This window comes from Actinocatenispora thailandica (assembly GCF_016865425.1).
In the GTDB taxonomy this organism is placed as follows: Bacteria; Actinomycetota; Actinomycetes; order Mycobacteriales; family Micromonosporaceae; genus Actinocatenispora; species Actinocatenispora thailandica.
In genome coordinates this window covers 171,459-1,094,204 of sequence record NZ_AP023355.1, presented here as the reverse complement: position 1 = coordinate 1,094,204, position 922,746 = coordinate 171,459, and the positions used below count along the sequence as shown (strand labels likewise).

General features: G+C 73.3%; 771 protein-coding genes, 6 tRNA genes, 3 rRNA genes, 1 other RNA gene, 32 pseudogenes and 2 riboswitches (1 of these 815 cut by a window edge). Of the genes and pseudogenes, 354 read left to right on the top strand and 459 right to left on the bottom strand.

All coding sequences use genetic code 11. From position 1 onward, the window contains the following. Positions 1 to 261: 261 nt before the first annotated feature. From Athai_RS04850 to Athai_RS04840, 3 genes are read right to left on the bottom strand one after another with little or no spacing between them, the layout of a single operon-like run. A complete protein-coding gene (locus Athai_RS04850; protein ID WP_203960354.1) occupies positions 262 to 453 on the bottom strand; it encodes a hypothetical protein in 192 nt (63 codons plus the stop codon). Then, on the bottom strand, positions 450 to 635 hold the full coding sequence (locus Athai_RS04845; protein WP_203960353.1) for a hypothetical protein: 186 nt from the start codon (positions 633 to 635) through the stop codon (positions 450 to 452). The genes Athai_RS04850 and Athai_RS04845 overlap by 4 nt, the downstream gene beginning before the upstream one ends. Beyond that, the gene (locus Athai_RS04840) at positions 626 to 838 is read right to left on the bottom strand and encodes a hypothetical protein (RefSeq protein WP_203960352.1); all 213 of its coding nucleotides are present in this window, start codon (positions 836 to 838) and stop codon (positions 626 to 628) included. The genes Athai_RS04845 and Athai_RS04840 overlap by 10 nt, the downstream gene beginning before the upstream one ends. A gap of 388 nt (positions 839 to 1,226) precedes the next feature. Here Athai_RS04840 and Athai_RS04835 point away from each other — a divergent pair, with 388 nt between their 5' ends. Then, positions 1,227 to 2,081: a helix-turn-helix domain-containing protein gene (locus Athai_RS04835; protein WP_203960351.1), complete on the top strand. Its 855-nt coding sequence runs from the start codon at positions 1,227 to 1,229 to the stop codon at positions 2,079 to 2,081. 12 nt (positions 2,082 to 2,093) lie between these two features. Then, positions 2,094 to 2,288 (top strand): DUF397 domain-containing protein, encoded by a 195-nt coding sequence (locus Athai_RS04830; protein ID WP_203960350.1) that lies wholly within the window; start codon positions 2,094 to 2,096, stop codon positions 2,286 to 2,288. 51 nt (positions 2,289 to 2,339) lie between these two features. On the opposite strand, the gene Athai_RS04825 is transcribed toward Athai_RS04830, so the two are convergent. Beyond that, entirely contained in the window at positions 2,340 to 4,895 is a 2,556-nt protein-coding gene (locus Athai_RS04825; protein ID WP_239156727.1) for a polysaccharide lyase family 8 super-sandwich domain-containing protein, read from the bottom strand. Positions 4,896 to 5,139: 244 nt separating this feature from the next. After that, positions 5,140 to 5,871: an SDR family oxidoreductase gene (locus Athai_RS04820; RefSeq protein WP_203960349.1), complete on the bottom strand. Its 732-nt coding sequence runs from the start codon at positions 5,869 to 5,871 to the stop codon at positions 5,140 to 5,142. Positions 5,872 to 6,061: 190 nt separating this feature from the next. Between Athai_RS04820 and Athai_RS04815 the strand changes: the two genes are divergently transcribed. Then, entirely contained in the window at positions 6,062 to 6,652 is a 591-nt protein-coding gene (locus Athai_RS04815) for a TetR/AcrR family transcriptional regulator (protein ID WP_203960348.1), read from the top strand. 31 nt (positions 6,653 to 6,683) lie between these two features. Here Athai_RS04815 and Athai_RS04810 read toward each other — a convergent pair whose 3' ends face one another. Beyond that, positions 6,684 to 8,114, bottom strand: a complete 1,431-nt coding sequence (locus tag Athai_RS04810; protein ID WP_203960347.1) for an MFS transporter — start codon at positions 8,112 to 8,114, stop codon at positions 6,684 to 6,686. A gap of 191 nt (positions 8,115 to 8,305) precedes the next feature. On the opposite strand from Athai_RS04810, the gene Athai_RS04805 reads away from it, so the two are divergent. After that, positions 8,306 to 11,086, top strand: a complete 2,781-nt coding sequence (locus tag Athai_RS04805; RefSeq protein ID WP_203960346.1) for a helix-turn-helix transcriptional regulator — start codon at positions 8,306 to 8,308, stop codon at positions 11,084 to 11,086. Positions 11,087 to 11,225: 139 nt separating this feature from the next. Here Athai_RS04805 and Athai_RS04800 read toward each other — a convergent pair whose 3' ends face one another. Continuing rightward, complete coding sequence (locus Athai_RS04800) at positions 11,226 to 12,254, bottom strand: NAD(P)/FAD-dependent oxidoreductase (protein ID WP_420829764.1); 1,029 nt, start codon at positions 12,252 to 12,254, stop codon at positions 11,226 to 11,228. On the opposite strand from Athai_RS04800, the gene Athai_RS04795 reads away from it, so the two are divergent. After that, a complete protein-coding gene (locus Athai_RS04795) occupies positions 12,253 to 12,921 on the top strand; it encodes a helix-turn-helix domain-containing protein (RefSeq protein ID WP_203960345.1) in 669 nt (222 codons plus the stop codon). The two genes, Athai_RS04800 and Athai_RS04795, sit on opposite strands and share 2 nt — an antisense overlap. A gap of 25 nt (positions 12,922 to 12,946) precedes the next feature. On the opposite strand, the gene Athai_RS04790 is transcribed toward Athai_RS04795, so the two are convergent. Continuing rightward, positions 12,947 to 13,414: a response regulator transcription factor gene (locus Athai_RS04790; RefSeq protein ID WP_239156726.1), complete on the bottom strand. Its 468-nt coding sequence runs from the start codon at positions 13,412 to 13,414 to the stop codon at positions 12,947 to 12,949. 337 nt (positions 13,415 to 13,751) lie between these two features. Here Athai_RS04790 and Athai_RS04785 point away from each other — a divergent pair, with 337 nt between their 5' ends. From Athai_RS04785 to Athai_RS04770, 4 genes are all read left to right on the top strand, one after another. Further along, positions 13,752 to 13,940: a hypothetical protein gene (locus tag Athai_RS04785; RefSeq protein WP_203960343.1), complete on the top strand. Its 189-nt coding sequence runs from the start codon at positions 13,752 to 13,754 to the stop codon at positions 13,938 to 13,940. Between the two features lie 140 nt (positions 13,941 to 14,080). Next, entirely contained in the window at positions 14,081 to 14,638 is a 558-nt protein-coding gene (locus Athai_RS04780; RefSeq protein WP_203960342.1) for a MauE/DoxX family redox-associated membrane protein, read from the top strand. Next, positions 14,638 to 15,177, top strand: a complete 540-nt coding sequence (locus Athai_RS04775) for a TlpA disulfide reductase family protein (protein WP_203960341.1) — start codon at positions 14,638 to 14,640, stop codon at positions 15,175 to 15,177. The genes Athai_RS04780 and Athai_RS04775 overlap by 1 nt, the downstream gene beginning before the upstream one ends. Continuing rightward, on the top strand, positions 15,177 to 17,054 hold the full coding sequence (locus Athai_RS04770) for an ABC transporter ATP-binding protein (RefSeq protein ID WP_239156725.1): 1,878 nt from the start codon (positions 15,177 to 15,179) through the stop codon (positions 17,052 to 17,054). The genes Athai_RS04775 and Athai_RS04770 overlap by 1 nt, the downstream gene beginning before the upstream one ends. Positions 17,055 to 17,185: 131 nt before the next feature. Here Athai_RS04770 and Athai_RS04765 read toward each other — a convergent pair whose 3' ends face one another. From Athai_RS04765 to Athai_RS04755, 3 genes are all read right to left on the bottom strand, one after another. Then, the gene (locus Athai_RS04765) at positions 17,186 to 17,668 is read right to left on the bottom strand and encodes a S26 family signal peptidase (protein WP_239156724.1); all 483 of its coding nucleotides are present in this window, start codon (positions 17,666 to 17,668) and stop codon (positions 17,186 to 17,188) included. 78 nt (positions 17,669 to 17,746) lie between these two features. Beyond that, a complete protein-coding gene (locus tag Athai_RS04760; protein ID WP_203960340.1) occupies positions 17,747 to 18,232 on the bottom strand; it encodes a hypothetical protein in 486 nt (161 codons plus the stop codon). After that, positions 18,229 to 18,855, bottom strand: a complete 627-nt coding sequence (locus Athai_RS04755; protein WP_203960339.1) for an RNA polymerase sigma factor — start codon at positions 18,853 to 18,855, stop codon at positions 18,229 to 18,231. Before Athai_RS04755 ends, Athai_RS04760 begins: the two co-directional genes overlap by 4 nt. Before the next feature lie 329 nt (positions 18,856 to 19,184). On the opposite strand from Athai_RS04755, the gene Athai_RS04750 reads away from it, so the two are divergent. Beyond that, complete coding sequence (locus tag Athai_RS04750; RefSeq protein ID WP_203960338.1) at positions 19,185 to 19,763, top strand: DUF3995 domain-containing protein; 579 nt, start codon at positions 19,185 to 19,187, stop codon at positions 19,761 to 19,763. Here Athai_RS04750 and Athai_RS04745 read toward each other — a convergent pair. Further along, positions 19,699 to 21,663, bottom strand: coding sequence for an AfsR/SARP family transcriptional regulator (locus tag Athai_RS04745; RefSeq protein ID WP_203960337.1), 1,965 nt, complete (start codon positions 21,661 to 21,663; stop codon positions 19,699 to 19,701). The two genes, Athai_RS04750 and Athai_RS04745, sit on opposite strands and share 65 nt — an antisense overlap. A gap of 154 nt (positions 21,664 to 21,817) precedes the next feature. Between Athai_RS04745 and Athai_RS04740 the strand changes: the two genes are divergently transcribed. Further along, complete coding sequence (locus Athai_RS04740) at positions 21,818 to 22,696, top strand: alpha/beta fold hydrolase (protein ID WP_203960336.1); 879 nt, start codon at positions 21,818 to 21,820, stop codon at positions 22,694 to 22,696. Between the two features lie 182 nt (positions 22,697 to 22,878). Here Athai_RS04740 and Athai_RS04735 read toward each other — a convergent pair whose 3' ends face one another. Further along, entirely contained in the window at positions 22,879 to 23,553 is a 675-nt protein-coding gene (locus tag Athai_RS04735) for a response regulator transcription factor (protein WP_203960335.1), read from the bottom strand. Beyond that, positions 23,531 to 24,778: a sensor histidine kinase gene (locus Athai_RS04730; RefSeq protein ID WP_203960334.1), complete on the bottom strand. Its 1,248-nt coding sequence runs from the start codon at positions 24,776 to 24,778 to the stop codon at positions 23,531 to 23,533. The genes Athai_RS04735 and Athai_RS04730 overlap by 23 nt, the downstream gene beginning before the upstream one ends. 218 nt (positions 24,779 to 24,996) lie before the next feature. Here Athai_RS04730 and Athai_RS04725 point away from each other — a divergent pair, with 218 nt between their 5' ends. From Athai_RS04725 to Athai_RS04710, 4 genes are all read left to right on the top strand, one after another. Further along, positions 24,997 to 26,016 (top strand): hypothetical protein, encoded by a 1,020-nt coding sequence (locus Athai_RS04725; RefSeq protein WP_203960333.1) that lies wholly within the window; start codon positions 24,997 to 24,999, stop codon positions 26,014 to 26,016. Between the two features lie 187 nt (positions 26,017 to 26,203). Then, positions 26,204 to 26,773, top strand: coding sequence for a TIGR03086 family metal-binding protein (locus tag Athai_RS04720; protein WP_203960332.1), 570 nt, complete (start codon positions 26,204 to 26,206; stop codon positions 26,771 to 26,773). Between the two features lie 74 nt (positions 26,774 to 26,847). Further along, the gene (locus Athai_RS04715) at positions 26,848 to 27,594 is read left to right on the top strand and encodes a YqjF family protein (protein ID WP_203960331.1); all 747 of its coding nucleotides are present in this window, start codon (positions 26,848 to 26,850) and stop codon (positions 27,592 to 27,594) included. A 58-nt stretch (positions 27,595 to 27,652) separates the two neighbouring features. Further along, positions 27,653 to 28,093, top strand: a complete 441-nt coding sequence (locus Athai_RS04710; protein ID WP_203960330.1) for a DNA-binding protein — start codon at positions 27,653 to 27,655, stop codon at positions 28,091 to 28,093. A 76-nt stretch (positions 28,094 to 28,169) separates the two neighbouring features. Here Athai_RS04710 and Athai_RS04705 read toward each other — a convergent pair whose 3' ends face one another. Beyond that, positions 28,170 to 28,625 carry a MarR family winged helix-turn-helix transcriptional regulator gene (locus Athai_RS04705; protein WP_203960329.1) on the bottom strand — a complete coding sequence of 152 codons (456 nt, stop codon included), beginning with the start codon at positions 28,623 to 28,625 and terminating at the stop codon, positions 28,170 to 28,172. 129 nt (positions 28,626 to 28,754) lie between these two features. Here Athai_RS04705 and Athai_RS04700 point away from each other — a divergent pair, with 129 nt between their 5' ends. After that, positions 28,755 to 29,348 (top strand): cysteine hydrolase family protein, encoded by a 594-nt coding sequence (locus Athai_RS04700; protein ID WP_203960328.1) that lies wholly within the window; start codon positions 28,755 to 28,757, stop codon positions 29,346 to 29,348. Between the two features lie 16 nt (positions 29,349 to 29,364). On the opposite strand, the gene Athai_RS04695 is transcribed toward Athai_RS04700, so the two are convergent. The 6 genes from Athai_RS04695 to Athai_RS04670 form a co-directional block, all read right to left on the bottom strand. Continuing rightward, positions 29,365 to 30,408 carry a suppressor of fused domain protein gene (locus Athai_RS04695; RefSeq protein ID WP_203960327.1) on the bottom strand — a complete coding sequence of 348 codons (1,044 nt, stop codon included), beginning with the start codon at positions 30,406 to 30,408 and terminating at the stop codon, positions 29,365 to 29,367. A 468-nt stretch (positions 30,409 to 30,876) separates the two neighbouring features. Beyond that, complete coding sequence (locus Athai_RS34695; protein WP_203960326.1) at positions 30,877 to 32,949, bottom strand: AfsR/SARP family transcriptional regulator; 2,073 nt, start codon at positions 32,947 to 32,949, stop codon at positions 30,877 to 30,879. Then, positions 32,946 to 34,202 carry an MFS transporter gene (locus Athai_RS04685; RefSeq protein ID WP_203960325.1) on the bottom strand — a complete coding sequence of 419 codons (1,257 nt, stop codon included), beginning with the start codon at positions 34,200 to 34,202 and terminating at the stop codon, positions 32,946 to 32,948. Before Athai_RS04685 ends, Athai_RS34695 begins: the two co-directional genes overlap by 4 nt. A 162-nt stretch (positions 34,203 to 34,364) precedes the next feature. Beyond that, positions 34,365 to 37,175: an AfsR/SARP family transcriptional regulator gene (locus Athai_RS04680; RefSeq protein ID WP_203960324.1), complete on the bottom strand. Its 2,811-nt coding sequence runs from the start codon at positions 37,173 to 37,175 to the stop codon at positions 34,365 to 34,367. 129 nt (positions 37,176 to 37,304) lie between these two features. After that, positions 37,305 to 38,663 (bottom strand): MFS transporter, encoded by a 1,359-nt coding sequence (locus Athai_RS04675; RefSeq protein WP_203960323.1) that lies wholly within the window; start codon positions 38,661 to 38,663, stop codon positions 37,305 to 37,307. 43 nt (positions 38,664 to 38,706) lie between these two features. After that, positions 38,707 to 39,462, bottom strand: coding sequence for a 3-hydroxybutyrate dehydrogenase (locus Athai_RS04670; protein ID WP_203960322.1), 756 nt, complete (start codon positions 39,460 to 39,462; stop codon positions 38,707 to 38,709). Between the two features lie 109 nt (positions 39,463 to 39,571). Between Athai_RS04670 and Athai_RS04665 the strand changes: the two genes are divergently transcribed. Next, complete coding sequence (locus tag Athai_RS04665; protein WP_239156723.1) at positions 39,572 to 41,446, top strand: helix-turn-helix domain-containing protein; 1,875 nt, start codon at positions 39,572 to 39,574, stop codon at positions 41,444 to 41,446. Between the two features lie 33 nt (positions 41,447 to 41,479). On the opposite strand, the gene Athai_RS04660 is transcribed toward Athai_RS04665, so the two are convergent. Continuing rightward, positions 41,480 to 42,436, bottom strand: a complete 957-nt coding sequence (locus tag Athai_RS04660) for a GlxA family transcriptional regulator (RefSeq protein WP_203960320.1) — start codon at positions 42,434 to 42,436, stop codon at positions 41,480 to 41,482. 88 nt (positions 42,437 to 42,524) lie between these two features. Here Athai_RS04660 and Athai_RS04655 point away from each other — a divergent pair, with 88 nt between their 5' ends. The 3 genes from Athai_RS04655 to Athai_RS04645 all read left to right on the top strand — a co-directional run bounded on the left by Athai_RS04655 (position 42,525) and on the right by Athai_RS04645 (position 45,996). Further along, positions 42,525 to 43,355 carry a dienelactone hydrolase family protein gene (locus Athai_RS04655; protein ID WP_203960319.1) on the top strand — a complete coding sequence of 277 codons (831 nt, stop codon included), beginning with the start codon at positions 42,525 to 42,527 and terminating at the stop codon, positions 43,353 to 43,355. A gap of 115 nt (positions 43,356 to 43,470) precedes the next feature. Next, entirely contained in the window at positions 43,471 to 44,013 is a 543-nt protein-coding gene (locus Athai_RS04650; RefSeq protein WP_203960318.1) for a hypothetical protein, read from the top strand. Positions 44,014 to 44,478: 465 nt separating this feature from the next. Then, on the top strand, positions 44,479 to 45,996 hold the full coding sequence (locus Athai_RS04645; protein ID WP_239156722.1) for a sugar transferase: 1,518 nt from the start codon (positions 44,479 to 44,481) through the stop codon (positions 45,994 to 45,996). Between the two features lie 23 nt (positions 45,997 to 46,019). Here the strand turns inward: Athai_RS04645 and Athai_RS33885 are convergent, their stop codons facing one another. Beyond that, complete coding sequence (locus tag Athai_RS33885) at positions 46,020 to 46,631, bottom strand: WecB/TagA/CpsF family glycosyltransferase (RefSeq protein ID WP_275422636.1); 612 nt, start codon at positions 46,629 to 46,631, stop codon at positions 46,020 to 46,022. A gap of 475 nt (positions 46,632 to 47,106) precedes the next feature. On the opposite strand from Athai_RS33885, the gene Athai_RS04635 reads away from it, so the two are divergent. Next, positions 47,107 to 48,342 (top strand): hypothetical protein, encoded by a 1,236-nt coding sequence (locus Athai_RS04635; RefSeq protein ID WP_203960317.1) that lies wholly within the window; start codon positions 47,107 to 47,109, stop codon positions 48,340 to 48,342. Between the two features lie 143 nt (positions 48,343 to 48,485). Here the strand turns inward: Athai_RS04635 and Athai_RS04630 are convergent, their stop codons facing one another. The 10 genes and pseudogenes from Athai_RS04630 to Athai_RS04585 all read right to left on the bottom strand — a co-directional run bounded on the left by Athai_RS04630 (position 48,486) and on the right by Athai_RS04585 (position 60,579). Beyond that, positions 48,486 to 49,370: a sulfotransferase domain-containing protein gene (locus Athai_RS04630; RefSeq protein WP_420829818.1), complete on the bottom strand. Its 885-nt coding sequence runs from the start codon at positions 49,368 to 49,370 to the stop codon at positions 48,486 to 48,488. A 13-nt stretch (positions 49,371 to 49,383) separates the two neighbouring features. Beyond that, positions 49,384 to 50,955 carry a lipopolysaccharide biosynthesis protein gene (locus tag Athai_RS04625; protein ID WP_203965334.1) on the bottom strand — a complete coding sequence of 524 codons (1,572 nt, stop codon included), beginning with the start codon at positions 50,953 to 50,955 and terminating at the stop codon, positions 49,384 to 49,386. A gap of 32 nt (positions 50,956 to 50,987) precedes the next feature. Continuing rightward, the gene (locus Athai_RS04620) at positions 50,988 to 52,319 is read right to left on the bottom strand and encodes an O-antigen ligase family protein (protein ID WP_203960315.1); all 1,332 of its coding nucleotides are present in this window, start codon (positions 52,317 to 52,319) and stop codon (positions 50,988 to 50,990) included. Continuing rightward, the gene (locus Athai_RS04615) at positions 52,312 to 53,226 is read right to left on the bottom strand and encodes a glycosyltransferase family 2 protein (protein ID WP_203960314.1); all 915 of its coding nucleotides are present in this window, start codon (positions 53,224 to 53,226) and stop codon (positions 52,312 to 52,314) included. The genes Athai_RS04620 and Athai_RS04615 overlap by 8 nt, the downstream gene beginning before the upstream one ends. Further along, complete coding sequence (locus Athai_RS04610) at positions 53,223 to 54,842, bottom strand: Wzz/FepE/Etk N-terminal domain-containing protein (RefSeq protein ID WP_203960313.1); 1,620 nt, start codon at positions 54,840 to 54,842, stop codon at positions 53,223 to 53,225. The genes Athai_RS04615 and Athai_RS04610 overlap by 4 nt, the downstream gene beginning before the upstream one ends. Positions 54,843 to 54,899: 57 nt before the next feature. Next, entirely contained in the window at positions 54,900 to 55,496 is a 597-nt protein-coding gene (locus Athai_RS04605; RefSeq protein ID WP_420829763.1) for an acyltransferase, read from the bottom strand. Next, positions 55,493 to 57,450 (bottom strand): annotated as a pseudogene (locus tag Athai_RS35200) (WD40 repeat domain-containing protein). Before Athai_RS35200 ends, Athai_RS04605 begins: the two are co-directional and overlap by 4 nt. Positions 57,451 to 57,667: 217 nt before the next feature. After that, positions 57,668 to 58,723, bottom strand: coding sequence for a glycoside hydrolase family 26 protein (locus Athai_RS04595; protein WP_203960312.1), 1,056 nt, complete (start codon positions 58,721 to 58,723; stop codon positions 57,668 to 57,670). A 170-nt stretch (positions 58,724 to 58,893) separates the two neighbouring features. Continuing rightward, on the bottom strand, positions 58,894 to 59,829 hold the full coding sequence (locus Athai_RS04590; RefSeq protein WP_203960311.1) for a GT-D fold domain-containing glycosyltransferase: 936 nt from the start codon (positions 59,827 to 59,829) through the stop codon (positions 58,894 to 58,896). 207 nt (positions 59,830 to 60,036) lie between these two features. Next, entirely contained in the window at positions 60,037 to 60,579 is a 543-nt protein-coding gene (locus tag Athai_RS04585) for an Lrp/AsnC family transcriptional regulator (RefSeq protein ID WP_239156720.1), read from the bottom strand. Between the two features lie 104 nt (positions 60,580 to 60,683). Here Athai_RS04585 and Athai_RS04580 point away from each other — a divergent pair, with 104 nt between their 5' ends. Continuing rightward, complete coding sequence (locus tag Athai_RS04580) at positions 60,684 to 61,163, top strand: DUF2000 domain-containing protein (protein WP_239156719.1); 480 nt, start codon at positions 60,684 to 60,686, stop codon at positions 61,161 to 61,163. Positions 61,164 to 61,181: 18 nt separating this feature from the next. Here the strand turns inward: Athai_RS04580 and Athai_RS04575 are convergent, their stop codons facing one another. Then, positions 61,182 to 61,760, bottom strand: a complete 579-nt coding sequence (locus tag Athai_RS04575) for a TetR/AcrR family transcriptional regulator (protein WP_203960310.1) — start codon at positions 61,758 to 61,760, stop codon at positions 61,182 to 61,184. Positions 61,761 to 61,845: 85 nt separating this feature from the next. Here Athai_RS04575 and Athai_RS04570 point away from each other — a divergent pair, with 85 nt between their 5' ends. Then, a complete protein-coding gene (locus Athai_RS04570; RefSeq protein WP_203960309.1) occupies positions 61,846 to 62,850 on the top strand; it encodes an aldo/keto reductase in 1,005 nt (334 codons plus the stop codon). A gap of 38 nt (positions 62,851 to 62,888) precedes the next feature. On the opposite strand, the gene Athai_RS04565 is transcribed toward Athai_RS04570, so the two are convergent. The 4 genes from Athai_RS04565 to Athai_RS04550 all read right to left on the bottom strand — a co-directional run bounded on the left by Athai_RS04565 (position 62,889) and on the right by Athai_RS04550 (position 66,979). After that, positions 62,889 to 63,698: a ferritin family protein gene (locus tag Athai_RS04565; protein ID WP_203960308.1), complete on the bottom strand. Its 810-nt coding sequence runs from the start codon at positions 63,696 to 63,698 to the stop codon at positions 62,889 to 62,891. Between the two features lies 1 nt (position 63,699). Continuing rightward, positions 63,700 to 64,728, bottom strand: a complete 1,029-nt coding sequence (locus Athai_RS04560) for a hypothetical protein (protein WP_203960307.1) — start codon at positions 64,726 to 64,728, stop codon at positions 63,700 to 63,702. Positions 64,729 to 65,088: 360 nt separating this feature from the next. Beyond that, positions 65,089 to 65,994: an alpha/beta hydrolase family protein gene (locus Athai_RS04555; protein WP_203960306.1), complete on the bottom strand. Its 906-nt coding sequence runs from the start codon at positions 65,992 to 65,994 to the stop codon at positions 65,089 to 65,091. A gap of 103 nt (positions 65,995 to 66,097) precedes the next feature. Next, positions 66,098 to 66,979, bottom strand: coding sequence for an SDR family oxidoreductase (locus Athai_RS04550; RefSeq protein ID WP_203960305.1), 882 nt, complete (start codon positions 66,977 to 66,979; stop codon positions 66,098 to 66,100). An 83-nt stretch (positions 66,980 to 67,062) separates the two neighbouring features. Here Athai_RS04550 and Athai_RS04545 point away from each other — a divergent pair, with 83 nt between their 5' ends. Then, positions 67,063 to 67,641 (top strand): TetR/AcrR family transcriptional regulator, encoded by a 579-nt coding sequence (locus Athai_RS04545; RefSeq protein WP_203960304.1) that lies wholly within the window; start codon positions 67,063 to 67,065, stop codon positions 67,639 to 67,641. An 18-nt stretch (positions 67,642 to 67,659) separates the two neighbouring features. Here Athai_RS04545 and Athai_RS04540 read toward each other — a convergent pair whose 3' ends face one another. From Athai_RS04540 to Athai_RS04510, 8 genes and pseudogenes are all read right to left on the bottom strand, one after another. Further along, complete coding sequence (locus tag Athai_RS04540) at positions 67,660 to 68,409, bottom strand: class I fructose-bisphosphate aldolase (RefSeq protein WP_203960303.1); 750 nt, start codon at positions 68,407 to 68,409, stop codon at positions 67,660 to 67,662. A 132-nt stretch (positions 68,410 to 68,541) separates the two neighbouring features. Further along, the gene (locus tag Athai_RS04535) at positions 68,542 to 68,784 is read right to left on the bottom strand and encodes an acyl carrier protein (protein WP_239156718.1); all 243 of its coding nucleotides are present in this window, start codon (positions 68,782 to 68,784) and stop codon (positions 68,542 to 68,544) included. Then, on the bottom strand, positions 68,781 to 70,229 hold the full coding sequence (locus Athai_RS04530) for a dihydrolipoamide acetyltransferase family protein (protein WP_203960302.1): 1,449 nt from the start codon (positions 70,227 to 70,229) through the stop codon (positions 68,781 to 68,783). Before Athai_RS04530 ends, Athai_RS04535 begins: the two co-directional genes overlap by 4 nt. Positions 70,230 to 70,232: 3 nt before the next feature. Continuing rightward, complete coding sequence (locus Athai_RS04525) at positions 70,233 to 71,228, bottom strand: alpha-ketoacid dehydrogenase subunit beta (protein ID WP_203960301.1); 996 nt, start codon at positions 71,226 to 71,228, stop codon at positions 70,233 to 70,235. Further along, positions 71,225 to 72,193, bottom strand: coding sequence for a pyruvate dehydrogenase (acetyl-transferring) E1 component subunit alpha (pdhA, locus tag Athai_RS04520; protein WP_203960300.1), 969 nt, complete (start codon positions 72,191 to 72,193; stop codon positions 71,225 to 71,227). The genes Athai_RS04525 and pdhA overlap by 4 nt, the downstream gene beginning before the upstream one ends. Continuing rightward, positions 72,190 to 72,483, bottom strand: coding sequence for an AMP-binding enzyme (locus Athai_RS33875; RefSeq protein ID WP_239157352.1), 294 nt, complete (start codon positions 72,481 to 72,483; stop codon positions 72,190 to 72,192). Before Athai_RS33875 ends, pdhA begins: the two co-directional genes overlap by 4 nt. Positions 72,484 to 72,711: 228 nt before the next feature. Beyond that, positions 72,712 to 73,943: pseudogene (locus Athai_RS04515) on the bottom strand (AMP-binding protein); the annotation flags it as partial. 28 nt (positions 73,944 to 73,971) lie between these two features. Beyond that, the gene (locus Athai_RS04510; protein WP_203960299.1) at positions 73,972 to 74,820 is read right to left on the bottom strand and encodes a universal stress protein; all 849 of its coding nucleotides are present in this window, start codon (positions 74,818 to 74,820) and stop codon (positions 73,972 to 73,974) included. Positions 74,821 to 75,451: 631 nt separating this feature from the next. Between Athai_RS04510 and Athai_RS04505 the strand changes: the two genes are divergently transcribed. Continuing rightward, positions 75,452 to 76,099, top strand: a complete 648-nt coding sequence (locus Athai_RS04505) for an Rv1733c family protein (RefSeq protein WP_203960298.1) — start codon at positions 75,452 to 75,454, stop codon at positions 76,097 to 76,099. Positions 76,100 to 76,130: 31 nt separating this feature from the next. On the opposite strand, the gene Athai_RS04500 is transcribed toward Athai_RS04505, so the two are convergent. Continuing rightward, positions 76,131 to 76,832 (bottom strand): CBS domain-containing protein, encoded by a 702-nt coding sequence (locus tag Athai_RS04500; RefSeq protein WP_203960297.1) that lies wholly within the window; start codon positions 76,830 to 76,832, stop codon positions 76,131 to 76,133. 303 nt (positions 76,833 to 77,135) lie between these two features. Here Athai_RS04500 and Athai_RS04495 point away from each other — a divergent pair, with 303 nt between their 5' ends. The 12 genes and pseudogenes from Athai_RS04495 to Athai_RS04445 all read left to right on the top strand — a co-directional run bounded on the left by Athai_RS04495 (position 77,136) and on the right by Athai_RS04445 (position 85,248). After that, positions 77,136 to 77,576, top strand: coding sequence for a hypothetical protein (locus Athai_RS04495; protein WP_203960296.1), 441 nt, complete (start codon positions 77,136 to 77,138; stop codon positions 77,574 to 77,576). Continuing rightward, a complete protein-coding gene (locus Athai_RS04490; protein WP_203960295.1) occupies positions 77,573 to 78,478 on the top strand; it encodes a hypothetical protein in 906 nt (301 codons plus the stop codon). The genes Athai_RS04495 and Athai_RS04490 overlap by 4 nt, the downstream gene beginning before the upstream one ends. Beyond that, complete coding sequence (locus tag Athai_RS04485; protein ID WP_203960294.1) at positions 78,465 to 79,745, top strand: V-type ATPase 116kDa subunit family protein; 1,281 nt, start codon at positions 78,465 to 78,467, stop codon at positions 79,743 to 79,745. Before Athai_RS04490 ends, Athai_RS04485 begins: the two co-directional genes overlap by 14 nt. After that, positions 79,742 to 80,161 (top strand): ATP synthase subunit C, encoded by a 420-nt coding sequence (locus Athai_RS04480; protein ID WP_203960293.1) that lies wholly within the window; start codon positions 79,742 to 79,744, stop codon positions 80,159 to 80,161. The genes Athai_RS04485 and Athai_RS04480 overlap by 4 nt, the downstream gene beginning before the upstream one ends. Next, positions 80,158 to 80,403, top strand: a complete 246-nt coding sequence (locus tag Athai_RS04475) for a hypothetical protein (RefSeq protein WP_203960292.1) — start codon at positions 80,158 to 80,160, stop codon at positions 80,401 to 80,403. Before Athai_RS04480 ends, Athai_RS04475 begins: the two co-directional genes overlap by 4 nt. Continuing rightward, positions 80,400 to 80,891, top strand: a complete 492-nt coding sequence (locus tag Athai_RS04470) for a hypothetical protein (protein ID WP_203960291.1) — start codon at positions 80,400 to 80,402, stop codon at positions 80,889 to 80,891. Before Athai_RS04475 ends, Athai_RS04470 begins: the two co-directional genes overlap by 4 nt. Then, positions 80,879 to 82,231: pseudogene (locus tag Athai_RS35195) on the top strand (V-type ATP synthase subunit A); the annotation flags it as partial. The gene Athai_RS04470 and the pseudogene Athai_RS35195, both read left to right, overlap by 13 nt. A 188-nt stretch (positions 82,232 to 82,419) precedes the next feature. Beyond that, complete coding sequence (locus Athai_RS04460) at positions 82,420 to 82,584, top strand: hypothetical protein (protein ID WP_203960290.1); 165 nt, start codon at positions 82,420 to 82,422, stop codon at positions 82,582 to 82,584. Beyond that, positions 82,581 to 83,557: pseudogene (locus Athai_RS33870) on the top strand (V-type ATP synthase subunit B); the annotation flags it as partial. The gene Athai_RS04460 and the pseudogene Athai_RS33870, both read left to right, overlap by 4 nt. A gap of 66 nt (positions 83,558 to 83,623) precedes the next feature. Beyond that, entirely contained in the window at positions 83,624 to 83,941 is a 318-nt protein-coding gene (locus Athai_RS35190) for an ATP synthase beta subunit C-terminal domain-containing protein (RefSeq protein WP_420829817.1), read from the top strand. A gap of 12 nt (positions 83,942 to 83,953) precedes the next feature. Next, complete coding sequence (locus Athai_RS04450; protein ID WP_203960289.1) at positions 83,954 to 84,601, top strand: V-type ATP synthase subunit D; 648 nt, start codon at positions 83,954 to 83,956, stop codon at positions 84,599 to 84,601. Positions 84,602 to 84,726: 125 nt separating this feature from the next. Beyond that, entirely contained in the window at positions 84,727 to 85,248 is a 522-nt protein-coding gene (locus tag Athai_RS04445) for a flavodoxin family protein (protein WP_203960288.1), read from the top strand. A gap of 249 nt (positions 85,249 to 85,497) precedes the next feature. On the opposite strand, the gene Athai_RS04440 is transcribed toward Athai_RS04445, so the two are convergent. Then, positions 85,498 to 85,731, bottom strand: a complete 234-nt coding sequence (locus Athai_RS04440) for a hypothetical protein (protein WP_203960287.1) — start codon at positions 85,729 to 85,731, stop codon at positions 85,498 to 85,500. Between the two features lie 17 nt (positions 85,732 to 85,748). Here Athai_RS04440 and Athai_RS04435 point away from each other — a divergent pair, with 17 nt between their 5' ends. From Athai_RS04435 to Athai_RS04395, 9 genes are read left to right on the top strand one after another with little or no spacing between them, the layout of a single operon-like run. Further along, positions 85,749 to 86,576 (top strand): 4Fe-4S dicluster domain-containing protein, encoded by an 828-nt coding sequence (locus tag Athai_RS04435; protein ID WP_203960286.1) that lies wholly within the window; start codon positions 85,749 to 85,751, stop codon positions 86,574 to 86,576. Beyond that, on the top strand, positions 86,573 to 87,046 hold the full coding sequence (locus Athai_RS04430; protein WP_203960285.1) for a Crp/Fnr family transcriptional regulator: 474 nt from the start codon (positions 86,573 to 86,575) through the stop codon (positions 87,044 to 87,046). The genes Athai_RS04435 and Athai_RS04430 overlap by 4 nt, the downstream gene beginning before the upstream one ends. Further along, entirely contained in the window at positions 87,034 to 87,846 is an 813-nt protein-coding gene (locus tag Athai_RS04425; protein ID WP_239156717.1) for an FAD/NAD(P)-binding protein, read from the top strand. Before Athai_RS04430 ends, Athai_RS04425 begins: the two co-directional genes overlap by 13 nt. Next, positions 87,843 to 88,613, top strand: coding sequence for an NADH-quinone oxidoreductase subunit B family protein (locus tag Athai_RS04420; RefSeq protein ID WP_239156716.1), 771 nt, complete (start codon positions 87,843 to 87,845; stop codon positions 88,611 to 88,613). Before Athai_RS04425 ends, Athai_RS04420 begins: the two co-directional genes overlap by 4 nt. Then, on the top strand, positions 88,610 to 89,905 hold the full coding sequence (locus Athai_RS04415; protein ID WP_203960284.1) for a Ni/Fe hydrogenase subunit alpha: 1,296 nt from the start codon (positions 88,610 to 88,612) through the stop codon (positions 89,903 to 89,905). Before Athai_RS04420 ends, Athai_RS04415 begins: the two co-directional genes overlap by 4 nt. After that, a complete protein-coding gene (locus Athai_RS04410) occupies positions 89,902 to 90,354 on the top strand; it encodes a hydrogenase maturation protease (RefSeq protein WP_203960283.1) in 453 nt (150 codons plus the stop codon). The genes Athai_RS04415 and Athai_RS04410 overlap by 4 nt, the downstream gene beginning before the upstream one ends. Further along, positions 90,354 to 90,578, top strand: coding sequence for a HypC/HybG/HupF family hydrogenase formation chaperone (locus tag Athai_RS04405; protein ID WP_203960282.1), 225 nt, complete (start codon positions 90,354 to 90,356; stop codon positions 90,576 to 90,578). The genes Athai_RS04410 and Athai_RS04405 overlap by 1 nt, the downstream gene beginning before the upstream one ends. After that, positions 90,575 to 91,486, top strand: coding sequence for a DMT family transporter (locus tag Athai_RS04400; RefSeq protein ID WP_203960281.1), 912 nt, complete (start codon positions 90,575 to 90,577; stop codon positions 91,484 to 91,486). The genes Athai_RS04405 and Athai_RS04400 overlap by 4 nt, the downstream gene beginning before the upstream one ends. Further along, positions 91,483 to 92,223 (top strand): DUF6390 family protein, encoded by a 741-nt coding sequence (locus Athai_RS04395; protein WP_203960280.1) that lies wholly within the window; start codon positions 91,483 to 91,485, stop codon positions 92,221 to 92,223. Before Athai_RS04400 ends, Athai_RS04395 begins: the two co-directional genes overlap by 4 nt. A gap of 49 nt (positions 92,224 to 92,272) precedes the next feature. Here the strand turns inward: Athai_RS04395 and Athai_RS04390 are convergent, their stop codons facing one another. Beyond that, complete coding sequence (locus Athai_RS04390; protein WP_239156715.1) at positions 92,273 to 92,716, bottom strand: MarR family transcriptional regulator; 444 nt, start codon at positions 92,714 to 92,716, stop codon at positions 92,273 to 92,275. A gap of 216 nt (positions 92,717 to 92,932) precedes the next feature. On the opposite strand from Athai_RS04390, the gene Athai_RS04385 reads away from it, so the two are divergent. From Athai_RS04385 to Athai_RS04375, 3 genes are all read left to right on the top strand, one after another. Beyond that, positions 92,933 to 93,655: an SDR family oxidoreductase gene (locus Athai_RS04385; protein ID WP_203960278.1), complete on the top strand. Its 723-nt coding sequence runs from the start codon at positions 92,933 to 92,935 to the stop codon at positions 93,653 to 93,655. A 144-nt stretch (positions 93,656 to 93,799) separates the two neighbouring features. Beyond that, positions 93,800 to 94,171 carry a DoxX family protein gene (locus Athai_RS04380; protein WP_203960277.1) on the top strand — a complete coding sequence of 124 codons (372 nt, stop codon included), beginning with the start codon at positions 93,800 to 93,802 and terminating at the stop codon, positions 94,169 to 94,171. A 106-nt stretch (positions 94,172 to 94,277) separates the two neighbouring features. Then, positions 94,278 to 95,132 (top strand): NAD(P)H-binding protein, encoded by an 855-nt coding sequence (locus Athai_RS04375; RefSeq protein WP_203960276.1) that lies wholly within the window; start codon positions 94,278 to 94,280, stop codon positions 95,130 to 95,132. A 148-nt stretch (positions 95,133 to 95,280) separates the two neighbouring features. Here Athai_RS04375 and Athai_RS04370 read toward each other — a convergent pair whose 3' ends face one another. Together Athai_RS04370 and Athai_RS04365 are read right to left on the bottom strand one after the other, a co-directional pair. Beyond that, the gene (locus tag Athai_RS04370) at positions 95,281 to 95,616 is read right to left on the bottom strand and encodes a hypothetical protein (protein WP_203960275.1); all 336 of its coding nucleotides are present in this window, start codon (positions 95,614 to 95,616) and stop codon (positions 95,281 to 95,283) included. Positions 95,617 to 95,824: 208 nt separating this feature from the next. Beyond that, a complete protein-coding gene (locus Athai_RS04365; protein WP_203960274.1) occupies positions 95,825 to 96,715 on the bottom strand; it encodes a LysR family transcriptional regulator in 891 nt (296 codons plus the stop codon). 123 nt (positions 96,716 to 96,838) lie between these two features. On the opposite strand from Athai_RS04365, the gene Athai_RS04360 reads away from it, so the two are divergent. Genes Athai_RS04360 through Athai_RS04350 form a run of 3 tightly spaced genes read left to right on the top strand, consistent with a single transcriptional unit; the run spans position 96,839 to position 100,136 of the window. After that, entirely contained in the window at positions 96,839 to 97,348 is a 510-nt protein-coding gene (locus tag Athai_RS04360; RefSeq protein WP_203960273.1) for a nuclear transport factor 2 family protein, read from the top strand. A 26-nt stretch (positions 97,349 to 97,374) separates the two neighbouring features. Then, positions 97,375 to 98,835, top strand: coding sequence for an MFS transporter (locus Athai_RS04355; protein WP_203960272.1), 1,461 nt, complete (start codon positions 97,375 to 97,377; stop codon positions 98,833 to 98,835). Continuing rightward, positions 98,832 to 100,136, top strand: coding sequence for an FAD-binding oxidoreductase (locus Athai_RS04350; RefSeq protein ID WP_203960271.1), 1,305 nt, complete (start codon positions 98,832 to 98,834; stop codon positions 100,134 to 100,136). The genes Athai_RS04355 and Athai_RS04350 overlap by 4 nt, the downstream gene beginning before the upstream one ends. 240 nt (positions 100,137 to 100,376) lie before the next feature. Here Athai_RS04350 and Athai_RS04345 read toward each other — a convergent pair. After that, positions 100,377 to 100,449 (bottom strand) — tRNA-Ala (locus Athai_RS04345). 77 nt (positions 100,450 to 100,526) lie between these two features. Further along, on the bottom strand, positions 100,527 to 101,090 hold the full coding sequence (locus Athai_RS04340; protein WP_203960270.1) for a YqgE/AlgH family protein: 564 nt from the start codon (positions 101,088 to 101,090) through the stop codon (positions 100,527 to 100,529). A gap of 424 nt (positions 101,091 to 101,514) precedes the next feature. Here Athai_RS04340 and Athai_RS04335 point away from each other — a divergent pair, with 424 nt between their 5' ends. Beyond that, positions 101,515 to 102,291 carry an S-methyl-5'-thioadenosine phosphorylase gene (locus Athai_RS04335; protein ID WP_203965327.1) on the top strand — a complete coding sequence of 259 codons (777 nt, stop codon included), beginning with the start codon at positions 101,515 to 101,517 and terminating at the stop codon, positions 102,289 to 102,291. Beyond that, on the top strand, positions 102,288 to 103,436 hold the full coding sequence (locus tag Athai_RS04330; protein ID WP_239156714.1) for an NAD-dependent epimerase/dehydratase family protein: 1,149 nt from the start codon (positions 102,288 to 102,290) through the stop codon (positions 103,434 to 103,436). Before Athai_RS04335 ends, Athai_RS04330 begins: the two co-directional genes overlap by 4 nt. A gap of 177 nt (positions 103,437 to 103,613) precedes the next feature. On the opposite strand, the pseudogene Athai_RS04325 reads toward Athai_RS04330, so the two are convergent. The 3 genes and pseudogenes from Athai_RS04325 to Athai_RS04315 form a co-directional block, all read right to left on the bottom strand. Beyond that, positions 103,614 to 104,623 (bottom strand): annotated as a pseudogene (locus Athai_RS04325) (sensor histidine kinase). Further along, positions 104,620 to 105,339 carry a response regulator gene (locus tag Athai_RS04320; protein WP_239157349.1) on the bottom strand — a complete coding sequence of 240 codons (720 nt, stop codon included), beginning with the start codon at positions 105,337 to 105,339 and terminating at the stop codon, positions 104,620 to 104,622. Before Athai_RS04320 ends, Athai_RS04325 begins: the two are co-directional and overlap by 4 nt. Then, complete coding sequence (locus Athai_RS04315) at positions 105,336 to 106,895, bottom strand: hypothetical protein (RefSeq protein ID WP_203960269.1); 1,560 nt, start codon at positions 106,893 to 106,895, stop codon at positions 105,336 to 105,338. The genes Athai_RS04320 and Athai_RS04315 overlap by 4 nt, the downstream gene beginning before the upstream one ends. Before the next feature lie 143 nt (positions 106,896 to 107,038). On the opposite strand from Athai_RS04315, the gene Athai_RS04310 reads away from it, so the two are divergent. The 7 genes from Athai_RS04310 (at position 107,039) to Athai_RS04280 (ending at position 113,229) form a co-directional block, all read left to right on the top strand. Continuing rightward, positions 107,039 to 107,713, top strand: a complete 675-nt coding sequence (locus tag Athai_RS04310; RefSeq protein ID WP_203960268.1) for a glycosyltransferase family 2 protein — start codon at positions 107,039 to 107,041, stop codon at positions 107,711 to 107,713. After that, positions 107,710 to 108,438, top strand: coding sequence for a TIGR04282 family arsenosugar biosynthesis glycosyltransferase (locus tag Athai_RS04305; protein ID WP_203960267.1), 729 nt, complete (start codon positions 107,710 to 107,712; stop codon positions 108,436 to 108,438). The genes Athai_RS04310 and Athai_RS04305 overlap by 4 nt, the downstream gene beginning before the upstream one ends. Further along, positions 108,435 to 109,142 carry a class I SAM-dependent methyltransferase gene (locus tag Athai_RS04300; RefSeq protein WP_239156713.1) on the top strand — a complete coding sequence of 236 codons (708 nt, stop codon included), beginning with the start codon at positions 108,435 to 108,437 and terminating at the stop codon, positions 109,140 to 109,142. The genes Athai_RS04305 and Athai_RS04300 overlap by 4 nt, the downstream gene beginning before the upstream one ends. After that, on the top strand, positions 109,118 to 110,512 hold the full coding sequence (locus Athai_RS33860) for a molybdopterin-dependent oxidoreductase (RefSeq protein ID WP_239156712.1): 1,395 nt from the start codon (positions 109,118 to 109,120) through the stop codon (positions 110,510 to 110,512). Before Athai_RS04300 ends, Athai_RS33860 begins: the two co-directional genes overlap by 25 nt. Next, positions 110,509 to 111,033 (top strand): hypothetical protein, encoded by a 525-nt coding sequence (locus Athai_RS04290; protein WP_203960266.1) that lies wholly within the window; start codon positions 110,509 to 110,511, stop codon positions 111,031 to 111,033. The genes Athai_RS33860 and Athai_RS04290 overlap by 4 nt, the downstream gene beginning before the upstream one ends. A 108-nt stretch (positions 111,034 to 111,141) precedes the next feature. Further along, positions 111,142 to 111,804 carry a DedA family protein gene (locus Athai_RS04285; RefSeq protein WP_203960265.1) on the top strand — a complete coding sequence of 221 codons (663 nt, stop codon included), beginning with the start codon at positions 111,142 to 111,144 and terminating at the stop codon, positions 111,802 to 111,804. A 177-nt stretch (positions 111,805 to 111,981) separates the two neighbouring features. Next, positions 111,982 to 113,229: a C39 family peptidase gene (locus Athai_RS04280; protein WP_203960264.1), complete on the top strand. Its 1,248-nt coding sequence runs from the start codon at positions 111,982 to 111,984 to the stop codon at positions 113,227 to 113,229. A gap of 243 nt (positions 113,230 to 113,472) precedes the next feature. Here Athai_RS04280 and ssrA read toward each other — a convergent pair. The 9 genes from ssrA to Athai_RS04235 form a co-directional block, all read right to left on the bottom strand. After that, positions 113,473 to 113,845: a transfer-messenger RNA gene (ssrA, locus tag Athai_RS04275) on the bottom strand. A gap of 295 nt (positions 113,846 to 114,140) precedes the next feature. Continuing rightward, the gene (smpB, locus tag Athai_RS04270) at positions 114,141 to 114,620 is read right to left on the bottom strand and encodes an SsrA-binding protein SmpB (protein ID WP_203960263.1); all 480 of its coding nucleotides are present in this window, start codon (positions 114,618 to 114,620) and stop codon (positions 114,141 to 114,143) included. 173 nt (positions 114,621 to 114,793) lie between these two features. Continuing rightward, on the bottom strand, positions 114,794 to 115,675 hold the full coding sequence (gene ftsX / locus Athai_RS04265; protein ID WP_203960262.1) for a permease-like cell division protein FtsX: 882 nt from the start codon (positions 115,673 to 115,675) through the stop codon (positions 114,794 to 114,796). Between the two features lie 58 nt (positions 115,676 to 115,733). Continuing rightward, positions 115,734 to 116,414, bottom strand: coding sequence for a cell division ATP-binding protein FtsE (gene ftsE, locus Athai_RS04260; RefSeq protein ID WP_030449370.1), 681 nt, complete (start codon positions 116,412 to 116,414; stop codon positions 115,734 to 115,736). Positions 116,415 to 116,803: 389 nt separating this feature from the next. Continuing rightward, positions 116,804 to 117,916, bottom strand: coding sequence for a peptide chain release factor 2 (gene prfB / locus Athai_RS04255; protein WP_203960261.1), 1,113 nt, complete (start codon positions 117,914 to 117,916; stop codon positions 116,804 to 116,806). Positions 117,917 to 118,027: 111 nt separating this feature from the next. After that, entirely contained in the window at positions 118,028 to 118,543 is a 516-nt protein-coding gene (locus Athai_RS04250; protein ID WP_203960260.1) for a PadR family transcriptional regulator, read from the bottom strand. A gap of 239 nt (positions 118,544 to 118,782) precedes the next feature. Further along, the gene (locus Athai_RS04245) at positions 118,783 to 120,219 is read right to left on the bottom strand and encodes a serine/threonine-protein kinase (RefSeq protein ID WP_203960259.1); all 1,437 of its coding nucleotides are present in this window, start codon (positions 120,217 to 120,219) and stop codon (positions 118,783 to 118,785) included. Between the two features lie 151 nt (positions 120,220 to 120,370). Continuing rightward, the gene (locus Athai_RS04240; RefSeq protein WP_203960258.1) at positions 120,371 to 121,165 is read right to left on the bottom strand and encodes a tryptophan 2,3-dioxygenase; all 795 of its coding nucleotides are present in this window, start codon (positions 121,163 to 121,165) and stop codon (positions 120,371 to 120,373) included. A gap of 104 nt (positions 121,166 to 121,269) precedes the next feature. Further along, entirely contained in the window at positions 121,270 to 121,803 is a 534-nt protein-coding gene (locus Athai_RS04235; RefSeq protein WP_203960257.1) for an SRPBCC family protein, read from the bottom strand. 56 nt (positions 121,804 to 121,859) lie between these two features. Here Athai_RS04235 and Athai_RS04230 point away from each other — a divergent pair, with 56 nt between their 5' ends. Continuing rightward, positions 121,860 to 122,423, top strand: a complete 564-nt coding sequence (locus tag Athai_RS04230) for a TetR/AcrR family transcriptional regulator (protein ID WP_203960256.1) — start codon at positions 121,860 to 121,862, stop codon at positions 122,421 to 122,423. 67 nt (positions 122,424 to 122,490) lie between these two features. Here the strand turns inward: Athai_RS04230 and pruA are convergent, their stop codons facing one another. Continuing rightward, positions 122,491 to 124,122, bottom strand: a complete 1,632-nt coding sequence (pruA, locus tag Athai_RS04225) for an L-glutamate gamma-semialdehyde dehydrogenase (protein WP_203960255.1) — start codon at positions 124,120 to 124,122, stop codon at positions 122,491 to 122,493. 348 nt (positions 124,123 to 124,470) lie between these two features. On the opposite strand from pruA, the gene Athai_RS04220 reads away from it, so the two are divergent. Then, positions 124,471 to 126,021, top strand: coding sequence for a collagen-like domain-containing protein (locus tag Athai_RS04220; protein WP_203960254.1), 1,551 nt, complete (start codon positions 124,471 to 124,473; stop codon positions 126,019 to 126,021). A 32-nt stretch (positions 126,022 to 126,053) separates the two neighbouring features. Here the strand turns inward: Athai_RS04220 and Athai_RS04215 are convergent, their stop codons facing one another. Continuing rightward, positions 126,054 to 126,560, bottom strand: coding sequence for a DUF6912 family protein (locus Athai_RS04215; protein WP_203960253.1), 507 nt, complete (start codon positions 126,558 to 126,560; stop codon positions 126,054 to 126,056). A 176-nt stretch (positions 126,561 to 126,736) separates the two neighbouring features. Here Athai_RS04215 and Athai_RS04210 point away from each other — a divergent pair, with 176 nt between their 5' ends. Then, positions 126,737 to 126,967: a helix-turn-helix domain-containing protein gene (locus Athai_RS04210; protein ID WP_203960252.1), complete on the top strand. Its 231-nt coding sequence runs from the start codon at positions 126,737 to 126,739 to the stop codon at positions 126,965 to 126,967. Between the two features lie 184 nt (positions 126,968 to 127,151). Next, on the top strand, positions 127,152 to 127,700 hold the full coding sequence (locus tag Athai_RS04205) for an Rv3235 family protein (RefSeq protein ID WP_203960251.1): 549 nt from the start codon (positions 127,152 to 127,154) through the stop codon (positions 127,698 to 127,700). 193 nt (positions 127,701 to 127,893) lie between these two features. Here the strand turns inward: Athai_RS04205 and Athai_RS04200 are convergent, their stop codons facing one another. The 4 genes from Athai_RS04200 to Athai_RS04185 all read right to left on the bottom strand — a co-directional run bounded on the left by Athai_RS04200 (position 127,894) and on the right by Athai_RS04185 (position 132,299). After that, positions 127,894 to 128,925, bottom strand: a complete 1,032-nt coding sequence (locus Athai_RS04200; RefSeq protein ID WP_203960250.1) for an ABC transporter permease — start codon at positions 128,923 to 128,925, stop codon at positions 127,894 to 127,896. Between the two features lie 1,167 nt (positions 128,926 to 130,092). Further along, entirely contained in the window at positions 130,093 to 131,064 is a 972-nt protein-coding gene (locus Athai_RS04195) for an ABC transporter ATP-binding protein (RefSeq protein ID WP_203960249.1), read from the bottom strand. 208 nt (positions 131,065 to 131,272) lie between these two features. Beyond that, on the bottom strand, positions 131,273 to 131,566 hold the full coding sequence (locus tag Athai_RS04190) for a hypothetical protein (RefSeq protein WP_203960248.1): 294 nt from the start codon (positions 131,564 to 131,566) through the stop codon (positions 131,273 to 131,275). A 382-nt stretch (positions 131,567 to 131,948) separates the two neighbouring features. Further along, positions 131,949 to 132,299, bottom strand: a complete 351-nt coding sequence (locus Athai_RS04185) for a cell division protein SepF (RefSeq protein ID WP_203960247.1) — start codon at positions 132,297 to 132,299, stop codon at positions 131,949 to 131,951. Between the two features lie 315 nt (positions 132,300 to 132,614). On the opposite strand from Athai_RS04185, the gene Athai_RS04180 reads away from it, so the two are divergent. Continuing rightward, positions 132,615 to 133,037, top strand: a complete 423-nt coding sequence (locus Athai_RS04180) for a VOC family protein (RefSeq protein ID WP_239156711.1) — start codon at positions 132,615 to 132,617, stop codon at positions 133,035 to 133,037. Between the two features lie 458 nt (positions 133,038 to 133,495). Here the strand turns inward: Athai_RS04180 and Athai_RS35455 are convergent. Next, positions 133,496 to 133,743: pseudogene (locus tag Athai_RS35455) on the bottom strand (site-specific integrase); the annotation flags it as partial. A 32-nt stretch (positions 133,744 to 133,775) separates the two neighbouring features. On the opposite strand from Athai_RS35455, the gene cutA reads away from it, so the two are divergent. Continuing rightward, positions 133,776 to 134,042: a divalent-cation tolerance protein CutA gene (cutA, locus tag Athai_RS04175; RefSeq protein WP_203965321.1), complete on the top strand. Its 267-nt coding sequence runs from the start codon at positions 133,776 to 133,778 to the stop codon at positions 134,040 to 134,042. Between the two features lie 4 nt (positions 134,043 to 134,046). On the opposite strand, the gene Athai_RS04170 is transcribed toward cutA, so the two are convergent. The 5 genes and pseudogenes from Athai_RS04170 to Athai_RS04155 all read right to left on the bottom strand — a co-directional run bounded on the left by Athai_RS04170 (position 134,047) and on the right by Athai_RS04155 (position 139,078). Next, positions 134,047 to 134,346: a type II toxin-antitoxin system PemK/MazF family toxin gene (locus Athai_RS04170; RefSeq protein ID WP_203960246.1), complete on the bottom strand. Its 300-nt coding sequence runs from the start codon at positions 134,344 to 134,346 to the stop codon at positions 134,047 to 134,049. Then, entirely contained in the window at positions 134,343 to 134,537 is a 195-nt protein-coding gene (locus Athai_RS04165; RefSeq protein ID WP_203960245.1) for a hypothetical protein, read from the bottom strand. The genes Athai_RS04170 and Athai_RS04165 overlap by 4 nt, the downstream gene beginning before the upstream one ends. Positions 134,538 to 135,491: 954 nt before the next feature. Then, entirely contained in the window at positions 135,492 to 135,695 is a 204-nt protein-coding gene (locus Athai_RS35450; RefSeq protein WP_476692255.1) for an SEC-C metal-binding domain-containing protein, read from the bottom strand. Positions 135,696 to 135,703: 8 nt separating this feature from the next. After that, positions 135,704 to 138,455, bottom strand: a pseudogene (gene secA / locus Athai_RS04160) (preprotein translocase subunit SecA); the annotation flags it as partial. Positions 138,456 to 138,733: 278 nt separating this feature from the next. Further along, positions 138,734 to 139,078 carry a hypothetical protein gene (locus Athai_RS04155; RefSeq protein WP_203960243.1) on the bottom strand — a complete coding sequence of 115 codons (345 nt, stop codon included), beginning with the start codon at positions 139,076 to 139,078 and terminating at the stop codon, positions 138,734 to 138,736. Positions 139,079 to 139,350: 272 nt separating this feature from the next. On the opposite strand from Athai_RS04155, the gene Athai_RS04150 reads away from it, so the two are divergent. Continuing rightward, on the top strand, positions 139,351 to 140,469 hold the full coding sequence (locus tag Athai_RS04150) for a GNAT family N-acetyltransferase (protein ID WP_203960242.1): 1,119 nt from the start codon (positions 139,351 to 139,353) through the stop codon (positions 140,467 to 140,469). A 265-nt stretch (positions 140,470 to 140,734) separates the two neighbouring features. Here Athai_RS04150 and Athai_RS04145 read toward each other — a convergent pair whose 3' ends face one another. Next, positions 140,735 to 141,790 carry a glutathione S-transferase family protein gene (locus Athai_RS04145; protein ID WP_203960241.1) on the bottom strand — a complete coding sequence of 352 codons (1,056 nt, stop codon included), beginning with the start codon at positions 141,788 to 141,790 and terminating at the stop codon, positions 140,735 to 140,737. Positions 141,791 to 142,069: 279 nt separating this feature from the next. Between Athai_RS04145 and Athai_RS04140 the strand changes: the two genes are divergently transcribed. Next, entirely contained in the window at positions 142,070 to 143,224 is a 1,155-nt protein-coding gene (locus Athai_RS04140) for a GNAT family N-acetyltransferase (RefSeq protein ID WP_203960240.1), read from the top strand. A 63-nt stretch (positions 143,225 to 143,287) separates the two neighbouring features. On the opposite strand, the gene hpf is transcribed toward Athai_RS04140, so the two are convergent. The 6 genes from hpf to Athai_RS04110 all read right to left on the bottom strand — a co-directional run bounded on the left by hpf (position 143,288) and on the right by Athai_RS04110 (position 151,038). Continuing rightward, positions 143,288 to 143,902, bottom strand: a complete 615-nt coding sequence (hpf, locus tag Athai_RS04135; RefSeq protein ID WP_203960239.1) for a ribosome hibernation-promoting factor, HPF/YfiA family — start codon at positions 143,900 to 143,902, stop codon at positions 143,288 to 143,290. A 366-nt stretch (positions 143,903 to 144,268) separates the two neighbouring features. After that, the gene (locus tag Athai_RS04130) at positions 144,269 to 144,997 is read right to left on the bottom strand and encodes a ComF family protein (RefSeq protein WP_203960238.1); all 729 of its coding nucleotides are present in this window, start codon (positions 144,995 to 144,997) and stop codon (positions 144,269 to 144,271) included. A gap of 113 nt (positions 144,998 to 145,110) precedes the next feature. After that, positions 145,111 to 147,012 carry an LpqB family beta-propeller domain-containing protein gene (locus Athai_RS04125; protein ID WP_203960237.1) on the bottom strand — a complete coding sequence of 634 codons (1,902 nt, stop codon included), beginning with the start codon at positions 147,010 to 147,012 and terminating at the stop codon, positions 145,111 to 145,113. Beyond that, on the bottom strand, positions 147,005 to 148,732 hold the full coding sequence (mtrB, locus tag Athai_RS04120) for an MtrAB system histidine kinase MtrB (RefSeq protein ID WP_203960236.1): 1,728 nt from the start codon (positions 148,730 to 148,732) through the stop codon (positions 147,005 to 147,007). Before mtrB ends, Athai_RS04125 begins: the two co-directional genes overlap by 8 nt. 181 nt (positions 148,733 to 148,913) lie before the next feature. Beyond that, the gene (mtrA, locus tag Athai_RS04115; protein WP_203960235.1) at positions 148,914 to 149,603 is read right to left on the bottom strand and encodes an MtrAB system response regulator MtrA; all 690 of its coding nucleotides are present in this window, start codon (positions 149,601 to 149,603) and stop codon (positions 148,914 to 148,916) included. A 175-nt stretch (positions 149,604 to 149,778) separates the two neighbouring features. Next, the gene (locus tag Athai_RS04110; protein ID WP_203960234.1) at positions 149,779 to 151,038 is read right to left on the bottom strand and encodes a CynX/NimT family MFS transporter; all 1,260 of its coding nucleotides are present in this window, start codon (positions 151,036 to 151,038) and stop codon (positions 149,779 to 149,781) included. Between the two features lie 83 nt (positions 151,039 to 151,121). On the opposite strand from Athai_RS04110, the gene Athai_RS04105 reads away from it, so the two are divergent. From Athai_RS04105 to Athai_RS04085, 6 genes are all read left to right on the top strand, one after another. After that, positions 151,122 to 151,790: a FadR/GntR family transcriptional regulator gene (locus Athai_RS04105; protein WP_203960233.1), complete on the top strand. Its 669-nt coding sequence runs from the start codon at positions 151,122 to 151,124 to the stop codon at positions 151,788 to 151,790. A gap of 160 nt (positions 151,791 to 151,950) precedes the next feature. Continuing rightward, a complete protein-coding gene (locus Athai_RS33855) occupies positions 151,951 to 152,742 on the top strand; it encodes a hypothetical protein (protein WP_239156710.1) in 792 nt (263 codons plus the stop codon). Positions 152,743 to 152,857: 115 nt separating this feature from the next. Continuing rightward, positions 152,858 to 153,403, top strand: coding sequence for a DUF4129 domain-containing protein (locus Athai_RS04100; RefSeq protein ID WP_239156709.1), 546 nt, complete (start codon positions 152,858 to 152,860; stop codon positions 153,401 to 153,403). Next, positions 153,400 to 154,707 (top strand): DUF4350 domain-containing protein, encoded by a 1,308-nt coding sequence (locus Athai_RS04095; protein WP_203960231.1) that lies wholly within the window; start codon positions 153,400 to 153,402, stop codon positions 154,705 to 154,707. Before Athai_RS04100 ends, Athai_RS04095 begins: the two co-directional genes overlap by 4 nt. Before the next feature lie 85 nt (positions 154,708 to 154,792). Further along, positions 154,793 to 155,722 (top strand): AAA family ATPase, encoded by a 930-nt coding sequence (locus Athai_RS04090; protein ID WP_239157348.1) that lies wholly within the window; start codon positions 154,793 to 154,795, stop codon positions 155,720 to 155,722. A gap of 148 nt (positions 155,723 to 155,870) precedes the next feature. Next, the gene (locus Athai_RS04085) at positions 155,871 to 157,181 is read left to right on the top strand and encodes a DUF58 domain-containing protein (RefSeq protein WP_203960230.1); all 1,311 of its coding nucleotides are present in this window, start codon (positions 155,871 to 155,873) and stop codon (positions 157,179 to 157,181) included. Positions 157,182 to 157,270: 89 nt separating this feature from the next. Here Athai_RS04085 and Athai_RS04080 read toward each other — a convergent pair whose 3' ends face one another. Continuing rightward, positions 157,271 to 157,564: a helix-turn-helix domain-containing protein gene (locus Athai_RS04080; protein WP_203960229.1), complete on the bottom strand. Its 294-nt coding sequence runs from the start codon at positions 157,562 to 157,564 to the stop codon at positions 157,271 to 157,273. Between the two features lie 63 nt (positions 157,565 to 157,627). Here Athai_RS04080 and map point away from each other — a divergent pair, with 63 nt between their 5' ends. Continuing rightward, positions 157,628 to 158,404, top strand: a complete 777-nt coding sequence (gene map / locus Athai_RS04075) for a type I methionyl aminopeptidase (protein ID WP_203960228.1) — start codon at positions 157,628 to 157,630, stop codon at positions 158,402 to 158,404. 291 nt (positions 158,405 to 158,695) lie between these two features. Further along, positions 158,696 to 160,546 (top strand): CASTOR/POLLUX-related putative ion channel, encoded by a 1,851-nt coding sequence (locus Athai_RS04070; protein ID WP_203960227.1) that lies wholly within the window; start codon positions 158,696 to 158,698, stop codon positions 160,544 to 160,546. 27 nt (positions 160,547 to 160,573) lie between these two features. Here the strand turns inward: Athai_RS04070 and Athai_RS04065 are convergent, their stop codons facing one another. Continuing rightward, on the bottom strand, positions 160,574 to 161,149 hold the full coding sequence (locus Athai_RS04065; protein ID WP_203960226.1) for a TetR/AcrR family transcriptional regulator: 576 nt from the start codon (positions 161,147 to 161,149) through the stop codon (positions 160,574 to 160,576). A gap of 113 nt (positions 161,150 to 161,262) precedes the next feature. Here Athai_RS04065 and Athai_RS04060 point away from each other — a divergent pair, with 113 nt between their 5' ends. Continuing rightward, the gene (locus Athai_RS04060) at positions 161,263 to 161,634 is read left to right on the top strand and encodes a DUF4267 domain-containing protein (protein ID WP_203960225.1); all 372 of its coding nucleotides are present in this window, start codon (positions 161,263 to 161,265) and stop codon (positions 161,632 to 161,634) included. Positions 161,635 to 161,670: 36 nt separating this feature from the next. On the opposite strand, the gene Athai_RS04055 is transcribed toward Athai_RS04060, so the two are convergent. After that, a complete protein-coding gene (locus Athai_RS04055; RefSeq protein ID WP_203960224.1) occupies positions 161,671 to 162,234 on the bottom strand; it encodes a dihydrofolate reductase family protein in 564 nt (187 codons plus the stop codon). A 173-nt stretch (positions 162,235 to 162,407) separates the two neighbouring features. Here Athai_RS04055 and Athai_RS04050 point away from each other — a divergent pair, with 173 nt between their 5' ends. Beyond that, positions 162,408 to 163,421 carry a sigma-70 family RNA polymerase sigma factor gene (locus Athai_RS04050; protein ID WP_203960223.1) on the top strand — a complete coding sequence of 338 codons (1,014 nt, stop codon included), beginning with the start codon at positions 162,408 to 162,410 and terminating at the stop codon, positions 163,419 to 163,421. Positions 163,422 to 163,442: 21 nt separating this feature from the next. Here the strand turns inward: Athai_RS04050 and Athai_RS04045 are convergent, their stop codons facing one another. Next, positions 163,443 to 163,904, bottom strand: a complete 462-nt coding sequence (locus tag Athai_RS04045; RefSeq protein WP_203960222.1) for a MarR family winged helix-turn-helix transcriptional regulator — start codon at positions 163,902 to 163,904, stop codon at positions 163,443 to 163,445. A gap of 87 nt (positions 163,905 to 163,991) precedes the next feature. On the opposite strand from Athai_RS04045, the gene Athai_RS04040 reads away from it, so the two are divergent. Beyond that, positions 163,992 to 164,669, top strand: coding sequence for a hypothetical protein (locus Athai_RS04040; protein ID WP_203960221.1), 678 nt, complete (start codon positions 163,992 to 163,994; stop codon positions 164,667 to 164,669). A 48-nt stretch (positions 164,670 to 164,717) separates the two neighbouring features. On the opposite strand, the gene Athai_RS04035 is transcribed toward Athai_RS04040, so the two are convergent. Both Athai_RS04035 and Athai_RS04030 read right to left on the bottom strand, forming a co-directional pair. Further along, the gene (locus Athai_RS04035) at positions 164,718 to 165,158 is read right to left on the bottom strand and encodes a PPOX class F420-dependent oxidoreductase (protein ID WP_239156708.1); all 441 of its coding nucleotides are present in this window, start codon (positions 165,156 to 165,158) and stop codon (positions 164,718 to 164,720) included. 39 nt (positions 165,159 to 165,197) lie between these two features. After that, on the bottom strand, positions 165,198 to 166,328 hold the full coding sequence (locus tag Athai_RS04030) for an aminopeptidase P family protein (protein WP_203960220.1): 1,131 nt from the start codon (positions 166,326 to 166,328) through the stop codon (positions 165,198 to 165,200). Between the two features lie 93 nt (positions 166,329 to 166,421). On the opposite strand from Athai_RS04030, the gene Athai_RS04025 reads away from it, so the two are divergent. Further along, positions 166,422 to 166,820 (top strand): RidA family protein, encoded by a 399-nt coding sequence (locus Athai_RS04025; RefSeq protein WP_203960219.1) that lies wholly within the window; start codon positions 166,422 to 166,424, stop codon positions 166,818 to 166,820. Then, positions 166,817 to 167,428 carry a nucleoside/nucleotide kinase family protein gene (locus Athai_RS04020; RefSeq protein WP_203960218.1) on the top strand — a complete coding sequence of 204 codons (612 nt, stop codon included), beginning with the start codon at positions 166,817 to 166,819 and terminating at the stop codon, positions 167,426 to 167,428. The genes Athai_RS04025 and Athai_RS04020 overlap by 4 nt, the downstream gene beginning before the upstream one ends. A gap of 482 nt (positions 167,429 to 167,910) precedes the next feature. Here Athai_RS04020 and hpnH read toward each other — a convergent pair whose 3' ends face one another. Further along, a complete protein-coding gene (hpnH, locus tag Athai_RS04015) occupies positions 167,911 to 168,909 on the bottom strand; it encodes an adenosyl-hopene transferase HpnH (RefSeq protein WP_203960217.1) in 999 nt (332 codons plus the stop codon). Between the two features lie 379 nt (positions 168,910 to 169,288). Here hpnH and Athai_RS04010 point away from each other — a divergent pair, with 379 nt between their 5' ends. The 4 genes and pseudogenes from Athai_RS04010 to Athai_RS04000 all read left to right on the top strand — a co-directional run bounded on the left by Athai_RS04010 (position 169,289) and on the right by Athai_RS04000 (position 172,609). Beyond that, on the top strand, positions 169,289 to 170,524 hold the full coding sequence (locus Athai_RS04010) for a L,D-transpeptidase (protein WP_239156707.1): 1,236 nt from the start codon (positions 169,289 to 169,291) through the stop codon (positions 170,522 to 170,524). A 60-nt stretch (positions 170,525 to 170,584) separates the two neighbouring features. Beyond that, positions 170,585 to 171,487 (top strand): NADP-dependent oxidoreductase, encoded by a 903-nt coding sequence (locus Athai_RS04005; protein WP_203960215.1) that lies wholly within the window; start codon positions 170,585 to 170,587, stop codon positions 171,485 to 171,487. Positions 171,488 to 171,608: 121 nt separating this feature from the next. Further along, positions 171,609 to 171,803, top strand: a pseudogene (locus tag Athai_RS35185) (helix-turn-helix domain-containing protein); the annotation flags it as partial. A 47-nt stretch (positions 171,804 to 171,850) separates the two neighbouring features. Next, positions 171,851 to 172,609: an AfsR/SARP family transcriptional regulator gene (locus Athai_RS04000; RefSeq protein ID WP_203960214.1), complete on the top strand. Its 759-nt coding sequence runs from the start codon at positions 171,851 to 171,853 to the stop codon at positions 172,607 to 172,609. Between the two features lie 93 nt (positions 172,610 to 172,702). Here the strand turns inward: Athai_RS04000 and Athai_RS03995 are convergent, their stop codons facing one another. The 25 genes and pseudogenes from Athai_RS03995 to Athai_RS03870 all read right to left on the bottom strand — a co-directional run bounded on the left by Athai_RS03995 (position 172,703) and on the right by Athai_RS03870 (position 239,446). After that, complete coding sequence (locus Athai_RS03995) at positions 172,703 to 173,275, bottom strand: TetR/AcrR family transcriptional regulator (RefSeq protein WP_203960213.1); 573 nt, start codon at positions 173,273 to 173,275, stop codon at positions 172,703 to 172,705. Positions 173,276 to 173,302: 27 nt separating this feature from the next. After that, positions 173,303 to 174,016: an ABC transporter ATP-binding protein gene (locus Athai_RS03990; protein WP_203960212.1), complete on the bottom strand. Its 714-nt coding sequence runs from the start codon at positions 174,014 to 174,016 to the stop codon at positions 173,303 to 173,305. Next, positions 174,013 to 175,131: an ABC transporter permease gene (locus Athai_RS03985; protein WP_203960211.1), complete on the bottom strand. Its 1,119-nt coding sequence runs from the start codon at positions 175,129 to 175,131 to the stop codon at positions 174,013 to 174,015. The genes Athai_RS03990 and Athai_RS03985 overlap by 4 nt, the downstream gene beginning before the upstream one ends. Before the next feature lie 19 nt (positions 175,132 to 175,150). Beyond that, a pseudogene (locus Athai_RS33850) lies at positions 175,151 to 175,434 on the bottom strand (antibiotic biosynthesis monooxygenase family protein). A gap of 213 nt (positions 175,435 to 175,647) precedes the next feature. Then, positions 175,648 to 177,768: pseudogene (locus tag Athai_RS03970) on the bottom strand (type 2 lanthipeptide synthetase LanM family protein); the annotation flags it as partial. Positions 177,769 to 177,854: 86 nt separating this feature from the next. Then, positions 177,855 to 178,481, bottom strand: a pseudogene (locus Athai_RS35180) (DUF4135 domain-containing protein); the annotation flags it as partial. A gap of 701 nt (positions 178,482 to 179,182) precedes the next feature. Beyond that, the gene (locus Athai_RS03960; RefSeq protein WP_203960207.1) at positions 179,183 to 179,362 is read right to left on the bottom strand and encodes a mersacidin/lichenicidin family type 2 lantibiotic; all 180 of its coding nucleotides are present in this window, start codon (positions 179,360 to 179,362) and stop codon (positions 179,183 to 179,185) included. 189 nt (positions 179,363 to 179,551) lie between these two features. Further along, complete coding sequence (locus Athai_RS03955; protein WP_239156706.1) at positions 179,552 to 180,505, bottom strand: formylglycine-generating enzyme family protein; 954 nt, start codon at positions 180,503 to 180,505, stop codon at positions 179,552 to 179,554. 283 nt (positions 180,506 to 180,788) lie between these two features. Beyond that, positions 180,789 to 181,973: a metallophosphoesterase gene (locus Athai_RS03950; protein ID WP_239156705.1), complete on the bottom strand. Its 1,185-nt coding sequence runs from the start codon at positions 181,971 to 181,973 to the stop codon at positions 180,789 to 180,791. A gap of 141 nt (positions 181,974 to 182,114) precedes the next feature. After that, positions 182,115 to 182,672, bottom strand: a complete 558-nt coding sequence (locus tag Athai_RS03945) for a hypothetical protein (RefSeq protein WP_203960206.1) — start codon at positions 182,670 to 182,672, stop codon at positions 182,115 to 182,117. Further along, positions 182,669 to 183,295, bottom strand: a complete 627-nt coding sequence (locus Athai_RS03940) for a hypothetical protein (protein WP_203960205.1) — start codon at positions 183,293 to 183,295, stop codon at positions 182,669 to 182,671. Before Athai_RS03940 ends, Athai_RS03945 begins: the two co-directional genes overlap by 4 nt. 34 nt (positions 183,296 to 183,329) lie before the next feature. Next, the gene (locus tag Athai_RS03935) at positions 183,330 to 184,529 is read right to left on the bottom strand and encodes an SseB family protein (RefSeq protein ID WP_203960204.1); all 1,200 of its coding nucleotides are present in this window, start codon (positions 184,527 to 184,529) and stop codon (positions 183,330 to 183,332) included. A gap of 2 nt (positions 184,530 to 184,531) precedes the next feature. Beyond that, entirely contained in the window at positions 184,532 to 185,098 is a 567-nt protein-coding gene (locus Athai_RS03930) for a hypothetical protein (RefSeq protein ID WP_203960203.1), read from the bottom strand. After that, positions 185,098 to 185,646, bottom strand: a complete 549-nt coding sequence (locus Athai_RS03925) for a hypothetical protein (RefSeq protein WP_203960202.1) — start codon at positions 185,644 to 185,646, stop codon at positions 185,098 to 185,100. Before Athai_RS03925 ends, Athai_RS03930 begins: the two co-directional genes overlap by 1 nt. Before the next feature lie 61 nt (positions 185,647 to 185,707). Further along, positions 185,708 to 186,250, bottom strand: a complete 543-nt coding sequence (locus tag Athai_RS03920) for a hypothetical protein (RefSeq protein WP_203960201.1) — start codon at positions 186,248 to 186,250, stop codon at positions 185,708 to 185,710. Further along, positions 186,247 to 190,038 (bottom strand): ADP-ribosyltransferase, encoded by a 3,792-nt coding sequence (locus tag Athai_RS03915; protein ID WP_203960200.1) that lies wholly within the window; start codon positions 190,036 to 190,038, stop codon positions 186,247 to 186,249. Before Athai_RS03915 ends, Athai_RS03920 begins: the two co-directional genes overlap by 4 nt. After that, on the bottom strand, positions 189,987 to 202,769 hold the full coding sequence (locus Athai_RS03910) for an NUDIX hydrolase (protein ID WP_203960199.1): 12,783 nt from the start codon (positions 202,767 to 202,769) through the stop codon (positions 189,987 to 189,989). The genes Athai_RS03915 and Athai_RS03910 overlap by 52 nt, the downstream gene beginning before the upstream one ends. A 14-nt stretch (positions 202,770 to 202,783) precedes the next feature. Next, complete coding sequence (locus tag Athai_RS34685; RefSeq protein WP_203960198.1) at positions 202,784 to 206,509, bottom strand: ribonuclease D; 3,726 nt, start codon at positions 206,507 to 206,509, stop codon at positions 202,784 to 202,786. Then, a complete protein-coding gene (locus Athai_RS03900) occupies positions 206,506 to 222,585 on the bottom strand; it encodes a hypothetical protein (RefSeq protein WP_203960197.1) in 16,080 nt (5,359 codons plus the stop codon). The genes Athai_RS34685 and Athai_RS03900 overlap by 4 nt, the downstream gene beginning before the upstream one ends. Continuing rightward, positions 222,573 to 226,070, bottom strand: coding sequence for a protein phosphatase 2C domain-containing protein (locus Athai_RS03895; protein ID WP_203960196.1), 3,498 nt, complete (start codon positions 226,068 to 226,070; stop codon positions 222,573 to 222,575). The genes Athai_RS03900 and Athai_RS03895 overlap by 13 nt, the downstream gene beginning before the upstream one ends. Continuing rightward, positions 225,959 to 235,753, bottom strand: a complete 9,795-nt coding sequence (locus Athai_RS03890; protein WP_203960195.1) for a hypothetical protein — start codon at positions 235,751 to 235,753, stop codon at positions 225,959 to 225,961. Before Athai_RS03890 ends, Athai_RS03895 begins: the two co-directional genes overlap by 112 nt. Positions 235,754 to 235,840: 87 nt before the next feature. Next, positions 235,841 to 236,995: a hypothetical protein gene (locus Athai_RS03885; RefSeq protein ID WP_203960194.1), complete on the bottom strand. Its 1,155-nt coding sequence runs from the start codon at positions 236,993 to 236,995 to the stop codon at positions 235,841 to 235,843. Continuing rightward, a complete protein-coding gene (locus Athai_RS03880; protein WP_203960193.1) occupies positions 236,995 to 237,432 on the bottom strand; it encodes a YbaB/EbfC family nucleoid-associated protein in 438 nt (145 codons plus the stop codon). Before Athai_RS03880 ends, Athai_RS03885 begins: the two co-directional genes overlap by 1 nt. Before the next feature lie 107 nt (positions 237,433 to 237,539). Further along, positions 237,540 to 237,911, bottom strand: a complete 372-nt coding sequence (locus Athai_RS03875; protein ID WP_239156704.1) for a hypothetical protein — start codon at positions 237,909 to 237,911, stop codon at positions 237,540 to 237,542. Continuing rightward, positions 237,908 to 239,446, bottom strand: a complete 1,539-nt coding sequence (locus Athai_RS03870; RefSeq protein ID WP_203960192.1) for an SseB family protein — start codon at positions 239,444 to 239,446, stop codon at positions 237,908 to 237,910. Before Athai_RS03870 ends, Athai_RS03875 begins: the two co-directional genes overlap by 4 nt. Positions 239,447 to 239,577: 131 nt before the next feature. On the opposite strand from Athai_RS03870, the gene Athai_RS03865 reads away from it, so the two are divergent. Further along, on the top strand, positions 239,578 to 241,260 hold the full coding sequence (locus Athai_RS03865; RefSeq protein ID WP_203960191.1) for a right-handed parallel beta-helix repeat-containing protein: 1,683 nt from the start codon (positions 239,578 to 239,580) through the stop codon (positions 241,258 to 241,260). A gap of 62 nt (positions 241,261 to 241,322) precedes the next feature. Beyond that, the gene (locus Athai_RS03860) at positions 241,323 to 241,895 is read left to right on the top strand and encodes a hypothetical protein (RefSeq protein ID WP_203960190.1); all 573 of its coding nucleotides are present in this window, start codon (positions 241,323 to 241,325) and stop codon (positions 241,893 to 241,895) included. Here Athai_RS03860 and Athai_RS03855 read toward each other — a convergent pair. Continuing rightward, entirely contained in the window at positions 241,880 to 242,389 is a 510-nt protein-coding gene (locus Athai_RS03855) for an SUKH-3 domain-containing protein (RefSeq protein ID WP_203960189.1), read from the bottom strand. The two genes, Athai_RS03860 and Athai_RS03855, sit on opposite strands and share 16 nt — an antisense overlap. Further along, positions 242,386 to 243,102 (bottom strand): YwqJ-related putative deaminase, encoded by a 717-nt coding sequence (locus tag Athai_RS03850; protein WP_203960188.1) that lies wholly within the window; start codon positions 243,100 to 243,102, stop codon positions 242,386 to 242,388. Before Athai_RS03850 ends, Athai_RS03855 begins: the two co-directional genes overlap by 4 nt. 411 nt (positions 243,103 to 243,513) lie before the next feature. Here Athai_RS03850 and Athai_RS03845 point away from each other — a divergent pair, with 411 nt between their 5' ends. Further along, the gene (locus Athai_RS03845; protein ID WP_203960187.1) at positions 243,514 to 244,407 is read left to right on the top strand and encodes an SUKH-3 domain-containing protein; all 894 of its coding nucleotides are present in this window, start codon (positions 243,514 to 243,516) and stop codon (positions 244,405 to 244,407) included. Beyond that, entirely contained in the window at positions 244,400 to 245,413 is a 1,014-nt protein-coding gene (locus tag Athai_RS03840) for an SMI1/KNR4 family protein (protein WP_203960186.1), read from the top strand. Before Athai_RS03845 ends, Athai_RS03840 begins: the two co-directional genes overlap by 8 nt. A 202-nt stretch (positions 245,414 to 245,615) precedes the next feature. On the opposite strand, the gene Athai_RS03835 is transcribed toward Athai_RS03840, so the two are convergent. The 5 genes and pseudogenes from Athai_RS03835 to eccCa form a co-directional block, all read right to left on the bottom strand. After that, complete coding sequence (locus tag Athai_RS03835; RefSeq protein WP_203960185.1) at positions 245,616 to 247,991, bottom strand: hypothetical protein; 2,376 nt, start codon at positions 247,989 to 247,991, stop codon at positions 245,616 to 245,618. After that, on the bottom strand, positions 247,891 to 248,850 hold the full coding sequence (locus Athai_RS03830) for a hypothetical protein (RefSeq protein ID WP_203960184.1): 960 nt from the start codon (positions 248,848 to 248,850) through the stop codon (positions 247,891 to 247,893). Before Athai_RS03830 ends, Athai_RS03835 begins: the two co-directional genes overlap by 101 nt. Positions 248,851 to 248,980: 130 nt before the next feature. Beyond that, on the bottom strand, positions 248,981 to 251,161 hold the full coding sequence (locus Athai_RS03825) for a hypothetical protein (protein WP_203960183.1): 2,181 nt from the start codon (positions 251,159 to 251,161) through the stop codon (positions 248,981 to 248,983). A 44-nt stretch (positions 251,162 to 251,205) separates the two neighbouring features. Next, entirely contained in the window at positions 251,206 to 252,165 is a 960-nt protein-coding gene (locus Athai_RS03820; RefSeq protein ID WP_203960182.1) for a hypothetical protein, read from the bottom strand. Positions 252,166 to 252,334: 169 nt separating this feature from the next. Then, positions 252,335 to 256,296: pseudogene (gene eccCa, locus Athai_RS03815) on the bottom strand (type VII secretion protein EccCa). A 246-nt stretch (positions 256,297 to 256,542) separates the two neighbouring features. Here eccCa and eccD point away from each other — a divergent pair. The 4 genes from eccD to Athai_RS03795 all read left to right on the top strand — a co-directional run bounded on the left by eccD (position 256,543) and on the right by Athai_RS03795 (position 260,222). Next, complete coding sequence (gene eccD, locus Athai_RS03810; RefSeq protein ID WP_203960181.1) at positions 256,543 to 257,955, top strand: type VII secretion integral membrane protein EccD; 1,413 nt, start codon at positions 256,543 to 256,545, stop codon at positions 257,953 to 257,955. Between the two features lie 26 nt (positions 257,956 to 257,981). Next, entirely contained in the window at positions 257,982 to 259,391 is a 1,410-nt protein-coding gene (gene eccB, locus Athai_RS03805; RefSeq protein ID WP_203960180.1) for a type VII secretion protein EccB, read from the top strand. A gap of 155 nt (positions 259,392 to 259,546) precedes the next feature. Next, the gene (locus Athai_RS03800) at positions 259,547 to 259,888 is read left to right on the top strand and encodes a WXG100 family type VII secretion target (protein WP_203960179.1); all 342 of its coding nucleotides are present in this window, start codon (positions 259,547 to 259,549) and stop codon (positions 259,886 to 259,888) included. Positions 259,889 to 259,913: 25 nt separating this feature from the next. Then, the gene (locus tag Athai_RS03795; RefSeq protein WP_203960178.1) at positions 259,914 to 260,222 is read left to right on the top strand and encodes a WXG100 family type VII secretion target; all 309 of its coding nucleotides are present in this window, start codon (positions 259,914 to 259,916) and stop codon (positions 260,220 to 260,222) included. A 137-nt stretch (positions 260,223 to 260,359) separates the two neighbouring features. Here the strand turns inward: Athai_RS03795 and mycP are convergent, their stop codons facing one another. From mycP to Athai_RS03770, 5 genes are all read right to left on the bottom strand, one after another. Beyond that, entirely contained in the window at positions 260,360 to 261,655 is a 1,296-nt protein-coding gene (gene mycP, locus Athai_RS03790) for a type VII secretion-associated serine protease mycosin (protein WP_203960177.1), read from the bottom strand. Between the two features lie 53 nt (positions 261,656 to 261,708). Beyond that, positions 261,709 to 262,854, bottom strand: coding sequence for a hypothetical protein (locus tag Athai_RS03785; RefSeq protein WP_203960176.1), 1,146 nt, complete (start codon positions 262,852 to 262,854; stop codon positions 261,709 to 261,711). 31 nt (positions 262,855 to 262,885) lie between these two features. After that, positions 262,886 to 264,121: a type VII secretion protein EccE gene (locus Athai_RS03780; protein WP_203960175.1), complete on the bottom strand. Its 1,236-nt coding sequence runs from the start codon at positions 264,119 to 264,121 to the stop codon at positions 262,886 to 262,888. Positions 264,122 to 264,437: 316 nt separating this feature from the next. After that, positions 264,438 to 266,210: a SulP family inorganic anion transporter gene (locus Athai_RS03775; protein WP_239156703.1), complete on the bottom strand. Its 1,773-nt coding sequence runs from the start codon at positions 266,208 to 266,210 to the stop codon at positions 264,438 to 264,440. A gap of 284 nt (positions 266,211 to 266,494) precedes the next feature. Beyond that, positions 266,495 to 266,914, bottom strand: coding sequence for a MerR family transcriptional regulator (locus tag Athai_RS03770; protein WP_203960174.1), 420 nt, complete (start codon positions 266,912 to 266,914; stop codon positions 266,495 to 266,497). A 94-nt stretch (positions 266,915 to 267,008) separates the two neighbouring features. On the opposite strand from Athai_RS03770, the gene Athai_RS03765 reads away from it, so the two are divergent. From Athai_RS03765 to Athai_RS03735, 7 genes are all read left to right on the top strand, one after another. Next, complete coding sequence (locus Athai_RS03765) at positions 267,009 to 267,974, top strand: MBL fold metallo-hydrolase (RefSeq protein ID WP_203960173.1); 966 nt, start codon at positions 267,009 to 267,011, stop codon at positions 267,972 to 267,974. A 107-nt stretch (positions 267,975 to 268,081) separates the two neighbouring features. Continuing rightward, on the top strand, positions 268,082 to 268,258 hold the full coding sequence (locus Athai_RS03760) for a hypothetical protein (RefSeq protein WP_203960172.1): 177 nt from the start codon (positions 268,082 to 268,084) through the stop codon (positions 268,256 to 268,258). A 90-nt stretch (positions 268,259 to 268,348) separates the two neighbouring features. Beyond that, positions 268,349 to 268,618 carry a metal-sensitive transcriptional regulator gene (locus Athai_RS03755; protein WP_203965314.1) on the top strand — a complete coding sequence of 90 codons (270 nt, stop codon included), beginning with the start codon at positions 268,349 to 268,351 and terminating at the stop codon, positions 268,616 to 268,618. Positions 268,619 to 268,760: 142 nt separating this feature from the next. Then, a complete protein-coding gene (locus Athai_RS03750; protein WP_203960171.1) occupies positions 268,761 to 270,182 on the top strand; it encodes an MBL fold metallo-hydrolase in 1,422 nt (473 codons plus the stop codon). A 59-nt stretch (positions 270,183 to 270,241) separates the two neighbouring features. Continuing rightward, positions 270,242 to 271,018: a sulfite exporter TauE/SafE family protein gene (locus tag Athai_RS03745; protein ID WP_203960170.1), complete on the top strand. Its 777-nt coding sequence runs from the start codon at positions 270,242 to 270,244 to the stop codon at positions 271,016 to 271,018. Between the two features lie 43 nt (positions 271,019 to 271,061). Then, positions 271,062 to 271,466, top strand: a complete 405-nt coding sequence (locus Athai_RS03740; RefSeq protein ID WP_203960169.1) for a DUF2809 domain-containing protein — start codon at positions 271,062 to 271,064, stop codon at positions 271,464 to 271,466. A gap of 560 nt (positions 271,467 to 272,026) precedes the next feature. Continuing rightward, the gene (locus Athai_RS03735) at positions 272,027 to 272,314 is read left to right on the top strand and encodes an integrase (protein ID WP_239156702.1); all 288 of its coding nucleotides are present in this window, start codon (positions 272,027 to 272,029) and stop codon (positions 272,312 to 272,314) included. A 768-nt stretch (positions 272,315 to 273,082) separates the two neighbouring features. Here the strand turns inward: Athai_RS03735 and Athai_RS03730 are convergent. Continuing rightward, a tRNA-Arg gene (locus tag Athai_RS03730) sits at positions 273,083 to 273,154 on the bottom strand. 350 nt (positions 273,155 to 273,504) lie between these two features. Between Athai_RS03730 and Athai_RS03725 the strand changes: the two genes are divergently transcribed. The 3 genes from Athai_RS03725 (at position 273,505) to Athai_RS03715 (ending at position 276,192) form a co-directional block, all read left to right on the top strand. Then, positions 273,505 to 274,662, top strand: coding sequence for a sensor histidine kinase (locus Athai_RS03725; protein WP_239156701.1), 1,158 nt, complete (start codon positions 273,505 to 273,507; stop codon positions 274,660 to 274,662). Then, positions 274,659 to 275,324: a response regulator gene (locus Athai_RS03720; protein ID WP_203960167.1), complete on the top strand. Its 666-nt coding sequence runs from the start codon at positions 274,659 to 274,661 to the stop codon at positions 275,322 to 275,324. The genes Athai_RS03725 and Athai_RS03720 overlap by 4 nt, the downstream gene beginning before the upstream one ends. Positions 275,325 to 275,586: 262 nt before the next feature. Next, positions 275,587 to 276,192, top strand: coding sequence for a GNAT family N-acetyltransferase (locus tag Athai_RS03715; protein WP_203960166.1), 606 nt, complete (start codon positions 275,587 to 275,589; stop codon positions 276,190 to 276,192). A gap of 8 nt (positions 276,193 to 276,200) precedes the next feature. Here Athai_RS03715 and Athai_RS03710 read toward each other — a convergent pair whose 3' ends face one another. Then, positions 276,201 to 276,629: an ATP-binding protein gene (locus tag Athai_RS03710; protein ID WP_203960165.1), complete on the bottom strand. Its 429-nt coding sequence runs from the start codon at positions 276,627 to 276,629 to the stop codon at positions 276,201 to 276,203. Positions 276,630 to 276,808: 179 nt separating this feature from the next. On the opposite strand from Athai_RS03710, the gene Athai_RS03705 reads away from it, so the two are divergent. The 8 genes from Athai_RS03705 to Athai_RS03670 all read left to right on the top strand — a co-directional run bounded on the left by Athai_RS03705 (position 276,809) and on the right by Athai_RS03670 (position 285,652). After that, complete coding sequence (locus Athai_RS03705; protein ID WP_203960164.1) at positions 276,809 to 277,675, top strand: MurR/RpiR family transcriptional regulator; 867 nt, start codon at positions 276,809 to 276,811, stop codon at positions 277,673 to 277,675. A 172-nt stretch (positions 277,676 to 277,847) separates the two neighbouring features. Further along, positions 277,848 to 279,515, top strand: coding sequence for a urocanate hydratase (gene hutU / locus Athai_RS03700; RefSeq protein WP_239156700.1), 1,668 nt, complete (start codon positions 277,848 to 277,850; stop codon positions 279,513 to 279,515). Then, positions 279,512 to 280,783, top strand: a complete 1,272-nt coding sequence (locus tag Athai_RS03695) for an allantoate amidohydrolase (RefSeq protein WP_203960162.1) — start codon at positions 279,512 to 279,514, stop codon at positions 280,781 to 280,783. Before hutU ends, Athai_RS03695 begins: the two co-directional genes overlap by 4 nt. Further along, the gene (locus Athai_RS03690; protein WP_203960161.1) at positions 280,780 to 282,120 is read left to right on the top strand and encodes a formimidoylglutamate deiminase; all 1,341 of its coding nucleotides are present in this window, start codon (positions 280,780 to 280,782) and stop codon (positions 282,118 to 282,120) included. The genes Athai_RS03695 and Athai_RS03690 overlap by 4 nt, the downstream gene beginning before the upstream one ends. After that, positions 282,117 to 282,284: a hypothetical protein gene (locus Athai_RS03685; RefSeq protein ID WP_203960160.1), complete on the top strand. Its 168-nt coding sequence runs from the start codon at positions 282,117 to 282,119 to the stop codon at positions 282,282 to 282,284. Before Athai_RS03690 ends, Athai_RS03685 begins: the two co-directional genes overlap by 4 nt. Then, positions 282,281 to 283,465: an imidazolonepropionase gene (gene hutI, locus Athai_RS03680; RefSeq protein WP_203960159.1), complete on the top strand. Its 1,185-nt coding sequence runs from the start codon at positions 282,281 to 282,283 to the stop codon at positions 283,463 to 283,465. Before Athai_RS03685 ends, hutI begins: the two co-directional genes overlap by 4 nt. Further along, entirely contained in the window at positions 283,462 to 285,000 is a 1,539-nt protein-coding gene (gene hutH / locus Athai_RS03675; RefSeq protein ID WP_203960158.1) for a histidine ammonia-lyase, read from the top strand. The genes hutI and hutH overlap by 4 nt, the downstream gene beginning before the upstream one ends. A 145-nt stretch (positions 285,001 to 285,145) precedes the next feature. Further along, a complete protein-coding gene (locus Athai_RS03670; RefSeq protein WP_239156699.1) occupies positions 285,146 to 285,652 on the top strand; it encodes a DinB family protein in 507 nt (168 codons plus the stop codon). Between the two features lie 28 nt (positions 285,653 to 285,680). On the opposite strand, the gene Athai_RS03665 is transcribed toward Athai_RS03670, so the two are convergent. From Athai_RS03665 to Athai_RS03630, 8 genes are all read right to left on the bottom strand, one after another. Beyond that, positions 285,681 to 286,304 (bottom strand): response regulator, encoded by a 624-nt coding sequence (locus Athai_RS03665; protein ID WP_203960157.1) that lies wholly within the window; start codon positions 286,302 to 286,304, stop codon positions 285,681 to 285,683. Next, positions 286,301 to 287,929 (bottom strand): sensor histidine kinase, encoded by a 1,629-nt coding sequence (locus Athai_RS33840; RefSeq protein ID WP_239156698.1) that lies wholly within the window; start codon positions 287,927 to 287,929, stop codon positions 286,301 to 286,303. Before Athai_RS33840 ends, Athai_RS03665 begins: the two co-directional genes overlap by 4 nt. Continuing rightward, positions 287,917 to 288,660, bottom strand: coding sequence for an ABC transporter permease (locus Athai_RS03655; protein ID WP_203960156.1), 744 nt, complete (start codon positions 288,658 to 288,660; stop codon positions 287,917 to 287,919). Before Athai_RS03655 ends, Athai_RS33840 begins: the two co-directional genes overlap by 13 nt. Continuing rightward, positions 288,660 to 289,571 (bottom strand): ABC transporter ATP-binding protein, encoded by a 912-nt coding sequence (locus Athai_RS03650; protein WP_203960155.1) that lies wholly within the window; start codon positions 289,569 to 289,571, stop codon positions 288,660 to 288,662. Before Athai_RS03650 ends, Athai_RS03655 begins: the two co-directional genes overlap by 1 nt. A gap of 163 nt (positions 289,572 to 289,734) precedes the next feature. After that, the gene (locus Athai_RS03645) at positions 289,735 to 290,328 is read right to left on the bottom strand and encodes a DivIVA domain-containing protein (protein WP_203960154.1); all 594 of its coding nucleotides are present in this window, start codon (positions 290,326 to 290,328) and stop codon (positions 289,735 to 289,737) included. Further along, positions 290,325 to 291,515 carry a globin domain-containing protein gene (locus Athai_RS03640; RefSeq protein ID WP_203960153.1) on the bottom strand — a complete coding sequence of 397 codons (1,191 nt, stop codon included), beginning with the start codon at positions 291,513 to 291,515 and terminating at the stop codon, positions 290,325 to 290,327. The genes Athai_RS03645 and Athai_RS03640 overlap by 4 nt, the downstream gene beginning before the upstream one ends. Before the next feature lie 5 nt (positions 291,516 to 291,520). Then, complete coding sequence (locus tag Athai_RS03635; protein ID WP_203960152.1) at positions 291,521 to 291,907, bottom strand: group I truncated hemoglobin; 387 nt, start codon at positions 291,905 to 291,907, stop codon at positions 291,521 to 291,523. Between the two features lie 152 nt (positions 291,908 to 292,059). Continuing rightward, entirely contained in the window at positions 292,060 to 292,761 is a 702-nt protein-coding gene (locus Athai_RS03630) for a Crp/Fnr family transcriptional regulator (RefSeq protein WP_239156697.1), read from the bottom strand. Positions 292,762 to 293,086: 325 nt separating this feature from the next. On the opposite strand from Athai_RS03630, the gene Athai_RS03625 reads away from it, so the two are divergent. Continuing rightward, the gene (locus Athai_RS03625; RefSeq protein ID WP_203960151.1) at positions 293,087 to 293,380 is read left to right on the top strand and encodes a DUF4235 domain-containing protein; all 294 of its coding nucleotides are present in this window, start codon (positions 293,087 to 293,089) and stop codon (positions 293,378 to 293,380) included. Positions 293,381 to 293,596: 216 nt separating this feature from the next. Beyond that, positions 293,597 to 294,871, top strand: coding sequence for a serine hydroxymethyltransferase (gene glyA, locus Athai_RS03620; protein WP_203960150.1), 1,275 nt, complete (start codon positions 293,597 to 293,599; stop codon positions 294,869 to 294,871). A gap of 40 nt (positions 294,872 to 294,911) precedes the next feature. Here the strand turns inward: glyA and Athai_RS03615 are convergent, their stop codons facing one another. After that, positions 294,912 to 296,162 carry an MFS transporter gene (locus tag Athai_RS03615; RefSeq protein ID WP_203960149.1) on the bottom strand — a complete coding sequence of 417 codons (1,251 nt, stop codon included), beginning with the start codon at positions 296,160 to 296,162 and terminating at the stop codon, positions 294,912 to 294,914. A 95-nt stretch (positions 296,163 to 296,257) separates the two neighbouring features. On the opposite strand from Athai_RS03615, the gene Athai_RS03610 reads away from it, so the two are divergent. Further along, complete coding sequence (locus Athai_RS03610; RefSeq protein ID WP_203960148.1) at positions 296,258 to 296,758, top strand: Lrp/AsnC family transcriptional regulator; 501 nt, start codon at positions 296,258 to 296,260, stop codon at positions 296,756 to 296,758. Positions 296,759 to 296,800: 42 nt separating this feature from the next. Here Athai_RS03610 and Athai_RS03605 read toward each other — a convergent pair whose 3' ends face one another. The 12 genes from Athai_RS03605 to Athai_RS33830 all read right to left on the bottom strand — a co-directional run bounded on the left by Athai_RS03605 (position 296,801) and on the right by Athai_RS33830 (position 314,836). Then, positions 296,801 to 297,523, bottom strand: coding sequence for an MgtC/SapB family protein (locus tag Athai_RS03605; protein WP_203960147.1), 723 nt, complete (start codon positions 297,521 to 297,523; stop codon positions 296,801 to 296,803). Between the two features lie 109 nt (positions 297,524 to 297,632). Then, entirely contained in the window at positions 297,633 to 299,300 is a 1,668-nt protein-coding gene (locus Athai_RS03600) for a bifunctional 3'-5' exonuclease/DNA polymerase (protein WP_239156696.1), read from the bottom strand. Positions 299,301 to 299,397: 97 nt separating this feature from the next. After that, positions 299,398 to 300,174 (bottom strand): S1C family serine protease, encoded by a 777-nt coding sequence (locus Athai_RS03595; protein WP_275422635.1) that lies wholly within the window; start codon positions 300,172 to 300,174, stop codon positions 299,398 to 299,400. Continuing rightward, positions 300,114 to 300,668, bottom strand: coding sequence for a S1C family serine protease (locus tag Athai_RS34680; protein ID WP_203960145.1), 555 nt, complete (start codon positions 300,666 to 300,668; stop codon positions 300,114 to 300,116). Before Athai_RS34680 ends, Athai_RS03595 begins: the two co-directional genes overlap by 61 nt. Before the next feature lie 963 nt (positions 300,669 to 301,631). Beyond that, positions 301,632 to 302,957, bottom strand: a complete 1,326-nt coding sequence (locus Athai_RS03585) for a M60 family metallopeptidase (protein ID WP_203960144.1) — start codon at positions 302,955 to 302,957, stop codon at positions 301,632 to 301,634. 122 nt (positions 302,958 to 303,079) lie between these two features. Continuing rightward, positions 303,080 to 305,485: a polysaccharide lyase 8 family protein gene (locus Athai_RS03580; RefSeq protein ID WP_203960143.1), complete on the bottom strand. Its 2,406-nt coding sequence runs from the start codon at positions 305,483 to 305,485 to the stop codon at positions 303,080 to 303,082. 10 nt (positions 305,486 to 305,495) lie between these two features. Next, positions 305,496 to 306,275, bottom strand: a complete 780-nt coding sequence (locus Athai_RS03575; protein ID WP_203960142.1) for a DUF3472 domain-containing protein — start codon at positions 306,273 to 306,275, stop codon at positions 305,496 to 305,498. A gap of 61 nt (positions 306,276 to 306,336) precedes the next feature. Continuing rightward, positions 306,337 to 308,214: a right-handed parallel beta-helix repeat-containing protein gene (locus tag Athai_RS03570; protein ID WP_203960141.1), complete on the bottom strand. Its 1,878-nt coding sequence runs from the start codon at positions 308,212 to 308,214 to the stop codon at positions 306,337 to 306,339. A gap of 276 nt (positions 308,215 to 308,490) precedes the next feature. Then, positions 308,491 to 309,672 (bottom strand): Gfo/Idh/MocA family protein, encoded by a 1,182-nt coding sequence (locus Athai_RS03565; RefSeq protein ID WP_203960140.1) that lies wholly within the window; start codon positions 309,670 to 309,672, stop codon positions 308,491 to 308,493. 101 nt (positions 309,673 to 309,773) lie between these two features. Then, positions 309,774 to 311,054 carry an alpha-L-fucosidase gene (locus tag Athai_RS03560; protein ID WP_203960139.1) on the bottom strand — a complete coding sequence of 427 codons (1,281 nt, stop codon included), beginning with the start codon at positions 311,052 to 311,054 and terminating at the stop codon, positions 309,774 to 309,776. A 174-nt stretch (positions 311,055 to 311,228) separates the two neighbouring features. After that, the gene (locus Athai_RS03555) at positions 311,229 to 312,899 is read right to left on the bottom strand and encodes an extracellular solute-binding protein (RefSeq protein WP_203960138.1); all 1,671 of its coding nucleotides are present in this window, start codon (positions 312,897 to 312,899) and stop codon (positions 311,229 to 311,231) included. Positions 312,900 to 312,928: 29 nt separating this feature from the next. Then, entirely contained in the window at positions 312,929 to 314,836 is a 1,908-nt protein-coding gene (locus Athai_RS33830) for an ABC transporter permease subunit (protein ID WP_239156694.1), read from the bottom strand. 408 nt (positions 314,837 to 315,244) lie between these two features. Between Athai_RS33830 and Athai_RS03535 the strand changes: the two genes are divergently transcribed. From Athai_RS03535 to Athai_RS03525, 3 genes are all read left to right on the top strand, one after another. Further along, on the top strand, positions 315,245 to 316,267 hold the full coding sequence (locus Athai_RS03535; protein WP_239156693.1) for a hydroxyacid dehydrogenase: 1,023 nt from the start codon (positions 315,245 to 315,247) through the stop codon (positions 316,265 to 316,267). A gap of 76 nt (positions 316,268 to 316,343) precedes the next feature. Further along, complete coding sequence (locus Athai_RS03530; protein WP_203960136.1) at positions 316,344 to 317,465, top strand: LacI family DNA-binding transcriptional regulator; 1,122 nt, start codon at positions 316,344 to 316,346, stop codon at positions 317,463 to 317,465. Between the two features lie 45 nt (positions 317,466 to 317,510). Continuing rightward, on the top strand, positions 317,511 to 319,463 hold the full coding sequence (locus Athai_RS03525; RefSeq protein ID WP_203960135.1) for a DUF2264 domain-containing protein: 1,953 nt from the start codon (positions 317,511 to 317,513) through the stop codon (positions 319,461 to 319,463). Positions 319,464 to 320,172: 709 nt separating this feature from the next. Here the strand turns inward: Athai_RS03525 and Athai_RS03520 are convergent. Both Athai_RS03520 and Athai_RS03515 read right to left on the bottom strand, forming a co-directional pair. Continuing rightward, positions 320,173 to 321,810, bottom strand: a pseudogene (locus tag Athai_RS03520) (sensor histidine kinase); the annotation flags it as partial. Between the two features lie 85 nt (positions 321,811 to 321,895). Then, positions 321,896 to 322,660 carry a response regulator transcription factor gene (locus Athai_RS03515; RefSeq protein ID WP_203960134.1) on the bottom strand — a complete coding sequence of 255 codons (765 nt, stop codon included), beginning with the start codon at positions 322,658 to 322,660 and terminating at the stop codon, positions 321,896 to 321,898. Positions 322,661 to 322,860: 200 nt separating this feature from the next. On the opposite strand from Athai_RS03515, the gene Athai_RS03510 reads away from it, so the two are divergent. The 14 genes from Athai_RS03510 to Athai_RS03445 all read left to right on the top strand — a co-directional run bounded on the left by Athai_RS03510 (position 322,861) and on the right by Athai_RS03445 (position 341,603). Further along, complete coding sequence (locus tag Athai_RS03510; protein ID WP_239156692.1) at positions 322,861 to 323,574, top strand: hypothetical protein; 714 nt, start codon at positions 322,861 to 322,863, stop codon at positions 323,572 to 323,574. Between the two features lie 114 nt (positions 323,575 to 323,688). Next, positions 323,689 to 324,978 (top strand): outer membrane protein assembly factor BamB family protein, encoded by a 1,290-nt coding sequence (locus tag Athai_RS03505; RefSeq protein WP_203960133.1) that lies wholly within the window; start codon positions 323,689 to 323,691, stop codon positions 324,976 to 324,978. 170 nt (positions 324,979 to 325,148) lie between these two features. Further along, complete coding sequence (locus Athai_RS03500; protein WP_203960132.1) at positions 325,149 to 325,667, top strand: SigE family RNA polymerase sigma factor; 519 nt, start codon at positions 325,149 to 325,151, stop codon at positions 325,665 to 325,667. A gap of 3 nt (positions 325,668 to 325,670) precedes the next feature. Then, positions 325,671 to 326,684 (top strand): CU044_5270 family protein, encoded by a 1,014-nt coding sequence (locus Athai_RS03495; protein WP_203960131.1) that lies wholly within the window; start codon positions 325,671 to 325,673, stop codon positions 326,682 to 326,684. A gap of 188 nt (positions 326,685 to 326,872) precedes the next feature. Next, positions 326,873 to 328,102: a tetratricopeptide repeat protein gene (locus Athai_RS03490; protein WP_203960130.1), complete on the top strand. Its 1,230-nt coding sequence runs from the start codon at positions 326,873 to 326,875 to the stop codon at positions 328,100 to 328,102. Between the two features lie 138 nt (positions 328,103 to 328,240). After that, positions 328,241 to 329,785: a phytoene desaturase family protein gene (locus Athai_RS03485; protein ID WP_203960129.1), complete on the top strand. Its 1,545-nt coding sequence runs from the start codon at positions 328,241 to 328,243 to the stop codon at positions 329,783 to 329,785. 325 nt (positions 329,786 to 330,110) lie between these two features. Further along, positions 330,111 to 330,902 (top strand): rRNA adenine N-6-methyltransferase family protein, encoded by a 792-nt coding sequence (locus Athai_RS03480; protein ID WP_203960128.1) that lies wholly within the window; start codon positions 330,111 to 330,113, stop codon positions 330,900 to 330,902. A 59-nt stretch (positions 330,903 to 330,961) separates the two neighbouring features. Continuing rightward, a complete protein-coding gene (locus Athai_RS03475; RefSeq protein WP_203960127.1) occupies positions 330,962 to 333,331 on the top strand; it encodes a phosphoketolase family protein in 2,370 nt (789 codons plus the stop codon). Position 333,332: 1 nt separating this feature from the next. Beyond that, on the top strand, positions 333,333 to 334,451 hold the full coding sequence (locus tag Athai_RS03470) for an acetate/propionate family kinase (RefSeq protein ID WP_203960126.1): 1,119 nt from the start codon (positions 333,333 to 333,335) through the stop codon (positions 334,449 to 334,451). A 162-nt stretch (positions 334,452 to 334,613) separates the two neighbouring features. After that, on the top strand, positions 334,614 to 335,522 hold the full coding sequence (locus tag Athai_RS03465) for an ABC transporter ATP-binding protein (protein ID WP_203960125.1): 909 nt from the start codon (positions 334,614 to 334,616) through the stop codon (positions 335,520 to 335,522). After that, positions 335,519 to 336,331, top strand: coding sequence for an ABC transporter permease (locus Athai_RS03460; RefSeq protein WP_203960124.1), 813 nt, complete (start codon positions 335,519 to 335,521; stop codon positions 336,329 to 336,331). Before Athai_RS03465 ends, Athai_RS03460 begins: the two co-directional genes overlap by 4 nt. Positions 336,332 to 336,756: 425 nt before the next feature. Beyond that, positions 336,757 to 340,434, top strand: coding sequence for a multifunctional oxoglutarate decarboxylase/oxoglutarate dehydrogenase thiamine pyrophosphate-binding subunit/dihydrolipoyllysine-residue succinyltransferase subunit (locus Athai_RS03455; protein ID WP_420829814.1), 3,678 nt, complete (start codon positions 336,757 to 336,759; stop codon positions 340,432 to 340,434). Between the two features lie 68 nt (positions 340,435 to 340,502). Beyond that, positions 340,503 to 340,682 carry a DUF6104 family protein gene (locus Athai_RS03450; protein ID WP_203960122.1) on the top strand — a complete coding sequence of 60 codons (180 nt, stop codon included), beginning with the start codon at positions 340,503 to 340,505 and terminating at the stop codon, positions 340,680 to 340,682. Between the two features lie 264 nt (positions 340,683 to 340,946). After that, positions 340,947 to 341,603, top strand: a complete 657-nt coding sequence (locus Athai_RS03445; protein ID WP_203960121.1) for an N-acetyltransferase — start codon at positions 340,947 to 340,949, stop codon at positions 341,601 to 341,603. 54 nt (positions 341,604 to 341,657) lie between these two features. Here the strand turns inward: Athai_RS03445 and Athai_RS03440 are convergent, their stop codons facing one another. Both Athai_RS03440 and Athai_RS03435 read right to left on the bottom strand, forming a co-directional pair. Further along, entirely contained in the window at positions 341,658 to 342,113 is a 456-nt protein-coding gene (locus Athai_RS03440; protein WP_203960120.1) for a hypothetical protein, read from the bottom strand. Positions 342,114 to 342,226: 113 nt separating this feature from the next. Then, a complete protein-coding gene (locus tag Athai_RS03435) occupies positions 342,227 to 345,358 on the bottom strand; it encodes an FG-GAP-like repeat-containing protein (RefSeq protein WP_203960119.1) in 3,132 nt (1,043 codons plus the stop codon). Between the two features lie 226 nt (positions 345,359 to 345,584). On the opposite strand from Athai_RS03435, the gene Athai_RS03430 reads away from it, so the two are divergent. Then, complete coding sequence (locus tag Athai_RS03430) at positions 345,585 to 348,143, top strand: DEAD/DEAH box helicase (RefSeq protein ID WP_203960118.1); 2,559 nt, start codon at positions 345,585 to 345,587, stop codon at positions 348,141 to 348,143. 135 nt (positions 348,144 to 348,278) lie between these two features. Here the strand turns inward: Athai_RS03430 and Athai_RS03425 are convergent, their stop codons facing one another. Both Athai_RS03425 and Athai_RS03420 read right to left on the bottom strand, forming a co-directional pair. Next, complete coding sequence (locus Athai_RS03425) at positions 348,279 to 349,211, bottom strand: zinc-binding dehydrogenase (RefSeq protein WP_203960117.1); 933 nt, start codon at positions 349,209 to 349,211, stop codon at positions 348,279 to 348,281. Between the two features lie 74 nt (positions 349,212 to 349,285). Beyond that, entirely contained in the window at positions 349,286 to 350,248 is a 963-nt protein-coding gene (locus Athai_RS03420) for a zinc-binding dehydrogenase (RefSeq protein ID WP_203960116.1), read from the bottom strand. 271 nt (positions 350,249 to 350,519) lie between these two features. On the opposite strand from Athai_RS03420, the gene Athai_RS03415 reads away from it, so the two are divergent. After that, positions 350,520 to 351,638, top strand: coding sequence for a serine hydrolase domain-containing protein (locus Athai_RS03415; protein ID WP_203960115.1), 1,119 nt, complete (start codon positions 350,520 to 350,522; stop codon positions 351,636 to 351,638). Between the two features lie 143 nt (positions 351,639 to 351,781). Next, the gene (locus Athai_RS03410; RefSeq protein WP_203960114.1) at positions 351,782 to 352,567 is read left to right on the top strand and encodes a MerR family transcriptional regulator; all 786 of its coding nucleotides are present in this window, start codon (positions 351,782 to 351,784) and stop codon (positions 352,565 to 352,567) included. Between the two features lie 81 nt (positions 352,568 to 352,648). Here Athai_RS03410 and Athai_RS03405 read toward each other — a convergent pair whose 3' ends face one another. After that, positions 352,649 to 354,283, bottom strand: coding sequence for an ABC-F family ATP-binding cassette domain-containing protein (locus Athai_RS03405; protein ID WP_203960113.1), 1,635 nt, complete (start codon positions 354,281 to 354,283; stop codon positions 352,649 to 352,651). A gap of 143 nt (positions 354,284 to 354,426) precedes the next feature. Here Athai_RS03405 and Athai_RS03400 point away from each other — a divergent pair, with 143 nt between their 5' ends. Together Athai_RS03400 and Athai_RS03395 are read left to right on the top strand one after the other, a co-directional pair. Then, the gene (locus Athai_RS03400) at positions 354,427 to 355,305 is read left to right on the top strand and encodes a GNAT family N-acetyltransferase (RefSeq protein WP_203960112.1); all 879 of its coding nucleotides are present in this window, start codon (positions 354,427 to 354,429) and stop codon (positions 355,303 to 355,305) included. 88 nt (positions 355,306 to 355,393) lie between these two features. Then, entirely contained in the window at positions 355,394 to 356,698 is a 1,305-nt protein-coding gene (locus tag Athai_RS03395) for an MFS transporter (protein WP_203960111.1), read from the top strand. A gap of 60 nt (positions 356,699 to 356,758) precedes the next feature. Here Athai_RS03395 and Athai_RS03390 read toward each other — a convergent pair whose 3' ends face one another. Further along, positions 356,759 to 357,724, bottom strand: coding sequence for a zinc-binding dehydrogenase (locus Athai_RS03390; protein ID WP_203960110.1), 966 nt, complete (start codon positions 357,722 to 357,724; stop codon positions 356,759 to 356,761). Between the two features lie 99 nt (positions 357,725 to 357,823). On the opposite strand from Athai_RS03390, the gene Athai_RS03385 reads away from it, so the two are divergent. Then, on the top strand, positions 357,824 to 358,339 hold the full coding sequence (locus Athai_RS03385; RefSeq protein ID WP_239156691.1) for a flavin reductase family protein: 516 nt from the start codon (positions 357,824 to 357,826) through the stop codon (positions 358,337 to 358,339). Here Athai_RS03385 and Athai_RS03380 read toward each other — a convergent pair. Then, positions 358,321 to 358,914: a CGNR zinc finger domain-containing protein gene (locus tag Athai_RS03380; RefSeq protein WP_203960108.1), complete on the bottom strand. Its 594-nt coding sequence runs from the start codon at positions 358,912 to 358,914 to the stop codon at positions 358,321 to 358,323. The two genes, Athai_RS03385 and Athai_RS03380, sit on opposite strands and share 19 nt — an antisense overlap. Positions 358,915 to 358,940: 26 nt before the next feature. Here Athai_RS03380 and Athai_RS03375 point away from each other — a divergent pair, with 26 nt between their 5' ends. After that, positions 358,941 to 360,212, top strand: a complete 1,272-nt coding sequence (locus Athai_RS03375) for an MFS transporter (RefSeq protein WP_203960107.1) — start codon at positions 358,941 to 358,943, stop codon at positions 360,210 to 360,212. Here Athai_RS03375 and Athai_RS03370 read toward each other — a convergent pair. Beyond that, positions 360,187 to 361,080, bottom strand: a complete 894-nt coding sequence (locus Athai_RS03370) for a LysR family transcriptional regulator ArgP (RefSeq protein ID WP_203960106.1) — start codon at positions 361,078 to 361,080, stop codon at positions 360,187 to 360,189. The genes Athai_RS03375 and Athai_RS03370 overlap by 26 nt on opposite strands. 70 nt (positions 361,081 to 361,150) lie before the next feature. On the opposite strand from Athai_RS03370, the gene Athai_RS03365 reads away from it, so the two are divergent. From Athai_RS03365 to Athai_RS03350, 4 genes are all read left to right on the top strand, one after another. Next, positions 361,151 to 361,759, top strand: a complete 609-nt coding sequence (locus Athai_RS03365; protein ID WP_203960105.1) for a LysE/ArgO family amino acid transporter — start codon at positions 361,151 to 361,153, stop codon at positions 361,757 to 361,759. 213 nt (positions 361,760 to 361,972) lie between these two features. Next, on the top strand, positions 361,973 to 362,380 hold the full coding sequence (locus Athai_RS03360) for a GntR family transcriptional regulator (RefSeq protein WP_203960104.1): 408 nt from the start codon (positions 361,973 to 361,975) through the stop codon (positions 362,378 to 362,380). Next, positions 362,377 to 363,294 (top strand): ABC transporter ATP-binding protein, encoded by a 918-nt coding sequence (locus Athai_RS03355; RefSeq protein WP_203960103.1) that lies wholly within the window; start codon positions 362,377 to 362,379, stop codon positions 363,292 to 363,294. Before Athai_RS03360 ends, Athai_RS03355 begins: the two co-directional genes overlap by 4 nt. Next, the gene (locus Athai_RS03350) at positions 363,291 to 364,283 is read left to right on the top strand and encodes an ABC transporter permease (RefSeq protein ID WP_203960102.1); all 993 of its coding nucleotides are present in this window, start codon (positions 363,291 to 363,293) and stop codon (positions 364,281 to 364,283) included. The genes Athai_RS03355 and Athai_RS03350 overlap by 4 nt, the downstream gene beginning before the upstream one ends. A 71-nt stretch (positions 364,284 to 364,354) precedes the next feature. On the opposite strand, the gene Athai_RS03345 is transcribed toward Athai_RS03350, so the two are convergent. The 4 genes from Athai_RS03345 to Athai_RS03330 all read right to left on the bottom strand — a co-directional run bounded on the left by Athai_RS03345 (position 364,355) and on the right by Athai_RS03330 (position 367,723). Beyond that, positions 364,355 to 364,966 (bottom strand): tyrosine-protein phosphatase, encoded by a 612-nt coding sequence (locus tag Athai_RS03345; protein WP_203960101.1) that lies wholly within the window; start codon positions 364,964 to 364,966, stop codon positions 364,355 to 364,357. Then, the gene (locus Athai_RS03340; RefSeq protein ID WP_203965305.1) at positions 364,963 to 365,484 is read right to left on the bottom strand and encodes an HAD domain-containing protein; all 522 of its coding nucleotides are present in this window, start codon (positions 365,482 to 365,484) and stop codon (positions 364,963 to 364,965) included. Before Athai_RS03340 ends, Athai_RS03345 begins: the two co-directional genes overlap by 4 nt. A gap of 415 nt (positions 365,485 to 365,899) precedes the next feature. After that, a complete protein-coding gene (locus tag Athai_RS03335) occupies positions 365,900 to 367,054 on the bottom strand; it encodes an NAD(P)-dependent malic enzyme (RefSeq protein ID WP_420829762.1) in 1,155 nt (384 codons plus the stop codon). A gap of 417 nt (positions 367,055 to 367,471) precedes the next feature. Then, entirely contained in the window at positions 367,472 to 367,723 is a 252-nt protein-coding gene (locus tag Athai_RS03330) for a S24 family peptidase (protein WP_203965303.1), read from the bottom strand. A 323-nt stretch (positions 367,724 to 368,046) separates the two neighbouring features. On the opposite strand from Athai_RS03330, the gene sodN reads away from it, so the two are divergent. The 4 genes from sodN (at position 368,047) to Athai_RS03310 (ending at position 370,456) form a co-directional block, all read left to right on the top strand. After that, the gene (gene sodN / locus Athai_RS03325; protein ID WP_203960100.1) at positions 368,047 to 368,451 is read left to right on the top strand and encodes a superoxide dismutase, Ni; all 405 of its coding nucleotides are present in this window, start codon (positions 368,047 to 368,049) and stop codon (positions 368,449 to 368,451) included. Positions 368,452 to 368,541: 90 nt separating this feature from the next. Next, positions 368,542 to 369,027, top strand: coding sequence for a GNAT family N-acetyltransferase (locus Athai_RS03320; RefSeq protein WP_203960099.1), 486 nt, complete (start codon positions 368,542 to 368,544; stop codon positions 369,025 to 369,027). A gap of 98 nt (positions 369,028 to 369,125) precedes the next feature. Then, positions 369,126 to 369,533 carry an ATP-binding protein gene (locus Athai_RS03315; RefSeq protein WP_203960098.1) on the top strand — a complete coding sequence of 136 codons (408 nt, stop codon included), beginning with the start codon at positions 369,126 to 369,128 and terminating at the stop codon, positions 369,531 to 369,533. Beyond that, positions 369,530 to 370,456: a SigB/SigF/SigG family RNA polymerase sigma factor gene (locus Athai_RS03310; RefSeq protein WP_203960097.1), complete on the top strand. Its 927-nt coding sequence runs from the start codon at positions 369,530 to 369,532 to the stop codon at positions 370,454 to 370,456. The genes Athai_RS03315 and Athai_RS03310 overlap by 4 nt, the downstream gene beginning before the upstream one ends. A 64-nt stretch (positions 370,457 to 370,520) precedes the next feature. Here Athai_RS03310 and Athai_RS03305 read toward each other — a convergent pair whose 3' ends face one another. From Athai_RS03305 to Athai_RS03295, 3 genes and pseudogenes are all read right to left on the bottom strand, one after another. Beyond that, positions 370,521 to 371,597 (bottom strand): carboxypeptidase regulatory-like domain-containing protein, encoded by a 1,077-nt coding sequence (locus Athai_RS03305; RefSeq protein WP_203960096.1) that lies wholly within the window; start codon positions 371,595 to 371,597, stop codon positions 370,521 to 370,523. A 49-nt stretch (positions 371,598 to 371,646) separates the two neighbouring features. After that, a pseudogene (locus Athai_RS03300) lies at positions 371,647 to 372,018 on the bottom strand (AAA family ATPase); the annotation flags it as partial. Positions 372,019 to 372,163: 145 nt separating this feature from the next. After that, positions 372,164 to 373,504: an acyltransferase family protein gene (locus Athai_RS03295; RefSeq protein ID WP_203960095.1), complete on the bottom strand. Its 1,341-nt coding sequence runs from the start codon at positions 373,502 to 373,504 to the stop codon at positions 372,164 to 372,166. 214 nt (positions 373,505 to 373,718) lie between these two features. Between Athai_RS03295 and Athai_RS03290 the strand changes: the two genes are divergently transcribed. The 3 genes from Athai_RS03290 to Athai_RS03280 are packed head-to-tail and all read left to right on the top strand — an operon-like array spanning position 373,719 to position 377,650. Beyond that, complete coding sequence (locus Athai_RS03290) at positions 373,719 to 375,485, top strand: acetyl/propionyl/methylcrotonyl-CoA carboxylase subunit alpha (RefSeq protein ID WP_203960094.1); 1,767 nt, start codon at positions 373,719 to 373,721, stop codon at positions 375,483 to 375,485. A 24-nt stretch (positions 375,486 to 375,509) separates the two neighbouring features. Then, positions 375,510 to 376,025, top strand: coding sequence for a 2'-5' RNA ligase family protein (locus tag Athai_RS03285; RefSeq protein WP_203960093.1), 516 nt, complete (start codon positions 375,510 to 375,512; stop codon positions 376,023 to 376,025). A gap of 38 nt (positions 376,026 to 376,063) precedes the next feature. Next, complete coding sequence (locus Athai_RS03280) at positions 376,064 to 377,650, top strand: hypothetical protein (protein WP_203960092.1); 1,587 nt, start codon at positions 376,064 to 376,066, stop codon at positions 377,648 to 377,650. Between the two features lie 66 nt (positions 377,651 to 377,716). On the opposite strand, the gene Athai_RS03275 is transcribed toward Athai_RS03280, so the two are convergent. Both Athai_RS03275 and Athai_RS03270 read right to left on the bottom strand, forming a co-directional pair. Further along, complete coding sequence (locus tag Athai_RS03275; RefSeq protein WP_203960091.1) at positions 377,717 to 378,058, bottom strand: hypothetical protein; 342 nt, start codon at positions 378,056 to 378,058, stop codon at positions 377,717 to 377,719. A gap of 203 nt (positions 378,059 to 378,261) precedes the next feature. Continuing rightward, complete coding sequence (locus Athai_RS03270; RefSeq protein ID WP_203960090.1) at positions 378,262 to 379,653, bottom strand: NAD(P)H-quinone dehydrogenase; 1,392 nt, start codon at positions 379,651 to 379,653, stop codon at positions 378,262 to 378,264. A gap of 176 nt (positions 379,654 to 379,829) precedes the next feature. Here Athai_RS03270 and Athai_RS03265 point away from each other — a divergent pair, with 176 nt between their 5' ends. Beyond that, positions 379,830 to 380,273: a gamma-glutamylcyclotransferase gene (locus tag Athai_RS03265; protein WP_203960089.1), complete on the top strand. Its 444-nt coding sequence runs from the start codon at positions 379,830 to 379,832 to the stop codon at positions 380,271 to 380,273. Positions 380,274 to 380,360: 87 nt separating this feature from the next. Here the strand turns inward: Athai_RS03265 and Athai_RS03260 are convergent, their stop codons facing one another. Both Athai_RS03260 and Athai_RS03255 read right to left on the bottom strand, forming a co-directional pair. Beyond that, the gene (locus Athai_RS03260; RefSeq protein ID WP_239156689.1) at positions 380,361 to 381,608 is read right to left on the bottom strand and encodes an amidohydrolase; all 1,248 of its coding nucleotides are present in this window, start codon (positions 381,606 to 381,608) and stop codon (positions 380,361 to 380,363) included. A gap of 532 nt (positions 381,609 to 382,140) precedes the next feature. Continuing rightward, the gene (locus Athai_RS03255; protein WP_203960087.1) at positions 382,141 to 383,724 is read right to left on the bottom strand and encodes an acyl-CoA mutase large subunit family protein; all 1,584 of its coding nucleotides are present in this window, start codon (positions 383,722 to 383,724) and stop codon (positions 382,141 to 382,143) included. Between the two features lie 498 nt (positions 383,725 to 384,222). Here Athai_RS03255 and Athai_RS03250 point away from each other — a divergent pair, with 498 nt between their 5' ends. Beyond that, complete coding sequence (locus Athai_RS03250) at positions 384,223 to 386,088, top strand: serine/threonine-protein kinase (RefSeq protein ID WP_239156688.1); 1,866 nt, start codon at positions 384,223 to 384,225, stop codon at positions 386,086 to 386,088. A 125-nt stretch (positions 386,089 to 386,213) separates the two neighbouring features. Then, positions 386,214 to 387,919: pseudogene (locus Athai_RS03245) on the top strand (phospho-sugar mutase). A gap of 134 nt (positions 387,920 to 388,053) precedes the next feature. Here the strand turns inward: Athai_RS03245 and upp are convergent. Further along, on the bottom strand, positions 388,054 to 388,692 hold the full coding sequence (upp, locus tag Athai_RS03240) for a uracil phosphoribosyltransferase (protein ID WP_203960085.1): 639 nt from the start codon (positions 388,690 to 388,692) through the stop codon (positions 388,054 to 388,056). Positions 388,693 to 389,204: 512 nt separating this feature from the next. On the opposite strand from upp, the gene Athai_RS03235 reads away from it, so the two are divergent. Together Athai_RS03235 and Athai_RS03230 are read left to right on the top strand one after the other, a co-directional pair. Continuing rightward, positions 389,205 to 389,666, top strand: coding sequence for an FAS1-like dehydratase domain-containing protein (locus Athai_RS03235; protein ID WP_203960084.1), 462 nt, complete (start codon positions 389,205 to 389,207; stop codon positions 389,664 to 389,666). Between the two features lie 684 nt (positions 389,667 to 390,350). Then, the gene (locus tag Athai_RS03230) at positions 390,351 to 393,182 is read left to right on the top strand and encodes a helix-turn-helix transcriptional regulator (protein ID WP_203960083.1); all 2,832 of its coding nucleotides are present in this window, start codon (positions 390,351 to 390,353) and stop codon (positions 393,180 to 393,182) included. Between the two features lie 85 nt (positions 393,183 to 393,267). On the opposite strand, the gene Athai_RS03225 is transcribed toward Athai_RS03230, so the two are convergent. The 16 genes from Athai_RS03225 to Athai_RS03150 form a co-directional block, all read right to left on the bottom strand. Continuing rightward, positions 393,268 to 394,188, bottom strand: a complete 921-nt coding sequence (locus Athai_RS03225; RefSeq protein ID WP_203966710.1) for an MMPL family transporter — start codon at positions 394,186 to 394,188, stop codon at positions 393,268 to 393,270. Then, a complete protein-coding gene (locus Athai_RS03220) occupies positions 394,179 to 395,513 on the bottom strand; it encodes an MMPL family transporter (protein WP_203960082.1) in 1,335 nt (444 codons plus the stop codon). Before Athai_RS03220 ends, Athai_RS03225 begins: the two co-directional genes overlap by 10 nt. Before the next feature lie 232 nt (positions 395,514 to 395,745). Continuing rightward, positions 395,746 to 396,450, bottom strand: coding sequence for a 3-oxoacyl-ACP reductase FabG (fabG, locus tag Athai_RS03215; RefSeq protein WP_203960081.1), 705 nt, complete (start codon positions 396,448 to 396,450; stop codon positions 395,746 to 395,748). Further along, a complete protein-coding gene (locus tag Athai_RS03210; RefSeq protein WP_203960080.1) occupies positions 396,447 to 397,391 on the bottom strand; it encodes an acyl-ACP desaturase in 945 nt (314 codons plus the stop codon). The genes fabG and Athai_RS03210 overlap by 4 nt, the downstream gene beginning before the upstream one ends. Beyond that, positions 397,388 to 398,203: a guanitoxin biosynthesis heme-dependent pre-guanitoxin N-hydroxylase GntA gene (gene gntA / locus Athai_RS03205; RefSeq protein ID WP_203960079.1), complete on the bottom strand. Its 816-nt coding sequence runs from the start codon at positions 398,201 to 398,203 to the stop codon at positions 397,388 to 397,390. The genes Athai_RS03210 and gntA overlap by 4 nt, the downstream gene beginning before the upstream one ends. Before the next feature lie 94 nt (positions 398,204 to 398,297). Then, positions 398,298 to 398,552: an acyl carrier protein gene (locus Athai_RS03200; RefSeq protein WP_203960078.1), complete on the bottom strand. Its 255-nt coding sequence runs from the start codon at positions 398,550 to 398,552 to the stop codon at positions 398,298 to 398,300. Between the two features lie 81 nt (positions 398,553 to 398,633). After that, positions 398,634 to 399,887, bottom strand: a complete 1,254-nt coding sequence (fabF, locus tag Athai_RS03195) for a beta-ketoacyl-ACP synthase II (protein WP_239156687.1) — start codon at positions 399,885 to 399,887, stop codon at positions 398,634 to 398,636. Positions 399,888 to 399,941: 54 nt separating this feature from the next. Further along, positions 399,942 to 401,651: a thiamine pyrophosphate-binding protein gene (locus tag Athai_RS03190; RefSeq protein WP_203960077.1), complete on the bottom strand. Its 1,710-nt coding sequence runs from the start codon at positions 401,649 to 401,651 to the stop codon at positions 399,942 to 399,944. Next, a complete protein-coding gene (locus Athai_RS03185; RefSeq protein WP_203960076.1) occupies positions 401,648 to 404,335 on the bottom strand; it encodes an aldehyde dehydrogenase family protein in 2,688 nt (895 codons plus the stop codon). The genes Athai_RS03190 and Athai_RS03185 overlap by 4 nt, the downstream gene beginning before the upstream one ends. Positions 404,336 to 404,428: 93 nt before the next feature. Next, a complete protein-coding gene (locus Athai_RS03180) occupies positions 404,429 to 409,120 on the bottom strand; it encodes a type I polyketide synthase (RefSeq protein WP_275422359.1) in 4,692 nt (1,563 codons plus the stop codon). Between the two features lie 379 nt (positions 409,121 to 409,499). Then, positions 409,500 to 409,733 (bottom strand): helix-turn-helix domain-containing protein, encoded by a 234-nt coding sequence (locus Athai_RS03175; RefSeq protein WP_203960074.1) that lies wholly within the window; start codon positions 409,731 to 409,733, stop codon positions 409,500 to 409,502. Beyond that, a complete protein-coding gene (locus tag Athai_RS03170) occupies positions 409,730 to 411,775 on the bottom strand; it encodes an ATP-binding protein (protein WP_275422358.1) in 2,046 nt (681 codons plus the stop codon). Before Athai_RS03170 ends, Athai_RS03175 begins: the two co-directional genes overlap by 4 nt. A gap of 301 nt (positions 411,776 to 412,076) precedes the next feature. Then, positions 412,077 to 413,132, bottom strand: a complete 1,056-nt coding sequence (locus Athai_RS03165) for a sulfotransferase family protein (protein ID WP_203960072.1) — start codon at positions 413,130 to 413,132, stop codon at positions 412,077 to 412,079. 34 nt (positions 413,133 to 413,166) lie between these two features. Then, positions 413,167 to 413,973: a hypothetical protein gene (locus Athai_RS03160; protein ID WP_203960071.1), complete on the bottom strand. Its 807-nt coding sequence runs from the start codon at positions 413,971 to 413,973 to the stop codon at positions 413,167 to 413,169. Further along, entirely contained in the window at positions 413,966 to 414,730 is a 765-nt protein-coding gene (gene fabI, locus Athai_RS03155; protein WP_203960070.1) for an enoyl-ACP reductase FabI, read from the bottom strand. The genes Athai_RS03160 and fabI overlap by 8 nt, the downstream gene beginning before the upstream one ends. Before the next feature lie 29 nt (positions 414,731 to 414,759). Beyond that, complete coding sequence (locus Athai_RS03150) at positions 414,760 to 416,571, bottom strand: NAD(P)/FAD-dependent oxidoreductase (RefSeq protein WP_203960069.1); 1,812 nt, start codon at positions 416,569 to 416,571, stop codon at positions 414,760 to 414,762. A gap of 408 nt (positions 416,572 to 416,979) precedes the next feature. On the opposite strand from Athai_RS03150, the gene Athai_RS03145 reads away from it, so the two are divergent. Next, positions 416,980 to 418,260, top strand: coding sequence for an MFS transporter (locus Athai_RS03145; protein WP_203960068.1), 1,281 nt, complete (start codon positions 416,980 to 416,982; stop codon positions 418,258 to 418,260). Here Athai_RS03145 and Athai_RS03140 read toward each other — a convergent pair. The 3 genes from Athai_RS03140 to Athai_RS03130 all read right to left on the bottom strand — a co-directional run bounded on the left by Athai_RS03140 (position 418,248) and on the right by Athai_RS03130 (position 421,002). Further along, positions 418,248 to 419,789, bottom strand: coding sequence for a multicopper oxidase family protein (locus tag Athai_RS03140; RefSeq protein ID WP_203960067.1), 1,542 nt, complete (start codon positions 419,787 to 419,789; stop codon positions 418,248 to 418,250). The two genes, Athai_RS03145 and Athai_RS03140, sit on opposite strands and share 13 nt — an antisense overlap. Next, complete coding sequence (locus tag Athai_RS03135) at positions 419,789 to 420,328, bottom strand: cupredoxin domain-containing protein (RefSeq protein ID WP_203960066.1); 540 nt, start codon at positions 420,326 to 420,328, stop codon at positions 419,789 to 419,791. Before Athai_RS03135 ends, Athai_RS03140 begins: the two co-directional genes overlap by 1 nt. Before the next feature lie 92 nt (positions 420,329 to 420,420). Further along, positions 420,421 to 421,002 carry a TetR/AcrR family transcriptional regulator gene (locus tag Athai_RS03130; protein WP_203960065.1) on the bottom strand — a complete coding sequence of 194 codons (582 nt, stop codon included), beginning with the start codon at positions 421,000 to 421,002 and terminating at the stop codon, positions 420,421 to 420,423. An 87-nt stretch (positions 421,003 to 421,089) separates the two neighbouring features. Here Athai_RS03130 and Athai_RS35175 point away from each other — a divergent pair. The 10 genes and pseudogenes from Athai_RS35175 to Athai_RS03080 all read left to right on the top strand — a co-directional run. Then, a pseudogene (locus Athai_RS35175) lies at positions 421,090 to 421,311 on the top strand (hypothetical protein); the annotation flags it as partial. A gap of 56 nt (positions 421,312 to 421,367) precedes the next feature. Beyond that, positions 421,368 to 421,607 carry a COG4315 family predicted lipoprotein gene (locus Athai_RS03120; RefSeq protein WP_203960064.1) on the top strand — a complete coding sequence of 80 codons (240 nt, stop codon included), beginning with the start codon at positions 421,368 to 421,370 and terminating at the stop codon, positions 421,605 to 421,607. Positions 421,608 to 421,888: 281 nt separating this feature from the next. Next, a complete protein-coding gene (deoC, locus tag Athai_RS03115) occupies positions 421,889 to 422,806 on the top strand; it encodes a deoxyribose-phosphate aldolase (protein ID WP_425544254.1) in 918 nt (305 codons plus the stop codon). Between the two features lie 5 nt (positions 422,807 to 422,811). Continuing rightward, positions 422,812 to 424,245, top strand: coding sequence for an aldehyde dehydrogenase family protein (locus Athai_RS03110; RefSeq protein ID WP_203960063.1), 1,434 nt, complete (start codon positions 422,812 to 422,814; stop codon positions 424,243 to 424,245). After that, entirely contained in the window at positions 424,235 to 425,122 is an 888-nt protein-coding gene (locus tag Athai_RS03105; protein WP_203960062.1) for an aldehyde dehydrogenase family protein, read from the top strand. The genes Athai_RS03110 and Athai_RS03105 overlap by 11 nt, the downstream gene beginning before the upstream one ends. Before the next feature lie 186 nt (positions 425,123 to 425,308). Next, positions 425,309 to 426,133, top strand: a complete 825-nt coding sequence (locus tag Athai_RS03100; protein WP_203960061.1) for a DUF4261 domain-containing protein — start codon at positions 425,309 to 425,311, stop codon at positions 426,131 to 426,133. Between the two features lie 45 nt (positions 426,134 to 426,178). Continuing rightward, on the top strand, positions 426,179 to 426,952 hold the full coding sequence (locus Athai_RS03095) for a GNAT family N-acetyltransferase (RefSeq protein ID WP_203960060.1): 774 nt from the start codon (positions 426,179 to 426,181) through the stop codon (positions 426,950 to 426,952). A gap of 78 nt (positions 426,953 to 427,030) precedes the next feature. Next, positions 427,031 to 428,170 (top strand): DNA primase, encoded by a 1,140-nt coding sequence (locus Athai_RS03090; RefSeq protein ID WP_203960059.1) that lies wholly within the window; start codon positions 427,031 to 427,033, stop codon positions 428,168 to 428,170. 90 nt (positions 428,171 to 428,260) lie between these two features. Beyond that, positions 428,261 to 430,123: an IS110 family transposase gene (locus Athai_RS03085; RefSeq protein ID WP_203960058.1), complete on the top strand. Its 1,863-nt coding sequence runs from the start codon at positions 428,261 to 428,263 to the stop codon at positions 430,121 to 430,123. Further along, on the top strand, positions 430,120 to 430,506 hold the full coding sequence (locus Athai_RS03080) for a roadblock/LC7 domain-containing protein (RefSeq protein ID WP_239156685.1): 387 nt from the start codon (positions 430,120 to 430,122) through the stop codon (positions 430,504 to 430,506). The genes Athai_RS03085 and Athai_RS03080 overlap by 4 nt, the downstream gene beginning before the upstream one ends. A 226-nt stretch (positions 430,507 to 430,732) precedes the next feature. Here the strand turns inward: Athai_RS03080 and Athai_RS03075 are convergent, their stop codons facing one another. From Athai_RS03075 to Athai_RS03060, 4 genes are all read right to left on the bottom strand, one after another. Continuing rightward, positions 430,733 to 432,481: an ABC transporter substrate-binding protein gene (locus Athai_RS03075; RefSeq protein ID WP_203960057.1), complete on the bottom strand. Its 1,749-nt coding sequence runs from the start codon at positions 432,479 to 432,481 to the stop codon at positions 430,733 to 430,735. A 329-nt stretch (positions 432,482 to 432,810) separates the two neighbouring features. Further along, positions 432,811 to 434,544: an ABC transporter substrate-binding protein gene (locus tag Athai_RS03070; protein WP_203960056.1), complete on the bottom strand. Its 1,734-nt coding sequence runs from the start codon at positions 434,542 to 434,544 to the stop codon at positions 432,811 to 432,813. 262 nt (positions 434,545 to 434,806) lie between these two features. After that, positions 434,807 to 435,796 (bottom strand): ABC transporter permease, encoded by a 990-nt coding sequence (locus Athai_RS03065; RefSeq protein ID WP_203960055.1) that lies wholly within the window; start codon positions 435,794 to 435,796, stop codon positions 434,807 to 434,809. Between the two features lie 91 nt (positions 435,797 to 435,887). After that, on the bottom strand, positions 435,888 to 436,934 hold the full coding sequence (locus tag Athai_RS03060) for an ABC transporter permease (protein WP_203960054.1): 1,047 nt from the start codon (positions 436,932 to 436,934) through the stop codon (positions 435,888 to 435,890). Positions 436,935 to 437,258: 324 nt separating this feature from the next. Here Athai_RS03060 and Athai_RS03055 point away from each other — a divergent pair, with 324 nt between their 5' ends. From Athai_RS03055 to Athai_RS03035, 5 genes and pseudogenes are all read left to right on the top strand, one after another. Further along, entirely contained in the window at positions 437,259 to 437,573 is a 315-nt protein-coding gene (locus tag Athai_RS03055; protein WP_239156684.1) for a 4a-hydroxytetrahydrobiopterin dehydratase, read from the top strand. Positions 437,574 to 437,864: 291 nt separating this feature from the next. Continuing rightward, positions 437,865 to 438,685, top strand: a pseudogene (locus Athai_RS03050) (hypothetical protein). A gap of 83 nt (positions 438,686 to 438,768) precedes the next feature. Then, entirely contained in the window at positions 438,769 to 440,811 is a 2,043-nt protein-coding gene (locus Athai_RS03045) for a fumarate reductase/succinate dehydrogenase flavoprotein subunit (protein WP_203960053.1), read from the top strand. Then, positions 440,811 to 441,569: pseudogene (locus Athai_RS03040) on the top strand (succinate dehydrogenase/fumarate reductase iron-sulfur subunit); the annotation flags it as partial. The gene Athai_RS03045 and the pseudogene Athai_RS03040, both read left to right, overlap by 1 nt. Positions 441,570 to 441,719: 150 nt before the next feature. Further along, the gene (locus Athai_RS03035) at positions 441,720 to 442,670 is read left to right on the top strand and encodes a cysteine peptidase family C39 domain-containing protein (RefSeq protein ID WP_203960051.1); all 951 of its coding nucleotides are present in this window, start codon (positions 441,720 to 441,722) and stop codon (positions 442,668 to 442,670) included. Positions 442,671 to 442,756: 86 nt separating this feature from the next. Here Athai_RS03035 and Athai_RS03030 read toward each other — a convergent pair whose 3' ends face one another. Both Athai_RS03030 and Athai_RS03025 read right to left on the bottom strand, forming a co-directional pair. Continuing rightward, entirely contained in the window at positions 442,757 to 443,275 is a 519-nt protein-coding gene (locus Athai_RS03030) for a DUF1990 family protein (RefSeq protein ID WP_203960050.1), read from the bottom strand. Further along, a complete protein-coding gene (locus Athai_RS03025) occupies positions 443,272 to 443,649 on the bottom strand; it encodes a (deoxy)nucleoside triphosphate pyrophosphohydrolase (protein ID WP_239157346.1) in 378 nt (125 codons plus the stop codon). Before Athai_RS03025 ends, Athai_RS03030 begins: the two co-directional genes overlap by 4 nt. Positions 443,650 to 443,890: 241 nt before the next feature. On the opposite strand from Athai_RS03025, the gene Athai_RS03020 reads away from it, so the two are divergent. Then, positions 443,891 to 444,283: a 4a-hydroxytetrahydrobiopterin dehydratase gene (locus Athai_RS03020; protein ID WP_203960048.1), complete on the top strand. Its 393-nt coding sequence runs from the start codon at positions 443,891 to 443,893 to the stop codon at positions 444,281 to 444,283. 38 nt (positions 444,284 to 444,321) lie between these two features. Here the strand turns inward: Athai_RS03020 and Athai_RS03015 are convergent, their stop codons facing one another. Continuing rightward, positions 444,322 to 444,804 (bottom strand): VOC family protein, encoded by a 483-nt coding sequence (locus Athai_RS03015; RefSeq protein WP_239156683.1) that lies wholly within the window; start codon positions 444,802 to 444,804, stop codon positions 444,322 to 444,324. Between the two features lie 174 nt (positions 444,805 to 444,978). Here Athai_RS03015 and Athai_RS03010 point away from each other — a divergent pair, with 174 nt between their 5' ends. The 6 genes from Athai_RS03010 to Athai_RS02985 all read left to right on the top strand — a co-directional run bounded on the left by Athai_RS03010 (position 444,979) and on the right by Athai_RS02985 (position 450,018). Next, complete coding sequence (locus tag Athai_RS03010) at positions 444,979 to 446,418, top strand: CoA transferase (protein ID WP_203960047.1); 1,440 nt, start codon at positions 444,979 to 444,981, stop codon at positions 446,416 to 446,418. Positions 446,419 to 446,463: 45 nt separating this feature from the next. Continuing rightward, entirely contained in the window at positions 446,464 to 447,099 is a 636-nt protein-coding gene (locus Athai_RS03005) for a maleylpyruvate isomerase N-terminal domain-containing protein (protein ID WP_203960046.1), read from the top strand. Between the two features lie 231 nt (positions 447,100 to 447,330). Then, the gene (locus Athai_RS03000; RefSeq protein WP_239156682.1) at positions 447,331 to 448,140 is read left to right on the top strand and encodes an ArsR/SmtB family transcription factor; all 810 of its coding nucleotides are present in this window, start codon (positions 447,331 to 447,333) and stop codon (positions 448,138 to 448,140) included. After that, on the top strand, positions 448,140 to 448,682 hold the full coding sequence (locus tag Athai_RS02995; protein WP_203960045.1) for a hypothetical protein: 543 nt from the start codon (positions 448,140 to 448,142) through the stop codon (positions 448,680 to 448,682). The genes Athai_RS03000 and Athai_RS02995 overlap by 1 nt, the downstream gene beginning before the upstream one ends. A gap of 40 nt (positions 448,683 to 448,722) precedes the next feature. After that, on the top strand, positions 448,723 to 449,232 hold the full coding sequence (locus Athai_RS02990) for a GNAT family N-acetyltransferase (RefSeq protein WP_203960044.1): 510 nt from the start codon (positions 448,723 to 448,725) through the stop codon (positions 449,230 to 449,232). A gap of 78 nt (positions 449,233 to 449,310) precedes the next feature. Beyond that, complete coding sequence (locus tag Athai_RS02985; protein WP_203960043.1) at positions 449,311 to 450,018, top strand: methyltransferase domain-containing protein; 708 nt, start codon at positions 449,311 to 449,313, stop codon at positions 450,016 to 450,018. Here the strand turns inward: Athai_RS02985 and Athai_RS02980 are convergent. From Athai_RS02980 to ychF, 6 genes are all read right to left on the bottom strand, one after another. Further along, a complete protein-coding gene (locus tag Athai_RS02980; protein ID WP_239156681.1) occupies positions 450,000 to 450,461 on the bottom strand; it encodes a DMT family transporter in 462 nt (153 codons plus the stop codon). The two genes, Athai_RS02985 and Athai_RS02980, sit on opposite strands and share 19 nt — an antisense overlap. Positions 450,462 to 450,501: 40 nt before the next feature. Beyond that, positions 450,502 to 450,822, bottom strand: coding sequence for a DMT family transporter (locus Athai_RS02975; RefSeq protein WP_203960042.1), 321 nt, complete (start codon positions 450,820 to 450,822; stop codon positions 450,502 to 450,504). Positions 450,823 to 450,954: 132 nt separating this feature from the next. Beyond that, on the bottom strand, positions 450,955 to 451,431 hold the full coding sequence (locus Athai_RS02970) for a MarR family winged helix-turn-helix transcriptional regulator (RefSeq protein WP_203960041.1): 477 nt from the start codon (positions 451,429 to 451,431) through the stop codon (positions 450,955 to 450,957). Between the two features lie 174 nt (positions 451,432 to 451,605). Further along, on the bottom strand, positions 451,606 to 452,007 hold the full coding sequence (locus tag Athai_RS02965) for a VOC family protein (RefSeq protein WP_203960040.1): 402 nt from the start codon (positions 452,005 to 452,007) through the stop codon (positions 451,606 to 451,608). 211 nt (positions 452,008 to 452,218) lie between these two features. Beyond that, positions 452,219 to 453,007 (bottom strand): GNAT family N-acetyltransferase, encoded by a 789-nt coding sequence (locus Athai_RS02960; RefSeq protein ID WP_239156680.1) that lies wholly within the window; start codon positions 453,005 to 453,007, stop codon positions 452,219 to 452,221. 57 nt (positions 453,008 to 453,064) lie between these two features. Continuing rightward, positions 453,065 to 454,138 (bottom strand): redox-regulated ATPase YchF, encoded by a 1,074-nt coding sequence (gene ychF / locus Athai_RS02955; RefSeq protein WP_203960038.1) that lies wholly within the window; start codon positions 454,136 to 454,138, stop codon positions 453,065 to 453,067. A gap of 130 nt (positions 454,139 to 454,268) precedes the next feature. On the opposite strand from ychF, the gene Athai_RS02950 reads away from it, so the two are divergent. From Athai_RS02950 to Athai_RS02930, 5 genes are all read left to right on the top strand, one after another. Then, a complete protein-coding gene (locus tag Athai_RS02950; RefSeq protein ID WP_203960037.1) occupies positions 454,269 to 455,504 on the top strand; it encodes a sensor histidine kinase in 1,236 nt (411 codons plus the stop codon). Between the two features lie 7 nt (positions 455,505 to 455,511). Further along, a complete protein-coding gene (locus Athai_RS02945; RefSeq protein ID WP_203965295.1) occupies positions 455,512 to 456,174 on the top strand; it encodes a response regulator transcription factor in 663 nt (220 codons plus the stop codon). A gap of 141 nt (positions 456,175 to 456,315) precedes the next feature. Continuing rightward, positions 456,316 to 458,571, top strand: coding sequence for an MMPL family transporter (locus Athai_RS02940; RefSeq protein WP_203960036.1), 2,256 nt, complete (start codon positions 456,316 to 456,318; stop codon positions 458,569 to 458,571). Between the two features lie 236 nt (positions 458,572 to 458,807). Further along, positions 458,808 to 460,418, top strand: coding sequence for an AlkA N-terminal domain-containing protein (locus Athai_RS02935; protein WP_203960035.1), 1,611 nt, complete (start codon positions 458,808 to 458,810; stop codon positions 460,416 to 460,418). A gap of 80 nt (positions 460,419 to 460,498) precedes the next feature. Next, positions 460,499 to 460,993, top strand: coding sequence for a methylated-DNA--[protein]-cysteine S-methyltransferase (locus tag Athai_RS02930; RefSeq protein ID WP_203960034.1), 495 nt, complete (start codon positions 460,499 to 460,501; stop codon positions 460,991 to 460,993). Here the strand turns inward: Athai_RS02930 and Athai_RS02925 are convergent. After that, positions 460,959 to 461,384 (bottom strand): hypothetical protein, encoded by a 426-nt coding sequence (locus Athai_RS02925; RefSeq protein WP_203960033.1) that lies wholly within the window; start codon positions 461,382 to 461,384, stop codon positions 460,959 to 460,961. The genes Athai_RS02930 and Athai_RS02925 overlap by 35 nt on opposite strands. Positions 461,385 to 461,627: 243 nt before the next feature. Between Athai_RS02925 and Athai_RS02920 the strand changes: the two genes are divergently transcribed. The 6 genes from Athai_RS02920 to Athai_RS02895 all read left to right on the top strand — a co-directional run bounded on the left by Athai_RS02920 (position 461,628) and on the right by Athai_RS02895 (position 471,914). After that, the gene (locus Athai_RS02920; protein ID WP_203960032.1) at positions 461,628 to 463,355 is read left to right on the top strand and encodes an ABC transporter ATP-binding protein; all 1,728 of its coding nucleotides are present in this window, start codon (positions 461,628 to 461,630) and stop codon (positions 463,353 to 463,355) included. Then, complete coding sequence (locus Athai_RS02915; protein ID WP_203960031.1) at positions 463,352 to 465,262, top strand: ABC transporter ATP-binding protein; 1,911 nt, start codon at positions 463,352 to 463,354, stop codon at positions 465,260 to 465,262. The genes Athai_RS02920 and Athai_RS02915 overlap by 4 nt, the downstream gene beginning before the upstream one ends. Positions 465,263 to 465,274: 12 nt before the next feature. Further along, complete coding sequence (locus Athai_RS02910) at positions 465,275 to 467,218, top strand: hypothetical protein (protein ID WP_203960030.1); 1,944 nt, start codon at positions 465,275 to 465,277, stop codon at positions 467,216 to 467,218. Between the two features lie 509 nt (positions 467,219 to 467,727). Further along, positions 467,728 to 468,189, top strand: coding sequence for a DUF6220 domain-containing protein (locus Athai_RS02905; protein WP_203960029.1), 462 nt, complete (start codon positions 467,728 to 467,730; stop codon positions 468,187 to 468,189). Positions 468,190 to 468,428: 239 nt separating this feature from the next. After that, positions 468,429 to 471,023 (top strand): valine--tRNA ligase, encoded by a 2,595-nt coding sequence (gene valS, locus Athai_RS02900; RefSeq protein WP_203960028.1) that lies wholly within the window; start codon positions 468,429 to 468,431, stop codon positions 471,021 to 471,023. Between the two features lie 258 nt (positions 471,024 to 471,281). Further along, entirely contained in the window at positions 471,282 to 471,914 is a 633-nt protein-coding gene (locus Athai_RS02895; RefSeq protein ID WP_203960027.1) for a DUF1707 SHOCT-like domain-containing protein, read from the top strand. Positions 471,915 to 472,013: 99 nt separating this feature from the next. On the opposite strand, the gene Athai_RS02890 is transcribed toward Athai_RS02895, so the two are convergent. Then, complete coding sequence (locus Athai_RS02890) at positions 472,014 to 472,775, bottom strand: hypothetical protein (RefSeq protein WP_203960026.1); 762 nt, start codon at positions 472,773 to 472,775, stop codon at positions 472,014 to 472,016. 116 nt (positions 472,776 to 472,891) lie between these two features. Here Athai_RS02890 and Athai_RS02885 point away from each other — a divergent pair, with 116 nt between their 5' ends. From Athai_RS02885 to Athai_RS02875, 3 genes are all read left to right on the top strand, one after another. Beyond that, on the top strand, positions 472,892 to 474,157 hold the full coding sequence (locus Athai_RS02885; RefSeq protein WP_203960025.1) for a DNA recombination protein RmuC: 1,266 nt from the start codon (positions 472,892 to 472,894) through the stop codon (positions 474,155 to 474,157). A gap of 128 nt (positions 474,158 to 474,285) precedes the next feature. After that, positions 474,286 to 475,740: a M6 family metallopeptidase gene (locus tag Athai_RS02880; RefSeq protein WP_203960024.1), complete on the top strand. Its 1,455-nt coding sequence runs from the start codon at positions 474,286 to 474,288 to the stop codon at positions 475,738 to 475,740. Positions 475,741 to 475,942: 202 nt separating this feature from the next. Beyond that, positions 475,943 to 476,461 carry a hypothetical protein gene (locus Athai_RS02875; RefSeq protein WP_203960023.1) on the top strand — a complete coding sequence of 173 codons (519 nt, stop codon included), beginning with the start codon at positions 475,943 to 475,945 and terminating at the stop codon, positions 476,459 to 476,461. A 52-nt stretch (positions 476,462 to 476,513) separates the two neighbouring features. Here Athai_RS02875 and Athai_RS02870 read toward each other — a convergent pair whose 3' ends face one another. Further along, the gene (locus tag Athai_RS02870) at positions 476,514 to 477,467 is read right to left on the bottom strand and encodes a 4-hydroxy-3-methylbut-2-enyl diphosphate reductase (RefSeq protein WP_420829760.1); all 954 of its coding nucleotides are present in this window, start codon (positions 477,465 to 477,467) and stop codon (positions 476,514 to 476,516) included. Between the two features lie 117 nt (positions 477,468 to 477,584). Between Athai_RS02870 and xseA the strand changes: the two genes are divergently transcribed. Then, the gene (gene xseA / locus Athai_RS02865; protein WP_203960021.1) at positions 477,585 to 478,835 is read left to right on the top strand and encodes an exodeoxyribonuclease VII large subunit; all 1,251 of its coding nucleotides are present in this window, start codon (positions 477,585 to 477,587) and stop codon (positions 478,833 to 478,835) included. A 55-nt stretch (positions 478,836 to 478,890) separates the two neighbouring features. After that, positions 478,891 to 479,106, top strand: a complete 216-nt coding sequence (locus Athai_RS02860; RefSeq protein WP_203960020.1) for an exodeoxyribonuclease VII small subunit — start codon at positions 478,891 to 478,893, stop codon at positions 479,104 to 479,106. Positions 479,107 to 479,326: 220 nt separating this feature from the next. On the opposite strand, the gene Athai_RS02855 is transcribed toward Athai_RS02860, so the two are convergent. After that, positions 479,327 to 479,929 (bottom strand): DUF4245 domain-containing protein, encoded by a 603-nt coding sequence (locus tag Athai_RS02855; RefSeq protein ID WP_203960019.1) that lies wholly within the window; start codon positions 479,927 to 479,929, stop codon positions 479,327 to 479,329. A 223-nt stretch (positions 479,930 to 480,152) separates the two neighbouring features. Here Athai_RS02855 and glpX point away from each other — a divergent pair, with 223 nt between their 5' ends. Then, positions 480,153 to 481,178: a class II fructose-bisphosphatase gene (gene glpX / locus Athai_RS02850; protein WP_203960018.1), complete on the top strand. Its 1,026-nt coding sequence runs from the start codon at positions 480,153 to 480,155 to the stop codon at positions 481,176 to 481,178. Positions 481,179 to 481,242: 64 nt separating this feature from the next. On the opposite strand, the gene Athai_RS02845 is transcribed toward glpX, so the two are convergent. The 3 genes from Athai_RS02845 to Athai_RS02835 form a co-directional block, all read right to left on the bottom strand. Further along, on the bottom strand, positions 481,243 to 482,013 hold the full coding sequence (locus Athai_RS02845; RefSeq protein ID WP_203960017.1) for a rhomboid family intramembrane serine protease: 771 nt from the start codon (positions 482,011 to 482,013) through the stop codon (positions 481,243 to 481,245). Positions 482,014 to 482,173: 160 nt separating this feature from the next. Then, positions 482,174 to 482,836 (bottom strand): aggregation-promoting factor C-terminal-like domain-containing protein, encoded by a 663-nt coding sequence (locus Athai_RS02840; protein ID WP_239156679.1) that lies wholly within the window; start codon positions 482,834 to 482,836, stop codon positions 482,174 to 482,176. A gap of 309 nt (positions 482,837 to 483,145) precedes the next feature. Continuing rightward, on the bottom strand, positions 483,146 to 484,471 hold the full coding sequence (locus Athai_RS02835; protein ID WP_239156678.1) for a PhoH family protein: 1,326 nt from the start codon (positions 484,469 to 484,471) through the stop codon (positions 483,146 to 483,148). Between the two features lie 602 nt (positions 484,472 to 485,073). On the opposite strand from Athai_RS02835, the gene Athai_RS02830 reads away from it, so the two are divergent. Then, positions 485,074 to 485,700 (top strand): LysE family transporter, encoded by a 627-nt coding sequence (locus tag Athai_RS02830; protein ID WP_203960014.1) that lies wholly within the window; start codon positions 485,074 to 485,076, stop codon positions 485,698 to 485,700. A 133-nt stretch (positions 485,701 to 485,833) separates the two neighbouring features. Here Athai_RS02830 and Athai_RS02825 read toward each other — a convergent pair whose 3' ends face one another. From Athai_RS02825 to Athai_RS02815, 3 genes are all read right to left on the bottom strand, one after another. Then, positions 485,834 to 486,604, bottom strand: coding sequence for an isoprenyl transferase (locus tag Athai_RS02825; protein WP_203960013.1), 771 nt, complete (start codon positions 486,602 to 486,604; stop codon positions 485,834 to 485,836). A gap of 368 nt (positions 486,605 to 486,972) precedes the next feature. Next, a complete protein-coding gene (locus tag Athai_RS02820) occupies positions 486,973 to 487,569 on the bottom strand; it encodes a hypothetical protein (protein ID WP_203960012.1) in 597 nt (198 codons plus the stop codon). A gap of 169 nt (positions 487,570 to 487,738) precedes the next feature. Continuing rightward, on the bottom strand, positions 487,739 to 489,991 hold the full coding sequence (locus Athai_RS02815) for a class II glutamine amidotransferase domain-containing protein (RefSeq protein ID WP_203960011.1): 2,253 nt from the start codon (positions 489,989 to 489,991) through the stop codon (positions 487,739 to 487,741). A gap of 279 nt (positions 489,992 to 490,270) precedes the next feature. Between Athai_RS02815 and Athai_RS02810 the strand changes: the two genes are divergently transcribed. Then, entirely contained in the window at positions 490,271 to 490,582 is a 312-nt protein-coding gene (locus tag Athai_RS02810) for a nuclear transport factor 2 family protein (RefSeq protein ID WP_203960010.1), read from the top strand. Positions 490,583 to 490,604: 22 nt separating this feature from the next. Here Athai_RS02810 and Athai_RS02805 read toward each other — a convergent pair whose 3' ends face one another. The 6 genes from Athai_RS02805 to mca all read right to left on the bottom strand — a co-directional run bounded on the left by Athai_RS02805 (position 490,605) and on the right by mca (position 497,177). Then, positions 490,605 to 492,563 carry a thioredoxin domain-containing protein gene (locus Athai_RS02805; RefSeq protein ID WP_203960009.1) on the bottom strand — a complete coding sequence of 653 codons (1,959 nt, stop codon included), beginning with the start codon at positions 492,561 to 492,563 and terminating at the stop codon, positions 490,605 to 490,607. A 10-nt stretch (positions 492,564 to 492,573) separates the two neighbouring features. Continuing rightward, a complete protein-coding gene (locus tag Athai_RS02800) occupies positions 492,574 to 493,005 on the bottom strand; it encodes a hypothetical protein (protein WP_203960008.1) in 432 nt (143 codons plus the stop codon). A 73-nt stretch (positions 493,006 to 493,078) separates the two neighbouring features. Continuing rightward, positions 493,079 to 495,103: a putative bifunctional diguanylate cyclase/phosphodiesterase gene (locus Athai_RS02795; RefSeq protein WP_203960007.1), complete on the bottom strand. Its 2,025-nt coding sequence runs from the start codon at positions 495,101 to 495,103 to the stop codon at positions 493,079 to 493,081. Beyond that, a complete protein-coding gene (locus Athai_RS02790) occupies positions 495,100 to 495,567 on the bottom strand; it encodes a hypothetical protein (RefSeq protein WP_203960006.1) in 468 nt (155 codons plus the stop codon). The genes Athai_RS02795 and Athai_RS02790 overlap by 4 nt, the downstream gene beginning before the upstream one ends. A gap of 288 nt (positions 495,568 to 495,855) precedes the next feature. Continuing rightward, the gene (locus Athai_RS02785) at positions 495,856 to 496,203 is read right to left on the bottom strand and encodes a hypothetical protein (RefSeq protein WP_203960005.1); all 348 of its coding nucleotides are present in this window, start codon (positions 496,201 to 496,203) and stop codon (positions 495,856 to 495,858) included. Between the two features lie 101 nt (positions 496,204 to 496,304). Then, positions 496,305 to 497,177, bottom strand: a complete 873-nt coding sequence (gene mca, locus Athai_RS02780; RefSeq protein WP_239156677.1) for a mycothiol conjugate amidase Mca — start codon at positions 497,175 to 497,177, stop codon at positions 496,305 to 496,307. A gap of 164 nt (positions 497,178 to 497,341) precedes the next feature. Between mca and Athai_RS02775 the strand changes: the two genes are divergently transcribed. The 3 genes from Athai_RS02775 (at position 497,342) to Athai_RS02765 (ending at position 498,843) form a co-directional block, all read left to right on the top strand. After that, complete coding sequence (locus tag Athai_RS02775; RefSeq protein WP_203960004.1) at positions 497,342 to 497,764, top strand: DUF4307 domain-containing protein; 423 nt, start codon at positions 497,342 to 497,344, stop codon at positions 497,762 to 497,764. 131 nt (positions 497,765 to 497,895) lie between these two features. Next, the gene (greA, locus tag Athai_RS02770) at positions 497,896 to 498,396 is read left to right on the top strand and encodes a transcription elongation factor GreA (protein ID WP_030444907.1); all 501 of its coding nucleotides are present in this window, start codon (positions 497,896 to 497,898) and stop codon (positions 498,394 to 498,396) included. A gap of 246 nt (positions 498,397 to 498,642) precedes the next feature. Beyond that, a complete protein-coding gene (locus Athai_RS02765) occupies positions 498,643 to 498,843 on the top strand; it encodes a PspC domain-containing protein (RefSeq protein ID WP_203960003.1) in 201 nt (66 codons plus the stop codon). A 60-nt stretch (positions 498,844 to 498,903) separates the two neighbouring features. Here the strand turns inward: Athai_RS02765 and Athai_RS02760 are convergent, their stop codons facing one another. Then, positions 498,904 to 499,983 carry a DUF2332 domain-containing protein gene (locus Athai_RS02760; protein ID WP_203960002.1) on the bottom strand — a complete coding sequence of 360 codons (1,080 nt, stop codon included), beginning with the start codon at positions 499,981 to 499,983 and terminating at the stop codon, positions 498,904 to 498,906. 66 nt (positions 499,984 to 500,049) lie between these two features. On the opposite strand from Athai_RS02760, the gene Athai_RS02755 reads away from it, so the two are divergent. The 3 genes from Athai_RS02755 to Athai_RS02745 all read left to right on the top strand — a co-directional run bounded on the left by Athai_RS02755 (position 500,050) and on the right by Athai_RS02745 (position 502,426). Next, on the top strand, positions 500,050 to 501,261 hold the full coding sequence (locus Athai_RS02755; protein WP_203960001.1) for a citrate synthase: 1,212 nt from the start codon (positions 500,050 to 500,052) through the stop codon (positions 501,259 to 501,261). Between the two features lie 110 nt (positions 501,262 to 501,371). Beyond that, positions 501,372 to 501,848 (top strand): NUDIX hydrolase, encoded by a 477-nt coding sequence (locus Athai_RS02750; RefSeq protein ID WP_203960000.1) that lies wholly within the window; start codon positions 501,372 to 501,374, stop codon positions 501,846 to 501,848. Positions 501,849 to 501,982: 134 nt separating this feature from the next. After that, positions 501,983 to 502,426: a DUF2269 family protein gene (locus tag Athai_RS02745; RefSeq protein WP_203959999.1), complete on the top strand. Its 444-nt coding sequence runs from the start codon at positions 501,983 to 501,985 to the stop codon at positions 502,424 to 502,426. 98 nt (positions 502,427 to 502,524) lie between these two features. Here the strand turns inward: Athai_RS02745 and Athai_RS02740 are convergent, their stop codons facing one another. From Athai_RS02740 to Athai_RS02730, 3 genes are all read right to left on the bottom strand, one after another. Continuing rightward, positions 502,525 to 503,895: an amidase gene (locus Athai_RS02740; RefSeq protein WP_203959998.1), complete on the bottom strand. Its 1,371-nt coding sequence runs from the start codon at positions 503,893 to 503,895 to the stop codon at positions 502,525 to 502,527. A 272-nt stretch (positions 503,896 to 504,167) separates the two neighbouring features. Then, positions 504,168 to 504,524 carry a nuclear transport factor 2 family protein gene (locus Athai_RS02735; RefSeq protein ID WP_203959997.1) on the bottom strand — a complete coding sequence of 119 codons (357 nt, stop codon included), beginning with the start codon at positions 504,522 to 504,524 and terminating at the stop codon, positions 504,168 to 504,170. 98 nt (positions 504,525 to 504,622) lie between these two features. Further along, positions 504,623 to 505,762 carry a cystathionine gamma-synthase gene (locus Athai_RS02730; RefSeq protein ID WP_203959996.1) on the bottom strand — a complete coding sequence of 380 codons (1,140 nt, stop codon included), beginning with the start codon at positions 505,760 to 505,762 and terminating at the stop codon, positions 504,623 to 504,625. 75 nt (positions 505,763 to 505,837) lie between these two features. Between Athai_RS02730 and Athai_RS02725 the strand changes: the two genes are divergently transcribed. The 4 genes from Athai_RS02725 (at position 505,838) to Athai_RS02710 (ending at position 508,425) form a co-directional block, all read left to right on the top strand. Continuing rightward, entirely contained in the window at positions 505,838 to 506,248 is a 411-nt protein-coding gene (locus Athai_RS02725) for an HIT family protein (RefSeq protein WP_239156676.1), read from the top strand. Between the two features lie 135 nt (positions 506,249 to 506,383). Next, the gene (msrA, locus tag Athai_RS02720) at positions 506,384 to 507,019 is read left to right on the top strand and encodes a peptide-methionine (S)-S-oxide reductase MsrA (protein WP_203965292.1); all 636 of its coding nucleotides are present in this window, start codon (positions 506,384 to 506,386) and stop codon (positions 507,017 to 507,019) included. Positions 507,020 to 507,259: 240 nt separating this feature from the next. Then, complete coding sequence (locus tag Athai_RS02715) at positions 507,260 to 507,616, top strand: hypothetical protein (protein WP_203959995.1); 357 nt, start codon at positions 507,260 to 507,262, stop codon at positions 507,614 to 507,616. A 266-nt stretch (positions 507,617 to 507,882) separates the two neighbouring features. Beyond that, positions 507,883 to 508,425, top strand: coding sequence for a GNAT family N-acetyltransferase (locus tag Athai_RS02710; RefSeq protein WP_203959994.1), 543 nt, complete (start codon positions 507,883 to 507,885; stop codon positions 508,423 to 508,425). Here the strand turns inward: Athai_RS02710 and Athai_RS02705 are convergent. Next, a complete protein-coding gene (locus tag Athai_RS02705; protein WP_203959993.1) occupies positions 508,361 to 509,314 on the bottom strand; it encodes a phosphotransferase in 954 nt (317 codons plus the stop codon). The genes Athai_RS02710 and Athai_RS02705 overlap by 65 nt on opposite strands. Then, entirely contained in the window at positions 509,314 to 510,687 is a 1,374-nt protein-coding gene (locus Athai_RS02700) for a cystathionine beta-synthase (RefSeq protein ID WP_203959992.1), read from the bottom strand. Before Athai_RS02700 ends, Athai_RS02705 begins: the two co-directional genes overlap by 1 nt. Before the next feature lie 134 nt (positions 510,688 to 510,821). Here Athai_RS02700 and qcrB point away from each other — a divergent pair, with 134 nt between their 5' ends. Then, positions 510,822 to 512,411: a cytochrome bc1 complex cytochrome b subunit gene (gene qcrB / locus Athai_RS02695; protein ID WP_203959991.1), complete on the top strand. Its 1,590-nt coding sequence runs from the start codon at positions 510,822 to 510,824 to the stop codon at positions 512,409 to 512,411. Here qcrB and Athai_RS35170 read toward each other — a convergent pair. Beyond that, positions 512,392 to 513,018 carry a YkvA family protein gene (locus tag Athai_RS35170; RefSeq protein ID WP_420829759.1) on the bottom strand — a complete coding sequence of 209 codons (627 nt, stop codon included), beginning with the start codon at positions 513,016 to 513,018 and terminating at the stop codon, positions 512,392 to 512,394. The two genes, qcrB and Athai_RS35170, sit on opposite strands and share 20 nt — an antisense overlap. A 115-nt stretch (positions 513,019 to 513,133) precedes the next feature. Here Athai_RS35170 and Athai_RS02685 point away from each other — a divergent pair, with 115 nt between their 5' ends. The 4 genes from Athai_RS02685 (at position 513,134) to Athai_RS02670 (ending at position 516,874) form a co-directional block, all read left to right on the top strand. Beyond that, the gene (locus Athai_RS02685) at positions 513,134 to 513,544 is read left to right on the top strand and encodes a PPOX class F420-dependent oxidoreductase (RefSeq protein ID WP_203959990.1); all 411 of its coding nucleotides are present in this window, start codon (positions 513,134 to 513,136) and stop codon (positions 513,542 to 513,544) included. Positions 513,545 to 513,677: 133 nt separating this feature from the next. Beyond that, positions 513,678 to 514,700 (top strand): SGNH/GDSL hydrolase family protein, encoded by a 1,023-nt coding sequence (locus Athai_RS02680; protein WP_203959989.1) that lies wholly within the window; start codon positions 513,678 to 513,680, stop codon positions 514,698 to 514,700. Positions 514,701 to 514,736: 36 nt separating this feature from the next. Next, positions 514,737 to 515,516 (top strand): SGNH/GDSL hydrolase family protein, encoded by a 780-nt coding sequence (locus tag Athai_RS02675; RefSeq protein ID WP_203959988.1) that lies wholly within the window; start codon positions 514,737 to 514,739, stop codon positions 515,514 to 515,516. A gap of 113 nt (positions 515,517 to 515,629) precedes the next feature. Then, complete coding sequence (locus tag Athai_RS02670; protein WP_203959987.1) at positions 515,630 to 516,874, top strand: acetyl-CoA C-acetyltransferase; 1,245 nt, start codon at positions 515,630 to 515,632, stop codon at positions 516,872 to 516,874. A 153-nt stretch (positions 516,875 to 517,027) separates the two neighbouring features. Here Athai_RS02670 and Athai_RS02665 read toward each other — a convergent pair. The 4 genes and pseudogenes from Athai_RS02665 to gad all read right to left on the bottom strand — a co-directional run. After that, positions 517,028 to 517,267 (bottom strand): annotated as a pseudogene (locus Athai_RS02665) (hypothetical protein); the annotation flags it as partial. A 151-nt stretch (positions 517,268 to 517,418) separates the two neighbouring features. Continuing rightward, positions 517,419 to 518,348, bottom strand: coding sequence for a Bax inhibitor-1/YccA family protein (locus Athai_RS02660; protein ID WP_203959985.1), 930 nt, complete (start codon positions 518,346 to 518,348; stop codon positions 517,419 to 517,421). Between the two features lie 135 nt (positions 518,349 to 518,483). After that, the gene (locus Athai_RS02655) at positions 518,484 to 519,380 is read right to left on the bottom strand and encodes a glycoside hydrolase family 16 protein (protein WP_239156674.1); all 897 of its coding nucleotides are present in this window, start codon (positions 519,378 to 519,380) and stop codon (positions 518,484 to 518,486) included. Between the two features lie 163 nt (positions 519,381 to 519,543). Then, complete coding sequence (gad, locus tag Athai_RS02650) at positions 519,544 to 521,019, bottom strand: glutamate decarboxylase (RefSeq protein ID WP_203959984.1); 1,476 nt, start codon at positions 521,017 to 521,019, stop codon at positions 519,544 to 519,546. 326 nt (positions 521,020 to 521,345) lie between these two features. Here gad and Athai_RS02645 point away from each other — a divergent pair, with 326 nt between their 5' ends. Beyond that, positions 521,346 to 522,203 (top strand): SGNH/GDSL hydrolase family protein, encoded by an 858-nt coding sequence (locus Athai_RS02645; RefSeq protein ID WP_203959983.1) that lies wholly within the window; start codon positions 521,346 to 521,348, stop codon positions 522,201 to 522,203. A gap of 230 nt (positions 522,204 to 522,433) precedes the next feature. On the opposite strand, the gene Athai_RS02640 is transcribed toward Athai_RS02645, so the two are convergent. Beyond that, on the bottom strand, positions 522,434 to 523,063 hold the full coding sequence (locus Athai_RS02640; protein ID WP_203959982.1) for a TetR/AcrR family transcriptional regulator: 630 nt from the start codon (positions 523,061 to 523,063) through the stop codon (positions 522,434 to 522,436). A 62-nt stretch (positions 523,064 to 523,125) separates the two neighbouring features. Here Athai_RS02640 and Athai_RS02635 point away from each other — a divergent pair, with 62 nt between their 5' ends. Next, positions 523,126 to 523,524 (top strand): hypothetical protein, encoded by a 399-nt coding sequence (locus tag Athai_RS02635; protein WP_203959981.1) that lies wholly within the window; start codon positions 523,126 to 523,128, stop codon positions 523,522 to 523,524. Continuing rightward, complete coding sequence (locus Athai_RS02630) at positions 523,521 to 523,826, top strand: hypothetical protein (RefSeq protein WP_203959980.1); 306 nt, start codon at positions 523,521 to 523,523, stop codon at positions 523,824 to 523,826. The genes Athai_RS02635 and Athai_RS02630 overlap by 4 nt, the downstream gene beginning before the upstream one ends. Before the next feature lie 55 nt (positions 523,827 to 523,881). On the opposite strand, the gene Athai_RS02625 is transcribed toward Athai_RS02630, so the two are convergent. From Athai_RS02625 to rnhA, 3 genes are all read right to left on the bottom strand, one after another. Continuing rightward, a complete protein-coding gene (locus tag Athai_RS02625; RefSeq protein WP_203959979.1) occupies positions 523,882 to 524,559 on the bottom strand; it encodes a hypothetical protein in 678 nt (225 codons plus the stop codon). A gap of 149 nt (positions 524,560 to 524,708) precedes the next feature. After that, positions 524,709 to 525,461 carry a MerR family transcriptional regulator gene (locus Athai_RS02620; protein WP_203959978.1) on the bottom strand — a complete coding sequence of 251 codons (753 nt, stop codon included), beginning with the start codon at positions 525,459 to 525,461 and terminating at the stop codon, positions 524,709 to 524,711. A 94-nt stretch (positions 525,462 to 525,555) separates the two neighbouring features. Beyond that, complete coding sequence (rnhA, locus tag Athai_RS02615; RefSeq protein WP_203959977.1) at positions 525,556 to 526,104, bottom strand: ribonuclease HI; 549 nt, start codon at positions 526,102 to 526,104, stop codon at positions 525,556 to 525,558. Between the two features lie 88 nt (positions 526,105 to 526,192). On the opposite strand from rnhA, the gene Athai_RS02610 reads away from it, so the two are divergent. After that, a complete protein-coding gene (locus tag Athai_RS02610; protein ID WP_239156672.1) occupies positions 526,193 to 526,816 on the top strand; it encodes a TOPRIM nucleotidyl transferase/hydrolase domain-containing protein in 624 nt (207 codons plus the stop codon). Positions 526,817 to 526,866: 50 nt separating this feature from the next. On the opposite strand, the gene Athai_RS02605 is transcribed toward Athai_RS02610, so the two are convergent. Together Athai_RS02605 and Athai_RS02600 are read right to left on the bottom strand one after the other, a co-directional pair. After that, positions 526,867 to 526,948 (bottom strand) — tRNA-Leu (locus Athai_RS02605). Positions 526,949 to 527,010: 62 nt separating this feature from the next. Beyond that, positions 527,011 to 528,387, bottom strand: a complete 1,377-nt coding sequence (locus Athai_RS02600) for a dihydrolipoyl dehydrogenase family protein (RefSeq protein ID WP_203959976.1) — start codon at positions 528,385 to 528,387, stop codon at positions 527,011 to 527,013. Positions 528,388 to 528,584: 197 nt separating this feature from the next. Here Athai_RS02600 and Athai_RS02595 point away from each other — a divergent pair, with 197 nt between their 5' ends. Beyond that, positions 528,585 to 530,609, top strand: coding sequence for an SGNH/GDSL hydrolase family protein (locus tag Athai_RS02595; protein ID WP_203959975.1), 2,025 nt, complete (start codon positions 528,585 to 528,587; stop codon positions 530,607 to 530,609). Between the two features lie 47 nt (positions 530,610 to 530,656). Here Athai_RS02595 and Athai_RS02590 read toward each other — a convergent pair whose 3' ends face one another. The 11 genes and pseudogenes from Athai_RS02590 to eno form a co-directional block, all read right to left on the bottom strand. Then, the gene (locus Athai_RS02590; RefSeq protein ID WP_239156671.1) at positions 530,657 to 531,994 is read right to left on the bottom strand and encodes an NAD(P)/FAD-dependent oxidoreductase; all 1,338 of its coding nucleotides are present in this window, start codon (positions 531,992 to 531,994) and stop codon (positions 530,657 to 530,659) included. A 242-nt stretch (positions 531,995 to 532,236) separates the two neighbouring features. Beyond that, complete coding sequence (locus Athai_RS02585) at positions 532,237 to 532,884, bottom strand: hypothetical protein (protein ID WP_203959974.1); 648 nt, start codon at positions 532,882 to 532,884, stop codon at positions 532,237 to 532,239. Then, positions 532,881 to 534,254, bottom strand: coding sequence for a DUF58 domain-containing protein (locus Athai_RS02580; RefSeq protein WP_420829758.1), 1,374 nt, complete (start codon positions 534,252 to 534,254; stop codon positions 532,881 to 532,883). The genes Athai_RS02585 and Athai_RS02580 overlap by 4 nt, the downstream gene beginning before the upstream one ends. Before the next feature lie 128 nt (positions 534,255 to 534,382). Then, positions 534,383 to 535,345 (bottom strand): annotated as a pseudogene (locus tag Athai_RS02575) (AAA family ATPase); the annotation flags it as partial. A 41-nt stretch (positions 535,346 to 535,386) separates the two neighbouring features. Beyond that, positions 535,387 to 535,986 (bottom strand): hypothetical protein, encoded by a 600-nt coding sequence (locus Athai_RS02570; protein WP_203959973.1) that lies wholly within the window; start codon positions 535,984 to 535,986, stop codon positions 535,387 to 535,389. 138 nt (positions 535,987 to 536,124) lie between these two features. Continuing rightward, complete coding sequence (locus tag Athai_RS02565) at positions 536,125 to 536,874, bottom strand: DUF4129 domain-containing protein (RefSeq protein ID WP_203959972.1); 750 nt, start codon at positions 536,872 to 536,874, stop codon at positions 536,125 to 536,127. A gap of 78 nt (positions 536,875 to 536,952) precedes the next feature. Further along, complete coding sequence (locus Athai_RS02560) at positions 536,953 to 537,765, bottom strand: uracil-DNA glycosylase (RefSeq protein WP_203959971.1); 813 nt, start codon at positions 537,763 to 537,765, stop codon at positions 536,953 to 536,955. A 42-nt stretch (positions 537,766 to 537,807) separates the two neighbouring features. Continuing rightward, a complete protein-coding gene (locus Athai_RS02555; RefSeq protein ID WP_203959970.1) occupies positions 537,808 to 538,722 on the bottom strand; it encodes a Ppx/GppA phosphatase family protein in 915 nt (304 codons plus the stop codon). A 309-nt stretch (positions 538,723 to 539,031) separates the two neighbouring features. Beyond that, a pseudogene (locus Athai_RS02550) lies at positions 539,032 to 539,481 on the bottom strand (DUF501 domain-containing protein); the annotation flags it as partial. 62 nt (positions 539,482 to 539,543) lie between these two features. Then, positions 539,544 to 540,071, bottom strand: coding sequence for a septum formation initiator family protein (locus Athai_RS02545; RefSeq protein ID WP_203959969.1), 528 nt, complete (start codon positions 540,069 to 540,071; stop codon positions 539,544 to 539,546). A gap of 58 nt (positions 540,072 to 540,129) precedes the next feature. Beyond that, a complete protein-coding gene (gene eno, locus Athai_RS02540) occupies positions 540,130 to 541,410 on the bottom strand; it encodes a phosphopyruvate hydratase (protein WP_203959968.1) in 1,281 nt (426 codons plus the stop codon). Between the two features lie 449 nt (positions 541,411 to 541,859). Here eno and Athai_RS02535 point away from each other — a divergent pair, with 449 nt between their 5' ends. From Athai_RS02535 to Athai_RS02520, 4 genes are all read left to right on the top strand, one after another. After that, positions 541,860 to 542,495 carry a hypothetical protein gene (locus Athai_RS02535; protein ID WP_203959967.1) on the top strand — a complete coding sequence of 212 codons (636 nt, stop codon included), beginning with the start codon at positions 541,860 to 541,862 and terminating at the stop codon, positions 542,493 to 542,495. Positions 542,496 to 543,026: 531 nt separating this feature from the next. Beyond that, on the top strand, positions 543,027 to 543,434 hold the full coding sequence (locus Athai_RS02530) for a DUF6232 family protein (protein ID WP_203959966.1): 408 nt from the start codon (positions 543,027 to 543,029) through the stop codon (positions 543,432 to 543,434). A gap of 135 nt (positions 543,435 to 543,569) precedes the next feature. Next, a complete protein-coding gene (locus Athai_RS02525; RefSeq protein WP_203959965.1) occupies positions 543,570 to 544,463 on the top strand; it encodes a helix-turn-helix domain-containing protein in 894 nt (297 codons plus the stop codon). A gap of 119 nt (positions 544,464 to 544,582) precedes the next feature. After that, positions 544,583 to 544,789, top strand: a complete 207-nt coding sequence (locus Athai_RS02520; protein ID WP_203959964.1) for a DUF397 domain-containing protein — start codon at positions 544,583 to 544,585, stop codon at positions 544,787 to 544,789. A 73-nt stretch (positions 544,790 to 544,862) separates the two neighbouring features. Here the strand turns inward: Athai_RS02520 and Athai_RS02515 are convergent, their stop codons facing one another. The 7 genes from Athai_RS02515 to Athai_RS02485 form a co-directional block, all read right to left on the bottom strand. After that, positions 544,863 to 546,485 carry a DUF885 domain-containing protein gene (locus tag Athai_RS02515; RefSeq protein WP_203959963.1) on the bottom strand — a complete coding sequence of 541 codons (1,623 nt, stop codon included), beginning with the start codon at positions 546,483 to 546,485 and terminating at the stop codon, positions 544,863 to 544,865. Positions 546,486 to 546,580: 95 nt separating this feature from the next. Next, positions 546,581 to 547,594 (bottom strand): YihY/virulence factor BrkB family protein, encoded by a 1,014-nt coding sequence (locus Athai_RS02510; RefSeq protein ID WP_203959962.1) that lies wholly within the window; start codon positions 547,592 to 547,594, stop codon positions 546,581 to 546,583. Beyond that, entirely contained in the window at positions 547,591 to 547,923 is a 333-nt protein-coding gene (locus tag Athai_RS02505) for a DUF3618 domain-containing protein (RefSeq protein ID WP_203959961.1), read from the bottom strand. Before Athai_RS02505 ends, Athai_RS02510 begins: the two co-directional genes overlap by 4 nt. After that, positions 547,920 to 548,348, bottom strand: coding sequence for a phage holin family protein (locus tag Athai_RS02500; RefSeq protein WP_203959960.1), 429 nt, complete (start codon positions 548,346 to 548,348; stop codon positions 547,920 to 547,922). Before Athai_RS02500 ends, Athai_RS02505 begins: the two co-directional genes overlap by 4 nt. Positions 548,349 to 548,376: 28 nt before the next feature. Then, positions 548,377 to 548,604, bottom strand: coding sequence for a hypothetical protein (locus Athai_RS02495; RefSeq protein ID WP_203959959.1), 228 nt, complete (start codon positions 548,602 to 548,604; stop codon positions 548,377 to 548,379). Further along, positions 548,597 to 549,961: a nucleoside triphosphate pyrophosphohydrolase gene (locus Athai_RS02490; protein ID WP_203959958.1), complete on the bottom strand. Its 1,365-nt coding sequence runs from the start codon at positions 549,959 to 549,961 to the stop codon at positions 548,597 to 548,599. Before Athai_RS02490 ends, Athai_RS02495 begins: the two co-directional genes overlap by 8 nt. Before the next feature lie 4 nt (positions 549,962 to 549,965). After that, entirely contained in the window at positions 549,966 to 550,790 is an 825-nt protein-coding gene (locus Athai_RS02485) for a hypothetical protein (RefSeq protein ID WP_203959957.1), read from the bottom strand. A 79-nt stretch (positions 550,791 to 550,869) separates the two neighbouring features. Here Athai_RS02485 and Athai_RS02480 point away from each other — a divergent pair, with 79 nt between their 5' ends. From Athai_RS02480 to Athai_RS02465, 4 genes are all read left to right on the top strand, one after another. Then, on the top strand, positions 550,870 to 551,658 hold the full coding sequence (locus Athai_RS02480) for a helix-turn-helix domain-containing protein (protein ID WP_203959956.1): 789 nt from the start codon (positions 550,870 to 550,872) through the stop codon (positions 551,656 to 551,658). A 324-nt stretch (positions 551,659 to 551,982) separates the two neighbouring features. Then, on the top strand, positions 551,983 to 554,304 hold the full coding sequence (locus tag Athai_RS02475; RefSeq protein ID WP_239156670.1) for an MMPL family transporter: 2,322 nt from the start codon (positions 551,983 to 551,985) through the stop codon (positions 554,302 to 554,304). Between the two features lie 140 nt (positions 554,305 to 554,444). After that, positions 554,445 to 555,017 carry an RNA polymerase sigma factor gene (locus Athai_RS02470; protein WP_203965285.1) on the top strand — a complete coding sequence of 191 codons (573 nt, stop codon included), beginning with the start codon at positions 554,445 to 554,447 and terminating at the stop codon, positions 555,015 to 555,017. Further along, on the top strand, positions 555,010 to 555,936 hold the full coding sequence (locus Athai_RS02465; protein ID WP_203959955.1) for a CU044_5270 family protein: 927 nt from the start codon (positions 555,010 to 555,012) through the stop codon (positions 555,934 to 555,936). The genes Athai_RS02470 and Athai_RS02465 overlap by 8 nt, the downstream gene beginning before the upstream one ends. Positions 555,937 to 555,954: 18 nt before the next feature. Here the strand turns inward: Athai_RS02465 and Athai_RS02460 are convergent, their stop codons facing one another. The 3 genes from Athai_RS02460 to Athai_RS02450 form a co-directional block, all read right to left on the bottom strand. Continuing rightward, positions 555,955 to 556,353, bottom strand: a complete 399-nt coding sequence (locus Athai_RS02460; protein WP_203959954.1) for a hypothetical protein — start codon at positions 556,351 to 556,353, stop codon at positions 555,955 to 555,957. A 226-nt stretch (positions 556,354 to 556,579) separates the two neighbouring features. Continuing rightward, a complete protein-coding gene (gene mfd / locus Athai_RS02455; RefSeq protein WP_203959953.1) occupies positions 556,580 to 560,230 on the bottom strand; it encodes a transcription-repair coupling factor in 3,651 nt (1,216 codons plus the stop codon). Positions 560,231 to 560,372: 142 nt separating this feature from the next. Beyond that, a complete protein-coding gene (locus tag Athai_RS02450) occupies positions 560,373 to 561,260 on the bottom strand; it encodes a TetR/AcrR family transcriptional regulator (RefSeq protein WP_203959952.1) in 888 nt (295 codons plus the stop codon). Positions 561,261 to 561,365: 105 nt separating this feature from the next. Between Athai_RS02450 and Athai_RS02445 the strand changes: the two genes are divergently transcribed. Beyond that, positions 561,366 to 562,898, top strand: a complete 1,533-nt coding sequence (locus Athai_RS02445; protein ID WP_203959951.1) for an AMP-binding protein — start codon at positions 561,366 to 561,368, stop codon at positions 562,896 to 562,898. Between the two features lie 173 nt (positions 562,899 to 563,071). On the opposite strand, the gene Athai_RS02440 is transcribed toward Athai_RS02445, so the two are convergent. After that, positions 563,072 to 563,212: a hypothetical protein gene (locus tag Athai_RS02440; protein WP_203959950.1), complete on the bottom strand. Its 141-nt coding sequence runs from the start codon at positions 563,210 to 563,212 to the stop codon at positions 563,072 to 563,074. A gap of 312 nt (positions 563,213 to 563,524) precedes the next feature. On the opposite strand from Athai_RS02440, the gene Athai_RS02435 reads away from it, so the two are divergent. Then, on the top strand, positions 563,525 to 563,719 hold the full coding sequence (locus Athai_RS02435) for a GntR family transcriptional regulator (RefSeq protein ID WP_239156669.1): 195 nt from the start codon (positions 563,525 to 563,527) through the stop codon (positions 563,717 to 563,719). A 103-nt stretch (positions 563,720 to 563,822) separates the two neighbouring features. Here the strand turns inward: Athai_RS02435 and Athai_RS02430 are convergent, their stop codons facing one another. The 4 genes and pseudogenes from Athai_RS02430 to Athai_RS02415 all read right to left on the bottom strand — a co-directional run. Then, positions 563,823 to 564,569, bottom strand: a complete 747-nt coding sequence (locus tag Athai_RS02430; RefSeq protein ID WP_203965283.1) for an ABC transporter permease — start codon at positions 564,567 to 564,569, stop codon at positions 563,823 to 563,825. Between the two features lie 8 nt (positions 564,570 to 564,577). Continuing rightward, positions 564,578 to 565,567: an ABC transporter ATP-binding protein gene (locus Athai_RS02425; RefSeq protein ID WP_203959949.1), complete on the bottom strand. Its 990-nt coding sequence runs from the start codon at positions 565,565 to 565,567 to the stop codon at positions 564,578 to 564,580. A 76-nt stretch (positions 565,568 to 565,643) separates the two neighbouring features. Beyond that, positions 565,644 to 566,507 (bottom strand): ABC transporter permease, encoded by an 864-nt coding sequence (locus tag Athai_RS02420; RefSeq protein WP_203959948.1) that lies wholly within the window; start codon positions 566,505 to 566,507, stop codon positions 565,644 to 565,646. A gap of 231 nt (positions 566,508 to 566,738) precedes the next feature. Next, positions 566,739 to 567,477 (bottom strand): annotated as a pseudogene (locus tag Athai_RS02415) (ABC transporter ATP-binding protein); the annotation flags it as partial. A 144-nt stretch (positions 567,478 to 567,621) separates the two neighbouring features. Between Athai_RS02415 and Athai_RS02410 the strand changes: the two are divergent. The 5 genes from Athai_RS02410 to Athai_RS02390 all read left to right on the top strand — a co-directional run bounded on the left by Athai_RS02410 (position 567,622) and on the right by Athai_RS02390 (position 578,022). Next, complete coding sequence (locus Athai_RS02410; protein ID WP_203959946.1) at positions 567,622 to 569,391, top strand: HSP90 family protein; 1,770 nt, start codon at positions 567,622 to 567,624, stop codon at positions 569,389 to 569,391. Next, positions 569,388 to 572,468: a tetratricopeptide repeat protein gene (locus Athai_RS02405; RefSeq protein WP_203959945.1), complete on the top strand. Its 3,081-nt coding sequence runs from the start codon at positions 569,388 to 569,390 to the stop codon at positions 572,466 to 572,468. Before Athai_RS02410 ends, Athai_RS02405 begins: the two co-directional genes overlap by 4 nt. 202 nt (positions 572,469 to 572,670) lie before the next feature. Next, positions 572,671 to 575,415 (top strand): phosphoenolpyruvate carboxylase, encoded by a 2,745-nt coding sequence (gene ppc, locus Athai_RS02400; RefSeq protein WP_203959944.1) that lies wholly within the window; start codon positions 572,671 to 572,673, stop codon positions 575,413 to 575,415. Between the two features lie 172 nt (positions 575,416 to 575,587). Next, positions 575,588 to 577,099 (top strand): adenylyl-sulfate kinase, encoded by a 1,512-nt coding sequence (cysC, locus tag Athai_RS02395; RefSeq protein WP_203959943.1) that lies wholly within the window; start codon positions 575,588 to 575,590, stop codon positions 577,097 to 577,099. Then, positions 577,096 to 578,022 (top strand): sulfite exporter TauE/SafE family protein, encoded by a 927-nt coding sequence (locus Athai_RS02390; RefSeq protein WP_239156668.1) that lies wholly within the window; start codon positions 577,096 to 577,098, stop codon positions 578,020 to 578,022. Before cysC ends, Athai_RS02390 begins: the two co-directional genes overlap by 4 nt. Before the next feature lie 36 nt (positions 578,023 to 578,058). Here Athai_RS02390 and Athai_RS02385 read toward each other — a convergent pair whose 3' ends face one another. Next, complete coding sequence (locus tag Athai_RS02385) at positions 578,059 to 579,465, bottom strand: glycoside hydrolase family 26 protein (RefSeq protein ID WP_203959942.1); 1,407 nt, start codon at positions 579,463 to 579,465, stop codon at positions 578,059 to 578,061. Between the two features lie 327 nt (positions 579,466 to 579,792). On the opposite strand from Athai_RS02385, the gene Athai_RS02380 reads away from it, so the two are divergent. The 7 genes from Athai_RS02380 (at position 579,793) to Athai_RS02350 (ending at position 588,507) form a co-directional block, all read left to right on the top strand. Then, a complete protein-coding gene (locus Athai_RS02380) occupies positions 579,793 to 581,544 on the top strand; it encodes a Wzz/FepE/Etk N-terminal domain-containing protein (RefSeq protein ID WP_203959941.1) in 1,752 nt (583 codons plus the stop codon). 5 nt (positions 581,545 to 581,549) lie between these two features. Then, positions 581,550 to 583,163: a hypothetical protein gene (locus tag Athai_RS02375; RefSeq protein WP_203959940.1), complete on the top strand. Its 1,614-nt coding sequence runs from the start codon at positions 581,550 to 581,552 to the stop codon at positions 583,161 to 583,163. Beyond that, entirely contained in the window at positions 583,160 to 584,416 is a 1,257-nt protein-coding gene (locus Athai_RS02370; RefSeq protein ID WP_203959939.1) for a phosphotransferase, read from the top strand. Before Athai_RS02375 ends, Athai_RS02370 begins: the two co-directional genes overlap by 4 nt. 1 nt (position 584,417) lies before the next feature. Further along, the gene (locus Athai_RS02365) at positions 584,418 to 585,290 is read left to right on the top strand and encodes a sulfotransferase domain-containing protein (protein ID WP_203959938.1); all 873 of its coding nucleotides are present in this window, start codon (positions 584,418 to 584,420) and stop codon (positions 585,288 to 585,290) included. Between the two features lies 1 nt (position 585,291). Then, positions 585,292 to 586,854, top strand: coding sequence for a lipopolysaccharide biosynthesis protein (locus tag Athai_RS02360; RefSeq protein WP_203959937.1), 1,563 nt, complete (start codon positions 585,292 to 585,294; stop codon positions 586,852 to 586,854). After that, entirely contained in the window at positions 586,844 to 587,578 is a 735-nt protein-coding gene (locus Athai_RS02355; RefSeq protein WP_203959936.1) for a class I SAM-dependent methyltransferase, read from the top strand. The genes Athai_RS02360 and Athai_RS02355 overlap by 11 nt, the downstream gene beginning before the upstream one ends. 134 nt (positions 587,579 to 587,712) lie before the next feature. Continuing rightward, complete coding sequence (locus tag Athai_RS02350) at positions 587,713 to 588,507, top strand: SGNH/GDSL hydrolase family protein (protein ID WP_203959935.1); 795 nt, start codon at positions 587,713 to 587,715, stop codon at positions 588,505 to 588,507. Positions 588,508 to 588,702: 195 nt separating this feature from the next. Here Athai_RS02350 and Athai_RS02345 read toward each other — a convergent pair whose 3' ends face one another. Continuing rightward, the gene (locus Athai_RS02345) at positions 588,703 to 589,272 is read right to left on the bottom strand and encodes a TetR/AcrR family transcriptional regulator (RefSeq protein WP_203959934.1); all 570 of its coding nucleotides are present in this window, start codon (positions 589,270 to 589,272) and stop codon (positions 588,703 to 588,705) included. 111 nt (positions 589,273 to 589,383) lie between these two features. Here Athai_RS02345 and Athai_RS02340 point away from each other — a divergent pair, with 111 nt between their 5' ends. Beyond that, a complete protein-coding gene (locus tag Athai_RS02340; protein ID WP_203959933.1) occupies positions 589,384 to 590,253 on the top strand; it encodes an SDR family NAD(P)-dependent oxidoreductase in 870 nt (289 codons plus the stop codon). 307 nt (positions 590,254 to 590,560) lie between these two features. Then, on the top strand, positions 590,561 to 591,967 hold the full coding sequence (locus Athai_RS02335) for a carbohydrate-binding protein (RefSeq protein WP_239156667.1): 1,407 nt from the start codon (positions 590,561 to 590,563) through the stop codon (positions 591,965 to 591,967). Here the strand turns inward: Athai_RS02335 and Athai_RS02330 are convergent. Further along, the gene (locus Athai_RS02330) at positions 591,951 to 592,775 is read right to left on the bottom strand and encodes a WecB/TagA/CpsF family glycosyltransferase (protein ID WP_203959932.1); all 825 of its coding nucleotides are present in this window, start codon (positions 592,773 to 592,775) and stop codon (positions 591,951 to 591,953) included. The genes Athai_RS02335 and Athai_RS02330 overlap by 17 nt on opposite strands. Before the next feature lie 158 nt (positions 592,776 to 592,933). Here Athai_RS02330 and Athai_RS02325 point away from each other — a divergent pair, with 158 nt between their 5' ends. After that, positions 592,934 to 593,896, top strand: coding sequence for a sulfotransferase (locus Athai_RS02325; RefSeq protein ID WP_203959931.1), 963 nt, complete (start codon positions 592,934 to 592,936; stop codon positions 593,894 to 593,896). Further along, positions 593,893 to 594,879 carry a glycosyltransferase family 2 protein gene (locus Athai_RS02320; protein WP_203959930.1) on the top strand — a complete coding sequence of 329 codons (987 nt, stop codon included), beginning with the start codon at positions 593,893 to 593,895 and terminating at the stop codon, positions 594,877 to 594,879. Before Athai_RS02325 ends, Athai_RS02320 begins: the two co-directional genes overlap by 4 nt. Positions 594,880 to 595,115: 236 nt before the next feature. Here the strand turns inward: Athai_RS02320 and Athai_RS02315 are convergent, their stop codons facing one another. From Athai_RS02315 to Athai_RS02265, 11 genes are all read right to left on the bottom strand, one after another. After that, a complete protein-coding gene (locus Athai_RS02315) occupies positions 595,116 to 596,435 on the bottom strand; it encodes a sulfate adenylyltransferase subunit 1 (RefSeq protein WP_203959929.1) in 1,320 nt (439 codons plus the stop codon). Beyond that, positions 596,436 to 597,344 carry a sulfate adenylyltransferase subunit CysD gene (cysD, locus tag Athai_RS02310; protein ID WP_203959928.1) on the bottom strand — a complete coding sequence of 303 codons (909 nt, stop codon included), beginning with the start codon at positions 597,342 to 597,344 and terminating at the stop codon, positions 596,436 to 596,438. It abuts the gene before it with no gap. Between the two features lie 173 nt (positions 597,345 to 597,517). Continuing rightward, positions 597,518 to 598,369 carry a 3'(2'),5'-bisphosphate nucleotidase CysQ gene (locus Athai_RS02305; RefSeq protein ID WP_203959927.1) on the bottom strand — a complete coding sequence of 284 codons (852 nt, stop codon included), beginning with the start codon at positions 598,367 to 598,369 and terminating at the stop codon, positions 597,518 to 597,520. A gap of 79 nt (positions 598,370 to 598,448) precedes the next feature. Next, entirely contained in the window at positions 598,449 to 599,288 is an 840-nt protein-coding gene (locus Athai_RS02300) for an exopolysaccharide biosynthesis polyprenyl glycosylphosphotransferase (RefSeq protein WP_239156666.1), read from the bottom strand. Beyond that, positions 599,228 to 599,944 carry a nucleoside-diphosphate sugar epimerase/dehydratase gene (locus Athai_RS02295; protein ID WP_203959926.1) on the bottom strand — a complete coding sequence of 239 codons (717 nt, stop codon included), beginning with the start codon at positions 599,942 to 599,944 and terminating at the stop codon, positions 599,228 to 599,230. Before Athai_RS02295 ends, Athai_RS02300 begins: the two co-directional genes overlap by 61 nt. Positions 599,945 to 600,036: 92 nt before the next feature. Then, the gene (gene pth, locus Athai_RS02290) at positions 600,037 to 600,621 is read right to left on the bottom strand and encodes an aminoacyl-tRNA hydrolase (protein ID WP_203959925.1); all 585 of its coding nucleotides are present in this window, start codon (positions 600,619 to 600,621) and stop codon (positions 600,037 to 600,039) included. 103 nt (positions 600,622 to 600,724) lie between these two features. Then, positions 600,725 to 601,363 carry a 50S ribosomal protein L25/general stress protein Ctc gene (locus Athai_RS02285; RefSeq protein WP_203959924.1) on the bottom strand — a complete coding sequence of 213 codons (639 nt, stop codon included), beginning with the start codon at positions 601,361 to 601,363 and terminating at the stop codon, positions 600,725 to 600,727. 419 nt (positions 601,364 to 601,782) lie between these two features. Then, complete coding sequence (locus tag Athai_RS02280; protein WP_203959923.1) at positions 601,783 to 602,766, bottom strand: ribose-phosphate diphosphokinase; 984 nt, start codon at positions 602,764 to 602,766, stop codon at positions 601,783 to 601,785. A 27-nt stretch (positions 602,767 to 602,793) separates the two neighbouring features. After that, the gene (glmU, locus tag Athai_RS02275) at positions 602,794 to 604,413 is read right to left on the bottom strand and encodes a bifunctional UDP-N-acetylglucosamine diphosphorylase/glucosamine-1-phosphate N-acetyltransferase GlmU (protein WP_338028121.1); all 1,620 of its coding nucleotides are present in this window, start codon (positions 604,411 to 604,413) and stop codon (positions 602,794 to 602,796) included. Positions 604,414 to 604,543: 130 nt separating this feature from the next. Then, positions 604,544 to 604,615: transfer RNA gene (locus tag Athai_RS02270), tRNA-Gln, on the bottom strand. 66 nt (positions 604,616 to 604,681) lie between these two features. Further along, positions 604,682 to 605,359 carry a resolvase gene (locus Athai_RS02265; protein ID WP_239156665.1) on the bottom strand — a complete coding sequence of 226 codons (678 nt, stop codon included), beginning with the start codon at positions 605,357 to 605,359 and terminating at the stop codon, positions 604,682 to 604,684. 321 nt (positions 605,360 to 605,680) lie between these two features. Between Athai_RS02265 and Athai_RS02260 the strand changes: the two genes are divergently transcribed. Continuing rightward, on the top strand, positions 605,681 to 606,331 hold the full coding sequence (locus Athai_RS02260; RefSeq protein WP_203959921.1) for a TetR/AcrR family transcriptional regulator: 651 nt from the start codon (positions 605,681 to 605,683) through the stop codon (positions 606,329 to 606,331). A gap of 30 nt (positions 606,332 to 606,361) precedes the next feature. On the opposite strand, the gene Athai_RS02255 is transcribed toward Athai_RS02260, so the two are convergent. Continuing rightward, entirely contained in the window at positions 606,362 to 606,814 is a 453-nt protein-coding gene (locus Athai_RS02255; RefSeq protein ID WP_203959920.1) for a DUF4383 domain-containing protein, read from the bottom strand. A 165-nt stretch (positions 606,815 to 606,979) separates the two neighbouring features. Between Athai_RS02255 and mgrA the strand changes: the two genes are divergently transcribed. Continuing rightward, positions 606,980 to 608,011: an L-glyceraldehyde 3-phosphate reductase gene (gene mgrA / locus Athai_RS02250; protein WP_203959919.1), complete on the top strand. Its 1,032-nt coding sequence runs from the start codon at positions 606,980 to 606,982 to the stop codon at positions 608,009 to 608,011. A gap of 40 nt (positions 608,012 to 608,051) precedes the next feature. Here the strand turns inward: mgrA and Athai_RS02245 are convergent, their stop codons facing one another. The 8 genes and pseudogenes from Athai_RS02245 to metG form a co-directional block, all read right to left on the bottom strand. Continuing rightward, positions 608,052 to 609,944 carry an ABC-F family ATP-binding cassette domain-containing protein gene (locus tag Athai_RS02245; RefSeq protein WP_203959918.1) on the bottom strand — a complete coding sequence of 631 codons (1,893 nt, stop codon included), beginning with the start codon at positions 609,942 to 609,944 and terminating at the stop codon, positions 608,052 to 608,054. An 82-nt stretch (positions 609,945 to 610,026) separates the two neighbouring features. Continuing rightward, positions 610,027 to 611,018 (bottom strand): annotated as a pseudogene (locus Athai_RS02240) (4-(cytidine 5'-diphospho)-2-C-methyl-D-erythritol kinase). Positions 611,019 to 611,352: 334 nt separating this feature from the next. Continuing rightward, complete coding sequence (rsmA, locus tag Athai_RS02235; protein ID WP_239157344.1) at positions 611,353 to 612,237, bottom strand: 16S rRNA (adenine(1518)-N(6)/adenine(1519)-N(6))-dimethyltransferase RsmA; 885 nt, start codon at positions 612,235 to 612,237, stop codon at positions 611,353 to 611,355. A 68-nt stretch (positions 612,238 to 612,305) separates the two neighbouring features. Beyond that, positions 612,306 to 613,415 (bottom strand): resuscitation-promoting factor, encoded by a 1,110-nt coding sequence (locus Athai_RS02230; RefSeq protein WP_203959916.1) that lies wholly within the window; start codon positions 613,413 to 613,415, stop codon positions 612,306 to 612,308. A 71-nt stretch (positions 613,416 to 613,486) separates the two neighbouring features. Then, positions 613,487 to 614,338: a TatD family hydrolase gene (locus tag Athai_RS02225; RefSeq protein ID WP_203959915.1), complete on the bottom strand. Its 852-nt coding sequence runs from the start codon at positions 614,336 to 614,338 to the stop codon at positions 613,487 to 613,489. Between the two features lie 12 nt (positions 614,339 to 614,350). Next, on the bottom strand, positions 614,351 to 615,382 hold the full coding sequence (locus Athai_RS02220) for a hemolysin family protein (RefSeq protein WP_239156664.1): 1,032 nt from the start codon (positions 615,380 to 615,382) through the stop codon (positions 614,351 to 614,353). Positions 615,383 to 615,659: 277 nt separating this feature from the next. Continuing rightward, a pseudogene (locus Athai_RS02215) lies at positions 615,660 to 616,988 on the bottom strand (hemolysin family protein); the annotation flags it as partial. Positions 616,989 to 617,238: 250 nt separating this feature from the next. Next, entirely contained in the window at positions 617,239 to 619,017 is a 1,779-nt protein-coding gene (gene metG, locus Athai_RS02210) for a methionine--tRNA ligase (protein ID WP_203959913.1), read from the bottom strand. Positions 619,018 to 619,791: 774 nt separating this feature from the next. Here metG and Athai_RS02205 point away from each other — a divergent pair. Beyond that, on the top strand, positions 619,792 to 620,517 hold the full coding sequence (locus Athai_RS02205; RefSeq protein WP_203959912.1) for a hypothetical protein: 726 nt from the start codon (positions 619,792 to 619,794) through the stop codon (positions 620,515 to 620,517). Positions 620,518 to 620,526: 9 nt separating this feature from the next. On the opposite strand, the gene Athai_RS02200 is transcribed toward Athai_RS02205, so the two are convergent. After that, entirely contained in the window at positions 620,527 to 621,393 is an 867-nt protein-coding gene (locus Athai_RS02200) for an aldo/keto reductase (RefSeq protein WP_203959911.1), read from the bottom strand. A gap of 152 nt (positions 621,394 to 621,545) precedes the next feature. On the opposite strand from Athai_RS02200, the gene Athai_RS02195 reads away from it, so the two are divergent. Continuing rightward, the gene (locus tag Athai_RS02195; protein WP_203959910.1) at positions 621,546 to 622,370 is read left to right on the top strand and encodes an NAD(P)-binding domain-containing protein; all 825 of its coding nucleotides are present in this window, start codon (positions 621,546 to 621,548) and stop codon (positions 622,368 to 622,370) included. 131 nt (positions 622,371 to 622,501) lie between these two features. Here Athai_RS02195 and rsmI read toward each other — a convergent pair whose 3' ends face one another. Continuing rightward, the gene (rsmI, locus tag Athai_RS02190) at positions 622,502 to 623,353 is read right to left on the bottom strand and encodes a 16S rRNA (cytidine(1402)-2'-O)-methyltransferase (RefSeq protein ID WP_239156663.1); all 852 of its coding nucleotides are present in this window, start codon (positions 623,351 to 623,353) and stop codon (positions 622,502 to 622,504) included. A 109-nt stretch (positions 623,354 to 623,462) separates the two neighbouring features. Between rsmI and Athai_RS02185 the strand changes: the two genes are divergently transcribed. From Athai_RS02185 to Athai_RS02175, 3 genes are all read left to right on the top strand, one after another. Then, positions 623,463 to 625,010: a dolichyl-phosphate-mannose--protein mannosyltransferase gene (locus Athai_RS02185; RefSeq protein WP_239156662.1), complete on the top strand. Its 1,548-nt coding sequence runs from the start codon at positions 623,463 to 623,465 to the stop codon at positions 625,008 to 625,010. 188 nt (positions 625,011 to 625,198) lie between these two features. Then, positions 625,199 to 625,813, top strand: a complete 615-nt coding sequence (grpE, locus tag Athai_RS02180; RefSeq protein WP_203959909.1) for a nucleotide exchange factor GrpE — start codon at positions 625,199 to 625,201, stop codon at positions 625,811 to 625,813. A 45-nt stretch (positions 625,814 to 625,858) separates the two neighbouring features. Further along, positions 625,859 to 627,457, top strand: a complete 1,599-nt coding sequence (locus Athai_RS02175) for an Hsp70 family protein (protein ID WP_203959908.1) — start codon at positions 625,859 to 625,861, stop codon at positions 627,455 to 627,457. Between the two features lie 75 nt (positions 627,458 to 627,532). On the opposite strand, the gene Athai_RS02170 is transcribed toward Athai_RS02175, so the two are convergent. The 11 genes from Athai_RS02170 to Athai_RS02120 all read right to left on the bottom strand — a co-directional run bounded on the left by Athai_RS02170 (position 627,533) and on the right by Athai_RS02120 (position 639,594). Continuing rightward, on the bottom strand, positions 627,533 to 628,120 hold the full coding sequence (locus Athai_RS02170) for a GTP-binding protein (RefSeq protein WP_420829757.1): 588 nt from the start codon (positions 628,118 to 628,120) through the stop codon (positions 627,533 to 627,535). 11 nt (positions 628,121 to 628,131) lie between these two features. Next, positions 628,132 to 628,494 (bottom strand): DUF742 domain-containing protein, encoded by a 363-nt coding sequence (locus Athai_RS02165; RefSeq protein WP_275422357.1) that lies wholly within the window; start codon positions 628,492 to 628,494, stop codon positions 628,132 to 628,134. Positions 628,495 to 628,506: 12 nt separating this feature from the next. Continuing rightward, complete coding sequence (locus Athai_RS02160) at positions 628,507 to 628,944, bottom strand: roadblock/LC7 domain-containing protein (RefSeq protein ID WP_203959907.1); 438 nt, start codon at positions 628,942 to 628,944, stop codon at positions 628,507 to 628,509. Then, complete coding sequence (locus tag Athai_RS02155; RefSeq protein WP_203959906.1) at positions 628,944 to 631,973, bottom strand: sensor histidine kinase; 3,030 nt, start codon at positions 631,971 to 631,973, stop codon at positions 628,944 to 628,946. The genes Athai_RS02160 and Athai_RS02155 overlap by 1 nt, the downstream gene beginning before the upstream one ends. A 363-nt stretch (positions 631,974 to 632,336) precedes the next feature. After that, positions 632,337 to 632,933, bottom strand: coding sequence for an rRNA adenine N-6-methyltransferase family protein (locus Athai_RS02150; RefSeq protein ID WP_203959905.1), 597 nt, complete (start codon positions 632,931 to 632,933; stop codon positions 632,337 to 632,339). Between the two features lie 233 nt (positions 632,934 to 633,166). Beyond that, positions 633,167 to 633,240, bottom strand: a tRNA-Ala gene (locus Athai_RS02145). 55 nt (positions 633,241 to 633,295) lie between these two features. Then, a complete protein-coding gene (locus tag Athai_RS02140) occupies positions 633,296 to 634,192 on the bottom strand; it encodes a hypothetical protein (protein WP_203959904.1) in 897 nt (298 codons plus the stop codon). A 161-nt stretch (positions 634,193 to 634,353) separates the two neighbouring features. Beyond that, positions 634,354 to 634,974: a GNAT family N-acetyltransferase gene (locus Athai_RS02135; RefSeq protein ID WP_203959903.1), complete on the bottom strand. Its 621-nt coding sequence runs from the start codon at positions 634,972 to 634,974 to the stop codon at positions 634,354 to 634,356. Next, on the bottom strand, positions 634,971 to 636,206 hold the full coding sequence (locus Athai_RS02130) for a molybdopterin molybdotransferase MoeA (protein ID WP_203959902.1): 1,236 nt from the start codon (positions 636,204 to 636,206) through the stop codon (positions 634,971 to 634,973). Before Athai_RS02130 ends, Athai_RS02135 begins: the two co-directional genes overlap by 4 nt. Before the next feature lie 10 nt (positions 636,207 to 636,216). After that, positions 636,217 to 637,197 carry a UTP--glucose-1-phosphate uridylyltransferase gene (locus Athai_RS02125; RefSeq protein ID WP_203959901.1) on the bottom strand — a complete coding sequence of 327 codons (981 nt, stop codon included), beginning with the start codon at positions 637,195 to 637,197 and terminating at the stop codon, positions 636,217 to 636,219. 9 nt (positions 637,198 to 637,206) lie between these two features. Continuing rightward, positions 637,207 to 639,594: a diguanylate cyclase gene (locus tag Athai_RS02120; protein ID WP_203959900.1), complete on the bottom strand. Its 2,388-nt coding sequence runs from the start codon at positions 639,592 to 639,594 to the stop codon at positions 637,207 to 637,209. Between the two features lie 237 nt (positions 639,595 to 639,831). On the opposite strand from Athai_RS02120, the gene Athai_RS02115 reads away from it, so the two are divergent. The 4 genes from Athai_RS02115 to mscL all read left to right on the top strand — a co-directional run bounded on the left by Athai_RS02115 (position 639,832) and on the right by mscL (position 642,344). After that, entirely contained in the window at positions 639,832 to 640,500 is a 669-nt protein-coding gene (locus tag Athai_RS02115; protein WP_203959899.1) for a 5-formyltetrahydrofolate cyclo-ligase, read from the top strand. A 39-nt stretch (positions 640,501 to 640,539) separates the two neighbouring features. Then, the gene (locus tag Athai_RS02110; protein ID WP_203959898.1) at positions 640,540 to 640,935 is read left to right on the top strand and encodes an FmdB family zinc ribbon protein; all 396 of its coding nucleotides are present in this window, start codon (positions 640,540 to 640,542) and stop codon (positions 640,933 to 640,935) included. Between the two features lie 496 nt (positions 640,936 to 641,431). Then, entirely contained in the window at positions 641,432 to 641,863 is a 432-nt protein-coding gene (locus Athai_RS02105; protein ID WP_203959897.1) for an RcpC/CpaB family pilus assembly protein, read from the top strand. Between the two features lie 37 nt (positions 641,864 to 641,900). Continuing rightward, entirely contained in the window at positions 641,901 to 642,344 is a 444-nt protein-coding gene (mscL, locus tag Athai_RS02100; protein WP_203959896.1) for a large conductance mechanosensitive channel protein MscL, read from the top strand. Positions 642,345 to 642,556: 212 nt separating this feature from the next. Here mscL and Athai_RS02095 read toward each other — a convergent pair whose 3' ends face one another. Beyond that, positions 642,557 to 642,712: a hypothetical protein gene (locus Athai_RS02095; RefSeq protein WP_203959895.1), complete on the bottom strand. Its 156-nt coding sequence runs from the start codon at positions 642,710 to 642,712 to the stop codon at positions 642,557 to 642,559. Positions 642,713 to 642,814: 102 nt separating this feature from the next. On the opposite strand from Athai_RS02095, the gene Athai_RS02090 reads away from it, so the two are divergent. Beyond that, entirely contained in the window at positions 642,815 to 643,858 is a 1,044-nt protein-coding gene (locus Athai_RS02090) for an MBL fold metallo-hydrolase (protein ID WP_239156660.1), read from the top strand. A 57-nt stretch (positions 643,859 to 643,915) separates the two neighbouring features. Here Athai_RS02090 and Athai_RS02085 read toward each other — a convergent pair whose 3' ends face one another. Next, entirely contained in the window at positions 643,916 to 644,380 is a 465-nt protein-coding gene (locus Athai_RS02085; RefSeq protein ID WP_203959894.1) for a universal stress protein, read from the bottom strand. 263 nt (positions 644,381 to 644,643) lie between these two features. Here Athai_RS02085 and Athai_RS02080 point away from each other — a divergent pair, with 263 nt between their 5' ends. Then, on the top strand, positions 644,644 to 645,351 hold the full coding sequence (locus tag Athai_RS02080; protein WP_203959893.1) for a DsbA family oxidoreductase: 708 nt from the start codon (positions 644,644 to 644,646) through the stop codon (positions 645,349 to 645,351). 64 nt (positions 645,352 to 645,415) lie between these two features. Here the strand turns inward: Athai_RS02080 and Athai_RS02075 are convergent, their stop codons facing one another. The 3 genes from Athai_RS02075 to Athai_RS02065 form a co-directional block, all read right to left on the bottom strand. Beyond that, entirely contained in the window at positions 645,416 to 647,209 is a 1,794-nt protein-coding gene (locus Athai_RS02075; RefSeq protein ID WP_203959892.1) for a DUF6297 family protein, read from the bottom strand. Further along, positions 647,196 to 647,885: an ABC transporter ATP-binding protein gene (locus tag Athai_RS02070; protein WP_203959891.1), complete on the bottom strand. Its 690-nt coding sequence runs from the start codon at positions 647,883 to 647,885 to the stop codon at positions 647,196 to 647,198. The genes Athai_RS02075 and Athai_RS02070 overlap by 14 nt, the downstream gene beginning before the upstream one ends. A gap of 252 nt (positions 647,886 to 648,137) precedes the next feature. Next, entirely contained in the window at positions 648,138 to 648,752 is a 615-nt protein-coding gene (locus tag Athai_RS02065) for a GNAT family N-acetyltransferase (RefSeq protein WP_203959890.1), read from the bottom strand. 107 nt (positions 648,753 to 648,859) lie between these two features. Between Athai_RS02065 and Athai_RS02060 the strand changes: the two genes are divergently transcribed. Together Athai_RS02060 and Athai_RS02055 are read left to right on the top strand one after the other, a co-directional pair. Further along, on the top strand, positions 648,860 to 649,399 hold the full coding sequence (locus Athai_RS02060; RefSeq protein ID WP_203959889.1) for a CGNR zinc finger domain-containing protein: 540 nt from the start codon (positions 648,860 to 648,862) through the stop codon (positions 649,397 to 649,399). A 252-nt stretch (positions 649,400 to 649,651) separates the two neighbouring features. Next, positions 649,652 to 650,671 (top strand): alkaline phosphatase family protein, encoded by a 1,020-nt coding sequence (locus tag Athai_RS02055; RefSeq protein ID WP_203959888.1) that lies wholly within the window; start codon positions 649,652 to 649,654, stop codon positions 650,669 to 650,671. Between the two features lie 151 nt (positions 650,672 to 650,822). On the opposite strand, the gene Athai_RS02050 is transcribed toward Athai_RS02055, so the two are convergent. Continuing rightward, the gene (locus Athai_RS02050) at positions 650,823 to 651,410 is read right to left on the bottom strand and encodes a GNAT family N-acetyltransferase (RefSeq protein ID WP_203959887.1); all 588 of its coding nucleotides are present in this window, start codon (positions 651,408 to 651,410) and stop codon (positions 650,823 to 650,825) included. Between the two features lie 85 nt (positions 651,411 to 651,495). On the opposite strand from Athai_RS02050, the gene Athai_RS02045 reads away from it, so the two are divergent. Continuing rightward, positions 651,496 to 652,845, top strand: coding sequence for a class I SAM-dependent methyltransferase (locus tag Athai_RS02045; RefSeq protein ID WP_203959886.1), 1,350 nt, complete (start codon positions 651,496 to 651,498; stop codon positions 652,843 to 652,845). On the opposite strand, the gene Athai_RS02040 is transcribed toward Athai_RS02045, so the two are convergent. The 3 genes from Athai_RS02040 to Athai_RS02030 are packed head-to-tail and all read right to left on the bottom strand — an operon-like array spanning position 652,802 to position 655,660. After that, positions 652,802 to 655,105, bottom strand: a complete 2,304-nt coding sequence (locus tag Athai_RS02040; protein WP_203959885.1) for a heavy metal translocating P-type ATPase — start codon at positions 655,103 to 655,105, stop codon at positions 652,802 to 652,804. The two genes, Athai_RS02045 and Athai_RS02040, sit on opposite strands and share 44 nt — an antisense overlap. Positions 655,106 to 655,141: 36 nt before the next feature. Continuing rightward, positions 655,142 to 655,345 (bottom strand): heavy-metal-associated domain-containing protein, encoded by a 204-nt coding sequence (locus Athai_RS02035; protein ID WP_203959884.1) that lies wholly within the window; start codon positions 655,343 to 655,345, stop codon positions 655,142 to 655,144. Between the two features lie 27 nt (positions 655,346 to 655,372). Then, positions 655,373 to 655,660: a metal-sensitive transcriptional regulator gene (locus tag Athai_RS02030; RefSeq protein ID WP_203959883.1), complete on the bottom strand. Its 288-nt coding sequence runs from the start codon at positions 655,658 to 655,660 to the stop codon at positions 655,373 to 655,375. 240 nt (positions 655,661 to 655,900) lie between these two features. After that, positions 655,901 to 656,030: riboswitch (cyclic di-AMP (ydaO/yuaA leader) on the top strand. 30 nt (positions 656,031 to 656,060) lie between these two features. On the opposite strand from Athai_RS02030, the gene Athai_RS02025 reads away from it, so the two are divergent. The 3 genes from Athai_RS02025 (at position 656,061) to Athai_RS02015 (ending at position 657,791) form a co-directional block, all read left to right on the top strand. Next, complete coding sequence (locus Athai_RS02025) at positions 656,061 to 657,029, top strand: C40 family peptidase (RefSeq protein WP_203959882.1); 969 nt, start codon at positions 656,061 to 656,063, stop codon at positions 657,027 to 657,029. Positions 657,030 to 657,270: 241 nt separating this feature from the next. Beyond that, a tRNA-Arg gene (locus Athai_RS02020) sits at positions 657,271 to 657,346 on the top strand. 136 nt (positions 657,347 to 657,482) lie between these two features. Beyond that, a complete protein-coding gene (locus Athai_RS02015) occupies positions 657,483 to 657,791 on the top strand; it encodes a hypothetical protein (RefSeq protein WP_203959881.1) in 309 nt (102 codons plus the stop codon). Here the strand turns inward: Athai_RS02015 and Athai_RS02010 are convergent. Continuing rightward, the gene (locus Athai_RS02010) at positions 657,781 to 658,650 is read right to left on the bottom strand and encodes an alpha/beta fold hydrolase (protein ID WP_203959880.1); all 870 of its coding nucleotides are present in this window, start codon (positions 658,648 to 658,650) and stop codon (positions 657,781 to 657,783) included. The genes Athai_RS02015 and Athai_RS02010 overlap by 11 nt on opposite strands. A 415-nt stretch (positions 658,651 to 659,065) precedes the next feature. On the opposite strand from Athai_RS02010, the gene Athai_RS02005 reads away from it, so the two are divergent. Further along, positions 659,066 to 659,524 (top strand): mycothiol transferase, encoded by a 459-nt coding sequence (locus Athai_RS02005; RefSeq protein ID WP_239156659.1) that lies wholly within the window; start codon positions 659,066 to 659,068, stop codon positions 659,522 to 659,524. Between the two features lies 1 nt (position 659,525). Here the strand turns inward: Athai_RS02005 and Athai_RS02000 are convergent, their stop codons facing one another. From Athai_RS02000 to Athai_RS35165, 4 genes and pseudogenes are all read right to left on the bottom strand, one after another. After that, positions 659,526 to 660,239, bottom strand: coding sequence for a Pr6Pr family membrane protein (locus Athai_RS02000; protein ID WP_203959878.1), 714 nt, complete (start codon positions 660,237 to 660,239; stop codon positions 659,526 to 659,528). Positions 660,240 to 660,291: 52 nt separating this feature from the next. Continuing rightward, on the bottom strand, positions 660,292 to 661,443 hold the full coding sequence (locus Athai_RS01995) for a lycopene cyclase family protein (protein ID WP_203959877.1): 1,152 nt from the start codon (positions 661,441 to 661,443) through the stop codon (positions 660,292 to 660,294). Further along, the gene (gene crtI / locus Athai_RS01990) at positions 661,440 to 662,927 is read right to left on the bottom strand and encodes a phytoene desaturase family protein (RefSeq protein WP_203959876.1); all 1,488 of its coding nucleotides are present in this window, start codon (positions 662,925 to 662,927) and stop codon (positions 661,440 to 661,442) included. Before crtI ends, Athai_RS01995 begins: the two co-directional genes overlap by 4 nt. Before the next feature lie 292 nt (positions 662,928 to 663,219). Next, positions 663,220 to 664,358 (bottom strand): annotated as a pseudogene (locus tag Athai_RS35165) (polyprenyl synthetase family protein). Positions 664,359 to 664,487: 129 nt separating this feature from the next. Between Athai_RS35165 and Athai_RS01975 the strand changes: the two are divergent. Both Athai_RS01975 and Athai_RS01970 read left to right on the top strand, forming a co-directional pair. Further along, the gene (locus tag Athai_RS01975; protein ID WP_203959873.1) at positions 664,488 to 665,234 is read left to right on the top strand and encodes a glycerophosphodiester phosphodiesterase; all 747 of its coding nucleotides are present in this window, start codon (positions 664,488 to 664,490) and stop codon (positions 665,232 to 665,234) included. A gap of 170 nt (positions 665,235 to 665,404) precedes the next feature. After that, entirely contained in the window at positions 665,405 to 666,226 is an 822-nt protein-coding gene (locus tag Athai_RS01970) for an inositol monophosphatase family protein (RefSeq protein ID WP_203959872.1), read from the top strand. A 152-nt stretch (positions 666,227 to 666,378) separates the two neighbouring features. Here Athai_RS01970 and Athai_RS01965 read toward each other — a convergent pair whose 3' ends face one another. The 5 genes from Athai_RS01965 to Athai_RS01945 all read right to left on the bottom strand — a co-directional run bounded on the left by Athai_RS01965 (position 666,379) and on the right by Athai_RS01945 (position 672,349). Beyond that, entirely contained in the window at positions 666,379 to 668,556 is a 2,178-nt protein-coding gene (locus tag Athai_RS01965) for an MMPL family transporter (protein WP_239157343.1), read from the bottom strand. Positions 668,557 to 668,688: 132 nt separating this feature from the next. Further along, positions 668,689 to 669,891 (bottom strand): acyltransferase family protein, encoded by a 1,203-nt coding sequence (locus Athai_RS01960; protein ID WP_203959870.1) that lies wholly within the window; start codon positions 669,889 to 669,891, stop codon positions 668,689 to 668,691. Next, positions 669,888 to 670,970, bottom strand: coding sequence for an alpha/beta hydrolase (locus Athai_RS01955; RefSeq protein ID WP_203959869.1), 1,083 nt, complete (start codon positions 670,968 to 670,970; stop codon positions 669,888 to 669,890). Before Athai_RS01955 ends, Athai_RS01960 begins: the two co-directional genes overlap by 4 nt. A 102-nt stretch (positions 670,971 to 671,072) precedes the next feature. Beyond that, on the bottom strand, positions 671,073 to 671,504 hold the full coding sequence (locus Athai_RS01950; RefSeq protein ID WP_203959868.1) for a sensor histidine kinase: 432 nt from the start codon (positions 671,502 to 671,504) through the stop codon (positions 671,073 to 671,075). Continuing rightward, on the bottom strand, positions 671,459 to 672,349 hold the full coding sequence (locus tag Athai_RS01945; protein WP_203959867.1) for a sensor histidine kinase: 891 nt from the start codon (positions 672,347 to 672,349) through the stop codon (positions 671,459 to 671,461). Before Athai_RS01945 ends, Athai_RS01950 begins: the two co-directional genes overlap by 46 nt. Positions 672,350 to 672,549: 200 nt before the next feature. Here Athai_RS01945 and Athai_RS01940 point away from each other — a divergent pair, with 200 nt between their 5' ends. The 6 genes from Athai_RS01940 (at position 672,550) to Athai_RS01915 (ending at position 677,980) form a co-directional block, all read left to right on the top strand. Continuing rightward, complete coding sequence (locus Athai_RS01940; protein WP_203959866.1) at positions 672,550 to 673,032, top strand: hypothetical protein; 483 nt, start codon at positions 672,550 to 672,552, stop codon at positions 673,030 to 673,032. After that, a complete protein-coding gene (locus Athai_RS01935) occupies positions 673,029 to 673,355 on the top strand; it encodes a transcriptional regulator (RefSeq protein ID WP_203959865.1) in 327 nt (108 codons plus the stop codon). Before Athai_RS01940 ends, Athai_RS01935 begins: the two co-directional genes overlap by 4 nt. A gap of 128 nt (positions 673,356 to 673,483) precedes the next feature. Next, positions 673,484 to 674,338, top strand: a complete 855-nt coding sequence (locus Athai_RS01930; RefSeq protein ID WP_203965272.1) for an ABC transporter ATP-binding protein — start codon at positions 673,484 to 673,486, stop codon at positions 674,336 to 674,338. After that, entirely contained in the window at positions 674,335 to 675,552 is a 1,218-nt protein-coding gene (locus Athai_RS01925; protein WP_203959864.1) for an ABC transporter permease, read from the top strand. The genes Athai_RS01930 and Athai_RS01925 overlap by 4 nt, the downstream gene beginning before the upstream one ends. Positions 675,553 to 675,625: 73 nt before the next feature. Next, complete coding sequence (locus Athai_RS01920) at positions 675,626 to 676,561, top strand: aldo/keto reductase (protein ID WP_203959863.1); 936 nt, start codon at positions 675,626 to 675,628, stop codon at positions 676,559 to 676,561. 297 nt (positions 676,562 to 676,858) lie between these two features. Further along, on the top strand, positions 676,859 to 677,980 hold the full coding sequence (locus tag Athai_RS01915) for an FHA domain-containing protein (protein ID WP_203959862.1): 1,122 nt from the start codon (positions 676,859 to 676,861) through the stop codon (positions 677,978 to 677,980). Between the two features lie 397 nt (positions 677,981 to 678,377). Here the strand turns inward: Athai_RS01915 and Athai_RS01910 are convergent, their stop codons facing one another. Both Athai_RS01910 and Athai_RS01905 read right to left on the bottom strand, forming a co-directional pair. Next, complete coding sequence (locus tag Athai_RS01910) at positions 678,378 to 678,653, bottom strand: hypothetical protein (RefSeq protein WP_203959861.1); 276 nt, start codon at positions 678,651 to 678,653, stop codon at positions 678,378 to 678,380. Between the two features lie 43 nt (positions 678,654 to 678,696). Then, positions 678,697 to 679,944: an MFS transporter gene (locus tag Athai_RS01905; RefSeq protein WP_203959860.1), complete on the bottom strand. Its 1,248-nt coding sequence runs from the start codon at positions 679,942 to 679,944 to the stop codon at positions 678,697 to 678,699. A gap of 72 nt (positions 679,945 to 680,016) precedes the next feature. On the opposite strand from Athai_RS01905, the gene Athai_RS01900 reads away from it, so the two are divergent. Continuing rightward, on the top strand, positions 680,017 to 680,934 hold the full coding sequence (locus Athai_RS01900) for a LysR family transcriptional regulator (protein WP_203959859.1): 918 nt from the start codon (positions 680,017 to 680,019) through the stop codon (positions 680,932 to 680,934). A 60-nt stretch (positions 680,935 to 680,994) separates the two neighbouring features. Here the strand turns inward: Athai_RS01900 and Athai_RS01895 are convergent, their stop codons facing one another. Next, the gene (locus tag Athai_RS01895; RefSeq protein ID WP_203959858.1) at positions 680,995 to 682,032 is read right to left on the bottom strand and encodes a S1 family peptidase; all 1,038 of its coding nucleotides are present in this window, start codon (positions 682,030 to 682,032) and stop codon (positions 680,995 to 680,997) included. 145 nt (positions 682,033 to 682,177) lie between these two features. Between Athai_RS01895 and Athai_RS01890 the strand changes: the two genes are divergently transcribed. The 6 genes from Athai_RS01890 (at position 682,178) to Athai_RS01865 (ending at position 689,930) form a co-directional block, all read left to right on the top strand. Further along, positions 682,178 to 682,660: a universal stress protein gene (locus tag Athai_RS01890; protein WP_203959857.1), complete on the top strand. Its 483-nt coding sequence runs from the start codon at positions 682,178 to 682,180 to the stop codon at positions 682,658 to 682,660. A gap of 181 nt (positions 682,661 to 682,841) precedes the next feature. Beyond that, positions 682,842 to 684,665 (top strand): penicillin-binding transpeptidase domain-containing protein, encoded by a 1,824-nt coding sequence (locus tag Athai_RS01885; protein WP_203959856.1) that lies wholly within the window; start codon positions 682,842 to 682,844, stop codon positions 684,663 to 684,665. 168 nt (positions 684,666 to 684,833) lie between these two features. After that, a complete protein-coding gene (locus Athai_RS01880; protein WP_203959855.1) occupies positions 684,834 to 686,033 on the top strand; it encodes an MFS transporter in 1,200 nt (399 codons plus the stop codon). A gap of 356 nt (positions 686,034 to 686,389) precedes the next feature. Next, on the top strand, positions 686,390 to 688,360 hold the full coding sequence (locus Athai_RS01875; RefSeq protein ID WP_203959854.1) for a S53 family peptidase: 1,971 nt from the start codon (positions 686,390 to 686,392) through the stop codon (positions 688,358 to 688,360). Between the two features lie 131 nt (positions 688,361 to 688,491). Further along, positions 688,492 to 689,043, top strand: a complete 552-nt coding sequence (def, locus tag Athai_RS01870) for a peptide deformylase (RefSeq protein WP_203959853.1) — start codon at positions 688,492 to 688,494, stop codon at positions 689,041 to 689,043. A 362-nt stretch (positions 689,044 to 689,405) separates the two neighbouring features. Next, positions 689,406 to 689,930, top strand: coding sequence for a chaplin family protein (locus Athai_RS01865; protein ID WP_203959852.1), 525 nt, complete (start codon positions 689,406 to 689,408; stop codon positions 689,928 to 689,930). Positions 689,931 to 690,662: 732 nt separating this feature from the next. Here the strand turns inward: Athai_RS01865 and rrf are convergent. The 6 genes from rrf to Athai_RS01835 form a co-directional block, all read right to left on the bottom strand. After that, positions 690,663 to 690,779: ribosomal RNA gene (gene rrf / locus Athai_RS01860) — 5S ribosomal RNA — on the bottom strand. 92 nt (positions 690,780 to 690,871) lie between these two features. Continuing rightward, a 23S ribosomal RNA gene (locus Athai_RS01855) occupies positions 690,872 to 693,993 on the bottom strand. Between the two features lie 373 nt (positions 693,994 to 694,366). After that, positions 694,367 to 695,888: ribosomal RNA gene (locus tag Athai_RS01850) — 16S ribosomal RNA — on the bottom strand. The 16S, 23S and 5S rRNA genes sit together here, the layout of an rRNA operon. Before the next feature lie 712 nt (positions 695,889 to 696,600). Then, a complete protein-coding gene (locus Athai_RS01845) occupies positions 696,601 to 697,020 on the bottom strand; it encodes a hypothetical protein (RefSeq protein WP_203959851.1) in 420 nt (139 codons plus the stop codon). Between the two features lie 90 nt (positions 697,021 to 697,110). After that, positions 697,111 to 697,791, bottom strand: coding sequence for a PAQR family membrane homeostasis protein TrhA (gene trhA / locus Athai_RS01840; RefSeq protein WP_239156657.1), 681 nt, complete (start codon positions 697,789 to 697,791; stop codon positions 697,111 to 697,113). Positions 697,792 to 697,894: 103 nt separating this feature from the next. Beyond that, positions 697,895 to 699,265, bottom strand: coding sequence for an L-serine ammonia-lyase (locus Athai_RS01835; RefSeq protein WP_203959850.1), 1,371 nt, complete (start codon positions 699,263 to 699,265; stop codon positions 697,895 to 697,897). A 211-nt stretch (positions 699,266 to 699,476) separates the two neighbouring features. Between Athai_RS01835 and Athai_RS01830 the strand changes: the two genes are divergently transcribed. From Athai_RS01830 to Athai_RS01820, 3 genes are read left to right on the top strand one after another with little or no spacing between them, the layout of a single operon-like run. After that, positions 699,477 to 700,889, top strand: a complete 1,413-nt coding sequence (locus Athai_RS01830; protein WP_203959849.1) for an MFS transporter — start codon at positions 699,477 to 699,479, stop codon at positions 700,887 to 700,889. 45 nt (positions 700,890 to 700,934) lie between these two features. After that, a complete protein-coding gene (locus tag Athai_RS01825; RefSeq protein WP_203959848.1) occupies positions 700,935 to 701,459 on the top strand; it encodes a MarR family winged helix-turn-helix transcriptional regulator in 525 nt (174 codons plus the stop codon). A gap of 10 nt (positions 701,460 to 701,469) precedes the next feature. Then, the gene (locus tag Athai_RS01820; protein WP_203959847.1) at positions 701,470 to 702,360 is read left to right on the top strand and encodes an alpha/beta fold hydrolase; all 891 of its coding nucleotides are present in this window, start codon (positions 701,470 to 701,472) and stop codon (positions 702,358 to 702,360) included. A 22-nt stretch (positions 702,361 to 702,382) separates the two neighbouring features. Here the strand turns inward: Athai_RS01820 and Athai_RS01815 are convergent, their stop codons facing one another. Then, the gene (locus Athai_RS01815; protein WP_030449988.1) at positions 702,383 to 702,673 is read right to left on the bottom strand and encodes a type II toxin-antitoxin system VapB family antitoxin; all 291 of its coding nucleotides are present in this window, start codon (positions 702,671 to 702,673) and stop codon (positions 702,383 to 702,385) included. A 221-nt stretch (positions 702,674 to 702,894) separates the two neighbouring features. Between Athai_RS01815 and Athai_RS01810 the strand changes: the two genes are divergently transcribed. After that, entirely contained in the window at positions 702,895 to 703,386 is a 492-nt protein-coding gene (locus tag Athai_RS01810) for a SigE family RNA polymerase sigma factor (protein ID WP_203959846.1), read from the top strand. Between the two features lie 34 nt (positions 703,387 to 703,420). Beyond that, entirely contained in the window at positions 703,421 to 704,281 is an 861-nt protein-coding gene (locus tag Athai_RS01805) for a hypothetical protein (protein WP_203959845.1), read from the top strand. Between the two features lie 58 nt (positions 704,282 to 704,339). On the opposite strand, the gene Athai_RS01800 is transcribed toward Athai_RS01805, so the two are convergent. Together Athai_RS01800 and Athai_RS01795 are read right to left on the bottom strand one after the other, a co-directional pair. Continuing rightward, entirely contained in the window at positions 704,340 to 705,251 is a 912-nt protein-coding gene (locus Athai_RS01800) for an aldose 1-epimerase family protein (RefSeq protein WP_203959844.1), read from the bottom strand. Positions 705,252 to 705,300: 49 nt separating this feature from the next. Continuing rightward, entirely contained in the window at positions 705,301 to 705,750 is a 450-nt protein-coding gene (locus Athai_RS01795; RefSeq protein WP_203959843.1) for a winged helix-turn-helix transcriptional regulator, read from the bottom strand. An 88-nt stretch (positions 705,751 to 705,838) separates the two neighbouring features. On the opposite strand from Athai_RS01795, the gene Athai_RS01790 reads away from it, so the two are divergent. Beyond that, positions 705,839 to 706,786 carry an NADP-dependent oxidoreductase gene (locus Athai_RS01790; RefSeq protein ID WP_338028120.1) on the top strand — a complete coding sequence of 316 codons (948 nt, stop codon included), beginning with the start codon at positions 705,839 to 705,841 and terminating at the stop codon, positions 706,784 to 706,786. A gap of 376 nt (positions 706,787 to 707,162) precedes the next feature. Here Athai_RS01790 and Athai_RS01785 read toward each other — a convergent pair whose 3' ends face one another. Further along, entirely contained in the window at positions 707,163 to 708,419 is a 1,257-nt protein-coding gene (locus Athai_RS01785) for an MFS transporter (protein WP_239157342.1), read from the bottom strand. A 47-nt stretch (positions 708,420 to 708,466) separates the two neighbouring features. After that, the gene (gene pdxH, locus Athai_RS01780) at positions 708,467 to 709,090 is read right to left on the bottom strand and encodes a pyridoxamine 5'-phosphate oxidase (protein ID WP_203965268.1); all 624 of its coding nucleotides are present in this window, start codon (positions 709,088 to 709,090) and stop codon (positions 708,467 to 708,469) included. Positions 709,091 to 709,274: 184 nt separating this feature from the next. Between pdxH and Athai_RS01775 the strand changes: the two genes are divergently transcribed. The 3 genes from Athai_RS01775 to sepH all read left to right on the top strand — a co-directional run bounded on the left by Athai_RS01775 (position 709,275) and on the right by sepH (position 712,962). After that, complete coding sequence (locus Athai_RS01775) at positions 709,275 to 710,378, top strand: citrate synthase 2 (protein WP_203959842.1); 1,104 nt, start codon at positions 709,275 to 709,277, stop codon at positions 710,376 to 710,378. A 77-nt stretch (positions 710,379 to 710,455) separates the two neighbouring features. Then, positions 710,456 to 711,571, top strand: coding sequence for a phosphoserine transaminase (gene serC / locus Athai_RS01770; RefSeq protein ID WP_239156656.1), 1,116 nt, complete (start codon positions 710,456 to 710,458; stop codon positions 711,569 to 711,571). A 161-nt stretch (positions 711,572 to 711,732) separates the two neighbouring features. Further along, positions 711,733 to 712,962, top strand: coding sequence for a septation protein SepH (sepH, locus tag Athai_RS01765; protein ID WP_203959840.1), 1,230 nt, complete (start codon positions 711,733 to 711,735; stop codon positions 712,960 to 712,962). Between the two features lie 72 nt (positions 712,963 to 713,034). Here the strand turns inward: sepH and Athai_RS01760 are convergent, their stop codons facing one another. The 9 genes from Athai_RS01760 to Athai_RS01720 all read right to left on the bottom strand — a co-directional run bounded on the left by Athai_RS01760 (position 713,035) and on the right by Athai_RS01720 (position 721,028). Beyond that, entirely contained in the window at positions 713,035 to 713,727 is a 693-nt protein-coding gene (locus Athai_RS01760; RefSeq protein WP_203959839.1) for an ABC-2 transporter permease, read from the bottom strand. Beyond that, positions 713,724 to 714,548: an ATP-binding cassette domain-containing protein gene (locus Athai_RS01755; protein ID WP_203959838.1), complete on the bottom strand. Its 825-nt coding sequence runs from the start codon at positions 714,546 to 714,548 to the stop codon at positions 713,724 to 713,726. The genes Athai_RS01760 and Athai_RS01755 overlap by 4 nt, the downstream gene beginning before the upstream one ends. A gap of 48 nt (positions 714,549 to 714,596) precedes the next feature. Further along, positions 714,597 to 714,935, bottom strand: coding sequence for a PadR family transcriptional regulator (locus tag Athai_RS01750; protein WP_203959837.1), 339 nt, complete (start codon positions 714,933 to 714,935; stop codon positions 714,597 to 714,599). Positions 714,936 to 715,177: 242 nt separating this feature from the next. Beyond that, positions 715,178 to 715,744 carry an RNA 2',3'-cyclic phosphodiesterase gene (gene thpR, locus Athai_RS01745; protein WP_203959836.1) on the bottom strand — a complete coding sequence of 189 codons (567 nt, stop codon included), beginning with the start codon at positions 715,742 to 715,744 and terminating at the stop codon, positions 715,178 to 715,180. Between the two features lie 74 nt (positions 715,745 to 715,818). Then, positions 715,819 to 716,607 carry a maleylpyruvate isomerase family mycothiol-dependent enzyme gene (locus Athai_RS01740; RefSeq protein WP_203959835.1) on the bottom strand — a complete coding sequence of 263 codons (789 nt, stop codon included), beginning with the start codon at positions 716,605 to 716,607 and terminating at the stop codon, positions 715,819 to 715,821. Positions 716,608 to 716,973: 366 nt separating this feature from the next. Continuing rightward, positions 716,974 to 718,353, bottom strand: a complete 1,380-nt coding sequence (locus Athai_RS01735; protein ID WP_203959834.1) for an MFS transporter — start codon at positions 718,351 to 718,353, stop codon at positions 716,974 to 716,976. Between the two features lie 84 nt (positions 718,354 to 718,437). Then, positions 718,438 to 718,893, bottom strand: a complete 456-nt coding sequence (locus tag Athai_RS01730; RefSeq protein ID WP_203959833.1) for a MarR family transcriptional regulator — start codon at positions 718,891 to 718,893, stop codon at positions 718,438 to 718,440. A gap of 164 nt (positions 718,894 to 719,057) precedes the next feature. Next, positions 719,058 to 719,513: a GNAT family N-acetyltransferase gene (locus tag Athai_RS01725; RefSeq protein WP_203959832.1), complete on the bottom strand. Its 456-nt coding sequence runs from the start codon at positions 719,511 to 719,513 to the stop codon at positions 719,058 to 719,060. A 63-nt stretch (positions 719,514 to 719,576) separates the two neighbouring features. Then, a complete protein-coding gene (locus Athai_RS01720) occupies positions 719,577 to 721,028 on the bottom strand; it encodes an NCS2 family permease (RefSeq protein ID WP_203959831.1) in 1,452 nt (483 codons plus the stop codon). Between the two features lie 158 nt (positions 721,029 to 721,186). Between Athai_RS01720 and Athai_RS34670 the strand changes: the two genes are divergently transcribed. Continuing rightward, the gene (locus tag Athai_RS34670) at positions 721,187 to 722,476 is read left to right on the top strand and encodes a sensor histidine kinase (RefSeq protein WP_203959830.1); all 1,290 of its coding nucleotides are present in this window, start codon (positions 721,187 to 721,189) and stop codon (positions 722,474 to 722,476) included. 149 nt (positions 722,477 to 722,625) lie between these two features. Here the strand turns inward: Athai_RS34670 and Athai_RS01710 are convergent, their stop codons facing one another. After that, positions 722,626 to 723,309, bottom strand: a complete 684-nt coding sequence (locus Athai_RS01710) for a response regulator transcription factor (RefSeq protein WP_203959829.1) — start codon at positions 723,307 to 723,309, stop codon at positions 722,626 to 722,628. Between the two features lie 34 nt (positions 723,310 to 723,343). On the opposite strand from Athai_RS01710, the gene Athai_RS01705 reads away from it, so the two are divergent. After that, positions 723,344 to 723,499: a hypothetical protein gene (locus Athai_RS01705; RefSeq protein ID WP_203959828.1), complete on the top strand. Its 156-nt coding sequence runs from the start codon at positions 723,344 to 723,346 to the stop codon at positions 723,497 to 723,499. 182 nt (positions 723,500 to 723,681) lie between these two features. After that, complete coding sequence (locus Athai_RS01700) at positions 723,682 to 723,948, top strand: DUF2530 domain-containing protein (protein ID WP_203959827.1); 267 nt, start codon at positions 723,682 to 723,684, stop codon at positions 723,946 to 723,948. 989 nt (positions 723,949 to 724,937) lie between these two features. Here the strand turns inward: Athai_RS01700 and Athai_RS01695 are convergent. Continuing rightward, complete coding sequence (locus Athai_RS01695) at positions 724,938 to 726,383, bottom strand: hypothetical protein (protein WP_203959826.1); 1,446 nt, start codon at positions 726,381 to 726,383, stop codon at positions 724,938 to 724,940. Positions 726,384 to 726,983: 600 nt separating this feature from the next. Then, positions 726,984 to 727,787, bottom strand: a complete 804-nt coding sequence (locus tag Athai_RS01690; protein WP_203965267.1) for a DUF3027 domain-containing protein — start codon at positions 727,785 to 727,787, stop codon at positions 726,984 to 726,986. Positions 727,788 to 727,968: 181 nt separating this feature from the next. On the opposite strand from Athai_RS01690, the gene Athai_RS01685 reads away from it, so the two are divergent. The 5 genes and pseudogenes from Athai_RS01685 (at position 727,969) to Athai_RS01665 (ending at position 733,330) form a co-directional block, all read left to right on the top strand. Further along, a complete protein-coding gene (locus Athai_RS01685; protein ID WP_203959825.1) occupies positions 727,969 to 728,916 on the top strand; it encodes an NAD-dependent epimerase/dehydratase family protein in 948 nt (315 codons plus the stop codon). A 7-nt stretch (positions 728,917 to 728,923) separates the two neighbouring features. After that, positions 728,924 to 729,781 carry an RNA polymerase sigma-70 factor gene (locus tag Athai_RS01680; protein ID WP_239156655.1) on the top strand — a complete coding sequence of 286 codons (858 nt, stop codon included), beginning with the start codon at positions 728,924 to 728,926 and terminating at the stop codon, positions 729,779 to 729,781. A gap of 102 nt (positions 729,782 to 729,883) precedes the next feature. Further along, positions 729,884 to 731,645, top strand: a pseudogene (locus Athai_RS01675) (MFS transporter). 198 nt (positions 731,646 to 731,843) lie between these two features. Next, positions 731,844 to 732,506 (top strand): futalosine hydrolase, encoded by a 663-nt coding sequence (locus tag Athai_RS01670; protein WP_203965266.1) that lies wholly within the window; start codon positions 731,844 to 731,846, stop codon positions 732,504 to 732,506. Continuing rightward, complete coding sequence (locus Athai_RS01665) at positions 732,503 to 733,330, top strand: 1,4-dihydroxy-6-naphtoate synthase (RefSeq protein ID WP_203959822.1); 828 nt, start codon at positions 732,503 to 732,505, stop codon at positions 733,328 to 733,330. The genes Athai_RS01670 and Athai_RS01665 overlap by 4 nt, the downstream gene beginning before the upstream one ends. A 24-nt stretch (positions 733,331 to 733,354) precedes the next feature. Here the strand turns inward: Athai_RS01665 and Athai_RS01660 are convergent, their stop codons facing one another. The 6 genes from Athai_RS01660 to Athai_RS01635 form a co-directional block, all read right to left on the bottom strand. Then, a complete protein-coding gene (locus Athai_RS01660; RefSeq protein WP_203959821.1) occupies positions 733,355 to 733,624 on the bottom strand; it encodes a hypothetical protein in 270 nt (89 codons plus the stop codon). 152 nt (positions 733,625 to 733,776) lie between these two features. Further along, the gene (locus tag Athai_RS01655; protein WP_239156653.1) at positions 733,777 to 734,427 is read right to left on the bottom strand and encodes a GNAT family N-acetyltransferase; all 651 of its coding nucleotides are present in this window, start codon (positions 734,425 to 734,427) and stop codon (positions 733,777 to 733,779) included. A 209-nt stretch (positions 734,428 to 734,636) separates the two neighbouring features. Continuing rightward, complete coding sequence (locus tag Athai_RS34665; protein WP_203959819.1) at positions 734,637 to 735,023, bottom strand: cold-shock protein; 387 nt, start codon at positions 735,021 to 735,023, stop codon at positions 734,637 to 734,639. A gap of 277 nt (positions 735,024 to 735,300) precedes the next feature. Continuing rightward, positions 735,301 to 736,746 carry an ATP-dependent sacrificial sulfur transferase LarE gene (larE, locus tag Athai_RS35015; RefSeq protein WP_203959818.1) on the bottom strand — a complete coding sequence of 482 codons (1,446 nt, stop codon included), beginning with the start codon at positions 736,744 to 736,746 and terminating at the stop codon, positions 735,301 to 735,303. Between the two features lie 96 nt (positions 736,747 to 736,842). Further along, complete coding sequence (locus tag Athai_RS01640) at positions 736,843 to 737,643, bottom strand: glycerophosphodiester phosphodiesterase (protein ID WP_203959817.1); 801 nt, start codon at positions 737,641 to 737,643, stop codon at positions 736,843 to 736,845. A 310-nt stretch (positions 737,644 to 737,953) separates the two neighbouring features. Further along, positions 737,954 to 738,133: a hypothetical protein gene (locus tag Athai_RS01635; RefSeq protein ID WP_203959816.1), complete on the bottom strand. Its 180-nt coding sequence runs from the start codon at positions 738,131 to 738,133 to the stop codon at positions 737,954 to 737,956. A 106-nt stretch (positions 738,134 to 738,239) separates the two neighbouring features. Here Athai_RS01635 and Athai_RS01630 point away from each other — a divergent pair, with 106 nt between their 5' ends. After that, a complete protein-coding gene (locus Athai_RS01630) occupies positions 738,240 to 740,558 on the top strand; it encodes a helicase-associated domain-containing protein (RefSeq protein WP_203959815.1) in 2,319 nt (772 codons plus the stop codon). 7 nt (positions 740,559 to 740,565) lie between these two features. Here the strand turns inward: Athai_RS01630 and Athai_RS01625 are convergent, their stop codons facing one another. Continuing rightward, the gene (locus Athai_RS01625; protein ID WP_203959814.1) at positions 740,566 to 740,919 is read right to left on the bottom strand and encodes a hypothetical protein; all 354 of its coding nucleotides are present in this window, start codon (positions 740,917 to 740,919) and stop codon (positions 740,566 to 740,568) included. Positions 740,920 to 740,999: 80 nt separating this feature from the next. Between Athai_RS01625 and Athai_RS01620 the strand changes: the two genes are divergently transcribed. The 3 genes from Athai_RS01620 to Athai_RS01610 all read left to right on the top strand — a co-directional run bounded on the left by Athai_RS01620 (position 741,000) and on the right by Athai_RS01610 (position 746,656). After that, the gene (locus Athai_RS01620; RefSeq protein ID WP_203959813.1) at positions 741,000 to 743,573 is read left to right on the top strand and encodes a M28 family peptidase; all 2,574 of its coding nucleotides are present in this window, start codon (positions 741,000 to 741,002) and stop codon (positions 743,571 to 743,573) included. Positions 743,574 to 744,068: 495 nt separating this feature from the next. After that, positions 744,069 to 745,718, top strand: coding sequence for a DNA repair helicase XPB (locus Athai_RS01615; protein WP_203959812.1), 1,650 nt, complete (start codon positions 744,069 to 744,071; stop codon positions 745,716 to 745,718). A 155-nt stretch (positions 745,719 to 745,873) separates the two neighbouring features. Further along, positions 745,874 to 746,656, top strand: coding sequence for an SH3 domain-containing protein (locus Athai_RS01610; protein ID WP_203959811.1), 783 nt, complete (start codon positions 745,874 to 745,876; stop codon positions 746,654 to 746,656). Between the two features lie 199 nt (positions 746,657 to 746,855). Here Athai_RS01610 and Athai_RS01605 read toward each other — a convergent pair whose 3' ends face one another. Together Athai_RS01605 and Athai_RS01600 are read right to left on the bottom strand one after the other, a co-directional pair. After that, positions 746,856 to 747,416, bottom strand: a complete 561-nt coding sequence (locus tag Athai_RS01605) for a hypothetical protein (protein ID WP_203959810.1) — start codon at positions 747,414 to 747,416, stop codon at positions 746,856 to 746,858. A gap of 42 nt (positions 747,417 to 747,458) precedes the next feature. Beyond that, a complete protein-coding gene (locus tag Athai_RS01600) occupies positions 747,459 to 747,809 on the bottom strand; it encodes a DUF4031 domain-containing protein (RefSeq protein ID WP_203959809.1) in 351 nt (116 codons plus the stop codon). A 176-nt stretch (positions 747,810 to 747,985) separates the two neighbouring features. Between Athai_RS01600 and Athai_RS01595 the strand changes: the two genes are divergently transcribed. Further along, positions 747,986 to 748,528: a GNAT family N-acetyltransferase gene (locus tag Athai_RS01595; RefSeq protein ID WP_203959808.1), complete on the top strand. Its 543-nt coding sequence runs from the start codon at positions 747,986 to 747,988 to the stop codon at positions 748,526 to 748,528. Here the strand turns inward: Athai_RS01595 and Athai_RS01590 are convergent, their stop codons facing one another. The 6 genes from Athai_RS01590 to Athai_RS01565 all read right to left on the bottom strand — a co-directional run bounded on the left by Athai_RS01590 (position 748,529) and on the right by Athai_RS01565 (position 755,204). Then, on the bottom strand, positions 748,529 to 749,122 hold the full coding sequence (locus tag Athai_RS01590; RefSeq protein ID WP_239156652.1) for a P-loop NTPase family protein: 594 nt from the start codon (positions 749,120 to 749,122) through the stop codon (positions 748,529 to 748,531). A 45-nt stretch (positions 749,123 to 749,167) separates the two neighbouring features. Beyond that, complete coding sequence (locus tag Athai_RS01585) at positions 749,168 to 750,004, bottom strand: hypothetical protein (RefSeq protein ID WP_203959807.1); 837 nt, start codon at positions 750,002 to 750,004, stop codon at positions 749,168 to 749,170. 341 nt (positions 750,005 to 750,345) lie between these two features. After that, complete coding sequence (locus Athai_RS01580; RefSeq protein WP_203965264.1) at positions 750,346 to 752,082, bottom strand: glycerol-3-phosphate dehydrogenase/oxidase; 1,737 nt, start codon at positions 752,080 to 752,082, stop codon at positions 750,346 to 750,348. Positions 752,083 to 752,411: 329 nt separating this feature from the next. Then, entirely contained in the window at positions 752,412 to 753,314 is a 903-nt protein-coding gene (gene sigJ, locus Athai_RS01575) for an RNA polymerase sigma factor SigJ (protein WP_203959806.1), read from the bottom strand. A gap of 133 nt (positions 753,315 to 753,447) precedes the next feature. After that, entirely contained in the window at positions 753,448 to 754,617 is a 1,170-nt protein-coding gene (locus Athai_RS01570; RefSeq protein ID WP_203959805.1) for an NAD(P)/FAD-dependent oxidoreductase, read from the bottom strand. A gap of 101 nt (positions 754,618 to 754,718) precedes the next feature. Beyond that, positions 754,719 to 755,204, bottom strand: coding sequence for an Lrp/AsnC family transcriptional regulator (locus tag Athai_RS01565; protein ID WP_203959804.1), 486 nt, complete (start codon positions 755,202 to 755,204; stop codon positions 754,719 to 754,721). A gap of 93 nt (positions 755,205 to 755,297) precedes the next feature. Here Athai_RS01565 and Athai_RS01560 point away from each other — a divergent pair, with 93 nt between their 5' ends. Continuing rightward, positions 755,298 to 755,717, top strand: a complete 420-nt coding sequence (locus Athai_RS01560) for a rhodanese-like domain-containing protein (RefSeq protein ID WP_239156651.1) — start codon at positions 755,298 to 755,300, stop codon at positions 755,715 to 755,717. Positions 755,718 to 755,814: 97 nt separating this feature from the next. Here the strand turns inward: Athai_RS01560 and Athai_RS01555 are convergent, their stop codons facing one another. The 4 genes from Athai_RS01555 to Athai_RS01540 all read right to left on the bottom strand — a co-directional run bounded on the left by Athai_RS01555 (position 755,815) and on the right by Athai_RS01540 (position 761,225). Continuing rightward, positions 755,815 to 756,972, bottom strand: a complete 1,158-nt coding sequence (locus Athai_RS01555) for a hypothetical protein (protein ID WP_203959802.1) — start codon at positions 756,970 to 756,972, stop codon at positions 755,815 to 755,817. A 174-nt stretch (positions 756,973 to 757,146) separates the two neighbouring features. Then, positions 757,147 to 758,274, bottom strand: coding sequence for a dipeptidase (locus tag Athai_RS01550; RefSeq protein ID WP_203959801.1), 1,128 nt, complete (start codon positions 758,272 to 758,274; stop codon positions 757,147 to 757,149). Between the two features lie 76 nt (positions 758,275 to 758,350). After that, positions 758,351 to 759,325: an N-acetylglucosamine kinase gene (locus Athai_RS01545; RefSeq protein WP_203959800.1), complete on the bottom strand. Its 975-nt coding sequence runs from the start codon at positions 759,323 to 759,325 to the stop codon at positions 758,351 to 758,353. 163 nt (positions 759,326 to 759,488) lie between these two features. Continuing rightward, a complete protein-coding gene (locus Athai_RS01540; protein ID WP_203959799.1) occupies positions 759,489 to 761,225 on the bottom strand; it encodes a serine/threonine-protein kinase in 1,737 nt (578 codons plus the stop codon). A 334-nt stretch (positions 761,226 to 761,559) separates the two neighbouring features. Between Athai_RS01540 and Athai_RS01535 the strand changes: the two genes are divergently transcribed. Beyond that, positions 761,560 to 762,453: a GNAT family N-acetyltransferase gene (locus Athai_RS01535; protein WP_239156650.1), complete on the top strand. Its 894-nt coding sequence runs from the start codon at positions 761,560 to 761,562 to the stop codon at positions 762,451 to 762,453. A 110-nt stretch (positions 762,454 to 762,563) separates the two neighbouring features. Here Athai_RS01535 and Athai_RS01530 read toward each other — a convergent pair whose 3' ends face one another. From Athai_RS01530 to Athai_RS01510, 5 genes are all read right to left on the bottom strand, one after another. Then, entirely contained in the window at positions 762,564 to 763,256 is a 693-nt protein-coding gene (locus tag Athai_RS01530; RefSeq protein ID WP_203959797.1) for a PIG-L deacetylase family protein, read from the bottom strand. 63 nt (positions 763,257 to 763,319) lie between these two features. Then, entirely contained in the window at positions 763,320 to 764,297 is a 978-nt protein-coding gene (locus Athai_RS01525; RefSeq protein WP_239156649.1) for a GNAT family N-acetyltransferase, read from the bottom strand. A gap of 115 nt (positions 764,298 to 764,412) precedes the next feature. Then, entirely contained in the window at positions 764,413 to 765,321 is a 909-nt protein-coding gene (locus Athai_RS01520; protein ID WP_239156648.1) for a MurR/RpiR family transcriptional regulator, read from the bottom strand. 88 nt (positions 765,322 to 765,409) lie between these two features. Beyond that, entirely contained in the window at positions 765,410 to 766,588 is a 1,179-nt protein-coding gene (locus Athai_RS01515; protein ID WP_203959795.1) for an exo-beta-N-acetylmuramidase NamZ family protein, read from the bottom strand. Between the two features lie 22 nt (positions 766,589 to 766,610). Then, a complete protein-coding gene (locus Athai_RS01510) occupies positions 766,611 to 768,218 on the bottom strand; it encodes a glycoside hydrolase family 3 protein (protein ID WP_203959794.1) in 1,608 nt (535 codons plus the stop codon). Positions 768,219 to 768,430: 212 nt separating this feature from the next. Between Athai_RS01510 and murQ the strand changes: the two genes are divergently transcribed. Both murQ and Athai_RS01500 read left to right on the top strand, forming a co-directional pair. Next, positions 768,431 to 769,363, top strand: a complete 933-nt coding sequence (gene murQ / locus Athai_RS01505) for an N-acetylmuramic acid 6-phosphate etherase (RefSeq protein ID WP_203959793.1) — start codon at positions 768,431 to 768,433, stop codon at positions 769,361 to 769,363. Positions 769,364 to 769,473: 110 nt separating this feature from the next. After that, positions 769,474 to 769,947 carry a YbaB/EbfC family nucleoid-associated protein gene (locus Athai_RS01500; RefSeq protein WP_203959792.1) on the top strand — a complete coding sequence of 158 codons (474 nt, stop codon included), beginning with the start codon at positions 769,474 to 769,476 and terminating at the stop codon, positions 769,945 to 769,947. A 45-nt stretch (positions 769,948 to 769,992) separates the two neighbouring features. Here the strand turns inward: Athai_RS01500 and Athai_RS01495 are convergent, their stop codons facing one another. From Athai_RS01495 to Athai_RS01470, 6 genes are all read right to left on the bottom strand, one after another. Continuing rightward, positions 769,993 to 770,790, bottom strand: coding sequence for a hypothetical protein (locus Athai_RS01495; RefSeq protein ID WP_203959791.1), 798 nt, complete (start codon positions 770,788 to 770,790; stop codon positions 769,993 to 769,995). Between the two features lie 13 nt (positions 770,791 to 770,803). Then, entirely contained in the window at positions 770,804 to 772,366 is a 1,563-nt protein-coding gene (locus tag Athai_RS01490) for a hypothetical protein (protein ID WP_203959790.1), read from the bottom strand. Positions 772,367 to 772,387: 21 nt separating this feature from the next. Beyond that, entirely contained in the window at positions 772,388 to 772,690 is a 303-nt protein-coding gene (locus Athai_RS01485; RefSeq protein ID WP_203959789.1) for a hypothetical protein, read from the bottom strand. Positions 772,691 to 772,874: 184 nt separating this feature from the next. After that, the gene (gene groL, locus Athai_RS01480; protein ID WP_203959788.1) at positions 772,875 to 774,494 is read right to left on the bottom strand and encodes a chaperonin GroEL; all 1,620 of its coding nucleotides are present in this window, start codon (positions 774,492 to 774,494) and stop codon (positions 772,875 to 772,877) included. 249 nt (positions 774,495 to 774,743) lie between these two features. Beyond that, entirely contained in the window at positions 774,744 to 775,649 is a 906-nt protein-coding gene (locus Athai_RS01475) for a hypothetical protein (protein WP_203959787.1), read from the bottom strand. A gap of 525 nt (positions 775,650 to 776,174) precedes the next feature. Further along, positions 776,175 to 777,074: a LysR family transcriptional regulator gene (locus tag Athai_RS01470; RefSeq protein WP_203959786.1), complete on the bottom strand. Its 900-nt coding sequence runs from the start codon at positions 777,072 to 777,074 to the stop codon at positions 776,175 to 776,177. A gap of 70 nt (positions 777,075 to 777,144) precedes the next feature. Here Athai_RS01470 and Athai_RS01465 point away from each other — a divergent pair, with 70 nt between their 5' ends. Further along, positions 777,145 to 778,278, top strand: coding sequence for a YeiH family protein (locus tag Athai_RS01465; protein WP_239156647.1), 1,134 nt, complete (start codon positions 777,145 to 777,147; stop codon positions 778,276 to 778,278). Between the two features lie 75 nt (positions 778,279 to 778,353). On the opposite strand, the gene Athai_RS01460 is transcribed toward Athai_RS01465, so the two are convergent. The 7 genes from Athai_RS01460 to Athai_RS01430 all read right to left on the bottom strand — a co-directional run bounded on the left by Athai_RS01460 (position 778,354) and on the right by Athai_RS01430 (position 788,402). Then, positions 778,354 to 778,560, bottom strand: a complete 207-nt coding sequence (locus Athai_RS01460; protein WP_030448857.1) for a cold-shock protein — start codon at positions 778,558 to 778,560, stop codon at positions 778,354 to 778,356. Positions 778,561 to 778,792: 232 nt separating this feature from the next. Continuing rightward, positions 778,793 to 780,475 carry a phenylacetic acid degradation protein PaaN gene (paaN, locus tag Athai_RS01455; protein WP_203959785.1) on the bottom strand — a complete coding sequence of 561 codons (1,683 nt, stop codon included), beginning with the start codon at positions 780,473 to 780,475 and terminating at the stop codon, positions 778,793 to 778,795. Positions 780,476 to 780,620: 145 nt separating this feature from the next. Beyond that, positions 780,621 to 781,631 carry a GNAT family N-acetyltransferase gene (locus tag Athai_RS01450; RefSeq protein WP_203959784.1) on the bottom strand — a complete coding sequence of 337 codons (1,011 nt, stop codon included), beginning with the start codon at positions 781,629 to 781,631 and terminating at the stop codon, positions 780,621 to 780,623. A gap of 135 nt (positions 781,632 to 781,766) precedes the next feature. Further along, positions 781,767 to 782,828, bottom strand: coding sequence for a S53 family peptidase (locus Athai_RS01445; RefSeq protein ID WP_203959783.1), 1,062 nt, complete (start codon positions 782,826 to 782,828; stop codon positions 781,767 to 781,769). A 153-nt stretch (positions 782,829 to 782,981) separates the two neighbouring features. Next, on the bottom strand, positions 782,982 to 785,159 hold the full coding sequence (locus Athai_RS01440) for a hypothetical protein (protein WP_203959782.1): 2,178 nt from the start codon (positions 785,157 to 785,159) through the stop codon (positions 782,982 to 782,984). Positions 785,160 to 785,705: 546 nt separating this feature from the next. Further along, a complete protein-coding gene (gene thrC / locus Athai_RS01435) occupies positions 785,706 to 786,977 on the bottom strand; it encodes a threonine synthase (protein ID WP_203959781.1) in 1,272 nt (423 codons plus the stop codon). Between the two features lie 11 nt (positions 786,978 to 786,988). After that, a riboswitch (SAM riboswitch) is annotated at positions 786,989 to 787,115 on the bottom strand. A 138-nt stretch (positions 787,116 to 787,253) separates the two neighbouring features. Continuing rightward, the gene (locus Athai_RS01430; RefSeq protein WP_203959780.1) at positions 787,254 to 788,402 is read right to left on the bottom strand and encodes a DMT family transporter; all 1,149 of its coding nucleotides are present in this window, start codon (positions 788,400 to 788,402) and stop codon (positions 787,254 to 787,256) included. Between the two features lie 96 nt (positions 788,403 to 788,498). Between Athai_RS01430 and Athai_RS01425 the strand changes: the two genes are divergently transcribed. Both Athai_RS01425 and Athai_RS01420 read left to right on the top strand, forming a co-directional pair. Then, positions 788,499 to 788,804, top strand: coding sequence for an ArsR/SmtB family transcription factor (locus Athai_RS01425; RefSeq protein ID WP_203959779.1), 306 nt, complete (start codon positions 788,499 to 788,501; stop codon positions 788,802 to 788,804). 58 nt (positions 788,805 to 788,862) lie between these two features. Then, on the top strand, positions 788,863 to 789,051 hold the full coding sequence (locus tag Athai_RS01420; RefSeq protein WP_239156646.1) for a zinc ribbon domain-containing protein: 189 nt from the start codon (positions 788,863 to 788,865) through the stop codon (positions 789,049 to 789,051). Positions 789,052 to 789,094: 43 nt separating this feature from the next. On the opposite strand, the gene Athai_RS01415 is transcribed toward Athai_RS01420, so the two are convergent. After that, positions 789,095 to 789,964 carry an ABC transporter permease gene (locus Athai_RS01415; protein WP_203959778.1) on the bottom strand — a complete coding sequence of 290 codons (870 nt, stop codon included), beginning with the start codon at positions 789,962 to 789,964 and terminating at the stop codon, positions 789,095 to 789,097. Between the two features lie 52 nt (positions 789,965 to 790,016). Beyond that, positions 790,017 to 792,713, bottom strand: a complete 2,697-nt coding sequence (locus Athai_RS01410) for an alpha/beta fold hydrolase (RefSeq protein WP_203959777.1) — start codon at positions 792,711 to 792,713, stop codon at positions 790,017 to 790,019. Positions 792,714 to 793,172: 459 nt separating this feature from the next. Between Athai_RS01410 and Athai_RS01405 the strand changes: the two genes are divergently transcribed. From Athai_RS01405 to Athai_RS01395, 3 genes are all read left to right on the top strand, one after another. Beyond that, positions 793,173 to 795,467: an AAA family ATPase gene (locus Athai_RS01405; protein ID WP_239156645.1), complete on the top strand. Its 2,295-nt coding sequence runs from the start codon at positions 793,173 to 793,175 to the stop codon at positions 795,465 to 795,467. Positions 795,468 to 795,539: 72 nt separating this feature from the next. Continuing rightward, positions 795,540 to 795,944: a macro domain-containing protein gene (locus Athai_RS01400; protein ID WP_203959776.1), complete on the top strand. Its 405-nt coding sequence runs from the start codon at positions 795,540 to 795,542 to the stop codon at positions 795,942 to 795,944. A gap of 71 nt (positions 795,945 to 796,015) precedes the next feature. Then, a complete protein-coding gene (locus Athai_RS01395; protein WP_203959775.1) occupies positions 796,016 to 797,104 on the top strand; it encodes a glycoside hydrolase family 3 N-terminal domain-containing protein in 1,089 nt (362 codons plus the stop codon). Positions 797,105 to 797,147: 43 nt separating this feature from the next. Here the strand turns inward: Athai_RS01395 and Athai_RS01390 are convergent, their stop codons facing one another. Next, a complete protein-coding gene (locus Athai_RS01390; RefSeq protein WP_239156644.1) occupies positions 797,148 to 797,552 on the bottom strand; it encodes a VOC family protein in 405 nt (134 codons plus the stop codon). 96 nt (positions 797,553 to 797,648) lie between these two features. Beyond that, positions 797,649 to 798,020 (bottom strand): hypothetical protein, encoded by a 372-nt coding sequence (locus Athai_RS01385; protein WP_203959774.1) that lies wholly within the window; start codon positions 798,018 to 798,020, stop codon positions 797,649 to 797,651. 119 nt (positions 798,021 to 798,139) lie between these two features. Between Athai_RS01385 and Athai_RS01380 the strand changes: the two genes are divergently transcribed. The 3 genes from Athai_RS01380 to Athai_RS01370 are packed head-to-tail and all read left to right on the top strand — an operon-like array spanning position 798,140 to position 799,761. Beyond that, positions 798,140 to 798,991, top strand: a complete 852-nt coding sequence (locus Athai_RS01380; RefSeq protein ID WP_203959773.1) for a helix-turn-helix domain-containing protein — start codon at positions 798,140 to 798,142, stop codon at positions 798,989 to 798,991. 15 nt (positions 798,992 to 799,006) lie between these two features. Further along, positions 799,007 to 799,273, top strand: coding sequence for a DUF397 domain-containing protein (locus tag Athai_RS01375; protein ID WP_203959772.1), 267 nt, complete (start codon positions 799,007 to 799,009; stop codon positions 799,271 to 799,273). A gap of 32 nt (positions 799,274 to 799,305) precedes the next feature. Further along, positions 799,306 to 799,761 (top strand): NUDIX domain-containing protein, encoded by a 456-nt coding sequence (locus Athai_RS01370; RefSeq protein ID WP_239156643.1) that lies wholly within the window; start codon positions 799,306 to 799,308, stop codon positions 799,759 to 799,761. Between the two features lie 167 nt (positions 799,762 to 799,928). Here the strand turns inward: Athai_RS01370 and Athai_RS01365 are convergent, their stop codons facing one another. Further along, positions 799,929 to 800,288 (bottom strand): MerR family transcriptional regulator, encoded by a 360-nt coding sequence (locus tag Athai_RS01365; RefSeq protein ID WP_203959771.1) that lies wholly within the window; start codon positions 800,286 to 800,288, stop codon positions 799,929 to 799,931. A 53-nt stretch (positions 800,289 to 800,341) separates the two neighbouring features. Between Athai_RS01365 and Athai_RS01360 the strand changes: the two genes are divergently transcribed. After that, entirely contained in the window at positions 800,342 to 801,232 is an 891-nt protein-coding gene (locus Athai_RS01360) for a polysaccharide deacetylase family protein (RefSeq protein WP_203959770.1), read from the top strand. 47 nt (positions 801,233 to 801,279) lie between these two features. On the opposite strand, the gene lepB is transcribed toward Athai_RS01360, so the two are convergent. The 9 genes and pseudogenes from lepB to Athai_RS01315 form a co-directional block, all read right to left on the bottom strand. Further along, the gene (gene lepB / locus Athai_RS01355; protein WP_420829756.1) at positions 801,280 to 801,957 is read right to left on the bottom strand and encodes a signal peptidase I; all 678 of its coding nucleotides are present in this window, start codon (positions 801,955 to 801,957) and stop codon (positions 801,280 to 801,282) included. A 177-nt stretch (positions 801,958 to 802,134) separates the two neighbouring features. Further along, positions 802,135 to 803,187 (bottom strand): ABC transporter ATP-binding protein, encoded by a 1,053-nt coding sequence (locus Athai_RS01350; protein ID WP_203959769.1) that lies wholly within the window; start codon positions 803,185 to 803,187, stop codon positions 802,135 to 802,137. Further along, a complete protein-coding gene (locus Athai_RS01345) occupies positions 803,187 to 804,248 on the bottom strand; it encodes an ABC transporter ATP-binding protein (RefSeq protein ID WP_203959768.1) in 1,062 nt (353 codons plus the stop codon). Before Athai_RS01345 ends, Athai_RS01350 begins: the two co-directional genes overlap by 1 nt. Then, positions 804,248 to 805,156 (bottom strand): ABC transporter permease, encoded by a 909-nt coding sequence (locus tag Athai_RS01340; protein WP_203959767.1) that lies wholly within the window; start codon positions 805,154 to 805,156, stop codon positions 804,248 to 804,250. The genes Athai_RS01345 and Athai_RS01340 overlap by 1 nt, the downstream gene beginning before the upstream one ends. Further along, complete coding sequence (locus tag Athai_RS01335; protein ID WP_239156642.1) at positions 805,153 to 806,154, bottom strand: ABC transporter permease; 1,002 nt, start codon at positions 806,152 to 806,154, stop codon at positions 805,153 to 805,155. The genes Athai_RS01340 and Athai_RS01335 overlap by 4 nt, the downstream gene beginning before the upstream one ends. A 7-nt stretch (positions 806,155 to 806,161) precedes the next feature. Continuing rightward, positions 806,162 to 807,979: an ABC transporter substrate-binding protein gene (locus tag Athai_RS01330; protein WP_203959766.1), complete on the bottom strand. Its 1,818-nt coding sequence runs from the start codon at positions 807,977 to 807,979 to the stop codon at positions 806,162 to 806,164. 52 nt (positions 807,980 to 808,031) lie between these two features. Continuing rightward, the gene (locus Athai_RS01325; protein WP_420829755.1) at positions 808,032 to 809,582 is read right to left on the bottom strand and encodes a glycoside hydrolase family 3 N-terminal domain-containing protein; all 1,551 of its coding nucleotides are present in this window, start codon (positions 809,580 to 809,582) and stop codon (positions 808,032 to 808,034) included. 179 nt (positions 809,583 to 809,761) lie between these two features. After that, positions 809,762 to 809,992: pseudogene (locus tag Athai_RS01320) on the bottom strand (DUF3263 domain-containing protein); the annotation flags it as partial. Positions 809,993 to 810,237: 245 nt separating this feature from the next. After that, positions 810,238 to 811,029: a DeoR/GlpR family DNA-binding transcription regulator gene (locus tag Athai_RS01315; protein WP_203959763.1), complete on the bottom strand. Its 792-nt coding sequence runs from the start codon at positions 811,027 to 811,029 to the stop codon at positions 810,238 to 810,240. Positions 811,030 to 811,173: 144 nt separating this feature from the next. Between Athai_RS01315 and Athai_RS01310 the strand changes: the two genes are divergently transcribed. The 5 genes and pseudogenes from Athai_RS01310 (at position 811,174) to Athai_RS01290 (ending at position 816,154) form a co-directional block, all read left to right on the top strand. Next, positions 811,174 to 812,076 (top strand): SIS domain-containing protein, encoded by a 903-nt coding sequence (locus Athai_RS01310; RefSeq protein WP_203959762.1) that lies wholly within the window; start codon positions 811,174 to 811,176, stop codon positions 812,074 to 812,076. Continuing rightward, positions 812,073 to 813,076: pseudogene (locus Athai_RS01305) on the top strand (ROK family protein). Before Athai_RS01310 ends, Athai_RS01305 begins: the two are co-directional and overlap by 4 nt. A gap of 118 nt (positions 813,077 to 813,194) precedes the next feature. Next, complete coding sequence (nagA, locus tag Athai_RS01300) at positions 813,195 to 814,313, top strand: N-acetylglucosamine-6-phosphate deacetylase (protein WP_203959761.1); 1,119 nt, start codon at positions 813,195 to 813,197, stop codon at positions 814,311 to 814,313. Then, on the top strand, positions 814,310 to 815,260 hold the full coding sequence (locus Athai_RS01295; RefSeq protein ID WP_203959760.1) for a 1-phosphofructokinase family hexose kinase: 951 nt from the start codon (positions 814,310 to 814,312) through the stop codon (positions 815,258 to 815,260). Before nagA ends, Athai_RS01295 begins: the two co-directional genes overlap by 4 nt. A gap of 54 nt (positions 815,261 to 815,314) precedes the next feature. Next, entirely contained in the window at positions 815,315 to 816,154 is an 840-nt protein-coding gene (locus Athai_RS01290; RefSeq protein ID WP_203959759.1) for a class II fructose-bisphosphate aldolase, read from the top strand. 72 nt (positions 816,155 to 816,226) lie between these two features. Here Athai_RS01290 and Athai_RS01285 read toward each other — a convergent pair whose 3' ends face one another. The 6 genes from Athai_RS01285 to Athai_RS01260 form a co-directional block, all read right to left on the bottom strand. Further along, positions 816,227 to 816,502: a hypothetical protein gene (locus Athai_RS01285; protein ID WP_203959758.1), complete on the bottom strand. Its 276-nt coding sequence runs from the start codon at positions 816,500 to 816,502 to the stop codon at positions 816,227 to 816,229. After that, positions 816,496 to 817,110 carry a hypothetical protein gene (locus Athai_RS01280; protein WP_203959757.1) on the bottom strand — a complete coding sequence of 205 codons (615 nt, stop codon included), beginning with the start codon at positions 817,108 to 817,110 and terminating at the stop codon, positions 816,496 to 816,498. Before Athai_RS01280 ends, Athai_RS01285 begins: the two co-directional genes overlap by 7 nt. Then, positions 817,107 to 817,619 (bottom strand): SigE family RNA polymerase sigma factor, encoded by a 513-nt coding sequence (locus Athai_RS01275; RefSeq protein WP_203959756.1) that lies wholly within the window; start codon positions 817,617 to 817,619, stop codon positions 817,107 to 817,109. The genes Athai_RS01280 and Athai_RS01275 overlap by 4 nt, the downstream gene beginning before the upstream one ends. 39 nt (positions 817,620 to 817,658) lie before the next feature. Further along, positions 817,659 to 818,408, bottom strand: coding sequence for a phosphatase PAP2 family protein (locus Athai_RS01270; RefSeq protein ID WP_239156641.1), 750 nt, complete (start codon positions 818,406 to 818,408; stop codon positions 817,659 to 817,661). Then, the gene (locus tag Athai_RS01265) at positions 818,357 to 819,037 is read right to left on the bottom strand and encodes a phosphatase PAP2 family protein (protein ID WP_239156640.1); all 681 of its coding nucleotides are present in this window, start codon (positions 819,035 to 819,037) and stop codon (positions 818,357 to 818,359) included. The genes Athai_RS01270 and Athai_RS01265 overlap by 52 nt, the downstream gene beginning before the upstream one ends. A 183-nt stretch (positions 819,038 to 819,220) precedes the next feature. After that, positions 819,221 to 820,615, bottom strand: coding sequence for a trypsin-like serine peptidase (locus tag Athai_RS01260; RefSeq protein WP_203959754.1), 1,395 nt, complete (start codon positions 820,613 to 820,615; stop codon positions 819,221 to 819,223). Between the two features lie 274 nt (positions 820,616 to 820,889). Here Athai_RS01260 and Athai_RS01255 point away from each other — a divergent pair, with 274 nt between their 5' ends. Together Athai_RS01255 and Athai_RS01250 are read left to right on the top strand one after the other, a co-directional pair. After that, positions 820,890 to 822,113, top strand: coding sequence for a DUF4032 domain-containing protein (locus Athai_RS01255; protein WP_203965254.1), 1,224 nt, complete (start codon positions 820,890 to 820,892; stop codon positions 822,111 to 822,113). 211 nt (positions 822,114 to 822,324) lie between these two features. Then, the gene (locus tag Athai_RS01250) at positions 822,325 to 823,386 is read left to right on the top strand and encodes a WD40/YVTN/BNR-like repeat-containing protein (protein ID WP_239156639.1); all 1,062 of its coding nucleotides are present in this window, start codon (positions 822,325 to 822,327) and stop codon (positions 823,384 to 823,386) included. Positions 823,387 to 823,465: 79 nt separating this feature from the next. On the opposite strand, the gene Athai_RS01245 is transcribed toward Athai_RS01250, so the two are convergent. Together Athai_RS01245 and Athai_RS01240 are read right to left on the bottom strand one after the other, a co-directional pair. Beyond that, positions 823,466 to 824,119: a nitroreductase family protein gene (locus tag Athai_RS01245; protein WP_203959753.1), complete on the bottom strand. Its 654-nt coding sequence runs from the start codon at positions 824,117 to 824,119 to the stop codon at positions 823,466 to 823,468. Positions 824,120 to 824,218: 99 nt separating this feature from the next. Beyond that, entirely contained in the window at positions 824,219 to 825,919 is a 1,701-nt protein-coding gene (locus tag Athai_RS01240) for an NAD-binding protein (protein WP_203959752.1), read from the bottom strand. 679 nt (positions 825,920 to 826,598) lie between these two features. Between Athai_RS01240 and Athai_RS01235 the strand changes: the two genes are divergently transcribed. Then, entirely contained in the window at positions 826,599 to 827,717 is a 1,119-nt protein-coding gene (locus Athai_RS01235; protein ID WP_203959751.1) for a hypothetical protein, read from the top strand. 238 nt (positions 827,718 to 827,955) lie between these two features. On the opposite strand, the gene Athai_RS01230 is transcribed toward Athai_RS01235, so the two are convergent. Together Athai_RS01230 and tmk are read right to left on the bottom strand one after the other, a co-directional pair. Further along, entirely contained in the window at positions 827,956 to 829,131 is a 1,176-nt protein-coding gene (locus Athai_RS01230; protein ID WP_203959750.1) for a DNA polymerase III subunit delta', read from the bottom strand. Positions 829,132 to 829,905: 774 nt separating this feature from the next. Beyond that, positions 829,906 to 831,870 (bottom strand): annotated as a pseudogene (tmk, locus tag Athai_RS01225) (dTMP kinase); the annotation flags it as partial. A gap of 340 nt (positions 831,871 to 832,210) precedes the next feature. Here tmk and Athai_RS01220 point away from each other — a divergent pair. Next, entirely contained in the window at positions 832,211 to 833,413 is a 1,203-nt protein-coding gene (locus Athai_RS01220; protein WP_203959749.1) for an amino acid deaminase/aldolase, read from the top strand. Between the two features lie 19 nt (positions 833,414 to 833,432). Here the strand turns inward: Athai_RS01220 and Athai_RS01215 are convergent, their stop codons facing one another. After that, entirely contained in the window at positions 833,433 to 833,975 is a 543-nt protein-coding gene (locus Athai_RS01215; RefSeq protein WP_203959748.1) for a Uma2 family endonuclease, read from the bottom strand. Between the two features lie 45 nt (positions 833,976 to 834,020). Further along, positions 834,021 to 834,572, bottom strand: a complete 552-nt coding sequence (locus tag Athai_RS01210) for a TetR/AcrR family transcriptional regulator (protein WP_203965251.1) — start codon at positions 834,570 to 834,572, stop codon at positions 834,021 to 834,023. A gap of 321 nt (positions 834,573 to 834,893) precedes the next feature. Here Athai_RS01210 and Athai_RS01205 point away from each other — a divergent pair, with 321 nt between their 5' ends. Together Athai_RS01205 and Athai_RS01200 are read left to right on the top strand one after the other, a co-directional pair. After that, entirely contained in the window at positions 834,894 to 836,756 is a 1,863-nt protein-coding gene (locus Athai_RS01205; protein WP_203959747.1) for an endonuclease/exonuclease/phosphatase family protein, read from the top strand. Beyond that, complete coding sequence (locus Athai_RS01200; RefSeq protein ID WP_203959746.1) at positions 836,756 to 838,057, top strand: D-arabinono-1,4-lactone oxidase; 1,302 nt, start codon at positions 836,756 to 836,758, stop codon at positions 838,055 to 838,057. The genes Athai_RS01205 and Athai_RS01200 overlap by 1 nt, the downstream gene beginning before the upstream one ends. Positions 838,058 to 838,211: 154 nt before the next feature. On the opposite strand, the gene Athai_RS01195 is transcribed toward Athai_RS01200, so the two are convergent. From Athai_RS01195 to Athai_RS01185, 3 genes are all read right to left on the bottom strand, one after another. Further along, on the bottom strand, positions 838,212 to 838,781 hold the full coding sequence (locus Athai_RS01195) for a TIGR03086 family metal-binding protein (protein WP_203959745.1): 570 nt from the start codon (positions 838,779 to 838,781) through the stop codon (positions 838,212 to 838,214). Between the two features lie 155 nt (positions 838,782 to 838,936). After that, complete coding sequence (locus tag Athai_RS01190) at positions 838,937 to 840,283, bottom strand: serine hydrolase (protein ID WP_203959744.1); 1,347 nt, start codon at positions 840,281 to 840,283, stop codon at positions 838,937 to 838,939. Positions 840,284 to 840,374: 91 nt separating this feature from the next. Beyond that, positions 840,375 to 841,076: a DUF3887 domain-containing protein gene (locus Athai_RS01185; protein ID WP_203959743.1), complete on the bottom strand. Its 702-nt coding sequence runs from the start codon at positions 841,074 to 841,076 to the stop codon at positions 840,375 to 840,377. Positions 841,077 to 841,321: 245 nt separating this feature from the next. On the opposite strand from Athai_RS01185, the gene Athai_RS01180 reads away from it, so the two are divergent. Continuing rightward, the gene (locus Athai_RS01180; protein ID WP_239156638.1) at positions 841,322 to 841,813 is read left to right on the top strand and encodes a GNAT family N-acetyltransferase; all 492 of its coding nucleotides are present in this window, start codon (positions 841,322 to 841,324) and stop codon (positions 841,811 to 841,813) included. Between the two features lie 57 nt (positions 841,814 to 841,870). Then, complete coding sequence (locus Athai_RS01175) at positions 841,871 to 842,635, top strand: SAM-dependent methyltransferase (RefSeq protein WP_203959742.1); 765 nt, start codon at positions 841,871 to 841,873, stop codon at positions 842,633 to 842,635. A gap of 89 nt (positions 842,636 to 842,724) precedes the next feature. On the opposite strand, the gene Athai_RS01170 is transcribed toward Athai_RS01175, so the two are convergent. From Athai_RS01170 to Athai_RS01155, 4 genes are all read right to left on the bottom strand, one after another. After that, the gene (locus tag Athai_RS01170; RefSeq protein WP_203959741.1) at positions 842,725 to 843,624 is read right to left on the bottom strand and encodes a GNAT family N-acetyltransferase; all 900 of its coding nucleotides are present in this window, start codon (positions 843,622 to 843,624) and stop codon (positions 842,725 to 842,727) included. A 70-nt stretch (positions 843,625 to 843,694) separates the two neighbouring features. Next, the gene (locus Athai_RS01165) at positions 843,695 to 845,050 is read right to left on the bottom strand and encodes a serine hydrolase domain-containing protein (protein WP_203959740.1); all 1,356 of its coding nucleotides are present in this window, start codon (positions 845,048 to 845,050) and stop codon (positions 843,695 to 843,697) included. Positions 845,051 to 845,422: 372 nt separating this feature from the next. Next, complete coding sequence (locus tag Athai_RS01160; protein ID WP_203959739.1) at positions 845,423 to 846,175, bottom strand: alpha/beta fold hydrolase; 753 nt, start codon at positions 846,173 to 846,175, stop codon at positions 845,423 to 845,425. Positions 846,176 to 846,372: 197 nt separating this feature from the next. Then, positions 846,373 to 846,933, bottom strand: a complete 561-nt coding sequence (locus tag Athai_RS01155; RefSeq protein WP_239156637.1) for a TetR/AcrR family transcriptional regulator — start codon at positions 846,931 to 846,933, stop codon at positions 846,373 to 846,375. 94 nt (positions 846,934 to 847,027) lie between these two features. Between Athai_RS01155 and Athai_RS01150 the strand changes: the two genes are divergently transcribed. Continuing rightward, positions 847,028 to 848,095 (top strand): zinc-dependent alcohol dehydrogenase family protein, encoded by a 1,068-nt coding sequence (locus tag Athai_RS01150; RefSeq protein ID WP_239156636.1) that lies wholly within the window; start codon positions 847,028 to 847,030, stop codon positions 848,093 to 848,095. A gap of 108 nt (positions 848,096 to 848,203) precedes the next feature. Here Athai_RS01150 and topA read toward each other — a convergent pair whose 3' ends face one another. The 8 genes from topA to Athai_RS01110 form a co-directional block, all read right to left on the bottom strand. Further along, a complete protein-coding gene (gene topA / locus Athai_RS01145; protein WP_203959737.1) occupies positions 848,204 to 851,050 on the bottom strand; it encodes a type I DNA topoisomerase in 2,847 nt (948 codons plus the stop codon). A 177-nt stretch (positions 851,051 to 851,227) separates the two neighbouring features. Next, a complete protein-coding gene (locus tag Athai_RS01140) occupies positions 851,228 to 853,540 on the bottom strand; it encodes a protein kinase family protein (protein WP_203959736.1) in 2,313 nt (770 codons plus the stop codon). Beyond that, positions 853,488 to 854,501, bottom strand: a complete 1,014-nt coding sequence (locus Athai_RS34660) for a patatin-like phospholipase family protein (RefSeq protein WP_203959735.1) — start codon at positions 854,499 to 854,501, stop codon at positions 853,488 to 853,490. The genes Athai_RS01140 and Athai_RS34660 overlap by 53 nt, the downstream gene beginning before the upstream one ends. Before the next feature lie 167 nt (positions 854,502 to 854,668). Then, positions 854,669 to 855,259: a hypothetical protein gene (locus Athai_RS01130; protein ID WP_239156635.1), complete on the bottom strand. Its 591-nt coding sequence runs from the start codon at positions 855,257 to 855,259 to the stop codon at positions 854,669 to 854,671. Positions 855,260 to 855,516: 257 nt separating this feature from the next. Continuing rightward, on the bottom strand, positions 855,517 to 856,047 hold the full coding sequence (locus Athai_RS01125; RefSeq protein WP_203959734.1) for a hypothetical protein: 531 nt from the start codon (positions 856,045 to 856,047) through the stop codon (positions 855,517 to 855,519). Positions 856,048 to 856,158: 111 nt separating this feature from the next. After that, on the bottom strand, positions 856,159 to 858,510 hold the full coding sequence (locus tag Athai_RS01120) for a sodium-translocating pyrophosphatase (RefSeq protein ID WP_203959733.1): 2,352 nt from the start codon (positions 858,508 to 858,510) through the stop codon (positions 856,159 to 856,161). Positions 858,511 to 859,125: 615 nt separating this feature from the next. After that, on the bottom strand, positions 859,126 to 859,569 hold the full coding sequence (locus Athai_RS01115; RefSeq protein ID WP_203959732.1) for an ATP-binding protein: 444 nt from the start codon (positions 859,567 to 859,569) through the stop codon (positions 859,126 to 859,128). Positions 859,570 to 859,581: 12 nt separating this feature from the next. Continuing rightward, a complete protein-coding gene (locus tag Athai_RS01110; RefSeq protein WP_203959731.1) occupies positions 859,582 to 859,986 on the bottom strand; it encodes an STAS domain-containing protein in 405 nt (134 codons plus the stop codon). 190 nt (positions 859,987 to 860,176) lie between these two features. Here Athai_RS01110 and Athai_RS01105 point away from each other — a divergent pair, with 190 nt between their 5' ends. Both Athai_RS01105 and Athai_RS01100 read left to right on the top strand, forming a co-directional pair. Beyond that, positions 860,177 to 862,684, top strand: coding sequence for a DEAD/DEAH box helicase (locus Athai_RS01105; RefSeq protein WP_203959730.1), 2,508 nt, complete (start codon positions 860,177 to 860,179; stop codon positions 862,682 to 862,684). Positions 862,685 to 862,770: 86 nt separating this feature from the next. Then, complete coding sequence (locus Athai_RS01100) at positions 862,771 to 863,772, top strand: hydroxyacid dehydrogenase (RefSeq protein WP_239156633.1); 1,002 nt, start codon at positions 862,771 to 862,773, stop codon at positions 863,770 to 863,772. Positions 863,773 to 863,910: 138 nt separating this feature from the next. On the opposite strand, the pseudogene Athai_RS35160 reads toward Athai_RS01100, so the two are convergent. The 8 genes and pseudogenes from Athai_RS35160 to Athai_RS01060 all read right to left on the bottom strand — a co-directional run. Beyond that, positions 863,911 to 864,273: pseudogene (locus Athai_RS35160) on the bottom strand (Rv3654c family TadE-like protein); the annotation flags it as partial. Then, positions 864,270 to 864,680 (bottom strand): TadE family type IV pilus minor pilin, encoded by a 411-nt coding sequence (locus tag Athai_RS01090; protein ID WP_203959729.1) that lies wholly within the window; start codon positions 864,678 to 864,680, stop codon positions 864,270 to 864,272. The gene Athai_RS01090 and the pseudogene Athai_RS35160, both read right to left, overlap by 4 nt. Positions 864,681 to 864,683: 3 nt before the next feature. Further along, complete coding sequence (locus Athai_RS01085; protein WP_203959728.1) at positions 864,684 to 864,857, bottom strand: DUF4244 domain-containing protein; 174 nt, start codon at positions 864,855 to 864,857, stop codon at positions 864,684 to 864,686. A gap of 58 nt (positions 864,858 to 864,915) precedes the next feature. Then, positions 864,916 to 865,665 (bottom strand): type II secretion system F family protein, encoded by a 750-nt coding sequence (locus tag Athai_RS01080; RefSeq protein ID WP_203959727.1) that lies wholly within the window; start codon positions 865,663 to 865,665, stop codon positions 864,916 to 864,918. After that, entirely contained in the window at positions 865,662 to 866,507 is an 846-nt protein-coding gene (locus Athai_RS01075; protein WP_203959726.1) for a type II secretion system F family protein, read from the bottom strand. The genes Athai_RS01080 and Athai_RS01075 overlap by 4 nt, the downstream gene beginning before the upstream one ends. Further along, positions 866,504 to 867,700, bottom strand: coding sequence for a TadA family conjugal transfer-associated ATPase (locus Athai_RS01070; protein WP_203959725.1), 1,197 nt, complete (start codon positions 867,698 to 867,700; stop codon positions 866,504 to 866,506). Before Athai_RS01070 ends, Athai_RS01075 begins: the two co-directional genes overlap by 4 nt. Then, positions 867,697 to 868,779 (bottom strand): septum site-determining protein Ssd, encoded by a 1,083-nt coding sequence (ssd, locus tag Athai_RS01065; RefSeq protein ID WP_203965247.1) that lies wholly within the window; start codon positions 868,777 to 868,779, stop codon positions 867,697 to 867,699. The genes Athai_RS01070 and ssd overlap by 4 nt, the downstream gene beginning before the upstream one ends. 363 nt (positions 868,780 to 869,142) lie before the next feature. After that, on the bottom strand, positions 869,143 to 869,517 hold the full coding sequence (locus Athai_RS01060; RefSeq protein ID WP_203959724.1) for a GrpB family protein: 375 nt from the start codon (positions 869,515 to 869,517) through the stop codon (positions 869,143 to 869,145). On the opposite strand from Athai_RS01060, the gene Athai_RS01055 reads away from it, so the two are divergent. The 5 genes and pseudogenes from Athai_RS01055 to Athai_RS01035 all read left to right on the top strand — a co-directional run. Continuing rightward, positions 869,506 to 870,621, top strand: a complete 1,116-nt coding sequence (locus Athai_RS01055) for a MerR family transcriptional regulator (protein WP_203959723.1) — start codon at positions 869,506 to 869,508, stop codon at positions 870,619 to 870,621. The genes Athai_RS01060 and Athai_RS01055 overlap by 12 nt on opposite strands. A 64-nt stretch (positions 870,622 to 870,685) precedes the next feature. Beyond that, positions 870,686 to 871,570 (top strand): oxidoreductase, encoded by an 885-nt coding sequence (locus Athai_RS01050; protein WP_203959722.1) that lies wholly within the window; start codon positions 870,686 to 870,688, stop codon positions 871,568 to 871,570. Between the two features lie 183 nt (positions 871,571 to 871,753). Next, on the top strand, positions 871,754 to 872,560 hold the full coding sequence (locus tag Athai_RS01045; protein ID WP_203959721.1) for an alpha/beta fold hydrolase: 807 nt from the start codon (positions 871,754 to 871,756) through the stop codon (positions 872,558 to 872,560). Between the two features lie 59 nt (positions 872,561 to 872,619). Further along, positions 872,620 to 872,775, top strand: coding sequence for a hypothetical protein (locus Athai_RS01040; RefSeq protein WP_203959720.1), 156 nt, complete (start codon positions 872,620 to 872,622; stop codon positions 872,773 to 872,775). Positions 872,776 to 873,195: 420 nt separating this feature from the next. Continuing rightward, positions 873,196 to 874,011 (top strand): annotated as a pseudogene (locus Athai_RS01035) (HAD family hydrolase); the annotation flags it as partial. A 128-nt stretch (positions 874,012 to 874,139) separates the two neighbouring features. Here Athai_RS01035 and Athai_RS01030 read toward each other — a convergent pair. The 5 genes from Athai_RS01030 to Athai_RS01010 are packed head-to-tail and all read right to left on the bottom strand — an operon-like array spanning position 874,140 to position 881,089. Further along, positions 874,140 to 875,888 carry an IucA/IucC family protein gene (locus Athai_RS01030; protein WP_203959718.1) on the bottom strand — a complete coding sequence of 583 codons (1,749 nt, stop codon included), beginning with the start codon at positions 875,886 to 875,888 and terminating at the stop codon, positions 874,140 to 874,142. Further along, on the bottom strand, positions 875,885 to 877,180 hold the full coding sequence (locus Athai_RS01025) for a lysine N(6)-hydroxylase/L-ornithine N(5)-oxygenase family protein (protein ID WP_203959717.1): 1,296 nt from the start codon (positions 877,178 to 877,180) through the stop codon (positions 875,885 to 875,887). Before Athai_RS01025 ends, Athai_RS01030 begins: the two co-directional genes overlap by 4 nt. After that, positions 877,177 to 877,827: a GNAT family N-acetyltransferase gene (locus tag Athai_RS01020; RefSeq protein WP_203959716.1), complete on the bottom strand. Its 651-nt coding sequence runs from the start codon at positions 877,825 to 877,827 to the stop codon at positions 877,177 to 877,179. The genes Athai_RS01025 and Athai_RS01020 overlap by 4 nt, the downstream gene beginning before the upstream one ends. Continuing rightward, entirely contained in the window at positions 877,824 to 879,590 is a 1,767-nt protein-coding gene (locus tag Athai_RS01015; RefSeq protein ID WP_203959715.1) for an IucA/IucC family protein, read from the bottom strand. The genes Athai_RS01020 and Athai_RS01015 overlap by 4 nt, the downstream gene beginning before the upstream one ends. Then, positions 879,587 to 881,089 (bottom strand): pyridoxal phosphate-dependent decarboxylase family protein, encoded by a 1,503-nt coding sequence (locus tag Athai_RS01010; RefSeq protein WP_203959714.1) that lies wholly within the window; start codon positions 881,087 to 881,089, stop codon positions 879,587 to 879,589. The genes Athai_RS01015 and Athai_RS01010 overlap by 4 nt, the downstream gene beginning before the upstream one ends. A 575-nt stretch (positions 881,090 to 881,664) precedes the next feature. On the opposite strand from Athai_RS01010, the gene Athai_RS01005 reads away from it, so the two are divergent. Together Athai_RS01005 and Athai_RS01000 are read left to right on the top strand one after the other, a co-directional pair. After that, entirely contained in the window at positions 881,665 to 882,603 is a 939-nt protein-coding gene (locus tag Athai_RS01005) for a hypothetical protein (protein ID WP_203959713.1), read from the top strand. A 199-nt stretch (positions 882,604 to 882,802) separates the two neighbouring features. After that, entirely contained in the window at positions 882,803 to 883,474 is a 672-nt protein-coding gene (locus tag Athai_RS01000; RefSeq protein WP_203959712.1) for a DUF308 domain-containing protein, read from the top strand. A 67-nt stretch (positions 883,475 to 883,541) separates the two neighbouring features. On the opposite strand, the gene Athai_RS00995 is transcribed toward Athai_RS01000, so the two are convergent. Beyond that, a complete protein-coding gene (locus Athai_RS00995; RefSeq protein ID WP_203959711.1) occupies positions 883,542 to 884,054 on the bottom strand; it encodes a PadR family transcriptional regulator in 513 nt (170 codons plus the stop codon). Positions 884,055 to 884,143: 89 nt separating this feature from the next. On the opposite strand from Athai_RS00995, the gene Athai_RS00990 reads away from it, so the two are divergent. Beyond that, complete coding sequence (locus Athai_RS00990; RefSeq protein WP_203959710.1) at positions 884,144 to 884,722, top strand: hypothetical protein; 579 nt, start codon at positions 884,144 to 884,146, stop codon at positions 884,720 to 884,722. A gap of 198 nt (positions 884,723 to 884,920) precedes the next feature. Beyond that, positions 884,921 to 886,018, top strand: a complete 1,098-nt coding sequence (locus Athai_RS00985) for a hypothetical protein (protein ID WP_203959709.1) — start codon at positions 884,921 to 884,923, stop codon at positions 886,016 to 886,018. A gap of 38 nt (positions 886,019 to 886,056) precedes the next feature. Here the strand turns inward: Athai_RS00985 and Athai_RS00980 are convergent, their stop codons facing one another. Continuing rightward, on the bottom strand, positions 886,057 to 886,791 hold the full coding sequence (locus Athai_RS00980) for a Fic family protein (protein ID WP_203959708.1): 735 nt from the start codon (positions 886,789 to 886,791) through the stop codon (positions 886,057 to 886,059). A 214-nt stretch (positions 886,792 to 887,005) separates the two neighbouring features. Here Athai_RS00980 and acs point away from each other — a divergent pair. From acs to Athai_RS00935, 9 genes and pseudogenes are all read left to right on the top strand, one after another. After that, positions 887,006 to 889,005 (top strand): annotated as a pseudogene (gene acs, locus Athai_RS00975) (acetate--CoA ligase). 124 nt (positions 889,006 to 889,129) lie between these two features. Next, the gene (locus tag Athai_RS00970) at positions 889,130 to 889,510 is read left to right on the top strand and encodes a hypothetical protein (protein WP_203959707.1); all 381 of its coding nucleotides are present in this window, start codon (positions 889,130 to 889,132) and stop codon (positions 889,508 to 889,510) included. Positions 889,511 to 889,594: 84 nt separating this feature from the next. Beyond that, positions 889,595 to 890,773: a hypothetical protein gene (locus Athai_RS00965; protein WP_203959706.1), complete on the top strand. Its 1,179-nt coding sequence runs from the start codon at positions 889,595 to 889,597 to the stop codon at positions 890,771 to 890,773. Positions 890,774 to 890,902: 129 nt separating this feature from the next. Further along, complete coding sequence (locus Athai_RS00960; RefSeq protein WP_203959705.1) at positions 890,903 to 891,712, top strand: neprosin family prolyl endopeptidase; 810 nt, start codon at positions 890,903 to 890,905, stop codon at positions 891,710 to 891,712. A gap of 130 nt (positions 891,713 to 891,842) precedes the next feature. Continuing rightward, entirely contained in the window at positions 891,843 to 892,418 is a 576-nt protein-coding gene (locus Athai_RS00955; protein WP_203959704.1) for an NADPH-dependent FMN reductase, read from the top strand. 3 nt (positions 892,419 to 892,421) lie between these two features. Next, entirely contained in the window at positions 892,422 to 892,754 is a 333-nt protein-coding gene (locus tag Athai_RS00950) for a winged helix-turn-helix transcriptional regulator (RefSeq protein ID WP_203959703.1), read from the top strand. 318 nt (positions 892,755 to 893,072) lie between these two features. Then, positions 893,073 to 894,014 (top strand): MBL fold metallo-hydrolase, encoded by a 942-nt coding sequence (locus tag Athai_RS00945; RefSeq protein WP_203959702.1) that lies wholly within the window; start codon positions 893,073 to 893,075, stop codon positions 894,012 to 894,014. A gap of 7 nt (positions 894,015 to 894,021) precedes the next feature. After that, entirely contained in the window at positions 894,022 to 894,537 is a 516-nt protein-coding gene (locus Athai_RS00940) for an NUDIX hydrolase (RefSeq protein WP_203959701.1), read from the top strand. Positions 894,538 to 894,984: 447 nt separating this feature from the next. Beyond that, positions 894,985 to 897,297 carry an immune inhibitor A domain-containing protein gene (locus Athai_RS00935; RefSeq protein WP_203959700.1) on the top strand — a complete coding sequence of 771 codons (2,313 nt, stop codon included), beginning with the start codon at positions 894,985 to 894,987 and terminating at the stop codon, positions 897,295 to 897,297. Between the two features lie 259 nt (positions 897,298 to 897,556). Here the strand turns inward: Athai_RS00935 and Athai_RS00930 are convergent, their stop codons facing one another. The 3 genes from Athai_RS00930 to Athai_RS00920 all read right to left on the bottom strand — a co-directional run bounded on the left by Athai_RS00930 (position 897,557) and on the right by Athai_RS00920 (position 900,315). After that, positions 897,557 to 898,198: an HAD family hydrolase gene (locus Athai_RS00930; protein ID WP_203959699.1), complete on the bottom strand. Its 642-nt coding sequence runs from the start codon at positions 898,196 to 898,198 to the stop codon at positions 897,557 to 897,559. A 161-nt stretch (positions 898,199 to 898,359) separates the two neighbouring features. Continuing rightward, complete coding sequence (locus Athai_RS00925) at positions 898,360 to 898,599, bottom strand: glutaredoxin family protein (protein WP_203959698.1); 240 nt, start codon at positions 898,597 to 898,599, stop codon at positions 898,360 to 898,362. A 165-nt stretch (positions 898,600 to 898,764) separates the two neighbouring features. Next, positions 898,765 to 900,315: an AMP-binding protein gene (locus Athai_RS00920; protein ID WP_239156632.1), complete on the bottom strand. Its 1,551-nt coding sequence runs from the start codon at positions 900,313 to 900,315 to the stop codon at positions 898,765 to 898,767. A 392-nt stretch (positions 900,316 to 900,707) separates the two neighbouring features. On the opposite strand from Athai_RS00920, the gene Athai_RS00915 reads away from it, so the two are divergent. From Athai_RS00915 to Athai_RS00905, 3 genes are all read left to right on the top strand, one after another. Then, a complete protein-coding gene (locus Athai_RS00915) occupies positions 900,708 to 901,553 on the top strand; it encodes an ECF subfamily RNA polymerase sigma factor, BldN family (protein WP_239156631.1) in 846 nt (281 codons plus the stop codon). Between the two features lie 258 nt (positions 901,554 to 901,811). After that, the gene (locus Athai_RS00910) at positions 901,812 to 902,990 is read left to right on the top strand and encodes a DUF5667 domain-containing protein (protein ID WP_203959696.1); all 1,179 of its coding nucleotides are present in this window, start codon (positions 901,812 to 901,814) and stop codon (positions 902,988 to 902,990) included. A 32-nt stretch (positions 902,991 to 903,022) separates the two neighbouring features. Continuing rightward, positions 903,023 to 903,937, top strand: a complete 915-nt coding sequence (locus Athai_RS00905; protein ID WP_203959695.1) for an HAD family hydrolase — start codon at positions 903,023 to 903,025, stop codon at positions 903,935 to 903,937. A gap of 33 nt (positions 903,938 to 903,970) precedes the next feature. Here the strand turns inward: Athai_RS00905 and Athai_RS00900 are convergent, their stop codons facing one another. Beyond that, the gene (locus Athai_RS00900; RefSeq protein WP_203959694.1) at positions 903,971 to 905,179 is read right to left on the bottom strand and encodes an FAD-dependent monooxygenase; all 1,209 of its coding nucleotides are present in this window, start codon (positions 905,177 to 905,179) and stop codon (positions 903,971 to 903,973) included. A 102-nt stretch (positions 905,180 to 905,281) separates the two neighbouring features. Between Athai_RS00900 and Athai_RS00895 the strand changes: the two genes are divergently transcribed. Beyond that, positions 905,282 to 905,851 carry a TetR/AcrR family transcriptional regulator gene (locus tag Athai_RS00895; RefSeq protein WP_203959693.1) on the top strand — a complete coding sequence of 190 codons (570 nt, stop codon included), beginning with the start codon at positions 905,282 to 905,284 and terminating at the stop codon, positions 905,849 to 905,851. Positions 905,852 to 906,070: 219 nt separating this feature from the next. Here the strand turns inward: Athai_RS00895 and Athai_RS00890 are convergent, their stop codons facing one another. The 6 genes from Athai_RS00890 to Athai_RS00865 form a co-directional block, all read right to left on the bottom strand. Next, a complete protein-coding gene (locus Athai_RS00890; RefSeq protein WP_338028174.1) occupies positions 906,071 to 906,901 on the bottom strand; it encodes a lysophospholipid acyltransferase family protein in 831 nt (276 codons plus the stop codon). 224 nt (positions 906,902 to 907,125) lie between these two features. Further along, positions 907,126 to 908,211 carry an NAD-dependent epimerase/dehydratase family protein gene (locus tag Athai_RS00885; protein WP_203959691.1) on the bottom strand — a complete coding sequence of 362 codons (1,086 nt, stop codon included), beginning with the start codon at positions 908,209 to 908,211 and terminating at the stop codon, positions 907,126 to 907,128. 143 nt (positions 908,212 to 908,354) lie between these two features. After that, on the bottom strand, positions 908,355 to 908,456 hold the full coding sequence (locus Athai_RS00880) for a 30S ribosomal protein bS22 (protein WP_084131757.1): 102 nt from the start codon (positions 908,454 to 908,456) through the stop codon (positions 908,355 to 908,357). A gap of 338 nt (positions 908,457 to 908,794) precedes the next feature. Beyond that, a complete protein-coding gene (locus tag Athai_RS00875; RefSeq protein ID WP_203959690.1) occupies positions 908,795 to 909,019 on the bottom strand; it encodes a DUF397 domain-containing protein in 225 nt (74 codons plus the stop codon). Further along, a complete protein-coding gene (locus Athai_RS00870) occupies positions 909,019 to 909,867 on the bottom strand; it encodes a helix-turn-helix domain-containing protein (RefSeq protein ID WP_203959689.1) in 849 nt (282 codons plus the stop codon). Before Athai_RS00870 ends, Athai_RS00875 begins: the two co-directional genes overlap by 1 nt. Before the next feature lie 373 nt (positions 909,868 to 910,240). Beyond that, positions 910,241 to 911,161: a proline dehydrogenase family protein gene (locus Athai_RS00865; RefSeq protein ID WP_203959688.1), complete on the bottom strand. Its 921-nt coding sequence runs from the start codon at positions 911,159 to 911,161 to the stop codon at positions 910,241 to 910,243. A gap of 263 nt (positions 911,162 to 911,424) precedes the next feature. On the opposite strand from Athai_RS00865, the gene Athai_RS00860 reads away from it, so the two are divergent. Further along, on the top strand, positions 911,425 to 912,591 hold the full coding sequence (locus Athai_RS00860; RefSeq protein WP_203959687.1) for an NADH-quinone oxidoreductase subunit D: 1,167 nt from the start codon (positions 911,425 to 911,427) through the stop codon (positions 912,589 to 912,591). 106 nt (positions 912,592 to 912,697) lie between these two features. On the opposite strand, the gene Athai_RS00855 is transcribed toward Athai_RS00860, so the two are convergent. The 4 genes from Athai_RS00855 to Athai_RS00840 all read right to left on the bottom strand — a co-directional run bounded on the left by Athai_RS00855 (position 912,698) and on the right by Athai_RS00840 (position 916,817). After that, positions 912,698 to 913,663 carry a hypothetical protein gene (locus Athai_RS00855; RefSeq protein WP_203959686.1) on the bottom strand — a complete coding sequence of 322 codons (966 nt, stop codon included), beginning with the start codon at positions 913,661 to 913,663 and terminating at the stop codon, positions 912,698 to 912,700. 217 nt (positions 913,664 to 913,880) lie between these two features. Beyond that, positions 913,881 to 914,933 carry a glycine betaine ABC transporter substrate-binding protein gene (locus tag Athai_RS00850; RefSeq protein ID WP_239156630.1) on the bottom strand — a complete coding sequence of 351 codons (1,053 nt, stop codon included), beginning with the start codon at positions 914,931 to 914,933 and terminating at the stop codon, positions 913,881 to 913,883. A gap of 300 nt (positions 914,934 to 915,233) precedes the next feature. Beyond that, positions 915,234 to 915,956 carry an ABC transporter permease gene (locus Athai_RS00845; RefSeq protein ID WP_203959685.1) on the bottom strand — a complete coding sequence of 241 codons (723 nt, stop codon included), beginning with the start codon at positions 915,954 to 915,956 and terminating at the stop codon, positions 915,234 to 915,236. A gap of 156 nt (positions 915,957 to 916,112) precedes the next feature. Beyond that, positions 916,113 to 916,817 (bottom strand): ABC transporter permease, encoded by a 705-nt coding sequence (locus Athai_RS00840; protein WP_239156629.1) that lies wholly within the window; start codon positions 916,815 to 916,817, stop codon positions 916,113 to 916,115. Positions 916,818 to 916,819: 2 nt separating this feature from the next. On the opposite strand from Athai_RS00840, the gene Athai_RS00835 reads away from it, so the two are divergent. After that, positions 916,820 to 917,881 carry an ABC transporter ATP-binding protein gene (locus tag Athai_RS00835; RefSeq protein WP_203959684.1) on the top strand — a complete coding sequence of 354 codons (1,062 nt, stop codon included), beginning with the start codon at positions 916,820 to 916,822 and terminating at the stop codon, positions 917,879 to 917,881. Positions 917,882 to 917,974: 93 nt separating this feature from the next. On the opposite strand, the gene Athai_RS00830 is transcribed toward Athai_RS00835, so the two are convergent. The 7 genes from Athai_RS00830 to Athai_RS00800 form a co-directional block, all read right to left on the bottom strand. Next, positions 917,975 to 918,277 carry a hypothetical protein gene (locus Athai_RS00830; protein WP_203959683.1) on the bottom strand — a complete coding sequence of 101 codons (303 nt, stop codon included), beginning with the start codon at positions 918,275 to 918,277 and terminating at the stop codon, positions 917,975 to 917,977. Next, positions 918,274 to 919,452 (bottom strand): ABC transporter permease, encoded by a 1,179-nt coding sequence (locus Athai_RS00825; protein WP_203959682.1) that lies wholly within the window; start codon positions 919,450 to 919,452, stop codon positions 918,274 to 918,276. The genes Athai_RS00830 and Athai_RS00825 overlap by 4 nt, the downstream gene beginning before the upstream one ends. A 115-nt stretch (positions 919,453 to 919,567) precedes the next feature. Continuing rightward, positions 919,568 to 920,056, bottom strand: coding sequence for a DUF3180 domain-containing protein (locus Athai_RS00820; protein WP_203959681.1), 489 nt, complete (start codon positions 920,054 to 920,056; stop codon positions 919,568 to 919,570). After that, positions 920,053 to 920,454: a dihydroneopterin aldolase gene (gene folB / locus Athai_RS00815; RefSeq protein ID WP_203959680.1), complete on the bottom strand. Its 402-nt coding sequence runs from the start codon at positions 920,452 to 920,454 to the stop codon at positions 920,053 to 920,055. The genes Athai_RS00820 and folB overlap by 4 nt, the downstream gene beginning before the upstream one ends. 53 nt (positions 920,455 to 920,507) lie before the next feature. After that, positions 920,508 to 921,311, bottom strand: coding sequence for a dihydropteroate synthase (gene folP, locus Athai_RS00810; protein ID WP_239157335.1), 804 nt, complete (start codon positions 921,309 to 921,311; stop codon positions 920,508 to 920,510). A gap of 378 nt (positions 921,312 to 921,689) precedes the next feature. Continuing rightward, positions 921,690 to 922,049 (bottom strand): ParB family protein, encoded by a 360-nt coding sequence (locus tag Athai_RS00805; protein ID WP_203959678.1) that lies wholly within the window; start codon positions 922,047 to 922,049, stop codon positions 921,690 to 921,692. 157 nt (positions 922,050 to 922,206) lie between these two features. Beyond that, positions 922,207 to 922,746 carry the 3' portion of a hypothetical protein gene (locus Athai_RS00800; RefSeq protein WP_203959677.1) on the bottom strand. It continues 150 nt past the right edge of the window, so only the last 540 of its 690 coding nucleotides appear in the window; the start codon falls outside the window, past its right edge; the stop codon is at positions 922,207 to 922,209.

The window sequence follows — 922,746 nt, the reverse complement described above, 5'->3', positions numbered from 1 at the left end:
GGCCGGATCGGGCGGGGTGGCGTTCAGGGCCGCGACGAGCCGGCCGGCGCTCGTGCCGTAGAACGGGCCACGGGCGTCCGCCGGCGTGGTCCGCCCCGTGCCGCGCAGGCTGGGGATCACGTCGCCCCGGCCGAGACGGCCACCAACAGCCTGGCACGCATGGGAACCTCCTCGTGACCGCGGCCCGGTACGACGCCGGCCCCGCTTCCCGTTCGACGCCCGCCGGCCGACCACGGTTCCGCGCCGCCACCTCCGGCCGGGTTACTCGCGAACGCAGCTCAGCGGCACCGTCAGGGTGCGGTCACCGGGACTCGGCTCGTCCAGGTACCAGCCGCGCAGCGTCACGGTGCCGGGCCGCTTCCCCGGTCGCACGATCACGGCGCGGAAGCGGCGCGGGCGGCCCGCCGTCAGTACCAGGACGACGACGGAACCGTCCGCGGGGAGCCCGGTCATCGCACCGGAGTCGGCGGCGCCGGGGAATCCGCCGGCAGCAGGCGGATCGCCGCGGCCGGCGCCCACCAGGTCAGGCCGTCCGCGGCCAGGATCTCCACCTGGCGGTCGCTGTGCCAGTACGCCTCGACGACCCGCACGGTGCGGCCACCGATCCGGGCCAGGTCGCCGGGAATCACCACCATGGCCGGCTCCGGTCCCGGGCCAGCGCGAGCGCCCGAGCGTACGGGTCGGCCGCCGGCACCGGCGCCCGGCCGAGCGCGCGGACCCGGCGGCGACGCCGCCGCGCGACGACCTTCTCCAGGATGACGAGCGCCGCCAGCGCGAGGCAGGGCATCGTGACGACGAACGCGGCGGCGGCGAGCACCGCGGTCGACAGCGGGGTCACCGCCACCACCCGGCCGGGTCGTAGTCGTTGCGCCGCAACCGTTCCAGCGCGTTCCGGTACCGCGCGCGCAGCCGGTGCACGGCCCGCGCGGTACGGTGGATGAGCTCCATCGGTTTTGCCTCCAGGCGTCGGTGGGGCCGGGGGCGCGGTGCGGTTTCCAGGCCTTTCACCGCGCCCCCGTCATTACTGCGCCCCGCTGGGTACGGCAGCCGGGCGCGCCGGCGCCACGCCCTTACTCGACGCATCGCTACGACGATCGAGCGTCACAACCGACACTCCGGACACTAGACCGAGAACGGCTTCTGTGCAAGTGCACAGAGCTATGGCTCAGAGCGAACTCTCAGTGCTCATGCTTGTACGAACGCGAGGTTCCGGGAAGACTGTGCCGATGGCTGAGGACGACGGACGCATGGTTCGACGGCGACGGGTCGGGATGCTGCTCCGGCAATACCGGAACGCGGCGGGGCTGACGGCACAACAGGTCGCCGACGAACTGGACTGCTCGGTGTCGAAGGTGACGCGGATCGAGCTGGCCCGGGTGCCAGCGCAACGCCGGGATGTCCGCGACATGCTCAACATGTTCGGCGTCACCGGCGAGGAGCGTCAGGAGATCGTCGATCTGCTGGGTGACTCCAAGAACCCCGATTGGTGGCACGCCTACCACGAATACCTGTCTCGCAAGTACCGGGACTTCATCGCGCTGGAAGCCGACGCCGCATGCCTGCGCACCTACGAGCCGCAGGTCGTACCGGGGCTCCTGCAGACAGCCGACTATGCACGAGCGGCGATCCACAAGACGCTGCCCGAGGCCACGCCGAAGGACATCGATGCTCGGGTCGAGGTACGACTTGCCCGCCAGGATCTGCTCACCCGGCCGGATCCGGTCCGACTGGTCGCCGTCCTCGACGAGGGCGCACTGCGACGCCAGGTCGGAAGCACGCACATCATGCAGCAGCAGTACAAGCGCCTGCTCGACGCGAGCGCGATGCCCAACGTGCGGTTACAGGTCCTCGACTTCAGTCGCCCCTCGGCCTGTACGACCGGTCCGTTCATTCTCATCGAGTTTCCACGGCGCTCCGACCCGTGGACCGTCTACCTGGAGAACGCCGCTGGCGACCAGACTCTCGAAAAGCCCGCACGGGTGGATCGCTATAAGCTCACCTTCGAGGAGCTTGCGGCCGATGCGCTGGGCCCAGCAGACAGCACGGCCTTCCTCGAAAGGCTGATCCGCGACCAGCGGTAGAGGAGCGCGACGATGTCGACTGATCTGTGCAGTGCGGTATGGCGCAAGAGCACACGAAGCTCGGGAAACGGCGCCTGCGTCGAGGTGGCGGGGAACCTGCCGGGGGTCGTCGCGGTGCGCGACAGCAAGGACCCGGACGGGCCCGCGCTCGTCGTGACGCCGGCGGCGTGGACCGCGTTCGCCGCGCACGTGACGACGTACCGCTGAGCACGGCGCGACGCCCCCGACACCGGTGTCGGGGGCGTCGCGCTGTGCCGGTCAGGACAGGGTGGCGGTGCGGGTCCTGCCGTAGGTGTGGCGGGTGGTGGCGACGATCCGGGTACCGCCGGGAACGCGGTGCGCGGTGACGCCCTCGTCGGCGTCGGTGAGGTGCAGCGGGCGACCGCGGACGATCACCGACACCGTGTCGCGTTCGGTGGTGGGGTCGCTGATCGCGAGCTGCAGCGCGCCGTGCCGCCCGGACCGGGCGAGCAGGCACGCCGGGCCGTCCAGCACGAACCGTTCGACGTGGTGCGAGCCGGCGGTGAAGGTGTTGGCGCAGACCAGATCCAGCCCGCCGTGCCGGATCGCCTGCAGCTTGGTGGAGTTCGCCAGGACCGCCAGCGGCCCGCGCCGGTAGCCGGCGAGCTGGCGCTCGGTGGCGTTCGGCACGATCGCGTACGCCATCCGGGCCGCCCGGGCGCCGGCCGGCTGCTCCACCGACAGGCCGAACACCTGCTTGGTCGCGGTGCTGTCCGGGTTGGATTCGCGGACCGACCGGCGCGAGCGCGACACCGTCGACAGCGACACGGTCGGCCGCTGCCGGTACAGGAAGGCGTAGCCGACCGCGGTGTCGTTGCTGGCGTTGGCGTAGCGCAGCCAGGACAGGTCGGCGGTACCGGTGCCGGTGAAGTCCTGTCCGTCGCGGGTGCGTCCGGTCAGGCTGACCGTGTCGGACGGGTCGGCGATGCGGGTGTCCACGGTGGTCGACACGGCCCGGCCGGCCGGGTCGCCGACGCCCGCGGCGAGCACCACGATCTCGTCGTCCAGCAGGAACCAGGACTTGACCGCGCGGGCGTTGCGGTAGGCGACGAAGTCACCGGGCAGTTTGCCGGCCTGCTTCGCCGCGTACGCGGCGTCGTCGGACAGCACCAGCGCGGCCGAACCGTACGTGTCGAGGGTGGCGCCGCCGGAGTGCGGGTCGGTGCCGAGCGGGAAGTAGACGTAGGTGTTCTGCGACTCCGACGACGAGGTGAACCCGGCGTCCGGGTTGTCGTACCAGTCGGTGCCGTACAGCTGCGGGATCGTCTTGCGCTCCTCGACCGGCGCGGTGACCCCGGCCAGCCGGTACGGCGACACGGTGGTCAGGTAGTCGACGCCGAACGCCGTCGACTGGTCCTGCCCCGCCAGGTAGAGGTAGTGCGCGCCGTCACCCTCGAACCACGGCGTCAGGTTCTCGCCGCTCATGTACTCGTACTTGCTGATCCGGTTCGAGCTGCGCGCCAGGGTGAACGCGAAACCGGGGCGGCGGTGCACGGTGCGGTCCATCGCGTTGAAGCCGACGCTGACCGCCGCCGGGTTCAGGTCGGCCGGCTCGATCGAGTCGTCGGACAGGATGTCGGCGTAGCTCGCGACGGTCACCGGGGACACGAACTTCGCCGGGTTCACCGTCGCCTTCGACGCCTCGTGCAGGTACTTCGCGTACCCGGCGAGCGCGGTGTGGTCCGCGCCGGTGGAGTTCGTCGCCAGGTTGACCACGCCCTCGATCACCGCGGCGGCGTCGGTGTAGCCGGTGGTCGTGCGGGAGATCGCCCGGCCCTTGACCGCCTCCATCATCCAGCCCTCGAAGATCACCGGCGCGAACCCGTGCTGCACCCAGCCGCGCACCACCCCGGTCAGGTCGTCGCCGCCGAGGTAGCCGGTGCCGGCGAGGATCGTGATGGTCTGCAGCGCCGCGGTGAGCAGCACCTTGCCGTACGACCCGTTGTACGCCACCGACGCGTGCTGGATGAACGACCCGTCGGCGTAGTACCCGTCGGTCACGTTGTGCTGCAGCTGGTAGGGGTCGACCGTGGCGTACACGGTGAGCTGGTCGGCGACCGCCTTGCTGATCCGGGCGTCGTCGCCGAGCACCGCGCCCTGCACGATCCGGTTGGTGGTGATGTTGGCGAGGTTCGCGCCGGTGTGGAACCGCGAGTCGAGGTCGACGTCGCCGTCCTTGCCGTTGCGCAGGTAGCCGTCCATCGCCGCGACGAAGGTCGCCGGCAGGTCGGGCCGGTAGTCGGCGATCGTGTCGGCCAGCAGCGCGAGCGTGTTGCTCACCTGGGTGGAGATGCCGATCTCCCAGTTCCACCAGTTGCCGTAGTAGCCCTTCGACTGGTCGCCGTAGTAGTTGTCGTACAGCCAGCCCATCTTGTCGATCACGGTGTGCTGCACGTCGAGGTCGTCGTGCAGGTCCGAGGTACTGCCCGGCACCCGGGTCGCCAGCGCGATCTGGTTGAGGTACTGGAACGACTTGGTCAGGTTGCTGTCGTTGGTGCCGAGCGGCACCCCGTGGAACAGCTCGCCGGAACCGGCCGAGTCGAGCGCGGCGAGCCGGCTGCGCGCGGTCGAGTCGATCGCGGCGAGCTTGGCGGCGACCTCGTCACGCGCGTTCGAGGCGGTCGTACCGGCGAACAGCGCCACGGTGTTCGCCAGCACCGTGGCCTGGTCACCGGCCGCGGCGGCGGAGCTGCCCGCCGGTGCGGCGGCGGCCCGGTCCCGGAGCGGACCGGCCACCGCGACCAGGCTCGCGGCGGGGATGATCGACAACACGGCTCGGCGGGTGACAGCCACGCTCGCTCCCGACACTCGATGTATCCGACACTCTGCACGTCATCCACGTCCGGAGAATTCCTGCTTCCGGCGACGCGATGAGGAAAACGCTTACCGGATTCAACCAGCCCTTCCGGTGCGCGGCAATACCGAACGACCACGCGCCTGAACTCCGGATTCGGAGGTCAGCGGCAAATGCCGCGTTCCCTCCGGCCGACCTGACACCGCGCAACGACGCGAGCGCTCCGGGGTCCACACAGCGAGCTCACAGTCCTCCTCCGACGGCGATGTGCTGGCCGGTGACGTACCCGGCACCGGCCGAGCAGAGGAAGCCGACCACCTCGGCAACCTCGCGGGCGGTGCCGAAACGGCCGAACGGGATCTGCGCCGCCATGGCGTCGGTCACCCGAGCGACCTCCCCGGCCGGCAGCCCGATCTTGGACCAGATCGGCGTGTCGATCGCCCCCGGACTGACCGCGTTGACCCGGATGCGGCGGGGAGCCAGTTCGATGGCCAGGCTGGGCACCATCGCCAGCAGCGCGCCGCGACTCCCCGCCGCGACGCTGCCGCCCGCGATGCCACGGGTCACCCCGGTACCGACCGTGAAGACCACCGACGCACCGTCGGCGAGCAGCGGGGAAAGCCGTTGCAGGGTGAAGAACTGGCCCTTCGTGTTGACGTCGAACACCTCGTCGAAGGTGGCCTCCTCGACCGCGTCGATCGGGGCGCTGCGGGAGATGCCGGCGTTGAGGAACAGTGCCGACAGCGCGCCGAACCGGGTCTCTACCTCCTCGACGAGCCGGTCGGTGTCGGCCAGCGAGCGCGAGTCGGCGCGGAGCGTCACGATCTCGTCGGGCAGTTCGCGGCGCGCGGTGGCGACCGACTCCGGCGAGCGACCGGTGACGATCACCCGGTGGCCGCGCTCGTGCAGCAGTTCGGCGGTGGCTCGGCCGATCCCGCTGGTACCGCCGGTGATCAGGGCTGTTGGTGCGGGCATCGCGACCTCCTGCGTCCGGGCGGGACAGCAGGACCCCGCCGGCGAATTCAATCGGAGGACCCTCCGATTGAATTCACGATAGCAGCCGGAGCGCCCGCCGACGACCGGCCCGGTACCGCTTCGACGGCGGCCGCGCCCGCTGCACCGGGGCGAGCCCGCCCCGGCCCGCCCCGCTCTAGACTCGGCGTCGATGTCCACCGCCGAGCCCGGCCGGCCCCGCGCCCGCATCGCCGAGGCGCGGCGCAACCGGCAGAAGCTGATCGAGGTCGCGACACAGGCGTTCGCCACCGAGACGAAGCCGGTCGCGCTGGAGACGATCGCCCGGCGCGCCGGCGTCGGGATCGGCACGCTGTACCGCCACTTCCCGAACCGGGAGGCGCTGGTCGAGGCGATCTACGCCGACCAGATCGGGCAGCTGTCGGCCAGCGCCGAGCGACTGCTCGCGAGCCATCCACCGGCGGCGGCGCTGCGCCGGTGGACCGGCACGTTCCTCGAATGGTCGGCCGCCAAGCACGGCATGGCCGAGGCGCTGAGCCGGGTCGTCGCCAGCGGGCGGATCACCCCGAGCGAGATGCGCGGCGAGCTGGTCGCGGCGCTCGCGCTGTTCCTCGACGCCGGCGCTGCCGCCGGCGACCTGCGTGCCGACGCCCGGGCGGCCGACGTGGCGGCGCTGTTCGCCGGCGTCCTGGTCGTCGCCGGCGCTCCGGACCAGCGCGACCAGGCACAGCGGATGCTGTACCTGATCGTCGACGGCCTTCGTCCGGCGGTGCCGGGCAGCTGACCGACAGCGCCGGAGCTGCTCGACGATCCGGTCAGCTGCGGCGGGGCAGCAGGAGGGTGCCGAGGGCGACCACCACGTCCACCACGGCCAGCAGGGTCAGGGCGATCGCGAACGCCGGCGGGAAACTGTCCGCGGTCGGCTGCGCGCCGAGAATCCGGTAGAACACCACCCCGACCAGCGCCACCCCGACCGCGCCGCCGGCCTGCTGCGCCGCGGTCAGCACGCCGGAGCCGGCCGCCACGTCCGCCCGCGCCACCGTCGACAGCGCGATCGCCGGCAGCGGCGGGATCGCGAACCCCATCCCGGCCCCGGCCACCACCAACGCCGGGACCAGCGCCGCGACACCCGCGTGCGACCAGCCGGTCGCCGTCTCGGCGAGCATCCCGTACCCGACCGCGACCACCGACGCACCCAACGTGATCGTGTACCGGCCGAGCCGGGCGGCGACGCGACCGGACAGCATCGTCGCGACGAAGTACCCCAAGCCCAGCGGGACGAAGATCAAGCCGGCGCCGAGCGCGCCCAACCCGCGTCCCTCCTGCAGGTACAGCGCCAGTACCAGGAAGAACGACGCCATCGTCAGCTGGAACACGAACGCCAGCGCCACCCCGACCGAGTAGCTGCGGGCGGCGAACAGCGACGGAGTGACCAGCGGCGCCCGACCGCCCGCAGCGCGCCGCCGCTGGTGGCCGACGAAACCGACCAGCAGCGGGACCGCGGCGGCCAGGCAGCCGAACAGCCAGCTCGGCCAACCCAGGCTCCGCCCCTCCACCAGCGGCAACACCACCGCGACCAGACCGACGGTGACCAGCGCGGTACCGACCAGGTCGGGCCGGGCCGCCACCGGCGAGCGCGACTCGCGCAGCAGCCGGGGCGCCAGCAGCACCGCGGCCAACCCGACCGGCACGTTGATCAGGAAGATCGACCGCCAGCCGGCGCCGGCCAGGTCCAGGTGGATCAGCACCCCGCCGATGAGCTGGCCGAACACCGCGCCGAGACCGATCGCGAGGCCGTAGGCACCGAACGCCCGGGACCGCCGGACACCGGTGAACTCGGCGTTCAGGATCGCCAGTACCTGCGGCATCAGCAGCGCCGCGGCGACACCCTGCGCCACCCGGGCGGCGATCAGCACGCCGACCGACGGCGCCAGGCCGCACACCAGCGACGCGGCGGTGAACGCGGCCAGGCCCACCATCAGCAGACGGCGCCGCCCGTACAGGTCGCCGAGCCGGCCGCCGGTGATCAGCCCGGCGGCGAGCGCCAGCCCGTACCCGGCGACGGTGAACTGGATCGCGGTCGGCCCCGCCGCCAGGTCCTCCGACAGCGACGGGATCGCCACGTTGACGATGAAGAAGTCGAGCGTGGTGACGAACGTCCCGGCCAGCAGGACCAGCAGGCTGACCCAGCCGAGCCCGGCCGCCGGCCGGGTCGGTGCGCTCGTCGGTACCGCGGTGGTGGCCATCGTGGGTGCCCTTCGATCTCGGCGTACCGCCCCGACCGGGCGGCAGGACCGACGCTACGAATCCCGGTGCCGCGGCGAATCGGTCACGCTTAGGTACTTCGACCGGCCCTCCGGGCGTCGCGCCCGACCCTGCCGGCGGAGCTGCGGAAACGCGCTCGGGGCAGGTCGGGGGTGGCGGGTACGGTGCCGGCATGTTGTACGGACGGCAGGACGAACTCGCCACGCTCGACGACCTGGTCGCGGCGGTGCGCGCCGGCGCGGGTGCCGGCCTGGTGATCCGCGGCGAGGCCGGCATCGGCAAGACCGCCCTGCTCGACTCGCTGGCCGGCACCGACGGCGTCCGGGTGCTGCGCGCCGCCGGCGTCGAGGCCGAGGCCGAGCTGCCGTTCGCCGGGCTGCACCTGCTGCTGCGCCCGGTGCTCGACCGGCTCACCGCGCTGCCCGACGTGCAGGCCGCCGCGCTGCGCGGCGCGCTCGGCCTCGCCGCCGGCACCGACTCCGACGGGTTCCTGGTCGGCCTCGCCGCGCTGTCCCTGCTGGCCGAGCTGGCCGCGGACCGGCCACTGCTGGTGCTGGTCGACGACGCGCAGTGGCTGGACCGCTCGTCCGCCGAGGCGCTGCTGTTCGCCGCCCGCCGCCTGGACGCCGACTCGGTCGGCATCGTGTTCGCCGCCCGCGAGGTGCCCGACTTCGCGGCACCCGGCCTGCCCGAGCTGCGCCTGGCCGGGCTGACCGACGCGGCCGCCGCCGAACTGCTCGCCGCCACCACCGACCTCGACCCGGGCCAGCGCGACCGGGTGCTCGGCACCGCCGCCGGCAATCCGCTCGCGCTCCGGGAACTGCCCGACGTGCTCGGCGACGCGTCCCACACCGGGGCGCTGCCGCTCACCGAGCGGCTGCGCACCGCCTTCCGGGCCCGGCTGCGCGGGCTGACCGACGGGGTGCGCGACCTGCTGCTGGTGGTCGCGCTGGACGGTACCGGCGAGCTGGCGGTGCTGCTGCGCGCCGCGGCGCGGTTCGGCGCCGGCTCCGACGAGCTGGACGCGGCGGTGCGGGCCGGGCTGCTCACCGTGGCCGAGGCGGACGGCCGGATCGGGTTCCGGCACCCGCTGGTGCGGGCGACCGTGGCGCACGACGCCCCACCGGGCCGGCGGATCGCCGTGCACACCGCGCTCGCCGACGCCCTGGACACCCCGGCGGGCGTGGACCGGCGGGCCTGGCATCTCGCCGCCGCCGCAACCGCGCCGGACGAGGCGATCGCGGTGGCGCTGACCGACGCCGCCGCCCGGGCCACCGACCGGCACGGGCACGCCGCCTCGGCCGCCGCGTACGCCCGGGCCGCCGAGCTGAGCGAGGCGACCGACGCGCGGCTGCGCCGGCTCACCCTCGCCGCCGAGGCAGCCGCGGAGGCCGGCGAGCTGGACCGGTCCATCCGGCTGGCCGACGACGCCACCGCGGCGCTCGCCGCCGGCCCCGGCGGGCGGCCCGCCGACGCCGCGCCGGGGCCCGCCGTCGGCGCCGATCCGCGGCTCGCCGCACGCCTGCTGTCGGTACGGGCGGCGGCGTCGTTCTGGCGGGGCCACCTCGGCGCCGCGCACCGGGCCTACCTGCACGCCGCCGACCTGCTCGCCCCGCTCGACGCCGGCGCCGCGACCGCGCTGCTGGTGGAGGCGGTGCACGTCGGCTGGTACTCCGGGGAACGCGAGCTGACCGAGGCGTACGACCGGCTCGCGGCGGCGCTGGCGGCCGACCACCGGGCCACCCCGAACGCCGGTGACTGCGAGGCCACCTCGATGGGCCGGCTCACCCTGCTCGGGACCGGACCGGTCATCGGGCGCGCGACCCCCACCGAGCCGGCCCCGGACGAGGCGATGGCCACGGTGCGCCGGATGGTCCGCCGGCCCGGCTGGCGGATCATGACCGCCGCGCTCGGCATCGTGCTCGGCCAGGACGGGGGCACCATCGACGTGGGCGCCGAGGAGGTCGCGCTGGCGCACCGGCAGGGCCGGATCGGCCGGTTGCCGCAGGCGCTGTTCTACCTGGCCTCGACCCGGGCGTTCGCCGGCTGGCACGACGCCGCCGCCCGGGACGCCGGCACCGCCGCCGAACTGGCCCGCGCCACCGACCAGCGGCAGTGGGCCGGCCGGCTGCGCGAACCGCTGGCGTACCTGGCCGCGGTGGCCGGCGACGAGGCGCGGGTGCGGCAGCTCGCCGACGAGGCACGCGCCGACGCGGCAGCGTCCGATCCGGACTGGGACGTGCCCTGGGTGCACTGGTCGCTGGGCCTGCTGGAGCTGGGGCTCGGCCGGGCCGAGCCGGCGCTCGCCGAGCTGTCCACCCTCGCCGAGCAGCGGGCGCTGTTCCACATTCCGGCGATCCGCAGCGTGCCCGACCTGGTCGAGGCCGCGGTCCGGGCCGGCCGGCCGGACGCGGCCACCGAAGCGCTCGGCCACTACCGGCGCTGGGCGGCACACACCGGGCAGGGCTGGATCGCCGCGCTCGTGCTGCGCTGCGAGGCGCTGCTCGGCGACGACGCCACCGCCGAACCGAAGTACCAGGCGGCGCTCGCCGGCTCGCAGCGGGCGAACCGGCCGTTCGAGGTCGCCCGGACCGCCCTGCTGTACGGCGAGTGGCTGCGCCGGCTGCGGCGCCGCACCGAGGCGCGGCCACAGCTGCAGGCGGCGGTCCGCGGCTTCGACCGGTTGTCGGCCGCCCCGTGGGCGCAGCGGGCCCGCGCCGAGCTGGCCGCGGCCGGCGACGCGGGCGAGCAGGCGCCGACCGACACGCTCGCCGTGCTCACCCCGCAGGAGCGGCAGATCGTGCTGCTCGCCGCGCGCGGGCTGTCCAACAAGGACATCGCCGGCCGGCTGTTCCTGAGCCCGCGCACCGTCGGCTACCACCTCTACAAGGCGTACCCGAAGCTCGGCGTGCTCTCCCGCGGCGAGCTGCCCGCCGTAGTCGGGCCGCACTGACCCGGCCGCGCCAGCGGCCCCCACGCAGCGAGCCGCGCACGTTCCTCGGCACCGGGGCGCGGCGGCGTCGCTGGACTCGCGCCACGCCCCCACCCGCGCCGCCCCCACCCGCGCCGCCACCGACCGCCCGGGCCGCCGATCAGTGCACGAGGCCGTGCCGGCGGTCGCCCAGCACCCGTTCGCTGACCGCCGCCTCGGTGGCCGCGGAGAACCCGGACCGGTGCGCCGCGACGGCCTCCCGGAGCCGCTCGTCGACCAGGTCCGCGTTGATCTGCGCACCGGCCAGCGCGCCCGCCGCCGCGGCGGCGCCCACCTGGGCGGACAGGTCCGTGACGTTGCCCGCGGCCCACACGCCGGGCACCTCGGTACGACCGGTGGCGTCGACCGGCAGGTGTTCACCGAACCCGGACGGGTGCGGAACCGGCCGCAGCCCGAGCGCGCCCAGGAACCCGGCGCGCGCCACCATCCGGGTGGCCAGCACGATCGCGTCCCGGCGTACCAGGGTGCCGTCGGCGAGGCGCAGCCCGACCAGCCGGTCGTCGACCACCTCCGCCGCCGTGACGGCACCGGCCAGCACCGGGACACCCAGCGCGGCGAGCCGCTCGGCCGCCTCGCCGGCCGGCGCCGGCGCATCCTGCGCGAAGTACACGACGTCGCTGCTGAGCTGGGCGAACAGTGCCGCCTGATGGACCGACATGGGGCCGGTGCCGAGCACCCCGATCGCCTGGTCACGCACCTCGTACCCGTGGCAGTACGGGCAGTGCACCACCTCGCGGCCCCACCGCTCGCGCAACCCCGGGATGTCGGGCAACTCGTCGACCAGGCCGGTGGTGACGAGCAGCCGCCGGGCCCGGACCGTACCGCCGCCGGCCAGGCGCACCGCGAACCCGGCGCCGTCCCGGGTCGCCGACTCGACCGTGCCGGACACGACCTCCCCGCCGTACCCGCGGACCTCGTCCCGGCCGCGGGCGAGCAGCTCGCCCGGCGGCATCCCCTCCCGGCCGAGCAGCCCGTGCACGCCGTCCGCCGGGGCGTTGCGGGGTTGCCCCGCGTCGATCACCAGCACCGACCGCCGGGACCGGACGAGCATCAGGGCCCCGCTCAGCCCGGCGGCACCGCCACCGATCACCACCACGTCGTAGCCGTCGTTCCGCGTCTCGGTCACCATGACCACCTCCGTGGACCACTCTCCGAAGAGCAGCGACGTCCGGCAAGCTTCCTTGCCACTATGGCAAAATGACGGCGTGGCCCACGACGACGATCTGGACCGCGCACTCGACGCGGTCGGCGCCCGGCTGCGGGCCCTTCGCCGCCAGCGCAACGTGACGCTCGCCGACCTGTCCGGCGTCACCGGCATCTCGGTGAGCACGCTGTCCCGGCTGGAGTCCGGCGACCGGCGGCCCACCCTGGAGCTGCTGCTGCCGCTCGCCAAGGCGCACGGAGTCACGCTCGACGAGCTGGTCGACGCGCCGACCACCGGCGACCCGCGGATCCACCTGCGCCCGGTCACCCGGCACGGCATGACGATGCTGCCGCTGACCCGGCACGCCGGCGGCATCCAGGCGTACAAGCTGGTCATCCCGGGCAGCAGCGGGCCCACGGAACCGCAGTTGCAGACCCACGAGGGCTACGACTGGCTCTACGTGCTCAACGGCCGGCTGCGGCTGGTGCTCGGCGAGCACGACCTGGTGTTGGCGCCCGGCGAGGCCGCCGAGTTCGACACCCGCACCGGGCACTGGTTCGCCGCGGCGGGCCCCGAACCGGTCGAACTGCTCAGCCTGCTCGGCCCGCAGGGGGAGCGCGCCCACCTGCGCGCCCGCCCCAAGCAACGCTGACCCGGCCGCCAGAGGCGGGGGGGCGTCAGGCCGGCGGGAGCGGCAACCGCACCGACCCGGCCCCGATGTGGTGCGCGTAGGCGGCGATACCGGCCTGCAGCCGCGACTCCAGTCCGAGCTTGGCGAGTACCCGACCCACGTACGACTTCACGGTGCGTTCGGTGATGGACAGCGCGCGGGCGATCGCGGCGTTGGACAGTCCGCGGCCGAGCAGCCGGAACACGTCGCGTTCCCGCGGGGTGAGCTGGTCGAGTCGCGCGTCGTCCGGCCGCACCTGCGGGGCGTCGTCCGGCGCCGCCCCCGCGGACAGCCCCTCGGCAACCAACGCGTACTCGATGACGACGGCCTCCGGAACCGAACCGCCGCACTCCGCCACGGCCTCCGGCAGGCTGCTCGCCTCGGCGACGACCTCCAGCTCGGCACGCCGCCCGGCCAGCCCGAACCGCAGCCCGTCCCGGGTCAGCTTGTACTTGCCCACCAACAGGATCCGCATCGCCACCCCGTTACCTCCTGCCCGGCCGCGAAGGCCACCCGTCCGCCGACGCCGGCACCGCCGCACCGCGCGGCCGGGCATCGATGGTCTCTGGTCTTTAGGACGCCAACAGCCTGTCCTTTGGTTGAGCGAAACCTGTGCAGCGAATATCACATTGTGCGGCGTACCGGATCGCTTGCCGTCTTTCGGGCGACTCCTTTCGTTCGCCCCGCTGCGCACGAAAGACCAGTGGTCGCCCGCACTGTCCGGATGGTTGATTGGACGAGCCAACCGGGCCGGGCCGTCGGAGCGCTCGATCCGACTCCCTGCCCACCCATCCCGAAAGGGCGTGACCCACATGCGTTCTCTGACCCGCAAGCTCGGCGACCGGCTGCTGGCCGCGGTGGTGCCGCAGGCGACCGCGTCGGCGTGCATCCCCACCGAGTACTGGACCGAGCACAAGAGCCCGGCCGTCTGCCGGCACTGCCACAACGACTGCACCGGCAAGTCGTACTGCGACGCCTGGGCCTGCTACATCGACTGCTGATCGGCGGGGGCCGTCTCGTCCGGAACCGTGAGACAGCCCCGGATTCGGGCGCGAGGCCCAGGCGGGCCCCGCATGCCCCCGGGCGGCCGACCTTCTGGGGTGTTGGGTCGGCCGCCCGACCGGCTCGAAAGGACATGTCGATGGCCTACCTGTCGTTCGCGGCCCGCTGCCTGATCCTGGCGATCTTCGCGGCGTCCGCCGCCAGCAAGCTGCGCGGCCCCGCCGCGTTCGCCGAGTTCCGGCGCTCGGCCGCGGCGCTGGGCGGGCCGGTTCCGTTGCCCACCGCCGCGCTCGCGCCGATCGTGGTCACCGCGGAGGTCGCCGTCGTGCTGCTGCTGGCCGTACCCGCGACCGTCGGATTCGGGTTCGCTCTGGCGATCGCGCTGCTCGCCGCGTTCTCGATCGCGATCGTCGCGGCGGTCCGCGCCGGCACCCGCGCGCCCTGCCGGTGCTTCGGCGCCTCGACCACGCCGCTCGGCGCCCCGCACGTCGTACGCAACGCGGCACTGCTCACCGCGGCGGCGCTGGGCCTGGTCGCGACGATCCGACCGCATGCCGGGCTGCATCCCGCCGGGGCGGCGCTGAGCCTGGTGGCCGCCGCGGCGGTCGCGGTGCCGGCGATCCGCTTCGACGACTTCGCCGCCCTGTTCACGGGGACCACGCCGCGGTCTCCCAGCCAGTACCGGAAGGGGACCTGATGGCCTACCTCGTCGCGGCAGTCGTCGTGTTCGGCGCACTGTGCCTGCTGAACCTGGTGCTCACCACCGCGATCGTGCGCCGACTGCGCACCCTCACCGAGACGATCGGCAACACCGCCGCACCGGACGGCGGGGTGCTGCCCGCCGGTACCGGCATCGAGCCGTTCGCGGCCACCGGCATCGACGGCGCCGAGATCACCGACGTCGCGCTCCGCGGCGCCCCCGGCCTCGTCGGGTTCTTCTCCGTGGGGTGCAGCCCGTGCCGCGCCCAGCTGCCGCTGTTCGCCGAGCACGCCCGGCGCTTCCCCGGCGGCGCGGCACGGGTGCTCGCGATCGTCAACGGCGACCCGGCGGAGAACGCCGCACTGGTGGACGGGCTGCGCGGGGTGGCGTCGATCGTCGTCGAGGACGGCAACGTCGGGCTGTCCCGGCACTTCCGGGTCGCCGCGTTCCCGGTGATGTACGCGCTGGATCCCGAGCTGACGGTCACCGCCGGCGGGCACGCCGTCGACGACCTGCCCGCCGTCGCGACGGTGTGATGCGCACCCGACTGCGCGCCGCCCGGTCCGCGCTCGCCGCCGCGGCGGCCTCGGTACGGCTGCTCGGCACGGCCTCCGGCACCGCGGTGCGGATGGCCTGGCGAGCCAGCCCGGCACTGGTGCTCGCATCGATGACGCTCGCGGTGCTGTCCGGCGCGACGCCGGGCGCCGCCGCCTGGCTGACCAAGACCGTGCTGGACCGGTTGGCCGGGCACGCGTCGTGGGCGCAGCTCACCGTACCGGCGGTCGGGTTGGCGCTCGCCGGCCTGGTCGCGGCGGTCGCCCCGCAACTGTCCGGGTACGCCGAGAACGAGCTGCGCCGCTCCGTCAACCTGCTCATGCAGGCGGAGATGTTCGCGGCCATCAACGGGTTCGCCGGGATGCGCCGGTTCGAGGACCCGCGCTTCCACGACCGGCTCCGGCTCGCCCAGCAGGCCGGCCAGTCGGCACCGCAGAAGCTCGTCGCCGCCGCACTGATCGTCGCCCAGTCGCTCGTCACGCTCGCCGGGCTGCTCGGCGCGCTGTTCGTGCTCAGTCCGCTGATGGCGGTCGTGGTGCTCGTCTCGACGCTCCCCGCGGTACTCGCGCAGCTGGCGTTGAGCCGGCAGCGGGCCCGGTTCATGTGGCGGTCCAGCCCGACCGCACGCCGGCAGCTGTTCTACGCCGCGCTGCAGACCGACCCGGTCGCGGCGAAGGAGGTCCGGCTGTTCGGCCTCGGCGACTGGCTGCGTGGCCGGATGCTGACCGACCTGCGTACCGTGAACACTGGGGAACGCGCGCTGGATCGCGGCGTGGTGCGCACCCAGGCGGCGCTGGCGCTGCTCGGCGCGCTGGTGGCGGCCGGCGGCCTGGTGTACGCGATCGCCGCAGCGGCCCGCGGATCGCTGACCCTCGGCGACGTCACCGTGTTCGTGGCGGCCATCGCCGGCGCCCAGTCGGCGCTGTCCAACCTGGTCTCCCGGATCGCCGACTCGCACCAGTCCGCCACCATGTTCGAGCACTACCTCGACGTGGTACGCAGCCCGAGCGACCTGCCGGTGCCCGCCACACCGGCCGCGCTGCCGGCGCTGCGGCGCGGGATCGAGCTGCGCGACGTGTGGTTCCGCTACGACGAGTCCGGGCCGTGGGTGCTGCGCGGCGTCGACCTGTTCCTGCCGTACGGGCAGGCGGCGGCGCTGGTCGGGCTCAACGGGGCCGGGAAGAGCACGCTGGTCAAGCTCGTCTGCCGGTTCTACGACCCGACCCGCGGCAGCATCCGGTGGGACGGCGTCGACATCCGGGACGTACCGGTGGCGCAGCTGCGCGACCGCATCGGCGCGGTGTTCCAGGACCACATGAACTACGACCTGTCCGCCGCGGAGAACGTCGGGCTCGGCGACCTGTCCGTGCTCGACGACCGGGGCCGGATCCGCGCCGCCGCCGACGCCGCCGACATCGACGAGACCCTGGCCGGCCTGCCCCGCGGCTACGACACGATGCTGAGCCGGCTGTTCTACGCCGGTGAGGACGACGAGGACCCCGAGGTGGGTGTGTCCCTGTCCGGCGGCCAGTGGCAGCGCGTCGCGCTCGCCCGCGCGCTGCTGCGGCAGGGCCGCGACCTGCTGATCCTGGACGAACCGAGTTCCGGGCTGGACGCCGAGGCCGAGCACGCCATCCACGAGCGGCTGCGCGCGCACCGGGCCGGCCGCACCAGCCTGCTCATCTCGCACCGGCTCGGCGCGGTCCGGCAGGCCGACCTGATCGTGGTGTTGGCCGGCGGTCGCATCGTGGAGCGGGGCGACCACGCGACGCTGCTCGCCGCCGAGGGCGAGTACGCCCGGCTGTTCGCCCTGCAGGCGGCCGGCTACCAGGCGGAGAACGCCGGTTCGGCGGCCTGACCACGGTCGCGGCCCGTCAGCCCGGGCCGACCGATCGCGCCGTGACGGCCGCGCCGTGACGGCCGCGCCGCGACGGCCGCGCTGTGACGGCCGGGCCCGAGCGGTCGGGCTGCGGCGGTCGCGGCGGTGGGTCAGCGGGCGCGGCCGAGTTCCCGGACGACGGTGCCGAGCAGGCGTTCGGCCGGGAAGTAGCCGAGCGACCGGGAGTCGACGCTCCGGTCGTTGTCCCCCAACAGCACCAGGCACCCCGGTGGTACCGGCGCGGCCGGCTCGGCGACCGCCGCCCGCACCGTCGCCGGCACCGGGTCCCCGGGCAGCGCCGCGACCCGCTTGATGAACCAGTGCCGGCCGTCGAGGCGGCCGTCGAACGCCGGCAACCCCGACCAGTCCGGCACGTCCGGGTTCGGCGGCCCCTCGACGACCACGATCTGGCCGACCCGCACGGCCTCCGGGCGGCGCCGGCGCACCAGCACCCGATCACCGGGATCCAGCGCCGGCGCCATGCTCGATCCGCTGACCGCCACCGCGACCAGCTGCCGGCGCGCGGCGACCAGCGCGGCGGCGACCGCGCCGACCGCGACGACTCCCCCGACCAGCACCGCCACCGAACGCACCGCCACCACCCCCGTCCAGGTCCGGCGCGCCGCCGGTACCGCTGCCGTGCCCGGCGCCGGATCGCCGTGGCGGCAAGCCTATCCGGCCCGTCCGGGGAAGCGGCGGTGCAGGTTGCCGACGACCCGACGACCGATGCGGCGCCGAGCCGGCACGAGCAGCGGCGCGAGCACCCGAGCGCCCGGCAGCACGTTGCCGGCCAGGTAGCCGACCCGGGTGTGCTCGCCGGCCGGCACGGCGGCCATCCCGAACACCAGGAACCGGTTGCGCAGCAGACACCAGCCGTCCCGCAGCACGCCGTCGAATCGGCCCCGCAGCCCGCTGCGGCCCAGGACGTGCACCTGCAGGCGTTCGCCGTCGGCGGCCAGCACCCGCAGCCGCCGGATGTCCGGCACCAGCGCCGGGAACTCGCGTTCCAGGTCCCGCAACACCGGCCAGGACGCGGCGAACGGCACCGGCAGCGTCGTCTCGGTCAACCACGCACCGGGGTACGCGGCGTGGACGGCGCGGAGCCGCCGCAGGTCGTCGAGTTCGGCGACGGGCCAGCGGGAATGTGGCCGGTTCACCGCGGTCTCCTCTCGGTCGAGCGAACCTCGTCCCGGTCCGCCGGCTCGCCGGCCAGCCAGGCCCGCCGGAACATCCGGCGGGCGCGGAACAGCCGGGACCGGACCGTGCCGGCCGGTACGCCGAGCAGCCGCGCGGCGTGCGCCTCGTCGAGGCCCTCCAGGTCGCGCAGTGTCAGCACCGCGCGGTGTTCCGGCGCGAGGCGGCGCAGCACGTCGGCGACGTCGACGGCGAGTACCGGGTCGCCCGGCGCCGGGATCTCGGCCAGCTCGGCCGGTACCGTCCGGGCCGAGCGGCGGGCCACCCGGACCGCCTCCCGGACGGTGATCACCCGTACCCAGCCGAACAGCGCTTCCGGGCTGCGCAGGGACCGCAGGTTGCGCAGGATCACGATCAGCGCCTCCTGCGCGGCGTCCGGCCCGTCCGCGAGGGCGATCGGTCCGCACAGTCGCCGCACGTACGGGGTGATCAGGTCCAGCAGTTCGTGCAGCGCGAGCAGGTCACCGCGCTGCGCGTCGCGCACCACCAGCGCGACCCGCTCCTCCCGTCCGGGCGCAGCGGCGTCGAGTGGTGCCAGCTGCGCCCGGTCGCCCGAGGCGTCGCCGCGGCGATCGGGCGCGGTCATCGGCACGGCCGCCGGTCCTGCGGTCGGCCGTACCCGGCGCGACGGTCCCTCGGCTACCTCCGTCTCGTCGGTGTACCGGGAAGGAGCCTGCCGGGCGGCCGAACGTTCCCGACTGTGAGGTGGTTCACCGAACGGAGCGACCCGACCGTGACGCGGCTCTGTCCGTACGAGATCGGGCCGGTCGACCCGCGACCGGCCGGCTCCAACCGGGCCCGGCAGCACCGCGTCGGGTGGCCGGGAAGGCGCAGGCGGGCCCGCCCAACGGCGACGCCCCAGGCGGCCTCCCCGGCCGCGACGCCGCTCGCGGCCCGGACCACAGGGAGGTAACGGTGAGGCTCCGTCCGATCGCCGGCGCCACGATGGCGTCGGTACTGGCCGCCGACGGCGGCCTGCACACGTTCTGGGCCGTGACCGGCAGCCCGTGGCCGGCACCCGACCACCGGACGCTGTCCGCCGCGCTGCTCGACCGGCAGGTGCCGTTCACCCCGCCGGTACTGGTCCCGCTGGCGGTGCTGCTGTTCGGCGGTGCGGCGCTGGTGGCCGCGCGGGCCGGGCTGCTCGGCGCGACCGGCCGGCGACTACCGCACTGGCTGCCGTACCTGGCGACGCTGGCGGTGACCGGCGGCATCGCGGTACGGGCGGTGGCCGGCCTCGGCTGGCTGTTCGCCGCCGATCCGGCGACCGCCTTCTTCGCGCTCAACCTGGCGCTCTACACGCCGCTGTGCCTGCTGCTCGGCGCCGCCGGGCTGGTACTGCTGCGCCGGGAGCGGCGCGACCGGTGGGGACGAAGCCAGGCCGGGCGCCGCCCGGATGCCCGCCCCGCCAACGGCACCCCGCCGGCCGTCAGCGCCGGCCGGCCAGCGCCGCGGACAGCCGGGACAGGTGGTCGGACACCGGGCCGAGAGTGAGCACGCCGCTGCCGGCACCGGCGAGTTCGCCGGCCGCCGGCCGCAACGCGTCCCGGGCGCCGCCCATCACGGTACGGTCGCCCAGCTGCACCGCGGCATCGCCGACGAGGCACCACAGCGCCTCGGCCAGGTGATCGTGCCGCGGCTCCGGTACCGCCCGCAGCGCCGCACCCGCCGCCCCGGTGCGGCCCGCCGCGAGCAGCGTCAGCGGCCGCACCCACGGCCGGTACGGGCCCCAGTCCAGCTCCCCGGTCGGTGCCGGGATGCCGTTGCTGCGCCGCACGCTCAGCAGCGCGAGCGGGAGCAGCCCGTGCCGCATCCCGGGCATCCCGGCGCCGTCGAGCAGCGCCGCGGCCTGCCGGTAGGCGGTCACCGTAGTGTCCGGCGCCGCCCCGGTGATCGCCGTCCGCAGCGCCCGGTACCAGGTGGTGAACACGGCGACCAGCGGCGACTCGTACCGGCGGGCGAGCGCGTCGGCGGCCCCGGCGTGCCCGTCCGCCGCGGACACGTCGCCGAGGCCGGCGGCAGCCTGCATGCCGATCAGGTGGCCGAGCAGCTCGTAGGTGGTCAACCCGCGGCCGGCGGCCAGCTCGACCAGTTCGGCGCCGATCGCGGCGCGCTCCGCGGCCAGCCCGGTCCGGCCGAACGACTGGAGGAACAGGCCGTTCAGCGCGAACGCGAGCAGCGCCGGGTCACCGGCCGCGCGGGCGAGCGTCACCGCCTCCTCGGCCGCGGACCGTACCGCCGGGTCGCCACCGCCGCGGGACTCCACCGCGATGGTGGCGAGCAGCCGGGCCCGGTGCGCGACCGGGCCGCCGGCCGGCAACCGGGCGAGGGTGCGCCGCGCCGCCGCGACCACCTCGGCGGCCTGCTCCTCGTCGTCCACCCGGGACCAGATCGCCGGCACGTCGTAGCCGCCGATGACCCGCGCGGTCAGCTCGACGTCGCCGAGCTCCTCCGCCGCCCGGATGGTGTCCAGCCGCTGCGCCCGCGCCTCCACCAGCCCCGGCCCGCCGGTGACCGCGAGGGTGCGCAGCAGGTCCACGGTGGAGCGCAGCCGGGTACGCGCGCCCGGGGTCGAGCGGTAGCTCGACGCGGCGCGCAGCCAGATCCGGTCCGCCACGTCGTCGTGCCCCGCCGGCGCCGGCTCGGACCGGCGAAGGATGTCGGTCTCCAGCTGCTGCAGGGCCGGGCTCGGGTCCAGCCCGAGCCGGTCGACCAGCATCGACCGGGCCCGGCGCAGCACCGCCAGCGCCTCGGCCTGCCGGTCGGTGTCCCGCAGCGCCTCGGCGAGCATCGCCCACGCCCGCTCCCGCCACGGATGGTCGGCCAGGTGCGCGTCGAGATCGGGTACCACCTCGGCGGCCCGGCCCAGCGCCAGCCGGGCGCCCGCGGACAGCTCCACCGCCTGCAGCCGCAGCTCGGTCAGCCGGGCCCGGTCGGCGCGGGCCCACGGCTCCTCCGCGAACTGCCCGTACGCGGGGCCGCGCCACCAACCCAGCGCCACCGCGAGGGTGCCGGCGGCCTCGACCGGCGCGGCGGTACGGGCCGCGCGCACCGCCGCCTCGAACCGGCTCGCGTCGAGCAGCTCGGTGGGCAGCCGCAGCGCGTACCCGGCGCCCGCGGTGACCAGCACCCGCGGCGCGGCGCGCGGCGGCCGGTCCGGTTCCAGCGCCCGGCGCAGGTCACCGACGAAGGTACGGATCGCGCCGGCCGGGTTGGCCGGTGGCGCCGGCCACAGGTCGTCGACCAGGATCGGCAGCGACACCGACCGGCCGCGGGCGGCGACCAGCCGGGCGAGTACCGCCCGGTGCCGCGGCCCCTTCAGCGCGATCTCGGCGCCGTCGGCGTCCCACGCGGTGACCGCGCCGAGCACCCCGACGGTGACCGGGCCGCTCACCGCGGCTCCGCCCGCGCCCGGAACCCGGCAGGGCACCGGGACGCGTCACTCGCACGCCGCCGGCTCACCGCGCACCAGCCGCTGCTGATCGGATGCTGATCGGCCCCGGGCACGGTGGACCCGGACACCGGCAATCGAGCAAGGAGCAGCGAGCATGACCAGCACCATCACCGACTTCGAGTACCGGCGGGTGCCCGTCGCCGACGGCGTCGCGCTCAACGTGGCGATCGGCGGCACCGGCAGCCCGCTGGTCCTGCTGCACGGGTTCCCGCAGACGCACCTGATGTGGCGGTACGTGGCCCGCGAGCTGGCCGCCGAGCACACCGTGATCTGCCCGGACCTGCGCGGCTACGGCGCCAGCGACAAGCCGGCCGCCACCGACGAGACGACGTACGCCAAGCGCACCATGGGCGGTGACATCGTCGCGCTGGCCACCGCGCTGGGCTACGACCGGTTCGCCCTGGCCGGGCACGACCGGGGCGCGCTCGTCGGGTTTCGTACCGCGCTGGACCACCCGGACCGGGTCACCCACTTCGGCAGCCTCGACGTGGTACCGACCCTGGACACCTGGCAGGTGCTGCACGGCGTGTCCGCCGCGGTCGGCTTCCACCTGTACCTGATGGCGCAGCCGCCCGGCCTGCCGGAGCTGATGATCGAGCGCAGCGCGGACGAGTTCTTCGGCCACTTCCTCGACGCCTGGTCGAGCCGGCCGGACACGATCGAGCCCGAGTACCGCGCCGCCTACCTCGCCGCGAGTGCGCACGCGGTGCCCTCGATCGTGGCCGACTACCGCGCCTCGGCCGGCATCGACATCCGGCACGACCAGGCCGACGCCGACCTGGGCCGCCAGCTGCGGATGCCGGTCACGGTGATCCAGCAGGACTGGGGCGACGCGCTCGGCTACGACGCCGCCGCCGTCTGGCGGGCCTGGGCGCCCGACCTGCAGCACCTGACCACCAACGCCGGGCACTTCATGGCCGAGGAGGCACCCGCCGAGATCACCGCCGCGCTCCGCGACCTGCTGGCCCGGTGACGGCCCGGCCGGCACGGCGTCCTGCGGTGGCGGCGTGCGCATACCGCCGATCGTAACCAGCCCACCGCGCACCACCGGCCGAACCGGGCATCAGCGGGCCGCGCGCACCGGTGCCGGGCATCAGCTGGCGGCGCGCACCGGCCGGAGCGGGCGTCGGGTCGCCGCCGGCCCCGCCACCGGCCTCAGGAGGTGAGGCCGGCGTCGCGGGCGAGCAGGCCGGCCTGGGTCCGGTTGCGGCAGGCGAGCTTGACCAGCAGCCGGGACACGTACCCCTTGACGGTGGCTTCGCTCAGGTACAGCCGGGCCGCGATGGCCGCGTTGGACAGCCCGGCGCCGAGGCAGCCGAGCACCTCGCGTTCCCGGTCGGTCAGCTCGGCGACCAGCCGGGCGACCGGCTCGGGCGGCGCCGCCGGAGCCGCCGAGGCGGCGAGCAGCCGCCGGGTCGCCGCGGCGGACAGCACCGTGTGGCCGTCCGCGGCGACCCGTACCAGGCCGATCAGATCCTCCGGCGGCGTCGACTTGAGCAGGAAGCCGGCCGCGCCCGCCCGCAGCGCGCGGGTCACGTACTCGTCGGTGTCGAAGGTGGTCAACGCCACCACCGCCGGCGGCTCGGGCAGCGCGGTGATGCGTTCGGTGGCGACCAGCCCGTCCGTACCGGGCATCCGCAGGTCCATCAGCACCACCTGCGGGCGCAGCCGGGTGACCGCGTCGAACGCCGCCGCGCCGTCGGCGGCGGTACCGACGACCTCGATGTCGGCGGCGGTGGTCAGGATCGTGCGCAGGTAGGCGCAGACCATCGCCTCGTCGTCGACGAGCAGGACCCGGACGACGCGGTCAGCCGGTACTGGTGGACACATGGGAAGGCATTCTCGCATCCAGCTGGAACCCGCCGTGCCCGGTCGGGCCGGCGCGCAGGCTGCCGCCGATCGCGTCGAGCCGGCCGCGGAGGCCGGCGATGCCGCTGCCGGTACCGGTACCGGCCAGGTCGACGCCGCCCGCCGCCGGGCCGGGAGACTGTCCATTGTGGACAATCAGGTGCACCTGATCGGTCCGGTACCGCACGGTCACCGTCACCGGCGCGCCGGGCGCGTGCTTGTGCACGTTCGTCAACCCCTCCTGGACCACCCGGTAGGCGGTGCGCCGCACGACCGGTGAGGCGAGTGCCGGATCGCCGGCCTGGTCCAGCTCGACCGGCAACCCGACCGCGCGCGAGTCGGCCACCAGCGCGGCCAGCTCACCCGGCGGCCCGACCGGCAGGCCCGGCCCGGCCGGCAGAACGGCCTCGTCGGGCCGCTCGGTGCGATCCGGGCCGCGGCGCAGCACACCGAGCAGGTCGGACAGCTCCTCCAGCGCCTGGCAGCCGGTGACCCGCAGCGCCTCCGCCGCGTCCCGTACCGGCTGGTCCGGCGAGGTCATCCGGAGCGCGCCGGCCTGCAGCACCATCAGGTTCACCCGGTGCGCCACCGAATCGTGCAACTCGGCGGCGAGCCGGGTACGTTCGCCCGCGCGGGCCCGTTCGGTCAGCAGGACCCGTTCCCGTTCGGCCAGCTCGGCGCGCTCGCGCAGGGTGCGGACCATCTGCACGCGGGCGGCCAGGTACAGCCCGAGCAGCGCCGGCACCGCGGTGTGCAGCAGCCCGATCGGCGTGTCCACCCAGGTCGGCTGCCACGGCCGGGCGGCGAGCACGGTGCCGGCGGCGATCAGTACCCACACCGGGACCGCGCGGCGCTGCGGCGCGCCCAGGCGCAACCCGATCACCACCGTGGACAGCGCGAGCGGCGGCCACAGGTTCACCCCGGTGTAGCGCAGCAGCGGCGCCGTCGGCGCGACCAGGGTGGGCAGCAGGCCCGCCACCACGACCGCGGCGACCAGCACGGCCGCCGCGACCGGCCGGGTGCGCAGCAGCAGCACGGCCGGCGTCGCGGCCAGTTGCAGGCCGGTGACCAGCCACACCGTCGCCAGCGCCGCCGGGTCGGCGGCGCCATCCAGCGCCAGCGGTACCGAGCCGAGCGCGGCGGCGGCGAGCAGCACCACGGCCAGCGGGCCGGTCCGGGTGTGCCGCGACGGGGGAGTTTCCTGCACGGTCACCCACGCTACGCAGCCGCCGCCCCGCCGCCACGCATCGCCGCCGGGTACCGACGAAAGTCGCACGGTGATCGCGACGAAGGTCGCGGCTCGGCGCCGGCCAGCAGCCGTTCGGCGGCCCGGAACCAGACCATCTCCGCTGGTCCCGAAGCCGCCCCGGCTGCTGGTATCGGTACCGATCGCCGGCCGCCGGCCGGCCGCCGAAGGGGGCAGCCGTGACGTACCACCCACCGGGCCGCAAGCGGGCCGCGCTGACACTGATCGTCCTCACGCCGCTGGTCGCCGAGCTGGCGCTGGGCAGTACGCCGATCCACTTCGCGTTCCTGCTCCTGCTGTGGCTGCCGATCTACGGGTTCGGGGTGCTGCTGATCCGGGAAGTGGTACGTCGCTGCGGCGGTGGGTGGCCCAGCCTGGTCCTGCTCGGGGTGGCGTACGAACTCGTCGAGGACGGCATCGGGTTGCAGGCGCTGACCAGCCCGCACCTGTACGGCGCGGCCCGGATGGCGCCGCGGCTGTTCGGCTTCAACACCGCGTACTGGGAGATGAACGTCGTCTATCACGTGGTGTTCAGCGTGCTGATCCCGATCGCCCTCACCGACCTGCTGTTCCCCGCCCTGCGGGACCGCCCGTACCTGCGCCGCTGCGGCCTGGCCGGGATCGGGGCCGGGGCCTTGCTCGGCGTGGCGCTGCTGCGCGCGACGGTGCCGCCCAGCCAGGATCCCGGCTATCAGGCGCCGGCCTGGGTACTGGCCGGTTGCGTGCTCGCCGTCGCGGTGCTCGCCGTCCTCGGCCTCGCGGTGCTGCCCCGGCGCGCGCCCCGCCGTACCCCGGTCGGTTCTTCCGTTGGCGCGCCACGACCGTGGCTGGTCGGCGCGGTCGGCGCGATCGCCACCGGCGGGTTCCTGGTCCTGTCCTTCCCGATCGGGGACGCCACCCAACCGGCGTTCACGCACGGCGCGTGGGTGCTGGTACCGATGGCCGCGGCGGCGGTGCTCGCGATCGGCACCGGCGCGGCGATCGTCCGCTGGTCGGGAGCCGGTTCCTGGTCCGACCGGCACCGGATCTGGCTGCTCGGTGGCGCGCTCGCGGCGCACTCGATGTTCGGCGCGGTCGCCGTCGTGCACCAACCGGTGGACCGGATCGGCCTGGTCGTGCTGGCCGCCGCCAGCGTCGCGTTGCTGGCCGCGCTGTCCCGCCGCCGGCCCGCAGTGGCACCCGACCGGATCCCGGCCTGACCGGCGGATCGCCGCCGCCCGCGAACCTTGTCGTCGCCATCCGCGGCCACCCCTCGACGCCCGGTCGCCGCTCGCCGTGACAGCTCGCCGCCGGGCCGCCGCGCGCCGTCACCCTCGCCGCTCGCGGCCCGCCCACCGGGAACCTGCGAAGGACGCGCCCCACCGACCGTGGCTAGGCTCGGCAACCGTGACCTACGAGCAACAGCGGCAGGACTACGTGGCCGCCCTGGACTGGGTGGCCAGGCTGATGGCCCAGACTGCGGCGGAGCAGCTGGGCCGGCCGACCCCCTGCACCGAGTTCACCGTGCGGGCGCTGCTGGGACATCTGGTCGGGACGGCGCGGCGCGGCCTCGGCACCGCGGACGGGACGTCGACCCGGGGCGTGCCGCACGTGGTGACCGACGTGCCGGACGCCGAACTCGCCGCGGAGTACGCCCGGCTGGCGGCACGGCTCGGGCCGGCCTGGTCGCGGCGGACCGGACAGCAGCCGGTCACCGCGCCGTGGGGGCGGTGCAGTGCGCTCGACGCCGTTCGCGGCTTCACCGTGGAGACCCTCACGCACGGCTGGGACCTGGCGGTCGCGACCGGGCAGCCCGCCGACGCGCTGGAGCCGGTGGCGCAGCGATGCCTGGCGCTCGCTCCCGACGTGGTGCCGGACCGGCTGCGCGGCGTGATGTACGACGAGCCGGTGGACAGCGACGCGACGATCCCGGCCACCGAGCGGCTGGCCCGGCTGCTCGGCCACCGACGGCTCTGACGCGGCGCCGGTACCGCCGGCGGTCCGGCCCGGCGGCCGGACCGGGCACCCGCGACGGTGTCAGGATCGTCGGCATGGATGCGCCCGTGGGCTCCGACGCCGAGCCGGTCACCGCCACCGCTCCCCGGCCGGTACCGGTCGCCGTCCTGGCGCAGGACTGGCGGGAGGTGACGTTCCTGCACTGGGCGGTGTCGCCGGCTGCGGTCGCGCCGTTGCTGCCGGCCGGGCTGCGGCCGGACCTGCACGAGGGGCGCACGTACCTGGGGCTGGTGGCGTTCCGGATGGTGCGGGTGGGGCCGCCTCGGCTGCCGGTGCCCTACCTCGGCACGTTCGCCGAGACGAACGTCCGGGTGTACTCCGTGGACGGTCGAGGCCGGCGCGGCGTGGTGTTCCTGTCCCTGGACGCGGCCCGACTGCTGCCGGCCCTGGTCGGCCGGTGTGCGGCGCGGCTGCCGTACCGGTGGGCGGCGATGCGGCTGCGGCGGGAGCCGGGCGGCACCGTGCGGTACCTGTCCCGTACCCGGTGGCCGGGCCGCGGTGTCCGGGACCTGCTGGCGGTACGGCCCGGCGCGCGGATCGCGACGCCGAGCGCGACCGAGACGTTCCTGACGGCACGGTGGGGCCTGCACACCCGCCTCGCCGGCCGCACCTGGTACCTGCCGAACATCCACCAGAGCTGGCCACTGCACCGCGCGGAGCTGCTCGACCGGGACAGCGGGCTGGTCACGGCGAGCGGCCTGGCGGACGCCGCAGCCGACCCGGTGAGCGTGCTCTGGTCGCCAGGCGTCTCGGTCCGCTTCGGCCCGCCGAAGCCGGCTTGAACACTCCGTTGAAAACAACTCGTTGACAACTGGCGCTCGCCCGAGGCAGGCTGGTGGCATGTCGAGTCCCAGCTCCCCCGACCCGTTCGTTGCCCCCGAACCGAGCCGCGCTCGCGCCGAGCGGGTGCACGCGGCGCTGCTGCGCATCGGCGAGCGGCACGCAGCCACCGACGCGCAGCGCGCCCGCCAGGTGCACCCGTCGATGCTTGCGCCACACGAGGCGGTGCGGCTGGTGTCGTTCCTGCTCAGCGGCGCCGCACTGACCGACGGCGACGAACCGGAGGTCGACCAGGCGGACATCACTGCCGCGTTGAGCCTGGTTCCGCTGGTCCGCTCGGAGCTGGACGAGTTGGAGGGTGGGCTGCTCGCAATGGCCCGCGGTCGCGGCCTGACCTGGGCGCAGATCGCGTTCGGGCTCGGCCTGGGCACCCCGCAGGCCGCCCGCCAGCGCTACGAGCGGCTCGCCGGCCGCATCGCCGACCCCGGGCCGTCCGAGTAGCCGCGTCGCCCGGCCGACGACCAGGGCGCCAGCCGGCAGCATCGGTTGCCGGCTCGGCCGTGCGCCGTCGGCGGAGCTACTCGCCGACGACGCGGCGCAGCAGGGCGATCGCGTCGTTGATCCGTGCCAGCTGGTCGGCGGTGAGTTCGCGGTCGAGTTCCTGAGCGAGCCAGGCGTGCCGGCCCTGCCGCCCGCTCGCCACCTGCGCCTGCCCGGCCGCGCTGAGCGTGATGATCTGGCGCCGGCCGTCCTCCGGATCGGGCCGCCGTTCGATCAGCCCCTGCGCGTCGAGTGCGTTGAGGATCACCGTCATCGACTGCGGCCGGACGCCCTCGGCGGCGGCGAGCACGGTGGTGGACGAGGCGCCGTCCTTGCCGAGCCGGATCAGAACCGAGGTCTGCGACGGGGTGAGCCCCTCGGTCGGTACGGCGCGCATCCGGGTGCGCAACCGGCGAAACAGGACGACGAGGTCCCGGGCCGCGGCGGTCGCGGCCGGCGAGGTGGCGGGCTCCCGGTCGGGCGACGATGCCATGGGCAGATCCTTCGTTGATATACTCAGTTCCAGCTACACAGTTTACCTGCAAGTACCACCGCGCGGAGCAGCCGACAGCAGGAGCCTAGCCGCGCGGCCACCCGTACCGACGCGTCCCGAAGGAACACGATGACCGACTCGTTGCCCACGATCGACCCACGGCACACCGCCCTGCTCGTGATGGACTACCAGCCGGCGGTGCTCGCCGCCACACCCGACGCCGAGGCCCTGCTCGGACGGGCCCGGCAGGCGATCGACACCGCCCGCCGGCACGGCGCGCACGTCGGGTACGTGCGGGTCGGGTTCACCGACGCCGACCTCGCCGCGATCCCCGCGCACAGCCCGATGGCCGCCGCGGCCCGCCACTACGGCGACCAGATGCACGCCGACGCCCCGGCCACCCAGGTACACGAAAGCCTTGCGCCGCAACCGAACGACATCGTCGTCCGGAAGACCCGGGTCGGCGCGTTCGGCACCACCGACCTGCACCGACAGCTGCGCGACCGGGACGTCGACACGCTGGTACTCGCCGGCATCAGCACCAGCGGTGTGATGCTCTCGACGGTGCGGGACGCGCACGACCGTGACTTCCGGGTGCTGGTCCTCGCCGACGCCACCGCCGACCGCAACCCGGACGTGCACCGGTTCCTGACCGAGCAGATCTTCCCGCACCAGGCCGCCGTGCTCGGCACCGCCGACCTCGACGGCCGGTTCGCCGCCTGACCCGCGGCGCCGACGGTCAGCCGATGGTCCGGACGACCTCGCCCGAGGTGGCGCTGCGGATCTCGGACCGTTCGACGTGCACGGTCAGCGGAAAACCCGGCACCGGGTGGTCACCGGCGACCGGCCGCAGCACGCCGGCGAGTCCGGTGACCGCCGCCGGCGGCAACGTCAGGACCAGCGTCGCGTCGTCGACGTCGATCCCGAACGACACACCGGGTTCCAGCCGGATCGGCTGCCCGGGGCCGTGCAGAACAAGCGGCCGGCCGTGGCCGAGCCGGGCCGGGATCATCCGGCGCAGCGTGTCGGCGGCGATCGCACCGATCGTCAGCGTCGCCACCCCGGCCGCCACCGAGCAGGCACCCACCTCCAGGTACTCGCTGCCGGTGAACGAGCCGTCCCGGTCGCTGCCGGCCGCGGCCGCCGCGGCGGTCGCCGGATCGTCCAGCGCGCTCGGCCGGTCCAGGTCGGTGACGTACGACGGCAGCCGGGGCCCGAGCAGGTCGAGGAACGACGAGACCCGCCACAGCTCGGCGGCCGTCAGCTCGTCCAGGGTCAGCCCGACCAGCTGCAGGAACCGCACCCGCCCGTGCGGCGTGTCGATCGCGGGCAGCTCCGGATCCTCGACGAACGCCACGGCCCGGATCAGCGTGTCCGGACGGTCCAGCGCGATCGGCCCGTTGAGGTTCAGGTGGTGCCCGGGCTCGAACCAGTTGCCGGACTTGAAGACGTAGCGGGCCAGGTTCTGCAGCACGTTCAGCGCCCAGGCCGGCGGCTCGGTCTCGGCGCTCCCGCGCGCCACCCGGAAGGTGAACTCGAAACCCCAGCCGGACTCGTCGGCGTTGCTGGACTCCTTCTCGTACAGCTCGGTCATCCCGTAGCTGACCAGGTGCCAGTGCGGCACCGGATCGGCCCGCGGGTACGCGCTGATGCCGTCCAGCGGGTCCGGCCCGCCGAGCCGCCACTTGACCAGCGTGCCGTAGTGCCGCGGTTCCGCGTCGCCGTACAGCCGCGCCAGCGCGCCGTCGATCGCGTCCCAGCCCGGTACCTCGTCGCCCGCCATCGTGCTCCTCCCCCGCCCGCCACCCGCCGCTGTCCGCGGCCCGGCGGGCCGCCCGCTGATCGGTCCGGCGAGTGCCGGGCCCGCCTGCCGCGTCCCGGCATTCTGGCACCTCCCGGTCCGGCGGGCCGTCCGGGACGCCGCCGCGGGGACCGGCCGGCCTGGTGTCCGCCGCGGACGCGACTCGGGCGCGCGCCGGCAGCCTGCCGGCGCGCGCCCGAGCGCCGATCGCCGGGCCGGTGCCGGGAGCCGAACGCGAGTCACCGCCGGCACATCGCACCGCCCCGGACGGGCAGCCGTTGGTCGGCTGCCGCCGGATACGTGCCTACGGCACCCAGTTGTGCGTCATCGGTCGCCTCCACTCCACTCGACGGGACGGACGATCGAACCGTAGCGACGCGGCCTGCCGGCGCCGCACATTCCGTGCACACGCCCCGGCCCGGCCCGATCCGGTACGCCCCGCGGGGCGGCTCACCCGGCGAGCGCGGCGGCGGCCGGCCGCCACGCGTGCACCGGGTCCGCGCGCAGCTGCGCGGCGGCGTACCCGGCGACCAGCTCGGGCAGCCGATAGGTGCCGTCCGGCCGCTCCTCGACCAGGTGCACCCGGGCGAGCCGGTCGAGCTGCTCGACCGCCCGATCGAGCGGCACGCCGGCCAGCGCCGCCGCGGCCACCGCACCGAACCCGCCCCGGGGGGCCATGCCGAGCAGTCGCAACAGCTCCCGCGCCGGTGCCGGCAGCGTCCGGTCGGACCAGGACAGCCGGGCGGTCAGATCGGTGTCGTCATCGGACCGCAGGGCGGCGAGCCGGTCGGCCGGCGGGCCCAACCGTTCGATCAGGTCGACCGCCGGCGGGGCGCCCGGCCGGCCGAGCCGCTCCGCCACCAGCCGCAGCGCCAGCGGGACACCGGCGCACAGCGACACCAGCGCGGTCACCTCCGCCGGGCCGACCGTGCCCGGGCACAACCCGGCGGTCAGCACCTCCGCCGCGTCCGCTGCCGGCAGCGCGCCGACCACGATCCGCTGCGCCGCGTCGTGGACCACCAGCCGAGGCAACCGATCGCGGCTGGTCACCACGGTCACCCCGGTACCGGGCAGCAGCGCCCGGACCTGCTCGTCGTCGCGGGCGTTGTCGAGGACGAGCAGGCAGTGCCGGTCGGTGAGCAGTTCCCGCCACAGCGCGGCCCGCCCGGCCAGATCCGGTGGCACGTCCGCGACCGCCGCGCCCGCCTGCCGGAGCAGGCCGGCCAGCACCGTCGCCGGATCGGCCGGCGGCCCCGGCGCGTACCCGCGCAGATCGGCGTGCAGCGCACCGCCCGGGAACCGGCCGGCAACCCTGTGCGCCCAGTGCACGGCCAACGCCGTCTTGCCGACGCCGGCACCACCGGTCACCGCGAGCACCGCCGCGCCCCGCTGGTATCCGCCGGTCAGGGCGTCGAGCTCGGCCGTGCGGCCGACGAACCGGCCGGCGTCCGGCGGCAACCACCGCAGCCGCCGGGCACGACCGCGGCGACCGGCCGCGCCGCCCGCCCCGGCCCCGGCGGCCGGCCCCGCCGCCCGCTCCGGGTCCGCCGGCCCACCCGCGGCCGGCAGCCGACCCGGAGCCGCCGGCCGGCCCCCGACCGCCAGCCCATCCGGGACCACCAGCAGATCTGAGGCCGGCAGCCGACCCGGGGCCCGCGGCGGGACCGCGTCGGCCGCGGTCCGGTGCCCGGCGACCAGCACCGCCGGGCGCAGCCCGGTCGGCCGCGGGGCAGGGCGGCTTGGCACGGCCGTACCGTCGAGCACCGCCCGGTGCAGCCGGCGCAGTTCGGGCCCCGGTTCGATGCCGAGTTCCGCGACCAGGGTGGCCCGCGCCCGGGCGTACGCGTCGAGCGCGCCCGCGGTGTCCCCGGCTCGGGCCAGCGCGGTCAACAGCAGCGCCCAGCCGCGCTCCCGGAGCGGTTCGGCCGCGACCAGCGCGCGCAACTGGGTGCGGATCGCGCCGTCGGTCTCGCCGCTCGCCAACCGGGCATCGAGCAGGTCCTCACGGGCAGCCACCAGGTCCTCGGCGAGCTGTGCCCGGCGCGGGCCGCTGACCGGGCCGGCCGGTACGTCCTCGGCGACCCGGCCCCGCCACAGGCCGACCGCGGCGGCGAGGTACCCGGCGGCGACCCGCGGTTCGCCGCCGGCCGCGGCGGCACGACCCCGGGCGGCCGCCGCCGCGAACCGGGTCAGGTCCAGCTCACCGGGGTCGAGCCGCAGCAGCTGGCCGTCCGGCCGGGCGACCAACCGGTCCCGGGCGCCGCCGAGCGCGGTCCGGATCCGACCGAGGTAGGTGCGCAGATTGGCCGGCGCCGACCGGGGCGGGCGCCCGTCCCACAGTTCCCGGATCATCGACCCGGTCGACACCAGCTCACCCGGCCACAGCAGCAGCAACGCCAGCAGCGCCCGCTGTTTCGGCGGCCCGGTCGGCACCACGGCGCCGTCGACCCGCACCTCGACCGGCCCCAGTACCCGCGCGGCGACCGGACCGGCACCCCGGTGCTCCGGCGGTGGCGCGGTCATCCCGGCCACGGCCCCGCCACCGGAACGTCCGGCTCCGCGTCCGCCCGTGACCAGGCGATCGCGAGTGCCGCGCCGACCGTCGCGGTGAGCGCGCCGGCCAACCCGACCGCGTCGGCGGCGCCGATCCGGTCCGCGCCCAGGCCGGCCAGGATCGTGACCACGCCCTGACCGGCGACCGCGCCGGAGGACATCAGCCCGATCGCCTGGCCCCGGCCCGCCGCCGGGATCCGCGCCACGTACAGCGCCGGGGCCACGGTCACGTAGCTCGCCGCGGCGCCGGACAACGCGAACACCAGGCAGGCCACCGCCAGCGGCGGCCGGGCCGCGACGACCAGCAGCGGCAACCCGGCGAGCGCGGCCAGCGGGGCCATCACCCGGCGGCGTACCGACGGGCGGCAGCGGCCGAGCAGTACGGCGCCGACGACCGCGCCGAGCGGGGTCGCCGCCAGGAGCCACCCGGCGGCCGACGGGCCCGGGTACCGCCCCACCGCGTACGGCACGGCCAACCCCTCCGCGGCCACCGGCAGGCCGATCATCCACACCAGCCCCAGCAGCACCCGCAGCCGCCGATCGGACCACACCAGCCGCGCGGACCGCCGGGCCGAGCCGAGCAGCGACGGCGGTACGTCCGCGGCGCCGGCCGGGGCCGGCCGGCGCCGCAGCGCGAGCCGCAGCACCAGGGCCGAGACCGCGAAGCTCGCCGCGTCCAGCGCGAGGACGCCGTGCGCGGTGAGCAGCGCGGTCAGCACGCCGCCGACCGCGTACCCGCCGATCTGGCTGAGCTGGTCCACGATCGACCGGGCGCCCTGCCCGACCACCAGCCGGTCCCCGACGAGGATGTCCGCGAGCACCGCGCCGTGCGCGGCGTTCGCCGGCGCACCGATCAGCTCGGCCAGTACCAGCAGCGCGAACAGCACCGGCAGCGGCGCCCCCGGTACCGCCATCAGGCCCAGCAGCACGGCGCGCAGGAGGTCCGCCGCCACCAGTACCGTCCGGCGCGGGTACCGGTCGGCCAGGCCGGCGAGCAGCGGCCCGGCGAGTGCGGGCAGGAAGCTCAACGCGAACGTGGCCGCCGCCAGCGCGGCCGACCGGGTGCGGTCGAACACCAGCAGCGACAGCGCGACCCGGGCCACCTGGTCGCCGGCCATGGAGACCAGCCGGGCGCCGAGCACGGCCCGGAACTCGCCCAGCGACAGCACGTCCCGGTAACCGGCGGCACGATCGTCCACGCCGGCCCGCGGTGCCTGCGCCATCCCCATCACCTCCCGGCCCCGTGACCTCCGGCGACGACGGCCGACGGGTGGCGGCCGAACCCGCGTGGGCCCGGATCGAACCGGCGCGTCGGCGGCACCGGCGACCGTAGGCGGAGCCGGTAACCGAACGGATAACCGGCGCCGCCCGCGCCCGCGGGGCTGTCAGCCGAGTTCGTCGAGGCTCGCCCGGACCGCGGTGGCATCCGCGTGCCCGAGCTCCTCCAGCAGCCGCAACGCCCGGGTCCAGGACTCCCGGGCGCCGTCCACGTCGCCGGCGTGGCGCTGCGCCGCACCGAGATGGGTCAACGTGTCCGCCGCGTAGTACAGGTCACCGGCCTCGGTGAACAGGGTCAGCGCCCGGCGGTACGCGTGCACCGCGTCGTCCTGCCGGCCGAGCCGGTCGTTGATGTACCCGATGGTGTCCCACACGTTCGCCTCGGCGTACCCCTCGTTCGCCGCGCGCAACAGGCCACGGCTGCGCCGGCAGCAGTCCAGCGCCGCCTCGTAGTCACCGCGCAGCGCGTGCAACCACCCGACGTTGTTGAGTGCCAGGCCCTCACCCACCCGGTGACCCGCGGCCTGGAAGTGCGCCAGCGACCGGTTGGTGTGGTCCAGCGCCGCCGCCGGCTCGTCCCGCCGCTCGAACATCAGCCCGAGATCCGCCTCCACGTGGCCCTGCGCCACGAGATCACCCACCTCGGCGAACAGGTCCAGGGCGCGCTGGTACTGCTGCTGCGCGGCGGCGTACTCGCCGAGCCAGTGGTGCGTCTGCGCGACCTGGTGCCGGGCGTGCGCCAGACCGGTGCGGTCACCGGCCGCGGCGGCGGCGCGTACCGCGATGTCCATCAACGCGGCCAGCTGCGTCCAGGGCCCGCGCCGCTGCAGGAAGTCGGCGGTCGCCACGGCCAGTTGCCAGGTGTGCCGGGCGAACCCGGCCGCCGCCGCCTGCCGGACCAGCGCGTCCAGCGTGTCGCGTTCGGCGGTGAACCAGGCGAGCGCGTCCTGCACCGTGGCCAGCTCGGCGACCGTCACGCCGGGCACCGGCCCGTCGAGCCGCACCACCCCGCGGTACGGCCGGAGCAGCAGGTAGGCGGCACGAGCGGTGTGCAGGTAGTGGTCCAGCGTGCGGACGAACGCCGCCCGCCGCTCGACCGGGTCGTCCGCGTCGGCCAGCTCCGCCGCGTAGGCGCGCAGCAGGTCGTGGCTGCCGTACCGGCCGGTGGTGCGCTCGACGATCAGGTGTGCCCGGACCAGTTCGTGCAGCGCGACCCGGGCCTGCCGGGCGCCGATGCCGGCGAGCGACGCAGCCGCGGCGAGGGTCACGTCGGGGCCGGGGTGCCGCCCGGCGCGCCGGAACACCGCGGCCGCCGCCGGGCTCAACACGTCGTACGACCAGGAGAAGACGGCACGCAGGTCGGTGGTCGCGTCGCCGCCGTCCAGCGCGTCCAGGGCGGCGGCCTCGTCGCCCAGCTCGGCGACCAGGCCCGGCAGCGAGGATGCGGGGTGAGCCGCGGCGCGCGCGGCCACCAGCGCCAGCGCCAGCGGCAGCCCGGCGCAGCGGCGGATGATCTCGTCCAGCAGCGCGGTGTCGGCGGCGATACCGCTGCGGCCCAGCCGCCCGGCCAGGAAGCCGCGCGCCTCGTCCGCGGCCGGCACGTCGAGCCGGAGCGGGCCGGCGCCGTCGCTCGCGACGAGCCCGGACAGGTGCACCCGGCTGGTCACCAGCGCGACGCTGGCACCGGCGCCGGGCAGCAGCGGTCGGGCCTGGTCGCTGTCGCGCGCGTTGTCCAGCAGCACCAGCGCCCGCCGGCCGGCGAGCAGGCTGCGGTACAGCGCGGCCTGCGCGTCCGGGTCGGCCGGGACCTCGGCCGGCGGCACCCCGAGTGCCTCGACGAACGAGCGGACCGCGTCCGACGCCTCGACCGGAGCCCGGTGCGGGTCGAAACCCCGCAGGTCGACGTACAGCTGACCGTCGGGGAAGTCGGCGGCGTGCTGGTGCGCCCAGTGCACCACCAGCACGGTCTTGCCGACCCCGGCGGTACCGGTCACCGCGGCCACCGCGGTGGCGGCCCCCGGGCCGGTACCGGCCGGGCCGGGGTCGCGACCGGTGCCGGGCGGGTCCGGGACCCGGACCAGGGCGGAGAGCAGCGACAGCTCGCCGGTGCGGCCGGTGAAGTCGGCGACGTCGGCCGGCAGTTGCGCCGGTCCGGCCGGCCGGGGGCGCGGTGCGGGCGCCGATGGTTCCCGGTCGGCGTCCAGGATCTCGCGGTACGCGGCGCGCAGATCGGCGCCGGGGTCCAGGCCGAGCTCGTCGGCGAGCAGCCGACGGCCCTCGTCGTACAGCTCGATCGCGGCCGCCCGCCGACCGGCCCGGTACAGCAGCCGCATCAGCAGCGCCCGCAGCCGTTCCCGCAGCGGGTGGTCCAGCAGCGCGGCACGCACCGGCTCGACGAGATCGGCGCCGGCATCGGCGGCCAGCGCCCCGGCCGCGCAGTCCTCGACCGCCGCCAGGTACTCCTCGTCCAGCGGTACGGCCAGCCGCTGCCCGCCCACGGTGTGCCGCAGCTCCGGTACGGCCGGGCCGCGCCACAACTCGATCGCCTCGCGCAGCAGCCGCTCCGCCGCCGCGGGCGGCACGTCCCGGGCCCGGCGTCGCAGCGACCGGAACCGGGCCAGGTCGACGCTCGCCGGATCGACGTCGAGCCGGTAGCCGCCGCGCACCCCGGTCAGTACCGCCGGGGTGGCGGCGAGAGCAGCCCGCAGCTGCGACATCCGCACCTGCACCAGTTTGCGGGCACTGGCCGGGAACTCGCCGTCCCACAGCACGCCCATCAGCGCCTCGACGGGCACCACGCGGCCGACGTCGAGCAGCAGCACCGCGAGCAGCTGCGGTGCCTGGCCGGCGGGCAGCGGCACGTTCCGGTCGCCGCTGCGCACCTCGACCGGCCCCAGCACCTGGAAGGTCACGCTCACCGCTCGCCCCGGTTCCGCCGTCCGCCGCGACCGCCACCCCGTGGCGGCCCAGCGAAGACTACCGGCGGCTGCGCCGGGTGCGGTCGACCGCACCCGGCGCAGCCGGTCACCAGGAGGTCCGGCGGCCGCTCAGGGCACCAGGGTCGGTACCGGGGTGTCCTCGGCGGCCAGGTCGCGGTCCCGGGTCTCGGTGGAGAGCAGGACGCCGACCACGGAGATGACCGCGGCGGCGAGCACGTACCCGGCGACGGCGTACCCGGTGCCGAAGCTGCGCAGCAACGCCAGCGCGATCAGCGGCGCGACCGAACCGGCGACGATCGCGGTCACCTGCGCGGCGATCGAGGTACCGGTGTAGCGCACCGTGGTGTCGAACTGCTCGGCGAAGAACGCCGCCTGCGGCCCGTACATCGCGGCGTGGATGATCAGCCCGACCACCACCGCGACGCCGATCGCGAGCACGTTGCGGGTGTCCAGCAGCAGGAAGAACACGAACGCCCAGACGCCGGTACCGACCGCGCCGAACAGGTACACCGGGCGCCGCCCGATCCGGTCGGACAGCGCACCGAACGCCGGCAGTGCCAGCACGTGCACCGCGTTCGCGACCAGCAGCGCGTCCAGGATCAGCGACTTGGAAAGGCCCAGCCGGGTCGTGGCGTACACCAGCACGAACGCGGTGATCACGTAGTAGACGACGTTCTCGGCGAAGCGGGCCGCGGCGCACACCAGCAGCTGCCGGGGGTAGCGGCGCAGCACCTCCAGGACCGGTGCGCGGCGCTGCGCGGCCTGCTCGGCGCGCTGCCGGGCGGCCACGAACAGCGGGGCGTCCTCGACCGACTGCCGCACCCAGTAGCCGAGCGCCACCAGCACCGCGGACAGCAGGAACGGGATCCGCCAGCCCCAGGACAGGAACGCGTCGTCGGAGAGTACCGAGGCGAGCACCGCGAGGACCGCAGTGGCGATCAGGTTGCCGGCCGGCACCCCGGACTGCGGTACCGAGCCCCACAGCCCGCGCCGCTTCGCCGGGGCGTGCTCGGTGACCAGCAGTACCGCGCCGGACCACTCGCCGCCGACCGCGAACCCCTGGATCAGCCGCAGCGCCACCAGCAGGAACGCCGCACCGATACCGAGCGTGTGGTAGGTCGGCAGGCAGCCGATCAGCAGCGTGCCGCCGCCCATCATCAACAGGCTCACCAGCAGTAGCCGCTTGCGGCCGATCCGGTCACCGAAGTGCCCGAACACCAGCCCGCCCAGCGGCCGGGCCGCGAACCCCAGCGCGTAGGTGAGGAACGAGAGCATGGTGCCGACCAGCGGATCGCTGTCCGGGAAGAACAGTTTCGGGAACACCAGCGCCGCGGCCGACCCGTACAGGAAGAAGTCGTACCACTCGACGGTGGTGCCGGCCATGCTCGCGGCGAGGACCCGGGCCAGGGCGCTGCCGGAAGCCGGGGTGGCCGGACCGGGTGATGCGGGTGCGGTCTGTTCGGTCATGACTGCGCTCCAGTGCTCGTGCGGCGGAACCCGCCGCCGGGGGTCAGAGGGCGGTCCAGCCGCCATCGAGGGTGAGGGAGGCGCCGGTGATCGACGCCGCGGCCGGCCCGCACAGGTAGCCGACGAGCTCGGCGACCTCGGCGGGCTCGACCAGCCGCTTGCTGGGGGTACGCGCGAGCAGCACCCGGTCGAGGACCTCGGCCTCGGCGATGTGGTGCTCGCGTGCCTGGTCGGCGATCTGGCGTTCCACCATCGGGGTACGCACGTAGCCGGGATCCACGCAGTTGCAGGTGATGCCGCGGCCGGCCGACTCCGCGGCGACCACCTTGGACAGGCCCTCCAGGCCGTGCTTGGCGGCGACGTAGCCCGCCTTGTACGGCGAGGCACGCAGGCCGTGCACCGACGAGACGTTGACGATGCGCCCCCAACCGCGCCGGTACATGTGCGGCAGGGCGGCGCGGACCAGCCGGAACGGCGCCTCCAGCATCAGCCGCAGCAGGCCGGTGAACTGCTCCGGTGGGAAGTCCTCGACCGGGGCCACGTACTGCCGGCCGGCGTTGTTGACCACGATGTCGACGTCGCAGTCCAGCGCGTCGAGCTGGGCCGGGTCGGTCAGGTCGACCGCCACCGACCGGCCGCCGACCGCGTCCGCGATCGCCGCCGCACCCGCACCGTCCCGGTCGGCCGCGACCACCGTGGCGCCGGCCGCGGCCAGCCGCCGGGCGCACGCCGCGCCGATTCCGCCGGCCGCGCCGGTCACCAGCGCGGTCCGGCCGTTGAGGTCCTGCCCGCTGTTCATGGCGCCACACGTTAGGCACCGGATGGCGCGAATCACATGTGCCGTCACGCCATATTCGAGCGCCGACGAGTATGGCGCCGGCCCACCGGTCCGGGCACAATCCGCGGGCATGGAGTCCGCGTTCCTGGAGTTGCTGCTGGCCGAGGCGCCGGCAACGGAGTACGAGGTGCCGCTGGAGCGCGCCCGCCAGGCCGGCGCCGACCCGGCGACGCTGGCGGCGCTGGCCCGGGCGAGGACGCTGGCGCTGCGGCTGCGTACCCAGCTGGCCCGGCACCGCCGCCGGGAGAACGAGTTGGCCGCGCTGTTCTCCACCGCAGGTGACCTGGCCACGCTGCGCGACCTGGACGACGTGCTGCACGCGATCGTGCGCCGGGCCCGCCGGCTGCTCGGTACCGACGTGGCCTACCTGACGCTGGAGGACCCGGCGCGCGGCGACACCTACATGCGGGTCACCGACGGCTCGGTCGCCGCCTCCTTCCAGCGGCTGCGGCTGCCGATGGGCGCCGGGCTGGGCGGGCTGGTGGCACAGACCGCCTCCCCGTACCGCAGCCCCAGCTACCTGGCCGACCCGCAGTTCGCGCACACCCGCGACATCGACACCGGGGTGCGCGACGAGGGGCTGGTGGCGATCCTCGGCGTACCGCTGCGGCTCGGGCACCGGGTGATCGGCGTGCTGTTCGCCGCGGACCGGCGGGAACGCCGGTTCGCCCAGGACGAGATCGCGCTGCTGGGCTCGCTGGCCGACCACGCCGCGATCGCCATCGACAGCGCCCGGATGCTCACCGAGACCCGGGAGGCCCTCGCCGAACTGGACCAGGCGAGCCGGCTGGGCGCGGCCCGCGCCGCCGCCACCGAACGCGCCGCGACCGCGCACGACCGGCTCACCGCGCTGGTGCTGCGCGGCGGGGACCTGGACGACCTCGCCCGCGCCGTCACCGACGTACTCGACGGCACCCTGTCGGTGCTCGACCCCGACGGCGCCCGGATCGCCGGCGCGGCAACCGATCCGGGCGGCGACGTGCCGGCGCTGGTCGGCGCGGCGCGGGAGAGCGGGCGGGCCGCGCACGCCGGGCCGTACTGGGTGGTCGCGGTGACCGCCGGCACCGAACAGCTCGGCGCGCTGGTACTGCACACCGCGGCGCCGCTGGACGAGGCCGACCAGCGGACCCTGGAACGCGCCGGCCTGGTCACCGCGCTGATCATGCTGTTTCGCCGGTCCGCGGCCGACGCGCACGCCCGGGTCGGCGGCGACCTGCTCGCCGACCTGCTGCTCGCACCGGACCGCGATCCCGCCGGCCTGCGCGACCGGGCACACCGGCTCGGCCTCGACCTGACCCGGCCGCACCTGCTGCTCGCCGTCGCCTGGGCCGAGCACGCGCACCGTGGCGACGGCGCCGCCGGGTCCCGGGCCCGGCTGGCGGCGCTGGCGGCGGCGCACGGCGGGCTCGCCACCCGGTACGAGGGGCGCGACGTGCTGCTGCTGCCCGGCACCGATCCCGCCGGCACGGCCCGGGACGTCGCCGCCGAACTGCGCCGGCACGGTACCGTCGCCGCCGCCGGCCCGGCGGCCGGCCCGGCGGCGGTCGCGGCCGCGTACCGGGAGGCGATTCGGTGCCTGTCCGCGGCGCTGGCGCTGGGCCGGCACGGCGACGGCGTGACCACCGCCGACCTGGGCTTCCTCGGCGTGGTGCTCGGTGAGGGCCGCGACCTGGACGGCTACCTGGCCGACACGCTCGGCCCGCTGCTGGACTACGACGCGGCGCGCGGGGCCCGGCTGGTGCAGACGCTCGACGCGTACTTCGCCGCCGACCGCAGCCCCAGCCGCGCCCGGCACGCGCTGCACGTCCATCCGAACACGGTGCACCAGCGGCTCGACCGGATCACCCAACTGCTCGGCGCCGACTGGCGCTCGCCGGCCCGCGCGCTGGAACTGCAGCTCGCGCTGGCCCTGCACCGCACCCGTACCGTGCCACCGGCCGGGTAGCCCGGGCGGCCGGCGCGGCCCGGCCGGGCACGATCAGGCGTGGCGGAAGGTGGCCCGGTGCGCGCTCGGGCGCCGGCCGGTGTGCCGGGCGAACAGTGCGGCGAACGTGCCGGGGTCCTGGTAGCCGACCGCCGCGGCGATGCTGGCGACGGTGCGGTCGGTGGTCTCCAGCAGCTGCCGGGCCCGCCGCACCCGGGCCGCCTGCAGGTACTGCAGCGGGCTCTGCCCGGTCTCCGCGGCGAACCGGCGCAGCAGCGTCCGGGTGCTGGCATGGCAGGCGGCGGCGAGCCGCGGCAGATCGTACCGGTCGGCGAGGTGCCGGTCGAGCCAGCGCATCGCCCGGTGGGAGAACTCGGTGCCCGGCTTCGGCAGCAGCCGGGCGTCCACGTACGGCGCCTGCGAGGAACGGACGTCGTCGAGCAGCGCGACCCGGGCGGTGCGCCGCGCCACCCGGGCGCCGCTATGCCGGCGCACCAGCCCGAGCGCGAAGTCGTACATGGCGCTGAACGCGGCGGTGGTGGTCACCCCGGCGTCGGTGACGACGAGCCGGTCGGCGAGCACCTCGGCGCCCGGGTACCGGCGGGCCAGCTCGGCCGCGAACAGCCACGCGGTGGTGGCCCGCCGGCCGTCCAGCAGACCCGCCTCGGCCAGCAGGAACGCGCCGACGCAGATCGACACCACGGCGCTGCCGGCGGCGACCCGGTCGCGGATCACCGCGATCTCGGGGCCGAGGGCGGCGAGCCGGGCGGCCGTGTCGATGTCCGGCCCGAGTTCGAAACCGGGCACCACCAGCACGTCCACCTCGCGCAGCGGGACGACCGCGAGCGGGACACCACCGGCGGCGACGACCCGGTGCCGCGCCGACAGCACCGACACCTCGACGCCGGGCCGGCCCGGACCGGCGATCCGGCTCGCCATCGTCAGCAGGTCGGGCACCCCGAAGACCTCGGAGGCGAAACAGCCCGGGTACGCAAGGACACCGACGCGCACGCCACCCCTCCCGACGATGGCGGGATCGCCGCCAGACCTGGCGATCCCGCCACTGTCAGCCTACGGCCCGGCGCGGCACGCTGCCAGGGTGACCACTGCGGAACGCGACCAGAACGACCCGATCACCGATTTCGACCGCCGCCGCGTCGACGTGGCCGGCACGGTGAAGACCGTGTACGTCGCGGGCACCGGGCCGGCCGTGGTGCTGCTGCCGGAGATGCCTGGCATCAGCCCGGACGTGCTCCGGCTGGCGCGCTGGATCCGGGCCGCCGGCTGCACGGTCTTCGTCCCGTCGCTGTTCGGTGTCGACGGCGCCTGTCCGACCGCCGCGGACGGCGTCGCGGTGTTCCGGCGCGCCTGCGTCAGCGCCGAGTTCCGCGCCTTCGCCGGCGGCGGTACCAGCCCGGTGACGTCCTGGCTGCGCGGCCTCGCCCGGCAGGCGCACGAGGAGTGCGGCGGCCCCGGCGTCGGCGCGATCGGGCTCTGCTTCACCGGTAACTTCGCGCTGGCGATGACGCTGGAGCCGGCGGTGATCGCGCCGGTGGTGAACCACCCGTCGCTGCCGATCGACGACCCGGCCGGCATCGAACTGAGTGCCGGGGACGCGGCGGCGGTCCGGGACCGGGTCGAACGGGACGGGCTGTCGGTGCTGGCCTACCGGTTCGACGACGACAAGTGGTGCACCGGGCAGCGCTTCGCCGCGTACCGCAAGCTGCTCGGCGACGCGTTCGACGGCCGGGTGCTGCCCGGCGCCTGCGCGAACCCGGCGCCGCCGCCGTTCTTCGCCGACGTGGTCGGTACCCCGCACAGCGTCGTCACCGCGCACCTGGTCGACCGGGACGGCCACCCCACGATCGAGGCCCGCGACCAGATCCTCGCCTTCCTCACCGAGCGCCTGCTGCCGGCGACCCGCGGCTGACCGGGCGGTGGTGCCGCGGTCGCCGTTGCCGGCTGCCGCACCACCCCCGGGCGAGGGAGGCCGCTCGCACCGCGGAGTGCGCCCAGGCGGCGGAGTTCCCGCGAGTGTGGGTGGCATGACGATCTCGACCTCCGGGCTCGAACCGGTGACGCAGCGCCGGGTGCCGCGATGGGCCGAACGTCTGGCACATGCCATCCCCTTCATGGTGTTGCCTTCCGGGCTCTGGCGACTCGCCGTCGCGTCGGGCTTCTCGATGGGCGGTCTGGACGACGCCGGGAGGCCGGCCGTCGTCCATGGCTGGGGCGCCGCCTACCTCGTCGCGGTCACCCTGCTGTCGGAAGTCATCGCGCTGAGCGGCTTCGCGCTGGTCAGACCCTGGGGGGAGCTGACTCCGAGGTGGTTGCCGTTCATCGGCGGTCGCCCCGTGCGGCCCACAGCGGCGACTGTTCCGGCGACGCTCGGGGCGGTGGCGCTCATCCTGATCTGGACCGTGGGTTTCTGGGACGTCTGGTCCGGCGGGCAGTCATCCCGGATGGCCAGCCCCTTCTGGGCGGCCGTCTTCACCGCATGCTATGCGCCGTTGAACCTCTGGGGTCCCGCGCTTCTCGCGTTGGCCTGGGCCTACCACCGCCGCCGTGCGGGCCGCCATCGAGGCTGAAACCGTTCGAGCCGGGATGGATCGGGTGCACGACCGAGTCGACCGGGCACCGGTCCTGTGCACGACCCGTCGGGTGCGCCGGCATCCGGTCCGTCGGACCCGGGCCGTCGCGGGAAGGTGTGCCGCGACCGCGCGCGGGTAGTCGCCGGACGGCAGGCTCGCCCTCCTCGGTGTGGGCGTCCGGTCGAGCCGCGAGACAAGAGCGGGAACACCGGGTTTCAGACGGCTCCGCGGAGCATGCGTCAAGCAGAGCGCGGCTGGTCCCTCCCGCCGCCGGACGCCCGGCGCCGCAACCGAATCGGCCCCGAACGAACGCGGACGCCGAAACAGGATGGCGCGTTTGGGTGGATGACGGACGACGATCGGTCAGATCCCCGCCAGAAGCATTGGGTTCACACCCGGTTCACCCTAGGGTTTCCGGTGGGAGCTGGCGCGTCGCCGGCGCTGCGGCGGAGGTGATGCGTGGTGGCTGCGGAGACTCTGACCGCAAGACCCGCATCGTTCCCACCCCGACCGGATTCTCCTGGCACGCCCGAGAAGCGTGGATCCGGGCAGCGCTGGATCGGCCGGTACGTGCGCGGGCTGGTCGGCCTGGACGTGGCGATCGCGGTGCTCGCGGGCTGGGCCGCGCTGGGTGTGGTGTTCGGCGCGGTTCCGTTGCACGCCAACGTGGTGCACCTGCTGATGGCGGGCGCGCTGCCGATCGCCTGGCCGGTGGTGCTGGCCGCGAACCAGTGCTACGACCGGCGGCAGCTGTTCGTCGGCAGCGCCGAGTACGACCGGGTGTTCCGTTCCGGGGTGGCGCTCGCCGCGGTGGTCGCCCTCGCCGCCTACCTCGGCGACCTGGGCCTGTCCCGGGCGTACACGGTGGTCAGCCTCACCGTCACGGTCCCCGGTACGGTGCTGGGCCGGATGGCGATGCGGCGGGTGCTGCACCACGGTCGCCGGCACGGCCGGTGGCTGCGCCGGGTGGTGGTCCTCGGGCACGTTCGGGCCGTCGCCGACCTGTGCCGGCAGCTGCGCCGCGAGCGGTACCACGGGATGAGCGTCGCGGGCGCCTGCGTGCCGGTGGCGAACCTGGCCCGGCACGGCGGCCTCGACCAGCTGGACGGGCACCTGGTCGTCCCCGGTGTCGACCTGCCGGTGTACGGCAGTTTCGACGACGCCGCGTACGCGGTCGAGGCGGCGCAGGCCGATGCGGTGATCGTGCTGTCCTGCCCGGAGCTGGACGGCCCGGCGGTGCGCCGGCTGGCCTGGCAGGTGGAGAACGACGACACCGACCTGATCCTCGCCAACTCGCTGATGGACGTGTCCGGCGACCGCATCACCGTCCGGCCGGTCGACGGCCTGCCGATGCTGCAGGTGACCCATCCCCGACTGCGCGGCACCGGCCGGCTGGCGAAGGCGCTGTCCGACCGGATCGGCGCCGCACTGCTGATCGTGCTGACGCTGCCGCTGCTGGCCGCCGCGGTCGCCTGGATCCGGCTCACCTCACCGGGCCCGGCGCTGTTCCGGCAGGTGCGGGTGGGTCGGGACGGCCGGCCCTTCACGATGGTCAAGCTGCGCACCATGTACCTCGACGCGGAGCGCCGGCTCGCCGGGCTGCGCGGCGACGACCCGGACAACGTGCTGTTCAAGCTGCACGACGATCCGCGCGTCACCCGGGCCGGACGGCTGCTGCGGGCGCTGTCGATCGACGAGCTGCCGCAGCTGTTCAACGTGCTGGCCGGGCACATGTCGCTGGTCGGCCCGCGCCCGCCGCTGCCCGACGAGGTCGCCCGCTACCCCGCCGACATGGGGCGCCGGCTGGTCGTCCGGCCCGGCATCACCGGGCTGTGGCAAGTGTCCGGCCGGGCCGACCTGTCGTTCGACGACGCCGTGCGGCTCGACCTGCGGTACGTGGACAACTGGTCGCTGTCGCTGGACCTGGTGATCCTGCTGCGCACCGTGACCGCCGTGCTGCGCCGCTCCGGCGCCTACTGATGGCCGGTGGGCACCGGCCGGTCTCAGAATCCCGGACGCGCCATCGGATGCTCGGCGACCGGCGCGGTCCGCGGGCGGGAGCCGCGGCGCAGCACGTGGTAGAGGAAGCGCGGGTTGCCCAGGACGTAGCGGGCGAACAGCCGGCGCGGCTCCTGCGCCAGCCGGTACGCCCACTCCAGGCCGAACCGGTACACCAGCGGCGGGCACGGGCGGCGTTCACCGGCGGTCCAGTCCAGCCAGCCGCCGCAGGTGATCGCGACCGGGGGTGCGAGCGCGTCGCGGTGCTCGGCGAGCCAGAGCTCCTGGCGCGGGTTGCCCAGCCCCACCAGCAGGATCCGGGCGCCGCTGGCGTTGATCGCGGCGATCAGCGCCGGCTCGTCGGCCGGCTGGAAGTAGCCGTGCGCCACGCCGACGACCCGCACCCGGTGGTCGGTGTGCAGCCGCTCCGCGGCCCGTTCGGCGACGCCGGGCTTGCCGCCGAGCAGGAAGACCGGCAGCCCGGCCGCGGCCCAGGCGCCGCACAGCGGCGCGGTCACGTGCGTCAGCGGCACCCGTCCCTTCGGCCGGTTGCCGAGCAGCCGGGCGGCCCACACGATGGACTGGCCGTCCGGGAAGTTCAGGTCGGCGGCGGCGATCGCGGACGCGAACGCCGGCTGCCGGGCACACAGGTTGACGACGTGCGCGTTGACGCCGACGACCGTCGCCCGGCGCCCGGTGGCCGCCCACCGGGTCGTCAGGCCGACCAGGTCGTCGGTGTCGCACAGGTCGACCGGGGTGCCACCGACGTGGACGCGCTGTGGCGGGAGCCCGTCGGGGAACCTTCGATCGGGCGAGCCGGAGTCCGTTCGTCTGCTCGCCGGGCGGAGGTGCGAGTGCGTGCCGGTGTCGGGTGCGCTCGCCCGGACCCGCGAGCCGCCGCTCGGCCGCCAGGTGGGCGGCTCGTCGGTCCGACCGGCGACCCGGTGAGCGGCGGGGGTGGCGAGGCCGGTCCGCAGCCAGCGGGCCAGCGGACCTCGCGGCCCCGAGAACGGGCCGGGCGCAGCCGATCACGAGGTTCACCAACAGGTTCTGCCATGGCGTGCTCCGAGGGGTGACGAGAGGGATGGATGGATGAGCGATCCGCGCGCCGGAACGGACGGGTTGGGATGGGTGTGCCGGGCGCTGTTCGCCGGTGCCGACGTGCGGGTGTCGGTACCGGCCGAGCCGCCCGCCGCCGGTTGGCGCACGGTGGGCCGGTTCGCGGTCGTACCGGACGCGGCGCGGGCCAGGTTCCTGCTGCCGGTGGCCTCGGCCCGGGTGACCGCGGCGTCGCTGCTGTGCTTCAACGCGTTGCGCGAGCCGCGCACCCGGGCGTTGCGCTGGGCACTGGGCACCGCGGCCCGCACCGGCGCGGCCCGCGCGCTGCCGGCACTGACCGTCTCGATACCGTCCGATGTGGATAGTCGGGACCGGTACGTGGTGCACCATCTCGCCGACCGCCTCGGCGCCGGCGAGCTGCACGCCGCGGTCGGGGTCCGGCCACCGGACCCGCACCACAAGCCGACGGTGCAGCTGTTCGACCCGGCCGGCACGCCCCGCGGGTACGCGAAGATCGGCTGGAACGGCGCCACCCGCGCGCTGGTCCGGGCCGAGACCGCCGCCCTGGCCGCGCTGCCGTCCGGTGCCGGCTTCCCGCTGGTACCCAGGCTGCGCTACGCCGGGGAGTGGCGGGACCGCAGCATCGCGGTGATCGAGCCGCTGCCCGCCGACGTGCGCGCGGTGCCCCGCGCCGACGACCCGTACCCGACGGAGTTGCTCGCGGTGGCCCGCAACGCCGGCCCGGCCACGCCGCCCCACCGGTTGCGCGGTACGGACTTCCTGATCCGGCTCGCCGACACCGCCGGTACCGCGCTGGCGGGCGGCTGCGCGCCGGCCGGGCGGGCGGTCCGGGCCGCCGCGGCGCTGCGCGACCGGTACGGCGAGGTGGCCCTGGAGTTCGGGCACTGGCACGGCGACTGGGTGCCGTGGAACCTCGGCACCCACCACGGCCGGCTGGTGGCGTGGGACTGGGAGCACCACGCCGCCGACGTTCCCGTCGGGTTCGACCTGGCGCACCACGGGTTCCAGCGCGCGCTGACCCTCGACGGGGTACCGGCCGCAGCGGCCACCGAGGCCGCCGCGGCGGCGCTGGCCCGGTACGGTCCGATGCTCGGCCTGGACGCCGGGGCGCAGCGCGCCGTGCTCGACTGCTACCTGCTGGAGCTGTGGCTGCGGACCTGGCACATCGCCGACGCCGGTGCCGGCTGGAACACCCTGCTGCATCCCCACCTCCTCGACGTGCTGGCGGACCGGCTGGCCCACCCGTGACGCCGCTCCCGGCCGGCCCGCGCGATCCCGGTCGCGCCGCCGGCCGGGCCCGGCCGGCGCGGTCGTCCAGCCGGCTCGGCCGTCGAACCGGCTCGGCCGTTCAGCCGGCTCGGCCGGTTCAGCCGTCCAGCGGGCTCGGCCGCTCAGCTGGCCCAGTCGAAGTCGATCCCGAGCCGCTCGGCCAGCGCCCGGTTGTACGGCCGGAAGTACTCGGTCAGCTCGGCGCGCACGGCCGGGTCCATCGGCGCCGAGCGGCGGTCGTTGTACACCCGGAACTCGCCCGGGTCGAAGTGCGGCAGGCCGACGAACTCCAGCACCCGGCGGTAGCTCGCGGCCGGCTCCCGGTACAGCGACTCGCTGGGCAGGACCAGCAGCTGGCCGCGCTCGAACCGGTCCAGCCACGGCTCCAGGTGCTCCAGGTACCGGCCGCGGGCCCGGTAGGTGTGCCAGTCGTACGGCTCGCTGAAGTAGTTCTCGTCGGCGATCAGCCGGCCCCGCTCCCCCGCGGTACGGGCCGGTTCGGCGGCGAGCGCGGCGGCGAAGTCGAGCGGCTCGTGCCCCTCGGTGCGCCGCTCCTTCCAGTGCGAGTAGGCCCGTTCCACCGGATCGCGCAGCAGCACGATCAGCCGTACCCGCGGCATCAGCTCGTGCACCCGTTGCGGCGCAAGGGGATGGAACATGTACAGCGGCGCCGCCTCACCGGCGCGCACCGGGCCACCGTAGCGGTCCGACTGCGCCGCCCGCTGCCGCTCGGTCGGGAAGTGCGACCGGTACCAGTCGACGCCGCGCGGCCAGTTCTCCTCGAAGTAGTGCGAGGTCTTGGTGTTCCAGGCCGGAAACAGGTGCGGTACCCCGGGATGGCGCAGCAGGTAGTTCCACAGCGAGGTGGTACCGCCGCGCTTGGTCCCGATGATCAGGAAGTCCGGCAGCGGGCGGCGGGACGCGGTGGCCTGCCCGTACCGCACCAGGGCTCGCTTGAGCCCGCCGGTCACCGGCGCCGGGGTGAGTTCCTTGACCCGGTCCTTGATCGTCGCCACCTGGCTACCGCCCTTCCCCGTTGCTGGACACCGATGTGGGTCGCGCGCCGGCCGGGCGCAGCGTCGCGACGATCCGCCCGAGCCGGCGGCGAACTCCCGGCACCGCCAGCGCGCCGCCGGCACCGAGCGCCAGCAGTCCGACCGCGACCAGCAGCGACGGCACCCCGCGGCCGGCCGGTACCGAGACGGCCGTACCGACCGCGCAGACCGCGGCGCCGACGCCGAGCGCGGTGCGTACCAGCGCGGCGGACAGCAGCGGCTCACCGACCACGCGGCGGGCGGCCAGCGCCGCTGAGACGTTCTCCACCACGATCCCGCCGGACCAGGCGAGCGCCGCGCCCAGCGCCCCGTACCGCGGGATCAGCGCGACGCCGCCGCCCACCGTGACGGCCAGCCCGGCCGCCGCGGCCGCCAGGTGGATCCGGCTCGCGCCGCTCATCAGCAGCAGCGTCTGCACGTTGCCCAGCCCGACGTTGACCAGCATCGCCACCGCGAGCACGGTCAGCGCGCCCGCGCCGGCGGTGAACCCGGACCCGAACAGCCGCAGGAAGCCGGGCGCGAAGAACGCCAGCAGCAGGTAGACCGGCCAGGACAGCACGATCACCCAGGTGGTCGTCTGCCGGTGCACCGCCGCGGCGTCGGCCCGGCGCCCGGCGCCCAGCAGCGCGGACAGCTGCGGCGCCACCGCCACCCGCAGCCCCTGCATGGCGAGCTGCCCGGCCAGCACGTACCGGCCCACCGCGCCGAACACGCCCGCCTCGGACTGCCCGGCGAGCGCCGCGGTGAGCAGCACGCCGACCCACATGCTCGCCGCGTCGATCGCCGCGGACGCGGCGCGGGCGGCGGCGAACCCCCAGAACCGGCGCCAGTCCGTACCGTCCGGCCCGCCGCCGGTGTCACCCGGGCGGCGCAGCGCCGGTACCAGCATCGCCGCGCAGACCAGTGCCGCGAGCGCGACCGGCAGCAGCCAGCCGATCGCCGCGGCGACGAGTCCGGCGCCGGCCAGCGCGACCGCGCCGACCAGGACCGGCCGGCTCACCGGCAGCAGCAGGAACTGGACCGCGACGTAGTGCGTGATCGGCCGGGCCGCCCGGACCGCGGCCAGCAGCAGCGTCATCAGTACCGCGACCGGCAGCGCGGCGGCCACCCAGCGCAGCAGTACCACGCCGGAACCGCCGGCGTCCGGCAGCAGCCGCGGCGCGAGCGCGCCCGCCGCCGCCGCGAGCGCCGCCGCCAGCAGCGCCGACGCCAGCAGCGGTGGGACCAGCGCGACGGTCAGGATCCGGACGCCGCGCTCGCGCCACCGGGGCAGCGCCCAGATCAGCCCGGTGTCCGCGCCCAGGCAGCACAGCGCGCCGGCCACGGTGACGACACCGACCAGCGCGAAGAACGCCCCGGCGCCGGTGGTACCGAAACCGCGGGTGACCACCACGGTCAGCAGGAACCCGAACAGCCCGCTCACCGCCGCGCCGGCCAGGCCGAGCGCACCGCTGCGCGCGCTGCGCCGGACGCTCTCGCCCGGCCGGGAACCGGTGCCGCCCGGCGCATCCGTACCGGCCGGCGCACCGGCCGGCACGGTGCCGGCGCGGTGCCGCCCGGTCTGCGCGGTCACCGGGACCCCGCCGGTACCAGGGTGCGCGGGCCGGCGGGCCGGTCGACGGCGGGACGGGCCCGCGGTGCGGCGGCGGCGATCGCGCCGGCGACCAGGAACAGTACCGACAGGTTCTGGTAGTTGAGGCCGTAGAACGGCAGCTGGACCAGCGCGATCAGCGGCACCGCGGACAGCCACAGCCCGGCCTGGCTGGTCAGCCGCAGCCCGGCCCGAACCACCAGCAGGAACCAGCCGAGGAACACCGCCAGCGCCGGGATCCCGTTGCTGTACAACACCATCCACAGCTGGCCCTGCGTGCCGACCGGGGCCGGCGCGCTGGTGGTGTCGACGGTGGTGGGCGCGCCGAAGCCGAGCAGCGGCGAGCCGACGATGCGGTGCAGCACCTCGGCGTACAGGCTGAGCCGGTCGGCGGTGCTGTCACTGGTCTCGGTGCGCGCCACGATCAGCGCGTCGATCGGGATGAACCAGGTCAGCGCCGCCGCGGCGACCCCGAGCACGGCGATGGTCGCGAGCAGCCGCGGCCGGCCCCGCCGTACCGCCCGCAGCGCGACGAACACCAGCCCGATGCCGAGGCTGACGAACATGCCCCGGTTCAGGGTCAGGAACGCCGGCGGCAACGCCAGCGGTACCGACAGGATCAGCAGCCGCCGCGGCCATCCCGGCCGGATCGACGCCACGCACCCCAGGGCCACCGGCAGCAGGATCGCGAAGCAGCTCCCCCACAGGTTCGTGTACGGGAACGGCGCGGACGGGCGCAGCGTCGACACCCCGTCCGCGCGCAGCTCGGCGCCGCTGGCGTGCACCATGTCGTGCACGTACGGGGCAGCGGCCAGTCCATGCGGCAGCAACCGCTCGACCGGCGTGGCGAACGCCAGGCCGGGCGCGAGCACGCCGACCCAGCCGAGCGACACCAGCGACGCCCAGAACAGCATCAGCGGCAGCCACAGCACGCCGGTACCGCGCTCCCGCGCCAGCGTGTACGCGTAGACGCCGGCGACGAGCGCCGTCAGGTAGAACGCCAGCCGCAGCAGCGCGGTCTCCGCCTCGGTGACCCGGGCGACCTCCACCAGGCTCAGCGCCGCGATCGCGCAGAACAGCAGCCAGACCGGCGCCCAGCCGGGCAGCCGGACCCCACCACGGGCCGCCAGCAGCCCGGCCAGCAGCAGCCCGAACACCGGCCACAGCAGGTAGAACGCGCCGGCCAGCCACCACACCGGGACCAGCCCGAACATCAGCACCAGCGGCCAGGCGGGCAGCGCCGCGCGGCGGGGCGGGAACGCGGCGGGAGGCGGCGACGAGGCACCCGGCGGGGTGGCGTACTCAGACACCCCGCCCCCGCGACTGCGCCAGCGCCAGCACCCGCTCCCCCGACACCAGCCCGGTCAGTACCGGCATGGTCGCGGCGATCCGCTTCTCCGCCGGGTTGAGCCGGGCCACGATGCGCAGCTCGCGCAGCGCCTCCCGGCGCCGGCCGGACGCGGCCAGCGCGAACGCGATCTGGCCCCGGATCCGGGCGGTGCCGTGCTTGCTGCGGGCGAACTCCGGGTGCCGGTCGAGCAGGTAGCGCAACGCGTCGACGATCGTGGTCCAGCGGCCGAAGAAGAACGACCCGCCGTGCCACTCGACCACCACCAGCGGCGCCGGCACCACGGCGATCGGCCCCAGGGCGGCGATCCGCAGCAGCCACTCGTAGTCCTCGGCGTACCCGCCGGGGATGTCCTCGTCGACCGGACCGGCCGCGGCGACGGTCGAGCGCGGGACCAGCAGGGTGGACGGGTGCACCTCCATGATCCGGTCGGCGAGCAGGTCGTCCAGGGTGACCGGCCGGGTCGGGCCGGGGCGGTCCCGGTCGATGCCGGGGCCTTCCAGCCGCACCCCGCAGGTGACCGCGGTACCGGCCGGGTCGGCGCGCAGCGTCTCGACCTGGCGACGCAGCTTGTCCGGCGCCCAGCGGTCGTCGTCGTCGCAGAACGCCAGCAGCTCACCGGTCGCGTGGTCGCAGCCGGTGTTGCGACCGCCGGGCAGCCCCGGGGTCCGGGCGTTGGCCAGGTGCACCAGTTCCCGGCCCGGCGGCACCTCGACGGCGAGCGGCCGGACCTCGACCCCGTCGTACACCACGAGGCACTGCACGGTGCCCGGGTAGTCCTGGTCGAGCACCGCCCGGACCGCCCGCTCCAGCTTGCCGGGCCGGTCGCAGGTGGCGATCACCACGCTGACCGGCGGGTGCGCCGTCACGTCCGACCCCGCACCAACACCACGCCGGACGCCGGGCAGCCGGCCGCGGCCAGCCGGTCCGCGGCGCGCCGCAGTTCGGCCAGCCGGGTCCGGTGCGGCACGGCCACCAGCACGGCCGCCGCGTCCTCGAGCATCCGGACGCCACGGGCGTCGTCGTCCAGCGGCGGCGCGTCGAACAGCACCAGCCCGTCGTCGTGCGGTGCGGCGCCGGCCGGGCCGACGGCCACCGCGCCCCTGCCGACCGGTACCACCGGGATCGGCCGGGCACTCAGCGCGTCGTCGGAGTCCGCACGGACGCTGACGATGCGTCGCGGGGTGCCGTTGACCGGCACCCGCACGGCGGCCCGGTCGGTGCCGCCCTCGGCCAGCCGCATCGCCGGCAGCTGCACCGTGTCCGTGAGGTCCGCGGCTGCCTCGACGGCGGCGTCGGTACCGGTGCGCTGGGCGCCGGCCCGGCCGGCGCGCGAAGCCGAGAGCCGGTCCCGCGCCGGGGCGTTCGCGTCGGCGGCCGGGTCGACCCGGACCGAATCCCGCGGCCGGCTGGTGGACGCGCCGCGCACCCGGGCGCACAGCTCGCTGCCGGTGCCGACCACGTCGCCCAGGTAGACCTCGCGGCCGAAGCCGGCCAGTGCCACCACGACGTCGGCGGACAGGTCGGCCCGGCCCTCGTCGTCCCGGGCCGACAGCAGCATCACCGGCCGGCCGTCGGCGCCGAGCCGGGCCACCGCGAGCGCCACGTGGTCCACGTCGGCGTGCCGGGCGCGGGCCGGCGTCCGGTTTCCCCGCCGTACCACGCCGAGCAGCGGCGCCGCCGCGGCGTTCGTGGCGTCCGCGGCGCCCCGGACCCGGCGGTCGGTGGACTCCCGGACGAAGCTCGCTGCCGCGCCGAGCAGCGCACCACCGAGCAGCCCGGCCAGCGCGTACAGCAGCGGCCGGTCGTGGTTGGACGGCACCGGCGCCGCCGCCGGCCCGGTCAGCGTGCCCGGCGTCAGGTCGATCGCGGCCACGTCCGCGCGCCGCTCGGTGACGGTACTGATCTGGTCGTTGAGCGCGCGGGTCGTGTCGTTGCCGGTACTGCCGTTCTGGCCGAGCTCGCCGTCCTTGCGCGCCGCCTTCTGCGCCGCGTCCAGCTTGCTGTTCAGCTTCTTGAGCGTGGCGTCGTACGCGGCGAGCCGGCGCCGCTGCTGATCCCGGTAGTCGTCCCGGCGTACCCGCAGGTAGGCGCTGGCCGCGGTGTTGCTGCCGCGGATCGCGTCGGCCGAGCTGCCCGCCACGTACTGGAAGCGCAGCACCTGGCCGCCGACGGGTACCTCGACGGTCAGCGCGTCGTCGACCGCGGCCCGGCTGCGCCCGGTCGCCTTCGCCACCGCGTCGGCGACCTGGCTGCCGGTCGCGATGCCGGTCTCCACGTTCATGTTGACCGCGCGGTCGGCGCCGGGACCGGGATAGCTGAACGGGTCGGTGACCACGGCGCGCACCGTCACCACCGCCGTCGCGGTGTACGTGGCCGGCAGCAGGACGAGGTAGCCGGCGACCGCCAGCACGCCGAGCAGCGCGCAGGCCAGCACCCAGCGCCAGCGCCGCCGCGGTACGGCCAGCAGCTGGGTCAGGGTCATCGTCGGTGCGGCGCCGGATCCGCCGTCACCGTGGGGGTGTCGCGGGCACCCAGTCGATCAGACATCGAACCTCTTGACCACCTGTTGCGGGTTTCCGATGACCACACAGCGCGCCGGCACGTCGGTGCGGACCACGCACGCCGCGCCGACGACGCTGTCGGCTGCGATCGACACGCCCTTGAGCACCAGCGCGTTGCTGCCGATCCACACGTTGTCGCCGATCCGGATCGGCGCCCTGGTCGAGGCGTCCGGCGGATCGTGCCGGCGGGCCGGATCGACGTGGTGGAAGTCGTTGTCGACGATCTGGCAGTCGGACAGCAGGCATCGCGCGCCCACCGTCACCGTGCTCCAGCAGCCGATCCAGCTGTCGTTGAGCAGCGTGTCCGGCCCGACCGTGATCTGCCCGGTACCGGCGAAGCGGACGTGCTTGTTGATCCGGCACCGGTCGCCGATCGTCACGCGCACCCCGCGGCGCAGCCGGATCCGGCCCCGGATCTGCACCCCGGCGCCGAGGGTCAGGCGCCGGTAGCGCAGCCGGTACCAGGTGCGGCGGGCGGCGTACAGCGCGCGTACCGCACCCGGGGCGCGGGCCGCCAGGGCGAACCGCTCGGGCGGGTTGACGGTGACCGGTGCCGCACCGGTGTCCGGCCTCATCGGGTGGCGAAGAACAGCGTCTGGTTCGACCAGGACAGCCCCCGCCGGCGGTCGCCAGGGTGGTCGCGGCGCTGCCGTCCACCGCCGTCGCGGCGGCCGGGTCGAACGGCACCGAGCGCAGCGTGCCGTCGGTGTAGCCGTACACCAGGTGGCCGTCGACGTAGGTCATTCCGCGCACCTTGCTCCAGGACACCCCGGTGGTCGGCACCGCGAACCAGGTGCAGCCGACGACGTAGCTGTCCGGCTCCAGGAACCGGTAGTACAGCGTGTCGGCGGTACCGACGGTGTAGAACATCCGGCCGTCGAGCAGGAACGCACCGGTCATGTTCGCGGCCTGGAACCAGTCGTCGTACCCGTTGGTCCAGGGCGCGCCGACGGTGCCGTTGAAGGTGGAGAACTGCAGCTGGATGGACGCGCCGGAGCGGGCCCAGTAGAGCTTGTTGCCGACCGAGAACGCGGCCCGCGCGTCGACCAGGTTCGGCTGGCTGGTGCTGGCCGGGGTGCCGAGGGTGCCGCCGTCGTACGGCACCTTGGTCAGCGCGCCGTTGCCGGCGCCCAGGTAGAGGTAGCCGGTGTCGCCGGTCGGCCCGTTGTCGGTGCTGATGGCCCGCCCACCGGCGGTCGGGAACATGCCCAGCCGGCCGTGGTACTCGTTGCCCATCCCGTCGGAGTTCTGGCCGAAGTAGACGCCGTCCGGGCCGCGCCACAGCACCGGGACGTCGGAGCCCCAGGCGGTGGCACCGGACGGCAGGTTGCTACCGGCGCTGCGCCGCGGGTTCCAGTTCAGCGGCAGGCCGTTGACCGGGTCGAGGGCGGCGATGCCGAGCCGGTCGACCGCGCCGTCGCCGGCGGCGTCGTTGCCGTTGGCGTTGTTGACCCAGCGGAAGTGGCCAGCGGCGTAGACGACGCCGTCGACGGCGAGGATCGAGGTGACCGAGTCGGTGCCGGTGCGGTCCACCCAGGTGTGCTCGATGTCGCTGCCGCGGGTGGCGGTCTCCCACCGGCTGACCGAGTCGCAGTCACCGGTGCTGCCGCGCCCGCCGTTGGCGCTGACCACGAAGTAGCTGCCGTCGTCGGAGAAGTCGATGCCGGTCACGTAGCTGTCGAACGAGCCGCTGTAGCACGGGTCGACGAACCGCTGGGTGGACCAGTCGGCCAGCTGCGGGGTCCCGGTCAGGTCGACCATCGCGAGCTGGTTGCGCGGCTGCCCGTCGACCTGGGTGAAGTTGCCGCCGACCACCAGCGTGCCACCGTCCGGCGAGACCGCCAGCGTCCAGACGTACTCGGAGCCGGACCGCGGCACGCTCGCGTCGACCTGGAACGACGGGTCGATCTGGCCGCTGGTGGCGTCCAGCCGGCCCAGCAGCGAGTGCTGGGTGCCGTCGAGCCAGTGGAACGCACCGCCCACGTACAGCTGGTTGCCGTGCAGGGCAAGGGTTCGCACCGCGCCGCCGTCGGAGTGCGCGGACCAGCCGGCCACCGTGGCGCCGGTCGACGGGTCCAGCTCGACCAGCTGCCGGCGGCTGACGCCGTTGACGGTGCCGAACGCGCCGCCGACGATCAGCTTCCCGTCCGGGCTCGCGACCAGCGCATTCACCGCGCCGTCGAGCTGCGGCAGGAACGTGGTCGACACCGCACCGGTGGTCGCGTCGTAGCCGAACAGGTAAGGCCGGGACGTCCAGGTCGACGCGCCCGCGGCGCGGACCTGGCTGAACGTACCGCCCACGTACACCGTCGAGCCGATCCGGGCGAAGGCGCGCGTCTCACCGTCCCGCGCGTTCGGCGTGCGGTCGTCCGGGTTCGTCGACGCCAGCGTGCCGGGCGCCGAGTGCGGCACCGGAGCGGCCTGCGCCGCGCCGGTCGGTACCAGTACGGCGCCGAGCAGGGCCGCGGCGCCGACGGCGGCAGCGGCCGCCCAGGCGCGGGCACGACGGTGGATCGAGGGCAGGTTCACGGGACGCGCCTCCAGCGACGGGTGAAACGGCGCGCGCGAACCACCGATGACACGGCGGGCACGCGCCACGAGAGGTCCTGTCGGGCCGCTCAGCGCACCTTCGCAAACCGCGACGCGTCCCCGGAATCCACCATTCGGTCAGGAAGACCGCACCGTCGGTGATCCGACACGACCGATCCGGACCTGTCGGCCCGCCACCGGGACCGGTACGGCGCGGTCAGCGGGAACCCTGGTGGTAGGACGGGCGAAAGTACGGGTCGGTCGCGATCGACCGGAAACCGGACCAGTTGTCGTCGCTCGCGGTGACCCGCGTGTCGCAGCCGGCCACCGAGGAGTCGAACGCGACCAGGCCGCGGATCCGCGGCGTCTTGCGCACCAGTTCGCCGACCCCGCGGTACCAGTCGCCGCGCGCCGCCCCGTTCGAGCCGAACTCCGACAGCAGGACCGGTTTGCCGTCGCCCAGCCCACTGCCGGAGAGCCAGTGCAGGAACGGCAGCACCGCCTGCGCGGGCGTCCGGTATCCGGTGTGGTGGCAGGTGTTGAAGTCGTACGGGTCGTAGCTGACCCAGTCCACGTACCGGTCGCCCGGGTACAGGTCGGGGTACCAGGCGGTGTGCCCCATCGACCCCATCACCCACCACACCCAGCGCACGTTGCGCGCGCCCGCCGCGACCACCACGTCGTGCACGTGCCGGTACGCGGCGGCGAACTCGCGCGCGGTCCCCGCCACCGAGGTACCCCGCTCCAGCTCCTGCTCCGGCTCCTGGTTGAACGAGAACAGCACCGGCGCGCGGTAGCCGGCCAGCCGCTCACCCACCCGTCGCAGGTACGCGTCGTGGTCACCGGCCGCGATCGAGGCCCACGACACGTACCGGTCGGTGCCGAAGTCGCGGGCGCGCAGGTCCATCAGGACCAGGTGGTCGGAGTCGCGCCACGCCTGGTCGGTGGCGTCCGCCGGCAGCTGGTTCCACCCGTAGTACCGGCTGACCAGCGTGATCGGCTGGCCCAGCCGCCGCTCGATGCCGGCCAGGTTGCCGCGCAGGTCGGTGCTCTTCGTGCCGGACGCGGTGGTCCGCGGCCAGATCCCCAGCCACGCCCCGCAGCGCGGGGCGAGGTTCGCGTCGACACCGCAGCGCTGCGAGCCGGACGGCGTCGGGCGCACGGAGGTGTCCTCCGGCGCGCGATGACCGGACACCGCGGTGCGCGGCGCGGCGCCGGGCCGGCCACCCGCCGCCGGCTGGTCGCCGCAGCCGGCCGCCACCAGCAGCAACATCACCGCACCCGCCGCGGAGGCCGCCAGCCGCCGCACCGGAAGCGGCCGCCGGCGGCCACCGACGGCGCCCGTGCGAACCGCGCCGAGGCCGAACACCGCCACCCCCGTACCGTCGCGGCGCCACCGGCCGCTACCGGCTCACCGTATCCCGCGCGACCGGCTCGCTCACCTCACTGCGGGGAAGCCGAGACGATCGCCTTGCGCTCCGGCCAGTCGCCGTCCTCGTACTCCACCTGGTAGCTGTCGCTGATGTGCCCCACGTCCAGCGCCCACCGGCCGCGAAGCGCCAGTTCGGCGGCGAGCACGCTGCCGGCCGGGCCGAGCGCGATGAGGAACAGCTCGGCGTCGTGGTCCATCGCCTCGGCCACCAGCCGGGGTACGTCGTCGAACGCGTCCCGCGGCGTCGAGTGCAGGAACGTCGCGTCCGCCACGTTGTCGAACAGCGCCGGCAGCAGGGTGAACCGCGAGTTCTCGCCGGTGATCACGCAGATCCGGCGGTCGGCCCAGACCGACCGCCACGCCGCGACCCCCGCGTCGCGCGTGTAGCTGAAGAACACCGGCCGGCTCACGTGCGTGGTACCGAACCGGTCGAGGTCGGCCACCAGCGGTCGCAGCTGCGGCCAGATGTCGGCCCAGACCCCGGACCAGTGCCGCACCCCGTACGGGAAGGGCAGGCCGAGCAGCAGGTTCGGCTCGTCCCGGTACCGCGGCTCGGTCAGCAGTGCCCGCAGCGCCTGCCGCAGCTCGGGCGAGTTGCGCTGGAACCGCAGCGTGTAGTCCGGCCGCAGCATCATCCGCAGCTCGCCGTCGCCGAACCGGGCGAAGCTGAGCCGGTTCTTCCGGATCTCCGCCAGCGTTTCCAGGAAGCCCAGCTGCCGGGGCTCGACGACCGACTCGACGTCGTCCAGGATCGGTCCCGTCATCGCCAGCCGGAAGATCTCCAGGTACTGGCGCTGCTCCTGCAACTCGGTCAGGATCTTCTGCAGCACCTTGCGGTCCCTGGCGTGCTGGTCCGCGATGGCCTTGGGCAGCCGCGCGGTGTTGCGTTCGATCCCCTGCAACGGCGTCACGATTCGGCGCAGTGCGCGTCGCGCCTTGTCGATCACTCGATGGACGTCCCTTCCGAACTCCGGCTGCGCCGTCGGCGACGCGGTGCGGCCGCGCAGGTTCGACTTTCGCGGCCGGTGCCATGGTCGCGAGAACGCTTCGGTCGCGGCCATGGGCCGTGCCGCCGGGAAACACTGCCCGTTCGACCGACAACTGCGACCCCCCGATCGGGCATCGGGCACGGGCCGCCAGCCCGTCGCGGGCGGTCAGCGCCGCTGACGCCGGGCCGGCGCCCGATGACCGGCGGCCCCGGATGGATCGGCCCGGCCGGCTCGCACCGCGGCCCCGGTACCGGTCGGCACGACCGCCCGGTTGCGCAGGTGCTCGTAGACGACGGAGGTCCGGACGTCGGCGATCTCGGCGCGCTGGGTCAGCCGGTCGATCACGAACGCGTACAGGCTCTCGTTGTCGGCGACCGCGACGTGGATCAGGAAGTCCTCGGTCCCCGAGGTGACGAACACGGCGAGCGTCTCGGGCAGCGCCGAGACCCACTCCCGGAACGCCTCGATCACCGCCCGCGACGGCGGCCGGATCCGGACCGCGATCAGCGCCTGCACCGGCCGGCCGACCGCGGCCAGGTCCACGTCGAGCAGCGCGCCGCGGATCACCCCGCGCTCCTGCAGCGCCCGGGTACGGTCCAGCGCGGTGGTGGGCGACACGCCGACCGCGGCGGCCACGTCCCGGTTGGTGCGCCGTGCATTCGCCTGCAGTTCCCGCAGGATCGCCGTATCAAGTTCGTCCAGGTCCACCGTCTACCCGCCTTTGCCGTACGAAATACGGATCTGTTGACGCTGTCTCGCAGCAATGCCTAGCGTATTGCACATCGTCCGTACTTCGTGACAGTGAGGCGCTCGTGACATCCATCGCCGAGAGCACCGTCGGGTTCGCGCCCGACGAGATCGACACCGCCGCCCCGACCCGAGCGGCCCGGCTCAAGTGGGTCGTCGCCGTCGACGACGCGCTGCCGGCCGGGCTGGCGGTCAACGCGGCGATCTGCGTCGCCGCCGCCACCGCGCGGGCGGTGCCCGGCCTGCTCGGCCCGGACGGCGCCGACCGCGGCGGTACCGTCCATCCGGGCCTGCCGTGGGCCGGCTGCACCGTGCTCGCCGCCTCGACCGAGCAGTTGCGTACGTTGCGGGACAAGGCGAGCGGCACCCTCGGCACGTACGTGGCGGACATGCCCGGGCTGGCCCAGCAGACCCGGGTCTACGACGAGTACCTGGCCCGGCTGCGCGACGTGCCGGGCAGCGAGCTCGGGTACCTCGCGGTCGGGATCGTCGGCCCGCGCAACCGGGTCGACAAGCTGGTGCGCAGGCTCCCGCTGCTGCCCTGACCGCGTCCCGCGCCCCGGTCAGGTCCGGGTCGGGCGCAGCGCGTCGACGAGCAGGTCCAGCATCGCGTCGATGCGGTCGGCGTTGTCGCCGGAGGCGGTGGCGAGGAAGCTGCCCAGCAGCATCGTGGTCACGTCGTACGGGTCGGCGTCGGCGCGCAGCACGCCGGCCGCGGCACCGGCCGCGAGGATGCGCCCGACGGCGACGCTGAGCCGTTCCCGGGTGTTGGGGGTGGCGATGCGGCCGCTGGCCCAGCCGGCGCGGAGCGTGTCGGCCATCCCCCGCTTCGCGGCGAAGAACCGCGCGTACCCGCCCATCCAGGCACGCAGCGCCACGTCCGGCGGGTGCCGTTCCAGCAGCTCGGCGGCACTGTCGGTGAGCGCCGCCAGCTCGCTCGCGTAGACCGCCTCGACCAGCGCCTCCCGGGTCGGGAAGTTGCGGTACAGGGTGCCGACCCCGACGCCGGCGTCGCGGGCGATGTCCTCCAGCGGCACCGGTCCGTCGGCGTCGGCGAAGGCCGCCTTGGCGGCCCGGACGAGCTTGTCCCGGTTGCGCAGCGCGTCGGCCCGCGGCGCTCGGGCGGCCTTCTCCCCAACCAAAGCGGAGGCACCTCCAGAACAGTGCTACAGTCGATGAAGCGGAGGTAGTTCCGCTTAAATCCATCGTCGCACACCGGAGGCCGCCATGCCCACGAGCCATTCGCCCGCAACGCCGCAGCCCGCCGTCGGCACCGTCCACGCCGGCGGCACCGGCCCGCTCGGCCGGCACACCGTCTCCCGCATCGGCTACGGAGCGATGCAGCTGGAGCGGTTGCACGACGACCGTGCCGCGGCCCTCGCCGTCCTGCGCCGGGCCGTCGAGCTGGGCGCCGACCACGTCGACACCGCGCAGTTCTACGGCAACGGCTTCGTCAACGAGCTGATCCGCGACGCGTACCGGCCGGACGACGGGGTCGTGGTGGTCAGCAAGGTCGGCGCCGACCCGGACCTGGGCGCCCGCATCCCGCTGCGCTCCGCCCAACGCCCCGAACAGCTGCGCGCCAGCGTCGAGGACAACCTGCGCAGCCTCGGCCTCGACCAGATTCCGGTGGTGAACCTGCGCCGGCTCGGCAGCGGCCCCGGGCTACGCCCCACCGGCGACCAGATCGTCGACCTCGACGACCAGCTCGCCGTCATGACCGCACTGCGGGACGAGGGCAAGATCGGCGCGATCGGGCTCAGCGGCGTCACCGCGGACGAGGTGCGCCGGGCGGTTCCGGCCGGCATCGTCTGCGTGCAGAACGCGTACAGCCTCGTCGCCCGGGACGACGAGCCGACCCTGCGGCTCTGCCAGACCGAGCAGATCGCCTGGATGCCGTTCTTCCCGCTGGGTGGCGCGTTCCCGGGCATGACCCACGTCCAGGACGTACCGGAGGTCGTGGCGGTCGCCGAGTCGCTCGGCGTCACCGCCGCGCAGGTCGGGCTCGCCTGGCTGCTCCGGCACGCACCGAACGTCCTGCTCATCCCCGGTACCGCGAGCGCCGAACACCTCGCGGCCAACATCGCCGCCGGTGACGTCGAGATCCCCGACGACGCCCTCGCCGCGCTCGACGCGGTGCCGACCCACTCCACCGACATCGCCGTCGACGAGGACAACTGGCCGGACGAGGCAGGCGCCGAACGGCAGGCCCCGGCCAGCCACGGTGGATGATCGGCCTGGCCGCGGGGCCGCCCCGCGGCGACACCGGGTCAGTGCGCTCCCAGCGGGATCCGGCGGGAGGCGAAGGCGTCCCGGACGATCGACAGCCCCGCCATGCCCGGCAGGTTCGCGATGTGCCCGTCGATCCGGTCGATCTGCCCGGCACCGTCGGGCCCGGCGAACAGGTGCCCCATCACGTGCGCGACCTCCGCATCGGGCGTCACCCCGGAACCGACCGGGCCCCAGAACTTGCGCAGCGCGTACCGGGTGAGCAGCTGCGCCTTGCGGCTGCGTTCGAGCCGGCGGCGCGCCTGCGAGGCGTAGAACGCCACGTGCCGGGTCTCCTGCTTCGCGATGCGGCGCAGCAGCGGGCTCAGCGCGGGATGCGACTCCATCGCCGCGAGCCGCTGGTACGCCGCCGTCGCCGACCACTCGTTCGCCGCACCCCAGCTCATGTGTACGGCGATGAAGTCGGCACCGACCAGCATCCCGGCCAGCGCCTGCCGGACCGGGGCAAGCTTGTCCTTCCAGCCGGCCCGCAACCGCGTCGCCTTCAGCTCGTCGTAGTCGACGGTGATGCCGTGCTCGCCGAGCACCGCGGCGAGCGCCTCGCCGTGCCAGTACTCCTCCCGGTTCCACATCGTCATGAACGTGCTGACCTCGCCGTCCACCTGGGACGGGGTCATCAACATGTCACGCATGTAGCAGACGGTGTGGAACTCGATGTCGCACATGTAGCGCAGGCTGCGCAGCGTCTCGGGGGACAGCGGATCGGTGCGGAAGCTGGCGAAGTCGAGATCCTGCCACGCCAACCGTCTGGAGTCCCGGGCAAACTTCGTGGTGTCGAACGCCATGGTCATCTCACCCTTCGAATGCGCAGCACGGTGGTACGCCTCGGTGCCAGCAACGCGGGCCGGTGCTCGCCGAGCCCCAGCGCGCCGATCCGCTCGGCGATGCGGTCCAGGCTCGCCGCGGGGCTGCGCACCAGCCGCCGCAGCGCCCGGGTCTGCGCCGGCCGCACCGCGGCGTCCGCCGGCCAGCCGATCCGCCGCAACGCCCAGCCGACCAGCCGCCGCCCGGCCCCGCCGCCGGCAGCCGGAGCGCGAAGGCCAGTCGCAGGATCTCGGCGTGTTCGGCCTTGACCCGCCGGATGTCGTCCACGACCTCGGCCGACCGCGCGTCCGGCGCCTCGTCGGCGAGCGCCGCGTACACCTCGGCCAGCACCCACTCGTCGACGAGGCACTGCAGTACGTGCGCGGCGACCATCGGCGCGCCGACCAGGTTGGTGGCGATCGACGCACCGAGCAGCCACACCCGCTCGCGCCGGTCCCGGCGCAGCGCCGCCCGGTCGTCGACCCCGTCCGCCGCCTCGTCGGCAGCGCCCGGCTCGCCGGCGGACGCCAGCTCGCCGGCCTCCTCGGGCTCGCCGGCCTCCTCGGGCTCGCCGGCCGGGTCAGCCTCGACGCCGGAGCTGCCATCGGAACCGGCGGCGGTACGCGAAGCGCGGCCCGGCGGCGCCGCAGTGCCGGACCGCCCGGCGGCGGCCTCCGGCGCCGCGTCCCCGGACGTCCCGGTACCGCCGGACGCGTACGCGGCGCCGAGCTGGTCGAGCCGATCGGCGATCCAGTAGCGCTCGTACGCCCAGGTGGAGAAGAACGCGGTCAGCCGGGCGTCGAGGTGGGTCGGCGAGACGAGCATCCGGCGCAGCCGCGGAATCGTCGACCGCTCCAGCCGGGCCACGGCGCGAACGCCGGCGGCGAAGTCCGGGTTCGGTGCGGGGGGCTCGGGGTACTCGATCGGGTCGTGGCTCTCGTCGGCGCCGGCGGCGTGCGCCCGCAGCCGGGCGTCCAGCGCACGCGACGCATCGTCGGTCTCGATTGCTCCAGTCACCGGCCACCCCCGGCGGCCACCACCACCGCACTTGAACCTTCAGGAAGGCTAACCTAATCAGCCGAACTGCTCTTTGCAACAGATCGAGGGCCATCGCTGCGGACATCGTGACAGACGTCGCCCTCTCCGGCCAGCACGCCAACTCGGGCGCGCACGCTGCTGCCCGCCGGCACCGGCCTGCGGTCACCCGGCGCGCGCCGGGCAAGCCCCGGCACGGCCGGGCGGCACCGAGCCAGGTCGTGCCGCGTCCGGGCGGTGCTGAGCCCGGTCATGGCACGGCCGGGCGGTGCTGAGCCAGGCGATGGCACGGGTGGGCGGTGCCGGCCAGCCGGCTGCCGCCCGCCCGTGGCGGCCGCGAGGTCACTTCGCGTCGATGCGGTAGCTGCCGTCGCCGACACCGTGCCGCAGGTTCGTCCAGCCGCCGCGGTCGATCGCGAACACGTCGCGCAGGTAGGTGGCGGTCGCGACCGCCACCAGGGCGACGCGGGCCGGGTCCTCGTCGGTGGTCTCGGCCACGCTCTCGCCGGCGATACCGCCGAGGGTGTGCTCCCCGTCGACGACGGTGAGCAGGCGCTTCGGCGCCGGGCTCAGGTGGTACGCGTCGGTGAACCAGTCCGGCCCGCGGGTGGACAGCGCCGACCGGTCCCGGTCGCCGGCGACGATCAGCGCCGGCGCGCGCATGGTGGCGTAGTCCGGCCGCATGAACGGCAGATGCTCGGCCGCGAACGCGGTGAGCGTGTCGCCGGTGCCGGCCGCCGCGAGGAGCACCCCGGCCTTCGCGGCGGGGTGGGTGAAGTCCTCGCCGGGGATGCCGTCGGCGTCGAGCACCCGGGCGCCGAGCACGGCGCCGGCCGTCTGGGCTCCCCAGGAGTGCCCGACGACGGCGACCCGGTCGCGGTCGGGCCGGGCATCCAGCCCGCCGGCACCGGCGAGGATCGGGTCGAGGTTGTCGAGGATCGCGTGCAGATCCGCGATCCGGCTCCGCCAGATGGTGCCGAACCGCGGATCGTCGAACCCGATGCCGTTGCGCCGGGAGTCGAGGTGGGTGGGCTGGACGACGGCGAACCCGGCAGCGGCCCAGCGGTCGACGAGCGGCTCGTAGCCGTCCATGGACCATCCGTTGCCGTGCGAGAACACGATCACCGGGAGTTGCCCGCCGCCGGCCGGGGCGGTGACCTTGACCCGCAGTTCGGGGCCGCGGCCGGTGGTCGGGACGGCGATGGGCTTGATGGCGATCAGCTGGGGTTCGAGCTGGCTGGGCGGCATGGCGGAGGCTGCTTTCGGTCGGCGCGCCCCGCCAGAGTTAGCGGAACGCTGTTCCGGAAACAGTATCGGAACAGCGTTCCGGATGCAATCCGGCCCCGCGACCTCAGGGGCGGAGGTTCTCCAGGTCCTCGATCAGGCTCGGGCGGGTGGGCCGCCACCCGAGCACCTCCCGGGTGTGGGCACTGGTGGCCGGCTGGTCCAGGGCGAAGATCGGACCGAACGGTCCGAAGCTCTCCGGCGGTACCGAATCGACCGGCAGGCCGAGCCGCCGGCCGATCACCGCCGCGATGTCCCGTACCCGGTCACCCTCGTCGGCGACCGCGTGCCAGGCGGTGCCGGCCGGCGCGGACTCCAGCACCAACCGGAACAGCACCGCCGCGTCACGGGCGTGCACCGCCGGCCACCGCTGCGTGCCGTCGCCCGGGTAGCCGGCCACTCCGGTCCGCCGCGCCTGGTCGGTCAGCAGCCCGGCGAAGCCACCCTTGCCCTGGTCGTGCACGGTGCGCGGCAACCGGACCGCCGCGCTGCGCACGCCATGGGACGCCAGCTCCAGCAGCGCGGCGACCGAACGACCGCGGCCGCCCACCGGCCCCTCGATGGGCAGCGGGTCACCCTCGGTGGCGACGCGCCCGGGTACCCACGGGGTGCCCGAGACGGTGACGATCGGACGATCGCTGCCGAGCAGCTCCTCCCCCAGCGCGGCGAGCGCCGCGCTCTCCTCGGCGACCGAGCGCGCGAGCGCCTCCTCGGTGCTGTAGTCGGTGCCGAACGCCAGGTTGATCGCGCCGTCGCACTGCGCGGCGCCGGCCCGCAGCACGTCGAGGTCGGCCAGCTCGCCGCGCAGCACCCGGGCGCCCGCGTCGGTGAGCGCCCGGGCGGACTTGTCGGAGCGAGCCAGCGCGAGAACGGTGTGCCCGGCGGCGAGCAACTCGGGGACGACGGCGCTGCCGACGGTGCCGGTACCGCCGGTGACGAAGACATGCATGAAGTTCCCCCACAGTGACGGGACAATGGTCCCATCACCATACACGGTGATGGGACCATTGTCCCGTCACCTATGATGTCGGCATGGCCCGATGGCAACCGGAGACGACCGAGCGGTTGATCGTCGCGGCGGTCGACCTGTTCGGCGAGCAGGGGTACGACGCCACCACGGTCGCGCAGATCGCCGAGCGGGCCGGCGTCACCAAGAGCACCTTCTTCCGGCACTTCTCCGACAAGCGGGAACTGCTGGTCGCCGGCCAGGAGACGCTGAGCCGGCTGCTCGCCGAGGGGATCGCCGACGCGCCAGCGAACGCCAGCCCGCTGCAGGCCGTCGCCGCCGGGCTCGAACGCGCCTCCGGCGCCATGGGGCCGACCAACCGCGAACTCGGCCCCCGGCTGAAGGCCGCGGTCGAGGCCAGCACCGAACTCCAGGAACGAGACGCCCTCAAGAGCGTCGGGCTCGCCGCCGCGATGGCCGCCGCCCTGCTCGCCCGCGGCGTACCCGATCCGACCGCGCACCTCGCCGCCGAGCTGGGTGTTCTCGCCTTCAAACGGGGCTTCACCCAGTGGATCGACGGCGACCGCAGCGACGACCGCGGCTTCGCGCACCACGCGCTGACCGCCCTGCGGGAGCTGCACGCCGCCACCACGTCGCTGGGCTGAACCGGCGGCCACCAGCTCTCAGCCGGCCCCGGCCAGGATCCGCTGTAGCTGCCCGACCAACCGCAACGACTCCTCGTGCTCCCGCTGCCAGACGTTCCGTCCGAAGATCAGCCCGGTCGCGCCCGCCCGGATGGACTGCCGCGCCTTGTCGAGCATCTCCGCATCACCCGCCCGGGCGCCACCGGACACCAGCAGCAGCGTCCGGTTGGCGGACCGTACCACCGCGGCGATGGCGTCCTGGCTGTCGATCGGCCGCCGGTACGCGGCCGGCACCTGGTCCTGCTTCTCCGGGTGCGGAAAGTTGACCTTCACCACGTCGGCGCCGAGCTCGCTGGCCACCCGCGCCGCGTAGTCGACCGCGTAGAACGAGTCGCGCCCGCCCTTGCCCTCGATCGCCGCCCCGCGCGGGTACGCCCACACCACCAGCGGCATGCCGAGCAGCCGCGCCTGTTCGCGGACCTCCCGGTACTGCGCGAAGTCGGCACCGGCCGCGGGCGTCCCGACGTACATCGTGTAGCCGACGGCGTCGGCACCCAGCCGCACCGCCTCGGCGACCGAGGCGTGCAGCGGGGACAGCGCCTCGGCATCGGACGGGATGTCGGTCTTGCCGTTGAGCTTGAGGATCAGCGGGATCTCGCCCGCGTACTCCCAGTGGAACTTCTCGGCCAGGCCGATCTGCAGCACGATGCCGTTGAAGCCACCCTCGACCGCGAGCTTGAGCACGTAGCGCGGGTCGCCCGCGGCCGGGTTGGCCGCGAAGTCCCTCATCCGTGCTCGAATCCCTGGTCGTACGGCAGGAACAGCGCCCTGCCGTTGCGCTGGCCGTGTTGGTAGAGGATCCGGTTCAGCCGCGTCGTCTGCCCGGGGCCGAGCCCGCGCCCGGCGAGGCGGCCGGCCGGCTCAGGCGGCGCGCTGGACGAAGGCGGTCGCGTCGGCGATGGTCGCAAGGTCGTCATAGTCGGACTCCTCGATCCTGGTTCCGGTGCGGGTACTGAGGTTCTCGACGAAGGACAGGAAGTCCAGCGAGTCGAGCCCGGCGGCCTCCCGCAGCGGATCGTCGGGATCGATCCGCTGCGGGTCGGCCTCGGGCGCGATCATCAGCAACGAGTCGAGGACCGCCTGGCGTGCATCGTGCGTGTTCACAGCTCCTCCGGGTGGTTGAGGTGCCGGTCGATCCGGCGCAGGTACCGTGCTCCCACCGCGCCGTCGGTCACCCGGTGATCCGCGGACAGGCTCACCGTGACGACGGGCCGCACCCCGATCAGGCCGTCGAGGGCCCAGGGCCGTTCGACCACGGTGCCGAAGCCGACCAGGGCAACCTGCGGTGGGTAGATGACGCCGAACAGCGCTTCGACACCCTGGTCACCCAGGTTCGACACGGTGATCGACGGCTCGGCCAGTTCGGCGTTGCGCAGCCGACCCAGCCGCGCTCGGGACACCAGGTCCTTGAGCCGGGTCATCAACTCCGTCAGCGGAAGTTCGTCGGCATCGTCGATACCGGGCACGAGCAGGCCTTCGGGCAACGATGTCGCGAGCCCGAGCCGAACCCGGTTCGCCGCCCGGAACTTTCCCTCGACGAAGTGGCCGTTGAGCTGCGGTACTTCGCGGACTGCCCGTGCCGCGGCCTTCGCCAGCAGCGCGGCGGGCAGGATCCGCCGATCCACCGGCAGTTGCCGGTTTTGCCGGTGCAGCCAGTCCAGGGCGGTGCCGAGGTCCACCGTGGTGCTCAGGTAGTAGTGCGGGATCTCCCGCTTGGCCCGCGCCATCAGCGCCGCGGTGGCCGCCCGCCGGGCCTCGTGCCGGTCCGGTACCGGTGCGGGCCGGCGCCCCGGGCCGGCGCCGGGTCGGGCCCCGGTGGCCGCATCGGGCGCGGTCGGTGCGGCGCTGGCGGCGATCGGTGTCGCACCGGCCGCGGCGGGCTCGGCAGCGGCGGCGGGGGCCGGTGCCGACTCGGCGCCGGCTGCGGCGGGAGCGGTACCGGCCGCCACGGCCGAACGCACGTCCACGGCCCGAATCTCGCCCGCCGCACCGGAACCGGTGACCTGCGCCAGGTCGACGCCGAGATCGGCGGCGACCCTGCGGGCCAGCGGCGAGGCGGGGCGCGCCGATCTCGTCGGGTGCGAGACCGGCGCCTCCTCGGCGACCGGTGCGGCCGGCTCCGGCGCCGCTGCGGGTGCCGGCTCTACGGATGCCGGCTCGACCGACGCCGGCGCCACCTCGGATGCCGGCGCCGCTCGTGCCGGCTCGGCCGGCGCCACCTCGGATGCGGGCCCCGGCTCGACCGGTGCCGGCTCGACCGACCCCGGGGCCACCGCCGCTGTCGGCACCACGGGCTCCGGTGCGGCCGGTTCGGCTGCGTCGTCGATGACGGCGAGCGGGGTGCCGACCGGTACCCGGGTGCCCTCGTCGACGAGCAGGGTCTGCACCGTGCCCGAGGTGAAGCACTCGACGTCGATCGCCGCCTTGTCCGTGTCGACCACGGCGACCAGGTCCCCCCGCCGGACGCGGTCGCCGGGACGCACCAGCCACTGCAGCAGCGTTCCCTCGTCCATGTCGGCGCCGAGGGAGGGCATCCGGAACTCTGCCATCGCTCAGCCCACCGCTCGTCGGGCCGCCGCGACCACGTCGTCCGGGCCGGGCAGCGCGGCCTGTTCCAGGTGACCGGCGTAGGGCATCGGCACCTCCGCCGCGCACACCCGTTCCACCGGCGCGTCCAACTCGTAGAACACCCGCTCGGTGATCCGGGCGGCGATCTCGGCGGCGAGGCTGCCGCTGCGCCAGCCCTCGTCCACGACCACCGCGCGGTGGGTACGGCGTACCGAGCCGACGATCGCGTCCTCGTCCAGCGGCCGGAGCACCCGCAGGTCCAGTACCTCGGCCGAGATACCTTGGCCGGCCAGGGTTTCCGCCGCCGCGAGTGCGACGCCGAGGGTGCCGCCGTAGCCGATCAGCGTCACGTCGTCGCCGTCCCGGCGCACCGCGGCCGAGTCGATGTCGACCTCGTCGAGATCGTCGGAACCGGCGACGTTGTAGAGGGTGCCGTGTTCGAAGATCAGCACCGGGTCCGGATCGGCGAGCGCGGGGGCCAGCATCCGGCGGGCGTCGGTGACGGTGGCCGGCGCCAGTACCCGGATGCCGGGAATGTGGGCGTACCAGCCTTCCAGGCTGTGCGAGTGCTGCGCGGCGAGTTGCCGCCCGGCACCGGTGGTCATCCGGATGACCAGCGGCACGCTCAGCTGCCCGCCGGACATGTACGAGAAGGTCGCGGCGTTGTTGAGGATCTGGTCCAGCGACAGCAGGCTGAAGTTGACCGTCATGATCTCCACGATCGGTCGCATCCCGGCCAGCGCGGCCCCGATCCCGGCCCCGACGAACGCGGACTCCGACAGCGGGGTGTCCCGGATCCGGTCCGGGCCGTACTCCTCCAGCAGCCCCAGGCTGACGCCGAAGCAGCCGCCGTAGCGCCCGACGTCCTCGCCCATCAGGAACACCCGGTCGTCGGCGTCGAGCGCGTCGCGGATGGCGGCCCGGATGGCTTCCCGGTACGTCGGGTGGCCGGCCGCGGGCGCGGCGGGCGGGTTGGTCATGACGGCACCTCGGGTTCGGTGAGCACGAACCGGGTCAGGTCGGAGACCGGTTCCCGCGGAGCGGACTCGGCCGCGCCGACCGCGGCATCGATCTCGCGCCCGACCGAGGCCTCCAGCTCGGTCCGGTCCTGCTCGGTCAGCTCGCCCGACCCGAGCAGCTCGGCGGCGTACGTGTCGATCGGGTCGCGCTGCTTCCACCGGTCGATCTCGGCCGCGTCCCGGTACCGGTCCGAGTCGTACATGCTGTGCGCCCGGAACCGGTAGGTGCGCAGCTCGAGGAAGCACGGTTCCCCGGTGGCGGCGACCTGCGCCCGGGCCCGGTGGGCCGCCGCCGCCACGGCCGACACGTCCATCCCGTCGACCGGCCAGGCCACCATTCCGTACGACGCGGCACGCAGCGCGAGGTCGGTCTGTGCCTGCGCGCGATGCAGCGCGGTGCCCATCGCGTACCGGTTGTTCTCGCAGCAGAACAGGACCGGCAGCCGCCAGAGTGCCGCCAGGTTCAGGCATTCGTGGAACTCGCCCTCGGCGACCGCACCGTCGCCGAAGAAGCATGCGGTGACCCGGTCGGCGCCGCGCATCCGGTCCGCCAGCGCGAGTCCGACGGCGATCGGCAGGCCGCCACCGACGATCGCGTTCCCGCCGTAGAAGCGCCGGGACACGTCGAACAGGTGCATCGAACCTCCCCGTCCGCGGCTGCATCCGGTGGCCTTCCCGTACATCTCCGCGAGCACGGCGGTCATCGGCACCCCGCGGGCGAGCGCGTGGCCGTGCTCGCGGTAGGTGGACACGACGTTGTCGTCCGCGCCGAGCGCGTCGAACACGCCGGCGGCCACGGCCTCCTCCCCGATGTACAGGTGCATGAAGCCGCGGATCTTCCGCGCGCTGTACAGCTCGACGCAGCGTTCCTCGAAGCGCCGGATGCGCAGCATCGAGGCGAACAGGTCGCGACCGCGCGCGTTCATGGCTGGCTCTCCAGGGTGGACAGGTCGCCGGCGTCCAGCCCGAGGTCACGCGCCCGGAGCAGCCGGCGCAGCACCTTCCCGCTCCGGGTGTGCGGCAGGTTCGGCTCGAACGCGATCTCGCGCGGGGCGATGCCACCCAGCCGGAGGCGGGCGAACGCCAGCAGTTCCTGCCGGAGCGGCTCGGTCGGCCGCTCGCCCGGCCGCAGCGTGACGAACGCCTTGACCCGCTCCCCGGCCACCGGATCCGGCCGGCCGATCACGCCGGCCTCCAGCACCGCCGGATGATCCATCAGTACCGACTCGACCTCGAACGGGCCGATCAGGTGTCCGGCCGACTTGATCACGTCGTCGGCGCGACCGGCGAACCAGTAGTAGCCGTCGGCGTCGCGGCGGGCGATGTCCCCGGTCAGGTACCAGTCGTCGGCGAAGCAGCCCGCGTAGCGTTCCGGCTGATCGAGGTAGTCGCGAAACATCGACGGCCACCCGCGCCGCAACGCGATCTCGCCCTCCACCTCCGGCTCGACGATCGGGGTGACCGCCCCGCCGGTCACCCGCGCCCGGCCGTCCGGGCCGCGGGCCAGCAGCGCCACCTCGATCCCCGGCATCGGCAGGCCCATCGAACCGGGGCGGATGTCGACCGCCGGGAAGTTGCTGATCATGATCGAGCCGGTCTCGGTCTGCCACCAGGTGTCGTGGAACGGATGCCGCAGCGTCGCCGTGCTCCACCGCACCGCTGCGGCGTCGAGCGGCTCGCCGACGCTGGCGGCGTGGCGCAGCCGCGAGAGGTCGTAGTCGCCCGGCAACTCGTCGCCGTACCGCATCAGCATCCGGATCGCGGTCGGCGCGGTGTACCAGACGGTGACCCGCATCCGGTCGAGAATGCGGTACCACCGGCGCGCCTCGAAGTCGGCGGCGACGCTGACCACGGTCACCCCGTGCATCAGCGGTGCGAGGATGCCGTAGGACGTTCCGGTCACCCAGCCGGGATCGGCGGTGCACCAGAACACGTCGTCGGGCCGCAGGTCCAGGGCGAACCGGGCGCTGGCGTAGTGCGCGACGGCCGCGTCGTGCACGTGCACGGCGCCCTTCGGCCGGCCGGTGGTTCCGCTGGTGAAGTGCAGCAGTGCCGGCTGCTCCGGATCTGTCGCCGGGATCTCGTACCGGCCCCGGGCGGAGCGCAACGCCGCATCGAGGGCGACCGTACCGGGCGGGGCGGTGTCCGCGTCGGCGATCAGCACGTGGCGCAGCTCGGGTAGCCGGTCGCGCAGCGGGGCGATCCTGCGGGCGTACAGCTGCGCCGTGGTCACCAGCACCCGCGCCCGGCTCAACGACAGGCGCTGCGCGACCGGTTCGGGCCCGAACGCGGGAACAGCGGGGTGTAGACGGCGCCGCGCTTCATCGTGCCGAGCGCGGCGACGTAGAGGGCCGGCCGCGGCGTCAGGTACGTGCAGACCCGCTCGCCGGCGCCGACCCCCAGCTCGGCGAGCAGGTTCGCGAACCGGCTCGTCGCCTCGGCCAGCTCACCGTAGGTCAGCTCGCTGATCTCGGTGTCGGACCGGACGAACCGGATCGCCGCCTTGTCCCGCAACGGTGCCGCATGCCGGTCGACCGCCTCGTACGCGAGGTTCAAGCCCCGCCCGCCGGGCAGCCCGTCGAGCCAGCCGCGTGCCTGTGACCAGGTGAAGTCACGGCGGGCGGCCCGGTAGTCGGCCAGGTTCGGCGTGCCCGGCCGCACGAACGGCTGCACCATCGGAAGCCTCCTTCGCCCAGCCCGGCGCTCACTCGGCCGAGTTGCGGACCACGGCCACCGGGCAGTGGGTGTGCCGGAGCAGCCCCTGGCTGACCGAACCGAGCAGGAGCCCGGAGAACCCGCCGCGCCCGCGGGCCCCGACCACCGCGAGCCGCGCGGTGCTCGACTGCTCCACCAGCAGGGCGGCCGGGTGGCCGCGCAGGTCCCGTACCTCCAAGGTCACCTTCGGGTACTTCTGGTGCCAGCGTTCCAGCTGCTCGTAGCTGGCGACGGCAGCGTCCTCCTCGTCCGGGTCGGCCAGATCCGGCGCGTGCGCCGGCCGTTCGGGCCACACCCGTACCGCGACCAGCGGCGCGCGGTGCGCGGCGGCCTCCTCGAACGCCCAGCCGATCGCCGGGTCGCTGGCCGGCCCGTCCACCCCCAGCACGATCGGGCCGTCGGCGTGCCCGCCGTCACCGGAGGGCACCACCACGACCGGTCGGGAACAGTGCTCGGCCAGCTGCATGCTCACCGAGCCGGCCAGCAGCCCGGAGAACCCGCCGAGGCCGCGGCTGCCGACCACCACCAGGGACGCCTGTTCGGCGGCGAGCAGCAGCCGCCGAGCCGCCGGGCCGTTGTCCAGCCGGCTGGTGACCTGCACCGAGCCGGCCTGCTCTCGGGCCCGGTCGGCCATCCGCAGCACCATCTGCCGGGCCTGCTGCCGCGGGTCGTAGCCGGCCGGTACCCCGCTGAACGGGATGCCCATGATCGGCCACTCGAACGCGTACAGCACGCTCAGCGCGGTGTCCCGGCGCACCGCCTCCGCCGCCGCCCAGTCCAGTGCCGCCTCGCTCCAACTCGATCCGTCCACCCCGACCACGATCGGCGCGTTGCGCATCGTGCACCCCCTGCTGTTTGCGCCGGACCCACCGCGAGGCGAGGCACCGGCCGGACGGTCTCCTGCTATCAGGGTGGCAACGGCGGCCGGGCGCGGGCAGTACCGAACAGCCCGGTGAACTCGGGCCATCCGTACCCGGGTCGGGCACCCGTCCGGGCCGCCAGCGGGCCCGGCGGACCGGCTCGCCGGACCGGCCGGACGGACCGGCCCGGCGGACCAGCCCGGCGGACCGGCCCGGCGGTCCGGCGGTCCGCCGCGCCGGCCGGGCCGGTGTCGTTGTCCACAGCGGAGTCGTACATGTCGGATGCTTCGCTTCCGGTCGAGAACGCGGCACCCACCGGTGCCCGGCCCGCGGCCACGATGCGGTGGGGCGCGGCGAGCAGTGCCGAACGGTTCGGGCCGGCCGGGACCATCGCCGGGCGGGGACGCCGGGCACCACCCGCGGCGGGCCGACAAGCCCGGTCCGGCCAGGGCGACGGGCCGTCCGAGAGGGGCCGGACATCCCTGGGGTGGCACCGGCGCCGCACTGACGATGGTGATGTGCCGCGGGATCGTCGTTCCCGAGCCGGTGCCGCGACCCGAGCATCGAAGCGTGGACCGGACCGGTGGGACCAGACCAGTGGGAGTTGCCATGTCGACCAGACACCGGAACCGCCGGGGTGGACGGCCACCGACCTGGCCGCGGCGCACCATCCGCCAGCTCCGGCCAGGCCGGAACCCGCTGTGCCGGCGATCGGACCGGATCGAGGCCGCCGTACTGCGCGTCGCGGGCGTCGCGTTGCTGGTGGGCGTCGCGATCGGCGTCCTGGTCGGCGCGCAGTCGGCGGCACGTGCCGAACGCGCCGCCCGGCAGGCCAGCGCCGGTACCCATCCGTATCGCGTCGTCCTGCTGCGCACCGCACCCGCCGCGGCGCCCGTGTCGGGCCAAACCAGTACCGTCGGCGACCGGACGTCCGCCCCGGCGCGGTGGCGCACCCCGGCCGGCACCCGGACCGGTACCGTCCAGGTCGCCGCCGGCACGCCCGCCGGCGCCCGGGTGACCGTCTGGTTCGACGCGCGCGGCCACCAGACCACCCGCCCCGAATCGCGCCTGGGTACCGTCCTGGACGGCATCGGTTCCGGCCTGTCGGTGTCCGTGGGCACCGCCACCGCCGGCGCGCTGCTCGTCTTCGGTACCCGACTGCTGCTGGACCGGCGCCGGCTTCGTGACTGGGATCGGGGCTGGCAGCGCGTCGAACCGATCTGGAGCCGCCGGCCGCGCCGGGACCACCGCACCTGACGGTGAGCCCGGCGCCGGCCCGCATCGGTCGTCAGGCGCGAAGCGGGCCGTACGGCGGGGTCGGACCGGGGACGGGGCGCGCTTCGGGCCGAGCAGCCACCAGCTTGTCGACGACGTCGACCACACCACTGATCATCCAGGTCAGATGCACGGCGATGGGGATGCCGGCAGCCCGTTCGAGTTGGCCGGACAGGGTGACGACCCCGTCCGAGACCTCGACCGACACCTCCGACGGGTCGGTGGCGAGCGCGCCCCGGACGACGTCGCGCAGCACCTCGGCCCGGATCTGCCGATCGCTGCGCAGGAAGTCACGGAGCAGGTCGTTGCGTGCGACGATGCCGACCAGCAGGCCCGCATCGTCGAGTACCGGCAGGTGCTTGACCTTGCCGTCTCGCATCAGTCGTGCCGCCTGCGGCACGGTGGCGCCGGCCGACACGGCGCGCGCCGGTGCCGACATCAGTCCGGTGACGCGATCGCTGGCCGCCTTCACCTGGGCGTGTCGTCGCTTGCGGCGGGTGAGCAGGCCGGGCCGCACCGCGTCCTCGACGAGCGCCACCTTGGCCAGCAGGTCGGACTCGGAGACCACGCCGACCACGTGGCCCTGCCCGTCGAGCACCGGCAGGGCGCCGACCCTGTTGGCCAGCAACAGTTCCGTCGCCTGCTTGTACGTCGTGTCCTCGTTCGCGGTGACCACCGGCGCGCTCATCACGTCCCGGACCGTGGTCGTTGTCACGGTGACCTCCTCAGGCCGGTTCGGCGGCGAGGCCTCGAAGGCGTCGTTTCGGCCCGTTCGAGCGCTCGGGCATCGATCGACCGATTCGGCGCGCGGGCCCCGTCCGTTCCGACCACGCAAGCACCCGCCGCCGTCGCGGTACAGGGCCGTGCGGCCCCGGCGCCGAGGGCCGACGGCCGGCCCACCCCCGCGCAGCGGTCCGGTACGCGCCCCGAACGGCCCGGATGGCAGGCCCGTTCGGCCCTGGCAAGGGATGCCGGCCGCACCCAATCTGGCGGTGAAACGGTGCCCCGAGGGGGAAGCATGGTCTCCGCGCGACGGTTCCTGGACCGGTTCCGACCGGTCGGCGTACCCGGTGGCGTGCTGCCGGCCGGGCCCGCGACCCACCGGACCCGAGCCGCCGAGCAGGAGCTGGCGCCGGTGTTCGACGCCCTCGCCGGCGCCGGGCGCCAGGCCGACCGGATCCGGGCGGACGCTCGCACGGTCGCCGCGGCACACCGGCGGATGGCGCAGCAGGAAGCGGACCGGATCGCCGCGGCCGCCGCGGCGGCGGTCGACGCGATCCGTGCTGCCGCCGCCGAGCGCCGGCGCCGCGAATCGGCGGCCAGCACCGTCCGGGCGGAACAGGACAGCGCCCGCGCCGCGGCGGAGCTGTCCTCCCGGCTCGACTCGCGGATCCCCGCGCTGGCCGAACTGCTCACCGAGCGGATCGTCACGGACCTCCCGGCGGAGCCGGAACCGTGAGTGCGCGCTGGGCGGCAGGCGCGGTACGGTCCCGCGGCCTGCTGAGCCGCCGGCTCGGCCGGGACCGGGCCCGCCGGCTGGCGGCGTCGGCGTCGCTGACCGCCGCCGTCACCGCGTTGGGCGACACCGCGTACCGCGAGCGGATCCGGCCCGGCACCGACCTCACCGCCGCGCAGCGGGCCGTCGCCGCCGAACTGCTGTGGCAGCTGCGGATCCTCGCCGGCTGGCAACCCGCGGCCGGCGCCCGGATCATCCGGTGCGTCGCCGGCTGGTACGAGGTGGACAACATCGTCGGCCACGCCCGCCGCCTCGACGGCGCGCCCGCCGCACCGCCGTACGAACTGGGTGCCCTGGACACCGCGTGGTCGCGGGTCGCGGTCACCACCGGCCCGGCGACCATGCGGGCGGCGCTCGCCGGCTCGGCCTGGGGCGATCCGGGTAGGCCCGACGCCGAACTGGACACGAGGCTGCGGCTGGTGTGGGCGCGCCGGGTCGCGGCGACCGCCGCCGAGACCGACGCGTGGGCCGCCGGTGCCGCCGCCGTGGTGCTGGCCCGCCAACGGTTCCTGGCCGGTACCGCGGCGTGGATCCCCGCCGAGCTGCTCGCCGGCCACCGGCCGGACCTGTCCTCGTGGCCGGCGTTCACCGCCTCGCTGCCGCCCCGCGCGGGGTGGGCGGTCGCGGGCGTGGCCGGTCCGGCCGACCTGTGGCGCGCCGAGCCGGCCTGGTGGCGGCGGGTGGAACTCGATGCCGCGAGCCTGGCCCGGCGCGGCCGGCCCGGCCCCGACGCGCTGGTCGGCACCGTGGCGCTGCTCGCGGCGGACGCCCGCCGGGTGACCGCCGCGCTGGAGCTCGCCGCGCGGGGCGGCCGGCCGCTGGAGGCGTTCGATGCGGTGGTCTGACCTGTACCGGCAGCTCGGCCCGGTGTCCATGCGGCGCATCGCGATCGTGGCACCGGCCGCGGCCATGCGCAGTGCGCTGGCGGTGGTCGGCGCGGCCGGGGTGGTCGACGTGGACGAGCCGCCCGGCCGGGACGGCACCGGGCCGGCCGGGCTGCCCGGTTACCTGGCCGCCGCGGTACGGCACGACCAGGTCGCGGCGCTGCTCGGCTGGTGTCCCCGCGGCGCGCTGCGCGACCTGGCGTGCCGGCTGCGCGCGGTCGGCGCGGCACCGGTACCGCTGCCGACGCCACCCGGCACGGAGCCGCCGACGCTGCTGCCGGCCGGCCCGGTCCGGCGCTCGGTGGCACCGTTGGTCGGCACCTACCAGACGGTCGCCTACCCGGACGTGGATCCGACGGTGCTCGCCGGCGTCGCGTACGTGGCGATGTTCGGCATCATGTTCGGCGACGTCGGGCACGGGTTGTTGCTGACCGGCTTCGCCCTCGCCGTACGGTTCGGCACCTGGCCGCGGCTGGCGCGGCTGCGTGCCGGCTGGCCGTTCCTCGCCGGCGCGGGCGTCGCCTCGGTCGCGGCGGGTGCCGCCTACGGCGAGTTCTTCGGACCCACCGGCCTGGTACCCGCCCTGTGGCTGCAGCCGCTGACCGACCCGATGCGGTTGCTGACCGCCGGCATCGGCGTCGGCGCGGCGCTGCTGGCCGCCAGCTACACGGTGGGCATCGTCAACCGCTGGCGGGAGGGCGGGCCGGGTGTCGCCCTGTACGCCGCGTCCGGCGTCGCCGGTGCCGCCGTGTTCGTCGGGCTCGCGCTCGGCGCCGTCGGCCTCTTTCTGCACCTGCCGCCGCTGTGGCTGGCCGCCGCGGCACTCACCCTGGTGGGTCTCGGGCTCGCCGCGGTCGGCTTCGCCAGTACGGCCGGCGGCGGCGCCACCGGCATCGCGCAGACGGTGGTCGAGCTGTTCGACACCGCCGTCCGCATCGGCGCGAACCTGGTGTCGTTCGCCCGGCTCGCCGCGTTCGGCCTGACCCACGCCGCGCTCGGCCTCCTCGTCTGGCACGCCGCCGCAGCGCTCGCCGGCCGCGGCGTACTCGGCGTCGTCGCCGCCGCGGTCGTCTTCCTGCTCGGCAACGCGCTGGCGATCGCGCTGGAAGGGCTCGTCGCCGCCGTGCAGGCGCTGCGCCTGGAGTACTACGAGATGTTCTCCCGCATCTTCGGCCCGGCCGGCCGGCCGTACCGGCCCTGGCGTATCACGACCGAGGAGCTGTCATGACCATCTGGATCGCGGCGCTACCCGCCCTGCTCGCGGTGGCGGTCGGGGCCGGCGTGCTGCTGCGCCGGCACCGCCGGCTGGCGGTACGGCTGTTCCTGGCCCTGGATGCGGTGTTGCTGGTGGCCGCGGCGGTCGTCGCGGTGGTGGCGCTCAGCGCCGGCCCGGCACAGGCCGCACCGGCGGCGGCCGGGGCCGCGCCGGGCGGCAACTGGGCCGCGCTGCTCGGCGCCGCGATCTCGGTGGCGGGCTCGTCGATCGGTGCGGGTATCGCGGTGGCGTACACCGGGGCGGCGGCCCTCGCCGCGCTCAGCGAGCGGCCGGAACTGTTCGGCCGGGCGATGGTCATCGTCGGTCTCGCCGAGGGGATCGCCATCTACGGCCTGATCGTGGCCGTCATCGTGATCGGCAAGGCATGAGCGGCGCCGTGCCACCCGTGGATCGCGGCGGTGCCGTGATCATCGGCGAGTGGGCGCGGACCCGCGGGTGGGCGCTGGCCGGGGCCGCCGTGCGGGCCGCCGACGACCCCGCGGCGGTGCACGCGGCGTGGCGGTCGCTGCCGCCGGACACCGTACTGGTGGTCCTCACCCCGGCCGCCGCGGCCGTCCTGGCCGGCGAGCTGACGGCCGGTACCGCCCCGCTGACGGCGGTGCTGCCATGACCGACCTGCTCGAACCGGTCCGGCTGGCGCTGACCGCGCAGGCCCGCGCCGCGGCCCGGGCGGAGGTGGCCGACGCGGAGTCCTGGGCCCGTACGGCGCTCGCCGAGGCACGGCGCCGGGCCACCGCGGCCGTCGCCGCGGCCCGTACCGAGGTCGCCGAGGCGGCCCGGCTCGCCGCGCGCGCCGACGCCGCCGACGCCGACCGGCGGCTCACCCGCGCCCGGCTGACGGCACGGGCCGAGGCGCACCGGCGGCTGCGCGAGCGGGTGCGCGAGACGCTCCGGCTGCGCTGCAGCGACCCGGCGGTACGGGAGCGCATGGCGGCGACGATCCGGTCGGTGCTGGGGGAACCGGCCCGGACCGGCGACGCGCCGGGCGGCGGGATGCTGGGTACCGCGGGCGGCCGCCGGCTCGACCTGTCGGTCACCGCCCTCACCGACCGGGCGATGGACCTCACCCGCGCGATGGAGGACCCATGGCAGGCGTGATCCGGCGTGTCGCCGGCCCGCTGGTCGACTTCGACGTCGCCGACGCCGGCACGGCGGTCGGTGACCTGGTGAGCCTCGGCGCCGCCGGCGTCCCGGGCGAGGTGGTGTCGATCGCCGCCGGCCGCGCGACCACCCAGGCGTACGAGTACACCGGTGGGCTGGCGCCGGGGCAACCGGCGCGGCCGCGGGGCGCACCGCTGTCCGCTGCGCTCGGCCCGCACCTGCTGGGCGGCGTGTTCGACGGGCTGCTGCGGCCCCTGTCGGGTGCGCCCGACTTCCTGGAACCCGGCGCCGGCACCGCGGTCGACACGGTGCCGCGCCGGTTCACCCCGCGGGTCCGTGCCGGCGACGTGCTCGCCGCCGGGGCGGTGCTCGGGGTGCTGGACACCGGCCCCGTCGAGTACCGGGTACTCGTTCCGCCCGGCGGTGGCGGCACCGTGCAGATGGTCGCCGCGGCCGGGCTGCTGCCGCCGGACGCGGTGCTGGCCCGGGTCGGCGACGCGGACGTCCGCCAGCGGTCGGCCTGGCCGGTACGCCGGCCCCGCCCGCACGCCGGCCGGCTCGGCACCGGCCGGTTGCTGCGGACCGGGCAGCGGGTCGTCGACCAGTTCTTCCCGCTGCCGGTGGGCGGCACCGCCGGGGTACCCGGTGGCTTCGGCACGGGCAAGACCCTGCTGCTGCAACAGATCGCGAAGTGGTGCGACGCCGACGTCGTGGTGTACGTGGGGTGCGGCGAGCGCGGCAACGAGATGGCCGAGGTCGTCGCCGACCTCACCGGGCTGACCGATCCGCGAACCGGTGGGCGGCTCGCCGACCGGACGGTGATCATCGCCAACACGTCCAACATGCCGATGATGGCCCGCGAGGCCAGCGTGTACACCGGGGTCACCGTCGCCGAGCACTTCCGGGACATGGGCCTGGACGCCGTCGTCATCGCCGACTCCACGTCCCGGTGGGCCGAGGCGCTGCGCGAGTTCGCCGCGCGTACCGGTGAGCTGCCGGCCGAGGAGGGGTACCCGGCGGGGCTGCCGTCCGCGCTGGCCGCGTTCTACGAGCGGGCCGGCGCGGTCCGCACCCTCGGCGGGGACACCGGTTCGGTCACCATCATCGGGGCGGTGTCCCCGCCCGGCGGCGATCTGACCGAGCCGGTCACCACCTACACGGAGCGGTTCGTCCGGTGCCGCTGGACACTCGACCGCGACCTCGCCTACTCCCGGCACTATCCGGCGGTGTCCTGGTCGGAGTCGTTCTGCCGGGACCTCGGGGCGGCGGCCGCGGCGCACCGCGCGGCGGGCGACGCCGGCTGGCCGGACCGCCGGGACCGGATCCTCGCGGTACTCGCCGAGGCGGACCGGTTGACCACCGTCGCCGAGCTGGTCGGGGTGGACGCCCTCCCCCGGCCGAGCGTGCGGCCCTGCTGTGCGGGCGGCTGGCCCGGGACGCGCTGCTGCGGCAGAGCGCCCTGTCCGCCGTCGACGCGTACTGCGACGAGCGGCGCGGTGCGGCCCTCGCCGAGGCGGTCCGCACGGTGTGCGACGCGGTACGGGCGGCCGTGGCCGGCGGCGCCGACGCCGCCGACGTCGAGCGCGTCGACTTCGGGCCGCTGGTCCGGGCCCGGGAGGACCCCGACACCGACGGTGTCGCCGGCCGGGTGGCCACCGTGCTGGCCGCCGTCCGGGGGGCCGCGCCGTGACGGGCTGGGTCGAGTACACCGAGGTACGCGAGCTGCGCGGGCCGCTGCTGGTGGTGACCGGGGTCGGCGGCGTCGGCTGGGACGAGTCGGTCACGGTACGCCTGGGCGCCGGCGGTACGCGGCACGGCGTGGTGCTGGAGGTGGCCGGCGACCTGGCGGTCGTGCAGATCATGGAGGGCACCGACGGGATGCGGCCGGACGACACGACGGTACGGTTCGCCGGCCGCCCGATGACCGTCCCGGTCGGCGACGGGTGGCTGGGCCGGGTGTGCACCGGGCGTGGCGAACCGGCCGACGGCGGCCCGCCGGTGACCGGGGCGCGCGAGGTGCCGGTCGCCGGAGCGCCGATGAACCCGACCCGCCGGGAACCGCCGAGCGACCCGGTGCCGACCGGTGTCTCGGTGATCGACGCGATGACCACCCTGGTACGCGGGCAGAAGCTGCCGATCTTCTCCGTCCCCGGCCTGCCGCACCTGGAACTGGCGACGCAGATCGCGGCGCAGGCGACCGCGGGAGGCGAGCCGTTCTGCGTGGTGTTCGCCGGCCTCGGGCTCAGCCACGCCGACGCGCACGCGGTCCGCGCGGCGCTGGACAAGCGCACCGCCGCCGGCGAACTGACGCTGCTGCTCAACACCGCCGACGACCCGGCCGTCGAACGGGTGCTCACCCCCGCATCGCGCTGACCGTCGCCGAGGACCTCGGGTACCGGGCGGGGCGGCACGTGCTGGTGGTGCTGTGCGACATGACGAGCTATGCGGAGGCGCTGCGGGAGGTGTCCGCGGCGCGCGGCGAGATCCCGGCCCGCCGCGCCTACCCCGGGTACCTCTACAGCGACCTCGCCTCGCTGTACGAGCGGTGCGGCCGGCTGCGCGGCCGGCCCGGGTCGGTGACGCTGCTGCCGGTACTGACCATGCCCGCCGGCGACATCACCCACCCGGTACCGGACCTGACCGGGTACATCACCGAGGGGCAGATCGTGCTGTCGGCCGAGACGCCCGGCTACCCGCCGATCGATCCGCTGTCCTCGCTGTCCCGGCTGATGCGACACGGCGTCGGCCCCGGCCGGACCCGCGCCGACCACCTCGACCTGGCCGGGCAGCTGCTCGCCGCCCTCGCCCGGGTACGGCAGGTGCGGGAACTCGCCGAGATCGTCGGCGAGTCGGCGCTCGGCGAAGCCGACCACCGGTACCTGGACTTCGCGACCGCGTTCCGCACCGGGCTGGCCGGGCAGGGCAGCACGGACGACCGTGCCCTCGACGACACGCTGGATCGGGCCTGGCAGGTGCTGGGCCGGCTGCCGCGCGCCGAACTGACCCTGCTGCCCGACAGCGCCCTCGACGCGCACGGTATCGGCTGAGCGGGGCATCGGATGGCACGACTGCGGGTACCTCCGGGGCGAGCCGGGCTGGCCTGGCTGCGGCACCGGGCGGCCACCGCGGAACGCGGCGCGGACCTGCTGGAGCGCAAGCTGCGGATGCTGCGCGGCGTCCGGCGCCGGCTCGCCGCCGACGCGGCCGACGCGGCCCGCGACTGGACCGACCGGGTCCACGACAGCGAGGCCTGGCTGCTGCGTACCGGCCTCGCGGGCGGCCAGGCCAGGCTGGAGGCGGCGACCCCGGACGCTGCGGCGTCGGTGGCGGTGGACACCGCGACCGCCCTCGGGGTGCGCTACCCGGCGGCCGTCACCGTCACGCTGCCTCCCGAGCCCGCGGCGGCCACGGCCGTCGAGGCCCGGCGCGCGGTCCGTACCGCGCTGGTCGCCGCCGGCCGGCACGCCGCCGCCGCCCGCGCGCTGGCGGTGCTGGACGCGGAGATCGCCGCGACCGCGCGGCGGGAGCGGGCGCTCCGGCACGGGTGGCTCCCGCTGCTGACCGACGCCCTGTCGCGGCGGCTCGTCGAACTCGACGAGCGCGACCGCGACGAGGCGACCCGCCGGCGGCTGGCACGCCGGCCGGGCCGCCCGGTGGGTCCGCCCGGTGAGCCGCCGGCGCCCGGCCGCTCCGGTACGCGACGGTGACCCCGGCACCGCGGCCGGTGCCGGTCCGTCCAGCCCGCGACCACCTGTCGTCCGGCCCTGTCGGCGCGACCGCTGCCGGGTTTGCACTGGCGGCAGGGATGGCACACCGGCACGGGGGAGGAACGATGCATGCCCTGGTGGTGTACGAGTCGATGTTCGGTGACACCGAGCAGGTCGCGCGCGCGATCGCCGAGGGGTTGAGTACCCGGGCCGTGGTGCGAGTGGTCTCGGTCGACGGCGCGCCGACCCCGGTACCCGACACGGTGGATCTGGTGGTGGTGGGCGGGCCGACGCACGCGTTCGGGATGAGCCGGCCGAACACCCGGAGTTCGGCGGCCCGGCAGGACGAGAGGGCGGCCGGCGGCACCGACCGTGGAGTACGCGAGTGGTTGGCCGCGGCGGGCCCGCTGCACGGCCGGCTTGCCGCCGCGTTCGACACCCACGCCCGGACCCGCCTGCCGGGGTCGGCGGCCGGCGCGATCGACCGCCGGCTGCGGCATCTCGGTGCACGGATCGTCGCGCCCGCGCACAGTTTCTACGTCACCGGCATGCAGGGCCCGCTGGACAGCGGCGAACGCGACCGGGCGTTGCGGTGGGGCGTCGACCTCGCCGAGCTGGCCGCGGCCGTCCCGGGACGGGCCGGCTGAGCCGGCCGGGTCCGCCCGTTCGGCAGCCGCTGCCGGGCGGCGCGTCCGAGCCACGGGCCACCCGCTCGGGGGCCCGGTGCCGGGCGGCGTGCCCGAGCCACAGGGCACCTCGGGAGGGGGCCGATCAGCTCTGGGACCCGGCCGGTCGTCGCGGTCTGCTGAGCGGGGAGGGTCCGCACTTTCGCGAAGCGGGACGATTCGCCCGTACCGTCGATCTGCCGACAGGAGGCTGGCACCGTGACCTCGGTTCTACTCGATGACCTCGCGCGGCTGGTCGACCAGCTGCGCGCGGACGGCCGGCGCGTCATCGGCCCCACCGTGCGCGACCACGCCATCGTCCTCGACGAACTCACCGACGCCAGCCAACTCCCGTACGGCTGGGGCGTGGAGCTGGAGGCGGGCAGGTACCGGCTGCGGCGCCGCGAGGACCAGCTGGCGTTCGGCCACGCGGCCGGCCCGCAGTCCTGGAAGACGTTCCTGCATCCGGCCCGGGAGATGCTGTGGTCCACCGACGCGGGTGTCGCCGGCGCGGTCGAGCCCGCCGATCCCCACCCGCCTTCGCGTTCCTCGGCGTCCGGTCCTGCGACCTGCGGGCGATCGGCGTGCTGGACCGGGTACTCGGCGACGGCCGCCGGTACGCGCAACGGCGCGACGGGGTGTTCATCGTCGCCGTCAACTGCACCGAGCCGGGGGCGACCTGCTTCTGCGTCTCGGCCGGCGGCGGCCCGCGCGCCGAGTCCGGCTACGACGTGGTACTCACCGAGCTGCCCGACGGCCGGTACGTGGCCGAGAGCGGCAGCGAGCCCGGTGCCCGGCTGTTGACGCGGATCCCGGCGCGACCGCTGGAGCAGCCGGTCGCCGCGGGCGCCGCCGCGGCGGTCGACGCCGCCGCGGACCGGATGGGCCGGACACTACCGTCCGGCGACCTGGCCGGCGCCATCGCCGCCGCGCGCGAGTCCGGCCGGTGGGACGACGTCGCGTCCCGCTGCCTGACCTGCGGCAACTGCACCATGGTGTGCCCCACCTGCTTCTGTACCGACATCGTGGACAGCACCGATCTGACCGGCGAGCACGCCGAACGCTGGCAGCGCTGGGATTCCTGCTTCGACCTGGACTTCAGCCGGCTGCACGGGGGGCCGGTGCGCAGCTCCGGCGCCAGCCGGTACCGGCAGTGGCTCAGTCACAAGCTGTCCAGCTGGAACGACCAGTTCGGCGAGTCGGGCTGCGTGGGCTGCGGGCGCTGCATCGTCTGGTGCCCGGTCGGTATCGACATCACCGAGGAGGCCGCGGCACTGGTCGATCCGGTCGGCGGCCGGAGGCCGGGATGACCGCCGGGCCGGTGGCCGAGCTGGCCACGCACCCGTTCCTGGCCGGCATACCCGACGACCAGCTGGCGGCGGTCGCCACCGTGACCCGGCCGCTGCGGCTGCCGCCCGGCAGCAGGGTGTTCCGGGAGGGGGAACCCGCCGCACGCTGCTGGCTCATCCACACCGGACTGGTACGTCTCGACACGCTGGTCCCCGGCCGGGGACACGTGACCGTCGAGACGCTCGGTGCCGGCACCGTGCTGGGCTGGTCGTGGCTGTGCCCGCCCTACCGGTGGCACTTCGGCGCCGAGGCGACCGAGACGACGCACACCAGCGAGATCGACGGCGGGCAGCTGCGGCGGCTGTGCGACGACGATCCCGACCTCGGGTACGCGATCATGTCGCGGTTCCTGCCGGTACTGCTGGACCGGTTGCAGCACACCCGGATGCGGCTGCTCGACCTGTACCGGAGCCCGGCATGGACGAGATGACGCCGGTCGCCTACCGGGTCGTCGGCAGGCGCGCCGAGACCACCGACACGGTGACGCTGGACCTCGCCCCGCACCGCGAGCGGCTGCCGGACTACCGGCCCGGCCAGTTCACCATGATGTACGCATTCGGGGTCGGTGAGGTGCCGCTCTCCGTCGCCGGCGGCAGCGACGGTACGTTCCGGCACACCGTGCGCGGAGTCGGCGCCGTCACCAGGGCGTTGCACGCCCTGCGCGACGGAGACCTCGTCGGGCTGCGCGGCCCGTTCGGCACCGACTGGGGCGTACCGGCACCGGCCGGCACCGACCTGGTGCTGGTCGGCGGCGGCATCGGTACGGCGCCGCTGTGGCCGGTGGTGGCGCACGCCCTCGCCGACCGCTCCCGCTACCGCCACGTCACGGTGCTGATCGGCGCCCGTACCCCGGCCGACCTGCTCTATGCCGGCAGCTATCGCCGGCTGCGCCGGGCCGGGCTGGACCTCCAGGTCACGGTCGACCACGCCGACGCCGGCTGGGCCGGGCGCGTCGGGGTGGTACCGGGCCTGGTGGACACCGCCGACTTCGATCCGCGGCACTGCCTGGCCCTGGTGTGCGGGCCGGAGGTGATGATGCGCTTCACCATCCGCGCCCTGCTGGCCCGCGGGGTGCCACCCGGGTCGATCCGGCTTTCCATGGAACGCACCATGCGCTGCGGCGTCGGGCATTGCGGGCACTGCCAGCTCGGACCGCTGCTGCTGTGCCGGGACGGGCCGGTCGTCGGCTACCCGGTCGCCGCGCCGCTGCTGGAGGTGGCTCAGCTGTGAACCGAACACCCACCCTGGCGGTCTGGAAGTTCGCCTCCTGCGACGGCTGCCAGCTCACCCTGCTCGACTGCGAGGACGAGCTGCTGCCGCTGGCCGACCGGGTACGCATCGCGCACTTCACCGAGGCCTCCAGCGCGACGGTGGCCGGCCCGTACGACCTGTCGCTGGTCGAGGGGTCGATCACCACGCCGGACGACCTGGAGCGGATACACCGGATCCGGGAGCAGTCCAGCACGCTGGTCACCATCGGCGCCTGCGCCACCGCCGGCGGCATCCAGGCGCTGCGCAACCTCTCCGGCGTCGAGCAGTACGCCGCCGTGGTGTACGCCGAACCCGGCTACATCGACAGCCTGGACGCCTCCACGCCGATCTCGGCGCACGTGCCGGTCGACTTCGAGCTGCGCGGCTGCCCGATCGACAAGGGCCAGCTCATCGAGGTCATCACCGCCTACCTGGCGGGGCGCGAACCCGACGTGCCGGCGCACAGCGTGTGTTTCGAGTGCAAGCAACGGGGCACCCCGTGCGTGATGGTCACTCAGGGCACCCCGTGCCTGGGCCCCGTCACGCACGCCGGTTGCGGCGCCCTGTGCCCGTCGCTGGGACGCGGCTGCTACGGCTGCTTCGGCCCGATGAACACCCCGAACACCGACGCGCTGAGCAGGCAGCTCGCCGCCTCCGGGATGCCCGACGGCACCCGCCGACGGTTGTACCGCACCTTCAACGCCGCCGCGGACGCGTTCGCCCGGGCCGCGGAGCGCCGGCCATGACCCACCGCAACACCCGTTCCCTGCAGGTCTCCGCGCTCGCCCGGGTGGAGGGCGAGGGCGCCATGCGGGTGACCGTCGACGACGGCCGGGTCGGCGACGTGGCGCTGCAGATCTACGAGCCGCCCCGCTTCTTCGAGGCGCTGCTGCGCGGTCGGGCCCACACCGAGCCGCCGGACATCACCGCGCGCATCTGCGGGATTTGCCCGGTGGCGTACCAGATCAGCGCCTGCCACGCGATCGAGGACGCCTGCGGCGTCCGGGTGCCCGAACCGGTCCGGCAACTGCGGCGCCTGCTGTACTGCGGGGAATGGATCGAGAGCCACGCCCTGCACATCTACCTGCTGCACGCGCCGGACTTCCTCGGCTACCCGGGCGTGGTGGAACTCGCCCGCGACCACCGGCAGGTCGTCGAGCGGGGACTGGCCCTGAAGAAGGTCGGCAACCTGCTGATCGAACGCGTCGGCGGACGGTCGATCCATCCGGTCAACGTCCGCGTCGGCGGCTTCTACCGCGCCCCGACGGTCGCCACGCTCGCGGCGCTGCGGGCCCCGCTGCACCGCGCGCTGCGGGACGCGATCGCCACCGTGGAGTGGGTGGCCGGGTTCGACTTCCCGGACCTCACGATCGACCACGACTTCCTCGCCCTGTCCGACCCGGACCGGTACGCGATCGAGGACGGGCGACCGCGCGTGTCGACCGGCGTCACGTTCCCGGTCGCCGACCTCGACCGGCACGTCGTCGAGCACCAGGTGCCGTACTCCACGGCGTTGCACGCCACGCTCGACGGACGCCGGTACCTCACCGGCCCGCTCGCCCGCTACGCCCTCAACCGTCCGCAACTGTCCGCGCCGGCGTTGCGCGTCGCCGACCGGGTCGGGCTGGAACCGGTGTGCCGCAACCCGTTCCGGTCGATCATCGTGCGCGCCGTCGAGGTGGTGCACGCGATCGTCGAAGCGCTCACCATCCTGGACGGGTACCAGCCGCCCGACCCGCCGTACGTGCCGGTGCCGCCGCGCGCCGGCGTCGGCTACGGCGCCAGCGAGGCGCCGCGGGGCAGCCTGTTCCACCGGTACACGCTGGACTCCGCCGGCCGGATCACCGCCGCGCTGATCGTGCCGCCGACCGCGCAGAACCAGGCGGCCATCGAGGAGGACCTGCGCCGGCTGGTGCAGGACCGGATCGGCGAGCCCGACACCGAGCTGACCGCCGCCTGCGAGCGCGCGATCCGCAACTACGACCCGTGCATCTCGTGCGCCACGCACTTCCTGGACCTGACCGTGGACCGGGCATGAGGACGGTGGTGATCGGCGTGGGCAACCCGTACCGGCACGACGACGGGGCCGGGACCGCGGTGGCCGCCGCGCTGCGCGACCGGCCCACCGACGGCGTCGCGGTGGTCGACAGCGACGGGGAACCCGCCGGGCTGATCAACGCGTGGCAGGCCGCGCGCGAGGCGATCGTGATCGACGCGGCCCGGCACGCACGGTCGGCGCCCGGCACGATCCACCGCATCGACCTGGCCCGCGATCGGCTGTACCAGGAAGGGAACGCGAGCAGCCACGGCATCGGGCTGGGTGAGGCGATCGAGCTTGCCCGCGTGCTGCGGCGGCTCCCCCGCCACCTGGTGCTGTACAGCATCGAACCCGCCGACACCAGCCTGGGCGTCGGCCTCGATCCCGCGGTGCGGCGCGCCGTGTCGGTGCTCGCCAACCGGATCCGCAGCCACCTGGAGCGTGCCTGATGTGTCTGACCCAGATCGGCCAGGTCGTCGACGTCCTGGACGACGAGCGCGCCGAAGTCGAACTCGGCGGACAGGTCCGGGTGGTCCCGCTGACTGCCGTGGACGATCCGGTACGGGTCGGCGACCAGCTGCTGATCCAGTGCGGGCTGGCGGTGGCCCGGATCTCGCCGCCGGAGGCGGACCAGCTGGCCAGGGCCGCCCGCGCGGCCGGGGAGTCGAGATGAGCAGCCGTGCCCGCCGGGGCGTCGCGCTGGCGTTCGTGGCCGCCGCCATCAGCGGCGTGGCGGTCTTCGTCAACGCCCAGGGCGTGTCCACCGCGCCCGACCCCACCGTCTACACCACCGCCAAGAACCTCGTCGCGACCGCGCTGCTCGCCGCCGTGGCGGTCGCGGCGGTACGCCGGCCGGGAGGCGCCCGGTGGCGGCCACGTGGCGCCCGGCAGGTGCTGGGCGTCGCGGCCGTCGGACTCGTAGGTGGGGCCGCGGCCTTCGTCCTGTTCTTCGAGGGGCTGTCCCGCACCTCGTCGACGCACGCCGGGTTCCTGCAGAAGACCCTGGTGATCTGGGTGGCGGTGCTGGCCGTCCTGCTCCTGCACGAACGGCTGAAGGCACGGCACGTGCTGGCCGTCGCGGCGATCGTGACGGGCCTGGTCGTACTGGAGGGTGGGCTGGCCGGGATGGTCGCCGACCGCGGCGAGCTGATGGTGGCGGCCGCCACGCTGCTGTGGTCCGGCGAGGTGATCGTGGTCAAGCTGCTGCTGGCCGACCTCGGCGCGCTCCCGCTCGCGCTGTACCGGATGGGCATCGGTGTGCTGGCCTTGCTCGGCTGGATCGCCGTGACCGGGCGCTGGCCGGCCATGCTGCATCTCGGGCCGGCCGGGTGGGCGTGGGCCGGCGTGACCGGCACGCTGCTCGCGGCGTACGTGACGACCTGGTTCGCCGCGCTGTCCCGGGCGCCGGCGATCGATGCCACGGCGGCGCTGTCCAGCGCGGCGCTGCTCACCGCCGGGCTGTCGGCCCTCACCACCCTGGCCGTACCGGCTCCCGCCGCCGTCGCCGGCATGGCGCTGCTGGCCGCCGGGGCAGCGATCGTCGTCGCCGGCAGCCGTCGCCCCGCGAGGCCGGTGCCATGACAGCCCCCGGCCCCGTACTGTTCGCCCGGTACGCCTACCCGCCCAACGCGCTGGGCTACTGCGGACCGGACGACGCGGGCGAGCTGCTCGAACGGGTCGACCGGGGCCGCGGCGATCGCGGCCTGATGGTGCTCGACCGGCAGTTCGACGGGGCATGGCCGTACCTGACGCTGATCGCCGCCGCGGTCGGCGCCCACGACCCGCTCTCCGCTCCGGTGGTTCGCGCGTACTGGATCGGCAGCCCGCTGCTGGAGCGGGTCTCGCCGCGGCTGCTCGCCACCGACGTCGTCGACCGCTTCGCCTCCCGTCTCGGCCGGCACCAACCGGAGTTGGGCACGGCGATCGCGGCGGCGGGGCGGGCACACCACAACTTCCACGTCTTCACCGTGTACCCGTGGGTCGGGCAGCTCCGCGCGGGTTGGGTCGAGGAGCCGCTGCGGGTTCTCGACGGCTGCCGCATCCGGTGGGGCACGGTCGAGTCGGTGTCCGGCGACACCGCCCTGGTACGGCAGCGTCCGCTCGTCTGGCACGCCGGCCGTCTCGCGCTGGGGGCGCCGCACGTGGCGGCCGTGCGGGTGGGCCGTCGCGGCTACCGGCTGGTCCCGGGGATCCGGCCGGGCCGATCGGTGGCGATGCACTGGAACTGGGTCTGCGACGTGCTACGCCCGGTCGACCTGGCCGCCCTGCGGCACTACACCTGCACCCAGCTCCGGCTGGCGAACAGCGGCGGGGAGTGAGCGGCGTGGCGGCGCCGCGGCTGGCCGACCGGCGCTGCCGGCGCTCGCGTCACTCGTCGACGAGTTCGTCGGTCGCGCGGCCGCCGGCGTCGGTGGTACGCCGCAGGAAGTCGGCGATGATCCGGAGTTCGTCGTCGTCGTAGTCGGCGCAGAGCTCGTCCATCGACGCGTTCATGCCCGCGTACAGCGCGAACAGTTCGCTGTTGCGGTCGCGGAGGGCGCGAACCGTCACGGCACGCCGGTCGGTCGCCTCCGGGTCGCGATCGCGCACCACCCAGCCACCGCGTTGCAGCCGGTCGAGGATGCCGGTCATCGTGGCCGGATGCAGTCCCGCCCGCCGGGACAGCGCGCTCGGGCTGAGCGGACCGTACCGGTTGACCAGGTCCAGGCAGTAGAAGTCGACGTCCTTGAGATCGACGTGCGCGCCGATCTGGTGGTTGAGCAGCGACAGCTGGATGCTGAGCCCGCGCAGCGACTCCTTGATCTCGGTCATCACGCGCCGTCGGCCTCGTCTCGACCGGGCATCGGCGGCAGGCGTGGACGGCATGAGATCACCTCTCGGGACGATATGAAACGTCCTTCATATGATATCGGCCCTCGCTGCAGGCTGCCGAGGCTGCGGCAGGCGCGGCGGCGCCCCCGCGTGGCATAGTATGAGAGTCGAATGATATGAAGCTCATATCTATTTCCCACCGATCGAGAGGGTGCCATGACCGGCAAAGTCGCAGTCGTCACCGGAAGCTCCCGCGGGATAGGCCGCGCCATCGCGGCCCGGCTCGCCACCGACGGGATGCGCGTGATCATCAACTACCGGAGCAACGCGGACGCCGCCGAGGAGGCCGTGACGGCCATCGAGAGGTCCGGCGGGCAGGCGACGGCCGTCCCGGCCGACGTGACCGACCCGGCCCAGCTGCGCGGCCTGTTCGACGCGGCGGAACAGCACTACGGCGGGCTGGACGTGTTCGTACACAACGCCTACGGCGCCGCCTACGGGGCCATCGCCGAGGCACGCGACGAGGACTTCGACCGGGCCTTCGACGGGAACGCGCGGGCCACCTTCGTGGCGCTGCGGGAAGCGGCGACCCGAATGCGAGACGACGGCAGGATCGTGTTCATCTCGTCGTCGATCACCCGCACCGGCAACCCGCCCGGCCTGTACGCGGCCAGCAAGGCTGCCGGCGAGCAGTTGGTGCGGGCCTTCGCCCGCGAGGTCGCCGCGCGACGGATCACCGTCAACAGCGTGCTTGCCGGGTTCACCGAGACCGACGGCCTGAAGACCGCGGGCATTCCGGTCGAGCAGATCGCCCAACGGATGCCGATGGGCCGGCTCGGCCGACCCGACGACGTCGCCGAGGTCGTCGGGTTCCTCGCCTCCGCGGGCGCCCGCTGGGTGACCGGCCAGCGGATCGCCGTCGACGGCGGACTGACCTGAGCGGCCGGCGGGGCGGCAGGCATCGCGCAGCGCCGCGAACCCGTCCGCCCGCCGGGCCGTGCCATTAAATATCTAACTCATATAGTATGCTTCTCATCTGACATAGAGGCTCATCACCTGAGCCGAAGGAAGATCGGTACCGCCATGTACACCGCCTACCTCGTCATCGGCATCGTGACCGTGGCCGCCAACCTGTTCTCCGGCGCCTGCGCCATCACCCGCTTCGGCCCGGTCATGAAGACCCTCCGGCCGGCACTCGCGACCGCCGACATTCCCGAGTCCTGGCTCACCTTTCCCATCGGCACGCTCAAGACTGCCGGCGCCCTCGGCGTGCTCCTCGGCCTCGTCGGCGTGCCGCTGGTCGGCACCGCCGCCGCGATCGGCCTCGTCCTGTTCTTCGTCTGCGCGGCCTACACGCACATCCGCGTGGCCGACTTCTCCCCCACCTTCTTTCTCGGCAGTTGCTTCTTCCTCCCGCTGGCCGCGGCCAGCTTGGCCCTCGGCCTCGCCCGGTGACCCGCCGGGCAACCCGCTCCGGTCCGAGCGGGACCAACACCGAAACCGTCGACACACCACGCGGGCACGCTCGCCCGGAGCGCCCGCCGTACGGAAAGGACCAGTCATGATTCTGGTGACAGGAGCGACCGGGGTGGTTGGCCACCCACTGGTCGAACTGCTCGTCTCGGCGGGCGCCGAAGTCCGCGCGGTCAGCCGTGACCCGGAGGCCGCCAACCTTCCCGCCGGCGTCGAGGTCGTTCGCGCCGATCCGTCCCGGCCCACCACCCTGGACGGGGCGCTGCACGGCGTCACCGCGATGTTCGTCAACCCCCGGACGGTCGGTACCGCCGCGGCGGAGTTGCTGGACCGCGCCCGGGACGCCGGGGTACGCCGGGTCGTGTCGATGTCCGCCCTGAACGTCGACTTCGACCTGGACCGGCAGCCGTCCCGGCTGCGTGGCGAGTACAACAAGGAGGTCGAGGCCGCCGTCGCCGCGTCCGGCCTGGAGTGGTTCGCGCTGCGGTCCGGCTTCTACGCAGTCAACACCATCGGGATGTGGGCCGGCCAGATCCGCGCCGGCGACGTGGTGCGCGGCCCGTACGCCGACACGTCCTGGGCACCGCTGCACGAGCGGGACATCGCCGCGGTCGGCGCGCACGCCCTGCTCGCCGACGAACTCTCGCCCGGTTGCCCGGTCCTCACCGGCCCCCGCGCCCTCACCCAGACCGAGATGGTCGAGACGATCGGTGCGGCCATCGGCCGGCCGCTGCGCTTCGAGGAGGTCCCGGTCGAGGTGGCCAAGCGGGGCATGGTCGCCTCCGGCATCCCGGCGGCGCTCGCGGACGGCTTCATGGCGATGCAGGCCGACTCGTACGGGCAGGCCGGCCTCGTCACCGGAGAGGTCGACCGGATCCTCGGACGTCCCGGACTCGACTTCGCGGCCTGGGCCGCCGACCACACGGCCGACTTCCAGCAGTGACCGTGGCGCTGCCGTAGCGGGGCGCGGCCCTTAGCGGGGCCCGGCCGATCCGGGGGCGGGCGGTTCCGAACGGCGCGGCTCGCGGCGGCGGTTCGGGGCGGCGCGGCTGGCGCCGGGCGATCCGGGGTGCGACTGGCGGCGGTCGCCGCTACCGGTCGTAGCCGGCGCCACCGTAGCCGTGATCGGCGACGGTGGTGCCGGTCGGGTCGGCCGGGTTCCTTGCGGTGCGATCCGCGGTCCGGCGCCCCCGGCGCGCCGCCAGCCGAGCAGCCTGGTACCGGTCGAGGGGGCGGCGATGACGGCGGCGAACCGCGAGGACCACCGCCACGCCGGCGATCGCGGCAGCGATCAGAGCCGCAAGTCCGACCAGTGCCGTCACCATTCCATGCAGTGTATGAACCCCTTTCCACCGCCTCTCGAACGAAGCCGTACCGGCAAACTGGACCACGACGAAACGACGACCGACGAGATCACCGACCGACACACCCGCCAGGGCACCGCCACACCGCGTACCGACGCGACGGACCGCCGGCACCGGCGCCGCTAGGAGGTCCCAACAAAAGTGATCTTGGGTCCCGACGGCTGTTTTCGGCAGACTGGTTCGCCGTTCGCCGGCGCCGTAGCGGGCGGCGTGGCTGTGGTTGGGGCCGGGAGGACGGCCGGGGCCGGGCCGGATGTCGAACAGCCCGCGATCAACCGCCTACCAGCTTGACAGCGGCCTCGGCGAAGGCACGGACACGGGCAGTGGCGGCGTCGGCGGACCAGTGCATGGACCACTCCAGCGGCGAGGCATCGTCGAAGGGGATGTAGGTGACGTCAGGGCGGGCGTAGTAGCGCCGGAAGTGCGCACCGACGATGAAGCCGCCTTGGCCGGCGCCGATGAGAGTGAGGGTCTCGTTGAAGGTCTTGGTCGCGGGGCCATGCTCGATCGGGTGTCCAGCGGGAGTGACGCTGGGTGCGTAATGGTCCTGCAGGGAGCCGGGCACGCTCTCAGGCAGCCGGAAGAGACGCACCCGGCTCAGATCCTGCAGGGACACCGACTCGCGGCGGGCGAAGGGATGCCCCACGGGAACTGCCAGCATGCGCGCCTCGCGCACCAGCACCGGGCCGGAGACGAGACCGGGTTCGTGCACGGGGCGAGGGGCCAGCGCGAGATCGACCACTTGGTCGCGGATCCAGGGGAAGACCTCTGACATCTGCGCCTCGTGCAGCAGTACTTGACAGCCGGGCTCGCGTTCGCGGAACAGTTCGGCTACTCCGGCCATGAGCTGACCGCCGGCAGCGCCGACGAAGGCGACGCGCAGCGTGCCGGTGAGGCCGCGTCCGTTGTCGACCGCCCGCTCGACGGCGGCGGTGATCTGGTTCCAGGCGGGCCGGATCTCCTCGTCCAGTTGCCGGCCGACCGCGGTGAGCGCCACCCGGCGGCTGGTGCGGTTGAACAGCGGGACGCCGATGCGCCGTTCCAGCTTGGCGATGGTCTGGCTGACACGGGCGGTGGACAGGTGCAGGCGTTCGGCGGTGCGGCCGAAATGGAGCTCCTCGGCCAGGGTGAGGAAGGCGTCCACCTCGTGTCGTTCCAGCATCGCGCCTCCCCATCATGAACCCAGGCTTCACGATCATTGCACAGGTCGGCGTTGATGAGGGCTGCGGCACCGGCGAGGGTTGGAGCAGCTCAGCACCCCATCTGACCTGCAGAGGAGCCCACGATGTACGTCACCGACGCCTTCGCCCTGTCCGCTCCGGCCACCGAGCCCGCCAACGTCGCGGCGCAGCTGCGCGACCGGGTGGAGATCATCGACGCGCTGTACCGGTTCGGCCTCGGACAGGACCTGAAGGACGCCGCGTTGTTCGCCTCGGCATTCGCCGCCGACGCCGAACTGGACTTCAGCCCGGCAGCGGCCAAGTGGGGCGGAAAGGCGCCGCTGATGGTCGGCCGGGACATGATCGTCAGCACCATCCTCGGCCTGTTCGACGGCCGGGTGGACACCACCCATCAGGTCACCAACCCGCGCGTCGCCGTCGACGGTGACACCGCGCGCCTCACCGCGCTGGTCGAGGCCCAGCATCTGCTCATCGCGGACCGCGGCACCTTCGCGTTGTTGAAGAACCCCTACGCCGTGGATCTGGTCCGCGACGGCGACCGCTGGGTGGTCCGCCGGATGCGTATCGACAACGCATGGCACACCGGCGACCCCGCCGCGATCTTCACCGCCTGACGACCCTCCGAAAGAGAACGAAGCTCATGAAGACCATCTTCCCGCGCTCGGGGCTCGCCCTGGCCCTGTTGGCGTTCGCCCAACTGATCATTTCCCTCGACTACAACATCGTCTACGTGGCGCTGCCAGAGATCGGGGATGGCCTCGGTTTCTCCTCCCAGACCCTCCAGTGGGTGGTCAGCGCCTACGCGGTGGCCTTCGGCGGGTTCCTGCTCCTCGGTGGCCGCGCCAGCGACTTGTTCGGCCCGCGTCGGATGTTCGTGACCGGACTGGTGCTGTACGCGGTGGCCTCGCTGGCCGGCGGGATGACCCACTCGCCCTGGCCGCTGGTGGCGGCGAGGGCTGTCCAGGGGCTGGGCGGGGCGCTGCTGTTCCCCGCGACCCTCATGCTGATCAGCACCGGATTCGCGCCGGGCCGGGATCGCAACCGCGCCTTCGCGCTATGGGGCACCGCCGGCGGCGGCGGGATGATCCTGGGCTCGCTGCTGGGCGGGATGCTTACCGAGGCGTTCGGCTGGACAGCGGTGTTCTTGGTCAACGTGCCGCTCGCCGGTGTGGCCGCGCTGGCCGCCCTGCCGCTGATCCCTGGCCAGCCCCGGCCGGAGAGAACGACGCGACGCCGATTCGACGTCGCCGGAGCGCTGACCGGGACTGCCGGAACCACCCTGCTGGTGGTCGCGCTGGTGCAGGGCCCCGAGTCGGGATGGGCGTCCGCACCGGTCGTTGGGGCGGCCGTGGCCGGGATGCTGCTGCTGGCCGCGTTCGTCACCATCGAACGGCGCGGGAGCCACCCGCTGCTGCCGCTCGGCCTGCTGCGTGGCCGGGACCTGGGTTCGGGTGCGCTGGTCACCTTCTTCTACATGGGCACCTTCGGCTCTCTGCTGTACTTCCTGACCGTCTACTTCCAGGCCGTACTCGGCTACGGCGCCCTGCGCACCGGCCTGGCGTTTCTGGTCCCGATGGCCGCGATCGTTGCGGGATCGCAGCTGGCCGGACACCTCGCGACCGCGCGCGGCGTACGAACCACCATCGTCGGCGCCCTGCTCGTCGGGCTGGCCGGGACGCTCGTCCTCGCGACGACCCTGGCCGTCGGATCGTCCTACCTCGCCCTCGTCCCGGGGCTGTTGGTCCTCGGGGTCGGTCAGGGCGCGGGTTACACCCTGATGTTCGGCGCGGCGACCTCCGCGACCCCCGCCGAACAACAGGGCGTCGCATCCGGGGTGGTCTCCACCACCCAGCAGATCGGCGGTGCGATCGGCCTGGCCGTCCTGGTGGCCATCGCCAACTCCGGTACCAGCGGGCTCACCGGCGCGGCGTTGCGCGCGGCCACCGTCCACGGCCTGCGGACGGCGATGCTCGTCGCAGCGGCGGGCATCGCACTGACCGCACTGGCCGCGCTCGGATTCTCCCGCGCCCGCAAGCCCCGATCCATTCCCCGTGCCGTGTCCACCGATGACCGGATGATCCTTGAGGAGAGCCAACGATGAACGCTCTGACCGAATTGCGCGACCGCGTTCGCGGCCGGGTGCTGCTTCCCGAGGACACCGGGTTCGACTCCGCCCGCCGACCCTGGAATCTGGCCGTCGAACAGGACGTCGCCGCGGTGGTCGAGGCGGCGGACGCCGCCGATGTCGCCGCGCTGGCCCGTTACACCGCGGCCCACGGGCTGCGGGTGTCGGCCCAGCCCAGCGGGCACGGCGCCACGGGCGACCTGGACGGCGCGATCCTGCTGCGCACCCGGCTCCTGGACGAGGTCGCGATCGACGCCGCCGGTCGCACCGCCCGGGTCGGCGCGGGTGTGCGCTGGGGCCAGGTCCAAGGGATCGCCGCAGAGCACGGTCTGACCGGGCTTCCGGGAAGCTCCCCCGTGGTGAGCGTGACCGGCTACACCCTCGGCGGCGGCCTCAGCTGGTTCTCCCGCGCATACGGCTGGGCCGCCGACAGCGTCACCGCCATCGAAGGCGTCGGCGCCGACGGCACACCGTTCCGGGTGATGGCCGGCGACGACCTGTTCTGGGCCCTGCGCGGCGGAGGTGGCGACTACGCGCTGGTCACCGCGTTGGAGTTCACCCTGCACCCCGCACCGCGGCTCTACGGTGGGCGGATGCTGTGGCCCGCCGAACGGGCGGCCGAGGTCCTGGACACCTACCGGACAGTCACCGCAGCGGCACCGGAGACCCTCACCCTCTGGCTCGACCTGCTGAACTTCCCCGGGAGCGCGCCGCTGGTCGCCGTGGACGCAACCTATCTGGGCGAGCCGGCCGAGGGCCGGGACCTGCTCCGCCCGCTGGCGAACCTCGACGGGCTCCTGTCCGACGGCCGCGGCCCCCTTTCCACCGCCGATCTCGGTTCCATCACGGCCGAGCCGACCGAACCGGGGCCGGGGCTGTCGCGGGGGGAGTTGCTCACCGCGCTGGACGACCGCGCGGCCAAGACCCTCCTGGCGGAGCCGATCGACCCACTGCTCAGCGTGCAGCTCCGGCACCTCGGCGGCGCACTCGCCCGCCCCTCCGACAGCCCGCACGGCCCCCTCGAGGAGCCGTACGCCCTCTACCTGTTCGGTGTGCCGACCTCACCGGAGTCCGCCGCGGCCGTGCGGGCCCGGCAGCGAGACCTCGTCCGAGACCTCGCGCCCTGGATCAGTGGGCACAAGCCGTACACCTACCTGACGCCGAGCGAGACCGCAGCCGACGCCTTCGCACCCGACACCCTGGCTCGGCTGCGCGCCATCAAGCACCGTTTTGATCCGCACCACACGATCCGCAGCAACTACCCCATCCCGTTCTGACCGCCCGCGCCCCCTCACTCGCGCGAGAAAGGAAGACGCCCGAGTGACACCGAGCGTCAACCAAACCCTGGCCAGTCCCCTTGCCTGCAACGTCGCGGAACGTGCAATGCGGAAAGAGGCGCATCCGCCGTCACCGGCATTGATGATCATGGATTCGAGCTAGATCACCTGATCGACCCATGGCAATGAAAAAACCCGCTGACCTGCGAGAACGCATCGGCCAACGGGTCTTCGTACGGGTGGAGCTGAGGGGACTCGAACCCCTGACCCCCACACTGCCAGTGTGGTGCGCTACCAGCTGCGCCACAGCCCCGTGCTCGCCGCCTCAGCGACGTGCGTGGGCAAGTGTACACAGCCGGGTCGGGCGGGCCAGTCGGGTACCCCCTCCGGTCAGTTCAGCGACGGATCGGACGGGAACAGGGCAATGGCGGCGAGCAGCCCGCCCTGCCGGCGCAGCACCATCGACCACAGATCGTCCGGGCGGGGGAAGAAGGCGTCGCCGGGCAGTCCGTCGAACACCAGCCAGGAGCCGGTGTCGATCTCGGACTCCAACTGGCCGGCCTCCCAGCCGGCGTAGCCGGAGAAGACCCGCACCCCTTCGATGCCCTCGTCCACGTCGTCCGGGCCGGCGGGCAGGTTGACCGAGCAGACCGGGCCGGCGACCCGGGTGACGCCGCGAATGTCGCGCTCCGGGCGGACCCGGGCGAGGCAGATCGCCGCCTCGGGCTGTACCGGCCCGCCCTCGAACACCACGCCGGGGTCGCTCGCGCGCTCGGCCCAGCCGCCGAGCGCCTCGATGTCGCTGACCGGCATCTCCGTCGCGCGGTTGAGGACGACGCCGAGCGCGCCGCCGCGTTCGTGCGCGAGCAGCAGGACGACGGTGCGTTCGAAGTTGGGGTCCCGCAGGGCGGGGGTGGCGACGAGGAGTCGCCCGGTGAGCGACTCGACCGCCATGTCCCCGATCCTTCCTGGCTCGTGCCGCACGCCCGCCTCCCCTGCTGTGCCGGTGGCCCGCCGTCCACCGCTGTCCCCGCACGCTATCGACGTGCACCCCTCGCGCGGAAGTCGAAGAGCGCAACGCCAGCTAACAAGATTGTTGAGATTGCGGTCACGAACAGTGTCGGAAACCCGCCCTTCGGCGGACGCCCGCCCTCGTCGGCGGGGACCAGCCGCAGGTGGGCGTACCCCGCGGTACCGCGACGCTCGGTGACCGCGGATTCCGGGCAACCGTCACCGATCGGTAATCGGGGCCGGGCGACGCACCCGGCGGTACGCCCAAGAGAATGGTGGGGCGCACCGTACGCGACGGGCTACGGGCACGAGGAGGTGTGGTCCGGTGGCCGAGGCAGGCACGGGCGGGCCGGTGGCCGACGTCGGGGTGATCGGCGGGTCCGGGTTGTACGAGTTGCTGCCCGACGTCGTCGAGCACGCCGTCGACACGCCGTACGGGCCGCCCAGCGACCCGCTGATGGTCGGTCTGCTGCCTGGCGGACGCCGGGTGGCGTTCGTACCCCGGCACGGTCGCGACCACCGGTTCCCGCCGCACCGCATCCCGTACCGGGCCAACCTGTGGGCGCTGCGTTCGCTCGGAGTGCGGCAGGTGCTGGCGCCGTGCGCGGTCGGCTCGCTGCGGCCGGAGTTCGGGCCGGGCACCTTCGTACTACCGGACCAGTTGGTCGACCGGACCAGCGGCCGCGTGCAGACCTACCACGACCACGGCGCGGTGCACGTCTCGTTCGCCGACCCGTACTGCCCGGTCGGGCGGGACCGGGTGGCGCGCACCGCCGCGAGCGCCGGGACCGACGTGGTCGAGCACGGCACGATGGTCGTGGTGGAGGGGCCCCGGTTCTCCACCCGGGCGGAGTCGCAGTGGTTCGCCGCGCAGGGTTGGTCGGTGGTGAACATGACCGGCCATCCGGAAGCGGTGCTGGCCCGCGAACTCGGGCTGTGCTACACGCCGATCGCACTGGTCACTGACCTGGACGCGGGGATCGAGGCGGGCGCCGGGGTCAGCCAGGAGGAGGTGTTCGCGGTGTTCGCCGCCAACACCGAACGGATGCGCACGCTGCTGCTGAGCGCCGCGGCCGCCCTGCCGGTCGAGCGCGACTGCGCCTGCGGCGAGTCGTACGAGGAGGCCGGGGTGACGGTGCCGTGATCCTGGTGACCGGCGGGGCCGGATTCATCGGCTCGCACGTGGTCGACGCGCTGCGGGCTGCCGGTGCCCCGGTTCGGGTGCTGGACTGCCTGCATCCCGCCGCACACCGCGGCGTGCCGTCCTACCTGGCGGACGGCTGGCTGCGCGCGGACGTGCGGGACGCCGCCGCGGTGCGGTCCGCGCTGGCCGACGTGGACGTCGTGGTGCACCAAGCGGCGATGGTCGGGCTGGGCGTGGACACCGCCGACCTGCCGGAGTACGTGGGCTGCAACGACCTGGGTACCGCGGTGCTGCTGGCCGAGATGGCCGCCGCCGGGGTGCGCCGGCTGGTGCTCGCCTCGTCGATGGTGGTGTACGGCGAGGGCAGGTACGCGTGCGCCGAGCACGGCACGGTGCGCCCGGGGCCCCGCCGGGAGGCGGATCTCGCCGCTGGTCGGTACGAGCCGCCGTGCCCGCGCTGCGGCGCCTGGCTGCGGCCGGAGAACGTCCCCGAGTCCGCGCCGCTGGATCCGCGGAACACCTACGCGGCGACGAAGGTGGCGCAGGAGCACCTGGCCGCGGCGTGGGCCCGGGACACCGGCGGGTCGGTGGTGGCCCTGCGGTACCACAACGTGTACGGGCCGCGGATGCCCCGGGACACGCCGTACGCGGGGGTGGCCGCGCTGTTCCGGTCGGCGCTGGAACGGGGCGAGGCGCCCCAGGTGTACGAGGACGGCGCGCAGCGGCGCGACTTCGTGCACGTGCGCGACGTGGCCGCCGCCAACCTGGCCGCGGTGACCGCCACCGGCGGTCCCGGCGGGACCGCCGCCGGCCGCGCAGACGCCGGTCGCGCGGGCCGCGGGCGTGCAGACGGCGGGCGCGCGGACAGCGGGCGTGCAGACAGCGGGGGCGCGGACGGCGGACCCGGCGGCTTCCGGGCGTACAACGTGGCGTCCGGGCAGCCGCACACGGTCGGTCAGATGGCCACCGCGCTCGCCGACGCGTTCGGCGGGCCGGCGCCGGTGGTGACGGGCCGGTACCGGCTGGGCGACGTGCGGCACGTCGTCGCCGCGCCGGACCTGGCCCGCACCGAACTCGGTTTCCGGGCCTCGGTCGACTTCGCCGACGGGATGGCCGAATTCGCCGGTGTGCCGCTACGCAGGTGAGACCCGCGGGCGTTGTCCACAGGGGTGCCCGTTGTCCACAGGGGCGCCGATGGCTAGGTGGCTTCCGAGAGTTCCGGGGTAGGGTCGTTGCGGGGTCGCCCCCGGGTGGGTGGGGTGACTTCTTCCACACCAAGACGACCAACTCGGGTCCGGGTTGCTGCGACCGGGTTCGCCGGGTCAGGCCGGCAGGCGGACCAGGAAGCGGCAGCCAGTGTCCACATTGGACACCGCTACCTTGCCGGCATGCGCCTCGACCAGGCCACGCACGATGGCGAGGCCGAGCCCGCCGCCACCGCCGCCGGCCGGCCGCGGGGTGCGCGCGGTCTCGCCACGGAACGCCACGTCGAACACCCGGGGAGGTCTGCCTCCGGAATGCCGCCGCAGGCGTCGGTGACGGCGAACCAGCCATCGGCCCCGTCCCGCCCGCCGCTGACCGAGACCGTACCGTCCGGTGGGGTGTGCCGGATCGCGTTGCGCAGCAGGTTCGCCAGCACCCGGGACAGCTCCGGCTCGCTGGCCCGCACCACCGGCCAGTCGCCGGCCGCCGCGATCAACCGGACCCGCTTGGCGGTGGCCAGCGGCTCGGCCGAGGCGACCGCGTCCGAGACCAGATCGCCCAGCGGCACCGCGGACAGCGACAGCCGCAGCGCGCCGGCATTGATTCGGGACAGTTCGAACAGGTCGTCGACCAGCCCGGCCATCCGGTCGGTCTCGGTACGGATCCGGCGGTGGTACTCGCCGACCGTGCCGGGGTCGGCGACCACGCCGTCCTCCAGCGCCTCGGCCATCGCCCGCAGCCCGGCCAGCGGGCTGCGCAGATCGTGGCTGACCCAGGCCACCAGCTCGCGCCGGCTCGCCTCCAGCTGCCGTTCCCGCCGCCTCGCCTCGGCCGACCACATGCTCGCCGCGGCCAGCCGCCGGCCCTGCCACAGCGCGGCCACCAGGCTGACCGCCCCGGCCACCGCCACCACCGTCAGCAGCACGCTCAGGTCGTGCGGCGAGATGAACATCGCCAGCGCGGTGCCGACCACCCCGGCGGCCATCGCGAGCACCGTCACCGCGATCAGCACGCACACGTGCACGGTGACCGACCAGCCGCGCCGCAGCCGGAGCAGTACGACACCCGGCACCGCGACCGCCAGCGAACAGCCCAGCGCGATCAGCACCACCAGGATCCGGTCGGTCATCGCGCCTCCCCTCCGTCCGGTTGGTACCGGTAGCCGACGCCCCACACCGTGACGATCCGGTGCGGCTGGGCCGGATCGCGCTCCACCTTCTCCCGCAACCGCCGCACGTGCACGGTCACCGTCGAGTGGTCGCCGAACGTCCAGCCCCAGACCTGCGCGAGCAGTTCCTCCCGCCGGTACGCGGTGCCCGGGTTGCGCACCAGGAACGCCAGCAGGTCGAACTCGCGGACGGTCAGGTTGAGCCGCTGCCCGGCCAGGGTGGCGATCCGGGCCGCGGTGTCGACCACCAGCTCCCCGTCCCGGAACACCTCCGGCTGCGCCGGCTCGACCGGCCGGTACGAGCGGCGCAGCACCGACTGCACCCGCAGCGCCAGCTCCCGCGGGCTGAACGGCTTCGTCACGTAGTCGTCGGCGCCGGTGGCGAGGCCGAGCACCCGGTCGGACTCCTCGCCCAGCGCGGTGAGCATGATGACCGCGACGTCGGCGCCGGCCCGCATCCGCCGGCACACCTCGATGCCGTCGAGGCCGGGCAGCATCAGGTCGAGCACCACCAGATCGGGCCGGTAGTCGGCGAACTCGCGCAGCGCGCCGGGGCCGTCGGCGGCGAGCCGGACATCGAGGCCGTCCCGGTGCAGGTAGCGGGCGACGACATCGGAGACGGTCGGGTCGTCGTCCACCACCAGGACCCGCGCCGGCCGCTCGGTCACCGTCCTCACCACCACGTCTCGATCGTCAGGGCGATCAGCACCGCCCAGCCCAGTTGTACCGCGAGCAGCAGCCGCCCGTACCGGCGGATCGGCAGCATCGCCGTCAACGGCAACATCAGCAGCGCGAACGGGAGGTAGATGCGTTCCACCTCACCCTTGGACAGGTCGGACAGCACCGCACCGAGCACCGCCAGCGCGGCGGCGGCCGGCAGCACCAGCAGCCGGGACCGGCGCAGGAAGCCGAGGGCGGCGATCGCTGCCGGACCGAGCAGCACGGCCAGCGCCGCCGGGTTCGCGAACAGGAAGTACCAGGTGGGCCGGTCCTGCCAGACGGTCGGCGGGTGCGCCGAACGGGCGCCGGTCCGGGTGCGTTCGGCGGCCAGCGACAGCCCGTGCCACCAGTCGAAGCCGGCCAGCCGCGCCGCCACCAGCACCGCCAGCACCATCGCGGCGCCGATCAGCAGCGGCCGGATCCGTTGCGGCGACAGGGTTTCCCGGGCCCACCGGGCCAGCAGCCGGCGCCCGCCGGCCGGGCGGTCCGAGTCGGGGGACAGCCGGCCACCGGCCGCGCGCCGGTCGGCCCGGCGCGGGGCGAACAGCACGACCGCGACCGCCGGGAGCACCAGCAGGCTCAACCCGTACGACAGGAACAGGCAGCAGCCCAGCGCGAGCCCGCCAACGGCGGCGAGCAGGTCGGCGCCCGGCTGCCGGAGTCGACCACCAGCGAGAACCTCGCCGCCCGGCTGCCGGAGTCGACCACCAGCGAGAACCTCGCCGCCGGGCGGCCGGCGCCGGGCACCGGCGACGGCGAGGGCGCACAGGCCGGCCGCGGCAACGCCGGCGAACAGGGCGTCGGCGCTGGTGGCGATCCACAGCGCGGCCGGCGCCAGCGGTACGAACAGCGCCGCCCGCCGGCCGGCACCCGCCCCGCCGTACAGCCGGGTGAGGACCAGCACGCTCGGCACCGCGAGGGCGCCACCGGCGATGCACAGCGCGGCGGCCCAGCCGAGGCCACCGAGCCCGAGCCGGTCCAGCAGGACGAAGACGCCGAGCGCGCCCGGCGGGTGACCGCCTACGTGCACCGCCCACACCGGCCCGTTGGCGGGATCGACGACGTGACCGGCGAAGGTGGCGAGGTAGCTGCCCAGATCGGTCACCCGCGACACGTCGTGCGGATACTGCTGGTAGGGCGCAAGCGGCGCGGTCAGGCCCTTCGGCCCGTCGACGAGCGCCAGCGCCACCGACCAGCCGGCGGCGACCACCGCCGACACCGCCAGCAGCACCCGCCAGCGCAGCCGGCGGACCAGCAGCGGCCAGCCCCAGTACGCCAGCGCCGCGGCCACCACCGGCACCAGGAACCAGCCGGTGACCGCCGAGCGCCAGGAACCGGCGATCGGGTACGTCTGGCCGAGGTGCAGCGCCCCCGCGATCCGCACCCCGGCCAGGTGACTGGCCAGCACCAGCGCGCCGGCCACCACCAGCGGCAGCAGCCCACGCGGCCACCGCCGCACGGGAGTGGCCGGTGGCACCTCGACACGGTCCAGCTTCGGTGCGGCGCTGCTCACCGCATCGACGCTAACCCATCCGGCGGGCCCGGTCCGGCACACCGGCCGGGACGTTCGCGGTTCGTAAGAACCGCCCACCTTTCGGGCCGCCGTCATGGACATGTAAGGGTCGCGGAGCTGCCCGTTCGCCTAGGTTCACCGGCATGACCGACGTCATCCTGCCCTGTCTGAACGAGGCTGCGGCGCTGCCCTGGGTGCTGTCCCGGATCCCGCCCGGGTGCACCGCGATCGTGGCGGACAACGGCTCCACCGACGACTCGGCCGCGGTGGCCCGGGACCACGGCGCGGTCGTGGTCCCGGTACCGCGTCGCGGGTTCGGTGCCGCCGCGCACGCCGGGTTGTGCGCCGCCACCGCCGAGATCGTCTGCTTCGCCGACGCGGACGGTTCCTGCGATCCGGCCCAGCTGCCCGACCTGCTCGCGCCGCTGCTCGATCACACCGCCGATCTCGTTCTCGGCCGGCGGGTACCGACCGACCGGACCGCCTGGCCGACCCACGCCCGGTACGCGAACGCGCTGCTGGCCCGGCGGCTGCGCCGGCGCTACCGGGTACCGGTGCGCGACCTCGGGCCGATGCGCGCCGGCTGGCGGCGCCCGCTGCTGTCGCTCGGCCTGACCGACCGCCGGTTCGGGTACCCGCTGGAGATGGTGCTGCGCGCCGCGCACGCCGGGTGGCAGCTGCGCGAGATCGACGTGGACTACCGGCCGCGCGCCGCCGGTACCCGGTCGAAGGTCACCGGCACGCTGCTCGGCAGCGCCCGCGCGGTACGGGACATGAGCCGGATCATGCGCGCCCTCCCGGCCGGAGGTGTCCAATGAGGACTCAGTTGCTGGTGGTGGCGAAGTGGCCGGCGCCCGGCCGGGTCAAGACCCGGCTGTGCCCGCCGGCGACGCCGGCGCAGGCGGCCCGGATAGCGGCCGCGTCGCTGGACGACACGCTCGCCACGGTGTGGGCCGCCCCCGCGGACCGGCGGACGCTGGTGGCCGCGGGCGAGCCGCACCAGGACCATCCGGTACCGAACGCGGCCCGGTTCCCGGTGGCGGCGCAGCGCGGGACCGGCCTCGCCGAGCGGCTCGCGAACGCGTTCGCCGACACCGCCCGGCCGGGTACCGCCACGGTGCTGGTGGGCATGGACACCCCGCAACTTCGGGTGTCGCACCTGGCCGCGGCGCGCGCCGCGCTGCGCGGTGCCGACGCGGTACTCGGTCCGGCGGCGGACGGCGGCTGGTGGCTGCTGGGGCTGCGCCGACCGGCGGACGCGGTCGCGCTGCTCGGGGTGCCGATGTCCACATCGGACACCGGTACCGCGACCGTCGCCGCGCTGCGCCGGCGCGGCCTCCGGGTCGCGCTGCTGGAGACGCTGCGCGATGTGGACACCGCGCCCGATGCGTGGGCGGTCGCGCCGCACTGTCACGGCGGCTTCGCCGCCGCGGTCGACGCCGAGCTGGGTCGTGCGGCGGAACGCGAGATCCCGCCGCACGGCTCGTCCGCCTCGTCGCCGGGCCGCCCGGCGGCTTCCCGGGACGCGGAGGTACCGGCGTGACGGCACCGCTCGACACCACCGCCGTGGCCGACGGGACGGCCGCCAGCCCGATCGCCATGTACGACGCCGCGCTGGCCCGGCACACCGCCGGCGCGCCGCCGACGCTGACCGCGCACCCGACCCGGTCGGCCGCGGCCGGCCACGACCACCCGGCATCGTCCACGGTGGACATCGCCACCTGGTGCGCGGCGCCGAGCGACACCGACCGGGCCCTCGTCGCCCGGTGCGCCGGCGCCACCCTCGACGTGGGGTGCGGCCCGGGCCGGTTCACGCTCGCGGTGGCCGCGGCCGGGATCCCCGCGCTCGGGGTCGACATCGCGCCCGCCGCGGTCGCGCTGGTCCGCGCCCGCGGCGGGATCGCGCTGCGCCGGTCGGTGTTCGGCCGGCTCCCCGGGCAGGGCCGCTGGCGGCACGTGCTGCTCGCCGACGGCAACATCGGCATCGGCGCCGACCCGGTCCGGCTGTTGCGGCGCTGCCGCGAGCTGCTCGCCGCGGGTGGCACCGTCCTGGTCGAGGTCGGACCGCCCGGCACCGGCAGCGGCACCGCCGCGCTGCGGCTGCGCGACGGGGAACGCTGCAGCGCCCCGTTCCGCTGGGCGTACCTGTCGGTCGACGCGCTGGCCGACACCGCCGCGGCGGCCGGGCTGCAGGTCCGTACCCAGTGGACGGAGGCAGGGCGATGGTTCGCCGAGCTGGCCGGTTGACCCGGCTCTGGACCGCCGATCCGATCTCGTTGCTGCCCGGGCCGCTGCGGAACCGGGCGAGCGCGATCGGGGCGCTGGTACGCGACCGGTTGCCGAGGTTCGGTTCGCCGCTGCGCTCCACCCGGCTCACCTCCTGGCTCGGGATCGCGCTGGCCGTCACGTTCTCGGTCTGCTTCGTCACCGGGCTCACCTCGCACCTGATCCAGCATCCGCCGAGCTGGTTCGCCTGGCCGTCGGCCCCCACCCAGCTGTACCGCATCACCCAGGGCGTGCACGTCGCGACCGGCATCGCCACGGTGCCGATCCTGCTGGCGAAGCTGTGGTCGGTGTACCCGAAGCTGTTCGAGTGGCCGCCGGTGCGCAGCATCGCGCACCTGCTGTCCCGGCTGTCGGTGTTCGTGCTGATCGGCGCCGGGCTGGCGCAGGTCACCACCGGCATCCTGAACATCGCCCGGTGGTACCCGCCGATGCCGTTCTTCTTCACGGTGGCGCATCACTGGCTGGCCTGGGTGGCGATCGGCGCGCTGCTGGTGCACATCGCGGTCCAGCTGCCGACGGTCCGCGCCGCACTGGCCCGCGCCCCGTCGCCGCACCCCGCCACGGATCAGCCGGCACCACCGGTCGCCGACCGAGACCGGCCGGCATCACCGGTCGCCTCGGACCAGCCGGCGCTGGCCGCCGCCACGAACCGGCCGGAGCCGCCGGTCGACGGCACGGACCAGCCGGGACCGGCCACCGCCCCGGGTGGTCGCGACCGGGCCGAAGCAGCGGGTACGGGCCCCGCGATGCAGCGGCGCGGGCTGCTCGGCGCGGTCGGCGCGGCGGTCGGGGTGGTCACGCTCGTCTCCGTCGGCCAGACGGTGCGCCCGCTGTCCCGGCTGGACCTGCTCGCGCCGCGCCGCCCCGACATCGGCCCGCAGCAGCTACCGGTGAACAAGTCCGCGGTCGAGGCGGGCGTCGCCCGCGCCGACGACCGGTACCGGCTGCACATCGACGGGCCGCACCCGCACACCCTGACGCTCGCCGAGCTGACCGCGCTACCGCAGCACACGGTCGCGTTGCCGATCGCCTGCGTCGAGGGCTGGAGCGCCACCGCGCACTGGACCGGCGTACCGATCCCGGATCTGCTGGCGCTGGTCGGCGCGCCGGCCGGCAGCCGGCTGCGGGTCGAGTCCGCCCAGCGCGGCGGCCTGTACCGGGCGGCGGTCTGGCCGGCGGCGCACTGCCACGACCCGCGCAGCCTGCTGGCGCTGCGGCTCAACGGCGCCGAGTTGGATCTCGACCACGGCTTCCCGTGCCGGGTGATCGCACCCAACCTGCCCGGGGTCATGCAGACCAAGTGGGTCGACCGTCTGGTGGTACTGCCATGAGAGCGATCCGCGCCGCCCTGGTCCTGCTCGGTCTCGTCGGCATCGGCTACGGGGCGCTCGGCCTGGCCACCGAGTCCCGGCCGGTCTCGGTCGGGCTGTTCGCCGTCGCCGCCATCCTCGGCCACGACCTGCTGCTGGCCCCGCTGGCGATCCTGGTCGCGGTGCTGGCCCGCCGGCTGGTTCCGGCCGACCTGTACCCGGTGGTCCGCGGCGGGCTGATCGTCTCCGGCGCGGTGGTCCTCGCGTTCCTGCCCACCGTGCTCGGGTTCGGCCGCCGTGCGACGAACCCGTCCGCGCTGCCGTTGAACTACCCGCTGGGCCTCGCCGTCACCCTCGCGGCGGTCTGGCTGGTCACCGCCGCGCTCGCGGTGCTGCGCCGGCGCCGCCCCGGGGCGCACCAGTACGCCACCGGACCCGCGCCGCACACGGCACCCACCGGGGGAAACCCCGAGCCCGGCGGGCCCGAAAGTCCTACGAAGGATGGAGAGTCGGGCCAGCCAGGACCTTCCAAGGTGGGATGACATCGCGGGCGACCGCCGCTTAGGGTTCTGCCAGGGGTGGTCGCCGGCCCGTTCGGTCGAGCGGAGTGCAGCGGCACACCGGAGGGCGGCGGAGCCGGAGGTGCGGCGGTGCACGGTGTGGAAGCGTGGCTCGGCACGATTCCCCCGATCGCCGTGTACCTGCTGCTGCTGGCCGTGATCGGCATCGAGTCGATGGGTATCCCGCTGCCCGGTGAGGTGGCGCTGGTCAGCGCGTCGCTGCTGGCCGCCACCGGCGCCGTCTCGCCGTGGGGCGTCGGGATCGCCGCGGCGGCCGGCGCGATCGTCGGCGACTCGATCGGGTACTGGATCGGCCGGCGGGGCGGGCAGGCGGTCTTCGACCGGCTCGGCCTGCGGTTCCCGAAGCATCTCGGCCCGGACAAGATCGACCGGGCGCGGCGGGCGTTCCACCGGCACGGTGTGTGGGCGGTGTTCTTCGGTCGGTTCGTCGCGCTGCTGCGCATCCTGGCCGGCCCGATCGCCGGCTCGCTGCGCATGCCGTACTGGAAGTTCCTGCTGGCCAACGCCGGTGGCGGGGTGTTCTGGGCGGGCGGCACGACGGCGGTGATCTACTTCCTGGGCCGGGCCGCGGAGCGCTGGCTGAAGGACTTCTCCTGGGCGCTGCTCGGGGTCGTCGTGCTCGGCGGCGTCCTGACGGCGCTGGTCGTGCGGCACCGGGCCCGGCGGATCACCGCCGACGACACCCCGGACAGCGAACGGGCCGAGCGCCTGGCCCCAGCGAAACGCCGCTGACCTCCTCGGCTCCCGTACCCGGCGAAACGCCGCTGACCTCCTCGGCTCCCGTACCCGGCGCAGCTGGCGCGACGGCGGGCGCTGAGCGCCCGCGCGGCTCTGGCCCGTGCCGTCGCGATCCGGTAGCGTCTGGCGTAAATATTCCGAAATCCCGAATTCGGGCGGAGGAAAGTGCCAATGAAGCGACGAACGGTTCTGACCGGCGGCGCCGCACTCGCCGCCGGCCTCGCGAGCGGCGGCCCCGCGTTCGCCGGGTCGAAGCCCCGCTCCGGCACCCGCGACATCGCCTACCAGTCGTGGACCGGCACCGAACTCGGCGCCGGCACCACCGCCGGTACCGCGGTCGAGAACGGCGCGCTCGTGCTCACCGAGCCGATCGGCACCATCGACTACACCGACCCGTACGGATCGACCGCCGGCTACGAGTACGGCCAGTGGACGTCGCCGTCGGTCGACCCGGGCTTCGGCCTGACCGAGCTGATCAGCTCCTGGAACGCCACCACGCCCGGGGGTAGCTGGCTGCAGGTCGAGATGCACGGCCCGAACACCGGCTGGTACGTGCTGGGCCGGTGGTGCGCCGACGACACCGCGCTGCACCGCACCTCGGTCGGCAACCAGGCCGACGCCACCGGCACCGTGCAGGTCGACACGTTCGTCGCGGCGTCCGGCGTGACGCTCGCCAGCTGGCAGTTGCGGCTCACCCTGTACCGTCCCGCGGGCAGTACCGACGCCCCCGCGCTGCGCTCGATCGGCGCGGTGGCCTCCGCCCTGCCCAGCAGCAAGCCGACCGCGAGCGCGCCCGGCGCGGCGGCCGGCACCGTGCTGGACGTGCCGCAGTACTCGCAGGAGATCCACTCCGGCCAGTACCCGCAGTGGGACGGTGGCGGCGAGGCCTGGTGCAGCCCGACCTCGACGTCGATGGTCGTGGCGTACTGGGGCACCGGCCCGACCGCGGACGACTACGCCTGGGTCGATCCGAGCTACGCCGACCCGTGGGTCGATCACGCGGCCCGCAACGTGTACGACTACCGGTACACCGGGTGCGGCAACTGGCCGTTCAACACGGCCTACGCGGCCCGCTTCGGCGGCCTGTCCGGGTTCGTGACCCGGCTGCGATCCCTGGCCGAAGCGGAACTGTTCATCCAGGCCGGGATCCCGCTGGTGCTGTCCGCCTCGTTCAAGAAGGGCGAGATCCCGGGCCTCGACTACGGCACCAACGGACACCTGATGGTCCTCGCCGGCTTCGCGGCCGACGGCAGCCCGGTGCTCAACGACCCGTACTCGGCCGACGACGCCTCGGTCCGTAAGGCCGTCGGCCGCGCCGAGCTGGAATCCGCCTGGCTCACCAGCTCCGGCGGCACCACCTACGTGGTGCACGACCCCGGCACCCCGCTCCCCTTACCTCCCGGCCAGCCGAACTGGTAACCACCACGCGGTGCCGGGCGGCTCGCCCCCCGGCACCGCGACGACCGCCATATCAGCGGTGGTCACGCGCCTGGACTCGAAAGGGTCGATCCGGAAGCAACCAGCGCAGAGCACCCCAGCGAGTCACCGGGGGTGCCGGGGGGCGAAGCCCCTCCGGCGCGGGGTGCGGGGGCCGCGCCCCCGCAGAACACGACGAGGCGGACCGGCTCGCGCACTTCGCGAGCACAGTCCGCCCATCCGACTCGGTGGAGGTGCCGGGAATTGAACCCGGGTCCTTCGCTGTGTTGCCAGGGCTTCTCCGGGCGCAGCTCGCTATGCCTCTACTTGGCCCCATCGATCACGCGAGCGAGACGATGTGACAGGCCCAGCCGCTGTGAAAGTCCCGTCCGAGTTCCGCGGCCGAACTCGAACAGCAAGCCCTCTAGCTGATGCCGGCTACCGGACCGAAGGCACTTCCGGACCGACAGACTTGCTACTCGCCTCAGGCGGCGAGAGCGAAGTCAGCGCGCTTAGAGTTGGCGCTTTTTGGTTTCCGACGACCGATTAATGAGACGACGTCGGCTTCCTCAGCCCGCTTCCCCTGGCTCGACGTACGAAGTCGAAACCAGTCACCCCCCTGTTGAGTTGTACATCGATCTTAACGTCCGACCGCCCCGGTTGTCTTCCCGGTATCGCTCACCGCACCGGGCTGCGCAGCACGATCGGGAACGGCTCCTCGACCGCCAGCTCCGAACCGGGCCGAATCACCCGAACCTCGTTCCACGTCGAAGACCACCAGATCGGGAACGGCCTGCCGGCCACCGATGGTCAGCCCGTAGTCGTACCGCAGCGCCCAGCCGTCCGGCAGGGCGGGCATGATTCGGGCAAGCAGCCCGAAGCCGAGGTTCTGGCGGTGGCCGCAACGGCCCAGCTCAGGCGGTCATGCCCTTGCGGCGGCGGCCCATCACCCGGGCGATCTCCCGGTCCGCGTCGCGCTTGGCGATGTCCTGCCGCTTGTCCCAGGTCTTCTTGCCGCGGGCGAGGCCCAGCTCGACCTTGGCGTACCCGTTGTTGAAGTAGACGGACAGCGGCACCAGGGTGACACCGGACTCGCTGAGCTTGCCGGCGATCTTGTCGATCTCGCGCCGGTTCAGCAACAGCTTGCGGGTCCGGCGCGGGGCGTGGTTGGTCCAGGTCCCGTTGACGTACTCCGGCACGTGCATCCCGTAGAGCCAGATCTCGTGGCCGTCGAGGTGTGCGAACGCGTCGGTGAGCGAGGCGCGCCCGGCCCGCAGCGACTTGACCTCGGTGCCGGTCAGCACCATGCCCGCCTCGTACGTGTCGAGGATGGCGTAGTCGTGCCGGGCCCGCTTGTTCGACGCGACGAGCTTGCGCCCCTGTTCCCGTGGCACCGTTCCTCCACTCCCCGACAGGTACCGGCAAGCTGCACCGACACCTCTGCTTCCCGACCGACCGCCCATGGTACGGGACCGGGTACCCACCGCGTCCAACCGTTTCCCCCGGACACGGACCGGCCGGGTCGCCCGCGGTGGGGCGGCCCGGCCGGTACCGGTCGGGTGGGCGGTCAGGTGCGCAGCCGGAACCGCAGCGTGACCCAGCCGGTCGCGGCGCTGATCACCGCGGCGACCAGCAACAGCAGCGGCAGCGTCAGCAGGATGTCGTTCCAGCTGATCGGCGGGATGATGCCGGCGGTGAAGATCCCGGACAACGTCTTGTCCAGCAGGAACGCCTTGGCCACGCCGAGCACGATGAACGAGATCACCGCACCGATCAGGCCGGCGAACACCGCCTCCAGCACGAACGGTAGCTGGATGAACCAGTTCGACGCGCCGACCAGCTTCATGATCCCGACCTCGCGGCGTCTGGAGTACGCGGCGACCTGGATGGTGTTCGCCACCAGCAGGAGCGCCGCCAGACCCTGCACGATGGCCACCACCAGCGCGAGGTTCTGGATGCCGTTGAGGACGGAGAAGATCTTGTCCAGCGTCTGCTGCTGGTTGACGATCGACTCCACGCCGGGCTTGCCCTTGTAGTCGGCCTGGACCGCGGCGTACTGGTGCGGGTCCTTCAGCTTGACCCGGAACGACGCGGGCAGCGCCTCCGGCTTGGTGGAGTCGACGAGGTCCTTGGCGTCCTTGAACTCGGTCCGGAAGCGCTGGTAGGCCTGGTTCTGGCTCTCGAACTGAAGCTTCGACACCCGGTTGTCGTTGTTCAGCTCGCTCTGCAGCTGCTGCTTCTGGTCCTGCGTGAAGCCGGTCTTGAGGAAGACCGACATCTCCACCTTCGTATTGAAGTAGTCCTGCATGTCCTGGACCTTCCAGTACAGCAGGAGGCTGGCGCCGAGCATCGACAGCGACACCGCCATCGTGATGATCATGGCGATCGTCATCGTGACGTTGCGCCACAGTCCGAGGAAGACCTCGGACAGGACGTACTTCGCGCGCATCTGCTTCCTTCCGGTGGTGAGCCGCGCTCTATCTCGGACGGGAGTCTTGCGACCCGGATCAGCCGTAGACGCCGCGCGGCTGGTCCCGCACGATCCGGCCGGTGTCGATCTCGATCACCCGACGACGCATCTGGTTCACGATGTTGGAGTCGTGGGTGACCATCACGATGGTGGTACCGGTGCGGTTGATCCGATCCAGCAGCCGCATGATCTCGATACTGGTGTCCGGGTCGAGGTTTCCGGTCGGCTCGTCGGCCAGCAGCACCAGCGGGCGGTTGACGAACGCCCGCGCGATCGCGACGCGCTGCTGTTCACCGCCGGACAGCTGGTGCGGGTACCGGTTCTCCTTGCCGCCCAGGCCGACCAGTTCCAGGACCTCGGGCACCACGCGCCGTGCGACGGTGCGTGACTTGCCGATGACCTCCAGCGCGAACGCGACGTTCTCGGCGGCGGTGCGGTTCGGCAGCAGCCGGAAATCCTGGAACACGCACCCGATGGACCGGCGGAACGCCGGCACCTTCCAGGAGTGCATGTTCGCCACGTCGCGGCCGTTGACGACCACCCGACCCGAGGTCGGGGTCTCTTCCCGCAGCAGCAACCGGATGATCGTGGTCTTCCCCGAGCCGGTCGGCCCGATGAAGAAGACGAACTCACCCTTCTCGATGAAGGCGCTGGCACCCTCCAGCGAGGGTCGCGTCGCCCGGGGGTAGGTCTTGGTGACGTTCTCCAGCTGAATCACGGGTCGGAAGTTTACGCGGAGCGACAAGTGCGGGCGGGGGCAGGCACGCCACTTCGTCCGGTACCTCCATCGATGGGTGCCGTTTCAGTGGCTGAGACCTCGAAATTCGCCGCTCAGGGTGTCGCGAATCACGCCATTGTGGGCAGTTCGTCCGACACGGGCTGGGCCCGTCGCGACCGGAAACACGACGGGCCCGAGGGGTTTCGCCCGTACCGCCACCGACCGACAGCGTCCCGGGCCGTGGACGACTGGGGAGGTCGCCCACACAGAAAGTTACCTTCTTCGCGGTCCGGCTCGGCGCAGCAACGCGCAGTGCTCACTCCCCGGAGTGAGCACTGCGTCGTCCGATGACACGAAAGAGCGAGCGGTGGCCGCGAGGCCCGACCCGGCTAACCGACCGGCTGCTGCTCCCGGCGCCAGCGGATGCCGGCCTCGATGAACGCGTCGATGTCGCCGTCGAACACCGCCTGCGGGTTGCCGGTCTCGTGCGCGGTGCGCAGGTCCTTGACCATCTGGTAAGGATGCAGCACGTACGACCGCATCTGGTCGCCCCAGGACCCGGCCACGTCGCCGCGCAGCTCGTCGATCTTGGCGCGCTCCTCCTCCTGCTTGAGCGCGAGCAGCTTCGCCGACAGGATCGCCATCGCCGACGCCCGGTTCTGGATCTGCGACCGCTCGTTCTGGCAGGTCACGACGATGCCGGTGGGAATGTGGGTGATCCGCACCGCCGAGTCGGTGGTGTTGACACCCTGGCCACCCGGACCGGACGAGCGGTACACATCCACCCGGATGTCGTCCTCCGGGATCTCGATCTCGTCGGTCTTCTCCACCACCGGGACCACCTCGACCGCGGCGAAGCTGGTCTGCCGGCGGCCCTGGTTGTCGAACGGACTGATCCGCACCAGCCGGTGGGTACCCGCCTCCACGGACAGCGTCCCGTACGCATACGGCGCCTTGACCTGGAAGGTCGCCGACTTCAGGCCGGCCTCCTCGGCGTAGGACGTGTCGTACACCTCGGTGCCGTAGCCGTGCCGCTCGGCCCAGCGCAGGTACATCCGGAGCAGCATCTCGGCGAAGTCGGCCGCATCCACCCCACCCGCGCCGGCGCGGATCGTGACCAGCGCCTCACGCTGGTCGTACTCCCCGGACAGCAGGGTGCGGACCTCGAGCTCGTCGACCGCCTTGCGCAACCGCGTCACCTCGGCCTCGACCTCGGCGACGCTGCCCGCATCGTCCTCGGCCTCGGCCAGCTCCAGCAGCACCCCGGCGTCGTCCACCCGGGACCGGAGGCTCTCCAGCCGGGCGATCTCACCCTGCACGTAGGAAAGGCGGTAGGTCACCTGCTGGGCGGCCTCCTGGTCGTCCCACAGGTCCGGCGCCGCGGCCTGCGTCTCCAGCTCGGCCTTCTCCCGGCGCAGCCGGTCGATGTCGAGCACCTTCTCGATGCCGGACAGGGTCTGGTCGAGGCGGCGCAACTCGTCGGCGAGGTCCTGGATCGTCACGACTGCCAAGGGTACGCGGCGGGGCGACACTTCGTCTGCTCGCCCGCCGCGGACCCGGCCGGCCGCCCGGGGCGGGGTGCCGGCGCACCGGTGCGGACCGGTCCGGTCGAGTCAGCCGCGCGGAGCGTTCTTCAGCCAGGTCAGCGCCGCGCGATGGTAGGCGACGGCGAAGTTGAGCGCGGCGGCACCGTACTCGTCGCCGTCGGCCGTGGCCTGCTTGGCCTGCTCGCGCGCCGCGGACAGCGCCTCGCTGTGCTGCGCCTCCGCCTGCGCGTACAGCTCGGCGAGCTGCTGCCCGCTGTGCAACTTGCCGAACGCGACCCGCAGGATGACCGGATTGCGCAGCTGGTCGCGTCCCACCGGCTCGGACAGCCAGCGGGCGAACGCCCGCTTACCGGCCGCGGAGATCGTGTAGGGCTGGCTGGCCCGCGGGCCCGGCTTGCCCATCCGCACCAGGCCGGCGTCGGCCAGTGCGGGCAGTTCCCGGTAGACCTGGCTGCGCGTCATCGACCAGAACGGCCCGAGCTTGCGCTCCGCCGCCGCCATCAGCTGCCCGCCCGTCATCGGGCCCTCGTGCAGCAGGCCGAGCAGGGCCGCCGCCGTCGCGTTGAGACCAGAATCCGCCATAGCCATCACGCTGCCACCTCGTCGCAGTGAAATCCAGACTTTTCGTCGATCCATTGTGTACTGTCCGGGCCGGACGGTCGCAACTGGACAGTCACATCGGCCGCCAGCGATCCGCGGCGTCGGCCGCGAGGCGAGGCGGTCGGTCGGGGCGGCCCGGCAGTCGCGAACGGCGCCGGTCGGTGTCCCGACCGGCGCCGCCGTTACCTCGCAACGTTTCCCGCACCCGACCGCCCGCTCGGTCAGTTGCCGAACGTACCCATCGTCGGCATCGGCCCGCCGATGCCGGGCGGATCACCCGCGGTGCCACCGGATCCGGAGCCGTCGCCACCGGTACCGGCGCCGCCGTCCGTACCGGTGCCGCCGTCGGCGCCGTCGCCCTGCCCACCGCCGGGCCGGGCCCCGTCGCCGCCCCCGGCCTGGGCACCGCCGTCACCCGGCGTGGCACTCGGCGACGCCGGCGGCGGGCTGGCCGACCGGTGCTGCTGCCGGGCCGGCGTCGAAGCGGACGGGTGCTTCGGATCCGCCGCCGGCGCGGCCGGCCGGCCGCCGCCCCCGCCCACCAACAGCCAGCCGCCGAAGGTGAGCAACGCCACCAGCACCACGCCGGCGGCCACGCCGAGCAACAGCTTGGTCCGGTTGCCGCCGGGTGCCGGCTCGCGGTCGGACCGCCACGGAGCGGGCTCGGCCGGCGCCGCCGCCCCGACCCGCGCCGGCCAGACCGGCTCGGCCGGCGCCGGCTCGGCCGAGGAACTCACCGCCGGGGCCGAGCCGAGCAGGCTGTCCAGGCTGACGAAGCCACCGTCGGTGGGCTCCCGGTCGGCCCGCGGGCGCAGCGTCGGGCTGTCCGGTGGGAGGGTCACCGGCGGCAGGCCGATCAGCTCCGGTGCCAGCTCACCGAGCCGGACGCTCAGCTCACCGGCGGTCGGGCGCACCGCCGGGTCGAGCGCCAGGCAGCAGTTGATCAGGTCCCACAACGGTTCCGGCACCCCGGGCAGCTGTGCCACGGTCCAGCCGTGGTGCCGGCGCAGCACCTCGTCGACGCTGCCGCCGCGGAACGGGCTGCGGCCGGACAGCGCCTCGTACGCCACGATGCCGATGCCGTACACGTCGCTGGCCGGCACCGGCGGGCGCCCCGCCACCACCTCGGGCGCGACGTACTCCGGGGTGGCGTGCGTCGCACCGGTCGGGCACTGCATCCGTTGCGCCACACCGAAGTCCACCAGCCGGACCCCGTCGGTACCGGGCGGCTCGGGGACCAGGATGTTGCCCGGCTTGACGTCGCCGTGCACGACACCGGCCGCGTGCACGGCCGAGATCGCCGCGGCCACCTGCGCCAGTACCGACGCGGCGGCGGCCGGCGCGAGCGGGCCGTCCGCGATCAGCAGCCGGCGCAGGTCCCGCCCCGCCACCAGGTCCATCACCAGCGCGTACGTCCCGTCGGAGGGGTGCAGGAACTCGCGCGCGCGCACCACGCCCGGGTGCCGCACCTCGCCCAGGATGTGCGCCTCCGCCTGGAACGCCGCGACCACGTCGGGCTGCGCGGCGGCGGAGGGATGCAGCAACTTGACCGCCACCGGGGTACCGGTGGCGAGGTCCCGCGCGCGCCACACGGTGCCGGCGGCACCGGACGCGATCTCCGCCTCCAGCTCGTACCGCTGCTCCAGCGTCCTCGTCATGGCCCCTCCCCTTGACTCAGGCCATCACGCTAAGGGCTTGTTCGGCGCCGGGACGGGCCCGAGCCGAGGGGTGGCACAAACCCGGGAGCACGGCCGCCGGATCCGGCCCCGGCGGCCCCGGCGTGGCGGGGAGGCGAGCCGTTTCGTCCGGTCAGAGGCGGCTGCGCAGCTCCCACAGCTCGGGATAGAACCGCAGCTCGACCCGGGCGCGCAGGTACTGCGACCCGGTGCTGCCGCCGGTGCCGCTCTTGGTGCCGATCTGGCGCTCCACCATCAGCACGTGCCGGGCCCGCCACAGCGCCCACACCTGGTCGTGCTCGATCAGCGCCTCGGCCAGGTCCCACAGCGGGCCGAACCGCGCGCGGTCCCGGGCGATCGTCTCGTACGCGGTGAAGCGCTGCTCGGCGGTGTCCACCGGGAAGCCGGCCGCGGCGAGCACCCGCAGGAAGCCGTCCCACAGGCTCGGCTCCTCCAGCCGGCGCAGCAGGTTCGCCCGCTCGGTGTCGGTGAGCCCGCGGAACCGGCGCACGTAGCCGGGGTCCTTGAGCCCGGACAGGAACTCGATCTCGCGGAACTGCACCGACTGGAATCCGGAGGCCGGCGCGAGCACGGTACGAAACTCCAGGAAGTCCTGCGGGGTCATGGTGTCGATGACGTCGACCTGGGACACCGCGAGCCGCCCGATCGCCCGGCACCGCTCCAGCCGGACCCGCGGCAGGTAGGTCTCACCGGCGAGCAGCCGGTCCCGGGCGTCGGTCAGGTCGTGCAGCACCAGCTTGAACCACAGCTCGTAGGTCTGGTGCACGGTGATGAACAGCAGCTCGTCGTGCGCCGCCGGATCGGTCTGCGGTCGCTGCTGGTCGAGCAGCTCGGGAAGGCGCAGGTAGCTGCCGTAGGTGAGCAGGCCGCCCTGTTCGCCGAAGTGGGTGTCGTGGGTGTGCGTCACATCCGCGCACGCTACCGGGTGGCGATGGGGGTGGTGGCGAGCGTGCTCGCCGCGGTCGCAGTCGCCCCCTTTGCCCTCCGGTGCGTGCCGGCGGGCCCGGACGGTCACCCGGGTGAGCTGTCGCGTTCGGCATGCGATTTCAGGGTGCGAAGCTGCTTGCGCATCATGATCAGGTCGCCGCAGACCAGGGCGAGGGTCAGCAGCCGGGCCGGGCCGCGACGCCGGGCCATGACCAGCCGGCACAGCAGGCGGCACCGGTGCGGGTCGATCGGCTCCACCGCGTAGGTACCGGCGATCGGGCCGAACAGGCGTTCCGCCGCCGGCAAGCCGCGGCCGGAGAAGCTGTGCCCGGGGTCGATCTCGCGCAGCTCGAACACCATCAGCCGCTGGCCGATCCGCAGCTGGTCGGCACCGGGGGTCAGCTCCGCGGGGCTGCGCCGGCCGCGGTTGTCCAGCAAGTCGTACGAGTAGGGAGCGACGGCGAGCTGGCAGAGCCAGCGATAGGTCGCCGCCGCGGGTGCCTGCACGGTCACCGCCCTGGTCAGCCGCTCGACCGGCCCGGTCAGGTAGTCCTCGCCCGGGTAGTGCCGGGCGAGGTCCGCCTCGGTGCCGCCCCAGTTGCGCATCCGGTCGAGCATCGGGACACCTCCGTACGCTTCCGTATGGTCGATCCATACGGTAGCGTACGGACGCGATGCGGAAGACCCTGACTCGTACCGACTGGGCCGACGCGGCGCTCACCGCGCTCGCCGACGGCGGGCTGGCCGCCGTCGCGGTCGAGCCGATCGCGACCAAGCTCGGCGCCACCAAGGGCAGCTTCTACTGGCACTTCGCCAACCGGGGCGCGCTGATCGACGCCGCCCTGGCGCACTGGGCCGACCAGCACACCGAGGCGGTGATCCAGGAACTCGGACCGATCACCGACCCGCAGCGGCGGCTGGACGCGCTGCTCGCCAAGACCATCGGCCAGACCACCGCGAACCGGGCCGAACTGGCGCTGCTCGCGCACGCCGACCATCCCGCCGTCGCACCGGTAGTGGCCGCGGTGACCGAGCGGCGGGTCGAGTTCATCGCCGCCGCGTACCGGCAGGCGGGCTGCCCCGAGACGGAGGCCCGGTTCCGGGCGGTGCTCGGGTACACCGCCTACATCGGGCTCATCCAGGCGCAGCGGGCCACCGCCGGCGCGCTGCTCCCCGACGCCGATCGCCCCGCCTACCTGGACTTCCTGCACCGGACCTTGCACCGCGACGACACCTGACAGCGGCGGTACCGACAAACACGAGGGGGAGGGCCCGGCGGCCCTCCCCCTCGTCGAATCTTCCCGGTCAGCCCATGTGCGGGTAGCGCCAGTCGTGCACCGGAACGAACGTCTCCTTGATCGCCCGCGGCGACACCCAGCGCACCAGGTTCTGCCAGGAGCCGGCCTTGTCGTTGGTGCCGGAGGCCCGGGAGCCGCCGAACGGCTGCCGGGACACGATCGACCCGGTCGGCTTGTCGTTGACGTAGAAGTTGCCGGCGGAGAACCGCAGCACGTCGCTCGCCCAGGTGATCACCGCGCGGTCGGTGGCGAACACGGCACCGGTCAGCGCGTACGGCGAGGCGTCCGCGGCCTGCCGGGTGACCTGCTCGAAGTCACCGTCGTCGTACACGTGGATGGCGATGAACGGCCCGAAGTACTCGGTGCTGAACACCTCGTCGGTCGGGTCGCTGCACTCCACCACGGTCGGCTCGATGAAGAAGCCCTCGCTGTCGTCGTACCCGCCGCCGGCCACGATGGTGCACGATTCGGTCGCCTTGGCCCGCTCGATCGCCGCGACGAGCTTGTCGTACGCCCGGCGGTCGATCACCGCGCCGCCGAAGTTGGCCAGGTCGGTCACGTCGCCGTACCTGATCTCCGCGGTGGTCGCCACCACCCTGTCGCGCAGCCCGCCCTGCCAGATCGAGCGCGGCACGTACGCCCGGGAGGCCGCCGAGCACTTCTGCCCCTGGTACTCGAAGGCGCCGCGGACCAGCGCGACGGTCAACGCCTCCTGGTCGGTCCAGCTCGGGTGCACGATCACGAAGTCCTTGCCGCCGGTCTCGCCGACCAGCCGCGGGTACGCCCGGTACCGCTCGATGTTGCCGGCGACGGTGCGCCACAGGTGCTGGAAGGTGCGGGTGGAACCGGTGAAGTGCACGCCGCCCAGCTCCGGGTCGGTCAGCGCGACCTCGCTGACCGCCTGCCCGTCGCCGGTGACCAGGTTGATCACCCCGGACGGCAGGCCGGCCTGCTCGAAGATCCGCATCGTGTAGTGCGCGGCGAGCTGCTGGGTCGGTGTCGGCTTCCACACCACCGTGTTGCCCATCAGCGCCGGAGCGGTCGGCAGGTTGCCGGCGATCGCGGTGAAGTTGAACGGGGTGATCGCGGTGACGAACCCGTCCAGCGGGCGGTGGTCGAACCGGTTCCACTCGCCCGGCACGCTGCGCGGCTGCTCACCCAGGATGAACGCGCCGAAGTGCGCGTTGAACCGGAGGAAGTCGATCAGCTCGCAGGCCGCGTCGATCTCGGCCTGCTGGATGCTCTTCGACTGGCCGAGCATGGTCGCCGCGTTGATCGTGTCCCGCCAGGGCCCGGCCAGCAGATCGGCGGCGCGCAGGAACACCGCGGCCCGCTCGTCGTACGGCATCGCCTGCCAGCCGGGCGCCGCCGCCTTGGCCGCCGCCACCGCCGCCGCGACGTCGTCGTTGCTGGCCTGGGCGCTCTCCCCCAGCACGTGCGCGTGCTTGTGCGGCTGGACCACGGCGAACCGGTCGCCGCCGGCCATCCGCTGCTCGCCGGCAATGGTCATGGTCAGCTCGACCTTGTCGGCGGCCAGCTCGGCCAGCCGGCGGGTCAGGCTGTCGCGCTCGGCGCTGCCCGGCGCGTACGTGCGCACCGGCTCGTTGCTCGGCTCGGGTACCTGAAAGAGCGAGTCCATCTCCCACACCTTCACTCGGCGACGCTGGCGAGTGCGTGCCGGGCCGGCACGCGGAGAGGTCCGGCGCGGACCTCCTGTTTCCTGATGATCACGTCCCGGCCACCCCGGTCGGCCCGGGACCCGCGGAACGTCGGTTCAATACTGACACGGCACCTGGGATACGTCGGCGGCGCAGCCCGGTGACCTCCGGTTCTTCTGAACTTGCCCGGCGACACCGGGCGATTCGACCCCTACCGTACGTCCGGGTTGTGCCACCGGTCACCCGGCCGCCGCTGCCGCGGGGCGCGCCGACGGCCGGCGTAGGCTGGGCACCCGTCGGGCGTACCCGGGCGGAGGGACCAGAACAGCATGACCAAGCGCGCCGCTGGGTCCGATTCGAGGCCGGCTTCGGGCTCCCGGTCGGGGCCCGCCTCGGGACCCGCCGCGCTCCCCGAGCCGGGCCTGCGTTCCACCCTGATCCTGCTGGTCATCGCGATCGTGCTGTTCGCGATGATGCTGCGCGGCGAGCACATCCTGGTCCGCGCCGCCGGCGACCCGGCGGTCGCCGCGATCCAGGTGGCCACCTTCCTGTCCTCGATCCTGTTCGCCGGGCTGATGCTCGGCAACGCGGCCGGCCTCGCCGCGATCCGCGCCTTCGCCGGCCACGACGGTACGGCGCTGCTCGACCGGGTCGCCCGCCGTACCGTGCTGGCCGTTCTCGGCGGCCTGGTCGCCGGCGTGGTCGCCGGCGGCGCCGCGTACCTGCTGGAGGCCGACCTGCGCACCGGCGACCGGCTCGCGATCGGCGCCAGCATCGCGATCAGCGCGCTGCTCGGTGGCGCCGCGGCCGCCGTCCGGCCGGGCCTGATGGTCGCCGCCGGGGTGCTCGGCACCCTCGTCACGCTCGCCGTGCTGGCCCTGCGCAGCGTCTTCATCACGCCGCTGACCAGGCTGTTCGGCGGCGAGGGCACGATCGAGAAGTACGCCAGCGCGCAGTCGATGCTGGCCCTGGTCAGCTTCGTCGTGGCCGGCGTGGTGGCCGGCGTCGCCATCCACCTGTACGCGCGCCGCACCGGCAACCGGCTGCGCATCGCCGGCACCATCGGCGCGGGTGCCACGGCCGGCGTGTTCACCCTGGTCGGGCTGGCGCTGACCTGGGTGTTCGACCGGCAGCTGATCAGCAGCGCGGGCGGCCTCGACCTCGGCGACCAGCTGGCCTTCCACATCGCCGGCATGTACCAGCTCAACGGCGGCCTGGCGCTGTTGTTCGCGGGCGCCATCGTCGCCCTCCTGCTGTACGGGCGCACCCGCGGCCCGCGCCGCCGCCGCCCGGCGAAGCGGCCGGCCGCCAAGCCCGAGTGGGCCGTCCGGGAGGAACGCCGCGCCGCCGAACTCGACCGCGCCGCCCGCACCGGTTCCGGCCCGACCGGTACCAAGCGGCCGACTGGTACCAAGCGGCCGGCCGGCGGCAAGGGATCGACCGGCAGCAAGGGATCGACCGGCGGCACGAAGCGGGCCAGCGCCGAGGACACCGGCGGGGCCGAAAGCTCGGCCGGGAGCGCACCGGCTGGCAAGTCTTCCGACGGGGCGAAGAGTCCTACCGGAGCCAAGGGATCGAGCGCGACCAAGGGAGCGAGCGGAGCCAAGGGGCAGTCCGCGGCCAAGGGAACGCCCACGGTCAAGGGGGCGGCCGGAGCCAAGAGGCCGACCGTTGCCAAGAGGTCGTCCGGAGCCAAGGGGCAGTCCGCAGCCGAGGCGTCGTCCGGAGCCAAGGGGCAGTCCGCGGCCGAGGGGTCGTCCGGGGCGGGCCCGGGCTCATCCGGGAGCAGCACGCCAGCGGGCGACAGCGGTGCCCGGAAGGGCGGCCAGAAAGCTGGCAAGCCGGCGGACAACGGCACCCGCAAGCGCGCCCGCACCTGACCCGGCCGCCGGCGGACGCCGGACCGCCTCGCTCAGCCGGCGACGAGGTCGGCGAGTTCGGACACGTCGTACCACTCCAGCTCGTGGTCCTCGGCGCCGTCGACGACGAACTGGGCGTCGGCGTCGCCGCTCGCCGCCGCCACGATCACCTCCGCTGCGGCCGCGACCGCCGGCTCGGCGTCCACGCCGTCCACGTGCAGCGCGGCCACCGCGGCGAGCGGCACCGAGCCGGTCACCGTCACCTCGCTGTCGCCGAGTTCGGCGCCCGCCGGACGCGCCTGCGACGGTGGCAGGTCGACCGAGACCACCACCCGGCGACGCGGCGCGGACGGGTCACCGGCGAGCAGCGCCAGCGCGGACTGCGCCGCACGGGTGAACGCGACGTACTCGAGTTCCTCGTCGTCGCCCTCCGCGTACCACTCGCGCAGCGGGCCGGTGACCGCGTGGCCGGTCAGGGCGGGCAGCGCACCGTCCGCATGCAGCCGGGCGAGCAGGGGCAGCGTCGCCGGCAGGTAGACGCGTATCGATGCCTCGGACACCGTGGTTGCACATCCTTCCTCACCGACCGCCCGCTCGCGCGGCGGTGGCACCGACGGGTTGGCGTGCGACCGCCCGGCAGTCTGTCGTGCCCCGAGCCGCAAGGCTACGGTACAAGCAAACGGCGGCAAACGGACGCACTGCCGCCGGCCGCCCAGCCCACGACGGGAGTCGACGGATGTCGTCTCGTTTCCTGCCGCTCGCCGACGTCGCCGACGAGCTGAACGTCACCGAGTCACAGGTGTACCACCTGGTGCGCAGCGGCGATCTGGCGGCCATCAAGATCGGCGGGCGCGGCCAGTGGCGGGTCGAGCGGGCGAAGCTGGAAGAGTTCATCGAGCGCAAGTACGCCGAGACCGCGGCCTGGGTGGCCGAGAATCCGCTGCTCGCCCGCGACACCGCCGACTGAGCACCCTCGCGGCCCGGCCCGACGAACACGCGTCGAAGCCCTGGTGACCGCCGTCTGTCACATACTCGTCAGCTCCGGGCACGGGCGCGTCCGGCCCGGAACGTGTATAGCTATCGGGGTAGAACCGAAGCAAACGAAGGCAAACGAAGGCAATCGCCCCCTCTGGCCCTCTCGGAGAATCCCCATGGCGACTCCGCTCCCCGCCGACCCCTTCCCGGAGCCGATCCCCGGCCCCTACCCGAGGCTGGTCCCGGACGACGACCTCGGCGCACTGCGCGTGCTGCCGCCGCCGGACACCGAGCCGGACCACGACCCCGACCCGTACTGGGTGCGTCCCCGGCTGTCCGCCGTCGCCCCCCGGCCACCCCGGGCCCGGCCGGCGGCGGACGACGACGCCGACGGCGCCGATCCGGGCGAACACCCGCCCGGCGCGCAGCGGGCCGCCTGGCTGCTGATCAACGGGTACCTCGAAGTGTTGGCCGGCCGGCGCCCCGCCAGTCAGCTCGCCGGCCCCGCCACGCCGGCCGCGGCTCGCCAGCTCATCCAGGTCACGCCGAACCCGCAGCGGCGGCTCCGACTGTTCCGGTTGCACGTCATCGAGCAGCTGCCGGGGCGTGCCGAGGTCGTCGTGCTGCTGACCGACCTCGACCGCGGGCAGGTCCTCGCGATCGCGCTGCGGCTGGTGCACGCCGACGGCTCCTGGCGCTGCGCCGACTTCCAGGGAGTCTGGTGATGCGGCAGACGACTTCGGCTATCCGGCCGGCCGGTGCGACGGCCGCGATGCGGCAACCCGGCGCGGCGGGCGACGCCGGCTACCCGCGGGCTCGATGCATCGGCATGCAGCGGGCTCGACGCGCCGGGCTCGACGCGCCGGGCTCGATGCGCCGGGCTCGATGCGCTGGGCGACGTCCGGTGCCACGCCGGGGTCAGCTGACCCGCGCGAACCGCCACGCCGCCAGAACCACGAACAGCAGCGTGCAGACGCCCGTCAGCGCGAGCTCATCGGTCACGCTCATCCGGTGCCCGAGCAGCACCAGGCCGGTCAGCGCACCCTGGTCGGCGCGGACGTTCGACCCGATCAGCAGCCGGCGGATGGCGTCGACCGGGTAGCTGAACAGGTTGAACGTGGCGATCGTGCCGACCCACGAGGGCAGCCCGGCGAGCGGCACCAGCGCGCCCGACAGCACCAGCATCGGGTACGTCAGCGCCTGCGTCACCGCGGTGAAGCTCTGCGGCTTGGCGATGAACGTCGCCAGCGCCACCCCGAGCGCGGTCACCTCCACGGCCATCAACCCGGTACCGGCGAGCACCGCGAGGATCGTCCCGGGCCCGGGAAACAGTCCCATGATCGGCGCACCGAGGAACAGCAGCACCGCCTGCACGGTGGAGATCAGCGCACCGCCCAGGATCGCGCCGAGCACGATCGAGATCCGGCTGGCCGGCGACACCAGCATCTCGCGCAGGAAACCGAACTCGCGGTCCTGCACGATGGTCACCGCGGACAGCAGTGAACGGCCCAGCACGGTCATCGCGATCACGCCGGGAAACACGAACGCCTCGAAGCTCACGCCGCCGGTGGTGCGCACCAGCGTGCGCATCCCGTACCCGAAGATCAGCAGGAAGAAGAACGGCTGCACGAAGCTGGAGAGGATCTTCGCCTTGGAGCGCAGGTACTTCTTCAGCTCGCGGCGGACCACCATGCCGATCACCCGCAGCTCGGCGACCAGCCGCGGTTCCCGCCGGTGCGCGCCGGGCTCGAAGTCGCCGACCGGTCCGTCGTCCAGCTCCGGCTCGGCCACGGTGCGCGCCGCCGTCCGGACCGCGCCGCCGCCCCGCGTCGCGGGCTCCCGTTGCGCCGCGCCACGGGGCGCCGGCGACACCGGTACCGGATCGTGCCGGGCCGGGCGCTGCCGGGACGGCGGCGGCGCCGCGGACGCCGGATCCGCATGTCCTGCCACCTCGTGTCGCGCCAGCCGCGCGTCCGACTCGACGCCGCGCCGGGCCGGCGCATTCGGCTCGAGGCCGCGCCGGGCCGCCGGTGCGGCCGGCTCGGCCTCGCGTCGAGGCGCCGGAGACACCGGTTCCGCGCTGTGCCGGGAAGCGGGCGAGGTCTGCTCCGCTCCGTGCCGGGGCGGCGGCACGGAGGCGGCTGACACCGGTGCGTCGCCGTGCGGGGACGCCGGGGTGCCTGGCTCCGCACCGTGCCGGGCCGCCGGCGAGGCCGGTTCCGCACCGTGCCGCGGCGCCGAGGCGGGCGGTTCGGCGCCGTGCCGGGGCGCCGGCGACACCGGGGCCGGGGACGACACCGTGGCCGCGGATCGCGACCCGAGGCGGCCCGAGTCTGCGCCGTGCCGCCCCACCGACTGCGCCTCGGATCCGGTGTCGGCGCCATGCCGCCCCGCCGACTGCGCCTCGGATCCGGAATCGGCGCCGTGCCGACCGGCTCGCGCCTCGGATCCGGTGCCGGCGCCGCGCCGACCGTGCTGCACCGCGGACCGCGAATCGCCGCCGTGCCGGCCGCCCCGCGCCTCGGGCCCGCTGCCATGCCGACCAGTCTGGTCCTCGGACCCGGTGCCGTGCCGACCGGTCTGGTCCTCGGGTTCGGCGTGCCCGTGACGCCCGCGCGGCTCCGGCGCCGGCTCCCTACCGTGTCGACCGGTCCCGGCGTCGGACGGCGCCGCGGAGTCGGCGCGCGACCGGTCCCCCGCGCTGGGCCCCGACGGGGCCGCCCGCTCCGGCCGATCCGACGGGCGGCCCGGCTCGTACCCACGTCCCGGCCGGGAGGGCGCTTCGCGGTCGCGATCCGCCGCGGAAGTCGGCCGTTCCGCCGGGCGGGGACCTGTCCGGCGGCGAGGCGACGGCCGGCGCGACTCGCGGTCCACGGCGGCCGGCTCCCGGTTCGTCGCAGCGGACTCGGGCCGCAGCCGGACGGTGCGTTCGGCCTGTTCGGTGTCGTCCTCGCCGGCCACCGGCACCGGCCCGCCGAACAGCGACCGGCGGATCCCGGTCGTGCCGCGCGACGCGTACACCCGGGACGACTGACCATCGCTCACGAACGCCCCTCCCTCGGGACGCTCATGAGGCACGCAGCGCGCGACACCCGCGGCTCGCTCGCCGACGATCGCTCATGACCGCACCCGGCGACGGTGCGTGCCGGACGGCGGCTCGGCCGCCTCGCGCGCCAGCGCCTGCTCGGTGAAGTGCACGAACACGTCGTCCAGGCTGGGCCGCTGGACGCTGACCGAGGTGGCGGGCACGTCGACATGGCCGAGCAGCCGGCCGATGCCGCGCTCCGCGTCGGGCACGCAGCAGACGATGACCTCGCCCTCCGCCCATGCCGGTACGCCCGCGGCCACCAGCTGGTGCAGCGCCAGCGCGTTGTTGGTGGTACTGAGCCGGATCCGGTCCAGTCCGACGGCCGCCTTGAGCCGGCTCGGGGTGTCGATCGCGACGAGTTCGCCGGCGTTGACGATGGCGAGCCGGTCGACGTTTTCCACCTCGTCCATGTAGTGCGTGGTCATCAGCACCGTCAGCCCGTCGCGTTCGCGCAGGTGCCGGATCTCCTGCCAGAGCCGGGTGCGGGTGGGCGGGTCGAGGCCGAGGCTCGGCTCGTCCAGGAAGAGGATCTTGGGCTTGTGCAGCAGCGCGCGCACGATCTCCAGCCGCCGCGCGAGACCGCCGGACAGCCGCGCAACGATCGCCTTGGCATGTGGTTCGAGCCCGAGCAGCATCAACGCGTACTCGATGCGTTCGTCCAGCTGGCGCCGCGGCGTGCCGTACAGGGTGGCGTGGAAGCGTAGGTTCTCCAGCACGGTCAGGGCGGGGTCCAGGGTGCTCTCCTGGAACACGAACCCGATCCGGTGCCGCACCTCGCGCGGAGACCGGACCGTGTCGTAGCCGGCGACGCGGGCCCGGCCGCCACTCGGCAGCATCAGCGTGCTGAGCATCTTCATGGTGGTGGACTTGCCGGCGCCGTTGCGGCCCAGCAGCGCGAAGATCTCGCCGTCGGCGACGTCGAAGCTGATCCCGGCCACCGCCCGGTGCCGTCCGTAGTACTTGGCCAGGTCGGTGACCTCGATGGCCAGTGACTGACGCATGTCGCTCCCGTCCACGGTGCGGGCGTCCGCGGTGCCGGCAACGGCACCGGTACGGCGGGGTCGTCGTCCCGGCGGCCGGCGCCGTGACGGCCACGTACCGGCACCGCTTCGCGCGACGGTGCCGGTACGGCAGTGCGGGCCCGGGCCAAGGTCCGGGGCCCGGCAGCCACCAACTGCTTCGGGCCCGTGCGGGCCCGCGAAGCAGGAATCAGAGGCCGAGGTTCTGGTCGAGCACGGTCACGTCGAGGTTGTTGCCGGCCTGACCGGGCGTACCCACCCCGACGACCTCGTGACCAGCGGCGCCGACACCCAGGTGCGCGCTCTGGTCGGCCAGGCTCACGTCGCCGCCCGCGTTCACACCGGCGGGGCCGTGCACGCCGACCGCGCTGGTGCCGGTCAGGTCGAGGCCGGCGCCCCCGTGAATCGGGCCGGCCTCGAAGCCGGTCGCGCCGTGGGTGACGTCACCCAAGTTGTCCAGCGGCAGAATTCCACCGAGACTCATCTGCGCGTACTCCCTTAAATTCGGTCAGTAATCAATGAACCAGGCGCCTGGTCCGGGCCAGTTTGACCAGCCAAACCGGAGGCGTCAAGTCATGATCTGCCGTATCTCTGCCGATTTGGCCGGCCAGCCCAGACCATTCATTGACATGCATCGGTGAATGCATGAATGCATTCCGTAGTGATCGCTGTTGAAATGCGCCCGAGAATCGAGTCACCGGAACCCGCGTGCATCCCTAGGAGATCGACGGCGAGTGACGAAGAAAATTGCGGAAAAGCTGTGACCGGGCGTTGCGCGCCCTGTCCGGTGCCCGGCCGGGCCGACGAGGCCGATCGCGCCACGTACCCCTACGGGCACGTGGCGCGATCGAGTCGGGCGAGCAGCGTCAGCGAGGTGTCGCGTGGGTCAGCTCGGTGCCGGCCGGCAGCACCAGGAACACCCGCGGTGCGATCCGGTCCATGCCGCCACGCAGCCCGAACACCAACCCGGAGGCGAAGTCGACGACGCGCTTGGCGCCCGCCTCGTCCATCCCGCTCAGGTCCATCAGCACCGGCACACCCTCACGGAACCGCTCGCCGACGGTCCGTGCCTGGTGAAAGCTGGTGAGGTGAATGGTGGCGAGACGACGGTCGGCAGCGGGCGCGGCGTCCGGCACGCGAGGCGGCACGGCCTCGTCGTCGTGCGGCTCACCGGAGTCCAACCCCAGCCAGGAACGGGACCTGTCCACCGCGGCCATCTCGGGCACCTCCTCCCCACGTCGCTACTGCTACGCGCTCCCACCTGTCGTTCGACCTGCGAGTTCCACAATGGAGTGTCGCACCGGGAGGCAAGTCACCGCGAGTGCGATATTCGCTTGGTGATCACAGGTTAACCCAGATTCACCCGCCGACCCGGTACGCCGCGCGCACCCACCGGTGATCCACAGCCAACGCTACGGGCCGTACCGACACTCACCATCCGCCTGACGCCGATCCGACAGTCCGCCCGACGCGGCCCGGCATCGTTTCCTCCATTCCTCGGCCGGCGAGCCGACTCACCACAGGAGCGCAGGATGTCCACCATGCGTACGCTGCACGTCGGCCTGCGGGTCAGCGAGCCGGAACGTTCCCTCGCCTTTTACACCGCCGTCGGGTACCGACTCGTCGGCACCGTCGAGGGGACCGCCCACGGCAGCCTCACCATGCTCCAGCTGCCCGGCGACGACTTCGTCACCATCGAACTGGTGCACGACCCGGCACGAGGCGCGGCCGGCCCCGGTGACGGCCTCAACCACCTGGTGATCCAGGTCGAGTCGGTGGCGGAAACACACGCCGATCTTGCCGCCCGGGGGATCGAACCCGGGCCGATCGAGCGCCCTGGCGGCCCCGCCGGCCCGCAGACCTGCTGGATCAGCGATCCGGACGGCTACCGGATCGAGCTGGTCCAGTGGCCCGACGGCCACCCCGACGGTCTCACCAGGGCCGACTTCAGGTGAGTTGTCCTGCGACGAGCTCGGCGCTGTCGGGATGGACGGACAGTCAGTCGTGGACACCATCTGGGTAATGGCCGTGATCCTGAGCCGCCGTCGTGAAGCTGCCGACGAAGTCGTCAGACGAGTGCTTCGGCTGGCCCATGTGACAGCCACTGTAGCGGTGGGTCAGCGCCATCCGCGGCCCGCTCCGGACACTGCGAGGAGACCGTACCGACCGCGCTGCCCCGGCAAGGTGGGGTTCTGCCGGGGCATGCGGTGTCTCTGGCGCCCGATTGTTGGTCCGTCTGGGCCGTCACCGGGCCGTCTGATCAAGCCCGATGACGACCACCAACGACCGTCGACAACTGTCGAACTGTTCAGGTCAGAGCATGATCACTCGGGTAGCGGAGCCGAGCCAGGGGCGCCGTGGCACTTCTGCTAATTCTCTGGTTGATCATGCACCTGACCTGCGGTGATGTAGATCAACTGACCCCCTGGGCCGCCACTGGGCCGTCGGAGTCACTCACCCTATTACTAGGGGCTGCCCGAAGCACGTCGGCAATCGCCTTCCGCGTCCGCGCCTCACTGGACGACATCAGGTGCGTGTGCGTACGCAGCGTGAACCCCCGTCCGCGTGCCCGAGGTATGACGACAGCGCCTTGATGCTCTCCCCCGCGTCCAGCAGGACCGAGGCGTAGAAGTGCCGCAGCGCGTGCATCCCGTTGACCCGCTCGAGAGCAGGCGCAGAAGCTCGCCACTGAACTGGTCGAGGCCCGGCTTGCCGCGTGCGCACAGGTGACCTCGCCGATCCGAGCGATCTACCGGTGGGAGGGCCAGGTCTGGAACGAGGCCGAGTGGCAGATCTGGATCAAGACCGCAGCCGACCGGGTCGACGCGATCGTTGAATGGCTGCCCGCGCACCACAGCGGCGAGGTCCCCGAACTGATCGTCCTGCCGATCACCGGTGGATGGGACCGGTACCTGGACTGGATCATCGAGGAAATGCGTCCAGCGGATCAGCCCGCCTGAGTCGCTACAGGTCCAGCGTGGCCCTCAGCGCCATGTCTAGACGCTCCACCGTCTCGGCGGACAGCTCGCCAAGTTGCCCGCCGAGACGATCAGCCGCCATGTAGTTGATCCGCCACGAGAGCACCGCTCCCGGAACCGGGTCCGCATCGGTGAGCGGAACGGCCAACATCCCGCGTGCACCACTCGGCACCGCATCGGCAATCTCCGCGACGACAACCGTTCCGGTGTCGGTGATTGCCTGGCAGGAGACAACGACAAACCGCCGGTCACGCAGAGCGTGGCCGACCACCGTTCCCCGCCTCACGCCATCGACTCCCGCTCAGCATCCCAATCGGGATCGCCGTGCGTTCGCTCGTACTCCGCGACCATCCGCGCTTCCTCGCGCACCAGGGCATCCCGGAGTTGCCGAGCCGCCCATGCGGACACGTTCTCCCCGCCAGCCTCCCGGATCAAGCTGGCCAGATCGTCCGGCACCGTGATCGTCAACCGCGTCATACCAGCGAGCATACCCGGCCGCGCACTCGTACGCAGCAGCAGCCGCCCGGGGTCACTGCCGAATTGCTCTCTACTGGATCAAGGCGCCGCTGGCGCGGCGCAGGCGCCGGGCACGGTCCGGGAAGGGCCGCCCGCCTACGGCCTCCGGCCTCGGCGGGCGGAAGGCCGGCCCGCACCCGGCGCCACCGTCGACGAGCACCGCCAGGACCAGGGCGAGCTGTCGGGGCACGGCCTTACGCTCGCCTCTGCGTGGCCACCGTTGGCCGTGGTTCCGGGCGAGCGCTGCCGCGATGGCCCAACCCCGGGGCCATCTTGCCCCGAGACCGGCTGGGCACGGTCCGATGGCGAGACGAGCTGGGGCAACGCTGCGGCCCTCCCTGCCTGGCACTGGCGCGCCGGCGGCCGTGAGTGCACCTCAGCAGGCAAGACCTGCCGAGTGCGGCTGGCAGGGCTGCGGGGCCCCAGGACTCACCGAGCGCGGCAGACTGACCAGATGCTGGTGTGCGGAGTGAAAGGCTGTGCCCGTGTCGCGACCCATGGGGAGTCATGGACCAACGCGCCGTTGCAAGAGATCCAGCAGTACCGGAGAGGCATACAGCTTCGCCTACAGGTAGACGACCTCGCCGTGACCATGCAGCTCTGCGCGGAGCACGCCCAGGAGCTCGCTGCGGTTGCGTGGGAGCCGCTGCTGCACAAATTGGACAGCTGGGGCTGGCGCGGCGTTCGTGGTCTGCCCTTGGTCGATGAAGAGCCGGACTCCACGACTTAGCGAGCCGCGCCACAGACAGTGATGCCCCGACAAGGGTCCTCCTGCCGGGGCATCGCGGTGTCTCAGCCCCTCGGTTTCTGGGCCGTCTCTGGGCCGTCTGGGCCGTCACCGGGCCGTCTGACCAAGCCCAATGACGACCACCAACGACCGTCGATGACTGTCGAACTATGCAGGTCAGCGCATGATCACTCTGGTAGCGGGGCCGAGCCCGGGGCGCCGTGGCACTTCTTGTACTTCTTGCCGGAGCCGCACGGGCAGGGCGCGTTGCGCGACGGGCCGGAGCCGACCTTCTGGCCCGGTGCGTTCTGCTTCTCGCCCGCGGCGATCTTCGACTGCGGCCCGATGCCCAGCGCCGCCGCGGCGGTCGCCGAGCCGGAGTCCTGGCCCACCTCGACCGCGCCGCTGCCGGCGGCACCGTCGATCGTCGGCTGCGAGTACTGCAGCGACTGCGGGGACCGCTCGCCGAGCCCCTTCGCGTGGATCTCGACCTTGCCGTCGCCGCCCGCCGGGGTGAGGTCCGCGGCGGCCTTGTCGACCTGCGCGGCGAACTCCTCGGCGGTCAGCTCGGTCGGCTCCTCGGCGGCCGGCGGTGTCTCGCCCTCCTCCTCGACCTGGACCTCCAGGTTGAACAGGAAGCCGACCGCCTCCTCCTTGATGCCGTCCAGCATCTGCTGGAACATGTCGAAACCCTCGCGCTGGTACTCCACCAGCGGGTCGCGCTGCGCGTACGCCCGGAGGCCGACACCCTCCTGCAGGTAGTCCATCTCGTACAGGTGCTCGCGCCACTTGCGGTCGATGACCGCGAGCAGCACCTGACGCTCCAGCTCGCGCAGCGCGTCGGCGCCGAGCTCTTCCTCGCGCCGTTCGTACGCCTCGTGCGCGTCGTCCTTGAGCTGCTCGGCGAGGAAGTCGGCGTCCATCGCCTCCAGCCCGCCGGCCTCGTCCTCCAGGTCCTCCACGGTGACCGAGATCGGGTACATCTGCTTCAGCGCGGTCCACAGCTTGTCGAGGTCCCAGTCCTCGGCGTAGCCCTCGGCGGTCGCGCCCCGCACGTACGCGTCGATCACGTCGTCGATGATGTTGTCGATGTAGTCGTGCAGGTCCTCGCCGTCCAGCACCCGCTTGCGCTCGGCGTAGATGACCTGGCGCTGCTTGTTCAGCACCTCGTCGTACTTGAGGACGTTCTTGCGGATCTCGGCGTTCTGCTGCTCGATCTGGGTCTGCGCGCTGCGGATCTGCCGGCTGACCATCTTCGACTCGATCGGCACGTCGTCCGGGATGTTGAGCCGCTCCATCACCGTCTCGACGGCGCCGGCGCGGAACCGGCGCATCAGCTCGTCCTGCAGGGACAGGTAGAACCGGGACTCGCCGGGGTCACCCTGCCGGCCGGACCGACCGCGCAGCTGGTTGTCGATGCGGCGGGACTCGTGCCGCTCGGTGCCGAGCACGTACAGCCCACCGGCGTCGAGCACCTCCTCGGCCTCGGCCGCGCACTCCTTCTCGGCCTCCTCCAGGGCCGCGCCGTACGCCTCCTCGTAGCCCTCCGGGTCCTCCTCGGCGCTGATGCCGGCGTTGCGCAGCTTGGCGGCGGCGGTGAACTCCGGGTTGCCGCCGAGCAGGATGTCGGTACCGCGGCCGGCCATGTTGGTGGCGACGGTGACCGCGCCCTTGCGGCCGGCCTGGGCGACGATCTCCGCCTCCCGGGCGTGGTACTTCGCGTTCAGCACCGAGTGCTCGATGCCGCGCTTGGTCAGCATGTCCGAGAGGACCTCGCTGCGCTCGACGCTGACCGTACCGACCAGGACCGGCTGGCCGATCTCGTGCCGCTCGGCGATGTCCTCGACGACCGCGTCGAACTTGGCCTGCTCGGTCTTGTAGATGACGTCGGCGCGGTCCTCGCGGATCATCGGCTTGTTGGTCGGGATCGGGGTGACCCCGATCTTGTAGACCTTGTTGAACTCGGCCGCCTCGGTCAGCGCGGTACCGGTCATGCCGGCGAGCTTCTCGTACAGCCGGAAGTAGTTCTGCAGGGTGATCGTGGCGAGCGTCTGGTTCTCCTGCTTGATCTCGACGCCTTCCTTGGCCTCGATCGCCTGGTGCATACCCTCGTTGTAGCGCCGGCCGTGCAGGATGCGGCCGGTGAACTCGTCGACGATCAGGACCTCGCCGTCGGAGACGATGTAGTCCTTGTCGAGCTTGTACAGCTCCTTGGCCTTGATCGCGTTGTTCAGGAAGCCGACCAGCGGGGTGTTGACCGACTCGTACAGGTTGTCGATGCCGAGCTGGTCCTCGACCTTGTGCACCCCGGCCTCGGTGATCGCCACGGTGCGCTTGGACTCGTCCACCTCGTAGTCGCCGTCCGGCTCCGGCGCGCGGCCACCGAGCGAGGCGGTCGGCGCCATCGGACTGGACCGCTTGAGCCGCTTCACCACCCGGGCGAACTCGGTGTACCACCGGGCGGAGTGCTCGGCCGGGCCGGAGATGATCAGCGGGGTCCGCGCCTCGTCGATGAGGATCGAGTCGACCTCGTCGACGATGGCGAAGTTGTGCCCGCGCTGCACCATCTCGTCGGCCGACCAGGCCATGTTGTCGCGCAGGTAGTCGAAGCCGAACTCGTTGTTCGTGCCGTAGGTGATGTCGCACTCGTACGCGGCCTTGTGCTCGGCCGGCGTCATCTGCGGCAGCACCACTCCGACGGTCAGGCCGAGGAAGCGGTGCACCGCACCCATCCACTCGGCGTCGCGCTGGGCCAGGTAGTCGTTGACGGTGATGATGTGCACGCCCTTGCCGGAGAGCGCGTTCAGGTAGGCCGGCAGGGTGGAGACGAGCGTCTTGCCCTCACCGGTCTTCATCTCCGCGATGTGCCCGAAGTGGAGCGCGGCGCCGCCCATGACCTGCACGTCGTACGGCCGCTTGTTGAGCACCCGGGAGGCCGCCTCCCGGACCGTCGCGAACGCCTCCGGCAGCAGGTCGTCGAGCGACTCCCCGTCGGCGAAGCGCTCCTTGTACTGGTCGGTGAGCTCGCGCAGCTCGGCGTCGCTCAGCTCGGTGTAGTCGTCCTCGAGATCGTTGATCGCGGACGAAATCGCCTTGAGCCGCCGCAGCATCCGGCCCTCGCCGGTGCGCAGCATCTTTTCCAGAACCGACACTTCTCAACGCTCCCTGGGGGATGTTCTCCGGCGACCATCGTAGGCAGGGCGGCGCCCGTTGGACACATCGCGCCCGGCAGACCGGCTCCGGATTGTCACACGGCACCCTGATCCGGTCATTGGACCACGCCCCGCGGTGCCGGTGACCAGCGGCACACCCGACCGGCGGCGCGCGCCCGGCGCACCGGCGAAGCCGGGCCGACGTGCCGCGGCGACCGGCGACGCCAGGCCGACGTGGCGCGGCGACCGGCCCGACCGGCCCGAGGTGGCGAAAACGGTCATGGCCTGATCAGCCGGGACAGCACGCCACCGACGGCGAGGTACGCCACCGCCGCGATCACCCAGTCGACCAGGACCTGCTTGGTGTGGTCGGCGAACGTGAACAGGTCGCCGAACGGCCCGGCCAGCCAGTTGCCGGCCCGGGTCAGCCCGCTGACCAGCACGTTGTGCGGGTTCGCACCGAATCCGACGAGTACCGCGCCGAGGCCCAGCAGCAGGGCCGCCACCAGCGCCGCCGTCATGATCGTCTTCGCCAGGTAGGTCCGGCCGACCCGCACGCCGGACCGGACGCGCGCGCCCGTCGCCACCCCCGTCGCCTCGGCGCCGTGTTTCGCCACTGCCACCGCCTCGTCACCGACCGTCCATGGTTACCAATGGGTACGAGTGTGCCCTGCCGCGCCCCGTTTTCCCAGCCCGCCCGCCACCGTCCGGCGCCCGCCCGCCATCGCCCGCCGCCGGCCACCGGCCGCGCACACCCCGTACCGTCCGGCCACCGCCCGCCGCCGGCCACCGTCCGGCGCCTGCCCGGTACCGTCCGCGCACGCCCGGCACCACCCACCGCCGGGCCCGGCGAATTCGGTGTGCCGGCCGCCGCGGTTCCGGCAGGATCCCCGGCATGGACCCGGTGCGGCTGACCGACGACGAGCTGACCCTGCGCTGCTGGCGCCCGGACGACGCCGACGCGGTGTACCGCGCCTGCCAGGACCCGGACATCCAGCGCTGGACGACCGTGCCGAGCCCGTACACCGAGGCGGACGCGGCCCACTTCGTCGCCACGGCGCCCGACCAGTGGGCCGCCGGTACCGTCGCCACCTTCGGCGTGTTCGACTCGGCGACCGGCGAGCTGCTCGGATCCCAGGGGTTGCACCGGCGCGACGGGACCGCCGAGCTCGGGTACTGGACGGCGCCGTGGGCGCGGGGCCGTGGCGTCACCGTGCGGGCCGGCCGGCTGGTCGCGCGGTGGGCGTTCGACACGCTGCGGGTCCACCGGCTCGGCTGGCAGGCGGTGGTCGGCAACCACGCGTCCCGGCTGGTCGCCGCGCGGCTCGGGATGCGGCTGGAAGGGGTGACCCGGTCCGGGCTGGCGCCGCACCTCGGTGACGAACCGCAGGACGGGTGGCTGGCCGGCATGCTGCCCGGCGAACTGCGCGCGGCCGGACCGGACGACGCGGCGTTGGCCCGGGCGGCACGGCAGGCGCGCACCTACCTGACGGCCCAGCCCACGATCGAGGCCGGCGGGTACCTGCTGCGCCCGGTCACCGAGACCGACGTGCCGGCGCTCGTCGAGCTGTGCCGGGACCCGGCGATGGCGGAGTTCACCACCGTGCCGGTGCCGTACCAGCCGTCGCACGCGGCGTTCTTCGTCCGGCTCGCCCGGGACCGCTGGGTGGCCGGCGACGGCGCGGTCTTCGCGATCACCGAGCCGGCCGGCCGGCTGCTCGGCACGATGGACCTGCGACTGCTGGACTGGCCCGCCCGGATCGCCGACATCGGCTACTCGGTCGCGGCGTCGGCGCGCGGCCGGGGTGTCGCCACCAGCGCCCTGCGTGCGGTCTGCGACTGGACGTTCGACGCCCTCGCGATCGACCGGATCGAATGGCGGGCGTACGTGACGAATCCGGCGTCCCGCCGGGTCGCCGAGAAGGCCGGTTTCACCGTCGAGGGCACCGAACGCGGCCACACCCTGCACCGCGGTACCCCCGTCGACACCTGGTACGGCGCCCTGCTGCGATAGGACGCACCGCCGCACTGAGGCCAAAGCCCGAGAAATTCTCCCCCCAGAGGGTTGTGACGTCTCCCCGAGGGGACGTGAGCGAGCCGTACCTGAGGCGTTCGCTGGCAAGCCGAGACCGGGCGCCGTGTGCGAACGCACACAAGTCCGGGACCGGCGCAGTTCAGCGGACGCCTCAGGTGCGGCGCAGCGTCACATCAAGGAACGCACACAAGTCCGGGATCGGCGCAGTCCAGCGGACGCCTCAGGTGCGGCGCAGCGACCTCACTCAACCGCGGGCGTGCGGGGTGAGCCAGCGCAGCGGGTCGGGGCCCTTGGGGACGACCCCGGTCGGGTTGATCTTGGGGTGGGTCAGGTAGTAGTGCCGCTTGATGTGGTCGAAGTCGACGGTGTCGCCGAAGCCGTGGGTCTGGTAGAGATCGCGCGCGTACGCCCAGAGGTTGATGAACTCGGTCAGCTTCTGCCGGTTGCACTTGAAGTGGTTGTGGTAGACGGCGTCGAACCGCACCAGCGTGGTGAACAGCCGCACGTCCGCCTCGGTGAGCCGGTCGCCCATCAGGTACCGCCGGTCCGCGAGCCGCTCCTCCAGCACGTCCAGGCGGGCGAACAGCGCGTCGTAGGCCGCCTCGTACGCCGCCTGGCCGGTGGCGAAGCCCGCCTTGTACACCCCGTTGTTGAGGTCGGTGAAGATCTCCGCCATCAGCGGATCCAGCTCGGCGCGCAGCGCCTCCGGGTACAGGTCGGGGGCGCCGGGGCCGTGGTGGTCCACCCACTCGGTGGACAGGTCCAGCGAAAGCTGCGGGTAGTCGTTGCTGACCACCCGGCCGGTGATCGTGTCCACCAGCGCCGGGACGGTGACCCGGCCGGCGAAGCCGGGGTCGGTCGCCAGGTACGCCTCGGACAGGAAGCCGATGCCGAGCACCGGGTCCTTGCCGCCCTCGTCGAGGGTGAACCGCCAGCCCTTCTCGTCCCGGATCGGATCGACCACGGCGAGCGAGATGGCCTCCTGCAGCCCGAGCAGCTCCCGGTCGATGATCGACCGGTGGGCCCAGGGGCAGGCGAGCGAGACGACGAGCCGGTAGCGTCCGGCCTCGACCGGCCAGTGGCCGTGCTCGTCCGGCCCCTCGCCGGGAGCGGACCGGGAGTCCCGGGTCACCCGGTCGGTGAACCGGTTGGGTTGGCGGACGAACGCGCCGTCCGACGCGGTCTCCCGGCCGAACTGTGCGGCGTCCTGCCTGCCGCCGGGCTGCGTGGCAGCCGACGACCCGGTGCCGGGTGCCGTGGCATCCTGCTGCGTGGTCGACGAAACGTCAGCGGTACTCATGCCGGCAAGCCTGCCGCAGTCGGCGGGCGAGCGCATCGGAAAAGTGGTTCGAGCGGGCCGCGAATCCGCCGGCCGGAAGGCATCGAATGCCGGCGGGTTCCTTCGGGGGCCGGTCTCGACGTCCCTGGTCGAGGTCGGCGGGGCCCGGCCGGTCTCGAGGGGCCATGGTATGGGCGGGAGAGCCACCCGGCCGAACCGTGACGCGGCGAACGGCCACCGCAGCGGGCAGGCGGACGTCGGGACAGACCCTAAGGTGGGTGCGGGGTGGGGAGGGCGAGGATGGGTGGGCTGCCACGCGAGGAGCTCGACACCGTACGGCTGCGGCTGCGCGCGCCCGCCCGGGCCGACGTCGACGACCTGGTCGCCGCGGGCCGGGCGGTCGCGGCAGGCGACGGCAAGGCGGCCGGCGGCGGAACGGGCGGCACCGGCGGCGTGGTCGGCGGGTGTGCCGGGTTCGCCGACCCGGCGCGAGCGCGGACCTTCGTCGATGTCGAGGCGCCGGCCCGATGGGCGGCCGGTGGCGCGGTGTTCGTGGTCGCCGACCGGGACACCGACCGGCTGCTCGGCTGCGTCGAGCTGGACCGCTACCTCGAACCGCTGGCCCAGGCCGAGGCCGGGTACTGGCTCGCGCCCTGGGCGCTGGGCAAGGGGTTCGGCGGGGAAGCGGTCGCCGCGCTGACCGACTGGGCGCTGCAGCACGGACTGGCCCGGCTGGAACTGCGCGCGGCGCCCGCCGACGCCCAGCGGCAGCGCGTCGCGCTCGCGGCCGGGTACCGGCGGGAGGGCGTCCTGCGCGGTGCGGGTACCGGACCCGGCGGGACCCGGCGCGACCTGGTCCTGTGGGCCCGACTCACCGGCGACCCGGCCGGCCCCACCCCCCGGCTGCTGCCCGACCTGCCCGGCGGCGAGCTGTCCGACGGGGTGGTCGCGCTGCACCCGCTGGACCGGACCGACGCCGACGACGCGTACCAGGTGCTGCGGCTGCCGGAGGTCTACGAGTCCTCGGTGCCGCCGGTGGCGCCGACCCGCGCCCAGGTGCGGGACAGCTGCGAGACCGCGCAGAGCCAGTGGCTCGCCGGCGCCGCCGCCCGGCTGACCGTGCGGGACGCACCGAGCGACCGCTACGCCGGGGAGATCGTCCTGCACTACACCGAGCCGGTCACCGCGAACGCGATGGTCGGCTACCACCTGGCGCCCGCCTGGCGGGGCCGCGGCTTCGCCACCCGGGCGGTCCGGCTGCTCGCCGGCTGGGCGTTCGACCATGTGCGGCTGGCCCGGTTGTACGCCGGGGCCGACGTGCGCAACACCGCATCCCAGGCGGTGCTGGAACGGGCCGGGTTCCGCCGGGTCGGCCGCGAGCTGAGCCGGCGGCCCGGCGCCGACGGTGGCCGCGTCGACGACGTGCTGTACGAGCTGGTTGCCGGATCGGCCTGACCCGGCGCGCGACGGCCCGGCACCAGGGGCGCCGGGCCGTCGATCCGATCAGGTGCCGAGCGGTCAGCTCATCAGCCGAAGGATGCCGTAGTCGAAGCCCTTGCGTCGGTAGACCACGCTCGGCCGGCCGGACTCCTTGTCCACGAACAGGTAGAAGTCGTGGCCGACGAGTTCCATCTGGAACAGCGCGTCGTCGACGGTCATCGGGTCGGCCGGATGCTCCTTCTCCCGGACGATGCGGCCCGGCCCCTGCTCGCGCTCCCCCTCCGCCAGCTCGTCGGTCCGGTCGAGCACGGCGACCGCACCCGGCACCGGGCTGTCGGCGCCCAGCGCTGCGGTGGCCGCCGCCACCGACTCCGGGGTGCGCCGGCCGCGGTGCACCCGGCGCCGGTCGGCCGACTTGCGCAGCCTCGCCTCCAGCTTGGTCAGCGACGCGTCCAGCGCGCTGTAGAAGTCGCCGGCGCAGGCCTCGGCGCGCACCGCCGGGCCGCGCGAGCGGCAGGTGATCTCGACGCGCTGACAGCGGCCGGACTGCCGCCGGTTGCGCTCGTGGGACAGCTCCACGTCGACCTCGAACATCTTCGGGTCGTACCGGCCGATCTTGTCCATCTTGTCGGTGATGAGCTGGCGGAAGTGGTCGGGCACTTCCAGGTTTCGGCCCTTGATCACAACATCCACGCCTGACCTCCCACGGTCTTCGCATGTGGGTTACGGCGGACCCGCAACGCTGTGCGTACCGGCCGGCGATGGCGGCGCCCCTCGCGCCTCGCGGTGGCCGGCACTGTCGTCTCTGTCGACCTCCCTCGCTCCCGTGCGAGCACATCGGGTGCACCCGACGGTAACCTCCTGGTCTCGAATCGGCATCCCCAAGGTCAGCGAGATTTTGGGGCACCGACACCGCTCCCCCGCGTATCGGGGCAGGAACACCCACCGGTGACGCACTGGGTGTGCGTTCCGGCCGGGCGCCCCGGGTACGGAGCGTGTTGCCAGGAGCCTCCAGCCTAGGGTCACGAAGCCCCGAACCAGCTGCCATTTCGCCGTGAATTACCAGGTCGAGTGGGTGGCGGCGGGTCGCTGGTGGCGCCGGGTCGCGGCGAGCGTGACGGCGGCGGCCACCGGCACTCCGGCCGCGCGCAGCAGGCGGGCCGCGCCGGCCAGGGTGGCCCCGGTGGTGATCAGGTCGTCCAGCAGCACCACCGGGTCGCACCGGGCCAGCCTCCCGGCGCCGGGGCGCAGCCGAAACGCCTGGTCGGACCGGGCGATGCGGGCCGCCGCGGTCAGCTCGGTCGAGTCGGCACCACGCGGCCGGGCCAGCAGCGGTCGCCGCACGACGGCGGCGGTACCGTCCCGGCCGAGCCAGCGCGCCGCGGACCTGGCCAACCGGAGCGTGTGGTCGCCGTGCCGGGCCCGAACCGCCGCGGCCGTCGCCGGCACCGGCACCAGTGTCACCGCCCCGGAATCCCCGCCGGCGCGCCCGGCCACCGCGGCGCGCAGTGCCACCGCCAGAGCCCGGCCCAGCGGCCCGGCGAGCCCCAGCCGGCCACGCTCCTTGTACGACAGGATCAGCTCACGCAGCATGCCCTGGTACGCACCGAGGGCATGGCACGGCGGCAGGCCCGGCGGTGCCGGATCGGGCGCCGTCGGCCCTGCCGTCGCGGCCCGCAGCGCCGCACCGCACCGCAGGCACAGCGGCGCCGCCGGACCGGCCGCCCCGCACCCCGGGCAGTCGGCCGGGAACACCAGCTCGACGAGATCCACCAGCACATCACGCATCTGCCCAGCGTCGCTCGCCGGCCCCGCGCCCCGGCCGGTCGTGCACAGCCCGGTGGACAACCCGCCGAGCACGAGAGTTGCGTGCTATCGCGTCGAACCGGTGCGGCGAACCCCTAGTTCGGGAAGAACGGGGCGGTGCCGGTCGGTGGCTCCGCAGCCCCGTCCGGCGCCGCCAGTTCGTTGCCGGTCAGCTGCCACAGCTTGCCGTTGATCGCCAGCAGGATGATGCCGTGCGCCGCGCCGCGGGCCGGGTCGGTGGTACCGGACGCCACGTACTCCGGGACCCGGTCCCCGCTGGTGCCGGTGAGCAGGTCGGACGACACGTCGTCGAGGCTGAACTGCCACGCGCCGCCGCGTACCGCGCTGGACTGGCCGCTGGCCCAGCCGACCGAGCCGCGACCGCCGAACGCGACGTCGTCGTCCTGGGTCCAGGAGACCTCGCTGAGATCGGTGAAGCTGCTGGCCACCGCGCGCATCCGGCCCACCGACAGGGTGGTGTCCTGCTGGATGAGCGGCGCCACGTACAGGTGGCCGCCGCGCACCAGCGCGACCCGGCACCCGTCCGGTGAGACGGCCACCGCGGTCACCGCGCCGCCCGGCGAACCGGGCGCGAACGCCACCTTCTCGGTGTGCCCGGTCCCCGTCGCGACCCGCAGCGTGCCGTCCACCGGTACCAGGGCGGTCGACGAGTGCGGCAGCAGGCTGGGGCGCCCGATCTCGGCCGCGTCGCCGAGCCCCTCGGCCCGGACGAAGCGGGCGTCGGACGACTTCGCGTCGCCGATGGTGTGTCCGATCCACAGCGCCGGCCGGCCGTCGTCGTCGGTGCGGACCAGCGCGGTGGCGGACGAGTCGACGTTCAGCGCGGCGCGCTGGACGTCACTGTTCAGCCCGCTGGTGGCCGGGGCGGACAGCACCCCGGGCAACCACTGCTTGCTCGACGCGGGGATCACGATGCCGTGCGAGACGTAGTACCCGCCGGAACTGGCGGCGAGGGTGGCCGGGTTGAAGGTGCGCAGCGAACCGACGTCGAAGGTGCTGCCGCCGTCCCTGATGCCCGGCACCGGGAAGGGCCGGCCCTCGACCCGCAGCTGCAACCGCGACGCCCGCGCGTGCAGCGTCCAGGCCAGTTGCGCGGCCATCGTCAGCAGGTGTTTCGCTCCGACCGCCTCGCTGGTCAGGTCGACCACCACGACATCCTTGTCGTTCTGGGCGACCACGTTGCCGCGCCGCTTGGTGCCTTCCGGGATGTCGTTGACCACGGCGGGCGCGAGCCACGGTGACGGGCCGTCGAGCAGCCAGTCGACCAGGATGGTGCGCTCCTTCTGCGGCGCGATCGTCTTCGACACGTACCGCAGGTCGGGCACCAGCGACTGGTGGTCGGGGCTGGCGAAGTAGACCGGGGTGGCCGTGTAGTCGGCCGTCATCGCCTCGGTGGAGATGAGCGTGTGGTCCGGCGGGTTGGTGATCAGCCACTCCTTGCCGCCGGTGCCGGTCGGCCACTGCGCGAGCCGGAACTCCTGCGCGTAGTCGCGGCTGGCGTGCGAGCCCGGCGCGTCGACCGAGCCGTTCTCGGTCAGGGTGCCGACCAGCTCGCCGCGTACCCGCACCGTGGCCGTCGGCCGCCCGTGCTTGTCCTTGCCCTGCGCGGTGACCGTGTTGGTGTAGATGCGCACCACGGTCAGCCCGGCCGGGTCCTGGTGCCATCGACCGCGGGCGTCCGCGGAGAAGAACTGGGTCACGTTGCCGCGCAACTGGTCCGGGTTCGGGTCGAAACCCGCGGCCCGGTAGAACTGGTTGACCAGGTCGGTCGGGCTGCTCGCGGTGGCCGGGTCGGGCGGCGGGTCCTGGTGCGGTGCCTGCGGCTCGTTGTCCTCGCCGCCGCCCGCCGGCGCCGGCTTCACCACCACCGGCGGGCCGGAACTCGGTACCCCGCAGCCGGCCAGCGTCGCACCGAGCAGCCCGGCGAGCACGACACCCAGCAGGCTCCCGCCGCGGACCCGGCGCCGGCTACTCATCGCCGACCCCGGCCGAGAGCGGGTCGACGTCCGGCTCCCGCTGCGGTTCGTCGTCGAGGCTGCCGCCGGCCGGGCCGGCCGGCAGCGCCAGCGGCGCCGGTGACACGTCGGCGTCCGGCGGCACCAGCGGCAACGGCGACGACACGATGCGGTCGCCGGCGCGGGCCGGCACGGTCAGCCGGAACTGCGAGCCCTGCCCGGGCGCGCCCCACGCCTCCAGCCAGCCGCCGTGCAGCCGGGCATCCTCCAGGCTGATCGACAGCCCCAGCCCGGTGCCGCCGGTCTGCCGGGCGCGGGACGGGTCGGCCCGCCAGAACCGGTTGAACACCAGCTTCTCCTCACCCGGCCGCAGCCCGATGCCGCGATCGCGGACCGCGATCGCCACGGTCCGTTCGTCGGCCGCCAGGTGGACCTCGACCGGCTGGTGCTCACCGTGTTCGATGGCGTTCCCGATCAGGTTGCGCAGCACCCGCTCGACCCGACGCGGATCGACCTCGGCGATCACCGGCCCGTCCGGGGTGTGCAGGTGCACCGGCGCGCGCAGCCGCTCGGCGAGCACGCCGAAGCCGGCGGCGACCCGCTGCACGATCGGTACCAGGTCGACCGCCTCGGCGTCGAGCACCGCGAACCCGGCGTCGAACCGGCTGATCTCCAGCAGGTCGGTCAGCAACGCCTCGAACCGGTCCAGCTCGTCGGCGAGCAGTTCGGAGCTGCGGGCGGCGGCCGGCGGGAACTCGTCGCGACCGGCGTAGAGCATGTCGGCGGCCATCCGTACCGTCGTCAGCGGCGTGCGCAGCTCGTGCGAGACGTCCGAGGTGAACCGGCGCTGCAGCCGGGACAGCTCCTCCAGCCGGACGATCTGGTTCTGCAGGTTGCTCGCCATCTGGTTGAACGAGGCGGCGAGCCGGGCGAGATCGTCCTCGCCGCGCACCTCCATCCGTTCGTGCAGCAGCCCGGCGGACAGCCGCTGCGCGGTGCGCGCCGCGACCCGGACCGGGGTGACCACCATCCGGGCCACGATCGCCGCCATCAGCGCGAGCAGCAGGACCAGCGCCAGGCCGGCGATGATGGTCGTGTTGCGCACCAGGTTGGCCGCGGCGACCTCGTCGTCCAGCGGGAACAGGTAGTAGAGGTTGAACACGCCCCAGCCGACGTCGACGTGCTCGCCGACGGCGAGGTAGGGCCGCCGGCCCTGACCGTCCGGGTCCGCGGTGGTGAACTGGTATGCCAGGGCACCCTTGCGGCTGACCGTGTCGCGCAGCGCGGCCGGCACCTCGATCTTGGTCTGGTCGGTCGCCGGCCCGCCGTACGGTGCGACGTCGATGCGCGAGTCGGGCACCAGCTTGACCTCGTAGGTACCGGCGCGGGCGGGCACGCTGTAGAGGTTCACGACCACGTCGCGGACGCTCGCACCAAGCTGCGGGTCCTGCGCGCCGGACAGCGCGGCCAGCTGCTGCTGCACGGTGGTGGCGCCGCTGGACACCTGGCGCACGGCGGCCTGCCGCTTGGCCACCACCAGTCCGGCGGTGATCTGCTTCGCCACGAAGTACCCGAACGCGGCCACCAGCAGCGACGACACCAGCAACGTGATCGACACGACGCGCAGCGACAGCGAGCGGCGCCACGGGGACACCGCACGGCGGGCGCGTCGACCCAGCCCCGGCGCCACCCGGTGCAGCGTCTCCCGGGCCCGCCGCACCAGTGCGTCGCGTCGACTCATGTCCGCGCCCCGGCACGCTCGGAGCGGCCCCGGGGGACGAACGGGCGGCGCGCACGATCCGCCCGCCGGCGCCGGCTCATGTCCGCGCTCCGCCGTGCTCCGGGCGACGGCCGACCGGCGCCCGCGACTCGTTCGCCGACGCCCGCCGTCCGCTCCGCTCCGAGCGGCGCTCGCTCATGCCTTACCCCGTGCCTGCCTTGTAGCCGACACCGCGGACGGTCAGGATGATCTCCGGACGTTCCGGGTCGGGCTCGATCTTGGCCCGTAACCGCTGCACGTGCACGTTGACCAGCCGGGTGTCCGCGGCGTGTCGGTAGCCCCAGACCTGTTCCAGGAGCACCTCACGAGTGAACACCTGTCGCGGCTTGCGTGCCAACGCCACGAGCAGGTCGAACTCCAGCGGGGTCAGCTTGACCTCGGCGCCGTTGCGGGTGGCGGTGTGGGCGGGCACGTCGATGCTGATCTGCCGGCCGGGCGGGCCGATGGTGAGCAGCTCCGGCGCGGTGTCCTCGCCGCGCCGCAGCCGCGCCCGCATCCGGGCCACCAGTTCCTTGGGCTTGAACGGCTTGACCACGTAGTCGTCGGCCCCGGACTCCAGGCCGAGGACCACGTCGACGGTGTCGCTCTTGGCGGTGAGCATCACGATCGGCACCCCGGACTCGCCCCGAATCGCCCGACAGACGTCGATCCCGCTCATCCCGGGCAGCATCAGGTCGAGCAGCACGATGTCCGGCCTGGTCTCCCGGAACGCCGCCAGGGCCCGCTCACCGTCGGCCACGAACGAGGGCATGAACCCCTCGCTGCGCAGCACGATGCCGAGCATCTCGGCCAGCGCCGGGTCGTCGTCGACGACGAGCACTCGCGCCCTCACGCGGACACCGACCGCGTCGCGCACCGACCGAAGTCCCACCGCCGCGCTCCGCCTCGTTGCGTATCGCTCATGGCCCTATCGTTTCATCAGCCGGCCAACCTACGGAAAACCCGGTTGCCCCCACGCGCCCGGCGCGACCCGTTCGGCCAGTCGAATCCGCCCGAAAGTACCGGTCTCAGCGCGATTGCGACCGTGCTTCGTCCTCGATGTACCGGTTGCGCCCGGCGGCCAGCCCGCCGAACAGCTGCGGTACCAGCATCACCAGCAGGAACAGGATCGGCACCAGCCAGCCGTGCGTCGCGTCGTGCAGCACGCCGACGAGCAGCGGGCCGACGGCGGCGATCAGATACCCGACGCTCTGCACGAACCCGGACAACCCGGCCGTACCGGCCGGCGTACGCGCGCGCAGCCCGACCATCAGCAGTGCCAGCGGGAACGCGCCACCCCCGACGCCGATCAGCAGCGCCCAGGCCAGCGCGCCGGCGTGCGGGGCCAGCAACAGCCCGAGGTAGCCCACCACGTAGCAGCCGATCAGCAGCAGCACGTACGGCCGCTGGTCGCGGGTCCGGCCGGCCAGCGTGGGCAGGAAGAACGCGATCGGCATCCCGACCGCGACCACCAGCGACACCAGCAGCCCGGCCGTGGACGAGGAGTAGCCCGCGGCGGCGAAGATCTTCGCCAGCCAGCCGAACACCACGTACGCCTGCAGCGACTGGGTGCCCATGTAGACGGCGAGCGCCCAGCCCAACCGGGTACGGGACGGCCGGACGCCCGGCGCCGCACCGACCGGCGCGGTGGCCGCGGGCGAGGGCTGCCGGCGGCGCAGCGCACCGAGCCAGGGCAGCAGCCCGAACGCCGCGATCGTGGCCCACAGCGCCAGGCCGCCGCGCCAGCCACCGGCGGCGGCCGCCACCGGGACCGCCACCGCGGAGGCGAGCGCGGCGCCCAGGTTGAGCACCGTCGTGTACAGCCCGGTGAGCAGCCCGAGCCGGTCCGGGAAGTACGTGCGAACCAGGACCGGCAGGGTCACGTTGCCGGCGGCGATGCCGGCCAGGCACAGCACGCTGACGGCGAGGAACACCGGGGCCGAGCCGGCCAGCGGGCGCAGCACCAGGCCGGCGACGAGCGCGGCCATCGCGGCGAGGAGCACCCGGTCGGCCCCGAACCGGCGGGCCAGTCGCGGCGCGAGACCGGAGAACGCGCCGAAGCACAGCGCCGGCAGGGTGGTCAGCAGCCCGGCGGTGGCGCCGGACATGGACAGTCCGGACTGCAACTGGTCGAGCAGCGCGCCGACGCTGGTGATGGCGGGTCGCAGGTTGAGCGCGACGAGCAGGATGCCGGCGCCGATCAGCCAGCGGGCTCGACGTCGGGCCGGCTCACCCGCACCGGCGACGGCGGTACGGGTGGGCTGCTGGTCCTGGGTCGTCTCCGGCACGAGAGCCAGCCTAGAATCATGGGATGACTGGATGACAGGAGGTTGTGCCCAATGCCACTGCTCCAACAAGGAGGTTGTTGTCGATGCCACTGCGCAACGCCGCCCGTACCCCGCTGGTCGACCAGGTGATCACCCAGCTGCGGGAGCAGATCTCGTCCGGCGAGTGGCCGGTGGGCAGCAAGATTCCCACCGAACCGGACCTGGTCGCGGCGCTCGGCGTGGGTCGCAACACCCTCCGCGAGGCGGTCCGGGCGCTCGCCCACCTCGGCCTGCTGGAGTCGAGGCAGGGCGCCGGCACGTACGTGCGGGCCGACAACGAGCTGGCCGGCGCGGTCCGCCGGCGACTCGCCCGGGCCGAACTGCGGGACGCCACCGAGCTGCGGCGCGGCCTGGAGGTGGAGGCGGCCCGGCTCGCCGCCCGCCGGCGTACCGACGACGACCTGGCGGCGCTGCGGGCCGCGCTGGCCGCGCGCGAGGCGGCGTGGGCCGATCAGGACGCGCAGCTGTTCGTCGAGACCGACGCCCGGTTCCATCACGCGGTCGCCGACTGCTCGCACAACGCGATGCTGATCGAGCTGTACGCGGACTTCGGCGAGGCGCTGCGCGACGTGCTGCACACCTGCGTCGGCGGCGAGGTCCGGCCGGACGAGTACCTGAGCCACACCGGGCTGGTCGAGGCGATCTCGGCCGGCGACGAGGACCGCGCCGCGGCCGAGGCCGCCACGTTCCTCCGGCTGTACGACACCGGCTGACCGCGCCGCGCCCGGCACCAGCGGGCCCGCCGCTACGACCCGCGGGCGCGCGCATGCCAGGATGGCGGCTGCGTCGGGGCCCGCCACGGCGGCGTCCCGCGGAGGCCGGGGGCCTTCGAGCACGGGGTAACCCGACTGGCCTCCGGGCGGGGAGAGGGCGATGGAGACGGAGCTGCCGCTGCGGCCGATGACCGTCGGCGAGCTGCTGGACGCCTCCGTCGTGCTGCTGCGCCGCGGCTGGCCGCCCCTGGTGGCCCTCGGCCTGGTGCTCGCACTCGGCCAGCAGGCGCTGGTCGGCCTGGTCGCCCCGATGCCGGACCAGGTGTGGACCGACCCGGCCGGCTTCTGGGCCTGGCTCGGCGTCTGGCTCGGTACCGAGTCCACCGCGATCGCGATTCTCGGCGCGCCGGCCAGCGTGGCCGCCGCCCGGGTGGTCGCCGGCGAGCCCGTCGGGCGGCGCACCCTGCTCACCGCGCCGGGCCGCCGCTGGCCGGCGACGCTCGGCCTGGCGGTACTGGTGGGCGCGGTCGCCGTCGGCGGCGCGTTCGCCTGCGGGTTGCCGTGGCTCGTCGCCTACGGCGCCGCCGGGCTGCTGGTACCGGTGCTGATCGCGGACCGCGCCACCGGCGGCCAGGTGATCGCCCGGCCGCTGGTCCTGCTCGGCCGCGGCGGCTGCCGGGCGGGTGGCATCCGGCTGCTCGGCTACTTCGGCTGGCTCGCCGTCCGGCTGGCGGTCGGGATCGGCGCGCAGCAGTTGCTCGGCGAGCTGCCGCTGCCCGTACCGTTCGCCGGTGCGATCGGCTGGGTCGTCGTCGATGCGCTCGCGTACCCGGCGCTGGCCTGCCTGGACGCCTGCCTGCACGTGGAGAACCGGATGCGGACCGAGGGCCTGGACCTGGCCCTCGCCACCACGACCGGCCCCCGCCGTGCCGTCCTGGAGGCGATCCGGTGAGCGAGCGAACCAGGCGTGCCGGGGGCGCCGCCGCCCCGGCTTCCGGGGAGAGGGCGGAGCCGGCGAGAGCGCGCGCGTGGCCCCGCGCCGGCGGGTCGGCACGGGAGGACCAGCCGTGAGTCTCTCCCGGTCCTGGACCGAGTTCGTCGCCGACCTGGCCGATCACGTACCGGGCGGGGTCGCCGGGCTCGCCGCGCTGGTGCTGCTGCTCGCCGGGCTCGCGCTGATCGCCCTGTACTGGCGGCCCCGGCGGCGGCACCGGCCCGAGCCGGTCGACCCGCCGGCCACCGACGAGCCGGCCGAGGCGGCCACCGACGACGAGGACGACGCGGTGCCGGAGCTGCCGCCGGCGCAGCTGGCCTCCCTCGCGGACCGGTACGCGGCGGCCGGCCGGTACGCCGAGGCGGTCCGCGAACGGCTCCGGGCGATGGTGCGCGAGCTGGTGGAACGCGGCGTGCTGCGGCACCGTCCGGAGTGGACGGTCACGGAACTGGCCGCCGCCGCCGGCGCCGCGGCACCGGGACTGGCCGGGACGATGACCGAAGCGGCCGACGTGTTCTCCCGGATCTGGTACGCCCGGCGCCCCGCCACCGCGGCCGACGACGCGCGGATGCGCACCCTCGCCGCCGCCGTGGCCGAGCGAGCGGGGGCGACCCGATGAGCACCCGGAGCAGCCGGCGCCGGTTCCGGTTCCGGCGCTGGATGGCGCCGGTGGCGGTGCTGCTGGTGCTGTTCACCGGCACGATCGTGACCTGGGCGATGCAGCGGGTCACCCCCGGTGACGCGCAGTTCCTGGAACCGGCGTCGCGTGCCGGCATCGGCGCCGCCACCGCCGCGCACCGGCTCGCCGCCACCGGCGTACCGGTGCGCCGGGTCGGCGGCTCGGCCGCCGCCCTGTCGGCCGCCACCGGCGGCGCGACGCTCCTGGTCACGGCGCCGGGTTACCTGCGGCCGGCGCGGCTGGGCCGGCTGCTCGCACCGGGCCGGTACCGCCGGGTGGTGCTGGTCGCGCCGTCGCCGACGGTGCTCGACGAGCAGCGGCTGCCGGCCCGCCGTACCGGCAGCCGGTGGACCACCGGGGTGGCCGACGCGGGCTGTTCCGGCGGCCCGGCGGTCGGACCGGCGGCGGTGCGCGGCGACACGTACGCGGCGACCGCGCCGGGGGCGCGCCGGTGCTATGCCGGCGGCGTACTGCTGCTGCCGGCGGCCGGTGGGCCGCAGGTGGTGCTGGTCGGCGCGGCGGACGTGTTCCGCAACGACCGGATCGCCGAGCACCGCAACGCGGCGCTGGCCGCCGCGCTGCTCGGTACCCGCCCGGTGGTGTGGCTCAGCCTGCACCGGCCGGAACCGGTCGAGCAGGTCCAGCTGCCGCCACCGGCTCCGACCGCCAGCCCCGATCGGCCCGAGCCGTCGGTGACCGCCGGTACCACCGCGCCGTCGGCGACGGCGGGCGACGGGTCCGCCCGGGCCGGCGGCGGCTCGTCCGGCGGCGGCAGCCCGCCGAACCCGCTGTGGTCGGCGCTGCCGCCCTGGGTGTGGGCGATCGTGGTGCAGCTGCTGGTGGCGGCGGCGCTGTTCGCCGGGTGGCGGGCCCGGCGGCTCGGCGGTCCGGTCGGCGAGCCGCTGCCGGTCCTGGTACCGAGCACCGAGACCGTCCTCGGCCGGGCCCGGCTGTACCGGCGCGCGCACGCCCGGGAGGCCGCGGCGGCGGCGCTGCGGGCCGGTACCCTGCGGCGGCTACGAGCGGGGCTCGGTGCGACGGCGGAGGCGAGCAGCCCGGTCGCGCTGGCCACCGCGTCCGGCTGGCCGGTGGGGCGGGTCGAGTCGGTGCTGTACGGTCCGGCTCCGGAACGCGACGACGATCTGCGCGCGCTCGCCGCCGACCTGGCCGAGCTGCGGCGCCGGGTGCTCGACCCGCGGTACGGCCCTGCGAAGGAGGAGACCAGGCGTGCAGGACATCGGTGAACCCCGGATCGGTACGCCGCCCGGCGAGCCGGCGGAGCCGCCGGCACCGGCCCCGGCGGGTGCCGACGGGGACGCCCGGGCGGCGCTGGGACGGCTGCGCGCCGAGGTGGGCAAGGTGGTGGTCGGGCAGGACGCGGTGGTCACCGGCCTGGTGATCGCGCTGATCTGCCGCGGCCACGTGCTGCTGGAGGGCGTCCCGGGGGTGGCGAAGACGCTGCTGGTCCGGACGCTCGCGCGGGCGCTGTCGCTGTCGCACAAGCGGATCCAGTTCACCCCGGACCTGATGCCCGGCGACGTCACCGGTTCGCTGGTGTACGACGCGCGTACCGCCGAGTTCGAGTTCCGCGAGGGGCCGGTGTTCACCAACCTGCTGCTCGCCGACGAGATCAACCGGACGCCGCCGAAGACGCAGTCGGCGCTGCTGGAGGCGATGGAGGAACGGCAGGTCACCACCGACGGGGTGGCCCGCAGGCTGCCGGAGCCGTTCACCGTCGCCGCCACCCAGAACCCGATCGAGTACGAGGGCACCTACTCGCTGCCGGAGGCGCAGCTGGACCGGTTCCTGCTGAAGCTGACGGTGCCGCTGCCGAAGCGGGCCGCGGAGCTGGCGATGCTGGCCGCGCACCACCGCGGGTTCGATCCGCACGACCTGGCCGCCGCCGGGGTCGAGCCGGTGGCGGGGCCGGCCGAGCTGGCCGCGGCACACCGGCAGGCGGGCGCGGTGCAGGTCGCCGACGTGGTCCTCGGCTACCTGCTGGACGTGTGCCGCGCGACCCGGACCGCACCGTCGCTGGCGCTGGGCGCCTCGCCCCGTGCCTCGGCGGCGCTGCTGTCCGCGGTGAAGGCGTGGGCCTGGCTGGCCGGCCGCGACTTCGTCACCCCGGACGACGTGAAGGCGCTGGTCCGGCCGGTACTGCGGCACCGGGTCCGGCTGCGGCCGGAAGCCGAACTGGCCGGTGTCACCGCCGACGCGGTGCTCGACTCGGTCCTCGCCAGCGTCCCGACGCCGCGCTGACCGCGATGCCCAGCCGAGCCGGCTCGCGACCCGTCGCGCAACTCCGCGCGGCAGCGCCGAAGCGCGCCCCGGAGCCGCGGGCCGCGTCACCCGCCCGGTCCGTCGCCGGACCGTCGGGCACCCTGCCGTGCCGTGCCCGGGGGCGGCGATGCTGACCTGGCGGCCGGTGGCGCTGCTCGCGGTGCTGGCGGTGACGCTGCCGCTGTGGCCGAGCCCGGTGCTCGGGGTGGCGTGCTCGATCGCCGCGGTACTCGCGCTGTCCATCGTGGACATGGTGGCCGCGGCGCCGGTCTCCCGGGTCCGGCTGTCCCGCACCGGCGACACCCGGGTCCGGCTGAGCGAATCGGCGACGGTACGGCTGCACGTGCACAACGAGGCGACCCGGCCGCTGCGGGCCACGGTGCGCGACGCGTGGGTGCCGTCCGCGGGCGCCGCCCGGCCGGTCCGGCGGGTGTCGCTGCCGGCCGGTGGCCGCGCGACGATCACCATGACGCTGACCCCGACCCGGCGCGGTGACCGGCCGGCCCGGCGGGTCACCGTCCGGTCGTACGGGCCGTTGCGGTTCGGCTACCGGCAGGCCACCGCGCGCGCGGCGGCGGCGATGACACCCGGCTGGACGCTGCGGGTGCTGCCGCGCTTCTCGGCCCGCCGGTACCTGCCGGAGAAGCTGGCCCGGCTGCGGGTACTGGACGGCACGGTGGCCATCCGGGGCCGCGGCCAGGGCACCGAGTTCGACGCGCTGCGCGAGTACGTGCCGGGCGACGACGTCCGGTCCATCGACTGGCGCGGTACCGCCCGCAGTGCCGAGGTGCTGGTGCGCACCTGGCGGCCGGAGCGGGACCGCCGGGTGCTGTGCGTGCTGGACACCGGCCGGACCGCGGCGGCCCGGATCGGCGACGAGCCGCGGCTGGACGCCGCCCTGGACGCCTGCCTGCTGCTCGCCGCGGTCGCCTCCCGCGGCGGTGACCAGGTCGACCTGCTCGCCGCCGACACCGAGGTACGCGCGGCGGTGCGCGGCGCGGGCGCGGCCACCCTGCTGCCCCGGTTCGCGGACGCGCTGGCGCCGCTGACACCGGCACTGGTGGAGACCGACTTCGAGCTGGTCACCGGCGAGGTCCTGCGCACCGAGCGGAAGCGTTCGCTGGTCGTACTGTTCACCGAACTCGCCCCGGGCGCGCTGGTGGAGGGGCTGCTGCCGGTGCTGCCGATGCTCACCGACCGGCACACGGTGCTGCTCGCCGCCACCCACGACGACACGCTGGACCGGCTCACCGAGCGTTCCGGCGAGATCGCCGAGGCGTACGCGGCGGCCGCCGCGGAGCGCGCCCTGGCGGAGCGGCACCGGATCGCGGACGCGCTGCGCCGCAACGGGGTGGTGGTGGTCGACGCCGCCGCGGCCGAGTTCGCCAGCACGGTCACCGACGTCTACCTCGACCTCAAGGCGGCCGGGCGGCTCTGACCGGTGGTACCTCGGCCCCGCGGCCGCCGACCGGGGAAGGACGGCTCCGACCGGTGCGGCGCCGGACCGGTGCAGGTGGCGCGGGACGGTCAGGAGGCGAGCCGTGCCCCGGCCCGGTGGGGCGGTTCGACGCCCTGCTCGGGTTGGTTGATCTCGGACCACACCGCGTCGAGCGACAGGCCGAGCACGTCGGCGATCGCCGCGATGGTGGAGAAGGCGGGGGTCGCCACCCGACCCGACTCGATCTTGCGCAGGGTTTCCGGCGAGACCTGGGCGTCGAGCGCGGTCTGCAGCATCGAGCGCTCGCCCCGGGCGCGCCGCAGCAGCACACCGAGGCGGGCACCGCGTTCCAGCTCGGCGGGACTGAGCGGCAACCTGACCATGACCCGATTCTAATACCGGGATAGTATTGCCGGTATAGTTATTGGGGACCGGGAAGGTACGGCATGATCGAGATCCTGAACGACACCGAACTGGCCCGGGCGAAGGTCACCGGCGCCCTGGTCGCCGACATCCTGCAGACGCTCGAGAGGCGCAGCACCGTCGGTACCAACCTGCTGGACATCGACACCTGGACCAGGGAGATGATCGTCCAGGCCGGGGCGGAGTCCTGCTACGTCGACTACGAGCCGTCCTTCGGCCGCGGGCCGTTCGGCCACTACATCTGCACCTCGGTCAACGACGCCGTGCTGCACGGCATGCCGTACGACCGCCCGCTGGCCGACGGCGACCTGCTGACCCTCGACCTCGCCGTCGCCAAGGACGGCATCGCCGCCGATGCGGCCATCAGCTTCGTCGTGGGCGACACGCAGCACCCGGACAGCATCGCGATGATCGACACCACCCGGCGCGCGCTGCGCGCCGGCATCGCCGCCGCCCGCCCCGGCGCCCGCATCGGCGACCTCTCGCACGCCATCGGCGAGGTCCTGAGCGCGGCCGGCTACCCGATCAACACCGAGTTCGGCGGGCACGGCATCGGCTCGACGATGCACCAGGACCCACACATCCCGAACACCGGTCGCGCCGGCCGCGGCTACCCGCTGCGCCCCGGCCTGCTGCTCGCGCTGGAGCCGTGGATCATGGCCGACACCGCCCGGCTCGTCACCGACGCGGACGGCTGGACGCTGCGCAGCGCCACCGGCAGCCGGACCGCGCACAGCGAGCACACCATCGCCATCACCGCCGACGGTGCCGAGATCCTCACCCTGCCGACCGGACGCTGACCGCGGCACCGGCGCGAGCGGCCGTTGATGACTGTCAGCGACCGCATTGCCAGCCGGGTTCGGAGTGCCCGGACGCGGCCCAGCCACCGGCAGCGACCGCCGCCCGACGGTGCGCGATCATCCCCAACCGCAGCTCACGGGCGCGAGGAGGGCTTGCGCGGCGGCCTACCATCGGTCGCCGACACGATGTGCCGGCCCCGCGGATCCGCGCGGGACGCCCGCCGAACCCCGGGAGTGGCAGTGCCCGCCATCACGTTCCGTCGACGAATCCGGTACTGGTTCGACCGGACGATGTCCAGGGGCACCCCGGCCCTGGTCGGCTGGCTCGCCGTCGCCTCCCTCGCCGTGGTGGTCGTCGGCGGCGTGCTCGCCTGGCTGGTGGAGCTGCTCGTCCACCCCGGCTCGGCGGAGGGCGAACCGCGCGGGCTGCTCGCCGCGCTGTGGCAGGCGGTACTGCACGCCATGGACCCGGGCACGGTGGCCGGCGACACCGGGCACTGGTGGTACATCGCGATCGCGTTCCTGATCACGATCGGCGGGATCATGATCGTCACCGCGTTCATCGGGGTGCTCACCACCGGCCTGGACGCGAAGCTCAGCGACCTGCGCAAGGGTCGCTCCGACGTGCTGGAGCAGGGGCACACCGTGGTGCTCGGCTGGTCCGACCAGGTGTTCACGGTGCTGTCCGAGCTCGCCGAGGCGAACGAGAACCAGCGCCGGTCCTGCGTGGCGATCCTGGCCGACCGGGACAAGGTCGAGATGGAGGACGAGATCCGGGCCAAGGTGCCCGACGTCGGCCGGATGCGGATCGTCTGCCGCACCGGCGATCCGGTGGATCCGGACGACATCATGATCGTCAACCCGGCCGAGGCGAAGTCGGTGATCATCCTGCCGTTGGCGGAGTCGAACCCGGACGCCAACCTGGTCCGTACCCTGCTCGCCATCAACCGGGCCCGGGAGGGCAGCACCCGACCCTGCCCGATCGTCGGCTGCGTCAGCGAGACGAAGAACCTCGCCGCGGCGCGACTCGCCGGCGGTCCGCACGCGTACCTGATCGACGCCAACGACATCGCGGCCCGGCTGATCGTGCAGACCTGCCGGCAGTCCGGGCTGTCGGTGGTGTACACCGACCTGCTCGACTTCGGCGGCGACGAGGTGTACCTGAAGGAGGAGCCGGCGCTCGTCGGGCGCACCTACGCCGACGCGCTGCACGCCTACCGCACCTCGTCGATCATCGGGATCCTCGGCGCCGACGGCCGGATCGGCGTCAACCCGGACAGCCGGACGCCGATCCGGCCCGGTGACCGGCTCATCGCGATCTCGGCGGACGACGACACCGTGATCCTGTCGCCCACCGGCCCGGCGCCGGTGCACGGCCCCGCGATCACCGCGATCCCGAACTCGCCCGCGACCAGGGAACGCACCCTGATCCTGGGCTGGAACGCCCGCGCCGAGGGCGTGCTGCGCCAGCTCGACCAGTACGTGTCCGCCGGCTCCGAGGCGCACGTGGTGGCGAGCCACCCGGACGCCGAGCCGTCGATGCGCAAGCTCAGCGTGCAGAACATGCTGCTCGATTTCAAGGCCGAGGACAGCTCGGACCGGGCGGTGCTGGAGTCGTTGGGAATCCAGAACTTCGACCACATCATCGTGCTGTGCGGCGACGACGTCGATCCGCAGCTGGCAGACTCGCGCACCCTCGCGACGCTGCTGCAGCTGCGCGACATGGAGCAGCGGCTGGGCGACCGGTTCTCCATCGTCAGCGAGATGGCCGACGACCGGAACCGGGCGCTGGCGCAGGTCACCCAGGCCGACGACTTCATCGTCAGCGACAAGCTGCTGACCCTGATGATGACGCAGGTGTCGGAGAACCCGCACCTGGCCCGGCTGTTCGACGACCTGTTCGATGCGGACGGCTGCGAGATCTACCTGAAGCCGGCCGGCCGGTACGTCCGCCCCGGGGTACCGATCAACTACCAGACGGTGGTGGAGGCGGCCCGCGCGAAGGGCGAGTCTGCGATCGGTTACCGGGTGGCGGCGCAGGCGCACCAGGCGCCGGCGTTCGGCATCGTGCTCAACCCCGACAAGGCGGAGCCGCTGACCGTCCGGCCGGGCGACAGCATCATCGTGCTCGCCGAGGACTGAGCGGGGCCGGGGCCGGACGGGCCGGTCTCAGCACAGGAAGCGGTCGACGAGCAGGGCCACCCGCTCGGCGGTACGGCCGGGGCGCAGCCGGTGGCTGTCGTCGAGCGCGACGAGGCCGTGCAGCGCCGCCCAGAACGTCTCGGTCAGCGTCTCCAGGTCCGCCCCCGGCCGGGCGAACGGCCGTACCGTCGCGGCGAACTCGCCGAACGCGGCGCGCAGTGTCGCCGGGCTCTGCTCGGTGCCGAACGACAGGTCGCTGGTGAGCGTGAACATCGCCGCGTAGAGCGCGGGCTGCCGCTCGGCGAACTCGACGTAGCCGGCCGCGACGGCGCGCATCGCCGCCGCCGGGTCGGCCGCGCCCTCGCGGGCCGCCCGGAGCCGGTCGGTCAGCTCCCCGATGCCCTCCAGCGCCGCGGCGCGCATGATCGCCTCCTTGCCGCGGAAGTGGCTGTAGAGCACCGGCTGGCTGTACTCGATCCGGGCGGCGAGCCGGCGGGTGGTGACCGCGTCCCAGCCCTCGGCCTCGGCCAGCTCGCGGGCCGCGGTGACGATCAGCTGGTGCCGCTCGGCGCGTTCACGTTCGCGACGGGACTGGATGCTCATGGGCCGATCCTAGCATTGCTAGTTTCAAAATCAGTGCTACTCTATCGCTGACCACATTCCTAGCATTGCTAGATTCTCGGCCGGTCGAGCCGGCCGCACGATTCGGAGAAGTCATGACCATCGCCGGTACCGTCATCGCTGCCGTGATCTCCGCCGGCCTGGGGTGGATCGCGATCCGCTTCCTCGTCGCCCCGCGGGCCTCGGCCGCCGGGTACGGCGTCCCCGCCGACCCCCACGGGGACGCCGGAACCTACCTGTCGGTCAAGGGCAACCGAGACCTCACGTGCGCCCTGATGATCGCCGTGCCACTCGTCCTCGGCGCCCACACCGTCGCCGGCTGGATCCTGCTCGCCGGCAGCGTCGCCGCCTTCGCCGACTGCCTGACCGTGCTGCGCCACGGCGGCCCGAAGATCGTCGCGTACGCGGTGCACGCCGGTACCGGCGTCCTCGCCATCGTGGGCGGCCTGCTCCTGCTGCTGAGCTGAGACCGTCGGGGCCGCGGCCCCGACGGTCGATGCAGGTCAGGCCGGGCGGTAGGTGAGCAGGGCGAGGTTCTCCCCCACTGTCCTGGTGTCGGCGAGGCCCAGCGACCGCACGGCGTCGGTCGCACCGAACAGCCGCTCGCCGGCGCCGACCACGAACGGGTACGTCACCAGCCGCAGCTCGTCGACCAGCTCAGCTGCGAGCAGGGCGCGCGCCAGCCGGCCACTGCCGTACACCACGATCTCGCCGCGCACCTCGCGCTTCAGTGCCGTGACCGCCTCGGTGACCGGACCGGTCAGTACCGTCGAGTTGGCCCAGCGGCCCAGATCGGTCTCACCGGCCACGACGTACTTCGGCAGCTCCCGCAACCGGTCCGCCCAGGCCCCGGAGCGGGACGGCCAGCCCCGCGCGCCGAACCACTCGTAGGTCCGGCGGCCCAGCAGCAGGGCGTCCGCGCCGAGCGCCTCGTCGTACTCCAGCTTCGCCCAAGCCTCCCGGTCGGTCGCGCCGATCCGGCCGTACCAGTCGCCGCGGTCGAAGCCGTCGCCGACCTCGACGACGCCGTCGACCGAGACGTTCTCGCTGATGACGATCCTTGCCATGGTGTACTCCCAAGGTCGCGTGCTCGACTGTCAGCGGGGTAGACACCGCGGCGCGGCGCAGGTGGCGCCGCGCCGACGTGACGAGACCGACAACCGGCCGGCGCCCCCTTTCCGGGATCGACGGTGTCCCTACCGCGGAGGGCGGGACCAGCGAGACGATCGGGGTGGGTGCGATGTCGACCGAACTGATGTCGCGGGCGCGGGCCGGCGACGGGGAGGCGTTCCGGGACCTGACCGAGCCGTACCGGCGGGAGCTGCAGGTGCACTGCTACCGGATGCTCGGCTCGTTCCACGACGCCGAGGATGCGCTGCAGGACACGCTGCTGGCCGCGTGGCGCGGGTTCGCCGGGTTCGAGGGCCGGGCCTCGCTGCGCACCTGGCTGTACCGGATCGCCACCAACCGGTGCCTGAACGCGCGCCGGGCCGCCGGCCGTCGCAAGCCGGCCCGCTGGGAGATCCCGAACGTCGAACCGCCCGAGCCGACCCGGCTCGGCGAGGTGGTCTGGCTGGAGCCGTTCCCGGACGCGCTGCTCGCCGACCCGGACGCGGCGCCGCCCGGCCCGGAGGTACGGGTCGAGCAGGCCGAGGCGATCTCGCTCGCGTTCGTGACCGCCCTGCAGACGTTGCCACCGCGGCAGCTCGCGGTCCTGGTCCTGCGCGACGTGCTCGGCTTCCGGGCGGGCGAGGTGGCGGTCATGCTCGACACGACCGTCGACGCGGTGAAGAGCGCCCTCAAGCGGGCCCGGTCCGGGCTGCGGGAGCGGCAGCAGGCGGGCGCGGAACCACCGCCGGCGGCGCCGACCGAACGCGCGCTGGTGGCGCGGTTCGTCGCCGCCTGGGAGTCGGCCGACCTGAATGCGCTGGTCGGACTGCTCACCGACGACGTGTTCATGTCGATGCCGCCGCTGCCCCTGGAGTACCAGGGTCGCGACGTGGTGGGCCGGTTCTGCGGCCTGCTGTTCCGGGCCGGCCGGCGGTTCGAGCTGGTACCGACCCGGGCCAACGGGCAGCCCGCGTTCGGCGCCTACCTGCACGGCCCGGACGGAACGCGGCACGGCACCGGGCTGTTCGTGCTCGGCCTCGCCGGCGACCGCATCTGCGCACTGACCCGCTTCGAGAAGGGTGTGTTCCCCGCGTTCGGGCTGCCACGGTCGCTGCCGCCGCGCCGCGGCCTGCCGCCCGGCTGATCCCGCCACGGCCGGCCGGGATCAGCGCGGTGCGTCGACCAGCCGGGAGAGCAGGGCGACCAGCCGGCGCCGCTCGGCGACGGTCAGGGGCGCGAGGAAGTCGTCCTGGACGCCGTCCACGATCCGGTCCAGCTCGCGCAGCCGGTCGGCGCCGGCCGCCGTGATCGTGACGATCTTGCGGCGCCCGTGATCGGGGTCGGCGGACCGCTCGACGAGGTCGCGGGTCTCCAGTTCGGCCAGGGCCGCGGTCACGTCGCTGCGATCGATGCCGGTCTGCCGGCCGAGTTGCGCCTGACTCGCCGGCCCCCACTCGTGCAGCGCGGCGAGCAGCCGGTAGTGGTAGCTGCGCAGCCCGGCGCCGCCGGCCTCGAAGCCGGCGTGGAGCAGCCCGGACGAGCGCGCGTACGCCCGGCTGACCAGCCAGGTCGCCCGACCTTCCAGCCGACTCGGTACCCGGTCGGTGTCGCGATGCTGCGGAGGCACCCACCGAGCCTAACAATTGTGGGTCTAGCCAACACTAGCTATGTTGGTGTTACCAACATTTTTGCCGGCCAGCGAGGAGAGCCGACCATGCGCACCGAACCCGAGAACCGACCCGGACGCGTACTCGTCGTCGGCCGCAGCCCACAGGTCCTCACCGACACCGTCGACCTGCTGCGGGCCAACGGGTACTCCGCCGACGCGACCAACCGGTTCGGCCAGGTCGTCGACGACTACGACGTCAGCGCCCTCGACGTGCTCGTCTTCGGCGGCATGGTTCCCGCCGAGACGAAGGAACAGCTGCGGGCGACCGTTCGCGACCGCAACCCGCGGGTGGTCTTCGTCCAGGGACTCGCCGGCATCCCCGGCCTCATCAGCGCGCAGGTGCAGGCCGCCACCACGACCGAGCCACCGGCCATCGGTGCGGTCGGTTACGACCCGGACCAGCGCACGGTGCGGTTCACCCTCCGCGAGCCGGCCCACGTCACCGTGGCGGCGTGGTGGCTCACCTCCGTCGTACCGCCGGAGCCGCGGAGCGCGTCGATGCGAGTGCTCGACGAACGCCGTCCCGCCGGGTCGCACACCGTTGCACTCCCCGAGCGGGTGCCGTCCACGGCGTCCTTCGCGGCACTCACCGTCGGCTCGTTCGCCCGGGTCTTCACGGTCGGCCCGATGCCCACCGCCGTCACCCGGCTGGCGCCGGCATCGGCCACCGACAACCGGCTCCCCCCGGTCCGGGAGGTCACGACGCGCAGCGACGACCAGTGATGCGGCCAGCGCGCCCCGGTCGGCGGTCGGCGCCCGGTCGGCGCCGGGTCACGCCGGCGCCTCGCCCACCGTGCGGGCGTCGTCGAGGTGGTCCGGGTCGAGGTGCCAGCTGATGATCCGGACCGGATGGATCCGGATCACCTCGTTGGCGAAGAACCCGGGCGCCATCGGCGGCTCCGCCAGCGTCAGCGTCTCGGCCCGGCCGCGGATCTCGACACCGCGCCCCCAGCCGGGCTTCACCGCGCCCGGCTCGTCCGGCGTCATGTCGTCGACCACCAGCGACACCAGCGGGTTCGCCTCGACGTTGCGGTACTTGCGGCTGGCGGTCAACCGGGGCCCGCCGATGTCGACGGTGCCGGCGTCGGCGTCGAACACGAACCCGACCGGCCTGACCTGCGGACCACCGTCCGGGCCGATCGTGGCCAGCCGCGCCAACCGCTGGCTTTCCAGGTACGTCCGCTCCGCGGCGGTGAAGATCTCGTCACCCATCCCCGGACCGTACGACTTCGAGCGCGGTTGAAGTCAACCTCAGCGCACGACCTGGAGGGCGCGGCTGGTGTCGTTGAACCGGCGCCCGCCGGACTCGGTGACCGTGACGATGTCCTCGATCCGCACCCCGAACCGGCCCGGCAGGTAGATGCCCGGCTCGATGGAGAAGCACATCCCCGGCACCAGCGGCTGCTTCTCCCCGGTCACGAGGTACGGCGGCTCGTGCGTGGTCGTCCCGATGCCGTGCCCGGTGCGGTGGATGAAGTGCTCCGCGTACCCGGCTTCGGCGATCACCCGGCGGGCGACCTCGTCCAGGTACTCGCACGGTACGCCCGGCGCCACCGCGTCGAACGCCGCCTGCTGCGCCGCCCGTACCACCTCGTGCACCTCGCGGACCTCCGCGCCCGGCTCACCGACGTGCACCGTGCGGGTGGTGTCCGAGCCGTACCCGTCGCGCAGCCCGCCGAAGTCGAGCACCACGGTGTCGCCCTCGGCGATGACCCGGTCGGTCGGTTCGTGATGCGGGCTCGCACCGTTCGGGCCGGACCCGACGATCGTGAAGTCGACCTGCTCGTGGCCGTGCGCGCGCAGCCCGGCGGCCAGGTCGGCGGCGACGTCGCGCTCCCGCCGACCGGCGAACCGCACCCCGAGAATCTGCTCGTACGTGGCGTCCGCGGCGGCGCCGGCGGCGGCCAGCCGGGCCAGCTCGGCCGGTTCCTTGACCGCGCGCAGCATCGGCAGCGCCTCCGACAGGCCGGCCCAGCGCAGCTCCGGCACCGTGCGCTGCAGCCCGAGCAGGTGCAGCGCCCAGGCCGAGTCGGAGACGCCCAACCGGCCGGCGGCCGGCAGCAAGTCGGCGAGCAGCCGGTACGGGTCGACGCCGTCGGTGAAGTCAACGAAGGACAGCCCGTCCGGACCGGACCGCGCCGCCGGGGCCAGTTCGGCGGCCGGCCGCTCCAGCGCCGGCACCACCAGCGTCGGCGCCGCGTCGGCGGTCAGGACCAGCGCGGTCAGCCGCTCGGTGTCCGCCGGCGGCGTGTAGCCGGACAGGTAGGCCAGGTCCGGCCCCGGGGTGAGGACCAGCGCGGCCAGCCCGGCCTCCCGCGCCGCCACCGTCGCCCGCTCGCACCGCTGCCGGTACACCTCGGGCCCGAACTCCGTCCCCGCCATGACTCCCCCGCTTCGCACGCGTTGCCCCGAACCTCGCCACCACGGTACGGAAATGCGGTGCGGGCCGGCCTGCTGCCGGCGATACTGCCGGGCGTGATCAGCCGCAGCAATCCGAATAGCCTGCACGTACCGGACGGGTACCACCACGTGACGATCGTCGAGGCCGGTCGCACCGCGTACCTCGCCGGGCAGTGCCCGATCGACGTCGACGACCAGCTCGTCGGCCCCGGCGACGTGCTGACCCAGGTCGACCAGGTGGTGGCGAACTGCCTGCTCGCGCTGCGCGCGGCCGGCGCCGAGCCGGAGCACGTGGTGCGCTCGGTGGTGTACGTGGCCAGCGACGAGCAGCCGGTCCTGGTGTCGGTGTGGGAGCGGCTGCAGTCCTCGCCGCTCGCGCCGGCGTTCGGCACCGCGAGCACCCTGCTCGGTGTCACCGCCCTCGGGTACGCCGGCCAGCTCGTCGAGATCGACCTCACCGCGGCGCTGCCGTGAGCGACTCCGAAGCTGCGGCACCAGCGGCCCCGAGCCGGGTGCCGGCAGCGGTCGCCGGTCCGGGCCCGGGCACCGGGACCGAAGCGCTGCTGATCGGCGGCCGCTCCGGGGTCGGCAAGTCCAGCGTCGGCTGGGAGATCGCCGCCCTGTTGAAGGCGGCCGACGTGGCACACAGCTACGTCGAGGGCGACACGCTCGACCAGACCTGGCCGAAGCCACCCGGCGACCCGACCATCGCCTCGCTCACCGAGGAGAACCTGCGCGCGCTGTGGCGCAACTTCGCCGCCCGCGGCCAGCACCGGCTCATCTACACCAACACCGCCGCGGTACTGGACGCCGACCTGATCCGGCGCGCGACCGGCGCCACCCGCTGCATCGGCGTGCTGCTCACCGCGTCGGACGACACCGCCCGCGGCCGGCTCGCCGCTCGCGAGATCGGCAGCGAGCTGGACCTGCACACCCACCGCAGCGCCCAGATGGCGGCCCGGCTCGACCGCGACACCCCGGCCTGGGTGCACCGCGTCGGCACCGACGGCCGCACCGTCACCGACATCGCCACCGAGATCATCACCCTCACCGCCTGGGGCGCGGGCACCTCGTTGCGCTGAGGTGCTCCCGAAGCGCCCGTGTCGGTGCGGGTTCGCTTGTTGTCACCGGTGTAAAGACCACCTCTGTTCGCGGTTTTCACCCCCGTGGGGGAACGTGGGGAGCGGGCTTCGCCCCTCCCCACACCCCTCCCCATCAAGGGGGCAGTCGCCCCCTTGACATCCCCTGCCCGGGAATCAGTGTTCAGGCAGGACACCGCCTGGCCGCTTCGAAACTACGGGGAGTCGGCCCGGCATGCCCATCGACGCCCAGCCCGCCACGACAACCCCCGCCGTGTGCGGTGCACGACACGGGTCGATGCGCACAGTGCCGTGATGGGTAGGCCGGGCCGTGTCCCGTTCTTCTTCGTCTGCTGCTCGGCGTCGATGGGCAGCAGTACCGGGGGCTGGGCGGGGATGGTCAAGGGGGCTCAAAGCGTGAACAGAGGTGGCTTCTACACCGCCGCTTCGGGCGCACCTCAGCAGGCAGCGATGGCGCCTTTCCTTTACCGCACAGCGCGAATCGACTCGCGCAGTGAGGACATCGTGGCCATGATCGCGGTCGGCTCGTACCCGCAGTGCGCCATGCAGTTGTCGCAGCGCGGATCCTTGCCCCGACCGTACTTGTCCCAGTCGGTCTCCTCGACCAGCTCCCGGTAGCTCTTGGCGTAGCTGTCGCCCATCAGGTAGCACGGCCGCTGCCAACCGAACAGCGAGTACGACGGGATACCCCAGGCGGTGCAGTCGAAGTCGCGCTTGCCCTCCAGGAAGTCCAGGAACGCCGGCGAGTGGTTGATCCGCCACTTCTCGCGGCGCCCGTTGGCGAACGCCTTGCGGAACAGCTCGCGCGTCTCCTCGACACCGAGGAAGTGGTCCTGGTCCGGCGCCTTCTCGTACGCGTACGCCGGGGACAGCATCATCCCGTCGACCTTCAGGTCGTTGTTGAGGAAGTCGAGCACCTCGATGACGGTCTGCGGGGTGTCGGTGTTGAAGAACGTGGTGTTGGTGGTGACCCGGAATCCCCGGTCCTGCGCCATCTTGATGGCGTCCACCGCCTGCGCGAACACGCCCTGCTTCGCGACCGACTCGTCGTGCCGCTCCTCCAGCCCGTCGATGTGCACCGCGAACGACAGGTACGGCGACGGGTGCAGCTTGTCGATCTTGCGCGGGATCAGCAGCGCGTTGGTGCACAGGTAGATGAACTTCTTGCGCTGGATCAGCCCCTCGACGATGTCCTCGACCTGCGGGTGCATCAGCGGTTCGCCGCCGGCCAGGCACACCACGGGGGCGCCGCACTCGTCGACGGCGGCGAGCGCCCGCTCCACCGGCATCCGCTGCTTGAGCACGTCGTGTGGATGCTGGATCTTGCCGCAGCCCTCGCAGGCGAGGTTGCAGGCGAACAGTGGTTCGAGCTCCAGCGTGATCGGGAACTTCTTGCGACCGGCCAGCTTCTGCCGGAACAGGTACGCACCGATCTTCGCCGCCTGGCGGAACGGAATACTCATCGCCGCGAGACTCCTTTGCCTTCGTGGTCTTCGGCCCGGGTGCGGAACCCCACGAACGCTGCACACCGGACCGCCCGAAGCGGTCAGATCTGGACTACCACAGCGAACCGGCCCGCCGCAGCGGAAGCGCGATCCTGGCGGCACCGGCCGGAGGACCCCGGAGCACGCAGAACGCGAATCCGGGCAGGTACCGCCGAAGCCGCCGCCGGCCTGCCCGGCCCGCGGCACGATGGGCCCGGAACGCCGCCGTGCCGGGCAGTCCGGACATCGTCCGATCCGATCCGATCCGGCCGGCGGCACACCGCAGCGCCACACGGCGGCACGCCGGCAGCGGCCCTACCGCACGCCGGTCGTGCCGAGATGGCACCGGGAGGGCACGGTGACACGGCTTCGCAAGGTCATCGCCACGCTCGCAGCACTCACCGCCGCGGTCGCCACGACCGCCGCGTGTACCGGCAGCGGCGGCGACACCAACGACACGATCGGCGCGCCGACGCCGGCAGCGGACAGGACGCCGCTCTCGCTGACGGTACGGCCGAAGGCGCACGCCACCGGTCTGCCGGTCAGTACCGAGATCGGTGCCACGGTGGCGGGCGGGTCGGTCGACTCGGTCCGGCTGGTCGACGCGCACGGCGACCGGGTCGACGGTTCGCTGCGGGCGGACGGCACCAGCTGGGTGCCGGACCGGCCGCTCGCCTACCACCGGCGCTACACCGCGACCGTGGTCGCGGTCGGCGCGCGGCGCCAGCACATCGAGCGCAGCACCACGTTCACCACCATGAGCGAGCCGGGCAACCGGGTCGGTACCGGCATGTACGTGCAGGACGGCCGGACCTACGGGGTCGGCATGCCGATCGCGGTGGAGATCCTGCGCGACGTGCCGAAGAACCTGCGGGCGTCGGTGCAGCGGCGGCTGTTCGTCCGCAGCGATCCGCCGCAGCCGGGCGCCTGGCACTGGTTCAGCCCGCAGCGGGTCGAGTACCGGCCGGCGACCTGGTGGCAGCCGGGCACGAAGCTGACCGTACGGATGGCGCTCGGCGGGCTGCCGCTGGGCCACGGCGGCTACGGCGACACCGACCGCACCGCCACCGCGCGCATCGCCACCGACCGCGTCGAGCTGCGGATCACCAACCGGCCCAAGCAGCTGAAGGTCTACCAGAACGGCAAGCTGACCCGCACCATGCCGGTCAGCCTCGGCAAGGCCGACGCGCCCTCCTCGTCCGGGCACATGGTGATCATGGACAAGGCCGCGCACACCGTGTTCGACACCCGCGGCATCCCGGGCGAGAACTACGTGGCGCCGGTGGACAACGCGCAGCGGCTCACCTGGGGCGGCGAGTTCATCCACGCCGCGCCGTGGTCGGTGGCCGACCAGGGGCACCGCAACGTGTCGCACGGCTGCGTCAACATCTCCGACCCGGACGCGGCGTGGCTGTTCGCCCGTACCCACATCGGCGACCCGGTCACCGTGTCCGGTACCGGCACCCGGCTCGCCACCGGCAACGGTTGGACCGACTGGGACATGGACTGGGCCACGTTCGTCGCGGGCAGCGCGCTGCCGGTGCCGGACTCGGTGCGGCACGCGAAGGCGTACCAGCCGTACCCGAAGCGCTGAGGCGGCCCGCCCCGGCGCCCGCGGTGGTCGACGCCCGGCACCGGGGGCGAGGATGGGGCCATGAAGGCAATCGTGTTCGACCGCCACGGCGGTCCGGAGGTGCTGCACGCCACCGAGGTCGAGGTGCCCGAGCCGGGCACCGGTCAGGTACGGATCCGGGTGCGCGCGGCGGGCGTGAACCCGATCGACGGCAAGCTGCGCTCCGGCGGTGGCTGGCCGATCGAGCTGCCGTCGATCCCGGGCGTCGAGGCCGCCGGCGTGGTCGACGCCCTCGGCCCGGACGTCACCGACCTGGCCGTCGGCGACGAGGTGCTCGGACCGACCGCGACCGGGTCGTACGCCCAGTTCGCGCTGTCCAGTCGGATGGTGCTCAAGCCGGCGGGGTTGACCTGGGACACCGCCGCGGCGCTGCCGGTCGCGGCCGAGACCGCGCTGCGGGTGTTGCGGCTGCTCGACCTGTCCGCCGGCGAGACGCTGCTGGTCCACGGCGCGTCCGGCAGCGTCGGTGGGCTGGCGGTGCAGCTCGCCCGGCAGCGCGGCGTCACCGTCGTGGGCACCGCCGGCGCCGCCGGCCGGGAGCGGCTCGGCGGGCTCGGCGCGATCGCGATCGGCTACGGCGACGGGCTGATCGACCGGGTCCGTTCGGTTGCGCCGCAGGGCATCGACGCGGTGCTCGACGCGGCCGGCAAGGGCGCGCTGCCGGACTCGATCGCGCTGCGCGGCGGACCGGAGCGCATCGTCACGATCGCCGATCCGAACGCCGCCGAGTACGGCGTGCTGTTCACCGGCGGTCCCGAGGTGATGATCGAGCCGGCCGAGGTGGCGGACGTCGCGAAGCGGGTCGCCGCGGGCGAGCTGACCGTGCCGGTCGCCGCCCGGTACCCGCTGGCCGACGCCGCCGAGGCGCAGCAACTCAGCGACAGCGGGCACGCGGGCGGCAAGCTCGTCCTCATCGTCGACTGAGCCGCGCGGCGCCTCGTCGTCTCCGGTTGTCACCCGGTGCTGTGCGAACTATCACACACTGTTCGGTCCATCCTGCCCGTTATCGTGCGGATACGCGAACGACGACGGGCGGGAGCGGCGGATGGACGGTACCCACCTGGACCTCCGGTTCGCCGAGGTGCTGCGCTCCTACCGCACCACGGCCCGGCTCAGCCAACGGGAGCTGGCCGACCGGGCCGGGCTGAGCGTCGGCGCGGTCCGCGATCTGGAGCAGGGCCGGCGGCGGACGCCACGCCGCAGCACCGCCCGCCGGCTCGGCGCCGCCCTCGGCTTACCGGCGCCCCGCCGTCCGGGCCCGCGGCCGCCGGCCGGTTCGTCCTGCGCGTGCTGGGCCCGCTGGAGCTGCGGGTCGGTGGCCGGCCGGTCCGGCTCGGCCCGCCCCGGCAGCGAGCCGTACTCGGGCTGCTCGCGCTGCACCCGAACACGCTGGTGCATCGGGAGGAGATCATCGACCGGCTGTGGCCGCGCGCCGCCCCTGCGACCGCGGTGCACCTGGTGCAGGCGTACGTGAGCCGGTTGCGGGCGCTGCTGCTGCCCGGCGCCCCGGCGGAGCGGCGCCGCGCGGTCCTGGAGTCCACCGGGGCGAGCTACCGGCTGCGGATCCGGGCGGACGGGCTGGACCTGCTGCGGTTCGGCCGGCTGACCGAGCAGGCGCGAACCGCGGTCACGGCCGGCGACCACCTGCTCGCCGGGGAACGCTACGAGGCGGCGCTGCGGCTGTGGCGTGGCACCCCGCTGGCCGACGTCGACCTGCTGCGCGGCAGCGCCCCGGTCGCCACGCTGGCCGAGCAGCGCATCGCCACCGCCATCCGGTACGCCGAGGCCGCCGCCCGGACCGGACGGCACCATCCGGTGCCGCAGCTGCGGATCCTCGCCGACGCCGACCCGCTGCACGAGGCGCTGCACGCCCGGCTGATGATCGCCCTGGCCGGCGGCGGTCAGCAGGCCGCCGCGCTGCAGGTGTACGCGCAGATCAGCGCCCGGCTGGTGGACCAGCTGGGGCTGACTCCCGGGCCGGAGCTGACCGGGGCGCGACTCCAGGTGCTGCGTGGCGACGCCGATGCTCCGCCCGGCCCGGGGTGACGAGCGCGGCGGGATCGAGTCGACTCCGTCGCCCGGACGACGAGCGCGGCGGGACCCGACCGGCCGCCGGCGTCCCGGGATGCTCGGGTGTTTTCAACGGAGCCCGTGATGGATCAGGTGCAGGGTTCGGTCGGCGACCTGGTTCGGGTCCGCGCCCTGCTCGACGGCGGTCATCGCCGCCTGCAGCAGGCCACCGACGAGCTGGGCCGTCAGCTGCGGCTCCGTGGCGCTGCTCGCCGCGATCGCTGCCTGCAGGGGCAGGTAGTGCAGCTGGTGGAGTTCGTGCACCCGGTCGCGGCATTCCGCCGGTAGTTCGGCGCGCAGCAGCGCGGCGGCGGGGCGGTGCAGGCCCTGCGCCGCGAGACGAAGCTCCGCGCGTACGAAGGCGTCGATCCGTCCCGACGGCTCCTCGACGGCGCCCAGGGCCTGGTCGAGGACGGTGTTTGCGGCGGCGAAGGCGTCCTCCACGATGGCCGCCAGGATGCCGGCGCCGGAGGGAAAGTACTGGTAGAAGCTGGACCGGGCGAGGCCCGCGCGAGCGCCGACCGCGCCGGGGGTGACCGCGGCGGCGCCCTGCTCGATCAGGATGTCGATGGCCGCCCGGATCAACGCAGCCCGTTGCTGGGCACGGTGCTCGGCCACGGTGGCTGCGTTGATCTTGGGCATGGGTGGCTGCGCCTTTCGCGGTGCGGGTCAGGTCAGTCGACCATCCCGCAGCTGCCGGACCTGGTCGGCCGCGTCCAGTATCTCGGTGTCGTGGGTGACCATGACGGTGGCCGTGCGCCGGGTGCGGGTCTGCTCGGCAAGCAGGTCGACGATGTCGCGGGAGCGGGCACGGTCGAGCGCGGAGGTGGGTTCGTCCACGAGCAGTACCTCCGGGGCGAGCAGAAGTGCGCGGGCCAGCCCGACCCGCTGGCGCTCGCCTCCGGAGAGCTGGTGCGGGCGCCGGTCGGCGTGCCCGGCCATGCCGACCGCGTCGAGCAGTTCGTCGGCCCGGCGGCGGGCCGACGAGTCGAGGCGGCCGGCGATGTGCGCCGACACGAGCAGCTGTTCCCGGGCGGTGAGGGAGGCGAGCAGGTTGGCGTGCTGGAAGACGTAGCCGATGTGGTCACGTCGGTGTGCGGTGCGCCGGCCCTCCTTGAGGCTGGTCAGGTCGGCGCCGGCGACGTGCACGCTCCCCTCGGTGGGGCTCTGCAGGCCACCGGCGACGGCGAGCAGGCTGGACTTTCCCGAGCCGGACGGGCCGGTGACGGCGACGAACTCGCCCGGCGCGACGGCCAGGTCGACCCGGTCGAGCGCGGTGACCTGCTGGGCTTCGCTGCCCAGGCGAAGGGTGACACCGGTCAGGCGCAGCGCGGCGGACCGCACCGCGCCCTCGACGGTGGTGGACGCGTTCGGGGTGGTCATCGGTTGGCTCCGAGTGCGGTGAGGGCCTGGACCCTGGTGATGCGGCGGACCGCGACGGCGGCTCCGGCCAGGCCGAGAACGATCAGTGCGGCGGCGGCCACGAGCAGCTGGCCGGCGTCGAGGGAGAAGGGTGCCGACCGGTTCATCGCTCTGCCCAGCGCGACTCCGACGGCCGTGCCGGCCGCGGTCGCCACCAGCAGGACGGCCGTGACCTGGGTCAGCGCGTCGCGCAGGAGGTAACCGGTGCCGGCACCGATGGCCTTGAGCAGGGCGATCTCCTGGCGGCGCTGGATCGTCCAGACGGTGAAGAACGAGCCCACGACCAGCGCGGAGATCGCGTACAGGAAGCCGCGGATCAGGGTCATGGTGCTGGACTCGGCGGTGTAGCCGGGTGATGCCGCGTAGCTGCCCGACTTGTCGACGGTCCGGGTGCCGAGCCGGCGGTCGGCCGCGGCCGGGTCGGCGCCGGGCGCGAGCTGGAGAGCGACGGCGGTCGCCTGGTCGGTGGCCGCCGCGGGCACCGGCCCGGGCAGCCCGTAGTGCAACCGCTGCCACAGCGGGAGCGGCGCGTAGACGACCCCGACGTGGCCGAACGACGCGTGGCCGATCGTGCCCACCACCGTCAGCTCGGTTCCGGCCTGCCCGGCGCTCAGCCGGTCGCCGATCGCGATGCCCTGCTTGGCGATGTCCTCGCTGATCAGGACGCCGTTCGGGGCGGCCGACAGGGGCCGGCCCGAGACCGGCGCGGGTGCCAGGAACCCACCGGGTTCGACCCCGAACACGGCGAGGTCGAGCTGCTGGTCGCCCGCACCGACCCGCCGCGCGTGGACGAGCTGTTGCCCGAGCGGTTCGGCCCTGCGCACCCCGGGCTGGGACGCCCACGCCTGCCAGGTGGACTTCGTGACGGTGGAGCGGGAGAACAGCTCGCCGGTGGCGGATTTGTCGAAGGCGAGGTGTGTCACGGGCAGGCCACGCAGCCCGGAGACGCCGGAGTCGGCCAGCCCGCTGGCCAGCCCGGACAGGATGACGCCGAGTACGGCGATCATGGCGACCACCGCGCCGATGAGGGCGAAGCGACCGCGGGCGAACCGGAGGTCGCGGAGGGCGAGGTACATGAGAAGGATCCGCCCGTGCTCAGGCGCCGACGGCGGCGACGGTCTCGAACATCTCGACGCTGCCGCCCATGCCCTGGGTGTCGGGGCCGTGGGCGGCGTGGAAGGCCGGTGACCGCATCCACGCGGTGAACGCCTCCCGGTCGGTGAACTCCATCACCGCCACGTACTCGTCCCCCGGCTGCGCGGGCGCAGCAAGCGCGCACCGAGCAGGCCGGCCACGCCGGGCAGCGTCTCGCGCATGCTGCCCACGAAACGCTCCTCGAACGCGGCCGCACTTTCAGCGGGGACCGGAATCCGGTTCATCACCGTGTACATCGACTGCTCACCAATCTCCTCCGGCCGGAGGGGGTCGAGGCCGGCAAGAATTTACCGACGCAGGTGTCAGCATCCTAGCGTAGGTTACCGACACCGGCGTCGACAACTCTTCGGGTGGCATCGATGCGCGGCGCGAAACCCCCTCCGCGAGCCCGAGCAGGACGAAACGATCCGTGACCCCGGGAGCGGATCGAGCCGGCGTCAGGACGTCGCGGACCGGTCGGCCGCCGGCGGGTGCAGGGCGAGTACCGACGGCACCCGGTCGGGGGCCGCGGCCCGCAGCAGGCCGTAGCCGATGCCGGCGAGGCCGACCAGCAGCGCCGGGTTCTCGGTGCCGCCGGCCAGCCCGCACACCCACCCGCGCTCGTCGAGACGGTCCATGATCGCGTCGGCCTGCCGCAGCGCCGTCTCGCCGGCGGCACGCGCGGCGGCGCCGTCGAGTACCCCGGTGGCGGTGCGGAACAGGTCGAGGGCACCCAGATCACCGTGGCAGAGCGAGAAGTTCCAGCCGAACCCGGCCGCCGCGGTGGTACCCAGCGCGGTGTGCAGATCGGCGGTGAGCTCGCCGACGGTACCCACACCGGGCAGGTCACCGGGGGTATCGCGCCGCCCGGCGACGGCGGTCCCACCGGCGCCGGCATCGCCGGCCACCCGGGCACCGGCGGCCAGGTCGCTGGTGCCCAGCTCGCGCGCGGTGGCGAGCAGCCCGGTACGGGACAGGCCAACCCCGACGGCGCCGTGGCACCACAGCACCGGGAACGCCGCCGCGTGCGGGACACCGGTACGCACGTCCGGCCAGTTGCCGGCGGCGGCGTCGAACAGGGACCGCTCGTACGCCAAGGCCGCCGCCGCGGTGCCCGCGTACCGGGGCTCCGCGGTCAGCGCGGCGGCCCGGGCCAGCGCCCAGGCCTGCCCGGCGACCCCGTGCGCGAAGCCGGCCAGCGGTCGCGGCGACACGTCGGCCATCGACGCCGCCCGCCAGCCGATCCCGGCCGGCTGCCGCTGCGCCCGCGCGCACAGGTGGTCCGCGCAGGCCCGTACCGCGGCGCGCACGGCGGCAGACGGCCGTACCGCGTGCCAGGCGACCAGCCCGCCGATCGAGCCGGCCGCGCCGCTGATCACGTCGTACTCGGCGTCCTCGGTGGCGAGTTCACCGACGCCCACGGCCATGTTGTCGGCGAGCGCCGCGAGTTCCTCGTCCGGCCGGATCGCGTGCAGGTGGGCCAGCGCGTACAGCACGCCGCCGTACCCGCAGAGCCCGCCGGCCAGGTTCCGCGGCAACCGGAGTACCTGCGCGCGCAGCGTGTCCAGCGCGCCCGCCGCCGCAGCCCGGTGGTCCGCCGCGCCGGTCAGCTCCGCCAGCCGGGACAGGAACAGCGCGACGCCGGCGGTACCGGAGTACAGGTCGGCGCCCAGCGGCGCCAGCGCCCACGCGCCGCCCGGCAGCAGCCCCGGGCCGGTCCAGGCGAGGCTGCCGTCCTTCCGGTACGCGAGCGCCACCAGCCGGTCGGCCGCCCGTCCGGCGTAGTCCAACGCGCGGGCCGCGACCCGGTCCGCCGCCGGCAGCGGCGCCACCGGTACCGCCGCGGAACCGGTGCCGCCCGCCTGCGGCACGTGATCGGTGCGGGACGACTCGACCGCCCACCGCAGCAGCGACCGCTGCACGGCCAGGTCGTCCTCGCCCAGCGCGTCGAGCTTGGCCAGCGCCAGGGCGAGTGCCGGTTCGTCGGCGACCGCCGGCAACCGCCGTCCGGCGGCATCGGACAGTGCGGTACCGGCCGGCCGCGCGGTGAACACCGGCACGTCGGTCTCGACCAGGTCGGCGCGCTCCGACGCCAGCAGCGGCGCGACCACCTCCAGCCGCGGCACCAGCTCCCACAGCCGGTCCAGGTGCCGGTCGGCGGCGAGCCCGTCCCGCAGCCGGTCCGGGTGCAGCCCGGACACCAGCAGGGTGCGGTACTCCATCGTCTCCCGGCACAGCACCCGGATCTCGTCGTCGGCGAACGCGGCGAGCAGCTCGCGCACGGTGTCCCGGTGCCGGGCGAGGATCCGGTACGCCTCGGTGAAGCCGGCGTCCAGATCGGCGTGGAAGTCCGCCAGCCGCAACGGTTCACCGGGCGGCAACGGCCGGGACGCGACCTGGCCGATGCCGACCCGGCGGTACCCGACCCGGACCTCGTCGGTACCGGCGTGCACCAGCTCCGGGATCTCCCGCGGCGGCAGCTCGCGCGGATCCCAGCCCAGCGCCGACACGTCGGCGCCCCCGTTGCCGACCTCCACCCAGGCCCGGTACGGCAGCATCCCGGAGCGCAGTACCGAGCCCCGATCGCGGTGTTGGCCAGCAGTTCGGCGGCGGACAGCTCGTGCAGGTCCTCCCGCAGCCGCGGGGTCAGCAGCGTCTCGTGGTCGATCAGGACCGGCTGGTCACCGACCGCGATCAGGTTCTGCGCATGGCAGTCGGTCGCCTCCAGCAGGTAGAGCAACGCGATCAGGGTGCCGGCCCGGTGGTAGAACCGGTGCAGCTCGGCCGCGTCCCCGCAGTGCCGCGCCGACACGTGCGCCACCCAGCCGTACGAGTCCCGCGGCAGGCAGGCCAGCTCGGCGAGCGGCCACCGCAGGTACCCGTTGAGCCATGACACGAGCTGCTGGTAGTGCGCGTCGACGGCGAGCGACCGCGGCTTGTACAGGATCGCTACGCCGTGCTCGAAGTGCAGCCGGGCCACCGTGCGGCCGCCCCGATGCCGGTCGCCGAGGTTGGTCTCCAGCTCCGTCACCACGCCGAGCGCGGCGCCGTCGGCGAACCGCGCGGACAGCTCCGGCAGGTCGGCGACGAGCCGGTGCACCAGCTCACTGCTGGCCGTCACCCAGTTGCGGCACGCGGTGACCAGCCGCCGCGCCAGCACCGGGTACTCGGCGAGCAGCCCCGCCGCGATCCCCGGATCCCGCAGCCGGTCCAGGAACTGCCGGTACCGGCCGGCCGAGGTGTCCGCGGTCAACACCCCGGTCACCCTCGCCACCTGCACCTCCAGCACCATGCTGCGCTGCGCCAGCTCGTACGCGTGCCCGATCAGCGAGGGCAGGAACCGCGCGACGGCGGCGTCGGCATCGCCGAACGGGGTGTCACCGAGCGGGGCGAGCGCGGCGCGCAGCCGGTCGGCGGCGGCGGCCAGCAGCGGGCCGGCCACCGCGGCGAGGTCGTACTCGGCCGGCAGGTCGATGGTCGCCGGATCCGCGAACGCGGCCACCAGCTCGTCCACCCACGAGTCGCCGGCACCGACCCGTTGGGCCAGCGGCTCGGTCGGTGCGCCGGCCTCGCCGGCCATGACGCGTTCGGCCAGCGCGTCCGGCGGCTCGGCGAGCAGGTCGCGCACCACCTCCACGGTCAGCCCGTCGGCGGCCAGCCGGCGGTCGAACCAGCCCGCCTTGTGGAACGGCGGCTGGGCCCGCCAGCGGGCGAGGATCCGCTCGGCGCGGGCCGACCGGCCCGGCTCGACGACCGCCGCCTTGCCCCGTTCCACCGCGGACAACGCCTGGGTCATGGCCCGCCGCAGCGTCACCGGATCTGCCTCCACGCCGACCTCCCAGCCACCTGGATCCGTTGCCGGTCCGCGAGACGTGCGCCGACCGGCACCGACGTACCCGCCGGCGAGGGCGCGGGGCGACTGCCCGCGGCCGGCGAGGGGCCGTCGGGGGCCGCCCGACCGGACGACCCGGTCGGGCGGCCCCCGACCCCCGATCAGATCGCGCAGCTGCAGATGTGCGAGCAGGTGACGCTGGCGTAGTTGCAGGTGGACGCCGCGCCGGTGGACACGTACAGCTCGCGGTCGACCTCTCCGGCCGGGTGCGCTACGGCGGACTCCAGCTCAAGCCGGAAGTCCTCGTCCCGCCAGGCGCGGACCAGTTCTTCTGCCGACATGGACCCTCCCTCGTGGTGGAGCATGCGGTGCGGTACGCGCCCAGTATTCGCACGCCGGTTGGTGTCCGGCTTGGCGTGGCGCTGACGGCGATTGCCGTACCGCGGCGTTCCGGGAGGTGAGGCGGGTGTATCGGTACTTCGCCGAGGGTGGTCCGGACCGGCGGCGAGGTCCGCGGTCGTGCCGCGGCGTCAGGACCCGGGCCGGGCGATACAGCGGAAACCGATGTGCGACATCGCCGACTCGACCTGCTGCGCCTGGCGAGCCGCCGGACGGTACCGCCGGCAGTAGTTCTCCGCGCACAGGTGCGAGCCGCCCTTGAGCACCCGCCGCGGCACGTGCGCGCCGCCCTGCTCCTGGTCGCCGTAGCTGCCCTCGGCGTCGTCCACCCGCGGGTTGACCGGCGGCGCACAGCAGGCGTGCGTGGCGGGATGGTTGCTGCGGTAGAAGTCGGCGGTCCACTCCCACACGTTGCCGGCCACGTCGTACAGCCCGTACCCGTTGGGCGGGAAGGTGCGCACCGGCGTGGTGCGCTGCCGCCGGGCGGGTTTCAGGTTGTGCCACGGGAACTCGCCGGCCCAGGTGTTCGCCATCCGCTTGCCAGCGGGCAGGAACTCGTCGCCCCAGGCGTACGTCGCACCGGACAGGCCGCCGCGGGCGGCACACTCCCACTCCGCCTCGGTGGGCAGCTGCTTGCCGGCCCACGCCGCATACGCCTCGACATCCTCGGCGCACACGTGCACGACCGGATGCTCGTCCCGGCCGGTCACGTCGGAGCGCGGGCCCTCCGGATGCCGCCAGCTCGCGCCCGGCACGTACCGCCACCACTGCTGCATGTCGGTCAGGTCGACCGGCTTGTCGGTCGGGGTGAACACCAGCGAACCGGCCAGCAGCAGCCGCCGGTCGACGTTCGGGTACTGCGCCGGGTCCAGCGGCCGCTCCGCCACCGTCCGGTATCCGGTGTCGGCGACGAACCGGGCGAACTGCGCCACCGTCACCGGGGTCGGGTCGATCCAGAACCCGTCGACGGTGACCGGATGCGGCGGCCCCTCCTCCGGGTAGTCGGCGAGGTCCGACCCCATCGTGAACGTGCCGCCCGGCACCCACACCATCGCCGGGTCCGGCGGCTGCTCTCCCGTTGCCATGACCCCCGCCACGTTACGCGCGGGGCACGGCGCGCCCGGCCCGGGGCGGCATTCGGCACCCGGCCCTCGGCCAGCCCGACGGCCGGCGCCGCGACGGCCCGGCGGCCCGCCAGCCCGGTGGCCGGCCGCCCGGCGGCCCGACGGCCCGGCGGCCTTGCCAGTCCGGTGGCCGGCGGTCCGGCGGCCCGGCGGCCGTCAGCCCCGTGGCCCGGTGGGCCACCAGCGCGGTGGCCTGGCGGGCTGCCGGCCGGGGGTCCCGCACGGCACCGGGCCGGTACGGGGGTCAGGAGGTCGCGGCGCCAGACCGCAGCGTCAGGACGGTGATCTCGCTCGGCGCGAACACCCGGAACGGCGGGCCCCAGAAGCCGGTGCCGCGGCTGGTGTACAGCTGTGTACGGTCGCCATGCCGGCTGAGCCCCGCGACGGACGGCTGGTCCAGCCGGACCAGGTAGTGGAACGGCCAGATCTGGCCGCCGTGGGTGTGCCCGGACAGCTGCAGATCCACCCCGTGCTCCACCGCCAGCCCGATCTGCTGCGGCTGGTGCGCCAGCAGCAGTACCGGCAGGGCCGGGTCGGCGCCGGCGAGCGCCGCGGCGTGGTCGGCGCGGTGCCCGGTACCGGAGGAGCCGGCGGTGCGGTCGTCGACGCCGGCCACCACCAGCCGGTCGCCGCCGCGCTCCACCACCAGGTGCTCGTTGTGCAGCGTCGACCAGCCGAGCCGGGCCATGTGGTCCATCCAGGCCTGCGCCTCGCCGTAGTACTCGTGGTTGCCCGTCACGTACGCCCGGGCGAGCCGAGCCCGCACGTCGCCCAGCGGCGCGGCCTGCGCCAGCCGAGCGGTCACCGAGCCGTCCGCGATGTCACCGGTATGGCAGACGATGTCCGCGTCCAGCTCGTTGACCACGTCGATCACCCGACGGGACCAGCCGGCCCGGTCGATCGGGCCGTAGTGCGTGTCGGTGATCAGCACCACCCGCAGCCCATCCAGGCCGGCGCCGAGCCGGTCCAGCCGGACCGACCGCTCGGCCACCCGCGGCAGCCGCATCGCCTCGACGTAGCCCCAGGCCAGCAGGCCTATCGTGACGACCAGGCCGACCCCGGCCACGATCCGGGACACCGCGGTGCCGGACAGGTCGGTCGCGAGCAGCGGCAACCGCACCAGCTGCGCCAGCGTGCACCAGACGAACAGCACGCCGATCACGCCGAGCATCGTGTCGCCGGTCCGGGCCGCGGCGTCGTTGGCGCGCCGGTGGCCCAGGTTCATCAGCACCGGGAAGGCAACGGCCGCCGCGACGAACACGACGGTACCGGCGGCCACGACACCGGTCGGCCACCCCGGGGCGAGCGCCAGCGTCCACCACGGCAGCCCCAGCAGCAGGGCCTCCACCACCACCAGCACGGCGGCGAACGCCACCCGCCGGCCGACCCGTCTGCCGGGTTCGGCCCGTACATCCTCGGTAGTCGCCACCGCACTCTCCGTCTTCATCTCGCGCCGCGCCCGCCCGCCGCGCACCCGCACGAGCATGACACCCGAACCTGACACCCGACACCGCACCCAGCACACCGCAGACCCCAGGCCGCAGCGTCACCGGTCCAAGCAAGCTGGACGTCAGTCGGCGAAACCGGACAGCACCGCGCGGGCGTCGGCCAGGTCGCCGCGCAGTCGCTCGGCGTCGAACCGCCACCGTGCGTCGAGACTCAACGCCCGACCCCGTTCGGTCCAGAACGCGAACGGGGAGACCGAGTCGGCGCCCGGCCGGATGAACTTGACGACCTCGGCCAGCGCCGCGATACCGGCACCGAGCGCGCCGGACGCCTCCCGGCGCTGCGCGTCGGTCAACCCGACCGGGCTGTCCGGCACCTGGGCGAACATCGCGTCGGCCAGCTCCAACCACTCGCCCGGATCCAGCAGCTCCGAGGGCGTCGGGCCGCCGAAGCCGGTCCCGTCGTCGAGCGGCGCCGAAGCGTCGTCCGGCACCCGGAAGACGAACTCGCGCCACATCCCGCACGATGGGCAGGCCCCCAGGTAGCGCCGGGCGAGGACCCCGTCGACCACCTCCGAGGCGGAGCGTTCCGGCTCGAAACCGGTCGCGCCGCAGTGCTCACACGGCTGGCGGGCCATGTACAGGTACGCCTCGGACGCGGTCCGGGCCAGCCGAAGGCTCATCGAAAGCTCACGTCTCCTCGCGTTGCCGGGGGCGACTCGTCGTCATCGTCGTCGATCCCGTACAGCGCCTCGAACTCCGCCACCGCGGCCCACCGCCGGGCCCGTGCCGCGGCCAACTCCTCCGGGTCGAGGAGCGGCCCGGCCACCGCACGCACCGAGCGGCCCTGCTCGGTCCAGAACGCGTCCGCCGGCAGCTCCGCGGCGCCGGCCGGAAGGAACTTGCCGATCTCGTCCACGGCTGCCGCGGCCAGCAGCACCGTCTCGTGCACCGCCGGGATCTGCACCCCGGTCAACGACTCACCGGACTCGGCCACCTGTTCCAGCACCCGCCGGCACATCTCCGCGACCAGCAGCCACTGGCCGGCGTCGATGATCGTCGACGGCTGGTCACCGTATCCGAGCACGAACCCGTCCGGGGCCACCGCCGGCGGCTCCGCCAGCTCGAAGACGAACTCGCGGGATCGCCCGCAGCGGGGGCAGTCACCGACGTAACGCAGCACCCGGGGAGGCTCCGGGTCCAGCACGTCGACGTCGGGGGCGAACTCGTTCTCGCCGCACGGGCACGGCACCAGATCCATGTAGACGTGCGCTTCGCTCCTGGTGCGGGCGCGAGGCATCGACATGCCGCCACCCTACCCGGGCGCCGCCGGAAGGCCGTCAGCCGCGAACCAGGCTGGAGATCACGAAACCGGGCACCGTCACCGCGAGCGGCCCACCCGGATCGACCACCAGCCGGTACGTCCGGTCCGGCCACCCGGCGGCCACCTCGGCCAGTTCGACCGGTGTCACCTCGACACCCACGCCGAGCGCGCCAGCGGCCCGCTGGGGCGCGGTGAACACACAGACGGCCAGGCCGCCGTCCATCGGCACCAGCGGCCAGCCAAAACCCGGGTCGGCCGGTCGCAGGTCGGCGGTGCTGGTCGCCATCCAGACGAGCACACCGTCGGCGCCGAGCGCGGCGAAGATCGCATCCCGGTCGTCCGCACGGACCGCCTCGGACAGCGCCACCTCCAGGGCGTTCAACGGACGGAACGGCTCCGCATCCGCCGGGCCCCGCGGCGGCCCGGCGGGCAACCGGACCGCCCCGTCGGCGGCCGACGGCGCCGGCAGGTACGCCTCGATCGGCGTACCAGGGTCCACCGCCAGCCGCCAGCCCGGATCCGGCCACCGCTGCGCCAGGTCCAGGTAGGTGGTCGCGCGATAACCGCCCTCGGTCCCCAGCCCCGACGCCGGTGCCGTGAACGCGACCAGGTGCACCAGACCGTCGACGACCACCGTGGCGAACTCCGCCGCCGCATCGCCGGACGCCGGCAGATACAGCGGCGCGTCCAGCAGCAGGCCTACGTACCTCCGTTCGTCGCCGCGGTCGACGGCCGCCTGCAACGCCGCCTGCAACTCCCCGGCCGGCGACCACCCGTCCGCCGGCCGGGCCCGCGGCGCCGCCGCAACCGGCTCCGGTGGCGCCGCGTCGGCCCACCCGGCAAAGCGCAGGATCCCTTCGTCGGCCCGAACCGAGGCCACCACCCGGTGCCCCGGCCGTTCCGCACGCAGTTCGTACCGCTGCCGGTCGTCGAACGTCGGTTCCGCCCCGACCGCCCACCCCCGCCCGGTGAGCGCATCGGCCGCGGCTCGGACCAGCTCGGGAGCGCTCCACGACATCCCGGGTGGGGCGGTCGCCACGGTGGCCGCACACACGTACCGGCCGGCGCCGGTGGGCGGTTCCACCTCGACCAGGAACGGCCCGCGCTCGCGCTCGACGACCGGCGCGCAGTCCGGGCAGGCCACCGCCGCCACGTCCAGCAACGCGCGGCGCAGCGCACGGCGGGTCGCCAGATCGTCACCGTGAGCCTCCGCCATGCTCACCTCCGGTCGTCGATCTCGGCGAGCAACACCTCGTACCCGTCCCGCATCGTTCGCATCCAGTCCCGGGTCAACCGCCGCGCATCCGCCGCGGCCACCTGCCGGCCCAGCGGCGAGAACAGGTCGGCCTCCGGCACCCGGTCACCGTCGGGCGGCAGAAACCGCATCGCCTCCACCACGGCGTCACGCGCGTACTCCAGCCGGGCCCGGCGCTCCGCCGCCGGCTCGGCCGGGCCGGCGTCGGCCGCCGCCTCGGTCAGCGTCGCCGCCTCCAACCACTCCGCCGCGTCCAGCAGCTCCGAGGGCCGGCCAGCGCCGAACCGCGTCGCCGGCTCGGTACCGCCCGCATCGGTCGACGCGTCCCCGGGGGCACGGAAGTCCGCTTCCCGCTCGGCGCCACACCGGCCGCAGCTGCCCGCGTACCGCTCCAACGCGGTACCGGCGACAGTGGCCGTCGAAACCAACCGCCACCGGGTCTCCCGCTCGAAGCACACCGGGCACTCGGTCAGCTCCAGCCGCAACCGGGCCTCGGCCGGAGTCCGTGCCAGCGCCGGCCGCTCCGGCATCACGACCGGTCGCCACCCGACTGCCGCTCGGCGAGCGAGGACCAGTAGCTGTCCCGAACCACCAGCAGCCGTTCCCGGTCGAACCGACCGGGCTCCTGGTCCCGCACCCGACGGCCCCGCTCGGACCAGAACGCCTCGTCGGGCACCGCCTCGGCGCCCGCCGGGATGAACTTGACCACCTCGTTCATCGCCGCCACGGCGATCGACAGGGCGTTCAACCCGGCAGTCGGGTCGTCGGTGGGCACGTCACTTGCCGTCATGTCCGCGACCCACAACCACTCGCCGGCATCGAGCAACTCCGACGGCTGATCGCCGCCGAAGTGGTACCGGTCACCGGACGCCGGCACCGAACCGGGGGCCGGCAGCCGGAACACGAACTCCCGCAGCGCGCCGCACTCGCAGCTGCCGGAATAGCTGCGAGCCAGCTCACCCTCGGCATCCACCAGGGCGCTCTTCCATTCCACCTCGACCGACCCGCACCGCTGGCATGGATGCAGATCCATGTACAGGTGCGCCTCGTCCCGCGTCCGTGCAAGCCGCAAAGCCATCCGCCAACCCTAGTTCGATCCCGCTACGCCATCCCGGCCGGCAGGTCCGCGTCGTCAGCGCTCACCGCTGCTCCCGTCGGTCGGCCGGCTCCGGCGGCTCAGGTACCTCGACCGGCCCCGGAGGCAGCCCGGACAGCACCCGATAGGCGTCCTCCACGGAGTACCCCGGAGCCGATCCGGTCGGCCGCAGCCGCACCGCGTTCGGGTCGGTCACCCCGGTCAGCGGCCCCTCGGCCGAGCCGCCGTCCGCGACACCACCCGCCTCATCGGCCCGCCCGGCCGCGGCCCCGCCCGGTACGACCCGATCGTCATCACGAGCCGGGCTCTCGGTGTCGCTCTCGTCGACGAAGCCGTAATAGGTCATCCGAAACGGCTGCAACAGCGCGCGCAGGAATGCATCGCCCGCCGAGGGCGGAACCCGTGCACCGGTCGCCAGCAGCGGCACACCGTTGTCGTAGTAGTCGCGAGCGAGCCCGGCGCGGTCCGGATCGATCACCGAAAGTCGGACCAGCCCGTCCGGCCCTCGAGTGAACTCCGCCACCCGGCGTCCGGCACCCGCCGCGTACGAGTAGAAGCCGACCCTCGTCGGCGCCGCGTCGCTCATCTGCCCAACCTCGGCGTCTCGCCGCTCTCCACAGCCTCGTCCCGTTCCGCGAACACGATCATGCCGTTCGCCTGGACCTCACGGAGCCGGGCGATCGCGGCGTCGACTGCCGCCACCCCGATCCCCCGGCTCTCCAGCCTCTCACGCAGGTCACCGGCATCGATGCGGCGCAGCCTGGTCATCAGATCGGCGTTCAGCCGGGTGCGCAGTTGCGCCTCGACGAACGGCGACTGGAGCTGGTCGCGAGCCGACTCCGAGAGCACCAGCCCGTGATCGATCGCCACCACGGAGTCGTCCACGGTCAGGAAGTTTCCCTGGTTCCGGTCGGTATTGCCCAGCACGAAGTCGATGACCGCGATCTCCTGCTGTTCCGCCAACGGGTAGTCGTCGACCGGCCGGCTCGGCATCGAGTCGGCCACCCACCGCTGCAGCGATCCCGGCCGACCCTGATGAACCATCGGTACCGTCGGGGGCACCAGGGTGGAACCGAGCAGCTCCGCGAAGTCGGAGGCGGCCACCTCACGACCGGCGAGCTGGCCCGGCACCGCCGGGATACCGTGCCGGATCACCTGCCCCTCGACGGCGAAGACCTCGGCGTCCGCGGGTTTGAAGGCCCCGATCACCCGGTCGCCCTGCATCGCCCGGTACGTGCCGTTGATCCCGCCGCCCAGCGAGTTCAACCGGTCGACCTGCTGCCCGGCCAACTCCGCCCGGCTCGCCGCCACCGCAAGAACCTCGGCCGAGCGAGCCGGCAGCCCCTCACCGCCGGCAGCGAGGTCGGCGGCCAGCGCCTCCGCCTGGCGGGCACGGAAGTCGTGCCAGTCGGCCCAGCCGCGCACCTGCGCCGCCGCGAACTCCGCGTCCCGGGCCCACCCGTGCTGCTGCCACCGATCGGTGAACGATTCGAGCAGCGCGGTGACTCGCTCGGCCCGCCGGGTCAGCTCAGCCGTCTGGGCGCGCAGCGTCGCGGCACGCTCCTCGGCGCGGCCCGCGTCGCGCAGCAGGTCCACCACACGGTCCGGATGCGGGACCCCGGACCGCCGCAACGTCTCGGCCGCGGCCCGTCCCGACACCGCCTCCTCGGCCGCCCGGCCGGCCTCCCGAGCCAGTTCGTCGGCTTGGGCCGACAACGCGTCCCGCGCGCCGCGAACCCGGTGTGCGGCAGTCGAGTCCGCAGCGTCGGCCTCCGTCGGACGCACCGATCGCTGCAGCGTGGCAGCGAGACCGTACTCGTCGATCGCCGTCGTCAGCAGCTCCACCTGGCGCTCGTGGCCGGCGAGCCGGGCCGACAGTTCGTCGGCGGCCGAACCGGCGGACAGTACGGCGCCGCGCCGTGCCGAGGCGGCCTGCTCCTGCTGCCGGGACAGCTCCCGGCGCAGCAGATCGAGATGCTGCTCGGCCCGGTCCGGATAGCCGCCTTCCGCCTCGTCCGCCTGCGCGGACAGCTCCCACGCCCGTTCCTCGGCGGCACCGGCGGTGATCGCCGCCGATCGAGCCTCCTGTTCCGTCCGCGCCGCATCGTCCCGGGCCGCGCGCTGCTCCTGCTCGGCCGCCACCCGCCGCGCGTCGAGGTCGGCCAACAGCTCCCGCTCTGCGGCCGACCGACGCCGCAGCTCGGCGATCGCCTGCTGGGACCGCTCGTAGCGTTGCTCGGCGTGCTGCTGGGCGGCCGCATGCTGGCCGCGTTGGCGCTCGAACTCCGCCACCTCGGCGCGGACGGCCTCCGCGGCGGCGTGCTCGGAGTCGGCCCGCGACTGGTGGTACGCGTCCGCGTAGCGCGCCCAGTCGCCCTCCGGCCGGTCCGCATGCTGGCGAAGCTGATCCAGATGCGACGCGAGCCGCTGTTCATGGCCGGCGAGCCGGGCCTGCGCGTCGCGGTGCGCGGCGCTCGCCGCGGCGTGCTCGGTCGCCGACCGGTCACGCTGGCCGGACGCGTCGTCGGCTTCCCGGGTCCACCCGTCGAGGTCGCGCTCGAACCGGCCGAGCCGCTCGGCGGCGTCCCGTTGCTCCTCGACGGCACGCGCCCGCTCCGCCTCGGCGGACGCGATCCGGCGCTGATGGTCCACAACGCGGACGCGGTGCCACGCCTCGGCCAACCGTTCCTCCGCCGCGATCCGCTGCTGGTCCACCGCCTCGTCGCGCCATCCGGCCGCTCGGTCCCGGTCCGCCCCCGGCGCTCCCGGCTCGATCGCCGGCCCGGCATCCGGGACCGGCCGCTCCCCCGCCCCGTCGCCGACGGCGGCCAGGTCCGTCGGCCCGGCCGGGCGGCCGGATGCCGGCGCCGGGTCCGGCCCGGGCGACACGTCGGGATGCTCCCCACGGGCCTCCCCCTGACCCACCACCCGGGCGCGCAGCACGTACTGCACTTCGCCCTGGAAGTAGCGCCGCTCCAGCCGCATACCGACGATCCGGGTGTCCGGCGCCAACAGCACCTCCGCCTGCTCTGGCCGCGGGCTCAGCCGGCCGAGCCAGGCGAGCCTCGTCCCGGCCGGCACCTCCAGCTCCAGCTGGAACCGCTCCGCCTGGAAGCCGGCCCGCTCGGCCGCGGAGGTCGGCATGAACCCGGGGTCGGCGAGCTCCCGGCCCAGCAGCCCCGGCAGCTCCGCCGGGCTGGAGACACCGAGCGCATCGAGGCTCACCCCGCGCCGCAACAGCAGGTGTTCGCTGCTCGCCCGCATACCCCGGTCCATCGCCTCGCACACCGGGGCCTGGTCCGCGTACCGCGGCAAGCGGTCCCGCTGCCACCCGTTGATGCGTTGGTAGTTGCCGTCCAGGTAGGTGCGGTAGGCCGCCCGCGACTCGGTCGGCCAGTCACCGCCCTGATCGGCGTGCACCCGATCCATGTCCTCGACGGTCGTGGTCTCCGGGAACCGCGCACTGCTCTCCGGCAACGGACGCGGGTCGGCCAGCTCGGCGTCCAACGCCGCGTGCCCCGCCGCGTGCGCGCGCCCCTCCGGGGTGGCGACGAACTCCACCAACTGCCGCTCGAAGTGATGATCGTTCGGCCCGCCGTCCGCGCGGGCGACGTCCAGCATCCGCGCCACGTCGAGCGGATGGATCGGATGCTCGGCGGCGACACCGGCGCGCTCCCGGATCGCCCCCATGACCCCGTCGTACAGCCGCCTGGACCAGGCGTCGTGGTCGACGGAACCGTCGTACCGGTCGATCCCGCGCAGCGACGCGACCAGTTGCCGAACCGTCGCCGGGCTCGGTTCCGGCGGCGCGTCCCGCGGGTCGTACCCATCCCACGCCCGGTCGGCGATCTGGCCCTCCGGGGTGCCCAGCCAGTGGGTGATCCGGCGCTGGAAGTCGTGCGCGTTGCCGAAGCCGTAGAGCCGCGCCTGCGCCGCGTCGACGAGCGCGGCCGCATCCGCGACGGTCAGTCCCCGCCCGGCCAGCGGCTCGGCGACCAGCGCATGCCGCAGTACCTCGTGGATGTGCTCGATGTCGTGATCGGCGTTCAGCCGGGACGCGACCTCGGCGTCGAAGATGCGGCGCTCGTCGGCGCCCAGCGCCGCGTACTGGGCGCCGGAGCTGTCCGTCGCGTCGACGGGACCGGCATCCCCGTGCCCGGCATCGAGGTAGCGCTCGATCAGGTACTCCCGCCGCGCCTTCAACGCGAACCGGAGGTCCAGCGCCTCCTTGGCGGGCAGTTGCGCCCGGTCGATCAGCGCGTCGATCTGCTCCGGTGTGATGTCTCGGATCCGGGCCACCCCGGCACGTATCTCCTCGGCGGTCAACCCCTGGAACGCCCGCGCAGCCGCGTCGTTCCGCGCCGGATCGAGCATCGACTCCAGCTCGCCGACCTCGGTGCCGAACGCCTCCCCTTCGCGGTGCCCTGCGCCCGGAACAGCAGCGCGCCGCCGGTGTCCAGGCGGACCGGGTCTCCGGCTCCGGTGACCAGAACGTTGTTGTACCCCTCGCCGATCACGTCCCAGTTCGCCAGCCACGCATCGACCACGAAGTCCCGGCGCAACTTGGCCGCGAACTCGGGCTGCGGCAGCCAGCGGGTCAGCGCCGTGTCCCCGTCGATCATCCGGGAGCTGAGGCCCAGCTGTTTGCCGTCGAACCGGCCTCGCACGTCGACCAGGTCAACCTCGGCGACCCGGGTGCCGGCCGCCTGGTACAGCCGGTTCGCCAGCCACTCGACCCGGGTGTGCAGCTCGGATGCCGGCGCCTTCACGTACCGCTGGTGCCCGGCGCCGTCGGCGTACGTCGCCGCGTCCACCGAACCGCCCTGCCCGCCGACCTGAACGTAGTCGCGGATGTCGGCGGGCCGCTCCGGGACGGTGCCGCCGCCGTCGAACAGGTCGAACAGGCGGTCGACGTCGGCTGCGAGGGCCGGGTGCAGCTCGCCCCGGTCGGCCATCTCCAGCAGCTCGCCGCGCGTGACCCACCGGGCGTCGGCGACCTCGGCCCGGTCGGTGATGTGCGGTTCGAACAGCCGCGGGGAATCCACCGCCATCGTGGTGTACGCCCAGCCCCGGGTACCGGACTGGACATGGCTACCGATCAGCCGGAGGTCGGCGAGGTCGGGGTCGGTGATCCCCACCTCCTCGCGCATCTCCCGCGCCACCCCCTGGGCCGCGGTCTCCCTGGAGTCCATCGCGCCGCCGGGCAACTGCCACTTCCCGGTGTTCGTCGCAAGGCCCTCGCCCCGCTGTACCAGCAGGAACCGGCCGTCGTGGTGCACCAGTGCGCCGGCCGCGCCGTACCGGCCGAACTGGCCCGCGCCGAGGTACTCCCCGCCGTCGTCGCCGGTCTCGGCAAGCACCCGGAACTCCGACGGCTCCGACGGCTCCGACGGTGCATGATCGGCGGCGGCGACGCCGGGGACGTGTCCGGCGAGCGGGGCGTCGGCCCGCTGCATCGCCGGATCCACCGCCGGGGGCACGCCGGCCTCGCCGGGGCGCGGGCCGCCGATCAGGTTCCGCCGACCCTCCCCCACCGGGTGCCGCTGCACGTCGGAGCCCCCGGAGGAATGCCCGCTCTCGCGCGCCGGCACGCCGCCGGTCGCCGACGCGGCTGCCCGCGCCCCGTGGCCCACGGTCCAAGCTGCCGGCAGCCCGGACGCCGCGGTCGGCGCGGCCTCCCCCGGCGCCCGCCCGCGGGCGGCCCAGCCATCCGGTCGCGAGCCGGCACCGGAGCGCGGCATCGGCGTCGGCGGCACCGGCTCCACACCGTGCCGACGCAGGTAGCCGTCGATGTCCAGCAGATCCCGGTAGGACTGGTCGCGCACCGTCGGATCCTGGCTGGACAGCCGATCCAGCAGCAGCAGCCGCTCGTTGGCCCGGGCCCGCACGCAGTCGTCGGTGTGCTCCGGATCCGGCCCGGTGCGCCGGGACACCAGGCGGTGCAGGAACCGGCGGACGGTGCCCTGCTCCTCGCCGCGGGCGCGGGCGGTCAGCCGGTCGACGGTGTCGGTGATCTCGTGGATCCGCACCCGGGCGACATCCACTGTCAGCACGCGTGGGCCGAGCCGGGTCTGGAAGACGGGGCGCCCCTGCACCCATTCCAGGACCTCGCCGGGATCGGTGTGGGTCTGCCCGGCCCGCCCCGGAAGCAACGGGGAGTCCGTGGACTCCCGGAACCCGATCGTGCCGTGATCGCGGGTGTGCACCCAGAACACGCCGCGCGCGTCGCGGCCCGCCGGCTGCCAGAGCCCGCCGCCATGATGTGACCGGATCTCCCAGTCGGTACCCGGCACCTCGCGAACGTCGAGGTCGGCTCGGATTCCGGCGGCATCCCGGCCCAGCGCCACCGGCCGGGACCCGTCGATGTCGGTGAAGGTGACCACGCCCTCGCCGTCCGGCGCGACCCGGTTCGTGCCGTCGAGGGCGTCCAGCTCGTCGCCCACCCGCCGGACGTCGAGCGCCTGCTCCGCGATCCGGTGTTCCGGCCCGCCGGACGTACCCGCGGCGGCATCGTGCCCGCCCTCGGCGACCGGCTCGGCGTCGGTTCGCAGCCGCGACACCGGCTCGACCAGGGACTCCGCCTCCGGAGTACCCAACCGGTGCAGCTCGTCCACGATGGCGGTGACGGTGTGCTCCGCCAAGTCCCGCTCCGCCGCCCGGTCGGTGCGCGCCAGGTGGTCGCGGGCCGCCGCCTCGTAGGCGGCGTACCGGTCGGTGGCGTCGACCGCGAGCCGGCTGACGGACTCGTCGGAGCGATCGGCGGCCCAGTGCTCACGCGCCGCCAGCTGCGCCACCGACTGGTCGAACTCCCGTCGCAACGCGGCGACTCGTTCGAGCTCGACCGCGGTGAGCCGGTCGACCGCCGACCGCCATTCCTGCCGGCCGGCAAGTGCCTCGTACCGCTCCGCCAGCACCGACCGGGCCTTGCCGAATCGGCGCCGCTCACCCCAGGACGACGACTGCTGATGCTGGTCGGTGTCCAAGCGCTCCAGCAGGTGGCGCAGGCCGGTGGCGATCCGGCCCGGATCGGCCGGCGCCGCGGCCAGCTCGTGCCGGAAGACCTCGTGTCCGTCGACCAGATCGGCCAGCACCTCGCCGGGGGTACGGACCGGCGACGGCTCGGGGCGCAACCCGGCCAGGGTGAGCACGGTACGCACGTGTTCCAGCAGCGCCTCGTCGGAACGCGCGATCCGGTCGGTTGCGGTCCGGACGGCGTCGAGGTGACGCGGCGGCGCACCCCACGCGTACCACGCGCGCGGGGGTCGGTTCGACTGCCACAGGTCACCGAACCGCGTCTCGTCGAGGTGCCCGGCAAGGGTTTCGAGGGCTCGGGGCAGCAGCCGCGGGCCGTCGACGGTCGCGGCGGCGGCGGTGAGCCGCTGGTGCAGGCGCGCGTACGTGTCCCGGGCCGAAGCGGTGGCGGTCGCCTCGTCGTACCCCTCGCCGGGCTCCGCCCTGGCCGCATCCGATCGAACGGCCTGTTCGGCGTCGACCAACGCACCGAGCGCGTCGACGACACGCCCCGCGGTTTCCGCTCCCGCCGGCTCGGTGTGCAACGGATCGCCGGTGAGCCACCGATCCAAGCGGTGGTACCGAGCGGCCAGCAGCTCGGCGCGGATCCGATGGTCGACCGCCGCGCCGACCGCCTGGCCCCGGATCCCGACCATGTCGGTACCCGTCTCCTCCGCCCGCTCGAACCGGGCCATCCGATCCAGCGTCCGGTCCGCTGCCGCCAGCGTCGCATCGGCCACCGTTTCGCCGAGCCGGGCGGCGTGCCACTGGTCGAGCAGCTCCTGCCGGTCCGTCCAGGCTTCCGCAATCCGGCGGTAACGGGCCGCGACGGTCTCGTCGGCGGTCCCCGCCGCGGTGGCCCGCCACGTCTCCGCCACCTGCTGCGCACACCGGGCTTGACGGTCCCGCGCCGCCTCGTACTCGGCCCGTGCCGCGTCAACCCGCGCGGTGGTGCGCTCGACGTCGGGGTCTCCGCTCGCCCGCAACCGGTCGACGGCCTTCTCCGCCCGCTCCGAGAACCGGACGGAACTGCGATGCCCCATCGTGTCCGCGCGTGCCGAGGCCTCGCTGGCGCCCAGGTACTCGCCGAAGGCGCGCTCCTCGTCCGCGCGGGCCGCCTCGTACTCCAGCTCCTTCTCGACGATCTCGCGGGGGACCCCGTCGAGCAGCTCCGATCCGGTCGACTCGGAGCCGATGGCGAGGCGCTCCGTCGAGCCCGGGTGCTGCGCTTCGTCGAGCGCCGGGCGGCTGCCCGGCAGCCCGTCGTCCGCCGCTCCGGCGGCCCGCTCGGAACCGTGCTTCGCACCGACGTCGCGCGGCGAACCGCTCGGCCGACCGGCGGGCGCCCCGTCGGGCGAGCCGGCGTTACCGTCGGCGCCGGTCAAGCCCCCTGCGGCCACCCCGTCGCGTTCCAGCAACGTGATGTGCTCGTGCAGGGCCCGGACACGGTCCGGCGCGAGCAGATCGACGCCGATACCACGGGTGAGCGCCTTACCCGCGGCGTCGGCAAGCTGTCGGTACGCCGCGGCGAGGGCGTCATGGTGCTCGCCGTCGCCAGCGGCGAACAGCTCGGCATGCAGGTCGGCCTGCTGCTCGGCGAAGTCGGCGAGCCTCGGGGCCCGCGCGATCCGCTCGATCGGCCAGTCGACCAGCCGCGTCAGCTGGTCGACGAGTTCGCCGCGCACCGTTCGAGCCGCGTCGGTACCGAACACCGACACCGACACGTCCGCGGGCAGGTCACCCTGCGGCGTGTACACGCGTTCGCGAAGTTGGGTGACCGGGTGTCCGAGCCCACCCGCCGACTCTCCGGCGGCCGGCACGCCGGCCACCGCGACGGTCGCCGCCTCCCGACCGGGCTGCGCACCGTCCGTCGCCGCCTCGGCCAACCGGGCCGCGGCCTCCTGCGGGTCGGGCGTCTCGGAAAGAATCCGGGTGATGTCGGCCGGGTCCAGCCGGCCGAGACCGGTACCGACCACGAAACGGTCGCCGGGTTGCACCGCACCGTGCGCGACCTGGGGCCGCACCGTCGCGCCGAAGAAGCCGTCGTTCTTGCTGAGCATGATCGGTGGCGCCAGGTCCGAGTACGGGTCGTCGACGACGACGGGCTTGGCGTCGGTCAACCGGTGCAGCTCGCCATCACGCAGCAGGTAGGTGTCGGTACCGGAACCGACCACCGCGAAGCGGCCCGCGTCGACGCGCAGCGCGGCGAGCCGGACCCCACCGTTGTTCCCGCCGACCAGATGGTTGACGTCTGCGGCCCGAGCGGCCAGTCCGGTGAGCGGGTCGCCGGCCGCGTCGTCCGGTCGGCCGAACAGCCGAGCCGCCAGGTCCTCGGCACCGTGCCCGCCCACCGAGTGCGCGACCATGATGCCCCGCTCGTCCACCACCGCGGCGTTGCGCAGGGTCGTGGCGCCGCCGGCCTGCGTGTGCAGCCCGCTGGCGAGCGGACCGACCGGGGCGTCCCCGCCGCCGGGAACCTCCGTGATCAGCTCCGGATCGAGAACGAGTCGATCACGCCCCGGCGGCTGCGACCCGTCGCCGACCCGTGGCCCGACGTGCTCCCCGTCGGATTCGTGCGAGGCGAGGTCGATCGCGACTTCGTGCCGGGCCAGTTCCCGCTGCAGCGTGTCGATCCGCCAGGCGACCTCGGCGAACCGCCGTTCGGAGGCGGCGACGTTGCCGCGGGCCTCCGCGAGCGCAGCTGCCGTCCGGGCCGGGTCACCCCCGGTGGCGCTTGCGAGGACTTCCTGGTGTGCCCGGTCGGTGGCGAGTTGGTCGCCGATCCGGTAGCACCGCTCGATCGACCGCGACAGCTGCTCGAACTTGCCTGCGGCGGCCGCGTACTCGGCCGCCATCCGCTGGTGCACGTCTGCGTCGACGTTCGTCCTGGCGGCGGCGGCGTGCAGGTCGTGCAGGCCGCGCACGGCTGCGGTGCCGGTCCGGGCCAGGTCGTGCAGAACCGACCACTGCGTCCGCAGCGCCAGGTCGGCGACCTTGACACGCTGCCGGAACTCGTCGAGCCCGTCGACGCCCCGGAAGGCGGAACGATCCACGCCGGCTCCGGCCGGCGGATCCTGTGCCTGCTGGTCCGCCGCCTTGGCGTGGCCGAGCCAGTCCACGGCCGTACCGAGTCGCTCCAGGGCCGGGTCGAGATGCCGCAGAGTGCGGTGCCAGATGGTTTCGATCTCCACCCGATGATCCCGGACGAAGCGAAGGTCCGCGCTGTCCCCGTCGCCCAGCCCCTCCGGTACCCGCCACGCGGTGCCCTCGCTCTCGGGCGTCACCGCCGACTCCCGCGGCAGCCAGTCCAGGCCGTACCGGGCCGAGTCGACCGGTGTCGCCGACGGCCGGTGAGGGCTGTCGGCGGACACCGTCACCGGGTGGCCGTCCGGCCCCAACACCTGCCGCAGCCCGCCGTCCGGCAGGACCGCGGTGCGCCGCCAGGAGCCGCGATGGTCGAGCGAGATCTCGTACTGCTCCGTGGGTCCACCGAGCTCGTGGCGGACTCCGAACATGCCCACGTACTTGGCCGGCAACATCCATGGAGCAAGCGTCTCGGACAGGAAGCCGGGGCCAACCGATCGGATCCCCTGCAACGCCTGCGGCAGCTCGCCGTTCTCGTCCCGAACCGGTTCCACCCCGGCCGGAACCTCCGTTTCCGCCGGCCGACCGGTCGGCTGCTCCGGAGTGAACACCCGAATCTCCGGGAACGGCCGGTTCGCGGCGGTCAGTGCGCTGGTCGCGTCGTACGACCGGGCGATCGTGTGCGACCCGTAGGCGTGCGTGAAGTCGGTGCGGCCCAGGACCGGCGTGCGAAGCACCCGAGCCACCCGCGACGCCGCGGAGTCCGCACCGAGGTGCCCGCCATGGCAGGTGGTCAGATCGATCTCGTCGCCCGGCCTCCATTCCACCAGGCCCTCGGCGGCGAGCACCGCGAGCCCGTGCGCGAACAACTCCGGCCGCAGCAGCACGGACCCGGAACTACGCCCGACGAAACCGTCCGAGGATCCGTGCACCACCACCGAGAGCGTCCCGGGCTTGGCGGTCAGCTGCGTCGGGAAGCCATCCTCGGACCGCGAGACGAAGAGCACGGCGTGCCGCGGCGATCCGTCCAGTGCATCCATCATGGCCCGCACGGCCAGCTCGGGATCCTCCACGATCCGGTGGTCCACCCGGCTGACGACCTCGGGCACGTCGTCCGGGCGAACACCAGTCATCTCGGCCAGGCGCACCGCCCGGTCCACCGCCAACCGGTACCCCTCGTCGAAGATCGGGGCGGTCGGATCGACGGTGCCGTCCGGGCCCAGCGCCTCCCGGCGCTCCCGGACCTCCCGCAGCGCGTCGTCCAGCCTCTGCAGCAGATGCCGTGGCGGGGGTGCGATCTCCCGCACCGGGTCACCGCCCCACTCATCGCGAAGAAGCTCATCGAGGGCGCTGGGCGCCCGGTCGGCCGCGGCCGGGTCCGCCGCGCTGCCCGGAGCGCTGCCGTTTTCCGCCCCGCCGGCCCGCCCTTCGGTCTCGTCCACGCCCGCCCAGCGCGACTCTGCGTCGGCGATGCGGTTGTGCAGGGTGTGCAGCCGGTCCACCGCGTCGACCCCGGCGGCGGTCGTGGTCCGAATCTCCCACGCGGCGCCGGACCGGTCCGCGCCGGCGACGCCGTCGGTCCGCGCGGTCTCGGTCGCGGTGCCGGCCAGCTCACGGTAGAGCCCGGCGAGCTCGCGGTGCGGGCCGGCCGCACCGCGGTCGGCCAACGCATCGTGCAGCTCGGCGCGGTGCTCGGCGAAGTCGGCGAGCACCTGGTTGCGCTGCGCGAGAGGGGTGGTCGACCCGTCGCCGAACATGTCCAGGTGCTCGGTCAGCAACCGGGCCCGTACCATACCCACGGTCTGTGCCGGCATCAGCTCGGTCTCGACCTCGGGCGGCAGCTGGGTCGACGGGGAGAAGACCTGGTCGCGCAGCACCGTCACCGCGTCGCGGAGCCCACCGGCGTCGGTTCCCGCCGGGGGTACGTGCGTCACCGTCACCGCGACGTCGTCCGCACCGCCGAGTGCCGCCAGCTGACGGGCCGCGTCCTGTGGATCGATCGTCTCGGTGAGTATCTGCTCGATGCGCTCCGGCGCCACGCCTTCCAAGCCCGAACCGAGCACGAACCGATCGCCCGGCTGCACCGCCCCGTGTGCGATGCGGGGGGCCGAGCTGCCACCGTCGATCCACGGGTCACCCGCCGGCTCGGCCGCCGCCCCGGCGAGCTGGTGCAGGACACCGTCGCGCAGTACGTAGGCGTCGCCGCCAACGCTGAGCAGGCCGAACCGCCCGCCCGAGACGAGCAGCGCGGAGACCTCGGCGCCGTTCGCGTCGCTCGACGGCTGGAAGGACGTGTTGGTCTCGGCAAGCCGGTTCAGCAGCGCCTCGGTCGGGTCGGCGTGCTCGGCGGCGCCCAAAGCCTCGAACGCCCTGACCACCCGGGCCGAGTTCTCGGCGGCGCCGCGGGAGCGCGCGACGACCGCCAGCCGCTCGCCCGCGCTGGCCGAGTTCGCCTGGTGGATCGGGTCGTCCACCCGGATCGCCAGCCCCGAACCCGGACGGCCGCTCGGTTCGGCGGACCGCGCCGGGAACTCGGTCACCAGGTGGTCACGCACCACGATCCGGGCGCGGCCAACAGGCGCCGGCGCGTCACCGACGCGTGGACCGTCCCCGCTGTCGCCGCCACTGTGCGCGGTGGTCTCCAATCGCTGGTCGAGCTCGCCAAGCGTGCGCAGCGATGCGTCGATCCGGCTCTCCACGTCGGCCAGCGCACGCCGGGCGACCGCCGCCCGATCGACCGCCAGCCGGCCCGGCTGCTGGTCGAGCCGGCGGCGCAGCTCCAGTTCGGCGTCCGACCTCGACACGGCCTCCACCGCGAGACGGTGCCGGAGATGCAGGCCGAAGAGCCGCTTGTACTCCGCACCAAGCTCGGCATAGTCGGCCGCCATCCGCTGGTGCAGCTCGGCGTCCGGGCCGGTGCGCCCCAGCTGCCGGTGGAACGCTGCCAGGCCGTCCACCGCCGCGCGGCCCTGCCTGGCCAGCGAGTACAGCGAGCGGTACTGGCCATGGAAGCTGTCCATGACCACCGAACGCCGGTGCCCGTAGTCCGCCAGCACCGACGGCTCGGCACCGAGCGCCTTCGCCACCCGCAGGTCGGCGCGGGCCGGGCCGATCCATTCCACGTTCTGCGCCACCCGCGCGGCCGCCGGCCCGAGGTGACGGATCGTGCGCCGGTACAGCGTCTCCAGCTCGGCCCGGTGGTCCCGGACGAACGCGAAGTTGTGGCGCTCCCGCGAGGTGCGCCAGCGCGGCAGCTGGGCGTCGTCGGGTACCCGCCAGTGCGTGCCGTCGCCGACCGGGCGCACCGCGGTTTCCCGGGGCAGCCAGTCGGCGCCGTACTCCGCCGATGCCACCGGGGTGTGCCGCAGGCCGCCGTTGGCTAGCCGCTCCTCGATCGCGGTGACCAGCTCACCGTTGCGGGCCAGGACCTGGACCAGGGTGTGGTTCGGCGCGTCCGAGGCTGGTGTCAACCGCCAACGCCCATCCGGGCCGAACTCGACGGTGTACGTCTCTGCCGCACCACCGACGCCGGCGGATCGGGCCTCGAAGACGCCGACGTACTCGTGTGGCGCCATCTCCGGCATCAGGTGCGGCGGCAGGAAGCTGGGCACGGTCGTGTGGATCGCCCGCACAGCCGGCGGCGTGACACCATCGGCGAACAGGCCGGGGTCGAAGCCGGGTGGCGTCTCCCACGCCATCGGTCGGCCCACGGGATCCTCCGGGGTGAAGACCCGCAGGATCCCGTGCGTGTCGCGGCCACCGTGCACCAGCGCATCGTCCAGCCGGGACGCTCCGAAGCTTCGCCGGTCGATCGTGTGCGAGCCCGCGGCGGTGTCGGCGGTCTCCGTGGTGTGGCCGGCGACGGCAACATCCAGTACCCGCGAAAGGCGCCACGAGATCGCCTCGAAGCCAGCCCGCTGGCCACCCAGGCAGAAGTGCCCGTGGACGAGTTCCTGGCCGGCGATCCGGATCGCACCCTCGTGCTCCAGCACCGCGAGGCCGTGCGCGAACAGCTCCGGCCGGACCCGGAAGGAACGCGGTCCGGTGAAGTCGGCTGGCTCGCCGCCCGCATCCAGGTGCGCCTCGAACTCCGGGTTCGGAAGCGCGACGAGACCGTCCTCGGTACCGTGCGCCACGACCTGCGTCTCGTGCTCCTCGCCGGCGATCAGCTCCTGCCGGGCGGGGTCGCGCAGCGACATGAAGGCCACGTACCGGTCGTGTCCGAGCCGGGTCTGGCGCATCACCTCGACGACCCGTTGCGGATCGTCGATGAGCCCACGGTCGAGGTGTTCGGCCAGCTGCGCGTCGTCGATCCCGGCGGGGCGCTCGCCGGTCGCCGCCACGTACTTCGCGAGCCGGCGCAACGCGGCGTCGAGCCGGCCGCCGGCCTCGGCCGAGCCGGCAGACGCCGCCTGCAGCGCCCGGACCTCGTCAGCGGCGGATCGCAACGCGGCTCGGACGGTACGCGGCGCCGGAGCGACCTCGGTGACCGGATCACCGTGCCACGGGTCGGGGTCCGGTTCCGCCGCCGCCCACCGCGGCGTCGAGGCGCCGTCGGAGCCGGATGGTTCCACCGGGTCGACGATCGACGACTTCGGCCGCAGCCCCGCGCCGTGCACCTGGTCGAGTTCGGTGCCGTCGAAGACCCGGGGCGGGTGGTGGGCGCTGAAGCGCAGCACGGTCTCGTCCGGCCGCAGGGCGGGTCCGGCGGTCGGTTCGCCGGCCAACCGGGCACTCGCGGCCGGCTCCAGTTCGACCGGCCGGCCGAGACCGTCCTCGGCGAGCGTGGCGCGCAGCGCGCGCCGCTGCCGTGGCGTCCACTCGGTGCCGTCGTGTCGCCGGACGTCCACCACGTGCAGCCGCCCGTCGACATGCCGTACCTCGATGTCGGCGTCGTAGCGGACCGCGACGTCGTGCAGTCGGCGCTGGTCGAGGGTGCGCAGCTGGTGCTGCTGGTCGATCGTCGTCCGATCCGGGTACGGCTCCGACCGCTCGACGACCGGCGCCGGCTCGACCGTGGGCTCCGGTTCGGCGGCAGGTTCCGGCTCCGGCATCCGCTCCGGCCACAGCAACGACTGCAGCTCCTCGGCCGGGATCGGGACGTCCTGGGTCATCCGGGTGACCTTGATGCCCAGGATCCCGGTGTCCTTGCCGCCCTCGTCGCGCAGCCCGATGATCTCGATCCGGTCGACGACCTCGGCGGGTAGCCACCGCTCCATGTAGTCCCGGTGCGCCCAGGCGACCCGGCCCGGGATGCAGTTGCTCGGACGCATCGGCAGGGCGTCGGTGTAGAACTCGAACCCGACCTCTCCACCGTCCCGCATCGCACCGCGATAGGCCTCGGGCTTGGGGTCGTCGTACCCGTTGAACTTCTGCCCCCACACCTCGGCGCTGCGCAGGATCATGGCGACCTTCTCGCCGGTCTGCAGATCTCTGGTCCGGGCCACGCCGGTGTGCTCGGAACCGACGCGGCTGAACGGGCCGAACAGCCCGGGCGCGCCCTCCGGCGCGATCCACTCGCGGATCCACTTCAGGCTCGGATCCTGGTACGACAGGTCGAGCAGTTCCTGGCGGGTCAGCGGTGCGGGCGGTTCCGGCGGTGTCGGCGGGTCGGTCTCCCAGGGATGCTCCGGCGGCTGCTGGCCGTGCTCGATCAACCGCTCGTCGAGCGCGGCGATCTCGCCGGCCCAGTGCTCGCGCTCCTCCTCGGTTTCCGCCTTGCGCCACCGGTCGTCGACCACCGCACGCTCGTGCAACTGGGCGACCGCGCAGTCGTCCCGGCCATCGACGGTTGTCTGCGCGCCGCGCCGGAACAGCGAACGCAGCACGCCTTGGTCCTCGCCGCGCTCCAGCGCCGCGAGGCGCTGCAGCGTGTCGGTGATCTCGTGCACCCACGAGCGCGCGTGCTGACCGCCGTGCTCCCCCTGCCCGAGCAGTTCGCTCGGCCGCACGGTGTGCGGCGTTCCGCCGGGCTCGCCGGCCGTACGGGACACCACCGTGTGCGCCGGGTGATCACCCAACGCGGGCCCCGGCTCGGCGTCGAAGCGCTGCCAGCCGAAGTCGCGGGTGTGCACCCACACCAGGCCGTCCGGCCCCTCGACGATGCGCAACACCGATCCGTCCGGGAAGTACGTCTCGACCTGGTCGCGGAGCTCCCGGATCGCGTCCACGTACTCGTCGCGGGACAGCGGATCGCCCTCGGGCCGGCCGTCCGCGGTGTACTCGCCGAGACGCTCGGACGTCACGACGTCGGCCGTCTCGTGCGGTAGGCCCGCATCGTCGACCGGTACCGACCGGTCCACCTCGCGAGGCTCGTGCAGCCAGCTGAACCGCAGCCGGCGGTCGCCCTCCGGCCACACGTCGTACCGGTCGCCGCCATGCCGGATCGCGTCGACGTCGAGGTCGACCGGGATGCCTTCCTCGCCGAGGCGGGCGACCAGATCCTCCAGCGCCGCCCGGGAGGGCACGTCGGCGGCGCCGGACACCAGCCGCACGTCGGCGATCGGCAGCGGCTGCCGCCCCAACAGGTCGTCGCCGTGCGCCCGCAACACACGATCGGTGGTCGGGTCATACCGGAAGCCGGCGCGGCTCAACTCGTCGAGCATCTGCTGCCGAGCCCGCGGCAGACCCTCGTGCCACTCGTTCCAGGCGTCCCGGACGTCCTGCACGTCCTCCCAGTCGTCTCGCCAACGGTCCGGGAACCGGAATCGCCGCTGCAGTTCCGCGTGCTCGGCGGGGTCGCGGGCGAGCAGCTGCTCGATCCGCCCGCGGGCGGTGTCGACGTCGGCGGCACCGAACTCGGCCAGCCAGCGCAGGTCGTGCTCCACCTCGGGCGAGGTGACCCCGTCGTACCGGTCGGCAGCGGGGAACCGGGTCGGTTCGTCCCCGGCCGCATCGAGCGGGCGGACGTCGATCGCGACGCCGAACTCGCGGGCGACCACGCGCAGCACGACCTGTTCGCGTTCGGACACCCCGTAGTGCGTCCGGACCTGCTCGACGTCGGGGAACAACGGCTCGTGGTTGATCAGCTCCGCCGGGCCGGCCCGAGCGGCAGCTCGATCCGGCGAGGCAGGTCGCGCCAGTCGAACCGCACCGCCGGCCCCTGCTCCGGATCCGCGCCGTCGGCCATCTCGGCGGGGCGCGGCACATCATCGTGGCCGAAGCGGTCGGCGTCCGGCTGGATCGCGTGCCGCTGCGCATCGACACGAACGCGGAAGCCGAGGTCGGCCAGTTCGTCGGTCAGCCGACGGAAGTCGGCATCGGGCAACAGCGTGCCGTCGGTGCGCCGCAGCCCCACCACGTCCAGTGGCGCTACCAGCCGTCGCCCGACGTCGTCGAGCGGGTAGACATCGCGCCCCTCGTACTCGAACAGGCCGCGCCGGGTCCGCCACGTCGGCCGATCGTGTCGCGGTGGCTCGAACCCGCGGTCCGGATCGAACCGGACGAAGTCCCGGGCCCGTTCGGCGGCCCGGCTGGCCACGTCGATCGGCCAGTCGCCGAAGCGGCGGCGCGGTTCGTAGTGCACCGCAAGGCCCTCGGACCGCCGGGGTGCCCGCAGCCGGCTGACATCATCGTGGGTCGCCACCCACCGGGCCTCGCCCAGCGGGCCAGGGACCGCACCGTGCCGCACCTGATCCAGCACCGGGCCGTCCAGCGGCCGCACGTCCACGGTCACCCCGTACCGGCGGCTGAAGTCCAGCAGGATGGCCTGCTCGCCGTACGGCACGCCGGTGTCGTGCTGCACGCCGTCCGCGCCCGGCACCGGAATCCGCACGTCCACGTCGACCGGGTCGGACCGGTCGACGATCCGCGGGTCGTACCGGGGCGAGACCCGCAGCACCGGGTCGACCGTGCCGGGCGCGTCGTTCACCCGGTCGACCAGCCACGGATCGACGTCCCAGCGGAGGCCGGGCAGTTCGGTACCGGGCAGGTCGATCTCCAGGATCGCCCACCGGTCGGCGGGCAACCGGCTGCCGTCGACGGCGCGCGCATCGACGATCTCCGGCAGCTCGCCGGGTTGCCGCGGCGGCCGTACGTCGAACACGACGTCGTGCTCGCGACTGAGCCTGGCCAGCGTGCCCTGGTCCGCCAGCGAGATCCCGAACAGCTCGGCGACCTCGCGGACGGTCGGGAACCGGGCCGGGCGGCTCAGTCGATCAGCACCGTCCCGACCGTCACCGATCCCGCGTCCCGCCGGTCCAGTACCAGGGTCGTTCGGCCCAACGCCGTCGCGGCCGGCGTCGGGAAGTCCACCGCGACGACCCGCACCGGCTGCCCGGTCGCTTCGATCCGCAGCGTCGATCCCTCCCGGACCGTCCCGGCCAGGACCTTCCCCGACGCCAGGACGCCAGCGCGGTCCGGCGGGTCCACGACCGTCAGCACCGAGAACCGAACCACTCTCGTACCTCCGGAATCGCTCCAACGCGACAGCCTCGGCCCGGTGCGCCTCGGCTTCCAACTCGTGCACGGTCGAGGAGTCGACCACCCGGCCGGCCAGCCGCTGCTCGACGTGCGCCTGCTCGTGCGCCAGCACCGCGACGAGCGTCTCGGCGTCGGCGAACGCCGACGGGTAGAGGTGGACGGCCGGCTCGCCGTGCTCCAGCACGGTCTGCGCTGCGGCGGGCCGCACCGGTTCGCCGAGTACGGCGGTCGCCTCGGCCGCTTCGGCGTCGATGCGCTGCGCGGTTGCCCGGTCGTCGACGATGCGCAGCCGGCTCGGATCGATCGGCACGCCGGCCCGGGCCGCGAGATCGACCACCGTCTCCATCGAGCGCTCGACCCCACCACCGTGGTCGAGCAGGTCCAGGTTGGCGCGGTGCGAACCGCGCGAGTACAGCTCGGGCTCGGTCCGGCCGTCGGCGTCGACCTGGGTGTCGTGCCGGGCCGGCCCAGCGTCCCGGTGCGTCGCCTGGTGGCCGTGATCGGTGGTACGCGCGTCCAGCCAGTCCAGCACCGCCCGGCGGGACGGAGCCCCGTAGTACTCGACCGGGCGGCTCGGGGTGCGCAGCACCGGCTGGTCGCGGGCGTCGATCAGGTGCCGGTACGACTCGGCGCGCTGCCGGTGGTATTCGGCGATCTGGTCCTCGTGCCCGGCGCGGTCGGCGAGGTCGGCCCGTTCCGCTTCGGTGAGGCGCGGATCCTCCGCGCGGGCGGCGAACGCCCGCTGCGCCAGGCGATGCGTGGCGAACCCGTGCTCGGCCCGCTCGGCGAGCCGGGCCGCCCAGGCGTCGCGCAGCGCCCCCGGTCGTTCCTGGCCGAGCAGCTCCGGCGACGGGTCGACGTGGCTGGTCGCGGCGTCCCCGGCACCGAATCGCACCTGGTAGTGATCCAGCTGGCTCGGTGGGGCGTCCGCGATCAGCCGCACCTGGTCGTTCGCGTCGAACACCTGGGCGTCGAGACGTTCGATGGCGCCTTGGTCGATCTCGAACGGACGCGACCGGCCGAACGGGGCGTCGGCATCGTAGTAGGTGGTACGCGCGCCGTCGTGGAACGCGAGGAGCACGTGACCGCGACCATCCGGTCGCACGTACCCGACCGTCGCGTACGCCGTGCCGGTCTCGGCCGCGGCCTGCCGCAGCGTCTCCTCGATCCGGTCGAAGCCGCGCGCCGCGTCGGCGACCCGATCGCCGGTGGTGCCGAGCCGCCGGTACGGGTCCACCAGCGCCTGGGTGCGTTCCGCCGTCGCGACCCTGCTGCGAATGCCGCCCAGCTCGTACCGCTGACCGGGCGCCGGCTCGCTGGCGTGGCTGCCGAGCGATTCGACGGCCGTGGCGTATCGCGCGGCCGGGATCGTCGCGTCCAGGGTGCCGCGGACCAGGTTGACGGTGTCCTCGGGCGCAACGGTCGGGCGCCCCCGCAACGTCTGCACGGCGGCGCGCAGCACCTCGACGCAGTTGGACCGGCCGTCCGAGACGTGCCGGAACCAGCTGCGCGGGTCGCTGCGCGCGAACCGACCGTCGGCGTCGCGCGGCAGCTGCGCCTCCAGCCGTTCCTGCCGGGCCCGCGTCGGCGGCATCGTCTGCTGGTCGAGGCCGCGCCTAATCAGGTCGACGCCGTCGCGCAACGGCTCGACGGTCGGGCCGTCCGGGCGGTTCAGCTCCGCGTGCGCCCGAGGCGTGTACCGCAGGTCGATCGTGCCGCGCACCAACCACCGCCGGGTCCAGTCGGTGAGCACCTGCACCCGTTCCCGGGCGGCCTCCACCTCCCGCAACCGCGCCTCGGCCTCGCGCGCCAGCGACCGGTCCACCTCGGCGAGGTCGGCACCGGCCGGCCGGCCCCGCCCGGTGTCCCGCCAGATGTCGAGGCTGCGCACCGCCTCGGCGTGCCGGGCACGCGCCGCGTCCAACTCCTGACGCGCGGCCGGCAGCAGCTCCTCGGCCTCCTGCCGAGCCACCTGCCGCACCCGCTCCGCGCGGGCGTGCTCGATGGTCACCGCGTTCCGCGGGTCGTGGGCACCGTGGTAGCCGACCGGATCGCTGCCGGCGGCTCGCCAACGTGGCCCCGGCTCGCCCGGGCCCTCGTGCAGCCTGGCTTCCAGGCCCACGATCTGCTCGTGCAGCCGCCGCGCCGCGTCCGCGCCGGCCGGGCCGTCCAGCGCGGCGTCGGTCAACCGTTCGTACCGGTCCGCCAGTCGGGCGTGGATCTCCGGCTGGGCGTACAGCTTGGACAGCCGATGGTGCTCGGCGCCCTGTTCGTGCGCGAACCGGGCGAGGTCCGCCGGCGCCGCACCCTGCTCGTGCTCGCCGATCAACCGCTCCCGTTCGGTGGCCGCCGAAGGCGCCGCCGCGTCCCCCGCGCCGCGCTCGGCGCGGGCGGCCGGCTCGACCGGCTCCGGCCGGCCCCCTCGGGCCCGCCGAGCGCGTGTACCGCCTGCCGCAGCGCGGGCGTACCCTCCTCCAGCGCACCCCGGATCAGCGGGTGGTCGCCGCGGCCGGCGCCACCCAGCAGGACCACCGCGTCGGCGCCGGCCCCGTCGAGGTGGCGGAGCGCGCCGCGCTCGCCGGCGGGTACGAACAGGGTCGTCTCGGCGCCACCGGCCTCCCGGCCCATGGTCAGCAGCAACGAACGCAGCCCGGCCACCGTCTCCGGCGTCGGTGCACCGAACCGCTCCCCGCCGTGCCCGGCCGACGACGTGACGATCGCCAGGTCGGGGCGGTCGGCGGCGTCGAACAGGTTCTCCGCCCACCGATCGGTCTCCGGCCGGCCGTGCATGGAGCCGACCAGCACACCGACGCTGGCCGCGGTGGACAGGTCGCCGCGGATCCGGACGGCCCGGTCGATCCCGTCGACGGTGCCCTCGAAGGCGGCGAACCGCGGCCGCTGCGCGACCACCCGGGTGACGCCGTTGGCGTCCCGCACCAGTCGCTGCTCGGGCTCGCGGAACTCGTCCAAGGTGCGCACCAGCCGGTCGATCGCCCGGTAGCGGGGGTGGCCGAGCAACTGCTCGGGCCGCCGGTACCCGTCCGGCCACAGCTGCCGGCGCAGCTCGTCCCGGGCCTGCCAGGCCTGCCGGTGCAGCCGGTCGATCGCCACCTCGTTCGCCGCGAACCGATCCGCGATCGGGATGCCGTCCAGGTTTCCGACCAGCTGCGGCGCCAGGTCGATGACCGCGCGCCGGTCCGCGGCGGAGAGCTCGTCCCACCGGCCGCGTACGGCCTGTTGCAGGCCACGCAGTTCGCCCGCGGTCGACGCCGGATCGTGCGTCGTGGCGTGGCTCGCCGCCGCCAACTCGGTCAACTGGCCGACCCGATCGGAGACGTCGGCCGGATACCCGGGCCAGGTGGTCAGCTGGCCCGGGTCGGCGGCCCCCCGGTCGACACCGAACCGCAGCTCGTAGGTGCCGTCCGCACCGTGGAACCGCAACCCTCCGCCGTGCGGTGCGCCGTCGGTACCCCACGGGAACTCCGGTGGCTCGATCCCGCCGCGGCGCAGCGCAGCGGCGAGCCCGCGCAACGTCGTCGCCCACCGTTCCCGCGCGCCGGCGTCGGTTGCCTCCGCCCACTTGCGGGCGAGGTGCGGCCACTCCCGCTGCCGCGCGACCAGGTGCTCCCCGGCGACGGCGTCCGCACCCTGGTGCGTGCCGGGCAGGGTGTCGCGCGCGACGCCCTGCGGCTCCCCGCGCAACTGCGCGTTCAGCTGGTCCACGGTGCGTGCCAGCTCGTGGATCCGGACCGACGCGACCACGTCGAGCGGGGTGCGCTCGTCGATCGTCACCAGGTGCGGATCGTCGGCGGTACCGGCCCGCAGCTCGGTCTCCGCCAGGTCACGCCCTTCGATCGCGCCGGTCCGGTACTCGACGTGCTGCCGCGGCAGGCGGGAGTTCGTGGGTTCGAACCATGCCCGGCGCCCGTCCCAGCCGGTGGCGGCGCCGTCGTCCCGCACCAGCTCGGCCAGATCCGTTGCGCTGGGCCGGGTCTCCTCCCGCGCCAACGCGGTGTCGGTGAGCCGCGGGTTGTCCGGATGCTTCACCAGCGCGGTGCCCGGCAGCTCCGGGGTGGCCACCCGGGACGGATCGGGCAGGCCCGACTCGAACGCGGTCGCCGGACGGGTCGCCGCCCGGTACGCGTCGAACCACCCGTCGCCGTGCCGAGACGATCGGAAGGTCAGGCGCGGCCGGTGCCGAGCCGGCGCGTCGCCCGAACCGGTCTCCGGGCCACCAGTGCCGTCCCCGGACCGGTCCAGCGGGATGCGGTCCCGGGCGTCGCCGACCCGGCCGGACCGCGCCTCCAGCTCCGACCAGCGCCGCTCGATCTCGGCCGGCATCTCCGACAGTCGCTCGTAGTGGTCCAGGAAGCTGTCCGCGACGCGGGCCGACGCGAAGATGTGTTCGGCCGACGGGCGACCCACCAGTCTGCCGCCGAGCTGACCGAAGGCGATCGCGTCGGTGATGGCCTCGCGGGTGGCGAAGTCGGCCCCGTATGCCCGGACCGGCCACATCGCCACCTGCCCGAGCGTGCCGTGCAGCAGCCGGGAGCTCAGCACGCCGTGCGACGCGGCGGTGATCACCTGCGCGGTGACACCCACCGCGGACGGCAGCACCGCATCCTTCAGGTGTTCCCGGAACGGCGCCGGGTCGGGACGGTGCCGCAGGTCGTAGGCGAACTCACGCAGCACGTCCTGGGCCGCGCGAAGCTTCGTCTCGTACGGCACCGACGGATCGTCGGAGACCTGCACGTGCAGGTGGGTCTCGTCGTAGAAATAGCGGGCGCCCCGCGCCGTCGCTCCGTCCAGCGTCGCGGCCGGTACCACCGTGATCCGTGCATGCAGGGCGTCGAACCGGGAGACCGGTCCGCGCCGCAACGGGTCGTCGTCCTCCGGGAACTTCACCCGGAACGTGGAGCCGCCGAGCCGTTCGGCCCGTGCCGCGCCGGGCAGGCCCCGGTCGGTGATGTCGGAGACCAGTCGCCGGCCCAGCGGGGCGTGCTCGTCACCGAGCAACTCGCCGAGGCGGGTCTGCACCGCCGTCAGCCGCTCCCGGTCGACGTCCTCGGCGTTCTCGTGCTGGGCGATCGACCGGTACGAGTCCAGCACCGTCTCGGTGAACCGTTCGAGTTCGCTGCGCGCCTGGATCTGGTGTTCGCGCAGCAGCTCGGCGGTGACGTGGCTCGGATCGTCCCCGCCGTACTGGTGCTCCACCCGCTGTGCCTGCCGGACCCGGGCGACCAGCCAGTCGCCCACCGCGACCGGCGCCTGCACCGCCAGCCCGGCGAGGCTGAGCCACGCGCTGTCGATGTGCCCGGTCAGCATCGCGACGGCGCCGCCGACCACGGTGTACGCGCCGTAGCCGGACATCCGCTGGGTGAACCGGACCCACAGCCTCGGACGCCCGGTCTGCTGCCAGTTGATGGCCTTCTCCGTCACCCGGACGATGAGCCGGCCGGCCTCCTCCGGGTCGATGGTGCGATGGCCGTCCGCATCCACGTGCGTCGGCAGCGTGATGCGCACCTTGCCGTGGCCGACGCGCGCCCAGCGCGGCTCGGTCTCGCCGTCCTTGCCGGCCACCACGTGGATCCGCACGGAACCGCGCTCGGTCTTGATGCGGAACCCGGTGACCTCCTGGGTCTTGGCGCCCGTCGACTCCGCACCGTCCGCGGCCCGGTCACTCTCCGCCCGACTCCCGTCGGTACCGCCTTCGGCTTCCGGGCGACCTTCGTCGCCCGAACGAGATTCGCTGCCCGCGCGGGCTGCGGCGTCCGAACGGTCTCCGGTGTCGGCACGGGGTTCGTTGTCCGGGCGCGGTTCCGCCTCCGGCCGCGCCTCGGGCGCCGCAGTGTTCTCCTCCGACGGGCGGGTCTCGGCGTCCGGGCGCGTCTCATCGTCCGGGCGGGCCTCCTCGCCCGGACGGGTCGCGTCGTCCGGCTTCTCCTCGCGGACCGGGACCTTGAACGTGGTCCGCTCGACCGCCTTCTCGCCGAAGGCCTCCCGGCTCCGCAGCGTCTCCTCCAGCCCGCGGAACCCCCGGTCGAGGGAGCCGTCCGGGTTGGCGCCGACGAACTCGTCGAAGCCGACCCGCTCGGTGTCCAGGTTGGCGTCCCCCAGCTCCTCGGCCAGCCGACGCCGCTGTTCGTGCGCGGCGTCGGCGAGCGCGCTGAACGCCCGGTCGACCTCCGCCGCCGAGGACTTCTGGACGTTCTTGTCGAGCTTGTTCTCGAACTCGTAGTTGTCCTCGAAGTGCTCCTGGCTGGCCCGCAGCGCGGCCTTCTCCGAGCTGCGGTTCATCAGCACCTGGTAGGCGCTGTCGGTCCAGCTGTACAGGAACCGTTCGAGCGAGGCCGCCTCCCGGAACTGCGCGTGCTCGACCATGGAGGTCCGGCGGGCGCCGCTGGCACCACTGGACGAGATGATCGCGTCCTCGACCGCCCCGGTGGTACCGACCCGCTGGCCCTGCCGCAGCGGCTGGCGCACCAGGCCGCGCAGCCAGTCGCCGAGACCGTTCAGCTCCCGGACGCGGGAGCCACGCTCGGCGTCGGCGATCGCCGCGAACGCCTCGCCCAGCTTCTCCTGCCGCTGCTGGGCATCGAGTTCGTGGAACTTCGGCGCCACCGTCATCCGGTAGTGGCCGGCACGGCCGGATATCGGCTGCACCTCCACCGTGCGGTCGGACCCGGTGAGCTCGGCCACCCGAACGTGCACGTCCGCGTGCAACATCGACGGAGCCAACCGCAACGCGCCGCGCCAGCGCTCGCCCCACGACGGCCGCTCGTCGGCCAGCGGGCCCTCCAACCGGTAGCGGAACTCGCCGTACCGGATGCCACCGACCTTCACGTCCCTCGCCCGGAGGTCGAGCCGGTCGAAGCCGTCGTACGTGGGCTTGTCCGCGAGCGTGGCCCGCTGTTCCTCGGTCAGATCGGTCCGCTGCGCCTCCCGGTGATTGCCGGCCAACGCGTCGACGGCCTCGGTCACCGCCTTCCGGACCTCGCTGCGCCGCTCCGCGCTGATCCCGCCCGACGTGCCCGACCCGGACTCGGCCGGCTCACCCTCGGCCGGCTTCGACTCGCCTTCGGCCGGCTTCCGGGGCTCGCTCTCGGCCGGCTCTTCCGACTCGCCCTCGGCCGGTCGGGCCTCCTGGCGGGCCGGTTCCGCGCCGGGGTCCCCGGCCGGCTTCTCCGCGGCCTTCTCCGCGGCCTGACGGTCCAGCTCGGCCCACCGGTTTCCCGCCGTTGCCTCGGTCAGCGCCCGCGCCCGCGCCTGGATCTCGGCCGTCCGGGTGGTCAGCTCGTCGACTCGGACGTACGCCCGACGCTCGATGTCCCAGGCCTCACCGGCCCGCTTGGCCTCGACCTGGCGGACCAGCCGGGTGTGCTGCCGCACCCCGTACGCGCCGGTGTTCGCGGTGGCGCCCTCGATCATGCTGGCCGAGTAGCCGTTGAGCGGGTTACCGGCGCCCGCCATGACGCCCTCGAACAGGCCGAGCTTCACCGCCGCACCGAACACCGCGCGCTTGGTGTTGGTGCGCCAGGACACGTAGCCGCCGGGGTGGTCGCGTTCCAGGGTCCGCGTCTCGCGCAGCATGCCGTCGACCGCGCTGAGCACCGCGTCGTGGTCGGCCGCAGCGGGATCGAACAACACCCGGTAGGTGCGATCGGCCCGGGCGATCAGCAGCACCCCGTCGGCGTGCTTGACGACCACGCCCTCGGCCACCCGGTCACCCGGTTCGAGCGGCCGGGGCTGCCCGCCTTCCAGCTGGACCCGGGCGCGCTCGTCGGCACCGAACTCCACGACCCACGGATGCCGCGGCCCCTCGCCATGCTGGAACTCCTTGTCGAAGGCCAGCTCGTAGACGTGCTCGGCCCGCGGCGTCACCACCACGTGCTCGGCGTCGAACTCGCCGACGCGGGTGTAGATCGTGCCGCGCAACCGGTCGGCCGGCGGCGCCGCATCAAGCCCGCGCTCGGTCCGCACCGCGTCCAGCGCATCGCCGGTCAGGTGCTCACCGACCCGCTCCCACTTGGCGTCGCCGCCGGGCTGCCACTCCATCAACCCGGCGCGCTCCAGCACCGCGCGCAGCTCGGTGCGGGCCGCCCCGGCGGCCTCGCCGCCGCGACCCACCTGACCAGCCAGGTACCGCAGCGGCTGCACCACGTCACGGTGGTCCGCCGCCCCCAGCCGCAGCCGGCGTGGATCGGTGACCTGCACCGCATCGGCGGTCAGCGTGCGCCGCTCCGGCATCCGGAACGTCTCGCGGATCCGGTCCCGGGTGCCCACTCCGACGTCGGCCAGGTCGGCGGCGAACCGGTGCAACGCCGTACCCGCCACGAGTTCGTGCACGCCCTCGGCGACGAAGACGTGGAAGGTGTCCCCATCCGCTCCGGGGGCCGGGTCGCGAGCCAGGATGGCGTCGACACCCTCGGGCAACCGGGCGGCGATCGGGCGCAGCCGGATCGGCTTAGCGTCGCCGTCCCGCGGTACGAACACCGCGACCCCGTCGCGGGCGTCGACCGCGCCGAACGGCGACCGCGCGCCGTGCAGGTCGGGCTGGTAGCCGGCGGCGGCGGCGACCATCCGCCCGGTGTCCAGCGGCAACCCGTCCGCGGTCCGGGCCGGGTCGGCCGACACCAGGATGTCGGTGCGATGCCGCAGCGGCTCCGGCCGCACGTCGGCCGCGAAGAACCGGCCGCCGCGCCACGGGAACTCGGGCGGTTCGATCCCGCCGCGCCGCAACGCGTCGGCCATCCCGCGCAGCGTGCGTTCCCAGTCGCCGCGTTCCTCCGCGTCGCGCGCCTCGGCCCAGCGACGGGACACGTGGTTCCACTCGCGGCTCCGGGCGACCAGGCACTCCTGGTCCACCGCGTGGTCGCGGTGCCGCGCCGCGGCCAGCTCGTCCCGGCCGACGCCCTGCGCCTCGGCACGCGCCTGGGCCCGCAGCTCGTCGACCGCGTGGGAGAACTCGTGGATGCGAATCGAGCCGAGCACCCGCGCCGGCGTGTGCGGGTCGATCGTGACGATGTGCGGGTCGTCCGCGGTGCCGGACCGCGGATGGAGTTCCGCGAGGTTCTCCCCTTCCACCCGGCCGATCCGGTAGTCGAAGTACTGGCGTTCCAGCCGCGGCTGGGTCGGATCGCCCGCGGTCGGCTCGAACCACGCGCCGTGCTCGTCCCGGCCGAAAGCGTCGATCAGCCCACCCAGATCGCCGCGGTGCAGCTGATCGTCGGAGGCACGCACGTCCGCATCGGTCAGCTCCGGGCCGGCCGGGTCCCGCATCAGCGCGGTACCGGGCAGTTCCGGGTCGTTGATGCGACCGTCGGCGCCGCCGCCGGGGCGACGCGGGCCCGTCGGATCCAGCTCGTCCGGCGTGGCTCGCTGCGGACGGGCGCGGAGATGGCGCTCGACGGCCCGCCAGCGCGCCGGCGAATCGGCATCTTCCGGGTGCAGGCCCAGGGTCGCGTCCAGGTCACGGAGCCGGCTCGCCGCCTCCCTGGCGAGCGGGTCGTCGGCGGCGCCGGCCCGTTCGGCCAGGAACCAGCGTCGCTGCAGGTTGCCGGCGTCCGTGTCGGACAGCCGGCCGTGCCCGTCGGAGCCGACCGTGAGCACGTCCGGTCGGGTACCGAACCGTCGCCCGAACCGATCGAGCGGGCTGGCGTCCCGGGCCGCCAGCAGCGCACCGGCCTGCTGGTGGAACGCCTCTCCGATGCCGAGCCGATCCAGCCGGTTGGACAGCACGATGACGTCGACCGGCTCACCAAGATGCCGCATCGCCGACGGCACGGTGGTCGCCCGCAGATCGCCGGGCAGGTCCGCGAACACCGCGAGCACCTGCACCGGGTCCTCCCGGTGCACCACGCCGTGCCCATCGACCCGGTCGCGGTTCAGCAGCAGGAACCCGTCCTGCTCCCGGATGTCGCCGTACGCGCTGCCCAACGGGCCGGTACGCGGCCGGCCGGTCAGGGCGCGCAGATCGGCCCACTGTCCGTCCCCATCGGCGCGGCGGGTACCCAACGGGATCCCGGATTCGTCGCCCAGGTGCAGGGCCCCGGCCGGCTCGGCGCCGTGCGGCTCGGCGCCGTGCGGCTCGGCGCTCTGCGGGCCGGCGCCGTGCGGGTCGGCGCTCTGCGGGCCGGCGCCGTGCGGGTCGGCGCTCTGCGGGCCGGCGCCGTGCGGGTCGGCGCTCTGCGGGCCGGCGCGGTGCGGGTCGGCGCCGGGTTGCCCGGTCGTCGCCGGCTCGGCCTGACCCGGCCGAGTGCCCGCGTTCGGCAGCGGATCCGTGCGATGCCAGGCGTCCCCGGCCGGGTCGATGAACACGGCGCGCACCTCGGTGGCCGGGCCGTGCTCCGCCTCGTGCTCGGCCAGCAGCGAGCGCAACGGGTCCCGGACCAGCCGCCCGTCCGGGCCGATCTCCGCCCCGTGCCGGATCTCACCGAGCCGCGAACTCCTCGGCGACGCCTCCGGGCCCGGCTCCAGATCGGGCGACTCCGGCGGCCGTACCCGCACCGCCTGCATCGTTCCGTCGTGGTTGCCGACCACCCAGTGCCGGGTGACACCGTCGGCGTGCTCGGTGGCCACGATCGCGGTCGCGCCGTGCCCGAGCCGGCGAACGGCGTCGCCGAACACGTCGGACTGCGCCGGATGCGGAACCGGCTCGTACCGGCCGCCGGTGACGTGCTCGATCGCGCCCGGGATCCCGCCGACCTGGTCGCCCCCGATCCCGCCGCCGGTCAGCAGTGCCACCCCGCGGTCCAGCGCGCCGATCCCGGTCGGCGCGAAGCTCGCTGGCAGAGTGGGCTCGGGCAGCTCCGGCAGGTTCGGATCCCGCGGCACATCCGGGTCGGTGGCGCTGCCGTGCCCCACCTCCGGCGCGGCGGTACTGGCCGGTTCCAGCCGATGTGGCTCGCCGGCACCGCTCCAGGTCAGCCGGATCGGCTCGGTCGGTCGACCGGGCACGGCCCAGTCGCCGGCGCCGAGGCCGAGGCTGTCGCGGAGCCCCAGCACGCCGGACACCACCCGGTCGATGCGGCCGTCCCACTCGTACAGCGAGGTCGTGCTCTGGGCCATGTTCCCGACCAGGTCCCGCGACGCCTCACCGGTCAGCCAGGACACGTACGCCTTGGCCCGGCCCTTCTTCAGCTCGGCACCGAAGTCGTGGTAGTGCCCGCCGTACGCGTCGGCGACACCCTGCACCGGGCCGCCGACGACCCACAGCGAATAGCTGCTCACCGACTTCGCGTCGAACCCGGGCGCCTGCATGACCTTGGCGGTGGCGCCGCCCGCCAGGTGCTTGGTCACCTCGACCGGGTGCAGGCCGTTGTACAGCGCGCCGACGCCCTGGCCGACCACGGTCGGCAGCGAGTTGATCAGCTGCTGGCGCAGGTAGTCGGTGGTGCCCGCGACGTGCGGGGACATCCCGTAGATCGTCGCGAGGTGCGTGGCGACACCGGACCAGATCGCCTCGGTGATCTCGGCCGGATCCCTCGTGACGTCGACGAACGCCACTAGCTTGCCGTCCGATACCCGCAGGTCGACGGCGGGCCGGTCGGCCGGATCGCCGGCCGCCGGATCGTGGTCGAACCGCGTCGGGACGGTCTCCATGGTGAATTCCTGCCGCGGCAGGACCGACACGGCATCCGGCCGTGCCTCGATCCGGAACATGTGCGGACCGGTCTGCTTGATCAGCCGGATGCCCAGCCGGTCATGAATGGTGGTGGCCGGGTCGTCGGGCAGGGTCGCGTTCCGGTCCAGCAGCGACCGGTACACGTCGTGGACCGTGTCGATCGGGTCCGGCGTCTCCAGTTCCGTCCACAGCCGGCGCGCCTCGTCCCCGACCTCCGGGTGGTCCAGCAGCGGACGCAGCAGCTCCCGCGCCGCGTCGTGCTTGGACATCAGCCGGTTCATCGCCCACTGCCGGGACATCGACAGCCCGATCGGGGTGTTCAGTTTCTTGAGCTGCTCCGCGTCGGTGACCGGGCTGGCGCCCGGGCCGCGGGAGAAGTCGTTCCAGTGCCGGTGCAGGTTCGCGTGGTACTCGGCCAGCACACCGGGGAACGAGTCGGCCGCGGCCACCCGTACCGCGATCGCCGAGTTCTGGGTGAAGCCCTCCAGCGCCGAGGCGACCCACTTGGTACCGGCACCGGTCGCCCGCCCGACCAGGTTGCGCGAGATGTAGTTCCGCAGCTCGCGCGGGTTGTTGTGGGCCAGCGCGCGGGCGGCGATGTCGCGCGCCTCGCGGAAGCTGTTCTCGATCTCGCTATGGGTCGCCTGTTGCGACGCGCCGACCACCATCGAGTCGTCGCTCATGCTCAGGATCCGCGCGGCGGCGGTGCCGGGGTAGTCCTCCGGGACGATGTAGACGTCGATGTGCCGCTCCGGCCGGAAGCCACGCAGGCCCGGGACCCGGTGGCCGAACCGCGTCGTCGACAGGGTGTACCGGACGATGTTCGGGTGCTCGGGATGGACCTGCGGCCCGGTCAACCGCACGCCCTTGGGCAGGTCGTCCACGTGGTCCCCGAACGCGTTGCTGGCCTCGCGCACGACGTCCTCGCCCGGCCGCCCCCGCAGCGACGCTTCGCTCGCGGCACCCGTGTGCACCCGGATGGCGTCCTCGTCCAGGCCGGCCTTCCAGGCCAGTTTCTCGATGTACTCACGCAGTTCGGTGGCGCCGTTGGTGGTCTCCTCCGGGAGCACCGACCGGCTCAGCTCGCCCTCGCGTGCCCCGGAGGACATGTCGGCCGCCTCGAACATCCGCTCCGACCAGTGCTTGACGGTCGTGCCGACCCACCGGCCGGCGAACTCGGCGGCGAGCAGGCTGAAACCGAGCTGGGGCGCGTTGGCCTTGATCAGCAGGGCGGCCAGGGCGCCACCGGTCACCGACGCCCACAGTGAGTTGACGGTGAGTTTCGTCCGCAGGTTCTGGAACTTCTGCACGAGTTGCCGCTCGGACGACATGACCTCGCCCAGCCGCTCGCGCATCACGTCTTCCATCGTCCGGCCCGCGGGCACCTCGCGCGGCACGTAGACGATGTGCTCGTTGGTACCGACGCGGCGGGTGGCCGGGTCGCCCGGTCCGGCCGGTTCGAAGCGGACCCGCACCCGCGGCGACATCCGGCTGGCCAGCCGGTGCCGCCACCCGTCCGGGTGCGCCGCCCCGTCCGGGTGCGCCGGGTCCGGGTGCGCCGGGTCCGGGTGCGCCGGCCCGTCCGGACGGTTCTCACCCTCCGGCCGCACCCCGCCGTCCGGCCGCGTCGCACCCTCCGTGCGGTTCCCGCCGTCGCCCTCCGGCCGCTGCCCGCCCTCCTGCCGGACGGCCGGCTGGTGCGTGCCGTCGGCGTTCGCGTCCTCCCATCCGGTCGCCGGACGTGGCTCGGTGTGCCGGACCGGGTCACGGCGCAGGATCAGGGTGCCGTCCTTGTCCGTGTGCGCGCGAACGTGCTCCACCCGATGCCCGTCGAGCACCGCGACAGCGGCGCTGCGACCCGCCTGGACCAGTTGCTCTCGTTCCTCGGGAGTGATCAGCTCGCCGCCGGGCCGCCGCGCCACCTCGGCGCCATGGCCCGGTCCACCCTCCGGCGACGTCGCACCCTCCGGCCTCACCGCACCGTCCGGCCTACCTGCAGCGCCCTGCCGTTCCGGCGCCGCACCGTCCGGCCCGGCCGCCCCCTCCGGGCCCGGCGAACCCTCGCCCTCACCCGGGCGCCGGCCACCGTCCGGGTGCGCTCCGGCCAACTCTGGCCGGCTCGCGCCGCTCGCCCCGGGCAGCTCGGCCCGCATACCCCGGGCGGCGAGTCGCGGATCCGCGGCGTCGCGCAGCGCGGCGAGATCACGCTGCAGGTTGGTCCGCGGATCGGGATCGTTCCAGCTGGTTCGCTGCTCGCGCAGCATGGTCTGCACGTTGTCGATGGTGTGCCGCAGGTAGTGCACCAGCACCGGGCCGCTGACGAACAGGCCCAGCAGGCCGGCGGTGAACGAGCCGGTGCCCTGGCTCAGCGGAAGGTAACCGGACAGCAGCGCACCGGCCATCACGGACACCTTGGCCAGCGGTCCGGCGATCTCGGTCGCCAGGATCTTACGGACCGAAGGCAGCCGGCTCGGGGTCCGCTCGGTGGCGAGCATGTCCGCCAGCTGGCGGTTGAGTTCCCGCCGGATGTGCTCGGCGGAGACGCCGCCGGGCCAGTCCTCCCGGACGGTGAGCTTGAAGTACCCCGGGGAGACCTGCCGGGCGTCGACCAAGGCGTCGGGCACGTCCCGGTCCGCGCCGTCGAACCGCACCAGCTCGCTGTGGAACAGCGCGTCCGACTCGACGTGGCCGATCTCGACCCGTACCTCGATGCCGGGATCGATCGAGGCCAGCAGCCGACTCATCCCGTGCTGCTCCGGCCGGACGCTGAACAGGCTGTTCACCCCGCGTTGGGGCAGCAGGTCGTGCGGGCCGCGTACCTCGGCGAGGTGAGGCAGCGACGGGTCCCGCTCGGTGCGCGGTTCGATGCGCAACCCGTCGATACCCTCGCCGAGGATCCGGACGACCTCGTACTGCGCCGGCAGGTCGTGGCCGTCGTTCACCTCGGCGAGGAGCCGCCAGGTTTCGTCGCTGACCCGGTCGGCCACCCACTCCCGGCGCGGCTCGGCGCCGTCGGTGCCCTCGGTCAGCGCCCGGGACCGGACCGCATCCTCGATGCGATCCCGGGTGGCCGCATCGGCCGTCTGGTGCAGTCGGCCGAGGGCGCGCAGTTCGGCGAGACGTACCGCGTCGTGCGGGCTGGTGAACTTCAACCGCTGGACGGTACGCGGCAGCCAGCCCTTGGACGGCTCGTTCCAGAGGATGTCGTCATGCCGCCGCTCCGGATGGATCAGGCGAGACACCAGTCGCGGTGGCCGCAACCTGGCCTGCGCCACGGCCTCGGCCAGGGCCCGGGTGACCGCGACCCGCCGCCCGGCGCCGTCGGCCGGCAGTTCCCGGTTGGCCCGGTCGAACAGCTCGACCCGCAGTGTGCGGCCGTTGTGCCGGGTGACCTCCAGCGAGCCGTCGGCATTCAGGCGCAGGCCAGCCGCGAGTTCCTGCCGATCCGGGCCGACCAGGTCCGGCAGCAGCTCCCGTACGGTGTCGAAGAACGCGGCCTCGTTCGCGGTCAGGCCCTCGGCCGCCAGGCTGATCTCCTCGACGGTGGCGCCACGGTCGGTACCGTCGGCGAGCAGCCGCCGGGCCGCCGCCGGCAGCTCGCCACGATCGAAGCCGCCCTCGGCCGCCAGCTCGGCGAACCGCTGCCGCGCCGCGTCCCGCACCTCCGCCGGCAGCTCGGCCCGGCCGGCGACCTCGGCCAGCGCGGACAGCGTGGTCGCTCGGCGGTGTGCCGCCTCGTCCGCGCCGGCCGGACGCACCGCGTCGTCCACGGCGGCGGCCAGCCGTTCGACGGCGGCGACCGTACGATCCGGCGACCGGCCGTGCGTAGCGAGTTCGTCGAGCACCCCGCGCGGATCGACGTCGACGTCCCGGCCGTCGCCGGTACGCAGCCGCAGTCGCCCGTTGTCGAGTCCCGCCGAGCGCACCGGGTGCCCGGGTTCCGCGCCGGTCAACGCCTGCACCGCGGTCGCCACGTCGTCGCGAACCGACTCGTCGAACTGGCCGTCCAGCCCGTCGCGCAGGTCCTCGTGCCGTACCTCGTCGACGATCCGCCGCAGTTCACCCGGCAGCATCGCCCTGGCCCGCGCCGGCTGTGCCTCCGCGCCGGTGCGCTCGGCCAGGCCGGTGTCCGCAGCCCGTTGCCGCATCTCGTCGGCGAGCGCGTGCCGGGACGCATCCAGCCGCGCCGCCTCCGCGGCGTCGCCGGCGCGGCGCGCCTCGGCCGCACGCTCGGTCAGCCGGGCATGCGCCGCGGCGCGGCCGTGCTGACCACCGACCTCCGGCAACAGCGCGCGCTGTTCCGGCGGCCAGCTTTCCAGCCGGCCCGGCGCCTGCTCGGCCAGCGCACGGCCGATCGCCTCGCCGACCGTCGTGAGCGCCAGCTCCTCGTACCGCTCGCGCGCGGCCCGAACGTCCACGTCGGTCAGCTGTTCGGCCGCCACCGCGGGCGCCGTCTCGTGTGGTTCGGGCAACCGGATCTCGATCGGCCGCCCGTCCATCGGCCAGACCCGGACCGTCGCGCCGTCCACCAACTCGGCGCGGCGCACCAGGCCGGTACCGTCGGCACCGAGGTGCGCCACCACCGCGTCCACCGCGTCCACGAAGCGCAGGTGCTCGGCCGGCGGGACACCCAGCTCCACCTCGCGCGGGGCGGCGCCGAACTCGTCGAGCAGCGCCCGCTCGTACCCGCCCAACGGCCGGCCGAACTCCACCCGCAGCTGTTCGGCGTCGTGCAGGTCGGCGCGCAGCCCCAGCTCGGTCAGCAGGCTCGCGATGCGGCGCTGCACCGCGTCCCGCTGGGTGCCGTACGACTGCTCGTGCAGCCGCGCCAACGCCTCGAACCGGACCGACCGGGTGGCCAGCTCCGGGTTGCCGGACAGCTCGGCGAAGTCGCCCCGGGACAGCCGCAGCTCGGTCGCGAACCGGCGGGCCAGCGCCTCGGTGACCAGCGCCGGAACCCGCTCGTGATGTGGGCCGGTGACCGCCGGATCGGCGGCGACGTGCGGGATCGCCACCTCGGCCCGCCGACCGTCGTGGCTGAGGCCGATCACCCGGTCGCCGGCGGCGCTCAGGTACGCCCTGGCCAACGGATGCCGCCCGGCCGGCCCCTCCAGCGCAGCCAGCACGTCCGGCAACACGGCACGCACCTCGGCCGGTACCGGCGGGAGGGCGCCGGCGGCGTCCGGGACCGGTTCGGTCACCTCCTCGACCGGCGTGTCCCGGTAGACGCGATCCAGCAGCGCACGCGCCGGCGGCCGCAGCTCGGCCCGCAGCAGCCGTCGAGCCATGTCGTCGCCGTGCACGCCGGTCTCGTGCAACAGCTGGTCGAAGCGCGACTCGATGGCGGCATGCGTCGCGTCCGGCGTCTGCGCGTGCAGGTCGGCCAGCGCGTCGAGGGCACCGATCACCGGTTCGTGGTGCAGATCGAGCGCGGCGTCGACGCGTTGCCCCAGCCGGGCGACCAGCTCGGCATCCGCGGACGCGTCGGTGATCCGGGGTGCGACGTCGGCCAGCACGTCACCGATGTCGACCTGTTCGGTGCGGCCCTGCCGGGTGGTCACGGTGAGTAGCCGATCGGACCGGAGCCCGGTGTCCGGGTCGGTCGCCCAGTCGGCCCTGGCGACGGCGTCGCCGGGCTGGCCGGCATGCTCGGCCGGCGCGGCGAGCAGTTCGAGCGCACGGTCGGCGGCCGACACCGCGCGAGCCAGCTCCCGGGCGTCCGGCACGGCGGGCGTACGGCGGTGCTCGGCAGCGGTAGCGTCCGGCGCCGCCGCGGGCCGCGGTGCCGCCGGGATGTCGGCGTCGATCAGCCGGCGCAGGACAGGCACCTCGCCCGGCGCGGACCGGGTCTCACCGGTCGCCAGCGCCGGCCGCTGGCGGTGCGCCGCGTCCTCGGCAGCGAGTCGTTCGGCGTGCTGGCGTACCGTCTCGGCGGCGTGCGGGGAGGTCAACCGACGGGCGACCATCGACAACGCCCGATCCGACTGGTGCACCCCCAGCTCGCGGGCCAGCCGCGCCGCCTCCCGGTCCGTCAGGTCGCGGACGTGGCCGAGCCGGCGGCGCTCGGCATCCGCCGCCGGATCGGGCGCGGCCGGGTCGGCATCCCCGAGCCGGGCGAGGTCCTGCACCGCATTGCGATGCAGGTCGAGCACCCGGTCGAGGTAGTTGATCTGCTGCCGGTCGCGCTGGGTCAACCGGGGCATGTACCAGTCCGGCTTGCGGTGCTCGCTGAGCGTGTCACCGGAGGTACGGACCCGGTGGTGCCACCACTGGCTCAGCCGCCGGTGGTCCGCCCGCGGCCCGTTCGGGCCCTCGACGGCGCGGGTGTGCATGTCGACCAGCGCATCGCCCACCTCGCGGAGCACGATCAGGTCGAGCTCCTGCCGGCTCTCGACGTGGATCCGGTCCGAGACGACGATCACGCCCGGCTCGCCGTTCTCCGGATGTGCCCGAACCTCGGCGATCCGCCCCGGCGGCAGCGGCCCCCGCTCGATCCTGGTCCGGATCTCGGTGCCATCCCAGCCGCGGGCCCGAGCGATGTAGCGCGCCTCGTCGCCGTGCTGGCCGGACAGGTATCGCTCGGCCACCACCTGTTCGAACGCCGACCGCTCCGCCTGCCGTATCCAGGTCGCCGCCCGCCCCAGGCCGAGCTTGCCCAGCAACTGGTCGAGCCGGACGCTGGCCCGGTCGGACCGGGACGATGCCGGGTCACCGATGCCGACCCGGCCAAGCAGGTGGTCGAGCGCCGAACTCGCCCGCGAGCCACCCATCAGCTGCAGCATGCGGCGTACCGAGTCGTCGATCTCCTCGGTCGCCGCGACTCGGGTCCGGCGGTCCGCGTCCTCGCCCTCGATCCGGCCGGGCTGGCCCCCTCGCGGGTTTCTTCGGCCGTGTGCTCCGGCTCCGGCTGCGGCTCGTGCGTGCGGGCGGTCGCCAGCGCGTCGGCCGCCCGGTCCAGCGCCGCACGCAACTCCCGATCCGCCTCGGCCGCTGCGGCCCGTTCGCTCTCCGCCCGTTCCCGGGCCTGCTCGGCGAGACTCTGGTGCCGTTCCCGCTCCGCCGGATCAGCCGCGGCGGCGGCCTGCCGGTCGTGCTCGATCGCGGCAAGCTCGGCGCTGCGCCCGGCGGCGAGCGAACTCTGGTGCTGCGCGTCGGCGGCGGCGAGTTCGGCCTCGACGTCGCGCAGCGACTCGGCGACCCGGTCGAACCGGTCGGCGGTGTCGCGCAGCTCGGCGACCCGATCCGCGTGCGCGGCCCGGTCCGGATGGTCGGCGGGCAGTGCGGCCAGCTCGGCGTCCGCTTCGTCGGCCCGACCACGCAGCTCGGCGGCGTGTTCCTCGACCGAGGTTCGGGCCGCGCGATGCCGTTCGACGGCTTCGGCCGTCAGCCGGGAGTACCGCTCGGCCGGCGCGTAGACCGACCGGCTCGCGACGAACTCCCGCACCTGGGCGTCCGCCAGCCGAACCGCCGCCTCGTCCCGCTCCCGCTGGGCCGCATCCAGGGCGGCCGGGTCGGCGTCGGGGTCGGCCTCCAGCCTGGTCAGCCGCTCGTCGGCGGCGCGCAACTCGCCACCCGCAGCCGCCGTCGCCGCCACCGTCCGGCTGATCTCGTCGACCGCCGCGCGGTGTGCGTCGTGCCCGGCCAGCAGGCCGTCGAACGGACCCCCGGCCTCCGCGGCCGGTCGTGCCGCCGCTCCCGCCGACGGCTCGCGGACCTCCGGCAGCCAGGCGGTCCGGTCCTCGCTGTCCCGCACCTCGTCGAGCCGGTCGATCGAGGTCCGGAGCTTGTCCGCGAAGCGTTCGGTGAGGTCGGCGGCGCCGTGCCACTCCTGGTCGGCGATGACGCCCGCGTCGACGACGTCCTGGTGGCCCTCGTCGACACCCGCCGCCCGCAGCACCGCCTGCTCGCGCATGAACTCGCGGGCGTCGTCCATCCGCTCGTTGGCCCTCAGGTGGATCCCCTGCGCATTGCGCAGCGCCCACTCGGCGTTGTGCAGCCGCTGGGCCCGAGCTTCCAGCCGATGCGCCTCATCGACCCGCCCGACGTAGCGCAGGTCGCCGGCGCGGTTGCGCAAGAGCGTGGCGGCATGCCGGTAGTCGTCGGCCTCCCGGCCCAACGCGTGACTCACCTGCTCGACGTGCTCCCGCAGCCGCTGCTCGGCCTCGCCCAGCCGGCCACGCAGCTCGGTGAGCCGGTCGGCCGCCCCGTCGACACCGGCCCTCCGGTCGGCCTCGGCGCGGGCGAGTTGCCGATCGAGTTCGACCACGTCGTGCCGGGCGTCCAGGGCGGCGCGATGGGCGTTCCACAACTCGCGGTGGGCGGCCGGGACCTCACCGGCACCGGCCAGCACGTGCCGCGGGTCCTCGACGTGCGCGGGGCGCGGCCGCGGCGGCGGTTCGGCCCCCGTCGCCGGCCGAGGGGTACCGGCATCACCCGACCCGCCGTCCGCGGAGTCGGCGGCCGGCCGCGGGGTCGCCGTGGCGTCCGGCCCGGTGTGCTGCGCCGGCTCCGGCGTCGGCTCGACCGCGGCCTCGGGCGTCGGCTCGGCTGCCGGCTCGCGGGTGGGCTCGGTGGCTCGTGGCGAGCCGGTACTGGCCGGGCCGTCAGGGGCGGCCACGACCTCCGGCGCCTGCCGCGCGGCCGGGAGGTCGAGCACCAGTGCGGTGACGTTGTCCCCGCGCCGCCCCGGCGGGACCCGATCGAGCCCCAGCTGTACGAGCTGGTCGGCCGCCTGCTGCGGATCCGGGTGCCGGTCGAGCACGTCCACGATGTCGCGGTCGGCGACCAGCTTCGGCGGCGGGGTGATCCCGTCGGTGTCTGCCGGGTGGAACGGCCGCAGGCCGTCGCTGGCCAGCACGATCCGGTCGCCGGGCCGCAGCTCGAACTGCACCACCTGCGGGGTGAGCGCACTGCCGTCGACCGCCTGGCTCAGCAGGTGCCGGCGCTCCGCTGGATCCCACACCTCGTCCGCCCGGGCGAGGCTGTGCAGGGCGCCGTCGCGCAGCAGCAACGCCTCGGAGTCGCCGACATGGATGAGGGTGGCCCGGTTCCCGTCGACCATCAGCGCGGTCAGGGTGGTACCCATGCCCTGCTTGTCGGGATCGGCGAGCCCGCCCTGGTGTACCGCCTCGTTCGCCGCCCGCAGGTGTTCGACCATGGCCCGGACGTTCGCCTCCGGGCTGCCGGTCCCGGCGCCGGACTCGTCGAGCGCCCGGAACGCCTCGACGGTCAGCGCCGACGCGACCTCGCCGGCGTTGTGCCCGCCCATCCCGTCGGCGACGACCGCGATCCGCTCACCCCGGTACGCCGCGTCCTCGACGTTCGGCCGCCCACCCTGGGCGATCGTGAAGCCGCCGTCCGGCCGGTCCACGGATTCACCCGGCGTACCCGGAACCGCCTCGGCGGGCAGCGCCTCGACCCGATCCGGCTCGCCCACCGCCGCGGCACCGGCCGGCCGCGCCGGGGCCGGTACCGAGGCGGCCGGGTCCGGTGCCGGCGCGGTCGCCGGGTCGGGCGCCTGCCGGGCAGCCGAGGTGACCGGTTCCCCGGCACGGGGTGCCGATCGCTCGAGCCGCGCCTGCTGGTCCTCGGCCTGCCCGACCTCGCGCCACAGCCGGTCGATCGCCTCGGTGGCCGTGGGCCGCTGCTGTTCGAGCCGGCGGATGGCGGCATCGCGCGCACCCTGGTACGCGTCCCGGGTGCCCGGAGTGTCGGCGGCGCCCGCCAGCCGGGTCTCGGCGCGGGCGACGGCGGCGCGCGCGCTGCCGAACGCGTTCACCTCCGCCACCGCCGCCGCGTACGAGTCGGCCAGCCGCCGATAGGCCTGCTCCGCGTCGCGGGCTGCACCCGCACTCGCCACGAGGCGCGGATCGTCGCCGCGCGCCTCCAGGTCGGACGCCAGCCGGGACGACTCCGCGATACGGTCCGCGAGCACCTGCCGGACCCGGGCGTGCTCCGCGTCCAGCGCGGCACGCGCCGCGCGCAGCTGCCGACCCAGGTCGTTCTCGGTTCGCTGCACCTCGGTCGAACGCCGCATCGCGGCGGCCCGCTCCGGGTCGCTCTCCGGCCGGTTCATCAGCCGCGCCACGTCGTCGAAGACCGCCCGCCGGGCGTCCACAGCGGCCTCGTGTCGAATCCGCAGCTCCGCGAGCTCGTTCAGGTCCTGCAGGGTGAGCTGCAGGTCGGCACGCAACTCCCGGGCCGCCCGCACCGCCGGATCCAGAGCGGACAGCACCTGGTCCAGCCGAGCGCGGCGCTCCGGCGACATCTCCGTCGAGGGCCGCGACCCCTGCCCCGGATCACCGGCGGCGTGGACCGGACGCGGCACCGGGCGCGGAGCCTCCTCGTACCAGCGGATCTCGGCGGAGGCCCGCTCGGCCATCTCGTGCCGAGTGCGGGCCAGCGCGTCGGCGATGGCCGCGGCGTCTCGCTGTTCGTGCTCGGCCCGTTCCGCGGCGGCCTGGCTGTCCCGGGCCGTACGCACCGCATCCAGCAGCTCGTCGCGTTCCCGGGTGGCCCGATCGGCCTCGGCACGGAACTGCCGGGCCTGCTCGGCGTGCTCCTCGGCGGCGCGGCGGTGCGGTTCGGCGGTACGTCGCACCTCCGGATCTCCCGAACCGTGCAGCCTGGAGTAGGTCTCCCGCTCGATGCGCTCGGCGTCCTCGTGCACCTCGGCGCGGCCGACCGCCTCGGCCCGCGCCCGGTCCGGCACCCGGGCCTGCTCCAGCAGCCGCTCGGCCTCGGCGGCATGCCGTGCCGCCTCGCCGTGCCAGCCGCCGGCCGCCTCCCCGCCGTCGCCCGCGCCGGCCTCCGACGCTTCGGGGCGCTCCCCTCGTCGACCCGGCCGGCGGCGCGATCCTCGTGTGCTCCGACCCGGTCCCGTGCCGACGCCGCCGTCCGGTACGCGTCGCTCGCCTCGGCGGCCGATCGACTGATGCCGTCGTAGTAGTCGGCCAGCCGCTCGTAGCGGGGGCGCAGCGGATCACCGGCCGGCAGCCCGTCGGCACGATCCCGGTAGTTGTCGCGCACCGCCTCGGCCGCGCCGGAACGCGCCCGCAGCTGGTCGCTCGCCTCGCGCGCCCAGCGGGAGTACTCCCGGCCGGCGCGGTCGGCGGCGGCCCGGTGCGCGGCCGCGGCCCGCTCGGCGTCGGCGTGCGCTCGGATCGCGTCCTCGGCGTGCCCGCGCGCCGCCGACGCCAGCCGTTCCGCCTCGGCGAGCCGGTGCTCGGCGCGGACCCGGGCGCCCTGGTGACCGGCGGCGCTGCGGCGGGCCTGGGTGGCGGCGGCGCGCTCCTGCTCGGCCGCGCGCTGGTGCGAGGCCAACTCGGACGCGGACCGCCGGTCGGTTGCGCCGGTCAGCCGGTTGATGTCCGCCTCGTGCCGGCGCGCCTGCGCGGCGTGCCAATCGGCCCGCGCCCGCGCGTCGTCGTGCCGTTGCTGCTGCACGTCGACGGCGCGGCGGTGCCTCGCCGCGGCGAGCTCGTGTTCGTGCGCCTGCTCCGCGTGCTGCCTGGCCAACCCGGCGTGGTGGGCTGCCTCCTGCCGGGCGGCGTCCTCGCGCGCTCGCACGTCACCGAGTTCTCGTTGGTACGACTCGGCGCCGGCGGTGCCGCGCTCGGCTTCGGGCAGGTGCGGCAGGTAGTCGGCGGTGGCCGTGCCCGGATCGCGCATGGTCACGTCGTGGAACGGCACCGGCCGGCCGGTGTCGCCGGAGATCACGGTGGCTTCGACGGTGCGGAACTCGTCGAGCCGGTAGATCGGGTCGTAGCGCCACTCACCGGTCGCCACGTTGACGTAGACCCGCGCGTCGCCGTCGCCCGCGCCCAACCCGGTTTCCCGACCGGACGTGGCGTCCACCCAGCGTTCGGCCCCGGTCATCGTGTCGAACCGTGCGACCCGCCACCAGTCGCCGGTGTTCAGATCGGCGTAGAGGATCTCACCCACATGGTTGACCGCGGCATAGACGTGGTCGCCACCGTCCCGCCACTCGGCGCCGATCGCCGCGATGGAACCGTGTCCCGCCGCCCGGAGCTGCTCCTCCAGCCGCGCGAACGCCTGGTCCGCCCGCAGCTCCGGCACCGCCGGGCGGCCGGCCGCGTCCCGGGCCGGCACCGCATCGCGATGAAACAGCGTCTGGAACCGACCGCCGGTCGCCCGGTCGATCCTGGACCGCAGGTCGCCGTGCGGCACCGGCCGCGGCTCGCCGCCGCGGTAGCCGGTGTAGACGGGCTCCGCGGCCATCGTCGGCCGACCATGCAGGTAGGTGTCGAACAGCGACAGCCAGCGGTCGACACAGTTCCCGTCGCCGGGCCCGAGTAGCCGGCGCAGCCACCCGGACTGTGGCTCCGGTGCCCGTCCGATCTCCCCGTAGGCGTTGCGCAGCGCCTCCTCCAGCGCCCGCTGCTCGGTCTCCGACGGAGGCTTGTAGCCGACCCCACCCACCTCGTCGGGCCGGCCGTACGGTCGGGTGGCGCGCACCGACGGCGGCTCATCGGAGCCGGTCAACTGGGAGTCCTGCGGGCCCTGCTGCGGGTCGATCGGCTGGCCCTGCTCGCCAGCGTCGTTCGCGAACCGGTCGAGCTGCTCGTCGGCGGCGATCGCGGTCTCGGTGATCCGGTCGATCCGCGCCTCGACCCCCTCGGCGCGGGTCGCCGCCTGGTCGGCAGCCCGCTCCAGCCGGTCGGCGTCGGTGCGCGCCCGGTCGGCCTCGGCGGTCAGGTCCTGCGCGTCCCGGGACGCCTGCTCGGCCCGTTCCCGCAGCTCGGCCCGGCGCGGATCGTCGGCCTCGTGGGTGCGCGCGTCGGCCGCGTGCTGCCGGGCCTGCTGGCGCTGCTCGACCGCGCGCTCCCGCAGGTCGGCCTCGTCGGCCCGGCGGTCCGCCGCCTCGCCACGCAGCTCCCGCTCGGTCTGCTGGTGCTCGGCCTGCTCCTGCCGCAGCTCGACGACCTCGGGCCGCGCCTCGACGGTGTCCCGGACCAGTTCCAGCCGAGCCTGCCGGTCGGCCTCGTACCGCTGCCGCCAGCGGTCGGCGGCGTCGGCCGCGCTCTCCCGCCGGCCGGTCTCGGCGCCGGACGACTCCGGCCCACCCGACTCGCCGGAGTCCGGCCGACCCTCCTGCGCGCCGGTCGGCCCGGTACGTTCCGGGGCGGCCGCGGCGCCGCGCTGGGTGACGCCCTCGGCCAGCCCGGCCGCGTGGTCGCCGCCATACGGGTTGTCGGCGTCCACCCGGGTCAGCGGCTGGTGCCCGTCGGTGTCCGACAGCCGCACCTTGCGCGGCGCGTACTCCCCGGTACCGCCGGCCCGCTCGTGGGCGGCAGCGCGCGCGTTGTCGAAATCGGCGTGCACGTCGTAGCCCGGGTGCACCCCGTCGGCGTCGATCAGCTCCCACCGGCCGTTGGTGTACTCGCCGGCCGGTCGGGGCGGCGCGGCGCTCTGAACCGTGCCGGCTTCGGCGGGCCCGCCCCCGAACGAACCGTCCTGCGCCAGGTACGTCGCGTCGGGCGAGACGACGACCGGCACTCCGGTCTCGTTGTGCAGCTCGGCGCCGAAGCTGCCCGGCCAGTCGTAGCGGACCTCGCCGCCCCGGCAGCCGAGCAGGACGATCCGCTGGTCCGGTCGCCAGCCCGCCTGGACGAGCAGGTCGTGCACCTCGCGCGGGTTCAGCCGGTACCCGTCGAACGTCAGTGCGTTCGGCTCGCCGTGCGCCACCAGGACGAACGCGTCCGGGTGCCGGGGAATGTTGGCCGCGTACCGGGCGAGATCGGTGCCCGGCTCGGCCAGCACGAGCTTGTTGGGCTCACCCAGCGCCACCCGGTCGGCGATCTCCCGCAGGTGATCCGGAACGATGCCGAGATTCCGCTCCGCATGCTCACAGCTCGTGCACGGCGCGCGGTACTCACCGTGCTCGACCTGGAAGGTGCCGCCGATCTGGTGCGCGGTGATCGAGATCTCGCGCAGCCGTTCGGCGACGTAGCTGTGCCGGGCCAGCTCCTGGTCGGTGGCACCCGACCCCTTCAGCCGGTCGTACAGCTCGCCCAGGTTGCGCCGCTGCACCGACTCCTTGGCGTGCTCGACCCGGGCCGCGTCCCGCCGGCCCAACTGGTCGTACTCGCGGTCGAGCCGCTTGGCATGGTCGGACAGCCCGGACACCTCGGAGCAGCGGCCGTGCCCCCGGCCAGGCGTGTACCGCTCGGCGATCTCCAACCGGCGGTTCAACCACTCCTGCCGGCGACCGGCCTCGTCCGGGCGCTCCGCGTCGTACAGGCTCTTGAACCGTTTGTAGTCGGCGAGTTCCTGCTGCTTGCCCTGCTCGGCCGCCTTCTCCTGCAGGGCCCGGTCGATCTGCCCGGCCTCGGTCTCCCGCTGGGTCGCCAGTTCGGTCAGCCGCGTCCGGGCCTGCTCCGGCGCGCTGGCCGGGAGCTTCCTGAGGCTGTCCAGCACCCCCTGGCGGCGGTCGAGAGCCGCGTCGTGCTGCTTGGCCAGTTCCGCCAGTTCCGGGTTGCGCTGGCTCCACTCCTTGAACCAGACCGGGCTCCCGCCGTGGTTGGCGTCGCCGACCCAGAACTCTGCCTCACCGTTGCCGTGTCCGGTGAGCTGGTGCTCGACGAGGTGGTAGTCCGCGGCGATCAGCGGGTGTGTCCCCGCCGGCACGCCATCACCCGCGACACCCGTCCGGGAGGTACTGAAGTGCAACGTGCCGTCCGGGCTCATGATGACCGTCGCCATCGACGGCCGCGCCGGCGGATCGTCCGGGTGTTCCGCGAACGCCCGCAGATCGGCGTAGAGCACGTCGTCGGCGAACTTCACCGCCCTGGCGCGGGCATCGGCACGATCCGCCGGGCTGTTCGGATCCCGGTGCCTCGACGGCGGCTCCGACCGGGTGTACCCGTGCCCCTCGCCGCCGGACCCGCCGACCTGCTCCAACCGGTCGCCGTACTCCGGGGTGCCGGCGCGGGTGTCGCCCGCGGCCCGCGCATCCGCGTACTCCTGGCGTGCCTCGGCTCGCAGTTCGGCGATGCGCTGACGGATCTCGGTGGTGCTGTTCGGCGTCCGGTTGCCGTCCGCGTCCAGATGCGTGAACTCCTGCTCCACGATCTGCTGGAGCCGGCGCCGCGCCGGGTCGTCGCGCTCGTCCACCTCCGTCTTCAGGATCTCGGCGACGCGCTGCTCGTCGAGCCGCAACGGGCGGTGCCGGTCGAGGCCCAGATCGCCCACGACCCGGTCGATGATCCGGGCGTTGGACAGCGTCTTCAGCCGTCCGGTGCCCTCCTCGGACAGATCGCGGTGCAGGTCGCTCTGGCCGTTCCCGGCGAGGCGGATCGGTCGCTGGTCGCGGTCGGGGCGCTGGCTCGGCTCGTGCCGGGTCTCGCGCTGCTCGTACCCCTCCCAGCCGCGCTCGTGTGCCTCGGCGCGGGCGTCCTGGTACTCGCGGTGCAGGTCCGCCTCGGTGCTGGTGCCGTACGGCTCGTGAAGTCGCCAGCCGTCGCCGGCCGGCACCTCCTCGCCGCCGGCCCGCCGCTCGACGCCGAACGTGCCGTCGCCGGCGAGCGTGGCGTGCTCCGGCAGCGCGTACACCTCGGTGCGGAACTCCCGGGCAAGATCGCGGGCGACGCTGCCGCCGTCGCTGGTGACCAGCACGATCCGCTGGTCGGGCCGCGGCAGTCCGACGTCTCGGAGCACCTTGACCAGCTCGGCATGGGACAGGTCGCGACCGTCGAAACGCAGGCCGTTCGGGCCGCGCTCGGCGACGATCACCAGGTGGTCGGGGTGGTCCGGCACCTGCTCGCCGAACTCGCGCAGCTCGCTGCCGGCCCGCCCGAGCACGATGCGGTTCGGGTGTTCCGGATCGGCGAGCAGTGCGCCGTCCAGCACGTCGGCGAGCCGGTCGTGGTCGATCCCGGCGCGTTCCAGGCTCCGCTCGGTGACCGGGTCCGGATGGGAGATCTCGCCGTGCCGGTCGCCGCCGATCTCGTACGCGTGCACCCGCACGTCGGCCAGCTTCTCCGCCACGTGGGTGTGCCGTGCCATCCGGTCCTCGACCGTGGCCGCGTCCCGACCGCCCTGCTCGGCCTTGGCGCGCAGCGAGTCGTAGCCGTCGCCGAGGACCCGACGCTGGTGGGCCTCCCGGGTGGCATCGGCCATCCGCTCGCGGACCCCGGCCGGGTCGCCACCGGCGTCCCGCTGGGCATCCGCGCGCACCGCCGCGTAGTCGTCGCCGAGCGCCTGCCGCTGGAAGTCCTCCTGCCCGTACCGGGCTTCGTCCGCGACGACCGTGGCCGGGTCGATCTGCCGCTCGACGTGCCGCGCGTAGTCGGACATGACCGCGATCTCGGCCTGGCTGGCGTTGCTCGGCAGGTGCCGCAGCAACCCGTCGGGCGCGTGGCGCCGGTCGGCCCGCTTCTCCGCCCTCGCGTACTGCCGCTCGGCGTTCTCGTGCCGCACGGTGGCGATGGCGCGGTCGCGGGCCGCCCGGGCGAGGTCCTGCCGGGCCCGCACCCGATGCTCGTCCTGCATCGCCCGCAGGTCCTCGCCCGCCTGCCGGATCCGCGCATCGTAGGCCTCGTTGGCGGCCCGGATCCGCTGCCCGTCGTAGCCGCGGCCGATGGTGCGCTGCTTCTCCGCCCGCAGGTCGGCGATCTCCTGGTGCTTGGCGGCGATCCGGTCCTCCAGGCCGCGGATGCCCTCGTTCACCGCCTCGTAGCGGCTGTTGGTCAGGTCGAGTTCGGCGGTCGCGTCGCGCAGTTCGGCGCCGCGCCGCTGTACCTCGGCGACCTCCGCCGGCGGGGTGTAGGTGAGTTCCTGGACCACGTCGTGCACCGATGGCGCGACCCCCGGCTCCGGCGCCTCGCCGGTACGGCCCTCCCAGCCGGTGCTGTGGAACACGCCCTCCGGGGCGACCAGCGTGGCCCCCCGGGTCGGTTGCGCGCCGACGGTCTCGCCCGACGGGTCGAGCAGCCAGCGACGGGTGTGCTCGGTGAGCACGTCGTCGGCGAACTTCTGGGACTCGTCGCGGGCCGCCTCGCGATCCGTCGCCCGGGACGGGTCCGGCTGCGCATCCAGATCACTCCGGCTGTACCGGTTGCCGTCGGTCGGGTGGCTCTGGTAGCTCGGACGGCGGTCGGTGGACTCGGTGGGGAAGCCCGCGGCATCGCGGGTCTGTTCGGTGCTGTGCGTGGCCGGGTCGGCGGTGCGGACCTCGTTCAGCTCGGCGCGCACCTGATCCTGCAGTTCCCGCAGGTGCTCGCGGATCGCCGCGTCGTCGCCCATCGGGACCCGCTCGCCGTGTGGCCCCTCGACGGTGAAGTGTTCCACCAGGGTGTCGCGCAGCCGGGTCAGCTCCGGCACCTCGTGCAGCCGGCCACCGACCCGCACCGTCGGCGCCGCCTCGCCGGCCGCCGCGTGCCGGACGACCTCCGCCATGTCGACGTCGACCAGCTCTTTCCGGTTGGCCAGACCGCGGTCGAGCAGATCCAGGTCCTCGCCCAGGGTGCGGTGTTGGGTGTGCGCGTCCGGGTCGGCCGATCCGAGCCGGATCCGACGCTGTGTCCGGTCCTCCGAGCTGCGGTGCTCCGTCTGCTGGTCGCCGTGCCGCGTGCCGTCGCCCTGCTGGCCGTCCGGCTGCCGCTGATCGTCGCCCTGCCGGTGGTCACCCGACTGGCCGTCCCCCTGCCGACCATCGCCCTGCTGGTTGTCGCCCTGCCGACCGTCGTCGCCCGACTGGCCCTCGTGCGGCCGGCCGTCGTCGCCGCGCTGGCTGTCGCCCTGCCCGGCCTCGTGCGGCTGGTTGGTGCCCTGCTCGTGCTGGCGGGGCTGGTCGGGCGCCTCGGAACCGCGGCCGGGACCACCGCCGGCGTGCTGCGGGTCGCCGGCCGCCTGCTCCGGGCGCTGCGCCACCCGATGGGTCGGGTTCTCGGCCGACGAACCCTGCGACGGATCCTGCCGCCCGGTTGCCGGTTCGGGCTGCCTCGGACGCACCACGGTGCGCCGCTCCGGGGCCTCGCGCGAGCCGTTGTCGCCCGACTCGCTGCCACGCGACTCCGACGGCTCGCCGGACCGCGTGCGCTCCCGCTGGGACGGTCCGTTCGACTCCTGCGTCGACGAGCGGGTCCGTGGCCCGCCGCCGTCGCCGCGCACCTGGCTGCCACTGCCCTGGGTGCTGGTCCGGGTGGCCTCCGGGGCGGTGGTCCGGCTCTCCGGCGTCCGGACGTCCGGGCTACCGGTACGGGAAGTGAACGCCGTCGTCGGTCGGTCGGTCGCGAGGTCCTGCTGGGCGGTGAACTCCTCCGCCTTGAGCCGCATGTGCTGGGCGCCGCCCATCGCGCCGTACGCGGCGGCGTGCACGGCGTTGTGCTTCTCCTGGCCCCAGAAGGCACCGAACCCGCCGGACTTCTCGTGCCCCTGCTCGTCGACCCAGTGGAACTGGTGGTCCTTGAAGCTGTAGGCGCTGGCCGCATCGAACGCCACGGTGCCGCCGACCATGCCGGAGATCTCGGGCAGCATCCCCTGCCGCCCGAAGCTCAGCGGTGCGCCGAGCACCCCGGTGACGAGCGCGCCGCTCTCCTGGTTCCACAGGTTCTTCAGACCATCGCCGACGCTGATGTGTCCGGTCGCGACCTGGTACGCGTCGACGACGCCCTGGGTCTTGAGCGTGAAGGCGGCGAAGTTCTTGCCCTTCATCAGCGCGTCCTTGCCGAACTCCTTCCCGAGCATGCCGGCCTTACCGGCCAGGCCGCGCTCGCCGTACTCCTTGAGGAAGGCGTTGCGTGCCTCGGTGCGCGCGGCGCTGCGGGCGGCCGCGTTCTCCGCCTGCTCGCGGACCGAGGCCCGCATCGCTTCCTTGAAGCCCTTTCCGGCGTTCAGCGCCTCCCGCGCCGCGGTCCGGGACGCGTACCGTTCGGCGGCGTGGTTGGCCGCGTGCCGGGCGGCCAGGTTGCTCGGTTTGAGGCCGCCGCGCGAGTCCCAGGCGAACCGGCCGGCGCTCTTCGCCCCTCCCCAGGCCGTCTTCGCCCCGCGTCCCAGGCCACGCCCGGTCGCCTTGACGCCGTCCCAGACCTCCCGGCCGCCGGCCCGGGCGCCACGCCCCACCGTCTCGATCGGGTGCCGGGCCGCGTACTTCAACGCGTCGCCGCTCTTCCTTGCCCCGTTGGCGATGTAGTGGCCGATGTCGCCCTTGCTCGGCATGTGGTCGACGATCTTCGGCACCGAGGACTTGATCTTCGGGCCGAGGTCCTTGACCGCGTTCTTGCCGAACTTGTACAGGTCCGGGGCGTGTTCGACGGCCTCCTTGCCGAGCGTCGGAATCACCTTGATCGGCGCGGTCGCCAGGTGGCCCAGCACGCTGGGATTGGTGACCGCCTTCTTCAGCCCCTGCTCGCTGATCTTCTTGACGGCGTCCTCACCGAGGATCTTCTCCAGGAACTCGGCGAGCGCCTTCTTGATCCCCGCCTCGGCGGCCGCCATCGCACCGCCGACCTCGCCGATGCTGAGCAGCCCGCCGAACGGCGGCAACGAGACCGCCGTCATGATCGCCGCGTAGATGGCCTGCCCCAACATGTACAGGTCGGTGGCGGCCATGAACTTCGACATCTCCATGCTGCTGGAGGTGTTGTAGGCGATCTTGGCCTTGTCGTACTGCTGCTGGGCGATCGACTGCAACTGGTCGCGCAGATCCCCGTCGCGGCCGGCGAACGCGGCCGGCGCGCCGTCGCCGACGTACTTCTCGTAGATCGTCGCGGCCGGGACCGACTGGTCCTGCAGCGCGTTCATCAGGGTGTCGCCGGCCTTGGTGCGGGAGTCGCCGACGTCGGCCAGCCCGTGCTCGGAGCCGGCGGGGATCTCGATCAACCACCGCAGGACGTCCCCGAGCACACCGGGCACCCACTCCTCGACCTCGCGGAAGAATTCGAGGATGGGGTCGAAGAGGTAGTCGTTGGCGCCGTACGAGCCGCCCACCGGCTACCTCCTCTCCGCTGCAGATGTGATGACTCGGGCGGCCCTCCAGAACGGCCGCCCGAGGTTGTGTTTCCGTCCTGGGGCGGGCTAGACCTGTTCTGCCCCCGGCAGCACCGTTCCCTCGGCCCGGACCATTCCCTGGGGATCGGCGACCGCCGCCGTCGGGGTCCAGCCGCCGTCCTGCCGGTAGACCTCCTGCACGTACCGTTCGGCTCCGTCGACGGGCTGGCCGGCACCGTCCACCCGGAACTCGGCGTGCTCCATGCCCTGCACTCCGCCGTGCTGGTCGGTGGACACGACGTCCTGCGCCTGCCCGACCACCCCGCCGGTCTGGTCCACGGCGCGGAACTCCGGGTAGCCATGGCCGGCCGACCAGCCGGATCCCGGCTGCGGGGAGCCCGCGGGGTGCATCGGCGCGGCCCCGTCGGTCGGTGCGCCGTCCTGCCGGTACACCGCGTGCAACTCGCCGGCCCGCGCCGACGCGCCGTCCACCGGCGTGAACTCCGCGGCGGTGGCACGCCGGAACTCGACCTGATCGGAACCGTCGCCGGGCCGCTCGGAGCCCTCCGGCAACACACCGTCGGTGACCCAGCCGACGCCGGAACGGAAGACCTCGTGCGCCATCCGTCGGTCGCCCTCGTGCGGGGTCGGTTCGTCCACCGCATGCAGCATCGTCATGCCGCCGGTGGCGACACTGGCGAGCGACAGCCGGCGGTCCGGCTGCCGGCTGTCGGTGCCCTCGCCGCCGGTGGCCTCGGCGGTCGCGTACCTCGCGTCGACCGCTCCGGTGGTTCGGCTTCCGCCGGACCCGGACCCGGTGCCGTTGCCGGACGAGCCGGTCCGCTCGGAGCGGGTCCGGGTCGCGGTCATGATGCTGCCGCTGCGCGAGCCCGCCACCTTCGGCTTGTCGGTCTCGAGCGAGTGGATCGCCTGCTTGGCCTGCGAGTCCGCGTCGATTCCGTCGACGGCCGCCCACTGCACCGCGTTGCCGACCGTACTGACCTGGTCGCCACCGTCGGTCATGAAGGTCAGCGTCTCGTCGCCGTCCTGCGGGTTGCCGTACTTTTCCAGGAAGGCCTTACCGAACTTGTCGTCGCCCCAGGGCGCCGGTCCCTCGGCCGACTCGATCCCGGACCGCACCGCCGACCCTCTGGCGGTCAACCGGTCACCGGCCAGCGCGTACCGGGCGCCGGCGGAGTTGGTTGCGTCGCCGTCCATCTGGACGAACGTGCCCTCGCCCATCAGTCGTCCTCCTCCGCGTCGACCTTCTTCGGGAGTTCGGCGTCGTGGCTCTTCAGCACGGCGCGGAAATCGACCGCACCGGTGCGGCCGATGCGCAGGTCGGCCGGGACGTCCTCGTCGAGGATCTGCTCGGTCTGCACGGCGATCTGCTCGATCGCCTGCCGGCTGGTCTCCAGGATCGACCGGGCCAGCGCCTTGGAGTTGGGCTGCCGGTAGACCCGGGGGTCGATGTCCAGGTCGACGAGCTGGCCCCGCGGGCCGACGACGACCTTGATCATCCGGTCCGGCGACCACGCGGTGGCCGTGAGATGGAAGACCTTCTTCTGCACATCCTTCGCCCGGGCGACCTGTTTGCGCAGGTCGGAGAACGCGCCGTGCAGCGCGCTCCAGTCCGGGTGGTCGACCGGTCGCTGCGGCCGGTCCGGCCCGTCGATCATCCAGCACCTCCTCGGACGTTCCTCGCGTCGCGATGCACGCATCGACGAGAAATGATGCCGACTCTATCCGAGAAAACGGTAATCGCCGCGAGCAAGTGAACGGCAGTTCACGAGCCGGTTCGACGGGGCATGACATCGGCCACCCTGGCCCGCGGCACCCAACCCCGGTACACCCCGGGTTCGACCGCGGGCAGTCCGAGCGCAGCTCCGACCGGGCCCCGGCCGCCGACGTACTCGGCCAGGACCTCGTCGCCGCGCTCGGCGAGCAGCACGACCGGCGCGCCGTCGATCCGGCCGGTCACGTGCAGGTAACCGAACCACTCCAGCTCGGTGACCGGCACGATCCGCCGGTACCGGCCGGGCCGCACCTCGTCGAAGCCCGGGGCCTGGTCCGACCCGTACAGCCGGACCAGGGCGCCGTCCGGGCTCGCCTCGTACTCGGTGCCCTGCCAGCGGGCTCGGTATCCGGACGCGATCATCGAACGTCCTCCGTCCAGCTCGGCCGTCCGACGGCGGCGGCCCAGGTCCCGGTGTCCGCGTCGAAGTTCGCCACCTCGCTCTGCCGCCCGTACCGGTCCAGCCGGCACAGCTGCGCGCCGTGTGGCAACTCGACGCTGTCCACCTTGAACTCCGGTGCCCCGGCGCTGCCCGGCGCGATCCCACTGCCCAGGAACGGAGCCGGCGCCACGACCCAGCCATCCACCGCGGCTCGGGTCCGTTCGTCACGTCCACCGATGGCGAGCCGATACAGCTCCGGACAGTAGGCAGTCCACCGCAGAACGTGCACTTCCTCGTCGTCGACGCGGAACGGGGTGCGATCGTGCAGCAGGCCGAGCCCGGTGTAGAGCTGCTGTGGCGTGGTCAGCTCACGCACGCTCTCGTACGGGTGGACGAAGCCCGCGACACGCCGGTCACCGCCCCGCAGGTACGCCTGGACCTGTTCGGGCGTGAGCACCTTCTGGAACAGCACCGGGTCGGCCACCGGCGCCGCGGCACCGACCGGCGGCGCCAGGTCGCCGATCGCCGGCGGCATCACCGCGTCCACCGCATGCCCTCCGACCACCACACCGGTGCCGGCCGCGTCCGCCAACCGGGCATCGGCCGGCTCCGCGTACTCGCCGGACTCGACCCGCTCCATCAGGTCCGAGGCCCAGGACACGAACGAGGGGATCATCGCGCCCTCGAACGCCAGCTCGATCGCCGAACCGATGTTGACCATCAGCTGGCAGTCCTCGTCCGGCCAGGCCAGCGCCAGCTTGACCAGCGTCGTCGGGTACGCCGGGGTGTCCGGTGGAAGCACCTCGGTCAGCCGCTGCTGCGAGGTGAACACGCAGATCGACGGGATGTCGTCGATCGACTCCAGCTGCCACGGGAAGTCCGGGTCGGTCAGCGCCGCGTCCGGCCGGGCCTGCTCCGCCGTGGCGACCAGCACGTCCGCGACGACCAACGCGTCGATCGCGACGTCGATGTCGCGGTGGACCAGTCCGTACTCGATGGCCCGCTCCGCCTCGTTCGCTGGGACGAAGTCCGCCGGGATCGGCGCGCGCTCGCCGACCCCGGCCGGGTCGATCAGCTCGTCCGCGAGCGGGATCTGGATGTCACCCAGCGCGGCGTGCATCACCGCGTCGATCTCGACGTAGGCGTCGATCGGCTGGCCCGGGTTGATGGCCAGCCGCCACTCCGGCTCCGGCCGCCGGGCGGCCAACTCCTCGTAGCTGGTCTGGGCGTACCCGTCGGGGCGACTGTCGGGCGTGTAGCCGGCCTCGACGTACCCGGTGAGCCCCCGCACCGAGGTGAACACGAGCAGGTGCTCGGCGTCGGAGATGGTCTTCACCACGACCCGCTGGCGGTCGGTGTTGGCGTCGCCCAGGAAGACCGGCAGGTACAGCGGGGCGGTCGCCACCAGCCGGAAGTAGTCCTGTGAGTGGTTGCGCACCAGGGCGTCGAGCATCAGCCGCTCGACGTCGTTCGCCGGCTGCCAGGCCGGCGGCTGCTCGTCCTCGCCGAGATCCACGTCGTCCGCGTCTCCTCAAGCTGTTGCGTCGTCAGTACTCTAGGGCGTGGCCAGGAAGTCACCGCGTCCCGCGCCTGCGTGGACCCCCTGAGATAGTGTGCGCAGAAGTCAACCCTTCCACCGGCGGAGCCATGGCACGCAACCTTGTCGTCTCGACCCAGCAGCCCGGGGCCTACCCCACGATCCGCGATGCGTTGGAGATCGCCTCGCCCGGCGACACCATTTCGATCGCTCCGGGTGAGTATCCGGAGGCGCTGGTGCTGTCCGGCCTGCGGGTGTCCCTGGTGGCGTCCGGCGACGCGGGGTCGGTGACGGTCGACTCGACCTCGGCCGGGCTGCCGACGCTGCAGGCGCGCGACTGCGAGGTGACCGTTCGCGGGCTGTCCCTGCGGTCCGCGGACCGGGCCACCGTCGATGTCCGCGGCGGCCGCATCTCGCTGGAGAAGTGCACTCTGCAGGCCGGGTACGCGCCCGCGGTGAACGTGACGAACCGGACGCGCCTGGAGGCCGCCGACACGAAGGTGACCGGCGGGCAGTACGGCTTCGTCATCGAGGACGCCGGCGGGCTGCTGGACAAGTGCGAGATCACCAACGTCGCGGACGACGGAATCATCGTCCGACTCGGCGCCGACCCCACGATCCGTAACTCGACCATCACCGGGTGCGGCTTCCGTGGGGTGTACGTCTACCAGTCCGGGCGTCCGACCATCGAACGCTGCGACATCTCGCAGACCGGCGACGCGGGCATCTCCATCGCCCACGGCAGCTCACCCACGATCGACGGCTCCTGGATCCACGACACTCAGGGCGTCGGGATCATGTTCGGCCGGGGTTGTGGCGGCAAGGTCGACGAGTGCCGGGTCGAGAACACCGCCAGCCCGGGCATCCACGTCGACGAGGGCGCGAACCCCAGCATCCGGGAGCCGCTGTCCACCGCACACCGACCGAAGGTCGGCGTCGCCGCGCTGGAAGGCGCCACCCAGCAGGACCCCGCCCAGATCGATCGGCTGCTGTCCGACCTGGACGCCATGGTCGGCCTCGCCTCGGTCAAGGCCGAGGTCCGGGCGCTGATCGACGAGATCCAGGTCAACGAGTGGCGCCGCAACGCGGGCCTCGCGGTCGGCGCGGTCAGCCACCACCTGATCTTCACCGGCGCCCCCGGTACCGGCAAGACCACCGTCGCCCGCATCTACGGGCAACTGCTCAAGGCGCTCGGCGTGCTCCCGGCCGGCAAGTTCAAGGAGGTCGCCCGCCGAGACATGGTCGGGCAGTACATCGGCCACACCGCGGAGAAGACCTCGGCCGTCATCGAGGAGGCGATGGGCGGCGTGCTGTTCATCGACGAGGCGTACACGCTCTCCCGGGCATCCGGGGGCGGCAGCGGCGACTTCGGTCAGGAGGCCATCGACACCCTGGTGAAGCTGATGGAAGACCACCGTGACGAGATCGCGGTGATCGTCGCCGGCTACACCAACGAGATGACCGAGTTCCTCGACGCCAACTCCGGTCTGGCCTCCCGGTTCGCCAAGACGCTGGAGTTCGAGAACTACACGCCCAAGGAACTGCTGCTCATCGTCAGCCGCATCGCCAAGAACGACGACTACCTGCTCGGCGACGGGTTGGACGACGCGCTGTACGAATGGTTCAGCCAGATCCAGATGGGGCAGAACTTCGGCAACGCCCGCGAAGCCCGCAAGCTGCTGGAAAGCATGCGTAAGGCGCAGTCCGGCCGGCTGCGCAGGCTCGGCCGGATGCCGTCCCGCGACGATCTGCGCACCCTGGAGCTGGAGGACCTGCTCGGCGCCACCCAGTAGGGGCCGTCCTCGGTACCGCGGCGCCCGACCGCGGCTCGACCGCGGTGGCTATCGTGGCGCCCATGGCTGTTCCCCGCGCCCGCACCTTCGACGAGGCGTACCTCTACATGGAGTTGCGGCCGTGCGCCTGCGGCGAGGCGCAGTTCGACCGGCAGAGCGACCACAGCTCGGCGGACGGCGCGTTCGTCGTGCGGTACTCGGGTCGGTGCCCGGCGTGCGGCCGGGACCGCAGCTTCACCTTCGAACTGCCGACCGAGCCCCCCGTGGTCTCCTTCGACGTGCGGTACGGGCCGGACGACGTGCCGTCCACGCTGCTCGACGCCGGCGAGTGGCTGGGCGCGGCGGAGCTCTTCACGATGAACGCCGAGGCCGTGCTCGGCTCCGGCGACCTGTCCGACGACGATCTCACCACGGTCTACTACCTGCTCTCCGCGGCGACAGCGGCAACCGCGGAGGTGCTCAAGTTCGCGGCGTCCGGGGCCGACGAGGTGCCCGAGGCGTCGTTCTGGACGCCGGCCGGCCGGCTCGCGCTCCAGGTGGCACCCGAGCGGTTCCGGCGGGACGCAATCGAGGCGGAGCTGGCCGGCCGGCGCAAGGCGTTGGCCGACTTCGAGCACCGCTACGAGGCGGGCTGAACCGCCGGCGGCCAGGTCCCGTCGTCCCGCAGCCGGGGCGGTCGGCGCCCCGCGACGAGCGTCTCGATCGCCGCGTCCACCGTCGCACCGAGGAACCACTCGCCGGTGTGGTCGATGGAGAACACCCGGCCCTGCTCGTCGATCGCCAGCAGCGCGGCGACGTCACCCTCGACGCCGAGCGGGTAGAGCGGCAGACCGAGGACGGTGGACACGTCGGCGAGGGTCTCGGCACACAACGGCGCCAGCAACGGATCGAACGCGAAGGGCTGCGGTACCTGATCGACGCCCGGCTCCCTGGGGACGATCGCCAGCCCGCCGAACTCGTTCAGCGCCGTGACCGCCGCCGGGAACGCCCGCAGCCGGGCACCGTCTGCGCCGATCCGCTCACCGGTGCGCCGGATCGCCTCGGCGGTCGCGGCCGACACGTCCCGGCCGGGGGTCCAGCCGGCGGTCCGCAACGCCGTCTCGGCGGTACGGCCGAACCGCGCGGTCACCGCCGTCCCCCCGCCATCTCGAAGCCGAACCACCCGAGCAGGTACTGGCAGGCCAGGCAGGGCGGCACGGTCCGACCACCGAGTTCGTCACCCGGCTCGCACACCCGGTAGGTGACGATCTCGGCGCCGCGGAACAGGGTGGCTCGTACCTCGTCGAGCGACAGCGTCGGCCGCCGGTCCGCCTGGCGCTGGGTGTCGGCCCGGTGCAGCACGTCGGAGAAGGCCGCGACCTCCGAGCACCTCTCGGCGGCCCGCTCCCGGGATCCTGGCGGCAGCTCCGCCAGCGCCGCGGCGACGAGCGGATGCAGGTTGAGCTCACCGTCACCCTTCGTGCTGCGGCTGATCTGGGCTCGCCCATCCGCCAGCGTCAGGTGGGTGACGTGCTCCGGGAACCCGGCGCGGGCCAGGTCGCGGCGGGCCTGGGTGGCTGGGTCCCAGGTGCGTGGAGCGGGGATCTCCCGGGCACGCTCGGCACGAAACATCTCGACGATGCTCGACACGGGCAGCGATGGCCACAGCGACAGCTCGCCGGTCATCCTGTCCACGACACCACGGCCAGCACCGACCTCGCGCCGGTCGCCGTCGGCCGGGACGGCCCAGATCACGTAGCCCAGTTCGAACTCGTGCACCCGAGCCTGCCAGCGAGCACCGTCCGGCCGCCCACGGTCGACCCAGGCGGCAGCGATGCGCCGAGCCTCGTCCAGCGTGAACACGACCCCTCCCGTGCCATCGTTCCCACGACCCCGGTCGAGGCTACCCAAGCCGATCACCCGGTACGCGGGTGGCGACGGGCGGGTCGCCCCGCGCATCGCCTGCCGCCCGGCGGATGCGTCGCCGGGTTAGGGTTGGCGGAACGGATCCGAGGGCGGTGAGATGGCAGAGCGCGCACAGGGGTCGGCATCGGGTGACGCCGGCTGGCGACCGCCTCGACCGCTCCCGATCACCCCCCGGAACAGGTCGCCGGGTTCCGGTTCGCCCCGGTCGCGGACGGCTTCGACGAGCACGATCGGCCGCGCCCGTGGGCCAGCCGGCCCTGGATCGAGGACGACGAGGAACGCGACCGGCTGCTGCGCTACCTGCAGTCCGGTGCGCTGCTGGTCCCCTCCGACGAGCGCACCTACGACGTGTTCGATCCCGCCAACCCCGCGCTGCGCTGGGCGGTCCCGGTGCAGTACCTGACCGACGGGGTCTGGATCTGGTCCACGATCTCGACGTACCAGCTGGAACACCGGCGGCTCGCGCCGCAGCCGGCGTTCCTGGACCACATCGTCGAGCAGGGCTACCGCTGCCCGCCCGTCCCGGAGGACGTGCGGCTCGCGGCCCGGGAGGCGCTGTTCGAGTCCGGTCGGATCGAGAAACGACTGCGCGCCGAGTACGAGCAGCGGCAGTCCCGGGAGAGCACGCCGGCCACACTGGTGCGGGGCGAGTTGTCCAACGAGCCGCCGACGATCCCGTTCGACGCCGACCGGTTCGACGAGATCGACGTGCACCACCCGCGGTTCCAGCGAGACGTCGAAGCGGCCCTGCTGGCGGCCGGTTGGCTGCCGGGGAGGGATGCGGCGGCCCGGGTCGACCCGTGGCTGGCCGAGTTCGCGGCCCAGACCGACGGGCGCGGCCAGCGACACGAACCGTTCCCCGCCGCTCGGGACCTGTACCGCGAGTTCGGCCTGCTCGACCTGGTGCCCTACGGGCGAGGCGAACAGGTGGGCGCGTTTCCGATCCACTTCTTCCCGGCCGATGTGCGCCTGGTCGAGGTGTCGGCGTTCCGGCTTGCGAGTCGGCTCGGCATCCGCACGTTCCCGGTCGGCCGGACCGGCGACGAGGGCAGCATTCTCATCGTCGACGAGCAGGGCCGGCTGTACCTCAGCCACCCGGCCGAGGAGTTCTTCCTCGGCACCAGCATCGAGCCGGCGCTGGAGGTGCTGGTGCGCGGGCTGCGCGCCGACACCCTGGCCAGCCGGCTCGACGATCTGCGCTCCGGCCGGCTGCCGGGGCGGAACAGGGACGCCGATGGTTGACGACTCCGCTGACGACGGTCCACTGATCCCGGGCGCCGCGTTCGCCGCGCAGATCCGCCAGTTCGACCAGCCCTCGCTGCGGATGCGCTACCGCGAGGGCGTCGTCGTCAACGCGTACGGGTTCCCCGAGTGGGATCTGCTCGCCCGGGCGATGGTGCAGCTACCCGAGCTCAAGGCGGAACTCACCATCGACGAGCAGCGGGTGCTCGACGTGCTCACCGCGAACGAGGTCATGGTGAAGGCCAACGACCCGCTGTGGACCTTCACCGCCGACGACTACGTGGCGCTGAGCCCACCCGGCTGGGTGTGGGTGCACCTGCCACGGGTGCGGCGGCTGGCTCTGGTGCCGGCCGAGGTGCACGGTGCGTTCCGACACCTCGGTGGCGCGGCGCTGCTCAAGGTGCCCCGGGCCCGGCGCGGCGTGCGCATCGACGACGCGACCCCGGTGCCGATGGACTACACCGAGCAGCTCGCCGACTCGCTGGTCGACCGGTTGGAGCGCCGGCTCGGCTTCCCGTTGCCGCCGGCCTACCGCACCTTTCTGGCCAGTACCAACGGCGCGACCCCGACCACCCCCGGCATCCATCCCGACCAGGGTTTCGTGCTCGACCAGCCGTTCTTCGGTCTCGGACGCGGCGACCGGATGCAGGACCTGGTGTACGTCAGCGGCTGGTTCGGTGACCGGTTCACCGCCGACTTCCTGCCCATCGGCTACGTGCAGGGCGGCATCCTGGCCGTCCGGGTGGCGGGCGACGACATCGGTTCGGTCTGGTACCACGACGACGACGACTATCGCGACGACGACCGGTACGACGCCGAGTACATCTCGGCCAACCTGCTCTACCGCTGCGCCGACGACTTCGACGCGTTCCTGCACGCCCTGGCGGTCGCGCCGAAGTGGCTGTTGGAGCTGGTCGACGACGCGGTCGAGGCCGGTCGGGCCAGCGCGCTCCGGCCGTCGGGCCTGGGCGCCTCGCTGCCGGCCGACGCGCGCGCACCGCGCTGACCGGCGCCCGCCGGCGCGGCCTGCCACCGACAGGCGACCGCTGGCGTTGCGCGCCCTGGCACGTGAGCTGCGGCACCGCCCCACGTTCGGTCACGGGCGCACGCCGACCGCGCCGGTCGAGGCACTGCACGGCGGGCGCGCCGGTCGAGGCACTGCACGGCGACCGCGGTGGTCGCCGGGGCGGCCACCGCGTCGCACTTCGTCAGGCCCCGAGTTTGGGCTTCGGGTGCGCCAGCTGCTCCGGCGTCGGCGCCTGACTGGACACGACCGGCCCGCCCGGGGTCTCCACCGTGAACGCTTCCTCGCCGTCCATCCAGGCGCGGATCTTCTCGTACTCCTCGTCGGTCTTCTTCTGACGCTCCCGCTCACGCTGTGCCGCCTTGCGCGCCGCCAGTTCGGCGGCGCTGTCCGTGCCCGGCCGGGCACTCGACAGGTTCGCGCCGCTCGGCATCCGGGTCGGGGTGCGCAGGCTCGTCGGTACCTCGCTGGTGTCTGCCGGCGCCCCGGGCCGCATCCACTGCGTCGGGTTCTCCAGCACCGGTGCGGTCCCGCTCGGCGGCGGGACGAACGCGTTGTCCATCGGCAGCCCGCTCACCGGCCCGGTCGGCCTGGACTGCTGCCGGTCCGGTTTCTTCTGCTTCTGGCCGCGGTTGTTCAGCACCGGCTTCGTGGTGTTCGGCGGCCCGCTGCCCGGCCGGCCGGACAGGCGCTGGGCGTCCTCGGACGCCGGGTCCGGCGGCCGCACCCGCTTGTTGTCCAGCACGGACGGCGAGGTGCCGCCCGGCGGGCGGCGGAACGCGCTGTTCTCGTCCAGCTCACCGGGCGCACCAGGCCGCCGTTGCTGTTGCTGGCCCGGCTTGCCCTTGGCGCCCTGCGGGTTCGCCGGCGAGCGCGAGCCCGGTCGGCCACCACCCCGGCCACCCTCCGGCTCGCCCGGTCGCGACGGAGCCTTGCCGTTGCGGGCCGGCTTCGCCGGGCTCGCCGGCGGGCGGCTCGCGTTCGGACGGCCGCTCGGCGCCTCGCTGTTCGGTGCCGACGGCCGGTTCGCGCCACGATCGCCGAGCACCCCGGACCGGTTGAGGCCGGGCGGCCGCTGCGCGTTCGACCGGAACGCGTTCTGGGTGGTGGGGCTGGTCGATGGCGCGAGCCGGCGGCCGAGCGCGGGCGGCGCGGTCGGCGCCACCGGCGGCACGGGGGCGGGCACCGGAGCGGGAGCCGGTGTTGGGCCCGGTGGCGGCGGCGCGGAAGTCTGTGCCGGCGGCGGCGACACAGCCGGCGGGGCGACCGGTGGCGGTTCCGGCGCCACCGCGTCCTGCACCGGCTGGTCCGGCGGCGGCACGTTCGGCTTGGCGATGTTCGGTTTGGCGATGTTGGGCTTCGCCACGTTCGGCTTGGCCACGTTCGGCGTGGCACCCGGGCCGGCGCCGGGGCCGGCGCCGAGGTTCGGCGGCGGCACCGTGCCCGGGCGGTCCATGACCGCGTTCCACGGCCCCTCGAACGTCGTGGAAAGGCCCTGCTGGAGCTTGGTGATGGCCGTCTGGTAGTCGTTGGCCATGTTCAGCTCGATGTCCTGAGCCTTCAGGTGATAGATGGCGCCGACGCCCTTCATCACCGCGATGAACTGGTTCTGGTCGGACGGGCTGCCCTTGGACATCAGCTCGTCGGCGCTCTTGATGTGCAGGTGGGTGTGCTGGTCGTACACGTTCCAGCCGGGATGGCCGCTGTCGAAGTACGTGTCGGAGGCGGTCTTGATGGCGCCCTTGTACTCGTTGTACAAGTCGATGATCTGCTGGTGGTAGCCGGGAATGATGCTGGCCAGATGGTCGAACGCGTCGATGTTGTTCTGGGCGGCCTGCGTCCAGTCCTGTAGCGACTTGAGGGTGGCTCCGGGCCCCATCTGGAAGAAGGCCTTGGCCGCGTCACCGGTCCACTTGTCGCTGCTCCACAACGCGTACGTCGGGTCGTGGACGGACTTGCTCATGTCGTCCAGGGTGCCCTTGACCGCGCGCCAGTGGCCCGCCACCTCGCTGGCACCCTTGGCGTTCTGACCGAGAATCCGGTGCCGGATGTGCTCGATCGTGTTGTTCTTCATGATGTTCTGAACGTTGGAATCAGAGCTGTTCGCGAACTGCCAGGCCTTGTGCGCGTCGTCGTAGTTGCCGCGCGCATCGGCCCAGTTCGAGCCCCGATTGTCGGTGTTGATGCCGGAGGCGTCCTTGCCGCCCGGCATCTTGCTGCGATCCATCGTCGGGTGGTACTTCGAGAAGTTGTTCCCGCTGGCGCCTTCGATGTTGTAATGCGAGACGTCGCCGTCCCCCATCTTGTACGCCATGTGCCGGTTTTCCAGCAGTTCGGTGTTCTTGCTCGTGTCGTACCCGAAGAAATTGCCGTCGAAGTCCGGATCGTCCTTGTTGTGACTGCCCATCCGAGACGCCCCCTGTACTCGCCGATCGATGCCGCGGACCTGGTAAGCGGACCTAGTAACCGGCGTAGACGTCGCCGTCCTTGCTGCCGTCCGGAGCGTGGTCCTGCTGCTCCCAGGTCTGCAGCGGACCGTCGTCCCGCGGTGCCGGGGCATCCGGAGCGTCCGTGTGGGCGGTGGTCACCTTGGGTTCACCGCTGCCGGTCTTGGTGGTCGTCTTCATGTCCACGGCCCCGTTGTCGTACGTGGTCGTCTCGACCGTGGTGTTCCCCTCGTGCCGGACCTTGGTGTTGTACCCCGAACCGTACGTGGTGTCCTCGGTCTGGCCGGCGTTCTTCAGTTCCTTGCCGTTCTCGTCGTACACCGTGGTGGTGCTGTGGTTGGTGTACGTCCCGTTGGCGTTGGTCGTGGTGTACGAGGAGACGACTCGCATCGACCCGTCCATGTAGGTGGTCGTGGTCAGATGCGCACCCGGCTCGGTGTACGTCTCGGCGAACTGGCTGTTCGGGTCGGAGAGCGCCTGGGGCTGGTTGGACATGGTCTGCACCTGGGTGTCGGCGAACGTGCCGTCCTTGAACATGTCCTTCGGCACGCCGTTCGGCAGCTTCGCGCTGGGGTCGGCGGACGCGAACGCGAGCGCCGCCGACACGTCCTCCGCGTCGATCTCACCGGCACTGCCGCCGTCGGTGGCCAGCAGGATCTGTCCCACGCCCTGTGCCTGCTGCGCGCAGCACTGAATGCCGTTCGCCGCGTCCGGGATGAACTTCTGGAACGCCGCGACGTTGTCCGCAAGGTAGCCGGCGACCAGCAGGCCCTCCTGGAACTGGCCGGCGGTGTCGGTCGTCGCCGGCTTGGTGAACGAGTTGTAGCTCAGCTCGCTCATCTGGTTCAGCGGCTGCGCCCCGGTCAACGCGGCAAGGATCGGCAGCTGCGCCTTCTTGCCGGTGCCGATCTTGGTCAGCTGACCGGCGTACTTGATGATCTCGGTGCAGTCCGCGTGGACCTTGTCGGCCATCGATGCCCTCCCTCGCACTGTCGGCACGGTTCGCGCGACCGGGACACCGAGACGCCGCCCGGCGCCCATCACTCAGGTCCCTGCCAGGCAGGCTAACCGGTGCCGACAAGGAGGGAAAACGTCGCGGCCGTCACGCGCCGAGCATCGGCCGCGGGTGAGCGACCTCGGCCCTCGGCTGGTTGGCCACCACCGGGCCGCCCGGCGTCTCCACCTGCCACGCCTCCTCACCCTGCAACAACGCCCGGATCTGTTCGTACTCGGAGTCGATCTTGCGCCGGCGGTCCTTCTCCTGCTGGGCGGCCCGGCGGGCGGCGAGTTCGGCCGGGCTGTTGGTGTTCGGCCGGGCGCTGGTGAGGTTGGTGTCCGGACGCATCGGGCCGGACGGGCGCAGGCTGCGCGGGATGTCGTTGGCGTCGGTCGGCGCCACCGGGCGGGACCGCAGCGTCGGACTCTGCAGCACCGACGGCGCCACCGACGGCGGCTCGCCGACGAGCTCGTTGCCGGGCCAACCCACCGCCGGCGGGATCGCCTGCCGGTTCCTGTCCCCGGCGCCCGACTTCTTCGGCTGACGGTTGTTCAGGATGGGCTTGGTGGTGTTCGGCGGGCCACTGCCCGGTCGACCGGACAGCCGCGGGGTGTCGGTCGCGGCCGGATCGGTCGGCGGCTGATGTGAGCCGGTCAGCACCGAGGGGCTGTGCGGGGCCGAGTAGCGGAACGCCGTCGGCTCCTCGGTGTTGCCCGGCATGCTCGGCCTGCGTTGCTCGGACGAGCGGCCCGAGCGCTGCGGATTGGCTGGGCTTCGCCCGCCGGGCGGCCGGCCCTGCCCGCCGCGCTCCGGTTCGCCACCCGGACTGCCGGGGGCCCGGCCCCGGGTCGGCTTGGTCGGGTTCGGCTGCGCACTCCGGCCCAGGTTCGGGCGTCCACCGCTGCCGCCCGGGCCCCGGCCCGGTGCCGACGGGCGGTTGGCGTCGGCACCGCTCCGGTCACCCAGCACGCCGGACCGGTTCAGCCCCTGCGGGCGGGACACGTTCGGCCGGAACGACGACGGGTCGGCTGCGGGCCGGGACACCGCGGTCGGCCGCAGCGCGGGGCCCGCACCGGGCGCCGGCGGCGCCGCAACGGGAGCCACCGGTACCGGCGGGGCGACCGGCGCGGGCGCCGGCGGCGCCGCGGGCGGCGCGGCAGGTGGCGCCGCGGGCGGTGCGGCCGGCGGCGGGGCCTGGGTGGCCGGCGGACTGTCGGGCGCCGGCGGATCGGCCGGCGGCGGGTTCGACGCCGCGAAGTTGCGGGGCGGGGCGACGTTCGGTGGTGCCGCCGACGACGGACCGGCCGGTGGCGCCGCGCCCGGCGGCCGACCGCCCAGGTCGAGGATCGGCGCGCCGGGGGCGTCGATGATCGAGTTCGTGATGCCTTCGAACGTGGTGGATCGGCCGGACTGCAGGCTGCCGATCGCGGTCTGGTACTCGACCGCCATCGAATGCTCGATGTCCTGCGCCATCAGGTCGTAGATCGCCCCGGCCTGCTTGACGCTCTGCATGAACCGCTGTTTGTCCTCCATCTGCCCGTGCTTGAGGAAGTCGTCCAGCTCGGTGTACGTCTTGATCTCGTGGTGCCCGCCGCTGCGGGGCGCGTTGTCCTTCAGCCAGCGCTGCGCCTCGGCGGTCACCGCCGCCTTGTACTGCTCGTACAGCTGGGAGATGGCGTGCTGCTTGCCCGGGATGACGCTCGCGACGTGCTGGAAGCCCTCGATGTTGTACTGCGCGGCGTCGATCCAATCGTCCAGTGACTTGAGCGCGGCACCCGGCCCCTTCTGCAGGAACGCCTCGGCCGCGTCACCGGTCCAGGCCTGCTTGGCGACCAGCGCGTCGGTCGGCCGCTGGATGTCACGGGCCATCGTCTCCAGCGACTGTTTGACCCTTTCCCAGGCGTGCTGGATGGCCAGCACCGGACCCTGCTTCTGGCTGTCGATGCGAGCCTTCACGTGCTCGATCGTGTTGCCTTCCATGATGTTCTTGTACTTGCTGTCGTTGCTGACGTAGATCGCCGCCGCGGTGTGCGCGTCCCTGCCGTTCGGGTCCGGATGCGGGTTGGACAGGTCTATGTCGCCGTCCTTGCCGCCGGGCATGTCCGCCCGGTTCATCGTCGGCTTGTACTTGGCGAACAGGTCACTGCCGGCGTTGTCGACGTAGTAGTGCGTCGGGTCCGAGCCGGGATCGGTCTTGTACTGCAGGTGCCGGCTCTGGATCAGCTCGGTGTTCAGGTTGCTGTCGTAGCCGTACCGTGCGTGGCTCTGCGGCGACTGGTGTCCCATGACGGTGGCCTCTCGTCTCGCGCCGGTGTCGGACGAATCGGCGGTCAGTACCCGCCGTAGGCGCCGCCCAGGCTTCCGCTGCCGTCGATGTGCGTCTCGTCGTACCAGCCCTCGATCGGGCCCTTCTCCGGCTGGTCCTGCTGCGTCGGGGGATCCTCGTGATAGTTCTTGGTGACGGGGTGGCCCTGGGCGTCCTTGGTGGTCGTGGTGACGTCGACCGAGCCGTCGTCACGGATCGTGGTGCTCGACGTGGTGCCACCTTCACTCCGGGTGGTGGTGCGGTAGCCGTTGCCGTACTCGGTGTCCTCGGTCTGCGCGCTGTTCGAGATCTCCTTGCCGTTGGAGTCGTAGAACCGCGTCGTCTGGTGCACCGTGGACGACCCGTTCGCGCCGGTCACCAGGTAGCTCTCGACCACCCGGTACGAGCCGTCCGAGTAGGTGGTGGTGGTCGTGTCCTCGCCGGGGTAGTGCGTCGTCGTCGCGTTCGGGTCGTTCGGGAAGGCGATCGCGTCGGCCTGGTTGCCGCCCCGCGAGGCGTTCTCGACGTCCTGGTCGAGCTGCGTCTTGGTGCCCAGTGCCTTCTTCGGGATGCCGTCCGGCCGCTCGGCGCCGGGATCGCCCATCGCATAGGCCATCGCGTCCGCCACGTCGGTGGCGTCGAACTTCCCGGCGCTGTCCGCGTCGGTGTAGTGCAGGATCGTGGCGATCGCCTGCGCGGCCATCGCGGTGCACTGGATGCCCTTGCCGCATGCCTGGATGAACTGCTGGAACGACTTGGCGTTCACGGCCAGGTAGCCGCCGACCTGGTAGGCCTCGGCGAACACCTCGGGGCTGCCCAGCAGGCCGGTGGTCACCAGCTCACTCATGTTCGACAGCGCCTGGTTGGCGGTGGTCGAGGAGGACATGATGCTGTCCTTGCCGTGGTGCGTTCCGCTGGAGAGGCCGGAGATGCTCTTCGCATAGTCGACGATCTCCGGAACCTTCGCCACCACCCGGTCGGCCATCGGTACGCCTCCTCACCACCACACGCACACCGGCGCACCGCGGGCGGCTCGGGCCGCCGCCGGTGCCACGATTCGACTCCGGTGTCCTCTTCTGGCGAGCTTAACCGGGCTGTCCACCGCGACGGGACCCCGTCCGGTCGACGAACGGGGCCGATCGCTTCCCCGGAGGTCAGACGACCGGGGGCAGCCAGGCGAGCTGGACCAGGCGGTTGCCGTGTCGGCGGGTGGTCAGCCAGCCCCGCCCCGGCGGCAGCTGCTGCGGCTTGACGTTGCCCAGCAGCGCGCCCTCCTCACGCGGGCCGGACATCGTGATGCCCGGCGACGCGAGTTCGCGGATCCGCGACATCATCGGCTCGTACAGCGCGCGGCTGGCACCGCCGACCCGCCGGGCGAGAATCACGTGCAGCCCGATGTCGCGGCTCTGGGCGAGGAACTCGGTCAACGGCGAGAGCACGTGCGACGGCCCGGTCGCGACCAGGTCGTAGTCGTCGACCAGCACGTACAGTTCGGGGCCCTTCCACCAGCTGCGATCGCGCAGCTGTTCGGGGGTGACGTCCGGACCGGGCAGCCGCTCCTTCATCACCTCGACGACCTGCCGGATCATGTCCTGGGCGACCTGCACGGAGTGTCCGTAGCCGATCAGGTGCGGGCCTTCCAGCGAACCCAGCAGGCTGCGGCGCAGGTCGATCATCATGATCTTGGCTTCGGCGGGCGTGTACCGCTCGCTGATCGCGCGGGCCAGGCTGCGCAGGAAGGTGCTCTTGCCCGCCTCGATGTCGCCGAACAACAGGAAGTGCGGCTCGGCGGCGAAGTCCAGGTAGACCGGCTGCAGGTCGCTCTCCGCGATGCCGATCGGGATGCCGCGCTGGGTGTCGTGGCCCGCCGCCGGCAACGCCTCGTACGGCAGCCGGTCGGGCAGCAACCGGACCCGTGGTGCCGGCTCCCCCGCCACTCGTTGCGGACCGCCTGGACGAACTTGGCGATGCCGTCGGTGAGGTTGCCCGGGTCCTGCTGCCCGTCGATGCGGGGCAGCCCGGCGAGGAAGTGCAGCGCGTCGAGGGTGAGGCCGCGGCCGGGCGTCCCGGTGGGTACGTTCAGCGCCGCCCGCCGGTTGATCTCGGAGTCGGCCGGGTCACCCAGCCGCAGTTCCAGCCGGGTGCCGAACATGTCCCGGACCGCGGGCCGCATCTCCATCCACCGGGTACAGGTGACGATCAGGTGGATGCCGTACCCCAGGCCGCGGTTGGCGAGCTCGGTGACGCCGGGCTCCAGGTCCTCGAACTCGTTGCGCAGCGTCACCAGGCCGTCGAGAACCAGGAACACGTCGCCGAACCGGTCCTCGGCGAACTTCCCGTCCCGCTTCATCCGCCGGTAGGTCGCCATGCTGTCGATGCCGTTGGCGGTGAACCGCGCCTCCCGCTCCGCCAGCAGGGTGCGCAGCTCGGAGATGGTCCGGCGGACCTGGTTGGTCTCCATCCGGCTGGCGGTGCCACCGACGTGCGGCAGGTCGCGCAGCGTGCTCAGGCCACCGCCGCCGAAGTCCAGGCAGTAGAACTGCACCTCGCGCGGGGTGTGGGTGAGCGCGAGGCTGCCCATCAGGGTGCGAATGATGGTGCTCTTGCCGGTCTGCGGGCCGCCCACCACGACCACGTTGCCGGTGGCGCCGGACAGGTCGGTCCAGAGCAGGTCGCGGCGCTGCTCGAACGGCTTGTCGATGATGCCCGCGACGCCACGCAGGGTACCCAGCAGCTCCGGGTCCGTGACGGTCAGGCCGCGGCGCGGGTCGGCGCTGAGCGGGGGCAGGATCTGGTCCAGCGTCGGCGACTCGGCCAGCGGCGGCAGCCACACCTGGTGCGCCGGCACGCCCTGCCCCTCCAGGCGGGCGACCACCACGTCCAGCAGGGTCTCACCGAGCACGTCGTCGTCCTGCTCCGGCACCTCGGCCGGCTTCTCCTCGGTGACCACCGGCGGCGTCGCGTACCAGGTGGAGTACGCCTGCACCGGGTCGGTCTGCCGGTCCTCCCGGCGCTGGTTGCCAACACCGCGCCGGTAGCGACCCGACACGTACGCCGCCCGGAAGCGGGTGAGCCCCTCGGTGCCCGCCTTGAGGTAGCCGTGACCGGGCGAGCGGGGCAGCTCGTACGCGTCCGGCACGCCGAGCACGCTGCGGCTTTCCATCGAGGAGAACGTCCGCAGGCCGACCCGGTACGACAGGTGCGTGTCCAGGCCGCGCAACCGGCCCTCCTCCAGCCGCTGGGAGGCCAGCAGCAGGTGCACACCCAGCGACCGGCCGACCCGGCCGATCTGCACGAACATGTCGATGAAGTCGGGCTTCGCGGTGAGCAGCTCGGAGAACTCGTCACAGATGATCAACAGGCTCGGCAGCGGGGCCAGCGGCACACCGGCGGCGCGGGCCCGCTCGTAGTCGCGCTGCGAGGCGTAGTTGCCGGCCGAGCGGAGCAGCTCCTGCCGGCGGATGAGCTCGCCCTGGATCGCGTCCAGCATGCGGTCCACCAGGGAGAGCTCGTCCTCCAGGTTGGTGATGACGGCACTGGTGTGCGGCAACCGGTCCAGCGTGGTGAACGTCGCGCCGCCCTTGAAGTCGATCAGAACGAAGTTGAGCACCTCGGAGCTGTGCGTCACCGACAGGGCCAGCACCAGGGTGCGCAACAGCTCCGACTTGCCGGAACCGGTCGCGCCGACCAGCAGGCCGTGCGGGCCCATGCCGTCCTGCGCCGACTCCTTGAGGTCGAGCTCCACCGGGCGGCCGTCCGGGCCGATGCCCAGCGGCACCCGCAGCCGGTCCCGGTTCGGCCGGGTCGCCCAGGTCCGGCCGAGGTCGAACTCGTACGGGTCGCCGATGTTCAGCAGCTCGGCCAGGCCGAGCTCGCCGGACATCGGCTGGTCGGTGAGCGAGGCGGCGGACAACCGCAGCGGGGACAGCTGCCGGACCAGCGCCTCGCACTCGACCGGGTCGAGCCCGTCGGCGGTACCGATCTCGGCCGTGCCGTCCATCGTCGTGCTGGTCATGGTGCCGTTGTCGGCGACGTCGAGCACCAGCGAGGCCTGGTCGAGCAGCCGCGGCGGCGGGTTGGTCAGGTCGATGATGGTGACGCCCTCGACGCCGCCCTCGGTCATCAGGTGGTCGGAGCCGGCGGTGTCGCCCCCGTCGATCACCACGACCAGGTGGGTCGCCCCGGACGGCGGCGCCGTCGGGTCGAATCGCGGCCGGTTGACGAGAACGTCGTCGAGCATCGCCTCCAGCGCGGTGACGGTCGGCGCCACCAGCCGCAGCTGACCGACCGCGTCGACCTTGGTCGGGTGCAGCGCGTGCGGCAGCCACTTGGCCCAGTCCCAGCCGGCCCGACGGTCGTCGGACACGCACAGCCCGAGCAGCGCGTCGTCCGGCGCGTGGAACGTGCCGTACTGGCTGAGCAGCGCTCGGACCAGCCCCCGGACCCGCTCGTCGGAGCCGCGCAGGTAAACCCGGGAGAAGCCGCGCAGGGCCATCGCGACCGGCAGGTCGGGGACGATCGAGTAGGTGGTCACGAAGCGCCGCAACGCCATCGCGCACAACGGCTCCAGCTCGTCGACGGAGCGGGTCTGCGGCGGCACCAGCGGGGTCGCGATCTCCTGCGGGCCGAGGCCGATTCGGACCACCGCGAAGTCGCCGTCGGTGGCGCGGCGCTCCCAGAGCCGGCCGCTCGCCGCCGTCGACCACAGCGCACCCGGGTCGGGGTGGCGGTAGTACATCGCCTCGCGCTGCTTCTCGATGGTGCTGCGCACCTGTGCGCGCAGCTGGCTCAGCTTGCGCATGAACTGGCGGCGTGCCTCGATCATCTCCTTCTTGCTCTGACCGCCGGACTGCTGGGTGAGCTGGACCGCGATCATGCCGAGGATGGACACGCCGTACATCCCGCCGGCGACGTAGGCCATCGGGCCACCCCGCTGGGTGCCCATCATCAGCCCCATCGCGGCCGCACCGGCGGCCATCGGCAGGATCATCATCATCCGCTGCCAGCCCTTGGCATTGGGCTGGGGCGCCTCGGGTGGCGGATCGAGGATCACCTCGCCGGAGGGCAGCTCCGGCGAGGGGCGACGCGGTGGCCGCTTGACGATCTCGGTTCCCACCCGTACACCTCCTGGATTGGGATTGTCCGCCCCCCACTCGACGCAGTGTCGTCGGAGATTCACTCTGTGCAAGGGCGGGTACGGGGGAACACCGGCCTCGACGGAACCCTACCTGCCGAGGAAACCCTGTGCCGCAACGCAGGGATGTCTGAATCGAGGCAGTGCGCCTGGCTGCTACCTTGGGCACTCGTGGCCACCGGCCCTCGCCGGTGTCAGCACCGTGTTCTCGCCCGGAGGTGACCTTCAGTGACGGCCCCAGTGGGGACCTCGGTGGGTATGGGCCTCGCCCGCGTCACCGTCTCGACCCCCAAGCGCCGCATCGACGTCGCCCTGCCCGAGGACATTCCGGTCGCCGAGTTGGTGCCCAACCTGCTCCGGCACGCCGGCGAGAACGCCGCCGACGAGGGCGAGCTGCACGGCGGTTGGGTGTTGCGGCGATCGACCGGCGCGCTGCTGGTGCCGACCCGCAACCTGGCCGCTCAGGGCGTCCGCGACGGCGAGGTGCTGCATCTGGTGCCCCGGCGCACCGAGTGGCCCGAGCTCGAGTACGACGACGTGGTCGAGACGATCGCCAGCGGCGCCCGGCGCTACGGTCGGTCCTGGGGTGCCGCCGCCACCCGGCGCTGCGCGATGGCGGTCAGCCCGGCGATCTTCCTGCTGGGCACCACGCTGGTCCTGTTCTCCGACCCGCCCTGGCTGGTGCCGGGCATCGTGTCCATCGGCCTCGCCCTGGTCCTGACCATCGTCGGCATTGCGCTGGCCAGGGCGATGTCCGACGCGGTCGCCGGTGCCGTGCTGGCCGGCAGCGGGCTGCCGTTCGCCTTCCTGGGCGGCTTCCTGGTCGCCGCTCCGGAGGTCCGGCTGACCGCGCTGGGCCTGCCGCATCTGCTGCTGGGGTCGGTTCTGCTGCTGGTGTTCGGCGTGATCGGCTACGTCGGTGTCGGCGCGTTCTCCCGACTGTTCGCCGCCGCGGTCACGGTCGGGTTGCTCGGCGGCATCGCGGGACTGCTCGGGTTCTCCTCGATGCCGTCGGCCGGGATCGCCGCGGTGGTGCTGACCATCGGCATCGCACTGATGCCCGGCTACCCGCTGATGTCACTGCGGATCGGCAAGCTGCCACTGCCGGCCCTGCCGCAACGGGCCGAGGACATGCTGGCCGACCCGCCGATGCCGCAGCGGTCCACCGTGTACGCGGCGGTGGCCCGGTCCGACGAGGTGCTCACCGGCACGTTGCTCGGGGTCAGCATCGTCGCGCTGGCCAGCATGGCCGCGCTGCTGCTCGACGGTGCCGTGACCGGGGCGATCCTGGTGCTGGTCGGTTCGGTGGCGATGCTGCTGCGGGCCCGGCTGTTCCCGACTCCGCGACAGCGGGTGTCACTGCTGGCCGGCGGCATCGTCGGGATCGCGATGCTGGCCGTGGCCGGCGGCATCGTGGCCGACTCGAACCTGATGCGCTACCTGCTGCTGATCGGTGTCGCCGCGGTGGGGGCGCTGGTGCTCGTCGCCGGCATGCTGTTCAGCAAACGCCCGCCGTCGCCCTACCTGGGGCGTTTCGCCGACATCTTCGACGTGATCGCGATCATCGCCCTGGTGCCGATCACCTGCAGCCTGGTGGGTCTGTACTCCTACATCCGAGGCGTGTTCGCCTCGTTCGGCTAGGCCGCTGAGGCTCGGAGGGACCGCGGATGGCGTCCAGGAAGGACCAGCTTCACTCGTACCAGTTCCTGCTGCGACGGGTGATCTCGGCCGTGGTGATGCGGGAGACCGACCCGGCGCAGGCGCCGCTTCGGCGGGGCACCGGCGCGGCGTTCGCCGGGGTGATGATCGCCGTGATAGTCGCGGCGGCGTTCGGCGTGATCGGCATCTTCACCAAGGTCGGCAGCACCTCCTGGAAGCAGGACGGCACGGTCGTGGTGGAGAAGGAGACCGGCGCGACCTACGTCTACAACAACGAGCTGCTGACCCCGACCCTGAACTACGCCTCGGCGCTGCTGCTGGCCGGCAAGGAGACGCCGACGACGGTGACGGTGCCACGGGATTCGCTGGCCTCGGTGGGACGCGGCATCATGCGCGGAATCCGGGACGCGCCGACCGCGCTGCCGGACGCCAAGCGGGTCACCGGCACGCCGTGGACGCTGTGTTCGGTGCCCAGCCAGGACAGCAACGGACACGCCATCACGCGCACCAGCCTGGCGGTGGGCCGCGGCGCGAACGGCGGCGCCGACCTGGGCGACAAGGGCCTGCTGGTGAAGGACTCGCAGAGCGGCGACACGTACCTGGTCTGGCACAGCACCCGGTACCGGATCCAGAGCCCGGACACCGTCGTGCCGTCCCTGTTCGGCGCCCAGGTCAACCCGACGATGGTCGGCCTGGCGTGGCTGAACGGGCTGCCGGCCGGGATGGACGTCGGACCGATCGAGGTGCCGGATCGCGGCAAGGCGTCCTCGGCGGTCTCCGGGCACACCGTCGGCGACGTGCTGTTCGACCGCACCGGGTCCGGCGGCAAGCAGTACTACCTGGTCCTCTCGGACGGTGTGGCCGCGATCACCGATCTGCAGCGGGCCATCCTCGCCGGCCAGTACGCGACGCATCCGCAGGAGGTGCCGGCGGCCGAGATCAACGGCATGGCCAAGAGCGGCAAGCTGGCTCAGCCGAACAACACCGGGGTGCGCGCGCCCGGTTCCGCACCGCATCTCACGGACGCCGGCTCCACCAGCACCTGCGCGGTGTACCGCAGCGCCGCTCAGGCGCCCCGCATCGTCGTGGGCGCGGCCGAGAGCGCGGTCAGTACCCGGACGCAGCAGCAGACACAGGACGGCAACGCGCTGGCCGACGCCGTCTGGGTGCCGTCCGCGCACATCGCGGTGGTCCGGGCGATGAGTTCGAGCAGCTCGGTCACCGGGACGTACGACCTGGTCACCGACGACGGCGTGCGGTTCGGGGTGCCGACCGTCGCGGCCCTGCACATGCTGGGATACCAGGAACAGCAGGCGGTGAGCATGCCGGCCGGGCTGGTCAGCCGGATCCCGGCCGGGCCGACCCTCGACCCGAAGGCCGCCGCGGTCGCGGTGGACATGCAGAAGTCCGGCAACTGAGCACCCCCTGATCGAGGTCACCGGGCCACCGCCGGCCCGTGCAGCTGGTTCGAGCTTGACCACTCGGGTTATCGTCTGGGCTGACCGACCACCCGGCCGGCACGAGATACTCGCCCCGCGGCTAGGGGGCACGCTCAGAGAAGGGGTGACGCATCTTGGGAGACCGCGCCCATGTAGGGCAAACCCAGATCACCGCGGCCGCCAGGAAGGCGGACGACGTCGGTGAGGGCATTGCCGGAAACCTCAACGTCCTCATGCTGCAGATCGAGGCGGCCGAGGCCGGCTTCAAGGGCGGCGGCGGCCGGGCGTTCCAGCAGAAGTCGCAGGAGATTCACAACGACCTGAAGGTCATCCTGCAGAACCTCAACAAGCTGGCCTCCTCGGCCGACTCGTCGGTGACCGACTACGGCAGCACCGACGGCGACATCGCGAACGAAATCAACCAGGTCGGCGCCTCCTACGGCGGCGGCTCGGTCGCCGACGGCCTTCGCGCCTAAGCCCGGGTTCGAAAGGTAGCCAGGTATGGGGTACAGCGACGACGATCTCGTCTACCACTTCTCCGGCATCACCGATGTCGCCGATGCGATCAACCGGTTCTGCTCGGAGATGCAGAGCAACCTCGACGAGGTGGACACCCAGTTCAAGGCGCTGCTCGCGGGCGACTGGAACGGCATGGGTGCCGATGCGTTCAACAGCGTCAGCAACAAGATCCACAGCGCCGCGAACGACCTGGAGGCGACGCTGCAGAGCCTGTCGAAGAAGGTGGGCGACGCGGCGTTCAAGTTCAAGGACGCCGACGCCCGGGCCGCGGCCCGGATCTATCAGGGCTGAGCCACTGCCACCTGCACGTCGGGCCCCGGACCTCGTCCGGGGCCCGACGTGTGATTACCGCTCCACGGGGCGGGGCGACGGCACCCGAAGGCCTCCCACCCTTCGCATCGCCGCTCAGGACAGCTTGTCGAGGCCGCTCAGGGCATCTTGTCGAACAGTTCGACCGGCGGGGAGGGGAGATCGTCCTCCGGACGGTTCTCCGGCGGGGTGGCCAGCCGGACCCTCCAGCGGCGCCGACGTCCGCGCGGGATCGCCACCGCGGCGCCGACCACGACGAATCCGGCCAGCACGCTCAGCCCCGCGATCAGCAGTGCCATCCGGCTGCTGTGGCTCCAGACCCGGCTGCGCTCGGCCTCGGCGGCGTTGTGCCGCGCCTGCTCGTATCCGGGCAGGGCCGCCGGGCTGTGCTCGGACATGGTTTCGGTCAACGCCCGGTGCGGGTTGACCATGCCGGCGCCGTACTCCTGGCTTCCCGGCCCGCCCGGGGTCGGCGACGCGGTCGCCTTGAGCCGTCGCTCGATCTGTGCCGGGCCCAGTTCCGGCCACCGCGCTCGGATCAGCGCCACCGTCGCGCTGACCTGCGCGGCAGCGACATCGCTGCCACTCGCCGTGGTCAACCCCTTCTTACGGGCGGTCGTCGTCACGCCGGCGCCGGGCGCGACCAGGTCGACGAACGGCCCGGTCGCGGAGCCCTCCTGCAGCGTCTCGTCGGGGCCGACCGCGCCGACGCCCAGCACGCCCGGGTACGCGGCCGGATACGGCGTCTTCTTCTTCGGATCGCTGGCCTCGTTGCCGACCGCCGCGACCACGACGCGTCCCTTGTCCACCGCGTACGCGACGGCCGACTTCAGCGCGCTGTCGTCGGTGTGCACGACGACCGAGACGTTCACGACGGAGGCGCCGTGGTCCACCGCGTACCGGATGCCCTTCGCGACGGTGCTCGGATCGGGCGTACCGTCATCGCTCTGCGTACTGTCGTCGATCTGTTTGGTGACGTCGATCGGCAGGACCTTGGCGCCCGGCGCGATCCCGTAGAAACCGACGCTGTCGCTCTGCTGCGCCACGATGACGCCGGCCATCCCGGTGCCGTGCCCGACGCAATCGGTGTCGCCGGCGCCGCCGCCCTTCAGGAAGCTGGTGCCCGTGCTGACGTGCCCGGCGAGCTGGGCGTTGGAGGCATCCACGCCGGTGTCGACGACCCCGACCAGGACGCCGGCGCCGGTGGTGAACGGCCACACCGACTGCGGATCCAAGGCGAGCTGGGCCCAGGAGACCCCCTTGGCGGAGGTACCCGGCTGCGCGCACTGGTCCTGCGCCGAGGCCGGCGTGCCGGGTGCGAACGTCCCGGACAGCGCCACGACGCAGCCGGCCATCAGCAGCGCCACCGGCCGGCGCCGACCGGCCCTTCGCGTTCGCCGGGTACGAGCCCACACGGCAGCCAGGGTACGACGACGGGGAGCTGCCGCGACCGCGGCGTCCACCCGGTTCACCGGCGGCTCGGGGCGCCGAAGCGTTGCTGCTCCACCGACGTCGGGGTGACCCACACGTACCGGTCGGCACCGCCGCCGACCAGTGCGAACATGTCGTCCCGCAGCGCGGTGAGCAACTGGATGGCACTGCCGTCGAGCCGCAGCACCGAGCCGAGCGAGTACGACTCCTCCTTGCCGAGCCGCTGCAGCATGACCAGGTTGGACTCCTGCACGGCCGGGAACCCGTACGCGGTGAGCTGGTGCAGCACCGTCAACTGGGTCTGCCACGGGCCGAGGTCCGGGCGCCGGGCGGCGCCCAGCAAACCCATGTCGTAGATCAGCAGCGCCGGGTGCAGCGGGCTGGACGCGACGGTGACCGGTCGCTCCTCCGGCATCACCGCCATCCGGTCCGACCGACCGGTCGCCCACTGGCCGAAGCCGTTCCAGTGCTCCGGGCGGCGGGAGAACACGACGACCCGGGCCCCGAGCGCCAGCGCCCGGAACGCGAGCAGCCGGGCACCCCACAGCCCGCCGACGAAGGTGAGCCGGGTCGGCTCCGGCCGGAAGGTGCGGACCTGGACCGGCTTGCGATCCCGGTCGTGGCCGAGAACCATGCCCACGGCTGGCATCCCGAACCGAATCTCGTCCAGCGCCGCGTCGGATGCCAGGTGCGAGCCCACCCGCAGCGGCGGCAGCGGCCGAACCCGGTCGACGACCCGGGACTGGTCGTCGTTCGGCCCGTACCCCCCGCCGTACACGGTGCCGTGGCCCGGGTCCGGCGGAACCAGGGTGCCGGCCGCGGTCGGGGTGCGCACGCCGGTGGCGGTGGCCTGCCCGGACGCCGTCGACTGGCTGACGCCACCGGCCGTTCCGGTCGGCGCCAGCAGCAGGGTGCCGCCGGTCTCGCCGACGATCTTGCTGGTCGCCGCCGTGTCCGTGGTCGCGCCGGTCGCCGGCTCGACCGCCCCGCGCTCGACCGGTCGGGCAACCGGGGGCGCGGCCTCCGGCGCCGTCACCGGCGGCGGCAGCGCGCCGAGCACCGGGCCACCGGCCTGCTGAGCGGGCCACAGCGGCCGTGCCGGCACGGGAGCAGCCGGTGGCATCGACCGTGCGGCGGCAGGCCCGTCCTGGGTCTGTTCGCGCGGCGTGTCCTGACCGCTCACACCGCCTCCCTTCGGTACCGCCGGTTGGCCATCATCGCGCACCGCCGCCAGTCGGCGCAGTCGCGTACACCGCGGGCGCCTGCTCCCCGTCGAGCCGGAACACGTTGCCGCCCGCCCGGGAGACCGCCCGCTTCACGGCCGTGCAGGTCTGGGCCAGCAGCTCCGGCTCGGCGGCCACCCGCAGCAGGCAACGCACCTCGATCAGGTCCTCGTACGGCGCCAGAACGATGGACAGGCTGGTGAGAGCCGCCGGCACCCGGCTCATCGCGTCCAGGAACGGGCCGCTGTCGCGCAGCCCGGGCCACGAGCTGACCCAGAAGCACGCATGCGCCAGGCTGGTCGACTGCCAGGCCGTCCAGCGCTCCTTGACCGCCGGTGTCGGCCCACCGGCGGCGGACTGGCTCAGCTCGCACGAGCGGGTCAGCGCATCCAACAGGCCGTCGCTGTTGAGCACCTGGTAATCCAGCCCGGCCCGGCGCAGCGCCTTGCCGACCCGGCGGACCAGCGCGCCGAGCATCACCGGCACCTGATCGGACTCGTCCGCGCCGCCGACCGACGCCTCCGCCACCGCGCGGGCGTCGAATCGGATGGCCACCCAGGTGGCCTGGTCGGCCGCGCTCGTCAGGCCGAACTTCCCGACGAGTTCCTGGTACGACTCGCCGGCGGCGCCGCCGGCCCGCACCGGCAGGGTGTGCCGGACGACCTGCACCACCGCGCCGGGCTGCTCGGCGTCCTGCGCCAGGCTGGCGAGCTTGGTGAGCGGCACGTCACCGAGCGCTTCGCCGTTGACGCCCTGCGGCGGAACGACGGCGACCACCGCGAACGAACCGGCCCCGTCCCGGCCGATCCCGACATCGATGCCGCCCGGCCCCTCGACCGACCGGACGATCAGGTCGGGGACGAGTCGGTGCAGGGCGACCAGCCGTTTGTCGTCGGCGGGCAGCTGCCGGCCGGCCTTCCGGCGCAGGTACTGCCGGCGCAGCAGCATCCGCTCCACCCACCACCGGCCACCCGAACGAGCGAACGTCACCACCAGGATCGCGACGCTCAACACGATCCCGCCGACGATCGCGAACAGGGACTGCCGGAGCAGCAGCAGGACACCGACGATCAGCACTTCGATCAGCACGAGCTGCAGCACGTTGACCGGGCCGAGGTAGCCGTGTCGACGGCGGCGCAGGAACGTCACCGGGCCGCTGGTGGCGACGGGCTCGGCGCCGATCCGCGCCACCGCGCGCACCCGCGCCGGCGGCTCGTTCATCGTCATCCACAGACCCTTTCCGACACGTACTTCCGCCACCCGACTCGGTCCCCGCCATCCTAAGGATCGGCGCACGATCCATGCCATCTGCGGCGCCCCAAGATCAGGTAGCCGGACGACTACCCACAGCAGCCAGGCACGTTCGGGCTCGCGTCACCCCGTGTCAACGGCGGTTCGGCCCGGCCCGGACGGGGGCTCGACCATCCCGGACAGGGGCTTGACCGGCCCGGACGGGCGCTCGGCACGTCCCGGACGATGGTGATTGCCCGGTCGGGGTGCGGATCGGGGCGGGGCCGGGCTGGGGCCGGTGCACCGTCCGGAATCAGTCCGGGTCACGCTCGCGGTCGGCCCGCTTCGGCGGTGGCGGGGCGCTGGCCTCGGGCGGCGGGGTGGCGGCGAGCGCGGTACCGATGTCTCGGTACACGTGCACCTCGACGGCCTTCGCGCGGCGCAGCACGTCGCGCACCTGACCGACGTTCCGGGCGAACCGCAGGTCGCAGCCGGCGGCGGCCAGCTCGGCGTGCAGCTGGGTGAACATCCCGGCCGCGGTCACGTCCAGGAACGGTACGGTCTCCGCGTCCACGACGACCACCCGTACCGGCCGCTGCCCGGCGAGGGTACGGATCCGGGTGCGCACGAAGTCGGCGTTGGCGAAGTACAGTCCGGACTCGACCCGGCAGACCAGCGCGCCGTCCGGCGCTACCGCGTGCGGGTCGCGCTCCATGTCGACCCACACGTCGAGCCGGTCCGGGCGCCGGCCGAGGACCGCGATGTTGGGTCGCGCCGACCGGTACAGCAACAGCAGCAGGGCCACCGCGATCCCGATGAACAGCCCCGGCAGGGTGTCGAAGACCACGACGCCGGCGAGGGCGGCGAGCGCGGCGATGAAGTCGGCCCGCGCCGCCTTGCCGTAGATGCGGCCCAGCCCGCGGGTCGACACCTGCCACAGCTCGCGCAGCGAACGGAAGTCGACCAGCTCGACGACCGCGGCGATCACCACCGCGGCGAGCGTCGCCTCCGGTAGCTTCTCGAACAGCCCGGTCAGGAACAGCAGCGTGATCAGGGTCAGGCCGGCCACGGTGGCGCCGGACAGCTGCGACCTGGCGCCGGCCCCGCCGTTCACCGCGGTCTTGGACAGGCTGCCGTTGACCACCATCCCGGACGCCAGCCCGCTGCCGAGGTTGGCCGCGCCGAGGCCGATCAGCTCGGCGTTCGGGTCCACCTCGTACCCGTGCTGGGCCGCGTACGTCTTCGCCGCGCCCAGCCCTTCGGCGAACCCGATCAGCAGTACGCCGATCGCCGGCCCGACCAGGTCGACGTAGCTGTGCGGGCCCGGCAGGTGCGGTGGCATGCCGAGGCGCGGCAGCCCGGAGTCGACCTTGCCGACGATCGCGACGCCGTGCTGGTCCAGCCGCAGCACGGTGACCAGTACGATCCCGGCGACCACGACCACCAGCGCGCCCGGCACCAGCGGCAGCCAGCGCTTCAACACCAGCAGTACGGCGAGGGAACCCAACCCGATCGCCACCGTCACCGGCTTCGCGTGGCCGAGCTGGCCGATCACGTGGCCCAGCTTGCGGAAGAAGTCCCCCTCCCCCTTGCCGACCCCGAACAGCGCCGGTAGCTGTCCGACGATGATGGTCAGCGCCAGGCCGATGATGAACCCCTTCAACACCGGCTCGGAGATGAACGAGGCGACGAACCCGAACCGCAGCAGCCCGGCAACGACGCCGACCACCCCGGTCGTCAACGCCAGCGCCGCGGTCAGCCCGACGTAGCTTGCGGTACCGCCCTTCGCCATCCCGCCGACGATCCCCGCGGACAGTGCCGCGGTTGCCGACATCGGCCCCACGATCAGGTGCCGGGACGAGCCGAACACCAGGTACAGCACCAGCGCCGGCACCGCCGCGTACAGCCCGACGACCGGGGACACGCCCGCGATCCCGGCGTACGCGAGGGATTCCGGGACCAGCACCGCCCACACCGTCAGCCCGGCGATCAGGTCGGCGCGCAACCATGCCGGCCGGTACCCGGCGAACGACGGGAACAGGAACCCCCACCGCCGCCGCCCGTCACCCCGCCCGGCCGCGGTCACCCGTCACCGCCCCGGCCCCGTCACACGCCCCACCGCCACGCCGTCCCCCGAATGCCGAACCCACGCTGTCCCGATGCTATGGCCGCGCCCGCGCGAAATCCGCCGATCAAGGACTTGCGCCCGCTGTTCCCGCCCTGTCCTCCGCTTCCGCCACTGCGGTCGGGCCGACGCCGCCGACCGGGTCCTTGATCGACGCACCAGGCGGGCTCGGCTCCGAGACCGGCGGAGGGTCGCCGCTGCGGACCGATGACCGCTCGATCTGGTGCCGGGTGACGGAACGGCAGTCATTGCTGCATTGCGGCCTCCGCGCCGGCGACCACGGTGCGGTCCGGGCGGTACTGGTGGGTGAGGAAGTGGGCGCAGTCGGGGCAGTCGGCGAGGACGGCATGCCGGCAGGTCACGATGTGTGCCAGGAAGCGGTCGGCGGCCCGCAGCAGCTCGACCCGGTCGTGGATCTCGGCGCGCTTGCCGTCGATCAGCGCGGTCTTGTCGTCGTGGTCGCCGCGGGCGATCCGGCGGATCTGGTCGAGGGACAGCCCGGCCCGTTGCAGGGTGCGGATCATCCGGGCGTGGTCCAGGGTCTGGTCGTCGTAGTTGCGGTGGCCGGACGAACTGCGGGCCGGCACCAGCAGCCCCAGCGACTCCCAGTGCCGCAGTACGTGCGCCGCGATGCCCAGGGTCGCCGCCGCGTCGCCGATCTTCACATCGTGCCCCTTTACTTCATGTCGACCTGAAGTTCTACGGTGGCGACGCCGATCGTAGCGGCGGGTCGCACCGCCTGGAGTCTGGAGTCGTGTCATGCCTGATCCGGTCCGCGCACCGAGCCTGCTGGACTGCTGTTCCGCCGCCGCGGGGCTGGTCGCCGGGATGGTACGGCCCCGGCGCCGGGACGAGCGGCTGCTGGCCTCGATCACCGACGCCGGCCTGCCGGCACCCCGCCGTACCGTGCGGGTGACCGCGCTGCCGCAGGTCGTGCGCCAGGTGCCGACGATGGCGATCGTCGAGGGCACGTTCACCCCGCGGCGGGTCGGCAACGCGCTGACCTCGTTCGTGGTCGAGCATCCGGAGGCGACCTTCCTGGTCGACCCGAGCGTCTGCCGGGACGCCGCGCATCGGGCGATCGCGCAGCTCCCCGGCGTACTGCGGGTCGCGGTGCGGGCGCCCGCCGGCACCGTCGCGACGGTCGACGCGCTGCGCCGGGTGCCGCAGTTGCCTTCGCCGGAGTTCGCGCTGCCGACGCACGCGCACTGGGACCACGTGTGCGGCCTGCTGGACCTGCCCGGTCTGCCGGTGCACCTGCACCGCACCGAGCGGGACTGGGCGATGACCGGGCCGGTCGCGCCGGTCGGCGGGGTCCGGGACGCGCTGCGCGACCGTACCGTCGTGGACTACGAGCTGGACGGTCCGCCGGTCGCCACCTTCAGCCGCAGCCACGACCTGTTCGGCGACGGCTCCGTCGTCCTGGTCGACCTGACCGGGCACACGCCCGGCAGCGTGGGCGTCCTCGCGCACACCGAACGCGGCTGGCTGCTGCTGGCCGGCGATGCCGCCTGGCACCAGTTGCAGATCGAGACCGTGCGGCAGAAGGCGAGCTATCCGGGGAACTTCGCCGACGCCGACCGCGACGCCACCTTCCGCACCCTGCACCGCCTGCACCTGGCCCGGCACCAGCTCACCATCGTTCCCACCCACGACCCCGCGGCGAGCTCGCTGGTGGCGCCGGCCGCGGACTCCCCCGGTACCCGGGGCGGCCGGGTGGACTGAGCGCCGGAAGCCACTCGTTCGCGTGACGACAGATACCCCCGGGGGTATATGGTGGCCAGGTCGCCGGCACACCGGCGGCAGCGCAGACCGATACCGGAGGGCATCTGATGTGTCGAGCAGTGAAGTGCCGGCAGTGCGGCAAGACGACGTGGGCCGGCTGCGGCCAGCACGTCGACCAGGTCATGCAGGGCGTACCGGCCGACCAGCGGTGCCCGGGCCACGACGGTGACGCGACGGCCCCCTCGTCGGGCCGGGGGCTGTTCGCCCGGCTGCGCCGGCGCTGACGGCCGTCGCTCCCGCCCGGTGCGGCGGTGAGCGGCTTCACGCGACGACGCGATACCCCCGGGGGTATGTTCGAGATCGGAGGTGGCGCGATGGAAATGGACGCCAACACGCTGTCCGAGGCCGTGACCCGGTTGAAGCGGGCACACGGGCAACTCGGCGGGGTGATCGCCATGATCGAGGACGGCGAGGACTGCGAGCGGGTGCTGACCCAGCTGGCAGCGGTGTCCCGTGCCGTGGGACGGGCCGGATTCAAGATCGTCGCCACCGGGATGCGGCAGTGCCAGCTCGCGCGCGAGCGCGGCGAGGAGGAGCCGATGTCCGAGGAGCAGTTGGAGAAGCTGTTCCTCGCCCTGTCCTGACCCGGCCCTCACCGACCGTCCGGTGTCGCCACCGGCGCCGGGAACGGCCGCACGCTGTCCCGTACATACCCCCGGGGTATATGACAAGGGGTGAAGAATGATGGAGGAGAGCGAGAACCCGGGACGAGCGGGGGTTGCGCTGATGACTGCCGAACAGACCGGCATCGCCGTCGAGGTCGTCGAGACCTCGTCGCTGGGTGACCGCAGCTACCTCGCCCACGACGGGCAGGTCGCGCTGGTCGTCGATCCGCAACGCGACATCGACCGGATCCTGGCGCTCGCCGGCCGGCTCGGCGTCCGGATCACCCACATCGCCGAAACGCACCTGCACAACGACTACGTCTCCGGCGGGCTGGCCCTGTCCCGGCTCACCGGCGCCACCTACCTGGTGGCCGGGGCGGACGAAGTCGCCTTCGACCGCACCCCGGTCGCGGACGGAGACCAGCTGGCGCTGTCGCCGCGGATGCGGCTGTCCGCCGTCGGCACCCCCGGCCACACGTTCCACCACCTGTCGTACGTGCTGGCCGGCCCGGACGGCCCGATCGGCGTGTTCACCGGCGGCTCGCTGCTGTTCGGTACCACCGGCCGGACCGACCTGCTCGGCGCGCAGCACGCCGAGACGCTGGCCCGACACCAGTACGACTCGGCGCGGCGGCTGTCCGACCTGCTGCCCGACGGCGCGCGGATCTGGCCCACCCACGGGTTCGGCAGCTTCTGCTCGGCCAGCCAGTCCGATGCCACCGCCTCCACGATCGGCCAGGAACGCCTCGCCAACCCGGTGCTGCGGCTCGCCGCCGACGAGTTCGTCGACAGCACCCTGGCCGGCCTCGACGCCTACCCCGCGTACTACGCGCACATGGGGGCGCGCAACGCCGCCGGAGCCGAACCGATCGACCTGACGCCGGTACGGCGCGCGGACCCCGAGGAACTGCGGCGCCGGATCGACGCCGGGGAGTGGATCGTCGACCTGCGCTCGCGTACGGCCTTCCTGCGCCGGCACCTGACCGGCACGCTCAGTTTCGGCCTCGACGGGCCGATGGCCACCTGGCTGGGCTGGCTGATGCCCGCCGATCGGCCGCTCACCCTGCTCGGCGAGTCCGTCGAGCAGGTCGCCGAGGCGCAGCGGGAACTGACCCGCATCGGCGTCGACCGGCCGGCCGCGGCGGCCACCGGTACCCCCGAGCAGTGGGCCGGCGGCGACGCCACCCGGCTCGGCTCGGTACCCGTCGCCACCTTCGCCGACCTCGCCGCCGCGCGCGCCGGGCGCGTTCCCGCCGGGCTGCCCGCCCCCGACGTCGTCCTCGACGTACGGCTGGGCAACGAGTGGCGTGCCGGGCACCTCGCCGGCGCCGTGCACGTACCGCTGCCCGAACTCACCGGCCGGCTCTCCGACCTGCCCGCCGGCACGATCTGGGTGCACTGCGGCTCCGGATACCGGGCCGCCGCCGCCACCGGGCTGCTCGCCCGCGCCGGCCGCGAGGCGGTACAGGTCGACGACGACTACGCGCACGCCGCCGCGGCCGGCCTCCCCATCGTGGCCGCCGAGCAGCAGGACGACCGATGAGCGCCGCGCGACACCGGCACGGACCGGTCGGCGCCACTCCCGGTACCGGGGGCTGACCGGTGGGCGCCGCACTCGGGCTCGGCGCGGTCGTCGGCATCCTGCTCGGGTTGCTCGGTGGCGGCGGCTCGATCCTCGCCGTACCCGCCCTCGTCTACGGAGTCGGGCAGCCACTGAGCGCCGCGGTACCCACCTCGCTGCTCGTGGTGGGGATCTCGTCGATCGCCGCGGTACTCCCCCGGTTGCGTGCCGGGCAGGTCCAGTGGCGCATCGCCGGGGTGTTCGGCGGTGCCGGCGCCGCCGCGGCCTTCGCCGGCGCGGCGGTCAACCGGCTGCTCGACCCGCGCCTGGTACTGGCCGGGTTCGCGCTGCTGATGGTCGCCGCCGGCATCCAGATGTTGCGCGACCGCAAGGAGCTGGGCGGCGCCTGCGCGCTGCCCAGCGGCCGAGTGAACTGGCGCCGCTGCCTGCCCCGGGCCATCGGGGCCGGGCTCGGCGTCGGGTTCCTCACCGGCCTGTTCGGCGTCGGCGGCGGGTTCCTGATCATCCCCGCACTGGTGCTGCTGCTCGGGTTGCAGATGCCGGTGGCGATCGGAACCTCGCTGGTCATCATCGTGCTCAACTCCGCCGCCGGGTTCGCCGCGCACGCCGGGGACGCCACCATCGACTTCCGCGTCGCCGGCGCCTTCACCGCCGCCGCCATCGTCGGGTCGCTGGTCGCCGGCCGGTTCGCCGCCCGCCTCCCGGCCGCCCGGCTGCGTCGCTGGTTCGCGTACCTGGTCTTCGCGGTGGCCGCGTTCGTGACCGTCCAGGTGCTCACCCAGCCACTCGCCTCCTGACCGCCACCCCGCCGGTGCGCTGCCTGCCACCTAGGATGGCGCGATGGTGCTCTCGTCGCGCTGGGTTCGGCTGGTGCTGGTGGTGTTGGCAGCCTGTTTCGCGGCTGCGGCCTACGCGATCCGCGCGGCGATGGACGGGCCGATCGAGCAGTACTCCGGCGCCGCCCTGTCGGGAGCGATCGTCTACACGATCGTGCTCTTCGTACGGCCGTCGATCTTTCCGCCGATCGCCGGCGGCGTCGCGGTCGCGTACTGCTGGTTCGTCGAGTTCGCGCAGCTCACCGCCATCCCCGCGACGCTCTCCGGGCACAGCTGGCTCGCCCGCCAGCTGGTCGGCGCGCAGTTCGACCTCGTCGACGTCACCTGGTACCCCGTCGGCATCATCCCGCTGGTCGCCGCGCACTGGTACCTCCGCGCCCGCTCCGCTGGAACAGCCAACGCCCGCTGAGCGCCGCGGCGTCCGAACGTCGACCGGGCTGACCGCCGCCCCGAGTCGGCACGCACCGAGATCGACCGCCGCCGCCACCTGCCCGGCGCATCCTGCCGCCTGCGCCGAGGCCTCCCACGATCCCTCCCCCGATCAGCCGAAGAACCCTGACCATCCTCGTTCGTGTCTCCTGCCAAGGAATCCGTACGCTCGACCGATGCGGTCGGCACAGCTCCGTGGTCGTCCCCGATGAACGACATGGGGATCGCCGCCACGTGCATCACCGAGGCCCCCCGCCGGCAACGCTCGACGTCGAGGACCTCGAAGACTTCGCCCAGTACGACGGGCTGCAGCTCATCGGTGCCGGCTGAACTTGGCTACATGATGCGCGAGTGACGGGCCCGCAACCTCAGGGGTGGGCGCCGGCTGGGGAGGGCGGACAGGTGCGAATGAGGTTGCGGGAACTGCGTGCCGGGGGCCGGACGTTCGTGTGGCGGGCCGAGATCTTTCATGTGTCCGGCGAGGGTGACTGTCACCGGTGTATCCGTGTGCGGGTGTGGGGCGCCGGGAAGAACAGCCAGGTGTTGCAGGCGGATCTGTTGTCGAAGAGCTGGGGCACCCCCTGGAGTGCGTGTGCGACTGATGGCGCGTATCCGCGTGCACGCGACGTGCGGGCGGTTGTGGACTACGCGCTTACGCATGGTTGGGAGCCCGATCATGTCGGCGGAAAGTTCTTGCTCACCGAGAAGAAGCACGCGGGCATGTTTGAGCTGGCCGACTTCCTGCTCACCGATCGTCTTTGGGACTCCGGGTCGCCGGATCCGACCGCCCGAGTGGTCCATGCCTTCGAGCAGCACCCCTCTGGTTAGGAGGCTGCCGCGATCACAGTCGGACCGTGTCTCTCCGCGTGAACCACTCCCCCGCCTGGCGTGCCTCGGTGGCTGTCGTAGCGGCCGGTTGGGGTCAGCCGGGGGGCGAGGGCTTTCATCCGAGAACGAGGTCGACCGAGCTTCGACCGCGGAACCACTGCGAACGGTGGCCACGCAGAGGCGAGCGAAAGGCCATGCCCGACAGGTCTGCCTGGTCCTGGCGCTGCTGGTCGACGGCGGCGCCGGGTGCGGGCCTGTCCTCCGCCCGCCGAGGCCGCCAGACGGGGGCAACGTGGTCAGCTGGTCGAACTGCTTCCGCGTGTGGCAGGTGGCCCGGCCGATCGCGCCACGGCCGGATCGGTGGACTCACCCCATGGCGCCTCGAGCGTATGACCTCCGGCACGCGGCGGTGTCGCTCTGGTTGACCCGGGTGTTCCGCGACGGAGGTAGCGGAGCGAGCCAGGACATCGATCGACGTGCCTTGAAGTTGTACGCAGGCGCATGGACGGCAACGCGACGTGAGCAACAGCCGGATAGAGGAAGCGATCGGCGATGTCGCCTGACGCGCGTAGCCTCAAGGGGCCCCGGCAGCTTGCGGGGCGCTTCCCGCATCCAGGTTGATCTGCGGAAACTCTTCAAGATCCCTTGCGCGTATCTTGCGGGAGCATCGACAAACAGCAGCCCTCGGTGGCATGTAGCTGCATACGAAGAAACCCCGGTCGCCAGCGTTTGTGCTGGTCAGCCGGGGTTTACCCAGGTTACTGAGGGTGCCCCCGGCAGGATTCGAACCTGCGCACACGGCTCCGGAGGCCGATGCTCTATCCCCTGAGCTACGGGGGCTCGGGACGGTGTGAAGAGTAGCAGGTGGCCGCGGCGGCGCCCCGGGGCGGGGGCGCGTACCACGGTGGGAGTACCCGGCGGTCGATCCGGGGACGATGTGCCGGGCGCCGGCCACGCCCTACCGTGGGCAGGTGCGGTGGGGAGTGGCTGGGCGGGTGCGCCGCGGCGGGGTCGGCGACCCGGGCCGGCGCGGTGAGCTGGCGCGCGCGGGCCGGGGTCGGCGCGGTGAGCCGGCGCGCCCGGACACGGACCTGGGCCCGGGCCGGGGTCGGGGCCCGGGCCGGGGTCGGGGCCGGGGCCGGGATGGCGAGGCTGGGTGCCCGCCGGAGCCGGAGCCGGCCGCCTGGTCGGTGCGCGGCTGGACGCTGCCGATGGTCGCGGTGCTGGTCGCGGCGGTGTCGGTGGTGGGCACCCATTTCGCGGCGAGCAAGGTGGACGGGCATCTGGACCTGCCGACCCTGCTGCTGTTGCTGGTGGGGCCGGTGGCGTTGCTGTTCAGCCGGCGGTGGCCGGCACCGGCGCTGGTGGTGACGACGGTGGCCACGGTCGGCTACTACGGGCTGGGCTTCCCGTACGGGCCGCAGTTCACCGCGTTCGCCGTGGTGCTGGTGATGGCGGTGCTGGCCGGCTACCGGGTGCTCGCGTGGGTGTGCAGCGTCGGCGCGCTGACGGTGTACTTCCTGCTCTACTGGGCGATCGAGCACGGCACGATGAGCTGGACGTGGGTGCTCGGGCACGTCGCCGGGGTGGCCGCGATCCTGGCGCTGTCCGAGCTGTACCGGGTGCACCGGCAGCGGGTGGCGGTGCAGCGCCGGATCCGGGCGGAGCGGCAGCGGCGGCAGGCGAACGAGGAGCGGCTGCGGATCGCGCAGGAGTTGCACGACGTGCTGGCGCACAACATCTCGCTGATCAACGTGCAGGCCGGGGTGGCGCTGCACCTGATGGATCAGCGACCGGAGCAGGCCCGTACCGCGTTGTCGGTGATCAAGCAGGCGAGCAAGGAGGCGCTGGGCGAGATGCGCTCGGCGCTCGCGGTGCTGCGCGGTGAGACGTACGCGGCGCACTCCCCCACCCCCGGGCTGGACCGGCTGGGCGAGCTGACCGGCCGGCTGGGGTCGGCCGGCCTGGCGGTGCGTACCACGGTCACCGGGTCGCCGCGCCCGCTGCCGGTCGAGGTGGATCTCGCCGCGTACCGGATCGTGCAGGAGGCGTTGACCAACGTGTACCGGCATGCTCGCGCGAGCGAGGCGGTCGTGTCGCTGGCGTACCGGCCGGGGCAGCTCACCGTGCTGGTGACCGACGACGGTACCGGCGACCCCACCGCCGCGCACCCGGACGGCGCGGGGCCGGTGGCCGCGGCTGAGCCGGCCGACGCGAGCGGCGGGAACGGGATCCCCGGCATGCGGGAACGGGCCACCGCGCTGGGCGGTAGCCTGACCGCCGGCCCGCTGCCGGGCGGCGGCTTCCGGGTCGTGGCGACGTTTCCGCTGGGCGGGGAGGCACCGTGATCCGGGTACTGCTGGCGGACGACCAGGCGCTGGTCCGGGCCGGGTTCCGGGCGCTGCTGGACGCCGAGGGCGACGTCGAGGTGGTCGGTGAGGCCGCCGACGGCGACGAGGCGGTCACCGAGATCCGCCGGCTGGTGCCCGACGTGGTGCTGATGGACATCCGGATGCCCGGCGCGGACGGGCTGGACGCGACCCGCCGGATCGTCGCCGACGACCGGCTCAAGGCGGTCCGGGTGATCATCCTGACCACGTTCGAGCTCGACGAGTACGTGTTCGAGGCGATCCGTTCCGGTGCGTCCGGGTTCCTGGTCAAGGACACCGAACCGGCCGAGCTGGTCGCGGCGGTACGGGCGGTCGCGCGCGGCGATGCGCTGCTGTCGCCGAGCGTGACCCGGCGGCTGATCGCCGAGTTCGCCCTGCGCGCCCAGCGGCCCCGGCCGTACCCGCAGCTCGCGGCGCTGACCGACCGGGAGCGGGAGGTGCTGGCGCTCGCCGGGCAGGGCCTGTCCAACGAGGAGATCGCCGCGAAGCTGGTGGTCAGCCCGGCGACTGCGAAGACGCACGTGTCCCGGGCGATGGTGAAGCTCGCCGCCCGGGACCGCGCCCAGCTGGTGGTCATCGCGTACGAGTCGGGTCTGGTGCGGCCCGGCTGGCTGACCTGACCGGAGCCGGCGACACCGACACCCGACCCGGCCCCCGACCCCGACACTCGGCACCCCGGCACCCCGGCACCCGGCACCCGGCACCCCGGCACCCCGGCACCCCGGCACCCCGGCACCCCGGCACCCCGGCACCCCGGCACCCCGGCACCCCGGCACCCCGGCACCCCGGCACCCCGGCACCCCGGCACCCCGGCACCCCGGCACCCCGGCACCCGCGGATATTGCTCGCCGGACCGAGCTGCCTGTTGGCATGATGGCGGCCATGGCAGAGGATCGGCTGGAGCTGCGCCCGACCTACCCGGTCCGCACGGGGCGGCTGCTGCTGCGGCCGGTGACCGCCGACGACGTCGACGCGCTCCTGGCGTACCGCGGGCAGGTGGACGTCTGCCGTTACCTGCCGTTCGAGCCGATGGACCGGGCCGAGATCGTCGAGGCGGTGGCCACCCGGTGGACCGCGACCGCGCTGACCGATGCGGGGCAGGCGCTGATGCTGGGCGTCGAGCTGGCCGCGACCGGCGAGCTGGTCGGCGATGTGGTGCTGTTCTTCCGCAGCCGGGAGCACCGCGGTGGCGAGCTCGGGTACGTGCTCAATCCCGACTTCGCCGGCCGCGGGTACGCGACCGAGGCCGCCGCGGCGCTGCTCGACCTGGCGTTCGACGGGCTGGGGCTGCATCGGGTGGTCGCGCGGCTGGACGAGCGCAACGACGCGTCGGCGCGGATGGCGCGCCGGTTGGGTATGCGCCAGGAAGCCCGGCTGGTGCACAACGAGATGTTCAAGGGCGAGTGGGCCACCGAGCTCGACTTCGCGATGCTCGCCACCGAGTGGCCGGCACACCGCGACCGCCTGGCGGCCGCCGTCTCGGCCTGACCGGCTCCTCAGACCGGGTTGCGGGGGCGCGCCGGCGGCGCGTCGAGGGTGTGCCGGGCGCCGGTGAGCGGCAGTTCGGCCCAGACCACCTTGCCGGCGTCGACCGGGCGGACGCCCCACCGCAACGACAGCAGCTCGACGATCATCAGGCCGCGGCCGGAGGTGCGCAGCAGGCTGTGTACCAGCGTCGGGCAGGGCAGCCGCGGATCGGTGTCGGCGACCTCGACCAGCAGCGAGTCGGTGCGGCGGCGCAACCGGAGCAGCGCGGCCGACCGGGCGTGCAGGAACGCGTTCGCGATCAGTTCGTGGCTGACCAGGGTGATCTCCCGGGCACGGGGGCCGAGCCGCCAGTCTCGGATGGCGTCCTCGACGAACCGCCGGGCCGCCCGTGCGGCGCCCCGGTAAGGCTCGATCCGTAGCTCCCGATCCACGTCCATCGTCCGATCAGATACCCACCGGGTGGTGTTTTCATGCCCGCGGCGGCGGGAATCCCGCTCCCTGCGGGGACAGCACACCGACACTACGTCTTTTGTCAGACATATCGCGCCGACCACCATCGTGCATAGCTTGATTCAGTAGCTTGACCGATGAAAGTCCTGATGCATAGGCTGCGGCCGTGGTCGAACCGGTACCGGACAGCCCGTCGTCGCGGCTGCTCGCGCTGTTCGCCGGGCAGCGGTTGACGCCGACCCAGCGGCGCATCGCGCAGTCGCTGGTCGAGCACGCGCCCCGGGCCGGATACCTGTCGGCGAGCGAGGTCGCCGAACTCGCCGGAGTCAGCCAGCCGTCGGTGACCCGGTTCGCCACCGCCCTCGGCCACGACGGCTACCCGGCGCTGCGGCAGCGGATCCGCGAGCTGATCGGGCTGGACACCGGCGCCGCGGCCGAAACCACCGACGAGGCCCGCCGCAACGAGTGGCAGCGCGCCGTCGCCGCCGAGCGCGACAACCTCGCCAGCCTGTCCGACTTCCTGGCCGACCCCAAGCCGGTACTGGCCGCCGCCGCGGCGCTCGCCGCGTCCCGCCCGCTGCCGGTGCTCGGGCTGCGCGCGGCGCGGCCGATCGCCGAGTACTTCGGCTACTTCGCCGCGAAGGTGCAGCCGGACGTGCGGGTGCTCGGCGCCGGCGGTACCGAGCTGGTGGACCAGATCGAGCAGGCCCGGGACGCCGGGGCGGAGGCGTTGCTGACGTTCGTCCTGCCGCGCTACCCGGCCGAGGCGCTGGCCGCGATCCGGGCCGCCCGGTCCGCGGGGCTGACCGTGGTGACGGTGACCGACAGCCCGATGAGCCCGGCGGCGGCCGAGTCCGACCTGGTACTCCCGGCGCCGGTCGGCTCGCAGCTGGTGTTCGACGTGCACGGCGCGCCGATGATCCTGGCGATGGTGCTGCTGCAGGCCATCTGCGACGCGCAGCCGGCACGCACCCAGGGCCGGCTGGAACAGTTCGAGGCGTCCGCGGCCCGCCGCGGGCTGTTCGTACCATGACGAGAGGTCCTACCTGGACAGTCCATTCTGGACGTCGATGCACCTCGGCGGTGCCGGCTTCCTGGATACTGGGGCTGAGTGGGTCCGCGGCCCTCCACCACGTACCGACGCGCCCGGTGGCAGTCGCCGAACAGGCGGCCGGGCACGTCCGAGAAGAAAGCGAGGCGCTCCCGTGACCGCACCGACCGAACCGATCCGTGCACCGCGCGGCACCACCCTGTCGGCGCGGAGCTGGCAGACCGAGGCGCCGCTGCGGATGCTGATGAACAACCTCGATCCGGAGGTGGCCGAGCGTCCCGAGGACCTGGTGGTGTACGGCGGGTCCGGCCGCGCGGCACGCTCCTGGCCGGCGTATCGGGCGATCGTGCGCACCCTGCGCAGCCTCGGGCCGGAGGAGACCCTGCTGGTGCAGTCCGGCAAGCCGGTCGGGGTGTTGCGGACGCACGAGTGGGCGCCGCGGGTGCTGATCGCGAACTCCAACCTGGTCGGCGACTGGGCCAGCTGGCCGGAGTTTCGCAAGCTGGAGCACCTCGGCCTGATGATGTACGGCCAGATGACCGCCGGTTCCTGGATCTACATCGGCACCCAGGGCATCCTGCAGGGCACCTACGAGACGTTCGCCGCGGTGGCCGCCAAGCGGTTCGGCGGCACCCTCGCCGGCACGCTGACGCTGACCGCCGGCTGCGGCGGCATGGGCGGCGCGCAACCGCTGGCGGTGACGATGAACGACGGCGTCTGCCTGATCATCGACGTGGACCGCACCCGGCTGCAGCGCCGGGTGGACACCCGCTACCTGGACACCATCGCGGCCGACCTGGACGAGGGCATCGCGCTCGCGGTACAGGCGAAGCGGGAGCGGCGCGCGCTGTCGGTCGGGGTGGTCGGCAACGCCGCCACCCTGGTACCCGAGATCCTGCGCCGGGGCGTACCGGTCGACATCGTCACCGACCAGACCTCCGCGCACGACCCGCTGTCGTACCTGCCGGCGGGCATCGACCCGGGCGACGCGCCGGACTACGCGGCGAAGAAGCCGGAGGAGTTCACCGACCGGGCGCGCGCCTCGATGGCCAAGCACGTCGAGGCGATGGTCGGCTTCCTGGACGCCGGCGCCGAGGTGTTCGACTACGGCAACTCGATCCGGGGTGAGGCGCAGCTCGGTGGCTACCAGCGCGCGTTCGCCTTCCCCGGGTTCGTACCGGCCTACATCCGGCCACTGTTCTGCGAGGGCAAGGGCCCGTTCCGGTGGGCGGCGCTGTCCGGCGACCCGGCCGACATCCACGCCACCGACCGGGCCATCCTCGACCTGTTCCCGGACAACGATCAGCTCGGCCGGTGGATCCGGATGGCCGGCGAGCGGGTCGCGTTCCAGGGGCTGCCGGCCCGGATCTGCTGGCTCGGCTACGGCGAGCGCGCGCAGGCCGGCGCCCGGTTCAACGAGATGGTCGCCGACGAGCGGTTGTCCGCGCCGGTGGTGATCGGCCGCGACCACCTGGACTCCGGTTCGGTCGCCTCGCCGTACCGGGAGACCGAGGGGATGGCCGACGGCTCCGACGCGATCGCCGACTGGCCGCTGCTCAACGCGCTGGTGAACACCTCGTCCGGGGCGACCTGGGTGTCGATCCACCACGGCGGCGGCGTCGGGATGGGCCGCTCCATCCACGCCGGGCAGGTCACCGTCGCCGACGGCACCCCGCTGGCCGCCGCGAAGCTCGACCGGGTGCTGACCAACGACCCGGCGATGGGGGTGATCCGGCACGTGGACGCCGGGTACGAGCTGGCCGAGCACGTCGCCGAGCGAGACGGGCTGCGGATCCCGATGCGCGAGGGCGATGCGCAGTGACCACTGTGGACGAACGGGACGCGTTCCGGACGCTGTGGGAACAGCTGCTGCCGATCGGCGCCGCCCCCGACGGCGGCTACCTGCGGCACGGGTACACCGACGCCGAGCTGGCCTGCCGGAGCTGGTTCACCGACCAGGCGAAGTCGCGCGGGATGGCGGTGGAGACCGACGGCAACGGCAACCTGTGGGCCTGGTGGGGCGACCCGGACGCCGGCGACGCGCTGGTGACCGGCAGCCACCTCGACTCGGTACCGCAGGGCGGCGCGTACGACGGGCCGCTCGGCGTGGTGTCCGCCTTCCTCGCCGTGGACGCGTTGCGTGCCGCGCGGATCACCCCGTCCCGGCCGATCGGCGTGGTCGCGTTCTGCGAGGAGGAGGGCTCCCGGTTCGGCGTGGCGTGTCTCGGCTCCCGGCTGCTGACCGGAGCGCTACCCGTCGAGCGCGGTGCGGCGCTGACCGACCCGGCCGGCACCACCCTCGTCGACGCGATGGCGGCGGCCGGCGCGGACACCTCCCGGCTCGGGCCGGATCCGGCCCGACTGAGCCGGATCGGGCACTACGTCGAGCTGCACATCGAGCAGGGCAAGGGGCTGGTGGACACCGGCGCGCCGGTCGGTGTCGGTACCGGCATCTGGCCGCACGGCCGCTGGCGGTTCGACTTCACCGGCACCGCCGACCACGCCGGTACCACCGCGATGGCCGACCGGCACGACCCGATGCTCAGCTACGCGATGACCGCGCTGGCCGCGAACAAGCAGGCCAGGCTGCACGACGCGCGGGCCACCTTCGGCCGGATCGCGGTGCGGCCCAACGGAACCAACGCGATCCCGTCCGCGGTGACCGGGTGGCTGGACGCGCGCGCCGCGGACGCGACCACCCTGGAGTCGATGCTGATCGAGCTGGAACGGCAGGCCCGGGACCGGGTCGGCCGGGACGGCACCGCACTCACCGTCACCGCCGAGTCGGTCACCCCGCCGATCCGGTTCGACGACGCGCTGGCCCGGCGGCTCTCGACCAGCCTGGGCGCTGCGGGTATCGCCGGGAGCGGCGCCGCGGGCAGCGCGCAGGGCGGCACCGGCCCGCTGCCGCTGCTCGCCACCGGCGCCGGGCACGACGCGGGCATCCTGTCCGACGCCGGGGTGCCGACCGCGATGCTGTTCGTCCGCAACCCGACCGGCGTCTCGCACTCCCCCGCCGAGGCCACCGACGACGTCGACTGCCTGGCCGGGGTACGGGCGCTGACCGCGGCGCTGCGGGAGCTCGCGTGAGCGGGTACTGGTGCGAGTACGCCTGGCTGGGCGATCCGGCCCGGCCGGCCGAGCCCGGCGTGCTGGTCGAGGAGGCCAACGGCATCGTCACCGCGGTGACCTCCGGGGTGCCCGCGCCGCCGGCCGGCGCGCGGCGGCTCGCCGGGCTGACCGTACCGGGGTTCGCCAACGCGCACTCGCACGCGTTCCACCGGGCGCTGCGCGGCCGTACCCACGACGGCGGCGGCACGTTCTGGACCTGGCGGGACCGGATGTACCAGGTGGCCGCACGCCTCGACCCCGACTCGTACCTGAGGTTGGCCCGGGCGGTCTACGCGGAGATGGCGCTGTCCGGCGTCACCGCGGTCGGCGAGTTCCACTACCTGCACCACGACACCGGCGGGACCGGCTACGCCAACCCGAACGCGATGGGCGAGGCGCTCATCGAGGCGGCCCGGCAGGCCGGCATCCGGATCTGCCTGCTCGACACGCTGTACCTGACCGGTGGCCTCACCGACCACGGCTACCAGCCGCTGTCCCCGGTACAGCAGCGGTTCGCCGACGCCGACCCCGACGCCTGGCAGCGGCGGTACGAGAGGATCCAGCTGCCGCCGCACGCCACCCGAGGTGCCGCGATCCACTCGGTACGGGCGGTGCCGGAGACCGCGCTGCGCGGCTTCGCCGACCGGGTCGGCAGCGCGCCGCTGCACGTGCACCTGTCCGAGCAGCGCGCCGAGAACGCGGCCTGCCAGGCATTCCACGGCCGTACCCCGGTCCGGCTGCTGGCCGACCACGGGCTGCTCGGGCCGCACCTCACCGCCGTGCACGCCACCCACCCGACCGACGAGGACGTCGCCGCGCTCGGCGCGGCCGGCGTCGGGGTGTGCCTGTGCCCGAGCACCGAACGGGAGCTGGCCGACGGGATCGGTCCGGCGCGCGCCCTGGTCGACGCCGGCAGCCCGCTGAGCCTCGGCAGCGACAGCCATGCGGTGATCGACCCGCTCGCGGAGGCGCGCGCGGTGGAGCTGGACGCGCGGCTGGCCACCGAACGGCGCGGCCACTTCACCGCCGGCGAGCTGCTGGCCGCCGCGACCGGCGGCGGGCACGCCGCGCTCGGTCGACCGGACGCCGGCCGGCTCGCCCCCGGCGCACCCGCCGACCTGGTCACCGTCGCGCTCGACTCGGTGCGTACCGCCGGAGCGGACGAACCGCTCGCGGCGGCCGTGTTCGCCGCGACCGCAACGGACGTCCGCTCGGTCGTGGTGGACGGGCGCCCGGTCGTCGAGGACGGCCGCCACCTGCTCGTCGACGACGTCGCCGGCGAACTGGCCCGCACCGTCCGGGAGGTACTGCGATGACCCCGTCGAGCGACGCCGCCGACCCGCGCGCCGTCCCCACGGCCCGACGCCACACCACCACCTCGCACGCCGTACCGGTGGCGCGAAGCCACGCCGCCGACGCGCAGGCCGCGGCGGCCGACAGCGTCGCCGCACCGACCGCACCGTCGAAGGGAGCCGCATGACCGCGCTGCTGGTCGACCGGATCGGCGAACTGGTCACCAACGAGCCCGGCGGCCGCGATCCGCTGGCGATCCGGCGGGACGCCGCCGTGGTGGCCGTCGACGGCCGGATCGCCTGGATCGGCCCGGCCGGCGGGGCGCCGGCCTGCGACGTGCGGGTCGACGCGTCGAACCGGGCGGTGATCCCCGGATTCGTGGACAGCCACACGCACCTGGTGTTCGCCGGCGACCGGTCCGGCGAGTTCGCGGCCCGGATGGCCGGCGAACCCTACACCGGGGGCGGGATCCGGCGGACGGTGGCCACCACCAACGCCGCGCCGGACACCGAGCTGTCGGCGAACCTCGCCTACCTGCAACGGGAGCTGACCCGCCAGGGTACGACGACGTTCGAGACGAAGTCCGGGTACGGGCTGGGCGTCGAGCAGGAGGCCCGGCTGCTGCGGATCGCCCGCCAGGTGACCGCGGAGACCACGTTCCTCGGCGCGCACCTGGTACCCGACGAGTACGCCGACCGGCCGGACGACTACGTCTCGCTGGTCTGCGGCCCGATGCTCGACGCCTGCGCGCCGCACGCCCGCTGGGTGGACGCGTTCTGCGAGCGCGGCGCGTTCGACGCCGACCAGAGCCGCGCGGTGCTCACCGCCGGCATCGCGAAGGGGCTGGCGCCCCGGCTGCACGCCAACCAGCTCGGCGCGGGGCCCGGCGTGCGGCTCGGCGTCGAGCTGGGCGCCGCCGCGGTGGACCACTGCACGTACCTGTCCGACGCCGACGTCGACGCGCTGGCCGGCGGCGACACGGTGGCCACACTGCTGCCGGGTGTCGAGTTCTCCACCCGCTCGCCGTACCCGCCGGCCCGCCGGCTGGTCGACGCCGGGGTCACCGTCGCGGTCGCCACCGACTGCAACCCGGGCTCGTCGTTCACCTCGTCGATGCCGTTCTGCATCGCGCTGGCGGTCCGGGAGATGCACCTGACGCCGGCGGAGGCGCTGTGGTGCGCGACCGCCGGCGGTGCCGCGGCACTGCGCCGCGACGACGTCGGCACCATCACCACCGGCGCGGCGGCCGACCTGGTCGTGCTCGACGCGCCCAGCCATGTCCACCTGGCCTACCGGCCGGGAGTCCCGCTCGTGCACACCGTCGTGGCGAGCGGGGAAATCGCTTACCAGCAAGGGATCCAGGGATGAAGAAGGTGACCGTCGGCCCCGAATCGGTGACGCCGGAGCAGGTGATCGCGGTGGCCCGGCACGGTGCCCGGGTCGAGCTGTCCGAGGCGGCGCTGGCCGCGATGCGGGCCAGCAGGTCCATCGTGGACTCGATCGAGCGGGACGAGCGCGCCGTGTACGGCGTGTCCACCGGGTTCGGCGCGCTCGCCAACACGTTCATCGAGCCGGCGCGGCGGGCCGAACTGCAGCACGCGCTGATCCGGTCGCACTCGGCCGGGATGGGCGACGCGATGCCCACCGAGGTCGTGCGGGCGATGATGCTGCTGCGGATCCGGTCCCTCGCGATGGGCCGCTCCGGGGTCCGGCCGCTGGTGGCGCAGTCGCTGGTCGAGCTGCTCAACGCCGACATCACGCCGTGGGTGCCGCGGCACGGCTCGCTCGGCGCGTCCGGCGACCTCGCGCCGCTCGCGCACTGCGCGCTGGTACTGCTCGGCGAGGGCTGGGTACGCACCGCGGACGGCCGCCGCATCACCGGCGCCGACGCGCTCACCGCCGCCGGCCTGGCGCCGATCGCGCTGGCCAGCAAGGAGGGCCTGGCGCTGATCAACGGCACCGACGGCATGCTCGGCATGCTGCTGCTGGCGATCGCCGACGCCCGGCACCTGTTCACCATGGCCGACGTGACCGCCGCGCTCGCGGTGGAGGCGATGCTCGGCTCGGACCGGCCGTTCCTGCCGGAGCTGCACGAGATCCGGCCGCACCCCGGCCAGGCCGCGTCCGCGGCGAACATCCACCGGCTGCTCGCCGGATCGTCCATCATGGACTCGCACCGCGACGACCTGACCCACGCGGTACAGGACGCGTACTCGATGCGGTGCGCACCGCAGGTGGCCGGCGCGGCGCGGGACACCCTGGAGTTCGCGGTCCAGGTGGCGGCGCGCGAGCTGGTGTCGGTGGTGGACAACCCGGTGGTGCTGCCGGACGGCCGGGTCGAGTCGACCGGCAACTTCCACGGCGCGCCGCTCGGCTTCGCCGCCGACTACCTGGCGATCGCGGCGAGCGAGGTCGGTTCGATCTCCGAGCGCCGGGTGGACCGGCTGCTGGACGTGGCGCGCTCCCGGGAACTGCCCGCGTTCCTGTCCCCCGACCCGGGCGTCAACTCCGGCCTGATGATCGCGCAGTACACCGCGGCCGGGGTGGTGGCGGAGAACCGGCGGCTGTCCGTGCCGGCGTCGACCGACTCGATCCCGACCTCGGGCATGCAGGAGGACCACGTCTCGATGGGCTGGTCGGCGGCGCACAAGCTGCGTACCGTGCTGGCGAACCTGTCGCACCTGCTGTCGGTCGAGCTGCTCGCCGCCTGCCGCGGCCTGCAACTGCGGGCGCCGATGACGCCCAGCCCGGCCGGTGCCATCGCGGTACGCCGGATCGCCGAGGTCGCCGGCGAGCCGGGGCCGGACGAGTTCCTCGCACCGATCCTGGAGCACAGCCGCGCGCTGCTGGTCGGTGCCGAACTGCGCACCGAGATCGAGGCCGCCATCGGCCCCCTCGCCTAGCCCGGGCGGGCTTCCGGGGCGCCGCGGTCCCGGAAGCCGCCCGCCGGCGGATCCGGCACGCGCCCGCGCGGCGGCACGCCGAACGGCAACGCCGTACCGCCGGAATCGGGTCGCCGTCCGACGGTGCGGCTGCGAGGATGCGAGGATGATGGAGGTACCCGACCGGCCGGATCCGCCGCACCAGGCCGACGAGTTCGGCATGCTGACCGCGTTCCTGACCTACCAGCGGCAGACGTTCGCGATCAAGTGCGCCGGGCTGAGCACCGAGCAGCTGCGCACCCGGGCGGTACCGCCGTCGGACCTGTCGCTGCTCGGCCTGGCCCGGCACCTGTCCGATGTGGAACGAAGCTGGTTCCGGTTCGTCTTCGACGGCGAGGACATCCCGCCCCGGTGGGATCCGCAGGCCCGGCCGGAGGTCGAGTTCGCGGTCCAGGACGCCGATCCGGACGAGGCGTTCGTCGCCTGGTCCGAGGAGTGCGCCCGCGCCGACGAGATCATCGCCGCGGCCGGCTCGCTGGACGACACCGGCAGCTACCAGGACCAGGTCTACTCGCTGCGCTACATCCTCACCCACCTGATCGAGGAGTACGCCCGGCACAACGGCCACGCCGACCTCCTCCGGGAACGCCTCGACGGCCGCACCGGCGACTGACCTCGGGCCGCCGGTCCCGGAACCGGGCTCAGGGGTGCAGGAGGCCGCGGGAGAAGGCGGTGGCGACGGCGGCGGCGCGATCGTTGACGCCGAGCTTCGCGTAGATGTGCAGCAGGTGCGTCTTGACCGTCGCCTCGCTGATGAACAACCGACCCGCGGCGTCACGGTTGGTGCAGCCCTGCGCGATCAGCGCCAGTACCTCCAGCTCGCGGTTGCTGAGCGGCTCGGTGGCCGGCTCCCGGATCCGGCCCATCAGCCGTCCGGCGACCGACGGGGACAGTACCGCCTCGCCGCGGGCCGCGGCCCGGATCGCCTGGCACAGCTGGTCTCGCGGGGTGTCCTTGAGCAGGTAGCCGGTGGCGCCCGCCTCGATCGCCGGCACCACGTCCCGATCGGTGTCGTAGGTGGTGAGCACCAGCACCTTGGCCGGCAGGCCGCGCGCGGCGAGCCGGCGGATCGCGGCGACCCCGTCGACCCCGGGCATCCGCAGGTCCATCAGCACCACGTCGGGCGCCTGTACCGCGGCCACGTCCACCGCCTCGGCGCCGTCGCCGGCCTCGCCGACCACCTCGATGTCGTCGGCGTCGGCGAGCATGCCGCGCAGCCCGTCCCGCACCACCGGGTGGTCGTCGGCGAGCAGTACCCGGATCATGCCGCGGCGCCCGCCGGCACCGCCGGTACCGTCACCGACACCGCGGTGCCGTTGCCCGGCTCGGACTCGATGGTGAGCTCCCCGGCCAGCCGGGCGACCCGCTGCCGCATCCCGATCAACCCGAACCCGCCGTCCGGGCACGCGGCCACCCCGGAACCGCCGTCCGGGCGAGCAGCCATCCCGAACCCACCGTCCGGCCGAGCGGCCGTCCCGGAACCACCGTCCCGGCGAGCGGCCGTCCCGGCGCCACCGTCCGGGCAAGCGGCCGTCTCGGAACCACCGTCCCGGCGAGCGGCCGTCTCGGAACCACCGTCCCGGCGAGCGGCCGTCCCGGCGCCACCGTCGGCCGTGGCGACCGCTCCGGTGGTGTCGGCCGTCCGGGCCGTCCCGGAACCGCCGCGGCCGGTGGGTAGCGCGGCGGGGTCGAAGCCGGCTCCGTCGTCGCGCACGTCGAGGCTGATCACGTCCTCCATGTAGGACAGTGTGACGCCGACCCGGTCGGCGCGGGCGTGCCGGGCGACGTTGGTCAGCGCCTCCTGCGCGACGCGCAGCAGGGTGGCCTCGATCTCCGGATGCAACGGCCGGGCGGTGCCGGTGGTGACCAGGGTCGCGGTCGGCGCCTCCCGCGCGGTCCACTGGTCGACGATCCGGTGCAGCGCGACCGGCAGCGTCGCGTCCTCCAACGGCATCGGCCGCAGCGCCTGGACCGAGCGGCGCGCCTCGCCGAGACTGTCCCGGGCCAGCCCGAGCGCGGTCTGCAGGTACCCGGAGGAGTCCGGGACCCGTTGCGCCGCCTGCAACTGGGTGATGATCCCGGTCAGACCCTGGGCGATGGTGTCGTGGATCTCCCGGGCCAGCCGGGCCCGTTCGTCCCGCACCCCGGCTTCTCGCGCCTGGGTGAGCAGCTGGGCGTGCAGGCCGGCGTTCTCCCGCAGCGTCTCGGACAGCTTGCGGTTCGCCTCGGCAAGTTCCAGCAGCGCGACCCGGCGCTGCTCGTTGCGCACCGCGACGTACGAGAAGGAGGCGCCGAGCGTCCCGGCCAGCACCAGGTTCAGCAGCAGCATGACCAGGTAGGCACCGATCAACGGGCCGGAGAGGTTCTGGAACCCGCCGATCTGGGTGCCGGCGAGCAGCGCGGCGGTGACCGCGACGCCGATCCCGGTGGTGATCCGGCCACCGAGCAGGTTCGCCCGGAAGAAGTCGAGGTAGCCGAGCCAGGCGAACAGCCCCCACCACGGGTCGAGCACCACCAGCACGGCCGTCAACGCCAACCGGACGAGCAGGTAGCACGTGGTCAGCGCGGGCCGCTCGTGCTCCCACTGGGGATGCAGGGTCTCGAACCAGCAGACCAGGGCCAGGGTGGCCACCGCGCCGGCTCCGATCCACAGCATCCGGGCCGTGTCGAAGCGGCCGAACGTGGCGAGCACCACCGCGGCGACCGCCAGCCCGTACGGCAGGAACCGGTAGACGGTCGCGAACCGGTCCTCCCAGGACGCCGGCCGGCCCCGGCCGCGCGGGTGCCGGCCCGGCACGCCCGCCGGCTCGGTGGTCGACCGCGGCGGCTCGGTGGTCGACCGCGGCGGCTCGGACGTCACCACGACCCCCATCTCGGTCAGCTGTCCCACCGGAACGAACGCACCGCCACGGTACCGAACACCAGCGCGTACCCGGCGAGTACGGCGAGGTGGCCCCAGCCCGGCCAGGAGCCTGCGGCGGCGTCACCGAGCGCCTGGGTCGCCGCGCCCGCCGGGGTGAACTCGGCGATGTGCCGCAGTACCGCCGGCATCGCCGCGACGGGCAGCCACAGCCCACCGAAGAACATCAGCGGGAAGAACAGGATCATCCCCAGCGCGTTGCTCACCTTCGTGTTCGGCGCGACCGCGGCGATCATCATGCCCAGCGCCAGCATCGCGCACAGCACCAGCAGGAAGGCGACCAGGTAGCCGAGCGGCTGCCGGGGCAGCGCCACCCCGAACCCGATCCGGCCGAGGCCCACCACCAGCAGCAGTACCAGCACCTCGACCGCGACGTTGACGACGACCTGAGCGAGCAGCAGCCGGGACGCCGGCATCGGCGTGGTGGACAGCCGGCGCAGCACGCCGCGCTCCCGGTACAGGCCGATCGTGGCGGGCAGCGTGTTGACCGCGGTCATCGCCACCACGAACAGGATCATGATCGGCACGTACAGGTCGATCACCCGCAGGCCGCCCAGGTCGTGCTGATGCACCCGGAACGCCGGTACGCAGCCCAGGACGACCAGCAGCAGCGGCGGGAACGCGATCGCCCACAACACGGCCATCGGCTCGCGGCCGAACAGCTTCGCCTCGGTGCGGACGAGCACGGCGAACGACGACATCACTGGTCTCCCTCGGAGTTTCCGGTCAACGCCAGGTAGGCGTCGTCCAGGCTGGCGCTGTCCATCCGCAGGTGCTCGGCGAGGACGCCGGCCGCCGCGAGGGTGCCGACCACCTCGGCCAGCACGTTGCCGGTACCGGTGACGAGCAGCTCCGCGCCGTCGCGCCGGATCGACGTGACGCCGGGCAGCCCGGCCAGCAACGCGGTGTCGACCGGCTTCGACGGCCGGAACCGGAGCTGCTGACTGTTGTCCACTGTGGACACCAGGCCGGCCGGGGTGTCGAGGGCGACGAGCCGGCCGGCGTCGATCACCGCGACCCGGTCGCACAGCCGCTCGGCCTCCGCCATGAAGTGCGTGACGAGCAGGACGGTCACCCCGTCGGCGCGGATCTCCTCGATCAGGTTCCAGGTGTCCCGTCGGGCCTGCGGGTCCAGTCCGGTGGTCAGCTCGTCCAGCACCGCGATCCGGGGCCGGCCGATCAGCGCCAGCGCGATCGCCAGCCGCTGCTTCTGCCCGCCGGACAGCTTCTGGTACCTGGTGCGCAGCCGGTCGCCGAGCCCGAGCCGGTCCGCCAGCGCGCGCCAGTCGGCCGGCTGCCGGTAGCACGACGCGTACAGCTTCAGCGCCTCGACGACGGTGATCTTGTCCGGCAGCGCCGACTCCTGCAACTGCGCGCCGAGTACCCGGCGGACCCGGTCGCGCTCGGTGCGCGGATCGGCGCCCAGTACCGAGACGGTACCGGCGTCGCGGGTGCGCAGCCCGCTGACGCACTCGACGGTGGTGGTCTTGCCGGCACCGTTGGGCCCGAGGATGCCGAAGATCTCGCCCTGCGCCACGTCGAACGACACGTCGTCGACGGCGACCTTCTCGCCGTACGTCTTGCGCAGCCCGCGTACCTCGATGACCGGCACGGCCGGCCCCCTCCCGACGGTCGATGAGGTCCTGGCAGGACCTCTCTGTCGGGTACGACGCTAGGAGCGCCGGGGCGCGACCGGATCGACCACGAGACCGCTCCGGTACCGGCAGGCCGGTGGAGGCCGGTCATCCACCGATCGGTGGATGACCGGCCTCGGTTCACGGCTTGGGTACGTCGCCCAGCTTGTCCACCTCGCGGGTCAGCGCCTCCAGCACCGAGCGCAGCTGCACCTCGGTGACCTCGGCGAAGGTACGCAGGTAGGTCACCTTCTGCTCCAGCGCGGCGCGGTCCGCCTCGCTAGCGTGCGCGGGCAACGCCTCGGCCGCCCGCTGCGCCTCGGCCGCCGCCTGCTTCGCCTGTTCCTGCGCGTGCTGCAGGAGCTCCTCGTAGCGTTGCCGGGCCTGCCCGACGAGCTTGCGCGCGTACTCCTCGGCCTGCGCGACGTGCGTGTCGGCGGCCTGCTGCGCCTGGCTCATCAGGTTGACCGCGTCGACACTGACCCGGGACCGCTGCGTCTCGGCGTTCGGGTCCTGGCCGTGTTCCCGGTAGTAGTTGGTCAGCCGGGCGATCTCGGCGCGCAGCGCCGCCTTCTCCGCGTCGGCCGCCGCGAGGTCGTCGGCGACCCGGCCGAGGAACATCCGTACCTCGTCCTCGTGGAAGCCGCGGCGGCCGAACGGCGGTCGGGAGAACGTGGTGGTACGCACCCGTTCCGCGCTGAGCGGCACCCGCCTCGGGGCGCTCTGGTCGGTCACTGTCCCCACCTTCCCCCACCGATACCGCCCGGTGTGGCCGCCGCGGCCGGTGCCGGCGTCGGCTCCGTGCCGGGCGTGAACTCGTCGTAGCGCACCTGCTCGGCGGGCACTCCGGCGGAACCGAGCGCGGACACCGTGTGGCGCACCATGTCCGGCGACCCGCACACCAGGCACAGCCGGTCCGCCCAGCGTCCGGCACCGGCGGCGACGTCGCCGACCAGGCCGCGTTGGCCGGAGAAGCTCGCGTCGTGCGACACCACCGGGACGTACCGGAACCACGGCCGGGCCGCGGCGAGTTCGCCGAGCAGCTGGTGCTCGTACAGGTCGAACGCGGTGCGCACGCCGTGGAACAGGTCGACCCGCCGCTCGGTCCGGTCGGCCTGCCACTGCCGGTCGAGCTGTTCCAGCAGCGCCCGCAACGGCGCCAGGCCGGTGGCGCCGGCGACCATCAGCAGGTCGGCACCGTCGTCGGGAAGCACCAGCGCGGTCCCGACCGGGGCGCCGATCCGCAGCGTGTCACCCAGCGCGGCGGACTGCACCAGCGCGGTGCTCACCTGCCCGCCGTCGACGATCTTGACGTGCAGTTCGATCGTGTGGTCGGCACGCGGCGCGTTCGCCGGCGTCAGGTACCGCCAGAGCCGCGGCCGGCGGGAGAACTCGACGGCCGCCGACTGCCCCGGCTGGTACGGGTAGGGGTGGTCGGTGCGCACCTGCAGCACGGCGATGTCCAGGCCGCGCCGCTCGATGCCGATGATCTCGCCGTTCCACCACGGCGGGCTGTGCTGCGCCGCCTGCTCGGCGGCCTCGGTCATCACCTGCGCGACCAGCCCGTACGCCTCGGCCCACTGCCCGGCCAGCGCTTCCGTCCACTGTGCACCGTTGAAGTGCGCGAGGGTGGCGAGCAGCGACTCGCCGACCGCCGGGTAGTGCTCCGCCAGTACCGCGAAGCGACGGTGGTCGCGCCCCAGCTGCTGGATGAACGGCAGCACCTCGTCGAGCCGGTCGACGTCGCTGACGATCCGACCCAGCGCGGCCACCAGCTTGTCGCGCTGACCGGCCATCGACATCGGGAACATGCCCCGCGTCTCCGGGTGCGTCAGGAACAGGTGCGAGTAGAAGAACAGCGGCACCTCGTCGCCGTGCCGCGCGGTGTTGGCCCAGCTGTCCTTGAGTGCCTGCGGATCCATCCGACTCAGGCCTCGACGATCTCCGCCTTGGTACCGCCGAGCACGTCACCGACGCGGCCGATGATGTCCTCCGACACGCTCGCCTCGCGCAACGCGGCGACCAGGTGCACGACCACCCGGCCGAAGTCGTCGGAGCTGATCCCCATCCCGCGGTGCGCGGCGCCGAGCTCCCGCCCGTCGTACTCGGCGGGGCCGCCGAGTACCTGGGAGATCAGCAGCGCCTGGTGTCGTTTGAGCCGAACCAGATCGGCACCGACGAAGTAGCCGGCCAGTTCCGGGTCGCCCAGCACCAGCTCGTAGAACCGGCCCACCACCTGCCGGACCGCCTCGCCGCCACCGATGCGTTCGTAGTCGCTCGTCGCCTCGCCCACCATCAGCCTCCATGTCATCATTTATCGACGATGGTCGATGGAGTGTAATGAGCCGCCCGTCCTGGCGATACCCCGAACCGACCGCCGCTGCGGGCCGGGGTGAGATAACTCAACAATCGGTAACGTCCCGACCGGACGCGCCGAGCGCGAACCGGACTGTCCAAAATGGACGTTCAGGGCTCGGGGTGCTCCGGCAGCCCGGCACGGCGCCGCAACGACGCCAGGTCGGTCAGCACGATCGAGCGACCCTCGGTGCGCAGCCAACCGCGGTGGGCGAACGTCCGGATCACCTGGTTCACGCTCTGCCGCGAACCGCCCACCAGCTCCGCCACCCGGCTCTGACTCAACGTCGGCGGATCGTGCTCGCCCTCACCCGGCACCAGCAACCGGACCAACGTCTTCGCCACCCGGCCCGGCAGGTCCAGGAAGATGTGGTCCGCCTTCTGCTCGGTCAGCCGCCGGGCCATCGCGCCCATCGCCCGGAACACCTCGTCCATCAACCGCCGATCGGTGTGCACCAGATCCAGGAACGCGGTCCGCGGCAACACCAGCGCCTCGGTCGGCGCGATCGCCTCCACCGACGCCGACCGCGGTGCGCCGTCCAGCAGCGAGATCTCACCCAGCACGTTCGGCGCCCGGACCAGCGTCAGGACCGCACGGTCGCCGCCCGGACCAGACCGGTACACCGCGACCGCGCCGTGCCGGAGCACGAACAGCACGTCACCCGGGTCGCCCTCGCGGAACAGCACCTGCCCTTCCCGGTACACCCGGGATTCGGCGCTCGCGGCGAGGCGGCGCCGGCTGCGCAGGTCGAGCCCGGCGAACAACGCGACCCCGCGCAACGGGTCGTTCGGAACAGCGCGCCAGCGGTCCAACCGTCCCGACCTCCCCCGAAAGGGTCACCTTCCTCCAAAAGGCTAGCGTGTACCTCCTGCGACGCAGAGTTCAACGAACTGAACCTTGACGAACCCGCCATCCGGCGGGTTCGTCAAGTGCCGCTCGTGGCGTTGACGGTTCGAGACGTGACCGCCGGGTACGGGGGTGCAGGCCCCGGTGCGCTGGCGTGCTGGTACCGGAGACGCCGCGTCGGATCCGGACGACCGGTCTCGCGGCTCGCCGAGGTGCTGGTGTCGCGGCGTGGCACGATGCACGTACGGGTTTACCGGTTACGGGCTTGGGGGTGGGCCGGACGTGGCGGCCATGAGCAAGGTGGGCTGGAAGGTGACCGGGCTGGCGTTCGCGCTGCCGCTCGGCTTCGTCGCGCGCAAGGCGGTCGCCGCCGGTTGGCGCGCGGTGCGGCACGACGATCCGCCACAGCACGCCGACGACTTCGAGGCCAGCTGGGGCGAGACGCTCGCCTGGGCGGCGCTGTCCGGGGTGGCCATCGCCGCCGCGGAGCTGCTCGCGGCACGCGGCGCGGCGCGCGTCTGGCGGCAGTTCACCGGCAACGAACCCCCAGGTCACGAGCATGAACCGGCGGAAATCGAGGCCTGAGCCCACCCAGCCCACGTCCCCGCTGGCAGCACACCAGCGAGCCGTGACCTGCACCCAACACCCCAGCACCACCTCTCGACTGCCAGGACTCCAAGCGGCCGTTTCGGGGGCCGCCGAATGGCGACCCCCGAAACACATCTCAAGCTGCCAGGACCCCGAGCGGCCCTTTCCGGGGCCGCCGTTCGGCGGCACCGGAAAGGCGGGGAGGATGGGGGCATGACCGACCTGCTGAACCGTTCCCTCGCCGACACCGACCCCGAGGTCGCGGCGGCCATCGGCGCCGAGCTGCACCGCCAGCAGTCGACGCTGGAGATGATCGCCTCGGAGAACTTCGCCCCGGTCTCGGTGCTGTCCGCGCAGGGCTCCGTGCTGACCAACAAGTACGCCGAGGGCTACCCCGGCCGCCGTTACTACGGCGGCTGCGAGCACGTCGACGTGATCGAGCGGCTGGCGATCGAGCGGGTCAAGGGCCTGTTCGGCGCGGGGTTCGCGAACGTCCAGCCGCACTCCGGCGCGCAGGCCAACGCGGCCGCCATGTTCGCCACCCTGACCCCGGGTGACACCATCCTCGGCCTGGACCTGGCGCACGGCGGCCACCTGACCCACGGGATGAAGATCAACTTCTCCGGCAAGCTGTACCACGTGGTCGCCTACCACGTCGACGAGATCGACTACCGGGTCGACATGGCCGAGGTGCGCCGACTCGCGGTCGAGCACCAGCCGAAGATGATCGTCGCCGGCTGGTCGGCGTACCCGCGGCAGCTCGACTTCGCCGCGTTCCGGGAGATCGCCGACGAGGTCGGCGCGCTGCTGATGGTCGACATGGCGCACTTCGCCGGGCTGGTCGCCGCCGGCCTGCACCCGAACCCGGTCGAGTACGCCGACATCGTCACCACCACCACGCACAAGACGCTCGGCGGCCCGCGCGGTGGCGTCATCCTGACCAACACTCCGGAGCTGGCCAAGAAGATCAACTCGGCGGTGTTCCCCGGCCAGCAGGGCGGGCCGCTGGAGCACGTGATCGCGGCCAAGGCGGTCGCGTTCAAGGTCGCCGCCTCGGACGAGTTCACCGACCGGCAGCGCCGCACCCTGGCCGGCGCGAAGATCCTCGCCGAGCGGCTGAGCGCACCGGAGCTGGCCGCCGCCGGCGTCCGGGTGCTGACCGGCGGCACCGAGGTGCACCTGGTGCTGGTCGACCTGCGCGACTCCGAGCTGGACGGCCGGCAGGCCGAGGACCGGCTGCACGATCTCGGGATCACCGTCAACCGCAACGCGGTGCCGTTCGACCCGCGGCCGCCGATGGTCACCTCCGGCCTGCGCATCGGTACCCCGGCGCTCGCCACCCGCGGGTTCGACACCGACGCGTTCACCGAGGTCGCCGACGTCATCGCCGGCGCACTGTCGGCCGACTTCGACGAGTCCCGGGCCGCCGCGCTGCGCGACCGGGTCACCGCGCTGGCCGACAAGTACCCGCTGTATCCGTCGCTGTGACCGTGGCGCGCCGGCCGGAACGGTCCGGCCGGCGCGCCGGTCAGCGGGCCCGCTCGGCGAGCTCCGATCGGTTCGGCCGCGGTTCCCCGATCGGCCGGCGCGGCCGGCGGGCGAGCAGCAGCGCCGCCGGTACGGCGAGCAGCGCGCCGGCGCCGAGCGCGAGCGGCGGGTAGCCGGCGGCACCGAGTACCGCGGTCGAACCGAGCGTCGCCGCACCGCCACCGGCCCAGGACCAGCTCTCCACCAGCCCCTGCACCCGCGACTCCACCGCGGCCGGCAGCCCGTGCACCAGCAGGGCGCTGGCGCCGACGAACGCCAGGTTCCAGCCGTACCCGAGCACGAACAGCGCCACCGGCAGGCCGGGCCCGGTCGACCCGGCGGTACCGGTGACGAGCACGGTGGCCAGCGCCAGCGTCGCCAGGCCGGCAGCGACGACGGTCCGGCCGCCGAACCGGTCCGCCAGCCGCCCGGACACCGGCGCGAACGCGAACATGCCCAACGTGTGCGCCGACACCACCAGGCCGACCACGCCCATCGACTGCCCGTGCCGGTGCATCGACAGCGGCGCCGCGGTCATCACCGCGGTCATCACCACCTGGGCGGTCAGCATCGCAGCCAGCGCGAGCCGGACGTCCGGCCGCACCAGCACCGTCCGCAGCGGCCCCGCCGCCGGCACCGGCTCGTCCGGCGTCGCCGCCGGGCGCCGTGCCACCAGCAGGAACGCCACGACGGCCACCCCGAAGCAGCCCAGTGCGAGGGCGAAGGCGCCGGTCAATGGTGCCCAACCGGAAGCACCGGCCGCCCGCGTCGACGGGCCGAGCAGCAGCGGCCCACCGACGGCACCGACGGTGCCCGCCCACACGACGGCGCCGAGGGCCGTTCCCCGCCGGCGCGCCTCGAACAGCCCCGCCGCCGCGTACCGGGCGAGCTGCGCGGCGGCGTTCCCGACACCCAGCAGCAGCATCCCGGCAAGCAGCACCGGCACCGAGCCGGCCGCGGCACCCGCGGTCGCCACCGCCGCGCCGGCCGTACCGGTGAGGGCGCCGGCGCCCAGACCGGTACGCCGACTCCACCGGGCCATCACCCGGCTCAACAGCAGCACGCCGGCGGCGGTGCCGGCGACCCCGGCCGTACTGCCGAGCCCGCCCCAGCCGGTGCCGAGCCGGTCGGCGACGACCAGCGTCGCGGCGGTACCGGCGAGCACCATCGCGGCGTTGACCGACGCGGCACCGAGAAACAGCGCGCCCATCGTGCGCCGGCGTCCCGGCGGGGTTTCGGGGTAGTTTGCCATGCGAAGCAGGCTAGAAAAGTCGCGACGGTTGCTGAATGGTCAGTGCACGGGGGTTTCGTCGAGCCTGCCTACCGTACGAAAGGAGATTGCCGGCAATGGCCTTCCGTTCGGAGATCGCCCTCGACGACCTGGACTGGCGCATCCTGCACGAGTTGCAGACCGACGGCCGCCAGTCGTACAAGTCGCTCGCCCGGCGGGTGAACCTGTCGGCGCCGGCGGTGGCCGACCGGGTGCGCCGGCTGCAGGACGCCGGGGTGATCACCGGCTACCAGGCGCGGGTCGATCCGGCGCGGGCCGGCTCGCCGCTCACCGCGTTCCTGATGCTGCGCTGCACGCCCGGCCGGTGCCTGCTGCGCACCGCGCGGGCCGCCGACTACCCGGAGATCGTCGAGGTGCACAAGCTCGCCAGCGAGTCCTGCACCCTGTTGAAGGTGCGGGTCGCGTCGATGACCCACCTGGAGGGGTTCCTGGAGCAGCTCGGCCAGCGGCACGGCGAGGCGCGATCGCACATCGTGCTGTCCACCCAGTACGAGCGGCACGAGGTCGAGCAGCCGCCCGCCGCGCCGGGCGAGATCACTCCCGCCGACGGCTGGTGACACGGTGCGGCGACCCCGGGCCGGGCGCGCCGCACCGCCCGCTCATTCGGTACTGCGTTCCTCGTCGCCGGCGCGCACCGCGACCACGCCGTCGATCTCGGACAGGCTCGCGGCCAGGTCGCCCGGGTCGCGGACGCCCCGAAGGGTCAGCGCGACCCGGACCCGGCCGCCGGCACCCTCCTCGACCTGCTCGGTGGAGATCTCCGCGACGGCGATGCCGCGGTCGGTACAGGCGGCCAGCGTGTTGCGCAGCACGCCCTGCCCACCGTGGTAGGTCATCGTCAGGTTCGACGGCGCCCACTTCGACCGCGGCAGCAGCCGGCCGATCGCCGGGTAGCCGTACAGCACGAGGAAGTGCCCGGCGGTCACCGCGATCGCGAGCAGCCACAGCCCGGCACCGCAGGCCATGCCGACCGCGGCCGACATCCAGATCACCGCGGCGGTGGTCAGACCGCGGACCGCGTCGCGGCGGACGAAGATCAGCCCACCGCCGATGAAGCCGATGCCGGACACGATCTGCGCGGCGATCCGGGACGGGTCGAGGGTGACGTGCTCGCCGAGGATGTCGCTGAAGCCGTACTTGGAGATCAGCATGATCAGCGCCGCGCCGACCCCGACGAGGGTGTGGGTGCGCAGCCCGGCCGCCTTCTGGGCGAGTTCCCGCTCCAGGCCGATGACCGTACAGAGCACCAGCGCGAGGGCGAGTTCCCCGATCTGGGTCCAGCCCTGCCCGATGGGCTCACCGAACGCCACTATATTGGTCATACCGGTTGAGGATCCTCCCTTCCTCTCGCGGTAACGCGAGACGGGTAAGGGTAGCGGAAAACCCTCCGACATAGCGTTAAGTGGGCCGTAAGATCACATCGAAAATAGTTCATTTCGCATCGGCATAACACTCCGCGGTCGCCACGTCGAGCGGGAAGCGCACCCGGGTCGGCCCGAACAACATCCCCGTCGCCGCCTGCGCCGACGCGGTCACCGCGGCCGTCACCTCGCCCGCCAGCTCCCGCCGGCAGTGCACGACCACCTCGTCGTGCTGAAAGAACACCAGCTCGGTACCGTCCATCGAGGCCAACCGCCGGCGCAACTCGGCCAGCAGCAACAGCGCCCACTCCGCCGCCGTCGCCTGAATGACGAAGTTGCGGGTGAACCGGCCGCGGGCCCGCGCCGACGACGCCGACACCGGCTCCGCCGCCTCGGCCGGCTCGCCCGGCCCGGCGACCGGGGTCGACGCCGGCGGGCAGGTGCGCCCCAGCAGCGAACGCACCAGGCCGCCCTGCTCACCCACCCGGGCCGCGGCCTCCACGTACCCCACCGCGTCCGGGAACCGCCGCCGCAGGGTGGCGAGCAGCGCGCCACCGGCGCCGGTGGTGCCCCCGTACATCGCGGCGAGCAGCGCGACCTTCGCCTTGGCCCGGTCGCCCTCGAACGCCGAGGCGGCGAGCGCCGCGTACATGTCGCCGGGGCCCGCCGCGGTCGCCATCCCGCGGTCCCCGGACAGCGCCGCGAGCACCCGCGGCTCCAACTGGCCGGCGTCGGCCACCACCAGCACCCAGCCCGGTTCCGCCACCACCGCGCGACGCACCGCCTTCGGGATCTGCAACGCACCACCGCCCCGGGTGCCCCACCGCCCGGACACCACCGCGCCCGCGACGTACTCCGGCCGGAACCGGCCGCCGACCACCCAGTCGGCGAGGAACTGCCACCCGTTCGCCACGTGCAGCCGGGACAACTCCTTGTACCGGAGCAGCGGCGCCACCGCCGGATGCTCCACGTCGCGCAACACGTACGCCCGGGTCGAGGGCACCGCGATGCCCACCTTGCGGAACGCGGCCACCACCTCCGCCGGCGAGTCCGGGTTGAGCCGAAACCCGAAGGCCGCCTCGATCTGCGCCGCCAGCCCGGCCAGCACCGGCGGCCGGCCACCACCGGTCGGCCGGGCCCCGAGCGCCTCGGTCAGCAACCGGTCGTGCACGTCGGCCCGCCACGGCAGGCCGACCGCGCCCAGCTCCGCCGCCGCCAGCGCGCCCGCCGACTCCACCGCGACCAGCAGCCGGAACCGCGCCGGGTCGGGCAGCGCGCCGATGCGCGCGAGCTGGTCGGCGTGCACGCCGGCCACCGCGGCCAGCGGCGACGCCGCGCCCGGCAGCGGCTGGCGGGCCGGCGCGAACAGCGCCGGCTGGGTCGGCCGGCCCGGCTGCGGCGCGCCCGCCAGCGGCTCGTCGTCCGGCACCGGCAGGTCGTGCAGCCGGGCCCACGCCGCCGGCAGCGCCCGCGGCTCACCCCAGCGGCCGGCATGCCCCAGCAGCAGCCCCTCGGTCAGCGCCAGGTCGTGACACCGGGCCACCCGGGCGCCGTCCCGCAGCAGGCCCGGGTAGCAGCGCGCAGTGTCCGGCCAGACCCACCGCACGTCGCCGGCCTCGCGGGCACCCACCGCCGCGGCCAGCGCCGGCACGGCGGTCGCGGCACCGATCGCACCGGACGCGTCGAGGCCGGCAAGCGCGCCGCCCCCGGCCTCGTCGTCGTACACCGCCCACCGCACGCCTCGATCCTGCACCCACCCACCGACAGGATCGCCGTACCGCGAACGCGACGGGGCCCGCCGGATCTCCGGCGGGCCCCGTCAGGGCGGTACTGGGTTACTTCGCTGCCGCGAGCGTCGCGGTGGCGGTGTGTGACTTGCCGTTGCGGGTGTAGGTGACCTTCACCTTGTCGCCCGGCTGGTGCTGGGCCACCACCGAGACCAGCGTGTCGGAGTCCGGCACCTTGGTCCCGTCGACCTGGGTGATCACGTCACCCTTCTGGATGCCGGCCTTGTCGGCCGGGCCACCCTTGGTGACCGCCGCGACGAGCGCGCCGCTGCCGTTGCCGTTCGAGTCGGTGGCGCTGGTCACCGAGACACCGAACAGCGGGTGCTGCACCTTCTCGCCCTTGATCAGCTTGTCCGCGGTGGCCTTCGCGGTGTTGATCGGGATCGCGAAGCCGATGCCGATGCTGCCACCCTGGCCGCTGCCCGAGCTGTCCGACGAGCGGATCGCGCTGTTGATCCCGATGACCTGGCCGGACATGTTCAGCAGCGGGCCACCGGAGTTGCCGGGGTTGATCGCCGCATCGGTCTGGATCGCGTTCGGGATCGTGATCGAACCGCTCTGCTGCTGTTGCTTCTGCGGGTCCTGGAAGTTGAACGGGTTCTGCTGCTGCGGCTGCTGCTGCTGTTCGGTCGACACCGTGTAGCTGCGGTTGAGCGCCGACACGATGCCCTGGGTGACCGTACCTTCCAGGCCGAGCGGGCTGCCGATCGCCACGACACCGTCGCCCGGCGAGAGCTTGTCGCTGTTGCCGATGGTCGCCGGCTTCAGATCCGACTTGCCCTGCGCCTGCACCACGGCGAGGTCGCCGGACGGATCCCGTCCGATGATCTTCGCCGGCGCCTGGCTGCCGTCGTCGAACGTGACCTGGATCGAACCGTTGCCCCCGCGGCGGCCTCGACCACGTGGTTGTTGGTCACGATCATGCCGTTGGTCGAGATGATGACGCCGGAACCCTCGTCTCCGGACTGGCCGGACTGCACCTTCAGCGACACCACGCTGGGCTTGACCTGCTTCACCATGTCGGCGAGCGAGCCGCCCTTGACCGACACCGGGCTGGACACGACCGTCGACTCCATCGGCGTGTTCCCGTCCAGCGCGTGCACCGTGACACCGCCGACGACGCCGCCGGCCAGCACCAGGACGACCGCCGCGGCGCCGGCCGCGACCCACCGGCGGGCCCTGCTCGGCGGCTTCGGGCCGTACGGCCCGGGCTGCTGCCAGCCGGACGCGCCGTAACCGCCCGGGTAGGCCGGGACCTGCTGAGTCGCGCCGAACTGGCCGGTCGTGTCGGCCGGCCCGCCGATCGGCTGACCGGGCACGGGCTGGCCGGGCACGGGCTGGCCGGCGGCCGGTTGGTACGGGCCCGCCGCGGGCTGCTGCCCGTACGGCCCCGCGGCCGGCTGCTGCGGCGGCGTGCCGGCCGGCTGCCCGTACGACTCGGTGGCGTACTCGGAGGGCGGACCGGCCTGGTCGCCGGCCGGACCGGCGCCGGGCGCGCCCTGCGCACCGGCCGCCGCCGGCTGCGCCCAGCCCGGCGGGTTCGCATCGTCCGGCTGGGCCGGGTTCGCAGCCGCCGCGGGTTGCGCCGGGGCGGCGGGCTCGGGCTGCCCGGCGGTCGCCGCGGGCTCGGGGTGGGCGGCGGCACCGGCGGACCACTGCTGGTCGGCGCCCGACGCGCCGGGGGTACCGCGTCGGGCGTGCTGGCTGCGGTCGCGCCGGCGGCCGGAACCGCCTGCGTCACGTCCTCGGACCCGGCCGCGCCGGCGAACCCCGGAGTGCCCTCGGGCCCCGGGGTGTCCTCGGGCTCCGGGGTGTCCGCCGGCTCCGGCGTGGCCGGCGGGCCCGAGGTGGCGGCCGGCTCCGGAGCGTTCGCCGGGCCCTCGTCGGTACCGGCGTCGACCGGCGGTGTCGTCGAGTCGGGCGCGGCACGGTCGGCGCCGGTCTGGTCGGCGGCCGGTCCGGACGCCGCGGCGGGCTCGGTCGGCTGGCCGGGCCCGGCCGCGGGCTGCTCGTCGGCGCCCCTGGGGTCGCGGTCCTGAGTGCTCATGGGCGGTCTCCGCTCCGCTGCCTCCGACCATCAGTCACGGGCGCGCCGTACCGCTGGGTCGCTCGCTGTCGCTCGCTCATGGGGCCAGATTTGCTCGACAGCCTGCGGTCGGCCTGGGCTCTCCCTGAGAATCCCCTGGGAGCGTGAATCCCTCTGGGGATCACTGTCCGAATCAATCGGACAGTGATCTCGCCATCACCGGATCCCCCGGTTGGGCCGTCACGCGCCCGGCGCGTCACTCGTGCAGGGTGCTCGGATCCACCGTCGGCGCCGGCAGGCCGAGTGCCGCCACCGCGGCGCGTGCGTCGTCGGTGAGCGGTACGCCCCATCGATCGTAGAAAGCCGTCAGGTCGGCGCCGGCGATCCGGCTGGTGTACGAAGCGAGGTACCCGAACCGCACCTCGGTCGCGTCCGGCGCGTCCCACTGCGTCTGCGGGTTCTCCCGGCGGATCAACCGGTGCAGCCGCGGCCAGAAGTCGTCGCCGAAGCCGAGCGTCAGCTGGTTGAGCATCACCAGCTTCTCGTACGCGCCGAAGGTGCTCGCATAGTCCACGCCGGCGGTGCCGAGCTTGGGCAGCGCGCTCTGGTACGGGGTGAGCCCGGTCTTGCCGTCCGGCACGGTCAGCCGCGGCTGGTCGCCGAGCGCCCTGCCGACCGCCAGCGAGTACAGGTTGACGCTGACCTCGGTGAGCACCGCCGGCTTGTAGGCGAACTGCTGGTGTTCGTGACCGAGCTCGTGCCACATGCCCCAACCGTTGGTGCGCAACGCATCGACCACCAGCAGGCGGTCCAGGTAGGTGTTCGGGAAGGCCATGTAGCCGTGCGAGGTGTACGCACCGACACCGGGTCGGGTCGCGGTGATGTTGACGAAGTGGTACGGGTGGGCGTTGCGCCGGTCGATCGGGTTGCGCCCGGCCAGCCCGCTGGTGGCGTCCTCGACCGCCACGATGCGCGCGAACAGGGCCAGCAACGCCGACTGGTCCTCCGCCGCGTACTGCGCTGCAGACTCGCGCTTGACCGTGAGGATCACGTGGTCTGCGGTCAGCTCGGCCCACGGGGTCGCCCGCTGGTCGAGCTGGCGGCGGAACTCGGCGTTTCCGGTGCTCCCCAGCCGGAAGTACGGCACCGGTCGGGCGGCGGCGCCGAGCGTCACGGACACCGGTTGCCCGTGCCCCACCGCGGACAGGTACACCATGCCGCCGTGCGGGTCGGTCACCGTGTTCGCGCCGGCGGTCAGCGGATAGCTGCGCGGCGTCTTGGCCTGGTCGTCCGCGTCCGGGGCGCCGATGTGCAGGGCCGGGACCACCGGTCCGTCGTGTACGGTCAGGCGCAGCGGCGTGTTGGGCGGCAGGTAGTAGCCGGTCGACTCGAAGTCGGTGGCGCGCAACGCCTGCGCCAACCGTAGCCGCTCCTGCTCGGCGGACGGCTTGGCGGTGAACCGGACGGTGCGGTCGCCGGCCGGCCCGGGCGCGGCGGTCGCCGGCCCGGTGCCGAACCCGGTGGCGGCGACGGCCGCGCCCGCGGCGGCCGAGGAGAGCAGTGCACGTCTGGACAGGGACATCCGAACCTCCACAGTGGACGCCGAAGCCTCGGCGAGTGAACGGGACGCCGCGCGGACGCGGGGTGTGCCGGCCGGCGCGGTGCCACCCCCGCGGCCGGCAGCGGATGATGCGATCGGGAGTCTCAGCGCAGCAGCGCGGCGGTGTGGGTGGCGCCGCTGGAGCCGCCGACCGCGACGGCGAGTACCGCCCGCGGCCCGGCCGACACCAGTCGTACCGTGTCGTCCGCGTCGGTCAGCCGCCGCACCGGGAACGGCAGCGTCACCCGCACCGTCTCCGCGGTACGGCTCGGATCGCTGACCGCGACGGTGATCCGGGCGCCGTCCGCGGCGACCAGTACCGCCGCCGGGCCGTCGGTGGCGAGCCGCCCGGCCTGCCCGGCCGCCTGGAAGGTGGCCATCGTCAGGCGCGGCCGGGAAACCTGGATCGCTTGTACCGCAGCGGTGTTCGCCAGTACCCGCACCGGCGGGTCGGCCGCCCAGCGGGCGGTCGCCGCGGCCGACGCGGTGGGCAGCAGCACGTACTGGTAGCCGGCGTCCGACGGCGTCGTGCCGTGGTCGAACCACAGGGTCAGGTACCGGCGGGTCAGCTCGTCGCCGTTGCCGGCGGTGTCCGATCCGGTGTTGATGTCGTGCCAGCTGCCGGTGCGCTCGGCCCGTTCGGCGTGCAGTGTGGCGTCGCCGCCGAACACGTAGCCGCCGACGCCGTCCAGGTGCGCCCACCGCGCGCCGCCGAACCGCCCCTGCCAGCCGAGGTCGTCGGGCTGCCGGTGCCCGTCGACCAGCAGCCGGTTGGTACCGCCGGCGTGCAGGTTCCGGTTCTCCACCACCGACAGCACCGGGTGCTCGTCGCCGGACCGGGCGATCCCGGCGCCGAGCGCGACGACCGCGTCGTCCAGCAGGAACCACGACTTGCGGGCCGTGATGGTCCGGTCGTAGGAGGTGAACGCCATCCCCACGGCGCCGTACCGGTCGGCCAGGCTGGTGCCGCCGACCCAGGCGTCGAAGGCGATCGGCCCGGACGTGCCGTGGCTGACCGCGTCCGCCCGCGGCTCGGTGCCGACGGTGACGCCGGGCAGCCGGTACGGATCGACCGTGGGCCAGAACCCGTCCGAGAACTGCGCCAGGTCGTCGGCGAGGTAGAGGTAGGTCATGCCGTCGCCGGTGTACCAGCCGTGCAGGTTCTCGCCGTTGCCGCACTCGTACCGGAAGATCCGGTCCGAGCTGAGCCCGAGCGTGAACGACCAGTCCCGGCGCCGGTGCACGATCCGGTCCTGGTGCGGGAACTGCCGGTGGTACTCCGGTTCCGGTGTCGCCGTGACGCCACCGTCGGCGAGCACCGCCTTCGCCGCCACCAGCTGCGGCAGCGTCGCGGTGGCGAGGTAGGGCCGGGCGGTGTCCCGGCGCAGCCAACCCTTCGCGAGCGCCCGGAAGCTCGCCGCGTACGACGCCGGCGCGCCCTGGGCGAGCAGCAGCACGCTGTCGACGATGCCGTGCCCCGCGTCGTGGTCCGACGAGTGCTGCCGGGACACCGCGCGCCCGCGCACGCAGTCCATCATCGCCCCGCTGGTCAGGAACGGCGCGTAGCTCGCGGACACCGCGTCCAGCACGACGTTCTGGTTCGGGTCGGTGATCGCCCAGCTCGATCCGGCCAGCAGCAACAGCAACCGGGAGATGTCGTCGAGCAGCACCGCACCGTACGAGCCGACGTACGGGATGCTGTCGTGCTGGATGAACGAACCGTCCCGGTAGAACCCGTCGCCGCGGGTGACGTACTGGAAGATGCCGTACCGGCCGGAGTCGCGAACGTCCGAGACGCCGTCCCGGGCCAGCGCGATCCGGTCCGGATCGCGGCCGACGATGCCGCTGAGCGCGACGATCACCGCCTTGTCCATCCGGTTCGCGCCGGTCTCGGCGAGGCTCGGGTAGTTCGTCCGCCGGTCGGCGTTCGGCACGAAGTGACCGATCACCCGCAGGTGGTTGGCGAGCTGGTCGGCGGGCACCTGGCCGGGCAGCAGCACCAGGATCTGGGCGAGCGTCTTCGGGCAGCCGATCTCCCAGTTCCACCAGTTGCCGAGTTCCCGGGCGTTCTCGTTGTACCGCTTGCAGTACACCAGGTCCAGCGCGCCGACGATGGCGGCCAGCACGGCACCGTCGCCGTGCTTCGCCGCACCCTCGGTCGCCCACGCGACCGCCAGCGTCAGCAGCCGGTTGAGGCAGGCGTTGGCGTTGACCCCGTCGGTGGCGGTCAGCGGCAGGTCCGGCCACGGGGTCGCCGCATCGGCGCCGGTGTCCATCGCCTGCCACACGCTCTCGGCGGCGTCGTCCACATCGGACAGTGCGCGCACCACGTCCGGGTCGGCCGGATCCGCGGTGCCGCCGGTGAGCAACGTGGCCCAGCGCCGGCGCAGCGTCTCGAACTCGTCGGCGTCCCCGGCGCGGGCGGCTCGGGGCGCGAGAGCCGACGCGCCGCCGGCCGCACCGACCGCCGCGGCGCCGAGTACCAGCGCCTGCCTCCGGGTCATCTCCATGCCGGTCTCCTCACTGGGTCAGGGTGACGGTGCGTGCCTGGGTGTCGAGTACCTCGGTGCTGTGGTGGTCGCCGCAGGTGCCGTCGGCACCGTAGTTGGGCGTGCCCGGCGCCGATCCGTCGTTGCCGACCGGGTAGCCGAACACGGCCGCGGCGGCCGGTTCCGTGTCGCAGGAACCGGTGGGGCGGGCGAAACTCTCGATCCAGTTCGAGGAGTAGGACAGCCCGTCGGCACCGGGCGCGCTGGTGATCTGCCCGGCCTGCTGCCAGCTGGACGTCGCGGGGTCGTAGACCTCGCCGAGCCAGGTCACCGAACCGTCCGCGCTCTTCGCGGTCTGCCACACCCGCAGGGTGTACGTGGTGCCGATCTGCCAGCCGAAGTCGCGGACACAGGTCCAGCCGGAACCCTCGCTGTCGAAGGCGTGGCAGCTCGCGCCGGCGGATGCGGTGCCGCCGACCGCGTTCCACACCGAGAACACCAGCCGGTGCTGCGGCGCGTTCGCGTTGTCCTGCAGCCCGACGTAGAGCGCCGCACCCGTGCCGCTCTGCGCGATCTGGTGGGCGAAGAAGCGATCCGTTGCGGTCGCGGTGATCCGGATCGTCTGATCCACGTTGTACATGTCGGCGGCGGTGGAGTGCCAGTTGTAGTGCGGGTCCGCGGCCACCGCCGCGGCGGGGCTGCTCGCGGCGACGAGGCCGGACGCCGCCAGCAGGATGGCGAGGGCGCACCGCAGCAACGGGCGGAGTCGGAGTGTGGTGCCGGGTCGAGGTACGGTACCGAGGCGGTGCATGCGGTGCCCCTTCCTGGTCGTACGGGTGAGATCCGGGCCGGAAGCCGGTGCCGCCGGTCCGCTAGAGCGGTTCGACCTCGCCGGGCGGGCTGGCGCCGGCGGCCCGGGCCACCGCGACCGCCGCCGGCGGCAGCGCGGTCAGCCCCTCCTGGTTGTCCACCAGGGTGCTGCCGGCGCCGGACAGCGGTGGCGCGGTGGTCGAGGACCAGTTGTGCGTCGCCGTGTTGCCGACGCCGTAGCCGGCCCAGTTGGACACCCACTTGTAGCTGATCCGGGTCAGCACGTTGTGCTCGACGAGGATGTACGAGCTCTGCTCGTCCAGGTAGACGCCGTTGGCGCCCTCGCCGTCGGTCTTCGGGTAGTCGGACCGGTCGAGGTAGTTGCCGCTGATCACCGTGCCGGGCTGCTGCCCCTGGGTGTAGATGGCGCCGCCGTCGTGCTGCCCGGCCTCGGGTCGCATCACGTCGATCAGCCGGTTTCCGGTGATCCTGTTGTCCCGCAACGGGGTGTGCTGCGCCTGCGGCTGGTTCCAGCCCCAACCGACGCTGATCGCGCTGTACGGCAGGTGTTCCAGCGTGTTGTGGTCGATGGTGAGGAACGCGTCGTACGGCGACCAGATGCCCACCGCGTCGGTGAACTCCGCGCCGATGCCGTGGAAGGTACTGCCGGACACGGTATTGTGCGTCGAGGTCGCCGCCGGGCTCGGATGCGGGTCGGTGTCCCCGACGTACACCCCGCCGCTGCCGAGGTCGTCGAACACCCCGCGCGACACGGTGCAGTACTGGCAGCCGTGTTCCAGCACCGCGCCGGCGCCGGCCAGCTGGGTGAACGTGTCGTGGTCCAGCGTCACGCGGTGCCCGGCCCGTACCGTGACGGCGCCCGTCGGCTTGGTGTAGTACTGCCCGGAGTGGTCGGTCGGCCCGGTCCCGGTCAGCGACAGGCCGGCCTGCATCCCGTCGTACCCGGTGCCGGTGCCCGGCTGGTTCCAGGCGGCGTGGGCGAACGACAGGCCCCGCACCGTCACGTCGTGCACCGGGGCGTCCGGCGTGCCGTCGACGACCAGCAGCTGCTCGGTCACCGGTACCTCGATGTCCGCGGTGCGTGGGTCCTCGCCGGGCCGGGCCAGGTAGGTCAGCGTGCCGTCCGAGGCGGACACGAACTCACCGGGCCGGTCCAGCAGTTCGGGCGCGTTCTCGAAGTACTGCACGCCGTGGTACGAACCGCCGCCGAGGGCCGAGGCGTCCCAGCCGGGGCCGGTTCGCCCGGTGCCCGGGCGCCCGTTGCGCCAGCACGGCTGCGCCATGACCAGGTCGGCGCCGTCGGTCCCGGCGACGTCGCAGTGGTACGAGCGCCACCGCGACTGCGCGACCATGGTGACGTCGGCGGGGTCGCTCCAGCCGGCGACGATCGCCGCACCGGCACCGGTCAGGCCGGTCCCGGTGACCGCGCAGTCGGTCCGGTCGCACGCCTCGCCGCGGGCGGGTTCGGCTCTGGTCCCGTCGACGAACAGCTGGCGCGGCCGGCTGGTGCCTCCGGTCCGACCGCGCCAGGCCGCCTGCCACCGGCCGGTGCGGGCGTCCACCAGCCGCCAGCCGCGGATCCGCGCGCCGCCGTCGAGGACGGGGTGGGCGCCGGGCTCGGCGCCGACCGTCACCGGGCGGCCCAGGTGGCCGGACATCGCCGGGGTCAGCCGGACCGGTTCGGTGCGCCGGTAGGTGCCGCCGGCCAGCAGTACGGTGACCGGACGATCGCGCGCGGTCCAGCGCGCGATGTCGTCGATCGCGGTGGGCAGCGAGCAGGGATGGCCGGGGCTGCACGCGCTGCCCATGCCGCGTGGCGCCGCGTGCAGCACCTTCGTCGCGGGTGCGGCGTGCCCGCCGCCGGCCGGCACGAGCGCGAACGCCGCCGCGCCGAGGGTCACCACCAGAGGGATCCGCATGTTCACACTCCTACTGGAGCCGGCAGGGGCCGGCGAACGGTGCGGGGCAGGAACGGACCGGCGGTCGAGACAGGGTTCGCGAACCGCGCGGCACGTCACACAGTCTGGTAAGCGCTTACTCGTTCGTCAAGGGCCAAAGATGGCTCAATACCAAGGAAGTCGAAGAATCGACGAACGAATATAGAAAGGGGGATAGAAAGCGATTACTGTTGCCGCCACGCACGACGGCCCCGACACCGTCGACGGTGTCGGGGCCGTGGGACCGGTCCGGTCAGGTCAGCGCCGCACCTGACCACCCTCGAAGTAGTCCACCAGCTCCGGATCGAGCGGTGGCACGTCGTACGGAGTGCCGTTGTCCCGCAACGACTTCGTCGCCTGCACGCCGGCCGCGACGCTCATCCGGGCGGCGACCGGCGACGTGTCGGTCCTGCCGCCCTCCCGGACGAACCGGCAGAACTCCGCGATGATCTTCGGATCGGCGCCGCCGTGCGAGCCGCCCGAGTCCGGCACCCGGTACTCGATGTCGGCATCCGGGCGGTAGCCGGATCGCTTGGCGTTCCACACCTTCACCACGTCGCCCGGCCCGTCGCCGAAGTTCTCCAACCGGCCGGCGTCGCCGATCACCGTGTAGTTGCGCCAGTAGTCCGGGGTGAAGTGACACTGCTGGTACGCGGCGAGCACGCCGTTGTCCAGCCGCATGTTCACCAACGACACGTCCTCCACGTCGACCACGTCGTTGAGGTCGTGCTGGGAGCGCGGCGGCCAGTTCGTCGCCGGGGCGAGCCAGTCGTCGGTCTTCGGTTCGCCGGGCGCGCGGCGCGGCAGGTCGCCGTACACCTTCAGATCGCCCAGCGCCTGCACCTGCTGGGCGTAGCCGCCGGCGATCCAGTGCAGCACATCGATGTCGTGTGCGGCCTTCTGCAGCAGCAGGCCGGTGGTGTTGCGCCGGTCCGCATGCCAGTCCTTGAAGTAGAAGTCGCCGCCGTGCCCGACGAAGTGCCGCACCCACACCGTCTGCGGGGTACCGATGTCGCCCCGCGCGACGATGTCGCGCATCAGCCGCACCACGCCCATGTGCCGCATGTTGTGCCCGACGTAGATCCGGGTGCCGGTGTCCCGGGCGGTACGCAGCATCGCGTCGCACTGCTCGATGGTGATGCCGAGCGGCTTCTCCACGTACACCGGCTTGCCGCCGCGCAGCACGTCGAGCGCGATCGCCTCGTGCGTGTGGTCCGGCGTGTTGACGACGATCGCGTCCACCTCGGGCGAGGCGATCAGGTCGCGGTAGTCGGCCGTGACCAGCTCGGCGCCGAACTCCGCCGCCTCCTTCGCCCGCACTTGCTCGTCCAGGTCGCAGACCGCGACCACCCGCGAGCCGGCGCCGGGCCGGTGTGCCGCCACGGCAAGGCTGCGGCGCAAGCCGAACCCGATCACGCCCAGCCGTACCTCGTCGCTCATCGCTCCCCCATCCTCGTCCGCCTACCGCATCCGTCCGACGCATCCTGCCGCGCCCCGCCGGCACCACCGCCGCCGGGCGCGGGGCGTCCCACCGCCACCGCTCAGCCCTCGCCGAGGAACAGCTCGATCACCGGGATCGCGACGTCCGGCCGCTGCACCGGCAGTTGCAACGTGAGCGTCCCGTCCGGCGTACCGAGGTACTCGTGCCCGGGCTCGGCGTCGTCCAGCACCAGCGGCCGCACCTCGGACGCGTCGTGCAGCAGCTGCGCGTACTCGACCCTGCCGGCGAGTCCGGGCAGCCGCAGGTGCCGCATCGGCCAGGCGAACAGGTGCACGTACAACCTGTTCCCGACCTGGGTGTACCGGCAGTCCGGCGGTGCGGTGAACCCGCTCGGCCCGGCGCCGCGGATGGACCGCTCGTGCCGGCGCAGCCACTCGCCGATGCCGGCCAGCCGCTCGACCGCCCGCGGTTCGAACTCGCCGCGCGCGGTCGGCCCGACGTTGAGCAACAGGTTGCCGCCCTTGGCGACGCCGTCGATCAGCATGCGCAGCAACAGATCGGTCGACTTCCAGTCCAGGTTGTCCCGGTCGTAGCCCCACGATCCGTTCAGCGTCTGGCAGGCCTCCCAGGGCACGCCCGGCGCTCCGGCGGTGGTGACCGCGCTTGCCGGCTGCACCTGCTCGGGGGTGAGCAGGTCGCCGGCGCCCAGGTCGAGCCGGTTGTTGACGATGATGTGCGGCTGCAGCTCGCGCACCATCGCGAGCAGCTGTTCGGAGCGCCACTCGTCGCGTCCCTTGGCGTTGAACCCGCGCCCCGGGTACGAGAAGTCGAACCACAGCACGTCGATCCGGCCGAAGTTCGTGAGCAGCTCGCGTACCTGGCCGTGCAGGTAGTCCGCGTACTTCGACACGTCCCGGTCGGCGTGCGCCGCGATGAAGTCCGCATCGTCAGGCTGCGGGTGGTACAGGTCCACCGGGAACTCCGGATGGTGCCAGTCCAGCAGCGAGTGGTAGAAGCCGATCTTGAAACCGCGGTCCCGGAACGCCGACACCAGCGGGCCGAGCAGATCCTTGCCGTACGGCGTGTTCGTCACCTTGTAGTCGGTGAGCGCCGAGTCCCACAGACAGAAGCCGTCGTGGTGCTTGGTGGTGACCACGATGTAGCGCATCCCCGCCGCCCAGGCCGTCTCCGCCCACTCGGCCGGGTCGTACAGGTCCGGGTCGAAATGATCGAAATAGCGCTGGTACTGCTCGTCGGTGAGCCTCTCCCGCGACTTGACCCATTCGTGCCGGCCGGCCGCGGCGTAGATACCCCAGTGGACGAACAGCCCGAACCGTTCCTGCACCAACCACCGGGTGCGTGCCGCCACGTCGTCGGTCATGGTGTCCTCTTCCTTCGGGTGCACACATCCGATGTTTCCATGCCCGCCCGTGCCGCGCAGCAGCGCGGGGCACGCGCGGTGTCGGGTCCGCCGCAGGCAACCCCGGTCCCGCCATCCGGCGGCTCCGGGGCTGCGTCGCAGCCGTCGCCCGGTCGACCGTGGACCGGGGTTCGGCTACTTCTTGCCCAGCGCCTGCTCGTACTCCTTGCGGATGGTGTCGCCGCCACCGGACCGCCACTTCTTGACCGCGTCGTCGAAGGCGGACAGCGGCTTGCGGCCGGCGATGATCGAGGTGACCGTGTCGGACACGGCCTGGTTCAGCGTCGCACCCTGCTTGCCGTCGGTCGGCGAGTAGAGGGTGTCGACCGGGTTCGCGACCGAACCGGGAATCAGCTTCGCGTACGCGCCGTGCAGGATGTCCACGTAGTCCCGCGAACTCGGGTCGTACACCACCTGGGACGGCGCGGACAGGAACTTCCACGGTACGAGCGTGTCCTGGTTCCCCTTCGCGGTCAGCGACGGGTTGCCCTTCGCGTCCAGCGAGTAGTCGGCCCCCTCGACACCGTAGTTGAGCAGCAGGTACTCCTCGGTCCCGAACGGCGAGGCGAGGAAGTCGCACGCCTTCAGGACCGTGTGCAGTCGCTTCTCGTCGGCCTTGGCGAGCATGATCCAGCCGAAGGCGATGTTGTCCTTCCACGTCACCGGCTTGCCGCCGTCGTGCCCGAACGGCAGGAACGGCTTCGCCTGGTAGCCCTTGTGGGTCTGCGGCAGCGTGCGGAAGTACCCGGTCGGGCCGGCGTACGCGGGGAGCCCGTCGTAGATCATCGCCACCTTGCCGGCGGCGAACGCGTTCTGCATCTGCTGCTTGGTCCACCCCTCGGACCCGGGCACGAAGCAGCCGGCCCGGTGCGCCTTGACGAGGAACTCCAGCGTCGCCTTGTACTCGTCGGTCTCGTAGTTCTTGACGAGCTTCCCGCCGTCGAGCTTCCAGACGTTCGGCGTACCGAAGATGTGGTGGAACGGCGTGGTACCGAAGTTGGTGCTGCCCAGCGCCCACCGGTTCTGCTTCGGTCGGGTCAGCTGCTTGAGCACCCCGAGGAACTCGTCCGCGTTCTTGATCGCGGTGGTGTCGCCGACGCCGACCTGGCCGAACAGCGTCGAGTTGTAGAAGCCCGAACCGCCGACGATGCTCCGCGGAATCGGCAGGAAGTAGAGCTTCCCGGCCTGGGTGCAGGTCTCCCACACCGCCTTCGGGATCATCGCCAGGTGCGGGTACTGCTTGGCCTTGTCACCACCGAGCAGCGGCGTCAGGTCGGCACACGCCGACTCCAGGAACCTTGGCAGGTTGCTGATGCCGGCACCGTCGTACAGCATGATGTCGGGCAGCTTGCCGCCGGCGATCACCGTGTTCAGCTTGGTCTCGTAGTCGGCCGAGGACACCGAGGTGATGTCGACCTGGGCGCCGAGCCGCTTCTCGATCTCCTGCCAGGCCGGGTTCTTCGAGCGCCCCGGCGGCGGCGGACCGAACACGTTGGTGATCGCGCTGATCTTCTCGTTCTTCAGCGGCGGGTTCGGGAACGCCCGCTGCGGCTTCGGGTAGTTGTAGAACGCCGCCGGGACGCCGTCCGCGGTCGCCGCGATGTCCGGCTCCGGCCCCTGGTAGGGAACGCTGGTCGGCAGCTTCACGTCGGCGGCACTGGACACCTTGCTCGTGTCGCCGCCCGAACCACAACCGGCGAGGGTGGACAGGGCGCCGGTACCCAGCGCTCCGGCCAGAACCGCACCGGCGCCGGTACGCAGGAAGCCGCGCCGGCCCATCGCGAGCGACGATTCGTCGATTCCCACGGATCTCTCCTCTAGGTCTTGGGGGTCAGTCAGCCCTTGATGGCGCCGGTGAGGACGCCCTTGGTGAAGTACCGCTGCAGGAACGGGTAGACGAGCAGGATCGGCACCAGACTCACGACCACGACCGCCATCTGGATCGCCTGCGCGGGTGCCGCCGCCTCGCTGGAGGTCACGGTGTCCGACAGCGACTGTCCCTGCAGGACGAACTGACGCAGCACCATGGACAGCGGCCACTTGTCGTCGTTCACGTACAGCATCGCGTTGAAGAAGGCGTTCCAGTAGCCGACCGCGTAGAACAGCGTGACGACGGCGAGGACGCCCTTGGACAGCGGCAGCACGATCCGCGCCAGGATCCGGAAGTCGCCGGCTCCGTCGATGCGCGCCGCCTCGTACAGTTCGGTCGGCAGGTTCATGAAGAACGACCGCAGCACGACCAGGTTGAACGCGCTCACCAGCGTCGGCAACACCAGCGAGGCGTACGTGTCGAGCAGCCCGAGCTGCTTGACCACCAGGAAGTTCGGGATCACGCCGGGGCTGAACAGCATCGTGAACAGCGCCACCAGCAGGAAGAACCGGCCACCGACCACGTTGCGCCGACTCAACCCGTACGCCATGCCGACGGTCGCCGCGACCGAGCATCCGGTACCGACGGCCGTGATGAGAACGCTGCGCAGCAACGCATCCGTCACCACGCCACCCGCGAAGATGATGCGGTAGGCGGCGAGCGTCGGGTGGGTGGGGAACAGCACCAGACCACCGTGCCGGGAGATGTCCGCCTGGGTGGACAGGCTCGTCGCCAGCACCGACACGAACGGGTACAGCACGAGCAGCGAGATGACCACCAGCACGGCGACCTTGGCGCCGGTACCGAGCGCGGACGGCTTCTCCATCCACACCGGGCGTGCCGCACTACTTGCCACCGGAGTACACCCCTCCTGGCCGAACAGGTGCGCGAGCTTGTTCGCGCCGAGGACGAGGCCGAGCCCGACGAACCCCTTCACCAGGCCGACCGCGGCGGAGGGCCCCCACTGGCTGTCGACGATGCCGTGGAAGTAGACGTACGTGTCGAGTACCTCGCCGTGCTCCGGCCCGACACTGTTGCGCTGCAACACGATCTGCTCGAACCCGACCGACAGGATGTTGCCCAGGTTGAGGATCAGCAGCAGCACCACGACCGGCATCAGGCCCGGCAGGGTGATCCGCCACAACCGTTGCCAGCGACCGGCGCCGTCGACCGCCGCCGCCTCGTACAGCTCCTGGTCGATGTTGAGCAGCGCGGCGAGGAAGATGATGGTGCCCCAGCCGCAGTCCTTCCAGATCGACTGGATCGTGACCAGGAACGGGAAGAACCAGGGGGTGGTCATCGCGTCGAACCGGCCCAACCCCAACACGTCCAGCATGTTGGGCAGCGCACCGGTGGCCCCGAGTACCTGCTGGAAGATCGAGACGATGATCACCCAGCCGATGAAGTGCGGCAGGTAGACCACGCTCTGCACGAACCGGCGCACCTTCGTCGACAGTATGCTGTTGAGCAGCAGCGCCAGCCCGATCGGGGCCGGAAAGAAGAACACCAGCTGGAGCGCGGTGATCTCCAGCGTGTTGAGCAGCGCCTGCCAGAACGCCGGATCGGCGAACACCTGGGCGAAGTTCGCCAGCCCGGTGAACGTGGAGTCGACGAAACCGAGGTAGGGCTGGTAGTCCTCGAACGCGACGATGTAGCCGAGCAGCGGCGCGTAGTGGAACACCACGAAGTAGAGGAATCCCGGCGCCAGCAAGAGCAGCATCACCCGGTCCCGCCGGATGCGCTCCCGCAGGGTCAGCTTCCGCCGCGGTACCGCCTTCGCCGCCCGCCGCTGCGCCCGGCGCCGGGCCCGCGCGCTCGTCGCCGTGCCGTCGGCGGACCCGGGCACCGCCAGCTCGGCCGGCGCCCCCGGCACTGCCGGCTCGGCCGGCGCCCCCGGCACTGCCGGCTCGGCCGGCGCCCCCGGCACTGCCGGCTCGGCCGGCGCCCCCGGCACTGCCGGCTCGGCCGGCGCCCCCGGCACTGCCGGCTCGGCCGGCGCCCCCGGCACTGCCGGCTCGGCCGCCGTCACCACATCTCCCGGCCGCCGACCGACGGCCAGCCTCGAAGCCGAACGCCCATACCCGCTCCTCGTCCACCCGCCATTTTGATGGTAAGCGCTTACTGGATGCGCCGAAGTTACGGCGAGCACTCTGGCTTGTCAAGAGCCGTCCACGGCCGAATCAGCCGATCTTTTCCCTGCGTCTACCGGCGACTTGACGTCCGCAGAGCGGCCGACCTAACGTCTGAACTCGATAGTAAGCGATTTCTATAGGAGGACGAGGTGGCGGACACCGGGCGGCGCGGGAAGCTGCGCATTGCCATCGCGATGCGCGACGCGGACCTGAGCGCGCTGTTTGGCCCGACGACCCTCGCCGAGCTGTACGAGCTGGCCACGGTCACCCATCCCGGCGTCCTGCAAAGCCTCGACACCGAGGTCGCGGCGGCGGCGCTGGCCGACGCCGAGGTGCTGCTCACCGGCTGGGGAACGCCGCGGATCGACCACGCCGTTCTCGACCTGGCGCCGAAGCTGCGCGCCGTGGTGCACTCCGCCGGTACGGTCAAGACGTTCCTGACCGACGAGGTGTTCGCCCGCGGCATCCAGGTGTCGTCCGCCGCCGACGCGAACTCGGTGCCGGTCGCCGAGTTCACCTTCGCGGCGATCGTGCTGGGCGCCAAACGATTCGGCCGGTTCGCCCACCAGCTGCACGCCACCCGCGCCAGCCGCCGCACCGAGGGCATGCCGCCCACCGGTACCAACGGGATCACCATCGGGGTGGTCGGCGCGTCCCGGATCGGCCGCCGGGTGCTCCGGCTCGTGCAGCACCTGGACGCGACCGTCCTGGTCTACGACCCGTACCTGCCGCGGGCCGAGGCCGCCGCGCTCGGCGCCCAACCGGTGGAGCTGGACGAGCTGTGCCGGCGCAGCACCGTACTGACGCTGCACGCCCCGGAGGGTCCGACGACCCGGCGGATGCTCGACGCGCGGCGGCTCGCGCTGTTGCCCGACGGCGCGGTCGTGATCAACACCGCCCGGGGTTCGCTGATCGACACCGCGGCGCTCACCGCCGAGCTGGTCACCGGCCGGCTGGACGCGCTGTTGGACGTCACCGACCCGGAGCCGCTGCCGGCCGACTCCCCGCTGTACGAGCTGCCCAACGTGGTGCTGACCCCACACATCGCCGGCGCGCTGGGCAACGAGGTGCGACGGCTCGGCGCGCAGGCGGTCGACGAGCTGAACCGGCTCGCGACCGGCCGCCCGCTGGCCCATCCGGTGCTCGGACCCGACCTGCCGCACATCGCCTGACCGGACGGCTCCCGGCACCCCCGACGGGCGCCGAGACGGCACCTGGCGACGCGTACCCGAAGGATAGTGTGATCTCATGAATCGCCGAGGCTCCACCGGAAACGGCACCACCCGGCGGCGCGCCCGCAGCGGGCCGATCACGATCGAGGACGTCGCGGCCAAGGCCGGTGTCTCCGCGGCGACCGTCTCCCGCACCCTGAACGGCAACTACCCGGTCGCGACGGCGACCCGCAGCAAGGTCGAGCGCGCCGTCCGGGAACTCGGCTACGTGGTCAACGCGCACGCCCGGGCGCTGGCCGGCAACACCACCCGCACCGTCGGCATCGTCGTCAACGACGTGATCGACCCGTTCTTCGCCTACATCGCGCGCGGCGTGGAACGCGAGGCCACCGGCCGGGGCCGGCTCTGTCTGATCGCCGCGACCCAGGGCGACTCGCGGCGCGAACTGGCCCTGGTCGACCTGCTGCACGAGCAGCGCGCCGACGCGGTGGTGCTGGTCGGCGGCGCGTACGACGATCCGACGTTCACCAAGCAGATGACCAAACGCGCCGAGGCGCTCGCCGCGGCGGGCTCGGTGCTGGTGCTGTGCGGCCGCCCGTCGCTCGGCCCGGACGTGCCGACGGTGCAGGTCAGCTACGACAACGAGGGCGGCGCGGCGGCGATCACCGACTACCTGATCGGCGCCGGGCACCGGCGAATCCTCTACCTGGGCGGGCCGACCGCGCTGTCCACCACCGCGGCGCGGCTCGCCGGCCACCGGCGGGCGCTCGCGGCGCGCGGCATCCCGGTCGAGGAGGACCTGATCCAGACCGGCGAGTTCGGCCGCCGGTTCGGCTACCACCGGCTGCGCGAGCTGCTCGCCGCCGGCATCGACGCGACCGCGGTCTTCGCGGCCAACGACATGGTCGCCGCCGGCGCGCTGGAGGCGCTCACCGAGGCCGGCCTGCGGGTACCGGCCGACCTGTCCCTCGTCGGGTACGACGACCTGCCGGTCGCCGCCGAGGTCGCGCCGGGGCTCACCACGGTGCACGTACCGCTGGAGGAGATGGGCCGGGAGGCGATCCGGCTGGCGCTGGCGGAGGAGGACTCCGACACCAACGCCGCGCCGGGCAGCTCGATCATGGTCGGCACGCACATCGTGACCCGTGCCTCGGTCGGCCCGCCGGCCGCCGGCCGGCCGCTCCGCCGGCAGTCCTGAACCGCCGCCACCACCGTCCGTCCGTCCGTCCGGGAGAACGACCAGATGACCGACGCACCGCCGTACCTGACCCTGCCGCCGCTGGCGCGGTCGCTGTCCACCCGCACCGGCTGGGGTCGGCAGCACTGGGAGACGCTCGCCGACCACCTGCTCGACTCGGTCGCGCCGTACGCGACGGCCGGCGGCGGGCAGTTCCGGCTCCCCGGCCGCAACAGCCGGTCGGGGGTGGTCTCCGACGGCCTGGAGGGCTTCGCCCGCACCTTCCTGCTCGCCGCGTTCCGGATCCGCGGCGCCGCGGGACAGGGCGTCGCCGGGCTGATCGAGCGGTACGCGGCGGGCGTCGTCGCGGGCACCACACCGGGACGGGACGACTCCTGGCCGGCCATCGTCGACCGGTCCCAGCAGATGGTGGAGGCCGCGTCGATCGCGCTCGCGCTGCACGAGACCCGGCCCTGGATCTTCGACCGGCTGTCGACCGCCGAGCAGGACAACGTGCGCGGCTGGCTCGGCGGCTTCGTCGGCAAACGCACCTGGGACAACAACTGGATCCTGTTCCAGGTCGTCACCGAGCAATTCCTGTCCACAGTGGATGGACCGCACGACCCGGCCGAGATCGAGCGCGGCCTGGACGCGATCGAACCCTGGTACCGCGGCAACGGCTGGTACTCCGACGGCGCCGGGGCGAACTTCGACTACTACATCGGCTGGGCCATGCACCTGTACCCGCTGCTGTGGACCAGGATGGTCGACGACGACGGTGGCCGCGGCGAGGTGTACCGGCAGCGGCTGCGCGAGTTCCTCGCCGGCTACCAGCACTTCTTCGGCGCCGACGGGGCGCCGGTGCACCAGGGCCGGTCGCTGACGTACCGCTTCGCCTGCGCGGCGCCGCTCTGGCTCGGCGCGCTGTTCGACGCGAGCCCGCTGAGCCCGGGGCAGACCCGGCGGCTCGCCTCGGACGTGGTGCGGCACTTCGTCGAGCGGGGCGCGCCGGACCGGCGCGGCCTGCTCACCCTCGGCTGGTACGAGCCGTTCCTGCCCACCACCCAGTCGTACTCCGGCCCCGGCTCACCGTACTGGGCGAGCAAGGGGTTCCTCGGCCTGCTGCTGCCGCCGGACCATCCGGTGTGGACCGAGCCGGAGCGGTCGGTGCACAACGACACCGCGGACCGGGTGATCGCCCTGCCGGAGCCCGGTTTCCTGCTCTCATCCACCGTGCACGACGGCATCGTGCGACTGCTCAACCACGGCAGCGACCACAACGAGGCGCCGCCGGCACCGGCGCACGACGATCCGCACTACGCCAAGCTCGCGTACAGCACGCACACCGGGCCGGAGGTCGCGGCGACGGCCTGGCACGCCGACGTGGACAACCACCTCGCGCTGCTCGGCCCGGACGGCACCGCGTCCCGGCGGCGGCGGATCGAACGGGTCGCGATCGGGGACCGGTTCGCCGCGTCCCGGCACACCGCGACGGTCGGTGACGTCGAGTACCGGGTGGAGACCGCGACCGTGGTCCGCGGCTGCTGGGAGCTGCGCGCGCACCTGGTTACCGGACCGGCCGGCCCGACGGTACGGGAGGGCGGCTACGCCGTCGCCGACCGGACCCCGCCGGCCACCGCGGTCGGCGACCTGTTCGCCCTGGCGCGTACCGGTGCCGCGGTCAGCTCGGCGCTGGTCGGGCTGGCGGGCTGGACCGGCGCCGGGGTGCACACCGATGTGGAGGCCAACGCGTACGGGCCGTGCTCGGCGACGCCGCTGCTGCGCGGCGCGCATCCGGGCGGCGACGCGGTGTTCGTCGGCCTCACGGTGCTCACCGGTGACGCCGTGCACCCGGAGGCGCTGGCGGCCGGCTTCGCGGTACGGGTGGCCGGCCGCACCGTGCTGGTGCGCTACCCGGACGGGGAGCTGGTGCGCATCGTGCTCGGCGAGTTGCCGGCGGGCGCCCTTCGCTACCAGCGACACGCGACCGACGGCCCGGGCGCGTCGCTACGAGCCTGACCGGAGCGGGGCGCGCGCATCGCGGGCCCGGCATGTCGCCGGCTCGGCGCGGTAACTCAGCGCCGCCGACTCTGCGCCGTGGCTCAGCGCCGCCGCCGCGGCACGGTGGCTCGGCGCCGTGGCTCAGCGCCGCCGGCTCGGCGCGGTGGCTCGGCACCGTGGCTCAGCGCCGCCGACTCGGCGCCGTGGCTCAGCGGCGCCGGCCCGGCGCCGCGCCGTCGTCCGTTCGGTACCGCGTGCCGGGGGTGCCCGCCGCGCCGTCGGCGGCGGTCGGCGCGTCCCGGCCCGGCGCCGCCGGATCGGCCGGTCGCCCGGATGGTTCGTCGGTGGCGGACGACCCGGCGGTGGCCGGTTGGCCGGCGGCTTCCGGTGCGTCCGGCCCACCGGCGGTCTCCGGTGCACCCGGCCCGCCGGTGCGCTCCGGAAGATCGGTGTGCTCCGGACCACCGTCGCGCTCCGGCTCGCCGGCACCCGCCGGCCCACCACCCGCAGGCTCGTCGAGCTGCCTCGACCCCCCGGCACCGGTCGGCCCGCCGTCGGTCACCGAACCGGACCCTGCCGGCTCGTCCGGCGACGCCGGCCCGCCGTCGGGGGCCGGCTCGTCGGTACCGATCGGCCGGCCCGCACCGGCCGGTTCGTCGATGACCGCCGCCTCGGGCGGCGGGTCCGCGTGGTACGACGCGTCGTCGTCCGGCGGGTCGGTGTCGTCCGGCGCGAGCGGCAGGGTGACCCGGAAGGTGGCACCCTGGCCCGGCGCGCTGTCCACGTCGACCCGGCCGTGGTGCGCGGCGACCAGCGAGGCGACGATGGCGAGCCCGAGGCCGGTGCCGCCGGCCTCCCGCGAACGCGCCTTGTCCACCCGGTAGAACCGCTCGAACACCCGGTCCCGCTGTTCCGGCGTGAGACCCGGGCCCTGGTCGCTGACCTCGACGACCGCCGCACCGTCCGCGGTGCGTACCCGGATCTGCACCGGGGTACCGGCCGGGGTGTGCGCCAGCGCGTTGTCGACCAGGTTGCGCAGCACCTGGCGCAGCCGCGGCTCGTCACCGAGCACCACCGGCGGACCGTCGGAACCGGCCCCGACGTGCAGCGACACGTCCCGTTCCGGCGCGATGGCCCGGGCCGACTGCACCGCGTCGGCGGCGATCGCGAGCAGGTCGACCGGCTCGGAGGCGACCGGGCGCTGCTGGTCCAGCCGGGCCAGCATCAGCAGGTCCTCGACCAGCAACCCCATCCGGGACGCCTCGGCCTCGATCCGGCGCATCAGCCGGTTCGCCTCGGCGGAGCGCGACTCGTCCAGCTGCTCGACCGGGCCCGGGGCGGTGTCCATCCGCTGCCGGTACAGCTCGGCGAAGCCGCGGATCGTGGTCAGCGGGGTGCGCAACTCGTGGCTCGCGTCGGCGACGAACCGGCGCATCTTCTCCTCGGAGCGGTGTGCCGCGGCGGCCGAGGCGCGGGCCGCGTCGGCGGCGCGCCGGGCGGCGTCGGCGGACCGGCGGGCGGCGTGCTCGGACCCGGCCTGCGCGGAGAACGCCGCCTCGATCTGGCCGAGCATCGCGTTCAGCGCCCGGCCCAGCCGCCCCAGTTCGGTACGCGGGTCGCGCTCGGGCACCCGTAATCCCAGGTTGCCGGCGGCGATCGCGCCGGCGGTACGTTCGATGTCCCGCAACGGGTGCAGGCTGTAGGTGACCACCGCCGCCCCGACGATCGCGAGCAGCACCAGCACCGCGGCGCCGACGATCACCTCGATCGTGATCAGCCGGCTGATGGTGGCGTTCACCGAGTCCATCGACGCGGAGATGATCAGGTACTGGTTGGAGGCGCCGAGCTTCAGCGGCTGCACCAGCACCCGCCACCGGTGCGCGTCGTCGTTCGACCCGGTACTGAACGGGTGCCCGGCGGCGGCGTCGAGCGCGCTGGTGCTGTGCGGGTAGACGGGGTAGGTGGCCGGGTTCTGGGTCTCGCTGCTGGTCCTGCTGTACAGGGCGCCGTTGTCCTGCCGGGTCTCGAACGTGTACTGCGCGCGTACCTTCATCGGCGACTCGGAGCTGGACGGCACCAGGTCCTGCACGTTGAAGATGATCTTCTGCGAGCCGCCGGTGTTCGGCATCGCGTTGACCTTCTGCTCGATGCGGGTGCGCGTCTGGCGGTACAGCGAGTTGAGCTGGTCGTCCACCCGCGCGGTCAGGTAGCCGCGCAGGAACATCACGCTGGCCGCCCCGATCAGCACCAGCCCGGCGAGCACCAGCACCATCGCCGCCGCGACCATCCGGCTCGCCAGCGGCATCCGGCCCACCGTGGCGCGGGCGAAGCCGACCAGCCCGCGACGCGACCGCGGCGGCGGCATCCTGGTGGGACCGGCGTAACTCACTGGCTTTCCCGCTTTTCCCCCGTGGCCGGCGCGCGGCCGGTCACCACCTCGACGTTCCTGGTCAGCTCGGCATCCGCAGCACGTACCCGACGCCACGCAGGGTGTGGATCAGCCGCGGCTCGCTGGTGTCGACCTTGCGCCGCAGGTACGACACGTACGACTCGACGATCGAGTCGTCGCCCCGGAAGTCGTAGTTCCACACGTGGTCCAGGATCTGCGCCTTGGACAGCACCCGGCCGGCGTTGGTCATGAAGTACCGCAGCAGCTTGAACTCGGTCGGCGACAGCTTGATCAGCTTGCCGCCGCGGTAGACCTCGTGGGTCTCCTCGTCCAGCTCGATGTCGGCGAAGGTGAGCCGCGGTGGGGGCTCGAACTCCCCGCCGGTGCGCCGGAGCACCGCCCGGATCCGGGCGATCACCTCCTCCAGGCTGAACGGCTTGGTCACGTAGTCGTCGCCGCCGAGCGTCAGGCCGCGGACCTTGTCCTCGGTGCCGTCCCGGGCGGTCAGGAACACCACCGGGGTGCGGTCACCGCCGGAGCGCATCCGCCGGGCCACCTCGAACCCGTCCATGTCGGGCAGCATCACGTCCAGCACGACCAGGTCGGGGCGGCGGCGCTGCACCGCCGTGGTGGCCTCCTGGCCCCGGGTCGCGGTGCTCACCTCGAAGCCGGCGTAGCGCAGGCTCGCCGACAGCAGCTCCAGAATGTTCGGATCGTCCTCGACGACGAGCAGGCGCGCCTCGCTCTGCCGACCGCTCGCACCGGCCCGCACCTGTGCAAGATCACTCGGTCCCGCGGATGTTCCTGTGGCCATGGGACCCATCATTACCCAGAAGCGCTGGGCCGCCACTGACGAAAGCCTGTGAGTTGACTGGAAATCGCTGCGGTAACAGCGTGCCGCCGAGCCGGCGATGTGAGACGGTTGGTGCATGACGAGGAATGCGTACCGTCACCAACTGTCCCGTTTGACGTCACATGGCGTACAGGTACGGTGAAGGCGACCTCGCACCCACGGACGGCAACCTCATGACACAGCTGACGATATCTCCCCGTTTCGCTGGCCGGCCCGACAGCGCCAGCCCCGGCTACGTCGCCGGACAGCTCGCCAAGCTCGCGCACAGCGCCAACGGCACGGTCGTGACCATACACACGCCGCCGCCGCTGGCGCGACCGCTCGACATCGACACCGAGTCGTCCCGCACCGGCGACGTCCACCTGTACGACGGGGAGCTGCTCATCGCGAGCGCCCGGCCGGCCGAGCCGTTCGACGCGCTCGTCCCGCCGGTCGGTTTCGAGGTGGCGGAGCTGGCCTCGGCCGGCTACCCGGGCTTCACCGAGCACCCGTACCCGAACTGCTTCGTCTGCGGCCACCAGCGCGACAAGGGCGACGGGCTGCGGCTGTTCCCCGGCCGGCTGGACGACGGCACCGGCCGTACCGCCTGCCCCTGGGTGCCGGACGAGTCCGCCACCGACGCCGACGGGCACGTCCCGGAGGAAATCGTCTGGGCAGCGCTGGACTGCCCCGGCGGCTGGACCGTCGAACACGAACACCAGCCGCAGGTGGTCGGCCGGATCGCGGCCCGGGTGCGCGACGTGCCCAAGCCCGGCGAACGTTGCGTGGTGATGGGCCGTAGTCTGGGCACGGACGGCCACAAGACGTACGTGGCGACGACCATCTACGGTCCGGACGGTGCCATCCTCGGGCAGGCTCTTGCCACCTGGCTCACCCTGCGCGACTGATCCGTCGGTACGATCTGCGCCCGTCCGCAGCAGGTGCTGGCGGGCCGCGACGCCACGACGGAGGTTGACGTGCGGGTACGGATGGCGGGCCCGGGGCGCGCTCCGGGAAGCCGCGTGCCGGGGGTTCTCCGACGCACCGCCCTGGTGCTCGGCCTGGCCGCCGCGCTGGCCGGTACGGTCACCGCCTGCGGTGGGCCGGATCTCGCCATCGACGAGACCACCGCGTCCGCGATCGACGTGCCGGCCCGGGTCGGCCGGCCGGACAAGGTCGCCTGGAGCGTGCCCGCCACCGTCGAGTCCGGTACCGCGCCGCTCGCGGCCGGCGCGGGGCTGATCTACGGCACCTCGTCGACCGCCAACGGGCTGCCCGACCAGGTGGTCGCGATCGACGGGCGCACCGGCAAGCAGCGCTGGCACTACGCCCGCCGGGGCGCCCGGTCGAGTCTGGTCAGGCTCGCCGCGAGCCCGGACGGCAAGCGGCTCGCCGCGTGGTTCGAGCGAGACAGCCAGCAGCTGCTCGTGGTGTTCGACGCGATGACCGGCACGGTGAAGTGGCACCGGTCGCTCGGCTCGCCCGGCGACGGCTACCGCGCGGTCGACCGGATGTGGGCCACCGACAACACGCTGATCACCCACGCGGACCGGATCGCGCACGGGATGTTCCGCATCGACGGGTACGACATCGACTCGGGCAAGCACCTGTGGCACTGGCGGCCGGGACCGGAATCGCACCAGTTCGCGCTGCTCGGCCAGGACCAGACGGCCACCGCCAGCTCGATGCTGCTGCCGGTGCAGCGCAACGACTCCGACTCGCTGTCGGTCGAGCTGGTCGATCTCGACGACCGTACCGGCAAGCCACGGTGGCGGCACGACTTCGTCACCGACGCGCAGCCGATCGGCCCCGGTACCCAGGTGCTCGCCCGGGTCGACGCGTTCGCCCAGGACCCGGACCGGCTGTGGTTCTCCGCCGGGGTGATCGGCGGGCCGCAGTTCGCCGGCGCGGTGTCCGCCGCCGACGGCACCGCGCTGTACAAGCTGCCCACCCCGACGTACGGGCTGCCCGACACCCACCTGGCGGTCGGCTTCACCCCGACCGCGGACGTGTACGCGGCACAGGTCTCCAACGACCGGGTGCTACCGGCGTCCACCCGCGACCCGCGTACCGGCAAGGACACCAGCTGGCCCGACTTCACCGGGCTGAACGCCGCGCTGCTCGGCGACGGTGGCACCGTGCTGGAGGCGCACCGCAGCGGCAAGCGGTACTCGGCCGTCACCTGGTCGTTGCCCGGCCGCAAGCGGCTGGAGTCGGTGTCGATCCCGGGCGAGGTCAACGAGATCATCGCCGCGCCGGGCGCCGTCGTGCTGTACGACTCGGTCGCCCGCCGGCTCACCGGCCTGCGCTGACTCCACGCCGGCCGCTGGCTCACCGGCCTGCGCCGACTCCACGCCCGTGGCTCACCGGCCTGCGCCGACTCCACGCCGGCCGCCAACCCGGCCGGCCGGAAAGTCGTCCGGCGACCCAACCGATCCGGCGCGTCCCACCCTTTTGTCAGTGGGGAGTCGAGGGAGGTTGGATGCGGGCCGATCGGGAACGCGAGTACGTGGCGTACGTCGAGGCGAGCATGGTTCGCCTGCGGCGCACCGCCTACCACCTCAGCGGCAACTGGCACGCCGCCGAGGACCTGGTCCAGGAGACGCTGGCGAAGCTGTACCAGCGGTGGAACCGGCTGCGAGAGATCGAGGCGCTCGACGGCTACGTCCGGAAGATGCTCTACCGCACCTTCCTGTCGCACACGAAACGCGCCTGGTACCGCCGGATCTCGCTGACCGAGCCGCCGGACGCACCGGCACCGGACGGGCGCGCGCCCGATGACCGGCTGGACCTGATGGCGGCGCTCGCCCGGCTGCCCGCGGGGCAACGCGCCGTGGTGACGCTGCGCTATCTGGAGCGGCTCGACGTGAACGAGACCGCCCGAGTCCTCGGTCGCTCCCCGGGCACCGTCAAGAGCCAGACCGCGAACGCGCTGGCGAACCTGCGCACGCTGCTGCCCGGGTACCGGGACGAGCCGCGGCATGCGGAATCGAAGGGATGAGGCATGTCCGATCCACGACTGCAGGAACTGTTCGACGCGCCGCACACCGCCGACGAGCCACCGATGCCGGCGGGCTTCGCCCAGGGCGCGCTGGCCCGGGGACGGCGCCGGGTCCGGCACCGGCGCGCCGTCCGGGCGGTCGCCACCGGCGGGGTGGCGGCGGTCGCCGCGCTCGCCGTCGGCGGTGTCGTGGCGCTCGGCGGCGGGGCGCCCGGCGGGCCCGACCGGCCGCCGGCAGCGGCCGGCACCGGCTCGCCCGCCAAGGCCAGCCGGCCCACCACCGCAACGGCGCTGCTGCACCAGGCGTCGCTGGCCTCCTACGACCGGCAGGTGACGGTCCGCCCGGACCAGTACATCTACGTCTCCACCCTGGGCAAGCACCGGGAGCCGACCGCCGAGGCGGACAACCCCGACCTGCACGGCGACGCCGAGTCGGATCTGCGTGGCGTCGAGACCCAGGTTCGGACCGTTCGGATGAAGACGTGGACGTCGGCCAACGGCCGGCGCGGCTGGGGCTGGAACGACAGCCCGAAGGCCCCCCGGGACGGGTCGAAGTACCGTACCGCGGCCGTCCCGCACCCGACGCTGGACGAGCCGACCTACGAGTACCTGAAGACGCTGCCGACCGATCCGGACGCACTGCTGCGGCGGGTCCGCGCGGCGGCGCAGGCGACCGCCGACCAGAAGCCCGGTCAGCAGAAGCTGGTCGACTACCTGACCTTCGAGGACATCGAGCAGCTGTTGCGGGTGCAGGTGTTGCCGAGCAGGCTGGCCGGCGCGCTGTACACCGACCTCGGCCGGATCGAGGGCGTCACGCTGGTACCCGACATCGCCGACGCGGCGGGACGGCACGGTGTCGGCGTCGCGATGAGCGATCCGCTCAGCCACATCAGGACGACGATCATCCTGAACAAGAAGAGCTACGAGTACCTGGGTGACCGGCGAGACGACCGCGACGGGCGGTTCCTGGACTGGACCGCCGTGCTGGACACCAGGGTCGTGAACAGCGTCGACTGACGCTGGACACCAGGGTCGTGGACAGCGTCGACTGACGCCGAGGAGTCGGGGTGGGGCCGTCCGGCTGGGCGGCCCCACCCCGGCCGGACCCGCGCCCGCTCCCCCGGCGCGGGTCCGGCCCGGGGTGCCGCCCGAAGTTGGGGATTGCGCCGCCGATGTGGTATTCACCTGCCGTGACGATCGGAACGGTGGGACCTGCTCGCAACGAACCCGACCGGCTCCGGTCGCTACAGGACGAAGCCGAACAGCTACTCACGGATCATCGTGCCGACGAGGCGTCGGTACCGTTGCGCGAGCTCGCGGGGCGGCAGCCCGGCGACGCCCGTACCTGGCTGCGGCTGGCCGCGGCGCTGCTCGCAGGCAACGGCGGCGCGGCGGCCGACGCGGAGGCCCGCGACGCCGCCGAGCGGGCCGTGGCGCTCGACCCGTCCAGCGCGATCGGGTACCGGATGCTGTCCGAGGCGGCGCTGCGGATGGGCGACCGGGACGCGGCGCTCGACACGATGCGGGCGGCGGTGTCCGCCGCGCCGGACAGCTGGGTCACCCACCTCGACCTGGCCGCCGCGCTGATCGAACGGCCCGGCGGTGGCAGGGAGGCGTGGCAGCTGGCCAAGCGCGCCGCGTCGATCGCGCCGGAACGGGCCGAACCGCACGTCCTGCTCGGCGACCTCGCCCTGCGGGCCGGCGACATGGACAAGGCCGCCGCCGGGTACGCCGACGCGCTCGACCGGGCGCCCGGCGACGTGATGGTCACCCGCAAGCTCGCCGAACTGCACCACCGGTTGGACGGCGGGCCGGCCGCGGCGCTGCGCTCCGGGGCGCCCGCACCCGACCCGGCGATGGCACCGAGCGACCCGTGGGCGCAGTCCGCCACCCCGGACGCCTTCCCGGCCTCGGAGGCGTGGCCCGCGGACACCGCAATGCAGCAGTCCGGCACCGCGCACGCTGCCGGCGCGACCCCGCCCCGCGGCGCGCCCGAACCGGACGAAACCACCGGTCGCCGCCCCGTCCGGGTCCTCGCCAACTGCGTCTCCGTCCTGTCCATCCTGGCCGCGGCGGTGGCCGGGATGCTGCTCGCGCTGGCGCCCGCGCCGCTGACCGGCTGGTACCGGGTGGTCGCCGGAGTGGCCGGTGCCGCCCTGGTCGTGGTGGCCGTCCTGCTGCTCGCCGGCAGCGCGCCCGGCTGGCGGCAGACCGCGGGCGGCACCCGGTTCGCGCTGGTCGTCGGTACCGGGTGCGCCGTGCTCGCGGCGCTGTCGGCACCGCTCGACGCGCTCGCCGGTTCGTCCCCGGCGCTCATCGGTACGGCCGGCGTCGGGGTGTTCGGCTGCCTGGTCGCGCACCTGGTCGCCCGCGCCGTGGTCCGCGAGGAACGGCGGCGTGCCCGCCCCACCGGCCGGCACAACCGCGCCGGCTGACACCCACCGCCGCCGGCCCCGCGCGCTGGCTGGCCGTCAGGCGGGGTCCACGCCGACCGAGCTGGCCGGTGCGCCGGGCCGGTTGCGCCGCGGGCCGAGCGGGCTGCGCGGCGACCCGCGACGTGGTACGCAGTCGGCATGGCGGATGTGATCGTGGTCGGTGCCGGCCACAACGGGCTGGTCGCGGCGACCCTGCTGGCCCGCGCCGGCCTCGCGGTGCAGGTGCTGGAACGGGCCGAGGTCGTCGGCGGGGCCTGCCGCACCGAGGCCCCGTTCGGCAGGACCCCCGGGGTCCGGGTCTCCTCCGGGGCGTACCTGCTGGGGCTGATGCCGCCGGAGCTGATCGCCACGCTCGGCGTCGAGCTGCCGCTGGTGCGGCGCGATCCGCACTACTTCCTGCCCGCGCGGGACGGGCGGTACCTGCTGCTCGGCGGCGACCGGGCCGACGCCCGCCGGCAGTTCGCGGAGTTCTTCACCGAGGCGGACGCGCGGGCCGACGAGGCGCTGCGGGCGGAGCTGTCCGCGCTGGCGAACGACCTGGCGCCGGCCTGGCTGGCCGAGCCGCTGCCGGTGGAGCAGACCGCCGAGCGCCACATCCGCCCGGAGCTGCGGGACACGTTCGTCGAACTGGTCCGCGGGTCGGCGATCGACTACCTGTCCCGGTTCGGGTTCGCCTCCGAGCAGGTCGTCGCGATGTACGCGATCACCGACGGGATGCCGGGGCTGACCGGCTCACCGTGGACCCCCGGCAGCGGCCACAACATGCTGGTGCACAACATGTGCCGGCTGCCCGGCGCGGACGGCACCTGGATGGTGGTCCGCGGCGGCATGGGCACCGTCACCCAGACCCTCGCGCGGGCCGCGACCGCGGCCGGCGCCACCATCCGTACCGGGGTGACCGTCGACGAGATCACCACCACCGGTGGCGCCGTCACCGGCGTGCGTGCCGGCGAGGAGGAGTACGCGGCGAGCGCGGTGCTGGTGGCGACCGACCCGTACCGGCTGCCGGCGCTGCTCGGCGCGGCCTGCCCGCCGGCGCTGCGGGAGCGGGTCGACGGCTACGCCCGCCGGTCCGGCGGCCAGACCATGAAGGTCAACCTGGCGCTGTCCGACCTGCCGCGGTTCGCCGCGCTGCCGCAGCCGCGCGGCCAGCACGGCACCACCGTGCACCTGCTGCCCGAACCGGCGGCGGACGGCTCGGTGCTCACCGCGGTACGGGCCGGGTTCGACGCCGCCGCCGCCGGCCGGCTCGATCCGCTGCCGCCGGTCGAGTGGTACCTGCACTCCACCCTCGACCCGTCGCTCGGCGACGACGCGGGCCGGCACTCCTCGGCCCTGTTCGTCCAGGGGGTGCCGCACACTCCGGCCGGCTCCGACTGGGCCACCGAGAAGGCCGGCTACGTGCGCCGGCTGCTGGAGTTCGTGGACGGCTACGCGCCGGGCGTCGGCGAGCTGGTCGACGACGTGTACGCGCTGGCCCCGCCGGACATCGAGGCGCACTTCGGGATCACCAACGGGAACATCTTCCACGTCGACAACGCGATCAGCTTCACCGACCGGATGCCGTACCGCACCGGGGTGGACGGTGTGTACGCCGGTGCCGCCGGTTGCTTCCCGGCCGGCTCGGTGATCGGCTGCGCCGGCCACAACGCCAGCCAGGCACTACTCGCCGACCTGCGCTGACGGCCGCCGCGACCGCGCCCACCGACCCGGCACCTCGGCGGCACCGAAATCGGATGCGGTCGCTGGGCCGCCGCCGGTAACATGCCGCGCATGGGAGCCTGTTCCACGCGGCTGCGCCAGCACTGAGCGCGGCCTGACCCGAACCCCGGCCCGGGCGCCGGTCCGCACCGCGGACCCGTGCCGGCCGGCGAGCCGTTTCGCCGCGCTCGACAGCGGTTGTCGATCGACACCGTCCCGTGCGTGGCCGTGCGTGGTTCCCTTTCCTGACACCGTCGGCTGCCTGCCGCTGCGGCACGCCCGGGACCCTGATCCCGGGAGTACCCGCATGCGTGTACCTGCAGTCAACCCGTCCGGCGTGCACTTCCTGCGCGACCGGACCGTCATCGCCGGCCTGCTGCGGTCGGCCCGGCCGGACGCCGGTGATCTCGTCCTCGAACTCGGGGCCGGCCCCGGCGTGCTGACCGCGGCGCTGGCCGGTACCGGCGCGCGGGTGGTGGCGGTGGAGCGGGACGCGGCGTTCGCGGCGCGGCTGCGGCGCCGGTTCGCGCACCGACCGGTCACCGTCGTCCAGGACGACCTGCGCCGGGTCCGGCTGCCGCGGCGCCCGTTCGCGGTGGTGGCGAACCTGCCGTTCGCCACCGGTACGGCGACGCTGCGCCGGCTGCTCGGCGACCCCGGCTTGCGGCTGCGCGGCGCCGACCTGCTGGTCGAGTGGGGGTTCGCCCGCCGGCTGACCCGGCCGGTACCGCGGGACGCGGAGACCGCCGGCTGGGCCGCCCGGTACCAGCTGCGCATCGCCCGGCGGGTGCCGCCCGCCGCGTTCTCGCCGGCACCCCGGGTGGCTGCCGCGCACCTGGTGGTCCGGCCGCGCGAGCTGGACCGGCGGACGCTGCCGGTGCTGCGCGCACTGCTGGCCGACGCGTACCGCCGGCCGGCCGCACCGCTGACCGCGGTGCTGGCCGCGCACGTGCCGGGTGGCCGGGCGCACCGGCTGGCCCGCAGTACCGGGATCGCGCCGCCGGTGCTGGCCGGTGCGGTACCCGCCGCGGCGTGGGCGGAGCTGGCCGCGGCGGTGGTTGTCGCCGAACCCGCCGCGCGCGCCCGGTCCATCTCCTAGTGTCGCTTCCAGGAGTCTGGTGGCGTGTACGTTCGATCGATCGGGCCGGGGAGGTCACGGTGACGGCGGTGGAGACCCGGAACGGACCGCTGGACGAGTCCGAACTGGCCGGACTGGACGCCTACTGGCGGGCGTCGAACTACCTCGCCGTCGGGCAGATCTACCTGATGGCGAACCCGCTGCTGCGCGAGCCGCTCGCGGCCGAGCACGTCAAGCCACGGCTGCTCGGGCACTGGGGTACGACGCCCGGGCTGAACTTCTGCTACACGCACCTGAACCGGATCATCCGCGAGCGCGAGGCGAAGATGATCTTCCTGTGCGGCCCGGGGCACGGCGGCCCGGCCGTGGTCGCCCAGTCGTACCTGGAGGGCACCTACTCGGAGCTGCTGCCGCACATCGGCCGGGACACCGCGGGCCTGGCGACGCTGTTCCGGCAGTTCTCGTTCCCGGGTGGGATTCCCAGCCACGCCGCCCCGGAGGTACCGGGGTCGATCCACGAGGGCGGCGAACTCGGCTACGTGCTCTCCCACGCGCACGGCGCCGCGTTCGACAACCCCGACCTGGTGGTGGCGGCGGTGGTCGGCGACGGGGAGGCGGAGACCGGGCCGCTCGCCACCGGGTGGCACGGCAACAAGTTCCTCAACCCGGCCACCGACGGGGCGGTGCTGCCGATCCTGCACCTCAACGGGTACAAGATCGACAACCCGACGATCCTGGCCCGGATCCCGGACCACGAACTCGTCGCGCTGCTCAACGGGTACGGCTGGCACCCGCACCTGGTGGACGGGGACGACCCGGCGACGATGCACCAGCTGATGGCCGCGACGCTGGACGTGGTGTTCGACGAGATCGCCACCATCCGGCACGACGCCCGGACCGGCGCCGGCATCGAACGGCCGGCCTGGCCGATGATCGTGCTGCGCACCCCGAAGGGCTGGACCGGCCCGGTCGAGGTGGACGGCAAGCAGGTGGAGGGGTCGTACCGGGCGCACCAGGTGCCGATCCCGAACGCCCGCACCAACCAGCAGCACCGGCAGCAGCTGGAGGACTGGCTGCTGTCGTACCGGCCGGAGGAACTGTTCGACGACGACGGCCGGCTGGCGACCGAGATCGCCGGGCTGGCGCCGCGGGGTCAGCTCCGGATGAGCGCCAGCCCGCACGCCAACGGCGGCCTGCTGCTGCGGGAGCTGCGGCTGCCGGACTTCCGGGACCACGCGGTCGCGGTACCGTCGCCGGCCACCACCACGGTCGAGTCCACCCGGGTGCTCGGCGGCTGGCTGCGCGACGTGATCGCCGCGAACCCGACCAACTTCCGGTTGTTCGGCCCGGACGAGACGGCCTCCAACCGGCTGTCCGCGGTGTACGAGACCACCGACAAGAACTGGCAGGCCACGCTGTATCCGAGCGACGACCGGCTCGGGCCGGACGGCCGGGTCGTCGAGGTGCTCAGCGAGCACCAGTGCCAGGGCTTCCTGGAGGGCTACCTGCTGACCGGTCGGCACGGGCTGTTCGACTGCTACGAGGCGTTCATCCACATCGTCGACTCGATGTTCAACCAGCACGCGAAGTGGCTCAAGACCACGCTGTCGATCCCGTGGCGGCGGCCCGTCTCATCGCTGAACTACCTGCTGTCCAGCCATGTGTGGCGGCAGGACCACAACGGCTTCTCGCACCAGGACCCCGGCTTCATCGACCACGTGGTCAACAAGAAGGCCGAGATCATCCGGGTCTACCTGCCGCCGGACGCGAACACCCTGCTGTCCACGATGGACCACTGCCTGCGGTCCCGGCACTACGTCAACGTCGTGGTCGCCGGCAAGCAGCCGCAGCTGCAGTTCCTGACCATGGACGAGGCCATCGCGCACTGCACCCGCGGCGTCGGGATCTGGGAGTGGGCGTCCACCGACGCCGGCGACCCCGACGTGGTGCTCGCCTGCTGCGGCGACGTGCCCACCCTGGAGACGCTCGCCGCGGCGGCGCTGCTCCGCGAACACCTGCCGGACCTCGCGGTACGGGTGGTCAACGTGGTCGACCTGATGCGGCTGCAGGACGAGCACGAGCACCCGCACGGGCTGTCCGACACCGAGTTCGACGCGCTGTTCACCCCGGACAAGCCCGTCATCCTCGCCTACCACGGCTACCCGTGGCTGATCCACCGGCTGACCTACCGCCGCAACAACCACGGCAACCTGCACGTGCGCGGGTACAAGGAGAACGGCACCACGACCACCCCGTTCGACATGGTGATGCTCAACGACCTGGACCGGTTCCACCTGGTGATGGACGTGATCGACCGGGTACCGGCGCTGCGCAGCCGGGCCGCCGGACTCCGCCAGCAGATGGCCGACGCCCGGCTCGCCGCCCGCGCGTACACCCGCGAGCACGGCGCGGACGACCCGGCGATCAGCGAGTGGACCTGGCCGTACTGAGATGCGGGTGCTGGTCGTCAACGCCGGCTCGTCGAGCGTGAAGGTACGGCTGCTCGACGGCGCCACCGCCGGCGGCGACGACGACGGCTTCTCCGTCGTCGGCAGCGTCGATCTGCCGGCCGTGGCCGGCGAGTTCGCCGTCGCGACGCTGCGCCAGGCGCTGACCCGGCTGGGTACCCCGGACGCGGTCGGGCACCGGGTGGTGCACGGCGGGCGCGAGTTCCGCGGCCCGGTCCGCATCGACGACCAGGTCCGCGCCGACATCGCCGCGCTGCGCGACCTGGCGCCGCTGCACCAGGACGCGGGCCTCGCCGGCATCCGCGCGGTCACCGAGCTGCTGCCCGACACCCCCGCGGTGGCCTGCTTCGACACCGCGTTCCACGCCGACCTGCCGGCCGCCGCCGCGACCTATCCGGTACCGGCGGAGTGGCGGGAACGCCACGCGGTGCGCCGGTACGGGTTCCACGGCCTGTCGCACCGCTACGCCGCGCGCCGGGCCGCCGAGCTGACCGGCCACGACCCGGCCACCGCCCGGGTGGTCAGCTGCCACCTCGGCTCCGGCGCGTCGCTGTGCGCGGTCGCCGGCGGTCGCTCGATGGACACCACGATGGGCTTCACCCCGCTGGAGGGCGTCGTGATGAGCACCCGGTCCGGCACCGTCGACCCCGGGCTGATCACCTGGCTCGCCGCCAACACCGGCCTGGCCGTCGACGAGATCGGCCGGGACCTGGAGCAGCGGTCCGGGCTGCTCGCCCTGGCCGGTACCGGCGACATGCGCGAGGTGCTCGCCGCCCGCGCCGCCGGCAGCCGGGCCGCCCGCCGCGCCCTCGACGTGTACCTGCACCGGCTGCGGGCCGGGATCGCCGCGATGACCGCCGCCCTGGGCGGCCTGGACGTGCTCGCGTTCACCGGCGGCATCGGCGAGCACGCCGGCGCGGTACGGGCCGGCGCGGCCGGCGGGCTCGGCTTCCTCGGCGTGGCGCTCGACGCGGCCCGCAACGAAGGCGCGCAGGGTGACGCGGACATCTCCGCCGCCGGCGCACCGGTACGCACCGCGGTGGTCACCGCGCGGGAGGACGCCGAGATCGCCGGCCAGGTCCGTACCCTGCTCACCGCCTGACCGGGAAGCCGGCCCCGGCAGCGGTCGGCCGGTACCCGGGCGGGCCGGCCGGGGTGTGCCAGCCAGCGCGGCTGGCCGGCACATGTAACACTCGGTGTTCCTTATCGCCCAGCGCCGCCGCGACGCGGCGCGTGCACGCCTGCTGGGGAGGCTCGCGTTTTCATGGCTGACGGCCAGATCGTCGTCTCCGGCCTGACGAAACAGTTTCGTCGGGTCAGAGCCGTCGACAATCTCTCGTTCACGGTGGAACCCGGTCGGGTGACCGGGTTCCTCGGCCCCAACGGGGCCGGCAAGACCACCACGCTGCGCATGCTGCTCGGCCTGGTGGCGCCGACCGCGGGCCACGCCACCATCGGTGGCCAGCGCTACGTCGACCTGCCCGACCCGCTGCGGGTCGTCGGCGCCGGGTTGGAGGCGGCGAGCTTTCACAAGGGCCGGACCGGCCGGGACCACCTGCGGGTGCTCTGCGCCGCCGGCGGCCTGCCCGGCCAGCGCGCCGACGAGGCGCTGGAGATGGTCGGGCTGACCCCGGCCGCCAAGCGCAAGGTCAAGGGCTACTCGCTGGGCATGAAGCAGCGGCTCGGCATCGCCGCCGGGATGCTCGGTGACCCGACCGTGCTGATCTTCGACGAGCCGGCCAACGGGCTGGACCCGGAGGGCATCCGGTGGATGCGGGACCTGCTGTCCGGCTTCGCCAAGCAGGGCCGCACCGTGCTGGTCTCCAGCCACCTGCTGTCCGAGGTGCAGCTGTTCGCCGACGACGTGGTGATCATCGCGGCCGGCCAGCTGATCCGGCAGGGCCCGGTGAGCGAGCTCACCGACGCCGACGGCATGCAGCGGGTTCGGGTGCGTACCCCGGAGCCGCAGAAGCTGCTCGCCGAGCTGAAGGCGCCGGACACCGCCGTGCAGACCGAGGAGGACGGCGCGCTGCTGGTCACCGGCGTTCCGGCCGCCGCGGTCGGGCACGCCGCGCTGGTCGCCGGGGTCGAGCTGCACGAGCTGTCCCCGCAGCGCGCCGACCTGGAGCGCATCTTCCTGGAACTGACCAGCGGGAAGGCGGGCATCCGATGAACCGGATCATTCGCAGCGAGCTGCTCAAGGTGCGCAGCACCAGCCTGTGGTGGCTGATGCTGATCGGCGTCCTCGCGTTCACCGCGATCGCGATCGCCTACAACATGCTCGGCAGCTACGTGCAGCTGAACCCGGACTCGTTCGGCGCCAACGCCGCGGACATGCACGTGGACAAGGCGAGCATCGCGGCCAACCTCTACACCTCCGGCCAGTACTTCGGCACCCTGCTGGCGATGGTGTTCGGGATCCTGATCTTCACCAACGAGTTCTTCCACCAGACCGCGACCGCGACGTTCCTGGCCACCCCGAAGCGCACCCGGGTGGTCGGCGGCAAGCTGATCGTGGCGATCCTGGTCGGCGTGGTCATCGCGCTGATCACCACCGTGCTCGCGGTGCCGTCCGGGTTGGGCTTCCTGGCCAGCCAGCACGTCGACACGTTCCTCGGCGACGGCACGGTGCTCAAGTCGATCGGGCTCAACTGGCTGGCGTTCGCGATCTGGGCGGTGTTCGGCCTGGGCATCGGCGCGCTGCTGCGCAGCCAGATCCTGTCGGTGATCGTCGGGCTGGTCGCGATGCTGGTCGGCCAGACGGTGATCCAGATCGGCCTGGCGCTGCTCGCGTCGTACTTCCACCAGGACTGGCTGGGCAAGGTGTCGTACTGGCTGCCCAGCGGCGCCTCGTCGGTGATGACCTCCCCGGCCGGCGCGGGCGGCATCGCCTGGTGGGCCGGCGCACTGACGCTGCTCGGCTACGGCGTGCTCGCGGCCGTGATCGGCACCCTGATCACCCGCCGCCGCGACATCAGCTGACCACCGGTACCCCGATCGGGGCATCGGGCGCGAAAGCGATTTCCCGTCCGATGCCCCCTGATCGACCGCAGCTCGGACACCGCGCCGGGCGGGCCGGCGAGGAGACCGCCGCGATGCAACTCACGGCACGTAACTCCCGCGTGACGGCGATCGTTTTCCAATCTGTGAAACACGCCACCCCGGTGGACAAAGCGCCTGCACCGTCGGTCCCATCACACCAACCCGTTGGTACGGGCGCGTAGCCTGGAATGCCGGGCGTTCAGCGTGGCGGCCGCGCGATTCGCGGCCGAGAAGAAATCACGTCGGAAGAGGCGATAACGGCCGTGTCGAGCCAGAGCAACGGACAATCAACCCCCACCGCGTCCGGCGAGTCGGAGACGAGTCTGCTCGCGGGATTCGGACCCAACGAGTGGATCGTCGAGGACATGTACCAGCGGTACCTGTCCGACCCCTCCAGCGTCGACCCCGCGTGGCACGAGTTCTTCGCCGACTACAAGCCGGCCTCCGACACCGGCACCACGTCCGCCAGCTCCGCCGGCAGCAACGGTACGGCCCCCGCCGACGCCGGCCCGGCCACCTCCGGCAGCAACGGTACGGCCGCCAGCAGCAACGGCAGCGTCGCCACGGCGAGCGCGCCGGCCCGCCCGGCCCCGGGCGGTACCGCCCAGCCGCAGCCGGCCCCGGCCGCGCCCGCCGCGAAGCCGGCCGCGCCGAAGCCCGCCACCGCACCGCAGCCGGCCGACGGCACCACCAGCAAGACCATCCGCGGCGTCGCCGCCAAGATCGTCAGCAACATGGACGCGTCGCTGACCATCCCGACCGCGACCAGCGTGCGGGCCGTGCCGGCCAAGCTGATGGCCGACAACCGCATCGTGATCAACAACCACCTGGCCCGGTCCCGCGGCGGCAAGGTGAGCTTCACCCACCTGATCGGCTTCGCGGTGGTGCGCGCGCTGGCCGGCTACCCGGAGATGAACAACTCCTACTCGGTGGTCGACGGCAAGCCGACCCTGGTCACCCCCGAGCACGTCAACCTCGGGCTGGCGATCGACCTGGCCAAGCCGGACGGGTCGCGCACCCTCATCGTGCCGAGCATCAAGCACACCGAGACGATGGACTTCCGGCAGTTCTGGGTGGCCTACGAGGACCTCGTCCGCCGGGCCCGGAAGAACGAGCTGACCATGGAGGACCACGCCGGCTCCACGATCTCGCTGACCAACCCCGGCGGCATCGGTACGGTGCACTCGGTGCCACGGTTGACCGGCGGCCAGGGCACCATCATCGGCGTCGGCGCGATGGAGTACCCGGCGGAGTACGCCGGGATGTCCGACGAGGAGCTGGCCAAGCTCGCCATCAGCAAGGTCATCACGCTGACCTCGACGTACGACCACCGGATCATCCAGGGTGCGGTGTCCGGCGAGTTCCTGAAGCGGGTGCACGAGCTGCTGCTCGGCGGTGACGGCTTCTACGACGAGGTGTTCACCGCGCTGCGGGTGCCGACCGAGCCGGTGCGCTGGGTGCGTGACACCGCGCGCAGCGCCGACGGCCAGATCGAGAAGAACGCCCGGGTCATCGAGCTGATCGAGGCCTACCGCGTGCACGGGCACCTGATGGCCGACACCGATCCACTCGAATACCACATCCGCAAGAACCCGAACCTGGACATCCTGCAGCACGGTCTGACCCTGTGGGACCTGGACCGGATGTTCCCGGTCGGCGGGTTCGCCGGCAAGCAGAAGATGAAGCTGCGCGACATCCTCGGCGTGCTGCGCGACTCGTACTGCCGCCGGGTCGGCGTGGAGTACATGCACATCCAGGACCCGGAGGAGCGGCGCTGGCTGCAGGACCGGGTCGAGGTGAAGCAGCCCGCCCCGTCGACCGACGAGCAGAAGCACATCCTCGGCCGGCTCAACGTGGCCGAGGCGTTCGAGACGTTCCTCGCCACCAAGTACGTGGGGCAGAAGCGGTTCAGCCTGGAGGGCGGCGAGACGCTGATCCCGCTGCTGGACGGGATCCTGCGCGACTCGGCCACCGAGGGCATGGACGAGGTCGTCATCGGCATGGCGCACCGCGGCCGGCTCAACGTGCTGGCCAACATCGTCGGCAAGCCGTACGAGAAGATCTTCAGCGAGTTCGAGGGCAACATCGACCCGAAGTCGGTGCAGGGCTCCGGTGACGTCAAGTACCACCTGGGCATGGTCGGCAAGTTCACCACGCCGGACGGGCAGCACTCGACGACCGTGTCGGTGGCCGCCAACCCCAGCCACCTGGAGACCGTCGACCCGGTGCTGGAGGGCATCGTCCGGGCCAAGCAGGACCGCATCGACCTCAAGCTCGAGGGGTACACGGTGCTCCCGGTCGCGGTGCACGGCGACGCGGCGTTCGCCGGTCAGGGCGTGGTCGCCGAGACGCTGAACCTCTCCCAGTTGCGCGGCTACCGCACCGGCGGCACCGTGCACGTGGTGGTCAACAACCAGGTCGGCTTCACCACCTCGCCGGAGTACTCGCGCTCGTCGCTCTACTCCACCGACGTGGCGCGGATGATCCAGGCGCCGATCTTCCACGTCAACGGGGACGACCCGGAGGCGTGCGTGCGGGTGGCGCGGCTGGCCTTCGAGTACCGCCAGACGTTCAACAAGGACGTCGTGATCGACATGGTCTGCTACCGCCGTCGCGGCCACAACGAGGGCGACGACCCGGCCATGACGCAGCCGCTGATGTACAAGATCATCGACAACAAGCGCTCGGTCCGCAAGCTGTACACCGAGGAGCTGATCGGCCGCGGCGACCTGACCCTGGCCGAGGCCGAGGAGGCCCTGAAGGACTTCCACGACCAGCTCGACACGGTGTTCAAGGCGACCAAGGAGGCCGCCAAGACCACCAAGCAGCTGCCCCGCAAGCGCGAGCCGGAGCCGGAGCCGGTGGTGGCCACCGCGACCGACGCGGCGACCATCGAGCGGATCGGCCGGATCCACGAGGAGCTGCCGGACGGTTTCGTACCGAACCCGCGGGTGGCCAAGATCCTCAAGCGCCGGATCGCGATGGCCACCGAGGGCAACATCGACTGGGCAATGGGCGAGCTGATCGCGTTCGGTTCGCTGCTCACCCAGGGTGTCGGGGTGCGGCTGTCCGGACAGGACTCCCGCCGCGGCACGTTCGTGCAGCGGCACTCGGTGGTGGTGGACGCCAACACCGGCGCCGAGTTCACCCCGCTGACCCACCTCGGCGACGACCAGGCCCGGTTCTTCGTGCAGGACTCGCTGCTCAGCGAGTACGCCGCGATGGGCTTCGAGTACGGCTACTCGGTCGAGACGCCGGACGCGCTGGTGGCGTGGGAGGCGCAGTACGGCGACTTCGCCAACGGCGCCCAGTCGGTCATCGACGAGTTCATCAGCTCCGGCGAGGCCAAGTGGGGCCAGCAGACGTCGGTCACGCTGCTGCTGCCGCACGGCCTGGAAGGTCAGGGCCCGGACCACTCGTCCGGCCGCATCGAGCGTTACCTGCAGATGTGCGCCGACGACAACATGCGGGTGGCGGTCCCGACCACCCCGGCCAGTTACTTCCACCTGCTGCGCCGGCAGGGGCTGACCCCGAAGCGCAAGCCGCTGATCGTGTTCACCCCGAAGGTGCTGCTGCGGCACAAGCTCGCGGTGTCGTCGATCGCCGACTTCACCAGCGGGACGTTCCAGCCGGTGCTGGCCGACCCGGGCATCAAGGGCCAGCCGCTCGACGCGAACGGCGTCAAGCGGGTGCTGCTCTGCTCCGGCAAGGTGTTCTACGACCTGCTGGAGGCGCGAGAGCAGCGCGGCCTGACCGACGTCGCGATCGTGCGCATCGAGCAGCTGTACCCGCTGCCGATCGAGGAGACCCGGGCCGCGCTCGCCGGGTACCCGAACGCGGAGGACTTCGTCTGGGTGCAGGACGAGCCGGCGAACCAGGGTGCCTGGTCGCACATCGCGCTCAACCTGCTGGAGCACCTGGACGGGGTGCGGCTGCGCCGCATCTCCCGCCCGGCCGCCGCGGCGCCCGCCGCCGGCTCGAACAAGGTGCACGGTTGGGAGCAGCAGGCGCTCATCGAGGCGGCGCTGCCCACCCCGCAGTAACGACAGTTCGCCGGCTCCCCGCCACCCCCGTCGGGTGGCGGGGAGCCTTCGCGTGGAGGATCGACAGCATGTACTTCACCGATCGCGGCATCGAGGAGCTGTCCGAGCGGCGCGGCGAGGAGTCCGTGTCGCTGGACTGGGTGGCCGACCGGCTGCGCGACTTCGTCGACATCAATCCGGAGTTCGAGGTTCCGATCGAACGGCTGGCCACCTGGCTGGCCCGGCTCGACGACCCGGACGAGGACTGACGTCGCCGATCCAGCGTCGCCACCGCGACGGCTCGCGCCGCGCCGGCCGGTCGTCGACGGTGGTGCTCCTGGAAGACGTTTCCACATGGTGAGCGGATCCGACGGTTATTCGCCGATTCGGTGTCGTCCGGCGGTACTCGTCCGGTAGCGTGGCCGCGGTCCGGGTTCGCCGCGGCATCCCGCCGGCGCGGATTGCTTGCGCCGCAACGTGATCCGCCGCACATGCGCCCCGGCGACAGCGCCGACGCAGGTGGAGGTAGGTCCGTGTCGCTGACCGATCCGGCCGGGTTCGATCCCGCACCCGGCGCTGGCACCGCCGGCGCACCGGAGACGATCCGGGCCGCCCGGCCGGGCGACCTGGGCCAGATCACCGAGCTGCTCGCCGCCGCCTTCGCGCCGCTCGCGGTGGCCGACTACCTGGTCCCGGACCCGCGCCGGCGGCTCGCAGTGCTCACCCCGTACTTCCGGCTGTTCGCCGAGCACGTCGTGTACGAGCCGGCCGCCACCGCGCACGTCGCGGTGGACGAGGACTGGGGAACCATCGACGCGGTGGCGCTGTGGCTGGACAGCGAGGACCCCGGCCCGCCCGGGTACGACAAGCAGCGTGCGGTGATCGCCGGCGACCTGGCCGACCGGTTCGAACTGGTGGACGATCTGCTCGCCGGTGCTGCCCCGGGCAGCTGGCACGAGCGGCTGCTGTTCCTCGCGGTACGACCAGAGCAACGGCACCGTGGTCTCGGCGCCACGCTGCTCGCCGAACACGACCCGGACCTCGACGCGCTCGGCACCGCCGGATACCTGGTGGCGCCGGACGCCGTCACGGCCAGCCGGTACGAGCGGCACGGCTACCACCGGTTCGGGCCGCCGCTGCTGCTCCCCAACAACGCCGACCTGCACCCGCTCGTCCGCGACCCCCGCTGATCCTCGGCGCGGGCCGCCCGGTCAACCGACTGATCCTCGGCGCGGGCCGCCCGGTCAACCGACTGATCCTCGGCGCGGGCCGCCCGGTCGACCGAGCCGCCGCGCCGCGGCCCGGTCAGCGCTGGCCAGCGCCGCAGCGTGCGAGGTCTCGGTGAGGCTGCCCAGCGAGTACGACGCCGCCCAGTTCCCGGCACGGGCGGACCCGATCGGCGCCATCCGTGGGTCGGCGACCGGGCACGGCCACGTCCGGTGCGCGGACGGGGCCAGCACGTGCGCCGGCAACCGACAGCGACCGACCGTCCATTCCCCGGCGGTGACCCGCACCGTCACGGTGCTCGACGCGGTGACCGCATCGCTGGCGTTGTCGGCCGTGACGGCGAGGTCGAGGCGGGTGCAGCCGTCGTACCGGCATTGCCCGACCTGGGCGCCGTTCGTCGGATCCGCGCTGACGGTGACCTCGTCCGCCGCTGCCGGCCCGGCCGCGATGGTCGCCGGCACCGTGGCCGCCACGGCGGCGACGGTGTGGTACTCGGCGCGTGCCCGGGCGGCCGATCCGGCCCGCACCGTCAGCCGGGCCCGGTGCCCGCCGACGGTGACGGCACCGAGCCCGCGCTCCGACCGACTCAGAACAGCGCGTACTTCGACCAGCCGGTGGCGATCTGATGCTTGACCGACCACGTCGCATGACCCGACCCGTCGTACCGCCAGATCGTGCCCGCCGAGTCCCGCGCGATCAGATCCGGGACGGCATCGCCGGTGATGTCACCGACACCGATGATCGTGTTGTACTTGGCCCAGCCGGCCTCGACCCGCACCTTCGTGGCGAACCTGCCATCCTTGGTGCCGCGGTAGAACCACATCACCCCGTCACCATCCACCGCCAACAGATCACCACACCCGTCGCCATCCAGATCACCGGCACCGATCAACTTCACGTACTTGTTCCACCCCGACGTGAACCGCACCCCCGGCTTGAACTGCGAGGCACCGGTGCCGGCCTTGAAATACAGCACACCAGCACCGTTCCGAACGACCAGGTCGTCGATCCCGTCGTTGTTCAGGTCACCGGTCGACACGATCGCCGTGAACCCGCCATAACCGGGGCCGATCGTCACGTGCCCGGCCGTGCTCCGGTCGAAGGCCGCGTCGCCGGTGCCGAGGTAGCCACCAACGTCGCCGGTTCCGTTGCGTACCAGCAGGTCGTTGTAACCGTCTCCGTTCAGGTCACCGAACGGGATCAGCATCGTGTAGGTGCGGCTGGTGGTGCCGAGTGGCCAGGTCTCCGTGTAGCCACCCTCGTTGTGCAGCTTGCCGTCACCGTTGCCCACCCACCAGGAGGCACGGTCGTCGTCGGACTTGTTCACCGCCAGCACGGCGCCCGAGCCGAGGCAGGAGTAGTCGCGGTAGAGGCTGGTGCCGCACACCATCGTCACCACACTGCCGCCACCCGGCACGGGTGTCGCGGTGCCGTCCACCATGGCGTCGAACTGCCATCGGTACTGCCCGTTCGGTGCATAGGAGCCGTCGGCGAGCTTCCCATCCCAGGTCTGGTGGGCGCCGACACGCGTCGGACCCCCGGTCGCAGAATGGACGACCTGGCCGGTTGCCACCCGGGTGATCGTGAAGCGCCACCCAGCGATCGGATGGTTCATCGAGACCGACGCGTTCCAGTCGCTCGTGCCGCCCTGATGCGGATAGATACCCGAGCCGCTGGACTCGCTCGTCGCCTGCAACGGGGATGCCGGGACGCCGGAGGCCAGCACGTGCACCGAGTCGTCGGACGTCACGTACGCGATGTCGCCGCTGTAGCGGTCCACCGTCCAGTCGATCCCGCGATCATCCGGGTACGTCGTCGAGGCCAGCGCGGCGAGTTTCACCGGCGGCGCCGCAGCGTCGGTGTGCACGTCCACCAGCTGGAGCGAGTCCGCGGTCCGCAGCACCAGGTAACCGTCGCCGAGCAGAGCCGGGCCGTCCGGCACGGTGAACGAGGCACCTGTCGTGAGGTCGTACACGCCAGCGGCCGCTCCGGCACACGACCAGTACAGCCAGTGCTGTGCGGCCTGTACCTCGTCCGGCCGACACGAGTCTCCGGTCTGGACCGACCCGAGCTTCGTCACACCGGTCGACGCCAGCCGGTACTGGGTGATCGTGCCGGCGCCGGTGGACCGCCACAGGGTCGCGTTCCACAACGCCGCACCGGTGACCGACCCGACGGTCACCGGATCGGAGTAGCCGGACCGCACCGCGTACTGCTCGCCGGTCGCGGTGCTCTCGACGAGCACCCAGCCACCCGAGACGTCGACCAGTCGGACCCCCGTCACGGCCAGGTCCGTGCTCGTACTCGCGTGGTACGGATCGACGTTCTCCCGGATCGTCGTGTGCCCGGCGGTGTCGGTCGACAGGTAGGTCAGCCCGTAGGCGTTGCCGTCCAGGGTGCGGACGCACTGGCGGCCGGACGAGCACCGCACGGCGGCGGGCACCAGCGTCCCGCCGTCCACCCGACCGTACGGAGCCGCCGTCGGATCGGTGTCCGGGGCGATCCCGTGGTTGTACAGGTGCAGATCGGTACCGCCGGACACGGTCGGGTTGCTTTCGACGTGCCGCAGGTTGCCGTGCGCCATCGCCAGCCCGGCATTGGCCTGCGGCACCGGCGGCAACGTCAGCACCGTCGCGTCCGAGAGCGCTCCGTCCGCGCCGGGGGTGAACCGGTGAACGGCCGCGTGGCCGGCGTCCGGTCCACCGGTGACCAGCACGCTGCCGTCGGCCGCCTGGACCGGGGTGGACGCGTAGCTGTCCAACAGCGTGCCGGGGCCGCTGCCATCGAAGGGGATGTCCACCACCGAACCGGTCGTCTTGCCGTCGGGTCCGATGTGTGCGGCGGCGACGACGTGGTCCCCGGCCAGCGCCCAGTCGTACGAGGAGTCCACCACGATCGGGTACACGGTCGGGGTCGGGTCCCCGGCCCGGATCTGCTGCGGCGTCAGCACCGCGATCGCGGGGGACCCGGCCACCGCGGTTCGCCAGGCGATCTCGGTGGGGGTCACCCGGAACGTGCTCTGGGCCTGTAGCCCGTCGATCGGGGTCGCGGTGTCCGTGCTCAGGTCGAGCAGCAGGTACTCGACGGCCCCGCCCCGGGCCGCCACGTACGGCACCAGCGCGTCGTGCTCGCCGTCGACCTGGATCGGAGTCCCGGTCGACGCGGTGACGTAGCCGCCGGCGGGCACGCCCTCGACCGGCTGGGTCGACCCGTCGGTCAGGTCGAGTATCTCGGTCACCGGTGGCGCGGTGGCGCCCTGCGCATAGATGATCGCCCGCGTCCCGTCCGCGCCGACACCCTTGACCGTGAACCCGGCCGGTACCTGGTGGCTGGTCAGCGTGGCGTCACCGGGCGTACCGACCTGCAGCGTGCCACCGGGATCGGTGCCGTAGACCGCGACGTGGTCGCCGCCGCCCGGGTGCAGCTCGGCCGCGGGCACCCCGTCCAACGCGGGCGCGGCCCGCGTCGCACCGGTCGCGTAGCCGGTCCACTGCACGCCGGCGACGCCCTGCCGACGGTGCGCGAACCCGGTCGCTCCCGCGAACACCACGGTGTCCTGAGCGGAGACGGTCAGCCGGTCCGCCGGGATGGTGGCGATCTCGGTCGGCGCGGCGGCCGAGGCGGTGGTGGGTGTGGCGGAGACGAGGGTGGCGGTGAGAACCGCGGTGGCACCGGTGGCGAGGAAAGCGCCGAAAACCTTACGGGAACGGGTAAGCACGTCGTCAGCTCCCAGGGGAAAAGTCGAGGAACGATAGCACCATCGGCGGACGTTTTGGGGACAGGGAGTGGCCGATCAACTACCGTTGTGCACCATTTGTCGCCAACGCTGGGAATGCCGCACCGCGTCAGGCGTTGTACTGCACGGCGCCGGCGCGGCGGTCCCGGCGCGGCGCGTACGGTCGGTGCAGCCCGGCAGCGACCCAGAACCACGAGACGGAGCGAGCGTGACACTGACCGACCTGGTACCCGGCAGCGCAGAACCGGACGCGGTCTACGAGGCGTTCGAGGGCTGGGTCGGCGAGCAGGGCCTGGAGCTGTACCCGGCGCAGCAGGAGGCGCTGATCGAGCTGGTGTCCGGCTCGAACGTCATCCTGTCGACGCCGACCGGCTCGGGCAAGAGCCTGGTCGCGGTCGGTGCGCACTTCGCCGCGCTGGCCGGGGTCGCCACCGCCGGCAAGCGCGGCCGGAACCCCGACGCCCCCGGCCGGAAGTACCCCGGCCGGACCTTCTACACCGCGCCGATCAAGGCGCTGGTCAGCGAGAAGTTCTTCGCGCTGTGCGACACGTTCGGCGCGGCGAACGTCGGGATGCTCACCGGCGACGCGAGCGTCAACCCGACCGCGCCGATCATCTGCTGCACCGCGGAGATCCTGGCGAACCTGGCGCTGCGGGACGGTTCCGACGCCGACGTCGACCAGGTGGTGATGGACGAGTTCCACTTCTACGCCGACCCGGATCGCGGCTGGGCCTGGCAGGTGCCGCTGATCGAACTGCGCAACGCGCAGTTCCTGCTGATGTCGGCGACCCTCGGCGACGTGTCGCGGTTCGAGGCGGACCTGACCCGGCGCACCGGGCGCACCACCACCGTGGTCAGCTCGGCCGAGCGCCCGGTGCCGCTGACCTTCGAGTACGTCACGACGCCGCTGCACGAGACGCTGGAGCTGCTGCTGGAGGAGCACCAGGCGCCGATCTACGTCGTACACTTCACCCAGGCAGCGGCGCTGGAACGGGCCCAGGCGCTGATGAGCACCAACGTGTGCAGCAAGGCGGAGAAGGAGGCGATCGCCGGGCTGATCGGCGACTTCCGGTTCGCCGCCGGTTTCGGCAAGACGCTGTCCCGGTTGGTACGGCACGGGATCGGCGTGCACCACGCCGGCATGCTGCCCAAGTACCGCCGGCTGGTGGAGCTGCTGGCGCAGGCCGGGCTGCTGAAGGTCATCTGCGGTACGGACACTCTCGGCGTCGGCATCAACGTACCGATCCGCACGGTGATCTTCTCCGGGCTGACCAAGTTCGACGGTGTCCGGATGCGGCAGCTCAACGCCCGCGAGTTCCACCAGATCGCCGGTCGGGCCGGCCGGGCCGGCTACGACACCGCCGGTACCGTCGTGGTCGAGGCGCCCGACCACGTGATCGAGAACGAGAAGGCGCTGCGCAAGGCCGGCAACGACGAGAAGAAGCGGCGCAAGGTCGTCCGCAAGAAGCCGGCACCGGGCACCGTGTCCTGGACGAAGTCCACCTTCGAGCGGCTGGTGGCGGCCGACCCGGAACCGCTCAGCTCGCAGTTCAAGGTGAGCCACGCGATGCTGCTCAACGTCATCGACCGCGGCGGCGACCCGTTCCTGTCGATGCGGCACCTGCTGGAGGACAACCACGAGACCCGTGCGGCGCAACGCAAGCACATCCGCCGGACGATCGCGATCTACCGGGCGCTGCGGGCCGGCGGCGTGATCGAGGAGCTGGACGAGCCGGACGAGTACGGCGACACCATCCGGGTCACCATCGACCTGCAGGCCGACTTCGCGCTGAACCAGCCGCTGTCCCCGTTCGCGTTGGCCGCGCTGGAGGTGCTGGACCGCGAGTCGCCGAGCTACGCGCTGGACGTGGTGTCGGTGATCGAGTCCACCCTGGACGATCCCCGGCAGGTACTGTCCGCGCAGCAGTTCGCGGCGCGCGGCGAGGCGGTCGACGCGATGAAGGCGGACGGCGTCGAGTACGACGAGCGGATGGAACGGCTGGAGCAGATCACCTGGCCGAAGCCGCTCGCCGAGCTGCTCGACGTCACCTACGAGGCGTACGCGAAGGGCCACCCCTGGGTCCGCGACCACGAGCTGTCGCCGAAGTCGGTGGTGCGCGACATGTACTCGCAGGCGATGACCTTCACCGAGTACATCGGCGCCTACAAGCTGGCCCGCTCCGAGGGGGTGCTGCTGCGCTATCTCGCCGACGCGTACAAGGCGTTGAAGCAGACGGTGCCGGACTCGGCCCGTACCGAGGAGCTGACCGACCTGATCGAGTGGCTCGGCGAGCTGGTCCGGCAGGTCGACTCCAGCCTGCTCGACGAGTGGGAGAAGCTGAGCCATCCGGACGCCGTACCGGACGAGTCCACTGTGGACGACAAGCCGCCGGCGGTGACCGCGAACGTGCGCGCGTTCCGGGTGCTGGTGCGCAACGCGCTGTTCCGGCGGGTGGAGCTGGCCGCCCTGCGCCGCTACGACAAGCTCGCCGCCCTCGACGACGCCGGCCTGGACGCCGACGCGTGGGCCGACGAGCTGGCGGACTACTACGCCGAACACGACGAGATCGGCACCGGCCCGGACGCGCGCGGCCCGAAGCTGCTGCAGATCGAGCAGCAGTCGGACCGCTGGCTGGTGCGCCAGGTGCTGGACGACCCGGCCGGCGACCACGACTGGTCGATCGACGCCGAGGTCGACCTCGCCGCCTCCGACGAGGCCGGTACCGCCGTCGTCGCGGTCACCGGCGTCACCCGCCTCGACACCTGACGCCGCACCGTCGGCACCGGTGGTTTGCACGGCCCTTTGCTCTGCCTACCTCAGCGCACCACCCGTGGTGCAGGTGGGTGCGCAGAGCAAAGGAACACGCATAGAAGGTCCTACCCGGCAGCCGAAGGCGCGGCGTCAGGGCAGCAGGAGGGTCTTGCCGGTGACGGTGCGGGCCTCGATGGCCGCGTGCGCACCCGACGCCTGCGCCAGCGGGAAGGTCTGTCCGACGACCGGCACGATGGTGCCCTCGACCGCGGCGGCAAACGACCGGGCGAGCAGCTCGCGCCGCCGCGGCGGGTCGAACTGCACGTCACCGATGCCGTAGCTGGTCAGGTCGCGGTCGGCGGCGACGGTGGCGAACCCGCCGCTGGTCGCGGCGCCGTAGCCGAGGAACGTCCCGCCGTCGGCGACCGCGGCGACCGCGGCCGTACCTGTCGTACCGCCGACGCCGTCGAAGACCACCGCGGCGCGCAGCGACGCCCAGTCCGCCCGGCCGGTCTCGACCACCTCGTCGGCGCCCAGCCGCCGCGCCAGGTCGAGTTTCGCCGCACCACGCGCGGTCGCCAGCACGTGCGCGCCGATCGCGTGCGCCAGCTGGACGAGCAGGATCGCCGCGCCGCCGGTACCGCCGACGACCACGACCCGCTGGTCCGGTTTGAGGCCGGCCAGCTCCGCGAGCGCCAGCGCGGTCGGCCCGTCGTGCAGCAGAGCCGCCGACTCCGGCAGGTCCAGGGCGTCCGGGACGTCGACCAGTTCGGCGGCCGGAGCCACCACCTGCTCGGCGTACGAGCCGTCGACGTACGCCGCGACCCGCCGACCGCGCAGCGCCGGGTCGACGCCGTCGCCGACCGCCACGACGGTACCGGTCACCGCACCGCCCGGCACGTACGGCGGCGTCACGGGGAACCACTGCCCGGCGGTACCGGCCCGGATCCGGGTCTCGATCACCATCGTGTCGATCGCGGCGACCGCGATCAACACCTCGCCGGGGGCCGGAACCGGCCCCAGAACCTGGTGTGCCACCAACACGTCCGGTCCACCGAACCGGGTCGCCTGCACCAACAACATGGTCCGTTCCTTCGTCGAGTACGGAGCCGCCCCCGCCCGGAGTCGGCACCGGTGCCGGCTCCGGGCCGGCGCGGTCACGGTTGCAGCAGGATCTTGCCGAGTACCGCGCGGGACTCGATCGCGGCATGTGCTGCCGCGGCGTCCCGCAGCCCGAACACCCGACCGATCGCCGGCCGCAGTCGACCCTCGATGGCCGCCTGGAACGCTTGGGCGGCAAGCGAAGTCACCTCGTTGCGGGCCTGTGAAAGCTCCGCGATGCCGTACCGGGTGACGTCCCGCTCGGCCGCCCGAGCCGCGGCGATGTCGGCGAACCCACCGGTCGGCGCACCGTAGGAGAGGAACCGGCCGCCGCGGCGAACCGCGTCGAACCCCGCCGTACCGATGTCGCCGCCGACGCCGTCGAACACCACGTCCACGCCACCCGCGTCGCGCAGCCGCGCCGGCCACCCTGGTTCGCTCGGATCCAGTACCGACTCGGCGCCGGCCTGCCGCACCAGGTCCTGCTTGCGTTCGCCGCGCGCCGCGCCGAACACCCGGGCACCGGCCGCCGCGACCAGCTGCACCGCGAGCAGGCCGGCGCCGCCGTTCGCGCCGAGCACCAGCACCGCCTCGCCGGCCCGTACCGCCGCGGTGGAAAGCAGCGTCAACGCCATCGGCCCGTCGTGCGACAGCGCCGCCGCATCGACCAGGTCCAGCCCGTCCGGTACCGGCGCGAGCTGATCGACGGCGACGTTGGCGCGCTGCGCGTACGCGTTGGCGCTGCCCGTGTAGCCGACCACCCGGCGGCCCAACCAGTCGCTGGCAACGTCGTCGCCGACCGCGGTCACCGTGCCTGCGACGCCGTCGCCCGGCACGTACGGCGGGGTCACCGGGAACCACTCCCGGCCCCAGCCGGACCGCACCTGCGTCTCGACGTACAGCACGTCGATCGCGGCGACGTCGAGCACCACCTGCCCCGGCCCGGCGACCGGTTCGGGCGCCTCCCGGCCCACCAGTACGTCCGGTCCGCCGAACCGCACCGCTTCCGCAACCAACATCCCGACACTCCCTCGTCTGGTCTCGGGAGGAGTCTCGAACATGAAGTCGACTTCAAGTCAAGCCCGGAACCGGCCCTCCGCCGCGCCTGCGACGATCCATCGGCCACCCGGCGCTTCGGACCCGGCTCGCAGCCCCACCCGGCTCGCGGGAGGGCGGGACGGTGTCCCGGATCATGCTTGAGGTTGACCCTGGGTCAGGGTGCACGCTGCCGGCATCGGCCAGCCGCACCACGGCGGCGAACCGGAACCACCGAGCCAAGGGAGCACCGCCATGTCCACCACCCAGACCGGCCAGGACCGCCCCGAGCTGCGGAAGGCCCTGGACGACATCGTCGCGTCCGGCATCACCGGGATGACGCTGCGCGTGCACGACGAGCGCGGCGAGTGGGCCGGCAGCGCGGGCCTGTGCACGCTCGGCGAGCCGGCCGAGCCGCCCGTGGACGGGCACGTCCGGATCGGCAGCAACACCAAGACGTTCACCGCGACGGTGGTCCTGCAGCTGGTGGCCGAGGGCCGGATCGACCTGGACGCCCCGGCGGCCTCCTACCTGCCCGAGTTCGGCCTGGACGAGCGGATCACGGTACGGATGCTGCTGCAGCACACCAGCGGCGTCTTCAACTTCACCGGCGAGTACTACCCCGACGGCACGGTCGTCCCGGGGATCCCCGCGACCCCGGCGGGCAAGGAGTGGGTGGACAACCGGTTCAAGACCTACCTGCCGGAGGATCTGGTGCGGCTGGCGTTGTCCAAGCCGGCGCGGTTCGAACCGGGTACCGACTGGAGCTACTCGAACACCAACTACGTGCTGGCCCGGCTGCTGATCGAGCGGGTCACCGGTCACCCGGTCGCCGAGGAGATGCAGCGGCTGATCCTCGGGCCGCTCGGGCTGACCGGCACCGTGGCACCCACCACCCAGACCGACCTCCCGGAGCCGTACGCCCACGCCTACTACCGGTACGAACAGGACGGCGAGCAGCACACCGTCGACGTCACCCGGCAGAACCCGTCCTGGATCTCCAGCGGCGGTGACATGATCTCGACGACCCGGGACCTGCACACGTTCATCTCCGCGCTGTGCGGCGGCACGCTGCTGCCGGCCGATCTGCTGGCCGAGATGCGCACGCCGCGCCCCACGCCGATCCCGAACATGGGCTACGGCCTGGGCGTGTTCGTCCAGGACACCGGCGGAGGCACCGTGATCACGCACAACGGCGGCGCCGCCGGGCACGCGGCGCTGATGTTCAGCACCCCGGACGGCAGCAAGACCCTGACCGGCTCGCTGAACTACGTGGACGACGCCGCGATGTCGCTGGCGGTACCGTTCCAGCAGGCCACCCAGCGGCTCGTCGACGAGGTGTTCGGCGGCGGGCAGGACGGGTCGGCGGGCTGACGGTGCTGCCCCGGCCCGCGCGGCGGACGGCGCCCGAACCGGGGCGCCGGGCCCGACCAGCCCGGCGTGCCGGACGCCCCGCCCGGGTGCGCTGCTCGGGTGTTGCCTCGTGGCCGGGCCCGGCCACGAGGCAAGCTGGGCAGATGCGCAACGGAGTCACGATCGGGCAGGCAGCCGCGTTCGCCGGCGTCACCGTCAAGACGGTCCGGCACTACCACAAGCTCGGCCTGGTCGCGGAGCCGGAACGGGACAGCTCCGGCTACCGGCGGTACGCGTCGGCCGACCTGCTCCGGCTGGTACAGGTGCGGACCCTGGCCGCCGCGGGCGTGCCGCTGGCGGAGATCGGCCCGCTGGTCGACGCGGACGCCGAGCGGTTCGCCGACGCCATCGTCCGCGTCGAGCGGCAGCTCACCGAACGGATCGAGGAGTTGACCGCCCGGCGCGAGATGCTGCACCGGCTCGCCGACGGCAACCGTGCCCTGCTGCCCGACCGCGCCGTGGCACTGCTGGAGCGGATGCCCGGGCTCGGCTTCTCCGCCGAGGAGATCGCGGCCGCCCGGGAGGGTTGGGTGCTGGCCGCCGCGCTCGTCCCGGAGGGCTTCGACGAGTACCTCGGCCTCGTCGAGCACGCCCTGCACGACGACCGGTTCGTCGCGTTGAGCCGGCGCGCCGCGGAGGCGGCGAGCTGGGCACCGGACGACGCCCGCATCGACGCGCTTGCCACCGCCACGACCGACCACTACCTCGCCAATCCCGAACACCTGAAGATCCTGACCGGCCTGCAGGCGCGCACCGACGCCGCCACCCGCTACCGGCTGATCGCCGACCACAGCGAACCGCCGGCGTCGGGCGCCGCCCGGCTCGTCGCGCTCGTCGAGGACAAGCTCCGCGCCGCCGGCGTCCGCATTCCCGGCCCGGACCCGTACTGACGGCGTCACCGACCCGGCCGGCCGCAACGCCGTCGGCTCGACGGCAGTGCGGCGGCGCGCCACGGCGCGGCGCGCGGGCGGTCAGAGCTCGGTGACCTCGCCGCCGGCGACGGACAGCCGGCGCGTGACGTGCACCGCCTCCAGCAGCCGGCGATCGTGGCTGACCAGCAGCAACGTGCCGTTGTAGTCGGCGAGTGCCGACTCGAGCTGCTCGATCGCGGGCAGATCCAGGTGGTTGGTCGGCTCGTCCAGCACGAGCAGGTTCACCCCGCGGGCCTGCAGCAGTGCGAGCCCGGCCCGGGTGCGCTCGCCCGGCGACAGCGTGTCCGCGGCGCGCAGCACGTGGTCCGCGCGCAGCCCGAACTTCGCCAGCAGGGTACGCGCGTCGGCCGGCAGCAGCCCGGACGCCGCGGCGAACGCGTCGACCAGCGGCTCGGCGGTGTCGAACGTCTCGCGCGCCTGGTCGACCTCGCCGACGACGACACCGGGGCCGAGCGTGGCCGTACCGCCGTCCGGCGCGAGCCGGCCGAGCAGCAGCGCGAGCAGCGTCGACTTGCCGGCGCCGTTCGCGCCGGTGATGGCGACCCGGTCGGCCCAGTCGATCTGCAGGTCCACCGGGCCGAGCGTGAACCGTCCACGGTGGACGGTCGTACCACGCAGGGTGGCGACCACCGCGCCGGACCGGGGCGCCGCGGCGATGTGCATCCGCAGTTCCCATTCCTTGCGCGGTTCCTCGACGACGTCCAGCCGCTCGATCGCGCGCTCGGTCTGCTTCGCCTTGGCGGCGAGCTTCTCGCTGCCCTCGATCCGGTACGCCTTGATGTTCTTGTCCGGGTCGGTCTGCTTCTTCGTCGCGTTCGCGACGCCCTTGTCCGACCACGCCCGCTGCTTGCGAGCGCGAGCCAGCAGATCCTCCTTCTTGCCGGCGTACTCCTCGTACGCCTCGCGGGCCCGCCGCCTGGCCCGCTCCCGTTCCTCCACATAGGACTCGTACCCGCCGCCGTAGACCCGGATCTGTTGCTGTGCCAGGTCCAGCTCGACGACCCGATCGACGGTGCGGGTGAGAAACTCGCGGTCGTGGCTGACCAGCACGGTGCCGGCACGCAGCTCGGTGACGAACCGCTCCAGCCGGGCGAGCCCGGCCAGGTCCAGGTTGTTGGTCGGCTCGTCCAGCAGGAACACGTCGTACCGGGACAGCAGCAGCGAGGCGAGCCCGGCCCGCGCCGCCTGCCCACCGGACAGGGTCGCCATCGGTACCCCCAGGTCGACCGCGAGGCCGAGGTCTGCGGTCACCTCCCCGGTGCGCTCGGCCAGGTCGGCGCCGCCGAGGGCGAGCCACCGCTCCAGCGCCGCCGCGTACGCCTCGTCGGCGCCCGGGCGCCCCTCGGTCAGCGCCTCGGTCGTGGCGTCCAGCTGGCGCTGCGCCTCGGTCACCCCGGTACGCCGGCCGAAGAACTGCTCGACCGTCTCGCCGGGCCGCGGCTCCGGCTCCTGCGGCAGGTAGCCGACCGTCGCGGTCGGTGGGCTGAGCGACACCGCGCCGGACTCCGCGGTACCGAGGCCGGCCAGCAGGCGCAGCAGCGTCGACTTGCCGGCGCCGTTGGCCCCGACCAGGCCGACCACGTCGCCCGGCGCGACGATCAGGTCGAGACCGCTGAACAGCACGCGGTCACCGTGCCCGGCGGAGAGGTCCTTGGCGATCAGGGTGGCAGTCATCGGGTGCCGATGGTAGCGGCCACGCCACCCCGGCCGACCACCGATATTGTTCGCGTCGCCCGCGGTCGCCGGATAGTTTGCCGGCATCGTCCCAGCCCGCGGCGGCCCGTCCCGGCGGATCGCCGGCCACGATCGGAGCGCACGTGTCGGATCCCGTCACCCTGACCACCCTGACCGAGACCGGAGCCCACCCGCGGCTGGTCTGGCTGGCCGCCCACCCGGACGGCCATCCGGTCGGTTCGGCTCACCTGCGGCTGTTCGACTCGGACGGCCGGCGGCATCTGGGCGAGTTGTCCCTCGCCGTGCACCCCGCGGAACGCCGCCGCGGCACCGGTACCGCGCTGCTCGCGGCGCTGGTCGCGGCGGCCCGCGTGGACGGCCGGCGCAGCCTGCTCGCCGAGGTGCCCGCGGACACGCCCGGCGACGCCTTCCTCGCGGCCCGCGGCTTCCGCCGGGTGCTGCAGCTGATCTACACCCGGCTGCCGCTGGCCGAGGTCGACCGGGCGGCCCTGGCCACCGAGATCGGCACCCCGCACCCCGGGTACCGGCTGGTCAGCTGGCGCGGCACGGTGCCCGACGAGCTGGCGGCGAGCTTCGCCGCATCCCGCCGGGCGATGGACGACATGCCGATGGACGACACCGACTACGGCACCACGCACTGGGACGTCGACGCGGTGCGCGAGGTGGCCCGCGCGGTCGCCGACCGGGGCGAGCACCTGGACACCGTGGCCGTCGCGGCCGAGGACACCGGCGAGATCGTCGGCTTCACCGAGCTGGTCGTGGGCGCCGACGGTACCGGCGACGGGCAGCACTACGGCACCGGCGTGCTGCCCGAGCACCGCGGCCACGGGCTGGCCCGCTGGATGAAGGTGGCGGCGATCGACCGCGCCGCGCACCGCTATCCCGAGCTGGCCGGGCTGCTGGCGGACACCGCGGCGAGCAACGGCCCGATGCGCCGGATCAACGCCGAGCTGGGCTACCGCCCCACCCATGTCAGCCACGAGTACCAGCTGGACCTGTAGCCGGTGTTAGGTCCGCCACGGCGGGCGCCGGGGTGGGCGTAATTCGCTGCCGGGCTGTCGCAGGGCGGTGGCACGATTCGCGGTTGAGATGGCAACTTCCTTCACCACCGCCCCCGCGCCCACCGACGCCCCCGGCATGCCGCCGCTGGCGCGCCGGATGTTCGCGGGCATCGCGTTCTCCGCCCTCGGCAGCGGCATGTCCATGCCGTACCTGTTCGTCTACTTCACCCAGGTGCGGCACCTGCCGACCACCCAGGTCGGACTGATCCTGTCCTGGATGGGCGTGGTGGCGCTGGTCGTGTCCCCGCTCGCCGGTACGTTGATCGACCGGTTCGGCCCGCGGGTCGTGCTGCTGGTCGGGCTGCTCGGCGAGGCGACCGGAATGGCCGCGGTGGGTTTCATCCACTCCAGCCTGGACGCGATCGTGGTGGCGAGCTGGGTGGCGGTGTTCAACTGCGCCACCTTCCCCGGCTCGTCCGCACTGCTGACCCGGATGGTGCCGGTCGCGAAGCGGGAACGCGCGTACGGCGTGCAGTTCATGCTGATGAACGCCGGCTTCGGGGTCGGCGGGCTGGTCGCCTCGGCGCTGGTCGACCTGGCCGACCCGCGTACCTTCCAGTGGCTGTACTGGATCGACGCGGCCAGCTACGTCGGCTACATCGTGGTGCTGCTGACCCTGCCGCGCGGCACCGGCACGCTGGACCCGACCAGCGCCGAGCACGACACCGCGACCCCGCAGCCCGGCTGGCGGGAGGTGCTGCGCGACCGCACCCTGCTGCTCGTCATCGTGGTCGGCACGGTGCTGCTGACCTGCGCGTACGCCCAGATGGACACCGGCTTCACGGCGTACGCGGTGAACCAGGCGCAGGTGCCGGCACGCACCCTCGGCTGGGCGTTCGCGGCCAACACCGTGGTGATCGTCGCCGGGCAGTTGGTCACCCTGCGGCTGGTCGCCGGCCGCCGCCGCAGCACCGCGCTGGGCATCGCCGGGCTGATCTGGTCGGCGGCCTGGGTGGTCGTCGCGGTCTCCGGCGCCTTCGTCGGCCGGCCGCTCGCGATCGTGGCCGTGGTGCTCGGGCTCGCGGTGTTCGGCGCCGGCGAGACGATCTGGGCGCCGGTGATGCCGGCGCTGGTCAACGGGCTCGCCGACGAGCGGGTCCGCGGCCGGTACAACGCGCTCGCCGGGATGACCTGGACCATCTCCGGCATCGCCGGCCCGGCGCTGGCCGGCCTGCTGATCGCCCGCGCCGACGGCCGGTACTGGGCGGCGCTGTGCATCGGCGGCAGCCTGCTCGGCGGCCTCGCCTTCCTCACCCTGCGCCGCCGCCTCACCTCCGCCCAGGACGGCCTCGCACCGACCCCGAGACCCGAACCCGCCCAGTCGGCAACCTGAGATCGCGGGCAGACCGCGTTCGTGCTGGGGCTCTGCTGTGGACTCGAACGGGAGTAGCCGTCAGGGGTGGAGGACCAGCTTGCCGAAGGTGGTGCCCTCGGCGAGGCGGGCGAACGCGGTGGCGGCGTCCGCCAGCGGGTAGGTCGAGTCGACGACGGGACGCAGGTTCTTCGCGACGCAGAGGTCGAGCAGCGCGGCCAGCTCGTCCCGGGTGCCCATGGTGGCGCCGACGATCTCCAGCTGCAGGAAGAACACCCGGCGCAGGTCGACGGCCGGCAGGTGGCCGCTGGTGGCGCCGGCGACGACGATCCGGCCGCCCGGCTTGGCGCACTTGAGCGAGTGCTCGAAGGTGGCCTCGCCGACCGTCTCGATCACCACGTCGACCCGCTCGGGCAGCTTCGCGCCGGGCTCGACCGCGGTCACACCGAGGGCGGCGACCCGATCACGCTTGGCGGCGACCCGGCTCGTCGCGTACACCCGGGCGCCGAGCGCCTGGGCCAGCACCACCGCGGCGCTCGCCACCCCGCCACCGGCGCCCTGCACCAGCACCGCCCCGCCCTGGGGCAGCCGGCCGCGGGTGGTCAGCATCCGGTACGCGGTGAGCCACGCGGTCGGCAGGCACGCCGCGGTGTCGAAGTCGATCCCGTCCGGCAGCGGGACCAGGTTGCGCGCCGGCACCGCGACCCGCTGCGCCAGGGTGCCCGGGTACCGCTCGGACAGCAGGCTGCGGCGCGGGTCCAGGGTCTCGTCGCCGTCGCCGACGGCCGGGTCGCCGAGCACCGCGTGCACCACCACCCGCCGCCCGTCCGCGTCGGTACCGGCGGCGTCGCAGCCGAGGATCATCGGCAGCGCGTCGGCGGAGAGGCCCACCCCGCGGAGCGACCACAGGTCGTGGTGGTTGAGCGCGGCGGCGGCGACGTCGACGACCGCCCAGCCGTCCGGCACCTCGGGTTCGGGTCGGTCACCGACCGCGAGGGCGGCCAGCGGATCGTCCGGATCGATACGTTCTGCGTAGGCGGCCAGCATGCTCCGGAGGCTAGCAGTCGTCGCCGGCCGGGGCCGGGCGACGACCGGGGTGCGGATGATCACGTGCCCGTTCCGGCACGATGCGTTCTAATGGCAGTCGTGCCGTCAGACATCGAACCGGACGAATACCGCGGATCCACCGGGCCGGAACCCGCCGAGTACCGGCGGGTGCTCGGCCACTTCCCGACCGGGGTGACGATCGTGACGGCGCTCGGCCCGGACGGGCCGGTGGGACTCGCGGTGAACTCGTTCACGTCGGTGTCGCTGCGGCCACCGCTGGTCGGGTTCTTCCCGGCGCACACGTCCGGTTCCTGGCCGGTGATCCGGCATGCCGGCGGGTTCTGCGTCAACATCCTCGGCCACCATCAGGAGTCGCTGGCCCGGACCTTCGCCTCGCCCGGTACCGACCGGTTCCGCGACGTCGAGATGCGCCCGGCGCCGATCACCGGCGCACCCATCCTGCTGGGCGCGGTGGCCTGGCTGGACTGCACGATCGAGTCGATCACCCCGGCCGGCGACCACGACTTCGCGCTGGCCCGGGTGCGCGCCATCGCCGCCGACTCCAGCCACCCGCCGCTGGTGTTCCACCGCGGCCGCTACGGCACCTGCGACTGACCGGGCCACGAGGCGGTGCGGGCGCGGTACGCGGCGGTCTTGACCCGGTTCTGGCAGCGGGTCGAGCAGAACCGGCGGTGCGCGTTGCGGGAGAGGTCGACGTAGGCCCGGTCGCAGCCGGGCGCCGCGCACAGCCCGAGCCGGCTGCCGGCGTCGCCGCCGATCGCCATCGCCAGCCCGGCGGCGATGCCGGCCGCCCAGCCGCGGGCGAACGAGTCGTCCGGGCCGTGGAAGTGCAGGGTGTGCCCGCCGTGGCCGTTGGCGTCCAGCTGCGGCCGGGCGTCGCTCGCCCGCAGCATCGCGTTGACCAGCGCGGCGGCCCGGTCGGCGTCGTCCGCCTCCAGCGCGGCGAAGACCTCGCGCGCCTGGCCGGCGCAGCCGCGCAGCGCGCGGGCGTCGGCCGCGCTGGGCGAGAAGTCGCGGCCGACGCCGAGGACCGTCTCGGCGACCACCTCGCGCAGCGCCGGGCCGGTCGGCGGGGTCACCGGCCGGCCGCCGTCGAACCCGGGTGTCAGCACGTTCACCAAACGGACGGTGGTGCTCAGCAGCCGCTCGATGTGACTGTTGAAAGGCATCTCACTAGTCACGTAACCTCCTCGGCATGTCACTGAAGTCCGAGGTTACAACGGTCACACGATGGCTCGTGCTGATCCGGGTGGTGAACCGGCTCGGCGCGTTCGCGATGGGGTTCCTGAGCTTGCGGCTCACCCACGACCTCGGCGCCAGCCTGGCGCTGGCCGGGCTGGTACTCGCCGCCTTCGGTGCCGGCACGATCCCCTCCCGGCTGCTCGGCGGGGTGCTCGCCACCCGGTTCGGCGCCCGCACCGCGATGCTCGCCGGGCTGCTCGCCTGCGCGGCGGCGCAGGCGACGATCGGCCTCGGCCGCTCGCTACCGGTCGTGGTGGGCGGCGCCCTGCTGCTCGGCCTCGCCTACGAGCTGGTCGAACCGGCCACCCAGGCGCTGATCGCCCAGTCGGTACCGGATGAGCGGCGCGCGTCGAGCTACTCACTGCTGTGGGCGGCGCTCGCGGTGGCCGGCGTGGTCGCCGGCCTGCTCGCCGCGGTACTGACCCGGTGGAGCCTCGGCGCGCTGTTCCTCGCCGACGCCGTGACCAGCCTCGCCGCCGCGGTCGTGGTCTGGCGCCGACTACCCGCCGACCGAAAGCCGGACCGCACCGAGGTACGGGCCGCGTGGTGCGCGGTGCTGTCGCGCCGGCTCGCCGCCTGGACCGCCGTGGGCAGCGGCTACGCGACGCTCGCGATGGTGGTGGTGTTCATGCTGCCGCTCGCGGTGCAGGCCGGCGGCCACCCCGCCGCGCTGACCGGCTGGCTGCTCGCGACTGCCGCTGCGGCCGCGATCGCCGCGCAGCGCATCGTCGCCCGCACCGAGCTGTCGCTCACGCCGGCGACGACACTGGCGATCGGGTACGCCTCGCTCACGGTGGGCCTGCTGTGCTGGGCGGGCGGCACGGTACCCGAACTCGTGACCGGCGCCGCGTTCGAGGGGGCGAGCGGCAGCCTGCTGCTCGGCACCCAGCAGGCGATCGCCTCCCGCCTCGCCCCGCCGCGGCACGCCGCCACCGTGCTGACCGGGTACGGGCTGTCCTGGGGTGTCGGTACCGTGGCGGCACCGCTGATCGGCGCCCCGCTGTTGGCGCACGGCGCCGCGACGCTGTGGTTGGTCACCGCCGCCGGCGCCGCGTCCCTCGGACTCGGCACCGCCCTGTACCAACGGATGATGCTTCGCCACCGGGCACCCCGAGCCGCCCGAGGCGGGCGCGGCCGGACGCCGGCCGGGTCGGCGGTCCACCCGGTGCGCGGGTCGGATCGCCCCGGCAGCAACGGGATCAGCGGGTTCGGCGCGGCTGGCTGAGCTGGTCGGCGGCGGCGGTCCGGATCGCGGCGGCGGTGCGGTCCAGCGCCTCGGTGTGCAGCGTCCACTGCTGCCAGTTGAGCACCACGTCCAGGTGCGCGCCGGGATCGAACTCGACCAGCTGACCGCGCCGGCGTTCCGCCCGAAGCTGCTGGTCGGGCAGCATCCCCCACCCCATCCCGAGCAGCACCGCGGTGCCGAAGTCGGCGGTCGCCGGGATGTAGTGCCGGGGCGGGTCGAGCCGGCGCCGGGTGCGCCGCCGCAGGTAGGCGTCCTGCAGGTCGTCCCGGCGGTCGAAGGTGAGCACCGGAGCCGCCGCCAGCGCATCGACGCTGGCGCCGTCGGCGAACCAGCGTCGGACGAACGCCGGCGACGCCATCGGCCGGTACCGCATGGTGCCGAGCCGGGTCACCGTGCAGCCCTGCACCGGCTGCGCCGCGGTGGTGATCGCGCCCATCACCACACCCTGCCGGAGCAGTGCGGCCGAATGGTCCTGATCCTCCCGGCGCAGGTCGAACCGGATCTCGTCGGCCAGCGGCGCCAGCGCGGGCAGCACCCAGGTGCCGAGCGAGTCGCCGTTGACCGCGAGGGCCACCACCGGCGGCTCGCCCGCCGCCCGGTCGGCGGCGACCGCGTCGGCGGTCAACGCCTCGATCTGCCGCGCCAGCCGCAGGTAGGCCTGGCCGGCGTCGGTCACCGTGACCGGCTTGCCGCGCAGCAGCAGCACCCGGCCGGCCGCGGTCTCCAGCGCCTTGATCCGCTGGCTGACCGCGGACGGCGTCACGTGCAGCGCCCGCGCCGCCGCGTCGAACGAGCCCTCGTCGACCGCCGCGACCAGCGCCCGCAGCTGCGGCAGATCCACCTGCACATCAGCGATTCTAACCCACCAACAGAACGATGAACTTCACTGTTGGCGGTGGGCCGGTCAGGCTGGAGCCGTGATCGTCGCCGTCCTCTCCGGGCTCGGGTTCGGACTCTCCCTGATCGTGGCCATCGGCGCGCAGAACGCCTTCGTCCTCCGCCAGGGCCTGCGCCGCGAGTACGTCGTCGCCATCGTGCTGGTCTGCACCGCCTCCGACGCGGTACTCATCTCCGCCGGTGTCGGTGGCCTCGGCGCCCTGGTCGAGGCGGCACCGGCGATCCTCACCGTGGCTCGGCTGGCCGGCGCCGCGTTCCTGCTCGGGTACGCGGTGCTCGCCGCCAGGCGTGCGCTGCGGCCCGGCACCCTGACCGCGGCGGCCGGCGGCGCGACCGCCGCGGCACCCGCCGTACTCGCCAGCTGCCTCGCCCTGACCTGGCTCAACCCGCACGTCTACCTGGACACGGTGGTGCTGGTCGGCTCGGTGGCGAGCGCGCACGGGTCGCTGCGCTGGTGCTTCGGGCTGGGCGCGGTGCTCGGCAGCGCGATCTGGTTCAGCGCACTGGGTTTCGGCGCCCGGCTGCTCTCGCCGCTGGCGCACCGCCGGACCACCTGGCGGGTGCTCGACGCCGGCGTCGCCGTGATCATGCTCGGCTCCGCCGCCACCCTCCTGTTCGGCCTTCGCTGACCCCCGCCGGGGTCCGCGCGGCGGGCCGAACGGGCCGCCACGACCGGAACCCCCGGGGAAGACGGCGCGGGCACCGGGGCGCCCGCCGACCGCGCTGCGGCGGCGCACCAGCAGCCGCACCGGCCAACGGCCGGTGCGGCTGCCTTCCTCGATCTTGACAAGGTCCATCGCTACAACTCTATAGTGCTAGGAACCTAGTTGAATGGTGGTTTCGTGATCGACTTTCATCTGGACGCCCGATCGGGCGTCTCGCCGTACCAGCAGCTGGTGCACCAGGTCCAGCAGGCGCTCCGGCTGGGGCTGTTGTCGGTCGGCGACCAGCTGCCGACGGTCAAGGAGGTGATGGCGAAGGTGGCCATCAACCCGAACACGGTCCTCAAGGCCTACCGGGAGTTGGAACACCTCGGGCTCGCCGCGGCCAGGCCGGGGCTGGGCACCTTCGTCACCCGCAGCCTCGCCGGCGACACCCTGGCGGCGCACCAGCCGCTCCGCGTGGAACTGCAGACCTGGCTGGACAAGGCGTTGCGGGCCGGTCTCGACGCGGACAGCATCGAGGCGCTGTTCATGGCGACCTTCCGCCAGGCGACCGACCTCCGCAAGGCGACCGAGGCGTCGCGGTGACCGCCGCCCTGTGCACCCGTGACCTGACGAAGCGGTACGGCAGGCACACTGCGCTCGCCGACGCGACCCTGACCGTACCGGCGGGCCGGGTCGTCGGTCTGGTCGGCCCGAACGGTGCGGGCAAGTCCACCCTGCTCAACCTGGTCGCCGGGACGATCCGGCCGACCTCGGGGAGCATCGAGGTACTCGGTGCCCGCCCGGCCGCCAGTGCCGCACAGCTGGCCCGGGTCGGGTTCGTCGCGCAGGACACCCCCGTGTACGCGGGGCTGACGGTTGCCGAGCACCTGCGCCTCGGCGCCCGGCTCAATCCGGGCTGGGACGCGGATCTGGCCCACCAGCGCGTCACCCAGCTCGGGCTCGACCCGGCGCGCCGGGCTGGACGGCTCTCCGGCGGGCAGCGTGCGCAGCTCGCCCTCGTTCTCGCCACGGCCAAGCGCCCCGAAATGCTGGTCTTCGACGAGCCGGTCGCCGCGCTCGACCCGTTGGCCCGCCGTACTTTCCTGCAGAACCTGATGGAGTCGGTGGCCGAGCTGGAGGCGACCGTCGTCCTGTCCTCGCACCTGCTCGGCGACCTGGAGCGGGTGTGTGACCACCTCGTGGTGCTGGCCGGTTCGCGGGTGCAGGTGGCCGGCGACGTCGAGGACATCCTGGCCGCCCACTACCGGGTCGTCGGCCAGCCGGGGACGATCGACCGCCTACCGCCGGGGGTCGAGGTCATCCAGGCCCGCGACAACCAGCGGCAGAGCACCCTCATCGTCCGCGACACCAGCGGCGTACTGCCCCGGCTGCTACCCGATCTGCTGCCCACCGCGGAGCCGCTCGCGTTGGAGGACATGGTCCTCGCGTACCTCGGCCGGGCGGTCACCGCGCCAGCCGCCGGTTCGCCCGGCACGACCGTGGAGGCGAACCTATGATCTGGCTGACCTGGCGTCAGTTCCGCACGCAGGCCCTTGTCGGCGGTGCGGGCGCCGCGGGACTCGCGGCCCTGCTGGTCGTACTGGGGCTGCGGATCCGCGACACCTACGAGGCGACCACGAGCTGCGGCAGCGGCTGTTCCGCGTCCGCCGCGCGCGACACCCTCGAACACGACTACCTCACCGTACTGTTGCTCGCCGGCCTGCTGGTCGTACTCGTGCCGGCGCTGGTCGGTGCGTTCTGGGGCGCGCCGCTCGTCGCGCGGGAGTTCGAGTCCGGTACCCATCGCCTGGTCTGGAACCAGAGCATCACCCGCGGCCGATGGCTCGCGGTCAAGCTCGGCCTGGTCACCGCCGCCGGGGTGGCGCTCACCGCGGTGTTGAGCACGCTGCTCACCTGGGCGGCGAGCCCGTACGACAGCCTCGTCGACGGCCGGTTCGACCCGCTGGTGTTCCCGACCCGCAACCTGGTTCCGCTCGGGTACGCCGCGTTCGCCGTGATCGCCGGCATCGTCGTCGGGCAGTTCACCCGCCGCACCGTCAGCGCGATGGCCGTCACTCTCGCGGTGTTCGCGGTGCTGCAGATCCTGCTGCCCACGGCGATTCGGCCGTACCTGCAGCCGGCCGTCACCGAGACCGTCACGTACGACGCGGCCTCGGTCCGCCAGGGCGCCCGCATCAACCTCAAGGGCGGTACCGCCCGGATCGAGGGATTCAACAAGCCGGGAGCCTGGGTGTTGTCAAGCAGTACCGAGCTGCTCGACCCATCCGGTCACCCGTTCACCGGCGCCGCGCTGGCATCGTGCGCCACCGGCAACCGCAGCCACGACGACGCCTGCTTTGCCGCCCGGCACGCACACTTCGTCGTCGCGTACCAGCCCGCCGACCGGTACTGGACGTTCCAGTGGCTGGAGTTCGGCGGATACCTGCTGCTCGCCGCGGCGCTCGCCGGACTCTCGTTCCGGCGCATCTCCCGCAGCCTCTACTAGCGCGTGTCTTCATGGCCAGCCACCCTGCTGCGCCGGGCCCGTTCGCCCCGGCGGAGCCATGAAGACACGCCCTAGGCGAGCAGGCGCTGCCGGACCGCCCGGAAGCTCTCCGCATCGACACCGGTCTCCCGCAGGTACGGCACGATCCCGCCGTACCGGTGCTCCAGGTGGGCCAGCGTGTTGCGCATGGTCTGCGCCGGACAACCATCGGAGCGGGCGTAGTCCGCGACGATGCCGTCCGGCTCGACCTCCAGGACACCGAGCAGCAGCGCCACCAGCACCCCGGTGCGGTCCTTGCCCGCGTGGCAGTGCACCACGACGCAGCCCGGTGGCGCCTCCGCAACCGCCCGGAAAGCAGTACCGATCCGGCGCTGGCAGTGGTCGAGCATCGGGCCATAGCTGTCCGGAGGCGGCTCGTAGTCGAGCACGTCGTCGAGCATCGGTACGTGCCGGTAGACCTCGTCGGCAGCGAACGGACTGGGATGCTCCGCGCACTCCCAGCTCCAGCGCAGGTCGACGATGCGCCCGATCGCGCCGGCGCGGATCGCTTGGACGGTCGCCGGCGGCAGTCGGTCGAGCCGGTCGGACCGCAGCAACGCACCCGCGCGGATCCGGCCGCCCGGCACGGTGCGCAGACCACCGACGTCACGCTGGTTCGTACAGCCGGCCCAGTCGAGGGTCACGGCCGGGCCGAGAGGTCGCGCAGCCAGTCGGTCACGGCGGTGAAGTCGCGCTCGGTCAGCCCGTGCCGCGCGTCCACCCGATGCAGCAACGCCACTCCGGCATGGTGGGCGCCGACCCAGGCACGGTCGGCGTCGTTGATCTCGTCGTCCAGCCAGACGAACGGCCGGCCCGCGGCCTGCTCGACCAGCGCCCGGGTCTTCCAGCCCAGCGAGCCGCCGGCGGAACTCAGCGCCCAGCTCGGGTCGTCCGCGTCGGGCACCTCACTCAGCTGCGCCACCGGCAGCTCGGGCAGCCCCAGCACCGGTGCGATGACGTCGTTCGCGTCGGCCATCCACGCGGTGGCCCAGACCAACTCGCACGGCAGCGCCAGCAACCGCGGGCCGTGCTTCGGCGACAGCCGCGCCAGCAGCGGGTTCGATGCGTTCTGCCAGCTCTCGTCCCAGTCGGACTCCGGCGCGTCGCCGCCGACCGGCAGCAGCGTGCCGTCGACGTCCAGGAACAGCAGCGGGCGGTTCATCCGGTCGGCCACGCAGGGCAGGATAGCGACGTCGGTGCGGGCGGGCCACAGCAGCGGCCGGTCGTCCGCGTGCCCGCAGGCCGCCCGTGGCACGACCGGCCGCCCGTCGGCGGCGGAACCACGTTGCCGGTGGCGGGCGGGATATCCGGCCCTGCGCGACCGGCTCACCGCTGGACCGCCAGCTGACCGGCTGAGACTGCGCTCCCGGCGAGAGAGGGTTTCCATCGCCCTTTGCTCTGCGCACTCACATGCACCACCGGTGGTGCATGTGAGTGCGCAGAGCAAAGGCGGCGACGACCGCTTGCCCTTGCCGCCAGGCGGCAGGGGCAGGCGGCCGGCGGCGGGCGGCGGGCGGCGGGCGGCGGGCGGCGGGGCCGAGCGGGCGCCGGGCCGGGCAGCCGGCGGTGGTTGCCCGTCAGCGGGCGACGGCAGCGGCAACCGCGGTGGCGACGGCCGGCGCGACCCGCGGGTCGAGGGCGCTCGGCACGATCCGGTCGGCCCGCAGGTCGTCGGCCGCCACCGCGGCGATCGCCTCGGCCGCCGCCAGCTTCATCGGCTCGGTGATCCGGGGCGCGGAGGCGTCCAGCGCGCCGCGGAAGATGCCCGGGAACGCCAGCACGTTGTTGATCTGGTTGGGGAAGTCGCTGCGGCCGGTGGCGACGATCGCCGCGTACCGGTGGGCGACGTCCGGGTGCACCTCGGGCGTCGGGTTGGCCAGCGCGAACACGATCGGATCGGGCGCCATGCCGGCCACCGCGGTCTCCTCGATGTGCCCGCCGGACACTCCGATCAGCACGTCGGCGCCGCGTAGCGCGTCCGCGATCGTCCCGCGCACACCGCGCGGGTTGGTGCGCCGCGCGAGGTCCGCCTTGACCGGGGTCAGGCCGGCGCGGGAGGCGTGCAGCACGCCGCGGGAGTCGCAGACGACCTGGTCGGCGGCGCCGGCCGCGGCGAGCATCCGGCTCACCGCGACGCCGGCCGCGCCGGCACCGGAGATCACGATCCGCTGGCCGGCCAGGTCGCGGCCGAGCAGCCGGACCGCGTTGCGCAGCGCGGCGAGCACGACGACCGCCGTCCCGTGCTGGTCGTCGTGGAACACCGGGATGTCGAGCCGCTCGTCCAGCCGGCGCTCGATGTCGAAGCAGCGCGGGGCGCTGATGTCCTCCAGGTTGATGCCGCCGAACGACGGGGCCAGCCGGGCCACCGTCGCGACGATCTCGTCCGGATCGGTGGTGTCCAGGCAGATCGGCACCGCGTCAACGCCGCCGAACTGCTTGAACAGCACCGCCTTGCCTTCCATCACCGGCATCGCGGCGGCCGGGCCGATGTCCCCGAGGCCGAGCACCGCGGTGCCGTCGGTGACCACCGCGACCGTGTGCGACACCCAGGTGTACCGCCGGGCCAGGGCGGGGTCTGCCGCGATCGCGCGGGACACCTCGGCCACGCCCGGCGTGTACGCCTTGGACAGGTCCTCGGGTGTCTCGATCGGGGAGGTGGCAGCCACCGCGAGCTTGCCGCCCTCGTGCAGGGTGAAGATCGGATCATCGGTACGAATCGACAGCGCGGTCACGGGCGTCTCCTTGCCGGTCAGCTCAACATGCTTGGGTGCCGTCGGCGGCGCCGGCCGCGTCGTGTCGCGGCACGGCCGCGGCGGGTCGGCAGCGTGCCGTGAGCGGTGCGGCCCGAGGGCCGCTCGGCACGGGGCCGGCTCGGCACGGTCGACTCGGCACGAGACCACCGAGGCTCGCCACGGCGGTCGGCCGGACGCGTAACACATCGGGCGGTGGGTGCACCCGATGCCGCAGGAGTCTAGCCAGCAACCGCGCAGTCGTCATGCGCAATCGGCCGGCACACCGCCGCCAAACGTTGTCCCGTTTTCGCCGTTCCACGTGGCGAAACGGACCGCTCAACGGATTGCGCGAAACGTCCCCGTCACGATGCCGCGACGGCGGCCACCAACCGCGGCGAAACGCCGGGCGACCGGTGCTCAGCGCTCGGCACGGAAGTACCGCAGGCGGACCACGCCGAGCACGTCGGCCACGCCGTACCGGCGGGAGTCGTCGGTGACCGCCGGGTTGTCGCCCTGCAGCCACCAGCCGTCCCGGTACGGACGGATCGCACGCTTGACGACCAGCAGGTCGGGCCGCACCCGGAACCGGGCGATCACCACGTCGCCGGGCCGGACCCGCCGCGCCGGCGTCGCCAGTACCGCGTCGCCGTGCCGGAGGGTGGGCACCATCGACGGCCCGGACACCGCCACCGCGCGGGCGCGCCCGACCGTCCAGCCGGCCACGGCCCCCGCCGCGGCGACCGCCAGCCCGACACCGAGTACCAGCCGAGTCCGTGTCACCCGCCCGACCTTAAAGGCCGGTTCAGCTCCACGGTGGACCGGCGTACCCGGAAGAGCGTGATCAAGGTCGCTCCGGGACTTCCCCGGTTTCGGGCGGGACGCCGGGGGTAGGGTCCTGCTGTGGGGAGATCCAGGCCGATGGCACGGTGTCTCCCTCCCTGCGCGGATTGACCACCCGCGTTGCCATAGCCATGTTGTTGACGGAGGACCGAATGCGACTGCCGCGTTTCCTCGCTCCTCGTCTCGTCGCGCACGCACACTGCGACCTTCCGTGCGGTGTGTACGACCCTGCGCAGGCGAGGATCGAGGCCGAGTCGATCAAGGGCATTGCGGACAAGTACCAGGCGAACGAGGACCCCGAGTTCCGCACCCGGGCGCTGATCATCAAGGAGCAACGCTCCGAGCTGGTCAAGCACCACCTGTGGGTGCTGTGGACCGACTACTTCAAGCCGCCGCACTTCGAGAAGTACCCGCAGCTGCACCAGCTGGTGAACGAGGCGACCAAGCTCGCCGGCGCCACCGGTACCAAGGGTTCCGTCGACCCGGCGGTCGCCCAGCAACTGCTGGACAAGATCGACGAGATCGCCAAGATCTTCTGGGAGACCAAGAAGGCCTGATCTCCGCTCGGTGCCCCGGCCAGCCGCCGGGGCACCGTCGTCTCCGCACCCCATGCGGCACGGCCCGCGCTCGCGGGGCATGCTGCGGGGATGAGCGAGACGCAGATCAGGCCGGTACGACCGGCCGACGTGCCCGCCGTCGTGGCGATGGTGTACGAGCTGGCCGAGTACGAGAAGGCGCCCGAGTCGTGCCGGCTGACCGACGCCCAGCTGCACTCCTGCCTGTTCGGCGAGCACCCCGCGCTGTACGGGCACGTCGCCGTCGACGCCGACGACACCCCGGTCGGTTTCATGCTGTGGTTCCTCAACTTCTCCACCTGGGAGGGGACCCACGGCATCTACCTGGAGGACCTGTACGTCAAGCCGGCGGCGCGGGCCGGCGGGATCGGCCGGCGGCTGCTCGCCACGCTCGCCGGCATCTGCGTCGAGCGAGGGTACGCCCGGCTCGACTGGTCGGTGCTCGACTGGAACCCGGCGCGCGAGTTCTACGCCGCGATCGGGGCCTCGGCGCAGCAGGAATGGATGCCGTACCGGCTGACCGGTACCGCTTTGACCGGACTCGCCGAATATCGATGAGCGTCACCGTCACGACCCGGTTACCGGAGAGTGGCAATCGTCCGTCGGTCGGGTGCGAGGCATGGGCGAACCCACCGGTGACCCTCTAGAGTGCAGTCGTGACACAGGCGCTGCCCGAACCCGACGTGGACGACGAGGACCTGGTCGTCCTCACCGTGCCCGCGGACGGCGCGTACCTGTCGGTGCTGCGTACCGCGACCGCCGGGCTGGCCGCGCGACTGCACTTCACCCTGGACGAGATCGAGGACCTGCGGATCGCGGTGGACGAGGCGTGCGCCATGCTGCTCGCCGCCGCGCCCGCCGAGGCCGAGCTGACCTGCCGGTTCGAGGTCGCCGAACAGACCCTCACCGCCGCGGTGAGCGTGCCCAGCAACGGCCAGCGGCTGCCCGGCACCGAGACGTTCGCCTGGATGGTGCTCGCCGCGCTCGCCGGCAGCGTCCGGTCCGACGTGTCCGGCGGGCGGGCCACCATCTGGCTGACCAAGAAGCGGGACGGCTCCCGGTGACCGCCGCGCCGCGCCGCCTGGACGGCACGTCCCGGCGGACCGACCCGGGCAGCCGGGCGCCGAGCCAACGCCAGCCGGCCGGCCCGTCCCGTACCGAACCGCCCCGCGCCGGACCGGCGCACGGTGCGCCGACGCATGGTGCACCGACGCGCGGCAAGCCCCGCGGCATCCCCCGGCAGTCCCCGGCGTACGCGGAGGAAGCCTGCACCGGTGAGCTGCTGGCCCGGCTCGGCCGCAGCCACCCCGGCGAGCCCGAGTGGTCGGCGCTGCGCGCCGAGCTGTGCCGCCGGCACCGGTCGCTGGTGCGGGCGCTGGCCTGGCGGTTCCGCGGCCGGGGCGAGGACCTGGACGACCTGGTCCAGGTCGGTACGGTCGGGCTGCTGCACGCCATCGACCGGTTCGACCCCGGCTGCGGGGCGGAGTTCACCAGCTATGCCACGCCGACGATCGTCGGCGAACTCAAACATCACCTGCGGGACCGGGCCGGCACCGTCCGGGTGCCGCGCCGGCTGCAGGAGCGGCACGCCGCGGTGTCCGCCGCCTCGGTCCGGCTGTACCAGCGGCTCGGCCGTTCCCCCACCGTGCACGAACTCGCCGAGGCGGCCGGGCTGACCGACGAAGAGGTGCTGGAGGCGCTGGAGGTGGCGCAGGTCAGCACCACGATCCCACTGGACGACAGCGATTCCGGCGCCGACACCGCCGCGCTGGACAGCGCCGACGCCCTCGCCGGGGTCGAGAACCGGGCCGCGTTGCGGCCGCTGCTCGACCGGCTCGCACCCCGGGACAAGCGCATCATCGTGCTGCGTTTCTTCGCCCACCGCACCCAGTCCGAAATCGCCGCCGAGCTCGGCATCTCCCAGGTGCAGGTGTCCCGCCTCCTCACCCGCACCCTCGCCACCCTCCGCACCGCCCTCGCCGACTGACCTCGCTGCGGCATGCAGGCGGGGCACGCACCTCGGTGGTGCGTGCCCCGGTGGGGTCGGCGGGTCAGGAGAGGGTGAAGTCCAGCGTGGTCGTCCGGTCCGGGTCGACGGTTGCGGTCTTGGTTGCGGGAGTGTGATCGGGTGCCGCGGCGGTGACCGACTGGTCGCCGGCCGGGGCGAAGAGCCGGTACCGCCCGTCGGCGTCGGTGTCGACGGCGCTGCCGGCCGCGGTGACCGTACCGGCGAGGCCGGCGCCGGCGGTGTCGGTCACGCGCCCGACGAGCAGGCCACCGGCGACCGGGTCGCAGCTGCGGTCGCCGACGAACACGTCGTCGACCTCCCACCACTGCGACCAGCTCCCGGTGTAGTGGAAGCGCACGACGGCCCGGTGGCCGGCCGCCGCCGGCAGCCCGACGACCACCGGCCCGCGGGAGTTCGCCGTGCCTGCCTTGCGCCACACCGACTTCCACGTCCCGCCGTCGTCGACGCTGACCTCCACGGTCGCCGTCGAGTTGACGGCGCCGCGCAGGTCGGTGTCGAACGACAGTGCCGGGGTGCTCGCCCCGGTCAGGTCGAAGGACGGCGAGGTCAGCGTCGTGTCCTGGATGGCGTGCTGTCCACTGTGGTCGGAGTCGACGATCGCGAAGTTGCCGTCGCCACCGGTGTGGTTGGTGCGATCGCCCGGGTTGGTGAACTGCCACCCGGGTACCGGATCGTAGCCGGGTTGGTGGTGGTCGACGTTGCCGACCATCCAGCCGGACGGGACGCTGCTGCCGGTGAACGCCTCGCTGGCGCCGGAAAGGTCGGCGTGGTAACCCGCGGCGGTGCACACCGCTGCGACCGTCAACGCCACGTCGCGGGTCAGTGCCGCGGTGCCGACGTCGACGGAAAGCCGCGCCGGGTCGTAGCCCGGGTCGACGGCGGCCACCTGCACGGTGTAACTGCTGTCCTGCAACAGATCCAGCTCGTACCGCCCGGTGGCCGGGTCGGTGCGGGTGGTGGTGCCGTCCGAGGCCGTGACCGTCGCGTACAGGCCCCAGCCGTGGCCGGATCCGTCGGTGACGGTACCGGTGACCGGCACCGTCGGGATCGCGTCCAGCGCAATGTCCACTGTGGACGACATGCCCGCCGCCACGGTCACGGTGGTCGTCCTCGTCCGGTAACCGTGCCGGGACGCCGTCAGGTCCCAGCTTCCCGCCGGCAGCGCCAGCGTCCGCCCACTCCGGGAACAGCTGCCGCAGTGCCCCGCTCAGGCTGCTCAACCCCAGCTGGGCGACGGTGTCGACGGCGGGCCGGATCGCGTCCACGACCGGCCCCAGCGTGTACGGCACCCGAAACGGCGGGCAACCGCCGACGAGTACCCGGCCGCCCGGCGGCCGGTCCGGCTGGGTGGCCAGGAACTCACGCAGCAGCCGGCTCTTGCCGATGCCGGCCTCACCCTCGATCAGCACCACCGCCGGCGGCTGGGCCAGCGCCTCGCGGAGGGCGTCGAGTTCACGCCGGCGACCGACGAACCGGGGGCGGGCCAGCGAGGGGCCGGGCGTCGGGCGGTCGCGCTGCATCTCTGCCGCCATCGCCGGTCCTCTCGCCGTTGCCGACGGGTCAGCCGGACGCTACCGGCATCTCGGGCGGTTGGGAACCACCGAACCCGAGCGGTCGGCGAACACCACAGGAGGGTTCCGACCGGGCACCGTCCGGCGCCGGCCCTCAGGGCCGGAGGTTGCGGCCACCGGCCGGCGCGGCGGCGGGGCGGCGGGACAGGACCAGGAGGGTGGCGCCGAGGGCGCCGAGCAGCAGCGCGACGGTCTGCGGGCCGAACGGACCCGTCGCCATCGTCCCGGTCGTGATGACCAGCAGCAGGGCGGCGAACAGGCAGCCGATCCCGGTGTACCCGGCGAGCGCCCGGGCGGACCGCGGCGGCCGCGGCGCGCGCAGCTCGACCCGGCCGAACACCCGGACCAGGACGGCGGTCAGCGCGATCAGCACCCCGTACCAGAGCGGCCGGGTCGCCCACCAGCCCGCCGACCAGGCCACCGGCAGCTGCCGGTGCAGGCCGAACAGAACCACGCCGACCAGGACGAACATCGCGGTCAGGTGCCACAGGTAGAGGGTCATGCTGCGGGCCTGGACGAACCCGACCGCGCGACCGACCGGCCGGTACCGCAGGGCGCGCAGCACCGGGCCGCGGGCGAGCAGCGCGATCGGTACCTGGAAGCCGGTGACGAGCAGCAGGCAGATCGTCGGCGGGTTCATGTTCGACATGGTGTCGCCGGGCAACCCGACCATGCTCGCCGGGTACGGCCCGGCGGCCACCAGCAGCGCCAGTACCAGCACCGAGGCGGCGGCGACCGCCACCAGCGCGCGGCGCGGCACGTTCCGGAACCGGCCGTCGGCGTACCCGAACCCGAGCAGGTAGGGCACCGCCCAGACGAACAGCACGTTCAGGTAGCCGAGCCAGGACGGGCCGCCGAGCAGGAACCGCGCGGCGTCCACCGCGACCGCGGCGCCGGCGAGCGGCAGGACCAGGCCCAGCCCGTACCGGTGGTAGGCGCGCAGCAGCAGCGGGGTGGCGAGCGACAGCAGCAGGTAGACCGCGACGAACCAGAGCAGCTGCGGCGCGATCGACGCGCCGCGCGCCACCGCCGCCGCCGGTACTCCCAGCGCCAGCGCGGCGGGCGCCAGCACCATCGCCCAGACCAGTACGAACACGATCACCGGTGGCAGCAGCCGGCCCAGCCGGCGACGCAGGAACGGTACCGGCGCCGTAGCGTCACCGCGCGAACACCAGGCGGCGGCGCCGGCGGCGAAGAACATCAGCGGGATCACCTGCAGCGGCCAGGTGACGAGCCAGCCCTGCCCGGCGGACAGCGCGTTGCCGATGGCGAGCCGCTGCCCGTCCCACCCGACGACCGGGATCAGCCAGTGCAGCAGCAGGACCGCGATCGTGCCGAACGCGCGGATCGCGTCGACGAACCGGTCCCGCCCGGCGGCGGCCGGTGCGGCGCCATGGCCCGGCGTTTTGGCTGGTACAGAGGTCAGCAGTGCCATCGTCAGCCTCGTGGGGTGGAGGGGATTTCGCTGCACCCAGCCTTCCGTCCGGACGACCGGTGCCCAATCCGGCGACCGGTAGCATCCGGCGCGGACAGCCACCGCACCGGCGGTGGGGTAAACCCCCGGACGCCCGCGACATTCGGCCCCCCGGTGCCGGCCGGCGACGGGTCATAGACTCCCGGTGACAGGCGACGACGTGGGAGGAGCCCGGGTGCGGAAGGTGCTGATCGCCAATCGGGGCGAGATCGCGGTGCGGGTGGTACGTGCCTGCCGGGACGCCGGGCTGACCAGCGTCGCGGTGTACGCGGACGAGGACCGCGACGCGCCGCACGCCAGGCTGGCCGACGAGGCGTACGCGCTGGGCGGCGTCACCGCCGCCGAGACGTACCTGAACATCGGCAAGCTGGTCGAGGTCGCCGCCCGCGCCGGCGCCGACGCGGTGCACCCCGGGTACGGCTTCCTGTCCGAGAACGGCGACTTCGCGCAGGCGGTGCTCGACGCCGGGCTGACCTGGATCGGGCCGAGCCCGCAGGCGATCCGCGACCTCGGCGACAAGGTCACCGCGCGGCACATCGCCGCCCGCGCCGGCGCCCCGATGACGCCGGGCACCCCGGATCCGGTGTCCGGGCCTGAGGAGGTCGCCGCGTTCGCCCGCGAGTACGGGCTGCCGGTGGCGATCAAGGCCGCCTTCGGTGGCGGTGGCCGCGGCCTGAAGGTGGCCCGCGACGCCGACGAGATCCCCGAGCTGTACGCGAGTGCGGTGCGCGAGGCGCAGGCGGCGTTCGGCCGCGGCGAGTGTTTCGTGGAGCGCTACCTGGACCGGCCGCGGCACGTCGAGGCGCAGGTACTGGCCGACACGTACGGCACGGTGATCGTGGTCGGCACCCGGGACTGCTCGTTGCAGCGCCGCTACCAGAAGCTGGTGGAGGAGGCGCCGGCGCCGTTCCTGTCCGACGAGCAGCGCGCCACCATCCACGCCGCGGCGAAGGCGATCTGCGCCGAGGCCGGCTACCACGGCGCCGGTACGGTGGAGTTCCTGGTCGGCGCGGACGGCATGATCTCGTTCCTGGAGGTCAACACCCGGCTGCAGGTCGAGCACCCGGTCACCGAGGAGACCGCGGGCATCGACCTGGTGCGCGAGCAGTTCCGGATCGCCGACGGGCAGCGGCTGCGGCTCACCGAGGACCCGGCGCCGCGCGGGCACGCGTTCGAGTTCCGGATCAACGGCGAGGATCCGGGCCGCAACTTCCTGCCGGCCCCCGGTACGGTCACCCGGTTCGTCGCTCCGGCCGGGCCGGGGGTGCGGCTCGACTCCGGGGTGGAGTCCGGCTCGGTGGTCGGCGGCAACTTCGATTCGTTGCTGGCCAAGCTGATCGTGGTCGGCGAGACCCGGCAGGAGGCGTTGCAGCGCGCCGCCCGCGCCCTCGACGAGATGCAGGTGGACGGGATGGCCACGGCGCTGCCGTTCCACCGCGCGGTGGTCGCCGACCCGGCGTTCGCGCCGGCCGACCCGAACGAGCCGTTCACCGTGCACACCCGGTGGATCGAGACCGAGTTCGACAACACCATCCCGCCGTACGCCCAGCCCGCCGAGCCGGCCGAGCCGGAGCCGCGGCGCACCGTGGTCGTCGAGGTGGCCGGCAAGCGGCTGGAGGTGACGCTGCCGGACGCCTTCGGTGCGGCAGCAGCCGCGCCGTCCGCCACCCCCGCCCGCCGGTCCACCACGAAGCGCCGGGCAGCCGGGGCGCACGCCACCCCGACCGGAGCCACCCTGGCCAGCCCGATGCAGGGCACCGTGGTCAAGGTCGCGGTGGCCGACGGCGACCTGGTCGCCGAGGGCGACCTGGTGCTGGTGCTGGAGGCGATGAAGATGGAGCAGCCGATCACCGCCCACCGCGCCGGTACCGTCGCCGGCCTGACCGCGGCCGTCGGCGCCACCCTCACCGCCGGCGCCGCGATCTGCGACATCGTCGACTGAGCGGCCCGGACGGGGAGGCGTCGGATGGTCGCCGCGATCGAGGTGTACTTCGACGGTGCCGCCCAGGCCCGGCTGCGCCGGCTGTGGGACGCGTTCGAGCAGGCCGGGATCCCGAGCCTGCGGGAGCACACCCACCGGCTGCACCGGCCGCACCTGTCGTTCGCGGTGGCCCGCCGGTTCGACGCGCAGCGGGTGGCCGACGCGGTGTCCGGGCTGCTGCCGCCGGACGGCATCGAGGTCGAGTTCAGTTCGGTCGGCGAGTTCCCCGGCCGGGTGCTGTGGCTGGGCCCGGTGCCGCACGCCGGGCTGCTCGCCCGGCACGAAGCGGTACACCGCCGGCTGACCGAGGCCGGCATCGAGGTCGACGCGGTGTACCGGCCCGGTGCGTGGGTCCCCCACTGCACGGTGTCCCAGCAGGTACCGTGGGCCGACCTGGCGCGGGCGGTCGGGCTGTGCCTCGATGCGTTGCCGATCACCGCGTCGCTACGCTCCGCGGCGGTCGCCGACCACTCCCGCGGGTTGTACCGACCGATCGGCTGACCGGCGGCCGTCGTGTCGCGGTGTGCAGGAGGACGAGCATGAACGAGGACGTGGCCTGGTGGCTCGGTGACGGCGACTGGTACGACCGGCGCCAGCGGCAGCAGATCGAGGACCTGGACGCGGCCATCTCCGGTGCGTACGCGCAGTCGTCCCGGCTGCGCAGCCGGCTGTCCGCGATCGAGGGCAACCTGTCCGCGAAGGTGAACCGGATCGCCGCCGCGTTCGACGCGTTCGTCGAGCTGTCCGACATCCGCGCCGAGCTGATGGTGTACAGCAAGCCGGCGGTGGTGCGGCATGCGGTGCGCGAGCTGATCGGCCAGCTGTCCGCCGGCGCCACCGTGGTGCCGCCGGACCTGCCGGAGGTGCCGGGGTACTGGCTGGTGCCGGCGACCCGCGCGCTGTACGCGCAGCTGACCGACGACGACGCGACCGCGGCCCGGCACATCGAGCAGGCCACCGAGTTGGACGGCCCGCGGACCCGCTACTTCCTCACCGCGGCGCTGCGGCTGGCCGGTCCGGTCGATCTCAGCGCGGTGCAGCTGGCCGCGCTGCTGCCGGCGCCGGGCGGCCCGGTGACCCGCTCGGCGCGGGCGATGTGGCGCGCCACCGCGGCCGGTGCGTTCGGCTCACCGGGGACCGCGCTGCTGGTCAGCGCCCTGGTCAGCGCGCTCGGCCGGCCGGACGCCGGTACCGGCCCGGTGGTCCCCGAGCCGCGCAGCGGTGCGCAGGAGGACGGCCCGGCGGACCCGGCCGGCGAGGCGGAGCGACCGGACCGGCTGCCGGCGTGGCTCACCGCGATCGGTGGGTCCGGCAGCTCGGCGGGGTCGGTGGCGACCGCGCTGGCCGGGCTGGCGAAGCGGTGCACCGCGCCGTCGGAGGAGCCGGCCGGGACGGATCCGGCCGAACCGTTGCGCGAGATCCTGGCCGCGCTGATCGACGAGGGGCACGAGCCGGAGCGGCCGCTGCTGCGCCGCGCCGAGAAGCTGCGGTCGCTGGTCGAGTCCGGGCTGCCGCGACCCGAGTTCGAGCCGTGGGACGAGCCGGTCGGGTCGGTCGACGAGCTGGTCCGGCAGGACATCTTCGGCAGCGAGCCCGGCCCGCTGCGGGCCCCCGCGGTGCGCGCCGCGCTGCCCTGGCTCGGCCGGGCCGCGGACACCCTGGTCGCCGGCGTGTCGGCGCCGCCGCGGGCCCGTACCGCGAGGATCCGGGGCCGGGAGGTCACGGTCACCGCGTCGGGCGCCGACGCCACCGTCCTCGACCAGCTGCGCGCGGAGCGCGACGCGTCGCACCGGACCTCGCCCACCCGGCTGATCGCCGGCCTGGCGGTGGCCGGAGCCGGCCTGGTCGCCGGGGTGATCGGGATCGTCGCGGCCAGCACGCTGCTCGTCGTGCTCGGCGTGCTGGCGCTGCTGGTGGGCGTCGGGGTCGCGATCTCCGGGTGGCGCAGCAACACCGAGGCGAAGCGCTACGCGGAGCTGGACCACGACGCGCTGGAACGCTCGATCGCCAGCCAGGTGGACAGCCTGCGCCAGACCGTCGAGCAGGACAACCGCGACCGGGCGCTGCTGGACCGGGCCCGGGCCGAGCTGTCCGAGGTGCTCGCCCAGCCGGTCACCAGCCGCTGAGGCACCCGGACCGGCCGGCCGCCGCCGGCAGATCCCGCCCCGGCACCGACCGTCACCGCGGTGCCGTCAGGACCGCCGAGCCTCCGCCAGCGGTTCGAGCAGCGCGGTCTCCCACATGTCCGAGTACGGCTGGGGCTCCTCGACCAGCACCAGGTGCCGGGCCAACCGCTCGGCGATCACCTCGGTCGCCTCTCGCAGGCTGCTCACATCGGCCAGGTGCTGCCGCAGGTAGCGCACCTTCAACCCGGGCACCGTCGACCGCGGGTAGCCGAGCTTCTCGGCGTTGTGCGCGGTCACCCGCACCACGTTGTACCCGTTGATCGGGTCGAGGGTGTCCCACTCCTTCCCGAGGCTCGGCCCGTGCAGCACGGTCGGCTCGTCCGACCTGGGCTCCGGCGGTGTGGACATGATCTGCGCTCCCGTTCGACCAGAACCATCCCGTCGACGACCCGTACCGCCGCCCACACATCGACAACGCCGCACCAGCGGCCACTCAATTCATACCCGGGGGATCAAGCTCGGCATCCCGCGGCACGGGCCTGCCCGGACGGTAGCCGCTCCCGGGCCGCCCCGCACCCACCGCTTCGGAAGACGCCGAACACCGTCGCCGGTCAGTCGAACTCGTGCTGCATCAACTGCCGGGCGGCCTCGGCCAGTGAGCCGGACAGCGACGGGTAGATCGTGATCGTCTGCGCCAACTGCTGCACCGACAGGTGGTGTTCGATCGCCATCGCGATCGGCAGGATCAGCTCGGACGCCTTCGGCGCCACCACCACACCGCCCACCACCAGCCCGGACGCCGGCCGGCAGAACAGCTTGACGAAGCCGTCCCGGATGCCCTGCATCTTGGCCCGCGGGTTCGTCCGCAGCGGCAGCATCACGGTCCGCGCCGGCACCCGGCCCGAGTCGACGGCCGCCTGCGAGGCCCCGACGGTGGCGATCTCCGGGTCGGTGAACACGTTCGCCGACACGGTCGACAGCCGCAGCGGCTGCACCGCCTCGCCCAGCGCGTGCCACATCGCGATCCGGCCCTGCATCCCGGCGACCGAGGCGAGCATCAGCAGCCCGGTGCAGTCGCCGGCCGCGTAGATGCCCGGCACGTTGGTGCGCGACACCCGGTCGACGGTGACGAAGCCGCCGCGGCCCAGCGCCACGCCGTACTCCTCCAACCCGAGCCCGGCGGTGTTCGGCACCGAGCCGACCGTCATCAGCGCGTGCGAGCCGGTGACCACCCGGCCGTCGGTCAGCTCGACCCGCACCCCGTCGCCGTCCCGCCGCACGCTGGCCGCCCGGGACCGGTGCAGGACGGTCATGCCGCGGTCGCCGAAGACCTTCTCCAGCGCCGCCGCCGCGTCGGTGTCCTCGCTGGGCAGTACCCGGTCGCGGCTGGACACCAGCGTCACGTCGACGCCCATCGCGAGGTACGCGGAGGCGAACTCGGCGCCGGTCACCCCGGAGCCGACCACGATCAGCTTCTCCGGCAGTTCGGGCAGGTCGTACACCTGGCGCCAGGTGAGGATCCGCTCGCCGTCCGGCCGGGCGTCCGGCAGCACCCGCGGGGTCGCGCCGGTGGCGAGCAGCACCACGTCGGCGTCCACCTGGTACTCGGCACCGTCGGCCGGGGTGATCCGGACCCGGTGGGTGTGCCCGAGGGTGTCCTCGGCGAGCCGGGCGGTACCGGCGACCACCTCGACGCCGGACTTCACCACCTTGTCGTGAATGTCCTCGGACTGCTTCGCGGCCAGCCGCTGCACCCGGCCGTGCACGGCCGCCGCGTCCACGGTGGCCCGCTCGGCGCGGACTCCGAGGGCCTCGGCGCCGCGGAACGTGGTGACCACGTCGGAGGAGGCGATGAACGTCTTGCTCGGCACGCAGTCGTACAGCACGCAGGCGCCGCCCGAACCGTCCCGCTCGACCAGGGTGACCTCGGCGCCGAGCTGCGCGGCCACCAGCGCCGCCTCGTACCCGGCCGGCCCGCCTCCGACGATGACGATGCGTGCCACCACTGACTCCGATCTGCGACGTGCGGTTCGAGAAGCTCCTGCCTGCGGATTCTCCTCCCCTTCCGGGCCCGCCGCCGCAGCCGGGGTACCGGCGGTGTACCGAAAAGTGGGACGTACGCATCATCGTGCGGCCAGTCGCCCCGAGATGGGCGTGCGCCCGACTAGTGTTGCCTTCCGTGTCGCTGTATGCCGCGTACGGCTCGAACCTCGATCCCGCCCTGATGCGGGAGCGCTGCCCGCACTCCCCCCTGGTCGGTACCGGCTGGTTGGAGGGCTGGCGGCTCACCTTCGGTGGCGCCGAGCTCGGCTGGACCGACGGCCCGCTCGCCACCATCGTCGAGGACCCCACCGAGCGGGTCTTCGTCGCGCTGTACGACCTGCACAAGTTCGACGAGCCGGCGCTGAACCGGTGGGAGGGCGTGGAGAGCGGCCTCTACCACAAGCTGCGGCTGCGGGTCGAGACGCTGGAGGGTGACCAGCTCGCCCGGGTGCACGTGCTGCGCGGGTACGAAGGCGGGTTGCCCTCGGCGCTGCACGTGCAGCTCGTCGCGGACGCCGCGGTCAAGGCCGGCGCCCCGGACGACTACGTCAAGGCGATCCGCGCCCGCCCCTCACTCTGAGGCTGCCGGTACGGCCTGTCCCGGCCACCGGCGGCGCTGTCCGGCCGGCCCGCCACGCGGCCCTCCCGCCCGACGGTCGCGGGGCGGTCACAGCGACGGATCGGAAAGCGCGGCGAGCGCGGTGTGCACCAGCACCCGGACGCCGTGCCCGATCGCCGCCTCGTCCACGTCGAAGTTCGGCTGGTGCAGGTCGAGCTGCTCGCCCGGCCGCCCGACCCCGAGCCGGGCCATCGCGCCCGGGACGTGCTCCAGGTACCAGGCGAAGTCCTCACCGCCCATGCTGATCGGCGCCTCCACCACGTGCTCGCGGCCGAGCGCGGCGGTCGCCGCGGCACCGAACACCGCCGCCGCGGCGCGGTCGTTGACCACCGGCGGCACCCCGCGGCTGTAGTCGACCTCGACCCGGGTGCCGGTGCCGGCCGCCGCCGCGTGCACCAGCTCCTCCACCAGCGCCGGCGCCTCGCCCCACGCCGCGCGATCGAGCACCCGGACGGTGGCCTCGGCGGTACCCTCGCGCGGGATCGCGTTCGCCGCCTGCCCGGCGTGCACCGCGCCGAACACCACCGAGATGCCCGAGCGCGGGTCGGCCCGGCGGGCGACCAGCGCCGGTACCTCGACGACGACCTTGGCCAGCGCGTTGACCAGGTCGGCGGTCAGGTGCGGCCGGGCGGTGTGGCCACCGGCACCGGACAGTCGGATGCGCATCATGTCGGCCGCCGCGGTCAGCGGACCGGACCGGACCCCCACCATCCCGGTGGGCAGCTTCGGGTCGCAGTGGAACGCGAACACCGCGCGGGCGTCGGCGAGCCCCCCGGCGGCGACCATCTGCGGGGCGCCGGACGGGAACTTCTCCTCGGTCGGCTGCAACAGCAGCCGTACCCGGCCGGGCAACTGGCCGCGCCGGGCCAGCTCGGCGAGCGCCAGCCCGGCCCCGGCGACCACCGTGGCGTGCACGTCGTGACCGCAGGCGTGGCAGGCGCCGGCCACGGTCGAGCGGTACGGGACGTCCTTGACGTCGTCCATCGGCAGTGCGTCGATGTCCCCGCGCAGCGCGATCAGCGGGGTGCCCGGGTCGTCCGGCCCGACCTCGCAGAGCACCCCGTTGCCGGTCGGCAGCAGCCGCGGCGTCAGCCCGGCCGCGGTCAGCACGCCGGCCAGGTGCGCCGCCGTGTTCTGCTCGTGCCCGGACAGCTCCGGATGCGCGTGCAGGTGCCGCCGCAGCGCGACGAGGTCGGCCTGGTGCCGGCCGAGCCAGTCGGCCAGCAGGTCGGGCAGCGGGTCGGAACCCGGCTCGCACGGGGTGGGCAGGTCGGCGCTGAGCGTGGATGCAGTCACGGTCGGGTCGTCTCGATCTCGGGTCGACGGAAAACACGGACAGTTACGGAACGCGCTCTCACCGGGGCGGCGCGGCGATCTGGCGGTACCGGCCGGATCGGCGTCGAGATCCCCGGCGAACGCCAGAATCCTAGACCTGCCGAATCGCACCCGGTGCGGAGGAACCCCGGCCGTCCCACCATCTCGTCCGAGCATGGTTGCAGGGAAATCCCCGAATCCGAGCCGAACGCCGACCGACCTTCCCCGTGCGGTCGCTGGCCGGGTTCGGCCAGCGGAGGCCGGCGGGCCGGCCGCCGTCGTCGGGATGCCGCGCGCCGGTCGGCCACCACCGGCTACAACGTCGTACCGGCACCGCTGGTGACGCTGCGGGGTCACGCGACCGGGTCGGCCGCGGCTCGGCGCCGGCCCGCCCGGACCACCCGCCCGGCTCGGCGCCACCCGGACCACCCGCCCGGCTCGGCGCCACCCGGACCGCACAGCCGCATCGGCGCCGGCCGGACCGCACGCCGGCCCGGCGCCGTACCGCGGCCGGTCAGAACTGCTCGACCGGGCGGTAGGTGCCCCACACGTCACGCAGCGCGTGGCACACCTCGCCGACCGTGGCCCGAGCGGCCAGCGCCGCCTTCAGCGGCGGCAGCACGTTGTCGGTACCGGCCGCGGCGGCGCGCACCGTGTCGAGCGCCGCCCGGACCGCCGGGTCGTCCCGGTCGGCGCGCAGCGCGGCGAGCCGCTTCTCCTGCTCCGCGCCGATCGCCGGGTCGACCCGCAGCGGCTGGTACGGCTCGTCGTCGTCGGTGACGAACCGGTTGACCCCCACCACGGTGCGCTCGCCGGACTCGATCTGCTGCGCCACCTCGTACGCGGACAGCTCGATCTGCCGCTTCTGGAAGCCGGACTCGATCGCCGCCACCGCCGAGCCGTGCTCGAAGACCTTGTCGATCAGCGCGACCGCGGCGTCCTCCACCTCGTCGGTCATCGACTCGACCAGGTACGACCCGGCGAACGGGTCGACGGTGCCGGTCAGGTCGGTCTCGTAGGCCAGCACCTGCTGGGTGCGCAGGGCGAGGCGGGCCGCCTTCTCGGTCGGCAGCGCGATCGCCTCGTCGTACGAGTTGGTGTGCAGCGACTGGGTGCCGCCGAGCACCGCACCGAGGCCCTGGACCGCCACCCGGACCAGGTTCACCTCCGGCTGCTGGGCGGTCAGCTGCACCCCGGCGGTCTGCGTGTGGAACCGCAGCATCTGCGCCTTCGGGTTGGTCGCACCGAACCGCTCGCGCATGATCCGGGCCCAGATCCGGCGCGCCGCGCGGAACTTCGCCACCTCCTCCAGCAGCGTCGTACGGGCCACGAAGAAGAAACTCAGCCGGGGGGCGAAGTCGTCGACGGACAGCCCCGCCTCGACCGCGGTCCGCACGTACTCGATGCCGTCGGCGAGGGTGAACGCGATCTCCTGGACGGGCGTCGCACCGGCCTCGGCCATGTGGTAGCCGGAGATCGAGATGGTGTTCCACCGCGGCAGCTCGGCCGCGCAGTAGCCGAAGGTGTCGGCCACCAGCCGCAGCGACGGCCGCGGCGGGAAGATGTAGGTCCCCCGGGCGATGTACTCCTTGAGCACGTCGTTCTGGATGGTGCCGGTCAGCTTCGCCCCCGGCACGCCCTGCTCCTCGGCGACCAGCTGGTAGAGCAGCAGCAGCACCGCGGCCGGCGCGTTGATCGTCATCGAGGTGGACACCTCGCCGAGCGGGATCCGGTCGAACAGGGTGCGCATGTCGTCGATCGAGTCGATCGCGACGCCCACCTTGCCGACCTCGCCGCGGGCGATCGGGTCGTCCGAGTCGTACCCCATCTGGGTGGGCAGATCGAACGCGACGGACAGGCCGTGACCGCCGGCGGCGAGCAGTTGGTGATAGCGGGCGTTGGATTCGCGCGCCGTACCGAACCCGGCATACTGGCGCATGGTCCACGGCCGGGAGGTGTACATCGTGGGATATACGCCCCGAGTGAACGGATATTCACCGGGCGCACCCAGCCGCGCGTCGAGGCCCGGCCGGACGTCGTCCGGACCGGCCACCGCGGGCAGCTCGATGCCCGACTCCGACCGGTACGCCCCGGTCATCGGGCCACCTCGCGCCGCCAGCTGTCGGACTGTCGCCACCCCGACGTACCGTGTGGGCCGACCGACGCGTGCGGCCGGCGTGCCTGCACGGCGGAACCCGGCACGGCGGAACCTGGCATGGCTGCGGTCATGCGCCGATCGTAGGCGCCGCGCCGGGCCGGCGCACCGGCGCGCGACCGGCACCGGCGCCGCGCTCGTCCGGGCCGGCCGGGAGCCGGCCGCGAGCTGGCCGGATGCCGGTGCGCCGGACGCGATGGTCCTGCCGGCGCCGAGCCCGATCCGACCCGGCGTCACGACCCGATGGACGGAAGGTGATGGCGCGATGGACGGCGAGACCCCCACGCTGCGCGCCGTGCGCCGACCGCCCACACTAGGGCGTGTTTCAGAACCCCCGGCGCGCTCCTTTCTGAGACACGGCCTGCCGGCCGCTCCGCATCGATGCCCGCTTCGGAGGCCGCCCCGCACCGGGGAGCGGTCGACTACCGGAGGACCCACCTCGTGACCACCCCTGCTTCCCTCGGCGGCACCCCCGACCAGCCGCCCCAGGCGCCGAGCGACAGCCACGGCAGCCCCGGCGCGGTCATCGGCGGCCGGTACACGCTGCACGAGCTGATCGGCTCCGGCGGCATGGGCGCCGTCTGGCGCGCCTGGGACGACCTGCTGCGCCGCGACGTGGCGATCAAGGAGGTGCTGCTGCCGCCGGGCATCCCGGCCGACGAGCGCGCCGCGCTCTACGAGCGCACCCTGCGGGAGGCGCGGGCCGCGGCGAGCCTGTCGCACCCGTCGGTGGTCCGGATGTACGACGTGGTCAAGGATGCCGACCGCCCCTGGCTGGTGATGGAGCTGCTGCAGGCCCGCAGCATCGCCGACATGATCAGCCGGAACGGGCCGCTGCCGCCCCGGGCGGTGGCGAAGATCGGCCTGTCCGTGCTCGGCGCGCTGGAGGCCGCGCACTCCGCCGGCGTGCTGCACCGCGACGTGAAACCGGCGAACGTGCTGATCTGCTCGGACGGCAGGTGCGTGCTGACCGACTTCGGCGTCGCCCGGATCATGACCGACCAGAACGCCGCGCTCACCACCCCGGGCATGGTCCTGGGTTCCCCGCAGTACATCTCTCCGGAGCGGGCGATGGGCGCCGACTTCGGCCCGCCGTCCGACCTGTTCTCGCTGGGCGTCACGCTCTACACCGCGGCGCAGGGCACCCCACCGTTCGACCGCGGTGACCCGCTGTCGACCATGCACGCGGTCGTCTACGAGGACCCGGAGCCGCCCCGCAACGCCGGGCCGCTCGCCCCGATCCTGTTCGGCCTGCTGGTCAAGGACCCGTCCCAGCGCTGGGACGTGGAGCGCACCCGGTCCGAGCTGCGTGCCGCGCTGGCCGGCCCGCTGGCCGCCGGCGCCCAGCCGGGTGCCGGCGCACCGATGTCCGGCCCGCCCGGCCCGGCACCGGTGCCACCCGGCCCGATGTCACCCGGCCCGATGTCACCGGGTCCGATGTCGCCCGGCCCGATGCCGCCGGGCCAGGCGCCACCCGGCCCGATGCCGCCCGGTCCGATGAGCGGCGCACCGGCACCCGGCGTGCCGAACCCGATGTCCGGCGCACCCGCGCCCGGTGCGCTCGGCCCGATGAGCGGCCCGCCGGTGTCCGGCGGACCGGGACCGATGGCCGGGCCACCGGCACCGGGCGGCCCGGCCAACCCGATGCGCGCCACCGCGTCGGTACCGCAGCGGTACCCGGAGCCGGGCTACCCCGAGTCGTACGAGCAGCCGCACTCGCCGTCCCGCCAGCTGCGGCACCTCGGCCCGTGGCTGGTCGGTGCCGGCGCCGCGATCGTGGTGATCATCCTGGTGGTGGTGGCGCTCGGCGCCGGTGGGGTGATCGGCTCGGACGAGCCGGACACCAACCCGACCACGCCGGCTGCCCAGGCCGGCGGCCCGACCAAGGCGGTACACGACCCGGCCGGGTTCAGCACCGTGGTGGCGAGGGACTGGCAGCAGATCGCCAAGGATCCGCAGAAGTACGCCGCGCCGGGAGACCGGAACGAGTGGATCATGTTCCAGGCCAGCCGGACCGGTAAGAACGCGGCGGCCTTCCTCCGCGGCGCCGGGCACGGGCTCAAGGTCGGTAAGAAGTACCAGAACTATCACCAGATCGCCCTGCGCACCGGCGTCAAGATGGGCGGCCACGACGCCGCGGAGATCGAGTACACGCTCAGCTCGAACGGCCAGCAGCGGCACGGGCTGTGGCGGGTCGCCGCGGTCGACGGCCACCTGTACGAGGTGTACCTGTCGGTGCCGCAGTCCTCGTTCGGCAAGGACAAGACGGTCTACCAGCAGGCGGTCAAGCACTACCGGTTCGAGTGACGCCCACGGCGGCGGCCCCGAAACGGCCGCCGCCGGACCCGGCCGGTACCCGCGGCGCCGGCCCGCCCCGGGACGGCCGGCGCCCGGTTGGCCGGGTGCGGCAGGATGGTGCGGTGACCGCGGAGATGACCGAGCAGCTGCGGGCCCGCGCGGCGGCGTGGCTCGACGACGACCCCGACCCGGCCGACCGGCAGGAGCTCGCGGCGCTCCTCGCTTCCGGTGCCGCCGGCGCGGCGGAACTCGCGGACCGGTTCGCCGGGCCGCTCACCTTCGGTACCGCCGGGCTGCGCGGCCCGCTGCGGGCCGGCCCGAATGGGATGAACCGTGCCGTGGTCCGCGCCGCCGCGGCCGGCCTGGTCCGCTGGCTCGCCGCCCAGGACGCCGCCGGCCCGATCGTGATCGGCTACGACGCCCGGCACCGCTCGCACGAGTTCGCGGTCGAGACCGCCCGGGTGGCCACCGGCGCCGGCCGCCGAGCGCTGCTGCTGCCCGGCCCGCTGCCCACCCCCGTCCTGGCGTACGCGGTGCGCGACCTCGACGCCGCGGCCGGTGTGATGGTCACGGCCAGCCACAACCCACCGCGGGACAACGGCTACAAGGTCTACCTGGGCGCCGCGCTCGGCGGCCCGGGCGGCGCCGGCGCCCAGCTGGTGTCACCGGCGGACGGGGCGATCGAGTCGGCGATCCGACAGGTCGGGCCGCTGAGTGCGGTGCCGCTGGGCGAGCCGGGTGAGGTGCTCGGCGGTGACCTGCTGGAGCGCTACCTCGACGCCGCGGTGTCGGTCGTCGCACCGGACGCGCCGCGCGAGCTGACCGTGGCGTACACCCCGCTGCACGGGGTCGGCGGCGCGGTCGCCACGGAAGCGTTCCGCCGGGCCGGGTTCGCCGCGCCGGCGATCGTCGCCGAGCAGGCCGAGCCGGACCCCGACTTCCCGACCGTGGCGTTCCCCAACCCGGAGGAGCCCGGCGCGATCGACCGGGCCGTGGCGCTCGGCGCCGCCGCCGGTGCCGACATCGTGATCGCGAACGACCCGGACGCGGACCGGTGCGCGGTCGCGGTGCCGGATCCGGCCCGCGGCGCCGGCCCGGACGACCCCGCCGGCTGGCGGATGTTGCGCGGCGACGAGGTCGGTGTGCTGCTCGCCGACCACCTGATCCGCCGCGCCACCCCGGGGTGTACGCGACCACGATCGTGTCGTCCTCGCTGCTGCGGGTGCTCGCCGAGGCGCGCGGGGTGGCGTACGCGCAGACGCTGACCGGGTTCAAGTGGATCGTCCGCGCCGGCAGCGCCCCGCAGCCGGCTCCGGAGCCGCCGGGCGCCAGTGCCGCGCACCGGCCCGGCACCGACACCGACCTGGCCTTCGGGTACGAGGAAGCGCTCGGCTACGCGGTGGCACCCGGGCTGGTGCGGGACAAGGACGGCATCACCGCCGCGCTCCTCATCGCCGAGCTGGCCGCGACGCTGCGCGCGCACGGCCGTACCCTGGTCGACCGGCTGGACGAGTTGGCCGCCGAGTTCGGCCGGTACGCGACCGATCAGCTGTCGGTGCGGGTCACCGACCTCGCCGACATCGGCGCGATGATGTCCCGGCTGCGCGCCGCACCGCCGGACGCGCTGCTCGACCGTAAGGTCTCGGTGGACGACCTGCTGCCCGACGCCGACGTGTTGCGACTGTCCGCGGACCGGCTGCGGGTGGTGGTGCGCCCATCCGGCACCGAGCCGAAGCTCAAGGCGTACCTGGAGGTCGTGGTCGCCGCCGACGCCGACCCGGCACCCGAACTGGCGCGCCTGCGCAGCGAGATCTCCACCGCCCTCGGCGTACCGGGCTGATCGGCCTCGGCCGGAACCGCCGGCTCACCGGCCTCGGCCGAAACCGCCGGCACACCGGCCCACCGGCCTCGGCCGGAACCGCCGGCCCACCGGCCTCGGCCGGAACCGCCGGCCGGCCGTGCGGCCCGCCGCGGTCAGCGGGAGAAGCGGGGCATGCCACCGAACTGGCGGTCGCCGGCGTCACCGAGGCCCGGCACGATGAACGCCCGGTCGTTGAGCCGCTCGTCGATCGAGGCGGTCACCAGCCGCAGCGGCAGGCCGCTGGACTCCAACCGGGCCAGCCCTTCCGGCGTGGTCAGCACGCACACCACGGTGATGTCGGTGCAGCCGCGGTCCGCGATCAGCCGGCAGCAGTGCTCCAGCGAGCCGCCGGTCGCCACCATCGGGTCGAGCACGATGACCGCGCTGCCGGTCAGGTCGGTCGGCAGCGACTCCAGGTAGGCGCGCGGCTCGAAGGTCTCCTCGTCCCGGGCCAGGCCGACGAACCCCATCGACGACTCGGGCAGCAGCCCGAGAGCCGAGTCGGCCATCCCGAGCCCGGCGCGGAGCACGGGGACGAGCAGCGGCGGGGCGGCGACCCGGACGCCCTGGGTCGGCGAGACGGGGGTGTTGATGTCGAAGCGCTCGACCGGCAGTTCCCGGGTCGCCTCGTAGACCAGCATGGTGGTCAGTTCGTGCAGCGCCGCCCGGAAAGTACCGGGTTCGGTGAGCACGTCCCGCATCGCGGTCAGTCGAGCGGCGGCCAAGGGGTGATCAACGACGGTGACATCCACGCGGACAACCTAGCCGCCCGACGCCGCCCCGGCGGTACCGCCTCTGGTCGGCCGAGGTCCTGGGAGACCTGCCAGACGTAGCCGGCAGGTGCTGGTACGGATGCCCCGGGCCAGGTCGGCCGGGCCGCTGAGCGACACCGGCCCGCGCCCGGTCAGGTCGGCGGCCACCTCGTCCACGTCCGGTACCGACATCGCGAAATGGCCGACGCCGCAACGTGGGTTTCGTCCGTTGGACGACGCGACGGAAGCGAACTCATCGGTTCGGCCGATGTCGTGCGGGGGCGGGATCGGGCACGATCCGGTCACGTCGGTGGGGATCGGTGCCGCTGGGAGTGCAGCCGCGAACGGCCACGATTAGCATGTGCCACGCATCGGGGCGGACGATGCTGCGGCCAGCACCCGACCGGCCTCACGCCGGGGCGCCCGGCGCGCGAAACAGTCGACCGGGACGCGACGAGCCGGGATGCCCGGCGCGCGAAGCAGGCGTCCGGTACGGGAAGAAGAGGAATGTGATGCCGCTCAACGCCAGCCTGGTCGGCCGAAGCTACCCACCGACCGAGCCGTACGAGGTCAGCCGTGAGCACATTCGGATCTTCGCCGAGTCGCTGCACGACGACAATCCGCTCTACCTCGATCCGGCCGCGGCGCGCGCCGCCGGCTACCGGGACGTTCTCGCGTCGCCGACGTTCCTGACCGTGCTGTCCGAGCGCGCGGAGCGGGCGCAGGTCGCCGCCGACGTCGAACTCGGCCTGGACTACAGCCAGACCGTGCACGGCTTCCAGCGGTTCGTGCACCTCCGGCCGGTGCACCCGGGTGACGTGCTCAACCTCGAGGCCCACATCGACGACATTCGAGTCACCGGCGGGATCGGCCTGGTCACGGTGAGTTGCAAGGTGTTCCGGGACAGCACCGAGCACGTCGCGACGATGTACTGCACGATGGTCGAGCGGCCCGTCGGGGTGCCGCTGAGCTGACCACCGCCCGGCGGACACCGCGCAGCCCAGCGCGGCCCGACGGGATCTCGCTGAGCCGAGCGCGGCCCGGCGGGATGACGCGTAGCAGGCCCGCGGCCCCGCGACACGTGCCGCCGGGCCCACCACGACCCGACCGCCGATCCGCACACCGCCGCCGGTCCGCCCCCGAGCCGCCGGCTGACCCAGACCGCCGGCTGACCCAGACCACCGGCTGACCCAGACCGCCGGCCGTGCCGCCGGCCGACGCCCCGATCCCGGGACTCTCGCCTCTGTTGCGCGTGATCCGCCCGGCGGGCCGAACCGTTCGAGCGCAACGCGCAACCGGCCCGGCATGACAAGTTCTTGTCGGCGACGGCGCCCGGGGCCGAGAAAAGTGCCGCGGTAGGCAAGACTCGACGACGTCCCAGAGCCCACGCTGGGAGGTACCGAGACAACGACCTGCCACCCGAAATCCTGGGGAGAAACCGGCGCCGGCCCGCGCGGCGACGCTGCGCCAACGGTACGACGGCCACCGCCCCTGCGCCGTCGATGCCGTACCCGCCCGTCGCACGCCGGCCGGCCACGACACCCGCCCGCCACGGCCGCGGTGTTCCGCGTCCCGTGCCGAGCGGCAGCGCGTGTTCCGGACCGGCCGTCGCTTCCCCCGCATCTCTCGGACCCATCGAGAATCGGAGGTACGAAACCATGTCGCCGGTCAGCCCAGCCGGAGCGCGCGAATCACTGACGGAACGGGTCGAGGAACTCGACACGCTCAAGCTGTGCGTCGAACGGCTGCTCGCGGGGTCGTCCGGCCTACTCGTGATCGAAGGCAGCGCCGGAGTGGGCAAGACCTGCCTGCTGGCCGCCCTCGTGACGCTCGCCCGGCGATCCGGTGCCCAGGCGCTCACCGCCTCCGGCGGCCCGAGCGAGCCCGACATGCCGCTCGGCCTGCGCAGCCAGCTGTTCGGACAGGACGGCCGGCACGAGCCGCTCGACCCGCCGCCGGAGCGGCTCGCCGAAGCGTTCGACGCGCTGCACGGCAAGCTCGTCCGGCTGGCCGGCACCGGGCCGCTCGTCATCGCGGTCGACGACGTCCACCTGCTCGACGCGCTGTCGTTGCGGTGGCTCGGTTTCCTCAGCCGGCGGCTCGGTGAGCTGCCGGCGATCCTCGCCGTCACCGGACGTACCGACGAGATCGCCGCGATGGCCACCGGCACGCAGACCGACCTGCGGTACAGCCTGGACGCGACGACGCTCCGGCCGGCCGCGCTGAGCCGGACGGGCGTTGCCGCGATGCTGCGATCCCGGCTGCGGGCACCGATCGACGACGACTTCGCCGCCACCGTCCACCGCTTGACGTCGGGCAACCCGCGGTTCGTCACCGAGGTCTGCCAGACCCTCGCCACCGAGAACCTCGAACCGGCCAAGACCGACCTGGCCGCCCTACGGCAGCTGGCGCCGCCCGGCGTGACCCGGTACGTGCTGGGACGGTTGCGGCACAACGATCCGACCACCGCGGCCGTGGCCCGTGCGATCGCCGTCGTGGGCGGCGGTACCTGCGCGTCGACGATCGCGGCGATGTGCGGCATGGAGCGCGGTTCGGTCGCCGACGTCATCACCGAACTCGCCCAGCTCGGCATCCTGCGCAGCTCCGAGCCGGCCACGTTCGTCCACCCGATCGTGCGCAACGCCCTCTACGCGAGCCTTCGCTCGTCGGAACGCCAGCAGTACCACCGGAACGCGGCGGCGCTGCTCACCGAGCAGCACGGCGATCCGGCGCAGGTGGCGCGGCACCTGCTCGCCAGCAGCCCGGCGATCGACCCGGAGCTGGTCGACACCCTCTGCCAGGTCGCCGTCGACCTGATCGCGCGGGGCGAGCACGCCCTCGGTACCGAGTGCCTGCAACGCGCGATCCACGGATCCATGTCGCCGACGCACCGCGGCCGGCTCGCGCTGAAGCTCGGCTCGGCGCTGGCCGTGCACCATCCCGCCAGCGCGATCTCCCACCTGCGGCACGCGAGCATGGTGGTACGCCAGCCGGACCAGGTCAACGCCGCGCACCGGGCGCTGAGCGAGGCGCTGGCCGGGGACGGCCAGGTGTTGGAGGCCGTCGAGGTGCTCGACGACTGCGCCAGCCAACTGACCGGGGTCCGGCCGGAGCTCGCCAGCAAGGCCCGCGACTCGGCCACCCTGCTGTCACTGCTGCACGGCGACACCGCCCGGGACGCCCGATCCCGGCTGCCCACCGACCGCCCGCGCGGCGACGCGGCCCGGACCGTTCTCGCCACCGCCACCGCAGCGCTCGGCGCCGCCTGGTCCGGCAACGACCGGGAGTACTGGGTCCGGGCGCTCGCCGGGGTGGTCGACTCGAACGCGCTGGCGAACCTGCAACCGATCGAGTGCCTGGCGGTGGTGCTGCCGCTGCTGTACGCCGACCGGCTCGATCTGGCCGACCGGCTGCTCGGGCGGCTCGACGACGAGACGACCGGCGCGGTGGCCGAGATCGCCGCGCTGCGCTCCTGGGTCGCCCTGGCCCGCGGGCACGTACCGGCCGCCGCCGACCAGGCACGGCGGGCCGCCGCGGCCGTCGACGACGGCAAGGGCATCCCGCTGTACACCGACCACCGGTCGGCGCTGCTGCTCACGCTGACCGAACTGGGCGAGGTGGACGAGGTCAACCGCATCGTCGACCTGACCGCGCCGGCCGACGAACTCCCGCCGCACTGGCGGTACGCGCAGCTGCTCGCCTGCCGCGGCCAGATCAGGGTGGCGAACGGCGAGCTGCACGCCGGGCTGACCGACCTGCGGGAGTGCGGGCGGCGGCTGACCGAGTTCGGGGTGACGAACCCGGCGGTCAACCGCTGGCGGTCGGCGACCGCCATCGCGCTCACCCGCGCCGGCGAGCCGGGCCGGGCCCGGCAGCTCGCCGACGAGCAGCTGCGCGACGCCCGGCGGTGGGGCACCCCGCGGGCGATCGGGTCGGCGCTGCACGTGCGTGGCCTGGTGGCCGAGGAGACGGCGGACCGTGCCCGCTACCTGAGCGACGCCGTCGGTCGGCTCCGGGACTCCCCCGGGATGCTGGAGCTGGCCCGGGCCCTGATCGATCTCGGCGCCGCGCAGATCGACTGCGGGGCCGCACCGCAGGCGCGCGACCTGCTGCGCGAGGCGCTCGACCTGGCCCAGCGGTGCGGCGCGGTGCAGCTGACCGACCGGGCCCGCCGCGAGCTGGTGCGCTCCGGCGCCCGGCCACGGCGCCGCACCGAATCCGGATTGGGCTCGCTGACCTCGGCCGAACGGCGCACCGCGCTGCTCGCCGCACAGGGCCAGACGAACCGGGAGATCGCCCAGCAGCTGTTCGTCACGCAGCGCACGATCGAACTGCACCTGACCAACACGTACCGCAAGCTGCGGGTGTCGGGCCGGGCCGGGCTGATCGCGCTGCTCGCCGAGGAGGCGGTCGAGCCGACACCGCTGCCCGGCCCGTACGCGCTGCCGTCGCCGCACGAGGCGCACCGCAGCGACGGCCCGGCCGCCTGAACCGCAGGCTCCACCCGGTACCCAGGCGGAGCCGCTCGACCCGCCGCCGACTCCACCCGGTACCCAGGTGGAGCCGGCGGCCCGATCAGTGGTGGCCGAGGCCGATCCGGTCGCTGAGCCGCCGCATCCCGGCAGGGGCCCACCAGGCGGCGCGGCCGGTCAACCGCAGGAAGATCGGTACCAGCACGCCGCGGATCAGGGTGGCGTCCACCACGATGGCGAGCCCGGCGCCGATGCCGAACAGCTTCGCCACCGACACCCCGGACATCGCGGTGGAGAAGAACGTGATCGCCAGGATCACCGCCGCCGCGCTGACGATGGAGCCGCTCATCCCGAGGCCGATCCGGACCGCGGCGCGCGGATCACCGGTCGCCTCGTACGTCTCCTTGATCCGGGACAGCACGAACACCTCGTAGTCCATCGACAACCCGTACGCCACGCAGAGCACCAGCACCGGCATCGACACGGCGATCGGTGACGGGGTGAAGTTCAGCGGACCGGACAGGTGGCCCTGCTGGAACACCCACACCAGGACGCCGAGGATCGCGGTCAACCCGAGCGCGTTGAGCAGCACCGCCTTGACCGGTACCAGCAGGCTGCCGGTGGCGAGGAACAGCAGCACCATGGTGACCAGGATGGCGAGCCCCACCGCGAGCGGCAGCCGGTCGGTCAGCGCCGAGTCGATGTCGAGCAGCTGGGCGGACATGCCACCGACCCGCACCGTCCGGTGGTCCGGTACCGGGGCCGCGCGGACCGCCTCGGCGAGCTTCTTCCCGTTGTCCGAGTATGGCGTCACGTCGTTGAGCACCTGCAGGTACACCGCGTCGCCGCGGTGCATCGCGGCCGCCTGGCCCGGCGCCGGGGCCGCCACCTTCGTACCGTGCTCGTACCGCCCGGTGGCGGCGTTGACCGCCACCACGTGCGGCAGCCGGGACAGCGCGGTCGCGTAGTCGCCGAGCGCGTTGCCGCTGGGATCGCCGAGCCACTGGTCGGTGGTCACCGCCACCGCGCCCTCCTGCTCGGCCGCGCCGGGGAACTGGGCACGGATGGTCTGGGTCGCCTGCCGCCCTCCGACGAGGTCGGCAGGACCCGCTCGTCCGGCACGTTGAGCTGGATGGACCGCAGCGGCGACGCCGCGACGACGAACATCGCCAGTGCGACCAGGCCGAGGATGAGCGGGCGGCGCATGCTGATCCCGGCGATCCGCCCCCACAACCGGTTCTGCGGCTCGCGGGCCGGCTTGCGCCGCCGGATCGACCACTTGTCGACCCGGTCGCCGAGCAGCATCAGCGCCGCCGGCAACGGCAGCAGCGCACCGATCGCGGTCACCGCCACCACGGCGACGCCGGCGAACGCGAACGAGCGCAGGAAGTCCTGCTTGAACACCAGCATGGTGAGCAGCACCGCGGCCACCACGCTGGCGCTGAACAGCACGGTCCGCCCGGCGGTGCGCAGCGTCGCCGACATGGCGGCGGCCTTGTCGAGCCCCTTCGCGCGTTCCTCCCGGAACCGGGACACGATCAGCAAGCTGTAGTCGATCGCCAATCCGAGCCCCAGCGCGGTGATCAGGTTCAGCGCGAACACCGAGATCGAGGTGAGCCGGCCGAGCCCGTCGAGCACCGCGAACGAACCGAGGATCGCGAACACCCCGATGAACAGCGGCAGCAGCGCGGCGATCACCCCGCGGAACACGAAGAACAGCAGGATCAGCGTGAGCGGCAACGCCACCAGCTCGGAGGCGCCCAGGTCGGCATTGAGCTGGTCGCTCATGTCGTTGTTGATCTGCAGGATGCCGCCGAACGTGACGTGCACCCCGTCCCGGTGCCCGGCCAGCTCGTCGTGCAGCTGCTTCGCCGTCTTCCCGGACGCGTCGTCGTCACCGGGCACCCGGGCGAGCACCAGCCCGTACGAGCCGTCCTTGCCCTGCATCGTCGGGTCGGCGCCACCGACGTAGGAGCCGACGACCTTGACCCCGGCGTGGGACCGCAGCGTGTCGACGATCTGCCGGCCGGCGCGCTGCGCGGCGGCGCCGTCGATCTTCCCGTCGTCGGCCCGCACCAGTACCGACAGGTTCGGCTGGGTGGCCGGGAAGTGCCGGGACAGCACGTTGGTGGCGGCGACCGAGTCGGAGGACGGGTCGTCGAAGCCGCCGTTCTTGAGCAGCGCGGTGGCGCTGCCGGCGAGTACCACGCCGGCCACCATGACCAGGAACGCCAGCACCAGGATCAGCCGGGGCCGGCGCAGCGCCAGCGCCAGGCGCCGCCGCCGCGGCCCGTCGACCGGTGGATCCGCGGTACCGGTGTCCAGCTGCCCGGACGAGGTCACATTCACGTGCTGGCTCCATTCGACGAGGACTGGGCGTTCGACGCGGTACCGGGGCGGGTCGCCCGGCGGCACCTGGTGCCGTGCGGATGGCCGGCGAGGGACGTGCCGATCCGTCCATCGGGGATGGATCGGTGGGTACCGGACCAGTCTGGCATCGATCGGACCGTCCGTCGCCGAACCCCGCACCGAAGTCTTTGCCGTTCAGGGCCCCGCGACGGCCCGGCCGGCGGGTGCCGGTTCAGTGGCCCATGCCCATCCCACCGTCGACCGGCAGCACCGCCCCGGTGATGTACCCGGCGTCGTCGCTGACCAGGAACCGGGCCACCCGGGCGATCTCGGCCGCCGAGGCGGCCCGGCCGAGCGGGATCCCGGCGAGCGCCGCGGCGCGCTGCCGCTCCGACAGCACCGCGGTCATGTCCGTGTCCACGAACCCGGGCGCCAACGCGTTGGCGGTGATGCCGCGGCTGCCCACCTCCCGGGCCAGCGAGCGCACGAAGCCGACCAGGCCGGCCTTCGCCGCGGCGTAGTTCGTCTGCCCGGCGGCGCCCTGCAACCCGACCACCGACGACACCGCGAGTACCCGCCCGTACCGGGCCTTCACCATGCCGCGCACCACCCGCCGCGCCACCCGGAAGGTGCCGGTCAGGTTCGCGTCGAGTACCGCGGTGAAGTCGTCCTCGGACATCGTGGCGAGCAGCGTGTCCCGGGTGATGCCGGCGTTCGCGACGAGTACCGCCACCGGCCCGTGCCGGTCGGTCACGGTGGCCAGCGCCGCGTCCAGCGAGTCCGGGTCGGTGACGTCGCAGCGGACGCCGAGCAGGCCGGACGGTGGTTCGCCGGTGCGGTAGGTCACCGCCACCTGGTCGCCGTCGGTGGCGAGCGCCTGCGCGATCGCCAGCCCGATCCCCCGGTTGCCGCCGGTGACCAGTACCGACCGGGTCACGACCGGCTCCGCTCGCGCCGGGCGTTGCGTTCCGCCCGGCGGGTGACGAACCGCTCCGCCGCGGTGTCCACCTCGCCCAGGAACCCGGCGAGCTGCTCCCGGGCCTGCTCCGCCTCCGGCGTCAGATCGGTGCGGTCGAACACCTTCCAGTACCGCAGGACCGGCATGATGACCGCGTCGTGGTGCAGCCGCAGGTCGTAGATGCCGGCGTTGGCGATGATCGCCGAGTACCGCAGGAAGTCCGGCTGGCCGGCGCCGGGCATCTCGAAGGCCAGCACGACGTCGCGGATCGCGCACATCATCGCCTCCGGCGCGAGTTCCAGCGCCGCCTCGACCAGGTTGCGGTAGAACACCATGTGCAGGTTCTCGTCCGCGGCGATCCGCGCCATCAGCTGGTCGCCGATCGGGCAGCCGGTCTCGCGGCCCGCGTTGCGGTGCGACACCCGGGTGGCGAGTTCCTGGAACGACACGTACGCGAGGTTCTCCAGCAGGCCCTGCGGCCCGTCCTCGATGCCGGTACTCATCAGCTTCATCCGGCGGCGTTCCAGGTCGACCGGGTCGACGCCGCGGGTCACGGTCAGGTAGTCGCGCATCGCGACCGCGTGCCGGTTCTCCTCCGCGGTCCACCGGTCCAGCCAGGTGCGCCAGGCCGCGTCCCGGCCGAACGCCGTCGCGATGACCCGGTGGTACGAGGGAAGGTTGTCCTCGGTGAGCAGGTTGACGATCATCGCGGCCTTGGCGACGGGGGTCAGCCGGGACTGCTCGGGGGCCCAGTCCTCGCCGCCGAGGAACGCGAAGTTGCGGCCCTCGCTCCACGGCACGTAGTCGTGCGGGTTCCAGTCCCGCGCGACCGACAGGTGCCGGTCGATGTTGGCCGCCACCACCGGTTCGAGCTCGCCGAGCAGGCCGCGTTCGACGGTGGGGTCGAGGATCCGGGTCATACCAAGCCCTCCTCGGCTTGTTGCGTGCTGGTCTCGGTCGCGCTGCCGGTCGGCCGGAACGGGCACGTCCAGTCGTCCTCGACCAGCCGACCGGAGTACATGACGGTCTCCGGGCGCTTCGCGTCGAACTGCCGGAGACTCGGGTTCTCGCTGCCCTGCACCCGCCGGTCCCGCATCCGTACCGTCTGCTGCATCCGCGGCATCACCCCGGCGTCCCGCAGCAGGTCGAACTGGGCGTGCGAGTTGAAGATGAGGGTCGGCCAGGCGGTGCGTCGCGCCCACCGGGACGCGCCGGGATGCATGCCGACGATGAAGAAGGCCCGTTCGGCGAAGCTGAACGAGAAGCCGTACTCGGCCGGGTCGTCGCCGACGTCGGCGTCCCACCGGCTGTGCCGGACGTCCAGCTCGTGCAGCAGCTGCAGCTGGCGCCACAGCAGGTCCTCGAAGCCCCGCTCGGTCGCGGTGCACGGGCCGTCGAAGCTCGCCACGAACGAGGCGTACCGGTCCGGCCGGATCGGGAACTCCGCCACGAACTCCCACAGGTCGCAGGCGACCGCGGCGGCGGCCTCCCCGCTACCCAGGGCCGGGTAGCAGCCGAACCGGTAGTCACCGCGCCGCATCGCCGACCTGGCCACGACACAGGGGTAGGTCTCCGACAGCGCCATCGACCGGAACGACTCGTGCACCATCGTGGCGGCCGCGTCCGCCGGGCCCTCCTCGGGCCGCAGCCGCATCAACCGCTTGCCGCGCATCCCGTGGTACGAGCGTCGTACCTGCTCGCCGAGGTACGGGTTTGCTGCGCCGTCCTGCATCACTCGCCCCTCTGCAACGGTCCGTTCGGGTGCCGCCCGCGGCGCCGGGCCGCCCTGAGGTCTCCCCGGGCGGCCCGAACCCCGCGGTACCTGCTCAGGCCGGCGTCGGCGCCACGGAGTTCTCGATGAAGTCGACGAGGTCGCCGACCGTCTGCAGCCCGGTCATCGCGTCGTCCGGCAGCTCCACGCCGTACTTGTCCTCGATGGACACCACCACCTCGACCATCGACAGCGAGTCGATGTCCAGGTCGTCGCGCAGCGACTTCTCCCGGCTGATCTCACCGGCCGGGGCACCGCCCAGGTCCTCGATGACGGCGGCGAGGTGGGCCAGGATCTCTGAGTCGGACATTGCTCCTCCTTGAACGCGGGCGGCTTCCGGCCGCCACTGTGAGAGTTCGGAAAGTCTCCGCACCGTTGACCGGCGCCGGGATCAGCCCTGCCAGCGGCGCACCACGGCGACCGCGTTGTGGCCGGCGAAGCCGAACGAGTTGCTCATCGCCACGTCGACCCGATGCTCCTGCGGCTTGTGCGGCACGTAGTTCAGCTCGGTGTCCTCGGGGTTGTCGCAGTTGATCGTCGGCGGCACCCGACCGTCCAGCATCGCGTTGACCGTCGCCATCAGCTCCACCACACCGGCCGCGCCGATCATGTGGCCGGTCATCGACTTCGTCGACGAGATCGGGATCCGCAGCGCGTGCTCGCCGAACAGGGTGCGGATCGCCTGCGACTCGGTCCGGTCGTTGAGCACCGTACTGGTGCCGTGCGCGTTGATGTAGTCGATGTCCTCGGGGCGCACGCCGGCGTCGGTCAACGCGGCCTGCATCGCCTGCCGGGCACCGCGTCCGGTCGGGTGCGGCGCGGTCGGGTGGTACGCATCGGTGCTCGCGCCGTAGCCGATCACCTCGGCGAGGATCGGTGCGCCCCGGGACAGCGCGTGGTCCAGCTCCTCCAGTACCACCATGCCGGCACCGGCCGCGACGACGAAGCCGTCCCGGTCGGTGTCGAACGGCCGGCTGGCCCGCTCCGGGTCGTCGTTGCGCTTCGACAGCGCCCGCGACATCGCCGCGGAGCCGACGTCGACGGAGGTGACCGAGTTGTCCGAGCCGCCGGCGAGCACCACGTCGGCGTTGCCGTACATGATCATGCGCATGCCCATGCCGACCGCGTCGGTGCCGGAGGCGCAGGCGGTGCTGACCGCACCGCTCGGTCCCTGCGCGTTGACCCGCAGGGCGACCTCACCGGCCGCGCTGTCGATCGCGGCGCCCGCGGTGATCCACGGGGTCAGCCCGCGGAACCCCTTCTCCACCATGTTGATCGCGCTGTGGTGCAGGATCAGGGTGGCGCCGAAACCGGAGCCGACCAGGACGCCGACCCGCGGTGCGAGTTCGTCGTCGATCTCCAGCTTCGACTCCTCCAGCGCCTGCAGGGTCGACGCGATCGCGTAGTGCGCGAACCGGTCGATCCGCCGGGAGACCTTGCGTTCCATCCAGTCGGTCGGGTCGAATCCCTTGACCTCGCCGGCGATCCGGACCGGCAGGCCACTCGCGTCGAACGAGGTGATCGGGCCGACCCCGCTACGACCGGCCATCAGCGACGCCCAGAAGTCGGCGACGTTGAGTCCGATCGGCGTGATCGCACCGCGGCCGGTGATGACCACCCGGCGCCGTGCTGATTGTGGGTTCATGACCTTCTGCTCCGATCGCTGTCGCGTGCACCGCGGCGCGGTGCAGTGGGGCCGTCAGCGGTCCTCGACCGCCGGGAAGTCACCGTCCAACTCGTCGAGGTCGGCCGGGACGTCGGACAACGCCACCGGTACCTCCAGTACCGCCACCCGGCCGGCCGCGCACTCCTTCAGCGCGCGGTCCAGCTCGGCGCCGATCGCGTCGCTGGTTTCCACGACCGCCCGGTGTACCGCGGCGGGCAGGGCCCCCAGGCCGCGCGGTGCGACGAAGCGGAACCGGTCGCCCCGGCCCGAGTCGTCCCGCTCCCGCTTGTCCCACTGGGACTGCAACCAGCCGTACCCACCGTTGTCCAGCACCAGGAACAGCACCCCGACCTGCTGCTCGGCGAGTACCGCGAGGTCCGCGCCGAGCATCCCGAACGCGCCGTCGCCGACCAGCGCGACGACGGTACGGTCCGGCGCGGCGAGCTTGACCCCGGCGGCCGCCGCGGCGCCGAACCCGAGACTGGTCTGCTCCGACGGGACGATCGAACCGGCCGGCCCGGCGCAGCACCAGGACGGGAAGAAGTAGGACCACATGTCCTGCAACCCGTTCTCCTGCACCAGAACGTGCTCGGCGGGCAGCCGTTCGGACAGCCGGGCGAGCAGCGCCGCGACGCGCGGGGCGCCCGACGCAGCGGCCTCGGCGGCGTCCGCGGTGACCCGTTGCCGCGCCCGTACCGGCACCGAGCCGGCGCGGGCGACCCAGTCCGGGTCGGGTTCGCGGCGGCTCGCGACGAGCCGGGCACACCAGTCTTCGACGACCCGGCCGGCGTCCGCGACCACCGACGGGCCGGCGAACTCGGTACTCAGCTCGCTCGCGTCGACGTTCACCTGCACGACCGGAACACCCGGCCGCGCGAACCCGGTGCCGAACGTGGCGGTCTCCTCCAACCGGCTGCCGAGCGCGATCACCAGGTCGGTGTCGCGCCACAGCTCGACCGCCTCCGGCGGGGAGTACAGGCCGGACAGGCCGCAGCACAGCTCGTGCGTCTCGTCCACCGCGCCGCGGCCGGACGCGGTGCTGAACAGCGCCGCGCCGAGCCCGGTGGCCAGCTGCTCCACCGTGCCGGGACCGTTGCGGTGCCGCACGCCGCCACCGACCAGCAGGATCGGCCGCCGGCTCGCCCGTACCGCCGACCAGGCGGTCGCCGCGGCGGCCGGGTCGGGTGCCGGGTACTGCACGGCGACGTCGCGCCACGGCCGGGTCCGGGTCACCGCCGTGTCGCACAGGTCGTCGGCGATCTCCAGGTACACCGGGCCCGGCGCGCCGGCCGCCGCGATCGTGAACGCCTTCTCCAGCGACGGCACGAGCCGGTCCGGATGGTCCACCCGGTGGGCCCACTTGGCCAGCGGCCGCAGCAGCGACACCTGGTCGAGTTCCTGGAACGCCCGGGCGCCGCGCCGGTTGACCGCGGTGCCGGCGGCGAGCACCACCAGCGGCGCGGCGGACGCCGCCGCCTCCAGCACCCCGGTCAGCACGTTGGTGCTGGCCGGCCCCTTGCCGATCAGGCACACCGCCGGCGCACCGCTCTGCAGTGCGTACCCGGTCGCCATGAACCCGGCGTTGCGCTGGTCCCGGTTGAGCACGAACCGGATCCCGCTGTCCCGCAGCGCATCCAGCACGGTCAGGTCGTCGGCCGGCAGCCCGAAGACGGTGTCCACACCGCGGTCGGTCAGAAAGTCGACGACCGCGTGCCAGGCGCCGGGGTACCGGTTCTCGGTCATCCGCGTACCGGACATTCGTCCGCCACCACCTTCGAGATCAGCAGCGGCTGGGCCCAGCGCCGCTTGCGATGACTGACGTAGTTGGCCATGATTCCGCGACCGCCGAACGGGCGGTTCCCGTCGTCGACGTCCAGCAGGGTCCGGTCGACCGCCACCACGTGCCGCTTGCCCAGCTGCTCCACCAGATCCGGCGCGTGCCCGTACACCATCGCGCCCATCGCCCGGTCCTGGAACGAGGGTTCGGTCAGCCGGGTCCGCAGCTGGTCCCGGTCGGTGTAGCTGACGACGTTGAACACCGGGCAGAACAGCTCGGTGAGCGACATCGGCGCGTCGAAGTCGCGGAGCAGGATCGTCGGATGCACCTGCCGGGTGCGGAAGTCGACCGCACCGCCCTGCACGATGTACTCGGCGTTGCGCGGCAGGTACTCGGTCACCGCGGTCAGCGCGCTGTCGTAACAGATCGGGCCGTAGTCGGCGGCCGGGTCGGCGCAGTCGCCGAACGTCATGGCGGCCAGCCGCTTCCCGATGCCCTCGACGAACCGCGCCGCGTCCTGCTCCGGGACGAAGAACACGTCCGGGCCGAAGCAGTCCTGGCCGGAGTTGAGCATCCGGATCCGCACCGCGTCGTCGATGGACAGGTCCAGGTCCGCGTCCGGCGCCACCACGAACGGGTTCGCGCCCTGCCCGAACAGCATGAACAGCTGATCGGTGCGCAGCTGGGCGCGGACCGCCTCGGCATTGTGGTACGTGCCGGTGAACACCACGACGTCGGCGTCGGCGACGGGCCCGGTGACGAACTTGCGCTGGCTCAACGAGGCCAGTTCGATCGGAATCTGGTGTACCGGCGCCAGCAGCTCGTGCAGCTCCCGGGTGACGTCGGCGACCTGGCTGGACGGGCGGAACGCGAGGTCCTCCACGAACAGCGCCGGCACCAGCAGGTACAGCACGTAGGAGTAGAGCAGCACGTTGGACGGCATGAACACGGCCATCCGGCGGACCGCCTGCGGCCCGTTGCGCAGCACCTCCTCGACCGCCCCGGCCAGCGTGTCGATCGACCCCTCGATCTCCATGTCGACCGCGCGGTGCAGCGAGATCCGGGTCAGCACCCGGCGTACCTCGTCGGGCCGGTCCCGCAGCAGTTCCAGGACCGCGCGCAGGCCGGCCACCCGGGCCGGGAACGGGACGTCGCCCTCGCCGCCGGTGGTGGCCACGCCCGGCAGCAGCACCATGCCGTCGTCCTCGTTCGCGGCCGGCCGCCGGGCCGGGGCGACCAGCTCCTGCGCCATGTCGCGCAACCGGGCCAGATCCGGCTTGCCGTTGCGGTTGAGCGGGAACGACGGCAGCACCGCCACCTTGTTCGGCCGCTCGTAGTCCGGCAGCAGCGCGGCGATCTCGCGCCGCAGTTCACCGGCCGGCTGCCCGCTCCCGTCGGCCACGAACAGCACCAGCTGGGTGCCGCGGCCCTCGTCCGAGACGGCCACGATCTTCACCGGCCGGCCGCACATCTCCGCCTTGCGTTCGATCGCCTCCGGGTAGAGCGTGTGCCCGAGCCGGTGCACCGCGTACTTGCGGCCCAGCACCACGATGTTGCCGTCCGCGTCGGCGTAGCCGAGATCGTTGGTCCGGTACGGCCCGTCGCCGCGCGGTTCGATCGACCCGTCGCCGCTCAGGTACCCCTGCATCAGGCTCGGCGACTGCACCCAGATCTCGCCGGTCTCCCCCGCCTGCACCGGATGCCCGTCACCGTCGACGATGGTGACGTCGACACCCGGCAGCGGGCGGCCGCAGCCGACCGCGTTGCCCGGCGCCGCCAGCGCGACGTTGCCCGCCTCGTTGCTGCCGTACCCGTCGAGCAGCGGGTGCCCGAACCGGTCCTGGAAGCGTTCGGCGAGCGACCGGGGCATCGGCGAACCGCCGACGCAGAACATCCGTACCGAGGCGAGGTCCCGGGCGATCTCGGGTCGCCGGTCCATCAGCTTGAGCAGGCTGTGGTAGGTGGACGGGGCGGCGTCCAGCACGGTCGCGCCGCTGTCCGCGGCGAGCTTGACCGCCTGGTCGAGCCGGCCGAGCGGCGCGATCGCGAGCGAGCAGCCGAGCGTCCACGACATGACGAGCAGCGTCAACCCGTAGAAGTGAGAGAACGGGACGAGCGGCAGCAGCACGTCGGTGTTGCGGTACGCCATCCGTTCCCGGGTGCGCTCCAGGTCGTGCAGGAAGCCGCGACCGCTGCGCACGATGCCCTTGGGGATCCCGGTCGAGCCGGACGACCAGGTGATGAGCGCGTCGCTGCGCCGGTTCCAGGCCTGGAACGACAGCACGTCGACGTCGGAGGCCGCGTCCGCCTCCTCCTTGACCAGGCTGGCCAGCGACACCACGTCGGACCCGCCGGTGCTCTCGTCGAGGTCACCGCGCACGACCCAGCGGGCCCGGGCGCGGCGCGCCATCCGCACCCGTTCCGCCTCGGTCTCCCGATCGTCGGCCAGCACGATCGAGACGTCCAGGTGCATCAGTGCCAGCAGGGTCACGACGTAGTCGGCGGAGTTGCTGGCCGCCAGCATGACCCGGTCGCCTGCACACACGCCCCGGCCGCCGAGCACCGCAGCCATCCGCAGCGCGCGTTCCTCGATGTCGACCGACGTGTTCACGGCCTGGCAGGTGAAGATCCTGCCCGTCAACCATTCCACAGTGAGTCCATTCATCGCGTACGAAGGGGATTCCGGCCTCGGGAGACCGTCGCGTGCAGCGGCCACCGGTGCCGTCGGGTGCGCCCGGCCCGCTCACACGGGGGCGGCTACCAGCGGCGCGGTGAGCCGGCCGAGTTCCTCGGCCACGATCTGCACGGTTCGTTCGAGCTGCTCGGTGGTGTGTTCGGAGGTGATGAAGAACCGCAGCCGGGCCAGTTCCTCGGGCACCCCGGGGTACATGATCGGGTTGACGCTGATCCCGCGGTCGAACAGCGCGTGGCACAGTGCCAGGCAGCGGACCGAGTCACCCACGATGCACGGCACCACCGGGGAGTCCTGGCTGGTGCCGGTGTCGATGCCGGCCTTGCGGGCGAGGTCCAGGAACAGCCGCGAGTTCGCGGCCAGCCGGGCCAGCCGTTCCGGCTCGGCGCGCATCGCCCGCAGCGCGCCGAGTGCCGCCGCCGTGTTCGCCGGCGTCATTCCGACGCTGTAGACGAAGCCCGGCACGGTGTACCGCAGGTACTCGATCAGGCCACGCGCGCCGGCGACGTAGCCGCCGCAGGAGGCCAGCGACTTGGACAGGGTGCCGGACCAGATGTCCACGGTGGACCGGTCGATGCCGAAGTACTCGCCGATCCCGCCGCCGTGCGCACCGACCGTGCCGATGCTGTGCGCCTCGTCGACCATCAGCAGGGCGCCGTACTTCTGCTTGACCGCGACCAGCTCGGGCAGCTGGGCGATGTCACCGTCCATGCTGTACACGCCCTCGACGACGACCAGGCAGCGACGGTGCCGCGGCCGGTGCCGGCCGAGTACCGCCGCCAACGCGGCGGGATCGTTGTGGCCGAACGGGCGGCGGGTCGCGCCGGACAGCGCGCAACCCTGCAGGATGCTGTCGTGTGCCAGTTCGTCGTGCACGATCAGGTCACCCGGCCCGACCAGGTGACCGATCACCGACACGTTCGTCGCGTGCCCGCTGACCATCGCCAGGCACGCCTCGGTACCGAGCAGGGCGGCCAGTTCGGCCTCCAGCTCGTCGTGCAGCGGGCGGTTCCCGGACAGGAAGCGGCTCGCCGACACCGACGTGCCGTACCGCCGGACCGCCTCGAACACCGTCTCGTTCACCTGCGGGTGCCCGGACAGCCCGAGGTAGTTGTAGCTGGAGAAGCTGACCAGCTCCTGCCCGTCGATCCGGGTCGTCTCCCGCGCGTTCCCCTCGTGCGTCAGGAAGTACGGGTTGCGCCCGAGCCTGGCCAGTTCCTCGTCGTGCCCGGCGAGTTCCGGCATGTCGGCGAGGCCGTGCTCGGGCACCACCGTGCCGACCGGCGGCTCGGTGGTCGGCGCTTCGGGTACCGCGTGCCGCGGCCCCGACACCGGTGGGGGAGTGGGGTCGGGTGTCGGGGCCGCGGGCGGTCGGCCGCCGCGAGCGGCGGCCGCTGCCGGCGCGGTGTCGTCCGGGCACACGATGGCGGCGATGGCGGCGACCATCTCGCCGAGTGTCGGACGAGCCGGCAGGTCGGTACCGGCCCGGGCAAGCACGGGCCAGACGCGGGTCAGGGCGGACAGCAGCTCGGTGACCATCAGCGAGTCGAAGCCGAGCTCCTGGACGAGCAGTTCGGTACCGGTGAAGTGATCGACCGGGAAGGCACTGATCCGGGCCACCTCGCGGTAGACGACGGTGGCGACCTCGTCGGCGCCGGGCCCGGGTCGCGGCGGCTCCGGCAGCTCCGCGGACCGCGCCGCCGGCGCCGGTGCCGGCGGCGCGGCGTCCGTGGCGCCGGCCGTGGCCGGGTCCATCGACCGCAGCAGCGCGATCTGTTCCCGGAACAGGTTGACTAGCTCGCTCACCGGTTGTGCCTCCTGGATCGCTCCGGTCGGATCGGTCGTCCGGGCCGGCCGCGCGGTACCCGGACCGTCGACCGTGGCGGGTGGCGCCGGCACCACGGACCCGTTCGGCGCCGGCGTGTTCCCCGGCCGGGCGGTACCGGCCGGGGCGGCCGCCGGGGTGCTGGCGTCCGGGTTGCCGCCGGCCGTGGCCGGGCCGGCCGACGTCGCGGCCTTCGTGTCGTTCTCGGGGTGCAGGTACGCGTCGACGTCGGGCCACGGCGGCGTCGGGTAGCTGCGGTTGGCGAGCGGCGTCACCGGCGGGCTGAGCAGCCGGCCCGGCGCCGCCGTGATTCCGGAGCCGTCCACGTCCACCCCGAGGGTGACGAGCTGGGCCAGCCCGGCGAGGAAGCTGCGGGCGTCGTCCGGGCCGGCACCGCTCATCGACACGTACTGGCAGTCGGTGCGGTCCCGCAGGTTCTGCCGCACGGTGCGCAGCAGCGCGGAGCCGCCCAGTACCTGCACGAAGATCCGCGCACCCGCCTCGTACGCGGCGACCGCGGCGTCGGCGAACCGTACCGGGGTGCCGGCGTGCCGGGCCCACAGCTCGGCCAGCTCGGCCGGTTCGGTACCGGCGGCACCGGAGACCGAGGAGACGAACGTGCGGCTCGGCGGCTGGATCGCGGCCGTCGGAACGGTGGCCCGGATCTCGTCGCGGGCGCCGTCCAGCAGCGGCGTGTGGAACGCGTTGGAGACCGTCAGCGGCTGGCTGCCGATCCGTTCCGCGGCCAGCCGCTGCTCGAACTCGGCCAGCGCCGCGACCGTGCCAGCGACGACGGTCTGCCGCGGATGGTTGTAGCAGGCCGGCCACAGCCCGGCGATGCCGTCGAGCAGCTCGACGACCCGGTCCGGTCCGGCCTGTACGGCGAGCATGCCGCCGCGCTCGGTGGCCTCCGCGGCCCGCATCGCGGCACCGCGCTGCGCCATCATCGTCACCGCCGCCTCGGCCGGCAGGGCGCCGGCCGCCACCGCCGCGGGGAACTCGCCGACGCTGTGCCCGAGTGCCACGTCCGGCGTCACACCGCAGCTGGCGAGCAGCCGGGTCGCCGCCACCCCGAGGATGCCCAGGGTCGGCTGGCACACGTCGGTACCGGTCAGCCGGTGCCGGCCGGCCTCGGTGTCCGCGTCCGGCCCGTACACGGCGTCCAGCACGGAGAAACCCGACCCGGTACGGATCCGGTCGTCCAGCCGGCCCGCCTCGGCGGCGAACGCCGGGAACCGCTCGTACAGGTCGCGCAGCATGTTCGGCTGCTGACTGCCCTGCCCCGGGTAGACGAACGCGACGACCTTGGCCGCGTCCCGTACGGTGCTGCGGGCGAGGTAGACCCCGTCGTCGAGCCGGCCGGTGTCGGTACCGTCGAGCCGCGGCAGCGCCGCCTCGATCCGGGCGCGCAGCTCGGCCCAGGATGTCGCGACGATCGCGAGCCGGGCGCGGAGCGGGCGCCGGGTGCCGAGCGTCGCCGCCAGGCGGGTGAAGTCCTCGCCGCTACCGATGCCCTCCTGGCCGGCCCAGTCAAGGAACCGGCGGAGGTGGCCGGCCAGCCGCTCGACCGTACCGGCGGTGAACACGAACAGCTCCGGGCGGCCCTGGACCGGTTCGGCGGCGGGCGGCTCGGGCGCCTCCTGCAGGACGACGTGGACGTTGGTCCCGCCGAAACCGAACGAGTTGATCCCGGCGCGCCGCGGCGTCTCCGGATCGGCCGGCCAGGGGACCGCGGTCGCCGGCAGCCGGAGCCCGGCCCGGTCGAGCCCGGCCGCGTCCTCCACGTCGGTCTCGGGCTGCGGCGGGATCGTCCCGCGGTGCAGGGCGAGCGCGGTCTTGATGAGGCTGGCCAGCCCGGACGCGGTCAACGCGTGGCCGACGAGCGCCTTGACCGAGGTCAGGTACGCCGGGGGCACCGGCGCCGGGTCGCTCGCCGCGGCGCGGACCCGGGTCAGCGACGCCAGTTCGACCCGGTCGCCGACCACCGTCGCGGTGCCGTGCGCCTCGATCAGGCCGACCGAGTCGGGTGCGACGCCGGCGTCGGAGTACGCCCGGTCCATCGCGCGGACCTGCCCGTCTTCCCGCGGGGTCATCGGGCCGTCCGCGGTGCCGTCGTTGGAGCAGCCGATGCCGCGGATCACCGCGTACACCCGGTCGCCGGCGGCCAGCGCCGCGTCCAGCGGCCGGAGTACCACCACGCCGACGCCCTCGCCGAGCACGAACCCGTCCGCGCGGCGGTCGAACGGCCGGCACACTCCGGCCGCGGACAGCGCGCCGACCCGGGAGAAGCCGACGAGCCCGACCGGCGCGAGGCTCAGGTAGGCGCCGCCGACGAGCGCTTCGGTGCAGACCCCGGCGCGCAGCGCGGTGACCGCCTCGTTCAGCGCGGTCAGGCCGGAGGAGCAGGCGGAGTCCACGGTGAAGCTCGGCCCGCCGAGGTCGAAGTGCTGGCTCACCGTCGCCGCGGCCATGTTCAACAGCGACCCGGGCACCGCGTACGGGTCGATGCCGGCGGCGCCGGGCGTCAGCTGGTTGAACTCGGCCGAGCTGAGTGCGAAGTACACGCCGGTGTTGACCGCGTCGTACGGGCGGCGCTCCCAGCCGGCGTCCTGCACGGCCTCGCGCGCCACGTCGAGCAGCAGGCGGTGCTGGGGGTCGGTGTTGCGGACCCGGCGGGGTGACATCCGGTAGTGCACGGCGTCGAACTCGTCGACCCGGTCGAGGTAGGCGACCTGGTCGGTGTAGCTCTTGCTGTCCGAACGCCGGTCGTCCGGGTCGAAGTAGCGGGAGTGGTCCCAGCGTTCGGCGGGCACCGGGTGGAACTGCCGCTCGGCCGATCCGACCATGCGCCAGAATTCCGTCAGATCCCGCGCACCCGGGAAGCGGCAGCTCATGCCGATTATCGCAATGTCCCGCATGAACGCTCCCGACTTCACATCGCCTTCACTCGCCTGACCGGTACCGGTCACCCAATTGACCGGCCCTGCGGCGGAATTCGAAACTGTCGTGCTTCTGAATTCATCGCCGTCGATGCCGCTCAGGATGCCATCGGGGCGGTACCGGGAAACCGATGAGATAACCGAAGTATTTGCCCTACGGGACACTGCGGTACTGGGTGTTCTCGCACTTCGGAGGCGACGGCCTGGTATTCGACCGGGCCGGCTGATGGCGAAACCACGGCGGCACTCTGCGTTGAAGTTGCCGTTATCTCACCGTTACCAAAACGGTGAATGCGCAGGATGAATCGCGAATGGACGGAAGAATGACGAAAGCGCGGCGGCGATGCCGGTGGACTGGTTAGCGCTCCCGTGATAGAGGCAGCTCGGCGTTCAGAATCCACTGCGCCACGCCGACCCGGGAACGACAGTCGAGCTTCCGCATGACGTGCCGCAGATGATTTATAGCTGTCCACTCGGAAATGTCCAGATCTACGGCCACCTGCCGGTTGGTGTGACCCGCCGCGACCAGCCGCGCCACCTGCAGCTCGCGGGCGGTCAGCGGGGTCTCCGGCGTGGCCGACCGGGGGGTCACCGGGGCGGGTGCTTCGGTACCCCCATCGCCATCGCCACCGCCTCCGACACCGAGGCGACGTGCCCCTCCTGCCGCCCCCGCCGAAACGCCGGCTCGCCGACCGCGTCCTGCAACCGCACCAGCGCCTGATCGAGCATCCCGGGCGGGCAGCCCGGGTACGCGGAGCCGGCCGCCGACCGGATCGCCTCGGCGGCGCCCACCAGCCGGACGGCGTTCGCCCGCTGCCGCGGATCCCGGCTCCGCGCCGCCACGATGACCAGCGACTCCAGTGCGAACGCCACCCCGGGCAGGTGATGCAGCTGGTGGAACAGCTGCAGGCCGGACTCGATCCGGGACCGCGCGGCGGACTGGTCGCCGGCCGCACCCGCCACGGCGCCCGCCCGAACCGCCAGTACCGCCTCGACCAGCGTGTCGCCCGCCGACGACGCCGCGTGCCGCGCGCACAACCGGGCGGCGGTGGTCAGGTCGCCGCGCAGCAGCGCCAGCGTCGCCATGCCGTCCGCGACGAGCATCCCGGCCATCCCGACACGCGCGCCGCGCGCCCGGCTCTGCGCCCACCGCTGCGCCGCCTCGTCGTACTGCCGGCGCACCAGGGCGACCTGTCCGAGCAGGCCGAGCGCCAGCGCCTCCCGCCGGGTGTCGCCGGTGCGCCGGCAGCGGGCAGCCACCTCGACCAGCAGCGAGCGGGCCCGCCGGTCCTGCCGGAGGCAGGCGCAGAGCCCCCCGTACAGCAGCCAGCCGGAGACGTCCGCGCTGGCCGGGTCCGCCCCCGCGAGGTGGCGCCCCAGCCAACCGTGCGTCGCCGCGACCTGACCGCTGGCCACCACGTACCGGCTGACGTCGAGGATCAGCGAGAGCACCGCGGCGGCGCGCCCGGTGTCGACGAGGTGCCGGCAGGCGTGCCGCAGGTTCTCGTGTTCGACGCTCAGCGCGCCCAGCGCGGCGGCCTGGCGCGGGCCGGACAGGTCGGGCGCGAGGGCCCGCGCCCGCTCCACGAAGTACCCCGCGTGCCGGTCCGCCAGCTGCTCCGCCCGGCCGGTCCGACGCAGCCGGTCAGCCGCGTACAGCCGGGTGGTGCGCAGCATCCGGAACCGCGGTTCGCCGTCCGGCCGGTGCGTCGCGACCTCCACCAGCGACCGGTCGATCAGCGTCTCCATGGTGCGCTCGGCCGCCGCCGGTTCGGCGCCGGCCAACGCCTGAACCGCGGCCAGGTCGAACCCGCCGGAGCACACCGACACCGAGTCGAGCAGGTCGTGCTGCGCCCGGCTGAGCCGTTCGACGCTCGCGCCGATCGCGGACCGAAGGGACCGCTGCGGTGCCGGTCCTTCGGTGTCCTGCGGTTCCAGCACCGCCAGCCCGTCGGCGAGCCGGCGCAGCAGCGCCTTCGGCCTGAACAGCGTCGTGCGGGCCGCGGCGAGTTCGATCGCGAGCGGGAGCCCGTCGAGCAACCGGCAGATCTCGGCCAGCGCCCGGTAGTCGTCGGCGGTCGGCCGATACCCCGGCCGGACGCTGCGGGCCCGGTCGACGAACAGTTCGATGGCCGGCACCGCGGCCAGTGCGTCGGGATCCGAGTCGTCGGGGGTACCGACGGGCAGCGGGCCGACCGGGAAGACCTGCTCGCCGTAGAGGTGCAGCCGTTCCCGGCTGGCGATCACGAACCGCAACTGCGGGCAGACCGGCAGCAACGACCGGACCAGGGTGAGCACGGCGTCGCGCTGCTGCTCGGCGTCGTCCAGCAACACCAGCCCCCGCCGGACCAGAACGTGCTGGTCGGAGAGTTCGGCCGCGCCGACGGTGTGCAACAGCCAGAGCAGGTCGTCGGCACCCGGATCCGGGCACGGCTCGCCCCCGCGACGCGGTGCCGGCTGCCCGTTCGGCCGCCAGCGCTGCAGGAACTCCCGCGCCAACCGCGACTTGCCGACCCCGGCCGGACCGACCAGCGAGATCACCCGCGGCCCGTCGGCGCCCGCCAGGCGCGCCAGCTCCGCCAATTCACGTTCCCGGCCGATGAAACGACCCCGTGTAGCGCCGAATTCAGGCACGCGCAACCCCCGGTGCACACAGATCCCGCCCGCCGCGATCGGCTCGCAGCCAGACCGGCGGTCCCAGCAGCCGCTCAGGGTAATCGCATCGACTTAGAAGAAGACTTACTCCATGATTCTTGCGGTCACGACAGTTGAATGCGCAATGAAACGTCGGCCGCTGGTTCGAACGGCGGATGCGGGGCGGGAAATGGCCACCGAGGTCGGTACCGAATGGGCTCGGGGACCAACAACGGATCGGTTCTGTCGCGAGTCGCCGGACCGAATTTAGGGAATTCCCTGAAACCCGCTGAACGCACCCCTAGAACGCGGACGCGACACCGGACAGCCGCGCGCGCAGCGCCCGCAGCGCCTGGCCGCCGAGGTCGCAGGCCTCCCGCAGCGCGCGGCGATCCGGCTCCGGCAGCTCCGGCCGGCCGGCACCCGGGCCCGGCCGTACCAGCGTCACCGCCTCGGCCAACCACCCGTCCGGGGCGTCGACGCCGAGCATCGCGGCGAGCTGGCGGAACCGGTGCACCGGATCGGCCAGCACGTCCTCGTACCGCAGGTACTCGATCCGGTCCGCCGGTACCGCGGCCAGCTCCCGCACCCCGTCCGCCACCAGGTGGGACCAGATCATCCCGAACACCGGGAGCGGGATCGGCTGCGACATCAGCGCCGCGCCGTCGAACCGGTCCGGCAGCAGGCAGCGCAGCTCCGGTGGCAGCCGCGCGGCGTGCTCGGCGGACGGCGACAGGTACGGATCGACGCCCAGGACGTCCATCATCTCCAGCACCCGTACCTCCAGCCGGAAGGACGGGTGCCGGCTCATCGACGCGGACGCGGCCGGGCCGTCCCGGTCCAGGTACAGGTACCGGGCGGCCGGGAAGCAGGCGCGCAGACCCGGCACGAACCGCAGCGACGCGCCGGAGCGCTCCACCACGACGTCCCGGTCGAACCGGTCGCACAGCCAGTCGAACAGCCGCCCGTACTGCTCCGCCACCGGCGCCCGGCCCCAGCGGGGCACCGCCGCCGCCAGCTCGTCGAACACCTCGTCCGGCCGGTCGGACAGGTGCGGCAGCGACACCAGGCAGATCGGCGGCACGCCGGTCTGCGCGGTGAACCGGCCGGAGCCGAACGGGTACAGGTACTCCCCGGGCGCGACGCCGTGCCGCAGCTGGGTCATCGCCTTCGACCGTGGGGTGCTCAGGATCCCCCAGAAGCGTTCACCGTCGATCTCCCCGGCCGGGAACGCGTCCGGGTCCAGCGAGGTGAAGAACTCGCTGAGGCTGAGCACCCGCGGGTGCCGGTTCAGCACCGTCGACAGCAGGGTGGAACCGCACCGACCGGTGCCCAGGACGACCGTCAACGGGCGCATCTCGTACCGCTCCTTCTCGACTGTGTCGCCGGGGTCAGTAGGCGGCCCGGTTGGCGGCCGGCGCGTGCCGCGGCACGTTCACCGTCCGGTCGCCGCCGCGCCGCCACAACAGCACCGCGATCGCCACGTACCAGATCAGCGGCAGCAGCGTGGCGAACACCGGGTACAGCACGCCGTAGCCGAGGTTGGTGTTGCCGGTCATCCACAGGTAGCCGGTGGTGAACACGGCGCCGATGCCGCCCAGCACGCCGAGCCAGCCGACCCAGCGGGGCAGCCGCGAGCCGAGCAGGATGGCGAGGCCGTACCCGATCGGGGCGAGCCCGGTCATCGCGGCGAGCGAGCCCAGCTCGGTGCCCAGGGTGTCCCGGACCCCCTCGGCGAAGATCGGCACCCACTCCGGCCGGGTGGCGGCGTTCGCCTGCTCCCAGCTGGTCGCCAGGTACTCGTGCAGGTAGCCGTCGTGCACCATGGTGACCAGGAACATCCCGGCACCGCAGATCGCCAGCCCGCCGGCCGCCCGGGCGAGCGGCCGCGCCGGCCCCTGCTCCAGGATGTCGCCCAGGCTGAGCAACCCGACCAGCTTGAGCAGCACCACGAAGGCGAACACCAGGTGCACCACGAGCCACACGTTGCGGGCCGCGAGGATCCCCTTCAGGTACGTCAGGGTCGGCACGTCGCCGAACGGGTCCTGCACGCCCAGTTCCAGAACGACGGTCACCACCAGCCCGGCGGCGACACCGAGCAGCGTCGCCGCCGCGCCCAGCCGGTACACCGACCGGCGCACCGGTACGGCCTGCGGCTGGGCCACGGCCGCGCTCTCCAGCACGGTCATCTCAGTCACCCACCGCGTGGTACCCGCCGTCGGCGTGCACGATCTCGCCGTTGGTCACCGGCATCCAGTCGGACAGCAGCGCGATGCAGGTCCGGGCCACGGGCTCGACCGCGTCCGCCTTCCATCCCATCGGCGCCCGCGCCGCCCAGGCGCCCTCGAACTCGCCGAAGCCGGGGATGTTGGACGCCGCCATGGTGCGCAGCGGGCCGGCCGCGACCAGGTTGCACCGCACCCCCTTCGGCCCCAGGTACCGCGCGAGGTAGCGGTTGCAGGACTCCAGGCCGGCCTTCGCCACCCCCATCCAGTCGTACGAGGACCAGGCGAACCGCGCGTCGAAGTCCATCCCGACCAGCGACCCGCCGGTCCGCATCAGCGGGGCCACCGCCATCGCCAACGCCTTCAACGAGTACGCCGACACGTGCATCGCGTGCGCCACGTCGTTCCACCGGGTCTGCAGGAACTCGCCGCCCAGCGCCGTCTCCGGCGCGAACGCGATCGAGTGCAGCACCCCGTCGAGCTCGTCGACGTGCTCGGCCACCCGGTCGGCCAGGCTGTCGAGGTGCTCCTCGTTCGTCACGTCCAGCTCCACCACCGGCGCCGGCGCCGGCAGGCGGTTCGCGATCCGCTTCACCAGGCTCAACCGCCCGTACCCGGTCAGCACCACGGTGGCGCCCTGCTCCTGCGCCAGCCGAGCCACCTCGAACGCGATGGACGCCGTCGTCAGTACCCCGGTGACGAGGATCTTCTTCCCGTCCAGGATTCCCATCGGCAGTACCCTCCTCCAGTTCGTACCGCTCAGTCGACGGTCGGCATCGCAACGGATTCGACCGGTTTGCTGCCGGCCGCCACCACCTCGACGACACCGGCGCGCTTCAGCAACTTGATGAAGTTCAGCTGGATCTCGTTGAGCTCGCCGCGCAGCTCGCGGTAGCTTCGCGGCCCGGACGACAGCGCCTTCCACACCACCACACCGCCGTCCTGGTCCGGGAAGCTGCGCACCTCGCGGTCCGCGCCCGGCACCGAGAACCGGTGGCACACCTCGGGGTTCGCGACCGGCGACGGCAGCACGTCGCCGTTGGCGACCGGGTCCCGCCAGTACCGCGCGACGGCGTCCCGGTACTCGGCCGGGATCTCGAACGACACCGGCGGCAGGTTCCCCTTGAAGCCGGGCAGATCCAGCCCGAGGCTCTCCCGCATCGTGGCGCCGTCGACGATCCGCACCACGTCGTCGTCACCGGGATCACCCGGATCGGCCAGCCCGAGCGCCCGCACGTACGGGCCGTCCGGGTCGAGGTCCTCCGCCGCGTAACTGTGCTTGGTCATGGTGCGCAACAGTTCCGCGTCCATCGCCGTACTCAGCAGGATCTCGAACGTCTCCTCGCGAACACCCAGGTCGACGGTGTTGCCGCGGGACTTCCAGTACACGCTCTGCGGGTGGTTCTCGCCGATCGCGTGGTACCACTGGTCGATCGACAGCGAGTACGTCTCCGCGATGGCGTGCCACTCCCGGTCGTAGTCGGTCCACACGTCCCGCTTGTACTGCTCGGGAACGTTCGGATCGACCGCGGTACGAATCAGGGTCGCGGCCGACAGCGCGTGGTGCATCGCGAACGCGACGCCGGACGAGAACAGCGGATCGACGAAGTACGCGGCATCGCCGACCAGCAACCACTTGTCGTCGAAGTCGACGAACTCGTCGTTGATCATCGAGTAGTTCGTCGCGGTGCTCATCTTGCGCCGGATCGGCGTGCCGTCGGTGGCGAGATCGCGGATCAGCGGGATCCGGTCGATCGTCTTGCGGAACACGTCCGGGTCGGTGAAGTCCTTCCCCTCCTCACGCAGCACCTCGGGCACCGTCACGATCCCGATCGAGTGGGTGACCACCCAGCGACCGTCGATCCTCTTCGGTACCGGAATGAACCAGGCCCAGCCGTCCTCGAACGCGGAGCACACGATCGGCGACTTGCTCTCGGCGTGGAAGATGTTCCAGTCGCGGTCGATCGAGTAGCCGTGCCGGCAACCCGTGTAGTGCTGCCACACCGCGATGTTGCGGTACGCGGACAGGTGCTGGCGCTTCTGCGGCGAGGTGATGCTGTTGCGCCGACCGGACGCGTCGACGAAGAACGTCCCGTGCACGGTCCGGCCGCCGGCGAGGCGCACCTCGCAGCCACCCGGCAGCGGCGTGTAGCCCTGCACCGACGTCTCCTCGAACACGTGCACACCCAGCTCCTCGGCGTGCCGCAGCAGCAGGTCGTCGAGGTCCTCCCGGTTGACGTGGAAGGCGAAGCGGGACTCCCCGTCCTCGGCCCAGTGCGCGTGGTCGAAGAAGCCGGCCGTCGGTTCGGTGCCGTCCCAGTAGAAGATGCCGCCGAACTTCTTGACGGTGAAGTCCGCGTTCGCCACCTTGTCCAGGATTCCGATCTCCTGCATGGCGGAGGTCGACGGATGGGCGAGCGACTCGCCGATGTGTTCCCGCGGGAACTTGACCTTGTCGAAGATCGCGACACTCAGGTCCGTCGTCCTGGCCAGCTGCGCACCCAGGGTGGATCCGCCCGGCCCGCCACCCATGATGATGACGTCGTAGTGGGTACCGATCTCACGGCTCATTGTGGCCCCGATTCATCTCTCGCCCACCTCGTGGCGGGGGAACGGCCCGCCAGATGTGCCGTACTCGGACGTCGGCTGTCAGCGAGCGGATTCGACCGGACACCGCCGTCGCACCATCACCGCGGCGCCCGGGTGCACACAGCGTGCCAGCATTCCCGCAACGGCCGACCGAGAACATCACCGAAGTGTTTGTCGGCAACCAATCTCGGTGCGGAAATCGGCAGTATGGTCCGCATCGGAGGCTGCGCACCCACCATCCCGTCCGTGGCACCGCACAGCTGCATCGCGCTCCCCACAGCGAAACATCCACACGCAGGCCCATCACCCGGGCCGGTCGACACCGGCGACGGGCGACGTTCGGAACCGGTACGGCAGCCGCGAGGGGCGGGCGACGGGCGGGAGAACGCGTTGAGCAACGACTACGGCAAGCTGCTGTCGATCCGGTACACCAAGGGTTTCGTCATCACCGGGCTCATCGGGCGGCTGCCGATGTCGATGCTCGGGCTCAGCGGCATCCTGCTCGTCACGTCCACGGTCGGCTCGTACACGCTGGCCGGCATGCTCAGCGGCTCGCTGCTGCTGGCACAGTCGTTGACCTCCGCGCAACGCGGCCGCCTGGTCGACCGGTGGGGGCAGCGCCGGGTACTGCTGCCGGTGGTGCTGGCGCACACCGCGGCGCTGACCGCGATCCTGTTGTGCTGCCTGCTGCACGGTCCCGACCTGCTGCTGCTGGCCTTCGGATTCGTCGCTGGCACCACCTTCCCGTCGATCGGCGCGCTGGTGCGGTCCCGCTGGACCGACATCCTCAGCGGTCCGGACGCACCACCCGGCGCACCCGCGCTGAGCGTCGCGCTGTCGCTGGAGTCCGCGATCGACGAACTCGTCTACATCCTCGGCCCGCTGCTCGCCACGCTGCTGTCCACCTCGATCACCGGCGCCGCCGGCTTCGTCGGCGCGATGGCCTGCACGCTGGTCGGCGGCGTGCTGTTCGCGACCCGCAAGGGTGGCGGCGGCCCGCACCCGCGACCGGCCGTCGACTCCGGTTCGGTGCTGCGCATCGGCGGCATCCGGGTCGTCGCCGCGGTGTGCGTCGCGCTCGGCACCATCCTCGGTGCGGTCGAGGCGACGATCGTCGCCTACACCAAGGAACACGGGCACACCGGGCTGTCCGGGCCGATCGTCGCCGCGTTCTCGGTCGGCAGCCTCGTCGCCGGCCTCGTGTACGGCTCGCGTACCTGGCGGGGTCGCGCGGCGAACCGGTTCGTGCTGTCGATCGCCTGCGTGCTCGTCGGCATGGTGCCGGTCATGCTGGCACCGAACACCGGCCTGCTGGCCGCCGGCGTCGTCGTCGCCGGTATCGCCCTGGCGCCCGCGCTGATCGGCGCGCACGAACTGATCCAGGAACTGGTACCGGCGGAGAAGATCACCGAGGGGTACTCCTGGGTGCAGACCACCGTCGGTCTCGGCCTCGGGATCGGCGTCAGCGCCGCCGGTACGGTCACCGATGCGCGCGGCGCCCACACGTCGTTCCTGATCGCCGGCGCCGCCGCGGCGCTCGCCGTGCTGATGTCGCTGCCGTTCCGCCGGGTGCTGGCCCGCGCCGCGGTGCACGAGCCGCAGTACCGCGGGACGCACCGCCGCACCGGTTGGGTGCCGAGGCACGCGATCCGCGGCGGTCAGGTCAGGTAGTCCAGCTCGGTCGTCATGCCGAGCGCCATGTGGTACGCGTTGTGGCAGTGCAGCAGCCAGCGGCCGGGGTTGTCGGCCTGGACCAGGATCGAGGTCGTCTTGCCCGGCAGCACCACCACGGTGTCCTTGCGCACGCCGGTGTCGGCCAGCGCGAAGGTGTGGCCGTGCAGGTGGATCGGGTGGGCCATGGCGCTCGCGTTGACCAGGTCGATGCGCACCCGCTCGCCTTGGCGTACCGGCACCGGTTTGCGGTGCGGCCAGGCGTGGTCGTCGATCAGCCAGGTCACCGGATGCGACGTGCCCTGGCTCAGCAGCAACCGAACCGTGCGGTCGACCGGCCGCTTCGGCAGCGCGGTGCCGGCGACCGGGCGCAGGTCCGGGTAGCACAGCAGCCGGCGGCGCAACTCCGCCGGCCGAGCGGTGGGCGGCGGAGTCGTGCCGGCGCCGGTGCGGACCACCGCCCGCGCGACACCCTTGCCGCCCTCGGCCGCGGCCACCAGCCCGAACGCGCCGTCGCCGACGGTGACGAGTACGTCGTACCGCTCGGCCATCCCGATCAGCAGCGTGTCCACAGTGGTCGGACGAACCGGCCAGCCGTCGGCGTGCGTCACCGTCATCCGGTGCCCGGAGAACGCGACCCGGTACGGGGTGGCGGCCGAGGCGTTGATCAGCCGGAGCCGCAGCCGCTGGCCGGGCCTGGCCCGGATCACGGCCGGATCCTCCGGCGGGCGCGCGTTGGCCAGGTGCAGCGGGTAGGTCAGTTCGGAGGTCATCGGCCCCCACGGCGACGACGGCGCCATCACCGGCCGTACGGTGCCGCCGGTGTGCCCGGCCCGCAGCTCGCCGAGGATCGCGTCCGGGGTCGGGCCGACCCCGTCGGTCCAGTCGTCCAGAACGATCGTCTCGTCGTGGTCGTAGTCGCCCGGCTCGTGCGGATCGGTGACGATCAGCGGCGCGTACAGGCCTCGATCGCGTTGCACCCCGACGTGCGAGTGCAACCAGTAGGTGCCCGGATCGGGCACCACGAACCGGTAGTCGAACGTGTCACCGGGCCGCACCGCCGGCATCGTCACGTCCGGCACACCGTCCATGTCGTTGCGGATCCGGAGCCCGTGCCAGTGCACCGTGGTGGCCGCCTCGAGCCGGTTCACCAGCCTGGCGTGCAACCGGTCGCCGGCCCGGACGCGTACCGCGGCGGCCATCGGACCGCCGTCGTAGAGCCAGGTCCGCGCCTGCCGCCCGGCGAGGTCGAGGGTGCCCTGTTGCGCGGTCAGGGTGACCGAGGTGGTTCGCCCGGACCAGTGCCGCCGCTGGTCGGTCCGCTCGACCACGGTGTCGTGCGGCCCGACCGTACCGGCGGGTTTCGGCTCGTCCGGCCCGAACTGCCGCCTGCCGCTGCGCCACCACCAGGTACCGGTCAGGGCCGCGCCCACCACACCGACGCCCCCGGCGAGTACCGCCCGCCGGCCCGGGCCGGTGCGCCGGTCCGGCTGGTCGGGGTCCGGCTCGGGCGCCTCGCGGTCGGGCATCAGCTGTGCCCGGCCCGCACCACGAACGTGCCGACCATGCCGTGCTTGGCGTGCCAGGAGCACTCCATCCGGAAGCTGCCGGTGCGCGGTACGGAGAAGGTCACCGACTGCGTCTCGCCGCCGACCACGATCGCGATCTTGGCCCCGCTGATCCCCTCGACCTCCCACTCGTGCGGCATCGATCCGGTGTTGTGCACCCGCACCGTCACCCGACCCGGATGCACCTCGACCTTCGCGGGCTGGAACCGCATCTGCTGGGTCGCGTCCAGCCGGACGACCTGGTCCTTGCTGCCGGCACCGCCGCCGTCTGCGCGCGCGGACGGCGTGGCGGACGAGGGCGTGGGATCCGCGGTGGCGGAGGCGCCGTGGTGGGTGCTCGCCCCGTGTGGCGCGGCCGACCCGGACGTCCGGCCGTTGCAGCCCGCGACGGTAGCCAGCAGGGTGAAGCCGGCCACGGTGCCGACGGCCAGCCGCCGCAGCGGCGACCCGGCCGAGGTGCGCCGGAACTCACCGGTCGATCGGTATGCGTTGCGCGCCATGCCAAAGATCTCCGTTTCCACACCGCGGCGTCCGCTCCGGTGCACCCCGGGGCGCCGGACGACCGGCCGTCAGGCCCGGCCCGGCACCGCTGTCAGCTGGTCCAGATATCCGTGCGCGAGCTCGGCGGCCAGGGCGGTCCCGACCCGTTCGGGGCCGAGACCAGGTGCACCACGAGCCCGTCGATCAGCGCCTGCAGGCGACCGCCTTCCCGCACCAGGTCGAGGTCGGCGGGCAGTTCACCGGCCTCGACCGCGGCGCGCAGCAAACCGACGAACACCTCGTTGAGCCGGGTCCACACCTCGGCGGCCATCGGCGCCAGCTTGGCGTCGGTCGTCGCCCGGGACACGAAGGCCAGCCAGACGAGCGCCTCCTCGCGTCGCTGCACGTCGAGCGGCAGCAGCTCGTCGATCACCGCGTGCGCCCGGCCGAGCAGTGTCGGCTGCACGCACGAGGCGTCGAGCCGCTGCTCGATGCGGTCGTCGACGCGCCGCAGAGCGAACTGCAGCAGCTCGTCCTTGGTCGTGAAGTAGTACCGCATCGATCCGATCGACCAGCCGGCCTCGTCCGCGACGACGCGGAGCGAGACGCCGGCCAGCCCTTCCCTCGCGATGACGCGGCAGACCGCGTCGGCCAGCTCCCGCCGACGCGCCTCGTGATCGACTTCCTTGGGCACCCAGTCAATCTAGCACGCTCGTATTAATACGTCTATGTTAATATCGCGGTGCTAATTCAAGCGCGCCTGAAACGGGGAGGCCACGCCATGGCCATGCGTCGATCCCGAGTCCTGCTGACCGTCGCCATCGCGGTCGTCGTCGTGCTCCTCGGCGTCGCCGGCCTCTTCGTCTGGGCATACCAGCACTTCGTCGAGCGCGAGCGGTTCACCGTGGCCGAGGGGACGGTGACCATCGAGCACCACACGGTGCCGAAGCTCGGCGACATCCTCGTCACCGACAAGGGATACCCGCTGTACATGTTCCCGCCGGACCACCAGTCCGAGGTGACCTGCACGGGCAACTGCGCGGAGAACTGGCCCCGATCGTGGTGCCGGCCAGCGGCCATCTCAAGGCCGGGCCCGGCGTGCGCGCCGACCTGCTCGGCACCCGGACCGCACCGAACGGCAAGCACGTCGCGACGTACCACGGGTGGCCGCTCTACGTGTTCATCGGAGACGACAAACCGTACAAAGCGACCGGGCAGGGCGAGGTCACCGACGGCGGTGCGTGGTACGTGCTCAACCCGGCCGGCGACGTGGTGACCACCGGCGGCAAGCACAGCTGACGCTCCCCCGACCGCGCATCGCCCGGTACGACGGTCCGGCGCGCGCGGCCAGCGCCGGCGCCGGGCCGGCCGCGGCGGGCACGGTCGGCCCGGCGCGGGTGGTCGGTGCGGCACGCCGCGCCCGGCGCGGTCCGGGCCGTCGCCGGAGGCCGGCGATCGGCACCCGTCGATTCCGCCCCACCCACGCCGGTACCGGCGTCGTTAGACTCGGCCGCATGACCAGTTCGGCGTCGATGACGACGCTTCCGGCCGGTGCCGGCGCCGCGGAGTTCGCGGCCGAGGTGACCGCGACCGCGGCGTCACTGCGTACTTTCCTGCACGGCCTGCCGGGGGTGGACAAGGTCGGTGCCGACCAGCGGGCGGCGACGCTCGCGACCCGGTCGATCAAGACCACCGCCAAGCAGTGGGCGCTGGACCTGGCGATCCGGATGGTGGATCTGACCACCCTGGAGGGCGCGGACACCCCGGGCAAGGTCCGGGCGCTGTGCGCGAAGGCGATGCGCCCCGACCCGGCCGACCGCGGCTGCCCGCCGGCCGCCGCCGTCTGCGTCTACCCGGCGCTGGTGCCGACCGCGGTGGAGACCGTCCGCGGCTCGTCGGTGCGGGTGGCGAGCGTGGCGACCGCGTTCCCGTCCGGGCAGGTGCCGCTGCCGGTCAAGCTCGACGACGTGCGCGCGGCGGTGGCCGCCGGCGCCGACGAGGTCGACATGGTGATCGACCGCGGCGCGTTCCTCTCCGGCCGGTACGACGAGGTGTTCCGCCAGATCGTCGCGGTCAAGGAGGCCTGCGGGGCGGCGCACCTGAAGGTGATCCTGGAGACCGGCGAGCTCGGTACCTACGACAACGTGCGACGCGCGTCCTGGCTGGCGATGCTGGCCGGCGGCGACTTCATCAAGACCTCCACCGGCAAGGTGTCCCCCGCCGCGACGCTGCCGGTCACGCTGATCATGCTGGAGGCGGTGCGCGACTTCCGCGAGCTGACCGGCCGGCAGATCGGCGTCAAGCCGGCCGGCGGGATCCGTTCGGCGAAGGACGCGATCCGCTACCTGGTGCTGGTCAACGAGACCGCCGGGGACGACTGGCTCGACCCGGACTGGTTCCGGTTCGGCGCCTCGTCGCTGCTCAACGACCTGCTGATGCAGCGCAGCAAGCTCGCCACCGGCCGGTACGCCGGCCCCGACTACTTCACCCTGGACTGATCGCGATGGCCTTCGAATACGCACCGGCACCCGAGTCACGGTCCATTGTGGACATCCGCCCGGCGTACGGGCTGTTCGTGGACGGCGAGTTCGTCGCACCGACCGACGGCGAGTCGATGAAGACGGTCGACCCGGCGACCGAGGAGGTGCTCGCCGAGGTCGCCGTCGCCGGCCCGGCCGACGTCGATCGCGCGGTGGCCGCCGCCCGCAAGGCGTACCAGCGGGTCTGGGGGCCGATGCCCGGCACCGAGCGCGCCAAGTACCTCTACCGGATCGCCCGGATCATCCAGGAGCGGGCCCGTGAGCTGGCGGTGCTGGAGTCGATCGACAACGGCAAGCCGATCCGGGAGTCCCGCGACGTGGACATCCCGCTGGTCGCGGCGCACTTCTTCTACTACGCCGGCTGGGCCGACAAGCTCGGCTACGCCGGGTTCGGGCCGAACCCGCAGCCGCTCGGGGTGGCCGGCCAGGTCATCCCGTGGAACTTCCCGCTGCTGATGCTGGCCTGGAAGATCGCACCGGCGCTCGCCGCCGGGAACACCGTCGTGCTCAAGCCGGCCGAGACGACGCCGCTGACCGCCCTGCTGTTCGCCGAGATCTGCCAGCAGGCCGACCTGCCGGCCGGCGTGGTCAACATCCTCACCGGCGCCGGCGACACCGGCCGCGCGCTGGTCGAGCACGGCGACGTGGACAAGGTCGCGTTCACCGGATCGACCGAGGTCGGGCGGCAGATCGCCCGCTCGGTCGCCGGCACCCGCAAGCGGGTCACCCTGGAACTCGGCGGCAAGGCGGCGAACATCGTGTTCGCCGACGCGGCGCTGGACCAGGCGGTCGAGGGCATCGTCAACGGCATCTTCTTCAACCAGGGCCACGTCTGCTGCGCCGGCTCCCGGCTGCTGGTGGAGGAGTCGGTCGCCGACGAGTTGCTGGCCCGGCTGAAGCGGCGGATGAGCACCCTGCGGGTCGGCGACCCGCTGGACAAGAACACCGACGTCGGCGCGATCAACTCGGCCGAACAGCTGGCGAAGATCCGGGCGCTGTCGGAGATCGGCGAGCAGGAGGGCGCCCAGCGGTGGAGCGCGCCGTGCCCGCTGCCGGACCGCGGCTTCTGGTTCTCCCCCACCGTGTTCACCGGGGTCACCCAGGCGCACCGGATCGCCCGGGAGGAGATCTTCGGCCCGGTGCTGTCGGTGCTGACGTTCCGCACCCCGGACGAGGCGGTCGCCAAGGCCAACAACACGCCGTACGGCCTGTCCGCCGGGATCTGGACCGAGAAGGGGTCCCGCATCCTGTGGCTCGCCGACAAGCTGCGCGCCGGCGTCGTCTGGGCCAACACGTTCAACAAGTTCGACCCGACCAGCCCGTTCGGCGGGTACCGGGAGTCCGGTTACGGCCGTGAGGGCGGCCGGCACGGCTTGGAGGCCTACCTTGCCCACTGAGCAGAAGGCGGCGCCGGCGCGGCTGGCGGTGCGCAAGACCTACAAACTCTTCGTGGGCGGGAAGTTCCCGCGCAGCGAGTCGGGGAGGTCGTACCCGGTGCAGGGGGCGGACGGCGAGTTCGTGGCGAACGCGGCGCTCGCGTCCCGCAAGGACGTGCGCGACGCCGTGGTCGCCGCCCGCAAGGCGTTCGGTGGCTGGTCCGGCGCCACCGCGTACAACCGGGGGCAGATCCTCTACCGCATCGCGGAGATGCTGGAGGGCCGGCACTCCCAGTTCGCCGACGAGATCCGCACCGCCCGGGGCGGCACCCGGTCCGCCGCCCGCGCCGAGGTGGACGCGGCGATCGACCGCTGGGTGTGGTACGCGGGCTGGTCGGACAAGATCGCCCAGGTGCGCGGCAACGCCAACCCGGTCGCCGGCCCGTACTTCAACCTGTCCGCGCCGGAGCCGACCGGCGTGGTGGGCATCGTCGCCCCGACCGAGCCGCTGCTCGGCCTGGTCTCGGTGCTCGCGCCGGCCATCGTCACCGGCAACACCGTGGTGCTGCTGGCGAGCGAGACCCAGCCGTTACCGGCGATCACCCTGGCCGAGGTGCTGGCCACCTCCGACCTGCCCGGTGGCGTGGTCAACCTGCTGACCGGGAAGGTCGCCGAGACCGCGCCGTGGCTGGCCGGGCATGCCGACGTCAACGCGCTCGACCTGACCGGGGTCGTCGACGGCGACCTCGCGGTCGAGCTGGAGCGCACCGCCGCCGACACGCTGAAGCGGGTGCTCCGGCCGCCGCTGGCCACGGTCGACTGGAAGGCCGAGCCCGGCACCGAGCGGCTCACCACGTTCCTGGAGACCAAGACCGTCTGGCATCCCCGGGGCGCCTGACCGGTCCATCTGGCATCCCCGGGGCGTCTGACCGGTCCGCGACAACCCCTCGTCGTACCACGGCGAGGGGTTGTCTGTCGTCCCGCAGAGAAACATTCACGTCGATCACTTGCCGACGGGTACGCACGCACAAGATCTCGTGCCAATATGGCGCAGGTGGCCCACCCCCCGGAGCCTGCACCATGCATGGCAGTCGACCTGTGCTACCCCGACCCGCCCGACATCGACCCGCGCGCCCTGACCGTCCGGATCAGATCGGCGCTGCCTGGCACGATGCTGGTGTGGGCCGGGCAGACGAACCTGCTGCTCCGACATGAGCGGGCCGATCCGGCCCAGCCGTACCGGCCGGATCCGGCCGACATCCTGGGCCTGCCGCCCGAGCACCACCCGTTCACCGAGGCCGACCGGCACCGGCGCGACCACCTGCTGCACACGGTCGCGTTCGGCACCGAGCCGCCGGCCGAGCGCGACCTGAGCCAGTGCTGGGCGTGGCCGGAGGCGAGCGCGACGCTGGTGGGCTGCCGGTACCAGATCACGATCAGCCAGCCGTTGGGCCGCGGTCGCGACTGCGCCGAGCGGGTCCAGGCGCTGCGGGCCACGGTGGACGCGGCGATCGCGCTGGCCCGGCCGCTCGCGACCTGGTGGCCGGCGAGCCAGCAGGCGCTGCCACCCGGCGCGCTGGTGACCCACCCGCTGACCGGCGTGGTGAACATCCGGCTGTTCCGGTCGATGTCCGATCCCGAGGTCACCCTCACCGACACCCTCGGCCTGTACGCGCTGGGCCTGCCCGACGTGCAGTGCCAGTCCCGCCGGCTGGACCCGAACCGGCTGTCCGACCTGCTGTTCGAACTGGCCGAGTACCTGTGCAAGCACGGGGACGTGCTGCGGCCGGGCAGCCCGGTGCCGGGGCTGTCCACCGACCAGCAGTTCGTGCCCGACCGGCAGGTGTCGATGGTGCCGCCGCACCGGATGGTGATCGACCTCGACCCGGGCCCCGGCTACCGGCCCTGACCGCAGCCGACCGGCGGGGTGCGTCGCAGACTAAGCTCGGCAGCCGTGAGCGCCACCGAGTTCGCCCGCGCCGTCGCGTTCGGGCACGCCTTCGCCCGCCGGCAGGCGGTTCGGGTGGTCGACGTGCCCGGCGGGTTCGGGGTGCTCGATGGCGAGTTCAGCCAGATCCACGACCTGAACCGGATCATCTGTACCGGGCCGGTCACGTCCCGTGAGATCGCCGCGGCGGCCGACGGCATGTTCGACGCGGCCGGCCTGGCGTACCGGCAGATCAGCGTCGACGGTCCGGACGGGGCCGAGCTGGTCACCGGGTTGACGGCCGCCGGCTACCAGGCGACCGGCGAGCTGCTGATGGCGTACCACGGTGGGCAGCCGCCGGCGGGCGTTCCGGTGACGGTGGTGCAGCCGGCCGTGCTGCTCGGGCCGGCCGAGCGGGCCTGGCGGGAGGAAGTGTCGGGCCTGTCCGACGGGACCTACCGACAACTCGCCGAGCAGCGGCTGCGCCGGCCGGCCGAGCTGACCCGCCGCCTCGCGGTACTCGGCGACGACGGCGCGCCGCGCGCCTGGTGCGAGCTGTACCTGTCGGCCGGCGAGCGGGTCGCCCAGGTCGAGGACCTGCTGACGCTGCCGGGCTACCGGGGCCGCGGCTACGGTTCGGCGCTGCTGTCGGCCGGTGTGGCGCAGGCTCGCGCGGCCGGCTGTGACCTGACGTTCCTGCGGGTCGAGGCCGACGACGGGCCGGTCCCGCTGTACCGGCGGCTGGGGTTCGAGCCGCTGGGTGAGGCACATCAGTTCCACCGGGCCGCGGGCCGGGCCTGACCGCGCGGCGGCGCCGGGACACAATGACCTAGACGCTGGAGTCCGGGACCGGTTCCCGGGCATGAAACGGAGGACGCCGTGGCTCGCCACCGCGCCGAACACGAGTCGGACGAGCCGACCACCGAGTCGGATGAACCGACGACCGAGTCGGACGAACCGACCGCCGAGTCGGACGCTGACGACACACCGGACACCGAGGACGAACACCAGGTCGACGAGCCGGAGCGGACCGAGGCGGTGGCCGAGTTCTGGTCGGACCTCGCCGTCGACCCGATCGAGATCGCCCTGCCGTCCGGGGTCGGCTACACCCTGCGCGCCTACCGCAGCCCGGACGAGGTGACACCGGTACCGGGCGCCGACCCGGAGCCGGCCGAGGAGACGGAGCCGGCCGAGGAGCCCGCCGCCGCGACGGCCACCGCCGCTGCCGAGGAGAAGTCCGGTACCGGCAAGGGCGTGACGGCGAAGGTCGCCGAGCCGGCCGCCGAGGACGAGGCCATCGAGGACGAGGCCACTGCGGGCGAGGCCGACGACGCCGAGTCCGACGGCAAGACCGCCCGGCGCGCGCGTGGCAAGGGCAGGAAGTCCGACGCCGCGGCGAAGGACGACGCCAGCGACGAGGACGCCGACGACGAGAACGAGGCCGACGGGGACGAGGACGCGGACGACGCGGAGCTCGACGCCGAGGCCGACGAAGACGAGGACGAGGACGAGGCCGGCGAGCCGGCCGGCCCGGACGAGATACCGGTGTTCCTCACCCAGCGGGGCAGGCTGCTGCTGTTCCGCACGCCCGAGGCGCTGGTGGAGTTCGTCCGCTCGGACGAGCCGCACTCGCTGCGCGGCGTCGAGCAGGCCGGGACGCTCGCCGAGCGCCTCGACAGCTCGCACGTCGCGCCGGACCCGGACGACCGCTACGAGCTCGATCTGCTGGTGAAGAACCTGCGCGGCGGCCACGACACGTGGGAGCCGGAGCTCGTCATCTCGGCCGGTGAACTCGCTCGTGACCTTGCGTACGCCCTGGATCTGCAGTCGGTGCAGACCTCGCTGGCACCCGGATCGCCGCTCGACGATCTGGACGACGCGATGCGGGGCCGGATGAACGGCGGCATCGCCGCGTTCCGGGCCCGCCGCCGGATGCGGAAAATCGGGGCACAACAGGCAGCACTCGCGTGGCGGACGATCATCGGAAAGATCAGTGCCGCTGTGGACTGGCGCGATTGACCCCTGACCAGGGAGCATCGGAGGCGGTAACCGGATGCCCGACTCGCCGACCGGCGGCTCAGGCATCCGTCCGGCGTCGGAGGTGTTGACGTGCGTGTGTACTGCGGCCTGGCATCGGCCGGGGACCGACTCACCGCTGCGGTGGTCGACGACGGCGGCCGGGTGGCCGCCCTGCAGCAGGTCCCGGACACCGCGGCAGGCTACGCGGAGGCGTTGGCGCTGCTCGCGGAGCGGGCCGACACCGCCGACCCACGCTGCGTCCCGATCGCCTGCGACGCCCCGGATCGGATCGTGCCGCGACTCATGGTGGCCGCCGGTCGTACCGCCTGTTACGTCGATACGTCCACTGTGGAGAGTCTGGCCGCGGCCGAACCGCCGGACGCGGCCGACGACGCACGCCGCGCCGTCGCGATGGCGCGCGGACTGTACGCGGGAGCGCTCAGCGCCGCCGGCCAGCCGCCGGCCGCCGAGTTCGCGCCGCTGCGACCGGCGTTGTCCGCGCACGCGGCGCTGACCGCCGCCCGCAGTTCCGCGGTCGCCGCGCTGCGCCAGGTGCTGCGCGAGCTCTACCCGGCCGCGCTGCGCGCCTTCCCGGACCCCGGGTCGGACACCCCGCTGGCGCTGCTGGACGCGCTGCCCGACCCGGCCCAGGTGGGCCGGGATCAGGACGAGAGCGTCGTCGCCCGGCTCGCCACCGCCGGCTATCCGGACGCCACCGACGCGCTCGCCGCGCTGCGGCAGGCGGTGACCGACACACCGGTACCGCAGCCGCCGGTCGCCGCCGTCGGTGCGACCGTCCGGCAGGCCGTCGCCGCCGTCCTGGCCTGCGACACCGCCGCCGGCGCGCTGATCCGGGAGGTGGCCGAGCGGCTGTCCGCGGAGGGGAGCGCGCCGGTCTCCACCCCGCCGGTGCGGACCGCGGCCCAGCCGGACCCCGACCTGACCGCGGAGTGGGCGACCACCCCGCCGGCCACCCCGATCGACCCGTTCCGGCCCGGCGTCCCGGAGCCGTCCTGGACCCCGCCCGCGCCGGCCCGGCCGGTCAGCGCGGCGCCGCTGACCTCCCGTGGTCGCGGGCCGAAGCTGCCGTCCCGGCCGATCCGTCCGGTGATGGCGCCGGCCGGCGAGGACACCACCCTGCAACTGCGCGGCAAGCGGCGGGCCGCCGAGCGGGACGACGACGCGGTACCCACCGAGCCGGCCCCGGAGCAGACGTCGACCAGCGCCGCGAACGAGCAGACCGCGGAGCGGCCGACGCTGCCCGGTGAGCCCGAGCCGCCGCGGCTGGACTTCTCCACCGACTTCCAGCCGACCGTGATCCTGGACGAGGCCGAGCCGACGCCGCCGACGCTGCACCCGGTGCAGCAGGGCGGCGCCCCGGCCGAGGACGACCTGGCCCCGGCCGCCGACCCGCTGGCCGACGCCGACCCGCTGGGCCCGGCCGAGGGCGCCTCGGTGACCGCGCTGTCCGACCGGAGCCACGGCCGGTCCCGGCGCGCCGAGACGACCTCCCGCAGCCGGCGCCGGTCACGCGGCGCCGAGCCGAACGCGCGCAACGTGTCCGCCGGCCCACCGCCGGTCGAGGAAGGCGACGAGGACTCCGAGCTGCTGATCTTCGCGGCGGCCCGGTCGGCCTGGTTCGCCGGCGAGCAGGCCGAGATGGCCTGGGAGAACCTGTCCGACGAGGGCTGGCGGGCCGCGGAGGCGGCGAGCCGCCCGGCGGTCGGCCAGAACACCGAGAGCGGCCTGCCGCGCCGGGTGCCGCAGGCGAACCTGGTGCCCGGCTCGCCGCTGGACGAGGCGGCGCCGGCGCCCATCGCACGGGACGCCTCGCAGCTCGCGGCGCAGACCGCCGGCTACTTCCGTGGCTGGCAGCGAGGTCGGCGCAGCGCCGGCCACGAGCAGCCGGAGCAGGCCGTGTCGTCCGGTTCGTTCTCCTCGGCGCGCTCGTGACGGAGCTGGAACTGTCCGCCAGCAGCCTGGGGCCGGTACTCGTTGCGCTGGTCAACCGGGTCCCCGGCGCGAGCCACGCCGTCCTCGCGTCGGTCGAGGGGGTGCCCATCGCCGTCTCGAACGGGCTGCCCGAGCAGCGCGCCGAGCAGCTGGCGAGCGTGGGCGCCGGCCTGCTGTCCATCGCGGACGGAGCCGGCCGCTGCATGGACGCCGGGGCGCCCCAGCAGGCGATCGTCGAGATGGCCGCGGGCGTGCTGATGGCGACCCCGGTCAGCACCGAGCTCAGCCTGACCGTCCTCGCCGTGTCCGACTGCGACCGGGAGCAGCTCGGCTTCGAGGTCGCGGAGTTCATCGACCACGTCGGCCCGCTGCTGAGCTCCTGAGGCGCCCCGCGCCGCCCGACACCCCGAGCCCGCTGCCCGACGCCGGAGCTGCACGCTGCGCTGCCCGACGCCGCAGCGCTCCCCGAGGCCGGGGCGTTCCCCGGCGCATCCCGGTGCCCCGAGCCTCGCGGCGCCGAGCCCGGCCGCGCCCGGCCGCACCCGGCCGGCGGCCACCTCCGCCGCTGCGGGGCTCGGCGGTACGGGCGGAGGCGGCCACCTCGCCGGGTCAGGTGGTCAGGTAGACGTTGTAGAAGATGGGCGTGCCGAGCACCTGGCTGAGCACGACGTTCTTGCACTTGGTGCCGGACAGCGTCACGTTCGACGTGTTGATGATGGGCACCACCGGGGCGTACTTCGTCATGATCGTCTCGTCCAGCTTGGCCCAGGCCGGCGCCGCTTCCTCGGCGTGCTGCGCGACGAGCTTCTCGATCTGCGCGTTGACATCCGGCTCGTTCAGGTACGAGTAGTCCTTGTTGCCCTTGGCCCGGATCGTGTTGCCGTTGAACAGCGGCGCGATGATCGACGAACCGCTCGGCCAGTCCGCCGCCCAGGTGTTGATGTACAGGTCGTACGGGTTGGTCTTGGTGCCGATGTTGTCGTAGTAGTTGGAGCTGTCGACCGGCTTCAGCACGATCTGGAAACCGGCGCGCTCCAGCGAGTTCTTGATGACCACGGCGGTGGCCTGGTTGGCGGAGATGTTGGAGTAGGCGTACACCAGCTTCGGCTTCTTGCCGCCGAGCAGTTGCTTCGCCTTCGCCGGGTCGCCGTGCACGCCGCCCGGATAGGCGTCGTACTTCTGGTAGCCGATGGTCAGCGGCGACTCCAGCGAGGTGGCCGGCTGGCCGGTCAGGTTGCCGCCGCGGGCCTGCAGGTACGCGCCGCGATCCAGGGCGTAGTTGAGCGCCTTGCGGGTGTTCAGGTCGGTGACCCGCTGGGTGTTGATCGCGAGGTAGCTGACGAACGGCGACAGTCCCTGCACCATCCGCTTCTTGATCGACGCGTCGCCGGTCACCTTCGGCAGCAGCGACGCCGGCACGTTCTCGTACTGCGTCGCGTAGGCGTCGTCGCCGTTGCTCGCTATCACCCGGTTGGTCTGCTGCACGTTGTCCGGGCCGAACTCGGCGACCAGCTTGTCGAAGTAGTCGTGCCGGACCGCGTCGGTCTTCGGATCCCAGTACTTGTTGCGCACCAGCGTCAGCGAGGTGCCGCGCAGGTACTTGTCGATCTTGTACGGCCCGGACGCGAACGGCCGCCGGTCGTACTTGGTCCCGGTGTCCTTGCTCGGCGGCACCGGCGCGGTGGTACCCAGCGACGCGGCGAACGGCAGGTCGCACTGCGGCTTGGCGAAGGTGAACGTGATGGTCTTGGCGCCGTCGACGGTCACGCCGGGTGGTGTCTTCGCGCCCCCGTCGTACGGCCCCTTGTACGTGGCGTTGTAGTCGTCGCTGTTCGCCAGCCAGCGCTGGATGTAGGTGGGGCCCTCGCCGAGCGTCGGGGAGAACGAGCGCGCCACCCCGTACGCCACGTCGGCGGCGGTGATCGGGCTGCCGTCCTCGTACTTGAGGCCGTCCTTGAGGGTGTAGCGCCACTGGGTGCAGTCGCCCTTGACGTCCTTGCCCGGGGTGGTGGCGAGGTCGCCGACCAGCGTCAGCTTGCCGTCCCCGGTCTCGGAGAACATCGTCAGGGTGCGAATGTAGAGCTGGTCCATCGACATCGCGTCGACCACGTAGTTGCGCTGCGGGTCGAGGTGCTCGAAGTCGGACTCCTCCAGGTAGTGGAAGGTGCCGCCGCGCACCGCACCGGGTACCGGCTTCGCCGGGCCCAGCGAGTCCTTCGGGTCCATCGCGATGGTGCTGCTCTGCGGCTTGTGCTTGCTCTGGGTCGAGGCGTCCGTGCCGGTGTTCTTGCTGCACGCCGCGACGCTCGCCGTCAGCGCGACCGCGCCGAGCACGGCCACCGCCATCCGTTGTCGCATCCGTTCCTCCCGCTCGCCGATCGTTCGTACGAGCCGGTGCGGGCGCGAGCGCCACGCCCCGGGAGCCGGCCCGGTACGGGGGTGTACCGGGCTTTATGGCGCAGGCCACGCCGCCGGCCATGACCAGTGAAATTAGCGGCGAATCCGGCGATGAACGTCACGGCGGAACAACGAGCGCGTCTCAACTTGATAGAAGGAAACTTTCATCATCTTAAGTGAAGCTGAAAAACACCGGCACGTGCCGGCCGGTGCCGGCCACCGCGCCGGCACGAAAAAGCGGCGGCCGGTGTCCGCGAGGGACACCGGCCGCCGCCGGAAGCGGGGTACGACTACTTGAGGTAGACGCTCGTGTAGACGTTGGTACCCAGGTCGGTCGACAGCTCGACACCGCCGACCTTCGAGCCGGTCAGCGACAGGCTCTTGTTGAAGTACACCGGAACGGTCGCGGCGAACTGGGACCACTCCTGGTCCAGCTTCGCCCACTCCGCCGCGGACTTGTCCGACGGCAGCTTGCTCGCGGCGTCCAGCTTCTGGTTGTACGCGTCGTTGTTGTAGTACGACACGTCGTTGTTGCCGTTCGGCTGGATGGTGCGACCGTCGGTCAGCACCGGCATCACCGCCGCACCGGTCGGCCAGTCGGCCGCCCAGTCGGTGATGTAGAAGTCGAACGGGTTGTCCTTGCGGCCCAGCTCGGTGAAGTAGTTCTCCGGGTCGACCGGCTTCAGCACGACCTGGAAGCCCGCCTTCTGGAACGACTGCTGCACCGCCGGCGCGATCCGCTGGCCCCACGGGTTGTTGCGGTAGCCGAAGATCAGCTTCGGCTTCTTCCCGGCCAGCAGTTCCTTGGCCTTCGTCGGGTTGCCGCTCTCGCCGCCGTTGAACGTGTTGTAGTTCTTCCAGCCGATCACCGTCGGCGACATCAACGTCGTCGCCGGCGTGGCCAGCGCGGAGCCGCCGACCGTCTGGATGATCGACTTGCGGTCCAGGGCGTACGCCATCGCCTGGCGGACCTTCAGGTCCTTCACGGTCTGGGTGTTGATCGCCATGTAGTAGACGAACGGGCCCTGGCCGCTGATGGTCCGGTCCTTCAGGCTCGCGTTACCGGTCACCTTGGGCACCAGTGCCTGCGGCACGTTCTCCTGCGCCACCGCGTACTGGTCCGGGCCGGCGTCCGCGATCATCCGGTTGGTCTCGGTGGTGTCCGTCGGACCGAACGTGTAGGTGATCGTGTTCGGGTAGGCGTGCCGGATCGGGTCGGTCTTCGGGTCCCAGTACTTGTTGCGCTCCAGGACCAGCTTGCTGCCCCGGTTGTACGTCTTGATCTTGTACGGACCGGAGGAGAACGGGTGCAGGTCGTACTTCGCGCCCTTGTCCTGCGCCTTCGGCACCGGCACCGAGGTCGGCAGCTGCAGCGCGAACGGCAGGTCGCAGTGCGGCGCCTTGAAGTGGAACAGCAGCGTCTTGTCGCCCTTGACCTCCAGGCCCGGGGCAATGTCGGCACCGCCGTTGTAGGGGCCCTTGTAGGTCTTGTTGTACACCGACTCGCCCGACAGCCACTGCGCCAGGTAGTGCGGGCCCTCGGCGATCTGCGACGAGAACGACCGGGAGATCCCGTACGCCACGTCCTTGGCGGTGATCGCGGAGCCGTCCTCGTACTTGAGGCCGTCCTTGAGGGTGTACTCCCAGTTCATGCACTTGTTGCCGTCGAGGTCCTTGCCCGGCCCGGTGGCCAGGTCGCCGACCAGCGTCAGCTTGCCGTTCTTGCCCTGCTTGAACATCGTCAGGGTGCGGGAGAACAGCTGCTCGGCCGACATGGCCTGCACCACGTAGGTGCGCTGGCCATCCAGGTGCTCGAAGTCGTTGGTCTGCAGGATCTGCAGGTCGCCGCCCTTCTTCGCGCCGGCGACGGCCGGCGCGGGGCCCTGCGAGTCCTTCGGGTTGGTCGAAATACCGCCAGTGTTCTTCGTGACGTTGTTTTCGTTGCCGCCGTTGCCGCTACCGCCCGTGTTCTTCGAGCAGGCGCCAAGAGCAGCGACCACGACCATGGCGCCCACGGCAGCCACAGCCATCCTTGGTCGCATCACATAACCTCCGCAACCTCGTTGGCCGCTCGGCTGAAGCACGCTCGCACCGGCGGCGCTGTGCCTCCCCGGCGCACTCCCGAAGGCACGGGAGAAGAACCGCCGACAAGGCTGTTTCACAGGGAACTTAGTCACATTGCCAGGCCGGCCGGTCACGAGCACGCAACGACACGGTCTCAGCGCGGCCTAGCGGGTGCCCGGAACGGGTCACGGGGTCGGACCCCGCCCACACCGGGCGACCACGTCAGATCAACCGGACCCGCGGGTCGATCACCGAATACAGCATGTCGACCACGATGTTGAGCAGGATGATGAAGAAGGCCGCCAACAACACCGTGGCCATCACGACCGGGAGGTTCAGGTCGTTCACCGCCTGCACCGCGGTGCGGCCCAGGCCGTTGACACCGAACACCGTCTCGGTGATCACCGCCCCGCCCAACGAGGCACCGAAGTAGAGCCCGGCCGTGGTGACGATCGGGGTGATCGCCGCCCGCAACGCGTGCCGACCGTACACCCGCCACTTGGTCAGGCCCTTCGCCCGGGCCGTGCGGACGAAGTCCTCCGAGAGCGTCTCCAGCATCTGCGCCCGGGACAGCCGGGCGAAGATCGCCGAGTTCAGGAAGCCCAACGTCACCCACGGCAGCAGCATCTGCATGAACCACTGGCCGGGATCCTCGAACGGCGAAGTGTACCCAGGGTTGGGTAACAGGTGCATCGTGTACACGAACAGGAGCAACAGGATGGGGCCGAAGAAGTAGATCTGCATCGACGCACCGACGAGGCTCACGCCCACCGCCGCCTTGTCGAACGCGGTGCCCCGGCGCAACGCCGAGATCATCCCCAACCCCACGCCGAGCACCAGCTGCAGCACGGTCGCACCGACCACGATCGACACCGTCACCGGCAGGGTGCGCTTGATGATGTCGGTGACCGGCTCGTTGGTACGGAACGAGAAACCCAGGCACGGCGCCGGACACTTCACCGCGAGATCGCCCGTGCCGTACGTCCGGCCGGCGACCATCCCCTTCATGAACTGGCCGTACTGCACGTAGGTCGGCTGATCGAGCCCCAACCGGTGCTCGGTCTGCGCGATCGCGTGCGCATCGCACTGCTTGCCACACATGACGTACGCCGGGGACGTCGGCACCGCAAAGAACAGCAGGAACGTCACGATGCTGACGGCGAACATCGTCAGCACGGCGAGCAGGACCCGCCTGATCAAATACCGAGCCATCACACACCTTGCCGATCAGGGTTCTTCGCGCCGTCCGGCGCCGGGACCTCGGTGCTCGCCACCACCGCGGCGAGCAGGCCTGCCGGCGCGCTCATCGAGACGACTTCGGGTCGAGGGCGTCTCGCACGGAGTCGCCGAACAGGTTGAACGCCAGTACCAGGATGAGGATCGTGGCGCCGGAGACCATCGTGTAGAACGGGTCGGTCTGCAGGAACGTCGTCCCGTTGTTGATCATGCGGCCTAGGTCTGGTGTTGGTTCGACCACGCCGATGTTCAGGAACGACAACGCCGCCTCACCGGTGATGAACTGCGGCACGTTGAGCGAGAAGACCACCAGGATCGGCGCCCAGATGTTCGGCAGCAGCTGGCGGAACAGGATGTGGCCCATGCCGGCGCCGGCCGCCCGGGCCGCCTCGACGAACTCGCGCTCGCGCAGCGACAGCACCTGACCGCGGACCAGCCGGGCCGGGTAGGTCCAGCTGAAGCAGGCGAACACCCCGATGATCAGCCCGACCCGGAACAGCGCCGAGACGTCGCCCCGCTCGCCGTACACCTTGTTCGTGATGACCGGGATCGCCGCCAGGCAGAAGATGAAGAACGGGAAGGCGAGCACCAGGTCGATGAACCAGTTGATGATCGAGTCGATGATGCCGCCGGCGTAGCCGGCCACGATGCCGATGATGATGCCGATCGAGATCGTGATGATCGCGGCCAGGAAGGCGATCACCAGCGAGGTGCGCATCCCGTAGATCAGCTGCATCAGCACGTCGCGGCCGAGCTGCGGCTCCAGGCCGAGCCAGTGCGAGCCGCTGATGCCACCCAGGTAGCCCAGCGGGTAGCCCGACGTGTCCAGCAGGTCGGAGTGCTGGTCGGTGGCGTTCGCCCCGTAGAGCTTGGAAATCAGTGGCGCGGCGATGGCCAACACGAACATGATCACGAGCACGATGCCACTGACGAGTGCCACGCGGTCGCGCTTGAGCCGGATCCAGGCGAGTTGGCCCGGAGACCGGCCGACGATGGCGGCGCCCGCCGTACCCGCGGTGCTGTCGCCGTCCTCGACGGCGGGCACCTCACCGACCGCGATGCCGCCGCCTGGCGGCTCCGCCTGGTCGTGAGGACCCAACGGGGTCTGCGTCATCGAATCTGCTCCCTCCGGGCTGGACCGGATCCAGACTCGCCGAACCGCCTTCCTTCCGGCGGCTGGGGATCCCGTCCGAGCATGCTGCTGCGCCCCGACTTCGACGCGAAACTATCTATGGTTGGCGCCCGTTTTGAATTCCCGGCGGCATCAGGTTGGTAACAAGTGACCGGAACGCGTAACCGCGGGGGACTGTGACGCAGGACAGACGCGAAGTTTCGCCTGATCCGCGCGGCCGGGACGAGCCGTTGGTGCGACACCGGGATCGGCTGTCCAGCCAAATCCCAGACTCTGGTATCGGCGATCCGCTTGCCTCCGACCGCCGTGAGTCGCACCGTTGCGCACATGGGGACCCTACTATCCGCTCAGCAGGTCGCCGATGGGCTCCTGGCCCTACCGGCCTGGCACGGCGACACCACAGAGATTACGCGTAGCTACACCGCGCCGGATTTCCTCTCCGGCATCCGCGCCGTCGACTCGGTGGCCGCGGCGGCGGAGGCCGCCGGACATCATCCGGACATCGACATCCGCTGGACGACCATCACGTTCACCCTGGTCACGCACTCATCGGGCGGAGTGACCGAAGCCGACCTGCGACTCGCCGCGACCATCGACCACCTGCTCGACACGCCGGGTTGACGGTACCCAGCGGCGCCGCCGGGGCCTCGACCGGGTTGCCGGCCGCGCTCACTGTGCGTTGCCGATCGTCGATACCTCCCAAGATCAACTGAACCGCCGAGGCCGTCCCGGTCCGATGATCGTTACCTCGGGTCTTCCGATTCAGTTGTCAACGCGGGACACTCCTGCGCACACACCGATGATCGCGCGGCGTAACGTATGGCCGCGTATGCACGCATTGACGGGCATTTGTCGGATGCGTAAGTCGGCCGCCGTCGGCGGCCCAACATCGCTGAGCAGGAGAGCGAGTCAATGACGACGACCGCAACCCCGCCGACTCGACCGTCCGGGCCGGGCCGGCGCGCGAACATCGCGGCCCGCACGCTGCGGACCGACCGGTGGTGGTTCCAACCGCTGATCACCGTGATCGGGTTGGTGGTCTGGGTGACCTACGCGGTGATCCGCGCCGCGACCCAGAAGGACTACTGGGTAGCCGCCTACCACTACCTGACGCCGTTCGCGTCACCGTGCCTGAGCAAGTCCTGCATTCCGGAGGCGGCGCACTTCGGCCGCCCGCTGCCGGAGTTCCCCCGGTGATCCCGTTCGCGATCATCACCCTGGCGTTCCTGCTGTGCTTCCGGCTCACCTGCTACTACTACCGCAAGGCGTACTACCGGTCGTTCTGGCAGTCGCCGCCGGCGTGCGCGGTGTCCGAGCCGCACAAGAAGTACTCCGGTGAGACCCGGTTCCCGCTGATCGTGCAGAACTTCCACCGCTACTTCTTCTACATCGCGATCCTGATCTCGCTGATCAACACCTACGACGCGGTGCTCGCCTTCCACGGCAAGGGCGGCGGGTTCGGGTTCGGGCTGGGCAACATCATCCTGGTCGGCAACGTGGTCTGCCTGTGGATCTACACGCTGTCCTGCCACTCCTGCCGGAACATCACCGCCGGCCGGCTCAACCACTTCTCCCGGCACCCGGTCCGGCACAAGCTGTGGATGTGGGTCTCGGTGCTGAACGCGCGGCACATGATGTGGGCCTGGATCACGCTGGGAACGCTGATGCTGACCGACGCCTACATCGGGCTGGTCGCCTCCGGCACGCTGACCGACCTGCGCTTCGTCCACTGAGAGGTCACTTCGGATGACACCGACAGGCTGCGGCCGACGCACTTCGCACGACCTCTAATCATTCAAGGCGGCTGAGACACATCATGACCGACATCGAACGCCACTCCTACGACGTCGTCGTCATCGGGGCCGGTGGGGCGGGGCTGCGCGCCGCGATCGAGGCGCGGCTCGCCGGCAAGCGGACCGCGATCATCTGCAAGTCGCTGTTCGGCAAGGCGCACACCGTGATGGCCGAGGGCGGCGCCGCCGCCGCGATGGGCAACGTCAACCCGAACGACAACTGGCAGGTGCACTTCCGCGACACCATGCGCGGCGGCAAGTTCATGAACCACTGGCGGATGGCCGAGCTGCACGCCAAGGAGGCACCCGAGCGCATCTGGGAGCTGGAAACCTACGGCGCGCTGTTCGACCGCACCCCCGAAGGCAAGATCTCGCAGCGCAACTTCGGCGGCCACGAGTACCCGCGGCTCGCGCACGTCGGGGACCGCACCGGCCTGGAGCTGATCCGTACCCTGCAGCAGAAGATCGTGTCGCTGCAGCAGGAGGACTACGCGGCCACCGGCGACTACGAGGCGAACATCCGGGTGTTCGCCGAGACCACCATCACCGAGATCCTCAGTACCGGCGGCGCGGTCTCGGGCTGCTTCGGCTACTACCGCGAGTCGGGCGACTTCCTGCTGTTCGAGGCGCCGGCGGTGGTGCTCGCCACCGGCGGCATCGGCAAGTCGTTCAAGGTCACCAGCAACTCCTGGGAGTACACCGGGGACGGGCACGCGCTCGCGCTGCGTTCCGGCGCGAAGCTGCTGAACATGGAGTTCGTGCAGTTCCACCCGACCGGCATGGTGTGGCCGCCGTCGGTGAAGGGCATCCTCGTCACCGAGTCGGTCCGCGGCGACGGCGGCGTGCTGCGCAACGCCGACGGCAAGCGCTTCATGTTCGACTACGTGCCGGACGTGTTCCGCAAGCAGTACGCGGAGACCGAGGAGGAGGGCGACCGGTGGTACACCGACCCGGACAACAACCGGCGCCCGCCCGAGCTGCTGCCCCGTGACGAGGTCGCCCGCGCGATCAACGCCGAGGTGAAGGCGGGCCGCGGCTCGCCGCGCGGCGGGGTGTTCCTGGACATCGCGTCGCGCCGGTCGGCGGAGTTCATCCACAAGCGGCTGCCCTCGATGTACCACCAGTTCAAGGAGCTGGCCGACGTCGACATCACGAAGGAGCCGATGGAGGTCGGGCCGACCTGCCACTACGTGATGGGCGGCGTCGAGGTCGACCCGGACACCGGCGCGGCGACCGTACCGGGGCTGTTCGCGGCCGGTGAGGTCTCCGGCGGCATGCACGGCTCGAACCGGCTGGGCGGCAACTCGCTGTCCGACCTGCTGGTGTTCGGCAAGCGGGCCGGCGACGGCGCCGCGTCCTACGTGGCCGGGCTGCCGGCCCGGCCGGTGGTGGCCGACGACGACGTCACCGCCGCGGTGCAGACCGCGCTCGCCCCGTTCGAGCGCGCCGGCGGCCCCAGCCCGTACGAGGTGCACGCCGAGCTGCAGCAGACGCTCAACGACCTGGTCGGCATCATCCGCCGGCAGCCGGAGCTGGAGCAGGCCGTCGAGCGCATCGCCGAGCTGCGCAAGCGCATCGACACGGTCGCCGCGCCGCCCGGCCGGCGGTACAACCCGGGCTGGCACCTGTGCCTCGACCTGCGCAACATGCTGATGGTCGGCGAGTGCGTGGCGCGGGCCGCGCTGGAGCGGCAGGAGAGCCGCGGCGGCCACACCCGGGACGACTACCCGGGCATGTCCGCGGACTGGCGGCAGGTCAACCTGGTCTGCACCGCGAACGACGCGGACGAGGTCACCGTGGCCCACCAGCCGCTGCCGGAGATGCCCCGGCGGTTGCAGGAACTGTTCGAACGCAGCGAGCTGGCGAAGTACCTCACCGAGGCGGAGCTTGCCGCGTTCGACCAGGCAGCGTCCGCACCGGGCGGTTCGGATGCCGGGGCCGCCCAGGCCGGCACCGCCGACGGCCGGACGGCCACCGGCGCCGGGGAGGCCGGCGGGGCCGAACCCACCGGGACAAGCACGGCAGCAACGGACGACGGCGCGGCGACAGACGGAGGCGAGAAGTAATGGGCACCCAGCGCCACTTCCGGGTCTGGCGGGGCGACGACGAGAACGGCGACCTGGTCGACTTCGACGTCGAGGTGAACGAGGGCGAGGTCGTCCTCGACATCATCCACCGGCTGCAGGCCACCCAGGCGCCGGATCTCGCGGTCCGGTGGAACTGCAAGGCCGGCAAGTGCGGCTCCTGCTCGGCCGAGATCAACGGCATGCCGAAGCTGATGTGCATGACGCGGATGAACACGTTCGCCGACGACGAGACGGTCACCGTCACCCCGCTGCGCACCTTCCCGGTGATCCGCGACCTGGTCACCGACGTGTCGTTCAACTACCGCAAGGCGCAGCAGATGCCGGCGTTCGACCCGCCGGAGGGCGTCGCACCGGGCGAGTACCGGATGCAGCAGGTCGACGTGGAGCGCTCGCAGGAGTTCCGCAAGTGCATCGAGTGCTTCCTGTGTCAGAACACCTGCCACGTGGTCCGCGACCACGAGGAGAACAAGACCGCGTTCTCCGGCCCCCGGATGTTCATCCGGGCGGCCGAGCTGGACATGCACCCGCTGGACGCGCGGGACGACCGCAAGGACATCGCCCGCGACGACCAGGGCATCGGGTACTGCAACATCACCAAGTGCTGCACCGAGGTCTGCCCGGAGGGCATCAAGATCACCGACAACGCGATCATCCCGATGAAGGAGCGCGTCGTCGACCGCCGGTACGACCCGATCTTCTGGCTCGGCCGCAAGATCTTCCGCCGCCCGGGCATGTCCGCCGATCCGGACCCCGCCAAGGGCCGTCGCGGCTGACGTCGCCCGCACCGACTCCGGCCGGCGTACCCACCTCGGGGACGCCGGCCGGATGTCGTTGCCACGGCGGGACTCGGCTTGACTCTGACACCGTGTCAGCTGGTGTGCTCGGGCATGACGAACTCCGGCAAGACCAACTACGGCGGCTCCGGCCCGTACTGCTACGCCAACTCGCTCGCCATGGTGCTCGGCGACGCGGCACCACCGGCCGGCACCATCGAGGTACTGACCGGGTCCCCGTTCGGGTTCGAGCTGCTCGGCGGCACGATGCCGCTGTTCGACCCGTACGGCTGGGATCCCGAGACGGGCCTCGACGCGGCGACCGCCGCCCTCGGCTGGCGCTGCGAGTACAGCAACGGCGGCGATCCCGGTACCGCCGACCCGGACGAGGCGTGGCGGCGGCTGCGGGCGGCGCTGACGCAGGGGCCGGCGATCGCCGGCGCACTCGACATGGGTCGGCTGCTCTTCCAGCCCGGCACGCCGACCGACGAGGGCATCGACCACTACGTCGTGGTGCTCGAGGCGGACGACGAGCAGGTGCTGCTGCACGACCCGCACGGCCACCCGTACGCGACGCTGGACCGCGCCGCGTTCCTCACCGCCTGGCGCGGCGAGCGGGTGCCGTACCTGGCGGCGTCGTACGTGCTGCGGTCCGCGTTCGCCGCGGTACGACCGTCCACTGTGGACGATGCGGTGCGCAGCACGCTGCCGGCCGCGGCGGCCTGGTTGCGCGGCCGCGACGACCGCCCCGTGCCGCCGGGCACGCTGGCCAACGCGGCCGGCCTGGCGACGCTCGCGGAGCGGGCCGACGCCGGCCTGTCCGACGCGGTACGCGACCACCTGGCGTACTTTGCGATCCGGGTCGGCGCCCGCCGGCTCGCCGACGCGGCCCGCTGCCTGCGCGCGCTGGGCCTCGACGCCGCCGCGGAGATCGCCACCGGGCAGGCCCGGCTGGTCGGCGCGCTGCAGCACCCGATGGTGCGCCGGGACGACGCGGCGGTTGCCGCGCTGTTGCGTCGCCTCGCCCCGAGCTACCACCGCCTCGCCGCCGCGCTCCCCCGCTGAGCCGGGCCGCCGCCTCGCACCGCCGGGCCCGCGGCCCGGGCAGGCAAGCGCAGCGCCGCGCCCGTCCCTGCGGGGTGGTGGGCCGGTCAGCCGGCGGCGAGGCCGCGGGCGGCGGCGACGTACCGGTCGGTGACCCGGTCCTGCAGCCAGCGGGCGGGCGCGGCGCCGAGCCTCGCGTACCAGGTGGCGGGTCGGCTGAACGCGGCGAGCCGGAACACCACGTCGTCGGTGCCGGTCCACTCGACCAGGAACGACTCCTCACCGCGCTCGGGGTGGCCGGCCAGGGTGCCGAAGCCGTAGCCGTACCGGTCGGGTTCGTCGACCGACCAGACGATCCGGCAGGGCGCGGTGAGCCGGAGCGGACCGAGCCGGATGCCGGTGACGAACTGGACGCCGAGCGCCGGCCGGGCCGCCTCGGTGCGGACGGTCAGCCCGGCATCCCGGTGGATCCGCCAGGCCGCCAGCCCGGCCGCGACCCGGTGGTACACCTCCGGCCCGGCACCGAGCCGCTCGGTAAGCCGCACGTGCCGGTACCCGGTCGGCAGCGCACCGCCCGCGGTGGCGCCGACCTCCGGGTAGGTCAGCGGCTCCGGGTGGGGTTTCATCCGGTCAGGTGCGGCACCAGGGCCGCGGCCAGCGGCGCGTCGGCCGGCAGCCACGGCACCGAGTCGAGTTCGTCGGCCGAGAGCCAGCGCACTTCGAGGTGTTCCAGCGCGCGCGGCTCGCCGGCGAGCAGGTCGGCCAGGTAGAGCCGGAGCACCGCGCCGTTGACCATCGGCACGTCGGCGCCGACTCGCCCGCCGACGCCGATCCGGACGCCGAGTTCCTCGATGCACTCCCGCACCAGCGCGGCGGTCTCGGTCTCGCCCGGGTCGACCTTGCCGCCCGGGAACTCCCACCGGCCGGCGGCGGCGGGCGGTGTGGCGCGCTGCGCGGCCAGCACCCGACCGTGCCGGATGATCGCGGCACCGACGACGATCTGTGCGCCGTCGAGGGCGGAGGGTAAGGCGGCCGGATCCGGCTGGGGTGTGCTCGTCACGTTCCACAAGACTGCCAGAATTCCTGGACCGCCACGAGGAATTCTGCACTCATTCGAGCGTTCTGACCGAAAAGTGGGCGTGGACATCACGGGGAGATAACGGCAGACTCGAGCCACCAACCGGTGCAGGCGAACGATCGGCTGGTCACAAGCCGGCGACGAAGCGCCTCGAAGGGGCCGTATGTCCACACTCAACGACGAGATCGTGCGCGAAGCGCTCGCACAACTGGACGGATGGCAGGGAGACCGACGCGGCATCCACCGCACCCTGGAGATCACGGATTCCGAACACGCGGAACTGACCGAACGCATCAAGGTCGTGGCCGACGCCATGCGGCTGCGCCCCGACCTGCACCGCACCGGCGACCACACCGAGATCGACCTCGATCCGGTCGACGGCGACCTGCTGACCACCGCACAGATCGCGCTCGCGGCCCGCATCGAGGCCGCGTACCGCAGCATTGCCGGGCCGACGCTGACGTCCGGCCCGGAGCGGCTCGCGCAGCTGCGGGTGCCCCGGATCTGGCAGCGCTGGCGCCGGCACGCCGGCGGCTCCGTCGCCGACCCCGGCTGACCGACGATCGCGGCCCCACCCCCGGCGGGGCCGCGGCGTCACACCTCGTTCACCGCGGCGCGTTCCAGCGCGGCGATGTCCAGCTTCGTCATCCCCATGAACGCGGCGGTCACCCGGTTCACCACGGTCTGGTCGGTGTGCGCCAGCAGGGTCGGCAGCAGCTGCGGCACGATCTGCCACGCCAGCCCGAACCGGTCGTACGCCCAGCCGCACGGCCCCTCCTTGCCGCCGTCGGTCAGCGCCGACCAGTACCGGTCGATCTCCTCCTGCGTCTCGCACAGCACCTGGAACGACACCGCCTCGGTGAACGGGAACTGCGGGCCGCCGTTCAGCCCCACGAAGCGCTGGCCGTTCAGCTCGAACTCCACCGTCAGGACCGAGCCGGTCTCACCCGGCGCCGCCTCCGGGTTGCGGGTGACGCTCAGGATCCGGGAGTCCGGAAACACCGACGTGTACAGCTGGGCGGCCTGCTCGGCCTGCCCGTCGAACCACAGGCACGGCTGGATCGGACGAATAGCCATGATCTTCACCCTTCTGGTCGTGGCCCCGCCGCTGCGGGCGCCCACCGGTACCGACGATCCGCGCACCGGCAACTGATCGGTCCCGATCCGCGCCCACGGCACCCGCCGGCGCGCCTCCCGCGGACCGGTACCGCCGGGTGGCTGACCACGACGACACCCCCATAGGGTCGACACGTGGTCGACGACGAACCCGAGCTTGCCGAAACGCTGCTGGCCGACTTCCGCACCGCAACCGGCGGCGCCCCCACCCGGCCGGCGCCGGTGACCTGGACCGGGCCGGCGCAGGCGTTGCCGGCACGGCTGCCGGTGACCGCGCTGGCCACCGGTACCGTCGCCGCCGCGGCCACCGCCGCCGCAGAGCTGGTCGCGGTCCGTACCGGCGGGGTGCCGCCGGCCGTCACGGTGGACCGGGCGGCGGTCGCCACCGCGTTCACCAGCGAGCGGCACCTGCGGGTGAACGGGGAGTCGCCCGGGTCGAGCTTCGCACCGCTGTCCGGGTTCTGGCGCACCCGGGACGGCTGGGTGCGCACCCACGCCAACTACCCGCACCACCGCAGGCGGCTGCTCGCCGCCCTCGGCATCGCGCAGGACACCGACGACGAGGCCGCCGCCACCCTGCTGCGGGCCACGCTCGCCGGCCGGAACGCGGACGAGGTCGCAGCCGCGGTCACCGCCGCCGACGGGCTCGCCGTCGCCGCCCGTACCCCGGCCGGGTGGGCGGCGCACGCGCAGGGCGCCGCGGTCGCCGAACTGCCGCTGCTCGCGCTGCGCCGGCTCGGTGACGCGGCACCGCGACCCCTGCCGGCCCCACCGGGCGACCCGCTGCGGCCCGCCGCCGGGCTGCGGGTCCTCGACCTGACCCGGGTCATCGCCGGCCCCGTCGGCACCCGTACCCTCGCGCTGCTCGGCGCCGACGTGCTGCGGGTGGACAGCCCGCGGCTGCCGGAGCTCCCGGCCCAGCAGCTCGACACCGGGTTCGGCAAGCGGTCCACCCTGCTCGACCTCGCCGCCCCGGCGGACCGGGCCACCTTCGACGCCCTGCTGGCCGGCGCCGACGTGCTCGTCACCGGGTACCGCCCGGGGGCACTGGCGCGGTTCGGGCTGACGCCCGGTGACCTCGCCGAACGGTACCCGGGGCTGGTGGTCGCGACGCTCAGCGCCTGGAGCAGCACCGGACCGTGGGCGCGGCGGCGCGGGTTCGACAGCCTCGTCCAGGTCGCCACCGGCATCGCCGCCGCCGAGGCGGGCCCGGACGGCGAGCGGCCCGGCGCGCTGCCGGCGCAGGCACTCGACCACGGGACCGGCTACCTGCTCGCCGCGGCGGTGCTGCGCGCGGTGGCGGCCCGGCACCTGGACGGCGGCAGCTGGCACGCCGAGCTGTCGCTGGCCCAGACCGCCGGCTGGCTGCTCGACCACGGCGGCGCCGGCCGCCCCGGCGTGGCCGCCGACACCACACCGGGTGCCGTTCCCGATCCGGCGCCGTGGCTCGCCGAGGTCGACACCCCGGCGGCCCGGCTGCGGTACGCGCTGTCCCCGGTGCGGTTCGCCGGCAGCCCGGCCACCTGGACGCATCCCGCACACCCGCTGGGGGCCGACCCCGCCGCCTGGGCCTGATCCCGCCGCGCCGGGCGCCGGGACGCCGCGGCTAGGTTGGCCGGCATGGAGTCGATGGACGCGGCGTTCCTCGATGCGGCCCGCACGACGCTCGCCCTGCTCGGGCGGGACGAGGTCCGGGACCGCTGGGACGAGCCGAGTGCGCTGGACCGGATGAGCGTGGGAATGCTCGCCTGCCACCTCGGCCGCCAGCTGGAACGGGCCCGGCAGATCCTGCCGGTCACCGGTACCGGCGAGCCGATCAGCGACGCGGCCGAGCACTACCGGCGCGCCACCTGGGTGACCGCGACCGCACTGGACGACGAGTCGATGGACCGGTCGACCGACGAGCGGCAGGCGGCGGCCGGGTACGCCGCCATGGTCTCCCGGTGCGGCACGGCCCTGCACGCGGCGGCGGAGTTGCTGGCCGCGGGCGGGGCGGCGGCGATCGTCACGATCCCCTGGCAGGGTTGGAGCCTGCGGCGCGCGGACTTCCTGCATACCCGGCTGGTGGAGCTCGTGGTACACAGCGACGATCTGGCGCGCTCCGTCGGCATCGCCACGCCCGAGTTCGCGCCGGCCGCGTTCGCACCGGTACTGCACCTGCTGGCCGACCTCGCCGCTGCCCGGCACGGCCAGTCCGCGCTGATCAGCGCGCTGACCCGGGGCGAGCGCCAGCCCGACACCATCACCGCCTTCTGACCGGCACCGCCGCCTGACACCGGCCCGCCGGCCGTCGCCCCGGCGCTCGCCGGGCCGTCCGCGGGCCCACACCGCCGGCCGCTCGCCGGGCCCGCACCGCGTGTCCACCCCGCAGGACCTGCGGCGCTTGCCCGTCCGTGGGGCCCGCGGCGCGCGGTTCGAACACCGGCCCGGGTGACGCCGGCATCGAGCGCGTTGACTTAGGCAGGTATTTGCCTGCATAATTTGGCCGTGGACGAGACACCCATCGAGCTGGACCTGGTGTTCAAGGCGCTGGCGGACCGCACCCGGCGGCTGCTGCTCGACCGGCTCCGGGAGCGCAACGGCCAGACCCTCGGTGAGCTGTGCACGCCGCTGGGGATGGCCCGCCAGTCCGCCACCCAGCACCTGGACATCCTGCGCCGGGCCAACCTGGTCGCGGTCGTCCGCCGGGGCCGGGAGCGGCTGCACTACCTCAACCCGGTGCCGATCCACGAGATCCAGCAGCGCTGGATCGCCGAGTTCGACCGCCCGCGCCTCAACGCGCTGGGCGCCATCAAGACCACCGCCGAGGAGTACGCCATGAGCGAGCAGCCGATCCCGACCTACGTGTACGTCACCTACATCCGGGCCAACGCCGACCAGGTGTGGCGGGCCCTCACCGACGCCGAAGCCACCGCGCGGTTCTGGGGCCATGCCAACGTGTCCGACTGGCAGCCCGGATCGACCTGGGAGCATCGTCGGGTCGACGGCTCGGACATCGTCGACGTCGCCGGTACGGTGCGGGCAGCCGACCCGCCGAACCGGCTGGTGATGACGTTCGACGCCCCCGGCGCCGAGACCCCGGGCGGCCCGTCCGTCGTCACGTTCCTGATCGAGCCGCACCAGGACATCGTCCGGCTCACCGTCACGCACGAGAACCTGGCCGGCCCCGGCCAGCTGCGCGGCATCTCGCAGGGCTGGCCCGCGGTGCTGGCGAACCTCAAGTCCCTGCTGGAAACCGGCGACGTGTTGCCGCAGGCGCCGTGGGAGATGGCCGCCGACGAGGAGCGGACGCACTGATGGACACCGACACCCTGCGGCAGGCGTACGACGCGCTGCTCGACGCCGCGGCGTCGCTGGCCGGGCAGCCGACGGCGCCGCCGGCCGGTGAATGGGACACCGACGAGATCCTCGCGCACGTCGCGCTGGTGGACGCGGGCACGCTCGCCGCCGGGTACGCGGTCGCGGCCGGTGCCCACGCCGGCTACGACAACCGGATCGCGCAGGACCGCTGGACCATCCGGCGCACCATCCACCGCGCCGGCGGCAACACCGGCCTGCGCGACCGGATCCGGCGCCAGGGCGACGCGCTCTGCACCCTGGCCGGCCAGTTGCTCGGGCCCGACGAGCTGAACACCGCGATCCCGACGCTGCTGGTGTCCGGCGACGCCGTGCTGGTCGACCAGCCGGTACCGTTGCGCGACATCGTCGCCGGGCTCGCCGCCGACCACCTCCCCCGGCACGCCGCCCAGCTGATCGCCCTGCGATCGCCGCGCCGGCCCGCCGCGGACCAGCTGCCGGCGGACGGGCGCGGCGGGCGGCCCCTGCCCGCCGCGCGGTAACCGGGTCGCCCGACCGCACGGCCGGTGCTAGAACAGCGGTATGGACGTCGAGCTCCGACCGCTGCGGCACGAGGACGCGCCCGCACACTGCGCCGGCGAGGACGACGCGACGGTGCGCTGGCTGACCGGCGGCCACGGGACCCTCGCCGGTACCCGCGCGCACTTCGACCGGCTCGCCGCGAACGCCGGCGCCGGCCGGGGCAAGCGCGGCTTCGGGGTCTGGTGGGACGACCGGCTCGCCGGCTACGTGGACTGCGACCCGGACAACCGGGATGGCCTGCGGCCGGCCGAACCCGCCCCGGTCAACCTCTCCTACTGCGTGCACCCATGGGCCCGCGGGCACCGCGTCGCGGTCGCCGCGGTCGGCCTGATCTGCTCGTACGTCAAGGAACACGCCATCGGCGAGGTGGCCGCGATCCGGGTCGAGCCGGCCAACACCGCCTCGGTGCGCGTCGCGCGCCGATGCGGCTTCCGGCACCGCCGGCGCTACCCCGCGAGCCACCCCGACGGCTCCCCCGCCACCTTCGACCTCTACCTCCTGGACCTCTGAACCGCCCGGCCGACGCCGGCTGCGCTCGTTGCCGCGCCGCTGGTTGCCAGGCCGATCCCGGCCGGCGAGGATCGGGGAGTGACGGAAGAACGGTCCACCGAACTCGACCAGCTGCTCGCCGAGCAGATCGCCTACTACCGCGCGCTCGCCGGGGAGTACGAGGATCACGCCCTTCCGTTCGGTGGCGGCGACGAGTTGTCCGCCGCGCTCGACGCGTTCCGGCCAACGGGGAGCGTCCTGGAGCTCGCCTGCGGGCAGGGTCTCTGGACGCGTCAGCTGGTCCGGTACGCCGACGAGGTGACGGCCCTGGACGCGTCCCCGGAGATGCTCGCGATCGCGGCGGAGCGGGTCGGCAGCGACCGGGTGCGCTTCGTGCGGGCGAACATCTTCGACTGGGTCCCGGACCGCCGCTACGACGTGGTCTTCCTCGGCTTCTGGCTCTCGCACGTCCCGCTGGAACGGTTCGATTCCTTCTGGGCCACGATGGCGGACTGCATCACGCCGGCCGGCCGGGTGTTCTTCGTCGACGACGGCTACCGCACCGCCGACGAGCTGGTCGAGGGCGAGTCGTCCACGACGGTCCGCCGCCGCCTCAACGACGGGACCACGCACCGCGCCGTCAAGGTCCCGCATCGGCCAGCCGAACTGGAGCAACGCCTCGCTGCCTGCGGCTGGCGGGTGACCGTCACCCCCACGACGTCCGGGCCGTTCTACTGGGGTGCCGGCGGTCTGGCGCACCGAACCGGCCCACTGCGGAACGCGGGCGATCAGTGCGCCGGATCATGACCGGGGCCACCGCCATCGCGGGCTGACGCCGTCCGCCCGCCGCCCGGAGCATCCGGGCGGTCTCCCGCCGGCTGGCCTGCCGCCAGGCGGCCTCGCCGGAGCTGCACGCTGTCGGCGAGCTTGAGCCAGACGACGCCGGCGATGATGACGGCGAGCCAGAACGCCCGCAGCGGGGTGAGGGTCTCGTCGAACAGGACGGGACCGAGCAGCGCCGCTCCGACCGCGCCGATACCGGCCCAGACCGCGTAGCCGATCCCGACGTCGATGCGCTTGAGCGCGACACTCAGCGCGAACAGCGTCAGCAGAAAGAAGACGGCGGCGGAGACGGACCAGCCGGGGGCGGTGAATCCGCTGCTGCCAGCGACGCTGAGGGCGTAGCCGATCTCGAATCCCCCGGCCAGCACGAGCATCGCCCAGGGTCCGGCCTGCTTGGTGGGGCTCATGGTGTGCATCCCTTCGCTCTGGTGACTGGGTACGGTCGGCTCACGCGGCGCCGCTGAGCTGCAGGCCGACGACACCGCCGATGACGATCGCGATGCCGAGCGCCTTCCGCCAGTTCAGCCGCTGGCCGAGGAAGAGCGCCCCGATCACGGCGATTCCGACGCCGGAGATGCTGGTCCAGATCGCGTAGCCGACGCCGACGTCGAAGGTGAGCAGGGCCAGGCTGAGCAGGAAGGTGCCGGCGGCACCGCTGGCGAGCGTGGCCACGGTCCACCATGGCCGGGTGAAGCCCTGCGCCTTGCTCGCGAAGATGCCGACGGCGACCTCGAAGACGACGGCGACGGCGAGGTAGAGCCAGTTCATGACGGATCCCTTCCGGTAGCGCAGCTTCCTGCGGTCACCTGAATTTTCTATGCCTGTACATGCATATATATGGGTGGGCCGGCCCCATGAGCACGGTCAGTTCGGCGCGTCACTGCCGGACGGAGTGCCCAGTCACCCCGACAGCAGCGCGGCCACCTCGCCGAGCGCGTCCGAGAGCTGCCGCAGATCCAGCTCCGGGAACCGCTCCGCCGCCGACGAGAGCAGCTCCCGGACCCGTTCTTCGTACGGCGTGCGCAGGTCGCCGAGCAACGCCTCGCCCGGCGCGGTGAGGACCGCGTAGACGCCCCTGCCGTCGTCGGCGCAGAGGTCTCGACGCACCAGCTTCTTGGCCTCCAGCCGGCTCACCAGGCGGGTCGCGGAACTCTGGTTCAACCCGACCTGCTGGGCCAGCTCGCTGACCCGCAGCTCCTGGTCGGCCGCCTGCCCCAGCGCCGCGAGAGCCCTGCAGTCGGTCAGCCCGATCCGGTAGCGATCGGCAAGCCAGCGGTCCAGGCCGGCGTCCACCGCGGACGCGAACGCGGCGACCCGCGCCCACGCCGAACTGACCGTGGCGGTTGACCCAGTCGAGGCACTTGCCTGCATGTGCATGCATCGATCTTACCGGGGCGGAGCCGGCACGCAACCGTTGTGGCAGGACACACCCCCGGGCCTGCCACCGAGCCGGGTCGGCGGCCCCGGCAGCAGCGGCGGCGCTCGCTGCGCCCGCCGTCCCGCACCGCAGCCGGCCGTCCCAGCGCGAACCGGGACGCCTCCCGCCCCGCCCTACCCGTCCCGGCGCGGCGCCTTCAGTCCGACGCGGTGGCCGTCGGGGTCGAGCACGATCGCGAAGTGCTGGCCCCAGGGCATGTCGGTCGGCGGCTTGACGGTCGGCGCACCGGCGGCGGCGAGCGCCGCCACCGTCGCATCCAGGCAGTCCGCGGAATCCAGCTCGAGGTCGAGCTGCGGGCCACCCGCCGACGGCTGCGGCGCGGTCTCGTCCCACCATGCGGCGAACCCGGTCGAGTGCAGCACGATCGTGACGCCGGTGTCGGTCGAGACCCAGGCCTCGGCAGGCCCGTCACCGTGCCGGTTCCGCGGCCGGAAGGCGATACCCAGCCGTTCGTAGAAGGCGCGGCTGCGCTCGAGGTCCGCGACGACGAGGTTGACTTGGACGACGGTGGCCATGGCCACCACCCTGCCATGCGATCGCGATCGGCTGTCGCGGAAGCGACCCGGCGAGCACGATCCACGCACAGCCGGCGCGGTCGGTCACCAGGTCACCGGGCCACCGGGCCACCGGCCACCGGGTCACCGGGCACCGGTCACCGGTCACCGGTCACCGAATGTGCTTCACGTCGGCGCCACACGAGACCGCGGCCGAGTTGCCCCGCCTCGGTCAGCGGCGCCACTGGTAGGGCGTCGTCGTCGACACCTTGACCAGACCGGCGCGTTCGAGGATCGGACGCGAGTATTCGGTGGAGTCGCTCTGCACGAACGCCTTGCCGGCGATGATCGCGGACCGGGCACGCGCCGCCGTCAACGCGCGGTAGATGCCCCGGCCGCGCCACGGCTGCAGCGTCGCCCCGCCCCAGATCCCGGCGAAGTCGGTACCCTCGACCGGCTCCAAGCGCCCGGCGCCGACGATGCGTCCGTCGGCTTCGGCCACCCAGAGTTCCAGGCCGTCGTCGAGGGCCAGCCGGCGCACGAGCGCCTCGGCCATCCGATCCGAGACCTCGTCGCCGAACGCCTCGTCCTGCATCGCGCACATGGCACGGACGTCCGGCGCCGCGGTCACCCGGCGTAGCGTGACACCGGCGGGCAACGGGACGTCGACCGCCAGCGCGGTCGCGGGCCCGACCATGATCGACTCAGCCTCGCCCGGCTCGAACCCGTTGCCGACCAGCGCCTCGTGCAGGCCGGGCGCGCGGTCGTGGCCGCGCGTCTTCCACTCCACCCGACGAATCGTGCGGTCGTCCCGGTAGAACCTCAGCACCTCGGAGACCAGCCGGGTGATCGCCGCGGCGCCCATGCCGCCCAGGTCGCGGTAGGTGACGAAGCCCCGCCCACCCTCGAACGTGGCCAGCCGCAGCGGCCCGTGGCTGGTGACCGCGAGCGCGTCCAGCGTCTCGGCATCGGTGCGCAACTGCTCGTCGTACGCCTGGAGAAGGCCGGCCGCATTCGTCACGGCGACCACCCTGGTGGCGGTACGGTCGGATCGGCAAGCCGATTATCGGCGCGGCCGTCACACGTTGAAGCGGAACTCGACCACGTCGCCGTCGGCCATCACGTAGTCCTTGCCCTCCATCCGTACCTTGCCCTGCGCCTTCGCCTCCGCCATCGAGCCGGCCGCGATCAGGTCGTCGTACGAGACGATCTCGGCCTTGATGAAGCCGCGCTGGAAGTCGGTGTGGATCGCTCCGGCGGCCTCCGGCGCGGTCGCGCCACGCCGGATCGTCCAGGCGCGCGACTCCTTCTCCCCCGCGGTCAGGAACGTCTGCAGGCCGAGCGTGCCGAAGCCGACCCGGGCCAGCTGGGACAGGCCCGACTCCTCCTGGCCCATCGACTGCAGCAGCTCCAGCGCCTCGTCGTCGGGCAGCTCGACCAGCTCCGACTCGATCTTCGCGTCCAGGAAGATCGCCTCGGCCGGCGCGACCAGCTTGCGCAGCTCCTGCTTGGCGTCCTCGTCGACCAGCTGGTCCTCGTCCACGTTGAACGCGTAGAGGAACGGCTTCGCGGTGAGCAGGTGCAGGTCGTACAGCGGTTCGGTGTCCAGGCCGGCGGCGAACACGGTACGGCCGGAGTCCAGGACCTGCTTGGCCTCCTCGACGGCGGCGAGCACCGGCTGCTTGTCCTTGACCAGCCGGGCCTCCTTGGTCAGCCGCGGCAGCACCTTCTCGATGGTCTGCAGGTCGGCCAGGATCAGCTCGGTGTTGATCGTCTCGATGTCGTCGTGCGGCGACACCCGGCCGTCGACGTGCGCCACATCGTCGTCGTGGAACGCGCGGATCACCTGGCAGATCGCGTCCGACTCGCGGATGTTCGCGAGGAACTTGTTGCCCAGCCCCTGCCCCTCGCTGGCGCCCCGCACCAGGCCGGCGATGTCCACGAACGTCACGGTCGCCGGCACCACCCGCTGCGAGTGGTACAGCTCGGACAGCACGCCGAGCCGGGGGTCCGGGACACCCACCACGCCGGTGTTGGGTTCGATCGTCGCGAACGGGTAGTTCGCGGCCAGGACCTCGTTCCGGGTCAGCGCGTTGAACAGGGTGCTCTTGCCGACGTTGGGCAGGCCGACGATGCCGATCGTGAGACTCACAGCGGGCCAGTCTACGTGCGGCCCGACGCCGGCACCCACCGTGCCGGGCGGCGCGGGTACATCGCCGGGAGTACCGGGTGCCTCCCGGCGGAGGACACCCGGGGTACGGTCGCGCGCCTAGGCTCGTGGTGTGACGGCGACGCGGTACCCGGGCGTGGTGCGGTGGCGGCTGCCTCCACTGCTGCTGGACGCGGTCCTGGCGATCGTGGTCACCGCGCTGGTGGTGCTCGGTTCGGTGGGCGAGTCGTACCCGACCAGCCCGGACAACACGGTGGCCGGGTTGGTGGTGCCGCCGTGGCCGGCGTACCTGCTGGCCGGTGCCGCCGCCGCGGTGCTGCTGTGGCGCCGCCGCCGGCCGGTCACGGTGTGGGCGGTTTCGCTGGCGCTGGTCGTGGCGTACACGATCCCCGGGTACGTCAACGGCGCCGCGCTGGTCGCCCCGGTCCTCGCGGTGTACACGGTGACCACGCTGGGCCGGGCCCGGCGGGCGCTGCTGCTGTCCGGGATCACCGTCGTGGTGCTGATGGGTAGCACCATGCTGTTCGGCCCGTTCGGGTTCGGCGGGCCCGTCACGGTGATCCCGTTCGAGGTGGCGGTGGCGCTGGCGGCCGGGCTCGCGGTGGCCAGCCGCCGGGCGTACGTCGCGGAGATCGCGGACCGGGCCGAGCAGGCCGAACGTACCCGCGAGGAGGAGGCGCGGCGCCGGGTCGACGCCGAGCGGCTGCGGATCGCCCGGGAGCTGCACGACGTCGTCGCGCACACGATGGCGACGATCAGCGTGCAGGCCGCCGCGGCGGCGCACGTGCTGAAGGACCCGCCGCCGGAGGCGGCGACGGCGCTGGCCGCGATCCGGGCGGCCAGCAAGGACGGCCTGGTCGAGCTGCGGGCGATCCTGCGGCTGTTGCGCACCGACGGGGAAGCCGACCCGCGACATCCGACCCCCGGGCTGGCCCAGCTCGACGCGCTCGCCGAGCGCACCCGGCAGGCCGGCGTCCCGGTCACCCTGCGGCTGCCGGCCCCGCTGCCGGAGCTGCCGGGCGCCACCGAACTCGTCGCGTACCGGATCGTGCAGGAATCGCTGACCAACACCGTCAAGCACGCCGGCCCGGCCCGCGCGACGGTCACCGTCGAAACCCGGGACGGGCAGCTCGACCTCACCGTCGTCGACGACGGAATCGGTTGCGCCACAACCGAATCCGACGGCCACGGGCTGCTCGGCATGCGGGAGCGGGCGGCGTCGATCGGCGGTACCGTCGAGGCCGGACCGCACCCCGGCGGCGGCTTCCGGGTGCACGCCCGCCTGCCGTTGCAGGCCGGTGCGCCACGGTTGCCCGCCGGACCCCGGTACCCGGACCCGCTAGGTTGATGCCGTGGTGATCAAGGTGGTGCTCGCCGACGACCAGGCGCTCATCCGGGCGGGGTTCCGCACCCTGCTCGCCGATGCCGGCGACATTCAGGTGGTGGCCGAGGCCACCGACGGTGACGAGGCGGTACGCGCGGCCCGCGACACCGCGGCCGACGTCGTCCTGATGGACATCCGGATGCCCGGCACCGACGGGCTGACCGCGACCCGCCGGATCGCCGCCGACGACGACCTGGCCGGCGTCCGGGTGCTGATCCTCACCACCTACGAGACCGACGAGTACGTGTACCAGGCGCTCAAGGACGGCGCGTCCGGCTTCCTGGTCAAGGACATCGAGCCGGACGAGCTGCTGCACGCGATCCGGGTGGTGGCCCGGGGCGACGCGCTGCTCGCACCGTCCATCACCCGCCGGCTGATCGCCGACCTGGTCGCGCGCCCGGCCCGGCGGGTCGCCGACACCTCGGTACTGTCCCGGCTCACCGACCGGGAACGCGAGGTCCTGGTGCTCGTGGCGGGCGGGTTGACCAACGACGAGATGGCCGGCCGGCTGTTTCTCAGCCCGCTGACGGTCAAGACGCACGTCAGCCGGATCATGACCAAGCTCGCCGCGCGGGACCGCGCGCAGCTGGTGGTGCTGGCATACGAGAGCGGCCTGGTCACCCCGGGCGGCTGAGCTTCCGCCGGCCGGGCCGGGGGTGCCTACTCCGCAGGGATGCCATCCCCGGAGGTAGCAGGCGGCAACTCCGGGCGGACGCCAGCGGCCGTGTGCGGCGCGACGCTCAGGGGGTTCGCCCGAACCCCGGAGGAGCACGTCATGCGCCCCAGGAACACCACACAGGTCAGGCCCGAGAAACCGGCCCGGACCGCTTCGGCGCCGGCCGGCCCACTCGCCAGGCTGGCCGGCGGTTGCTACCGGCATCGCTGGCTGGTGGTCGCCTGCTGGCTCATCGCGACCAGCGCGCTGCTGGTTCTCGGCTTCCGGTACGCGGCGGCCGCCGACCACGACTTCTCGGGTGGCGCCAGCGAGTCCGCGCACGCGCAGGCGCTGCTCCGGCAGCACTTCGCCGACCAGAACGGCGACACGCTGACGCTCGCGGTGACCGCGAAGAAGCCGCTCACCGACCGGGCGGTACGTGCCCGGGTCGAGTCGCTGCTCGGCGCGCTGTCCGACGCGCCGCACATCGTCGCGGTGGCCGACCCGTACCGGACGCCGGGGCAGATCTCCGGCGACAGGCACACCGGGTACGCGACGATCCGGTCCAGCCAGGACCAGATCTCCGCCGACACCGTGACCCCGTTGCTGGACAAGGTGAAGCGCGCGTCCGGCGGCGGCGTCACGTTCGCCCTCGGCGGCGACGCGGTGCTGTCGGTCGAGCAGCCGCCCGGCGGGCCGAGCGAGGGCGTCGGGCTGCTCGCCGCCGTGATCGTGATCCTGATCAGCTTCGGGTCGCTGCTCGCGATGGGACTGCCGCTGACGACCGCACTGTTCGGCATCGGTACCGGGCTGGCCGGCATCGAACTGCTCGGCCACCTGCTGCCGGCACCGTCGTTCACCCCCGTCGTGTCGGCCCTGATCGGCCTCGGTGTCGGAGTCGACTACGCGCTGTTCATCGTCACCCGCTACCGGGAGGCACTGCACGGCGGAGCCGGCCGGGACGCATCGCACAGCGGAGCCGATCCGGAACGGGCCACGGTCGTTGCGATCACCACCGCCGGCCGGGCCGTCCTGTTCGCCGGCAGTACCGTGGTGATCGCGCTGGCCGGGCTGTTCGTGATGCAGCAGCCGCTGCTCGACGCGACCGCCGTCGCCGCGTCCGTGACGGTACTGGCGACGATGGCGGCGGCGGTGACACTGCTGCCGGCGCTGCTCGGCTTCGCCGGCCGCAACATCGACCGGCTGCGGCTGCCGTACTTCGGCCGGACCTCGACGACCAGCCCGCTCGCGGCCCGCTGGGCCGGGACGATCCAGCGGCACCCGGTGATCGGGCTCGTCGCCGGGGCCGCGGTGCTGCTGGCGCTCGCGGTACCGGCGCTGTCGATGCGGCTCGGCTTCGCGGACGCGTCGACCGCGCCCCGCGACACCTCGGCGTACGCCACGCACCGGATGCTCGCCGACGCGTTCGGGCCCGGCCGGGACGCGCCGCTGGTGATCGTCACCGACGGTTCGGCCGGCACCCTGCGGCGGGTGGCGGCCGCGGTGTCGCACACGCCCGGCGTCGCCACGGTGACCCCGGTACGAACCAGCGCGGACGGCCGAGCCGCGGAGTTCGTCGCGATCCCGACCACCGGCACCCAGGACGCCGCGACCCCGAAACTGGTACACCGGTTGCGGGACAGTGTGATCCCCCGCGCCGCGGCGGGACAGCGGGTGTACGTCGGCGGGCCGAACGCGTCGACGATCGACTTCGCCGATTCGGTCGCCACCCGGCTGCCCTGGCTGATCGCGATCGTCGTGTCGCTGTCGCTGGTCGTGCTGCTCGTCCTCGTGCGCTCGGTGGTGATCGCGGTCAAGGCGGCGGTGATGACGCTGCTGTCCACGCTCGCCGCGTACGGCGTGCTGACCGTGGTGGTGCAGTGGGGGTGGTTCGGCCACGCGCTCGGGTTCGCGACCGCCCAGCCGATCACGACCTGGGTACCGCTGTTCGTGTTCCCGATCCTGTTCGGGCTGTCCACCGACTACGAGGTGTTCCTGGTGTCCCGGATCCGCGAGGAGTACGACGGGGGCGCCGACACCCGGGAGGCGGTGCGGCGCGGGCTCGCGTCGACCGCCCGGATCATCACCGCCGCGGCGGCGATCATGGTCCTGGTGTTCCTGACCGTACTGCTCGGCGACGACCCGGCGGTCAAGCAGTTCGGCCTCGGCCTCGCGGTCGCGGTGCTGCTGGACGCGACGCTGGTCCGGATGGTGCTGGTACCGGCGCTGATGGAGCTGCTCGGCGCCGCGAACTGGTGGCTGCCCCGCTGGCTGGACCGCGTCCTGCCGGGCCGGCCGGCCGGCCGGAACCGCGCGGTACGGCGGAATCGGGACGGCGCGGCGGTGCGGGGCCCGGACCCGGCGGCGCACGGGTGATCCCGTCGGTATCGCCGCACCGGCCGCGCCCGACGGCCGGCCGCCGGGCCCGATACCCGCGAACGGCCGGCCCGCCGGCCGGGTCCGGACCCCGCTGACGGAACCCACCACGATCGGGTCCGAAACCCGCTGGTGGAGCCCGCCACGGTGGGGTCCGAAACCCGCTGGTGGGGCCCGCCACGGTCGGGTCCGAAACCCGCGAGCCACCGGCCGCCGGCGGTGTCAGGATCGAGGACGTGAACACGCTTCCGGACTTCGAGCACTGCTACCGCGCGGTGGCCAGCCGCGACCAGCGGTTCGACGGCTGTTTCTACACCGCGGTCACCTCGACGAAGATCTACTGTCGACCCAGCTGCCCGGCGCAGACGCCGCGGCGGGCCAACGTCCGGTTCTACCGGTCCGCGGCCGCCGCGCAGGGCGCCGGCTTCCGCGCCTGCATGCGCTGCCGGCCGGACGCCACACCCGGCTCGCCGGAGTGGGACAGCCGAGCCGACGTCGCGGCCCGCGCGATGCGGCTGATCGCGGACGGGTTGGTGGACCGGGCCGGCGTCAGCGGCCTGGCGAGCCGCCTCGGCTACACCGAACGCCACCTGAACCGGCTGCTGACCGCCGAGGTCGGCGCGGGGCCGCTGGCGCTGGCCCGGGCGCAGCGCGCGCAGACCGCGCGGCTGCTGATCGAGACGACCCGGATGGGGCTGGCCGAGATCGCGTTCGCGGCCGGCTTCGGCAGCGTCCGGCAGTTCAACGACACGCTGCGCGAGGTGTACGGGAACACCCCGTCCGCGCTGCGCGCCGCGAAGCGACGCGGCGCCGGTACGCGCTCGGCGGGCCGGGCGGCCGACGCTCGCCGGCCGCTCCGCCCGGGGGCCCCGGTGGCCGGCACGGCCCTGCCGACGACCGGGGCGGCCGAACCGGTCGCGGCGGGTGCCGCGGTCGTCGCGGACCCACCGGCGGCCGGCCCGGGCTGGACCACGGTCCCGGTACGGCTCGCCTACCGGGAGCCGTTCGCCGCGGCCGACCTGATCGCGTTCCTGGCCGCCCGCGCGCTGCCCGGCGTCGAGTCCGTCGTGGACGGCACGTACCGGCGGACGATGCGGCTGCCGCACGGCGTCGGGTGGGCCGAACTGAGCCCGGCCGACGGGTACGTGTCGGCGGTGCTGCACCTGTCCGACGTGCGGGACCTGGCTCCGGCCGTGTCCCGCTGCCGCCGGCTGCTCGACCTGTCCGCGGACCCGGTGGCGGTCGACACCGTGCTCGGCGCCGAGCCGGCGCTGGCGGCGGACGTCGCCGCCACCCCGGGGGTGCGGCTGCCGCGGTCGGTGGACGGGTTCGAGATGCTGTGCCGCGCGATCGTCGGCCAGCAGGTGTCGGTCGCCACGGCCCGCAGCATCCTCGGCAACCTCGCCGCCGCGGTCGGTGCGCCGGTCGCCGCCGGCGAGCTGACCCACACGTTCCCGTCCGCCGCCGCGATCGCGGACGCCCCGGACGAGCTGCTGCCGATGCCGAACGCCCGGCGCCGCGCGCTGCGTACCGCGGCCGGGCTGGTCGCCGACGGCTCCGTCGACCTCGACGGCGGCGACCCGGAGACCGTCGCCGGGACGCTGCTCGCGGTACCGGGTATCGGCCCGTGGACGGTCAACTACGTGCTGCTGCGCGGCCTCGGCGAACCCGACACGTTCCTGGAGGGCGACCTGGGCGTCCGGCACGGTGCCGCCGAACTCGGCCTGCCGGACGCGCCGAAGCCGCTCGCCGCGTGGGCGGCCACGGTGCGGCCGTGGCGCTCGTACGCGGTGATCCGGCTCTGGCGGCAGGCCGCGAACGCCGCCGGCCGAGCCAGCGGCGGCTGACCGCCACCAGCCAGACCCCACGCGACGCCACACCGACCCGACCGGCGCCGGCCATCCGGCGCCCGCACCTGGAGGAACAGATGAGTGCCTACACGTTCACGACGACCACGCCGGCCGGGCCGTTCACGGTGCTGGCCGCCGCCGACCACGCGGTACTGGCCAGCGGCTGGACCGACGACCCGGAGACGCTGCGGGTGCTGGTGCATCCGTCGCTGCGGCCGGACCGGGTGGTGCCCGGCGACGGTGGCGACATCGCCGCCGCGGTCCGGGAGTACCTCGCCGGCGACCTGACCGCGACGGACCGGATCGCGGTCCGGCAGGCCAGCGGGGCGTTCCTGACGCACTCCTGGGACGTGCTGCGCACGGTGCCCGCCGGGGATCCGGTGACCTACACCCGGTACGCGGAGCTGTCCGGCCGGCCCGCGGCGGTGCGCGCCGCCGCCAACGCCTGCGCGCGCAACGCCGCCGCGCTGTTCGTCCCGTGTCACCGGGTGCTGCGCACCGACGGCTCGCTGGGCGGGTTCCGGTGGGGGCTGCCGGTCAAGCGCTGGCTGCTCGACCACGAGGCGGCCTGATCGCGCGCCAGCCACGCACGCACAGGTACGCGGCGAGCAGCAGCACGAACAGGCCACCGTCCGCGGCGATGATCGTCGCGGTACCGGTGGCGCTGCCGGCCGCCTGGTAGCCGAGCGCGGCGACGGTCAGCGCGAGCTTGCTCGCGAGCACCAGCTCCCACAGGTACGGCAGGGCGTGCGGGCGCGCGGCGAGCAGCGCGAACAGGCCGGCGAAGACCGCCAGGCCGACCATCCGCCAGGTCTCCACGATGCGGGTGTCCGCGCCGGCGCCGGCCACGTCGGCGATCGCGGCCACCGCCGAGACGAGAGCGGCGGTGGCGGCGACCGCGGTGAGGACGCGGCCGACGGCGAACCGCGGACTCCGGTCGGCAGGACTCGAGGTAATCGTCATAGCCAAAAAGCTAATTCTAATAGCCACGAGAAGCAAGGCTTCGACGGTGAACTCCGCCACACCACAGCGGACGCGCCAGCCTGTCTGCGCTGTACAACGGACGAAATTGACGAGAAGGCCGTCGGTCCTTACCGATAACGTCGGGGGGTGCCCAAGGACCCTCCTGAACCCAGCCGCAGTGCGCACAATCCTCTGCACAATCTGTGGCGAATCCGGCACTATCTGCGCCCCTACCTGCCGCACATGACGGTCATGCTGGTCTCCGCCGGCCTCGCCGTCGGCGCCAGCATCGTCGTCCCGATGGTGATGCAGCGCGTCGTCGACGGACCGGTGCGACACCACGACCAGACCGGGCTGATCTGGTTCGGCCTGGCAGCGCTCGCGCTCGGCGTGCTGGAAGCGCTGATGGTGTTCCTCCGCCGCTGGACCCAGTCGTACGCGTCGCTGTCCATGGAGGCCGACGTCCGCGACGACCTGTACGCGCACATGCAGAAGCTGCCGCTGACCTTCCACGACCGGTGGCAGTCCGGCCAGCTGCTGTCCCGCGCCATCACCGACATCGGCTCGCTGCGCCGGTTCCTGTCGTTCGGCGTGATCTACCTGATCGTCAACGTCTGCCAGTACGTCGTGGTGGTCGTGCTGCTGATCCGGCTGTACCCGCCGCTCGGCGCGCTGGTCGCGCTGTCCGCGGTGCCGCTGTTCCTGATCAGCCGGCAGTTCGCGAAGCGGTTCCTGCGGGTCTCCCGCCAGGTCCAGGACGCCCAGGGCGACCTCGCCACCTACGTCGAGGAGTCGGCGCACGGCATCCGGGTGGTCAAGGCGTTCGGCCGGCGACACCACATGTTCACCCGGTTCACCGCCAACGCCGACAGGGTCTACCAGCTGGCCGTGCAGCGCGCCCGGCTCGACTCCCGGTTCGCCCCGCTGTACGAGCTGATCCCGAACCTGTCGCTCGCCGTCATCATCGTCGTCGGCGCCATCGCGGTGGTCCAGCACCACATGACGCTCGGCCAGCTCGTCGCGTTCGCGACCCTGCAGATGGGGCTGGTCTGGCCGGTCGAATCGCTCGGCTGGATCCTCGCCAGCGGCCAGGAGGCGATGACCGCCGCCGACCGCATCTACGAGGTGTTCGACACCGAGCCCACCGTCGTCGACCGGCCCGGCGCCGTCGAGCTGCGCCGCGACGAGATCCGCGGCGCGGTGCGGTTCTGCGACGTCCGGTTCAGCTACCCGGGCAGCGACGCCCCGGTGCTGTCCGGCATCGACCTTTCCATCGCGCCCGGCGAAACCATGGCGCTGGTCGGCGTCACCGGCTCCGGCAAGACCACGGCCGTCTCGCTCGTCCCCCGGCTGTACGACGTGACCGGCGGGCGGATCACCATCGACGGCCACGACGTGCGCGACTGCACGCTCGACTCGCTGCGCCGCAACGTGGCGACCGCGTTCGAGGAACCGATCCTGTTCTCCATGAGCGTCCGGGAGAACCTGGCGCTCGGCCGCCCGGACGCCACCGACGACGACCTCGCCGAGGCGCTGCGCGTCGCCCAGGCCGACTTCGTGTACGAGCTGCCCTGGGGCCTCGACACCCGGGTCGGCGAGCAGGGGCTGTCGCTGTCCGGCGGGCAGCGGCAGCGGCTCGCACTGGCCCGCGCCGTGGTGTCCCGGCCCAAGGTACTGGTGCTCGACGACCCGCTGTCCGCGCTCGACGTCAACACCGAGGCCCTGGTCGAGGAGGCGCTGGAACGGGTGCTCGCCGGTACCACCGCGCTGCTCGTGGTGCACCGGCCCAGCACCGTCGCGCTCGCCGACCGGGTCGCGCTGCTCGAAGACGGCCGGATCACCGCCGTCGGTACCCACTCCGAGCTGCTCGCCACCGTGCCGAGCTACCGCGCGGTGCTGTCCGCCGAGGCGGACGACGACGTCGACGCGCCCGATCTGCTCCCCGACCGGAAGGGGGTCGCGGCCCGATGACCGAACGTGTGCCAGCCCGAGGTTCCGCCGGAGCAGCCACCTCGACCAGCGACGACGCGCTCCAGCAGCCGCTCGACATCGAGGCGTGGCGGGGGATCGCCAGCGAGGAGAACTCGGAGCGTACCGCCGCCGAGGCGACCGACCGTCGTTCGATGGCCCGGCTGCGCTCCCGCAGCATGCAGCTGCTCGGCTCGCTGGTCCGGCCGCACCGCCGGATCCTCGCGCTCGCCGTCGTGCTGCTGCTGGTCCAGGACGTCGCCGCGATGGCCGGCCCGTTCCTGGTGCAGCTCGGCATCGACCGCGGCATCCCACCGCTGCGCGACCACCACAGCTACGCGGTGCTGATCTCCGTCGGCATCGCGTTCCTGGTCGCGTCCGGCGTCGGTTACCTGACCAAGCGCGCGTTCCTGATGCTGTCCGGCCGGATCGGCCAGTCGATCCTGTTCGACCTGCGCCGCCGGGTGTACAAGCACTTCCAGAAGCTGTCCCTGTCGTTCCACGAGCGGTACACGTCGGGCCGGATGATCGCCCGGCTGACCTCCGACATGGACTCCATCTCCGAGATGGTCGACAACGGCATCGACGACCTGGTGCTCGCCGGGCTGAACGTGATCAGCGTGGCGATCATCCTGCTGTTCCTGGACTGGCCGCTGGCACTCGTGACGCTGTGCTCGTTCCCGTTCCTGCTGTGGCTGTCGGCGTGGTTCCGCAACCAGTCGGCCAAGGCGTACCGCAAGACCCGCGAGACGGTGTCGCTGGTCATCGTGCACTTCGTCGAGTCGCTCGGCGGCATCCGCGCGGTGCACGCCTACCGCCGCGAGCCCCGCAACCAGGAGATCTTCGAGGCGGTCAACCACGAGTACAAGCGGGCCAACCAGCGCGCGTTCCGGCTGATCGCGATCTTCTCCCCCGGCATCAAGCTGATCGGCAACGTCACCATCGCCGTGGTGCTGACCTACGGCGGCTACCGGGTGCTGCACGGCCACGCCGAGATCGGCGTGCTCGCCGCGTTCGTGCTGTACCTGCGGAAGTTCTTCGAACCGATGCAGGACCTGTCGATGTTCTACAACTCGCTGCAGTCGGCCACCGCGGCGCTGGAGAAGCTGGCCGGTGTCCTCGACGAGCAGCCGGACGTCGCCGAACCCGACACGCCGCGCGAGCTGGCCGCGTCCCGGGGCGAGCTGCGGTTCGAGTCGGTGCGGTTCGGCTACCGCGCCGACCGGCTGGTGCTGCCCGAGCTGAACCTGACCCTGCCGGCCGGGCAGACCGTGGCGGTCGTCGGCGCCACCGGCGCCGGCAAGACCACCATCGCCAAGCTGGTGTCCCGGTTCTACGACCCGACCGCCGGCCGGGTCACCCTCGACGGCGTCGACCTGCGCGACCTGTCCGAAGCCGACCTGCGACGCGCGGTCGTGATGGTCACCCAGGAGAACTTCCTGTTCTCCGGCACGGTGCGGGAGAACATCGCGTTCGGCAAGCCGGACGCCACCGACGCCGAGATCGAACGCGCCGCCCGGGCGATCGGCGCGCACGAGTTCATCGCCGCGCTGCCCGACGGGTACGGCACCGACGTGGCGAAGGGCGGCGGCCGGCTCTCCGCCGGGCAGCGGCAGCTCGTCGCGTTCGCCCGGGCGTTCCTCGCCGACCCGGCGGTGCTCATCCTCGACGAGGCGACAAGTTCGCTGGACATCCCGTCCGAGCGGCTGGTGCAGCGAGCGCTCCGGACCATCCTCGCGGACCGTACCGCGATCGTGATCGCGCACCGGCTGTCCACAGTGGAGATCGCCGACCGGGTACTGGTGCTGGACGCCGGGATCGTGGTCGAGGACGGCACGCCGGCCCAGCTCGTCGACGGCGACGGCCGGTACGCCGACCTGCACCGCCAATGGGAAGACTCCCTGGTCTGAACCTGTTCCGATATGTCCTCTGCGGACCCGGCGGACGACCCGACGGCGCTAGGATCCGACGGCTTCACAGCCTCCTTTTCCTCCCCTAGTAGAAGGAAGACGAGTATGCGAAGGATCCGGACCGTCCGCCTGTTAGCCGGTGCGGCCGCCGTAGCAACGGCGGCCGCCACGCTGCTGGCGGCCCCGGCGACCGCAGGAACGTTCCACCAGGACCTGACCCGCAGCTCCTGGTCCTACACCGACTCACTGGCACCCGATACCAGCCACGGAGATCCCGGCGGATCGGTCCCGCTCGGTGCCTGGCAGGACGACGCGGGTGCCACCCACCTCTCCCGGGTGTACGCCAGCTTCGACCTCGGATCACTGGCCGGGCGGCACGCTGTCGTCGCCCATCTCTACGCCCAGGAAACCGATGCGACCGACTGCGCCGAGCGGAACGTCGAGGTGTGGCGGACGGCCGACGGGCCACCGAATCCGACCTGGCACCGGGCGCCGCGGGAGATCGAGAAGATCGGCACCTTCGGTGCCACCGATGCGTGCCCGGCGGATCTCGGGGTTGATCTGACCAGCGCCGTGCAGGCCGCTCTCACCGCCGGCCGGGACCGATTGTCGATCGAACTCCGTGAACCCCTCTCGGCCGAGAAGCAGCTCGCACACGGGCGTCAGCTGGACGCCCAGCCCGGCCTGCGACTCGATGTCGGCTCCAACGCGGTCCCGGACACCCCCACCCAGCTGCTCAACGACGAACAACAGTGCGCGGCGAACGCCCCTTACCCGTACATCGGGGTACCGCCGTCGACGACGCTGGGCTTCCAACCCACCCTGTCGGCCGTCTTCTCGGACGCCGACAAGAACGAGTCGACGTTCTCCGCCGAGTTCGCGCTCTGGCCGGTTGACCATCCGGACCAGACGACCGTGCTGACCGGCGATGCCATCGAGGGCGCGCCGACCGCCGTGCACATCCCGGCGGGCACGTTGACCGGCGGCGTGACGTACGCGTGGCACACCCGCGTCAGCGACGATCTCGACACCTCGGACTGGTCGACGACGTGCTACCTCGTCGCCGACACCCAGCGGCCGGACAAGCCGCCAACGGTGACCTCCACGTACCAGACCGGCGCCTGGAACCCGGGCGGCACGCCGATGCAGGTCACGTTCGGCGCCAACGGCGTCGCCGACGTCGCCGCGTACCAGTACTCGTGGTCCTCGCCGCTCGGCGTGGTCGACACCCGGGACGGAGATCCCTTCGACGGCACGGGTTTCGTCCGCGCGGACTCGCTCGGTGGGTCGGGGACGGTGAGCCTGGTGCCACCGAACTCCGGCCCGAACACGCTGACCGTCGCCAGCTACGACCGGGCGTACCAGCGGTCCGACTCGACGACCTACACGGTTGACGTGCGAGACACGTCGCCGGTGGTCGCAGTCGACGGGACACCGCAGTACGGCAGCCCGGTGACCGTGCACCTCGCTCCCGGACCGAACGTCAGCGACGTGGACCGTTACACCTACACGGTGAACGGCGGTACGGAGCAGACCGTGGTGGCGAACGACGACGGCTCCGCGACGGTCACCGCCGACCTCGACAGCCCGGGCCTGAACCATATCGACGTACGCAGCCACAGCAGCAACGGGTGGATCAGCCCGGTCAAGACGTGGAGCGTCACGTTCGACACCAGCCCGTCCGTCGCCTCCGACACGTGGCCGGAGTACGCCACCGGCGCCGGCGTCGGCGTGTCCGGCACGTTCACGGTGAGCTCGACGCTGCCAGGGGTCGTGTCTTTCGGATACGCGTTCGACTGGGGGGAGCCCAGTGTCGTCGCAGCTACCGACGGCAAGGCGACGATCCAGTACACACCGGAGTCCAATGGCGGGCATGCGCTGGAGGTCTACGCGATCCTGTCGGACGGAACACAGCTCAGCTCGTACACGTACTACTTCACGGTCGCCGATCAGTGAGGCCTGGGCGAGCGTCTCTCGACGAGCCCGACCGGCCACACGCGAGGGACGCTCGCCCCGTCGGCTGGCCGCGGGCCTCCCGGGTCGGTACGGCGGGCGAACGCCGGCCTGCGATCCGCCGACGGCACCGCCCTGGCGGAGGAGTACTTCAGCTTCACCGTCGCTGGATGATGAGGTCGTGAACGCGTAGCGGCCCCTTCCCCGGCGAGGTTCTGCCGCGGCGCGTTCGGCGGGCGCCTGCCCGGGTGCCAGAGCTCCCCGGGGCGCGCACCGGGCCGCCCGGAGAGCCACCCGGGAGAGGATGTCGAAGACCGCGGCGGTCCCGGTGCCGCAACGGTCGTACGCGGCCGGTGGCCGAAAGGCCCAGCCGGGGCGCCGGACGTCGGAGCGCACGGCGTCCGGGCGGACGCTACCGGGCACAACCGAGCGGGCGGATCATCAACAGATCCTCGTGCGGCGGATCCGCCCGCTCCCCCTCGTGCGAGCAGCCGCTTGGAGGGGTCATGCGAATGGCATACCGGGTAGTGGCATACCTGATCGCGGCCGCGGTCGTGGTGCAGGCGGCGGCGATCGCGTTCGCGCTGTTCGGCCTGGCGAAGTGGGTCAGCGACGGCGCGACGGCGAACGAGTCGCGCTTGGAGCATGCCACCTTTACCGGGCATTCCGGGTTCGACATCCATGCAGTCAACGGTCAGATGATCATTCCGGTGCTGGCGATTCTCCTGCTGATCTTCGCGTTCTTCGCCCACGTACGCCGGGGCGTGCTCTGGGGTGGGCTGATCCTGCTGCTGGTGGTCGTGCAGGTACTGCTCGGCTACGTGTCGTTCCTGGTGCCCGGGCTCGGGGCGCTGCACGCCATCAACGCCTTGGCGATCTTCGTCCTCGCGGTCGTGGCGGCGCGGGCCGATGCCGTGCCGCGGCAGTCCAGCACCCCTGCGATGCCCAGCGGGGCCGACCGGACCAGCGCCTGAGCCACCCCCGGGTACCCCTGTGCCGGGTAACGACCGGCGGACCAGGTGGGCGGAGGACACGGCAGCCTCGCCGCCGTCGGGCCGCCTGGTGACGAACGTGCCGCGCAGCGACTCGGCGGCCGGGCCGCTGGCTCGGCCGGCAAGTCCGGCGCCGCGCGCAACGGGGTGGGTGACCCGACAAAGGGAGCGACCTGGCTAAACCCGTCGCCTGCCGGTCACCGAGTCCCTAGCATCGGCACATGACCGATACGGAGCGCGCCGGAGCGCGCGTCCCCGACCGGCCGTCCCTCGACGGGTTGGCCGAGAAGTGGACGCGGCGCTGGGCCGAACTGGGCACCTATACCTTCGACCGGCGGAAGAACCGGTCCGAGGTATTCGCGATCGACACCCCGCCGCTCACCGTATCCGGGTCCATCCACATTGGACACGCGTTCTCCTACACGCACACCGACACCGTGGCCCGCTTCCAACGGATGCAGGGCAAGGAGGTCTTCTACCCGGTGGGCTGGGACGACAACGGCCTGCCCACCGAACGACGGGTGCAGAACTACTTCGGGGTGCGGTGCGATCCGACGCTGCCCTACGTCGCCGGCTACCGGCCGCCGCAGCAACCGGTTCAGGAGCAGCAGGCCGTCTCGCGGCGCAACTTCATCGAACTCTGCGAGCGGCTCACCGCCGACGACGAACTGGTGTACGAGGACACCTGGCGACGCCTCGGGCTGTCGGTGGACTGGTCGGCGCGGTACACCACGATCGGCACGCCGGCTCAGGTCGCCAGCCAGCGTGGCTTCCTGCGGAACCTGCGCAGGGGCGAGGCGTACCAGGCGGAGGCCCCGTCGCTGTGGGACATCTCGTTCGGCACCGCGGTGGCGCAGGCGGAGCTGGAGGATCGGGAGCGCCCCGGCGCCTACCACCGGCTGTTGTTCCGGGAAGCGTCGGGCGCGGTGGATCCGGAGGACGACACCGCCGGCGGCGAACCGCTGTACGTGGAGACGACGCGGCCGGAGCTGCTCCCCGCCTGCGTCGCGCTCGTGTTCCATCCGGACGACGAACGGTATGCGCGGCTGGCCGGTACGACGGCACTCACGCCACTGTTCGGGGTCGAGGTCCCGGTGTACCCGCACCGGCTCGCGGACCCGGCCAAGGGCACCGGCCTCGCCATGATCTGTACGTTCGGGGACCTGACGGACGTGATCTGGTGGCGCGAGCTGGACCTGCCGATCCGCTCGGTGATCGGGCGCAACGGCCGGATCCGGCACGAGGTGCCGGCCGGGCTGCACTCTGCCGAGGCGGGGTTCCGGTACGCCCAGCTGGCCGGGCTGACCGTCGGCGCGGCACGTCGGCGGATCGTGAAGCTGCTGCGGGAGTCCGGGGAGCTGGCCGGGGAGCCCCGTCCGATCACCCACCCGGTCAAGTTCTACGAGTACGGCGACCAGCCGTTGGAGATCGTCACGGCCCGCCAGTGGTACCTGCGCAACGGTGGCCGCGACCTGCCGCTGCGGGAGCGGCTGCTGGAGCGGGGGCGGGAGCTGCGCTGGGTGCCGGAGTTCATGCGGCACCGGTACGAGCACTGGGTGAACGGCCTGACCGGCGACTGGCTGGTGAGCCGGCAACGGTTCTTCGGGGTACCGATTCCGGTGTGGTACCAGGTGCGCGACGACGGCACCGTCGATCACGGGGCGCTGATCCTGCCCGACGAAGCCGAGCTGCCGGTGGACCCGCAGAGCCAGCCACCGGTGGGCTACTCGGAGGAGCAGCGCGGCCGGCCCGGCGGGTTCGCGGCCGACCCGGACGTCCTCGACACCTGGGCGACCAGTTCGCTGACGCCGCAGATCGCCGGCGGCTGGGAGCGCGACGACGACCTGTTCGACCGGGTGTTCCCGATGGATCTGCGGCCGCAGGCGCACGAGATCATCCGGACCTGGTTGTTCGCCACGACGGTGCGCAGCCAGCTGGAGCACGACACGCTGCCCTGGCGGACGGCCGTGATCTCCGGATGGATCCTGGATCCGGACCGGAAGAAGATGTCCAAGTCGAAGGGCCGGGCGGTCGGGCCGGACGAGCTGCTGGAGCGGTACGGCCCGGACGCGGTGCGGTACTGGGCGGCGTGCGGGCGTCCCGGGTCCGACTTCACGTTCGACGAGAACCTGCTGCGGGTCGGTCGCCGGCTTGCCACGAAGGTGCTCAATGCCAGCCGGTTCGTGCTGGGCCTCGGATCGGCCGACGCGTTGCGCGCCCCGGTGACCGAGCCGATCGACCGGGCCATGCTCTCGGAGTTGCGGGCCGTGATCGGTACGGCGACGGCGGCGTTCCAGGCGTTCGACCACACGGCGGCCCTGGAGGCCACCGAGCGCTTCTTCTGGACGTTCTGCGACGACTACCTGGAGCTGGTCAAGTCTCGCGCGTACGGGGAGCGCGGTGACGCGGCGGCCGCCTCGGCGCGGTCGGCGCTGGGCTGGGCACTGTCGGCGCAGCTGCGCTTGCTGGCACCGGTACTGCCGTTCGTGACCGACGAGGTCTGGTCGTGGTGGCGGTACGGGTCGATCCACCGCGCGACGTGGCCGACGGCGCACGAGTTGACCCCGCTGCTGGACGGCGAGCCGGGGCTGCGGCTGGCCACGGTGGGCGAGGTGCTGCGCCAGATCCGGAAGGCGAAGTCGCAGCGGAAGGTCTCGATGCGCACCGAGGTGCCGCTGGCCGAGGTGAGTGCGCCGGCTGCGGTGGTCGAGGAGATCCGGCTCGCGGCGGACGATCTGCGCGCCGCCGGCCACATCGACAAGCTGGAGTTCCATCCGGAGGCCACGCCCGAACTGATCGTGGCCTGCGCGTTCTGACCGGCCGGCCGCGGGTGCGGAGTGCGCCGCGCGGTCCGCGCTGCGGGGTTCGCCGCGCGGGCCGCGGGTGCGGGGGTGCGCCGCGCGCATCCCCGTACCTCGATCGGCGCCCGATGCGGACATCCGGTCGGGTACGGACCGTTCGCGGATGTCGACGACGCGTCCTTCCGGTGCTCGCGCGTCGACGTCGGCTGACCGGGTACCCGCGTGCCCGGTATGCGGCTGCCCCGGCGCGGGGGTCCCGCTAGGCTTTCGGCTGTGGCGGACGAACCGGAGCGCAGGCCGGCGGTGCGACCCCAGGCGGCGGTCGCCCGGAGCGCCATGCGGGCATCCGACGACGACCGCGAGCGCGTCGCGCAGGTGTTGCACGCGGCAGCGGGCGAGGGGCGCCTGACGCTCGACGAGTTGCAGGAACGGCTCGACACCGTCTATGCGGCGCGCACCTACGGCGAGCTGGAACCGGTGCTCGCCGACCTGCCGGACACCGGTACCCCGCTGGCCACCTCGCCGCGCCGGGTCGCCGAGGAGCCGGAGGACACCCGCCTGGTCGTCGGCTTCCTGTCCGGCCCGACCCGGCGAGGCAGCTGGCTGGTGCCGCGGACCCAGATCGCGGTGGCCGTGCTGGGTGGCGTGACGCTCGATCTGCGGGAGGCCCGGTTCGGCACCGACGAGGTGACCATCCAGGCGTACGCGATGATGGGTGGCGTGGAGATCATCGTGCCGGACGATCTCGACGTACGGGTGGACGGTTTCGGGCTGATGGGCGGGTTCGACGACACCGCCGCCGGGCCCGGCGACGGCACCGGGCCGCGGGTCCGGGTCACCGGCTTCGCCTTCTGGGGCGGCGTCGACGTCAAACGCAGGCAGCGCCGGCTGCCCACCGACGACTGAACCCGGCAGCCGCACCGAGATGCCCGGCAACGGCGCGGGCGGCCCGCGGTCCCTCCGCCGAGCACCCACCACCGCGCGGGCGCGGCGTGGGCCGTTCCGTCAGTCGCCGCCGCCGAAGTCACCGAAGTCGAAACCGCCGTCGAACATGCCGCCGCCGTCGCCGCCGCCACCACCCCCGAAGTCACCGCCGTCGTGGCCCTCGGCGAAGCCGTCCGCGAACCCGTTGTCGTACCCGCCGTCGAAGCCGCCGATGCCCATCCCGGGCGAGAAGAACGCGTCGAACAGCAGCATCGTGCCGACCCCGGCGGCGCCGGCGACCAGAGCGGTCTTCCACCACGGCTCCGAGTACCACCCGGCCGGGACGGGCCGGCCGCGCACCACGCCACCGGGGTAGTAGTACGGCGTGTCCGAGCTGGCCTGCGGCCCGGCCCGGTACTCCTTGCCCTCCAGGGTGACCTCGCGCTCGGCGGTCAGCGCGCCGGCGGTGCGCTGACCGGGCATCGGCGGCAGGTCGGGCCCCGGGTCGAGGTCCATCGCGGTGCGGGCGGCGCGGACGTAGTAGAGCCCCTCCAGCGCGGTGTGCCCGGCGAGTTCGAACTGCTTGGTGCTGGTGGCCTGGTCGAGCTGGCTGCCGGCCGCGTTGTACCGCTCACCGGCGTCGACCAGCGCCTGCTTGACCGCGGTGTCGTCGTTCGGGACCAGGTTCATCACCTGGCCGCCGAGGCGTTCGTACCACCGTTGGGCGTCGGCGCGGGCGTCGGCCAGGGCGCGCTCCTTGCGCTGCTTGCTGGCGCGGGACCACCACACGGCGCCGGCGACGACGAGCACCACGAGAACGATGACCAGCACGAGCGTCTTCATGAATCGACGGTACCCGCATTTACCAAGCGCTTACCCGAGAGCCCGTCCGCCCTGCCCGGTACGTCCGCAACGATCCGCACCCGTGGCGGTGCGTGAAATCGTCGCACCCGCGGGGCATGCTGGCGCCCATGGACGTCGCTGTCGTACTCGTCGTCGCCGTGCTCTGCCTCGCCGCGGGAGCGGCGATCGGGGTGCTGTTCGCCCGTTCCCGGGCCGCCGCCGACACCGCCCGGTTGGAGGAGCGGCTGGCCGCGGCGCGCGATGGCGAGCAGCGGCTGGAGCAGTCGCTGCGGACGCTCACCCACGACGCCGCCCGCGAGCAGTCGGCGAGCCTCGGCACCCTGGTCGCCCCGCTGCGCGACAGCCTCTCGCGGTACGAGCAGCAGCTGGCCGAGCTGGAGCGGTCCCGGGTCGGCGCCTACGCGGAGTTGCGCGAGCAGCTGCGCGAGGTGGCCGGTACCTCCGAGCAGTTGCGCACCCAGACCGGCCAGCTGGTGTCGGCGCTGCGCGCCCCGCAGGTGCGCGGCCGGTGGGGCGAGCACCAGCTGCGGCGCATCGTGGAGGCGGCCGGCCTGGTGTCGCACTGCGATTTCGACGAGCAGGTCACCGTGACCACCGACGACGCGGTCGTCCGGCCCGATCTGGTGGTGCACCTGTCCGGCGGCAAGCAGGTGGTGGTCGACGCGAAGGCGCCGTTCAGCGGCTACCTGGACGCGATGGAGGCGCGGGACGAGCAGACCCGCAACGCCCGGCTGGACGCGCACGCCCGGCACCTGCGCGGGCACGTCGATCAGCTCGCCGCCAAGGCGTACTGGTCGGCGTTCGAGACGGCGCCCGAGTTCGTGGTGCTGTTCGTGCCCGCGGACACGTTCCTGGACGCCGCACTGCAGCGCGACCCGACCCTGCTGGAGCACGGGTTCGAACGCAACGTGGTGATCGCGACCCCGGCGACGCTGATCGCCCTGCTGCGCACGGTGGCGTATGCGTGGCGGCAGGACGCGCTCGCCGCGAACGCGGCCGACGTGCACCGGCTCGGCAAGGAGCTGTACGGGCGGCTCGCCACCATGGGCGGGCACGTCGCCAAGCTCGGTGGCGCGCTGTCCGGTGCGGTGACGGCGTACAACAAGACGGTCGGCTCGCTGGAGAGCCGGGTGCTGGTGACCGCGCGCAAGTTCGCCGACCTGGGGGTGGCGGGCGAGTCGGAGGCGGCCGAGCTGCTCGGCGCGCCGCCGCAGGTCGAGTCGGCGGCCCGCCAGTTGCAGGCACCGGAGCTGGTGGCGAGCGAGCAGTCCGCGCTGGTCGCGTTCGACGAGTTGCCCCGCCAGCCGCGCGATCCGGCGCCCGCTGCCGCGGAGTCCGCCCGGCGCAGCGGCGAAGCCTGACCGCCCGCCCGTTCCGTAACGGTGTGTGAACGGATGCCAGCGCTCGGGTGAATAGGTGTTTTTGCCACTGTTGCCGGCGTCTGTGGGCACTTATCCTGACCTGTTCTGCTCACGGCCAGGGAGGTCCCATGCGCCTGACGACACGACCGCGCACCATCGCACTGCTCGGCGGGGCCGCCCTGGTGGGCGCCCTGCTCGCCGGCGCCAGCACCGCCGCCGGAGCGCCGGCGCGCCACACCGCCACCCCGAACGCCGACGCGCCGATCCGGGTCCTGTTCGACAACAGCAAGGCGGAGACCGCCGGCAACGCCGACTGGATCATCAGTACCTCCCAGCCGGATCCGTTGGGAGAGAACGCGAACCCGCAGTCCGAGACCGACTGGACCGGCGCGCTGTCGTCCTGGGGGGTGGCGCTGCAGAAGACCGGCGGGTACAGCCTGCAGACGCTGCCGGCCGGCGACACCATCACGTACGGCGGGGGCGGCGCGCAGGACCTCGCCAACGTCGACGTGTTCGTGCTCCCCGAGCCGAACGTGCAGCTCAGCGCCGCAGAGAAGACCGCGGTGATGAAGTTCGTGCAGGCCGGCGGCGGGCTGTTCATGATCAGCGACCACAACAACAGCGACCGCAACAACGACGGCATCGACTCGGTCGGCGTGCTCAACGACCTGATGACCAACAACAGCGTCGACTCGTCGGACCCGTTCGGGTTCTCGATCGACGTCAAGGACATCAACGCCGACACCCCGAAGGCGATCTCCGACAGCAGCGACCCGGTGCTGCACGGCAGCTTCGGCGACGTGACCTCGTCCAGCATCAACGACGGCACCACGCAGACGCTCAAGCCGGCCGACAACTCCGCCGTCAAGGGCCTCGTCTACCAGTCGTCCGCGACCGCCGGCGGCGACACCGGTTCGTTCTTCGCCACCAGCAGTTTCGGCAGCGGCCGGGTCGCGGTCTGGGGGGACAGCTCCCCCATCGACGATGGCACCGGCCAGTCCGGCAACACCCTGTACGACGGGTGGAACACGAACAGCAACGCCGCGCTGGCGCTGAACGCGACCGCGTGGCTGGGCGGCGGCTCCACCACCGGCGGCGGCACCGGGGGCGGCGGTACCTGCACCGCCGGTCAGCTGATCAGCAACGCCGGCTTCGAGAGCGGCAGCACCGGCTGGTCGGCCACCTCCGGCGTGATCACCACCAGTTCGCAGGAGCCGGCACACACCGGGTCGTACAAGGCGTGGCTCGACGGCTACGGCAGCACGCACACCGACACGCTGTCCACGTCGGTCGCCATCCCCGCCGGCTGCGGCACCGCGACGTTCTCGTACTGGCTGCACATCGACACCGCCGAGACCAGCAGCACCGCGTACGACAAGCTGAAGCTCGACGCGGTCACCTCGGCCGGCACCAGCACGCTGGCCAGCTACTCCAACACCGACGCGACCTCCGGCTACGTGCAGAAATCCGTCGACCTCTCCGGGTACGCGGGGCAGACCGTCACTCTCCGCTTCACCGGTACCGAGGGTTCCAAGCTGCAGACGTCCTTCGTGCTCGACGACACCGCCCTCGACGTGTCCTGAAGATCGTCGTGCCGCCGGGTCCTCGCCCCCGGCGGCACACCCCGGCAACACCCACCGGGCGGGTTTGCCCGCCCGCGAGATCGCCCGCGCCAGGCAGCGAACCGGCGACGGACCCCCCTCACCGTCACCGGGCGGCCGGGCGCGGGCGATCCGCACCGTACGGCCGATGGCCAACGAACGGGCGCGTTGCCACCATCGTCCGGTGCTGATCTTGATCCGCGTCGCCACCGTCGCGACGGCGTACTGCGTGGCTCTGGTGGGGGTCACGGTGCTGCCCGGCCCGTGGGCCCCACCGTGGTGGTTGTCGATGCCCGCGGTGCCGGTCGCGGTGGCCGGTGCCGTGCTGGCGCAGTGGAGCATCCACCGCCAGCGTCGCAGCTGGAACAGATCCTGGCTGGCCATGGCGGACGACATCCGGTCGGCCGCCGCGTTACCCCGACGGCTCCGGGTGCCTGCCAGCATCGCGGGCGTGGTGCTGGTGTCGTCCATCCTGGTGAGCATGCCGATGGCAAGCCCGTTCGGGTTGGTACACCGCGGCGACCGTTACTGGCGCAACGCGGGTTCCGGCCAGGTCACCGAGATCTCCGAAACCGAGTACTGGCGGTCCCGGGCCGCCACCGACCGGATCTTCTTCGGCGTGCTGGGCTGGTTCTGTCTGGCAACCGCCGCGGTGCAGGAGGGTCGGCGGCGCCGCGGCGAAGGCGAGCCCGACTCCCGGTGACGCCGGTGCTGGGGGCGGATCGAGCTCTCCCGCTCCGGCTGACCGACAGGGTTCAGGTGTTGCGGGCGGCGAGGTCGCGCTTGATCTCCCGCGGCAGGGCGAACGTCTGGCGTTCCTGCACGGTGGTGATCTCCTCGACGTCGGCGTACCCGCGTTCGGCGAGGTGACCGACGACCTGCTCGATGAGGTCCTCGGGTACCGAGGCACCGGAGGTGAGGCCGACGGTCTCGGCGCCGACGAGCCAGCCGTCGTCGATCTCGGACGCGAAGTCGACCAGGTACGACGCGCGGGCGCCGGCCTCCAGCGCCACCTCGCGCAGCCGCACCGAGTTGGACGAGTTGCGGGAGCCGATCACCAGCAGCACGTCGCAGTCGGGCGCGATCTGCTTGACGACCTGCTGCCGGTTCTGCGTCGCGTAGCAGATGTCGTCGGACGGCGGCGACTGCAGGCCGGGGAACTTGCGCTTGAGCCGGTCGACGGTCTGCAGCGTCTCGTCGACCGACAGCGTGGTCTGGGACAGCCAGACCACCTTGCTCGGGTCGCGGACCTCGACGTCGTCCACCGAGTCGGGGCCGTCGACCAGGGTGATGTGTTCGGGCGCCTCGCCGCTGGTGCCGACGACCTCCTCGTGCCCCTCGTGACCGATGAGCAGAATGTCGTACTCGTCCCGCGCGTACCGCCGGGCCTCCTGGTGCACCTTGGTGACCAGCGGGCAGGTCGCGTCGATGGCGCGCAGGTTGCGCTGCTTGGCCTGCTCGTGCACCTCGGGGGCGACGCCGTGCGCGGAGAAGATCACCGTGGCACCTTCCGGCACCTCGTCGTTCTCCTCGACGAAGATCGCGCCCTTGCGCTCCAGCGTCTGCACCACGTGCTTGTTGTGCACGATCTGTTTCCGCACGTAGATGGGTGCGCCGTAGAGTTCGAGCGCCCGCTCGACGGTCTCCACGGCTCGGTCGACGCCGGCGCAGTATCCGCGCGGCCTGGCCAGCAGCACCCGCTTCGTCATGATCCCCATGGTAGGCCGCCGCGCCGGTACCGCAGGCCGAGGTGAGGTCCTCCACAGCCGGCGGTCCGGGCGACCGGGGTGCACGGGCGGCCGGCGGCGGGGACCTAAGCTCGTCGGATGGCCGAATCTGCCGCCGAGGCGCCGCGTACCAGCCCGGACGAACCCTGGCCGGTGCGGGTGGTCAGCCAGAAGATCTCCGCCTGGATCGCCCGGCTCGGCTGGGTCTGGGTGGACGGCCAGGTCGCGCAGGTCAGCCGGCGCCCTGGCGCCGGGCTGGTGTTCCTGACGCTGCGGGACCCGTCGGCCGAGATGAGCCTGTCGGTGACCTGCTACCGGGACACGTTCGAGTCGTGCGACCCGCCGCTGCGGGAGGGCTCCCGGGTGGTGGTGCACGCGAAGCCGGAGTTCTACGCCGGCCGCGGCAGCCTGTCGCTGCGCGCCGACGAGCTGCGGCACGTCGGGCTCGGGGAGCTGCTGGCCCGGCTGGAGCGGCTGAAGAAGGTGCTCGCCGCGGAGGGGCTGTTCGCGCCGGAGCGGAAGCGGCGGCCACCGTTCCTGCCCCGTACCGTCGGGTTGGTCACCGGGCGGGCCAGCGCCGCGGAGCGCGACGTGCAGGAGAACGCCGCGGCCCGTTGGCCGGCGGTGCGCTTCGCGGTCCGCAACGTGCCGGTGCAGGGCCCGACCGCGGTACCGCAGATCCTCGACGCGCTGGCGGAGCTGGACGCGAACCCCGAGGTGGACGTGATCGTGCTGGCCCGCGGCGGCGGCAGCGTCGAGGACCTGCTGCCGTTCTCCGACGAGGCGCTGTGCCGGGCGGTGTTCGGCTGCCGCACCCCGGTGCTGTCCGCGATCGGGCACGAGACCGACACCCCGCTGGTCGACTACGTCGCCGACGTGCGCTGCTCGACGCCGACCGACGCCGGCAAGCGGGTGGTACCCGACCTGGCCGAGGAGCGGCGGGTGATCGAGCAGCACCGGTACCGGCTGGACCGGGCGGTGACGCACCTGCTCGACGGCGAGCGGCGGTGGCTTTCCGCGGTCCGGTCCCGTCCGGTACTGGCGCGGCCCGAGCTGTTGCTGTCCGGCCGGCGCGACGAGGTCGACGGGCTGCGGGACCGGGCCCGGCGCGTCCTGGCGCACCGGATCGAGGCGGCCGGCAGCGACCTGCGGCACACGGTGGCCCGGCTGCGCTCGCTGTCCCCGCTGACCACCATGCAGCGCGGGTACGCGGTCGTGCAGCGCGCCGCCGACGGCGCGGTACTGCGCGATCCGGCCGACGTGGCGCCCGGCGCGGCGCTGCGGGTACGGCTGGCCGGCGGGGAGCTCGCCGCGACCGCCGGCGATCCCGCCGAGCCGCCGCCGGCGTGACACCGGCCGGCGCCGTCCGGCGGACCGCGCCGGGCCGCGCCGTAAGGTGATCGCTGTGACGGACGAGGACACGACGGTCAGCTACGAGAAGGCGCGGGCGGAACTCGCCTCGGTGGTGGAGAAGCTGGAGGCGGGCGGTACCTCGCTGGAGGAGTCGCTGGCGCTCTGGGAGCGCGGCGAGCGCCTGGCGGACGTCTGCCAGCGCTGGCTGGACGGCGCGAAGGAGCGGCTGGACGCGGCCCGCGCCGCGCGCGACGACAGCGCCAGCTGAGGCCCAGCGGTACCCCAACGGTCCGTTCGGTCAGGTGCGGCTGTACCAACGTCGGGTTAAATCGCCCCGCCAGCCCTGTCGCAACCTGCCCACCGAGGGCTAAGCCTTGAGGTGAGCGATCGGCCGAGGTGTATTTCCGGGGGGTATACGCATCGTCGGACCGCAGCACACCGCCCATCGACACCGTCGGTGGGCGGTGTGCTGTCCGCCCCGGGCACGGTCAGTGCAGCGAACCGGCGAGCGTGCGCATCTCGTCGTCGTTGGTCTGGCCGACGACCAGGATGGTGCGCTTCGGCTGCATCAGCGCCAGCACCTGGTTGTTCTTGTCGCCGGTGTAGCGCGCCCAGTCGGCGCCACCGATGTGCACGCTGCCGGACGGCCGCGCATGCTTCGGCACCGAGTCGGCGAGCAGCGCGGCCGCGTCGCCGTTGCTCTCCACGATCTGGGCGAACCCGCCGGACGGCGTCACGTACCCGAGCCGCAGTGTCGCGGTGCCCTTCCTGGTGGTGGTCTCGGCGCTGGTGACCTTCCAGTCGGCGCCGAGCGAGCGCGGCGCCGCGACCGGGAACCGGTCGGCCTGCCGGGCCTGCGCGATGGCCGGCTTCGGATCGACGACGTTGACCTGTTTGTCCGAGTCGAGGTAGCGCCACACCCCGACCGCGATCAGGATCGGCACCAGCAGCGCCGCCATCGACAGGATCATGTCCCGGCCGGTACCGCCGCGGCGTCGGCGCGCCGTCGGCTCGCCCTCGGTCGGTGCCGGGGGCGTGCCCTCGTCGGTGTACAGCGGTACTCGGCGCGCCACGTATCCATCGTCGCCCATCCGCGCCGCCGTGACCACGCCGGGGTGGCCGCACCGGGTGGCCGAGCCGGGTGGCCGAGCCGGGTGGCCGCGCCGGGTGGCCGCGCCGGGGTGGCCACGCCACATCGGACCCCGGCCCGCCCGCGGCCGGCCCGGCGATCTGCCAGGATTTCGGGGAACGGGTCGGGGCGGCGGCCCGGCCATCCGGCACCGGTACGGGCACAGCTGGCGGAGGGGGAAGACCATGGCAGGCACTTCGCGACACACCGAGGTTCTGGACCGAAACCTGGCGTTGGAGCTGGTACGGGTGACCGAGGCGGCGGCGATGGCCGCGGGCCGGTGGGTCGGCCGGGGCGACAAGGAGGGCGGCGACGGTGCCGCGGTCGACGCCATGCGCCAGCTGATCAACTCGATCCAGATGCGCGGCGTGGTGATCATCGGTGAGGGCGAGAAGGACAACGCCCCGATGCTCTACAACGGCGAGCGGGTCGGCGACGGTACCGGCCCGGAGGTCGACGTGGCGGTCGACCCGGTCGACGGGACCACGCTGATGGCGGCCGGGATGCCGAACGCGCTGGCCGTGCTCGCGGTGGCCGAGCGCGGCGCGATGTTCGACCCGTCCGCCGTCTTCTACATGGACAAGATCGCCGTCGGGCCGGACTGCGCGGACGTCATCGACATCGAGGCGCCGGTCCGGGAGAACCTGCGGCGCGTCGCGAAGGCCAAGCGCACCAGCATCTCCGACGTCACCGTCTGCGTCCTGGACCGGCCCCGGCACGACCAGCTGGTGGCCGACATCCGGGACACCGGCGCCCGCATCCACTTCATCCGGGACGGCGACGTGGCCGGCGCGATCAGCGCCGCGCGGGAACAGTCCGGGGTGGACGTGCTGATGGGCATCGGCGGTACCCCGGAGGGCATCATCGCGGCCTGCGCGATGAAGTGCCTGGGCGGCTCGCTGCAGGCGAAGCTCTGGCCGAAGGACGACGCGGAGCGGCGGAAGGCGATCGACGCCGGCCACGACCTGTCCCGGGTACTGCGCACCGACGACCTGGTCGCCGGCGACAACGCGTTCTTCGCCGCCACCGGCGTCACCGACGGCAACCTGCTGCGCGGCGTCCGGTACCGGTCCGGCGGGGTGACCACGCAGTCGATCGTGATGCGTTCCAAGAGCGGCACGATCCGCATGATCGACGGGATGCACCGGCTGGAGAAGCTCCGCCAGTACTCGATGGTCGACTTCGGCGGCGACCCGGTCGAAACCGACTGACCGCCGCCCGGTCCGGGTCGACGGGTCTCGCACCTGCGGCGCCGCAGGTGCGAGACGACGGGCGTCAGCCGGCGCCGCCGCCGGGCATCTCGACGGTGCGGTCGGTGCCGGTCTTGCCGAGGCCGAGACCGTCCGCGCCGGGCAGGGTGAGCGTCGGGGACGAACCGCCGAGGCCGGTCGAGGGGCCGTCGCCGGTCGGCTTCGACCGGCGCGCCCGGGGCTGCCGGAACAGGATGGCCGCGACCAGACCGGCGAGGAAACCGCCGAGGTGGCCCTGCCAGGAGACGTGCTCCTCGCCGGGCAGGATGCCGATCAGCTGCCAGCCGAACAGCAGCCCCATCAGCAGGCTGATGCCGAGGCTCCACCAGCGCCGCTCCACCAGCCCGCGCAGCAGCAGGTAGCCGAGGTAGCCGAAGATCACGCCGCTGGCCCCGACGGTGATCGAGTTGCTCGGGCCGAACACCCACACCGTCAGCCCGGACACCAGCGCGATGAACCCGGTGATGAAGAAGAACCGCTTCGGCTGGCCGGCCAGCACGAACGTGCCGAGCAGCAGCAGTGGCACGCTGTTGGCCAGCACGTGGGTGAAGCTCGCGTGCAGGAACGGGGCGAACACGACGCCGTCGATGCCGGTCAGGCTGCGCGGCTCGATGCCGCCGGCGCGGTCCAGCGCACCACCGAACAGCGCGTTGAGCCCTTCGATGCCCCACAGCACCGGGATGAACGCGCACATCGCGAGGAACGCGCGGCCGATCGAGGCGTAGAACGCCTCGGTGCCGAACCGCAGCCGGTCGTCACCCGTCGCGGTATCGGAACGCAGTCCGCCGGTAGCCATACCTCCTTGGTACCAGCGTCGCGCCAGCTCGCCCATCGGGGTTTTCCCCGGTTCCACGGTCGCGGACATGCAACGCGGCGACACCCGGTCGTGCGGCCGGGTGTCGCCGCGGTTCGCTGCCGCGCCGCGCCGCGCCGTCGACGGCGCGGGCGGGTCGGTGTCAGTACCAGCCGGTGGACTGCGAGTGGTCCCAGGCACCACACGGCGTGGAGTAGCGGTTCTTGATGTAGTTGAGGCCCCACTTGATCTGGGTGACCGGGTTGTCCTGCCAGTCGTCGCCGTACGAGGCCATCGAGTCACCGGGCAGCGCCTGCGGGATGCCGTACGCCCCGGACGGGTTCGAGGCGTGCACGTTCCAGCCGCTCTCCCGGGTCCACAGCTTGTCCAGACAGGCCATCTGGTCGAGCTTGAACCCGGCCTGCAGCATCAGCGTGCACCCGGTGGCGCGGTTCCCGCTGTACTCCTTGCAGGATGTCGGCACCGGGCCGACGGAGCCGCCGCTGGTACCCGAGGAGCCGGCCTTCTTCTGGTCCTCGGCCTTCTTCGCGGCGTCCGCGTCGCCGGCGACCGCGGCGGCGTGCTCACCACCGGCCGCGGCGCGCTGCTTGGCGTCCCGGGCCGCGCTGCGGCTCGCCTCCTCGCGCATCTTCTGCTGCCGGTACCCGTCGGTCGCCTGGCGTTGCGCCTGCTGCTCCTCGATCGGATCGATCGGCTGCCCGACGACCTGCTGCTGCGCCACCTCGGTCGGTTGCCGACCGGGGCGGTGCACCGTCAGGTACGCGCCGCCGGCGAGACCGCCGACGAGGACGAAGACTGCGAACATCCGAACTGACAACTTCGTGCCGATCCGGCTCACGCGTCGTTCCCTTCGACGGGGACAGGGGGTGGAACGGCTACCGCGCGTGCCGGCGACCGTTCGGCGTACCACCCTGACTCACCCGAAGGCGACACGCCAGGCCGGAGCCCGCGGATAGTGGCAACCGTCACCGTCAGTCGCAAACACCGTGAGCGGTACGGACGCGCCGCATCACGCTGAGTCAACTCAGCGCAGACGATCGCCCGTTGGTCCATGCCAGGGCCAACGGGCGACCGGGGTTTCGGGTGACTCGTCGGGTCACCCGGAGGTGGGGATCTATGGGGTCAAATCCTCCAACAGATCCGTTACCACTTCAGCGATCCGAGATCGTTCCGACCTGGTGAGTGTGACGTGCGCGAACAGCGGATGCCCCTTCAACGTCTCGATCACCGCCGTCACCCCGTCGAACCGGCCGACCCGCAGGTTGTCGCGTTGCGCGACGTCGTGCGTGAGCACGACGCGTGACCCGGTACCGATCCTGGACAGCACCGTGAGCAGCACCCCGCGCTCCAACGACTGCGCCTCGTCGACGATCACGAACGCGTCGTGCAACGACCGGCCCCGGATGTGGGTCAGCGGCAGCACCTCCAGCAGCCCGCGTTCCAGCACCTCGTCGACGACGTGCTGGGAAGCGATCGCACCGAGCGTGTCGAACACCGCCTGACCCCACGGCGACATCTTCTCGGCCTCGCTGCCGGGCAGGTAGCCCAGTTCCTGGCCGCCGACCGGGTACACCGGGCGGAACACCACGACCTTCTTGTGCGCCCGGCGTTCCATCACCAGCTCCAGGCCCGCGCAGATCGCCAGTGCGGACTTGCCGGTACCGGCCCGGCCACCGAGCGAGACGATGCCGATCTCGTTGTCCAGCAGCAGGTCCAGTGCGACCCGCTGCTCGGCGGACCGGCCGTGCAGCCCGAACGCCTCCCGGTCGCCACGGACCAGCTGGACGTGCTTGTCCGGCCGGACCCGGCCCAGCGCCGAGCCGCGCGGCGAGGACAGCACCAACCCGGTGTGGCAGGGCAGGTCCCGCGCATCGGGCAGGTCGAACGGGTCCCCGCCGTACAGCGTCGCCATCTCGTCGGCGGTCAGCTCCGCCTCGGCCATCCCGGACCAGCTGGGATCGGACGCCTGCCCGTGCCGGTACTCGTCCGCGGGCAGGCCGACCGAGGCGGCCTTGACCCGCAGCGGCATGTCCTTGGTGACGAGCGTGACGTCCTGGCCGTCGGCGGCCAGCGCCAGCGCGACGGCGAGGATGCGCGCGTCGTTGCTGCCGTTGCGGAACCCGTCCGGCAGCACCGCCGGGTCCGAGTGGTTCAGCTCGACCTGCACGGTGCCGCCGGCATCGTTGACCGGCAGCGGCTCGTCGAGCCGCCCGTGCCGGTACCGCAGGTCGTCGAGCAGCCGGAGCGCCTCGCGGGCGAACCAGCCGAGCTCGGGGTGGTGCCGCTTGCCTTCCAGCTCGCCGATGACGACCAGCGGAAGGACGACCGCATGCTCGGCGAAACGCCGGAACGCGGACGGATCGGACAGCAGCACCGAGGTGTCCAGCACGTAGGTGCGGCGGGGTGAGTCAGGGGCCTGGGTGCTACGACGTGTGCTCACAGGGCCACTCCGCGAGGCGCGCACCTCCACGCCGGGTCGGTGAGAGGCCCCGCCGGAACGGCGTCCCGCGGCACGTTCCGGGGCCGTCGGCCGGTCCGGCCCACGGGACACCCGCAACACGGCCTGGGGACGGCACGGCCGTCGGGCCCTCTCGGCCGGCGCGGTGATCCCCACGCCGGTGACTCATCGGCCGGACTCGCCCGCACGCGGGCCGGGTGCCGGCCCACCGTGACGACGTACGCCGCATCCGGGCCTCCCGGGTGGCCCGGGACGTCCCCGTACCACGATCCAGACGTTAGCCAGCAAATCCGGATACGGCCAGTAGCCCGCCCTTACGCACCGCGCGTGTCATCCACTCGCCACCCGCCCGTCATCGACGCCCCGGCCGGATCGGCTCCCGTGCCGGCCGGTGGCCCCCGGGTCGGCGCCCGCCCGACGCCTCGGTACGGCGGGCGAAATGACGTTGCTCCCGCGCTGGTGGGCTGACACCGTCGGATCATGCGTACGACCCGCACCCGCCTGCTCGCCGCCCGCGCTCCGCGTACCGCCACCGCGCGCCGGCAGCAGCAGGCCCGGGTCGGGAGGCGTACCGGCGCCCGACCGTGACCGGGGCGCTCGTCGCGGGGCTGCTCGCCGGGTACGGCATCGCGATCCCGATCGGCGCCGTCGGCGCGTACCTGGTCACCCTGTCCGCCACCGCCGGCCCGCGGGTCGCTGCCGCGGCGGCGCTCGGCATCGCCACCGTGGACGGCCTGTACGCCGCGGCGGCGGTGCTCGGTGGCGCCGCGCTGGCCGGCCGGATCACCCCGTACGCCGGGATCGCGCACCGGCTCGCCGCGCTGGTGGTCCTGCTCGTGGCGGGGTGGCTGGTGGTCGGAGCGGTCCGCCGGTACCGCCGGCACGCCACCTCGACCGCCGCCGGGGGCACCGCGCTGACCCCGGTACGGGCGTACGCGGTGCTGCTCGCCATGACGCTGCTGAACCCGACGACGCTGGTGTACTTCGGTGCGGTCGTCGTCGGCGGGCAGGCCGGCGGCCTGGGCGGTCCGGTGGCCGGCGCGGTCTTCGTCGTCGCCGCGTTCCTCGCCTCGGCCAGCTGGCAACTGCTGCTCTCGGCGTCCGGGCTGCTGCTCGGCCGGCTGCTCACCGGGCGGCGCGGCCGGCTGGCGACCACCCTCGTCGCCGCCGTGGTGGTCGTCGCGCTCGCCATCCGGCTCGCCCTCAGCTGACCCGCCCGCGCCGATCGTGGCCCTGCGCCTACCCGCCACACCGATCTCGGCCCATGCTCGAAACGCGGGGACTCGAGTCCACCATCGACACGGTCGGCGGGGCCGGGTCCATGGCCGACGGCGGCGGAGCGGGTCAGTGACCGTAGCGGCGCTGCCGGTTGGCGTACGAGCGCAGCGCGCGCAGGAAGTCGGTGCGCCGGAAGTCCGGCCAGTGCGCCTCGCAGAAGTAGAACTCCGAGTGCGCCGACTGCCAGGTGAGGAAGCCGGACAGCCGCTGCTCGCCGCTGGTCCGGATGATCAGGTCCGGATCGGGCTGGCCGCGGGTGTAGAGGTGCTCGGCGATGTGGTCGACGTCGAGCACCTCGGCGAGCTCCTCGATGGTGGTGCCGGCGGCAGCGTGCTGCTGCAGCAACGACCGCACCGCGTCGGCGATCTCGCGCCGCCCGCCGTAGCCGACCGCCACGTTGACGCGGGCCCCGCCGGTACGGTCGGCGGTGCGTTCCTCGGCCGCCTTGAGCACCTCGGCGGTGCGGGCCGGCAGGATGTCGAGGGCGCCGGCCACGTGCACCCGCCACGGCCGGCCGTCGGCGGACAGCCCGGTCACCACGTCCTCGATCACCCGCAGCAGCGGCTCCAGCTGCGCCACCGGCCGGTTCAGGTTGTCGGTGGACAGCATGTAGATCGTCACGTGCCCGATGCCGAGGTCGTCGCACCACTGCAACAGTTCCTCGATCTTGCGGCCACCGGCCTGGTGGCCGAGGGCCGGGTCGTCGAAACCGTTCTCCTTGGCCCAGCGGCGATTGCCGTCGATGATGACCGCGACGTGGTGCGGCAGCGGCTTCCCGGACAGTCCCGCGCGAAGCCGTCGCTCGTACAGACCGTAGACGAGGGTGCGCAGGCTCACGGCTAGGCAGCGTACGCCGCCCGGTACGCCGCGCAAGCGGCCAAGGGCCCGGATCGGTGGCGACGAACACGCCCAAGTCTGCCAATCGCCGCGTGCCGGCACGACCGGGCCGGCAGTACCGAGAGCCGCCCGAACGGCGCTGGCGACGGGGTACGTGCCGCCGGGCAGCTCGGGCAGTCGGCGGCACGATGATGTTGCGGCGCGATGCCGTCGGGGTACCGGCGGATCGGGCCCGAAGCCGGAAGCCGGAAGCCCCGACTCCGTGCTCGGGTCAGGCGCCCCGGCGCCAGGCGTCCCCGGCGCCGGGGCTGCCGGCGGTACCGCCGTCCCGGTGTGGTCACGGTCGGCCCAGATCGGGGCCGTCGCGGTCAGCCCAGGTCCGGGCCCTTGCGACGGAGGTCCTCGACGGTGGACATGGCGCCGCGCAGCTCGTCGAGCCAGTCCTCGGCGTGCTCGCCGACCAGCCGGACGCACCAGGCCAGCGCCTCCGAGCGGGACCTGGCGACGCCGGCGTCGACCAGGGTGTCGAGCACCACGCGCTGCGGCTGCCGCAGCCGGGTCATCACCGGCACCGACTGGGTGGTGAACAGCTCGCGGGTCTCCCCGCAGGTGGCGCCCCAGCTGGCGTGCCGCCGGTAGCGGTGCTCGATCTGCTGCGCGATGCCGATCCGCTCGTCCCGGGTCTGCTCCCGGAACCGGGCGATCCGGCCCTGCTCGGCGGCGGCCCGCTCCGCCTCGGTGCCCTCGCCGGCCGCGTCGCCGGACGGCTCGGGCGGCGGGATGGCGCCGACGATCAGGATCTCCTCGCGGTCGACGGTGATGGTCGGCGGCTCGACGAACCAGTCGTCGGGCAGCCGCCCGCGGATCCACCCGGCCGCGTCGGCGGCGGATGGCGGCTCGGGTTGCGCGCCGCCGCGACCTCGTCCCCAGCCCCGGTGTGGCGGCCAGGTTCCTTCTCCTCGCATCGTTCCTCCCCATCGAACGAAATGACGATTACAGCATTACACGCACAATCATCATTGCCAACGGTGCGAGGGCAACGCGAACACATGCGGCACAGCCAGCGGTCAGCGACCGGCGACGCGGCGGCGCGGCGCGGTCAGCGAGCGGCGCGGTCAGCGAGCGGCGGCGCGGTCAGCGTGCGGCGGCGCGGCGCGCGTCCCGGGACCCGGAACGGCGGGGTCGCGGGGCGCCGGTGGCCGTCTCCGGCGGCGCGAGCAGCACCACCGCGGCCGGGGTACCGGCGAGGCGGCCGAGCGGGTCGTCCGCGCACGCCGCGGCATAGAAGCCGGCCGGACGGTCACCGACGCAGGCGAGCACCTGGCAGCCGCCGGCGACCCGGTCGGTACCGACGACCGCGCAGCCGGCGATGCCCGCGGCGGCGTCGTCGCGCAGCCCCGCCCGTACCGCGGCGAGCAGGTCGGCGGCGGCGGCCTCGGGGTCGGTCGGTGCCGCGGCGACCGCCACGTTCGCCGGGAAGGTGGCCCGCTCGACCGGACCGCGGACCTGCCGGACCGGCTCCCCGGCGATCCGGTCGAACATGCCGTGCCGGTGCAGCAGCCGCCCGCCGGCGCCCGCCGCGGCGGCGAACAGCACGCGGCGCAGCCCCGCCTCGTCGATCGCGGTCTGCATCGTCCACGGGTTGCCGAGGCCCTGCCAGGACCGGTCCCGGACGAACTCGGACATCCGCCGCGCCCACCAGCCGGGACGCAGCTCCCACAGCGGTCGCACCCGGCCCTGCGTGACCGCGAGCGGCCGGGCCGCCACCACCAGGTACCAGCAGCGGCCGAACCGGCGCCGGTACCGGTCGTCGGCGCAGGCGGCGCGCACCCGCTCGGTGACGTACCAGGCGATCGAGTCGGCGTAGGCGTCGCCGGCGCGCAGCGTCCGGGTCGCGACCGGCAGCCGCAGCCACCGGGCACCGTCCACCGTGGTCGTGGACGGTTGTTCCGGCGGCGCGTCGGCGGGCCGGCTGGCGGCGCCGGACTCGATCAGCCGCAGCCACCGCTCCAGCAGGAACGCGCGCCAGAACCGGCCGGCATCGGTGCGGCGTCCGGCGAGCAGGTCACCGAAACCGGCGACGACCGCCCGCGCGTCGTGCCCCGGCCGGCCGGTGAACGAGGCGGACAGGAACGTCGCGTACACGTCGGGCCGCAGCGCGCGGAGCACGCTCAGCGTCGGGTCCACCGGCGCCGGCTCCGCCGCCGGTACCGCCCCGGCGGGCAGCCCGCGACGGCACCGGGCGAGCAGTTCGCGGGCCGCCCCGGTGCCGGCCACCCGCCGGTACGGCATCTGCAGCGCCACCCCGAACCGGGTCGTGACGCGATCCGCGACCCGGGTCAGGTAGCCGGGCGCGGTGGTGTCGGCGAGCAGCGCGGTACCGCCGAGCGGGTCGAGGAGCGCGTCCACCTCACCGGCGGCACGGCGGGCCACCACCCAGGCGGCCAGCACGTCCGGATCCGGTACCGGCTCGCCCAGCCCGAGGAGCAGGTCGTCGACGTCGGCGACCGTCACCGGTACCGGTTCGTCCCGCAGGTCGGCCGCGGCCACCGCGGCGGGCGGCGCCGTGCCCGGCAGCACGGCGCGGTACACCGGCAGTACGTCCGGGTCGGTGGGCGGCGCCGGGTCGGTGCGGGCCAGGCCGAGCAGCGCCACCCCGGTCATCGCACCGTCCAGCCGTACGCCGAGGCGCGCTCCGGCGCCGACCGGCAGCGGCGGCGTGACCGGCGCACCGGCCGCGTGCGTGACCGGCCGGACGCCGTGCGCGCCCACCTCCAGGACCTGCGCCGGCAGCAGCCGCCGCACCCCGGCGAGGAAGGTGCGCGTGTCGCGGTCGCAGTCGCCGGTGCCGAGGAACCGGCCGACCGTCTCCGCGTCCGGCACGGCCGGGACCCCGGCCGCGAGCAGCGCCGCCGGCTCGGAGGCGACGAGCACCGCGCCGCGGTGCCGGGCGTAGTAGAGCGGCGGCCCGTCGCCGTGCCGGCACAGCACGAGCACGCCGCGCGTCGGGTCGGCGAGCACCGCGGCGTACGGGTCGGTCGCCGGCTGGCCGAGCACCGCCGCGGCGCCACTCTCGGCGTACCGGGCGAGCAGCGTGGACGGCTCCGCGACGCCGTCCACGACGACGGCGGCACCGCGGTGGTCGTGGTGCACCTGCGGGATCCCGGCCCGTACCGCCATCGCCAGTTGGCCGCCGCCGTCGTGCCAGTCGGCGATCTCGTCGCCGCGCGGCGCCAGGCCGCGGACCAGGTCGTCGAGCGCCTGCCCGGCGGGTACCTGACCGCCTTGTGCCGGACCGTCTTGTGCCGGACCGCCTTGTGCCGGACCGCCGGGTGCCTGACCGTCGGCCTGGCCGCTGATGCCGAAATATGCGGCAAGTCCTGCCATCTGGCGTCATCTCCATCGATCGGGCGATGACTGATCGTACATACGTGATCACGGACGGCCTTCTCCGGCGTCACCTCCCGCCGCCCTCCGGCGCATGCCGGCGAATCCACCCGGTACCGGTGTCGGCGCGGCTACGGTCGGACCGGACCCGCCGCCGGTCGGGCGCCGGTACGACAGCGGTCGGCGGCAGGACCTGGCCGGCAGCACGATCGCGCGGCGCCGGCGGCCGGCGCGCGGCGGCACCGTCGCCGGCAGCACGGCCGCGGAGAAGGGGGAGCCATGATCGAGCCAGCACGGCCGGAGGTGCGGCGGTTCGTCGCGGCGGTCAACGCCGGCGACCGGGCCGCACTCGCCGCGGCCCTCACCGCCGACGCGACGATGTCCGACGACGGCACCGACCGGGATCTGCACGACTGGACCGAGCGGGAGATCTTCCGCAGCGACGGGAAGATGGCGGTCGAGTCGGAGTCCGACGACGGCCTCGATCTGCTCGTCCGCTACACCAACTCCACCTGGGGCGCGATGAACACCCGGTGGCACTTCGTCGTCGCGGACGGCCGGATCAGTCGCTTCGAAACCGGCCAGGCCTGATCATCCGGAGCCGGCCCGGCGGTCAACCGGACAGTTGGGCCTGCAGCTCCTCGGCGGTACGGGCCGGGCGGTCGCAGACGAAGCCCCGGCACACGTACGCGGCCGGGCCGCCGTCGACGAGCCCCCGATCGGCGAGCAGCGGCACGCCCGGCGCGTCCGGCTCCCCCGCGACCAGAACCGACCCGGCCGGCGCCGCCCGCCACGCCGCGTCGCGCAGCGCGTCACCACCCACCACCGCGATCTGGTACGGCCCGGTCAGCGCCGCCGCCGCCACCGCCAGCGCGTGCCCGGCGAACCGCGGATGGTCGGCGACGATCGGCGCCAGTACCGACAGGGCCGCCTCGGCGTCGTCCCGGTGCGGCGCCGAGCCGGTCAGCGCGGCGTAGGTCAGCAGCGCCTCGGCGATCGCGGACAGCCCGGCCGGGGTGGCGTTGTCGGTCGGGTCGGCCGGCCGGCTCACCAACCGTTCCGCGTCGTCGGCCGTGTCGTACCAGCCGTCCTCGGTGCGGAAGTGTTGCCGGGCAACCGAAAGCAGCGCCTCGGCGCGGGCCAGCCAGCGCGGGTCGCCGGTGTGCTGGTGCAGCGCGCAGAACGCCTGCGCCACCGCGCCGTGGTCGTCGAGCACGCCGGCGGGGGCGCCGACCCGGCCGTCCCGCGAGATGCGCCGCAGCCGGCCGTCCACCAGGTGCACGTCGGCGAGGAACTCCCCCGCCTCGACGGCCGCCGCGCCGGCGGCCGCGTCGCCGGTCAGGTTCGCGTACTCGACCAGGGCGGTGATGGTGAGGCCGTTCCAGGCGGCGACGACCTTGTCGTCCCGGGCCGGTTGCGGGCGCTCGCCGCGCGCCGCGAGCAGCCGGTCGCGGACCGCGGCGAACCGCGCCGCGTCGTCCGGGTCGGCCGGCAGTTGGAGCACGCTGGCGCCGCCCTCGAACGTGCCGGCGTCGGTCACCGCGAACGTCCGAGCCGCCCAGGCGCCGTCCGCGTCACCGAGTACGGCGCGCAGCTGCGCCGGCGTCCAGACGTACGTGCTGCCCTCCGCGCCGGCCGCGTCGGCATCCAGCGACGCCGCGAAGGCGGGGCCGGCGCGCAGGTCGCGCAGCAGGAACTCGACGGTCTGCGCGGCGACCCGTCGCGTCGACTCGTCGCCGGTCAGCCGTCCCAGGTGGGTGTAGGCGCGCAGCAGCAATGCGTTGTCGTACAGCATCTTCTCGAAGTGCGGCACCGTCCAGGTGGCGTCCACCGCGTAGCGGGCGAACCCGCCGGCGAGCTGGTCGTACATGCCGCCGCGGGCCATCGCCGCGCAGGTGTGCCGCACCAGCGCGAGCGCGTCCGGGTCGCCGGTACGCTCGTGCTGCCGGATCAGGAACTCCAGCACCATCGACGGTGGGAACTTCGGTGCCGTGCCGAACCCGCCGTTCATCTGGTCGTACTGCCCGGCCAGGGCGCGGGTGGCCGCGGCGAGATGGTCGGCGGTCAGCGCCGTCCCGGGGCCCACCGGCGCGGCGGCCCGGCGCAGCGCCGCGGTCACCGCCGCGCCCTGCCCGACCGCCTCGTCGCGCCGGTCCCGCCAGACCCCCGCGACCGCCTGGACCAACCCGACGAACTGCCGCTTCGGCAGGTACGTGCCGCACCAGAACGGCGCGCCGTCCGGGGTGGCGAACACCGTCATCGGCCAGCCGCCCTGCCCGGTCATCGCCTGCGTCGCGGTCATGTACACCGCGTCGACGTCCGGGCGCTCCTCCCGGTCCACCTTGACCGGCACGGTGTGGTCGTTCACCACGGCCGCGACCGCCGGGTCCTCGAACGACTCGTGCGCCATCACGTGACACCAGTGGCAGGCCGCGTACCCGACCGAGATCAGCAGCGGCACGTCCCGTCGCCGCGCCTCGGCGAACGCCGCCTCGCCCCACTCCCACCAGTCCACCGGGTTCCCGGCGTGTTGCAGGAGGTAGGGCGACGTCGCATCGGCAAGGCGGTTCACCACCCCATCGTCACACGCCGGGCCGGGACCGGCACCGGTACCGCCGCGGCGGCGACCGGGGCGCTGGTCGGTGCGATGCCGGGGAGACGACGACGGGCAGCGCGCCACCGTCGGCGTTCCGGACCTTTGCGGTGACCTGCTGCGCGCCGCCCGCGGCCAGCGTGATCGCCGACGCCGAGGCGCCGATCGAGTAGGGCGCGACCCCGGACGGGATCGGTTCGTCGCCGGTGGGCTGCTCGATCCGCAGCGTCGGGTTGCCGCCGGGATCCGGGTGCCTGGCGTCGAACGACAGGCGCTCGGTGTAGAGCCGGCGGTCAGGCGTGGTCGCGGTCGGCCGGCCGTGGTGCAGGTAGTACAGCTGGCGGCCGTCCGGCGAGGCGACGATGCTGCCGTGCCCGGTCGGCCGTACGGCCAGTAGTCGATCGGCTGGTCGCCCATCCACCGGGGGAGCAAGCTAGCCAGACCGCACCGGGGCGTCAATCGCAGGACCCGACGCCCGGCCCGCCGCGACGGGGCTACTCCTGGCCGGGCTGCGCGGCACGGCCGGACAGCGGAATCACCTGCGCGCCACGCGCGCTGGCCGCCTGGCGCAGCGTCCACAGCACCTTCGCGGTCTTGTCCGCCGGCATCGGCGGGAAGAAGTGGTAGCCCTGGCCCGCCTCGCACCCCATCGCCGACAGCGCGGCCTTCTGCTCGGCGGTCTCGACCCCCTCGGCGACCACCCGCAGCCCCAGCGCCCGCCCCAGCTCCACAGTGGACCGTACGATCGCCTCGGCCTCGGGTGCCTCGCCCATCCGGGCCACGAATTCCTGGTCCACCTTGACCTCGTCGACCTCGAACCGGGCCAGGAACGTCAGCGACGAGTACCCGGTGCCGAAGTCGTCCACCGACAGCCGGACCCCCAGCGCCCGCAGCCCGGCCAGCACGTCGTCGATGATGTCCAGCTCGGTCATCATCACCGTCTCGGTGATCTCCAGGACGAGCCGCTCCGGCGGGACGTGGTGGCGGCCGAGCAGCTCCGCCACGTCGGCCGGCAGGTTGCGGTCGAGCAGGCTGCGCGCCGACATGTTCACCGCGACCGGGATGTCGAGCCCCTCCGCACCCCAGCGCGACATGACGCCGAGCGCGACGTCCAGCACGTACCGGGTGAACGGTCCGACCAACTCGCTCTGCTCGACCACGCCGACGAACTCGCCCGGCCCCAGCAGGCCGCGGCGCGGGTGCTGCCACCGGATCAGCGCCTCGGCGCCGGTCGGCTCCCCCGAGGCCAGGTCGATCGCCGGCTGGACGTGCAGGATCAGCTGGTCGTCGGCCGCGAGCGCGGCGCGCAGCTCGGCCAGCAGTGCCAGCCGGTCGGTGCTCGCCGCATCCCGCGCCGGGTCGTACCGGCAGATCGCCCGCCCGGTGCGTTTCGCCTGGTACATGGCCACGTCGGCGCGGCGCAGCAGTTCGGCCATGACGCACCCGCCGGCCGGCACCGCGGCGACCCCGATCGCCGCCTCCACCGACAGCGCGACGCCGGCGATCTCCACCGGCGCGGCGAGCGCGGCGGCGAGCTGGCGGGCCCGCTCCGCGGCGTACTCGGAACCCTGCCGCCACACCGGCGGGGACGGGATGAGCAGCGCGAACTCGTCCCCGCCGAGCCGGGCCAGCATCTCGTCCGGCTCGGTACGCGACGACAGCGTGGTGGCGATCGCGCGCAGCAGCTGATCGCCGGCGGCGTGCCCGAGGGTGTCGTTGACGTCCTTGAAGTGGTCCAGGTCGAGCAGCAGCAGCGCCACCTCGCGCGGGTCCTCGTTCGGCTCCACCCGCAACTGCTCGTCGCCGTACTCCAGCAGCTTGATCCGGTTCACCAGCCCGGTGAGCAGGTCGTGCTCCGCCTCGTACGCCTTGCGGTCGGCCATCTCCCGCAGCCGCGCGTGCGAGGCGGCGTTGTGCAGCGCGGCGCCGAGAGCGTCGGCGAAGGCGGACAGCGCGAGCCGCTCCCGGACCCCGACCGTACTCGGATCGTGGAACCGGACCCGCAGCTCACCGACCTTCTCCTCGCCGACGGAGAGTTCGTGCACGAGCACCCCGGCGCCGTCGATGGGCGGCTCGGCGCCGGCCCGGACCTCGCCGGCGGTGTCGCTGCGGTACCGCCGGGTCGGCGCGCCGGACCGGCACACCGCGACCTCGACGGCCTCCGGGGCGAACAGCCGGTGCGCACCGGCGGCGGCAGCGGACACCACCCCGGACACGTCCAGCCGGCTCATCGCGTGCACCGCGCCGGCCAGTTCCTGCCAGGCCCGGCGTTCGTCACCGGCCCGCATCCGCGCCGTGTACACCTCGTGCAGCAGCCAGATCAGCGGCGGCGCGGCGGCGAGGTACCGGAAGTCGGCGAGGCCGAGGCCGACCGCGACCAGGCCGAGGGTGATGTTGCCGGCAAGCATGACGAGCTTCGCGCTCGGATTGCTGAAAACCGCGGCGCGGGCACGCGCGCGACCGGCGGTGAGCCAGATGGCCGCCCCCGCGAGCAGCGAGCTGATCAGCCAGTACGTCACGCCGGCGGCAGCCAGTGCGACCGCGGTGCGGACGCTGAGCGGTGGCACCTCGCCGACGCCGCCGAGCCCCCGACGACCAGGCAGGCGGCGGCCGTGCTGATGGTCGCGGCGGCCGTGTTGTACAGCGTCTTGATCGGCGCGGCGCCGCTGAGCACGCCGCCGACCAGGGCCCCGACCGGGACCACGGCGACCAGCCAGTGCAGTGGCAGCAGGCACATGCCGACCAGCAGCGCGGCCTCACCCCAGCTCAACCCGAACCGCTGGCTGCCGGCCCGGATCCACAGCACCATGCTGCGGGCCAGGGCGAACAGGCCGATGGTGGCCAGGAACCGGTACGGACCGGGCGGGTGTTCCGCGCTGGCGATCGCGGCGCCGGCGATCGCCAGCGCCGCGACGCAACTCGTACCGACCAGCATTCGCAGGCTGGTCGGAGTGTCTCCGGAGAAGGGCCGGATCGACCTCATCGGCCCGCCTCCTCACCTGCATCCGAACCATCGGATGTGTACTCAGCCCCAAACGCCCTCACGCATGAGTGGTGCACCCCCCTTCTCGACACGGCAGAAAGGGTCCGGCACCTCCCCGCGGCCAGCGTAGGGATGTCCGGTATCAATCGGAATTGGAAAACCGGCCGATGTGACCCGATCGATGGTACCGAAGTGGTCGAAGGGGCGCAGTCCGACAAAACGGTCGCGGCAAATCTACTCAGAGAGTGAAACAGGGGCCACTTCGAGTGGCGCAGGGATGGCGCGCGGTCAGCGCGGGTCGGTCGACCCCGACTTGCTGCTCGCCTCCGCATCACCGGCCGCCTCGCTCTGCTCGGGATGGTCGCCACCGGAGTGGTCCTCGCTGGAGTGATCCTGCCCCGAAACCTCGTCGAGCGGGAGGGGCTGCTCGGATGTCGAACCATCGTCGAACCGAGCGGGCAGGCGCCGCAACCGTCGGTTCATGTTGCGGATGAGCAGCACCGTGGCGATCGCCAGCAGGATGATCACGACGAGGCCGAGCGGACCGGCCATCCCGCCCGCCTCGGTGTCACCGAAGTCGTTCTTCGCCAACGGCAGCGCGGCGGCCACCGCAGACCCGGCAGCGAGCACGGACATCGTCGGCACCTCCACACCCTCGGCGCATCCCACGCATCGGCCGGCGCCGCGCAGCTGCGCCGGCCGGAGCGTCAACGGTACGCCTGGGGCAGGTGGGCAGGTCAGCGCAGCCCGGCGAACAGGTCGTCCTCCGGCAGAGACGTCTCGACCAGCGATTTCGCCAGCTCGAAGTCCTCGGTCGGCCACACCTTCTGCTGGATGTCCAGCGGCACCCGGAACCACTGGCCGTCCGGATCGACCTGGGTCGCGTGCGCCCGCAGCGCGTCGTCCCGGATCGAGAAGTATTCGCCGCACGGCACCCGGGTGGTGACCCGGCCGCCCTTGTCCCGGCTCCAGTCCCACTTCTCGATCGCCTCGGCCCACGGGGACTCCAGCCCGGCGGCGAGCATCGCCTCGTGCTGGGCCATGATGCGGTCCTTGCTGAAGCCCATGTCGTAGTAGAGCTTGCTCGGCTGCCACGGCTCGCCGAACTCCTGGTAGCGGTTCGGGTCGCCGGCCGCGTCGAACGCCTCCGCGCTGATCGTGTGGCACATGATGTGGTCCGCGTGCGGGTAGCCGCCCTGCTCGTCGTAGGTGGTGACCACCTGCGGCCGGAACTCGCGGATCAGCCGCACCAGCGGCGCCGCGGCCACCTCCAGCGGCACCCGGGCGAAGGAGTCCTCGGGCAGCTCGTCGACCCGGGCCGGGGTGTAACCCTCCAGGTAGCCGGAGTCGACGAAGCCGAGCCAGGACTGCTGCACACCGAGGATCTCGCGCGCCGCTGCCATCTCCTTGGACCGGATCTCGGCGAGGTCGCGCCACACCTCGGGCCGGTCCATCTTCGGGTTCAGCACGTCGCCGCGCTCGCCACCGGTGCAGGTGGCGACCATGACCTCGACGCCCTCCCGCGCGTAGCGCGCCATGGTGGCGGCACCCTTGCTGGACTCGTCGTCAGGGTGTGCGTGCACCGCCATCAAGCGGAGATCACCGGACACGTATGCTCCTCGAAACTCATCGTGTGACTTAGCCCATATCCAGCCGGCCGATGCACCGTCAGCCAACTTCACCGGGTCGCGCTGGCATGATGGAACCGCTGTCCATGGGGCGTCGGTACAGCATTCTTGCCGACACATCTGACAACACTGCGAGGACATCGATCGTGACCAGCATCCGGAGCGGCGTGACGACGCCGACATTTCCGCCGGGCCGTTACGGCCGCCGGCGGGAGCGTCGCGCAACGCCGCGCTGGGTGCTTCCGGTGCTGATCGCCGGGGTCCTCGCGGCGGGCCTGGCCGTCTCCGTCGGGTACTACCAGCGGTTCGGCGAGTCGGAATACCAGGCCCAGGTGGTGCGTTCGCGAGTGGTGAACTCGTCCACGGTGGCGATGACCCTGCGGATCTCACACCCCGACGACAAGGCGACCAGCTGTACGGTCCGGTCCCGCGCCTACGACGGCGCCGAGGTCGGCCGGGCCGAGGTGACGCTCCCGGCGGGTGCACCCGACGACACCGTCGAGTATTCGTTGCACACGTCCCGCCAGGCGTACACAGCCGAAGTCGTGGGCTGCGGCCCGGCACACTAGCCGACGTACCGCAGCCGCCCGACAGCATTCCGTGAGTCGGGGTACACCCATTGGTGTGCTCCGCTGCTAGCTTTGGAAATTCGCAGTCAGCGCCGGCATGCCGGCGAGGATCGCACGTGAAGGAGTACCAAGTGTCGACGACCGACCGCGAGGCACCTGTGACCTGGCTGTCCCAGGACGCCCATGACCGGCTCAAGAGCGAGCTTGACGAGCTCATCGCCAAGCGGCCGGAGATCGCCGCCGAGATCAACGAGCGGCGCGAAGAGGGCGACCTGCGGGAGAACGGCGGATACCACGCCGCCCGCGAGGAACAGAGCAAGATGGAGGGCCGGATCCGATACCTGCAGGAGCTGCTGCGCGGCGCCCGGGTCGGGGAGGCGCCGAAGAGCGACTCGATCGCGCCGGGCACGGTGGTGACGATCCAGTTCGACGGCGACCCGAACGACACCGAGAAGTTCCTGCTCGGCTCGCGCGAGATCGCGGCGACCACCGATCTGACCGTCTACAGCCCGGAATCGGCGCTGGGCCAGGCGATCCTCGGTCACAACTCCGGCGACACGGTGAGCTACACCGCCCCCAGCGGTGCGGACATCTCGGTCACGATCGTCGATTTCGAGCCCTACCAGGGCTGACACCCGACGTCGCGAAGGCGCCCGGCACGTTCCCGCCGGGCGCCTTCGCCGTCTCCGCGCCGGCGACCCGGCATCCGGGCGCCGCGACCCGACATCGGGTCGGGGTGTGCCCCGGTCCGCGGCCCGGCACCGCCCGTAGGGGCCGGGGCCGGACAGATCCGTCCCGGAGCCGATGCCCGCGCCCGGCGCCGCGCCTACCGTTGATCTTGTCCGGACGGGGTCCGGGACGACGAAGGGGTGGGTGCCATGGCGTTGTATCGTCCGCGCGAGGGTCGCATGATCGCCGGGGTGTGCGCCGGGCTGGCGCACCGGTTCGGGCTGTCGGTGGGCCTGGTCCGGCTGCTGTTCGTGCTGTCGGTGATCCTGCCCGGCAGCCAGCTGCTGGTGTACGTGCTGCTCTGGCTGCTGATGCCGAACGAGGACCGGGTCAGCTATCACGTCGCCTGAGCACCGCCCGCACGAGCCGGACCCGGCCGCCGCGCGGCGGCCCGGCCGGCACCGGTCCGGTCAGGTACCGGCGCCCGGCTCCGGGAGCGGCTCGATCCAGGTGAGGTGGCCGTCGGCGGCGGCGAGCCGGCGGGCCGGCTCCGCCCCGGCGCGCACGCTGAGCGCGTAGCTGATCCCGTACCGGGCGTACCACTGCGCGGTGTCGTCCGGCGCCTCCAGCGACACGGTGTACAGCCGGCGACGCCGGCCGAGCGCGCCGATCGCGGCGTCGAACGCCGCCCGTCGCTCCTGCGGTACGTGCACCCGGGTGGCCGCGTGCCAGACCACGAGCGGCCGGTCGGTCGGCAGGGTCTCGTCCAACTGCGGCAGCAGCGTGGCGGCGTCGCCGACGAGGATCCGCGGCGAGCGCGCCGCGACCAGGTCGGCGGCGGCGCGCAGCAGCTCGTACTGCGGCAGGTTCTCCGGCCAGACCAGGGCGCGCAGCCAGCGGCGCTCGGTCGGGTCGGTCAGGTCGATCGGGTGCAGGTCGATGCCGAGCCGGTCACCGATCTCGGGAATGCGGGTCGGCACCGGCAGCGGCGAGCGCCACTCGGTCCGGATGCGTACCGGCGAGCCGGTGGGACCGATCTCGATGTCGCCGATGCGGCACCGGTAGGCGTCGAAGGCCAGGTGGATGCCGCCGCTCGCGCCGACCTCCAGCAGGGTGACGGGCCCCGGTTCGTCGATCGCGGCCAGCCCGATGCGCAGCGCGGCGGAGCGCTGGACCACGTTGGTCTGCACCAGCCGGCTGGCGACGAGCGCGGTCAGCGCCGCCTCGTGGGTACCGCAGAAGTCGGTGAACACCGACGTCAACGCCGGGTCGCGGGGGTCCCGGGTGCCGCCGAGCGACGGGTACCACGCGGCGAGCGGCGGCGGTGTGCCGGCGCCGGACAGCAGCAGGTAGTGCACCGCGGCGAACAGCAGGTTGGTGGGTTGCTGGCCGGCGCGGCAGTGTTCGGCGATGGCGAGCAACCGGTCGTCGGCGGCCACGATGCCGGACAGCCGCTGGTACAGCGGCGAGCTGGTGAACTCCCGCTCGCCGTGGGAGAAGCGGCGGGCGAGGTCCCGGCGGTCGGGGCGGCGTACGTGGTCGACGGTCATGGCTGACAGGCTCTGCCCCACCGAGACATGTTGTCAATATTGATTGCATCAACATATCGTGCGGGGATGCCCGACCCGCGATGGTTGACCACCGAACAGGCCGCCCAGCTGCTCGGCGTCAAGGCCAGCACCGTGTACGCGTACGTCAGCCGCGGCCAGCTCACCCGGCACCACGGACCCGACCGGCGCAGCTCCCGGTTCGAACGGGCCGAGGTGGAACGGCTCGCGGCGCGGGCGCGCCGCGGTGGCCGCGCCGGCGCCCTCGACGTCGTGCTGGACACCGAGCTGACCCTGCTCGACCCGGCCGGCCGGTTGTACTTCCGCGGCCGGGACGCCACCGTGCTCGCGAGCCAGCCGTTCGAGCAGGTCGCCGAGCTGCTCTGGGCCGGCCCCGCCGAACGCCCCGATCCGCCGGTGTGGGCCGCCGAGCCGCGGATGCTCGCGGTGGCGCGCGCGGTGCAGGCGGCGCTGCCGCCGGGCACCCGGCCGGCGGACCGGTTCCGGGTCGCCGTGGCCGCCCTGCCGGCAACCGACCCCTTCCGGTACGACCAGCGGCCCGCGGCGGTGGCCGCCACCGGCCGCGGCCTGATCGCCGCCGCCGTCGACTGCCTACCACCGCGCAGCGCACCCGTGGACGACAGCGTGGCGGCGCGGCTGTGGGCCGGCTGCGCTGACCGGCCACCGACCCCGGCCCAGCTGCGCGCGTTCGACGCCGCGCTGGTGCTCAGTGCCGATCACGAGTTGGCGGTCAGCGCGCTCGCCGCGCGGGTCGCCGCATCGGCCCGGGCCGACCCGTACCTGGCGGTGCTGGCCGGGTTGGCGGCGCTCGGCGGCGGGCTGCACGGCGGTTCGGTCGGCGCCGCCGAGGCGCTGCTCACCGAGCTGGCGGCCGGCCGTACGGTCGCCGACCTGGTCGCCGACCGGCTCGCGGCGGGCGACCAGGTGCCGGGCTTCGGCCACGCCGTCTACACCGGTACCGACCCGCGCGCCGAGGCGGTGCTCCGGCTGCTCGGCCGGGGCCCGGACGCGGCACTGGGCGGCCGGTTCGACGAGCTGGTCGCGGCGGTCGGCCGGCACGGCGGACCGCGCCCCAACTTCGACCTGGCGCTCGGTGCGCTCGCCGTGACCTGGAACCTGGCGCCGGGCAGCGCCGAGGCGGTCTTCGTGCTGGGTCGCTGCGCCGGGCTGCTCGGCCACACGATCGAGGAGTACCGGCACCGGTTCCGCTTCCGCCCCCGCGCGGTCTACGTCGGAGCCGCCCCAGCCACCGACGGCTGACGTCGATCGGTTGCGGCGCGGTCGATCTCGACGATCGTGCCGGGTACCCGCGGCGCCGACCCCAGATAGTCCACTATGGACAGCGGGGCCTGGCGTGGCAGAATCGGCGCGTGCTGACCCCGATCCTCGCCACCCTCGGCTACGTCACCGACGGTCGCAACGTGCTGCTGATCCATCGCGACAAGCGACCCGACGACCTGCACTACGGGCACTACAACGGGCTCGGCGGCAAGGTGGAGGCGGACGAGGACGTCGCCGCCGGGATGCGGCGGGAGATCGCCGAGGAGTCCGGCCTCGCCGTCCAGCGGATGACGCTGCGCGGCACGATCTCCTGGCCCGGCTTCGGCCGGCACGGCGCCGACTGGTTCGGGTTCCTGTTCCGGGTCACCGCCTGGCAGGGCACCGCGCACGCCGGCAACCACGAGGGCACTCTGGAATGGGTACCGCTGGAGCGCCTTCCGGAGTTGCCGATGTGGCCGAGCGACAAGCTGTTCCTGCCGATGGTCTTCGACGACGATCCGACGCCGTTTCACGGCTGCATGCCGTTCGAGAACGGCGAGATGACCTCCTGGAGCTATTCGCGCTGACCGCCCATCCACAGCGGACGGTCTACTGTGGATGACCTCGTGTCCGCTCCGGCGCGGGGGCGTCGGGAATGCCGCCGGAGCGTCGTGCCCGGCACCGGGCGCCGGGCACGATCGCGACGTCGTAGGCTCGGGTCATGTTCACGGTGCTGTTGACGATCCACGTGGTACTGGCGGTCTTCCTGATCGGCCCGGTGGCGGTGATCCCGATGACCGCGTTGCGGTCGGTCCGGCAGCGTGACGCCGCCGCGGTGCGGGGCGGGGCGCGGCAGACCGCGGTGTTCGGGTTCGGCTCGATCCTGGTGTTCCTGTTCGGGTTCGGCGTGATGGGCAGCAAACCGGACTGGTTCAGCTTCTCCGACCTGTGGCTGCTGGTCTCGGTGATCGCCTACGTGGTGGCGATCGTGCTGGTCCTCGCGCTGGTCGTACCCGACCTGCGACGGGCCGCGCGCGCGATCGAGGCCGACCCGGTCGACGAGGCGCGGCTGGGCGCGTTGCGCGGCCGGCTCAGCGCGGTGGCCGGGCTGGCCAGCCTGCTGTTCCTGTTCATCGTCGTGCTGATGGTCGCCCGGCCGTTCTGACCCGACCGCCGGGCCGGCCCGGTGGCCGGGCACCCGACGGCGGTGCCGGGTCGACCTGGCGCCGGTGGCGCCGGCCCGGCGATCGACGAGGCGGCGGCTCAGGGATCGGTCCGGGGGTAGCCGGGGGCGTGCCGGGCCCAGGGTCCGACCTGTTCCAGCTGAGCGGCGACGCCCAGCAGCAGCCACTCGCTGCCCGGCGGGCCGACCAGCTGCACCCCGACCGGCAGCCCGTCCGGCCGGGTCCCCGCCGGTACGGCCAGCGCCGGTAGCGCCGCGACGTTCCACGGCGCCGCGTAGGGCGCGTACCGCACCGCGGCCAGCACGTTCGGCAGCCAGCCGCGGGCGGACCAGCGGGCCGCGGCCGGCGGTGGCCCGGCGAGGACCGGGGTGAGCAGCAGGTCGTGCCGTTCGAAGAATGCCAGGCTGTCCTCGCGCCAACGCTCCGCGTCGGCCTCCCGGACCAGCCCGCGGCCGAAGGCGAACGCGCCGAGCCGGGCGTGCCGCCGGGTCCTCGGCTGCAACGTCTCCGGCCCGAACCGCTCGGCGTCGGCGTAGGCCGAGGCGAACCAGCGGGCCATGGTGGCTTTCACCAGCCGGGGCGGATAGCTCGGGTCGGCCCGCCGGGCGCTGTGCCCGAGGCCGACCAGGGCCCGGGCCACCCGGCCGACGGCGTCCCGCACCGCGGTGTCCGGCAGCACGCCGACGACCGGGCTGCGCAGCGACACCGCGACGTTCAACGGTGCCGGCTCCGCCGGCCGCCGGCCCACCAACCGCCCGCCGTCGTCGGCGAGTACCGCGTGGCCGAGTGCGGCGTCCGCGACGGTGCCGGCGAGGACGCCGTTCTCCGCCATGCCGAACCAGTCGGTCTCACCGATGTCCGCCGGTACCACGCCGCGGCCGGGTTTGAGCGCCACGAGACCGCAGCAGGCGGCCGGGATGCGCAGCGAACCCAGGCCGTCGTTGCCGTGCGCGATCGGCACCAGGCCGGCGGCGACGGCGGCGGCCGAACCGCCGGAGGAACCGCCCGGTGTGTGGTCGAGCTGCCACGGGTTTCGGGTGATCGCGGTCTCGTCGTCGGTGACCGGGAACAGCGCCAGTTCCGGCATCCGGGTGGTACCGACGACCACGGCGCCGGCGCCGCGCAGCCGCCGCACGACCTCGTGGTCGGCCTCGGCCGGCGGCAGACTCGCGGCGGGCGATCCGTACCAGACGGTCTCCCCGGCGACCGGGACGTTCTCCTTGACCGCGACCGGGACTCCGGCGAGGGCGAGCCCGCCGAGGTCGGGCAGGTCGTCGATGACGTTCGCCTCACCGAGCGCCGGCACCGTGCGGACCTCGCGGAACGCGTGCAGCTGCGCGTCGGCGGCGGGCAGCCCGCGCAGGTGCTCGTCGACCACCTCGCCTGCGGTGGCGTCGCCGCGTCGCACCGCCCGCGCGATCTCGCTCGCCGTGGCACCGACCCAAGCCATGACCCGCCCCCTTTTCGGCAGCAGCGCGTCCATGGTGCCAGTTCCGGCCCCGATGCAGACATCCAGGTACGGCATGTGACACAGGATCACGCACGGTCACACTCGCCCCGGGTGTCCGCCACCTCTCGGGTACCACGGGCACGGGCCGACAACCACGGCACGGCGCGGCGCCCCGCCGGCATCCTGCGGCACGGCGCGGCACCCGGCGGTCCTGTGACCCGGCGCGGCACCCGGGTCGCGTACGGCCAGCGAGATGCGGTCGGGGCCGCGGACTACCGCGGGGTGGGGCCGTAGGCGCCGAAACCGTCGACGACGAGGCCGTCGCGCAGCCGGAGTACCTCGCTGACCGGCCGACCGGCCTCGTTGTGGTAGTTGATCACCACGGTGTCCAGGCATACCTGCACGCCGGTCACGGTGAAGTGCAGGTCGGGCAGCCGGGCCAGCCCGGCGGTCCAGTACGCCCGGAGCGCGGGCTTGCCGACGATGGTGTCGGTGCCGACCACGGTCGCCGCGAACGGGGAGCGGAACACCACGTCCTCGGCGTAGTCGGCGAGAACCCGGTCCAGGTCGTGCGAGTTCCAGCTGGCTTCCCAGCGGGCGGCGAACCGCTGCGCGTCGTCGATGTCCACAGTGGAACCCTACCGGCGCCGCCGGCAGCCGCCGCAGGCGCTTTCCGCATCGTGGACGGTCGCGGGTTCGCCTGGCACGCAAGCGAACCCGCGCGCGGTCAGGACAGCGCCTGGGACAGGTCGGCGAGCAGGTCGTCGACGTTCTCGATGCCGACCGACAGCCGCACCAGGTCGTTCGGCACCTCCAGCGGAGAACCGGCGGCGCTGGCGTGGGTCATCCTGCCCGGGTGCTCGATCAGCGACTCGACGCCGCCGAGCGACTCGGCGAGGGTGAACAGCCGGGCCCGGTCGCACACCCGTACCGCCGCGTCGGCGCCGGCCGCGAGCCGGAAGCTGACCATCCCGCCGTACCGGCGCATCTGCTTCGCCGCGGTCTCGTGCCCGGGATGCGATTCCAGCCCCGGGTACAGCACCGAGGCGACGGCGTCGTGGTTGGTCAGGAACGCGGCGATGCGTTCGGCGTTGTCGCAGTGCCGCTCCATCCGTACCGCGAGGGTCTTGGCGCCGCGCAGCGTCAGCCAGGCGTCGAACGGGCCGGCGACCGCGCCCATCGAGTTGGAGTGGAACGCGATCTGCTCGGCGGTCTCGTCGTCGTCGACGACCAGCGCGCCGCCGACCACGTCGGAGTGGCCGCCGAGGTACTTGGTGGTGGAGTGCACCACCACGTCGGCGCCGAGCAGCAGCGGCCGCTGCAGGTACGGCGAGGCGAAGGTGTTGTCCACCACCAGCCTGGCGCCGTGCTCGTGGGCCAGCCCGGCCAGTGCGGTGATGTCGGCGATCGACAGCAGCGGGTTGGTCGGCGTCTCGCACCAGACCAGCTTGGTGGCGTCGGTCATCGCCGCTCGCACACTGTCCACATCGGACAGCCTGGCCGCGGTCCAGGACAGCCCCCAGCGCGCGGCGACCTTGCTGAACAGCCGGAACGTCCCGCCGTACGCGTCGTCCGGGATCACCACGTGGTCCCCCGGCTGGCACAGGGTGCGCAGCAGGGTGTCCTCGGCGGCCATCCCGGAGGCGAACGCGAAGCCGCGCCGGCCGCCCTCCAGCGCGGCGAGGCACTCCTCCAGCGCGGCGCGGGTCGGGTTCTTCGTCCGGGAGTACTCGTAGCCTTCCCGGGTGCCGCCGACCCCGTCCTGCGCGTAGGTGGACGTGGCGTAGATGGGTGGGATCACCGCGCCGGTGCGGGGATCCGGCTCCTGCCCGGCATGGATGGCAAGAGTCTCGAAACTCTGGTTCATCCGGCGAGCGTAGCCGGCCGGGCCGGCGGCCGGCGCCGAGCCGCCGATCTCCGGCCCGCCCCGTACGCTGGCGCCGTGGCGGACTGTCTGTTCTGTGCGATCGTGGCCGGCGAGGTGCCGGCCCAGCGGGTGCTCGACGAGCCGGGAACGGTGGCCTTCCTCGACGCGCGGCCGGTGTTCAAGGGGCACGTCCTGGTGGTGCCGCGGATGCACCGGGCGACGCTGACCGATTTGCCGGGCGACGACCTCGGTGCCTTCTTCGGCGCCGTACAGCAGGTCGCCGGCGCGGTGCAGACCGGGCTCGGCGCGGCCGGCAGCTTCGTCGCGGTCAACAACACGGTCAGCCAGAGCGTCCCGCACCTGCACGTGCACGTGGTCCCGCGCAACCGCAAGGACGGGCTGCGGGGCTTCTTCTGGCCCCGGACGAAGTACGCGGACGAGGCCGAAGCGGCCGACTTCGCCGCCCGGATCCGCGCCGCGCTGTAGCCCGCCGCACCCACGCGCGGTGGGCGGGAACAGCCGACCCGCCGATCCGGTTTCCCCTGATGAGTCACCAGCGGGTTTGCTGGTGAATCACCAGCGAGGAGGGACGACGTGACGCTGTTCGGCCACTCGACCAGGATGCCGACCCCGGACCAGGTGCTGCCGGGCCGGCCGGACCCGATGCCGGTCGCCGACCGGCACACCGTGCTGGACACCCCGCTGCGCGGCCCCTGGCCCGAGGGCTACCGGGTCGCCGTGTTCGGGATGGGCTGTTTCTGGGGCGCCGAGCGCATCTTCTGGCAGCTGCCCGGGGTGTACTCGACGGCGGCCGGCTACGCCGGCGGCAGCACCCCGAACCCGACGTACGAGGAGGTCTGCTCGGGTGGCACCGGGCACGCCGAGGTGGTGCAGGTGGTGTACGACCCGGCGAAGATCTCCTACGAGCAGCTGCTGAAGACCTTCTGGGAGAACCACGACCCGACCCAGGGCATGCGGCAGGGCAACGACCGCGGCACCCAGTACCGGTCGATCGTGCTGACCACCGACGCCGAGCAGGCCGCCGCGGCGGAGCGCACCAAGCAGGCGTTCCAGCCGGCGGTGACCGGCGCCGGGCTGGGTGCGATCACCACCGAGATCGCGCCGCTGACCGAGTTCTACTACGCCGAGGACTACCACCAGCAGTACCTGTCCGACGCCAAGAACCCGTACGGCTACTGCAACCACGGCCCGAACGGGCTGTCCTGCCCGATCGGCGTGGCGCGCACCGCTTCCTGAACCACTGTTGGCGACGGCGGATCCGACCGAGGGTAGCCGTCACGGAGACGACGGGAGCCGCCCGGCGCGGCTCCCGTCGGTGTCTGTCCGGGCGACTCCGAGTAGCCGCCGGTCGGCGATGCCGGCGTGGCACGAAGACGGGATGAGCGGATTCGCGGGCCACCTGTACCTTCGTGTTCAACGCACCGGACAGCGGTCAACGCGCCGGACACGCAGGTAGAAGCACGAGGGAGCAGCGCGATGAGCGACGAGACCTACGAGGCCGACGTCAACGGCGACGGTGTCGACGACACGATCGACGTTCAGCACGACGGCAACGACACCGAGTACCTGATCGACACCAACGGTGACGGCACGGCCGACTACCAGGGCGTCGACGAGGGCAGCGACGGCACCATCGACGCCGTCGAGGCGGACACCAACGGTGACGGCACCGCCGACGTGACCGCCACGTACGACAGCAACGGCAACATGACGTACGCCGCCGAGGACACCAACGGCGACGGCAGCTACGACCAGGCGGTCGCGCTGGGCTCGGACGGGCAGTACCACGAGGCCGACTACTCGGACCCGAACAACCCGTACATGAACACCTGAGCGACGCTCGACGCGGCGGGCCGACCCGGATTCCGGGTCGGCCCGCCGTCGTCTGCGCGGCGCCGACCCCGCCGTCGTCTGCGCGGCGCCGACCCCGCCGTCGTCTGCGCGGCGCCGAACCCGCCGTCGTCTGCGCGGCGCCGACCCCGCCGTCGTCTGCGCGGCGCCGAGCCCGCCGCGCCGCCGGCTGCGGGCGTGCCGCCGCCGTTGTACACCGCTCCGGTCCGCGCACCGCCCGGCCCCGACCCGGGCAGTACCCTCGCGTCATGTGGTTGCGCGCGGGGGTACCGGAGGACACTCAGCGGCTGCTGGCGATCCAGCGGGCGGCGTCGCTCGCCGGCTACCAGCACATCTTCCCGGCCGAGCAGTACCCGTTCCCCGACCAGCAGGTGCTGGCGGAGTGCTGGACGATGCTGACCGATCCGGCCTGTCAGGTGCTGGTCGGCGTCGGGGACGACTCGACCGTCGTCGGGTTCGTGGCCCGGCAGGCGGAGTCGATCTCCCGGCTGTACGTCGACCCGGCGTACTGGCGCCGCGGCTACGGTGCGCGCCTGCTCGCCGCCGCGGTGGACGGCGCCCGCGCGGACGGGCACCGCACCGCCCGGCTGTGGGTGTTGGCGGACAACCGCAACGCGCGCACGCTGTACGAGCGGCACGGGTGGCGGATCGACGGCCGCACCGGCAGCGCCGGCTTCCCGCCCTACCCGACCGAGGTCGGCTACCGCCTGGAGCTGACCGACGAGCTCACAGCCGGCGACGCAGCAGCGCCACCGACTTCGCGAAGTACCGGTGATCGGTCGGTCGGTTGAGGAACTGCACCAGCGCGAACAGGTCGACCGCCGCGGACACCGCGCGCCAGTCGTCCGGCAGCAGCCCGCCGGCCGCCCGGAACGCCGCGACGAGCCGTTCGGCGTAGCCCGCCGGCCGGTCGGCCGCGAACCGCAGCGCGTTGCCCAGGTCGAACATCGGCGAGCCGGACAGCGCGAACTCCCAGTCGAGGACGGCGGAGAGCCGCCAGCCGCCGGCGTCGCGTACCGCCAGCACGTTCTTCGGGTTGTAGTCGCAGTGCACCAGCCGTGCCTCGGCACGGACCGTCTCGACCAGCGGCGCGGACCGCCGGGCCAGGTCCCGCAGCGCGTCGAGTTCGGCGGGGCTGAACGCCGCCGCGGCGTTGCCGTCCGGCAACTGGCCGGCGACGAACTCGGCGAGGCCGGTCGCGACCGGACCGCCGGAGACGGTGAGGTCGGGGCCGAAAAAGCCGGGTTCGGCGAACCGGACGGTGCCGATCGCGGCAAGCGTCTCCCCCATCGCGGCGCCGATCCCGGCCGCGTCCTCGGCGGTGCCGAACCCGATGACCCGGTCCGCCGGGGTACCGGGGACGAACCCGGACACCAACAGCGGGTCACCGAGCAGCGCGCCGGCCGGGTCGGCGAACACCGGCGGCGGCACCGGTACCGCGGTGTCGGCGAGCCGCGCGGCGAGCGCCGCCTCCACCGCGCAGGCGGCGCCGTCACGGTAGCGGCGCAGCACGTACCGGTGGCCGCGCGCGGTGCGCGCCAGCACGTTGCGGTTGCGGTACCCGCCGGTCAGCGCGCGGACCGCGACGATCGGCGCGCCGAGCCGGTCGCCCACGGCGGCCAGCTCGGCGGCGGTGAACCCGACCCGGTCGACGAGCCTCGCCCCGGCGCCGGCCGGCATCAGGCGGTGGACAGGTAGGCGAGCAGGTCCTGCCGGGTGAGCACACCCTTCGGCTTGCCGTCCACCAGCACCAGCGCGGCGTCCTCGTGCTCCAGCAGGGCGATGGCCTCGCCGACCGGCTGGCCGGCGCCGATCATCGGCAGCGCCGCGGACATGTGCCCCTCGATCGGGTCGTGCAGATGGGCCTTGCCGGTGAACACGGCGTCGAGCAGGTCGCGTTCCTTGACCGAGCCGACCACCTCGGCGGTGACCACCGGCGGTTCCGCCTTGACCACCGGCATCTGGCTCACGCCGTACTCGCGGAGGATGTCGATGGCATCCCGCAGCGTCTCGGTGGGGTGCACGTGCACCAGCTCGGGCAGGGTGCCGCGCTTGCCGGCGAGCGCGTCGCCGACGGTGGCGGTCTCACCGCCGGTGGCGAGGAACCCGTACCGGGACATCCAGCCGTCGTTGAAGATCTTCGACAGGTAGCCGCGGCCGCCGTCCGGCAGCAGCACCACGACGAGATCGTCCGGGCCGGCCGCCTCGGCGACCCGGACCGCCGCGGCGGCGGCCATCCCGCAGGAGCCACCGACCAGCAGCCCCTCCTCGCGGGCCAGCCGGCGGGTCATCTCGAACGAGTCGGAGTCGGAGACCGCGACGATCTCGTCGCACACGCTCCGGTCGTACGCGTCCGGCCAGAAGTCCTCGCCGACCCCCTCGACGAGGTACGGCCGGCCGGTGCCACCGGAGTAGACGGAGCCCTCGGGGTCGGCGCCGATCACCCGCACCGCGCCGTGGGAGATCTCCTTGAGGTACCGGCCGGTACCGGAGATGGTGCCGCCGGTGCCGATGCCGGCGACGAAGTGGGTGATCCGCCCCTCGGTCTGCTCCCACAGCTCGGGCCCGGTCGTCTCGTAGTGCGAGCGCGGGTTGTTCGGGTTGGAGTACTGGTCGGGCTTCCACGCGTTGGGGATCTCGCGCACCAGCCGGTCGGAGACGTTGTAGTAGGAGCGCGGGTCCTCCGGCGCGACGGCGGTCGGGCAGACCTCGACGCGTGCCCCGTACGCCCGCAGGACGTTGATCTTGTCCTCGCTGACCTTGTCGGGGCAGACGAACACGCAGTCGTAGCCGCGCTGCTGCGCCACGATGGCCAGCCCCACGCCGGTGTTTCCGCTGGTCGGCTCGACGATGGTGCCGCCGGGTTTGAGCTCGCCGGACGCTTCGGCGGCGTCGATCATCCGGACCGCGATGCGGTCCTTGACGCTGCCGCCCGGATTGAAGTATTCGACCTTGGCCAGCACGGTGGCCCGGGTGCGCGCGCCGATCACGTTGCGCAGCCGGACCAGCGGAGTGTCGCCGATCAGGTCGACGACAGAGTCGTAGTACCGCACGCCGTTGTGCTCCTTCGTTCGCGCCGGGAGACCCGGCCACCGCCGGTGATGTGCTGTCGAGCTTAACGATGGCTCGGTTTCGCCGGCTGGCGGCGGGTGTTCTCATCTTCTACATTTCGTAGTAAGTTCTACATATGATAGAAGTTCAGCGCCGATCCGTGGCGCCTGCTGCCGCCGACTGGGCGGACCGGCGGCTGGCCGGGGCAGGGCCGCTGCGCAGGGTGTTCAACAAGGTCTTCCCGGACCACTGGTCGTTCATGCTCGGCGAGATCGCGCTCTACTCCTTCCTCGTCCTGCTGCTCACCGGCACCTTCCTCGCGCTCTTCTTCACCCCGTCGTCGGCCGAGGTCGTCTACCACGGCTCGTACCTGCCGCTGCGCGGGGTGCGGATGTCCGCCGCCTACGCGTCCTCGCTCGACCTGTCGTTCGACGTGCGCGGCGGGCTGATCCTGCGACAGCTGCACCACTGGGCGGCGCTGCTGTTCATGGCCTCCATCGTGGTGCACATGCTGCGCACCTTCTTCACCGGCGCGTTCCGCCGACCGCGCGAGCTGAACTGGATGGTCGGGTTCCTGCTGTTCTGGCTGGGCTTCACCGAGGGGCTGCTCGGCTACTCGCTGCCCGACGACGCGCTGTCCGGCACCGGGCTGCGCATCGTCGACGCGATCATCATGTCGATCCCGATGGTCGGTAGCTGGATCTCGTTCTCGCTGTTCGGCGGGGAGTTCCCCGGCACGGTGATCCTGGAACGGTTCTACATCCTGCACGTCTTCCTGGTACCCGGCATCATTCTCGCCCTGATCGCGCTGCACCTGGCGCTGCTGGTCAAGCAGAAGCACACCCAGTGGCCGGGCCCGGGGCGGACCGAACACAACGTGGTCGGGCACCGGATGTTCCCCGGCTTCGCGGCCCGGGGCGGCGGCTTCTTCATGATCGTGTTCGGGGTGCTCGCGCTGTTCGGCGGGCTGATCCAGATCAACCCCATCTGGCTGTTCGGGCCGTACCAGGCAGCGGTCGTCTCGTCCGCCTCGCAGCCCGACTGGTACGTGATGTTCCTGGACGGCTCGGTACGCCTGTTCCCCGCCTGGGAGCTGCGGTTCTCGCTGCTCGGCCACGGCTACACGGTGCCCGCGGTGTTCTTCGCCGGGGTCCCACCGCTGGTCGGGATGCTGCTCGGCGGGCTGCTCTACCCGTTCCTGGAACAGCGGTTCACCCGCGACCGGGCCCACCACAACCTGCTGCAGCGACCCCGCGACGTACCGGCCCGCACCGGTCTGGGCGCGATGGCGGTGACGTTCTGGCTGGTCCTGACGCTGTCCGCGGGCAACGACGTGATCGCCGACAAGTTCCACGTCAGCCTCAACGCGATGACCTGGGCCGGCCGGATCGGGCTGCTCCTGCTGCCGCCCCTGGCGTACTGGCTCGCGCACCGGCTCTGCCTCGGGCTGCAGCAGCACGACCGGGAGGTTCTTGCGCACGGCGTGGAGACCGGCATCATCAAGCGGCTGCCCGACGGCGCCTTCGTCGAGGTGCACCAGCCGCTGTCGGACGGCGACGAACCGTTGCCGTACCGCGGCTGGGTGGTGCCGAAGAAGCCGAACCGGATCGGCGTCCTCGACCCGCCGGTGAAGGGCTTCTTCGTCCCGGTCGCACCGGCGGCGGACGACCTCCCGGCGGCGGGCGACGAGGAGCCCGCCGCCCGGCTCACCGGGTCTCGGCGTTGACCCCGGACCTGCCGGACCGCGATCCGTCACCCGGCGCCGGGCCGAACCGCGCCTCCGCGGCGTACCGGCCACCGGTCGGCGTCTGCTCCTCGCCCGCCGGCGGCTGCTGCCCGGCGTGGCCGGGACCGCCGGGCTGCGCACCCGGGTACCCGCCACCCGGGTACCCGGCACCCGGCCCACCGGCGCCCGGCCCAGCGGCACCGCCCGGGTACGGCTGGCCGTACTGCGGGCCGGCCGCACCGGGCGGCGGGCCGGGCTGCCGGGCAGCCGACTCGGCGCGGGAACGCTCCCAGGACAGGAACCGTTCGCCCTCGTCGAGCAGCGCACCGGCCAGCCACAGCACCGCGACGCCGTCGTCGGCCAGGCCGAACACCAGCAGGAACGCCTCCGGTACCAGATCGATCGGCGAGATGACGTAGACCAGCGCGACCACCATGGCGGCCAGCCGGCCGGCGGTCAGCCCGTCGTACTCGCCGCGCATCCGGGCCCGGAACAGCCGCGGCAGCGCGCCGATCCGCCGGGGCAGGCTCGCCCCGCCCCGGGCGAGCAGGGCCCGGCCCAACGCCCGGAACCCGTTGTACCTGCGCTGTGCACCACTACCGGCCATCGACGCCTCCTGCGGTCGCGTTGTCACCATGGTGCCCGTACGTCGCCATCGGTGGAAGGCTCGCCGTCCCGGCGGGTCGCCGGGACCGCCGGCGAACCTGGGGCACGCTGGTGGGATGGATCTCGACGAGGCACGTGCCGTGGTGCGCGAACAGCACCACGCGGTACTGGCAACCATGAAGCAGGACGGCACCCCGCAGCTGAGCCCGGTGACCGTGGGCGTCGACGGCGCCGGGCTGATCGTCGTCAGCACCCGGCAGACCGCGTACAAGACGAGGAACCTGCGGCGTGATCCGCGCACCTACCTGTGCGTGCTGCCGGACGGCTTCTTCGGCCGGTGGATCCAGATCACCGGTACCGCGGAGATCGTGGAGCTGCCGGACGCGATGGAACCGCTCGTCGACTACTACCGCCGGACCGCCGGCGAACACCCCGACTGGGACGAGTACCGGGCGGCGATGGTGCAGCAGCGCCGGGTGCTGGTGCGGATCACCCCGCTGTCGGCGGGACCCGACCGGCAGGGCTGACCACCGGTACGAACGGGTCGGCGGGGTGGCCCGGCCGGGCGAAGCCGCACGGGCGGATGAGAGGCAACAGACAGGTCGAACGAGCGCACCCCGGTTAGCTTTGAGGGAGATCAACAACGAGGGGGATGAGGATATGAGCCGTGCGTCCCGGGCCCGTCGCATTGCCCTCGCCGCCGCGTACGGGGGCGGCGGTCTCGGGCTGCTCGGCGCGGCGGCCACCGGCTTGCTGGTCGGCGAGGTGCAGCTGGCGAAGTGGACGATCAAGGTGCCGGACGGGCCGGTCCCGGAGTGCGACGGGGAGTACGGGACGCGGTTCGCCGCCGACGGGGTCGCGCCGCTGACCGTCGCCGTGCTCGGCGACTCCACCGCCGCCGGGATGGGCGCCGAACTGCCCCGCCAGACACCCGGCGCGCTGCTGGCCAACGGCCTGGCCGACATCCTGCGCCGGCCGGTCCGGCTGCACTGCTTCGCGGTCGTCGGCGCCCTCACCGCCGATCTGTACCCGCAGCTCAACCTGGCGCTGGAGGTGCGGCCCGACGTGGCGGTGGTGCTGGTCGGCGCGAACGACGTGACCCATCTGGTCCGGCCGCCGGTGTCGGTGCGGCACCTGTCCCGCGTCGTCGGCCAGCTCGGCGCGGCCGGCGCCCGCGTCGTGGTCGGTACCTGCCCGGACCTGGGTACGATCCGGCCGATCCGGCAGCCGTTGCGGTGGATCTGCCGCCGGTGGAGCCGCGAGCTGGCCGCGGCGCAGACGATCGCCGTGGTGGAGGCGGGTGGGCGCACCGTGTCGCTCGGTGACCTGCTCGGGCCCGAGTTCCTGGCCTCCCCGGAGGAGCTGTTCAGCGCCGACCACTTCCACCCGTCGCCCGCCGGGTACGCGAAGGCGACCGCGGCGCTGCTGCCGACCGTCGCGTCGGTCTGCGGCGGGCTGGGCGAGCCGGCCGAGGAGAGGCTGACGGCGGCCATGCTCCGGTCGCTGCCGCACGCCGCGGTGGCCGCGGCGGACCGGGCCGGTACCGAGGTCAGCGCGGCCGGGCCCAGCCTGGCCGGCGGCCGGTGGGCGCAACTACGCCGTCGGGTGCGTTTGCTCGCCGCCCGCCCCACCGACCCGCATCCACCCGGGACAATGGTGCCGGAGCCCACCGCGGAGGCCTGATCGGCGGAGGGCACCGGCGAGAGACGGGAGCACGCGATGAAGGCTGGCCAGATCGTCCGTTTCGCCGGTCGGGGCGTGCTGCTGTCCACCGCCGGTCTCGTCCTGATGTCCGCCGGGTTGCTCGCCGTCGAGGCCGGGCTGGCCCTCGGCCGGCGGTACGGGCAGCCGGCGATCGGGCCGGGCATGCGGGCCACGTTCGGGCCGCCGCACGCACCGGTGCTGAAACTGGCCATGCTGGGCGATTCCACCGCGGCCGGGGTCGGCGTGCACCGGGTGGACGAGACGGTCGGCGGCCAGCTCGCGACGCGACTGGCCGACACCGGCGTACGGGTCGCGCTGACCAGCGCCGCGGTCTCCGGTTCCCGCACCGCCGACCTGGACCCGCAGGTGTCGCGCACCCTGCTGGTCGACCCGCCGGATCTGGCGGTGATCCTGGTCGGCAGCGCCGACGTGGTGCACCTGACCGCGCCGAGCCGGGCCGCCGCCGAACTGACCGCCGCGGTCACCAGGCTCCGCGCCGCGGGCATCGCCGTCGTCGTCGGTACCTGCCCCGATCTGGGTGCCTGCCGCGGCATCGGGCAACCGCTCCGGGAGCTGGTCGGGCTCGCCGCGCAGCGTCTGGCGCAGGCCCAGGTGTCCGCGACGCGCGCCGCCGACGGCATCCCGGTCGACCTGGCCGCCGCGGTGGGTCCGCTGTTCCGCGCCGACCGGGGCATGTTGAGCCCGGACGGGTTCCACCCGTCCGGCGACGGCTACCGGATCTGGGCACACGCGCTGTACCCGGCGGTCGCGGCGCTGCACGGCTCGACGTACTGACCGGCCGGTTCGGCACGGCCTGCCGGGTTCGTTCGGTGCCGGCCGGCGAGCGCAGCCCGAACCGGCGACGGCGAGCCTGTCCGCTCGGCACTACCGAGCGGTAACATGCGGCCATGGCTGAAGCAGTGATTGTGGCGACGGCGCGGTCGCCGATCGGGCGGGCGGGCAAGGGTTCGCTGCGCGAGGTGCGGCCCGACGACCTGGCCGCGTCCATCGTCCGTGCCGCGCTCGACAAGGTGCCCGAGCTCGACCCGACCACCATCGACGACCTGTACCTGGGCTGCGGCCTGCCCGGCGGCGAGCAGGGCTTCAACATGGCCCGGGTGGTCGCCACCCTGCTCGGCTACGACACGCTGCCCGGCGCGACGATCACCCGGTACTGCGCGTCCTCGTTGCAGACCACCCGGATGGCGTTCCACGCGATCAAGGCCGGCGAGGGCGACGTGTTCGTGTCGGCCGGCGTCGAGTGCGTCTCCCGGTACGCCCGGGGCAACTCCGACGCGCTGCCCGAGGAGGCGCAGGCGCTGGTGGGCGGCGGCTGGCAGAACCCGAAGTTCGCCGCCGCCCGGGAACGCTCGGTCACCCGCGCCGGCGGCCAGCAGCCGGCCTGGACCGACCCGCGGGACGATGGCGTGTTGCCTGACGTCTACCTGGCGATGGGCCAGACCGCGGAGAACCTCGCCGAGGTGTACGACGTGAGCCGGGCCGCGATGGACGAGTTCGGGGTGCGCAGCCAGAACCTCGCCGAGAAGGCGATCGCGAGCGGCTTCTGGGCCCGCGAGATCACCCCGGTGACGCTGCCCGACGGTACCGTCGTGTCGGCCGACGACGGTCCGCGCGCCGGCACCACGCTGGAGGGCGTGGCCGGCCTCAAGCCGGTGTTCCGGCCGGACGGGCGGGTCACCGCCGGCAACTGCTGCCCGCTCAACGACGGCGCCGCCGCGGTCGTCGTGATGAGCGACGCCAGGGCCGCCGAGCTGGGGCTGCGGCCGCTGGCGCGGATCGTGTCCACCGGGGTGTCCGCGCTGTCGCCGGAGATCATGGGGTTGGGCCCGGTCGAGGCGTCCCGGCAGGCGCTCGCCCGCGCCGGCATGACCATCGACGACATCGACCTGGTGGAGATCAACGAGGCGTTCGCCGCCCAGGTCATCCCGTCGTACCAGCAGCTCGGCATCCCGCTGGAGAAGCTGAACGTGTCCGGTGGCGCGATCGCCGTGGGGCACCCGTTCGGGATGACCGGGGCACGCATCACCGGAACGCTGTTGAACAACCTGGACTGGCACGGGAAGCGGTTCGGGTTGGAGACGATGTGCGTCGGTGGCGGGCAGGGCATGGCCATGATCATCGAGCGGCTCTGAGCCGACCATGCGGTAACGGCTGGGGGGCCGTCGCCCCTTGGCCGTCCCCGCCGGGGCACCGGAGACGAGATCCTGGCCCTGCCTGGCCGCCCCGGGAGATCGGGGCATCGGTGGTGCCGCTGGCGCCGCCCGGCCGATCCGGAACCGCTCTGGTCAGCGGGCGGGGAAGAGGGTTCGGTGGGCGGTCTGCAGGGCAGCCTCGGCGCGGGACCGCACGGGTGGTGGCGCGGCGGTGAGGTCGGCGGCCACCACCCGGAGCTGGTCGGGCAGCGCGAGGTCGTTGTCCAGCCGGGGCACGGGCTGGTGCGGCCGGGCCTCGGCGTCGGCGCCGAGGTCGGCGAGTTGCTGCACCAGCGCGTGCAGCACGTCGGCGCGGCTCGGCGCGGCGCCAGCCCCCGGCTCCGTCGAAGCACCGCCCGGCTCCGCCGAGGCGGGGGCGGGCGCGGGGCGGTGTTCGCCGCCGGGGTGCTGCGGGCGGCCCAGGCGGCCGGGGTCCAGTGTGCGGTGCCGGCGACCAGCCGGCCGGTCAGCTGCGCGAGGTCGGTCACCGGCGCAGGTAGCCGAGCATCCGCAGGATCTGCCAGTACAGGAAGATCAGGCCGACCAGCAGGCCGAACGCGCAGTACCAGGCGTACTTCTGCGGCGCGCCGGCCCGGATGCCCTCCTCGACGGCGGCGAAGTCGAGCACGAACGTCAGCGCGCCGACCACGATGCAGACCAGGCTGAACACGATCGGCAGCCAGCTGACCTTGCCGGTCACGGTGTACTGGATCAGGCCGGGGTTGTGCCCGAACGCGCTCATCAGACCGTTGAACAGCCCGAGCACCAGGACGCCGATCAGCGCACCGATGACGAACTTGGTGAACTTCGGCGTCGCCCGCAGCACCCGGAACTTGTACAGCACCGTCATGCCGGCGAAGATCGCGAACGTGCCGACGACCGCCTGCAGCACGATGCCCGGGTAGAAGCTCTCGAACACCCGGCTGACGGTGCCCAGCAGCAGCCCCTGCGCCACCGCGTACACCGCGATGACGGCCGGGTTGGTGATGGGCCGGAACCAGGAGAACAGCGCGATGCCGAGGGTGGCGATCGCGGCGACCGCGAGCAGCACCCCGGCGAGCGGCCCGGCGGACGGCAGCAGCACCCAGCTGAGCGCGGCGACCACCCCGGTCAGCCCGATCAGGCCGAGGGTGCGGATCACCACGTCGTCCATGGTCATCGGCCGAACCTCGGGCGCCACCGCGCCGGGCGTCAGCGGGTACGGGGTCTGCGTCCCGTACTGCCCGTAGCCGCCCTGGCCGTACTGCGGCTCGCCGTACTGCGGCTGGCCGTAACCCGGCTGCGCGTAGCCCTGCTGGCCGTACTGCGGGGCGTAGCCGCCCTGCTGGCTGTACTGCGGGGCGCCGCCGGCCGGCACCCTGTCCCGCACCGCGCTGCGCAGCATGCGGTTGAGCATCGGGTTGGAGCTCCTCAACGCCGCCTCCTCGTCGCGTCCACCCAGGTCGGCGGCCCTGCGGCCCGACCGGCATCGATCAAGCGTACCGGCCGGAACCACGTAACCGCCCACCTGCGCGCGCAACCATCACGTACCGGAGTTTCCTGACCTCTTTCAGTGTCGATCCGGCTGCGCGTGCCGCGCGGCGCGGAGCTGGGCGGCACTGTCCGCGGAGCTGGCGTGCACGTAGTCGACGACCATCCGGGCCGGGAACGCGGTGTTGCCGTCCGGGTTGCCCGGCCAGTCGCCGCCGACCGCGAGGTTGAGAATCAGGAAGAACGGGTGGTCGAACACCCACGGGTTGCCGTTGGTGTCGGCCGGCGTCCGGGTCTCGTACGCGTTGCCGTCGACCGACCAGACGACCTGGTTCGGCGACCAGTCGATGGCGAAGGTGTGGAAGCCGTCGGCGAACGCCTGCCCGTTCGGCAGCGAGTAGGCGGCACCGGGGCCGGCGGCACCCGAGTACCCCGGGCCGTGCATGGTGCCGTGCACCGTGCCGGGCTCGAACCCGACGTTCTCCATGATGTCCAGCTCGCCGCAGCCGGGCCAGCCGGCCGAGCCGATGTTGTCGCCGAGCGCCCAGAACGCCGGCCACATACCCTGCCCGGCGGGGATCTTGATCCGCGCCTCGAAGTGCCCGTACGCCTGGCTGAACGACTGCGACGTGTTGAGCCGGGCGGAGGTGTACTGGCAGCTGCCGTACCAGCAGGTGTAGTTGGCCGGGTTCTCCCTGCGCGCGGTGATGACGAGGTTGCCGTTGCCGTCCAGCGCGGCGTTGGACGTCGAGTCGGTGTAGTACTCCAGCTCGTGGTTGTTGCCGCCGTTGTCGCCGATCTCGTGGATCCACTTGCTGCCGTCCGGTGCGCTGCCGGCGGCGCCGTCGAAGTCGTCGGCGAACGTGGTGGTGTGCGGCCGTACCGGTGCGGCGTCGGCGGCGGGTGCGGTCGCGGCGGCGAGCACGGTACCCAGCATGGCGGCGGCCAGCACGACGCGGCGTCGGGGGATGCGCATCGGATACTCCTTCCGGCGGCGTAGGGAGCCGCTAATCGGAAACAAGGTGAAGTATTCGATTGTTGAGCTTCGAACCTTTGGTCCGGCTTGTCAACATTTCAACTCTTGTACGCGAACACGCCGCACCCACCGCACCGCACCCCCACCGTCGCCGGAACCCCGTTCAGCGCAGGTCCGCGGTGCGCACCGCCGCGGTGGCGCTGTGGTTGAAGCCGCTCGCGCCCGCCGCGGACCGTTCGGTCGGCCGCCCCGGATGCGACAGCCGCTCGACCGCCCGCCCCAGGTCGGCGAGCAGCAGGTCGGCCATGTCGACCGACAGACCGTGCCGCACCACGACCCGCTGGACCGCCACGTCCTGCTGGTCCGGCGGCAGCGTGTACGCCGGGACGAGCCAGCCGCGGGTGCGCAGCTCGTCGGCCAGCTCGAACAGGTCGAACGGGTGGTCACCCGGAGGCAGCCGCCACGTCACCGCCGGGATGCCGCGGTGCGGGTCCCCGTCGTACACCAGGTCGAAGAGACCGAGCCGCTCGACTCCGGCCGCCACGTGCCGGGCCACCTCGTAGGCGGCGGACTGCACCTTGGTGTAGCCGGACCGGCCCAGCCGGACGAAGTTGAAGTACGAGGTGATGACCTGGCCACCGGGGCGGGAGAAGTTCAGGCCGACGGTGGGCATCTCACCACCGAGGTAGTTGACGTTGAAGACGAGTTCCTGCGGCAGGTCGGCCGCCTCGCGCCAGAGCGCCCAGCCGCTGCCGACCGGCGCCAGCCCCGTCTTGTGCCCGGAGGCGTTCATCGACTTCACCCGCGGCAGCCGGAAGTCCCAGCGCAGGTCCGGCGCGCAGAACGCGGCGACGAACGCGCCGCTCGCCCCGTCCACGTGGATCGGCACGTCCAGGCCGGTACGCGCCTGGAGGTCGTCCAGCGCGGCCGAGATCCCGGCGACGTCCTCGAACAGGCCGGTGAACGTCTGCCCGAACGTCGGTACCACCATGATCGTGTTCTCGTCGCACTGTTCCACCGCCGCCTCGGGCGTCATCAGGTGCCCCGGCGGCATCGGCACCTGGCGCATCTCGATGTCGAAGTAGCGGGCCAGCTTCTCCCAACAGACCTGGACCGGGCCGCAGACGAAGTTCGGCCGCGAGTGGTCCTGCCCGGCGGCCTGACGCCGCTTGCGCCAGCGCCACTTCGCCGCCAGCCCGCAGAGCATCGCCGCCTCCGAGGACCCGACCGTGGACGTACCGGCGGCGTGCGCCGGGTCCGGCGCGCCGAACAGGTGGGCGAGCATCTGCACGCAGCGCCGCTCCAGCTCGGCGGTCTGCGGGTACTCGTCCTTGTCCACGATGTTCTTGTCCATCGACTCGGTCATCAGCAACCGGGCCTCGGGCTCCAGCCAGGTGGTGCAGAACGTCGCCAGGTTCATCCGGGACGTGCCGTCGAGCATCAGCTCGTCCCGGATCAGCTGGTAGACCTGGCGAGGTCCGCGTTCGGACGTCGGGAACTGCTCCTTCGGCGCCGGGTGGACCATCACCGAGGTGGCGAACAGGTCCTCCTCACTGCTCCCGCTGTCCCGCGCCCCCACCCGGTCGACCTGTCCGTCCGGGTGCGTCGGGCCACCGTCCTTGCGCTGCGCTGCACACATAGCCGCCTCCTCGCGGCGGTCGCTGCCGCGTCGGCGGCGACACCACGACCGCCGGTTCTTCGCAGCGTATCGACGGAGCCGGTACGCCCGGGCCGGCTCGGCACCATCACCCCAGAGCGGCGGACCCTGCCGTACCGGGCGGTAACAAGTTCTCCGGGCGACCTTGCCGGAGTGGTACCGGCAGCTCTATGTTCATGAGGAAATTTCGCGACGTACGTCGCGTATGTCCCAGTCCGGACCCCCCAAGGAGCCCCCATGCCCCTCCCCGCGTCCGGGGCCGGCGCGCGCTCGCCGCGCTCGCCAGCCTCGGCGCCGCCGCGGCAACCGTGTTGGCCGGACCGGCCATCGCGCACGCGGACGGCACCGACGCCCCCGCGTACCACGAGTACGTGGCGCTCGGCGACTCGTACACCTCGTCGTCCGGCTTCACCAACCTGCCGGACACCAGGTTCGTCCCGCTCGGCTGCGCCCAGTCGACGAACGACTACCCGCACCAGGTGGCGAAGCTGCTCGCCGTCGACAAGTTCACCGACGCGTCCTGCGGCGGTGCCACCACCGACGACTTCACCGGCGCCCAGTCCGTGCTCGGCGGCAGCAACGCGCCCCAGTTCGACCGACTGACCGCGACCACCGACCTGGTCACCATCGGCATCGGCGGCAACGACATCGGACTGGTCGGCCTCGCCACCACCTGCATCGAGGACAGCCTGACCGGCAAGTCCTGCAAGAAGCAGTACACCTCGGGCGGCACCGACCAGATCTCGGCGAGGATCGCCGCCGCCGAGCCGAAGCTCACGGCCGCGATCGACGGGGTGCGCGCGCGGTCCCCGCAGGCCCGCATCGTGCTGGTGAACTACCTGGACGCGGTGCCGGACAACGGCAGGGCGTGCTTCCCGCGGGTACCGATCCTCAGCAACACCGACATGGCCTGGTTCACCGCGAAGTTCAAGGAGATGAACGCGATGCTGGCGCAGTCGGCGAGCAGCGCCGGCGCCGACCTGGCCGACACGTACACCCCGACCATCGGGCACGACGCCTGCACGTCGCCGACCACCCGGTACGTCGAGCCGCTGACCATCCTGTCCCTCAACCCGGTCGGCAGCCTGTCGGTTCCGTTGCACCCCAACGTTTCCGGCGCCAACGCCCAGTCGCAGATCGTCTTCGACCGGATCCGCCGGGGCTGATCCGCGCCGCCCGCCGCCCGGCCCGGCGGCGGGCGGCGGGCCGCTGCGTCCGGATCCGCGCTGGGCGGCAGGCCGCTGCGTCCGAATCCGCGCTAGGCGGCGGGCCGCTGCGTCCGAATCCGCGCTGGGCGGCAGGCCGCTGCCCGTTCCGGTTCGCGCCGAGCGGGGCCACTGACGTCGCGCTGGCGGCGAGACCGGTGCGTCCTGCCGCGGCACGAGGCAGCCGCCGGTCAGGGCGCGGCGTGCGCGACCCGGTGCGCGGCGAGCAGCGCGGTCGCCCGGTCGTCCGCCGGCTCGGCCGCGATCGCGGCCAGACCGCGCAGCGCGACGTCCAGCACCGCCTCGAACGTACCGGCCGGATCGCCACCCCGGCCGCGCTCCTGCTGCACGGTGCCGACCACCGTGGTCAGCATCAGATGCCAGCCGAGGTGCGCGATCGCCCGGTCGACCCCGGCGACGACCAGCCGGTCCACGAACCGGCGCAGCAGCACCGGGCCGACCGCGGTGCCGCCGGCGCGCGACAGCACCAGCGCCGCACGTTCCGGATGGTCGCCGAGCTGGGAGCGCAGCCCGACGGCGACGGCACGGACCCACTCCGGCCAGGGTTCGTCGGTCTCCGGCAGGACGAACCCGGCGAGGAACCGTTCGGCCACCGCGTCGAGCAACTCGTCGCGCCCGCCGACGTGGTTGTAGAGCGCGTTGGGACGCACCCCGAGCGCGGACGCGAGCGCGCGGAGGCTGAACCGGTCATACCCGTCGGCGTCGATCATCTCCTCGGCGCGGGCCAGCACCGCATCCCGGCTCAGCCGTTGGCCGGCCGGCGGTGCACCCCGCCGCCTTGCTATATGACCGTCGTCCATATAGCCTCCCTTCCCGGAGCACAAATGTACGCTGTCCATAAAGTCAGCCGGGAGGAGCAGCCATGCCGCTGTCGATACGGACCCGGTGCGTCCCGGTCCGCCCCGCGGCGCCGCTGCCCCGGCGCGGGATGGCGGGCTGGGCCATCGGCACCGTGGCGTTCTTCGCCGCGGTGGGCGGGCTGCCGAAGAGCTGGACCAGCGCCGCCGGTGACCTGATTCCGGTCCTGCTCGCGGTGTTCGTCGCGGCCGTGGTACCCGCCGCCGCGGGCCGGAACCTGCAACGGTGGCTCACCGCGCCGTACGTGCTGGGCTGCCTCGCGGCGGTCACCCTTGACGTGGCGGCGTTCCCGCACGGCAGCGTGCCGGCGCTGCTGGTCGGGGTGCTGCCCGCCAGCGGCGGGCTGCTCAGCTGGTCCCGGCCACGCACCGGGCGATCCGGACCGGAAGGGGAGACACGATGACGGCACGTGACGCGCTGGCCGGAGCGCTGCTGGTGAACGCGATCCCGCACGCGATCATGGGCATCGCCGGCAAGCGGTGCATGACACCGCTGCGCGGCCCCGACTCCGGCCCGGCCGCGAACCTCGCCTGGTCGGCCGCGAACCTCGCCGGCGGAGCCGTACTGCTCGCCACCGGCTGGCGCGGCCTGGACCAGCGCACCGCTGACAGCCGGCTCGGCTGGGTCGTCGTGGGCAGCTTCGCGATGACCGCCTTCGGCGTCGGGTACGAGCTGAGCCGCCGGCTGCGACGGGAAACGGCCTGACCCGCGGCGCCGGCTGCCGAAGCGGCCCCCGGCGCCCGGGGTGGACGACGGGCGCTCAGGACGAGGCGGCCGGGTGCGCCGCCAGCGCGGCGAGGGCGGCCGCCGGATCGTCGGCGAACAGCCGTACCGTGTGCGCCTCGGCGCGGCGGCCCAGCGGCCGGGTGACCGGGACCGGCTCGCGCAGCGTCAGCTCGACGTTGGTCTGGGCGGCGACGGCGACCGACAGCTCGCCGCCCGCGACGCGCACCATGCCGCGCTCGTCGTACCGGCGGATCCGGCGCGCCCGCAGCACCAGGTGGCGCGGGATGCGCAGGTCGAACAGCCCCGCGTACCGGATCCGCACCTCGCCGGCGGTCACCACGTGCGGCCGGGTCACGCAGCCGGCGAGGATCCCCAGCACGGCGAGCACCCCGTACCCGTCGAGAACCAGCAGCGGCACCCGCACCGCGGCCGGCACCCCGAGTGCCCGCAGCAACAGCTCGATCCCGACCAGCTCCACCGCGGTCAGCACCGCGAACGTGACCAGCAGCCCGAACTGGGCGGCCACGTACGGCACCGCGACCGCGTCGGGCGGCACCCCGTGCCGGCGACGCCGAACCCACAGCAGCAGGCTCGCTGTGCCGGCGGCGTCGATCGCGACCAGCCGGCGTACCAGCGGCGGCACGGCACGCTCGGACCGCGCCCGGGGCGCCGGGACGACCCGGCCACCGAGCATCCACAGCAACGGGACCACCCGGCCACCGAACGCCCGCGGCAAGGGGACCACCCGGCCACGGAGCACTTGGAGCGCCGCGCGGACCCGCCCCCGGTGGGCTCGGAGCGGTGCGGCCGTGCGCGCCCCCGACGCGGCACCGAGCCGGTCGCGGGCCGGCTGCCGCGCGTTCATCGGCGGTCCCGGGCCAGCGCACCGACGGTACGAATCACCGCCGACTGAGCGACGCTCAACTCGGCGGACAGGGCGTCGAACCAGCGAGCCTGCCCGGGATCGTGCAGGCCGTCCGCGAGCGCGCCGGTCAACCGGGCCGGCAGGATCTCGACGAGCTCCGCGGCGAGCGCGGCGACCCGCGCGTCGGCCGGATCGGCGTCGGCCAGCTCGTCCAGCCGCCGGTACAGCTCGGGCAGCCGGTCGGCCGCCGCCCCGGTCAGCGCCGGCCGCAGCAGGTCGGCGAACTCGGCCGCCTGCCCCGGCCCCGCGGTCGCGGCCGCCAGCGCCAGCAGATCGCGGTCCAGCTCGGCGAACCGGGATCCGGCGACCGGCAGCCCGCGGAGGACCTCGGCGAACTCCGGTACCGCGGTCGCGTCCGGGTCGATCCGGTCCGCCGCCAGCAGCTCGGCCAGCCGGGCCCGCCGCTCGGCCAGTACCCGCTGCTGCCGGGCGAGGTCGGCGTCGAGCTCGGCCAGCACCTCGCGGATCTCGCGGCCGGCGTCGTCGGCCAGCACGTCGGCGATCTCGTCCAGGGACAGCCCCAGCTCGGTCAGCCGCCGGACCCGGGCCAGCCGGACGGCGTCCGCCAGGCGGTACTCGCGGTAGCCGTTGGACAGCCGTACCGGCTCGGGCAGCAGCCCGGTGTGGTGGTAGTGGCGCACCGTCCGGGTCGACACCCCGACCAGCGCGGCGAGTTCTCCGATCCGCATGCCACCAGTAGAAACGTTGCCGCTACGGCAAGGTCAAGCCACGGCAGCGGATGGCGGACCGCGCCGGCCGGCAGCGCCGCGATACCCGCCGGGGTCAGCCGTTGCGGACCCGGCGGCGGGACGCACCGGGACGGCCGGGGCGGGCGACCGAGCGGGTCGCCGCCGCCGGCAGGTCGAGACCCGCGGCGCGCAACGCGTCGCCGAGGCCCCGGGCGGCGAGCCGGTCGGCGCGCTCGTTCCCGGGATGCCCGGCGTGGCCCTTGACCCAGTGCCACGCCACCTGGTGCCGGCTCGTCGCCGCGTCCAGCGCGCGCCACAGGTCCTCGTTCTTCACCGGCTGCCGGGCACCGGTCTGCCAGCCGTTCCGCTTCCACTTGGCCAGCCACCCGGTGACCCCGTTCCGCACGTACGTGGAGTCGGTGTACAGGTCGACCCGGGCCGGCCGGGTCAGCGCGTTGAGTGCCTCGGTCGGCGCGGTCAGCTCCATCCGGTTGTTGGTGGTCGACTCGACCTGCCCGCCGCACAGCTCCTTCTCGTGCTCGCCGTAGCGCAGCAGCGCACCCCAGCCGCCCGGCCCCGGATTCGGCACGCAGGCGCCGTCGGTGAAGATCTCCACCACCGCGCCAGTCAGCTCGTCGCTCACGACCACACCCTACGAGGTGCCGCCCGGCGGCGCGGCGCGCCCGGAAAGCACGTGGTGCGCGGGGCTCCGGTACGGGCACGATGGGCGGATGGAGAGCAGGCCGGAGCCGGCGGTCGTCACGACCACGACGGCGCGGATCCCGACCGGGATCCGCACCGCGGTCCTGGTCGAGGGCGACAGCGACGCTGCCGCGGTGCGCATCGTCGCGGCCCGGCGCGGGCGCGACCTGCCGGCCGAGGGTATCGCGGTGGTACCGATGGGCGGGGTGACCAACATCGGGCACTTCGTCCGGTTGCTCGGCCCCGGCGGGCTCGGCGTCGCGCTCGCCGGGCTGTACGACGTGGGCGAGGAACACGTGGTGCGCCGGGCGCTGGAACGTGCCGGCGCCGGCACCGGGCTGACCCGTGCCGGGCTCGCCCGGCTCGGCTTCTTCGCCTGCGTCGAGGACCTGGAGGGCGAGCTGATCCGCACCCTCGGGATCCCGGCGGTCGAGCGGATCATCGCGGACGCCGGCGAGCTGCGCTCGCTGCAGACCCTGCGCCGCCAGCCCGCCCAGCGCGACTGGACCGAGGTGGCGATCCTCCGGCGCTTCGTCGGCACCCGCTCGCACCGCAAGCTGCGCTACGCGACGCTGCTCGCCAGCGCGCTGGACCCGGCCGCGGTCCCGGCGCCGCTCGACGACCTGCTCGGCCACCTCGCCGCGGCCCGCTGACCGGCCGCCCGCCCGGTGCGGCCGGCCGGCGGTGCGGGCACTCCCTGGGGTGCCCGGAGCGGGGCTCGAACCCGCACGCCTTTCGGCAGCCGCTTTTAAGGCGGCCGTGTCTGCCTCTTCCACCACCCGGGCGCGTCGGAATCACCGTATCCGTCAGCGCAGCGCCACCGGACGTGGCGGTCCTGTGATGTTGATCAGCCTAGCGACGCCACCGCGGTACCGATCGCGCGGTGGAACGTGGGGTACGCGTCGATCATCGACCGGAGCCGGTCGATCGGCACCTCCGCGTGGACCGCCAGGGTCAGCGCGGCGAGCACCTCACCGCCGCACGGTCCGACCGAGGTGGCGCCGACCAGGACGTTGCGGTCCCGGTCGGCGACCAGCTTGACCACGCCGGCGTTGCCTGCCTTGTGGATCCAGCCCCGGGTCTCGGCCGCCACGTCGGCGGTACCGATCAGGGTGTCGATGCCGGCCTTCGCGGCCTGCGCAGCCGTCAACCCCACCGCGCCGACCTCCGGATCGGTGAACGTCACCCGCGGCACCGCGCGGTAGTCGGCGGAGAAGCCGCCCTGGCCGAGGATGTCGCGCACCGCGATGTCCGCCTGGTACATCGCCATGTGCGTGAACCCGCCGTGCTCGGTGACGTCACCAACCGCGTACAGCGCGCCGCCCGCCCGCATCCGGTCGTCGGTGGCGATGAACTTGCCGTCGGGCAGCCCGGCCGCCGCGATCCCCAGCTCCGCCAGTTCGGTCCGCCGGCCGGTCGCGACCAGCAGCCGGCCGGCGACGTGTTCCTCGCCGCCGACCCGGGCGGTGAACCCGCGCCAGTCGTGCCCGACGTGCTCGACCGCGGTGCCGGTGCGGACCGTGACGCCGTCCGCGGCGAACGCGGACCGGACCAGGTCCGACGACTCGGGTTCCTCGCCGGGCAGCAGCCGGTCGGCCGCCTCCAGCACCGTCACCGCCACCCCGAACCGGGCGAACACCTGCGCGAACTCGCAGCCGATCGGACCGCCGCCGAGGATCAGCAGCGACGCCGGCAGCTCGGTGGCGCGCACCGCGTCCCGGTTCGTCCAGTACGGCGTGTCGGCGAGGCCGGGGACCGGTGGCGCGGCCGGTTCGGTACCGGAGCCGACGATCACCGCGCGATCGGCCCGGAAGACCAGCTCGCCGGAGCCGTCGGCCGGCCGCACCGCCACGGTGTCCGGCCCGGTGAGCCGGCCCTCGCCGCGGACGAACCGGACGCCCTTGCCGACCAGCCGGTCCACCGCGACCTGGTCGTTCCAGTCGTCGGTGGCCTCGTCCCGGATCCGCCGGGCGACCTGGCCCCAGTCCGGCCGGACGTCGGCGTGGCCGGCCAGCTCGCCCACCCGGCGCGCGTCGGTGAGCAGGTCCGCCGCCCGGACCATCATCTTCGTCGGCACGCAGGCGAAGTACGGGCACTCGCCGCCGACCAACCGTCGCTCGATGCCGACGACCGACAGGCCGGCCTGCGCGAGACGACCGGCCGCCTCCTCGCCGCCGACACCAAGGCCGAGCACCACCACATCCACCCGTTCGGCATCCGTCATGCCCCAAGCCTGGCAGTTCCCGCGGCGCGGTGCATCCCATTCGGGACGCGCCGAACCGCAGTGTTCGTCACGTCACCGCCCCGGAGCGACCGACCGTCCGGGTCGGCGAGTTCGGTCAAACGGCCACGCGCCGGCGGACCGTTGGGCAGGGTGGGGCAGGGGACCTGGGAGAACCCCCGGCACCACAGGAGCAGGTCATGGCGCAGGGCACGACACGATTCGCGCACCGGCCGGCGCTGGACGGCGTCCGCGCGTTCGCGGTGGCCGCGGTACTCGTCTACCACGGTGGCGTGGCAGCGGTGCCCGGCGGCTTCATCGGCGTCGACGCGTTCTTCGTACTGTCCGGCTTCCTCATCACGTCGCTGCTGCTCGCCGAGATCGCCGGTACCGGCGGGATCCGGCTGGCGGCGTTCTGGGGCCGGCGGGCCCGGCGGCTGCTGCCCGCGCTGCTGCTGATGCTCGCCGTGGTGGTACCGGCGTCCCGCTTCCTGCTCGCGTCCGGCGACCTGCCGCCGGTGCGCGGCGACGCGCTCGCCGCGCTGTGCTACGTCGCCAACTGGCGGATGATCTTCCGCGGCTCGGACTACTTCGCGCAGACCGCGACGCCGACCCCGCTGCAGCACACCTGGTCGCTCGGCATCGAGGAGCAGTTCTACCTGATCTGGCCGCTGGTGGTACTTGCGGTGCTCGTCGGCGTGGCCGGCTTCCGGCGCGGCCGGGGCGCGCCGCCGCCGCCGGCGGCGGCGCGGCGATGGGTGCTGCTCGGGATCTGCCTGGCCGGCGGCGCGGTGTCCACGGTGCTCTGCTGGCTGCTGTACGCACCGACGGACTCCAGCCGCGCCTACTACGGCACCGACACCCGGGCGGTGGCGCTGCTGACCGGCTGCGCGCTGGCGGTCCTGCTGCAGCACCGGATGCCGGCGGCGAACGCCGGCCGGCACCGCCGCGCCGGCCGCCGCCGGGTCGAACACCCGCTGCTCGGCGCCGCGACCGTACTGGCGGTGCTCGGCCTGTGCTGGGCGGCCTCGCACGCGACCGGCGCGACCGACTGGCAGTACCGCGGCGGGTTCGCGGCGATCGCCGTCGCCGTCGCCGTGGTGATCGCGCACGCCGTCCTGTCGCCGGGGTCGCCGACCGCGTGGGTGCTGTCCCGCTGGCCGATGGTCGCGCTGGGGCGCATCTCGTACGGCGTGTACCTGTGGCACTGGCCGGTGTTCGTGTTCTGTTCCGCGGCCCGGCTCGGGTTCGCCGGGATCGGGCTGTTCGCGGTCCGCTGCGGGATCACGCTGGCCATCGCGATCGGCTCGTACTTCCTGGTCGAGCTGCCGATCCGGCGGGGCCGGCTGGTACCCCGGGGCAGCCGGCTGGCCCCGGCCGGGGTGCTGACCGGGATGGCGCTGGTGGCGGTCGTCGTGCTCGGCGCGACCGCGGGCCTGCCCGGCGGCGGCCCGGTGCGTGCCGCCGGTGGCGGCGGCAAACCGGTGGTGGTGCCCAGCCGGTCACCGGCCCCGGTGGCGCCGGTGCGGCGGCCCGGCCGGGCGCCGGGGCGCGAACCGCGGATCGACTTCTTCGGCGACTCGGTGTCCTGGACGCTCGGCACCTACCTGCCGCCGCACCCCGGGCTGAACGTGCACGTCCGGGCGTTGGAGGGCTGCGGCATCGCGACCCTGCCCGACATCCTCGAACTGGGCGGCCCGCACACCAACTATCCGGGCTGTACCCGGTGGCCGAGCCGCTGGAAGTCCGGCGTCACCGCGGACGACCCGGACGTGTCGGTGATCCTGCTGGACCGCTGGGAGCTGATGGACCGCCGGCTGAACGGCCGCTACCAGCACGTCGGCCAGCCCGGGTACGACGCGTACCTGACGAAGCAGCTGACCACCGCGGTGCGGACCGTCGCGGCGCGCGGCGCCGCGGTGGTGCTGCTGACCGCGCCGTACACGCACCGGGCCGAGCGGCCGGACGGCAGCCTGTACGGCGAGGACCAGCCGGCCCGGGTGGACGCCTGGAACACCCTGCTGCGCAGGGTCGGCGCCGCGCACCACGCCACCGTGCTCGACCTCAACCACGTGCTCTGCCCGGCCGGGAAGTTCACCTGGTCGATCCACGGCGTGCAGGTCCGCAGCGACGGCCTGCACCTGACCCCGCAGGGCGACCAGCAGATCGTCGCGCCGTGGCTGCTGCCGCAGCTGTCCGCGATCGCCACCGGCACGCACCGCTGAGGCGACCGCGGCCCGGCCCGCCGCCGCGACCGGGCCGCCGCCGCTGCTCAGGAGCCGGCGGCGCCGGTGGATCCACCGGACGCGGCGCGCTCGAACCGCTGCCGCGGCTCGTGCAACTCGCCGAGCGCGACGGTCTCCCGGCTCAGCACCAGGGCGAGCGTCCAGTCGGCGATCACCCGTACCTTGCGGTTCAGGGTCGGGATCCGGGTCATGTGGTAGCTGCGATGCATGAACCAGGCCGGCCAGCCGCGCACCTTCACGCCGTACACCTGCGCCACGCCCTTGTGCAGGCCGAGACTGGCGACGCTGCCGACGTAGGCGTGCCGGTACTCGACGGGCGCACCACCGCGCAGCGTGGCGAGCACGTTGTGGGCCAGCGTGCGGGCCTGGCGGACCGCGTGCTGCGCGGTCGGGCCGCACAGCGCGGTCGGGTCCGGGCTGGTCAGGTCGGGCACCGCGGCGCTGTCCCCGGCGCTCCACACCCCCGGCAGCGGCATGCCGTCCGCGACCACCTGCAGCCGCGCGTTGCACACCACCCGGCCCCGCCGGTCCAGCGGAAGGTCGGTGTCGCGCAGCATCGGACTCGGCTTCAACCCGGCGGTCCAGACGATCGTGTCGCAGTCGAACTCGGTACCGTCGGACAGCACCACGTGTCCGTCCACACAGGACTCAAGCTGGCAGGACAGCCGGACGTCGAGACCGCGCATGCCGAGCTCGCGCGCGGTGTACTGGGCGAGATCCAGGTCGACCTCGGGCATGATCCGGTCGGCCATCTCGACCAGCACCCAGCGCATCTGGGCCAGGGTGAGTTCCGGGTAGTAGCGGATCGCGTCCCGGGCCATGTCCTCCAGCTCGGCGACCGCCTCGACACCGGCGTACCCGCCGCCGACGAACACGAACGTCAGCGCCCGGTCCCGGACCGCGTGGTCGGTCGTCGCGGCGGCCACGTCGAGCCGCTCCAGCACCCGGTTGCGCAGCCAGATCGCCTCACCGATGCTCTGGAACCCGACCGCCTCCTCGGCCAGCCCCGGCACCGGCGCGGTGCGGGTGATGCCGCCCGGACACACCACGAGCTGGTCGTACGGCAGCTCGCGCGGCGGGCCGATCAGCGGCTGCACGCTGACCATCCGGTCCGCGTGGCTGATCCGGGTGACCGTACCGCCGACGACGCGACAGCGACGCAGCACCCGGCGCAGCGGAATCACCGCATGCCGTGGCTCGATGCTGCCCGCCGCCGCCTCCGGCAGGAACGACTGGTAGGTCATGTTGGAGCGCGGGTCGACGACGGTGACCTGCGCCTCCCCCGGATGCAGCTTCTTCGATATCCGGTGCGCGAACTCCAGACCGAGCTGCCCACCGCCGACCACCACGATGCGTTGCGCCACGCCGCGACCTCCGAGCGTCGTACCGCTGCGCGCCACGACCGCCCCGGGCCGCGCGCCGGTCCAGGCCCGTCACCGAGCGCGGCTGGCGGCGAGCCCCACCCAGGGTATGCCCGCCGAGATCACCGCGCGCGGCAATGCCGGTGTCACGTCCCCCACGCCGGGACGGTCGATCATGGTGTCGGCTGGCCAGCAAGCGCTTGCCCGAGCGGACGACGCCACGATCGACCGCGCCGCGGCGAGGATCAGCGGTGCCGGCGGTGCAGCAGGTACGCGACGCCGACCGCGGCGCCGAGCGCGGCGAGCAGGCCGATCACCGGGAGCAGGATCGAGTTGTGGCCGGTACCGGACGGCGGCAACAGCACCGAGGCGGCCAGCGCGAACGCCACCGTCACCAGCAGCACGCCGCCGGTCCGGGCCAGCCAACCGAGCAGTACGGACGGGGCGAGCTGACCGCGGATCGGCAGCGTCGCCGCCAGCGCCGCGGTCCCGTGATGCAGGTAGAGCAGCGCGGCGAGCAGCAACGTACCGAGCAGGCCACGCTGCTCGTGGTAGACCAGCCCGCCGAGCACCCACACCCCGACGACGATCAGCTCGGTGGCGGTCACCCACGGACCGTCCGCCCGGACCGCGGCGACCAGCCCGAGCGCCACCGCGACCAGGTAGGACCAGCCGTTGCCGCGCATCGGCCCGGTCATCGCAACGATCAACGCGAGCACCCCGAACACCAGCACCGACCCCCGCACCAGCGCGGGTCCGGGAGCGATCGCGCGCACCCGGTCGGCGCCCCGCTGCACCGCCTGCTCGGCCCGGGTCACCGTCGGGGACAGCCGCAGCGCGGCGAGCCGGCGGCGCCCGCCGGACGCCGCGGGCCGGGTGTCGTCGGCCGTCATCGCAGCACCGCCCGGGGAGCGGCGGCCATCCTGGTCACGTCGCGCAGCACCTCGTCCAGGCTGCCGGCGCCGGCCCACGCCACCACCGGTACCCCCGCCTCGCGCAGCCGGCCGATCAGGTTCGCCCGGTCCAACCGCCACAACCGGTACGCCAGCTCGGTCCACTCGCTGGTCTGCGCCGGCCGGGCACCCTCCGGAAGGGTGTCCACCGCCAGCACGAACCGGCCGGTGCGGGCCAGCTGAGCGAGCATCGTGGAGCTGCGCTCGTCCAGCAGCGGGGTGAGGAACAGGATCAGCGCGTTCGGCGGCAGCAGGCGCGGCGACAGCAGCCGGGAGGTGGGCGCCGCGCCGGACGGCCAGACCCGGACGTCCAGCAGCCACTCCAGCAGGGTCAGGAACTGCCGGTGGCCGGAACTCGCCCGCAGGTACCGGGCGGACGGGCCGAACTCCAGCACCGAGACCCGGTCACCGCGGTGCAGGTAGTGCTCGCCGATGCCGGCGGCGGCGCGCACCGCGGTGTCCAGTACCGACGCGGCGGCGGGGCCGGCCGAGCGGCCCGCCTCGTGCAACACGTCCAGGACCAGCACCACCTCGGCGTCCCGCTCGGACAGCGTCGCGTTCACGTACAGCTCGCGGTTGCGCAGCGACACCCGCCAGTCCACCCGGCGCAGCCGGTCCCCCGGCTGGTACGGGCGGACGCCGGCGAGCTCGCCGCTCTCGCCGGGGCGGCGGGACCGGTGCGTGCCGGCGATCCCGGCCGCCTTCGGCATCGCGTCGGCCGCCTCGAACGGCTGCGCCACCGGATGCACCTTCACCGTCACCGCCGGCAGCCGCACCGGGCGGCTGCGCAGCAACCCGTCCGCCGCGTACCCGCGCACCTCGACCGGGCCGATCCGGTGCCGGCCCCAGCGCATCGCGCGCCCCTCGATCAGCACGTCGGTACCGGACCGGCCGGGCACCGCGGCCATGTACTCGCCGGCGCCGGTGCGCATCCGCAGCCAGCGGCTCGCCGGGGTCCGCACCGCGACGCCGCTCAACGGCGCCGGATCCGGGTTGTCGATCGACACCCGGCCGAGCACCGTGCCGCCCTCGGCGCTGATCGTGGTGTCCACCGTCAGCTCCGCGGCCGGTACCCGGTGCGGCCGGTGAGCCAGCCCCCAGCCGGCGCCGAGCACGAACGGCAGGGCGAGCACCACCAGATCGAGGCGGCCGACGGTGACGCCGACGATCAGCAGCACCAGCGCCATGCCCACCGCGCGGCGCAGCGCGCGGGTCGGCACCCAGTCGTACACCGCCGAGTCCTCGCTGGGGCCGCGCAGCACCGGCTGCTCGCCCGGCTGCGGCGGCTGCGGATTGTCCTGGGTGCGCACCCAGAGGCCGACCTCGCTCAGCGCTGCCCCCTCGGCGGCTCGGTGTAGCGGTAGACCGGGTCGGGGCCGGCGGTGGAACCGGCCGGCTCCGGCGGTCGCGCCGCCGCGTCGTCCACAGTGGACGTGTCGTAGCTGGGCCGGGCGCCGCTGGCCGGCGCCGCGGTCGCCGCGACCACCTCGGCCACCACGTGCGACGGTTCGACCCGGCGCAACCAGACCTCCGGCTTGAGCGAGACCCGGTGCGCCAGCGCGGGCACCGCGAACGCCTTCACGTCCTCCGGAATCACGTAGGACCGGTCGGCGAGCAGCGCCCGGGCCCGCGCGCACAGCAGCAGCGCGAGCGAACCACGCGGCGAGGCACCGACCATCACCTGCGGATGCGACCGGGTCGCGGTGACCAGATCGACGATGTAGCGGCCGATCGAGTCCTCCACCGCGATCGTCTCCACGGTGGCCTGGAGAGCCCGCAGCGTCCGCGCGTCCACCACCGGCGCCAGTTCGGTCTCCTCCCGGCGGCGCGACATCCGGTTGCGCAGCACGCCCCACTCGTCGTCGGCGCTGGGATAGCCGAACGAGACCCGCAGCAGGAACCGGTCCAGCTGGGCCTCCGGCAGCGGGTACGTGCCCTCGTACTCGATCGGGTTCGCCGTCGCGAGCACGTGGAACGGCGGGTGCAGCGGGTAGGTGGTGCCCTCGACGCTGACCTGCTTCTCCTGCATGGCCTCCAGCAGCGCCGCCTGCGTCTTCGGCGGCGTCCGGTTGATCTCGTCGGCGAGCAGCAGGTTGGTGAAGATCGGGCCGGGCCGGAACTCGAAGTCGCCGGTCGACTGGTCGTACAGGAAGGAGCCGGTGACGTCGGCCGGCAGCAGGTCGGGGGTGAACTGCAGTCGGCGGAACGACAACCCGAGCGCCTGGCCGAACGACCGGGCCGCGAGCGTCTTGCCCAGCCCCGGGAAGTCCTCCAGCAGCACGTGGCCGCCGGCCAGGATGCCGGCCAGTACCAGCGCCAGCGGTTCCGCCTTGCCGACCACGACCGTACCGACCGCGTCGAGCACCTGCCGGGCCAGCGCGCCGGCCTCGGCGACCGGCAGCGGCGCCGGCTCGGCCTCGGGTTGGGTGTTGACCGGTCCGCTCACCGGTTGCCTCCGTCCTGGGCGAACAGTCGCTCCATCGTTCGTACCGATTCGGTCAGCTGCGCCCGGCTCGGCGCCTGCTCGGTCGGCTCGGTCAGCAGTGTCCACAGTGGATCACCAAGCAGCGCGCGGACCCGGGTCGTACCGCCCGGGCCGGCGCCGGACAGGTCGGTACCGTGGTCGATCCGGAGCCGCTCGTCGACCAGCGCGGCGAGCCGCTCGCGCACCGTACGATCGAAGCTGACCGGGTCGCCGTGGGTCCAGGCGAGCCGGTCCTCCCAGCGGCGCACCGCGGCGAACGGCCGGTCGGACAGCTCGGTGGTCGGCGCCGCCCCGGCCGCCGGGAACGGCTCCGGCGGGCCGTGCACCGCCACCGCGACCCGGTAGCCGAACGCCACGGCGAGGATCAGCGCATCGGTCATCCCGTACGGCAGGCGAACCTGGACCACCTGCAGCATCCGCCACAGCACGTCGCCGCCGGCCAGCGCGACCAGCACCATCCCGATCACCCAGCCGGGCGTGATCCGCAACGGCTGGTACGGCTTGCGCATCGGGTCGCGCTTGCCCGGCGCCATCATCTGCCCGTACGAGAAGCTCATTGGCGTTCCTCCTCCGTCGGAACACCAACGAGACACGACGCACGGCACCCACGACTCGCTCGCGCACGCTCACTCATGGGCGTTCCTCCTCCGTCGGAACACCAACGGAGCGGGCCCGAGTCGCTCGCCCAGGCTCGCTCACTGGGCACCGCCGGTGGGTGCCGCGTCCCGCACCGACAGTTCGGCGGCGAGCCGGTCCAGCGCGGTGCGGGCCGCCGCGCGGTCCGCCTCGGTGACCGGGGCCGGCGCGTACCGCGCGGCGCGGTACCGCTCGGCGAGGTCGGTCAGGGCTCGCTCGGCCGGCCCGGTCAGCGCCCGGAACCGCGGCGCGCCGGACGGGTCGCGGGCCACCCCCAACATCCGGCCGACCAGGTCGCCGGGGACGTCGGAGGCCGACCGCGGGACGCCGCCGCGGGACGCCAGCTCCTCCAGCGTCAGCCAGCAGGCGATCACCGCCGCCCGCGGGTCGTCGCCCTCGATCAACGCCGCCCGGCTGGCTGCCATCGCGGCACGCACCTCGTCCGCGGTCGGCGCGTCCGGCTCCTCCGGTTCGGGGTCCGGCTCCGGATGGCGCCGGCGCCGCAGCACCAGGCCGTCTCGCAGCGCCAGCATCAGGTAGAGCATGATCGCTCCGTAGGCGAGCGCGCACAGTGCGGCGATCACCACGATCAGCACCGTGGTCCCGGGACCGGAGTCGTGCGGCTGCGGCGGCCGGACGACGCTACGGCTCGGCTGGGCGGGTGGGCTGCCGCTGGTCGACACCGTGGGGCGGATCGGGAGCGGCGCCACGTGAGTGACCCGCGGGCCGCGCGCGTTGGCGCCGAGCGCAGCCACCACGACCAGCAGCAGGATCAGCACCACCGGCAGGTATCGCAGCCCTCGACGCAACCTGACACTCCCGTCGCCGATCGGCCAGGCACCGCCAGCGACCGGCGGCTGATCCCGCTCAACGGGGCGGATCGACGGCTAGATGCCGGCCAGCGTGCGGGCGCGGCCCAACACGTCGTCCAGCATGCCCGTCGTCAGCCGCCCCGTGAAGGTGTTCTGCTGGCTGACGTGGTAACAGCCCAGCAACATTATTTCGGAACCGACATACTCGGCGCCGTGACCGAACCGCGGCCGGGGCCTCGGCACCTGCTCACCCAGCGCCGATGCCGAGGCCCAGTACGCATTCCAGGCGAACTGCCCCAACGCGACCACGACCCGTACCGTGCCGCGCAACAGCGCCAGCTCCCGGTCCAACCAGGACCGGCAGGTGTCTCGTTCCAGCGTGGTCGGCTTGTTCTCCGGCGGGGCACACCGCACCGGGGCGCACAGCCGGGTGTGGTGCAGTACCAGCCCGTCGTCGGCGGACACGCTCCGCGGTGCGCTGGCCAGCCCGGCCCGGTGCAGCGCCGCGTACAGCACGTCGCCGGAGCGATCGCCGGTGAACATCCGGCCGGTCCGGTTCGCCCCGTTCGCCGCCGGCGCCAGGCCGAGCAGCACGATCCGGGCGTCGGCGGCGCCGAAGCTCGGCACCGGCCGCCCCCAGTACGTCTGGTCGGCGAACGACGCGCGCTTGCGTTCGGCCACCTCCTCGCGCCAGGCGACCAGCCGGCTGCAGGCCCGGCAGACCGAACTGCGGGCCGCCAGCGCGGTCAGGTCCCCGGCACCCGCCGCCAGGTCCGCCACCCCGGCCCGATCCGTCGCCACCGGGGTACCCGGATCCGCCACGTCACCGGGAAACCCGGAACCCGGCACCACGTGGCATCCGAACTCGGTCCGCTGCACCGCCACCATGCCGACATCCTGCCCGCCCAGGCCACGGCGCCGGGTCCGGGGTCAGACCGAGAGCGCGATGCCGTCGAGGATGTCGTGCTCGGACGCGACGAGCCCGTCGCACCCGGCGCGCTCCAGCACGGTACGAAGGATCAGCGCGCCGGCGCCGATCACGTCGGCGCGTCCCGGGTGCATCACCGGGATCGAGCGCCGCTGCGCCCGGGTCTGCGCCAGCAGCTCGGTACCGATCCGGTCCACCTGCGCGCGGTCGATCCGGGCGTGGTGGATCCGGGTCGAGTCGTACCCCGGCAGGTCCAGCGCTATCCCGGCGATGGTGGTGACCGTACCGGCCAGGCCGATCAGGGTGCGGGCCCGGCGCGCGGACACCGCGGCGAGCGCGCCGTCCACCACCTCGGTGACGTGCTCCCGCGCCGCGGCGATCTCGGCCCCGGTCGGCGGGTCGGAGTGCAGGTAGCGCTCGGTCATCCGGACGCAACCGATGTCGACGCTGATCGCCGCCTCCGCGGTACCGGTGCCGACGACGAACTCGGTGGAACCGCCGCCGATGTCCACCACCAGGTACGGCGGGTCGAGGTCGGTGGGCAACCCGGCGACGGCGCCGGCGAACGACAGCGCCGCCTCCTCGTCGCCGGTGATCACCTCGGGCGGCGCGCCGAGCACGTCGAGCACCATCGCCCGGAACTCGGCCGCGTTGCCGGCGTCCCGGCTGGCGGAGGTGGCGACCATCCGCACCCGGGCCGCGCCGAGCTCGCGGATCCGCGCCGCATACCCGGTCAGCGCCTTGCGGGTGCGCTCGATCGCCTGCGGCGCGAGCATTCCGGTGCGGTCGACACCCTCGCCGAGCCGGACGATCTCCATCGTGCGGACCAGGTCGGTCAGCTGGTCGCCGGCCCGGTCGGCGACCAGCAGCCGGATCGAGTTGGTACCGCAGTCGATCGCCGCGACCCGCTCAGTCATCGTCGCCTCCGAGGCTCGCCCTGGTCCGTACCGGCACGGCGTTCGGCACCGGCCGCCCGCGCACCGGGTCCGCGTCGACCCGCCGCGACTCCCACCCGCTCAGCGGGTTCACATCGACCCGCCGCGACGTCCACCCGCTCATCGGGTCGCCGCGGTCCCGCCGGCGGCCGGGCCGTCGGCCTCGCCCGCGGTCCGGCTCTCGTCGCCCGCGGTCCGGGCCTCGTCGCCCGCGGTCCGAGCCTCGTCGCCCACGCGCACGGTCCGGTCCTCGTCGCCCGCGCCGGCGGTCGGGTCCTCCTCGTCCGGGCACACGCAGGGGCCGTCCGCCCACCAGGGCGCCATCGTCGCGAGCGCCTCGTCGCCGAACGGGTTGACGCCGGGCCCGGCGGCCAGCGCGTGCGCGACGTGCACGTGCAGGCACTTGACCCGGGTCGGCATGCCGCCCGCGGACACCCCGGCGATCTCCGGTACCTCGGCCAGCTCGGACCGTCGCCGCAGGTAGTCGTGGTGCGCCGCCTGGTACCGGGCCGCGAGGTCCGGGTCGTCGGCCAGCCGCGCGGTCATCTCCCGCATCGTGCCGGCCGACTCCAGCCGGCTCACCTCGGCCGCGGCGCGCGGGCAGGTCAGGTAGAACAGCGTCGGGAACGGGGTACCGTCCGGCAGCCGTGGGCTGGTCTCGACCACGTCCGGGTTGCCGCACGGGCAGCGGTGCGTCACCGCCGCGGCGCCCCGCAGCGGCCGGCCGAGCTGCGCGGACATCGCCGCCGTCGCGGCCGGCGTGACCGGCTCGCGCACCGGCGGGCCGACCGATCCGGCCGCGCTCACCGGTCCGCGCCCTGCACGCTGGACCAGACCTTGCCGTACCAGGGGCCGTCGGAGCGGACCCGGCGGTCGTCCGAACCGTTCCCGCCGGACTTCTGCGGGTCGCCGTACACCGCGTACACCTTGTCGCCGGGGCGCACCATCCGCAGCCGGCGCCGCGCCTGCGCCTCCACGTACTGCGGGTCGTCCCACTTGGCGCGCTGGTCGCGCAGCTTCGCGATGCGCTCCCGCTGCTGCGCCTGGGCGTCCGTCAGCTCGGCGATCTGCGCCCGCTGGCCCAGATAGGTCCGCACCGGGTACGCGTAGGCCAGGATCAACGCCACGAACACCAGCGCCAGCACCACCGCGCGCCCGGTGAACCGGCCACCGGGCCGCGGCGCCCGGGTACGGGTGGCGCCGGTGCGGCGGGCACCCGGCCGACCGGCCGAGTCGCGACCGCGCCGGGGTGGTGCGGCGCGACCGGCCGCGGGTCGGCCCGGCCGCCGACCGGGGCCGTTGCCGGTACCGGACCGGCCGCGCTGCGCCATCACTGCCTCCCGTTCAGGCTCCGCGGCGGGCGGGGTGCCGCGGTGCCACTGTCTGCGTTCAGCGGGTGAAGCGCGGGAACGCGTCGGCGCCGGCGTACCGCGCCGCGTCGTCCAGCTCCTCCTCGATCCGCATCAGCTGGTTGTACTTGGCGACCCGCTCGGAGCGGGCCGGCGCGCCGGACTTGATCTGCCCGCAGCCCATCGCCACCACCAGGTCGGCGATCGTGGTGTCCTCGGTCTCGCCGGACCGGTGGCTCATCATCGTCCGGTAGCCGTTGTTGTGTGCGAGCGTCACCGCGTCGAACGTCTCCGACAGCGAACCGATCTGGTTCACCTTGATCAGTACCGCGTTGGCGGCGCCGTCGTTGATGCCGCGCGCGATCCGCTCCGGGTTGGTGACGAACAGGTCGTCGCCGACCAGCTGCACCCGGCCACCGACCGCCGTGGTCAGGTGCTCCCAGCCGGCCCAGTCGTCCTCGGCCAGCGGGTCCTCCAGCGACACGATCGGGTACCCGTCGAGCAGCTCGGCGTAGTACTCCGACATCTGCTCGGCGGTCTTCGCCTCGCCCTCGAACTGGTACGCACCGTCGGAGTAGAACTCGGTCGCCGCGGCGTCGATCGCGAACGCGATGTCCCGGCCCGGCGTGAAGCCGGCCTTCTCGATCGCCTCGGTGATCAGGTCCAGCGCGTCCCGGTTGCTCGGCAGGTCCGGCGCGAAACCGCCCTCGTCACCGAGACCGGTCGACAGCCCCCGGGACTTCAGCACGCCCTTGAGCGCCTGGTACGTCTCGGAACCCCAGCGCACCGCCTCGCGGAAGCTCGCCGCGCCGACCGGCGCGATCATGAACTCCTGGATGTCCACGTTGGAGTCGGCGTGCGCGCCACCGTTCAGGATGTTCATCATCGGCACCGGCAGCAGGTGCGCGTTCGGCCCGCCCAGGTAGCGGAACAGCGGCAACCCGACCGAGTCGGCGGCGGCGCGGGCCACCGCGAGCGACACGCCGAGGATCGCGTTCGCACCGAGCTTGCTCTTGTTCGGGGTGCCGTCCAGGTCGAGCATCACCTGGTCGATCAGCCGCTGCTCGGACACCTCGTTGCCGAGCAGTTCGCGGGCGATCACCTCGGTCACGTTCGACACCGCGTGCTCGACGCCCTTGCCGCCGAACCGGGACTTGTCCCCGTCGCGCAGTTCCACCGCCTCGAACTGGCCGGTCGACGCGCCGGACGGCACCGCCGCCCGGGCCACCACCCCGTCGTCCAGACCGACCTCGACCTCGACCGTCGGGTTGCCCCGCGAGTCGAGGATCTCGCGCGCGACGATGCCCTCGATGGTTGCCACGTAGCCTCGCTCTCCTTGTGTCACCAGCCCGGGCCGCGCTGCCGCGTCGACCGGGCCTGAACGCCAGCCGCCACGCTGCGGTCGGTCCGCGTCACCGGCCCGCAGGTCCGGGCCGGCTCTCCCCGCGAGCGTAGCCAGCGCCACCGAGCCGGCCGGAACCGGCTCGCCGACCGTCCGCGGTGGCCTCCGGCACGCCGGACGAATCGCACCGACCGGCCGGTCGGATTTGCGCCCGGCACACCCCGCGCGCGAATCTTGGTGCCATGCCCGCCACCGCCGAGCCAGCGAAGGCCGTGCCCGCGCCCACCGATCGTTCGGGTGCCCTGCCCGCGGCGGGCCCACCCGCGAACGCCGGGGGCCGGGGCCGTGCGGCGGCGGCTACCGGGCAGGCCACGTGGCGCGGACCGGTCCGTCGGCTCCGGGCCGCCCTGCTGGTACCGCTGGCGGCCGTGCTGCTGGCCGGCTGTTCGGCCGACCCGCTGGGCCACCTGGACAGCCGGGCGACGCTGGTGAACGACCTGGCCGCGCAGCTCGACCACGGCCAGACCCGGTCGTACTCGGCCGACTACCGGCTGTCCGACGGCAGCCGGGCGACGCTCGCGCAGCAGGGCGACCCGCACCGGATCGCGTACATCTTCTCGTCCGGCCGGTACGTCCGGCTCGTGCTCAGCGTGCTGCGCTGCGGCGACACCAGCTGCACGCTCTCGACCAGGCCGCCGAACAACTACCAGCAGCCGCCGGACGCCGACGCGGTCGGCACCGCGAGCGACCACCGCTTCCTCACCGCCCAGCAGATGCTCGGGCTGATCCAGGCCGCCGGCGAGACGCCCGGCAGCACGATCGCCGGCACCACCCGCACCATCGCCGGCCAGCGTTCCCGCTGCGTACGGGTGAGGTCCGGGGGCGACGCGTTCACCGCGTGCCTGACCCTGTCCGGCGCGCCGGCCTCGTTTCGCGGGGTGGCCGGCGGACACCGGTACGAGTTCAGCCTGACCGGCTGGCGCGACCAGGTGGTGGGCCGGCCGTTCAGCGTGCCGCACGGGGTCCGGGTCGTCGACGAACGCACCTCGCCCACCCCGCGCTGACCACGCTGCGTGGCCCCGCCGCCAACTGTCGGGGATCCGACTGACCGCCCCGAAACCGGGCGATCGAGGCGGAAAGCAAGGGTGCCCTTCGCTGCCCGTCGATCTGCCGGCACTCTCCCTGCGTATGGCGATGCGAGCGACAGCAGGCGGCGTCTCGGCACTCTGCCGGCCAGCCTGCTGCGAAGAACGATCTGCCATATGGCAGGTTGAAGTCTTTCCTTTTGCTGACGGCAGGTCCATACTCGGACACAGGGAGATCCCCCCGCTATGGCGGGCGTCGACGACGAGGTCGAGAGCTCGGCGACAAGTCCAGCAAGCCGGCGACATCCGTCAAGCCGGCACAAATGCACAGAGACGACAGCCAGACGTGTGAGAGGGCGGCCACCGGATGCCGCCGAGACCGCCCTCGAAGCTCACCACCGTCGCCTGACCGGAACGGAGAGCTGTCATGGATGTTACTCCCACCACCCTGCTGTTTCGTAGTCCCACAAGGACCGAGATGGCGGCAAACCGGGCGCGGAGGTGGCCGCGATGACCACCTACTACGACCGCGCCGGCGTGCAGGTGACCAGCCACGAGCTGGTCGTCCAGGGCCAGCGCTACCAGCTCAACGAGCTGCGCGGACTGCGCATCGCCCGCGGTTCGGCCAGCCCGGCCGGAACGATCTGCGCGATCCTCGCCGTGCTGTTCGTGCTGCCCGGCAGCTGCAGCCTGCAGACCTCCGCCTGGACCATCGGGCTCGGCCTGACCGCGATCGGTGTACTCGCCCTCGGCGCCGCCGCACTGATCATCCGGCGACTGCGCCCCCGACCGTTCGAGATGTGGGCCGACTACCAGGGGCACACCGTGCAGCTGTACTGGAGCCGCGACGAACGCGTCTTCAACGCCATCCGGTTCGCGCTGGTACGGGCGACCCAGGCCGACCCTCTCACCAGGTGAGATACCACAGAAAAGGTTGGGGTCGGGCAGGCAGCGACATGTCGGAGAGATAGCATGCACTCAGCATTGACCGCTTAGCAGCAAGGCTAGCTGCAACCTGGCACCTTGCCGCCGTCTACTCATCGGGGAGTAGAAATGCCCGCTGGCCAGCGCCCACTCATCCGGCGCCGCCTCCGTACCGAGCTGCGCCAGGAACGCGAGCGCGCCGGCAAGAGCCAGGCCGAGGTCGCCCGGAAGATGGACTGGTCCCTCTCCAAGATCATCCGTTTGGAGGCGGGACAGGTAGGCGTCTCCACCAACGATCTCAAGGCGCTCCTCGACCTCTACGACGTGCAGGACCAAGATCGACGGTCTTTCTTCGTCGAACTCGCCCGTGCATCTCGCCAGCAAAGCGCCTGGTGGAGCGCCTTTCGCGACGTGGCCTCGTCACCCGACTACCTCGACTATCTGGGATACGAAACCGACGCGGCACGCATCCTCGGATACTTCCCAGCGATGGTTCCGGCGCTACTGCAGACCGAGGAATACGCACGCGAAATCGTCAGCATCGGTGGCATCCAGCAGCTCGACGAAGACACGGTCGATCGGCTCGTCGAGCTGCGGATGCAGCGCAAGGAGCACGTGCTGGACCGAAAGGACCCGCCAACCTTCGTGGCGGTCCTGGACGAGGCGGTGCTGCACCACACGGTCGGCGGCGGCGAGGTGATGAGCGACCAACTTGCCAGCGTCGCCGAAGTCGCTGCTCTCTCCACCATCGAGATCCGCGTCGTCCCGTTCAGTTCAGGCGCGCACCCGGGTCTGAGCGGGCCATTCCAGATCTTCGAGTTCTCGGACCCCGCAGACGCACCGATCTTGCAGTCTGACACGGCGTTCCGGAGCGTCATGCTTCGCGAAGAACGAGATCTCATTCGGGAGTACACCGAAGGCTTCGACAGGCTCCTCGATTTCGCACTTTCTGAGCGCGAATCAGTTGCCATGATCCAGGGGGTTGCGGATCGAGTCCTGGGGGACGATACGGAAAGTAATTGATCTGGGCATCCAATACGTCCGCCGGTATCCTGTCCTTCCGAAGGCGGCCCGGCTGAGTACTCTGTGCTCCAGCGTGCTTACAAGGCATCCCGGCCGCCGAAGGTCGAGGGAGGCCGCGCATGATCGAGCACTGGTCAAGGGCCGAACGTTGGCGGAAGAGCACGCGTAGTCAGGGACAGGCCAACTGCGTCGAGGTCCGGTGCCGTGACCATGACGTTCTTGTCCGCGACTCCAAGGACCGGCTCGGCCCGGTGCTATCCGTGCGGCACGCCGCATGGGAGGCATTCGTCAACGAGATCACGTGTGACGTTCGAACCACCGAGTGACTTCTCCTGGCCAACGGTGTCCAGTGCTTTGGCGGCCCGCCTGCCCTCACAAGGGGCGGCGGGTCGTTTGGGGTCAGCCGGGGACGCCGCGGGTGAGGAGGTCGCGGAGGTGGCGGGGCGACGGGGAGCCGTGCGCGAGCATCTCGTCGTGCCAGCCGCGTAGGTCCGTGTCGGCGGGACGGGCGGCGGCGATGTCGGACACCTCGGTGTAGCCCACGAAGTACGTGGAGAGCTGGGTCGAGGTGAGCAGCGCGCGCTGCCACTTGCCGGCCGCCTCGCCCTCCTCCTGGAAGCCGTGCGTGGTCAGCAACGCCAGCGCCTCGGACTCGGCCAGCCCGTCACAGTGCACCGCCTGGTCCAGGATCGTGTTGAGAGTGCTGCGCAGTTGCATCTTGAGCTGCTGCAGCCGCACCTGCGGGCCGCCGAAGCCGTGCTCGGCGAGCATCCGCTCCGCGTACACCGCCCAGCCCTCGACGAAGGTGCCGGAGGTGAAGACGGCGCGCACCGGGGTGGCGCCACCGAACCGGCGGGCGTGCGCGAGCTGCAGGTAGTGGCCGGGCATGCCCTCGTGCACGATCAGGTTGCGCAGCATGTCGTTGTTGTACTCGCGGTAGAACGAGGTGATCCGTTCAGCGGACCAGTCGGCCGGCGGCGGCGAGATGGCGAGCAGGGTGGGCAGGCCGGGGCGTTCCATCGGGCCCGGCGCGTCGCAGTAGGCGGCGGCGACGCCCCGCTCGTACTCGGGCATCTCGGCGATCCGGCACGGCTCGTCGGGCAGCGTGGACACCAGCTCGAACTGTTCGACGAACGAGGTGGCCTCGACGAAGTCGGCGCGGGCGGCCGCGACGATGTCGGCCGGGTCGGGGCGCCGGTCGGCGGCCATCGCGAGGGCCTGCCGGACCGCGTCGTCGGTGGGCTTGCCGCCGACGATGCGGGCGGCCACCTCGCGGAGCTGGTCGGCGCTCTGCGACAGGTTCGACCAGGCGCGGCGGTCGAGTTCGGCGGCGGTGAGCGGGGTGTCCAGGGTGTGCCAGAGCTTGGCCTCCCAGTGCCGCCGGCCGAGCCGCGGGCTGCGGCCCGGGATCTCGGCACGGGCGCGCAGCCAGGAGTCGAACTCGGCGAGCGCGGCGAGCGCGCCGGACCGGGTCTGCTCGACCCGGTCGCGGGCCGACGGTACCGCGGCGGCCAGCTCGTCGACCCGGCCACGGATCAGCCCGGCGACGCCGGCGAACTGGTCGATCGCGGTACGCACGTGCAGCTGCGGGCAGTCGTCGAGCACCGCGCGGGCGGTGGCGAGCGCGTCCGGCAGCGCGGCGAGCCGGTTCACCAGGTGCACCAGCCGCTCCTCCGCGGGCGCGAAGTCGCGGGAGATCAGCACGTCGAGCAGCGGCCCGGGGTTGTGCAGCAGCGGGTTCCACCGGTGCTCGGCGATCTCGGTCAGCGCGAACAGCCGGGCGTCCACCACGGCGCTGAGCATGGCGTGGTCGACCTGCTCCTCCGCCTCCAGCTCCTCACTGTCCACTTCGGACAGTGCATGGGACGCGTCCCGGAGGGTCGCGACCTGGTCGGTGACCGCGCTCGGGGAGAAGTCCATCAGCTCGTCGTCCGCCACGTGCGCGCCGGCATAGTGCGCCGTCAGCGGATCCAACATCGCCGTCACGATCCGCTCGGCCAACGTCGGGAAGTCGATCGACATACCTTGACCGTACCGGCGTCGTCGACGGACGGCGAAGTGGCGCGGCGGCCGATGGCGAATGATGCGGTACCGGGTCGGGCCGCGGCGCCCTCCGGTCAGCCCTCCCGGTCGGTCGGCTCGTCGAAGTGGACCTCGATCCGGACACCCGGGGCGAGTCGCTGCATCGCCGCGTACCCGCGGTACGCGCGGCGGTCGGCCTCGGTGCTGGGCGGCCCGGAGAGGCTGCGCGGCCAGAGCCGGCGGGCGCGTACCACGTTGAGTTCGGTGGCGATAAGGATCAGCTGGCCGAGGACGAAGAACCAGGTCAGCAGGCCGATGACGATGGCGAACGTGCCGTACGTGCCGCTCGCGGAGTGCAGCTTGGTACCGATGTAGTAGCCGCCCAGCCACTGCAGCAGCTGCCAGCCGACGGCGGACAGCACGGCGCCGGGCAGCACCGCTCGGGTGGAGACGTCGCGTACCGTCAGGATCCGGAACGCGACGGTGAACAGTACGACGTTGATGACCAGCGACGCGAGCAGCAGCAGCAGCTGCGCGCCGCGGCCGATGCCGAAGCCGAGCGAGCCGGCGCCCGAGGACAGCCCGCTGATCGCCGTGGTGATCAGCACGTTGCCGCCGAGGATGGCGAGCAGCCCGACACTGCGCAGGGTACGGCGAGGCAGACCGGGGCGGTCGTCCAGCGGCACCTGCCAGACCGTGTTGAACGCGTTCTGCGCGGCGTTCGCCACCGCGAGCCCGGCCCACAGCGCCAGGACCAGCCCGATCGCCAGGCCGATGCCGCTGCCGTGCAGGGTGGTACCGGCCGGCATGATCTGCTGGCCGAGGCCGGGGAACTGGTCCGCGATGGTGTGCTGGACCCGGTCTTGCAGCGCCGCGTTGCCGGCCAGGACGAAGCCGAGCACGGTGACGAACACCAGCAGCAGCGGGAAGAACGAGAAGAACGCGTAGTACGCGATGAGCGCGGCGAGGTTGCCGGCGGCGTCCTGGCCGAACTTCTTCAGCACCGCGAGCGGCAGCGCCAGCGCGGGCCGGCTCTGCTGGTACCGGTCGAACCGGCCGGCGAGACCCCGACCGGCCGCGACGGGCCCGGACTCGCCCTCGGCGCTCACTTCCGCCGCGGCCCCGGTACCAGCACCGCCACCGCCACGCCGACCGCCAGCGCCGCCGCGGCGCACAGCAGCGGGCGTTCCGCCAGCTGGCGGCCCACCAGGCCGGCCACGATCCGCACCGGGTTCGGCGCCTGCTCGGTCCCGGCGGAGTCGCTCTGCTCGCCCGCGCCGGCCGAGCCGGCCGGTAAAGGGGATCGGCCCCCGCGACGCCGGTGCAGCAGGTCCTGGGCGAGGGCACGCGGGGTGGCACGATCCCGGAACGCGTGCACGTTCGCGGACAGCGCGGCGCGGGTGTCGGCCATCCGTTCCCGGATCTGCTCCGGGGTCACTTTTTCAGGCTGCGCGCCCATTCCAGGTTCTCCTTGAGAGTGGCGATGGTGAGCTGTGGCCCGTTCAGCCGCTTCAGTACCGACCTCGCGATCAGCCCGGTGAACAGCGCGAACAGCAGCCAGACACCGGCGACGATGAGCGCCGCCCACCCGTTGCCCAGCAGGTGGCCCAGCCCGTACACCGCGGCGAGGCTGCCGAACAGCAGCATCATGAAGCCGCCGAGCAGGGCGGCGGCGATCAGGCCACCGCCGATGCCGGCCTTGACGCCTTCCTGCCTCATCTCGGCCTTGGCGATCGCGAGCTGCTCGCCCACCAGCCGACCGAGGTCGCCCTTGATGTCGGTGAGGATGACGCCGATCGGTCGATCCTCGTCGGGGGCCCCGGCCCGGTGGACCGGTTCGGCCTGGGGCTGCGTCACCGTCATGGATGCTCCCGGATGCTTCGTGGATGGGCTAGCCGCGGGACCGCGCGATGCGCTTCACCAGCCGGCCGAGGACGAAACCGGCAGCGACGGCGGCCACCAGGACCACCGGGCGCTGCCGGATCAGCTCGCCGGCGCGGGCGAGCGGTCCCCCGGCCGGGCCGTCCGACGGCTCGTCCGGACGGGGCGCGGCGGTACCGTGCAGGCGGTCGGCGAGGTCACGCTCGTCGACGGGCGGGTCTACCGGTTCGTCAGTCATGCCGCCTCCGCGGTGCGAGATGGGCCGGGCGGGCCACCGAGGTGCGCAACGCCCGCCGGTGTCGCATCGCCGCCGCCCCCATCTGGTTGCCGGACCGCTCGCCCCCGGCCCGCGCGGTCCGGTTGCGGTGCGGTTGGTACCCGGTGTACCTACCCAGGAGATCACAAGTTATCCCGTGGCCGGGTCGGCACACGGGATCAGGGGGCGTGTCGCGTCCCCCGGACCCCGAATCGGTAGTACCGCCGGGCCCAGCGTCGGTGGTACCGGCGGGTTCGCCGGCCGCCGCAGCGCGCTCGCCGGGGCCGGCGGTCTCGGCGGCCGCGGGGGCCGACTCGCCGCGGCCGGCGGCCTCGGCGTCACGGCCGGCGGCCTCGGCGTCACGGCCGGCGGCCTCGGCGTCGCGTACGGCGGCGGCGTAGCGCAGCGCGGCGCGGCGCAGCGCCGCCTCGGCGTCCAGGCCATCCGCCCGAGACCGGCGGACCAGCTCGAACAGCTGGCGGCCGAGTTCGCCGTCCGGGTCGGCGGCGGGCGGCAGCGCGGCCTCGACGCCGGCCCGTTCGGCCCGGGACTGCAGCTTGGCGGCGAGTTGCAGCGCCGGTTGGGCGAGCGGTACCCCGTCGACGGACGAGTCGCGGGACTTCTCGGCGCGCTTGATCTCGTCCCAGTTCGCGACGACCTCGTCGGCTCCGCTCACGGTGACGTCGGCGAACACGTGCGGGTGCCGGCGGACCAGCTTCTCGACCAGCTCACCGGCCACGTCGTCGACGTCGAACCGGTCCGCCGCGGTCGACTCGGCGGCGACCCGGCTGTGGAACGCGACCTGGAACAGCACGTCGCCCAGTTCCTCGCGCAGGTGCGCCCGCTCGCCGGAGTCGATCGCGTCGATCGTCTCGTACGCCTCTTCCAGCAGGTAGGGCGCCAGCGAGGCGTGCGTCTGCTCGCGGTCCCAGGGGCAGCTGGTACGCAGCCGGTCCATCACCGCCACCACGTCGAGCAGCCGCGCGCCCGGAGGGTCGAACGAGCCGTACTCGGCCTCCAGCACCGGCCGCTGGTCGGGCTCGGGGTGCGCGACCAGCCGTTCGGCGAGCGCCTGGCCGAGCGGCGCGTCCCCGTCCGGACCAGCGAGCCAGACCACGGTGTCGGCGTCCACCGCGAGCAGCGCGTCGGCCTGCGCGGACGCCGGTCCGGCCAGCACCGTCACGTCGGTTCCGGCGGCGCGGATCGCCGCGGCCTGCGGCGTCTCGGCGCCGGCGTACACCGTCGCGTCGGACAGCAGTCGCCAGGCCCGTGCGGTCAGCAGCCCGGCCGGCAGCCGCGGCGAGGTGTGCAGCAGCACGATGCGCGCCGGCCGCCCCATCGGATCAGCCGGTGAAGCCGTTGGTGCTGACCACGTGCACGACGTCCGGCGAACCCTCGCCGAGCTGCAACTGCAGCTGCCCGGACAGCGGGCCCCGCTGGGTCTGCACGGTGAACGCGTCCAGCGGGTACTCGAGCTGGCCGTACCGCGGGCTGACGTCCACGTGGTACTTCTTGATCGCGCCCTGGAAGGTGCCGCGCAACGCCGCGGTCTGCCCGACCTTCGGCGTCTTCTTGATCTCGGGCGCCGCCTTCTCGTACGGCACGATGCTGAGCTGGTTCTGGTTGGCCTGGGTGGCCAGCGAGTCGTAGATCTCGCGGACCGCCTGGTCGTCCGGCGCGGTGTTCCAGGCAGCGTTGCGCAACGTGTTGATCGCCGCCTGGTTCTCGGCCTCCAACCGGACGTACTTGCTGCTCTCGGGCAGCTTGGTCTGCCGCGCGAGCGCGGCGTAGTTGGCCGGCGGGATCTCGATGTGCTCGTCCGCGGCGACCCGCTGCGTCAACTGATGCATGATCAGGGCACCGGCGGCGCTGGTCCGCATGTTGGCGATGGTCTGCTGCCGGCTGCCGTCCGGCGCCTGCTGCACGCTCTGGTAGGCCGGGGCGTCGATGATCGACTGGAACACGTCGTCGACCTGGGCCTGGGTGATCCGGTTGCCGTCGATGAACGCCGCGGCACCCGGCTGCACGTTGCAGGCGGTGGCGCCGGCGACGACCGCGGCGGAGGCGGCGAACACGGCGGCCAGCCGGACGGCACCGCGCCGAGTGAGGCCGCGCCGGCCGGAGCGGCGGGATCGACCGGCCCGAAGGGTACGAGAATGCTCGGTCACGGTAGCCAGTCTGTCGCGTCGGCCGGCCCGGCGGAGCACCGGGGTACGACGCGCAGTGCGCGGATGGTGGAATCGGTGCATGGCATGGGCCGGCGCCGTCCACCTGGACCCGGGACAACTCACCTATTACGGCACGGTAAGCGACATTCCGCTGCACTCGTCGATCGCGATCGGCCTGATCCTCGTCACTGAGGGTGTGGCCGAGCTTACCGACGAGGCCGGTCACACCGTCGAGCTGCGGCCCGGTGGCCCGAACGCCGCCGTACTGCCGCCGGGCGAGTCGCACGCCAAGCCGATGCGACCGGACGGCAGGCCGGACGACACCCGGGCGGTGCTCGCCGTGCTCGACCCGGAGCGTCCGGAGGGGCAGCGGTTGATGGCCCGGATCGGCGCCGACCGGCACCGACCGCAGGCCTGGGTGGACGCGGCGGCACCCGCGGCGAAGCTGGTCCGGCCGCCGGAGCCGGACGACCCGGCCGGGGCGGCGCTGGTCGCCGAGGTCGTGCGCGAGCTGGCTGCCTCCGACCAGGGGCCGGCGCCGAGCGTGCACCCGGCGGTACGACGGGCGGCCGAGCTGATCCCGGAGCGGCTGGCGGCCGGGGTGGAACTGCAGGACCTGGCCGCGGCGGTCGGGTTGTCGGCGAGCCGGCTCGGCCACCTGTTCGCGGTCGAGCTGGGGCTGCCGTACCGGGCGTACGTGCGATGGGCCCGGCTGCAGAAGGTGGTCGAGGTGCTGCGCGAAGGCGCGACGCTGACCGCCGCCGCGCACGCCGCCGGCTTCACCGACTCGGCACACATGAACCGGGTCTGCCGCAGCGTGTTCGGCATCAACCCGTCCCGCCTGATCAGCAACCTCAGCTGGGTCTGATCCGGGCGCTCGACCCCGGCAGGGACCCTCCGTTGTTCGCTCCCTTTGCTCTGGCCACTGACATGCACCACGAAGCGGTGCGCTCAGGTGCGCAGAGCCGGCTCTGGACACTCCTGTGCAACACGGGTGGTGCATGTCAGTGCGCAGAGCAAAGGAGGTGATAAGAGCACTGTGCTCCGGGCGGGCCGGCGTGACCGAGGCCACCGGACTCCCGGCGTGCCGGCGTGCCCGCCACCGGGTTCCGGGCGAGCGTGACCGAGGCCACCAGCACGGTCAGCGGAAACGTACAAGGCGTTCCGGCTGGTTCGGGCCGACCGTGGGGGCATGGCGCTTTCCAGGTTGGGTGAGGTGCTTGCCCGGCACCGGGTGACGGTGCTGGTGGTGGCGGTACTGGCGGCGGCGCTGGCGGGCGTGTTCGGCGGCGGCGTGGCCGACAAGCTGTCCGGTGGCGGCTTCACCGACGCGCACTCGGAGTCGGCGCGCGTGTCCAGCGCGCTCGCGGACGACTTCCAGGCCGGTGACGCGAACCTGATCGTGCTGGTCCGCGGCGACGGGAAGCCGGACGATCCGACGGTGGCGGGGCCGGCGACCCGGTTGGCCCGGTGGGCGCAGCACGCCGACGGTGTCGCCGCGATGCAGTCGTACTGGACGTCCGGGCACCCGGCGAGCCTGCGGTCGAAGGACGGTACCCGGGCGCTGATCACGCTGCGGCTGTCCGGTGACGAGGACACCTACATGAACGCGGCGCAGCGGCTGACGCCGCAGCTGACCGAGCACGCCGGCGGGCTGCACCTGGAGTTCGCCGGGGCCGCGCAGGTCTACTCGGAGCTGAACAAGCAGACCCAGCACGACCTGAAGATCTCCGAGGCGATCGCCACGCCGATCACCGCGGTTCTGCTGATCCTGGTGTTCGGCAGCGTGGTGGCGGCGGTGCTGCCGTTGCTGATCGGTGGGCTGTCGATCGTGACGACGATGCTGGTGCTGGAGCTGCTGACGCACGTCACGTCGGTGTCCACGTACGCGCTGAACCTGACCACGGCGCTCGGGCTGGGCCTGGCGATCGACTACAGCCTGTTCATCCTGACCCGGTTCCGGGAGGAGCTGGCACAACGGGGCAACCGGGGCGATCGCGCGACGGTTCGGGCCGCGATCTCGGCGACGATGCACACGGCCGGCCGCACCGTACTGTTTTCCGCCGTCACGGTGGCGCTCGCGATGGCCGCGCTCGCCGTGTTCCCGCTGGACTTCCTGAAGTCGTTCGCGTACGGCGGGGTCTCGGTGGTGGTGCTCGCCGCGGCCGGCGCGCTGCTGGTGCTGCCCGCGCTGCTCGCCCTGCTCGGTACCCGGGTGAACAGGCTCGACGTGCTCGCCCGCTGGCGCCGCTCGCGCCGCCGGGCGAGCCCGCCTGCCGACGGAGCCACCGGTACCGAAACCGCGGGTGACGACGGTGCGAAGCCGGCGGTGACCGGCGACACCGGATTCTGGCACGCGCTGGCGGTACGGGTGATGCGCCGGCCGGTGCCGTTCGGGCTCGGCGTGATCGTGATCCTCGCGGTGCTCGGCAGCCCGTTCTGGCACATCTCGTTCGGGCTGGTGGACGACCGGCAGCTGCCGGCGAGCGCCGCGGTGCAGCAGGCCTCGCAGCAGCTGCGCGACGATTTCGACCGCTCCGGTGACCGGTCGGTGCAGGTGGTCACCCGGGACGTGGCCGAGTCCGCGCTGCCCGGCTACGCGCGCCGGCTGTCCGCCTTGGACCACGTGGCTCGGGTGGACACCGCGACCGGCAGGTACGTGCACGGGCGGCGGGTCGCGCCGCCGACCGCGGCGGACGCCCGGTACCGCAGCGGGAGCGACGCGTGGCTGACCGTCGTCGGTACCCGCAGCCCGCAGAGCGACGCGGCCCAGCAGCTGGTCGCCGACGTGCGCGGCACGCACTCCCCCGGGCACGACACGATCGTCGGCGGCAAGGCGGCCTACCAGTACGACAGCACGCACGCGCTGATGTCCCGGCTGCCCGCGGCCGGCGCCATCGTCGCGATCGCCACGCTGGTACTGCTGTTCCTGTTCACCGGCAGCGTGGTGCTACCGGTGAAGGCGATCGTGCTGAACATCCTGAGCCTGACCGCGACGTTCGGCGCGATGGTGTTCGTGTTCCAGGACGGGCACCTCGGCGCGCTGGTCGGGCATCCGATCACCACCGGCTACCTGGACATGACGGTGCCGGTGCTGATGTTCTGCATCGCGTTCGGGCTGTCCATGGACTACGAGGTGTTCCTGCTCTCCCGGATCCGCGAGCAGTACCTGCGCACCGGCGACAACACCGCCGCCGTCGGTACCGGGCTGCAACGCACCGGCCGACTGATCACCGCGGCGGCGCTGCTGATCGCGCTGGTCCTGGTCGCGTTCGGTACCTCGCAGGTGGCGATGCTCAAGATGCTCGGCATCGGGCTGGCCCTGGCGGTACTGGTGGATGCCACGCTGGTGCGCGGCGTGCTGGTACCGGCGTTCATGCGGCTGCTCGGCGCGGCCAACTGGTGGGCTCCGGGGCCGCTGCGCTGGCTGCACGAACGCGTCGGCCTCGCCGAGTCGGAGGCGGCGCCGGCGAGCGCCGCCGAGCGGGACGGCGAACCGCTCCCGGTGCCCTGATCCGGCCCCTCCCCGGACGGGCTCGCCGCGGCGCCGGTGCCGCGGCGCGCAGCCGGCGGGAAGAGGATGCGGAGTTGCGGCGGAGTCCTGGTGTCAGCACCGACTTCGAGAAGGGGACACCGTATGACCGAGGCAGTGACATGACCGTCGGTGCGGCGGACACGTCCAGCGACGTGGAACTCGCCGCCCGGCTGCGGGACGACCCGGCCCAGTTCGCCGCCGTGTACGACCGGTACTTCCGGGTCATCTACCGCTACATCGCCGGCCGGCTGGGGTCGCAACACGCGGACGACCTCGCCGCCGAGACGTTCCTCGTCGCGTACGCCAAGCGGGACCGGTTCGACCCGGCCCGCGGCGAGCTGCGGCCGTGGCTGTTCGGCATCGCCACGAACGTGGTCCGGCAGCACCGGCGGGTCGAGGCCCGCCGGTACCGGGCGCTGGCCCGGACGCCGGCCGAGTCGGTTGCCGAGGGGCCGGAGGACCGGGCCGTCGACGTCGCCGCGGCGCAGTTGCGGCGCCCGCAGCTGGCCCGCGCGTTGCGGTCGCTGTCGGCCGGCGAGCGCGATGTGCTGCTGCTCGTGACGCTCGGCCAGCTCAGCTACGGCGAGGCCGGCGAGGCGCTCGGCATCGCCCCCGGCACGGCCGGATCCCGGCTCAGCAGGGCCCGTACCAAACTTCGTTCCGCACTGAACCAGGAGACCCGCCATGGATGAGGACCTGCAGGCAGTCACCACCCTGCTGGACACGCCGGAACCGACCACCCAGGTGGTGGACGAAGGGCGACACCGGCTGCAGAACGCCGCGCTGAGCGGCCCGCGCCGGGTCCGCCGCACCGGTCGCTGGGCGGTGGGGGTCGGGGCCACCGCGATGGTCGCCGCCGGCGCCGTCGTCGCCGTCACCGCCGGGCAGTCCACGCCGCCCGGCGGCCACTCCGCGGGCGGGCCGCGGGCGGCGTCGACCAGTACGGTGTCCGGCGGGCAGAACGTGCTGCTCGCCGCCGCCACGACCGCGGAGGACACCACGGACGGCTCCGGCCGGTACTGGCACCTGAAGATGACGTTCTCCGACGGCGGCGCGGCCGGCGAGAGCTGGCGCAGCCGGGACGGCCAGCTCTGGGTACGCGGTGCCAAGACGAACGGCGACGTCCGGGAAATGCCCGGGGCGCCACCGCTGCGGCTGGCCGGCGTCGCGATCAGCGAGGGGCAGCTGCGGTCCCTGCCGCAGGACCCGACCGCGCTCCGGGCCTGGATCACCAACGCCGTCGAGAAGAACTCCGCGGACGGTTCGGTGCGCACCAGCGGCGGGAAGCTCAGCAAGGCGCAGCGCAGCGAACTGGTCGTCGACTCGCTGGCCAGCCTGGTGTCGCAGCTGCCGGCGCCGGAGCGGGTCCGCGCGGCGGCGTTCCGGGTCCTGGCGACCCTCCCGGGGGTGCGCGACCTCGGCCCGGCCGACGGCGGCCGGGCGATCTCGATCCCGGTCGGCGAGCACACCGCGCGGCTGGTCGTTGACACCGGCACCGGCCGGGTGCGGGGGACGAACTTCGTCGTCACCACCGACGGCGGCGAGCTGTGGCTGCCGGCCGGCCACACGGCGACCGTCACCGGCGAGTGGACCGACACGCTCCCGCACTGACCGCGTTCCCCCGTCCGGTCAGGCACCGGTCGAGACCGGGCGGGGGTGGCGGGTGCCGATCAGCCGCAGCGCGAGGGTGCCGATCAGCGCCGCCAGAATCGCCACGTGGTACGCGATGTCGGCGGTACGGCCGCCGCTGGCGGTGATGCTGAGCCCCACGATCACGCCGACGATGCCGAAGCCGAGCGCCCCCAGCGCGAACGGGCCGGAGCCGGGCACCCGCAGCAACGTCAGGACCGCGGCGGCCAGCAGCATCGCGCCGATCAGCGACTCGGCGACCGTCGCCGGCGGCAGCCACTCGCCGGGCACGGTCGCGAACCCGAGCGGGATCCGGCCGTTCAGGTGCAAGTATCCGGCGACCCCGAAGGTGACCGCCTCGACCACCATCAGCGCCGCGACCAGTCGCGTCGAACTCATCATGGGCTCCCCGGTGCGGTGGGATCGGACTCGTCCAGCACAGCACCGTGGCAGCCCCACCGCATCCGCCCGGCGGTGACACCGCGCGTACCGCCGTCGGCGTAGCACCCGGGCGTTCCCGTGCACCGAGCCGATCCGGTACGCCGGGGCGGCTGGCGCCCGGGGTGGCACCGCGAAGGCCCGGCGCCCGTGGTGGCACCGGGCGGGCCGGCGCCACCACGGGCGATCAGCTCGTCTTCGCCGGTGCCGGGGCGTCCAGGATGGTGGTGATCAGCTCGGCGCACCAGTTGAGCAGCGGCAGGTCCCGCATCGGTTCGCCGCCGACCCGGCGGGTCGACGGCCGGTTCACACTGACAGTGTCCACAGTGGACTTGTAGCTGGCGTCCGGGTAGAACCGCTTGAGCCGCAGCTGCTTCGAGTCGGGCAGCGGCATCGGGGTGAACCGGATGTGCCGGCCCTGCAACGACACGTCGGTCAGCCCGTATCGCCGGGCGAGCAGCCGGAAGTGCGCCACCTGGATGAGGTTCTCCACCGGGGTCGGGATCTCCCCGTACCGGTCGGACAGCTCGGCGCGGACCTCGTCCAGCGCCGCCTCGTCGCGGACCTCGGCGAGCTTGCGGTACATCTCCAGGCGTAGCCGCTCGACCGAGATGTAGTCGTGCGGCAGGTGCGCGTCGACCGGCAGGTCGACCTTCACCTCAGCCAGTTCCTCCGGCGCCTCGCCCTTGAACGCCTGGACCGCCTCGCCGACCATCCGCACGTACAGGTCGAAGCCGACGCCCTCGATGTGCCCGGACTGCTGGCCGCCCAGCAGGTTGCCGGCGCCCCGGATCTCCAGGTCCTTCATCGCCACGAACATGCCGGCGCCCAGCTCGGTGTGCTGCGCGATCGTCGCCAGCCGCTCGTGCGCCTGCTCGGTCAGCGGCTTCTCCCCCGGATAGAGGAAGTAGGCGTAGGCGCGCTCCCGGCCGCGACCGACCCGGCCACGGATCTGGTGCAGCTGGGACAGGCCGAGGATGTCGGCGCGCTCCACGATCAGCGTGTTCGCGTTCGGGATGTCGATGCCCGACTCGACGATCGTGGTGCAGACCAGCACGTCGATCTCGCGGTTCCAGAAGTCGAGCATGATCTTTTCCAGGCGTTCCTCGCCCATCTGCCCGTGCGCCACCGCGACCCGCGCCTCGGGCACCAGTTCCCGGATCCGGCGGGCCGCCTTCTCGATCGACTCGACCCGGTTGTGCAGGTAGAACACCTGGCCGTCGCGCAGCAGCTCACGCCGAACCGCGGCGGCGACCTGCTTGTCCGCGTACGCCCCGACGAAGGTGAGCACCGGGTGCCGCTCCTCCGGCGGGGTGGCGATCACCGACATCTCGCGGATGCCGGTCACCGCCATCTCGAGGGTGCGCGGGATCGGCGTCGCGGACATCGTCAGCACGTCGACGTGGGTGCGCAGCTGCTTGAGGTACTCCTTGTGCTCGACGCCGAACCGCTGCTCCTCGTCCACGATCACCAGCCCGAGCTGCTTGAACCGGGTCTGCGAGGACAGCAGGCGGTGCGTACCGAGGACGATGTCGGCGCTGCCGTCGGCGATTCCGGTGAGCGTCTGCTCGGTCTCCGTCGCCGTGTTGAACCGGGACAGCGTGCGGATGTTCACCGGGAACTGCGCCATCCGCTCGGTGAACGTGTTGTAGTGCTGCTGGGCCAGCAGCGTGGTCGGCACCAGCACCGCGACCTGCTTGCCGTCCTGCACCGCCTTGAACGCGGCCCGCACCGCGATCTCGGTCTTGCCGTACCCGACGTCGCCGCAGATCAGCCGGTCCATCGGGTACTGCTTGCGCATGTCGGCCTTGACCTCGTCGATGGCCTCCAGCTGGTCCGGCGTCTCCTGGAACGGGAACGCGTCCTCCAGCTCGCGCTGCCACGGGGTGTCCGGGCCGAACGCGTGCCCCGGCGAGTTCTGCCGCGCCGCGTACAGCCGGATCAGCTCGGCGGCGATCTCCTTGACCGCCTTGCGCGCCCGGGACTTGGTCTTCTGCCAGTCGGCACCGCCCATCTTGGACAGCGTCGGGTGCTCGCCACCGACGTAGCGAGTGAGCTGGTCGAGCTGGTCGGTCGGCACGAACAGCTGGTCGCCGGGCTGGTTGCGCTTGCTCGGCGCGTACTCCAGCACCAGATATTCGCGCTCGGCGCCGTTGATGGTGCGGCGCACCATGTCCAGGTACTTCGCGATGCCGTGCTGCTCGTGCACCACGTAGTCGCCGGGTTTGAGCTCCAGCGGGTCGATCGCGTTCTTCCGCCGGCGGCTCGGCATCCGGCGCATGTCCTTGGTGGACGCGCCCTTGCCGCCGGTGATGTCGTTGCCGGTGACGACCACGATGCGGCCCGTCTCGTCGACGAATCCGCGGTCCAGCCCGCCGCAGCCGACCAGGATCGACTGCGGCTTCGGCGGGTCGGCGATCGCGTCGACCAGCACCGCACCCTGGTCCGCCTCGTGCAGCAGCTCGACGGTGCGCTGCGCCGGGCCGTGGCCCTCGAAGACCAGCGCCACCGCGTACCCGTCGGCGACCCAGCGGCGCACGTCACCGAGCAACGCGGCACCGTCCCCGTGGTACAGCGGGGCCGGCTGGGCGCCGAGCGCGACCGCGTCGTCCGGCACCACGTCGTCCACGGTGGACGCCAGTTCCGGATCGATCTCGGCGAGTTCGGCCTCGATCGAGGACGGCGCGGTCTCCGCCTCAACGGTGCCGAACGGGCTCAGGCTCCACCACGGCATACCCAGCTCGTCGGCGTGCCCGCGCACGTCGGCCAGGCTGTGGAACGCCGCCGCGCCCAGGTCGATCGGCTCCGCGCCGCCGGCCGCCGCGGCGGCCCAGCTGGCGGCCAGGAACTCGGCCGAGGTGGACACCAGGTCGTGCGCCCGGGACCGGATCCGCTCCGGGTCGCAGGCCAGCACGACCGTACCGGTGGGCATGCCGTCGACCAGCAGTTCCAGGTTGTCGCCGCCGACCAGCGCCGGGGTCAGCGACTCCATGCCCTCCACCGGGATGCCCTCGGCGAGCTTCTCGCACATCTCCGCCAGGCCCGGGTGGTCGGCGGCCAGCACCGCGGCCCGGTCCCGTACCTGCGGGGTCAGCAGCAGCTCCCGGCACGGCGGCGCGATCATCACCGGCTTGTCGCCGGACGGCTCGAACGAGCGCTGGTCGGCCACCGCGAACGGGCGGATCTCGTCGACCTCGTCGCCCCAGAACTCGACCCGCAGCGGGTGCTCCTCGGTCGGCGGGAACACGTCGAGGATGCCGCCGCGGACCGCGAACTCGCCGCGCCCGCCGACCATGTCGACCCGGCTGTACGCGAGGTCGGTCAGTCGCCGCGCGACCTCCTCCAGGTCGGCGGTGTCGCCGGCGGCGAGGCGCACCGGGGCGAGGTCACCGAGCCCGCGCAGCTGCGGCTGCAGCACGCTGCGCACCGCCGAGCAGACGACCCGGATCGGCCCCTGCGCCGGCTCGCCGGCAACCGGATGGGCCAACCGGCGCAGGATCGACAGCCGGCGGGCCACGGTGTCCGACCGGGGCGACAGGCGCTCGTGCGGCAGCGTCTCCCAGGCGGGGTACGACACGACCTCGTCCGGCGGCAGCAGCGAGCGCAGCGCCTCGGCCAGGTCGTCGGCCTCCCGCTCGGTGGCGGTGACCGCGAGCACCGGCCGGCCGGCGCCGGTCGCCGCGTCCGCGGCGACCGCGGCGACCACGAACGGCCGCAGCGCCGGCGGCGCGGTCAGGTCCAGCCGCTGCGCGGCCGGGCCGCCGTCCCGGGCGGTGTCGCGGGCGCGGGCGAGGGCCGGGTCGGCGAGGGCAGCGGAGAGCAGGCCGGCGAGTTTCATGTGTGAGTCAACTCCAGGGCGCAGGCACGCAGAAAGCCCCCCGGGATCGCAGGCCCAGGGGTTGTGCCGCAAGCCTACGCCGGCCCACCGACAACCCGGCCGGGTCGCCCACGCCGCCGCTCACCCCCGGTCGATCATGGTGTTATCTACCTCGGAGAGCGTTTTCCGCCCCGATAACGCCATGATCAACGGGTGGGTCGGCGGGGACGAGGACGGCGATACCGGCGAGGAAGCGGTCCATCGCGAAGTCGAAGCGGGCGGCGAGGTCCGGGGCGGTCAGATCACCGGCGAGCGCGACCACGTTCGGGTAGCGCTCCGGCGGCATCGCGCGCAGCCGGCCGGCCAGCCCGTCCAGGTACTCGCGGGGCGCCGTCCCGGCGGCGACCTCGGCGGACAGCCGGTTCTGCTCCGCCGCGACGAAACCGAACAGCGCGGTGACCCAGGCGTACGCGGTGAACGCGGCGTCGCGGTCGGGCAGGCCGGCGGCCCGCAGCACGGCCAGCAACGCCTCGATGTTGCGCAACCCGTTCGGGCCGGTGGTGAACCGGCCGGCGATCAGCCGCGCGGAGTCCCGCCGGGCGAGCAGGTGCCGGCGCAGCGCGCCGGCCATCGCGGTCAGCGCGGCTCGCCAGTCGTCCCGGACGTACCGGGTCAGGTCGAGGTCGGCGAACAGTTCGTCGGCGAGCGCGTCGAGCAGTTCGTCCTTGTTCCGCACGTACCGGTAGAGCGAAGCGGCGCGCACCCCGAGCTCGGCCGCGAGCCGGCGCATGGTGACCGCATCCAGGCCGTCGGCCGCCATCAGGCGCAGGCCGGCGTCGAGCACGACACGTTCGGTCAGGGTGGCCTCGTCCTTGCGCGGCCGCCCACGCCGCACCGCCTCGTCCTCACGCGGCCGGCCGCGCCGCACCGCCTCCTCCTTGCGCGGCCGGCCGCGCGGCGCAGCCGACTCCTCGCGCGGCCGGCCGTGCCGCGGCGCGCCGTCCTCACGCGGCCGGCCGTGCCGCGGCGGCGGCGGTTCGTCCGCGGTCACGCCGGCCCGCTCATGCCGGCTCGGTCGGGTGGGCTGCCATGGTCCGCACGCTACCGGGCTATGCTGGCCCGAATTAAATGAACGGTGTTAGTTTTTGGAGGAGCGATGCCCGCGCGCTACGTCACCGACCTGTTCGACGCACTGCACGCGCACGGCGACACCACCGCCCTCGTCGCGGGCGACCGGTCCTGGAGCTTCGCCGAGCTGCGCACCGACGCGTACCGGACGGCCCGCGCACTGGTCGACCTCGGCGTCGGGCCCGGCGACGGCCTGCTGCTGCTCGCCGGCAACACGCCGGACGCGCTCGTCGTCCGGCTCGCCGGGTACCTGCTGGGGCTGCGGTTCACCCACGTGCACCTGGGACCGACCACCCAGTCGGTGCCGCACATCGTGGCCGACGCGGCACCGGCGCTCGTCGTCGCAGCGGACGCCGGCCTCCCGCTGCTCGACGGTTCCGCGCCGGGCGACCGGACGCGCGGGGCGCGGGTGGTGCCCCTCCGGCGGCTGGCGGCGTTGGCGGCCAGCGAGCCGGGCGATCCGCTGCCGATCGCCGCGGCGGAGGGCGACATCGCGCGGATCTCGTACACCGGCGGTACCACCGGGCTGCCGAAGGGCGTGCCCACCACGTACGCGGCGCTGCACGCCGCGGCGCGCTCGGCGCTGGCCGGCGCCGCCGCGGCCCGGGAGGAGCTGGCCGATCGGACAGCGCACGCGCGATTCCTTGCCGTGACGCCTATCGCGCACGTGGCCGGCGACATGGCGCTGATGATGTTGACGCTCGGCGTCACCGTCGAGACGTACGACTTCGAGCCCGGCGCGATGCTCGCCTCGCTCGCCGCGCTGCGCGGAGGTGTCGCCCTGACCTACCTGTATCCGGCCCTGCTGGGGCAACTCCTGGACCATCCGGACCGCCCGCGCACCGACACCAGCGCGCTGTCGTTCGTGGTGTACGGCAGCGCGCCGATCGCGCCGGCCCGGCTGCGGGCCGCCATCGACGCGTTCGGCCCGGTCTTCCAGCAGGGGTACGCGTCGACCGAGGCGCCGGCGATCACCGCCCTCACCGTCGCCGACCACGTTCGCGGCCTGGACGACCGGCCGGAACTGCTCGCCTCCGCCGGCAGACCGCTACCCGGTGTCGAGGTGACGATCCGGGACGCCGCCGGCACCGTGTTGCCGGGCGGCGAGATCGGCGAGGTCTGCGTCCGCTCCGCCTCGGTCATGCCCGGCTACTGGCACCGGCCGGCCGAGACCGCCGCGGTGCTGCGGGACGGCTGGCTGCACACCGGCGATCTGGGCCGGTTCGACGACGACGGCTACCTCTACCTGGTCGGCCGGGCCCGCGAGATGATCATCGTCGGCGGCTGGAACTGTTACGCCGCACCGATCGAGGCCGCGTTGACCGAACATCCGGCGGTACGCGCGGCATCCGTGCTCGGTGTTCCGGACGAGACGACCGGCGAGGCGATCGTCGCCTACCTGGTCGCGGACTCCCCGGTACCGGTGGACGAGCTGCGCACGGCGGTGACCGCGCGGCTGCCGGAGATCAACGTACCGAGCCGGATCGAGTACCTCGACGCGCTCCCGCTCACCCCGCTCGGCAAGCCCGACAAGAACGCCCTGCACGCCCGGTCGCACTGACCCTGCCGCCGATCCGTACCGAACGCCGATGCCGGAGGGCGGCCGATGTACGGCGTCGGTGGTCGAGGGTGGGCGCGCCGCCGGGGCCGGTCAGCGGTCGCGGTGGGCATGGGCGGCGCCGAGCACGAACGCGAGTACCAGGGTGAACAGCCAGCCCAGTGCGATCGGGACGGTCATGGCATCTGCCGTACCAGCAGCCCGGACAGCCGCGCATAGAACGTCGTGACCTGCGGGTCGTCGCCGATTTTGTCGACCGGCACCACCCGCAGGTAGACCGCCCCGTCGACCAGCGCCGACATCCGCGACACCACCATGCCCCACCAACAGCCATGCCCGTGGATCCCGGCCGCCGGCGAGATGAACACCTGATCGCCTGCCCGGATATCGTCCGCGGACAACACGTATGTCGCGGTTGGTCTACCCTTTGCCACAGCCGGTACCTCCAATACCGGTCAGACCCCCGGCTTGCTCTCACCAGCAGCCGGGGGTCGCTCCGTATCGACAGGCTTACCTTACGCCACTGGTCTAGTGTGCACAACCGTGCACTGTTCTGCGAACCTGATGTCACCCGCGCAGCTAGGTGCTGAGCATTGACGGATGACGGTTGATCCGGACAGCCCGAGCTGGTGTGGGAACAGGTGTTGCGGATCCTGCGGGAGCGCATCTCCGACGGGACCTACCCGGTACGGCTGCCCGGTGAGCTGGCGCTGGCTCAGGAACTCGGCGTGGCCAGGCAGACGCTCCGGCGCGCGATCGCGGTCCTGGTCGACGAGGGCGTCGTCACCGTCGTGCGGAACAAAGGCGTCTACGTGAAGAAGTGACCGCACCGGTGGTCGGCGCGAGCCGCGCCCGACGGTGCCCGCAGGTACCGACACGTGACGAGGGGCGCCACCCGGTGCGGTGGCGCCCCTCGGTGCCGGGTGGTCAGCTGGTTTCGCCGGCCATCGAGAAGGAGCGGAGCCGGTCGACGGAGATGACCAGCGCGCCGACGGTGAGCACCACCGACATCACGATCGCCAGGACCAGCGACATCGGGCCGTGCAGCAGCGAACTGCCGGAGAACGTCGCGGCGAACTCGGAGACGTACTTCTGCACCGACAGCACCTTGGTGCCGTCCAGCACGTTGCCCAGCAGCCCCTCCCACAGCAGGATGTACGCCAGGCCGACCAGCACCGCGCGCCGGATCACCAGGCTCGCCAGCACGAACAGCGCGGAGTAGACGAACGCGCCGATCAGCCCGGCGAGGCCGAAGCCGATGCCGACCGACACCGACGCGACGATGGTGCCGGCGATCAGCAGCGACACTCCCGCGACCAGGCCGGAGACCACCGCCGCGATCAGGTACTTCGTCAGGATGATCTCGCGCCGGGCCACCGGTTTGGCCAGGATGTGCACGATCGTGCCGTCGTCGATCTCCGAGCCGAGCACGCTGGTCCCGATGATCAGTGCGGTCAGCGGCAGGATCACTGCCACGCCGAGACCGCTGACCACCACCTGCAGCGCATCGCGGGTGGCCACGTCACCGCTGCGGACCAGCAGCGACAGCGCGATCAGCACCAGCGGCAGCGGGATCAGCAGCAGCGACCGGCGCCGGCCGAGCAGGCCGCGCAGGGTGATGCCGGCGATCGTCGGGTTGAACAGGCGCGGCCCGCTGGCCGGCGCCACCGTCATGCGTGCGCTCACTTGGCACCTACCAGGTAGGAGAAGACGCTTTCCAGGGACTCGTCGGCCGGGACCACCGCGGACAGTCGGATGCCGCGGTCCTTGGCGATCCGCGGCAGGGCGCGGGTGAACCGGCCGTAGTCGCTGGCCCGTACCGTGATGCCACCCTCGGCCACGCCGCGGGAGGCGTGCCCGGCGGTCAGCTCGACACCGGCGACCGAGTCCTCCGCCATCAGCGCCACCGCCAGCGCGCGGTCGTCCGAACTCGCGATGACGAACTCGTGCGGCCGGCTCGTCATCAACCGCCGGATCCTCCGGTAGTCGCCGGACGCGGCGAGCCGGCCGGCGACGATCACCTGGACGGTGCCGGACAGCTGCTCGACCTCCTCCAGGATGTGCGAGGAGAACAGCACGGTGCGGCCGGCGGCCGCCATCCGGTGCAGCAGGTCCATCATGTGCATCCGCTGCCGCGGATCCATCCCGTTGAACGGCTCGTCGAGCAGCAGCACCTGCGGGTCGTGCACCAGCGCGGCGGCGACCCGGGCGCGCTGCCGCATGCCCTTGGAGTACGTCTCGATCCGGCGGTCGGCCGCGTCGACCAGGTCGACCATCTCCAGCGCCCGCTGGGTCGCGGCGGCCACGTCGGGCAACCGTTGCAGCTTCGCCGAGGCACGGATGAACTCGCGGGCGGTCAGGAACCCGTGCACGTTCTCCCGCTCGGTGACCAGGCCGAGATAGCGGTACACGTCGGGGTTGCGCCAGGCGGGCTGGCCGGCGATGCGGACGCTGCCGCGGGACGGCGCGAGCATCCCGGCCATCATGTGCAGCAGCGTGGTCTTGCCGGCACCGTTCGGGCCGAGCAGGCCGGTCACGCCGGGGCCGAGCCGCATCGAGACGTCGTTGATCGCCACCACGTTGCCGTACCACTTGGAGACGGTGGACAGCTCCAGCGTGGCCGCGTCGGTCGGAGCGGCCGGCTTCGTCGCCGGCTCGGTGCCGATACTCATCGGCCTTCCTCCTTCGTCGGAAACCCGATGAGGCACGACGCACAATTCCCCTGGTTCGCTCGCCGACGCTCGCTCATCAGGACGCCACCTTCCGGTACCGGGTGATCAACAGTGCGGTGCACAGGCCGACCAGCACGACGGCGGCCGCCGCGTAGACCGGGCCGTACGAGCCGATGTCCAACTCGGAGCCGGAGAACAGCCAGGTGCGCAGGCCGGCCAGGATGCCGGTGATGCTGGTCAGGCCGGCCAGCTCGCGGGTCGCGCCGGTACCGACGACCTCCAGTACCCGGTTGATCGGCGTGGTGACGAGGAACAGCGCCACCACCGCGCCGGCCGCGATCGCCCGCCGCGAGGACAGCGACGAGACCAGCAGCGCGACCGCCGACAGCACCAGCGCGAAGATCGCCGAGACGACCAGACCCGGCACCAGGGCGGTGAACTGGCTCCAGACCCCGCTCGCGGAGCCGGCCGAGAACGCACCGCCGAGGAACATCACCAACTCAGGCACGGCGAGGATCAGGAACACCCCGGTGACCAGCGCGCCGAGCTTCGCCAGCACGTAGTCGTCCCGCCCGATCGGCCGGGAGAAGTAGAGCGGGAGCACCTTGTTGCGCAGATCGCGGGAGGCCAGCTCGGGCGCGGCGGTCGCGACGAACAGCATCAGCAGGAAGCTCAGCGTGCCGGGGAAGTTCGCGTAGTCCAGCGGCGCGATCGAGACGTTGAACCGTGCCTTCACCGCCGCCACCACCACCGCGACGACCAGCAGGATGCCGGCCAGCGAGAACGGGAAGATCTTCGACTTCGGGCCGCGCCCCAACCCGAACACGGTGCGCAGGCTGTACGCGTAGAGCGAGCGCACCGAGTAGCCCCGGCCCAGCCGCGGACCGGTGTAGCGCTGGTAGCCGATGTCGTGGATGGTGCCGGTCGCCGGCTCACTCATCGCCGCTCCTCCCCTCGTCCCCGCCGGTGGATCCCGGCGTCCCGGCGGGTGCCGGCGCCCCGGCGTGCGCGGCCGGCGAGCCGAACAGCTCGGCGACCCGGTGCCGGCGCTCCTCCAGCCGGTGCAGCGGCAGGCCGAGGTCGACGATCACGTCCCGCACCAGGTCGTACGTCGCCGGCGACTCGACCGGCGTCATCAGCGCGGCGCCGTCGCGCCCGATCCGCACCCCTCGCGCGGACAGGGCCGCCGCCAGCTCGTCGGTACCCTCGTCGACCTCGACGGCGAGCACCGCGGTCCGCGCGGTCATGCTGGACACCCGGTCGGCCCGCAGCAGCCGGCCGCCCTCGATCGCGACGAGCCCGTCGGCGATCTGCTCCACCTCACCGAGCAGGTGCGAGCAGACCACCACCGAGATGCCGAACTCGGTGCCGATGCGGTGCACCAGGTCGAGCATGGCGTCCCGGCCGGCCGGGTCGAGGCCGTTGGTCGGCTCGTCCAGCAGCAGCAGGTCGGGGTCGTGCACCAGCGACTGCGCCAGCTTGACCCGCTGCTTCATTCCGGTGGAGTAGCCGCCGATCTGGCGGTATCGCTCCTCGTAGAGTCCGACGTGCCGCAGCACCTCGGAGGCGCGTTCCCGGGCGGCCGGCCGCGGCAGCCCGGACATGCGTCCCATGTGGGTGACGAACTCGGCCGCCGAGACGTCCGGCGGCAGGCTGTCGTTCTCCGGCATGTACCCGACCCGGGCGCGCACCTGCTCGCCCTGGCGGGTCGGGTCCAGGCCCAGCACCCGCAGCTGCCCGCCGGTCGGCGGGAGCAGCCCCAGCATCGTCTTGATCAGCGTCGACTTGCCGGCGCCGTTCGCGCCGACCAGCCCAGTGATTCCCGGCTCGATCTGCACGGTGAGATCGGCGAGGGCGGTGACCGCCGTGCCGTACCTCTTCGTGAGCGCCTGGGTCGTGATGATGGCCACGTACCGAACCGTACGTGCCCGGCGGCCGGGTGTCGTCCGGCGAGCGTCGTACATCGACCCTGACATTCGACATAAGGGGAACCCCGAGTGCCCCGCACTGTCGCCCTCGATCGCTACCCTGCTTCGGCGAGACAGGGGAGGACCGTGGACCGGACGTTTCAGGTTGATCTGCGCGGCGTCGTCGATCTGCTGAGCAATCACCTTTATGGCAGCCCTCGGGTGTATCTGCGGGAGTTGTTGCAGAATGCCGTCGATGCCCTGACGGCTCGACCCGACGGGCCGCCACCGGCGGTGTCGGTCCGCACCGGGGACGGCACCCTGTCGGTGTCGGACAACGGGGTCGGGCTGACCGAGGCGCAGGTGCACGAGCTGCTCGCCACGATCGGCCGCAGCGGCAAGCGCGACGAGCTGGGCTTCGCCCGGCAGCAGTTCCTCGGCCAGTTCGGCATCGGGCTGCTGTCCGCGTTCCTGGTCGCCGACGAGGTGCGGGTGGTGACCCGCTCGGCCGCCGGCGGGCCGGCGCTGGGCTGGGTGGGCCGCGCCGACGGCACCTACCTGGTCGAGCCGGCGGAGCGGGACGAGCCCGGCAGTACCGTCACGCTCACCGCCCGGCCCGGCTGCGCGCAGTGGTTCGAGCCGCGCACCGTCACCGAACTGGCCGCGCTCTACGGGTCGATGCTGCCGGTGCCGGTGACCGTGGACGGCGCGCCGATCACCGGCGGCGGGCCCCCGTGGCGGGACGACGACCGGCCGCCCGGCACCCGCCGCGCCGACCTCGTCGGGTACGCGCAGGACGTGCTCGGGTTCACCCCGTTCGACGTGATCGAGCTGTCGGTGCCGGAGGCCGGGCTGACCGGCGTCGCGTACGTGCTGCCGTTCGCGGCGAACCCGGCCGAGCGCACCCGGCACCGGGTCTACCTGAAGCGGATGCTGCTGGCCGAGTCGGTCGACGGGCTGCTGCCGGAGTGGGCGTTCTTCGTGCGCTGCGTGGTCGACGCGACCCAGCTGCGGCCCACCGCGAGTCGCGAGGCGCTGTACGCCGACGACGCGCTGGCGGCCACCCAGGAGGCGATCGGCGCCCAGCTGCGGGGTTGGCTGGTCCGGCTGGCCGACACCGATCCGGCCCGGCTGGCCCGGTTCCTGGCCGTGCACCACCTCGGCGTCAAGGCCCTCGCGGTGCACGACGACGAGATGTTGCGGCTGGTCGCGCAGTGGTGGCCGATGGAGACCAACGTCGGCCGGGTCACCCTCGCCGAGTTCGCCGCGCGGTACGGCGAGGTGCGGTACACCCAGACCGCGGACGAGTTCCGGGCGCTGGCGGCGGTGGCCGCGGCGCAGGACGTGCCGGTGGTCAACGGCGGGTACACCTACGACGCGGAGATCGTGGCCCGGTTCGGCGCGCTGCCCGACGGGCCGACGGTGCGCCGGTTGGACCCCAGCGAGCTCGCCACCCGGTTCGATCCGCTGCCGGCGGAGGTGGAGCTGCCGTTGCAGGAGTTCCGCCGGATCGCGCAGCGCGCGGTGGACGAGCTGGGCTGCGAGGTGGTGCTGCGCAGCTTCGAGCCGGCCACCGTCCCCGCGCTGTACCTGGTGGACCGGTCGGCCGCGCACGCCGCCGAGCTGCAGGCGACGAAGGCGCAGGTCGACGAGCTGTGGGCGGGTGTGCTGGACGCCTTCACCAAACCGACACAGCAGCGCCCGCAGCTGGTCCTCAACCACCGCAACGAGCTGGTTCGCCGGGTGTGCGGGTTGCGCGACGAGCGGCTGGCGCACACCGCGACGCAGGCGCTGTACGGGCAGGCGCTGCTGCTCGGCCACCACCCGGTGCGGCCGGCGGACGTGAGCCTGATCAACCGGTCCTTCCTCGGCCTGCTGGACGCGGCCGTACCTCCCGAGCGGGACGAGAGGCGATGACCGTGGCGTACGACGAAGACGAGACGTGGGCGGCGCTGTCCGCGGCGTGGGACCTGCCGTACGGCGCGGCCCAGGTCGCCGCGGTCGAGCAGGTGATGGCCGCCGCGGACGCCGGGCAGTGGCCCCGGCTGCAGTTCGCGGCCCGCTCGCTGGCCGTGGTGGCCTACGAGTACGCGGGCGAGGCGAGCAAGATGTTCGTGCCGTTCGCGTGGTGCCTGGCCGCGCTGGACCGCGGCGACGCGCCCGACGAGCGTTCCGAAGGCATGGTGCTGTGGCGGTTCAAGCACGTGGTCAGCCAGCTGGCCAAGTTCCCGGACGTGCCGCTGGCCCGCACCCGGTCGATCCTGGACGACATGGAGCGGCGGTACCGCGCCGGCGGCCGCAGCATGCACGCGGTGCACCAGCACCGCTGGCTGGTCGCCGCGCACGTGGGTGACGCCGCCGAGGCGGCCGAACAGTACCGGCTCTGGTGCGCCGCACCGCGCGACGAGCTGTCCGACTGCATCGGCTGCGAGCCGAGCGCGCGGATCGAGCACCTGTCCGGCGTCGGTGCCGACGAGGCGGCGATCGAGCTGTCGGTGCCGGTCCTCGCCGGCACGCTGACCTGCGCCGAGCAGCCGCAGCGGATCCTCACCGCGCTGCTGCTGCCCTACCTGCGCACCGGCCGGTACGAGCAGGCCGCCGACGCGCACCGCCGGGCGTACCGGCTGCTGCGGTCGTCCCGCGCCGAGCTGGCGTCGATCGCGCAGCACGTCGAGTTCTGCGCCCGGACCGGTAACGAGCCACGCGGCCTGGAGCTGGTGCAGCGGCACCTCGGTTGGCTCGCCGCGCCGCCGGACCCGTACGCGGAGATGCGGTTCGCGGCGTCGGCCGCGCTGCTGCTGCGCCGGCTGGCCGCGGCCGGCCACGGCGACACCGAGCTGGACCGCCCGCCGCTGGCCGCCGACGAGACGACGCCGGCCACCACGACGGTGGCGGCGCTGGGCGACGAGCTGGCGGCGCGGGCGACCGCGCTGGCGGCCCGGTTCGACGAGCGCAACGGCACCGGTCACCAGGGCGCCGAGATCGCGGTGCTGCTGGCCGCCGAGCCGCTGGCCGACCGGCTGCCGCTGGCCCGGGCCGGTTGGGGCAGCGCGGCGCCGGCCCCGGCGGTAGCGGCCGAGCCGATCACCGTGCCGGACCTGCCGGCCGACCCGGCCGGGTTGGCCGATGCGGCCGAACGGTACGGGCGGGAGTTCGACGAGGCGGCCGAGCGCGCCGGGTGGGCCCGGTTCGACGAGGTGTGCCCGGCGCCGACCGGCGAGCTTGCCGGTCGGCGGCTGGTCGCCCGCGGGCTCGCCGTGTCCGACACCGACGTGTCCGCCGCCGAGCGGCACTGGCGGGCCGCGGCCGAGCTGTTCGCGCACTCACCGGTGCGGCGGCACGGCGCGCTGAGCCTCGCCGGCCTGGCTCGCTGCCGGCAGGACGACCCGGAAACCGGTCTGGCCGAGCTGACCGCGGCCGAGCGGGCGCTGGCCGCGCTGGCGGGCCGGTCGCCGGCGAGCATCGACGAGTCGATCTCCCCCGGCACGGAGGGGCGCACTATCCCGCCGGCCGGCACCGAGGACCCGGCCGGCGGAGGCGAGCGCCCGGCCACCGGAGGCGAGGAGGCAGCAGCCGGTGCCGGCCGTGAGCCCGCCGGGACGGCGGGCACCACCGGTGCACGGACCGGGGCATCGAGCCGGGTCGGGGAGGATCCGGCCGTCGCGGCGCGGTCGGCGCTGGAGCGGCTGGCGATGGGGTTGGACGCGGCCGACCGGTTGCCCGCGGCGATCTCGGCCGCGCGGCAGGCGCTGGCGATCCCGACCGACGACCGGCATCGGGGCCGCACCCACGCGCTGCTGGCCTTCATGTCCGCCCGCGCCGAGGACGCGACGGCCGCGCTGGCGCACGGTGCCGAGGCGGTGCGGCTGCTGGCCGGCCGGCCGGCCGCGATGGTGGCCGGGGTCCGGCTGCTGTGCGGCGGGCTGCACGCGCAGTCCGGTGACTTCGACACCGCGATCGGCGAGTTCCGGGCCGCGGCGGTCGGCGCCGACCCGACCACCCGGGCCGAGGCGCTCCGGCTGTACGGACACGCCACGCTCGACGCCGACCGGCCGGACGAGGCGGTCGAACCACTCACCGAGGCCATCGGGCTGTGGTCGAGCCTCGACCAACCGCGGCCGGTCGCGCACCTGCGCGCCGCACTGGCCGACGCGCTGGCCCGAACCGGCCGGTACGACGAGGCGGCGAGCGTCGCGGAGGACGCGCTGGACGGGCTGGCCGACCCGGACGACGCGCCGACCCGGATCGACACGCTGTTGCTGCTGGGCGTCGCGTACCGGGAACTGCGCGCCACCGAGGCCGCCGTGGAGGCGCTGGACGAGGTGGCGCGGTACTGCGCCGCGGACGGCAACACCGCCGGGGTCGGCGAGGTGAACGCGCGGATCGCCGAGATCCTGGACGGCGTCGATCGGGACGCCGAGGCCGCGCAGCGCTGGTCGGACAGCGCCGCCGCGTTCCACGACGCCCGGCTCGCGGTGGAGTCCGGCGGAGCGGAGACGGCACCGCGCGACGAGCGGGTCGCCGGCTGGGCGGTGGACGAGTTGCGGGCGGCGCGGAACGCGGCGCTGTCCTGGCAGTGGGCCGAGGCGCCGGACCGGGCGATCGCCGCGCTGCCGGCCGCGGACGCCGCCGCCGAGGCCGCCGGTACCGACCGGCCGCGGGCCCGCTGGGAGGTGGCGGTGCTCGGGTACGACGCGGGCCGGATCCTCGCCAGCGCCGGGCGGCCGGACGAGGCGCTGGCGCGTACCGGATCGGCGGTGGCGCTGTTCGCCGGGCTGCGGGCCAGCGGCGACCTCGATCCGGCCCCGGCTCCGGTGGAGGTCGCGGTTCGTACCCTGCACGCCCGGCTGCTGCTCGCGCTGGACCGCCGGGCCGACGCCCGCAGCGTGCTGACCGCACTGCTGGACGAGCTGCCGCCGGACGCCGAGGAGCACCGGGCCGCCATCGCCGGCCTGTTGACGGAGACCGAGCACCGACCGTCGTCGACGGGGTGACATGGGGACGAAACCGGCATCGGTCCCGGTGAGTGGACGATCTCACACCGTGCCGAACGCCACCGGCCCGGCCGCTAGGGTCGGTGGCGAGGCTCGCCGGAGTCGGCGAGCGGTCCCGCGGACCTGCCTTTAGGATCGCGGCGGACAAACGATCTCCCGACAGCGTCGTCGGAGGCACCCTGGACATCGGGAGGGAGCTTCGATGACCGATCAGTCGAACACCGACACGCCGGATGCGGCGCTGCGGGCGGACATCCGGCGGCTGGGCACGCTGCTCGGCGAGGCGCTGGTCCGGCAGGAGGGCAGCGCACTGCTGGCCGAGGTCGAGGAGGTCCGCGCCCTGGTGCGCACCGACTCGGCGACCGCGGCGGAGCGGTTGGCCGCGCTGGACGTGGCGACCGGTACCAAGCTGGGCCGGGCGTTCTCGACCTATTTCCACCTGGCGAACGTGACCGAGCAGGTGCACCGGGCGCGGGAGCTGCGGGCGGCCCGGGCGGTCACCGGCGGCTGGTTGCGGGAGACCGCCGAGCTGATCCGCAAGGCGGGTACCCCGGCCGCCGACATCGATGCGGCGGTCCGGCGGCTCGCGATCCGGCCGGTGTTCACCGCGCACCCGACCGAGGCGGCCCGCCGGTCGATCCTGGTCAAGCAGCGCGCGCTGGCCGACACGCTGGACGCGGAGGCGGCCGAGCGGGCGCTCGGCGGCGGCGCCGACACGGCCGCGTACGACCGGCGGTTGGCGGAGCTGATCGACCTGCTGTGGCAGACCGACGAGCTGCGGTTGACCCGGCCGGAGCCGACGGACGAGGCGCGCAACGCGATCTACTACCTGACCGAGCTGTACGCGAACGCCGCCCCGCGGGTGCTCGCGGACCTGCACGACACGCTGGCCGACCTCGGCGCCGAGGTGCCGGTGACCGCGCAGCCGTTCACCTTCGGTACCTGGATCGGCGGTGACCGGGACGGCAACCCGTACGTCACCCCCGAGGTGACCGCGAACGTGCTGCTGTTGCAGCACGAGTACGGCATCCGGGCGGCGGAGCACGCGATGGACGGGCTGGTCAGCGACCTGTCGCTGTCCGCGCGGCACGCCGACCTGTCCGACGGGCTGGCCACCAGCCTGGCCGCCGACCTGGCCGCGCTGCCGGAGCTGCCGACCCGGTTCCGCCGGGTCAACGCCGAGGAGCCGTACCGGCTGAAGGCGCGCTGCATCAAGCAGAAGCTGGCGAACACCCGGGCCCGGCTGGCCGCCCGGCGCCCGCACGAGCCGGGCCGCGACTACCTGGGTACCGCGGAGTACGTGGCGGATCTGGAGCTGATCCGCACCTCGCTCGCCGAGCACGACGGCGCGCTGATCGCGGACGGGCGGGTGGCGGACGCGATCCGCGCGGCGCAGGCGTTCGGTCTGCAGCTGGCGACGATGGACGTCCGGGAGCACTCGGAGAAGCACCACGCGGTGCTGGCGCAGTTGTACCGGGCGGTCGGCGAGGTCGACTACGCCGGCCTGGACCGCCCGGCCCGCACCGAGCTGCTCACCGCCGAACTCGCCGGTCGCCGGCCGTTGACCACTCCGGACGTGCAGCTGACCGAGACGGAGCGGCGCACCTACGACGTGTTCGCGACGATCCGCGAGGTGCAGGACACGTTCGGGCCGGAGGTGATCGAGAGCTACATCGTCTCGATGACGCACGGCGTCGACGACCTGCTCGCCGCGGTGGTGCTGGCCCGGGAGAACGGCCTGGTCGACGTGCACGGTGGGCGGTCCCGGCTGGACTTCGTCCCGCTGCTGGAGACGGTGCACGAGCTGAAGCCGGCCGGTGAGCTGCTCGACGCCTGGCTCAGCATCCCCGAGTACCGGCGGATCGTGGCGGCCCGCGGCGACGTGCAGGAGATCATGCTCGGCTACTCGGACTCCAACAAGGAGGCCGGGATCGCCGCCAGCCAGTGGTCGATCCACCAGGCCCAGCGCGCGATGCGGGACACGGCGGCCAAGCACGGCGTCACGCTGCGGCTGTTCCACGGCCGCGGCGGTACGGTCGGGCGCGGCGGCGGCCCCACCCACGAGGCGATCCTGGCCCAGCCGTACGGCACCTTGGGCGGTTCGATCAAGGTCACCGAGCAGGGCGAGGTCATCTCCGACAAGTACACGCTGCCGGCGCTGGCCCGGGAGAACCTGGAGCTGACGGTGTCGGCGGTGCTGCAGGCGACGCTGCTGCACACCGAGCCGCGGCAGCCGGCGAACGAGCTGGCGGAGTGGGACGCGGTGATGGACACCGTGGCCGGTGCCGGCGAGCAGACCTACCGCAAGTTGGTGGAGCATCCGCGGCTGCCGGACTACTTCTGGGCCTGCACGCCGACCGCGCTGCTCGGCGCGCTCAACATCGGCTCGCGGCCGTCGAAGCGGCCCAACACCGAGGCCGGCCTGGACGGGCTGCGCGCGATCCCGTGGGTGTTCGGCTGGACCCAGACCCGCCAGATCGTCCCCGGCTGGTACGGGGTGGGCACCGGCCTCGCCGCGGCCAACGCGGCCGGGCTGACCGACACGCTGCGCGCGATGTACCAGCGGTGGCAATTCTTCCGCACCTTCGTCTCGAACGTGGAGATGATGCTCGCGAAGACCGATCTGTCCATCGCCCGGCGCTACGTGGACGCGCTGGTACCGGAGGAGCTGAAGCACTTCTTCGACCAGATCGAGGCCGAGTACACCTCGACCGTGCGGGAGGTGCTCGCCATCACCGGTGAGCAGCACCTGCTGGACGCCCAGCCGGTACTGCAGCGCACCCTGGCGGTGCGCGACACGTACCTGGAGCCGCTGCACCACCTGCAGGTCTCGCTGCTGTCCAAGTACGCGGCGGCGGGCGGGGCGGACGCCGGCGACGAGGCGCTGCAGCGGGCGCTGCTGAGTACGGTCAACGGCATCGCCGCCGGCCTGCGCAACACCGGCTGACCCGCCCCACACTGTTGATCATGGCGTTATCTGCACGGAAAACGCTTGCCGGTCAAGATGACGCCATGATCAACGCGGCAGGGTGCCGGCCCGTGGTGGTGAGCTGGCAGGGGCGGTCGGTGCTGCTCAGGATGGGCTGCGAGACTGTGCAGACCTGCCGATTGGGGGTGCGATGACCGACTGGGTCCTGCCCGACGGGGTGCTGCGCGACGCGCCGTCCTACACCCCGCGGCCTGCTGAGCTGGCCGACCTCGAACTCCTGCTGTCCGGTGCGTACGCGCCGCTGACCGGGTTCCTGGCCGGCGACGACGCGGCGAGCGTGGCCCGCCGCGGCAGCCTCGCCGACGGTACGCCGTGGCCGGTGCCGGTCACCCTGGTCGTCCCGGTGGAGGTGGCCGAGCGGCTCGATCCCGGCCAGCCGGTCCGGCGGCTGCTGATCCTCACCGACCCGGAGGGCGCCCCGGTCGCCGCGGTCGAGGCGATGGAACTCACCGAGGTCCGGGACGGCTGGTTCCGGGTCGGCGGGCCGGTCCGTCGGGTCGGCGCCCCCGAGCACGGCGCGTTCCGCCGGCTGCGCCGGACGCCCGAGGAGGTCCGTGCCGGGCTGCCGGACGGGCGGGTGCTCGGGGTGATCGCCACCCGGCCGCTGCACCGCCCGCAGCTGGCGCAGATCGGCAACGCGGCGCGCACGATCGGCGCGCACGTGCTGGTGTTCGTCCCGGTGGCCGGGCCGACCCCGGAGGGGCTGGCGCCGGAGGTGCTGGTGCGCTCGATCCTCGCCGCGAGCGACCGGATCCCGCCAGCGACGATCGTGGCGGTACCGCTGGCCTCGCGCGGCGACGAGGTGCGCGACGGGCTGCTGCGGGCCCGGGTCGCGGCCAACTACGGCGCCACCCACCTGCTGTCCACCGGCGCCGCGGTCGGCGGCGCGATCCGGGTGGTGGTGCCGCGCGACTTCGCGTACGACAACCGGGACGGCCAGTGGCGCCCGATGGACGACGTGCCGCCGCGGCAGCGGCGCACCGCGATGTCCGTCGACGACATCAACGACCTGCTCGATCGCGGGTCCCCGCTGCCGGAGTGGCACACCCCGCCGGCGGTCGCCCGGGAGCTGCGCAAGGCCCGGCCGCCGCGCCACCAGCGCGGGCTGGTGCTGCTGTTCACCGGGCTGTCCGGGGCCGGCAAGTCGACCGTGGCCCGCGGCGTCGGCGACGCGCTCGCCGAGTCCGGCGAGCGCCGCGCGACCACCCTGGACGGCGACGTGGTGCGCCGGATGCTGTCCGCCGGGCTGGGCTTCTCGGCCGAGGACCGGGACCGCAACATCCGCCGGATCGGCTTCGTGGCGGCCGAGGTGGCCCGGCACGGCGGGATCGCACTGTGTGCACCGATCGCGCCGTACGCGCGGACCCGTGCCGAGGTGCGGGAGATGGCCCACGCGGTCGGCGGCGACTTCGTGCTGGTGCACGTGGCGACGCCGCTGGCGGTCTGCGAGGAACGGGACCGCAAGGGGCTGTACGCGAAGGCGCGCGCCGGCATGGTTCCGGCGTTCACCGGCGTGACCGACCCGTACGAGGAGCCGACCGACGCGGATCTGACCCTCGACACCAGCAAGCTGAGCGTCGAGGAGGCCGTCGAGGAGGTCCTCGACTTCCTCGTCTCCGGCGGCTGGCTGGACTCGGTGTGAGCACCGACCTGCTGCTGATCGTCGCCGGCCTGGGGGTCGGCGTCGTCGTCGGGCTGACCGGGATGGGCGGCGGCGCGCTGATGACGCCGCTGCTGGTGCTGTTCTTCGGGGTGCCGCCGCTCGCCGCGGTGTCCAGCGACCTGATGGCGAGCCTGGTGATGAAGCCGGTCGGTGGGCTGGTCCACCTGCGCCGGGGCACGGTGGACAAGCGGCTGGCCGGCTGGCTGTGCGTGGGCAGCGTGCCGGCCGCCTTCGGCGGCGTGCTGGTGGCCAGATCGTTCGGCGACGGTGCCCGGATGCAGCAGGTGGTGCAGCTGGCGCTGGGTGCGGCGCTGCTGCTCGCGGTGGCCGGGCTGGCCGCGAAGGCGTTCGTCGGGGTACGGGACCGCAGCCGCGGCGCGGTCGCCGAGCCGTCCCGACCGGTACGGGTCCGTCCGGTGCCGACGGTGCTGGTGGGTGCGGTCGGCGGCCTGATCGTCGGGATGACCTCGGTCGGCTCCGGTTCGCTGATCATCGTCGCGCTGCTGGTGCTGTACCCGATGCTCTCCGCGCGGGACCTGGTCGGCACGGACCTGGTGCAGGCGGTGCCGCTGGTCGCGGCGGCCACCCTGGCGCACCTGGCGTTCGGCGACTTCCGGCTGTCGCTCACGGCGTTCCTGCTGGTCGGAGCGCTGCCCGGGGTGTACGTCGGGGCGAAGTTGTCGTCCCGCGCGCCGGGCGCGGTGGTCCGCCGGGCGTTGGGACTGGTGCTGCTCGCGAGCGGGCTGAAGATGCTCGGCGTCGGCAACCTGGTGCTGCTCGCGGCGGTGGCCGGCGGCCTGCTGGTGTGCGTGCCCGGTTGGCTGCTGCTGCGGCCGGTGCTCGCCGCCCGGCTCACGGCGCGTGCCGCGCCGGCGGCCGCGGCCGATCGTCGTACCCAATAAACCCACTAATCCGGTCGGAACAGTTCTTCGGGTCCGTCAGCGTCGCGAAGGCGGCTCCACCGGCGGAACCGGCCCGGCGGACGGGAACGTCGGCGGCGCGGTCGGCAACGCGGGCGGGCTTGCGGCCGGCACCGTGACCTGGAAGATCGGCAGCGCGCCGAGCTTGCGGTACGCGGGCAGCGCAGCCGCCGGCCGATCCACCCGCGAGTCACGGCCGTTGTCGTGCGGCGTCTCGAAGTAGAGCAGCGCCCTGATCCGCGGGTACCGGGCGATCTCGGCACCGACGTTGTCGAAGAACCACGCCTTGTGCTTGGCGTCCGTGCCGCTCCACACCCCCCACTCGCCGATCATCAGCGGCTTGTCCGGGAACCGCGTGGCGGCCCAGTTGTAGAAGCCGGCGAAGCCGTCCCGCCGCCCGGCGCCGGCGTCCCGCGGGCCCGCCGACGGCAACCCGGACGACGCGGTACCGGACGGAGCGGGTGCCGCCGACGACGGCGGCGGACTCGACGGTGCCGCGGTCGACGGCGACGGGCTCGGCGATGCCGCGGAGCCCGACGGGGACGGGGACTGCGACGGAGACGGGGATGGCGTGCCGGACGTCGGTGACGGGGACGGGCTGGGCGGCGGGGACGACCCGTCGCCGCCGCGGTTGACCATCTCGCCGAAGTCGCCGTAGCCGTACCCCGGCGTGCTGTACGCGTAGACGTCCAGCGCGATCCAGTCGACCACGTCGTCGCCCGGGAACAGCTGGTCGAACCACGGTTGTGCCGGCCACTTGGGGTATCCCATGTAGGTCATCACGGTCACCACGTTGGTCGCACCGTCGTCCCGCAGTCGCTGGACCACGTGCCGGTACATCGCGGCGTAGTCGGCCGCGGTGTAGCCGGAGCCCTGCGCCGGCCGGACGTCGTTCTCCGGCTCGTGATGGATGGTCAGGAAGAACGGCCCGGGAAACCGCTTGGCGATGTGCGCGGCGAGCCGGTCGATGAAGTCGTCGACCTGCGGATCGCCGGCGGCGATGTCGGCCCAGCTCGCCGCGGCGGGCTTCCAGTTGATGAACGGGATCCGCGGGTGGCCCGCCTCGTCGGCGGTGGCGATCTCCTCCGCGGTGGGAAACAGCGTCCCGAGCCCGCGGTGGTACGTGTGGAACACCGCCTGGGTGCGCTGCGTCTTCTGTTCGAACTCGCGCAGCGAGGCGGTCAACGAGCTGCCGGTGTGGCCGCCGGTGGCGGCACCCCACAGCACGTGGCAGGTGGGTACGAGCTTCGCACCGAGCGTGCAGTCCGACGGGCCGGTGTCGGTGGGTGTCGGTTCGCTCGCGATCGGGACGGGTCGGACCGCGTTGCCCGCTTCCGGGCTGAGTAGCCCATAACCGCCGAGACCGATCGTGAGGACCGCGCCGACCGCCACCACGATCAGTACGGTGGCCGTGCGGCGTCGCATCCGTCCGCCTCCTTCCCGACCGTCGGTGGATGTTTCCACTGGTAGCAGCGCCGCAGACCGAGCGGTCGGACATTTATACTTTGTCTTACTTTTGAGTGATAGTTCTGATCTGTTCGGCCGGCGATTCGGGACCACGGCAGCCCGACACAATTAGTAGCTGATCAATCACCTATGGTGTGAGGCTATTCGTGGTGTCTTCACCGTCATCACCCGGCTACCGAGGGTCGCGAATGGGATCGTCCGCGAACTGCGGACCGGCCTCGCGACCCCCGCCCCGGTGAGAGGCGCCACGAGAGACGAAGTGCTCCCGGCGAAAGGCACCGCTCGATGGACGTCACCACCCCCGCGCCCGCGCCCGGCGACCTCGCCGACCACCTCGCCGCGCTCCGCCGCGGCTGGCTCGTCCTCGCCTGCGCGGCGCTGCTCGGCCTGATCGCCGCCAGCGTGGTCACCATGCTGCTGCCGCACCGGTACCGAGCGACGACCGCGGTGCTGGTGCTGCCCACCGGCGTGCAGGACGTCAACGCCACCGGCGGCCGCACCAAGGAGACGATCAACCTCGACACCGAGGCGCAGCTGGTGCGCTCCACCGCGGTCGCCCAGCGGGCCCGCACCCTGCTGCACGTCACGACCCCGCCGGCCCGGCTGGTGCAGGCCGTCGACGTGTCGGTACCGCCGAACAGCACGGTGCTGCAGATCGCCTACTCGGCGACCGACCCGGCCGCCGCGCGCGCCGGATCGCACGCGTTCGCCACCGCGTACCTGGCCAACCGCTCGGACAGCGCGCAAGCCGCCACGAACGCGACCGTACGGGCCCTGCGCGCGCAGGCCGACCGCCTCAACGCCCAGCTGCACAGCACCACCGGCAAGCTCGCCGGCACCGAACCCAACTCGTCCGCGCACGCGCTGCTCGACGCCCAGCGCCGCAGCCTGACCAGCCAGCTCGGCACCCTCGGCAACCGGATCAACGACGCCACCACCACGGCCGCCAGCGCCGGCCGGATCATCACCGACGCCGCGACACCCACCCGACCGACGAGCCCATCGGTACCGGTCGACCTCGCCGCCGGGCTGCTCGTCGGGCTGCTCGTCGGTGCCGCCGCCGCGCTCACCGCCGCCCGGTACGGCCGGCGGGTACGCAGTGCCGCCGACCTGACCCGCCGCACCGGGGTGCCGGTACTCGCCGACGTACCCGCCGGCCCGGCCGCGGCCCGCTGCTTCGGCCGGCTGCGCAACGAGCTGAGCGCCGCCGAGGAACGCCCGGCGGTACTGGCCGTCGTCGGGGTCGGTGGCACCGGCGCCGACGTGGCCGCCCGGCTCGCCACCGCGTTCGCCCGTGCCGGCGAGGCGACCGTACTCGTCGCCGCGACCGGCGGCGGCGTCGCCGGGGTACCGGACCGGCCCGGCCTGGCCGACGTGCTGGCCGGCGCCGCCGGCCTGTCGACCGCGCTGCACCCGGTCGACACCCGGCCCGGCCTGACCGTACTGCCGGCAGGGAGCCCGTCCGGGCCGCTGCCGATCCCGGCCACCGCTGCCGTACTGGACCGGCTGCGCGACGGGCGCAACACCGTGCTGCTGGCCGCACCGGACGCCGCCGACGGCCCGGAGACGCAGGCGCTCGCCGCGCTGGCCGACGCGGCGATCCTCGCGGTACCCCGGCGCACCGCGCGCTACGCGGAGGTACGCGACGCGGCCGAACAACTGCACCGGGTCGGCACCAGCCTGCTGGGCGCGGTACTCACCGCGCCGGTCCCGCCCGCACCCGCCGCCGGGCCCCCGGCCGGTACCGACGACCCCGCGGCGAGCCAGAACGCCGTTCCCGGGCAGCACACCGCCGCGGACCGCGACACCGCCGCCGCCGACACCGTTGCCCCCGGCGACCTCGCCGCGGAGCACGACACCGCCGGCGAGCACGCCACCGCGGCTGCCGGGACGCCGACGGGCAGGGTCGGGTCCGGGGCGCACCGGGCCGTCGCGACGGACCGGGCCGAGACCGTGGACCGGGCCGAGACCGTGGACCGGGCCAAGACCGGGGACCAGGCCGACGCCGCGCCGGTCGGCAGCTCGGTCCGGGGTTAGCACCGGTGTCGACGGCCCGCACGACGACCGCACCGACCCAGCACCATCCACTTCGGACAGACGCGGCCAGCCGCCCGGACTCTCGCCCCGGGGCAGCCCGACCGCGTCCCGGCGCACTGCGCGCGGCACTGCCCCGGCTGACCGCGGCATGGCCGCTGACCTGGCTGCTCGGCGGCTATCCGATCTGGTGGGCGCTCGGCCTGGGCGTGCTGATCTTCCCGCTGCTGGCGCTGCCGATGGCGGTCGCACTGCTCCGCCGGCCACCTCGCCGGCTGCCACCGGAACTGTTGCTGTGGTTCGGTTTCCTGGCGACCGCGGTGGTCGGAATCGCGGCGCTGGGCATCGACCCGGTCGGCACCATCGCGGGCGACCCGGTCGGCCGGCTGCCGGGCGTCGCGTTCCGGCTCGTCGAGTACGGGTCGCTGACGGTGCTGCTGCTGTACGCGCTGAGTCGCAGCGAACGCGAGCTGCCGCAACGCCGGTTGGTGGCGCTGCTGGCCTGGCTGTTCGTGCTCACGGTCGCCGGTGGGCTGCTCGGCACGTTCGCCGGGCACCTGCAGTTCACCTCCCCGGTCGAGCTGCTGCTGCCAGCGCACCTGCGGCACAACAACTTCGTCGCCTCGCTGGTGCACCCGGCCGCCGCGCAGCTGATGGACGTCCTCGGCTACCAGGCGCCCCGGCCGGCCGCGCCCTGGGGGTACACCAACACCTGGGGCAACAACCTGGCGCTGTCGATCGGTTGGTTCGTGGTCGCGGCGTTCGCGCTGCGGGGCCGGCGCGGCGACGCCCCGGACGCCACCCACCGCGCCACCGGTACCGGACGGCGACTGGCGGCGTTCGCGGTACTGGTGGTGGCGGTGGTGCCGGTGGTGACCTCGCTGAACCGGGGGCTGTGGATCGACCTGGCGCTGCTCGCCGGGTACCTGACGTTGCGGCTCGCGCTGCGTGGCAGGCTGCTCGCGCTCGGCGCCGCGGTGGCCGGTGCCGCGGTGCTCGGCGTGCTGCTGCTGGCGACGCCGCTGGGCGGCGTGGTGCACGGCCGGCTGGAGAACGGCAAGAGCAACAACGTCCGGATGTTCGTCACCGAGAAGGCGGTCGACGGGGTCGTCGCCTCACCGCTGATCGGGCTCGGCAGCACCCGCAACACGCAGGGCAGCGACCAGTCGATCGCGGTCGGCGGCACCCCGGACTGCCAGCGCTGCGGCGGCCACACCATCGGCGGCAACGGCCAGCTGTGGCAGGTGCTGTACCTGCACGGCGGGCTCGGCACCCTGCTGTACCTCGGCTTCTTCGGCGCGATCCTCTGGCGCCACCGGCGGGACGCCAGCCCGATCGGGTTGGCTGGCAGCGGGGCGATCGTGGTGTCGCTCGCCTCGATGTTCTACTACAACGCCCTCGTCACGCCCCTCGCCTTCACCTTCCTGTCGTACGCGCTGCTGTGGCGCAACGCCGGAGCCCGAGCACTGCCGGGCCACGGACTCGGAGATCCCGACGAGAGGGACCGCCGGTGCCCGCCGGACTCGGACCGACGCCACCGGCGCCGCCACCCCGAGCGCCGACGACCAGCCGGCACCCCCTCGCCCGGACCTCACCCGAACCCAGTCGAGGAGCCCGCATGAACGCGCCGGCCGAACTGACCGCCGACACGGCGGCGAGACGGACCGCCTACCTGACCGAGGTGCTGCCGCTGCTGTACCCGCAACCGTGCCGGATCGCGTTGCCGCGGACCGGATCGGTACCGCAGCCGACCCGCAGCTTCGTGGTACTGCCGGACCTGCGCCGGGCGCGGCTGCTCGCCCCGCTGGGCAGCACCCGGGTCACCGTCGGCGCGGTCCGCCGCTACTCCGAGCCGCAGTCGCTGTCCTCGAAGGTCAAGCGGTCCGCGGTGACCGCGGCGCTGCGGACCGGGGCGAGTGCGGTGCTGCTGCGGGACCGGATCCGGGTCCAGGCGCCGGACGACGCCGACCACATCGAGTCGTACCTGGCCGGGCTGCTGGGCGTCCGCCTCACCCCGTCCGTCCACATCGGACCGGCCCGGGCGAACCGCAAGCCGGTGCTGCAACTGCTCGACGACGCCGGCCGGTCCATCGCGTTCGTCAAGATCGGGGTGAACGAGCTGACCCGGGGGCTGGTACGCGCCGAGGCGCGGGCGATGCTCACCCTGGCCCAGGCCGGCCTCCGGCACCTGCGGATCCCGGCCGCGCTCGGTACCGGGCAGTGGCACGGGCACGAGCTGGTCGCCGCGTCGGCGCTGCCGGTCGACGCCCCGCGGGTACCGCTGCGGCACGAGGCGCTCGCCGCGGCGATGCGCGAGGTGTGCGGGGTGGCCGGAGTGCGGCGGCAGCCGCTGGCCGCCTCCGAGTACTGGGCCCGGCTGCGGGCCCGGCTCGGCATGCTCACCGACGACGAGGACGGCCGTACCCTCGCCGATGCCGCGCGCGAGCTGATCGGCCGGGCCGGCCCACAACGCATCGACTTCGGTTGCTGGCACGGCGACTGGACGCCGTGGAACATGACGTCGACCACCGAGGGCCTGCTGGTGTGGGACTGGGAGCGGTTCGGCACCGAGGTGCCGGTCGGCTTCGACCCGCTGCACTACCGGTTGCAGGCGGCGATCGTCCGGGACGGCAGGGACCCCCGCGACGCGGTCGCCGACCTGCTGACCATGTGCGGCCCGCTGCTGTACGGCTTCGGGGTGCCGGGTGGCTCGGCCCGCACCACCACGCTGCTCTACCTGATCGATCTCGCGGCGCGCTACCTGACCGACCGGCAGGCGGAGGCCGGCGCGCGGCTGGGCGTGTTGGGCAGCTGGTTGCTGCCGGAGCTGGTTGCCGCGCTCGCGGCGGTACCGGACGTGGAAGGGGCCCGCTGAGATGGTCGGATCGAGCCTGCCGGTCGGCGTGAAGCGGCTGGCGCACACCGGATCGGTGAACTTCGGCCGGCTCACCGCCGGCCGCCGGATGCTGCCGTCGTTCCTGATCGCCGGCGGTCAGCGGTGCGGCACCACGTCGCTGTACCGGGCACTGGCCGCGCACCCGGCGGTGCTGAAGGCGGTGCTGCACAAGGGCGTGCACTACTTCGACGTCGGGTACGAGCACGGCGCGGACTGGTACCGCGGGCACTTCCCGCTGCGGCGCACCGCGGACCGGCAGGCGCGGCGGATCGGCGCCCGGGTGCAGACCTTCGAGTCCAGCCCCTACTACATGTATCACCCGCTCGCCGCCGAGCGGATCGCCGCGGCGCTGCCGGACGTGAAGCTGATCGTGCTGATCCGCGACCCGGTCGAGCGGGCCTACTCGCAGCACGCGCACGAGGTGGCGCGCGGTTTCGAGACCGAACGCGACTTCGCCCTGGCACTGGCGCGGGAGCCGGGGCGGCTGGCCGGTGAGGCCGCCCGGCTGCGCGCCGACCCGAGCTACTACAGCCACGCCCACCAGCACCACGCCTACGCCGAGCGCGGCCAGTACGTCGACCATCTGGTACGGCTGGAGAAGGTGTTCGGCCGCGACCGCATCCACGTGGTCGACTCCGAGCTGTTCTTCACCGATCCGGCCCCGGTGTACGACTCGGTGCTGTCCTTCCTGGGCCTGCCCGATCTCGGCCATCCGCCGTTCGAGCGGCACAACGCGCGCGCCCGCGGCCCGATGCCGGACCGGATCCGGCGGCGGCTCGCCGCGCACTTCGCCCCCTACGACGAGCGGCTGGCCGACTGGCTCGGCTACCGACCGTCCTATCTGGAGCGGTGAGGTGGCGCTGACCCGGGCGGCGCCGGAGCACGGCGCGGTACTCGGCGGTACCGCGCGGTCCGGCGCGCTCAACCTGGTCGCCGCCGGATTCTCCGGTACCGCCGGGCTCGCCGTGACGATGCTGATCGCCCGCGGGCTCGGGCACACCCAGGCCGGCGTGTTCTTCGCGGCGACCTCGGCGTTCCTGCTGGCCCAGATGGTCGCGAAGCTCGGTACCGACACCGGCCTGGTGTACTGGCTGGCCCGGCTGCGCGCGCTGCGCCGGTTCGATCTGCTGCACCGCTGCCTGCGCTCGATGCTGCTGCCGGTACTGGTCGCCTCGGTGCTGATGGCCGCGCTGCTGGTGGTGGCCGCGCCGCGGCTGGCGACGACCGGCTGGTTCGGTGCGGACGCCGCGCACGCGCCCCAGTTCGCCCGCGAGCTTCGGCTGCTGGCGCTGTTCCTGCCGCTGGCCGCGCTGTCCGACGCGCTGCTGTCGGCGACCCGCGGCTACCGGACGATGCGGCCGACCGCGCTGACCGAGAAGGTGCTGCGGCCTAGCCTGCAACTGGCCGGGCTGCTGGTGGTGCTGCTCGCCGGCAGCGTCACCGCGGACGTCGCCGCCTGGGTCGCGCCGTATGCGGTGAGCGTACTGGTGGCCGGCTGGTTTCTGTCCACTGTGGACCGCAAGGCCCGGTCCCGGCCGGTTGCCGAGCAGGTCTCCGACCGCCGACTGCCGGCCCGGCTGTCCCGGGCGGTCTGGCGGTTCACCGCGCCGCGCGCCCTCTCCTCGATCGCGCAGGTCGGCCTGCAGCGGCTGGACGTGCTGCTGGTCGCCGGGATGCTCGGTTTCCGGGCCGCGGCGGTGTACACGGTGGCGACCCGGTTCATCGTGGTCGGCCAGCTGGCCAACCAGGCTGTCGGGGCCGCCGTGCAGCCACGGCTGGCCGAGTTGCTGGCCCGGGGCGACACCGCGGCGGTACGCACCCTCTACCAGACCTCGACGGGTTGGGTGGTCGCGTTGACCTGGCCGCTGTACCTGCTCGTCGCGGTGTTCGCGCCGACCTACCTGCGGGCGTTCGGCGCCGGGTACCGGCAGGGTTCCGCGGCGGTCGTGGTGGCGCTGCTGTGCGCCGCGATGCTGGTCGCCGGCGCCTGCGGGATGGTCGACATGGTGCTCACCATGGGCGGCCGGACCAGCTGGAACCTCGCCAACGTGGCCCTCGCGTTCGGGGTGAACCTCGCCGTCGACCTGGTGGCGATCCCCCGGCTCGGCATCCTCGGCGCCGCACTCGGCTGGGCGCTCGCGCTGCTGGCGAAGAACCTGCTGCCGTTGGGCCAGATCTCGCTCGTGTTGCGGCTGCACCCGCTCGGCCCGGCGACCCTGCGGGCGGCGGCGCTCGCGGCCGGTTGCGTCGGCGTACCGGCGGTCGCGTCCCGGCTGCTGCTCGGCGCCGGCCCGCTGGGCCTGGTCGTCGCGCTCGCCGTCGCGCTGCCCGCATACCTGGCCGGTTGCCTCGCCTGCCGGCACCGGCTCGGCCTGTCCCCCACCGCACTGCTCGGAAGGTTGTCCCGTGCGCACTGACTACCCGAACCTGTTCCTGGACGACACCGTGGTCGACCGGTACCGCGACGTGGTGTACGCGAAGGGCGGCTACGCCGCGGCGATCAGCGCCCGGCAGCGCGCGTTCATGCGCGAGCTGGTCGCGCGCGAGTTCGCGGCACCACCGGTACACCACGACTTCGCCTGCGGCACCGGCCGGGCACTGCTGATGCTCGGCGACCTGGTCTCCGACGCGCACGGGTACGACGTGTCGCCGGCGATGCTGCGCGCCGCGCGGGACGCCGGCAGTACCGCCGAGCTGCACCTGGTGCCGGTCGGGGGCGCGCCGCCGGCCCCGGCCCGTACCGAGGGGCCCGCGCTGGTCACGATGTTCCGGTTGCTGCTCAACGCCGCACCGGCGGTACGCGACCGGGCGCTCGCGTTCGCCGCGGCGGCGCTGCCCACCGCCGAGTCGGGGCTGCTGGTCCTGGAGAACCACGGCCGGTCGCCGTCGCTGCGCCACCTCGGTGCGCGCCGGCGACGCGGCGAGGCCTGGTTCGCCGAGCTGACCGACGGCGAGGTGGGCGAGCTGCTGTCCCGGCACGGTTTCCGGCTGGTCGGGCGGCGGGGCTGCGCGTTGACCTCCCGCGGCTGGTACCGGCGGCGGGCGTTGCGCCGCGGCGCCCGGTTGCTGGACGACCGGCTGGCGCACCGGCTGCCGTCGGTCGCCACCGACGTCCTCTACCTGGCGCGGCGGACCGCCTGAGCGTTCCCGTTGCCGACAATAACCGTCATCGAGGCAATTAATTAGAAAATTCTTGCCTGCGGGTCTTTCGGATTACTTGCCGGTAATGCTGTGATACGAGACACGATTCACAGATCCCCTACCCGGAGGTGCACATGCGCAGATCCCGCCTCGTCGCGGCGCTTGCCGGCCTGCTCGCGTCGGCCGGCGCCACCCTGGCGTTCGCCGCCCCCGCGCAGGCCGCAACCGTCAACTACGTCGCGCTCGGCGACTCGTACTCGTCCGGCGTCGGCGCCGGGTCGTACATCGACTCCAGCGGCTCGTGTGACCGCAGCACGAAGGCCTACTCGGCGCTGTGGGCGGCGGCCCACTCGCCCAGCTCGTACTCCTCGGTCGCCTGCTCCGGGGCGACCACCAGCGACGTCAACTCGTCCCAGCTGTCCGCCCTGAACAGCGGCACCACGCTGGTCAGCCTCACCATCGGCGGCAACGACGTCGGCTTCTCGAACATCATGACCACCTGCGCGCTGCAGGGCACCGACGCGTGCGTCGCCGCGGTGCAGAGCGCCGAGGACACCGTGCGGAGCACCCTGCCGGGCAAGCTCGACACCACCTACAACGGGATCCGTTCGCACGCGCCGAGCGCCCGCGTCGTGGTGCTCAGCTACCCCGTCTTCTACCAGCTCAACACGTTCTGCATCGGACTGAGCGCGAAGTCGCACGCCAAGATCGACGAGGGCATCAACCTGCTCGACGACACGATCCAGGCGGCGGCTCAGCGGCACGGCTTCACCTTCGCCGACGTCCGCGACATCTTCGTCGGCCACCAGCTGTGCAGCGGCGACAAGTGGCTGCACGCGCTCAACTTCGCCGACATCACCGAGTCGTACCACCCGACCGCGACCGGCCAGTCCAGCGGCTACCTGCCGATCTTCACCAACAACGCCTGACCCGCCGCGCTCCCCCGCTGCGGCCCGCCGGCATCCCCGGCGGGCCGCAGCGCGTCCGGGGACCGGTCTCGGACGCCGGCGGGGCGCGCGACCACCGGGCGAGCCGCGGCGAGCGCGTCGTGCGCACCCCCTGGTGAAGGTGCGCGGCGTCGTCACGGCCGACCAGGGCCCGCGCGGCTCCGCGACGCGGCGTCCTCACGGCCGGCCGAGGAGGGCAGCGACCGCCTCGACGACGATCCTGCGCCGGGCCGTCACGGTGTCGACGTCGACGACCGCGTCGAACTCGGGCACGTTGGCGTCCCAGAAGCCCGACAGGTGCAGCACCAGGCCGAGCAGTACGTCCGGCGGGAACCGGACCGGAACGGCACCGGCGGCCTGTGCCTCCGCGACCGCCTTGATCTTGGCCCGGTTGCTGTCCAGGACGGCCTGCGCGAGGTTGCCGGTGCCGGCCCGTTCCAGTCGGTACCAGCTGGCGATGCGCTGCACCCAGGGCCGCTGCCGGTAGGAGTCGAACAGCCGTCCGGCGTACTCGGGCAGGTCGGTCGCGTCGATCGGAACGGCGTCGACGGTCTGCCGGCACATGTCGTCGAAGACCGCGTCGAACAGCCCGTCCTTGCTGCCGAAGTAGTGGTAGATCTGCGCCTTGTTGCTGCGCGCGGCGGCGGCGATGCGGTCCACCCGGCTGCCGGCGATGCCCCGGGCGGCGAACTCGTCGCGCGCCGCGGCGAGCAGGCGCTGCCGGGTCGCTGCTGCGTCTCTGGTCACATCCGCAGCTTATCAACTGACCATTTAGTTGACGACGTGGCCGAGGGGCGCTTCACTGGAGCCAGAGCTAATCAACTGGTTAGTTAGAAATCGACGAAGGAAGTGAGTTCCATGTCGTCCCTGGTTTTCCTGGTCAGCGGCGCTTCGCGGGGCCTCGGCCGGGAGATCGTCCGTACCGCACTCGCCAACGGCCACCGCGTCGTCGCGGGCGCCCGCAGCACGTCGACGCTCGACGACCTCGCCGCCGAGTACCCGGACCGGTTCGTCGCCGTACCGCTGGACGTCACCGACGACGCCGCCGCCCGGTCCGCCGTGCGTACCGCCGTCGACCGGTTCGGCCGGCTCGACGTGCTGGTCAACAACGCGGGCTATGCCAACGTCGCGTCGATCGAGGACGTCGAACCGGCCGACTTCCGCGCGCAGGTCGAGACCAACCTGTTCGGCGTGGTCCGGCTGACCCAGGCGGCACTGCCCGTCATGCGGCAGCAGCGCGCCGGCCGGATCATCCAGATCTCGTCGGTCGGCGGCCGGCTCGCCACCCCCGGCCTCGGTGCGTACCAGACCGCGAAGTGGGCGGTCGGCGGCTACTCCTCGGTGCTGGCCGCCGAGGTCGCGCCGCTCGGCATCGCGGTCACCGTGATCGAACCCGGCGGCATGCGCACCGACTGGGCGGGCTCGTCGATGCGGGTCGCCAACATCCGGCCGGAGTACGCGGACACGGTCGGCCGGGCGGCGGCCATGCACGGTTCCGGCGAGGCCACCGCGGCCAGCGACCCGGCGAAGGTCGCCCGGCTGGTCCTCGACGTGGTGGCACTCCCCGACCCGCCGCTGCGGCTGCTCGCCGGCGCCGACGCGTTCCGGTACGCGACCGCGGCCGGCCGGGCCCTGCTCGACTCCGACCAGCGGTGGCGCGCGCTGAGCGAGTCGACGACCGCGTCCGGCGCCACCGCCGGCGACCTCGATCCGCTGGCCCACGGCTGAACGCATCGGGCGCGGCGGCACCCGGCCGCCGCGCCGCGGTCGTTCCATCCGCCCGGCAACGTCCGGTGCCAGCGACGTCGGCAGCCGCGGTCTCCCGCGCACCACCGTGCGGCCGGCCCGCGCGGTGGTGCGTGCGTCGCCGGACGGGAACTGTGAAGTTACTTGACAGATAACCCGGTTCGGCGGTGTACTCCTCCGTAAGCGCTTCCGTCCGCATTCACCCCGATGTGTACGGAGGTGTTCCCCTGCGGGCGGCGCCCCTCGACGACCCGCCCGCGCTCGCCTCGGATGCACCGCGGAGGTCACCGTGAGCAGATCGATTGGGCACAGGATCAAGCTGGTACTCGTGGCCGGCGCGGCCGTCACGCTCGCCGCGTTCGGCGCCGCCGTACCGTCCGACGCGGCACCGTCCGGCGCCGCGACGCGGGCCGCGACACCGCAGGCGGTGCCCGCACCACCGACCGGGTGGAGCACCGTGTTCAGCGACGACTTCGGCGGCTCCGCCGGCACCGGGGTGTCCCGGTCCACCTGGCTCTACGACACCGGCACCGGCTACCCGGGCGGCGCCGGCAACTGGGGCACCGGCGAGGTCGAGACGATGACCGACAGCACCAGCAACGTCTACCAGGACGGCTCCGGCCACCTGGTGATCAAGCCGCTGAACAACAACGGAAGCTGGACCTCGGGGCGGATCGAGACGCAGCGGACCGACCTCGCCGCACCGGCCGGCGGGCAGCTGGAGGTGACCGCCTCGATCAAGCAGCCGAACCCGGCGAACGGCCTCGGCTACTGGCCGGCGTTCTGGATGCTGGGCGCGGCGGCCCGGCCGGTCGGCGCGACGAACTGGCCGAGCATCGGCGAGATCGACGTGATGGAGGACGTCAACGCGCTCAGCAAGGAAGCCGGCACCTTCCACTGCGGCGTCGACCCGGGCGGCCCGTGCAACGAGACGAACGGGCTGGGCAGCGGGCTGCAGTCCTGCTCCGGCTGCCAGACCGGCTACCACACGTACTCGGTGATCATCGACCGGACGAACACGTCCGCCGAGCAGATCCGCTGGTACCTGGACGGGACGAACTTCTACACCGTGAACGAGAGCCAGGTCGGCACGAGCACCTGGCAGAACGCGGTCGACCACGGGTTCTTCATCATCCTGAACGTGGCGATGGGCGGCGGCTTCCCCAACGGCGTGTGCGGCTGCGGCAGCCCGTCGGGCTCCACCAGCTCCGGCGCCGGAATGAGCGTGGACTACGTGGCCGCGTACTCGACCGCGTCCGGCACCCCGCCCGGCGGCGGTGGCGGCACCGGCGCGTACTCCACGATCCAGGCCGAGGGCTACTCGGCGGCGTCCGGCGTGGCGACCGAGACCACCACCGACACCGGCGGCGGCCAGGACGTCGGCTGGATCGCCAACGGCGACTGGGCGCGCTACGACGGGGTCGACTTCGGATCCACCGCGGCGACCCAGTTCCGGGCCCGGGTCGCGTCCGGTGCCGGAGCCGGTGTCAGCGGGCTGGTCGAGGTTCGGCTCGACTCACGGTCGGCGTCCCCGGTGGGCAGCTTCGCGATCGGCAACACCGGCGGCTGGCAGAGCTGGGAGACGGTACCGGCGAACATCGCCGGGGTCACCGGCACCCACACGGTCTACCTGACCTTCACCAGCGGCCAGCCGGCCGACTTCGTCAACCTCAACTGGTTCACGTTCGGCCATTGACCTGCTGCGGCCCGTGGGTCGGCGCGACCGCGCCGGCCCACGGCGCCCGGTGCGCGAGCGCGGCCAGCAGCAACCGGGTCGCGAACGGCAGGTCGTGCACCAGGTACCGGCGGGCCAGCCGGGTCGGTTCGGATGCCAACCGGTGCAACCACTCCAGCCCGGTACGTTGCATCCAGCCCGGCGCCCGGCGCTGCTCGCCGGCGACGAAGCCGATCGCGGCGCCGCAGCCGACGAACCAGCAGCGCGGCAGTTCCGGCGCGAGCCGCGCGATGAGCCGCTCCTGTTTCGGGAACCCGAGCCCGACGTAGACGAGGTCGGGGTCGGCGGCCCGGACGGCCCCACAGACGGCGTCGAGTTCGGCCGGCTCGTCGAAGAAGCCGTACGACGGCGACGCGGCACCGGCCACCACCAACCCCGGGTACCGCTGCGCGAGCACCGTGCCGGCCCGGCCGGCCACCCCCGGTGGCCCACCCAGCAGGTACACCGAGCCGGACCGGGCGGCGAGCGCGGCGGACAGCGACCAGATCAGGTTCGAGCCGGCGACCCGCTCCGGTAGCGCCACGCCGGCCAGCCGGCTGGCCCACACCAGCGGCGTACCGTCCGCCACCACGTAACTGGCCGCCTCGACGTGCCCGCGCGCCTCGGTGTCGCGCCTGGCCAGCCGCAGGATGTCGACGTTGGGCGTGACGATCGTGCCGCCCCGGCCGGCGGCCGAGGCGGCGGCCACGGCGGCGACCAGCTCGGCCTCGGTGTACGGGTGGAAGGCGACGTCGGCGAGCACGACACGTTCGGTGACGGGGACGGACATGAGCCGAGACCCTAGCGCAGAAACTACACATCGTTCTCATGTACCTACCGATGGTGACCATACTCGCGAAGTGTCGTTGTACCCCGGGGCGATCTACCCGCGGGTCCCGGTACCCGTGGCGCCAAACCGGAACCGAGCGCGAGAAGGCGAGGACATCCGTGGTACGTGTGCTGTTCCTGGGCGGCCTCGGCCGCAGCGGCACCACGCTGATCGAGCGGGTCCTCGGCGAGCTGCCCGGCATCTGCGGGCTCGGCGAGGTCGTCCACCTGTGGCGCCGCGACGTGCTCGACGACGAGCGGTGCGGTTGCGGCGAGCGGTTCTCCCGCTGCCCGTTCTGGCGCGAGGTCGGCGGCGAGGCGTTCGGCGGCTGGGACGCCGACCTGGCGCTGCGGGTCATCGGGCTGCGCGACGCGATCGAACGCACCCGCTACCTCCCGGAACTCGCCGCACCCCGGCTGCGCACCGCGCGGGCCCGGCTCGTCGCCGAGTACACCGAGGCGTACCTGCGGATCTACCGTGCCGCGGCCACGGTGGCCGGCGCCCAGGTCGTCGTCGACTCGTCCAAGCACGCGTCGCTCGCGTTCTGCCTGCGCTGGCAGCGCGACGTCGACCTGCGGGTGGTGCACGTGGTCCGCGACCCGCGCGGCGTCGCGTACTCGTGGACCCGCACCCGGCTGCGGCCGGAAGCCGACGGCAGCGCCGAGATGACGCGCTACCCGCCGGCCCGCTCCGCGCTGCTGTGGAACGCGCACAACGCCGCGTTCGGCATCCTGGAGCGGCTCGGCACCCCGGTACACCGGGTCCGGTACGAACGGTTCGTCGCCGAGCCGGCCACCGCGGTGGAGCAGATCCGCCGGTTCGCCGGCCTGCCGCCGCAACCGCGGCCGCCGGCGTTCCTGACCGACCACGGCGCCCGGCTGGGTCGCTGCCACAGCGCCGCCGGCAACCCGATGCGGTTCCTCACCGGCGACGTCGAACTGCGCTGCGACGACGCCTGGCGGGCCGAACTGCCGGCACCGAGCCGCCGGCTGGTCGGCGCGCTGACCGCACCGCTGCTCGGCGCGTACGGCTACCCGCTGGGCACCGTCCGCCGTCCCGTCCCCGCCGGAGCGCCGCGATGACCGACCACGTCGGACCGTCCACAGTGGATGACACCGGGGCCGCGCGGCGTTCGCCCGCCGTGGACGGCGGCCCGGCCGCCCCCGCGGTGGGGGTGGTGATCGCGACGCACGACCGGCCGGTACAGGTGCGGGAGGCCATCGCGTCGGTGCTCGGGCAGCGCTACCGCGGCACGGTGCGGGTCGTCGTGGTGTTCGACCGGGCCGAGCCGGATCCCGACCTCGCCGGTGACCGGGTCACCGTGCTGGGCAACGACCGTACCGCCGGGCTGGCCGGGGCCCGTAACACCGGCATCGCCGCACTGTCCACCATGGACGTACCGCTGGTCGCGTTCTGCGACGACGACGACGTGTGGCTACCGGACAAGCTCGCCGCGCAGGTCGGCGCGCTCGCCGCGCATCCCGGCGCCGAGTTCGCCACCTGCGGCATCGAGGTCGAGTACGACGGGGCGGTGCGGCCCCGGCTCGCCGGCACCGACGTCGTCGACCTCGCCGACCTGGCCCGGTCCCGGATGTCGATGCTGCACGCCTCGACGTTCCTGATCCGCGCCGACGCGCTCGCCGCCGACCGGCTCGGGCTGGTCGCCGAGGACGCCCCCGGCAGCCAGAACGAGGACTACGACCTGCTGCTGCGCGCCGCCCGGCGGCGGCCGATCGTGCACGTCGACCGGCCGCTGACCCGGGTCCGGTGGGGCGGCTCGTTCTTCACCCACCAGTACCGGACGAAGATCGACTCGCTGCACTGGATGCTGGACCGGCACCCGGAGCTGTCCGCCTGCCGGCCCGGCGCCGCCCGGCTGTACGGGCAGCTCGCCTGCTGGCACGCCGCCGCCGGCGAGCGGCGCGCCGCGGTGCGGTACGCGGGCCGGTCGCTGCGCCGCAACCCGCGCGAGCCGCGCGCCGCGATCGCCCTCGCCGCCGCCGCCCGGCTGGTCCGCGTCGAGTCGGTTCTGTCCACCCTGCACCGCCGCGGCCGCGGCATCTGACCGCCCACGGCAGCCGCGTCCCACCGCCACCCTGGTCGATCACGCCGTCGCCCACCCGGCGATCGCCGACCCAGCCGGACAGCGCCCCGCGGCGCGCGAGGGCCCCCACGCCGCGGCACAGGAGACGAACGCGGCACAGGAGGCGAACGTGGCGCACGAGGCGGACGGGAAGGAGGCGGACGCAGGCGTCCGCCTCCTCGTGATTCCGGACCGCCGCCCGGGCGCCGGTGGCCGGGTCAGTCGGTGGCGACGATCATGCCGGCGGCCACCGTACGGTTGGTCTGCTCGTCGATCAGCACGAACCCGCCGGTGGTGCGGTTCCGGCGGTACTCGTCGGCCAGCAGCGGCCGGGTGGTGCGCAGCTTGATGCGGCCGATCTCGTTGAGCGACAACGAATCCGCCGTCTCGTCCCGGTGCAACGTGTTGACGTCCAGCCGGTAGTGCAGGTCGCGTACCATGGCCCGGGCCGAGTGCGTGGTGTGCTTGATGGCGTACTTGCCGCGCGGCCGCAGCGGCCGCTGCTCGTCCATCCAGCAGACCATCGCCTCGATGTCCTGCGCCTGCGCCGGTGCGTTGTTCGGCCGGCAGATCAGGTCGCCGCGGGAGACGTCGAGCTCGTCGTCCAGCCGGATCGTCACCGACATCGGCGCGAACGCCTCCGCGACCGGGCCGTCCGCGGTGTCGATGCCGGCGATGCGGGTGCTGAACCCGGACGGCAACACCATCACCTCGTCGCCCGGCTTGAACACGCCGGACGCGATCTGCCCGGCGTACCCCCGGTAGTCGGGATGCGCCGACGACTGCGGCCGGATCACGTACTGCACCGGGAAGCGCGCGTCGACCAGGTTCCGGTCCGAGGCGATGTGCACGTTCTCCAGGTGATGCAGCAGCGAGGACCCCTCGTACCAGGGCATCTTCGCCGACCGGGACACCACGTTGTCGCCGTGCAGTGCCGAGATCGGGATGACCGTCAGGTCCGGCGCGTCGAGCTTGGTGGCGAACGCGGTGAACTCGGCGTGGATGTCGTCGAAGACCTGCTGCGAGTAGTCGACCAGGTCCATCTTGTTGACACACAGCACCAGGTGCGGCACCCGCAACAGCGAGCACAGGAACGCGTGCCGGCGGGACTGCTCGACCAGTCCCTTGCGCGCGTCGACCAGGATCAGCGCCAGGTCGGCGGTGGACGCGCCGGTGACCATGTTCCGGGTGTACTGGATGTGCCCCGGGGTGTCGGCGATGATGAACTTGCGCCGCGGCGTCGCGAAGTAGCGGTACGCCACGTCGATCGTGATGCCCTGCTCCCGCTCCGCGCGCAGCCCGTCGGTCAGCAACGCCAGGTTGGTGTACTCGTCGCCGCGCGCCGCCGAGGTCGACTCCACCGCGGCCAGCTGGTCGGTGAAGATCGACTTCGAGTCGTACAGCAGCCGCCCGATCAGCGTCGACTTCCCGTCGTCGACGCTGCCGGCGGTCGCGAACCGCAGCAGGTCGATCGGTTCGGCGTCGGCGCCGGTCCAGGCGCCGTCGACGGAGTCCGTGCTCAGGTCGTGGGTGCCCATCTAGAAGTAACCCTCCCGCTTGCGGTCCTCCATCGCGGACTCGCTGAGCTTGTCGTCGCCGCGGGTCGCGCCGCGCTCGGTGATCCGCGTCGCGGCCACCTCGTCGATCACCTTCGCCACCGTGTCGGCCGCGGACGGCACCGCCGCGGTGCACGTCGCGTCGCCGACCGTGCGGTACCGGACCCGCTCGGTGCGGACCGTCTCGGCCTCGGTCGGGACGATGAACTCGTTCACCGCGTACAGCATGCCGTCGCGCTCGACCACCGCACGATCGGCGGCGAAGTACACGTCGGGCAGCGCGATGCGCTCCCGGGCGATGTAGTGCCAGATGTCGAGCTCGGTCCAGTTCGACAGCGGGAACACCCGGATCGACTCCCCGGGCTGCACCCGCCCGTTGTACAGCGACCACAGCTCGGGACGCTGGTTCTTCGGGTCCCACTGGCCGAACTCGTCCCGGAAGCTGAACATGCGTTCCTTGGCCCGGGCCTTCTCCTCGTCCCGCCGGGCGCCACCGAACAGCGCGTCGAAGCGGTACTTCTCCACCGCGTCCAACAGCACCGGGGTCTGGATCCGGTTGCGCATCCCGCTCGGCGGATCGACCACCAGGCCGGCCTCGATCGCCTCCGGCACGCTGGCCACGATCAGCTGGACGCCGAGTTCCTCCGCCCGGCGGTCCCGGAACGCGAGCACCTCGGCGAAGTTCTGCCCGGTGTCGACGTGCATCACCGGGAACGGGATCGGTGCCGGCCAGAACGCCTTCTGCGCCAACTGCAGCATGACGATCGAGTCCTTGCCACCGGAGAACAGCAGACAGGGACGTTCGAACTCGGCGGCCACCTCGCGGAACACGAAGATGCTCTCCGCCTCCAGCGCGTCCAGCTGGCTGAAGCGGTAGTCGGTGGAACCCATCGTCCACTCCTGTCCGGTATCGACGTCGATCAGATGTCAGCGGCCAACCGGCCCGGCGACGCACGAACGACCCAGCCACGGAGCGGAACTCCGAGACCCACCGCACTGCTGCGGGCGCGGGTCATCGACCACCCATGCTGCCGGATCACCCGGTCACGCGTCCACGGCGAACCTCACATCACATCATCTTCCCGGCCGACACCCAGCTCGGCCAGCACTTCCAGCAACCGCGGCGCCAGGTCGCGCCGACAGACCAGCACGTCCGGCAGCCACGGGTCCGCCCGGTTGTACCGCAGCGGCGAGCCGTCCACCCGGGACGCGTGCAGGCCGGTCGCCAGCGCCACCGCCACCGGCGCCGCCGAATCCCACTCGTACTGGCCGCCGGCGTGCACGTACGCGTCGACCTGGCCCTGCACCACGGCGGCCATCTTCGCGCCGGCCGAGCCCATCGGTACGACCTCGCCGTCGACCCGCTCGCACAGGTCGGCGAGGAACCCCGGCGGGCGGGTCCGGCTCGCGGCGAGCCGGATCGGGCCGGCGTGCATCGGCGGGTACATCGGCGGCGCGTCGGTGCCGAGCACCGTGCCGCCGGCCTGCGCCGGCAGCGCCACCGCACCGGCGACCAGCCGGCCCGCGTCCGCCGGCCGGTCACCGCCGGCCGCGCCCCGCTGCCACAGCGCCACGTGCACCGCCCAGTCGGCGCGGCCGGCCTCGGCGAACTCGCGGGTGCCGTCCAGCGGATCGACGATCCACACCCGCTCGGCGGCGAGCCGGGCGTTGTCGTACCGCTCGCCCTCCTCGGACAGCACCGCGTCGCCGGGCCGCCACCGGGCCAGCTCGTCGACCAGCAACTCGTGCGCCCGCCGGTCGCCGGCCGCCCGCAGCGCCGCCGGATCGCCGAACCCGAGTTCGGCGCGCAGTTCGGCCAGCGCGGCACCGGCCCGTTCGGCCAGCCAGCGGGCGAACGCGGCATCGCTGGCCGGCGCCACCACGCCGCCACCGGCGAGCGCGGACTGCTCCTCCATCACGCCACTCCCTGCCTTACGGGTTCGTGCACGATAGCCTGGCGGGCCGCACGGCTCTCGAGCACACCAGCCCGTTACCTCAGTAGGCTCCGGACGTTCGTACCACGGCGGTAACGGTACGCAGCAGGATCACCAGGTCCAACGACAGGGACCAGGTCTCGACGTACCGCAGGTCGAGGCGGATCGCCTCCTCCCAGGGCAGATCGGACCGCCCCGATACCTGCCACAATCCCGTCAAACCAGGCTTGACCACCAGCCTACGCAACATGTCCGCCGGATACCGTGCCACCTCCGCGGGCAGCGGAGGACGCGGCCCCACCAGGGACATCTGACCGACCAGCACGTTGACCAGCTGGGGCAGCTCGTCCAGGGAGAGCCGGCGCAGGTAGCGGCCGATCCGGGTGACCCGCGGATCGTCGCGGATCTTGAACAGCACCCCGGCGCCCTCGTCCAACCGGGCCAGCTCGGCCAGCCGGGCGTCCGCGTCGACGTACATGCTGCGGAACTTCCAGATCGCAAACACCGCACCGTCTCGGCCGACCCGGGACTGCCGGTACAGCACCGGGCCCGGCGAGTCCAGCTTGATCGCCGCCGCCACCGCGGCCAGCAGCGGCGCCAGCACCAGCAGCAACAACGCCGCACCGAACCGGTCCACCAGCGCCTTCGCCGCCCGCGCCGACCCGCGCAGCCGGGCATGGTCGACGTGCAGCATCGGCAGCCCGTCCACCGGCCGGATCGTGGTCCGCCCGGCCACGTCGATCAGCGCGCTCGCCACGATCAGGTCGACGTCGACCCGCTCCAGCTGCCAGGCCAGCCGGCGCAGCGCCACCCCGTCCAACTCCGGGCAGGACAGCACGATCACCGTGTCCGCCTCCGCCGCCGCCACCGCGGCACCGGCGTCGGCGAACGTACCCAGCACCGGTACACCCAGGTCCGGCGCCGGCCCCAGGGTCGGCCGGGCCGGCGCCGCGGTACGCACGCGCCCACCACCGAAAGACCGTGATGCCGCTCCCGGTGCAGCTGGCGGCACACCTGCGCGACCGCCTGCCGGTGCCCCAGCACCACCACCCGGCGCAGATGCCGGCCCGCCGCGCGGCGGCGGTGCAGCCGCTGCCGCAACCCGAACCGGACCACCACCGTGGCCACCACCGCCAGCGGCAACACGATCAGCACGTACCCGCGGGACAGCCGGACCTCCGCCAGGTACGACCCGACCGTCACCACCGCGGCCAGCGTCACACCGGCCCGCAGCACCCGCTCGTACTCCGCCGTACCCACGAACAGGCGGCGCTTCTCGTACGCGTGGTTGGCCGCCAGCGCGGCCACCCAGCCCACCGGCAACAGCGCCACGACCAGCAGGTACACCCGGTTGTAGGCGGTCACATCGGGACCGAACCGGGCCGAGAAGCCGATCGCGCCGGCCAGCAGACCCACCATCAGGTCACCCGCCAGCATCGCCAGCAGGTACCGGGACTCCCACGGCCGGCGCCGCACCCGGGCCCGCGCCGGGCCGAGGGCCACCGGCACGTCCACGGCAGGCAACGGGCGCGCCGCCGGCGCCGCCACCTCCACCATCGGCCACGCCTCCGCCACGACACACCGGCCATTCAGCGAAGACAACGCCCCGGCCGGTCAACCCGTGACGGCATCGACACGTAACGTTAGAGTCACGCCCCGTGGAACGAGTTCTGCGCCGATTCGACGCCGCGCTCCACGACCGCCTCCACCGCATCGGCGGCCTGCTCCAGCAGCACGTCGAGCTCCTTGCGTTCCACCGACGAGAACGGCTTCAACACGAAGTCGGCCGGATCCTGCCGGCCCGGCGGCCGGCCGATCCCGAACCTGACCCGCGCGTACTCCTTGCTGCCCAACGACCGCGAGATCGACCGCAGGCCGTTGTGCCCGCCCTCACCGCCGCCGCGCTTGAGCCGAATCGACCCGTACGGCAGGTCCAGCTCGTCGTGCACCACCACCAGCCGGTCCACCCCGACCGAATGGAACGCCGCCACCGCCGCCACCGGCCCACCGGCCAGGTTCATGAACGACTGGGGCTTCACCAACACCAGCTTGGTCCCACCCGGGCCGCCCAGCCAACCCTCCGCGACCTGCGCCTTCGCCCGGCCGTGCCGCTTGAACGTGGCGCCCAGCCGACCCGCCAGCAGGTCCGCCACCTGGAACCCGGCGTTGTGCCGGTGCGTCGCGTACTCCGGGCCCGGATTGCCCAACCCGACCACCACGAACGGTCCGGCCACGAGTCCTCCCCGCACACGAAACGGGGGCGTGCGGTGCGCACGCCCCCGTCGAGACTACGAGACCCTGTTGCCGGGCCCGCTCAGACCTGTTGCCTGGCCCGGCTCAGGCCTCGACCTTCTCGGACTCCTCGGCCGCCGGCGCCGGCGCCTCGGCCGCCTCGCCGGAGGTGTCCGCCTCCACCTGCGCGGCGGTCGGCGCCGCCACGATCGCCACCACGGTGGCCTCCGGGTCGGTCGTCAGCTCCGAACCCGCCGGCAGCGGCACCTGGCCGGCCAGCACCTTGTCGCCGACACCCAGACCTTCGATCGACACCTCGAACTGCTCCGGCACGTGCGTTGCCTCGACGTTCACCGCCAGCGTGTCCAGCTCCTGCACCACCAGGCCGTCGGCCTCCTTGGCCATCTCGCCGGTGATGTGCACCGCCACCTCGACCGCGACCTTCTCGCCGCGCCGCACGATCAGCAGATCGACGTGGTCGATGGTGTCCTTGATCGGGTCGCGCTGCAGCGCCTTCGGCAGCGCCAGGGTGCGCGCGCCGTCCGCCAACTCGATCGTGAACAGCTGGTTCGCCCCGCCGTGCCGCAACGCGTTGGTGAACTCGTGCGCGGGCAGCGCGACATGCTTCGGCTTCTCGCCGTGGCCGTACAGCACGGCGGGAATCTTCCCTGCCCGACGAGTACGGCGGGCACCACCCTTGCCGAACTCTGTGCGGGGCTCGGCGCTGATACGGACCTCGGACACGGGAGTACTCCTGTAGATGATGCTGCGGCCTGATTGCGAACTGGCTCGGCAGGCGCCGAACGCTGCGGTGCCGGGCGGGAGCGCGACGCGACCCGGGTCAACCGTGCTGGCTCAACACCGTGTCGATAACGACGGCCACGAAGCCGATCACCTCGACCGAAACAGTGGCTCTCGAAGAACCACACCGATCAGGATCGAAACCGGATCGCGGCCACCCTCGCCATGGCAACCCACCCAGTCTAGCCCCGGCCGTCGCGCACGTGTCCCCGGGTCCGCCGATGAGACGCGGCACGCACCCTCGACGACATCGATCACGACCGACGGACCCGACCCGGTGACCGCACCGTGACGACGGGCCGAAGCCCGGCGAACCGCCGCAGCCGCACCCGAGGCGACGGCCGGGCACCTCGCCACTGGTACTAGCCGGACAAACCACCGAACAGCGTCGTCACCGAGCCGTCCGCGAAGACCTCCCGGATCGCCCGCGCGATCAGCGGCGCGATCGACAGCTGGGTGATCTTGTCCAACCGCTTCTCCGGCGGAACCGGCAACGTGTTGGTCAGGATCACCTCGGAGACCCGGGAGTTCTTCAACCGCTCCGTCGCCGGATCCGACAGCACCCCGTGCGTCGCGGCCACGATCACCTCCGCCGCCCCCGCGTCGAACAGCGCGTCCGCCGCCTTGCAGATGGTGCCGCCCGAGTCGATGATGTCGTCGATCGCCACGCACACCCGACCCTCGACCTCACCGACCACCCGGTTCGCCGACACCTCATTCGGCCGGGTGATGTCCCGGGTCTTGTGGATGAACGCCAGCGGGCAGCCGCCCAGCCGCTCGGTCCACCGCTCCGCCAGCCGCACCCGGCCCGAGTCCGGCGACACCACGGTCATGTCCCGACCGTCGTACTTGTTGCGCACGTAGTCGGCCAGCAGGTCCAGCGCGAACAGGTGATCGACCGGGCCGTCGAAGAACCCCTGGATCTGCGCGGTGTGCAGGTCCACGGTGAGAATCCGGTCCGCACCGGCGGTCTTGAACATGTCCGCCACCAGCCGGGCCGAGATCGGCTCCCGGCCGCGGTGCTTCTTGTCCTGCCGGGCGTACGGGTAGAACGGCACCACGATCGTGATCCGCTTCGCCGACCCGCGCTTCAACGCGTCGATCATCAGCAGGGTCTCCATCACCCACTGGTTGATCGGCTCCGTCATGCTCTGCACCACGAAGGCGTCCGAACCCCGCACCGACTCGTTGTAACGCACGTAGATCTCGCCGTTGGCGAAGTCGTACGCATCGGTCGGCGTCGGCGAAACCCCCAGCGCCTGGCCGATCTCCTCCGCCAGGGCGGGGTACGCCCGGCCCGAGAAGAGCATCAACGACTTGTGGTTCTCCGCGACGATGCTGCCCATGGCGGCCGCCCCCCTAGCGATGGAAAATCAACACTCAGCACCGGCAGCGCCGGTAGGGCCGGCACCGCCCGCGGAGCCGGTCACAGCGGCACCACCGGCGGAGCTGGTAGGGCCGGCACCGCCGGGATCGCCGGCAGGCTCCGACCCGGGCGAAGTCTGCCCCGCCGCCGCTGCCGCACCCCCGACAGCGCCCTTCTCGGTGGCCTTGATCGCAGCAGCCGCCGCCGGTGTGTCCGGACGATGCCCCACCGTCCAGTCCGCGACCACCCGCTGCGGTGCCGCCGAGTACGACAGCGCCCCCGGCGGCACGTCGCGCCGGATCACCGCCCCCGCCCCGGTGTACGCGCCGTCGCCGACCTGCACCGGGGCCACGAACATGTTGTCCGCACCGGTGCGCGCGAAGCTGCCGATCCGGCTGCGGTGCTTGTGCACCCCGTCGTAGTTGACGAAGACCGTCGCCGCGCCGATGTTGGTCTGCTCGCCGATCGTCGCGTCACCCACGTACGACAGGTGCGGCACCTTGCTGCCGGCACCGATCTCCGCGTTCTTGGTCTCCACGTACGTGCCGACCTTGGCGCCGGCGTGCAGCCGCGAACCCGGCCGCAGGTAGGCGAACGGACCCACCGAACAGTCCGGACCGACGACCGCGCCGGCCGCCTGCGCCCGCACCACCGAGGCGCCCGCACCGACCTCGGTGTCCACCAGCGTGGTGTCCGGGCCGACGACCGCGCCGGCCGCCACCGACGTCGCACCGCGCAACTGCACCTGCGGCTCCAGCAGCACGTCCGGAGCCAGGGACACCGTCACGTCCAGCCACACACTCGCCGGGTCGACCATCGTCACGCCGGCACGCATCCAGGCGCCGTTCACCCGGTCCCGCAGCAGCGCACCCAGCGCGGCCAGCTGGGCCCGGTCGTTGACACCCATCGTCTCGGTGGCGTCGGCCGCCACGTACGCACCGACCCGCTCGCCCGCCTTCACCAGCAGGCCGATCGTGTCGGTCAGGTACTCCTCGCCCTGGTCGTTGTCGCTGCGCAGCTCGGCCAGCGTCGCGCGCAGCGCGTCGGCACGGAACGCGATGATGCCCGAGTTGATCTCCCGGATGCGCCGCTGCTCCGGCGAGGCGTCCCGCTCCTCGACGATGCCCACCACGGCCCCGTGCTCGTCGCGAACGATGCGGCCGAGACCGGTCACGTCCGGCGGTGCCGCGGTCAGCACCGTCGCCGCCGCACCGGCCCGCTCGTGCGCCGCGACCAGCTCGGTCAGCGTCTCGGCGCGCAACAGCGGGACGTCCCCGGTCAGCACCACGACGGTGCCGGCCGCCTCCGGCGCCGCGTCGAGCGCCACCCGGGCCGCGTGCCCGGTGCCACGCTGCTCGGCCTGGTGGACCGTCCGGGCGGCCGGCGCGATCTCGGCCAGGTGCGCGGACACCTGCTCGGCGCCGGCGCCGACCACCACCAGGGTGCGCCGCGCGGCGAGCGGTTCGGCCGCGGCGAGCACGTGCCCGAGCAGGGATCGCCCCAGCAGGGTGTGCAGGACCTTCGGGGTGGCCGACTTCATGCGGGTGCCGAGACCCGCGGCCAGGACGATGACGGTGCGCCCGTCACCGTCGTGCGCAGGGTCGGGGCGACTGGTTGGCTCGCTCACGCTGCGGGCTCCCTTTCGGCGCCGAGTCATCGGACCGGAGCCCATGCTAACCGCCGTTCGGCCCTTCAGACCCCGCGGGTGAGACTCTCGCCAGATACACCGCACGGTCCGGCGCCGTATCCGTTTTAGGCTGGGGTGCCCGGATTCGAACCGGGAGCTCAAGACTCCAAAGGTCTGCGGGTTGCCGTTACCCCACACCCCATCACGAACCGCTCTCCATGGCCAGGGCGGAGCGCTCGACGGTCATCGTCGCACGATCAGGCTGCCCTCACTGCGGCCAGGGGTCACATGGAGCGGAAGGCCGACCCGCGGCACGCACCACCCCGATCACCAAGCCCTCGACCATGTCGTAGATCGCGCGACTTCGCCGCACCGAGACGATCAAGCAGCCGTGATAGTCCGCTCCCGTGTTGTAGCGAACGGTCTTCGGGTTGTGCCGCTTGAGCGAGGTCCGGCGGAAAATCGTCCGGTCGGCACCGACCTTCGCCGCCCACCATCGGACGGCGGCATCGGCATCCGCTGTCTCGTGGATCTGGACACGGAAGTCGATGGTGCTCTGCTCCACCCCGACGGCGCGCAGGAAGGCGAGGAAGACCAAGATCAACCCAGCGTCACTGTTGACGAAGGTGATGCGCCGGGTGGAATTCCAGGGCTTGGCTTTTGCGCCCTCGCACCAGTACATCATCGCGCCGATCCGGACGAGTTCTTCCTGGGTCAAGCCGCCGACCGAACCTGCGGCCCCGGTCACACGCTCGGCTTGGCGGGCGTCCCGCTCGGCCCGGTATTCGGACCAGCGCGCCTCGGCCATCATTTGGCCGTGGCCGGTGGTGGACGAGTGCTCGCGAGCGAACAGCGCCTTGCGGGCGTCGACGTCAAGCGGAATGTCTCGCACCCAGCGGTACGCGGTGGACTTCGCGATGCCGAGTTCGGCGGCAACCTCCGGCACCGAACGATGCTGCCGGCGCAGCTCGCGGGCGCGTTCGCGGAGGTCGTCCTTGGCGTTGGGGCGTGTGGTCCATGCCGGCGGAGCCACGCCCTGCAGGCATTTCGAGAGCAGACCGGTGGAGACCGGCGATCTGACTCTTGGACAGGCCCTCGGCGCGGAGCCGTCTGGCTTCCGCGATGCGCGCCGACCGGTCCGCGGTGTCCCCCGTGCCCGTTGTCATGCCAGCCGCGTCCCTTCGTCGTTTCTGACTTGTTCTGTCGTGACGCTACGGCAGGGGTGCGACAACGGCGAGTGAGCTGCGAACTCTGCGAGGATGGGCGGATGGCTGAGGTGGGTGGCGAACGTCGCCGGGTCCGGATGACGGCCGCGCAACGCCGCGAGCAGGTGCTCGGGGTGGGGCGGCAGCTGTTCGCCGAGCGCGGGTACGACGGCGCCAGCATGGAGGAGGTCGCGGTCCGGGCCGGCGTGTCCAAGCCGGTGGTGTACGAGCACTTCGGCGACAAGGAGAAGCTGTACCACGCGGTCGTGGACCGGGAGGTCCGGGCGCTGCTGGAGCAGATCACCGCGGCGCTGACCGCGGGGCATCCGCGGCGACTGCTGGAACAGGCGACGCTGGCGCTGCTGCGCTACATCGAGGAGGACACCGACGGGTTCCGGGTGCTGATGCGGGACTCGCCGATGATGTCCGGCGGCGGCAGCTTCGCCGGCCTGCTGAACGAGGTGGCGCACCGGGTGCAGCACCATGTCGCGGCCGGGTTCGCGGCGCGCGGGTACGACCGGGGGCTGGCCGAGCTGTACGCGCAGGCGCTGACCGGGCTGGTGGCGTTCACCGGCCGGTGGTGGCTGGACGTCCGGCAGCCGCCGCGCGAGGTGGTGGCGACGCACCTGGTGAACCTGGTGTGGAACGGCCTGGCGCACCTGGACCACGACCCGCATCCGAGTGTCACGCCGGCGCCGGACGGGGTGTCCTGACCGCCGGTGGGCGGGCGCGCCGGTGCGGGTTCAGGCGGCGGCGTGCTGGCCGGTGCGAGCCGGCACGGTGCGGCGGACCCGGCCGTACAGCGAGGAGAGCCCGACGATGCCGCCGAGCAGGTAGGACACGATGCAGTTGGTGACGGAGAAGGCGAAGTAGTTCAGGTCGGTGCGCAGGAACGCCAGACTGAACAGCCCGGCCAGGACGAAGATGCAGCCGAAGATCAGGTTGACCACCACGTCGACGTTTCGGCCGATCACCGACGCCAGGAAGATCACCGCACCCACCGCGATGGAGATGGCGGAGAAGCCGGGGTTGGTGGTCAGCCCCAGGACCCGGATCCCCTCGGTGGCGAACGCGGCCATCCCGCTGGTCTGGACGACCCCGACGATGCCGAAGATCAGGATGTAGAGGCCGGCCAGCGTGGAGAGCACCCGCCAGAAGCTGCGCATGTGGTGGTTGACGGGCAGGTGGCTGGCCATGTCGGTCCCCTCCGATGCTGGTCACCGGTGTGCCGGGTCGCCCCGCCGGGCCAGGTGGCCCCCCGCAACCCGTTCCAGCACGGATTGTTCACCATAGGGTTTCCGGGGGTGGCGATACCCCGCCAACTCGGGGTGTCTCGGGCGGCGGGTGGCAGGATGCCGGGCATGGACTACCTCGCCGCGGACGACCGGTACGACTCGATGCAGTACCGCCGGAGTGGGCGCAGCGGGTTGCGGCTGCCGGCGGTCTCGCTGGGGTTGTGGCACAACTTCGGCGGGGACCGGCCGCTGGAGTCGCAGCGCGCGATCCTGCGGCGGGCGTTCGACCTGGGCGTGACGCACTTCGACCTGGCGAACAACTACGGCCCGCCGTACGGGTCGGCCGAGCGCAACTTCGGGCTGCTGTTCGACTCGGACTTCCGCCGCTACCGGGACGAGTTGATCATCTCGACGAAGGCGGGCTACGACATGTGGCCCGGCCCCTACGGCGAGTGGGGGTCGCGAAAGTACCTGCTGGCGAGCCTGGATCAGTCGCTGGCCCGGATGGGGCTGGACCACGTCGACGTCTTCTACTCGCACCGCTTCGACCCGGACACTCCGCTGGAGGAGACGATGGGCGCGCTGCACTCGGCGGTGCAGCAGGGCAAGGCGCTGTACGTGGGGATCTCGTCGTACTCGCCGGCGGACACGGCGCGGGCCGCCGAGATCCTGCGCGAGCTGGGCACCCCGCTTCTGATCCACCAGCCGTCGTACTCGATGCTGAACCGCTGGATCGAGCCGGATCTGCTGGACACGCTGGAGGACGCGGGCGCCGGTTGCATCGCGTTCTCCCCGCTGGCGCAGGGCATGCTGACCGACAAGTACCTGCACGGGGTACCGGCGGAATCCCGCGCGGCGCAGGGCAAGTCGCTGTCGCCGGAGCTGCTGACCGAGGAGACCCTGGGGCGCATCCGGGCGTTGCACGAGATCGCCGGACGGCGCGGCCAGTCGCTGGCGCAGCTGGCGCTGGCGTGGGCGTTGCGCGATGCGCGGGTGACCAGCGTGCTGATCGGGGCGAGCAGCGTGCGCCAGCTGGAGGACAACGTGGCGGCGCTGGGCAACCTGTCGTTCACCGCCGAGGAGCTGGCCGAGATCGACCGGTACGCCGTCGACTCCGGTCTCAACCTGTGGGCCCGCTCCTCCAAGACCCCGAACTGACCGTCGCGGCCGGCGTGGTGCCGCGTTGGCGTGGCGCGAGCTAGCCGAGCGTGGTGGCGAGGGTGAGCCACTCCTCCTCGGCGGCGGTGCGTTCGGCGCGGATGGCGGCGAGTTCGGCATCCAGCTCGGTGACCTTGGCGTAGTCGGTGGCGTGCTCGGCCAGCTGGGCGTGCAGCGTCGACTCCTTGGTCTCCAGCCGGGCGACCAGACGCTCCAGGCGGGCCAGTTCCTTCTTGCCGGCGCGTACCTCGGCGGCGCTGGGGCCGGTACGTTCCGGCTTCGGGCCGGCCGGCGCGGTGGTGATCGGCGTGGTGCCGTCGCCGCCGGGTTCGGGCAGCAGCGTCAGGTACTGGTCGATGCCGCCCGGCAGGTGCGTCACCGCGCCGTCGCCGAGCAGCGCGAAGACCGTGTCGCAGACCCGCTCCACCAGGTACCGGTCGTGGCTGGCCACGATCAGGGTGCCGGGCCAGGAATCGAGCAGGTCCTCCAGCTCGGCCAGGGTGTCGGTGTCGAGGTCGTTGGTCGGCTCGTCGAGCAGCAGCACGTTGGGTTCGCCGGCGAGCAGCCGCAGCAGCTGCAGCCGGCGCCGTTCACCACCGGACAGGTCGGCGACCACCGACCACAGCCGGGACTCGCCGAAGCCGAACAGCTCGGCGAGCTGGGCGGCGGTCAGTTCCCGGTCGCCGAACCGGACCCGGCGGGCCACCTGCTCGATGGCCTCCAGCACCCGGGCGCCGGTGGGCAGCTCGGACAGCTGCTGGGACAGGTAGCCGGCGCGCACCGTCTGGCCGATCCGGACCGTACCGGTGTCGGGGGTCAGCTGGTCGGTGAGCAGCCGCAGCAGGGTGGTCTTGCCGGCGCCGTTCGCGCCGACCAGGGCGATCCGGTCGCCGGGGCCGACCCGGAAGGTGGCGTCGTGCAGGATCGTCTTCCCGCCGCTGCCGGCGCCGTCAGCCGGCCCCGGGCCGGCGTCGTCGTCAGCCGGCTTCGCGCCGGCGGCGGCCGGGGCCGGGTGCGCGACGGTGACGTTCTCCAGGTCGTACACCTGCTTGCCGAGCCGGGCGGTGGCGAGTCGGTGCAGCGAGACGCTGTCCCGCGGCTGCGGTACGTCGGCGATCAACGCGTTCGCCGCGTCGATGCGGAACTTCGGCTTGCTGGTCCGGGCCGGGGCACCGCGCTGCAGCCAGGCGAGTTCCTTGCGGAGCAGGTTCTGCCGGCGCTGCTCGGTGACCGCCTCCCGGCGGACGCGTTCGGCGCGGGCCAGCGTCCACGCCGCGTACCCACCCTCGTACGAGCGGACCGTGCCGTCGGCGACCTCCCAGGTGGTGGTGCACACGGCGTCGAGGAACCAGCGGTCGTGCGTGACGACGGCGAGCGCGCCGCGGTGCTCGCGGGTGAGCCAGGCGGCGAGCCAGGAGACTCCCGCGATGTCCAGGTGGTTGGTGGGCTCGTCGAGGATCAGCAGGTCGGCCGGGCGGATCAGCAGGGCGGCGAGGGCGACCCGCCGCTTCTCCCCGCCGGACAGCGGGCCGGTGGCGGTGTCCAGGCCGAGGCCGGGCATGCCGAGGCCGCGCAGCACGGCCCGGACGGCGGCGTCGCCGGCCCACAGGTGTTCGGCCGGGCCCGTCTCGGTGTCGGCGCCGAGCGCCGGCAGCCAGGCGTCGCCGACCACCACGTCCCGGACGGTCGCGGTCGGCGGCAGGTCCACCTGCTGCGGCAGCGAGCCGACGGCGAGGCCGCGGCGGCGGGTGAGCCGGCCGGAGTCGGGTTCCTCGGCGCCGGTGATCAGCCGCAGCAGCGTCGACTTGCCGGCGCCGTTGAGCCCGACGACCCCGACCCGGTCGCTGTCGTCGAGCCCGAGCGAGACGTCGTCGAACAGCACCCCGGAGGCGTACTGCTTGGCGACCCGGTCCAGGTTGACGATGTTGGCCACGCGGGCGGTCCTTCCTCGGTACGGCAGCTCGGTCAGTGGACGCCGCGGCGGGCGGCGGTCCGGTAGCGGGGGCGGGCGACGGTCAGGACAGCAGGGTGGCGCCGGGCACCGGCCCGTGCGCGACGTGCGCGGCCCGGCACGCCCCGCGGTCGGTGACCTCGGCGGCGATCCGGCCCGCGTCGCCGGCGTCGGCCGCGAGGTACAGGCAGGTCGGGCCGGAGCCGGACACCAGGGCGGCGAGCGCGCCCGCCGCGAGCCCGGCATCGAGCGTACGTCGCAGCGCCGGGCGCAGCGCGATCGAGGCCGGCTGCAGGTCGTTGCCCAGCGCCGCGGCGAGTTCACCCGGATCGTCCGAGCACAGCGCCGCGAGCAGCCGATCCGGTACCGCCCGGCCGGGAGCCGGTGACGCGGCATCGCGCGACGTCGGCGGGGCGGGGGCACCGAGCGCGGGCGGCGGCGCGGCGCCGGTGGCGCGCAGCACGTCGAGCTGCCGGTACACCTCCGGGGTGGACAGGCCACCGGCGGCGGCGGCGACCACCCAGTGCCACCGGCCGGCGGTGCGGACCGGTTCGACCAGCTCACCGCGGCCGGTCCCGTGCGCGGTACCGCCGAACAGCAGAAACGGCACGTCGCTGCCGAGTTCCGCGGCGAGCACCGCGAGTTCGGTACGGGCGAGGTCGCCGCCCCAGAGCGCGTCGCAGCCGACCAGCACGGCGGCGGCGTCCGCGCTGCCGCCCGCCAACCCACCCGCCAGCGGGATGCGTTTGTGCAGGTGGATGGCGACGTTCGGGGGACGCCGAGGTGGTCGGCGAGCAGCTGCGCGGCGCGTACCGCGAGGTTTCCCCGGCCGGTGGGCAGGGTGTCGGCGCCGACGCCGTCGAGGGTCAGCCGCAGCCGGTCCGCGGGTGTGACGGTGATCTCGTCGTACAGCGAGATCGCCTGGTAGACGGTGTCCAGGGGGTGGAAGCCGTCGGGGCGTGGCGCACCGACGGACAGCCGCAGGTTGATCTTGGCGGGTACCCGCACCCGCACCGCGCCCGGCCGGTCCGCCGGGAGCTGCCCGGACTGCGTCATGCTTGCCCCTTCCGCGACGGCCGTGCACCGGCTACCAGCATCCCGGGCGCGCGTCCCGGCCGCGCACGCACCCCGAGCCGCACGCGTCCCGGCACACGCGCGCCCCGAGCAGCGCGCGTCCCGCCGCGCACGCACCCCGAGCAGCGCGCGTCCCGGCCGCGCACGCACCCCGAGCAGCGCGCGTCCCGCCGCGCACGCACCCCGAGCCGCATGAGTCACGGCAGCGCACGCCGAGCGACGCGCGTCACGGCCACGGACGGACGGACGCGGCCGGCACGAGCCACGCCGCACCCGGACGACGCCGGCCGGCCCGACGGGACGGCCGCGGGCCGGCTCAGCCCGCGGCGGCGGCGATCCGGGTGAACTCGGTGATGGTGAGCGACTCGCCGCGGGCGGACGGGTCCACGCCCGCGCCGCGCAGCAGCTGTTCGGCCCGGGCCGGGCTGCCGGCCCACCGGGCCAGCGCCGCCCGCAGCGTCTTGCGGCGCTGCGCGAACGCCGCGTCCACCACCGCGAACACCGCCTCCCGGGAAACCGCCGGACCGTGAACCGCCGGACCGGACGGCGCCGGACCGGACGCCGCCGGTACCGCGGGAGGATCGTGCCGGGTGAACGCGACCAGTCCGGAGTCGACGTTGGGCACCGGCCAGAACACCGAGCGGCTGACGGACCCGGCGGCCCGGGCGGTCGCGTACCAGGCGAGCTTCGCCGACGGGACCCCGTAGGTGCGGGAGCCCGGGCCGGCGGTCAACCGGTCCGCGACCTCCTGCTGCACCATGACCAGCCCGTGTGCGAGCGCCGGCAGCACGGCCAGCAGGTGCAGCAGTACCGGCACCGCCACGTTGTACGGCAGGTTCGCCACCAGCGCCGTCGGCGGCTCGGCGAAGGCGTCTGCGCCGACCCGCAGCGCGTCCGCGGCGACCACCCGGAGCCGGTCGGCGGATCCGGGCGCGTGCGCGGCGACCGTGTCCGGTAGCCGGGTGGCGAGCCGCGGGTCGATCTCCACCGCGTACAGCCGGCGGGCGGCCGGCAGCAGCGCCAGGGTGAGCGAGCCGAGCCCCGGGCCGACCTCGACGACCACGTCGTCGGGTGTCAGGTTGGCGGCGGCGGCGATGCGGCGCACCGTGTTCGGGTCGATGACGAAGTTCTGGCCGAGCGTCTTCGTCGGCGTGACACCGAGTTCGGCGGCCAGCGACCGGATCTGCGCCGGCCCGAGCAGGCCGGACGGCGCCGGACCGGTGTCGCCGCCGGACGGACCGGGCCCCCCGTCGGCCGGCGGGCGTGCGGTCACAGCTTGGCCCCACAGACCGGCCACTGCCCCTTGCCGGACGCCTGGTACAGCTTGATCGCGCGGTAGGTCTGCTCGCGTGGGGTGGCGTCCGACGGCCGGCCGATGCCGCCCATCCGCTCCCAGGTGCTCTGGCTGAACTGGTACAGCCCCATGTACTGACCGTTCGCCGACACCGAGTGCGGGTTGCCGCCGGACTCGCACTGCGCCAGCCCGGACCAGTTCAGCCCGGTCGGGTCCGGCGGGTACGGCGTGGTGCCCTTGGCGATCACCTTCGGCGACGCCTTGCTCACCCAGCTGCTGGACAGCACCTTGCGCTGGTACTTCTTGCCGTCCCGGTAGACGTACTCCACCTTCTCGGTGCGCTTGCCGTCGTGCCCCTCGTCCACCACGGCCTGCTGGTCGAGCATCCAGTCGTTGCGCTTCTCGGTCTTGGTCGGCGCGGACACGGTGACCGTCTCGGTCTTGACCTTGCGGCTGACGGTGAACAGGTCGACGTTGCGGACCCCGGCGAGGGTGTGCGACAGCGCCGGGGCGGTCTCGTCGTGCCGGCCGAGCTGCACCTCGTGCTCGGCGAGCAACTCGCGCACCGTCGCCGCGTACGTGGTGTACGCGGTCTTGCGGCCGTGCGAGACGAGCGTCACATGCTTGCGGGTGCGGATGGTGACCGTGGCGCCGTCCCGGTCGATCACCCCGTCGACGCCGGACACCCGGACCGCGCTGCGCCGGTACCCGAGGTCGGCGAGCAGCGCCGGCACGGTGCGGGCGGTGACCCAGCGCCGGCTCTGCCGGCCGTCCACGGTGAGGCGCACCTGCCGGCCCCGGCCGACCACCACGTCGCCGCGCACCAGCGAGTCGCGCCCCGGCCGTACCGTGTCGTGCGGTCCGAGAGTCACTCCGGCCTGCTGCAACACCCCGGCGACGGTGAACGCATGGCTGCGCACCAGCCGGCGCGCGCCGTCATCCACGATCGTCACCGAGTGGGTGCGGAGCAGGAAGAAGCCACCCGTACCCAGCACCGCCAGCACCGCGACGAGCTGGACCACGAGCGCCCCGTACGACTTCCAGCCGACCTGCTGCGCCCGGCGGGCGCGGTATGCCTGCTTCACGAACACGACACTGTACGAACTCCGCGCCGCGCGCGCTGCCCCGGGTGCCGCCGGCGTGGCTCATCCGCCACTCACCAGCCACCGAACGCGGCGTCCGCGTTGGCCGACAACGCCCGGCACAGGTCCTCGACCGGCAGCTGCTTCACCTCGGCCAGCGCCCGCACCGTCAGCGGCACCAGGTAGGGAGCGTTCGGTCGCCCGCGGTAGGGCATCGGGGTCAGGTACGGCGCGTCGGTCTCGACCAGGATCAGCTCGGTCGGCATCGCCGCCGCCGCCGCGCGCAGCTGCCCGGCGTTGCGGAAGGTCACGTTGCCGGCGAAGCTCGCGTACCAGCCGTGCTCGGCGCAGCGCCGCGCCATCTCGGCGTCGCCGGAGAAGCAGTGGAAGATCACCGTGTCCGGCGCGCCCTCGGCGAGGATCGCGAAGATGTCCTCGTGCGAGCTGGGCGCGTCGCCGCCCGGTTCGGCCGCCCGGTCGTGGATCATCAGCGCCTTGCCGTGCCGCTTCGCGATCTCGATGTGCGCCCGGAACGACTCCTGCTGCACCGGCCGGCCCTCCGGGCCGGTCCGGAAGTAGTCCAGCCCGGTCTCGCCGACCGCGCGCACCCGCGGCCGGGCGGCCAGCTCGTCGATCGCGGCCAGCGCGGCCGGCAGGTCGGCCAGCTCGGCCGCGTCGTTCGGATGGATGGCGACCGCCGCGAGCACCCCCGGGTGCGCGGCGGCGAGGGCCGCCGCGTCCGTCGACGACGGCACGTCGCAGCCGACCTCGACGATCCGGTCGACCCCCACGGCGGCGGCCGCCGCCAGCGCCGCGGACGCCTCCGCGCCCTGCAGGTAGAGGTGGGTGTGCGCGTCGGCGACCGGGACCGGCAGCGGCGCAGGTGTCGGCGGCGGGTCGCCCCGCCGCCCGTGGCTGTCAGTCATGATGCCCAAGCATCACACACCCCGGGCGGCGCTCACCGGGCGGTCGGTCTCGTCGGCGAACTCGCCGATCACCTGCTCCACCAGGTCTTCCAGGGTCACCAGGCCGACCAGCGCGGCGCCGTCGGTGACCACCGCGAGCTGCCGGCGGTCCCGCTGCATCGTGGTCAGCGCGGTGTGCGGGTCGGCGCCGGCCGGCAGCCGCAGTACCGGCGTGGCGAGCCGCGCCGCGCTGGCCGACGGTGCCCGGGCCGCATCCCGTACGTGCACCACACCGAGTACCTGGCCGTCGTCGGTGACCGGGAACCGGGACCGGCCGGTACGCCGGTGCGCGGCGACCACGCCGTCCCCGTCGGTGTCGGCCGGCACCGTGTCCATCGCCGCGGCCGGCACCAGCACCGCGGCCAGCGTGCCGGTGCGCAGCGCGAGCAGCCCGTCCAGCAGCCGGTGCTGGTCGGCCGGGATCAGCCCGGCGTCGGTGGAGTCGGCCAGCAGCGCCCGCAGCTCGGCCGGCCCCCGGGCGGTCTCCCGGTGCGTCACCGGCGTCACGCCGACCAGCCGCAGCACGCCGTTCGCCGCCGCGTTCAGCGCCGTCAGTACCGGCCGCAGCAGCCGGACGAAGCCGAGGAACGGCAGCGCGAGCGCCCGCGCCGCGGTCTCCGGCCGGCTGATCGCCCACGACTTCGGCGCCATCTCACCGACCACGATGTGCAGCACGGTGACCACCGCCAGCGCCACCACGAACGCGACGCCCCAGGACACGGCGGCCGGCAGGCCGACCGCGTGCAGCGCCGGTTCCAGCGCGTGCGCGATGGTCGGCTCCGCGAGCGCGCCGAGCCCCAGCGAGCACAGCGTGATGCCCAGCTGGGCGCCGGCCAGCATCAGCGTCAGCTGCCGGGTACCGGCCAGCGCGGCCCGCGCCGCCCGGCTACCCTGCTCGGCCTGCTGGGTCAGCCGGTGCGCCCGGCTCGCGGTCAGCGCGAACTCGGCTGCCACGAAGAACGCGTTGCCGGCGAGCAGCAGCAACGACAGCAGCAGGGCGGTCACCGGGGCGCCCCCGTTCCGGCCGGTGCCGTCATGCCGACACCTGCTCGGGCAGTACCGAGCCGTCCGACGTCGCGCTCGCGGTCCGCGAACCGCTCGGCGTGGCGCCCTCGGGTGCCGCGTCGGCCGCCGCCGGGCCGGCCGAGGCGCCGGCCCCCGCGGCCGAGTTCGCCACTGTGCCGGCCCCCACCGGGCGGCCGGCCGTCGAGCTGGCCGATGCGCCGATCGCCGCCGAGTCGCCCAGCACCGCGCCGGCTGCCGCCGCACCGTTCGCCGGCTGGTCGTTCGTGGCCGGGTCGGCGGCTTCCGCGAGGCGGGTCACGTTCAGCTCGGCGGGCACCCGGCGAGCGAGGCGGGTGACGGTGAGTTCCACCCGGCCGCCGTCGACGGTGTCGACGCGGACCCGGTCGGCGACCCGGGGCAGCCGGCCGAGAGCGGCGAGCAGGCAGCCGCCGAGCGTGTCGTACCGGCCGTCGGCGGGCAGTTCGATGCCGGTCGCGGCGGCCAACTCGTCCGGCCGCAGCCGGGCCGGCACCAGCCAGCCGGTCGCGGTACGGCGGGGTTGCGGCAGCTCGGTGTCGTCCTCGTCCCGGATGTCTCCGACCAGCTCCTCCACCACGTCTTCCAGGGTCACGATGCCGGCGAACCCGCCGTACTCGTCGATCACGCAGGCGAGCTGGCGGCGCTGCGCCCGCAGCGCCTCCAGCACCCGCGGCAGCGGCAAGCTGGCCGGCACCAGCAGCGGCGCCGCGGCGAGCGCACCCACCGGTACGCCCGCCCGGCGGTGCGCCGGGACCGCCAGCACCTCGGCCAGGCCGACCACGCCGACCAGGTCGTCCACCCCGTCCCGTAGCACCGGGAACCGGGCGTTGCCGGTGTCCAGCGCGTCCAGTACGGCGGTTGCCGGCGCGTCGGCGGGCAGCGTGTGCACGTCGACCCGGGCGACCATCACCTGCCCGGCGGTACGGTCGCCGAACGCCAGCGCGCGCCCGAGCGCGGCGGCCAGGTCCGGGGCGAGCCGGCCCTGCGCGGCGGAGTCGGTGACGATGCCACCGAGATCGTCGGCGGTGACACCGATCGGCAGTTCCTCGGCGGGCTCGATCCCGAGCCGGCGCAGCAGCCGGTTCGCGGCCCCGTCGAGCAGCCGGACCAGCGGCGACACCACCCGCAGGTACGCCCGGGTGCTGCCGGAGAGGGCAACGGCGAGCCGGTCCGGGCGGGCGATGCCGAGGTTCTTCGGGGCCAGTTCGCCGAGCACCATCTGCACCGCGGTGGCGAGGACCAGGGCCAGCAGGCCGGCGGCCGGGCCGGCCAGGGCGGCCGGCAGGCCGAGCGCGGCCAGCCCGTCGCGCAGGCCGCCGCCGAGGAACGGCTCCGCCAGGTAGCCGGCGAGCAGCGCGGTGACGGTGATGCCCAGCTGGGCACCGGACAGCACGAACGACAGCCGCCCGGTCAGCTCGACGGCGCGGGCGGCGGCCGGGTTGCCCTCGGCGGCGAGCCGGGACAGCCGGCCGCGGTCGGCGCCGAGGTAGGCGAACTCCTGCGCGACGAAGTAGCCGGTACCCGCGGTGACCAGCACCAGCAGCAGGACGCCGAGCGCGGTCAGCATGAGCGGGCGGGGGTCCGTCGCGGTCGGGAGCGCGCGACGAACGCCGGGAAGTCGGAAAGCCGGGCCGGACCCGGCTGACTACTGCAGGGCTGCATGCACCCACAGTAACAAGATCAACTAAGTGCACCCTGATATCGGAATCGGCCACCCGATCGGGTCGATCATGGTGTCATCCGCCGCGGTAACCGTTTACCGTGCAGACAACACCATGATCAACCCCGGAGTGGGTCAGCCACCGAGCCGGAGTGGGTCAGCCACCGAGGCGGGACAGCTCCTCGTCCACGATGGACGGATCGAGCTTGGTGAACACCGGCTTCGGCTTCGCCAGCTCCCGGCCGGCCGGCAGCGGCGTCGGCGCCCACGCCGGCACGTCGGCGTAGTCGCCGGTGAGCACCGGGTAGCCGGGGCCGCCGTCCAGATCGTCCACCTCGCGGATCTCCGGCTGCGGTGCCACCACGCCGGCGCCGCCGAGCAGCTCGTGTACCCGCTGGGCGGAGTGCGGCAGGAACGGCGACAGCAGCGTGTTGCAGTCGCTGACCACCTGCAGCGCGGTGTGCAGCACGGTGCCCTGCCGCTCCCGGTCCTCGCCGAGCTTCCACGGCGCCGACTCGGAGATGTACTTGTTCGCCTCGGCGACGACCCGCATCGCCTCGGTGATCGCCGCCTTCTGCCGGTGGGTACCGATCAGCTGACCGATCGGTTCGAACGCCGCCGCCGACTTCGCCAGCAGCGCCCGGTCGGTCTCGGTCAGCTCGCCCGGCGCCGGTACCGCGCCGAAGTTCTTCGCGGCCATCGAGATCGACCGGTTGACCAGGTTGCCCCAGCCGGCGACCAGCTCGTCGTTGGTCCGGCGAAGGAACTCCGACCAGGTGAAGTCGGTGTCGTGGGTCTCCGGCCCGGCGACCGCGATGAAGTAGCGCAGCGCGTCCGGCTGGTAGCGGGCGAGGAAGTCACGCACGTAGATGACGACCTGCCGGGACGAGGAGAACTTGCGCCCCTCCATGGTGAGGAACTCGCTGGAGACCACCTCGGTCGGCAGGTTCAGCTCGCCGTAGCGGCCCGGCGTACCGCCCTTCGCGCCCTTCCCGTCGTAGGCCAGCAGCTCCGCCGGCCAGATCTGGGAGTGGAAGGTGATGTTGTCCTTGCCCATGAAGTAGTACTGCAGCGCCGCCGGGTCGCTCCACCAGCGCTGCCACGCGTCCGGGTCGTCGCTGCGCCGGGCCCACTCGATCGCCGCCGACAGGTAACCGATCACCGCGTCGAACCAGACGTACAGCCGCTTGTTCGGGTTGTCCTCCCAGCCCTCCATCGGCACCGGGATACCCCAGTCGATGTCCCGGGTCATCGCCCGCGGCCGCAGATCGTCCAGCAGGTTGAGGGAGAACTTCAGCACGTTCGGCCGCCAGCCCTGCCGGCTGCGCAGCCAGTCGCCGAGCGCGTCGGCCAGCGCCGGCAGGTCGAGGAAGAAGTGCTCGGTCTCGATGAACTTCGGCTTCTCCCCGTTGATCCGGGACCGCGGGTTGATCAGGTCGGTCGGGTCGAGCTGGTTGCCGCAGTTGTCGCACTGGTCGCCGCGGGCCCCGTCGTACCCGCAGATCGGGCAGGTGCCCTCGATGTACCGGTCCGGCAGGGTGCGGCCGGTCGACGGCGAGATCGCCCCCGAGGTCTTCTGCTCGATCAGGTAGCCGTTCTTGTACACGGTGCGGAACAGCTCCTGCGCCACCGCCGCATGGTTGCGGGTGGTGGTGCGGGTGAACAGGTCGTAGGACAACCCGAGCGCGTGCAGGTCCTCGACGATGACCCGGTTGTACCGGTCGGCGATCTCGCGCGGCGGCACGCCCTCCTGCTCGGCCTGCACCAGGATCGGGGTGCCGTGCTCGTCGGTGCCGGAGACCATCAGCACGTCGTGGCCGGCCATCCGCATGTACCGGCTGAAGACATCGGAGGGGACCCCGAAACCGGACACATGGCCGATGTGTCGCGGGCCGTTCGCGTACGGCCAGGCGACTGCCGTCAAGACGTTGCTCATACCGGAAAGCCTATCGGGGCCGGCGAGCCCTTTTCCCGCCGCGTACGCCGCGTGGCGCGTCGGCTGCCGCAGGATCCGGCGGGTCGCGTACGCCCGCCCCGGCACGCCGCCCGCGCGGGATTTGTCCCGACCCGGCCGGTGTGGCAGCTCGCTCCCGCCGGCCCCGCGGTGTCGAATGGGCAGGTGACCGCTCAGGACGCCGACCGCCAGCCCGCGCCGCCCGCCGCGCCGGAGCCGCCCCAGCGAGGCGCGGCCGAACCGCCGGCGGCCGGTTCCCCGTCGCACCCCGAGCCCGAGCCGCCGGCAGACAGCCGGACAGAGCCGGCCGGGGCCGAGCCAGCGGCGCACACCCCGGCAGAGCCGTCCGCACGCACCGCGCCGGATCCGTCGACCCGGACCAGTTCGGAACCGTCCACACGAGTCGCGCCGGACCCGTCGACCCGGACCGGGCCGGTGCCGTCCACCCGAACCGGTTCGGAGCCGGTGGGGCCCGCGGCCGGGCCGGCGTACCCGGCGGTACCGATGCCCTCCGCCAGGGACACGACCGGAGCCAGGGACACGTCCGGAGACAGGGACACACTCGGCGCCGGGGACACAGTCGGAGGCGGGGACACCACCGAAGCCACGAACACGACCGGAGCCGGGGGCCCGGTCGGAGGCGGGGACACAGTCGGAGGCGGGGACACACTCGGTGCCGGGGACACCGCCGGAGGCGAGGACCCGGACGGAGCCGAGGAACTGCTCGACCCGTCGACCGGCTGGCCGGACCCGGCGATGCTGAGCCGGCCGGCGTCGACCGTCGCGGCGCGGCGGGACCGCCCCACCTCTTCGGCCGCGGCCCCGGCCCCCGGGCGGCCCGGTGCGGTCGCCACCGCGTACGCCGACGACGGTGGGGAAACCGACGGCGGCGGCGTCGCGGTGGACGACGCGCCGGCGAGCAACTTCCCGCTGTGGCCGACGGCCAGCGGCACCCGGTCGGCCGGCCCGGTTCGGCCGGCCGCGCCGCCGATCCCGCGGCGGCCCCGCCGGCCGGCCGTCGGAATCCCGCTGCTGGTGGTGTTCGCGCTGCTGGCGGCGCTGTTCGCCTGGCTGGGTGCGGCGCCGGCGTGGCTCGCCGCCGGGCACGGCGACGCCGGCACGGTACGAATCTCCTGGTGCACCGGGGCCGGCTGGTCCCGGCACTGCGTCGGCGACTTCGTCGCCACCGGCCACCGGTACTCGGTGCGGCACGTCACCGTGTACGGCGCACCGGTGCGGGCGCACACCACCCACGCCGCTCGGATGGTGTCACGCGCCAGCGGCAAGGCGTACCTCGGCGACCGGGCCGGGCTGACCCTGCGCTGGGCGGTACCGCTGGCGCTGGTGCTGCTGTGTGGCCTGCTGATCGCGCTGACGACCGGTGCCTGGCGACTGCCCGGCCGGGGACGCGCCGCGGCCGTGGCGATCAGCCTGCTCGCCCCGCTGGCGGTCGCCGCCGGCATCCTCGCCGCCGCCTGGTGACCGGCGCGGTCAGATCACCTGGCGCAGGAACGGCGAGGAGTAGTCGGGCACCCGGGCCAGCACCGATTCGGCCTCGGCGCGGGACTGCAGGGAGCGCTCCGCCGCGACGAAGTAGCGCAGCAGCCGCACGTCGGACGGCGTCGGGATGCCGGTGATCTCGAGGTGCGACAGCACCCAGGACACCGACGCGGTGATGTACTCCTGCTCGTCGAGCGGCTCGTACCAGGTGGTGTAGCGGTGGTCCGCGCCGTCCGGCCAGTTCCGCCGGGCGCCGCTCTTGATCGTCATCAGCCCGACGCCGCGGCGCTGCGTCTCGGCGGCGAGCGCCCGGAAGTCGCGGTAGTAGTCGGGGCGGGCGCCGAGCGTGTAGTTGAGCGGCGTCAGCACCGTCGCGAAGTCGTACCGGCGCAGCGCCTCCAGGTGGGTGGCCGGCGCCTGGTGCCCGTGCCCGGTGATCCCGACCGCGCCGACCAGGCCCTCCTCCCGGGCCCGCACCGCACCGGCCAGCGCACCGTCCGGCGCGCAGACCCGGTCCAGCTCGGCGAGGTCGCCGACCGCGTGCAGCTGGAGCAGGTCGACGCGGTCGGTCCGGAGCCGCTCCAGCGACTCGTTGATCTGCCGGTACGCGCCCTCCGCGGTGCGCTCGCCGGTCTTGGTGGCGAGGAAGATGCGGTCCCGGATGTCCGGCATCGCCGGGCCGAGCCGCAGCTCGGCGTCGCCGTACGAGGCGGCCACGTCGAAGTGGTTGATACCGGCGTCGAGGGCCTCGACGATCGACGCGTCGGCGGTGTCCTGGTCGACGTCGGACAGCGCCGCCGCGCCGTAGATGAGCACCGTACTGCGCTGGTCGAGGCCGCCCAGTGTGCGTGTCTGCATGCCACCGAGCCTGCCACCTGGACCGCGCTCCAGGTCAAGGACGAGCCGATGAGTTGACTTCAACCGCGGTCGAGGGTGCAGCCTGACGCCATGGTCACCATCGTCACCGACCGCGAGGTCGGACAGCTGCCCCGAGGTCCGCGATCGCCGCGATGCGGGCGGCGGTCCTCGCCGCGCACCGCGGCGAGCTGGTCGCCCCACCGCGCGCCGCGCTCGACCTGGCCGGCGGCCGGCTGATGGTCACCGCCGGCGGCACCGACCGCTGGTACGGCCACCGCGCGTACCTGGTCGGCGCACCCGCCGACCAGGTCGTCGTGCTGGTCGAGGACGGGCGGCTGCGCGCGGTGGCCGTCGGTGACCTGCTCGGCCAGTACCGGGTTGGCGCCCTCGGCGCGGTCGCGGCGGACGCGCTGGCCCGGCCGGACGCGCACCGGCTCGGCATCATCGGCACCGGCGCGCAGGCGTACGCGCAGGCCTGGGCGATCCGCGCGGTCCGGGACCTGACCGCGGTCACCGTGTACGGGCGGGACCCGGACCGGCGCGCCGGCTTCGCCCGCCGGCTGCGCGACGAACTCGGGCTGCCGGCGGTTGCCGCCACCGAGCCGGCCGCCGCGGTGCGGGACCACGACATCGTGGTCCTCGCCACCAACAGCACGACGCCGGTGCTCGACCCGGGCTGGCTGTCCCCCGGTACCGCGGTCACCACGCTCGGCCCGAAGCAGGCCGGCCGCAGCGAGTTCGACCTGCGCCTGGCCGAGGCGGCCGCGCTGATCACCACCGACTCGGTGCGCCAGCTGGACGGCTACGACCCGCCGTTCGTGCTGGCCGGTACCGCGGCGCGGGCCGGCATGGTCGGCCTCGGCGCGGTGCTGACCGGGGAGCGGGCGCTGCCGGCCGATCCGGCGGCGATCCGGCTGTACTGCTCGGTCGGGTTGGCCGGCACCGAGCCCGCGCTGCTGCGCGCGGTCCTCGCCTAGGCGTGTCTTCATCGCCAGCCACCCGGCCGCGCCGGGCGGAGCCATGAAGACGGGCCCTGGCCGCGCTGGCCCGGGGGCCGGCACAACCGGAGCCGCGATCGTCGACCCGTTCGGATCCGTACCGGCCGGCGTCACCGGGTGCCGAGGGCCGCGGCGTACACCTCGCGGCGAGGCAGGCCCAGCTCAGCGGCGACCGCGTCGACCGCGTCGCGCCGGGACGCCCCGGCCGCCTGCCGCTCGGCGACCAGCGCGGCGAGGTCGGCGGCGTCCCGGGACACCGGTTCGGCCGCCGGCGCGCCCGCCACCACCAGGGTGATCTCGCCGCGCGGCGGATCCTCCGCCACCCCGGCCGACAGGTCACCGAGCCCGCCGCGCCGCACCTGCTCGTACGTCTTGGTCAGCTCGCGGCACAGCGCACCCGGGCGGTCCGCACCGAACGCGGTGGCCAGGTCGGACAGGGTGGCCGCGACGCGGTGCGGCGACTCGAAGAAGACCAGGGTGCGGCGTTCGGCGGCGAGTTCGGCGAACCGGGAACGGCGCTCGGCCGGTTTGCGCGGCGGGAACCCCTCGAAGCAGAACCGGTCGCTGGGCAGCCCGGACACCGCGAGCGCCGTGGTCACCGCGCTGGGTCCCGGCACCGCGGTCACCGGCACGTCCGCCTCGATCGCCGCCCGCACCAACCGGTACCCGGGGTCGGAGACGCTCGGCATCCCCGCGTCGGTGATCAGCGTGACGTGCGCACCGGCGGTCAGCTCGGCCAGCAGTTCCGGGGTGCGGCGCGTCTCGTTGCCCTCGAAGTACGACACGACGCGCGGCAGCGTGACCCCGAGTTCCCCGGCGAGCCGGCGCACCCGCCGGGTGTCCTCGGCGGCCACCAGGTCGGCGTCGGTCAGCGCGGTGCGGAGCCGTTCGCTGGCGTCCGCGACGTTGCCCAGCGGCGCCCCGGCCAGCACCAGCAACCCCGCACCCTGCCCTGTGTCCACCGTCTCACCTCTCGCTTTCGCACCGCCCGACGGGCCGAGCACCCGGCTGCCGGCGATCGAGCGCCCGGGCGTCGCGACGCGGGTGGTCGGCTCAGCCTACGATCGTCGGGTGCCCGCGACCGAATTGACAGTCGAGTCCGGTCCCGACCAGGCGGCGACGGCCGACGGACCTGGCGGGGTCGGCGCCGATGTGCGGCGCCGGCTGCACCCGCCGATGCCGTCCGATCGGCTGGTGTCCTGGCTGGTCACAGCCGGGATAGCGGCGATAGCGGCGACCCTGCGGCTGATCGGTCTCGGCTTCCCGAAGACGAAGATCTTCGACGAGATCTACTACGCGACCGACGCGCACCACCTGGTGCAGCACGGGGTGGAGTGGGACGACAAGACCAATTCCGGTTCGTTCATCGCGCACCCGCCGCTGGGCAAGTGGATCATCGGCCTGGGCGAGCAGATCTTCGGGTACAACGCGATCGGCTGGCGGATCACCTCGGTGGTCGCCGGGGTGATCGCGGTGGTGCTGGTGATCCGGCTCGGTCGGCGGATGTTCCGCTCGACGCTGCTCGGCGCGGTGGCCGGGCTGCTGATGACGCTGGACGGGATGGCGTTCGTGTCCAGCCGGGTCGCCCTGCTGGACATCTTCCTGATGCTGTTCGTGCTGGCCGGGTTCGTCTGCGCGGTGCTGGACCGGGAGCAGAGCCGGCGCCGCTGGCTCGCGTTCCTGGACGCCGGTGGTGACGCCGAGCACGGTCGGCCGCGGCACGGCATCCCGTGGTGGCGGTTGTCCGGCGCGGCGCTGCTCGGTTGCGGGATGGCGGTCAAGTGGAGCGCCCTGTGGTACATCCTGCTGTTCGTGGCGCTGATCTACGTGTGGGAGGCGCACACCCGGCGCACCGCCGGCGCACGCCATCCGTGGCGGGACGCGCTGCTGGACGAGTTCGGCTGGCTGCTCGCCTCGCTGGCCATCTTCACCGTGGTGTACGTGGCGAGCTGGGCCGGCTGGTTCGCCAACGACCACAGCTGGGACCGGCACTGGCTGCGCGACCACGGCCACGCCGAGCCGCCGCTGATCGGCCCGCTGTACAACCTGTTCCAGTACCACCGGGACATCCTGGCGTTCCACACCGGGCTGAGCACCAAGCACGACTACCAGTCGTGGCCGATGCAGTGGCTCACGCTGGGCCGGCCGGTGGCGTACTACTACAGCCCCGACGGGCTGTGCACGGCGTCGCAGTGCTCGGCGGAGATCCTGCTGCTGGGCACCCCGGTGCTGTGGTGGGCGTTCATCCCGACACTGGTGGCGGTGGCCTGGTGGTCGATCGCGAAGCGCGACTGGCGCGGCTGGTTCCTGCTGCTGACCTCGGCCGCCGGGATCCTGCCCTGGGTCTACTACGAGCTGAGCGACCACCGCACCATGTTCTACTTCTACGCGCTGCCGTCCGAGCCGTTCCTGGTGCTCGCGGTGACGATGGCGCTGGGGATGATCATCGGCGGGCCGCGGGCCCGACCGGAGCGCCGGCTCGGCGGCACGCTCGTCGCCGGCGGCTTCGTCGCGCTGGTGGCGCTGTGCTTCCTGTACTTCTACCCGATCTACGTCGGGGAGACCATCACCTACTCGCAGTGGTACGCGAGGATGTGGCTGGGAAACAAATGGATCTGACGGACATCGCAGGTGTCGGGTAGGTCCACGCACGGATAGATTCCTTCACGGGTCGGTGTGCCGCAGCGCCGGCGGACCGATCCGTGACCGACGCCGTCCCGCCCGAGCAGCCGCGGCCGGGACGGCAACGACAAGCGGGCGGCTCGGCCAGTGCTCCTGAGGGGCCGGGTCGTCGAAGGGAGTGAGCGGTGCCGGACGCCGACGAGACACCGAGCGCGCTCGGACCGCTGCGTGCCGAGCTCGTCGTCATCCGGGCGCAGCTGACCGCACTCAGCCACCTGCCCGACCGGCTGGCCGAGCTGCACAAGGCGGTGGCCCGCGAGCAGGAGCGCGCCGCCTTCCGCGAGGAGATCATCGACCGGCTGCACTCGGAGAACCAGCAGCTGCGACGCAGCGAGGTGGAGGCGACCCTGGAGCCGGTGCGCGCCGGCCTCTACCGGCTGTACGACTACGCCCGGCGCGAGTCGGACCGCTGGGCGCTCGCCGGCAAGGAGAACCCGGACCAGCACGACCCGCAGTCCGACGCCTCGCTGTACGCGATGTTCGCCGGGCAGGTGGGTGCGCTGTTCGCGGCGTTCGCCGAGGAGACCATCGAGGTGCTGGGCCGCACCGGGGTGGAGCCGTTCGACGTGGCCAAGGGCGAGCGGTACGACATGGCCCTGCACCGCCCGGTGGACACCGTGCCGGTCGACGATCCCGCCTGGGACGGCCTCGTGGTAGAGACGGTGTCGAGCGGTTTCGTGCGCGGTGAGCAGATCGCCCGCCGGGCCGACGTGGTGGTGGCACAACTGACCGGGCGCTGACGCGGGGATCAGTCGCCGAGCGAACCGGAAGAGAAAGCGATCAGCGTGGCTGTCTTCGGCATTGACCTGGGCACGACCTACTCGAGTGTCGCGTACCTCGACGCGACGGGTCGTCCGACCGTGATCCGCAGCCGGGAGGGTGACGACTCGACCCCGTCGGCGGTGTACTTCGCCACCGCCGACAGCGTCGTGGTCGGCACCAAAGCGAAGGACACCGCGGTGTTGGAGCCCGACCTGGTGGTCGACCTGATCAAGCGCGAGCTGGGGCGGCACCTGACGTTGCGGATGCACGGCGAGTCGTTCACCGCCGAGGAGGTGTCCGCGCTGATCCTGCGCCGGCTGGTGGCGGACGCGGCGGAGGCCACCGGCGAGGCGGTGACCGAGGCGGTCATCACCGTCCCCGCGTACTTCGGCCTCGCCGAACGGGCCGCGACCCGGCGGGCCGGTGAACTCGCCGGCCTGACCGTCATCGACGTGCTCTCCGAGCCGCTCGCCGCGGCCCTGTCGTACCGGGTCGGCGAGTCCGGCGAGGACAGCGCCATCCTGCTGTACGACCTGGGTGGCGGCACGTTCGACACCACCGTGGTGCGGGTGTCGGCGGCGGGCCTGACCGAGATCGCCACCGGCGGCGACACCGAGCTCGGTGGCGTCGACTTCGACGAACGGCTCGCCGAGTACGTGGTGGAGAAGTTCTGCGCCGAGCACCCCGACGTGTCGCACCCGTTCGACTCGCCGGCGACGGTGCAGGACATCCGGGCCCGGGTCGAGGAGGGCAAGCGGCGGCTGTCGGAGGAGGACGAGCACACCATCCGGATCATGCACGAGGGCCGGGTGACCCGGGTGTCGATCACCCGGGAGACGTTCCAGCAGCTCACCGCCGACCTGCTGGATCGCACCATCGAGGTGACCCGGGAGGTCGTGGCGGCCGCCGCGGAGCGCGGCGTGGACCGGATCGACGAGGTGCTGCTGGTCGGCGGCTCGTCCCGGATGCCGGCGGTGGCCGAGCGGATCGTCACCGAGCTGGGGCACCGGCCGCGGCTGCACGATCCGGACCTGGCCGTCGCGCGCGGCGCCGCCTGGTACGCGTTCGAGGAGACCTACCGGCGGCTGATCGCGGCCGGCGACGACACCGCCGCGTCCCGGATGGCGAGCCGTTCCGGGTTGTCCGCCGAGGCCGAGGAGCGGATCGCCAACCGGGTGATCCGCCGGGTCGCCGCCCGGGGGTACGCGTTGACCGCACGGCCCGGGGCCGCCCTCGCCGACGGCGCGCAACTGGTCGACGTGGTCGCCGCGCACGACGCGCTGCCGGCGACGGCGAGCAACGTGCTGGCCAGTACCGCGGCCGGGTCCGGGCAGCTCGACTTCACCCTGCTGGAGCAGACCGCGGCGGGCGTCCCGTCGCAGTCGCGGTACGCGCCGGACGGCTACCGGGTGATCGGGGCCGGCGCGGTCCGCATCCCCGGTGACGCCCCGGCCGGCCACACCGCCACGCTCACCGTGCGGCTGTCCGGCAGCGGCATCCCGACGCTGTCCGCGGTCGGCGCCGACGGAGCGCCCACCCAGGTCGCGATGAACCTGATCGGCCAGGGCACCGTGCCGACCGCGGCGACCCGGGACCGGATCGCCGCCATCAAGGTGAGCTGACCCGACCCGCCCTGTTGATCATAGGGTCATCCGGTGGGAAACCGCCCGCTCTCCGGACCAGATGACGCCTCACAGTCAGGCGAGGGCGCCGTTGTTCTCCAGCTCGCTGTAGCGCTGCAGCACGTACTCGACCAGGGTGATCAGCACGCCCTTGCTGGAGTCGCGGCGCCGCGCGTCGCACAGCAGTACCGGCACCTGCGGGTCGAGGTCGAGCGCGACCCGCACGTCCTCCGGCCGGTACCGCTTGGCGCCGTCGAAGCAGTTCACCGCGACGATGAACGGCGTACCGCGCTGCTCGAAGTAGTCGACGGACGGGAAGCAGTCGGCGAGGCGGCGGGTGTCGGCGAGCACCACGGCACCGACGGCGCCGAGCGACAGCTCGTCCCACATGAACCAGAACCGGTCCTGCCCCGGCGTACCGAACAGGTAGAGGACCAGTCCGTCGGTGAGGGTGATCCGGCCGAAGTCCATCGCCACCGTGGTGGTGGTCTTCTGCTCGACGCCGTCGAGGTCGTCGATGCCGACGCTCTCGGCGGTGATGACCTCCTCGGTGCGCAGCGGTTCGATCTCGGACACCGAGCCGACCATCGTCGTCTTGCCCGCACCGAAGCCGCCGGCGACCAGGATCTTGATCGCGTAGGGGATCTCGTCCACAGTAGACACTCCGTCGTCGTTCACAGCGCGCGCAGGCCGTTGATGGCGGCGCGCAGGACCCGCTTGGTGGGTGCCTTCGCCCCGGACATCGGCGATCGGACCTGCACGGCCCCCCGTACCCGCAGATCGTCGAGCAGGATCCGCACCACCCCGACCGGCAGGTCGGCGCGGGCGGAGATCTCGGCCACCGACACCGGCTGCCGAGCAAGGTTCAGGATGCTGCGATGCTCCGGCTCCAGGCCCTCGATGGACACCGGCCCGTCGACCGCGACGACCAGCGCGATCAGGTCGAAGTTGTCCGAGGAGGGCCGGGTCCGGCCGTGTGTCATCGCGTACGGGCGGACCAACGGTCCGGCGCCGTCCGGTGCCGCGTGCTGGCTCACGGTTCCCCCGACCTACCGGGAGACCGGCACGTCGGCGTCGTCGGCACGCGTCGCCCGGGCCGTGGTCGCGAGGTTGTTGCCGACCCGCTGTACCAGCAGGTTCATCTCGAACGCGACCAGCCCGATGTCGCTGTCCGCCTCGGCGAACACCGCCAGGCAGGCGCCCTGCCCGGCCGCCGTGACGAACAGGAACGCGGTGTCCATCTCGATCACCGTCTGCCGGATCTCGCCGGCACCGAAGTGCCGGCCGGCGCCGCGGGCCAGACTCTGGAACCCGGACGCGACCGCGGCCAGATGCTCCGCGTCGCCCCGGTTGAGCGCCTCGGACCGGCCGATCAGCAGGCCGTCGGCGGACAGCAGCACCGCGTGCCGGATCTCCGCCACCCGCTGTACCAGGTCTTCCAGCAGCCAGTCCGCATCGGTGTTCGATGCCTGCGCGTGCTGCGTCATCAGCCGTCCTCCCTACCACCGTCGGCCACCTGAGCGGTGTCCTGCCTGCCGCTGTCGGCCACCTGCGCGGTACCCGGCGCCGTCGGTGCCGGTGACCGGGCCGCGTCGGTGCGCCGGCCGCGGAGGGTGCCCTGCTGGTACGAACTCATCATCCGCCGGATCTCCTCCGGGCCGCGCCCCGCCCGCGGCCGGGCGTCCTCGACCACGGCTGGTACCGCCGATTCGACGCGGAGGCCGGGCGCCAGGTTCGCCTGCCGGACTCGCCGGGGCAGTCCCAGGTGGGTGTTCTCATCGTCCACATCGGACGGTACCGACCGGACTGGGGGCACCGTACCGCCGGTGGCCGCCGCGGCCGGCTCCTGGACCGTCGGCTCCGGGCTCCCGGTCACGGCCCCGAACGAGCCGGCGTCCGCGGACCGGTCCGGGTCACTCACCGCCGAGGACCGGTCCGGGTCGCTCACCGCCGACGGGCTCGGACCGCCGGTCGTGGACCGGGCCGGCTCCTCCACCGCCGTCAGGCTCGGACCGCCAGCCGTGAAGGCGGCCGGCTCCTCGACCGGCGTCAGGCTCGGACCGCCGGCCGCGGACCGGGCGGCCGGGGCCCGATCCTCGACCGAGGCCGGGTCGTCGATCTGGGCCGGGTCGATCTGGGCCGGGTCGTCGACCTGGGCCGGGTCGATCTGGACCGGGTCGTCGACCGGGGCCGGCACGTCGCCGCTCGACGCCGCCGGTTCGGCCATCCCCCCTGGCTCGGGGCCGGTCGACGCCGGTTCGGGGTCGAGCCGCTCCGGGTCGGGGTCGAGCCGCTCCGGTTCGGGGTCGAGCCGCTCCGGGTCGGGGTCGAGCCGCGCTGGGCCGTCCGGTACGGGACGCGCGTCGGTACCGGCCGGGGCGGTGCCCGGCTCGGCCGGAACCGGCGCCGACCGATGGCCGGCCGGAGCCGGCCGCGGCCCCGGTACCGACGGGTCGGGCTCGGCATGCGCGCCGAGCGTGGCCAGCCGCGGCAACCCGGACGGCGCAGCGCGCCCGGTCCGGTCGGCGCGGTGCCGGGTGCCGGCGGCGACCAGGACCGGCGGCGTCGGCCGCGCCGGCGCCGGGCGATCCCGCGGCTCGTCCGGCGGCTCCTCCTCGACGCGCTCCACCAGTTCACCGGGCAGCAGCACGATCGCGGTCGTGCCGCCGTACGGCGAGGGGCGCAGCTGCACCTTGATCTCGTGCCGGGCCGCGATCCGGGCCACCACGAACATGCCGAGCCGGGCGTCGTCGTTGAGCGCCAGCACGTCGAACGACGGCGGGTGCGTCAGCCACTCGTTGATCGACTCGATGTCCGCGGCGGACATGCCCAGGCCGCGGTCCTCGATCTCGATCGCGAACCCCTTCGGGACCGGCTGGCCGGTCACGTTGACCCGGGTGTGCGGCGGCGAGAACGCGGTGGCGTTGTCGATCAGCTCGGCGACCAGGTGCACCACGTCGGAGATGACCGAACCGGCCAGCAGCGTGCTGGGGAACGGCAGGACGTGCACCCGCTCGTACTGCTCGACCTCGGAGGCGGCGCTGCGCAGCACGTCGAGCAGCGGCTTCGGCTCGGACCACACCCGGCCCGGCACGCCACCGCCGAGGATGACGAGGTTCTCCGCGTTGCGGCGCATCCGGGTGGCGAGGTGGTCGACCTTGAACAGGTCGTCCAGCGCCTCCGGTTCGGCGGCCTTGCGTTCCATCACGTCCAGCTGGCCGAGCTGGCGGTGCAGCAGGGTCTGGCTGCGCCGGGCGATGTTGAGGAACATCGTCGCGGCGCCGGTACGCAGCTCGGCCTGGCCGGACGCCGCCTGCACCGCGGTGCGGCCGACCTCGTTGAACGCGTCCGCGACCTGGCCGATCTCGTCGGATCCGGTGGGCAGCCTGGGCACCTCGGCGGCCACGTCGACGCTCTGCCCGTCGGACAGCCGCTGCACCACCGCCGGCAGCCGTACCCAGGCGAGGTCGCGGGCCGAGTCGCGCAGCGCGCGCAGCTGCCGGATCAACGACCGGGTCAGTCGCCGCGCCACCAGGACCGAGATGACGATCGCGATCAACCCGAGCAGCCCGGCCAACCCGAGTCGCAGGAAGATCACGTACGACGGGGCCTTCGCGTGCTCGCCGAGCAGGTCGTACAGGTGCTGCTCGAACCGGTACTGCGCGGCCAGGCCGCTCGCGTTGGCCTGCTGCCACTGCACCGCGTTGACCGGGACGGCGCTGGTCGGCCCGCCCTTGTCGACCGCGGTGCGCTCCATCGCGGCCAGCTCGGTGAACGGCGCCTTCGCCATCAGCGCGTCGTACTGGTGCAGGTCGGCGGCGGGCAGCGCGGCCGCGGCCACCTCGTACTGGTCTCGTTCGACGCCGACGGCCTGCACGTACAGCCGGAACGTCTCGGGGCTGAAGTGGCCCTTGGCGAGCGCGAAGGCCAGCACCGCGTCGGTACGGGAGCGCATCTCGCGGGCCCGCGACAGCATCGCCACCGCCCGCCCCTCGGCACCCGTCTCGTCGTCCGGGAAGGTGGTGATCTGCTCGTACAGCGGGTCGACGCCGTCGAGCAGCCCGGCGGTACCGGTCATCAACTCGGTCGGCGAGAGCGACCGGTGGTCGACCTTGCTGCGCAGGTCGGTCAGCCCGGACAGGTCGGACAGCTCGGCCTGGGCGAGCGTGAGCATCCGGTCGGTGGCGACGCTACGAACCGAGTCGGACGACAGTCCCGACCGGAACGCGGCGATCCTGCGGTCGGCGGTGCGCCGGGCGGCGGCCAACTGCCGCTGGTGGGTCGAGTCCGGGCTGGCCAGGTAGACCATCCCGGCGCGGCGCTCGCCCTGGACCGCGATCACCACGTTGTCGACGGGCACGGACAGCTCGTTCAGCAGCCGACTCTGGTTGTACAGCCGGACCCCGTCACCGAGGGTCAGGTAGTTGGCGAAGCCCCAGAACAGAACCAGGCACACGATGGGCACCGCCACCAGCGCCACGAGTCGGGACCGAATCGACCAGGTGCGAACGCTCATCGACGGGGGGCCTCATCACTGTCTGCAATCTCGGTGCCGACCTGTCCGTGGACCACGCGCACCGCTGTCGACCTGCCGGACATTGCGGTCCGCACCGGCCCTGACGGGCCGGCGCCGTTGCGGTCGCCATCCGGCGGGCAAACACGCACATCGGAGACCATAACAGCCCAGCACGCCGCAGCGGCGGCACGACCCCTGGCCGGCTACCCCGATCGTCACGCCGATCCGGCCGCCCCGATCGCACACCGTGTCCGGGTGCCCACCAGTCGCCTCGATCGGTACTTCCTGGTCACCGTCCGTGGCCGCCGGTTGCGGAACGCGTCGCCGTACCGCGGGGCGCTCGGACCGGAAGCGCAGCCGCGCTCACCGGCGCGGCACCCGCGCCTCCCGATCCGAACGAAGAGAACCGATCGGTTCGATCCGGAAGATCCGCGAGACTTCCGGCTGCGGCGGCAGGAAGTCGTCCCCGGTGACGCTGCACACCTCGACGAGTTCGAAGGATCCACGGAGCCGCCCGAGATCGGTGCGCTCCCCGACCGCAAGGACGGCGACGCGGAACGACAGCTCCGGCAGCGCATCGACCAGCCGATCCGTCACCCAGTGCGGCAAATTGCCGATCAGGACGTCGCACGGCAGTTCCCGGACGAGCATCAGCGCGTCGCCCCGAACGACCGTCGCTCGCGGTACCCGGCGGCGCAGCAGGCGCGTCAACCTGCTGTCGAGTTCGACAACCGTCAGGGACGCCGAGGGCGGCAGCATCCTCGCGACCGTGCCCGCTCCCGCACCCAGTTCCAGGACATGGTCGGCCGGGGTGATGCCAGCCGCCGAAACCAGCCGCGCGAGCTTGCTGCTCGACACCAGGAAGTGCTGATCGAGGCTCGGGTCGGCAAGGGCGGCAAGCTCGCTGTCCATCGGCATCCCGCGATCATGCCTCCCCGCCCCGCACGCCAGCGAGGCCACCACACCGCAGCGCCGCACCGGCACAACACCGGCTCACCGCACCGCAGCGCCGCCCACCCGACAAGAGATCACCGCACCTCAGCGGCCCCACCCGACAAGAGATCACCGCACCTCAGCGGAGGGGGTGCCGGGGGCGAAGCCCCGCCGGCGCGGGGCCTGGGGGCCGCGCCCCCAGAAAGCACAAAGGCCGGAGGGTCCGCGCTGATCGCGGACACACTCCGGCCACCGGCCGGTGGAGCTGAGGGGACTCGAACCCCTGACCCCCTCGTTGCGAACGAGGTGCGCTACCAGACTGCGCCACAGCCCCAGCGCGCAACAGCCTAGCAGGTGGCTTTTCCGGGTCGCCAACCGATACCGGCGGGTCAGAACCCGACGGCACGCGCCTGGTACGGGCGGCCGCGCAGGAAGGTCGCGCCGTAGGTGCCGTCCGCCAGCTCCGCCTCGGCGGCCCGGGCCGCCGCCAGCGCCTCGGCCCGCTCCTGCGCCTCCGCGGCCCGGCGGGCGGCGGCCAGGGCCGCGGCCCGGCGGCGCCGGATCGCGCGCGCCCGCTCGGCCCGTTCCGCCCCGGCCCGCTCCTCGGTCAGCCGGCGCAGGTGCTCGCGGCGGCGGCGCGCCTCGTCGAGCGCCCGGTTGCGCAGATGCACCACGTACGCCCCGAGCAGCAGCACGGTGCCGCCCGCGGCGACGAACGACGCCGGTACCAGCAGGCCGACGGCGAGCTCGACCACCAGCACCGCCAGCAGGAACATCAGGATGCGCCGACGGTGGTACCGCCACCAGCGACGGCGCTGGTCGGGGTCGAGTTCGGCGGCCGGCCGGCTCAGGATCGGCCGGGCCCGCAACAGCTGGGCGAACGGGCTGCGGCGCAGCCGGCGCCAGGCCCGCCGGCGCCGCCGGATCCCGACCGAGCGGCGGTACTGTCGCCGGTCCGGACGCGCGACGGCCGAGCGACGCGATCCCGGCGTCGCCGGCTGCGCGGTGCGCGCCCGGGGCAGCCGCGCCGAGGTGCGGGCGATGGCGGTCCGGGGCTCCGCGGCGCCGCCGGCGGCCGGCACGACGTCGGGGGCACGGCGTGGCGGGTTGACCGGGTGGCGTCCCGGCACGGTGCAGCGCCGGCGCCGCCGGGTCACCACCCGCGCCGTGGACCACTCCCGCTCCGCGACCTGCCGCTCCGTGGTGTCGTACCGGCGGACCAAGGCCGGTGCGAGAGCGAGCAGGCCCGCCGCCGCCAGCACGGCGAGGAGCACCGATGTCGGCACCCCGTCACGACCCCCCTCGGTTCGTGATCACAAGCCGTTATCTGAGGCTACGGGGCACTCGCCACATTTCCGCGACGCCACACCGAACGCCTTACCTGTAGGTAACGTTCACCGGACCGGGGGGTGAGGTCCGCTGGCACGCGTGGTCGGGGGCCGACCGGTCAGGCGGAGTCCCTGCCGCGGTGCCAGCGGCGGAGCAGCCCGCCGTCGGTGGCGACGTCCTCGGTGGTGATGGCGTAGCCGAGGTGGTCGCGCCAGCCGCCGGCGATGTAGAGGTACCGGTGGTGGTACGCCTCCTCGCGGAACCCGAGCTTCTCCACCACCCGGCGGCTCGGCTTGTTCTCGGGGCGGATGTTGACCTCGACCCGGTGCAGCCCGCCCTGGTTGAACGCGTGGTCGACGGCGAGCGCGAGCGCGATCGGCGTGATGCCGCGCCCCGCGTACCGGTGGTCGACCCAGTAGCCGGCGTAGCCGGAGCAGAACGCCCGCCGCACGATGTTGCCGATGGTCAGCTGGCCGACGAACCGGTCCTGGTAGCACACCGCGTACGGCATGGTGCTGCCGTCGGCCGCCGACTTGCGCAGGTCCCGGTGCACGAACCGGAACGCCCGGACGGTGTGCACGTCCTGCCAGCGGCCCGGCGGGTCGGGCTCCCAGGGCGCGAGCCACTGCTCGTTGGCCAACCGGACCTCGACCCAGGCCGCCGCGTCGGATCGCTGGTACGGCCGGAGCGTCACGTCGCCGTCGCGCAGCACGGCGGGCCAGCCTGGGTGTGCGTTCATCTCCGCCGATCGATCAGCAGTACGTCCACTGTGGAGCCGGCCGCCGCGGTCGAGACGCGCTCACCCAACACGAGCAGTCCGTTCGCATCGGCCAGGCCGGACAGAGTGTACGGCCCACCCGCCAGCGGCTGCACCGTGTAGCCGCCACCGCGCCGCTCCGACACCAGCGCCGGGCGGAACTCGCGCAACCCCGCCGGCGACGACAGCGTCTCCAGCAGGTGCGCCTTGATCGACGGCCGGAACACCGGCTCGGCACCGGCCAGCCGCTGGATCACCGGGCGGACCAGCACCTCGAACCCGATCAGCGCGGTACCCGGGTCGCCGGGCAGGCAGACGATCGGCACCTCCTCCACGCCGACGGTGCCGAACCCGAGCGAGGAACACGGGTACACGGACAGGTCGGTGAACCCGACGGTGCCGTCCCGGCCGAAGATGCGCCGGACCATGTCGCCGGGGCCGTGCCCGGTGCCGCCGGTCATCACGATCAGGTCGCTGCGCAGCGTCTGGTCCTCCAGCACCGCGCGCAGCCCCTCGGGGTCGTCGTCGCAGATCCCGATCCGGTACGCGAGCGCGCCGGCCTCGACCGCCGCCGCGGTCAAGGCGTGCGAGTTGACGTCGACCACCTGGCCGGGTGCGGACATCCGACCGGTCTCCACCAGCTCGTCGCCGGTGGACACGACCACCACCCGGGGGCACGGCCGGACCACCACGTGCGCCACCCCGGCAGCCGCGAGCAGCGCCACCATCGGCGCGGTGACCTGGGTACCGGCCTGCGCCACGACGGCGCCGACGGCCAACTCCTCGCCGGCCCGGCGGACCCCGTGGCCCCGCTTCGGCGTCGCGTAGATCTCCACCGACGCCATGCCCTCGTCGGTCCAGGACGTCGGTACCACCGCGTCGGCGGCGGCCGGCATCGGCGCGCCGGCCGCGACCGACAGGCAGGAACCGGAGCTGACCCGTACCGGCCGCCAGGAGGCGGCGCCGACGTCGCCCACCACGTTGAGCCGGACCGGCCGGTCCTCGCGGGCGCCGACCACGTCGTCCAGCCGCACCGCGTACCCGTCGATCGCCGCGTGGTCGAACGCCGGCAGCGGACCCGGCGCGACGACGTCCTCGGCGAACACGTTCCCGTACGCCTGGGTGAGTTCCAGGTCGAGCGGGGGCAGCGGGCGGATCGCGGCGAGCACCTGCTGGAGGAAGTCCGCGAGCGGGGTCAGCGTGGCGGTCACCATGGCGCCTCCGTCACCGACCGTTCTTCGGCGGCTGTTCGGTGAACCCGTCCGCGACGTAGCGGGTGAGCCACTCCCGGAAGTCCGGACCGATGTCGTCGCGCGCGGTCGCCAGCTGCACGACCGCCTTGAGATAGCCGGTGGGGTCGCCGGTGTCGTACCGTCGGCCGCGGAACACCACCCCGTGCACCGGCGTGCCCGCGCGCAGCAGCCGCACCATCGCGTCGGTCAGCTGGATCTCGCCGCGGCGGTCCGGCTCGGTGTCCCGGATCGCGTCGAAGATCGACGCCGGCAGCACGTACCTCCCGACCAGGATGAGGTTGCTCGGCGCGTCCTCCCGCGCCGGCTTCTCCACCAGCCCGGTGACCTGCACGATCTCGGCCGCACCGACGCTCTCGGCGGCCGGCTCGACCGACGCGACGCCATACTTGTGCACCTCCGACCAGGGCACCTCCAGCAGCGCGAGCACGATGCCGCCGGTCCGGGCCTGCAGGTCGAGCATGGTGGGCAGCAGCGGGTCGCGCTCGTCGATCAGGTCGTCCCCGAGCAGCACCGCGAACGGTGACCGACCGACGTGGTCCTCGGCGCACGAGACGGCGTGCCCGAGGCCGAGCGGCTCCGGCTGCCGGGACGAGTGCAGCGCGGCCAGCTCGCCGGGCCGGCGCACCGCCTCCAGCCGCTCGGTGTCGCCCTTGGCCTCCAGCGCCGCCTCCAGGTCGAGCCGCCGGTCGAAGTGGTCGACCATCGAGCTCTTGCCCCGGCCGGTGATCAGCAGGACGTCGCCGATGCCGGCCGCGGCGGCCTCCTCCACGATGTACTGCAGGGCCGGTTTGTCGACGACCGGGAACAGTTCCTTGGGCACCGCCTTGCTGGCCGGCAGGAATCGGGTGGCCAGCCCGGCCGCCGGGATGACCGCCTTGGTGGCGCGCTGCGTCGGCGTCGCGTCCGCGGACGGCGCGGCTGTCGGGTCGGACGTGGTCGAGTGGTCGGGCATGGGGCGAGACTATCCGCCTCGCGTCTGCCTCGGCGTTCGTGGCCGATGCGACGCGCCGCCCGGCCTGTCCGCGGCACCGTCGCCGGCACCCGTACCGGTGCTGGTGGTGGCACCGTCCGTGTCGGCGCAGGGCGCGGCGGCGTCACCGGGTGGCGCGTCGGCGGGTGCCCCAGCGGCGTCCGGGCACGGCAGGTCGTCCGGCGCCGCAACGCCGTCCGAGACCGCAGGTCCGCCCGGGCGTGGCGCGCGGTCCGGAGTGTCGTCCGAGACCGGGGCACCGCCCGGGCGTGGCGCGCGGTCCGGGGCCCGGGCGTCGTCCGGGGTGTCGTGGGCCGGGGTGACGGAGCCTGGCTGGCTGCCGCGGCGCCGGGTACGGCCGGCGGCGAGCCGCCAGGTGTCCCGGCCGGCCGCCTTCGCCGCGTAGAGCGCGTCGTCGGCCGCGTCGAGCACCTCCTGGCCGGTACCGCCGTGATCGGGGTAGACGGCGATGCCGACCGAGACGGTCACCTGGATCTCCCACGGCTCCCGGCCGTCCGGCGCGGCGATCGGCACCCGCAGGTCACGGACCGCGGCGCAGATCCGTTCGGCCAGCGCGACGGCGCCGGCCCGGTCGGTCTCCGGCAGCAGCACGACGAACTCCTCGCCGCCCTGCCGGCAGGCCAGGTCGATCTCGCGGATCTCGGCCCGGATCCGCTGCGCGAACGCGACCAGTACCGCGTCGCCGGCCGAGTGCCCGTAGGTGTCGTTGACCTCCTTGAACCGGTCCAGGTCCATCGCGAGTACCGACAGCCGGCGCTCGAACCGGGTGGCCCGCTCCACCTCGTTGGCCAGCGCGACCCGCAGGTACCGGTAGTTCCACAGCTCGGTGAGCGGGTCGGTCAGCGACAGCCGCTCGGTCTCCTGGTGCAGCAGCACGTTGTCCACCGCGACCGCCGCCTGGCCGGCGAAGGTACGCAGGGTGCCCAGGTCGGCGTCGTCGAAGTCGTCCTGGCCGAGCCGGTCGTACAGGGCGAGCACGCCGCGCAGCTGCCCGTGCTCCCCGTCGCCGCTGTCCGCGGTACCGGTCGGGTTCGGCCGGGCGGACCCCGAGAACGGGACCGCGATGTAGGTCCGGCAGCGCGGTTCGGTCGGCGCCAGCACGATGCCGTCCGCCCGGCCGCGGCGCGGCTCGCCGCCCTGGGCGACGCCGCCGAGCAGCCCCTCACCGAGCGCCACGTGGATCGACGACAGCGACCTGATCCGCCCGTCGAAGCCGTCCGCACACCGCGCGACCAGCTGGTTCGGGTGCGCCCCGTCCGGCCCGTCGACCAGCAGCACGACGCCGGACTGGGCGCCGGTGGCCGCCATCGCGGTCTCCAGGATCACCGACAGGATGCCGTCCAGGTCGTGCGTGTTGGACAGCGTGTCGCCGAGCATGCCGAGGTTGCCGCGCAGCTGGTCCCGGCTGGCGGTCAGCGCCTGCACGTACGCCTGCATCTCCCGGGTCATCCGGTTGAACGTGCTGGCCAGCTGGCCGACCTCGTCCCGGCTGCGCACCGGTACCCGGGCCGCGAGGTCACCGCCGGCGACCCGGTCGGCGGCGCCGGCGAGTTCGGCCAGCGGCCGGGTGGTGGAGTTGGCCAGCCACCAGGCCGCGCTCACCGCGACCAGGCCGGCGAGGACGACGACACCGATCAGCACCGCGTACAGGGTCTGCGAGTCGGAGCGGCTGGTGGACAGCGCGAGCCGCAGCGGTTGCTCCGAGCGGGCCGGCGCCAGCCGCACGAACACCCCGTCGCGGGTGGGTTTGACCTGGTCGCCGTGCAGCCCGCGGGCGGTGCTCGCGATGGCGTCGGCCCGCACCGCGGTCTCGGTGGACAGCGGGTCGCCGGCGGACAGCAACGTCACGTCCACCCCGGTCGAGGCGCCGAGGTGGGCGACGAACGCCCGGTCCACCGGTACCGCGGCGACGACCTGGCCGATCGACCGGCCGCGCTGGTCGGTCAACCGGACCCGGGCGGTCAGCGAGTGCGGGCGCTCGCCACCGGCGGGGAACGCACCGGCGCAGTCGGCGGACGGCCCGAGCAGTTGTCCGGCGGTGGACCGGACCATGCCGTGCTGGTCGGTGATCTGGACCGCGCTGGCGAGCCGGGTGGCCACGCCGTCCCGGGCGGCGCTCGCCTGGTCGGCGGCGGTACCCCCGCCGTACAGTCGGGCGGCGATCTGCGCCGCGGACCGCAACTCGTGGCAGGCCGCGTCGACGGTGGTCCGCACGGTCGTGGTGGCGACCTGCAGCCGCTCGACCGCGCGGCGGTTGCTGACCTCGGACACGGTGATGCCGACGAACACCGCACCGATCAGCACCGGCCCGAGTACGACGGCGAGGAACGCCGCGGTGAGCCGCGCGCGCAGGGTCACCCCGTCCTCCGATCCTCGGCCGCCCGGTGGCACCGGCGCGGCACGATTGCCCAAGAGGCCCTGCCTCGGGACCTCTGACAGGTCAGCTCGCGATGAGCGGTCGGCACCCGACGTCATTGTGGACTGCCCGCAGCCGGCCGCCGATCGGTGATCCGGGCACCGTCCGGCGACTCGCAGTGCGATGCTGTCACAGCACGCGCAGGCACCCCTACCCCGGCAAGGTTGGATCCAGCGAAGATGCACGCAGTTTCGGATAAGTCGGGCATTCGTGAGGGGTTGCTCGCGGCGCGCCGGGGCATGTCCCCCGGACACCGAGCCGCGGCCGACGCCGCGATCCGGGCTGCCGCTGTCGCGCTGCTGCGCGCCGGGCGCCCGGTGGGTCGACCCGCGGTGCCCGATGCCCGACGTACCGTGACCGGCTACGTGCCGACCGATCTGGAGCCGGGCGGCCCGGAGCTACCGGAGTCGCTGCGCCGCTGGGGCGATCGGGTACTGCTGCCGGTGCTGCGCTCCGACCTCGACCTGGACTGGTCGGAGTACACCGGCCCGGACTGCCTGCAGCCGGCCCGCTGGCGGCTGTGCGAACCGTCCGGGCCCCGGCTCGGTCCGGGCGCGGCGGCTCGCGCGGCGGTACTGTTCGTCCCCGCGCTCGCGGTGGACCGGCACGGCAACCGGCTCGGCCGGGGCGGCGGCTCGTACGACCGGGCGCTGTCCCGAGTGCCCCGGCGCGCCCTGGTCGTGGCGCTGCTCTACGACGGGGAACTCGTCGACGAGTTGCCCACCGAGCCGCACGACCGGCCGGTCAACGCGGTGCTCACGCCCGGTGGCGGGCTCGCCAGGATCACCGGATCGGGCGTGTCTACCCCGCCACCCCGGGTGGACGCCGGGCCCCGTCATGGCGGATGATTAGCACTCAGAAATAGAGAGTGCCAGCGGAGGCAAAGGGTGCCCACCTACCAGTACGTCTGCACCGAGTGCGGTCACACGCTTGAAGCGGTCCAGTCCTTCAGCGACGGCCCGCTCACCGAGTGCCCCGACTGCGGCGGTCGACTGCGCAAGGTCTTCTCGGCGGTCGGCGTCGTGTTCAAGGGCTCCGGCTTCTACCGGACCGACTCCCGATCCTCGTCGACTGCGTCGTCGGCCGCGGCCACCTCGTCCAGTTCCTCGGACGGCAAGGGCGCCGGGGACGGCAAGGGCAAGAGCGGGGATTCGGCGAAGAGCGGCAGCGACTCCGGTTCGTCCGCGTCGAGCGCCTCCTCGTCCGGCTCGTCGAGTTCGGCGGGCGGCAAGTCCGGCAGTTCGGGCAGCGGCGGTTCCGGCAAGGTCGCTGCCAGCGCCTGACTCCGGCCCGGCGCCGACGGCGGCGCCAACCGCTCCCAAGGTTCGTCCACCAGGGCGTCGCGCTGTGCGCGGCGCCCTTCCGCGTATCCGCGCGCCGGCTGGATGGGCGCCGACCGGGGTGGGCGCCGACCGGGGTGGGCGCCGGCGCGGTGACGGTCGGCCCCCACCGGTGGACACCCGTAGCACGGACCGCAGCCGGTCCTTACTGATATCCACAGCGTTGTCCACAGGCCAGCGTGGGCGGTGGATACCCGACCTAGCGTTCGCGGCGAACCCCCGAGGCCGGTTCGGGGCGACGCCGGACGCGTGCCGGCAGCAGCGCACCCGAGCCGACCCCTCAGTCGCGGACACCGTCGTGTCCCCAGCCCGAGGAGCTGCTGTGTTCCCAGGACGTGAGCGCGCTTCCCGGCCGCGCCGGTGCAAGACCGAGCGGCTCGATCCGATCCGCTGGTCGGCCCGCCGCCGCTCCCGGCTGCTGCGCGCGGGCGCGGTCACGGTGCTGTTGCTGCTGGCCGCCGGCGTGCTGGCCACGGGCAGCGGCGCCGCCGCGGACGACGGCCGGTGCCCCGCCCGGCCCACCCCGGCCCCGAGCCACCGGCCCGCGCCGGGAAGCAGCGTCCCGGCCGGCTCGGTCGGCGTCGCCGTGCCGATCGGCGGCGCCGGCGTCGGTGGTCTGGTGCACCCCGGCGATCGGGTCGACCTCACCGTTACCGTCACGACTGACCCGGACAGTGCCGATACCGACACCCAGCGCGATCCGGCCGAGCTTCTGGTCCGCGATGCGCTCGTCCTCCGGGGGACGACCGGCCATTCTGCGGACATGACGGGAGGATCCGTGGTCTATTTGGCGATGACCGAACAACAGGCGCGTCGGGTGGCGGGAGTGGCGCCGTCGGCCCGGATCGGACTCACCCTCCGACCCGGCTGACCGGAGCCGCCGCCCCCGGCACCGCACCGGCTACAGCATGAGGAGAACGAGAGCGGTGCTCAAGGGTTTCCGGGACTTCGTCCTGCGCGGCAACGTGGTCGATCTGGCCGTCGGCATCATCATCGGTGCGGCGTTCACGGCCGTGGTGAATTCGCTGGTCAGTGATCTGCTCACGCCGTTGATCGCGGCGATCTTCGGCAAGCAGGACTTCAGCAAGCTCTACTTCACCTGGAACGGCAGCCAGTTCAAGTACGGCAACTTCGTGAACGCGGTGCTCTCCTTCCTGATCGTCGCCGCGGTGGTCTACTTCCTGGTCGTCATCCCGGTCGACAGGCTGCTGCAACGGTTCCTGCCGAGCAAGGTGGACGCACCGAAGCGGGACTGCCCGCAGTGCCTGTCCACCATTCCCGCCGCCGCGACCCGGTGCGCGTTCTGCGCCTCCGAGGTGCCGCCGGTCCTGGAGAACCCGATCACGCACTGATCGGCGCGGCCCGGCGCGGGGCTGGACTCAGCCAGGCTGTCGACGGTCCCCGGCGAGATCGGATCGCCCAGGCAGCGGGCGAGATCGGGTCGCCAGTGCGTGCTGCGAGATCGGGCCGCCGGGGCGCGGTCCGAGATCGGACGGCCGGGGCGCGGTCCGAGATCGGGCCGCTCGGCGGCGGGCGAGATCGGTGCGCCCGACCGGGCGCACCGTCAGTCCCAGTGCGGCGGGCGTTCGGCCAGCAGCCGGTCGTCGTTGCTGTCCGGGCGTTCGCCCCAGCCGGCGTCGGTGTCGTCGCGCGTCTGGTCGGGCAGGATGTCCAGGTCCTCGTCGAGGGCGACCTCGCGGTCGTCGCCATTGTCCGCCACTGCCCGACTCCTGTCCGCGTGCGCCGGCCACCGCCGGCGGGAAAGCCACCGGTAGCCAGCGTATCCGGCCCGGCCGGCCCGATCCGCCGACAGACTGGGAGGGTGATCGACAGGACACGCACCGCGCGCCGCTCGGATCGCCCCGAAGGCCCCGCGGCGGCAGCCATCGCCGCGAGGTCGACCGACGTACCGGTCGGCGGCCCGCCGCGACGCTGGCCGCAGTCGTTCGCCGACCGACTGGCTGCCCCGCTGCCCGGGCTGCCGCAACTCGCCCGGCTGGTACGGGCGAGCCGGCCGCTCGCGTCGGTCGGTGACGTGGACCGGATCCCGATCCGGCGCGACGGCCTGCCGGCGTTGCGGGCCGACACCACCGCGGTGACCTGGGTCGGCCACGCCACGTACGTGCTGGACATCGGCGGGCTGCGGGTGCTCACCGACCCGGTGTGGTCGCGCCGGATCCCCGGGGTGCGACCCCGGTTCGTCCCGCCCGGGGTGGCGCTGACCGAGGTCACGCCGGTCGACGCGGTGGTGATCAGCCACAACCACTACGACCACCTGGACGCACCGACGATCCGCCGGCTGCCCCGCGATACCGCGGTGTTCGTTCCCGCCGGGCTGGGCGAGTGGTTCCGCCGGCGCGGCTTCCGCCGGGTCACCGAACTCGACTGGTGGGAGTCCGCGCGGCTGCACGACGTGCGGTTCGACCTCGTCCCGGCGCAGCACTGGAGCCGGCGCGGCCCGGCCGACACCTGTCGCAGCCTGTGGGGCGGCTGGCTGCTCGGCGCCGCGGACCACGGTCCGCGGATCTACTTCGCCGGCGACACCGGCTACGGCGACTTCTTCACCGCGATCGCGCAGCGCTACCCGCGGATCGACCTGGCACTCCTGCCGATCGGGGCGTACCACCCTCGCTGGTTCATGCGCGCCGTGCACCTGGACCCCGCCGAGGCGGTCCGGGCGTTCGGGGATCTGGCCGCCGACCGGATGGCGACGATGCACTGGGGCACCTTCGCGATGACCAAGGAGCCGGTGCTGGAGCCGCTGGAGTTGGTGCGCGCGGCCTGGTCGGCGACGGGACTGCCGCGCGACCGGCTGTGGGACCTGGCGATCGGGGAGACCCGCCGACTCGCCCCGCGCACCACCTGACCTCGACCGTCAGGCAGGGCCGGACGGTGACCGCCACCCGGCGGGGCCGTCGCCGGCTCAGTTGACGGCGTCGACGCGGTCGCGGTGGAACGGGACGGCGACCACCGGGCACCGCGCGTGGCCCAGGCAGTAACGGCTGACCGACCCGTACACCAGCCGGTGCAGCGGGTGTCGGCCGTGGCTGCCGACGACCAGCAGCAGCGCACCGCACGCGGCCTCGGTGAGCACCGGGCCGGCCGGGCCGAGCCGAACCTGCACCTCGACCTCGGCCTCCGGGTACTCCGGCAGCGCGGCGAGTGCCGTGTCGCGCCATTCCTGGGCGGAGCGCTGCACCTCCTCGGCGTGCGCGAACGTGTCCGGCGGCAGCATCGTCGCGTCACCCACGACCGGCTCGCTGTAGGCGTGTACCGCGAGGACACGGGCGCGGTGTGCCCACGCCTCCGGGACCGCCCAGCGCAGCGCGGCGATCGACGACTCCTCGCCGTCGATGCCGACCACGACGAACGGTGGGATCCGCTCCATCGGGCACCTCCGATCCGGGTACCGGTGCACGCCTGCCGCCTCGATTGTGCCTCAAATAGTGCTCCAGGTCACACCGCCTCGATCACGGATGGGGCGCGATCGGCACCGCGGGACCCGCTCGAACGCGCCGGCACGCCGGGTGGGGGCGGTCCCGGTCCGCGGTCTGGGTCATGCTGTGCTGTGACCAGTACGGTTCCGGCCGGCGTACCGCGACGGCCCGGGCCCGTCCACCGGACCAGGCAGCCCCATGCCCAGGAGGACAGGTGCCGCGACCGAAGGAACCCGAGTTCAGTCCCGAACCCGGGGTGTTGACCGTCTACTCGGACATCGGGTGCCCGTGGGCCGGGCTGGCGCTGCACGGGCTGCGCCGCGCCCGGCACCGCCTGGGCCTCAAGCGGGTCCGGATCGACCTGCGCGCCTACCCGCTGGAGTTGCTGCGCGGCACGCCGACCCCGAAACGCCGGCTGGACGCCGAGGTACCGGTGATCGGCGGGCTGGACGAGACGCTCGCCTGGCAGCAGTGGCAGGGCCGGGCGGACGAGTGGCCGGTGTCCACGCTGCTGCCGATGGAGGCGGTGCAGGCGGCGAAGCGGCCGGACGTGGGCGGCCTCGCGGCGAGCGACGAGCTGGACGCCGCGCTGCGGTACGCGATGTTCGGGCAGAGCCGGTGCATCTCGCTGTTGCCGGAGATCCTCGCGGTGGCGGCGGAGTGCGAGCGGGTCAACGCGGAGGCGTTGAAGAAGGCGCTCGCGCTGGGCGCCGGCCGGGCCGAGGTGATGACGCAGTGGCGCAACGCGAAGGACCGCGCGGTGCACGGCAGCCCGCACGTGTTCCTGCCGGACGGCTCGGAATGGCACAACCCGGGCGTCGAGGTTCGCTGGACCGGCCCGGAGCCGGAGACCGGCTTCCCGGTGATCCTCTCGTACGACCCGACCGTGTACGACGAGATCGTCACCACCGCGACCCGCTGAGCACCGCGGCGCCGCCGCGCCGACCGGCACCGTCGGCGCGGGACCGGTCGGCGACGGCGGCGCGCTACGGGTGGCTGTCGGCGGCGCGGGCCTTGGCCCGGCGCACCGACCACCACAGCAGGATCGCGGCCACCAGCAGACCCCACAGCACGTACTCGATCGCCGACGAGCCGGTCGGGCGGCCGAGGATGAGGTGCATCGGCGGCAGCAACAGCACGATCGCGACGAGCGGACCCGCCGCGTACCAGCCGACGACGGTGACCATGCCGATGTTGCCCACCGGGGTGTCCGCGCCGGTCATCGCCGCCGCCGGCACCGGACCGCGGTACGCGGAGACCAGCGCCGCGGCGACCAGCGCCGGTACCGACACGACCGGTACCAGCAGGGCGACCACCGAGCCGGTGAGCACCACCGCGACCACGGCGCCGATCTCGGCGAGCACGCCGGCGACGACCAGCGGTACCACCGCGTGCCGGGTGGCCAGGTGGTCGAACGAGTACGGCAGGCCGCCGGCGCGGCGCGGGTCGTCCGCGTCGAGCCGGGCCGGTTCGGTCAGCTGCGCGGCGGCCAGGTAGCCGGCGACCAGCCCGGCGGCCAGCAGAGCCAGCGACAGGTAGAGGTTGCCGGCGCCGAGCGAGAGCGCCATCAGCAGGAAGCCGACGGCGGTCAGCAGGATCGCCCAGGCCAGCCGGGACGGCGCCCGGACCAGCGCGGTCGCGTCCCGCCAGGCGATGATCAGCTCGGCCCGGTGCGGCCGGGGCAGCCGCAACGCGCGCATCGGCCGACCGCGCGCCTCGCGTACCTCCAGGGCGGCGGCACGGGGGTTCATCGTGGTCAGGCCGACGGTGAAGCCGGCGACCGAGCGGGCCCGGCGGCGGATCGTGCGGGCCGGCATGCCGGCCGCGATCAGCATCGCGCACACCGTCGCCAGCAGCGCCAACGCGACCAGCAGCAGCAGCGCGACCGGCCAGCCCGGCGCGTCCAGGGTGCCCGGATGCGCCGGCGTGGTCACCGCGCCGATCGCCGCACCCGCGGTCCGGGAGCCGGTACCGGTGGGCTGCGGGCCGGCGGTCACGGCGAGCAGTGGCTGGATGGCCCAGCCCCACGGGCCGGACCAGGTCTCGGCCCGCACCAGGGAGGTGGCGGTGTGGCCGTACCAGCCGAGCGCGCTCTGCACCGCCAGCGCGAGCGCGGCCACGACCGCGATCGGGGAGAGGATCCGGGTGATCCGGTCGGCGGTGCGGTACCGCTCGATCAGCGCGCCGAGCCCCACGGACAGCAGCCCGACCGCGGCGAACGAGCCGGCGCCGGCGCCGAGCAGCGGCCAGAAGCTGCCGCTGGCGAGACCGCCGGTGACCAGCGTGATCGCGATCGCGGCACCGAACACGGCACCGAGCACCACGCCGAGGATCAGCTGCATCCGCAGCCGGGGCCGCAGCAGCCGGCCGCGGTCGATCGGCATCGGCAGCAGCCAGCTCGCCGCCGGTACCGGCAGCGTGACGGGGCCACGCCACAGCGCGTCCCGGGCGACCGCGAGCATGCCCAGCAGTACCAGGGCGACCAGGGCCGGCGGCGCGGCGGCGGCGAGTTGTGCGGCGTCGGTGGTGTGCTGCTCCCCGCTGGACAGCCGGCGCAGCCACGGCAGCAGCGCACCGCCGTACACGAGCAGGCCGATGACCACGGCGTACGCGGCGAAGGCGGCGTTGCCGGCAGCCTCCCGCCGGTGTTCGGCGCGCAGCCGGCGCAGCGCCGCGAGGGTGCCGCGGGTGCGCGCCCGGACGGTACCGGCGGGCAGGTCGTCGACCGGCTCGGGCCGCGGCGTGACCAGCTCCGGGATCTCGGGCTCAGGCGATGTCACCGGAAAGCACCTTGTCCGGTTTGCCGTCCGCGACGACCTCGCCCTCGCGCAACACGATCACCCGGTCGGCGACCGCGGCGGCGAGGTCGGTGTGGTGGGTGGCGATCAGCAGCGCCGTGCCCGCCTGCTTCTCGGCGGCGAGCACGCCGGCCAGCCAGTCCCGGGCGGCCGGGTCGAGTCGCTGCTCCGGCTCGTCGAGGACGAGCAGCCGGCGCGGCCGGACCAGGACCGAGGCGAGCAGCAGCGCCTGGGTCTGGCCGGACGACAGCGAGCCGGGCAGCGCGTCGGCGTGTTCGTCCAGCCGGCAGTCGACGAGCGCGCCGGCGACCAGCTCGTCGGCCTCGTCACCAGCGCCGTGCGCGACCGCGACGAGGTGCAGGTGCTCGGCGACGGTCAGGTCGGGGTAGTAGCCGACCTGGTCGCCGACCACCCCGATCTGGGTGCGGACCCGGACGTCCTCCTCGGTCAGCGCCGAGCCGCCGAGCCGGACGGTACCGGCGGTCGGGGTGTCCCGGCCGCACGCGATGCGCAGCAGCGTGCTCTTGCCGGAGCCGTTGGCACCGAGCAGGACGACGCAGCGGCGTGCGTGCAGCTTCAGGTCGATGGGGGCGAGTGCCTCGCGCTCGCCGTACGTGCGGCTGACGCCGGACAGCTCCAGCAGGGCAGGTGTGGCCACGAGTGCCGATACTACGGAGCCCGGCCGCCCCCGAGCGCCCCGGCCGCGACGACTGTGCCATTTCCCGGTACCGGCGGGCCCGCCCGGCGCGGCGCTCCGGTGGCGGGCACCCAGGTGGCTGGCGAAGCCGTAGCGGGCTGGCGTGGGGGACCCGGGCGGCGCCCGGCTCGCTGGCGGAGCCGTAACGGGCGCCCGGGTGGCGCCGGGAACCCGGGCGGGCGCTCAGGTGGCGCGGGGAACCCGGGCGGGCGCTCAGGTAGCGCGGGGAACCCGGGCGGGCGCCCGGGTGGCGCCGGGAACCCTGGTGGGCGCCCGGGTGGCGCGGCGCATCACCACCCGGGTCGGGAGCGGGCGGGCGAGGACGGTGAAACCGTGCCGCGCGAACAGGCTTTCGGTACCGAGGTAGGCGTCGGCCGGGCGCAGCCGGTCGGCGGCGGCCCGCGGGATGCCCTCCACCGGCCGGTCGCCGGCCCGCGCGAGCACCTCGGCCAGCAGCGCGTCGACGACACCGTCGCCGCGGGCGTCGGCGGCGACGAAGAAGCACGGGACGAGCAGGGCGCCGACGTCCGGCACGCCGCGCAGCACCGGGGACCGGGCGAGCCGCCGGTACCGGCTGCGCGGGCCGGTGGCGCACCAGCCGACCGGCCGGTCGTCCCGGTAGGCGAGCAGGCCCAGCGGTTCGGTCTCGGCCTCGACCTGCGCGGCGAGCCGGGCCCGGTTCGCCGCGCCCCAGCCGGCGCTGAACTCGCTGCCGGGCAGCACGAAGAACTGGCACCAGCAGCCGGCGCACTCCCGGTCCGGCGCGAACAGCGTGACCAGGTCCGGCAGCGTCGCCGCGCTCAGCGCGCGGAACCGCACGTCGCCCATGATCACTCCTCAAACACCATCGAATCGAAGACAGTGGTGTCGCGGGGACACTAGCCGCTCGGCAGTGACCGGTCAAGCTCGTACAGTGGTGTCGGAGGTGGTAGGCGATGGCCGACGTGCCGGCACCGCTGACGCTCGTCGAGTCGTTCCTGAACTCGATCGACGTGGAGAGCGGCCTGGACGACCTGCGCGACCTGGCCACGTTCCGCCGCTGGCTGGCCGACCACGACCGGCCGGCGCCGGCCGACGAGGCCGACCTCGACCTCGCCCGCCGGCTGCGCGCCGAGCTGCGCGCCGAGACCGCCACCCACCACGACCCGCCGGAGCAGGCCGGGCACCGGAGCCGGGACGCACTCGACGCCCTCTCGGTACGGATCCCGCTGGCGGTGCGGTTCGCCCCGGACGGCGCCGCGGTGCCGGCCCCCGCCGGTACCGGCGTGACCGCCGTGCTGGGTGAGGTGCTCGCCGCGGTGGCGCTCGCCGCCCACGACGGCAGCTGGCGGCGGATGAAGATCTGCCCGGCGGACGACTGCCGCTGGGTCTACTACGACGCCTCCCGCAACTCGTCCCGCCGCTGGTGCTCGATGCGGGTCTGCGGCAACCGCAACAAGACCCGCACCTACCGGCAGCGCACCGCGCCCGCCTGACCGGCGCCGCCGCCGTCGTCCGGACCCTGCGGCCGGAACCGCGATGGGGCCCCCGCGAACCGGCCGGGACACTACGATCGGGCGCCGTGCGGGACGCGGCGCGCCAGGCGGCGCTGGATGTGGTCGTGGTGTTCGACGGGCTCTCCCCCGCGGTGATCACCCCGGACCGGTGCCCCTGGCTGCACTCGGTGCGCCGGCGCAGCAGCCGGTTCACCGCCGCGCGGGCGCAGCTGCCGTCCGTCACCCGTCGTGGTGAACACCGGCAGCGCCGGCGTGTCGCTGCTGCTGGACCCCACCGCGCACCAGGACGGGCCGGGCATCCGGGTCGACACCCGGGACACCGAGCCGCGCGCCGAACCGGCCTGGGCGGCGGCCGAGCTGCACGCCCGGCTCGGCGCGCCGTCCGACGACCGCGCGGGGCAGTTCCGCTACGCGGTGGACGCGCTGGCACACCTGGTGGACACGCACCGGCCGGACGTCGCGGTGCTCTGGCTCACCGAACCGGACGCGAGCCAGCACCGGTACGGGCCCGGTTCGGCGCAGTCGCTGGCCGCGCTGGCCGCCGCGGACACCGCCCTCGGCTGGCTGGTCGACGCGCTGGAGGCGCTCGGCCACGCCGACGACACGAACCTGTGGATCGCCTCCGACCACGGCAGCTCACCGATGACCGGCCGGATCAACCTGGCCGCGGAGCTCGCCGCCGCGGGTTTCGACCGCGGCATCTACTGCTGCGACGACGGTACGTCCGCGATCTGGCTCGACGATCCGGCCGACCCGGTGGCGGAGCGACTGGTGGGCTGGCTGCGGCGGCAACCGTGGACCGGGGTGCTGTTCGGCGCCGGCGGGCTGCCGGACACCGTCCCGCTGTCACTGATCGGCGCGGCCGGCCCGCGCTCGCCGCAGCTGATCGTCGGCTATGCGCCCGGCTGGTACGCGGCGCAGGCCGGCCCGACCACCGATGCGCCGGACTTCCACGGCTGCCACGGCAGTGGCTACCGGCGGGACGTGCACGCCGTGCTCCAGGTCACCGGTCCGGACTATCGCAGCGACGTCGACCTGCCCGCGCCGGCTGGGCTGGTCGACGTGCTGCCCACCATCGCGGCCACGTTGGGCATCGAGGCGGACTTCGACGGCCGGGTACTGACCGAGGCCCGTCCGGGCGGTCCGGCGCCGGCGGCGACCACCGCGCGGCTCTCGTTGCCCGGCGCCCGCGCCACCGTCAGCCGGGTCGCCGGAGTGTCCTATGTGGACGAAATAGTGCCGGCCCGCTGAACCGGCAGCCGCCGCGGAGTCCGGCACGATGGCCGGCCGCCGCCGCGGCGTTCGGCACCATGGCCGGCGCCCGCGCCGGTCGCCCGCGGCACCGTGACCGGCGTCCGCGCCGGTCGCCCGCGGCACCGTGCCGGCGGCACGGCAGCCGGCGTCAGCGGTAGCGGCGCTGGTCGAGCAGGTCCGGGATGCGGCTGTCGGCCAGCCGGGCGGCGGGCAGCCGCCAGACGGAGGTCGGCCGGCCGTCGTCGTCCACGATGTCGTCGGACCGCTCGAAGCCGAGCGCCCGCGGCACCGCCGCGCTGGCCAGGTTCGCCGGGTCGTGGTGGATCTCGATCAGGTCGATGCCGGGAACGGCGAGGCCGGCCGCGGCCAGTGCGGCGGCGGCGCGCCGGGCGACGCCGCGGCCGGTGTGCCGGGAGTCGACCCAGTACCCGATCTCCAGCGCGCCCGGCCCGACCCGGGCCATCAGGCTGGTGGCGCCGATCACGTCCCGGCTGCCCCGCACGATCGCGTAGTTGAACGCCCGGCCCTCGTCCCACTGCCGCCGGCCGTCGTCGAGGAAGGCCCGCGCCTCGGTGTTCCCGTACCCCTCGACCGCCCACGGCATCCAGGGCGACAGCTCCGGCAGGGACGCCTGGACGGCCCGCACCATCGGGCGCACGTCGGCGGACCGCCAGCGCCGCAGCAGCAGGCCCGGCGCGGTCAGGGTCTCGGAGGGCGGGACGAGCCGTACAGCCATGGCGTCATCCTGGCAGACCCCGCCAACCGGCCGCGCCCGGCGTCAGCCCCGGGGCCGGCCGAGTGCACCGACGTAGGCTGGGCGGGTGCCCGAACCACTCGCCGCCGCCCTGGCCGACCTTCGTACCCTGCTGACCGACTCCGACCGGTTGGTGCGGGCGGTCGGCGCCGGTCGGCGCCGCGGCGCGACTCCCGAGGTGCCGCGGGTCGAGCTGCGCCCGGTGCAGGTCGGCGCCGGGCCGCGACTGCAGATCGTCGAGCAGGACGCCGCCCGGCCGCGCACCCGCAACGTGGCCTGGGGCACCGATGCCGAGACGGCGGTCACCGAGCTGCTCGCCCGGCCGTACGGGAACTGGCACGTCACCGGCACCGACACCACGGTGCAGCTGCGGGTGACCAAGCGCGGCGAGGCGCAGGTGCACCGCTCGGCCGGGGCGGGCGCACCGGCCGACACCGGGCACGATCGGGCGAAGCGCTACCTGCTGCCACCGGACGACGAGCTGTACGGCGTGATCGGCGGCAACGCGGCGAAGCGCCGCCAGGTCGACGCGTTCCTGCGGGCGCTGGACGCCACCCTGCCGGCGCGGCTGCCCGACCCGCTCCGGGTGGTCGACCTGGGTTGCGGCAATGCCTACCTGAGCTTCGCGGCGTACCGCTACCTGACCGCTCGGCGCAATGCGAACGTGCGGTTGACCGGGGTGGATGTCCGGGCCGACCAGCGGGACCGGAACACCGCGCTGGCGGCTCGGCTCGGCTGGAGCGACTCGGTGTCGTTCGTCGCCGGGACCATCGCCGACAGCCGGATCGACGGCGCCGACAGCGTCGCCGGAGGCGACGAGCCCGGCACAGTCGCCGGAGCCGACGAGCCCGGCACAGTCGCCGGAGCCGACGGAGCCGGCACGGCCGACGGAGCCGGCACGGCCGACGGAGCCGCCGGAGCCGACGACCCCGGCACGGTCGCCGCAGGCGGCAAGGCCGGTGGGCCGGCCGGAGCCGACGGGATCGGTGCGGCGGGCAACGGCGCCGGGGTCGACGTGGTGCTCGCCCTGCACGCCTGCGACACCGCCACCGACGACGCGCTGGCGCGGGCGGTGCGCTGGCAGGCGCCGTACGTGCTGGCCGCGCCGTGCTGCCACCACGAGCTGTCGGTCCAGTTGCGCGATCGCAGCGATCCGCTGCTGCGCAGCGCGATCCTGCGGGAACGGTTCGCCGACGTGCTGACCGACGCGGCGCGCGCCGAGCTGCTGCGCGCCCTGGGCTGGTCGGTGGACGTGGTCGAGTTCGTCGACTCCGCGCACACCCCGCGCAACGTGCTGCTGCGCGGCACGCGCGGCGGTGTGGACACCGCCGCCGCGCGTGCCGGCTATCGGTCCCTCGTGGACACCTGGCGGATCAGCCCGGCACTGGGGCGTCAGCTCGCCGATCTGCTGTCCTGACCGGCAGCGCGGCCCGCGGTGCGGCCCGGAACCGGAACAGCCGCAGCGAGTTCGACACCACGAACACGCTGGAGAACGCCATCGCGGCGGCCGCGAGCACCGGGGTGACCAGGCCCAGCGCGGCCAGCGGGATGGCCGCCACGTTGTACCCGAACGCCCAGAACAGGTTCCCCTTGATGGTGCGCAGGGTGCGGCGGGACAGCCGGATCGCGTCCGCCGCGGCCCGCAGGTCACCGGCGACCAGGGTCAGGTCGCTCGCCTCGATCGCCACGTCGGTACCGGTGCCCATCGCGATGCCCAGGTCGGCGGTGGCGAGCGCGGCGGCGTCGTTGATGCCGTCGCCCACCATCGCGACCACCCGGCCGGACCGTTGCAGTTCGGCGACCACGTCCGCCTTGCCGGCCGGCAGCACCCCGGCGTGCACCTCGTCGATGCCCACCGCCTGCGCGACGGTACGAGCCGCGGCCTGGTGGTCGCCGGTCAGCAGCACCGGCCGCAACCCCAGCTCGCGCAGCGCCGCGACCGCTTCCGCGGCGCCGTCGGCGACGGTGTCGGAGACCACCAGGACGCCCCGGGCCACCCCGTCCCAGCCGGCCAGTACCGCGGTGGCGCCAGTGGCACCGGCGGTGCCGATGGCCTCGGTCAGCTCCGCCGGTACCGACAGGCCCTCGCGGGTCAGCAGTTCCGGCCGGCCCACCACGACGCGATGACCGTCCACAGTGGCCAGTGCACCGAAACCGGCCACGGCGGCGAAGTCGTGCACCTCCGGTAGTTCCCCGGCGGCCGACGCCGCGGTGGCCACCGCACGGGCGATCGGGTGTTCGCTGGCGTGCTCGACGGCACCCGCGTACCGCAGGATCTCGGCCGCCGACTCGCCCGCGGCGGCGATCGTGTCGGTGTGCGTCATCCGGCCGGTGGTGACCGTACCGGTCTTGTCCAGCACCACGGTGTCGATCCGCCGGGTCGACTCCAGCACCTCCGGCCCCTTGATCAGGATGCCCAGCTGCGCGCCCCGACCGGTACCGACCAGCAGCGCGGTCGGCGTGGCGAGCCCGAGCGCGCAGGGGCAGGCGACGATCAGCACGGCCACCGCGGCGGTGACCGCCGCCGCGGCCGGCTGCCCGGCCGCGAGCCACGCCACCAGCGTGCCGAGCGCGACCACCAACACCACCGGGACGAACACCGCGGAGATCCGGTCGGCGAGCCGCTGCACCTGCGCCTTGCCGTTCTGCGCGTCGGCGACCAGCCGGCCGAGCTGCGCCAGCTGGGTGTCGGCACCGACCCGGCGGGCGGTGACGACGAGCCGGCCGCCGGCGTTCACGGTCGCCCCGACCACCTCGTCGCCGGGACCGACCTCGACCGGCACCGACTCGCCGGTGAGCATCGACGCGTCCACCGCGCTGGTGCCGGACTCCACCACGCCGTCGGTGGCGATCTTCTCCCCCGGCCGGACCACGAACCGGTCCCCGACCGCCAACCGTCCGATCGGCACGGTCTGCTCCCGGCCGGCCGCGGTGAGCACCGTGACGTCCTTGGCGCCCAACGACAGCAGCGCCCGCAGCGCGGAACCGGCGCGCCGCTTGGCCCGCGCCTCGAAGTACCGCCCGGCCAGCAGGAAGGTGGTCAGCGCGGCGCCGACCTCCAGGTACAGCTGGGGTCCGGTGTCCGCGCCGGCGAACAGGTGCAGGCTCATCCGCAGGTGCTCACCGCCGGCACCACCGAGGAACAGCGCCCACAGGCTCCACAGGTACGACACGGTCGCGCCCAGCGAGACCAGCGTGTCCATGGTGGCGGCGCGGTGCCGCAGGTTGGTCAGCGCGGCGCGGTGGAACGGCCACGCACCCCACACCACCACCGGTGAGACCAGCGTCAGCGCGAGCCACTGCCAGTGGTTGAACTGCAGCGGCGGCACCATCGCGAGCAGCAGCACCGGCGCGGTCAGCACGGCCGAGCCGAGCAGCCGGGTGCGCAGCGAGCGTTCGGCCTCGTCCCGCTCGTCCGGGGCCGGCGCGTCGCCGGTCTCGACCGGCGGCTCCGGCGGCTGCGCGGTGTAGCCGGTCGCCTCGACGGTGCCGATCAGATCCTGCACCGAGACTCCGGCGGGATGGTGCACCCGCGCGGTCTCGGTGGCGAAGTTGACGGTCGCGGCCACGCCGGGCAGCTTGTTCAGCTTGCGTTCCACCCGGGCCGCGCAGGACGCGCAGGTCATGCCGCCGATCCGCAGTTCGGTGGCGGATCCGTCACTGTCCACAGTAGACATCTACCCTCCCCGACCGGCGCCGTCCCGGCGCCGCACTCAGGCCAGCTGGTAGCCGGCCTCGTCGACCGCGGCGGCCACCGAGTCGGTGGCCAGCGGCTGATCGGTGTCGACCTCGACCCGGCCGCTCGCCACGTCGACCCGGACCGCCTGCACGCCCGGCAGCGCGCCGAGTTCCGAACTCACGGCGCTGGCGCAGTGGCCGCAGGTCATACCGGTGACGGTGTATGTCTGAGTTGCCATGATTGCCTCCACAACGATGATGTGCGGTCAGGAACGGACCAGCCGGGCGATTGCCGCGCTGGCCTCCTTGACCTTCTCTTCGGCCTCTTCGCCACCCTTTGCCGTGGCCTCGGCCACGCAGTGTGACAGGTGACCGTCCAGCAGCCCGAGCGCGACGCCTTGCAGTGCTCGGGTCGCCGCCGAGATCTGGGTGAGGATGTCGATGCAGTACGTGTCCTGCTCGACCATCCGCTCCAGCCCGCGGATCTGACCCTCGACTCGCCGCAGTCGGGCCAGTAGTGCCTGTTTGTCGTCGCTGTACCAGTAACTCGCCATCTGGCCACCTCCCCCGTTCGATCCCGACAGTACCATACCCCCCTACCGTATCCAACCACGGAGCGCAGCGAGTCGGACGCGAACGGATCACTTCCCGAAACGAATGTGTGTGGCGCGCCGGGGGCGACTTGCGATCGACTGACGGTTACTCCTAATGTGACTCCCCGTCTGACCGGATGTCTGCCGCCTGCCCGTGGGCGGCACCGGTGGACACCGCCGAGTTGCCGCGCGAGCCGCCTCCCCTGGTGCTTGCCGGCGAGCCGGGGACCCACCTCCCTGGGGTGAATCCGCGACCGCGGGTCGTGGTAGGGCGCACTTCTTCCCCGCCCGAACCCGTCAGCTAACCCGGCAGGCGGTGCGAGGAAGAAGGAGCCGGCTGCCGGTGCCTACCTCCGCTGTCATGCCGCGGCCGCTTCGGGCCGTCGGCCTGGTTCTGTTCGCCGCACTCACCGCGATCGCGCTGCTGCTGCTCGGAACCCCAGCGCACGCGACGCCGTCCGAGGCCGAGCTGACCAAACAGATCGACGCCAAGTCGAAGCAGTTCGACAAGGCCGTCCAGGAGTACGACAAGGTCCAGGACCAGCTGTCCGCCAGCAAGAAGAAGGAAAAGGCGGTCAACAAGAAGCTCAAGCCACTGCAGAAGAAGGTCGACGCGGCGGAACAGACGGTCGGCAAGATGGCCGCCGCCGCCTACCGGGGTGGCAAGCCCGGCGCGGTGAACGCGATCCTCTCCGACGGTTCCGCCAGTACCCTGCTCGACTCGCTCTCCCTGCTCGACCAGCTGGCCCGCAGCCAGAGCAAGCAGATCGCCGAGTACAGCAAGGCGAAGGCCGCGCTGGACAAGCAGAAGGCGGCGCTGGACACCGAGATCGGCAAGCAGACCCAGGCGAAGAAGAAGCTGGCCGACCAGAAGAAGTCGCTCGACAAGGACGTGCAGAAGCTGCGCGACCTGCGCACCCAGGCCTACGGCTCACCGACCAACTACAACACCAACGTCGACTACGGCCCGGCGCCGAACCTGCCCGGCAGCGCCGGCAAGGCGGTCGACTACGCGTGGGCGCAGCTCGGCAAGCCGTACAACATGGGTTCCGCGGGGCCGAACGAGTTCGACTGCTCGGGCCTGACGATGATGGCCTGGAACGCCGCCGGCTACTCGCTCGCGCACAGCTCGTACACCCAGTACAGCCAGACCCACCGGATCAGCCGCAACCAGCTGGAGCCCGGCGACCTGGTCTTCTACAGCGGGAACGAGCACGTCGCGATCTACATCGGCGGCAACCAGATCATCCACGCGCCCACCTACGGCGAGCCGGTGCAGAAGGCCAGCGTCGACATGATGCCGCCGGACGGCTACGGCCGCGTCGGCTGATCACACAAGCCTTACCCCCACCCCCACGCGACGCCGGTACCGGAGCATCCCCCCGTCTCCGGCACCGGCGTCGCGGTCTCCGCGGCCCGAGCTCCGGGATCTCCCTGCAGCCGGACCGCACCGAGCCGGTAAGCTCGCTGTAGGCCCGAGGGGCGCGGAAGGGGCGGCCGGCGCAAGCCGGAGCCTCGAAACGCGGCGGGCCCGACAGATGGCTGGCTCACCAGGGAAGATGCCGGTCGTTGCCCTCGTAGCTCAGGGGATAGAGCACCGCTCTCCTAAAGCGGGTGTCGCAGGTTCGAATCCTGCCGGGGGCGCCAGGTCACACCGCTCGATGACCGACCCGGGCCGCCGGGCGCGCCCCGTCCGGGCGCCGTCGATCCCGCCGTGTCGACCGCGGGCTGCCTCCGTACGACACCGCATCCGGTCCCGGGACCCGGCCGTACGGACGATCCCGTGGCACCGCGCGTCCGGCACCCTGGACGCCATGTCGACCTGGGTGCGCGTGGCCCCCCGCACTCACGGATCGAGCGCATCGAGGTCGCCAGGCCCACCCGGTTGCTCGGCCCGCCGGCCCGCTACACGATCTGGATCGTCCCGACGCACGGCCGCACTGTCGAGACGCCGATCCAACGTGACGATCGCTGGCGGCTGCTGCGTCCTCGCGGCAACGCGGCGGTGGTCTCCGTGGACGAGTTCGCCGAGACGGTGGCCACCCTTCGCGGCTACCTCGCTCGTCCCGGTACCCGCCCGGTCAGCCGGTGACGAGGACCTCACGGAGCCGGCGGGCGAACGCGGCGGGCTGGCCGGCGTAGGGGTGGTCGCCGCCGGTGAAGCCGCCGTGGTGGCTGGGGAAGACGGTGGCCGGCTGGCCGAGCAGCGCCGCGGTGGCCGCTGCGGTACGGGCGGTGAAGGTGCCGGCGGACTCCTCGCCGACCGCGATGATCACCCAGGTCGGCGCCGCGGTCAGCGCCTCGACGTCCGGCCGGTACTCGGTGATCGCCAGCGACCGGTCGGACAGCAGCGGGTCGTCCCGGCTGCCGTCGTCCTCAGTGGGCATCCCGAACGCGGCCGGATCGGGAGCCGGCTGGGCGAAGTACTCGTCGGTGAACTCGCCCTGCCACGAGGTCATCGCGATGAATCCGGCCATCCCGGCGCCGAACCCCCTCTGCCGGTACGCCGAGCGCCAGGCGTCGGCGGCCCGTGCCGCGGCGGCAGCGTCCGGCAAGACCGGGATCATCGGCGGCTCGTGCGCGACGAGCGTGGTCACGTCGTTCGGGTACGTCGCGACCAGCGCCAGTGCGGTCACCGCGCCGCCGCTGCTGGCGAACATCTCGACCGGCCCGGCGTCGAGCGCACCGATCAGCGCGTGCACATCGGCCGCCTGAGTCTGCGGGATCTGGTCGACCCGGCCGTCGGAGCGGGTGCTGCGGCCGAGGCCGCGCGGGTCGTAGGTGACGACGGTGCGGTCCGGGAACTGCGCGGCCAGCGCGGCGAACCCGGAGGCGTCCATCGGCTGGCCGATCATGACCAGTGGCGGCCGGCCGTCCGCGGTGGGCAGCGGCCCGTGCACGTCGTAGGTGATCTCGGCGCCCTTGGTGGGAAGCACGTGTGTCGTCGTCATACCGGTGTGGACGGTACCGCCGGCCGGAACTCATCGGTGTCGAGCCGCCCGCCAGCGACACCGCCGGGTGACACGCCGCCGGCGACACCGCCGGGTGCCGTGCCGCCGGCGACACCGCCGGGTGCCGTGCCGCCGGCGACACCGCCGGGTGCCGTGCCGCCGGCGACACCGCCGGGTGCCGTGCCGCCGGGGACACCGCCGGGTGCCGCGCCACCGGCGACCGGCACCAGGGTTTCCCGTGTCCCGGAGCGATGATTCCGGTGCGCGAGCGCCGTCTGTACCGGCGATGCTCGGTGCCCGCGCGGCGTGCACCGTCCCGAGACGAAACGGAGGTCCGGATGGACGAGGTGGTGATCGGCGCGATGCCCGGCCGCAGCCGGTACTGGCGGGGTCGTGGCAGGCGGTGCTCGGCGGGATGCTCGACTTCCACCGGGCGACGCTGGTGTGGAAGTGCAGCGGGTTGACCGACGCCGAGCTGCGCCGGCGGCCGTTGGCGTCCGAGCTGAGCCTGCTCGGGCTGCTGCGCCACCTGCAGGGCGCCGAGCGGTACTGGTTCGGGGTGCGGCTGGGCGGCACCGCACCGGCGTTCCACCCGTACCGGATGTACCGGACCGGGCAGGGCGAGGAGTGGTACGACGAGGCGGATCCGACGCCGGCCGGCGAGGTGTACGCCGATTACCTCACCGCCTGCGACGAGTCCCGGGCGGTGTACCAGCGGCTCGGCGAGGCCGACCTGGACCGGATCGTCGACAACGACGAGTTCGGGCCGGCGAGCGTCCGGTTCGTGCTGTTGCACATGGTCGAGGAGTACGCCCGCCACGTGGGTCACGCCGACCTGCTGCGCGAGGCGATCGACGGCACCACCGGCGAGTGACTCAGTCGCCGGCGGTGTCCGGCTCCGGCAGCGCCGCGGCGGGTTCCGCCACGGCGGTACCGCCGGTCCAGCGGCTGCGGGCGAGGAGCCGGTCGAGCCCGGCGAAGGCGGCGAGCAGGACCAGCCCGAGTATCACCACGAACGCGAGGTTCCGCAGCGCCACCGGGTAGCCGAGGTCGGTGACGGTCAGGAACGGATAGGGGTACCAGCCGCTCACCGCACCGTGCCCGAGCGTGTAGCCGATCCACAGCAGCGGCCAGATCAGCGCGAGCCCGAGCGAGCCGGGGTCGATCCGGCGGCGCGGGCCGAACAGCAGCCAGCCCACCACGGCGATCGGCGGCGCCGCGTAGTGGAACATCAGGTTCAGCCACCAGGCCAGCCCGGTCGGGTGGCTGTCACCGGCCAGGACCAGCGCGAACACCAGGCCGGTCACGGTGATGCCGAGCAGCGCGTCGAGCCGGAGCACCCGGCGCAGCGTTCCGTCGGCGTCCGGCCGTACCGCCCGGACGAGGCAGTCGGCGAGCACCAGGAGGTTGCTCTGGATGGTGAAGAAGCTGAACGTGCGCACCAGCCGGGCCGTGACCGACACCTCGGTGTCGCCGTCCCCTCCGGTGCACACCAGCACGACCTGCGCGACCAGCGCGGCCGTGAGCAGTACCGCGAGCGCGCCGTGCCAGGCACGCCCGGCGCGGCGCAGCGCGAGCTCGGTTCCCATGGCGCCTGACGCTACCGGCAGCGCGCACGCCGGTACCGGCGGCTCGGCTCGGTCAGCGGCGGACGGTACCGGCCAGCCAGCCGGCGGTGGCCCGCATCATCGCGGGAATCGGCGTACCGGCCAGGATCCGCGCCTCGTCCCGCCGGGTCGAGGTGCCGTCCAGGAAGCCGAGAATGCGTGCCGGCGGGTGCCGCGTCAGCAGGTCGGTGAACAGCCGCCGGCCGTCCACCAGGCCACGATCGACCGCCCGCAGCAGGATCGCGTCGTAGCGCAGGTGCCGCACCGGGTACGGGCGGGGCGGCACCGGCTCGACCCCGGCGGCGAGCCGCGCCGCCACCACCGTCGCCTGCCGCAGCATGGTGGCGAACGTGTACCCGGTCGCTGGCCGGGTCGCGCCGCCGGCGGTACCCAACCGGTACACCCGCGGTGCGGCCCGGCGGGCGAACCCGCCGTCGGTCATCGGGATGACCCCGTCCTCGGTGGACTCGACCGTCGCGGTGCCGACGCCGAGCCGGTCGCACAGCCGGGACAGCGCGACGTCGTACTCCTCGGATGCCAGCCGGGACCGGGAGAACACGGTGTACTCGACCAGCGCGCGCCGCTCGTCCACCGGTAGCAGGTAGCCGAAGGCCAGCCCCGACTCCGGCTGCGGCACGGTGAAGTCCATCAGGGTCGCCGCGGACCGGTCGAGCCGGGCGCCGACCAGCCAGCGACCGCGGAAGTGTTGCAGCAGCGTCGTCGCGCCCGGCCGGTCCGGCGGCCGCGGCCGGGAGTCGAACACCCAGCGCGCGGTCAGCTCGCCCGCGTCGGTGGCCAGCCGGACCAGGTCACCGGCCGGCCGTACCGCGTGCACGGCCGTCGACAGCCAGCGCACGTCCAGGCCGCCCGCCGCGCACCGGTCCCGCACCAGCCGGTAGAAGTCGGCCGACCGGACCATCGCGTACGAGACCGGCGCCAGCTGGTGTGCCACCCCGTCCGGGCCGACGACCCGCAGCGCCGGCCAGCGCCGGCGCACCGCCGGCTCGACCGGGCTGGTACCGCGGTCCCAGAAACACCAGGTGCGGTCGTTTCCCTGGTGCGACACGGGATCCAGCACCGCGACGGAGAGCGCGACACCGGCCCCGGCGAGCGCGTGCAGCAGGCAGTGCGCCGCCCCGCCGCCGCCGACCAGCGCGACGTCGACCGCGGTGGCCGGGGCGGTCATCGCCGACCCGGCGCCGGGCCGGTGATGCGTTCGGCGGCGAGCCGGCCGGAGACCAGTACCATCGGCACGCCGACCCCGGGCTGGGTGCCGGACCCGACGAACACCACGTTGGACAGGCCCGGCGCCAGGTTCCCCGGCCGCAACGGGCCGGTCTGGCCGAAGGTGTGCGCCGCCGCGAACGGGGTACCGGCGGCCATCCCGGCCGCGGCCCAGTCGGCCGGCGTCACCACCACCCGCTCGGTCACCGCGGCCGACAGTCCCACGTACCCCATCGACTCCGCGGTGGACAGCAGCCGGTCGGCGTAGCGGGGGCCGAAGTCGGCCCAGTCGATCCGGTTCCGGTGCGCGAGGTTCGGCGCGGGCGCCAGGAGGTAGTAGGTGTGCTGCCCGGCCGGGGCGAGCGTCGGGTCGGTGCGGCTCGGGTTGGTGATCAGCAGCGACGGGTCACGCATCGGTACCCCGCGCTCGATCACGTCGTCGAACACCGGCCGCCAGGACCGTCCGAAGTGGACGTTGTGGTGCGCGGCACCGCGGTACGCGGCCGTCGCCCCGAGGTGCAGCAGCACGCAGGACGGCGAGTACCGCAACCGGCGCGGCGGCCGGCCCAGCAGCTCGCGGTACGCGACCGGCAGGTCCGGGTTGAGCACCACCGCGTCGGCGGCGAACCGCTGCCCGCCAGCGGTGGTGACCCCGGTGGCCCGCCCGGCGCGCCGTTCGATCCCGGTCACCTCGGTGCCGTACCGGAGGTCGACGCCGTGCTTGACCGCCACGCCGGCCATCGCCCGCGCCACCGCGGCCAGGCCGCCGCGCGGGAAGTACACCCCGGCGACGGTGTCCAGGTACGAGATGACCGCGTAGAGCGCGAGCGCCCGGTGCGGCGCGACCCCCGCGTACAGCGCCTGGAACGAGAAGATCCGGCGGGTCCGCGGGTCGCGGAAGAACTGGCCGATCTTCGCGTCGAGGCTGCGGAACCCACCGGCGGCGACCAGCCGCGCCAGGTTGGCCGTCAGCAGGTCGGTGGGCCGGTCGAAGTTGCGGTCGATGAAGTCGCGCCACTCGATCCGGTACAGCCGGCGCGCGTAGTCGGCGAACCGCAGGTAGCCGTCCGCCTCCCGGGGCCCGCACAGCGCCGCGATCTCGCCGGCCATCGCAGCGGTGTCGGTCCTGACGTCCAGCGTGGACCCGTCCGGAAAGTGCGCCCGGTAGGCCGGATCCAGCCGGGTCAGCGTGAGCCAGTCGTCGAGCCGTTCGCCGACCGCGGCGAGCGTGTCGCCGATCAGCTGCGGGGCGGTCAGCACCGTCGGCCCGGCATCGAACCGGAAACCGTTGCGGCGCAGCAGGCCCGCCCGGCCGCCGGGCCCGTCGGCCCGTTCCAGTACGGTCACCGCCCGGCCCGCGCCGGCCAGCCGGATCGCCGCCGCCAGCCCGCCCAGCCCGGCGCCGACGACCACCACCCGGTCGGTGCGCCCCGGTACCGTCCTCACGACGATCCCCGCCGGTGCGCCGGGGCACCCGACGCCGCAGCGACGCCGGACGGGCGCATGGTTCGGTCGCGAGGCACCGACCGGGACGCCGACGCCGGCCGGCACGCCGACGCCGACGCCGACGCCGACGCCGACGCCGACGCCGACGCCGCAACGATGCGAGGCGATCGGACGAGCGCGCCACGTGGCACCGGCAGTGCCACTCCCGGTATCCCCGGCGACGGTGCGCGGCCCTCCCGGTCGGCCGCGCCGGGCCCGCTCGCCCACCGGCCGAAGGCGGCCGGCCAGTCGCTCATGCGAGGCGCTGCACGGACGCGAGCGCGAGGGCGCCGAGCCGATCCCGGGCCACCGGATCGATCGGCGCGGCGGCGAGCGCGGCCAGACCGGTCGACACCCGAGCGGAGATCATCGCCTCCGCCTCGGCCCGCGCACCGGACTCGGTGATCGCCGCGGCCGCGTCGGTCACCGCCGCATCGGACGCGTCCGGGTCGCCGAACACCCGGTCCAGTCGCCGGTGCTGGGCCGGCGCGGCCAGCGAGAACGCGAGTTCGGCGAGCACCGTCCGCTTGCCCTGGCGCAGGTCGGCGCCGACCGGCTTGCCGGTCACCGCGGTCTCGCCGTACACCCCGAGCAGGTCGTCGCGCAGCTGGAACGCTTCGCCGACCGCGCCGCCGAACCGGTCGTACCCGGCGACCACGTCGGGCGCGACCGCGCCGGACAGCGCGGCGCCGAACTGCAGCGGACGCTGCACCGTGTACGACGCGGACTTGAACCGCGCCACGGTCACCGCGGCGCCGACTCCGGCCGCACCGTCCGCGCCGTGCAGAATGTCCAGGTATTGCCCGGCCACCGCCTCGATGCGCATCTCGTCGTACTCGCGCCGCGCGCCGAGCAGCACCGCCGCCGGCAGCCCGGAGGTACCGATCAGCCGGTCGGCCCAGACCGTGCACAGGTCGCCGAGCAGCACCGCGACCGAGTCGCCGAACCGGCCCGGGTCGCCGCGCCAGCCGGCCGCCGCGTGCCGCTCGGCGAACCGGCGGTGCAGCGTCGGCGCCCCCGCCGGGTCGCCGCCGCGTCCATCACGTCGTCGTGGACCAGCGCGAACGCGTGCAGCAGCTCCAGCGCGCTCACCGCCCGCAGCACCGCCTCGTCGTGCTCGCCGCCGGCGGCCACCCCGCGGTACCCCCAGTAGCCGAAGGCGGGCCGGAGCCGCTTGCCGCCACCGAGGATCAGCTCACGCAGCGGCGCCGCCGCGGCCGCCACCTCGGGCGACAGCGCGCGCAGCGTGTCGATCTCGGCGGTGACGAACTCGTCCAGCACCCCGTCCACCCGCGCCGCGATCCCGGCAGCGCCGCCGCGGGCGCCGGTACCACCGGGGCCGGCGGCGCGGGATCGGGTGGCGCCGCTGCGGGCGCCGGGGTGCGCAGCCACGGGCCGAGCCTACCCAGCCGTACGCCCGCGGCCCGCGCCTGGTTGGGTAGGGGTCAGGCGCACCACGCCCGCCGCCCGCCACGCCACGGCTGCCGACGGCGGCGCCCGACCCGGCAAGGAAGGACGCGCATGTTCGACTCCACCCCGGCCGTGCTGGGCCATCGCGGCCTCGGCAAGGGCACCGTCGCCGGCCTGGCCGAGAACACCATGGCCTCGTACCGGGCCGCGATCGAGCTGACCGACTGGCTGGAACTGGACGTGCAGCGCTGCGCGGACGACGAGCTGATGGTCTACCACAACCCGGCCACTCCGGACGGGGTGTTCGTGCTGGAGCAGACCGCGGACGAACTGGCCGGGAAGGGCGTGCTGCGGTTCGCCGACGTGCTCGCCGAACTGCCCACCGAGGTCGGCCTCGACATCGACGTCAAGACGCCGGTCGAGGACGCGGTCGCCGCGCCGGACCGGCGCACCGCGGCGCTGGTGGCGCCGGTACTGGCCGCCGAGCTGTCCCGGCGCCGGCTGTTCGCGACCGCGTTCGACCCGTCGCTGCTGGTCGAACTGAAGGAGGCGGTACCGGGGCTGGCGACCTGCCTGGTGCACTGGCTGGCGTACCCGCTCGGGCCGGCGATCGCCGCGGCGGCCGGCCTCGGCGCCGACCTCGTCGGCCTGCACGCCGACTCGTTCGGCCCCAGCTCGCTGCAACCGGACCCGGCGATCCAGTACGACCACGGCTACGCGGTCGAGGTCGCGCACCGCGCGGGTCTGGAGGTACTGGTGTGGTGCCCGGCCGCGGACCGCGCGCCGGCGCTCGCCAAGGCCGGGGTCGACGCGCTGTGCGTGAACGACATCCCCGGCGTGCTGGCCGCCGTCGGCTGACACTGGCCGGCACCCACCCGGCTCCGCCGACCGACCGCCGGGCAGCACCGTTCGGCGCCACCGGGCACCGCCGACCGACCGCCGGGCAGCACCGTTCGGCGTCACCGGGCACCGCCGCCCGACCGCCGGGCCCCGGCGGCCCCCGACACACCCTGTGAGGAACCCGCCGCATGACCGATCTGTCCGTACCGCTGGAGGACATCGCCGTTCGCGCCGCGCGCGGCGTCGGTGACCCGCTGCGGGCCGCGTTCGCGCAGGCCCAGCAGCCCAGCTACAAGCGGGACCACCACGACCTGGTCACCGAGCACGACCGGCGCACCGAGCAGGTACTGCGGGCCGAACTGCTCGGCGCCTGGCCGGACTCGGCGGTGCTCGGCGAGGAGGGCGGCGCCAGCGGGCACGGCACGGTGCGGTGGCTGGTCGACCCGATCGACGGGACCGCCAACTTCGCCCTCGGGCTGCCGTTCTTCGCGGTGTCGATCGGCGCGGTGGTCGACGACCGGCTGGTCGCCGGGGTGATCTACGACGTGATGCGGGACACCGCGTTCTCCGCGACGCTGCACGGCGCGTACCGGGACGGCGAGCCGCTGCGCTCCACCGGCCCGGCGACCGACGCGCAGAACGTGCTGATCACCTCGTACCCGGGGCCCGGCACGCTGGCCGCCGGCCGCGGCGTCGCGGAGTACACCACGCTGCTGCGCGAGTTCGGCGCGGTGCGGCGGATGGGGTCGACCGCGCTGGCCCTGGCGTACGTGGCGGCCGGCGCCGGCTGCGCCTACGCGTACGGCATCCACCCGTGGGACGTGGCAGCCGGTGCGCTGATCGTGCAGCAGGCCGGCGGGCGGTACCTGCCGCTGCCGGCTGACACCGAGCGGCCGTGGGAGGCGCCCGGGTACCTCGCCGTCAACGGCGACTTCGACCTGCCCGGCTCCTGCCTGACCGAGTTGCTTCCCCGGATGCTGCCCGGTTCGGCGGGCCCGGCGGCGCCCTGACCGCACCGGCACGGTGGCCGGGTCGGGCCCTCAGGGGACTCCGGCGCCGGCTCGCCACCGGGCCGGGCCCTCACGCGGACTCCGGCGCCGGCTCGCCACCGGGCCGGGCCCTCACGCGGACTCCGGCGCCGGCTCGCCACCGGGCCGGGCCCTCACGCGGACTCCGGCGCCGGCTCGCCACCGGGCAGGGCCTCCGGCGGTTCCGGCGCCGGCTCCGCCTCGATGTTCGGCAGCAGCCGGTCGAGCCAGCGGGGCAGCCACCAGTTGGCCGGACCGAACAGGAACATCGTGGCCGGTACCACGACCAGGCGGATCAGGGTCGCGTCGATGAGCACGCTGACGCCGAGGCCCAGCGCCAGCATCTTGACCACCACGTTGCTGGAGAGCAGGAACGCCAGGAACACGCTGGTCATGATCAGCGCGGCGCAGCTGATCACCCGGGCGGTCGCGGCGAGCCCCTCGGCGACGCTGCGGCGGTTGTCGCCGGTCGCCAGCCAGCGTTCCCGGATGTGCGAGAGCAGGAACACCTCGTAGTCCATCGACAGGCCGAACACGATGGCGAACATCATCATCGGTACGTACGACTCGATCGGCACCTTCTCCGCCACGCCCAGCAGCGCTCCGCCCCAGCCCCACTGGAACACGGCCACGATCACGCCGTACGCGGCGCCGATCGAGAACAGGTTCAGCACGGCCGCCTTGAGCGCCAGGACGGGGCTGCGGAAGCTGCTCGTCAGCAGCAGGAAGGCGGCGCCGATCACCACCCCGATGATCACCGGTAGCTGGGCGGACACCTGGTCGCGGAAGTCCAGGTTGGCCGGCAGCGTGCCGGTGATGGAGGACTGCGCGCCGGTGCCCTGCAGCGCGGACGGCAGGACGTCGTCGGTGAGATGGTGCAACAGCTGGTCGGTGGCAGCGTCCTGCGGCCCGGTGGTCGGTACCACGGTGGTCACCAGCAGGGCCCCGTCCGGGGTGGTCGTCGGCGACGACACCGACGCCACACCGGCGGTCTTGTGCAACGCGTCGCCGACCGGGGTGGCGAGCGAGGAGGCGGACTTCCCGGCCGCCGGCTGCACGACGACGGTCAGCGGGCCGTTGGCGCCGGGGCCGAAGGCGTCGCTGATCGCGTCGTACGCCCGCCGGTCGGTGTAGGAGGTCGGGTCGGCGCCGGCGTCGACGTGGCCGAGGGTCATCGAGAACATCGGGATGGCGAGGACGACGAGGACGGCCAGCCCGGCGCCCAGGAAGCGCCACGGGTGCCGGCTGACCCGCCGGGCGTAGCGGTGCCAGCCGGTCGCCGCGCCGCCCGCCCCGGACTCGGCGACCGGCCGGCGCACCCACAGCCGGTCGATGCGCCGGCCGGCCAGCCCGAGCAGGGCCGGTACCAGCGTGATGGCGGCCAGCGCGGCGACCGCGACGGCGATCGCGGCGGCCAACCCGAGCTTGCCGATGAAGCCGATGCCGGAGGCGTACAGCCCGATCATCGCGATGATCACGGTCACCGCCGCGACCAGCACCGAACGTCCGCTGTGCGCCGAGGTCCGGCCGACGGCCTCGACCGGATCCATCCCGTCCATCACGTACTGCCGGTAACGGGTGGTCAGGAACAGCGCGTAGTCGATGCCGACACCCAACCCGATCATCACGGCGAGCGTCGGCGACACCGACGCGAAGGTGGTCGTGGCGGCGACCAGCCCCAGCACCCCGATCCCGGTACCGACGCCGGCCAGCGCGGACAGGATGGGCAGCCCCGCCGCGTAGACGCTGCCGAAGCCGAGCAGCAGCACGACCACCGCCACGCCCATGCCGATGGCTTCGGAGAGCGCATCGTTCGCCTTGGGCCGGGCGGCCTGGCCGAGCACCCCGCCGTAGTCGACGTGCACCCCGGCGGCGCGGGCACCCGACACCGCCCGGTCGACCGAGTCGACGTACGAGCTGCCGAGCGTCGACGGGTTCACGTCGAAATGGACCGTGGAGTAGGCGGTCCGGCCGTCCTTCGACGTCGTGCCGGACGAGAGCGGATCGCTCGCGGACAGCACGTGGGACAGCGCGCCGACGTCGTGCGTGGCGGTCTCGACCTGGGACCGGTGATCGGCGACGGTGCCGTGCCCGACGGTGAACACCAGCTGGCCGGACTGGCCGCCGGCCGCCGCGTCGTGCGCCTGGAGCAGGTTCGCGCCCTGCTGGGCCGGTGAGTTCGGGATCTGGAAGTCGTCGGAGTACGTGCCGCCGGCCAGCCGGTTGCCGACCGTGGCACCGACCAGCAGCACCAGCCAGGCGGCGGCGACCCACCAGCCATGCCGCGCGCAGAACCGGCCCACGCGCGCCATCACCGAGCCGGGGTGCCGAGGATCCGTCATGGCCGGCAGAACCGCCAGTGTGTCAGCACTCACAGATTGTGACATGATCATCGCGAATGCTGGCCCGAACCCGCGGTCCTGGCACACCCGGGTACCGGCCGGTCAGCGGCTCACCGCCGGGCGCCGGGCACCGAGCGTCTCGACGCGGTGGAAGACCAGGCAGCAGCCGACCAGTACGGCCGCGAACGCGGGCAGCCAGAGCAGCCGGAGGGCGAACCAGTCGGCACCGACCGGGCTCAGCAGCCCCGGTACCGGGCCGAACGGCAGCCCGGCGAAGCTGACCGCGAGCAGCGCGCTCTGGTGCCAGCAGAAGATCGTCATCGCGGCCAGGTTGAGCACCGCGATCGGCGCCCACACCGCCGGTCGCCGCAGCAGCCGGGCCAGCCGCCGGCGCAGCACCAGGAACAGGCCGAGCTGCGCGGCGGCCAGCGCCAGCGTGAACAGCGACGGTGGGTCCAGGTTCGACCAACCGTCGCCGGGTACGCCCACCGCGCTCGCCGGGTACCCCGCGGCGATCAGGGCGGCACCGGCGAGCACGCCGGCCGGCAGCAGCACCGCACCGGCCCGGTCGGTGAGCTTCCGCTCGGCCAGCGCGATGCCCAGCGTGTACGGCACCGCCCAGCCCACCGGCACCACGGTGATCGTGAGCCAGCCCGGCAGCCCGCCCGGCCGCATGGTGTCGATCAGGCCGACCAGGCCCACCAGCGGCAGCAGCCACCACAGTCCACATTGGATGGTCAGGCGGCGCAGTACCGGCGTGAGCGCGGTGAGCAGCAGGTAGACCAGCAGGAACCAGAGCGGGTGCGACACCAGCGACCAGACCACCTGGCGGGTCGGCCCGGGTACCCCGGCGGCCGGCAGCACCGCCGCCACCGGGACGAACACGGCAGCGAGCGCCAGCACCGGCAGTACCAACCGGCGCAACCGGCCGGCCAGCCACGGCAGCGCCGCCCGGCCGCGACTGCCCCGGGCCGCCGCGTAGCCACCGGCGAAGAAGAACGGCCCGAGCAGCTGCAGCAGCCAGCTGACCGGCGCGGCCGCCGGCCACCCGGACAGCGGGCTGTGGTTGGTCAGCACGCCGGGCCGGGCCGGGTCGGCGACCAGTGCGGACACCAGCCAGTGCCCGAGGACCACGCCGAGCATCGCGAGCGCCCGCAACGCATCGACCGTCCGGTCCCGGTGCGCCGGCGTCGCCGCCTCGAGCCGACCCGCCCAACCGCGCCACTTCGCCCTCGTACCAGCAGTTTCCGAGCCCGGTACCGGGCCGGCCCCGGTCGCCGCCCTGGGCAGCTCGGTGGTACTCATGCCGCACCCCCCGTCCGGCCGGCCGCCGCCGCGAGCTGCACGCGACCCGGCGAGCCGATGCCGCTGGCGATGCGCGCCAACGCATCCAGCGATTCGGTGCCCGGGGCGAGGTAGTGGTCGTGGTCGCTGACGTCGGCGGTCGGGAAGACCCGGGCGCCGAACGCCGGGTCCGCCGGCTTGCGGCCGTGCCCGAAGCCGAACAGCCGCAGCCCGGGCACGTACCGGATCCAGTCGTGCCGGGACTGCCCGGCCCAGACCCGGGCGGTGGAATGCAACGCCTTGGCGGTACCGACGCCCATCCCCGGGCTGCCGAACACCGCGATGTCGGTGACCTGCCCCGGCAGGTACCGCGCGGCGAGGCCGATGACGGTCGACCCGTAGCTGTGCCCGAGCAGCGCGATCGTCGCGCTGGGGCGCAGCGCGGTCAGCCCGGCGACGAACCGGCGCAGCGCCACCGCACCGGTCGCGGCCAACCGTTCCCGCGCCGCGTCGATGCCGACCCCGTGCGGCGTCTGGTACCCGAGCCAGGCGACCACCGCGATCCGGCCGCCCGCGGCCCGGTACAGGTTCGCCGCCTGCACCGCCGGCGACCGGTACGCCTTGCCGCCGAGACCCCGGTGGAAGTTGGCCAGCCGGTCGTCGACGCCCGGTACCAGCACGGCGATCCGATCCGCGGTGGACAGGTCACCGAACACCTGCGCGACCCGGCCGTCCCCGCGCGGATCGAACAGCAGGTAGCGTCCCCGCCAGCCCGCGTAGGGCGCGCCGGTCGCGGCCATCGCCGCCCGGTTCGCCCGGTACCGCAGCGCGACCGGCGCCCCGTCCAGCTCGCCGACCACCTCCGGATACCGGGTCGCGAGGGAGCCGGGCGCGCCCGCCAGCGCCGCATGCACCGCTGCCGGCGTCGCGGTCACCGGGTCGGGCAGCCGCCGCGGATCCGCCCGCCACGCCGCGGTACCGGACGGTGCCGCCGCCGCGGCCGGCGTCGCCGGCCCGTCCAGTACCGCGTTCGCCGCCGGTGCCGCGAGCAGCACCGCGCTGAGCAACGCCAGCGCCAGCCGTCCCCGTCGAGGTCGCATCGCCCGTCCCTTCGCCCCGGGTGGCGGGCGATCGCCAGCCTGGCGTCGCACCCACCCGTCGTCACTGCGGCGAAAGTTAGGGCCGGGGCCGGCCCCGGGACGTCACCCCGTGGAGCCGGATCCCGCGTCATACTCCGGACCGACCCCGGCCGGCGCCGGCACGGCGACCGGCAGGTCGGCGGCGACGGTGAACCCGCCGTCCGGGTCCGGCCCGAGGTGCAGCTCACCACCGAGCAGCGCGACCCGTTCGCGCATCCCGACCAGGCCGTGCCCGGAGCCGCCGGCGCGACGAACGGCGGGGCCACGGTCGGTGCCCGGCCCGTTGTGCACCCGCAACCCGACCCGGTCCGGCGTCACCTCGACCGTGACGTCGACCGGGCCACCGGCGGCGTGCCGGGTCGCGTTCGACAGCGCCTCCTGCACCAGCCGGTACGCGCAGACCTGCACCGCGCCCGGCACGTCCTGCTCGGTGCCGGTGACGTGGTAGGTCAGCCGCACCCCGGCGCGCCGGCTGCCGGCCACCAGTTCGTCCACATCGGACAGTCCGGGCTGCGGCGCCCGCAGGGCGCTCTCGTCGCTGCGCAGCACGCCGAGCAGCCGGCGCAGCTCGACCAGCGCGCTGCGCGCCTGGGCGCCTGGGCGCCGATGGAGTCGAGTTCCTCGGCGGCGCCGGGCGAGATGTCGTCCCGCCGGTACGGCGCGGTCTGCGCCTGCACCACGATCAGCGACATGTGGTGCGCCACCACGTCGTGCAGTTCCCGGGCGATCCGGGTGCGTTCCTCCAGCGCGGCCCGGCGCGCCTTCTCCAGCTCGGTGCGCCCGGTCTCGGCGACCAGCGCCCGCTGGGCCCGCAGCCGGGATCCGATCAGGTCGACCAGGACCGTACCGACGGTCAGCGCGGCCAGGCCGCCGGGCGCGTTGCCGGCGTCGACGTGGACCAGCAGTACGCCGGCCATCAGCGCCCACATCCACCACAGCACCGCCCGCCGGTACCGCAGCCCGGCCAGTACGAACGCGACCGCGAGGATCGGGATCTGGGCCGGTTCCCACGGCCAGGAGCCCCAGTGCGGGGCGGACCGGACCGCCGGTGCGAGCAGCGCCGCGAGCAGCCCGATCCGCCACCCCATCAGCGGGTAGCGCAGCGCGAGTACCAGCGGGAGCAGCTGCACCACGGCGAGCACCAGCACGATCGTGCTGTGCTCGCCCGGATGGCCGTTCAGGGTGGTGATCATCGTCACCGGGTAGAGCACGGCGGTGGCCACCAGCACGGCGATCCGGGCCGCCCACCTGAGCCAGCGCCGGCGGCCGCCGGGCCAGCGGATCGGGGTGTCCGCCCCGTACAACAGCTGCCGCAGGCCACGCCACCCGGCGCCCGTCACCTGTCGCCACGTTCCCGCAACCCGTTCGTCCCGCACCACGCCGACGGTAGGCGGGCCGGGGCGACCCCGTCGTGCCGCCCAGGTACGACACGCCTCGTCACACCTGGGTGCCAGTGGGGCCAGGCCACCCGACCGCATGCTTTTCCAGGGTGGAAACTCGTCACTTGACAAGGTGGAAACCAACCCGGAGACTTTCCACCATGGAAACAGAGCACCTGTCGCTCCCCAGCCCGGCCGACGCCGCCACCGCACTGCGTGAGGTCGAGCAGGCACGCCGCGCGCTCGACGGCACCGTCCCGCCCTGGTGGTACTTCATCGCCATCGCGGCACTGATCTCGGTGATGCCGACGGTCCAGTTGTTGCCGTCCGGCGCGCTCGGCGCCGTGCTCGGAGTCGTCGGCCTCGCCGGCTGGGTGGTCCTGCTCCTGCTGGTGCTTCGCGGGTACATGCGCGAGGTCGGTTTCACCGTCCGGTTGCAGCGGCTCAAGGTGTGGCACCTGGTGCTCCCCGGGCTCGGCTCCGGGCTGGTGATGGCGGTGGCGATCGGCCTCGCGACCAGCTACGACCGGTGGTGGATCGGCTTCTTCGGCTCCGGCGTGCTCGCCCTCGCCATCCTGCTGTGGGCGGTGCCGATGCGCCGGGCGGCGCGCCGCCGGCAGAGCGGCTGCGTCGGCGCGGCATGACGACCGAACCCCGGTTCGATCCGACCATCCACGCACCGAACCGGCTGCGCATCTGCGCGCTGCTGGACGCGGTGCAGTCGGCCGAGTTCGCCACCGTGCAGGAGAAGCTGGACGTTTCCGCGTCGGTGCTGAGCAAGCACGTCGCGGTCCTGGTCGACGCCGGGTACGTGCAGCAGCGGCGGGCCACCCGCAACACCCGGCAGCGGGTCTGGCTGGCGCTCACCGACGCCGGCCGCACCGCGTACCAGGCACACGTGGCGGCGCTGCGCGCCATCGTCGCGGGCGACGCCGCGCCGTCCGGAGAGGCCGCCGCGCGGCCGTGACCGGTCACGCAAGACATCCGGTGGCCGCGGGCCACCGGGAGCAGAAGGGGGAGCAGACAGTGGCAGACGCGCGCCTCACGATCGACGCGGTCTCCAAGCGCTACGGCGACGTGGTTGCCTTGCAGGACATGACCTTCGACGTACGGGCCGGCGAGCTGTTCGGCTTCGTCGGCAGCAACGGTGCCGGCAAGACCACCACGATGCGCATCGTGCTCGGGGTGCTCGCGGCCGACTCCGGCGAGGTCCGGTGGGACTCCGAGCCGATCACCGCGGAGACCCGGCGCCGCATCGGGTACATGCCGGAGGAACGCGGGCTGTACCCGAAGATGAAGGTCGGCGAGCAGCTGACCTACCTCGCCGAACTGCACGGCATGCGGCGGCCGGTGGCACAGGCAGCGGCGCGGCAGTGGGCCGAGGAGCTCGGCGTCGCCGGCCGGTTCGGCGACGAGGTGCAGAAGCTGAGCTTGGGCAACCAGCAGCGGGTGCAGCTGGCCGCCGCGCTGGTGCACGATCCGCGCATCCTGGTGCTGGACGAACCGTTCTCCGGGCTCGACCCGGTCGCGGTCGACGTGATGAGCGACGTGTTGCGGCGCAAGGCGGAGCAGGGCATCCCGGTGGTGTTCTCCAGCCACCAGTTGGATCTGGTCGAACGGCTCTGCGACCGGGTCGGCATAGTCCGAAGTGGACAGATGGTGGCCTGCGGGCCGGTCGACGAGCTGCGTGACACCGGCACCGCCCACCTGTCGGTGCTCGCCCCGGACGCGCCGGCCGGGTGGGCCGACGGGCTGCCCGGCGTGACGGTCGTCGACCACCGCAACGGCCGGACCACGCTGTCGCTCGCGACCGGCGCGGACGACCAGGCGGTACTCGCGGCGGCGCTGGCCACCGGCCCGGTGCACGAGTTCGCCCGGCAGCGACCGGCGCTGACCGAACTGTTCCGCAACGTCGTCTCCGCACCGACCACCGAGGAGGCCGCATCGTGAGCGACCCACAGTACGACGGGCCGGGCGCCTTGAGCGCCATCGGTGGGGTGCGGCTGATCGCGCGGCGCGAGCTGGCCACCCGGTTGCGAGCCAAGTCGTTCCTGGTCAGCACGGTCATCATCGTCGTGTTCATCTGCGGCTACCTGGTCCTGATGAACTTCATCGGGAACAGCACGTCCAGCGCGACGGTCGGGCTCACCGGCCAGACCTCGACACTCGCGACGCCGCTCGGCAACGCCGCCAAGGCGACCGGCCAGAAGGTGGACGTCCGTACCGTCGACGAGCGGGCCGGGCGCAGGCAGGTCGCCGACGGCAAACTGGACGCGCTGCTGGTCGGCACCGCCGACGCGCCGACGGTGGTGGTGAAGAAGAACCTGCCGTCCGGGCTGGGCAACACCTTCACCGTGCTGGCGCAGCACGAGGCGCTGACGCAGCAGATCGTCGCGCTGAAGGGTGATCCGAGCGCGGTGCGGCACGCGATGGCCACCGCGAAGCTGCCGGTGCAGCGGCTCGAACCGGTCGGCGGCTACCAGGTCGAGCGGATCGTGCTCGGCATCATCGCGGTCATCCTCATCTACATGTCGCTGATGATCAACGGCCAGGCGGTCGCGCAGGGCGTGATCGAGGAGAAGTCCAGCCGGGTCGTCGAGTTGCTGCTGGCCACGGTCCGGCCCTGGCAGTTGATGGCCGGCAAGGTGCTCGGCATCGCGGTGGTCGGGCTGATCCAGATGGTGATCTTCGCCGTGGTCGGCGCCGGCCTCGGCCTGGCCACCGGGGTACTGAGCATCCCCGCGTCGCTGCTCACCGGGGCCGCGGTGTGGGCGATCGTCTGGTACGTGATCGGCTTCGCGATGTATGCGGTGATGCTCGCCGCGGCCGGCGCGCTGGTGTCCCGGCAGGAGGACGCCAACGCCGTCGTCACCCCGGTGATCATGATGATCGTGGTACCGGCGGTGATCGGCTGGTCACTGATCCCGGCGAACCCGGACGGGATGGCCGGCCGGGTGCTGTCGCTGATCCCGCTGTTCTCGCCGATGATCATGCCGATGCGGATCTCGCTCGGGGTGGCCGCACCGTGGGAGATCGTGCTGTCGGTGGTGCTGTCGCTGGTGCTGGTGGTGGGGCTGGTCGCGCTCGCCGGCCGGGTCTACCGCAACGCGGTGCTGCGCACCGGTGCCCGGGTCCGGCTGGTGGACGCCCTCCGGGCCGCCTGAGCCACCCGCGCACGGGGTGGGACACCCGCACACCGTGCTGCGGACCCGCAGGTCGGAGTTCTAGGGTCGGTACATGCGCTATCGGTCTCTGGGCAACTCCGGCCTGCGGGTTTCCGTCGTCGGGCTGGGCTGCAACAACTTCGGACGCAAGCTCGATCTCGCCGGTACCCGGGCGGTGGTGGACGCGGCGCTGGACGCCGGCATCACGCTGCTCGACACGGCCGACATGTACGGCGGGGGCGGCGCCTCCGAGCGGCTGCTCGGCGAGGTGCTGCAACACCGCCGCGACCGGGTGGTGCTCGCCACCAAGTTCGGCCACCAGGGCGCCGACATGGGCTACGGCCCGGCCGCCGGCGCGAAGGGCGGCCGGGCCTACATCCGGCGCGCCGTCGAGGCGTCACTGCGCCGGCTGCGCACCGACCACATCGACCTCTACCAGCTGCACACGCCGGACCCGGAGACGCCGATCGAGGAGACGCTCGCCGCACTCACCGAGCTGGTCAACGAGGGCAAGGTCCGCTATGTCGGGCATTCGAACCTCACCGGCTGGCAGCTGGCGGAGGCGGCGCACGTCGCCGCCGCAGGCGGGTACGCACCGTTCGTCTCGGCGCAGAACCAGTGGTCGCTGCTGGACCGCGACATCGAGCGCGAGCTGGTACCGGCGGCCGAACACTACGGCGTCGGCGTCCTGCCGTACTTCCCGCTCGCGAACGGGCTGCTCACCGGCAAGGTGCGGCGCGGCCGGGAGCTGCCGGCCGGCAGCCGCATCGCGGAGCGTTCGCATCTGGTCACCGAGGAGCGACTGGACACCGTGGAAGCGCTCGTCTCCTGGGGCGACAAGCACGACCGCAGCCTGCTGGAGATCGCCATCGGCGGCCTCGCCGCGCTGCCGACGTGCGGGTCGGTGATCGCCGGCGCGACCACCCCGGAGCAGGTACGGGCGAACGCCGCCGCCGGCGACTGGCAGCCCGCCGCAGACGAGCTCGACGAACTGCTCGCGCTGCTCTGACCACCGGCCGGCGGGCCGCTGCGACCCGCCGGCCGCTCGGCTCGCCGGCCCGCTCCGACCCGGCCGCCCGGCTCGCCGGCCGGCTCCGACCCGCCGGCCGCCCGGCTCGCCGCCCGGCCACCCGGCATCTCGGCGACCGCCGGCATCTCGACCTGCCTACGACGGCCGCGGCGACCGCCGACACCGCCCGGCGCGGTGCCGGTACGCCCGGTGAACGTGGCCACGGCCGAGCACCGACGAACGCGACAGCTCCGGCCCGGTAGGCGATGATGGACCCTCACGAGCAGAGGAGGAACGGTGCGCTTCGAGGTGACCCGCGTCTTGGACTCGATCGAGCGACGGCTGTGCACCGACCCGGGTGCCGCTCGCGCCATCGTGGATCTGGCACCGATCGTGCGCCAGGTCGAACTCGACGGCGGCCGGCCGGCGCACCTGCTGCGGCTCGGGCTGGTCATCGACGCGCTCGGAACGCATCTCGGCGAACCCGGCGCCAAGGTCTACGTGGTGGTCGACCGGGCGCTGATCACCGACCTGGAACTGACCTCGAACGAGAAGATGGTGCTGCGTCGCTGGGCCGACGACGGCCTGGTGGAGGCGTTGCCGGAGGTGGACGACCGGCTGCTGGAGCTGTCCGCCTACACCGGGCTGCCGGTGGTCAGCCGGGACGACTTCGCCCGGTTCGCCGGCCGGCACCCGTGGGCGGCCGGCGCACCGTTCCTGATCCCGGTACCGGGGGTCGGCGGCGCGGCGCTGATGACCCGCCCCGGCGCGGCGCCGACGATGCCGCGCCCGACGCTGGATCCGGCCACCCAGGCCGTGCTCGGCCGGTACTGGCGGTGTCCGGAACCGGGTTGCGTGCTGTACGGCACCCCCGGCCCGGCGCAGCCGCCACCGCGGGTCCGGTCCGGCCGGGCGGTCTGCCCGCGGCACGGCGTGCCGATGCACGACGGCGGCCCGCGCCAGCAGGCGACCTCGGTGACGATCTGGATCCGCGGCGAGGACCGCGGCCGGTTCCCGGTGGCGTCCGGCGCCCCGGTGGTGGTCGGCCGCTCCCCGGAGGGGCCAGGCGGGATCCGGCTCGGCGAGCTGCTCGACGACGAGGCGGTGCACTGGGTCAGTCGCAGCCACGTCCGGCTGGAGCTGCTGGACGGCGCCCTGGTCGTCACCGACACCAGCACGAACGGGACGACCGTGCACACCCGGTCCGGCCCGGACGCGGTACCGGAGACGATCACGCTGCACCGCGGCCAGCAGCGCCGGCTCGGCGACTGGGACGTGGTCGAGCTGCACGAGGGCGTCCAGCTGTGCCGGGCCGACCGGCGACCGGACGCGAGTGGCGCGGACGACGCACCGGTGATGGCGGAGGCGCCGACGATGGCGATCCGGCTGCCCGGTTCGGCCGCCGACCGGCGCGGCTGACCGATCGTTCCGGCAGCACCGCTCGGCGCCGTCGTTCTGGCATCGCGGTCCAGCACTGCCGTTCCAGCACTGCGGTTCCAGCACTGCCGGCTGACGCTGCCGGTCGGGCGCTGCCGTTCCCGGCGCTGTCGATCAGCACTGCCGGTTCAGCACTGCCGGTCGGGCGCTGCCGTTCCCGGCGCCGACGTTCCGGGCGGGGGCGGCAGTGAGGGGGCCGCGCCATCGCGGGACGCGTTCCGAGAAGGGCCCGGGGCGACCGCCGTTCCCCCGTGACGGCGGCGACAGCCGACGGTGCCGGCCGAGACTGCGGCCGGCCGCCGGATGCGCGAGCTGGCCCAGGATGCCTCGAGGCTGCGCTCGCGCGAGCCGGAGTCCGGTCGAGCCGGCTTCGAGGACCCTAGCGGCGGCTGAGCGGAGCGGTCTGGTCGAGGGCGACACCGGCGGTGCGGACCGACACGGTGCGTTGCACGACCCGCTGACCGCGGGGGCCGAGCTCCCAGCCGGTGAGCAGCAGCCAGCTGGCCCGCTCGGCCGGCTTGCCCTGAGCGGCGTCCACAGTGGACGGAAGCGGGGGTTCGGTGATCAAGAGGCGGAGGGGTTGCTCGCGGAACTGGGGCGACGCGTCACCGGAAAGCTGGACGGTCTGGCCCGGTTGGGGAACGATTCCGATCATCACGGAACCATGGTGCCCTCTGCCGCGGGCGATGCAAAGGCCGTCATCGATGTTCACCGGCAACGCTCAGGATCCGGCGACGCAGGGCAGGTACACCTCGACGCAGGGTGAGCCCGATCAGCAGCGCACCGGCGACCAGCGCCGCGCCGTAGGCGACCGTCGCGGGCCACTTCCCGTACCCGTAGGCGACGCCGCCGAGCGAGCCACCGACGCTGCTGCCGAGGTAGTAGCAGAGCAGGTATACGGCCGCTCCCTGGGCATCGACGGCTCGGCCGCGCGCGCCGGCCCAGCCGCTCGCGACCGAATGGCCGGCGAAGAAGCCGGCCGTCACCAGCACCAGGCCGATGATCACCAGGGCGAGCCGGCCGGACAGCGTGACGGCCAGACCGACCAACGTGACCACCGCGGTGATCCAGAACACCCTCGGCCGGCCGAACCGGTCCGCGAGCCGGCCGGCCGTCGCCGACGAGGAGGACCCGGCGAGGTAGACCACGAAGATCAGGCCGACCAGGGTGGCGGACAGCCGAAACGGCGCAGCGAGCAGCCGGAAGCCGAGGAAGTTGTAGACGGTGACGAAGCAGCCCATCAACAGGAAACCGACCGCATAGAGCCGGATCAGCCCACCGTCGGTGAACGCGCGACCGACGGCGGCGGCGAGCCGGCGCGGCGCCAACGGTTCCGGCACGAACCGGCGCGAGGCCGGGATCGACAGGCGGAACAGCACGGTACAGACGAGTCCGAGCACGCCGATCGCGCCCAGTGCCAGGCGCCAGCCGCCGAGATCGGCGAGCAGCGAGGCGAGCAACCGGCCGGCCATCCCGCCGATCCCGTTGCCCGCCACGTACAGCCCGGTCGCGAAGCCGAGCGCACCGTGGTCGACCTCCTCGGCGAGGTAGGTCATCGCGACCGCCTGCAGACCACCGAGCGCGATGCCCTGCACCGCCCGCAACGCCAGCAGAATCTCGAACGACGGCGCGAAGGCGGCGGCGAGGCCCAGCACCCCGGCGGCGAGCAGCGCGACGGTCATCATCGGGATCCGGCCGGTCACGTTGGACAGCGCGGACAGCGGGATGATCGAGACCGCCAGCCCACCGGTGGCCACCGAGACGGCGAGGCTCGCGGTGGCCGGTGTCAGCCGGTACGACTGGGCGAGTTGCGGCAGCACCGCCTGCGCGCAGTACAGCAGGGTGAACGTGGCCAGGCCGGCGGCGAACAACGCCAGCGTGATGCGGCGGAAGCCGGGGCTGCCGCGCCGGTGCGCGACCGCGGGGAGGGTGGCCGAAACACTCACGCTCCGACGCTACGGTGAGTGCATCGATTCGTCCAATACGGTAGTCGGACCAGATCGATTCATGGATGGATGATGCAGATGGCCGAGGAGGAGACGATCGCCGCCGCGGTGCGGCACCTCGCACCGCGCCTCGCCGTGCTGCGCGCCGTCGCGGCCGACGAGCACGTGACGCACGTCGCGCAGGCGCTGGGCGTACCGCAGCCGACCGTGAGCCGCTGGCTCGCCGAGCTGGCCGAGACGCTGGAGGTGCCGGTGCTCGCGCGCACCGGCCGCCGGGTGCGACTGACCCGGTCGGGCCGGGAACTCGCCGAGGCGGCCGGCGCCGCGCTCACCGCGCTGGAGACCGGCATCCGCCGCGCCGTCGAGGAACACGACCCGGACAGCGGCCGGGTGGTCTTCGCGTTCCTGCACACGATGGGCGGCGTGCAGGTGCCCGAGCTGCTGCGCGAGTTCCGCCGGCACCATCCGCGGGTGCGGTTCGCGTTGCAGCAGGCCGGGCACGCCGAGATGGTGCGCCGGGTGCTCGACGGCGAGGTCGATCTCGCCCTCACCGGCCCGCTGCCCGAACCCGGTGAGCGGCTCGCCACCGCGCTGCTGCTGCGGCAACGACTGGTCGTGGCGGTACCGGTGGGCCATCGGCTCGCCGACCGGCGCCGGGTGCGGCTCGCCGAGCTGCGCGGCGAGGAGTTCGTCGGCCTCAAACCCGGGTACGGGCTGCGCCGGATCACCGACGAGCTGTGCGCGGCGGCCGGTTTCACGCCCCGGCTCAGCTGTGTCGGCGAGGAGGTGGACACGATCCGCGGGCTGGTCGCGGCCGGGCTGGGCCTCGCGGTACTGCCGCCGTCGGTGCCTCGGCCGCCGCGCGGCCTGGTGGAGGTGCCGGTCACGCCGCAGGCGACGCGCTCGATCGGCCTGGTCTGGCCGGCCGACCGGCCGCTGTCCCCGGCCGCCGCCCGGTTCCGCGACTTCGCCCTCGCCCGGCGCCTGTAGCGACCGCGGCGCGCCGGGGGCGTCCCGACGCGCCGCGCGAACCGTGCCGTACCTGCCGGCTCAGCCGATGTGCACGTTGTAGGTGCTGAGCGGTTCGGTCACCGGCTGGAAGAACGTCTCGCCGCCCGACGAGCAGTCGCCGCTGCCGCCGGAGGTGAGCCCCAGCGCGGTACTGCCGTCGAACAGCGGGCCGCCGCTGTCGCCGCCCTCGGCGCACACGTTCGTGTCGATCAGCCCGCTGACCGTACCCTCCTGGTAGTTCACCGTCGCGTCGAGTCCGGTCACGGACCCGCCGTGCACCCCGGTGGTGGACCCGGAGCGCCGCACCGACTCACCGACCTGGGCATTGGCCGCGCCGGTGATCTGCTGGCTGCCGCCGTACAGGTCGACCGTGCTCGGGTGCGACACCCCGCCGACGTACTTGACGATCGAGAAGTCGTTGCCCGGGAACTGGCTGTCCTGGGTGGTGCCGATCTCCTGGCTGGAGCCGGAGTCGGAGTACCAGGTGTCGGCCACGTTGCCGCAGTGGCCGGCGGTCAGGAAGTACGCGGTGCTGCCGTCGGTGACGTTGAAGCCCAGCGAGCAGCGGTAGCCGCCGCCGTAGATGGCGTCCCCGCCGGCGATCCTGGTACTGAACGTGCCGGACACCACCCGCACGTGCGCGGCGGCGCCGTACCGGCCGGCGACCTGGCGGACCCTGGCCAGGTCGGCGCGGCCGACCGTGCTGTCGGCGGTGACGTTGACCCGGTCGTTGCGCGGATCGATCGCCCACGCGGTACCGGGGATCGTCGCCTTCCGGCCGAGTTCGGTGGTGATGGAGTGCAGGTGCGCCGCGGAGTACCGGACCACCTTCGGGGTCAGCCCGGCGGAGCGCACCGTCGCCGCGCTGGCCTCGTCGGTCACCGTGACGATCTGGGTGCCGTGGTCGAGATAGCTGCCCGCGGTGTGCGTGCCGAGCCGGTCGACCAGTGCGGCGACCGCGGCCCGGTCCGGCGTCTTGGGTGCGGCCTGCGCCGCGGTGGTGGCGACGGCGCCCGTGGCGAGCAGGGCGGCCGCCGCGACCGCGGCGACTCGGAACGAGGTCCTCGTGGGCCTCATGGATGCCTCCCAGGGATCCGTGGGTGCGGCGCCGTCTCGCCGCACCCGCTGCGCCCCGCACCAATTGATGCGATTCGATGAAGGGCGTGGAAAGTATCCCTTTTGCCGGATAGTTCGGCAAGATATAGATACGCCGGTATGGTGAATGTCTATCGCCTCCGGCGATACTCGGGACGTGGACGAACAATCGCGCTATGAGCTCGGCACCGACGGACCGCGGGTGATGGTGGTCGGCGTCGACGGATCCCCCACCTCGCTGCGGGCCGCGGCGTACGCGACCGGGCTGGCCCGCCGGCAGGGCTCCCGACTGATCTTCGTCTACGTCGTGGGCTACCCCACCGTGCCGGGCTTCGCCGCCGGCTACGTCGGCCCGCTGACGGAGGCGTACGGGCAGGTCGCCGACGAGTTGCAGCACGACGTGGTGGACCTGGTGAACGCCCGCGGCGTGGCGGCGAGCCTCCAGGTGCGGCGGGGCGACCCGTACACCGAGCTGGTCCGCGTGGCCGACGACGAGCAGGCCGACGCGGTCGTGGTCGGCGCCTCGATGCAGGCCGGCCACAAGCTCATCGGTTCGCTCGCCGGCCGGCTGGTGCGGGCCAGCCGGTGGCCGGTCACCGTCGTGCCGTGACCCACACCTCCCCCGCGCCCCCGCCCCGGCTGCCCGAACTCGCCTGGTAACGCCGCATTCGGCCGGGCGGGCGCGCCGGGCTCGCCGCGGCCCGACCGGTACCGTCGGCGAAGCGGTCGACAGGTGGGGAGTGGCGATGCGATTCGGTGCGATGGCCAGGCGACTCGTTGCATCCGGTGCGGTGCTGGTGACAGCGTGCGGACTGGCCGCCTGCAGCTCGGATCGGGACGACGCGAGCAGGGCACTGTCCGCGTTCCTGACCGACTGGCACGCCGGCGCCCTGCAGAAGGCGTCGTACGCCAAGGGCAGCGGCGCCCAGGTGGCCTCGGCGTACCGCAAGGTGGCCGGCGACCTCGCCGACGTGCACCCGACGCTGTCCGCCGGTTCGGTCCAGGTCGACGGTGCCAAGGCCAGCGCACCGGTCCGGGTGTCCTGGCCGCTCGGCGGGCACGACTGGCGTTACACCACCACCGTGCACCTGGCCAAGACCGACGGCGACTGGCGGATCGCCTGGGACGGCGCGACCGTGCACCCGAAGCTGACCGGCGACGGGCATCTGGTGCTGACCAGCGAACAGGGCCCCCGAGCGTCCATCATGGACGGTTCCGGGCAGCCGATGGTGACCAACCGGCCGGTGGTGTACGTCGGCGTGCAGCCCAACCGGGTCGACGACGCCGCCGCGCTCGCGAAGCAGCTCGGCGACGCGCTCGACCTCGACCTGTCCGACCTGCCGAAGCGGGTCAAGGACGCGGCGCCGACCGCGTTCCTGGACGTCGTGACGTTGCGCAAGGCCGACTACGAGAAGGTCAAGTCGAAGATCCACGACCTGCCCGGCACCGTCTTCCGGGACGGCAGCCTGCCGCTCGCGCCGAGCCGCACCTTCGCCCGGGCGCTGCTCGGCACCGTCGGCCCGGTGACGAAGGAGATGATGGACAAGCACCCGGGCCGCTACCAGATCGGCGACACCGCCGGCCAGTCCGGCCTGCAGGCGCAGTACGAGCAGCGGCTCGCCGGCGGCGCCGGCGTCACCGTGACCGTCAGCGGCAGCAAGCAGGCGCTGTACCGCGGCAAGCCGGTCGCCGGCAAGCCGGTGGCGACGACGCTGGACCCGAAGGTGCAGCAGGCGGCCGACGACGCGCTCGGCACCCAGACCAAGCACCGCACCGCGCTGGTCGCGATCCGGATCTCCACCGGCAAGGTGCTCGCCGTCGCGAACGGGCCGGACGGCGGCTCGGACGATCTCGCGCTGACCGCCTCGGTACCGCCGGGGTCGACGTTCAAGGTGGTGACCGCGCTGTCCTACCTGGCCGCCGGGGTCACCCCGGACTCCACAGTGGACTGTCCGGAGTACGCGACGGTGTCCGGCCGCAAGTTCCACAACGAGAACAACTACCAGCTGGGCAAGGTGCCGTTCCGCACCGACTTCGCGCAGTCCTGCAACACCGCGTTCGTCGGGCTGTCCGGCAAGCTCGGCCCGGACACCCTGACCAAGCAGGCCGCCGCGCTCGGCATCGGCGCGAAATGGCAGCTCGGCCCGGACGTCAACAGCGGCTCGGTGCCACCGGCCAAGACCGCGGTCGACCGGGCGGCCGCCGCCTTCGGGCAGGGCAAGACCACGGTCAGCCCGATCGCGATGGCCGGCATCAGCGCCGCGGTGGCCCGCGGTCACTGGACCCAGCCGACTCTCGTCACCTCGCCGGCGTACCACCCGGCGAAGGCCGGCCCGCAGCTGCCGGCCAAGGACCTGGCAGCGCTCAAGTCGATGATGCGCTCGGTGGTCACCGACGGCACCGCGACGGTGCTGCAGTCCGTACCGGGCGGGCCGGTGTACGGCAAGACCGGGACCGCCGAGTACGGCTCCGGCGCCGAACCGCCGAGCCATTCCTGGTTCACCGGCTGGCAGGGCGACATCGCGTTCGCCGCGTTCGTCGAGGGTGGCGGTACCAACGAGCAGGCGGTGGCCGCTCCGCTGGTGGGCAAGTTCCTCACCAACCTCAACGGCTGACGACCGCCGGCCGGCGCAGCTGGCACCGGGAGCGCCCGGCCGCACCGCGGCCGGGCGCTTCGTCGTCCACAGTGGACTCCCAGGGTGTGGAACCTCGGTTGCGCGTGCCGCACCCGGCCGCTTAGTGTTCAAGATATAAGACACTGATCTCATATCTTGGGAGACGAGATGGCGGCCGGCGATCGACGCCGTTGGCTGGTACTGGCGGTCGGAGTGTTCGCGCAAGCAGCTTCCTGCGCCTTCCTGTACGGCCTGCCCGCGCTCGTGCCGGCCCTCCGCGCCGACGAGCACCTCGACCTCGCCGGCGCCGGCCTGGTCGTCGCCGGCCCCACCATCGGCCTGCTCGCCACCCTCATCGCCTGGGGCGCCGCCGCCGACCGGTACGGCGAGCGGCTGGTCATGGCGGTCGGCCTGGCCCTGGCCGCGATCCTCGTCGCCGTCGCGGCGCTCGCGGTGCCGGGCCTCACCGGCTTCGTCGTGGTACTGGGCCTCGCCGGCGCGGCGGCCGCCTCGGTCAACGCCGCCAGCGGCCGGATGGTGATGGGTTGGTTCGCCCGCGACGAGCGCGGCGTGGCGATGGGCATCCGGCAGACCGCCCAACCGCTCGGAGTCGGCATCGCCGCGCTCACCCTGCCCGGCCTCGCGGCCCACGCAGGCTTCCGCACCGCGCTGCTGCTGCCGGCCGCACTCTGTCTGGCCGCCGCGGTACTGGTGCTGCTGCTCGCCGCCGACCCGGCGCGGCCCGACACCGACGGCACGACGCGCACCGGCAACCCGTACCGCGGCGGGACGCTGTGGCGGCTGCACGGCGCGAGCGCGCTGCTGGTCCTGCCGCAGTTCGCGATCGCCGCGCTGGCCATGGAGTACCTCGTCGGCCGGCGGCACTGGGCGGCGCTGACCGCCGGCGCCTTCCTCGCCGCGGCACAGGTCCTCGGCGCGCTGGGCCGGATCGGCACCGGCTACTGGTCGGACCGGGTCGGCAGCCGGCTGCGACCGATGCGCCAGTTGGCCGTCGCGAGCGCCGCCGTGATGCTCGCCTTCGCGCTCGGCGACGCGGTGGCACCGTGGCTCGCCGTGCTGGCGATCGCGGCCGGTTCGGTGATCACCGTGGCCGACAACGGGCTCGCCTTCACCGCGACCGCGGAACTGGCCGGGCTGTCCTGGTCCGGCCGCGCCCTGGGCATCCAGAACACCGGCCAGAACGTGATCTCCTCGCTCACCCCGCCGCTGCTCGGGCTGATCGTCGGCGCCTCCAACTACTCCGTCGGGTTCCTGTCCGCGGCGATCTTCCCGGTACTGGCCATCGCCCTCACGCCGGTCGCCGCAGAACACCGCGCCCGCAGTACCCGAGCGGCACCGGTCGGCTGATTCGCGGCACGCCACGGCCGGCCGGGATGCCCGGTTCCGGCAGTGTCACGCCCGCGTGCAATCCGACCCGGCGCGACCGGAACCGCCGACGCGATCGCGTCGGGCGGTTTGCCGCGATACCAACCCGCTGGGTGGACAATGCGGAATCATCGGAAGATTCGACGGTCGTCAATGGAGTGTCGTGCCGAATCTGTTGCCGGACATGGGTAAAACTTCCCTTGACAACCTATGTCGGCCACCGATCTGATACTTCGGGGAATCGAACGAGTCACCGTGCGTGGGTCCCTGGACGGCTGTTGCCACCGGTCATCCGCCACCGTTCCGTTCGTCCCTGTCCAGTGCAGGAAAGGAGACACATGCGGCACACCCTCATCCGACGCGCCGCTCTCGCGGTGGGCGTCAGCGCTCTTGCGTTGCCGTTCGCTGCGAGCGCAGCGCAGGCCGCACCAACCCGACAAGCGGTGTCGGGCAGCACACCGGCATGGGCCACCCCAGCCAACCGCGCCGGCAATCCCAGCTCCAGCCAGCGCGTCGACGTCCAGGTCTTCCTGAAGCTGCGGCACACCGCGAGCGCCGAGCGGTTCGCCAACCAGGTGTCCACCCCGGGCTCCAAGCAGTACGGCAAGTACCTGACGGCCAAGCAGTTCAACGCGCGCTACGCGCCGACCGCCGACAGCGTCCGCACGGTGCGCAACTTCCTGCGCCAGCAGGGCCTCACCGTGGACGGCGTCGGCCAGGGCAACCGGTACGTCAGCGCCAGCGGCACCGTCGCCGAGCTGAACAAGGCGTTCGGCGCCGATCTGCACACGTACTCCTACCGCGGCCACAAGCTCCGGGCGCCGGGCAAGCAGGCGACCCTGCCGGCGAACGTCGGCAACCTGGTGCTGTCGGTCAACGGCCTGGCCCAGACCGGCCCGCTGCGCACGCCGTTCCACCACAAGGTGGTCAGCAACAGCAGCGCCGCGAAGACCCGCAGCGCCGCCCCGAAGGCGGCACCGGCCCCGGCCCAGTGCTCGAACTTCTGGGGCGAGCACAACCAGACCATGCCGCAGGCGTACGGGCGCACCGAGTTCCCGACCTACATCTGCGGCTACGGCACCGACCAGCTGCAGACCGCGTACGGCGTGAAGAAGGCGATCGCCACCGGTACCAACGGCGCCGGCACCACGATCGCCATCGTCGACGCGTACGCCTCGCCGACCATGCAGGCCGACGCCGATCAGTACGCGGTGGACAACGGCCAGGGCCACTACGCCAAGGGCCAGTACTCCGAGAAGGTCTTCAAGCCGTTCGACATGCAGGGCGAGTGCGGCGGCGAGGACGGCTGGAACGGCGAGGAGGCCATCGACGTCGAGGCGGCGCACGCCATGGCGCCGGGCGCGAGCATCAAGTACGTCGGGGCCAAGAACTGCGACACCGGCCTGGACGCCGCGCTCAACTGGATCGTCCAGAACCACCAGGCCGACATCGTCTCCGACTCCTGGGGCAACCTGGGCGAGGACATCCCGGCCAGCGCCATCGCCGCCGAGCACACGATCTTCGTGCAGGCCGCGGCCGAGGGCATCGGCATGTACTTCTCCTCCGGTGACAGCGGCGACGAGGTCACCGCGGGCAACACCCCGTCGGCGCAGCCCGACTACCCGGCCTCCGACCCGTACGTCACCGCGGTCGGCGGCACCAGCCTCGCGGTCGGCAGCGACAGCAGCTACGGCTTCGAGACCGGCTGGGGCTCCACCCGCGCGGTGGTCGACTACAGCCAGGACCCCGCCGCGTACTCGCAGGCCCCGCCCGGTGAGTTCTACGGCGGCGCCGGCGGCGGCACCAGCACCCTGTTCGACCAGCCGGCGTACCAGCAGGGCGTCGTCCCGACCAGCCTCTCCCAGCAGTACGGCGGGGCGCCGGCCCGGGTCGTCCCGGACGTCGCCGCGCTCGCCGACCCGTACACCGGGATGGCGGTCGGCCGCACCATCGACGGCGAGTACACCCTGCAGACCTGGGGTGGCACCAGCCTGGCCTGCCCGCTGTTCGCCGGCATCCAGGCGGATGCCAGCCAGGGCCGCAGCACCCCGATCGGCTTCGCCAACCCGCTGATGTACCAGCTGAAGGCGGGCTCCTTCCGCGACGTCGCGCCACAGCGCACGCCGGTCGCGGTGGCCACACCGACCGGCTCGTCGCTCGTCACGTTCGACCGTGACTCGTCGCTGTTCACCGCGCCGGGCTACGACAACGTGACCGGCGTCGGGTCGCCGAACGGCACCAGCTACCTCAGGGCCGTCGCCAGCGGGTCGCACCGCGGCCACGGCGGTGGGCACCACCGGCACCACTGACACCCACCCGTACCGCACAGGGCCGTCCCGGGCATCCCGGGGCGGCCCTGCCGCGTCGATGGCCTTCGGCGGCGCCCGGCCCCGGTGGGCCGCTCGTACCGCGCCGCTAGGATCGGCTCGATCCTGTTGGTATGGCGTTTCGAGGTGAGATGGGCAGCACCGGCATCGCGCGGCCGATCGTCGTCTACGGCACTCCGGTGCTGCACCGGCCCTGCCGGCCGGTCACCGAGTTCGACGACGGCCTGCGCGCCCTGATCGACGACATGTTCGCCAGCATGTACGAGGCGGACGGGGTCGGCCTCGCCGCCAACCAGATCGGGGTGGACGCCCGCGTCTTCGTGTTCGACTGCCCGGACGCCGACGACGTCAACCAGGTCGGCCACGTGGTCAACCCGACGCTGGTGCTGCCCGACCTGCCGCGGGAGCTGGACGACGACAGCGAGGGCTGCCTGTCCGTACCGGGCGAGCACGCCGACCTGGCCCGCCCCGCCCTGGCGTCGGTCACCGGTGTCACGATGACGGGAGAGCCCGTCCGGTACGACGGGACCGGCATGCTGGCGCGGTGCTTCCAGCACGAGACCGACCACCTGGACGGCACGGTCTACGTCGACCGGCTGTCCAAGCGGATCCGCAAGAAGGTGCTGAAGGCGGCCGGCCTGCCCACCGAGGCGCCGTCTCGCTGAGACCACGTTCCACGGCCGCGGCGCTGCTGGCGCCGATCCCTCCGCACCGGCACCGTGGCGCACCGGACGGGGCGTCCGGTGCTCGCAGGACGGTGCGCCGTGCGTCGCTGCCGGCGGGCCGTACCGGGCCTGCAACCCGGCGCCGTAGGCATCCAGTTAGGCATCGCCGAGTACGCCCGGACCTGCGTCGACGCCGCCATTTCGGGCATCGCCGGCAGATCGACGGTGAGTACCGTCACGCTTCGAGGTCGTAACCGAACATCCCGTGTCTAGGGTTCCGGTGACGCGTTGTCCCGGCGAGGGGAAGTCACCTGTACGTGCACACGCGCGTACACCTTGTCTTCGACATCGAAGGGACACACATGCGCGTCACAGCAAGACTTGCCGTCGCCGGCGCCGTGGCGGCCGCCGGGCTCACGCTCGCCTTACCGACCGCGGCATTCGCGGACACCGGCTCCGCCGGCAACAACGGCATCGGCAACGGCAGCCAGGTGCACGCTCCCGTCCAGGCGCCCGTGAACGTCTGCGGCAACGGCGTGGGCGTGCTGGGCGTCGGCGCGGGCGCCAGCGGCGACTGCAAGGCGAGCGCCGCTGCGGAGCCGAGCGAGAGCCCCAGCGCCTGCCCCACCGCCTCGTCCGGCGGCTACGAGTCGCAGACCCGCGAGAGCGCTCCGGAAACAGCCTGCGCATCGGAGTCGACGCCGCCGAGCTCCCAGTCCCCGAGCGCGTCGCCGAGCACCGTCGAGGCAGTCACCAACACCAAGAACACCGGCGCCACGCTGCCCGTCACCGGCGCGAGCCTCACCATCCTGGTGGTGGCCGCGCTGGCGCTGCTGGGCGCGGGGGCAGCTGCCCTCATCCTGAGTCGGCGCCGCCGCGCGGCCTGAACCGCCACCGTCGAACTCGTCGAAACCGGGCCCCGAAACGCGAACGGCGGGTCGATCTGGGATCACATCCCGATCGACCCGCCGTTCTGCGTCCGCGATCCGAGCACCCGGCGCCGGGCCTCCCGGCCGCGGCGGGTGCCGGAGCATCGTCGATCCCTGACGTGCCGCGCTTCCCGAATCGTCGCCGGTTCCCGGGGCACCCTCGTTCTCGAAGCATCGCGTTCTGGACGTGCCGCGCCTGACGAAGCGTCGCCGGTTCCCAGAGCATCGCGCTCCGGACGTGCCGCGCCTGACGAAGCGTCGCCGGTTCCCAGGGCACCGTCGCTCCCGAAGCATCGCGCTCCGGAAGCAGTACGCCCCGCGCGGTACCGCGTCCCGCGTGCCCGGTCCAGGGAACTCGACACATCCGGAGCATCCGAAGAACGGTCGGGAGCGGGGCCCGCTGAGGTTTCAGTGACACCCGGATCCAGGGTGCGAACGTCGCCGGACGCACCCGATCCGGGAGCGGAGATGAGTCGGGAGATGCCGGGCCGCGGACCCGTCCCCCGGTGGATCGCCGTGCCGGCAGGACTGCCGTGCTGCGCAGCGTCTCCCACCGGCCTGGTGCAGCGGGACGATCCGGCGCGGACCGATTCGTAGCCCTCGCAATACCGCATGACCGGGAAAGCAGCCGAGGGCACAAAAAAGTCGGGCTGGAAGACCCTAAGATCTTCCAGCCCGACTTCACGTGAGCTTCGGCGGCGACCTACTCTCCCACACCCTCCCGAGTGCAGTACCATCGGCGCTGTAAGGCTTAGCTACCGGGTTCGGAATGGGACCGGGCGTTTCCCTCACGCTACAACCACCGAAACATCTCTCAAACCAGCCAGCCACACACCCCACACCAAAACGGGGCACTCTGACCGTGGTTCCAGAACTACACAGTGGACGCACACAACCTTGTAGTCAAGCCCTCGGCCTATTAGTACCGGTCAGCTCAACACGTTACCGCGCTTACACCTCCGGCCTATCAACCCAGTCATCTCCTGGGGGCCTTACCCCCGTCTCCGGGGCAGCAGACCTCATCTTGAAGCAGGCTTCCCGCTTAGATGCTTTCAGCGGTTATCCCTTCCGAACGTAGCCAACCAGCCGTGCCCCTGGCAGGACAACTGGCACACCAGAGGTTCGTCCGTCCCGGTCCTCTCGTACTAGGGACAGCCCTTCTCAAATCTGCAACGCGCGCGGCGGATAGGGACCGAACTGTCTCACGACGTTCTAAACCCAGCTCGCGTACCGCTTTAATGGGCGAACAGCCCAACCCTTGGGACCTACTCCAGCCCCAGGATGCGACGAGCCGACATCGAGGTGCCAAACCATCCCGTCGATATGGACTCTTGGGGAAGATCAGCCTGTTATCCCCGGGGTACCTTTTATCCGATGAGCGACACCGCTTCCACTCGCAAGTGCCGGATCACTAGTCCCGACTTTCGTCCCTGCTCGACCCGTCAGTCTCACAGTCAAGCCCGCTTCTACACTTACACTCACCACCTGATTGCCAACCAGGCTGAGCGGACCTTTGGGCGCCTCCGTTACCCTTTAGGAGGCAACCGCCCCAGTTAAACTACCCACCAGGCACTGTCCCTGAACCAGATCATGGCCCGAGGTTAGACATCCAGTACGACCAGAGTGGTATTTCAAGATTGCCTCCGCCCCAACTAGCGTCGAGGACTCAACGGCTCCCACCTATCCTACACAAGCCGAACCGAACACCAATACCAAGCTATAGTAAAGGTCCCGGGGTCTTTCCGTCCTGCCGCGCGTAACGAGCATCTTTACTCGTAATGCAATTTCGCCGGGCCTGTGGTTGAGACAGCGGGAAAGTCGTTACGCCATTCGTGCAGGTCGGAACTTACCCGACAAGGAATTTCGCTACCTTAGGATGGTTATAGTTACCACCGCCGTTTACTGGCGCTTAAGTTCTCAGCTTCGCCACGCCGAAACGCAACTAACCGGTCCCCTTAACGTTCCAGCACCGGGCAGGCGTCAGTCCGTATACATCGTCTTACAACTTCGCACGGACCTGTGTTTTTAGTAAACAGTCGCTTTCCCCTGGTCTCTGCGGCCATACCACGCTCCCACCGCAAGGGTGTTCACGCGTCCGGCCCCCCTTCTCCCAAAGTTACGGGGGCAATTTGCCGAGTTCCTTAACCACAGTTCACCCGAACGCCTCGGTATTCTCTACCTGTCCACCTGTGTCGGTTTAGGGTACGGGCCGCTCGAAGCTCGCTAGAGGCTTTTCTCGGTAGCATGGGATCACTGACTTCACCAAAATCGGCTCGGCTTCACGTCTCAGGCACATGCGATGCGGATTTACCTACACCACGCCCTACACGCTTACCCCGGCACAACCACCGGCCGGGCTCAGCTACCCTCCTACGTCACCCCATCGCTTGACTACTCCCAACCAGGATCCCCGATCCACCAGCCTCGATCCGAAGACCTCAACCAACATCACGGGTTAGCACAGAAAGTTTCATCAGGGACGCTTCTACGCGGGTACGGGAATATCAACCCGTTATCCATCGACTACGCCTCACGGCCTCGCCTTAGGCCCCGACTTACCCAGGGCAGAAAAGCTTGACCCTGGAACCCTTGGACATCCGGCGGCAGGGTTTCTCACCCTGCTATCGCTACTCATGCCTGCATTCTCACTCGCACCACGTCCACAACTCGGTCACCCGGCTGCTTCACCCGTGGCACGACGCTCCCCTACCCATCCACACACCTAGACCCAACCCACAAAGAGTCGAGCCAGATACACATGTGAATGCCACAGCTTCGGCGGTGTGCTTGAGCCCCGCTACATTGTCGGCGCGGAATCACTTGACCAGTGAGCTATTACGCACTCTTTCAAGGATGGCTGCTTCTAAGCCAACCTCCTGGTTGTCTCGGCAACCCCACATCCTTTTCCACTTAGCACACGCTTAGGGGCCTTAGCTGGTGATCTGGGCTGTTTCCCTCTCGACGACGAAGCTTATCCCCCGCCGTCTCACTGCCGCGCTCTCACTTACCGGCATTCGGAGTTTGGCTGACTTCAGTAAGCTGGTAAGCCCCCTAGGCCATCCAGTGCTCTACCTCCGGCAAGAAACACGCGACGCTGCACCTATATGCATTTCGGGGAGAACCAGCTATCACGGAGTTTGATTGGCCTTTCACCCCTACCCACAGGTCATCCCCCAGGTTTTCAACCCTGGTGGGTTCGGCCCTCCACACGGTCTTACCCGCGCTTCAGCCTGCCCATGGGTAGATCACCCCGCTTCGGGTCTAGGACACGCGACTCAACGCCCTTATCGGACTCGCTTTCGCTACGGCTCCCCCACACAGGTTAACCTCGCCACGCACCACTAACTCGCAGGCTCATTCTTCAAAAGGCACGCCATCACCACACCCAACGGTGCAGCCCTGACGGATTGTAGGCACATGGTTTCAGGTACTCTTTCACTCCCCTCCCGGGGTACTTTTCACCTTTCCCTCACGGTACTAGTCCGCTATCGGTCACCAGGGAGTATTTAGCCTTACCAGGTGGTCCTGGCAGATTCACGGCAGATTTCCGGGGTCCGCCGCTACTCGGGAACTCACATAGACAGGCCGCGCACTTTCGCCTACAGGACTCTCACCCTCTACGGCAGGCCTTTCCAGACCCTTCAGCTAGCACACGACTTTCTCACTGCCCGACCCCCAGCGGGAGGATCACAGCAAGCCCCACAACCCCGAACACACAACGCCCGCCGGCTATCACATGCGCTCGGTTTAGGCTCATCCGCTTTCGCTCGCCACTACTCACGGAATCACTATTGTTTTCTCTTCCTACGGGTACTGAGATGTTTCACTTCCCCGCGTTACCTCCACACGCCCTATATATTCAAGCGCGGGTAACACCACATGACTGGTGCTGGGTTCCCCCATTCGGAAATCCTGGGATCACAGCTCGGTTGACAACTCCCCCAGGCATATCGCAGCCTCCCACGTCCTTCATCGGCTCCTGGTGCCAAGGCATCCACCATGCGCCCTTAAACACTTGACCACAAAGATGCTCGCGTCCACTGTGTAGTTCTCAAACAACGGGCAGAAACCCCACACACCACACCAACACCAAACCCCCCAACAACACCAGACAACCCGGCACCATCAGAAGCGGTATATTGGCCATGCAGGACCTGCAACCAACCCGAAAAAACAAACAACAGTTTGTTCCTTCAGGACCCAACAGGGTGTCGACCATCCCAGCCGCATCCACGCCCCTTCCTGAACCACCCACCCACAGGCAGATGACAGTACTAACCACGCGAACCGTCGCCAGAACAGAACTAGCCAGCACTCCACCACTGAGCAACCAACAGAAGACATCCGCTCCTGCCTGGCCCTGGACAACCTTTCAGCTGCCAGACGCTCCTTAGAAAGGAGGTGATCCAGCCGCACCTTCCGGTACGGCTACCTTGTTACGACTTCGTCCCAATCGCCAGTCCCACCTTCGACAGCTCCCTCCCACAAGGGGTTAGGCCACCGGCTTCGGGTGTTACCGACTTTCGTGACGTGACGGGCGGTGTGTACAAGGCCCGGGAACGTATTCACCGCAGCGTTGCTGATCTGCGATTACTAGCGACTCCGACTTCATGCAGTCGAGTTGCAGACTGCAATCCGAACTGAGACCGGCTTTAAGGGATTCGCTCCACCTCGCGGTATCGCAGCCCTCTGTACCGGCCATTGTAGCATGCGTGAAGCCCTGGACTTAAGGGGCATGATGACTTGACGTCATCCCCACCTTCCTCCGAGTTGACCCCGGCAGTCTCCGATGAGTCCCCGGCATAACCCGCTGGTAACATCGGACAAGGGTTGCGCTCGTTGCGGGACTTAACCCAACATCTCACGACACGAGCTGACGACAGCCATGCACCACCTGTCACCGGCCCCGAAGGACCCCACATCTCTGCAGGATTTCCGGCGATGTCAAACCCAGGTAAGGTTCTTCGCGTCGCATCGAATTAATCCGCATGCTCCGCCGCTTGTGCGGGCCCCCGTCAATTCCTTTGAGTTTTAGCCTTGCGGCCGTACTCCCCAGGCGGGGCGCTTAATGCGTTAGCTACGGCACGGAAACCGTGGAGTGGTCCCCACACCTAGCGCCCAACGTTTACGGCATGGACTACCAGGGTATCTAATCCTGTTCGCTCCCCATGCTTTCGCTCCTCAGCGTCAGAACAGGTCCAGAGAGCCGCCTTCGCCACCGGTGTTCTTCCTGATATCTGCGCATTTCACCGCTACACCAGGAGTTCCACTCTCCCCTACCTGCCTCTAGCCCGCCCGTATCGGCTGCACGCCCACAGTTAAGCTGCAGGTTTTCACAACCGACGCGACAAGCCACCTACGAGCTCTTTACGCCCAATAAATCCGGACAACGCTCGCCCCCTACGTCTTACCGCGGCTGCTGGCACGTAGTTAGCCGGAGCTTCTTCTGCAGGTACCGTCACTTTCGCTTCGTCCCTGCTGAAAGAGGTTTACAACCCGAAGGCCGTCATCCCCCACGCGGCGTCGCTGCGTCAGGCTTCCGCCCATTGCGCAATATTCCCCACTGCTGCCTCCCGTAGGAGTCTGGGCCGTGTCTCAGTCCCAGTGTGGCCGGTCGCCCTCTCAGGCCGGCTACCCGTCGTCGCCTTGGTAGGCCACTACCCCACCAACAAGCTGATAGGCCGCGAGTCCATCCCCAGCCGGTAAACCCTTTCCACATCATCCCATGCGAGACGACATGAATACCCGGTATTAGCCCCGGTTTCCCGGGGTTATCCCGAAGCTGAAGGCAGGTTACTCACGTGTTACTCACCCGTTCGCCGCTCGAGTACCCCCGAAAGGGCCTTTCCGCTCGACTTGCATGTGTTAAGCACGCCGCCAGCGTTCGTCCTGAGCCAGGATCAAACTCTCCACCAAAAACTTGAAGAAAATCCCAGCAACACACCCAACCCCTCCACCAACGAAGGAGCCAGGCGAACTGCATCAAAGGAACCCCACCACAACCAACCAACGGTCAGCCATGGCAACGGGGCAAAACATAATGCACTGGCTTTTCAACACCCTGTTGAGTTCTCAAGAAACAAACGCACATCTGAATCTTCCGGCTTTCGCCATCCGCCTCAGAGGCTTTGTTTTGTTGCCGTTTCCGTCTTGCTCGTTTAGCTTACCCGGCCGATCTTCCGCGGTCAAATTCGGCCCCGGCGGATCTTTTCGGGCACCCTTGGTCGCTCAGCGCCGAATGGCTCTGAATTTCCAAGAGAAGGATTTGCAGGCCGGCCATTTTGCCGCGCGAAATCTCCCGGTCGATTTCTCCTGGAGACTTTGCTCGGCTGCCGTGTCCGGCGCCCTGCTCGTCCAAGCTTACCTGGCCGCTCCCGGGGGCTGCCACCGGGGTCGTAACCCTCGGGCGGAACCTCCGCGACCGACTCGGTCAGCGCACCCCAGGCAGGCCGATCAGATCGTCCTTACCTTGGGATGTCCCGCGAGCCGTCCAACCCGGCCGCCTCGGCGGCTCGGTTTCGTCCGGTGCCCCGCGGGCAGAGAGAAAGTTACGCGATGGCGGATCCGGGCGTCAAACCGGGGTCGGGTGTCCGCGCTCACAGCCGACACCCGACCCCGGACGACCCGGTCAGTTGGACGTCAACACGCCGCCGCAACTGCAGACGACGATCAGCAACAGCAGTACCAGCGCCACCACGTTGATCGTGATCGCGACGGTCTTGCCGGGCGACTCCACCGGCTGGTGCCCGATGGCGCCGCCCATGTAGGCCCACCACGGTGCGGCGTAGAACACCGGTACCTGGGCGCCCGGGTACACGTCGACGGGCATCCCCGCCTGGCCGATGCGCCACAGGTACGGGACGTACATCTGCATGTCGTAGCGGCCCGGCTGGACCGGCACCTGGTTCTGGCCCCAGCGGAGCTTGATCTCCTGGCCGTTCAGGCTCACCCGGGGCGGCGTGAACGCCATCATCCAGGCGAGGACCGGCTTCGTGGTCGTGATGTTGAGGACGGCGCCGGCCTGCGGCGGCAGCTGGTTGGGTTGCACGCCGGGACGCTAACCGATGTCGGCCAGCACCGAAAGACCGCTGCCGGCGCCGCGCACCGGTGTCCCCGCCCGTTCTCCCGCCGTACACCGCTAGGCGAGCACCGCGAAGTAGACGGCGACGTGGTGGCAGGCGGCGGCGATCAGCGTCGCGGCGTGGAAGAACTCGTGATGGCCGAACGTGCGCGGCCACGGGTTCGGCCGCTTGAGCGCGTAGCAGAGCGCGCCCAGGCTGTACACCACGCCGCCGGCGAGCAGCAGTGCGAACGGCGCCCAGCCACCGCCGTGCACGATGTCCGGGAACACGAACGCGGCCACCCAGCCGAGCGCGATGTACAGCGGGACCGACAGCCAGCGCGGCGCCCGCGGCCAGGCCATCTTGAGCGCCACCCCGAGCAGCGCGCCGCCCCACACCACCGACAGCACGATCAGCGCGGTGTGCCGGGGCATCAACAGCAGGCTGAACGGCGTGTACGTGCCGGCGATGAACAGGAAGATCATCGAGTGGTCGAGCCGCTTCATCACCGCGTAGCCGCGCGGCCCCCACACGTGCCGGTGGTAGAGCGCGCTGGTGCCGAACAGCCCGCAGATGGTCACCGAGTAGACCAGGCAGCTGGCGAACGCGAGCCAGCCCGGGCGGGTCGCCGCCACCGAGCAGAGGACGACCCCGCAGATGGCGGCGACGCCGACGGCGTAGGCATGCAGCCAGCCGCGCATCCGCGGCCTTGCGTACGGATCCTTCGCGGCGCTGGCGCCGAGCGTCGTGGCGGTCATCCAACGATGCTACCGGTTAGTAGCCTACGACGCCGTAACCAAGAGGTGAAACTCACCTGCCGGCGCCCGCCGACGCCGGGCCGGGTGCCGGATGACGCCGGGTTCAGCACTCGATGACGTTGACGGCGAGGCCACCACGCGCCGTCTCCTTGTACTTGACCTTCATGTCCGCGCCCGTCTCGCGCATCGTCTTGATGACCTTGTCCAGCGAGACGTGGTGCCGGCCGTCGCCGCGCAGCGCCATCCGGGCCGCGGTGATCGCCTTGATCGAGGCGACGGCGTTGCGTTCGATGCACGGGATCTGCACCAGGCCACCGACCGGGTCGCAGGTCAGGCCGAGGTTGTGCTCCATCGCGATCTCGGCGGCGTTCTCCACCTGCTCCGGGGTACCGCCGAGCACCTCCGCCAGGCCGCCGGCAGCCATCGAGCAGGCCGAGCCGACCTCGCCCTGGCAGCCCACCTCGGCGCCGGAGATCGACGCGTTCTGCTTGAACAGCGCCCCGATCGCGCCGGCGGTGAGCAGGAAGCGGACCACCCCGGCGTCGTCGGATCCGGGCACGAACCGCCAGTAGTAGTGCAGGACCGCGGGCACGATGCCGGCCGCGCCGTTGGTGGGTGCGGTGACCACCCGGCCGCCCGACGCGTTCTCCTCGTTGACGGCGAGGGCGAACAGCGTCACCCAGTCCATCACCCGCAGCGGGTCGGTGGTGAAGTGCTCGCCGGTCAGGGTGCGGTGCATCTCGGCGGCGCGCCGGTGCACCTTCAGGCTGCCCGGCAGGGTGCCCTCGGTCTCGCAGCCGTGCCGGACGCAGTCCTGCATGACCGCCCAGATGTGCAGCAGCTCGGCACGAACCTCCGGCTCGGTGCGCCAGGACAGCTCGTTCGCGAGCATCACCTCGCTGACCGAAGCGCCGGCCGCGGAGGCCTGTCCGAGCAGCTCGGCGCCGGTGCCGAACGGGTAGCGCACCGGGGTGTCGTCCGGCTTGATCCGGTCCGCGCCGGTGGCCGTCTCGTCCACCACGAACCCGCCGCCGACCGAGTAGTACGTCCGGGTGCGCAGCACCGCGCCGGCCGCATCGTAGGCGGTGAAGATCATCCCGTTCGGGTGGAACGGCAGCGAGCGGCGCCGGTGCAGCATCAGGTCGTCGTGGTCGTGGAAGTCGACCTCGTGGGTACCGAGGACGGTCAGCCGGCCGGTCGCCCGGATCGCCGCGACCCGGTCGGCGACGGTGTCGGTGTCGACGGTCTCCGGGTCCTCGCCGGACAGTCCGAGCAGGACCGCGGCCTCGCTGCCGTGGCCGTGCCCGGTGGCGCCGAGCGACCCGTACAGCTCGGAGCGGATCCGGGCGGTGCCGGCGAGCAGGCCGTCGGCCTTCAGGCCGTGCGCGAACCGGGCCGCGGCGCGCATCGGGCCGACGGTGTGTGAGCTGGATGGTCCAATGCCGATCTTGAACAGATCGAAGACGCTGATCACCGGGCACTCTCCCCCACGGTCGCCGCGAACGCCCCGCTGCCGCGCGACCGACCCGTGGGTCCACGGCGGGTGCCGTGACCCGAGCCCGAGCGGCCGCCACGTTGCAGGCCGATTGTGAGCCTACTTCCCACGTCAGGGGGTTGCGACGTGGTGGACGCAACGCCCCGGACCGGTTGCCAAACCGGGGTAGTTCCGTTGCAGAATAGTTCTGATGCAGAACGAAGTGGCGGTGCTCCTGGCGGAACGACCGCGCCCCGAGGCGATACGCAGCTCGCGGTACGCGCCCTGGTTCGCGGTCGCCACCGTGTGCCTCGGTGCGTTCATGGGCCAACTGGACGCGAGCATCGTGACCCTGACGTTCCCGGCACTCGGGCGCCACTTCCACACCTCGCTCGCCGCGATCGAATGGGTCTCGCTCGGCTACCTGGTCACCCTCGCCGCGCTGCTGGTACCCGCCGGGCGGATCTCCGACGCCGCCGGCCGCAAGGCGATGTACCTGCTGGGCTTCGGGCTGTTCACCGCCGCCTCGGTCGGCTGCGGGCTGGCCCCGACGCTGCCGGTACTGGTCGCGGCCCGCGTCGCGCAGGCCGTCGGCGCGGCGATGCTGCAGGCCAACAGCGTCGCGCTGATCACCACCAGCGTGCCCGGCAACCGGCTGCGCTCGGCGCTGGGCACCCAGGCGGCCGCGCAGGCGATCGGCCTGGCGCTCGGTCCGACGGTCGGCGGCCTGCTGGTGCACGGGGTCGGCTGGCGCTGGGTGTTCATGATCAACCTGCCGGTCGGGATCGCCGGCCTGATCGCCGGCCGGTACCTGCTGCCACGCACCCGGCACGCCCGGCCGATCGGCCGGTTCGACACCGGCGGGGTGGTGCTGCTGGCGACCGCGACCACCGCCGCACTGCTCGCCATCTCCGCCGGCTCCGGGCTGTCCGTACCGGCCGTCGTGCCGATCGCCGCTGCGGTGCTCGCCGCCGCCGCGGTGGCCGCCTTCGTCGCCCGGGAACGGCGCGCTTCCGAGCCACTGCTGGCGCTGGACCAACTGCGCCGGCCGGTCCTCGGCGGCGGGCTGATCGCGGCACTGCTCGGCTACCTGGTGCTGTTCGGCCCGCTGGTGCTCGGGCCGTACGCGCTCGCCGCCGTCGGGGTGCCCGGCGCCGCGACCGGTCCGTACCTGACGGCGCTGCCGCTCGGGTTCGCGCTGGCCGCGGTGCTCGGCGGCCGGCTGCTCCCGGCGCGGATCGGCAACCGGGCCCGCGGCGCGCTCGGACTGGGGCTCGCGGCCGCCGGCATGGCGGTACCGGCGCTGCTGGGTGCCGCGCCCGCGGTGCTGGTCCCGGGGCTGTTCGCGACCGGGTTCGGGCTGGGGATCTTCACCCCGGCGAACAACGCGGCGGTGATGGCGGCGGTACCGCAGCGGGCAGCCGGCAGCGCCGGCGGCCTGGTGAACACGGCGCGCGCGCTCGGCACCGCGCTGGGGGTCGCGCTGGTCACGCTGGTGCTGCACGTCGGCGGCGGCGCCGGCGTGCAATTGTCCAGCGGCCTGCTCGGAATTGTCGCGGTGGCCGCCGGTATCGTCACGCTGGTCAGCGCGGACCGACCCGCTGCCCGCGCGCAGCGGCCCTGACGGGGCGGCCCGCCGGCGTCCGTCGCCGCCCAGTGAGGACCCACCGTGACCGAGGCCAGCACCGACGAGCAGGTCGGTCGGCGGCTCGCCGACACCGTCGCCCGGCTGCGCCGCTCGATGCGCCGGGCCGCCCGGGCCAGCGCCCCGGACAACCCGCTGTCGGTGGCCCAGCTGGAGCTGATGGCCCGGCTCGCGGAGCGCCCCGGCAGCCGGCCGGGCGAGCTCGCCCGCGCCCTGCGGATCGCCCCGAACACGGTGACGACACTGGTCAACGCGCTGGTCCGGGCCCGGATGGTGCGGCGTGACGACGACCCCGCGGACCGCCGTACGATCCGGCTCACGCTCACCGCGCACGGCGACGCGGCGCTCGCCCGGTGGGAGAGCACCAACGAACGGATCCTGAGCCGGGCGCAGGCCCGGCTCGACGGGGAGCAGCGGGCCGCGCTGCGCGCCGCGCTACCGGCGCTGGCCCGGCTGATCGAGGAGATCGACAGCGACACCGAGACCGCCCGCGCTGACCGGGTGACCGCGGTACCCGTTCGGCACCGTCCGCACGATCCGCGCGGCTAGGGTCGGGACCATGCATGCGGGTACCTCGGACGGTCGGCTGTTCCTGGATGTACGGGGCAAGCCGGGCGCCGCGCCGCTGCTGTACCTGCACGGCGGGCCGGGGATGGGCTGCTACGAGTTCATGCAGTGGCAGGGCGAGCGGCTCGGCCAGCGGCTGCACCTGATCGGGCTGGACCAGCGCGGCACGCTGCGCTCGGCGCCGCTGTCGGACGGTGAGACGCTCGCCGAGTCCGACGTGATCGCCGACTGCGAGGCGCTGCGCGAGTCGATGGGCATCCAGCGGTGGGCGGTGCTCGGCCACTCGTTCGGCGGCCGGATGGCCCTGCGGTACGCGCACCGGCACCCGGAGCGGGTCACCGCCGTGCTGTTCGAGAACCCCGGGTGGGATCTTGCCGAGGCGGACCGGGCGAAACTGCTCGCCGCCGCACCGCTGTTCACCGAGCTGGGCGATCCGGTGTCGGCGCGGCGGTGCCGCAACCTCGCCGCGGCGCCCCGGTTCGAGCACTGGGAGGTGGCCGACCTGCTCGCCGGGCTGGGCGAGCGGCACCTGGAGCTGTACGTGCACCGGCCGGAGGCGCGCGCGGCGCTGGCGGCGACGCTGGCGAGCGCCTTCCCGGCCGAGTTGCGCGACCGCGGCGACGCCGCCGCCCGCCGGCTGCTCGCCGCACCGGACGTGCTCGCCTCGATGGTCGGCCTGCTGCCCGGGCTGGCGGTACCGGCACTGCTGATGAAGGGTCGCTACGACCTGGTGACCGGGCCATCCCAGCTGGCGGCGTTCCGGGGCGAGGTGCCCGGCGGCCGGGTCGAGCTGTTTCCACGCTCGGCGCACTACCCGCAGTTGGAGGAGCCGGACCTGTACCAGCAGACGGTGCAGGCGTTCGTCACCGCGCACGCCCGCTGACGGCGGCGCACCGGCGGGCCGGTCAGAGCACCAGGACCCGGGCGTGGATGGAGGTGCGCTGTTGCAGCGCGGCGCGCAGCGCCCGGTGCAGGCCGTCTTCCAGGTAGAGCGCGCCGGACCACTCGACCACGTGCGGGAACAGGTCACCGTAGAAGGTGGAGTCCTCGGCGAGCAGCCGATCCAGGGCGAGATTGCGCTTGGTGGTGACGAGCTGGTCGAGGCGGACCGGCCGGGGCGGGATGTCGGCCCACTGCTTCGTGGACATGCCGTGCTCGGGGTACGGCTTGCCTTCCCGTACCGCCTTGAAGATCACGACCTCACGACCCTTCTCCCGTCTCGTCCGCTCAACAGAGTAGCGGTCGGGTCGGGCGCGCCCTGCGCGTCGACACCACGGCGCCTGATCCGCCCGGCGAGCCGGCGGCGGACGGCCGGGCCACTCGAAGGTTCCCCAACGGCAACCGGGCAGGCAACCTTTTGTGCGCCGGGACACGTACGTACCGGTGACGGGCATCGACCCCGGGCGGGAGGCACCGCGTGCAACGTACTGACGACGAAGAGTACGGAGAATTCGTCGAGGCGCGCTACGACGCGCTCCGCCGGTTCGGCTACCTGCTCTGCGGCGACTGGCACCTCACCGAGGACGTGGTCGCCGCCGCACTGACCAAGCTGTACCTGCGCTGGCCCCGGCTGCACCGCGCCGGCAACGCCGACGCGTACGTCCGGCGGATCGTGGTGACCTGCCTCGCCGACGAGCGGCGGCGCGGGTTCACCCGGCGCGAACGGCCCTCCGAACGCACCCCGGAACGCCTCGTCGCCGATCACGCGCCCGGCACCGACGACCGGCTCGCCGCCGAGCAGGCACTCGCCACGCTGCCGCCGCGACAGCGTGCCGCGATCGTGCTGCGGTACTGGGAGGACCAGTCCATCGAGCAGACCGCCCGCCTGCTGGGCTGCTCGACCGGCACCGTGAAGAGCCAGTGCGCCCGCGGCCTCGCCGCCCTACGTCACCAGCTGACAACGGCCTGACCCGCCGTCCCGACACCGTGGAGCGCTGAACGAGATGGATGAAGACGACATCAAGGACGTATTGCGGCGGGCGCTGCCGGACCAGCTGCCGCCCGGTGCGCTGGACCGGGCCCGGCTGGTGCGAGACGGCCGGCGGCTGCGCCGTCGCCGCGCCGTCGGCCTCGGCGGTACCGGGGTGGCCGCGGTCGCCGCCGTCGCGACGGTCGTCGGCGTCGCCGCACTGCAGCCCGGCTCCGACGGCCGGCAAGCGGTGCCGGCCGGACCGCGGGCCACCGTGCGACACACCCCGGGTCCCGACCGGGCCGGGACGGCGTCGCCCCGCCCGTCGCACCAGCAGTCGGCGGAGAGCACCGGGCAGCGCGTCACCCGGCTCACCGACGAGGTCAAGAGCGTGCTCGGGAAGCTCGTGCCGGGCGCCTCGTACAGCGTGCGCAGCTACCCGGCACCGACCAACGAGTTCCCGCCACTGCAGCTGATCCAGCGGCAGCACACCTGGTACGAGGCGAAGGCGTTGCTGACCACCAAGGCCGGCACCGGGTCGATCGACATCGGCATCATGCCGGCCGCGGGCACCGACGCCGTACAGGTCGCGGGCTGCGCCACGCCGGGCCCGCCCCGGTACCAGAAGGGCACCTTCGCCTGCGAGACCCGGCACTCGCAGGGACTGTCGGTGACGGTCCGGACCGAGCGCAACCCGAACGGCGCGCTCATCATCCACGTCGCGACGCGGCTGGACCCGGCCACCGTCGTCTCGGTCGAGGTGTCCAACATCGACCCGAACGACGTGCCGCCGGAGAAGTTTCCGAACGCACCGACACCGCGGGCCAAGCAGCCCGCCGTGTCCGCCGACCAGGCCGTCGCCCTCGCCACCGATCCGGGCCTCAGCCTCGCCTGACAGTGCGGACGGCACTCACCCGCCCGGCGTGCCGGCCACCCGGGCTCGGGCGGGCTCCTCAGCCGGCGATGGTGGCGCGGATACCCCAGGCGCCGCGCCAGGTCTCGCCCGGCGCGAGCACGATCAGGTCCTGGCCGCTGCGCAGCGCATCCGGCGGGCAGGTCATCGGCTCCACCGCGAGCGACCGGCGGGTCCGCGGAGGCTTCGCGGTGTCCCCGGTGAACAGCTGCACCCAGCCGAACGACTCGTCCGCCCACAGCGTCACGGTGTGCCCGCCGGGGCTGGTCAGCGTCACCTCGACGGTCCCGGCATCGCCCCGGGCCAGGTTCGTGAACGCGGTGTCCAGCACCGTGTCGCCGATCGGCCGGGAGGTACCGAAGTCGTACTCGCTGCCGGCCACCGGGTCGGTGCGCACCGGCAGGCCGCGCTCGTCGGTCCGCAGCAGGGTGCGGGCCGGTACCCGCAACAGCCACTCGTCGAGCGGGCCGGGCAGCCGCAGGTACGGGTGGCAGCCGAGGCCGAACGGCGCCGGCCCGTCGGCCAGGTTGCGCACGCTGTGCTCGGCGCGCAGGCCGTGCTCGGACACCGTCCACCGGGTGGTCAGCGCCAGCGGCCACGGGTACCCGGGCTGCGCCGGCAGCGCGCAACCGACGGTGACCGAGTCGGGGGTACCGGCGAGCCGCCGCCACGGCAGCCAGCGAACCAGCCCGTGGATCGCGTTGTGCCGGGCCGGCTCGCTCAACGCCAGCTGGTACTGCCCGCCACCGAACTCGTAGCGCCCGTCCCGGAGCCGGTTGGGCCACGGGGCGAGCTGGGCGCCGGCGCCACCGGGACAGATCTCGTCGGTGCCGTACCCGTCGAGCACCGGGACGCTGCGCACCCCGTACGCCCGGATGCCGCCGCCGACCTCGGCCACGGTGGCGCGGTGCGCGCCGGCCTCGATGTCCCACTGTTCGCCCGAGAGCGCCATGCCGCGCAGCCTTCTTCCTGTGCCGTACCGGTGGATCCCGGACAGGAATCTACCGAGCCGCGGCCGGCTCGGCGGCGGGATCCGCCCCGTCCGGCACCGAACGCGGCACGTCGACCGGCAGGCCGGTGTCGTACCGGGCGCGGGCGGCCTCGACGTCGTCCATGTGCCGTTCGGTCCACTCCCGCACCGCGACCAGCGGCGGGGCGAGGCTGCGGCCGAGCGCGGTCAGCGAGTAGCCGACCGCGGGCGGCGAGGTGGGGTAGACCCGGCGGGCCACGAAGCCGTTGCGCTCCAGCGCCCGCAGGTTCGCGGTGAGCACCTTCTGGCTGATGCCCTCGATCTCGCGGCGCAGCTCACCGAACCGGTGCTCCCGGTCGAGCAGCGCGCCGACGATCAACGCGGTCCACTTGTTCGCGATGACGTCGAGCAGCGGCCGGCAGGGGCACTGCGCGAGGTACGCATCGTAGCGGTGTTCGAGCTGGTCATCGATGGTTTCCATCGGGCACCTAGGCTACAGGATTGTGCCTACTGGCCATCCGGCACCTGGCATCCGATGATCGTGACGACGCCCCGCACGAGGACAGGAGATGGTGATGCAGGCGATCGTGTGTGCCGGCTTCGGCGACCCGGCGGTGCTCCGGCCGGCCGACCTGCCCCGGCCCGAGCCGATCGGTACCGAGGTGCTGGTCCGGGTGCACGCGGCGGGCGTGAACCCGGTCGACTGGAAGACCCGCGCCGATGGCGAGACGCCCGCGCCGGCCGGCCCCGGGCCCTCCGTGCTCGGCTGGGACGTCTCCGGCGTGGTCGAGCAGGTCGGCGTCGGCGTCACCCGGTTCGCGGTCGGCGACGAGGTGTTCGGGATGCCGTGGTTCCCGCGCCAGGCGGGCGGCTACGCCGAGTACGTGACCGCGCCGTCCCGGCAGCTCGCCCGCAAGCCCGGCGGGCTGAGCCACGCCGAGGCGGCCGGCCTGCCGCTGGCCGGGCTCACCGCCTGGCAGGCGCTCGTCGACACCGCCGACGTACGGCCGGGGCAGCGGGTCCTGGTCACCGGCGCGGCCGGCGGCGTCGGCCACCTCGCCGTACAACTCGCCAAGGCCCGCGGCGGGTACGTGCTGGGGACCGCCAGCGCCGGCAAGCACGACGTGCTGCGCTCACTCGGCGTCGACGAGCCGATCGACTACACCACCGTGGACGTACCGGCAACGGTACGAGACGTCGACGTGGTGCTCGACCTCGTCGGCGGTGCCGCCGGCCCGTCGCTGCTGCGGGTACTGCGGCGCGGCGGGATCCTGATCCCGATCGCGGGCGGGGCGAGCGACGACACGATCGCCGCCGCGTCCGCCGCCGGAGTACGCGCGGCGACGGTGCTGGTCGAGCCGGACGGGGCGGCGCTGACGCAGCTGTCCCGGCTGGTCGACGAGGGCCGGCTCCGGGTTCGGGTGGCGGCGACGTTCCCGCTGGCCGAGGCGGCCTCGGCGCACCGGCTCGGGGAACAGGGCCGCACCCTCGGCAAGATCGTCCTGACCGTGTCCTGAGGCGGCTTCCCGTCGGTCGCGGGCCCGCCGGCCTGGCCGGTCACACGCCCGGGTGGCCGCACGCCCGGCCGGGCACACGCCTCGGCTGGCCGCACGCCCTGGCTGGGCGGGCCGGCGGGTCGCCGTTGTCCACAGGGGCGCCGGTTGTCCACAGCTTGCCCGTCGCGCCGGCCAACACGCAAGATCGGGCGGTAGCGTGGTTGCCGGGGCGCCCCCCTGGGTGGGCGGGGGTGTCTGGCCGCGACGACGTCACCAACCAGACCGCCCGGCCGTCGGTCGCCGCCGGCCCGTCCGCCGCCACCGGCCCGTCAGTCGCCTTAGCCCGTCCGCCGCGACCAGCCCGTCCACCACCGGCCCGTCAGCCACCACCGGCCCGTCAGTCGCCGCCGGCCCGCGGCGCCGGCGCCCGGCCGTCGTAGCGACGCAGCGCCGGGAACGCCAGCGCCAGCAGCACGATCACCGCGGTCGCGGCGAGGCCGCCGACTGTCCATGCCGCGGTCGGCCCGAACGCCTGCGCGGTCAGGCCGGCGCGCACGTCGCCGAGCCGCGGCCCGCCGGCCACCACCGCGGTGAACACGCCCTGCAACCGGCCGCGCAGCTCGTCCGGCGCGTGCAGTTGCAGGATCGTCTGCCGGTACACCGAGCTCACCAGGTCGGCGCAGCCGGCAGCGGCCAGGAACAGCACCGCGATCAGCAGCGAGTGCGCCAGCCCGGCCGCGGCGACCGCCAGCCCCCAGCAGGCGACCGCGCCGACCAGGGCGAGACCCTGCCGGCGGATCCGCCCGATCCAGCCGGAGAACAGCCCGCCGACGACCGCGCCGATGGCGATCGCCGAGTACAGCCAGCCGGCGGCGCCCTCGCCACCGAACTGTGTCCGGGCCACCACCGGGAACAGCGCCCGCGGCATCGCCAGCACGTTCGCGGTCAGGTCCGCGGCGAACGACAGCCACAGCAGCGGGGTGGCGGCGATGAACGCCAGCCCGGACAGCACGGCCCGCAGGTCGGGCCGGTTCCGCCGGCCCACCGGTGGCATCGCCGGCAGCCGGAAGCTGGCCCACAGCGACACGGTGAACAGCACCGCATCCACCCCGTACGCGGCGGCGTAGTGGCCGGTGCCGAGCACCGCGCCGGCGAACAGCGGCCCGATCACCGTCGCCACGCTGGAGACCGTGAAGTTGAGCGTGTTCGCCGACGGCACCAATCCGGCCGGTACCAGCCGGGGCACGATCGCGCCGCGGGTCGGCGACACCACCGCGAAGCCGACCGCCTGCAACGCGGTCAGTACCAGCAGCAGCGCCGGGCTGTGCAGCCCGATCAGCGCCTGCGCGAGCAGCGCGAGCGTGACCCCCCAGGTGAACAGCGAGCCGATCAGCACGAGCCGGCGCCGGTCCAGTACGTCGGCGATGGCGCCACCCCAGATCGCGAAGACCACCAGCGGGACCAGCCCGGCGAGGCCGAGGTAGCCGTTCCACGCCGGCTGGTGGGTGATCGCATCCATCTGCACCGGTACCGCCACCGAGGTGACCTGGAAGCCGATGAACGAGACGCCGTTGCCGATCCACATCCGCCGGTACGCCGGGTGGCGCAGCGGCCGGGTGTCCACGGCGACGCGGCCGAGCAGCCCGCGGCGCACGGCGGTACCGGTATCGGACGGTTCGGTGTCCGAGGCGGGTGTGCCGGTCACGGGGCGAGGCGCTCCAGCCGCCACGCCGCCCCGTCCCGCCGGTACCGCAGCCGGTCGTGCACCCGGTTCTCCCGGCCCTGCCAGAACTCCACCGTCTCGGGCACCAGCCGGAAGCCGCCCCAGTGCGGCGGCCGGGGTACCGGGGTGCCCTCCGGCCACCGCGCGTCGTACGAGGCGAACGCGGCGTCCAGCACCTCCCGGGAGTCGATCACCTGCGACTGCGGGCTGGACCAGGCGCCGAGCTGGGACCCGCGCGGCCGGGACGCGAAGTACACGTCCGACTCCTCCGGGCCGACCCGGGTCACCGCGCCGCGGGCGTGCACCTGCCGGTGCAACCCGTACCAGGGGAACGTGACCGAGCCGTACGGGTGGGCCGCGAGCTGCTCCCCCTTCGCCGACGCGTAGTTGGTGTAGAACACCAGCCCGGCCGCGTCGTACCCCTTGAGCAGCACGGTGCGGCTGGCCGGCCGGCCGGCGCCGTCGACGGTGGCCAGCACCATCGCGTTCGGCTCGGGCAGCCCGGCGACGGTGGCGTCGGCGAGCCACCGGCCCAGCTGCGTGTGCCAGTCTGCGGCGAGGTCCCCCGGCGCAATACCGACGCTGGCATACTCCGCACGCATCGTGGCGAGGCGGGCGGAGTCGATCGGCGCTGGCGTGTCGGGCACCAGCACATCTTCTCCCGCGTCCCGACCGGTCCAGGTGTCGAATGCGACACAGCGGGCAGCGTTCGCCGCTGGCTGACAGGTTGACCCGGTAGGAACACCCGACATCGGTGGCGAGACGACGAGATCTGGAGACTGCGGGATGGCCGACTTCACACCGGGGCTGGAGGGCGTGGTCGCCTTCGAGACCGAGATCAGCGAGCCCGACCGGGCCGGCGGTTCGCTGCGGTACCGCGGCGTCGACATCGAGGACCTGATCGGCCGCGTCTCGTACGGGGACGTGTGGGGGCTGCTGGTGGACGGCGAGTTCGGGCACGGGCTGCCGCCGGCGGAGCCGTTCCCGGTGCCGGTGCACACCGGTGACGTGCGGGTCGACGTGCAGAGTGCGGTGGCGCAGCTGGCCCCGCACTGGGGTCTCGGCCAGCTGCTCGACATCGACGACGACCGGGCCCGCAGCGACCTGGCCCGGGTGTCGGTGACGGCGCTGTCGTTCATCGCGCAGTCGGCCCGCGGCGTCGGGCTGCCGGCGGTACCGCAGAAGATCATCGACCGGGCGGGCACCATCGTCGAGCGGTTCATGATCCGGTGGCGCGGCGAGCTGGACCCGCGGCACGTCACGGCGGTCGACGCGTACTTCACCTCCGCCGCCGAGCACGGCCTGAACGCGTCCACGTTCACCGCCCGGGTGATCGCCTCGACCGGCGCGGACGTGGCGGCGGCGATGTCCGGCGCGATCGGTGCCCTGTCCGGGCCGCTGCACGGCGGCGCGCCGAGCCGGGTGCTGCACATGATCGAGGAGGTGGAGCGCACCGGTGACGCCGAGTCGTACGTGCGGGGCGTGCTCGACCGCGGCGAGCGGCTGATGGGGTTCGGGCACCGGGTGTACCGGGCGGAGGACCCGCGGGCGGCTGCGCTGCGCCGGGTCGCGCGGGAACTCGACGCACCCCGGTACGAGGTGGCGGCGGCGCTGGAGCGGGCGGCGCTGGCCGAGCTGGCCGCCCGCAAGCCGGACCGGGTACTCGCCACCAACGTCGAGTTCTGGTCCGCGGTGGTGCTGGACTTCGCCGAGGTACCGGCCGAGATGTTCACCTCGATGTTCACCTGCGCCCGGGTCGGCGGCTGGTCGGCGCACATCCTGGAGCAGAAGAAGCTGGGGCGGCTGGTCCGCCCGTCCGCCCGCTACGTCGGCCCGCCACCGCGCCGGCCCGCCGACATCCCCGGCTATCCGACGGTGCACACCCTCTGACCGGCGCCGGCCGCCCGGTTGGCAGGATGGTGGCTGGCAGCGTCGCCGTGACAAGCCCGCCGACCAGGGAGCGTGCCGTGGGTCTGCCCGACATTCGGATACCGGCCGAGCTGCTGCCCGCCGACGGCCGGTTCAACTGCGGCCCGAGCAAGATCCGGCCGGCGCAGGTCGCCGCGCTGTCCGCGGTCGCCGGCGACTACCTCGGTACCTCGCACCGCCAGCGCACCGTCCGTGACCAGGTGGCGCGGCTGCGCCGCGGCATCGCGCAGCTGTTCGACGCCCCCGACGGGTACGAGGTGGTGCTCGGCAACGGCGGTACCACCGCGTTCTGGGAGGTCGCCACGTTCGGGCTGGTCCGCGAGCGGGCGCAGCTGGCCAGCTTCGGCGAGTTCGGGCAGAAGCTCGTCGACGCGATGACCGCGGCACCGTTCCTCGCCGACCCGTCGGTTCGGTCCGCTCCGGCCGGCTCGGCGATCGGTTTGACGCCCGAGGACGGCGTCGACGTGTACGGCACGCCGCAGAACGAGACGTCCACCGGCGCCGCGGTCCCGGTCCGGCGGGTCGGCGGTGGGCTGATGCTGCACGACGCGACGAGCGGGGCCGGCGGGCTGCCGGTCGACCTGGCGGAGACCGACTGCTACTACTTCGCCCCGCAGAAGTGCCTGGGCTCGGAGGGCGGGCTGTGGCTCGCGATCCTGTCCCCGGCGGCGCTGGAGCGGGCCGCGCAGGTCCGCGCCACCGGCCGGTACGTCCCGGCGTTCCTCGACCTGACGGTGGCGATCGAGAACTCGCGCAAGGACCAGACGTACAACACGCCGTCGCTCGGCACGATCCTGCTGGCCGCGGAGCAGGTCGACTGGATCCTCGACCAGGGCGGGCTGGACTGGTCGGTCCGGCGCTGCGCCGAGTCGGCCGCGATCCTCTACGACTGGGCCGAACGCACCGACTACACGACGCCGTTCGTCACCGACCCGGCGCTGCGTTCGAGCGTGGTCGGCACCGTCGACCTGGCCGACGGGATCGACGCGCCGACGGTGTCCGCGGTGCTGCGGGCGAACGGGATCCGCGACACCGAGCCGTACCGCAAGCTCGGCCGCAACCAGCTGCGGGTGGCGTTGTTCCCGTCGATCGAGCCGGCCGACGTGGCTGCTCTGACGCGTTGCGTCGACCACGTCGTGGCCCGGCTCGGCTGAGGGTCGCACCCCGGTCCGGCGCGCTGACCGGCACCGATGCCCTCCGTACCGGGAGTGTCGGATCGACGATTATCTCCGTGACAGTCGGCGTGGCCTGGCATCGACCCGCTAGGGTTCGGCGTACCGTGACGTGACGGGGTGTCGAGGGACGGAGGACAGCGATGCGGCCGGTACGCTTCGTCGCCCTCTCCGAGGACGGTCAGGCTCTCGTCCTCGCAGACGAGGTCGGACGCCTGCTGACACTGCCGATCGACGATCGGGTCGGTGCGGCGGTCCGGCACGAGCAGACGACCCCGCGAAACCAGTTCGGCGCCGCCACCGATCCGGCCGCGGCCGAGGCGGCGCTGTCGCCGCGCGACATCCAGTCCCGGATCCGGTCCGGTGAGTCGGCCGAGGAGGTCGCCCGGATCGCCGGCGTCCCGGTCGACCGGGTCCTCCGGTACGCGGGGCCGGTGCTGCAGGAGCGCGCCATGCTGGCGCAGCACGCCCGGCGCACCCGGCTGCGCTCCTCCGAGCGCGGTGCCACCCTCGCCGAGATCGTGGACACCCGGCTCACCCAGCACGGCGTCGACGCGGAGGGCGTGTCCTGGGACGCGTACCGGCGAGACGACGGGACCTGGCGGGTCACCGCCAGCTGGGCGTCCGGCAAGGCCACCGCGCAGGCGGTGTGGGCGCTGGACAAGGCACGCCAGGTGGTCACACCGGACGACGACATGGCCCAGTTCCTGTCCGCCGAGCGGCCGGCGCCGCTGCTCGGCCAGGAGCCCGAGCCCGAGCCGGCGACCCGTTCCGGGCACGCGCTGACCCGGCCGGACACCACGCGGTCCCGGCCGGAGCAGACGCGCCCGGAGCCGGGCGGCGGGCACGGCCTGCCGACCAAGACCACCCGGCGCGAGGTGCGCCGGCTGCCCGAGACCGCCCGGACCACGCTGGACCGGCCGCTGTCGACGCCGAGCCGGCCGGCCGAGCCGGCACCGGCCCGGCCGGCCGCCGAGCCGCTGTTCCCGACGCCGGAGCGGCGCAGCGCGGACGCCGCGCCGACCGAGGCGACGCCGCGCCGTGCCGCCGAGCCGCTGCGCCCGTCCGGTGAGCGGCGGCCCAACGCCGAGCCGCTGCGTCCCACCGGCGAGTCCGAGGCGGCCCGCCCGGCCGCGCGCAGCGAGCCGATCCGGCCCGCCGGCCTCGGTGAGCCGCGCCGCTCCACCACCGACACCCGCACCGCCGGCTTCACCGAGGACGAGGCGGAGGGGCGCGAGCTGCCGGCGGTGCCGTCGCTCGCGGTGCTGCGTCCCCGGCGCAACGAGCAGGGCGCCACCGGCGCCCGGTCCCGGCTGCCCAGCTGGGACGACGTGCTGTTCGGCGACGGCAACACCCAGCAGGGCGGTCGTTGACCACCTGCCCGGTCGCGCGATCGAAGCCCGCCCCGGCCATCGGCCGGGGCGGGCTTCGTCGTCACCCGTCGCTCAGCGGATCGGTTCGAAGCGCAGGTGCGGCCGCCTGCCCTGCCGGACCCGGAAGGCGACCGCGACCAGCGCCGTGAGTACCGCCGCCGCGAGCACCCCGTGCAGCAACCCGCGGTCGAGGTACCCGTCGCCGGTGTGGTCGACCGCGTAGGTGGCGAGTTCCCGGCTGAACCAGAACGGCAGCGCCCGCGCCGAGGCATCGCCCGGGTCGAGCATCATCTGCAGCCCCACCACCGCGAGCAGCACCAGGGTGCCCTCCAGTTCGCGCGGCAGTACCACGCTCAGGGCCAGCCCGAACGACGCCGACACCAGCACGGTCAGCGCCATGATCGCGGCGATCGCCCCGTACCGCACGTCGTGCTGATCCAGCCGGACGAGCAGGAAGTACGGTGCGCTCAGCAGCACGCCGACCGCCCACAGGGCGGCGAGCCGGCCGACGATCAGATGCCGGGCGCAGTATCCGGACAGTCGCAGCCGCGGTTCGATCGTCCGCGCGGCGCTGCCGGCGAACAGCGCCGCGGTGGACAGCGCCCAGCCCAACCCGAGGCACACGAACCGGATCGACTGGCCGAGATGGTCGCCGCGCCGGCTCAGGTAGAACGCCAGCGGCAACAGCAGCAGGATGATCAACACGACCCGGCGCCGCGCCATCTCGCGCAGCGCCATCTCGGCCACCACCAGGGTCCTCGTCATGCCGCCACCTCCGCCCGGGTCAGGTCCAGCACGGTGTCGACCCGGTCCAGTTGGTTGAGCAGGTGGGTGACCACCACGATCGCCGTGCCGCCGTCTCGCCAGCGCCACACCTGGTGCCAGAAGTCGAGGTAGGAGCCGCGGTCGAAGCCCTGGTACGGCTCGTCGAGCAGCAGCACGTCCGGGGTGCCGAGCCGGGCCAGCGCCAGGTTCAGCTTCTGCCGGGTGCCGCCGGACAGGTGCCGCGCCAGCACCCGCGGCTGCGGCGCCCAGTCCAGCAGGGCGGCGTCGGCGCGCCCGGCACGCCGAGCCGACGCCCGGTCCAGGCCGCGGCCGGCGCCGACCAGCGCGAAGTGCTCGTCGGCGGTGAGGAACTCGCTGACCCCGCCGTCCTGCGGGCAGAACCCGAGCCGGCCGTCGATCCGTACGGTGCCCCGGTCCGGTCGGGCCAGCCCGGCGCAGATGCGCAGCAGGGTGCTCTTGCCGCAGCCGTTCGCGCCGATGACCGCGGCGACCTCACCGGCCCGCACGGTCAGATCGACGTCGGCGAGCACGGTGCGCCGCCGGTACCGCTTGGTGATGCCGCGGGCCGCGAGCCGCACCGGTCCGACGGCCCGGCCGGGTGCGGCGGGCGCCGGGCCACCGACGCTCGCCGCGACGGCCGCCGCGTACGCTTCCGGCGCGCCGAACGCGGTCAACGGTGCCTCCCCGCTGTCACGCAGGTGCGCCGCCGCCTCGGCCACCACGTGCCCGGTCAGGTCCGAACCGAGCCCGTGCCGGTGCAGTTCGGTGGCCAGCGCGGCCAACCATCCGTCCGTCCTCACCCGACACCTCCGGCATCCGTGCTCACCCGACACCTCCGGCATCCGTGCTCACCCGACACCTCCGGTCGAAAGGATCGCGGTCACCCGGTCGGCGAAGCCGGACCAGTCGGTCGCCGCCTGCCGCAGCGTGGTCACGCCGGACCCGGTGATCCGGTAGTACTTCCGGGCCGGGCCGGCCTCGCCGCCCCGCCAGCGGGCGGCGATCAGCCCGGCCCGCTGCAACCGCAGCAGCACCGGGTAGAGCGTGCCGCCCTGGATCGGGCCGAGGCCGGCGGCATCGAGCGCCTGCGCGAGCTGGTAGCCGTACGACTCGCCGCGGGCGAGCGTGCCGAGCACGCACAGGTCCAGCACACCGCGCAACCACTGCGCCCGCCGGTCCGGTTCCACCCCGCGAACCTAGCATGTCGCACGACCATCTAGATAGCGGCGCCATCTACCGGTTTGCGTGGGGTGACCATCCGGTCCGCCCGGATGGCACCGGTGGCGGCCGGCCTCGTCTCGGGCGAACCGCCCGGCGGCGGGCGGGGATGAATCGCTTCGCCGACGGCGGTCGCGCCGCGGCCGGCCGGCATGGCCCGTCGCTTGCGACGGCCCGCGGCGCCACGCCCGCGGCGGCCGGCCGGGGCGCCTCAGCCGGTGAGAAGGTGCTCGCTGAGCAGGTGATGACTCGGCTGCGGGCCCAACTCGCTGCGGAACAGCAGCAGCCGGTCGACCGGGAACGCCACGCCGGTGAAGCCGCGCAGCAGCTCGACGTCGGCGGTCAGCTCGGCCGCGCCGAGTTTCGCGCCGGGCCGGGCCAGCGTCAGGTGCGGCCGGAACGGCTTGTCGTCGTACGGCAGCCGGGCCCGGCGCAGCTCCCGCCGAACGCTGCGGGCCAGCCCGGCGAACGCGTCGAGTGCGCCGTCGGTGGCACCGTCGACGCCGGCCCAGAGCACCGCGAACCTGCCCCGGCCGAACCGACCGCCGCCGGCCAACCGCAACCGCAGCGGCGCGGCGGGACCGGCGGCGGCGGTCAGTGCCGCCGACACATCCGGAACCCGGTTCTCCGGCACCTCGCCGAGGAACGCGACGGTCACGTGCCACCGGGACCGATCGGCCAGCCGGGCGCCGGCCCGGGACGCGGCGAGCCCGTCGACCAGCGCGCCGAGCTCGGCGAGAGCCTCCGTCGACGGCCGGACCGCGACGAACAGCCGCACGCTCGGGCCGTCCGCGGCTGGTCGGCCCGGTCGCCGCGGCCGGCGGGGCGCCGGATGCCGCCGGTCCGGCGGGGTCACAGTGTCGCGTCGGCGAGCAGCTGACGCAGCTGATCGACCGGCGCCCGGTCGCCGTCGATCGTGGCGGCGTCGGCCGGCGCCCGGTTCCACAACCAACGCAGCATCGTCGGCGGGTCGGCCCGCACCGTGACGTCCCCGGCACCGCCCGGGGTCAGCTCGACGCCCGCCGCGCTGACCCGCACCGCGTACCGCCCGGCGCCGGTGTCCAGGCACACGGCTCGGCCGTCGCCGGCACGCAGCAGCGCGGCGGTGTCCGGATCATCGGGAAAGGCGTTGGTGCCCCAGGTGAGCATGATGCTCAGCACCTCGTCGACACCGTCGAGCGCCAGGTCGTCCGGCACCGGGGTGACCGCTCCGGCGGCCAGCTCCGCGTCGATGCGGTGCACCGCCGTCTCCTGCGCCATCCGGCGCAGCCAGAACGCGACGGTCTGGTCGCCGGGGTAGAAGGTCCAGGTCGGATCGGTTGCGGCGTGCCGATCGAACTCGGCGGACAGCTCGGCGATCGCCCGGTCGAACAGCGCGAGGGTCGGCTCGGCAGCGAGGTCCGGCGGCCAGTCGACTGGCCGCTCACCGCGCTGCATCGCCGCCACCTTGTGCAGGTAGACCTGGGCGACGTGCCGGACCAGGTCGTCGACCGACCAGTCCGGGCAGCTCGGCACCGGGGCGGCGAGCCGGTCGGCGGCCACCTCCCGCAGCCGCGCGGCGTCGGCCGCCAGGCACTCCCGGTAGCGCGCCGGTGTCAATCTCGTCGTGCCGGCGGTCCGGGTCGGATCTGTGGAGTCCATACCGCCACCCTGGCACAGCGGGCCGACATTTCTGCCGGCCCGCACCGAACCGCCGCCGGCTCGCGCCAGCCGACCCCACCCACGGCCACCCGTCCGCGCCCCTTTGCTCTGCGCACCTGAGCGCACCACTGCTCTGCGCACCCGAGCGCACCACCTGCTCTGCGCACCCGAGCGCACCACTGCTCTGCACACCTATCCGCACCACGAGTGGTTCGTATGGGTGTGCAGAGCAAAGGGAGCCGCTCAGGTACCTGTCCGGCGGCGGGCCGGCCGGGGCACCGCCGAACCAACCCGGCGCCGATCCGAACGGCCGTACCCCGAGCAGCCGGCACGTGGTGCGGTCGGCACGGGGCGGCCCCACCACGGCTAGCGGGCAGCGCGGGCGCGACCGGCCGGATAGGTCACCGCGGAGCCGGCAGCAACCGGCTCGTCGACGAGGTCTCGCCGGCCGGCCGCCCCGATCGGTGTGCTGCTGGGCAGCGGCGCGACCAGGCGGGGGTGCGGGACCGGCCGTACCCGGATCGCCAGGCGGGCGCCGCGCCGGTGGGACCGGTACCCGAGGACCAGGGCCGCGGCGGCGATCGACGCGACGCCGCCGAACCACAGCGTGGAGCGGGCGCCGAGGGCGCCGGCGAGCCAGCCGACGATCGGCGCGAACACCGGCGTGGACCCCTGGAAGACCAGTACGTACAGGGCCATCACCCGGCCGCGGAACTCCTCGCCGACGCCGAGCTGGATCCGCTGGTTCGCCGCCTGCGCCAGGTAGATCATGAAGAACCCGGTGCAGACCAGGATCCCGGCCGCGGCCGGGTAGCCGGGTGCCAGCCCGGCGAGCGTCTCGAACACGCCGAACCCGAACGCCGCCCCGATCACCGTGTACGAGGAGGGCCGCGAGCTGCGCCGGCTCGACGCGAGGGCGCCGAGCAGCGCGCCGGCCGCGAGCGCCGTGGTGAGCAGCCCGAAGGAGGCGGCGCCGCGGTGGAACACGGTCTTGGACAGCAGCGCGAGGGTCAGCTGGAAGTTGAATCCGAGGGCCCCGATCACCAGCATCAGCGCCATCGGCAGCAGCAGGTCGGGCCGGCGCGCGGCGTACCGGATGCCGTCGGCGATGCGGGCGTCGCGGACCCGCCGGCGGGCGGAGCGGTACAGCTCGGCCGGGCGCATCAGGGTCAGCGCGGTCAGCGTCGCGGCGTAGGTCAGCGAGTTGAGCAGGAAGACCGGGCCGGTGCCGATCAGCGAGATGGCGACGCCGGCGACCGCCGGGCCGACGATCCGGGCGGCGTTGAACACCGCGCTGTTGAGCGAGATCGCGTTCGGCAGCAGCGCGCCGCCGACCATCTCGGACACGAACGACTGCCGGGCCGGGTTGTCGATGGCGTTCGCGGTGCCGAGGCAGGCGGCGAGCAGCAGCACGTGCCACAGCGCGATCGTGCCGGTGAGGGTGAGCACCCCGAGCGCGACGGCGACGAGCCCGGCGCCGACGTTGGTGAACATCAGCAGCTTGCGCTTGTCGTACCGGTCGGCGAGCTTCCCGCCGTACAGGGTGAGCGCCACGACGGGCAGGAACTGCAGGGCGGTGACCCAGCCGAGGGCGGCGCCGGAGTTGTGCGACAGGTGCAGCACCGTCCAGTCCTGGGCGGTGAACTGCATCCAGTTGCCGATGAGCGAGATCACCTGGCCGGTGGCGAACAGCCGGTAGTTGCGGACCTTGAGCGAGCGGAACGTGTGGGCCACGGAAGCGTTCATGTGGCGGGCGGGTCGCCTCCTCGAAGCGGTCGGTACGTCGGTGTTGCCGACGGTCCGACCCGGCGCCCCGCGCGCGTGCCCCGGCTACTCCGCCTGGGCGATGCGGGCCAGCAGCTCGGCGGCGCGACGGAGCGTCTCGCGCTCCTCGCCGGTCAGCTCGGCCAGCCGTTGGGCCAGCCACGCGTCCCGCGCCTTCCGGTCCGCCACGACGATCTGTCGCCCCTGCTCGGTGGGGGCGAGGATGACCTGCCGCCCGTCGGTCGGGTGTGGCGTGCGTTGCACCAGCCCGCGCCCCTCCAGCGCCGCCACCGTCCGGGTCACGGACGGCGGTTGCACCCGCTCGGCGTCGGCCAGCTCCTTCGGCGACAGCGCGCCGGCCAGCTCCAGGCTGGTCAGTGCGGACAGCTGGCTCTGGGTGAGCTCGCTGACCGGGCGGGCGCGACGCAGCCGGCGGTTGAGCCGGGTGATCGCCATCCGCAGGGTCGCGGCGAGTTGCGCCGAGCTGACCCTCCTGGTGGAGCCGGTTCCCCCACGTGTCATGGCACCAGGATGACACGTGGCTGCCGGGTGTGGCGTGAACGGTCGGGCCGTCACGGAACCGGGACCACCCACGGCACCGGCTCCGATCGTTAGCCTAGCTCATTACCTTCGCTAACGAACACGATTCGTGCCGACCGTCACCCGCACCGTGACCGCGCTAACGGTCACCGTTCCGGCCGGACCAGCACGACGTACCGCAGCCCGGTGGTGGTCGCCGCGAACTCGTCGACCCGGACGAAACCCGACGAGCCGACCACCCGCAGCGCCCGCTCGTTGTCCGCCGCCACCGTCACCCGGAACGCCGGCGGCGCGAACCGCTCCCGCCCGTACGCCAGGCCGACGGCCAGTGCCTGCCGGCCGAGGCCACGCCCGGTACGCGAGGGCCGCAGCCCGCCGCCGGTGTCGAGCGCGGAGTCGTCGTACCGCCCGCCGGGCACTTGCCCGTCCGGGCCGAACGAGCGGAACCCGATCAGCTCGGCGCCGTCCAGCAGCGCGACGAACCCGTTCGCCGGGTCCAGCAGCGGCGCCGCCTCGCTCAGGTCGTACCGCTGGTAGGGCGGCGGGTAGCGCCAGGTGGCGATGTCCGCGGCGTACTCGGGTGTCAGGTCCGCGACGTGCATCCCGCCAGCAGACCGCAACCGCCCGCCGCCGGCAAGCCGGTTACGCCGCCGCCAGCGGGCCGATCAGTGCACGCCGAGCCAGGCCTCGATCGGGTGGATCGCGAAGTACACCGCGAAGAACGCGGCCACCACCCAGAGCAGCCAGTGGATCCGCTTGATCTTGCCGACGGCCACCTGCAACACCACGTAGGAGAGGAAGCCGGCGCCGATGCCGTTGGTGATCGAGTAGGTGAAGGGCATCAGGATGATGGTCAGGAACGCCGGCACGGCGATCTCGAACCTCGTCCACGGGATGTCCTTGACCTGCGTCATCAGCAGGAAGCCGACCACCACCAGGGCCGGCGCCGCGGCCTGCGACGGCACGATGCCCACCAGCGGCGAGAAGAACATCGCCAGCGCGAACAACACGCCGGTGACCAGGTTCGAGAAGCCGGTCCGGGCGCCCTCGCCGACCCCGGCCGTCGACTCGACGAAGCAGGTGTTCGAGGATGCGGACGCGGCACCACCGGCGATCGCGGCGACGCCGTCGATGAACAGCACCCGGCCGATGCCGGGCAACCGGCCCTGGTCGTCCACCAGACCGGCTTCGTTGCTGACGCCGATGATGGTGCCCATCGCGTCGAAGAAGTCCGACAGCACCAGGGTGAACACGAACAGCACCGCGGTGACCACGCCCGCCGACGCGAAGCCGCCGATCAGGTCGACCTTGCCGACCAACCCGAAGTCGGGCAGCGCCACGACCTTGTCCGGTACCTCCGGGGTGGTCAGCCCCCAGCCGTGCTCCGGTACGTGCACGATCGCGTTGAGGACCATCGCGAGGATCGTGGAGACCACGATGCTGATCAGGATCGCGCCCCGGACCTTGCGAATCAGCAGTACCAGGGTGAGCAGCACGCCGATGCAGAAGATGATCGTCGGCCAGCCGCGCAGCACGTTGCCGACGCCCAGCTGCACCGGGGTGGTGCTGCCGCCGGCGTCCGGGATGCGGGTGACGAAACCGGCGTCGACGAAACCGATGAACGCCACGAACAACCCGATACCGACGCTGATCGCCTGCTTCAGCGGCAGCGGGATCGCCGCCATGATGGCCTGCCGCAGCCCGGTGACCACCAGCACGCAGATCACCGCGCCCTCGATGACCACCAGCCCCATCGCCTGCGGCCAGGTCATCTGCGGCGCCAGCTGGAACGCGACGACACCGTTGAGGCCGAGCCCGGCGGCGATCGCGAGCGGCAGGTTGCCGCCGACCCCCATGATGATCGTCATGACCGCGGCGACCAGCGCGGTCGAGGTGACCAGCTGCGGGCCGCTCAGGTGGTGGTGCAGCTTGTCCTCGGCCCCACCGAGGATCAGCGGGTTGAGCACCAGGATGTAGGCCATCGTGAAGAACGTGGCGAGGCCGCCGCGGATCTCCCGCGGCATCGTCGACCCGCGCTGGCTGATCTTGAAGTACCGGTCGATCGGATTCCGGGGCGCCCGGGGTGGGATGCCGGTCACGGCCGTGTCCTGCGCCATCGCTGTCCTTCCGAGGATCCTGTGCCGCGGGGTCGGCCGGAGCGCCGCCCTGGTCCGCCTGCCGTAGCGTGCCAGACACCGATGTCCGGCACGTTACCGACTCGGCCCGCCGGCCGCGCTGCGGGACGCCCGGGCGCGACAGGGAGGTGGGCGAGACGATGCGGCGCAGGTTCGTCCTGGTGTCGGTCGTGGTCACGGTGCTGGTCGTGGCCGTCTTCGCGGTGCCGCTCGCCTGGCTGGCCTACCAGTACGCGTACGACCGGGCGATGTCCGGGGCCGAGCGCGAGGTCGTCGCGGTCGGCACCGTGCTCGCCGTGGACGGCGACCGCACCGAGCTGCATCATGCGGTGGCCAGTACCTCGGCCGGGCGGGCCCACCGGCTCACCGTGCACCTGCCCGGCGGTACGGTCGCCGGCCCGCCCGGGTGGGCGCCGGGCGCGGTGACCCGGCGGGTGCTGCGTACCGGCCGGGGCGAGACGTTGCCGGTCGGCGACGGGGTGGTGCACCTGCATCCGACCCGGACCGCGGCCGGCGGCGTCGCCGTCGTGGAGATCCTGGTACCGGACGCGCTGCTGCACCGCGGCGTGCACCTGGCGTGGGCCGGCCTCGCCTCGGTGAGCGTGCTGCTGGTGGTCGGCGCCGCGGTGCTCGCCGACCGGCTCGCCGCCGGCCCGGTCCGGGCCACCCGGCAACTGGCCCGCGCGGCCGGCGCCCTCGGGGACGGCGACCTGACCGTACGGGTGGTGCCGGACGGACCACCGGAGATCGCCTCGGCGGGCGCCGCGTTCAACGACCTGGTGGGACGCGTCGCGGCACTGCTCGCCGCCGAGCGGGAACTGGTCGCCGACCTGTCGCACCGGCTGCGTACCCCGTTGACCGCGCTGCGGCTCGGCGTCGAGGCGCTGCCCGACGGGGCCGACAAGGACCGGCTGTCCGGCGCCGCCGAGGCGGTCGAGGAGCAGGTCGACGCGGTCATCACGCGGGCCCGGGAGCCGCTCGCGGCGAGCCCGGCCGGACACTGCGACCTGCGCGCGGTGGTCGGTGAGCGGGTGGCGTACTGGGCCGCGCTGGCCGAGGACCAGGACCGGTCGTTCACGCTCGGCCCGATCCCGGCCCCGGTGATGGTGCCGGTGCCGGACGCCGAGCTGTGCGACGCGCTGGACTCACTGCTGGGCAACATCTTCCGGCACACCCCGGAGGGCACCGGTTTCGCGGTACGGGTGGCGACCGAACCCGGTCGCGCCACGGTGACGATCGACGACGCGGGGCCGGGCATCCCGGTACCGCCGCGGCGCGGCCGGTCCGACTCCTCCACCGGGCTGGGGTTGTCGATCGCCCGCCGGGTCGCCGAGGCCGGCGGCGGCACGCTGACCATCGGTACCGCGCCGCTGGGTGGCGCCCGGTTCGTCCTCAGCTTCGCCACCCCCGGCGCCCCGCCGCCGCGCTGACCCCGCCGCCCAGCCCCGTCGATCCGCCCGCCCAGCGCCGTTGATCATGGCGTTGACACAGCTGAAAGCGCTTACCCCACCAGATAAGACCATGATCGACCCCGGGCGGCGCGGGTCGTCGCCCGATCGACTCGGGCCGGCGGGGTCGGTCAGCGGGCGGCCGGGGCGACCAGTTTGATGCCGACGCCGCGCACCGTGTGCAGGTACCGGGGCGCCGCCGCGGTCTCGCCCAGCTTGCGGCGCAGCCAGGAGATGTGCACGTCGATGGTGGCGTCGTCGCCGCCGTCCGGCTGACCCCACACCTCGGCGAGCAGCTCCCGCCGGGACACCACCGCGCCGGGCCGGGCGGCCAGGTAGGCCAGCAGGTCGAACTCGCGGCGGGCCAGCGAGAGCGGCCGGCCGTCCAGCGCCGCCTCCCGGGCCGCCGCGTCGAGCCGCAGCCCGCCGACCGCGATCGCCCCGGCGACGGTCGGCGCGGCCCGGCGCAGCACCGCGGAGATCCGCGCCACCAGGTGGGCCGCCGAGTACGGCTTCGTCAGGTAGTCGTCGGCACCGGCGTTGAGCAGCCGGACGATGTCGGCCTCCCGGTCCCGGGCGGTGGCGATCAGCACCGGCACGGTCGACCGGGCCCGGATCATCCGCAGCGCGGCGGTACCGTCCAGGTCGGGGAGGCCCAGGTCGAGCACCACGACGTCGGGCGCGTGTTCGCCCAGCGCGGCGAGCGCGCCGCGGGCGTCCGCCGACTCGGTCACGTGGTGGCCGAACGACGACATCGCCCGAACCAGGGCGGCCCTGATCGTCGTGTCGTCCTCGACCAGCAGCACCCGTGCCATGGCGACACGGTACCGGGACCGGGACAATGACGGGATGCCTCGCCACCCGCCGCTCCGGCTGCTGACCGGTCTGGCCGCGCTGTTCGTCGCGGTCCTGATCGGCGCCGCAGCGATGTGGTACGGGCTGACCTCGGTCGTCGACCCGGCCGGCCAGGAACCACCGGTAGCCCCGAGCAGCCCGGGTCGTTGAGCCACTTGTCCTGGTTGCCGTCGGTTCCCTAGGGTCTGTTTGGTCGACGTTGCTGATGGGTGCCGTCACTGTGCGGTACCCGGGTGGGGCGGCGGGCCCGCGCCGCCCCACCCCCTGTAACGGCCATCTCCCGGACCACCCGACCGGGCCGCGGACGGGCGTTCGGGTCGTAGGCTTGCGACGTGCGCCGATACCCACCCCGCCCGGTTCCCGAGCCACTCGACACCAACGCGGTGCCGGTGGTGCTGATCGGCATGGCGCTGTGGCTGGTGGCCGGCCTGATCCTGGTGTTCCGCCGGGCGACCCTCGGGCACGCCCACCACGGCTGGTGGCTGTGGACCTGCGTGGCCGGGTTGATCGTGGGCATCGTGCTGCTCGGCTACGAGTGGCACCGGCGCTGGCGCCGCGCCGTCGCCGCCCGCCGCGCCGACGACACCACCCCGGCCTGACCGACCCGGCGCCGGACGGAGCCCGGCCGACCGAACCGGCTGACCGCGCCCACCGAACCGCCTGACCGTCCCCACCGCGCCCACCGTGCCGAGCGAACCGGCTGACCGAGCCCGGTGCGCCGGGCGCCGGGTGGGCCGCACCGCCCTGGAGCGGGTCGGGCGGCGGTCCGGTTCGCGCTACTGCGGTGCCGGGTCCGGCTCGGGCAGTTCGCTGAGCAGCGGGAGGTCGAGCAGATCGGCGACCGCGACCGGGTCACCGCCGCCCGGCACCGGGTGGCGGCCGGCGAGCCGGTGCAGCAGCCAGGGCCGATCCAGCACGACCGCCTCCGCGGCCGGTACCGTCCGGTCCGGCGCGACCCGGATCCGCGCCGGCGGCGGAACCTGTTCGGGATCGAGCACCGCGGCGAGCCTCGGGTACAGCACTGCCAGCAGCTCCGGTGCGAGTTTTCGGTCCGGGTCGCCGATCCGGTCCAGCAGATCGGCGGCGACGTCCGGGTCGGCCTCTGCCGTGTCGAGCAGCTCGGCCAGCCCCCGGTACGCGCCGAGCAGCGCGGCGACCTCCGCCGGCCCGGGTGCCGGGTCGTACAGCCCGGTCAGTTCGCTGTCGCCGGGTAACCGGGTGTCGATCGGCCGGCGGCCGTCCAGTACCGGCTGCCGGGCCAGCCACCACCGCTGGTAACCGGGCACCGGCACCGCCTCACCGGCGGCCGTCCGCAGGGTGGCATCGGCCCCGAGCACGCCGACCAGCGGCGGCGCGGTGAGCAGCGCGAGCGCCGCCGGCCATTGGCCGGGCCGGACGAGGTCCAGGTCGCGGACCGCGCGCAGCCGGTCGATCCGCAGCCCGGCCGGGTCGGCGTCGCCGGCGATCCGGTGCACCGTCGCCGCCCAGCGGTCCACGTCCACCAGGTCCGCGGCGGCGAGGTCGCCGGCCGCCGTCCCGGCCAGGTCGGCGAGATCGACGTCGGTCTCGTCCAGTACCTCGAAGCTGGTCAGGACGCCGACCGCGGCGAGCGTCGCGGGCCGGTACCGGTCGGCCGGCTCGTCGTCGAGCACCCCGAACGGCGCATCCGGGACGAACAGGTCGGGCAGCGGGCCGGTCGGCGACAGCAACTCGCCGGCCGGGTACCAGTCGGGATCGGCGGCGGGGTCGTCCAGGGGACGCCCGGGCAGCGCCAGGTCGGCGAGCCAGGGCAGCTCCCCGGCGCCGTACCGGCCGCCTCGACCAGGTTCAGCACCGCGGTCGCGACGGGCGCCGGGTCCTCGGCGTCGAGCGAGTCGTCCACGGCCGCCCGGACCCGCTCGTCCCGGAGCAGGTCGGACGGGGTGGCCGGGCGGGCACCGAGCCGGGCCAGCAGCGGGTGCGCCGCGTCCCGGTGGGCCACCAGCAGCCCGAGCGGGCCGAGGCCCGGTGGCAGCGGCGCGTCGTCCGGCAGCAGTACCCGGGCCGGGCCGGTGACGGTGCGCCCGTCGGCGAGCGGTACCGGCAGCGCCGCGAGCGCCTCCCGATCGGCGGTCTCCAGGGTCAGCGCACCGAACCCGGCGTACAGGTCGTGCCACCAGCCGGCCGGCCGGTGCAGCCCGGTGACCGCGGCGACGAGCTCGGCGGTCTCCAGCCGCCGGGTGCCGAGCGACGCCAGGTCGCGGTGCCACCAGCCGGCCGGCAGCAGGTCGGCCAGCACCTCGGTGAGCGCCGGTACCAGCGGGTCCGGTACCGCGATCGCCCGGTCCGGGCGGGTCCGGCCGCCGTCGGCGGTGGGCAGCAGGTCGCGTTCGCGCAGCGCGGCGAGTCCGGCGGTGCGCAGCGCCTCGGCGAGCGGCCCGGGTGGGAACCCGGCCGGCGGCAGCAGGTCGCGTACCGCCGGGGTCACGGCGAGGCCGACCACCAGATCGGCGTAGGCGCCGGCGCAGCGCTCCAGCACGAAATCGGTCAGCGGCCCGGCCGGGATCGTCCGCCGCGACGCGGTCAGCGGGAACGAGGCGATCACCCGGACCGACAGGCCGACCGGTTCGTCGGTCGGCGTCGGCGCGTGCACCATCTGCCCGCCGGCCGGTTCCGGTACCCAGTCGTCGCCGGCGCGCCGGACCGGCACGGCGACCAGTACCGACCAGTCGGTGCGAGACCGCTCCTCGACGGGGCGGTCGGCGAGCAGTTCCGCCGGTACCCGGCCGGCGCCGGCCGCGGTGCGCCAGCGCTGTTCCCGGCCGTCGTCGGTGAGCAGCACGTCGGCCCCGTCGGTCGCGCGGGTCACCACCCGACCATCGACGTCCACTGTGGACAGCTGGGGTAGCCCGAGCAGCAGGGCCGGATCGAAGTCGGCCAGCCGGGTGCGCACCTCGGCCAGCGCCGTGTCGTCGCGCAGCGGCAGCAGCACCTCGGTGACGTACCCGTCCGGCGGTGCGACGTCGAGGGGCCAGGCCAGTCGCAGCACCGGCACCCGGCCACCACGGTGCCGCGACTCGTCCGCCAGGTGCGGCACGTCGGCGATCGCCGCGGCGGTGTCGGTGGCGGAGAACCGGACCCCGCCGGAAGTGGAACGCAGCTGCGGCTCGTCACTGACCGCCAGGACCGCGGCGAAACCGACGCCGAACCGGCCGATGCCCCGCCGTCCCGCTTCGCCGAGGCGCGCAACGAGGTCAGCGCGTCGATGCCGGCAGCGGTGAGCGGTTCGCCGGTGTTCGCCGCGGACAGCGCGACGCCACCATCCACTGTGGACACCAGCCGGAGCCGGAGCCGGCCGGGCACGCCGGCACGGGCCGCCGCGTCGGCGGCGTTCTGCGCCAGCTCGACCAGCAGCCGGTCCGCGTAGCCGCCGAGGTACAGGTCCTCCTCGGCGTTCGCGTCCTCGCGGAACCGGGTCGGCGAAGCCACCCAGGCGGACCGGATCGCGTCCCGCCGGGCCCCGGTCCCGAACGGGTCGGCGTCGAAGCCGGACGCGAGCGCCCCGCCCGCAGACCGCCCGGAACCGGCCGCGCCGGAGTCGGCCGCGCCGCCCGCCGGTTCGGACCGCCCGGAACCGGCCACGATGCCGGACGGGTCAGACACGTTCCACGGACGCGTCGTCGTACACGGTGGTCAGCGAATCGACGGCGGGCACCTGGTCGGGCACCACCTCGGAGTGCGCGCCGCAGCCGTGGTCGGCGCTCACCGCCCGGCCGTCGTCCGGCGCGAACAGGTTGCCGCACACGCCGAACATCGCTCGCAGCGAGCCGGCGACCGGCAGGTAGAACCCGCAGGTGCCGCAGCGGGCATGGCGCGGCGCGGCCTCGGCGATCGGCGCGGTCGGGCCGTGGTCCGACTCGTACCACCGTTCGGCGGCCTCCAGCCGGCCCTCCCGGCTCATCACCCGGCTGCGCCCCAGCCCCAGCTCGTACGCGGTCTCCTCGACGGCCGGGTCGTCCGACTCCAGGTAGCCGGGGGCCAGCCGGTCGTCGTCCGGCACCGTGGTCATCACGTCGCCGACGCCGAGATCACCGGGCTGCAACCGCTCCTGCCACGGCACCCAGGTCGGCGCCATGATCGCGTCCGGCCCCGGCAGCAGCGCCGTCTCGCAGACGGTCACGTGCTTGCTGCGGATCACCCGGGTCACCGTCGCCGCGTAACGCCAGCCGCGGTAGCCGGGCAGCAGGCACTCGAACAGGTGCATCACCAGCCGCTCGCCCTCGACCCGGGCGCCCAGGTGTTCGCCGACGTTGGCGCCGCCGGCCGGATCGGTCTCGGCCAGCGCCGCCCGGGCCAGCTCGACCGCCTCCGCGCAGGCGGCGTCGAGCCGGATCGACCGGCGGCGGGGGGTCGGTGCGGATTCCGCGGACTGACTAGTCACGCCCCCATTGTCGCCCAACGGCCGCCCGCCGTCCGCCGCACCCCGGTACCGGTCCGGCGGTGCGGCCGGATCCGCCTGCCGCCGACCACCGTCGGGCACTGCGACCGGGCTCACAGCCGAGGCCGTGACATTCGTCGCCGGTCGCCCGTCTTCCCGGTGAACGCGCCGGCACCCGGCGCACGAAGGTGACGGAGGAGCCATGCGGGTACTCGTCGCGGGAGCAACCGGGGTCGTCGGCCGCCAGCTGCTGCCGCTGCTGACCGAGATCGGACACGAGACGTACGGGCTGGCCCGCTCGGACGCCACGGCGCGGCGGGTGCGGCAGCTCGGCGGGCACCCGGTACGGGGCGATGCGCTCGATCCGGACGCCGTCGCCGAGGCGGTACGGACCGCCGCACCGGACGCCATCGTCAACATGGCGACCGCGATCCCGGCGAATCCGGACCCCCGGCACCTGGCCCGGGACTTCGCGCTCACCAACCGGCTGCGTACCGAGGGGACCCGGAACCTGCTCGCCGCCGCCGGGCGTGCCGGCGCCCCCCGGCTGATCAGCCAGGGGCTGGCCTACGCGTACCAGCCGGGCCGCGGCGCGGCCAACGAGGACACCCCGCTGTGGGCGAACCCGCCGCGCCAGTTCGTCCCCGTCCTCGACGCGCTGCGCCAACTGGAGCGGCAGACCACCGCGGCCGGCGGCCTGGTGCTGCGGCTGGGCCACCTGTACGGGCCGGGTTCGGCGTTCGCCGCGGACGGGGCGCTCGCCCGCTCGGCGCGCACCGGCAGGCTGCCGATCGTCGGCGACGGCGCCGCCACCTACTCCTTCGTCCACGCCGCCGACGTGGCCAGCGCGATCGTCGCGGCGCTCGACCGGCCGGTACCGGGCGTGCTGAACGTGGTGGACGACGAGCCGGCGCCGGTACCCGAGTGGCTGCCGGCGCTCGCCCGGCTCACCGGTGGGCCGGCGCCGAAGCACGTACCCACCGCGCTGGCCCGGCTGGCGGTCGGCGGCTGGGGGGTCGCGTTCATGACCCGGCTGCGCGGCGCCGACAACGCCCGGGCCCGGCTGTCGCTGGACTGGCGCCCGCGGTACGCGTCCTGGCGGGACGGTTTCGCCGCCGAGTTGCACGGGATCACCGATGCGTCCGCATGATGGGGCGGTGAGCGACGAGTTCGAGCAACACCGCCGGCTGCTGCTCGGCCTCGGGTACCGGATGACCGGCAGCATGTGGGACGCCGAGGACCTGGTGCAGGAGGCGTACCTGCGGTGGCGCCGCACCGACCGCGACCAGGTACGGGACGCGCGCGCGTTCCTGCTGACCGTGGTGTCCCGGCTCGCGTTGGACCAGCTCCGGTCGGCGCGGGCGAAGCGGGAGACCTACCCCGGCCCGTGGCTGCCCGAGCCGGTGGCGACCGACGCGCTGGATCCGCTGGACACCGCCGAGCTGCGGGACACCGTCTCGTACGCGACGATGCACCTGCTGGAGCGGCTGTCCCCACCGGAACGCGCGGTGTTCCTGCTCCGCGAGGCGTTCGCGCTGCCGTACGACCGGATCGCCGGGATGCTCGACCTGACCGCCGGCGCCTGCCGGCAGATGCACCACCGGGCCACCCGGCGGCTCGCCGACGGCCCGGACCGGTACCAGCCGTCGGCGGACGAGCATCGGGAGATCCTGACCAGGTTCCTCGCCGCCGCGCGCGGCGGCGACCTGGCGCAACTGACCGCGCTGCTCGCCGAGGACGTCACCGCCTGGAACGACGGCGGCGGCAGGGTACGGGCCGCGCTGCGGCCGGTGTCCGGCCGGGACAACGTGCTCGCGTTCGTGGCCGGGCTGGTCGCCCGGTACCCGATCGGGGCGACCGAGATCGTCGAGGTGAACGGGTCGGTGGCGCTGCGGCTGAGCGTCGACGGCGGCCAGCAGGTCGTCACGGCGGCCGTGCGGGACGGGCGCATCCAGCACCTGTTCGCCGTGCTCAACCCCGACAAGCTGCACCACCTGCACCCCGGTACCAGCTGAGCCGCCGCCGGCCCGGCACCGGGTTCACCCACCCGCACCGCACCGCCACCCGGCCGGCGGGATCGCCGGCAGAGATGGCCCCGCTGCTCTCGGTACGTCAGGATGGGGGGCATGTCCTGGCTGCGTCCGGTTGCCGTCGTCCTGCGGTTGATCGTGCGCTGTGTGACCGGCGTCGTCGGTGCGGTGGAGTGGCTGACCCGGCGCGCGGCCGGCCGGGTGCGCACCGCGCGCGACCGCGGTGGCGCCGGCGACACCGGGATGATCCGGCTGCTCGACCTGCACGCCGCCTCGTGCGCCGGGGACGCGCTGGTCGCGATCGGGCTGGCCGGCACGATCTTCTTCGCCGGCGCGACCAGCGAGGCCCGCACCAAGGTGGCGCTCTACCTGCTGGTCACGATGGCGCCGTTCGCGCTGCTGGCGCCGGTGGTCGGGCCGCTGCTCGACCGGTTCCGGCACGGCCGGCGGTACGCGCTGGCGGTGACGTTCCTCGGCCGCGCCTTCCTGGCCTGGGTGATCTCCGACCAGATGAACACGATCGCGCTGTACCCGGCCGCGTTCGGGGTGCTGGTGCTCTCCCGGTCGTACGGGGTGGCCCGGTCGGCGGCGGTCCCCCGGCTGCTGCCGCCCCGGCTCGGCCTGGTCGAGGCCGGCGCCCGCGCCTCCCTGTTCGGTACCGTCGCCGGCGGCGTCATCGGTGCGATCGGGGTGGCGCTGGCCTGGCTCGGCCCGCAGTGGCCGCTGCGGCTGGCGACGGTGGTGTTCGTGTTCGGCATGGTGGTGGCGCTGCGGCTGCCGCCGAAGGCCGACTCCGAGCCGCCGGAGACACCGCCGCGTATCTTCCAGGTCTTCCGCTCGGTCGGCGTCAAGGTGTTGACCGGGCGGCTGGTGTGGGCCGCGCTCGCCGGTAGTGCCACGCTGCGCGCCGGGTACGGCTTCCTCACCCTTTTCTTCGCGTTCCGGATCCGGGAGGGCGACTTCGCGGTCCGCCTCGCCGGCTACCAGCTGCCGCAGACCGCGCTGCTGGCGCTGGTGGTCGGCGGCCTCGGGGTCGGCTCGTTCCTCGCCACCGCGGTGTGCACCCGGCTGACGATCCGCCGACCGCTGCTGCTGCAGGCGATCGGGCTGGCGCTGACCGGTCTCGCCGGGATCGCCGCCGCCGTCTTCTACACGGCCTGGACGGCGGCGGCGCTGTGCCTGCTCACCGCGTTCTGCTCGGGCGTGGCGAAGCTGTCGGTGGACGCGATCATCCAGGAACGCATCGGGGAGAAGCTGCGCGCGTCGGCGTTCTCGCACTCCGAGACGCTGCTGATGCTGGCGTTCGTGCTCGGCGGCGCGATCGGCCTGATCCCGCTCGGCGGTACCACCGGGGTGGCGATCCTCGCCGCCGGCGTGCTGGCCGCGGCGGTGCGAGTCGGCTGGTGGGCCCGGTCGCTGCGGGCCGAACGGCTGCGCGGTGTCCCGCGGCGAGGATCGGAGGACGACATCCCGACCGAACGGGTCGAGGCGGCGGCGCGGCCGGCCGGCGGTACCGGCCGGCACCCCGGGACCGAACGGGCCGACACCGAACGGAGCCGGCCCGGCGCCGGCGCGACCGACCGCGGCGGGGCGGACCTGGGTGCGTCCGACCGGGGCGGGGCCGGTCGGACCGGGGCCGGGTCGACCCGTCGGATGCCGGGCGCGACCACCTCGGCCGCCGACGAGTCAGACACCGAACCGCTGGTCCCGCCCGGCTACCACCTGTACCGCCCGCACCGCGACACCCCGCCGGAAGGCTGACGCCGCCAGGCGCGAACACGGCCGGCAGGCCGCGTCGCCGGCCGGGCGCGCGTCACCGGACGGCACGCTGCTCACCGGTGCCCGATGAACCACCGGCCCGGGGTCACGGCCCGTTGCGGCGTCCCTTTGCTCTGGACACTCACCTGCACCACCAGCGGTGCACTGGAGTGCGCAGAGCAAAGGACACCAGCCACACACCCCCGCCGGGGCCGGCGTCGGTTCCGCGGGGCGGGCAGGTCTGTGAGGATGCGAGGTGGCTCGGCGGCGGTGCTTCAATGGGCGGATGCTGCCTCGCCTGCTGATCGCCACCGCGGTGGCCGCCGAACGCGACGCGGTGCTCGCCGGGCTCGGCGGCGCCACCGTCCTTCCGGACCCGCTCGCGCCGAACGCGGCCGAGGTGACGGTGGTCGAGGTCGGCGTCGGCCCCACCCAGGCCGCCGCGGGCACCTCCCGCGAGATCGCCACGGCGATCGCCGACAGCGCGCCGTACCAGGCGGTGATCTGTGCGGGGATCGCCGGCGGCTACCCCGGCCGGGCCGAGATCGGCGATGTCGTCGTCGCCACCGCGAGCATCGCCGCCGACCTCGGCGCCGAGTCGCCCGGCGGCTTCATCCCGGTCGACGAGCTCGGCTTCGGCGTCAGCCGGTTCGCCGCCGACCCGACGCTGTTCCCGCTGCCGGCCGGCGCCATCGGCGGCGAGATCCTCTCCGTCAGTACCGCCACCGGTACCGCGGAGACCTGCGCCGCACTGACCACCCGGTTCCCGGAGGCGGTCGCCGAGGCCATGGAAGGATTCGGGGTCGCGACGGCCGCGGCGCAGCAGGGCCTGCCGTTCGCGGAGGTACGGGCGATCTCCAACCTGGTCGGCCCGCGCGACACCGCGAGCTGGCGTTTCGATCTCGCCCTGGCCGCCCTGACCAGGACTTTCTCCATCCAGGGGGTCGCATGACGAACCTTTCGCTGGCGTTCTCGCCATGCCCGAACGACACGTTCGTGTTCCACGCGCTGGTACACGGGCTGGTACCGGGGGCACCGAAGTTCGACGTCACGTTCGCGGACATCGACGTGACGAACAACGCCGCCGAACGCGGCACGTACGACCTGGTCAAGGTGAGCTACGCGGCGCTGCCGTGGCTGCTCGACCGGTACCAGCTGCTGCCCTGCGGCGGCGCGCTCGGCCGTGGCTGCGGCCCGCTGGTCCTGACCGCGGGCGCGACCGCCGACCCGGCCGCGCTGCGCGGCGGCACCGTGGCGGTGCCCAGCGACCGGTCCACCGCCTACCTGCTGTTCCGGCTGTGGGCGGCGGACTTCGCGCCGGCCCGCGTCGAGGTGGTGCCGTTCGACACCATCATGCCGGGCGTCGCCGCCGGCCGGTGGGACGCCGGCCTGGTCATCCACGAGGCCCGCTTCACCTACCAGCACCACGGCCTGAGCAAGCTCGCCGACCTCGGCGAATGGTGGGAGGGGACGACCGGGCTGCCGATCCCGCTCGGCGCGATCCTGGCCCGCCGGGACAGCGTCGACGCGGCCGCCGCCACCGACTGGATCCGCGACTCGGTCCGGTACGCGTGGGCGCATCCCGACGCGAGCCGCGACTTCGTGCTCGCACACGCGCAGGAGATGGACCCGTCGGTCGCCCAGCAGCACATCGACCTGTACGTCAACCACTTCACCGCCGACCTCGGCGACGAGGGCTACGCAGCCGTCGACGCCCTGCTCACCCGCGCCACCGCCGCCGAGATCATCCCACCGCTCCCCGGCCCGCTCCGCTGACCGCCCCGGGTTCGTGGCAGCCGGTCACCCCCGACCGGTTGCCATGAAGTCGGTCTCACGTGGTGCGGAGACTGCGCGGAGGATCTCGTCGGTCTCCCGCGGCTCCAGCACCCGCTGCACGACCAGTTCCGGCGGCATCGCCTGGTAGCAGCGAGCGTTCGCCCAGGCCATGGCCCCGAGCGGCGGCCGGACCAGCAGGATCCGCCGCCCGCCGACCGGAGTGATGTCGGCGGGCACCCCCTCGACGACCACGAGCGGTTCGTCGTCGAGCACCCGACACAGCCCGACGAGCATGCCGGCCTCCGGCAGCCCGCGCTCAGCAACGCGTCGATCTGGCTGCTCAACGGCGACGACACGGCGCACACCGTACGCAGCCGGGCAGCGGGCCGCGATCCCGGCTGCCGGAAACCGACGAACAGGACGGGACGATGGAAGCGCCGACCGGATCAGAGGCCGAAGAGGGGGAGGCAGGGGGCGAGGCCGTCGACGGCGACGGGCGGGTGCTCGCCGCCGAGCCAGCCGGCGCGGGTGAGGCGGAGCCGGTGCGAGACCAACGCCTCGTCGCCGCGGGCGTCGACACTGATCCCGTCCGGCTGGTACCCGAGCTTGCGGGAGACGCCGCAGGACGCGGCGTTGTCCGGGAACACCTCGGTACGGGCGGCGCGCGCACCCAGGTGGTCGAACGCCAGGGCGAGCAGGCCGGTCCTGGCCTCGGTGCCGTACCCCTGACGCTGGTGGGCCAGGCCGAGCCAGGACGAGGTGGTCACCTCCCGCACGACCCGGAAGTCGGTGCCGCGCAGCGTGACCGACCCGACCGGTTCACCGTCCCGGAACACCCCGAGGCCGAGGCACCACGACGCCGGCTGCCACTCGGCCAGGTCCGACCAGTGACCCCGCAGCACCCGCCGGGCCCGGTCGGTGGGGCTGCCGTCCGTCCAGGGCGTCAGGAACGGCCGCTGGTCCGGCCGGTGCACGCCGCGACCGGCGAGCTCGGCCAGCGCCGCCAGTTCGTCGTCCCGGGGCAGCCGCAACTCGATCCGGCCGGTCCGCAGCACGAGCCCGAACAGCGGCCACACATCCGTCAGCACGGCAGCCATCCTGCCGGCCCGGCCACGGCCGCGCCACGGCGTTTCCGACCGCCGGCCACCCTTTCTGCCAGGACTCGTCAGACTCCGTTGCTGGGCGGGGACGCGAGCGAGCCGCGCCTGGGGCGATCCCTGGCAGGGCCGAGCAGGGCCCGTGTGCGGACGCTCTCGGGTCCGACGACAACGCCGCGAGGGGCGCCCCCAGGCGCGGCACAGCGACCTTAATTCTCCAGCTCGCGGGCGACGGCGTGCACGAGTTCGGCGATCTTGGCGGAGGCCTTGCGGTCGGGGTAGCGGCCGTGCCGCAGCCCCGGTTGCACCTTCGCCTCCAGCACCTTGATCATGTCCTCGATCAGGCCGTGCAGCTCCTCCGGCGGGCGACGGCGCAGCTCCGACAGCGACGGCGGCGCATCCAGCAGCCGGACCGACAGGGCCTGGTTGCCCTTGCGGCCCTCGACGACGCCGAACTCGACCTTCTGGCCCGGCTTGAGCGCGGCGGCACCGGCCGGCAGCGCGGCCTTGTGCACGAACACGTCACCGCCCTCGTCCTGGGTCAGGAAGCCGAAGCCCTTCTCCGCGTCGTACCACTTGACTCGCCCGGTGGGCACCGCGCACCTCGTATCTCGTCCGCGCGACACCCCGGCCGCGCGTGGCTGTCCCCGCGGCGGCTGCCGCGCGTGAAGTCGCGCACCGCCGCACCACGAGTGGTCGACGGCGACACACGATCGGGCGGCCGTACCGCGCCGCCCGTACCAAGATTATCCGCCCGTGCCCGACTCCGGCGACCGAGCTTTCGCCCCCGCCCGGCCCCGACCGACCGAGCCGCCCGCCACACCGCACCACCTGGAGAATCGCCGTGAAGCAGTGATCCCAGCCCCGCGACTGCTACCGAAACACCTCGGGGTCGGGCAGAAGTTCGTTCATCGCGCCGGAGCGGAAGCCGCGCGGGTCGACGGTGACCGTGTCGAAGTCGGCGAGCCCGGCGAGCAGGTCGGGCCGGTCCCGCACCGCGCCGACCAGGTCGGCGTCGACCTCCACCCGGGCGCCGTCGGCGCCGAGGTCGCGCACCCGCAGGTTCCGCACCGGGATGCCGGCACCGGTCAGCGCGCTGCGCAGGGTCGTCTCGGCGCGCTCCACCCGGCGCAGCTTCGCTGGGCTGATCTGGATCCCGTACGCGATCCGGCTGGACAGGCACGCCGCGGCCGGCTTGTCCCAGGTGGACAGCCCGAGCTCGCGGGAGGCGTACCGGATCTGCGCCTTGGTCAGCCCGGCGTCGCGCAGCGGGGTCACCGCACCGCGCTCGGACGCGGCCCGGATGCCCGGCCGGAACCCGGCGACCGCGTCGTCGGCGTTGGTACCGGTGGCCACGTGCTCGATGCCCAGCTCGGCGGCGAGCGGGCCGACGGTGTCGAGCAGCTCCGCCTTGCAGAAGTAGCACCGGTCGCCCTCGTTGGCCCGGTAGCCGTCCCGGCGCATCTCGTGGGTACCGGGGGTCAGGTGCCGGACGCCGAGCCCGGCGGCGAACTCGCGGGCCGCGGCCAGCTCCGCGGCCGGCAGGCTCGGGGAGATCGCGGTGGCGGCCACCACCTGCCCGGCGCCGAGCACCCGGACCGCCTCGGCCAGCAGGAACGCCGAGTCGGCGCCGCCGGAGAACGCGACCACCAGGCTGCCCAGCTCGGCCAGCCGGGCCCGCAGCGCGGCCAGCCGCCGCTCCCGCAGGAAGTCGTCGAGTACGGCGGGGAACCCGGTCAGGTCGGGCAGCACGACGTCGGCGCCGGCCGCGGTGAGCTGCTCGGCGGTGCACCCGCCGGTGGTGACGCCGACCGAGTACGCCCCGGCGGCGCGGCCGGCCGCCATGTCGGCGGTGTGGTCGCCGACGTAGACCGCGGCGGCCCGCTCGGCCAGCGCGGCGCGCTTGCCGTCCGCCCAGGCCGAGCCGACCAGCTCGGCGACCTCGAACCCGGCGGCGTCCAGGTGCCGGCGGGCGCCGTCGGGATGCTTGGCGGTGATCACCACGGCGCTGCCGTGCTGGGCGCGGACCGCGGCCAGCGCGTCGACCACGCCGGGCAGCACCCGCTGGGCGGCGACGTGGTCGGGGTAGACCTCCCGGTACCGGTCGACCATCGCCGGGACCTCGTCGGCCGGGAACCAGTTGGCCAGTTCGTCGGCCAGTGGCGGCCCGAGCCGCCCGACGACGGCGTCCACGTCGATGTGGGTGCCGGTCTCCGCGGCCAGCAGCCGGTACACGGCGCCGATCGCGGGACGGGTGTCCAGCAGCGTCATGTCCAGGTCGAACCCGACGACCAGTGGGGGAAGCTCGGCGGCGGTCATGCCACCGAGCCTACGCAGGTACCGGCCGGGGACGCTGTTGCCGATGCCACCGTCGTGCCGGTGACCGGCACACCTCCGCGGGCCGGCGCCGATGGCTCAGTTCAGCTGCGGGGACGCACCGAAGGTGGCGGTGAACAGGTCGGGGCGGTTGGAGATGATCCCGTCCACGCCGGCGGCGACCGCGGTCCGCATGTCGTCCGGTTCGTCCACCGTCCACACGTTGACCGCCATGCCGAACTGGTGCACCTGCTCGATGTACTCGGCGGTCAGCCCCACCGCGTGCGGGTTGATCTGGTCGCAGAAGGTGGCGAACCCGACCAGCTGCTCCGGGGTCGGTGCGCCGAGGAACCCGACCGGGACGCGGGGCAGCACGGCGCGCAGTTCCCGGATGAACTCCTCCTCGAAGCTCTCCACGATGACCTGGCCCGGCGCGGCGAGCCACTGGGCGCGCTGGTCGCGCAGGATGTGCGCGATCTGGCCGGCCATCCCCGGGTAGCTGCTGGGGGTCTTCGCCTCCAGCAGCAGCCGCAGGTGGTGCCCGGCGAGTACGTCCATCGCCTCGTCCAGGGTCGGCACCCGCTCACCGGCGAACCGCGCGTCGAACCAGCTACCGGCGTCCAGCTGCCGCAGCTCCGCCAGCGTGAACGCGTGTACCGGCGCCTCCGCGCGGTCCGGGAACACCCGGGCCACGTCGGTGGTGCGGGCCGGGGTCGGGTCGTGCATGACGACCAGGTGCCCGTCCAGGGTGCGTCGTACGTCCAGCTCGACGGCGGCGGCATGGTGCGTCGCGGCCGCGGCGAACGCCGCGAGGGTGTTCTCCGGCGCGAGCCCGGAGGCGCCCCGATGCGCGTAGTTGACGACCCGCAGGGCAGGCGGCACCGCGGTATCGGTTGGCATGCTCACTCCTCGTGGCACAGGGCGTCCTGCGTGAGCGCCGTGCACTGCCGAACTCAGCGCCGAGTACAGGGCTCGTTCTGTGCCGAAGCCTCAGACGATTGGGTGTACGGACAGTGACGGCGAACCGACGCGTCGGTCGACGTCGGACGAACCCTGAAGGGCGGGCACGACAATCCCCGCCACGAACCCGACGGAGCGGGTCGGACGGGGAGGAAGGGCCGGACCACCGGCCGCGACGACGCGCGGCCCGGTGGACGCTGGCGAACTGCTGCCCGGCACGACGGCACGCATTGCCGCGCTGCGACTGAACTCAGGAGTCGTGCTCGGCGGGCAGGTGGTAGACGATCCGATCGGCCGGCAGCGGGAAGGTCAGATCCTCGCCGAACGGCGAACCCGCGCCGGCCCGGTCGGAGAACATCTCGCTGATCGGCAGGTGACCCGGCTTGACCGGGCGGCCCTCGACCGCTTCCGGACCCGTGTGCGCCGACATATCTCCTCCTTGGCGCCAGGCGACTTCGGCAAGTCTGACACACGTCGGCGCCGGTCCGCCCGCCGGAGGGACCGGGCGGCGGCGGAGGCTCTACCGTTGGCAGACGATGCCCACACGTCTCGTCGATCAGCTGCGCGAGCTGTCCGACTCCCAGCTCGCCGCGCTGCTGGCCGCGCGCCCGGACCTCGCCGTGCCGGTACCTGCCGACCTGTCGGCTCTGTCCTCGCGTGCCCAGTCGCGGCTGTCGCTCGCGCGCGCACTGGAGCGGCTGGACCGGTTCACCCTGGAGATCCTGGACGCCGTCCGGCTGGCCGCCGAACCCACCGGATCGACCACCCTCGGCGATGTCGTGGCGTTGGCCACATCGGTACCGGAGGGCCGGGTCCGGGCCGCGCTGGCGTCCCTGCGCGAACTCGCGATCGTGTACGGGCCGGACCCCGAGCTGCACGTCGCGCACACCGTCGACGAGCTGTGCCCGCCGTACCCGGCCGGGCTGGGACGACCCGCGGCGGAGCTGGACCCGCAGGTCGCCGCGCTCGCCGCGGACCCGGGTGCGCTGCGCCGGGAGCTGCTCGCCGCGCCGCCGGCCGCGCGGGCGGTGCTGGACCGGCTCGCCGCCGGGCCCCCGGTCGGCACCGTGCGGGACCCGGACAGCGACGGCCCGGTGCGCTGGCTGCTCGACCACCGGTTGCTCGCGCCGGACCGGGTCGACACCGTCCAACTGCCCCGGGAGCTGGGGTTGGTGCTGCGCCGGGAGGTCGGCCCGCTGGGTGCGCTGCACCCCGACCCGCCGGTGCCGGACGCCCCGGTGCGGTCCGCGGGCTCGGTCGACTCGGCCGGCGCCGGTCAGGTGATGGAGGTGCTGCGGCTGACCGCGGCACTGTGCGACGCGCTCGCCGACCGGCCGGCGCCGGTGCTCAAGTCCGGCGGCCTGGGCGTACGCGACCTGCGCCGGCTCACCGAGACCCTGGGGTGCAGCGAGGGCGACTGCGCGCTGCTGCTGGAGGTCGCGGCCGCCGCGGCGCTGATCACCGACAGTGCCGTGGCCGGCGGTACCGACGGCGAGCTGCCGACCTGGCTGCCGACCGCCGGGTACGACGACTGGCGCGCGCTGCCGCCGGCGCAACGCTGGGTGCGGCTGGCGTACGCGTGGCTGGAGCTGCCGCGGCAACCCGGCCTGGTCGGTACCCGGGACGACAAGGACAAGGCGATCACCCCACTGTCCGGCGGCGCCGCCCGGCTGTCCGCGCCGGCGCTGCGCCGGGACGCGCTGGGGGTGCTGACCGAGCTGCCGGCCGGGGCCGCGCCGGCGGTCGACGACGTGGTGGCGCTGCTGTCCTGGCGGTCGCCGCGGCGGGCCGGCCGGGCCGCGGACGCGACCCGCTGGGCGCTCGCCGAGGCGGCCACCCTCGGCGTGACCGGCCGCGGCGCGCTCACCGGGTACGGCCGGGAACTGCTCGTCGAGGCGCCGGACGCGGACCCGGACCCGCTCGGCATCGAGCCGGTGCCGGCCGGGCCGGACCCGGCGGTACCGCTGGCGGAGCTGCTGCCGGCGCCGGTGGACACGGTGCTGCTGCAGGCCGACCTGACCGTGGTCGTACCGGGGCCGCCGGAGCCGGCGCTCGCCGCCGAGCTGGAACTGGTCGCCGACGTCGAGTCGGCCGGCCAGGCCGCCGTGTACCGGGTCACCAACGCGAGCGTCCGGCGGGCCCTGGACGCCGGGCTGACCGCCGCCGACCTGCACGCACTGTTCGCCCGCCGGTCCAGTACGCCGGTGCCGCAGGCGCTGACCTACCTGGTGGACGACGTGGCGCGGCGGCACGGCGGGCTGCGCGTCGGCGCCTGCTCGGCGTACCTGCGCAGCGAGGACACCGCGCTGCTGGCGCAGCTGGTCGCGGATCGCCGACTCGGGCTGCTGGCGTTGCGGCAGGTCGCGCCGACGGTCCTGATCAGCCCGTTCCAGGTGCACCGGCTGCTTTCCATGCTGCGCGACGCGGGGTACGCGCCGGTCGCCGAGGACGCCGGCGGGGTGGTGCTGGCGCAGCGGCCGGACCAGCCGCGCGCGGTGGCCCGGTCCCGGCCCCGGGTGGCGCCGCGGGAGCTGCCCGGCCGGCTCACCACCGACCAGCTCGACCAGGTGATCTCCGCGCTGCGCCGCGGCGAGCGGGCGGCGCGGGCGGCGAACCGGGCGCCGAACCCGGACGTGCGCTCCACCACCGACGCGATCACCGTGCTGCGCGAGGCGATCACCACCCGGCAGCGGATCTGGGTCGGGTACGTGGACGCGCACGGCGGCAACGTGTCCCGGCTGGTCCGGCCGGTGTCGATCGGCGCCGGCTACCTGCGGGCGGCCGACGACCGCACCGAGACGCTGCACACGTTCTCGCTGCACCGGATCGTCTCCGCCACCCCGGCCGAGGTCTGACCCGGCGCTACCGGCGGCGGGCGACGGACCGGACCGGCGGGTCGGCGGGCGATCCCGGCCCGGTCCCGCGCTGCCGGCCGGCGAGGCAGCACGCGCCGATCACCGACAGCACCACCAGCAGCCCGAACGCGACCCCGAACGCCTCGACCGCGGACTGCCGGGGCGAGGTGCCCATCCCGCGCCAGAAGACCAGGAAGCAGAGCACGATCAGGCCGGCCACGAACACCGCGCCCAGCGGTACGACCCAGCGCGGCGCGACCCAGACCAGGTCGTCGGTCTCGTCGCGGTGGGTGGCCGTGGCCGCCGGCGTGGCCTGCGGGTAGGCCGCCGGCACCGCCTCGTGCTCTCCCGGAACCGACACGTTGGCAGTATCGTCCGCGCTGGCGGCACGCGGGCCGGGTGGTGGCGACCGGGGCGCGGATGTCACTTCTGGATCCCCCGATGGAGGCGAAAGTGCTGCGTTGGCTGCCCGGCTGGGCCGCGATTCTGCTACTGACCGCCGGCACCGTGGCGCAGCTGGCGACGCCGGCACCGGCGCCGGCGGACGCACCCGCCGACCAGTTCAGCGCGACCCGGGCGTACGTGCACGTGCAGCGGCTCGGCGGGCACGTGCACCAGGTCGGCTCGGCGGCCCAGGACGCGAACCGGCGGTACATCCTCGGGCAGCTGGCCGCGGACGGGATCGACGCGAGGGTGCAGCGCGGTGTCGGGGTGAGCTCGTCGCTGGGCGCCGGCAGCCAGCTCGCCGAGGTGTCCAACGTGGTGGCCCGCATCCCCGGCCGCCGGTCGACCGGCCAGGTCGTGCTCGTCGCGCACACCGACTCGGTGCGGGTCGGGCCGGGTGGCTCGGACGACGGTGCCGGGACCGCCGCGCTGCTGGAGACGGCGCGGGCGCTGATGCACGGCCCGCGGCCGGACAACGACGTCGTGCTGGTCTTCACCGACGGCGAGGAGGCCTGCCTGTGCGGCGCCGCCGCGTACGTCGCGGCGCACCGCGACGAGGCGCCCGACTCGGTGGTGCTCAACCTGGAGGCGCGCGGCGGCGGCGGGCCGGTGGTGATGTTCGAGACCTCGCGGGACAACGCCGCGCTGGTGCGGCAGTTCGGCGCGCACGCGCGGTACCCGGTGGGCACCTCGTTCGCGGTGGAGATCTACCGGCGGCTGCCGAACGACACCGACTTCACGATGTTCCGCGAGGCCGGTTTCGTCGGCCTCAACTCCGCCTACATCGACGACTCGGCCGTGTACCACACCCCGCAGGACACCCCGGCCGCGATGGACCGGGGCAGCCTGCAGCAGCACGGTGCCAACGCGTTGGCGCTGGCGCGGGCGTTCGGCGGCGTCGACCTGACGAAGCGGTCCGGGACCGGAGACGACACGTACTTCCCGATGCTCGGGCTGCTGGTGCGCTATCCGGGCGCGATGGTGTGGCCGCTCGCCGCGCTGGCGGCGCTCGCCACGGCCGCGGCGGTGGGGCTGGCCCGGCGCCGCCGGCTGGTCACGCTGCCCCGGCTGGCAAGCGGCTTCGGGCTGGCCGTCCTGCCGCTCGCGGTGGCGGCGGTGCTGGCCCAGGCCGGGTGGGCGTTGCTGCGCCTGATCCGTCCCGGGTACGCCGGGATGCTGACCGGCGACCCGTACCATCCGGGCGTCCTCCGGCTCGCCGTGGTGTTGCTCGCGGCGAGCGTGCTGGCGCTGTGGTACGTGCTGCTGCGCCGGCGGATCGGCGGCGTGGCGCTGGCGCTGGCCGGGGTGTGCTGGCTCGCGCTGCTGGGGCTGGTGTTGGCCGCGTTCGTGCCGGGCGGCTCGTACCTGGCGGCGCTGCCGGCACTGTTCGCCGCGGGCGGCGTGCTGGTGGCGCTGCGCTGGCCGGCCGCCGCACCGGTCGCGTTCCCGCTCGGCGCGGTGCCGGCGGTACTGATCCTGGCGCCGACGGTGGCGCTGCTGTTCCCGGCGCTGGGCCTGGCCACCGGTGCGGCCGGCGCGCTGCTCGTGGTGCTCGCCGGGTTCGCCCTGGTGCCGCTGCTGACCCTGACGATCGGTGGCCGTACCGCCGGCCGGGTGGCCGACACGATCGCGCCCCGAGCAGCGACCGGGAACCGGGCCGACCCGCCGGCAGGCCCGGACCCGGCCGACCCGACACCGGCAGGCCTCGACCGGGCCGGCTCGGAGACGGCGAGCGAAGACCGGACCGGCTCGGAGACGGCGAGCGAAGACCGGGCCGACTCGGAGACGGCGAGCGAAGACCGGGCCGTTCCGCGGCTGGTGAGCGGCGACGGGGTGCCAGTGGATCGGCCGGGGTGGCGACGGCCGGTGTTGCTGCCGGCCGGGCTGCTGGTGTTGACGCTGGTCGCAGGGGTGATCGGGGTGGCCCGGTCCGGCTTCGACGCCGCGCACCCGGAACCGGCGCACCTGACGTACGCGCTGGACGCCAACACCGGCCGGGCGATCTGGGCGAGTTCCCAGGCCACCGGGCCGGACCGTGGCGCGGCGCAGCGCTGGCTGGACCATTTCGTCGGTACCGCCACCGAGCCGGTCGGCGACCGCTTCCCGGTGCTGGGTGGCCGCAGCGACGGCACGATGCGGACCGGGCGGGCGCGGCCGGCGGACCTGGCCGCACCGACGCTCACCGTGCTGTCGACCGGCCGGCCGGACGCCGACGGGTACGCCACGGTGCGGCTGCGGCTGCGCTCGGCGCGCGGTGCCCCGATCCTCGGCCTCTACCTGCCGCGCGGCGCCGCGGTGCGCTCGGCGCGGGTGCAGGGCGAGCCGGTGCGCACGCTGCCGGACGGCCGGTGGGCGCTCGCCGTCACGTTCTACGCCGCACCGGCCGCGGGCATCACGGTGACGCTGCGGCTGCAGGGCGCCACGCGGGCCCGGATCCTGGACGAGAGCGACGGCCTGACCGGACTGCCCGGGTACCGGCCACGCCCGGCGGACGTGAGCCCAGCGCCGGCGCACGACGCGGACGAGGCCGTGGTGGCACGCACCGTACGGGTGTCGACACACCGGCACTGAGAGCGTTCCAGCCGCTCTAACCGTCCCCTTGCCGTTTTCAGGAAGCTCCAAGGCTCGGGCCAGCTTCACCGCAGGTAACGGCGGCAGAGTGGCAGTTGTCAGCCAGCCGGCACGACAACCGGCCGGATCGCTGGGGGTAGTGATCCGACACGGTGACGGCGGCGTCCCTGATGGGGATCCAGGGGCGCATGGGCCGGTGCCACCGCAGGGGCGCGAGGATTGCGGTGGCACCGGCGAGCCGGCTGCATGATCCTGGTCGGCCTGGCCACAAGGTCGGCCTGGGGTCGGTGGCCGCCGGTCGGGTTCGACCGTTCCTTCCTCCCAATGGCTGGATTCCAACCGGCGGCGCTGCCGCGGTACCGGCGTGCCGGCAGCTCCCGCGCGCGCCCCGGTGACCACACCCCGGTGACCACGCCCCGGTGACCACGGTCCGGCGTTCCGCCATCCGGCGAGGCACACTAGAGGGTCCGCGCCGTTTCCGCTGGAGGCCGTCCCGTGCCCGAAGGTCCGCTGATCGTCCAGTCCGACAAGACCCTGCTGCTCGAGGTCGAGCACCCGGACGCGACGGCGTGCCGGATGGCGATCGCCCCGTTCGCCGAGCTGGAGCGCTCGCCGGAGCACATCCACACGTACCGGATCACCCCGCTCGGGCTGTGGAACGCCCGCGCCGCCGGGCACGACGCCGAGGGCGTCATCGACGCGCTGATCACCTTCTCCCGATACCCGGTGCCGCACGCGCTGCTGGTCGACATCGCCGAGACGATGGACCGGTACGGGCGGCTCCAACTGCTGAACGACCCGGCGCACGGTCTGGTCCTGCACGGCCTGGACCGGGCGGTGCTGGTCGAGGTGTCGAAGTCGAAGAAGCTGGCCGGCATGCTCGGCGCCACCGTCGCCGAGGACACCGTGGTGGTGCACCCGTCGGAGCGGGGCCGGCTCAAGCAGGCGCTGCTGAAGCTGGGCTGGCCGGCCGAGGACCTGGCCGGCTACGTCGACGGCGAGAAGCACCAGATCGGGTTGGACAACACCGACTGGCAGCTGCGCACCTACCAGGTGCAGGCGGCCGATTCGTTCTGGGCCGGCGGCTCCGGCGTGGTGGTGCTGCCGTGCGGCGCCGGCAAGACGATGGTCGGCGTCGCGGCGATGGCGCACGCCCAGGCCACCACGCTGATCCTGGTGACGAACACGGTCGCCGGCCGGCAGTGGAAGCGCGAGCTGGTCGCCCGGACCACCCTGACCGAGGACGAGATCGGTGAGTACTCGGGCGAGCGCAAGGAGATCCGGCCGGTCACGATCGCGACCTACCAGGTGTTGACCGCGCGGCGGAAGGGCGCGTTCACCCATCTCGACCTGTTCGGCGCCCGCGACTGGGGCCTGATCATCTACGACGAGGTGCACCTGCTGCCGGCGCCGATCTTCCGGTTCACCGCCGACCTGCAGGCCCGCCGCCGGCTGGGGCTGACCGCGACGCTGGTCCGCGAGGACGGCCGGGAGGCCGACGTGTTCTCGCTGATCGGCCCGAAGCGGTACGACGCGCCGTGGAAGGACATCGAGGCGCAGGGCTGGATCGCACCGGCGGAGTGCGTCGAGGTGCGGGTCACGCCCACCGACGCGGAGCGAATGGCGTACGCGACGGCCGAGCCGGACGAGCGTTACCGGTTCGCGGCGACCGTGCACACCAAGGTGCCGGTGGTGGAGGCGCTGGTGGCCCGGCACCCGGGCGAGCAGGTGCTGGTGATCGGTGCCTACCTCGATCAGCTCGACGAGCTGGCCGCCGACCTGGAGGTGCCGGTGATCGAGGGCAAGACCACGACCCGGGAGCGGGAGCGGCTGTTCGACGCGTTCCGGTCCGGCGAGCTGCGGGTGCTGGCGGTGTCGAAGGTGGCGAACTTCTCCATCGACCTGCCGGAGGCGGCGGTGGCGATCCAGGTGTCCGGCACGTTCGGCTCCCGGCAGGAGGAGGCGCAGCGGCTCGGCCGGGTGCTGCGGCCGAAGGCCGACGGCCGGCAGGCGCACTTCTACACCGTGGTCACCCGGGACACCCTGGACGCCGAGTACGCGGCGCACCGGCAGCGGTTCCTCGCCGAGCAGGGCTACGCGTACACGATCCTCGACGCGGACGACGTGCTCGGCTCGGCGACCTGAGCCGTCCGGCCACCGGCGGTGTCGGGCCGGCCGGACCGGTCCATGTTGGCAAGATCTTTCAGCGAGTTACCCAAAAGGCGGAAAGTTTCTCTAGCGTAGCGAGCGGACGACGACGACAATCTCCGACATAGCTCTCTTCTGCGAGAGGAGCGGAGATGTCCGTAGTTCCCGTCATCACCCGAAGCTGGGCCCGGGTGGCCGTCGCGATCGCCGGCGGCGCCATGCTCGCCCTGGTCTCGTTCGCCGCACCGGCCTCGGCCGCGGCCAGCGGCACCGTGCACACCGACAGCGGCGCCAGCGTCAACGTCCGATCCGGCCCGCACACCTCGGACGCGTCGGTCGGCTCCGTCGCCAACGGCGAGACGATCTCGATCGACTGCCAGACCTACGGCGACACCGTCACCGGCAAGTACGGCACCAGCAACGTCTGGGATCACGTGCCGGCCAAGGGCGGCTACGTCACCGACACGTACGTCTACACCGGCTCGGACGGCCTCGTCGCGCCGCTCTGCGCCGGTACCTCCACCAGCTGTTCGACCTCCGGCCTCGGTGACCCGCGCAGCTGCTCGCAGGCGGTCTCCTGGGCGGTCTCGCACGAGACCACCTCGTACGTGGCCGACTACTACAACCGGTGCGACCACGTGGTCGGCCTGGCGTACGGGTTCAGCGCGAGCGGTTCGTACACCGCGTACGACCACTGGCTCGCGGTGCCGTCGCAGTACAAGCACACCGGCGACACGAACGTGCCGGCGGGCGGGCTGGCGTTCTTCTCCGGCGGCGCCGGCCACGTGATGATCTCGATCGGCGACGGCAAGTTCGTCTCGAACGACATCCACGGCAACGGCACCCTGACCGAAACCACCATCAGCGAGATCAAGAACACCTGGGGCAAGCCGTACCTGGGCTGGACCCAGCCCTGGTTCCAGGCCAACCACTGATCCGGTCGCGACCGGTCGGCGCCGTCAGCGCGGCGTCCTCCCACCGGCCGGCGCCGCGCCCGGTAGGTGCTGCGTCGCCCCGGCCCTTGCCCCAGCGCCAGGGCCGGGGCGACGCAGCGGTTTCCGGCGCCCCTCAGAGCCGGAAACCTCAGGTGTCACGTCTGTCCGGTACCGATCGGACATCTGTCGACTCGGCACCTCAAATCGGTGTCGCCTTTCCCAGCAGCTCAACGATCGCGTTGAAGGTTGGTGTCTGTGCCGAGCCACCGCAGTTCACTCGGGTCAGCGTGAGGGAGCCCACGGTCAGCCGGTACGAGACGCCGTCGGCGCAGGTGTTCTTCGGCATCCGCAACCGCGCCTCCGCGGCCAGCTTGGGGTCGGTGACCAGCGCGGTGAGCCGGTCTCGCTGCGCCGCGGTCAACGTGCCGTGCTTGCTGCCGCTGCGCCCGGTGTAGGTCCAGGCGCCGTCGCCGTCGACGGTCAGCACGTCGTTCTTCCCGACGAAGCCACCGGTGGCCTGCAACCGCACCGATCCTGCCGGCGTCGCCGGGCTGGTCGACGCCCCGCCCGGCGGCGGGGTGGCGGACGCCGACCCGGACGGCGCCGGGGAGGCCGGCGGGCCGGAAGTGGCCGAGGCCGACGGCCCGATGCTCGCCCGCGATGAGCCGTCGGCGTCCGAACCGCCGCCGCTCGGCCCGCAGCCGGCCACCGCGAGCGCGGCGACCGCCACCGTCCCGAGTACCGCTGCCCGTGCGTTCATGACCGTTGGACGCGCCGGACGGCACGGGCGGTTCCCCGCGATTCAGGATTTCTCGGCACCGGGGCCGACCGCCCCGCCCGGGGGCAACGACCCGGCCGCGGGCGACGGGGCGGCCGGTGGGCGCCGGGGCCGGCCGCGACGCTTCGGGCGGCGCAGTCCGGCCGTGGTCAGCAGCCGGACCAGCTCCCGGGACGGCACCACCCGGGCGCCGAGCGTCACCGCCAGCCGGTGCGCCTCCGCGGTCAGGTCGTAGTGGTCGCGCTCGAACGCCCGCCGTGGCACCCCGCACGCCTCGGCGAAGGCGTGCAGTTCGGCCGGGGACGCGTCGCTGACCAGGTGCGACCACAGCCGGCCGCGGCCCGGCCAGCGGGGCAGATCGGTGTAGACGGTCACCTTGCTCCGTTCCGGCGAATCGTGGGACTGCGTCCCGTCCCCGCCGACCGTACGTCGGGCGCCGGGTACGGTGCACCCGCAGAACCTGCCGGGGCCTCCGATCCGCCGCGCCAGCCCAGCAGCCGGCCCGGTCGCGGGCTCCCGCACCGCCTCACCGAGACGACCGGGAGGACTCGATGGCGCACTCCGGCACCCCGCGCTGGGCCGGCGCGGACGACGTACCGGCGCTGCTGTCGCTGGTGCACGCCGCCTACCGGGCCGGACCGGAGTCGGCCGGCGGCTGGACCACCGAGGCGCACCTGCTGGACGGGCTGCGCGCCACCGACGACATGGTGCTGGCGATGATCGAGCAGCCGTCCGGCGGGGTGCTCTACTACCCCGACCCGGACGAGCCGGGGCGGCCGGTGGCCTGCTGCCAGCTGGAGTGGCACGGCGACACCGGCTACTTCGGCATGTTCGCGGTGCGTCCGGCCCGGCAGGGCGGCGGGATCGGCAAGCTGGTGCTGGCCGAGGCGGAGCGGCGGGTCGCCGCGCACGGCTGCACCCGGATGCGGATGACGGTGCTGTCCGCCCGCACCGACCTGATCGCCTTCTACCGGCGCCGCGGGTACGACACGACCGGCGAGACGCAGCCCTTCCCGTACGGCGACGACCGGTTCGGCACCCCGAAGCGCGACGACCTCACCTTCGTCGAGCTGGTGAAACCGCTGCCGACCTGATCACCGCCCGGCGCGATCACCGCCGTCGACGAACTCGCGCACCTGCCGGCGGGTGCGCAGCCGGACCAGCGGGGTTTCCGGCGCGTACCGGGCGATCGCGGCGAGCAGCCGACCACGGTGCCGGCGCCGGTAGGACCAGATGTAGCGCAGGAACTGCCACTCGATCCGCTCCGGGCAGCCGGGGGCGACGTCCGGCCGGCCGGTGCGGCGGAACCGCCAGCGCCGGCGCAGCGCCCGGTACCCGCACAGCGCCGGGGACAAGTCGGGAAACACGATCAGGTCCGCGCGCGGCAGCCGGATGTCCAGCGAGCTGCCGTAGTTGCCGTCCATCACCCAGGCGTCGCCAGCGGCCAGCTCGCGGCAGAGCGCGCGCCACGGCTCGCGGGCCAGCGCCACCCAGCCCGGCGTCCAGAAGTGGTTGTCCAGGTGGATCACGGGCAGCTCGTACCGCGCGCCGAGTGCCCGGGCCAGTGTCGACTTGCCCGAGCCGGAGCAGCCGACCACCAGGATCCGCCGCGGCGCCGCGGCGGCGGGTTCGGCTCGGTGCGGTGTCGCGCCGGTCTGGTGTCCGGCCCGGTGCGGTGACGCGTTCATACCCCTCCCCCGCGCGGCAACCGGTCCAGCGTAAGGGTCGGCGGGTCAGTCCCGGCGGCGTTGGAAGCGGTCGGTGAGGGTACCGGCGAGGACCGCGCCGGTCGCCGCGAGCGGCACCGCCGCGAGCGCGGTGGGGATCGGTGACCACGGCCAGGACTGCCCGCCGAACGGCAGCACCAGCAGGTACGCGGCGGCGGCCAGGGCGGGGCCGATGGCCGCCGCGGCGGCCCGGCTGCGCAGCGTTCGGGTGGACCAGACGATCCCGATCGCCGCACCGTAGAGCAGCGCCACGACCAGCCCGCCGAACCGCTGACCGCTGCCGGCGGCGCCGATGCCGAGGTCCGGATGGTCCAGGATCGGCGGTCGGCCCGGCCGGAGCAACCCGGCCAGTACGGCGAAGCCCCAGGTCAGCGCGATCCCGGTGGCGAGCCCGACGGCGGCGGCACGGTACCGCTGGGCGACGGCGGCGGCGACCAGGCCGAGCCCGGCGCCGAGCAGGACGTGCAGCACGACCCGGCCGGTGGCGACGTCGCCGCCGTAGATGGCGGCCCAGGCCGCGGACGAGGTGGCGAGCGGCACCGCGAGCAGGCTGCCGAGGCCGGCGGCGCCGAGCACGAACGCGTCCTGCGCGCGGCGGGCGTGGGTGATCCGGCGGGCGCTGAGCACGCCGAGCACGACACTGGCCGCCGACAGCCAGACGAGGGTGCCGAGTTCGATGCTGGACCACTCGCTGTTGGCGGCGGCGAACCGGAGCAACCCGCAGCGCTGCGCGACGAGGGTCTGCGCGACGCCGAACACGCCGCCGGCGGCAAGTGCGATGAGCGGCGTACCCGGGCGCCTGCCGCCGGCCGAGTGCGCGGCATTGGGTAATGCGGCCGCCATGGTCAACACGCTACGTACCCAGTTGCCGCCCCGATGTCACGGGAACATCACAAATAGATCAAGGCGGACAAGCGTCCAAATATTGGACAGCAATCGGGGCTTTTCGTCCCGATACGTGGTGCATTCCGGACTGCGCCCTCGACGACACCGTCCCGGGCGGTTGACACGCTCCGTAGATATTGTCGCAGCCGACACCGGCTCCGTCGCGCGCCGGGACAGTGACCCCTGTCGCGTTCCCCGGCCGGCCCGTTGATCATGGCGTTATCTCGGCGGAGAGCGCTTGCACCGGCGGACAACGCCACGATCAACGCGCCCGTCCGGCCTCGGAGGGGTGGCCGGGGTCAGAACAGCGGGGCGGTGACCGCCGGATCCGCGCCGTAACCGCGCACGTCCGGCGCGCCGAGCCGGGCCGCGTCGGCGGTACGGTCGTCCGGCTTGCGCTGCGACTCGCGCTCGGCGGCCACCCTGGTCAGGTAGTGCTCGATCTCCCGTTCCCGGGTCACGTCGTCCCAGCCGAGCACCGCGCCCATCAACGCGGCCACCGCCGGCGCCGTTTCGGTACCGCGGTGCGGCGTCTCGATGGAGATCCGGGTGCGCCGGGTCAGCACGTCGTCGAGGTGCAGCGCGCCCTCGGCCAGCGCGGCATAGTGGATCTCCGCGCCGAGGTACTCCGGTGCGCCGGGCAGCGGCCGGCCCAGCTCCGGGTCGCCGTCCACCAGCGAAAGGATCTCCAGTGCGAGCGCGCCGTACCGCTCCAGCAGGTGCTCCACCACGCCGACCGTGACGCCGTGCCGGGCGGCGATCGCGGCGCGGTGCGCCCACGCGGCGTGGAACCCGTCCGCTCCGGCCAGCGGCACCTGATCGGTGCGTGACGCCGGAGTACCCGGCAGCCGCCGCGCGGCGTGGTCGATCACGTCCCGGGCCATCACCCGGTACGTGGTGTACTTGCCGCCGGCGACGAGCATCAGCCCCAGCATCGGCTCGACCACCGCGTGCTCCCGGGACAGCTTCGAGCTCATCTCGGACTCGCCGGCGAGCAGCGGGCGCAGCCCGGCGTAGACACCCTCGATGTCGGAGTGCCGGATCGGCCGTTCGAGCACCGTGTTGACGTGTTCGAGCAGGTAGTCGATGTCCACCGAGGACGCCGCCGGGTGGGCCCGGTCGAGGTTCCAGTCCGTGTCGGTGGTGCCGATGATCCAGTGCCCGCCCCACGGGATGACGAACAGCACCGACTTCTCCGTACGCAGGATCAGCCCGACGTCACCGGAGATCACGCTGCGCGGCACCAGCAGGTGGATCCCCTTGCTGGCGCGGACGCGCAGGCCCGGCGCATTGCCGGAGGCGATCGGATCGCGCGTGTTGCCGGAGGCAGTCCGGCCGGTAGAGCCGTGGATCATCTCGGAGATGTCGTCCGACCACACCCCGGTCGCCGCGATGACCGTGCGGGCCCGCACGTCGAACTCGGCCCGCGACTCCATGTCGCGCACCCGGACGCCGGTCACCTCGCGGGCGTCCCGGATGATGCCGACGACCCGGGTCGAGGTGGCGATCGCCGCGCCGTAGCTCGCCGCCGACCGGGCCAGAGTCAGTACGTACCGGGCGTCGTCGACCTGTCCGTCGAAGTACCGGATGGCGCCGCGCAGGGTGTCCTCGGCGAGGCCGGGGAACAGCCGGTGCGCGCCGCGCCGGGACAGGTGCCGGTGCCAGGGCAGGCCCCGCCCGTACCCACCGGCGGCGGACATCGCGTCGTACAGCGCGACGCCGGCGCCGTAGTAGGGCCGCTCGAACCACTTCGTCAGCGGGACGAGGAACGGCACCGGGCGCACCAGGTGCGGCGCGAGCCGGGTCAGCAGCAGCCCGCGCTCCCGCAGCGCCTCGTGGACCAGCGGAAACTCCAGCTGCTCCAGGTAGCGCAGGCCGCCGTGGATCAGCTTGCTGGACCGGCTGGACGTGCCGGAGGCGTAGTCGCGCGCCTCGACCAGCGCGACCGACAGCCCGCGGCTCGCCGCGTCCAGCGCGGCACCGGCGCCGGTCACCCCGCCGCCGATGATCAGCACGTCGAACGTCTCGTCGCGCATCCGCGCGAGGTCGGCGGTGCGCCGGTCGGCCGACAACCGACTCGCCTGGTACCGGGAAACCGCGGGATCACGTCGCACCCGACCACCGTAGCCACCCGGGGCGGCGCTCCGGACCGGCACCGGTCCGATCTCACACCGCAGGCACCCGCGCGGCCCGCCGCCACCCGCCGGGAGCCCCGGGGGTGCGCACGAACCTCGGGGCGAGCGGCTACGCGGGGGCACGGTGTGGCGTCCGCGGGTGCCCGGCGCGGGGTCCGCCGGCTCACCGCGAGCGGGTACCCGGGTGCACGGCGCGGGACCCGGCGGCTCAGGGCGCGGGGCCCGGCGGCTCACGGCGCGGGTGGCGGGCCCAGCCGGTACACCGTGCCGGCGGTGAGGGCGGCCAGCTTGTCGGGGTTGGCGACGTTGTGGATCGCCGCGATCCGGCCCCGCTCGTCGAGATCCAGGGTGAACGCGCCGACGACCCGGCCACCGCCCCGGAACACGATCCCCGGGCCGCCGTTCACCTCTACCAGCTCCAGCGCCATGTCCGCCACGGCGATGCCCTGGTAGGTCCGGCCGCCGAGGGAGGCGAACATCGCCGCCACCCGGTCCGCACCGGTCAGCGGGCGGATCAGCTGCGGCACCCGGCCGCCGCCGTCGGTCCACACCGTCACGTCCGGCGCCAGCAACCGCATCAGCGTACCGAGGTCGCCGCCGGTCGCCGCCGCGACGAACCGCTCGGTGACCGCCTGCCGGCTCGCCCGGTCCGGGTGGAACCGCGGCCGCCGCGCCCGCACGTTCCGCCGCGCCCGCAGGCCCGCCTGCCGCACCGTGGGCTCGGACCGCTGGACCGCGGCGGCGATCTCGGCATAGCCGAAGCCGAACGCCTCGTGCAGCACGAACACCGCACGCTCCAGCGGGCTCAGCGTCTCCAGGACGACCAGCAGCGCCAGCGACACCGACTCCGGGTCGGTGTCGTCGGTGGCGGTACGGACCGGTTCGGGCAGCCACGGCCCGACGTACGCCTCGCGCCGGCGCTGCGCCGACCGCAGCCGGTCCAGCGCGAGGTTGGTGACGATCCGTACCAGGTACGCCTTCGGGTCGGCCACCGCCGACCGGTCCGCGGCGGACCACTTGAACCAGCTGTCCTGCACCGCGTCCTCGGCGTCGGCGGCGGTACCGAGCATCCGGTACGCCACCGAGAACAGCAGCCGCCGGTACGCCTCGAACGTCTCGTCGTCGCCGGTCATCGGCCGGCCCCAGCCGGCACCGCTGACCCAACCGGCACCGCTGACCCAACCGGCACCGCTGACCCAGCCGGCACCGCTGACCCAGCCGGCACCGCTGACCCCACCGGCACCGCTGACCCGGGCGGTGCGCCGGTCATCGGGTGTACCGGCCGCCGCGCGGCCACACCGACCCGGTGCCGGGCACCCGCTTCATCCGGCCGTACGTCGGCCACGGTGCGGCGCTCACGGTCTCTTTGTACCGAACGGCGAGCCGGCCGGTCAGGCAGATCCGGCGCGGCGCCCCGTCCGGCCGGGTGAACTGGACGACCGCGTCGCCCCGGCCCAGACTGATCGTCGTGTGGTAGTACCCGAACCGGAACGCGGGCGGCTCGTGGCCAGCCAGGACGGCAAGGATCGCGCGGGCCGCGTGCACCCCGGTCGGCATGCCGCTCTGGCAGGTGCCGTGCAACATCCCGTAGCCCTGCTCGATCGCCGCCGCGTCGCCGACCGCGTACACCTCGGGATGCGACACCGAGCGCAGCGCCGCGTCCGTGACGATCCGTCCCGCAGTGTCCACCGCCAGCCCGGCGACCGTGGCGAGCGGCGTGGCGCGCACCCCGCTGGTCCACAGCACCGTGCCGGCCGGCACGGTCTCGGCCGGCACCGTCTCGCTTCCGGCGAGCGCCACCCCGTCCGGCAGCACCTTCACGATCTCCACCCCGGTACGCACCCGGACGCCGAGCCGCCGCAGCGCGTCCCGCAGGTGCCGCCGGGCGGCCGGGCCGAGCGCCGCACCCGGCTCGGTACGGCCGAGCAGCGTCACCGTCGCCTGCGGGTGCTGCTCGGCGATCTCGGCCGCCGCCTCCACCCCGGTCAGCCCGCTGCCGCAGACCGCGACGGAGCCGCCGGAGTGCGCGAGCCGGCGGGCCAGCAGTTCGGCGTCGTGCCGCCCGTCCAGCACGTAGGCGTGCTCGTCGGCGCCCGGCACGCGGGTCGTGTCGGCGACGCCGCCCAGCGCGTACACCAGGGTGTCGTAGCCGAGCTCGCGCTCGTCGTCGAGCCGGACCACCCGGGCCGCCGGGTGCACCGCGGTGACCCAGCCGTACTCCAGGGTCACGCCGGTGCCCGCCAGCAGCGCGGACAGCCGCAGGTCGGCCACCTGCTCGCCGGCCGCGACCTGGTGCAGGCGGAGGCGTTCGGTGAACCGGTCGGTGGCGTTGACCAGCGTGATCGACACGCCGTCGGTTCGCTTCAGCCGTGCCGAGAGCACCACCGTCGCCGCGAGTCCCGCGTACCCGGCACCAAGAACCACGATCCTGTGCATCGCTCCGCCCTTCCTCGTCTCGATGCGGACACCCACGAGACGGGGCCTGGCAACACAGCCGTGAATTCGTGTGACATACACCACTCGTCAGTGGACTGTCGTCACCTGCCTGCGGGGGCGGGTGGGGTGACGGGGCGGCGGGGTAGCGGGGTGGAGTAGACGACGGCGGTGGTGACCGGGCCGAGACCGGCGACGCGGCCGGTGACCTCCTCCAGGTGCCGCATCGAGGTGGCCGAGACGGTGAGCACGAAGCAGTCCTCCCCGGTGACGTGGTGCGCCTCGACGATCTCCGGGGTGCTCTCCAGCAGGGCGTGGAACGGGCGGTAGTTGCCGTGCGGGTATCGCAGGCGGACCAGGGCGGTCACCGTGAGCCCGAGCCGTTCCGGGTCGACCACCGCGGTGTAGCCGGTGATCACGCCGGCGGCCTCCAGCCGGCGGACCCGCTCGGTCACCGCGCTGGCCGACATCGCTACGGCGCGGCCGAGTTCCGCGTAACTGGCCCGACCGTCGCGTTGCAGGGCGGCCAGGATGCGCCGGTCGGGATCGTCCAGCACGATCGACCCCTGCGCCGTGGATTGCGTCGTCATCCGTCATGGATACCGCGGGTACCCCGGCCATACAACCGATCTTCCGTGGATCATCGGTTCCGCGGGCGGCCCACCGTGCCTAGCGTTTCGGGGGTGAACGCACTCGACTTCTTCACCGCCCGGCTGACCTTCCAGACCGACGTCAGCGACGTGCAGGCCGCCCTCGCCGGCGGCGCCGACCGGTTCGTCCTGGTGGACAGCCGCAGCGACGCCGCGTGGGCGCAGGGCCACCTCCCCGGGGCCGTCCACCTGCCGACCGCGGAGATCGCGGCGCGCGCCAGCACGCTGATCCCGGCCGGCAGCAACGTCGTCACGTACTGCTGGGGGCCGGGGTGCAACGGCGCCACCCGGGCGGCCGCCGAGTTCGCCCGGCTCGGCTACCCGGTGCGCGAGATGCTCGGCGGCATCGAGTACTGGACGCGGGAGGGCTTCCCGGTCGCCACCGCGACCGGTGAGCTGGTTCAGCCGGCCGACCCGCTGACCGCACCGGCCGGGATCGCCTGCGCCTGCTGACACCCGCGACCGGCGAGCACCCGGAACCGGTCGGGCGGCGTCCGGGCCGAGGCCGTCGACCGCGGTGCGCAGCCCGCGGTCGGGCGGCCTCGGCCGATCACCGCCGGGCCGGGGAGTTGATCTGGAACGGGCCGAGCACCAGGCGGCGAACGAACGGGCGGCCCCAGTACATCTCGTCGGCGGAGACGTCGAGCGCGAACTGCTGCAGCATCCCGAACCGGCGGCCGGCGATGGTGACCGCACGGCGTACCTCGTAGATGGACGACCAGGGGCAGCGGTGGAAGCAGGTCACCTTGCCCGGCAGGAACACCCGGACGATCGCGCCGTCCGCGACGGCCTGCTCGATCTCGGCGCGTACCTGCAGGGTCGCCGCCGGGTCCGGGTCGGCCTGCCACATCGCGGTCAGCGCGTGCACCGCGGCCGGATCCGCCTGCCAGGTCGACAGCGTCGCCTCGTCGGTCAGGCACCACGGGTCGAACCGCTCGCCGCCGGGCAGCCGGGACAGGTCGAACCGGGCGTGCTCGCGGGGCAGCCGCAGATCGCGCAGCAGCTTCGGGAACGCGGTGAGCTGCCCGATCTGGTACCAACCGGCGAGCGCCTGGCGCAGGTTGACCACGGCGATCCGGTCGGTCGTGGGCTCCCGGACCGCGCCGGTCAGGGCGCGCGCGTAGTCGCCGGCCGCACCGGCGATCGCGGCGAACTGGTGCAGCCGCTCCATGTCGGCGTCCGCGTACGGCGGGCGCTGCTGCTTGTCCAACGCGAACACCGCGTACTCGGCGCGCTCCCGCAGCCGCACCTCGGCGTCCAGCAGCCCCCGCAGGTGCGGCGCGGTCACCGGCTCGGCCGGCCAGGACGTCTGCTCCGCCGGCAGCGCCAGTTCCTCCCGGATGTCGTAGCTGTCGCTCGCCCTGGCCTGGCGGGCCCGACTCAGCCACGGCTGCACCTGGCCGAGCCAGCGCCAGGCGAGATCGAAGGTGGCCGGCGGGACGAAGCCGGAGTCGACGTCGTCGGCGTCCAGCAAAGTCTCGCCGAGCGTCTGCAGCGCGTACGCGTTCCAGGTGGCGAGCGCGTGCGAGCAGCTGCCGGCGCTGCCGCGCCAGCCGGTCGCGCCGTCCGGGTCGGCGTCGACCCGGGTCAGCTCCTCGTACACCGCGGTGCCGGCGTCACGCAGCGCGGCGAGGGTGGCCGCGTTCCGTTCGCCCTGCAACGCGGCCCGCATCCGGGTGAACACACCGGGGTCACGACGTTCCGCCATGCCTGCAGCATCGCCCATGCCGGCCACCCCGGGGCGCCCCGCCCGGTGTTGATCATGGCGGTAGCTGCCGTGGCAGCGTTCACCGCGCCGGACAACACCGTGATCGACACGGCTCGGGACGACGTTCCGCGCCGCACAACACCGTGATCGACACCGCTCGGGGACGGCCGAGGGTCAGCGACCTTCCGCGGCGGACAGCGTCTCGCGGACCACGCGCAGGGCGTTCCTGCTGGTCAGGCCGGCGAGTTCGGACTCCGACCAGCCGCGGCCGGCGAGTTCGGCGAGCAGCGCCGGGTAGCCGGACACGTCCGGCAGGCCGTCCGGGGTCGCGACGATGCCGTCGAAATCGCCACCCAGCCCGACCGCCCGTACCCCGGCGACCTCGCGGACGTGCTCGACGTGGTCGGCGACGTCGGCGACGGTGCACGGCGGGCGCGGGTTCGCGTCCAGCCACGGCTTGATGTCGCCCCGGTCCGCGGCGCCGACACCCGGATCGGTGGCGCCGAGCCGCGCCTCCTCCGCGGTCATCGCGTCCATCCAGGCGTGGCACTCCTCGGTCAGGAACCCCGGTACGAACGTCACCATGACCACGCCGTCGGTGGCGCCGACCCGGGCCAGCACGTCGTCGGGCACGTTGCGCGGGTGCGAGCAGAGCGCGCGGGCGCTGGAGTGCGAGAAGAACGCCGGCGCGGTCGAGACGTCCAGCGCCGCATGCATCGACTCGGCGGACACGTGCGAAAGGTCGACCAGCATGCCGAGCCGGTTCATCTCCCGGACCACGTTGCGGCCGAAGTCGGTGAGCCCGCCGTGCACCGGTTCGTCGGTGGCGGAGTCGGCCCAGTCGGTGTTCTCGTTGTGGGTCAGCGTCAGGTAACGCACCCCGAGCCGGTGCAGCATCCGCAGGGTGCCGAGCGAGTTGCCGATCTGGTGGCCGCCCTCGGCACCGAGCAGCGAGGCGACCCGGCCGGCGGCCATCGCCCGTTCGACCTCGTCGGCGGTGGTCGCGAACGCCAACTCGGCCGGGTAGCGCCGGATCATCGCGTCCGCGGCGTCGATCTGTTCCAGCGTGGCGGTCACCGGGTGCGGCTCGCTGCACGGCACCCACACCGACCAGAACTGGCCGCCGACGCCACCGGCGCGCAGCCGGGGCAGGTCGGTGTGCAGCCCGCTGCCGCTCTGCTCGACGGCGAGATCGGTGTGGTCGAAGTCGTACCCGCACCGCTCGCGCAGCGTCCACAGCAGGTCGTTGTGCCCGTCCAGTACCGGCGCCGCCGCCAGCACCCGATCGGTCGTCGCTGTCACCGCACCCAGCCCCCTGCCACGTTGATCATGGTGTTGTCCGCCGCGAAAGCGCTTGCCGTACCAGACAACCCCATGATCAACGTTGCCGGGGCGTCGTGTCGAGGGCGGCGCGGAGCCGGTCCGGCAGCTCCGGAGGTACCGGCAGGCCGGCGGCACGGAGGGCGGCGAGCAGGGCACCCGCCACCGGGTCCGGCGCGACCACCGGGTCGACGCCGAACCGGGCCGCCAGATCGGTACGGACCCGGTGCGCGACCAGGCCCGGCGAGGTCAGCAGCGAACCGGCGAGCACCAGGCATCGCGGCTCGTCCGCCACCACCGACGCGGTCCGGACCAGCGCGGCGCAGCCGGCAGTGACGATCCGCTCCGCCACCGGGTCACCGTCCGCCGCGGCGGCCACCACGGTCGGCGCCAGCTCACCGAGCCGCGCCGCCGGCACCCGGAACGCCGCCGCGACCAGATCCTGCCGCGGGTCGCCGGTCGGCGAGTCCGGCGCCAGCCGCGCCACCATCGCCGCGGCCAGCGCGGTGTCCGGGCCGCGGCCGTCGAACGCGGCGACCGCGGCCCGCAGCCCCTCGATGCCCAGCCACACCGCGGAACCCTCGTCGCCGAGCAGCCAGCCCAGCCCGTCGCACCGCTTCGTCAGCCGGTACCCGGTGAACGCCGCGGACACCGCGCCGGTACCGGCGAGCAGCAACACCCCGTCGCCGCCCGTCGCGCCCGCCGCGTACGCGATGTCCAGGTCGGTGCCGATGCTCGGGCTGCCGGTCAGTCGGGCCGCCCGCCACGCGGCGTCGGCCACCCGGCGCGCCCGGTCCGGTACCGCGGCGGAACCGGCCATGCCGATCATCCCGGCCACCACCCGGGTCGGGTCGTGGTCGCCGAGCGCCTCCCGCAACGCGGCGCCGATGTTCTCGGCCGGGTCGCCGTCGGAGGAGTTCACGTTGCCGCCGGCGGCCCGCCCCCGGCCGAGCACCCGGCCGGCGGCGTCGATCAGTGCCGCCTTGGCGCTCGTACCGCCGACGTCGGCACCCAGCACCAGCGCCTCGGACATGCCGCCTCCCCAGAGTCGCGCATCGCTCGCGTCGCGAGGTCCTCGGGCCGCGCCGCGTACCCGGACCATCTTGGTACCCGCGCGGTACCGCCCGGACGTCGGTACCGCGCCGCGGCGCCGACCCGACGCGATCGGGACGCGGCACCGACGGGTACGGCTGCGGTCAGTCGCGCTCGCCCAGGCAGAGCGTCACCGCGGCGTCGTCCTTGGTCCCGGTCCAGGTGACCGGTATCACGTCACGGGCGTGGTACATCGCCGGGCAGCGATCCTGCAGCAGCGGGTTCGCCCGCCGCAGTACCAGGTAGTTCGTCGACCAGGGGACCGCGAACGAGCACGGCTGCCGGTACCAGTGGTCGGGCTTGTCGGCCGAGCTGGCCCGGTCCACCCACACGCACTCGCCGACCTTCGCGTCCCGCGCGTCGGCCAAGTAGAAGTGCCAGCCGAGCAGCCCGGCCACCACCAGGGCCACGATGATCTTCCATCCCGAGGAACCCGAACCGCTCGATGTCGAGGAATCCTCGCCGCCGGGTTCCGGTTCGTGTCCGGCCGGCGGATCCGGCGCCGGGCGACTCGGCCCGGCGCGCTCGCCGGGCTTGTCTGTCGCGGCAACCGACCCGCTCCTCGACGCACCCGCGCCGCCCTTCTTCCCGCCGCCCGCCTTCCCGGCGCCACCCTTCTTCCCACCGGCGCCCGACTTCCCGCCGCCACCAGCCTTCTCGGCGCCACCGGACTTCCCGGTGCCACCAGACTTCCCGCCGCCGCCCGACTTCCCGCCGCCACCAGACTTCTGGGCACTGCCCGACTTCCCGGCACTGCCCGACTTCCCGGCACTACCGGACTTCCCGCCGCCGCCCGACTTCCCGGCGTTACCCGGCTCCGCGGGCTTGCCCGACTTCCCGGCGTTACCCGGCTCCGCGGGCTTGCCCGGCTTACCGGCCCTCCCCGCCTTGCCGCCCTTCCCGGCCGCCCCCGCTTCCCCACCCGGGGCCGGCGCCGACTCGTCGCGCACGGCGGGGAGCGGCTTCGTCCTCGGCGGCGTGCCCGCCGCGGCAGGTGGCGCGACCGGTACCGGGCGGGCGGCCAGGCCGGCGACCAGCTCGATGGCCGCCGCGCCGGTCGGCCGCTGCGCCGGCTCCTTCGCGAGCAACCCGCCGATCAGCTGTTGCAGCGGAAGCGACACGGCCGGCGGGTCCGGTTCCACGCTGAGTACCGCGTGGATCGCGGCGGCGGGCAGCTCCCGGTGGAACGGACCGGCGCCGGTCGCCGCCTCGTACAGCGTGGCGCCCAGCGAGAACAGGTCGCCGGCCGCGTCGTCGGGCCCGCCGAGCAGCCGTTCCGGTGCCGTGTAGGCCGCGGATCCGACCAGCATCCCGGGCGCGGTGAGCGCGGTGTCGGCCGCGTGCACCGCGATGCCGAAGTCGGTCAGCAGCACCTCGCCGGCGGTGGACAGCAGCACGTTGGCCGGCTTCACGTCGCGGTGCACGACGCCGGCGGCATGCGCGGCGGTCAGCGCCGACAGCAGCCCCCGGGCCAGGTGCACCACCTGCGGTTCGGACAACCGCCCGCGGGTCTCCAGCCGCTGCCGCAGCGAAACCCCGTCCACCAGCCGCATCACCAGCCACGGGACCCCGTCGTCGGTGACCACGTCGTACACCGTGACGATGTTCGGATGGTCCCGCAGCCGAACCGCATGGCGGCCCTCGCGCTGCGCCCGGGACAGCCGTTCCGCCCGGTCCGCGGCGGACGCCGCCGGCGGCAGCCACACCTGCTTGAGCGCCACCTCGGCATCGAGGGTCTCGTCCCGCGCCCGCCAGACCCGGCCGAATCCGCCACCACCGAGTTCGTCGAGCAACCGGTACCGGGCCGCGATCGACCGGCCGGGCCGCGCTGCGTCTGCCACGGTCCTCCCGTCGGTCCGGTATCGGCGTTGGTACTCCCAGCGTACGGATCGGCGCACGCCGCGCGGGCCCCGCGGCCCGGGCCGTCGCGGTGCCCGGCCGGCGCGGCGAAGTGCCCCGGTGGGCCGGCAATGCGGTGCGGCGTCGCGGACTTCGGGACGGCGCCGGGCCGGCAGCCGGGTTCGGCCGGGCCGATCAGTAGTATCGGCCCGCGACCGGGCCCCACCAGCACGGCCGCACAACCCCGGGCGGACCGGGCCGCGGCCCGAGCGACCCGGCCGTGCGGCGCCCGAACGACCGGCCGCGCGGCGGCCCGCGAAGTGAATGGAGCAGGTGATGGCAGATCCGGTACCGGCGGTCACGGCCGTCGAGCCCGACCCGGCCGGGTTCGCCCCGCTCGTCACCCGGGCGCTGACCTACGACAGCACCGAGGCGACCGGGATCCTCACCCGGCTGGCCACCCCGCCGGCCGGCCGGCACGCCGCCTGGCTGCGCGCCGGGGATGCCGGCCTGGTCCTGGTGTCGCGCAACGGCAACGATCCCGCCGTCGCGCACCTGGACCTGATCGCCGTCGACCCGGATGCCCGGCGCCGCGGCATGGGTACCGCGTTGCTGCGCGCCGCCGAGCAGACCGCGGCCGGGTTCGGCGCGCGCGAGCTGCGGTTCATGGGCAACCCGCCGTGCTACGCCTGGCCGGGCATCGACGTGCGGTACACGCCGGCGATCTGCCTGGTCGAGGCGGCCGGCTACGAGCGGTTCCGCACCGCGCAGAACATGGTCGTCGACCTCCCGAGTGCCGATCTGTCCACTGTGGAGGACGAGGAGCGGCTGTCCGCGCGGGGGGTGTCGATCCGGAAGGCCACCCCGGACGACCTTCCCGCGTTGCGCGCCTGGGCGGAGCGGGTCTTCAACGCGACCTGGGCGTGGGAGATCGAGCAGTCCGTGCTGGCACCGGGCGCCGGCTGCCACGTGGCCGGGCGGGACGGCGCGGTGCTGGCGTTCGCCGGCCACGGTGCGAACCGGCCGAGCTGGTTCGGGCCGATGGGCACCGACCCGGAGGCGCGCAACCTGGGCCTCGGCAAGGTACTGCTGCGTCGCTGCCTCGCCGCCCAGCGGGACGCCGGCATCACCGCGGCGCAGATCGGCTGGGTGGGCCCGATCCCGTTCTACTCGCGGACCGTCGGCGCCCGCATCGACCGCATCTTCTGGCTCTACCGCAAGGAGATCTGACCCGCCGGCCGGCCCGGCCGGTCACCGAGGGACGGTACGCGCCGGGCCGCGCCCCGGTGGGGTGCGCGGCCCGGCGTGCAGGGGGTTGGTGGCCCCGACGGTGGGGATCGTCAGGGCAGGTCGAGGGTCTGGTGCCCGCCGGAGCCGGTGGCGAGGGCGACGGCACGCTGGTGCCCGCACAGGCACCCGCGGGTGGTCATCAGCGCGGTGTAGTAGTCGATGTAACGGAACCCGTAGGTCTCGCCGCGGGCGAACGCCTGGCCACCGATCGCCTCCCGCCAGCGGGTGAACGCCTCCTCCGGGATCGGCACGTACACCGAGGGGGTGAAGCCCTCGGCGTCCTCCCAGTTCTCCGCGTACAGGAAGCGGGAGACGCCGTGCCGCGGCAGCGGATGCTCCATCGGCAGCCCGGCGAGGAACCGGCCGCGCTCGGCCAGCGTCGACGCGTGGGTGTGGTCGGTGTGGATGCTCTTCGGCCAGTGCGCGATCAGCACGTCCGGCTTGATCTGCCGGATCAGGTCGGCGACCCGGCCGGCGAGCTCCTCGGTGGGCGACAGGAAGCCGTCGCTCTGGTCGTCGAAGACGTGGAACTCGGCGCCGATGTGTTGCGCGAACGCCGAACCCTCGGCGATCTTCTGCTTCTTGTACTCGTCCGGTCCGATCCGCGGGTGCCCGCGCTCGCCGGGGGTGAGCGCGACGATCGCCGTGCTGTCCCCGTTCAGCGCGTAGGTCGCGAGCAGCGGACCGGCGGTCAGGTCCATGTCTCCGATGTGGCCACCGATCGCCAGCACGGTCCGGGACATCGTTCTCCTTACAGGTCGTGCGATTCGCGGTTGCCGCCGGCAAGGGGCCCGGCGGGCTCGTGGTCAGGACAGCTCGGCGCGCATGACCTGGAAGCGGCGGGTGACCGTGAAGCCGGTGGCGAGGTAGAGCTGACCGGCGGGTGACTTCTCCCCGGTCCACAGGAACCAGGCGCTGTGCGCGCCGAGCGCGCGCATCCGTTCCAGCGTCAGGTGCAGCAGGATCTTGCCCAGCCCGGTGCCGCGCCGCGATTCCAGCACGCCGAACGGGCCGAACCGCTCGGTCACCCCCTCGTACGCCTGGTGCTGGGCCCAGCCGACCAGCACGCCGTCCGGGTCGTGCGCGCACACGATCCGGTCGGTCGGGGTACCGGCGGCGACGCACTCCCGGATCGCCCGGGCCCAGTCCGGGTTGAACTGTTCGCCGGCGAGCGCCACCAGCTCCACCAGGTCGTCGTCGGTCGGGGTACCGAACCGGTAGCCCTCGGCGGTCAGCGCCGCGACGCGCGACCGGAGCTGGTCCGGCATCGTGTAGTCGACCAGGCTCCGGTCCATCGCGACCGCCTCGTACCTGGTGTCGAAACCGCTGCGCTGCAACAGCTTCAGCGCTTCCGGGTACGCCTGCGCGTCCAGTCCGGGCGCGATGTAGTTCGGCGTGTAGCCGGCGAACTCCACTGTGGACACCCCGTGCCCGCGCAGGAAGTCGAGCGCCGAGTCGAGCAGCGCGGTGCCGACGCCGTTGCCGCGGGCCGCGGGGTCGACGAAGAAGAACGGCAACCAGCCCATGCCCGGTTCGAGGTCGGCTCCGACCATCGCGGTGGTCCGGCGCACCGCGTACGCGGCGCCGACGATCTCGTCGCCGTCGACCGCGACGCGCAGCCCGGCCGGGTCGAAGTTGACGTCCAGCAGCACCAGGTTGCGGAACCGCTGCGCGGTCACCGGGTCGTACGGCAGGCTGCGCCGCCACGCCGCGACCAGCTGCTCGCCGTCGCCGACTCGAAAATCCCGCACCGTGGCCATCGCGCCGCCCACTCCCCGGTTCACCGAACTCCTTGTTGGAAAACTACCTACCAACAAGCCACATGGTCAATAACCTTCCGACCTCGTTCCCCGAACCACGCCGCACCTTCCGGCCACCGGCCCGCCGGCCGAGCGGAGGTCAGGACTTCCTGGCACGAACGTCGTCGACGGCACGGAACGTCAGCCGCAGCGCGTCCAGCGTGTCGTCGTAGGTGCGCTGGGCCACCGCGACGAAGATGCAGTCCACGATCGCCAGCTGGGCGATCCGGCTGGCCATCGCGCCGGACCGGAACGTCGTCTCCCGGGCCGCGGTGGTCAGCACCAGGTCCGCCTCCGCCGCCGCCGGCGCGGCGCCGTTGTTGGTGATCGCCACCGCGACCGCCTGGTGCCGCCGCGCCTCGCGCAGCACGTTCACCGTCTCCACCGTGGTACCGGTGTGGGTCAGCCCGATCTCCACGTCACCCGGCCGCAGCAGCGCGGCGGCGACCAGCGCATCGTGCGGATCGGCGAAGAAGAACGCGTTCCGCCCGATCCGGTACAGCTTGCGCTGCAGGTCGTTCGCCGCGAAGCCGCTCGCGCCGATGCCGAACAGGTTGATCCGGTCCGCGGTCGCGACCGCGTCCACCACCTTCGCCAGCGCGTCCAGGTCCAGCTGCGTCACGGTGTCCTCGACGCCGCGGGCGTCCGCGTAGCCGATCTTCTCGACCACCTCGCGCAGCGTGTCGGCGCGGCCGATGTCGGCACCGAGCTCGCGATGCCCGTCGCCACGCGCCGCGTCCCGGCCCAGCTCGGTGGCGAGCGTCAGCCGCAGCTCCGGGTACCCGCGGAACCCGACGGTGCGGCAGAACCGGATCACCGTCGTCTCCGAGGTGTGGCAGGACTCGGCCAACTCGGTGATGGTGCGGCCCACCACCACCGACGGCTGGCCCAACACCGCCTCGGCCACCCGGCGTTCCGCCGGCGCCATCCCCGGCAACAGGGTACGGATGTGCGCCAGAACGCCGGCCGGGCGCGCGGCCCGCTCCGCCGGCTCCCCACGACCAGTCACCGCCACCTCCTCGATCCGCGCAGCCGTACAGCGTAGGCCCGAAACCGTCCGTGAACCACTACTTGTGTGCTGCCGGCGCCGCCGGCCGTCAGCGGTAGAGCAGGTGCTCGCCGGCCCAGTCGGCCGGTGCGGACACCGCAGGTACCAGGGTGAGCGGGTCGACGCCGGCATCGACCGCGTGCCGCAACTCGTCGCTGCCCCACAGCAGGTCGACGAAGTGCCGGTGGCCCAGCGACTCCGCGCCGCTGTCCGCGACCCGCCAGCCGAACGCCTCCGGGTACTCCCGGCGCAGCACCCCGATCATCCCGACCGCGGTGCGGACCGGTTGGAACGTACCGGGATCGGTCACGTGTACCTGCACGCCGCGCACCGTCTCGCCGGCGTACTTGTGGAACGTCGGCGCGAACCACACGTCCCGGAAGGCCACCCCGGGCAGGTCCAGCGCCCGCACCGCCGGCAGGAACCGGTCGTCCACGTACGGCGCGCCGATCAGCTCGAACGGCCGGGTGGTGCCCCGCCCCTCGGACAGGTTGGTGCCCTCGAACAGGCCGGTACCGGGGTAGGCCAGCGCCGAGTCGGGCGTCGGCATGTTCACCGACGGCATCACCCACGGTTGCCCGGTCCGCGCCGCGAACAGCTCGCGTCGCCAGCCGTCCATCGCCACCACGTCCAGCTCCACCGGGCGACCGGCGGCGGCCGGGACCGCGTCGGCGTTGAGGAACCGGGCCAGTTCACCGACGGTCAGCCCGTGCCGGATCGGGATCGGTACCCGGCCGACGAAGCTCGCGAACGCCGGCACCAGCCACGGCCCCTCGGTGACCACGCCGCCCACCGGGTTGGGCCGGTCCAGCACCACGAACCGCTTCCCGGTCCGCGCCGCCGAGACCATCACGTCGAACATCGTCCACACGTAGGTGTAGAACCGGGTGCCGATGTCCTGCAGGTCGTACAGCAGGGTGTCCACCGTGGACCTGTCGAGCAGCGCGTCCAGCTCGGCGCCGGAGCAGAGGTAGGTGTCGTACACCGGCAGCCCGCTGCCCGGGTCGGTCGCCTCGTGCTCGCTGAACCCGGCCTGCACCGTGCCGCGCACCCCGTGCTCCGGCCCGAACAGCGCGACCAGCGGTACCCCGGCCCGCAGTGCACCGTCCACAGTGGAGTCCAGGTTCGGCAGGATGCCGGTGTAGTTGGTCACCAGGCCCGGTCGGCCCGGTCCGGCCAGGCTCGGGTCGGCGCACAGCCGCTGCGCCCCGGTCCGTACCGCCGTCATCGTCGCACTCCCCGCTCCTCGCTCAGCATTCCCGGGCGTACGCGATCGCGCCGTCCGGGCCCGGTACGTCCACCGGCAGCCGGCCACCGCCGACCCCGGCCCCGGTCAGTACCGCCAGCAGCGCCGCACGAGACACCGCACAGTCGCCGTAGGTCAGGAACCGCGCGGTGGCGCCGACCGCCAGCCCCGCGTCGTACGGCCCGGCCAGGGCCAGCTGAACGTACCGGTGTCCGGCCGCGGCGAGCCCGGCGAGCAGCGCCCGCTGCCCCGGCCAGCGGACCGCGTTGCGGCTCACCACGATCGTCTGGTCCGCCGCCGCGGCAGCGGCGAGATCGGCGTCCACCGCGGCCGGGTCGCTCCCGCTGTCCACCACGGTCACCTCGGCGCCCGCCGCCCGCAGCGCCGGCAGCAGGTCGGCCTCCAGGCCACCGAGCGCGCCGACCAGCGCGACCCGACCGGCCGGCAGCCGCCAGCTCCGGTCACCGAGCACGGTCAGCCCGGCCAGCGCCAGGTCCGCGGCGATCGCCGCGTTGGCCGCCGCGTCCGGCGCCGGCGCCCCGGCCGGCGCGGCGTCGAGCAGGCCGACCCGGTGCTTGAGGGCGAGGACCCGGCCGACGGCCGCGTCCAGCCGAGCCGCCGAGATCCGGCCGGACGCCACCGCGTCGGTCACCGCGGCGACCGCGACCGGCAGGTCGGCCGGCATCAGCAGCTGGTCGGCGCCGGCCAGCACCGCCCGTACCGCGATCTCGCCTTCGCCCAGCCGGTCCCGGGCGCCGGCCATGTCCAGCGCGTCGGTGACCACGGTGCCGGTGAAGCCGAGCCGGTCGCGCAACACGCCGGTCAGGATCGCGGCGGACGCGGTGGCCGGGTCACCGGAGCCGTCCGCCGCCGGTACCGAGACGTGCGCCGACATCACCGCGGCCACGTCGGCGCCGATGGCCGCCGCGAACGGCGGCAGGTCGATCGCTGCCCAGGCTTCGGCGTCCCGGTCCACCGCCGGCAGCATCAGGTGGCTGTCGCCGGAGGTGTCCCCGTGGCCGGGGAAGTGTTTCGCGGTCGCGGCGAGGCCGGCGCCCTGCAGCCCGCGTACCGCGGCGGCGACGTGCGCGGCGACCCGGCCCGGGTCCGAGCCGTACGACCGGACGCCGATGGCCGGGTTCGCCGGGTTGGAGTTGACGTCGGCGTCCGGCGCGTAGTCCTGGTGGAAGCCGGCCGCGCGCAGCTCGGCGCCGATGATCGCGGCGGCCCGCGCGGTCGACTCCGTCTCGCCGGTGGCGGCGAGCGCCATCGCGGACGGCACGCTGGTCACGCCGCGACGCAGCCGGGCGACCGTACCGCCCTCCTGGTCGACCGCCACGACCGGCGCCAGGCCGGCGCCTCCGGTGGCCGCCGCCAGCTCGGCGAGCAGCGCGGACACCTCGCCCGCATCGTCACCTTCCGGCTTGGTCGGGAAGTAACAGACCCCGCCGACGTGCCGGCTCCGGAGCGCGTCGACCACCGCGCCGAGGCCGTCGGAGTTGATCGCACCGGTGCGTTGGTCCGGCGGCAGGCGCAGCGCGTTCGGCGAGTGCCGGCCGAGCGGCACCACGAACAGCTGACCGACCTTCTCGGCGATGGACAATGTGCTCAACCGGTCGGTCACTGCCGCCGGCTGGCGGTGCGCATCCACGTGAGCGGCTCCCGCGTATCCTGACAAGAATATTCAATGATTGCTGCGTTGTTGCTAAGTTACCGACGTCGAGCCTTCGCCGTCAACGAGTAACATCGCAACCGGGGGTCCAGGCGGACGTCGAGCCGTGCGGGGCCTCCCAGGCAGCACCACCGCAAACCTAGGAGCCGCAGGTGTCTCAGGCCGCATCCCGCGCCGTCCGGTCGGACCTCGCGCAACTGCGCACGGAGCAGACCGACCCGCGATACGCCGAGATCGACCGGCTGCCCACCGCCCAGCTCGCCGCGCTGATGAACGAGGCCGACGCGGGCGTGCCGGCCGCCGTCGCCGCCGCCATCCCGGCGGTGGTACCGGCGATCGACGCGATCGTCGAGCGCCTCGCCGCCGGCGGCCGGCTGATCTACGTCGGCGCCGGCACCCCGGGGCGGATCGGGCTGCTCGACGCGGCCGAGTGCCCGCCCACCTTCGGCACCGACCCGGAGACCGTGCAGGGCATCATCGCCGGCGGCAGCACCGCGATCACCCGCGCGGTCGAGGGCGTCGAGGACGACGCCGAGGCCGGCGTCACCGACCTGGCCGCGCGCGACGTCGGCGCCGGTGACGCGGTGCTCGGACTCACCGCCAGCGGGCGCACCCCGTACGTGCTGGCCGCGCTCGCCGAGGCCCGCCGGCGCGGCGCCGTCACCGTCGGCCTGTCCTGCAACGCCGACGCCGAACTCAGCGACGTGGTCGAGTTCCCGGTCGAGGTCGCCGTCGGCCCCGAGTTCATCGCCGGCTCGACCCGGCTCAAGGCCGGCACGGCGCAGAAGCTGGTGCTCAACATGATCTCCACGATCAGCATGGTGCGGCTGGGCAAGACGCACGGGAACCTGATGGTCGACCTGGTCGCCACGAACGAGAAGTTGCAGGCGCGGGCGATCCGGATGGTCCAGGAGATCACCGGCGCCGCCGCCGAGGTGGCCGAGGCCGCGCTCAACGATGCCGGCCGGCACGTCAAGACCGCGGTCGTGATGATCGAGCGCGGTACCGACGCCAACACCGCCCGGGCGCTGATCCAGGCCGGGCAGGGCCGGCTCGGCGCCGCGCTCACCATCCCGCTGCCCTGACCTCACCCTGCTCGGCCGATACCGCGGGCGGGCCGGCGCCAGCGGCCACCGACCGCCCGGCCAGCGCGTCCAGCGGTGTGCCGGTTGTACCGGATTGCTACGTTCGTCGCGTGGCTGACAGCAACGAGTACTCCGACCTTGCCGGGTCGGCGGCCGACGCCGAGGACCCGCTCGAACGGCTCACCACGATGCGCACCCGGATGGCCGAGGCGGTCGGCACCGGCGAGTCCGCCGAGGGCCTGATCAGCGCGCGGTTCACCGCCGCCGAGGGCCTCGCCGCGCTCGAGGTCGACCCGCGCGCGCTCCGGGTGCCCTCGGAGGATCTCGCCGAGTACGTTCGGCTCGCGGTCAACAACGCGTACGACGACTATCGCGCCGCGATCCAGCAGATCGGCGCGGAGGGCTTCGGCGGGTCCGATCCGGAGGCCGCGGACCTGGTCGACAACCCGCAGGCGGCGCTCGGCCAGCTCGCCAAGCTCGGCAACGACTTCGCCGGTCGGCTGCAGGGCCTCGCCCGCGAGCTCGGCATCCAGCAGCACCGGGCCAAGGACGCCATGGCGCGCTTCCGCCCGCCGGAGGAGTGATCCGAGGCGCGCGCCCGAGCCGATCCCGAGGCGCGCGTCCCGGGCCTAGTGTCGGGGCCGCCGCCACCCGGCCCCGCGCCACGGCTGTTGCCGCCGCCCGGGCGGCCGCTGCCAGCCCGGCGGCCCCGGCGCCGGCCCGGCCGGTGCCCAGCCCGGAGGACCCGACGGCGGCCCCGGTGGGCCGTCGGCCGCGCGCCGCGCCCCGGCGCGGCGGCGCCCCACCAGCCACGCCAGCAGCGGCAGTGCCAGCAACAGCACCATCGGCAGCGCGATCAGCACGACCAGGAACGGGCGCAGCGCCGGGACCGCGGTGCTGAACACCGCCGGTACCCGGCCGGTCGGGTCGTAGGTCACGTCGTAGCGGGTGCCGACCTCGCTCGGCCGCGTCCGGGCCAGCGTGTAGGTGCCGGCCGGGCAGCGCATCGTGTGCTGGTAGCTGACCCGGGTCTCCAGGTGGGTGCCGCCGGTCGGCTGCAGCACCCCCGGCGAGTGCGGTGCGCCGTGCACCGGAACCTGCCGCTGGTGCCTCGTGACCGCGGTGACCCGGCAGCTGACCGTACGGCCGGAAGCCTGGTAGACGAGCGCGTCACCGGCCTGCACCAGCCCGGCGATCAGCGGCACGAAGACCACGAACGACAACACGAACAGCGGGATCCGGCCGCTGAGCAGCACACTGCCGGCCACCACCAGCAGCACGCCGACGATCGTCGCCACGAGCAGCTGGGTGGCGACGGTGGCCATCAGCACCGGGCCGAGCGCCGCGAGCACCCAGCCCGCCACGACCAGGCCCCAGGCCCAGCGGACCGGAGCAGCGCTGGGGGTCAGCGGTCCGCCTCGCGCCACGGCTGCGCTCCCCTCACGAGTCCGTCCGGGTGACCCGGCCACTGTCCGGGTCGTACCGCAGCTCGTGCTCGTGCCTCTCGCCCTCCTCGCCGTTGCCACCGTGCTCGGTCCCGGCCTTGGTGTACACGCTGTCGTCGCCGCCGGCGTGCTGGTCGTAGCCGCCGGTCAGGCTGCCGTCGCCGTGCCCGTACGGCGTGGTGTAGCCGCCGGTGCCGGTGGCGCTGTAGTGGTTGCTGCCGTCCGCGTCGTGCTGGTCCGTGCCGCTCGCCCCGCCGTGCACCGACTCACCGGTGGCGGTGTCGCCCGCCGAGGCGGACACGCCGCCGGAGTACGTGCTGCTGCCGTCCGCGCCGTGCGTGTAGCTGCCGTTCACCCCGGCGTCGGCGCTCGCCCCGGAGTACTCGTTCTCGTACTTGCCGGTCACGCCGCCCGAGTAGGTGTGGCTGCCGTCCGCGTTGTCGTCGTACTCCCCGGAGGCGGTGCCGCTGTAGGTGCTGCCGTCCGGCGACTTGTAGCCGCCGGTCAGGTCGCCCTTGTAGACGTTGTTGCCGTCGGCGTCCTGCTCCCAGCCGGCGTTGCCGGTGACCTGCGGCCCCTCCTCCGGCGTGTACCCACCGCTGACCGAGGCGCCCTGCCAGCCGTGGTCGCCGTACTTGACGTCGGCGCCGGCCGAGAAGTCGCCGTACTTGCCGGACGCCCCGACGTCCCAGGTCTTGTCCCAGTCCCGGTCCGCGTTCAGGTTGATGTCACCGAACTTGGTCTTGCCCTCGTTCAGCTCCGGCTTGCCGTCCGGGCCGATCACCGGCTGGCCGTCCTTGCCGAGCGCCGGCGTCTTCTCGTTCATGTTCGCGTACGCGATGCCGGCGTTGGCGGCGTTCTGCAGCAGGTTCGCGCCGGCCGCGGCGGCGCCGACCGCCTCGCCGTTCAGCAGGTCGCCGAACGCCTTGTCGTTGCCGTCGATCTCCTCGGCGGTGGCGTCCAACACCGCGCCGCCCTGCAGCACCTCCGCGATCGCCACCCCGACCTCGGCCAGGATCCCGGTCGCCACCTGGGTGATCTCCAGGCAGACCGCCGCCGCCGCTTCCAGCTCCGGCACCGCGACGGAGCCGACCACGGTGCCCTCGCAGGCGAGGATCGCGACCCCGATCGCGATCAGCGCGATCGCCATTCCGGCGGCGAACACCGCGTACGCGCAGAGGGCGCCGGCCATCACGCTCAGCGCGATGCCCGCCGCCTCCAGGTAGATCTCCACCACCTGGTACTGCTCGCAGGCCTCCCTGACCTTCTTCTCGTACGCGTCGCGATCCTGCGCGGTCCAGTCGTCGCCGGACACCCCGGCCACCGCCTGCTGGAACGCCTCCGCAGCCTGCCGCACCAGCGCCGACGCCTGCCGCCAGTCCTGCCCGGCCTTGTCCACCGCGGCGGCGTCGCCCGCGGACAGGGTGAACATGAACTTGATCATGACCGCCGGCGCGACCTCCATCGCCGCCGCGGCGAGGCAACCGTCCGAGGCCGCCTTCATCAGCGGCTTGTCGAAGCCGAACGCACTGCTCTGGTTGGACGCTTCGTCGCCCATCGTCGCCTCCCGCCGGCTCGGTCAGACCTCGAAGGTGTTCTTCTCCTCGCAGAGCTGCCAGTTCTTCGCGGTCGCGTCGAGCTTGTCGGCGAACCCGTTCGCCTGCCTGATGTGCGTGCGCAGCGTGTTGAAGGCGAACTGCAGCGCGCCCGGGTAGGCGACCCCGCAGGCGGTACCGGTGATGCTGAACGCCCCGCCGTCGAGGTTGTAGACCTTGTTCAGCGTCTCGCCGGCCTTCTCCAGCTTGGTCGCCACCTCGCGGCGGATCTCCTTGCCGTGGTCGGCGATCCGACCGTGGTCGATGCTGCGCAGCACGCCGCCCATGACGCCCTCCCGAGAAGCTCCGGTAGTTGCCGGTTCGGCCGGCATGACACCGACTGCCGCCGATGACCGTATCGAACCGGCACAACTCGCCGGGGTCGGACGAGTCCGCGGGCACGGCAAGGGGCGGACCCCGTTCGGGATCCGCCCCTCGTCTGGTGCGTGTTCAGTTACCGGGTGGCGTGGCTCAGAAGTCCATGCCGCCGGCGTCCGGAGCGGCCGGGGCCGGGTTCTTCTCCGGCTTGTCGGCCACCACGGCCTCGGTGGTGAGGAACAGGGCCGCGATCGAGGCGGCGTTCTGCAGCGCGGAACGCGTCACCTTGGTCGGGTCCAGGATGCCGGCGTCGAGCATGTTGACGTACTCGCCGTTGCCCGCGTTCAGGCCGTGGCCCGCCTCCAGGTTGCGGACCTTCTCCGCCACGACGCCGCCCTCGAGGCCGGCGTTCACGGCGATCTGCTTGAGCGGGGCGTCCAGCGCGGACCGCACGATCGCGGCACCGGTGGTCTCGTCCGCGTTCAGCTCCAGCTTGTCGAAGGCCTTGGTGCCGGCCTGCACCAGCGCGACGCCACCACCGGGGAGGATGCCCTCCTCGACGGCCGCCTTCGCGTTGCGCACGGCGTCCTCGACGCGGTGCTTGCGCTCCTTCAGCTCGACCTCGGTGGCCGCGCCGACCTTGATGACCGCAACGCCGCCGGCCAGCTTGGCCAGCCGCTCCTGCAGCTTCTCGCGGTCGTAGTCGGAGTCGGACGCCTCGATCTCGTTGCGGATCTGGTTGACCCGGCCCTGGATCCGGTCCGCCTCGCCGGCACCGTCGACGATGGTGGTCTCGTCCTTGGTGATGACGACCTTGCGGGCCTTGCCCAGCAGCTCCAGGCCGACGTTCTCCAGCTTGAGGCCGACGTCCTCGCTGATGACCTGGCCGCCGGTCAGGATGGCCATGTCGTCCAGCATCGCCTTGCGGCGGTCGCCGAAGCCCGGCGCCTTGACGGCGGCGGACTTGAAGGTGCCACGCACCTTGTTGACGATCAGGGTGGCCAGCGCCTCGCCCTCGAGGTCCTCGGCGATGATCACCAGCGGCTTGCCCGACTGCATGACCTTCTCCAGCACCGGCAGCAGGTCCTTCACCGCCGAGATCTTGGAGTTGACGATCAGCAGGTACGGGTCGTCGAAGCTGGCCTCCATCCGCTCGGTGTCGGTGGCGAAGTAGGCCGAGATGTAACCCTTGTCGAAGCGCATGCCCTCGGTGAGCTCGAGCTCGAGCCCGAAGGTGTTGCTCTCCTCGACGGTGATGACGCCTTCCTTGCCGACCTTGTCCATCGCCTCGGCGATGATCTCGCCGACGGACGAGTCCCCGGCGGAGATCGACGCGGTCGCGGCGATCTGCTCCTTGGTCTCGATGTCCTTGGACAGCTGCGCCAGCTGCTCGGTCACGCTGGCCACGGCGGCCTCGATGCCCCGCTTGAGGGCGATCGGGTTCGCGCCCGCGGCCACGTTGCGCAGGCCCTCCCGGACCAGCGCCTGGGCCAGCACGGTGGCCGTCGTCGTGCCGTCACCGGCAACGTCGTCGGTCTTCTTCGCGACCTCCTTGACCAGCTCGGCCCCGATCTTCTCCCACGGGTCCTCGAGCTCGATCTCCTTGGCGATCGAGACACCGTCGTTGGTGATGGTGGGGGCGCCCCACTTCTTCTCCAGAACGACGTTGCGGCCCTTCGGGCCGAGCGTCACCTTCACGGCGTCGGCGAGGCTGTTCATGCCACGCTCAAGGCCGCGGCGCGCCTCCTCGTCGAACGCGATCATCTTTGCCATTTGGGCGTTGTCCTCCGGTGTGTCAGACACCTAGGTGCCGGCCCTGGTGGGGCTGGCACGCGGGTAAGTACACGCTCGGCCGGTCGATGCCCGCGACGGACGACCCGACGACCGCGACACCCAGCTGGTGTGCCTCGGCCCCCCGGCCTCACCGCCCGACCTTTGGCACTCCCGTACTGCGAGTGCCAGCTCAAGGTTTAGCACTCTGCCCGGGCGAGTGCAAGCGAACCGCACGGTACGAGGCCCCGGTCACTCCATCGCGGCGACCAGTTCCTCGCCGGTCGGCGCGTCCTGCTCCTTCGCCCGCAACCCGGTGTACGTGCCGAGCGCCCCGGCGCACTGCGCGACCACGCCCGGCGCCGACGCCACCAGGACCAGCACGAAGAACACCCCGAACAGCCACGGGGCGAGCTGCACGGACGTGGCGTTCACCGTCCCGTCCGGACCGGCCGCCGTCGCCATCGTCGCCACCATCGGGATCTCCGCGATCATGCCGATCACCCCGCCGAACATCCCGACGATCATGGCGGTGATCAGCATCCGCCCGACCGACGGCCAGAAGTCGCTGTGCATCAGCCGGAACGAGCGGCGCAGCGCGTGCCGGCCGGGCTCGAACGCCACCAGCGCCGGCGTCTGGCTCATCGCCAGCTGGAGGTAGTAGCCGGGGATGATGCAGGCGCAGAAGCCGACCAGCACGATCGGGATCTCCAGCAGCTGCCAGAGTCCCAGCACCCAGCCTCGGCGCAGGCCGAACCGGACGTCGGCGGCGATGTCGCGGGGCCGGCCGACCGCCTCCCGCGCGATCAGCCGCATGATGGCCACCTGTGCGGCGGACTGGGCGTAGAGCAGCAGCAGGGCCAGCGGCAGCATCACGAGGTAGAGCACCACGAGGGTGCCGCCGGGGTGAACCGGCTCGCCCTCGTTCGCCAGCCGGGAGAGCTCGAACAGCCTGGCGTACAGCAGCGCGCCGGGCACGAGCATCAGCACGCCCGGGATCAGCAGGGCGCCGCCCGCGATCAGCGACGCCGGCAGCCAGTTGCGCCGGAAGAAGCCCCAGGAACGGGTGAACCAGCCCGCGAACGACTCGTCCGGGGTACCGGTCAGCGGGTCGCCGGGCGTCCGCGGCGGCGGCCGGTACCCGGCCTGCGGTGGCACCCGGTAGCCACCCGGGGCGGGGCACCGTACCCGCCGCGCGGGGCGCCGGGCGGCGGGCCGTACCCACCCGGCGGCTGGTGCCGGCCCGAAGGGGGTGGCACCGCACCCGGTGGCGCCGGCGGCGGTGCCGAATCCGGCGGCACGGCACCCGCCGGGGTGGCACCGGGCCGCGCGGCCGCGTCCGGCGGGGTGGCACCGGGCCGCGCGGCCCCGTCCGGCGGGGTGGCACCGGGCCGGGCGGCCGCGTCCGGCGGAACGGACGGGATCTCGTCGGCCGCTCCCGGCCCCCACCCGCTGGCGTACGCGCTGGTCGGCGTCGACTTGCCGGGGGGTGCCGGTTCCGGGGTGGAATCGGCCGGGCCGGTCGGGGCGGGATCGGAATCGGTCACCGGACGCCTCTCGTCGACAGAAGTGAACGCCGGGACCGTAACAGGATCGGTCCAGCCGCCGGGGCCACCCGATCGGCCGGGGCCGCACCGCCTGCTCGGTGCCGGGAGGGCGGCAGGTGGTGCGGTGCCGCGCGGTTCAGGGCCGGAGCGTGTCGAGGAACTCGGCGGTGAGGTCGTGCGCGTGCGCCGGCCGCCACACCGCGCGCAACTCGCGGCGCAGGTCCAGCCCGGCGACGGGGACCTCGACGAGCGCGCCGGCGGCGAGTTCGGCGGCGACCGCGAGCCGGCTGACCAGGGTGGCACCCAGCCCGGCGCGGACCGCGGTCTTGAGCGCCTCGGTGGAGGTCATCACGCCGAGCGGGGTGGCCACGGTACGGCCGGCGCGGTGCGCGGCGTGCTCGTAGGTGGCGCGGGTGCCCGAGTCGGGTTCGCGCAGCAGCAGCGGCGTGCCGGTCAGTTCACCGGCCGGCAGCGGCCCGTCGGCGCGGGTCCACGGGTGGCCGGGCGCGACCACCACGGCCAGCTCGTCGGTCGCGACCGTACGGGTGGCGAGCTCCGGATGCGGGGCCGGGTCCTCGACGAAGCCGAGGTCGGCGGTGCGTTCGGCGACCCGGGCGATCACCGCCGCCGAGTTGGCGACGGCGAGGCTGACCACCACCTCCGGCCGCACCGCGCGGTACCGGGCGATGACCGGCGGCAGCAGGTACTCGGCGTTGGTGTAGCTGGCCGCGATCCGGACGTGCCGGCGGCCGGCGGCGCGCAGCGACCGGGCCTCGGTGAGGAAGCCGTCCAGCTCGGCGAGGACGCGTTCGGCGTGCTCGGCGAGCCGGGCACCGTCCGGCGTCGGCCGGGAGCCGCGCGGGGTGCGGACGACGAGTTCGACGCCGAGTCGGCGTTCCAGCCGGCGCAGTGCCTCGCTCGCGGACGGCTGGGTGATGCGCTGCGCGCGGGCCGCCGCCGACAGGCTGCCCAGCCGTACCGTGTCGACGAACAGCCGAAGGCTGGCCAGATCGCCCGGCCCCAACTCCTGACTCATAGGCACACCCTATGTGCCCATCTCGGATCCGCCTCTGGCTGGCTGCCCCGATCCACCCGAAACTGACCGGGTGACCACTCAGACCACCGCCGCCCCGGCATCGACCGGCAGCGGTACCGGCCCGGTGCGCCGGCTCGGCCCCGGACTGCTGCTCACCCTCGCCGTCGCCGTCGTCGCCACCGGGGTCGGCACCGTCGCGCCGGTGATCGGCGCACCGGTGGTGGCGATCCTGCTCGGCGCGGGGGTCCGGGCGGTGGGCGGCTCGCGCCGCTGGTGGCCGCGGCTGCGGCCGGGTGCGGCGTTCGCCGGCAAACGGATCCTGCAGGCCGCCGTCGTGGTGTTCGGGCTGGGGTTGTCGCTCGGCGCGGTGGCGAAGGTGGGGCTGACATCGTTGCCGGTCATGCTCGGCACGCTGACCGTGTGCCTGCTCGGCGCCTGGCTGTTCGGCCGGGCGCTGCGGGTGCCGCACGACCTGCGCGCGCTGATCGGCTCCGGGACGGGGATCTGCGGCGCGTCGGCGATCGGCGCGGTCAGCCCGGTGATCGCGGCGACCGAGGCGACGACCGCGTACGCGGTGTCCACCATCTTCGTGTTCAACGTGGCCGCGGCGCTGCTGTTCCCGCCGCTGGGTCACCTGCTCGGGCTCAGCGATCAGGGTTTCGGGCTGTGGGCCGGTACCGCGGTCAACGACACGTCCAGCGTGGTGGCCGCCGGGTACACGTTCAGCCAGGCCGCCGGGGATCATGCGGTGGTGGTGAAGCTGGTGCGGTCGTTGATGATCGTGCCGGTGGTGATCGGGATTTCCGCGCTGTGGCGCCGTCGCGCGGCGACCGCCACCGCCGCCGCGCCGGGCAACGCCGCGCTCGGGGCGCCGGGGAGCGGGCGGCCGGACGACGGCGTGCCGGCCGAGGCGGTGCGGAAGCCGGCGCGGGCCCGGCTGCTCCGGCTGGTACCGGTGTTCCTGTGGCTGTTCCTGGTGGCCGCGGGCGCGAACACGATCGGCCTGGTACCGGCGGGTGCGCATCACGCGCTGGGCGTGCTGGCGACGTTCCTGGTCGCGGTGGCGCTGGCCGGGGTGGGCACCGGGATCGGCGTGGCGGACTTCCGCCGCGCCGGGCCGAAACCGTTGCTGCTGGGCGGAATCCTGTGGGTGCTGGTCGCGGTGACGAGCCTCGGCGTGCAGGCGGTCACCGGCCTCGGCTGACCGGGTCGGCCGGCACAACCGGAAGGCGCCGGCCGGCTGCCGACGCCTTCCAGGGACGAGTGAATGAACCGGTGATCAGCCGGCAGCGAGACGAACGTTCTCCGCCTGCGGGCCCTTCTGTCCCTGGGCGATGTCGAACTCGACACGCTGACCGTCGTCCAGAGACTTGTAGCCGTCCATCTGGATGGCCGAGAAGTGGACGAACACGTCCTGCCCACCATCCACGGCGATGAAGCCGTAGCCCTTCTCCGAGTTGAACCACTTGACGGTGCCCTGTGCCACGGTGCACTTCCCTTACCTCAACCTGCTCCGGACCGCGGTTGCGGCTCCGGGACCCTCACATCCTGCGGGAAGCGTGCACGCGACACAACCCCGACCGGAGACTGACGGCCGATGCGAAACGCTACACGAGCAGGACCACCCTGCACAGCCTCTTCGCTTTCATGTGGTATGAGGACTCGGTAAAAGCCCAGGCCAACCCGTCGGATCCGGTCGCCTCTCGCGCCGCGAAACCTCAGGAATGGCGGCGCGACTGCACGATGCGGAACCGCCCCGCGACGTACGCATCGTCGGTGAGGCAGGCGTTCGCGGCCGGATTCGCGCCGGTGGCGTGGAAGTCGCTGAACGCCGCGGACTGGTTGACGTACACGCCGCCGGTCAGGTTCTCCGACAGGTGCACGCCGACCGTCACGGCGACCCGCTCGGCCGCGGCCAACACCGACTCGTCGGTGGAGTAGACCGACGCGGTCAACGCGCCCCGGTGCGCCACGGTGCGCTCGAACTCGGCGAGCGAGGCGGTCGTACCGTCGGTCGCGACCAGGAAGCTGATCGGGCCGAACCACTCCCTGCCGTACACGGTGTCGTCGGTGACCGACAGCCGGCGGATCAGCGGCGTGCGCACCACCGCGTCGGCGTGCGCCGGATGCGCGACGGTACGCGAGTCCAGCACCGCGTCGCCGACCTGCGCCGCGGCCGACACCCGGTCGCGTACCCCGTCGTTGACGATGGCGCCGGTCAGCTCCACACCGCGGGCGTCGTCGTCGGTCAGCTTGCGCACCGCTGCCGAGATGCCGTCGGCGACCTCGTCGAAGCTCTTGTGCCCCTGCTCGGTGTCGATGCCGCCGGCCGGCAGGAAGATGTTCTGCGGGGTGGTGCACATCTGCCCGGAGTAGAGGGTCAGCGAGAAGCCGATGTTGGCGCACATCCCGGCGAAGTCGTCGGTGGAGTCGACGACGATCGTGTTGACGCCGGCCTTCTCGGTGTAGACCTGCGCCTGCCGCGCGTTCGCCTCCAGCCAGTCACCGAACTCGGTCGAGCCGGTGAAGTCGACGATGCGCACCTCGGGCCGGGTGGCCAGCTCGGCGGCGATCCACTCGCCGGGCGCCTCCGCGGCGAGCTGCACCAGGTTCTCGTCGAACCCCTGCTCCGCCAGCACCTCCCGGGCGTACCGGACGGTGACCGCGAGCGGCAACACCGCGCCGGGGTGCGGCTTGACGACGACCGGGTTGCCGGTGGCGAGGCTCGCGAACAGTCCCGGGTAGCCGTTCCAGGTGGGGAACGTGTTGCAGCCGATCAGCAGCGCCACGCCGCGCGGGATCACGTGGTACTTCTTGTCCATGGCCAGGGGCGCCCGCTTGCCCTGCGGCTTCTCCCAGTGCGCACCGGCCGGGTGCCGGGTCATCGCCGCGTACGAGTAGGCGACCGCCTCCAGGCCGCGGTCCAGCGCGTTCGCGCCGCCGGCCTGGAAGGCCATCACGAACGCCTGGCCGGTGGTGAACTGGACCGCGTTCGCCAGCTCGAACACGTGCTGGTGCAGCCGGTCGAGGATCTCCAGGCAGACGCCGACCCGCGCCTCGACCCCGGCGTCCCGCCAGCCGGGCAGCGCGGCGGTGGCGTTGCGCAGCAGGGTGTCCACGTCGGTGTGCGGGTACCGCACGTCCAGCGGCAGGCCGAACGGGCTGGACTCGGTGGCCACCCGGTCGCCGGGCTGGTCGAGGGGGAAGTCGGCGCCGAGGTACGCCTCGAACGCCGCCCTGCCCTCGCCGGCCGCCGCCTCCCCGTACACCCGGGGGCTGGGGGACTCGGGGTAGGCGGACCAGAAACCGCGCCGCCAGATCGTGTCCAGCGCCTGGGTCAGGGTCTTGAGATGTGCCGCGAACAGCGGGTGGCTGCCGGTGGCTTCGGTGGTAACCGTCATGCCGCCATCATGCCGCCGGCACCGCCCCCTCGACGACCACCCGCACCCTGTCGATCATGGGGTCGTCCGGGTTGATCATGGGGTGGTCCGGGCCGGCAAGCGCTTACCCTGCGGACAACGCCATGATCAACGGGCGGTGGGAGGGTCAGACGGACTGTTGCCAGGCGTCCCAGAGGTCGACGATGCGGAAGCCGAGCTGCTCGTTGATCGCGATCATGTGCGCGTTCTCGGTCGCGTTCCAGGTGTGTACCGAGGTCAGTTCCGGCACGTCCGACATGGCCTGGTGCAGGTTGGCGAGCTTGGTCAGCAGGCCCAGCCGGTGCCCCCGGTGCTCCGGCAGCACCAGGGTGATCTCCTGGTCCATGGTGTCCCGGCGGCAGCCGTACCCGACGAGTTCGGTCCAGGCGACCAACTCGCCGGACGGCTCGTGCCGGACCATCGCGTGGTAGTTGCGGTGCCCCCGGGCCGCGCCGGAGCGTTCGTACTCGCGCACCCGGGCGACGTCGATCTTCTCCGGCTCCCACTCGATGTCGCCCAGCGGCACCTCGCCGATGAACCTGCTGCTCAGTACGGCCCGGCCGGCGACGAGATCGTCCGGCGTCGCACCGGACCAGGTGAGCAGGGTGTAGTCCGCGCCGGCCGCCCGGCGGTACTCCTCGACCTGTTCGGCCAGCCGGTCGAGCGACAGCCCGGTGGTGTTCAGCACCCGCCGCGCCTCGGTCTGCGCCCGGGCCGCACCCATCGCCGTGGCGAACGGGGTACCGGCGTCGGGCCGCGGCGGCCCGTCCGGCAGCGCCCGGACCGACTCGGCCAGCAGCCGGGACCGGCCCTCGGCCCGCAGCACCCGACGCAACTCCTGGTACAGCGCGGTCCCGATGCCCCGTCGGCGCGCGTCCGGCCGCACGGTGAGGTCCACCTCGGCGTTGTCGAGGTTGTCGAGCGTCGGCAGGCCGATGCCGAGGATGCCGTCGATCCGGCCGTCGCGAACCGCGACCCGCCGGAGCATCCGCGTGCCGGCCGCCGGTACCCGCAACCGGCCGAGCAGTTCGGCCCGGCACCCGGCCACCACGCCCGGCGCGTCCACCGCCGCCGCGGTCCGCTCGACCTCGAGCCAGCCGTCGACGTCGGTCTCGGCCCGGAACTCGCGAATCTCCATCCACCCAGGATGCGAGCGACGGTCACCGCCCGCGACCGAATTCCGCACCGGGTCGCCGCCCGGCCCGGCCGGCACCACCCGGCGACGCCGCGCGCGGCCCCGGGACGCCGCAGCGGCCCGGGGCAGCGCCGCTGGTCAGCCGCCGAAAGCGCCGAGACCGTTCGGGGTGCCCAGCCCTGTCGGGCCGTCGTACCCGGCGACCCCGGTGCACAGGTAGTCGCCACCGCAGTCGAACTCGTCGGTGGCGTTGCTGCCGCCGACCACGTCGCGCAGCGCGCCGGCATGCCCGTACAGGTAGCTGGCGTCACCGAACAGCTCGGGATGGCCGGCCAGCGCGATGACCCCGGCGACCAGCGGGGCGGCGGCGCTGGTACCGCCGGCGACCGCCCAGCCGAGCCCGTCGGACGAGTCGTACACCGCGACGCCGGTCGCCGGATCGGCCACCGCGGCCAGGTCGGCGACGGTCCGCCCCGGGCAGTACGGGTCGTGCTGCCACGCGGGCTTCGCGGTCCAGGCCGAGCAGCCGCTGCCCGCGCCGGACCACGCCGACTCGGTCCACTTACCATCCACTGTGGACAGCGCCGTGCCGCCGACCGCCAGCACGCTGTCGTAGGCCGCCGGTACCTGCGGAATCCGATACCCGCTGTCGCCCGAGGACGCGACGACCGCGACGCCCGGATGGCGGTAGTGCGCGGCCAACCGCCCCGTGGCGCTGTACTCGTCGCCGCCGTAGGAGTTGGAGATCTCGGTCGCGCCCAGCGCCGCGGCGGTGTCCACCGCCGCGGCCATGTCGTCCAGCGCCGCGGAGTTCGCCGCCACCACCAGGATCCGGCAGTCCGAGCAGGCCGCGGACACCATGTCCACGTCGAGCGAGATCTCCGGCCCCCAGCCCTGGTCGCCGGGCAGCGGCCCGGCGGCACCGTCCTGGTTGACCACCCGCAGGCAGCCGTCGTCGACCGCGCACGGCGGCAGGCCGTACGCCTGTCGGTAGACGGCCAGGTCGGCGGCGAGGTTCGGCGCGGTACCCGCATCGACGATGGCCACCGTCTGGTCGGCGCCGCCGCTGTCCGGCAACCGGTACGCGTCCCGCAGCTGCGCCGGCCCGTACCCGGCCGGCAGCGCCGCGCCGGTCCGTCCGCCGCCGGACCTCGCCGGGTGCCGCGGCACGTCGGTCCGCAACTGGGCGAAGCAGCGCACCTCCCCGGTGCCGGGTCACCGCACACGTCCCGTACCGCCGGGCGGGTCGGCGCGGCGGTGGCCTGCGCGGCCGTGGACAGCCCGGTCACCGCCAGCGCCACGGCGGCGACCAGTGCTCCCGTTCGTACTCGCATCGTTGACCTCCTGACCGGCTCAGCCGGCGATCGTGTAGGCGGCGGTGATGGTCTGGGTCAGCGAGCCGCCGAGCGCGTCGGTCGCGGTCAGCCGCAGCGACGGCGAGCTGCCGCGCGCAGCCGCCGGGTTGGTCCAGGACACCCGGTACCGGCCGTCGTCGCCGGACACCCGGGCCCGGTGCCAGCTGGCGCCGCCGTCGGTGGACAGTTCCACCTTGACCGCGGTGATCCGCGCGCTGCTGCCGAACTTCCCGTACCGCTGGTGGCCGACCCGCAGTCGCATCGTCTGGGTGGCCAGATCGCTGGTGTTGTGCGCATCCACGGCCAGCCGGTAGTTCGCGGTGAGTACCGGCAGCACCCGGCACGGGGTGTCCACGGTCTGCCCGGGGCAGCTGGCGGGCGCCGGCATCGCGACCGCCGTGTCCGGCGAGTACCGGAACCGCACGTCGGTGACCGACCTGGTCGCCTGGCTGACCGTGCCGACGGCGCGCTGATCCATCTCGTACCGCATCCGGAAGGTGGCCGGCTGCGCCGGATCCGCGGTGAGCTGCCCGTCCAGGTACGGCATCGGCCGGTCCGCGACGACCGTTCCGTTGCGGTACAGGCGGAAGCGGGTGGTGGCGCCGCGCGGCATGTAGCCGGTGGCGTGCCCGTCGCTGTCCACCGCGGCCTGCAACCCGATGTCGAACGTGTCGCCGGCGACGCAGGCCACGCAGCCGGCCGGCTCCGGGTACCGACCGACGCCGGGTACCAGCGGGCCGCGCCCCCAGTCGACGTGGTACTCGTGGCCGGCGACGTAGCGGTGCGGCTGACCCCAGAACGGCAGCCTGTTGCCGTTCTGGATCGCCTGGATCCAGCCACCGCCGTCGCTGGTGCCGACGTAGTCGGTCACCTCGCCGGGCATCTGCTGCACCGGCGACGGGTTGAGCAGCGTCGGGGTGTGCGCGAGCATGTCGTCGTACGCCCCGCTGTACAGCATTCCGGTGTCGTCGGCCTGCGCCGGATCGCCGAAGAAGTGCTGGTGGATGGTCGCGAGCTGGCTCGGCGCCACCTGCAGCGACTCGTCGGCGGGGATGCGGTCGAACCCGAACGCCACGTCGTAGCGGTACGCCTCGGCGCCCGCCGGCGACTGCCCGCTCCACTGCACCACGTAGTGCAGCCGGCCGACCTGCGCCGCCGGTTGCGGCGACACGTACAGCGCGTCGCCGGCGGCGACACCCTGCATGTCCTCCACACCAACGCCGGCCGCGTCCTGCCGGACCAGCCGGATCATCGCCTGCGCCGGTACCGTCGGCCGCGGCGTCGCGACCGACACCCGGGCAGTGGCGGCGGCCTCGGCCACCGGCACCGTCGTCGTGGTGCCCGCCTCGACCGTCACGTCGGTACCGACGACGTAGTGCAGCCCGGTCTGCTCACCCTGCTCGTCGAAGTCGCGGAACGGGGCGGTGAAGCTGTAGTGCCCGACCGGCACCGCGATCCGGCCGACGCCGTCGACGACCGGTACGTACACGTCGGTGCGCCGCGCGTCGTCGGTGTTGACCAGCAGCACCCCGGTGGTGGCCGCGGCGCCGGTCAGGTCGGTGGCGTCGAACTGCACGATCGCCTGCTGGTAGTGCGGGGAAACCCGCTGCGCCGCAGCCGATGCCAGCCGCATCCCGGTCATCCCGGGTACCAGCTCACCGCTGCCGGCCGGGCGGCCGGCCCGCACGTCGGCGCCGATGGCCGCCCGCACCGCGGCGCCGAACGTCCGGGTCGAGGCGGCGGTCAGGTACCCGTCGGCGGTGTCGCCGTCGACCGCCGTCACGGTGACCCCGGGCGGGGCGCTCGGCGTCACGCCGGCGGCGAACGTCATCCGTACCGGGATCCGGTGGCCGGCACCGAGCTTCGCCAGCTCCGTCACGTCGAACAGGGACCGGTCCAGCGGGCGTCCCAGGTACTGCCCCGCCGCCGCAGGCACCGCGTACCGGTCACCGTCGGCGCCGGTGTGCCAGGACAGCCCGGCGTCCCGCGCCGATGTGGCGCCACCGGGCCCGACGGTCACCCGCTGCCCGGTGGCGAGCACGACCTCCGCGCCGGCCGGCTGCCCCGCCAACCGGGTACCGCCGGTGTCCGCGCCGCGCGACCCACCGCCGGCGCTCGTACCGCCGCCGTCGGCGCTGGCCGTGCCACCGGCCGCCACCGCCGCCAGCGCGGTCATCGCCACCACCACGCCCTGGCCGAGTCTCCGCCGTCGACCACTTCTCGCTGGTTTCCGCACTCGCCGCCCCTTCCCTCTACCGGCTTCCACCCGGTACTTGCCGGGAACGGCGCGCACCGTTCGCGGCGCGGTGACGACGCTCACCGTCGGGCCGGGTCACCCGCCCGCGGGGCTGCTCGTCGAGAGGGTGCAGCGTGCGGTACCGAGGAAGGGGAAGGCCGAGGAACGCGGGATCCGGGGGCTCGGCCCCCGGGCGCTGAGCGAGGCCCAACGCGCTGCGGTCTGCGCGCACGCTTCGGCGCCGAGCGGATTGGCGCGGGAGGGGCACCACGTCGACCGCGCCGAAGCGCAGGATTTGGGTGTCACTGCTCGACGAGTCGTGCAGGACAAGAGGTGTGGTGCCCTCCCGCGTCGCATATGTTCCACCTTCACGACGCTGCCGTCAAGTGCGGTGACGCTGCGCAACGATGACCGGTGGACACGCCTCGTTCCCCGCCGATCGCGGTGCCCGAACCGTCCGGAATGTCGGGCTCTCGACCCGGGAGGTCAGCCGAGCAGGCCGGCCTCGCGGGCGGCCTTCAGCGACGGCCGCACCGTGTGGGTCGGACCGACCTGCGCGGACACCGCGTCGATGGTCTTGAGCCCCTCGCCGGTGTTGTACACGACGGTTTCGGCGTCCCGGTCCAGCTTGCCGGCCTCGACGAGCTTCTTGAGGACGGCGACGGTCACCCCGCCCGCCGTCTCGGCGAACACCCCGGTGGTCCGGGCGAGCAGCTGGATGCCGTCCCGGATCTCGTCGTCGGTGACGTAGTCCATCCAGCCGCCGGTGCGCCGCACCGCCTCCAGCGCGTACGGCCCGGCGGCCGGGTCGCCGATGTTCAGCGACTTGGCGATGCCGGTCGGCTTGACCGGGGTGATCTGGTCGGTACCGGCGTGCAGCGCGGTGGCGATCGGGTTGCAGCCGGCGGACTGGGCGCCGAACACCCGCCACGGGGTGTCGTCGACCAGGCCGATTTCGACCAGTTCGGTGAACGCCTTGTCGATCTTGGTGAGCAGCTCGCCGGACGCCATCGGGATGACGACCTGCTGCGGCAGCCGCCAGCCGAGCTGCTCGGCCACCTCGTACCCGAGGGTCTTGGAGCCCTCCGCGTAGTACGGCCGGACGTTGACGTTGACGAACGCCGTCTCCTCGAACTCGTCGGTCTCGGTGAGTTCCTGGCACAGCCGGTTGACGTCGTCGTACGAGCCCTCGATGGCGACGACCTGCCCCTGGTAGACGGCGCTCGTGACGACCTTGTTCTGCTCCAGGTCGTACGGGATGAACACGATGCTCGGCACGCCCGCCCGGGCGCCGTGCGCGGCGACGGAGTTGGCCAGGTTGCCGGTGGAGGCGCAGGCGAACCGGCTGAAGCCGAGCCCCTTCGCGGCGGTCAGCGCCACCGAGACGACGCGGTCCTTGAACGAGTGCGTCGGGTTGGCCGAGTCGTCCTTGACCCACAGCGTCTTCAGGCCCAGCTCGGCGGCCAGCGCGTCCGCCTTGATCAGCGGGGTCATGCCGGGGTTGACGGTGACCCGGCTGGCCGGGTCCTGCCCGGCGGGCAGCAGCGGCGCGTACCGCCAGATGTTGTGCGGGCCGGCCTCGATGTCGGCGCGGGTGACCGCGCGCAGCGCCGCCTGGTCGTAGCCGACCTCGACCGGCGCGAAACACTCGTAACAGGCGTTCTGCGCGATCAGCGGGTATTCGGCGCCGCAGTTGCGGCAGACCAGCGCGCGGGCCGGGTTGGCGGCGATGCCGGAGGAAGCTGCGATCACGCTCATGCGAAGCCTTTCGCTCATCTTTCCCACGCCGGTGACGGTCGCAGGCCGGAGTTGGCACCTGCCGGCTCGCGTCGAGCGCGAGCTGCGGTGGTTGCCGGGGCGTCATCGGGCCGGTCCCTCAGCCCCTCTGGATGAGGTGCATATGAAGTTGTACGCGCAGCTTACCCACCGGCGCGGCGACCTCCCGGCCCGTGGTCCCACTGCGTGGACGTGAGATCGACCATGCCTTCTGCCGGTGCCGCACCCCTCGGCGGCACCGGCAGAAGGCCGACGCGGTCACCGGCCCGACAGCACCTCGGCCGACGCCCACTCCGGTCCGGTCAGGACACGTCGGGCCGTACCGGCGGGCGCCGGCGTGGCCGGGGCCCCGCCGGGCCTGGGCTGGATCCGCCCGGCGCCGGCGCCGCCAGCCGGACGGTCGGCGGACACCGGGCGAGCGGCGGACACCGGACGGTCGGCGGACTCCGGGCGGGCAGCGGTCCCGCGCGGCGGGTCGGCCGGCACCGCGGCGCGGACGCCGGTGGTGGCGCGGGCCGCGGCGCGGCGGGCCAGTACGTTCGTCGCGACCAGGGCGGCGACGGTCAGCGCGGCCCCGACGATCTCGGCCGGCACCGGCCGGTACCCGCGGGCGATCTGGATGCCGAACGTGATGACCGGTACCAGGTTCATGAACAGCGCCGCGTTGGGTGCGCCGAGCCGGCGGATCGCCACGTTCCAGGCCAGTACCGCGAGCACCGACGAGGCGATCGAGATGTACCCGAGCTGCCAGGCGTCGGCGCCGAGCGCAGCGATGCCCGGCAGGTGACCGATGCCGGCCAGGTCGACGGCGACGGCCACCAGCACGGTCGCGGCGGCGCCGACGATCTGGGTGAGGGCACCGAACCGCAGCGCGCCCCAGCCGGCGAACCGGCCGGCGCCGTGCGTGTACACGGCCCAGCCGACGACGCCGAGGAACGCCATCGCGTCGCCGCTGCCGATCGCACCGAGGTCGGTCGGGTGACCGTGCGTGATGACCAGGCCGACGCCGGCCAGCGCGACGAGCATCAGTGCGATGGTCGGCAGGGTCGGCCGGACCCGGTCGCGTACCCAGCGGACCAGCACGGTCAGCAGCGGGGTGAGCGCGACCATCAGGGCGCCGTTCTGCGGCGCGGTGTAGCCGAGCGCGATGTTGACGAGCAGGTTGAAGCCGGCGATGCCGACCACGCCGAGTACCGCGATCTCGGCGAACCGCCCGTCGGTGCGGAACGCGCGCCGGCCGGCGGTGGCGGCGAGCAGCGCGGACAGGACGGCGGCGGCGATCAGGTAGCGCGCGGCGGTGAGGTGGTACGCGTCGACGTGCCGGAGGGCGCCGGCCATCACGATGAACATGCCGCCCCAGATGGCGACGGAGAACAGCGGCAGGCCGTACGAGCTGGACCTGGACATGAGCGAGCTTCCCTTGTTCGACGAATCTCGAACCTTTGACTCGGCTCACCCTAGGCGCATGTTCGACGTTTGTCGAACATGCGTTACCCTTGCCACATGGAGCTCTACGAGCCGGACGTGGCCGCCGTACCGGTGACCACGATCCTGTCCGCGCTGGGCGACGAAGCCCGGCTGGAGATCGTGCGCGAACTCGACCGCGACGGTGAACGATGCTGCGGCACGTTCGACCTCGGGCTGGCCAAGGCCACCCGGTCGCACCACCTCAAGGTGCTCCGCGAGGCAGGGGTCACGCACACCAGGATCGAAGGGACCAGCCGGTACGTCTCGCTCCGGCGCGACGAACTGGAGCGCCGCTACCCCGGCCTGCTCGGCGCCGTCCTCGCCACCGCCCGCACCCCCTGAGCACCGGGACCGGCGGCAAGGCGGCCCCGCGGTGGCGGCGGTTCGCCACACTGGGGGCATGACGATGCCTTCGCAGCCTGCCGCGCTCACCTGCCCGCTGTGCGGAAACCGGGAGTTCCAGACCGAGGCCGGCCGGCTGGACAGCAAATGGGGCGTGACCTCGCACAAGATGGTGCTCAAGATCTGCACCCGGTGCCGCTACATCCTGCACTTCTACGACAAGCACTCCATCTTCGACTTCGACTGACCGGCCGTCCCGCTTCGACCTCGGCTGACCGGCCGTCCGGCGGTCAGGACGTGACGTCCTTGCGCAGGAACCGCCACCAGGCGAGGGCGGTGAAACCACCCGCGTAGATCAGTGCGGAGAAGGCGCCGCGGGCCATCAGGTCCCAACGCACCGGGTCTGCCAGCAACCCGGTGTAGGCATCCTGGTAGTGCGTCGGCAGCAGCGCGCGCAGCCCGCCCAGCGCCGTCACCTGGTCCAGGATGCTGGACACGATGACCAGCAGCACCGCGCCGCCGACCGCGCCCAGCGCGTTGTCGGTGCAGACCGACAGCAGGAACGCCAGCGCCGCCGGCACCAGCAGCACGATCGCCAGATAGCCGACCACCCCGGCGATCCGGCCCAGCGCCGGGCCGGGCGCGATGGTGTCGCCGGTCATCGTCACCAGCGGATGCCAGCCGAACGCCGCCGCGCCCACGGCCAGGGTGACGCCGGTCAGCACCACCAGCGCCGCCGCCGAGGACAGCAGTCCCACCGCGTACTTGACGCCGAGCAGCCGGCGCCGCGGCACCGGCGCGGCGAGCAGGTAGCGCAGCGAACCGGCACTCGCCTCGCTCGCCACGGTGTCCCCGCAGAACAGCGCGACGATCACGACGAGCAGAAACGACGCCGAGACGAACAGGGTGAAGACGGTGAAGTTCGCCGCCCCGGACTTCGCCACGGTGACGAACGCGTCGCTCTGGTTCTGCGCCGAACCGCCATTGCCGTCGGTGCCGAACCGGAACGCGAGGAACAGGATCACCGGCAGCGCGACCAGGAAGGCGAACACCAGCTGGGTGCGCCGACGGGTCAGCTGCCGACGGATCTCGGTCCCGACCGACAGCGTGCGGGCCGGCCGGTACCCGGCCGCCCGGCCGTCCACGGTGGACGCGGTCATCCGGCACCCCGATTCCGGCGGCCCCCCGCCAGCCTGTCCACAGTGGACATCGTCATGACTCACCCCGATCGAGCAGGGCCAGGAAGGCATCCTCCAGCCGGCGCCGCGGTACCACCCGGTCGACCGCCACGCCGCCGCCGACCAGCGCGTCGACCAGCCGGTGCCGGGGCGTACCGTCGGCCAGCTCGACCAGCAGGCCGCCCTCGGCGCGCGCCACCGTCGACACCCCCGGTACCGAGCTGAGCAGCGGCTCGGCCGCGTCCGGGTCGGTGACGCCGACCAGCACGCTGGGCGAGTCGCCGATGATCTCGGCAACCGGGCCGGCCGCCACCAACTCGCCGCGGCGCATCACGACCACGTGGGTGCAGGTCTGCTCGACCTCGGCGAGCAGGTGGCTGGAGACCAGCACCGCGCGGCCGTCGGTGGCGTAGCGCTGCAGCACCCGGCGCATCTCGGCGATCTGCGGCGGGTCCAGTCCGTCGGTCGGCTCGTCCAGGATCAGCAGGTCGGGCAGGCCGAGCATGGCCTGCGCGATGGCCAGCCGCTGCCGCATCCCGTGGCTGTACGCGCGGACCCGGCGGTGGATCGCGTCGCCGAGGTCGGCGATGTCCAGCACCTCGGCCACCCGGGCGTCGTCGAGCGGGCGGCCGGTCGCCTTCCAGTACAGGGTCAGGTTGTCCAGGCCGGACAGGTGCGGTAGGAAGCCGGGACCTTCGACGAGAGCGCCGATCCGGGACAGCACCGGCGCACCCGGGCCGGCCCGGTGGCCGAACAGCAGCGCCTCGCCGGCGGTCGGCCGGATCAGTCCGAGCACCATCCGCAGCGTGGTGGTCTTGCCGGCACCGTTCGGCCCGAGCAGGCCGACGACCTGCCCCGGCTCGACCGTGAAGCTGGTCCCGCGGACCGCGACGAACCCGTCCTTGTACGTCTTGCGCAGCCCGCGCACCGCGAGCGGGGTGTCGGCGAGTTCCGCGACCACCGCCCGCTGCCGGCCGCGCCGGCGGGCCCGGGCGATCAGCAGCGCCACCGCGATCACCAGCACGGCGAGCACGACCGCGGCGGCGAGCAGCCAGTACCAGATGCCCGCAGGATCGGTGAGCGGGGTGGCGGCGACGGCGGGCAGCTGCAGCGCGCCGGCCACCGCCACGGTGTAGGTCGCCGGCTCGCGCGGGCCCGCGTACGCCCGGTCGGCGGTGTCGACCACCAACCGGATCCGGTGGCCGGTGGCGAACCGGTGCACCATGCCGGGCAGTGTCACGGTCACCGAGCCGCGACCCGTCACCCGGATCGGGGCGGCCTGGCCGGCGACGAGGCTCTGCGCACCGTCCGGCGCGACGTCGTACAGCTTGGCGAACAGCACGCCACCGGGATGCGCGGCGCCGATGCGGATCGGTACCCGGGCGGCACCGGTCAGGTCGACCGGCGCCGACACCGCGGCCGAGGTGAACGCCGCGGTCTGGCCGGGGATCTCGGTGGCCGGGGCGACACCGGCGATGCCGACACCGGGGACGGTGGAGGTGGCGGCCGGGGTGCCGTTCGGCGGGCTCGCCACCGGCTGCGCCGGGCCGCGCAGGGCGACGTGCGCGCCGGGCCGGCGCAGCCCCGGATAGTGCGGCGCGGACATCGCGGTGGTGCGCACCGCGCCGGCGGACCGGTCGTACCCGACGATCCGGCTGAAGGTGAACGAGTCCGACGCGTGCCCGCTGCCGCCGCGCAGGTAGCGATCCAGCCAGTCCGCGGTGAGCTGGCGGACCCGGTCGTGGTCGGCCGCCGAGCCGGCACCACCGTCGTGGCCGCCGGAGAACCACACCACCCGGACCGGCGCGTGCGTGATACCGCGCGCGTTCGCGTCCGCCTCGGACAGCGGAAACAGCGTGTCGGACAACCCCTGCACGAGCAGCGTCGGCGCGTGGATCCGGTCGAGTACCGAGGCCGGCGAGGACCGGCGCAGCAACGCGACGGCCGCCGCGTCGGGCTTGCCGTCGGCGAGGACCTGCCGGTACATCCGGCACACCTCGGGCGCCCACCGACCGCAGCCGACCGCGTTCGGGTCGGGTGCGGCCGGGCCGCCGTCGTTCCGGCGCGGCGGGCCGGCGTGCAGGCCGGCGCCGAACAGGTAGCCGAGCCAGGCCTGCTTGAGCACGCCGTCGGTGGCCGGGCGACCGGTCGACTCGGGGAACAGCGAGGTCGCCAGGTCGTGCCAGGTGATCTGCGGGACGATCGCATCGACCCGCCGGTCCGCGGCCGCGAGCAGCAGCGTCAGCGCCCCGCCGTACGACCCGCCGACGGCCGCGACCCGCGGATCGTCCGGGCCGTCGGAGCGGACCTCGGGCCGGTGGCCGAGCCAGTCGACCAGCCGGCGCGCGTCGGTGACCTCCCAGTCCGGGCTGTCCAGGTGGATGTCGCCGCCGGAACGGCCGAACCCCTGCGCGCTCCAGGTGAGCACCACGTAACCGAGCCGGGCCAGGTCCTTCGCGTCTCCGGCGACGCTGGCCTTGGTGCCGCCGAGACCGTGCGCGAGCAGTACCGCCGGGGCTGGGGTGCCGGAGTCGGGCAGGTAGAGCGAGGTGTCCAGGCGGACCGGTTGGTCGCCGTGCGGCCCGGTGCGCACCGTGATCAGCTGGTTCTGGACCCGGTAGCCGGGCAGCGCGCGGACCACGAAGAACACCGTCAGGCCGGCGGCCAGCGCGAGGACGACGATCGCTGCGACGACCCGGTCGCGGGTCCGGTGGGGCAGCAGGCGCGGCATGGGGCAACGGTACGCGGCGGCATGATCGCGTCGGTCCCGTTCCACAGCGCCGCCTCAGCCAACGACCGGCACATACTTTGCGCTTCGGTCAGCCGGCCACCAGGCGGACAGACCGCTGCGGGTGCCGCCGGCCTTCGTCCCGGCAACCGGCCCGCTGTTCTTCGCGGCCGGCTCGCCGCCCGCATGGCCGGCCCGCTGTCCTCGCGAACGGCTCGCTGTCCGCATGGCACGGCCCGCTGTCCTTCGCGGTCGCACCCACCCGTGCGGCCGGCCCTTTGCTCTGCGCACCTGAGCGTGCCATCGCTGGTGCACAGGAATGCGCAGAGCAAAGGACGGCCAGCAGGGGCTACCCGTCATCGAGATGCGGGGGTGAGATCGTCGACCGAACGCACCGGCGGGGCCGCACCGGTCCACGCCGCGTCTGGACGACCGGTCGCGGGATGCGGATAGGCTCGCCGCGTGACCAGAGCGACCAGCTCCCTGACCCTGACCGCGAGCCTGCGGCCGGCCGCGCTGGACGGCCGGCGCGGCATCGTCCGGCTGCATCCGGAGGTGCTCGCCGCGCTCGGGCTGTCCGCCGGCGCGCCGGTGCTGCTGACCGGCCGGCGCGCCTCGGCCGGGCTCGCGCTGCCGGCCGAGCCGGACGCCAGCCGCGCCCTGCTGTACGCCGACGATCTCACTCTCGGCAACCTCGGGGTACGGGACGGCGCCGAAGTCACGGTGGCTCCCGCCCCCGTCACCGCCGCCCGCACGGTGCAGGTGGCGGGCCCGGCGCAGACGGTCGCCCTGCTGTCGCCGGAGATGCTGCGGCTGGCCCTGCTCGGCAAGGTGGTCACCGCGGGTGACAACGTGTCGCTGCTGCCGCAGGACGTGGCGCCGGCCGCGGGCGGCCGGACGGCCCGGCAGTGGGTGGCCGCCGGGGCGGTGACCCCGCCGGTCGAGGCGACCAAGCGGAGCCTGTCCAACAGCCTCGGGATGGGCTGGGTGTCGCTGCTGCTGACGGTGACCGACACCGGCTCGACCGGCCCCGGCGTGGTCACCATGGACACCGTGGTGCGCTGGCAGGACGGGCCGGCGACCCGGTCCAGCGCGACCCCGGCGCCGACCCATCAATCCACAGTGGACAGCGCAGCGACGGTGGACCAGGAGCCGGTCGAGGTGGCCGACCTGGCCGGGCTGCGGCCCCAGGCGCAGGAGCTGACCGAACTGCTCGACCTCGGCTTCCACCACGGCGAGATCCTGGCCAAGCTGGGCACCACGGCAAGCCTCGGGGTGCTCGTCACCGGCCAGGCCGGTTCCGGCAAGTCCACCCTGGTCCGGGCGGTCGCCGACGAGGTGGCGGCCACCGTGGTCACCGTCTGGGCGCCGGAGGTCGCCGCACTCGCCAACGACCCGGCCGCGGCCCGCCTCGCCGACGCCGTGGTACGCGCCCGCGACGCCGCCCCCGCCGTCCTGCTGGTGTCCGACGTGGACGCGCTCGCGCCGCGCGAGGCGCCCGGCCCGCTCGGCACCGTGTTCCGCCGTACCGTGCGGGCCGCGCTGGACGCCGGCGTCGCGGTCGTGTGCACCACCAGCCGACCCGAGGACGTGGACCCGCAACTGCGCGGCCCCGAACTGCTCGGGCACGAGATCGCAGTACCGCTGCCGGACGCGCCGGAGCGGCGCGAGCTGCTCGCCGTGCTGACCCGCGAGGTCAAGCTCGCCGAGGACGTGCGGCTCGACGACGTGGTCGCCCGTACCCCCGGGTTCGTCGCGGCCGACCTGCTCGCGCTGGTCCGGGAGGCCGGGGTGCGCGCCGCGGTCCGGCACCGGAACGCCGAAGCGACCGCCGCCGGGCGTACCGACACCGAGTCGCCGGCCGAGCCGGCCATCGCCGCGGCCGACTTCGACGCGGCGCTGGAGGTGGTCCGGCCGACCGCGATGACGGAGTCCACTGTGGACGTTTCCGGGGTGACGCTGGACGACGTCGGGGACATGACGGAGGTCAAACAGACCCTGACCGAGGCCGTACTGTGGCCGCTCACCTACCCGGACACCTTCGACCGGCTGGGCATCGACCCGCCGCGCGGCGTGCTGCTCTACGGCCCACCCGGCTGCGGCAAGACGTTCCTGGTGCGCGCGATCGCCGGCCAGGGCAAGGCGAACGTACTGTCGGTCAAGGGCGCCGAACTGCTGTCCAAGTGGGTCGGCGACTCCGAACGCGCGGTGCGCGAGCTGTTCCGCCGGGCCCGCGACGCGTCCCCGTCGCTGGTGTTCCTGGACGAGATCGACGCACTGGCGCCGGTCCGCGGCCAGGCCACCGACGGCGGTACCACCGACCGGGTGGTCGCCTCGCTGCTCACCGAGCTGGACGGGGTCGAGTCGCTGCGCAACGTCGTGATCGTCGGCGCCACCAACCGCCCCGACCTGGTCGACCCGGCGCTGCTGCGGCCCGGCCGGCTGGAACGGCTGGTGTACGTGCCGCCGCCGGACACCGAGGCCCGTGCCGCGATCCTCGCCTCCGCCGCCCGGAAGGTACCGCTGGCGCCCGACGTCGACCTGCCGTCACTCGCCGCCGACCTGGACGGCTTCTCCTCCGCCGACTGTGCCGCCCTGGTACGGGAGGCGGCGCTCGCCGCGATGCGCGAGTCGCTGACCGCCACCGAGGTCACCGCCGCCAACGTGGCCGCCGCCCGGGACCGGGTCCGCCCCTCGCTCGACCCCGACCAGGTCTCCTGGCTCGCCACCTACGCCAAGACCCACAACGCCGGCTGACCGACCGCGCCCACGGACCGACGTCCGAACTGGAGCGGCCGGGATGTCGGACCCGGCTGGTACGACGGGCGCATGACGATCACCGTGGCGCGCGGCGACCTGTTGACCGCGGACGTCGAGGCGCTGGTCAACCCCGTCAACACGGTCGGCGTCATGGGCAAGGGCCTGGCACTCGCTTTCCGGCAGGCGTTCCCGGAGATGTACCGCGACTACCGGCAGGCCGCGCAGGAAGGCCGGCTCGCGGTGGGCCGGATGCACGTGTGGGCGATCGGCGCCGGCACCGGCCCGCGGTACGTGATCAACTTTCCGACCAAACGGCACTGGCGCTCGGTGTCCCGACTGTCCGACATCGAGGCGGGCCTGACCGACCTGGTCACCACGACCGACCGGCTCGGTCTGCGCTCGCTCGCCGTGCCGGCCCTCGGCTGCGGCCATGGCGCCTCCGACCGGCCAGGCGAATCACTACGAATGCGATGAAAAGCTTCAATTCAGCGGCCTACATCGGTAGATTTCGACTGCAACGCGCATTCCGTACCGAGGAGGCCGCCATGTCCGTCACCCGACGTTCGCTGCTCACCGCCGCGGGGCTGGCCGCCGCCGGCCCGGTACTACTGTCCAGGTCCCGGCCGGCACGGGCCGCCAGCTCCCAGGTCCTCGCCGGCCAGCGCGTCATCCACTCGTACTCCGGGCTCACCCCGCCCGACTCGCTGCTGGCCACGATCAGCTCCGGCGGTACCGCCGGGGTGCTCTTCTTCGGCGGCAACATCTCCTCCGAGTCCCAGATCGCGTCGGTGATCAGCCGGCTGCGCGACGCCGCGGCCGAGAGCCCGATCGACGCCCCGCTGCTGCTGCTCACCGACCAGGAGGGCGGTCAGGTCCGCCGGCTGCCCGGCGCGCCGAACGAGTCGGAGAAGCAGATCGGGGCGTCCAGCGACCCGACCGGCGCGGCGCGCGACGCGGGTACCGGCGCCGGGCGCAACCTGGCCGGCGTCGGGATGAACCTCAACCTGGCCCCGGTGCTCGGCGTGTACCGGTCGGCCGGCGACTTCCTGGACGAGTACGGCCGGTCGTACAGCATGGACGCCGGCGTCTGCGACGACTGCGGCGGCGCGTTCGTCGGTGCCCAGCAGGCGACCGGGGTGGCTGCGACCGCCAAGCACTTCCCGGGCCTCGGCGCGGCGACCTCCCGGCAGAACACCGACAGCAGGCCGGTCACGCTGAACGTCTCGGCCAGCACGCTGCGGTCGGTGGACGAAGCGGCGTACGCGGCGTCGCTCTCCGCCGGCGTCAAGCTGGTGATGTGTTCCTGGGCGGTCTATCCGAGCCTGGACGCGTCCCGCCCGGCCGGGCTGTCCAGCACGATCGTCGGCGGCGAGCTGCGCGGCCGGCTCGGCTTCGGCGGCGTCACCGTCACCGACTCGATCGGCGCCGGAGCCCTGTCGTCGTACGGTTCCGTCGGCAACCGTTCGGTGTTGGCGGCCGGCGCCGGGATGGATCTCATCCTGTGCACCAGCGAGAATGCCGGCGACTCAGCCGCCGACGCGTTGAGCGCCGCGCTGGACGACGGCACCCTCGACCACGACACGTTCGTCGCCGCCGCAGACCGCGTCACCGCCCTGCGCCACACCCTGACCTGACCCCGGTACGCCCGGCCCGCGCACCGCCTGCCGGCGCCGGCGCTCAGCGTCCGGCCGCGGACTCGTGGGCTTCGGGGATGCTGGGCTGGAAGAGTTCGACGAGGTTGCCGGCGGGGTCCTGGACGAGCGCCTGCCGGCCGCCGATGCCGGTAACCGGGCCGGCCCGGAACGGTACGCTGGCGGCTCGCAGCCGGGCGACTTCCGCATCCAGGTCGTCGACCTCCAGCACGATGCGGTTCCAGCCGCCCGGCGTCTGGACCGTGCCGTCGGCCATCGGGCGCGAGCCGCCGCCCGCCTGGTCCGTGGTGACCGGTGCGACGAGCAGGAAGCGCAGATCGCCGCGGATCAGCATCGCGAACGGCGGCGCCGGATGCATCACCTCGCGGAAGCCGAGCCACCCGCAGTAGAAGGCGATCGCCGCGTCGACGTCGTCCACCAGGTACCGCACCGTCGCCACCGTGATCACTCCCCTCGCGCCATCGACACTAGACCGATCCGTTCCGGCAGAAGGCCGATCGGGCCGGTCGGCGGCGGTCGCGATCGATCACCCGATCGCGGCGACCGGCTCGGCCGAGGTCGGCGGAAGAACGTCCTGGTGGCTGCTCGTGCCCCTGCGCTGAAGTTCCCAGCGGGACGGGACGACCTCGTGGGTCTCGTCCCAGACGATGTGCTCGGTACCGAACGGCCAGCCGGTGTTGCCGTCCTCGTCCAGGGTGCTGTAGACCGCGTAGAACAGCGACAGCTCGGGGCGCAGGTCGGCGAGCCGCGCGGTCGCCCAGTCGTGCAGTGCGAGCTTGCGTTCGCGCAGCTCGTCGTCGCTGTCCACGCTGAACTCCTCGACCGCGACGTCGTCGTAGTGCGTTCCGTCGTCCGCCGGCCGCACCCGCATCAACGTGTACCCGAACCGCAGCGCCATTGCCCGACCCCTCCCGACTTGCGCGGTACCAATAGAACCGACACCGCTACGATCCGTCATCTGTTGGACGGATGGTAGCTTAACGGCAATTGCCTATTAGCGGTAGACCATCTGAGGGGATGTCGGTCGTGACGTCGGAAGGCGTTCAACGTCGGGTCATGCGGATCCGGTTCGGTCTCCAGATGCGACGGTTGCGGGAGGCCGCCGGACTCCAGTCGAAGGACGCGGCGAAAGCGTTGCGCGTCAATCCATCCCGGCTCTCCCGGTTCGAACGCGGCGCCGCGAGCCTCAAGGCCGCCGAGGTCGACGTGCTGCTCAAGCTGTACGAGACGCCGGACGACCACGCGGAACGGCTGCGCGCCCTGGGCGACGAGGCCCGGCGCCGCGGTTTCAGACTCGACGTCCCCGACTGGGCGGAGACCTACATCGCCCTCGAAGCCGTCGCCGACGAAGTCAAGATCTACAACGGGGAGCTTGTTCCCGGTCTGCTGCAGACGGAGGATTACGCACACGCGCTGCTCCGAACATCTCCCAAAACAGTTCCGCCAGGCTCAGTCGACGACGCCGTCGCGACTCGGCTGGGTCGACAGGAGCGCGTGAACGACCCCTCGTTCAAGATCTGGATCATGCTCGGCGAAGCCGTCTTGCATCGCGCGGTGGGTGGTGCCGACGTGATTCGCGAACAGTTGCTGCATCTACACACGCTGAACAAGCAAGAGAACGTCTGCATCCAGCTCATCCCGTACGAGGCGGGTGGTCATGCGGCTCTCGGCACCTCCTTCGCGATGTTCCGCATGATCGACCTCGCGGCCACATTCGCTTACGTCGAGTGGCTGACGGACTCGGTGTACATCGACCAGCCCGAGGACATCGAAGTCTACGGATACGTCTGCAATAAGCTGATGGCGTCCGGAACCGACAAGCCGACGACGCAACGGATGCTCATGAGACGCATTCGCGACCTCAGCTAGAGCGGAGACTTCGCCATGCTCGTGCCAGATCTGACCAGTACCTCTTGGCGGAAGTCCAGCCGCAGCTCCGGCGGCGCCGACAACTGCGTCGAGGTCGCTGCTGGCACAACCTGGCGGAAGTCCAGTAGGTCGACCGGGGCGAACGCCTGCGTCGAGGTGGCGGACGGGGCGGGGTGGGCCGCGGTACGGGACTCGAAGGATCCGGCGGGGCCGGTCCTGGTGGTGTCGCCGGCCGCGTTCGGCGCGTTCGTCCGCGACGTGACAGCCGGCGGGCGCCGGTAAAGCCTGTCGTAGCCGGGCGGTACGTTCGGCCGGTGCCAGGAGAACGGTTCCGGATGGTGGTGGCGGTCTACGGGCTGCTGCGGGACGGCGATCGGTTGCTGCTGATGCGGCGGGCCGGGTCCGGCTACCACGACGGCGAGCTGTGCGTGCCGGCCGGGCACGTCGACGGCAACGAGGACGTGGCCAGCGCGCTGGCCCGCGAGCTGCGCGAGGAGCTGACGATCGCGGTCGACCCCGACGCGTGCCGGCTGGCCCTGGTCGCGCACCGCGCGCCGGAGACCGCCGGCGACCACGAGTACCTCGACCTGTTCTTCGAGGTACCGCGCTGGGACGGCACCCCGGCGATCGGCGAGCCGGCCAAGTGCGCCGAGCTGTGCTGGGTCGACGCGGCCGACCCGCCGGCCGACACCGTCGCCTACGTCACCGCCGCGCTGCACGAGGTCGCCGCCGGCACCCCGCTGCTCCGGTACGGCTGGGCGATCGGCTGAGCCGCCCGGCGCTCCGGGTCACGTCCCGCGCTGCCCGAGCGCGGCCTTCCGCCGCGCCGGCTCCCACCGCCCGTACCGGCCGGCCCGACTCCGGCTCGACGGCCGAGCGGCGGACTCCGGCGGCTCGACGGCCGAGCGGCGGGCTCCGGCAGCTCGGCGGGCGGCAGCTACCCGCCGGACGCCGTAGCGATCACCTCGTCGAGGATCTGGCGCGAGGTGGCCAGCTCGGTCATCAGCCGGTCGATCCGGTCGCGCTCGGCGGCCAGGTCGGCGACCAGTCGCGGCGTCGCGGTGACCGCCGGGCCGCCGTCGGTGTCCCGCATGCACGGCAGCAGTTGCGCGATCTTCCGGCTGTGCAGGCCGGCGGCGAACAGGTGCTGGATGAGCACCACCCGATCGACGGCCCGCTCCGGATAGTCGCGCTGGCCACCGGCGGTGCGGTCGGCGGCGAGCAACCGCTGCTGCTCGTAGTACCGCAGGGAACGTTCGCTGACGCCGGTGCGCCGGGACAGCTCGCCGATGCGCATCACACCTCCCGCGGGTTGAACCTGACACTGATGTTAGCTTCTACCGTCTGGTCATGACGAACGACGAGGCGGCGCTGCTGCCGTACGAGTACAGCCCCATCACCGAACGCCCGACGATCCGCTGGCCCGGCGGCGCCCGGGTGGCCTTCTACCTCGGGCTCAACATCGAGCACTTCCTGCTCGGCCGACCGTCCACCAGCATCTGGCCGGGTACCGCCGAACTCCAGCCGGACGCCCTCAACCACGGCTGGCGCGACTACGGCAGCCGGGTCGGGATCTGGCGGATCATCGACATCCTGGACCGGCACGGCATCCGGGCCAGCGCGCTGCTCAACTCGATGGCCGCCACCGAGTACCCGCAGATCGTCCGCGCCGGGGTCAGCCGCGACTGGGCGTTCCTCGCGCACGGCCAGACCAACTCGATCCTGCACACCGACCTCACCGAGCAGGCCGAACGGCGGGTACTGACCGAGGTGGTGGACACGATCGCGACGGCCACCGGGCGCCGGCCGCACGGCTGGATGGGGCCGGGGCTCACCGAGACGTTCCGTACCCCGCAGCTGCTCTCCGAGTTGGGCCTGGACTACGTGCTGGACTGGACCAACGACGACCAGCCGTACCCGCTGCGGGTGCCCGGGATGCTCGGGGTGCCCTACTCGGTGGAGCTCAACGACCTGATGCTCTTCGGCCGCAAGAGCACGACCGGCCCCGAGTTCGTCCAGATCGTCCGCGACCAGTACGAGCAGTTGCGTGCCGACGCGGCGGACAGTGGGCGGGTGATGGCCCTGGCGCTGCACCCGTTCGTGACCGGTCAGCCGTTCCGGGCGAAGTACCTGGACCAGGCGCTCGCGTTCCTGGCCGCGCAGCCGGACGTGTGGCTGGCCACCAGCGACGAGATCGCCCAGCACTACCGCCGGACGGTCCTGCAGCCGGCGGCGCGGTGACCGGCTCGGCCCGGGGTCCCGCCGGCGCGCGGCCGGCGGGATCGGCGCTACTTGGCGGCGCGGGGGTCGGGGACGGAGGCGAAGCTCGACGGGGCGGACAGCCAGGTCATCCGGTTCAGCGGCCAGTAGGTGGCGAACGCGCGACCGACGACCGAGGACTCCGGCACCGTCGACAGCATCACGTTGTGACTCTGCAGGTAGTGCTCCCGCGAGTCGGACGAGTTGGACCGGTGGTCGCCCATCAGCCACAGCCGGCCCTTCGGCACCGTCACCGAGAACGGCGCCTCGCTCGGCGGGTCCTGCACGCCCTGCGCGTTGTGGTAGATGTACGGCTCGTTGATCGCGGTGCCGTTGACGGTGATGCGCCCCTTGGCGTCGTCGTACGCCACCTTGTCGCCGCCGACGGCGATGACCCGCTTGATCCAGTCGCCACCGTCGCCGGTCTCCTCGGCCCACTGGTGCGGCGCCTTGAACACCACGATGTCGCCGCGGTGCGGCTCGTGGAAGCGGTAGCCGAGCTTGTACACCAGGACCCGGTCGTGGATGTCGAGCGTGTGCTCCATCGAACCGGACGGGATGTAGAACGACGCGGCGATGAAGGTGCGGACGCCGAAGGCGACCACCACGGCGACCACCACCAGGATGATCAGCTCGCGCAGCCAGGACCCGGCGCGCTTGGATCCGGCGCGCTCGGACTCGGCGTGCTTCGACTCAGCCTTGGACACGCTGGGAGAATACGGCAGCGACCCGACGTAGCCGCGACCGCCCGGCTGGGAGTTCTCTGTCAGTCTCGTCCGACCCCGCCCCGTTGATCATGGTGTCATCCGCATGGCAAGCGCTTACCGAAGCAGACAACACCATGATCAACGCGGGCGGAGTGGGCGGGGTCAACGCGGGCGGGGTCATGCGGAGACCGCTACCACCTGGCGCTGCTCCGGGTAGAAGCAGGCGTGCAGTTGGGCGGTGTCGCCGTGGTGCGCCAGCTCGGGGCGCTCGGTGCGGCACCGGTCGGTGGCGAACGGGCAGCGCGCCGCGAACAGGCAGCCGCTGTCGGACTGCGTGTCGGCCAGCGGCTCGGTCGGCGTCAACCGGTCCGCCCCCGGTACCTCCAGGCCGTGCAGCACCGGAATCGCGGACAGCAGGCACTGGGTGTACGGGTGGACCGGGTCGGCGATGATCGTCTCGGTCGGGCCACGCTCGATGATCTCCCCGCGGTAGATCACGTACAGGTCGCCGTCCGCGCCGATGTAGCGGGCGGTGGCCACGTCGTGCGTGATGAACAGGACGCTGACCCCGACGGTCTCCCGCAGTTCCCGCAGCAGCCGCAGGATGCCCAGCCGCAGCGACACGTCGATCATCGACACCGCCTCGTCGGCGACCAGCGCCTCCGGGTCGACGGTGAGCGCCCGCGCGATCACCACCCGCTGCCGCATCCCGCCGGACAGCTGGTGCGGGTAGCGGGACAGGACGTAGTCCGGCTCCAGCCCGACCAGCGACAGCACCTCGCGCTGCCGCTTCGCGATCCACGACTTCGGCCGGCCGGTCTGCCTGGCCCGCAGGGTCAGCGGGTCGGTCAGGATCGCATCGACGGTGCGGGTGGGGTTGAGCGCCGAGTACGGGTCCTGGTGGATCATCTGGATCCGCCGGAAGTACGGGTCCCGCTTGCGCTTGGACAGCGCCGTCAGGTCCACGCCGTTGACCGACAGGGTGCCCGCGTCGTAGTCCTCCAGCCCGGCCAGGATGCGCCCCAGCGTGGTCTTGCCGCACCCGGACTCGCCGATGAACGACGCCGCGCCGCCGGGTGGGATGTGAAAGTCGACGCCGCGCAGCGCCTGCACCGTCGACCCGGCGAGCACGTTGCCGCGCGCCTTGAACGTCTTGACGATGCCGCGACCCCGGATGCCGCTGCCGTCGCCGGCAACCGGCACCGAACCGTCTACTGTGGACTCGCTCATCACGCCCCCTCACCGGCGTCCTGGACCGCGGTCGGAGCACCGGCCGCCACCGGATGGCAGGCGACCAGCCGGCCCGGAGCGACCTCGCTCGCCGCCGGATCGACCGTCTCGCAGTCCTCCCGCGGCTCCGCCGCGTAGCGCGCGCACCGCTCCCGGAACACGCAGCCCTGCTTCGGGATGGTGCCCAGCGTCGGCGGCCGGCCCGGCAGCGGCTGCGCCACCTCCGGGTCACCGGTCAGCCGCGGGATCGCGTTGATCAGGCCCCAGGTGTACGGATGCTTCGGGTTCTTCAGCACCTCGGTCGTCGGGCCCTGCTCCACCAGCCGCCCGCCGTACATCACCGCGACCCGGTCGGCGACCTCCGCGACCACGCCGATGTCGTGCGTGACCACCAGCGTGGTCAGGCCGCGCTCGGCGTGCACGTCGCGGATGATCGACAGGATGTTCGCCTGCGAGATCATGTCCAGCGCGGTGGTCGGCTCGTCCAGTACCAGCAGGTGCGCGTTGAGCACCAGCGCCAGCATGATGCCGACCCGCTGACGCATCCCGCCGGACAGCTCGTGCTGGTACGAGTCGAGCACCCGCTCGCCGGACAACCCCATCCGGGACAGCAGCTCCTTCGCCTGGCGTACCAGGGCGCGCTTGTCCTGCACCTGGTGCGAGCGGCCGAGATCGAGCAGCTGCTTGCCGACCGTCTTCAACGGGTTGAGCGAGTTCTGCGCGGCCTGGAAGACGTAGCCGATCTCGCCGCCGCGGGCCTCCCGGAGTTGCTTGCCGGACAGCGACACCACGTTGCCCAGGCCGTCGATCTCGATCGAGCCGCCGGTGATCCGCCCCGGCGTCTGCACCGCGTTGAGCATCGCGAGCGCCATCGTCGACTTGCCCGAGCCGGACTCGCCGACCAGGCCGGTGATCGAGCCGGGCGCCAGCTCCAGGTTGATCCGCGACACCGCCGGCAGCTCACCGGCCGGCGTCCGGTACGCCACGGTCAGATCCTCGATCCGCACCGCCGGGCCGAGCTTTTTGTCGTCCACCTCGGACGTTTCGGTGATCGCCGTCATCAGTCCTCCCGCAGCCGGGGGTTGAACACCTCGTCCAGGGCGTCGACCAGCAGCACGACGCCGAGCGTCAGCAGCAGGATCGCCACCAGCGGCGCCATCAGGTAGCCCAGGCCGGCACCGGTCTGCGTCACCCCGTTGGTGACCGCGAGCTGGATCATCACGCCCCAGTTGTTCGACGTGAACGGGAGCACGCCCAGGTAGAACAGGCCGACCTGGGAGTAGATGAACGTGGTCACCCCGATCAGCAGGTTCATCGCCACGTACGGGGCGATGTTCGGCAGCAGTTCGCGGGTGACGATGTGCCGGGTCGGCATCCCGAGCCCGCGCGCGGCCTCGACGAAGCCGCGCTCGCGCAGCGACAGCGTCGCCGAGCGCACAGAGCGGGCCAGGCCACCCCAGCCGGTGAGACCCAGTACCAGGCCCATCTGCAGCGCAGACGAGAACTTCCACACCGTGGACAGCACCAGCAGCAGCGGGAACCCGGGGATGGTCAGCACGAAGTCGGTGATGCGCATCAGCACCGAGTCCGGCGCGCCGCGCCGGTAGCCCGCGTACAGGCCGAAACCGGTACCGATGAGCACCGTGATCAGCGCCGCGAACGCCGCCGCGACCAGCACGTAGCGGGTACCGGTGATCAGCAGGGCGAGCACGTCGGTGCCCTCGAAGTCGGTACCGAGCAGGTGCGAGAGGCTCGGCCCGGCGAGGATCTGGTTGCTGTCCCGCGGCAGGTTGTCCGGGTACAGCCAGGGTCCGACGAGCCCGGTCAGCACGAACAGCACCACGATCACCGCGCCGACCATCCGGCTCGGCTTGCGCTTCAGCACCTTCCACAGGTTGCGCCAGAATCCCGTCCGCCGGGCCGGGGCCACCGTGGCCCCGGACACCGGCAGATCGACAGTCGTACTCATGCCGCTCCTCCGTGCCGCACCCGCGGGTCGACCACGCTGTACAGCAGGTCGGCGGCGATGTTCGCCAGGATCACCGCGCCGGTGATCAGCAGGAACGCCCCGGACATCTCCGAGTAGTCCCGGCTGCCGATGCTGTCGATCAGCATCGCGCCCATGCCCGGATAGTTGAACGCGTGCTCGATGAACACCGCGCCGCCGATCATGAACCCGAGCGACAGCGCGAGCACGGTGAACAGCGGCAGCAGCGCGTTGCGCGCCACGTACCGGAAGATGATCGAGGGTTTGATGCCGCGTAGCTCCGACGCCAGGATGAAGTCGTCCCCGAGCACCGAGATCACGCTCGACTTCATCGTCAGCAGGTAGCCGCCGAAGCTGGACAGCGCGAACGCCGCCGCCGGAAGCACCGCATGGCTGATGATCGAGGCGATGTACGGGCCGTTGAAACCGGGATCGAGCAGCCCGTCCACCGGACCGGTGGAGAACAGCTTCAGCTTCACCGTCAGGAACGTCACCAGTACCAGGGCCATCACGTACTGCGGGATGCCGTGCAGCAGCGACCCGACCAGCGACAGCACGCTGCCGACGTGGCCGTTGCGCTTCATCGCGGCGACCACGCCCAGCAGTACCCCGATCACGAAGCTGAGCAGCACACCCGCCAGCACCAGACCGATCGTCCACTTGAGCGCGCCGACCACCTCGGTACGGACCGAGACGCCCTGCGCGGACACCGACTTGCCCAGGTCGAAGTGCAGCAACTTCCAGAGATAGTCGCCGTACTGCGAGAGCCACGAACCGTGCGGCACGAACCCGTACGTCACCTGCACCTGGGCGCGCGCCTGTTCGGCGGACACGCCCTGCGCGAGCAGCTTCTCGTACTGGGTCTGCACCGGGTCCCCGGGCATCAGCCGGACCAGCACGAACGTGAACGTCGTGACGACCCAGATCATGACGATCCCGCGGACCAGGTGGCCCGCGAGACGCCGGAGGAACGCAAGCACGCCGACCCTACTTCTTCTTCTGGATGTAGCCGAGCTGCATCCACATACCCGGGTGCAGCCGCAGCACGTCGGAGTCGTTCTTCGGGAAGTTGGTGAACCGGGACGTGTTCACGAACTGGATGTTGGTGTAGTCCCAGATCTGGATCGCCGGCAGCTGGTCGTTGCTGTAGGCGGCCAGCTTCTTGATGATCTCCTTCTGCTCCGCCTCGGTCGCCTGGGCCAGGTTGTTCGTCAGCTTGCCCGGGTTGATCGTGCCGAAGCCGGGGATCGTGGCCGTCTCCGCGCCGCCCATCCAGTTCCCGTTCTTGCCGGGCGCGGAGTGCTGCACGTTGGCGCCGAACTGGTTCCAGCCGTTCGACGGGCCGTACAGCCGGGCGTAGGCGTCGTGCGTGGACGGGCCGAGCGCGACCAGCCAGAAGCCCATCTGGTACTTGCCCTCGGCGATCTCCGACAGGTACGTCGCGTAGTCCGCGGAGGTCTTCACCTCGGTCTTGATGCCGGCGTCGGTCAGCTGGCTGGAGATCGACTTACCGCCGGCGATCCAGTCCGAGAACCCGTTCGGTACCTGCAGCTGCAGCGTGAAGGGCTTGCCGTTGGCCTGGATCCACTGGCCGCCCTTCTTGCTCATGCCGGCCTTCTTCAGTTCCGCCTCGGCCTTCGCGGCGTCGTGCGGGTACTGGTTCAGCTTGTCCACCGCGTCCTGGCCGATCCAGGCGTTCGCGGCGTCGGAGATCAGGCCGGTGGTGGTCTGCGCCGCGCTACCGCCGACCGACTCGCCGATCTTGGTGGTCAGCTTCCGGTCGATCAGGTACGCCAGGGCGCGCCGCACGTGCACGTTGTCCAGCGGCTTGACCGACTGGTTGAACGCCAGCGCGGCGGCCACCGGGCTGAACCCGGAGATCATCTTGTTGCCCTGCTTGGCGAGGATCTTCTTGCGCACGTTGGCCGGGGTGGCGGTGTAGATCGCCGCGTCCAGGTCACCGGAGATCAGGTAGTTCCAGATCTGCTCGTTGCCCGAGTAGTTCTTCAGCACGACCTTGCTCGGGGCGATCTTGTCGGCGTCGAAGAAGTGCGTGTTCTTGACCAGCACCGCCTCACCCGGGTTGACCCGCTGCAGCACGAACGGGCCGGCCGAGACGTCCTTCTTCGGACCGAACTCCACCAGCTTCTTGCCCAGCGCCTGGATCTTGCTCTGCGCCGAGGCCTGATCCTTCTTGCTCGCCTTCGGGTCGGTGGCGGTCTTGATCAGATCCCAGACGTTCGCCGGCATCTGCGGCCCGTACACCGAGTTCGGCACCACCCACATGTTCAGCACGTTGCGCAGGAACGAGTTGTTCGACGAACCCGGCGCCTGGTCGAACTCGATGGTGTGCGCGTCGACCACGGTGACCGCGCCGACGCCGCCGGCCGCACCCGGCGCGATCGCGAACGCTCCACCGCCCTGGCTGAACGACACCGCGGCCGAGGCCTTCACGTCGTCCGCGGTGACCGGCTTGCCGTCCGACCACTTCGCGTCCGGGCGGAGCTTGACCGTCAGCTTCAGGTGGTCCGGCGTCTCGCTCCAACTCGCCGCCAGCGCCGGGTAGAACGCGTTCGCGTCGGTCAGCGAGTTCTTCGCCCAGCCGAGCTTCATCGCGTTGTAGCCCTGGAACGAGTTCGTCTTCTGGTTGTACGGGTTGATCGGCGCGTTCGCGTCGATCTCCGTTTCGATCGCGGTGAACACGTCCGCCGAGGACGAGGAACTGGAGTCCGTGCAGCCGGCCGTACCCATCACGGCGGCGAAGCCGCCAGCCGCGGTGAGACCCGCGAAGGCCCTTCTCTTCATCTCTTCTCCTGGGGGGAAACGGGGGGACTAGCCACATGAGGTGCAGGTAGGGCTACCGGCGCGCGCCGACCAGCAGGTCGGCCGCGGCGGAGAGGTTGACCCGGGCGCCACCCCGGGTGCCGAGGTATCTACCGGCCGCGAGCGGCCGGTCGGCACCGGTACCGATGCCGACCACGACCGCATCCGGCCTGTTGGCGAGCACCGTACCGAGCCGTTGCCGGGTGGCGGGCACCCGGTGCGCGTCCCGAACCACCACGACCAGCGGTTTTCCGGCCGCCGCGGCCAGCGCGTCGGACAGTGCGCGGTCCGCGATGTCCGCCGTCATGCCGGTATCGCCGGCTGCCGGATCGGCCGTTCGGCCGACCGTGTGATCCGGCCGACCGCCGCTGTGATCCGGCCGACCCGCGGTACGGCCGGCAGGGCTTCCGGGCACCGTGTCCGGGGCGAGCCGGGCGCCCGTGACGCGCGGGTCGCGCGCGGTCAACATGGCGAGCAGGCTGCCCGCGGTCGGTTCGATGCCCTGCCGCGGCGGGCTGAGCTCCAGCACGTACGGCGCGGCGTCGAGCCGGCCGACCCCGGGGTCTGCGACCAGCGCGCCACGCGCCGCGTCGGCCATCTCCGCGGTCGTCGCCGCCGTGGTCGGATCTCCCGGTACCGGCCGGGCCAGCGCGCGCACCCGGGCCGCCGCCTGCGCGATCCGGGCGCCGGTCAGCGCCGGATGACCGACCAGGTGGTCGCGCACCTCCCGTTGCAGGCCGAAGTCGCCGGTCATGCAGACCAGGTCGGCACCGGCGGCGAGCGCCCGCGCGGCGCCCTCCGCGACCCCGACGCCGCCGGCGATCGCCGACATCGTCATCGAGTCGGTGACCACCGCGCCGGTGAAGCCCAGCTCGTCGCGCAGCAGCCCGGTCAGTACCGCCCGGCTCAGGGTCGCCGGGCCGTCGCACAGCCCCGGGTAGGTCACGTGCGCGGTGAGTACGGACCGGACCCCGGCGGCGATCGCCGCCCGGAACGGGACGAGGTGCGGTTCGAGGTCGCCGGTGACCGTCGGCAGCGCCAGGTGCGAGTCGACGGCGGTGTCGCCGTGCCCCGGGAAGTGCTTGGCGCAGGCCGCGACGCCGGTCGACTGCAGGCCGGTCAGGTACCCGACGACGTGCGCGGCGACCCGATCGGGGTCGGCGCCGAACGAGCGGGTACCGATGATCGGGTTGTCCGGGTTGGTGTTGACGTCGGCGACCGGCGCGAGGTTGAGGTTGATCCCCAGCGCGGCGAGTTCGGCGCCGATCGCGGCGCCGACGCGTTCGGTCAGCGCGACGTCGTCGACGGCGCCGAGGGCGAGGTTGCCCGGATGCGGGGCGCCGGTCGCCGCGTGCAGCCGGGTGACGTCGCCGCCCTCCTCGTCCACCGCGACGACGACGTCCTCGCCGGCGGACCGGATGTCGGCCACCAGTTCGCCGAGTTGGTCGCGGTCGGCGATGTTGCCGGCGAACAGCACGACGCCGCCGAGGCCGTCGGCGAGCCAGTCGCGCAGCCGGCCCGGCAGCGTGTAGCCGTGCATGCCGACGAGCAGGCAGCGGTCAACGGTGCTGGTCACGCAGAGCATCCTCGCATCGCCGTAAGCTTTTGTCCCATGATCAAAGCTCACAAGAAAATAAATTTCTTGTTGGCTGCGCGTTGCACACCTGCACTACTGCGATCGTAGAGGACGATCAGGACAACAGGCTTCGGATGCCGCGTCTGCGGCCAGGTCGGAACGGGCCCGCGGGGCCGCGCAGGACGGCGTCAGGCGCTGGCCGGGCGCGGGCGGCGGTGCGCGTCGCGCAGCCGGCGCAGCCGACCCACCGTGACCGGATCGGCGGCCAGCGCCGCCGGCGAGTCGAGCAGGGCATTGAGCACCTGGTAGTAATGCGTCGGGGAGATGCCGAACTTGTCGCGGATGGCCTGCTCCTTGGCCCCCGCGTAGCGCCACCACTGCCGCTCGAACTCCAGGATGCCGCGCTCACGCGGCCCCAACTCGTCGCTGTCCGGCACAGGCTCGTTCATCGACCGCATTCAACCACGGACCGCGGACAACCCGACGCGGCGGCGGCGAGCCGGCCAAAACGGGTCCGGGTAGAAAAACAGCCCGCACGACGAGGGGGCCGCCCCGCCGTACGGGCTCTTGCGTACAACTGCTCATTATTGAGGGTCATCGCGCACGAGTCAACGGTGACAACCACAGATGGTTACCGTGATCCGCGCCTCACCGGGAACCGCCGTCAGACCCTGATGACCTCCACACCCGCGGTCGAGAACTTGTGCGTGAGCTCCTCGTTCGCGGTGGAATCGGTGACCAGCGTGTGCACCCGGTCGATCGGGCAGATCCGCGCGAAGGCGTGCTGACCGAGCTTGGACGAGTCGGCGACGATCACGATGCGTCGCGCCCGCGCAGCCATCAGCTGATTGATCGCCGCCTCGCCCTCGTTGTGCGCGGCGGCGCCGAGCGCCACATCGACCGCGTCCACCCCGAGGAACGCGACGTCGAGCATCAGGTCACGCAGGATGCCGGTGGCGAGCGGGCCGATCAGCTCGTACGACTGCGGGCGGACCACCCCACCGGTGACGACGAGCTTCACGTGCGGTCGCACGATCAGCTCGTTCGCGATGTTCAACGCGTTCGTGACGATGGTCAGCGCGGTGCCGTCACCGGTCGTCCCGGCGGCGAGATCGGGCCGGGTGGCGAGCGCGCGGGCCACCTCCGTGGTGGTGGTGCCGCCGTTGATGCCGACCACCATCCCCGGCGTGACCAGGGATGCCGCCGCGGAACCGATGCGTTGCTTCTCCGGTGCCCGCTTCGCCGACTTGTACCGCAGCGGCAGGTCGTAGGACACCGCGCTCGCCACCGCACCGCCCCGGGTGCGGGTGATCATCTGCTGCTGGGCGAGCTGGTCGAAGTCGCGCCGGATGGTCGCCTGGGAGACGTCCAGGCGATCGGCCGCGTCTTCGACGCTGATCCGGCCGGACTCGGCCAGCACTTCAAGCAGCGCGGTCCAGCGCGCGTAGCGATCCACCGGGGCCTCCCTTCACTTCACCGCGAGTGCGCGTGCACAATGATGCGCGAAACACGGGCACATCGTCGAAGGACATGCGCGAAGCTTACGCGCAACCGGCGCGAACCGATAATGCGCCGGCGGCGCCAACCTACTGGAGGGGCCATGTCGGACGCAGCAGGGAGCACACCGGCGGTACTGGGCGAGATCGCCAGCCAGCCGGACTGTTGGCGCCGCGCCGCCGCGATCGCCACCGACGCGGCCCGCGCGCTGCCGGCCGACGGGGAGCGGGTCGCGGTCGTCGGCTGCGGCACCTCCTGGTTCATGGCCCAGTCGTACGCGGCGCGCCGGGAGGCCGCCGGCAAGGGCGTCACCGACGCCTTCGCCGCCTCCGAGATGCCGCTGACCCGCGAGTACGACCGGCTGGTCGCCATCAGCCGGTCCGGCACCACCACCGAGGTACTGAACCTGCTGCACCAGCTGCCGCCGAGCGTGCCCAGCGTGCTGCTGACCGGCATCCACGACGCGCCGATGGCGCCGCTGGCCGGGGACACCATCGTGCTGGACTTCGCCGACGAGCGGTCCGTGGTACAGACCCGGTTCGCCACCACCGCGCTCGCGTTGCTGCGGGCCAGCCTCGGCGAGGACCTGACCGCCGCGGCCGACGACGCCGCGACCGCCATCGCCGAACCGCTGCCGCTGCCGGTCGGCAGCACCGAGCAGGTCACGTTCCTCGGCCGCGGCTGGACCGTGGGCCTGGCGAACGAGGCGGCGCTCAAGTGCCGTGAGGCGGCGACGTTCTGGACCGAGTCGTACCCGGCGATGGAGTACCGGCACGGCCCCATCTCGATCACCGGCCCGAACCGCGCGGCCTGGCTGTTCGGCATCCCGCCCGAGGGGCTGGCCGACGAGGTGGCCGCCACCGGCGGCACGTTCGTGGACAGCGCGCTGGACCCGATGGCCGACCTGGTCCGCGCGCAGCGGTTCGCCATCGCGATGGCCACCCACCGCGGTCAGGACCCGGACCACCCCCGGCACCTGACCCGTTCGGTCATCCTCGACGCATGACGCAGCACAGCGCCGGCGCGGATCAGCCCGGCAGGGACGCAGCCGGTACCGGCGGGGCCGAGGTCGCGGTGGCGATCGACGTCGGCGGTACCGCGATGAAGTGCGCGCTGGTCGACGGGTCCGGGCAGGTCCGGCACACCGAGCGGCACGACACCAACCGGGACCGCGGTCCGGACGCGGTGGTGGCCACGATCGGCGACGTCGCGGCCGGGCTGGCCGACACCGCACGCGCGCAGGGGCTCTCCCCCGCGCGGTGGGGCTGGTCGTCCCGGGCGTGGTCGACGAGGTGCGCCGGATCGCCGGGTACTCGGCGAACATCGGCTGGCAGGACGTGCCGTTCGGGGAACTGATCGACGCCCGCACCGGACTGACCACCGCACTCGGCCACGACGTACGGGCCGGCGCGGTCGCCGAGGCCCGGCTGGGTGCCGGCGCCGGCAGCGACAACGTGCTGTTCGTCGCCATCGGTACCGGCATCGCCGCCGGGCACGTGCTGTCCGGCGTGCCGTACCCGGGTGCGCACGGCGCACCGAGCGAGCTGGGGCACGTCCAGGTGGTGTGCACCGACGGGCCGCGCTGCGGCTGCGGCCGGTACGGCTGCCTGGAGGCGGTGGCGTCCGCCGCCGCGGTCGCCCGCCGGTACGGCGAGGCCGGCGGCGACCGGGTCGCCGCCGCCGAGGTGGTCCGCCGCGCGGTCGCCGGTGAGGAGCGCGCCGGGCGGGTGTGGCGGCGCACCGTCGAGCTGCTCGCGGACGGCCTGATCACCGCGATGCGGCTGCTGGACCCCGAGGTGATCGTCATCGGCGGCGGGCTGGCCGAGGCGGGCGCGGCGTTGCTCGACCCGCTGCACGCGGCGATGATGGAGCGGCTCGCGTTCCAGACGATGCCGCGGTTGGTGGCGGCCGCACTCGGCGACCAGGCCGGCTGCATCGGGGCCGCGCTGCTCGCGCTGGACCGTTTCCATGCCGGGTTCGCCGCCGGATCGACGACCGGGCACTGACCGACAGGCCGCCGGGTCGAGGACCGGCACTGACCGACAGGCCGCCCGGCCGACGACCGGGCGCTGACCGACGGGCCGCCCGGTCGAGGACCGGGCGCTGAGGCGAGGAGCTGTGCGGATGCCGCTGTTGCACGACGCCCGGGTGGTGACACCCACCGAGGTGCTGGGCCGGGCGTGGCTGCGCGTCGAGGACGGGCTGATCACCGAACTCGGTACCGACACGCCACCATCCAGCGTGGACAGCGTGGATCTGGGCGGGCACACCGTACTGCCCGGATTCGTGGACATCCACACGCACGGCGGGGGCGGCGCCACGTTCACCACCGGTGACGCGACGCAGGCGCGTACCGCGGCCGAGTTCCACCACCGGCACGGCACCACCACGCTGCTGGCCAGCCTGGTCACCGCGCCCGCCGAGCTGATGGCCGCGGCGACCGCGGCGTACCAGCCGCTGATCGCCGACGACACCATCGCCGGCCTGCACTACGAGGGGCCGTACCTGTCGCAGGCACGCTGCGGCGCGCAGAACCCGGCGTACCTGCGCGACCCCGACCCGGCCGAGATCGACCGGCTGCTGGACCTCGGCGGGGTGCGGATGGTGACCATCGCGCCGGAACGCGACGGCGCGCTGGACGCGATCCGGCTGCTGGTCGAGCGCGGCGTGGTCGCCGCGATCGGGCACACCGACGCGAGCTACGAGCAGGTCGGTGCCGCGATCGAGGCCGGCGCCACGGTCGGTACCCACGTGTTCAACGGGATGCGGCCCATCCACCACCGGGAGCCGGGGCCGATCGTCGCGCTGCTCGACGCGCCGGGTGTCACCTGCGAGTTCATCGCCGACGGGCACCACCTGCACGACGGCACGCTGGCCTTCGCGGCACACGCGGTGGGCGCCCGGCGGGCGGCGCTGGTCACCGACGCGATGGCCGCCGCCGGGATGTCCGACGGCGAGTACGAGCTGGGTGGCCAGGCGGTCACGGTCACCGACGGGGTGGCCCGGCTGGCCGCCGGCGGCTCGATCGCCGGCTCCACCCTGACCATGGACGCCGCGCTCCGCCGGGCCGTCCGCGCCGGGCTGTCCATCGTGGACGCCGCCCGGATGGCCGCGAGTACCCCGGCCGCCGCGCTCGGGTTCACCGACCGCGGCGAGCTGGCCGTCGGCAAGCGCGCCGACCTGGTGGTGCTGGACGGGTTCCTGGCGGTGCGCCGGGTGATGCGGAACGGGGTGTTCCAGTGATCCTCACCGTCACCCTCAACGCGGCGCTGGACGTCACCTATCGCGTCGACGAGCTGCACCCGCACGCCACCCACCGGGTCCGCGAGGTGTCCGCCCGGCCGGGCGGCAAGGGCGTCAACGTCGCCGCGGTGCTGACCGCACTGGACGAGCCGGTGGTCGCCACCGGGCTGGTCGGTGGGCCCACCGGCGAGCAGATCCGGGCCGGCCTGGCCGCCGCGGAGATCCCGGAGGCGTTCGTCCCGATCGCCGCCGACTCGCGGCGCACCCTGGTGGTCGCCGACGGTACCGACGCGACCGGGTTCTGGGAGCCGGGGCCGCCGGTGACGGAGGCGGAGTGGGACGCGTTCGTCAACCGGTTCCGCGGGCTGGCCCAGGTGGCGCGCGCCGTGGTGCTGTCCGGCAGCCTGCCCACCGGGCTACCCGACGACGCGTACGCGCGGCTGCTGGCGATCACCGCCGAGGCGGCCGTACCGTCCATCGTGGACGCCGAGGGAGCGGTGCTGGCGGCCGCGCTGCCGGCCAAGCCGACCGTGGTGAAGCCGAACGCCGCCGAGCTGGCCTCGGTGCGCGGTGGGGCCGCGCCGCGGTCACCGGCCGAGGTGCTGGCCGCCGCGCACGCGGTACGCGACGCGGGCGCCGGCGCGGTGGTGTGTTCGCGCGGTGCCGACGGGTTGATCGCGAGCACGCCGGATGGTGCGTACCGAGCGGTTCCGCCGGAGGTCGTCGCCGGCAACCCGACCGGCGCGGGCGATGCGGTGGTCGCCGCGCTGGCCCGCGGGCTCGCCAACGGTGTGGCCTGGCAGGCGGTGCTGGCCGACGCGGTGGCGTTGTCCGCCGCGGCGGTCGCGGCGCCGGTCGCCGGTGCCGTCGACGGCACCAGGTACGACCGGCTGCGGCGATCGGTGCAGGTCGAAAGCATGGTGCTGCCGGAAACGCTCGCCGACTGACCTCGTTGTCCGAGAACGGATCCCGCTTCCCGACGTCTCCCGTGAGGACCCACGATGCCCCTGACACCCACCGGTCGACTGGTCGCCGACGCCGCTGCCGCCGGCCGCGGCGTCGCCGCGTTCAACGTCATCACCGTCGAGCACGCCGAAGCGATCGCGGCCGGCGCGGAGCGCGCGGGACTGCCGGTGATCCTGCAGATCAGCCAGAACGCGGTGAAGTTCCACGGCGGCCGGCTCGGGCCCATCGCCGCGGCCACCGCCGCGATCGCCGAACTGTCCACCGTGGACTGCGCGCTGCACCTCGACCACGTCGAGGACCCGGCGCTGCTCCGGCAGGCGCCGGCGCACCGGTTCGGTTCGGTGATGTACGACGGGTCGACGCTGCCCTACGCCGAGAACGTCGCGGCGACCAGGGATGCGGCGTCGTTCTGCCACGAACACGGGCTGTGGCTGGAGAGCGAGCTGGGCAAGGTCGGCGGCAAGGACGGCGCGCACGCGCCCGGGGTGCGTACCGACCCCGACGAGGCGCGCGAGTTCGTCGCGGCCACCGGGGTCGACGCGCTCGCCGTCGCGGTCGGTTCGTCGCACGCGATGACGTCCCGGTCGGCCAGCCTGGACCACGTCCTGATCGAACGGATCGCCGCCGCCGTCGGCGTACCGCTGGTGCTGCACGGTTCGTCCGGGGTGCCGGACGAACAGCTCGCCGCCGCGGTCCGGGCCGGCATGGTGAAGATCAACATCGGCACGGCGCTGAACATCGCGGGCACCGGGGCGGTGCGTACCGTGCTGGCCGCCGACGAGAAACTCGTCGACCCGCGCAAGTACCTCGCCCCCGCCCGGGACGCGATGGCCGACACGGTCGCCCACTTCCTGACCGTCCTCGCCGGCCGCTGACCACCGGCGAACGGCAGGCCGGAAGCGCCGGCCCCAGCGGGCCGGCGCTTCCGTTGCCGGGCAACGAATCGACTACCCCACCGGCGGCTTGACCACGTGCACCGGGTCGCCGAAGTGCGAGAAGACCAGGCCGGTCGGCAACGCCTTCGCACCCTTGGGTGCCTGCCACGATTCGAGCTTCTCGACGTAGCCGGACTCGACACCGACCCACGCCTGCGTGGTGTCGTAGCTGCCGTCCCCGATGACCGGCTTGGTGCTGGTCACCGAGTACACCTCGTACTGCTTGCCGCGCCACGTCTTGCGGCCGAGGTCACGGATCGGCCCCTCCTGCTTCATCTCCTTCAGCACGCCCGCATCGTGGCCGTACGGCCACCGCAGTAGAACGTGTCGGCGGGGTCGCCCTTGAACCCACCCTTCTTCAGGTCGGCCGAGTACGCCTTGAAGTCGACCTTCCGCCACCCGGTGGGGCCCGAGGTGTGCGGCGCCGACCACACGTAGTAGTCGCCGTGGATGGCCCGGATCTCCTCCGCCTTCTTGCCGTCCTCGTAGAAGTAGCTGGCACCCGCCTGCTGGCGCGGGTCGTAGGCGCCGACGCAGTGGCTCTCGTGACCGGGCTCGTTGCCCTTGTTGAAGTCCCGCACCCGGAACGTCGTGTTCTTCGTCTTCTCCACCGCCGAAGCGAGCTGGATCGACGGATTGGCCGCCGGGCTCCTGGTGCCGGCGGGCGGCCGCTTCTCGGTACCGTGCTGCGGCGAGCCGCCGGTGCCGGCGACGGCGACGGCGGTACCGACACCGACCACGGCCACCGCACCGAGGGCGGTCACCGACCGGCCGGCGACGCGGTTGCGGGCCGCGGCACGGCCACGCCGCATCAGTTCCGGTACCGGTGCCTGACCGGTCGGCTCGTGGTCCACCATCGCGTGCAGTGCGCGGGAGAGATCGTCGTGCTCGTTCATGCCTTGGCTCCTTGGTCGGTCCGGGATGTGAGCAGGCCACGCAGCTTGTCCAGGGCCCGCGAGTTCTGCGACTTGACGGTGCCGACGGTGCACCCCAGGGCCGCGGCCACGTCCCGCTCGGACAGGTCCGCGTAGTGCCGCAACACGACGACCGCGCGCTGCCTGGGCGGCAGCGACAGCAGCGCCTGGCGCAACTCGTCGTACGGTTCACCGTCGGCGTCCGGCCCGGCATGGTCGGGCGGGTCGGCCACCAACTGCTCGCGGCGCCGTCGGCGCCACCAGCTCACCCGACCGTTGGCCAACATCCGCCGCAGGTACGCATCGGGGTTGCCGGACCGGGACACCCGGCGCCATTTCGGGTACAGCTTGACCAGGCAGTCCTGGAGCAGTTCCTCGGCACGGTGCCGGTTCCCGACAAGCAGCGTCGCCACCCGCAGGTTCGGGCCCCAACACCGCTCGACGAAGGCGGTGTACCCCGCGTCGTCGGCTCGTTCGCTGTCTTCGCTCACACCTCTCCCACGCCGCACGCCCCGGCAAGGTTGGCTGGCTCAGGGCCAGTAACGCTCCGGCGGCTGCGGCCGGCGCTCCAGCAGGTCGGGCAGCGGGATCGAGGACCAGCCGACGCGACACACCACGCGGTAGATCAGGGCGCCCAGCAGCAGGCCGGCGAGGTCGTCGCTGAACCAGTGGAACCCGAGGTAGATCGTCGAGCAGCAGACGAGGACGGGTGGCCCGGCCCGCAGCAGCCGCCGGGCCGTCGCCGGCAGGTACGGGGCCAGCAGCGCGGCGGCGATCCCGTACCAGACGACCGCGTTGACCAGGTGCCCCGACGGGTACGACTCCTGCCCCGGCACCGTGAACGCCGGCACCGGCCCGAAATAGTGCGGTGCGGGCCGTGCGGTGACGCGTTTCAGCACGGTCAGTACGACGCCGCTGGCCACGGCGGCGGCCAGCGGCGGCAGCAGCGGCCGCACCGTGCGCCGGCGTACCGCGAGCAGCACCGCCAGCAGCAGCACCACGCTCATGACCCAGCCGCCGTTGCCGAGCAGGTTGACCGCGCGGGCCAGCCAGTACGCGGCGGGCGGGCGGTGCGCGTCGGACAGGTCCCGCAGCCAGCGGTCCAGCGCGGTCAGCGGGCCGGGCCGGGCCAGCAGCACGGTCAGCGCGGCGAACCCGACCGCCAGCACCGCCTCCACCCACCAGCCGGCGGGACGCAGCCGCGGCTGGCAGCGGATCCGGGTGCCGGTCAGGACCCGCCCGCCCGATCCAGCGCGGCCGGTAGCGGGATGCGTTGCCACGGGATGCGGGCCAGGATCCGGCACAGCAGCACCCCGAGCAGCAGCCCGGCGAGCGTGTCGGTCAGCCAGTGGTACCCGAGATAGACGGTGGTGATCGAGGTGACCACCACCGGCACCACCCGGACCGCGGTCAGCACCGGCGCCGGCAGGTAGCCGGCGAGCAGCGCGGCGAGCACCGCGTACCAGACGATCGTGTTGACCAGGTGGCCGGACGGGTAGGACTGCTGGCCCGGGGTGGCGAACAGCTCGACCGGGCCGTAGTGCGGCGCCGCCCGCTCGGTGCCGATCTTCAGCGGACCCACCACCCCGTAGGTGAGCAGTTCCGCGGCGAGCACCGGCAGGACCGGCCGGGCGGTGCGCGCCCGTACCGCGAGAACGACCGCGATGACCAGCGCCAGCACCGCGAGCGGGGTGCCCTGGCCGAGGTGGTTGAGCACCCAGGCGGTCCAGTACGCGGGCGCCGGACGGTGCGCGTCGGAGAGGTTGCGCACCGCCACGTCGAGCCGCAGCAGCGGCGACCACAGCAGCAGCGCCGCGGTGATCGCGAGGAAACCGCCGAGCAGTGCCGCGTCGACACCCCAGGCCCGGGGCACCGGCCGGATCGCCACGACCGCGGAGCCGGAACTCACCGGCGTCCCGTCCCGCCGCGAGGGCCGGCATGCCCCGGCTGTGTCATCGCGCGCTCCCCTCGCCGCCGTCGGCCACCGACAGCGACCGTACCCGGCGGCCCCGGAAGCATGCCGGCGATGACGCGAATCGGCCCGGATGTCCTGTTCGGACATCCGGGCCGACGGCTGGTACCGGCAGGGCGGTTACAGCAGCGACTTGATCTGCGGGTAGATCAGGTCGATCCGGACCCCACTGTTCGGGCAGCCGCCCAGGTGGTGCAGCGCGATCACCCGGTTGGTACGGCGGGCGATGACCGGCGAGCCGGACGCGCCCGGCGCGGTGTCGCAGCGGTACCCGGTGTCGGAGTTGCTCGCGTACCCGTCGATGGTGGCGTCGTCGATCCGGCAGGTCGAGCCGTTCTCCCCGTCGGAGGCGATGGCGAGCTTGGTGGGGTCGCCCTCCGGGTGCTGCGGGATGTAGACCTGCTCACCGGCCCGCGGCTTCCGGATGTCCAGCCCGAGGTAGCCGAAGTGCTTGATGGATGCGAAGTCGGACACGCTGAACAGCGTGTAGTCCAGCGTCTCGTCGGTGCGCAGCAGCTTGTCCGCCGGTACCTTCGTCACCGGCGCGACCTCGCTGCCACCGCAGCTGGTGCACTGGTAGTTGAACCAGACCTCGGTGTTGGACGTGTCGGCCTGGTCGCCGAGGCAGTGGTGGTTGGTGAGCATCCGGTCGTCGGCGGTGACCCGCCACGCGGTGCACAGCGTGGTGCCGTTGATCAGCAGCCGCGCCACCGGCAGCGAGTGCTGGTACTCGACCGGGTGGCTGGTCTTGTAGCAGACCGCGTCCTGCGCGTCGTCCGAACCGCACACGCTCTCCGGGCGCCGGCCGCCCTCGGCGAGCCGCTCCCGGTGCGCCCGGTCGGCCCGTTCCGCGGCGGTGAACCCGTGCGCGACCCTGTCCACGTCGACGCCGAGCTTGCCCAGGCTCGGGCCGGGCAGCGTCTTGTGCAGGGTGACGATCGCGGTGTCCCCGGTGATCGACATCGCCCAGAAGCCGTCCTGGCCGCTCACCGTGCTCGGCGAGTCCTTGGGCAGGCTCAGCAGCCGCGGGTCCCCGCGGTAGCTGTAGCTCTGCTTGCCGGACTCGTCGGAGACCGTGACCCAGTCGCCGGGGCGGACCAGCAGGCGGGAGAAGTGCACCTTGACGTAGTCGGCGCCGGGGTAGCTGAACCGGGTGGTCGGACTGCCGGCGTAGTCGACGTGCCGGGTGACCGACTGCTGCCGGCCCGCCTCCGCCACGCCACCCGCCGCCGGCGCGGTGGCCGACTCGGCGTGCCGGGCCCGGCTCGTACCGTCGACCTTGGTACCGGTCGCCGCGGCACCGTGGCCGGTGCGCCCGGCGGTGCTCGGGTTCGCGGCGTCGTGCGCGCCGGTACGGGCGTCCGACGGCCGGTGTGCCGCCCCCGTGGCGTGCGGCGTCGAGCCGGTCACCAGGTGCCCGACGACGGGACCTCCCGCGGCCGCATCGCTGCCCACCGCGAGCGCGGCGACCGCCACCCCCGCGGCGACGAGCAGCGCGGTCCGACGACGTGTCATGTACCGCTCCCTCCTTGACGGGCGCCGGCGGCGTGGCCGGTCGGCGCGGGCCACCGACGGTGGTCTCCTGAGCGGCTGCCGGGGTGACGCGTTGGGCCACGTCAGACGGCTGCGCGACGCCCCCGGACAGCCTCTCCGCCGTTAACGACTGGCCGGTGGCGAAAGATGCGGTAAGTGGCTGTCGTGCCACTCTGTGGAGTCACGGAGCGGCAGGATGGCGAGCGCGACGATCCTCACTGCCCCGATGGGCTGCCGCCGGCCCCGCACCGACGGCATGCTGAACAACGTGCACATCACCTCCGCGTTGACCGATCCGGCGCTGCTGGACCTGCCGTGGGAGACGCCACTCGCGCAGTGGCCGGCCGACTGGCTGGTCGCGCTGCCCCGCGGCATCTCCCGGCACGTGGTGCGCTTCGTCCGGCTCGGCGAGGTGGTGTACGCGGTGAAGGAGACCGGCCAGCGCGTCGCCGACAAGGAGTACGGGCTGCTCCGCGGCCTGGAACGGCTCGACGCGCCGGCCGTCGCCGCGGTCGCCATCGTGTACGACCGGAAGAGCGACGACGGCGAACCGCTGGAGCCGGCGCTGATCACCCGGCACCTGCAGTTCTCCCTGCCCTACCGCGCGCTGTTCTCCCACACGCTGCGACCCGACACGATGAACCGGCTGCTCGACGCGCTCGCCGCGCTGCTGGTCCGGCTGCACCTGGCCGGCTTCTTCTGGGGCGACTGCTCGCTGTCCAACACGCTGTTCCGGCGCGACGCCGGCGCGTTCGCCGCGTACCTGGTCGACGCCGAGACCGGAGCGCTGCACAACCAGCTGTCCGCCGGCCAGCGCGACGAGGATCTGGAGCTGGCCCGGGTCAACATCTTCGGCGAGGCGCTCGACCTGGAAGCCGGCGGCTACCTGCACCCGTCGATCGACCCCGAATGGGTCTCCGAGCAGGTCGTCGAGCGGTACCAGGGGCTCTGGCACGAGATCACCTACGAGCAGGTGATCGGCCGGCGCGAACGGCACAAGCTGGAGTCGCGGATCCGCCGGCTCAACGACCTCGGCTTCGACGTCGCCGAGATGTCGATGAGCACCACCGAGGCCGGCGACGCCTACCGGGTGCGGCCCAAGGTCGTCGACTCCGGCCACCACGCCCGCCGGCTGCAGCAGCTCACCGGCCTGGACGCGGAGGAGAACCAGGCCCGCATCCTGCTCAACGACCTCGACACCTACCGGGCGGCGAACGGCATCCACGACGAGCAGATCGCCGCCGCCCGCTGGCTGACCGACGTGTTCGAACCGATCGTCGGCGCGGTGCCGGCCGAGCTGCGCGGCAAGCTGGAGCCGACCGAGCTGTACCACCAGCTGCTCGACCACCGGTGGTACATGTCCGAGGAGGCCGGCCTCGACGTCGGCATGCACATCGCGCTGATCTCGTTCCTGGACAACGTGCTCGCGCACAAGCCCGACGAGCAGGCCGTCCTGGGCGAGGACGTCGCCGCGTCCTGAGGCTGGTCCAGTGCGCTGCGGGCGGTTTCCGCACCGAAGACAGCCCCCACCCACCCTGGGGGGCACCCCGGCGCCAATCCTAAACCGTCGTCGGGCGCGGATCGGGCGCTGTCCCGGACGCCTGTGGACAACGCGGGGCCCTGTGGACAACGGTGCGAGGCACCGGCTTGCGGGCTGCACCCCGCCGTCCGGCCCGGTAGGTTGCGGCGACATGAGACTTCGCAACGTACTGGCGGCGACCGCGGTCGCCGCGGGCGTGCTGTCGGCGGCGGTACCCGCGGCCGCGCATCCCGGGCCGCCCCAGCTGCGGCATCCGGGCCAGCAGCCGAGCTGGCGGATGGTGCACACCGGCGGTGGCCAGTTCCGCGGCCTGGCCGCGGTGAACTCGCGGGTGGCGTGGGTGGCCGGGGCCGGCGGGGTGGTCCTGCGCACCACCGACGGCGGGCGCGACTGGCAGACCGTGTCCCCACCGGGCGCGGCGGACCTGGAGTTCCGCGACATCGAGGCGACCGACGCGTACCACGCGGTGGCGTTGTCGATCGGCCCCGGCGAGGCGTCCCGGATCCTCGTCACCGACGACGGCGGCCGGCACTGGACGACCGCGTTCCGCAACACCGACCCGAACGCGTTCTACGACTGCACCGCGTTCTACGACCGGTGGCACGGCCTCGCCATGTCCGACCCGGTCGACGGCCGGTTCCGGATCCTGTCCACCGCGGACGGCGGGCACCACTGGCGGGTACTGCCGGCCTCGGGCATGCCGCCCGCGCAGGCCGGCGAGGCCGGCTTCGCCGCGAGCGGTACCTGCCTGGTCACGATCGGGCGCACCGCGTTCCTGGCGTCCGGCGGCGGCGCGGTGTCCCGGGTGTACCGGTCCGACGACCTCGGCCGGCACTGGCGCTACGCCGGCACCTCGGTACCGAGTTCGCCGTCGGCGGGGATCTTCTCGCTGGCGTTCCACGACCCGCGGCACGGGGTCGCGGTCGGCGGCGACTTCGCCGACCCGGATGCCGCACCCAACGCCGCGGCGATCACCGGCGACGGCGGGCGCAGCTGGACGGGCGTGGACGGCCCCGGCCAGTACCGGTCCGGTGCGGCGTTCCTGAACCGGCGCACCGTCCTCGCCGTCGGCCCGACCGGCAGTGACGTCTCCACCGACGGCGGGCGCAGCTGGACCCGGTTCGACGACGGCAGCTTCGACGCGGTGCAGTGCGCGCACGGCTCGTGCTGGGCGTCCGGCGTCGCCGGCCGCATCGCGGTACTGACCCGCTGACCGAGCGCCCCGCGGCCGGGCGAGCGTCGCCGGTGTTCCGCGGCCGGGCGAGCGTCACCGGCCGCGGGACACCGGAACGTCAGATCTCCACCAGCACGTCGTCGAGCGGCTTGCGTGCGATGTCGGGTACCCGGGCGTCGGCGGCGGGGTACCCGACCGGCACCACGACGTAGGCGCGTTCCTCCGCCGGCCGCCCGCACACCTCGGTGAGGAACCGCATCGGACTCGGTGTGTGGGTCAGCGTGGCGAGCCCCGCCTGGTGCAGCGCGGCGAGCAGGAACCCGACCGCGATGCCGACGGACTCCTTGACGTAGTAGGGCCGCGGCGTGCGCGGCCCCTGGTGCACCTCGAACACCACGATCAGCGCCGGCGCGTCGGTCAGGAACGGCTTGTCCGGGTCGGTACCGAGCGGCGCGAGCGCGGCGAGCCACTCCGGCGACGCCCGCCGGGCGTAGAACTCGCGTTCCTCCGCCTCGGCGGCCATCCGGATCCGCCGCCTGGTGTCCGGGTCGGTGACCACCACGAATCGCCACGGTTGCAGGTTCGCGCCGCTCGGTGCGGTGGCCGCGGCCCGGACCGCGGCGGTCAGTACCTCCCGCGGCACCGGCCGGTCGTCGAACTCGCGGATGGTGCGGCGCCGCGCCATCGTGTCGGCGAAGGCGCGGGCGCGGGCGATCGCCTCGGCTTCCGGTACGTCGAAGTGCGGTGCGGGGATCGTCGGGTAGCCGGTCATCTCGGTCCCTCCTGGATCGGTCCCATCTCCAGCCAACACCCACCGGACCGCGTCGGTACCCCGGCCGCGGGCCGGCGAAGGCTGCGGTCACCGGCCCGGTCAGTCGCCGTCCTCGGTGCCGGCGGACTCGTCGCTTGCGGCCAGCAGCCGGCCGAGCCCGGTACGGGTGGCCAGCACCATGATGCGCTCCCCGGTCCGCAGCACCCGGTCGAGCCGGGGCGCCCAGGTCCAGTCGCCGTCCTTGCCGCGCAGCGCGATGACCCGGCTCTCTCCGGCCATGTTGCCGACCCGTACCGCCTGGCCGGCGAGCTGCGCGCCGGCCGACACCGGCAGGTCGGCGATGACCAGCACCCGGCGGCCGACCGGGATCGTGTTGATCACCTGCCGTTCCACCAGCGCGGCGGCGAAGACCGGCGCAGCGAGGTAGGCGACGCTGCGCGAGGTGGTGATCCCGAACTGCTCCTCGACCCGGGCGGCGAGGTCCGCGTCGAACAGCCGCAGCACCACCCGCAGGTCGGCGCGGGTCGCCGTGGCGTTCAGCGCGATCTCCAGGTTGGTGACGTCGTCGCTGGTCACCGGCACGAGGGCGCGGCAGCTGTGCAGGTTGGCCTGGCTGAGCACGTCCTCCCGGGTGGCGTCGCCATGGATCACCGGGATGCCGCGCTCGCGGCAGAACGCCACTCCGGGGCCGTGCTCGCCGCTCTCGATCGCGACGACCCGCTCACCCATGTCGTCGAGCTGGCGGACGATGCGTTCGCCCACGTCGCCGAGGCCGGTGACGATGACGTGGCCCTCCCGGTACACCGGGGCGGTCTGCTGGGCGGCGGTCAGCCGGGCCCGCACCACCCAGTCGACCAGCGCCGCGGTGATGGCGGGGATCAGCGCCACACCGCCGATCATGGTGACCGCCTGGATCGTCTCCTCCAGACCGGAGTATTGCCGGTCCGGGTCGCCGGCGCCGGCGATGGTGAGCACCGTGTCGTACAGCGAGAAGCCGAGCGGGTCGCCGAGCACCCCGACGCGCAGCACGATGCCGAGCACGACCAGCCCGAGCAGCACGCCGACCGCGATGGCGAGGCCCCGCCGGACGCTGCGCCGCAGCGCCTGCCGCATCCGGTACGAGGGGCGGGCCCGCGGCCCGGACCGCTCGCGCTGCCCGTCGGCGGTGGCGAGGACCAGGTCGTCCGGCCGGTTCCGGTTCGGCAGCAGGCTCAGCGGCCCGGTCGGTTCGGCGGTGCCGGCGAGCGCGCAGACCACCGACTCGGCGGGTACGTCCCGGCGGCGGGCGGTGATCAGGGTGCGGGTGGGCAGCCGGATCGGCGCCGGCCGGTCGAGGGCGGCGGCGACGAACGCGGGCGCCGCGGTACTGGCGTCGTGCAGCGCGGTGCAGTCGGCGAACAGTTCGTGGATGCGGTAGCGCAGGTTCGCGTTGGACATCCGGATCACCAGCCGGAGTTTCGGGCTGACCTCCTGGGCCCGCAGCGCGGCGTGCAGGTTGCCGACGTCGTCGTCGGCGACCAGCGCGAGCGATCGCGCGGTGCGCAGGTCGGCCTTCTCGAACGCCTTGCTGTCCAGCCGGCTCGACTCGATGAGCTGCACGCCGTCCAGCTCGGCGATGTCGGCGGCCCGGTTGTGGCCGATCGACGGGACGATCGCCACGACCGACTCACCGTGTCGGGTGGTCAGCTCCTCCACCAGCCGGTAGGCGAGCTGGTTGGCGCCGCACACGACGATGCGGCCCCGGCGGGGTCGCTGCCCGAACGGCAGCGAGATGGGCAGAACTCGTCGGGTGGGCGGCACAGCGCCGATGGTAACCAAGATCGCTTTCGGCGCGATGCCTCGCGGCGGGGCACAGAACTCCCGGGCGGTCGACATCTGAACGCGATCGGAGAATGTGTCGCGTAACCCATCCCCAGCACTTGCACGTTATGTACGTGGGTAGGCACAATCCGTGCCCGGAGCTCTCTCTATCCGACGAGGAGGTGTCAGCGGGATGGCAACGGCGATTCTGCCGGCATCTCCCTGTGACGGTGCAGTGCACCAGGGGCGTACGGCGTCGGCGCGCGGGCAGGCGCTGCCGGCACCGTCCATACCAGCCCTGGCGCAGCTACCTGCGGCCCCATGCCACACGGCGACCGTGGCCGGGTCGAGCCGTCACGACGTGGATCCGGAGTGCTCCGAGGAGAAAACCGCGGAGCGAGCAGATCGACGAACGACCCGCCAGCCGGGCTGGGTCCGTTCGGACGTACCGCACCCCGGGCGCGCCGGGGCGGGCAGCCAGCCCGCGCCGGGCTGCCCCGCGCCCGGGAGGTACCTCGCGCTCTGCTCCCTCACGACACGCGGTTCGCTTCACCTTCCGCACCATCACGGGCACGTGCCGGCGCTGCGCCGCCACGTGCCGGTCGCTCGCTCCGCGGGTACGCGTGCCGGCACCGCCGGCGCGAACCAATCACGTACCCGATGCATTGAGGACATAACGATGAACCGCAAGTGGATCTACCGCGCGATGACCGCGGCCGTCGCCGTCGGCGGCATGCTGCTGTTCGGCGCGGCGTCGGCCGAGGCCAGCACTCAGGTGGCGGCGGCCGACAAGCCGGCGGCACTGGTCAACTCCGGTGGCGTCACGCACCCGGTCATGGTGCAGCACGACCCGGCGAGCCAGCTGGGTCAGTTGGGGCTGCCGATCACCGGTGGCTTCATGCACCCGGACACCGCGCAGCCCGGTGCCGCGCAGCCGGGCACCGTGTACAACGAGTCCGCCAGCCGGCCGGAGGGCCTGCCGGGCATCTCGACGGGCAACCCGCCGACCAACGGCACCAAGGTCGACGTCCCGCAGCTGACCGGCGCGGCCGCACCGGTGGTCAAGCCGGTACAGCGGCTGGCCGGCCCGGCCGCGGGGCCGCTGTCCGGGCTGACCGGTACCGAGGCCGGCGGGCCGACCGACCTGGCCGACCCGAGCGGTCTGCCGGTCGTCGGGCCACTGCTGTCCGGGGCAACGCAGGGACAGCAGGCACCGACGCAGCAGCCGCCGGCGGCGCAGCCGCAGGCACCGACCGCGCAGCAGCCGACCGGTGAGGTCGGCCCGACCGACAGCAACACCACCGAGTCGGCGTCGCTGCCGCTCGGCTCGGCGCCGCTGCGGGCGCTGCCGGTGCTCGGCACCGAAGACGGGTTCACCATCGGGCAGAACAACAAGCTGCCCACCGATGGACTCGTCGCCAAGGCCGGCAGCGGCCTGGGCAGCACGGTGGGCAAGCTCACCGGCGGCCCGAGCCTGGGCGGCCTGCCCGGTACCGAGTCGGCCACCGAGGGTTCCCCGGTCGACTCGCTCGCCAGCGGTGCGAACGTCGGCGGCCTGCCGGTCGGCGACCTGACCAGCCCGGTCACCAGCCAGCTGAACGGGCTGCCGGGTCAGGAGGACGGCATGCTGTCCACCGGTGCGCCGGCCGCGGCGCCGACCGGCGCTGCCCCGACCGGTACCGCACCGGCGGGTTCCGCGCCGGCCAACCCGGACCAGCCCACCAACGGTGGCGCCCCGGGCCTCGGCTCGAACCCGCTGTCCACGGTCACCGGCCTGGTCGGCGGCCTGGGCGCGTAACGCCAGGTAACGCACGCGGCGCCCTTCCCGCTCCGGCGGGGAGGGCGCCGCTTCGTCGCACGCGGTCCACCGCGGCAGGCACCGCCGCCGGCCGAAGGTTCCGGCCCGCGTCCAACCCGGCCAGGACTCAGCCCGGCGCCCAGCCCGGCCAGGACTCAGCCCGCGGCGTTCAGCCCGGCCAGGGCTGCGCCCGGCGAGGACGTCGCACCGCGTCCACCCGCGCCGGCCGACCGCGAGGTCAGCCCCGCCAGAGGGTGAGCATCATCGACTCGACCGCGATCCGCGGCTTGACGTTCGCCGCGATCGCGTCCCGGCACTCCAGTACGGCGGTGAGCCGGCGCAGCGTCGCGGTCGGCGCCCAGCGCTGCGCCGCCGCGCCGGTCAGCTCGGTGGCGTCCGCGTGCACCATCGGTACCGGCGCGGCCAGCCGGGTCATCAGCACGTCCCGGTAGAAGCCGGCCAGGTCGGTCAGGGCCCGGTCCAGGGCGTCCCGCTGGGCCCGGGTGGCCCGGGTCTTCTGTCGCCGCTCCAGCTCCTTGAGCTGCCCGGCCGAACCCCGGGCGGCCCCGGCCGAACCCTTCCCCGTCCCGCCGGCGCCGAGCGCGGTGGCCAGTTCGTCCCGCTCCTTCGCGGACAGCTCCGCGTACTCGCCGGCGCTCTCCCGCTCGGTCGCGGCGACCAGCTCACCGGCCGCGTCGAAGCAGGCGGCGAGGCTGGTCAGCTTGCGCGGGATGGCGAGTACCGCCTGCCGGGTGGCCTGCGCGACCTCGTCGGTGGCGAGCGTGCGGGCCCGGCCGAGATGCCCCTGCGCCGCCGCCGCGGCCCACCGCGCGGTCGCCGGGTCGGTACGGCCGTCGGCGGCCAGCGCCGCTGCCACCGCGTCCACCGCCGGGGTGCGCAGCGCGACCACCCGGCACCGGGACCGGATCGTCACGGAGATGTCGTCCGGGTGGGTGGACGGGGTGCACAGCAGGAACACCGTCCGGGCCGGCGGCTCCTCGACCGCCTTGAGCAGCGCGTTGCTGGCCGCCTCGGTGAGCCGGTCGGCGTCCGCGATGACCAGGATCTGCCACCGGCCGGACGACGGCGCACCCTGCGCCCGCAGCACGAGCGCGCGCATCGCGTCGACGCCGATCGTCAGCCCGTCCGGCACCACGAACCGGACGTCGGCGTGGGTACCGGCGAGCACGGTGTGGCAGGACTGGCAGGTGCCGCAGCCGCCCTGCTCGCACTGCAACGCGGCGGCGAACGCGCGGGCCGCGTCCGTCCGCCCGGACCCGGGCGGCCCGGTGAACAGCCAGGCGTGCGTCATGGCGTGCACCGGCGCGCCGCCGGGGCGGCCGGCACTCGCCGCGCGCCGGAGTACCGCCACCGCCTCCGGCTGCCCCACCACCGTGTCGAACACGTCCGTCATGGTCGCTCAGCGCTTCCGCCGTGGCCGCCGGCGGCGCAGGTCGCCGGTGCGGGACGGCATGATCATGGTCTCGTCGTCGTACCCGGGCCGTTCCGGCTCGGCGGGCCGCCCCCACGGATCGAAGCCGGGCGTGACCGCCGGGAACGTCGCCGTCTCGGTCGACGACCGCCACGGATCGCTCGGTTCCGCGACCACCGGCAGCACCGTCGTCCCATCCGGGCCGGCCGGCGGCGCCGTCTCCTCCGTGGCTTTCGGCGGCGCGCTCGTCTCGTCCGTCACCTTCGGCAGCACCGTCGTCTCGTCCACCAGCCGGGGCAACACGCTCGTCTCGTCCGCGGCCTTCGGCAGCACCGTCGTCTCGTCCCCGGCCTGCGGCGGCACCGTCGTCTCGTCCGCGACCTCGGGCAACACGCTCGTCTCGTCCGCGGCCTTCGGCAGCACCGTCGTCTCGTCCCCAGCCTGCGGCGGCACCGTCGTCTCGGCCGAGACCTGCGGCAGCACCGTCGTCTCGGCCGCGGCGACCGCGACGGCCGGCTCGCGCGCCGCCTCCGCGGGCGGCACCGTGGCCGCCGCTTCCGGGGGCAGCACCGCGGTGGCGTCCGGGCGGGGCGCGGACCGCTCCGCGGACGCCGGCCGGTCACCCGGCGCCGAACGTCGCGGCGACCCGGTGCCGGCCGGCTCGGAAACACCGGCAGCATCGCCCGGCGCGGCAGCCGACGGCGCCGGCGCGCGACCGGCGGCCGGCTCGGAATCGGCGTCGTCGTCGGTCGGCTGGAGCAGCCGGGAGACCCGCTCCCGGACCCGCTCGGCGAGCTGCTCCTGGTCCAGCGTGCCGTCCAGCACCAGGTAGCGTGCCGGGTCACGCTCGGACAGGTCGAGGAACGCCTGCCGGACCCGCTCGTGGAACAGGATCGACTCGGCCTCCAGCTTGTCGGCCGTGCTGCGGGCGGCGGCCCGGGCCAGCCCCACGCTCGGGTCGATGTCGAGCAGGACCACCAGGTCGGGTCGCAGGCCGCCGGTGGCCCAGTCGGACAGCCAGCCGATCTCCTCGCTGGGCAGGGTGCGGCCGGCGCCCTGGTAGGCGAGCGACGAGTCGACGTACCGGTCGCTGACCACGACGGCACCGCGCTGCAACGCGGGCCGGACCACGGTGGCGACGTGATGTGCCCGATCCGCCGCGTACAGCAACGCCTCGGCGCGGGGGGACACGGTGGTGTCGCCGGCGTCCAGCACCAGCCCGCGGATCCGCGCACCGACCTCGGTCGCGCCCGGTTCCCGGGTCACCACCGCCTCGTTGCCGTGCACCCGCAGCCAGGCGGCCAGCTTGATCACCTGGGTCGACTTCCCGGCGCCCTCGCCACCCTCGAACACCACGAACAGCCCGCTGCCCTCGTGCGGCTCCGGCCGGCCGAGCGGGCGGCCCCGGATCGAGGAGATGATGTCGGCGAGCAGCGGTACGCCGCGCTTGTCGTCCATCTGCCGCAGCGCGGCGAATCCGGCGAACACCCCGACCACGCCGGCGGCGAGCAGCAGCACCCGGGTGGAGCTGATGCTGACCGCGACCGGTCCGAGCGACAGCACCCGGGACGAGCCGATGCCGACCAGCACGCTGGACGCGGACAGCGTCAGCAGCAGCACGCCCTGCACCGACACCTGGATGAACGAGTACACCCGGCCGCGCATCGCGTCGTCGATCTCGACGCCGAGCAACGTGATGCCGTTCAGGAACGCCATCCCGGCGCCGGCGCCGACCACGACGGTCAGGAACGCGGCGACGAACAGGTGCGGGGCGATCGCGAGCAGCCCGACCGCACCGGTGGCGAGGATGATCGACAGCCCGAACCAGCGCCGCCGGGACAGCTGCCCGACCAGCTTGGGACCGGCACCGATGCCGATACCGAGGCCGACGAACAGCAGCGCGAACAGCAGGAAGAACGAGGCGTCGCCGCCGCCGAGCGACTTCGCGTAGGTGCGGCCGGCGCCGATCACCACGCCCGCCGCGGCGAACGCGCCGAAGATGCCGAGTACCAGCCCGCGGGCGAACCGGAACCGGGCGATGTAGCGCCAGCCGTCGACGAACTGGCGGAGCATGCCCTCCTCGGCCCGCTCCGGCCGGGACTCCCGGTGCCCGGAGATCTCCTTGATGCCGAACCACACCATCAGTGCGGTCGCCGCGTACGTCAGGGCGTTCAGGACCAGCGCCACCGAGTACGACGAGCCGAAGCCGAGCGCGCCGATCAGCCAGTTGAGGAACGCCAGGACGAGGCCGGCGAGGATCGGCGTGATGCCGTACGTGGTGGCCATCGCGAGCTGGTTCGCCCGCTCCAGCCGCTTCTTCGGCACCAGGTTGGGTACCGACGCCTCCTTGGCCGGGGCCCACATCATCTGGCAGGTCTCGATCATGAAGGTGGCGACCGCGAGCCAGGCGGCGGTCAGCACGCTGCCCGCGAAGATGCCGACGATCGGGATCGACGCGTACAGCACGAAGCGGGTGGAGTCGCAGATGACCATGGTGCGGCGGCGGTCGAACCGGTCCGCGAACACGCCGGCGATCGGCCCGAGCACCAGCGCCGGGATCAGCCGGACCACGATGGCGCCGGAGAACGCGGCGCCCTGGGCTGCCGGGTTGGAGAACAGGCTGGAGGCGAAGGTACTGGTGGCGAGGATGCCGAGCCAGTCACCGATGGAGGAGAAGCCGAGCACGATCCACAGCCGGCGAAACGCCCGGAGCCGCAGGATGGCCTTGAGCTCGGCGATCCCGGACAGCTTGCTGGTACCCGGCGCCTCGGCTCCGCTGGTGCTCGACCGCTCCTCGGCGGGATGCGTGGCGATGACTGACTCCTCCCCCGTTGCGGGCGGGGCACCGGTGGCACGGTGCCGGGCCGCCGGCTGCGCGGTCGACGACGGGTCCGTCGGGCCCTCGCGCGTGCATTCCACTCTATCGGCGGGTTGTTCAGGGTAGGTGCGCACCGCGCTCGGGGTGGGCCGCCCGCGCCGGCGGGAGCGGTGAGCGTCACCACGCCGGCAAATTCATGAAGAGATCTCGCGTTTGACCGGATCCGGCGCTACGTTTGGCGCCATGGAGCAACGGTCGAGCCGGGCGCTGCGGGACCGGCTGGACGCGGCGACCGCCGAGCTGGATCCGCCGTTCGCGGTGGTCGACCTGGCGGCGTTCGACGCCAACGCGGCGGAGCTGCGGTCCCGGGCCGCGGGCCGGCCGATCCGGGTGGCGAGCAAGTCGGTGCGCTGCCGGGCGCTGCTGACCCGGGCACTGGCCGAACCGGGGTTCGCCGGCATCATGGCGTTCACCCTGCCGGAGGCGGTGTGGCTGGCCCGGGCCGGCCACCCCGACGTGCTCGTGGCGTACCCGAGCGTGCACCGCGCGGCGCTCGCCGAGCTGGCCGACGAGGCGCTCGCCGAGCGCGTCACGGTGATGATCGACGCACCGGAGCAGCTGGACCTGATCGACTCGGTGCTGCCGGCACGTCGCCCACCGGTACGGGTCTGCCTGGAGCTGGACGCGTCCTGGCGGCCGCTGCTCGGGGCGGCGCACATCGGGGTCCGGCGCTCCCCGCTGCACAGCCCGGCGCAGCTGGCGCGCGCCGCCCGCGCCGTCGTCGCCCGCCCCGGGTTCCGGCTGGTCGGCCTGATGGCGTACGAGGCGCACATCGCCGGTCTGCAGGACCACCCGCCGGGGCGCCCGCTGTACGGTGCGTTGCTGCGCCGCATCCAGCGCGTCTCGCGGGCCGAGCTGGCCGCCCGCCGGGCCGCCGCGGTCGCCGCGGTCCGCCAGGTCACCGAGCTGGAGTTCGTCAACGGCGGCGGCACCGGCAGCGTGCACAGCACCGCGGCCGAGCCGGCGGTCACCGAGATCGCCGCCGGTTCCGGCCTGTACGGCCCGGTCACGTTCGACGGCTACGCCGCCTGGCGCCCGCATCCGGCGGCGTTCTTCGCCCTGCCGGTGGTGCGCCGGCCGGCACCGGGCGTGGTCACCGTGCTGGGCGGCGGCTGGGTCGCTTCCGGCGTACCGCGCGCCGACCGGTTGCCGCGGCCCACCCTGCCGGCCGGGCTGCGCTACGTCGGTACCGAGGGCGCCGGCGAGGTGCAGACCCCGCTGACCGGCCCGGGGGTGTCGGAGCTGACCGTCGGCGACCGGGTCTGGTTCCGGCACGCCAAGGCCGGCGAGCTGTGCGAGCACGTCGACGAGCTGCACCTGGTCGACGGGGACCGGATCGTGGACACCGTCCCCACCTACCGCGGCGAGGGCCACGCGTTCCTCTGAACAGGTCGTGCCGGCCGCGTCAGCTCGGCTCGCCGTCCTCGGCCTCCAGGTCGTCCAGCGATGCGGTCCGCTCCAGCGCGTACCGCCCCTTCTCGTCGAGTACGAACAGCTCAACGATGTAGTCGGTGATGTTCCCCTCGTCGTCCTCGTTCTCGGTGATCCGCCAGAACGCTGGAATGCCCAGCTTCGCGTACAGGATCGGCTTGTCCCGAAAGTCGTTCTGCGCGGTGCTCGGCGACACCACCTCGACCGCCAGCGCGATCTGATCGGCACTGAAATAAGCCTTGTGCAGGTCGCGCTGCCCCTTGAACACACCGACGTCGAGGACGCGGGTTTCCTCTGGAGCGATCTCGACACCGACTTCCATGCCGGCAACGAGACCACGCTCTCGGAGCATCTGCACGACACGCATCTGGACATCGGAGTGCCACTGTGCTGCCGGGGTCATCACGAGGATGTTTCCCTCATGGAGTTCGAAACGGGTACCGGGAGGGAGCAATCCCTCGGCGGTCTCCACAGTGAACCCCTCGCCCGCAACTCCGCGATCGGTCGACGCTGCCATCGTGCGCACCTCCGCTGGTGGCTGCCACCACCAGCGTATGAGGCGTCAGACGGTGACGTAGCCCGCGAGGTACTGCCGGATCAGCGCCTTGGCCTCGGTGATCACCGCGGCGTCGCCGTCCGGGGTCCGGCGGAAGGCGAGCTTGATCAGCGCGTCGCCGGTCTCCACCGCGATCGCCAGGGCGAAGTCGAGCCGCTCGTCGGCGACCAGCTCGAACCGTTCGACCAGCACGTCGCGCAGCTTGCCGACGATGACGTCGTTGTTGTCGCGGTTCTCGTCGAGCAGGTGGGTGTCGACGATGTCGCCGAAGTGCAGGCCGCGGAAGCCGGGCGTGCCGCGCTGCATCTCCACGTACTCGTCGATGACCGCGTCGACGCCGTCCCACCAGTGCTCGAAGCCGCCCTCGGTGAACCGGCGGGAGATGCGCTGCAGGTACGTCTCCAGGTTGCGGACGGTGACCGCCTGCACGACGGCGCGCTTGTCCGGGAAGAACTGGTAGACCGAGCCGATGGCGACGCCGGCGCGTTCGGCGAGCAGCGTGGTGCTCAGCCCGTCGTAGCCGAGTTCGTCGACCAGTTCGGCGCAGGCGTCGAGCATCCGCTGCACCCGGGCCGCGCTGCGCTCCTGCATCGGCACCCGCCGCAGCGGGGCCCCACTCTTACCCCCGGCAACCTGCCGACCCTGCGCCACCGTCACCGCCCCCTCACCGTGCGCCGCGCACCCGGACGGGCGAGTGCCCCGGGTGGTGCGGAACCGCCCAACAGCCCTAGGATCGCACCACCTCGTGCCGGGCCCGCCGCGGAGTGCACGGCGACTCGCCGTCGTCGACCGCCAGGCGGGCCCGAGTCGCGTTGTCCATCATGCCCGATCGATCTTGAGGGCGTTGACGTTGCCAGACATGAGGAGTATTCACCTATCATGACCCGGCGGATCCTGGCGACGGCGCTCGGCGTGCTGTTGCTCCTCGACGCGCTGCGCGTCTTCCTGCCCTCCCTCATCACCATCTTCGGCGACGCGGGCAGCACCTCGCCGGTCCTGCTCGGCGGGTTCGCGCTGGGGTGGTTCGCCGCCGGCCTGGTCGCCGCGGTCGTCGGGCGGTACACGTACAGCGGAGTGGTCCGGGCCGCCGGCGCCGCCGCACTGCTCGCAGGGCACCTCGCCCTGCTGTTCACCGACGGCGGCCAACCCCAGCTGTACGCGGCGGCCGTCGCCGTCGCCGGCGGCTACTGGTACGTGACCGGTGACGCGCTGAGCGGGGCCCGGCTCGCCGCGGCCGACCGGACGCAGCCGCGGCTGGTCGGCGCCTGGCATGCGGTGGGGGTCACCGCCGGGCTCGCCGGCAGTACGGTGCTGGACACGCTGCTGGGCGACGAGGACCTGATCTGGCGGCACGGCGCCGGCTGGGTGCTGCTGCGGCTCGCGCTGCTGGTCGCGTTCGGCGTCGCGGTGCTCGCCACCGCGGCGCTGCGGACCCCGGCCGGCGCCCCCGCCAAGCGGTACTGGTCCGCCGTCGGCCCGGCGATCCTGCTGTACGGCGTGCTCACCGGCGCCACCGCCCGCGCCGGCGCCGGCACCATGCCCGCACCGCTGGCGGTCGGCCTGGTCGCCGGCGCCGGCGTACTGGCGGTGCTCGTCGCGGCCCGGCCCCGGCTGACCGGTACTCCGTGGCTGCCGGCGGTGGCGCTGCCGCTGCTGGTGCTCGGCACGTTCCCGACCACCGACGGCGGGCTGGCCGCCTGGTACGGGCCGGTCGCGCAGGCGCTCGGCGCGCTGGCGCTGGCCGGCTGCCTCGGCTGGGCCGGCCTGCCGGGCAGTGGCGCCGGATCGGTGTGGCGCGGTCTGGCGGCCGGCGGCGGGCTGTTCGGCGCGGGTGCGCTGCTGTTCGGTTACTACGCCGCCTACGACGCCTCGATCGGCTTCCCGAACGGCGTCCTGCTGCTGATCGCGGCGCTGTGGATCGGCGCGACCGCGGCGCCGTGGCGGCCGGTACGGGCGACGGTGCGGCAGCGGCCCGCCACGATCGTGGCCATCCCGGTCCTGGCCGTCCTGGCCGGGCTGGCCGGCGCGCTCGTGGTGCCGTCGCTGCCGGCGGTCGCCGACTCGTCGAGCAACCGGCTGCGGCTGGTCACCTACAACATCCGAATGGGGTTCGACCTGCGCGGCCGGTTCGCGGTGGCCGACGTGGCGGCCGCGCTCGCCGCGCAGCACCCGGACGTGGTGCTGCTCAACGAGGTCGACCGCGGCTGGTTCCTCAACGGCGGGCACGACGACCTGGTCGCGGTGGCCCGCCGGTTGCACATGCGGTACGAGTTCGGGCCGGCGGCGGATCCGGTGTGGGGCGACGCGGTGCTGACCCGGCTGCCGATCCGGCAGGTGCGGCGGGTCGCGCTGCCGGCCGAGGGGCCGACCGGGGCGGGCGCGCTCGCCGTCACGGTGTCGCTGGGCGACACGAACCTCGCCGTGGTGGCCACCCACTTCCAGCCGAACGCGGACGCGCCGCCGCAGTCGCAGGCGCGGGCGGTGGTGCAGCTGGTCCGCACCCTGGGGCCGAGGGTGGTGCTGGCCGGCGACCTGAACGCCGAGCCCGGTTCGCCGGCGCTGGTGACGTTGCAGTCCGCGGGGCTGGCCGAGCAGCGGTCCGTCCCGTCCTATCCGTCGAATCACCCGAGCAAGCACATCGACCACGTGTACGCCACGAATGCCGTCACCGTCTCCGACACCGTGGCGGTGCGCAGCACCGCGTCGGATCATGTACCGGTAGCCGTCGACCTGGAGGTGTGATGACGAGTCCACAGTGGACGAACTGGGCGGGCAACCAGCGGTCGGTGGCGCGGCAGGTCACCGAGGCGGACACCGCCGAGCATGTCGCCGAGATCGTCGGCCGGGTACGCGAATCGGGCGGCACCCTCAAGGCGGTCGGGTCCGGGCACTCGTTCACCGGCGCCGCCAGTACCGACGGGGTCCGGCTGACCCCGGCGAGCGGGGCGTACTCGGTCGACCGGGAGGCGAAGCGGATCACCGTGCCGGCGGGGATGCCGCTGCACGCGCTGAACCGGGTGCTCGCCGCGGTCGACCTGGCGCTGCCGAACCTGGGGGACATCGACCGGCAGACCGTCGCCGGCGCGATCTCCACCGGTACCCACGGGACCGGCGCGAAGCTCGGCGGGCTGGCCACCTTCGTCGCCGGTCTGACGCTGGTGACGGGCACCGGCGAGGTGCTGCACGCGTCGCCGACCGAGCACCCGGAGGTGTTCGAGGCGGCCCGGCTGGGTGTCGGCGCCGTCGGCGTGCTCACCGAACTCGAACTGTCCTGTGTGGACTCCTTCCCGCTGCGCGCGGACGAGCGGCCGATGCCGCTGGACACCGTACTGTCCACTGTGGATGAGCTGGCGGCGGCCAACGACCACTTCGAGTTCTACTGGTTCCCCTACACCGAACTGACGTCGGTCAAGCGCAACAACCGGCTCGGCCCGGACGAGGCACCGCACCCGCTGCCGACCTGGCGTCGCCTGCTCGACGACGAGCTGCTGTCCAACACCGCCTTCTCGGTACTGTGCAAGCTGGTGCGCCGCGCACCGGCGCTCGCCCCGCGGGTCAACGGGCTCTCCGCGCGGGCGCTGTCGGCGCGCAGCTACGCGGACCGCTCCGACCGGGTGTTCTGCACGCCGCGCCGGGTCCGGTTCGTCGAGATGGAGTACTCGGTGCCGCGCGAGGCGCTGCCCGACGCGTTCGCCGGGTTGCGCCGCGCCGTCGAGACCTGCGGGGTGCACATCGCGTTCCCGGTGGAGGTCCGGGTGGCGGCGGCCGACGACGTCTGGCTGTCCACCGCGCACGGCCGGGACGCCGCCTACCTCGCCGTGCACCAGTACGTCGGGATGGCGTACGAGCCGTACTTCCACGCCGTGGAGGCGGTGCTGCGCGACCTGGACGGCCGGCCGCACTGGGGCAAGCTGCACTGGCAGGACGCCGATTCGCTGCGCGCCAGCTATCCCCGGTTCGACGAGTTCCGCGCGGTGCGCGACCGGCTCGACCCGGACCGGGTGTTCGCCAACGACTACACCCGCCGCGTCTTCGGCGACTGAGCGGCCCCGACGAAACCTGCCCGGACGAAACCTGCCCGGACGAAACCTGCCCGCGCGGATGTCCCCGACCGGGCGCAGCCGGGTCGCCGCCGCGGCGACCGGGCCCGGCGCCGGCCGGCTTCATCCACGGTGGACAGCTAGGATGCCGCCCGGGTCACGGGGTCCAGCTCGGGGTACGGCCCGCGAGCGCGACGACCCGGTCCAGCAACGGCGCGTCCTGCGGCACCGGTACCGGTGCCGCGAACAGGCCCTCCTGACCCCGGCCGCCGGTGCGCTCCACGGTGGCGGTGACCCAGTCGTGCGCGGCGCGCAGCGCCGGCTCGTCCGCCTGGTACGGGGCGCCGATCGCGCGGGCCAGATCCCAGCCGTGCAGCACCAGCTCGTCGGTGACGATCTGACCGGCCATCGCGCCCGGCATCTCGCGGCCGAAGAACTGCACGGTGCCCTCCCACGCCGCCGGCAGCTGCCAGGCGTCCGCGAGCTCGTCCAGCACCCGCGGCAGCAGCTCGCGCCAGTCGTCCGGCAGCTCGGTCGGGCGCGGCCCACCGGGCAGCGTCTGCTTCTGCGCCAGCATCCGGAACCCGACGGTGAGCTGGGCCAGATGCGCCAGCAGGTCGCGCACCGTCATCTCGGTGCACGGGGTCGGCCCGTCGAGCTGGTCGTCGCGTACCCGACCGACCAGCCCGGCGACCTCGCGCGTGATCGGTTCCAGGTCCACCGCCATGTCTCCCCCTCGTTCCGCGACCGTTCGCGGCTCCGACCCGCGGCTGCCGCCGGATCGGCACCGGGCCGCCGGGCCACCGGGCCACCGGGCCACCGGGCCACCGGGTTTCATGATGGCAGCCGTCCCCCGGGGCGGGCGACCGGACCGGGGCGCGGTCAGCGGCGGGCGGCGAGTTCCAGCCCGCCGCGGGCGAGCGCGATCACCTCGGGCAGCAGCGCCGCCTCGTCCAACGACCGTTCCGGGTCGGACAGCAGCAGGCTGGCGGCGAGCTGCTCGCCCCGGTCGGTACCGGCCAGGAAGTTGACGGTGAGCACGCCCGGCTCGCTACCCCCCTTGTACCAGACCATCGGGAAGCGGCGCCGGTTCAACCCGATGTACTGGTCGTTGGTGGACATCGCCGTGCCGAGCGGCGCCATCCCGGCACCGCGGTACCGGTCGGACAGGCCGGCGAGCGCCCGGCAGATGTCGGCCGGGGTGGCGAACCACTCCAACCCGTTGACCCGGCGTGGCGTCGTCCACGGTGTGACGGCCGACAGCGGCACCCGGTCGATCGCGGCGAGCTGCGCCCGGCGGGCCGGCACCGGCAGACGCTGGTAGCGGCTGGCCAGCCGCGGGTAGTCGTGCCCCTTGAGCACGAACAGCTCCCGGGTGGTCAGGAACGGCAGGTCGGCGGCCGGGTCGGCGTTGCCGAGCCGACCCAGTTCGCGCTCGACCCGCGCCCGGCCGACCCGGTGGATCAGGTGGTCGGCCGCGGTGTTGTCGCTGATCGAGATCATGTAGCGGGCGAAGTCGGCCAGGGTGAGTTCGGTGCCGGCTGGCCGGTCCTGCAGCACCCCGGACGGCAGGCTCTTCCAGTCGTCCCGGATGGCCAGCTTCTCCTGCCAGCTCGCCCGCCCGGCGGCGATCTCGTCGGCGAGCGCGCCCAGCACGTACAGCTTGAACGCGGAGCCGAGCGGCCGGCGGGTGTCCGGCGCGATGCCGTGTACCAGCGCGGTGTGGCCGTCCCGGCCGACCCGGGCGGCGGCGAACGACACGTTCGGCGCGAGCGCCCGGGCCCGGCGGTCCAGCTCGGCCCAGGACCGGGGCGTGTCGTGGTACCCGGCGAAGTGCAGTCCGGCGATCAGGCCGGTGCCGTCCACCTCGACCGTCACCACCCACTGCGCCGCGCCCGCGGTGGCCAGCCGTTCCGCCTTGGTCGCGGCGTCGGTCAGCGACCGTCCCGCGGTCAGCGCGCCGACCTGGGCGAACACCTCGTTCAGCGCGTCGGTACCGCCGATCGCGGCCAGCGTGTCGGCGGCGACGTGTGCGGCCAGCTCGTCGGCGGGCACCGGCACCCGGCGGGTGGCGCCGATCAGCCAGCGCAACTGCCGGTCGGCCACGCCGGTGGAGCTCTGCGCAGTGGCCGGCGCACCGATCCCTGTTCCGACCGCCGCGCCGACGGCGGCGCCGGCCGGCAGCGTGAACCCGATCATGGACATGACACTGCGCCGATCGATCCCCATGAAGCCTCCTCGAATCTCGACCCCGGCCGGATGCCCGGCCGAGACACCGAGGTCGCGGGGTGGCCTGCTCGATCGAAGGCCCCCGACGACCTCAGTTCTGCGCGATGGGAAGCAGGAACAGCCCGGCGATCGCCCCGCCGTCGTCGTACGCCACCCGCAGGGTGGCGTCGCCCGCCTCGCAGCGGACCGCCACGTCGACCACCGTGTGCCGGCCGATGCGACGGACGAGCGTCGTGCCGATCCCCTCGTACCGGCCGATGGTGTCGGTCACCTCGGCCCACACGGCGGCCAGCTTCGTGGCGTCGATCGCCCCCGCCATCCGCGGCGAGAACCGCCGGGTGACCGCCGACCACCGGTGCTCGCTGAGATCGACCAGCAGCCGGACCGACCGGTCGGCGGCGTCCGGCAGCGGTGCCGCCCCGGTGCCGGACCGCTCGTCGGCCCGCCCGAACCGTTGGTAGGCGGCCTGCCGGGTGATCCCCAGCGTTTCGCCGATCACCTCCCAGGTCTCGCCGGCGGATCGGGCGGCGCGCACCGCCCGATGCAGCCGCTGCTCGGCGGCACGCAGCGTGTCGTGCGCCGCGATCACCGCCGCCAGCGGGTCGTGCTCCCCGCTGTCAACCGTTCCCTGACGACCGTGGCCTGTCAACTTTTCCTTCACGGAATCGCGCTCGCGACGCGCGGCGCTGCGGCAGGTAGCGTCGCAGTAGAGCCGCGATCGCCCCTTGGATCGCCTTACTGCCAGCACTTTCCCGCACTGCCGGCAGCGGCCTGGCGCCTTGCCTTCGATCATCGTCAGCCCCTTTTCCGTGCCGCACGGAATGCTATCCCCATCGGCACGGAAAGCAAAACGTGCCGGCCGGGAAGGGCATGGCAGGATGGGCACGTGCCGTTGCTGATCGAGCCCGTCGTCCCGGCCGGACGGATGTCCGGCATGCCGCAGCCGGTCCTGACCGTGCCGGCCGAGGACGGACCCGCCGGCCCGACCGCCGCGCGTGAGCCGACCGCCGACGGCTCGGCCCCCGGGGCGAGCTGGCGTTGCGGCCGTGGCGGGCCGACGACGCGCCCGCGCTCGCCCTGGCGTACCAGGACCCGGCGATCCAACGGTGGCACGCGCGCTCGATGGACGAGGCCGAGGCCGCCGACTGGATCCGGCAGCGGGCTCGCCGTTGGTCCGCCGAGACCGGCGCCGACTGGGCGGTCACCGCGGGCCAGGCGCTCGTCGCGCGGATCGGGCTGCGTACCGTCGATCTCACCGAGGGCCACGCCGAGGTGGCGTACTGGACGCTGCCGGTCGCCCGCGGCCACGGTGTCGCCGGCCGCGCGCTGCGCCGGCTCACCCGCTGGTGCGGCGCCGAGGTCGGCCTGCACCGGCTCGAACTGCTGCACGCCGTCGAGAACACCGCCTCCTGCCGGGTCGCCGAGAAGTCCGGCTACCGGTACGAGGGCACGCTGCGCCAGGCGGTCCCGCACGCCGACGGCTTCCACGACATGCACCTGCACGCCCACCTCGGCACCGATCCGATCTGATCGGCGTCGCCGGAAATGCGTTGCCGGCCGGCGCCGGTGGCCGGCTAGGTTGCCGCCATGGACGACACGGACACCCCGCCGCGGCTGACCCGGCTCACCTTCCACGGCCCGCTCAGCGAGACGCGCGCCGACCGGATGGTCTCCCGACTGTCCGAGGGCGACCCCGCCACGGTGCTCGACCTCGGCTGCGGCTGGGGCGAACTGATGCTCCGGGTTCTCGACGCGGTACCCGGCGCGACCGGCGTCGGCATCGACCGCAACGCCGAGGACCTGGACCGCGGCCGGCACAACGCCACCGTCCGCGGGCTCGCCGACCGGGTCGAGTTCGTCGAGGAGTCCGGGCACCGGACGACCCGCGAACCCGCCGACCTCGTCCTGTGCCTGAACGCGAGCCACGCGGTGAGCGATGCGACGCCGCCACGGCAGACCGCCGACGCGTTGCACCAGTTGCGCCGGCTCGTCACACCCGGCGGGCGGGTGCTGTTCGGCGAGGGCTTCTGGGACCGTAACCCGACCCCGGACGAGCTGGCCGCGATGTGGCCGGACGCGCACCTCGACGAGCAGCACGACCTCGCCACCCTCGTCGATGTCGCCGCCGCGGCCGGCTTCCGCCCCTGCTGGATCGAGACCGCCAACACCGACGAGTGGGACGAGTTCGAGTCCGGGTACCTGTCCGATGTGGACGAATGGCTCGCCGAGCGGCCCGATCACCCGCTCGCCGCCAAGACCCGTACCCGGGTCGACGCGCATCGCGCGAGCTGGCTGCGCGGCTACCGCAACGTCCTCAACATCGCCTACCTCACCCTGATCCCCGTCGGCTGACCGGCCGAACCCGCCGGTCCTGGCCGGTGCCGGCGGCCAGGACCGGGCACACCGGCACGGCTGCTCCCCGGCGCGACGTGCCGGCGCCGTCAGGGGCGGGCGGCGAGATGGGTCAGGGTGGTGGTGACGTGCATGCCCACGTGGCGGTAGAGCTCGAGCGCTCCGGTACGGGAGTCGGTGGACAGCTGCGCGCGCCGCGCGCCACGGGAGCGCGCCGCACCGAACGCCTCGGCCAGCAGCCCGCGGGCGAGGCCCCGGCCGCGCTGGTCGACCCGTACCGCCAGCTGGTTGACCCAGGCGTCGCCGTCGGTGTCGAGCAGGTGGCAGGCGCCGACGATCTCGTCGCCGTGCACGACCACGAGCAGTTGCTCGGGCCGGAACCCGGGCCGGTCGAGCACCCCGGCGGCCCAGTCCTCGTACCGGGTCGGTGCCCGGTCCGGCCACTCGGCGAACGCGTCCTCGACGATCCGGTGGACCGCGCGTTCCTCGCCCGGCCGGTACGGGCGGATCGCGTACCCGGCCGGTAGCGGCGCCGCGGGGATCGCCGCGCCGGGCGGCAGTTCCAGCACCCAGCTCGTCCAGAGCGGCGTGTAGCCGTGGCGTCGCAGCAGATCCGTTGCTCCCCGGTTGCGTTCCGGTACGGTCTGGCCGACCAGGTTGCTGCCCACCTCGCGGGCCCGCCGCCGGGTCCAGCCGAGCAGCGCGGTGCCGATGCCGCGGCCCCGGTGGTCGGGATGCACGTACGCCTCGGCCCGCCGGCCCTGGTAGACCTCGGCGTAGCCGACCAGCCGGTCGCCGTCGAGCACGGCGATCGTGTCCGCACCGATGTCGAAGCTGGGCCGCCGCCAGTCGCCCACCAGGTCGGCCTCCTCGATGAACACCGCACCGAGGTCGGCCCGCTCGCAGTCGGCCATCAGCGCGGTCACCGCCGCCGCGTCCGCCGTGGTCAGCGGCCGGGTGGCCAGCCCGGCCGGCATCGTCGTCGTCACCCTCGCAGCATGCCCCGGCGCACCGCCGACGGCACCCGGATTCCGGTTCAGCGCCGGCCGGCACGGCGGCTCAGCCAGTGACCCGGGTGGCTTCGACGTCGGCGTCCGGGGTGCGTTCCTGGTGCAGTACGAGGACGCGGTCGCCGTCCCGGGCCGGGAACCGGACGTCGAGGTTGAGCACCCGGGCCCGCCAGCTCTCGTCGGTAGCTGCGATCAGCGGTACCGGCGGCTGCCCGGGCACCGTGAGCGTCAACCCGGTGCCCGTCTCGGCGACCACGAACTCGTCGTCCCCGCCGACGTACCGCCCGGCGAGGTCGCCCGCCGCCACCGCCGGGGCCGGCGCCGGCGCGGTCGGCCAGCCGTACTCGGCGGTCAGCGCCGGCAGCACCACGTCGGTGATCAGGTCGTACCCGTAGTCGCCGTTGGTCATCACCGCGGCGCCGCTGCCGTCGTCCAGGTGGATGCCGGCCCAGCTGCGGTACCCCTCGTCGGTACCGCTGTTGCCGACGAACGCCGGTGCGCCGGGCTCGGCGATCACCACGCCCAGCCCGTACGGCTGGTTCGGAGCGCCGCGGGTGACCATCGCGCGGGCCGAACCTTCGGACAGCAGGGCGCCGGGCACGCCGGCCAGGCTGTCCCGGATGGCGGCGAAGAACCTGGCCAGGTCGCTGGGCGTGCTCCACATGCCGGCCGCGGCCATGTCCGGGTAGGTGTGCCAGCCGCCGGCGACCAGGGCCGGGCCGGGCCGGTGCCCGGACGCGGCGCGGGCGGCGCGGTGCGTACCGAGCGGCTGGGCGAAGGTGCTGTGCACCATGCCCGCCGGCTCGAACACCAGCTCCCAGGCCAGGGTGTCGAAGTCGAGCCCGGTCACGTCGGTCAGCACCAGCTGGGCGATCGTGTACCCGCCGCCGGAGTAGCCGTGCCGCACCCCGGGCAGGCCGGTGACCCGCACCGGTGTCGAGTTGCCCTTGCCGTCGAGGATGTCCGGCACCGACGGCACCGGCATCCCCGGCGGGTAGCCGATCAGGCCGTGCACCGTCGTACCGGCGGTGTGCGCGAGCAGCTGGCGCAGCGTGATGCGCGGCTGCCAGCCGTCGTTGGCCGGCACCTGCCACGACTTCAGCAGCTCGTTCACGTCGGCGTCGAGGTCGAGGACGTCCTCGTCGGCCAGCCGCAGCGCGCAGGCGGCGGCGATCGACTTGCTGATCGAGCCGGCCTGGAACAGCGTGTCCGGCTGGACCTCCGCGTCGCTGGTGATGCTGCGGCGGCCGACCGCCCAGGTGCGGGTGACGGCGCCGCCCTCCAGCAGCGCGATGGAGACCCCCGGTACGTGGTGGTCGGCGAGGGCCGACGCGAACCCGAGTGGTCGGTCGGTTCTCGGCCGGTCCAGCTGGTAGCGGTCCAGGAACTCCGGCACGTCCCCCATGACACCCTCCCTGCTCGTTCGCCGGGCTGCCTCGCCCGGCTGTCGCGGTGGGCGACCCACCCGATCGATGACACCGTAGTGACATCATATCGACGCCGTCAATGCCATCACGCGACATCGTCGGCGTTGCAACCGTCCGGCCGGTCGGAAGATCAGGGCTTTGCGCAGCGCGATCGCCGCCGGGGAGGTCGAGCTGGTCATCGAGCACGCCCGCACGCTCATGGCCGGTACCCCGGCCGACGCCGAGCGCATCGCCGCCGACCGGTGACCCCGACGCCGCGAGGCCGGGAAACCTGCGGACCGCTCGGCCGACAGCGGTCCGCGCCGCGCGCGAACCCTACCGACTCGACCGGGCCGCCCCCGGGATCCGGCTCAACCCAGGGCCTTCTCCAGGGTGGTGGCGAGGGCGACCGGGGTCTCGTACATCGCGTAGTGGCCGGCGTTCGGGAACGTCTCCAGGATGCACGACGGGAACTGGGCGAGCCAGGTACCGCGCATCGCGTCCGGGCCGAGCGCGGCGTCGTGCTCCCCGGCGATCACCGTCATCGGCACCGTCGGCGCCGGCACCTGCGCGGCGAAGTCGCCCTTCGCCCACGGCCGCAGGTAGGCACCGAACGCCGCCCGGGTCGAGTTGTCCACCGAGTGCCGCACCATCTGGTCCAGCCAGGTCTTCGAGTGCCGGCCGCCGGTGGTCAGATCGACGATGGCGTACCGGTTCTCGTCCCGCTGCGCGGCGCCGTCGAACAGTGCCCAGCTCTCGTCGTCGAACGGCACAGCCGAGGCCGGCACCGGGCTGACGCCGGCCATCGCGGTCACCCGCTCCGGCGCGTCCGCGTACACCTGGAGCATCGCCTTGCCGCCCATCGAGTGCCCGAGCAGCGCGTAGCAGTCCCAGCCCAGCTCGTCGGCCAGGGCGCGCGCGTCGGCGCTGATCTCGGCCATCGAGTACTCGCCCGGCTCGTCCCGCCGCCGCCCGTAGCCGCGGTAGTCGACGAACGCGTAGCTGTAGGAGTCCTGGTCGATGAGTTCGGGCAGCCAGCCCCAACCGCGGGCGGAGCCGAACCAGCCGTGCAGTGCGAGAACCTTCGTCGGCCCGGAGCCGACCACCGTCGCCGGAATCGCCATGCCGCACGCTACCGCGTCCGCCGCGCCGCCTCCGCCCCGTTGATCATGGCGTTGCCCGAACGGGCAAGCGCTCTCCCCCCAGACAGCACCATGACCAACCCCGCCCGACTCCGCAGCCCGAACCGGCGTCCACTCATCGGCGGCTCGTCCACCGGGGACCACCGCGTCGCTGTCCACAGTGGACTGATTGGCCGGGTTCAGTCGAGGATCCGTTCGGCGAGCTGGCGGGCGATCCGGCCGGGGTGCGTGCCGGGCCGGGCGGCTCCGGTGGCGAGCGTGCCCTCGATCAGGAGTTGCAGTTGGTCCGCGGCGGCCCCGGGGTCCGGGTGGCGCAGCCGGACCAGCTCGTGCTCGAGCAGCGCGTGGATGCGCTCCCGGTAGTCGCCGGTGACTGCGTGCGCGGGATGCGCCTCGGCCGGCAGCGCGAGATCGGCACCCAGGTAGCGGCAGCCACGAAAGCCGGGCCGGGTCACGATCGCGTCCAACTCGTCGAACACGGCGAGCAGCCGGGCCCGCGGATCGTCGCCGGCCCCGTCCAGCACCGCACGGTAACGCTGGATGTCCTCGTCCGCGCTGCGCCGCAGCATCTCGGCGATCAGGCCGTCCTTGCCACCGAAGTGCTCGTACAGCGAGCGGCGTGCCACGTTCGCCTCGGTGAGCAGCGCGTCGACACCGACCGTCGGGCCATGCTCGTACGTCAGGCGCTGTGCCGCGGTGAGCAGCCGCTCGCGGGGCCCGGAATCCTGTCGTGCCTTCACCGGTCGAGCGTCGCACACCTTGACCGGTAGAACAACTGGTCTATATATTCCGAGTAGACCGACTGTTCTATCTAAGCTCGACCGAGGGGACACCGTGTCACGGCTCGACAGCATCCAGCGGCCAGCATCCGAACCCGCCGCACCGGCCCGAACCATCCGCAGCTACCACGCCCGCAGCGGCGGCGGCATCGCCAGCCTGGCGGTACGCGAACATCCGATGCCCGTGCCGGGCCCCGGAGAGGTGCTCGTGGCGGTGCGCGCGGTGTCGCTGAGCTTCCGGGAACTGCTGGTCCTGCGCGGCAGCTACGTGCTGCCGGTCCGACCCGACGTGGTACCGGTCTCCGACGGTGCCGGCGAGGTCGTCGCCACCGGGCCGGGCGTCGGCACCGTCGCCGCCGGCGACCGGGTCACCGCCACGCTGTTCCCGACCTGGCAGCACGGCCCGTTCGGCGCGCAGCATCTGCCCCAGCTCGGCGGCTCGCTGGACGGCCTGCTCACCGAGTTCGCCGTCCTGCCGGAAACGGCGCTGGTGCCGATCCCGGCCCACCTGTCGTACCGGGAGGCGGCAACGCTGCCGTGCGCCGCGGTCACCGCCTGGAACGCGCTCACCGGCGACGGCCGCGGGGTGCGGGCCGGGGACACGGTCGTCACGCTCGGATCCGGCGGGGTGTCGCTGTTCGCCATCCAGTTCGCCCGGTTGCTCGGCGCCCGGGTCATCGCCACCACCGGCGACCCGGCCAAGGCGGCGCGGCTGCGCGCGCTCGGCGCCGACGAGGTCGTCGATCGCCGGGACACGCCCGACTGGGACGGACCGGTACGGGAGCTGACCGCCGGTCGCGGCGCCGACCGGATCATCGACGTGGTCGGCACCCTGGACCGGTCGCTGCGCGCGGTGGCGATCGAGGGACACGTCGCGTGCGTCGGCTTCGTCGGCGGCGCGCCGGTCCCGCTGGATCCACGGCTGCTGTTCGCGTCCGCCGCCACCGTGCGGGCGCTGGCGGTCGGCAGCCGGGCCCAGTTCCTCGAGATGAACCGCGCGATCGGCGCTCGCGAGCTGCGACCGGTGATCGACCGGGTGTTCGGCTTCGACGACGCCCCCGAGGCGTACCGCTACTACGAGTCGGCCAGCCCCTTCGGCAAGGTGGTCATCGCCCTGGACTGAGCCTCGCCGCAGCCTGGTTGATCATGGCGTCATCTGCACGGGCAAAGGCTTGCCATCCAGACAACACCACGATCAACCCTGTCGGGTAGCCGCGGTCGGCCACCGGCGTCAGTCGTCCGAGGTGGACTTCTTCGGGGCCGCCTTCTTGGCCGGCGCCTTCTTCGCGGTGGCCTTCGCCGCGGTCTTCTTGGCGGCGGTCTTCTTGGCGGCCGTCTTCTTCGCGGCGGTCTTCTTGGCCGCCGTCTTCTTCGCAGCGGTCTTCTTGGCCGCGGTCTTCTTGGCCGCGGTCTTCTTGGCCGCCTTCTTGCGCGGGGCCGGGCCCTGGGCACGCTTGTCCGCCAGCAGTTCGGCCGCCCGGTCCAGCGTGATCGACTCGGCGGTCTCGGTACGCGGCAGGGTGCGGTTCGTCTCGCCGTCGGTGACGTACAGCCCGAACCGGCCGTCCTTCACCACGATCGGCTTACCGGTCGCCGGATCGTCACCGAGGGTACGCAGCGGCTCCTTCGGCGCCGCCCGCCGGCCCCGCCGCTTCGGCTCCGCGAACAGCTTCTCGGCCTCCTCCAGGGTGACCGTGAAGATCTGCTCCTCGGACTCCAGCGACCGCGAGTCGGTGCCCTTCCGGATGTACGGCCCGTACCGGCCGTTCTGCGCGGTCACCGGTTCACCGTCCGGCGCGGTACCGACGGTGCGCGGCAGCGACAGCAGCTTCAAGGCGTCGTCCAGCGTCAGCGTGTCCATCGAGTGCGACGAGAACAGCGAGGAGGACTTCTCGCCGGACGTCACGTACGGTCCGAACCGGCCCGACTTGAGCGTCACCACCTCGCCGGTCGCCGGGTCGGTGCCCAGCTCGCGGGCGCCGGAGTTGCTCTTGAACAGCTCCTCGACCTTCGCCGGAGTCAGCTCGTCGGGCACCACGTCGTCCGGGACGGACACGTTGCGGCGCGGCGCGTCCGGGTCCGGCTCGGTGTCCTCGTCACCCGGAGTCCGCCGCTCCAGGTACGGCCCGTACCGCCCGACCCGGACGACGACCTTGCGGCCCTCGTCGTCGGTGAACAGCGGGATCGAGTTGATCCCGCGCGCGTCGATCTCCGACAGCTGCTCGGTGACCAGCCGCTTCAACCCGCCGGAGCGGGCCACCGAACCCGCCTCCGCGGCGTCGTCACCGAAGTAGAACGAGCGCAGGAACCCGAGCGTCTGCACCCGGCCGTCGGTGATCTCGTCCAGGTCGTTCTCCAGCCCGGCGGTGAAGTCGTAGTCGACCAGCCGCGGGAAGTAGCTTTCCAGCAGCTGCACCACCGCGAACGCCACGAACGACGGGATCAGCGCCTGCCCGCGCTTGAACACGTACCCGCGGCGCTGGATCGTCTGCATGATCGAGGTGTAGGTGGAGGGGCGGCCGATGCCGAGCTCCTCCAGCGCCTTGACCAGCGACGCCTCCGTGTACCGCGCCGGCGGCTGGGTGGTGTGCCCGGTCGGCTCCAGCGCGTCGGCGGTCAACGGCTGGTCACGGACCAGGTTGGGCAGCCGGCGCTCGGCGTCCTCGGCCTCGGCGTTCTCGTCGTCGGTCGATTCGACGTACGCCCGCAGGAAGCCCGGCTCGGTGATCGTCTTGCCGGACGCCGCGAAGTCGGCCGACTCGCCGGTGGTGGACACTGCGTTGATCCGCACCGACACCGAGTTGCCCACCGCGTCGATCATCTGCGAGGCGATGGTGCGCCGCCAGATCAGCTCGTACAGCCGGAACTCGTCCGGGGACAGCTCGTTGGCCAGCGAACCCGGGGTGCGGAAGTGCTCGCCGGCCGGGCGGATCGCCTCGTGCGCCTCCTGCGCGTTCTTCACCTTGCGGGTGTACTGCCGGGGTTCGGCCGGCACGTACCGGCTGCCGTACAGCTCGGCGACCTGCGACCGGGCCGCCGACAGCGCGGTGTCCGACAGCGTCGTCGAGTCGGTCCGCATGTAGGTGATGTAGCCGTTCTCGTACAGCCGCTGCGCCACCCGCATCGTGGTCTCGGACGAGAAGCGCAGCTTGCGGGACGCCTCCTGCTGCAGCGTCGAGGTCATGAACGGCGCGTACGGCCGGCGCCGGTACGGCTTCTCCTCGACCCTGGTGACGGTGAAGTCGCGGCCGTCGAGCCGGGCCGCGAGCCCGCGCGCACCCTCCTCGTCCAGCGGGATCGCACCCGAGTTGGGCCGCACCCGGCCGGTCGCCGGGTCGAAGTCGCGGCCGGTCGCGACCCGGTCACCATCCAGCGCGATCAGCGTCCCGCCGAAGGTGCGCGGGCCGTCCTTCACGTCGGCCGCCGCCACCGCGAGGGTGGCCTGGATGTCCCAGTAGTCGGCCGAGTGGAACGCCATCCGCTGCCGCTCGCGCTCGACCACGATGCGCGTCGCCACCGACTGCACCCGGCCGGCCGACAGCTTCGGCATGATCTTCTTCCACAGCACCGGGCTGACCTCGTACCCGTACAGCCGGTCCAGCACCCGGCGCGCCTCGTACGCGTCGACCAGGTTCTGGTTGATCGTGCGCGGGTTGGCCACCGCCGCCTGGATCGCCGGCCGGGTGATCTCGTGGAAGACCATCCGGTGCACCGGCACCTTCGGCTTGAGCAGCTGTTCCAGGTGCCAGGCGATCGCCTCGCCCTCGCGGTCCTCATCGGTGGCGAGGAAGAGCTCGTCGGCGTCCTTCAGCAGGCCCTTGAGCCGGGTCACCTGCGCCTTGCGGTCCGGCGAGACGACGTAGAGCGGTGCGAAGTCGTGCTCCGGGTCGACGCCGAGCCTCGCCATCGGCGTGCCCTTGTACTTCTCGGGCACCTCCTTGGCGCCGCTGGGCAGGTCGCGGATGTGGCCACGACTCGCCTCCACGACCCACCCCGGGCCCAGGTAGCCCGAGATGGTCTTGGCCTTCGCCGGGGACTCGACGATGACCAGCCGGTTGCTGCTCTCGGATCGCGGCACGGTACTCCAGTCAACTCATCAGGTGACGCGCCGGCGACGTTGCGCCGCCAGTGGGACAGAATGACACAGCGGTGCTAGCCGGTGTGCCCAGAGGTTGTCAAACGTAACGCGCCGCTCGCCACCGGGTTGCGCAGGACACGCAGGCGCCGACATACCTCTCGAACAGGGCATACCGCGTCAGTTGGCTGCGACCGCATCGGTCGGTACCGACATACCCGGTGAAACGGGATGATCGGCCGGCCGAGGTGCCGGCTCCGGCACGGGAATAGTCGCCAGCCGCTCCGCCGCGAGACACGCCCGGCCCAGGCCCACCCGGATGCCGACCGCCTCGATCCCGCACTTGATCAGGTACATCTGCGGCACGTTCGCGATGATCACCGCCACCAGGTAGACCGGCGTGTCCTGCAATACCCCGTAATAGAGCAGCGGGGCGAGCAGCCACAGCACGAACGCATAGAGCACGTTGCCGGCCAGCCACGAGGTGTAGCGCTGCACCCCCGGCACCGTGACCGGCACCGTGGACAGCTCCGCCGCCCGGGCCCGCCGCAACACGGCACGCGCGTACCCGGAGATCGCGGCGTTGCAGAACAGGACCAGCGTCATGCCGGACGCCACGCAGATCAGCCACCAGCGCCGCTCCACCACCACCGGCAGCGCGATCGCCACCGGCGAGGCCACCACCGTGGCCCGCATCGCCACCTCCGCGACCACCGCGAGCACCGACAGCCGACCCGCGTGGCGCCCGGTGACCAGCGGCGTCAGCCCCGCGAACAACCCCTGGTAGTACTTCGCGCAGACCAGTACGAAGGTGAACCCGACGGCGAGAATCAGCAGGTTGTGCCGCGGATCGGGCACCGGGTAGTCGGCCGCCCGGAGCCGGTCGAGGAACGGGATGCCGTCGGGCCCGGTACCGGTGACGCGCTGGGCCACCGACAGCGCCGGCCCGCCGAAATCCAGGCCCAGCTCGCGCAGCAGGTAGGTGAGGACGAGCAGGCCACCCAGGTAGGACAGCGTCGCCGACAGCAGCGACCAGCCGAGCAGCCAGCGCAGCCGCATGTTCTTCCGGTGCTCGGCGTAACTGCGCTGGGCCCGCCGGACCGCGAGCAACCGCCGCTGCCGCCGCGGCGCGCCGGAGAACGGATGGAACAGCCCGAGCAGGTTGTCCCGCACGTCCGCGCGGGCCGGCCGGACCCGCTCGGTGTACGCGGCGCGCAGCGCCGTCAGCTCCTCGGCGAACCAGCGGCCGAGCTGCCCGTACAGCGAGCTGTCCGGCTCCGGGCGGAACAGCAGCAGCCGGCGGGCCGGATCCGCGTCCAGCAGGTCCTCCAGGAACCGCGCCATCAGCGGCGTCTCGGCGTAGAAATCGTCCGGCACGATGCCCCGGTCCGCCGGCGCGCCGGTGCCGAGCAGCACCAGCAGCTGCCCCAGCGAGTACAGGTCGGCGCGGGAACCGCTGCCGTCCCGCCGCACCTCCGGCGCGACGAACGGCAGATCCGGGGCGGCGTCGCCGGGCAACGCCTGCGCGTAGAGGTAGTTCGCGCCGAGATCGAGCAGCGTCATCGTCACCCGGCCGGTACCGGCGTCCGCCTCCGACTCCGCCACGATGATGTTCGACGGCGACAGGTCCTGGTGGGTCAGCCCGACCCGGTCCAGCTCCCGCAGCGCCTCGAACAGCGCCGCGCCGTAGCGCTCCAGCAGGTCGAGCCGGAGCGGGTCACCCGGCCGCGGCGCCGGCTCGTCGGCCAGCCGCTCCGCCAGCGTGCGGCCCGGCACGAAGTCCATCAGCACCCAGCTGTCGCTGGACGCCCACAGCCGGGCCAGATGCCGCAGACCCTCCTCGTCCCGCTGGTAGCTGGCCAGGTAGCCGCGGGTGGCGCGCTCGATCGTCGGGATCTCCAGGTACGGCAGGATCAGGCACTTGAGCGCGAACCGGCGCCGGGCACCCTGGCTGACCGCACGCCGGGCGCCGCTGACGATGAACGACGTCGTACCGTGCCGGTGGAAGCCGAGCGTCGCCGGGTCGATCGCGGCCCACTCCCGCGCCGCGGCCGGATCGTTCGCCGGCTCGTACAGCTCCAGCAGCGCGGCGCGCACTGGTGGCTGGGCCAGCAGCGGCCGGCACAACAGCTCGCAGTCGTGCCCGAGGCCGGTGGCGCCGCCGCCCGGTGCATCGGGCCGACCACCCCGGTACGACCGGTAGCGCTGCGAGTGGTCCAGCGCCAGCATGGTCAGCAGCAACACCGAGAGCCGGCCGTACAGCTTGTCGTGCCGCAGCGGGTGCGGTTGCCGGCAGTGCGCGGCGAGCCGGGCGATCGTGTCGTCCCAGTCCTTCTCGTACCGCGACTCGAACGCGCGCCGATCGGTCGGCACCGACCGCAGCAGCGCACGCCACGTCGCGACCGACGCACTGCCCCAACCGGGCAGCGAGAGCCGGTCGTCAGGAAGCTTCCCGAGCAGCACCACCAGATCGACCTTCAGCAGCCTCGGCATCCGCCACCTCCCCTACCGGAACGAACCTCGGCACCGTCGCGAAGCCCTCGCCGCGGTAACCGGACAGCACCCGGTACGCCTGCTCGTACGCCTGCCGGGCGGCGGCGAGCAGCGCGCCGGGGCGGCGCTCGAACGACGCCACCCCCTGCGGCGGCAGCACATCCAGCACGTAGGGCGGCCCGGCCCCGGCCGCCGCCACCATCGCCCGGTCCCGCCGGTACTCCCGCACGGCGCGGCAACGCGGCCGGACCAGCCGCCGGTCCAGCGCGGCCAGCGCCGCCGTCACCGCCAGCTCGACCGGCGAGTACGGCCCCGGCACCGGGCCGGGGCGGCGGCTGCTCAGCGACAGCACGTGCGTGCAGCCGTCCCCCACCGCCAGCCGGTACGGGTGGATCGTCAGCATCGCGCCGTCGATCGCCGGCCCGGAACAGTCGGCCACGCCGCGCGACACCACCGGCAGCCACGAGCTCGCCCGCAGCGCCGCGACCAGCTCCGCGGCGTCACCGAACCCGTGCCGCAGCTCGGTAGCGGGCGGGTCCAGCCGGGTGATCGCGACGTGCAGCGGGGTGGCCGAACCGAGCACCGCGGCGAAGTCCAGCGGCTTGCGCCGGCACAGCACCTCGCCGAGCGCGTAGTCCAGGCTCATCATCCCGGTCCGCCAGCGCCGCACCGACAGGAACTCCGCCGAGACCAGGTCGTCGTAGTAGGCGGCGAGGTTCCGCCACGACCCGCCGGCCAGGAAGTAGGCCCCGTTCAGCGCGCCGGACGAGGCGCCGTACACCCCGTCGAACACGGCACCGAAACCGAGGTCCTCCAGCGCGGTGAGCATCGCGCCGGACAGCACCCCACGCATCCCACCGCCCTGCACGGCCAACCCCACCTTGTACCCGTCGGACCGGTCGCCGCGCGCCCGCCGCTCGCGCAGCACCCGGCACACCGGATGGTCGAGCCGGACAGCCAATGCATCTCCCGACATTCGGCGCCATACAACGCAGTCGAGCGTAGCGTCCCGCGGCACCTCGCGCCCCGCCCGCCGGCCGGCGGGCTCCCGGGCCGACCAGGACCTCGGTCAGCGCACGCTCCCAGCCGAGCAGGACGTCGGCCAGCGCACGCTACGAGGGCAGGGGTTCAGGCGGGCCAGGCGTGGTCGTCCGCGCCGGCCGGGGCCGGGCCGAGCACGTCGGCCAGCGTGGCCAGCTGCGCGCGGCCGACCACCCGCAGGCTCGGTCCGCTGGTCAGCAACTCGGCGTCGAAACCCGCCACCCGCAACGCCAGCCGCAGCGGCTGCCAGGCCGTCTCTGCCGCCGGCAGCGACAGCAGGTAGCCCAGACTGTCGCGGCGACCGCCGGCGATCGCCCACAGCCGCAGCGCCAGCCCGTCCGTCCGGAAGTCGGCCGGCGGCCGGGTCACCGTGCCGTGCAGCCAGCCTGCCGCGACCGGGGCGAGCACCGCGCAGAACGCGGTACGCACGCCGACGTGGTCGTCCACCGTGGGCACCCGGCTACCGGCCAGGCCCCGCTCGTCGAACGCGGCCAGCAGCGCCGCCACCCGCCACTCCTGCGCCACCACCACCGAGACCCGCGCGGTGCCGCCCATCCGGACCACCTGGCCACCGGCGGCCAGCACCCCGGCCACGTCGGCGGGCCGCGGCTCGGCCAGTACCGCGGAGAACAGGGACGCCTGCGGCGGAGCGCCGCGGCGACGGCGGGGCTGCGGCACCCGCTCCGCCGGCGGCTGGGGCGCCGGCAGCGCGAACAGCGGTTCGATGGCGGGCTGCGGCCCGGCGTCCGGCGGCAGGTCACCCGCCGGCGGCGAGGCACTGGCCGGCCGAGGAGCACTGTCCGGCGGCGATTTGGCGGCCGGCGGCGATTTGGCCGACCGCGACCTGATGGCCGGCGGTGGCTTGGCGGCTGGCTGGGACTTGGTGGCCGGCCGCGGAGCGCTCGCCGGCTGCGGCTCGGCGTCCGACGCGGCGCTCACTGGCACTCCGGTACCTCGTCGAACGCCCGCTGCAGCGGCTCGGAGTGCACCTTGGAGGTGTCCAGCGCACCCGCGTCGTACTGCGTGTTCAGCTTGTCGATCGCGCTGGACACGCCATCGTAGAACGCCTTCGAGTTGGTCGTCGACAGCTTGCGGACCGCGTCCCGGGCGGTGCGGTACGAGTCACGCGCCGAGGTCAGCGCCGCGGTGAACTCGGCCGCGATCCTCTTCCCGTCGTCCACGTCCGGCACCCCGGCGGCGAGCAGCCGGTCCCGCGCCTTGTCGGTGGCCTTCGCCTCCGAGTCGAGCAGGTTCAACAGCGTCACCTTCGCCGCGTCCGGCGTCGTGACCTGCTGCATCTCCTGCTGCGTCTGCCGGGTCAGCTTGCTCACCGTGCTGGTCCAGGGCTTCAGCGCCCGGCAGACGTGGGTCGCCCAGGTCTTCGCCGGTACGCCGTCGGAACCGCAGCCGGCGAGCAGCACCAGCGCGGCCAGCGCCGGCACCGCCGTACGTGCGAGAGCCCCCATGGCCCGGAACGGTATCCGGTCCACGGGGGCTCCGCACAACCCCGCGCGGTGACGCCCGCGGCGGCCACCGCACGCGTGGCCGCCGTTTGGACTGCCGCGCGCGAAGCGGCGTCAGGCCGAGGCCTGCGCCGCCTCCTTCTCCGCGCCGTTCTCCTCACCGACGGCGATCGGCCGCCGCTTGGCGACGACCAGCGCCGCGACGATGATCGCCAGCGCCACCAGCGCGATCGCGATCCGCACGCCGGTGTTCTTCGACGTGCCGATGGAGAACATCACCACGGCCGGCGCGATCAGCAGCGAGACCAGGTTCATCACCTTGATCAGCGGGTTGATCGCCGGACCGGCGGTGTCCTTGAACGGGTCACCGATGGTGTCTCCGATGATCGTCGCCTCGTGCGCCTCGGAGCCCTTGCCGCCGTGCACCCCGTCCTCGACGAGCTTCTTCGCGTTGTCCCAGGCACCGCCCGAGTTCGCCAGGAAGATCGCCATCAGGATGCCGGTCGCGATCGCGCCCGCCAGGTACGCGCCGAGAGCGCCGACGCCGAGCCCGAAGCCGACCACGATCGGCGCGAACACGGCCAGGATGCCGGGCGTGATGAGCTCACGCTGCGCATCCCGGGTGCAGATGTCGACGACCTTGCCGTACTCCGGGCGCTGCGAGCCGTCCATGATCCCCGGGAACTCCCGGAACTGCCGCCGCACCTCGAACACCACGGCGCCGGCGGACCGGGACACCGCGTTGATCGCCAGCATGCTGAACAGGAACACCACCGACGCGCCGATGATCAACCCGACCAGGTTCGACGGGTTGCCGACGTTGAGGATCCCGGTGTACTGCTGGATGTCCAGCGCGCCGAGCCCCTGCATGCTGTCCTTCGCCGCGCTGGTCACGGTGTCGGTGAAGGAACCGAACAGCGCGGTCGCGGCGAGCACCGCGGTCGCGATCGCGATGCCCTTGGTGATCGCCTTCGTCGTGTTGCCGACCGCGTCCAGCTCGGTGAGGATCTGCGCACCCTCGCCCTCGACCTCGCCGGACATCTCCGCGATGCCCTGCGCGTTGTCCGAGATCGGGCCGAAGGTGTCCATCGCCACGATGACGCCGACCGTGGTCAGCAGCCCCGTACCGGCGAGCGCCACCGCGAACAGCGACAGCACGATCGAGCCGCCGCCGAGCAGGAACGCGCCGTACACCGCGGCGGCGATCAGGATCGCCGAGTACACCGCCGACTCGAAGCCGAGGCTGACGCCGGACAGGACCACGGTGGCCGGGCCGGTCAGCGACGTCTTCGCCACGTCCTTCACCGGCCGCCGGATGGTGTCCGTGAAGTAGCCGGTGAGCAGCTGGATCAGGGCCGCCAGCACGATGCCGATCAGGACCGCGACGATCGCGATCAGCTGCGGGCTGCGGCTCGGGTGACCGATGCTCGCCGACACGCCGTGCAGGTCGGAGAACGTGCTCGGCAGGTAGACCAGCGCCGCGACCACGCACAACACGGCCGAGATGGCCGCCGAAATGAAGAACGCCCGGTTGATCGCCGCCATCCCGGACCGGTCGGACGGCCGCAGCCGGGTGATGAACACGCCGATGATCGCGGTGACCACCCCGATCGCCGGCACGATCAGCGGGAAGACCAGGCCCTCGGAGCCGAACGCGGTGCGCCCCAGGATCAGCGCCGCGACCAGCATGACCGCGTACGACTCGAACAGGTCGGCGGCCATCCCGGCGCAGTCACCGACGTTGTCGCCGACGTTGTCGGCGATCGTCGCGGCGTTGCGCGGGTCGTCCTCTGGAATCCCCTGCTCCACCTTGCCGACCAGGTCGGCACCGACGTCCGCGGCCTTGGTGAAGATGCCGCCACCGACCCGCATGAACATCGCGAGCAGCGCGGCACCGAAACCGAAGCCCTCCAGTACGGTCGGCGCCTTGTCCCGGAAGATCAGCACGACCACGCCGGCGCCCAGCAGGCCGAGGCCGACCGTCATGAACCCGACCACGCCGCCGGTACGGAAGGCGATCTGCATCGCGCCCTCCCGGGTGCTGCGCGCGGCGGACGCCACCCGCAGGTTCGCCCGGGTCGCGAGCGACATCCCAGCCCAGCCGATGAACGCGCTGAAGACCGCGCCGACCACGAAGAACGCGGACCGGCCGATGCGCACTTCCCAGCCGCCCTCGTTGACCGGCAACGCCAGCAGCAACAGCAGCGCGACGATCACGAAGATCCCCAGCGTGCGGAACTGCCTGCCGAGATACGCCGAGGCGCCTTCCTGCACCGCGCCGGCGATCTCCTGCATCTTCGTCGTGCCCCGGTCGGTCGCCAGCACCAACTTGACCAGGCCGGCCGCGAACCCCAGCGCGACGAGCGCGATCACCGCCGCGATCACCACGTACACCAGGTTGGAACCGGTCAGGGACACGCTGTTCAGGGACAGGGTCTCGCCGCCAGTGGCGAGAGTGGTGTCCATCCGTCCTCCTGTACCACCGTCTGTGATCCGGCCCGGCCGGTCGGTCGGTCCGGTGCAACTCGCGGAGTGTATCGGGCCGATCGTGCCGAGACTCACAAGCCCGACCCGCAGCATCCTGTGTCCCAGGCCACTGTGTTAATACGAACCGCATTACGGACTTACCACGTGGGCGGCCGCATTACCAGCCCCTGTCCGTGATCATCGTTGGCGGTCCGACCGGTTGCCGCCCGGCGTGCTTGGCCCGCCGGGCGAAGTCCTCGCCCGCAGCGAGGGTCGTGAAAGGGGTACGGCCACCGAGCTCGACGGGCCGGCGGCACGCCCAGCCGGCCCTTCCCGCACGCCAGCGGAGCACGGACCGGCGGGCCCTGGACCCGCGGAGCCCCGGACCGGTGCGGCCCCTGACCGGCGGGGCCACGAAGCCGTGCGGCCCCAGAACCACGGAGTCCGGTCCCGCGGCGCCCCGGACCGGTGCGGCCCCGGATCGGCGGGGCGGGGGATCGGCAGTACCTGGAGCCGTAGGTCGTGCGGTGGCGGCACCCGGCACGGCGGAGGGAGCAGGTTCACTCGCCGGCGGCGCATCGCCGCCCCGGGCCGGCCGGTGGGCCGGCCGTCGGGTCAGGCGGCGGGCCAGGACATCCGGACCGAGGTACCGGTCCCGTCCCGGCGGGGGATCACCTGCAGGTCGTCGACCAGCCCGGTCAGCAGGGCCAGCCCCATACCGACCGCGACCGACGGCGCCGGGAACGGGGTGTCCGATTCGGCGACCAGCTCCACCGGATCCGGCACCGAACCGGTCTCCGGCCTGGTCTCCGCCGGACCGCGATCGCTGACCCGCACGGTGAACCGTGCGCCGTCGGCCATCTCCACCTCGACCAGGTCCTTCAACTGGTACAGCTGGTGCAGGGCGACGGCACGCGAGCAGGCCTCGCCGACGGCGAGGCGTACCTCGTCGAGCACCTCCTCGGCGACACCGGCGCGCCGTGCGACCGCCACCGCCACCAGGCGGGCGGTGCGGACGTGTGCCGGCGCCGGCGAGAACTCCAGCCGTACCGTGGGCATCGCGGGCCGCCGCTATCTGTCGGTCGCCGGCGGAACGGCATGGCCACCGTCCGTCCGATCCTCCGCGCCACCCGGATCTGGCGCCACCGCCAGGGCGTCCTGTTCGGTCGGCACGATCGTGAAGATCCGGTCCAGTCCGGTGATGCGGAAGATCTTCAGGATCCGCTCCTGATCGCAGACCAGCGCGAAGCTTCCGGACAGCGCTCGCATCCGCTTCAACCCGCCGACCAGGACACCCAGCCCGGTCGAGTCGAGGAACTCCACCCCGCCCAGGTCGACCACCAAGTGCCGGGCGCCGTCCTCGACCAGCTGCACCAGCCGCTGACGCAGCCTCGGCGCGGTATAGACGTCGATTTCGCCCGTAACCCGCAGAATCGTGCGATCGGCCACGGTACCCGTCTGCAACGACAGCTCCATGCAGAACCTCCCCCAGCTCGGCCGCTGCGTTCACCGGCACTCTACCGACGTGGCGACCCGCACCGTACCCGTCGGGCACGGTGGCCGGGCAGGATCGGTCCCGGAGGCCCGCACAGAATGGACTGTCGGCACCTGTCGGACCAGGGGCGACGCCGCGCGCGTTGTCGGCACGAGCGCGGACGACACCGGCATGCACCCGCAGCCCCGCCCGGGCATTTCCTGCGCCGCGACAGCCATCGCTCGCCGCGCCGCGAAAGCCCCGTGCCGGGCACGCGGTGGCCGGGCACGCGGTGGCCGGGCACGCGGTGGCCGCGGACCAGAGGGTCGCACGGGCGTGGCAGAGTTTCTGCCAGTGGACGCAAGGGACCTGCTGGCCAGACTCACAGCCGGGCGCCACACCACCTCCGACGGCGCCGGGCCGGTGACGCATATCCGGCATCTGCCCGCCCGGGTCGGCCAGACCGAACCGTGGCCCGACTGGGTGCCGGAGGCGCTGCGCAAGACACTCGCCGAGCAGGGCGTCGCCGCGCCGTGGCGGCACCAGGTCGAGGCGGCGCAGCTGGCACGCGACGGGCACAGCACGGTCATCGCCACCGGCACCGCATCCGGGAAGTCGCTGGCCTACCAGCTGCCGGTGCTGACCGGACTGCTCGCCGAGCCGCGGGCGACCGCGCTCTACCTGTCGCCGACCAAGGCCCTCGCCGCCGATCAGCTGCGTTCCCTCGACGGGCTGCTGACCGGCGAGCTCACCGCGCTGACCGCGGCCGGGTACGACGGCGACACGCCACAGGCCGAGCGGGACTGGGTGCGGGCGCACGCCCGGCTGGTGCTGACCAACCCGGACATGCTGCACCAGGGCATCCTGCCGGCACATCGACGCTGGGCGACGTTCCTGCGCCGGCTGCGGTACGTGGTGGTCGACGAATGTCACACGTACCGTGGCGTGTTCGGCTCGCACGTCGCCCAGGTACTGCGCCGGCTGCGCCGGCTGGCCGCGCACTACGGCGCCGGCGAGCCGGTGTTCGTACTGGCCTCCGCCACCGTCGCGGAACCGGCGACCGCAGCCGGCCGGCTCACCGGGATCCCGGTGCGTGCGGTCACCGAGGACTTCTCCCCCCGCGCCGCGCGCACCGTGGCGCTGTGGGAGCCGCCGTTGCTGCCGCCGGACGCGGCCGAAGGGGAGCACGGCGCACCGGTCCGGGTCTCCGCGCTCACCGAATCCGCGACGCTGCTGGCCGACCTGGTGACCTGCGGGGTGCGCACGATGGCGTTCGTCCGATCCCGGCGCGGCGCCGAGCTGGTCGCCGCGATCGGCCGGCGAGCGCTGGCCGAGGCTGTCCCGGAACTCGCCGACCGGATCGCCGCGTACCGCGCGGGCTACCTCGCCGAGGAGCGCCGCGAACTGGAGCGCGCGGTGCGCTCGGGTGAGCTGCTCGGCATCGCGGCGACCACGGCGCTGGAACTCGGTGTCGACCTGGTCGGGCTGGACGCGGTCGTGCTCGCCGGCTATCCGGGCACCCTGGCGTCGTTGTGGCAGCAGGCCGGCCGGGCCGGGCGCAACGGAGTCGACGAGGCACTGTGCGTGCTCGTCGGTCGGGACGATCCACTCGACACCTATCTGCTGCACCACCCCGAAGCGATCTTCGACCGGCCGGTGGAACAGACGGTGTTGGATCCGGGGAACCCCTACGTACTGGGCCCGCACCTGTGCTGCGCGGCCGCCGAGATGCCGCTCACCGCCGCCGACCTCGACCTGTTCGGTGGCGAGATCGCTCAGTCCACTGTGGACTCCTTGGTCGCCGTACGGTCGCTGCGCCAGCGTCCGACCGGCTGGTACTGGACACAGCGAGGTCGACCGCAGATCAACCTGCGCGGCGGCTCGGGCGAACCGGTGTCGGTGGTGCGGGCCGGCACCGGACGACTGCTCGGCACGGTCGACGCCGGCGCCGCGCACAGCCAGGTGCATGCCGGTGCCGTCTACCTGCATCAGGGTGTCTCCTTCGTGGTCGACGAGCTGGACCTGACCGACGGTGTCGCGCTGGTGCATCCCGAAACACCGGACTGGACGACGCACGCCCGGGAACAGACCGACCTCACCGTCGTGGGCACCGTGCGATCGGTACCGGCGGGGCCCGTCACGCTGCGGCTCGGCGTCGTGGACGTGACCAGCCAGGTCGTCTCGTACCAGCGGCGCCGCACACCGAACGGCGAATTCATCGACGAGCGACCGCTCGACCTGCCGCCGCGCCAGCTGCGGACGGTCGCCGTCTGGTACACGATCGATCCGGACGCGCTGGCGGCGGTCGGGCTGGCCGAGGCCGACCTGCCCGGCTCGCTGCACGCCGCCGAACACGCGGCGATCGGGTTGCTGCCGCTGACCGCGACCTGTGACCGGTGGGACATCGGCGGGCTGTCCACCGCGTTGCATCCCGACACCGGCCTGCCCACGGTGTTCGTCTACGACGGCCACCCGGGCGGGGCCGGCTTCGCCGAGCGTGGGTTCGGCGCCGCCGCCCGGTGGCTCAGCGCGACCAGGGACGCGATCCGGGCGTGCGGCTGCGAAGCCGGCTGCCCGTCCTGCGTACAGTCACCGAAGTGCGGCAACGGCAACGACCCACTCGACAAGCCGGGCGCGCTGCGGGTGCTCGATCTGGTCCTGCGTGCGCTGCCGGACGAGGCTGACGACCCGGACCGCTGAACCGCACCCCGGGGCGGCCGGGACCGATGAACGAGAACACCGGCCGCCGAGCCGTTCGGTACCGGTGGCAGAAGGGACGGTGGGCCGTGAGCGAACGCCCGGTGGCAGTGCTGGCGATGCGCGACGACCTGGTCGGGCAGATCTTTCCGAGCCCGGTCATGGCCGGGCTGGCCGATGCCGTCGACTGCGACCCCGGCTCTGTCTTCACGACCGCTGCCGCGCCACCACCGGCGCTCGCCGCGGCGCAGGTTCTGCTGACCGGTTGGGACAGCCCGCGGCTGGACGCCACGGTCCTCGCAGCCGCGCCCAAGCTGCGCCTCGTCGTGCACGCGGCCGGTTCGGTCAAGCAGCTGACCACCCCGGAACTGTTCGCCGCCGGAGTCGCCGTCTCGTCGGCGGTCGCGGTCAACGCGCGGCCAGTCGCAGAGTTCACCGTGGCGTCGATCGTGCTGGCCGCTCGGCGGGTGTTTCGCTACGCGGCGGACTATCGCGCTGGGGTCTCGCGGCACGGGTACCCGGTCGGCGAGGACAGCGGTCTCTACGGCCTGACGGTCGGTGTCGTCGGCGCCTCGCAGATCGGCCGGTTGGTGCTGCGGATGCTCGCCGGCTACGGCGTGGACCTGCTCGTCTACGACCCCTTCCTGACGCCGAGCCAAGCCGAGGAACTCGGGGCGACGGCGGTGGACCTGGACACTCTGTGCGGCCGATCCGATGTGGTGACCGTGCACGCGCCGGAGCTGCCCGAGACGTACCGGATGATCGACGAGCGGCGGCTCGGGTTGCTCCGCGACGGAGCGGTGCTGGTCAACACCGCCCGGGGCGCGCTGGTGGACACCGACGCGCTCGCCGCGCACTGCGCCACCGGCCGGATCGATGCCGTACTCGACGTCACCGACCCGGAACCGCTGCCGGTCGGGCATCCATTGCTCGATCTGCCAAACGTCCTGGTCACGCCGCATCTGGCTGGCACGCGCGGCCGGGAGCTTCGCCGGTTCGGCGAGTTCGTCGTGGCCGAGGTCCGGCGCTGGCTTGGCGGCGAGACGCTGCTGGGCCGGGTGGATCCGGATGCGTTGAACCGCTCGGCCTGACCCACCGTGCCCGGCCGCTCGGTCCGACCGGCCGCGCTCAGACACCCGGACCGGCCCGTCGTACCCGACCGACCGGAGACGCTGCGGCCCGGAGACCGGGACGACGCCACCGCCGTCGATCAGGACCGGCCCGGCCCTGGCGACCGCGGTCGCCACACCGAACCGCGCGATCGCGGCGATCGGCGCCACCGCCGTGCGGACCGTGGCGTTCAGCCCGTCGAGGTGGCATCGGGTCAGCCGGGCGGCGTTGGCCCGAGCCAACCGGTCGGCGTGCGAACAGGCGCTCGCGCTGCCCTCGATCGCGTGCCGGGCCGCCGACAGGGCGGCGAGATCGGCTGCCGCCTGCGCGCGATGCCGCGCGAGTACGGCGGCGCCGACCCAGGTGACGGCGCCGGCCAGGAGCAGCACCGCCAGCCCGACACCGAGCAGCACGATCGTCGCCGACCCCTCGTCTGAGACGAGAGCCGCACGTGGTGCCCGTACGCGGGGCCGGCCGGTCATGGCACGACCCCGGGTTCGGGTTCGGCAACCGCCGACGCGGACACGGTCAACGACGACAACACCGACCCCAGCGGGATCACCGGTGCCGTCACGGTGGCCCGAATCGACTCGCCGGTCGACACCGACACGCGTGCGTGTGCCGGCGCGGCACGCGAACCAGCGGCAACGCCGTTGTCGCCGCGGGCCGCCGCGCGGGCCGCCTCCCGCGCGGCGTCCACGCACTCCACCTTGGCGATCAACGCGGCGACCGCGGTCAGCCCCACCAACAGCAGCAGTACGACACCTGGCATGGCCACGGCGAACTCGGCCGTCGCCGAGCCACGGTCACGCCCCGAACCCGTCCTCCGGACCGCGGGGGCCGGCTGCGGAGCCGGCCCCCGGCCGCGACGATCGGTCGTCACGGTCATCGCTCAGCCCAGCGCCCGCTGGATGATGGCGGTCAGCGCCGACTGCACGGTCGACGACGTCAGAACCTTCAGCAGCAGGCCGGCGAACGCCACCGCGGCGATCGTGCCGACGGCGTACTCCGCGGTGTTCATCCCCGCGTCGCCGCGCAGGCGGCGACGGAGCCGTTGCACCATCATGGATTCCTCCCTCGTTTACCGGGCGGGACCGTCCCGGCCCGGTGGTACCGCGATCCCGCTACGGCAGGACCGCACCCAACGTCGACGCGACGACCGGGACGAGGCCGCCGACCACGAACGCCGGAAGAAAACAGAGCCCGAGCGGCAACACGAGCAGCACGCTGGCGCGTTGCACGGCCGCCTCCTGCTGGTGCCTCTCGTTGGCCCGCAGGTCCGCGGCCACCCTGCCGAACACCCGGGCCAGCCCCGCGCCGCTGTCGGCGCCACGGATGGCGGCGTCCGCCAGGCGTTCCCCGCCGGGCAGGCCCCGGACGGGCAGCCAGGCCGTGTCCGGTGCACCGCCGAGTGCGAGTGCGCGGCCGGACTGGGCCAGGCGTTCGCCGAGCGGGCCACCCAGCGCCGCACCGACCGCACGGGTCGCGGCCGCCGTAGGCGCGCCGGCGGCCAACGCCGAGGCCAGCAGGTCGAGCGCGAACGGCAGGTCCGCGGCGGCCCGGCGACGCATCCGGCGCACGGTCGGTGATTCGAAGCGACGTATCGCCACCACGACCCCGACCGCCACCGCCGCGCCGGCCACCACCCCGATCCAGCCGGAGAGCATGACGGCCACCCCGATCCCCGCCAGCGGCGACAACAACAGCACCGGACGGCGGCGCGGACGGGGTCGGTGATCGGTCGCGTCGTCTCGCGGAACGACGCGGGACAGGCGGCCGACACTGCGGCCGGAACGACGGCCGACCAGTGCCACCAGCACGGCGAGGATCAGCAGTCCGGCCGCCACCGCCGCGGTGGCGGTTTCCGGCGTCACGCCGGCACCTCCCCATCGGTACGAGTCAGCCGCAGGGTCCAGGCGACTCCGGCGAACTGCAACAGCAACGCGACGACAGCGCAGCCAGCGCCGATGCCGGTGTGCCACAACAGGTGCAAGGGATCGGCGCCGATGGCGTAGCCGAGCCCGATCCCGGCGAGCGGCAGCAACGCCAGCAGAGCCGCGGTCACCCGGTTGCCGGCGGTCTGCGCCGCGGCGGCGCGCCGCAGCCGCTCCCGTTCGGAGAGCTCGGTCTGCAAGCGACCGAGCAGATCCGCGAGCGGTGCCCCGGTGACCGCGGCCAGCTGCCAGGCGACCGCCAGGCGCGCCGTGATGTCGGCCCGAGCACGCTCGGGATCCGTGGCCAGGACCGCGGCGGGATCACCCGGTACGACCGGACCGGGCGCGGCCCGCCGGGCGACGCCCGTACCGACCAGTTGTGGCCAGACATGGCCGAGCGCACGGGACGGCGCGAGGCCGGCCTGCAGCTCGTCGGCGAGCGCCGTCACGGCATCGAGCGTCCCGGCGCGAAGCCGGCCGGCCCGACGTGCCGAGCGGCGCCGGAACACCAGGTACGCACCGAATCCCGAGTAGGTGCCGCACACCAGTGCGGCGACCGGCCCAGCCATGGCCGCCCCGGACAGCGCGCCGAGCAGGGCCGCCACGGCCGCTCCGGTACGGCTGGAGCGGGTCACCGCCCGAAACGCACGCCGGGCCAACCGGCCACCCGCCGTCGGTGGCGTGGCCCGGATGCTCGCGATGCGCCGCCGACTCGGGCGATGCGGCAGGGCGAGCAGCAGCCCGGCGCCACCGACCGCCAGCCCGGCGAGGATGTCGGTCATGCCGTTCCGCCTGGATCGACGGCAGCCAGCAGGGCCGGCGCCGGAACGGCGCGATCGGTCAACAGGCGCGCGAGCGCGGGCGCGGCGGGTTGCAGACCGCCGTCGCGGCGCCACACCGGCGCCGCGACGACCCGGTCGTCCGGACCGCTCGGCGTCAACAGGCAGATCTCGTCGAGCACCCGGCCCGAGGTGCCCCGGCGGAGGTGCAGGACGACCCGCAGGGCCGAACGAACCTGGGCGTGCAAGGCGGCCCGCCCCAACCCCCCGAGCAGGCCCAGTGCCTCCAGCCTGGCCGGCACGTCCCGTGGAGTGTTCGCATGCAGCGTGCCGGCACCGCCCTCGTGCCCGGTGTTGAGCGCGGCGAGCAGTTCCACGATCTCAGCTCCGCGGCACTCGCCGATGATCATGCGATCCGGTCGCATTCGAAGGGCCTGACGCACCAGATCGCGCAGTGTCACCTCGCCGGCGCCCTCCGCATTCGCCGGGCGCGCGGTCAGCCCGACCACGTGCGGATGGCTCGGCCGGAGCTCGGCGGCGTCCTCGACCACGACGATGCGTTCGGTGACGGGAACCTGGCCGAGCAACGTCGACAACATGGTCGTCTTGCCGGAGCCGGTGCCGCCGGTCACCAGATAGGCCAGGCGAGCATCGACGATCGCGGTCAGCACCTCCGCCACCGTCGGGTCGATCGTGCCGGCCGTGATCAGCTCGTCGAGACCGAAGGCACGGTGCCGGAACGTGCGCAGCGACAGATAGGGCCCACCGGGTGCCACCGGGGACAGCACGGCATGCAGCCGGGTGCCGTCCGGCAGCCGCGCATCCACGAACGGGTGGGCGTCGTCGAGTGCCCGCCCGCAACTGGCGGCCAAGCGCTGGGCAAGCCGGCGCACCGGGTCGGCGCCGAGCCACCGCACCGGCGCCCGCTCCAGGCCCACGCCGCGATCGCACCAGACCTCGCGCCCGTTGACCAACACGTCCGTCACCCGCTGGTCGGCCAGCAACGGGTCGAGCGGTCCGGCGCCGATCAGATCGCGACGCAGTTCGTCCGCCATCGCAAGCAGCGCCCGATCGCCCAGCGCGGCGCCGCATTCGGCGCGGACCGCGGCCACGATCGCAGCAGGACTGGCCGTGCCGCCACTGCGTGCCAACCGTTGCCGCACCCGATCGGTCAGGCCCTCGTCGACGATCATCAAGCCACCTCGCGACCCGCGTCCGCGGTCAGTTCGGCGAGCAGTCGTGCACAGAGCTCGGCCAGCGGGCCTCGACCCGAGCCTGTCGGCGGGTCGCCACGCTCCAAGGCCGCGGCGAGGTCCGGCTCCGGGCGAAGCGATCCGGCGACCGGCAGGCCGAGCGCCACACCGACGTCGTGCGCGCTGAGGCCGCCCGGCGCGGGACCCCGCACCACCAGTCGCAGCGCCTGGCAGTGCGGCCCGACCTGGGCCGCGACCCGGACCGCCGCGGCGCAGGCCCGGATGTCGGCGGTCACCGGCATCAGCACCTCACCGGCCGCCCGTACGCCGCACATCGCCGCCGGGCCCAACGTCCGTGGCAGATCGATGACCACCAGGTCGCCACCGCGCCGCCCGGCATCGAGCGTCGCCTCCATGGCCTCGACCGGCACCTCGACGGCATCACCGCGGTCCCACGAGACCATCGCCAGCTCGCCCTGCCGGGGCAGGCCGGCGCGCAGTGCCGCCACGTCGACCCGGCCTCTGGCCGCCGACAGATCGGGCCAGCGCAGCCCGGCCGCGCTTTCGGCGCCGAGCAGCAGGTCGACACCGCCACCCAGCGGATCCGCGTCGACCAGCATGGTCCGCAGGCCGTTGCGCGCGGCGGTCAGCGCCAGCCCCGCCGCCAGCACGCTCGCACCGGCGCCGCCGCGTCCACCGATCACGGCGACGATCGGTGCCGCGTCGCGGTGCCGGGCGCCCGCGCTGCCGAACCGCTCGGTCAGCCAGGCCGCCGCGGCCGGCAACACCACGACGTGGTCGGCGTCGAGCTGGCTCGCCGCCCGCCAGGACGCGGCATCCTCCGCCGCCGGATCGCGCGTTCCGTCGGGCAGGTCGGGCAGCCGCGCCACCAGGACGAGACCGCGGCGACGCGGCAACCCCGCCCGTACGCACCCGGTCACCGCGTCCGCGCCGATCACCACCAGCGTCGCCGTGCGCCAGTGCTGGCGGGCAGCGGTGGCATCCGGCGCGACGTCGACGTCGCCGCAGCCGGCAGCGGCGAGCGCGAGCAGTTCGTCCAGCAGGTCGGCATCGCTGGTCACCACCAGCGGACGTGGCGCGGCCGGCGACGTCGCGTCGTCGTCGGGCGGATCGGATCTGTCCATGGCCATCGGTGCCTCCGGATCGGTGAGCTGACCGCCCCACCGTCCCGCGCTCGCACCGGGCCGCCCAGCGAGCGGGCGCGATCTGTGGATGCCCGGCCACCCTGTAGACGACCTGGCCGCAGCCGCCGATTCGTGCTATCGCGCGCGATCGGTTGGTAGCGAACACAACCGGCGGCGCCGGGCCCGCTGCGGTACGACAGTCCGGGGAGTGCGTCGTGACCGCGCAGGGTCGGCCAGGAGTACCGCGAGCACCCGGAGCGCCGGCACGCTGGCGGGCATCGAGGTCGAACGAACAGCGGGTCAGCGGCGCGGACCCGCCGGCGCGGGACGGAGCCCGGCCCGTCGCAGGATGTCGAGGATCGACCCGGCCTTCTGCCTGTTGTACGCCGACACCGACCACGGATTGTCCGCCGCCGCCCGCCGCTTCTCCGCCGCGTAACGGTCCCGATCGTCGAGATGTCCGCGCAGCCAGTCCCGAAAGATCAGGTGCCGCAGATGTTCGTCGCAGTCCGGGCCGAACACGTGCAGGTTCACCGTGTGGCCCTCGTCCCAGCAGCAACCCGGGTTGCGGGCCACGGCCGGCGCCGCGCCGCACCGCCGGCCATCCGGGTACCGGGCGATGCGCTTGACCCTCACGTGGCGTGATGCCGCATCGTCGAGCAGGTGGAAGAGCACCTGACCGTGGGACGCGTCGCGGAGCTTGCCGGGGTGAGCGTCCGGACGCTGCACCACTACGACGAGATAGGTCTCGTACGGCCGTCCGCGCGGACCGCGGCAGGGTACCGGGCGTACCTGGCGGGCGACGTGCGGCGGCTGCGCGAGGTGCTCGGCTACCGCCGGCTGGGCTTCGGGCTGCGCGAGATCGCGGCGCTGGTCGACGACCCGACCACCGATGCCGTGGCGCACCTGCACCGGCTGCGCGGGCTGCTGCTCGAACGGCGTGACCGTGCCGCCGCGATGGTGACGGCCATCGACAGGGAGCTGGAGGCGCGGGCGATGGGGATCGAGACGACACCGGAGGAGCAACTCACGATGTTCGGCGCGCAGCTGTACGAGGTGATCGGATCGGCCTATCCGGCGACGCGGCGTACCGAGCCGCGGATCGCCGAACGGATCTGGGCCGCGCTCGGGGACGCCCGGACGGTACTCGACGTCGGCGCCGGTACCGGCTCCTACGAACCGCCCGGCCGCGACGTCACGGCGGTGGAACCCTCCGCCGTGATGCGGGCACAACGTCCCGCGGGCGCGGCGCCGTGCGTGGCCGCCAGCGCCGAGAGCCTCCCGTTCGAGGATCTGTCCTTCGACGCCGCGATGGCGGTCAGCACCGTGCACCACTGGCCGGACCCGGTCGCCGGGCTGCGCGAGCTGCGCCGGGTGGCCCGCCGGGTCGTGGTGTTCACCTACGACGCCAGCAGCACCGGCTGGCGCGAGCGGTTCTGGCTCACCCGCGACTACCTGCCCGAGTTCGCCGGCCTGCTCGCCGGCTGGCCCGCCCTGGCCGACCTGACCCAGGCGGTCGGCGGCCACGCGGAGCCGGTCCTGGTCCCCTGGGACTGCAGCGACGGCTTCTTCGAGGCGTACTGGCGGCGCCCGGAGGCGTACCTGGACGAGCGGGTGCGCCGCGCGGTGTCGGTCTGGACCCGAGTCGGGCCGGACGCGGAACGGCGGGCGGTCACCAGCCTGCGTGCCGACCTCGCGTCGGGCCGCTGGGCGGAACGCAATCGCGACCTGGTCGATCTCGACGCGGCGGAACTCGGTCTCCGCCTGCTCGTAGCCTGAAACAGGGCCGGGGCCGCCCGACCGGCGGTCCGGACCGGCGGGGGCCGTGCGAAGGGATGATGTGGTGGATCCGAGTATCGCCGTGGTGGGGCCGGGGGCGATCGGTACGACCGTGGCGGCGGCGCTGCACGAGGTCGGCCGAACGCCGAGGATCTGTGGCCGTACCGCCCGGGAACGCCTGGAACTGCACGGCGAAGCGGTCCGCATCGCCGTACCGGGGCCGGTGCGGATCGACCCGGCACGGGCCGGTGGGGCGGTCGACCTGGTGTTCCTTGCGGTCAAGTCGACGCAGGTGGAGGCCGCCGCGCCATGGTTGGCGGCGCTGTGCGGTGCGGACACCGTCGTCTGCGTCCTGCAGAACGGCGTCGAGCAGGAGTCGACCGTCTCGCCGTACACCTCCGGCGCCCGGGTCCTCCCCGCGGTCGTGTGGTTCCCCGCCGAGGCGCAGCCGGACGGTTCGGTGCGGCTGCGCGGCGAACCGCGGCTGACCCTGCCGGACGGCACGGCGTCGCACGTCGTACTCGATGCGCTGCGCGGCACCCGGTGCTCGACCGACGTGGCGGCGGACTTCACCTCCGTGGCGTGGCGCAAGCTGCTGCAGAACGCCGTCGCCGGGCTGATGGTCCTCACCGGCCGCCGCTCCGGCATGTTCGCCCGGACCGACATCGCCGAGCTGTCCCTGGCCTACCTGCGGGAGTGCCTGGCTGTCGCCCGAGCCGAGGGGGCAGTGCTGGGCGACGAGGTGCCGCACGAGATCGTCGACGGCTTCCGGTCCTACCCGGCCGACATGGGTACCTCGATTCTCGCCGACCGGGTGGCCGACCGGCCGCTCGAATGGAACACCCGCAACGGTGTCGTCCCGCGCCGGGGTAGAGCCCACGGCATCCCCACCCCGATCAGCGACCTGCTGGTACCGCTTCTCGCCGCCGCCAGCGACGGCCCGGGCTGAGGCCCGATCCGGCGTCCCCTCGTCGGGCGGCGACAACTGCCACGCAACCACGATCGGGGCACGGGTGCCCGGTCGTCGGTCGGCGCGACGGTATCGCCCGCGCACCAACGACGGCAGCCGCAGCGGGCGGCCGTTCGCCCTGCGCCGGCTGCTCCGTTACCTCGATTCGGTTGGATGGCCCGCATGACGTTGCCCGAGACCTCGGAACTGCCGGTCGGCGGCGGCCGGATCCTTCGTTTCTGCCGGTACGGGCCGCCCGACGGAGTTCCGGTCATCGCACACAACGGATCGCCCAGCAGTCGGTGGAAGTGGCCCTGGCTCGTCGAAGCGGTTGCACGAAGCGGAGTACGCCTGCTGGTCTACGACCGGCCCGGATACGGCGGGTCGAGCCGCCAGCCCGGCCGCATCGTCGCCGATGCGGCGGACGACGTGCGCCGCCTCGCCGACGCGCACGGCTGGCGGCGGTTCGGCCTTTTCGGTGGTTCCGCTGGCGGCCCGCACGCCCTGGCCTGCGCCGCGTTGCTGGCCGAACGGGTCACCCGCTGCGCCGTGGTGTCCGGCATCAAGCCGGCGGAGGGCCGCGCCGCGGCAGCGGACGAATCCGCAGTACGGTCGCGGATCGCGGAAACCGCCGCGCAGATCCTGGCACAGATCGATGCGGGAGGGCCAGAGCTACCGGGGCAGCCGGGCCCGCCAGCCCGCACGGACCCGGATGCGATGGCCCGCATTCGTGCGACGTTCGTCGACAGTATCGACGGCTGGGTCGACGACAGCCTCGCACTCGCCCGGCCCTGGGGCTTCGAACCCGACTCGATCACCGTGCCGGTCGGCATCTGGCGAGGCACCGACGACCCCCATGTGCCTTCCGACCACGCTGATTGGTTGGTTGCGCACCTCCGCACGGCGCAAGCTCACAGGTACCCCGGCGGTCACGTACCCGACGCCAGCGTCTACGCGCAGATCTACGGGTGGCTGTCCGCCGGCGCGTGACCCGAACCGGTGCGCGATCAGGGACACCCGAACCGATCTGGAGCCCGAACGTCGCGCTGGTGGACGCCGTCGCACCGGCGGATGCCGTCGCACCGGTAGATGCCGTCACGCCGGTGGATGCCGTCGCGGCGGTGGATGCCGTTGCGTCGGTGGATGCCGTTGCGCCGGGCCACAGGCAGCAGGCGATGGGCGGGACCCGGGGCGCTGTCTGCTGACTTTCTGCTGCTTTTGGACCGGACGACCAGGGCGACCATGGCCGGCCGGGCGCAGCGCCCCGGGCCTGAGCTGCACGAACGCTTCGCGGCGGAAAGGGCTGGAATAGGGACGACCCCGCCGGGGGGTGGCGGGGGCCGTCAGGGGGCCGGCTCCGGGGGGTCGAGCCGGGCCCACTCAGCGGTCACGGGGGGTGCAACCGCCGAGAGTGTGGTTGCAGGCCGGAAGCGTTGCCTCGGCCCGCACGTACCTCCTTGTAAGGATGCCCGAGATCGAGGCGCGACGTCGAGTACTAGCAGGAATCCGGCGCGCACACCTCCACCTTCAGGGTGCAACCGTTCGGCCGGTCGGCGGCGCCCACCGACCGGGACACGAACCGCCCGGGCGAGGCAGGTGTCGGTGGCGATGAATACACTCGCCCCGTGGGCTCAGGCGCCGCTTTCTTCGATCTCGACCGGACAGTGATCGCGACGTCGAGTGCTTTGGCATTCGCTCGGCCGTTCTACCGGGACGGCTTGTTGAACCGGCGCGACGTGGTCGCCAGTGGGTACGCACAGGCTGTGTACAAGTTGGCCGGCGCCGGCGACGAGCAGATGGCGAGAATCCGTGACCAGTTGGCCACCATGAGCCGCGGCTGGCCCGTTGACCAGGTAAGACGGATCGTCGCCGGCACGATCGACGAGTTGATCGCGCCGTACGTGTACGCCGAGGCGCTGGTGTTGATCGAGCAGCACCGCTCGGCCGGCCGGGACATTGTGCTCGTCTCGTCGTCCGGCGAGGAGATGGTCCGACCGATTGCTCGATTGGTTGGCGCGGACGATGTGATCGCGACCCGGATGGCGATCCGGGACGGCCGGTTCACCGGCGAGGTCGACTTCTATGCCGCGGGCGAGAGCAAAGCGGTGGCGGTGCGGGAATTGGCGGCCCGAAACGGCTACGATCTTGCGACCTGTTACGCCTACTCCGATTCCGTGAGCGATGTTCCGCTGCTGTCAACTGTCGGATATCCGACAGTTGTCAACCCGGATCGCGGCCTGCGCCGCGTCGCCCGGGATCGTGAGTGGCCGGTGCTGACCTTCCAGAACCCGGTGCCCACCCCGCTGACCCGCATCCGGTACGTGCTGAGTCGACCGCCCGGGGGGCCACTGGTGCCGATGGCGGTGGTGGTCACCGCGGGCGCCGCCGTCACCGCCGCGATCTGGTACGCGCGGCGGCGCCGCCCCACCAGCCCGTCCGCGCGGCGCCGCCGACCGCTGCCCGGGGCGCCTCCGTCGTCCGGGCCGCACGTCCGGGCCGGCAGCCCGAGGCGCCGGCCGGAGCGCTTCGGGCCGCCGGCCCCGGGCCGGCCCGCTGACCGTGGCGGCGGTCAGGATCCCTTGCCGTACAGCGGGTTCGGCACCTGGCCGGACGCACCGATCGCGTGCCGCAGCGGCCGGTCCGCGTACCCGGTGACGAGCAGCCGGTCGGCGTTCAGCCGGTAGCGCGGGAACGTCGGCCCGAGCAGCTGGTACTCGTCGAAGCGCGGCGCGAGTTCCGGCATCTCCCGCTGCGCCGACCGAATCGTCTCGCGGGCGATCGCCCAGAACCGCGCCTCCGGCACGCCCAGCTGCTCGGCACACAACGGTGCCAGGTAACGGAAGTGGCCGATCAGGACGCTGTCCACCACGTGCTGGGCGATCAGCGCCGGCGCCTTGCGCGGCACGATGCCGGCCGGCTCGGGCAGCCGCTCGGGTACCACCGTGTCGGACAGTTCCAGGTCGTCGACGAGGTCCTTGAGCAGCAGCCGGCACGGCAGTTCGTTGGTGTCGAAGGTGACGAGCGCGTTCTGGCCGTGCGGGTTGACGGTCAGCCCGTACCGGTAGAGCAACCGGACGAGCGGCCGCAGCACCGTGCCGATCAGCCCCGCCAACCACTCGACCGGCGGCCGGCCGGCGGCCGAGACCAGTTCCGCCAGCAGCGATCGGCCGGCACCGTCCACATGCAACAGTGCCGCGAGCGGCCGGGCGTGCTCGCCCGGCCGCAGCGCCGGGGTGACCGGCTCGCGCCAGATGCAGCCCAGCGTCTCCAGATGCCGGTAGGGCACCCCGTCCACCCCGGACAGGTACGGGTGGTGCACGGTCACCGAGGCGACCTCGCCGAGCAGTACGGTGTCGGCGAGGGCTTCGTCGGCGGCCACCAGGCCCTGCAGCCACCCGGTCAGCACCGGCGCGCCGGCCGTGCAGTGCGGCGGGATCCCGCGCCACACCGACGTGTTCAGGATCGACAGGGGCAGCTTCACGTCGTACCGCTGCCGGTCGGTCAGGTTGGTCATGGTCCGGATCGACTGCTGTGCGAGGTAGCGGTCCGGCGAGTCGCCGAGCGGCACGATCCGCCGCTGCGCGATCTCCCCGGCGTACCCGATCGAGAGGTGCCGGTCCCACTGCCACGGGTGCACCGGCAGCCACACGTACGCGTCCGGGTCGAGCCCGGCATCGCGCATGCCGGCGGCGAACCGGGCCTCGGTCCGCTCGCCGAGTTCGGACCGGCGTACTGCGTGTTCGGACAGCCCGGGGGTGCCGGCGAAGGTGGCGAGTCCACGATGGACGGCCACCCAGCGCAACCGCGTCGGCCGTCGCGACTCGGGCGCATACCGGCGCAGATCGGTTGCGCCGAAGCCGATCCGGCCCTTGTTGGTGACCAGCCAGGGGTGCCCGGTGAGGTGCCCCTCCAGCTCGGTGTGGTCCAGCGCGCGCAGGGTCGCGGCGGGTAGCTCGTCGGCGGTCGCGTCGGCGGCGAGCGTCGCGGACAGCTCGCCGAGGTAGCCGGCGAGGGTCGCCGCATCGACTCCCATGGTCGCGGCGGCGTCGACGACCAGCCGCTGCACGTCCCAGGCCGGCGCACCGCCGCGGTTGCCGAGCAGGCCCGGGGCGTACCGCCGGATCGAGTCCGGCGCGACCCGCAGCGAGCCGAACGCGCCCCGGCGGGCGGCGAACTCGTACGACACGTCGCCGTCCAGGTCGATGCGGTACCGGTCGGCGTCGAGTTCGACCGGTGTCAGCATGCCCTCGTAGCACCACTCGGCCAACGCCTTGGCGGCGAGGGTGCGGTTGGCCCGGCGCCAGCGTTCGCCGGTCACCGGACACCCCCGAAGGTCTGGAACGCGGTCCGTTTCGGCAGCCGGAACGCCTCCCGGCCGGTGATCGCGTTCAGGATGGTTGCCGATCGGTACGCACCGATGCCGAGGTCGGGTGCCGCGGCGCCGTGCGTGTGCAGCTCCGCGTTCTGCACGTACAGGCCGCCGGACACCGCTGGAACCGTGCCGATCCGATGCTGGGCGTCGATCCGGTAGCGGCCCTGGTCGTCCCAGTCGATCAGCGGCCGGACCGGGTCGAGCAGGGCCGGCGGCCGGGCCGCGTAGCCGGTGGCGGCGACGACGGCGTCCACCGCGAGCGTGCCGGTGCTGCCGGTGTCGGCGTGGTCGCAGGACAGCTCGATGCCGTCGGCCCCGCGGCTGGCGTCCCGGACCGCCGTCGCCGGGTACAGCCGCACCGGGGGCAACGTGTCGTCCAGCAGCCGGTGGTACAGCTCGGCGTGGATCGCGTCGATCGTCTCGCTGTCGATCCCCTTGTACAGCTGCCACTGCCCGGCGAGCAACCGGTCCCGGACGCCGGGCGCCAGGTGGTGGAAGTAGTGCATGTACTCCGGCGTGGTGTACTCCAGCACCAGTTTGGTGTAGTCCAGCGGCGCGAACGTCGCGGTACGGGTCAGCCAGCTCACCGCCCAGCCGCGGTCGCGCTGCCGCCGCAGCAGGTCGAGGAACACCTCGGCGCCGGACTGCCCGGACCCGACCACGGCGACGTGCCGCACCCCGGCCGCCCAACCGTCCACCTGGGACAGGTAGGACGCGGAGTGGATCGCCCGGTCGCCGCCGATCGCCTCCAGTGGCGCCGGCAGTACCGGCCGGGTGCCGACGCCGAGCACCACGTGCCGGGCGCGCACCGAACGCGCACCGGCCGGCTCCCGCAACCGCACCGTCCACAGTGCACGATCGTGGTCCCAGTCCAGCGCGGTGACCTGCACCCCGAAGCGGGTCGACGGGAGCCGCTCGGCCGCCCAGCCGCAGTAGTCGGCGTACTCCCGGCGCGGCAGGTGGAACCGCTCGGCCAGGTAGAACGGGTACATCCGGTCCCGGTCGACCAGGTAGGACAGGAACGACCAGCGGCTCGTCGGCCGGACCAGACTGACCAGGTCGGCGAGGAAGCCGACCTGCACCGTCGCCCAGTCGAACAGCACGCCGGGGTGCCAGTCGAACCGGGGCTTCGCGTCGTACGCGGCGAACCGCAGTTCGGGCAGCTCGTCGGCCAGCGCCGCCAGCGCCAGGTTGAACGGCCCGATTCCCACCGCGACCACGTCGAACGTGTCGGTCATGCCGCGCTCCCCTCGCCGGCCGCACCGGCCGGCGGCGCGCCCGTCGCGCTCCGCTCCGGTACGGAGGTGCCTGCCGGGCCGCCCGCGCGCTCGGCGACGAGCAGCGCCGCGGTCTTGTCCGGCAGCTCGATCTCGCCGCGGCGGGTGAACCCGGCGCGCTGGAACGCCCGTACCGACGCGGTGTTGCGCACGTCCGGCTCGGCGACCACCCGGGTGCAGGCCGGATCCGCCGCGAACAGCCCGTCCCGGACCGCGCCCAGCAGCGTCCGGCCCAGGCCCCGGCCGGTCAGCGCCGGCTCGCCGATCAGCACGTGCAGGCCGAGATCGCCCGGTTCGGCCGGGTACGCGGCGCCGACGGGCTCGGCGATGGCGCGGTAGATCTCCCAGTACGACACGGGTACGCCGGCGAGAAGCCCCAGCATCGGCCGGGACACGCTGTCGGTGAGCAGCCCGGTGAGGTAGCCGCGGACCCGGTCCCGCGGCCAGGCCTGCTGCCAGAACCGCGCCACGTGCGGCCGGTTCAGCCAGTCGTGCACCAGCTCCAGGTCGTCGTCGACCAGTACCGGCCGCAGGGTCAGGACACCGCGGGCCGTCGGGGCCGAGAACCCGCCCGGCAACAGCGCGCGGCCATGTCGCGCGGTACTCATCGCGCCTCCCGCAGCGGGTTCGGCACGGCGCGGTAGACCGACTGGCGGTCCACCGGCGCCAGCACCTCGTCGATGCCGGCCAGCCGCGTCGCGAGGTTCGCCTTGCGCGGCAACCGATCCGCGGTCAACCACCGCCGTACCAGGCCGCCGTTCGTGTCGTGGCCACGGGCCACGATCGCGCGCAGCCCGTCGCGCAGCGCTCCGAGCAGGTCGCGCTCGTCCGCGACGCCGGCCGCACCGAGCGCCGACACCGGGGCCAGCGCCTGGTTGAACAGCAGGTAGTAGGTGAGCCGATCGTCCACCATGGAGTCCTCGGTGACCGCGAGGGTGGACCCGGCCGCGCCGGTGGCCGCCAGCACGGCGGGCAGCGCCGAGGTCGCCAGGTAGTAACCCTGGTTGTCCCGGTACCAGCCGGTGTCCGGCCAGCCGTCGTCGTCCAGCAGCACCAGGGTGTTCTGCTGGTGCGCCTCCAGCCCGATCCCGGTCGACGCGTACAGCAGCACCATCGGCGCGAGCACCCGATCCACGTACCGGCGTACCCACTCGGCGGCGACGGCCTCCGCGCGCCCGCCGGCGGCGAGGCGGCGCACCAGCCGTACCACCGTGGCGTCCCGCACCCCGGGCTGCGGTGCCACGAGCCCGGCCAGTACCCGGGCGGCGGACAGCCCTGGTGGCGCCTCCCGGACCGAGACGTCGAGCTGCGTCGGCGTGCCGTCCGGGTGCTGCACGCTCGCGTACGCCGGGTCCGCCACGATCCGGAACTGCGGGTACGCGGCGGCGACCGGCGCGGCGATCCCGGCCGCCAGCAGCCGCTGCACCTCCAACCCGCGGGCCAGCTCGGTCGGCGTGTTCTCCCGGCGCGAGTTGGTGATCCGCAACCCCAGCGACAGCTTCAGCATCACCGGATGTCCCGGCCGGTACACGGTGCGCAGCGACGAGGTCGGATACCAGTCCGGCCCGGCGGGGCCGAGCGGCTCGATCCGGCCGGCGTCGACCAGCGCCCGGAACCCGGGCCGGTGCAGCAGGTCGGTGGCCTGCCAAGGGTGCGCTGGCAGTACCGGGCGGGTGCCGGCGGCGGGGCCGCCGAACAGGTCGGGCAGCGGCGCCGCGAGGGCGGGGTGTGCCACCGCGCCGGTCCGGACCAGGTCCGGGTCGACGGCGAACCAGTGCAGCGGGAACCGACCGCGCAACTCCGGCGCGTACCGGGCGTCCTCGTCCGGGCCGATGCCGTCCCGGCTCTTCGCCGCCGGGTGCAGCAGGTGCCCGAGCAGCAGATCCTGCTCGGCAGCGAGGAACCCGTCCACCGTCGGCGCCACGCCGGCAACCGACGCCCCGTGCACCGTCGGCGCCACGACGGCCGACGCGCCGGCCGCGGCCGGCGCCTCGTCGACGGTCCGCGTCACCGGCGCCGCTTCCGCACCGCGTTCCCGCAGGTACCGGTCGATCCGGCCGGCACTGTCCGCGACCCGCGCCACCAGGTCGGTGTCGCCACCGGTCAGCATTGCCGCCAGGCACGCCGCCGAACCGACCGCTCCGTCCGCGGTGGACACGGCACCGAACCCGTGCAACCCGGTGACGGACCGGTAGCGGACGTCCACGGTGATCGTGCCGCCGTCGGGCAGCCACAGCCGCAGCGGCCCGCTTTCGGGCACCGGTACGGCGTGGTCCAGTACGAAGCAACGCAGCAGCGCCTCGATCGCGGCATGTTCCCCGGCGCGCACCGCACCGCCGGACCGGACCGCGGGCGTGTCGACCGCCGTCACGCCGCCTCCCGGTCCTCGTCGCCGGCAGCGAGGACGGCGTCGACGAGTTCGTCCACGTCCTCGGTGCGGGCGGCCGGGTTGAGCAGCGTCAACTTCAGGTGCACGCCGCGTCCCGCGATCGTGGTACGCCCGACCAGCGCGACGCCGGAGCGCAGCAGCCGACGCCGCAGCCGGCCGTTCAGCGCGTCCGGATCGGCGCCGCGGTGCCGGAACACCACCGTGGTCAGGGTCGCGCCGGCGGCGAGTTCCAGCCGCGGCTCGGCCTCGATCCGGCGCTGCGCGTACCGGGCGAGGTGGTGGCAGCGGTCCAGCAGCGCACCGAGCCCGTCGGCGCCGAGGGCGAGGAACGTCGCGGCGACCTTCACCGCGTCGGCGCGCCGGGTGGTGGCGAGCGCGGACCGGTCCAGCAGGCCGTCGTAGCCGGCCGCGCCGTCGTCGGCCGGGTTGAGGTAGTCGACCCGGTGCGGAGCGAAGTCGGCACCGTCGGCGACCAGCAGCACGCTCGCCGGCGCCGGCTGCCAGCCCACCTTGTGCAGGTCCAGGGTCACCGAGTCGGCGGCGGCGATCCCGGTGAGCAGCCCGCGCAGCCGGGCGGAGAACACCGCACCCCCGCCGTACGCCGCGTCCACGTGCAGCCGGCAGCCGTGCCGCCGGGCCAGGTCCGCGCAGGCCGGCAACGGGTCGATGCTGCCGAAGTCGGTGGTACCGGCGGTGGCCACGATCGCCACCGGCACCTCGTCACCGGCCAGCCCGGCCAGCGCGTCGGCGAGCGGTTCCGGGCGCAGCCGGTACCGCTCGTCCACCGGTACGGTGCGCACCGCATCGGCGCCGAGCCCGAGTACCGAGCAGGCCCGGGACACCGAGAAGTGCGCGACCGCCGAGCAGAACACCACCGGCCGGCCGCCGGCGGCGAGCCGGCCGGCGACCGCGTCCCGGGCGATCAGCAGCGCGTGCAGGTTCGACGCGGTACCGCCGGAGGTGAAGACCCCGTCGGCGGTGCCGGGCAGTCCGAGCCGGTCGGCCAGCGCGCGCACCACGTGCCGCTCCAACTCCACCGCGTACGGCCCGGAGTCCCAGGTGTCGACGCTGGCGTTCAGCGCGGCGACGATCGCCTCCACGGCCGCGGGTACGCCCAGCGCGGGAGGTTGCAGGTGCGCCGCGGCGGTCGGGTCGGCGAGGTCGACGGTGCCGGCGGCGTACCGCCGGATCAGGTCGACGACGGCGGCGGCACCGCGCCCGGTGTCGGGCAGCACGCCACCCGCGGCGGCGAGGTCGGCCCGTACCTGTTCCGCGAGGTCGGCGGGGGTCCGAGCGGGTAGTGGTCCGGTACGGCCGCGCAGCCCGGCCGCGGCGGCGGTGGCGAGGGCCGCGGTGAGCGGGGCGAGCCGGGCGAGGCCCGCGGGCGTACCGGCGAGCTGGTCCTGGTCGATCGGTGGCGTCGGGCTCGGCGGGCGCACGGGGTGCGGCGCGCTGGCCGACACGAGGTCAGGCAAGATCATGGAGGCAGCTTAGGGTAGCCTTTCCTAATGTTACGACCCGCCCCCCGGACAGCACGAAGCGTTGCCCTTCTCGGGGAACTTCGCCCCGCAGCCCTGGCGTGAATGCGCTGGTAGGCGTAGAAAAGGGCGTACGGACCTCGGTCAGTCGAGCGGCGCGGGGAGTGTCCGCAAGGCCGAGTCCGTGGCGCGACCACCCGGGGACCCACGTGCGATCAGCCGCGGAGGGCACAGTCGCCGGGACCGACGGTCACGACCGGCGGCCCCGTGTCGACGCAACGAATGCACGCCTGGTACCCCGGGCGGACGCGTGGCGACGGCGCCCCGGAGCGGGCGCCGTCGGTCTGCCCGGCCGACCCGCTCCCCAGCCCGCCGACGCTCCGCTGCGGGGGCCGAGTCTGCTTTTCCGGTTCGGCTAGGGTCTGTGGCGAACTACGCGCACCGGCCGCGTCGGCCCCTCGCCTCGCGCGGCGTCCCCTTACGCCGCGTGCGGCCCGTACCCACGTGCGGTCATCCGAGGCGCCACCGGTCGGAGACGCAGCGTCTGCCGCTGCTCGACATCCAAGGAGCCGTCCCGCATGCAGCCGAACGATCCGTCGCAGCCCCCTCCGTACGGGCAGCCCGGACAACCCACCCCGCAACCCCCGCCGCCGGGCCAGCCCACCCCACGGCCCGGCCCGGTACCGCCGCCGCACGCCGGACCGGCGCAACCGGCGCCGGCGCCGGGCGGCTTCGACACCGGGCTGCCGCAACCGTCCGGCGCACCGTACGCGCGGCTGCCCGGACCGGGCTGGGCACCGGAGCGCCGAATCCTGGTCGGTGACGCGCTCACCGGCTTCGGCGGCCTGCTGGTGTTCGCGTTCTCGTTCGCGCCGTTCGTCGGCTACTCGGACGACTCCACGGTGCGCGACCTCTCCCGGGAGAACCTGCCGACCTGGTTCAGCGCCTGGGCCACCGAGACGTTCATGGCACCGCTGACCTGGTTCGTGGTGCTCGGCGGGCTCATCTCGATCAGCCTCGCCGCGGCCCGGTTGGCGGTACCCCGGGAGCGCGAGGTCGCCGGCTTCCGCACCGGCCACCTGCAGATCGGCGTCTCGGCCTTCGTGTTCCTGGTGCTGTTCGGCTACGCGACATCGGCGAAGAGCATCATGTTCGGCCACGACCTCGGCGTGAGCATCACCAGCCTGGGCAGCTCCGAGGGACTGGACATGTCGCTCGGCTGGGGCGGCTACCTGATGCTGTTCGGCTCGCTCATCGCGGCGGTCGGCGCGGTGCTCAGCCACCTGGAGATCGGCCCGACCGTCTACCCGCAGCCGCCGCGCCCGGCCGCACCGGCGCCGGCCGGCTATCCCCAGCACCCGGGGTACCCGCCGGAGCAGCAGGCGTACCCGCCGGCGGGCGGCGACCTGCCCACCGCCCCGTACCCGACCGTGCCGCCGGCCGGTCAGCCCGCGCCGCCGCCACCGGCCGGGCAGCCGGCACCGCCGCCGGCCGGGCCGGGCTGGCCACAGCAGTAGGGCGACCGAGTCGCGACGACCGCCGGTGCCGCTCGGTACCGGCGTTCGTCGCGGCTGCCGGGTCGCGGTCGCGGCTGCCGGGTCACGGTCGGGACACACCCGATGGCCTGCCGAAACGACCCCCCATCGGTTGCACGACACGACTAGTGTCAGGCGACCCTGTTCGGGCCCCCGCCCGTCCACACCCCAAGGACATTCCATGAGTCACCAGACAATCCTCGCCGAGATGACGCTGACCGATGGCCAGTTCAAGGCCATCGCGGTCTTCTACGTCATCGCCGGCCTGATCTGCCTCGGCATCGGCATCCTCAACCTGAGGAACAAGCGCACCGGCAGCGCCGCGCTGTCGATCCTCATCGGCATCGCCGGCGTCGTGTACGGGGCGTACATCCTGATCGGCGATCCGGACACGGTCTGGGTCTCGTTCAAGATCTTCATCCTGCCGGTGATCGCGATCATCTACGGCATCATCGCGCTGGTGAAGGGCAGGTCCGGCGGTTCGTCCGGTGGACCGACCCAGGCCGCGCCGTACAACGCGGCGGGCGCGCAGCCCGGCTGGAACCAGCAGCCCGGGCAGCCCGTTCCCGGCCAGCCCGTTCCCGGCCAGCCGGCGCCCGGCCAGCTGCCCGGCCAGCCGGCGCCCGGGCAGATGCCCGCCGGCCAGTACGGCGCGGGCCAGCCGGCGCCGGCCGGTTACCCGCAGCCGCAGCAGCCGGGCGGCGCCCCGGCGCAGCCCGCCGGGTACGGCCAGGGTGCCGGGCAGCAGTGGGGCCAGCCGGGCGCACCGCAGCCGGTGCAGCGTGACCCGCAGGGCCCGCCGCCCCCGCCGGCCCAGACCGACCAGCCGCTCTGGCCGGGCCAGAACCGCTAGTTCGACGCGGTCGGCCGGCCGGATCCAGGATCGCCGGTCGACCGCGCACCCGGCCCACCCGCCGGGTTCAGTCGAGTTGGGCGGCGGCCCACTCGGCCCAGTCGCGCCGCATCGCGGTGAACCGCAGCCCCCATTCCAGCGCCATCCGGCCGTAGCGGGACAGGTCGCTGTCGTCCCAGTCGACCGCATCCCGGATCTGCTCCAGCGCCGCCCGGTCGCGCGTGGCGTTGTCGAGCATCTCGTCCAGCACCACGGCGCGTTGCCGCTGGTCGAGCACGCCGAGGAAGAACACCCGCAGCAGCGCCGGGTTGCGCGCCGGGCGTTCCGGCGGGCCGTCGACGAGCCACCGCCGCAGTTCGTCGCGACCGGCGTCGGTCAGCGCGTACTCCTTGCGCCCGCGCGGGCCGGTGTCGGAGACGGTGATCAACTCGTCGGCGGCGAGCTTGGTCAGCTCGGTGTAGATCTGGCTCTGCGAGGCGGGCCAGACGTTGGCGAGCGATCCTTCGAACAGCTTCAGCAGGTCGTAGCCGCTGGCGGGGTGTTCGACCAGCAGGCCCAGCAGCGCATGGCGAAGACTCATGCCCGTCACCCTACATTCCACGCTTGACATGTCGCCAGTGCACCTTCTAGTTTCGACATGTCAGACGCGGAGTGTTCGAGGAGCCTGCCATGTCGTACCTGCTTGCTTTCGCCCCCTGGATCGTCTACGCGGTGATTCCCGCGTCGCAGTGGCGGTGGGGTGCACTGACCGCGCTGGTGCTCACCGCCGCGACCCTGGCCTGGTCGATCGCGCGCCGCCGGCCCCTCGGGTCGATGATCATCCAGCTCGGCTCGGTGGCGTTCTTCGCCGCCGCGACCGCCCTGGCGTTCCTCGACCCGCACACCGGGCTGCACCCGTACCTGCCGGCGCTGTCGAACGGGTGGCTCGCGGTGATCTCCTGGTTCTCGCTGGCGATCCGGCAGCCGTTCACCATGGGCATCGCCAGGCTCGACACCCCGCGCGAGGTGTGGCACCAGCCGCTGTTCATCCGTACCAACGTGGTCGTCACGCTGGTCTGGGCAATCGCGTTCACGCTCGGCGCGGCTGCACTGGCCGGCTGCGGAGCGTTCGGCGCCAGCAGTACCGCGGTGGTCACCGTCCAGGTGGCGAGCTTCGTGATCCCGATCGTGTTCACCATCCGGTACGTGGCGGCCGTGCAGCGCCGGGTCGCCCAGCTGCGGTCCCAGGCCGGCGCGGCCCAGCGCTGACGGCGGCCCGCCGGCCGGGCGAGCGGAGGGCCATCGGGCCGCCGCTCGCCTTCCCGTAGCGGCGGAGTCGTCGCGGCGCCGGTCGCCGTCGCGTACAGCTGCCGCATGGGCTGCCGTCACTCCGCCGGCGGCGCACCGCCTCGCCCCGTTCACCCGCCGGCCGTCCGACTCCCAGGCTCACCACGCACCGTTTCCGGTGTGGCTGAACGGATCATCCTGCACGTCGGCGCCCCGAAGACGGGCAGTACCTACCTGCAGAACGTGCTGTGGGACAACGAATCGACGCTGCGGCAGGCCGGCTTCCTGTTGCCCGGCGGGCGATCCGCGCACTACCAGGCGATGGGCGACCTGCGCGGCGGGCTGTGGTACGAGCCGACCGCGCCGTGGACCTGGGACCGGCTCGCCGCGGTCGCCGCCGACTGGCCCGGCACGGTGATCATCAGCGAGGAGATGCTCGGTGCCGCCACCGCGGAACAGTGCCGGGACGGGCTCGCCCGGCTGCCCGCGGCCGAGACGCACGTGGTGGTCACCGGGCGCGACCTGTGGCGGGCGATCCCGTCGTCCTGGCAGCAGGCGGTCCGGGCCCGCGGCGTCGGCACCTTCACCAGCTACGTGGCCGGGCTGCGGGACGGCACCAACCCCGCGTTCTGGGCACACCAGACCCCGCTGCCGATCCTGCAACGGTGGGGCGCGACACTGCCGGCCGACCGGCGGCACCTGGTCACCGTGCCACCGGCCGGCGCCGACCGGGACCTGCTGTGGACCCGGTTCGCCCGCGCGCTCGGCATCCCCGCCGGGTTGTGCCGGGTCGGCGAACCGGCCAGCAACGCGTCGCTCGGCGCCGTGGAGACCGAACTGCTGCGCCGGGTCAACGCCGCGCTCGGCGACCGGTTGCCGCTGCGGGTGCCGTACCTGCGGGTGGTCCGCCGGCACCTGATCCGCCCGATCCTGATGCAGCGGGACCGGAGGCTCGACTTCGGGCTGCCGGTCGAACTCGGCGACTGGGTTCGGGACGCCGCCCGGCGCCAGGTCGCCGAGCTGGCCGCGTTCCCCTGCGAGGTCGACGGCGACCTGACCGACCTGGTACCCGGCGAGCTGCGCGAACGCGGCAATCCGGACCGGTTGAGTACCGCGGAGCTGCTCGACGCGTCCGTGCAGACCATCGTCGACCTGCTGGAACGCCTCGAGTCGCTGGTCGAGACCGAGCCCGCGGTGGCCGCCGGGAACCCACCCGGGCGGCGCAGCGTTCCGCGCCGGCTGGGCGCCGGGCTGCGCCGCCGGCTCACCGGCGGCTGACCGCCGGCCGCCGGTGAGCCGGAGCACCGGCGGCGACCTCAGGCGGTACGGGCGGCTTCCAGCCCGGCGGTCCGGGCGGCGCCGAGCCGTACCGCCTCGGTGTGGTGCCGCAGCCAGGAACGGACGCCGTCCTCGGTGCCGGCGGCGTACGCGTTGGCCGCGCCCTGGTACTCGGGTGCCCGCTCCAGGTGGCCGGTGTCGACGGCGATCAGTGCGCGCGGGTCGACCCCGCGGGCGATCAGCGTCAGCCGGGCCGCGGCCCGCGCGACGACCCCGTTCGGCCCCGGGAACGGCGCCAGCGCCAGCAGTTCGGCGTGCACCACGGCGGCGTGGAGCAGCCCGGGGCCGGGGTCCGGGTCGGCGATCAGGCCGAGCAGACCACCGAACCGCAGCGTGGCGGTACCGGTGAGCACCGGCCGGCCGAGCGCGTCGTCCGGGACGGTGCCGCGGGCGGCGAGCAGGTGCAGCCGGGCGAGCGCCTGGCCGGGCGCCTTGTGGTAGGTGTCGGCGAGGCCGGGGAGCGCCTCGGCGACCCGCAGCGCGCCCTGCACGACCGGATCGGTGACCGTCCCGGCGCGTACCTCGGTGAGGTCGGCCTCGGCGCCTTCCAGCGCGGCGGACGCGTGCGCGCAGCGCAGCGAGACCTCGGCGGCGAGCGGGCCACCGGTGCGGCGCAGGCTGCGCTGGGCGAGCACCTCGTCGACGGCGTCGCGGGCCGACTCCAGGGCGGTCGCCACGTCCGGGAGCGCGAGCAGTCGGTTCAGCACGGTCATGGCTCGCCAGCGTACCGACCGACACCGGGCGTTGGGTGGCACAGCGCGCAGGTTATGCACCAGCGGTGCAAGTTCGTGAACGGAACTCTACGATAATGATCAACCTTTGACAGCGGTTCTGCGACACCCGGCCCTCGCCATGTGTGCCGTACCGCACTAAGTTGACCAACAGGAAACCTCGCTGGAACGGCACGTCGGAGAGGGAGTCGCGCTGATGACCGAGACATCTACCGAGGGCACCGGGCCGGAAGGCGGCGCGCTGTCCAACCTTTTGCACGAAACGCGCAGGTTCGATCCACCGGCCGAGCTCGCCGCGCACGCCAACGCCAAGGCGGACGAGTACCAGCGCGCCGCCGACGACCGGCTCGGGTTCTGGGCCGACGCCGCCGAGCGGTTCCTCACCTGGGAACGCAAGTGGGACCAGGTGCTCGACTGGTCGAAGGCACCGTTCGCCAAGTGGTACGTCGGCGGCAAGCTGAACGCCGCGTACAACGCCGTCGACCGGCACGTCGAGGCCGGGCACGGCGACCGCGTCGCGTACTACTGGGAGGGCGAGCCCGGCGACACCCGCACGATCACGTACGCCGACCTGCAGAAGATGGTGTCGCAGGCGGCCAACGCGCTGATCGAGCTGGGCGTGCGGACCGGCGACCGGGTCGCGATCTACATGCCGATGATCCCGGAGACGGTCGTCGCGATGCTCGCCTGCGCCCGGCTCGGCGCGCCGCACACCGTGGTGTTCGGCGGCTTCTCCGCGACCGCGCTGCGCGACCGCATCCAGGACTGCGACGCGCGCATCGTGATCACCGTCGACGGCCAGTACCGCCGGGGCAACCAGGCGGCGCTGAAGCCGGCGGTGGACGAGGCGGTCGCCGGCTGCCCGGACGTGCGCAACGTGCTGGTGGTGCGGCGCACCGGCCAGGACGTCGCGTGGACCGACAAGGACGTGTGGTGGCACGAGGTGGTCGACCGCCAGCCCACCACGCACACCCCGGAGGCGTTCGACGCCGAACACCCGCTGTACGTCATGTACACGTCCGGGACGACCGGCAAGCCGAAGGGCATCCTGCACACCACCGGCGGCTACCTGACCCACGTCGCGTACACGCACTGGGCGGTGTTCGACCTCAAGCCGGAGACGGACATCTTCTGGACCGCCGCCGACATCGGTTGGGTCACCGGCCACTCCTACATCGTGTACGGGCCGCTGATCAACGGCGCCACCTCGGTGATGTACGAGGGCACCCCGGACACCCCGCACCAGGGCCGCTGGTGGGAGATGGTCGACAAGTACAAGGTGTCGATCCTCTACACCGCGCCGACCACGATCCGGATGTTCATGAAGTGGGGCGCCGAGGTGCCCGCCCGGTACGACCTGTCCACCCTGCGGGTGCTCGGCAGCGTCGGCGGCCGATCAACCCCGAGGCGTACGTCTGGTACCGGCACAACATCGGGCACGACAAGACTCCGGTGGTCGACACCTGGTGGCAGACCGAGACCGGTGGGCACATGATCAGCCCGCTGCCCGGCGTGACCGCCGCCAAGCCGGGCTCGGCGATGACCGCGGTGCCGGGTGTGGTGGCGGACGTGGTCGACGACGCGGGCAACCCGGTCGGCAACGGCCAGGGCGGCTACCTGGTGCTGACCGAGCCGTGGCCGGGCATGCTGCGCACCATCTGGGGCGACGACCAGCGCTACGTCGACACGTACTTCTCCCGCTTCCCCGGCCTCTACTTCGCCGGTGACGGCGCGAAGAAGGACGAGGACGGCGACCTCTGGCTGCTCGGCCGGGTGGACGACGTGATGAACGTGTCCGGACACCGGCTGTCCACCACCGAGATCGAGTCGGCGCTGGTCAGCCACGAGAAGGTGGCCGAGGCGGCGGTCGTCGGCGCGGCCGACGAGACCACCGGCCAGGCGGTCGTGGCGTTCGTGATCCTGCGCGGGTCGGTACCGGCGGAGGAGGCGCAGGGCGCCGAACTCGCCGCCGAGCTGCGCAACCACGTGGCGAAGGAGATCTCGCCGATCGCCAAGCCGCGGCAGATCCTGGTCGTGGCCGACCTGCCGAAGACGCGGTCCGGCAAGATCATGCGGCGGCTGCTGCGTGACGTCGCGGAGAACCGGACGATGGGCGACGTGACGACGCTGCAGGACTCGTCGGTGATGGACCTGATCTCGGCCGGCCTCGCCGCCGGCAAGTCCGGCGAGGAGTGACCCACCCGCGCGTCAGCGGCCCGCACCGTGCTCGGTGCGGGCCGCTTCGCGTTCTGCACACTCCCGACCGGTTTCCCGCTGCTTGGTACGTTTGCCTCCTGACTCCTCTTCGTTCGGGGGCTACGTGGACCAAGAACTGATCGCCTTCGTTGGACGGGCGGTGCAGCCGATCGTCACGCGACTGGCGGGCGCAGCCGGCGACGCGGTGCGGGCGGGCGTGGCCCGCATTCTCAGCCGCGGACGGCAGGACAGGGCCGACGAGCAGCAACGCGTCCTGGACACCAAGGTTGCCTCGTCGTCACCCGAGGCACTGCAGCAGTGGTTGACGGGACGGCTCGAAGCGGTGCTGGAAGACCGGCCCGAGTTCGCCCACGAGCTGGCCGAACTCGCCGGCCTCGCCCCGCCACGCCAGCCGGGCAGTCAGATCAACATCGCAACCGGCAACGCCCGCCAGGTGAGCCAGTTCCAGGGCGTGCAGCGCAACGACTTCGGCTCACAGGGCTGACCAGATGGCCGGACGTCCCGGCAGGCCGCCGACCGGGCCGCAACGTCGTCAGCGCACGACGCCGGCTCCGGACGGAGCGCGCTGATGGCCCACGAGCAACGGAACTCGGCGTCGGGGCGAGCCCAGCAAGCGAACCAGTACGGCGGGGTGCAGCACAACATCTTCGTCCAGTCCGGGCCCGATCCGCTTCCGACGGAGTCGATCGCGGTCCCCGCCACGGCATACCAGGTGCGCGGGCGGGACCAGCTGCTGGTGGAGCTGGCTGACGAGATCCACGGCCGGGTCACGGTGCTGTACGGCTTCCGTGGCGTCGGCACTTCCACGGTGGCAGGTGCGCTCGCGCGGCGGGCGGGGGCGCGCACCTGGTTCGTTCGTGCAGCCGACACGTCGGGGCTGCGCGCCGGTATGACGAGCCTCGCGTACGAGTTGGGCGCCAGCGACAACGAGATCCGCGCCCGGCACCTCGCCGACCTCGTCTGGCAACGGCTCGACGCCCTCGACACTCGCTGGCTGCTCGTGGTCGACGGCGTCACCGATCCCGGCATTCTCGGTACCGACGGCACCAGCTACCTGCGGACACCGCGGACGCACGACGGTGCGCTCGTCGTCACCACCCAGAACGATCGCTGGCCGGGGTGGACGACGGTGCGCCGAGTCGATGCCCTGACTCCCGAGCCCGGCGGACGAGTCCTGCTCGACCGCGCGCCCGCGGCGGGATCGGTGGAGTCCGCCGTACGACTGTCCGCGCAGTACGGGAACTTCCCGGCGGCGCTCGACATGATCGGCGCCGAGTTGGCCGCGGGGGCCGATGGCGTCACGACGTGCGACGCCTACCTGGCACGGTATGCCGGAGCCGGGTACGCGGACCGCATCGAGGACATGCTCGACGATCCTCGCATCGGGCTGACGAACTGGCTCGGGTCGATCGGAGCACACGACTTCACCGCCGACAGGCTGCTCAACGTGCTCGCGTCGCTCGACCGGGCGCCCATCCCGCTTTCCGCGCTGCTGGCTGATCAGGCGTCGCTGGCCACCGCCGGCGGGCTGCCCGACGGCATCACTCGGGACGAAGTGGTGGCTGCCCTCCGCGAACTCGTGAGCCGTGGTACCGCGGCGGTGCACGACGCCGGGCCGCCGGTGGCCGGACCAGTCGTGCTGGTGCATCCGATGATGCGTGCGTGGATCCGCGCCGAGTTCGCGGCGGGCTACCTCCGGACACCGGGTGCAGGGCGTGGTCGGCAACGGGGAGCAGGCCAACGATAGCGGTCGTCGTCGACCGACCAGCCTGAAGATCGTCCGGCTGCTGCAGTCACCGATCCGGTGACACTGGAGAAGTTTTGTCTGGTACGCGTATTTTGAGGTCTTCACCCCTCATTGCTTCGGAGGACCCCGATGCGCATCCGTACCGTCCTGCCGTCGATGGCCGCGGTGTTGCTGTTGCTCGCGGCCACCCCGCCCGCCGCCGCCGCCCCGACACCGCAGCACTCCGCACTCGCCCCCGGCAGCGCGCTGCCCGGACGGGGCGCCGATCGGGCCGCGCCGGCGGCCGGCACCTTCACCTACGTGTACGGCCGGCAGTCCGTGGACACCGACGGCGCCGCCGTGACGATCGACCAGGCGGCCCCGACCCTCGCGACCGCGGACTACCACTCGCTGGCCGAGCTGGCGGTCCAGTCGGCGGACGGGCAGCAGATCGTCGAGATCGGCTGGACCGTCGACCGCGCCGTGAACAACGGCGACACCGGCCCGCACCTGTTCGTCTACCACTGGGTCGACCGGCAGGAGTCCTGCTACAACGGCTGTGGCTTCGTACCCACCTCGAACACCGTGCACGCCGGCGATCCGGTGACACCCGGCGTCGCCGGCCGGTACGAGATCGTGCACGCCGCCGGCCAGTGGCAGACCTGGTACGACGGGACCGAGGTCGGCTACTTCCCGGATTCGTTGTGGGGCAACGGGTACACCCGGGCCGGGCTGGTGCAGGCGTTCGGTGAGGTGGCCGCGTCGAGCGCCGCGCCGTGCACCGACATGGGCAACGGCACGTTCGGCGATGCGTCCGGTTCGACCGCGGTCAGCGGCTTCGCGCTGGACAACGGATCGGCGCCGGCCCAGCTGTCGGTGGCCGACACGAACTCGGCCTGGTACGACCACGGCGGTACGACGGGGACGTCGTTCCGGTTCGGCGGCCCCGGCGCCTGCTGAGCAGGGTGCACCTTCTCACTCCGGTTTGCTGAGTCGCTCAAGAATCAGTAGCCTCGTGGCGGGCGGCGCGGATCGCGTCGCCGACCGCGAGCGGGCCGGGCGAGTCGACGGCCCACAGGGAGATGCGCAGATGGCGAAGCTGGAGATCATCGTCGGCAGCGTCCGGCCGGGCCGGGTGGGGCTCCCGGTCGCCCAGTGGATCGAACAGGAAGCCCGCACGCACGGCGGCTTCGAGGAGATCGAACTGGTCGACCTGGCCGAGGTCGACCTGCCGATGGCCGACGAGCCCGAGCACCCGCGGCTGCGGCGCTACGTGCACCAGCACACCAAGGACTGGAGCGCCAAGATCGACGAAGCGGACGCGTTCATCTTCGTGATGCCCGAGTACAACTACGGCTACAACGCGGCACTCAAGAACGCGATCGACTACCTGCACCACGAGTGGTCCTACAAGCCGGTCGGCCTGGTCAGCTACGGTGGCGTGTCGGCCGGAACCCGGGCCGCGCAGATGATCAAGCAGGTGGTGACGACCGTGAAGATGTTCCCGGTGCCCGAGGCGGTGCAGATCCCGTTCGTCGCCAACTTCCTCACCGCCGAGCGCACCATCGCGCCGAACGAGGTGATGACCGGCGCGGCGAAGACGATGCTGGACGAGCTGGTCCGGATGACCGGCGCGCTGCGCAGCCTGCGGACCGGGCAGGACTGAGCCGTGACGCGGCCCGTCTGCACCCGGTTCCACGCGGCGATCGAGCTGATCGGTGCCCGGTGGACCGGCGCGATCCTGCGCGCCGTGTTCACCGACGCCCACCGGTACCACGAGATCAAGGCGGCGGTGCCCGGCGTCTCGGACACCATGCTCGCCCAACGGCTGCGCGCGATGGAGTCCGACGGGCTGCTCACCCGGCAGGTCGACACCGGCACCCCGGTCCGGGTCGAGTACCACCTGACCGAGATGGGCCGCGACCTCGCCCCGGTGATCGACGCCATCATCGACTGGTCGCACCGGTGGATCCCGGTCCCCGCCGGCGGCGACCCGGACTGACGGCCGGTTCGGCCCGGCCTCGGGTTCGGCGGCGGCGCGGTCGATTCCGCGGCGAGCGCGGAGCGGATCGAGCGGCGACCGTCCCTCGTGTACGACGTCGAACTGGTCTGGCTCGGCCCCCCGCTGACCAGCGAAGGCGCCCAGGGCGTGTCTTCATGGCTCCGCCCGGGCGAGCCGGAGTCCGTTTGTTCGCTCGCAAGGCGCAGGTGCGGGTGCATACCGGTGTCGTATGCGCCCGTGCCGACAACGCCGCGAGCGGGCGAACGGGCCCGGCGCAGCCGGGTGGCTGGCCACGAAGACACGCCCTAGGCTGTGCCGATGTCCACAGGCATCGAGTTTCCTCGATGGATTCACGGCGCGCCGGCCAAGCGGCGCCGCCACGACCCGCCGATCCAGGTGCACCGGCACGACGAGCACACCTTCGTCCTGCGCCAGAGCAAGGACCTGTCGTACGAGGCGCCGTTCCTCTACCTGCTCTGCGGCACGGATGCCGCACTGCTGCTGGACACCGGCGCCACCGCCGACGCGGACGGCTTCCCGCTGCGGTCGACCGTCGACGGGCTGCTGCCGGATCGGCCCGGGTACCGGCTGATCGTGGCGCACAGCCACGCGCACGGCGACCACGTCGCCGCCGATGCGCAGTTCGCCGACCGGCCCGACACGGTCGTCGTCGGTACCGAGCTGGATGCGGTGCGCGCGCAGTTCGGGCTGGCCGACGAGCCGTACGCGGCGGCCGATCTCGACCTCGGCGACCGGCTGCTGCACGTGGTGCACACCCCGGGCCACCACCGGGCCGCGATCACCCTGTACGACCCGCACACCCGCTGGCTGCTGACCGGCGACACCGTCTACCCGGGCCGGCTGTACGTGGAGGATTACCCGGCGTTCCTCGGCAGCCTGGACCGGATGGTCGCGCTGACCGGGGAACGGCCGGTGAGCGCGGTGCTCGGTACCCACGTCGAGATGACCGACCGGCCGCGGCGCGACTACCCGCTCGGCACGACCTGGCAGCCGCGCGAGCACCGGCTGCAGCTGAGCGTCGGCGAGCTGGTCGCCATCCGGGACGCGGCGCGCGGCTTCGCCGACCGGCCCGGCGTGCACCGGCTCGAACACGTGGTGATCTACCACGGGTTCACGCCGCGCCGGCTGCGCTACGAGATACTCCGGCATCACCTCTACCAGGCCGGCAGCAACGTCGCGGCGCTCTTCGTCCGGCCGCGGCCCGGCGTGCCCCGCGCCGGCCGGCCCGACACGGTGTGAGGAGCCGATGATCGAACTACCCGACGATCTGCCGGTGCTGGAACGAGACGTCGTCCGGCTGGTGGTGCGCGACGCCACCGGCGCGGTCCTGCTGTTCCGCGCCCGGGAGCTGACGATGCCGGAGCTCGGGTACTGGTGGGAGCTGCCCGGCGGCGGCATCGAGCCCGGCGAGACGTACGTCGACGCCGCGGTCCGGGAACTGCGCGAGGAGACCGGCCTGCGGCTCGACCCGGCGCGCGTCGGGCCGGCGAACTGGCGGCGAACCTCGTCGTTCCGGATGCGCGGCGAGCGGCGGGTGCAACACGAGGTGGTCGCGGTCGCGACGCTGGACGCGGTGGCCCCGGACATCGACGTGCAGGACCAGCTGGACTACGAGAAGGAGGACTACGTCGGCTTCCGGTGGCTGCCCGTCGACCAGATCGTCGGCAGCTCCGAGCAGTTCTATCCCGGCCGGCTGCCCGCCCTGCTGCCGGATGTGTTGGCCGGCAAGGACATCGACGAGCCCTTCGAACTCTTCTCCTGACCTGGCCTGACCTGACCGCGTCGGATTCCCGCGCCCGCAGTGGATCGGGAGTTTGCGGGGCTCTTCAGTGACCCCTCCCACCCGGGGGGGCCAGCCCCGGCACGATCCTAGCCGGCGGGCTGCGCGATTCGGGCCGGTGCGCGTCGCCATGTGGACAACCGGACCCCCTGTGGACGACGAGCGGCCCGCGGCGCCGGCCGTGCAACCATCGAGGCCAGAGCGACCGATAAGGACCATCGACGCAAGTCCGGAAAATTACTCATCGGCCGCGGACGGGTGCGGACACGCCCGCGAGCTTAAGCATCCCTTAAGAGGAGGTCATAACAGGATTTCCATTCCTGAAGGGGGATCTTCCTTGTGCCAGGGTGGGCGGCACCGTGCCCGCCGATCCCACGGGCACGCCATCCGGCATCCCCAGTTCGCCGGAAGGACACGGAGGAGGAACGCGTGCGGAGATTAACCGCCGGCGTGATCGCCGGCGCCGCAGCGGGGCTGCTCGCCGTCGGTACGCTCGGATCCGCGGCCGGTGCCGCGCCGAGCGACGGCCATCCCGCGACCAAGACGACGAGCAAGGTCCAACCGGCTCGGGCACACGCCGAGGACGACCTGCCCAGCCCGTTGTCGGACAAGCGCCGAGAGCTGATGCAGCAGGCGGCGAAGAAGCAGGCCCAGGGCACGATCACGCCGAAGCGGGTCGGCAAGTCCGACGTCGTCAAGATGGGCAAGCGCGCCGACGGCAAGGACCAGTACGTCGAGACGTCCAGCACCCGCACCGACGAGATCTTCACGATCCTGGTCAGCTTCGGTGACCAGACCGATCCGCGTACCGGTGGCGCCCCCGGGCCGGCCAACGGCCAGATCAAGCAGCCGGACCGGAACTGGAACGGCGACTCCACCGACGACAACTCGACCTACTGGGTGCCGAACTTCGACACCCAGCACTACAAGGACATGTTCTTTGGCAAGAAGGACTCCTTCAAGGACTTCTACGAGCACCAGTCCAGCGGCAAGTTCAGCGTCACCGGTGACGTCTCCGGCTGGGTGACCGTGCCGTACAACGAGGCGCGGTACGGCAGCAACGACATCCCGGAGACGGACGGCTACTGGAACCTGGTCCGCGACTCGGTGAACGCCTGGTACTCGGCGGAGAAGGCGCAGGGCGCCAGCGACGCCGACATCGCCGCCTACCTGTCCCAGTTCGACAAGTGGGACCGGTACGACTACGACGGCGACGGCAACTTCAACGAGCCGGACGGCTACCTCGACCACATCGAGATCGTGCACGCCGGCGAGGGCGAGGAGGCCGGCGGCGGCCCGCAGGGCGCCGACGCGGTCTGGTCGCACCGCTGGTACGCGTACTCCACCGACCAGGGCAAGACCGGCCCCGAGGGCAACCTGCTCGGCGGCACCCAGGTCGGCGACTCGCCGCTGTGGGTGGGTGACTACACCACCGAGCCGGAGAACGGCGGCCTCGGCGTGTTCTGCCACGAGTTCGGCCACGACCTCGGCCTGCCCGACGAGTACGACACCGCCGGCGGCGACAACAGCACCGGCTTCTGGACGCTGATGTCGGCCGGTTCCTGGCTGGGCAAGGGGTTCGACTCGATCGGTACCACGCCCGGCTACATGAACGCCTGGGACAAGTACCAGCTGGGCTGGCTCGACTACGCGGTCGTGCCGTACCAGGGTGCGAGCACCAAGGTGACGCTCGGCCCGGCGGCCCGGCAGGGCAGGAAGCCGCAGGCGCTGGTCGTCACGCTGCCCGAGCAGACCATCACGCACGACTACAACACGCCGGCCTCCGGTTCGTACGAGTGGTGGGGCGGCGCCGCGGACAACCTGTCCTCGACCCTGTCCCGTGAGCTGGACCTGACCGGGGCCAGCAGCGCCAGCATCTCCACCAAGGCGTGGTACGACATCGAGGAGGGCTACGACTTCCTGCTCGCCGAGGTGTCCACCGACGGTGGCACGCACTGGGCCTCGCTGAACGGCGACGGCATCACCGGCTCGTCAAACAACGCGTGGACCGACGTCAGCTACGACCTGTCCGCGTACGCCGGCCAGAAGGTGCTGTTCCGCTGGCGGTACGCCACCGACGGCGGCGTGCACTACGCGGGCGCGTTCCTGGACGACCTGGCGCTGACCGTGGACGGCGCGACCGCGTGGACCGACGACGTCGAGTCGGCCGACCCGGCCTGGACCGCGGACGGCTTCAGCCGGATGACCGGCAGCACCTCGGAGCAGAAGGCGCAGTTCTACATCGCGGAGAACCGGCAGTACGTCGACTACGACGACACGCTGCGGACCGGCCCGTACAACTTCGGGTTCGGCGACACCAAGCCCGACTGGGTCGAGCACTTCCCCTACCAGAAGGGCCTGCTGGTCTGGTACGTCAACTACGCGTACGAGGACAACAACACCAGCGCCCACCCCGGTGGCGGGCTGGTGCTGCCGGTCGACGCGCACCCGGGCGCGCTGTTCTGGTCCGACGGCAAGGCGGTCGGTAACCGGATCCAGCCGTTCGACGCCACCTTCGGGACGAGCAGGACGACGGCGCTGAACCTGCACCACGCGGGCGGCGCCACCATGTCGCTGCCGTCGCAGCAGGCGGTCCGGACGTTCGACGACAGCAACGTCGACCGCTACTACGACCCGGCGAACCCGATGGGTTCGGTGAAGGTTGCTGGCAGCGGCACCCGGATCACGGTGCTGAGGCAGGCCAGGAACGGCAACCTGACCGTTCGGGTCTCCTTCAAGTAGACGGTGCGGTCGGGCTGACGGCATGGGCCGGCCCGACCGCGCCAGCAAGGCTTCACTCGGGGCGCCGCTGGCGTCCAGGCGGGGCGGGAGTTAGTCGGATGGCTCCCGCCCCGTCTTGCTGTGCACGCCCGTTCCGGCCCTGCACGGCCGGCGGCGCTCTCCCGGACCCGGACTGTCCACTGTGGACCGATCGGTGCTGCCGGCCGGCACGCCATCGTTGGTACCGGCCGGGTAGTGACCGACGCGACCGGCGAACCGGTCAGTCGGTGGACCGGGAGGCGGCCAGCTGCACCGCTGCCGGCAGCGACGTGGCGACCGGGACACCGGCCTCGGCGAGCCGGTCCGGGTCGGTGAAACCGCCGGTCACCAGCACGCAACGAGCCCCGACGGCCGCCGCGGCGACCGCGTCGTCCACCGTGTCACCGATCAGCGTGCAGTCGGCACCGGCGACGCCCAGCGCCGCGAGATGCCGGACCAGGTGGTCGGCCTTGGCGCCGCCGCCGGTGGTGGCCCGCAGCCCGTCGACCCGGGCGAACCGGTCGGACAGCCCGAACGTGTCGACGAACGGCACCAGCCGGTCGTGGAACCACATCGACAGCAGCGACTGGCTGCCCGGCCAGCCGGCGATCGCCGCCTCGGCCCCGGCGGCGAGCCGACACTCGGCCAGCCGGGTGTGGTACGCGTCGTGGAAGATCTTGTCCAACCGGGCGAACTCGTCCGCGTCGATCGCGCGCCCCAGCACGTCGGCGTAGTAGTCGGCGATCGGCCGGCGGTACCGACGGCGCAGTTCCTCGGCCGGGAACGGGCCGTCACCGCAGGTCGCGAACGCCGCGTTGGTCGCGTCGACGGTCAGCTCGAAGTCGTCGAGCAGCGTGCCGTTCCAGTCCCACACCAGATGCATGCCGCCGACCCTAGAGCCGCCCCGGCCGGGCGAACCAGTCCGTACCGGCGGAACCGGCTCGCGTCACAGCGGGCCCGCGGCGCCGTTCGCGGTATCCGGTACGCCGCCGGCGAGGTGCGCGGCGCCGCCGGCACCGACCGAACGCGGCGGGGACCCCCGCCTCAGCGGGCCAGGTCGCGCAGCAACCGCTGCTCCTCGACTCGCCAGTACCCGTGCTCCTTGCCGTCCAGCAGGATCACCGGCAGCCGGTCGCCGTACTCCCGGTCGAGTTCCTCGTCGGTCGCCACGTCGATCTCCTGCCAGTCGACGCCGGCGGTGGCCGCGACACGCGCCATCGCCTCCCGCGCCGCCGCGCACAGGTGGCAGTCCTGCCTGGTCAGCAACGTCAAGCGGTGATCCACCCGCCCAGTATCGCCGCCGCCCGGCCGGCATCCCGGCGCGGGGCCCCGGCACCGCGGTCGGGCAACGCCGCCGCCCGGCCGGCATCCCGGTGCGGGGCCCGGTACCGCGGTTGGGCAACGCCGCAAGGGCCGCCCGGCCCGCAGGTCACGTCGCCGGCCGGGCCGTCAGCCGGTCGGAGTGGTTCCATGTGGCAGCTCGGCCTTGCGTACCTTCCCGGTCGCCGAGTGCGGCAGCCGAGCGACGATCTCGACCGCCACCGGGCACTTGAAGTGCGCCAGGCTGCGATGGCAGTACGCGATGAGTTCCTCCTCGGTGGCCGCCACGCCCGGCTCGGGCACCACGTACCCGCGCACCGCCTGGCCGGTCAGCGGGTGCGGCACGCCGACCACGGCGGCCTCCCGTACCGCCGGGTGCGCGGCGAGCACCGCCTCCACCTCGCGGGGGTACACGTTGAAGCCGGACACCAGGATCAGCTCGTCGACCCGGTCGACCAGGAACAGGTCGCCGTCGGCGTCCAGGTAGCCGATGTCGCCGGTGCGCCACCAGCCGTCCGGGTCCGGCCCGTCGGCGCCGTTCGGCCAGTACCCGGAGAACAGGTTGTCGCCGCGCACCACGACCTCGCCCGGGTCGGTGCCGGGGCTGGCGTTCTCGTCCGCCTCCGAGTCGGCCTCGGTCAGCGGCTCGCCGTCCGCCCCGATCAGCCGCAGCTCGATCCCGGGCAGCGGCCGGCCGACCGAGCCCGGCTTCGCGGTCGGCGCCGCCAGCGTACTGGTCACCACCGGCGCCGCCTCGGTCAGCCCGTACCCCTCGTGCAGGGTGATCCCGTTGTCCTGCAACGCTTTCCTGGGCGCGGGAGGCAGCGGCGCGGCGCCGGAGACGGCGAGCCGGACGGACCGCAGCGGGTCGGTGAGGTCGCCGTGCGCGGCCCAGCTCGCGAACATCGCGGGCACCCCGAGCACCGTCGTCACCTGGTACCGGTCGATCTCGGCCAGCGTGGCCTCGGCGTCGAACCGCGGCACCAGCACGCCGGTCGCGCCGTACCGGGCGACCTCGTGCAGTCCCGGCCCGAGCCCGAACGCATGGAACAGCGGCAGCGCCAGCAGCACCACGTCGTCCACCCCGACCGGCGCCGGGTCCAACCGGCCCATCTGCGCGCCGTTGGCGAGCAGCGCGCGGTGGCTGAGCATGGCCGCCCGGGGCCGGCCGGAGGTGCCCGAGGTGTACAACAGGACGGCGACGTCCTCGCCGCCCCGGCCCGGTGCGGGCGCGTCGGCGTCGCGGCCGGCGTCGGCCAGCTGCTGGTACGGCTCGGCCAGCCGGTGCGTGCCACCAACCACGAACCGGTACGGCACCTCGATGCCGGCGCTGGCGTCGTGCACCGCGGGGGTACCGAGCAGGATCCGGGCGCCGCAGTCGGTGAGCAGCCGGGCGAGTTCGGCCCCGGTGTACCCGGGGTTCACCGGCACCGGCACCAGGTCGGCGCGCATCGCGGCGAAGTAGCCGACCACCCACTCGATCCCGTTCGGCAGGGCGATGACGAGGCGGTCGCCGGCGGTGAGGGCCCGCGCCCGGAGCGCGGCGGCGACCGCGCCGACCCGATCGGCCAGCGCGGACCAGGTCAGTTCGGTGTCGCCCAGCCGCAGGGCGACGTGGTCGGGCCGGGCCTGCGCGGCCCGGGGTACGAGATCGGCGATGTTCCGGATGTCCTGCGACACGGCCACCGAGTCTGACATACCTGTTGCGGCGGGACACACCCCGACGCACGATGCCGAGTATCGTTTCCGGGTGCGGCAGGACAGTGTTCGGCACGCTCGGCCGACAAGGTGCGAAGTGAAACTTGCTCACGACAAATTCGTTTCGCACAGACGGACAGGATGTCCGTCACTGGCGGTAGGGACCCCGACACACTGTTGCTCGTAGTAGTCGAGTACACACATCAGTGTGATGTCCGGCCTTATCATCACTTGGCCGTCCAACACTGAGCCTTGGGAACCGACACCCCTCGCCCGAGGAGGCCGCAAGTGCCCGTCGAAGCACCGCTCTGTTACCCCATAACGCCTGGCAGCGCCCATCGATACGGTGTGCGCCGCCACGAAGGGTGGCACCGGTGAGCGCGGCCAGCCTGTCCGCGCCGTTCGACGGCGCGGACCCCGCCGCCGGACTGCACGCCTTACGCACGCTGGTGGCGGACCGGACCGAGAACAAGAACGGTTCCCTCGCGGCCCGCGCCGGCCAGGCGCTGCGCGCCGCCACCCGGACCAAGCCGCAGCCGCGGCCACACACCCGGCAGCGCGGCGGGGACGACGCGCCCACCCAGTCGATCACCCGGGTCGAGCCGGCGACGCCCACCCCGGCCCCGGACACCCCGCCGCCGGACCAGGTCCCCGAATCGGCCACCGACGTCTGGCGACTGGTCCAGCGCGCGCAGGCCGGCGACACCGAGGCCTTCGGCCTCATCTACGACCGGTACGTGGACACCGTGTTCCGGTTCATCTACTTCCGGGTGAGCACCCGGCAACTCGCCGAGGACCTCACCTCCGAGACGTTCCTGCGGGCGCTGCGGCGCATCGGCAGCTTCACCTGGCAGGGCCGCGACCTCGGCGCCTGGCTGGTCACCATCGCCCGCAACCTGGTCGCCGACCACTTCAAGTCCGGCCGGTACCGGCTGGAGGTGTCCACCGCCGAGGTGCTCGACGCGGACAGCCCGGACCGCGGACCGGAGGGCAGCCCAGAGGCTGCGGTCGTCGACAAGCTGACCAACCAGACGTTGCTGGAGGCGGTCAAGCGGCTCAACCCGGAACAACAGGAATGTATCGTTCTCCGGTTCCTGCAAAGTTTCTCGGTGGCCGAAACCGCCCGCACGATGGGCAAGAACGAGGGTGCGATCAAGGCGCTGCAGTACCGCGCGGTGCGGTCGCTGGCCCGCCTCCTGCCCGAGGGATTCACTCCCTGAGCAGCCCGAACGCCAGGGTCTGCGGGTCGCCACCGCCCGGTTCGGGGCGGGTCGGTGGCGGTTGCGGCCGTTGACACCCGGACGGGGCTTCTTACCTGACTCGCGGCATGTCAGGATGGCCGGGCGTAACCCGGTCCCGGCAGTACGCGTTGGTCCAGACGGGGTCGACGGTGTGCGACAACGCACCCAAGGCTGCCTGGCCGACCGGCGCCGCCGGAGGCTCGGCGTGCCGCGAGACGGAAGGAGGTGCGCGCGGCGATGAGGCTGTTCCTGCGCCGGCGGACCGAACGCTTCGCGCAGCTCGTGGCGGACGACCTGCCCGACCACGACGACGCCGAACGACAGGCCGGGCATCACCAGGCCCGTGCTGGTCACCATACTCGCGACGAGGACGACACACTCGCACTTCTGGTGCGGGTGGGCCGAGAAGTTTCCGCACAGGCCAGTACGTTCGAACGCAGCCACCGGATGGACACCGACGCCAAGGCGGACATCCGCCGGCGGTTGCTCGCCGATGCGGCCATCCACGGCATCGGGGCCGCTCGCGCCGACGCCGAAGCGGACACCGACACCAGCGTGCGCACGCACGGCACGCCGCGGCCCACCCGGCACGCGGTGCCGCCGAACCGGCGGCCGAAGGTACGCCTGATCGTGATCGGCGGCGTGGTCGCCGGCGCGCTCGGCATCTCCGGGGTCGCCGCGGCCAGTACCTCCGCGGTGCCCGGCGACGCGCTCTACAACGTGAAGCGCTCCACCGAGCGGGCCCAGATCGCGCTGGCCGGTTCGGACAGCAACTCCGGCCAGCTCTACCTGCAGTTCGCCCGCACCCGGTCCGGTGAGGCCGGCGCGGTCAGCGACGACCCGGCGGAGCTGTCCCGGGTGCTCGGCGACATGGACCGGGAGACCAGGCAGGGCGTCAGCCTGCTCGACTCCACCGCGGTACACGACCGCAGCGCCGCCGCGCTGGACCAGGTCGACGCGTTCACGGCGGCCCAGCGTCCAGTGGTCGCCCGGCTGGCGGGCCGGCTGACCGGCTCGTCGCACGACCGGGCGCAGCACTCGCTGGAGCTGGTCGACCAGGTCCGGCAGCGGTCCACCGAACTGCGCCGGCTGCTGCTGTGCACCACCGGCAAGTCGGTCAAGCGGGACGCGCTCGGCCCGGTACCGCAGAGTTGCGCGGCGCTGCCGGGGGCGAAGCCCGACCCGTCCGGCACCGGCCAGGGGTCCGGCCGGCAGAGCGGTCGGCCGCCGGCGGAGACGAGCCCGAGCGGGAAGTCCAGCGCCTCGCCGTCGCCGAGCGCGTCCGGCTCGCCGTCCGGTTCGGGTGCGCCGTCGTCCAGCGAGAGCGGCTCACCAGCGCCGAGCCCGTCGTCCAGCGATTCGGGCGGCGGTGGCCTTCTCGGGACGATCGGCAAGATCCTCGGCGGGCTGCTCTGACCGAGCGGCGCCGGGGCCGATACGCTCGACGGGTGGACGTGTTTGCCCGGCTACGTCGTCGGCGGCAACGGCTGTCGGCGCGGGCGAGGGTCGCCGGGGTGGCCAGCGCGGCGCACGCGGCGGACCTCGGCCCGGCCGATCCGGGCGCGGTCGCGACGCTGGCCCCGGTGCACCGGCACCCCGCGGTGCCGGATCCGACCGCCGCGGCGTTCTTCGACGTGGACAACACGCTGCTGCGCGGCGCGTCGATCTTCTGGTTCGCCCGCGGGTTGGCCGCGCACGACTACTTCACCACCCGGGACATGGTCGGCTTCGCCTGGAAGCAGCTCAAGTTCCGGGCCACCAGCAGCGAGGACCCCGACGACATCGCGAGCGCGCGGGACAGTGCGCTGGCCTTCGTCGCCGGCCGCCGGGTCGACGAGATCGTGACCCACGGCGAGCAGATCTACGACGAACTGCTCGCGGCCCGGATCTGGTCCGGCACCCGGGCGTTCGCCCAGCTGCACCTGGACGCCGGGCAGCGGGTCTACCTGGTCACCGCGGCGCCGGTCGAGCTGGCCCGGCTGCTCGCCCGCCGGCTCGGACTGTCCGGCGCGCTCGGCACGGTCGCCGAGACCCGCAACGGGGTGTACACCGGCCGGCTGGTCGGCGACATCCTGCACGGCCGCGCGAAGGCGGAGGCGATCCGGGCGCTCGCCGAACGCGAGGGCCTCGACCTCGAACGCTGCGTGGCGTACAGCGACTCGATCAACGACCTGCCGATGCTGACGGCGGCGGGCAGCGCGGTGGCGATCAACCCGGACCCGCCGCTGCGGCGGCTGGCCCGGATCCGCGGCTGGGAGGTGCACGACTTCCGGACCGGTCGCCGCGCCGCCCGGTACGCGCTGCCGATGGCGGCGGCGCTCGCGGTCAGCGTCGGCTACGCGTACCACCGGCGCCGGCGCTGATCGGCCGCTCCGCCGGCAGGACGCCGGTGCGGTTCAGGACACGGTCGCCGGGGCGGCCGGCGCGTCGTCCAGGGTGATCGCGGTCGCGGCGCGGTGGATCGGCGCCAGCGCGGCGGCGAAGAGCCGGTCGTGGCCGGGCAGCCGGCCGATCAGTCCGAGCATCCGCATCGACATCCGCACCTGCCGCTCGGTGCGCAGCACCATCCGGCGCACGTTCGCCGGGCCGAGCTTCTGGTTGACCTCGACGAACGGCCGCATCCGCCGCTCGTACCGGTCGAAGGCGGTGCGGTGGTCGGTGGCCGCGGCCAGCTCCCGGGCCAGCACGTACCCGCCGACGAGTGCGAGGCTGGTGCCCTGGCCGGACGCGGATGATGCGGCGTAGCCGGCGTCGCCGACCAGCGCGACCCGTCCGGTCGACCAGCGGTCGGCATGCACCTGCGCCATCGTGTCGAAGTAGAAGTCCGGCGCGTCGGCCGCGGCGGACAGCAGCGCCGGCACCCGCCACCCGTCGGTCGCGTACGTCTCGGCGAGCAACCGGCGCTGCGCCTCGGCCGTCATCCGGCCGGCCGGTGCGCCCTCGAACAGGAACATCGCGGTGGCGCCGGCGTCGTGCGCGGTGCGGTAGACGAGCGCGGTGCGCCCCGGCGCGACGTAGGTCACCTCCTCGCGGTCGAGTCCGAGCGTGTCCGGCACCCGGTAGACGCAGACGTGGTAGCCCATCGGCCGCACGTACCGGTCCTCGGGGCCGAACGCGAGCCGGCGGGTCGCCGAGTGCAGGCCGTCCGCGCCGACGACCACGTCGTACCGGCCGGTGCGGCCGCTGGCGAACCGCACCGCGACGCCGTCGTCGTCCTGGTCGAGCGCGGCGATGGCGTCGGAGTACCGGCAGTCGACGCCGGCGGTGTCGGTCAGCAGCCGGAGCAGGTCGCCGCGCCGGATCTCGGTGTCGGGGCCCTGCCGGCCGCCGAACGTGTCGCCGCCCATGCTCGCCACCCGGCGACCGCGGCCGTCCACGATCGCACCGGCCCGCACGTCGGTGGTCATCGTCCGGATCTGCGGGAGCAGCCCCATCCGGTCGACCACGCCGAGCGCGGCACCGCGAATGTCGATCTTGTACCCGCCGGTGCGCGGCGCGGCGGACCGCTCGACCACGGTGGTTGCCCAGCCGTGCCGGCGCAGCCAGTACGCGAGGGTCAGGCCGGCGATGCCGGCGCCGGAGACGAGCGCGGTGCGCTGGGTCATCGAAGGCTCCTTGCCGCTGCTGGGATGTCGATGACCGAACCATACAGTTGTTTAAGACGTTTGTGCAAGACATTCGTCTGACACGCTTGCTACGATCCCGGCATGGGAAACCGGGAAGCGCTGCTGGACGGCGCCACGCAGTGCCTGTACGACAAGGGCTACGCGCGCACCACCGCACGCGACATCGCCACCGCGGCCGGCGTCAGCCTGGCCGCGATCGGCTACCACTACGGTTCGAAGGAGGCGCTGCTCGACGCGGCGCTGCAGCGCGCCATCGAGTCGTGGGGAGACCGACTGGCCGGCACCCTGGCCGACGCCGGTCGCGCCGGCGGAGCCGAGCAGTTCGAACGCACCTGGGCCGGGGTGCTCGCTTCCCTCGCCGAGGACCGCCCGCTGTGGGCCGTGCAGTTCGAGCTGATCGCCCACCTGCAGCGCACACCCGAGCTGCGGCACAGCTACGCCGAGGCGACCAGGCGGGCCCGCCTGGAACTGGCCACGATCTTCGGTACCGACCCCGCCGACGAGGCGACCGCCCTGCGGATCGGCGCCTTCTACCAGGCGTTGCTGGTCGGGGTGGTCGGCCTGTGGCTGGTCGATCCGGACGGTGCGCCGACCTCCACCGACCTGCTCGACGCGGTCCGCACCGTCGGGGCCCGGCTGGCTCCCGGGTGACCAGCCCGACTACCGGTCAGCACTCGATCGGAGGCGGCTGCCGGCCCGCCGGCCGGCGCGGGCCAGACACTGCCGCCGGCCGGCAGCGCGGGGCCAGACACTGCCGCCGGCCGGCAGCGCAGGGCCAGAGACTGCCGCCGGCTGGCGGCGCGGGCCAGGGGGCGGCTGCCGGCGCGTCGGCCGGCGCGGGGTCAGAGGCTGCCGCCGGCCGGCGCGGGATCAGAAGGTGCTGCCGCGGCGGAGCAGCAGCCGGTGCAGGGTCTGCTGGATCGTCTCGCGCACCTCGTCGGCGAGGCCGAACACGGCCGCCGGGTCGTCCGGATCGGCGTCGAGCGCCGAGGTGTCGATCGGCTCACCGCACTCGATCAGCCACTTGCTCGGCAACGGCACCGCGCCCAGCGGGCCCAGCCACGGGAAGAACGGCGTGACCGGGAAGTACGGGATGCCCAGCAGCCGGGCCAGCGGCTTGATGTCGCCCACCAGCGGGTAGATCTCCTCGGCGCCGACGATCGACACCGGCACGATCGGCGTCTTCGTCCGCAGCGCGGCGGCCACGAACCCGCCGCGGCCGAACCGCTGCAGCTTGTACCGGTCGGTGAACCGCTTGCCGATGCCCTTGAAGCCCTCCGGGAACACCCCGACGATCTCGCCGTCGGACAGCAACCGCTCCGCGTCCGGGTTGCATGCCAGCGTCGCACCGGACTTGCGGGCGAACTCGGCAAGCAGCGGCGTGCGGAAGATGAAGTCGGCACCGAGCAGCCGCAGGTGCCGGTGTGCCGGATGGTCGTCCAGCAGCGCCAGCTGCAGCATCATGCTGTCCATCGCGATCGTCCCGGAGTGGTTGCCGACCAGCAGCGCCGCACCGTCGCCCGGCACGTGTTCCAGGCCGGACACCTCCACCCGGAACCACGACCGGTACAGCGGCCGGAGCACCCGGGCGAGCAACTGCTCGGTCAGTTCCGGGTCGAAGCCGAAGTCATCCACCGGGTAGTCGCCGCTGACCCGGCGGCGCAGGAACGCCAACCCGTCCGCGATCCGTCGCTCCCACACGTCCGGCTCGCCCGCGCCGCCGTCGGGCGCAGCACCACCGGGCGCAGCACCACCGGGGGCGGCACTGCCGTCGGGCGCAGCACCACCGGGGGCGGCACTGCCACCGGGCGCAGCACCGCCGTCGGCAGCGGAGCGGCCGCCGGGAGCCGTCGGGGTCGGCGCCGGCGGGGCAGCGTCCGGGCCGGCCGCGGTACGCTCGCTCGCCGCGGTGGGCTCGTCCGCGGTCACGGTCGGTCTCCCTTCGCCGACAACACCGAGCGCAGGCCGGACAGTACGGCCCGGCCGCCGGTGCGAAGCAGCCGCTCGGCGGCGTCCAGGCCGCCGGCGTCGACCGGCGCGCCCATCCCGTGCCCGGCGATGAAATCGTCGAACGCCTCCGGCGTGCTGCGCGGCCGGTAGCCGAAGTCGTCGATCAGCCGGCGCACGTCCACCACCCGGCCGTGCACCAGGAAGTCGAGCTGGTCGAGCGAGAAGTCGACCAGCCCGGAGCGGCGGGCCAACTGCGCCACCGCGGTCATCGCCGGGTCCGGCATCGGCCACGGCACCCGGCCGGCCCGCCGGATGGCCTGGGACAGCAGCAGCACGCCCGGCCCGGCCACGTTGAAGTCGCCCGAATGGTCCTCGCGCGCCGCCCGGCAGGCCACCTCGACCGCGTCGTCGGCGTGCACGAACTGGATGCGCGGGTCGTGGCCGAGCACGGTCGGCACCACCGGCAGCGAGAAGTACCGGGTGAGCATGGTGTCGGCGCGGGAACCGACGAACGGTGCGAACCGCAAGACGGTCACCGCCGTGTCGGGGCGACGGCGCCGGAAACCGCGCACGTACCCCTCGATCTCCACGACGTCCTTGGCGTACCCGCCGCGCGGCATCGCGCGCAACGCGGTCCGCTCGGTGAAGATCGCCGGATCGCGCGGCGACGCGCCGTACGCGGCGGTGGACGAGCGGACCACCAGCCGGCGGACCGTCGGCGCGTGCTGGCAGGCCGAGAGCAGCTGCAACGTACCGATGACGTTCAGCTCTTTCATCGCGTCTCGGCCGCCGGCGCCGGTCGGTCCGGCGACCACCGCGAGATGAAGCACCGTGTCGACGCCGGCGTCGGTCACCAGCCGGGCGATGCCCGGACTGCTGATGTCGGCTCGGCGGTAGTCGACCGCGGGCAGCAGGCTCGCGGCCACCCCGGTCGGTTCGGTCTCATCCACGCCGACGACCCGGTCGACCCGGGGGTCGGCAGCGAGCCGGGCAGCGACCTGCGCCGCGAAGTACCTGCTGACACCCGTGACGAGCACGACCCGTGGTGCGACTGCGTGCATGCGCGCCCCCAGCACCATCAGTGGCCCCAGCACCACCGATGGTGCACCACCATCAGTGGCTGACGCGAATCCTGCCGTTGGACGACGTCGTCACGACCCGTCCGGCGGCACCGGCGATGCGGTCGGCGACAGCCGACCTGGGCCTACTTGCCCTGACGGCGCCGCTGAATGCGGGTCTTGCGCAGCAGCTTGCGGTGCTTCTTCTTCGCCATCCGCTTGCGCCGCTTCTTGACGACGGAGCCCATACGTCATCCCCTTGCTTGCGATCGTCGCCGGCCGACGTGCGGCGGCCCGGCGCAGGTAGTGAACACCAAACCTTATCCGGGTGAGCGGGTGATCGCCGCAGCGGGCGGAGGTGCACCGACAGGCGTCACACCATCTGGAGTGACTGCCGTAACGCTGGGTGATCGCCGCGCCGGAGCCGGCACGGCGTACCGGCCGCGCACCCGGGGGTGTTCCCGGACAGGATAGCCGGCCGGCCGTGGTACCGGCGACGTGCCGTCGGTACTCCGACGAAAAACCGGGTGGCGGACACTGTCGGACGGGTCGCCACCCGGTTTCGTCGACGTGCTGCGAGGATATTTCAGTTCAGATCGAAACGGCCACCGCGAATGCCGTCGAGGAACTCGCCCCAGGCCGCGGTGCCAAATACGAATGCCGTACCCAGTCGATTCTTGGAATCGCGCACCCCAACACCCGACGGGACGAACGCGACTTCGACGCAGTTGTTCCCGCCCCCGCTGCGGGCGCTCTTACGCCACGCCGCGAAGGCCAGCTCGGTGGGGTAGGCGGTGCCTTCGTAGTGCATCACAACTCCTTCGTCAACGCCACGACCCGCTCCAATGCATTGTCCGGCTTGAGCGCCGCCGCGCGTAGATGGTCAAACATCAAGTTATAACGACGAACCTCCTCCTCGGTTTCCAGATAGAGGCCACCAGTTGCATTGTCGAGATAGACCACATCCGGATCCTCGGGATCCGGGAAACCGAGTATCACAAAGGCACCGTCCATCCCGGCATGTTCCCCGGAATCGAAGGGCACCACCTGCATCGTGACGTTGGTCTGCTCGGCCACCGCGGCCAGGTGATGCAGCTGCTCGCGCATCACCTCGCGACCGCCGACCCAGCGGTGCAGGACCGCCTCGTCGAGCACCAGCCACAGCTCCGGAGGATCACCCTCGGTAAGCAACTTCTGGCGAGCGAGCCGCAGATCGATCTTGCGCTCGACCTCCTCGGGGGTGAGGTCGGGCCGGACCGCGCGGGTCGCGGCACGGGCGTACTCCCGGGTCTGGAGCAGGCCGGGGATCAGCAGCGCCTCGTAGGTGAAGATGGTCTCCGCAGCGGCCTCCAGCCCGATGTACGGGCCGAGCGCGACATCGCTGTACGGATGCCACCAGGCCTTCTGCCGCGCCTCCCGGGCGATCTGGACGAGTTCCTCGCACTTCTGCTCGTCCAACCCGTAGATGTGCAGCATGAACCGGACGTCCCGGGCGGTCGGCGACACCTGCGCGTTCTCGGTCCGGGAGATCTTGGACGCCGAACACTCCATCCGGCCGGCGACCTGGTCGATGGTCAGCCCGGCCTCCTCGCGCAGCCGGCGCAGCTCCATGGCCAGTCGCCGGCGCCGCGCGGTCGGGCTGCGTCGTCTGAGGGTCATCGCGCCTTACCTCCTCGGCACGCCGATGGGGAGTGGGATCCGGCGGCACCCAGACCGGCGCAGCTAACCCCCCGCCGATCTTGCACCTACTCACCAGCCCTGCCCAGACCGGAACCACAAGAAAATCCACGAACGTCGGCGGGGTACATCCCCGACGAAAGGCATGGTTGTGCCGTTACCTCTCGGATGCGAGGTTTCGCCGACCTTCCACCGGCCTAACGAAGCGGACCCCGGGAGGTGGCGGATGCGGTCAGGTCTGCCTGATCAATAACAAACCGCCAGCTCAGTGCGGGCCGGAGACGGTGACGGGGCGGCCGGCAGACGCCGGCCGCCCCGTACCCGAAGGTGGTCGCCCAGATGGGGAGCCGCTCGCTCAGCCGCGGCTGCCGAGCGAACGCAGGAAGAACGCCAGGTTGGCCGGGCGCTCGGCAAGACGCCGCATCAAATACCCGTACCACTGCACGCCGTAGGGCAGGTAGACACGCATCGTGTACCCGTCGGCGAGCAGCCGGCGCTGCTCGTCCGGACGGATGCCGTAGAGCATCTGGAACTCGAACGACTCCGGCGCGCGGTCGAACCACTTCGCCCGGTCCTCCGCGATCGCCACCATGCGCGGGTCGTGGGTCGCCACCATCGGCCGGCCCTCGCCGGCCATCAGGATGTTCAGGCAGCGCACGTACGACCGGTCGACGTCCAGCTTGGCCTGGAACGCCACCGACTCGGGCTCGTCGTACGCCCCCTTGCACAGCCGGACCCGGGAGCCGGCGTCGGCCAGCTCGCGGCAGTCCGCCTCGGTGCGCCGCAGGTACGCCTGCAGCACCGCACCGGTGTCCGGGAAGTCCTTGCGCAACTGCATCAGCAGTTCGAGGGTGGAGTCGGTGGTGGTGTGGTCCTCCATGTCCACCGTCACCGTGGTGCCGGCGTTCGTCGCCGCCTGGCAGATCTCCCGGGCGTACCGGTAGGCCAGCTTCTCGTCGAACAGCTGCCCGAGCGCGGACAGCTTGATGCTGACCTCCACCGGCGGGCACAGCCCCTCGGCGGACAGCGCGCCGAGCAGGTCGAGGTAGGCCTGCTTCGTGGTCGCCGCCTGCTCCGGGCTGGTGGTGTCCTCGCCCAGGTAGTCGAGGCTGACCGCGAGGCCGGCACCGACCAGCTCGCGCGAGGTGTTGAGGGCGTCGGCGAGCGCGGCGCCCGCGACGTAACGACGGACCACGTCCCGGCTGACCGGGGCGGTCTCGACAAGCCGCTCGACCCGGTCACTGCGGGCGGCGGCGAGGATCACCGATCGGAGCATGGCCCCGACTTTAGCGCCGCCGCGGACCGGCCCGATAGGGAGACCCATCACAGAACGTCAACATGTTTCGAAGGGTTGCACTGTCCGATTCCGTCGATCTTTCATGCAGTCTCATCGACACCGTCAAATCGTCGGTATCACCCCCTCGGGGGTGACGGCAGGTCACCGCGCACCCGCGCGCCGGCCGGCAACCGGACACCGCGGTACGCCGCGGGGCCCGGCGGGCGCCCGGCCGGGGCCGGCACCGGTGGGAGGATGCAGGGATGGAAACGTCCCGGGAGCTGGTCGTCGGCCTGGGATCGGGCGCCGAGCAGCTGACCGATCCGGACCTCGCCACCGCCGACATGGTGCTCAACATCGGACCGCAGCACCCGTCCACGCACGGCGTGCTGCGGCTGCGGCTGACCCTCGACGGCGAGCGGGTGAAGTCCGCCGAGCCGATCATCGGATACATGCACCGCGGCGCCGAGAAGCTGTTCGAGGTGCGCGACTACCGGCAGATCGTCATGCTGGCGAACCGGCACGACTGGCTGAGCGCGTTCAGCAACGAGCTGGGCGTGGTACTCGCCGTCGAGCGGCTGATGGGCCTCGCGGTACCGGACCGGGCGGTGTGGCTGCGCACCCTGCTCGCCGAGCTGAACCGGGTGCTCAACCACCTGATGTTCCTCGGCTCGTACCCGTTGGAGATCGGCGCGATCACGCCGATGTTCTACGCGTTCCGGGAACGCGAGACGCTGCAGGCGGTGCTGGAGGAGGTCGCCGGCGGCCGGATGCACTTCATGTTCAACCGGGTCGGCGGGCTCAAGGAGGAGGTGCCGGCGGGGTGGACGCGGCGCTGCCGGGACGCGATCGCGGCGGTCCGGCGCCGGCTGCCCGACCTCGACGACATCATCATGCGCAACGAGATCTTCCTCGCCCGTACCGTCGGGGTCGGCGTGCTGACCGCCGAGTCGGCCGCCGCGTACGGGGTGTCCGGGCCGGTGGCCCGCGCCTCCGGGCTCGACCTCGACCTGCGGCGCGACGAGCCGTACCTCGCGTACGACCGGCTCGACGTCCCGGTGGTGACCCGGACCGCCGGGGACTGCCACGCCCGGTTCGAGTGCCTGCTGGAGCAGGTGCACGTGTCGCTCGACCTCGCCGACGCCTGCCTGTCCGAAGTGGACGCGACCAGCGGACCGGTGAACGTGCGGCTACCGAAGGTGGTCAAGGCGCCGGAGGGGCACACGTACGCGTGGACCGAGAACCCGCTCGGCATCAACGGCTACTACCTGGTGTCGCGCGGGGAGAAGACGCCGTGGCGGCTCAAGCTGCGCACCGCGTCGTACGCCAACATCCAGGCACTGTGCACGTTGCTGCCGGGCTGCCTGGTACCGGACCTGATCGCGATCCTCGGCTCGATGTTCTTCGTCGTCGGCGACATCGACAAGTAACCCCGGGTGCGGCGCACGGACCGGCCCGGCCCACCCTGCCGAGCGCGGCGCGGCCGGCACGACCCCGGCCCACGATCGCCGGCCGCGGCGCACGGACCGGTCCGGGTCAGTCCTCGGCGCGATGCCGGGCGCGGCGCGCGGCCCGCGCCGATGCCGGCGAGACGGGCGCCGGCGTGTCCTCGCCGCGCAGTTCGGCCCACGGATCGAGCCGGGAGACGCTGTCCCGCAGCGGGTCGACGGCGCGCGGCGGACGGCGTCCCGCCGGAGCCGGCGTCTCGGGTTGCGGCTTGCGGCGCTCCACCCGCAGCGGCTCGAACCGCTGCACCCCGCTGTCCCGGAGCGGATCGGGGGCCCGTCGCTGCGCCGTCTCCGGTGCCGGCGGGAGAGCGGCACCGCGGGTCGGTGCGCCCCCCGGGCGACCGGCGTCCCGCACCGGGTCGACCGCGCCCGGCCGCAGGCTGTCCCGCACCGGATCGGCCACGCCGGGCCGCGGGCCGTCCCGCACCGGATCGACGGCCCCCGGGCGCAGGCTGTCCCGCACCGGATCGATCGCGCCGGGCCGCATGCTGTCGGCGACCGGGTCGCGGCGACGGGGCGGCATGCCCGGCCGGCGACCACCGGTCAGCGCCGGGGCCGCCGCCCCGGCCTGGGCCGCGCTCGCCGCGACGGGCTCGCGCCCCGGGTCGGTGCCGCCGAGCCGCGCGGTCAGCGTGTCCAGCTGCTCCTGCAGCGCGGCGAGTTCGGCGTGGGTGCCGTGCTTGGTGCGTTGCAGCGCCGTGGTCATCGCCGCGCCCAGGTCGTTGCGCACCGCCTCGACCTCGGCCACCAGGTTCTCCTGGATCTCGATGCGGACCCCGTCGGTGTCGCGCCGCAGCACCACGGAGAGCCCGATCAGCACCGTACCGACGATGGCGAGCACGGCGGTGCCGCGCAGCTCACCGCCGTCCCGGGCGAACCAGAGCGCGAGACCGGCGAGCGGCGCGAGCATCGCGCCGACCCAGAACAGCACGGTGGGCAACCGACCGCGGTGGGGGCGACGCCCCGGGTCGGACGCTGCGGTACGGGCTGTCATGGGAGCCGAGGCTACCGAGTGCGACGCGGCCGGAGAAAGGCCGGGCCATCGCGCAATCGGTAAAACGATCGACAACTGGCCGCCCGCCGGCCAGAACATCGCCGGGCGGTGATCGCATCCGAACGCGCGGTGACCGATGCGACGAGAATTACCCCGGCGGATACCGAACGGGCCGGCGGAGTCGGTCGACTCCACCGGCCCGGACGGTCACTCCCGGTCAGCTGCCGGCGAGGGCCGCATCCGAACTGAGCAGCAGGCTGATCGAGACCTTGCCGGTCTTCAGCCCGTTCTTCGACTGCGAACCGCCCGCATCGAGCTGGACGAACTTGCCGAACTTCATCCCGTACTTGCTCTCCAGCCCCTGCTGGCAGAACGCCCGGTCCGGGCACTCCGGCGGGCCGCCGAGGATCGTCGCCTTGCCGTTGCACTTGGCGGCGAACTCGGACAGCGTGGAGACCTTGTACTTCGCCGCGAACTCCTTCGTCACACCGAACGCGTTCTCGTCGGCCGCCGCGGACGGCTCCCCGAACTTCAGGCCGTCCTTGGCGCCGAGCGAGGTCAGCGCCTTCATCGTGGTGTCGATGTCCGGCGAGGCCACCGCCTTCGCGTTCTTGCCGTTCGCCTTCTGGTTCAGGAACTCGGTCAGGGTCGCCGCGTACTCCGGCACCACCTGGATCTCGCCCTTCTCCAGCGCCGGCTCGTACAGCTCACGGTTGCCGATGGTGCGCACCGAGGTCTTGAAGCCGCCCGCGTCCAGCACCGTCTTGTACAGGTAGGCGAGGGTCTTGTTCTCCGAGAAGTTCGCCGCGCCGATGGTCACCGAACCGGAGCCCTTCTGTACCCCGCTGGTGAGGTTGGCGCTCTTGGCGAAGTTGGCCGCCACCTTCTGCGGCGGCACCCGATCGACGTCGGCCTGCTTGTTCAACTGGATCAGTTTCGGCGTGTCCAGCGCTGCCGAGACCTTGTTCAGGTCCGCCAGCAGCGCCGGCGACGCGACCTTCGCGTTCACCGCCGGAACGATGTTGTCGGAGTTCTGCAGATGCTTGTCGTCCTTCAGGACGACGAGTTGACTGCCCGCCACCGGCGCGCAACCCGCACCCTTGACGTTGGAGTCCTTCTTGGTGCCGGACGAACCGGCCTGGCCGCACCCGGCGACCAGAGCCGCCACCGAGAGTCCGGCAAGAATCCCGACCGCCACCCGCGCCGGGGTCACGCCGCGTCGGCGTGCTCCCCCCGCAGCGAGTCGCGACCGCGAAAGCCGCGTTGCCATTACTGCCCGCCTTCCGTGTCCCGGCTCGGCCCCCCTGGCCGGCCGCGTGTCCGACGAGCGGTCGGCGCGCCCATACCCGGACGTGGTTGGCCGCTGTGGCCGCCGGGAACACGGTGCCTTCCGCGCGCAGGGACTACCCAACCTCGCCGTTGCGGGTGCTGCAACTCGAATGGCAACAGTTGTCATCATCGTTACCCACCGGAGCCCCCGCGCGACCCCCGTTCGGGTCGATCATGGCGTCAGCCGCGCCGGAAAACGTTCTCCATCGCTCCACCGCCACGATCGACGCGGCGGGACGGGTCAGCGAGCGAGGGCCGGCTTCGACGCGCGACGGCCGCGGCGACGGGTGTGCCGCAGCGGGCGGGGCGTGACGGCCCGCTCGACCAGCACCAGGACGCCCTCCACCAGCAGGCAGAGCACCACCACGAGCAGGCCGCCGGCCAGCACCTGACCGCCACCGGACGCGATACCCAGGCCGAACCCCTCGTTGATGATCTTCCCGAGGCCGGGGCCACCGACCAGCGCCGCCAACGTCGCGGTCGCCACCACCTGAACCGCGGCGGTGCGGAACCCGCTCGCGAGGTAGGGCACCGACAGCGGCAGTTCGACCCGGAACAGCACCTGCCAGCCGGACAGTCCCATCCCGTACGCGGCGTCCCGCGCGCTCGGATCCACCTCGCGCAGCCCCAGCACCGCGTTCGCCAGCAGCGGCGGGATCGCGAACACGGCCAGCGCCGCCACCGCCGACCAGGCACCGAACCCGAGAATCGTCAACGGGAAGATCGACAACAGCGCCAGTGTCGGGATCGCGCGGGTCAGGTTCGACACGCCGACGACCAGGCCGCCGCCCCGGCCGTGATGACCCAACCAGATCCCGATCGGCCAGGCGATCGCACACCCGATCGCCACCGACGCCGCCGAGATCCACAGGTGCTGCCAGGTCAGCGCGAGGATCCCGTCGGAGTTCGTCCAGTTCAGCGGGTCGTTCAACCACACCCACGCCTGCGACACGATGCTGCTCATGAGCGTTCCTCCTTCGTCGGAACGCTCACGAGGCACCACGCCGCACGATGCCCACGATTCGCTCGCTCCCGCTCGCTCATGAGCGTTCCTCCTTCGTCGGAACCCTCATGAGGCACCACGCCGCACGATGCCCACGATTCGCTCGCACCCGCTCGCTCATGCCGACCGCCTCCTCGACCAGGGGGTGGCCAGCCGCCCGAGCAGCGCCAGTACCAGGTCGAACACCAGCGCCAGCAGGACCGTCGCGATCGTCGCGGTCATGATCTGCGCCTTGTAGAAGTTGTTCCGGAAACCTTCCAGGATCAGCTCACCGAACCCGCCGTACCCGCCGACCACGGAGCCGACCGTCACCATCGCCACCGTGGACACCGTCGCGATGCGCAGCCCGGTCATGATGCTGGGCAGCGACAGCGGCAACTCGATCCGGGTGAGCAGGCCGAGCCGGCCGTAGCCCATCCCGCGGGCCGCGTCCCGGATCTCCACCGGCACCTGGTTCAGCCCGGTCAGCGTGTTGCGCACGATGACCAGCAGGGCGTACAGCACCAGGCCGATCACCACGGTGCTGGCGTACAGACCGAGGAACGGCGCCAGCACGGCGAACAGGCCCAGCGACGGGATCGTGTACAGCACGCTGGAAAGTGCGAGGATCGGACCGGTGAGCCAGCTGACGCGGTACGCGAGGATACCGAGGGGGATCGCGAGGACCGCCGCGATCAGCACCGACGCGGCGGTCAGCTCGACGTGCTGGATCAGTGCGGAGAGCAGCGCCGAGGCGTTGGATTGCACGTAGTCCCAGGAGAACCACGGGTTGCCCGCGGCGTCGGTCACCGCCGCCAACGGGGCCTGCTGAAGAGAGGACACCAGTGGACGCTACCCCGGCGGAGCACGCCGCCGAGCGCCTCACCCAAGACGATTCGTCCCGTACCGGCGACAATCGAGCCGCCGAGATCCGGCTGGACCGGTTGGCCAAGGCGTACCCGAACGGCACGGTCGCGGTGGCCGAGCTGACCCTGGCCGTACCGGCCGGCGAGCTCGTCACCCTGGTCGGCCCGTCGGGCTGCGGCAAGTCGACGATCCTGCGCATGATCAACCGGCTGGTCGAGCCGACCGGCGGGCAGATCTTCCTGGACGACGACGACATCACCACCGCCGACCCGGTGACGCTGCGCCGCCGGATCGGGTACGCGATCCAGGACGTCGGGCTGTTCCCGCACCAGACGGTGCGGCAGAACGTGGCCACCGTGCCGCGGCTGCTCGGCTGGTCGAAGGCGGACACCCGGAACCGGGTCGAGGAACTGCTCGACCTCGTCGGCCTCGACCCGGCCGAGTACGGCAAGCGGTACCCGGACGAGCTGTCCGGTGGCCAGCGGCAGCGGGTCGGGGTGGCCCGCGCGCTCGCCGCCGACCCGGTGGTGCTGCTGATGGACGAGCCGTTCAGCGCCGTCGACCCGATCGCGCGCGGCCGGCTGCAGGAGGAGTTCCTGCGGCTGCAGGCGGAGGTGCGCAAGACGACCGTGTTCGTCACGCACGACGTGGACGAGGCGGTCCGGCTCGGCGACCGCATCGCGGTGCTGTCCGGCGGCGGCAAGCTGGAGCAGTACGCCCCGCCGGCGGAGATCCTGGGCCGGCCGGCGTCGTCGTTCGTGGCCGAGTTCGTCGGTGCCGACCGCGGCATCAAGCGGCTCGGCGTCACCCCGATCCCGGCGGCCGCGCTGCGCGCACCGGACCGGGTGCCCGGGTTCGCCGCCGCCACCGCGCCGCCCCGGGTACCGGCGACCGCGACGCTGCGGGAGGCGCTCGCCGCACTGCTGGAGGGCGGTACCGGCTGGGTGCTGGTCGACGACGGCGACCGGCTCGCCGGCGTGCTCACCCCGGACGACATCTACCAGGCGATGCACGACACCCAGCCGGGCCGCCCGGCCTGACCCACCGCCTTGTCGATCATGGCGTTGTCCGGTCAGCAGACGCTTCCCACGCGGATGACCCCATGATCGACAAGGCGCGCGGTGGGGTGGGGGTTATGCGTGCTTGGTGAGGTAGTCGATGAAGCGGGCGCGCATCAGCGGCTCGGCGTCCCCGTACGACTCGTGCCCGGTGAACTCGCGCCACACCCCGACCAGCTCGTCGACGAACTCGCCGATCGAGCCGCTGGAATCGTCCAGCAGGTTGCTCTCCTGGGCGTGCGGCAGGTGCCGGACCAGGTCGGCGAAGAAGTGCCGGTCGTGCCGGCGGTGTGCCAGCGCGAAGGCCCGCTCGCGCAGCTCCTCGGTGGACAGCGCGTCCAGCTCGTCGAGTTCGTTGCTCGACGTACCCTCGGTCATACGCCGAGCATACGGGCGCTCTCGCGGCGCCGGCCGCCCCACTCCACCAGCCGCGTCACCACCAGCCCCAGCACGATCGCGCCGCCCGCCACCCCGAACGTGGTGGCCGGCCCGGACCAGCCGCGCAGCACGCCGAACTGCACCGCGAGCACCACCGCCAGCACTCCCAGCATGGTGCCGAGCACGCCGCCGCGCCGCCCGTACGCCGAGACGCCGCCCACCAGCACCGCGCCGAGCGCGAGCAGCAGCTGCGGCAGGATCGAACCGGACCCACCGGCGGTGCGCTGCTGCACCGCGGTGAGCACCCCGGACAGCCCGGCCAGGCCACCGGACACGGTCAGCGCGAGAACCACCATCAGCGCCGCGCCGGGGCCGCGCCGCTCCGCCGGGTCGGCGCCCGGCCGGAACGCACCGACCGCCCGGCGCAGCGGCCGGACCAGCCCGAACACCCCGGCCAGCACCGAGGCCGCGGCCACCGCGATGAACCACACGTACGCCCAGCGATGCGGATCCGGCACGCCGTCCGCCACCGCGACCGGGTTGCCGTGGCCGATCAGCGTGGTCGCCACGAACCCGCCGCACAGCGCGGCGAGCGACGCCGCCCAGGCCGGTACATGCAGCAGCGCCACCAGCACCCCCAGCGCCAGGCCGGCGACCAGCGCCACCCCCAGGCCCGGGACCAGCGCCACCGGCAGGTCGTGCTCGTACGCCCGGGCGAACAGCACGCCGGCGACCGCGGCGAACGCGCCGACCGCCAGATTCGGAGCGCCGGCCCGCAGCGACACCGACACCGCCATCGCGAGCAGTCCGAGCGCCGCCGCCTGCACCGCGATCACCCGAAGCTCGGCGTCGTGGAACATCGCCGGCTGCACCCGCCAGCAGAACACCGCGAGCCCGGCGACCAGCACCGCCAGCAGCAACTCCCAGACCACGTGCACCAGCAGCCGGTCGCTCTCCGGCGGGGGCGGCGGGGTGAGCAGCGCACCGGGCGGAGCCTGTCCCGGCAGGGTCAGCGTCCGATCGCTCTCCGGCGTCGCGTAGCCCGGATCGAACGTCGGATCGCCGGACGGGTAGTCGTCGCCGTACCCGAACCCCTGGTCCGGCAGCTCGTCGGGATAGCGGCTCGGCTCGGACCGGCGGCCGGGCAGCCGGACCGTCGAATCGTCCTCGGACATGTTGGCCCCCTCGGCAGCGCACCCGCCGGTCGGCAACGCGCTTGCCGACATCGTCGCCCACCGGTTCCACGGTCGCACGCCGGCACGACGCGTGCACGCTCGGCACTCGGGAAGGCTACGGCTTCTGCTGGTTCTCGTCCTCCGGGTCGGGCGGGATCCGGCAGGAGTGCTCCAACCACAGGGCGGCGGCGGCCAGGGCCATCGACGACACCGCGCCGGCCGCGGCCGGCAACACGTCGGCCGCCGCGGACGCGAGCTGGCCGCGGTTCTGCACCAGCCACAGCAGGCCACCCGCGTACAGCCCGGTGAACAGGGCACCGGCCGCCGACGACGCCTTCGCGATCAGCACGTACCGCGCCACGCTGAGCGGGTTGACCGGCTCGGTACCGGGCTTGCGGGCGATCCGCCGACCGGTGCTCAGCGCCGTGATGCCCTCGACGATCGCGAGGATCGCGAGGGTGATCGCCGGCAGCAACGGCAACGGCGGCAGCGACCCGTAGAAGCGGGCGAACAGCAACCAGCCGGCCACCCCGGCCAGCAACACCGTCACCACCAGGGTCGGCACGCTGGTCGGCCGCACCCGCGGCTGCGGCGGCTCGCTCATCGGGGTTCCTTCCTCGCCGGACCGCCGTCCGCACCGGAGGTACGGTCGCGCACCAGCGTCACCGACACGTCGGTGAACCCGTGCGCGATCGGCGCCTGCGGCTTGTGCACGGTCAGCCGAACCCGGTCGACCCGCGGGTCGGCGAGGCACGCAGCGGCCAGCCGATCGGCGAGCGTCTCGATCAACCGCACCGGCGCACCGGCGACGATCGCCGCCAGCCGATCGGCCAGCTCACCGTAGTGCACCGTGTCGGTCACCTCGTCGGTACGCGCCGGGCGGGACAGGTCCAGCTCCAGCTCGGCGTCGACGACGAAGTCCTGCCCGTTCTCCCGCTCGAAGTCGTACACCCCGTGCCGGCCACGCACGCGCAGCCCGGTCAGCGTGATCCGGTCACTCACCGTCGACCCCTTCGGTCGGTACGACGACGAGGCACCGAGCGTGATTCGCTCGCTCATTGCGCGACGCCCGTCCGCGCCGACCGCCAGGACCGGACGGCGTCCACCGTGGACCGCACCTCGTGCACCCGAATGCCCCAGGCGCCGGCGTCCACCGCGAACAGGTTCGCCGCGAGGCTCGCCGCTTCCCGATCGTCGACCGGCCGTGGCGTACCGTCCGGCCCGGCCAGCAGGGAACCCAGGAACGACTTGCGGCTCACCCCGACCAGGACCGGGAATCCCAGGCCGCGCAACGTGTCCAGGTGCGCGAGCAGCTGCCAGTTGTGCGCCGGGGTCTTCGCGAAACCGAGCCCGGGGTCGACCACGATCCGCTCGGCCGCGACCCCGCCGGCGACCGCCGCGTCCACCCGCTCGGCCAGCTCGTCCCGCACGTCGACGACCACGTCGCGGTAGCTCGCCAGCCGGTACATCCGCTTCGAGTGGTCGCGCCAGTGCATCAGGATCCACGGGCAGCCGGCGTCGGCCACCACCCGCACCATGTCCGGATCGGCCAGACCGCCGGACACGTCGTTGACCACCGACACACCCGCCGCCAGCGCCGCGGCGGCCACCTCGGCGCGGGTGGTGTCGATGCTCATCGGCACACCGGCGGCGGCCAGCTCCCGGATCACCGGGACCACCCGGGCCCGTTCGGTCGCGGCGTCGACCCGGTCGGCGCCCGGGCGGGTGGACTCGCCGCCGACGTCCACCAGCTCGGCGCCGTCCCGCCACATCCGCACGCCGTGCGCCACCGCGGCGTCGAGGTCGTCGTACCGTCCGCCGTCGGAGAACGAATCCGGCGTCACGTTGAGCACGCCCATCACGACCGGTGCGGCGCTCGATCGGTGCACCGCGAACTTCCCCCCACTGTGCTCCCTCACGGCACCGACGCTACCGGTCCGAGCGGCCGCCGGGCCGGTGGGGAACCTCATGCCCGCGGTGTCGCAGCGCACCGCCCGGTCCGACCGGCACCCGGTACCCGGCAGCCGCGGTGCGGCCAGCGCGCGGAGCCCGCCGGTGCCGGTAGCCGCACGGGTGCGGCCAGCGCGCGGAGCCCGGCGGTTCGACCGGCAGCCGCACGGGTGCCGCCGGGCCGCGGAGCCCGGCGGTTCGACCGGCAGCCGCGCGGGTGCCGCCGGGCCGCGGCCGGCGGTTCGACCGGCAGCCGCGCGGTGCGCCGGGGCGCGGAGCCCGGCGGTTCAGCCGGTACCGGCGGAGCCGCCCGCGGCGCGCCGGCGAGCCCGCTGGGCACGCCGGATGCGTTCGGCGCCGGCCGCTCCGGGGCCGGTCCGCATCCGGCCGACGACGGCGGGGAACGGCTGGCCGTCGTTGTGCTCGGCCTCCAGCCGCTCCACCTCCTGCCGGACGGCTCGTTCGACCAGCTCGGAGATCGTGGTGGGGCCGGCGCCGTCGGTGCTGCTCAGCCAGTACGCGGCGGCGCGGGCGCGTTCCAGTACCTGCCGGGAGAGGTGGAACGACCGCGGCGTTCGCTCGGCCGGATCGATGCCCAGCCCGGCCGGCATCCGGTCGGGTTCGGGCGCTGCGCCGGGGATCTCCACGCTGTGCTTGCTCCCTTCGGTGCCGCGATCTTCCTGCCGCGTCGGCGGGGCCGGCCGCTCGGTGCCGGTCCGGGCCGGCCGGTACCCGCTGGTCCGGACCGGCGGTGCCGTCGCCGGGCCGGGCAACCGTCGAGTCGGGGCGCCGACCGCGGGGCCGTCACCGTGCCGGCGCCGCCGGGCTCTCCGCGGTCGCCGGCGGCCCGGAGTCGGCCGCGTCGAGCGGCCACACCGACAGTTCGACGGTGCCGGCGACGGACAGCTCCGCGGTCGAGCCGGCCGGTTCGAGGCGGAAGTCAGGCAGCCGAACCAGCCGGCGGCCTGTGGCGGTGATCACGCAGAGGTACCAGCCGCCGGCCGGGTCGGTCAACACCCAGCCCGGTTCCACGTCCGTCGGGACGGCCGGATCGGCACTGTCCGATTCATGCACGGGGGGACTGGTTTTCACCGGCGGAAAGGTGGCAGTCTGGGGAGGCCCGCCCGGTCGAGGTGCCGTCGTGCGGTACAGGGGAGAAGGCGACCGGATGAGTGCGTTGAGTTCGACCCGATCGGCCACCTTGGCCGCGATGATCATGCCCAGCACCAGCACGATCACCGCCGCACCGGCGCACGCTGCGACCGCGGCGATGCCGGTGAGCGGCAGCGTGGTGGCGAGCGCCACCGCGCCGCCGGCGATGGCCACCAGTCCGGCCGCGAGTTC

Excerpts from the sequence above, each read along its gene's own strand:
- Athai_RS04850 (WP_203960354.1), bottom strand. The coding sequence starts at position 453 with ATGACCGGGCTCCCCGCGGACGGTTCCGTCGTCGTCCTGGTACTGACG.
- Athai_RS04845 (WP_203960353.1), bottom strand. The coding sequence starts at position 635 with ATGGTGGTGATTCCCGGCGACCTGGCCCGGATCGGTGGCCGCACCGTG.
- Athai_RS04835 (WP_203960351.1), top strand. The coding sequence starts at position 1,227 with ATGGCTGAGGACGACGGACGCATGGTTCGACGGCGACGGGTCGGGATG.
- Athai_RS04830 (WP_203960350.1), top strand. The coding sequence starts at position 2,094 with ATGTCGACTGATCTGTGCAGTGCGGTATGGCGCAAGAGCACACGAAGC.
- Athai_RS04820 (WP_203960349.1), bottom strand. The coding sequence starts at position 5,871 with ATGCCCGCACCAACAGCCCTGATCACCGGCGGTACCAGCGGGATCGGC.
- Athai_RS04815 (WP_203960348.1), top strand. The coding sequence starts at position 6,062 with ATGTCCACCGCCGAGCCCGGCCGGCCCCGCGCCCGCATCGCCGAGGCG.
- Athai_RS04810 (WP_203960347.1), bottom strand. The coding sequence starts at position 8,114 with ATGGCCACCACCGCGGTACCGACGAGCGCACCGACCCGGCCGGCGGCC.
- Athai_RS04805 (WP_203960346.1), top strand. The coding sequence starts at position 8,306 with ATGTTGTACGGACGGCAGGACGAACTCGCCACGCTCGACGACCTGGTC.
- Athai_RS04795 (WP_203960345.1), top strand. The coding sequence starts at position 12,253 with ATGACCACCTCCGTGGACCACTCTCCGAAGAGCAGCGACGTCCGGCAA.
- Athai_RS04800 (WP_420829764.1), bottom strand. The coding sequence starts at position 12,254 with ATGGTGACCGAGACGCGGAACGACGGCTACGACGTGGTGGTGATCGGT.
- Athai_RS04790 (WP_239156726.1), bottom strand. The coding sequence starts at position 13,414 with ATGCGGATCCTGTTGGTGGGCAAGTACAAGCTGACCCGGGACGGGCTG.
- Athai_RS04785 (WP_203960343.1), top strand. The coding sequence starts at position 13,752 with ATGCGTTCTCTGACCCGCAAGCTCGGCGACCGGCTGCTGGCCGCGGTG.
- Athai_RS04780 (WP_203960342.1), top strand. The coding sequence starts at position 14,081 with ATGGCCTACCTGTCGTTCGCGGCCCGCTGCCTGATCCTGGCGATCTTC.
- Athai_RS04775 (WP_203960341.1), top strand. The coding sequence starts at position 14,638 with ATGGCCTACCTCGTCGCGGCAGTCGTCGTGTTCGGCGCACTGTGCCTG.
- Athai_RS04770 (WP_239156725.1), top strand. The coding sequence starts at position 15,177 with ATGCGCACCCGACTGCGCGCCGCCCGGTCCGCGCTCGCCGCCGCGGCG.
- Athai_RS04755 (WP_203960339.1), bottom strand. The coding sequence starts at position 18,855 with ATGACCGCGCCCGATCGCCGCGGCGACGCCTCGGGCGACCGGGCGCAG.
- Athai_RS04740 (WP_203960336.1), top strand. The coding sequence starts at position 21,818 with ATGACCAGCACCATCACCGACTTCGAGTACCGGCGGGTGCCCGTCGCC.
- Athai_RS04735 (WP_203960335.1), bottom strand. The coding sequence starts at position 23,553 with ATGTGTCCACCAGTACCGGCTGACCGCGTCGTCCGGGTCCTGCTCGTC.
- Athai_RS04715 (WP_203960331.1), top strand. The coding sequence starts at position 26,848 with ATGGATGCGCCCGTGGGCTCCGACGCCGAGCCGGTCACCGCCACCGCT.
- Athai_RS04710 (WP_203960330.1), top strand. The coding sequence starts at position 27,653 with ATGTCGAGTCCCAGCTCCCCCGACCCGTTCGTTGCCCCCGAACCGAGC.
- Athai_RS04705 (WP_203960329.1), bottom strand. The coding sequence starts at position 28,625 with ATGGCATCGTCGCCCGACCGGGAGCCCGCCACCTCGCCGGCCGCGACC.
- Athai_RS04700 (WP_203960328.1), top strand. The coding sequence starts at position 28,755 with ATGACCGACTCGTTGCCCACGATCGACCCACGGCACACCGCCCTGCTC.
- Athai_RS04695 (WP_203960327.1), bottom strand. The coding sequence starts at position 30,408 with ATGGCGGGCGACGAGGTACCGGGCTGGGACGCGATCGACGGCGCGCTG.
- Athai_RS34695 (WP_203960326.1), bottom strand. The coding sequence starts at position 32,949 with ATGACCGCGCCACCGCCGGAGCACCGGGGTGCCGGTCCGGTCGCCGCG.
- Athai_RS04685 (WP_203960325.1), bottom strand. The coding sequence starts at position 34,202 with ATGGCGCAGGCACCGCGGGCCGGCGTGGACGATCGTGCCGCCGGTTAC.
- Athai_RS04675 (WP_203960323.1), bottom strand. The coding sequence starts at position 38,663 with ATGACCGAACAGACCGCACCCGCATCACCCGGTCCGGCCACCCCGGCT.
- Athai_RS04670 (WP_203960322.1), bottom strand. The coding sequence starts at position 39,462 with ATGAACAGCGGGCAGGACCTCAACGGCCGGACCGCGCTGGTGACCGGC.
- Athai_RS04665 (WP_239156723.1), top strand. The coding sequence starts at position 39,572 with ATGGAGTCCGCGTTCCTGGAGTTGCTGCTGGCCGAGGCGCCGGCAACG.
- Athai_RS04650 (WP_203960318.1), top strand. The coding sequence starts at position 43,471 with ATGACGATCTCGACCTCCGGGCTCGAACCGGTGACGCAGCGCCGGGTG.
- Athai_RS04635 (WP_203960317.1), top strand. The coding sequence starts at position 47,107 with ATGAGCGATCCGCGCGCCGGAACGGACGGGTTGGGATGGGTGTGCCGG.
- Athai_RS04610 (WP_203960313.1), bottom strand. The coding sequence starts at position 54,842 with ATGACCCTGACCCAGCTGCTGGCCGTACCGCGGCGGCGCTGGCGCTGG.
- Athai_RS04605 (WP_420829763.1), bottom strand. The coding sequence starts at position 55,496 with ATGAGGCCGGACACCGGTGCGGCACCGGTCACCGTCAACCCGCCCGAG.
- Athai_RS04595 (WP_203960312.1), bottom strand. The coding sequence starts at position 58,723 with ATGTTGCTGCTGGTGGCGGCCGGCTGCGGCGACCAGCCGGCGGCGGGT.
- Athai_RS04570 (WP_203960309.1), top strand. The coding sequence starts at position 61,846 with ATGCCCACGAGCCATTCGCCCGCAACGCCGCAGCCCGCCGTCGGCACC.
- Athai_RS04565 (WP_203960308.1), bottom strand. The coding sequence starts at position 63,698 with ATGACCATGGCGTTCGACACCACGAAGTTTGCCCGGGACTCCAGACGG.
- Athai_RS04555 (WP_203960306.1), bottom strand. The coding sequence starts at position 65,994 with ATGCCGCCCAGCCAGCTCGAACCCCAGCTGATCGCCATCAAGCCCATC.
- Athai_RS04550 (WP_203960305.1), bottom strand. The coding sequence starts at position 66,979 with ATGCATGTCTTCGTCACCGGCGGTACCGGCACCGTCGGCAGCGCCGTC.
- Athai_RS04545 (WP_203960304.1), top strand. The coding sequence starts at position 67,063 with ATGGCCCGATGGCAACCGGAGACGACCGAGCGGTTGATCGTCGCGGCG.
- Athai_RS04540 (WP_203960303.1), bottom strand. The coding sequence starts at position 68,409 with ATGAGGGACTTCGCGGCCAACCCGGCCGCGGGCGACCCGCGCTACGTG.
- Athai_RS04530 (WP_203960302.1), bottom strand. The coding sequence starts at position 70,229 with ATGGCAGAGTTCCGGATGCCCTCCCTCGGCGCCGACATGGACGAGGGA.
- Athai_RS04525 (WP_203960301.1), bottom strand. The coding sequence starts at position 71,228 with ATGACCAACCCGCCCGCCGCGCCCGCGGCCGGCCACCCGACGTACCGG.
- pdhA (WP_203960300.1), bottom strand. The coding sequence starts at position 72,193 with ATGAACGCGCGCGGTCGCGACCTGTTCGCCTCGATGCTGCGCATCCGG.
- Athai_RS33875 (WP_239157352.1), bottom strand. The coding sequence starts at position 72,483 with ATGGATCATCCGGCGGTGCTGGAGGCCGGCGTGATCGGCCGGCCGGAT.
- Athai_RS04510 (WP_203960299.1), bottom strand. The coding sequence starts at position 74,820 with ATGCGCAACGCGCCGATCGTGGTCGGGGTGGACGGATCGAGTTGGAGC.
- Athai_RS04505 (WP_203960298.1), top strand. The coding sequence starts at position 75,452 with ATGTCGACCAGACACCGGAACCGCCGGGGTGGACGGCCACCGACCTGG.
- Athai_RS04495 (WP_203960296.1), top strand. The coding sequence starts at position 77,136 with ATGGTCTCCGCGCGACGGTTCCTGGACCGGTTCCGACCGGTCGGCGTA.
- Athai_RS04485 (WP_203960294.1), top strand. The coding sequence starts at position 78,465 with ATGCGGTGGTCTGACCTGTACCGGCAGCTCGGCCCGGTGTCCATGCGG.
- Athai_RS04480 (WP_203960293.1), top strand. The coding sequence starts at position 79,742 with ATGACCATCTGGATCGCGGCGCTACCCGCCCTGCTCGCGGTGGCGGTC.
- Athai_RS04475 (WP_203960292.1), top strand. The coding sequence starts at position 80,158 with ATGAGCGGCGCCGTGCCACCCGTGGATCGCGGCGGTGCCGTGATCATC.
- Athai_RS04470 (WP_203960291.1), top strand. The coding sequence starts at position 80,400 with ATGACCGACCTGCTCGAACCGGTCCGGCTGGCGCTGACCGCGCAGGCC.
- Athai_RS35190 (WP_420829817.1), top strand. The coding sequence starts at position 83,624 with ATGCGACACGGCGTCGGCCCCGGCCGGACCCGCGCCGACCACCTCGAC.
- Athai_RS04450 (WP_203960289.1), top strand. The coding sequence starts at position 83,954 with ATGGCACGACTGCGGGTACCTCCGGGGCGAGCCGGGCTGGCCTGGCTG.
- Athai_RS04445 (WP_203960288.1), top strand. The coding sequence starts at position 84,727 with ATGCATGCCCTGGTGGTGTACGAGTCGATGTTCGGTGACACCGAGCAG.
- Athai_RS04440 (WP_203960287.1), bottom strand. The coding sequence starts at position 85,731 with ATGCAGGAACGTCTTCCAGGACTGCGGGCCGGCCGCGTGGCCGAACGC.
- Athai_RS04430 (WP_203960285.1), top strand. The coding sequence starts at position 86,573 with ATGACCGCCGGGCCGGTGGCCGAGCTGGCCACGCACCCGTTCCTGGCC.
- Athai_RS04425 (WP_239156717.1), top strand. The coding sequence starts at position 87,034 with ATGGACGAGATGACGCCGGTCGCCTACCGGGTCGTCGGCAGGCGCGCC.
- Athai_RS04415 (WP_203960284.1), top strand. The coding sequence starts at position 88,610 with ATGACCCACCGCAACACCCGTTCCCTGCAGGTCTCCGCGCTCGCCCGG.
- Athai_RS04410 (WP_203960283.1), top strand. The coding sequence starts at position 89,902 with ATGAGGACGGTGGTGATCGGCGTGGGCAACCCGTACCGGCACGACGAC.
- Athai_RS04405 (WP_203960282.1), top strand. The coding sequence starts at position 90,354 with ATGTGTCTGACCCAGATCGGCCAGGTCGTCGACGTCCTGGACGACGAG.
- Athai_RS04400 (WP_203960281.1), top strand. The coding sequence starts at position 90,575 with ATGAGCAGCCGTGCCCGCCGGGGCGTCGCGCTGGCGTTCGTGGCCGCC.
- Athai_RS04395 (WP_203960280.1), top strand. The coding sequence starts at position 91,483 with ATGACAGCCCCCGGCCCCGTACTGTTCGCCCGGTACGCCTACCCGCCC.
- Athai_RS04390 (WP_239156715.1), bottom strand. The coding sequence starts at position 92,716 with ATGACCGAGATCAAGGAGTCGCTGCGCGGGCTCAGCATCCAGCTGTCG.
- Athai_RS04385 (WP_203960278.1), top strand. The coding sequence starts at position 92,933 with ATGACCGGCAAAGTCGCAGTCGTCACCGGAAGCTCCCGCGGGATAGGC.
- Athai_RS04380 (WP_203960277.1), top strand. The coding sequence starts at position 93,800 with ATGTACACCGCCTACCTCGTCATCGGCATCGTGACCGTGGCCGCCAAC.
- Athai_RS04375 (WP_203960276.1), top strand. The coding sequence starts at position 94,278 with ATGATTCTGGTGACAGGAGCGACCGGGGTGGTTGGCCACCCACTGGTC.
- Athai_RS04365 (WP_203960274.1), bottom strand. The coding sequence starts at position 96,715 with ATGCTGGAACGACACGAGGTGGACGCCTTCCTCACCCTGGCCGAGGAG.
- Athai_RS04360 (WP_203960273.1), top strand. The coding sequence starts at position 96,839 with ATGTACGTCACCGACGCCTTCGCCCTGTCCGCTCCGGCCACCGAGCCC.
- Athai_RS04355 (WP_203960272.1), top strand. The coding sequence starts at position 97,375 with ATGAAGACCATCTTCCCGCGCTCGGGGCTCGCCCTGGCCCTGTTGGCG.
- Athai_RS04350 (WP_203960271.1), top strand. The coding sequence starts at position 98,832 with ATGAACGCTCTGACCGAATTGCGCGACCGCGTTCGCGGCCGGGTGCTG.
- Athai_RS04340 (WP_203960270.1), bottom strand. The coding sequence starts at position 101,090 with ATGGCGGTCGAGTCGCTCACCGGGCGACTCCTCGTCGCCACCCCCGCC.
- Athai_RS04310 (WP_203960268.1), top strand. The coding sequence starts at position 107,039 with ATGACCGACGTCATCCTGCCCTGTCTGAACGAGGCTGCGGCGCTGCCC.
- Athai_RS04305 (WP_203960267.1), top strand. The coding sequence starts at position 107,710 with ATGAGGACTCAGTTGCTGGTGGTGGCGAAGTGGCCGGCGCCCGGCCGG.
- Athai_RS33860 (WP_239156712.1), top strand. The coding sequence starts at position 109,118 with ATGGTTCGCCGAGCTGGCCGGTTGACCCGGCTCTGGACCGCCGATCCG.
- Athai_RS04290 (WP_203960266.1), top strand. The coding sequence starts at position 110,509 with ATGAGAGCGATCCGCGCCGCCCTGGTCCTGCTCGGTCTCGTCGGCATC.
- Athai_RS04280 (WP_203960264.1), top strand. The coding sequence starts at position 111,982 with ATGAAGCGACGAACGGTTCTGACCGGCGGCGCCGCACTCGCCGCCGGC.
- ftsX (WP_203960262.1), bottom strand. The coding sequence starts at position 115,675 with ATGCGCGCGAAGTACGTCCTGTCCGAGGTCTTCCTCGGACTGTGGCGC.
- Athai_RS04250 (WP_203960260.1), bottom strand. The coding sequence starts at position 118,543 with ATGGCGGATTCTGGTCTCAACGCGACGGCGGCGGCCCTGCTCGGCCTG.
- Athai_RS04245 (WP_203960259.1), bottom strand. The coding sequence starts at position 120,219 with ATGACGAGGACGCTGGAGCAGCGGTACGAGCTGGAGGCGGAGATCGCG.
- Athai_RS04235 (WP_203960257.1), bottom strand. The coding sequence starts at position 121,803 with ATGCTCGACCGGATGCGCAACTGGGGCGGCACCGAGGCGGACCTCGCC.
- Athai_RS04230 (WP_203960256.1), top strand. The coding sequence starts at position 121,860 with ATGCGGAAGACCCTGACTCGTACCGACTGGGCCGACGCGGCGCTCACC.
- pruA (WP_203960255.1), bottom strand. The coding sequence starts at position 124,122 with ATGGACTCGCTCTTTCAGGTACCCGAGCCGAGCAACGAGCCGGTGCGC.
- Athai_RS04220 (WP_203960254.1), top strand. The coding sequence starts at position 124,471 with ATGACCAAGCGCGCCGCTGGGTCCGATTCGAGGCCGGCTTCGGGCTCC.
- Athai_RS04210 (WP_203960252.1), top strand. The coding sequence starts at position 126,737 with ATGTCGTCTCGTTTCCTGCCGCTCGCCGACGTCGCCGACGAGCTGAAC.
- Athai_RS04205 (WP_203960251.1), top strand. The coding sequence starts at position 127,152 with ATGGCGACTCCGCTCCCCGCCGACCCCTTCCCGGAGCCGATCCCCGGC.
- Athai_RS04195 (WP_203960249.1), bottom strand. The coding sequence starts at position 131,064 with ATGCGTCAGTCACTGGCCATCGAGGTCACCGACCTGGCCAAGTACTAC.
- Athai_RS04190 (WP_203960248.1), bottom strand. The coding sequence starts at position 131,566 with ATGAGTCTCGGTGGAATTCTGCCGCTGGACAACTTGGGTGACGTCACC.
- Athai_RS04185 (WP_203960247.1), bottom strand. The coding sequence starts at position 132,299 with ATGGCCGCGGTGGACAGGTCCCGTTCCTGGCTGGGGTTGGACTCCGGT.
- Athai_RS04180 (WP_239156711.1), top strand. The coding sequence starts at position 132,615 with ATGTCCACCATGCGTACGCTGCACGTCGGCCTGCGGGTCAGCGAGCCG.
- Athai_RS04165 (WP_203960245.1), bottom strand. The coding sequence starts at position 134,537 with ATGACGCGGTTGACGATCACGGTGCCGGACGATCTGGCCAGCTTGATC.
- Athai_RS04150 (WP_203960242.1), top strand. The coding sequence starts at position 139,351 with ATGGACCCGGTGCGGCTGACCGACGACGAGCTGACCCTGCGCTGCTGG.
- Athai_RS04145 (WP_203960241.1), bottom strand. The coding sequence starts at position 141,790 with ATGAGTACCGCTGACGTTTCGTCGACCACGCAGCAGGATGCCACGGCA.
- Athai_RS04140 (WP_203960240.1), top strand. The coding sequence starts at position 142,070 with ATGGGTGGGCTGCCACGCGAGGAGCTCGACACCGTACGGCTGCGGCTG.
- Athai_RS04130 (WP_203960238.1), bottom strand. The coding sequence starts at position 144,997 with ATGCGTGATGTGCTGGTGGATCTCGTCGAGCTGGTGTTCCCGGCCGAC.
- Athai_RS04125 (WP_203960237.1), bottom strand. The coding sequence starts at position 147,012 with ATGAGTAGCCGGCGCCGGGTCCGCGGCGGGAGCCTGCTGGGTGTCGTG.
- mtrB (WP_203960236.1), bottom strand. The coding sequence starts at position 148,732 with ATGAGTCGACGCGACGCACTGGTGCGGCGGGCCCGGGAGACGCTGCAC.
- Athai_RS04105 (WP_203960233.1), top strand. The coding sequence starts at position 151,122 with ATGCCACTGCGCAACGCCGCCCGTACCCCGCTGGTCGACCAGGTGATC.
- Athai_RS33855 (WP_239156710.1), top strand. The coding sequence starts at position 151,951 with ATGGAGACGGAGCTGCCGCTGCGGCCGATGACCGTCGGCGAGCTGCTG.
- Athai_RS04095 (WP_203960231.1), top strand. The coding sequence starts at position 153,400 with ATGAGCACCCGGAGCAGCCGGCGCCGGTTCCGGTTCCGGCGCTGGATG.
- Athai_RS04085 (WP_203960230.1), top strand. The coding sequence starts at position 155,871 with ATGCTGACCTGGCGGCCGGTGGCGCTGCTCGCGGTGCTGGCGGTGACG.
- Athai_RS04080 (WP_203960229.1), bottom strand. The coding sequence starts at position 157,564 with ATGGTCAGGTTGCCGCTCAGTCCCGCCGAGCTGGAACGCGGTGCCCGC.
- map (WP_203960228.1), top strand. The coding sequence starts at position 157,628 with ATGATCGAGATCCTGAACGACACCGAACTGGCCCGGGCGAAGGTCACC.
- Athai_RS04070 (WP_203960227.1), top strand. The coding sequence starts at position 158,696 with ATGTCCAGGGGCACCCCGGCCCTGGTCGGCTGGCTCGCCGTCGCCTCC.
- Athai_RS04065 (WP_203960226.1), bottom strand. The coding sequence starts at position 161,149 with ATGAGCATCCAGTCCCGTCGCGAACGTGAACGCGCCGAGCGGCACCAG.
- Athai_RS04060 (WP_203960225.1), top strand. The coding sequence starts at position 161,263 with ATGACCATCGCCGGTACCGTCATCGCTGCCGTGATCTCCGCCGGCCTG.
- Athai_RS04055 (WP_203960224.1), bottom strand. The coding sequence starts at position 162,234 with ATGGCAAGGATCGTCATCAGCGAGAACGTCTCGGTCGACGGCGTCGTC.
- Athai_RS04050 (WP_203960223.1), top strand. The coding sequence starts at position 162,408 with ATGTCGACCGAACTGATGTCGCGGGCGCGGGCCGGCGACGGGGAGGCG.
- Athai_RS04040 (WP_203960221.1), top strand. The coding sequence starts at position 163,992 with ATGCGCACCGAACCCGAGAACCGACCCGGACGCGTACTCGTCGTCGGC.
- Athai_RS04035 (WP_239156708.1), bottom strand. The coding sequence starts at position 165,158 with ATGGGTGACGAGATCTTCACCGCCGCGGAGCGGACGTACCTGGAAAGC.
- Athai_RS04030 (WP_203960220.1), bottom strand. The coding sequence starts at position 166,328 with ATGGCGGGGACGGAGTTCGGGCCCGAGGTGTACCGGCAGCGGTGCGAG.
- hpnH (WP_203960217.1), bottom strand. The coding sequence starts at position 168,909 with ATGAGTATTCCGTTCCGCCAGGCGGCGAAGATCGGTGCGTACCTGTTC.
- Athai_RS04005 (WP_203960215.1), top strand. The coding sequence starts at position 170,585 with ATGAAGGCAATCGTGTTCGACCGCCACGGCGGTCCGGAGGTGCTGCAC.
- Athai_RS03995 (WP_203960213.1), bottom strand. The coding sequence starts at position 173,275 with ATGCCCAAGATCAACGCAGCCACCGTGGCCGAGCACCGTGCCCAGCAA.
- Athai_RS03990 (WP_203960212.1), bottom strand. The coding sequence starts at position 174,016 with ATGACCACCCCGAACGCGTCCACCACCGTCGAGGGCGCGGTGCGGTCC.
- Athai_RS03985 (WP_203960211.1), bottom strand. The coding sequence starts at position 175,131 with ATGTACCTCGCCCTCCGCGACCTCCGGTTCGCCCGCGGTCGCTTCGCC.
- Athai_RS03960 (WP_203960207.1), bottom strand. The coding sequence starts at position 179,362 with ATGTCGGCAGAAGAACTGGTCCGCGCCTGGCGGGACGAGGACTTCCGG.
- Athai_RS03955 (WP_239156706.1), bottom strand. The coding sequence starts at position 180,505 with ATGGCAACGGGAGAGCAGCCGCCGGACCCGGCGATGGTGTGGGTGCCG.
- Athai_RS03945 (WP_203960206.1), bottom strand. The coding sequence starts at position 182,672 with ATGAGCCTTCGGCTGGCCCGGACCGCGTCCGAGGCGTACCTGTACATG.
- Athai_RS03940 (WP_203960205.1), bottom strand. The coding sequence starts at position 183,295 with ATGTCGATGCCTCGCGCCCGCACCAGGAGCGAAGCGCACGTCTACATG.
- Athai_RS03935 (WP_203960204.1), bottom strand. The coding sequence starts at position 184,529 with ATGGCGGAGGCTCACGGTGACGATCTGGCGACCCGCCGTGCGCTGCGC.
- Athai_RS03930 (WP_203960203.1), bottom strand. The coding sequence starts at position 185,098 with ATGCCGGAGCGGCCGGCGCTGGCACGGACTCCGGCCGAGGCCCGGTTG.
- Athai_RS03925 (WP_203960202.1), bottom strand. The coding sequence starts at position 185,646 with ATGGCTTTGCGGCTTGCACGGACGCGGGACGAGGCGCACCTGTACATG.
- Athai_RS03920 (WP_203960201.1), bottom strand. The coding sequence starts at position 186,250 with ATGAGCGACGCGGCGCCGACGAGGGTCGGCTTCTACTCGTACGCGGCG.
- Athai_RS03915 (WP_203960200.1), bottom strand. The coding sequence starts at position 190,038 with ATGCTCGATCCGGCGCGGAACGACGCGGCTGCGCGGGCGTTCCAGGGG.
- Athai_RS03900 (WP_203960197.1), bottom strand. The coding sequence starts at position 222,585 with ATGCTGCAGCTGATGGGTGGCTCGCGGGCGAGTTCGGCGCTCGACCAC.
- Athai_RS03895 (WP_203960196.1), bottom strand. The coding sequence starts at position 226,070 with ATGTCGCCGGAGCGCCGCGCTCGGCTGGACCAGGTGCTGTCCGCTCTG.
- Athai_RS03885 (WP_203960194.1), bottom strand. The coding sequence starts at position 236,995 with ATGGGCGAGGGCACGTTCGTCCAGATGGACGGCGACGCAACCAACTCC.
- Athai_RS03880 (WP_203960193.1), bottom strand. The coding sequence starts at position 237,432 with ATGATCGACGGGCCGGACCGGCCGCAGCGACCGGTCGACCACCCGGAC.
- Athai_RS03875 (WP_239156704.1), bottom strand. The coding sequence starts at position 237,911 with ATGATCGCGTCCGGATACCGAGCCCGCTGGCAGGGCACCGAGTACGAG.
- Athai_RS03865 (WP_203960191.1), top strand. The coding sequence starts at position 239,578 with ATGGCACGCAACCTTGTCGTCTCGACCCAGCAGCCCGGGGCCTACCCC.
- Athai_RS03860 (WP_203960190.1), top strand. The coding sequence starts at position 241,323 with ATGGCTGTTCCCCGCGCCCGCACCTTCGACGAGGCGTACCTCTACATG.
- Athai_RS03840 (WP_203960186.1), top strand. The coding sequence starts at position 244,400 with ATGGTTGACGACTCCGCTGACGACGGTCCACTGATCCCGGGCGCCGCG.
- Athai_RS03835 (WP_203960185.1), bottom strand. The coding sequence starts at position 247,991 with ATGCCCCGGCACCGCGGGACGACGGTCCGCTGCAGACCTGGGAGCAGC.
- Athai_RS03830 (WP_203960184.1), bottom strand. The coding sequence starts at position 248,850 with ATGGCCGACAAGGTCCACGCGGACTGCACCGAGATCATCAAGTACGCC.
- Athai_RS03825 (WP_203960183.1), bottom strand. The coding sequence starts at position 251,161 with ATGGGACACCAGTCGCCGCAGAGCCACGCACGGTACGGCTACGACAGC.
- Athai_RS03820 (WP_203960182.1), bottom strand. The coding sequence starts at position 252,165 with ATGGCCGACCGGGTGGTGGCGAAGGTTCCGGAGATCGTCGACTATGCG.
- eccB (WP_203960180.1), top strand. The coding sequence starts at position 257,982 with ATGGCGTCCAGGAAGGACCAGCTTCACTCGTACCAGTTCCTGCTGCGA.
- Athai_RS03795 (WP_203960178.1), top strand. The coding sequence starts at position 259,914 with ATGGGGTACAGCGACGACGATCTCGTCTACCACTTCTCCGGCATCACC.
- Athai_RS03780 (WP_203960175.1), bottom strand. The coding sequence starts at position 264,121 with ATGACGATGAACGAGCCGCCGGCGCGGGTGCGCGCGGTGGCGCGGATC.
- Athai_RS03765 (WP_203960173.1), top strand. The coding sequence starts at position 267,009 with ATGCCTGATCCGGTCCGCGCACCGAGCCTGCTGGACTGCTGTTCCGCC.
- Athai_RS03760 (WP_203960172.1), top strand. The coding sequence starts at position 268,082 with ATGTGTCGAGCAGTGAAGTGCCGGCAGTGCGGCAAGACGACGTGGGCC.
- Athai_RS03755 (WP_203965314.1), top strand. The coding sequence starts at position 268,349 with ATGGAAATGGACGCCAACACGCTGTCCGAGGCCGTGACCCGGTTGAAG.
- Athai_RS03750 (WP_203960171.1), top strand. The coding sequence starts at position 268,761 with ATGACTGCCGAACAGACCGGCATCGCCGTCGAGGTCGTCGAGACCTCG.
- Athai_RS03740 (WP_203960169.1), top strand. The coding sequence starts at position 271,062 with ATGGTGCTCTCGTCGCGCTGGGTTCGGCTGGTGCTGGTGGTGTTGGCA.
- Athai_RS03715 (WP_203960166.1), top strand. The coding sequence starts at position 275,587 with ATGGCAGAGGATCGGCTGGAGCTGCGCCCGACCTACCCGGTCCGCACG.
- Athai_RS03710 (WP_203960165.1), bottom strand. The coding sequence starts at position 276,629 with ATGGACGTGGATCGGGAGCTACGGATCGAGCCTTACCGGGGCGCCGCA.
- Athai_RS03685 (WP_203960160.1), top strand. The coding sequence starts at position 282,117 with ATGACCCCGTCGAGCGACGCCGCCGACCCGCGCGCCGTCCCCACGGCC.
- hutI (WP_203960159.1), top strand. The coding sequence starts at position 282,281 with ATGACCGCGCTGCTGGTCGACCGGATCGGCGAACTGGTCACCAACGAG.
- hutH (WP_203960158.1), top strand. The coding sequence starts at position 283,462 with ATGAAGAAGGTGACCGTCGGCCCCGAATCGGTGACGCCGGAGCAGGTG.
- Athai_RS03670 (WP_239156699.1), top strand. The coding sequence starts at position 285,146 with ATGATGGAGGTACCCGACCGGCCGGATCCGCCGCACCAGGCCGACGAG.
- Athai_RS03665 (WP_203960157.1), bottom strand. The coding sequence starts at position 286,304 with ATGATCCGGGTACTGCTCGCCGACGACCACCCGGTGGTGCGGGACGGG.
- Athai_RS03655 (WP_203960156.1), bottom strand. The coding sequence starts at position 288,660 with ATGTCGTCGTTCGCCGTGCTCGTCCGCACCGAGGCGAAGCTGTTCGGC.
- Athai_RS03640 (WP_203960153.1), bottom strand. The coding sequence starts at position 291,515 with ATGGATCCGCAGGCACTCAAGGACAGCTGGGCCAACACCGCGCGGCAC.
- Athai_RS03635 (WP_203960152.1), bottom strand. The coding sequence starts at position 291,907 with ATGATGACATGGAGGCTGATGGTGGGCGAGGCGACGAGCGACTACGAA.
- Athai_RS03625 (WP_203960151.1), top strand. The coding sequence starts at position 293,087 with ATGAGCAAGGTGGGCTGGAAGGTGACCGGGCTGGCGTTCGCGCTGCCG.
- glyA (WP_203960150.1), top strand. The coding sequence starts at position 293,597 with ATGACCGACCTGCTGAACCGTTCCCTCGCCGACACCGACCCCGAGGTC.
- Athai_RS03615 (WP_203960149.1), bottom strand. The coding sequence starts at position 296,162 with ATGGCAAACTACCCCGAAACCCCGCCGGGACGCCGGCGCACGATGGGC.
- Athai_RS03610 (WP_203960148.1), top strand. The coding sequence starts at position 296,258 with ATGGCCTTCCGTTCGGAGATCGCCCTCGACGACCTGGACTGGCGCATC.
- Athai_RS03605 (WP_203960147.1), bottom strand. The coding sequence starts at position 297,523 with ATGACCAATATAGTGGCGTTCGGTGAGCCCATCGGGCAGGGCTGGACC.
- Athai_RS03585 (WP_203960144.1), bottom strand. The coding sequence starts at position 302,957 with ATGTCCCTGTCCAGACGTGCACTGCTCTCCTCGGCCGCCGCGGGCGCG.
- Athai_RS03580 (WP_203960143.1), bottom strand. The coding sequence starts at position 305,485 with ATGGAGATGACCCGGAGGCAGGCGCTGGTACTCGGCGCCGCGGCGGTC.
- Athai_RS03575 (WP_203960142.1), bottom strand. The coding sequence starts at position 306,275 with ATGCACCGCCTCGGTACCGTACCTCGACCCGGCACCACACTCCGACTC.
- Athai_RS03570 (WP_203960141.1), bottom strand. The coding sequence starts at position 308,214 with ATGCGGATCCCTCTGGTGGTGACCCTCGGCGCGGCGGCGTTCGCGCTC.
- Athai_RS03565 (WP_203960140.1), bottom strand. The coding sequence starts at position 309,672 with ATGAGCGACGAGGTACGGCTGGGCGTGATCGGGTTCGGCTTGCGCCGC.
- Athai_RS03560 (WP_203960139.1), bottom strand. The coding sequence starts at position 311,054 with ATGACCGACGACGTGGCGGCACGCACCCGGTGGTTGGTGCAGGAACGG.
- Athai_RS03530 (WP_203960136.1), top strand. The coding sequence starts at position 316,344 with ATGAATCGCCGAGGCTCCACCGGAAACGGCACCACCCGGCGGCGCGCC.
- Athai_RS03525 (WP_203960135.1), top strand. The coding sequence starts at position 317,511 with ATGACCGACGCACCGCCGTACCTGACCCTGCCGCCGCTGGCGCGGTCG.
- Athai_RS03515 (WP_203960134.1), bottom strand. The coding sequence starts at position 322,660 with ATGATGGGTCCCATGGCCACAGGAACATCCGCGGGACCGAGTGATCTT.
- Athai_RS03510 (WP_239156692.1), top strand. The coding sequence starts at position 322,861 with ATGACACAGCTGACGATATCTCCCCGTTTCGCTGGCCGGCCCGACAGC.
- Athai_RS03500 (WP_203960132.1), top strand. The coding sequence starts at position 325,149 with ATGCGGGCCGATCGGGAACGCGAGTACGTGGCGTACGTCGAGGCGAGC.
- Athai_RS03495 (WP_203960131.1), top strand. The coding sequence starts at position 325,671 with ATGTCCGATCCACGACTGCAGGAACTGTTCGACGCGCCGCACACCGCC.
- Athai_RS03485 (WP_203960129.1), top strand. The coding sequence starts at position 328,241 with ATGGCGGATGTGATCGTGGTCGGTGCCGGCCACAACGGGCTGGTCGCG.
- Athai_RS03480 (WP_203960128.1), top strand. The coding sequence starts at position 330,111 with ATGCGTGTACCTGCAGTCAACCCGTCCGGCGTGCACTTCCTGCGCGAC.
- Athai_RS03470 (WP_203960126.1), top strand. The coding sequence starts at position 333,333 with ATGCGGGTGCTGGTCGTCAACGCCGGCTCGTCGAGCGTGAAGGTACGG.
- Athai_RS03465 (WP_203960125.1), top strand. The coding sequence starts at position 334,614 with ATGGCTGACGGCCAGATCGTCGTCTCCGGCCTGACGAAACAGTTTCGT.
- Athai_RS03460 (WP_203960124.1), top strand. The coding sequence starts at position 335,519 with ATGAACCGGATCATTCGCAGCGAGCTGCTCAAGGTGCGCAGCACCAGC.
- Athai_RS03455 (WP_420829814.1), top strand. The coding sequence starts at position 336,757 with ATGTACCAGCGGTACCTGTCCGACCCCTCCAGCGTCGACCCCGCGTGG.
- Athai_RS03450 (WP_203960122.1), top strand. The coding sequence starts at position 340,503 with ATGTACTTCACCGATCGCGGCATCGAGGAGCTGTCCGAGCGGCGCGGC.
- Athai_RS03425 (WP_203960117.1), bottom strand. The coding sequence starts at position 349,211 with ATGTTGTTGGTGCAGGCGACCCGGTTCGGTGGACCGGACGTGTTGGTG.
- Athai_RS03420 (WP_203960116.1), bottom strand. The coding sequence starts at position 350,248 with ATGTTGGTTGCGGAAGCGGTGCGGTTCGGCGGACCGGACGTACTGGTG.
- Athai_RS03415 (WP_203960115.1), top strand. The coding sequence starts at position 350,520 with ATGTCCACCACCCAGACCGGCCAGGACCGCCCCGAGCTGCGGAAGGCC.
- Athai_RS03410 (WP_203960114.1), top strand. The coding sequence starts at position 351,782 with ATGCGCAACGGAGTCACGATCGGGCAGGCAGCCGCGTTCGCCGGCGTC.
- Athai_RS03405 (WP_203960113.1), bottom strand. The coding sequence starts at position 354,283 with ATGACTGCCACCCTGATCGCCAAGGACCTCTCCGCCGGGCACGGTGAC.
- Athai_RS03395 (WP_203960111.1), top strand. The coding sequence starts at position 355,394 with ATGGCAACTTCCTTCACCACCGCCCCCGCGCCCACCGACGCCCCCGGC.
- Athai_RS03390 (WP_203960110.1), bottom strand. The coding sequence starts at position 357,724 with ATGCTGGCCGCCTACGCAGAACGTATCGATCCGGACGATCCGCTGGCC.
- Athai_RS03380 (WP_203960108.1), bottom strand. The coding sequence starts at position 358,914 with ATGCCTTTCAACAGTCACATCGAGCGGCTGCTGAGCACCACCGTCCGT.
- Athai_RS03375 (WP_203960107.1), top strand. The coding sequence starts at position 358,941 with ATGTCACTGAAGTCCGAGGTTACAACGGTCACACGATGGCTCGTGCTG.
- Athai_RS03350 (WP_203960102.1), top strand. The coding sequence starts at position 363,291 with ATGATCTGGCTGACCTGGCGTCAGTTCCGCACGCAGGCCCTTGTCGGC.
- Athai_RS03340 (WP_203965305.1), bottom strand. The coding sequence starts at position 365,484 with ATGAACCGCCCGCTGCTGTTCCTGGACGTCGACGGCACGCTGCTGCCG.
- Athai_RS03330 (WP_203965303.1), bottom strand. The coding sequence starts at position 367,723 with ATGGTGCCCACCCTCCGGCACGGCGACGCGGTACTGGCGACGCCGGCG.
- sodN (WP_203960100.1), top strand. The coding sequence starts at position 368,047 with ATGCGACTGCCGCGTTTCCTCGCTCCTCGTCTCGTCGCGCACGCACAC.
- Athai_RS03320 (WP_203960099.1), top strand. The coding sequence starts at position 368,542 with ATGAGCGAGACGCAGATCAGGCCGGTACGACCGGCCGACGTGCCCGCC.
- Athai_RS03295 (WP_203960095.1), bottom strand. The coding sequence starts at position 373,504 with ATGGCACTGCTGACCTCTGTACCAGCCAAAACGCCGGGCCATGGCGCC.
- Athai_RS03285 (WP_203960093.1), top strand. The coding sequence starts at position 375,510 with ATGGTCGCCGCGATCGAGGTGTACTTCGACGGTGCCGCCCAGGCCCGG.
- Athai_RS03280 (WP_203960092.1), top strand. The coding sequence starts at position 376,064 with ATGAACGAGGACGTGGCCTGGTGGCTCGGTGACGGCGACTGGTACGAC.
- Athai_RS03275 (WP_203960091.1), bottom strand. The coding sequence starts at position 378,058 with ATGTCCACACCGCCGGAGCCCAGGTCGGACGAGCCGACCGTGCTGCAC.
- Athai_RS03255 (WP_203960087.1), bottom strand. The coding sequence starts at position 383,724 with ATGACCGGGGCGTACCGGTCGGAGTCGGGCATCGAGCTGCCCGCGGTG.
- Athai_RS03235 (WP_203960084.1), top strand. The coding sequence starts at position 389,205 with ATGCCGCTCAACGCCAGCCTGGTCGGCCGAAGCTACCCACCGACCGAG.
- Athai_RS03230 (WP_203960083.1), top strand. The coding sequence starts at position 390,351 with ATGTCGCCGGTCAGCCCAGCCGGAGCGCGCGAATCACTGACGGAACGG.
- Athai_RS03210 (WP_203960080.1), bottom strand. The coding sequence starts at position 397,391 with ATGACCCGGATCCTCGACCCCACCGTCGAACGCGGCCTGCTCGGCGAG.
- gntA (WP_203960079.1), bottom strand. The coding sequence starts at position 398,203 with ATGCAGGACGGCGCAGCAAACCCGTACCTCGGCGAGCAGGTACGACGC.
- Athai_RS03200 (WP_203960078.1), bottom strand. The coding sequence starts at position 398,552 with ATGTCCGACTCAGAGATCCTGGCCCACCTCGCCGCCGTCATCGAGGAC.
- fabF (WP_239156687.1), bottom strand. The coding sequence starts at position 399,887 with ATGAACCCACAATCAGCACGGCGCCGGGTGGTCATCACCGGCCGCGGT.
- Athai_RS03190 (WP_203960077.1), bottom strand. The coding sequence starts at position 401,651 with ATGACCGAGAACCGGTACCCCGGCGCCTGGCACGCGGTCGTCGACTTT.
- Athai_RS03180 (WP_275422359.1), bottom strand. The coding sequence starts at position 409,120 with ATGCGGGACATTGCGATAATCGGCATGAGCTGCCGCTTCCCGGGTGCG.
- Athai_RS03165 (WP_203960072.1), bottom strand. The coding sequence starts at position 413,132 with ATGCGCCCGTTGACGGTCGTCCTGGGCACCGGTCGGTGCGGTTCCACC.
- fabI (WP_203960070.1), bottom strand. The coding sequence starts at position 414,730 with ATGGGAATCCTGGACGGGAAGAAGATCCTCGTCACCGGGGTACTGACG.
- Athai_RS03150 (WP_203960069.1), bottom strand. The coding sequence starts at position 416,571 with ATGAGCCGTGAGATCGGTACCCACTACGACGTCATCATCATGGGTGGC.
- Athai_RS03140 (WP_203960067.1), bottom strand. The coding sequence starts at position 419,789 with ATGCCCGACCGCGAGGCGCCCGAGCCGGACCCCGACCAGCCGGACCGG.
- Athai_RS03135 (WP_203960066.1), bottom strand. The coding sequence starts at position 420,328 with ATGGCGCGCAACGCATACCGATCGACCGGTGAGTTCCGGCGCACCTCG.
- Athai_RS03110 (WP_203960063.1), top strand. The coding sequence starts at position 422,812 with ATGGCCTTCGAATACGCACCGGCACCCGAGTCACGGTCCATTGTGGAC.
- Athai_RS03100 (WP_203960061.1), top strand. The coding sequence starts at position 425,309 with ATGGCAGTCGACCTGTGCTACCCCGACCCGCCCGACATCGACCCGCGC.
- Athai_RS03075 (WP_203960057.1), bottom strand. The coding sequence starts at position 432,481 with ATGCGACAACGGATGGCGGTGGCCGTGCTCGGCGCGGTCGCGCTGACG.
- Athai_RS03065 (WP_203960055.1), bottom strand. The coding sequence starts at position 435,796 with ATGGCTCGGTATTTGATCAGGCGGGTCCTGCTCGCCGTGCTGACGATG.
- Athai_RS03060 (WP_203960054.1), bottom strand. The coding sequence starts at position 436,934 with ATGACGCAGACCCCGTTGGGTCCTCACGACCAGGCGGAGCCGCCAGGC.
- Athai_RS03045 (WP_203960053.1), top strand. The coding sequence starts at position 438,769 with ATGACCGACATCGAACGCCACTCCTACGACGTCGTCGTCATCGGGGCC.
- Athai_RS03035 (WP_203960051.1), top strand. The coding sequence starts at position 441,720 with ATGACGAACTCCGGCAAGACCAACTACGGCGGCTCCGGCCCGTACTGC.
- Athai_RS03030 (WP_203960050.1), bottom strand. The coding sequence starts at position 443,275 with ATGAAACCCCACCCGGAGCCGCTGACCTACCCGGAGGTCGGCGCCACC.
- Athai_RS03020 (WP_203960048.1), top strand. The coding sequence starts at position 443,891 with ATGTCCACACTCAACGACGAGATCGTGCGCGAAGCGCTCGCACAACTG.
- Athai_RS03015 (WP_239156683.1), bottom strand. The coding sequence starts at position 444,804 with ATGGCTATTCGTCCGATCCAGCCGTGCCTGTGGTTCGACGGGCAGGCC.
- Athai_RS03005 (WP_203960046.1), top strand. The coding sequence starts at position 446,464 with ATGGAGTCGATGGACGCGGCGTTCCTCGATGCGGCCCGCACGACGCTC.
- Athai_RS02995 (WP_203960045.1), top strand. The coding sequence starts at position 448,140 with ATGGACACCGACACCCTGCGGCAGGCGTACGACGCGCTGCTCGACGCC.
- Athai_RS02990 (WP_203960044.1), top strand. The coding sequence starts at position 448,723 with ATGGACGTCGAGCTCCGACCGCTGCGGCACGAGGACGCGCCCGCACAC.
- Athai_RS02980 (WP_239156681.1), bottom strand. The coding sequence starts at position 450,461 with ATGAGCCCCACCAAGCAGGCCGGACCCTGGGCGATGCTCGTGCTGGCC.
- Athai_RS02975 (WP_203960042.1), bottom strand. The coding sequence starts at position 450,822 with ATGAACTGGCTCTACCTCGCCGTCGCCGTCGTCTTCGAGGTCGCCGTC.
- Athai_RS02970 (WP_203960041.1), bottom strand. The coding sequence starts at position 451,431 with ATGCACATGCAGGCAAGTGCCTCGACTGGGTCAACCGCCACGGTCAGT.
- Athai_RS02965 (WP_203960040.1), bottom strand. The coding sequence starts at position 452,007 with ATGGCCACCGTCGTCCAAGTCAACCTCGTCGTCGCGGACCTCGAGCGC.
- Athai_RS02940 (WP_203960036.1), top strand. The coding sequence starts at position 456,316 with ATGCGCCCCAGGAACACCACACAGGTCAGGCCCGAGAAACCGGCCCGG.
- Athai_RS02930 (WP_203960034.1), top strand. The coding sequence starts at position 460,499 with ATGAGTGCCTACACGTTCACGACGACCACGCCGGCCGGGCCGTTCACG.
- Athai_RS02925 (WP_203960033.1), bottom strand. The coding sequence starts at position 461,384 with ATGACGATTACCTCGAGTCCTGCCGACCGGAGTCCGCGGTTCGCCGTC.
- Athai_RS02920 (WP_203960032.1), top strand. The coding sequence starts at position 461,628 with ATGACGGTCATGCTGGTCTCCGCCGGCCTCGCCGTCGGCGCCAGCATC.
- Athai_RS02915 (WP_203960031.1), top strand. The coding sequence starts at position 463,352 with ATGACCGAACGTGTGCCAGCCCGAGGTTCCGCCGGAGCAGCCACCTCG.
- Athai_RS02910 (WP_203960030.1), top strand. The coding sequence starts at position 465,275 with ATGTCCTCTGCGGACCCGGCGGACGACCCGACGGCGCTAGGATCCGAC.
- Athai_RS02905 (WP_203960029.1), top strand. The coding sequence starts at position 467,728 with ATGGCATACCGGGTAGTGGCATACCTGATCGCGGCCGCGGTCGTGGTG.
- valS (WP_203960028.1), top strand. The coding sequence starts at position 468,429 with ATGACCGATACGGAGCGCGCCGGAGCGCGCGTCCCCGACCGGCCGTCC.
- Athai_RS02890 (WP_203960026.1), bottom strand. The coding sequence starts at position 472,775 with ATGAAGACGCTCGTGCTGGTCATCGTTCTCGTGGTGCTCGTCGTCGCC.
- Athai_RS02885 (WP_203960025.1), top strand. The coding sequence starts at position 472,892 with ATGCTGGCGCCCATGGACGTCGCTGTCGTACTCGTCGTCGCCGTGCTC.
- Athai_RS02880 (WP_203960024.1), top strand. The coding sequence starts at position 474,286 with ATGCGCCTGACGACACGACCGCGCACCATCGCACTGCTCGGCGGGGCC.
- Athai_RS02870 (WP_420829760.1), bottom strand. The coding sequence starts at position 477,467 with ATGACGAAGCGGGTGCTGCTGGCCAGGCCGCGCGGATACTGCGCCGGC.
- xseA (WP_203960021.1), top strand. The coding sequence starts at position 477,585 with ATGGCCGAATCTGCCGCCGAGGCGCCGCGTACCAGCCCGGACGAACCC.
- Athai_RS02855 (WP_203960019.1), bottom strand. The coding sequence starts at position 479,929 with ATGGGCGACGATGGATACGTGGCGCGCCGAGTACCGCTGTACACCGAC.
- glpX (WP_203960018.1), top strand. The coding sequence starts at position 480,153 with ATGGCAGGCACTTCGCGACACACCGAGGTTCTGGACCGAAACCTGGCG.
- Athai_RS02845 (WP_203960017.1), bottom strand. The coding sequence starts at position 482,013 with ATGGCTACCGGCGGACTGCGTTCCGATACCGCGACGGGTGACGACCGG.
- Athai_RS02840 (WP_239156679.1), bottom strand. The coding sequence starts at position 482,836 with ATGTTCGCAGTCTTCGTCCTCGTCGGCGGTCTCGCCGGCGGCGCGTAC.
- Athai_RS02820 (WP_203960012.1), bottom strand. The coding sequence starts at position 487,569 with ATGCGAGGAGAAGGAACCTGGCCGCCACACCGGGGCTGGGGACGAGGT.
- Athai_RS02815 (WP_203960011.1), bottom strand. The coding sequence starts at position 489,991 with ATGGCAGGACTTGCCGCATATTTCGGCATCAGCGGCCAGGCCGACGGT.
- Athai_RS02810 (WP_203960010.1), top strand. The coding sequence starts at position 490,271 with ATGATCGAGCCAGCACGGCCGGAGGTGCGGCGGTTCGTCGCGGCGGTC.
- Athai_RS02790 (WP_203960006.1), bottom strand. The coding sequence starts at position 495,567 with ATGAGGTCGATCCGGCCCTTCTCCGGAGACACTCCGACCAGCCTGCGA.
- Athai_RS02785 (WP_203960005.1), bottom strand. The coding sequence starts at position 496,203 with ATGTCCGTGCTCGCTGCCGGGTCTGCGGTGGCCGCCGCGCTGCCGTTG.
- Athai_RS02765 (WP_203960003.1), top strand. The coding sequence starts at position 498,643 with ATGGCGTTGTATCGTCCGCGCGAGGGTCGCATGATCGCCGGGGTGTGC.
- Athai_RS02760 (WP_203960002.1), bottom strand. The coding sequence starts at position 499,983 with ATGACCGTCGACCACGTACGCCGCCCCGACCGCCGGGACCTCGCCCGC.
- Athai_RS02755 (WP_203960001.1), top strand. The coding sequence starts at position 500,050 with ATGCCCGACCCGCGATGGTTGACCACCGAACAGGCCGCCCAGCTGCTC.
- Athai_RS02745 (WP_203959999.1), top strand. The coding sequence starts at position 501,983 with ATGTTCACGGTGCTGTTGACGATCCACGTGGTACTGGCGGTCTTCCTG.
- Athai_RS02740 (WP_203959998.1), bottom strand. The coding sequence starts at position 503,895 with ATGGCTTGGGTCGGTGCCACGGCGAGCGAGATCGCGCGGGCGGTGCGA.
- Athai_RS02730 (WP_203959996.1), bottom strand. The coding sequence starts at position 505,762 with ATGAACCAGAGTTTCGAGACTCTTGCCATCCATGCCGGGCAGGAGCCG.
- msrA (WP_203965292.1), top strand. The coding sequence starts at position 506,384 with ATGCCGACCCCGGACCAGGTGCTGCCGGGCCGGCCGGACCCGATGCCG.
- Athai_RS02715 (WP_203959995.1), top strand. The coding sequence starts at position 507,260 with ATGAGCGACGAGACCTACGAGGCCGACGTCAACGGCGACGGTGTCGAC.
- Athai_RS02710 (WP_203959994.1), top strand. The coding sequence starts at position 507,883 with ATGTGGTTGCGCGCGGGGGTACCGGAGGACACTCAGCGGCTGCTGGCG.
- Athai_RS02705 (WP_203959993.1), bottom strand. The coding sequence starts at position 509,314 with ATGCCGGCCGGCGCCGGGGCGAGGCTCGTCGACCGGGTCGGGTTCACC.
- qcrB (WP_203959991.1), top strand. The coding sequence starts at position 510,822 with ATGATAGAAGTTCAGCGCCGATCCGTGGCGCCTGCTGCCGCCGACTGG.
- Athai_RS35170 (WP_420829759.1), bottom strand. The coding sequence starts at position 513,018 with ATGGCCGGTAGTGGTGCACAGCGCAGGTACAACGGGTTCCGGGCGTTG.
- Athai_RS02685 (WP_203959990.1), top strand. The coding sequence starts at position 513,134 with ATGGATCTCGACGAGGCACGTGCCGTGGTGCGCGAACAGCACCACGCG.
- Athai_RS02680 (WP_203959989.1), top strand. The coding sequence starts at position 513,678 with ATGAGCCGTGCGTCCCGGGCCCGTCGCATTGCCCTCGCCGCCGCGTAC.
- Athai_RS02675 (WP_203959988.1), top strand. The coding sequence starts at position 514,737 with ATGAAGGCTGGCCAGATCGTCCGTTTCGCCGGTCGGGGCGTGCTGCTG.
- Athai_RS02670 (WP_203959987.1), top strand. The coding sequence starts at position 515,630 with ATGGCTGAAGCAGTGATTGTGGCGACGGCGCGGTCGCCGATCGGGCGG.
- Athai_RS02655 (WP_239156674.1), bottom strand. The coding sequence starts at position 519,380 with ATGCGCATCCCCCGACGCCGCGTCGTGCTGGCCGCCGCCATGCTGGGT.
- gad (WP_203959984.1), bottom strand. The coding sequence starts at position 521,019 with ATGTGTGCAGCGCAGCGCAAGGACGGTGGCCCGACGCACCCGGACGGA.
- Athai_RS02640 (WP_203959982.1), bottom strand. The coding sequence starts at position 523,063 with ATGGACGACGGTCATATAGCAAGGCGGCGGGGTGCACCGCCGGCCGGC.
- Athai_RS02635 (WP_203959981.1), top strand. The coding sequence starts at position 523,126 with ATGCCGCTGTCGATACGGACCCGGTGCGTCCCGGTCCGCCCCGCGGCG.
- Athai_RS02630 (WP_203959980.1), top strand. The coding sequence starts at position 523,521 with ATGACGGCACGTGACGCGCTGGCCGGAGCGCTGCTGGTGAACGCGATC.
- Athai_RS02620 (WP_203959978.1), bottom strand. The coding sequence starts at position 525,461 with ATGCGGATCGGAGAACTCGCCGCGCTGGTCGGGGTGTCGACCCGGACG.
- Athai_RS02610 (WP_239156672.1), top strand. The coding sequence starts at position 526,193 with ATGGAGAGCAGGCCGGAGCCGGCGGTCGTCACGACCACGACGGCGCGG.
- Athai_RS02600 (WP_203959976.1), bottom strand. The coding sequence starts at position 528,387 with ATGACGGATGCCGAACGGGTGGATGTGGTGGTGCTCGGCCTTGGTGTC.
- Athai_RS02595 (WP_203959975.1), top strand. The coding sequence starts at position 528,585 with ATGGCGCAGGGCACGACACGATTCGCGCACCGGCCGGCGCTGGACGGC.
- Athai_RS02585 (WP_203959974.1), bottom strand. The coding sequence starts at position 532,884 with ATGACGGCCGACGACACCCGGCCCGCGGCGTCCGGCGGGCGCCGCCGG.
- Athai_RS02570 (WP_203959973.1), bottom strand. The coding sequence starts at position 535,986 with ATGAGCTTCTCGTACGGGCAGATGATGGCGCCGGGCAAGCGCGACCCG.
- Athai_RS02560 (WP_203959971.1), bottom strand. The coding sequence starts at position 537,765 with ATGGTGGCGGTGCAGCGGACCGAGTTCGGATGCCACGTGGTGCCGGGT.
- Athai_RS02555 (WP_203959970.1), bottom strand. The coding sequence starts at position 538,722 with ATGACTGAGCGGGTCGCGGCGATCGACTGCGGTACCAACTCGATCCGG.
- Athai_RS02545 (WP_203959969.1), bottom strand. The coding sequence starts at position 540,071 with ATGGCGCAGCGCGGCCGGTCCGGTACCGGCAACGGCCCCGGTCGGCGG.
- Athai_RS02530 (WP_203959966.1), top strand. The coding sequence starts at position 543,027 with ATGACCACCTACTACGACCGCGCCGGCGTGCAGGTGACCAGCCACGAG.
- Athai_RS02525 (WP_203959965.1), top strand. The coding sequence starts at position 543,570 with ATGCCCGCTGGCCAGCGCCCACTCATCCGGCGCCGCCTCCGTACCGAG.
- Athai_RS02520 (WP_203959964.1), top strand. The coding sequence starts at position 544,583 with ATGATCGAGCACTGGTCAAGGGCCGAACGTTGGCGGAAGAGCACGCGT.
- Athai_RS02515 (WP_203959963.1), bottom strand. The coding sequence starts at position 546,485 with ATGTCGATCGACTTCCCGACGTTGGCCGAGCGGATCGTGACGGCGATG.
- Athai_RS02500 (WP_203959960.1), bottom strand. The coding sequence starts at position 548,348 with ATGACGGTGACGCAGCCCCAGGCCGAACCGGTCCACCGGGCCGGGGCC.
- Athai_RS02495 (WP_203959959.1), bottom strand. The coding sequence starts at position 548,604 with ATGACTGACGAACCGGTAGACCCGCCCGTCGACGAGCGTGACCTCGCC.
- Athai_RS02490 (WP_203959958.1), bottom strand. The coding sequence starts at position 549,961 with ATGGGGCGGCCGGCGCGCATCGTGCTGCTGCACACCTCGCCGCGGCTG.
- Athai_RS02480 (WP_203959956.1), top strand. The coding sequence starts at position 550,870 with ATGGCATGGGCCGGCGCCGTCCACCTGGACCCGGGACAACTCACCTAT.
- Athai_RS02475 (WP_239156670.1), top strand. The coding sequence starts at position 551,983 with ATGGCGCTTTCCAGGTTGGGTGAGGTGCTTGCCCGGCACCGGGTGACG.
- Athai_RS02470 (WP_203965285.1), top strand. The coding sequence starts at position 554,445 with ATGACCGTCGGTGCGGCGGACACGTCCAGCGACGTGGAACTCGCCGCC.
- Athai_RS02465 (WP_203959955.1), top strand. The coding sequence starts at position 555,010 with ATGGATGAGGACCTGCAGGCAGTCACCACCCTGCTGGACACGCCGGAA.
- Athai_RS02460 (WP_203959954.1), bottom strand. The coding sequence starts at position 556,353 with ATGAGTTCGACGCGACTGGTCGCGGCGCTGATGGTGGTCGAGGCGGTC.
- mfd (WP_203959953.1), bottom strand. The coding sequence starts at position 560,230 with ATGAAACTCGCCGGCCTGCTCTCCGCTGCCCTCGCCGACCCGGCCCTC.
- Athai_RS02445 (WP_203959951.1), top strand. The coding sequence starts at position 561,366 with ATGCCCGCGCGCTACGTCACCGACCTGTTCGACGCACTGCACGCGCAC.
- Athai_RS02440 (WP_203959950.1), bottom strand. The coding sequence starts at position 563,212 with ATGGTGGTGTCGCGGATGTCGGCGCTGGTCGACGGGGCGGTCTACCTG.
- Athai_RS02430 (WP_203965283.1), bottom strand. The coding sequence starts at position 564,569 with ATGACGGTGGCGCCGGCCAGCGGGCCGCGCCTGTTCAACCCGACGATC.
- Athai_RS02425 (WP_203959949.1), bottom strand. The coding sequence starts at position 565,567 with ATGAGTATCGGCACCGAGCCGGCGACGAAGCCGGCCGCTCCGACCGAC.
- Athai_RS02420 (WP_203959948.1), bottom strand. The coding sequence starts at position 566,507 with ATGAGTGAGCCGGCGACCGGCACCATCCACGACATCGGCTACCAGCGC.
- Athai_RS02405 (WP_203959945.1), top strand. The coding sequence starts at position 569,388 with ATGACCGTGGCGTACGACGAAGACGAGACGTGGGCGGCGCTGTCCGCG.
- ppc (WP_203959944.1), top strand. The coding sequence starts at position 572,671 with ATGACCGATCAGTCGAACACCGACACGCCGGATGCGGCGCTGCGGGCG.
- cysC (WP_203959943.1), top strand. The coding sequence starts at position 575,588 with ATGACCGACTGGGTCCTGCCCGACGGGGTGCTGCGCGACGCGCCGTCC.
- Athai_RS02385 (WP_203959942.1), bottom strand. The coding sequence starts at position 579,465 with ATGCGACGCCGCACGGCCACCGTACTGATCGTGGTGGCGGTCGGCGCG.
- Athai_RS02380 (WP_203959941.1), top strand. The coding sequence starts at position 579,793 with ATGGACGTCACCACCCCCGCGCCCGCGCCCGGCGACCTCGCCGACCAC.
- Athai_RS02370 (WP_203959939.1), top strand. The coding sequence starts at position 583,160 with ATGAACGCGCCGGCCGAACTGACCGCCGACACGGCGGCGAGACGGACC.
- Athai_RS02365 (WP_203959938.1), top strand. The coding sequence starts at position 584,418 with ATGGTCGGATCGAGCCTGCCGGTCGGCGTGAAGCGGCTGGCGCACACC.
- Athai_RS02350 (WP_203959935.1), top strand. The coding sequence starts at position 587,713 with ATGCGCAGATCCCGCCTCGTCGCGGCGCTTGCCGGCCTGCTCGCGTCG.
- Athai_RS02340 (WP_203959933.1), top strand. The coding sequence starts at position 589,384 with ATGTCGTCCCTGGTTTTCCTGGTCAGCGGCGCTTCGCGGGGCCTCGGC.
- Athai_RS02330 (WP_203959932.1), bottom strand. The coding sequence starts at position 592,775 with ATGTCCGTCCCCGTCACCGAACGTGTCGTGCTCGCCGACGTCGCCTTC.
- Athai_RS02320 (WP_203959930.1), top strand. The coding sequence starts at position 593,893 with ATGACCGACCACGTCGGACCGTCCACAGTGGATGACACCGGGGCCGCG.
- Athai_RS02315 (WP_203959929.1), bottom strand. The coding sequence starts at position 596,435 with ATGGGCACCCACGACCTGAGCACGGACTCCGTCGACGGCGCCTGGACC.
- cysD (WP_203959928.1), bottom strand. The coding sequence starts at position 597,344 with ATGGGTTCCACCGACTACCGCTTCAGCCAGCTGGACGCGCTGGAGGCG.
- Athai_RS02305 (WP_203959927.1), bottom strand. The coding sequence starts at position 598,369 with ATGGAGGAGCAGTCCGCGCTCGCCGGTGGCGGCGTGGTGGCGCCGGCC.
- Athai_RS02295 (WP_203959926.1), bottom strand. The coding sequence starts at position 599,944 with ATGGTGGAGGTGGCGGCGCCGGCGGCGCGCCCGTTGCCTGCCGTGGAC.
- Athai_RS02280 (WP_203959923.1), bottom strand. The coding sequence starts at position 602,766 with ATGGGCAGCATCGTCGCGGAGAACCACAAGTCGTTGATGCTCTTCTCG.
- Athai_RS02260 (WP_203959921.1), top strand. The coding sequence starts at position 605,681 with ATGGCTGAGGTGGGTGGCGAACGTCGCCGGGTCCGGATGACGGCCGCG.
- Athai_RS02255 (WP_203959920.1), bottom strand. The coding sequence starts at position 606,814 with ATGGCCAGCCACCTGCCCGTCAACCACCACATGCGCAGCTTCTGGCGG.
- mgrA (WP_203959919.1), top strand. The coding sequence starts at position 606,980 with ATGGACTACCTCGCCGCGGACGACCGGTACGACTCGATGCAGTACCGC.
- Athai_RS02225 (WP_203959915.1), bottom strand. The coding sequence starts at position 614,338 with ATGACTGACAGCCACGGGCGGCGGGGCGACCCGCCGCCGACACCTGCG.
- metG (WP_203959913.1), bottom strand. The coding sequence starts at position 619,017 with ATGAGCAACGTCTTGACGGCAGTCGCCTGGCCGTACGCGAACGGCCCG.
- Athai_RS02205 (WP_203959912.1), top strand. The coding sequence starts at position 619,792 with ATGCTGAGCCGGCCGGCGTCGACCGTCGCGGCGCGGCGGGACCGCCCC.
- Athai_RS02200 (WP_203959911.1), bottom strand. The coding sequence starts at position 621,393 with ATGCAGACACGCACACTGGGCGGCCTCGACCAGCGCAGTACGGTGCTC.
- Athai_RS02195 (WP_203959910.1), top strand. The coding sequence starts at position 621,546 with ATGCGGGCGGCGGTCCTCGCCGCGCACCGCGGCGAGCTGGTCGCCCCA.
- Athai_RS02160 (WP_203959907.1), bottom strand. The coding sequence starts at position 628,944 with ATGACGCAGCACGCGCAGGCATCGAACACCGATGCGGACTGGCTGCTG.
- Athai_RS02155 (WP_203959906.1), bottom strand. The coding sequence starts at position 631,973 with ATGAGCGTTCGCACCTGGTCGATTCGGTCCCGACTCGTGGCGCTGGTG.
- Athai_RS02135 (WP_203959903.1), bottom strand. The coding sequence starts at position 634,974 with ATGAACGCACACCCAGGCTGGCCCGCCGTGCTGCGCGACGGCGACGTG.
- Athai_RS02130 (WP_203959902.1), bottom strand. The coding sequence starts at position 636,206 with ATGGTGACCGCCACGCTGACCCCGCTCGCGGACTTCCTCCAGCAGGTG.
- Athai_RS02125 (WP_203959901.1), bottom strand. The coding sequence starts at position 637,197 with ATGCCCGACCACTCGACCACGTCCGACCCGACAGCCGCGCCGTCCGCG.
- Athai_RS02115 (WP_203959899.1), top strand. The coding sequence starts at position 639,832 with ATGCACGCAGTTTCGGATAAGTCGGGCATTCGTGAGGGGTTGCTCGCG.
- mscL (WP_203959896.1), top strand. The coding sequence starts at position 641,901 with ATGAGGAGAACGAGAGCGGTGCTCAAGGGTTTCCGGGACTTCGTCCTG.
- Athai_RS02085 (WP_203959894.1), bottom strand. The coding sequence starts at position 644,380 with ATGGAGCGGATCCCACCGTTCGTCGTGGTCGGCATCGACGGCGAGGAG.
- Athai_RS02065 (WP_203959890.1), bottom strand. The coding sequence starts at position 648,752 with ATGGGCGACGTGCGGTTCCGCGCGCTGAGCGCGGCGACGCTGCCGGAC.
- Athai_RS02060 (WP_203959889.1), top strand. The coding sequence starts at position 648,860 with ATGGCCGACGTGCCGGCACCGCTGACGCTCGTCGAGTCGTTCCTGAAC.
- Athai_RS02050 (WP_203959887.1), bottom strand. The coding sequence starts at position 651,410 with ATGGCTGTACGGCTCGTCCCGCCCTCCGAGACCCTGACCGCGCCGGGC.
- Athai_RS02040 (WP_203959885.1), bottom strand. The coding sequence starts at position 655,105 with ATGTCTACTGTGGACAGTGACGGATCCGCCACCGAACTGCGGATCGGC.
- Athai_RS02035 (WP_203959884.1), bottom strand. The coding sequence starts at position 655,345 with ATGGCAACTCAGACATACACCGTCACCGGTATGACCTGCGGCCACTGC.
- Athai_RS02030 (WP_203959883.1), bottom strand. The coding sequence starts at position 655,660 with ATGGCGAGTTACTGGTACAGCGACGACAAACAGGCACTACTGGCCCGA.
- Athai_RS02025 (WP_203959882.1), top strand. The coding sequence starts at position 656,061 with ATGCCGCGGCCGCTTCGGGCCGTCGGCCTGGTTCTGTTCGCCGCACTC.
- Athai_RS02010 (WP_203959880.1), bottom strand. The coding sequence starts at position 658,650 with ATGACGACGACACACGTGCTTCCCACCAAGGGCGCCGAGATCACCTAC.
- Athai_RS02005 (WP_239156659.1), top strand. The coding sequence starts at position 659,066 with ATGCTCGACTTCCACCGGGCGACGCTGGTGTGGAAGTGCAGCGGGTTG.
- Athai_RS02000 (WP_203959878.1), bottom strand. The coding sequence starts at position 660,239 with ATGGGAACCGAGCTCGCGCTGCGCCGCGCCGGGCGTGCCTGGCACGGC.
- Athai_RS01995 (WP_203959877.1), bottom strand. The coding sequence starts at position 661,443 with ATGACCGCCCCGGCCACCGCGGTCGACGTCGCGCTGGTCGGCGGCGGC.
- Athai_RS01975 (WP_203959873.1), top strand. The coding sequence starts at position 664,488 with ATGTTCGACTCCACCCCGGCCGTGCTGGGCCATCGCGGCCTCGGCAAG.
- Athai_RS01970 (WP_203959872.1), top strand. The coding sequence starts at position 665,405 with ATGACCGATCTGTCCGTACCGCTGGAGGACATCGCCGTTCGCGCCGCG.
- Athai_RS01965 (WP_239157343.1), bottom strand. The coding sequence starts at position 668,556 with ATGGCGCGCGTGGGCCGGTTCTGCGCGCGGCATGGCTGGTGGGTCGCC.
- Athai_RS01960 (WP_203959870.1), bottom strand. The coding sequence starts at position 669,891 with ATGAGTACCACCGAGCTGCCCAGGGCGGCGACCGGGGCCGGCCCGGTA.
- Athai_RS01955 (WP_203959869.1), bottom strand. The coding sequence starts at position 670,970 with ATGCGACCTCGACGGGGACGGCTGGCGCTGGCGTTGCTCAGCGCGGTG.
- Athai_RS01940 (WP_203959866.1), top strand. The coding sequence starts at position 672,550 with ATGGAAACAGAGCACCTGTCGCTCCCCAGCCCGGCCGACGCCGCCACC.
- Athai_RS01935 (WP_203959865.1), top strand. The coding sequence starts at position 673,029 with ATGACGACCGAACCCCGGTTCGATCCGACCATCCACGCACCGAACCGG.
- Athai_RS01930 (WP_203965272.1), top strand. The coding sequence starts at position 673,484 with ATGACCTTCGACGTACGGGCCGGCGAGCTGTTCGGCTTCGTCGGCAGC.
- Athai_RS01920 (WP_203959863.1), top strand. The coding sequence starts at position 675,626 with ATGCGCTATCGGTCTCTGGGCAACTCCGGCCTGCGGGTTTCCGTCGTC.
- Athai_RS01910 (WP_203959861.1), bottom strand. The coding sequence starts at position 678,653 with ATGATCGGAATCGTTCCCCAACCGGGCCAGACCGTCCAGCTTTCCGGT.
- Athai_RS01900 (WP_203959859.1), top strand. The coding sequence starts at position 680,017 with ATGCAGATGGCCGAGGAGGAGACGATCGCCGCCGCGGTGCGGCACCTC.
- Athai_RS01895 (WP_203959858.1), bottom strand. The coding sequence starts at position 682,032 with ATGAGGCCCACGAGGACCTCGTTCCGAGTCGCCGCGGTCGCGGCGGCC.
- Athai_RS01890 (WP_203959857.1), top strand. The coding sequence starts at position 682,178 with ATGTCTATCGCCTCCGGCGATACTCGGGACGTGGACGAACAATCGCGC.
- Athai_RS01880 (WP_203959855.1), top strand. The coding sequence starts at position 684,834 with ATGGCGGCCGGCGATCGACGCCGTTGGCTGGTACTGGCGGTCGGAGTG.
- Athai_RS01875 (WP_203959854.1), top strand. The coding sequence starts at position 686,390 with ATGCGGCACACCCTCATCCGACGCGCCGCTCTCGCGGTGGGCGTCAGC.
- def (WP_203959853.1), top strand. The coding sequence starts at position 688,492 with ATGGCGTTTCGAGGTGAGATGGGCAGCACCGGCATCGCGCGGCCGATC.
- Athai_RS01865 (WP_203959852.1), top strand. The coding sequence starts at position 689,406 with ATGCGCGTCACAGCAAGACTTGCCGTCGCCGGCGCCGTGGCGGCCGCC.
- trhA (WP_239156657.1), bottom strand. The coding sequence starts at position 697,791 with ATGACCGCCACGACGCTCGGCGCCAGCGCCGCGAAGGATCCGTACGCA.
- Athai_RS01830 (WP_203959849.1), top strand. The coding sequence starts at position 699,477 with ATGCAGAACGAAGTGGCGGTGCTCCTGGCGGAACGACCGCGCCCCGAG.
- Athai_RS01820 (WP_203959847.1), top strand. The coding sequence starts at position 701,470 with ATGCATGCGGGTACCTCGGACGGTCGGCTGTTCCTGGATGTACGGGGC.
- Athai_RS01805 (WP_203959845.1), top strand. The coding sequence starts at position 703,421 with ATGGATGAAGACGACATCAAGGACGTATTGCGGCGGGCGCTGCCGGAC.
- Athai_RS01800 (WP_203959844.1), bottom strand. The coding sequence starts at position 705,251 with ATGGCGCTCTCGGGCGAACAGTGGGACATCGAGGCCGGCGCGCACCGC.
- Athai_RS01795 (WP_203959843.1), bottom strand. The coding sequence starts at position 705,750 with ATGGAAACCATCGATGACCAGCTCGAACACCGCTACGATGCGTACCTC.
- Athai_RS01790 (WP_338028120.1), top strand. The coding sequence starts at position 705,839 with ATGGTGATGCAGGCGATCGTGTGTGCCGGCTTCGGCGACCCGGCGGTG.
- pdxH (WP_203965268.1), bottom strand. The coding sequence starts at position 709,090 with ATGCGTGCGGAGTATGCCAGCGTCGGTATTGCGCCGGGGGACCTCGCC.
- Athai_RS01775 (WP_203959842.1), top strand. The coding sequence starts at position 709,275 with ATGGCCGACTTCACACCGGGGCTGGAGGGCGTGGTCGCCTTCGAGACC.
- sepH (WP_203959840.1), top strand. The coding sequence starts at position 711,733 with ATGCGGCCGGTACGCTTCGTCGCCCTCTCCGAGGACGGTCAGGCTCTC.
- Athai_RS01760 (WP_203959839.1), bottom strand. The coding sequence starts at position 713,727 with ATGACGAGGACCCTGGTGGTGGCCGAGATGGCGCTGCGCGAGATGGCG.
- Athai_RS01740 (WP_203959835.1), bottom strand. The coding sequence starts at position 716,607 with ATGGACTCCACAGATCCGACCCGGACCGCCGGCACGACGAGATTGACA.
- Athai_RS01735 (WP_203959834.1), bottom strand. The coding sequence starts at position 718,353 with ATGAACGCTTCCGTGGCCCACACGTTCCGCTCGCTCAAGGTCCGCAAC.
- Athai_RS01730 (WP_203959833.1), bottom strand. The coding sequence starts at position 718,893 with ATGACACGTGGGGGAACCGGCTCCACCAGGAGGGTCAGCTCGGCGCAA.
- Athai_RS01725 (WP_203959832.1), bottom strand. The coding sequence starts at position 719,513 with ATGCACGTCGCGGACCTGACACCCGAGTACGCCGCGGACATCGCCACC.
- Athai_RS01720 (WP_203959831.1), bottom strand. The coding sequence starts at position 721,028 with ATGGCGCAGGACACGGCCGTGACCGGCATCCCACCCCGGGCGCCCCGG.
- Athai_RS34670 (WP_203959830.1), top strand. The coding sequence starts at position 721,187 with ATGCGGCGCAGGTTCGTCCTGGTGTCGGTCGTGGTCACGGTGCTGGTC.
- Athai_RS01710 (WP_203959829.1), bottom strand. The coding sequence starts at position 723,309 with ATGGCACGGGTGCTGCTGGTCGAGGACGACACGACGATCAGGGCCGCC.
- Athai_RS01705 (WP_203959828.1), top strand. The coding sequence starts at position 723,344 with ATGCCTCGCCACCCGCCGCTCCGGCTGCTGACCGGTCTGGCCGCGCTG.
- Athai_RS01685 (WP_203959825.1), top strand. The coding sequence starts at position 727,969 with ATGCGGGTACTCGTCGCGGGAGCAACCGGGGTCGTCGGCCGCCAGCTG.
- Athai_RS01665 (WP_203959822.1), top strand. The coding sequence starts at position 732,503 with ATGACGAACCTTTCGCTGGCGTTCTCGCCATGCCCGAACGACACGTTC.
- Athai_RS01660 (WP_203959821.1), bottom strand. The coding sequence starts at position 733,624 with ATGCTCGTCGGGCTGTGTCGGGTGCTCGACGACGAACCGCTCGTGGTC.
- Athai_RS01655 (WP_239156653.1), bottom strand. The coding sequence starts at position 734,427 with ATGGCTGCCGTGCTGACGGATGTGTGGCCGCTGTTCGGGCTCGTGCTG.
- larE (WP_203959818.1), bottom strand. The coding sequence starts at position 736,746 with ATGACCGCCGCCGAGCTTCCCCCACTGGTCGTCGGGTTCGACCTGGAC.
- Athai_RS01640 (WP_203959817.1), bottom strand. The coding sequence starts at position 737,643 with ATGCCAACCGATACCGCGGTGCCGCCTGCCCTGCGGGTCGTCAACTAC.
- Athai_RS01635 (WP_203959816.1), bottom strand. The coding sequence starts at position 738,133 with ATGTCGGCGCACACGGGTCCGGAAGCGGTCGAGGGCCGCCCGGTCAAG.
- Athai_RS01630 (WP_203959815.1), top strand. The coding sequence starts at position 738,240 with ATGCCCACACGTCTCGTCGATCAGCTGCGCGAGCTGTCCGACTCCCAG.
- Athai_RS01620 (WP_203959813.1), top strand. The coding sequence starts at position 741,000 with ATGGAGGCGAAAGTGCTGCGTTGGCTGCCCGGCTGGGCCGCGATTCTG.
- Athai_RS01610 (WP_203959811.1), top strand. The coding sequence starts at position 745,874 with ATGTCCGTAGTTCCCGTCATCACCCGAAGCTGGGCCCGGGTGGCCGTC.
- Athai_RS01605 (WP_203959810.1), bottom strand. The coding sequence starts at position 747,416 with ATGAACGCACGGGCAGCGGTACTCGGGACGGTGGCGGTCGCCGCGCTC.
- Athai_RS01595 (WP_203959808.1), top strand. The coding sequence starts at position 747,986 with ATGGCGCACTCCGGCACCCCGCGCTGGGCCGGCGCGGACGACGTACCG.
- Athai_RS01590 (WP_239156652.1), bottom strand. The coding sequence starts at position 749,122 with ATGAACGCGTCACCGCACCGGGCCGGACACCAGACCGGCGCGACACCG.
- Athai_RS01585 (WP_203959807.1), bottom strand. The coding sequence starts at position 750,004 with ATGGCGGCCGCATTACCCAATGCCGCGCACTCGGCCGGCGGCAGGCGC.
- Athai_RS01580 (WP_203965264.1), bottom strand. The coding sequence starts at position 752,082 with ATGCGCGACGAGACGTTCGACGTGCTGATCATCGGCGGCGGGGTGACC.
- sigJ (WP_203959806.1), bottom strand. The coding sequence starts at position 753,314 with ATGACCGGCGACGACGAGACGTTCGAGGCGTACCGGCGGCTGCTGTTC.
- Athai_RS01570 (WP_203959805.1), bottom strand. The coding sequence starts at position 754,617 with ATGCACAGGATCGTGGTTCTTGGTGCCGGGTACGCGGGACTCGCGGCG.
- Athai_RS01565 (WP_203959804.1), bottom strand. The coding sequence starts at position 755,204 with ATGACGACGCAATCCACGGCGCAGGGGTCGATCGTGCTGGACGATCCC.
- Athai_RS01555 (WP_203959802.1), bottom strand. The coding sequence starts at position 756,972 with ATGGCGGAACGTCGTGACCCCGGTGTGTTCACCCGGATGCGGGCCGCG.
- Athai_RS01545 (WP_203959800.1), bottom strand. The coding sequence starts at position 759,325 with ATGTCCGAGGCGCTGGTGCTGGGTGCCGACGTCGGCGGTACGAGCGCC.
- Athai_RS01535 (WP_239156650.1), top strand. The coding sequence starts at position 761,560 with ATGGCAGATCCGGTACCGGCGGTCACGGCCGTCGAGCCCGACCCGGCC.
- Athai_RS01530 (WP_203959797.1), bottom strand. The coding sequence starts at position 763,256 with ATGTCCCGGACCGTGCTGGCGATCGGTGGCCACATCGGAGACATGGAC.
- Athai_RS01515 (WP_203959795.1), bottom strand. The coding sequence starts at position 766,588 with ATGACGGCGGTACGGACCGGGGCGCAGCGGCTGTGCGCCGACCCGAGC.
- Athai_RS01490 (WP_203959790.1), bottom strand. The coding sequence starts at position 772,366 with ATGGGCGACGAAGCGTCCAACCAGAGCAGTGCGTTCGGCTTCGACAAG.
- Athai_RS01485 (WP_203959789.1), bottom strand. The coding sequence starts at position 772,690 with ATGGGCGGCGTGCTGCGCAGCATCGACCACGGTCGGATCGCCGACCAC.
- groL (WP_203959788.1), bottom strand. The coding sequence starts at position 774,494 with ATGGCAAAGATGATCGCGTTCGACGAGGAGGCGCGCCGCGGCCTTGAG.
- Athai_RS01470 (WP_203959786.1), bottom strand. The coding sequence starts at position 777,074 with ATGAGTCAGGAGTTGGGGCCGGGCGATCTGGCCAGCCTTCGGCTGTTC.
- paaN (WP_203959785.1), bottom strand. The coding sequence starts at position 780,475 with ATGACGGTTACCACCGAAGCCACCGGCAGCCACCCGCTGTTCGCGGCA.
- Athai_RS01450 (WP_203959784.1), bottom strand. The coding sequence starts at position 781,631 with ATGGAGATTCGCGAGTTCCGGGCCGAGACCGACGTCGACGGCTGGCTC.
- Athai_RS01440 (WP_203959782.1), bottom strand. The coding sequence starts at position 785,159 with ATGACCGCGCTGGCGGCGGTGGCGGCCGGTGGCACGGCCAGCGCCGAC.
- thrC (WP_203959781.1), bottom strand. The coding sequence starts at position 786,977 with ATGAGCGTGATCGCAGCTTCCTCCGGCATCGCCGCCAACCCGGCCCGC.
- Athai_RS01430 (WP_203959780.1), bottom strand. The coding sequence starts at position 788,402 with ATGTCCAGGTCCAGCTCGTACGGCCTGCCGCTGTTCTCCGTCGCCATC.
- Athai_RS01425 (WP_203959779.1), top strand. The coding sequence starts at position 788,499 with ATGGAGCTCTACGAGCCGGACGTGGCCGCCGTACCGGTGACCACGATC.
- Athai_RS01420 (WP_239156646.1), top strand. The coding sequence starts at position 788,863 with ATGACGATGCCTTCGCAGCCTGCCGCGCTCACCTGCCCGCTGTGCGGA.
- Athai_RS01415 (WP_203959778.1), bottom strand. The coding sequence starts at position 789,964 with ATGACCGCGTCCACCGTGGACGGCCGGGCGGCCGGGTACCGGCCGGCC.
- Athai_RS01410 (WP_203959777.1), bottom strand. The coding sequence starts at position 792,713 with ATGCCGCGCCTGCTGCCCCACCGGACCCGCGACCGGGTCGTCGCAGCG.
- Athai_RS01400 (WP_203959776.1), top strand. The coding sequence starts at position 795,540 with ATGACGATCACCGTGGCGCGCGGCGACCTGTTGACCGCGGACGTCGAG.
- Athai_RS01395 (WP_203959775.1), top strand. The coding sequence starts at position 796,016 with ATGTCCGTCACCCGACGTTCGCTGCTCACCGCCGCGGGGCTGGCCGCC.
- Athai_RS01385 (WP_203959774.1), bottom strand. The coding sequence starts at position 798,020 with ATGGCGCTGCGGTTCGGGTACACGTTGATGCGGGTGCGGCCGGCGGAC.
- Athai_RS01380 (WP_203959773.1), top strand. The coding sequence starts at position 798,140 with ATGTCGGTCGTGACGTCGGAAGGCGTTCAACGTCGGGTCATGCGGATC.
- Athai_RS01375 (WP_203959772.1), top strand. The coding sequence starts at position 799,007 with ATGCTCGTGCCAGATCTGACCAGTACCTCTTGGCGGAAGTCCAGCCGC.
- Athai_RS01365 (WP_203959771.1), bottom strand. The coding sequence starts at position 800,288 with ATGCGCATCGGCGAGCTGTCCCGGCGCACCGGCGTCAGCGAACGTTCC.
- Athai_RS01360 (WP_203959770.1), top strand. The coding sequence starts at position 800,342 with ATGACGAACGACGAGGCGGCGCTGCTGCCGTACGAGTACAGCCCCATC.
- Athai_RS01350 (WP_203959769.1), bottom strand. The coding sequence starts at position 803,187 with ATGAGCGAGTCCACAGTAGACGGTTCGGTGCCGGTTGCCGGCGACGGC.
- Athai_RS01345 (WP_203959768.1), bottom strand. The coding sequence starts at position 804,248 with ATGACGGCGATCACCGAAACGTCCGAGGTGGACGACAAAAAGCTCGGC.
- Athai_RS01340 (WP_203959767.1), bottom strand. The coding sequence starts at position 805,156 with ATGAGTACGACTGTCGATCTGCCGGTGTCCGGGGCCACGGTGGCCCCG.
- Athai_RS01330 (WP_203959766.1), bottom strand. The coding sequence starts at position 807,979 with ATGAAGAGAAGGGCCTTCGCGGGTCTCACCGCGGCTGGCGGCTTCGCC.
- Athai_RS01325 (WP_420829755.1), bottom strand. The coding sequence starts at position 809,582 with ATGCTCTGCGTGACCAGCACCGTTGACCGCTGCCTGCTCGTCGGCATG.
- Athai_RS01310 (WP_203959762.1), top strand. The coding sequence starts at position 811,174 with ATGTCGGACGCAGCAGGGAGCACACCGGCGGTACTGGGCGAGATCGCC.
- nagA (WP_203959761.1), top strand. The coding sequence starts at position 813,195 with ATGCCGCTGTTGCACGACGCCCGGGTGGTGACACCCACCGAGGTGCTG.
- Athai_RS01290 (WP_203959759.1), top strand. The coding sequence starts at position 815,315 with ATGCCCCTGACACCCACCGGTCGACTGGTCGCCGACGCCGCTGCCGCC.
- Athai_RS01280 (WP_203959757.1), bottom strand. The coding sequence starts at position 817,110 with ATGAACGAGCACGACGATCTCTCCCGCGCACTGCACGCGATGGTGGAC.
- Athai_RS01260 (WP_203959754.1), bottom strand. The coding sequence starts at position 820,615 with ATGACACGTCGTCGGACCGCGCTGCTCGTCGCCGCGGGGGTGGCGGTC.
- Athai_RS01255 (WP_203965254.1), top strand. The coding sequence starts at position 820,890 with ATGCTGAACAACGTGCACATCACCTCCGCGTTGACCGATCCGGCGCTG.
- Athai_RS01250 (WP_239156639.1), top strand. The coding sequence starts at position 822,325 with ATGAGACTTCGCAACGTACTGGCGGCGACCGCGGTCGCCGCGGGCGTG.
- Athai_RS01245 (WP_203959753.1), bottom strand. The coding sequence starts at position 824,119 with ATGACCGGCTACCCGACGATCCCCGCACCGCACTTCGACGTACCGGAA.
- Athai_RS01235 (WP_203959751.1), top strand. The coding sequence starts at position 826,599 with ATGAACCGCAAGTGGATCTACCGCGCGATGACCGCGGCCGTCGCCGTC.
- Athai_RS01230 (WP_203959750.1), bottom strand. The coding sequence starts at position 829,131 with ATGACGGACGTGTTCGACACGGTGGTGGGGCAGCCGGAGGCGGTGGCG.
- Athai_RS01220 (WP_203959749.1), top strand. The coding sequence starts at position 832,211 with ATGGAGCAACGGTCGAGCCGGGCGCTGCGGGACCGGCTGGACGCGGCG.
- Athai_RS01215 (WP_203959748.1), bottom strand. The coding sequence starts at position 833,975 with ATGGCAGCGTCGACCGATCGCGGAGTTGCGGGCGAGGGGTTCACTGTG.
- Athai_RS01210 (WP_203965251.1), bottom strand. The coding sequence starts at position 834,572 with ATGCTCGACGCCTGCGCCGAACTGGTCGACGAACTCGGCTACGACGGG.
- Athai_RS01205 (WP_203959747.1), top strand. The coding sequence starts at position 834,894 with ATGACCCGGCGGATCCTGGCGACGGCGCTCGGCGTGCTGTTGCTCCTC.
- Athai_RS01200 (WP_203959746.1), top strand. The coding sequence starts at position 836,756 with ATGACGAGTCCACAGTGGACGAACTGGGCGGGCAACCAGCGGTCGGTG.
- Athai_RS01195 (WP_203959745.1), bottom strand. The coding sequence starts at position 838,781 with ATGGCGGTGGACCTGGAACCGATCACGCGCGAGGTCGCCGGGCTGGTC.
- Athai_RS01190 (WP_203959744.1), bottom strand. The coding sequence starts at position 840,283 with ATGGGGATCGATCGGCGCAGTGTCATGTCCATGATCGGGTTCACGCTG.
- Athai_RS01185 (WP_203959743.1), bottom strand. The coding sequence starts at position 841,076 with ATGATCGAAGGCAAGGCGCCAGGCCGCTGCCGGCAGTGCGGGAAAGTG.
- Athai_RS01175 (WP_203959742.1), top strand. The coding sequence starts at position 841,871 with ATGGACGACACGGACACCCCGCCGCGGCTGACCCGGCTCACCTTCCAC.
- Athai_RS01165 (WP_203959740.1), bottom strand. The coding sequence starts at position 845,050 with ATGGGGGACGTGCCGGAGTTCCTGGACCGCTACCAGCTGGACCGGCCG.
- Athai_RS01160 (WP_203959739.1), bottom strand. The coding sequence starts at position 846,175 with ATGGCGATTCCGGCGACGGTGGTCGGCTCCGGGCCGACGAAGGTTCTC.
- Athai_RS01140 (WP_203959736.1), bottom strand. The coding sequence starts at position 853,540 with ATGCCGAGGCTGCTGAAGGTCGATCTGGTGGTGCTGCTCGGGAAGCTT.
- Athai_RS01125 (WP_203959734.1), bottom strand. The coding sequence starts at position 856,047 with ATGGGGGCTCTCGCACGTACGGCGGTGCCGGCGCTGGCCGCGCTGGTG.
- Athai_RS01120 (WP_203959733.1), bottom strand. The coding sequence starts at position 858,510 with ATGGACACCACTCTCGCCACTGGCGGCGAGACCCTGTCCCTGAACAGC.
- Athai_RS01115 (WP_203959732.1), bottom strand. The coding sequence starts at position 859,569 with ATGCCCACGGTACGGCTGGAGTTCTCGCCGGCGCCGGCACACGTCCGC.
- Athai_RS01110 (WP_203959731.1), bottom strand. The coding sequence starts at position 859,986 with ATGGAGCTGTCGTTGCAGACGGGTACCGTGGCCGATCGCACGATTCTG.
- Athai_RS01105 (WP_203959730.1), top strand. The coding sequence starts at position 860,177 with ATGCACCCGCAGCCCCGCCCGGGCATTTCCTGCGCCGCGACAGCCATC.
- Athai_RS01090 (WP_203959729.1), bottom strand. The coding sequence starts at position 864,680 with ATGACCGTGACGACCGATCGTCGCGGCCGGGGGCCGGCTCCGCAGCCG.
- Athai_RS01085 (WP_203959728.1), bottom strand. The coding sequence starts at position 864,857 with ATGATGGTGCAACGGCTCCGTCGCCGCCTGCGCGGCGACGCGGGGATG.
- Athai_RS01075 (WP_203959726.1), bottom strand. The coding sequence starts at position 866,507 with ATGACCGACATCCTCGCCGGGCTGGCGGTCGGTGGCGCCGGGCTGCTG.
- Athai_RS01045 (WP_203959721.1), top strand. The coding sequence starts at position 871,754 with ATGACGTTGCCCGAGACCTCGGAACTGCCGGTCGGCGGCGGCCGGATC.
- Athai_RS01025 (WP_203959717.1), bottom strand. The coding sequence starts at position 877,180 with ATGACCGACACGTTCGACGTGGTCGCGGTGGGAATCGGGCCGTTCAAC.
- Athai_RS01020 (WP_203959716.1), bottom strand. The coding sequence starts at position 877,827 with ATGAGTACCGCGCGACATGGCCGCGCGCTGTTGCCGGGCGGGTTCTCG.
- Athai_RS01010 (WP_203959714.1), bottom strand. The coding sequence starts at position 881,089 with ATGATCTTGCCTGACCTCGTGTCGGCCAGCGCGCCGCACCCCGTGCGC.
- Athai_RS01005 (WP_203959713.1), top strand. The coding sequence starts at position 881,665 with ATGCAGCCGAACGATCCGTCGCAGCCCCCTCCGTACGGGCAGCCCGGA.
- Athai_RS01000 (WP_203959712.1), top strand. The coding sequence starts at position 882,803 with ATGAGTCACCAGACAATCCTCGCCGAGATGACGCTGACCGATGGCCAG.
- Athai_RS00995 (WP_203959711.1), bottom strand. The coding sequence starts at position 884,054 with ATGAGTCTTCGCCATGCGCTGCTGGGCCTGCTGGTCGAACACCCCGCC.
- Athai_RS00990 (WP_203959710.1), top strand. The coding sequence starts at position 884,144 with ATGTCGTACCTGCTTGCTTTCGCCCCCTGGATCGTCTACGCGGTGATT.
- Athai_RS00980 (WP_203959708.1), bottom strand. The coding sequence starts at position 886,791 with ATGACCGTGCTGAACCGACTGCTCGCGCTCCCGGACGTGGCGACCGCC.
- Athai_RS00965 (WP_203959706.1), top strand. The coding sequence starts at position 889,595 with ATGGCCCACGAGCAACGGAACTCGGCGTCGGGGCGAGCCCAGCAAGCG.
- Athai_RS00960 (WP_203959705.1), top strand. The coding sequence starts at position 890,903 with ATGCGCATCCGTACCGTCCTGCCGTCGATGGCCGCGGTGTTGCTGTTG.
- Athai_RS00955 (WP_203959704.1), top strand. The coding sequence starts at position 891,843 with ATGGCGAAGCTGGAGATCATCGTCGGCAGCGTCCGGCCGGGCCGGGTG.
- Athai_RS00945 (WP_203959702.1), top strand. The coding sequence starts at position 893,073 with ATGTCCACAGGCATCGAGTTTCCTCGATGGATTCACGGCGCGCCGGCC.
- Athai_RS00940 (WP_203959701.1), top strand. The coding sequence starts at position 894,022 with ATGATCGAACTACCCGACGATCTGCCGGTGCTGGAACGAGACGTCGTC.
- Athai_RS00930 (WP_203959699.1), bottom strand. The coding sequence starts at position 898,198 with ATGCATCTGGTGTGGGACTGGAACGGCACGCTGCTCGACGACTTCGAG.
- Athai_RS00910 (WP_203959696.1), top strand. The coding sequence starts at position 901,812 with ATGAGGCTGTTCCTGCGCCGGCGGACCGAACGCTTCGCGCAGCTCGTG.
- Athai_RS00900 (WP_203959694.1), bottom strand. The coding sequence starts at position 905,179 with ATGACCCAGCGCACCGCGCTCGTCTCCGGCGCCGGCATCGCCGGCCTG.
- Athai_RS00895 (WP_203959693.1), top strand. The coding sequence starts at position 905,282 with ATGGGAAACCGGGAAGCGCTGCTGGACGGCGCCACGCAGTGCCTGTAC.
- Athai_RS00885 (WP_203959691.1), bottom strand. The coding sequence starts at position 908,211 with ATGCACGCAGTCGCACCACGGGTCGTGCTCGTCACGGGTGTCAGCAGG.
- Athai_RS00880 (WP_084131757.1), bottom strand. The coding sequence starts at position 908,456 with ATGGGCTCCGTCGTCAAGAAGCGGCGCAAGCGGATGGCGAAGAAGAAG.
- Athai_RS00875 (WP_203959690.1), bottom strand. The coding sequence starts at position 909,019 with ATGCACTACGAAGGCACCGCCTACCCCACCGAGCTGGCCTTCGCGGCG.
- Athai_RS00870 (WP_203959689.1), bottom strand. The coding sequence starts at position 909,867 with ATGACCCTCAGACGACGCAGCCCGACCGCGCGGCGCCGGCGACTGGCC.
- Athai_RS00865 (WP_203959688.1), bottom strand. The coding sequence starts at position 911,161 with ATGCTCCGATCGGTGATCCTCGCCGCCGCCCGCAGTGACCGGGTCGAG.
- Athai_RS00860 (WP_203959687.1), top strand. The coding sequence starts at position 911,425 with ATGGAAACGTCCCGGGAGCTGGTCGTCGGCCTGGGATCGGGCGCCGAG.
- Athai_RS00855 (WP_203959686.1), bottom strand. The coding sequence starts at position 913,663 with ATGACAGCCCGTACCGCAGCGTCCGACCCGGGGCGTCGCCCCCACCGC.
- Athai_RS00850 (WP_239156630.1), bottom strand. The coding sequence starts at position 914,933 with ATGGCAACGCGGCTTTCGCGGTCGCGACTCGCTGCGGGGGGAGCACGC.
- Athai_RS00845 (WP_203959685.1), bottom strand. The coding sequence starts at position 915,956 with ATGAGCAGCATCGTGTCGCAGGCGTGGGTGTGGTTGAACGACCCGCTG.
- Athai_RS00830 (WP_203959683.1), bottom strand. The coding sequence starts at position 918,277 with ATGACCGAGGGTACGTCGAGCAACGAACTCGACGAGCTGGACGCGCTG.
- Athai_RS00825 (WP_203959682.1), bottom strand. The coding sequence starts at position 919,452 with ATGTCCGAGGACGATTCGACGGTCCGGCTGCCCGGCCGCCGGTCCGAG.
- Athai_RS00820 (WP_203959681.1), bottom strand. The coding sequence starts at position 920,056 with ATGAGCGAGCCGCCGCAGCCGCGGGTGCGGCCGACCAGCGTGCCGACC.
- folP (WP_239157335.1), bottom strand. The coding sequence starts at position 921,311 with ATGGGCGTGCTCAACGTGACGCCGGATTCGTTCTCCGACGGCGGACGG.